We start from the raw sequence: 922746 nt of genomic DNA, 5'->3' as shown, positions 1-922746 counted from the left end.
ATCTGGCTGCCCGCCGCCGCCAACGCCTTCAACATCTTCATCCTCAAGCGGTTCTTCGACCAGATCCCCGCCGAACTCCTCGACTCCGCGCGGATCGACGGGGCGGGCACGCTCAGGGTCCTGGTCTCGGTGGTCCTGCCCCTGTCCCGGCCGGTGCTCGCCGTCGTGTCGATCTTCGCGGTCGTGGGGGTCTGGAAGGACTTCCTCTGGCCGATGCTCGTCCTCCCCGACGAGGCGAAGCAGCCCATCACCGTCGCGCTCAACCGGCTCTCCGAGTTCATGCCGGCCAACCAGCTCCTGGCCGGGATGGTCATGGCGAGCATCCCCCTGCTCGCCCTCTTCCTGGTCTTCCAGCGTCACATCATCGCGGGTCTCACCGCGGGCAGCCTCAAGGGCTGACCCACCCCCACAGGAAGGACACACAGACGTGTCTCCTGCACCAAGAAAGCGCTCCCGAGCCGCTGTCCGGCTCACGTTCCCCGTCCTCGTCTCCCTGCTCGGCACCGTGCTGTACGGGGTAGGGGGCGCACAGGCGGCCACCGTCACGGTGGAAGCCGAATCGGCCCAGCTGTCCGGGGGCGCCGCCGTCTCCACCGACCACAGCGGCTACACCGGGTCCGGCTTCGTCGGCGGCTTCACCGACGCCCACAAGGGCGCCGCCTCGGTGTCCTTCGGCGTGACCGCCCAGGCCGCGGGCACCGGTTCCGTGGCCCTGCGGTACGCGAACGGCACCGGCGCGACGATGACACTGAGCCTGTACGTCAACGGGGTCAAGGTCCGCCAGGTCGGCCTGGCGCCGACGGCGAACTGGGACACCTGGGCCACGCAACGGGAGACGGTCACCTACGCCAAGGGGGCCAACACCGTCGCCTGGACGTTCACCACGGCCGACAGCGGCAACGTCAACATCGACAACAGCACCGTCGACACCTCCGCCGGCACCGGGACCCCGACCCCCTCCGGCGCCCTGGAGGCGGAGTCCGCGCGGCTCTCGGGCGGTGCGGTCGCCGCCACCGACCACTCCGGCTTCACGGGCACGGGCTTCGCGAGCGGCCTCACCGACGCCAACAAGGGCTCCGCCTCCGTCTCCTTCGCCGTGAACTCGGCCGAGGCCGGAGCCGGTTCGGTGTCCCTGCGGTACGCGAACGGCACCGGCGCGACGATGACGCTGAGCCTGTACGTCAACGGGGCCAAGGTCCGCCAGGTCAGCCTGCCGGCGACCGCGAACTGGGACACCTGGGGCACGCGGGAGGAGGCGGTGACGTACGCCAAGGGGGCCAACACCGTCGCCTGGACGTTCACCACGGCCGACAGCGGCAACGTCAACATCGACAGCCTCACCCCGGCCACGCCCACCACGCCGACCGACCCCGGCGGCCCCACCACCCTGACCCACCAGGCCGAGGACGCCTTCGCCTCCGGCGGACCGGCCAGGGCCACCGCCGCCACGGGGTACGAGGGCAGCGCCTACCTCTCCGGCTTCACCGCCACCGGTGCGCGCGCCGTCTTCGCGGTGAACGCCCCCAGCGCGGCGACGTACCCCGTGACCGTGCGCTACCGCACCCCCGACGCCACCGCGTCGACCGTCACCCTGCTGGCCAACGGCACCACCGTCCGGCGGCTGACCCTGCCCGGCACCGGGGGCGCCTGGAAGAGCGCCGCCACCGACGTCCCGCTGCGCGCCGCGCTCAACCACGTCACCCTGCGGACCGCCTCCGGGGACAACGGGACCCTCCAGCTCGACGGGATCGGAGTCACCGGCTCCACCCCCAACGCCACCCGGGGCGCCACCATGCCGTACACCGCCTACGAGGCGGAGAACGGCAGCACGAACGCCGGCACGACCGGTCCCGACCGCACCTACCTGACCGTCCCGTCCGAGGCGTCGGGCCGCAAGGCCGTCGTCCTGGACGCCACCGGCGAGTACGTGCAGTTCACGCTGACCAAGCCCGCCAACGCCCTGACCCTGCGCTACTCCGTCCCGGACAACGCGGCCGGCACCGGCATCGACACCACACTCAGCGTCTACGCCGACGGCACCCAGCTCCGGGACCTGCCCCTCAGCTCCAAGTACAGCTGGGTCTACGGCGGTTACCCCTACACCAACGTCCCCTCCCAGGGCTCCGGCCACCACTTCTTCGACGAGACCCGCACCCTCCTGACCGGGACGCTCCCGGCGGGCACCGTGCTGAAGTTCCAGAAGGACGCGGGCGACACCGCCGCCTCCTACACGCTGGACCTCGTCGAGACGGAGACCGCTCCCGCCGCGCTGACCATGCCGTCCACCGGCTTCGTCTCCGCGACGACGCTCGGGGTCACCCCGAACGACTCGGGTGACGACACCGGAGCCCTCAACACGGCCATCAGCACCGCCACGTCCCAGGGCAAGGGCCTCTGGCTGCCGACCGGCACGTACGACATCTCGGGACACGTCGACCTCGCCGGAGCCGACCTGCGCGGCGCCGGCCAGTGGTACACCGTGCTGCGCGGCAAGAACGGCAAGGGCGGGCTCTTCGGACGCGGCGGGACCAGCAACGTCCAGGACCTCATGATCGCCGGGGACGTCTCCTACCGCGACGACGCCAACTTCGACGCGGCTGTCGAGGGAGACTTCGGCAACGGGTCCACCCTGACGAACCTCTGGATCCAGCACACCAAGGTCGGCCTCTGGATCGACGCCCCGACCAACGGCCTGTACGCCTCCGGGCTCCGCATCCGCGACACCTTCGCGGACGGCGTCAACCTCCACAAGGGGACCAGGGCGACCGAGGTCGCGCACAGCAGCGTCCGCAACACCGGTGACGACGGGCTCGCGATGTTCTCCGAGGCCCAGGCGGTCACGGACAGCGCGTTCCGCTTCAACACCGTGCAGCTCCCGATGCTCGCCAACACCGTCGGCATCTACGGCGGCCACGGCAACCGGGTCGAGGACAACCTCCTCGCCGACACGGTCACCGGCTCGTCCGGCATCGCCATCAGCAGCCGCTTCGCCCCGGTCCCCTTCAGCGGGACGACCTCCGTGCAGCGCAACACCCTGACGCGCACAGGCGGCTACGAACCCAACTGGCAGAGCAAGCTCGGCGCCCTGTGGATCTACGCCGACTCCTCCGACATCACCGCGCCCGTCCTGGTCAAGGACAACGACATCCTCGACAGCACCTACAGCGGGCTCCTCGTGTCCTGGCAGAAGAACGTCAGCGCGCTCACCGTCGACGGGCTGAAGATCGACAAGGCCGGGTCGTACGGCATCGAGATCAACTCCGCGGGGGCCGGAACCTTCTCCCGCGTGACCGTGAGCGGCGCCACCGCCGGCGGTCTCTCCAGTGCGGGTGGCTTCACGATCACCCGGGGCGCCGGCAACACCGGCTGGTAGCCCGAAAACCGGTGCGGGCCCGCCCCTGACCTGCGGGCCCGCACCACCCCATGTATACCGAGCAAGGAGTCTCAGTGACCACCCACTGGTGGCGGCACGCCGCGATCTACCAGATCTACGTACGCAGCTTCGCGGACGGCGACGGGGACGGCACCGGCGATCTCGCCGGGGTCCGCAGCCGCCTCCCGTACCTGCGCGAGCTCGGCGTCGACGCCCTGTGGTTCAACCCCTGGTACACCTCGCCGATGGCCGACGGCGGCTACGACGTGGCGGACTACCGCGACATCGATCCGCTCTTCGGGACCCTCGCCGAGGCGGAGCTGCTCATCACCGAGGCCCACGGACACGGGCTGCGCGTCCTGATCGACCTGGTGCCGAACCACTGCTCCGACCAGCACGTCTGGTTCCGTGACGCGCTTGCCGCGGGCCCCGGATCCCCGGAGCGGGAACGCTTCTGGTTCGTCCCCGGCCGGGGTGCGGACGGCGAGCTGCCGCCCAACGACTGGACCTCGTACTTCGGCGGCAGCGCGTGGACCCGGGTGACGGAGGCCGACGGCACCGCCGGGCCCTGGTACCTCCACATGTTCGCGCCCGAGCAGCCCGACCTGAACTGGGAACACCCGGAGGTGCGCGCCGAGTTCGAGGACGTCCTGCGCTTCTGGCTGGACCGGGGCGTGGACGGCTTCCGCATCGACGTCGCCCACGGCCTGGCGAAGAAGCCGGGCCTGCCCGACGTCGGCCCGGACCCCGACGTCACCGACCTGCCCTACCAGGACTGCGACGCCGTCCACGACATCTACCGCTCCTGGCGCAAGATCCTCGACACGTACGGCGGTGACCGCACGTTCGTCGGGGAGGTCTGGCTGCCGACCCCCGAGCAGTCGGCCCGCTACCTGCGCCCCGACGAGCTGCACTCGGCGTTCAACTTCGACTTCCTGTGCTGCGCGTGGGACACGGACGCCCTGCGCCGGGTCGTCGAGGAGACCTTCGCCGGGCACGCCCCGGTGGGCGCGCCCCCCACCTGGGTCCTGTCCAACCACGACACGATCCGCCACGTCACGCGGTACGGGCGTGAGGACACGTCGTTCGACATGGGCGACAAGCGGCTGCTCGACCCGAGCGACCCGGTGCTCGGCCGTCGCCGGGCCCGGGCGGCGGCCCTGCTGACGCTGGCGCTGCCGGGCGGGGTGTACGTGTACCAGGGCGACGAGCTGGGCCTGCCGGAGGTGCAGGACCTGCCCGACGCGCTGCTCCAGGACCCCACCTTCGTGCGGTCGGGCGGAGTGGACCGGGGGCGTGACGGATGCCGCGTGCCGTTGCCGTGGAGCGGGTCGGGGGCCTCGCTCGGCTTCTCGCCGGAGCCGGCCACGGCCGCCCCCTGGCTTCCGCAGCCCGCGGACTGGTCCGCCCTGAGCGTCGCCGCGCAGGAGTCGGACCCGGACTCCTTCCTCAGCCTCTACCGGGCGGCACTCGCCCTGCGCCGGGAGCGCCTGGCCGTCCTGCCGGAGGCGCTGACCTGGGTCGAGGCGGGGCCGGGGACGCTGTGCTTCGACCGGGACGGCGGCTTCCGCTGCGTGGTCAACGCCTCGGAGTCCGCGGTGGCGCTGCCGGAGGGCGCGGACGTCCTGATCGCCAGCGGCCCGCTGGCGGACGGGGAACTGCCCCCGGACACGGCGGCCTGGCTGTCGCTCTAGGGTCCTCGCTCCAGGGTCCTCGCTCAGCCTGATGTCCCCGGCCGCCGTCCAGGCAGCCGGGGACATCCGGGTCTTCCGCCGATCAGAGGGCCAGGGACAGCAGCACCGGCGCCGCACGCCGGTTCAGCGTGGCGGCCGCGGCCCGCAGCCGGTGCGCGTGCTCGATGGGCAGGGACAGGGCCAGGCAGCCCGCGGACGAACCGGCCGTCAGGGGGACCGCCGCGCAGACCGTGCCCACGGCGTACTCCTGGAGGTCCAGGACCGGTACCGTCGCCGGCTGGCTGTCCAGCTTCGAGAAGAGCACCTTCTCGCTGGTGATCGTCCGCGACGTCAGCCGTGCGATCCGGTGCCGTGCCAGGTGGTCGCGCCGGCCGTTCTGGTCGAGCTGGGTGAGCAGGCACTTGCCGATCGCGCTGGCGTGCGCCGCCGAGCGGAAGTCCACCCACTCGTTGACGGCGGGTGTGCGCGGCCCGTCCGCGACCTGGGTGACACGGATCTCCCCGTCGACGTACCGGCTGACGTAGACCGCCGCGCCGACCGAATCCCGCAGCTGCACCAGCGTCTGCTGGAGCTTGGCCTCCAGGGCCAGCTTGCGGGCGGCGCCGGAGCCGAGCTCCAGCAGCGAGGAGCCGACGATGTAGGCGCCGTCGGCGACCTGCTCGATGTACCCCTCGCGGCGCAGCGTCAGCAGGAGAGGGGCCAGATGACCGGTCGGCAGCCCCGTCTCCCGGGAGATCCGGGCCTCGGTCACGCCGCCGCCGTGCGTCGAGACGGACTCGAGCACACGCAAGGCGTACTGCACCGAATGGAACGGCGCCTTCGGCTCGGGCTTCAACGCCACGGTTCCCCCTTCAGGGCCTCTACCAGGTTGCGACCACAAGCTCACGACCCACGATAGTCGTGAACAGGCCGATATGGAGGGGCTGTCGGGTAGTTGATGGTGCGCCCCGGCTCCGTCAGCTGGGGCGCACTCGCTTGGCATATGCCAGAGTCACGGGCGTTACGCCAAGGACGAGGTCACAGGACCGCGTTGAGGAACTCGCGCGTACGTTCGTGTTCGGGGTCGGTGAATATTTTCTCCGGGGAACCGGACTCCACGACCCGTCCCGCGTCGAACATCAACACCTTCTCGGACACGTCCCGGGCGAAGTTCATCTCGTGGGTCACGCAGAGCATCGTGATGTCGGTGGTCCTGGCGATGTCGCCCAGCAGATCCAGCACACCGGCGACGAGTTCGGGGTCCAGCGCCGACGTCACCTCGTCGAGCAGCAGGATCTCCGGCCGCATCGCCAGCGCGCGGGCGATGGCCACGCGCTGCTGCTGGCCGCCGGAGAGCTGTGAGGGATGGGCGTCGGTCTTCCCGGAGAGCCCGACCAGGTCGAGCAGCTCCCGGGCCCGTGTCTCCGCCTCGTCGCGGTCCATCCCCAGCACGTTGACCGGGGCCTCGGTGATGTTCTGGAGCACCTTCATGTTCGGGAAGAGGTTGAACTGCTGGAAGACCATCCCGATCTTCTTCCGGGACTCCCGCAGATCCTTCTCACCCGCCGGCTTCAGCGCGCCGGACGGCGTCCGCACGTGCGAGAGCGGCGAGCCGTCGACCCAGATCACGCCGTCGCTGACCCTCTCCAGGGTCATCAGCAGCCGCAGGATGGTGGTCTTGCCCGAGCCGCTCGGCCCGATGAGCGTGACGTGCTCGCCGCGCCGCACGGTGAAGTCCAGCTCGTCCAGGACCACATGGTCGCCGTACCGCTTGACGACCTTGTCGAAGCGGACCAGTGGCTCGACCCCGGTCACCAGGGGGTCCGGAGCCGCGTCGGTGGTCTTCTCCAGGGGGGCGGGTTCAGTGGCCAAGGCGCTTCTCCAGCTTTCTCATCAGCAGCGACGTGGGGTAGCTCGCGACCAGGAAGACCAGTCCGGCGAGCGTGAATACCTCGGTGTACGCGAAGTGGTCGGCGCCGTAGCTACGGGCTTCGAAGACCATCTCGTGCACCGTGATCACGGCGAGGAACGGGGTCTCCTTGAACATCGAGATCGCGTAGTTGCCGAGGGCGGGCAGCACGTTGCGCACCGCCTGCGGCAGGATCACGGCCTGCCAGGTCCGGCGGGGGGTGAGCGAGAGCGCCCGGCAGGCCTCCCACTGGCCCTTGGGCACCCCGTCGATGCCCGCCCGGTACACCTCGGAGGTGTACGTGGCGTAGTGGACGCCCAGGACCACGATGCCGATGGTCAGCGGCTCCACGGAGGTGAAGAGGGCCGCGGCGCCGACCAGCTGCACCAGCAGCGGGGTGGCGCGGACGAACTCCATCACCGCCTTCACCGGCACCGTCACGAACCGGGAGGGCGCGCGGTTGGCCACCGCGATGGCGAGCCCGAGCACCGCCGCGAGGAGCGTGCCGAGCACGGTCGCGAGCAGGGTGACCCGGAATCCTTCGAGCAGCAGGGGGAGAGCTTCCCCCGCCGCGGACCGGTCGAACGTGTTCACCGGGCACCTCCGGCCGTGGCGACGGCTTCCGCCGTACGGGTCTTGAGCAGGCCGCGTGCCCCGGTGTGGAGGCCGAGCCGGCGCTTGGCCGACCGCTCCAGCAGGTTCATCAGCAGCGTCAGCGCGTAGGCGAGCACGAAGTAGACGGCCAGCAGCAGCAGATAGGCGGTGAGGGTCTCACCGGTGAGGCTGCGGATGTGCTCGATCGTGGTCATGAAGTCGGCCGCGGAGATCAGCCACAGCAGGGGCGTGCACTTCAGCAGCTGGATCAGCAGGTTGGTGAAGGACGGGATCATCTGCACCCAGGCCTGGGGAAGGATCACCTTCCGCATCCGGTGCAGCGGCGTCATGTTCAGCGCCACGGCCGCCTCGTACTGGGCGCGGGGCACGGAGTTGATCGCGCCGCGCACGATCTCGGATCCGTACGCCCCGTAGTTCAGGCCGAAGGCGACGACACCGCAGAGCAGCGGGGTCAGTTCGTAGCCGGTCAGCTGGGGCATCGCGTAGTAGAGCCAGAACAGCTGGATGTAGAGGGAGGTGCCGCGGAAGAACTCCACGACGATCCGGGAGAAGCCGCGCACCAGCAGCAGCCCGCTGCCCGCGGCGAGGCCCAGGGCGAACGACAGGAGCAGTGCGAGCAGGGAGCCCAGGACGGTGGCCTGGACCGTCACCCACAGGCCCGATCCGACTTGGGGGAGCTCGTCGAGGAGTGTGGAGAAGAAGTCGCTCATACGGTGCGGTCCGCCCTCGTCAGCCCTTGCACAGGTCGGCCGTCTTCAGCGTGGCCGGCGGGATCTCCGTGGCGCCGAAGCCGTAGTCCTTGAGCAGTTCCACGTAGCGGGACCGGTCCGACACGATCTTCCTGAGCTCACGGTTGAAGGAGTCCCGAAGGTCCTCGTTGCCCTGGCGGAACACCGCGCCGCCGGGGGAGAACTGCTGCTTCCCGTCGAGCTCCGGCACGAAGGCCTCGGTGACCTCGGTGTCCGGGTTCGTCCTGGCGAGCCAGCGCAGCGAGATGCCGGTCAGCAGGAAGGCGTCGACCCGGCCGCCCTTGACGGCGTCCGCGCCGTCCTGGGGCTTCTGCAGCGTCTTGATCTTCCGCTCGGCGATGCCCGCGCCCTTGGCGTACGAGCCCTCCACCGCACCGGACATCACGCCCACGGTGACCCCGGCCGCCTTCGCGGACGCCAGGTCGGTGAGCTTCCTCGGGTTGCCCTTCTCCACCATCAGGGCGGTGGGGGAGATGAACTCCGGCTCGGAGAAGAGGGCGTTGGCGCAGCGCTCGGGGGTGATCGCCATGCCCGCGCTGACCACGTCGTACTTGCCGGCCTGCAGACCGGGGATGAGGCCGTCCCACTCCGAGAGGGTGGGCTTCAGCTCCTCGACGCCGAGCGCCTTGAATATCTCCCGGTGCAGGGTGGGCGCCTCGCCCTTGAGCTCCTTGCCCTCCATGTATCCGTACGGGGCCTCGTTGGCGTAGGCGACCCGGACGAAGCCCTGCTTGCGGAGCTTGTCGAGCGCGCCCTCACCGTCCGCGGCGCCCGCGTCGGTCTTGCTGCACGCGGAGAGCAGGCCGGGGACGACGAGCAGACCTCCCACGGCCGCGGTTCGATTGAGGAAGCCCCGACGGGACAGGTGAGGGAAGTCAGCCATGGTTCGCAATCTCCTGGAGAAATCGGGGTGTCGAACAGTCCGGACAGGGTGAGCACCTGCCCGATCCCGGACGCCTAAGCAGGAAGCGCTGTCATGTAACCGAACGGTGGCCGGAGGGTGACCTTCCCGTGTCTCGTCATGGGCGGAGGGCGACGAGGGGTGTGCGAGGCGTATTCCCCCCGAGGCACCGGCGCATGACTGGTCGTCAATCGGGCCTATCGGGCGTGGATGTCCGGGGAAGGGACGTAACCGCGCTGTATGTCCACCACGTTGGGGAGCTGTTCGCCCGCCGCCCAGAGCTCGTACATCGACACGAACTGCTCGCCCAGCCGGTCCCGCCAGCCCGCGGTGTCCCCGCTCATGTGCGGGGAGACCACGAGGCCCGGCACGTCCCACAGCGGGCTGGAGGGGCCCAGGGGTTCCTCCTGGAACACGTCGAGCGCGGCACCCGCGATCCAGTGGCTGCGCAGCGCGTCGGCCAGGTCCTCCTCGACCGTCAGCGGGCCGCGCCCCACGTTGACGAAGTGGGCGGAGGGCTGGAGCATTCCGAAGAAGCGGGCGTCGAACATCCCGCGCGTCGCGTCCGTCAGCGGCGCCGCCGCGATCACCCAGTCCGCGCTCGCCGCCAGCCGGTCAAGGTCCTCGATGCCGTGGATGGTGCGCCGCGCCGTACGCCCGACGAGCGCCACCCGGACGCCCAGGCCGTGCAGCAGCCGCATGATCTCCCGGCCGATGGGGCCCGCGCCGACGACCACGGCACGGGTGCCGGCGAGCCCCCGGGTCTCCCGGTGGCGCCACCTGTGCTCACGCTGGAGCTCCAGCGTGCGGGGGAGGTCCTTCGCGAACGCGAGCACGAGCCCCGCGACGTACTCGGCGATCGGCAGCTCGAAGACGCCCCGCGCGTTGGTGACGACCGTGGGGGAGGCGGCCAGCTCAGGGCAGAGCAGCCGGTCCACCCCGGCGCTCGCCGTGTGCACCCAGCGGGGGCGCGGCCCGTCGCCCGGCCAGGCGGCCCGTACGGCGTCGGAGGTGAAGTCCCAGACCAGCAGGACGTCCGCCCCGGGCAGCCGCTCGGCCAGCGTCCGCTCGTCGGCGTACCGGACGACGGCCCGGCCGGTCAGCCGGCCGAGGCGCGGTGACGGGTCGGTGTCGAGGACGAGGATCACAGGAGTGGTCATCAGGAATGACCACGCTCGCACCGGGGGCCGGACCCGTCAACCGGGCCTCGGCGCCGCGGGAGAAACCCCAGCTCACGCCTGTTGCGGGCGACGATACGGGGCCATAAGGGGAATACTTGTCGCAGGCAGGGGCACCGGTGACGGGAGTGCCGGCAGGGCATCCGGACCCATGGGAAGGATGGACATGACGACCGTAGGACTTCTTTATCCGGGCCACGCCGCGGAGGACGACTTCCCGCGGATCGAGGTCATGCTCGACAGCGACATCAGAGTGCCGCTCTTCCACACCGACATCGACGAGGACGCCCGCAGGGCCGGGAACCTCCGTGCGGCGGGCACGCCCGACCGGCTGGCCGCCGGGGCCGAGGAGCTGCGGATGGCCGGTGCCGAATCCCTGGTCTGGGCCTGCTCCGGCGGCAGTTTCGCCTACGGCTGGGACGGGGCGCACCAACAGGCGGCCGAGCTGGCCAGGGCCGCCGGGCTCCCCGCGTCCAGCACGTCCATCGCCTTCGTCCACGCGGTGCGCGAGCTGGGTGCCTCCCGCGTCGCGGTCGCCGCGACCTACTCGGAGGACGTCGCCGCGCTGTTCGCGGACTTCCTCGGGGCCGGGGGCGTCGAGGTGGCCGCCACCCGGGGCAGCGGCATCATCACGGCGACCGACGCGGCCGCCGCCGACGTGGAGCTCGTGAAGGAGCTGGCCGTCGCCGGGGACCACCCCGACGCCGAGGTCGTCGTGCTCCCCGACAACGCCCTGCACACCGCCGCGTACGTCCCCGAGCTGGAGGAACTTCTCGGGAAGCCGGTCCTCACCGCCAACCAGGTGGCGGTCTGGGAAGGCCTCCGGCTGGCCGAGCGCCGCATCTGGGCCCCCACCCTCGGCACCCTCTTCGCCACCCGCGAGCCCCCGCTGGGCGCCGTCGAGCCCCGGGGCATCGAGGTCCGGGAGTAGGCGCACGGGACCGTCCCGTACGGCTGCCGAGGCGGGCGTACGGGAATAAGCGGAGCCATCCTCCTGTTTGCACCCTCCGGTACACAGACGCAGCACCGGAGAGGCCAGACACGTGGACGAGAACCGAGGCGACGAGATTCGCGGCACGGCGAGGGGGACGGCCTCCGTACCCCTCTCCGTGCTCGACCTGGTGACCGTGGGCCAGGGGCGCACCGCGACCCAGGCGCTGCGCACCGGTGTGGACATCGCCAAACTGGCCGAGAGCCGCGGTTTCCACCGCTACTGGGTCGCCGAGCACCACTCCATGCCCGGCGTCGCCTCCTCGTCCCCCGCCGTGATCCTCGCGCACCTGGCCGCCCACACCGAGCGCATCAGGCTCGGCTCGGGCGGCGTGATGCTGCCCAACCACGCCCCGCTGGTGATCGCCGAGCAGTTCGGCACCCTGGAGGCGATGGCCCCCGGCCGCGTCGACCTCGGCCTCGGACGGGCCCCCGGCACGGACGGCGCGACCGCCGCCGCCCTGCGCCGCACCGACCGGCTGAACGAGGGCGCCGACGACTTCCCGCAGCAGCTGGCGGAGCTGACCCGCTTCCTGGACGACGACTTCCCGGACGGGCACCCCTACGCCCGCATCCACGCCGTCCCCGGCCCGGTGCAGGCCACCTCGCCCGGCGGCGTGCAGTCGGCCGCCCGGCCGCCCGTCTGGCTGCTGGGCTCCTCCGGTTTCAGCGCCCGGCTCGCGGGTGTCCTCGGCTTGCCCTTCGCGTTCGCCCACCACTTCTCGGCCCGGAACACCGTCCCGGCCCTGGACCTGTACCGGGAGTCCTTCAAGCCGTCCGCGGTGCTCGACGCCCCCTACGCCCTCATCGGGGTCGCGGCACTGGCCGCCGACGACGAGCGCGAGGCGCGGCGCCAGGTCCTCACCGGCGCCCTGTCCATGGTCCGGCTGCGCACCGGGCGCCCCGGTCTCGTGCCGACCCCCGAGGAGGCCGAGGCGTACGACTTCAGCCCCATGGAGCGCGAGTTCGTCGACGGCTGGCTGAAGGACATCGTCCACGGCACGGCGGACGAGGTCCGCGCCGGACTCGACGACCTGGCCAAGCGGACCGGCGCCGACGAGCTGATGATCACGGCGAACGCGCACGGCGGCGACGCCCGGCTGCGCTCGTACGAGCTGATCGCGGACGCCTACGGGCTGCCCACGGCGGCCTGACCACCCGCGTCCTGACCTCCGTCCGGATGACCTCCGGACGGACGGCGGGACGGACGGCCGGCCTCCGGAGTCGCGGTCAGCCCTCCGGAGGCCGGGAGCCGATCAGCTCGGCGATCCGCTCCGGGGCCACCGCGCGCGAGTACAGCCACCCCTGCCCCGTGTCGCAGCCGATCCGCCGCAGCCGCTCCGCCTGGCCCGAGGTCTCCACGCACTCCGCGGTGACCGTCAGCCCGAGGCGGTGCGCCAGCTGCACCATGGCCTCGACGATCGTCTCGTCGGCGGGGCTGGGGTGCGCGCCGTCCTCGTAGCGGAAGCCGCGCACGAAGGAGCCGTCCAGCTTCAGTACGGAGACGGGCAGCCTGCTCAGATAGGCGAGGTTGGAGTAGCCCGTGCCGAAGTCGTCGATCGCGATACGGACGCCCATGTCGCTGAGGGCCTGAAGGACCCGCAGCGGCCGGCCCGACGACCCCATGACCGCCGATTCGGTGAGCTCCAGCTGCAGCAGGCCGGGATCGAGGCCGGTCTCCGCGAGGATCTCCGCCACGTCGGCGACCAGATCGGAGTCCCGCACCTGCCGCACCGCGACGTTGACGCTGATGAACAGAGGTGGCTCGTCCGGGTGTTCCAGCTGCCACCGGCGGGCCTGGCGGCAGGCCGTGCGCAGCACCCACCGGCCCAGCTCGACGATCGTGCCGTCCTCCTCGGCGATCGGGACGAACCGGCTCGGTGCCAGCAGCCCGAACCGCGGGTGGTTCCACCGCACCAGGGCCTCCACGCCCCGTACGACCTCGTCCGCCATGCCGACCAGCGGCTGGTACTCCAGTGTGAACTCCCCGCGGTCGACGGCCGGGCGGAGTGTGGAGGAGAGCGCCTGCCGGGTCATCCGGTGCGCGTTGCGCTCGGGGTCGAAGAGGGTCCAGCGGGCACGGCCGTCGGCCTTCGCCCAGTACAGCGTGGTGTCCGCCGCCTGCATCAGGGCGGTGGCCGAGGTGCCGGCCGACGACCGCTCCACCACCCCGATCGACGCGGAGACGGACAGCCGGTGTCCGGCCACCTCGAACGGCCGCTGGAGGGCGGCGAGCACCGAGCGGGCGAGCTCGGTGAGCTGGTGCGTACCAGAGGAGTCGTCCACCAGGATGGCGAACTCGTCTCCGCCGAGGCGTGCCACGAGGTGGCCGCCGGTGCGGTGGTCGTCGGCCTCGGCGCAGTCGGTGAGCCGTCCGGCGACGGCGGCGAGCAGCCGGTCGCCGGTGCGGTGGCCGAGGGTGTCGTTGACCGCCTTGAAGCCGTCGATGTCCAGGTAGCAGAGGCCGATCCGGCCGTGGCGGGACGCTGTCCCGTCCGCGGGCGGCGCGCTCTCCAGAGCCGTCGCGAGCCGTTCGAAGAACAGCGTGCGGTTGGGCAGCCGGGTCACGGGGTCGTGCATCCGCAGATGGCGCAGCCGCTCCCGCAGCTCGCGCCGGTCGCTGACGTCGGCGACGGTCAGCAGGACCCGCCCCGCACGGTCCGCCGGTGGTTCGCCCATCGGCGCGACGGTGATCTCGGCCCACAGCGGCCGGCCGTCCGCGTGCTTGAGCCGCCGGGCGCACCGGAGCCGGGGGCGGGTGCCGCGCAGGACCTCGGTGTACTCCTGCCGGGCGGTGCTGTCCGAGGTGAGGCCGACGAGGTCCGCCGCGAGCCGGCCGGTGAGGGACGTGGGGTCCGTCCCCAGGAGCGCGCCCAGCGCGTCGTTCGGCCTGACGATCCGGCCGAGGTGGTCGACGACGGCCATCGGGAGGGCGGCGGCGGCGAACGCGGCGCGGTATTCGCGCAGCTCGGAGAGGTCGGACCCCTGATGATCACGCTGTGTGACCTCTGATGGCGCGGCGCCGGGGGACACACCCGCCCGGGGCGTCGGCCCTTCGGAGGTTCCGCTCACCGCTCGCTCCCGCTGTGCAGATTGTCGTGAACAGGTGTGGCCGGGCAGGGGGCGTGGAGAGGAGCGTCGCGCCGGAGGCGGGAACCACGCAGGAAAACGAGGTGAAGCATAGAGGGTGGCGCGCCGGCCGTTCCAACGCGCCCGCCGTTTCGGACACGCGGCACGCGCATGGCCCATGTCTGTCCCACGCCTGTCCCGCGCAGGGCACCCTCAAGCGTTTTGACCAGAGATGATTAGTTCTGCGCTGATCTGGTGGTTTCGGATTCCGGAGTGAACAAATGTGACTGTCCGTGAGGGGGGTCGGTCGACGCAGGCTGATCGTCGCGGACTCGGGCTGACCCGTGTGGGGCAGCACAACAGGGCGTGCGCCACCGAACCGGCACAGGGTGAGGGGGAAGTCCCGCACTCGCCACCCGGAGGTAGATGTGCCGCGTCAGCACGGATCCCGGGGAGTGGAGAGGCCGAGCCTGCGCAGCGCGGCGGCTGCTCTCACCTCCCTCCTGGCGCTCGCCGCCACCGGGCTCGTCGCCGGCCCCGCCGTGGCGGCCACGCGCGACGCGGGACCGTGCGCCCTGCCCAGGACGGGAGCGCACCACTCCCTGGGCCTCGACACCTGGAACGACGCCTACCCGCGCCCCGGCCGCGGCCTCGACGCGGTCATGGTCTTCCTCTCCTTCCCCGACTCCGGTCCCGTCGTGTCCCCCGACGTGCTGGCCGCCGACTACTTCCCCTCGACCACCCGCTTCTTCCAGCGCGCCTCGTACGGGAAGTTCACCCTGCGCGCCCACCCCCAGCGGCAGTGGACCCGGATGCCGCGCCCCTCCACCTGGTACGGCATACAGCGCGACTGGAGCTCCGAGCGCCGCAGCGCCTACCTGCGCGACGCGATCGAGGCCGCCGACGAGCGGACCGACTTCTCGGCGTACGACATCGTCTACCTCGTCGCCGACCCGGACGCGCCCGGTGTCGACTCCGACGCCACCAAGGTCGTCAACTTCGACCGGCCGCTGCGCGCCGACGGCACGGACATCAGGCGCGTCGTCACCGTCTTCGAGGAACACCCGCCGGACCGGAACGTCCTCGCGCACGAGACCGGACACGTCTTCGACCTGGCGGACCTCTACCACCGCCCGGAGGACGGCAAGGGCGACTGGGACACCTACGTCGGCGACTGGGACGTCATGGGGAGCCAGTTCGGCCTCTCCCCGGACCTGTTCGGCTGGCACAAGTGGAAGCTCGGCTGGCTGGAGGGCGAGGAGGTCGTCTGTGTGCAGGGGGCCGCGGACCTCACCCTGGAACCCATGGCCGAGGTGCCCGTGCCGGGCGCCTCCGTCGGGACCCGGCTCGCGGTCGTGCGGACCGGAGCCGACAGCGCGCTGGCCATCGAGGCCCGCAGCGCCACCGGCAACGACCGGACGACCTGCACCGAGGGTGTGCTCGTCTACCGCGTCCGCAACGCGACACCGTCCGGCGGTGGCCCGGTCGAGGTGCTGGACACCCACCCCGCCTCCGACGCCTGCTGGGACCGCTCCGTCTACCCGCCCCTCGCGGACGCCCCGCTCCGGGAGGGCGAGCGCTTCACCGTGCCGGGCGAGCGCATCCGTATCGACGTCGCCGACCGGACCCCGTCGGGGGCCTGGACCGTCCGGGTCACCACCGGCACCTGAAACCGGGACCGGCGCACGAAGAAGCCCCCTCGCTTCCGCGAGGGGGCTTCTTCCGTCGGTGCGCCGTCAGGGACTCGAACCCCGGACCCGCTGATTAAGAGTCAGCTGCTCTAACCAACTGAGCTAACGGCGCCTGGTGACGTCGTAGACATTAGCACCCGGATCGGCGGGAGGAAAAATCGAATTCCCGGTGGTCGACGGGGCCGCCGACCTGCCCACCCGTACACAGGCCCACAGCAGCACGTCCGGGCCCGGCAGCCAGGGGTTGCGGGTGTCCGGGGCGACCACCCAGCGCGGCCCGCCGGAGCCCGCGCCGCCGGTCAGGGCCGGGACGGTGACCGCGTCCCCCGTGCCGTGGCAGAGCACCGGGGGCAGGGCGCCCTCGTGCCCGCGCGCACCGTCGGCGGAGCCCGTGCCCCACTCCTCCCAGGCCAGCAGGGACGGAAGGCGCTGGGCCGTGCCCGGGGAGGCGAACAGCAGCATCCGGCCGCGGTGCGTGGCGACCGGGCCCGAGCCCGGCCCCTCCGCCCAGAGCCGCTCCAGCATGCGCCTGCCGAACAGCGCCGGCACGTTCACGACGTCGAAGGAGGAGCCGCAGGGCAGCACACCGGGGGCGGAGGGGCGGGCCTCCCACTGCGAGAGCGTGCTGCGCGGGTAGGACGAAGCCCCCGCCAGCCAGGCGGCCCCGGACGCCGTGACCTGCGCGGCCCTGTCGTCGGCCCGGTGGTCGGAGCGGTCCCGGAGCAGGGCGAAGATGTCGACGCCGTGGTGCGGGCCGGCATCGGTCCGCAGAGTCGTTCCGTCGTTCAGCCATGCGCTCATGGGTCATGTCTACCGGCCGTGACGCTCCTGTCTCCCAGAGTTACCGAAAGCCGGACAGGACGTGGGGCGACGGGGTATCTTGCCCGACGGCATATGCCAGAGGTGTACCCGCAGTGACGAGCGGGTGCGCTGCCGGGACCCGGTCGCCGCGAGCGGTGGTCAGGGCGCGGGGTCGTTCAGCAGGGACCGGCCGAACTCGATCATCTTCTTGGCGTAGTCCTCGGTCCACTCCGCCCGGGCGGCTATGTCCGCGGCCGTGAGCCGGTCGAACCGGCGCGGGTCGGCGAGCTGGGCGGCGGCCACGGCCTGGAACTCCACGGCCCGGTCGGTCGCCGCCCGGAAGGCGAGCGTCAGCTCCGTCGCGCGGGCGAGCAGCTCCTTCGGGTCCTCCATCGACTCCAGGTCGAAGAAGTGCTCCGGATCCGCCGCCGCCTCCGACGGCTCGAAGAGCAGCGGCGCCGGACGCAGCCTCTGCCGCTCGTTCCGCTCGGACTGTGCCATGTGGTGTTCCTCCCTCGTACGGCCGGACGGCCACCTTCCATTGTCCAGCCCGGCGCAAGAGCGCTTCCCAGGATCAGGGCGTCCAATGCACGCGGTGCTCGGAGAGGTGGGCCAGGACCGCGTGATTCGCCTCCCAGCCGTCGGGGAACTTCACCGTCACGCCCAGCTGGACCGGCTCCGTCGACGGGTGCTCGTCCAGCAGGTCGGCGACCCCCTCCCGGCACACGACGACGCACGCGTGCCGGTGGCGCGAGGCCAGCACGCACAGCCGGCCCGTCTCCAGGTGGAACGCGGTGGCGTCCGGCCGGCCCGACAGGGGGTGCAGCACCACGGTCACGTCGAACTCGCGGCCCTGGAGCCGGTTCGCCGTGTCCACCGCCACGCCCGTCACCCCGAGCTCCGCGAGCGCCGCCCGCACCGCGGCGGCCTGGTCGCGGTGGGCCGTGCCGACCGCGACCCGGTCCGCCGTCACCGGCACCGGGCCCGGGGCCCGCTCGCTCGTCGCGGCGCCGCCCCGGTCCAGCAGCCTCCGGACCACCTGGGCGACGGCCCGGACCGCCTCGGGGTCCGTGCGCGGGGTGTGCCGGGCCGGAAGCTCCAGCAGCCCCCAGCCGGACTCCGCCGCCTCGTCCAGCACCCGGTCGGGGCCCGAACCGTCCGAGGGCACACCGAACGACAGCCGCCGGTCGCCGTGGTCCGTACCGCTGCGGAACGGGGTGTACGGGTAGAACGCGGCCGAGACCAGCGGCGCCGCAGACGCCGGAAGCCGCCACGACACCGGCAGCCGGTGCTGCGGCAGCTCCGGATTGTGCGCGAGCAGGGTCGAGACGGCGCTCGCCGAGGGGTCGTACGAGAGGCCCGCCCACTGGTCGGCGCCCACGATCGAGAAGGGGTCCAGCTGACCCGGATCCCCGACGAACAGCGCCCGCTCGAACAGGCCGGCCACGGCCAGCAGGGCGTCCGACCGCATCTGGTAGGCCTCGTCGACGATCGCGTGCCCCCACGGCTCGACGTTCTTCACGTGGGCCCACTTGGCGGCCGTGGAGATGACGATGTCCAGGCCCGCCAGATCCGCCGCCTTCGCCGACTTCCGCACGTTGTCCAGACCGTCCAGGACCTTGTCGTACGGATCGGAGTCGCTGCTGTGCAGACGCCCCACCGGCAGCTCGGGGGCCTTCTCGGACAGCCGCACCACCAGGTCGTCCACCTGCGCGTTCGTCTGCGCCACCACCATCAGCGGGCGGCCCGCCGCGGCCAGCTCCAGAGCGGCCCGCACCACCAGCGTCGACTTCCCCGCGCCCGGCGGCGAGTCCACCACGATGCCGCGCGCCGTCCCGTGCAGGGTGTCGGCGAGGATCGCGTCGGTCGCCCGCGTCGCCGCGGCGCCGGGGTCGAGAACGGATGTCACAGGAGGTCCTCCGCGGTCACGGGGTCGGGCCGTTCGGCAGGTACGCCGCCGGCGCCCGGCGGGCCGCCGTGGGTCCACGGCGTGTCCTCCGGGTCGGGCAGCTTCGGACCGCCGCGCTGGTCGTGCTCGAACAGGGTCCAGGCGATGCGGTCGCCCGGCTCGGGCACCGAACCGGGCGCCGGCTCCTTGCTCCGGCCCATCCGGTCCGTGATCCGCAGGACCAGGTGGACGGGACCGCCGTCCTCGGTGTCCCCGCCTCCCTCGGTGTCCGCGCCGTCCGGCACCGCGTACCGGACGAACTCCGCCGTCTGCGGCTTCCCGTCCAGCGAGCGGTAGACCTTGGTCCGCTCGCCGAGGTGCGGCCGCTCACCGGTCCGCACCGTGACCAGGGGGCGCGGGGAGGGCCGCTTCGACTCGCTGTACGCCATCTCCACCTCCGTCACCTCCCCGAGGAACGCCTCGCCCGCGAGCCTGCGCCCCGCCAGCACCAGCGGGTCGTCGAGCGCCTCCTGGGCGTCCAGCTGTGCCTGGGCCGTCTCCCGCGAGGCCAGCTTCTGCGCCGCCGTCACCGCGTCGTCCCGGCGCGGCTGCGGCGGCTCGCCCGCCCGCACCCGGTCCCGGTGCGCCGTGAACGACCACCGGTCCCTCGTCCACCGGTCCTCGGCCCGGGACCCCTCCGGCAGCTCCTCCAGGAGGTCGAGCCCGCGCCACACCGCGTCCCAGGTGGGCAGCAGCACCCCGGCCAGCAGCGATCTGATCGCCCGCTCGGCAGCCGTCAGCTCACCGAGCCGGGTGTCGGCGTCGAGGCCGTCCTCCGCGGCGGCGTGCGCCGTGCGCGCCCGGTCGTACCGCTCGATCGCGGGCGCCAGCAGCCTGTTGTCGAAGGCCGGGTCCGTCGCCGGGCCGGCGGGCGGGCAGACCAGCTGGCCCGCGGCGTCCCGCTCCAGCTCCGCCCGGAGCGCCGCCGCCGCACCCGATTCGCCGCCCGGCGGGTCGACCCAGGCGAGCAGCGCCCCGAGGTGCTGGTCCTCCAGGCTGCTCTGCCCCGTCGCCCAGTGGCGGTTCAGCAGGTCGGTCGCGGCCAGCAGCAGCGAGGAACCGGGCACCCTGGCCCGCTCCCCGTAGTGCGTCAGCCAGCGGCCGAGCAGTGGCACGCGGGCGGGAGCCGGGTAGGGGGTGTCCGGGTCGTCCTCCGCCGTGCGCCGGAAGCGCATGGACCGCCCGAGCAGCCGTACGAAGTCGATGCCGGCCCTGCTGGGCACGATCAGCTGCGCCGCGTCCGCGCACAGCTCGACCTCGACCTTGACCTTCTTGCCGGTCGCGGGATCGACCTCGCCACGCTCGGCGGGCTCGACGACGTCGGCGTACTCCTCGATGTGCGGCAGCACCGCCTCGGCCAGCTCGGCGAGGAAGGCGAACCGCAGATCGCGGTCGCGCGGCTGGGGCACCGCCAGGAGGCGGGGCGCCGCGCGGTCCGTGCCCACGAGCGCGCCGAGCGGGGCGCCCGCCTCACCGGCCGTCGTCAGCGGTACGAGCACGAGCGGCCGGCCCGTCAGATGGCGGTGGCGCACGGTGGCCAGCGGCTGGGCCCGCCCGCTGTCGACCGCCTCCAGCCGGGCGAGGGTGGTGATCAGTGACACGGGACGCCGCCGTCCACGCCGGCCAGGGCCTCGGCCCGCAGGGCGGCGGCCCTGCGCAGGGCCGCGACCGTCGGGTCCGCGGGGTCGCCCTCCTTGCCGGCCGCGGCGGCCAGCACCCCGGCGACCGTCGTCAGGCCTCCGAGCTCGCCCCGCACGCTCCGGCCCAGCGACTCCACCGCGCCCTCGGCGCGGGCCTTCGCCCGGCAGTGGAAGGCCAGCTCGCACGCGGCCAGGCACTCGGGGGCGTACGCGGCGGGGACCGCCTCGACGGCGCTGCCGAGCTCCTCGGGGGAGCAGCCCGGGTCGAAGGTGGTGCCCTCGGGCAGGGCCGCCGCGATGTCCTCGACACGGGTCAGCCTGGTCAGCTGGCGGCTGGTGACGGCGCGCTGCTTGCGGACGTCCACGACGGAGGCGGTCGGCAGGTTGGAGAAGTCCTTCGGGCAGACCAGCAGGATCCGGTGGCCGACCTCGGCCCCCTCGGTCACCGCGGCGATCCGCTCCAGCGCCAGGACGTAGACGGCGGACTGGCGGGCCGCGGCGCCGACCTTCGCGGCGTCCGCGGAGCTGTCGATCATGGGGAAGGACTTGATCTCGACGACCGTCCAGGTGCCGTCCGGGTGCACCACCACGGCGTCCGGCTCCAGGTAGGCGGGGGAGCCCGCGACCTCCAGCGCCAGCATCGGGTGGTCGAGCAGCGCCCAGCCGCCCGCCGCCGTGGCCTCGCGCAGGGCCAGCGCCGTACGCGCGGCGCGGCCCTCGGGGCCGGCGGCCGTCAGATCGGGGACCACGGCCGCGGCCGGTGGCTCGGCGCCGCCGCCGAGCTGTTCGAACAGGAGGCGGAGCAGCTCCGTACCGCCGTCGGCCTTGACCTTGGCCTCGAAGGCGTTGCCCCGGACGAACGCGAACTGGGACTGGCCGAAGGCCGCGGGGGAGCCCAGCGCGGTGGCCAGCACGGCCTTGTCGACGCCCGCGCCGTCGAGCAGGGCGCGCCGCTTGCATCCCGGGTTGGCGGCGAGCGCCGCCAGCGCGCGTGCGTCGAGCGGATGCGGCGCGACGGACGGGCCGCGCAGCTCAGCGAGCCGCTGCCGGAGCGTCGTCGTCGGCTTCGGCCGCGGAGCGGGTGCGCGCGTCGCTGGAATCTGCGGAGGCGGTCCGCTGGCCGGGTATTCGCTCACCCGCGGAAGTCTTGCATCCGTCACTGACAATCGTGGATTCCGCGGGGGTGAGGGATGCGGGCGCCTGTGCGAACACGGCCCTCACCCGGTCCTTGACCCGGTCCGCGATCCGCATGACCGGCCTGGTCAGCAGGGCGCCGACGGCCATCACGGCGGCCCCGGCCACGGCGTCGAGGAAATAGTGGTTCGCCGTGCCCATGACGACGAGCACGATGATCAGCGGATAGGCGACGCCCGCGGCCCGGACGAGCGGGTGGCGGCCGTGGCGCCACAGCAGGACCCCGCACCACACCGCCCAGCCGACGTGGAGGCTCGGCATCGCCGCGTACTGGTTGGTCATCCCGCTGAGTCCGCGCGGGGCACTCGCGCCGGCGCCCCACCAGCCGTACGCGCTGTACTGCGCCATCGTGTCGACGAATCCGTGGTGGGCGTCGAGGAGCCGGGGCGGACAGGTCGGCATCAGCGTGAAGCCGATCAGCCCGAGGAGTGTGGAGGTCATCAGCCACGTGCGGGCCGCCCGGAAGGCGGCGGCGCGGCGCCGGAAGATCCAGACCAGGACCGCCGGGGTGACCAGGTAGTGCAGGGACGCGTACGCGAAGTCGGCGGGTATCCCGAGCGTGGGGTGGTCCGTCAGCAGCCGGTTGAGCGGGTGCTCGGCGTTGATGTGCAGCGCCTTCTCCAGGCGGAGTATCGCGAGGCCGTGCTCGACGGCCGCGGGTATGTCCTCCCGGACCAGCAGCCGGCCCGTGGAGTAGAGCCCGTACACCACCGCGATCAGCGGGAGCTCCGTCCACCAGCGTGGCCGGTGACCGGAGGACGGTGTCACGGCGATGGCGTGCGGCATCCGGTGGCTCTCCCCAAGTTCATGCGGTCGACGGCGGGCGTTCAACCGTACGGCGGTCGTATGCCCTGATTTCTCTCGGGTCCACGTCTCCGGCGGAGCGGCCCTGGTCATGCGCTGGAAGGGACGCGGGCACCGCCCCGCGGGTTGCCCGTGGACCAGGTGCGAGATGATGGGACCGGGGTATCCGCCCGCACCGGTCCCCAGCCGGTCGCCCGCGTCCGCCACCCCGTCGCCGTCCCGGACACCGCTGTCCCGGACCCACCAGATCCTAGGGTCCCCGGATCATCGGATCTCAGTATTTTCAGGGAGAGCCGTCATGGCACCGCGAATCCTGCTCGCCCGGCACGGACAGACACAGTGGTCCGTCCAGGGCAATCACACCGGCAGGACCGACATCCCCCTCCTCGACACCGGCCGCGACGGCGCCAAGCTGCTCGGCGAACGGCTGCACCGGCAGCCCTGGGGCGGCCTGCCCGGCGTGGAGGTGCGGACCAGCCCGCTCGTCCGGGCCGCCGAGACCTGCGAGATCGCCGGCTTCGGCGACCGGGCCCAGCCGTGGGACGCGCTGATGGAGTGGGACTACGGGGACTACGAGGGCCTGACCCCGGCGGAGATCAAGGCGGACCGGCCGGACTGGCTCATCTGGCGCGACGGGGTCCCCGGGGGCGAGACCCTGGCCGGGCTCACGGCACGGGCGGACGAGGTCGTCGCGTGGGCGCGGTCGGCCGAGCGCGACGTCCTGGTCTTCGCCCACGGGCACATCCTGCGGGCGATCGGGGCGCGGTGGCTGGGCGAGGACGTCTCCTTCGCCGCGCGCATCCGGCTGGAGCCGACCTCGCTGTCGGTGCTGGGCTGGGCGTACGGCCTCCCGGCGCTGGAACGCTGGAACGACACGGGCCACCTGGACCGGTAGGGCACCCGGCCGGAGGGGCTGGGCAGGCTCCTCCGGCGCACGGGCCTCGCGCGGTCCGTCAGCCGGCCGGCGGGAGCTCCTCGTAGCGGGCCAGCAGCGCCGTCACCTCCGGACCGCCCTGCGGCCGGAGCACCCGGACGGCGCTCGAGAGCATGCCCCGGATCCGCGAGGACTGCACCCGGTCCAGCAGGTCCAGCACCTCGTGGCCCGCCGCCGACGCCTCGTCGGCCGTGCCCGCCCGCGCCAGGTCGCCGGCGAGCTGCGCGCGGTACAGCGCGAGGTTCCGGGTGAAGTGCGGGTCCTGGAGCCGGGTCGCCCGCCGGGCGTGCCGCGCCGCCCGCGGCCAGTCGCCCAGCGCCGACCAGCACTGCGCCTCCAGCAGCTCCAGCTCCGCCTCCCGGAAGAAGCTCATCCACTCCGGGTCCGCCTCGCTCGGCCCCCGCCCGAACGCCGTCTGCGCCCGCCCGATCGCCTGCTCGCACCCCGTACGGTCCCCGAGCCACGCCCTGGCGCCGGCCTCCCGGAGCGCCAGCAGCGACAGGAGCCGCGGTGAGCCGAGCGGACGGGCCGCCCGCTGTCCGGCCTCCGCCGCGCGGACCGCCTCGCGGGCCCGTCCCATGTCGCGCGCCAGGAACGACGCGTTGCAGAAGGCGTGCGCCTCCAGGGCGGCGTCCCCGGCCAGCCGGGCCGTCGCCAGCGCCTCCGCGTAGTGGGAGCGCGCGTCGTCGAGGCGCCCCGAGTCGTGGGCCAGCCAGCCGACCGAGATCGCCAGCTCACCGGCGCCGGCGTGCAGCCGGTCGGCCGTGCTGCGCCGGGTCGTGGTCCCGGCGTCGAGCAGGGCGTACGCCGCCCGGAGCGGCTGGGAGGCCTGCCGGTAGAGGCCGTCCGCGCCGTGCCGGTCGTCCAGCAGCCGGATCCGGCGCACCGCCTTCTCGACGGCGCTCACCTCGGCCTCGCCGACCCGGCGTTGCGCGGGGACGGCGAGCGGGCCCGCGGCGGCCGGCCGGCCGGCCGGACCCAGGGACGCGGCTGCCACCGTGGTGGTGCCGCTGGTCATGAACACGCGACGCAGCACGTCGCTCTCCTCGTGGATGTCGCTGTCGAGCGCGGGGGGTGTGGTGGAAGTGGGCCCGGGTGCCGTGCGGGCCCCCCGGCCGCGCACGCTCTCGCGGGCCGAGAAGCCCAGGTCCTCGAGGCTCGCCCCGGGGAACATGTGCAGGAACACCCGTTCGTACGCGTAGTTGGGACACCGGATCTCGCCGGCCTCCACGCGCCCGATGTACCGGGCGTCGCACGCGACCTGTTCACCGATCTCGCGGGCGGCCCGGCGGACCGCGGCCGCGAACTCCCCGGCGGAGCGCTGTCCGCGCAGCCGCCGGAAGGCGAGGTTGGGAACTGCCCGTGTCGACACCATGGCGGGGCCCTCTCTGGTGCAGCCGAGCTCCTGCTTCCGGTGTCCCGGCGGAGCAAGAACGTACCTGCTGTGACGGGACGCACACGCAGCGTTTACCTATAAACCGGACATCTCGCCCGTGATCCGCCATGAACTGCCACCCTTTGCGGCGGCGTGCCGCCGTAGCCCTTGACGCCGTCGGCGCGTTGGTCCATGCGGAGACGGGGCGTGGTCCTGTCTCGTCGAGACGAGAAGAGGGGTTCCCTTGCCTCACATGGGTCCGGAGACCACACCGTGCGATCTGGTGACCGTCCCGGCGCGTCAGGGCCTGGAGGCCGTCGACATCCTGCGCAGGGGATCGGAGAACGACCCCGTCGGCCCTGTCCTGCACGACGGGGCCTGCGCCGTCCTCGGCTTCCTGGTCCCGTCCGGTACGGCCGAGGGGTGGGACGTGCCCGGCAGCGCCTGTACGCGGACGGACGGCCGCGGGCTGCGCATCCCCGCCGAGCCGCCCGCCGTCGGCGGCGGCTGGCTCCTGCCGCCCGTCGCGGAGACCCCGGTCACCGACCCGGCCGTGCTCCGGGCGGCCCTCGACCAGGCGGCCCGGCTCATCGAGGCGGCCGACAACTGCCGCTGAGGCCATAATGGCCGGGTGGGCGGAGTTGCCGCCGTCGCCGGTTCCCGCAGGTGGCCGGCCCCGACCGGTGAGTGAGGACCAGCGCGTGGCACGTCGAGGAGCGGCCCGGGGCGCGAGCGACCGGAAGCGGTCCGAGCGCCGGCCGGAGCCCGTCTCGGCGACGGTCGACGGCGGGGTCGCGGAGCTCGTGCCCGACCGCGAACGCCCGCACGCCTGGACCCTGCTGCTGGACGGCGCGCCGCAGTCCCACGTGGACCTCGACGATCCCTCGTACCTCTCGTTCGAGTACCAGCGCAGGCTCGGCCACGTCATCGACCTCGCCGCGCCCCCCGGCCGGCCCCTCCAGGTCGTCCACCTCGGCGGCGGGGCCCTCACGCTCGCCCGGTACATCGCGGCGGGCCGCCCCCGCTCCACCCAGCAGGTCGTCGAGATCGACGCCCCCCTCGTCCAACTCGTCCGCAGGGAACTGCCCCTCGACCCGCAGGCCCGGATCCGGGTCCGCTCGGCGGACGCCCGCGCCGGGCTCGGGAAGGTCCAGGACGGCTGGGCGGACCTCGTCATCGCCGACGTCTTCAGCGGCGCCCGCACCCCCGCGCACCTCACCTCCGCCGAATTCCTCGCCGAGGTGCGCCGGGTGCTGAGGCCCGGTGGCCAGTACGCCGCCAACCTCGCCGACGGTCCGCCGCTGGCGCACCTGCGCGGTCAGATCGCCACGGCCGCCTCGCTCTTCCCCGAGCTGGCGCTGGCCGCCGATCCGACCGTCTGGCGCGGCCGCCGCTTCGGCAACGCGATCCTGGTCGCCTCGGACCTGCCGATCGCGGTCGCGGAGCTGACCCGGCGGGTCGCGAGCGACCCGCACCCCGGGCGCGTCGAACACGGCCGCGCGCTCGCCGACTTCACCGGTGGCGCCGCCGTCGTCACCGACGCGGACGCCGCCCCGTCCCCGGCCCCGCCGCCCGGCGCCTTCGACTGAGCCGCCCGTCCCGCGGGCGCCCGGTCCGGTGATGGCATGCTCCGGCCTGACCGCTTCCTGACAGCACCGACCGGTGCCGTAGGGGCGAATTCGGGGTTTTCATGGGGATCGCGCGCGGGGAACCGGCTACGTCGTTCCTGCCGTGCGAGCTCTCCGCGCCTCCCGGTACGGAGACGATGTGCCACCGGCCGGACCGGTCCACGGAACGCCGGTGCCTGAGCTCGGCCCTCGTCAGATCGGAGTACCTGATGGTACGTGCCCAGCGGCCCGCGGACCCCTGTGTCGTCCTGGTCGGCGCGACCGGTGCGCTCGGAGTCACCGTCCTGGAGATGATCGGGGAACACCGCATGCGGTACCGGGAGATACGGCTCGTGGCCTCGGCGCGGTCGGCGGGCCGGGAGATCCCCGTCGGGGGGCGTACGGAGACGGTGCACGACCTGGAGGACTTCGACTTCGCGGGTGCCGATCTCGTCCTGTTCTGCGCGGGCGAGGCGGTGAGCCGCCGCTGGGTGCCGGTGGCGATGGCGGAGGGCGCGCTGGTCGTCGACGCCTCCGGCGCCTTCAGCTCGAACCCGGAGATCCCTCTGGTCGTCCCCTCGGTCAACGACTGCCTGCTGGCGGAGAGTCCTGCGGAGGTCGTCGCCGTGCCCAGCGGCATGACCGTGCCGCTGACGGTCCTGTTGCACGCGGTGGAGGGGTGGCGGGGTGTGCGCCAGGTGGTGATGAGTACGTACGAGTCCGCCTCCGGTCTGGGCCACCAAGGGGTGGAGGAACTGCTGGAGGGGAGCGAACTGACGCTGTGTGACCCGGGGTCGGAGCTGCCCGCCGACCGCTTCCGCCCCGCCCTGGCGTTCAACGTCCTGCCGGCCGCGGACCGGCTCCTGGAGAACGGGGCCAGCCGTCAGGAGGAGCGCCTCGTCCAGGAGACGCAGCGCGTCCTGGGGATGCCGGACGCGGACGTGGCGGTGACCTGCGTTCGCGTGCCGGTCGTCAGCGGCCACGGGGCGACGCTCTTCGTGGAGACCGATGACCCGGTGGACCGGCCGGGGCTCATGGAGCTCCTGGCCTCACTCCCCGGCTTCACGGTGCACGACGAAGAGGCACCGGGCTCGGCCCCGACCCCGTTGACGGCCGGCGACCCGGACCGCTTCCACGTGGGCAGGGTGCGGGTGAACCCGCGCTCCTCCCGGGGATTCCTGTTGTGGCTGGTCTTCGACAACCTCCGCGCGGGAGGCGCGTCGACCCTCCTGTGGATCGCCCGGATCGCGCTGGCCTCACGCGCGTCCGGGGAACGGCTGAAAAGCGGCCCCCGCTGAGGAGGCCCCCCGCGCGCCCCGGACGCGGCCTCCCTACAGCTGGACGGCAACGTACGAGGCCGGCCCCTCGCCGGGGGTGTGGGGCACGGAGTCCCATTTGTCATCGGCGCTCGTGACCACGGTGGATTCCGGTCCCGCGGAGACAGCGGAACCCGTGAAATCCGCGAGGCTCGCGGAACCGGCAATTCCGGCCAGGAGGAGGGTCGCTACCAGGAAACGGCTTTCAAACCGGCGATTGTTCGCCATTGTTTCTCCTTCGATTCGATTCATTCGACAACTCGTGGCGCCCGTTCACCGGACATGCCGAGCTTGCCAGTCAAAGCCGTTCCGCCCCTGCCTCATTGGGTGTCCTATGATGGCGCGGCCACAAGTGGAAAGCGCCGGACGTCGAGCGAAGGGGGGCGCGTGGAGAGTCAGCCACTGTTGGACGAACTCGCGGTTGACGCCTACAGATCAGCGCTGCGAACCGGTGTCTTCATCGACGAGGAGATCGCCGCCGAACTCGGCGAGGACCGGGCGCGGATCGCCGAAGTCCGCGAAGCGCTGCAGGATTTGCGCCTGTTGAGCCCGGGCAGCGGAGGCGCCGCCGTTCCCCTCGACCCGGAGGTCGTCGAGGTCGAACTGATTGCACCGCTGGAGATGTCGGTCGCCCGTCAACGAAGACAGATAGCCGGAATTCACCGTCAGTTGAACACGCTGTCAACATTATATCGCTCAGTCGAGCGCCACCATGGCGCAGATGTGTCGATACGCGTCCTCGATAATGCCGCCGAGGTACGCCGCGAGATCGACCTGGCCCGGCACCGCTGCGTCAAAGAACGCATGAGTCTTCAGCCCGGGGGAGGCAGGTCGGCACCACTTCTTCAGCAGGATCTGGTGCAGACGCAGGAATTGTTGCGGCGAGGTGTCCGGGTCCGCACGCTCTATCAGCACACCGCACGTTCGAGCCTCACCACCCGCAGCTATGTCGCGCAGATCTGCGAAGCGGGTGCCGAGGTACGCACCTCGGCGGAACTCTCCGAACGGCTCATCGTCTACGACCGCCACACCGCCTTCGTGCCCAAGGAGAGGAAGGGATCCGCGCCTCCGGGCGCGGCCGTCGTCACCGATCCGACCCTGGTGGCCTATCTCTGCCGCTCCTTCGAGACGGCCTGGCAGGTGGGCCGGCCCTTCACCAGCACGGAACCCGCCGACCAGCAGCAGGTGAGCGCCGAGCTGCGGTCGTCCATCCTGCGGCTGATGGCCATGGGCCTCAAGGACGAAGTCATCGCGCGACGGCTCGGGATGGCCGCCCGTACCTGCCGTCGGTACATCTCCGCGCTGATGACGGAGCTCGGCGCCACCAGCCGCTTCCAGGCCGGTGTCCTCATCGGCCGCCAGGCTGTGGACGGCTGCACGGACGGCGGCCCGGGCGGCGTCCCGGCCGACGAGGAGATCGCTGTCCACAAGTAGCCGTACCGCCACAGGACGCCGGTGACACCTCGTGCCAGGGTCCTCTCCCGTGCGACGTTTGTGAGCGCCGACAGACAACGATGTCTCACGATGAACGTTGCATGGGAGAGGCCCAATGGCACAGCTCATCACTCTCGACGAGGCCGAGAAGCTCGACGTCGACGAAGTGCACGATCTCTACCGCACCTACATCAACAAGAGCCAGGTCAGGCTGATGACCTCCTTCGGCTTCGGCCAGGAGCTCGTCGACCACGCGGAAGGCGCCTACGTCCACACCCGCGACGGACGCAGGATCCTCGACTTCACGGGTGGCGTGGGCGTACTGAACCACGGGCACAACCACCCGCGGATCGTGGCGGCCCGCAAGCGGTTCCAGGAACAGCAGCGGATGGAGGTGCACAAGACCTACTTCTCGCCCTATCTGGCCGCTCTCGGCCACAACCTGGCCGCCGTCCTGCCGGGCGACCTCAACCGTTCCTTCCTGCCGAACTCCGGTGCGGAGGCGGTGGAAGGGGCCGTCAAGCTCGCGTACAAGTACCACGGCGGCAAGCGGAAGCGGATCCTGCGGGCCGACATCAGCTTCCACGGCAAGCTGCTCGGCTCAGGAGGACTCACCGGCAGCACGCAGAACCACTTCGACTTCCCGACCATCCCCGGCATCGGCACCTTCGCCTACGACGACCTCGACTCGGTCCGCCGGGCGCTGGCCGAGGCCCGCGACGCGAACGGCCGCAGCGACGTGTACGCGCTCCTCATCGAGCCGTTCAGCGCCTCCACGGTGCGCTGGTGCTCCGAGGAGTTCCTGCGCGGCCTGCGTGAACTGTGCACGGCCGAGGACATCGTGCTGATCTTCGACGAGATCTACACCGGCTGGGGCAAGACCGGCAGCATGTTCCACTTCATGCGCTACGAGGGCCTGGTGCCGGACGTCGTGACGACCTCGAAGTCGTTCGGCGGCGGCAAGTCCTCCATCTCCGCCTTCGTCGCACGGGACCCCGTCTTCAGCAAGGTGTACGACAACATGACGGACGCCATGATGCAGAGTACGAGCACGACGTACTACGGCTTCGGCGAGGAGACCGCGACCGCGATCGAGGCCGTCTCGGTGGCGGTGGAGGACGACTACCCGGCGCGGGCCCGCGCCATCGAGGACGTCCTGCGGCCGGGGCTGGAACGCATCCGGAAGACCTACCCGGACCTGATCGCCGACGTGCGCGGATCGGGAGCGCTCTTCGGGGTGTTCCTGTCCGGCGGTCCCAAGATCCTCGACCTGGTGGGCAAGCTGCCGGCCGGCGGTCTCGCCAAGGACCCCCTGATCCGGACGAAGATCATCACTGCGGCGGTGATCGACACCCTGTACCGCAAGCACGACGTGTACTCCTACTACACGCTCAACGGCCGCAGCCCGCTGATCGTGAGCCCGCCCCTGGTGGCGGGCCCGGACGAGGTCGAACGCTTCCTCGAAGCCCTGGACGCCACCCTCTCCGAGGGCATGAACCGGCTGCTGGCGCGCTTCATGAAGGAGCGGGTGAGCTCGCTGTGGTGAACCCGGGGAACGAGACGGACGCCCTGTCCGCACTGCCCGCGCGCGTCACGGTCACCGGCGCGGCCGGTGTGCTCGGCGCGCATCTGGTGGAGCGGCTGCTGAAGGAGGGGCGGGAGGTCCACGCGTTCGACCTCAGACCGGTGCCGGCCGCTTCCGGCCTGACCTCCTCCACCGGTGACATCCGGGACCCGGACGCCGTCAGGAGGGCGCTCGACGGTGCCGGGGCCCTGGTGCACTGCGCCTCGGCGCTGCCCAGCTACCCCGCCGCCGACATCCGGTCCATCGTCGTCGAGGGCACCACCACCGTGCTGGAGGCGGCCAGAACCGTACGGACGCCGAGGGTCGTGCACATCTCCTCGACCGCCGTGTACGGGCTGCCCAAACTGGTGCCGACGCCGGAGGACCATCCGCACGAGCCGGTGGACACCTACAGCTCGGCCAAGGCGGAGGCGGAGAAGGTCGCCGAGCGGTACCGCGCCATGGGGATGTGCCTGCCCGTGCTGCGGCCCAAGACCTTCGTCGGACCGGGCCGCATGGGTCTGTTCGACATGCTCTTCCAGTGGGCCGAGGAAGGCCGGAACTTCCCGGTGCTCGGACGGGGTGACGTGCGCATCCAGATGCTCGCCCTGGACGACCTCGTGGACGCGGTGGTCACCGTGCTGCGCGCTCCGGACGAGGTCGCGCACGACACGTACAACATCGGCGCCGTCGAGTTCGCCACCCTGCGCGAGGACTTCCAGGCGGTGCTGGACGCGGCGGGACACGGCAAGTCGGTCAAGTCCGTCCCGGGCCGCCCCGCCGTCGCCGTGCTGCGGGCGCTGGAGCGGACCGGGATCTCCCCGGTGTACGGGCGGCTGCTGTACAAACTGCTCGACGACTCCTACGTCAGCGTCGACAAGGCGCAGGAACGGCTCGGCTTCCGGCCCCGCCAGTCCAACCGGGAAGCCATCCTGCGTACGTACGACTGGTGGCGCGGGCAGCGCGCTGCCGCCGCCCCGCCGGCCGCGAGCCGGGACGGCGGCCGGACCAGCACGGATCCCTGGCGCCAGGGAGCCCTCGGTCTCGCGAAGGTCTTCTTCTGACATGGCCGGAACCCGAGTGCCGGGGACACCCATGCCCTCATCCGGTGTCCCCGCCACCCACGACGTCCCCGGCCCGGACGGGGACACCGCGGCCGGTCCGCCTCCGGACGGGCGGGCGGCCGACGGCACCGGTGAGGGCCCGCGGGCCCGCCGCTGGTGCCGCGGCACCCGCCTGCTGGTGGGTGCGACCGGCACATGGGCCGTGCTCCTCGTCCTGCACGTCCTGCTCGCGGGGCGCTGGTGGCTGTGGCTGCTCGTGGAGGCGGTACCCCCGCTGACGCTGGTGGCCGTGCCGCTGCTGCTGCTCGCGGTGACCCCGCTCGCGCGGCCGGTACGCCGGTGGCTGGCCCCCGTGCTGGTGCTCCTGCTCCTGGCCGGCGCCTATCTGGCCGGATTCGGACCGGGTCCCTCGGGTGGCGCGAGCACCTCCGCCGGGGGCACCCCGGTCAAGGTGTTCGCCTGGAGCACGGACTACTGGCAGATGGACGACGACAAGCAGGACTTCTACGCCTTCCTGCGCGACCAGGACGCCGACGTGTACCTCCTCCAGGAGTACCTGTACTGGGAGGGGGACGAGCCGGTCAGGATCGACGACACGGCCCGGCTGCGCGAGGAGTTCCCCGGCTACCACATCTCCGTCGAGGGGGAGTTGCTGACGCTCTCCCGGCTGCCCGTGGTCGCCGAGCACCACCGCCGGGTACCGGACACCGGCACGGCCTGGTACCGGGAGGGGAGCAAGGCGCAGCGCACCGACATCAGGGTCGGCGCGCGCACGGTCTCCTTCTACAACGTGCACATGCCGGTCCCCTTCCAGGTCGGCGACAACCCGCTCTCCGGCCGCTTCTACCGCTTCCTGCAGGACCAGTACGAATGGCGCGACCGCGAACTGGACGCACTGCGCTCCGATCTCGCGGAGAACCCCAACCCGGCACTGCTGACCGGGGACTTCAACTCGCCGTGGACGGGCAGCCTCCTCGACCCCGCCCCCGGCACCCGGACACACAGCCCCGGGAGCGGAGTACTCCCCGCCCGCTCCTGGCCCGTCTCCGACTACCCACTGCCCCGGCTGTGGCGACTGGACTGGCTGTTCACCACCGAGGACCTGGCCGTGCCCGGCTACCGCTTCGGCGGCGGCGGGGACTTCTCGGACCACGCGGCCCAGGAGATCCGTCTCGTCGTTCCCGACCCCACCGCCTCCGGACACCCGAAGGAGATCCGATGAGCCCGCAGGACAACCCCCTGAGCGAGGGATCCACCATGCGCCCCAGCCGGTTCCACGTGACGGTGATGCTCGACTACTACGCCCCCTACATCAGCGGCCTGACCGAGGCCGCGCGCCTGACCGCCGAGGGCCTGGCCGCCCGCGGCTGGAACATCGCGGTCGTGTGCGCACAGCACGACCCCGCGCTGCCGCGGTACGAGGTGATCAACGGCGTCCACGTCTTCCGCGCACCCGTTCTCGCCCACATCAGCCGTGGCTTCGTCTCCCCGGCACTGCCCCTGCTGGCACGGCGCCTCGCCGCCCGCTCCGACATCGTCCACATGCACCTGCCCAACCCCGAGGCGGCCCTCGTCGCGGCGCTCAAGGGCAAGGCCCGCCTCGTCGTGACCTACCACATCGACGTCTTCCTGCCCGACGGCCCGGTGAACCGCTTCGGGATGCGCGCCGTCGACGAGGTCTGCAAGAGCGCCGTCCGCAAGGCGGACATCGTCATCACCAACAGCGAGGACCAGGCGCGGGGGTCGCGGATCTGGCCGACGATCCGCCGCCGCAAGCTCCTCCCCATCTCCTCGCCCTGCGTCGACCGCAGCGGCGGTGAGCCGCGGCTGCGCGACGGCGACGGGCTGCACATCGGCTTCATGGGGCGGATCACCGTCGACAAGGGCATCGAGTACCTCATACGGGCCTTCCGCTCGATGCCGGACCCGGAGGCACGGCTGCTGATCGCGGGGGACTACACCACCGTCGCCGGCGGCAGCAACATCGAGGAGCTGCGCGCGGAGGCCGGCGACGACCCGCGGATCCGCTTCACCGGTCTGCTGCGGGGCGAAGCCGTACGCGACTTCTACGCCTCGATCGACGTCTTCGCGCTCCCCTCGATATCCGAGTCCTTCGGCATCGTGCAGGTCGAGGCCATGATGGCCGGGATCCCCCCGGTGAGCACCGATCTGTCCGGCTCCCGCTACCCCGTGGCGTCCACCGGCTTCGGGCGGCTGGTCCCTCCCCGGGACCCCGACGCCTTGCGCGAGGCCCTGCTGGAGATGGCGCACATGCCCGCCGAGGACCGTGTCGCCGGCGCGGAGACGGCGACCAAGCTCTTCGGCGGAGAGGCGTTCCTCGACGCCCACGAAGAGGCGTTCCGGGGGCTGCTGCCCGGTGGGCGGCTGTGAACCGGGTCGGCGGCGGGGACGCCGTGGACACCGAGGATCCGGAGAGCAGGACGGTCCCGGCCGTCCCGGCCCCACGGGCGGCCACCGCCGTCGTCACCGCCGGGGCGCCGTCACGCGGGCGGAGCGGGCAGCAGCCCGCTCCGCCCGCGGGCGAGGCCCGCACACCGCCGAGGCGACGGAGGAGGATGCCCGCGGCGCTGGTGCTCCTGCGGCCCCGGCAGTGGATCAAGAACATCTTCGTCCTGGTCGTGCCGCTGGCCCTGGACCCCGCCGCCCTGCTCCGGCACCCAGGAAAGGCCGCTGCCGCGGTGGTGGCGTTCACTGCGGCCTCGGCGGCCGTCTACGTGCTCAACGACTGGCTGGACCGCGAACGGGACCGGCTGCACCCGGTCAAACGTCACAGGCCCCTGGCCGGCGGACGGATCGGCCCGGTCGGGGCGGCGCTGCTGGGTCTGACGTGCCTGGCGGCCCTGGCCGTATCGGCGGCGTTCCTCCCCGGCGCGGCCCAGGCGGCGATCGCGGGGTACGGCGTGATCAACCTGGCGTACTGCCTGGCGCTGAAGCACCACGCGCTCGTCGACGTCAGCCTGGTCGCCTCCGGATTCGTCCTGCGCGCCGTGGCGGGCTGCGTGGCGGTGGCCGCGCCCTTCAACCCCGCGCTGGTCATCTGTGTCTACTGCACCTGCCTGCTGCTCTCGCTGGGCAAGCGCCGGCACGAGCTGGCTGCCGCGGAACTGCTCGGGCAGGCGTCCGCCCAGCGGCCGGCCCTCGCCGGGTACTCGGTGCCGCTGCTCGACCAGCTCATGACCCTGCTGCTGGCCGCCACGCTCATCAGCTACGAGATGTTCGTCCTGTCCGCATCACATCCGCACGCGGCCGTACTGGCCGTCGCCACCGTGCCCTTCGCCGTCTTCGCCGTCTGCCGCTACGTCCAGATGGTGGCGGTCAGGAGCAGTGGCGGGGAGCCCGGGCGGGACGTGCTCACGGATGTGCCGCTCGTGATCAACGCCGTGCTGTGGCTGGCCTGCCTGGCCGCCGGCCGACTCCTGTGAGGTGTGCTCGTGCGACCGACCCGTGTCTCCGTCATCATTCCCAACTACAACTACGCGCGGACCATCCGCCAGTGCCTCACGGCCGTGGCCGGCCAGAGCTACCCGCACATCGAGATCGTCGTCGTCGACGACGGCAGCACCGACGCGTCACCGCGGATCGCCGAGGAGTTCTCCGTACGGCTGATCCGCACGGCCAACGCGGGGGTCTCCGCCGCCCGCAACACCGGTGTGCGGCACAGCACGGGTGACATCCTCTTCTTCCTCGACTCCGACATCGCACTGAGCCCCGACGCGGTCCAACGCGCCGTGGACGTGCTGGAGTCGGACCCGGGTGTCGGCTTCGTCTGCGGCATCTACGACTCCGTACCGCTGATCGACGACGGAGCGGTGGAGCGCTACAAGGTGCTGCACGGGCACTACTGGCGTCGCCGGACGGCGGGCGAGGTCAAGGCCGCGTACTTCTCGCTCGGGGCGATGCCGCGCGCCGCCTACGACCGTGCGGGGCCGCTCGACGAGTCGCTGCGCGACACCGAGGACGTGGAGTACGGGGCGCGGCTCTCGGCCGTCTCGACCGTGCTGCTCGACCCGCTGATCGTCGGCCGGCACGACGACGACGACCGGATCGGGATCCTGCTGCGCAAGCAGTACCGCCGCTCCGTGCCCCTGGTCGCGCTCTTCAGCGACCGCGACCGTGCGGGCAGGCCACAGCTGTCGGACACCGCCTACCGCCCCAGGGCCGTCGCCGGTACCGCCCTGGCCCTGACCGGCCTCGCCGCGGCACCCCTGTGGCCGGTGGCGGGCGCTGTCGCGGTCACGGCGGGGGTGGGGGCGTTCGTCGCCGAGGAGTGGGGACTCCTGCGGTTCCTGCACGCGAAGGCGGGCGGACGCGCCCTGCCGCTGATGGCCGGGCTGCACACCCTGATGACCGCGACCACCGGGGTGGCCGCCCTGGTGGGGGCGGTCCGCTGGACGGGCTCCCCGTCCTTCCGGCGCCGCTACTCCAACCCGCCGGTCACGGGCGGCGCGGTCGCCGATGTCTAGCACGGCGCCCGGGCCCCCCGCCCCCGGGGACACCGGCACGGTGCCCCCGGCGGGCGGGGGACGCCTGGACACCCTGCGGGCCTTCGCACGGCGTCCCTGGGTCCGGGGGACGACGACCGCGGTGGTGCTCGTGCTGTGTGCCGGGTTCCTCGTGCACTCCTTCGCCCGGGACGGGGCGGCCACCCGCACGGCGGTCGGGCTGCTCGGACCCGTGCTGCCCCTGGCGCTCGTCCCGGCGCTGGCGGGGCTGTGGCTGACGGCGCTCTCCTGGCGCGAGCCCCTGCAGGCCCTGTCGGTCCCGCTGAGCCGCCCCTCGGCCGTACGCATCTTCGCCGCCGGTCAACTGGGCAAGTACGTACCGGGGGTGATGTGGTCGATCGTGCTGCAGTCCCGTCTCGCGGCGGCCTCCGGGATCACCGTCTTCCACTTCACCGCCGCCTTCGGGCTGTACGCCGCCGTGTCCCTGGGCACCGGCGGGGTGCTGGGGCTGTCCGCCCTGGCGCACCACGCCTACGGGACGGGGGCGGCGCTCGTGGCCGCCGCCCTCGTCCCGGTCCTGCTGCTCGTCCTGCCCCGGCTGCTGGCGGTCTCGGTGCGGCTGGTGAAGGCGGTGCCGTCGCTCGCACGCAGGCTCGCACCGGTCCCGCTCACGGTGCTTCGCCGCTCCGTGTGGCTGTGCGCCGTGTCGTGGCTGGTGACCGGCGTCCATCTCTGGCTGTTCGCGGTCGCGCTGGGCGCCGACCCGCTCCGGGCCGTCCTGCCCTGTGTGGCGGGGTTCGCCGTGGCGACCTCGCTGAGCAGTCTGGTGGTCGTCGTCCCGGACGGGCTCGGGGTGCGGGAGGCGCTGCTCGCGGTGTCGCTCGCGTCCGTGCTGCCCCCGCCCGAGGCGGCCGCCGCGGCCGCCGCCAGCCGGCTGGTTCTGGCGGCTGCCGACGTACTCGCCTTCGGCTACGGTTCGCTGGCCGCGCGGACACCGCGCCCCCTCTCCGTCTCCCACGCCCCGGCCGGTCCCCCGGCCCCCCACGTCCCCCTTCCCACCGCACCGCATCACCGACGAAAGGACGACACATGCTGACGACGGTCTACGGAGAGTCGGTCATGGACCGGCTCCGAGGCACCCGAGTCGCCCTCGGCACCATGTACTTCGGCACCACCGTCGACGAGAAGACGTCCCGGCAGATCCTCGACCGCTTCACCGAGCGCGGCGGCCGCCTCCTCGACACCGCGAACTGCTACGCGTTCTGGGCGCCCGGCGGCACGGGCGAGGAGTCGGAGCTGGTCATCGGCCGCTGGCTGGCCGCCGCCGGGGTCCGGGACGAGCTGCTGATCGCCACCAAGGTCGGCTGCCTGCCCGATCCGCTCGACGGGCCGTTCCCGGAGTCCGCCGAAGGGCTCAGCCCGGAGGTGGTGTTCAAGCAGTTCGAGCGCAGCGCCGAGCGGCTGGGACGCCCGTCCCTCGACGTCTTCTTCAGCCACGCCGACGACCCGGGGACGCCACTCGCCGACACTCTGGGCGCTCTGTCGGAGCTGGTCCGGTCGGGACGGGTCGGTGTCGTCGGCGCGAGCAACCCGGACGCGGTCCGGCTGAGCGAGGCGGCCCGCCTCGCGGCGGACGACCCTACGACGGCGCTCCCGCGGGTCATCCAGGCACGCCACTCCTACCTCTGGCCCGACCCGGCCGCCGACATCCGGCCGCAGCTTCCGCTGGACCACGCCCTGATCGCCTACGGCCGTGAGCACGGAGCCCTGCTCCAGGGGTACTCGCCGCTGCTCCAGGGGTCCCTGACCCGAGCCGACCGGCCGCTCGCTCCCGAGTACCGGAGCCCCGCGAACGAGGGGCGGCTGAGCCGGCTGCGGGAACTGGCCGGACGGCTGGGGGTGACGGCCAACCAGCTGTCCCTGGCGTGGATGGCCGGCGGCCCGGTGCCCGTCATGCCGGTGCTCGGGGTGAGCGGCGTGGCCCAGCTCGACGAGGCCATGGACGGGCTCGAGCTGGAGCTCGGGCAGGAGATCCGGGACGAGCTCGACGCGCTGGCCCCCCTGGGCCCGTCGGACACGTCCCCCGCCGGAGCCCGGTGAGCGGCGGCCGGTGACCGACCTCCGTGACACCCGCCCGGACCCGGCCCGTCAGGCGGACTCCCGCACGACCAGCCGGGTCGGGGTGATCACGGAGGTCAGCGGGTGGCTGCCGTCGGCCACGTCGGAGGACTCGCGGAACAACAGGCGGGCCATCGTCCTGCCCATGCCCACGATGTCCTGGTGCACCGTGGTCAGCGCGGGATCCATGGACTCGGCCAGTGACGGGAGGTCGTCGAACCCGACGACCGCCACGTCCTCGGGCACCCGCACCTCGCGCTCGCGCAGCAGGTCCACAGGAGCTCGGTCCCGAGGGAACAGGCGATGAAGTGCGGCAGCATCCGCAGCCGGTGGGCCCGGACCTTGCTCATGACGGACGGCAGCGAACTGCCGGTCACCCAGCCGAAGAGCAGCCCGTGACGCCCGGCCGCCTCCACGAGATAGTCCTCCAGTGCCTCCCGGTCGGCGGCCCCGGCGGCAGTCGGCGTGTGGGCCAGATAGGTCTCGTCGAGGTCGGAGAAGGCCACCGCTTCGACGTGCCGGGGTATCGGGAGGGAGGTGGGTTCAGCGCGCGGTCGGACGGACGGCAGCATGCAACGCCTCGATCACTCGGTCCTGTTCGGTGAGGGACAGCTGGTTGTGCAGGGGGAGCTGGAACGCCGTCGTGTGGAGCTGCTCGGTGTGCGGCAGCACGCTGCGGGAGAAGAGGCTCTTGTGCAGCGGGGTCCGCTGGTGGTGGGTGAGCACGGGATAGTAGATGTCCGTCTCCACCCCGCTGCCCGACCGCATGCGGGCGCGGATCTCCTCCCGTTCGGCGGGCCCGCCAGGAACCCGCACGGTGAAGAGGTGCCAGGCGTGGTCGGGGGAGAAGGACGGAAGCACCAGCAGCCCTGACGCGTGCAGCTCCGCCAGTCCCGTGATGTAGCGCTCGGCCAGGAAGGCCCTCCGGTAGTTCTTGAGGGTGAGTCCGGGCAGCAGGCCCAAGGCGACCGATGCGAGAGAGTTGTCGGTCTTCGCGTTGAGCCCCCAGGGCTCCGTCTTCACGTTCTTACGGTCAGGGTGGAAGCCGTGGTAGGCGATCGCCCGGACCCGTGCGGCGAGTTCGCCGTCCCCGGTGAGGACCGCCCCCGCCTTGCCGGTCAGTCCGAAGTTCTTGTACGGGTTGAAGCTGAGGACGGTCGCGTCCGAGTGCTGTCCGACGCCCGTGACGCCGATCGCCTGGCAGGCGTCCTCCACGACCCGCAGACCGTGTGCGTCGGCGGTCCGGCGGAGAGCCGCCATGTCGGCCAGCCGCCCGTACAGGTGGACCGGCAGGACGGCCTTGGTCCGGGAGGTGACGGCGGCCCCGGCCGACTCGGGGTCGAGGGTGGGGCGGCCGGGCTCGATGTCGGCGAGGACGGGGACCGCCCCGCAGGCCGGGACCGCGTTCTCGGTCGCCGCGAAGCTGTTGGCAGGGATGATCACTTCGTCGCCGGGCCCCACCCCGACCGAGCGCAGCGCGACGATCAGGCCGTCCGTGCCGCTGCTGGTGGCGACCGCGTGCAGACCGAGGAAATCGGCGAGCGCCGCCTCGAACCCGGCCGCCGCCGGTCCGCTCGTCAGCTCGCCCGTCGCCAGCGTACGCGCGTAGCACTCGGCCGCGACGCGCTGCTCCGCCGGAGTCAGCAGCCGTGACTTCGGCAGGAAGGGAACCGGAAGCCGCGAAGACGAATCCAGGAGACACCGTCCGTAACGGAAACCTTGGCGGGCAGGGCTTTCGCCGTGTGCGACGGGATGGGCGCGCGTGGCCGATACTGCCGCACGGATCGGCCGATTCACATCGGTCGTGAGGACCGGAGACCACAGCCGCCACCAGGCGTCCGCGTAACGACGGACGAAGGATTCTGAGGACGGCCCTTGACCGAGGGCGGAACACGGCGAACCCGGATCATTCCGATCCACGTACGGGGCCCCGCCGAGCGGCCCACCCCCGTGGCGATGTCACTGGTCGACGACCTCGACCGTCGGCGGATGGCCGTTCCAGGTGCAGAAGACGGAGATCGTCGCGCCCGACCCGTCACCGAAGTCCACCCGGATCCACTCCGGGTTCGTCCACACCTGCATCGACCAGTCCGGTTCCGGGGTGGCCGCGACCAGCTTCGCCGAGTCGTCGGCCAGCTCCAGGACGACCCTGCCGCCACGCGTCGGATAACTCTTCACCTCGCCTGCGGCTGCCGGGGACGCCGAGGACTTCGCCGGGCCCGGACCGGTGGCCGGCGGGCGGGAGGACGGCCGCCGCGAGGGCCGGGGGGAGGGCGTGGGCGTGGCACGGGACGCCGTGGCACGCGGCGAGGCCGAGGGCGGCGCGCGGTGCGTCGAGGACGACACCGGAGCGTCCGTCCCCTGCCCGCCTCCCGCCCCCACCGAGATCGGCACGGCGCGCGGAGGGTCGTACGCCGTCCCCGACATGACCGTGTGCACGCCCCACCACGACAGGGTGACCGCGGCACCCGTGGCGAGCGACCACGCGATCGCGTGTACGAGTCCTCGTTGCATCGGGCCCATCCTGCCGCACCCGCGCCGGTGCCGTCCTGGAGGGGACTCCCTTCCTCCGTATGGGCTACGGTGCGGCGCATGCCTAGTGTGCTCGTGGTCGAGGACGACCAGTTCGTACGTTCCGCCCTCATCCGGCACCTGACCGAGGCCTCGCACACCGTGCGGAGCGTCGGCACCGCGCTCGAAGCGCTGCGCGAGGTCGCGCACTTCCGCTTCGACGTCGTCGTCCTCGACCTCGGGCTGCCCGACCTCGACGGCGCCGAGGCGCTGAAGATGCTGCGCTCCATCACCGACGTACCCGTGATCATCGCGACCGCGCGGGACGACGAGGCCGAGATCGTCAGGCTGCTCAACGACGGGGCCGACGACTACCTCACCAAGCCGTTCTCGGTGGAGCACCTTTCCGCCCGCATCGCCGCCGTCCTGCGGCGCACCCACGGAGCCGGCGCCCAGGCGCCGCCCCCACGCGTCCTCCAGGTCGGCGGCCTCTCCATCGACCCGCTGCGACGCCAGGCGGAACTGGACGGCACGGCCCTCGACCTGACCCGTCGCGAATTCGACCTGCTGGCCTTCCTCGCGGGCCGCCCCGGCGTCGTCGTCCCGCGCCGTGAGCTGCTGGCCGAGGTCTGGCAGCAGTCCTACGGGGACGACCAGACCATCGACGTCCATCTCTCCTGGCTGCGCCGCAAACTGGGCGAGACGGCCGCCCGGCCGCGCTATCTGCACACCCTGCGCGGAGTCGGCGTCAAACTCGAACCACCGGCCACGGGACAGTCCGCATGAGATGGGCCCTGGTCAAGGTCTGCCTGGCCGTCACCGCCATGGTCGTGATCGCGTTCGCCGTACCGCTCGGGCTGGTCATCAAGGAGATGGCCCGCGACCGCGCCTTCTCCGACGCCGAGCGGCAGGCCGCCACCATCGGCCCCACGCTCACCATCACCACCGACCCCGGAGAACTCACCCGGGCCGCCCTGTCCACCGAGCCCGGCGGCAGGGGCCGCCTCGCGGTGCACGTCCCCGCCACCGAACCGGGCGGCTCCCGCCTGGAGATCGGTGTCCGGCGCGCCACCCGCGAGGACGTGGAGACCGTACGGAAGTCGGGGCGCGCCTCCATCGCCGAGGTGCGCGGCGGCTCCACCCTGCTCCAGCCCACCGCGCTCGGCTCCGGGGGCATCGCCGTCGTCGAGGTGTTCGTGCCCGAGGGCGAGGTCTCCAACGGGGTCGGCACGGCCTGGCTGGTCCTGGCCGGTGTCGGGATCGCGCTGATCGTCGGCTCCGTGGCCGTCGCCGACCGGCTCGGTGTGCGGATGGTGGAGCCGGCCCAGCGGCTCGCGGGCGCCGCCCAGGACCTGGGGGAGGGCAGGCTGGGGACCAGGGTGCCCGAGGACGGCCCCACCGAACTCCGGTCCGCCGCGGCCGCTTTCAACTCCATGGCCGACCAGGTGGTCCAGCTCCTGGCCAACGAACGCGAACTCGCCGCCGACCTCTCGCACCGGCTCCGCACCCCGCTGACCGTGCTCCGCCTCAACGCCGCCTCGCTGGGTGAGGGCCCGGCCGCCGAACAGACCCGGGCTGCCGTCGAGCAGCTGGAGCGCGAGGTCGACACGATCATCCGTACGGCCCGGGAGCAGCGCCCCCAGACCCAGGGCGGGCCGCAGGGCGCGGGCGCCGGATGCGACGTCTCCGAGGTCGTCAGGGAGCGCATGGGGTTCTGGTCGGCGCTCGCCGAGGACCAGGGGCGCACGGTGCGCCTGGCCGGTGTGGACCGGACCGTACGCATCCCGGTGGCCCGGCCCGAACTGGCGGCGGCCCTCGACGCGTTGCTCGGAAACGTCTTCCGGCACACGCCGGAGGGCACCGCCTTCGCCGTCGACGTGCACCACAGCGGTGACGCCGTGCTGGTGCTGGTCTCGGACGCCGGACCCGGGATACCCGATCCGGAATCGGCCCTGGCCCGGGGCGCCAGCGGACGGAAGGGCACACGGGGCGCGGTGGGATCGACCGGCCTCGGCCTCGACATCGTCCGCAGGGTCGCCGAGTCCACCGGCGGTGACCTGCGGATCGGGCGTTCGGTGCTCGGCGGCACCGAGGTCCGCATCTGGATCGGGCTCGAAGGCGGCCCGGCCGAGCGTGCGCGCAGGGGGCACCGGGTCGGCCGGCGGAGCGGAAGGCGCGGGCCGCGGGGCCGGCGATCCCGGAGCGCCGAGTTCCGCGGAGCCCCCGGAAACGGCCCGAACCTTTAACCGGTGCCGATGCCCTCCTTAAGCCAACCCTAAGAACATCAACTCAGGTCCCAACAGTTCCTTTTGCCCGGTTCGGGGCGGCTAGCGTGCAGACGCAATCACCACCCCCCCGGCAGGACAGAGGCAGGAACGCGATGGGCACCAGCACGCACCGCCGTACGACGAGCACCCGCACGAAGGCGGTCGGCGCCCTGGTCGCCGCGGTGGTCGTCGGCGGCACGGTCCTCATGGTCACCGGAACGGCGCAGGCGGCCGCGGTCGGCGCCACGTACACCAGGGCCAGCGGATGGGCCGGGGGGTACACCGGGCAGTACGTCGTCTCGAACGAGACCGGGACGGTCCAGTCCGGGTGGACGCTCGAATTCGACCTTCCCGCCGGCACGAAGATCGACTCGCTCTGGAACGGTGAGCACACCGTCAGCGGCAACCACGTCACCGTGAAGCCCGCGAGCTGGAACAAGGACATCGCTCCGGGTGCGTCCGTGACGGTCGGCTTCGTCACCACCTCCGCCGGGAAGGCCGCCGATCCCGAGGGCTGCCTCATCAACGACGCCGCGTGCTCGGCGGACGGCGGCACAGCGCCGGAGCCCAGCGGGCGCCCCACCGGAACCCCCACACCCACGTCGGCCCCCACCTCGACGCCCACGTCGGCGCCGACGCCCGCCGAGAGCGCCACCGCCGAGCCGACACCGACGGCCGAGCCGTCCGGGACCCCTGGAGGGGCGGCCGGCGGAGCCGGGTTCGCCCCCTACGTCGACACGTCGCTGTACCCCTCCTACGACCTCCTGGACACCGTGTCCAGGACGGGCGTCAAGGAGTTCAACCTGGCCTTCATCACGTCGGGCGGCAGCTGCGCCCCGCTGTGGGGCGGCGTCACCGGGCTCGCCGACGACAAGGTGGCCGCCCAGATCGACGCGCTGCGGGCCGAGGGCGGCGACGTGCGGGTCTCCTTCGGCGGGGCGGCCGGTGCCGAGCTGGCGCTGCACTGCTCCTCGGCGGCCGAGCTCGCCGCGGCGTACGGCAAGGTCATCGACGCGTACGGGCTGACCAAGGTGGACTTCGACATCGAGGGCGGGGCGCTGCCCGACACCGCCGCCAACTCCCGCCGCGCGCAGGCCGTCGCCCAGCTCCAGAAGGAGCACCCCGGCCTGGACGTCTCCTTCACGCTGCCCGTGATGCCGGAGGGACTGACCCAGCCCGGTGTGGACCTGATCGCGGACGCGAAGAAGAACGGCGTCACGATCGACGCGGTCAACATCATGGCCATGGACTACGGGGCCTCGTACAGCGGGGACATGGGCGACTACGCGGCCCAGGCCGCCACGGCCACGCAGGCCCAGCTCAAGGGCGTGCTCGGGCTCTCGGACGCGGCGGCCTGGAAGGCCGTGGCGGTCACCCCGATGATCGGCGTGAACGACGTCGCCACCGAGATCTTCACCGTCGAGGACGCCGGACAGCTGGTGAAGTTCGCTCAGGAGAAGGGCATCGGCCGGCTGGCGATGTGGTCGGGCACGCGGGACGTGCAGTGCGCGGGCGGCGCGAAGCCGACCGCGGACGCCGTCTGCAGCTCGATCCTCCAGGAACCGCTGGCCTTCACCAAGGCGTTCGGCACCTTCGGGTAGTCCGGCGCCCCTTTCGACCATCACCTCGACGCGCGCGCCCCGGCCGGCCCCCCACACACCCCCCACATCCGGCCGGGGCGCGCGCCCCCATGTGCACAGCCCGAGGGCTTCTCCGTCGCGTAAGCGGAACGGTCGGGCGGCATGGTGGAGTTCGGGGAAAGAACGCGGAAGCGGCTCACGGCCCCCCTCCGCGCCCCCACGGGGCCTCATCCCGTTCATTCCTCGGCGGGCGTCTTCCGGCCCGCCCCGCCCGTCCGCACCGTCTCGAACCTCGCACGGGAAACCGCGCCGGATGCCGGGCCTCCGCGCGGGACGGAGAGGCCGGCTCCCGCCCAACACCCCCTGACCTGCGGTGATTCGAACGGCCGCAGACGGCGCATGCAGGACGCGCGGGTTAACGCAAGACCTCTGCCGGACACGGTCGCGTGACTTGCAGGACACACTCGGGCAACGGAAGCGTCTTCAACTCTTGACACCCACCCCCTTGAGGCAGCAATCTTCCGGCATCAGCGCATGGGAGCGCTCCCATATCGAACGAGGTTTTTCGCTCGTACGGGGACGGCACCGCCCATGTCCTCTCCGTACCCCTGGCACCCGCACCCACCGGCGCGTATGCCGAGCAGATCGAACGCCAGTCCCACCCTGGAACAAGGAGTAGTGGAATGCGCATCACCCGCACCGTCGCAGGTCGAAGCCGCAGAACCGCCGTCATGGTCACCACGGGCCTCACGGCCACCGCCCTGCTGCTGACCGGCTGCAGCGACTCGGGCTCGGACTCGGGCGAGGCCGACGCCGACGGGAACATCACCCTGACCGTGGCCGACTTCGGCCAGTTCGGCTACAAGGAGGCGGGGCTCTTCGCGAAGTACCACGAGCTCCACCCGAACATCACGGTCAAGGAAAACGTCACGGCCGACGAGAAGGTCTACTACCCCAAGTTCCTCCAGCAGCTCAACACGGGCAGCGGCCTGGCCGATGTGCAGGGCATAGAGGTCGGCCGTGTGAAGGAGCTCGTCGACACCAAGGCGGACGCCTTCGCCGACCTCTCCAAGGTGATCGACCCCGACCAGTGGGTGAACTGGAAGGCGCTGCAGGCGAGCACCGACGAGGGCAAGGTCATCGGTGCCGGCACCGACATCGGCCCCATGTCGATCTGCTACCGCCGTGACCTGTTCGAGAAGGCCGGACTGCCGACCGACCGGACCGAGGTCGCCGCGAAGCTCGCCGGTGGCTGGGAGGACTACCTCGCGCTCGGTGAGGAGTACAAGAAGAAGGCCCCCAAGGACACCTTCTTCATGGACTCCGCCAGCGCCATGTACAACGGCGTGGTGAGCTCCGACTCGGAGCAGTACTACTCCAAGGACGGCAAGGCGATCTACAAGGAGAGCGCCGGCGTCAAGGCGGGCTGGAAGCTCGCCACCGAGGCGGTCGACAAGAAGCTGACCCAGGGTCTGGCCCAGTTCAGCGTCCCGTGGCAGAACGCCCTGCGCAAGGGCAGCATGGCCACCGTGGCCTGCCCCGCGTGGATGGCCGCGCAGATCGCCACCTACTCCGGTGACCAGTTCAAGGGCAAGTGGGACATCGCCCGCACCCCGGGTGAGACCGCGGCCAACTGGGGCGGTTCCTTCCTCTCCGTGCCCGCGAAGGGCAAGCACGTCAAGGAGGCCGGTGAGCTCGTCAAGTGGCTGACCGCGCCCGAGCAGCAGGCCGCCGTGTTCAAGGCCGCCGGCCTCTTCCCGTCGAACAAGGGCGCCTACGAGCTCCCCGACGTGAAGACCGCCAAGCTGGAGTACTTCAACAACGCCCCGATCGGTGAGATCTACGCCGAAGAGGCGCAGGTCATCCCCGCGGCCGTGCTCGGCCCGAAGGACGGCGTCATCAAGGACACCATCGGCACCCAGATCAACAACATGGAGCAGCGGGGCACCAGCGCGGACGACGCGTGGAACGCGGCCACCGAGGCCATCGACAAGGTGATCGGCTGATCCTCGCCGGTGCGGGCGGCCGGGACGCCTTCGACGCGTCCCGGCCGGCCCGCACCGGTGCCGGTTCCCCCATCGGTACCGCGCACCTTCTCCGACACCTCCGCCGGACCTGACCAGGTCCGGCCTGCCCCTGCGGTGTCGGCACACCCCAGGGAAGGACTCCCACCTGTGGCAACCACCACCCCCACCCGGGGCGCACACGGCTCGCGGCCCAGCCGCCGCGCTCCGAAGCCCATGACCCCGGCCCGTCAGGTCTGGCGCAGCCGGCTGTGGCGCTTCGACGACAAGGCATCGCCGTACGCCTACATCGCGCCCTTCTTCCTCGTCTTCGGGGCCTTCGGGCTCTACCCCCTGATCTACACCGGCTGGATCGCCCTCCACCGGGTGGAGATGACCGGCCTCGACCAGATGGAATGGGTCGGCTGGGACAACTTCAGCACCATCCTCCAGGACTCCGAGTTCTGGACCGCGGTCACCAACACCTTCGTCATCGGCGTCATCTCGACCGTGCCGCAGCTGATGATCGCGCTCGGCCTCGCCCACCTGCTGAACTACAAACTGCGGGCCAGCACCTTCTGGCGCACCGTGATCCTCACGCCGTACGCCACCTCGGTGGCGTCCGCCGCGCTGGTCTTCGCCCTGGTGTTCCGGGCGGACGGCGGCCTGCTGAACTGGGTCCTCGGCTTCTTCGGTGCCGGTGAGACGAACTGGGCCAACGGCCACTGGACGTCCAACATCGCCATCGCCGTGATCGTGATCTGGCGCTGGACGGGCTACAACACCCTGATCTACCTGGCCGCCATGCAGGCGGTCCCGTCCGACCTCTACGAGGCGGCCTCGCTCGACGGGGCCTCGCGCTGGCAGCAGTTCCGCAACGTGACGATTCCCGCGCTCCGGCCGACGATCCTCTTCACGATCGTCATCTCGACCATCGGATCCATGCAGCTGTTCGGTGAGCCTCTGCTGCTCGAGGGCGGTCAGATCGGAGCCCAGGGCGGCTCCGAGCACCAGTACGAGACCCTCAGCATCTACCTCTACAACTACGGCTGGAACCTCGGACACCTCGGTCCGGCCGCCGCGGTCGCCTGGGCCATGCTCGTCCTGCTGCTGCTCATTGCCGCGATCAACTGGCTCGTCGGGCGCTTCATGCGCAAGACCGCGGCCTGACGGGGAGCGATAACCATGACCACCACCAGCCCCATCGCCGCTCCGGACCACCGCCGCGTCTCCAAGGCCACGGTCCGTGACGAGCCTCCGCGCCGCCGCCGCTTCAAGCCCGGAGCCGGCCGCCAGCACCACGCGGGCCCCTTCGCCTACTTCGCGCTCGCCGTCGTCGGCCTCGGCTCGCTGTTCCCGCTGTACTGGACGCTCGTGGCGGCGTCCCGCACCCAGGACGAGGTGCTGGACACCACGCCGCCGCTGGTCCCGGGCGGCAACCTGTTCAACAACCTCCAGGCGGCCTGGGAGCAGGCCAACCTCGGCAAGGCCATCGTCAACACGGTGATCGTCTCCTCCAGCATCACCCTGGCGACCCTGTTCTTCTGCACCCTGGCCGGCTACGCCTTCGCCAAGATGCGCTTCAAGGGCCGCGGCGCGCTGATGACCATGGTCATCGCGACGCTGACGATCCCGCCGCAGCTCAGCGTCGTACCGCTGTTCATGATGATGTCCGACATCGGCTGGGGCGGACAGCTGGAGTCGGTGATCTTCCCGACCCTGGTCAGCGCGTTCGGTGTGTTCTTCATGCGCCAGTACCTCCTGGAGGCGCTGCCGTACGAGCTCATCGAGGCGGGCAGGGTGGACGGCGCGAACAACCTCCGCATCGTGTGGAGCATCGTGCTGCCGGTCGCCCGTCCGGCCATGATGGTGCTCGGCATGCTCACCTTCGTCCAGGCCTGGAACGACTTCTTCTGGCCCTACCTCGCGCTGAACCAGCAGAACCCCACGCTCCAGGTGGCCCTCGGCCAGCTGAGCGCGTCCTACGTCCCCGACCAGAGCATCGTCATGGCGGGCGCGCTGATCAGCACGCTGCCGCTGCTCGTCGTCTTCGTGATCTTCGGCAAGCAGATCGTCGGGGGCATCATGTCCGGCGCCGTCAAGGGCTGACCCCGGCCCGCCGCACCACCCCGGTCCGACCCCGGGCCCGCGGACCCCACCCGGTCCTGTCCGGTCCGCTGTCCCGTCCCCGGTCCGGCCTCCGGCCGTCCCGTACGGCCTGTACCTGACCACAGACCGTACGGGGCCGGGGCCCCCGCACTTCCTGTCCCTGTCCCTCCACCCATGGGAGCGCTCCCGCATGACTGCCGTACGACCCGACACCACCCCGAAGCAGGCGCCCGAGGCACAGTTCCCCACGGGCTTCATCTGGGGCGCGGCGACCGCCTCCTACCAGGTCGAGGGCGCCGCCGCCGAGGACGGCCGCACGCCGTCGATCTGGGACACCTTCAGCCGCACGCCCGGCAAGGTCCGCAACGGCGACACCGGCGACATCGCCGCCGACCACTACCACCGCTACCGCGACGACGTCGCGCTCATGAAGCAGCTCGGGCTGAAGGCCTACCGCTTCTCCGTCTCCTGGTCCCGGGTCCAGCCCACCGGCCGCGGCCCGGCCGTCGAGCGCGGACTGGACTTCTACCGCAAGCTCGTCGACGAGCTGCTGGACGCCGGCATCATGCCCGTCGCCACCCTCTACCACTGGGACCTGCCCCAGGAGCTGGAGGACGCCGGCGGCTGGCCCGAGCGCGTGACCGCCGACCGGTTCGCCGACTACGCCGCCATCGTGTCCGGCGCCCTCGGCGACCGCGTCGGCATGTGGACCACCCTCAACGAGCCGTGGTGCTCGGCCTACCTCGGCTACGGCTCCGGAGTGCACGCTCCCGGCCGCACCGAGCCCGCGGCGGCGCTGCAGGCGGCCCATCACCTCAACCTCGCCCATGGCCGGGCGATCGAGGTTCTGCGCGCCCAACTCCCCGCTGCTGCGCAGACCTCGGTCACCCTCAATCTCCACCAGGTCCGCCCGCTGACCGGCAGCGAGGCCGACGCGGACGCCGCGCGCCGCATCGACGCGGTCGGCAACCGCGTCTTCACCGGCCCGATGCTGCGCGGGGAGTACCCCGAGGACCTGATCACCGACACCTCGCACCTGGTGGACTGGTCGAAGCTGGTCAAGGACGGTGACCTCGCCACCATCTCCCGTCCGGTCGACGCCCTCGGCATCAACTACTACACGCCGACCCTGGTCTCCACCCCGGTGGAGGGCGCCAGTTACGCCCGCAGCGACGCCCACGGCGCCAGCGCGCACTCTCCGTGGCCCGGCTCCGAGCACGTCGCCTTCCACCTCGCCGAGGGGAAGGAGCGCACCGCCATGGACTGGTCGATCGACCCGAACGGGCTGTACGACCTGCTCATGGACGTCAGCCGTGACCACCCCGGCCTGCCGCTGATGGTCACCGAGAACGGTGCCGCCTTCGACGACTACGTCTCGCCCGAGGGCAAGGTCGAGGACCCCGAGCGGGTCGCCTACCTCCACGGCCACCTCGACGCCGTGCAGCGCGCCGTCGCCGACGGCGCGGACGTCCGCGGCTACTTCCTCTGGTCCCTGATGGACAACTTCGAGTGGGCGTACGGCTATTCGAAGCGCTTCGGCGCCGTGTACGTCGACTACGCCTCCCAGCGCCGGATCCCCAAGACGAGTGCCCACTGGTACTCGGACGTGATCCGCCGCCACGCACTGCCCCCGGTCGGCACCGTCTGACCCTCACCAGGACGAACAGCGGGACCCGGCATGCCGCCGGGTCCCGCTTTTCTCTGCCCGCCCTGCGTGTTCGGCATCCGGACCCCTTAGGCTTGGGAGCGCTCCCAGAAGTGGTGGTGCGCAGAGGACCGCTGGGTCCGGCCGCGTGTCAAGGGACCGGGCAGTGGGACTTGGTTTGCACAACCCGCTGTGAGAAATTGACCGCGAACGGGAGGCAGCCATGGCGGCAGCGCGAGTACGGAGTGGCGGGCGGCCCACGCTCGAAGAAGTAGCGGCCCGGGCCGGAGTGGGGCGCGGCACGGCCTCGCGCGTCATCAACGGCTCACCGCGGGTCAGCGCCCAGACCCGGGAGGCCGTCGAGGCGGCCGTCGCCGAACTGGGCTACGTGCCCAACCGTGCGGCCAGGGCGCTCGCGGGCAACCGCACGGACGCCATCGCGCTCGTCGTGCCCGAGTCCGAGACCCGCTTCTTCGCCGAGCCGTACTTCTCCGACATCGTGCGCGGTGTCGGGGCCGCCCTCGCCGACACCGAGATGCAGCTGCTGCTGACCCTCGCGGGCAACGACCGCGAGCGCCGGCGGCTCGCGCAGTACCTGACCGCGCACCGGGTGGACGGGGTGCTCCTGGTCTCCGTCCACGCGGACGACCCGCTGCCGGACCTCCTCGAACAGCTCGGCATGCCCTCCGTGATCAGCGGCCGCAGGCACGCGGCGGAGACGCTGCCCTCGGTCGACTCCGACAACTTCGAGGGTGCCCGAGCGGCCGTCGACCACTTCATATCGCGAGGCCGCCGCTCCATCGCCACGATCACCGGCCGACTCGACGTCTACGGCGCCCAGCGCCGCCTCGACGGCTACCGCAAGGCCGTCGCCGCGGCTGGCCTCGACCCGGACGAGCGGCTGATCGCGCCCGCGGACTTCAGCGAGGAGGGCGGTGCCCGCGCGATGCGGGAGCTGCTGGAGCGCCGCCCCGACGTGGACGCGGTCTTCGCCGCCTCCGACGTGATGGCGGCGGGCGCCCGCCAGGTGCTGCGCGAGTCCGGCCGGCGCATCCCCGACGACGTCGCCCTGATCGGCTTCGACGACTCCGCGGTCGCCCGCCACATGGACCCGCCCCTGACGAGCGTGCGCCAGCCGATCGAGGAGATGGGCCGCACGATGACCCGCGTCCTGCTCCAGGAGATCGCGAACCGCTCGTCGGACGACCCCACCCAGGAACGCCCGAGGATCGTGCTGCCCACGGAGCTGGTGGTGCGGGAGTCGTCCTGAGGCGCCGCGTGGACGCGGGGCCGGGCCCTGATCGTCCACGCGAAAGCCCTTCTTTCACAACTTCTCCATAAGGTGCGGGGTCGGCCGCTAGGATTCCGCGCGTACGACGAATGTGTGACGCACCACACGACGTCACATACCCCGGCCGTGCGTGCGCTTCCGGCCCGGTCGTGCCTTGGGGGACGCGTGCAGAAGATGATCAAGGGTGCCAACGTCGGTCTGGCCACGCTGAGCGAGGACGTCGGGTCCGTGGTGATGAGCCTCGGCTGGAGCAGCGTGACCGAGGAGGGGAGCGCAGACGTCTCCGTTCTTCTCCTCGACGGTGACGGCAAGGTGCGCGGCGCCGGCGACTTCTGTTTCCACGGCAACCCGACCGCCGGCGAGGGGAGTGTGCGGCTGCTCGGGAAGACCCCCACGGCTGACGGCGACGAGAGCCGGATCGGGTTCGACCTGGACGCCGTACCACCGGGGGTCGAGCGGATCGTGGTGGCGGCGAGCCGGTCCGGAGGGTCGCGGTTCGGGGACTTCGACGACCTCCTCCTGACCGTCGCCGACAGCTCCGGCAATGACCTCGTCCACTTCTCCGTCGAGGACGCCGGGGCTGTGAGCGCCTTCATCTTCGGAGAGCTCTACCGGCGCGCGGGCGAGTGGAAGTTCCGGGCCGTGGGCCAGGGATACGCATCCGGCCCGGCCGGACTGGCGGCGGACTTCGGTGTCGACCTCGACGTCGCGGCCCGGAGCGCGGACGACGGTGCCGTGACCGGCCTCGGCTCCCGGGCCGCGTCCCCGGCGGCCGCGGTGCCCCCGCCCCGGGCACCGGAGCCCGCGACCGAGGCAGGGGCGGACGCCGGGGAGACGCGGAGCCAGGAGGGGGACGCGGGGCACCCCGGCCGTACGCCGGACAGCCCTGAGGACCTCGCCGTCCCCGAGGGTCCGGCGGACGCCGTCGAGGCCGGGGACGCCCTCGACGCCGGAGACGGCCAGGACGCCGGCCGGGAGACCGCCGACCGCGAGACCGTCGAGCGTGAGCGGGCCGAACTGAAGGAATTCATCAAGGGGTTGAGCGCGGACGACATCAAGTCGGGCGGCTGGTTCACCAAGCTCAGCGCTCAGGCCCTGAGCTCCTACACCGGCAAGGCCGACCAGAAGTACTTCCGGGAGCGGTACGAGGGCGTACCCGTGGATGCCGTCGTCGACCAGCGGATCAAGATGGCGGCCCGGTACGCCGCGCTGGAAGGCGGGCTCTCCGCCGGGGCCTATACGGCGACCGTCGCCGCCACCCTCGGGAGTCTCGGCGGTGCCTCGGCGGCTACCGTCCCGGCTGCCGTCGCGACCATGATGGTCGATGTCGCCTTCGTCACCCGGCTCCAGCTCCGCCTGGCCCACGACATCGCGGTCCTCCACCGGGTCCCGCTCGACCTGTCCGATCCCGACGACATGTGGAAGCTCATCAGGGTGGCCTTCACGATCAAGGGCGGGGAGGCAGTCCGGGAAGGTGTGGTCAAGGCGGTCCCGGCCCTCGTGCGGCCGATGATCAAGCGCTTCTACTCCGGAGGGGCGCTGACCGCCGCGAGGGGACTCCCGGTCGTGGGGAAGTACCTCCTGCAGCGCAACGTCATCAAGATCGGCATCCCCTTGGTCGGCGTCCCCCTCGCGGTGGTGCTGAACCGCTGGACGACGCTGCTCGCGGGGCGGCACGCGCAAGCCGTCTTCCGGAACGAGGCCCGTGTGATCGAACTCGCCGAAGGGCTCAGCAGGCGGAGCCGGCACCCCCAGCTGATGCTGTGGGTCGCGTGGCTCGTCATCAGGGCGGACCGGAAGATCACCGACGACGAGACGCTGCTGATGCGGCACCTGGTCAGGCTGGTCAGGGAGCAGCACCACGTGGTCGACGAACAGCTCGCCCACCTCGTCGACGTCGATCCCGCCGAGGTGTGGGGGCGCGTGGATGCCGAGCCGGGGGATCTGAGCGACCTCCTCGACGTGGCCGAGCGGGTGGCCGCTGTCGACGGGGACGCCAACGCCCTCGAGGGAGCCGTCATCTCCGAGCTCCGGGACCGCTGCGCCCGGGTCTGACACCGTCACGCGCTCGCTCCGGCAGGGGCCGGGCGCCAGGGGTGCGGTCCGCCGCCCCCGAGGGGCGGCCCCGCCGCGTCGGGGGAAAGCGCGGCGGGACCGTTCTCTCGGATGCCCGGTGGCCGGCGTTCCATGCGGGGCTCGGCGCCGGTGTTCCCGCCGCGTCCCGACGTTCCGGACATGACGAAGGCCCGACCTGTTCTCACAGGTCGGGCCTTGATCAATCAGGGTGAGTAACGGGACTTGAACCCGCGACATCCTGGACCACAACCAGGTGCTCTGCCAGCTGAGCTATACCCACCATGTCGCCCGGTCGCTTTCCTGACCGGCCGAGAAAAAGTGTACAGGGTCCGAGCGGGTGCTCGCGCCCGAGTTCCTCAGGGGCCGATCACGGGCCCCGGAGGGCCCGTGAGCAGCGGGGTCGTGCGCCTACTGTCCGGCGGCCGGCGTGTGGCGCGCCGCGATCTCCTTGGCGCGGGCCGAGTCCGGTCCGGGCTGCGGCACGAAGACCGCGTCCCGGTAGTAACGGAGCTCCGTGATGGAGTCGCGGATGTCGGCCAGGGCCCGGTGGTTGCCGTTCTTGTCCGGACTGTTGAAGTACGCCCTCGGATACCAGCGGCGCGCCAGCTCCTTGACCGAGGACACATCGACGATCCGGTAGTGGAGGTAGCCCTCCAGGGACGGCATGTCCCGCGCGAGGAAGCCCCGGTCCGTGCCGACCGAGTTTCCGCACAGAGGGGCCTTGCCCGGCTCCTTCACGTGCTCGCGGATGTAGGCCAGGACCCGCTCCTCGGCGTCGGCCAGGGTCGTGCCCCCGGCCAGCTCGTCGAGGAGGCCCGAGGCGGTGTGCATCTGCCGCACCACCTCGGGCATGGTCTCCAGGGCCGCGTCCGGCGGGCGGATCACGATGTCCACCCCTTCGCCGAGCACGTTCAGTTCCGAGTCGGTGACCAGTGCGGCCACCTCGATGAGTGCGTCGTCCGTCAGCGAGAGCCCGGTCATCTCGCAGTCGATCCACACCATGCGGTCGTTCATGCGCCCCACCCTACGGGGCGCTGCGCTGCCCCGGCAGGGCCGGGCGGCCCGGAACGTACGCCTCGGGACCCGCTCCGAGACGCTCCACGGGGCCGCCGGAGGCGGTCGTGGCGGTGACCGGGGACAGGCCGGGTGAGGACGCCGCGGCGGCGCGGCGGCTCGACGCCGTGCCCTGGACGGGGACGGACGTGTCCAGCACCGCCGTGACGCTCTCCAGCGGCCCTCCCTGCGGACGGCGGGCCCGGTAGGCGGCCCGGTACGCGGCGGGGGAGGACCCCAGCTGGCGGCGGAAGTGCCCGCGCAGCGCGACGGGCGAGCGGAAGCCGCAGCGGCCCGCCACCTCGTCGACCGAGTAGTCGGAGGTCTCGAGCAGCCGCTGCGCCTGCAGCACGCGCTGGGTGATGAGCCACTGGAGCGGTGCGCTGCCCGTGAGCGAACGGAACCTGCGGTCGAAGGTCCGTCGGCTCATGTAGGCGCGCGCGGCCAGGGTCTCCACGTCGAACTGCTCGTGGAGGTGCTCCAGGGCCCAGGCCACGACCTCGGCGAGCGGGTCGGAGCCGATCTCTTCGGGTAAAGACCTGTCGAGGTAGCGCTCCTGGCCGCCACTGCGCCGCGGCGGTACGACGAGCCGGCGCGCCAGCGCCCCGGCCGCCTCGGTGCCGTGGTCGGTACGGACTATGTGGAGGCACAGGTCGATTCCGGCCGCGGTCCCGGCCGAGGTGAGCACGTCGCCGTCGTCGACGAACAGCTCACGCGGATCGACGTGCACCGACGGATAGCGCTTGGCCAGTGTCGGTGCGTACATCCAGTGCGTGGTGGCCGGGCGGCCGTCCAGCAGGCCGGCCGCCGCGAGGACGAAGGCCCCCGTGCAGAGTCCGACGATGCGGGCGCCCTCCTCATGGGCGCGGCGCAGCGCGTCCAGGGCCTCGGCGGGCGGCGGGGAGGTGATGGACCGCCAGGCGGGCACCACGACGGTGCCGGCCCTGCTGATCGCCTCCAGGCCGTACGGCGCGCTGAGTTCGAGTCCGCCGGTGGTGCGCAGCGGTCCTTCCTCACCCCCGCACACCAACAGGCGGTAGCGCGGAACTCCCGCGTCCTGCCGGTCGATTCCGAAAACTGAGAGCGGAATGGAGCTCTCGAAGATAGGGCCGCCACTGAACAGCAGTACGGCTACGACTTCCCGGCGTCGCCGCCCGGTCAGTTTCCGTGCGGCCTCCGTTGCGGTGGCGGAGTCCTGGCTCATGACGCTAAGCCCCCCTCGGTGTTCGCGTCTTCCTGGTCCCTACGGGCCTGTCGCTCCTGCACGTTTCCCCTCGGTCTCGCACGCGTCCCCAGTCCTCGACACTCATGATCGAATCTACTGCGTCCCGTGGTCCCGACGTGACACGTTCCCCCACCGGCACTATGTCGACAAGGCAACGTGGCCCGAAGCGTTCGATCACGAAGGGTTTCACTCGTGAGCGCCACAGGGAAGTGCGCATCGCGATCATGGCCCGTCCCCGTAGGGTCAAAGCGTACCGCGCGGTCTATTCCTGCCTGGTGGCATGCGGGTTGGGCAGCCCTGACACCAGGAGGAGGGGGTGGAGGTGAAGTTGGCTGAAAACCGATGGTTGCGTGCGCGTATTCCAGTCATGCGACCGGCGTACGCCCTCTGCCTCCGGAAGCCCCCATGCGCCTCAGAAGCCACTGGAGGGCGTCCGGACTCCGGAGATCGACGATGCGCGATTGCGTGATGGCGGGGTGTGACGACTCCCGCCGGCGGTCCTGGTGGCGCATTCGGCCGCCTTGCACGGATCGTCGCGGCGGCCGGCCGGACAGGGTGACCTGAACCCGTCAGAGCGTCCACGAGCTGGATGTACGACGCAACCGGCATTGCCATCCGGGGCGGTCTCCGGCATGCTCCCTCCATTGCCGCATGCGCCGTGCGAGGGCTGGGCAGTGGAGGAGTGGCGCCGTACCCTTGGGGGTAGGGGGTTGGGAAGATGTTTCCCGGACACAGCTTCACCGCTCGCAGGTACACCTCCACACCGCTCCCTCCTCACGAGGACTCTCTTCGCCGAGACACCGATGGCCGGTCACGAAATCCCTGAACCCGCAGACCGCAAGCAGGTAGCCGACCCCGGGTCGGAACCGCGGCCGGTCGGAGAGTCGCGCCCTTCCTGCGATCCAGCCTTCCGGCATGGCGTCGTGGTCGGATTCGACGGCTCCATGTCCAGCGAACGAGCCCTCGCGTACGCCATCGGAATGGCGCACCGGCACGGCTCGGGGCTGATCATCGTCCATGTGGCCAACCGGCTGCCCACCACCGTGTGGGCCGGCTGCGAGCCGCCCGTCTTCGTCGACGTCCCCGATCACCGCACCGAGGTCCTCGGTCTCGAGCTGGCCTGCGCGGACTATCTCGCGGAGATCCCCTGGGTGCTCGTGGAGCGCGGCGGGGACATCTGTCACGAGCTGGAGGAGGTCGGCCGGGAGTACTCGGCCGACGCCATCGTCGTCGGCTCGACGCACGGCATCGTGGGCCGCATCTTCGGATCCGTGGCCGGCCGTCTCGCGCGCCGGGCGCAGCGCCCGGTCATCGTCATCCCCTGAGAGCGCCGAAAGGCCCCTGACGCGACGTCAGGGGCCTTTGCGCTGCTTGTAGGTGCCGGGCGGGGGTGCTACTCGACCGTGACCGACTTCGCCAGGTTGCGCGGCTTGTCGATGTCACGGCCCATGGCCAGCGCCGTGTGGTAGGCGAGCAGCTGGAGCGGGATGCCCATGAGGATCGGGTCCAGCTCGTTCTCGTTCTTCGGGACGACGATCGTGTGGTCGGCCTTCTCCTGCTCGCGGTGGGCGACCGCGAGGATGCGCCCGCTGCGGGCCTTGATCTCCTCGAGCGCGGCGCGGTTCTTCTCCAGCAGGTCGTCGTCCGGGACGATCGCGACCGTGGGGAGCGCGGGCTCGATGAGCGCGAGGGGGCCGTGCTTGAGCTCCGAGGCGGGGTAGGCCTCGGCGTGGATGTAGGAGATCTCCTTGAGCTTCAGGGAGGCCTCCAGCGCGACGGGGTAGCCCCGGACCCGGCCGATGAACATCATCGACTGCGCGCCCGCGTACTCCTCGGCCAGCTTCTTGATGTCGTCCTCGGCCGCGAGGATCTCCCCGATCTGCTCGGGCAGCTTGCGCAGGCCCTCGATGATCCGCTTGCCGTCGGAGACCGAGAGGTCGCGGATGCGGCCCAGGTGCAGGGCGAGCAGCGCGAAGGCCACGACGGTGTTGGTGAAGCACTTGGTGGAGACGACGCAGACCTCGGGGCCCGCGTGGACGTACATGCCGCCGTCCGCCTCACGGGCGATCGCCGAGCCGACGACGTTCACGACGCCCAGGACGCGGGCGCCCTTGCGCTTGAGCTCCTGCACGGCGGCCAGCACGTCGTAGGTCTCGCCGGACTGCGAGACGGCGACGTAGAGGGTGTCGGGGTCCACGACCGGGTTGCGGTAGCGGAACTCGGACGCGGGCTCGGCGTCCGCGGGGATGCGGGCCAGCTCCTCGATGAGGCCGGCGCCGATCATGCCCGCGTGGTACGAGGTGCCGCAGCCCAGGATCTTGATCCGGCGGACCCCGCGCGCCTCGCGCGCGTCCAGGTTCAGGCCGCCCAGGTGCACGGTGGAGAAGCGGTCGTCGATGCGGCCGCGCAGCACGCGGTCCACGGCGTCGGCCTGCTCGGAGATCTCCTTGTGCATGTACGTGTCGTGGCCGCCCATGTCGTACGACTCGGCCTCCCACTCCACGGTGGTCGGCGTGGCCGTCGTGGTCGAGCCCTCCGTGGTGTACGTACGGAAGTCGTCGGCCTTGAGGGTGGCCATCTCGCCGTCGTCGAGGGTGACGATCTGGCGGGTGTGCGCGACCAGGGCGGCCACGTCGGAGGCGACGAACATCTCCTTCTCGCCGATGCCGAGCACGACGGGGGAGCCGTTGCGGGCGACGACGATGCGGTCGTTGAAGTCGGCGTGCAGGACGGCGACGCCGTACGTGCCCTCGACGAGCTTCAGCGCCTCGCGGACCTTCTCCTCCAGCGTGAGCGCTCCCGAGCGGGCGATCAGGTGGACCAGCACCTCGGTGTCGGTCTCGGAGAGGAACTCGATGCCGTCGGCGACGAGCTTCGCGCGGAGCTCGGAGGCGTTGTCGATGATGCCGTTGTGGACGACGGCGACCTTGTTCTCCGCGTCCAGGTGCGGGTGCGCGTTCTCGTCGCTCGGGGCGCCGTGGGTGGCCCAGCGGGTGTGGGCGATGCCGGTGGTACCCGCGAACCGCTTGGGCACGCGGGCCTCCAGCTCGCGGACCCGGCCCTTGGCCTTGACCGTCTTCAGCGTGCCGGGCCTGCCCGCCGGGGCCTTGCCCGTGATGGCGATGCCCGCGGAGTCGTAGCCCCGGTACTCCAGCCGCTGCAGGCCTTCCAGCAGCAGGGGAGCCACGTCACGCTTCCCGATGTAACCGACGATCCCGCACATAGAGTCTCTGCCCTCCATCGACGTACAAAAGTCCGGTGCCCGGTGCCGCCCCTTCGGGCTCAGCCGTAGACGATGCGGCGCAGCTGGCGGAGCGAGAGCTCCTGCGGTGCCACCGCGCGGTGCGGCAGCTCGGCCGCGATCCGCTCGAAGATCTCCGTGTTGACCAGGCCGCCCGCCTGCAGTTCGCGGTGGCGGCGCCGGACGAAGTCCTCCGTCGTCTCGTCGAAGTACGCCAGCACGTCGAGGATCACCCGGGCGGCCTCGCCGCGCTGGAGCGCGGTGGAGCGTACGAGGTGGTCGATGAGGTCGTCATGCGTGGGGCGGCGTTCGAGCACCCGTCGATATTGCGTGGATCGGGGTCGTTACGCAAGAAATCTGCCCGAAATCGGGCAGGAATCTCATGGAGGGGTGCTGGTATGTCGGAAATGGGCCGTACATTCTCATCCGGCCCCGCCCGCGAAGGGCGGGGCCGGACGCCCCCCTCAGTACGCCGCGATCGGGTTCCGCAGGCGGCCGGTCAGCTGGAGCGCGCCCGCGGGGTCCTCCAGGTCGACCATCTGCCGGTTGTCGCGCAGCTGCAGCCGGTTCAGGCAGGAGAGCGCGAAGTCCTCCGTGAACATGTCGTACCGCGCGAACTTGTCCGCGAGGTGCGGCACCGCGTCCTGGTAACCCCTGACGCACTCGGCGACCGTCCGCCAGAAGGTCTCCTCGTCGAGGGCGCCCTCCGTGGCCAGGCCGGCCCCCAGGAAGCGGAAGAAGCAGTCGAAGACGTCGGTGAGGACCGACAGCAGCTTCATGTCCTCGGGGACGTCGGCGCGGATCCGCTCGACCTGGGGCGGCAGCACCGCGTCCGGGTCCATGACCGCGATCTCCTCGGCGATGTCCTTGAAGACCGTCCGGCGCACGACGCCGTCCTCGATCACCAGGATCACGTTCTCGCCATGGGGCATGAAGACCAGGTCGTAGGCGTAGAAGCTGTGCAGCACCGGCACCAGGTACGCGTCCAGGTAGCGGCGCAGCCAGTCGGCCGGGTCCAGCCCCGACTCGGCGATCAGGGCGCCCGCCACCGAGCGGCCCCCGTCGTCGGTGTGGATCAGGGAGGCCATGGTGGCGAGACGCTCGTCGCCGGTCAGGGAGGGGACCGGGCTCTCCCGCCACAGGGCGGCGAGCATCTTCAGGTACGGGGAGCCCTTGGCGGTCGCCGCCTCGTAGGCCTGGTGGCGGTAGCCGATGGCGGCCCGCTCCCGGATGATCGAGAACCCGGTTCCGCGCAGCAGCTCGTCCTGCTCGATCAGACCGGCCAGCCAGTCGTTGATCGCCGGGGTGGCCTCCATGTACGCGGCGGAGAGCCCTCGCATGAAGCCCATGTTCAGCACGGACAGGGCCGTCTTGACGTAGTGCTTCCCGGGGTGGTCGGCGTTGAAGAAGGTCCGGATCGACTGCTGGGCCAGGTACGCGTCGTCGCCCTCGCCCAGGCAGACCAGGTGCTGCCGGGCCACCTCGCCCGCGAAGGTGACGGCGAGCTTGTTCCACCACTGCCAGGGGTGGACCGGGATCAGCAGGTAGTCGTCGAGGTCGAGCCCGAGGTCCGCCATCCGCGCCGCGAACCTGTCGAGGGTCTTCCCGCCGAGCTCGCCGGCGATCAGGGTGGGGTAGTCCAGCCCGGCACCGGCCGTGAAGGTGGCGCGATCGCGCCGGGCGGCCAGCCAGACCAGCTTGATCCCGGCCGCCGCCTCGGGGGCGTAGGCGCGGTACTCGCCGACGCCGAAGCCGAGCCGCCCGTTGTTGGCGACAAAGCAGGGGTGACCCTCGGTCATGCCGGTCTCGACGGCCTGGAAACCGGCCACGGCGAGCTGTGCGGAGGTGGTCGGTTCCTTGGTCAGCTTGTACGCGGTTCCGGCCAGCGTGGAGGAGATCTCCTCCAGGTACACCGGAAGGATCTCCGCCGACAGGCCCAGCGTGGAGCGCAGCTCGACGAAGAACTCCAGCGCGTCCAGCGGGAGGTCCGAGCCGTGCCGGTGGCGCGTGATCGAGGCGGCGTCGACCTGCCAGTGGTCCAGCGCGAAGCGACGGGCCGCGAAACGGTACTCGACCGTCCCGTCGTCGCTGTGCACGCGGTAGCGGCCGTCGCCGAGCGCGGCGGGGGTCAGGATGCGCTCGTGGGAGAACTCGGCCAGCGCCTTGCGGATCAGGAGCCGGTCGGCGACCGCCCAGCGCTCGGGGGTCAGGTGGGCGACGGCGTCGGTGGTGGGGTGCGTGGTCATCGGTCGTCTCCCGTGGTCGCGGCCTCGAACTGCTCGCGGGTGCAGGTGCTGAGCAGGGCTTGCTTCTCCGGCTTGGTGATCTCGCGGACCGCCTCGAAGCCGACCGCCTTGTTCAGCGCGTGCACCGCGGTGTTGGTGACGTCGGGTTCGACGACGACCCTGCGCACCCGGGGGTCCGCGAACAGCGTCTCCATGACGGTGGTGATCACGGCGAGGGTGAAGCCGTGCACCGGCTTCTCGGGCGGGGCGACAAGGAAGTGCATCCCGACGTCGCCGGGCTCCGCCTCGTACAGCCCCTTGAGCTCGACCTCGGTGGGGTCGTAGCGCTCCATGAGGAAGGCGGGCTCGCCCTCGTGCAGCCCGATGAAGGCGTCGTGGTGCGGGTGGGCGGCTATCGCCATGTACTCCCGCTCGACGTCCTCCAGCCGGGCGTCACCCATCATCCAGAAGGCCGACCGGGGGTGGGTGACCCACGCGTGGACCAGTTCCGCGTCGGACCGCCGGCCCTCCCGGCCGGGGGAGGGGTCCAGGGGGCGGACGGTGAACGTCCCGAGCGGTTTCGTGCTGGTCATACGGCGAACTCCTGGAAGGCGACGGACTTCTCGACCGGGTAGTACTCACGGCCGAGCAGTTCGCCGATGATGTACGCGTTGCGGTACGCACCCATGCCCAGGTCGGGCGAGGTGATCGAGTGGGTGTGCACCCCGGCGTTCTGCAGGAAGATCCCGCGGCCGGTGGTGTCGATGCTGTAGTTGCGGGCCACGTCGAAACGGCCCCGGCCGTCGTGCCGGATGCGGTCGGCGACGGGCTCCAGGAAGGCAGGCGCGGCGTAGCGGTAGCCGGTGGCGAGGATCAGGCCCTCGCTGTCGAGCTCGTAGTCCCTGCCCTGCTCCTCCTGGCGGAGGCCCAGCGTGTACGTGCCCGTGGACTCCTCGTAACGCGCGCTCCGCAGCGCGGAGTTGGTGAGCAGGCGGGTGGGGACCGGGCCCGGCAGGTTCTTCTGGTAGAGCAGGTCGAAGATCGAGTCGATCAGCTCGCCGTCGATGCCCTTGAAGAGCCCCTTCTGGCCGGACTCCAGCCCGTAGCGGGTGTCCTCGGGCAGGGCGTGGAAGTAGTCCACGTAGTCCGGCGAGGTCATCTCCAGCGTGAGCTTGGTGTACTCCAGCGGGAAGAAGCGGGGCGAGCGCGTCACCCAGTTCAGCCGGTAGCCGTGCACATCGATCTCGGAGAGCAGGTCGTGGTAGATCTCCGCCGCGCTCTGCCCGCTGCCCACCAGGGTGATGGACTTCTTGGCCTGCAGCGCCGCCTTCTCCTGGAGGTAGCGGGAGTTGTGCAGGAAGTCGCCGCCCAGGCCCTGGCAGGCCTCCGGGATGTGTGGTGGGGTGCCGGTGCCCAAGACGAGGTGGCGGGCGCGGAAGGCGCTGCCGGCGGTGTGGACGGTGTACAGGCCGTCGCCCTCGTCGTAGGTAACCGACTGTACGGTTTGGTTGAATCGGATACTGCTCAATCCGGCCGCCGCCCACCGGCAGTAGTCGTTGTACTCGGTCCGCAGCGGGTAGAAGTTCTCCCGGATGTAGAACGAGTAGAGCCTGCCCCGCTCCTTCAGGTAGTTGAGGAAGGAGTACGGAGAGGTCGGGTCGGCCATCGTGACCAGGTCCGACATGAACGGGGTCTGGAGATGGGCCCCTTCGAGGAACATCCCCGAGTGCCACTCGAAGTCCGGCTCGGACTCCAGGAACACCCCGTTCAGCTCCTCGACCGGCTCGGTCAGGCAGGCGAGTCCGAGGTTGAACGGGCCGAGTCCGATCCCGATGAAGTCGTACGGGGCGGTGAGGGGCTCAGGAAGCGCGGTCAAGGGACTCTCCCAGGTACTGCTCGGCGTGGCCGGCGATCAGATCGAGGACGGCGGTGATGTCGGCCGCGGTCGTCTCGGGGTTGAGCAGGGTGAATTTGAGGTACTGGCGGCCGCCGACCTCCGTGCCGGCGACCACGGCCTCCCCCGAGGCGAAGAGCGCCTTGCGGGCGTGCAGGTTTGCCCGGTCGATGTCGGCGGGCGTCGTGACGTGGGCGGGGACGTAGCGGAAGACCAGGGTGGAGAGCCGCGGCTCCACGACGACGTCGTAGCGCGGGTCGGCGGCCAGCAGCCGCCAGCCCTCGCCGGCGAGCTCGCAGACCTCGTCGAACAGCTCCCCGATGCCGTCCGCGCCCATGGTGCGCAGCGTCATCCACAGCTTGAGGGCGTCGAACCTGCGGGTCGTCTGCAGGGACTTGTCCACCTGGTTGGGGATGCGCTCCTCGACCGTCCGCTCCGGGTTGAGGTACTCCGCGTGATACGTCGCATGGCGCAGGGTGGCCCGGTCGCGGACCAGTACGGCGGACGAACTCACCGGCTGGAAGAAGGACTTGTGGTAGTCCACGGTGACCGAGTCGGCGCGCTCGATGCCCTCCAGGAGCCCGCGCCGGGTCGGCGAGGCGAGCAGCCCGCAGCCGTAGGCGGCGTCCACGTGCATCCAGGCGGCGTACTCCTCGCAGAGCGCGGCGATCTCGGGCAGGGGGTCGATGGAGCCGAAGTCCGTGGTGCCCGCGGTGGCGACGACGGCCATCGGCACACCCCCTTCGGCCAGGCAGCGTTCGAGGGCGGCGGCCAGTGCGACGGTCTGCATCCGCTTCTCGCGGTCGACGGGGACGCACACGACGGAGTCCGGGCCCAGGCCGAGGAGTTTCGCCGACTTCTGGACGCTGAAGTGACTGCACTCGGAGGTGAAGATCCGCAGCCGGGTGAACTCCTCCGGGCGGAGCTTGGCCTCTTCGCGCGCCAGCAGCAGGGCCTGGAGGTTGGACTGGGTGCCTCCACTGGTGAAGACACCGTCCGCGGCGGGGCCGAGGCCGATGCGGCCGGCCGTCCAGTTGATCAGCCGGCGCTCGATCAGGGTGCCGCCCGCACTCTGGTCCCAGGTGTCCAGCGAGGAGTTGACCGCGGAGAGCACGGCCTCGCCGACCACCGCGGGGATGACCACGGGGCAGTTGAGGTGGGCGAGGTAGCGGGGGTGGTGGAAGTACACGGCGTCGCGGAGGTAGACCTCGCCGAGCTCGTCCAGGGCGGCAGCCGTGTCGCCGAGCGGCCGGTCGAGGTCGATGGCGTCGACGACGGGGGTGAGGGCGTCGACGCCGATTCCGCTGAACGGCTGCTCGGTGGAGGCGAGTGTGGCTGCTACCTGTTCGACTCCCGCGGTGACGGAGCGACGGTAGTCCTCCGCCGTCGTGTGGTTGAGCAGGTGGGAACGCATGTGGGGGGCCTCCCGGGTGGGGACGTCGTCGCGGCCCTCCGGGCAGAGAAGGGGGGACGAGGGCGCGACGGTTAAGTTAGGTAAGCCTAACCTAATGAAATCGCGCTCCTCGTCCCCCGGGGGGAACCGTCACAGGAACCCCACACACCGGCGCGGATGCGTCACACGGACGCCCGCGCCGCTTCCTCCCTCAGCTGTTCCTCGCTCATCCCGCGCCGCCAGTAGCCGACGAAGGTGACGCGCTTGCGGTCGAACCCCCGCTCCTGGACGAGATGGCGGCGCAGCCCGCGCACCTCCGACGACTCGCCGGCGATCCAGGCGTACGGGACGCCCCCGGGAAGCTCGGCGGCGCGGACGGCCTCCACGGCCGGGGGCGCCCCCTGGCCGCGGACCAGCCAGTGGACCGTCACGTCGGCCTCCGTGCGGAGCTCCAGGCGGTCCCGCGCGTCCGGGACCTCCAGCCAGACGTGGGCCTTCGTGCCGGCCGGAAGCCACTCCAGGGCGGCCGAGGCCGCGGGTAGCGCCGTCTCGTCGGCCCGGATCAGCACCCAGTCGGTGTCCTGGGGCGGGCGGAAGCGGACCGAGGCGTTGTCCTCGACGGCCGGGCCCAGCGCCTTGAGCAGCCGGCCGGGGCGGGCGGCCTCCGCCCAGCGGCAGGCGGGCCCGCCGTCCTCGTGCAGGGCGAAGTCGATGTCGATCTCGGTCGAGCCGTCGTCGGCACGGCGCTGCGCGCGGACCGTGTAGGCGCGCATGACGGCCCGTACGTCCTCGGGGGCGGCGCGCCACGCGTCGAACCAGGTGCCGTCCTCGGCCACCGGGACGAAGGGCTCGCGCTGGCCCGGGTGCGGCAGGAACAGCGAAAGGCTCTGGTCCCGGCCCCCCGCCGCGAAGCCGTCGAGCCCCGGCCCGCCGAAGGTGACCCGTTGCATGGAGGGGCTCAGCCGTTCGGTCCGCAGGACCGTCAGGCCGAAGAAGCGGAAGGGGGAGGCGGGGGGTGCGGTGGCGGTCGTCATACGAGGGGTCTCCTCCCCGGGACGGGAAAAACGGCGGGCCCGGCCCCCGGAGACGTGCTCCAGGGGCCGGGCCCGGGTCGTCAGCCGACCTTCTTGGCCTTCTCGATGGCCTCGGCGAGGGCGTCGAGGATCGGCGCGCACTTGTCGTACGAGTAGATGGGCTCCGTCGTACGCGGTATGACCTGGCCCGCCTTGACGGCCGGCAGCTTCGCCCAGGTCGGCTTGGAGGTCAGCGCGTCGGGCTGCAGGGCCGAGGAGCGGTTGTCCATCATGATGATGTCCGCGTCGTACTTGTCGACGTTCTCCCAGCTCAGCTCCTCGAAGAAGCCGGCCTCGTTGACCTTCGGCTCGATGAACTGCACACCGAGCTCCTGGAAGTACAGGGTGTCGGCGGACATCTTGGCGAGCGAGACGTAGAACAGGTCCTGACTGGCCGAGCCCACCAGGACCTTGATGTTCGGCTGCGACTTCGCGGCGGCGCGCAGCCGGGCCGCGGCCTTCTCGAAGGCGGCCTTGGCGTCGGTGACCTTCTTCGCCTTGACGTCGGCGCCGAGGGAGGCGGCCAGGTCCTCGTGGCGCTGGATGGCCTTCGGGACCGTGGTCTGCGCGGCCCACAGGGCGACGCTCGGGGCCAGCGCGAGGATCTTGCCCTTGGACTGGTCCGGCACGTACCAGAGGGCGTCCTTCTCCCACATGGCGGTGACGAGGAGCTCCGGCGCCAGACCGGCGTACTTCTCGACGTTGAACTCGCCCCAGACGTTGCCGAGCACCTCGACCTTGCTGATGTCGAGGTCACCGGCCTGCACATCGGCCTTGCCGTCGGAGGTCTTCGTCGGGCCGAAGACGCCCTTCACCTCGACGCCGTAGTCGTGGAGCGCGGCGGCGACACCCACGAACGCGACGATGTTCTTCGGCACGGAGTCGGCCTTCGCCGTCTGCCCGCGGTCGTCCTTGAAGGACCAGGGGCCGGATTTCTCCGCACCCGAACCCGAGGTGGAGCCCTTCTCGTCGCCGTCGCCGCAGGCCGCGAGGACGGCACCGAGACCGACGGCGCCACCGGCGGCCAGCAGGCCGCGGCGGGAGAGTGAGCTGGTCCGGAGGTGGGGCATGAGTGTGTCTGCTTTCGTACGCGCCGAGGGCGCCCGCTGACGATTCAAAGGAAGGCTAGCCTAACCTCACATGTCGCAGGCCGGGAGGGCAAGGGGGAGCGGCCGATCCGTTACCTGAGCTGCGAAAAGCCGCCCTCCCGTGACCAGGGAAGGCGGCTGTCGCGAACGTTCGGGCTCAGCCGGTGACCGGCTGCAGGCGCAGCATGTCGATGTCCGGGCACACCTTTGCGATCGCGCTGAAGTCGTCGTCCACGTGCAGCACGGTGAGCCGGTGCTGTCGGGCTGTGAGAGCGACGAGGATGTCGATGGGCGAGGGGCCCCGGTGGTGGCCGATCCTCACGAGCTCTCGCTGTACTTCGATGATCCTCGGCCAGGGGTCTTCGAGGGCGGGAACCCATCCGAAAGTCTGGCCGAGCACGGTGAAGAACGGTTCGTGGTCCCGGTCCGCCCGCAAGGCCGGCATGAGCTCGGACTCCACGGGCGGGCAGAGCGACACGAGGCCTTGGGCGACGCGCCTCGGCCATGGCTCTCCCACCTGGCGCCGGAGCAGTCGCCGGACGGCCGATGTGTCGGCGAGACAGCTCACAGCCCTGACCGCTCCCGTTCCTCCAGGACGTCGAAGTCCAGGAACTGGTCCGCGTTGTCCTGCAGCCGGCGCAAGGCCCGGGCCCGGTCGTCCGCACTGACCGTGGCAGCTATGGTCAGTGCTCGGTTGATCGTCTCCCGCTTGGTCGAGGTGCCGAGCTGCTGCTGGGCGAACGCCGGCATCTGGTCGTCCACATCCACGAGGGTCTTCGTCATGGTGGACCTCCTGGGGCCGATGGATATATACGCCTGATCGGGAGTATCTATCGCCGCGGCCCTCGGTGTCTCAGGCGTCCATCCCCAGCTCCCGGGCGATCAGCATCCGCTGCACCTCGCTCGTGCCCTCGCCGATCTCCAGGATCTTGGAGTCGCGCCACATCCGTGCCACCGGGTACTCGTTCATGAAGCCGTAGCCGCCGTGGATCTGCGTCGCCTCGCGGGCGTTGTCCACCGCCACCGTCGAGGAGTAGAGCTTCGCGATGGCCGCCTCCTTCTTGAAGGGCTCGCCCGCCACCAGCCGGGAGGCCGCGTCGCGCCAGCCGATCCGGGCCATGTGCGCCCGCGTCTCCATGTCGGCGATCTTGAACTGGATGGCCTGGTTGGCGCCGATCGGCTTCCCGAAGGCGTGGCGCTCCTTCGCGTACTTCAGCGACTCGTCCACACAGCCCTGCGCGAGGCCCGTCGACAGCGCGGAGATGGCGATCCGCCCCTCGTCCAGGATCCGGAGGAACTGGGCGTACCCGCGGCCCTCCTCGCCCAGGAGGTTCTCCTTCGGGACGCGGACGTCGGAGAAGGAGAGCTCACGGGTGTCCGAGGCGTTCCACCCGACCTTGGAGTACGGGGCGGCGACCGTGAAGCCGGGGGTGCCGGACGGGACGATGATCGCGGAGATGCGCGGGGCGCCGTCCTCCTTGCGGCCGGTGACCGCCGTCACCGTCACCAGCTCCGTGATGTCCGTACCTGAGTTGGTGATGAAGCACTTCGACCCGTTGATCACCCACTCACCGGTGGCCTCGTCCAGCACGGCCGTCGTCCGGGTGCCGCCCGCGTCCGAGCCGCCGTCCGGCTCCGTCAGGCCGAACGCGCCGAGCGCCTCGCCCGCGCAGAGCTTCGGCAGCCACCGCCGCTTCTGCTCCTCGGTCCCGAAGCGGAAGACCGGCATGGCGCCGAGCGAGACCCCTGCCTCCAGGGTGATCGCCACGGACGAGTCGACGCGGGCCAGCTCCTCCAGGGCGATCCCGAGGGCGAGGTAGTCGCCTCCCATGCCGCCGTACTCCTCCGGGAAGGGCAGGCCGAACAGGCCCATCCGCCCCATCTCCCGCACGATCTCGTACGGGAACTCGTGGCGCTCGTAGAAGTCGCCGATCTTCGGGGCGATCACATCGTGGGCGAACTCCTCGACGGTGCGGCGCAGTTCCTCGTGTTCGGCGGTCAGCCGGTGGTCAAGGGACATGGGTGCTTCACTCCTTGTGGGACAGCGCGCGGACGGTACGGGACGGGCTCGGGCGGCCCAGCTGTTCGGCCATCCACACGCTTGTGGCGGTGAGTGCGCCGAGATCGACCCCGGTGTCGACACCGAGGCCGTCGAGCATCCACACGAGATCCTCGGTGGCGAGATTTCCGGTCGCGCTCTTCGCGTACGGGCAGCCGCCGAGGCCGCCCGCCGAGGAGTCCACCGTCGTCACCCCGTGCTGGAGCGCGGCCAGGGTGTTGGAGAGCGCCTGGCCGTAGGTGTCGTGGAAGTGCACCCCGATGGTGCCGGTGCGCACGCCCTCCTCGTTCAGCCCGGAGAGCAGCCGCCCGACATGGCCGGGGGTGGCGACGCCGATCGTGTCGCCGAGCGAGAGCTCGTCGCAGCCGAGGTCCATCAGCGCCTTCGCGACCCGGACGACCTGCGCGACGGGCACGGCGCCCTCCCACGGGTCGCCGAAGCACATGGACAGATAGCCGCGCACATGCACCCCGGCGTCCTTGGCGCGGGCCACGACCGGCTCGAACATGGCGAGCGACTCGTCCACCGTGCGGTTGAGGTTGCGGGCGGCGAACGTCTCGGTCGCCGAACCGAACACGGCGATCCGGCGGGCACCGAGCGCGAGCGCCCGGTCCAGCCCGCGCTCGTTCGGCACGAGGACGGGCAGCGCCACATCCCCGACGTCCGCGATGTCCCCGACCAGCGGGAAGAGCTGCTCGGCGTCCGCCAGCTGGGGCACCCACTTCGGGTGCACGAAGCTGGTCGCCTCGATCGTGGTGAGCCCGGCCTCCGCGAGCCTGCGGATGAACTCGGCCTTCACCTCGGTCGGTACGACGGTCTTCTCGTTCTGCAGTCCGTCGCGCGCGCCGACCTCGTGGATCCGGACCCGGGCGGGCAGCCCCGGCGCGGGCACCGTCATGGGCAGTCCGGTGTCGGTCACGCTTCCTCCCTCGGGGCCACCACGGCCAGGATCTGGTCCATGGCGACCGTGGTGCCGGCGGTGACGTCCAGCTCGGTGACGGTGCCGGCGTGCGGGGCGGAGATGACGTGCTCCATCTTCATCGCCTCGACGACCAGCAGGCTCTGACCGGCGACGACCTCGTCCCCGACGGCCACCTTCACCACCGTGACCGTCCCGGGCATGGGGGCGGCGAGCGTGTCCGCGCCGGAGCGCGCCGCGCCGCTGAGGGACGCCTCCACCGGGTCGTGGTCCTGGACGTGCCAGGTGTCACCGTCCCGGCCGAGCCAGACGCCGTCCCGGGAGGCCGCCCTGCTGAACGTGTGGGTCACCCCGTCGACTTCGAGGACGACGCGGGGTCCGGACGTCTCGACGAGCCGGGACGGCCTCGCACCGGGCAGTGAGGGCACGGGCCCGCACGCGTCCGCCGCCTCCTCGCGGTCGCCCGCGTGGCCGAACGTCAGCGAGGCGGTGCCCCCCGCGCCCGTACGCAGTCCCACCCGCACCGGGTCGTGGCCCGGTACGCGGAAGTGGTGGAAGGTCTCCGCGGGCGTGCCGCCGAGCCGCCAGCCGCTGGGCACGGAGAACGGATCGACCCAGTCGGCCGCGGGTGCCGGGGGCGGCTGCCGCAGCAGCGCCGCCGCCGCGTACACCTCCTCCGGGACCCCGTCCGGCACCAGGCCCTCCGCCTCGCGCTCCACGAGGCCGGTGTCCAGCTCGCCGGCGGCCACCGCCGGATGGGCCAGCAGCCGCCGCAGGAACCCGGCGTTGGTCGGGACGCCCAGCACCACCGTCTCCGCCAGGGCCGCCCGCAGCCGGCGCAGCGCCGTGGGCCGGTCGGGGCCGTACGCGATGACCTTCGAGAGCATCGGGTCGTACGTGCTGCCGACGGGCACGCCCTCGCTGAGGCCCGAGTCCGTCCGCGCCCCGCCGCCCTGCGGCTCGTGCAGCGCGAGCACCGTGCCCCCGGACGGCAGGAACCCGCGCGCCGGGTCCTCCGCGCAGACCCGGGCCTCGACGGCGTGCCCGGTCAGCGTGATGTCCGCCTGGGCGTACGGCAGGCGCTCACCGGAGGCCACCCGCAGCTGCCACTCCACCAGGTCGAGCCCCGTGACCAGCTCGGTGACCGGGTGCTCCACCTGGAGACGGGTGTTCATCTCCATGAACCAGTACGAGGCGGGGGCGTCGCCCGGGACGATGAACTCGACCGTCCCCGCGCCCACGTACCCGCACGACCTGGCCGCCTGCACGGCCGCCTCGCCCATCGCGGCCCGGGTCCGCTCGTCGAGCAGGACCGACGGCGCCTCCTCGATGATCTTCTGGTGGCGGCGCTGGAGCGAGCACTCGCGCTCCCCGAGGTGCACGACGTTGCCGTGCCCGTCGGCCATGACCTGGATCTCGATGTGCCGGGGGCGGTCGATCCACCGCTCCACCAGCAGGGTGTCGTCGCCGAAGGAGGCGCGTGCCTCACGCCGGGCCGCCGCGATCTCGTCGGCCAGCAGCGCCTCCTCGCGCACCAGCCGCATGCCCTTGCCGCCACCGCCCGCCGAGGGCTTCAGCAGGACGGGCATGCCGATCTCCCTGGCGGCCACGCCCAGTTGCTCGTCGGTGAGTCCGCTCCCCGAGGAGCCGGGCACGACGGGGACCCCCGCCGCGGCGACGGTCTCCTTGGCGCGGATCTTGTCACCCATCAGCGAGATCGCCTCGGCGGGCGGGCCGATGAAGACGAGACCCGCCTCCGCGCAGGCCCGGGCGAAGCCCGCGTTCTCGGCGAGGAAGCCGTAGCCGGGGTGGACGGCCTCGGCGCCCGTGCGGCGGGCGGCATCCAGCAGCCGCTCCACGGACAGGTAGCTCTCCGCGGCGGGAGCGGGCCCGATCCGTACCGCCGTGTCGGCCTCCCGTACGTGCCGGGCGTCCGCGTCGGCGTCGCTGAAGACGGCCACCGACCGCACGCCGAGCTCGCGCAGGGTCCGGATGACCCGGACCGCGATCTCGCCACGGTTGGCGACCAGAACAGTGCTGAACATGGAGGTCCTCACATCACATCCGGAAGACGCCGAAACTGGGCTCGCCCAGCGGGGCGTTGGCACACGCGGTCAGGGCGAGTCCCAGCACCTGCCGGGTCTCCGTCGGGTCGATCACGCCGTCGTCCCAGAGCCGGGCGGTGGCGTAGTAGGCGCTGCCCTGCTGCTCGTACTGCGCGCGGACCGGAGCCTTGAAGGCCTCCTCCTCCTCGGCGGGCCACTCCTCGCCCCGGCCCTCGATCTGGTCCCGCTTGACGGTGGCCAGCACGGAGGCGGCCTGCTCGCCGCCCATCACCGAGATCTTGGCGTTCGGCCACATCCACAGGAACCGCGGTGAATAGGCCCGGCCGCACATCGAGTAGTTCCCCGCGCCGTACGAGCCGCCGACGACGACCGTCAGCTTGGGCACCCTCGTGCACGCCACGGCCGTCACCATCTTGGCGCCGTGCTTGGCGATGCCGCCGGCCTCGTAGTCCCGTCCGACCATGAAGCCGGAGATGTTCTGGAGGAATACCAGCGGGATGCCGCGCTGGTCGCACAGCTCGATGAAGTGGGCGCCCTTCTGGGCGGACTCCGAGAACAGGATGCCGTTGTTGGCGACGACACCGACGGGGTGGCCGTGGATGCGGGCGAAGCCCGTGATCAGGGTCTGGCCGTACTCCGCCTTGAACTCCTGGAAGCGGGAGCCGTCCACCACCCGGGCGATGACCTCCCGCACGTCGTAGGGCGTACGCGAATCGACCGGCACCGCGCCGTACAGACCCGCCGGGTCGGCCTTCGGCTCCTCGGCGGGCTCCACCGACCAGGGGAGCGGGCCGCGGTCCGGGAGTGTCGCGACGATGTTCCGCACGATCCGCAGCGCGTGCGCGTCGTCCTCGGCGAGGTGGTCGGTCACCCCGGACGTACGGGAGTGGACCTCCCCGCCGCCCAGCTCCTCCGCCGTGACGACCTCACCGGTGGCGGCCTTCACCAGCGGCGGGCCGCCCAGGAAGATCGTGCCCTGGTTCCGCACGATGACGGCCTCGTCGCTCATCGCCGGGACGTACGCACCGCCCGCCGTGCAGGAGCCGAGCACTGCGGCGATCTGCGGGATGCCGGCGCCGGACATCCGGGCCTGGTTGTAGAAGATCCGCCCGAAGTGGTCCCGGTCGGGGAACACCTCGTCCTGCATCGGGAGGAACGCGCCCCCCGAGTCCACCAGGTACAGGCAGGGCAGCCGGTTCTCCAGCGCCACCTCCTGGGCGCGGAGGTGCTTCTTCACCGTCATCGGGTAGTAGGTGCCGCCCTTGACGGTCGCGTCGTTGGCGACGATCACGCACTCCCGGCCACTGACCCGCCCGATCCCGGCGATCACCCCGGCCGCCGGCGCGGCGCCCCCGTACAGCCCCTCGGCCGCGAGCGGTGCCAGCTCCAGGAAGGGCGAGCCCGGGTCGAGCAGGGTGTCCACCCGCTCCCGGGGCAGCAGCTTGCCGCGCGCCACATGCCGGGCGCGGGCCTTCTCACCCCCGCCGAGCCGTGCCGTGGAGAGCCGCGTGCGCAGCTCCTCGGCGAGCGCGTGATGCGCCGCCTCGTTGGCCTGCCAGGCCTCCGAGGCGGGATCGGCCGCACTCACCAGGACCGGTGCCTGCTGCATCCTGTCGAGCCCCCTTGCCCGTACCGCGGTAGTCGGATGACGTTAGTGAGCGTTAACGCATGGCGCTCAGGTTAACGAGCGCTAACCCGCCTGTCTAGAATGAATCCCCATGAGCACCCATGCCGCCGCCCGTGTCGCGGCTCCCACCCGCCGCGAGCAGATCCTCAGGGAGGCGGCCCGCCTCTTCGCCGAGCGCGGCTTCCACGGTGTCGGGGTCGACGAGATAGGGGCGGCGGTCGGTATCAGCGGCCCCGGCCTCTACCGCCACTTCCCCGGCAAGGACGCGATGCTCGCCGAGCTGCTCGTCGGCATCAGCGAGCGCCTGCTGGCCGGCGGCAGGCTGCGCGTCACCGAGGACGACGCCTCCCGCGACGGCTCCCCGGACGCCCTTCTGGACGCCCTCATCGAGGGGCACATCGACTTCGCCCTGGACGACCGGCCGCTGATCACCCTCCACGACCGCGAGCTGGACCGCCTGCGCGACACCGACCGCAAGCGCGTCCGCCAGCTCCAGCGGCAGTACGTGGAGGTCTGGGTCGAGGTCGTCCGCGCGCTCTACCCGGACCTCGCGGAGAGCGAGGCCCGGGTCACCGTCCACGCGGTGTTCGGCCTGCTGAACTCCACCCCCCACCTGACCCGCCCCGAGGCCCTCCCGGACCGCACGGCCACGGCGGCCCTGCTGCACCGGCTGGCGCGGGGGGCGTTCGAGGCCGCGGCCTCGTAGCCGCGGTCCGTCACGCCCTGTCGGTGTCCCCTCCGGTTCCTCCGGTTCCTCCGGCCCTGATCTCGTCGAGCGACTCCTGCATGGCCGACCGGGCGCGGGTGAACCAGTCGGTCAGTACGGCGATCTCCTGCGGGCCGTAGTCGGCGAACAGTCCGCCCAGGCGGGCGTAGAACGGCCCGTACACCTCGAGGACGCGCGCCTGCGCCGACTCGTCCATCACCACGTGCACCCGGCGCCGGTCGCCCGGGACCGCCTGCCGCCGGGCGTAGCCCGCCTTCTCCAGGCGGTTGAGCACGCCGGTCACCGCTCCGGTCGTCAGCCGCGCCCGCTCGGCGAGATCGCCGGCGGTCAGCGCCGTTCCCGCCAGGGCCGCCTCCATCACGAAGCCGAGGCAGGTCAGGTCGGTGGTGTTGAGGCCGAGCCGCCCGGCGATGTCGTGCTGCCCGAACTGGGCGAGCGCGATCATCCGGTCCATCGCCTGCAGCGCCTGGTCGGCCGTCGCCTCCGGGCGCTTCTTGCCGTCCACGCAGAATCCCCTTAGTGTCTAAGTTACTTAGCTCGTGAGCTATTGCTCGTACGTCATCGCCACCGGGTCGAATCCGGTCGCTGAACTATCACACCCCGAGGAGCCGACGTGAGCGCACACGGTGACCACGACCTGGGCCACACCGTGGCCGGCTGGACCGGTACGGCCATAGGGGTCCTGGGCACGGCGGTGCTGGGTCTGGGCGTCGTCCTGACGTCCGCGACGGTGCTGTGGCTCGGCACCGCCGTCCTCGCGCTGGCGGCCCTCATCTGCTGGGCCCTGCACCTGGCGGGATGGGGCAAGCCCACCGGGCCCCGCCCCGTGGACCGGCAGGCCTGGCGGACCCGTGACACCACCGCCCGTCACGGCCACCCCGGCTGCCTCGGCTGCCGCATGGCGGGCCGCGGCCGGACCAGGCCGGAGAAGGCCGCCGGCGCCGCCCCGGACGCCGACGCCGCCCCGCAGCGGGGCGACGGGCCTCTGCCGGGCAGCCGGACGCGGGCAGGAGCCGCGTAGGGCCGCGGCCGCGCCACGGGGCCGCCGGATCCCGCCGTACGAGACACCAGGCACGCAGCGCGCCGCCGACGGCACAATGGGTGCATGCCGATACCCAGCCGCGCCGCCCTCGTCGAGCACCTCGTCCGCACCCGTATCGCAGGCGACGTCGCCACCCCCCGCGACAACAACCTCTCCCACTACCGCCAGCTCGCCAACGGCAACCGCCATTTCTGGCTGGGGCTGGAGCTCGGCGACCGATGGACCGACGAGCAGGACGTCCTGGCCGTGATGGCCGAGCGGTGCGGCGTCAACGACGACCCGGAACACCGGCAGGGCCAGGACACCATCGACCCGGAGCTGACGGTCGACGCCCTGGACCGGATGGCGGCCCGGCTGCGCAAGGCGGCCGCCGACGGCGAACGGGTGCTGCTCGCGACCGGGCACCCGGGTGGTCTGCTCGACGTGCACCGGCGGACGGCGAACGCCCTGCGGGACGCCGGATGCGAGATCGTGCGGATCCCCGGCGGCCTGATGGCGGACGAGGGCATGGTCTTCCAGTTCGCCGACGTCGCGGTGCTGGAGCGCGGGGCGACCCTGTGGCACACGCACTCACCGGTCCCGATGGCCGCCATCCTGGACGGCCTGGAGCGCGAGGGCCGGCCGAGGCCCGACCTGGTCGTCGCCGACCACGGCTGGGCCGGGTGCGCCGGACAGCGCGGGATCGACTCGATCGGCTACGCGGACTGCAACGACCCCGCGCTCTTCCTCGGTGAGGCGGAGGGCACCCTCCAGGTCACCGTGCCGCTCGACGACCACGTCGCCGACCCGCGCTACTACGACCTGATGACCGACTACCTGCTGGACGCGGCCGGGCTGCTCCCCGCCGTCGAACGGGCGTGACGCGCGGGACCCGGCCGGGCCCGCACCCGGCCCCGGTGGGTCCCCGGCACGTCCGTCGGGGGCTCGCCGGGGTCGTGGCCCCGCCGGTTCACGGCGAGGAGCGGGGGCGGTTCCCGTCGCGCCAGGCCCGGGGCGAGACGCCGTAGGCCTGTTTGAAGACCTTGCTGAAGTGGGTCGCGTCCACGAAGCCCCAGCTGCGCCCGACCGCCGCTATGGTCCGGGCCCGCCCCCGGGGGCCGGCCAGCTCCCGCTTGCACTCCGCGAGGCGGTGCGAGCGGATCCAGTCCCCGAGGGAGATGCCCGACCGGGCCAGCACCGTGTAGAGGTGACGTACGGAGATGTCGTGCGCGGCGGCGATCCGTGCGGCGGACAGGTCGCTGTCAGCCAGGTGCGCGCGCATGTACCGCTTGATCCGCAGGCCCAGCGTGGCCTCCAGCGGCGCCCTGGCCAGGTCCTGGCTCCCGAGCTGGGAGGCCACGACGGCTCGCACGAGTTCGATGCTCGGTTCCGCCGCGGCGTCGGCGTGCGGACCGCTGCGCAGGCCCTCGCTGGCGAACAGCTGGGAGAAGTACGTGGAGGCGAGGCCCGCCAGCGGATTGCCCGGGCCGAGAGTGACCGCGGTGATGTCCCTGAGTGCCCGCTCCGGCAGAGCGAGCGCCGCGCGGGGGAACCGGAGGAAGTGATGGTCCACCCCCTCGTCGAAGAGGAGCGTGTAGGGGGTGACCGTGTCGTAGAGGGCGAAGTCGCCGGGCCTCAGCAGAGCCTGGCGGCCGTTCTGCGCCACCAGGCTGGTGCCTGACACCTGCAGGCCGAGGAAGACCGCCGGCTCCTCGTCCTCCCGTGCCAGACGCGGGGTCCGCCGAATGGTCATCGAGGTCGCGCGCGCCGAGCAGATCTCCAGGGGACCCGCGGTGTCCAGCCCGATGTGCGCCGCGAGGTCCTCGGGCGGCAGGTGGTGATCGATGTCGATCCGCACGAGGGATTCCCACACCGCGTGCCGGAGCGTCTCCTCACGATCCCGCACCGGGATGGCCGAGGTGTCCAGGACCGAGCTCACCGGGAGGGCCTTCGCCGGTGCGGGCCGCCGGGCCCGCCGGGCCCGTACGGTGCGTCAGGTCCGTACGCCCCGTCAGGACCGCATGCCCCGTCGGGAAAGGCCTTGGTGGTCCGTTGCTCCATGATCCCCTCCTGGACGCGCACGGCCGGGGCGAACTCGCGCTGCTGACAAAGCTTCGCGCACGACTGACACAGTGCGCACCCCCTGTTCGCCCTATGGTCGGTCGGGCACGCCGCGGCCGGCCCGGAGACGGTACGGCCGTGGTGTCGTGGCTGACCCGGCCGGGGGCCGGGAACAGCTCACGATGCGGCTCCGCTCCACCGGTCACGGGGGTGTGGAGCGCAGCCGCATCGCGCACCCGGTCTCAGGCCGGGGTGGGACGGCCCAGGGTCACGTCGATGCGCTGGGCACCGTTGACGATGAACGACTCGACGGAGGGCAGGTCCGCGGCGGGGGACGCAAGGGAGAGGTCCGGGTACCGGGCGAACAGGGTGGTCAGGGCCACATCGGCTTCCAGGCGCGCGAGCGGGGCCCCGAGGCAGAAGTGGACGCCGTAGCCGAACGCCAGGTGCTCCCGGCCGAACCGGTCGATGTCGAACCGGTCGGCGTCCGGGCCGTGCTGGGCCGGCTCCCGGCCCGCCGCGGCGTAGGACGCGAGGATGGCCTCCCCCCGTGCGATGCGCTGACCGTCCGGGAGGCCGATGTCCTCGACGGCGTAGCGCAGGGGCAGATGGGCCACGCTCGGCTCCCAGCGCAGGGTCTCCTCGACGACGTCGTTCCAGCGCTTCGCGTCGGCCCCGGTGACCTGCCGGAGCTGTTCGGGATGTTCCAGCAGGGCGCGGACGGCGTTGCCGATGAGGTTGACGGTGGTCTCGAAGCCGGCGCTGATGATGAGCAGCAGCGTGTCGGTCAGCTCGGCTTCGCTCAGGCGGGCGCCGTCCTCGTCACGGGTGGCGATCAGGACGCTGGTCATGTCGTCCCCGGGGTTCCGCCGCTTGCTCGCGATGAGGTCGGTCAGCATCTGCTGGAGATCCGCGAAGTTCGACGCGGCGTCCTCGATGGTCGTGTCGAAGACCTTCTCGACCAACTGGGCCATGCGCGGCCGGAGTTCCTCCGGCAGCCCGAACAGGTGGCAGATGACCTGCATGGGCAACGGGTGGGCGTACGCGCTGCGCAGGTCCACCGTGCCGTCGGGGCCGGGCGCCGCGTCGTCCAGCAGCCGGTCGGCGATCTCCTGGATGACGGGCCTCAGCGCCTCGATGCGACGCCCGGTGAACGCGGGGGTGACGAGTTTGCGCAGGCGGCGGTGGTCCTGCCCCGCGGCGGTGAACATGTTGGAGACCGCCACCCAGGTGTAGACCCACATGTCCGGGGTGATCTCGCCGCGCTGCCAGACGTCCCAGGCACGGGGGTCCTTGGTCACGCGGTCGTCGGTCAGGAGCTCCTTGAGGAGCGAGTGGCTGGTGACGGCCCAGGCGTCTATGGCGCCGGGGAGTACGACCCGGGTCGCGGGCCCGCGCTCGCGGAGGAGAGCGGACTCTCCGTGGACGTCGCGACCGGCGGGGTCGAGGACGAGGGGCTGCTCCATGGGGTGACTCCAGTTTTCTGCGGCGTGATGGGACCGAAGCGGGCCGGGAGGTGTGCCAGTGCGCGGTGGAAGGGGCCGGGACGCCATTGCAGGCTCTCGCGGGGTACGGCGAGTTCGAGGTCCCCGAGGTGGCTGGTGAGCCTCTCGATCGCGGTGATCGCGATGAGCAGGGCGGGCTGTTTGACGGGGCAGGCGTGCGGACCGGAGGACCAGGCGAGGTGCGCGCCGCCGTCGGTGCGCTCGCCGCCGTCGTGGCCGTCCGGGGTGGTGTTCGCCGCGTGGTACGAGATCAGCACGAGGCTGTCGGCGGGGATCCAGGTGCTGCCGATCTGCATGTTGCGCCGCGGGTAGTGCGCGCTGTAGTTCGCCATCGGCGGCTCGTGGCGCAGCACGTCGTTGATGGCGTCGCGGGCGGTGCGGGCGCCGTTGGAGAGGCTGCTGTAGTAGTCCGGATTGGACAGCATGCGCGACAGCGCGTTCGAGATCAGGTTCGTCGTCGGCTCCTGCCCGGCGGCCATCGTGAGGATCACCTGGTGGGCGAGCTCCTCCGGCGCCAGACCGGCGGGGTGGTCCATGAACCAGCTCGTCAGGTCCTCGCCGCGCTGCTGCACCTTGAGCGAGATGAGCTCGTCCATGTACCGGCCGAAGTCCTCGTTCGCCTTGATCGCGTGCTCGGGTTCGGATTCGAAGAGGCCGCTCATGGCGGCCACCAGGCGGGGCCCGTCCTCGGGCGGCATGCCGAACATCGCGTTGAACAGCACCAGCGGCAACGGGCGGGCGTACTGGCCGACCAGGTCGACCTCACCGGTGGCGGCGAAGTCCTGGATCAGACCGTCCGCGATCTCCGCGACCTGCCGGCGCAGGTCGTGCGGCTCGATCCGGCTGAAGCTGTCGGTGATGACGGAGCGGTAGCGGCGGTGCTCGGCGCCGTCGTTGAACAGGGCGTTGGGCCGCCATCCCATCATCGGCTTCACCGGAGAGTCGGCCGGGAGCCCGCTTTCCCAGACCCGCGGGTCCTTCGACCAGACCTCGGGGTCGTTGAGTACGGCGAGAGCCGCGTCGCGGTCGGTGACGAGATAGCCGCTGACGCCCGGCGACACCTCGACGGGGGCGACCGGCCCGAACGCGCGCAGCCGGGCGTAGACCCGTCCGGGATCCGCGGCGAAGTCCGGGCCGTACAGCGGGACGGCCAGGGGCAGGTAGGTGCTCATGAGGCTTCCAGGACGGGTTGGGCGGTGAGCATGTGGGCCACCAGCGCGATCAGTACGTCCACGGCCGACGTCGTCTCGCGGGCGTCGCAGACGACCAGCGGGGTGTGCGGCTCCAGGTCCAGGTGGTCGCGGAGCACCTCGGGCGGGTGGTCGGGCGAGTCGGGGAAGGTGTTGACGGCCACGGCGTAGGACAGCCCCTGCTGCTCGATCATGTCGATGACGTCGAACGAGTCGTCGAGACGGCGGGTGTCGACCATGACCACCGCACCCAGGGCGCCGCGCGCGATGTCCTCCCAGAGCGGCTTGAACCTCCACTGGCCCGGAGTGCCGAACAGGTAGAGGACCAGGTCACCGGGGAGCGTCCGGCGGCCGAAGTCGATGGCGACGGTGGTGGTGGCCTTGTCCCGCACACCGGCGAGATCGTCGGCCGCCGCACCGGCCTGGGTCATGACCTCCTCGGTGTGCAGCGGCGCGGTCTCGGAGAGCGTGTTGATCAGCGTCGTCTTCCCGACGCCGAAGGGACCGGTCACCACGATCTTCACCAGCGTCTGCTCGTCGCTGTCGAGGAAGGTGTTATCGGATACTGCGGAGTCCATCGAGCACCTTCTCTAGCAGCTGGGGATCGTGTGCCTTCGCTTCGGGGATGGGGGCACGGGCGTGCAGGTGCGAGCTGTCGACGAGGTCCGCGACGAGGACGCGGACCAGGCTCACCGGCAGCACGAGGCGAGCGGCGACCTCGACCAGCGCCAGCGGGCCGCCCTGGAGGAGCTCGACCAGCCGGCGCTGCGCGTGCGTCAGGTCGTCCACGGCGGTGACGCCGGTGGACGACAGCAGGGTCAGGCGGTCCAGCGTGTTGCGCGTCGGCTGGACGCTGTCGGTGGCCAGGAACGACGGCACGAGCCGCCGGCGGGGCGCCGGCGTCATCCCCGGGCCCGGGCAGGCGAGTTCATCACCTTGTCGCCGAGCTTCGAGACCTGCACCTGCATGGCGTGGGCGATCACGCCCATGTCCACGGTCGGCTGCGCGTAGACCGCCATGACCGTGTTGTCGCCCGCCGGGATCAGGAAGGCGAACCCGTAGTTCGTGCTGACCACCACCTGGTGCAGCAGGGGGCTCTCCTCCTGCCCCGCCAGTTTCCTGACCAGCTCCTTGCAGGCGCCCTGGACCGCCGACGCCATGGCGGAGGCGCCCTCCCCGGCCTCCCGGGTGAGGGACTGGGTGGCGCCCTGGATCATCCCGTCCCCGGAGAGGACCAGGGCGTGCACGACCCCCGGCACCTCCAGGAGCGGGGTGAGCACCCAGGACATGTCCCTGAGAAGGGGGCGCTTGGGAACGACGGTCATGGCTGCGTGCCTTCTTCCTGGTCGGTGTGCGCGTCCTCGAATCCGCGCAGGGTGCCGGTCTGCCAGGCGCCCCACGTCCGGGCCGCCTCGTCCGGGGTGATGCCGGGCGCGGGGGCCGGGTCCTGCCGGGCGGGCCGGTCCGTGTCCTGGGCGGCCCGCTGGCGTCGCCGTCGCGGCAGGTCGATCGCGCCGGCGGGCCCGGTGGCCGGTGAGGGCGCCGGGCTCTCCTGCCGGGGCGGCTCGGGCTTGCGGAGGGCGGGGGACATGGCCGACATGGGCTGGGCCACCTCATCCATCAGCATCAGCAGGTGATCGGGGATGAACACCACGGCTCGCACGCCGCCGTACGAGGAGGGCTTGTCCACCGTGACGGTGAGACCGAACTGCTGCACGAGACGGCCGATCGTGGCGAACCCCGCGCGCGGCGGGTCTCCCAGGTGGGTCAGCAGGACACCCTCCTGACCGGAGAGCATGCGCGCGGCGAACTCACGCTCCTCGTCCGTCATGCCCACGCCGGGGTCGTCGATCACGACGCACGCCCCTGCCTGCACCTGATGCAGGCTGACGTCCACGGGCCGCGTGCCCTGCGGGGTGTGGTGCACCGCGTTGGAGAGCAGCTCGGCGACGATCACGGCGAGCGGTTCCACCGCCCGGGCCACCACCCCGACCGGGTCGGAGAGCTGGCTGGTGATCTGGACGCGCTGGTAGCCCGCGATGCGGGACTGGGCTCCGGCAACGATGTCACCCAGGTGGGAGTCGTCCCGTGTCAGCCCCGGCCACGCCCCGCAGAGCACCCCGGTCGCCTGGATCTGCCGGAGGTTCTCCTCGTTCGTGCGGTCCATCGACACCAGCCGTTTGGCGACCTCCGGATCATCGAAGGCGAACTGCGCCTCCTCGATCATCTCCTGGAGGCGGTAGGACTTGGCCTGGATCTCGGCCGTGGTGGCCCGCAGTACGGCCTGGGCGCCGGCGTCGACCCGCTGCTCGGTGTCGACGATCACCTGGGCCACCTGATTCAGGGCCCGTTCCAGGAGGGTCCCGACGTCGGTGTGGGTGAGCGCGGGGTCCTTCGTCCCGGGGACCGGCACATGACGGTGTCTCAGGTGCGTGACGAGGGCCGGCAGCCGGGTGTCGACGAAGTGCGCCAGCTCCCCGCCCAGCCGGTCGCCCTGCTGCTCGGCGGCGAGTCTGGCGCGCTCGGCCTCCTGCGCCTCGGCGAGGAGGGTGGCCTCCATCGACCGGTAGCGGGTCTCCGAGGCCTGTGCGGCCGCCTGTGCGCCGGCCCGCGCGTTGGCCTCCAGTGCCTGGTACGCGCCGGCCGCGGCCCGTGCTTCGGTGCGGGCCTCCGCACGCAGTGCCGCGTTCGACCGGCGCGTGCGGAGGTGGAGGACTGCCAGGGCCAGGGCGACCGCCGTCATGGCCAGCGCCAGCAGCCAGGGACCGGCCTCCGATATGTGCGTCATCACAAAGGTCCTCGGTGGATGGGGGATGCGCCTGCCCGCGTACGGCCAGGGCTAGTTGAGGCAACCCTGAGAAGGACACCGGTTCCTGGCCGCAGATGCAATAAGTCCCCTGATCATGGCTCGAATTCGAGCCATCGGACAATTTCCATCAGCACCGATGTATTTGAAAAATTGACATGAAAGGTAAAAGGTACATGGGCGGAATATGGGTGCGCCGGAGCGCGCACGTAACTGACACATCACCATTTGACGTGCTGTGAACCGCGAGGACCGCTGCGGCGCGTGGCCACGGATACGGCGGGGCGACGCGCGGTCCGCACGTCGGACGCGCTCCGGCGTGGCGGTGAGTAAGGTCGGTCACCGCTGAGGGACGGCAGACGGACCGGAAATGCCGTCGTGTTGTGGTCGATCTCGCCGCAATGCTCTTTCCTACGCGCCTCTGGCTGGATCTGGCCCGTAGCGGACAGTGGTCCGGGAGGCGGCCGCCCGCGCCCCTCTCAGCCGTCGGATCGGGCCGCGAGCCGCTGCGCGCGCCCGGGCGTCGGGTCCAGGTACACGCGCTGGATCGACGGGTAGCGCTCCCGCAGCTGCTGCTCCGCCTCCTCGCACGCCCACTCGATCTGCGCGGCCGACGACGCGTCCCGGAAATCGATCTTCGCGGCGACCAGCAGCTCCGTAGGGCCCTGGATCAGGGTGGTCAGCTCCACCACCTCGACGATGTGCGGCACGGACAGCAGCTCCTCCCGCACCCCGGCCCGCATCCCGGCCGGGATCGGGCGGCCGATCAGCAGCTGGGCGTTGGACCGGCAGAGCACCCACGCCACGTACACGAGCAGGACGCCGATGAGGACCGAGGCGATGCCGTCGTAGACCCCGGAGCCGGAGAGCTGCCCGCCGAGCAGGCCCCCGGCCGCCAGCAGCAGTCCGGCCAGAGCGGCCGAGTCCTCCATGACCACGGCCTTGACCGCGGTGTCGGGCGTCCGGCGCAGATAGCGCGGCGCGGGCATCCGGAGCCGCGCCGCCTCGCCGCGCACCTGCCGGATCCCCGTACGCAGCGAGAAGCCCTCCAGCAGGAAGGCCACCGCGAGCACGAGGTACGAGACGAGCGGATCGCCGAGCTCCTCGCCCTTCAGCAGGGTGTGGATGCCGTCGTACAGGGAGAACACCGCGCCGCCGACGAACGTCGCGACGGCCGCGAGCATCGCCCAGATGTAGCGCTCGGGGCCGTAGCCCAGCGGATGGTCCTCGTCGGCGGGCTTCTCGCTCCGCTTGAGCGCGGTGAGGAGCATGACCTCGGTGACGGTGTCGGCGACCGAGTGCGCGGCCTCCGACAGCATCGCGCTCGAACCGCTGATCAGCCCGGCCACCAGCTTGGCCACGGCGATGCCGAGATTGGCGACCGCCGCGACGACGACGGTGAACGTGGACTCGCCGGTGCCGGTCTGCTCGTCGCTCATGGGGGGCAGTATGTCCGAACGCGTCGGCTTCAGTCCCTCGGGACGCGGACCAGGCCCTCCTGGATGACCGTGATGGCCAGCTTGCCGTCGGCCGTCCAGATCCTGGCCTGGCCGAGGCCGCGCCCGCCGGACGCGGACGGCGACTCCTGGTCGTACAGCAGCCACTCGTCCGCCCGGAAGGGGCGGTGGAACCACATCGCGTGGTCCAGGCTGGCGCCCACCACGTCGCCCACCGACCAGCCGCCGCGCCCGTGGGCGAGCAGCACCGAGTCGAGCAGCGTCATGTCGGAGACGTACGTCGCCATGCAGACGTGCAGGAGGGGATCGTCGGCCAGCTTGCCGTGCGTCCTGAACCAGACCTGGGAGCGCGGCTCGCGCGGTTCGCCGGCGGTGGCGAACGGCGGGGCGTCCACGTAGCGCAGGTCGACCGCGGCCCGGGCCTCCAGCAGCCGGTCGGCCATGCGCGGGTCCGTGAAGCGGTCCGCGTACCGGGGCAGCATCTGCGCCGCCGTCGGCAGGGTCTCCGGATCCGGGGCGGAGGGCATGACCGCCTGGTGGTCCATGCCGTCCTCGTGCACCTGGAACGACGCCGAGAGGTGGAAGATCGGCTTGCCGTGCTGGACGGCGACGACCCGGCGGGTGGTGAAGGACCGCCCGTCGCGGATCCGGTCCACGCTGTAGACGATCGGCGCGCCCGGGTCCCCGGGGCGCAGGAAGTACGCGTGCAGGGAGTGGGCGCCCCGGTCGTCGGGGACCGTGCGCCCGGCGGCGACCAGGGCCTGGGCCGCGACCTGGCCGCCGAAGACGCGGGGCACGACCGCCGAGCGGCTCATGCCCCGGAAGATGTCCTGCTCGATCCGCTCGAGGTCGAGCAGATCGAGCAGGGAGTCAAGTGCTTCGCTCATGAAGGAGAAACGTAGCCGTTCTCAGAGACCCATGGACTTGGCGATGATCGACTTCATGACCTCGCTGGTGCCGCCGTAGATGCGGTTGACGCGGTTGTCCGTGTAGAGACGGGCGATCGGGTACTCGTTCATGAAGCCGTAGCCGCCGTGCAGCTGGAGGCAGCGGTCGATCACGCGGTGCGCGACCTCGGTGCAGAACAGCTTCGCGGACGCCGCCTCGGCGGGGGTGAGCTCGCCGGCGTCCAGGGCCTCGATGGCCCGGTCGCAGACGGCCTCGGCCGCGTCGACCTCGGCCTTGCAGGCGGCCAGCTCGAACTTGGTGTTCTGGAAGGACGCGACGGTCTTGCCGAAGACGGTGCGGTCCTGCGTGTACTGCTGCGCGAACCGCACGGCGGCCTTCGCCTGCGCGTACGCGCCGACGGCGATGCCCAGACGCTCCTGCGGGAGGTTCTGGCCGAGGTAGGAGAAGCCCTTGTTCTCCTCGCCCAGCAGGTCCTCGACGGGCACCTTGACGTCCACGAAGGCCAGCTCGGCGGTGTCGGAGACCTTGAGGCCCAGCTTGTCGAGCTTGCGGCCGACCGAGTAGCCCTCGGACTTGGTGTCGACCACCAGGAGCGAGATGCCGTGGCGGCGGTCGTCGGCCTTGGGGGCGTCGGTACGGGCGCAGACGATGACCTTGTCCGCGTGCACACCACCGGTGATGAAGGTCTTGGCGCCGTTGAGGACGTAGTGCGTGCCGTCCTCGGAGAGCTTGGCGGTGGTCTTCATGCCGGCCAGGTCCGAACCGGTGCCCGGCTCGGTCATGGCTATCGCGTACATGGACTTGCCGGAGACGAAGTCCGGGAGCCAGCGCTTCTTCTGCTCCTCGGTGGCGTACGCCTTGAGGTACGGCAGGCAGAGCAGGACGTGCACGCCGGAGCCGCCGAAGGAGATGCCCGCGCGGGCGGTCTCCTCGTAGAGGACGGCCTCGAACTTGAAGGACTCCTCGCCAGCGCCGCCGTACTCCTCGGGCACCTCGATGCCGAAGATGCCCAGCTCGGCGAGCTTGTAGTAGAAGTCGCGAGGCGCCTGGCCCGCCGCGAACCACTCGTCGTAGACGGGAACGACCTCGGCCTCGATGAAGGCGCGGATGGTCTCCCGGAACGCCTCGTGGTCCTCGTTGTAAACCGTACGGCGCACGGGGTGCCTCCTGGTGTCAGCTTCGGCTTCGGTCGCAGTGGCTAAGCGCTTGCTCAGTCCTGGTCAAAAGTTACCCGGCGGTCACGGTGGCTGTCCAGGGTGATGCTGAGCACGCCCCGCCTCCGCGAAGGGGCCCGGGGGCGTGGACGGTCGCGGAGCGTGGCCGCGACGAGCGCTGCGTAGGCCTCGATGGCGGGGGACGGCGGGCAGGCGCACAGTGAAGTGAGGAGCCGGCGAGGAGGCGAGCAGCCTCGCCGCATCAACTCTCTGTGAGGCAGTCATGGCTGAATTCGGAACCACCGGCGGGAGTCCGGGTGAGAAGACGCGGGGCAGGACCACCATCGCCGACGGCGTCGTGGCCACCATCGCCGGAATCGCCATCCGGGAGACCGAGGGCGTGCACTCGGTGGGCCGGGGCGCGTCCAAGGCGATGGGGGCGGTCGCGGGACGCGTGGGCGGGTCCTCCGGCGGAGGGCGCGGCGTGAAGGTCGAGGTGGGGGAGAAGCAGACCGCGGTCGACGTCGACATCGAGGTCGAGTACGGCATACCGATCCACGAACTCGCCGACAAGGTCCGCACCCATGTGACCGACGCGGTGGAGACGATGACGGGCCTGGAGGTCGTCGAGATCAACATCAACGTCTTCGACGTCCACATCCCGGGTGATGACGACGACGAGGACGAGGACAGCGGCCGGGCGTCCGCACGCGTGCAGTGACGAGGGCCCCGCGTGGTCCCGTGCCCGCCGACCGGGCACCACCCGCTGTCAGTGGCGTGGTGCACCATCGGTCCTGTGGGTCACCGGAGGGACAGGGTGATCCTTCGGGCCGACGGCAGGGCGGGGACGGGGCATGGCGATCAGCGACCGACGCATGGCGGAGTACGCATTCCTGGGCGGGCTGTACCGGGACGGCTACTTCCCGGACCGCGTCGTCGACCGGGGCAAGGCCGTCCTGATCCGGCTCTGCGAACGTATCGAGGCGGAACGCCCGGCGGACCTCGCCGCGCTGTACGTGCTCACGCACGCGGCAACCGAGGAATTCAACGCGCTGCAAGCCGAGTTCGAAGCGGCGGGGAGCGAGATCGAGACGGTCGCCCGCGAGGTGATAGCCGAGGACTTCCGGGCGATCGCCATGGCCTACGGCTTCACCGGGGCGGACGTGGAGGAGCTCATCGCGACCCGGGACTGGTGAACGCCGGCGAAGGCGTCCTGCTGGTCTCGTCCCTGGAAGGCGGACGGGCCCGGCCTGGAGGGACGCGGCTACCGCACGGCCGCCCTCGTCGTCGACGGTCAGCGCGCCGACCCTCCTGTCCCGCTGTCACCGTGAGCCCCTGCTGTCACCGTGAGCCCGGCCTCCTGGGTGCGGTGTGACGACGGCCCCGTTCCGATGGCGAACTCGCCCGGTTCCACAGCCCATTCACCGGCATACGTGAGCGAGGCCAGGGTGCGTGCGTCCAGCGGGAACGTGACGTCGGTGCTCTCGCCCGGCGCCAGGTCCACCCGGACGAAGCCACGTAGTTCGCGCACCCGGGGCCAGGAGGATCCGCCGAGCACCCGGCGGACGTAGAGCTGGACGGTCTCCGACACCGCCCGGCCGCCCGTGTTGGTGACACGGACCGTGCAGGTCGGCGGTTCGGGCCCGTCGAGCCGGTCCGCAGCCAGGGACGCCTCGGACAACCGGGGATCCCCGTACTCCACCGTCGTGTAGGTCAGCCCGTGCCCGAAGGGATGGCGGGCGGTGGCGGGCTGGTCGACGTACCCCCGGTAGCCGTGGTCCTTGCCGTTGTAGAACACGGGCAGTTGGGCCGCCGAGCGGGGCACGGAGACGGGCAGCCGCCCCTGCGGCCCGGCCGCCCCGAAGAGGACGTCCGCGACCGCCCTTCCGCCCCACGGGCCGGGATACCAGGCGCTCAGCACCGCCGCCGCCGTCCCCGTGAGGTCCGGCAGGGCGTGCGGCCGGCCCTGGACCAGCACCACGACCACCGGGGTCCCGGTCGCGGCGACGGCCTCCAGAAGTGCCGACTGGCCTTCGGGCAGCCCCAGTTCGGCCAGGTCGACGCCCTCGCCGCAGGTCATCTCCACCGGGTTCCCGGCGGCGACGACAGCAGCGCCGTTGGCGTCGAAGCGGGTGCCGGACCCGCGTGCGCTCGAACCGCCGAGGACCAGCACCGCCACATCGGCGTCGGCTGCGAGGGCCACCGCCCCGGGAAGACCCGACCGGTCACCGCCGACGAGGCCGCAGCCCGGGGCGTACGTGACGGTGGTGCCCTCGGGAGCCGCCGCCCGGATGCCGGCGAGCACACTGCTGCCGGTGCCGGGCCGCTGGGGCGCGGTGTAGTCGCCGATCTGCTGCGGCACGGAGTCCGCGTTCGGCCCGATGACCGCGACGGTCCCGATACGGCGGCCGGCGAGCGGCAGCGTCGCTCCGTCGTGTTCCAGGAGGGTGACGGACTCGCGGGCGATGCGCTCGCTCAGCCGCTCCAGACACCCGGGGGCCGGGGGCCGCGCGGTCGTGTACGAGTTCTCGAAGAGGCCGAGGCGGAACTTGAGCGCCAGCACGCGCCCCGCCGCCGTGTCGAGCGCGGACTCGTCGACCAGGCCCCGGCGGACCGCCTCCGCCAGCCGTGGGTAGCAGTCGTCCCAGAGGCTCAGGTCCGTCCCGGCCCGCAGGGCCATGGCACCGGCCGCCACCGGATCGCCCGCCATCCGCACCAGCCGGTCGATCGCGAGCCCGTCGGCCATCACCAGCCCGCCGAAGCCCCATCGTTCCCGGAGCACCTCCGTCAGCAGATGGCGGCTCGCCGCGCACGGGACCCCGTCGAACTCGTTGTACGCGGCCATGACCCCGGCGGCCCCGGCCCGCACGCCCGCCAGCGCCGCCACGAGGTGGATCTCGTGCAGCTCCCTCGCGCCCAGCTCGGTGGCCGCGCTGTTGCGGCCGCCTACCGTGGCGCCCTGCCCCGCGAAGTGCTTGAGCACGACGGCCGCCCGGTCCGGCCCGATACGGTCGCCCGCCGGGCCCTGCACACCGCGCACCAGCGCCTCGGTGAAGCGTGCCGCCAGATACGGGTCCTCGCCGAAGCACTCCTCCGCGCGGCCCCAGCGCGGATCCCGCACCAGGTCGAGCGCGGAGACCAGCGCGACATGGCCGCCCCGGGCCCGGAGCTCGGCGGCGGCGAGCGCCGCCGCCTCCTCGTACAGCTCCGGGTCCCAGGTGGCGCCGACCGCGAGATTCACCGGCAGCAGGGTCCCGTCGAGGGCCTGGAGGCCGTGCGGCATCTCCTCGACCAGCAGGACCGGGATCCCGAGCCGGGTGTTCTCCACGACGTACCGCTGCACGGCGTCGGAGACCCGCGCCCCGTCCCCGGCGCCGATCCCCGTCTCCGCCGTCACACCGGACCAGGGGTCGGCGCGCTGGAGTCCGTACAGCGCGCCCATCCCCTCGCAGACCGCCACCTCCGCCCGGAACGCGTCCGTCAGCCGGTGGCCGGACGGGGTGCGCTCATAGGCGTCCCAGCCGTACATCCGCTGGTTGACCTGACCCACCTTCTCGGTGAGCGTCATCCGCGACAGCAGATCGACCACACGGTCGGCGACGGGCGCCTCGGGGTCGCGGAACAGCGGCTCGGACATGGGACGGATCACCTCAGGGGTCGGGGAGGGCGGTCGTTCAGCGCAGTTCGAGGACGCGCACGCCGTACGGGGCGAGCGTCACCTCGCGCACCGGGTCGCCGCCGGTCAGCTCGCGCAGCTCCCCGTCCGCCGCCGGGGACACGGTCAGCTCCTCGCCGGACTGGCTCACCAGCCACAGGAACCGCGTGCCGTCCTCGCGGACCAGCGTGTCGGCGCTGACGTACGGGGAGTCCACCGTCACCGGCCGCGCCGCACCCGCGAGTTCGGCGAGCGCCGCGTACAGCCGGTGGGTCTGCTCGGGGTTGGCGCGCGCCGTACGGGCGGCCATGTGCTCCAGCGGGTACGTCGCCAGGACGGTGCGGCCGGCCCCCGTCTCGTAGCGCAGCAGCGCCGGCCGGCCGTGCGCGTCGGTGGCCACGACCCGTGCGCCGTCCGGGACGACGGGCAGATAGGCCCGGCTGTCCTCGTTGCCCGCGACCGGGAAGGTCAGCACCTCACCGGCGGCTATCGGGCCGAAGTCCTCGGTGAAGGTCATCTCCAGGACGTCGTCCTCGATCGGCTCGGCGACCCCGTAGGAGAGCTGGAGCTCCACCCCGAACAGCCCGTCGAGGTCGTGGAACCACGGGCCCCGGGTCGTCGGGTACTCGCCCGAGCAGAACGACAGATAGACCGTGGCCCCCTCCTTCGCCCGGCGCTCCAGCGCACGGCGGGTGCGGGTGGTCAGCTGGCGGGTCGAGGGCAGCAGGTACAGCGAGGCGTCGTCCGGCAGCCCGTCCGCCTCACGGGCGAATGCCACCGGCAGGTCCGCGCCGCGCGCCGCCACATATCCCTGGTGCAGCGAGGTGAAGATCAGCGGGCGGTCGGCCGGCCGGCTGTACGGGTATCCGCGCTCCAGGAAGGCGGGGACGACGAGGGCGGCGTCCGCGTCGGTGCGGCGGCAGCGCGGGAAGTCGACCTGCTCCAGCACCTTGGCGAAGGCGGCCAGCTCGCGCAGCGGCTCCTTCGGCCGGCCGGCACTGTCCGTGATGCCGAAGTGCATCTCGAAGGGGTGGTGGTCGTAGGGCGACTGCTCCCACAGGTCGTCGTAGTCCGTGTTGTTCCACGCCATCCAGCCGGTGGCCCCGCCCAGCAGCGAGTTGTGCAGCGTCTGGCGGTAGAAGACCCCGGCGTTCGCGGCCGAGACCGTGTCCGTCGAGAGCCCGAACTCCTCCAGGACGACCGGCTGGCCGGTGACGGCGGCCAGCTCGCACTCGAACGCGGCCCGGTAGTGCTGGCGCGGCCGGTCCGTGTCCGAGCGGTAGACGTGCGGCCCGACGAAGTCGACGTACTCGGCGGTCTCCCGCAGCGAGAAGCCGTTGTCCCGGCCGGTCACCTCGATGCCCCACGCACCGTCGCCGAGCGACACGGGCTGGGTGCCGCCCGCCGCGCGCACGGCGTCGCACATGAACTGCGCCCAGGCGGTGACCACCTCGCTCGACGGCGGGTCGACCTGGTAGATCCGGCCGTACCCGGGCATCTCGTTGGTGATCAGCCAGCCCGTGACCGCGGGGTGGTCCTTGAAGCGGCGGGTCATCTGCGAGACGAACCACGCCTGGCGGCCGACGAGCCACACGTCCTCGTACAGATCCCGGTCCCCGCGCCACGCCGGGTCCCAGTTCTCGCCCGACATGTGCCCGACGATGAAGGTGGGGACCGTACCCATGCCCTGCTCGTGGTGGGCGTCCAGGAAGTCACGGAAACGGTCGCAGAGTTCCTCGTCGATCCGCCCGGGCTCCGGGTGGAAGTCCGGCCAGTAGAAGAACGAACGGGTCATGTTCAGTCCGTGCTCCCGGAGCACGGACAGCTCCTCCCGCACCGTCTTCGGGTCGTAGTTACGCCACATCAGCGGACCGCCGGTGCGGGACCAGAAGTTGGCGCCGAGCCACGGGAGGACGGCGGAGTCGTGGGTGAGCTGGGCGCTGTGGCGTCGCATGGTGTGTCGGGGTCCTCTTCGATGTGCGGGGGTGCCGGGGTGGTGCGTCGGTTCAGGTCGGGGGTCTCAGCGGGCCGGTCGACTCGCGTACGACCAGGCGCGGGCGGCCGTCGAGCACCGGCGGGGGTACGTCCTCCCCGCAGCCGGCGAGCAGGGTGCGGGCGGCGGCGGCGCCGACGCGCTGCACCTGCTGGTCGACGGTGGTGAGCCGGGGGTGCACCCAGCGGCCGAGCGAGAGGTTGTCGTAGCCGACGACCGACAGGTCGTCGGGCACCCGGAGCCCGGCGCGCTGCGCCGTGCCGATGCCGCAGACGGCCATGGAGTCGTTGGGGAACACGAGGGCCGTCGGCCGGCCGGGCAGCGCGAGCAGCTCCTCGGTGACCTCCACGGCGGCCCGCTCGGTGAAGTCGCTGTGCCGTACGGCGACGGGCCCGAGCCCCGCCTCGGCCAGCGCCTCCTCGAAGGCGCACAGACGCAGCCGGGTGTGCAGGAGTTCGGCCGGGCCCGCGACGTAGGCGACGCGCCGGTGGCCGAGCTCCAGCAGGTGGGCGACCGCCTCCCTTATGCCCGCGCCCTGCTGCCCGAGCCCGACCCGGGGTACGGGCGAGGCGGCGTCGGGGGCACCCAGCAGGACGGCGGGCAGTCCGAGGCTCCGCAGCAGTTCCGGGCGGGGGTCGTCGGCGCGGGCGTCCGTCAGCACGGCACCGTCGATACGGCCCTCGGCGACCAGACGCTCGTACAGCGCGTTCTCCTGCGCCATGTCGGCGACCAGGTGGAGCAGCAGACCGTAGCCGCGCGGGGCGAGTTCGCCCTCCAGGCCGGTGATCAGCTCGCTGAAGTGCGGGTCGGAGCCGAGCACGTCGGTGGGACGCCGGACGACGAGCGCGATCGTACGGGTACGGGCCCGGCGCAGCGCCGTCGCGGAGGCGCTGGGGGACCAGCCCAGCTCGGTGGCGGCGTCCATGACCCGGCGGCGGGTGGCCTCCGAGATCCGGCCGGTGCCGTTGACGGCCTGGGAGACCGCCGCGGTGGACACACCCGCCGCGGCGGCCACCGCCTTGATGGTGGGGCGTGCGACGGTACGTACTTCTTGAGGCTGGCTCACATTTTCACCGCTCCGCTGACGAGGGCCTGCTGCATCCGCTTCTGGAGCACGGTGTAGACCACCCAGACCGGGACGAGAGTCAGCACCGTGCCCGCCGTAAGGATGCCGTAGTCCGTGCCGGTGAGGGACTTCAGCGTGGGCAGCGCGACCTGTACCGTCCGCAGGTCCGGGTCGGGGCCGATGATGACGAGCGAGTAGAGGTACTCGTTCCAGAACGTCAGGAAGTTCAGCAGCAGGATCGTCGCGATGCCCGGCATGCACATCGGTGTGTAGACGTGCCGCAGGACGGCGAAGGTGGACGCGCCGTCCATGCGCGCGGCCTCCTCCATCTCGCGCGGGATGGTCCGCATGAACTGCACCAGGATGACGACGGAGAGCGGCATCGCCGTGGCCGGCAGGAACAGCACCATGAAGGCACGGGTGTGGAACAGCCCGGTCGCGGCGGCCAGCAGGAACGTCGGGAAGAGCGCGGCGAACGTGGGGACCAGGAAGCCGAGCGAGAACACCCGCTCGACCAGCGCCCCGATCCGGCCCTCGGTGCGGGCGATGGCGAAGGCGGCGGGAATCGCGAGCGCCAGGGTCAGGACCAGCGCGAGGGCCGTCACGAGCAGCGAGTTGAGGACCGCCGGACCGAGGTGGGCCGAGGTGAACGACTCGGTGAAGTTGGCGGTCGACAGCGACGTGGGGAGGGAGAAGGGGCTCCCGAAGATCTGGTCGTTCGTCTTGAACGCCGAGACCAGCAGGTAGTAGAGGGGGACGACCAGCAGCACCATGTACAGCCAGGCGAAGATGTGCGCCGGCAGCCAGGACCTTCCGAACTTCATGGGACCAGCTCCGATCAGTAGTTCTGGCGGAAGACGCGACGGATGGTCAGCAGCCCGGCCAGGCCGACCAGGAAGAGGACCACGCCGACGGTCTGGCTGTAGCCGAGGTCGGCCGCGATGAACGCCTTCTGGTAGACCAGGAAGGACAGCGTCGTCGACGAGCTCCCCGGGCCGCCCTGCGTCAGCAGCAGCACGTTCTGCGCGGAGCCGAACAGCGTCCAGAGGAACTGGAGCATCGTCACGACGCCGACGAAGTCCCGGATGACGGGGAAGTGGATGCGCCACATGGCGCGCCAGTGCCCCGCGCCGTCGAGCTGTGCCGCCTCGCCGATCTCGTCCGGCACGCTGCCGAGGCGGGCGGCGAAGAGGACGGCGGTGAACCCGATGCCGCTCCACACGTCGAGGACGATGAGGGAGGCGAGGGCGGTGGAGGGCGAGGCGAGCCAGGCGTCGGTCATCGAGCCGAGCCCCACCTTGTCCAGCGCCCCGTTGAGCAGGCCGTCCGGGGAGAGGACCGCGTAGAACACCATCGCCTTGGCGGGGGTGGAGATCAGCCCGGGGATGAAGAGCAGGTAACGCAGGACGCGGTGGCCCGGCGGCTTCTGGGCGACGTAGTAGCCGAGCATGTACGCCCCGATGATCATCAGGGGCAGTGCCACGGCGAGCTGGACGGCGGTGTTGCGCACCGCGTCCCAGAAGACCGGGTCGTCGAGGACGGCGCGGACGTTGCCGGCGCCGGCGAAGGAGACCGGCTGGAGCATGCCCGGCCAGTGCAGTACGGCGATCACGAAGATGGCGACCAGCGGGCCGACCATGAAGATCAGGTACCAGGCCAGCGCGGGCAGGGCGAGGACGGTCCCGCCCTGCGTGCGGCGCTTCGTGGTGGTGGTGGCGGACGGTGAGGGGGCGGCCGGGCCGCGGACCGAGGCGCCGCCCGGGGCGGACGAGAGCATCGTCATAGGAGGACTCGCAGAAGGCTCGGGCGCGCGGATCAGGCCGTGCGGTAGGCGGATTCCAGGGCGGAGCGCACGGAGGCCGCGCTCGTCCCCCGGGTGAAGGCGGTGCTGGTCGCGGTGATCAGCGGCTGGGTGGCGGTCGGCGGGACGTACAGGTCGGGCAGGAGCACCTGGCCGACGTCGTCGCCGAGCCGCTGCGCGTCGGCCACCAGCGGGAAGTCCTTGCTGACCGTGTCGGTCACGAGCGCCATGTCCCGGCCGCTCTCGGTGATGAAGCGCGCCACCACCTCGGGGCGGTACATGAAGCGGAGGAACTTCTCGACGGAGGACAGCTTCTTGACGCCGTTGGGGCTGATCCAGAAGCCGATCAGGGTGTACGAGCGCAGGATGGTCGGCTTCTCGTGGGCGGCGCCCGGGGCGAGCGGCCAGCCGCCGATCTCCGTGTGCCCGGCCGCCTTCGCGGGGACCTTGGCCAGGGCGGAGGACATCGCGGACTGGATGGCCGCCGCCTCCGTGTTGTACTGCGTGGTCATCGTGTCGGAGGTCAGCCCCTGCGCCTTGTCGGCGAAGACGCCGGCGTCGCGGAGCGTCACGAAGTAGTCGATGCCCTCACGGGCGCCCCTGCTGCCGCTGAAGTCGCCGGTCGTGTAGACCTGCCGGGCCTCCTCGCGGGTGAGGAAGGTCTGGATGATCTGGGCCAGCAGTTTCTGCCCGGTCCAGTCGTTGCCGCCGACGGTGACGGGGGCGATGCCCTTGGCCCGCAGCTTCCGCGCGGCGCCGACGAGCTGGTCCCCGGTGGTCGGCACGGAGCTGACGCCGGCCCGGTCGAGCAGGTGGGTGTTGAAGGCGACGGGCCAGTTGGTGGCGAAGTACGGGAAGGCGCGCAGCCTGCCCTTGGCGTCGGTCCACTCCGCCAGGGCCGCGGGCAGGACGCGCTCGCGGAGCCCCCAGTCGTCGAGGTAGCCCTTTACGTCGACGGTGGCGCCGACGTCGGTCCAGGCGAGCGTCTTGTCGTACAGGTTGACCATGACCACGTCCGGCTCCTTACGGGCCAGTCGCGAGGTCTCGTACACCTGGGGGAGGTCGTCGCCGTTGACGAGGTTCTTGACCCGGAGGCCCGGGTTCTCCTTCTCGAAGGCCTTCACGGCGGCGGTGTAGGTGGGGGAGCCCGGCGCGGTGGTCCCGAGCTGGGTGTGGACGACGAGGGTGCCGGGGTCGGAATCGGCCGAGGCGAGGGTGGAGCAGCCGGACATTGCGGGCAGCGCGGTAGCGGCGGCGAGGCCGGAACCAGCGGCTAGGAAACCGCGCCGACTCAGGGGTGAGCGCACAGCGGGATGTCTCCAACCAGGACGTTAACCAGGGTGGTTAATCGATGTACCAGCGGGTTGCGAGAAACCTAGGTGCGAGTGAGGGAATGGTCAACCCCCGGTTGCGCATGCTGGAAGATCCGGCATATCGGGCACTGGGTGGGAGTGTTGGCAGGGGTGCCAACCGGGTTGCCGACGGGGCTGGGCGGCGGCTGCGACGGGGCGCGCCGATCGTGCGGGGGCCTCGACGGCGGGGGCCCGCCTCGGTTCAGGAAGTCGTGGCCGTGGTGCCGGAGGTGGGGGTGTCCGGCGCGGACGTCGACCCGCCGCGCGTGCGGAGGATTCCCTCGACGCCGTGCAGGAAGGTCTCGGACACCAGGACCGGGTCGAAGAGGCAGCCGGCCGCCATGGCGCCGTCCCGGAGCATGACGAGATGCCGGGCGGCGGGTTCGGCGGGTGCGTCGCCGGTCTCTGCCAGCAGGTCCGTGACGGTGTCCAGGAACCACTGCCGGTGGGCCAGGACGGCCTGGTGGATCGGGTGTTCGGGGTCGGGGTACTCGGCGACCGCGTTGAGGAAGGCGCAGCCACGGAAGCCGGGGGACCGGATGCCTTCCGTGAGGGACGCGGTCACCGCCCAGACGCTGTCGACGGCTGACCGGCTGCCCGCCAGGGCGGTGGCGACCTGCCCTCGGATTCCCTGGTCGGCCTGGTCCAGATAGGCGAGGACGAGCTCTTCCTTGCCGGTGAAGTGCCGGTACAGCGTCGCCCGGGTCACCTTGGCCTCCGCGGTGATCCGGTCGATGCCGACGGAGTGGATCCCCTCCGCGTAGAAGATCCTGGTCGCGGTGGAGAGCAGCCGTGCTCGCGCCTCGGACGTGCTGCGGCCTTCTGTGCTCCGGCTCATGCCGTCAGGTTAGCAAATCGCCGAGGTAGAACGTTCGGTATTGACAGGCCTTCGTCGGGCATCTGTAATCAATGAGACCGAACGTTCTCCCTCGTCGGCTGTGGCCCGCGGGGACTCGACCGTTCGGTATCAATGGGCCCTCACCGAAAGGCACCCTCGTGGACACTCTCGTCAGCACGACGTCCCCCAGCGTTCCCGCGACCCTGCGCACGCTGTACCTCGTGCGCTTCGCGTTCGCGGCAGTCTGGGCCGGCCTCCTGTTCGCGACCGCCGACACCCTGGGGCCGGTGAGCGTGACGCTCCTGGTCGTCTATCCCTTGTTCGATGTCGCGGCGGCGATCGTCGACGTCCGCTCCGCGAAGGCGAACGGCGGTACGGCACCGGCCCTGTGCGTGAACATCGCGATCAGCTCGCTGGCCGTGCTCGGCTTGGCGGTCGCCGCCACATCCGGCATCCCGGACGTCCTCCGGGTCTGGGGAGCCTGGGCTGTCGCCTCCGGGATCGTCCAACTCGTCGCGGGTGCCGTTCGCCGGTCACTGGGCGGCCAGTGGCCGATGATCATCAGCGGCGCCATCTCCGTGCTGGCCGGCGCGTCGTTCGGCGCGCAGGCCGGAAGCGGCGATCCGACCCTCGTGAACCTCGCCGGCTACGCCTTCCTCGGAGGCGTGTTCTTCCTCGTCTCGGCACTCCGGCTGAATCGGGTCCGCAGCGGGGCGTGAGTGGGCGGCAGTAAACCGCTTCGGCGCTGTCGGTGCTCTCTGTTAGCTTCAGGCGGCTCGTGTGATCACGAGCCGCAAGTGCGGACAGGGGAGGGGCATATGAACAGGTCCGGACGTATGACAAGACACAGACGGATGGTGGTGGCCGGCTGCGTGGGGGCGTTGCTGGCCACGGCATCCGGCACGGCGTACGCGATGGACAACCTGCCGCCGGAGCAGCCGCTGGTCCAGGACCTTCAGTCGGAGCAGGAGCCTTGCGCGACCGCCGACGAGACACCGTATGTCTCACAGGTCCCCAGGCTGAGTGCCAAGCTGTACGACCCGGAGGCGGACAACCAGCCGTCCGAATACAGCTCTGTCACCGCCGAGTTCGAGGCCTGGTGGACAGACACGGCAGGTGCCGAGCAGCGTCGTACGTACACCTCCATCACCCTGTCGTCCGGGTCGAACTTCTACTGGAGGATGCCGGACGACGTCCCGGCGAACACCGTCGTCTCCTGGCGCGTGCGCGCCGACGACGGCAAGGCGACCTCACCGTGGAGCGATGAAGACGAGGGGTCGGTCTGCTCGTTCGTCGTCGACGACGTGAGCCCCGAGAAGGCGACCATCAGTTCCCCCGAATACCCCGAAGACGTGCTCTGGGTGGACGGGGTGGGCGTCTACGGCACCTTCACCATGGACTCGCCCTCCGACGACGTGGTGTCGTACAGGTACAACTTCACCGGTGGGCCGTACGGGACCGCCGAAGCCGAGAGCCCTGGTGCCGCCGCGACCCTGTCCTACCTGCCGCTCATGGACGGGCCCAACACCCTGACGGTCCGCGCGATCGACCGGTCCGGGCGGAGCAGTGGGGAGTCGCGGTACAGGTTCTACGTGAAGTCCGGGCGTGCCCCGGTCGCCCGCTGGAAGCTGGACGACCCGGCGGGCTCCCGCACCGCCGCCGCGGAGACCGGGACCGCCGCAAGCGCCGGTACGGGCGTGACGTTCGGTGGCTCGGCACCCTCGGGCACCGGGGCCTCCGCCACCGCGAGCTTCGACGGCAGTGGGCACGGCTTCCTCACGACCGGCGCCCCGGCCGTCGACATCCGGAAGTCCTTCGCGGCCAGTGCCTGGGTGCGGCCCGCCGAGACCGGCCGGGCCATGACCGTCGTCAGTCAGGACGCGGACGGAAAGCCCGGCTTCACCCTGGGCCTGCGCAGCGGTGACGGGGGTCCCGCCTGGTCGTTCGCGATCGGCGGTGAGCAGGTGTCCGGCGGTGCGCCCGAGACAGGGGAATGGGCCCATCTCCTGGGGCTGTACGACGCCGAGACAGGTCGTTCGCATCTCTACGTCAACGGTGCCGAGGTCGGCGTACCGGCCGAGGTGTCTCCGGCCGAGGCGCCCGGTGCGTTCCAGGTCGGACGCGCTCGTGGCGCCGCCGGCTACCGCGACCGATGGCACGGCGACATCGGCGACGTGCAGGTCCACGACCGGGTCGTCGTGCCGGACGAGGTGGCCGAGCTGGCCTTGCGCAAGCCGAAGCTGCTCGGCCACTGGTCGATGTCGGACGCCGTGGACGGAGCGACCCCCGAGCAGTCGGGCGGCGCTCCGCTCCGGCTCGGTCCCGGCGCTTCGGTCTACCGGATCCCCGAGGGCTCCTGCCTCCCGGAGGCCGACCCGGACTGCGAGCCCGTGCCCCTTCCGCTCGTCGGCGAGGGGCATCTGAGCCTCGACGGCGAGACGGGGTACGCCGCTACCGACGGGCCCGTCGTGGACACGGCGGACAGCTTCACTCTCGGCGTCGTCGTGCGCCTCGCGGAATCCGCGCCGGCCCATCCGATGACCGTGCTTTCGCAGGCTGGTGAGCACACCGACGCGTTCAAGGTGCGCTACGAGCCGTCCACACGTACCTGGCAGTTGGTGATGCCGGTGAAGGACGAGGCCGGAGCCCCCGAGAAGGTGGTGTCCTGGGTCAAGGGAGCCGATGGCGGGGTGGGGCAGGGTCACCGTCTCGCTGTCGTCTATGACGACGGGGCCGACACGATCAAGCTCTACCTCGACGGCCAGACCAACACTGATGCCACCACGACCCTCAGCGACGGCTGGCACAGCGAGGGTGCCCTCCAGATCGGCCGGGCCAAGGCCGGTGACGGCTGGGGCGAATACCTGCACGGTGACGTCGACGAGGTGCAGGCGTACGCGGGGGCGCTGCGGAGCGGCGTGGGCGGCCTGGGTTGGGAGTCGGAGCCCTGCCTCTGCTGATCAGGCCGTAGCGAGAGACGAGGTCCGACCTCCTGGAGGCCGCCGGAACCACGGGGACCGGGGGCCGCCAGGGGGTCCACCCGCAGCGTCGGCGGGTGGGCCACGGGCCTTGCGCGGAGCCTGGCCCGCCGTGGCCTCCTCCCGCTCTACTCTCGGGCCATGAACGTGTTTCACGGAGAGGGCGGCCGGCACCTGAGCATGTCCAACGGCGGCACCGAGGTCTTCGTGGACGTGCTGATGCTCGCCGTGTCCACGCTGGCCCGCGAGCTGTGGGACTTCCGCTTCGCCGCTCTGCTGACGCTCCAGGACCAGAACGTGATGGGGCGTGGCGTGGTCGGCTTCGACCTGGCGGAGCTCGACTGGGGGGACACGCCGCAGGAGCGGGCCGCCGCCAAGGACTTCCTGCTGCGCGTCCTCGATCTGGCCCTGACCCGCCACCGGTGGGAGGAGCTGACGTACGAGCCGCCCCACGCCGAGGGGTACCTGCGTACGTACCGGGCGATGGTGGAGGCGTTCGCCCCTGCGACCGCGCGAAGCGACGCGGGTGTCCTGCCGGGTACGCACGAGGCCGCGACGACCTCGTGCGTACGCCACCGGGTGCTGGGCGCGCTGCCGTTCTGGGAGGGCTGCGTGTTCTGCACCGCCGGGGTCTGAGGACGGTGTCCGCGTCCTGCCGGCCGGACGGGAGGGAACGCGGGAGTTCTTCCCTGGGCGGTCGGCCGTATGTCTCCCGCCCACCGCGCCCGCATACGCTGCGGGTATGGGTGACATGTACGCAGTTGACCTCGCGCTGAACCTCCGCGCCACGGTGCCGGACGCGCTCGTGGACGAGCTGAGGTGGCACCTCGGCACCGCTCCCGGGGCGGGCGGCGGGCCGTCCGGAGCGACGGCGGGTGGCCCTGCGGAGGAAATGGCCCTGGTGGACGACGTGTTCCCCCTCCTCGCCGAGCGCGGACCGGCGGCGCGCATCGGCGGTCTGCTGACCGGCGAGCTGCACCGGACCGGCGCGGGGTGGGCTCTCACCGCACGCCAGGAGGTGCACGCGGAGTCGCTCCCCGACCTCGATCCGCTCCTGGAGCAGTTGGCGCGGCACTCCGCCACCGAGGGGGTGATCGGGCAGATCCGGTTCTACGAGGACCATGTGCCGGAGCTGTTGATCAGTGAGTCGGGAAGCCTGGTGCGGATGTCCCTGAGGCCCGACAGGAGCGGCACCGCACCGGCGTGCTCGCCGGGGCAGGCCTGAGCAGGGCCACCTCGGCCTGATCCCTCCCTCATCGGCGGGCGGGGGAAGGCGGAGCACCGGGGTCTGCGTTTTCGCCGACCGGACGCGGGGCCGTATCGAGCGGGTGCCGTCACCCGGAATTCACGTCGACGGACTTCGAACATCGTTACGCTGCACCGCAGTTGCCGATACTCACGGGGGCGCGCGGTGGGGGAGCCGACATTCGGGGTCCTGGGGCCGCTCCAGGTGAAGGCGCACGGTGTGCCGGTACGGATCGGCGGGGCCAAGCCCAGGGCCGTACTGGCGACGCTGCTGCTCCAGCCGAACGGTTTCGTCTCGCTGGACCTCCTGACGGAGGTCCTCTGGCCCGGTGGCGCCCCGCGGTCCGCGGTCGCCAACGTGCGCACCTACGTACGGACGCTGCGTGGGCTGCTGCCGTCCGGCGCGGTCGGCGGTCTGCGTACCGAGCCCGCCGGGTACTCCTTGGACGTCGCGCCCGGCGCATTGGACATGACGTGTTTCGAGCAGCGGCTCGCGGCGGCCCGCGCCGCCCGCGACCGCGGCGAGGACGCCACCGCGCTGCGCGGTTACGAATCGGCCCTGGGTCTCTGGCGCGGCGGGGTGCTCCAGGACGTGCCCTCCAGTGTGGTCTGGGACCCGGCCGTCGCGCGCATGGACGGGCTGCGGTCGGTCGCGGCGGACGAGTGTCTGGAGTTACGGCTCCGGCTCGGGGACTACGCCCACCTGGTCTCCGGGCTGCGGTCGCGGCTGGCCGAGAGCCCCCTGCGGGAGGACCTGTGGCGGATGCTCGTGCACGCGTTGCACGACGCGGGCCGTGGCGCCGAGGCGCGGTCCGCGTACGCCGAGGCGGAGCGGGTGATCGCCGCCGAGCTCGGGATCGCGCCGAGCGCGTCCCTGCGGGCCATCGGCGCCGAGGTCAACGGCTACACCGGGCGCCGCCGCCCGCTGCCGCCCGTTCCCGTCCGCCAGCTGCCCATGGACATCCCCGACTTCACCGGCCGCGCCGTCGAGGTCGCCGACCTGGAGGCGCTGTTGTCCACCGCCGGACGGCAGCCCGTGGTCGCGGCGGTGTCGGGACCGCCGGGGGCCGGGAAGTCGACGCTGGTCGTCCATGTCGCCCACCGGGTGCGTGACGCGTTCCCCGACGGTCAGCTCTTCGTCGACCTGGCCGGGACGAGCGAGTGCCCCCGCGCGCCGGCGGACGTCCTGGCGGAGATGCTGCGCGGACTCGGGGTCATCGACAGCGCGATCCCCGGTGAGCAGGGCGAACGTGCCGCGATGTTCCGCTCCCGGCTGGCGCAGCGGCGCTTCCTCGTCGTGCTCGACGACGCCCTGGGGAGCGCGCAGGTGAGCCCCCTGCTCCCCGGTACGGGCGGCTCGGCGGTGCTGGTCAGCTCCCGGCGCCGGATGCCCGGGCTGCCCGCGTACGCCTGCCCGCTCGGGCTGATGCGGCACGACGACGCCCGCGCCCTGTTCGGGGCCGTCGTCGGAGCGGACCGGCTGCGCCGGGAGGGCGCCGATGCCGACCGTGTCCTGGCCGAGTGCGGATCACTCCCGCTGGCGGTGCGGATCGCGGCCGCACGGCTGGTCAACCGGCCGGGGTGGAGCGTGGGCACGCTGGCCGACTCGCTGCGCGACGAGCGCGGGCGGCTCGGGGCGGTCCGCTCCGGTGAACTGGAGGTGCGCGCCAGTGCCGAACTCAGCTACCGCCATCTGCCCGAGCCCGCCGCCCACGCCTTCCGTACGTTCGGCGACCTGCCCGACGACGCCGTCCCGGGCTGGCTCGTGGCCGTCGCGACGGGGTGCGACGGTGAGGCGGCCGGAGGGCTGGAGACCTTGCTCGACGAGCACCTCGTCGAGGTCGTCGGCAGGGACGATCTCGGTCTGAACCGCTACCGCATGCACGATCTGCTGCGCTCCTACGCCAGGGAACTGGCGCTGACGGAGAACCAGGAGACGCGGCTGCGGCGTCGCCTCCGGGTCATCGACGCGCTCGTCGCTCTCGCCCGCACCGCCAACGCCGCCATGCCCACCCGCTTCCTCGGTGTGCTGGGCGAACCCGACGAGCAGGACCTGCCGGAGGGACCGGCCCGCGATGTCGCCCCCGTGGTGCGCGCCAGGCCCGTGGACTGGTTCGAGAGCGAGCACCGCAACCTCGTGGCCGCCGTCGACGCCGCCGTCCGGCTCGGCCGGACCGACCGGGCGGCCGACCTCGCGATCGAGCTGGCCGGCTTCTTCGACATGCGCGGCTACTACGGGGACTGGCTGCGGACCCACCGGCTCGCACTCGACGCCATGCCGCGTCACGACGACGTCCGGGCGGCAGCCCTGCTGCGCAACCTCGGGCAGCTCCACCTCTACCAGGACCGGTACGCGGACGCGTTCACGTCCTTCGAGCGTGCCCGCAAGCTCTTCGCCGGGCTCGGCCACCCGACGGGGACGGCGGTCGCCGCGGTGGGCTCCGGATCGGTCCACCGGGTCGTGGGCGAACTCGGCACCGCGCTGGGCATGTTCACCGACGCGCTCCAGGACTTCGCCGCGGCGGGCGACCGGCACGGCGAGGCGGTGGCACGCAACGCGATCGCCTCCGTCTGGCTGGAGCGCAAGGACCCGGAGACCGCCGCCGGCTGGCTGCGTGGGGCCCTGGAACTGTCCCGTGCCGTCGGGGACCGGCACCGTGAGGCACAGGTGCGCCGAAGGATCGCCGTGCTGCACGAACTGCGCGGCGAGCCGCGGACGGCGCGCGGTGAACTGGAGCGTGCCCTCGGCATCTTCGACGAGCTGGCCGACCTGCACTGTGCGGCTTACGTGCAGCAGAGCATCGCGGAACTCTGCCTGCGCCAGGGCGACGCCGGCGAGGCCTCGGCGCTGCTGATCGGGGCGCTCGCCGTGCAGCAGCAGCTCGGTGACCGCCGCGCCGAGGCCCGGGTGGCCTGCCTGCTGGGCGAGTTGCACGACGCGACCGGCCGCAAGCAGACCGCGCGGCACTACTTCCGCCGTTCCCTGGCGACCTGGCACCGGCTGGACGTACCCGCCGAGGCGGGTCTGGTGGACGCCAGGCTCCGCTCGATGCGGTGAGCACCGGTGCGCGGGTGCGGGGGTGGGGGGGTGCGGGAGTGGCCGCCGCCACCCCCGCACCCCCGCACCGAGCTCACCGGGTGGTGGCACGTCCTCCCGCCGGCATCAGGAGGCGCGTCAGCATCTGTTGTTGCTGACCTGGTTGCGCTTGAGGTAGTCGCCCCACGTCACTCCCTGGACGACCGCGACGACGACCGCTCCGTCGAGCTTCTGCTCGTAGTGCAGGTGGGGAGAGAGGTCGTAGAGGGCGGACGTGTTGCCGACCTCACCGATCTTCTGCCCCACGGCGACGGTGTCCCCCGCCTGCACCGAACGCGTCTGCAGATGGGCGTAACGCGTCTGCCAGCCGCCCCCGTGGCCGATGACTATCGTGTTCCCGTACCCACTGGTCGTGGAGTAGTACGAGTCGAGGACCGTCCCACCGGCGCTGGCGAACACCCTGCGGCCGGTGTCGTCCGGATTGCCGTTCGCGTCGTAGTGGTTCCAGTCGATGGAGTGCGCGGGGCTGTGCCCCGACCAGTTGCTGCCGAGCCACGTCTGGCCGCACTCGAAGGGCATCTTGAAGGCGGGCCGTGCGGCCACGGCGGCCTCCGACGCGTTCACGACCGGCGCCGCGACGGCGGCCGGACCGGTGACCATGACGGCTGCGAACGCGCTCAGGGTGGTCAGGGTGCGGCGGACATTCCTGTGCATGGTTCTCCCCTTGTCGTCGGGTGACCCGGCGATTCAAGGGGGCGGGCATACACGGCGGATACATTCCGCGCGCCGTGGCACGGAGGAGGGGGACGGCCCTCAGGGGCAGGAGCGCAGCGCGAACCACAGCTCCGTCCGTACGTCCATGTCGTCCAGGTCCATGTCCAGCAGCGCCGCGCACCGGGCGATGCGCTGGCGGACCGTGTTGCGGTGGACCGTGAGGGCGACCGCCGTGCGGTCCCAGCTGCCGTGGAGGCTCAGCCAGCAGCGCAGGGTCTCGGCCAGGGGCCCGTTGAGGGGGGCCAGCAGGGCGCGGGCGTGGGCCTCCGCCCGGTCGGCCGGGACCAGGCCGGCGAGGCCTCCGGTGCCGGGGCGGTGGGTGCTCAGCGGGGCGCGGGTCGCCTCCGCGTGGCCCAGGGCGCGAGCCGCCTGGGTGTCGGCGTCGGGCAGGGCGGCGACCGGGGACGGTTCGGAGACGCCGAGGGTCCAGCCGGGCCGCGGGGTCACCGGCTCGTGGGGGCCGGGGAGCAGGACCCGTACGGTCGCGCGGTCCACGTCCGACAGGGCGGAGCCCAGGGCCGCGCCGAGCGCCCCGGCGTTCAGCGGGTCGGCGGGGGCGCCGTCGGCGCGGCGGGCGTGGACCACCGTCCAGGAGTCGCCGTCGCCCAGCAGCGGGGCCACGTCCTGCGGGGACGCGCCGAGCAGGAGACGTACGAGCGCGGCCGAACGGCCCGCCGCGTCGGCGCCCTGGTGCGGGGCGGTGAGCAGGGAGAGCAGCACGACGGCGATCCCCGCGACGGTGTGGTCGCCGGAGTCGCGGCGGGAGGTCGCGAGGGCGAGGGCCAGTCCCTGGCCGCCGCCCAGCGCGTACGCGAACAGATGGGTGTCTCCCCGGGTCTCCGCCGCAGAGGAGGGGCTCGGCTTCCGGCCGGGGGAAGGGGGCTGGGACGGTGCGGCGGGGGCAGGTGCGGCGGGGGCCACCACCCGGGCCAGCCGGGCCAGTGCCGTCTGCACGTCCGGTGCCGTACGCCCGCCCGCCGCGTGCAGCACCCCGCCGTCGGCGGTGAGGAGCGCGACCCGGCCCTCCAGCTGCACGGCGAGCTGGCGCAGCACCGCCGGTACCGGGTCCGGGCGGGCCGCCGCCGTCGCCAGGGCCTGCTGGGCCCGGGTGACCCGGCGCAGTTCACGGTGGCGCGCCTCCGCCATGAGCCGCCACACCGCCCGGGCGACCGCCGTGAAGCGGGTCTCCGGAGGGACCTCCAGCAGCGGCAGCCCGTGCCGCTCGCACGCCTCCACCAAGGCCGCCGGCACCGTGTCGTGGACCGGTGCCACCCCGAAGCCGAGCGCCGACGCCCCCGCCTGGACGAGCCGGGCGACATAGGTGTCGGCGTCCTTCAGCTGGACGCCGGCGGTCAGCAGCAGCTCCCCGCCGAGCAGATACGGATACGGGTCGGCCATCTCCGAGGTGTGCACCCAGAGCAGATCCGCGTGGTCAGGACCGGCGATCCGGCGCAACCCGAGCTCCTCCCTGCCCAGCAGTTCGGCCAGGGGGATGGGAGGGGCGGGGGGTCCGGCGGGGGAGTCCGGCATGGATGATCCATCCACTCTGTGAGGTCAGAATGGAGGAAACGTACACTTCATCGTCTGCTTCCGGCCACCTACCGTCTTCACGAACCTGTTGAACGCGTGGAACGGAGGGAAGCCCATGGCTGTCGACTACGCCGTGATCGTCGTCTACCTGCTCGGCATGCTCGCCATGGGCTGGTGGGGCATGCGCCGTGCCAAGTCCAAGAGCGAGTTCCTGGTCGCCGGACGGCGGCTCGGCCCCTGGATGTACTCCGGCACCATGGCCGCGATCGTCCTCGGCGGCGCCTCGACGATCGGCGGCGTGGGCCTCGGCTACCAGTACGGGCTCTCCGGCGCGTGGATGGTCTTCACGATCGGCCTCGGGCTGCTCGCGCTCTCCGTCTTCTTCTCCGCCCGCATCGCCCGGCTGAAGGTCTACACCGTCTCCGAGATGCTCGACCTGCGCTACGGCGGCCGGGCCGGGGTCATCTCCGGCGTCGTCATGTGGGCGTACACGCTGATGCTCGCGGTCACCTCGACCATCGCCTACGCCACGATCTTCGACGTCCTGTTCGACGTGAACCGGACCGTGGCGATCATCCTGGGCGGCACCATCGTCGTCGCGTACTCCACGCTCGGCGGCATGTGGTCGATCACGATCACCGACATGGTGCAGTTCGTCGTCAAGACGATCGGTGTCCTGCTCCTCCTCCTGCCGATCGCCGTCGTCAAGGCCGGCGGCTTCAGCGAGATGAAGGCGAAGCTGCCCACCGAGTACTTCGACCCGCTGGGCATCGGCGGCGAGACGATCTTCACGTACGTCCTGATCTACACCTTCGGCATGCTGATCGGCCAGGACATCTGGCAGCGCGTGTTCACCGCGCGCAGCGACCGCACGGCACGCTGGGGCGGCACCGTCGCCGGTACGTACTGCCTGGTCTACGCGGTCGCCGGAGCCGTCATCGGCACGGCCGCCAAGGTGATGTACCCGACGCTGCCCAGCGCCGACGCGGCCTTCGCGACGATCGTGAAGGACGAACTGCCGGTCGGCGTGCGGGGGCTGGTGCTCGCCGCCGCGCTCGCCGCGGTGATGTCCACCTCCTCCGGCGCCCTGATCGCCTGCGCGACCGTGGCCAACAACGACATCTGGTCGCGGCTGCGGGGCGTGGTCGCCAAGGACGGCGGCGAGGAGCGGGACGAGGTGAAGGGCAACCGCGCCTTCATCCTCATCATGGGCGTCGCGGTCATCGTGATCGCCATCGCGCTCAACAACGTCGTCGAGGCGCTGACCGTCGCCTACAACCTGCTCGTCGGCGGGCTGCTGGTGCCGATCCTCGGCGGACTGCTCTGGCGCCGGGGCACCGCGCCGGGCGCCCTGGCCGCCGTGGCCGTCGGCGGCGTCGCGGTCATCGGGCTGATGGCGGGCTACGGCATCCTCGCCAACGAGCCGGTCTACTACGGACTGCTCGCCTCCCTCGCCGTCTACGTCGTCGTCTCGCTGGCGACGAAGCCGACCGACGCCGCGGTCCTGACCGCCTGGCGTGAGCGGCTGGCGGGACGCGGGACCGAGGAGGCGGCCGCCCCGGACCCGGTCGGCGTCTGACCGGCCACCGAAGCCGGGGCCCGAACGGCCCTGGCAGACTGAATACCGTATGAACGCCCACAAGGCGTGCATGGCTGAACGAAAGGCACCCGCACCCATGAGCAGCAACGAAGCGCCGCGCGGCCCCGTCGACTCCTCCCGCGTCCCGCGGTACGCGGGACCCGCGACGTTCGCCCGGCTGCCGCGGCTCGACGAGGTCGGCACCGCCGATGTCGCCGTCGTCGGCGTGCCCTTCGACACCGGCGTCTCCTACCGGCCCGGCGCCCGCTTCGGCGGCAACGCGATCCGCGAGGCCTCCCGGCTCCTGCGCCCCTACAACCCGGCGCAGGACGCCTCCCCCTTCGCCCTCGCCCAGGTCGCCGACGCGGGTGACATCGCGGCCAACCCGTTCAACATCGACGAGGCCGTCGAGACCATCGAGGCCGCCGCCGACGACCTGCTCTCCACCGGCGCCCGGCTGATGACGCTCGGCGGCGACCACACCATCGCGCTGCCCCTGCTGCGCTCCGTCGCCAAGAAGCACGGCCCCGTCGCCCTGCTCCACTTCGACGCGCACCTGGACACCTGGGACACCTACTTCGGCGCGGAGTACACCCACGGGACCCCGTTCCGCCGGGCCGTCGAGGAGGGCATCCTCGACACGGAGGCGCTGTCCCACGTCGGCACCCGCGGCCCGCTGTACGGCAAGAAGGACCTCGACGACGACGCCAAGATGGGCTTCGGCATCGTCACCTCCGCCGACGTCATGCGGCGCGGCGTCGACGAGATCGCCGACCAGCTGCGGCAGCGCATCGGCGACCGGCCGCTCTACATCTCCATCGACATCGACGTGCTCGACCCGGCGCACGCCCCCGGCACCGGCACGCCCGAGGCCGGCGGCCTCACCTCGCGCGAGCTCCTGGAGATCGTGCGCGGGCTTTCCTCCTGCCACCTCGTCTCCGCCGACCTCGTCGAGGTCGCCCCGGCGTACGACCACGCGGAGATCACCTCCGTCGCCGCCTCGCACACGGCGTACGAGCTGACGACGATCATGTCCCGCCAGATCGCGGAAGGCCGCACCAAGTGAGTCACGACCACGACGACCGGCCGCAGCTCACCGCCGCGCAGGCGGAGGCGGCCCTGAACCCGCCGCCCGGCCGCAACGGCGGCGACCTGGTCGTCGAGACCCTCCAGGGCCTCGGCGCCACCACCGTCTTCGGGCTCCCCGGCCAGCACGCACTCGGCATGTTCGACGCCCTGCGCCGCTCCGCGCTCTCGTACGTCGGCCTGCGCGTCGAGAACAACGCGGGCTTCGCCGCCGACGCCTACGGCCGGATCACCGGCGAGGTGGCGCCCCTGCTGCTCTCCACCGGTCCCGGCGCCCTGACGTCGCTGGCGGCGCTCCAGGAGGCGGCCGCGGCCTCGGCGCCCGTGCTGGCGATCTCCAGCCAGATCCCCACCGCGGGGCTCGGCGGCGGGCGCCACGGCTACCTGCACGAGCTCCGCGACCAGAAGGCGTCCTTCCGCGACGTCGTGAAGTCCGTGCACACCGTGCGCACGGCCTCGCAGGTCCCCTCCGCGATCGCCGCCGCCTGGGAGTCCGCGCTGACCGCCCCGCACGGGCCGGTCTGGGTCGAGATCCCGCAGGACGTGCTGCTCGCCGAGACCACCCTGCCCCCGGTCAGCGCGCTGGACGCCACCCCCCGTGAGCTGTACCCGCGCCCGGAGCTGACCGTCGCCGCCGCCCATCTGCTGTCGAAGGCCGAGCGTCCGGTGATCATCGCGGGCGGCGGGGTCGTGCGCTCCGACGCGGCCGGCAAGCTGCTCGCGCTCGCGGAGAAGATCGACGCCCCCGTCGTCACCACCTTCGGCGGCAAGGGGGCCTTCCCCTGGGAGCACCCGCTCTCGCTCCAGTCGTGGCTGGAGGACCGTCACACCACGGACTTCCTGGAGTCCGCGGACGTCCTGCTGGTCGTCGGCTCGGGGCTGGGGGAGCTCTCCTCGAACTACCACACGTTCGCCCCGCGCGGCCGTGTCGTCCAGATCGAGGCCGACGCCGGGAAGCTGGAGTCCAACCACCCCGCGCTCGGCATCCACTCCGACGCCCGCGAGGCGCTCGCCGACCTCCTGGACACGGTGGAGCCGCGGAAGGACGACACCGCGGCGGAGCGCGTCCGGGAGCTGCTGGAGCGGGTCCGCGAGCGGATCGCGGCCCAGGACCTCACGCTGGAGCAGCGGGTGATCGCCTCCGTCCGCGAGGCGCTGCCCGACACCTCGCCCAGCTTCTGGGACATGACGATCCTGGCCTACTGGGCCTGGTCCGCCTTCGACGCCCGCCACCCGAACACGATGCACTCGGCGCAGGGCGCGGGTGGTCTCGGCTACGGCTTCCCCGCCGCCATCGGCGCCGCCGCGGCCGACCGGACCAGGCCGGTGCTCGCGGTCTCCGGCGACGGCGGCGCGATGTACTCGATCGCCGAGCTCGCCACCGTGCGCCAGTACGACCTGCCCGTCACCTGGCTGATCGTCGACGACGGGGGCTACGGCATCCTGCGGGAGTACATGACGGGCGCCTTCGGCGAGGCCACGGCGACCGAGCTCTCCCGCCCGGACTTCGTCGCCCTCGCCGAGTCCTTCGGCGTCCCCGCGGTCCGTACGACCCCGGAGACCCTGGCAGCCGACCTCGGCACGGCCCTCGCGGCCCCCGGCCCGTCGGTGGTGGTGCTTCCCGCGCTGCTCAGGATGTTCGAGCCGACGCACCTGTAGCGGAGACGGGGCGGCCGGACCCCTGGCCCGGCCGCCCCCGCTCAGCCGAGCCGGCCCTCAGCCGGCCCCGCTCGGCCGCCCCCGCTCACCCTGCCTTGCCGATCGTGGCCTCCTGCGCCGTGCGGCCCTCGTGGAAGCGGTCCTGCAGCACGGTGTCGCGCAGCGACCCCGGCAGGCCCCTTCCGGAGGGCAGAAGGTCCGGGAGCGACCGGAACACCACGGCGGCGGGAGCGGCCTGCCCCCTGCCCCTGGCCGCCATCAGGTACTTCCCGGCCAGATGGAGGTGCTCGGTCAGGTGCTTCGACGGCTCCAGGGCGAGCTTCTTCAGGACCTCGGGCCTGCCGAGCGAGTGGTGCTCGCCCTCGCCCAGTCGCTGCAGCTCCGCCAGTGCCGCGTACAGCCGGCCGCAGAGGTGGGCCTCCGCCTTCAGGTCGTTCGCCATCGCCTGCCCCGTTCCTTCGGTCCCGGTATGCGCGTGATCATCCGTACCCCGGTGGTCGTAGGACCACCCGCCCCCTTCTCCGTCCATCGGCCGAGAATTGTTGCGGAAGGATGAAATCCGCATCCTGCCGCGTTGGGGACATGCGGTAGGTCAGGCGGGGCGACGGGGAACATCAGGAGGCACGGGTGGCGGGCGCGGAGCAGCAGGGCGCGGAGCAACAGGGGTGGGGCAGACGGCTGGGCGGATACGCCTGGCGCTACCGCCGCAACGTCGTGCTGGCCCTGGGGTCCTCCCTCGCGGGCATGGGCGTCATGGCGCTCGTCCCGCTCATCACCAAGGTGATCATCGACGACGTCGTCGGCAGCCACACCCGCTCCCTCGGCGTGTGGACCGGCCTGCTCATCGGTGCGGCCGTGATCGTCTACGCCGCCACGTTCGTCCGCCGCTACTACGGCGGCCGGCTCGCCCTCGACGTCCAGCACGATCTGCGCACCGAGATGTACGGCACCCTCACCCGGCTCGACGGGAAGCGGCAGGACGAGCTCTCCACCGGGCAGGTCGTCGGGCGTGCCACCAGCGACCTGCAGCTGATCCAGGGCCTCCTCTTCATGCTCCCGATGACCATCGGGAACGTCCTGCTCTTCGTCATCTCCCTGGTGATCATGGCGTGGCTCTCGCTGCCCCTGACCCTCGTCGCCCTCGCCGTCGCCCCCGCCCTCTGGTTCATCGCCCGCCGCTCCAAGGCCCGCCTCTTCCCCGCCACCTGGTACGCACAGAGTCAGGCCGCAGCGGTGGCCGGAGTGGTCGACGGGGCCGTCTCCGGCGTCCGTGTCGTCAAGGGGTTCGGCCAGGAGGAGCAGGAGGCCGGGAAGCTGCGTGAGGTCAGCCGCAGGCTCTTCGCCGGCCGGCTGCGCACGATCCGGCTGAACTCCCGCTACACCCCGGCCCTCCAGGCCGTCCCCTCGCTCGGCCAGGTCGCGATGCTCGCCCTCGGCGGCTGGCTCGCCACCAGGGGCGAGATCACGCTCGGCACGTTCGTCGCCTTCTCCACCTACCTCGCCCAGCTCGTCGGCCCGGTCCGGATGCTCGCCATGGTCCTCACCGTCGGCCAGCAGGCCAGGGCCGGTGTCGAGCGCGTCCTGGAGCTGATCGACACCGAGCCGTCCATGAAGGACGGCACCAAGAGGCTCCCGGCCGACGCCCCCGCGAGCGTCGAGTTCGACGACGTCCGCTTCGGCTACGACGACGACCGCCCGGTCCTCGACGGGTTCTCCCTCACCATCGAGCCGGGCGAGACCGTCGCCGTCGTCGGAGCCTCCGGCAGCGGCAAGTCCACCGTCTCGCTCCTGCTGCCCCGCTTCTACGACGTGTCGCACGGCGCCGTCCTGGTCGGCGGCCACGACGTCCGGGAGCTGACCCAGGACTCGTTGCGGGCCGCCATCGGCCTCGTACCGGAGGACAGCTTCCTCTTCTCCGAGTCCGTCGGCGCCAACATCGCCTACGGCTACCCGGGCGCCACCCCGGAACAGATCGAGCGGGCCGCGCGCGCCGCCCAGGCGCACGGCTTCGTCTCCGCGCTGCCCGACGGGTACGACACCAAGGTCGGCGAGCACGGGCTCACCCTCTCCGGAGGGCAGCGCCAGCGCGTCGCGCTCGCCCGCGCCATCCTCACCGACCCCCGCCTGCTGCTGCTCGACGACGCCACCTCCGCCGTCGACGCACGCGTCGAGCACGAGATCCACGAGGTGCTCGCCCAGGTCATGGAGGGCCGCACCACCCTGCTGATAGCCCACCGCCGCTCCACCCTCGGCCTCGCCGACCGCATCGCCGTCCTCGACCAGGGACGGCTCGCCGACATCGGCACGCACGCGGAGCTGGAGAGCCGCTCGGCGCTCTACCGGCGGCTTCTCACCGACCCTGACGAGATGGGCGGCACCTCTCCCGGGCACCGGCCGACGGCGGTCGCGGCGCCCGAGGACGACCGCGCGCTCCAGGAGGAGCTGGACGCCGAGTTCGACGCCGAGCGCGGTGTCACCCCCGGGCTGTGGATCCGCAAGGAGGAGCAGCGGGACGCGGCGGCCGCCGGCATGCCCGCCACCCCCGAGCTCCTCGCCCAGGTGGAGGCGCTCCCGCCGGCCACCGACACCCCCGCGGTCGACGAGGCGGGCGCGGCGCGCCCGGAGAAGTCGTACGGCCTGCGCCGGCTGCTGCACGGCTTCGGCCTCCCGCTGCTCGTGAGCCTGGGGCTGGTGGCCGTCGACGCGGGCATGGGCCTGCTGCTGCCTGTGCTGATCCGGCACGGGATCGACGACGGCGTCACCAAGATGGCGCTCGGCGCCGTCTGGGCCGCGGCCGCCCTCGGCCTGCTCGCCGTCCTCGTGCAGTGGGTGGCACAGATCGGCGAGACCCGGATGACGGGCCGCAGCGGCGAACGCGTGCTGTACTCCCTGCGTCTCAAGATCTTCGCGCAGCTCCAGCGGCTCGGCCTCGACTACTACGAGCGCGAGCTGACCGGCCGGATCATGACCCGGATGACGACGGACGTGGACGCGCTGTCCACGTTCCTGCAGACCGGCCTGGTCACCGCCTTCGTCTCCGTCGTGACCTTCTTCGGCATCACGGTCGTGCTGCTCGCCCTCGACGTCCAGCTCGCCCTGGTCGTCTTCGCGACGCTGCCGCTGCTGATCGTCGGTACGTTCTTCTTCCGCCGCAAGAGCGTCAGGGCGTACGAGCTCGCCCGTACCCGCGTCAGCGTCGTCAACGCCGACCTCCAGGAGTCCGTCGCCGGGCTGCGGATCGTCCAGGCCTTCCGGCGCGAGCGCGACGGCGCCGAGCGGTTCGCGGCGCGCAGCGACCACTACCGCCAGGCCAGGGTGCGCGGGCAGTGGCTGATCTCCGTCTACTTCCCGTTCGTGCAGCTGCTGGCCTCGGTCGCGGCGGCCGCCGTGCTGATCGTCGGCGCGGGCCGCGTCGACAACGGCACCCTGACCACGGGCGCGCTGGTCGCCTATCTGCTCTACATCGACCTGTTCTTCGCCCCCGTGCAGCAGCTCTCCCAGGTCTTCGACGGCTACCAGCAGGCCACCGTCTCCCTCGGCCGGATCCAGGAGCTCCTGCGGGAGCCGACCTCCACCGCCGACCACGAGGAGCCGCAGGACGTGACGTCGCTGCGCGGCGAGATCGCGTTCGAGGACGTGTCGTTCGCGTACACCGGCGAGGAGGAGGCCCTCACGGGGATCGACCTGCGCATCCCGGCGGGCCAGACGGTCGCCTTCGTCGGCGAGACGGGAGCGGGCAAGTCCACCCTGGTCAAGCTCGTCGCCCGCTTCTACGACCCGACGAGCGGACGGGTCACGGCCGACGGCACGGACCTGCGCCGGCTCGACAGGACCGCGTACCGCCACCGGCTCGGAGTCGTGCCGCAGGAGTCCTACCTCTTCGAGGGGACGGTCCGCGACGCCATCGCCTACGGACAGCCGGAGGCCACCGACGCCCAGGTGGAGGCGGCCGCCAGGGCCGTCGGCGCGCACGACATGATCGCCACCCTGGAGGACGGCTATCTGCACACGGTGGCCGAGCGGGGCCGCAACCTCTCCGCCGGGCAGCGCCAGCTGATCGCGCTCGCCCGGGCCGAGCTGGTCGACCCGGACATCCTGCTGCTCGACGAGGCGACCGCCTCCCTCGACCTGGCCAGTGAGGCGCAGGTCAACCAGGCCACCGACCGGCTGGCGGGCCGGCGCACCACGCTGGTGGTGGCCCACCGGCTGACGACGGCCGCGCGCGCCGACCGGGTCGTGGTGATGGACGGGGGCCGGGTCGCCGAGGACGGCACCCACGACGAGCTGCTGGCCAGGGACGGCGCGTACGCGCGGCTGTGGCGCACCTTCATAGGGGAGGGCCTGGGCGAGGACACCCCGGCAGGCGTATGACCTCGTGCCCCCGTTCCGCAACCTGAGGGCGCTCTTCCCGCGTCGTAGACCCATGCGTACGTGTGTCCGGTGAGGGGCAGCGTGTTCGATGAAGCGGGCGGGGTGGATGGGGTGGACGGTGTGGCGAGACGAGTGAGGTCATCGGGACCGGAGGGACTTCCGGGACCACTGGGGAGTCAGGGGCGTCAGGGGAGTCCGGCAGGCCGGCGTGCAGCGGTGGTGCTCCTCGTCCTGCCGCTGCTCGGGGCCCTCGGTCTCGTGACGGGACCCGCCGGCTCGGCCCCCGCGCACGCCGCGTCGGCCTGCTCCGGGCGGCTGGTCAAGACGGTGACGTTCTCCACCGGCTCCCTGCGCGTCTACAAGAGCCGCGCCTACGCCTGCGCCGTCAGCGTCGCCAGGAAGCCGGGTGCGCGACGGGCGATGCGGGTGTCGCTGCAGCCGAGGGGCGGACACGCGGTCGTCGACAGCGGCGCGTTCACCAGCCTGGCCGGACCGGTCACGGTGCACGCGCTGAACCGCTGCGTCCGTGCCTCTGGTTCGGTCGGGGGATCCTCGGGCTCCACGGGGTGGATCCTGTGCTGACACGCGGGTGGGTCTGGCGTGGCAGGTGGTGCCCCCGCTAGGTTCACGGCGACTGTCGTGAATCAAGGGGAGGGTGCATGCGCAAGGCGCTCAGAGGCGTTCTGTCGCTCGCGGTGCTCATAGGCACAGTGAGTGCGACCGGAGCCTCGGCCGGTGCGGCCACCGCCGCGGAACCGGCCGCGAAGCAGAGCAGCTCGACCAGCAGCGGCTCGACGAGCAGCGGCGAGAACAGCAGCGAGGACATCAAGGACCGCATCCTGGCCGTCCCGGGAATGAGCCTGATCGAGGAGAAGCCGTACCCCGGTTACCGCTTCTTCGTCCTGAACTACACCCAGCCGGTGGACCACAGGCACCCGTCCAAGGGGACCTTCCAGCAGCGCGTCACGCTGCTGCACAAGGACACGACCCGGCCCACGGTCTTCTTCACCAGCGGCTACAACGTCTCGACCAACCCCAGCCGCAGCGAGCCGACGCAGATCGTCGACGGCAACCAGGTCTCCCTGGAGTACCGGTTCTTCACCCCGTCCCGCCCGGCCCCCGCCGACTGGTCGAAGCTCGACATCTGGCAGGCCGCCAGCGACCAGCACCGCGTCTTCACGGCGCTGAAGAAGATCTACTCCGAGAACTGGCTCACCACCGGCGGCTCCAAGGGCGGCATGACCGCCACCTACTTCGAGCGCTTCTACCCGAAGGACATGGACGGCGTCGTCGCCTACGTCGCCCCCAACGACGTCGTCAACGACGAGGACTCGGCGTACGACCGGTTCTTCGCGCGCGTCGGCACCAAGGAGTGCCGGGACCGGCTGGCCGGGGTCCAGCGCGAGGCGCTCGTCCGCCGTGCGCCGCTGGAGAAGAAGTACGAGGCGTACGCCGCCGAGAACGGCTTCACCTTCGACACGGTCGGCACGCTCGACAAGGCGTACGAGGCCGTCGTCATGGACTACGTCTGGGCGTTCTGGCAGTACAGCCTGCTCGCCGACTGCGCGAGCATCCCGGCCGACGCCGCGCACGCCACCGACCAGGAGATCTGGGACTCGGTCGACGGCATCTCGGGCTTCTCCGCCTACGCCGACCAGGGCCTGGCGACCTACACGCCGTACTACTACCAGGCCGGCACCCAGCTCGGCTCGCCCGACATCCGGCAGCCCTGGCTCGGCACGCTCAGCCGCTACGGCTACCAGCCGCCGCGCAGCTTCGTCCCGCGCTCCATCCCGATGACGTTCCAGCCCTCGGCGATGCGTGACGTGGACAGCTGGGTCAGGAACAACGCCCGGCACATGATGTACGTCTACGGCGAGAACGACCCGTGGGGCGCCGAGCCCTTCCGCCTCGGCAAGGGCGCCAGGGACAGCCACGTCTACACCGTGCCCGGCGGCAACCACGGCTCCAAGGTCGCCGGTCTCGTGGCCGACGAGAAGGCGAGGGCCACCGCGGCCATCCTCCGCTGGGCCGGGGTCGCGCCCGCGGTCGTCGAGGCCGACCCGGCGAAGGCGAAGCCCCTCGCGGCGTTCGACGCCCGCCTCGACAAGCGGGACGAGGAACTCCAGCGGAACCGGGGCACGCTGAGGCCGTAACACGCGCGTCCTGCTCCATGTGGGCTGTGCCCGCCGGGTGGTGTCACCACCCGGCGGGCACAGCCCACTCGCCTGTCCTAGGAGCGGTACGACAGGCCGTAGCCGACGGGGTACAGCGCCTGCGCCGGGGCGTCCGCCCGCTGCACGGGCACCGGCAGCCTGCCCTCCGGTTCCGCGCGGCCCGCGATGACCCGGGCGGCCGCCCGGAGTTCGACATCTGTCCAGGAGTACGCGGCGAGGCTCGCGGCGTACCCCGTCCCGGCCAGCTGGGCGATGTCGTACGGGTTCCGGATCGCGAGCGTGATGACCGGGACGCCGGTCGCCGCGAGGGCGCTGACCAGGGTGCGCTGGGTGCTCGTCGCCGTGACGTTGTACGTGCCCACGACCACCGCGTCCTTGCCCTGCGCCGCGGCCACCGCCTCCGCGATCTTCGCCTGGGTCGGGGCCGTACCGGTGGACAGCGCGGTCGCCGCGTAGCCCAGCTCCGTGAAGGCCCCGGCGAGCGTGGTCGTCGGGGGTCCGGTCGTGCCGGAGGGTGAGGCGGGATCGGCCCCCACCACCAGGAGGTTCCTGTGGGACCGGCGGGAGAGGGGCAGCAGCGAACCGGCGTTGGCGAGCAGCGTCGTCGTCCGCTCGGCGATCCGGTCGGCGGCGGCGAGGTGGGACGCGATGCCGACGGTGCGGTCGACGCCCCGGTGGGTGACGTAGGGGTCGCGGAACAGGCCCAGCCTCGTCTTCAGCCGAAGGATGCGCAGAATCGATTCCTCGATGCGGGCCTCGCTGATCTCGCCGCTCTTCACCGCGTTCAGGACGGCGTTCCAGGCGACCTCGAGGTCCGGCGGGTTCAGCAGCTGGTCGACGCCGGCCAGCAGCGCGAGGACGGGGACCCGCTCGTCGCCGTACTTCGTGCGGACGCCCTCCATCCCGAGGGCGTCGGTGACCACCACACCGTCGTAGCCGAGCTCCTCGCGCAGGATGCCGGTGAGGATCGGGTGCGACAGGGTGGCCGGGTCCTCCGACGGGTCCAGGGCGGGCACCACGATGTGGGCCGTCATGATCGAGTCGATCCCGGCGGCGACGGCGGCCCGGAACGGCGGGGCGTCCAGCTCGGCCCACTGCTCGCGGGTGTGGCTGATGACCGGCAGGCCGGTGTGGCTGTCGGTGCTGGTGTCCCCGTGGCCCGGGAAGTGCTTGGCCGTCGAGGCGACGCCGGAGCTCTGATAGCCCTTCACCTGCGCGGTGACCATCCCGGCGACCGAATCCGGGTCGGAGCCGAAGGAGCGCACGCCGATGACGGGGTTGGCCGGGTTGACGTTGACGTCCGCGTCCGGGGCGTAGTTCTGGTTGATGCCCAGGGCCGCGAGCTCGGCCCCGGCGATCCGGCCCGCCGTGCGCGCGTCGGTGCGGGAACCGCCCGCGCCCAGCGCCATCGCCCCCGGCAGCAGCGTCGCGGGCTCGCCCACGCGGCACACGATGCCGTGTTCCTGGTCCGTCGAGACGAGGAGCGGCACAGGCGTGGGCCCGGCGAGCCCGGCCCGCTGGATGCCGTTGGAGAGGTCGGCGATCTGGTGCGGGTCACGGGTGTTGTGCGCCCAGGCGAAGTAGATGATGCCGCCGACGTGGTACGTGGAGATCAGCTCGGCCGCGTCGCGGACCCCGATCTCGGCGAGGTTGGCGTCGATGTCCGCCTGGTCGGGCTCGGTGGCGGAGTGGCCGTACACCCGCATCACGAAGAGCTGGCCGACCTTCTCCTCCAGGCTCATCCGGGCGATGAGCCGCTTGAGGCGGCTGTCCGAGGACGTGCGGTCCGTGGCCGCCTGGGCGGTGCCGGGGAGGGCGGCGACGCCGGTGGCCGCGGCTGCGACGGTCGCCGCGGTGGCGGTGAGGAGGGTGCGTCTGGAGGTGCGGTGGTGCACGTGAGCCCCTTCCGGTACTGAAAGAAACTTCCAAGAAGGTACGGATATATGGAAAGTAACTACCAGTCAAGGGGGCCGCCCGAGAACGGGCGGGACACGCGGGGAGCAGGGTGGACATGCCCGGACATGGGTGCGGCGACCGGGGCCGGCGGTCGCCGGACGGTCCGCCCGGTCCGCCGTCAGGCTTCCTGGAGCACCTCGGCGGCCGCTCCCCGCAGCGTCGACACGGCCGCGATGATCGCGGGCCGCCGCGCCGCCTCCGTCCGCCACAGCGCGTAGAGCCGCCGCACCGGCACGGGCTCCAGGCGCACCGCGGCCACGCCCGCCGGCAGCGGACCCCTGCCCAGCCGGGGCATCATCGCCACGCCGAGTCCGGCGGCGACCAGGGCGAGCTGCGTGTGGTTCTCCTCGGCCTGATGCCGGATGTCCGGCTCGTACCCCGCCGCCCGCAGCGTCCGCACGAGCCAGTCGTGGCACACCGTGCCCGGCGGCTGGCACACCCACCGCTCCGCCGCCAGCTCCTCGCGCCGCACCGCCTCCCGGCCGGCCAGCGGATGCCCCTCCGGCACCAGCAGGTCGCACCGGTCCTCACCGAGCACCGCCTGCGCGAGACCCTCCGGCGCGGGCAGGGGGGTGATGTCCCAGTCGTGAGCCACCGCGAGATCGACCACGCCCTTCGCCACCAGATCGACCGAGAGGTGCGGATCGACCTCGGTGAGCCGTGCGTCCAGCGCCGGGTGCTCCCGCTCCAGCTCCGCCAGCACTCCGGGCAGCAGCCCGCGCGCGGCGGAGGCGAACGCGGCGATGGACAGCCGTCCCGTCGGCTGCCCCCTGCGCTGTTCGAGCGTCGTCTCGGCCTGCTCCACGATCGCCAGCAACCGCTGCGCGGTGGACGCCAGATGGAGCGCCTCCTCGGTGAGAGCCACCCCCCGCCCACGGCGTTCGAGCAGTGTCGTGCGGGTCTCCCGCTCCAGCTTGGTGATCTGCTGCGAGACCGCCGACGCGGTGTAGCCGAGCGCGGCCGCCGCGCCCGCGACCGAGCCGTGGACGGAGACGGCGTGCAGGGCGCGCAGCCGGGACAGATCGAGCACCGGGAACCCCCGAGCGAAGAGGAAGCATGAGCGGTGCTTAATCCAACCATGAAGAAATCCGCGCTGGTGCTACACGGTCCCGGCGGCGGATGCTCGGTCCATGCGTCCCCTCCACATCGCCCTGGCCGCGCTGGTCGCCGCCGTCTGGGGTGTGAACTTCGTCGTCATCGAGCTGGGTCTCGCCCACTTCCCGCCCCTGCTCTTCTCCGCCCTGCGCTTCCTCGTCGCGGCGCTGCCCGCCGTGTTCCTCGTCGGCCGGCCCACGGTGGCCTGGAAGTACGTCATCGGCGTCGGCCTCGCGCTGGGAGTGGCCAAGTTCGGGCTGCTCTTCATCGGGATGGACCGGGGGATGCCCCCCGGGCTCTCCTCCCTCGTCCTCCAGGTCCAGGCCGTCTTCACCGCCCTGTTCGCGGCCCTGGTCCTGTCCGAGAGGCCCGGCAGGACACGGATCCTGGGGATGGGGGTCGCGCTCGCGGGAATCGGCGTCGCCGCCGTCGACGAGGGCGCGGGCGGGCCCGTGCTCGCCTTCGGCCTGGTGGTCCTGGCGGCCGCCTGCTGGGGCGTCTCCAACGTGATCACCCGCAGGGCGGCCCCGCCGGACTCCCTCAACTTCATGGTGTGGGTCTCGACCGTCCCCGTGCTGCCGCTGCTCGTCCTGTCCCTGCTCTTCGAGGGGTGGGACCGGGACGCCGAGGCCCTGACCTCGCTCGACTGGACCGGCGCCGGCACCGTCGTCTACGTCGCCTGGATCTCCACCGTCTTCGGCTTCGGGGCCTGGGGCTTCCTGCTCCGCCACCACCCGGCCTCGTCGGTCGCCCCGTTCACCCTGCTGGTGCCCGTCTTCGGCATGTCCTCCGCCGCGCTCCTCCTCGGCGAGGAGATCAGCCCGCTGCGGTGGTGCGCCGCGGCGCTGCTGGTCGGCGGGGTGGCCCTGACCTCCCTGACCGGCCCCCGCCGCGCCGCCGCACCCCCCGTACCGGCGATCGAGGAGGCACGGGTCTGACCTACTGCTTCGGGGCGCCCAGCCCCAGCAGGTGCTCCCGGCCCGCGGCCAGCAGGCCGGGCAGCTCGGCCGCCTCGGGGTACCAGCGCTTCTCGTACTCCCAGCAGACCCATCCGTCGGAGGCCGGCGTGTCCAGGCACTCCTTCAGCGGCAGCGTCCCGGCACCGAGCGCCAGCGGCGTGGTGTCCTCGGCCGACGCGATGTCCTTCACCTGGACGTATCCGAGGTGCGGGGCCAGCACCGCATGGGTGGCCGCGGGCTCCTCGCCCGCGAGCCAGGTGTGCATCACGTCCCAGATCGCGCCGATCTGCCCGTGCCCGACCGTCCCCACGACCCGTGCCACGTCGGCTCCGGCACGGTGCGAGTCGTGGGTCTCCAGGAGGATCCGTACACCCAGGTCGGCGGCGTGCGGTGCGGCCGCGCCCAGCCGCCGGGCGGCGATCGCGTCCGCCTCGGCGGGGTCCTGGCCCCCGCCGCCGGGGAACACCCGGACGTACGGGGCCCCCAGGTCGCGGGCCAGCTCCACCAGCTCGGCGAGCCCCGCGAGCACCGGCCCGTCCTCGCCCTCCGCGGCGACCTTCACATAGCCGGCGACGGTCAGGACCTCGACCCCGCCCCGCTTGAACTCCTCGGCGACGGCGGCCCGTTCGAGAGCGGTGAGGCCGGGGTGCACCGGCTCCTCGGGGTGGGCGCGCAGCTCCACCCCTTGGTAGCCGTTCTCGGCGGCGAGCCGCACCACGTCCGCAACGGGCATCCCCGGAACTCCGAGGGTCGAGAAAGCGAGCTTCACGGTGTGTCCTTCCACAGGGGGCCGGCGCGCGGAACCGCCCGGCACTCTCCCGGCTCCTGCCCTACGGACCCGGCCGTCACTCCCGCGCGACGCCCAGCGTACGGGCCCTCAGCCCGTACCCCGCAGGAGTCGCTCCAGGCTGCCGAGCAGCTGCAACGCGTCCTCGCGCCGTTCACCCTCCAGGGCCCGCCCGCCGCCCGCCGGCTGCGCGGCGATCACGCGCAGCGCGGCCGCCGCCTGCCGGGCGAACATCGCCAGCAGGTCCAGTTCACGGACGTCCGACCGGGCCTGGGGGGAGGGGTCCAGCACCTCCAGCACCCCGAGGACGCGCGCGTCGCTGATCAGCGGGGCGGCCATCAAGGCGTCCGGGACGTACTCCGTGGACTCCGCCAGGGAGCGGTCGAAGGCCGTGTTCCGGCTCAGGTCGTCGACGATCATCGGCTCACCCGAGGTCGCCACCCAGCCCGCGATGCCCCGTCCCGCGGGGAACCGGCGCCCCACCAGGAACTCCTCGCCCTCCCCGGAGACCGCCTGGAAGACCAGCTCGTCCGCCTCCTCGTCCAGCAGGCAGACGGAGCTCGCCGCGGCCCCGAAGATGGCGCGCGCCACGTCGACGACCGACTGGAGCAGCTCGTGCCGGGCGGCGTCACCCGGGCCGGGTACGGGGAAGGGCGCCGGAGGGAGCATGGCGTCAGTTCTCGGAGTCGTCACGGGTATCTCCTGCCGCAGTGGAGGGACGCGGGTCCGCGTGCACGTTGGCCGCGGACAGGTAGAGGGCGTTCTTGAGCTGAAAGGCCGTCATCCTGGGATGCCCGGAGAGGACACGGGCACAGAGCCCCGCGACGTACGGGGTGGCGAAGCTGTTCCCGGTGGTGCGGATCGTCGTGCCGCCCAGCCACGGCACGGACACGTTCTGCCCCGGCCCGAAGAACTCCACCGGCGGGTCCGGGTTGTACAGGTGGAGCGTGTCGTCCTCCTGGTGGCTGCCCACGGAGATCACCGAGGCGAACCGCCAGGGAAAGCTCTCCACCGGGGTGTTGTGCGCCGACGCGACGATGACCGTACGGCCGAAGTACGCCTGGTCGGCCAGCCCGTGCAGCTCGGCGGCGAAGCGGGAACGGGTGGTCGACAGGCTCAGGTTCACCACGTCGAAGCGCTGTTCCACGGCCCACCGGAGGCCGGCCATCAGGACGTCACCGGTGCCGGAGAAGCGCTCGCCGAGCACCCGGACGCTGTGGATCTCGCAGTCGGGGGCGGTGCGGCGGATGATCCCCGCGCAGGCCGTCCCGTGCCCGCAGGTGTCGCCGGTGTCCGTCGGCTCGACCGTGATCGTCCCGCTCTCCGGGTCCTTGACCACGACCCAGGAGCTCTCCACCGGGCCCACCAGCGGGTGGTCGAGCTCCACGCCCGAATCCACCACGCACACCCGCACGCCGCGCCCCGTCGCCTGCTCCGCGGGCAGACCGCCCGGCGGCCCCTCGTCCGCGGGCACCGGCAGGTCCTCGGGTCCGCGCCCCCGCAGGCTCCAGGTGAGCCCCTGCCCCGGCACCGTGCCCGTTCCGACGGTTCCCATCGGTCAGCTCCTCTCCGTCGTGGTGACCATGGCGTCGTCCGGCACGCAGCCGTCGGCCAGGCGGGCCCCCGGCAGGTGCCCCTTGCTCACGAAGTGCTCCCGTGCCGCACGCGCCGAGGCCAGGGCGGGAGCCCGGCGCCCCAGCGCGAACAGGGTGCGGGCCCGGTCCAGCTCCGCCGTCGCCCGGACCAGCGGGGAGTCCGTCAGCAGCGACGCCCGTACGGCCCGGTCCGCGTGGCCGGCGGCCTCCGCCGGACGCCCGGCGGCGGCGGCCAGCCGGCCCCGCAGCCCGTTCAGGTCCACGGCGTCGGCGGGGCTCAGCTCCGCCGCCTCCCCGACACCCGCGATCCAGGCCGCCGCCCGCCGGGTCCGGCCGCCGTCGAGCTCGATCCGGGCCGCGTCCAGCGCGACCGCCGTCCGCAGCCCGCCCGCGTCGGCGCGCCGGGCGGCCTCGTCCGCCCTCACCAGCAGCCGCAGGGCGGCCGGGCCGTCTCCGAGCAACGCCTCCACCGCGGCCCCGAACACCGGCAGGAACACCTCGGCCTCGGCGAACCGCAGCTTCCCGGCGAGTGCCCGGGCCTCGGCGAGGCAGGCGCGCGCCTCGCGGGGCCGGTCCTGGAGCGCGTACAGCACCGCCAGAGGGCAGTTGAGGGTGAGCCTCACCGTCGGGCGGCCCTCGCCGTGCGCGGCCAGCAGCGCACGGCAGCGGGCCACCGCCTCGGGGGCGGGCACCGGACCGCGCCACAGCGAGATGCCGATGGCCCCGAGAGCGCCGGCCCGTTCCGGTTCGGCCCCTGCCAGGACCGCCTGCTCCAGGGCGCACGCCTGGTCGCGTTCCGCCTCCTCGTGCCGGCCGGCCTGCTGGAGGTGCTGGGCGAGCCTCAGATGGGACCTGGCCCGGCCGACCGCGTCCCCGGCCGCCTCGAACACCGGCAGCACCGCCCGCGCCGTGGCCGTGAGCCCGGGGCCCGGCCCCGAGGGGTCCAGCACGGCGAGCGCGAGCCTGGCGTGCGCGGACTCCACCGGCACCGCGTCCATCTCGTGCACCCGGCGCAGGAGTCCCGCCCCGCTCGCGGTCCGCCCGAGGGCCACCCGGACCTCACCGAGCCTGCGGACCGAGCCCGCGTCCTCCGGATCCAGCTCGACCGCCCGCTCCAGCAGGTCGTCCGCCCAGGTGAGGTCGGACCGGGACGCGGCCTGGGCCCCCGCGCGGCCCAGCGCGGCGGCCGCACGGCCGCGCAGCTGCCCGGTCCGGTCGTCGAGCAGCCCGAGCTCGGCCCGGTAGCGGCAGGCGCGTTCGAGATGACCGCCGACGGCGCCGTCCCCGGCCCGCAGCACCCGGGGCAGTTCGGCCGCCAAGGCGTGGCGGTCCGCCTTGGCGCGTTTGGACAGCGACGCGTACGTCACCTCGTGCACCAGCCCGCTGCTGAACCGGTAGCCCGACGGGCCCGTCCCCGGAGCCGGCTCCACCAGGCGCCGCCCGGTCAGCGCCACCAGCACCTCCTCGATGCGCCCCAGGTGGTGCGCCCGTTCGGCGGGGGACACCTCCACCACCGCGGGGCCCCGCCGCTCGGCCAGCCGCGCGGACGTCTCCAGCAGCAGGAGCTCCGCCGCGGTGAACTCGCGGCCGACCACGGCGGCGAGATCGACCACGGTCCGCTCGGTCCGCGCCAGCGCCCCGATCCGGGCGCCGAGCAGGGCCTGGAGCGTCGGCGGCAGCCCGGCGTCGCCTCCGCCCGCGGTGACCCGGTCCGCCCCGCCGCCGACCAGCAGCTGTTCGAGATGGAGGGGGTTGCCCTCCGCGCGGGACAGGAGCCGTTCGTCCACCGGTCCGGCGCCACCGTCGAGCCCTGCCAGCAGGCCGGCGAGCCGGACGCTCTCCTCGCGGGGCAGCCCCGTGAGCTGGAGGCAGTCCTCGGTGTCGGCCGTCCCGTCCGGGCGGCCCACACAGACGATCAGCACACCGGCGGGCCCGGAGCCGTCCGCGAGCCGCTCCAGCGTGCGCATCAGCAGGGGTGCCGCCTCGTGCGTGTCGTCGAGTACGAGGACGAAGGGCCGCCTCTTGGCGGCGCGGCCCAGCGCGGTGGACAGGGCGGCGCACAGGTCCTCGAACGGGGCGTTCGGCGTCCCGTCGCGCAGCACGCCCGCGGAGAGCAGGGCCATCGCGTCGTCGGCCGCCGTGCCGGCACGGGGAGAGCGGTCTTCCGACGGCCCGGGGACGACGGCCAGGTCCGGCAGGGCGCGCAGGGCGTCGCCCAGGGGGGTGAGCGTGCCCTGGTCCCCGTGCCCGCGGCACCGGCCCGCACCGTAGGAGACGAGCCCCGAGGCGGAGCGCCGTGCCAGCCACTCCCGTACCAGCCGGGTCTTGCCGATGCCGGGCTCGCCGGTGACGCGCAGCAGGCCGGCCCGCCCTTCGCTCACCGTGTCCGACAGGGCGGCGTCCAGCGCGCCCTGCTCGGTGTGACGTCCCACGAAGGGCACGTCGAAGCGGCGCAGCAGCGCCGGGTCGTCCGCGCCGAGGGCCAGCAGCCGGTAGGCCTCCACGCTGTCCTGCTTGCCCTTCAGCCGGAGCGGTCCGGTGGGTTCGGCGGAGACCGTGGGCCCTGCGGCGAGCAGGGTGTCGGGGCCGAGGAGGATCTCACCGGCGCCGGCGTGCTGTTCCAGGCGTGCGGCGATGTTGACGGTCTCTCCCGACACCAGCGCCTGACGTGCCGTCGCGTCGCCACCGGCCACCACCTGGCCGGTGTTGACGCCGATCCGGGTCGCCAGGGTGATGCCGAGCGTGGCGCGCAGCTCCTCGTTGAGCGCGGCCAGCGCGTCCCGCATGCCGAGCGCCGCGGCCAGCGCGCGCCGGGCGTCGTCCTCCCGGACCACCGGCACACCGAAGACCGCCATCACGGCGTCGCCGATGAACTTCTCCGGGGTGCCGCCCCGCGCCACGATCTGTGCGCTCATCGCCTCGAAGTACCGCAGCGTCACCGCGCGCAGCGTCTCGGGGTCCAGGACGCCCGACAGGGCGGTGGAGCCGACGAGGTCGCAGAAGAGCACCGTCACCGGCTTGCGTTCGTCGTCCCCGGGTGCGGCGGCGACGGTGCACGGCGTCCCGCAGGACGAGCAGAACCTGGCGTCCTCCGGCAGGTCCTGGCGGCACGTGGGGCAGTTCATGACGATCCCTTCTCTGCGGGCGGGCGGGCGGGCGGGTGGGCGGGTCGGCGGGCCGGATGCGGGGGCGGGGCCGCGCCGCCGGGCGGGCAGGGCCGGTGCGTACCGGCCCTGCCCCCTCCGGGGCCGCGGGATCCGGCCCGGCCCCGGGGCCGGCCGGACCGCGGACGCGGCTCAGAACAGGGCGCCCCCGGCGATCTCGCCGTGTGCCCGGACCTCGGGTTCCACCGCGTCCAGCCGGCTCTTGATGTCCAGCAGCACGGCGAGTTCCTCCTCCGTGAGCTGGCTGAGCACGAGGCGCTGTTCCTCGGTGAGCATGTCCACCGGCAGGCCGGCCTCGTACAACGCAGCCGGCAGCGCGGGCTGTTCACCGCCCCCGGGCGTCCCGGGGAAGGCGCTGCTGTCGGGTGGTCCTGTCATGGGGTGACTCCCGTCGGTGAGAGAGGTCCGGCCCTCCGCGGCAGCGGCGCCGCCGCGGAGCGCCCGAGCCGGACGAACAGCCGGGTGAGCGCGTCGAGGGAGTGCAGGGCGCTGACCGTCACGTCGGACTCCTGGCCACGGGTCAGCGGCAGCCGGTCCAGCAGCGCGTACAGCTCGTCCAGATGGCCCGTGTCCAGCGCCGCGTGCTCCCGCACCGTCCGCAGCGCGGTGTCCGGCAGACCGGTCGTGCGCGCGATGCGGGAGGTCAGGTCGGCGGCGGGCGCGTACCCCTCCAGCACCGCGATGTAGCCGAGCAGGGCCACCGGGTGGTGGTGCTCGATCCAGTAGTACTGGGAGCCGGCGAGTGCGGCGACGACCGGCGCGGGCATCGGGGCGAGGGCGTCCGCGGGCAGCGAACCCGCCGCGCGGATGTCCTCCAGCAGCCAGACGTCGTGGCCCGCCTCCTCCCGGATGTGCCCGCGGAGATACGCCGCCAGGGGGCCGGCCAGCGGATCGCCGCAGACGTCCAGCCGCACGGACCGCTCCAGGGCGCGCTCCATCAGCGGAACCGACGCCCGCACCACCGCGTGCATCGCACACAGGTAGCGCCGGTAGCGCGGCAGGAGGTCCTCCTCGCGCCACATGTGCTCCATCGCGTGCAGCAGTTCCGCGTCCAGCAGCCCCAGGGTGACCCGCAGCCGCGCCGAGGAGCTCGGCCCGGCGGCGCTCACCGGGAACCGCCCGCGGCGGTCGCGCGGGCCGTGACCAGCGGGGCGTACGCGGCGCAGCCGTGATGCCGTACGACACCCACCGGCCCCTCCGCCGCCCCGCGGTGGGCCGCGGTCAGGTCCAGCAGCGCACCCGCGGCCCCCGCGGCCACCGCGTTCGCCTCGGCAGTCACCCCGGGGTCGGAACCCAGGGCCCGGCAGCCCTCGCAGTAGGAGGCGCCCCGGGAGGGGACACCGGAGCGCGCGGCCAGATGGGCGGGGCCGACCGTGCGGATCATGCGCAGCACGGGCGACTCCAGGGCGCGGCGGCGCACCGCCGCCCAGTCGTCGGTGGCGACGTGCCCGAGGCGCAGGTGGGCGGGGGCGGGCCGGCGGTCCACGGTGTCCTGGTTGCAGCAGGCGAGCACCGTCCCGTCGAAGGCGACCACCGGCCAGGCGGCCATGGCGCACGGGGAGACCGCGCCCGCCTCCGGGCCGGTCCGGGCGGGCGCGGCCCAGGAGGCCGCCCGGCCGAACGGCCTCACCTCGTTGACCAGTGAGGGGACCCGGCCGCCGAACTCCTCGTCCACGGCGCGGGTGATGTCCGCGAGGTAGGGATCGTCCGCCCCCGTCCCGGTGAGGTGGAAGCTCACCGCCACCCCCGCCTCCCGCACCCGGTGCACGGCGCGGAACACGTCGGCGCGGGGGATCTCCCGCTCGTGGTGGGCGTCGAGGCTGGCGGAGAAGTGGTCGACGCCCCTGATCGCGCGCAGGACCGGCGGCGGGATCTCCCGGGAGCGGGCGAAGAACATGCCGCTGAGCAGCGCCGTACGCGAACCGGCGGCGCGGGCCCGGGCGCTCAGCTCCTCGACGAGCGCGGGCAGCAGCAGCGGTTCGCCCCCGGTCAGCATCACCACGTCGGGGCGGTCGGCCCGGGTGAACGAGCCGACGAAACTCACCAGTTGGCCGGCGTCGGGCTCCTCCCGCGTGCCCAGGGTCGATCCGGTCGAGCAGTGGGCGCAGCTCAGGGGGCAGCGCCGGGTGAGGCCGAGCAGCAGCCCGGCGGCGGGGAAGGGCCGCCGTCCGACGAGTTCGCCGAGTTCCATGCGGGGCCGCCTCCTTCAGAGGGCTGGGGCGCGTCAGGCGCGTACCCAGGGTCCGGCGCCCCGGTTCGGTGGTGGTCCACGGCCGGTTCAGGAGCGGTATGGGCCCAGCTCACCGGCCCCGCCGGACCCTGCCGGACGCCCCTGTCCGGGCCGCGCACACCCTCCGAACTGGCCGGATACCGCTGCCATACCGCTGCCGAAGCGTCTCCCAGGCCGGCCCTCCTAACTTTCTCGGCAACGGCAGGCACCAGCCCGCCGCACCGGACGGCGGGACATCCCGCCGGCCCCGGGGCAGTGCACTCACGAGTGGACGGAGACCACCATGTCCGAGAACACCCAGCCCGTCGCCGACGACAACAACGACGAGACCCCCGAGGTCGAGGCGCACTCCGTGCTGGACCTCCAGGAGACGGCCAACAAGGAGATCGAGGCCCCGGGCGGCAGCTGCGTCAGCGTGATCAGCGTCGTCCTCGCTGACTGACCGGACACACCGGGGCGGCGCCACGGAGGACGGGGCAGGACCTCCGGCCGTGGCGCCCGGCCGGCCGGTGATGTGGGGCGGTTCCGTCATGACGGAGCCGCCCCGCCGTCGCTTCCGCGGCCCGGACGGGCCCGCACCCCTCGTCACGACCCAGACCGTCCCCGGGAGTTCACGATGACCGCTGCCCGGACCGTCCCCGGGAGTTCACCATGACCACGCCGCTGCGCGGCAACAGGGATTTCCGGCTGCTCTGGCTGAGCGGCCTCTTCGCGGTCCTGGGCGGGCAGATGAGTTCCCTCGCCCTTCCGCTGCTGGTGCTCAAGGAGACCGGATCGGCGGTGCAGGCCGGAGCGGTCGGGACGGTGTCCGTGGGAGCCGTCCTGATCACGATGCTGCCCGGCGGGGTGATGGCGGACCGCGTCGAACGCCGCCGGCTGATGCGGGTCTGCGACGTCGGCAGCCTGATCGTCGTCACCGCCCTCACCGTCGCCGTCTGGTCCGGACACGTCCCCATGGCGCTCGTCCTGCTCTGCGCCGCGGCGGGCGCGGTGATCGGCAGCGTCTACGGGCCGGCCGTCTTCGGCCTCATGCGCGCGGTCGTCCCGGCCGACCAGATGGGCACCGCCACCGCGCGGCTCCAGGCACGCACCCAGACGGCCCGGCTCGTCGGGCCCCTCGTCGGGGGAGCGCTGTTCGGCATCCACCCGGCCCTGCCGTTCGCGGCCGAGGCGCTGGGCCTGCTCCTGTCGACGGTCTGCGTGGCCCTCGTACGCACCCGCTCCCGGGCCAGGTCGAAGGCGGGCGCCGTGTTCAGCCGGCGCGAGCTCCTGGCGGGGCTGACCTTCCTGTGGGGGCTGCCGTACCTCCGTACGGTCCTCCTCGTCTTCGGCCTGGGCATGAACTTCGCGTTCGGGGCACTCACGTTCACCGCCCTGACCGCGTTCTCCGACGGGGGCACGTCCGGCGTCGGCGGCGGCTTCGTCCTCACCTGTGTCTCCGCCGGGGCGCTGTCCGGGGCGCTGCTCGCGCCGCGGATCCGACCCGCCCGGTACTCCCGGGTCCTGATCGTCGCCACCTGCTGGACCTGTGTGGCGGCCGCCGGGGTGATGGCCTGGATCAGCCGGCCGCTGGTGGCCGGAGTCCTGTGCGCGCTCTGCATGTGCCTGTCGACGATCGCCAGCATCGGATTCCTCTCGAAGCTCCTGGTCGTGACCCCGGAGGACCGGGTGGGCCGGGTGCAGAGCGCGGCGGGCTTCCTGTCCTCCATGGTCCAGCCGTTCGGGCCGCTGGCCGGAGGAGCCCTGCTGACCGCCTTCGGCGCCCGCTGGGCCTTCGCCCTGACCGGCTGCGTGCTGGCCGTCTCCGCCCTCGTGGTCACCTTCGCCCGCTCGGCGCGGACGGAGCCGTCCCCGGAGCCCACCGACCGTCCGGAGCCCGGCGCCGGGCCCGCGGCGGGCCCGGACCACGCACCGGCCGGCGCGAAACCCGCCGCCACGGGGGACTGATCCGCGAACCGGGGCCGCCACCACCACCGTCCGCCGCTCACGCGGGCTTCCACGAGAAAGGCCGAGCGTGCCAGGCATCCAGGAAACCCAGCTGTACTGCCTCGCCGACCGTACGTACTTCGACACCCCGGCCCGGCTGCCCGACGAGGAGTCCCGGTACCGGCTCGACACCGATCCTCCTCCGGCCGGCTGGCGCCGTGAGGCCGTCGGCCTGTGGACCTCGCTGGTGCCCGAGCACGTCGAACCCGCCGAGCAGGGCTGGAAGATCCATGTGTCCACCGTCCCCGACGAGGCCGAGGCCACCCTGCGGGACACCGCCCGGATCTGCGTCCGCCACGGTGTGCCCTTCAAGTTCCTGCGCAGCGAGCAGGCGTTGCTGCTGATGGCGGGCAAGCACGTGAACCGCAGCGGCGCGGGCAAGTTCATCGCGGCCTACCCGCCCGACGAGGCCGTGTTCCTCGCCCTGGCCGACGAACTGTCCCGGACCCTGGCGGGACGCAGCGGCCCCTACGTCCTCAGCGACCTGCGGATCGGCGACGCACCGGTCTACACGCGCTACGGCGCCTACGTCCCCCGCTGGTGCGACGACGCCGAGGGCCGCCGGGTCCTCGCCCTGCGGGACCCGTCCGGGAAGCTGGTCCCCGACGAACGCGGTGTCGTGTTCCGGGTGCCCTCCTGGGTCGAGGTCCCCGAGGCCCTGCGGCCCCACCTCGCGGCGCGCGCCGCCGCCCGCGACGACTCCTTCCCGTACACGGTCACCGAGGCACTCCAGTTCTCCAACGCCGGCGGGATCTACCTCGCCGAGGACCGGGGGACCGGTCGGCGCGTGGTCCTGCGCGAGGCACGGCCGCACTGCGGCCTCGACGGCGTGGGCGACGACGCCGTCACCCGCCTGCACCGCGAGCACCGGGCGCTGACCGCGCTGGCCGGACTGGACTGCGTACCCGAGGTGTACGGGGTGCGGACCGTGTGGGAGCACCACTTCCTGATCGAGGAGCACATCGAGGGCAACACGCTGCTGGAGGAGATCGTCGCCCGCTTCTCCCTCGTACGCGGGGCGGACTCGGCGGACGAACTCGCCCCCTACGTCGCGTGGACCGAGTCGGTGACCGGTGAACTCACCCGGGCGCTGGAGGAGATCCACGCGCGCGGGCTGCGCTTCGGCGATCTGCACCCCTCCAACATCATCGTCCGGCCCGACGGCCGGATCGCCCTCGTCGACTTCGAGTACGCCACCGCCCTCGACGACCAGGCCACCCCGCTGGCCGGTGCCCAGGGCCTCCAGGCTCCCCAGGGCACCCCCGGGGCGGAGGCCGACGCCTACGCGCTCTGGGCGACCTGGCTCTCCATGCTGATGCCGGTCATGGAGATGGCCGGACTGGAAAGGGCGAAGGCCCTCACCCTGGAGAGCTGGGCCCGCCGGCGGTACGGGCTGCCGGCCGGGGCGGGGCCCCGCCGGCCCGGACTGCTGAGCGGCCTGGACGCCTCACGGCGGCGTGAGGCCGAGGTCGCCGCCCTGTTCGACGGGCCGGAGGTCGACTGGGCGGGGATACGCGCCCGGCTCCTCGCCGGCATCCACGCCGGAGCCACCCCTGGACGGGCGGACCGCCTCTTCCCGGGCGCCCCCGGCCTCTTCGCGACCGGCGGGACCGATCTCGCGCACGGCGCGGCCGGTGTCCTGTACGCCCTGCACCGGACGGGCGCCCCCGTCCCCGGGGAGTGGACCGACTGGCTCGCGGCGGCTGCGCTGCGCAGGGATCCCGCCGGGGCCGGCGGACTCTACGACGGGCTGCCCGGCGCGGCGTTGGTGCTCTCCCTCCTGGGCCGTACCGAGCAGGGACGGGAGGTGTGGGAACGCGCGACGTCCGTCGCGCCGACGACGGCATCGGCTGATCTGCTCACCGGACGCGCGGGCACCGCGCTCGCCGCACTCCGCATGGCCCGGCTGAACGGCGCCGCTCCCGACCCCCGGCTCGTCGACGGGGCCCTGCGCACCGCCCGGGACCTGGACCGGCTGGTGCGGGGCGAACACGTGGACGGCATGAAGCCGCCGGAGTCGGCGGGGCTGCTGCGCGGGCTGAGCGGAGCCGCTCTCCTCCTCCTGGAACTGCACACCCTGACCGGCGAGGAATGGCTGCGCCGGGCCGCCCGCACCGCCCTGGGACGGGAGGCCGGACACCTGGTCACCATGGACGACGGCTCCCTCCAGGTGAAGGACGGCCGACGCCATCTGCTCTATCTCGACCAGGGCAGCTCAGGGGTCGCGCTGGTCGCGCAGGCGTACACCGCCCGGTACGAGGACGAGGCACTGAGCGCCCTGATCCCGGGTGTGGCCCAGGGCTGTGCCATGGAATTCGTCCGCGAACCGGGGCTGTTCACCGGGCGTGCGGGCCTCGCCGCGGCGGCGGGCCAGCTCGACCCCGTGACCCGGACCGGGCCCGGGGTCATGGCCTCCGTACGCAACCTCGCCTGGCACCTCGTCGCCGACGAGGAGGGGCTGCTCGTCCCGGGGGCGACGCTGCGGCGCTTCTCCGCCGACCTCGGCACGGGGGCGGCGGGGCTGCTGCTCGCCCTGCACTTCCTGTCCGGGGGCCGGGGCCCGGCCGACGGTGGGCGTCCCCCGGGTCTGCTGGACCTGCTCACCCTCGGCCGATGAGCCGGGAAGCACCGCTCCCGAAGAAGAGCGGTGCTTCCCGTGCTCCGGTCGTCCCAGGGCCCGCCGCCTCGCGGGCGTACAGACAGAGCAGGCGCGGCACCTCGTACAGCGCGGCGTGTGCGGTGACCTCACCCGCGGGTGAGGTCACCGCACCCGTATCGATGAGCGCCTCGACCGCGCGTATGGTGCCCCGCTCGTCGCGGTCCAGCGCCGCCATCGCCCGCTCCAGGGTGAAGGCACCGTCCCCCGCGTCCCCCGCGAGCCGGACCAGCGCCCCCCGGTTGTCCGCGCTCAGGTCCCGCCAGCCCGCGGCCAGGCGGGAGCGGACGGACACGTCTCCGGCCACCAGCTCGTCCAGGGCCGACGTCGGGTCGTCGAGCCGGTCCGCGTACTCCGCCAGCGGGAGGTGCCGCAGCACCGCCAGCCGCATCCCGCCCACCGCCACCGCCAACGGCAGGCCCCCGCAGGCCCGCACGATGCGCAGCGCCGCCGGCCGGTCCGTCCGCAGCCGGTCCTCGCCGATCAGCGTCCCCAGCAGCTCCAGCGCCTCGTCGTCCCCGGGGGCGGCCAGGGCCGTCCGGTGCACGGACTCCAGCCCGGCCAGCTGACCGCGGGCGGTGAGCACGACCGAGCACCGCCCGGACCGGGGCAGCAGCCCGCGCACGGAGGCCTCGTCGGCGACGTCGTCCAGCACGATCAGCGCCCGGTGCCGTGACAGCCAGTCCTGCCAGGCGTTCTCGGCCCGCACGGGATCCGGCCGGCCGGGGCCGCCCACGTCACACAGCCGCCCCAGCTCGTCCAGCATGTCGTTCCGGGCGCGGGCCGAGCCGTCCTCGCGCCGGGCCCGGACATGGACACGCCCGTCGGGGAACCCGTCCGCGAGCAGGTGGGCCGCCCGGACGGCCAGCGCCGACTTCCCCACCCCGGCCGGGCCGGAGACGACCAGCACGGACCCGTCCGCACCGCCCGACACCGTGAGCAGCCGCGCCAGTTCGTCCTCGCGGCCCGTGAAGTGCCTGCTGTCCGCCGGCAGCGACACACCGCCCGCCGCGTTCCGGGAAGCGGAGGGCCGGGAGGCCCGGCCCTCGCCGAGCATGGCCCGGTAGAGGCCCGCCATCGCCGGACTGGGCTCCAGTCCCAGCTCCCGGGCGAGCAGCTGCCGGTAGTCGTCGTACACCGCCAGGGCCTCCGCCTGCCGCCCGGTCTGGTGCAGGGAGTTCATCCACGCCGCCCGGAGCCGCTCCCGGAACGGGTGACGCTCCACCAGGTCCCGCAGCCCGTCCAGCGCCGAGCCCGCACGGCCCGTCTCGATCTCGGCCTCGGCCCAGTCCTCGTAGACCGTGAGGCAGCGGGCCTCCAGCCGCTCGGCCTCCTCCGCGACCCCGGCGGAGTCGCGGAGGTCGTGCAGCGGCGGACGCTCCCCCCACAGGTCCAGCGCCTCCCGGAGCAGCCGGGCGGCGGTGCGCAGGTCGCCCCGCTCCCCGGCCGCCCGGCCCGCACGGGCCAGCGTCCGGAAGCGCAGGGTGTCGAGCTCGCCCTCCTCCACCCGCAGCCGGTAGCCGCCGCAGTCGTGCACCACCCGGTCCCGGTCGTCGCCGTCCGCGCCCCCGAACAGGGCGCGGGCGGCGCTGACGTAGACCTGCAGGTTCTTGCGCGCGGTCCGTGGCGGCCCCTCGGGCCACACCACGTCGGTCAGCACGTCGACCGGTACGGGGGTGTTGGGGCGGGACAGCAGGGTGGCCAGGACCAGCCGCTGTTTCCGTGGCCCGAGCGGCAGCGGCCTGCCGTCGATCACCGCCGAGAGCGGCCCGAGCAGCGAGAAGTACACCGTGCCGGCGGAGCCGGGGCGAACGGGGGAGGGGGGCATCAGCGGGCCTCCTGGCCGGGGGAGGGGCGACGAGCTGCCGTACACCGGCTGATCCTGCCGCGACGCGGAACGGCGCACATCGGTACGCGGCCCGCATCTTCCGGGGCGCACGCCCGACCCCTGCCGCCCGGGGCCCCCATGTTGCGGGGGCGTTCCCCCACTCTCCGGGCCCCCGCCCCGCAGCTCCGGGCCGGTCGACCCGTCGCCTCGGGGTTGGTCGACCCGTCACCTGAGGCTGGTCGCCCCACAGCCTCAGGGCTGATCGCCCCGCAGCCTCGGGGCTGGTCGCGCGCAGCCTCAGGGCTGGTCGACCGCGTACTCCGCGGCGAACTCGCACAGGGCCGTACGGTTGGCCCGGCCCGTCTTGCTGAGCAGGCTGGCCAGGTGCTTCTCCACGGTGCGGGGCGAGATGGAGAGCCGCTGGGCTATCTGCTGGTTGCCCGGCCGCTCCGCCAGCAGCACGAACACCTCGTACTCGCGCGGAGTCACCCCGTTGGTCCGCAGCGGCGGGGGGATCCGGTCCCGGCCGCCCCGGTGCTGGGTCACGCTCACCCCGGCCTGTCGCAGAGCCGCCCGGCACGCCGCCGCCGGCGGCTGCACCCCGGCTCCGTGGAAGTACTCCTCCGCCGTGCGCAGCCACACGACCGGCTCGCCCCACCCGTCGGCCAGCGCCGCGTCCGCGACCAGCCTCAGTCCGAGGTGGCGGGCCACGGGAAAGGCCGCGGACCGGGCGTGGAAGGCGGTCGTCCGCTGTACGGCACCCGTGTGGTCGCCCTCCCGGCCGAGCAGCACCGCCTCCGCCAGTTCGAGGAACTGCCGGTTCCAGGCCAGCGCGGCACCGGGCGCGCCCGCCACGTCCTCGTACTCCCCGCGGGCCGCGTCACCCGCCAGCACCCGCAGCAGCGGGCGGAGTCCGTAACGGCCGCTCAGGTAGTAGTAGCTGGGGTGGTCGCGCTCCCAGGCGAGGACGGCGTCCAGGGCCGCGAGGGCGCGGGGGCGGTCCTCGTCCAGCAGCGCCCCGATCGCCCCGCAGAAGCCCAGCCGCAACGGCACCAGGGCGGACCGGTCGCCCCCCGCCCGGCGGAACGCGGCCAGGGCCCGGTCCGCCTCCCGTCTTCGGCCGCGGTGCGCCGCCATCGCCGCCCCGGCCAGCAGCAGGTACCGGTGGGCGCCGTGGTTGCCGATCCGGGCGCTCGCCTCCACCGACCGCCCGGTGATCTCCTCCGCCTCGTCCCACCGGGCCGACATCACCGCGTTCATCGCGAGCAGTCCGTCGACCGTCTGCGCCAGCAGCAGCGAACCCAGCTCCGCCGCCGCGGTCCGCGCCGAGTGGAGACGGGCCGCGTCACCGGTCCGCATGAAGCTGTTCACCCCCAGCCGCACGAGCGCCTCCACCCGCCACAGGGGCAGGGAGTGCTCGGTGGACAGGGCGAGCATCCGCTCCAGGCATGCGTCGGCTGCGTCGAACCCCTTCTCCCTGGAGAGCAGGGCCAGCAACTGCCAGGCCTGGCAGGCCACGACCGGAAGCCCCTCCGCCTCGGCGGTCTCCGCGGCCGTGAGGGCGGCCCGTTCGGCCGCCTCCGGCTCGCGCCGGTCCTCACCGGGGAGCAGCGAGAGGTGACCGTCGACGACCGCGAGCGACGCCCGGCGCGCCGGGGACGGGGACGGTCCGAACAGGTCGTTGGCCGCCTTGATCTGACGGGCCGTGTCGGCGGCCCGCTCCGCCATGACGGCGACCCAGGCGATCTTGATGTGGATGTCCCCGCGCCGGGCGGCCGCCTCGGAGTGCGCGGGGACGGGGGGCAGGGCGTCGGCCAGCGCCAGGGCGCCGTCCAGGTCGCCACCCTCGGCCCGGGCGACCGCCAAGGACTCGGTGACGCCCGCGAGGTCGGTCTCGGCCGCCAGGGAGAGGGAACGTTCCAGCAGGACCACGGCCGAGCCGTGCGAACCCGCGGCGAGCATCCGCCGCCCCGCCTCGGCGAGCTGGAGGGCCGCACCGGCGCGGTTGCCCGCCGCCAGCTCCAGCGAGGCCAGGAGCTGGCGCCTGTCCTCGTCGAGAGGCTCCCCCGCCTGCTCGACGGCCGAGGCGGCACGGCGGGCGAGCGCGGCGCGCTCGGCCGGTGCCAGGGAGGAGACCAGGGCCTCGGCGGTGAGGGTGTGGCGGAAGGTGTAGCGGTCGGGGGCCGCGCCGTCGGGGGCGATGGCACCCGTCTCGACGGCGGACCTCAGGTGGGTGAACAGGGCCCGGTCCTCCAGCCCGGTGACGGTCTGGAGGACCGCCACGGAGAACTGGCTGCCCAGGGTGGCCGCCGTCAGCAGCAGGTCCCGCACCGGCTCGTCCATCCGGTCGAGCCGCTGGGCCCAGCTCCGGAGGATCCGCGACGGAAGGATGCCGTCCGGCTGGTCCGCCGCCTCCCATCCGTCTCCCGCGCGCCGCAGCCGGCCCGTGTCGAGCAGGTCGTCGAGCAGCACCTCGACCAGGTACGGGTTGCCTGCCGCGCGTTCGACGAGCCGCCGGTGGACGGCGTCGGGTATCCGCTCGGGCGGTGTCTCCAGACAGGCGCCGGTCAGGGTCCGCACCTCCGCGTCACCGAGCCCCCGCAACTCCGTCACCGTCGCGGTGTGCCGCTGCTCGGCGGAGCGTACGAGGTCCTGCGCGGCCCCCGGCTCGGGGCGCAGGGTGCCCAGCAGCAGGACCGGGAGGTCCGCCAGGTTGTCGACGACGTACTCGACGACCGCGACGGTCTCCGTGTCGCAGTCGTGCAGGTCCTCCAGCAGCACCACGCAGCCGGTGTCCCGTCCCAGGACCGACAGCAGCCGCAGCAGGGCCTCGGCCAGCTCGACGACGGTCTCCGTGTAGCCGGCGGACGTCCCGCTCCGCCACTCCGGCACCAGCCGCGCCAACGCCGGGTGGTACGGGGCAAGTTCCGGATCGGTCGGTGTGCCCGCGGACCGGAAGTGCGAGGAGAGCGCCTCCATCAGGGGGCGGAAGGGGACGATCAGGCCCGTGGAGCCCGCCCGGCCGCGCAGCACCGGCATCCCCAGTCCGTAGGCCCGGTAGGCGCACTCACCCACCAGCCGGGACTTACCGATCCCCGCTTCACCGACGAGGAACAGCGCGCGCCCCGAACGCCGTCGTGCGGCGTCCAGGGCGCTGCTCAGCAGGCCGATCTCCTCGTCACGTCCGACGACGACCGGCGAATTCGCACGCATGGCCGCAGGCTACTGGAGCCGTACAGAGTGCGGCAGTGGGCGCATTCCCGCTCATGACGGTGCGCCCCGTCGGGAAAGGGTTACATCGGGACCGTGAAGGTGGTCCACGGCAGGTCGGGGCCGGTCGGGTCCCCGTCCGTAGCGCTGAGGAGCCTGCTGCGCAGACCGAGTCCGCCCCTGTTCCCGAGCGATATCCGGCCCGCGGGGTGCTCGCATGCGCCCTCGTGCGCCGTGGCGGCGTCCGCGTATCCGGCCGATTCGCTGATCTGCGTCATCTCTGCCTCATCTACTGGTCGTTGGTCGACAACGTCATGGCGGGGGACCGGTCGGCCCCCGTCGAGTGGCGCATGAGCAGTGCCGGGCCGATCCGGTCGGGGAACCCCGCCCGCAGCAGTCCGTGTCCGATGCCCGACAGACCGGTGAGCAGTCCCGGGTGAGGTGTGTGTCCGGGCGTCCCGCAGTGCGACTGCGCCCGGTCGGCCGCTGCCAGCAACGTGCCGGTCCGGCGCAGCCAGTGGGGGCGCAGACCCGGCAGTGCGGCATGGCCGAGCAGTTCCAGCACGCCCAGCTCGCCGTGGCAGAGGCTGTCGTTCCCGGGCGGCGCGGACCGCGCCACGTCACCGGCCCGCTCCTCCAGCCAGGCGGCCAGCTCCGGATCGGCCAGGGCGTCGGGGCTGTCGGCCACCGCGAGCGCGACCCCCGCCGCCCCCTCGCACCAGGCCCCGCCGAGGCCGGCGCCGCGCGCCGCGCCCCGCAGGGCGTCCAGCCCCGCGCTCCGGTGGCGCGGCCCCCCGCCCGCACCGGCGAACCGCAGCAGCGCCCATCCGGTGCCCGCCGCCCCGTCCGCGAAGCCGCCGGACGCGGGCGGCGCCGCCGCCAGGAGCCGTTCGGCGCAGAGTTCGGCGCCACGCCAGGCCTCGGCCCGGCCGGTGGCGCGGTGCACGGCGAGCAGCGACACCAGGCCGCCGGCCGCCCCGCCCCGTACCCCGAGCGCTTCCTCGGCCGCACCCGCGGCGGCGGCCAGCCGCGTGGCCGGGCCCGCCCAGTCCCTTACCCGGCCGTCGTCCAGCAGGGTTCCGACCTCGGCCAGCGCGTACGCGATACCGCCGAGGCCGGAGAAGGCACCGGACCCGAGCAGTCCGAGGTCGTCGCCGCGCTGGTGCAGTGCGTCCAGAAGTCCTGGTATCGGAGCCAGCGCGGCCCGGGCGGCGTCGGCGTAGCGGGCCGCCCCGGTCAGGGAGGCCAGCTGCGCGAGGAACAGCGCGGGCCCGGTGTAGCCGCCCGCGAGGTCGGCTGCCAGCGGCGTGAGACGCCAGTAGCGTTCGCCGAGCAGCTCCAGGCCGATCCAGTTGGTCCGGCTGCCGCTGTGGTACGCGAGTGAGACGAGCTGGTCGCCGACCGAGCGCGCGGCGGAGAGCAGGCGTTCGGGCTCCGGTGCGGTCGCCTCGGTCCGCGGCCGGCCACCGCCGGCGACCCGGTGCGGGGGCTCGGAGGAGGTGCTCACCATGGCCGTGCGGATGATCCGCTCCTGGTCCTGGCGGTCCACCGTGTCCAGGGCGCGGATCTTGGCCTCCACCCGTGCCAGCCCGGTGGGCCCGGCCAGCTCCCGCACCTCGTGTCCGGTTCCGCTGTACACCCGTGTGCTGTCCGGGCGCGTGGTGAAGACCGGTACGTCGCCCTGCCACAGCTCCGCGATCTCCTCGTCCTCCAGGCCGGGCAGCGCGGGGGAGCCCAGGGCCCCCGTACGCAGCAGCGCGAACACCTGCTGGCGCTCGGTGGCGTCCCGCATCAGGTCGGGGTGGGTCGACTCGTGCAGCAGCGTGGCGTACGTCCAGGTCGGCCGGGGCACGAAGCGGATCTCGTCGTCGGCGAAGAGGCGCAACAGCCCCTTCGAACCCAGCAGTTCGTCGCGCGATTCGCTGACGGCCGTGTACGCCGAGCGGAACCCGTCGCAGAGCGCTTCGGTGAACCGGAACGGATCGGCCGGGGTCCCGTCGAGCGTGGGGCGGTTGGCCGATTCGGTGAACCGCCCGGAGGCGCGCACCAGGTGCATCGTGTCGGTGCCCGCCGCGGCCCAGGAGGCCGTCTCCAGCGGGGAGGAGGCCGCCCGGCCGCCGCCCACGGCGGACATGTCGAGCGCGGCGCTGTCCCCGACCAGCAACTGCGGGAGCAGCCCGACGCGGTGGACCGAGGCGTGCAGGGCCCGTGCGGCCGGATCGGCGGGCGGGGCCTGCGTCAGCGGCGGGTGGAACAGCGTCTCGACGTCGACCAGGACGGGGTGCGGCCCGCAGGCGATGAGGTTCTCGTGGTGCAGGTCCGTGCCGTCCAGGACGTGGAGCAGCGCCAGCAGGGCACCGAGCCGCCGGTAGAAGAGCGTGGTCTCGGCCGTCGAGAGACAGGGAGCGCTTCCGACGAACTCCGCCCACCCGTACGCGCCCCGGTCGAGGACCCGCGGAGCGCGCAGCGCGGGGGTTCCGGCGGAGGACTCCGCAGGTGAGCCGGCGGACGAGCCCGCACGGGAGTCCGCACGGGAGCCCGTGTGGGAGTTCGCATGGGAGCCCGTGTGGGATTTCGCGTGTGAGTCCCCATGGGAGTTGAACCACTCCACCAGGGTCTCGAAGTGCCGGTGGGCGGCGAGCGGGCGCGGCTTGTAGACCAGCCGGGCGCCGTCGGCGAACCGCAGCAGCATCACCGACCTGCCCCCACGGTGGCTGTCGCCCGTGCCGGACTCGACCCCGGTCAGGGTGTGCGGCCCGTATTCGGCGGCCCGTCCCGCGCCCCGGTCCCCGAGCACCGCGGAGGAGCCCAGGAGTTCCCCGTCCGCCGCGAGCCTGCCGAGCATCTCGGCGAAGGCGTCGGCCGCGTTCATGGCCGCCTGCGCGAGGACCCGGGCGAGGACCGGATAACGGGAGACGAGGGAGGCGAGACCGGCTCGGCTCGCGGTCTGCCGCAGGAAGTCCCGGAAGCGCTCCCCGGGCTCCTCGCCGCTCAGCCTGCCGCCGGTCCGCGCCTCGTGCAGTTCCGAGACGAGGGTCCTGGCGGCCAGCAGGGCCAGGCGCCGGCCGACGTCGTGCCGGAAGCCGTCCAGCACACCGGCGGGGCAGGACGCCTGCGCCGGCCGTGCGGCGTTGCCGGGCACCGTGCCCGTCAGCCGGTCCGCCGCCAGGGCCGCGAACGGCGCGACGACCAGGTGGAAGCCGGTCAGATCCGGGTACGCCCGGTCCGCGATCCGGGCCTCCCGCGGGGCCCGTGCGACGGCCTCCCGGACGAACCCGGCCCAGCCGGGCTCCGTGTCCTCGCGGGGCCCGACGGTGCCGGGGACCCACCACGGATCACCGTGGTCCCGGGCACGGAGGAGAGGGGCGATGTCCGGCACCGGGGCGTGCCCGGCGCTCTCGGCGCCGGCCGGGACGTACGGAGCGGTGGCCGGGTCGTGCGGAGCGGCCGCCGGGACGCCTGGTGCTCCGGCCGAGACGTGTGGTGCGTGGCCCGGGACATACGGAGCGTCGGCCGGGTCGTGCGGGGCGGCCGCCCGGTCCGTGTTCCCGATCGCTTCCTTCTCCACCACCGCGTTCACCTCCCCGGTCGCGGGAGGCCTCAGTGGTTCTCCCGCGCCCATCCTGGAGGGCGGCAGGGGCCCGCACATGGGGGAGTCGCCCCCATCTTTCCGTCCGTGGCGTCCCGGTCCCTACGGGTGCCGCGGATCAGCGGGCCGGAGCGGCGGTCGATCCCCGTTCCATGAGCTCCGCCTCGATGGTCGCCACGCCACCCACCGGGGGCGTCTCCTTGCCCATCGCGAGCCGCCCGGCCCGCGCCCCCGCCTCGAACAGCGGCAGCCGTACGGTCGTCAGGGCCGGAACGGCGTCCACGGAGAACGGCAGGTCGTCGAAGCCGGCCACCGAGACGTCCTCCGGGATGCGGAGCCCCCGGTCCCGGACCGCCGCGCAGGCACCCAGTGCCACGGTGTCGTTCGCGGCGACGACGGCCGTCACCTCCGGTTCGCGGCGCAGGAGTTCGAGCGTGGCGTCGTAGCCGGAGCTCCGGTCGTACGGGCCGTGCACGGTGACGCTCTCCTCGTCCCCGTAGAGCCCCGCCGCCTTCATGGCCTCGCGGTGGCCCTCCAGCCGGTGCCGGGTCGTGGTGCGCTCCAGCGGGCCGGCGACGTAGCCGATGCGCCGGTGCCCCAGGGCGATCAGATGCTCGGTGAGGCGCCTGGCACCGCCCCGGTTGTCGAAGGCCAGCGAGGCGGTCACCGCGTCGGAGTCCGGGAGCGGAGGGCGCCCGCAGAAGATGATCCGGGTGCCGGCGTCCGCGAGCTTCGACAGCTTCACGGCCATCGCGGCCTGGTGGGCCGGGTCCTCCAGGGCACCGCCGGTGAGGACGACCGCCGCGGCGCGCTGACGCTGGAGGAGGGTGAGGTAGGTGAGTTCGCGCTCGGGGGAGCCGCCGGTGTTGCAGACCACGGCGAGCTTCTCGCCGCCCCCGCGGCCGGAACCGTCGCCCGGACCGCCGATCTCGCTCTGTGCGGCCCCGGCCATGATGCCGAAGAAGGGGTCGGCGATGTCGTTGACCAGGATGCCCACCAGGTCGGACGTGGCGGCGGCGAGCGAACTGGCCGGGCCGTTCAGCACGTAGTCCAGGTCGTCCACCGCGCGCAGGACCCGCTCCCGGGTGGACGAGGCCACCGGGTAGTTGCCGTTCAGGACACGGGACACGGTGGCCGGGGACACCCGGGCGCGGGCCGCCACGTCCGCCAGGGTGACTGTCATCGCTCTCCTCCGAGGAGTTGTGGAGCGGCCCCCCTTGTCCGGGCCGCTGTCGGCAGGCTAGCGTCATACCGTATAGAAAGCGCTTGCTACGGCTGTATGGAGGGAACTTCGTGACACGCAGGACAGTGCGCATCGCCATGAACGGCGTCACGGGACGCATGGGATACCGGCAGCACCTGGTGCGCTCGATCCTCGCGATCCGCGAGCAGGGCGGCCTCGACCTCGGTGACGGCGAGGTGCTCTGGCCGGAACCCGTGCTCGTCGGCCGCCGCGCCCACGCCCTGGAGGCGCTCGCCGCTCAGCACGGTCTGACCGAGTGGTCGACCGACCTGGACGCGGTGCTCGCCGACGAGTCGATCGACATCTACTTCGACGCCCAGGTCACCTCGGCCCGCGTCGAGGCGATCAAGAAGGCCATCGCCGCCGGCAAGCACATCTACACCGAGAAGCCCACCGCCACGGACGTCGAGGGTGCGCTCGACCTGGCCCGCCTCGCCCGCGACGCCGGCATCAAGCACGGTGTCGTCCAGGACAAGATCTTCCTCCCGGGCCTGCTCAAGCTGAAGCGCCTCATCGACGGCGGCTTCTTCGGCGAGATCCTCTCGGTGCGCGGCGAGTTCGGCTACTGGGTCTTCGAAGGTGACTGGCAGGACGCCCAGCGCCCCTCCTGGAACTACCGCGCGGAGGACGGCGGCGGCATCGTCGTCGACATGTTCCCGCACTGGGAGTACGTCCTGCACGAGCTGTTCGGCCAGGTCACGAGCGTCTCGGCACACGTGCAGACGCACATCCCGCAGCGCTGGGACGAGCAGGGCAAGCCCTACGCCGCCACCGCCGACGACGCCGCGTACGGCACCTTCCAGCTGGCGGGCGGCGCCGTGGCCCAGATCAACTCCTCCTGGGCGGTCCGCGTCAACCGCGACGAGCTCGTCGAGTTCCAGGTGGACGGCACCCACGGCTCCGCCGTCGCGGGCCTCCGCAACTGCCGTGTCCAGCACCGGTCGGCCACCCCCAAGCCGGTCTGGAACCCGGACCTCCCGGTCACCGAGCCGTTCCGCGACCAGTGGCAGGAAGTCCCCGACAACGCCGAGTTCGACAACGGCTTCAAGGCCCAGTGGGAGCTCTTCCTGCGCCACATCGTCCTCGACGAGCCCTACACCTGGGACCTGATGGCCGGCGCCCGGGGCGTCCAGCTCGCCGAGCTCGGCCTCAAGTCCTCCGCCGAGGGCCGCCGCTTCGACGTACCGGAGCTGAGCCTGTGACCATCCAGCTGCCGCACGGCCCGTACGAACCGCGCGCCACCCCGCTCGACCTCGCACCGTCGGGAGCGCCGCTCGCCTCCCGTACGGTCTTCTCCGCCGCCCATGTCGTCGCCGACCCGTACGCCGACATCAGCCCCGGCGACCCGGCCGCCGTCGACTGGGACGCCACCCTCGCCTTCCGCCGCCACCTCTGGTCGCACGGCCTGGGCGTCGCCGAGGCCATGGACACCGCTCAGCGCGGCATGGGCCTGGACTGGGCCGGAGCGGCGGAGCTGATCCGCCGCTCCGCCGCCGAGGCGAGGTCCGTGGGCGGCAGGATCGCCTGCGGCGTGGGCACCGACCAGCTCACCGGCCCCGCCACCCTGCCCGAGGTGCGCGCCGCGTACGAGGAGCAGCTCGCGCTGGTCGAGGAGAGCGGCGCGCAGGCCATCCTGATGGCCTCCCGCGCCCTGGCCGCCGCGGCGAACGGCCCCGAGGACTACCTGGAGACGTATGCCCATCTCCTGCGCCAGGCCACCGAGCCGGTCGTCCTGCACTGGCTCGGCCCCATGTTCGACCCGGCGCTGGAGGGCTACTGGGGCAGCGCGGACCTCGACGCCGCCACCGACACCTTCCTGAAGGTCATCGGCGAGCACCCGGACAAGGTCGACGGCATCAAGATCTCGCTCCTGGACGCCGAGCGCGAGATCGACGTACGGCGCCGCCTTCCCGGCGGGGTCCGCTGCTACACCGGCGACGACTTCAACTACCCCGAGCTGATCGCGGGCGACGACCGGGGCTTCAGCCACGCGCTGCTCGGCATCTTCGACCCGCTCGGGCCGCTCGCCGCCCACGCGGTGCGGGTCCTGGACACCGGGGACGTCCAGGGGTTCCGCGACCTCCTCGACCCCACGGTCGAGCTGTCGCGCCACCTGTTCGAGGCCCCCACCCGCTTCTACAAGACGGGCGTCGTGTTCCTCGCCTGGCTCGCGGGCCACCAGGACCACTTCACGATGGTCGGAGGCCTCCAGTCCGCGCGCTCGCTGCCGCACCTGGCGAAGGCGTACGAACTGGCCGACGGTCTCGGCCTGTTCCCGGACCCCGAGCTGGCCGAGGCGCGCATGCGCGCGCTGCTGTCCGTCCACGGAGGAAGCCGATGAGCACCGAACTCTCCCGTCTGTCCATCAACCAGGAGACGGTCCGGCAGCTCTCCCTGCCGGAGCTCGTCGAGGGCTGCGCCAAGGCCGGCATCGGGCAGGTCGGTCTCTGGCGGGCCCCGGTGCAGGAGTACGGCGTCGAGCGCGCCGGGCGGCTGATGAAGGACGCGGGCCTCACCGTCACCAGCCTCTGCCGCGGCGGGTTCCTCACGGCGACCGACCCGGCGGAGCGGGCCCGCGCGCTGGACGACAACCGTGCGGCGGTCGACGAGGCCGCAGGCGTCAACACCGACACCCTGGTCCTGGTCTCGGGCGGTCTCCCCGCCGGGGAGAAGGACCTCCATGCCGCGCGCGAGCGGATCGCCGACGCCCTGGCCGAGCTGGCGCCGTACGCGTACGAGCGGGGCGTCCGGCTCGCGATCGAGCCGCTGCACCCGATGTTCGCCTCGGACCGCTGCGTGGTCTCCACCCTCTCCCAGGCCCTGGACCTCGCGGAGCGCTTCCCGTCCGAGCAGGTCGGCGTGGTTGTCGACGCCTACCACCTCTGGTGGGACGACCAGGTCGCCGCGCAGATCGCCCGTGCGGGCGCGGGCGGGCGGATCCACTCCTTCCAGCTCGCCGACTGGATCACCCCGCTCCCGGCGGGCGTTCTGGTGGGCCGGGGTCAACTGGGTGACGGCTGCGTGGACTTCCGGGCGATGCGCCGGCAGGTCGAGGCGACGGGCTTCGACGGGCCGATCGAGGTCGAGATCTTCAACGAGGACCTCTGGGCCCGTGACGGCGCCGAAGTGATCGCCGAAGTCGCCGCGCGCTACCTGGAACATGCCTGCTGAGAGCCGATCGGACCGGCGAGGGTAAAGAGATCGCAAAGGCGTGCAACCTTTGCGTACCCTCCCCGGTCGTACTCAGCGTCGGGACTTCCGGGGAGGGGTCCGGGGGGATCGGGAAGCCCGACGGAGGGGGAAAGCGAGGGGGGTCCGGCCTGTGGGCCGGGCCCCATTCCGCTTTCCTGAGCAGCTGTGGTGCGGTACCGGCAGAGCCCCTGTGGGGACGACGCCCCGGGACGGTCCGGCCACCGGTCTGGCAGGATCTCCGGGATGCCGAAGGATTCCCCGACGACCTACAGACGCATCGGCGTGCTCCTCCAGGAGGCCGGCATGGTGTCCGAGGACGAGACGCACCGCGTGATCGAGGGCGCCGCCGCCTACGCGGACGACGAACTGACTCCCTACGCGGCGGCCGGAGCGCTGGAAAGCTTCGGTGTGGCGGTCTCGGTCCACGCCGACGACATCGACTCCATCCACGAGGGCTACGCGAGCCTGCTGGCGAAGGCGGCGGAGACCGCCGGCGGCAGGGTCACCGTCACCGGCGTCCGGATCGTCGAGGGCGAAGGCGGATTCGAGGACGGCCGCTCCGACGCCGTCGAGTTCGAGCGCGACGGCACGCCTGTGTCCGTCCCGGCCGAGCACTTCGCCGAGGACTACTACGACCACGAGGCGGCCTGCCGCGCCATCGCAGAGACCGCCCATGACGACGACCCGCGCACGTGGTGCCACGTCGGCTTCGCGCGGGAACCGGGCGCCGGTTACGACAGCATCATGGTGCTCGCCACCCCGGAGCAGAGGCAAGCGCTCCACCGGCACCTGGGCCTGACGTTCCACTGAGCGGCGGGTGACCCGGTTCGCGACGCGGACCGCCCTCGGGAGCGGCCGGCGCCCTCGTCCGTGGCCGCAGCCACCGTTCCGCGACGCCAGCCCTGGTCCATGGCGTCAGCCACCGTTCCGCGACGTCAGCCACCGTCGAAGCCGCTGCGGGCCGCCTCGATGTGGCCGAGGTTGCGGTGGGTCCAGTCGCACATCACGTCGACCGTCTTCCGTAGCCCCTGCCCCGGACCGGTGAGGGTGTACTCCACCTTCGGCGGGACCGTCGGATACACGGTCCGCTCGACCAGGCCGTTGCGCTCCAGCATGCGCAGGTTCTGCGTGAGCATCTTGTGGCTGATCCCCTCGACAGCGCTCCGCAGCTCGGTGAAGCGCAGGGTGCGGTCGCCCAGGGCCTCGATGATCAGGAGCGCCCACTTGTTGGCGACGTCCGAGAAGATCTCCCGGGCCAGCGAATCCGCGCGCCGCAGATCCGCCTGTTCCTCGGGCGAGCCGCTGAACTGCTTGGTCACCTTCTGGTTCCCCTGTCACCGAAAAGTGCGTTCTTCCACGTCAGCGCTCACTCTCCTACGGTTCCCCAGTAACCACAAGAGAGCACGCGTCGGCCCGGCTGCCCGTCAGGTGGCGCTGCGAGGAGAGGCGGACAGCATGGCCATCACCCTGACGAACCCCACCGGACTGCCGGAGATCGACGTCTACCGTCAGGTGTCGGTCGCGACCGGTTCGCAGCTGGTCTTCGTCGCCGGCCAGGTTGCCTGGGACGCCGACGGCGTCACGGTCGGCGAAGGCGACCTGGCGGCCCAGGTCGAGCAGTGCTACCTCAACGTCGCCACCGCGCTGGCGGGTGTCGGCGCCACCTTCGACGACGTGGCGAAGCTGAACGTCCACGTCGTCGGCTGGACCCCCGACAGGATGCCCCTGCTCCTGGAGGGGATCGCCCGGGCCTCCGCCCGGCTGGGGACCACCCCGGTACCGCCGGCCACCCTGCTGGGCGTCGCCGCACTGGACGTCCCCGAGCACCTGGTCGAGGTCGAGGCGACGGCCGTCATCGGCTGAGGGCGCCGGGCCGGTCCCCGCCGGGGGCGGTCCTCGGAGGGGCGTGCCGCCCGTGGCGGGCTCCCTCGGCCGACGATGGTCGGAGGAGTTCCTGTACCGTCGTCCCGGGCCCGGACCGTTGCCCGCCAACACGCGTGTGATGACCGGGACTTCGCTCATCTGACGGACGGGGAGGGTGAGGTCCGGTCGTGCGGGGGTGCGGAGCGCGACGCGGTGCCGAACCCACATATGAGTAAGGAAATTGCATGGCACGTCAGCATGATCCTTCCAGACGCATACCGCCGGGTCCGGGCACGTCCTCCGGTGGCCCCGACGCCTCCGATGCGTCCGGGAGTTCGCCGGTGTCGGCCAGCCCGGCGGTGTCTGCGCAGGGCGTGGCCGGGGACGCCGGGAGCCCCGGCGACCCGGGTGACTCCGGCGACTCGGGCGAGGCCGTGAGGCCGGACGGCCTGCGTGGTCGAACGGATACATCGGACACGTCGTCCACGGCGGCCGACACGGACGCCGGCCCGCAGGCCTCGACGAGCGAGAGCCCGGAGGGCGGGAACTCCGAGAACGAGGCTCGCGAGGGTGCCGACGCCCGGACATCGAGCGCGAAGCGAGCGGGCGCCGCCGGAACTGCTGCTGCGGCTTCCGGTACCGGTGCCGCGCGAGGCACCGGCGACCCGGACTCGTCGGCGGAGGAGGTGCCCGAACGGGCGTCGGCCAACTCCGAGGAGACCACGACGTCTTCGGCTTCGACGGCGTCCGCCTCCGGCCCGGCGGCGGCGCAGGCGACCACCGGTACCGTCGGCGGGTCCCCCGGCGTCGCAGTCGCGGTGGCGGCGGCGGGCAGCGGCCGCGCTGGAACGGGAACGCGCACGGCCGGCGAACTGCTCGGCAGCCGGCCGAAGAAGCCAATACTGGCCGCGGCGGCGGTCATCGGCGCGATCCTGGTCTCCGTACCGTTCCTCATGATGGGCCTGGACGACCGCAAGCCCGAGAAGGACCGCACGCAGAACGCGGCAGGCACGGTCCTGGGCACCGAACGCTCCGAGCCGCCGGAGACCTACACCGCCAAGTCACCCAGCCCCTCCGCGACTCCGAGCAAGGAGAAGGAGAAGGCGAAGGAGAAGCCGTCCGCACCACCGGCCGCCAAGCCGGTGGCCGTACCGCCGCCGGTCACGCCTGAGCGCAAGCCCACGGCGACGGTGACGGCGAAGGCGCCGCCGAACACGGCTGCCAGTGCGTTGAGCGGCCTCGCCAAGAGCGACCCCGAGGGGCGGCACATCTGCTACCGGGCCTTCGTGTCCGGGAGCGGCTGGCAGACACCGGTCTGCGACGGGACGATGGCCGGGACGGCGGGCCAGGGCAAGCAGATCACGGCCCTCAACATCGCCGTGTGGAACGTCGGCGGGTCCTCCGCCAACGCCCTGCTGCACGACCAGGGTGCGACGAGTGGCAACGCCAAGTGGGCCCCGAACTGGACGGCCACCGTCGCGGACGGCAAGAACAACTACATAGGCAGTGCGCAGCAGGGCGCCCCGTTCCTGACGGGCTTCGCCATGAACGTCGGCAAGGGCAGCGTCTGCCACACGGCCAGGCTGGACGGTGGCGGCTGGGGCCCGCAGTACTGCAAGAACAGCCGGCCCGAGTACATGTTCGTCGGCACTGTCGACAACAAGCGGTGGTTCGAGGCCGTGAAGCTCACGGTGTGACCACGGGGCTTCGGCCCGCGAGGTGGAGCCCCCTGGTCGTCACCGGGGGGCTCGCCTCGTCACCGGGGGCTCGGCTTCCTGAACAGCGCGGTCCAGAGGAAGTCCTCCCCGAAGTGCGGGGATTCGGCCGGCTCGTCCCGCATGCGCCGCAGCTCGATCTCGTCCATCCCGGAGAAGATCCAGCGCAGTGATTCGGGAGTGTAGGCGAGGCCGCCCTGAAGCCCCGTACCGCCGTACAGCTCGGCATCGGGCAGCTCGGAACCCATCGACCCGGCGGCGAAGCAGTTGAGGGCGAGGTGACCGCCGGGGACGAGGGTGCGCTCCACCAACTGGAGGTAGCTGACGCGGCGGTGAGGCGGCAGGTGGTGGAAGCAGCCCGAGTCGTAGACCAGGTCGTAGGGCCCGGCGGGCGCACCCTCCGCGAAGGCGTCACCACAGTGGAAGCGGATGTCCGCCCCCGCCTCGGCCGCCCGCTCCTCGGCCCAGGCGATGGCCCCGGGCGACAGGTCGACGGCGTCCACCTCGAAGCCCCGGGACGCGAGGTACAGGGCGTTGCGCCCCGGCCCGCAGCCGAGATCGAGGGCGCGGCCGGGGGCGATGACGCCCCGGTCGAGGGAGGACACGAGGCTCTCGTCGGGCTTTCCCACGAAAAACGGCACAGGCTTCGACCGGTCCTCGTAGAACCCGTCCCACCAGTCGCTCGCGTCGTCGGTCCACCGGTCGGCCTGCGGCGCGAACAGGCCGTCCATGAGCTTCAGCACGTCGTCCACCGAGCGTATGTTCCGGTGCATCCGGAACCCCCTTCCCGAGGCCCCAATTCTAGTCCTGGAGCGTCCATTTCCGCAGATCAGAGCCGGTGTGGGAGCGCGCTGGCCGCCCCGCTGGGCAGCGTCCGACAAGCACCCGGGCCGGGCCCCTGGGACACCGCTCGTTCCTCCGTCCACGGCCCGTCCCAGGGCCGTTGCGGGACGGTTCCGGGGGCGGCCGAGGTGTGTTTCTCGGGGACTTCCGGGGGCGGCCGGGTGCCGGACGGCCGTCAGTGTTCGATGTCCCACTGGACGCAGTGGTCCCCCGACTCGTGCGCGTAGGTCGACGGCCGGTAGTACAGGAAGAGTGAACCTGTCTCCAAGGAATCGGCCAGGGACCGGAAGAGCTCGGCCGGTCCGGTCGCCCAGAGTGTGCCGTCGAGATCGCCCGAGCCGATACCCATCTCGTACACGTGCCCGTAGGTAGGCCCTGGGCGGTGATCGACGAAGGCGACGCCCCCGTCGTTGGGCAGGGCTATCGGCACGCACAGGTGCAGATGCCCAGCCAGGTCCTCGTCGTCCCACAGGTCGGCCTCGATGGTGTCCTCGCCGACGTCCACGAGGATCTCGTGCATCATCGCGATGTCGTCCAGACCGCTCAGGCGGTGCCCCAGCGGCAGGAACGCCCCGGCGGGCAGAGGAAACGAACCCGGCGGGGCAACAGGATGAGCTGCGCCGTCGTGCAGTTCCAGGAGCCTCCTGAGCTCCGGGTGCAGGGCGAATCCCAGCCGCGATTCCAGTGCGGCGATCCCTTCGGGGTCCGCGGGCCCTCTCAAAGCCGCCCGATCGGCGGGCGAATGCGCCGAAAGCCACGACTCGAGGCGAGCCCATTCATGATCGAACGCAGCGGTGTCCACGTGTGTCATGTGCCGAACGTAGACGCCGACACTGACAGCGAGGTGTCCCGCACAGCGCCTGCCCCGCGCGCCAGCGATGTCCGGCCGAACCGGCCTCCGGCCGCTCGAATCGGCAAGGGTGGCAGCGAGTTTTCGCCCATACAGAGGCTGTTGCCGTCCGCGGCCCGCCGCAGTGACCTGGGCCACGGGAACCGCCCCGAACCCCCGCACAGATAAGGGGACATGGAGAGACCACTGAGGGTCCGCATCCGGGACGGCGACGAGGATGCCTTCGCCGACCTGTTCGACAGATACGCGCGTTCCGTCTACAACCACGCGTTCCGGCTCACGGGCAACTGGTCCATGGCCGAGGACGTGGTCTCGTTGACGTTCCTCGAGGCCTGGAGGCTGCGGGGACGGGTGGACGCCGAGGGCGGATCGCTGCGCCCCTGGTTGCTGGGGGTCGCGACGAACATGGTGCGCAACACCAGGCGGGCCGCGGCCCGGCACGCCGCCGCGATGTCACGTCTGCCCCCGGGCCCCCATGGCGGCGCGGTCGGGGACTTCGCGGACGAGGTCGTCGGCCGCATCGCCGACGCGGAGTTGCTGACCGCCGTACGGCTGGCCCTGGACACGTTGCGGCGTAACGAGCGCGAGGTACTGGCGCTCTGCGTGTGGGAGGGCCTCGATTACGCGGCAGCCGGCGAGGCGCTCGGCATTCCCACCGGGACGGTCCGCTCGCGCCTGTCCAGGGCCCGGCGGAAGCTCGCGGCGGCCGCAGAACGCGGGGAACCACCGCACGCCGCCGGACAGATGAAAGAGGGCCGCACCGACGCGGCCCTGCCCATGCAGGAGGGATTCCGATGACGTACGACACCTCGTCGCTCCCCGAGAGGGACCTTCCCCCGGGCCGTCACAGCCAGCTCAAGGAGCACATGATGCGCGAGATCAGGCAGGCCCGGGCCGAGGACGAGCCGGCGAACCGTCGCAGGAGGTGGTCGCGGCCGGTCGTCGCGGGACCGGCGGTCGCGGCCGCCCTTGTCCTTGCCGTCATCACGGCGGTGACGGTGACCGGAGCGGACAGCGGCGGCTCCGGCACACCGGTGGGCAAGGACGGCAAGGCCACGTATGCCTTCGCTCCCATGGTCAACGGCGACACCAAGGGCGGTGCGGCGGCGCTGCTCGACCGCATCGCGACGGTCGCGGCGCGGTCACCGGCGGGTGACATCCGGGACGACCAGTTCGTGTACATCCGGAGCCTGGTGGCCTACGCGACGACGTCGGACGACATCGGTGCCGAGCTCGAGCTCCTCCACGAGCGCGAGGTCTGGATGTCCGTGGACGGCACCCGTGCGGGACTGATCCGCGAGCCGGGCGACGAGTTCAGTGACGGGAGGGAGCTGGAACCCGCCCCGGCGCCCGGTGAGCCCGGCTACGAGTCGAGCACCCACTACCGGCACCTCCAGACACTGCCCACGGACGCTGACGCGATGCTGAAGTGGCTCCGCTCCCAGGGGAGCAAGGAGGACGAGGACCGCGATCTCGACCAGGACGCGTACGTGCTCATCGGCGACCTCCTCCACGAGTCGATGATGCCGCCGAACGTCAGCGCCGCACTGTTCCGCGCCGCCGCGAAGATCCCGGGTGTGGTCGTGGTGCCCGACGCCGTCGACGCCGACGGGCGCCACGGCGTCGCGGTGGCCCGCTACGACGCGTACAACCCGGGGGTCCGCGACGAACTGATCTTCGACAGGGAGACCCTGGAGCTCATCGGCGTGCGCAGCGTGGCGACGAAGGCGACCGACACGATCGAGGCAGGACAGGTGCTGGGGACCACAGCGATCCTCCAGCGTGCCGTGGTGGACACGAAGGGGAAGCGTCCGTAGTCGGGCGATACCTCGTCATGAACCTGGTAGCGGTGGCGGCGGGTGTGCGTTCCCGCCGCCACCGGCCGGAAAGCCTGGCTCGCCGCTGAGGCAGGCGCAGACGCCCTTCAGGGTGTTCTCATCAGGTTGCGGAGGTTGGCGACCGTTGCGTTGATGTCGCGGTCTGCGGGTACTTCGGCGGTGGCGTTTGAGGCTGCTGTGTCCGCGTCCGCGTCTGGCGTGGACGTGCGGCAGGGGCGGCAGAGGCCGTCCGGCAGGGCTTCGGGCGGTCCGGGCGCACCGCATTCGGTGCACTCCATCATGACGCGGCGGACGGGCAGGTCGGAGTGGCTCTCCGGTGCGGTGCCAGGCAACTGGGGCGGGATCTTGTCGGTGAGCCGACGACGTACGAAGCCGACGGGCGAGCCGATCTGGGCGGGGATCCCCGCGGTGAGGGCCTGGGTGAGGTAGTCCGTGTTCACGCCCCGGTCGAGCCATGCGGCGGCCAGCCCTTCGAGCACCGTGCAGTCGGCTGCGGACAGGGCCAGCCGGGGCTCCGTACGGCCGAGTCGGGCGAGGGCGAGGTAGACGGGGGAGTGGCCGGCCAGGCTCTTCGCGGGGGCTGTCCGCTGCTCGGGTACGAGAGGCGGGGGTGAGGCGGGGGAGGGATGCGCGGGCTCCACCGGATCGGTTCCCTCCGGCCCGGCTGCTGAGGCGGCCGGATCGCCGCCGGTGCCGGTCCTGGTGAAGGTGTCCCACCACTCGCTGTCGTGGGCGGTACGGGACCAGAAGGTGCGGGTCACCCAGCGGGCCTGGCCGCCCTCGCCGACGATCTGGCAGCGCACGCGGCGCAGATGACCGGCCACACCGAGGGCTCGCAGCGCACTGCCCACGGCCATCTGCCCGTACAGCGGCAGAGACTTGGCCAGCGACTTGACGTCCATGGCGCCACCCTCGGGCAGCCGGTCCACATATCCGGCGACGTACCGCTCCCGCTCCGGCAGTAGCGCGAAGTCATCTGCTCGGGGTGGTCGTTGACCAGGTGTGGTGCGCTTGCCGTAGCCGGGGTGAGCCCTGGCGTACGGGTGCGAAGCTGCGGGCGCGCGCAGGGCGGGACTAAGGTTCTCGGTAGCCACGAGATCGGGTCCTTGTCGATCTTGGGGTGAGGCCCCGGCCGGTGTTGCTAGCACCGCGTCGGGGTCGATTCGTTGAGGGCACCGTAAGCAGTCGTGACACCACGCTGCAAGCCGGTCACGATTAGTCATACTTGCTGGCCGTGACGGGGTAGGGAGGTCGGGGAGGTTTTCCCCAACCCCTTCTTTTCCCTCCCGGAAACCACCACCGCTCGAATCTCGAAGCCCGAATTTCGGCACCCGAATCCCGAAGCTCAAGCGTCGGGCCCGGCGCCGTCCCGGTACCCACGAAAGAGTGAGCCGCCCGTTCCGGCCCTCGAAACCCGAGCTTCGGGCCCCGAGCGCCGGGAGCACTCAGATGTCGAGCTGACCGTCCGCGACGGCGGCGACGAATGTGGCCCAGTGGGGGGCGGAGAAGGTGATGACCGGCCCGTGCGGAGCCTTGCTGTCGCGCACGGGGATGTGGGTGCAGCCATCGGCGACCTCTAGGCACTCGCCATTGGCGCCGCCGCTGTAGCTGGACTTGCGCCAGCCCGTGGGCGTCCCGCACGTGCAGGTGAGGTCAATGCTGTGCACGCTCGTACTCCTCCGCAACAGCCCTGACGAGGGCCACTGACTCAAGCAAGGGGGCCGCGTCGCCCAACGCGAGAGTGTAGGACCCGTGACACGCCTCAACCAGCGCCGGATCATCCATCAAGTGTCCTGTGTGGAGGCCTTCGACGTACGCGACCGGGGCGGCGTCCGCGAAGTTCAGCAGGTAGACCATGCTCTCCAGGAGCGCGTGCGCTCCCGATGAGAAGGGCAGCACATGGAGCCTCAGACGCCCGGATCCCGCCATGTCCGCCACCTTGTGCAGTTGTTCCGCCATGACTTTCGGGCCACCGATACTGCGTCTGAGTGCGGCCTCGTCGAGCAGTGTCCAGGCGACTGGAGTCGACGACTCGGTGAGCAGTCGGCCGCGCTCCATGCGGCTGACGACGAGTTCGTCGACGTCTTCCGCCCGGTAGTTGGGGCGATACGCCTGGAACACGGCGCGGGCGTACGAGGCCGTCTGGAGCAGGCCGGGGATGAGCGAGGAGGAGTACTGGCGGATCTCCGTGGCCTCGCGCTCCAACTCGGAGACTGCAGCGAAGTAGTGGGCGTACTTCGACTCCAGATCCTCCAGCCACCTGACAAAGAAGCCGTCAGACTTCAGCGCCACGTCGATCCGCTGCGCGTCGTCCGGTTTCGGCAGACGTCGCCCCGCTTCGTAATGGCTGATGAGGGTGGGTGAGCACACGACCTGTTCGCCCAGGGCCTCCTGCGTCAAGCCCGCCGCCACGCGCCGGAGTCTGAGCTCTTCGCCGTACTTCTCCCTCTGGGTGCGTGTCTTCCGCGCCTCGGCCACCGGCCTCAGTCCCTTTCCTGACAGGCGGGCTGTCAAGCCCGTACCCCTGGAGCGTAGCCATGCGCAGCCCCACCCTGTGATGAGTTCGCTACGGAACGCATCCGTTCGTGGGTGAGTCGTCAGAGGGAGAGCACACCGTCATGAAGGAACTGGTCCGCCGCTTCGCGGAGCCGCTGGGGTGGCCCCTGTGCCCGTCACCCGCCGTCCTCCTGTCCCTGTCCGCTCATGGAGCAAGGGCTGCCGCGTGAACGGGAAGGCGTACGAAGGCCACACGTTCAGGTTGCTGCCCGGGGTGGGACCGGAGGAGAAGCCCAGCTATGTCCTGGGCGACGGCACCGGCCCCGTGTCGCGGATGGCCGCGAGTATCGAAGGCATTCGGCTGGGCATGGCCGCTGATCTGCTCGACCACGCCGCCGACCTGCTGGCAGATCGGAACGCCACCGGAGTGGAGCTGCACTTCCTTGCGAGTCGGCTCAGCGAGTCACTGCGGGAGGTCGTCCAGGTCGCTGAGCACCGAGGCGCGCGGTCGGACGCGAACAGGCCCGAACTGGACGGCGACGGGACCGGAAGGCGGGAACCATGACTGCGGCCCACGCTGTCCGACCTGGCCGGTACGGTCGGCACCATGTCCAACACCGCCGTCCTCGAAGGTGTCCTGGAGCGGATCACCTACGCCAACGAGGAGAACGGGTACACGGTCGCCCGCGTCGACACCGGGCGTGGGGCGGGTGATCTGCTCACCGTCGTCGGCTCGCTGCTCGGTGCCCAGCCCGGCGAGTCGCTGCGCATGGAGGGGCGTTGGGGGTCCCATCCGCAGTTCGGCCGCCAGTTCACCGTCGAGAACTACACGACGATCCTCCCGGCCACCATCCAGGGCATCCGGCGCTACCTCGGCTCCGGCCTGATCAAGGGCATCGGGCCGGTCATGGCCGACCGGATCACCACCCACTTCGGTGTCGACACCCTCGACATCATCGAGCAGCACCCGAAGCGTCTCGTCGAGGTTCCCGGGCTCGGCCCGAAGCGGACGAAGATGATCGCCGCGGCCTGGGAGGAGCAGAAGGCGATCAAGGAGGTCATGGTCTTCCTCCAGACCGTCGGTGTCTCCACCTCCATCGCCGTCCGCATCTACAAGAAGTACGAGGACGCGTCGATCTCCGTGGTGAAGAACCAGCCCTACCGGCTGGCCGCCGACGTCTGGGGCATCGGTTTCCTTACCGCCGACCGCATCGCCCAGGCCGTCGGCATCCCGCACGACAGCCCCGAGCGGGTCAAGGCCGGGCTCCAGTACGCCCTGTCGCAGTCCACGGACCAGGGGCACTGCTTCCTCCCCGAGGAACGCCTGATCGCCGACGGGGTGAAGCTGCTCCAGGTCGACACCGGGCTCGTCATCGACTGCCTGGCCGAGCTCGCCGAGGACCCGGAGGGCGTCGTACGGGAGGAGGTGCCGGGGCCCGAGGACGGGCAGCCGGTCACCGCCGTGTACCTGGTCCCCTTCCACCGTGCCGAGATCTCCCTGGCCTTGCAGGTGCAGCGCCTGCTGCGTACACCGGAGGACCGGATGCCGGCCTTCCAGGACGTCGACTGGGACAAGGCGCTGGCGTGGCTCGCGCGGCGTACGGGGGCGACGCTCGCCCCCGAGCAGGAGGCGGCCGTCCGGCTCGCGCTCAGCAGGAAGGTCGCCGTCCTCACCGGGGGCCCCGGCTGCGGGAAGTCGTTCACCGTGCGCTCCGTGATCGAGCTGGCCCGCGCCCGGAACGCGAAGGTCGTGCTGGCCGCCCCCACCGGGCGGGCGGCGAAGCGGCTCTCGGAGCTGACCGGCGCCGAGGCGTCCACGGTGCACCGGCTGCTGGAGCTGAAGCCCGGCGGGGACGCCGCGTACGACCGCGACCGGCCGCTGGACGCCGATCTGGTCGTCGTCGACGAGGCCTCGATGCTCGATCTGCTGCTCGCCAACAAGCTGATCAAGGCGGTGGCACCCGGTGCCCATCTCCTCCTCGTCGGCGATGTGGACCAGCTGCCCTCGGTCGGCGCGGGGGAGGTGCTGCGGGATCTGCTCGCCGAGGGCGGCCCGGTTCCCGCGGTGCGTCTGACCACCGTCTTCCGGCAGGCGCAGAAGTCCGGCGTCGTCACCAACGCCCACCGGATCAACTCCGGGGTGCCACCGCTGACCCAGGGGCTGGACGACTTCTTCCTCTTCGTGGAGGACGAGACGGAGGACGCCGGGGTGCTCGCCGTGGACGTCGCGGCCCGGCGCATCCCCGCCAAGTTCGGCCTGAACCCCCGCCGTGACGTGCAGGTCCTCGCCCCGATGCACCGCGGCCCGGCGGGCGCCGGCCATCTCAACGGACTGCTCCAGCAGGCCATCACCCCGGGCCGCCCCGGCCTGCCCGAGAAGCGGTTCGGCGGCCGTGTCTTCCGGGTGGGTGACAAGGTGACGCAGATCAGGAACAACTATGACAAGGGGGAGAACGGGGTATTCAACGGTACGGTCGGTGTCGTCACCGCTCTCGACCCGGACGAGCAGAAGCTGACGGTCCTGACCGACGAGGACGAGGAGATCGTCTACGACTTCGACGAACTGGACGAACTGGCTCATGCCTACGCGATGACCATCCACCGATCCCAGGGCAGCGAGTACCCGGCCGTCGTCATCCCCGTCACCACCAGTGCCTGGATGATGCTGCAGCGAAACCTGCTCTACACCGCCGTGACCAGGGCCAAGAAGCTCGTCGTGCTGGTCGGCTCACGCAAGGCGATCGGGCAGGCGGTCCGCACGGTTTCCGCAGGCAGGCGCTGTACGGGACTGGATTTCCGGCTCCGTGGCGGTACGGCCGGAGAGGTCCCGGAAAAATGATCGATCAAAACGGTGGGAAACATCACTGAGCCCTTCCGGAACCGGGGTCCAGGGGGCAGGATGAGAAAGTTGACGGCACTCAGTGCCGCCAGTAGGTCCAATGGACGACCCCGAGTGCACTCTCCTGAGCCAAATGGGGGAGGGTGGAGACAGTCAGGGCACCTCGAAGAAGAGGCACTACGTCGGTGAGGGATGACGTGAGCGAGCACACCAACAACGCTGTAGTACTGCGGTACGGCGATGACGAGTACACCTACCCGGTGATCGACAGCACCGTCGGCGACCAGGGCTTCGATATCGGGAAGCTCCGGGCCAATACGGGCCTGGTCACGCTGGACAGCGGATACGGCAACACAGCCGCGTATAAATCCGCCATCACCTACCTCGACGGCGAGCAGGGCATCCTGCGGTACCGCGGCTACCCGATCGAGCAGCTCGCGGAGAGCTCGACGTTCCTCGAGGTCGCCTACACGCTGATCAACGGTGACCTTCCCAAGGTCGACGAGCTGTCGGCCTTCAAGAACGAGATCACCCAGCACACGCTGCTGCACGAGGACGTCAAGCGCTTCTTCGACGGCTTCCCGCGCGACGCCCACCCGATGGCCATGCTGTCCTCGGTCGTCAGCGCCCTGTCGACGTTCTACCAGGACAGCCACAACCCGTTCGACGAGGAGCAGCGTCACCTCTCGACGATCCGGCTGCTGGCCAAGCTCCCGACGATCGCGGCGTACGCGTACAAGAAGTCGATCGGTCACCCGTTCGTCTACCCGCGCAACGACCTCGGCTACGTCGAGAACTTCCTGCGCATGACGTTCTCGGTCCCGGCCCAGGAGTACGTGCCGGACCCGGTCGTCGTCTCCGCGCTCGAGAAGCTGCTCATCCTGCACGCGGACCACGAGCAGAACTGTTCGACCTCCACCGTGCGTCTGGTCGGCTCCTCGCAGGCGAACATGTTCGCCTCGATCTCCGCCGGCATCTCGGCTCTGTGGGGCCCGCTGCACGGTGGCGCCAACCAGTCGGTGCTGGAGATGCTCGAGGGCATCCAGGCCAACGGCGGCGACGTCGACTCCTTCATCCAGAAGGTCAAGAACAAGGAGGACGGCGTCCGCCTGATGGGCTTCGGCCACCGGGTGTACAAGTCCTTCGACCCGCGCGCCAAGATCATCAAGGCCGCCGCCCACGACGTGCTGTCGTCGCTCGGCAAGTCCGACGAGCTGCTCGACATCGCGCTCAAGCTGGAGGAGCACGCGCTCTCCGACGAGTACTTCGTCTCGCGCAACCTCTACCCCAACGTGGACTTCTACACGGGCCTGATCTACCGCGCCATGGGCTTCCCGACCGAGATGTTCACCGTGCTGTTCGCGCTCGGCCGCCTTCCCGGCTGGATCGCCCAGTGGCACGAGATGATCAAGGAGCCGGGATCCCGCATCGGCCGCCCGCGCCAGATCTACACCGGCGAGGTCCTGCGCGACTTCGTCCCGGTCGAGGGCCGCTGACGCCCGTAGCACCGCTGCTGTACCCGGCCGCTCCGGCCGGCATCCTTCGCCCCGCGTACCGCGCTCGTACTGACAGAGCGCGGTGTCCGGGGCGATTCGGCGTTCCGGGCGCCTGAGGGGCGGGTGTCGGGGGTCCGGGTGTGGGTTCGGTGTCCCTGGTGCCAGCCGGGGCGCCTCGGCCCCCTGGTGCCCGCCCGTACCCCTCCGGGTCCGGCGGTGGCGGTCGTCCGCCCGTACATGCGAGAAACGCCCCGCCGCCGATCCCCCCACGGGTCGACGGACAGGGCGTTTCCCATATCCCGGAGCGGATTCCCCCCACGGGATCCGGCCGGGCGTCTGAAGGGAGCCTGAACTCCCGTTGTTTTTCCGGTGGTGCGTATTCAGTTCGGTCCTGCTGTGCGGGCCGCCGGGGTACGTACGCACGGGAGGGCCGCTCAAAGCTCCCCGGTGCACGTGCCCCGGCCAACACTTGCCATGGAGCGTCCCCCAAGACACTCCATCGGACGTCCCCCAAGACATCCTTGGCATCGCACTCTTAGACTCACCAACCCATCAGATGGTTACCCTCAAATCGGTGTGATCTAAGTCTCTTTGTAGAAATTATGTGAAGGAGCGCAACCTCAGGCTGTTCGTCACGACGAAGACCGACGAGAACGCCATCGCCGCACCCGCGATCATGGGGCTGAGCAGCCCGAACGCAGCCAAAGGCAGTGCGGCCACGTTGTAGCCGAAGGCCCAGAAGAGGTTGCTTCTGATGGTGGACAGAGTACGCCTCGACAGGCGCATGGCGTCAGCGGCAACCTTAAGATCTCCACGAATCAGTGTGAGGTCGCTCGCTTCGATCGCCGCGTCGGCCCCGGTGCCCATCGCCAGGCCCAGATCGGCCACCGCCAGCGCCGCCGCGTCGTTGACGCCGTCACCGACCATGGCGACGGCCCGGCCCTCGGCCCGGAGGCGCCGGACGACCTCGGCCTTGGCCTCCGGCAGGACCTCCGCGTGGACCTCGTCGATCCCCACCGCGTGAGCCACGGCGTCCGCCGCCGCCCGGTTGTCCCCGGTCAGCAGGATCGGGTGGAGGCCCAGCGCGCGGAGCTCGGCGACGGCCTCCGCGCTGCTCCCCTTCACCGTGTCGGCGACCTCCAGCACGCCCCTTGCCGCGCCGTCCCAGGCCACGGCGACCGTGGTCCGGCCCGAGGCGGCGGCCTCGGCCAGCGCGTCGGCCAGGGAGGGCGGGAGGGTGATCCCCGCGTCGGTGAGGAGCCGCTGCCTGCCGGCGACCACGTGGTGTCCCTCGACGGTGCCGCGCACCCCGAGGCCGGGGACGTCGGTGAAGTCCACCGGCGCGGGCAGTGCCGCGTCCGTGCGGGCGGCGGCACCGGCGGCGACCGCGCGGGCGACGGGGTGCGCGGAGGCGTGTTCGAGGGCGCCCGCGAGGCGGAGGACGTCGGCCTCGGTCGTGCCGGGCGCGGTGTGGACGCGCCCGAGTGTCATGCGGCCCGTGGTGACCGTGCCGGTCTTGTCCAGGACGACCGTGTCGATCCGGCGGGCCGTCTCCAGGACTTCGGGTCCCTTGATGAGGATGCCGAGCTGGGCGCCGCGCCCCGTGCCCGCCATGAGGGCGGTGGGAGTGGCGAGACCGAGGGCGCAGGGGCAGGCGATGATCAGTACGGACACGGCGGCGGTGAACGAGGCCGTGATGTCGTCGGTCGCGAGCAGCTGGGCCACCAGCGTCCCCAGGGCGATCAGCAGCACCACGGGGACGAAGACCCCGGAGATCCGGTCCGCGAGGCGCTGCGCGGCGGCCTTGCCGCTCTGGGCCTCCTCCACGAGGGTGGCGATCCGGGCCAGCTGGGTGTCGGCGCCCACGCGGGTGGCCTCGACCACCAGCCGGCCCGACACGTTGAGGGTGGCGCCGGTGACGGAGTCGCCCGGGGAGGTGTCCACCGGAACGGACTCCCCGGTGAGCAGGGAGGTGTCGACGGCCGATCGGCCCTCGACGACGGTGCCGTCGGTGGCGATCTTCTCGCCGGGCCGCACGACGAAGCGGTCGCCGACGAGGAGCCGGCCGACGGGGATACGGACCTCCACGACCTCCACGGCGCCCGGGTTCGCTGGGGGGCGTACCTCCACGGAGCCGCCGCCCGAGGGCCCGCCGCCCGAAGGCCCGTCGCCCGGTGCCGGTTCAGGGCGGAGGACCGTGACGTCCTTGGCGCCGAGGTGGAGCAGCGCGCGCAGGGCGGAGCCGGCCTTCCGCTTGGACCGGGCCTCCAGGTAGCGGCCGAGAAGGATGAAGGCGACGACTCCGGCCGCCACCTCCAGGTAGATGGTGGAGGCGGGGGCCGACCGGGAGCCGGTGACATCGAAGCCGTGCCGCATCCCGGCCATGCCCGCGTCGCCGAGGAACAGGGCCCACACCGACCAGCAGAAGGCCGCGAGCGTGCCGATCGACACCAGGGTGTCCATGGTCGCGGCGCCGTGGCGCAGGTTCGCCCAGGCGGCCCGGTGGAAGGGCAGTCCGCCCCAGACCACGACGGGTGCGGCGAGGGTGAGGGAGAGCCACTGCCAGTTGTCGAACTGGAGGGCGGGGACCATAGCCATCAGGATCACCGGCACGGCGAGGACCGCCGAGACCAGGAGGCGCTGCCGGAGAGCGGCGAGGGCCTCGTCGGTCGTACGGTCCGCCGCGTCGCGGGGGTCGTCGGCCGTGCCGCCGTCCGCCGCGTGGAGACGGTCGTCCGTGCCGTCCCGGTGCGCGGTGGCGAGGGCCGGTGCCGACGGGCCGTCGGCCTCGGGTGTCCGGACGGGTGGCGCGGGTGCGGGGCGGACGACGGGCAGGGCGGTGTAGCCGGTCTTCTCGACGGTGGCGACGAGGTCGTCGAGCGTGGTTCCGGCACCGTAGGAGACGCGGGCCTTCTCGGTCGCGTAGTTGACGGTGGCGGTGACGCCGTCCATCCGGTTGAGCTTCTTCTCGACGCGGGCCGCGCAGGAGGCGCAGGTCATCCCGCCGATCGTGAGCTCGGCGTCGGAGACCTCCGCAGCGGGGGCCTCGGCTGCCGTGGTGCTGGCCATGTGTGGGGACTCCTGGGTCGAGCAGTCGGGCCGTTCCCCACCAGTATCTGCCTCTCCTGGTGGCGGAACCGGCCCGACGGGAGGGTGCGCGGCGACGCGGGCCCATGAGCCGGCCGTGGGGCCGACGGGGCTTCGGCCGGCCGTGGGTGCCCGTCGGTGGGCGTGACCGGCGGGCGTCGCCGGGGGTGTGCAGCCGGTCTCAGGCGCGGCCGACGAGCTCGTAGCCCGCCTCGTCGACGGCGGCGCGTACGGCGTCGTCGGTCAGCGGCGTCGCGGAGGCGACGGTCACCCGGCCGCTGGCGGCCTCCGCCTTCACCGAGGTGACGCCCTCCAACCCGGAGATCTCCTCGGACACGGCCCCTTCGCAGTGGCCGCAGGTCATGCCCTTCACCTCGTACACCGCGGTGACGCCCCCCTGGATGTCGGCGGCCCCGTCGTGGCAGGAGCCGGTGGACGAGCAGCAGGAGCCGGCGGTCCGGGGCGTGTCGGTTTCGGCGGTCATGGCGTTCTCCTCTTCGCAGGCACATAGGTACGTCGCGGGAGCGGCGCGAGGGGGCGCCGGGGAGCCCGGTGCGCCCGGTGCGCCTACCCGTACTCCCGACTATACCCCTAGGGGGTATTAAGGCTCCCGGTCGGTGAGCCCTCGGGCGTGTCGCAGACCAGGGGCTCCAGGTAGCGGTACATCACGTCCTTCAACTCCCTGACGTACGCCTCCCGTTCGTCCCCTTCGTGCGCCATGACCAGATCGAGGCCGGCCTTGAAGAGGACGAAGGACATCGCGGCGGTGCGCGTCGCCCGGTCCGCCGGGAGGTCCGGCAGGAGGGCGCGGAGCAGCTGCTCGGTCCGGGTGAGCATGCTCGCGTGCAGGGCGTCGTGCTCCCGGGTGATCACGCCGGGGATCTCGGAGCCGTGGGTGAGGACCGCGAAGGCCGGGTTCTCGCAGTTGAAGGCGATCAGCGGGTCGAGAACCGTGTCCAGCAGCCGGTCGAGGGGCAGTTCGATGTGGCTCACGACGAACGCGGCGCCGTACGTCTCCTGCCAGCGGTGCATGAGCCGCTCGCCGAGCTCTATGGCGATGGCTTCCTTGTTGGGGAAGAACTGGTAGAGCGTGCCCGGCGAGACGCCCGCCTCGCGGGCGATGGCGTTGGTGCTCGCGCCGTTGTACCCGCTGGTGCAGAAGACGTCGGCGGCGGCTTCTAGCAGCTGGGCGATGCGCGCCTCGCCGCGCGCCTGGCGACGGCGCGGCCGGCCTGTCGCGCCGTCGCCCACGTCCGTGCCCTGCTCCGCGCTCCTGCCGCGCGTGCCGCGCCGTGCGGCTGCGGCGGCTTCTTCGGCTCTGCCCTCCGGCATGGTCGATCCCCAGCTTTCAAGACGCGGTTGACAAACACGAGTGGCCGCTCGCATTCTGATGAAACACGAGCGGGGACTCGTGTTTGCCAGTGTACGTGGCAATGGCCGACCCATGCTGCCCTGTGCCGCCCGGGTCCCGGTGGAGGGGGCACCACACATGTCCGACATCGACAGCTCGGAGCGCGTCGGGGGATGGACCCGTTTCGTGACCGCCCGGCCACGGCTCGCCCTGCTGGCCGCCCTGGTCGTCACGGCGCTCGCCGTGTTCGCGGGCAGCGGAGTGGCCGACCGGATGGGCAGCGGCGGCTGGGAGGCGCCCGACGCCGAGTCGACGTACACCACCCAGGTGCTCGAGCGGGAGTTCCCCGACTCGCAGCCCAATCTCCTGCTGCTCGTCGACGGCGGCGACGTCTCGGTCGACGACCCCGCGGTGGCCGCCGAGGGTGCCCGGCTCGCCGAGCGGCTGTCGGCCGAGCCGGGCATCACCGGCGTCGGCTCGTACTGGCGGACGAAGTCCCCCGCCCTGCGCTCCGGTGACGGACACGAGGCGATCGTCGCCGCCCGGATCGAAGGGGACGAGAAGGGTGCCGGGGAGGTCCTCGACCGGATAGCCCCCGTCTACAGGGGCACGCACGGCCCGGTGGAGGTGTCCGTCGGCGGCCCCGTCGCCGTGCGGCACGAGATGCAGAGCATCATCCAGGAGGACCTCCTGCGGGCCGAGCTCATCGCCCTGCCGGTGACGCTGGTGCTGCTGGTCATGGTCTTCGGCAGCGCGATCGCCGCCCTGCTGCCGCTGGCCGTCGGGATCGTCGCGATACTCGGCACCAACGCGGTGCTGCGCGGCATCACCGAGTTCACCGACGTCTCGGTGTTCGCCCAGAACCTCACCACGGCGCTGGGCCTCGGACTCGCCATCGACTACGCCCTCTTCCTCGTGCGACGGTTCCGCGAGGAGCTGGCCGCCGGAGCGGAGACCCGGGCCGCGATCGGCACGACCATGCGCACGGCGGGCCGTACCGTCCTCTTCTCCGCGCTGACGGTGGCCGTGTCGCTGGCCGCGATGATGGTCTTCCCTCAGTACTTCCTGCGCTCCTTCGCCTACGCGGGCATCGCCGTGGTGCTGCTCGCCGCCGCCGCTGCCCTGATCCTGCTGCCGGCCGCCCTCATGCTGCTCGGTCCGCGGGTGAACTCCCTGGACCTGCGGCGCCTGATGCGACGCGGCGGGCAGGCCGCCCCGGGGGCGGGTGCGGCCGAGGGCTCCGGCAGGGGGTGGGCCCGCTTCTCTGAGCTCGTGATGCGCAGGGCACCGGTCTTCGCCGTCGTGACCACCGTCGGGCTCGTGCTTCTGGGGGTCCCGTTCCTCGGGGTGAAGTTCGGAACGGCAGACGACCGGCAGCTGCCGGCCACGGCGGAGTCCCGCGTCGTCCAGGAGCACCTGCGTGACGGATTCCCCGGCAGCCCCGGCGGCGGACTCGACGTGCTCGCCGAGGGGACGGCGAGCCCCCGCCGGTACGCGGAGTTCCGGGAGCGGATCGAGGCACTTCCCGGAGTGGCGCGGGTCGACGGCCCCGTCATGGGAGACGGAGCCGCGTACTACGAGGTCCTTCCCGAGGGGGAGTCCGTCGGGCAGGGGGCACAGGACCTGGTCCGGCTGCTGCGGGCCGAGCCCGCGCCGTTCGACACCTCGGTGACCGGCACGGCGGCCGTCCTGGTCGACTCCAAGGACGCCATAGCCGACCGGCTGCCCTGGGCCGTGGGAATCATCGTCGTGGTGACGCTGCTGCTGGTCTTCCTGCTGACCGGCAGCGTCCTGATACCTCTCCAGGCGGTCGTCCTCAACGCCCTCAGTCTGACCGCGATGTTCGGAGCGGTGGTCTGGGTCTTCCAGGACGGCAACCTCTCGGGGATCCTCTCCTTCACCAGCACGGGGGACATAGAGACGACCCTGCCCGTGCTCATGTTCTGTGTGGCCTTCGGCCTCTCCATGGACTACGGCGTGTTCCTGCTCTCCCGGATCAAGGAGGAGTACGACCGCACCGGCGATCACGAGCACTCGGTGACCTTCGGGCTGCGCCGCACCGGCGGACTGATCACCGCGGCGGCCGTCATCCTGGCCGTGGTGATGGTGGCCATAGGGACCTCGCGGGTGACCAACACGAAGATGCTCGGGCTCGGGATCGCGCTGGCCGTGCTGATGGACGCCATGGTGGTGCGCAGCCTGCTGGTGCCGGCCGTGATGAAGCTGATGGGCCGGATCACCTGGTGGGCCCCGGCGCCGCTGCGCGCCTTCCATGAGCGGTTCGGGCTCAGCGAGGGGGAGCCGGCCCGGGGCGAGGCGCGGGGCGCCGGGGAGACGTCCGGAGCGGACGGCCGCGAGCGGGACACGATCACGGCCGGGGCGTAGATTCACCGGATCGAGGAGCCGGACAGCGCGAGCCGGCCATGGGGAGGCGGGGCGTATGCGGGCAGTGGTGTTCGAGGAGTTCGGGCAGGAGGCCCGGGTCCGGGACCTCCCGGATCCCGCGCCACCCGCCGGGGGAGTCGTGGTCCGGGTCGAGGCCACGGGCCTGTGCCGGAGCGACTGGCACGGCTGGATGGGCCACGACCCGGACATCGTCCTCCCGCACGTCCCCGGACACGAACTGGCCGGTGTGGTCGAGGCGGTGGGCACCGGCGTGCACAACTGGCGCGCCGGTGACCGGGTCACCGTGCCCTTCGTCTGCGCCTGCGGCCGGTGCGCCGCCTGTGCGGCCGGCGCCCAGCAGATCTGTGAGCGGCAGACCCAGCCGGGTTTCACCCACTGGGGATCCTTCGCCGAGTACGTGGCGCTGGAGGCGGCCGACGTCAATCTGGTCGCGGTGCCCGAGGGGCTTTCGTCCGCCACGGCGGCCGGACTGGGCTGCCGGTTCGCCACGGCGTTCCGCGCCGTCGTGGGACAGGGGCGGGTGGCGCCGGGCGAGTGGGTCGCCGTGCACGGCTGCGGCGGGGTCGGGCTGTCGGTCGTGATGATCGCGGTGGCGTGCGGGGCGCGGGTCGTCGCGGTCGACGTGTCCGGGCAGGCCCTCGAGCTGGCACGGGCCTTCGGGGCGTCGGCGTGCGTGGACGCCGCCGCCCACCCCGCCGGAGCGGACGAGGCCGTACGCGAACTGACCGGCGGCGGTGCGCATCTCTCGCTCGACGCCCTCGGCTCCCCGGTCACCTGTGCCGCCTCGGTGCGGAGCCTGCGCCGGCAGGGCCGGCATGTCCAGGTAGGGCTGCTGCCGTCGGCCGCCGGCGATCCGGTCGTGCCGATGGCGCGGGTGATCGGGCTGGAGCTGGAGATCCTCGGCAGCCACGGCATGGCCGCCCACGCCTACCCGCCGATGATGGACATGGTCCGGGCCGGCACCCTGCGCCCCGATCTGCTGGTGACCTCCACCATCCCCCTGGACGCCGCCCCGGCGGCCCTCGCCGCGATGGGCACCGCGCCCGGAGCGGGCGTCACCGTCATCGAACCGGCGAAGGAGGCCTGAGCTCCCTGAGAGCCTGAGTTTCCTGAGCTCCGGACACGGCCCGTCTCAACGGCCGCGGTTGCTGGGCCTGGACGCGATCCACGCGAGGACGGTGTCCACGTACCAGTAGGGCTTCCCGTTCCGTACATCGTCGGGAGGCGGCAGCAGGCCGTGTTTGCGGTACGAGCGGATCGTGTCCGGCTGGACGTGTATGTGCGCCGCGATGTCCTTGTACGACCAGAGCCTTCTGTCCGTCATGCATGACACCTCTCTGTACGTCCCTGATGTGCGCCCGTGACGCACGTCCGCGGAGTGCGCCCGTGACGCACGTCCGTGAAGTGCGCCCGTGCGTCCGCGCCTCTGTTCCGGTGAACGAGAGGGTCCCGGGCCGGGCAGGGGGCGTCGCGAGTCCGTGACACAGGCTCAGCGGAACCCGGACATACGTGACAGAGAGGTGACTGCTGTGGCAGGAGGGGCCGGCGGGACTCAGGAGGACGGACGCGCGGGCCCGCAGATGCGGAGGAACTCGCGGGTGCGGCGGGCGATGGGCAGCGGCTTGTCGGGCGGACACGGATACATGTCCTGCTCGACGATGGCGAACAGGTCGGTGCCCAGGGCGCGCGCCGCGTCCAGCACGGGCTCCAGTGCGGGCACTCCGCCCGGCGGCTCGCACATCACGCCGCGTGCGACGGCCGGGCCGAACGGCACCTCGTTCGCCACGACATCGGCGAGCACCGCGGGGTCGACCTGCTTGAGGTGGAGATAGCCGATCCGTTCCCCGTACGTCCTGATGAGCTTCACGCTGTCCCCGCCGCAGTACGCGTAGTGGCCGGTGTCGAGGCAGAGGGAGACCAGGTCCGGGTCGGTCGCGTCGAGGAAGCGGTTGACGTTCTCCTCGCTGTCGATGTGCGTGTCGGCGTGCGGGTGCACCACGATCCGCAGCCCGTACCGGTCCCGCACCTCGCGGGCCAGGCGTTCCGTCTGTGTGGTGAGGTCGCGCCACTGCGCGGCGGTGAGGGTGCGGTCCTCCAGCACCTCACCCGTCCTGTCGTCCCGCCAGAACGACGGGATGACCACCAGATGCCCGGCGCCCATCGCCCGGGTGAGTGCCGCGATGCCCGCGACATGCTCCCAGGTCCGGTCCCAGACCGAGGAGCCGTGGTGCAATCCGGTGAAGACGGTGCCCGCGGAGACGGCGAGATTCCGTCGGGCGGTCTCGTCCGCGAGACGGGCGGGGTCGGTCGGCAGATAGCCGTACGGGCCGAGCTCGATCCACTCGTACCCCGCCTCGGAGACCTCGTCGAGGAATCGCTCCCAGGGCACCTGCTGCGGATCGTCGGGGAACCAGACGCCCCACGAATCGGGTGCCGAACCGATGCGGATGCGGGCCGGAGAGGGTACGGAGGAGGTCATATCGCCCACCCTCCAGCCCTCCGGAGGGAGTGTCAAGAGTTCGTCCGAATGTCCGGACAAAGTGTTGACAGGGTTCCGGGCGAGGGCTAGACCTGGGAGCGGCCGTCCGGCCGTGGCCGACTCCCGGGACGCTGTTCCGGGCCGGAGCACCGGGTCGAAGGGATGCGTATGCCTGAGCCGTACGACGTGATCACCATGGGGCGCATCGGGGTGGACATCTACCCGCTCCAGACCGGTGTACCGCTGGCCCGGGTCGAGACCTTCGCGAAGTTCCTCGGCGGCTCGCCGTCCAACGTGGCCGTGGCCGCCGCCCGGCTGGGACGGCGTACGGCTGTGATCACCCGGACCGGCCGGGACGGCTTCGGCGACTACCTCCACCAGGCGCTGGAGGAGTTCGGGGTGGACGACCGCTGGGTGGGCGCCGTCGTGGAGTACCCGACCCCGGTCACCTTCTGCGAGATCTTCCCGCCCGACCACTTCCCGCTCTACTTCTACCGGCAGCCCAAGGCCCCCGACCTGGAGATCCACCCGGAGGAGCTCGACCTGGAAGCGGTGCGGTCCGCCCGGGTGTTCTGGATGACCGGCACCGGGCTGTGCGCCGAACCCAGCCGCACCGCGACCCTCACCGCACTGAGGGCCCGCAGCGCGGCAGCCGCCACGGCGCCGGACGCACCCGGAGCCCCGCGCGCCACCGTCTTCGACCTCGACTGGCGCCCCATGTTCTGGGGTGACGGAAAGGGCGGGGACGACGAAGCCGCCCGCGCCCACTACCGCGAGGCGCTCGCCCACGCCACGGTCGCCGTCGGCAACCTCGACGAGTGCGAGATCGCCACGGGGGAGCGCGAACCGCACGCGGCCGCCCGCGCCCTGCTCGCCGCCGGACCCGAACTGGCCGTCGTCAAACAGGGACCGGACGGCGTCCTCGCCGCCCGCAGGGACGGCACCGTCGCCGAGATCCCGCCCCTGCCCGTCGACGTCGTCAACGGGCTGGGCGCCGGGGACGCGTTCGGCGGTGCCCTCTGCCACGGGCTCCTCGCCGGCTGGGACACCGAGCACGTCATGCGCTACGCCAACGCGGCCGGGGCCATCGTCGCTTCCCGCCTCGCCTGTTCGTCCGCCATGCCCTTCCCGCACGAGGTCGAACAGGCCCTCGCCGACGGGGCGGTCGGCGAGGCTGCGGGGGCCACCCCGTGACCCCGCCCGCCGCGGCCGGCGTCGCCGATCTCGTCCGGCTCCGCGCCCGTCACCCCGAAGCCGTCGCCGAGGCCGCCGCGGCCCGCCGCAGACGCCCTCTCGTCGGGCCCACGGGACGCCTGATGATCATCGCGGCGGACCATCCGGCCCGTGGCGCCCTCGCCGTCGGCGACGACGACCTGGCCATGGCCGACCGCTTCGACCTGCTGGAACGCCTCTGCCTCGCCCTCGCCCGCCCCGGCGTCGACGGGGTGCTCGCGGGCGCCGACGTCCTGGAGGACCTGCTGCTCCTCGGTGCGCTGGAGGACAAGGTCGTCCTCGGTTCGATGAACCGCGGCGGGCTCGCGGGAGCCGCCTTCGAGCTCGACGACCGCTTCACCGGCCACCGCCCCGCCGACCTCGCCCGCCACGGGTACGACGCCGGCAAGCTGCTGCTGAGGATCGACCACGACGACCCGGGCTCCCTGGACACCCTGCACACCGCCGCGCGCGCGGTGGACGAGATGGCCGCGCTCCGGCTGCCGGTCTTCATCGAGCCGTTCCTCTGCCACCGCACCCGGGACGGGCTCCGCACCGACCTGGGCGCCGCGGCCGTGACCACCTCCATCGCCATCGCCTCGGGTCTGGGCGGCACCTCCGCGTACACCTGGCTCAAGGTCCCCGTCACCGACGACCCCGGCGACATGGACCGGGTGATGCGCGCCTCCACCCTCCCCGCCGTCCTGCTCGGCGGGGAGGTCGCGGGGGACCCGGACACGGCGTACGAGAGGTGGCGCGGCGCGCTGCGGCTGCCCACCGTGCAGGGGCTGGTGGTCGGCCGCTCGCTGCTCTACCCCGCCGACGGTGACGTGGCGGGCGCGGTCGACACGGCGGTGGGGCTTCTGTGAACCCGCCGGCGCGGGACCCGCGGACGCGGGGCGTCCGCCCGCACACCGACGCACGGTGTCCGTGGAAGGAACGGGACGACGGGTAGGGATGGAGCCATGACGACCACCGACGAGCAGCAGAGGCACCACCTCCGGGCCGGACACGCGTCACGTGGCCCCTACGCCCTCGACATCGACCCGGAACGGGCAGGGTGGGAGCGGTCGAGTCTGCGCGTCCTGGAACTGGAGCCAGGTGGTGTTCACACCCTCGTCACCGGGGAGAGCGAATGGATCGTCCTGCCGTTGTCCGGCGGCTGTACGGTGCGCACAGCAGGTGAGATCTTTGAACTGCGGGGCAGGAAGAACGTGTTCGGCGCAGCGACGGACTTCGCCTATGTCCCGCGCGACGCCCGCGCCCAGATCGCCTCCGGCGCAGGAGGCCGCTTCGCCCTGGCAGGAGCGAAGTGCGAGCGACGACTCCCCGCTCGCTACGGCCCCGCGCCGGAGGTACCGGTCGAGCTCCGCGGTGCGGGCACCTGCTCGCGCCAGGTGCACAACTTCGCCGCCGCCGACGCGTTCGAGTGCGACCGGCTCATCGCCGTCGAAGTCCTCACCCCCGGGGGCAACTGGTCCTCCTACCCGCCGCACAAGCACGACGAGCACCACCCCGGTACCGAGTCCGTCCTGGAGGAGATCTACTACTTCGAGGTCGAGGGCGACGGCCTCGGCTACCACCGGGTCTCGCCGTCCCGCCCCGGCGGTACGGACGTCCTCGCCGAAGTCGCCACGGGTGACGCGGTCCTCATCCCCGACGGCTGGCACGGCCCGTCCGTCGCCCCGCCCGGCCGCACCCTGTACTACCTGAACGTGATGGCGGGCCCCGGTGCGCGCGAGTGGCTCATCCGCGACCATCCGGACCACCGGTGGATCCGCGACACCTGGCCCGGGCAGGCCGTCGACCCACGACTGCCGCTGCACGATGCGGAGGCCGCCCGGTGACCACACCACGCCGCACGTCCGACGCGACCGCGCCCACCCGCAGGCTCACCACCGCCCAGGCCCTGATCGCCTTCCTCGCCCGGCAGTACACCGAACGCGACGGCCGGCGCCACCGCCTGATCGACGCCACCTGGGGCATCTTCGGCCACGGGAACGTCGCCGGCATCGGACAGGCGCTCGTCGAGTCCGGGCCCGCGATGCCGTACCTCCAGGGCCGCAGCGAACAGGCCATGGTGCACGCCGCCGTCGGATACGCCCGCCAGTCGGGCCGGCTCTCCGCCCACGCCGTCACCACCTCCATCGGCCCCGGCGCCACGAACCTCGTCACCGGCGCCGCTCTCGCCACCGTCAACCACCTGCCCGTGCTCCTCCTCCCCGGCGACACCTTCGCGACCCGCCCCGCGGACCCCGTGCTCCAGCAGCTCGAAGTGCCCCACGCGGGAGACGTGTCGGTCAACGACTGCCTGCGCCCCGTCTCCCGCTACTTCGACCGGATCACCCGCCCCGAAGCGCTGATCCCGGCCGCCCTCCAGGCCATGCGCACCCTCGCCGACCCGGCGGAGACCGGAGCCGTCACCCTCGCGCTGCCGCAGGACGTGCAGGCCGAGGCGTACGACTGGCCGGCGGAGTTCTTCGCGACGCGCGTCTGGAACGTGCGCAGGCCCGCCCCCGACCCGTACGAACTGGAGCAGGCCGTCCGCGCGGTCCGCGCCGCGCGCCGCCCCCTGATCGTCGCGGGCGGCGGCGTCCACCACAGCGCGGCCGAGGAGACGCTCGCCGCCTTCGCCGCCGCCACCCGCATCCCCGTCGCCTCCACCCAGGCGGGCAAGGGCTCCCTGCGCCACGACCACCCCGCCGACGTCGGCGGCATCGGTCACACCGGCACGGCCCCGGCCGACGCGCTCGCCCGCGAGGCCGACCTGGTGATCGGCGTCGGCACCCGCTACACCGACTTCACGACCGCGTCGGGCACCCTCTTCGCCGGCCCGGCCGTCCGCTTCCTCAACCTCAACATCACCGGCTTCGACGCCCACAAGCTCGCCGCGCTCCCCCTCGTCGCGGACGCCCGCACCGCCCTCCAGGCGCTCGGCGAGGCGCTCGGCGCCCGCGGCCACCACGTCGACCCCGCGTACGAGAGCGAGTACACCGACGCCAAGGCCCGCTGGGAGCGGCGCGTCGACGCCGCCTACGCCACCGCCGACCCGGACGCCCGCCCCACCCAGGCCCAGGTCCTCGGCCTGCTCGACGAACTGGTCACCGAGGACGACATCCTGATCAACGCCGCCGGCTCCCTCCCAGGGGACCTCCACAAGCTGTGGCGGGCCCGCTCCCCGCGCCAGTACCACGTCGAATACGGCTACTCCTGCATGGGATACGAGATCCCCGCGGCACTCGGCGTGCAGCTCGCCGCACCGGGCAGGCCCGTCTGGGCCCTCGTCGGCGACGGCACCTATCTGATGAACCCGACCGAGATCGTCACCGCGGTCCAGGAACGCCTGCCCGTCAAGCTCGTCATCCTGCAGAACCACGGATACGCCTCCATCGGCGGCCTCTCCGAGTCCGTCGGCGCCGAACGCCTCGGCACCGCCTACCGGCACCGCACGGCGGAGGGGGCGTTCGACGGCCCCCCGCTGCCCGTCGACCTCGCGGCCAACGCGGCCTCGCTCGGCATGCGGGTGCTGCGGGCGGGCACGGTGGGGGAGCTGCGCGGGGCCCTCGCCGAGGCGCGGGCCGCGGACCGTCCCACTTGTGTCTACGTCGAGACCGAAACGGCAGACACAGTGTCGGGGCCCCCTCCCGCACAGGCGTGGTGGGATGTTCCCGTAGCCGAAACCGCGACCCGCCCGTCGGCGGTCGAGGCCAGGAAAGAGTACGACCGGCAGATCGCAGCCCGACGCCGCCACCTGTGAAGGAGCACTGTCATGAAGACCGTCCACCACTGGATCGGTGGCAAGACCGTCGAGGGCACGTCGGGCGCCTACGGACCGGTCACCGACCCGGCGACCGGCGCCGTCACCACGCAGGTCGCGCTCGCCTCCGCCGAGGACGTCGACACCGCGGTCTCCGCCGCGAGGACCGCGTACGAGACCTGGGGCACCTCCTCGCTCTCCGCCCGCACCGCCGTCCTCTTCCGCTACCGCGCCCTCCTGGACTCCCACCGCGACGAGATCGCCGCGCTGATCACCGCCGAGCACGGCAAGGTGCACTCCGACGCGCTGGGCGAGGTCGCCCGCGGTCTGGAGATCGTCGAGCTGGCCTGCGGCATCACCACCCAGCTCAAGGGTGAGCTGTCGACCGAGGTGTCCAGCCGGGTCGACGTCTCCTCGATCCGCCAGTCGCTCGGTGTCGTCGCCGGCATCACGCCGTTCAACTTCCCGGCCATGGTGCCGATGTGGATGTTCCCGCTGGCCATCGCCTGCGGCAACACCTTCGTCCTGAAGCCCAGCGAGAAGGACCCGTCGGCAGCCAACCTGCTGGCCGAACTGGCCGCCGAGGCGGGGCTCCCCGACGGGGTGCTGAACGTCCTGCACGGGGACAAGGTCGCCGTGGACGGGCTCCTCGCCCACCCCGACGTCGCCGCCGTCTCCTTCGTCGGGTCCACCCCCATCGCCCGCCACATCCACGCCACCGCCACGGCGAACGGCAAGCGGGTCCAGGCCCTCGGCGGCGCGAAGAACCACATGCTGGTCCTCCCGGACGCCGACCTGGACGCCGCGGCCGACGCCGCCGTCTCCGCCGCGTACGGCTCCGCCGGTGAGCGCTGCATGGCCATCTCGGCGGTGGTCGCGGTGAGTTCCGTCGCCGACGAGCTGGTGGCGAAGATCCGCGAGCGCGCCGAGAAGATCAAGATCGGTCCCGGCGCGGATCCCGCCTCCGAGATGGGCCCGCTCATCACCGCCGCCCACCGTGACAAGGTCGCCTCCTACGTCACCGGGGCGGCCGCGCAGGGCGCCGACGTCGTCCTCGACGGCACCGGCCACACGGTCGAGGGCTTCGAGGACGGCCACTGGATCGGCCTGTCCCTGCTGGACAACGTGTCCACGGACTCCGACGCCTACCGTGACGAGATCTTCGGCCCCGTCCTGTGCGTCCTGCGCGTCGCCACGTACGAGGAGGGCGTCGCCCTCATGAACGCCTCGCCGTTCGGCAACGGCACCGCGATCTTCACGCGGGACGGCGGCGCGGCCCGCCGCTTCCAGCTGGAGATCGAGGCCGGCATGGTCGGCGTCAACGTCCCGATCCCCGTGCCGGTGGGCTACCACTCCTTCGGTGGCTGGAAGGACTCGCTCTTCGGCGACCACCACATCTACGGCAACGACGGCGTGCACTTCTACACCCGCGGCAAGGTCGTCACCACCCGCTGGCCCGACCCGGCCGACGCCCCCGCGGGCGTCGACCTCGGCTTCCCCCGCAACCACTGACCCACATCCGGTCCGCCGCCCCCGCCGCGCAGGCGGGGGCGCCCCTGCCGGAAAACCCGTGGCCGGTGGGCGGGTGCCCCGCCATCCTGGGTGCCATGACCGCACCGCGACACGAGATCCGGGCCCGCCACACGGCCGGCACGGTCACCGTCTACCAGGCGTACCGGCCGGACATCGGGCTGCCCGCCGCCCGGGACGGCCGCTTCCCACCGGCCTGGAAGCGCGACCGCATGACGTGGATCAAGCCGAGCTTCCTGTGGATGATGTACCGCTGCGGCTGGGGCGCCAAGGAGGGCCAGGAGACGGTGCTCGCCGTCGAGATCACCCGCGAGGGTTTCGCGTGGGCCCTGGAGAACGCCGAACTCTCGCACTACGTGAGGGGCGTGCACCCCGACCGGGCCACCTGGCAGCGCGGCCTGCGCCGCAGCCCCACCCGTGTCCAGTGGGACCCGGAGCGCGACCTCCATCTGAACCCGCTGCCCTACCGCTCCCTCCAGCTCGGACTGAGCGGAGAGGCGGCACGGCGGTACGCGGACGAGTGGCTGGTCTCGGTCACCGACGTCACGCCGCTCGCGCACGAGATCCACGGTCTCGTCAGGGCGGGCGACCAGGACGCGGCGGCCCGGCTGCTCCCGGCGGAGACGCCGCTCACCGGCCTCGGCGCGCCCCGGCCCGTACCGGCGGGCCGGTGAACGCCGGGACCCGCCCGGTGGCCCTGGTCACGGGAGCCGGGCGGTCGGCGGGGATCGCAGCCTCCGTGGTGCTGGACCTGGCACGGACCGGCTGGGACGTGGCCTTCACCTACTGGACGCCGTACGACGCGCGGATGGCGTGGGGCGCGGACCCGGGTGCGGAGGACGCGCTCGGCAAGGCTGCGGCGGCCCTCGGGGCGACGACACTCGCCGTCGAGGCGGACCTGAGCGACCCGGCCGTGCCGGCCCAGCTCTTCGAGCGCGTCGAGCGCGAGCGGGGAAGCGTGACCGCCCTGGTGCTCTGCCACGCCGAGTCGGTCGACTCCGGCCTGCTGGACACCACCGTGGAGAGCTTCGACCGGCACTTCGCGGTCAACGCGCGCGCCACCTGGCTGCTGATCCGCGAGTACGGGCTCCGCTTCACCGGGCGGCACGGAACCGGGCGGATCGTCAGCCTGACCAGCGACCACACCGCCGGGAACCTGCCGTACGGGGCGAGCAAGGGGGCGATGGACCGGATCACGCTGGCCGCCTCCCACGAACTGGCCCACCTCGGAGTGACCTGCAACGCCGTCAACCCCGGTCCCACCGACACCGGATGGATGGCGGAGGACCAGAAGGCGGACCTGGCGCGCCACACCCCCCTGGGGCGTCTCGGGATGCCGCAGGACTGCGCGAACCTGGTCACCTTCCTCTGCTCGGCTGAGGGCGGCTGGGTCAACGGCCAGCTGCTGCAGAGCAACGGCGGGCTCGGATAGCGGGCAGCGGCCCGGCGCGCCGGACGACCGTCAGCGGACCGTAGCGAAGTCCCAGGTCAGCATGGCGAACACCCCGTCGTCCGCCGCGCCCGCCGAGCGGTAGGCGGCGAGCGCCGCCTCGTTGTCGCGCTCCACGCCCACCCACATGTCGTAGCAGCCGCGCCCCCGGGCCTCGCCGGCCAGGGCCTCCGTCAGGGCACGCCCGATGCCCCGGCGGCGGTGCGCCTCGTCGACGGAGAGCTCGTACAGGCACATCTCGGTGCCCTTGTCCGGGTGGAGCATCTCGATGCCCGAGACGAACCCCGCCGGGGCGCCGTCCACGTAGGCGATCAGCATCAGATGACCGTCCGCCGCGAGGAAGCGGTCCGCCCACCCGGGGCGCGGCGGGGCGTCGTAGAGGTGCGCGGCGGCGAGGAGCTCCGCCGTGGTGGTGGCGGGACGGATACGGAATCCGGTGTTGGTGCCGGTGTCCATATATAGGGCCTTTCGTGACGGCGGTGTACCGCATGCGGAGTACGGGAGGAGGAGGCCGTACCTCCCAGGGATGCCGTACACCTCCCCCCGGGGGCACCCAGGTCCGTCGGCGGCTCCGTCTAGGGTCGAGGCATGGAGAAACCGACTTCCCGGTGGCGTCACCGGCTGCCCCGCACCCCAGGCCGGTGGGCCGCGGTCGTCGCCGCCCTCGCCGTCCTCGTGGGCGCCGGTACCTGGACCGCCGCCGCAGACGACGACAGTAAGCCGTCCGTGCACCGGCAGGACCGGATGATGAAGATGAACGGGGTGTCGGTCGACACCTCGTACTTCACCACCGGGGGCTCGGAGCGCCGCCCGGCCGTCCTCATCGGGCACGGCTTCGGCGGCAGCAAGAACGACGTGCGCGCCCAGGCCGAGAAGCTGGCAGCCGACGGGTACGCCGTGATGACCTGGTCCGCCCGCGGATTCGGGAGGACCACCGGGGAGATCACGCTCAACGCCCCCGACGCCGAGGTCGAGGACGTCTCCGGACTCATCGACTGGCTGGCACAGCGTCCCGAGGTGGAGCTCGACGCGAAGGGCGACCCGCGCGTCGGAGTCACCGGCGCGTCCTACGGTGGCGCCATCTCGCTGCTCGCAGCCGGGCACGACGACCGGGTCGACGCCATCGCCCCGGTCATCAGCTACTGGAACCTCGCGGACGCGCTCTTCCCGAACGGCGTGTTCAAGAAGCTCTGGGCCGGGATCTTCGTCAGCTCCGGTGGCGGCTGCGAGCGGTTCTCGAAGCAGCTGTGCGACATGTACGAGCGGGTCGCCGTCAACGGCAAGCCGGACGCCGCAGCGCGCCAGCTCCTGACGGAACGTTCCCCCGAGGCCGTGGCCGACCGCATCGACGTACCCGCGCTGATCCTCCAGGGACAGAGCGACTCGCTCTTCCCGCTCGGCCAGTCCGACGCCATGGCCAGGGCCATCGAGAAGAACGGCGCCCCGGTGTCCGTCGACTGGATCGCCGGAGGCCACGACGGCGGCGACGACGAGGGCGACCGTGTCCAGGGCCGGGTCGGCGACTGGTTCGACCGGTACCTGAAGGAGGACAAGGGCGCCGACACGGGGCCGGGATTCCGCGTGACCCGGACCGGCGGCGTCGACTCCACCGACGGCGCGGCCCTCAAGCGCGGCGCGAGCAGCGCGACGTACCCGGGTCTGACCAGCGGCGGCCGGAAGATCCCCCTGACCGGAGCGGGGCAGCCCGGCGCGGGCCCGCAGGGCATCACACCCGGCGGTCAGGACGCCCCCTCGAACGGTGACCAGGACGCCCCCTCCGACAGCGGTGAGGGCGCCTCCTCGACCGGTGGTCAGGACGCCTCCTCGGCCGGTGGTCAGGGCGGCGGGGGCCGGAGCGCCGCTGCCGGCGGCGTCACCCAGACCTTCCGCAACCCCGCCGGGGCCAATCCGCCCTCCATCTCCGCCGTCCCCGGCATCGGAGGCGGGCTCTCCCAGCTGTCCTCGCTCGGCGTCGGGTTCTCCCTCGACTTCCCCGGGCAGTACGCGCGCTTCGAATCGGCCCCGCTGGACAGCACGGTCCACGTCACCGGATCGCCCACGGTCAGGGTGAACGTCACGGCGGACCACGGTGACGCGGTCCTGTTCGGCAAGGTCTACGACGTGTCGCCGGACGGGAAGCAGCAGGTGCTGCCCTCGCAGCTCGTCTCCCCGTACCGGATCACCCCCGGTCAGCAGGGCAAGCCGGTCGAGCTGGCCCTGCCCGCCGTCGACCACGAGGTCGAGGCCGGGCACCGGCTCCGCCTCGTCCTCTCCGCGACCGACCTCGCCTACGCCTCACCCGCCGAGCCCGCGACGTACACCGTCTCCCTCGACGGGCCGCTGACCGTGCCCACCGCACCCGGCGTGAGGACCGCGGCCGCCACGCTCCCCTGGTGGACCTGGGGACTCCCGGCCGCCGCGCTCGTCATCGCCGCCGCGCTCCTGCTCACCGCGCGCCGGCGCACCGCGACCCCCGCCCCCGACCCGGCGCTGGCCGACGTGCCGCTCCAGATCACGGACCTGTCCAAGAAGTACGCGAAGTCCTCGGACCGGTACGCCGTCCGGGACCTCGGCTTCCGGGTCGAGAAGGGGCAGGTCCTCGGCCTGCTCGGACCGAACGGCGCGGGCAAGACCACCACCCTGCGCATGCTGATGGGGCTCATCACCCCCGACGCCGGGGAGATCCGCGTCTTCGGACACGCGATCCGCCCCGGGGCGCCCGTGCTGTCCCGCGTGGGGTCCTTCGTCGAGGGCGCGGGCTTCCTCCCGCACCTGTCGGGCCGCTCCAACCTGGAGCTGTACTGGCAGGCCACCGGGCGGCCCGCCGAGGACGCCCACATCGGCGAGGCGCTGGAGATCGCCGGCCTCGGCGACGCCCTGGCCCGCGCCGTGCGCACCTACTCCCAGGGCATGCGGCAGCGCCTCGCCATCGCCCAGGCCATGCTCGGCATGCCGGACCTCCTCATCCTCGACGAACCGACCAACGGGCTGGACCCGCCCCAGATCCGCGAGATGCGGGACGTGATGATCCGGTACGCGGCCGGGGGCCGGACCGTGATCGTCTCCAGCCACCTCCTCTCCGAGGTCGAACAGTCCTGCACCCACCTCGTGGTCATGGACCGCGGGCGGCTGGTCCAGGCCGGTCCGGTCGCCGAGATCACCGGGTCCGGCGACATGCTGCTCGTCACCACGGCCACCGAGGTCGCCGAACCGGTCGTGCGGAAGGTGGCCGCACTCCCGGGCATCGCCTCCGCCGTCCCCCTGGACGAAGGCCACGGCCTGCTGGTCCGCCTCGACGGCGCCACGGCGGCGCAGCTGGTCGCCGAACTGGTGCGTCTCGACGTGCCGGTGACGGGCGTCGGGCCGCACCGCCGCCTGGAGGACGCGTTCCTCACCCTCATCTCCCAAGGATCCGCATGAGCTCCGCACCAGAGATCCAGGCACTCGCCGAAGCCCCCGGATACCACGCCCGCCGCACCCTGCCGCTGCGCGTGGAGGCGATGAGACAGCTGCGCAGGCGGCGCACCCTGCTCATGGGCGGGGTGCTGGCCGCCCTGCCGTTCATCCTGATCATCGCCTTCGCCATCGGCGGCACCCCGGACGGTGAAGGGGGAGGCGGCGGAGGCGGCTCCCGGATCAACCTCATGGACGTCGCGACCGAGTCCGCTGCGAACTTCGCGGCGACCTGCCTCTTCGTCTCCGCCGGCTTCCTGCTGGTGGTGCCGGTGGCCCTGTTCTGCGGGGACACCGTGGCATCCGAGGCGAGCTGGTCCTCGCTGCGCTACCTGCTCGCGGCGCCCGTGCCCCGGTCCAGGCTGCTGTGGAGCAAGCTCGTCGTCGCGCTCGGCTTCAGCCTCGCCGCGATGGTGCTGCTGCCGCTCGTCGCACTGGCCGCGGGAGCCGCCGCGTACGGCTGGGGGCCGCTCGAACTGCCCACCGGGGGTGCGCTCGCCACCTCGGACACCGTGCCGCGCCTCGCGCTCGTCGTCGCCTTCGTCTTCGTCTCCCAGCTCGTCACCGCGGGGCTGGCGTTCTGGCTGTCGACGAAGACGGACGCACCGCTCGGCGCGGTGGGCGGCGCGGTCGGGCTGACCATCGTCGGCAACGTCCTGGACGCGGTCACCGCGCTCGGTTCCTGGCGCGAGTTCCTGCCCGCGCACTGGCAGTTCGCCTGGGCCGACGCGCTCCAGCCCGATCTCGAATGGGGAGGGATGGCCAAGGGCGCCGCCGTGTCGGTGACCTATGCCCTGATCCTGTTCGCGCTCGCCTTCCGAGGGTTCAGTCGTAAGGACATCGTGTCCTGACCCTGATGTTCCGCCACGTCACGGCCCGTCGTTGCACCATCGAGACGGTTCCGCAACGCTTCTGACGACTCCGCCCGGACCCCTCACACGTCACATTCACAGATGTCGACGACGTGGGGGGTACGGATGGAACGCAGGGCAAGGACGTACAGGGGAGCGCTCGCACTGCTGGTGGCGGGCGGGGTCCTGATGACCGGGTGCAGCGGATCGGGCACGACCAACGACTCCGCCGCCGAACGCGGTGTCGCCGGCAGCGGCGGACCGGCCGGGGGCAACCCGGCCCCCGCCGCCCCGGGGCAGCGGGAGGACGGGGCGAGTGCGGCGGAGGACGGCCTCGCGCGGGAGAGCGCGGCGCCCGACTACCTGTCCACCTTCGCCCTCGACGTGGACACCGCGAGCTACGGATACGCGCGCCGCACCCTGGACGACGGGCAGCTGCCGGCCGCCGGCACGGTGCGCCCGGAGGAATTCGTCAACAGCTTCCGCCAGGGCTACGAGCGGCCGAAGGGCAACGGCTTCTCGGTGAGCGTCGACGGCGCCCGGCCCGATGCCTCCGACTGGTCCCTCGTACGGGTCGGGCTGGCCACGAAGGCCGCCTCCGACGCCGGCGAACGCCCGCCCGCCGCCCTCACCTTCGTCGTCGACATCTCCGGATCGATGGCCGAACCCGGCCGCCTCGACCTGGCGAAGACCTCGCTGGGCATCCTCACCGACGAACTGCGCGACGACGACTCCGTCTCCCTGGTCACCTTCAGCGACGAGGCCGAGACCCGGCTGCCGATGACTCGCCTCCGGGGCAACCGCACCAAGGTCAGGGACGCCGTCGAGGCGATGGAGCCCGCCGACTCCACGAACGTGGCGGCCGGCGTCGAGCGGGGCTACGAGGAAGCGGTCGAGGGCCACCGCAAAGGCGCCACCAACCGGGTCGTCCTGCTCTCCGACGCGCTCGCCAACACCGGTGAGACGGACGCCGACGCGATCCTGGAGCGGATCGGGGACGCACGCGAGGAGCACGGCATCACCCTGTTCGGCGTGGGGGTCGGCAGCGACTACGGCGACGCGCTGATGGAACGCCTCACCAACAAGGGCGACGGCAACACCACCTACATCGCCGACGAGACCCAGGCCAGGAAGGTCTTCGTCGACCAGCTGCCCGCCCACGTCGAGCTCCGGGCCCGTGACGCCAAGGCCCAGGTCGAGTTCGACCGTAGGACCGTCGAGCAGTTCCGGCTGATCGGCTACGAGGACCGCAAGGTCGCCGACGAGGACTTCCGTGACGACAGCGTCGACGGCGGCGAGGTCGGCCCCGGCCACACCGTGACCGCTCTCTACGCCGTACGGCTCCGTGAGGGAGCCTCCGGTCACGTGGCGACGGCGACGGTGCGCTGGCTGGACCCGAAGACACGGAAGGCGCACGAGGAGACCGGGTCGGTGGCGACCGGCGCGATCGGCGGAAAGCTGTGGGACGGCGCCGGCGCACGGCTCCAGGTGACGGCGGTGGCCGCCTACTTCGCGGACACCCTGCGCGGCGGCGAGCTGCCGGGGACGCCCGCGCTCGGTGAACTCGCCTCCCGGGCGCGGAAGCTGGCCTCCTCCACCGAGGACAGCTCGGTGGAGAAGCTCGCGACGATGATCGAACAGGCCGACCGGATCAGGAGCGGCGGCGGCGGACCGCAGGATGACGGCGGTGAGGGCGAGATCGGCTGACACGAACAGGCCGGGCCCGGCAGGGAACGCCTCTGCCGGGCCCGGCCTGTCGGTGGCTGCTGGTAGAACATCGCACAGCCATCGAACGGACCGTCAGGAGCGCCGCCTTGTCCTATGTCCACCATGTCGAGCACGTGGAGCAGTTCCACGGACTGCCCGTCTTCACCTTCCCGCCGTACGCGGACCCCGCGGATCTGCCCGACGCGGCCGCCGTCGCCTGGCGCCTCCACTGCGGTCCGTACGCGACCGACGAGGACTCCGGTTCGTACTGGACGCGGTTCACCGAGTCGGTCGACCTGGGGAAGATACGGGCCCTGGTCTTCGGCAGCCCCTGGTTCGACGGAGACGGCGGGAGCGACCTGGGTGAACTGCTGGCGTTACAGCCCCGGTTGGGCGGGCTCGAAGCGGTGTTCCTCGGCGATCTGGAGGACGAGGAGGCGATGATCTCCACGATCGGGCTGACGGACCTCACGGACCTTCTCGATGCGTTCCCCGGGCTGCGGGAGCTGGCCATGCGCGGCGGGGAGGGCCTGGAGTTCCCCCTGACGGGCCACGAAGGGCTGCGGGTGCTGCGCGTCGAATCCGGCGGCCTGCCCCCCGCGGCGGCGGCCCGGATCGCCGCCGCCGAGCTGCCGGCGCTGGAGCGCCTGGACCTGTGGCTGGGCGACGAGGACTACGGCGGTGGCACCACGGTCGAGGACCTCGCCCCGCTGTTCACCGGCGTGGGCAAGCCCGCGCTGCGTCACCTGGGGCTGCAGAACAGCGCGATCCAGGACGAGCTGGCCGCGGAGCTGGCCTCCGCGCCGGTCGTGGGCCGGCTGAGGTCGCTGAGCCTGTCGATGGGCACGTTCGGGGACGAGGGGGCGGAGGCGTTGCTGGGCGGGCAGCCGCTCACCCACCTGCGGGAGCTGGACCTCTCGCACCACTTCCTGAGCAGGGAGATGATGCTGCGGCTCTGGACCGGGCTGGAGCCGCACGGGGTGCGCGTGAACCTCACCGACCGCCAGGAGGAGGAGGACGACGACCCCGACTGGGCCGAGGAGCCCGGCAGGTACATCGCGGTCGCCGAATGACCGTCCTCGCGGCTCTCCCACCGTCCCGTTCCGCCGCCGTCGAAAGGCACCCACGATGACCCGTGCCCCCGAGTTCCAGGACCCGGACGACCTCCTGCTCGTCAGCCGCTACCTGAACGGCCGGCACCCCTGGCTGGACCCCGCCGGGCAGGTGCCGTACGCGCACGTGCTGTACGCCGCGGCCGTGTCGGGGCGGGCCCCCGCCGACGTCGTGTCCCGGCTGGTCACCCTGGGGTACGCCGATGTCCAGCACTCCGGGTCCCCCTGGCCCGCCTCCGTGGACATCGAGGACGCCGCACTGGTCAAGAGGGAGGGGTCCGAGAGGTACCTGCGGCAGTGGATCGATGTCGGTGAGCCGGTCTCCCTGCTCGAGATCGTCGGGACGGCGGGGCACGCCAGGCGCTCACCCGCCGATGTCGCGACCCGGCTGACCGCACTCGGCTACCGGCTCGGGGGCAGCGCTCCGCTGCCCGGGACGCCGAATCCCCGCGACGTCATGCTGCTCCGCACAGCCCGCGGGGGACAGGGAGACTGGCTGGGCTGGGGCGACGAGGCGTCCGCCGCGCATGTGCTCGACGTGGCCGCGTACCTGGCCTGCAGTCCGCTGACCGCCGCCGCGCGGCTCGCGGCGCTCGGCCTCCGGCTGCCGTACACCCCCGAACCGGACGACGAGCGGATCCTCACGTTCGCCACCACGTACCGCGCCCACTACCCCGGCCGCTACTCGTCGGCACCCGTCGGGCACGTCCTCGCCGTCGCGCGGGAGACGGGACGCAGTCCCTCGGACATCGTCGCCCGGTTGAAGATGCTGGGGGTCGGGCGGCCGGACGGCACGGTGCCCGAGTCCCCCCAGGACGACGACTTCGTCCTCCTCAGCGAGGAACTCGACGGCCGCGAACCATGGTTGGTGAAGAACACCGTCGTCGGGCTGCGGATGGGGCACATCCTGCGCGCCTCCCTCGTCACCGGGCGGACCCCCGCCGCGATCACCGCGCGGCTGGCCGAGCTGGGGCACACGCTGCACGAGAACGCGAAGCTGCCCGAGACCGCCGACGAGGCGGACATCCGGCTGCTGGAGACCGTCGACCGCTCGTACCTGGACCGCGTCCACCTGGAGCACGTCCTGCGCAGCGCCGGACTGACGGGCCGGAGCCCGGCGGACGTCGCCGCGCGGCTGACGGCCCTCGGCCACACACTGCCCGACGAGGTGGAGTACCCGGAGACACGAGGGGTTCTCGCCGCGTCGTGAGAAGACGTCGTGAGGAGACGTCGTGAGCGGACGTCCTGGAGAGACCACCTGAAATGACGTCCGCCCTGACTGCCGCTCGGCAGCCAGGGCGGACAGCGCCGGGCTCAGGCCAGGTGGAACACCTCGCTCAGCGGGACCATGGCCTCGTCGGCGGCCTCCGACTGCTCGAAGAACTCACCCATCTCCCGCTGCCACCGTGCGTTGACCTCGGTCGTCGCCATCGCCTCCCTGGCCGCGTCGAAGTCCTCCGTCTCCAGGTAGCCGACCAGCAGGCCGTCCTCGCGGAGGAACAGCGAGTAGTTGTGCCAGCCCGCTTCCGACAGCGCGGCGAGCATCTCCGGCCACACCGCGGCATGGCGCTCGCGGTACTCGTCCTTGCGGTCCTCACGGACCTTCAGCAGAAAGCAGACGCGCTGCATGGAGCCGTTCCCCCCGGTCAGAAGTCGAACGTGTCGATGTTCTTGGAGTCGAAGACGGTCGGCTCACCCAGGATGACCTCGCCGTCCTTGCCGACGGTGTACTCGCCGAGCTTGCCCGCCTCGAACTTCTCGCCCTCCGCGCCGGTGATCTGCCCCGACGCCAGCGCGGCGGCCGCGTACGAGCCGAGGTAGCCGAGCTCCTCCGGGTTCCAGAGCGAGAACTGCTCGACGGTGCCGTCCTTGACGTACTTGCGCATCTGGTTCGGCGTGCCGAGCCCGTTGAGCACGACCTTCCCCTTGTACGAGGAGTCGCTCAGGTAGCGCGCGGCCGCCGCGATGCCGACCGTCGTGGGGGAGATGATGCCCTTGAGGTCCGGGTAGGCCTGCATGAGGCCCTGCGTCTGCTGGAAGGACTTCTGGTCAGCGTCGTCGCCGTACGCCACCTTGACCAGCTTCATGTCCTTGTACTTCGGGAGCTTCAGCTCCTCCTTCATGTACTCGATCCAGGTGTTCTGGTTCGTCGCGTTCTGAGTGGCCGACAGGATCGCGACCTTGCCCTTGTAGCCGATCTGCTCGCCGAGGTGCTGGACCAGGCTGCGGCCGATCTCCTCGGAGCTGGCCTGGTTGATGAAGAGCTGACGGCAGTCCTTCGCGGTGTCCGAGTCGTACGCGACAACCTTGATGTCCTTCTTCATGGCCTGCTTGAGCGGGCCGCAGACCGCGTTCGGGTCGTTCGCCGCGATGAGGATCGCGTCCTGGCGCTGCTGGATCAGGGTGTTGATGTAGGAGACCTGCGAGGACGCGTTCGCGTCGGACGGGCCGACCTCCTTGCCCGTGCCGCCGTACTCCTTCGCCGCCGCGATGCCCGCCTCGTCGACGATCTTCTCGTACGGGTTGTTGATCTGCTTCGGCAGGAAACCGAGCTTCAGCCCCTTCTTCAGCGGGGCGTCCGGGTCGGCCTTCGCCGAGCTGCCGGCCTTCGCGCCGCCGGTGTCCTCGCTGTCCTTCGTGGTGCCGGAACAGGCCGTGAGGGCGAGGGCGAGGGAGACGGCGGTGGCTGCGGTCGCGACGGCGCGGCGCCCGGCGGCATTGCGGAGCATCATGGCGGCGTGTGCCTTTCGAAGAAGGGGAGGAGGGACTACTGCTGGGGCGCGGGGGTGTTCGCGGCCCGCCTGTGCCGTCGTTCGACGACCGCGGCGACGACCCGTGGGGTCAGGACGGAGGCCACGAGCAGCAGCCCGGTCACGATGACCTGCACCTCGTTGGCGATGTCGTTGAGCGTGAGCAGGTTCTTCAGCAGGCCGATCAGCAGGACACCGGCGACCGCGCCGAAGAGCGTGCCCTTGCCGCCGTCGAAGTCGATGCCGCCGAGCAGGACGGACGCGATGACGAGCATCTCGAAGCCGAGTCCGTTGTCCGCGCGGGCACTTCCGTACCGGAGGGTGAAGACGACCCCCGCGAAGGCGGAGAACAGGCCGGTGACCACGAAGAGCAGCAGCTTGATCCGCTTGACCCGGATCCCGGCGAAGTACGCGGCCTCCTCCTGGGCGCCGATCGCGAAGAGGGAGCGGCCCAGCCCGGTGGCGTGCAGCACCACGGCGGTGACCGCGGCCAGGACGACGAAGAGCAGCACGGGATACGTGAGGAAGGTGCCGGGGACGGTCGTGGTGTCCACGGCCCAGTCCGCGTAGACCTGAGGGAAGTCCGTCACCGCGTCGCTGCCGAGCGCCACAGACGCCAGGCCCCGGTAGAGCGCCAGGGTGCCGATGGTGACGGCCAGGGACGGCAGCCCCACCTTGGTGACCAGCCATCCGTTGAGGAGGCCTCCCGCGACGCCCACCAGGAGCACCACCGGGACGATCGTCTCGAAGGCCCAGCCGGCCTCCCACAGCGCGCCGGTCAGCGCGCTGCCCAGGCCCAGCATGGAGGCGACCGACAGGTCGACCTGTCCGGCGACGACCAGCAGGGTCATCGGCAGGGCGATGAGGGCGACCTCGGCGATGTCGTTGAAGGCGAACGCGAGGTTCTCGGTCGAACCGAACCCCTCGGTGGTGCCCAGCCCGACGACGAGGACCGCCACCAGCAGGACACCGACCGCGGTGTCCCAGCGCAGCGCCAGGGCGCGCACGAGGGAGGGTTTCGTCACGGCGCGCGGTGCGGAGGCCGTCTTCGTGTCAGGCGCCGTGGTCATGGCGGGCGTTCCTCTTCCTCAGGGCGGCGGTCATCCGCAGGTTCACGATCCGGTCGACGCTGATGGCCAGCAGGAGGAGCGCGCCGGTGATGGCGCCCTGCCAGAAGGAGTCCACCTTGAGCACGACCAGGACGCTGCCGATGGTGGTGAGCAGCAGGGCACCGAGCGCGGCGCCCCAGACGGTGCCGGTGCCGCCGGTGATCGCGACACCGCCGACGACGACGGCGCTGACGACGGTCAGCTCCCAGCCGTGCGCGTTGTCCGCGACGACCGTGCCGAAGCGGGCCAGCCACAGGGCACCGGCGAAGCCGGCGACGGCCCCGGAGAAGGCGTACGCGGCGAGCACCCGGCGGCGGATCGGGATGCCGGCGAGGCGGGCGGCCTCGGGGCTCGACCCGATGGCGTACAGCTCACGCCCCGAGCGGTAGCCGCGCAGGAAGTACGCCGTCGCCGCGAGCAGGACGACCGCGATCAGCGGCAGGTACGGGATGCCCAGCACGCTGCCGCTGCCGAGGCCCAGGACCGCGTCCGGCACGTCGGAGGCGCTGATCTGCTCGCCCTGCGCCCACCAGTAGTCGACGCCCTGGATGATGTAGAGCATGCCCAGGGTCACGACGAGCGCGGGGACCTTGCCGAAGCTGACGAGGGCGCCGGAGACGAGCCCGCAGACGATCCCGATGGCGATGCCGAGCAGCATCACCGTCAGCACACCGTGGTCGCTCCCGGCGACGAACTTGCCGCAGGCGAAGGCGGACAGCCCGACGACGGAGCCGACGGACAGGTCGATGTTGCGCGTGATCACGACGGCGGACTGGCCGACGGCGAGCAGCACCAGGATCGACGCGTTGAGCAGCAGGTCCTTGACGCCCTGGTCGGACAGGAAGCGCGGATTGGCCAGGTAGGTGCCGACGATCAGCAGGGCCAGGGCCCCCGCGATGGAGATCTCGCGCGCCCGGAAGACCGCGTCCACGAGCGAGGAGGCACTCCGCTCCGGCGCTTTCGCGGTGTCCGGAGGGCTCTCGATGGTGGTGGTCATGCCGCTGCCCTCTCGTTGCGTCCGGTGGCCGCGGCCATGACCGACTCCTCGGTGGCGCCCGCGCGCGGGATCTCGGCGACGAGCCGGCCCTCGTGCATCACGAGCACCCGGTCGGCCATGCCGATGACCTCGGGGAGGTCGGAGGAGATCATCAGTACGGCGAGGCCGTCCGCCGCGAGCAAGGAGAGCAGCCGGTGCACCTCCGCCTTGGTGCCGACGTCGATCCCGCGGGTCGGTTCGTCGACGATCAGCACGGCGGGGCCGGTCGCCAGCCACTTCGCGAGGACGACCTTCTGCTGGTTGCCGCCGGAGAGCACGCCCACGGTGTCGGCCAGCCGGTTGTACTTGAGCTGGAGCCGCACCGCCCAGTCGGCGGCCCGGTCGTGCTCCAGGGCCCTGCTGACGAGCCCGCGCTTACGGACCTCGGTCAGGCCGGTCAGGCCGATGTTGCGCTCGATCGACATATCCATGACCAGTCCGCGCTGGCGCCGGTCCTCGGGCACCAGCGCGAGCCCGGCGTCCATCGCGGCGGTCGGTGAACCGGGGCGCAGCACCGTGCCCGCCACCTTCACCTCGCCCGCGTCGGGGCGGTCGACGCCGAAGACCGCCTGGGCGACCTCCGTGCGCCCGGCGCCGACGAGTCCGGCGAGGGCGACGATCTCGCCGCGGCGGACGTCGAAGGACACGTCGCGGAAGACGCCCTCGCGGGTCAGCCGGTGCACCGAGAGGGCGACCTCGCCGACCTCGGCGTCCTGCTTGGGGTAGAGGTCGTCGAGGTCACGGCCGACCATCCTGCGCACCAGGTCGTCCTCGGTGAGACCCTCCAGTGGCTCCGAGGAGATCCACCGGCCGTCGCGCAGGGTCGTGACGCGCTGGCACAGTTCGAAGATCTCGTCGAGGCGGTGCGAGATGAACAGCACCGCCGCGCCCTCGGAGCGCAGCGTCCGGACGACGGAGAAGAGCCTGGCGGTCTCGCTGCCGGTCAGGGCGGCGGTGGGCTCGTCCATGATCAGGACGCGCGCGTCGAAGGAGAGCGCCTTGGCGATCTCCACGATCTGCTGGTCGGCGATCGAGAGTCCGCGGGCGGGCCGGTCCGGTGCCAGGTCGACGCCGAGCCTGCGCATGAGGGCTGCGGTGGTCTCGTGGACGGCCCTGCGGTCGATCCGGCCCAGGGACCGCCGGGGCTGGCGGCCCATGAAGATGTTCTCCGCGATGGACAGGTCGGGGAAGAGCGTCGGCTCCTGGTAGATGACGGCGATGCCGGCGTCCCGTGCGTCCGCCGGGCCGTGGAAGACGACGGGCTCACCGTCGAGGAGCACCTCGCCGCTGTCCGGGCGGTGCACCCCGGCGAGGGCCTTGATCAGGGTCGATTTGCCGGCGCCGTTCTCCCCCGCGAGTGCGTGCGCCTCGCCGGGGAACAACCGCAGGGACACGTCCTGCAGGGCCCGTACGGCACCGAAGGACTTGCTCACGCCCTTCAGGGCCAGGACCGGGGCCGGGTCCGGGGCGGACTGGTTCATGGGAGCTCCTCAGCGGTGGGACTGTTCCGCTCCACCCGCCGTGAAAGGTTTCAATGAGGTTGCTCGGAAGCTAAACGGGGATTGCGGGCACAGTCAATGGGTTGATGCCGAGAAGTTCCAGGAAGCGGGCGGATGTGCGGACTGCATGGGGGGAATGGGGAGGTGGTCTTGACAGTGTTCGGGGAGGCCCACTATCTTCCCGCTTTTTGAATCGATTCATGCAACGGCCACGCACCGCGCCTCTCACAGGTGCGCACCAGGAGCTCCCGCCTCAGGGGCCGGGGGTGGGTCCGGCGACCGCCGGATGCTCCGGCCCGAGGAGGACGACCAGTCCCGCCCGGCCGGGCACGGGCACCGGGACCCGGTGCCAGCCCGCGCGCCGGTAGAAGCGCAGCGTCGCCTCCGCACCCGCGGACGTGAGCAGCCAGCACCGTCCGTCCGGGGCGGCCCGGGTGACCGCCGCCAGCAGTTCCGCGCCGAGCCCGGTGCCGCGCGCGTCCGGGGTGACCGCCAGTTCGTCGACCTCCAAGGCCCCGCTGAGCCACGTCTCGGTGCGGCCGGGCCCCAAGGCCTCGGCGACATGCCCGTAGCTCCGGTCGGAGGGGAAGGCGCGGGGCGTGGTCCAGGCGGTCGCGAAGCCGCTCACCGTGTCCCCGTCGAGGGCCAGCGCGGCGGTGAACCCCGGGCGTCCGGCGTCGGCGGCGAGCCGCTCGGTGTACCGCGCGCCCGCCGAGCGGTCCTCGTTCCACGGCGGCGCCGAGAACACGTCGGCGTAGACCCGCCGGATCCCGTCGGCGTACGCCGGAAGGCTCCCGCTCCCGACCAGTCGGACCCGCATGACCGCACCACTCCCCGTCCCTGGACCGATCCGCACAGGATAGGACGCACACCTGCGGCGCCTCAGGGGGCCGCCCGACCCACGGCGTCGGCGCCCGCGCAGGGTGCGACCACTGCCGTCACCGGGGTCAGTGCATCCTGGTCACCTCTGCGGCTCCGGGCGGGAGCGGCCTCCGCCGCTGCCACTCCTGTGCCAGCTCGGTCGGGAACCGGCGCCCGCTGCGGGCCAGCACCACGCCCTCCACCAGCAGGAGTTCGTCCCCGCCGCCGAAGCGTTCCTCCGCCGCGCCGAGACCGCGCCAGCGGCCGGGGCCGCCACGCCCCGCCGTGGAACGCAGCCGGGTGGTGCCGTAACTGCTCCGGTCCAGGACGTGGACGAGGCCGTCACTGATCCGCAGGGTCAGATGGACGCGGCTCAGGCCGGTGGTCCGCCCGGGAGGGACCAGGCCGTGGAGCGCGATGCCGCCCGGCCCGGGTGCCCGCCCGACCGGCACCGTGGTGCCGTTCTCCAGGGTGAACCTGGCCTTCAGCTCCCCGTCCAGCAGCAGCTTCAGCTGGACCGTCGCCGTGCGCGGACCGTCGTCGACGAGGACACCGCCGTGCATCTCGCAGGTCGGGGCGGTCCCGCGCATCCTGGGGAGCAGGGCCGCGGAGCCCTTGGTGGTGTCGTACAGCGTGCAGCGCCGTTCCTCGCACCGCCAGTTGCGGGACACCACGTCGAAGCGGGGCCGGCGGTGGGTGTCCAGCAGCCCCTGCTTCTTGAGGACGTCCTCCTCCAGCTTCATGGAGATGGCCGAGGCGTGCGCGAGGCCCATGTCGACGGGAGCGAGGCGCACGGTGCCGCCCGGGCCCGGGAGCGGCTCCAGGAAGTCGTCCGTGTTGCCCTGGAGCCAGGGGCGTTCGCCGCGGGCGCCGCGGAAGCGGTCGCCCGTGATGACGGGGATGCCCGTCAGCTCGCAGAGCTCCAGCAGCCGGTCGTCCGCGTCGGGCAGCTCCTCGACGAGTCCGCGCCGGACCCAGCTGCCGAGCTGCCGGATGTCCCCCAGGTCGCTGAACTCCCGCCGTCCGCCGTGCCGCAGGCTCCTGTCGGCCACCAGATAGAGCTTGACGTCCGGGTCGCGGGCCAGCTCCTTCGCGGCGTCGACGAGCAGGCGCAGCCGCCGAAGGGAGCGCGCGCCGGGCTCCCCGAGCCGCCGGTCGCGCACCACGTTGGACAGGTCCACGAGGAAGCACGCCTCGTTGAAGTCCGTGGTCAAGTGGTCGTCCATCGGGTCACCCTCCGCGCGGCAGGACGCTACTCGTCGATCTTCCAGAGGGTCAGCTTCGTCACGAAGTCCGGCAGCTCGTTGGCCAGCTCGCCCTTGACCGAGTTCGGCAGGACGTCGGTGATCTCCAGCATCGCGAGTGAGCCCTCGGCCGTCACCGTGCAGAGGATCGTGCCCTTGGCGATGACCTCGCCCGACGTCAGGTCCTCCGACAGGACGCTCGACGGCAGGGTGTCGGTGTCCGCGCCGTCCCGGCACTCCTGCGGACTGGTGCCCGTGCTCCTGCCCATGGGGGTGAGGAACTGCAGGTCGTCGTTGGACCAGTCCTGATAGGTCATCTCCAGGTCCTCCTTCTCGCCGATCATGCCGTTCGGGAACAGCTTCGGCGCATCCAGGTCCACGTGGGTGCCGGTGCCGTAGGCGGGCGCCCGGATCGTCAGCGGCTTGTCCGCGAAGACCTCCGTGTACGTGGCCCCGGCCTCCGGCGCGGCCGATCCGCCCTCCTCCTTCTTCGAGGGCGAACCTCCGCCCGTCTGCGCTGCCTTGGTGGGCCCAGCCGTGGTACCGGCGCCCTTGGCGTCGTCGTCGGGGCGCGCGATCATCCAGGTCACCGTGACCGCGAGGACGAGGGCGACCACCGCGCCGGCCACGAGCAGGGCGCGCGGCAGGCGGCGGGCCGGAGCGGCGGGCGGCGTGGGGCCGGGCGGGGCCGTGGCGGGGGGCCGGGGCGCGGTACCCGGCGAGGCCGGCGTCCAGGTGCCGGACGGTGCGGGCTGCCCGCCGGCCGTGCCGGAGGAGGGGGGCACGGTGGCGCCCCAGCCGGTCCCCGCGGTGCCCTGGCCGGTCCCCTGGGCGGGGGCGGGCGGCTGCTGCCGGGAGGCCTGCTCCCGGCGGGCGATCTCCGCGGTGAGCGCCGGTGGCAGCCAGCCGCCGAAGTCGCGCAGCGAGCGGCCCGCGGCCCGCTCGCACAGCCCGGCCAGCTCGGCCGGGGTGGCGCGGTCCTCGGGCGCGGCGGTCAGACAGCGCTCCAGGAGGGGGTGCAGCGCCTCCGGATACCCGTCCAGCCGGGGCGGCCGGTGCGAGGTGTTGGCGATCTGGGCGGCGATGGTGATGGCACCGCCCTCCCCGTACGGGTGCCGTCCGGTGGCGGCGAGGGCCGCGATCAGCCCGAGCGAGAAGACATCGGTGGCGGGGCCGACGGCGTCACCGAGCGCGTGCTCCGGCGACATGAACTGCGGGGTGCCGATCAGGCCGCCGCTGCGGGTGAGCTGGGTGGCGTCGGCCGCGCGGGCGATGCCGAAGTCGATGACGCACGGTCCCGCCGGGCCCAGCAGGATGTTGCCGGGCTTGAGGTCCCGGTGCACGACCCCGGCGGCGTGGATCGCGGCCAGGGCCTGCGCGGTGCAGCCGACGAGCTGGAACACCGCCGGGATCGGCAGCGGTCCGTACGTCTCCAGCGCGGTGTGGAGCGCCACTCCGGGGACGTAGGCGGACGCCAGCCAGGGCAGCGGTCCCGAGGTGTCGTGGTCGACGACGGGGACGAGGTGGTACCCCTGGACCCGGCGGGCGGCCTGCACCTCCTGTTCGAACCGGCGGCGGAATTCGGGGTCGTCACCGAACTCCTGCCGGATGAGCTTCAGGGCCACGGCCTGCCCGCCCCGTGTGTGCGACAGGTAGACGGTGCCCATCCCTCCCTCGCCGATGCGGGCGAGGAGCCGGTAACCGGCGGTCTCGCGCGGATCCTGGGGCCCGAGAGGTCTGAAGATGTCGCCGTCGGTGCTGATGGGGAGCCTCCCCTGCTCGTCCCTGCAAAAAATGCCCGAACGGGAGCCTACGACAGCCGATGGCCTGTCAAATCACTTCTTGTGAAAGTGAGTTCACACTTTCTGCGCGTCCCGGGAGATTACGGCTGACCGGGAAAAAGGTGTGCTGTGAACCAGTCCTGGGCGAGGTCCGCGACCCGGTCCAGGGCGCCCGCCTCCTCGAACAGATGCGTGGCGCCGGGGACGATCTCCAGCCGGTTCTCGCAGTGCAGCGCCGCCTGCGCCTGACGGTTGAGGTCGATCACGGTGGTGTCGTCGCCGCCCACGACGAGCAGGGTGGGCGCCCGTACGCCGGACAGATCGGCACCGGCCAGATCGGGACGCCCGCCCCGGGAGACCACGGCGCCGATGCCCGAGTCCGCCGCGGCGGCGGCCCTCAGCGCGGCCGCCGCCCCCGTGCTCGCCCCGAACGAGCCGACCGGGAGGTCCACGCGGTTCCTCAGCCAGCGGGTGGTGTCGGCCAGCCGCCCGGCGAGCAGCCCGATGTCGAAGACGTTCGCGCGGTAGACCTCCTCGCCGGGCGTGAGCAGGTCGAAGAGGAGGGTGCCCAGGCCGGCGCGGTTCAGGGCCGCGGCCACGGCGCGGTTGCGCGGGCTGTGGCGGCTGCTGCCCGAGCCGTGGGCGAACACCACGACCGCTCCCGCGTCCGCGGGCAGCGCGAGGTCCCCGGCGAGCGGGACCCCGCCCGCGTCCACCTCGACGTCCTCGGCCGTGACGGCGCCGCCCGAGGCCCGCGCCAACAGGGCGACGACCTCCTCGTCGGAGGTCTGGGAGAAGTCCGTGTACCACTCGCCCACGGCGGAGAAGAGGCTCGGCGTGGCGAGGCACACGACCTCGTCGACGTCCTCACGCAGCCGGGCGGCGGTGTCCGGCGACGCGACGGGCACGGCCAGGACGACATGGGCGGCGCCCTGCGCCCGCACCACCCGGCAGGCGGCCCTCGCCGTCGCCCCGGTGGCGACCCCGTCGTCCACCACGACGACCGACCGCCCCTTCAGCGGCAGACGCGGCCGCCCCTCCCGGTACGCCCGGGCCCGGCGGAGGAGCTCCGCCTCCTCGGCGCGCTCGACGGACAGGAGATCCTTCTCGCGGACCCCTGCGTGGCGGACGATCTCGTCGCTGATGACCCGCACCCCGCCCTCGCCGATGGCACCGAACCCAAGCTCCGGATGGGACGGCACCCCGAGCTTGCGGACCACGATCACATCGAGCGGGGCGCCGAGCTCCCGAGCCACCTCGAACGCGACCGGGACACCCCCGCGGGGCAGCCCCAGGACGACGGGCCGGCGCGACTCCAGGTGGCCGAGCGCCTGGGCGAGCCGGCGCCCGGCGTCCGTGCGGTCGGTGAACAGCACGGTGGTTCACCTCCGGGAGGAGAGAGGGGCGTAACACGCGTACATCCCCACCTTCGAAACAATCCCATGTGCACCGGATCGGCAAGTCGGGACGGCCGGTCCCGCGGTACTAACCGGCGTGCCTGATCGACGGCGACGGCGGCGGCGACGGCGGCCACGGTGCCGGCGAGGGTGCGGTCCTGGTGTCGGGGGACGGCCGGACCCGTGGGCGTCAGGAGAGGGCCCGGAGCCGGCCGTGCGGTGGCAGGCCGCGGAGGCGGTCCACGGCCTGGGCCGTGGCCTCGTCCAGGGGCAGGAGGACGACCAGCTGCTGGGAGTCGGCGGAGAGATCGAGCGTCTCGCGGAGCAGGCGGAGTTCACACCCGGACGGATGGTTGAGGCGCAGAGGGCCGCGACGGGGAACCGCGTGAGCGTGCAGACGGCGGGTGAATTCGGCGCCGGCCACGGGGGCGAGCTCCGCGGTGAACCACTCGGAGCTCTCGACGGACGGGGCGTGCCACAGGTCGAAGGCCTGCTCGTCCGCGATCTCCTCCCAGTCGGCGAAGAACGTCCGGGCGCGGGGGTCGGTGAAGACGTAGCGCGTGAGGTTCGGGGAGTCGTCGTCGAGCAGCCCGGTCCCGCTCGTGACGGACTCGTACGCACTGGTGCGGGCGAGGACGTCGCCCAGCCGGTTGGTCACCATGGCGATGCCGGGCTCCAGGAGGCGGAGGGTCTCCAGGACCGGCGGACGGATCTCGCGGGCCGGTGGCGCGGGCTCGGCGTGGGCGGTGCACTCGCCGCCGCTGATCTTCGTGAGGTAGCGCAGATGGCCGCGTTCCGAGGGGGAGAGGCTGAGCGCGTCCGCGACCGCGTTCACCACCGCGACCGAAGGGTTGCGGTCCCGGCCCTGTTCCAGGCGGGTCAGGTATTCCACGCTGATCCCGGCCCGGCCGGCGAGGTCCGAGCGCCTCAGCCCCGGTGCCCTGCGGCGGCCGTGGTCCGGCAGTCCCAGCGACCGCGGCTGGATGCTGTCACGCTTGGCCCGGATGAAATCCCCCAACGGCGTCCCCATGCTTCGAGGATAGGGCGCGGCCCGCGGCGCGCCGAGGGCTCAGGGTGGCCCTGCGGGGGCCGGTCTGAGCACGGTCTGGCTGGAGCCGGGGCGCGGTCCGATCGTGTGGGCATGGACAACAACAGGCACAAGCTGGTGATCCTCGTCGGAAGCGTCCGGGAGGGGCGGTTCGGCCCGGTCGTGGCCTCCTGGGTCGCCGAACAGGCTTACGGCCACGGCGCCTTCGACGTGGAGGTCGTCGATCTGGCCGATACCGACATCCCGTTGGAGCTTCCGGCGGAATCACCGAAGTACGCGGGGGCCGACTACCCCCGTCCGGCCGGGATGGCGGCGTTGACGGCCGCCCTGGAGGGTGCCGACGCCTTCATCGTGGTGTCGCCCGAGTACAACCACAGCTATCCCGCCTCGCTGAAGGCGGCCATCGACTGGCACTTCACCCAGTGGACGGCCAAGCCCGTCGCCTTCGTCAGCTACGGCGGCGCGGCAGGCGGCCGGCACGCTGTGCTGCACCTGGAGAACGTGCTGACCGAGCTGCACGCCGTGACGATCCGGGACGGCCTCGCCTTCCCGAACTACTTCACGGCGTGGGAGAACGGCCGCCCCCTCGACGCCGCGGCCCCCGGGTACGCCAAGACGCTGCTCGAGCAGCTGGCCTGGTGGGCGGGTGCCCTGCGGACGGCGCGAGAGGCGGAGCCCTACCCGGCGTGACGCGGCAGCCGTACGGCGCCGGGCTCTCCCCGTCCTGACCACGGGGCGGGTCCGGCGCTTACGCGCTCGCTACGCGGCCCTCGCTACCGTGCTGTGACCCACGGGAAAGGCCCCCCGGTTCGGAGGGCCTCACAGTGGTGCGCGTTGTGCGCCCCCGGCAGGACTCGAACCTGCGGCCAAGCGCTTAGAAGGCGCCTGCTCTATCCACTGAGCTACGGGGGCCGGGTGCCGGCCTGGTGTCCCGGAGGGCGCTGGTTCAAGCCATCCGTGACCTTGCCGGGACAAGGATAGGGCTCCGATCACCTCGTCCCGGTTGCTTCACCTGCGTGGCACGATGTGGAGGTTCGGTGAAGCGAACCGATAATCGCAGGTGGGTGCGATTCCTGCATCGCTTTTCGCGCCTCACGCCCCGGGTGTTGTGCACTCGTTATGCCTGCGCCCCACTCGTCCCCTCTGTCCCCCGGGGTGGATCCGCCGCGCAGAGAGGCCTATACGCTTCAAAAAGGCGTCAAAATTGGGCATTCTTCACATGTGGTAACCATGGACGTACGGCCCCAGCTCATCGACGCACTTTCCGCCCTGCGCGACCGTGTCGCTGCCGTGCGTCTTCCACTTCCGCTGCCGGGCGCCCCGCGCGCCCGGCAGACGCGGACCGAACTCCTCGCCCAGCTCGACGACTACCTCGTACCCCGGCTCAAGGATCCCGAGGCGCCGCTGCTCGCGGTCATCGGGGGATCCACCGGCGCGGGCAAGTCGACGCTCGTCAATTCGCTGGTGGGGTGCCGGGTCAGTGAGGCCGGTGTGCTGCGCCCGACGACGCGCACGCCCGTACTCGTCTGCCACCCGGACGACCACCACTGGTTCGCCGGGGTGCGGGTGCTCCCGCAGCTCACCCGCGTGTGGCTGCCTCCGGGGCAGGTCCCGGACCCGGACGGGCTCGACCACCTCGGCGCCGACGGCGAGCGGGACGACACCGTGCTGCGGGTGGAGACCGCCGCGACCCTCCCCCGGGGGCTGGCCCTCCTGGACGCCCCCGACATCGACTCGCTCGTCGTACGGAACAGGGTCCTGGCCGCCGAGCTCATCTGCGCCGCCGACGTATGGGTCATGGTGACCACCGCGTCCCGGTACGCCGACGCCGTGCCGTGGCATCTGCTGCGCACCGCCAAGGAGTACGACGCCTCCCTGGTCATCGTCCTGGACCGGGTGCCGCACCAGGTGATCGGCGAGGTGTCCCGGCAGTACGCGGCCCTGCTCACCCGGGCCGGCCTGGGTGAGGTGCCCCGCTTCACCATCCCGGAGCTGCCCGAGTCCGCGGGCGGCGGCAGCGGACTGCTGCCCACCACCGCCGTCGCGCCCCTGCGCGCCTGGCTCACGCACCGGGCGCAGGACCCGGCGGCCCGTCAGCAGGCCGTCGGGCGCACGGCGTCCGGGGTCATCGACTCGCTCAACGTGCGGATGCCCGAGCTCGCCGGGGCGGTGGCCGCGCAGTACGCGGCGGCCGTGCGGCTGACCGGGGTGGTCGAGGAGGCGTACGGGAAGGAGCTGGCGCGCGTGCGGCGGCGCCTCCGGGACGGCGCGGTGCTCGCGGGGGGTGCCCGCACCCGGTGGCGCGGTTACCCGCTCTACAGCACCGCGGGAGAGCTGCTGGACGCCCTCGTGGAGAGCCTGGCGGCCCTGCTGCAGTGTGCCGTGGCGTCGTCCGACGAGCAGATCCGCACCACGTGGCAGCGCGAGCCCGCCGCCGGGATCTTCCGCTTCGAGGACGCCGGCCGGGAGGCCGGCGGATGGGGGCCGGCCGAGGACATCCAGGGCCGGATCGGCATGGCCGTACGCCGCTGGCGTCGGGTCCTGGAGGAACTGGCCGAGGAGGAGACGCGGCTGCTCGAACGCAACGCCGCGCCCGACGCCGAGACGGTGGCGGCGCTGCTCGCCGCCGTCCTCCTCGGCGGACGCCGTGCCCGGGGCGCAGGGGAGCAGCTCGCCGAGCGGATCGGCGCCCAGGGGGCGCTGCGGCTCCGCGACAAGGGCGGGGCCCTGCTCACCGGCTGCCTGGACCAGGTCGTGCACGGCGAGCGCGACCGGCGGCTCGCCCCGCTGGACGCGCTCGAAGTCGCCCCCGAGCCGCAGGCCGCACTCATCGCCGCGCTGTCCGTACTGCAGAAGGAGAGGTGGCAGCGATGACTGCCGTCACTGACCAGGGCCGGGACCACGGACCGGGGCCGGAACCGGAGCGCGACGGCCCGGAGGACCCCCGGGAGGAGGAGCGGCGCTGGGACGACGGGCTGATCGCCCGCCGTGCCGCCGACGCGGCCCAGGACGAGCTGCCTCCCCGGGGCGAGCCCGACCCGCAGGACGAGCCCGGGCCCCAGGTCGAGGCGTACGGACTGCCCGGCAGCCCGCTGCGGCCACGACTGGACGCGCTGCGCGAGCTGGTCGGACTCTCCCGCGCCCGGCTGGACGGGGACACCCTCGCCGAGGCGGGGCGCGTGCTCGACGAGGCGTCGGCCCGCCAGCGGCTCTCCTCCCGGCACACGGTCGTCGCCGTCGCGGGAGCCACCGGCAGCGGGAAGTCCACCCTCTTCAACGCGCTCGCCGGCGTCCAGATCTCCGACACCGGACTGCGCAGGCCGACCACCTCGGCCCCGATCGCCTGCAGCTGGACCGACGGCGCCGCCGGGCTGCTCGACCGGCTGGCCGTCCCCGGCCGACTGCGGCGCAGGCCGGTGCAGGGCGGCACGGCCACGGACGAGGCGCTCCAGGGGCTCGTCCTGGTGGACCTGCCCGACCACGACTCGGCGGCGACGGGCCACCGGGAGCAGGTGGACCGGGTGCTCGCCCTGGTCGACGCGGTGATCTGGGTCGTCGACCCGGAGAAGTACGCCGACGCGGCCCTGCACGAACGCTATCTGCGACCGCTGGCCGGGCACGCCGAGGTCTCCTTCGTCGTGCTCAACCAGATCGACCGGCTCTCCGGTGAGGCCGCCGACCTGGTCCTGGACGATCTGCGCCGGCTGCTCGACGAGGACGGCATGGCGGTGGGGGAGCACGGCGAACCCGGCGTCACCGTCATGCCCCTGTCCGCGCTCAGCGGGGCCGGTGTGGGTGACCTGCGCGAGCTGCTCGGCAGATTCGTCCAGGCCCGTACGGCTGCCGCCCGCAGGCTCTCCGCCGACGTGGACGCCGCCGCCGCCCGCCTCCGGCCGGTGTACGTCGCCGAGGGCCGGCCGGGGCTCGGCGAGCGGGCCCGCGAGCAGTTCACCGACCGGCTCGCCGAAGCCGTGGGCGCGGCCGCGGCCGGGCAGGCGGCGGAGCGCGAGTGGCGCAGGAACGCGGGACGGGCCTGCGGGACGCCCTGGCTGCGGCTGTGGCGCTGGTACGAGTCCACCAGGCAGCTCGGCGGCCTCGACCTGATGGCTCAGGCGCTCGCGCCGCCGGAGGAGGAGCTCACCGCCCGGCAGCGGGTGGAGCAGGCCGTCCGGAAGCTGTCGGACGACGCGGTGGACGGACTGCCCGCACCGTGGGCGCAGGCCGTACGGGAAGCGGCGGTGAACGGGGCGAAGGGGCTGCCGGAGGCGCTCGACGAACTCGCGCGGAACGCCCAGGCGGGAGCCCCCGGCCGGGGGCGCGGGAGGGCCGGGGACACCGGATCCACCGCGGTGGGAGCGGGCGGGAAGGGCCCGGCCACGGGCTCGGGGAGGCGCGGTTCCGGTCTGCCGGACACCGCCGCTTCTCCCGCCGCCGGGGGGCGGGGGAACCGTGCCGCCAGGCCGCCGCGCCCGGCGTGGTGGCCGGCGGCGGTGTTCGCACAGGCCTCGATGACGCTGCTCCAGATCTTCGGCGGGCTGTGGCTGCTCGGGCAGATCGTGGGCGTGATCGAGCCCGGCCTGCTCGTCCCGGCCCTGCTCATGCTGGCCGGGGTGATCGGCGGCCCGCTCGTCGAGTGGTCGTGCGCGGCAGCGGCACGAGGGCCCGCGCGCAGGTACGGGCAGGAGGCCGAGCGGCGGCTCCGCGAGGCGGCGTCCGGCTGCGGCCGGGCCAGGGTCCTCGACCCGGTGGCGGCGGAGCTGGCGCGCTACCGCGAGGTGCGGGAGCGCTACGTGGCGGTGACGGAGTTGTCCACAACCAGCGGGTAGTCCACAGGCCTCGGCGGGATTCCCGGTTCCCGTCCAGGATGGTGCGCAGCGGATCGGACGGCGCCCTGCTCCGGCAGGACGCCTCGGATCGGCAGGGCGCCCGGGATCGGGCGGACGCCCGGGGACAGGAAGGGCGCCCATGACCGGAAGGGCGCCCGAGGAGACAGACAGGCGTACCGGATCGCGCCTCTTCGCACCGCACCGGTGCAGGAGGGCCGCGGGACGGAAAGCGTACGGAATGTGGCAGGGAATCGGGGGGACGGGAAATGAACGAGACCTTGGTGACGCTGGTGGGAAACGTCGCGACACCGGTGGACTTCCGGGAGACGGCGACCGGATCGACGGCCAGACTCCGTCTGGCGGTGACGCCCCGGCGGTGGGACCGGGAGCAGCAGATCTGGACGGACGGGCGTACCGGTTTCTACACCGTGTGGGCCCGGCGGACACTCGCGGCAAATCTGTCCGGATCGGTCTCGGTAGGGGAGCCGCTCGTCGTACACGGCCGCCTGAAGGTGCGTGAGGAGGAGCGGGACGGGGTGTGGAGGACCTCCGTGGACATCGAGGCCGTGGCCGTCGGGCACGACCTGACCAGGGGAACGGCCGCGTTCCGGCGGGTGGCCAGAGCCGATCCCACGCTGACGGCGCCTACGCATCGTCAGAAACCGGCCACGGAAATGGTATCGATGTCCTGAAGCGGAGGGGGCGCGCCGAACAGAGCGATAACGATTACGAGTCGGAATGCTTATGTGACGGCATGAAGGGGGATTCCCCTTCGCTCGCTCCTTACGATTCCCCCGTACTCATGCGGCACTTGAGTTTGCTGGCGAGACACCTCCCACACGCGCCTCAAGCGTGAAGGTCTCGCCCGGAGGGGAATTCTGTGTTTTCTGTGTCTTCAGCATCCACGTCGTCGTCGGCGACGGGGGGCTCCCCAGGGGGCCGGAGCAAGGGCCACGGCCGCGGTCTCGTCAGGACGGCCGCCGCGGTGCTGGCCACCGGGCTGGTCGCTGCGGGAACGATCGTCGGAGCGACGGCCGCCACGGCCGCGCCGGCGGACGAGAACGGTCAGCACCAGGGTGGTGCGGTGGCCGTACTGGACGGTCTGAAGACCTACGGCACCGCCGAGCTCAACACCGGTGAGGGCAACAAGCCCCAGGAGCTGCCCGCCGGCCTGTTCGAGATGAAGGTCGACGGCGGCGGCACCATCCAGACGTACTGCATCGACTTCCACACGCCCACCAAGGACGACGCGAAGTACCTGGAGACCCCCTGGGACCAGTCTTCGCTCGGCGCCAACCCGGACGCCGGCAAGGTGCGCTGGATCCTGCAGCACTCCTACCCGCAGGTCAACGACTTCGCGGCGCTCGCCGAGAAGGCCGGTACCGGTCCTCTCGACGAGAAGACCGCCGCCGCCGGCACCCAGGTCGCGATCTGGCGCTTCTCGGACAAGGCCGACGTGACGGCCAAGGACGCGGACGCCGAGAAGCTCGCCGACTGGCTGGAGGCGAACGCCCAGAACGTCGCGGAGCCCAAGGCGTCCGTGGAGCTGTCCCCGGCCGCTGTCTCCGGCAAGGCCGGTGAGCAGCTGGGTCCGATCACCGTCCACACCGACGCCGGCCAGGTCTCGGTGGCACCGCCCGCCGACGCCGCCGCCAGCGGGGTCCAGGTCACCGACAAGGCCGGCAAGCCCGTCACCGAGGCCGCCGACGGCACCGACCTGTACTTCTCCGTCCCCGAGGACGCCACCGACGGCTCCGCCTCGTTCTCCGTCCAGGCCTCGACCTCCGTGCCCGTGGGCCGGGTCTTCGCCGGGCTGATCAAGAGCCAGACGATGATCCTCGCCGGCTCCAGCGAGTCCACCGTCTCCGCGACGGCGACCGCCACCTGGGCCGAGAAGGGCGCCGTCCCGGCGGTGACCGCGGAGAAGAACTGCGCCAAGGGCGGCGTCGACATCACCGCGAGCAACACCGGTGACGAGGCGTTCACCTTCGAGCTCGCCGGCACCGAGCACACCATCCCGGCCGGCGAGACCCGCACGGTGACCGTCCCGGTCGGCGAGGACGAGGCCTACGACTTCACGATCACCGGCCCCGGCGGCTTCAGCAAGAACTTCAAGGGCGTCCTGGACTGCGAGACCGCAGGCACCCCCGCCCCGGGTGACGACGTGACCACGCAGACCGGCTCCGAGCCCACGCCCGCCGTGAGCACCCCCGCCACCGAGGGTGACCTCGCCGCGACCGGCGGCTCCAGCGCCACCCCCGTCATCGCGGGTGTCGCGATCGCCCTCGTCGTCCTCGGCGGCGGCGCGGTCTTCTTCCTCCGCCGGAAGAAGACGCAGACCAGCGGTGAGTGACTGAGCACAGGCGCAGCGGGAATGCGCCGGTGAAGTGCCTGGTACGGACCCCCGTACCAGGCACTTCGCGTTCCCGGGGCTCCCGGCGGGGGCCGGCGGGGGCGTGCCGGGGCCGTACCGGGGACCGGACGGGTTTCCTTCCGGGCGCGGACGTCAGGCAAGATGGGTGTATCTGCCCACACCTCTATTGCTGCCGGACGGTTTCTCTTGGCTGAGTACATCTACACCATGCGCAAGACGCGCAAAGCGCACGGCGACAAGGTGATTCTCGATGACGTCAATCTGAACTTCCTGCCCGGCGCGAAGATCGGTGTCGTGGGCCCCAACGGCGCCGGTAAGTCCACGGTGCTGAAGATCATGGCGGGCCTGGAGCAGCCGTCCAACGGTGACGCGTTCATCTCGCCCGGGTTCAGCGTCGGCATCCTCATGCAGGAGCCGAAGCTCGACGAGTCGAAGACCGTCCTGGAGAACGTCCAGGACGGCGCCGCCGAGATCATGGGCAAGCTCAAGCGCTTCAACGAGGTCGCCGAGCTCATGGCGACCGACTACTCCGACGCGCTCATGGACGAGATGGGCAAGCTCCAGGAGGACCTGGACCACGCCAACGCGTGGGACCTCGACGCCCAGCTGGAGCAGGCCATGGACGCCCTGGGCTGCCCGCCCGGCGACTGGCCGGTCAACAACCTCTCCGGCGGCGAGAAGCGCCGTGTGGCGCTCTGCAAGCTGCTCATCGAGGCCCCGGACCTGCTCCTCCTCGACGAGCCCACCAACCACCTCGACGCCGAGTCGGTGAACTGGCTGGAGCAGCACCTCTCGAAGTACGCGGGCGCCGTCGTCGCCGTCACGCACGACCGGTACTTCCTGAACAACGTCGCCGAGTGGATCCTCGAGCTCGACCGCGGCCGCGCCCTGCCCTACGAGGGCAACTACTCCACGTACCTCGACAAGAAGGCCACCCGCCTCAAGGTCGAGGGCCGCAAGGACGAGAAGCGCGCCAAGCGGCTCAAGGAAGAGCTGGAGTGGGTCCGCTCCAACGCCAAGGGCCGTCAGACCAAGTCCAAGGCGCGTCTCGCCCGCTACGAGGAGATGGCGGCCGAGGCGGACAAGATGCGGAAGCTGGACTTCGAGGAGATCCAGATCCCGCCGGGCCCGCGGCTCGGTTCCATCGTCGTCGAGGTCGAGAACCTCTCCAAGGCCTTCGGCGACAAGGTCCTCATCGACGACCTGTCGTTCACGCTGCCGCGCAACGGCATCGTCGGCGTCATCGGCCCGAACGGCGCGGGCAAGACCACGCTGTTCAAGATGATCCAGGGCCTGGAGACGCCGGACTCCGGCGCCATCAAGGTCGGCGACACGGTCAAGATCTCCTACGTCGACCAGTCCCGCGCCAACATCGACCCGAAGAAGACCCTCTGGGCCGTCGTGTCGGACGAACTGGACTACATCAACGTCGGCCAGGTCGAGATGCCTTCGCGGGCGTACGTCTCCGCGTTCGGCTTCAAGGGCCCGGACCAGCAGAAGCCGGCCGGTGTCCTCTCCGGTGGTGAGCGCAACCGCCTCAACCTGGCGCTGACGCTCAAGGAGGGCGGCAACCTGCTGCTCCTCGACGAGCCCACCAACGACCTCGACGTGGAGACCCTGTCCTCGCTCGAGAACGCGCTGCTGGAGTTCCCCGGAGCAGCGGTGGTCATCTCCCACGACCGCTGGTTCCTGGACCGGGTCGCCACGCACATCCTGGCGTACGAGGGCGACTCCAAGTGGTACTGGTTCGAGGGCAACTTCGAGTCGTACGAGAAGAACAAGGTCGAGCGCCTCGGCGCGGACGCGGCCCGTCCGCACCGTGCCACCTACAAGAAGCTCACGCGAGGCTGATCGACTTGGCCCGTCACATCTACAGCTGCCCGCTGCGCTGGTCGGACATGGATGCCTTCGGCCACGTGAACAACGTGGTCTTCCTCCGCTACCTGGAGGAGGCGCGCATCGACTTCATGTTCCGGCTGGCGCCGGGGGACGGCTCGCCGTCCTTCGCCGGCGGATCCGTCGTGGCCCGGCACGAGATCGACTACGTGCGCCCGCTGGTCCACCGGCACGCGCCGGTGACCATCGAGTCCTGGGTCACGAAGATCAGCGCGGCGTCGCTGACGATCGCGTACGAGGTCAAGGATCCCGAGCAGCTCTACGTCCGGGCGTCGACGGTCGTCGTGCCCTACGACCTGGCTGCGGAGCGGCCCCGGCGGATCACCGCCGAGGAGAAGCTCTTCCTCCAGGAGTACCTCGACCAGGAGCCCGCCGTCGCATGACTGTGCCCGTACGGTCGCTGAGGTTCGCCGACGCGAGGGAGGCGGCGGATCTCGCCGCCTTCCTCGGCAGGCTCCTGCACTACGACCGGGCCGCCGCCGTCCGCCTCCAGGCGGGCGGCGGCGCGCTGGCCGTCTTCGGCCGGCCGCCGTCGTTCGAGGTCCTCGCGATCCGCACGGTCCGGCTGTCCGGGATCCACGACCTCGACGTCACGGTCTCGGCCGGCGAGCTCCTCGAAGCGGTGGACACGGACGGTGCCGGGGAGGCGCCCGGCGTGAGCGCCCTGCCCACACCGGTCACCGGGCCGCCGTGGGCGGGGATGCTGCCGCCCCGCGGCGGATGGAGGGAACGCCCCGGGCTGCCGGGCCCCCTCGACCTGCGCACCGGCCTCACGGACGCCGTGGCCGAATTCCGGGCCCGGGACGCGGCACTCCCCGAGGACCGGCGCACCCGCGCGGAACGCGACGTGATCGGCCGCGACATCTGGTCCCGGACGGTCGGGGACACGGAGCTCCCGCTGCGCGCCGTGCACGCCGCCCAGTCCCTCGGCTTCCTGCGCCCCGCCCCCGACTTCCCCGTCACCCTGCTCACGGCCGGACCCTGGCTGCGACTGCGCACGCCCTTCGGGTCGGTGGCCCTGCGGGGCGCGGGCGGTGGCCTCGGCACGCTCGCCGTGACCGTCGGCACCGTCTGAGGCGGAGCGGAGCGCCCGCTTCTCCGACGACGCGTTCCGCCTGGCCGACGCGTTCCGTCTGATGGACGCGGTCTACTCCTTCGGCGCGTCCCGCTCCTCGGGCGCGTCCGGCCACACCCCGATGTGGTCCTGCTCCAGCTCGAGCATCACCCGGTGCTCCATGCCCAGCGCCGCGGTGTACTCCGCGGGCAGCTGCAGCCGGCCCGCCCGGTCGAGCATCGCGTACTCCCGCGCCACCTGGGACTCCTGCCCCGTCACCGCGTCCACCTCGGTGCGCCGCAGCACCTCGGAGGACGTACGGCCGTCGCGGATCGCGACCGTACGGCGCACCTCGTTCGCCACCGCCTGGTCGTGCGTGACGATCACGATCGTCGTGCCGAGCTCCTCGTTGGCGCGGCGGAACGCGGCGAACACCTGCTCGCCCGTCGCGGAGTCCAGCTCGCCGGTCGGTTCGTCGGCGAGCAGCACCGAGGGGTTGTTGGCCAGGGCGACCGCGATCGCCACCCGCTGCTGCTGGCCGCCGGACATCTGGGCGGGACGGCGGTCGCGGCAGTCACCGACATCGAGCATCTCCAGCAACGAATCGGCCCGCGCGGCCCGTTCACGGTTCCGCCCGCCACCGCGCAGCTGCATGGGCAGCGTGACGTTCTGAACGGCCGTCAGGTACGACAGCAGATTGCGCGAGGTCTGCTGCCAGACGAACCCCACGACGTCGCGGCGGTAGCGCAGCCGCTCCTTCTGCCCCATCGCCAGCAGATCGCCGCCCGCGACCTTCGCCGAGCCGGCCGTGGGCACGTCCAAGCCCGCCAGGATGTTCATCAGGGTCGACTTCCCGCTGCCCGACGCGCCGACCAGCGCCATCAACTCGCCCTCGGTCACCAGCAGATCGAGGCCCTGGAGCGCCTGCACCTCGACGCCGTCCGCGGAGAAGATGCGCACCAGCCGGTCGCAGGCGATCAACGCGTCGTGCCCGTACGACGGCCGGTCGCGGCGGGCGGCGGCCCGCTGTTCGAGCTCCGCCAGGGTGGTCTCTGTCGATGATGTCACCGGGTGTCTCCTGCCCTGAGTTCCTTGATCGATCCACGGCGGCCCGCCCACCAGGCCTGGACGCCGGCCACGGCGGCGGCGAGGACGACCACGCCCACCGCCGGGAGCGCCAGCGACCGGAGGTCGGCCCGCAGCGTGGCCGTGTACGTGGTGGGGGCCGTGGCGCCGGCCAGGGCGAGTGAGCCGAGGTCGATGCCGGGTGCCAGCAGGGCGATGGTCGCCCAGCCGACGAGGAGCCCGCCGAACGCGGCCAGCAGCGCCTGCGGCATCGCCTCGAACGCGAGCAGCCGCCGCCCCTGCCGGGTGGTGAGCCCCATCGTGCGGAGCCGGGCCAGGAGCGTGGTGCGCTCCGGGGCCGTCTGCAGCAGGGAGAGGAGCACGGCGAGCAACGCGTATCCGGCGCCCGCCACGACCGCCGCGCCGTAGATCCGTTCGGCGCCCGACTGCATCGGGGTGTCGACGAACCGTTCACGCTCCGCGGCCCGCAGCCCCACCCTGAAGTCCGGCCCCGCCTTCTTCGCGGCGGCCAGCAGCCGCTGGGTGTCGAGCGCGGCACCCGTGACCAGCAGCGTCGTGGGCTCCGGCAGGGCGAGCCCCTTCGCGTCGACGATCAGGAACTCCGCGTCGCTCACCGCGGAGGTGCGCGAGAGCACCGCCGCGACCCGCACCGTGATGTCCCCGGCCTGTGACCGGATGGTGTGCGGACGCTCACCGAGCCGGTCCGCGAGCGCCGGTGAGACGACCGCGGGGAGCGCCTCGTCCTGCCCGGGTCCGCTGCGCAGTGAGGCTGCGGGGAAGGCGGGCAGCCCGCCGTCGCGGGCCAGTCGCGCGTACGACTCCGGCTCGACGCCCATGAGCGTGGCGCGCTTCGTGTCCGACCTGACGTCCAGGGAAGCCGCGAGCGCGGTCCTGTACTCGATGCGCACGGGGGCGACGTCCTCGACGCCGTCCACCGCCCGCACCTGGCGCAGGACGCCGTCGGGGACGGGGGAGGGCGCGCCCTCCCCGCTGATCCTCGCGTCCGCGCCGACCGCCCGCAGCGCCGCCTCGTCCCGCGCGTCCGCGACCCCGGCGAGGACCGAGCCGCCGAACGCCGCCGTCGTCAGCGCGATCAGCAGGGCCAGGAGCGGCAGTGTGCCGCTCGACGAGGCCCGGCCCGCGCGGGCCAGCGACAGGAAGCCGACCGCGCCGCGCAGCCGCGCCACCGGGCGGGCCGCCAGCCGCAGCGGCAGGGGGTACAGCCGCACGAGGACGAGCGCGGCGATCAGCCCCACCAGGACGGGCGCGGCACTGACCAGCAGATCGGCACCCGAGCCCGCCGACGTGCCCCGCCGGCGCAGCGCAGCGACGGCCCCCACGGCCAGGACGAGCAGGGTCAGTTCGGCCACCGTACGGCGCCGGGAGGGCCTGGAGTCCATCACGTCGTCCCGGGCGCCGTGCAGCAACGGCGTGCGGTGGTGCAGAGCCGTGCGGAGCGGGAGCGCCACGCAGACGAGCGCCGCCACGGCGCAGGCGCCCAGCAGCGCCGGCAGGAAGCGTGCGTCGCCGACGAGCAGCACGGCCAGCAGCAGTCCGAGCGCCGCCGAGGGCAGCACGGCCACCGCTGTCTCGGCCAGCAGCCGCCCGCCGATGCCCCGCAGCGAGCCGCCGCGGGATCGCAGCAGGGCCAGCTCGTGGTGGCGGCGGGCGCCGATCAGCGCGCCCGTCATCAGCAGGACGACGGCGGCCACCGCGCCGATGCCGACGGCGGCGACGGTGACGACGGGGCCGATCGCGGCGCGCATCGAGGTGTACGCGCCGAGGATCGCGTCCAGGTCCGTCGTGAGTGTGGTGTTCGGCCCGGCGACGTCGCGCAGCTTGAGCAGACCGGGGCCGTTCTCGACCGCCGCGATCCCGGACGCCAGCGCGGGCACGTCGGCCGCGGTGAGCCCGGAGGCGTCCGGCGCCAGGCGCCAGTACAGCTCCGGCTCGCCCATGGTGGCGAGCAGCGCCGGGCCCGTGTCCGGCGGCAGGAGCAGCGTCCCCCGCCAGTAGAAGACGGGCGTCCGGGACCCCGGGTCCCGGATCAGGGACGGGGCGCGGAACAGTGGGTCGACCGCCCAGTAGCCGCTCTCCGGCCGCAGCGGCGCGACGATCCCGGTGATCCGTACGGTGAGTTCCACCCCGCTCCGGGTGGGCACCGCCACGGTGGAGCCCGGCTTCATCCTCAGCGTCCTCGCCGTCTCCTCCGTGACGGCGGCCTCCACCTCACGGGTGTCCAGCGTCACCGGGCCCCGGGCGGCGGGCCAGCGCCCCGACCGCAGGGTGCTGTGTCCGGGGAGCGCCGACGGGGCGGCGTAGGTGAGCTGCGGCGGAAGGGCATCGGGGCGCGGAAGCCAGGCCTCGTCCGCGACGAGGGGCTTCGTGGTGTGCACGCCGTACGAGGAGTTGCGCAGGTCGGCGCGCGCGGGGGCGGGGAGCGCCTTCACCAGCGCGTCACGGGCGGAGGACAGGGCCTTCTCCCGCACCGCGCTCTCACGGACCGAGGGAGCCCGCCCGAGGGAGGGCGGCGGCGTCGCCACTTCGAGCACGCTCTGCCCCGGCGGCGCGGACGCGACGTCATGGCGCAGCGCCTTCGTCTCGTACGCGTCCACGGAGCGCGGGAACGCCGCGGCGAGGAAGGCGGTCAGGAGGACCAGGACGGCCAGGGCGGCGGAGACGCCGGGGGCGGTGCGCAGCCTCGTCCGCACCCACGGGGCGCAGGCGGCCGGGAGCTTGGCGGCGTTCATGTCAGTTGTCCCCCTGGTGGCGCAGCGACACCGCAGGATCACCGCGGCGCAGTGTGAGCGCGGCGACGGTCAGCAGCGGCAGCGCGGCGACCGATGCCAGCAGGACCGCGACCTGCCCGGCCGGCAGCAGCACCAGCACGTCCGGCACGGGCCGGGCCGCCTGCCCCGTCAGCACGACGAGCGGCACGACGGCCCTGGTGAGCACCGCCCCGAGGGCGAGCCCGATCAGCAGGGCCAGGGTGATCAGCACCCCCTGTTCGGCCGCCATCATCCGGGCCAGCCCCCTCCGGGGCGCGCCCAGGGCGCGCAACACGGCGAACTCGGCGCCCCGTTCGCGCTGCGAGCCCACGAGCCCCACGGCGAATCCGACGGCGGCCAGGGCGGCGGCCACGACCGCGACGGCCAGCATCGCGGACTGCGGCCCCGCGCCCAGCGGGTCGTCCGCCAGCTCCCGCGCCACCTCGTCCCTGACCCGTACCTGCGCGGGATCGATGCCGGGCAGCGCACGCAGTTCCGACGCCACCTCCGGCCCGTCGCCGGGCGCCGCGCTCAGCCACCACTCGGTGGGCGCGAGGGTGGCCCCGGAGCGGTGGGCGAGCACCTCAGACACCGCCCTGAGGTCCAGCAGAAGGGCGCCGCCCGGCTCGGTGGACGAGACCTCCGAGGTGCCTTCCTGTGCGCCTTCGAGCGCGTCGGAGGCCGTGCCGGGGCCGGTCGTCGGGAGCTGTCGCACCGCCTCGGCCAGCTTCACCCGGACCGTGTTGCCCGCCAGCGTGAGGTCGACCTCCTGGCCGAGCTCCGCCCCCGCGTACGTCAGGTACGCGTCGGTGGCCACCGCCTTCAGCACGGGGGCCGCCGGACGGACGGCGGTGATCCGGAGGGTGCCGACCGCGGAGCCGCTGCCGAAGAACGAGTCGTCGGGCGGGACGGCCCCGGTGTCGTACCGGAAGGCAGGCGCGGCACCTGAGCCGGTGACCTCCTGGGCCTTCTCCCCGGGACGGGTCTCGCTCCCCTCCGACACGGTCGTGGCGGCGCTCCAGCGCACTCCGTCCGAAGGGGGCGCCGGCCGCTCGCCGTCCGCGGTGACGGCCCGGAGGCCGGTCACCGCGACCAGCCGCTTCTCGGAGCGGGCGGACGGCACGTCACCGTCCACCTCGAAGCCGGTCACCGCCAGTCCGCCCGGTGCAGAGACGGGGAAGGACAGGGTGTGGGCGCGTCCGTCGACCGGGACCCTTCCCGCCCCGATCCGGTAGCCGATGCCGTAACGGTCCTCCAGCAGGACGCTGACCATCGGTGCGGAGCCGGACGGTGACCTGCCGCCCGGCGCCGCGGTGTCCCTGATCCGCACGTCGAGGAGCACCCGCTCACCGCCCTCGGGCAGGACGACCCCGGTCCGTGCCGTCCTCGGCGGGGCGACCGCGTCGAACAGCTTCCGCGACGACGCGCCGGAGAGGTCCCCGCGCATCAGCATCCGCTCGTCCGCGTGCGCGGTGTCCAGCGCGAGCACCTCGGCCGTCCGCCCGCCGGACAGGTCGGCCGTCGTGCGGAACGCCGGAGCCGCCTCCCGCACACCCGGCAGGTCCGTGTACGCCGCGGCCTTCGCCGGATCGCCGGACAGCGTGCCCACGACGCGCACCGACGCACCCGACCGGAAGTCGGCCTGGTCACCCTGGGAGCGGTCCCAGGACGCGCTCTGTCCGATGGCCAGCATGCCCATCGCGACCGACAGGACCAGGAGCAGCACCGGACCCGCGCCACGCAGCGGCCGTCGGCTGAACTGCCAGCCCGCCAGGGCTGCTGACAGTCCACGACCGCCCGCCGCACGGCGTTCCGCGAGCCGGGCGGCAGGCGGGAGCAGACGCAGGGTCAGGACGGTGCCCGCGAGCAGGGCCAGTGCGGGGGCGGCGACCAGGAGCGGATCGATGCCGAGCTCACCCTCCCGGTCGCCGCTGAGCGCGCCGCCGCCGGAGGCCCCGGTCTGCCGGTCGAGCTGCCAGTAGGCCACCCCGGCGATCAGCAGCAGCCCGATGTCGGCGCCCGCCCGCACCGGAGTGGGCAACGACGCGGCGCGGGCGCCCCGGCGCCCGCCCATGCCCGCGGTGAGCGCGGGCGCGACCACGGCGAGCGCGCACGCCAGCGCGACGGCACCCGCCACCAGCCAGACCGTGCCGCCCGCCCCGCCGTCGAGCCTCAGCCCGATCCTGCCGAGCTCGCTCCGCTCCGCGAGCAGCCGGGTCAGCGGACCGGCCAGCAGGGGCGCCACGACGGCGGCGGGCACCGCCAGGAGGACCGCCTCGATCGCGGCCGACGAGGCGATCCGGCCCCGGGAGCCGCCCCGGGCGCGCAGCAGTTCGGTCTCGCCGCCGCGCTCGCTGCTCAGCAACCGGGCGACGAGCAGCAGGGTGTACCCGGCGAGCAGGACGAGCTGGACGGCGACGATCATGATGGTGGAACGGGACACGAGCAGGGCCCGTTCGATCTCGTCGAGGACGGTCGGCAGCGAGGTCCTCACCGTGGCGCCGCCCCCGAGGGCCCCCGAGGCGGACAGCGCCTTCGGTCCGGCCGTCGAGGACCGGTGCAGCGCCCCGGTCCGGCCGGTGGTCACCGAGCGGAAGTCGGCGGCGGCCAGCCAGGACACCGGACCGGCGCTGACCCGGCCGGAACCCAGCACGGCCGGGTCGGCCAGCAGCGGGCCGTAGGTGGTGAAGACGACCTTCCGGGCACCGCGCCCGCCGAGCGGGTCCAGCCGCCAGTACGGGTCGTCCAGGTCGGACGCCTCGTAGAGACCGGTGATCTCGATCGGCAGGGGTGTCTCGTCCAGCCGGTCGGTAAGGGTGAGACGGACACCGGGCTTCAGCTTCAGCGCCTCGGCGGCGGCACGGGGCAGCGCCACCTGCACGGGACGCCCCGCGCCCCCGCCCCCGGCGTCCGGCATGCGTCCCGTGGTCAGGCGGACACGGCTGCGGTCGAGCGAGGCGAGATGCGTCAGGTCGGGCTGGCCACGCCGCGCGGCGGGCGCCCGGAGGTCCCGCGGCAGCGCGTAGGGCCCCGAACTCTCCAGCTTCCGTACGGCCACCGGCAGTCCGTCGAACGTGTCGCCGGCCGCCTCACGCACGGCGGCGTCGGCCTCCTCACGCCGCTCGCGGTCCACGTCGGCGGAGACGAACAGAGAGGCCTGCTCCGCGGAGCGGTGGGTGAGCGTGTGCCGCAGGGCGGCGTCGCCCGTCGAACCGGAGAACGCCGTCAGCGCGGCCAGCACGCAGGTGGTGAGCAGCACGGCCAGGAAGGCGGCGGCGAGCAGGAGCCGATGGGCGCGCGCCCGTAGAAAGACGAACCCCGTCACCCGATCCCCCGTACCTCAGCAGCCGCACGCCTCGTACGCCCCCCGGCGCACTCCGGATGCTTTCAGAGTGCACGGGCTCCTGGGAACCGTCCCGGGGAGCACCTTGACGGGATCGTGATCGTTATCCGGCCGTGGAGCACCGGATTCCGCACACCTGGATCACCCCGCGGTGTTGACCATCGAGGCGGCGGCGTAGGTGAGGTAGTCCCACAACTGCCTCTCGTGCTCGGGGGGAAGGCCGAGCTCGTCGAGGGCCACCCGCATGTGACCGAGCCAGGCGTCGTGCGCCGCCCTGTCCACCTGGAACGGGGCGTGGCGCATCCGGAGCCGCGGGTGCCCCCGCTGGTCGCTGTAGGTGCGCGGACCGCCCCAGTACTGCATGAGGAACAGCGTGAACCGTTCCTCGGCCGGGCCGAGATCCGCCTCCGGGTACATCGGCCGCAGCAGCGGGTCCTCGGCTACGCCCTGGTAGAAGCGGTGCACCAGGCGCCGGAAGGTCTCCTCGCCGCCGACCTGCTCGTAGAAGGTCTGCTCCTGAAGCGTGTCGCGCGGAATCTCTGTCACCCGTCCATCGTCGCAGACGCACCGGCCGAGGACCGGGGTCCTAGGACCCCGGTCCTCGGCCGGCGGGCGTCGTGGGATCGCCGGATCAGTCGCGGCGGACCGTGATCGTCGTCCAGGCCCCGACGTGCACCTGGTCGCCGTCCTGGAGCGGGACGGGGACATAGGGCTGGATCGGGTCCTCGGCGCCGTTGAGCGTGGTGCCGTTGGTGGAGTTCTGGTCGACGACGGCCCAGGTGCCGTCCGGCTGCTGCACCAGCACGGCGTGCTGGTGCGAGACACCCGGATCCTCCGGCGGCACGGCGAGATCGATGTCGGGGGACTCGCCGGTGCTGTGCCGGCGGCGGCCGATGGTGATCTGGCTGCCGGTGAGCGCGAGGCGCTGCTCCGGGGAGTACGCGGGCAGGTTCAGTCCGGTCGCCTCCGGGCCGCTCCGCTGCATCATCGCCAGGAAGTAGTCGCGGTCCGGCGCGATGACGGCCGTCCAACTGCCCGGCCCCTGGTCGGGCCCGCCCTGGGCGAAGCTCTGGCCGGGGAACTGCTGCTGAGGAGGCTGGGATGCCTGCGGTGCTTGAGGCGCCTGGGGGGCCTGCGGTGCCTGCTGGAAGCCCTGCGGCGGCTGCTGCTGCGAGGGCGGCGGCAGCATCCAGTCGTCGCCCCCACCGGTCTGCGGCGCCTGGGGCCGCTGCGGCGCGGGCGGCGCGGACTGCTGCTGGAACGACGGCGGGGGAGGCGGCCCCTGCCGCTGCGGCTCGAACGGCGACGGCGGGCCACTCTGCCCGCCCGGTCCCTGCTGTCCGGGCCCCTGCTGTCCGGGACCCTGGTGTCCGGGACCCTGGTGTCCGGGCCCCTGGGGGCCCGGCTGACCCGGCCTGCCCTGCGGGTCGAACGGCGACGGCGGGCCGGCCTGCTGACCGGGACCCTGCTGACCGGGGCCCTGCGGCCCCGGTCCCTGCTGGCCCGGCCCCTGGCCCGGGCGGCCCTGCGCCTCGAACGGGGACGGCGACTGCTGCTGGAACGACGGCGGGGGCGGCGGCCCCTGCTGGAAGGAGTGCGGGGGCGGCGGCGGGCCCTGCCGGTCGTCCTGCTCCGGCGAGAGCGGCTCGGCCGGCCGGTTCATCTGCGAAGGCCGGGAGCCCTGGTACTCGAACGGATCCCGCTGCTGCGGCGGGCCCTGCTGGGCCTGGAAGCCGGGCGGCAGGTTCAGCCCGGGCGGTCCACCGACACCGCCCTGCGGGGCCAGCGGCGTGTACGACGTCGCCGTGTTCGTGAGGAAGTTCCAGCGGCACTCCTCGCAGTACGGAGCCATCGGCTCACGCGGGGTGCGGCACTGCGGGCAGAGCTCGGCCTGGACGGTCTGCTGTCCGGGGCCCGGGCCCTGCGGATAGCCGTAACCGGGCGCGGGCGGCGGGGGAGGCGGCGGCGGGACGGCGCCCGCGGGCGCGCTCGCCCCGGCCATGCGATGTCCGCAGACCTCGCACCAGTCCTCGGAACCCGACTGGTGTCCGTTCGGGCAGGTCGGCATGTCGGCGCTTCCCCCTCTCCTCGTCCGGCCCGGAGGCCGTCATGCGTGTCGGTGCACCGTCCGGTCGGCCGGGACGGCTCTCGGTGCGGTTCTGCCGTTGTCGTCCGCGTCGCTATTTCTTGACGCGAACTGTCTTGGTCGAGCGCGTTTCGAGGGTCATCTCGTCCGCTTCCGCGACCCTTGCTTTCAGTCGCACAGTACCCGTCGCCGCGTCGACGACGTCGACCACCTTCGAAAGCAGTTTCGCAGTATCCGCGTTTCCGGAGGCCGACGCGAGCTGCACCGCACGCCCCAGTTTCGCCGTAGCGCCGTCGAAGTCTCCCGATTTGCGCGCATCCAGTCCCTGCTGGATGACCTGCGCCAGTTCGGCCTGCCCCGTGTAGTGCGCCACCTGGGGGTTGATCGAGGTCGAAGCGGCCATGTCGTCCGTCCACACCGCGCGGACGAGACCCTGGGAGAGGGTCTGCGGGGCACCGCCGTCCGACGGGGCCGGCAGGATCAGCGAGACCCGGGCCGCCAGCATCTCCTGACCGATCCCGGCCTCCGGAACCCTCACGCACACGTGGTAGTCCCGGGACTCGTCACCCCAGGACCCGGTCGGGTAGTCACCGGACCGCGGCCCGGACTCGGTGCGGCGGCCGGTCAGTTCGGCGACCGTCGGCGCCACCTGCTTGACGAACACGATCTCGACCCCGACGGGCGTCCAGAGCCGCAGCGCCACGTCCGCGACCTCCTTGCCCATCGCGTTCTCCATCATCCGGGTGAAGTCCGCGGCGAGGCCGGCCGGATCGGCGACGATGTCCGCCGTGCCGAGCAGGGCGGAGGCGATCGCTGTGACCTCTTTCACCTCCCAGTCGGTGCCGACACCTCGCGCGTCACAGGTGAACCGGCCCGCACAGGAGTCGAGGGCGGCCCGCAGATCCTCCGGGGACTCGTGCTCGTTGCGCCCGTCCGTCAGGAGGATGCCGTGCCGGATGTCCACCTCGGCGGCCCCCAGCAGCCGGTCGGCCAGCCGCAGCCAGGTCCCGATGGCGGTTCCCCCGCCCGCGCTCAGCCGGCGCAGGGCCTCCTTCGCCTGCGCCTTGGTCCCCGGATCGGCCGTCGCCAACTGCCCGTTGCCCGGGTACACGTCGTTGGCCACGTGCGTTCCCGCCACCACGGCGAACCGCGTGCCGTCACGCAGGGTGTCGATGGCCGCCGCCGTCGCGTCGCGCGCGTTGCGCATCTTCGTCGGCGGGTAGTCCATCGAGCCCGAGCAGTCGACCATGAGCACCACGGCCGCGTTCGGCGCCTGCCCCGGGACGCGCACGGCGGCCGGGGTGCCGTCGGCCAGGGGGACACGGCCCGTCGTCCCCCCGCCCGTGGACGTGACGGTGACGATCGCGTTGACGTCACGGCCGCCCTCGGGCAGGAATTCGTTCTGGTACACCTCGACGGAGAACTGCGGCACGTTGGACTTGGAGAAGTTGGCCATCTGAGCGGCTCCTTGAGGCTCCACGTAGGTCGGACGAAGACAGGTGTGCGGACGGACTTACGGCCGAAGGACCGGGGCGAGCGCGGCGGCCCCGGCGTGCGCGGACGGGAAGGCGTGAAGACCGGGAAGCGTAGGGACCGGTAAGCGTGGGGACGGGACGGCGTAGGGACGGGACGGCGTAGGGGCGACGGGCCGGCCGGACCACCGGCCGGGCGCCGGCGGACCGGGCGTGGGCTCAGGCCGATCCTGCCCCTGGTGCGGCCACGGCGAACGGCAGGAGCGCCACTGTTACGTTGTCGTGGCCCCCGCCGTCGAGCGCGTGACCGACCAGCACCTGGGCCCCGTGCAACGGCCGTTCGTACGCGTCGGGCGGCACGGCCGCGGCAATCTCCGCCGCGCCCTCCGCGTAGTTCCACAAGCCGTCGGTGCACACCACGACCAGGCCGGGCCGGTCCGGTTTGAAGGACGCGGTGTGCGGCTCCAGGTCGTACGCGTCGGCGCCGAGCCAGCCCGTGATGGCGTGGGCGCGCTCGTCGGCGTACGCCTCCGCCTCGTTCATCAGGCCGGCCGCCACCATCTGCGCGGCCCAGGAGTCGTCCTCCGTGAGCCGGGCCGGCGGATCGGCGCGGTCCTCGGGGACCCAGTAGACGCGGCTGTCACCCACCCAGCCGACGACCAGCAGGCCGCCCGCCGCGATCGCGCCGACCAGGGTGCACGCCGGGGCGTTCTGGTGGCGCTGCTGCTCGTGTTCCAGGGCCTGACCGGAGTCCTGGGCCAGCGCGTTGACGGCCTCCGACGCCGCGAGGATCGCCTCGTGCATCGCCTGCTGCGGATGGGTCCCGCGCGGCAGCGACTCCAGCAGCGCCTCGTTGGCCGCGCTCGCGGCCGCGGCCGAGGCCTCGTCGGGGCGGCTCGCGGAGGAGACGCCGTCGCACACGACGGCGACGACCGCCGGCGAGCCGTCCGGCAGGGCGGTGCAGGACACCGCGAACGCGTCCTCGTTGCGGTGGTGACGCAGGCCGCGGTCGCTGACCGCGGCCACCGAACCGAGCTCCTGCTCCATGTGGTCGCGCTCGCGGGGCTGGGCGTGGCCGCAGTTCTCGCAGTAGCCGTCGGGGTCCACCCGGCCCGAGCGGCACGCCACACAGATCTTGGCACCGGCCGCCGAGGCCCCCGCGGCGGCGTGCTCCACGGTACGGGGGTCGGGCGCGGCCAGCTCGAAGTCGCCCGAGGGCTCGCCGGGAGGCTCCGGGGCGGTGCCGCCGGGCTCGTCGAAGCGGACCGCCGCCCGCTCCGCGGTGGGCAGGGGCCTGCCGCCCGAGTCCACGCCCGGGAGGTCGGCCGGGCGGTGCGTCGGAGCCGGCACGTCGGAGCTGTCGGCCTCGGAGGCGGCCGGCCACGCCACGGGACCGGCGGCGGACGACGCCACGCCCTGTGCGGGCACCGTGATGGCGACCGTCGGACGGTCGCCCGGCGGCGTCGGCACCGCCGAGAGGTCGTACCCGCACGCCCCGCAGAACAGGTCGCCCGATTCCAGCGGTTCCTCGCAGCCGGGGCACCCCGCCAAGGAGGCCCGCCCGTGGATCTCTGACATCTTCACACCCAGGTCCGGGGGCGGAAACGGTTGGCCCGCTCCACCAGTTCGATCCTCTCGTCGCCCCGCTGCGCGAGCCGGGCGAGCATCCGGTACGAGCGTTCGAGACCGAACCTGAGGCCCCGCTCGTCCAGCTCACTGCCGAGCACCGTCCTCGGCGCCGCGGTCGCGGGGGAGGACGGAGCGGCCGGCTGAGCCGTGGGACTACCGGAGAGTACCCAGTCGAGCGCCGTACCCAGTACCTCGGTCGACAACTGCTCGCGTCTCACCGCGTCCAGGCCGTAGGCCCGCAGCGCGGTCACCTGGTCGGCGGCCGCGGAGAGGTCCTGGATCAGCGGCTCGTGCGGGGCCCGCTCACGGAGCCGTGCCCGCACCGCCGCCACCCGGGCCGCCGTGTAATGGATGGACGACTCCGGCACGGACTCCAGGGTGTGCACCGCCGTGGCCCTGTTGCCGGCGGCGAGCTGCACCCGGGCCAGACCGAACGCCGCGCTGACGAAACTCGGGTCGGTCACCCACACCAGGCGGTAGTACTCCGCGGCGTTGTCCAGCTGCCCCAGCACCTCCGCGCAGATGCCGAGCGCGAGCTTCGGGGCGGGCTCGCCGGGGAACGCGTCGTACACCGCGTCGAAGGACAGCGCGGCGTTCTCGTGGTCACCGGTCACCAGGGAGGCGATCCCGCGGTACCAGACGACCCGCCAGTCGTCCGGGTGCTCCGACTCCACCGCCGTCAGCGCCCGTACGGCGGAGCCGAGTTCGTCCATCTCCAGGCGGGCGCGGAGCTCCCGCAGCCTGGTCTCCAGCGAGGCGGCCGGCACGGAGTGCAGTGCGGAGACCAGCTCGGCGGGCGCCGAGGCCATCACCCCGGCCAGAAAACCGGCGTTGGGGTCGTTCGGGTCCACCCGGGGGACCGGCAGGGCCAGCGAGGTCGCCCGTGCGTCGAACGCGGCGAGCCGGGGACCCGCGGCCGGGTACGCCCCCGGGACGGGGCCCGGTTCCACGACCGCCGCCCGGGGAGCGGGGACCGCCGGCAGCGGTGGCACGTACGACGGCGCGCCGCCCGTCGCCGCGCTCCCCGTGCTTCCCGTGCCCCCTGTGCTCCCCGTGCTTCCCCGGACATGGGTGGCGGGCGCGTACAGAGGGCCCGCGCCGGCCGGCACCGGCTGCGGGGCGGCGACGGTGGGGGCGACGGGAAACGCGGCCGTCAGCGCCGACGCGGGGTGCGTCGTGGTGGTGACGGCCGGCCTGCGGCGGCGCCCGAAGAACCCCGCGCCGCCGGACGGGCCCGTCCGGGCGCCGAGCCGGGACGCCTCGCCGGTCAGCTCCGCGAACAACTCCGTGTCCGTCACGCGCAGTTCCGTGCCGAAGAGGGTCGAGAGCGCCGGGCGCGGACGGCCCGTCTGCAGGGCGACCACCTCTCGCAGGACCCCGGTCAGCTGCTCCGCCATCTCCGAGGCCGAGGAGAAGCGGCGGGCCGGGTCCGGGTCCGTCGCCCGCACGAGCAGCCGGTAGAACGACTCGTACCTCCGGAACACCTCGATGTTGTCCGGATCGGGCAGGGAGTCCACGAAGACGTTCGTGTACCCCTGGAAGTCGAAGGTCAGCACCGCGAGCGTCCGCGCCACCGTGTAGAGGTCGGAGGCGACGGACGGGCCGGTCTCGGCCACCTCGGGCGCCTGGTAGCCGACGGTGCCGTAGATGGCCGACTCGTCGTCGTCCATCCGGCGCACCGCGCCCATGTCGATGAGCTTGAGCTGGTCCTCGGTCTGGATCGCGTTGTCGACCTTGAAGTCGCAGTACAGCAGGTTGCGGCTGTGCAGGTGTCCCAGCGCCTCCAGCGCCTCGATCCCGTACGCGCAGGCCTGCTCGACCGGCAGCGGGTCCCGCCTCCCGCCCGGTGTCCGGCGCTCGTTGGCGATCTCCTTGAGCGCCTTGCCGCCGACGTACTCCATCACTATGTAGCCGTCGAGCGAACCGGTGCGCTGGTCCAGGTGCTCCACGAAGTTGTAGATGCGGACGATGTTGGAGTGCTCGATCTCCGCGAGGAAGCGCCGCTCGGAGATGGCCGCGGCCATGGCGTCCTGGTCCCCGGTGTCCAGCAGGCCCTTGAGGACCACCCAGCGGTCGGAGACGGCGCGGTCCACGGCGAGGTAGACCCAGCCGAGCCCGCCGTGGGCCAGGCAGCCGGCGACCTCGTACTGCCCGTGCACGACGTCGCCGCCGCGCAGCTTCGGCACGAAGGAGTAGGGGTGGCCGCATTTGGTGCAGAACCCCTCGGTACGGCCGGGCCGGTCCCCGCGGGCCCGGCCGACCGGCGCCCCGCAGTCGGACCGCGAGCAGAAGCGCTTCCGCTCGGGGACCTCGGGGTTGTCCATCACCGCGGTGCGCGGGTCGGGCCGCGGCACGTCGGGGACGAGCACCAGGCCCGCGCCCAGCCTGCCGCGTCCGGAGGTGGAGCCCGTGGAGGTGCCCGAGGAGCGCACCGACACGGAGCGGGACGTGGAGCTCCCGGACAAGGAGCGGGAGAGCCGCCCGGAGACCGAACGCCGGGAGGTCGACGAGCGCGACGAGGAGCGGGCGGACGCCTGGGAACCGGTCCGCTGCGAGGTGCTGCCGCTCCCCCTGCCGCCGGCAGCCCTGCCACCGCCCGCGATGCCGGTGGGCGGTGAACTCACCATGCCCGTCGGCGACACGACCGGCGCGAGGCCGCAGGTGCCGCAGTACAGCTCACCGCCGCCCATGTCCTCGTAACTGCCCTCGCACGCGGGGCGCTGGCACTCCGTACTCATGATGTCTCCCCCTGTCCGTCGTGCCTGTCCGGACGGTGCTGTGTCAGCAGGTCGGTGGCGGCCAGCTGGTAGCGCAGGACCGCCTGTTCGGCGACGCGAAGGTCGCACGGCGCGCTCCACAGCATCCGGCGGGCCGCGTCGTACCGCTCGATCAGGAGCGGGTCCTCGGCCAGACCGTGCCGGGCCACCTTCGCCTTGTACGCGTCCAGCCTGCCCCGCAGCTCCGCCCGGACCGCGAGCGGCCCCGTGACGGACGTCAGCGACTCCCGGGCGCGCAGCAGTTCGTCCTCGGCCTCCCGCTCCAGCGACTCCAGCAGAGGCGACAGCCGGTTCCACTGGGCGTGCCTGCGGTACGCCGACGCCGTCGCGAGCCGCTCCTGCAGCACGGTCGGCGGCCCGCTGACCGCGGGCACCTCGGAGGCGGCGATCTTCGCCAGCACCTCGCCGCGCGCCAACCGGGCCTCGGCGAGCGTGCGGTTCGCGCGCGACAGCAGGTCACGCACCTGGATCAGGCGCTGCTCGGCGTCCTGCCGGACCGCCAGCACCGCTTCGATCTCCCGGCGTACCTCCTCCAGGGCGAGTGCCGCGCGGTCGTAGCGCGTGGTGTCGGGCCGCCCTCCGCCGGGGGCGGCACTGCCGGGGCCCGGCACCCAGAACGCCAGTGGATCCGAGATCACCTGCTTCCGCAGCGCGGCCAGCTCCTCGGCGATCGCCTCCAGGTCGTCACCGGCCGGATGCTCCCCGGGCCGCACCCCGACGGAGTGCGCCAGCGAGGCGGTGCGGCGCAGCTCGGCGGCCAGCAGGTCTATCCGGGCGGGCAGTGCCGACCATACGGAGTCCGACGCGAGGATCATGTCCAGCGCCTGGGCGTACAGGTCGTTCATCCGGGCGACCAGCTCCTCCAGCGTGAACCGCTCGGAGAGCCGGGCCGGTCGGGTGAGCGAGACACCGGGGCCGGTCGCTCCCTGGTTCGCCACGGTCACACCGTCACCGCGCAGCAGGTCGGTCAGGGCCACCAGGTCGCTCCTGCCGGGGTAGCGGCGCCTGGCCCGGATCTCACGGGCCGAGGCCAGCGCCCCGGCGTACGCGTCGAAGTACCGCCAGAGCAACGTGATCGACCGCTTGGTGGAACCCCAGCGCTCCTCGGTGACACCGGCCAGCGTGGCGCCCTCCAGGAGCCGGCGACCGGCGTGTTCCTCCAGGGCGAGGAGCGAGGTCTCGATGGCCTCGTGCTCCGCACCGAGCCGGGCCAGCGTACGGTCCGCCTCGTCCCGGCCCATGACCGGGCCGGGGGGCCTCCCCGCGAATCCGGGGAAGGATCCCGCCACGCCCATCGATCACCTCTCCGTTCCAGCAGCCGGACCCGAGGGTCCGGACACGTTCAGTTGCTCCGGTACTTCGGCGCGGGGGGCCCCTCGATGCCCGGCAGCCCCTCCGCCAGCCAGGTGCGGTACGACGTCATCCAGGGGCTGTTCGCACCGCCCCGGCGGTAGCCGTCCAGCACGTGGTTGACCCGGGCCACCAGGTCGTCGGCGCCGAGCTTGGCCGCGACGCCGTAGTACTCGGTGGTGAACGGCTCGTCGCCCTTGAGCTCCACCGCCGGGTCCTGCGCCGCCTGACCGGCCGCCAGCGCGTTGTCCGTGACCACGGCGTCGACCTCACCGAGCTGCAGCCGCACCAGGCAGTCCAGCTGGTTGGGGACGGTCAGCTGGTCCTCGTCGCGCTCGGTGTCCTCGTGTTCGTCCTCGAACACCGCCCCGAAGGACTTCTCCTTCAGCGCGTCGTTCGCCGTGGAGCCCTCGGCCGTGCAGACGCGCTTGCCCTTCAGCGACTCGTCGTAGCCGTCGATCGTGGACTCCTTGGGAGCCAGGACCTGCTGGCCGGCCTGGAAGTACGCCGTGGAGAAGGCGACCTGGCCGACGCGCTTGCAGTTGATCGTCATCGTACGGACGACGACGTCGACCTTCCCGTTCTCCAGGGCGGCGATCCGCTGGTTGGTGGGGATGGCGCGGAAGATCACCGCGTCCCGGTCACCGAGGATGTCCTCCGCGATGGCGTGCACCAGATCGATGTCGAAGCCTTCGAGGGTGCGGCTCTCCGGATTCCGGTAGCCCCACTGGAAGCTGTTCTGGTCGACACCGGCGATCAGCTTCCCGCGCTCCCGGATCTTCCGGAGGCTCGGGCCGTCGTCGGTCGACGCGGGGACGCTCGCCTCCGGGTCCTTGCACGTCTCGGCCCTGGCCGGCACGGCCGAGGTGGTCTCCTGCCCCGCGCTCAGTCCGCCGAAGGTCCCGTCGCCGTGCGCCAGCGGCAGCAGGGTGAGCGAGGCCGTGACCGCGCAGGCCACCGCCATGCCCGTCACACCGCCCCAGCCGCGCAGCCTGCTCCGCGCCGCCCAGCCCTTCACCCTGGTCATCGCTCGTCCCCTCACCGGTACTCCGCGAGCCTGCGGTTGACCCCGACGATCGCGGCGACCGCGCCCAGCAGGGCGAGGACGGCGGCGCCGGCCGGGAGCCCGCCCAGTGCCCTGCGGCCGCTCCCGGCCGCCGCGTCGAACTCGCCCTGCTCATGGGCGAGCGCCTGCTGCAGCGCGTCGTCGACCTGCTCGAAGGACTGACCCGTGGTGCCCTTCGGCCCGATGATCTGCTTGAGCGCGGCATCGTACTCGCCCCGGTCGTCGGTCGTCCGGGCCTTCCTGTGGCGGTCCTGCCACTCGGAGACACCGCTGATGGCGTCCTTCACCGGTCCGCTCCCCGTCGCGTCGTCGCCGGCGAGCTTCTCCGCGGTGCCGAGCTGTGCGCCGAGCGCCTTCATGCCCGTGCTGTAGTCGTTCTCGTACTTGTCCCGCGTGCCGTCCGGGGTCAGGACCGCGCCCCGGGCCACCAGCGTGAGGTTCTCGTTCGCCCGCGCCTTCAGGGAGCTGATCCGGGCCTTGTTGAGGACGTCCAGCGACTCCTGCCCGTTCACCATCGCCCCCCGCAGCTCGGCCCTGGCCACCGTGTGACCCACGGCCAGCCACAGCAGCACCACCGTGGCCGCGGCCGTGGCCACGAGCAGCCCGTGGTTGAAGACCCGGTGCGTCCGGCGGTAGTTGCGCCGCTGCATCCACACCAGCGCGGCCAGCGCGACGATCCCGGCGGCCAGCGAGAGGAACGGCCACCGCCGCGCGTCGGCCGAGTCCGTGCCGAGCCGGCCCGTCTCCGCCGCGTACAACCGCTCGGCCGCCGGGAGGAGTTCGTTGGTCATCTTCTGGTTGGCGTACCGGAGGTAGGCGCCGCCGAGCGGCAGCCCCTGGCGGTTGTTGGCCCTCGCCCGCTCGATCAGGCCCGTGTACTCGGGGAGCCCCTCGCCCAGCTCGGTGATCTCCCGGTGCGAGGGGGTCGAGGGGTCCGTGCTCGCCGCGGCCTTCACCAGCAGCCGGGAGGCCTCCTTGATGTCCTTCTCGTACTGCTCGTGGACATCCTTGGGCTCCTCCGCCCCGGCGAGGAAGCCGCTCGCGGCCATCGTGTCGGCGTCGGCCAGAGAACGGTAGATGCTCGCGGCGTCCGCGCTCAGCGGCTGGCTGCGCTCCACCACGTCGTCGGCGGAGGCCGCCCGCCCGGAGATCTCCAGGAAGGTGACCATCCCGAACACCACGACCAGCAGGGCCAGTACGGCGCCGATGATCTGCAGCCGGCCCGGCTCGGTGGTCGCCGCGGCGCGCAGCCGCCCGGCGGCCTCGGACCGGAGACCACGGCGCTGCGCGGGCACGGCCGCGGGCGCGACGGGACCGTCCGTCCCCGGCTCCCGCAGTGCGGCCCCGCTCGGCGGGTGTGTCACTCGACCTCCCCCTCGGTCTCCGACGTCGGCCCCGGCCCCGGCCGGCCGGGAGACTGGCGCCCGGCCAGAAGTATGGCCGCAGGGACCGGCATTCACCAGGAATACCTGGATCCTGCACCGAATCGATCTCCCCACCAAGAACACGTTCGGGACATCTGATCGGTTCCCGTACGGAAGGGGCGCCCCCCGGCGACGGACCGGGAGACGCCCCCACCTCTGTGACCAGTGTGTCAGGTGTAGTACGCCCGCAGCCTACGGTGCGCCCCGGCCGGCGCTCCCGTGTGGTCCAGGCCGAGCAGCGCGGCGCCCAGGACGGGCGGCTCCGCGACCACCTGGACCACCGCCTTCGGGGCACGCTCCGACAACAGCCGGGCGATGCCGTCGTCCAGCCGGGAGTGCCGGGCCGCCAGCACGCTGCCGCCCAGGACGACCGGCACCTCCTCGGCCAGCAGTCCCAGCCGTCCCAGCGCCACCGTCGCCATGGAGACGACCTCGCCGGCCAGCCGGTCCACCAGGGCGCTCGCCACCGTGTCCCCGGCCGCGCTCGTCGCGAACAGCACCGGCGTCAGCTCGTGGCGGCGCCCCGCGGGGATCAGCCCCCGGTGCAGCGCCTCGATCAGCTCGTACATCGAGCCGAGGCCGAAGTGCCCCGGCAGCGTACGCACCAGCTCCGTCGGCTCCCCGCGGCCGTCCTCGGCCCGCGCGGCGAACCAGAGGGCCTCCTCGGCGAGGCCCGAACCGCCGCCCCAGTCACCCGATATCCGGCCGATCGCGGGGAACCGGGCCGTACGGCCGTCCGGGACCATGCCCACGCAGTTGATCCCGGCACCGCAGACGACGGCCACCCCGCGGGGCTCGTCCAGCGCCGCCCGCAGGATCGCGAAGGTGTCGTTGCGCACCTCGACCGTGCGGCCCCAGCCCCGGGCGAGCAGGGCCTCGGCCAGCTCGGCCTCCTCCACCGGGAGATCGGCGTTGGCCAGGCACGCCGACACGTGCTCCACGCTCCCGACGGGCTCCCCGGACGCGGCCAGGGCCTGTCCGATCGCCGAGGCCAGGACGTCCACCGCCGTCTCCACACCGACGACGGGCGGCTGGAAGCCGCCGCCGCGCGCCGTGGACAGGACGGTGCCGTCCTCGCCGATCAGTGCCACATCGGTCTTGCTGTTGCCCGCGTCGATGGCGAGGACCGAAGCGTTCACGCCCACGCCAGGTGCTCCCGGTTGTGTGCGATCAGCCGGTCGGTGAGGGCCTCGGCGTACTCGAACTGGCCGACGAGCGGGTGCGAGAGCAGCGCCTTGAACACCCGGTCCCGGCCGCCCCGCAGCGCGGCGTCCAGCGCCAGGTCCTCGTACGCCGTCACGTTGGCGATGAGCCCGGCGTACAGCGGGTCGAGGGCCGGGACCGCGAGAGGGGAGGCGCCCGTGCCGTCCACCCGGGCCTGGGTCTCGATCACCGCGTCGTCCGGCAGGAACGGCAGCGTGCCGTTGTTGTACGTGTTGACCACCTGCACGGCCGGGCCGCCCCCTCCGAGCAGCGAGGCGGCCAGGTCCACGGCCGCCTCCGAGTAGAAGGCCCCGCCCCGCTTGCCGAGCAGCGCCGGCTTCTCGTCCAGCGCGGGATCGCCGTACATGGCCAGGAGCTCCTTCTCCATCGCGGCGACCTCCGCCGCCCGGGACGGCTTGGTGCCGAGCTCCCGCACGACCTCGTCGTGCGCGTAGAAGTAGCGCAGGTAGTACGACGGGACGACACCGAGCCGGTCGACGATCTGCCGGGGCATGCGCAGGTCGCCGGCGATCGTGTCGCCGTGCTCCGCGAGCAGCTTCGGCAGGACGTCCTCGCCGTCCGGGCCGCCGAGCCGCACCCCGAGCTCCCACGACAGGTGGTTGAGCCCGACGTGGTCCAGGTGGATCTCGGCCGGAGCGACGTCCAGGAGCCGCGCGAACTTCCGCTGGAAGCCGATCGCGACGTTGCACAGCCCGACGGTCCTGTGGCCGGCCTGCAGCAGGGCGCGGGTCACGATGCCGACCGGGTTGGTGAAGTCGATGATCCAGGCGTCCGGGTTGGTGCGCCGGACCCGCTCGGCGATGTCGAGGACGACCGGCACCGTGCGCAGCGCCTTGGCGAGACCACCGGCGCCGGTGGTCTCCTGGCCGACGCAGCCGCACTCCAGCGGCCACGTCTCGTCCTGGTTGCGCGCGGCCTGCCCGCCGACGCGCAGCTGGAGCAGCACCGCGTCGGCGCCCTCCACCCCCGCGTCCACGTCGGAGGTGGTGGTGATCCGGCCGGGGTGGCCCTGCTTGGCGAAGATGCGGCGCGCCAGGCCGCCGACGAGCTCCAGCCGGTCGGCCGCCGGGTCGACGAGCACCAGCTCCTCGACGGGCAGGGTGTCCCGCAGCCGTGCGAACCCGTCGATCAGTTCAGGTGTGTAGGTGGACCCGCCACCCACTACTGCGAGCTTCATGTCAGCCCTTCACTCCAGTCAGTGTGACGCCTTCTACGAAGGCCTTTTGTGCGAAGAAGAACACGATGATGACCGGCGCCATGACCAGCAGGGTCGCCGCCATCGTCAGGTTCCAGTTGACCGCGTGGGCGCTCTTGAAGGACTCCAGGCCGTAACTCAGCGTCCAGGCGCCCGGATTCTGCGCCGCGTAGATCTGGGGTCCGAAGTAGTCGTTCCAGCAGTAGAAGAACTGGAAGAGCGCGACGGCGGCGATGCCCGGCTTGGCCATCGGCACGACGATCCGCAGGAGCGTCCGGAGCTCACCGCACCCGTCGACCTTCGCCGACTCGATGTACTCCTGCGGGATGGTGAGCAGGAACTGCCGCAGCAGGAAGATCGAGTAGGCGTCGCCGAACGCCATCGGGATGATCAGCGGCCACAGCGAGCCCGAGAGGTGGAGCTGCTGCGACCAGACCAGGTACATCGGGATGACGATGACCTGCGGCGGCAGCATCATCGTGGAGATGACGAGGATCATCGCGGTGCGCCGGCCGCGGAAGCGGAACTTGGCCAGGGCGTAGGCGACCGGCACCGACGAGCACACCGTGAACACCGTGCCGAGCAGGGCGTACATCAGCGAGTTGCGCCACCAGTCGAGGAACCCCGGGGTGTGGAAGACGGTCGAGTAGTTCGACCAGTGCCAGGAGTCCGGCCACAGGTCGCCGCTCATCGCCTGGCTGTCGCTCATCACCGAGGTGAGGAGGACGAAGACGAACGGCAGGACGAAGAAGAGGGCGAGTGCCACGGCCACGGAGTGGACGGCGATCCAGTTCAGGACGCGCCTGCGCCGGTGCGAGGCCGCGTCCGCGCCGCGCGGCCGGGTCGTCACGGGAGCTTCCGGCCTGGTCAGGGTGGTGCTGGTCATCTCAGTCCTCCGCCGGAATGAGGCCGACGCTCTTGCGCATCAGCAGAAGGGTGACGCCCATGGCGATCGCGAAGAGCACGAGGGAGAGCACGCACGCGGCACCGGTGTTGAAGTTCTGGAAGCCCATCGAGTAGACGAGCTGCGGCACCGTCAGGGTGGAGTGGTCCGGGTATCCGGGCTGGATCACCGTGCCGGGGCCGATGGAGACGCCCGAGGCGAGCTTCCCCGCGACGAGGGCCTGCGTGTAGTACTGCATCGTCTGCACGACGCCGGTGACGACGGCGAACAGCACGATCGGGGTGATGGCGGGCCAGGTGACGAAACGGAACTTCGTCCAGGCACCGGCACCGTCGAGATCGGCGGCCTCGTACTGCTCCTTCGGCACGTCCAGGAGCGAGGCCATGAAGATGACCATCAGGTCGCCGATGCCCCACAGGGAGAGCAGGACCAGTGAGGGCTTCGACCAGTTCGGGTCGTTGAACCAGCTCGGGCCGTGCAGGCCGACCCACGAGAGCATCTCGTTGACCGGTCCCGTGGACGGGTTGAGGAGGAAGACGAAGGCCACGGTGGCCGCGACCGGCGGGGCCAGGTACGGGATGTAGAAGGCCGTACGGAACAGCCCCACGCCGGTCTTGATCTTCGTGATGAGCAGCCCGATGCCGAGGCCGAACACCACGCGCAGCGCGACCATGACGACGACCAGCCAGAGGGTGTTCCACAGGGCCGGGCCGAACAGCGGCATCTGCTCGAACACGTACCTCCAGTTCCGCAGCCCCACGAAGGTGGGCGCCTTGATCTGGTTGTAGTGCATGAACGAGAAGTAGACGGTCGCGATCAGCGGATAGCCGAAGAAGACCGAGAAGCCGACCAGCCAGGGCGAGAGGAACCCCAGGGTGCGCAGTCGCTCGCGGTTCCTCTTGCGTCGCAGCGGGGTGGTGCGGGGGGCCGGATCGGTCCCCCGGCCGGCGGACTTCGCCGAGGTGGGAAGGGAAAGTGCCATGACCCGGCTCCTCAGTTCTCCGACTGGACGTTGTCGGCGTCGATCTGGTCGTCGAGGTCCTGCAGGGCCTTGTGCAGGTTCTTCGTCCTGCCGGCCTCGACGGACTGCGAGAAGTCCCCGAACGAGTTGATGTACTGCCCGCCGTTGTTCGAGGGGGGAACGGCCTGGCTGTGCGGGTTCCGGGCGATCGAGAGGAAGGCGCGGAACGCCGGATCGGCGTCCAGGTCGGGCGACTTCAGCGCGTCGAACGTGGAGGGCACGTTGTGGATGGCGTTGGCGAAGTGGACGACCGCCTCGGTGTCGATCGTCAGGTACTTCACCAGCTCCCAGGCGGCGTTCTGGTGCACGCTGCTGTGCGCGATGCCCGCGACGGTGCCGGTGAGGTACCCCCGCCCGTAGGTGTCGGCCTGGTCGTCGGGGACCGGCAGCGGGGCCACGCCCCAGTCGAAGTCCGCCTTGGCCTCGTCGAGCATCAGCCCGCGCCACTCGCCGTCCAGATGCATGGCGAGCTTGCCGGTCAGGAAGCCGTTCTGGGACGACATCTCGTCGCCGAACGTGGCGCGCAGCCGCTCCATGGCGTGGTAGCCGCCCTGGGCGTCGGAGAGACCCCGCATGGCGGAGAAGAACTGCTCGGTCTTCGGCTCGTCGGCGAGCTTCGCCTTGCCCTCGTCGTCGAAGTACCGCGGCCCCCACTGCGCGAACATCCGGTCGGGGGCGTTCTGGTAGAGCTGGAAGTTCGGCATGAAGCCGGCGCGTTCGAGCGAGCCGTCCTTCTTCTTCCGCGTCAGCTTGACCGCGTCGGCCTTCATCTCGGACATGGTGTGCGGGGGCCGGCTGATCCCGGCCTCCTCGAAGGCGTCCTTGTTGTAGTACATGCCGAACGCGTCGGCGAGCAGCGGCGTCGCGCACTGGACGCCCTCGTACCGGGTGTAGTCCAGCAGGGTCTTCGGGAAGACCTTCGTCTTGTCGATCCCGCTCTTCTTCAGGAAGGGGTCGAGGTCCACCCACATGCCGGAGGAGCAGTACTGCCCGACGTTGTTGGTCGTGAAGGACGTGACGACGTCGGGTGCGTCGTCACCGCCGGCCCGCAGCGCCTGGTTGATGGTCTCGTCGCTCACGTTGCCCGTGGAGACGACGTCGATGTTGGGGTGGAGTTTCTCGAAGCGGGCGATGTTCTCCTTGATCGCCTTGGCCTCGCTCGGCGCCGACCAGCCGTGCCAGAACTTCAGCGTGACCGGTTTCGTGGGGTCGTCGGTGTTGCTGCCGGTGCTCGGGTTCGCGCAGCCGGCCAGCAGCAGTGCGGCCGCGCCGAGCGCCACGGGCACCCGGGTACGGATGTGCCATCGCGCCATGTCGGACTTCCTTAGCGGGAGGGGGAGGGAGGGAGCGGCAGGCATGGAGGTGCCGTACGGGCCACCGGACCGGGGGCGCCGCCGCGGGGTGACGGGTGGTTCAGACGGTGTCGAAAACGGTGTCGCGGGCCTGGGCGAGAGCGGTGCGCAGTGCGCCGGTCAGGATCGGGTTCCCCGCGATGTCGCTGATGCGCAGCAGGGGCCTGGGCAGTGCCAGGCCGGTCAGTTCGGCCTCGACCAGCGTGCGGAGCGCCTCGCCGCCCGCCTGGGCCACGCGTCCGGAGAGGACGACCAGTTCGGGATCGACCACGGCGACCACGGCGGCGAGCCCCGTGGCCAGCCGGCGGGCGACCTCGGCGCGGACGGCTTCGTCGGCGAGCGCCTCCGCCAGCGGCCTCCCGCCGGCCAGGGCACGTATCGCGGGGCGGGAGACGAGGCTCTGGAAGCCGCCCCCCGCGTCCGGACCCGCCCAGTCCCTTTCGCCGCCGCGGGCGAGCGGGGCGCCCGGCAGCGGCATGTAGCCGATCTCCCCCGCGCCGCCGGTGGCGCCGCGCAGGAGGGAGCCTCCCAGCACGATGGCCGCGCCCACACCCTCGTCGAGCCAGGCGAGGACGAAGTGGTCGTGGTCCTGCGCGGCGCCCTCGTACTGCTCGGCCATGGCGGCGAGGTTCACGTCGTTCTCGATGACGACCGGCCTGCCGACGACCTCGGCGAGGTCGGCGACGAGGGTGCGCGAGTGCCAGCCGGGCAGATGGGGTGCGTAGCGCAGCTGGCCGGTGTGCGGGTCGATCGCCCCCGGGGTCCCGATCACCACACCGTCGAGGTCGTCGTGGCCGAGGCCGGTCCCGCGCAGGGCGCCGTCCACGGCCTCGGCGACGAGCTGGGCGGTGCGGTGGCGTACGTCCTCCGCGACGGCTTCGGCCTCCACGCGGCAGGAGCCGATGACGGTGCCGGTGATGTCGGCGACGACGGCGTCGATGCCGGTGTGACCGACGGCGAGCGCCGCGACGTGTCCGGCGGCCGGGTCGATCTCGTAGAGCACCGCCCGGGGGCCCGGACGCCCGCTCTGGCTGCCGGTCGAACGGACCAGGCCGGCGTCCTCCAGTCGGGCGAGCAGCTGGGAGGCGGTGGGCTTGGAGAGCCCGGTGAGCTCGCCGATGCGGGTGCGGGTGAGGGGGCCCTGGGCGACCAGGAGATCGAGCGCGGCCCGGTCGTTCATGGCGCGCAGGACACGTGGGGTACCCGGTGTGGTTCCGGCCATGAGCGACGCGCCTTCCCTCTGTTAGGAAACTTTCCTATTCGTTGGGAGGAACGTAGGACCCGTGTCACCGGATCGTCAATGGGGTCAGGTGACACGAGTGCCGAAGCGTTACCTGACCATGGGCGCGGGCACGCGGAAGGGGCGCCCCGCGGTCTCGCGGAGCGCCCCTTCCCGTGGGTCCTACTTGGTCAGGTTCGGCGGGGGTATCGGGGTCGCCGCCAGGGACTGGGGGGACGTCGTCGACGCGTACGCCGAAGGCGCCGCCATGGCCGCCGTCGGGTCGGCCGTGGACTCGCCGCCCGCCTGGAGGGGGAGGGCGCCGACCATCCGGATGCCGGCCGCGTCCAGCGCCTGCTTGATCCGCCAGCGCAGCTCCCGCTCGACTCCCAGCGACTTGCCCGGCATGGTCTTCGCCGTGACCCGTACGGTCATCGAGTCGAGCAGCACCGCGTCCAGGCCGAGGATCTCCACCGGGCCCCACAGCCGCTCCGACCAGGGCTCCTCCTTGGTCATGGTGTCGCCCGCCTCGGCGATCGCCTTGCGGACCAGGTCCAGGTCCTCGACGGGGCGGACCGTGACGTCGACACCGGCCGTGGACCAGCCCTGGCTGAGGTTGCCGATCCGCTTCACCTCGCCGTTGCGGACGTACCAGATCTCGCCGTTGTCGCCGCGCAGCTTGGTGACCCGCAGGCCGACCTCGATGACCTCACCGGAGGCGACGCCCGCGTCGACCGTGTCGCCGACGCCGTACTGGTCCTCCAGGATCATGAAGACGCCGGAGAGGAAGTCGGTGACGAGGTTGCGCGCGCCGAAGCCCAGCGCCACACCGGCGACCCCCGCGGAGGCCAGCAGGGGGGCCAGGTTGATCTGGAAGGCCCCCAGGATCATCAGGGCCGCCGTGCCGAGGATCAGGAACGACGTGACCGAGCGGAGCACGGAGCCGATGGCCTCGGAGCGCTGGCGGCGGCGTTCCGCGTTGACCAGCAGGCCGCCGAGGGCCGTGCCCTCCACCGCCTGGGCACTGCGGTTCATCCGGTCGATGAGGTTGGTGAGGGCGCGCCGGATCAGGTAGCGCAGCACGATCGCGATGGCCGCGATGAGGATGATGCGGAGACCGGTGTTCAGCCAGGTGGACCAGTTCTCCTCGACCCAGCCTGCGGCGTTCCCCGCCCGTTCGGCGGCTTCGTCCAGCGAGCCGCCGGCCCCGGGTGACGGAGCTGCGGCCAGGAGGGCGGACAGGGACACGGCGGGGACCTCCAGGTGGGGCGGGAGCAGACCAACCACAGTAACGAAGCCGGGGGAGTGGTTCGTTGCCGCGGAGGAGGGAGATACACGTCTCACCCCGGGACGCGCGGGGTGCGGCCGGCCCCACGGCGGGGACGGCCGCCCTGCCGGGGCACCGGTTCCGGTGTGCCCGGGTCCGGCGTGCGGCGGACGGGTGAGAAAAATCCCTCGGGCCCGTTACCCGCACGTGGTGGCGCTCGGACCAGGCATAAGGAGAGACTGAGAGCGGATCGTCCCGGCGCGAGCCACGCGTCGCCGGCGTACAAGGAGGCATCCACGTGCCGCACGTCCTGGTTCTCAACGCTTCGTACGAGCCGCTCGGCGTCGTACCTCTCCGCCGCGCGCTCGTCCTCGTCCTCGAGAACAAGGCCATCTGCCTCGAGGAGTCCGGCGCCTTCATGCACAGCGCCACCCGTGCCGTGCCCGCGCCGAGCGTCGTCCGCCTCAAGCGGTTCGTGCGCGTCCCCTACCGGGGGCCCGTCCCCCTCACCCGCCGCGCGCTCTTCGCGCGGGACGGCGGCCGCTGCATGTACTGCGGCGCCGCCGCGACCAGCGTCGACCACGTCATCCCGCGCAGCCGCGGCGGGCAGCACGCCTGGGACAACGTGGTGGCCGCCTGCCGCCGCTGCAACCACGTCAAGGCGGACCGCCATCTGCCCGAGCTGGGCTGGCGGCTGCGGCATCAGCCGGCGCCGCCCAGCGGCCTGGCCTGGCGGATCATCGGCACCGGACACCGGGACCCACGCTGGCTGCCCTATCTGCAGCCGTTCGGCGCGGACGACGTGATGGCCCGGATCGACGGCGTTTCCGCCTGAGGACCGGGCCTTCGACGTACCGGGGCCCTCAGGGGGCGTCCGGGTCCTCAGGGGCCTTCGGGGCCTCGCCGGCGACGGCGTAGGCCTCGACCGACCACAGCGAGTAGCCGTACTCGGTGGCCCGCCCGTCGCCCTGGACCCTGATGAAGCGGGTGTCCTTCGCGTCCATCCGGACCGACTCGCGTCCGCCCGCGCCCTCCCGCACGGTCGCCGCCGTACGCCAGGTGCGGCCGTCCGGGGAGACCTGCACGCGGTAGCGGGAGGCGTAGGCGTCCTGCCAGCGCAGGACGACCTGGCCCAGCCGCACCGGTGCGGGGAGCTCGGCCTGCCACCAGGCGTTGTCCTCGACGGGTGAGGACCAGCGGGTCTCCGGGTCACCGTCCGAGGCCGCCGACGCCGGGAAGTCCGGGGTCTCGTCGCCGGAGGAGGACGCCTCGGCCGTACGCATCAGATCGGGGCCCGCCGTGCGCGGATAGGCCCGCACGGTCAGCGTGCTCTCCTGGCCCCCGAAGCTCAGCGGCACCTCGTACTCACCGGCCGGGGTGTCGGCCGGCACGGTGATGTCCACGGGGACGTGGGTGCGCGAGCCGCGTGTCACGGTCGACTGCTTCGGCACCTTCACCTCGATGCCCTTCGGTGCCTTCGCCTTCAGCTCGCCCTTCACCTCGCCCGGGCGCCCGCCGGCCAGCCGCGCCTCGACCCGCTGCGCACCGCCGCCGATCACGGCGTCCGTCCGGTCGCGTACGAGCGCGAGCCGGGCCGCCGGCTCGTCGCCGAACCACGGGACCAGCGCCCGCACCCGGGGGGCGTCCGAGGACGGGGGAGCCGTCCCGGTGACGCCCGGGGCCGGAGGCCCGACGAAGGCCGGGCGGGAGGAGGGGACGGTGACCCGGAGGGCGTCCGCCCGAAGCCCGCGCGCCGCCGTCTGCGTCCAGCCGGCGGCCGACAGGGGGCCGAGTCCGCGCCAGCCCTCACCCGGCACGTGGGCCTCCAGGACCGCGCCCGCCGAGCCGTCACCCGGCCGGGCCAGCGTGGTCACGGCCTCCAGCGGGCGGGCCCGGTCGAGACGGAGGGTGTAGCCGTGCGCGTCCCGGCTCGCCGTGCCCGCGTCGCGGTCGGTGCCGTTCCAGGCGTCGGCCTCGTCCAGGACCCGGTCCAGGAAGGGGTCCAGGACGCCCTTGCCGACGGTGGCCGGGTGCGCCCCGATCTCCTCGCGCAGCGGTTCGAGCGCCAGCTGGGCCCGCCAGGCGGCGGCCCCGTCGCCGCGTTCCTGGGCCTCCAGCAGATCGACGGCGAGCTCACCCGCCCGGCCGTACCTGGCCAGCTGCCCGGTCCACGGCCGCACCTCGTCCCGGAGCCGGCCGCTCGCGGGCGTCCCCAGCCGCTCGGGCGCCTGCCGCATCACTCCGAAGGCCGCCCGCAGCTCGCGCGCCGCCCTGTCCCCTCCCGCCGGGTCCGGGGCCGTACGCGACGTCCAGAACGCCTTCAGCAGCGGCCTCAGGTACGCCGACTCGTCGCCGCCCAGCACGGAGGTGGCGCTGTTGCCCGCCAGCGCGCCCAGGGCCTCCCGGGCGGCGGTGTCCCCGTCCGCCAGATCGTCCAGGGCGGCCTGCCAGGACTCCTGAGGCCGGTACTGCTTCGGGTTCCAGGCGAAGTCCGCGGCCGTGAACAGCGGGATCCGGGACGCCGACGGCTGCTCCATGGCGTTGGCCAGCAGCGCCGCCGAACCACCGGCCACCGCCGGGTCGCGGCCCGTGTAGGGGCCGAGGAAGATCCGGTCCTGCGCGTAGTCGTTGACCGGGTAGTTGTCCATGGTGACGAGGGGGTGGCGGAAGGCAGCCCGCGCGCCCGCCAGCTCCCGGCCGGTGATCGTCTTCGGCACGACCCCCACACCGGTCCAGGCCACCTGCACCCGGTGGTCCAGCGCCGCGGCGAGCGCCGTGCGGTAGTCGGTGGCGCCGTCCTGGTAGAACTCGGTCGGCATCACCGACAGCGGCTCCGCGTCCGGGTGCCGGTCCGCGAGGTGCCGGGCGACGGCGCTCGCGACCCGGGCCTGCGCCCTGGCCGCCGCCTCGGGCCCGCTGCCGTACGTCTCGGCGTCCTGGTCGCAGTGCCACTCGCTGTAGCTGACGTTCTGGAACTGCAGCTGGAAGGCCCGTACCCCGAGCGCCCACATCGCGTCGATCTTCCGGGTCAGCGCCCGGACGTCCGTGTCCGAGCTCATGCACATGGCCTGCCCGGGGGAGACGGCCCAGCCCAGCGTCACGTGCTCGGCGCGCGCCTTCGCGGCCAGCGCGCGGAAGCCGGCCCGTTCCTGGGCGGGGTACGGCTCACGCCAGCGGGTCTGCCGGTACGGGTCGTCGCCGGCCGCGTAGAGGTAGCGGTTCTGCTTCGTGCGTCCCATGAAGGCGAGCTGGGCCAGCCGCTCCTCCTGGCTCCACGGCTCCCCGTAGAACCCCTCGGTCGTGCCGCGCACGGCGGTACCCGGCCAGTCCCGGACCACCGCCCCGGCCACGGTGCCGTTCCGTACGAGCTGGCGCAGGGTCTGCACGGCGTGGAACAGGCCGTCCTCACCGACACCGTCCAGGGCGACGGTGGGCCGGTCGTCGGCCCGGCCCACGGCGAGGCGGTAACCCCCGGACGGCAGGTCGGCGCGTTCGGGGGCGCGCAGGGCCCGCAGCGCCCGGCCCGCGTCCGCGCCGCCGAGACGGATCACGGGGCCCTTGCCGGGCAGGGAGCCGTGCACCGTCCGGACCCCGGTGTCACGCAGGAGCTCCCTGAGCGCGTCCACCGCGTACGGGTCGGCCTGCGCGTCGGCCAGGAGGGTGACCTCGGAACCCAGGGGAACGGACCGTCCGGACGCCTCGACGGACTGCGGACGCGGCCAGACGGCGGGCAGCCGCGCGTCGGCCGTGTCGTCCGCGTGGTCCGGACTGGTCGCGGCGGGGCCGGAGGGATTGACGGGGGCCGCGACGGCGGCCGGCCCGAACGGGCCGAGCAGCCCGCCGATCACGGCGACGGCGACGGCTGTCGCATGCCTCCTGCGCCCGAGCTGCACGCCGTACTCCCTCACTCTGACCTCGCCCCGGCAGTGACGTCCGAGCCCACCACCCGGGCGCGGGGGTGTCAATGCGCATGGCTGTTTTGACTGATATGCCCGGTGTATTGCCTGGCGTGGCGCGTGGGCGTTCGGGGAAGTATCCCTGGGTGGCCTAAAACCGTTCATACCTGGCATGTGGGGGAACCTGATGTGACCCACGGCACGTTGGGCTCGTTGTCATAACGCGTATGTCACGTCCACGCCTGCACGCGCGCCTGCTGGGTAGGCCTGCTGTGTCCTGTTGTCCACGGCCAGGAGGCCCACATGCCCGCTTCCGCGCAGCTTCTGCTCTCCGCCCTCTCCAAACAGGTACCGAGCCTCACCGGGTCCGGCACGCCGGCAGGCGCGAAGTCCCCGGCCCTCACCGCCCCTCCGATGATCAGCGAGCTCCCGCTCGCCGACGTCTCCCACCTGGTCGGTGAACCCGCGTTCGCCGACAGCGCTCCTCTCATCAGCGAGCCCCCGCTCACCAGTGAGCCCCCGCTCGCCGACGCCACACCCCTCACGAGCGAGCCACCGCTCGCCGCCGTCGCCCCTCTGACCAGCGAGCCGACAGCACCCGGCACCGCAGGGGGCATGGAGTCCCCAGGAGTCTGAATGGGCTTGTCCCGGCTCGCCGCACTGCACGGCGTCGCCACCTCCTTCTCCCCGTCCGCGGACGTCACGGTGTCCGTCCCCGACGACACGGTCACGGCCGTGCTCGCCGCGCTGGGCGTCGACGCCGCCACGCCCGCGGAGGTGCGGAGATCGCTCACCGCAGCCGAATCGGCGGCGGCCTCCCGACTGCTCCCGCCGACGGTGGTGGCCTGGTCGGGAGAGCCGCTGCCGGCCGCGCTCGCCGCACTCCCGCCCGGCGCGGTCCTGACGGTCGACCCCGATCCGGACGCCTGCGGCCCCGCCGCGCCCCTGCGCATGCGCGTGCTCCCCGCACCGGCCCCGACGGAGGACACGCCGGTCACGCCCTCCTGGTGGACCGAACCACCCCTGGGTGTCCACCGGCTGACGGTCCGGACCGCCGATCGCCGGTACGCGACCACCACGCTCGTCGTCGCCCCGGACCGCGTACCCCAGCCGCCCGCGCGCACTCACGGATTCCTCGTCCAGCTCTACTCCCTGCTCTCCACCCGCTCCTGGGGCATGGGCGACCTCGCGGACCTGGCCGACCTCGCCGCCTGGGCGGGGCGGACCCTGGGCAGCGGATTCGTCCAGGTGAACCCGCTGCACGCCGCCGTACCGGGCGCGCCGACCGACCCCTCCCCGTACCGCCCCTCCTCGCGCCGCTTCCCCGACCCCGTGCACCTGCACATCGAGTCGATCCCGGAGTACGGCCATGTCCCCGAGCCCGGCAGGGCCGCCCTGGACGACCTGCGCCAGGAAGCCGCGGCGCTGCGCGAGGCCGTGCTGAACAAGGGCGCGCTGATCGACCGGGACGCCGTGTGGGAGCTCAAGAGACAGGCCCTGGAGCTCATCCACCAGGTCCCCCTGACCCCCGGGCGCCGCGCCGCGTACTGCGACTTCCTCGCCGCGCAGGGGCAGGCGCTGGAGGACCACGCCCTGTGGTGCGCCCTGGCCGAGGTCTACGGCCCCGGGTGGCGCACCTGGCCCGAGGGGCTGCGCGACCCCCGCTCCCCGCAGAGCGCCCGCGCCCGCACCGACCTGCTGGACCGGGTCGACTTCCACTGCCGGCTCGCCTGGCTGACGGACACCCAGCTCGCCACCGCGCAGAGTGCCGCGCGTGAGTCCGGCATGGCCGTCGGCATCGTCCACGACCTCGCCGTCGGCGTCCATCCCGACGGCGCGGACACCTGGGCCCAGCAGGACGCCTTCGCGCACGGCATGTCCGTCGGCGCGCCCCCCGACGCCTTCAACGCCCACGGCCAGGACTGGGGGCTGCCCCCCTGGCGCCCCGACGCCCTCGCCGCCTCCGGCTACGCCCCCTTCCGCCGGCTGCTGCGCGGTCTCCTCGCCCACGCCGGAGCGCTGCGCATCGACCACGTCATGGGTCTCTTCCGGCTCTGGTGGGTGCCCGAGGGGCGCCCGCCCACCGATGGCGCGTACGTCGCCCAGGACGCCGAGGCGATGCTCGCGGTCCTCGTCCTGGAGGCGCACCGTGCGGGAGCCGTCGTCATAGGGGAGGACCTCGGGACCGTCGAGCCCGGCGTGCGCGAGGCGCTGGCCCGGCGCGGGGTGCTCGGCACCTCGGTGCTCTGGTTCGAGCGCGACTGGGGCGGCACCGGGCGCCCCCTCGCCCCCGAGAAGTGGCGCGAGGGCTGTGTGGCCACGGCGACCACCCACGACCTCCCGTCCACCGCGGCCCGGCTGACGGGTGAGCATGTGACGCTCCGCCACCGGCTCGGGCTGCTCGGCCGCGGCCTGGAGCAGGAGCTGGCCGAGGACGCCGCCGACACCGCGGAGTGGCTGGCCTACCTGGCCCGGCTCCGTCTGCTGCCCGAGGGGGACGGCGACGAGGAGGCGGCCGTCCGCGCGGTCCACCGCTTCCTGCTGGCCACCCCGGCCCGGATGACCGGGATCTGGCTCCCGGACACCGTCGGCGACCGCCGTCCGCAGAACCTCCCCGGGACCTGGGACCAGTACCCCAACTGGCGCCTGCCCATCGCCGACGAGGAGGGCCACCCCGTCACGCTGGAGGAGATCACCGCCTCGCCCCGGCTGCACCGGCTGATGGCCGTCGTGCCGGACGGCCGGGAGTCCCGTACGGCACCCCCGGGCGCGCGCCCCTCGTAGGCGTTCGCTACGTTTGCACCGTGGACAAGAAGAACGCTATGCGCGCCGGCGCCGTCGCGGCCGGTACGACGCTGATGATGCTGCTCATGTCGTCCCCGGCGCTCGCGCTCACCCGCGACGACGGCGACGACCCGGGTCCGGGCCTCAACGTGATGGAGACCCTCGGCCTCTTCGTCGCGGCACCGATCGTCCTGTTCCTGGTCATCGCGGGACTCGTCATGGTCCTCGACAAGTCCAAGAAGCAGGCCTAGACAGCTGTTCTCCCGAGTGCGCCGCCGGTACGACGTACCGCGCGGCGCTCCGGCGTGTCCGGGCGCCCGGTAGGTTTCGGCCATGACCGAGTGGGACGTCAAGAAGCTCCGCATCCTGCGCACCCTGCGCGACCGTGGCACGGTCACCGCCACGGCCCAGGCCCTTCTCATGACCCCGTCGGCCGTCTCGCAGCAGCTCACCAACCTGGCCGGGCAGCTCGGCGTACCGCTCCTGGAGGCGCAGGGCCGCCGGGTCCGGCTCACCGACGCCGCGCATCTCGTCCTGCGCCACGCCGAGACGGTCTTCGCCCAGCTGGAGCGCGCCGACGCCGAGCTGACCGGCTATCTGCGGGGTGAGGCGGGACAGGTGCGGGTCGGCGCCTTCTCGACGGCCGTGCCCGCCCTCGTCGTACCGGCCGTACGGCTCCTGCGGGCCGGGGACCGTCCGGGCCCCGAGGTGCGCGTACGGGAGGCGGAGGCCGCCCAGGCGTACGAGCTCCTGTCTGCGGGGGAGGTGGACCTCGCCCTCTCCCTGGCGGCGCACGCGCCCACGGCCCGGGACCCCCGCTTCACCCTGCTGCCGCTGCTGGCCGATCCGCTGGACGTCGCGCTGCCCGTGGACCACCGCCTTGCCCGCGCGCCGGGCCTCCGGCTGGCCGATCTCGCCGCCGAACCCTGGATCTTCGGGGGGTCGGGCCCCTGGTCGGAGATCACGAGGGCCGCGTGCGAAGCGGCGGGGTTCGTGCCCGAACAGGCCCACAGCGCCTCGGGCTGGACCGCGATCCTGGCCATGGTGGAGGCCGGGATGGGGGTCGCCCTCGTCCCCCGGATGGCGTCCGCCGCGGACCGGTCGGGTGACGGCGTGGCCATGCGGGTCCTGGAGTCGGACCGCCCGCGCCGCCATGTCGTGGCGGCCGTGCGGCAGGGCGCGGAGCAGGGGCCGGCGGTGGCGCGGGTGCTGACGGCGCTCCAGTCGGTGGCGGGGGCCGAGGAGCGCCGGGCCGGGGACCGGTGAGCAGCCGGTGGCGAGGGCCCGTGAGGCGCCCGGCCGGCACAGGGCCCCGTGCCCTCCGGGGCCGGACGCCGGGTCGATGGAGCGGCGTTCCAGATGTGCCAGACTGTCCCCATGGCAACGCGGACACCACGGACCCGGCGGCGCGCCGAGGCACTCTCCCGGGAGCGCATCGTCGCGGCCGCCGTCGAGCTGCTCGACACGGCCGGTGAGGGCGGGCTGACGTTCCGGGTGCTGACCGAGCGCCTCGCCACCGGCCCCGGCGCGATCTACTGGCACGTGGCGAACAAGGGTGAGCTGCTCGGCGCGGCGACCGACGCCGTCGTCGCCGACGCTGTGGCGGTCACGCCCGGCGGGTCCCCGGACTCGCCGCAGGAGGGCGTCCGCGCCGTCGCGCTCGGTCTGTTCGACGCGATCGAGCAACACCCGTGGCTCGCCACGCAGCTGGCCACCCAGCTCTCCCGCAACCCCTGGGGGCCGGTGACGCCGCGGATCTTCGAGAGCATCGGACGGCAGGTCCGCGCGATGGGCGTACCCGAGTCCGACTGGACCACGGCGACCTCGGCGCTGATGCACTACGTCCTCGGTGCCGCCGCACAGAACGCGGCGAACGTCGAGGGCGCCCGCGCCCTCGGGCCCGGTGCGGACCGCGCCGAGTTCCTCGACTCCGTGTCGGCCGCGTGGGAGGAGCTCGACCCCGACGAGTACCCGTTCACCAGGGCCGCCGCGGACCAGATGCGCGGGCACGACGACCGGGAGCAGTTCCTGGCGGGGATCGACTTCATCCTCTCCGGCGTCACGGCCCGTCCGCCGGCCACGTAGCGGTCTCGCCCCCCGGGGGTGCGACCTTTCGACAAAACTGAAAGAACCGTACGAAAAGTTTCGATGGACCTGACAGGTCCCGGTGGGTGACAGTCATGACATGACCACCGACGCGAACGAGACCGCATTCCACGACACCGACCCCCACGCGAACGACGCGGCCCCTTACGGCGGGGGCGACCCTTACGCCGACTACCGGGCGGCCACCGGCCTCTCCTTCACCGACCTCGTCGACCTCGCGGACCGCCGCCTCGGCGCGGGCGTGATCGCCGCCAACGACGAGTTCTTCGCCGAGCGCGAGAACCTCCTGATCCGCGAACCCGCGGTCTTCGACCCCGAGCGCTTCGGCCACAAGGGCAAGATCATGGACGGCTGGGAGACCCGCCGCCGCCGCGGCGCCGACGCGGACCACCCCTTCCCCGCCCCCGGGGACCACGACTGGGCGATCGTCCGCCTCGGCGCCCCCGGGATCATCCGGGGCATCATCGTCGACACCGCCCACTTCCGGGGCAACTACCCGCAGCGCGTCTCCGTCCAGGCGGTGGCGGTCGAGGGCTCCCCGAGCCCCGAGCAGCTCCTCGCCGACGACGTGAAGTGGGAGGAGCTCGTCCCGCCGACGCCGGTACGCGGCCACGCCGCCAACGCCTTCGAGATCACCGGCGACCGCCGCTACACCCACCTGCGCCTCTGCCAGCACCCCGACGGCGGCATCGCCCGACTCCGCGTCCACGGCGAGGTCGTCCCGGACCCGGCGTGGCTCGCGGCGCTGGGCACGATCGACCTGATCTCGATCATGAACGGCGGCACCTACGAGGACGCCTCGGACCGCTTCTACTCCTCGCCGGCCCAGATCATCCTGCCCGGCACCTCCCGCAAGATGGACGACGGCTGGGAGAACCGCCGCCGCCGGGTCCGCGACACGAACGACTGGGTACGCTTCCGGCTCCCCGCCCAGGGCGCGGTGCGCGCCGTCGAGATCGACACGGCCTACCTGAAGGGCAACGCGGCCGGCTGGATCAGCCTCCAGGGCCGCGACGGCACGACGGGCGAGTGGTCCGAGATCGTCCCGCGCACCCGGCTCCAGCCCGACACGGTGCACCGCTTCGTCCTGGACACCGAGGCCGTGGTCACCCACGTCCGCCTCGACGCCTTCCCCGACGGCGGCGTCGCCCGGATGCGGCTCCACGGCTCGCTGACGGAGGCGGGCGCGGCCGAACTGGCCCGCCGGTACGAGCGGTCCAGGGGCTGACGCCCCGGGACCACCCCGACTCCCGCCCGGTGGACGGCTGCGCGTTAGACGCCCGTCCGCCGGGCGGTTCTCATTCCGGCGGCGCCGTGGGGGCGCGCCGGGGGAGGATGTGGGCAACGAGCGGGAACCGGCGGTGCGGACACGGGAGGGCGGCCATGCTGCGCGTCAAGGACTTCGATCATCTGGTGCTCAACGTGAGCGACGTCGAGCGGGCGCTGGAGTTCTACTGCGGGCCGCTGGGCCTGGAGCCGGTCCGGGTGGACGAGTGGCGCTCGGGCACGGTCTCGTTCCCGTCGGTACGGGTCAGCCCGACCACCGTCATCGATCTGCTCGACGGCCCCCGGGGCGAGTCGAACGTGGACCACATCTGCCTGGTCGTCGAGCCGCTGGACTGGCAGCAGGTCATCGACTCGGGCACCTTCACCGTGCTGGACGGCCCGGGGGAACGGTTCGGCGCCCGGGGCCGGGCGCAGTCCCTCTACGTGGAGGATCCGGACGGCAACACCGTCGAGCTCCGCTGGTATCCGCAGGACGCGGGGGAGCGGGCTGCCGGGGAGCCGCTCGCCCGGGAGGTCCGGGACCTCGCGGACCGCGCCGCCGTCGTCGACACCGTCACCGCGTACGCCACCGCGCTGGACACCAGGGACTGGGAGGCGCTCCGCGGTCTGTTCACCGAGGACGCGTCCTGGGAGTACAGCGGGTCGGGCATCGCCGTCTCCGGGCCGGAGGCCGTCGTACGGCAGATCAGTGCGGGCGTACGGCCCCTGGACGCCACGCAGCACCTGCTCGGCAACCATGTCGTCACCGTCAGCGGTGACGAGGCGGAGCACACCTGCTACTTCCACGCCCAGCACGTCCGGACAGGGCTGCCCGGAGGTGAGACGTTCCTCGGAGCGGGCCGTTACGAGGACCGGCTGCGCCGCACACCGGACGGCTGGCGTCTGGCGCGCCGTGTCGTGACCAGCGTGTGGAGCGAGGGCAACCCCGGTGTGTTCGGCGGAGAGCCGGACGCCGGCACGGAAGAGGGCGCCCCCTGACGGGGACGCCCTCTCGTCATCGGGCCGGGGCCGCTAGGCGGTGGCCGCCGCGGCGTCCGCCGCCTGCGCCTTCAGCGCACGCTCCACGCCCGAACGGGACTCCGACACCAGCCGGCGCAGGGCCGCGCTCGGCCGCACCGCTTCGAGCCAGGCGTCCGTGGCGTCCAGGGTCTCCTGCGAGACGTGGAGGGACGGGTAGAGGCCCACGGCGATCTGCTGGGCCATCTCGTGGCTGCGGGTGTCCCAGACGTCCTTCACTGCCGTGAAGTACTTCTCCGCGTACGGAGCCAGCAGCTCACGCTGTTCGGTCTGCACGAACCCGTCGATGACCGACTCCTGGAGGGAGTTCGGCAGCTTGTCCGACTCGACGACCGACGCCCACGCCTCGGCCTTCGCCTCCTCGGAGGGCTGGGCCGCGCGTGCGGAGGCCGCGTGGCGCTCGCCGGCCGCCGTCCTGTCGCGCTCGTACTCGGCGGTGATCTCCTCCTCGTCGAGCAGGCCGGTCGCGGCCAGGCGCTGCACGAACGCCCAGCGCAGCTCGGTGTCGACGGCCAGGCCCTCGATCTCCTGGGTGCCGTCCAGCAGCGACTGCAGCACGTCCAGGTGGAGCGGGCTGCGGGCCGTCGCCGCGAAGGCGCGGGCCCACGCCAGCTGGTGGTCACTGGCCGGCTCCGCCGCGCGCAGGTGCGCCAGCGTCGCCTCGGTCCACTGGTTCAGACCCGCCTCGCGCCACTCCGGGGCGGCGTAGAGGTCCAGGGCCAGCTTCACCTGGCGGTGCAGCGACTGCACGACGCCGATGTCCGTCTCCTTGCCGATCCCGGAGAGGACCAGCGCCAGGTAGTCGCGCGTCGCCAGCTCGCCGTCGCGCGTCATGTCCCAGGCCGAGGCCCAGCTCAGCGCGCGCGGCAGGGACTCGGTGAAGTCGCCCAGGTGCGCGGTGACGACCCGCAGCGACTCCTCGTCGAGGCGGACCTTCGCGTACGACAGGTCGTCGTCGTTGAGCAGGACGACCGCCGGGCGGGCCGTGCCGGACGGGAACGGCACGGTGGTCCGCTCGCCGTCGACGTCCAGCTCGATCCGGTCCGTGCGGACCAGCTTCCCGCCCCCGGCCCCGGTCTCGTCGAAGGAGTAGCAGCCGATGGCGATCCTGTGCGGGCGCAGTGTCGGCTCGCCCTTCGCCCCGGCGGGGAGCGCGGGGGCCTCCTGGAGGACCGTGAACGAGGTGACGTGGCCGTTCTCGTCGGTCTCGATCTCCGGGCGGAGGATGTTGATCCCGGCCGTCTCCAGCCACGCCTTCGACCAGGTCTTCAGGTCACGGCCGGAGGTCTCCTCCAGCGCGCCCAGCAGGTCCGACAGGCGCGTGTTCCCGAAGGCATGCGCCTTGAAGTACGCCTGCACGCCCTGGAAGAACGCGTCCTTGCCGACGTACGCCACGAGCTGCTTCAGGACCGAGGCGCCCTTCGCATACGTGATCCCGTCGAAGTTCACCAGGACGTCGTCGAGGTCCTGGATGTCCGCCATGATCGGGTGCGTCGACGGCAGCTGGTCCTGGCGGTACGCCCACGTCTTCATGGAGTTGGCGAACGTCGTCCAGGAGTGCGGCCACCGGGAGCCCTCGGCGTCCGACAGGCAGGCGATCGAGGTGTACGTGGCGAACGACTCGTTCAGCCAGAGGTCGTTCCACCACTCCATGGTCACCAGGTCGCCGAACCACATGTGGGCCAGCTCGTGGAGGATGGTCTCGGCCCGCGTCTCGTACGCCGCGTCCGTGACCTTCGAGCGGAAGACGTACTGGTCGCGGATGGTGACCGCGCCGGCGTTCTCCATCGCACCGGCGTTGAACTCCGGGACGAAGAGCTGGTCGTACTTGGCGAACGGGTACGCGTAGTCGAACTTCTCCTGGAACCACTCGAAGCCCTGACGCGTGACCGCGAAGATCTCGTCCGCGTCCAGGTACTCGGCGAGCGAGGGGCGGCAGTAGATGCCGAGCGGGACGGACTGGCCGTCCTTCTCGTAGCTGCTGTGCACCGCGTGGTACGGGCCGGCGATCAGGGCCGTGATGTAGGTGGAGACGCGCGGCGTCGGCTCGAAGGACCAGACGTCGTCCTTCGGCTCGGGCGTCGGCGAGTTGGAGATCACGGTCCAGCCCGCCGGGGCCTTCACGGTGAACCGGAAGGTCGCCTTCAGGTCGGGCTGCTCGAAGCTGGCGAACACCCGGCGGGCGTCCGGCACCTCGAACTGGGTGTAGAGGTAGGCCTGCTCGTCGACCGGGTCGACGAAGCGGTGCAGCCCCTCACCCGTGTTCGTGTACGAGCAGTCGGCGACGACCTTGAGCTCGTTGGTGCCGGCCCGGAGGTGCTTCAGCGCGATCCGGGCGTCCCGGAAGACGGCGGCGACGTCGAGGCTCCTGCCGTTCAGCACGACGTCGTGGACCGCGGGGGCCACCAGGTCGATGAAGGTCTCGGCACCGTCCTCGGCGGAGTCGAAGCGCACGGTGGTGACGGACCGGTAGGTGCCGCCCTCCTGCGCGCCGGAGAGGTCGAGATCGATCTCGTACGCGTCCACGGTCAGCAGGCGCGCCCGCTCCTGTGCCTCTTCGCGGGTCAGATTCGTGCCAGGCACGCGGTCATCTCCTTTGATGTGCGATGTTTTCGCCATCCTTCCACGTACGGAGCGCCCAACGCGATGTCCGTTTTCCGCCGGACCGGCGGAGGCGCACGGGCCACCCTCGGACCATGACCGCATACGAGGCGCGGCCCATCGGGCCGGACACCCTGGAAGAGCTCCGCACGACCGACGACGCGGGGCGGCCCTGCGTCCCGTACACGGCCACGGAGGGCGGCGAGCCCCTGCGCTGCTGCCTGCGCGGCGCCGAACCGGGCGAGAGGATCGCCCTGGTCTCCTACGCGCCGCTGCGCCGCTGGGCGGTGGAGACCTGGGCGCGCCCCGGGGCGTACGACGAGCAGGGGCCGGTCTTCGTCCACGCCGAGGAGTGCGAGGGGCCGGCGGACGACCGGCCCGGCTATCCGTTCTCCCGGGCGGGCGCCCTGCGCACGGTCCGGCGCTACGACGCCGACGGCAGGATCGTCGGAGGCCGGCTGCTGGAGATCCCGGCCGAGGAGGAGCAGGGCTTCGACGCGGCCCTCGCGGAGGCGTTCGCGGACCCGCGGGTGGTGCTGGCGCACGTACGGGCCGTGGAGTACGGGTGCTTCCACTTCGAGGTGCGGGCCGGCTGACGGCGGGACTCCGGGAACCGGACTCTCCGGCAGGATGGTGCCATGAGGATCACCGTGAATCTGCCGCAGGAGGACATCGACTTCCTCGACGCGTATGCCACGGCGGCCGGCCTGCCGTCCCGCTCGGCTGTGCTCCACGTGGCGGTCGCACTGCTGAGGAAGGCCGATCAGGAAGCAGACCGCGAGACGCGGTGACAGAGGCCCGGCACATCGAGGAAGGGGTGGCCACCGGAGTCCGGTGGCCACCCCTTCACCGTACGACGGCTCAGCCCTTGAGCTCCGCCGCCACCAGCTCCGCGATCTGGACCGCGTTCAGCGCGGCGCCCTTGCGCAGGTTGTCGTTGGAGACGAACAGCGCGAGGCCGTGCTCGACCGTCTCGTCGTTCCGGATGCGGCCCACGTACGAGGCGTCCTTGCCGGCCGCCTGAAGCGGGGTCGGGATCTCCGAGAGCTCGACGCCCTCGGCGTCCTTGAGCAGCTCGTAGGCGCGCTCCACGCTGATCGGGCGGGCGAAACGGGCGTTGATCTGGAGGGAGTGGCCGGAGAAGACCGGGACCCGGACGCAGGTGCCGGAGACCTTGAGCTCCGGGATCTCCAGGATCTTGCGGGACTCGTTGCGGAGCTTCTGCTCCTCGTCCGTCTCGAAGGAGCCGTCGTCGACGATCGAACCCGCGAGCGGCAGCACGTTGAAGGCGATCGGACGCTTGTAGACGCCCGGCTCGGGGAAGTCGACCGCGCCGCCGTCGTGCGTCAGCTTGTCCGCGTCGGCGACGACCTTGGAGGCCTGGCCGTGCAGCTCCGCGACGCCCGCGACGCCGGAGCCCGACACCGCCTGGTAGGTGGCGACCGTCAGCGCGTCGAGCTGCGCCTCCTGGTGCAGGGGGCGCAGCACGGGCATGGCGGCCATCGTGGTGCAGTTCGGGTTGGCGATGATGCCCTTGGGGCGGTTCTTGATCGCGTGCGCGTTGACCTCGGAGACCACCAGCGGGACCTCGGGGTCCTTGCGCCAGGCGGATGAGTTGTCGATCACCACGGCACCCTGGGAGGCGACCTTCTCGGCCAGTGCCTTCGAGGTCGCGCCGCCCGCGGAGAACAGCACGATGTCCAGCCCGGTGTAGTCCGCCGTGGAGGCGTCCTCGACGGTGATGTCCGTGCCCTCGTACGCGAGGGTGGAGCCTGCGGAACGGGCGGAGGCGAAGAGCCGCAGCTCGGCGACGGGGAACTTCCGCTCGGCCAGGATCCTGCGCATGACTGTGCCGACCTGACCGGTGGCGCCGACGATTCCGACCTTCACGAGAACTCCCTCACAGACGCGAACGGGCACGGTTGCCGGTCCATGATGCTTATGTCCATGGCCCCTATGTCCAATCCATTGTCCGGCAGGCGGACAGGCCGCGCACAGCGCTGTGGGGCGGGTGCCCTTGCGAGCCCCCGCCCCACAGTGTTCCGGTGTCGTACGGATCACACCGTCGCTACGGCTACGGCGTGACCTTCTCGATCACGACGCTGCCGGTGCCCGCCGCGGTGCCGCGGGCGTTCACGAGCTGGACCTCGCCGAAGAACTGCCGGCCCTCGGGAGCCGCTCCGGCGACCACGACCTCGGCGCCGACCTGGGCGGACGCGCCGTTGACCAGGTTCACGGCCTTCGACTCGTCGACCTTGATCGCGCCGAGCGACGGGGCGTAGTACACGTCCCGGTAGTCGTACTCGGTGGTCCCGGCCGGGACCGAGTAGCCGTCGATGACGACGGTGTACGTGCCCGCCGCCGGCTTCACCAGGCTGACCGACTCCTCCGAGCCCGCCGTCGTCGAGGCTCCGACTTCGGTGCCGTCCTCGGAGTAGACGTACAGGTCGATGTCGGCGTTGGCGTCCGAGGTGTTGCCGATGGCGACGTCGAGCTTCTCGACGCCCTCACCGATGGTGACCGTCTTGGTGTACTCGCCGCCGGTGGAGATCGACGGGCGCTCGACGTCCGCCGAGCCCAGCGAGCCGCCCTTGAGGGAGCCCTTCAGGTCACCGGCGTTGTTGGTGACCGTCCAGTTCACCGCGGCCGGGGTGCCGATCTTCGCCTCGGCGATGGTCTGCACCGCCGGGTCGAAGGAGGCGCCCAGCAGCGAGACGTCCAGCTTGTACGGGTTGTCGAGCAGCGGCGACGTACGGCGGGACTCGACCTCGATCTCCCAGACGCCGGGCTGCGGGGCCTTGTAGGAGCGCGTGTCCGGACGGCAGGTGTTGGCCGGGTTCTCGTAGTTCGGGTAGCAGTTGATCGTGGAGCTGTCCTCCACCGCGACCCCGTAGGGGTGGATGGAGATGAACCGCGTCTGGCTGCCCGAGCGCAGGGCGCTCAGCGCGACCTCCAGGGTCTCGGCGCCCTCGGGGACGTTCACGAAGTACGACGTGGTGCCGTTGCGCTGCACCGAGCCGGTCGTCGAGAACGCGTAACCCGGCTTCACGAGGTCCTTGGCGACGACCACCGTGGAGAGGATCTGCTGGTCGATGCCGGAGGTCTTCTTGTCGTCCACCTGCAGGATGGCGCTGTGGACGCCGTCCTTGACGGGCTTCGCCCTGACCTTGATCTTCACCGGGGTGCCGAGCGGCAGCGAGACGTACTCGGGGCTGCTCAGCCCGAACGTGCCGTCGTTGTTCTTCCACGACAGCTTGTGCTGGACGTCGCGGTCCGGGCCCGTGGTGCGGGTGACGGTGATGTCGTAGTACTTCGTCTGGCCGGTCTTCAGGCCGCCCTCGCGGTCGTACAGGCCGGTGCCGAAGCCCGGGTCCTTGAGCGCGAAGTCGATCGCGGTGTCGACCGGGGCCTTCACCGTGTACTCGTGCGCCGGGGTGCCCTGCTTCTCGATCTGCTTCCAGGCGCCGACGATGTCGATCAGACCGGCACCCTGGGCGTGCGCGGGCACGCCGTCGATGTGGGTGGCCGTGCTGGTCAGCGCGGTCCGCAGGTCGGCCGGGGGCAGCTCGATGTGCTTCTGCTTCGCGGCGGACAGCAGCAGCGCGGTCGCACCGGCGGCCTGCGGCGAGGACATCGAGGTGCCCTGCAGCATGGAGTAGCCGGCGGGGAGGGTGTAGCCCGCCTCCTTGACCGGACCGCCCGGGAACCAGGTCTGCGTGGTGTTGATCGACGCACCCGGTGCCGTCAGGGTCGGCGTGAAGCCGCCGTCCTCACGCGGGCCGCGCGAGGAGAAGGGCAGCATGTCGTACTTCTTGGTGACGTTCGAGCCGTAGTTGGCGGCCCAGGTCTCCTTGGAGATCGACGCGCCCACGGAGATGACGTGGTCGGCGAGGCCGGGGTCACCGATGGTGTTGACGCCGGGGCCCTCGTTGCCGGCCGAGATGACCAGCTGGACGCCGTAGATGTCGATGAGGCGCTTGTAGAGCTCGGCGCGCGCGTTGTTGCCGTCGTTGAGGGGCGGCAGGCCGCCGATCGACATGTTGACGACGTCGACGCCGCGGTTGACGACGAGGTCGATCATGCCCTCGGTCAGCGCGATGTTGGTGCAGCCGCCGGACCAGGTGCAGGCACGCGAGGAGACGACCTTGGCGCCGGGCGCCGCGCCGTTCATCTTGCCGCCGAACAGGCCGTTGGCCGCGGTGATGCCCGCGACGTGGGTGCCGTGCTCGCTCTCGATGACGCCGATGTTCACGAAGTCGGCCTTGGCGCCGGCCGCGTTGTAGACGACGTCCTTGCGGGTCTCGACGACGAACGGGATGCGCTCGACGATCTGCGTCGCCGGGTTGTCCGTGCCGAAGTAGCCGACCTGGTGCTTGTCCTTGTACGGCTTGAGCACGGCTTCGTCGCCGAAGTCCGCGTCGTTGTCCAGGTCCACCCGGACGGTGCCGGCGACCGCGTCGTAGAGCACGGCCCAGACGTCGGTGGTGTCCCCGTCCCGGTTCAGGTCCCCGGCCATGTCGCCACCCTTGGTGGCGGCCTCGGAGAAGAGCTGGATCTTGTAGGACCCCTCCGGCGCCGAGTAGGTGCGGCCGCCGATGGTGAACGTCGGGCCGGCCACGGCGGCGGTCATCCGCAGCCAGGTGCCGTCGCCGTCGCTGACGGGGTCGGTCGCCGTCACCCAGTCGACGATCTTGCGCTCGCCGGTGGTGGTCTTCTGGAGTGCGGGGTGGCCGAGGTCGACACCGGAGTCCAGGACACCGATGGTGATCCCGCGGCCGTCGGCCTTCGGGTGCTGCTTCACGAAGTCGACCGCGCCCGTCTCGAAGGACGGGTTGTACGGGTTCTTCGCCGGGGTGTTCCTGCCCGGGGCCGCGTAACTGCCCGTGTCCTTCGGCTGCTTCGCCCCGGTGGCCCGGTCGCCCGCGGGCGTCGGGTCGTCCAGCTTGATCTCCTGCTTGAGATCGATGCCCTGGACGGAGGAGAGCTTCTGCGCCGCCTTGATGGTGGCCTCGGCGGTCGCGGTCGGCACGGTCGCCCGGACGTAGCCGAGCTTGTCGTACGTCCGCCCCAGCACGGACCCCTTGACGGAGTCCAGCTGTTCGGCGACCTGCTCGGTCGCGCCCGGGGTGGTGGCGACCATCATGGTGATGGTCTTCTCGCCCTCGGCCTCGGCCTTCGCCAGCACACCGGCGTCGGCCTCGCCCAGCTTGTCGCCCTTCGCGCTCGTGGCGGCGGGCTTCACGGGGGAGGGCGCCGGGTCGTCGGCGGCGAACACCGGGGCGGCGCCGGAGGCGGCCAGCGCGGCCGCCAGACCGGCCGCTGCGGCTATGCGCGCCGCGCGTCTCGCCCCGGGTATGGAGCTGGGGGATTCCTTGGTCATCAGCATCCCTGTTTGTGAAAGAAAGAGAGAGTCCGGAATTCGGTACCCGATGACCGCTCAGCCTTTCGTAAAAGACAGGGTTTTGTGGAGAGTTGGCGGTGATCGAACAGGGACATGGCGGAGATCCGCCATCGGCACCACCGCGCCACTCAGCGGGGCAGGACCGCCAGGTAGGCGGCCGGTTCGCGGTCCTCGGCCGCCATCATCGCCGTACGCAGCACGACGGACAGCTGCGCGGCCGATTCGCGCAACTGCTTCGGCGCCACCCGCACCACCGTGACCCCGAGCCTCTCCAGGTGCTCCCGCTCCGCGGCGAAGACGACGTGCTCCTCCCGGGGCGAGCGTGAGCCCAGTTCGAGCGCGACCGCCTGCTCCGGCCAGAACGCGTCCACCCCGCCCAGCGATCCGCCGCCCGGCAGGGACAGCTCGACGTTCCACAGCGGCTGGGGCAGCCCATGGGTGCGCACCATCTCGTACAGCCTGCCCTCCGCCGCCGCCCGGCTCTCGACGAGCAGCGCGTCGACGGCGTCCCCCACGTGCGCGCGGCCCAGCAGTCCGGCTGCGTTCAGCTCCCGCACGACGGCCGCGGGCTCGCAGTGCCCGCCACGCACCGCCTCCGTCAGGATCCGGCGCACCGTCGGGGCGTCCGTCAGCGTCGCCACCGCGTCGGCAACGGCCCGCTCCGCGGGAGCCAGCGGCACTCCGAGCCGGCGCTGCGGCCGGGGCAGGTCCGCGGAACGGGTCACCTGCACGAACCGGGTGGAGCGCAGTCGCCTGGTGCGCGGGACCAGCACGTCGATCCGGTGCAGCGCGATCATCGGGGGCGCGGAGGCGAAGCCGTACAGGGCCAGGGCGGCCAGGCCCGTCACCATGGCCTCGCCGTAACCGGGTCCGGACGGGGCGGGCACGGTCCGCCGGACGCCGGCCGGGGGCCGTCCCGCGTACAGCAGGGCGCCGCGCACCCGGTCGTCGTTCGTGGGCGGTTCCGGGTGCAGGAGGTACACGCCGGGGAGCAGTTGCTGCCAGGGGCCGCCGGGCAGGCACTGCGCGGCGGTCTGCGCGGCGGTCACGCCGTGGGCGCGCAACTGCGAGGCGGACTGCACGCGGTGGCTCACTTCGTGGACGGGGCGCGGGGAGAGGGGGGCGTTCCGGTTCATGCCCGGGAGGTTCCCGCAGGCTCGCGGCGCCGTAACCCGTGTTACACGTCCGTCGACAATCCAGGACAACGCCGTCCTAAAGCACGACAGTTCGAATGCCGAAAAGAGGGGGCGCGACGGGGATTGTGCGGTGCGCCCCCCGCACACGCGTGCGGGGCGCGCACCGGAACCTCACGCCGCCGCGTCGCGCTCCTGCCCCCGGAGCGCCCGCGCCAGGTCGTCCCGCGCCTCCAGGACCAGCCGCCGCAGCGCCGGTGCCGCGTCCGGGTGCGAGGTCAGCCACGCGTCCGTCGCGGTGAGGGTCGCGGGATCGTCCTGCAGCCCGGGGAACAGGCCCTTGACGACGTCCATGCCGATCTGGATGGAACGCTCGGCCCACACCCGCTCGATCGCCTCGAAGTAGGACGCCGTGTACGGGGCCAGCAGCTCCCGCTGGGAGGGCTGCTCGAAGCCGGCGATCGTCGCGCCGACGAGGGCGTTGGAGAGCTTGTCCGACTCCACGACCGTCGCCCACGCCTGCGCCTTGACCGCGGCGGAGGGACGCGAGGCCAGGCACCGTACGTGGTGCCGCTTGCCGGACGCGGTGTCGTCGAGGGCCAGTTCGGCGTCGACGGCGGCCTCGTCGGCCTTCCCGTACGAGACGAGAGAGGACAGGAACGCCCAGCGGAGCTCCTGGTCCACGTCCAGTCCGTCGATCACGGCCGAACCGTGGAGCAGCCCGCCCAGCAGCTCGAAGTCCTCGTCCGACGCCGCGACGGCCGCGAAGAACCTGGCCCACGTCAGCTGGTGCTGGCTGCCCGGCTCCGCGCGCCGCAGCTCCGCCCGGGCGCCCTCGGCCAGCGCCCGGGCGCCCTCCTCGCGCCAGGCGGGCGCGGCGTAGTGCACGAGCGCCGACTGAGCCCAGGCGTGCAGCATCTGCAGGACGCCGATGTCCGACTCACGGCCCGCGGACGACAGTACGAGGGACACGAAGTCCCGGGCCGGCAGCAGGGCGTCCCGGGTCAGGTTCCACAGCGCGGACCAGCACAGCGCCCGCGCCAGCGGGTCCGTGATGTCACCGAGGTGCTCGCGCAGGGTGCCCAGGGACACCTCGTCGAAGCGGACCTTGCAGTAGGTGAGGTCGTCGTCGTTGACCAGGACCAGGTCGGGCTTCTCGGCCCCCGCCAGCTCGGTGACCACGGTCCGCGCGCCCGCGACGTCGGTCTCCGCGCGGGCGTACCGCACGAGCTCGCCCTCGGGGGAGAGCCGGTACAGGCCCACCGCGACCCGGTGCGGCCGCAGCTCGGGGTGGGAGGCCGCGGCCTCCTGCGTCACGGCGAGCTCCGCGATCCGGCCCTCGCCGTCGTACGTCACGACCGGTGTGAGGACGTTGACGCCCGCCGTCTGGAGCCAGGCGCGCGACCAGGCCGTCATGTCGCGACCGGAGGTCTCGGCCAGCACCGAGAGCAGGTCGCCCAGCCGCGTGTTCCCGAACGCGTGCCGCTTGAAGTAGCGGCGCGCGCCCTCCAGGAACGCGTCCCGTCCCACGTACGCCACGAGCTGCTTCAGCACCGAGGCGCCCTTGGCGTACGTGATGCCGTCGAAGTTCAGCTTGGCGTCCTCCAGGTCACGGATGTCGGCCGTGATCGGGTGCGTGGACGGCAGCTGGTCGGCGCGGTAGGCCCAGGACTTGCGGTTGTTGGCGAAGGTGATCCAGCCGTTGGTGAAGCGCGTCGCCTCCACCATCGAGAAGGTCCCCATGAAGTCCGCGAAGGACTCCTTCAGCCACAGGTCGTCCCACCACCGCATGGTGACCAGGTCGCCGAACCACATGTGCGCCATCTCGTGCAGGATGACGTTGGCGCGGCGCTCGTAGGAGGCCGAGGTGACCTTGCCGCGGTAGATGTACTCCTCGCGGAAGGTGACGAGACCGGGGTTCTCCATGGCGCCGAGGTTGTACTCGGGCACGAACGCCTGGTCGTACTTCCCGAACGGGTACGGGTAGTCGAAGTGGTCGTGGAAGAAGTCCAGGCCCTGCTTGGTGATCAGGAAGACGTCGTCCGCGTCGAAGTGGCGCGCGAGCCCCTTGCGGCACATCGCGCCGAGCGGGATCTCCAGCTTCGTACCGTCGTCGAACGTACGCGTGTAGGTGTCGCTCACGTAGTGGTACGGACCCGCGACGACCACCGTGATGTACGTCGAGATCGGCAGGGTCTCCGCGAACCGGTGGACCTCGCCCTCGTGGGACTCCTCGGCGCCGTTGCTCCGGACCTGCCAGCCCTCGGGCGCCGTGACCTCGAAGCGGTAGGGCGCCTTGAGGTCGGGCTGCTCGAAGTTGGCGAAGACGCGCCGTGCGTCGGCCGGCTCGTACTGCGTGTAGAGGTAGACCTCGCCGTCCTCCGGGTCGACGAAGCGGTGCATGCCCTCGCCGGTCCGGCTGTACGCGCACCGCGCGTCGACGACCAGGACGTTCTCGCCGCCGGCGAGGTCCTCCAGCGCGATGCGGGTCCCGTCGAAGACGGCCGCGGGGTCCAGGTCCCGGCCGTTCAGGGTCACCGCGGTCACGGAGGGGGCCAGCAGATCGGCGAAGGTCGACGCTCCGGCGCGGGCGGCGCGGAAGCGGACCGTGGTCTGCGAGCGGAAGGTGCGCGGACCGGCGTCGTCGCCCCCGTCGGGCTCACCGACGGCGGAACGGAGGTCGAGGGCGACCTCGTAACCGTCGACGGTCAGCAGCTCGGCCCTCTCGCGGGCCTCGTCGCGGGACAGGTTCTCACCGGGCACGGAGCACTCCTTTGTGTCTCGTTCGAAGACCTTTGATCCTCCCATGCGGCCGTCCGGGCCGGTGCACGGGAATGGCGGGAGGGCCCCGTGGTGTTCCGGGGGTCAGGTGCAGACCGACCTCATGAGGAGAGACATGCCCGAGAACAGCACGGCCGGCGTCAAGGTCCCGGCCGACTTCTGGTTCGACCCGCTCTGTCCCTGGGCCTGGATGACCTCCCGCTGGATGCTGGAGGTGGAGAAGGTCCGCGACGTCGAGGTGCGCTGGCACGTGATGAGCCTCGCCGTGCTCAACGAGCCCCGGCTCGACGAGCTGCCCGAGGAGTACCAGGACATGATGCGCACCAAGGCCTGGGCGCCCGTCCGTGTCGTGGTCGCCGCCCAGCAGAAGCACGGCGACGACATCGTCGGACCGCTGTACACGGCGCTCGGCACCCGCATCCACAACAACGGCGAGGGCCCCACCCGCGAGGCGATCGCGGGCGCCCTGGCGGATGTCGGCCTGCCGGCCGAGCTCCTGGAGTACGCCGACTCCGACGCGTACGACAAGGAGCTGCGCGCCTCCCACCAGGAGGGCATCGACAAGGTCGGCCAGGACGTCGGCACCCCGGTCATCGCCGTCCCCGGCGCCGACGGCGAGCAGATCGCCTTCTTCGGCCCGGTCGTCACCCCCGCCCCGAAGGGCGAGGAGGCGGCCCGGCTCTGGGACGGCACGCTGCTGGTGGCGTCGATCCCCGGCTTCTACGAGATCAAGCGGACCCGCACGCAGGGTCCCGTCTTCGACTGACCCCGCTCCTGCCGCGGGCGGGGCCGCCGTGCCCCGCCCGCGGTGTGGCGATCATGTTTCACGTGCGGCACGGGTCTTGCCGAAAAGATGAACATCGTTCAGGATCTGCCCATGCCAGCGGCCGGTTCGGATCACCACGCGGCCCCGCCCCTCCCGCCCACCGTGCGGATCGGCTACGGGCTCGGCTCGCTCTGCACGGGCACCTTCGCGACTGTGCCGGGCCTGATCCTGCTCTACTACCTCACCAACGTCCTCGCCGTGCCCGCCGCCGTCGCGGGAGCCGCCGTCTTCCTGCCCAAGGCCTGGGACGTCCTGATCAACCCGCTGGTCGGCGCCCTCTCCGACCGCAGCCGCCTGCGCGGCGGACCGCGCAGGCCGTTCCTCCTGATCGGCGCGTGCACCCTGCCGCCGCTCTTCGCGCTGATCTTCGCCGCGCCGCCGCTGCGGGGAGCCCCCGCAGCCGGTTACGTCGCCGTCCTGTTCCTGCTCGCCGCGACCGCGTACGCCGTCTTCCAGGTGCCGTACGTGACCATGCCGGCCGAGATGACCGAGGACCCGCACGAACGCGGCCGCGTCCTCGGCTGGCGGGTGGGGTTCCTCGGCGTCGCCATCCTGCTGTCCGGCGCGCTGGCCCCCGCGATCGCGCACGCCGACGGTGACACCCCGGAGAGCTACCGGCTGATGGGCGCCGCCGTCGCCGTGCTGCTGGCCCTCGGCATGTTCGGGGCCTGGGCGGCCACACGCCGCGCCCCGGCCGTCGCCCGCAGCGAGGCCGAGCCCTCCCTCCGGGCCCAGCTCGCCGCGGCCCGCTCCAACCGGCCGTTCCTCCACCTGGCCGGGATGTGGACGCTCCAGGCCCTCGCCATCGGCGTGATGCTCGCCGGCGTCCAGTACTTCGCGACGTACACCCTCGGTTCGCCGGGCGCGGTCACCCCGCTGTTCGCCTGCCTGATCGGCCCGCTGGTCCTCTTCATGCCGCTGTGGAACCGGCTGGCCCGCCGCAAGGGCGTGACGTACGCCCAGTGGTGCGCGTCCCTGCTCTACACGGCCGGGGCGGTGCTCCTCGCCTTCACCGGGGCCGTGGGCCCCGCCGTCGGCTACGCCGCGGTCGTCCTCGTCGGAATCGCCTACGCCGGGCTGCAGCTGCTCCCCCTGACGATGCTCGCGGACACCCTGGCCGCCGACGCCGTCGCCACCGGCAGGCGCAGGGCCGCCACCTTCACCGGGCTGTGGACCGCGGCCGAGACCCTCGCCTTCGCGCTGGGCGCCGGGGTGTTCGCCCTCGTCCTCGCCCTGACCGGCTTCCGCTCCTCCGACGCCACGCACCATGTGGAGCAGCCGGACGCGGCGCTGACGGGGATCACCGCCGGGATGAGCGTGCTGCCCGCCGTCCTCGCCGCGGCGAGCCTCCTGCTGCTCCACCGTTACCGCGAGACCCCGACCGTGACCCGCCCCCTCCAGGAAGAGCCCGCCCGTGCCGACTGACCCCGCCCTGCCCGACGGCCGCCCCGCCACCGAGGTGCTCGCCGAGCTGCGCGCCCTGCGCGAGGCGGACGCGCCCACCCGTGGGGGCCGCACCTTCGCCTACGTCTACGACGCGGGGCTGGAGGGCCTCGACGAGCTGGCCGCCGAGGCGTACACCGCGTTCGCGACGGTCAACGGACTCGACCCCACGGTCTTCCCGAGCGTGGCCCGGCTGGAGAACGACGTGGTCGGCGCGGTCGCCGCGCTGCTCGGCGCGCCCGGCGCCCAGGGGACGTTCACCAGCGGCGGCACGGAGAGCATCCTGCTCGCCGTCAAGACCGCGCGCGACCACGCCAGGACGGTGCGCGGGATCACCGAGCCCCAGCTGGTCCTGCCGTCCACCGCCCACGCCGCCTTCCACAAGGCCGCCGCCTACCTGGGTGTGGAGACGGTCGTCGTCCCCGTCGACCCCGTCACCTTCCGTGCCGACGCGGCGGCCACGGCCGCCGCGCTCACCGACCGCACCGCGCTGGTGGTGGCCTCCACGCCCTCGTACGCCCACGGAGTGATCGACCCCGTCGCCGGGATCGCCGCGGCGGCCGCCGCACGCGGGGTGCTCTGCCATGTGGACGCCTGCATCGGCGGCTGGATCCTGCCCTACCTGCGGCGCGCGGGGCGCGAGGTCGAGCCCTTCGACCTCTCCGTGCCCGGCGTGACCTCCCTCTCGGTGGACCTGCACAAGTACGCGTACGCCGACAAGGGCGCCTCCGTCGTCCTCTACCGCGACGCGGAGCTCCGCCGCCACCAGTACTTCGCGCACGCCGGCTGGCCCGGCTACCCGGTCGTCAACCCGACCGTGCAGGGCACCAAGTCCGGCGGCCTGCTGGCCCAGGCCTGGGCCGTCCTCCAGTACGTGGGAGAGGCGGGCTACACCGCGCTCGCGGGCCGGGTCGCCGAGGCGTCGGACCGGCTGCTGGCGGGGCTGCGTTCCCTCGACGGCGTACGGGTGCTCGGCGACCCGGCGGCCGGGCTCGTGGCGTTCACCGTCAGCCGGGAGGGGGACGGCGACCCCGATCTCAGCCTGCTCCTCCACCTCGCGGACGAGATGCGTGAGCTCGGCTGGTACCTCCAGCCGCAGCTCTCCTTCGACGGCCTCCCTCCCAACCTCCACCTCACGCTCACCCCGGCGACGGTCGGCCAGGTCGACGCCCTGCTCGGCGACCTCGGGACCGCCCTGGCGAAGGCCCGCGGCCTGGAGCCGGTGGCGGTGGACCCGGCGCTCGCCGCGTTCGCCGCCGAACTGGACCCGGACTCACTGGGACCGGAGGAGATCGCGGGCGTCCTCGCGTTCGCCGGACTCGGGGAAGGCGCCGGACTGCCCGGGCGGATGGCGCCCGTGCTCGTCCTGCTGGACGCCCTGCCGGGTGCGCTCAAGGAGCGGCTGCTCGCCGAGTTCATCGGGTCCGTCTTCCGCGTCCCGTAGCCGTCCGTCCCGCCGGGCGGTTGGCGTCAACGGCCTTGCGTGAACGGGTTGTTGCAGTCGTGCGGAAGATCTCGTCGCGGTCTGTCCGGGGGGCCCCGGGCGCGGTTACTGTTCCGGCGCCCCCGCACTCCCGTTCCTTCCCGAAGAGGTTCCGGTGACCCCTGCACCCGTTCCCCCGCCACCACGGCGCCGCCCGAGACTCCGCACCGCGCTGGTCTCCGCGCTCGCGGCGGCGTCCCTGCTCGCGTCGCTCGCCACGGCCTCCCCGGCCGAGGCCGCCCCGGGCGTCGATCCCGTACCGGCCGCCGGTGACCCCTGCCTCGGCCAGTGCCAGGACATCCTCCCGGCGGGCCAGAACGGCCACGCGACCCTCGCGGGAATCCTGCTCCACCAGACCGTCGGCACCCGCCCCAAGCACTCCGCGGACCAGATCGAGCCGTACGACAACCTCCTGCACGACTACTCCGGTCTGACCGCGGACCAGCTCGCCGCCTACTTCAACGACGCGTCGTTCGGGGTGGCCCCCGGCCAGGTGGAGAGCACGGTGTCGCCGCGCGCCGGCGTCACCATCACCCGCGACAAGGCCACCGGCACCCCGCACATCAAGGGCACCACCCGCTCCGGCACGGAGTTCGGCGCCGGTTACGCGGCAGGTCAGGACCGGCTGTGGCTGATCGACGTCCTGCGCCACGTCGGACGCGGCGAGCTGTCGTCGTTCGCGGGCGGCGCGGCGGGCAACCGCACCCTGGAACAGAGCCTCTGGGCGGTCGCCCCGTACACCGAGGACGACCTGAGGGCCCAGCTGGAGCGGGTCCGCGACTCGGGCGCCGCCGGGAACCAGGCCTACCAGGACATCCAGGACTACGTGTCCGGGATCAACGCGTTCATCGATGACACCCTCGGCGCCGACACCTACCCCGGTGAGTACGAGCTGACCGGACACGGCTCCGCCATCCAGGACTTCACCGCCACCGACGTCGTGGCCATCTCCTCCGTCATCGGCGCCATCTTCGGCGGCGGGGGCGGCGGCGAGGTCGAGAACGCGCTCGCCGAGATCGCCTTCCGGAAGCAGTACGGCGCCGCCGCCGGCACGGCCGCCTACAAGGCCTGGCGGGCGCAGACCGACAGCGAGGCCACGACGACCCAGCACAGCGGGACCTACCCGTACGCGAACTCCCCGGCCTCCCCGGTGGGGGTCGCCGTCCCCGACGACGGCTCGGTGGCCACGTACCAGCACGCCCGGAACGGGACCGGGACGGGCGCCGCCGCGGCGTCCGCGACGAAGGCCACCGCCGAGGGGATCCTGCCCGCCGACCTGATCACGGCGAAGAAGGGCATGTCCAACGCCCTGGTGGTCTCCGGCGAACACACCGCGTCCGGCCACCCCGTGGCCGTCTACGGACCCCAGACCGGCTACTACGCACCCCAGTTGCTCATGGTCCAGGAACTCGAAGGCCCCGGACTCCGCTCGCGCGGCGCCTCCTTCCCCGGCCTGAGCTTCTACGTCGAGATCGGGCGCGGGCTCGACTACTCCTGGAGCCCCACCTCCGCCAACCAGGACATCACCGACACCTTCGCCGTCGAGCTCTGCGAACCGTCCGGCGCCACGCCCACGACCGCGTCGAAGCACTACCGGCTGCGCGGGGTCTGCACGCCGGTCGAGACGCTGACGAAGAAGAACAGCTGGTCCCCGACGACCGCCGACGCCACCAAGGCCGGGTCCTACGACCTCGTCACCGAGCGGACGGCGTACGGTCTGGTCACCCACACGGGCAAGGTCGGCGGCAAGCCGGTCGCCTTCACCGCGCTGCGCTCCACCTACCACCACGACATCGACTCGGTGATCGGCTTCCAGCAGTTCAACGACCCCGGGCAGATCACCTCCGCGCAGACCTTCCAGAAGGCCGCGCAGAACATCGGCTACACCTTCAACTGGTTCTACGCGGACGCCGACCACACGGCGTACTACAACTCCGGCGCCAATCCCGTGCGGGCGGCGGACACCGACCCCGACAAGCCGATCCTGGCCACGACGGCGTACGAGTGGAAGGACTGGAACCCGGCGCTCAACACCTCGGCCGTCACACCTCCGGCCCAGCACCCGCAGTCCGTGGACCAGGACTACTACGTCAGCTGGAACAACAAGCAGGCCAAGGGCTTCGCCTCGGCCTGGGGCAACGGCTCCGTCCACCGCGCGGACATCCTCGACGACCGGGTCTCCGCGCTGGTCGCCGCGGGCGGTGTCACCCGCACCGCGCTGGTGAAGGCGATGGAGGACGCGGCCACCGTCGACCTGCGGGCCGAGCAGGTGCTGCCGACCGTCCTCGACGTCATCGACTCCGCCGCCGTGACCGATCCGGCGCTGTCCGCCGCCGTGGAGAAGCTGCGCGCCTGGGAGGCGGCCGGCGGCCACCGCAGGGAGACCGCGAAGGGATCGGGCACCTACGCGCACGCCGAGGCCATCCGCATCCTGGACGCCTGGTGGCCGCTGCTCGTCGAAGGGGTGTTCACGCCGGGGCTCGGCACCGGTCTCTACCAGGCGCTGACCGCGGTGGCCCCGATCAACGAGTCGCCGTCCGGCGGCCAGAACGGCAGCGGGTCCACCGGGGCGGGCATCGCCGCGAGTGAGGCGCACAAGGGCTCGTCCTTCCAGCACGGCTGGTGGGCCTACGTGGACAAGGACCTCAGGTCGGTGCTCGGCCGGAGCGTCGGCAGCCCGCTCAACGCCACCTTCTGCGGATCGGGCGCGCTCGCCGCCTGCCGTCAGGTGCTGCTGTCGACCCTCTCCACGGCCGCGGCCACCCCGGCGGCACAGATCTACCCGGCGGACAGGTACTGCTCCACCGCGGGCAGCCAGGTGTGCGCCGACTCGATCGTGCACCGTGCGATGGGCGGCATCACCGTGCCCCGCGTCGCCTGGCAGAACCGGCCGACCTACCAGCAGGTGGTGGAGTTCCCGGCCCGGCGCACGGACGACCTGACCAACCTGGCCACGGGGGCGGCCGTCACCGCCTCCGACTACCAGGACGCCGTGGTCGTCTCCTACCCGCCGAGGAAGGCCGTCGACGGTGACGTGTCGACCCGCTGGGCGTCGAAGACGGTCGCCACCGCGTGGATCACCGTCGACCTCGGCTCCGCCCGCCAGGTGGGCAGGGTCGCGCTGAACTGGTCCGACCAGTACGCCCTCCAGTACCGGATCGAGGTGTCATCCGACAACACCACCTGGCGCACCGTGCACACCACCACGGCGGGGCGCGGGGGCGTGGAGAACCGCGCGTTCACCCCGACCACGGCCCGGTACGTGCGGATCCACGCCACCCAGCGGGGTACGGACAACCGGTACTCGCTCAACGAGATCGGCGTCTACGGCCGCTGACGGCCGGCCCGCCTGCCGCGTCCATGGGAGAACCCCCGCGAGTCATGTCCTCGCGGGGGTTCTCCGTTCATCCGCCTGCCGGGTGAAGGTTGAGAAGACGATCACGAGGCAGGACGCTCCAGGGGCCGTCCGAGGCCGTCCGAGGCCGTCAGGGGGCGAGCAGCAGCACGTCCGCGCGCTCCTTCGCGGCGGCGTAACGCTTCGCCACGTCCTGCCAGTTGACGACGCGCCACATGGCCTCGATGAAGTCCACCTTCTGGTTCTTGTACTGCAGGTAGAAGGCGTGCTCCCAGGCGTCGAACACCAGGATCGGCACCGAGCCCTGGCCGACGTTGCCCTGGTGGTCGTAGACCTGCTCGACGATCAGCCGGCCGCTCACCGGCTCGTAGGCGAGGACGCCCCAGCCGGAGCCCTGCGTGGTCGCCGCGGCCTTCGTCAGCTGGGCCTTGAAGCCGGCGTACGAACCGAAGGACTCCGTGATCGCGTCGGCCAGGTCGCCCACACCGTCCGTGGCCAGGGGCTCGCCGCCGCCGTCACCGGTCATGTTGTGCCAGTAGATCGAGTGCAGGATGTGGCCGGAGAGGTGGAAGGCGAGGTTCTTCTGCAGGCCGTTGATCGCGCCCCAGGCCTCCTTGTCGCGGGCCTCCTCCAGCTGCTCCAGGGTGTCGTTCGCACCCTTCACGTACGCGGCGTGGTGCTTGTCGTGGTGGAGCTCGACGATCTGCGGGTCGATGACCGGTTCGAGCGCCGCGTAGTCGTACGGGAGTTCCGGAAGCGTGTACGTGGCCATGGGTTCGAACCCTCCAACTGCTGCATGGTTGTTATTGCAACTCTTTCGCAATTGCAGGCTAGCAGGAGGAGGGCCCGAAGGTGATCAGTCCTTGGTCCTAGGCCGTGAAGTCGTCGCGCGCGGCCGCCGCCAGGTCGGGGAAGTCCGTCACCACGGCGTCCACGCCCTGCCCGAAGTGGAAGGCGTACTCGCCGAACGCGTCCCCGAAGTCGTTCGGCGCCGTGCCCTTCCGGTACACGGCGGGGAGGAACTGGTTCTCGGCGCGGAACGTGTACGCCCCGACCCGGAGGCCGGCGGCGTGGGCGTCGGCCAGGAGGGTGAGCGGGGGCACCAGCGAGGATTTGTCCGGGCCGATCCACCCGGCGTAGGAGGCGATCTCGCGCAGCCCGGCCGGCGTCATCATGTCCGCGTACGTCACCGGGTGACCGAACGGCCCGCCGCTCGTCCCCAGCGCCTGCCAGAGGGGGAGGCCGAGGCGTGCCGCGGCGATCTCGCGGAGGCTGGACGGCTCGAAGGACTGGACGACGCAGTCCCGGGCGGTCAGCCGGTTGCGGCGGACGAGCCGGATCAGCTCCGGCTCCAGGGGGAGGCCGGCCGAGCGGAAGTACGTCGGGTGCTTCGTCTCCGGGAAGACCGCGATCCGGCGGCCGTGCTCCTTCGACAGGGCGCGGGCCAGGTCGACGACCTCCTGGAAGGTCATGACCGGCTCGCGGCCGTCGAAGACCGTGTTGCGGTCGCGGACCAGGGGCAGCCGCTCCACCGTCCGCAGCGTCTTCAGCTCGGCGAGGGTGAAGTCCTCGGTGAACCAGCCGGTGACGGCGCGGCCGTCCACCGTCTTCGTCGTGCGGCGGCCGGCGAACTCCGGGTGGCGGGCCACGTCCGTCGTGCCGGAGATCTCGTTCTCGTGGCGGACCACCAGGACGTGGTCCTTCGTCGGGACCAGGTCGGGCTCGATCCAGTCCGCCCCGGCCCGTACCGCGAAGATGTAGGCGGAGGCCGTGTGTTCGGGCCTCCACCCGGCGGCTCCCCGGTGGCCGATGACGAGCGGGCCTCCGCGCTTCTCCTGCGGTCCGGAGGCGACGGCCGGGGCCGCGGCGGCGGCGGATACGGCCGCCGCGGCCAGGAGGATCGAGCGGCGTCGCGGATGGGGGAAGGACATACGGGCTCCTCGGTGGGCGCGGAGCGACCACCGGAGCCACACGGGGTCACGCCGGGGCGGACGGCACCTTGCTCACTCATGTACGGCCCCGCGTACGGTACTCGGCAGGCAACGGAGGAGGAAGGCATGCGGGTGCGACCGGGGCGGCCCTCGGAAGCCGCCCTGCTGACCGCTCTGGCCCTGCGTTCCAAGGGCCACTGGGGATACGACGAGGCCTTCATGGCCGCCTGCCGCGAGGAACTGACCGTCCTCCCCGGCGACACGGCCGGCGGGCGCACGCTGGTCGCGGAGGAGGACGGGCACCTCCTGGGCTTCACCGCCCTGTCGGGAGAACCGCCCGAGGGGGCCCTCGGCATGATGTTCGTCGAGCCCGGCGCCCTCGGCCGGGGCATCGGCCGACTCCTGTTCGAGCACATCGTGGCGCGGGCCGGCCGGCTGGGCTTCGAGGCGCTCACCATCGACGCCGACCCGCACGCCGAGCCGTTCTGCACGGCGATGGGAGCCGTCCGGATCGGAGCCACGCCGTCCGGCTCGATCCCGGGGCGCGAACTGCCGCTGCTCAGGATCGTGCTCGCCCGGCCCTCGTGAGCGGTACGCCCGCGTCCTCGCCGGGTGAGGGTGCCCGCGAGCGCCGGGAGCCGGCGGGGAGGCCCGTGCCGCTCAGCCCTCGGCGGGCGAGCGGCGCTCCGCCCGCTTCTGCCGGACCAGGCCGGTCACGACCAGCACCGCGGTCAGGACCCCGGTCGCCAGCAGCTGGTCGCGGGTGTCGGGCTGGCGGAGCATCAGGACGAAGATGCCGGCCATGGCCGCGAGCGCCACGACCGTCAGGACCGGGTAGAGCCACATCCGGACGACGAGCCGGTCCGGGGCCTCGCGCTCCAGCCGCTTGCGCAGGATCAGCTGGGAGACGGCGATGAAGATCCAGACGACGAGGATCACCGCGCCGATCATGTTGAGGAGCCAAGGGAAGACGTCCTCGGGGCGCCAGTAGCTGAGGAGCACGCACAGGAAGCCGAAGACGGAGGAGGCGAGCACAGCGTTGCGCGGGACGCCCGAGGAGACCTTGCCGAGCACCTTGGGGCCCTGACCGCGGGCGACGAGGGAGCAGGCCATGCGCGAGGAGCCGTAGATGTTGGCGTTCATGGCGGAGAGCAGGGCGACCAGGATGACCACGTTCATGATCTCGGCGGCGCCGCCGATGCCCAGGTGGTCGAGCATCGCGTAGAAGGGGCCGACCTCGGCGACCTCGGGGTCGTCCCACGGCACGAGGGTCACGATGACCGCCATCGAGCCGATGTAGAAGACGGCGATGCGCCACATCGCCGTACGCACCGCCCGGGCGACGCCCTGCACCGGGTTCTCGGACTCGGCCGCCGCGATGGTGACCGTCTCCAGACCGCCGTACGCGAAGACGGAGGCGAGCAGACCGATGATGAGGCCCTCGGAGCCGTGCGGCATGAAACCGCCGTCCCCGGTGAGGTTCGAGGTGCCGGGGGAGTCCGTGCCGGGGAGCACGCCCAGGATCGCGAGGACGCCGAGGACCAGGAAGAGTGTGATCGCGACGACCTTGAGCGCCGCGAACCAGAACTCGAACTCGCCGAAGTTCTTCACGGCGGCGAGATTCGTGCCGAGGAAGATCATCATGAACAGGGCGACCCAGGCCCACTCCGGCGTGCCGGGCAGCCAGCCCGTGACGATCTGCGCGGCGCCGATGCCCTCCAGGCCGACGGCGACACAGAGCAGCACCCAGAACGACCATCCGGCGGTGAAGCCCGCCCACGGGCCGATCGCCCGCTCCGCGTGGACGGAGAAGGAGCCGGACGCCGGATCGGCCGCCGACATCTCGCCGAGCATCCGCATCACGCACATGACCAGCAGCCCGGAGACCCCGTACGCGATGACGATCGAGGGGCCGGCCGCCGCGATGCCCGCACCCGAACCGACGAAGAGCCCGGCGCCGATCACGCCGCCCAGGGCGATCATCGACAGATGGCGCTGCTTGAGGCCGTGCGTGAGCGCGGAGTCGGCGGTGGGGGCGGCTGCGTCCGTGGGGGGCGGCGCGGAGGTCCGGGACATGGACAGGCTCAGTTCACTGGTCGGGACAGGGATCGGCCCACAGTGTGGCCATCCGCCCCGCTCACGGGGAACAACTGTCCGCTATACGGTCACCAGGTTCACACAAGGTGCTCACCCGCCTACGCCCTCGCCCGCAGCTCCCGGGTGCCCGCCACGAGCAGCACGAGTCCGGTGGCACCGGCCGACCAGAGCACCTGCGGACGGGCCGCGTCGTCGGTCAGCATCAGCAGCAGGACGCCCACCAGACCGGCCAGGGTCGCCCAGGTCAGCCAGGGGAAGCACCACATCCGCAGCTCCAGCGCGCCCGGCGCCTCCCGCTCCAGCCGCCGCCGCAGCCGCAGTTGGGAGGCGGCGATCAGACCCCAGACGAACAGCAGCACCGCGCCGACCGAGTTGAGCATGTAGAGGAAGACGGTGTCGGGCCACCCGAGATTGAGCAGGACGGAGACGAAACCGAAGGCCACCGACGCCAGCACGGCCCTGCGGGGCACACCGCCGCCCTGGCCGCCCGACACCTTCAGCAACCCACGGGGCGCCTCGCCCCGCTCGGCCAGCGAGAAGATCATCCGGGACGAGCCGTACAGATTGGCGTTGAGGGCCGAGAGCAGCGCCACGAACACCACGATGTTCATGATCTGCCCGGCCGACGGCACCCCGATCGAGTCCAGGACCTTCACGTACGGGCTGAGCCCGGCCTGCTGCGCGGTCCACGGCAGCACGGTCACGATCACCAGCATCGAACCGACGTAGAAGAAGAGGATGCGCACGACCGCGCTGCGCACCGCACGCCCCACGGCGCGCGCCGGATCGTCGGTCTCGGCCGCCGCGATCGTCACGACCTCCAGCCCGCCGAAGGCGAACACCACGGTGAGCACTCCGGAGACCACGCCGTCCCAGCCGTTGGGGAGGAAGCCGCCCCGGCCCGTGAGGTTCGTCAGTCCCACCGGGTCGGTGTCCGGGAGGACACCGAGGACCGCCAGCAGGCCGAGGACGAGGAAGGCGACGATCGCGGTCACCTTGAGCGCCGCGAACCAGAACTCGAATTCGCCGAAGTTCTTCACGGCCGTCAGGTTGGCCACGGTGAACACCACCATGAACAGCAGCACCCAGAGCCACTGGTCCACCGCGGGCACCCAGCCGTGGGCGATCTGCGCGGCGGCCGTCGCCTCCACGGCGAGCACCACCACGAGCATGAACCAGTAGAGCCAGCCCACGCTGAAGCCGGCCCAGCGGCCCAGGGCGCGCTCCGCGTGGACGGAGAAGGACCCGGAGGCGGGCATCGCCGCCGACATCTCGCCGAGCATGCGCATCACCAGCATCGCGAGCACGCCCGCGATCAGGTACGAGACGACGACGGCGGGTCCGGCGACCGCGATCCCGGCGCCCGACCCGACGAAGAGCCCGGCGCCGATCACCCCGCCCAGGCCGAGCATCGTGAGGTGGCGCTGCTTCAGGCCGTGGGCCAGGGGTTCGGGGCGTACGGGGGAGTGCGTGGGGGGCGCGTCGTGCATGAGCTGCGGATCACTCTCGGATCATTTATGGGGAACCTACAGTCTCACGGGGCGGTGCCCCTTCCCCAACGGAGGCCCGGGCACACCCCCACCTCCGTGACCAGCATCACGCCCACACCGGATTGCGCAACGCTCTTTGTCCGAACTCGACTAGAGCCTCAACCGCCGCTTTGTGGGCGGCTGATGGTGATCCGGCGACAGGGTGTCGGCTAACGTCACCCTCAGTCCTGCCTGCCGACCTCACCCGCGGAGTCCCCGATGAGCACTGCTGCCGCCCCCGTCCGTTCCGGAGCGGTCCTCGCCGACCTGCTGCCCGCAGCCCGGCACCGCTACGCCGTGGACACGGCGCTGGTCGTCGGCGGCGCCGCCCTCACCGGCATCGCGGCCCAGATCGCCGTGCCCGTCCCGGGCTCCCCGGTCCCCGTCACCGGCCAGACCTTCGCCGCGCTGCTCATCGGCACCGCGCTCGGCGCCCGCCGCGGCTTCCTCTCCCTCGCCCTGTACGCGCTCGTCGGCATGGCCGGCATGCCGTGGTTCTCCGAGGGCTCCTCGGGCCCGGGCGGAGCCTCCTTCGGCTACGTCCTCGGCATGCTGCTCGCCGCCACGGTCGTCGGCGGTCTGGCCCGCCGGGGCGGTGACCGGTCCGTCCTGCGCACCGCGGGCACGATGGCGGTCGGTTCCCTGATCATCTACGCCGTCGGCGTCCCGTACCTGGCCCTCTCCACCGGGATGTCGATGAGCGCCGCCGTCGCGGCCGGCCTGGTGCCCTTCCTGATCGGCGACGCCCTCAAGGCGGCGCTGGCCATGGGCGCGCTGCCGGCCTCCTGGAAGCTCATCGGCCGTCGCGGCTGATGCCGTAGGGACCACCGAAGAGGCTCGCCGGGTCGTATCGCGACACCAGACCGGCGAGCCTTTCGCGCGTCCCGGGGCCGTGGCAGTCCCGGTACGTCTCCGCGCGGTCCCCGCCGCCGAAGGAGAAGTTGAGCGCGCGGCCCAGGGCATAGGGCGCCGTCTCCCCGGCCACCTCCGCGTACAGCGCCCGTACCGCCGCCACGTCCGTACCGTCCAGCGGTGAGAGCAGCCGCAGCAGGAACCCCGCCTCGCGGTGGGGCACCGCGCTGTCCACGGCGGGCCGGGCGGACAGTGCGCCGCCCAGGTGGTTGAGCTGGACCACGGTCATCATCGGTGCCTTCGGCCCGGTCAGCTCCAGCACCCGCGCGGCGCTTCCGGCGTCCAGATCGCGGAGCATCAGCCCCTCGCCGTAGTAGGCGTGCGGGAACGGCGGGTCGCTGTGGATGGTGTGGCTGTCGGTGTACGGCATCTCCCGCAGCGAGTCCGAGAGCGCGGGCCCGACCGTCCGCAACGGCGCCACCAGCGCCTCGCCGTCGGCCGTGGTTCCGGTGTACGCGACGCGCACCGAGACCACGTACCGGCCCCGCAGCGCCTCCGGCAGCTGCGGCATGTCCGGGTAGCGCAGGGCCGCCACCGAGGAGGTGCAGGTCTCCGGGACCGTACGGGTCCACTCCAGCCAGCGCCGCAGCACCTCCGGGGCCGCGTCCCCGTCGAAGGCCAGCGAGCCGCCGTACAGGCGCGCCACCGGCACCAGCCCGATCTCCAGCCCCGTCACGACACCGAGCCGGTGACCGCCGCCCCGCAGACCCCAGAAGAGGTCCGGCTCGGTGTCGGGGGTGACGTGGCGCAGGACACCGTCGGCGGTCACCACGTCGAGCGAGCGGACGTGGTCGGCGGCGTAGCCGAACTCCCGCGCCAGGATGCCCAGCCCGCCGCCCAGGGTGTACGAGACGGCGCCCACGCCCGGCGACGAGCCGTTCAGCGGCGCGAGCCCGTGCGGTGCCGCCGCCGCGATCACCGCACCCCAGGTCGCGCCCGCGCCGACGCGGGCGGTGCGGCGCCCGGGGTCGACCGTCACGGAGTCCATCCGGCGGGTGCTGATCAGCACCCCGCCCTCGACGGGGCCGGGCAGGCCGTGCCCGGTCGCGTGGACGGAGACGGGCAGGCCGCGCGCCGCGGCGTCCCGCACCGCGGCCCGGACGCCTTCGGCGCCGGTGGCCTCGACCAGGAGATCGGGGCCGAGGGTGAAGCCGGTCTGGAAGCTGTCGACAGCGGGGGTGGCGGACATGAGGAAGGCTCTCCGTTCGCTCGCGGGATCGCGGGGCGAGGGAGAGCCTTCCGGGTATACCTGACATCCGCCGTCAGGTATGGGTGACGGTCACTCGACCGGCGCCGCCGCCTTCGCCTTCCGGCCGCGGGCGTCGCGCACCAGCGCGATGCCCACGACCAGGGCCGCGACCAGCAGCGAGAGCAGTACCTGCTCGCGTCCCGCGTCGTCGGTCAGCATGTAGACGAGGACGAAGGAGATCATCGCGATCGTCGCCCAGGTCAGGTACGGGAAGAGCCACATCTTCACGATCAGCTTCTCGGGCGTCTCGCGCAGGATGATGCCGCGCATCCGGAGCTGGGTGAAGCAGATGACCAGCCAGACGAAGAGGGCGACCGCGCCGGAGGAGTTCAGCAGGAAGGCGAACACGGTGTCGGGCCACTGGTAGTTGAAGAACACGGCGACGAAGCCGAAGACGACGGACGACAGGATCGCCGTCTGCGGCACACCGCGCTTGTTGACCTTGGAGAACGCCTTGGGCGCGTCTCCCCGCTGTCCGAGCGAGAAGGCCATGCGCGAGGCCGTGTAGAGGCCGGAGTTCAGACAGGACAGCACGGCGGTCAGCACGATGACGTCCATGACCTGGCCGGCGTGCGGGATGCCGATGACGTTCAGCGCGGCGACGTACGAACCGTCCTCGACGATCGAGGGGTCGTTCCACGGCAGCAGGGTGAGGACCACGAAGATCGAGCCCAGGTAGAAGATCGCGATACGCCAGATCACGCTGTTGGTGGCCTTGGAGACGGCCCGCTGCGGGTTCTCGGACTCACCGGCCGCCAGCGTCACGATCTCGCTGCCCATGAAGGAGAAGACGACCATCAGCACACCCGTGAGGATGGCGCCCGGTCCTTCGGGGAAGAACCCGCCGGTGTCCGTGAGGTGGGCGAGGCCCGATCCCGCGTGGTCCGAGCCCGGCAGCACACCGAAGACGGCGAGCAGGCCGACGATGACGAACGCGCCGATCGCCACGACCTTGATCCCGGCGAACCAGAACTCGAACTCGCCGTACGAGCCGACGGAGACCAGGTTGGTTGCGGTCAGCACCACCATGACGATCAGGGCCCAGGCCCACTGGGGGACGCCGGGGACCCAGCTCTCCAGGATCTTGGCCCCCGCCGTGGCCTCGACGGCGAGCACCACGACCCAGAAGAACCAGTACAGCCAGCCGATGGAGAAGCCGGCCCAGCGGCCCAGGGCCCGGTCCGCGTAGGCGGAGAAGGAGCCGGAGCTCGGCCGGGCGACGGCCATCTCGCCGAGCATCCGCATGACGAAGACGACCATCGCGCCGACCAGCGCGTACGACAGGAGGATGGCCGGTCCCGCCGCGGCGATGCCGGCGCCGGAGCCGACGAAGAGGCCCGCGCCGATCACGCCGCCGATGGCGATCATCGAGAGGTGACGGTTCTTGAGACCGGCCTGGAGCCCGTCCGGGGAGTCAGGCTTACCCGGCTCGCCGGGCTGTTGGCCCGGCCCTGCCAGAGTCGTCTGCGACGTCATGGATCGAATCCTTACGTTTTCTGATCACGTGTGTCGGGTGTTGCCTGCGCGGGGGGTGGTGCGGAGGCAAGGCCACGCATTCAAGCCCGGCCGGGGCTGGATGCGGAACCCCCTCTTCCGGTTCCTTGACCGGATCGTTGCCCGAGTGGGATTGCGCACAGACCGCGCGCCCGGACCCGGCGGCCCGGGAAAAGCCCGGCCGGTCCCGACCCCGCTGACGGTTACCCCGCCCCGCCCGTGCCACACTTCGCTCCATGCGCGTGTACCTCGGCTCCGACCATGCCGGCCTCGAACTGAAGAACCACCTCGTCGAGTGGCTCACCGCCCACGGCCACGAGGCCGTCGACTGCGGTCCCCACATCTACGACGCCCAGGACGACTATCCGCCGTTCTGCCTCCGCGCCGCCGAACGGACGGCCGCGGACAAGGGCAGCCTCGGCATCGTCATCGGCGGCTCGGGCAACGGCGAGCAGATCGCCGCGAACAAGGTCAAGGGCGTCCGCGCCGCGCTCGCCTGGAGCGAGCAGACCGCCGCGCTCGGCCGGGAGCACAACGACGCCAACGTCGTGGCCATCGGCGGCCGGATGCACACGGTGGAGGAGTCCACCCGGTTCGTCGAGATCTTCCTCGACACCCCGTACTCGGGTGAGGAGCGCCACACCCGGCGCATCGACATGCTCACGGCGTACGAGAACACCGGCGAGCTCCCCCCGATCCCGGCCCACCACCCGCAGCAGGGCTGAACCGCCCCGCATCCGCCTCCCTCGTGCCGCCGGGACCACTCCCGGCGGCACGAGCGCGTTACCAGGAGACCCGCCGTGCCCGAGGGGCATACGATCCACCGCCTTGCCGCGGACCACCACGAGCGGTTCGCGGGCGGACCGGTGCGGGTGAGCAGCCCCCAGGGGAAGTTCTCCGACAGCGCGGCCCTGCTGGACGGCCGGACCCTCACCGGCGTCGACGCCCACGGCAAACACCTCTTCCTGGGCTTCGAGGGCGAGGTCTGGGTCCACATCCACCTGGGCCTCTTCGGCAAGCTCGGCTTCGGGACGGTTCCCGCGCCGCCGCCCACCGACACGGTCCGGATGCGGCTGCTCAACGCAGCCCACCACGCCGACCTGCGCGGCCCCACGACCTGCGCCCTGATCACCGGCCCCGAGAAGCGCGCGATACACGACCGCCTCGGTCCGGATCCGCTGCGCGGCGACGAGGACGGCGAGCGCGCCTGGCAGCGGATCTCCCGCAGCCGCGTCACCGTCGCCGCCCTGCTGATGGACCAGAAGGTCGTCGCGGGCGTCGGCAACGTCTACCGCGCGGAGGTCCTCTTCCGGCACGGGATCGACCCGTACCGCCCGGGCAAGGACCTCTCGCGGGGCGAGTGGGACGCGATCTGGAGCGACCTCGGCGCGCTCATGCGCGAGGGGGTGCGGAACAACCGCATCGACACGGTCCGCCCCGAGCACCTGCCCGGGGCGATGGGCCGGCCCCCGCGCGTCGACGACCACGGCGGCGAGGTGTACGTCTACCGGCGGGCCAGGCAGGCGTGCCACATCTGCGGCACCGAGATCCGTACGGCGGACCTGGCGGCCCGCAACCTCTTCTGGTGCCCGGCCTGCCAGCCGTCCGTACCGGGCCGGTAGGCGGGCCGGGGACCACCCGGGGTCAGAACCCGTGCGGGCACCACGGCTGCACGTCCGTGGAGAACGCCAGGGAGGCCTCGGACAGCGCGCCCGCCCGCAGCTCCCGCACCAGCCCCGCCGAGGCCAGCGCCGTCAGCGACACCCCGCCGAGGTAGGCGGATCCCAACGAGGACACCGACAGGGCCAGTTCGGCCTCGTCGTCCGTCCGCCGGCACGTGGCCGCACCCTTCGCGTCGGCGGTCAGCCGCCAACGCCCCTCGTTCCACGGGCAGAAGGCGTCCTCCACGTCCAGCACCACGTCCACCGGAGCCCGGTAGCCCCGCGCCTCCAGCGCCGCGCCCACCTCGACCAGCCGCACGTACATCCCGTCCCGCAGCCGCACCTCGCAGCGCCGGACGTCGGAGACCAGCCGGAGCACGGCGTCGTCCGCCGGCCGGTTGTGACACTCGACGGCCGAGGTCAGATCGATCCCGAAGAGGAAGCGCCACAGCGCCGCGTACGACGCGGGATCCAGCGCCGCCAGGTCCCGCACCGCCACCGTGCCCTTCGGTCCGGCATCGTCCCAGGCGGGCCTGAGGTGGTAGGTGACGTATCCCGTCACCTCGCCGTCCCGCTCCGCGAGGACGCACTGCAGCGGGGAGCCGCCGTGCCGCCTGCTCTCCGGGTCGTTCACCGGCATCCGCTCCCAGCCGGGCCGGCGCAGGGGCGTGCCGGGCCGGGCCGCCGCGAGCCGCCCGTACACCGCCTCGCAGGCGTCGAGCGCCTGCTCCGGGGACGACCGGCGCACCCGCACCCCGTCCGTGCCCGGGGGCAGCGCGAGGCGGACCCGGGAGGTGTCGATCCTCAGGCTCATCTCGGCCGTGGCGGCGCCGTAGCCGAACCGCCCGTAGATCTCGGGCTCCGAGGCCAGCAGCACCGCGAGCGGCTCGCCCCAGGAGCGGACGTCGTCCAGCTGGCGCCGCATCATCGACGTCAGCAGCCCCTGCCTGCGATGGGTCGTGGAGACGCTCACCCCCGTGACTCCCGCGGCCGGCACCGCGGCCCCGCCGGGCAAGGTCAGCCGGAAGCTGTACGCCCCGGCCGTCCCCACGCAGTCGGCGCCGTCCCAGTGGGCGATCGCGCGCTCCGGCTCGGCCAGGGCGGCGTACATCGCGCGGCTCTCGGGCGCGAACGGAACGCCACCGAACGCCAACTCGAGACAGCCGAACCAGGCATCCCATTCCGCCGCCGACAGCACCCGCAGTTCCGTAGTCATGAGCCCTGCTTACCAGGGCCGCGAGGCCCTGGCGAACCCGTTTCGAACACATTGTCACCGGGTCCCCCTGCACCGGAGGCCGTCGGATGGATAAGGTCCCCAACAATGGCCCGTCGCAGAGGAGCAGAGACCTACCCCGCCCGGTGGCGAAGATCGATGCACCGGGCGCGCATCGCGCTGCGCAGGTCCGGCGTCGACTACTTCCGGGGTGACGGTTCCGACTGGATAGCCCTGGCCGGTCTGCTGATCGTCATTCCGGTGATCACCTGCGTCACCCTGCTCAACCCCGTCTGGTGTTCCCCGACCGCCCTCGCCCTGCCGATCGTCGCCGGCGGTCTGCTGCTGCGGCCGGCCAGCCTGCTGAGTCTCTACGCGACCGCGGCCGCCGCCCTGATCGTGGAGTCCGTAGCCCTCGGCCCCTACGCCGACGGGCCCGCCCGGGTCACACCGGGCACCGTCCTGGTCGTCGCGGCCTGCGGCTTCTTCGGGCTGGTCCTGGCCCAGTTCCGGGCCAGGGTCGGGGTGCCGTGGCGGCGCGGCGGCACGATGCTCTTCGACCTGCGCGAGCGGATCCGGGTCCAGAGCGCCCTGCCGCGGCTGCCCGAGGGCTGGCACCGCGAGATGGCGCTCCGCCCGGCGGGAGGCCAGTCCTTCTCCGGGGACTTCGTCGTCGCCGCCCGCACCAACGGCGGACGCACCCTGGAAGTGGTGCTCACCGACGTCTCCGGCAAGGGCATGGACGCGGGCTCCCGGGCCCTCCTGCTGTCCGGCGCCTTCGGCGGCCTCCTGGGCTCCCTGCCGCCGCACGGCTTCCTGCCGGCCGCCAACGGCTATCTGCTGCGCCAGGACTGGGACGAGGGATTCGCCACGTCGATCCACCTCGTCCTCGACCTGGAGTCCGGCGACTACGAACTCCTCTCGGCCGGCCATCCGCCCGCCCTGCAACTGCACGCCGGAAACGGCCTGTGGGAGGAGATGGCCGCCGAGGGCCCGCTGCTGGGGGTGTACGACGGGGCGGAGTTCGACGCGGTGAAGGGATCGCTGGAGCCCGGGGACGTCCTGATGCTCTTCACGGACGGCCTGGTGGAGGCGTCCGACCGGGACATCGCCGACGGCATCGACCGGCTGACCGGCGAGGCCGACCGCTACGTCGCGACGAGCTTCGAAGGCGCCGCCTGGCATCTGATCGAGGCCTGCGCGAAGGACGTCAACGACGACCGTGCGCTGCTGCTGCTGTCCCGGCGTGCCTGAACCGTACGAAGTGGCGTAAACCGTGCGGGCGTCAATGCAACCGCTGCTCGTCACCCGAACGTGAAGTCATCCGTGGGTGCTTCGTCCCCAGGTGCCTCATCCCCAGGTGCCTCATCCCCGGGTGCGTGGACGCGGCCCCGCACCCGGGTCGTCGGCACTCAGACCGGGACCGCCTCTTTCCCGGCCTCCTGGTCCTGCGTACGCCCCCCGGGCAGGATCCGGGCGAGCCAGTGCGAGCGGCCGGCCGCCAGCGGTGACAGGACCGCGAGCAGGAGCACGTACCCGGCGATGAACGGCGAGAGCCGTTCGTCCAGGCCCGCGCCCGCCGCCATCGTGGCGAGGATCAGCGCGAACTCACCCCGTGCCAGCAGGGTGGTGGAGATGTTCGCCGTCGCCTTCGGGCCGAAGGCGTAGATCCTGGCCGTGGCCAACCCGGCGAAGACGTTCATCGCCACGGTCACCGCGACGGCGGCCAGCACCGGCCACAGCACGCTGGGCAGGTCGCCCGGGTTGATGGAGAGTCCGAAGGCGAAGAAGAAGATCGCGCCGAACGCGTCCCGCAGCGGGTGCACCAGCTTCAGGATGCGGGCGCCCGAGGTGGTGCTGCCCAGCATCAGGCCGACCATGAACGCGCCGATCGCGTCGGCCACCCCGAACCACTCCGAGACCCCGGCCACGAAGACGGCGACACCGAGGAAGGAGATGACGAGGAGCTCGTCGTCCTTCGTGTTCATCAGCTTGCCGACGAGCTTCGTGCCGAACCGGGCCATCAGGGCGAGCAGCAGCAGGAAGCCGAAGGCCTTGCCGCCGTCCAGCACCGCCGCCCCGAGGCTGTCCGCGCCGGACAGGATCGGCTGCAGCGCGGCGAGGTAGAGGGCGAGGAAGACGTCCTCGACGACGATGATGCCGAGGATCGGCCGGGTCTCCGGATCGCCGATCCGGCCGAGGTCGACCAGGACCTTCGTGACGATGGCCGAGGACGAGATGCCGAGCACACCGGCCAGCACCAGCGCTTCCGAGGTGCCCCAGCCCAGTGCGAAGCCGAAGCCGAGACCGGCGCCGACGTTCAGGGCGAGATAGGTGCCGCCGGCGAGCGCCATCTTGCGCCCGCCCTTCTTCAGGTCGTCCAGGTGGAACTCGAGGCCGAGGTAGAAGAGCAGCAGCACCAGGCCGAGCGCGGAGAGCATCTCCAGGTCGTGAGGATCGTCGAGGAGGACGACCCCGGGTGTGTGCGGGCCGAGCAGGATCCCGGCCAGGATGAACAGGGGAATGGTCGGCAGCCCGATGCGCCCGCCGACGCGGGCGAGCACGGCGGCGGCGAGGAAGGCGCCCCCCATGGCGATGAGCGTGTCTGCGTGTCCGATGAGCCTGTCTCCTCGTTCGGTCAAGAGTGCGTCAAGGAATCGTCAGTAATTAGTTTACCGAACGATCCGGAGTGCACGTGTGGACCCGTCGGAGGGACGCGGTGCCGGGCGTACAGTCGGCCCATGCCGACCCCGCATCTGACCCTGGCCCAGGTGGAATCGATCGCCCGCGAGGCCCATCGCGGGCAGACCGACAAGGCGGGGCGCCCGTACGCCGAGCATCTGGCCGCGGTGGCCGAAGGCGTACGGATCCGGGGCGGCGACGAGGAGCAGATCGCCGCCGCCTGGCTGCACGACGCGGTCGAGGACGGTGCGGTGTCCCGGCAGTGGCTGGACGAGGCCCCGCTGCCCCGGCGGACCAAAGAAATGGTCCTCGCCGTCACCAAGCGGGACGGCGAGGACCTCTTCACGTACACCGGGCGGATTCTCGCCACGCCCGGCGCGCTGCTGATCAAGGAGTCGGATCTCGCGCACAACGCGGACCCGGACCGGCTGGCGGTCCTGGAGCCGGCCACCCGTACCCGGCTGACCGAGAAGTATGCGCAGGTGCGCGGCCTGTTGGGACTCGACGGGGGCGTGAGGCCCACGGACCGGCGGGATCCAGCCAACCCCGTGACGGGCTGACGCGCCGACGGGATCGGCCCCGGCAAGGGGGGCCGATCCGGACAGCCACGGTCAGCGCTTGGCGGGGCTCCTGCTGCGGAACGCCCAATTCATGTCCGGTTCGGTGGCGAAGCGCATCACACGCCGGACCGGGGGAGTGCAGAGGAGGGTCACGGCGGCCGCCGCGACGAGGGAGACGACGACCAGTCCCACGGGGCCCGTCAGCCACTCGTACCGGTCGACCAGGTCGTAGTAGTCGGCACCCCGCACGAGGAAGCCGTGCAGCAGGTAGCCGCAGATCGTCCCCGCTCCCAGCGCGGTGAACCACATGTGCCGGCGCGGCACCCAGGAGAGGAAGGCGACCGTGAGGACCAGGGCGCATCCGAACATCGCCAGGGTCATCACGACCCCCGCCCACCAGGGGAAGTCCATCTCCTGGGCGCTGTTGCTCCGGTAGAACCAGCCGAGCTGCATGCGCGGTGCGGCCCAGTAGGCGAAGAGCAGGGTTCCGGCGAACACCGGGACGGCGGCCAGGCGCACCTCGCGCCGCCGGATCATCTGGAAGTGCTCGGGCTTCATCAGCAGGCCGAGCACGAAGAAGGGCAGCAGCTGGCAGACGCGCTGCAGATCGAGGTCGTCACCGATGCCCGGCGTCACCGAGGCGAGCGCCGCGATGGCGAGCGCGACCGGCAGCGGATGCCGCAGCGACTGCCAGATCGGTGTGGTGACGCGCCAGATGAACAGGGCGATCAGGAACCAGGTGAGGAACAGCGGGTCGAGCAGGGTGATGGGGGCGTCACCCTCACCGCCGGCGTACCGCTTGAAGAGCGAGTACGCGGTCTCGAAGAGCACATAGGGCACCGCGACGCCGGTGACGAGTCGCTTGACCTTGGCGGGGCTCATGTCGAACGACCGGGAGAAGTACCCGGAGACAAGGATGAACGCCGGCATGTGGAACGAGTACACGACCATGTACAGCGCTCGGGCCGTGCGGCTGCCGTCCATCACCGGCTCCCACGCGTGCGCCACGGCGACGAGCACGATCGCGAGGTACTTCACATTGTCGAAGTACGCGTCACGGCGCTTGGCCGGTGCGGGTGCGGCGGTGCCGGCCGGAGCGGTCCCAGCGGTGCGGGAAGGGGCCCCCGTGGCCGTCAGGGTCTGCTCGTGTCTCGGCTCCGACTCCCGGCTCTCCGGGGTGATCGGGGCCCTCTGAATTTCGCTCGGAGCTTGGGACATCTCATGCACCTTAGACCCGTCGATCGGTAGGCGTAAAACTCTGAAGAGATATCGCGTCTTCCCGGGTATTCGTCGGTGAAACCACCGACAACCGACCGTTAGGTGATGATTCATCCCGCTTAAATAGGGCATATCGGCGGGTGGTTGGTGAGAGTGAATTTCGTCGCACGAACTCCTGGCAAATCCCTGTGAATGAAGTGTGGGGATATGGAAACGATCACACCGACGGATATCCGAACTCCCCTGTGCACAGCGGGCGCACAGCTTGTCCCGGGCGCCGCGCAGGGCGCTGCCCGCGCCGGATCGCACAGGGGCGCACGGGGGCGCGAGGATGGCGCGATCCGGCCATGTCCCTTCTTCACCCGGCAGCATTCACAGGGCAGTTGGTGGCACGATGGTCGCGACGGTGGCGTGCTGGGCCGCACACCACCGGGCCGGCAAGGCGGACCGACCAAGGGTGTGATCAGTCGTGGCCATTTCACTGTCTGTGGTGCTTCTGCTGGGGATCGTCCTGGTGGTGTTCATCCGCGGCGGCTCCCTCAAGGGCGGGCCGGCGGTCGTCGCCGTGCTCTTCGGCTTCTTCCTGGCTTCGACGGGCATGGCGCCGTCGATCAACAGATTCATGAACTCGATAGCCGACACGATCAACCAGATCAGCTTCTGAGGCCGCACGCCAGGGACCCGGCCGGCGGCCGATCGCCGATCGGTGCTCCGCCATGCGCCGTGCGAGCGCGGGGCGGGCCGGGTCGGACGAGCGCCCCGGCCCGCCGTCGCGCTCCCGGCAGCCGGGTGACCCGTGGGAAAGCAGCAGGGCCAGGTGGAGGAACAATCCTCCGACCTGGCCCTGAGCTGTTGGAGCGGGCGACGGGAATCGAACCCGCGTAGCTAGTTTGGAAGACTAGGGCTCTACCATTGAGCTACGCCCGCGAGCACCGCGACACCGGTCCGGAAAGGCCCGGTGGAACTCGGTACGGACAGCATCGTAGCGGGTCCGGGAAGGTGCGCGCACACCCGTATCGGCGTGCCCCCGTGACACCCGCCGGTGACCGCCTGTGCAAAGCGGCCGACGCAGCGCTCGTCTGCATGTACCCTACGTGTCGCACCGACGGGGTGTGGCGCAGCTTGGTAGCGCGTCCGCTTTGGGAGCGGAAGGTCGTCGGTTCGAATCCGGCCACCCCGACCACCAGCAAGATCGCATTGTGGGAGTCCTCCCCCTTGCCGTTACTATGCAAATTGCGTGCCCGTGTGTCTGATGTACCGGGCTCGATCCGCGAAGCCGCCTCTCGGCGGCCCAGCAGAACCCCAAGAAGTCAGCCACCAAGGAGACCGAACCGTGAAGAGCGCCGTGGAGACCCTGAACCCGACTCGGGTTCGGCTCAGCATCGAGGTGCCCTTCGAGGAGCTCAAGGACAGCCTCGACGCGGCGTACAAGAAGATCAACCAGCAGGTCACGGTGAAGGGCTTCCGTAAGGGCAAGATCCCCAACCGCGTCATCGACCAGCGGTTCGGCCGTGGTGCTGTGCTGGAGGAGGCCGTCAACGACGCCCTTCCGAAGTTCTACACCGAGGCTGTCAACGAGGGTGAGCTCAACGTTCTGGGCCAGCCCGAGGTTGACATCACCGAGCTCAAGGACGGCGAACTGCTGGCCTTCACCGCCGAGGTGGATGTCCGTCCCGAGATCGAGATTCCGGACTACTCCGGCATCGAGGTCACCGTGGACGCACTCGAAGTCACCGACGAAGAGGTCGAGAAGGCCGTGGAGCAGCTCCGCGAGCGCTTCGCGTCGACCAACCCGGTCGAGCGCGCCGCCGCCGAGGGCGACGTCGTGACGATCGACCTGGAGGCCAAGGTCGACGGAGAGGTCCTCGAGGACGGCGTGGCCGCGGGTGTCTCGTACACCATCGGTTCCGGCGAGCTCCTCGAAGGCATCGACGAGGCCGTGACCGGCCTGGAGGCCGGTGGCGAGGCCACCTTCACCTCCGAGCTGAAGGGCGGCTCCGCCGAGGGCAAGGAAGCGGAGGTCACCGTCAAGGTCACCGCCGTCGCCTCGCGCGAACTGCCCGAGCTGGACGACGACTTCGCGCAGATGGCGAGCGAGTTCGACACGCTCGCCGAGCTTCGCGAGGACAGCCGCAAGCGCCTCGAGAACAGCAAGCAGTACGACCAGGCCACCCAGGCCCAGGAGCGCGTCCTCGAGGAACTGCTGAAGCTGGCCGAGGTCCCGATCCCCGAGAAGCTTCTCGCGGACGAGGTCCAGACCCGCAAGCACAACCTGGAGCACCACCAGCTCGGCCAGATGGGTCTCGACCTCGAGAAGTACCTCGAGATCCAGGGCAAGACCCTGGAGGAGTTCGAGAACGAGACCTCCGAGCAGGCCGTCAAGGGCATCAAGACCCAGTTCATCCTTGACGAGCTCGTCAACAAGGAGAAGCTGAACGTCAACCAGGAGGAGCTCACCGAGCACCTCATGCGGCGCGCGCAGTCCTCCGGCATGAGCCCCGACCAGTTCGCCCAGGCCGTCGTCGAAGGCGGCCAGGTGCCGATGCTCGTCGGCGAGGTCGCCCGCGGCAAGGCGCTCGCCGTCGTCGTCGAGGCCGCCAAGGTCGTCGACACCAACGGTGAGATCGTCGACCTCGAGGACGATGAGGACGCCGAGGAGGCCACCGAGACGGCCGAGGCCGCCGAGGGCACCGAGAAGGCCGAGGAGAAGGACGAGAAGAACGAGGCCTGAGCCCCGTTCCGCTCGCTGACCCGATCCACGCGGCGGGCCCCGGACGTACCACGTCCGGGGCCCGCCGTCGTATCGGCCCGAGCCCGGGACCGCGGCCGGTGACGCACCCGGGAACCCTTGTGCCCACTGGCTTACCTTGCGCTCCCAGCGAACAGTTGGGGAAGCGGGATGGCGTTGTCCCACCTGCGCGTTAGGGTCCATGAAGAGGAAGGGTCGGGTAGTCCCGGCCCACCCGGTACGAAGACGCTGAGACGGCCGGAGCCGTCAGAGACGAGCAGGTGGATACGTGACGAATCTGATGCCCTACGCCGCCGGAGAGCCGTCCCTCGGTGGAGGCCTCGGTGACCAGGTCTACAGCCGACTGCTCGGCGAGCGCATCATCTTCCTCGGTCAGCAGGTCGACGATGACATCGCCAACAAGATCACCGCACAGCTTCTGCTCCTTGCCGCGGAACCCGACAAGGACATCTACCTCTACATCAACAGCCCCGGCGGCTCGGTGACGGCGGGCATGGCGGTCTACGACACCATGCAGTACATCCCGAACGACGTGGTCACCATCGGTATGGGCATGGCGGCCTCGATGGGCCAGTTCCTGCTCACCGGTGGCACGGCGGGCAAGCGCTTCGCGCTCCCGAACACCGACATCCTCATGCACCAGGGTTCGGCCGGCATCGGCGGTACCGCCTCGGACATCAAGATCCAGGCGCAGTACCTGCTCCGTACGAAGACGCGGATGGCGGAGATCACCGCCCACCACTCCGGTCAGACCGTGGAGACGATCATCCGCGACGGCGACCGCGACCGCTGGTACACCGCCGAGGAGGCCAAGGAGTACGGCCTCATCGACGAGATCATCTCGGTCGCGTCGGGCATCCCGGGCGGCGGCGGCACCGGCGCCTGATCCGGGCGTGCACCACCCCGCACCCTCTCGTACGCCGAGACCCCCAGCCCTCAGATTTGCCACCAGGATGGTGAAGACCCACATGAACAACTTCTCCGGCGCCTCCGCGAGCGGCCTCTACACCGGCCCGCAGGTGGACAACCGCTACGTCGTCCCGCGCTTCGTGGAGCGCACCTCGCAGGGCGTGCGCGAGTACGACCCGTACGCGAAGCTCTTCGAGGAGCGCGTGATCTTCCTCGGCGTCCAGATCGACGACGCCTCGGCCAACGACGTCATGGCGCAGCTGCTGTGCCTGGAGTCGATGGACCCGGACCGTGACATCTCGATCTACATCAACAGCCCCGGCGGCTCGTTCACCGCGCTCACCGCGATCTACGACACGATGCAGTTCGTGAAGCCGGACATCCAGACGGTCTGCATGGGCCAGGCGGCCTCCGCCGCCGCCGTCCTGCTCGCCGCGGGCACCCCGGGCAAGCGCATGGCGCTCCCGCACGCCCGTGTGCTGATCCACCAGCCGTCCTCGCAGACCGGCCGTGAGCAGCTCTCCGACCTGGAGATCGCGGCCAACGAGATCCTGCGGATGCGCACCCAGCTCGAGCAGATGCTGGCCAAGCACTCGACCACCCCGCTGGAGAAGATCAGCGAGGACATCGAGCGCGACAAGATCCTTACCGCCGACGACGCACTCGCGTACGGTCTGGTGGACCAGATTGTCTCCACCCGTAAGACCACCGCAGGCGCGTCCGTCTGACGTCGGTCTTTCCCCTTGGCACATTCCGTTCCGCACGGCCACGGCCGTGTGAACCGTGCCAAGGGGGGCCCGAACGGGGGGCCAGGCAAGGTACCGTCGGATAGAGGCACCAGGAGCCGCTGAACCAGGCTGCTCCCAGGCGAAGGGGAAGCACCTCGTGGCACGCATCGGTGATGGCGGCGACCTGCTCAAGTGCTCGTTCTGCGGAAAGAGCCAGAAGCAGGTGAAGAAGCTCATCGCGGGACCCGGTGTGTACATCTGCGACGAGTGCATCGATCTCTGCAACGAGATCATCGAGGAGGAGCTCGCCGAGACCTCCGAGGTGCGGTGGGAGGAGCTCCCCAAGCCGCGCGAGATCTACGAGTTCCTCGAGGGGTACGTCGTCGGGCAGGAGCCCGCGAAGAAGGCCCTCTCGGTCGCTGTGTACAACCACTACAAGCGGGTCCAGGCGGGGGAGAACGGCGGCGGCGCGAACCGCGACGACGCCATCGAGCTCGCCAAGTCCAACATCCTGCTGCTGGGCCCCACGGGCTCCGGCAAGACGCTCCTCGCGCAGACACTGGCCCGCATGCTCAACGTCCCGTTCGCCATCGCGGACGCGACGGCGCTGACGGAGGCCGGCTACGTCGGCGAGGACGTCGAGAACATCCTGCTGAAGCTGATCCAGGCCGCGGACTACGACGTCAAGAAGGCCGAGACCGGGATCATCTACATCGACGAGATCGACAAGGTCGCCCGCAAGAGCGAGAACCCGTCGATCACGCGTGACGTCTCGGGCGAGGGCGTGCAGCAGGCCCTGCTGAAGATCCTGGAGGGCACCACCGCCTCCGTGCCGCCGCAGGGCGGACGGAAGCACCCGCACCAGGAGTTCATCCAGATCGACACGACGAACGTGCTGTTCATCGTGGGCGGCGCCTTCTCGGGCCTGGAGAAGATCATCGAGTCGCGGGCCGGCGCCAAGGGCATCGGCTTCGGCGCCACGATCCGCTCCAAGCTGGAGATCCAGGCGAGCGACCAGTTCCAGGAGGTCATGCCGGAGGACCTGGTGAAGTTCGGGATGATCCCCGAGTTCATCGGCCGTCTCCCCGTCCTGACCTCGGTCCACAACCTGGACCGCGAGGCGCTGCTCCAGATCCTGGTCGAGCCGCGCAACGCCCTGGTGAAGCAGTACCAGCGCCTGTTCGAACTCGACGGTGTGGAGCTGGACTTCGAGCGTGAGGCGCTGGAGGCCATCGCCGACCAGGCGATCCTCCGCCAGACGGGCGCGCGCGGTCTGCGCGCCATCATGGAAGAGGTCCTCCAGTCGGTGATGTACGAGGTGCCGTCCCGCAAGGACGTGGCCCGCGTCGTCATCACCCCGGACGTCGTCCGCAACAACGTCAACCCGACGCTGGTCCCGCGCGAACCGCGCACGATCGGCAAGAACGACGGTGGCCGCCACGAGAAGTCCGCGTAGCGGCGGCGACAGCGACGCACACGCGAAGGGGCGCCCGGCCGACGGCCGGGCGCCCCTTCGGCGTTGCGGGTCAGACCTTGGTGCGCGAGGTGTTGTAGAGCTTGGCCGCGAGGGCGGCCGTCTCGTCCTGCGTCATGGACTTGTTGGTCATCGCCGCGCCGATGTCGACGCCGATGACGGCCGCGACAGTGCTGTAGTCGGCCCAGATGCAGACGGGCATCACCATCTCCTTGGGCCCCCCTGCCGCGGTGCCGTCGGCCTCGTCGTTGACCACCTTCATCTCCTGGCACTTCATCAGTGCACCCTCGAAGCCTTCGGGCGTGACGCTCTTGGGGCTGCCGACCAGGGTGGCATCCCCCTCGTCCCCGCTCTCGGCCATCCCGAGCTTGGCCTGTGCGAACATGCCGTCGAGGGCCTTCGCCGGGTCGGAGACCTCACCCCAATTGCCGTACAGCATGAGCATCTTGGTCGTGAGGGGATTCTTCTCGAGCTCGCCGCTCTGGTACTGGGCCTCGGCCTTGTGGGCGTCCTTGATGCCCAGGGCCTCGGCCTCGGTCTTCTCCTTGCTCGTCATCGTGTCCGAGGACGAGCTCTTGTCGCTCTTCTTGTAGTCGCCCACCGAGGCGGCCGGAGTGATCTTGTAGCCCTTGGTGGAGTCGGCCACGTCACCGTTGCCGCCGCCCGAGGTCAGGAAGTACACCCCGCCCGCCACCACGGCCAGCGCCACGACGGCCGCACCGATGATCAGGCCCGTCTTCTTCTTCGGCGCACCGGGCTGCGGCGGCATGCCGGGGTACGCCTGCTGCCCGCCGTACGGCGGGGTGGGCGGCTGCTGGCCGTACGGGCCGGGCTGCTGCGGGTAGCCGTAGCCCGGCTGAGGCGGCTGCTGCTGCGGCGGGACACCCTGGGGCGCCTGCTGCGGGTAGCCGTAGCCGGGCTGGCCCTGCGGCGGCTGCGGCGGCGGGCCCCCGTACGGGCCGGGCTGCTGGCCGTACGGACCCGGCTGCTGGCCGTACGGTCCGGGCTGGCCCTGCGGCGGCTGCCCGCCGTACGGGCCCGGCTGGTTGTAGCTCATGGCGCTGTCCCCTCCAGAATGCTTATGCGTTCCGAACATCCTGACGGAAGCGGCGCTCACTTAGGGAATCCGCACGTACACCGTTACTGAACAAACCGGTTTCAGTGCACGACTGTGACGCCCCTAAACTGTGTGCCGTGACCGAGAACGCAGCGCAGCAGCCAGCCAGCATCCCCGAACTGCCGACCCAGTACGCGCCGGCCGAGGTAGAGGGGAAGCTGTACGAGCGCTGGGTGGAGCGCGGTTACTTCACGGCGGACCCCGAGAGCGAGAAGCCTCCGTACACGATCGTCATCCCGCCGCCCAACGTCACCGGTTCCCTCCACCTGGGCCACGCCTTCCAGCACACGCTCATGGACGCCCTCACCCGTCGCAAGCGGATGCAGGGGTACGAGGCGCTGTGGCTGCCCGGCATGGACCACGCCGGCATCGCCACCCAGAACAAGGTCGAGCAGCAGCTCGGCGAGGAGGGCAAGTCCCGCCACGACCTGGGGCGCGAGGAGTTCGTCGAGCGCGTCTGGCAGTGGAAGGAAGAGTACGGCGGCAAGATCCTCGGCCAGATGCGCCGCCTCGGCGACGGAGTCGACTGGTCCCGTGAGCGCTTCACCATGGACGAGGGGCTGTCCGCCGCCGTCCAGACGATCTTCAAGCGGCTCTACGACGACGAGCTGATCTACCGCGCCGAGCGCATCATCAACTGGTGCCCCCGCTGTCTCACCGCGATCTCCGACATCGAGGTCGACTACCAGGACGACGACGGCGAGCTCGTCTCGATCCGGTACGGCGAGGGCGAGGAGACGCTGGTCGTCGCCACGACGCGCGCCGAGACGATGCTGGGTGACACCGCGGTCGCCGTCCACCCGGACGACGCCCGGTACACGCACCTCATCGGCAAGCGGATCAAGCTGCCGCTCACCGACCGCACGATCCCGGTCGTCGCCGACCACCACGTCGACCCGGAGTTCGGCACGGGCGCCGTCAAGGTGACCCCGGCGCACGACCCGAACGACTTCGCGATCGGCCAGCGCCACGGCCTGGAGTCGATGACCGTCATGGACGAGCGCGGTGTCATCACCGTCGCCGGCCCGTTCGAGGGCCTCGACCGTTTCGAGGCCCGTTCCGCTATCGTCGGCGCGCTGCGAGGGCAGGGCCGGATCGTGGCCGAGAAGCGCCCGTACGTCCACTCCGTCGGCCACTGCTCCCGCTGCCGCACGACCGTCGAGCCCCGGCTGTCGCTCCAGTGGTGGGTCAAGGTCGAGACCCTCGCCAAGGCCGCCGGTGACGCGGTCCGTGACGGCCGGGTCGCGATCCACCCCAAGGAGATGGAGAAGCGGTACTTCGACTGGGTCGACAACCTCAACGACTGGTGCATCTCGCGCCAGCTCTGGTGGGGCCACCGCATCCCCGTCTGGTACGGCCCCGAGGGCGAGGTCGTCTGCGTCGGCCCCGACGAGCAGCCGCCCACCGGCGAGGGCTGGACCCAGGACAACGACGTCCTGGACACCTGGTTCTCGTCCGGTCTCTGGCCGTTCTCCACGCTCGGCTGGCCCGAGGAGACCCCGGACCTCAAGAAGTTCTATCCGACCGACGTCCTCGTCACCGGCCACGACATCATCTTCTTCTGGGTCGCCCGGATGATGATGTTCGGCCTGTACGTCATGGACGGCGAGGCCCCGTTCAAGACGATCGCACTCACCGGTCTGGTCCGTGACGAGCGCGGCAAGAAGATGTCGAAGTCCTTCGGCAACGTCGTCGACCCGCTCGACTGGATGGACACGTACGGCTCCGACGCCGTCCGCTTCACCCTCGCCAAGGGCGCCAACCCCGGTACCGACGTCCCGATCGGCGAGGACTGGGTCCAGGCCTCCCGCAACTTCGCCAACAAGATCTGGAACGCGACCCGTTTCGCGATGATGAACGGCGCGACGGTGGAGGGGGAGCTCCCGCCCGTCGAGAAGCTCTCGGCCACCGACCGCTGGATCCTGTCGCGGCTGAACAAGACCGTCGCCGACGCCGACGCGTTCTACGAGGACTTCCAGTTCGCCAAGCTCAGCGACGCCCTCTACCACTTCGCGTGGGACGAGGTCTTCGACTGGTACGTCGAGCTGTCGAAGACCACGTTCTTCGCCGGCGGCGAGCAGGCGCAGGTGTCCGCCCGGGTCCTCGGCGAGGTCCTGGACGTCACGCTCCGGCTGCTGCACCCGATCGTCCCGTTCGTGACCGAGCAGCTCTGGACGACCCTCACCGGTCAGGAGTCCGTCGTCGTCGCCGACTGGCCCAAGGACAGCGGCTTCCGTGACGAGGCCGCCGAGAAGGAGATCGAGCTCGTCCAGCAGGTCGTCACCGAGGTCCGCCGCTTCCGCTCGGACCAGGGCCTGCAGCCCGGCCAGAAGGTCCCGGCCGAGCTGACCGTCACCGGTACGGTGCTCGCCCCGCACGAGGCGGCCATCCGCCAGCTGCTGCGCCTGCAGCCGGCCGGGGACGGCTTCCACGCGACGGCCACGCTGCCGGTCGCCGGAGCCACGGTCGCCCTCGACCTGTCCGGCACCATCGACGTCGAGGCCGAGCGCAAGCGCCTGACGAAGGACCTGGGCGCCGCCGAGAAGGAGAAGGCCCAGGCCACCGGCAAGCTCGGCAACGAGGCCTTCCTCGCCAAGGCACCGGACAACGTGGTCGACAAGATCCGTGGCCGGCTCGCCAAGGCGGAGGCCGACATCGAGCGGATCAGCGCCCAGCTGGCGAACCTGCCCGGGGCCTGATGACCTGAAGCCGGAGCCCCCGCACCCCCGACCGACCGGGAGCGCGGGGGCTTCGCCGTACCCCGGGGCCGGGTGGGGAGGGAGCGCGGCGGCGGGCGCTGCGTGCGATGTCCGCGGCCATCCGTAGACTGGCCCTGTGAGTGAGCCCCGCCCTTCAGACCGGCACGACGCGTCCGATCCCGACGACACCTTCGCGGAGATCGTCGACGAAGAGACCCAGCGCGACCCCGACCTGGCGGTGATCGAGGCCGGGAGCCGGACGCTGCGCGCCCAGTCGGGCCCGCCGCAGGGTGAGGCCGTCCCCGACCGCCCGGCCGACCCCGAGACCGACAGGGCACTGCGCGAGGTGGAGCAGGAGCTCGCCGGCCGGTGGGGCGAGACCAAGCTCGAGCCGTCGGTGACCCGCATCGCGGCCCTGATGGACGTCCTGGGCGAGCCCCAGCGCGCCTACCCCTCGATCCACATCACAGGGACCAACGGCAAGACCAGCACGGCCCGCATGATCGAGGCCCTGCTGGGCGCCTTCGAGCTCCGCACCGGCCGCTACACCTCCCCGCACGTCCAGTCGATCACCGAGCGGATCAGCCTGGACGGCGCGCCCATCGAGGCCGAGCGTTTCATCGAGACGTACAACGACATCAAGCCGTACGTCGAGATGGTCGACGCCCAGCAGCCCTACCGGCTCTCGTTCTTCGAGGTGCTGACGGGCATGGCGTACGCGGCGTTCGCCGACGCGCCGGTCGACGTCGCGGTCGTCGAGGTCGGCATGGGCGGCACCTGGGACGCGACGAACGTCATCGACGCCTCGGTCGCCGTCGTCACCCCCATCTCGCTGGACCACACCGACCGCCTCGGCTCCACCGCCGCCGAGATCGCCGGTGAGAAGTCCGGCATCGTCAAGCAGGGCGCGACGGTGATCCTGGCACAGCAGCCGGTCGACGCCGCGCAGGTCATGCTGAAGAAGGCCGTCGAGGTCGACGCCACGGTCGCCCGTGAGGGCATGGAGTTCGGCATCGTCTCCCGTGAGATCGCGGTCGGCGGCCAGCTGCTGACCCTGCGGGGCCTGGGCGGCGAGTACGACAACATCTTCCTGCCGCTCTACGGGGCGCACCAGGCGCACAACGCCGCGGTGGCGCTCGCCGCCGTCGAGGCGTTCTTCGGCATCGGGGCGGAGCAGGCCCGCAGCCTCGACGTGGAAGCGGTCCGCAAGGCCTTCCTGTCCGTCCTCTCGCCGGGCCGCCTGGAGGTCGTCAGGTCCAGCCCGACGGTCGTCCTGGACGCGGCGCACAACCCGGCCGGTGCCCTCGCCGCCGCGGAGGGCGTCTCCGAGGCGTTCAGCTTCTCCCGGCTGATCGGCGTCGTCGGCGCGAGTGACGACAAGGACGTCCGGGGGCTGCTCGAAGCCTTCGAGCCGATCTTCGCCGAAGTCGTCGTGACCCAGAACTCCAGCCGGCGGGCCATGGACGCGGACGCGCTCGCCGCGGTCGCCGTCGAGGTCTTCGGCAACGAACGCGTCCAGGTCGAGCCGCGTCTGGACGACGCGCTGGAGGCGGCCATCACGCTCGCCGAGGAAGAAGCCGAATATGCGGGCGCCGGAGTCCTGGTGACCGGATCCGTGATCACGGTCGGCGAAGCCCGGCTGCTCCTGGGAAGGCGCTGACCTGTGCGTACGCTCTGTGCATCGACGCTGATCGGTGAATTCTTCGTCATCGGCTTCGCCGGTCTCGTGGCGATGAAGTCCGACGACATGTCCATGGGCACCGTCTGGACGGTCTGCGGCATCGGCATGCTGCTGTCCGTCCTGCTCTGCGGTGTGCTCACCCGGCCCGGTGGCGTTCAGCTCGGCTGGGCGCTCCAGGTCCTGCTCGTGCTCAGCGGTTTCTTCGTCCCGATGATGTTCATCCTGGGCGTGGTCTTCGCCGCCCTGTGGTGGGCCTCGGTGCACTACGGGCGCAGGATCGACGAGGCCAAGGCGCGGTGGGCGGCGCAGGAGAGCACACAGGCTCCGGCCCAAGGGTGACGCTGTGTAAGCCCGGCCGTGAGGCCGTCGGCGTCCCCCTGTAATCTCGCCCTCACCCGCACCGAAAGCCCGCAAGGAGCCGCACATGACTCAGCGCACCCTCGTCCTTCTCAAGCCCGACGCCGTACGGCGTGGGCTGATCGGCGAGATCGTCGGCCGCATCGAACGCAAGGCCGGCTGGACGATCACCGCGCTGGAGCTGCGCACGCTCGACCAGGAGACCCTGGAGCAGCACTACGGCGAGCACCAGGGCCGCCCGTTCTACGAGCCGCTCGTCGAGTTCATGGCATCCGGCCCCGTCGTCGCCCTGGTGGCCGAAGGCGAGCGGGTGATCGAGGGCGTCCGCGCGCTGGCCGGTCCCACCGACCCGATCGCCGCCGCGCCCGGCTCGATCCGCGGTGACTTCGGGTCGATCACCCGGGAGAACCTCATCCACGCCTCGGACTCCGAGGAGTCCGCTGAGCGGGAACTCAAGCTGTTCTTTCCCGGACTTTCCTGACTTCGGCTCCGCCAATCAGCGCTCATGACCTGGGGCGACCGAAGTAATTCGGTCGCCCTTCGGCATAGGGTCACGTATCGCGGGAACGCATCCCTCCGACGTAACGTCACCATGGGTGGAACGGGTAGCCGTTCCGCTCGCCATGGCGAAGGACCCTCGCGCTGTGTCCGCGCATACGGCACTACGATGGAAGCTTCCACGCCCGCAGCGCCAACCCTCGCCTACTCAAATCAAGCCATTCTTCGCTTCTTGGGAAGGCCCGACGCATCCTCATGGGGAACAAGGGGAACTCAATGTCGTTCATCGGCCGTGACATGGCTATCGACCTCGGGACTGCCAACACGCTGGTGTACGTCAGGGGGCGCGGCATCGTTCTGAACGAGCCGTCCGTCGTGGCCATCAACACCAACACCGGCGGAATCCTGGCGGTCGGCGCCGAGGCAAAGAAGATGATCGGCCGCACACCGGGCAACATCGTTGCCGTGCGGCCCCTGAAGGACGGCGTGATCGCCGACTTCGAGATCACGGAGCGCATGCTCCGCTACTTCATCCTCAAGATCCACAAGCGCCGCTACCTGGCCCGCCCGCGGGTCGTCGTCTGTGTGCCCTCCGGCATCACAGGGGTCGAGCGACGCGCCGTCATCGAGGCGTCGACGCAGGCCGGCGCGCGCCAGGTGCACATCATCGAGGAGCCCATGGCCGCGGCCATCGGCTCCGGCCTGCCGGTCCACGAGGCCACCGGGAACATGGTCGTCGACATCGGTGGCGGCACCACCGAGGTCGCCGTGATCTCGCTCGGCGGAATCGTCACTGCCCAGTCGATCCGGGTCGCCGGCGACGAGCTGGACAACGCGATCATCCAGCACATCAAGAAGGAGTACTCCCTCCTCCTCGGTGAGCGCACCGCCGAACAGATCAAGATCACGATCGGCTCCGCGTTCGAGATGGAGAAGGACGAGCACACCGAGATCCGCGGACGCGACCTCGTCTCCGGCCTGCCCAAGACCGTGGTCATCTCCGCGACCGAGGTCCGCAAGGCCATCGAGGAGCCGGTCAACGCGATCGTCGACGCCGTGAAGACGACGCTCGACAAGTGCCCGCCGGAGCTCTCCGGTGACGTCATGGACCGCGGCATCGTCCTCACCGGCGGCGGCGCGCTCCTGCGCGGACTCGACGAGCGGCTCCGTCACGAGACGGGCATGCCGATCCACATCGCCGAGGACCCGCTGGACTCGGTGGCGCTCGGATCCGGCAAGTGCGTCGAGGAGTTCGAGGCGCTCCAGCAGGTGCTGGACGCCCAGCCCCGACGCTAGAACACGCTGTTCCGCCGTACGGGCACTGCCGTCCCGTACGGCGGAATGTTGGTATACAGGCACGAACATTCCGACGAGGAAGGCACGGCCGCCGCACGTGAGGGACACACGAGAGAGCCGGCTGCTCCTGGTGCTGCTGATCGCCATCGCATTCGCCCTGATCACGGTGGATATCCGCGGTGGCGAGGAGTCTCCGGTCGACGGAGCCCGGCAGGCCGCAGCCACGGTCTTCGGACCGGTCGAGAACGGCGTCTCCGCGGCGGTGGACCCGGTGGGCAACGCCATCGGCGCCGTACGGGACTCCGGTGACCGGCACGACCGGATCGCGGCCCTGGAGCACGAGAACGCCACGCTGAAGACGAAGCTCGGCAGCGACGACCGCAACGCCAGCAAGGTCCGTCAGCTCGACACCATGCTGAAGAGCGCGGGGGCCGGCCAGTACGGCATCAAGGCCGCCGAGGTCATCGCCATAGGAGCGGCCCAGGGCTTCTCCTGGACCATCACCATCGACGCCGGGGCCGCCGACGGCCTCACGCGCGACATGACCGTACTGAACGGCGAAGGGCTCGTCGGCAGGGTCACGACCGTCGGCCCGAACACCGCGACCGTCCTGCTGGCCAACGATCCCGACTTCACCGTCGGCACCCGGCTGGAGAAGACCGACGAGCTCGGCTTCGCCACCGGGCAGGGCTCCCGGCCGCTCTCGGTCCAGTTCCTCAACGGCAAGGCCGAGGTGAAGAAGGGCGACCGGCTCGTCACCTTCGGCTCCAGCAAGGACAAGCCCTTCGTGCCCGGCGTGCCGGTCGGCCAGGTCGTGCGCGTGGACCCGTCCGGGGGTGACCTGACCCGGACCGTCTACGTCGAGCCGTTCGTCGGCTTCACCAAGCTCGACATCGTGGGCATCGTCGTCCAGGCGCCCCGTGAGGACCCCCGCGACATGGTGCTGCCGAAGCAGCCCAAGAAGCCGGAGAAGCCCAAGCCCACCCCGACCGTCACCGTCACCGTCCAGCCGAACGGCGACCTCGTCGACGGCAGCGGAAAGGTCGTCGGGAACATCAACGAGAAGCCCGACGCGTCCGCCTCGGCCGGCGCCTCCGGCAGCCCCGACCCGGCCGCCGGTGACGCGGCGAACGAGCAGGAATAGAGCTGATCCCCATGCGCTTGAACAGGACTCTGCTCTCCGTCGCCCTGGTCGTGGTCGCCCTCGTCATCCAGGTCTCCGTCCTCGCCCGGCTCCAGCTCCCCGGCGCCACCCCCGACCTGCTGCTCCTCGTCGTCCTCGGACTCGCCTTCGTGTACGGGCCGGTCAGCGGCGCCCTCATCGGATTCGGCGCGGGCCTCCTCGCCGACCTCGCACCGCCCGCGGACCACGCGGCCGGGCGCTACGCCCTGGTGCTCTGCGTCATCGGCTACCTCGCCGGAATGGCCCGCCCCGAGAACGGCCAGCTCAAGTCGGCCTTCACCCCGATGGCCTTCGTCGTCGCGGCGGCCCTCGGGTCGACCCTGCTGTACGCCGGTGTCGGCGCCCTCGTCAACGACACGGCGGCCCGTCACGTGGGCCTGGGCAGCCTGCTGTTCACCGCCGCGGTGTACGACCTGCTGCTCGCGCCGTTCACCGTTCCGCTGATCATGGCGCTCGCCAGACGCACGGTGAACGACCCGGTCGCCGACAGCTCCGGCAGCGGTGACGTCGCCGCGGGCTGGCTGGCCTCGGGCACCGGGCTGCGGATCGGCGACCAGCGCGGCGGGATGCGCCTGAGGGCGGCCCGCAGCCGCGCCTCGCGCGCGGGAAGGATCAAGGGGGTCAAGCGACTGTGAGGCCGTACCGGCACCGGGCGGGCACCGGGGGCAGCAACCCCCGCACCCCCGGCCGACCCACCACCACCGGGGGCGCACCGTGAGCAACATTCCGGAGACCGGACGGACCCCGCGGGTCCAGATCCGTCTCGTCGTCATCCAGGTCCTCGTCTTCTCCCTGCTCCTGACGCTCGGCGGCCGGCTCTGGTACCTCCAGATCCGCAACGGGCAGGAGTACACCGACGAGGCGAAGAACAACCACGTCCAGCAGGTCGTGCAGCCCGCCGTCCGGGGGGCCATCCTCGACGCGCGGGGCGTCCCGCTCGCGGACAACGAGACCCGCCTCGTGGTCTCCGCGAGCCGCACCGAGCTGATGAAGATGAAGGACGACGGGGTCGCCGTCCTCACCCGGCTCGCCGACGTGCTCGACATGAAGCCCGAGGACGTGCGGGACAAGGTCCGGCTCTGCGACGCCAAGACCCCGCAGCCCTGCTGGAACGGCTCGCCCTACCAGCCGATCCCCGTCACCGACGAGGCCACCACCCAGCAGGCCCTCACGATCCGTGAGCGTGCCGAGGACTTCCCCGGCATCACCGCCGAACCCACCGCCGTACGCCGCTACGCCGCACCGGGCAAGGCCAACACCGCCCAGGTCCTCGGTTACCTCTCGCCGGTCACCGACGAAGAGGTCACCAAGGCCCAGGACACCGACTCGCCCTACCTCCGCTCCGACCAGGTCGGCCGCTCCGGCCTGGAGCGCACGTACGACAAGGAACTCCGCGGCAAGGCCGGCGTCACCCGCTACGAGGTCGACAACCTCGGCCGTGTCATCGGCCAGGCACAGAACGACGAGGCGGAGCCCGGGTCCAGCGTGGTCACCTCCATCGACGCCCGGGTCCAGGCCGTGGCCGAGTACGAGCTGAACAAGGCCATGGAGACCGCCCGCAAGGAGATGGACCGCAACACCAACGAGCTGTACAAGGCCGACTCCGGCGCCGTCGTCGTCATGGAGGCCAAGACCGGCCGGATCGTGTCCATGGCGTCCCTGCCGACGTACGACCCGAACGCCTGGATCGGCGGCATCTCCGCCAAGGACTACGCCAAGCTCACCGGCAAGAAGTCCAACTTCCCGCTGCTGAACCGGGCCATCCAGGGCACCGCGGCCCCCGGCTCCATCTTCAAGGTCATCTCCTCGACGGCGGCGGTCAACGCCGGGTACCCGTTCGACGGCAACTACCCGTGCCCCAGCTCGTACTCCATCGGCGGCCAGACCTTCAAGAACTTCGAGTCCCAGGGCTACGGCAGCATCAGCATCGGCCGTGCCCTCGAGGTCTCCTGCGACACCGTCTACTACGGCCTGGCGCACAAGGAGTGGGCGAAGGACGGCGGCAACAAGCCGAAGAAGACCCCGTCGGACTGGTTCTACAGGACGGCCCACCAGTTCGGCCTCGGCAAGGAGACCGGCATCGACCTCCCCAACGAGGTCCCCGGCCGCGTCCCCGACCGCCAGTGGAAGCAGAGCTTCTACGACGCCAACAAGACCTCGTGGTGCAAGCAGGGCAAGAAGGACGGCACGTACGTCGAGAAGATCGCGTACGAGGGCTGCCTCGAGGGCTACAAGATGCGCGCCGGTGACTCGGTCAACTACTCCATCGGGCAGGGCGACACGCTCGTCACCCCGATCCAGATGGCGACCATCTACTCCGCGATCTCCAACGGCGGCACCCTGTACGACCCGACCGTCGGCAAGGCGGTCGTCAGCGGTGACGGCAGGACCGTCCAGGAGATCGCACCCCAGGCGCACGGGAAGCTGCCCTTCAAGGGAGACACCCGCGACGAGATAGACGAAGCCCTCGCGGGAGTCGCGACCCGGGGCAGCGCCGCCTGGCGGTTCGGCGGATGGCCCCAGGACAAGATCCCGATGCACGCCAAGACGGGCACGGCCGAGGTCTACGGCAAGCAGACGACCTCCTGGTTCGCCACGTACACCAAGGACTACTCGATCGTCATGACGATCTCCCAGGGTGGTACGGGTTCCGGTGCCTCCGGTCCCGCCGTGCGCAACATCTACAACGCGCTCTACGGGCTCGACGCCGGCGGCAAGCAGAACCTCAAGAAGGCGCTGCTGCCCACGCCGCAGAAGACCCTGCCCAAGATCAAGCCGGACGGACAGATCGAGTCGCCCAAGATCAGGCCGTACGTCCCCGCGCCCGTCGACGACGGCACGCAGGCTCTCGCGGGTGCCCTGCCGGCGACCGTCGGGAGGCGTGACTGATGGCCGGATTCTCCGTCTCGCGCTACGGCCCCGAGGACCGCTCCCTCTGGGTGAGGCTCACCGCCCGCGACTCCGTCGTGCGGCGGCTGGACTGGCCCCTGCTCGGATCGGCCGTCGCGCTGTCCTTCGTCGGCTCGCTCCTGGTCTGGTCGGCGACCCGGGGCCGGGACTCCCTCACCCACGGCGACCCGTACTTCTTCCTCTTCCGGCACGCTCTCAACACCGGCATCGGCTTCGCGCTGATGATCGGCACGATCTGGCTCGGTCACCGGACGCTGAGGGGAGCGGTACCGGTCCTCTACGGCATCTCGGTCGTGCTCGTCCTCGCGGTCCTCACCCCGCTGGGTGCGACCGTCAACGGCGCGCACGCCTGGATCCTCCTGCCCGGCGGGTTCTCGCTCCAGCCGTCCGAGTTCACCAAGATCACGATCATCCTCGGCATGGCGATGCTGCTCGCCGCCCGCGTCGACGCCGGCGACCAGCAGCATCCCGACCACCGGACCGTCGCCAAGGCCCTCGGGGTGGCCGTCATCCCGATGGCGATCGTCATGCTGATGCCCGACCTCGGCTCCGTCATGGTCATGGCCGTCATCGTGCTCGGCGTGCTGCTGGCCTCCGGGGCGTCCAACCGCTGGATCTTCGGGCTCCTCGGGGCGGGCACCGCGGGTGCTCTCGCCGTGTGGCAGCTCGGGGTCCTCGACGACTACCAGATCGCCCGCTTCGCTGCCTTCGCCAACCCGGCGCTCGACCCGGCCGGCGTCGGCTACAACACCAACCAGGCCCGCATCGCCATCGGCTCCGGCGGACTCACGGGCACCGGGCTCTTCAACGGTTCCCAGACGACGGGGCAGTTCGTGCCCGAACAGCAGACCGACTTCGTCTTCACCGTCGCGGGCGAGGAGCTCGGCTTCCTGGGGGCCGGACTGATCATCGTCCTGCTCGGCGTCGTCCTGTGGCGCGCCTGCCGGATCGCCAGGGGCACGACCGAGCTGTACGGCACGGTCGTGGCCGCCGGCATCATCGCCTGGTTCGCCTTCCAGTCCTTCGAGAACATCGGGATGACACTCGGGATCATGCCGGTGGCCGGGCTCCCGCTGCCGTTCGTCTCGTACGGGGGCTCGTCCATGTTCGCCGTCTGGGTGGCGATCGGACTGCTCCAGTCGATCAAGGTCCAGAGGCCGATGTCGGCCTGACCGATTCCTTCCGCCCTGCATGTTCGCGCGCAGGGCGGAAAGATTCGTCCTATGGCGGACTCCACGCGCGAGGTCGAGCGGAAGTACGAAGCGACTCCCGAGACACGGCTGCCGGACCTGACCCGGGCGGCCGGGGTGTCGGCCGTCGTCCACCGGGGCCTCACCGAGCTCGACGCCGTCTACTACGACACCGAGGACTTCCGGCTGGCCGCGGACTCCCTCACCCTGCGCCGCAGGACCGGCGGGGGCGACGCCGGCTGGCATCTCAAGATCCCCGTCTCCACCGACGTACGCGACGAGATCCGGGCCCCGCTCGCCGACGCCCTGCCGCCCGACATCGCCGAACTGCTCCGCTCCCGCGTGCGGCACGCACCGGTGGTGCCCGTCGTGCGGATCCTCTCCTCGCGGGACGTCCACCACCTCCTCGACGAGGACGGCGCCCTGCTCGCCGAGCTGAGCATCGACGAGGTCCTCGTGGAGCGCCTCACCGAGGAAGGCCGCGGCACCACCTCCGCGTGGACCGAGATGGAGGTCGAGCTGGCCGACGACGGCGACCCGGCAGTCCTCGGCGCCGTCGAGCGGCGACTGCGCAAGGCCGGCGTCCGGCCCTCCGCGGCGCCGTCCAAGCTCGCCAGGGCCCTCGCCCAGACCGCCCCGGAGAAGCGGCGCCGGACGAGGAAGCAGCCCTCCCCGCACACGGCGGGCGACCACGTGCTCGCCTACGTACGGCACCAGGTCGCCGCCCTCGTCACGCTCGACCCCGCCGTGCGCCGCGACCTGCCCGACAGCGTGCACCGCATGCGCGTCGCCACCCGGCGGCTGCGCAGCGCCTTCAGGACGTACCGCCGGCTGCTCGACCGGACCGTCACCGACCCCCTCCGCGCCGAGCTGAAGTGGCTCGCCGCGGAGCTCGGGGCCGACCGCGACCGGGAAGTCCTCGACGCACGGCTCCGCTCCCACGTCGCCGGGCTGCCCGCCGGCCTGGTCCTGGGCCCGGTCGACGCCCGGCTGGAGCTCGCCTTCGCGGCCCGGCGCACCGATTCGCGGCAGCGGGTCGCCTCCGTGCTCGACGCGGAGCGCTACCTGGCCCTGCTGGACTCCCTGGACGCCCTCCTCGCCGATCCGCCCCTGCTCCCCGCCGCCGCGGAGGCACCGCGGGACGCCCTGCCCCGCGCCGTGCTCAAGGACTACGGGCGCCTGGCCGGCCGCGTCGGGCACGCGCTGGAGCGGCGGCCGGGCGAGGAGCGTGACGTGGCGATGCACGAGGCGCGCAAGGCCGCCAAACGCGTCCGCTACGCCGCCGAGGCCGCCAGGCCCGCCCTCGGCAAGCCGGCGAAGAGGTTCGCCGAACGGATGAAGTCGGTCCAGTCGGTCCTCGGCGACCACCAGGACAGCGTCGTCGCCCGGGACGCCCTGCGCACCCTGGCCGTCCAGGCACACGGGGCCGGGGAGTCCGCCTTCACCTGGGGACTCCTGTACGGCCACGAGGAGGCGGCGGCCCAGGCACGGGAACGCGAACTGCCCGAGGTCTGGGCGCGGGCGTCGCGGCCGGGACCGCGCGCGGCACTGGAAGGCTGAGCACCGGGTTACGCTTGATGGTCACCCCTGCCAGCTACGAAGGTCCTCAGATGTCTGCCGAGTCGGTCTTCCCGCAGCTCGAAGCTCTGCTCCCGCATGTGCAGAAGCCCATCCAGTACGTCGGCGGTGAGCTGAACTCCACCGTCAAACCGTGGGACGAATGCGACGTCCGCTGGGCACTCATGTACCCCGACGCCTACGAGGTCGGACTCCCCAACCAGGGCGTCATGATCCTCTACGAGGTGCTCAACGAGCGCGAGGGCGTCCTCGCCGAGCGCACGTACAGCGTGTGGCCGGACCTCGAGGAGCTGATGCGCGAGCACAAGGTGCCCCAGTTCACCGTGGACAGCCACCGTCCCGTCGGAGCCTTCGACGTGTTCGGCCTCAGCTTCTCCACGGAGCTCGGCTACACCAACATGCTCACGGCCCTGGATCTCGCGGGCATCCCGCTGGAGTCCAAGGACCGCACCGTCGATCACCCGATCGTGCTGGCGGGCGGCCACGCCGCGTTCAACCCCGAGCCGATCGCCGACTTCATCGACTGCGCGGTCATCGGTGACGGCGAGCAGGCCGTGCTGGAGATCACCGAGATCATCCGCGCCTGGAAGGCCGAGGGCCGCCCCGGCGGACGCGAAGAGGTGCTGTTCCGCCTCGCGCGGACCGGCGGCGTCTACGTCCCCGGCTTCTACGACGTCGAGTACCTCCCCGACGGCCGTATCGGCCGCGTCGTGCCCAACAGGTCCGGTGTGCCGTGGCGCGTGTCCAAGCACACCGTCATGGACCTCGACGAATGGCCGTACCCGAAGCAGCCGCTCGTCCCGCTCGCCGAGACGGTCCACGAGCGGATGTCCGTCGAGATCTTCCGCGGCTGCACCCGCGGCTGCCGCTTCTGCCAGGCCGGCATGATCACGCGCCCCGTGCGGGAGCGAAGCATCACCGGCATCGGCGAGATGGTGGAGAAGGGGCTCAAGGCCACGGGTTTCGAGGAGGTCGGCCTCCTGTCGCTCTCCTCCGCGGACCACAGCGAGATCGGTGACATCGCCAAGGGCCTCGCCGACCGGTACACGGACGACAAGATCGGGCTCTCGCTGCCCTCCACCCGCGTCGACGCGTTCAACGTGGACCTGGCCAACGAGCTGACCCGCAACGGCCGCAGGTCGGGCCTCACCTTCGCCCCCGAGGGCGGCTCCGAGCGCATGCGCAAGGTCATCAACAAGATGGTCTCGGAGGAGGACCTGATCCGCACGGTCTCCACCGCCTACGGCAACGGCTGGCGCCAGGTGAAGCTGTACTTCATGTGCGGCCTGCCCACCGAGACCGACGAGGACGTCCTCCAGATCGGTGACATGGCGGTCAACGTCATCGCCAAGGGCCGCGAGGTCTCCGGTCAGAACGACATCCGCTGCACCGTCTCCATCGGCGGCTTCGTGCCCAAGCCGCACACCCCCTTCCAGTGGGCCCCGCAGCTCAGCGCCGAGGACACCGACGCCCGGCTGAAGAAGCTCCGGGACAAGATCCGCGACGACAAGAAGTACGGCCGTTCCATCGGCTTCCGCTACCACGACGGCAAGCCCGGCATCGTCGAGGGCCTGCTCTCGCGCGGAGACCGCCGCGTCGGCTCCGTCATCCGCGAGGTCTACGAGTCCGGCGGCCGTTTCGACGGCTGGCGCGAGCACTTCAGCTACGACCTCTGGATGAAGAGCGCCGGGAAGACCCTGCCGGACTTCGGTGTGGACGTCGACTGGTACACCACCCGCGAGCGGACGTACGAGGAGGTCCTGCCCTGGGACCACCTGGACTCCGGCCTCGACAAGGACTGGCTCTGGGAGGACTGGCAGGACTCGCTCGACGAGACCGAGGTCGAGGACTGCCGCTGGACGCCGTGCTTCGACTGCGGCGTGTGCCCGCAGCTGGACCTCGACATCCAGATCGGCCCCACCGGCAAGAAGCTCCTGCCGCTGACGGTCGTGAAGTAGGCCCCCCGGGTGACAGCCCGGTGACGAACGCCCGGCCCGGGAAACCCCGGGCCGGGCGTTCGCGTCTTCCCCGGCATGGACCTCGACAAGCACCACCCGCCCGCGCCGTACGAGGGCGGAGAGGGCTGTCTGACCACCCTCGTCAGGATTCCGGTGCGGATCGTGGTGCTGGTGCTCGTCCTGCCGGTCCGCATGCTCTGGGACCTGCTCGTCGCCGGCGGCCGCCTCCTGGACCGGGTCATGCTGCGCCCCCTGGGCCGGGCGCTGCGGTGGTTCCACGAGCAAGTGCTCACCCCGGTGGGCAAGGCGCTCGCCCGGCTGGCCGTGGCCGTCCTCGTGTGGCCCTGGGTGGGGCTCTGGCGGTACGTCGTCGTCCCGGTCGTCCGGTACGGAGTCGTCGTCCCCCTGGTGTGGCTCCACAGGGCGGTGCTCACCCCGGTCGGACACGGGCTGCGGTGGGTGTACGCCGAACTGCTGGTCCCGGCGGTGACCGCGCTGGTCACCCTCCTCCTGGTGTGGCCGGCCGTCGGGGTGTGGCGCTACCTCCTCAGGCCGCTCGGCATCGCGGGCGCGTGGCTGGTCACCACCCTTCTCGTGCTGCCCCTCGTGTGGGTCTACCGGAGCGTGCTGACGCCGCTGGGTCACGGGATCGTCTGGACGCTGGGGATGCTGGGGCGGGGGCTGGCGTTTCTGGGCCGAGGAGTGTGGACCGGAACCGCGTGGCTGGTCACCACCCTTCTCGTACGGCCCGTCGTCTGGGTGTACCGGCGCGTCCTGGCCCCGGTGGGCCGGGAGATCGTGACGGCCGTCGGCGTCGCCTGGAGGATCGCCGGGTTCATCTCGCGCGCCGTCGGCCGCGGGCTGGCCTGGCTGGCGTGGCACCTGGTCGGAGCACCGGTGGCCTGGGCCTACCGCACGGTGTGCACACCGGTCGGGCGCTTCCTGCGTGACGTGGCCTGGGCGCCCGTGAAGCGGGCGGCTCTGGAGGCGGGACGCGCGGCCCGCGACGCCCTGGCCTCGGCCCGCGCGACCCTGCGCGCGGCGCGCCGGGACGCATGGCGCGCTCTGGTCGGACCGCCCCAGGTCACGGACGCGCGGGAACTCGAAGGGTCCGCTGCGCGTACCCTGGGTAGGACAACGACTGTCCCCAGCGCGGCGCCCGCGCCCGAGATCTCCCTGCTCGCCGACAAAACGGCCGAGCGGGGGTGAGCCGGAGCGGCACCCCGGGGCACCCCGTACTTCGTGGACGGCTCGCCACCGCGGCCGCCCCGCACCGAGGAGAAGAACCACTGGGCAAGCGACAGCCCGAAGGCCCGCCGCCCGCACCGGCGGTGCAGCGCATCCGACTGCGCTACACCAAGCGGGGCCGCCTCCGGTTCACCAGTCACAGAGACTTCCAGCGTGCCTTCGAGCGGGCGCTGCGCCGCTCCGAGGTACCCATGGCCTACTCGGCCGGCTTCACCCCGCACCCGAAGGTGTCGTACGCCAACGCCGCCCCCACGGGTACGGGCAGCGAGGCCGAGTTCCTGGAGATCGCCCTCACCGAGGTGCGGGATCCCGACACCCTGCGCGGGCTGCTCGACGCGTCGATGCCCGAGGGCCTCGACATCATCGACGCGGTCGAGGCACGTACCTCCGGCCTCGCCGACCGGCTGACCGCCTCCGTATGGGAGATGCGGCTGGACGGGGTGGCCGTGCAGGACGCGGAGAAGGCCGTCGCCGCCTTCCTGGCCGCCGGGACCGTCGAGGTCCAGCGCCGTGCGAAGAACGGCGTGCGCACCTTCGACGCCCGTGCGGCCGTCGCCGGCCTCGAGGCATGTGATCCACAGCCTGATAGGTCCGGGGACGGGCCCTGTGCGATACTGCGGCTGGTAGTGCGGCACGTGACACCTGCCGTACGACCCGACGACGTCCTGTCCGGTCTCCGAGCTGTGGCCGACCTAACGCCGCCGGTCCCCGCTGCGGTGACCAGGCTGGCGCAGGGGCTCTTCGACGAGGAGTCCGGCACGGTGACCGACCCGCTCGCGCCCGACCGCGAGGCAGCCCCGGCCGTATCCACGGCCGATCCGGCCGCCGCCGCGACGGCGCCGGAAGGTGCAGGTTCCGCGTAAGGCGGTCGTTGTAGCGCAGCCCTCGGACTCGGGAGCCACCTGGGTCGGGCCGCGCACCGCCCCATAAGACTTTCGCCAGGCCGTGCGTACGCGTACGGAACCGGCGAGCCAGACATCAGTTCCCGTGCGGCGCCCGCGCCCCGGACGGCGGTAGCGCGCACACCGCGCGCATCGCGTCGGACCGGAATCAGGCGCGGCGCCCGGGAGCGCGACGGGAGAACCGCCCGCATGCACGAGCCGATCGATTCCGGTACGACCGGAAACACAGAAGACAGCAACGCCCCCGGGGACAAGCTGCCGCCGCGCCGCAGGCGCCGCGCGGCCTCCCGCCCCGCCGGTCCGCCGACGGGCGCACCGGGTACGGCCCCCGCCGAGGACGTCACGCCGGCCGCACCGGCCGCCGCCGACGAGGCCCCCGTGGCCGAGGCCGCGCCCCCGGCCCGCCCGCGTCGCCGTGCCGTCCGTAAGGCGACCGCCCCCGCCGGTGCGCCGCAGACCGCCGAGGTCGCGGAGACCGTGGCGGAGACCCCGGTGGCGGAGCCCGCCCCGGCCGAGCCCGCCGAGCAGGTGGAGTCCGCTCCGCCGGTCCGCGCGCGCCGCCGTGCCGTCCGCAAGGCGACCGCTGCCGCGGGTGCCCCGCAGACCGCCGAGGTCGTGGAGCCGGTCGTGGAGACCGCCCCCGCCGAGGAGGAGGCCGAGGAAGCCGTCGAGGAGGTCGTCGAGGCCCCCGTCGTCGAGGCCGCGCCCCCGGCACGTTCCCGCCGCCGCGCCACCCGTAAGGCGACCGCCCCGGCGGGCGCCCCGCAGGAGGCCGAGCCCGTCGTCCAGGACACCGTCGTGGCCGAGGTTCCCGAGCCCGCCCCGGCCGCGGAGCCGGCCGAGCCCGCCGCCGCGCCGCGCGGCCGTGCCAGGCGCCGTGCGTCCGCACCGGCCGGTGCGCCGCAGGCCGCGCAGACCACCGACGCCCCGGCCGTGACCGTGGCGGAACCCGTCGCCGAGCCGGCCGTCGAGCCCGCTCGGGCCGAAGAGGCCGACGAGGCCGCGCCCCCGGCACGTACCCGCCGTCGCGCCTCCCGCAAGGCGAGCGCCCCGGCCGGCAGCCCGCAGCCCGTCGAAGAGGTCGCCGAGGCGACGGCCGAGCAGGCCGAGAGCCTCCCCGCCGCCGTCGCCGAGGAACTGGCCGCCGAGCCCGAGCAGGTCGAGGAGGCCGCGCCGCGCGGCCGTCAGCGCCGCCGCGCCACCGCCGCGGCCGGCCGCCCCGAGTTCACGGGCAAGGCCGAGGAGCCGGCCCGCAAGGGCCGTCGCGCCGCGCGCCCCGCCGTGGCCGTGTTCCAGGCCCCGGTCTTCGCCGAGCCGATGTTCCAGACCCCGGAGTCCGCGGCTGCCGCCGCCGCTGCCGCGGGTTCCGCCCCGGCGTACGACGAGAGCGACGACGTCGAGGAGCCGAAGGCCCAGGAGCGGGCGCCGCGCAAGGCCGAGGCCAGGCAGCAGGCCCCTGAGGCCGCCGCCCCCGCCGAGGCCGCAGCGCCCGCCGAGACCGCCGAGTCCGCGCCCCAGGGTGGTTCGCGCCGTCGCCGCCGCCGTCGTGGCGAGGCCGTCGAGACCGAGCCGGCCGCGGCCCCGGTCACCCTTCCGGCCGAGCAGACCGCTCCCGCCCCGGCCGCCGTCGAGGACGAGCACGAGGCCGACGCCGAGACGGACGCCGAGCACGAGGGCGACGACACGGACGAGTACGGGGACCGCCCCTCCCGCCGCCGCCGTCGTGGCGGCCGTCGCCGCCGTCGCGGTGAGGCCAACGACACGGACGACGCGGAGCAGCAGGACGACGCCGCCGCGGACCGCTCCGAGGACGAGCAGCAGGCGCAGGACGACGACGAGGACGACGACCACGAGTCCTCCTCCGGCTCCAGCAGCAGCCGTCGCCGCCGTCGCCGTCGCCGTCGCAGCGGGGACGCGTCCGGCGAGGACCACGGCACAGGCACGGACGACCCGGAGCGTACGGTCGTCAAGGTCCGCGAGCCGCGCAAGAAGGAGGCCGAGCGCGAGCTCGGCACCGGCTTCGACGAGGTCCAGTCCATCAAGGGCTCGACCCGTATGGAGGCCAAGAAGCAGCGCCGCCGCGAGGGCCGTGAGCAGGGCCGGCGCCGTGTCCCGATCATCACGGAGGCCGAGTTCCTGGCCCGCCGTGAGGCCGTCGAGCGCGTCATGGTCGTCCGCCAGAGCGGCGAGCGCACCCAGATCGGCGTCCTCGAGGACAACGTGCTCGTCGAGCACTACGTCAACAAGGAGCAGGCCACCAGCTACGTCGGCAACGTCTACCTGGGCAAGGTGCAGAACGTACTGCCGTCCATGGAGGCCGCCTTCGTCGACATCGGCAAGGGCCGCAACGCCGTCCTGTACGCGGGCGAGGTCAACTTCGAGGCGCTCGGCATGGCCCACGGGCCGCGCCGCATCGAGACCGCGCTGAAGTCCGGCCAGTCCGTGCTCGTCCAGGTGACGAAGGACCCCATCGGCCACAAGGGCGCCCGCCTGACCAGCCAGGTCTCGCTGCCCGGCCGGTACCTGGTCTACGTGCCCGAGGGCTCGATGACCGGGATCAGCCGCAAGCTGCCCGACACCGAGCGGGCCCGGTTGAAGACCATCCTCAAGAAGATCGTCCCCGAGGACGCGGGCGTCATCGTGCGCACCGCCGCCGAGGGCGCGAGCGAGGACGAGCTGCGCCGTGACGTCGAGCGGCTGCAGCAGCAGTGGGAAGAGATCCAGAAGAAGTCGAAGAACACCAGCAGCTCCAACGCGCCGACGCTGCTCTACGGCGAGCCGGACATGACCGTCCGGGTCGTCCGCGACATCTTCAACGAGGACTTCTCGAAGGTGATCGTCAGCGGTGACGACGCCTGGGAGACCATCCACGGCTATGTCTCGCACGTGGCACCCGACCTGACGGACCGGCTGTCGCGCTGGACCTCCGAGGTCGACGTCTTCGCGACGTACCGCATCGACGAGCAGCTGATGAAGGCGCTGGACCGCAAGGTCTACCTGCCGAGCGGCGGCTCGCTGGTGATCGACAAGACCGAGGCGATGGTCGTCGTCGACGTCAACACCGGCAAGTTCACCGGGCAGGGCGGAAACCTCGAGGAGACCGTCACCAAGAACAACCTGGAGGCGGCCGAGGAGATCGTGCGCCAGCTGCGGCTGCGCGACCTCGGTGGCATCGTCGTCGTCGACTTCATCGACATGGTGCTGGAGTCCAACCGGGACCTGGTCCTGCGGCGGCTGCTGGAGTGCCTGGGCCGTGACCGCACGAAGCACCAGGTCGCCGAGGTCACGTCGCTGGGCCTGGTCCAGATGACCCGCAAGCGGGTGGGCCAGGGGCTGCTGGAGTCCTTCTCCGAGACCTGCGTCCACTGCAACGGGCGCGGCGTGATCGTCCACATGGAGCAGCCCACGGCCGCCGGCGGCGGTGGCGGTGGCAAGCGTTCCAAGAAGCGCGGCCGCGGCGGAGCGGGTCACGAGCACGAGCACGGCCAGGAGCACGAGCACGCCGAGCAGCCGTCCGAGGCCGAGGCGGAGACCGAGGCCGAGGTGGCCGCCGAGGTCGCCGCTCCGGTGGCGCTCCCCGAGCCGGAGTTCGTCGCCGACGAGGAGCTGTACAGCAGCCCGGCCGAGGCCGAGGCGGCAGCGTCGCGCGGCCGTGGCCGCAGGCGCGCGACCCGCAAGGTCACGGCTCCGGCCGGCGCGCCCGCCCCGGTGGCCGAGCCCGCCCCGGCGGCCCCGGTCGCCGCGCCGGAGCCGCAGCCAGAGCCGGTCGCCGAGACCCCGGTGGAGGCCGCGGCCCCCGAGGCCGAGGCCGCACCTCCGGCGCGTACGCGTCGCAGGGCGACCCGGAAGGCGACCGCCCCGGCGGGATCGCCCAAGCAGGCCGACGTGACGCCGCCGGTCCAGCCGGCCGAGCCCGCGGCGGAGCCCGTCGCGGCCGAGGACCCGGTGGTCGAGGCCCCCGCGGCCCCGGCGCCCGCTCCCTCGGAGGGGACGACGGCTCCCGCGGCTGACGAGGAGTCCGCTCCGGCGGCCCCGCCGCGCGCCCGTCGCCGGGCGACCCGCAAGGTCAGCGCTCCGGCCGGGTCGCCGTCCGGTGCCGAGGAGGCAGCGGTCGTCGTGGTCGACGGCCCCGACTCCGACACGCCCGACGCCCCGGGCGCCGAGGCGGCGGAGCAGGACGCCCCGGTCAAGAAGACCGCGGCGCGGAAGACCGCGAAGAAGGCCACGGCGAAGAAGGCGGCCACCAAGAAGACCGCCGCCAAGACGGTCGCGAAGAAGACCGCGGCGAAGAAGACGACGACGAAGAAGGCAGCGGCGAAGAAGACCGTCGCGGCCGAGCAGTCGTCGCCGTCCGTGGCCGCCTCCGCGCGTACCGGCGAGGGTGGGTCCTCGGGCAGCTGATGACCGCCTGACGCTCGTTCGTCCGCACGTGTCCCGCCCCGAGCACTTCGGGGCGGGACACGTGCGTTCTGCCTCCTGCCCCGGCCCGGAGGGCTGAGGAGCCTCCTTCCTGCGCCATATATGTCCGATGTGTCATGATTCGAGGCATCCCTGGTACGGCAGGGCGAGGAGCGCGCGATCGGCGCACTCGTCAAGGAGGGCGTCGATGACGAGCATCAACGAGCAGCCGGTTCCCGCAGCCAGTCCCGTCATCGGAGAGGCCGAGATCGCGGCCGTGGTCCGTGTGATGCGCAGTGGTCGCGTCGTGCAGGGCCCCGAGGTCGCCGCCTTCGAGGAGGACTTCTCCGGCCTGGTGGACGGGAGGCACTGCGTCGCGGTCAACTCGGGCACCTCCGCCCTGCACCTGCTCCTCCTCGCCCTGGGCATCGGCAGGGGCGACGAGGTGATCGTCCCCTCGTTCTCGTTCGCGGCGTCCGCCAACGCGGTGAGGCTGGCCGGTGCCGAGGTGGTCTTCGCGGACATCGAGCCGGGGAACTTCGGTCTCGACCCGGCCGCGGTGGAGGCCGCGATCACGCCGCGCACCGCGGCGGTCATGCCGGTGCACCTCTACGGCCACCCGGCAGCCATGGACCGGCTCATGCGCGTCGCCGAAAGGCACCGCCTCGCCGTGGTCGAGGACGCCTGCCAGGCGCACGCCGCGGCGCTGAACGGGACCCCGGTCGGGGCGTTCGGCGCGGGCGGTGCCTTCAGCTTCTACCCGACCAAGAACATGCACTCCCTGGAGGGCGGCATGGTCACCACGGCCGATGCCGGGCTGGCCCGCACACTGCGCCTGCTCCGTAACCAGGGCATGGAGCAGCGCTACGCCAACGAGATCATCGGCGCCAACATGCGGATGACCGACGTGTCCGCCGCCGTCGGCCGCGTGCAGCTCGGCAGGATCGAGGCCTGGACCGAGCAGCGCCGGGCCAACGCCGCCTTCCTCGACACGCACATCACCGCCCCCGGCGTCACCACGCCGCCGGTCGCCGAGGGGGCGCGGCACGTCTACCACCAGTACACCGTGCGCGTCCCCGTCGCCCGGGAGGCCGCGATGGCCTCCCTCGCCGAAGCGGGGATCGGCCACGCGGTCTACTACCCGACGCCTATCCACCGGCTCAAGCCGTACCGGGAACCGGACCGGAAGGCCGGTCGCGTCTGGGACCTCCCCGAGACCGAGCGGGCCGCCGCAGAGGTCGTCTCGCTGCCCGTGCACCCGTCCCTGACGCCGGAGGAGCTGAAGCGCGTGGCCGCCGCCGTCAACGCTCTGGAGGTGGTCCTGTGAACGCCGGACTGCGGGCCGGTCTGATCGGCCTCGGTTCCATGGGCCGCCACCACGCCCGTGTGCTGGCCGCCCTGGAAGGCGTCGAGCTGGTCTGCGTCGTCGACCCGCTGGGCGACAAGAACGGCTGGGCGCAGGGGGTGCCCGTCCTGCCCGGCGTCGAGGACCTGCTGGCCCTGGGCGTCGACTACGCCGTCGTGGCCTGTCCGACCGGCCTGCACGAGGAGGTCGGTCTGCGGCTCGCCGAAGCCGGGATCTGCGTCCTCGTCGAGAAGCCGCTCGCGGACACCGTGGAAGGCGCCCTGCGGCTCGTGCACGCCTTCGAGTCGCGGAACCTGGTGGCGGGCGTCGGTCACATCGAGCGGTGCAACCCCGCGCTGCGCTCGCTCCGCGGCCGCCTGGAGGCCGGCGAACTCGGCGACGTCTACCAAGTGGTGACCCGGCGCCAGGGCCCCTACCCGCATCGCATCGCCGACGTGGGAGTGGTCAAGGACCTGGCCACCCACGACATCGACCTGACGGCCTGGATGACCGGCCGGAGCTACGTGTCGATCGCGGCCCACACCGTGTCGAAGTCGGGCCGTCCGTACGAGGACATGGTGAGCGCGGTGGGCCGGCTCTCCGACGGGACGATGGTGAACCACCTGGTCAACTGGCTGAGCCCGCTCAAGGAGCGGTTCACCTCGGTCACCGGCGAGCGGGGCTGCCTCGTCGCCGACACCCTGACCGCCGACCTGACGTTCTACTCGAACGCCTCGGTCGCCACCGAGTGGGAGGCCCTGCGCGCCTTCCGCGGGGTCTCGGAGGGCGACATGGTCCGCTACGCGATTCCCAAGCGCGAGCCGCTGCTCGTCGAGCACGAACTCTTCAGGGACGCCGTGCAGGGCATCTCCTCCGACATCTGCACGCTGCGGCAGGGGCTGCGCACCGTGGAGGTGGCCGCCTCCCTGCTCGATTCGGCCAGGAGTGGCCGTACGGTCGTCTTCGAGGCGCAGGAGGCGGTCCGTCATGGTGCCTGACCGGCCGGCCGGGGAGTCGCGGCGTCCACGCGGGAAGATCGTCATGCTGGTCGAGAACGGCGTGAAGGGTGACTCCCGGGTGCAGAAGGAGGCCCGGTCCGCCGCGGAGGCCGGCTGGGACGTGGTGCTCCTGGGCAGGTCGCCCGACCGGAAGGCGAGGAGCTGGCGGCTCGGGGAGGCCCGGGTGCGTCTGCTGCCGGTACCGACCCCGCTGAGCCGCCGCCGTCACGAGTACCGCCGGGCGGTGCTCCGCGCGCCGCTCGCCTACCCGCCGGGGCCACTGGCCGAGTACCGCAAGCAGCGGATGAAGGCGTGGCGCGCCGAGCTCAACCTCCGGGTCATCGAAACCGGCCGGACCGGCTCCGCCCTCGCGCGGACGCGGCTGCTGCCGACGCGGCTGCTGTCCCGGGGGATGGGCAGGTGGGTCCGGCTCCGCGCCCGGCACACCGCCGCGCTGGAGCGTCGACGCAAGGACATGGACACCCCGCTCGACCGGTTCACCACGGCGTTCTGGGTCCGGGTGATGGGTGAGCGCGCCTGGCGCCGGCTCGACCCCGGGCTGTGGGATCTGGAGCTCGCCTACGGGAAGGTCATCGACTCCCTCGAACCCGACCTGATCCACGCCAACGACTTCCGGATGCTCGGTGTGGGCGCGCGCGCCAAGCTGCGGGCGGAGGCCAGGGGGCGCACCGTGCGGCTCGTCTGGGACGCGCACGAGTACCTGCCCGGTATCAAGCCCTGGAACCCCCATCCCCGCTGGCACGTGGCCCAGTGCGCGCACGAGCGGGAACACGCGAGGTACGCGGACGCCGTCACGACCGTGTCGGCCACGCTCGCCCAGATGCTGGCCGAGCACCACGGGCTGGGCGAGCTGCCGGAGGTGGTGCTCAACGCCCCCGACGCCCTGACCCCGGAGGACCCGGCCGCCGAACCGGTCCCCGACCTGCGGGAGCTGTGCGGAATCGGTCCCGAGGTACCGCTGGCGGTCTACAGCGGTTCCGCGGCACCGCAGCGGGGGCTCGACATCATGATCGAAGCCCTGCCGCAACTCCCCGGCACCCACGCCGCGTTCGTCGTGCCGCGCGGCAACTCGCCCTACATGCAGACGCTCAGGGCGCGGGCGGCCGCACTCGCCGTGGCCGACCGTGTGCACATCCTGCCGTACGTGCCGCACGACCAGGTCGTCCGCCACCTGGCCGCGGCGGACGTCGGCGTCATCCCGATCCACCACTGGCCGAACCACGAGATCGCTCTGATCACCAAGTTCTTCGAGTACTCCCACGCCCGGCTCCCCCTCGTCGTCAGCGACGTCCGGACGATGGGCACCACGGTCGCCGGCTCGGGCCAGGGAGAGGTGTTCACGGCCGAGGACGTCGCGGACTACGCGCGAGCGGTCACCGCGGTCCTCACCGACCCGCAGCGTTACCGGGACGTCTACGACCGGCCCGGGATGCTCACGGAGTGGACCTGGGAGGCGCAGGCGGCGATCCTCGACGGCGTGTACTCCCGGCTCGTCGAGGGTGTGCGCACCCCGGCGGGTGAACGGATGGCCCCGGTGACGTCATGACCGCGTGCCCCGACGTCACCGTGATCGTGGCCGTGTACAACACGATGCCGTACCTGACGGAGTGCCTGAACTCCCTGGTGGGACAGAGCATCGGGCTGGAACGCCTCGAGGTGATCGCGGTCGACGACGGTTCCACGGACGGCAGCGGCGGCGAACTCGACCGGTTCGCCGCACGGTATCCGGGCGTGGTGACGGTGCTGCACCAGGCCAACTCGGGCGGCCCGGCCGCTCCCAGCAACCGTGCGCTGGACAGGGCCACCGGGCGCTTCGTCTACTTCGTCGGCTCCGACGACCACCTCGGTGAAGAGGCCCTGGAACGGCTGGTGGCCTACGCGGACACCCATGAGTCGGACGTCGTGGCGGGCCGGATGGTCGGGGTCGACGGGCGGTACGTGCACCAGAAGCTGTACGCGGAGAACGCCCCCGACATCAGCCTCTACCACTCGTACCTGCCGTTCACCCTGGCCAACACCAAGCTGTTCAGACGGGAACTGGTGGAGAAGCACCACCTGCGCTTCCCCGAGGACCTGCCGGTCGGCAGCGACCAGCCGTTCACCATCGAGGCGTGTGTCCGGGCCCGCAGGATCTCGGTGCTCGCCGACTACATCTGCTACTACGCGGTGAAGCGGGGCGACGCGAGCAACATCACCTACCGCGCCGACCACCTGGCGCGGCTGCGGTGCACCACGCGGATCATGGACCACGCGGCGGGCCTCGTCGCGCCCGGCCCGCGACGGGACGCCCTCTTCGCACGCCACTTCGCCTGGGAACTCTCCAAGCTCCTGCTGGCGGACTTCCCCGCCCTCGACATCGAAACCCGGCGGCTCCTGTGCGAGGGGCTCTCCGTGCTGCTCGACGCGTACTGGACGGACGCGCTGCGCGACGCCACGGGCGTGAAGCGCAGGGTCCGCTTCGGTCTGGCCCGGCGCGGGGCCGTGGAGGCCCTCAGCAAGGCCATCACGGACGAGGCCGAACACGGAGCCCCGCCCTTCCTGCTGGACGGCGACCGTGCCTTCGCCGCCTACCCGGGCTTCCGGGACCCCGCGGTGGGCCTGGACGACCGGTACTACGAGGTCCTCGGCGAGACCGTGGCCGGCCGGCTCGCGGCGGGCACCGAGTTCGAGTCGGCCGACTGGGAGCAGCGGGGCGCGGACCTCCGGCTCACCGTGCGACTGCGGCTCGGGGTCACCGGGGACGTGTCCTCGGCGGTGGTCGCCCTGGTGCAGGGCGCCATGCCGCAGAGCGCGGACCGGCCGGGCGCCCGCAGACTGCCGGGCCAGGACGGACGCCCTCCGGCCGACGGCGACCTCACCGCGGTGCCGGCCGCGGACGGGACCGGCACACAGGTGTGCGCCCGCGTCCCGGTCCCCGCCGTCCGGGCGAAGAAGGGGGTCCGCGTCTACGTCGACGTCGCGGGGTCGACCTACGAGATCCCGGTGCGGACCGGGGGGCGGCCCATGCCGCTGGCCCGCCGGTGGGGCGAGACCGACCCCTACCGCGTCGCGGCGCGACCCAACACCAAGGGCCGGCTCGTGATCACGACAGCTCCGCTGGTGGAGCCCCGGGACGGACCGGGTACCAGGCTGTGGAGGCTGTTGAGACCGAAGAGGAAGCGAAGCCGATGAACATCTGCGTAGTCGCACTGGGCAAGATCGGGCTCCCGCTCGCCGTGCAGTTCGCCGCCAAGGGCCACACGATCATCGGCGCGGACGTCGACGAGAGAGTCGTCGCCCTGGTGAACGCGGCCACCGAGCCGTTCCCGGGCGAGCACGACCTCGGGGTCAAGCTCGAGGAGGCGGTCGGCGCGGACCTGCTCTCCGCGACGACGGACACCACGGCCGCGGTCGCCGCGTCCGACGCCGTCGTGGTCGTCGTCCCGCTCTTCGTGGACGGAGAGGGCACCCCGGACTTCGGCTGGATGGACGCAGCGACGAAGGCCGTCGCCGCGGGCCTGAAGCCGGGCACCCTCGTCAGCTACGAGACCACCCTGCCGGTCGGCACCACCCGTAACCGCTGGGCACCCATGCTCGCGGAGGGGTCCGGCCTCACCCCGGGGCGCGACTTCCACCTCGTCTTCTCCCCGGAGCGGGTGCTGACCGGCCGGGTCTTCGAGGACCTGCGCCGTTACCCCAAGCTCGTCGGCGGCATCGACGAGGCGTCGACACTGCGCGGCGTCGCGTTCTACGAGTCCGTGCTCGACTTCGACGAGCGTGACGACCTGTCCCGCCCCAACGGCGTCTGGGACCTCGGTACGGCGGAGGCGTCCGAGCTGGCGAAGCTCGCCGAGACCACCTACCGGGACGTCAACATCGGCCTGGCCAACCAGTTCGCCCGCTTCGCCGACCGGCACGACATCGACGTCGAACAGGTCATCGACGCCTGCAACAGCCAGCCCTACAGCCACATCCACCGTCCCGGCATCGCCGTCGGCGGCCACTGCATCCCGGTCTACCCGCGGATGTACCTGTGGAACGACCCCGATGCGACGGTCGTCCGGGCGGCCCGTGAGGCCAACGCCGAGATGCCCCGGTACGCCGTCGACCTGCTGGCCGCCGCCTACGGCGACCTGCACGACGTCGGGGTCCTCGTGCTGGGCGCCGCCTACCGCGGCGGTGTCAAGGAGACCGCGTTCTCCGGTGTGTTCGGCGTGGTCGAGGCGCTCCGGGAGCGCGGCGCGGTGCCGTTCGTCTCGGACCCCCTGTACGGCCCCGAGGAGCTGAGGGCCCAGGGGTTGGTCCCGCACGAGAACCAGGCGGTCACCGCGGCGATCCTCCAGACCGACCATCCCGAGTACCGCGAGCTGTCCGCGGACAGCCTGCCGGACGTCCGCGTCCTCGTCGACGGCCGCCGGACGACGGACCCGGCCCGGTGGGCGGGCGTGCGCCGGGTGGTCATCGGAGGCTGACCCGTCCGGGACAGGCGGGCCGCGCGGGCCGGGGCGTGGGGTGCGGCGCGTGCGCCCCGCGTCAGAGCGCCAGGGGGAGACGCTCCGTGAGGACACCGCCGGCCTCGTCGTGGAGCGTGCCGGTCCGCGGGCACTCCCAGACGCCCGGTTCGTCCGGCCGCTCGGCCAGCTTGACCCCGCTGCGGCCCACCCAGCCCGTCCGGCGGGCCGGCACGCCGACGACCAGGCCGAAGTCGGGGACGTCCTCGGTGACCACGGCACCCGCCGCGACCATGGCCCAGCGGCCGATCCGCAGGGGTGCGACACACACGGACCGCGCGCCGAGCGAGGCTCCCTCGGCCACCTCCACGCCCACGGCCTCCCAGTCGCCGCCGCGCTTCTGCCTGCCCTCCGGGTCGACCGAGCGCGGGTTGCGGTCATTGGTGAGGACCACGGCGGGGCCGACGAAGACACCGTCACCGAGCACGGCCGGCTCGTACACCAGCGCGTAGTTCTGGAGCTTGACGTTGTCGCCGATGCGCACGCCCGCCCCCACGTAGGCACCGCGGCCGACCACGCAGCCCGCGCCGAGCCGGGCGCCCTCCCGGATCTGGGCGAGCTCCCAGACACTGCTGCCGTCCCCGATCTCGGCACGCTCGTCGACCTGTGCGGTGGGCTGGACCCTGTAGTTCACCTGAGGCACCTTTCGGGGGTCGGATCAGGGCAAAGCGTACGGTCGCGGACGCCCGCGCCCCGTGACCGCCCGCCGCGCGCGGAACGGGTTCCTCCGCGTGCCACGGAATCCCCGTCGATGGGCGGGTCCGCGGTACCTGTCGGGGTGGGGGCGGCGGGGCGAGAGCCGGTTTGACCCCCTGCGGTCCGCCCCGTAATCTTGACCCTCGGCGTGTTTCTGTGCGCCTACCCCCTGAGCACATCCCTCCCGGTGATCCGTCCCCGGGGGAGGCCGCTCATCCTTCCGGACTGTCGTGGGCCCCGGCCCGCGCGGGCGGCTGGCTTCAGGGGATCCGTTCCGAGTGAGAGAGAGATCCGCGTGTACGCCATCGTGCGCAGCGGTGGTCGCCAGCACAAGGTTGCTGTCGGCGACATCGTTGAGGTTGACAAGATTTCCACCGCCAAGGTTGGCGACACGGTCGAGCTCTCGACCCTGCTCGTTGTCGACGGCGACGCCGTGACCAGCGACCCGTGGGTGCTGGACGGCATCAAGGTCCAGGCCGAGATCGTGGACCACCACAAGGGCGCGAAGATCGACATCCTTCGCTACAAGAACAAGACGGGTTACCGCCGTCGCCAGGGTCACCGCCAGCAGTACACGGCGATCAAGGTCACCGGTATCCCCGCGGCTGCGAAGTAAGGGACTGAGGAGACATGGCACACAAGAAGGGCGCATCGTCCACTCGGAACGGGCGCGATTCCAATGCTCAGCGGCTCGGCGTGAAGCGCTTCGGCGGTCAGGCCGTCAACGCCGGTGAGATCCTGGTCCGCCAGCGCGGCACCCACTTCCACCCGGGCACGGGCGTCGGCCGTGGCGGCGACGACACGCTGTTCGCGCTGACCGCCGGTGCGGTGGAGTTCGGTACGCACCGTGGCCGCAAGGTCGTGAACATCGTTCCCGTCGCTGCCTGATCCAGGCAACGGCCGAACGACACAGCACCTTCCGAGGGCGGATCTCAGCTTTCCCGGTAAACGGGGAAGCGGGTCCGCCCTCGGCGCGTTACGTCAAGAGACATTCCCGTATTTTTCCGCAGTACCTGGAGGCACCCACCCATGACCACCTTCGTGGACCGCGTCGAGCTGCATGCCGCCGCGGGTAACGGAGGCCACGGCGTGGCCTCCGTGCACCGTGAGAAGTTCAAGCCGCTCGGCGGCCCCGACGGTGGCAACGGCGGGCGCGGCGGCGATGTCATCCTCGTCGTCGAGCAGGCCGTGACCACGCTGCTGGACTACCACCACCACCCTCACCGCAAGGCCACGAACGGCCAGCCCGGCGCGGGCGACAACCGTTCGGGCAAGGACGGCCAGGACCTGGTGCTGCCCGTCCCGGACGGCACCGTCGTGCTCGACAAGGCGGGCAACGTCCTCGCGGACCTCGTCGGCCAGGGCACCACCTTCATCGCCGGCCAGGGCGGCCGCGGCGGCCTCGGCAACGCCGCGCTGGCCTCCGCCCGCCGCAAGGCGCCCGGCTTCGCGCTGCTCGGCGAGCCCGGTGAGAGCCGGGACATCGTCCTGGAGCTCAAGACCGTCGCCGACGTCGCGCTCGTCGGTTACCCGAGCGCCGGGAAGTCCTCGCTGATCTCGGTGCTCTCCGCGGCCAAGCCGAAGATCGCGGACTACCCGTTCACGACGCTCGTCCCCAACCTGGGCGTCGTCACCGCGGGCTCGACCGTCTACACCATCGCCGACGTCCCCGGGCTCATCCCGGGAGCCAGCCAGGGCAAGGGCCTCGGCCTCGAGTTCCTGCGGCACGTCGAGCGCTGCTCGGTCCTCGTGCACGTCCTGGACACCGCGACGCTGGAGTCGGACCGCGACCCCGTCTCGGACCTCGACATGATCGAGGAGGAGCTGCGGCTGTACGGCGGCCTCGAGAACCGCCCGCGCATCGTCGCCCTCAACAAGGTCGACATCCCGGACGGCCAGGACCTCGCCGACATGATCCGCCCGGACCTGGAGGCACGCGGCTACCGCGTCTTCGAGGTCTCGGCCATCGCGCACAAGGGCCTCAACGAGCTCTCCTACGCCCTCGCCGGGATCATCGCGGAGGCGCGCGCCAGCAAGCCGAAGGAGGAGTCGACCCGGGTCGTCATCCGCCCCAAGGCCGTCGACGACGCCGGGTTCAGCGTCACCGTCGAGGACGACGGCATCTACCGCGTGCGCGGCGAGAAGCCCGAGCGCTGGATCCGCCAGACCGACTTCAACAACGACGAGGCCGTCGGCTACCTCGCGGACCGGCTCAACCGCCTCGGCGTCGAGGACGCGCTCCGCAAGGCCGGTGCCCAGGCCGGTGACGGCGTGGCGATCGGCCCCGAGGACAACGCGGTCGTCTTCGACTGGGAGCCGACCATGGCCGCCGGCGCCGAGATGCTGGGCCGACGCGGTGAGGACCACCGCCTCGAGGCTCCGCGCCCCGCCGCGCAGCGCCGCCGTGAGCGTGACTCCGAGCGCGACGACGCGCAGCGCGAGTACGACGAGTTCGACCCCTTCTAGGGCCGGCGCGCAGGGGCGTCCCCGCACCGCGGGGGCGCCCTCCGGTTCACAGTGAACTGCCAGGTGGAGAGCCTGCTGAGGGCGCTCATGTGCAGATTGCGTCACACATCTGTGGAGTCCGTCACCGTGAACCGGGGCCGCGCGGAGGCCAATCTGCCTGGCCAGGCGGTGAACTGCGGGTTTCCCAGGGGAGAGCGCCGGTAAACGTCCGCCTTGCGAGACGGTCGCGGAGAGTGCGACCATCACACTGTTCCCCCCTGTCATCGCAAGGTAGGTCGTCTGTGTCTGTGCCGCATGAAGCCAAGCCCCGGACCACAGCGGTCGTGCTCGCCGGTGGGACCGGCCAACGTGTGGGCCTGTCGATCCCCAAGCAGCTGCTGAAGATCGCCGGTAAGGCCGTCATCGAGCACACGCTGACCATCTTCCAGAACGCCGAGGACATCGACGACGTCATCGTGCTGATGGCGCCGGGTTTCGTGCCCGACGTCGAGAAGATCGTCGCCAAGGCCGGCCTGACCAAGGTCATCAAGGTCATCGAGGGTGGCAGCACCCGGAACGAGACCACCGAGCGCGCCATCGCCGCCCTCGGGGAGGGACTCGCCGAGGGTGAGGACCGCAACGTCCTCTTCCACGACGCGGTCCGCCCGCTCCTCTCGCAGCGTGTCATCAAGGACTGCGTCGACGCGCTCGGCCGCTACCAGGCGGTCGACGTCGCCATTCCCTCCGCCGACACGATCATCGTGACCCGCACCCACGGCGAGGACGGCGAGTTCATCACCGACGTCCCGGACCGGTCCCGGCTGCGCCGCGGCCAGACCCCGCAGGCGTTCAAGCTGTCCACGATCCGCAGGGCGTACGAGGTCGCGGCCGGCGACCCGAACTTCCAGGCCACCGACGACTGCTCGGTCGTCCTGCGCTACCTCCCCGACGTGCCGATCTACGTGGTCGCGGGCGACGAGTACAACATGAAGGTGACCCAGCCGGTCGACGTCTTCATCACCGACAAGCTCTTCCAGCTGGCCTCCACCGCCGCCCCCCGCCAGGCCGACGAGGCCGCCTACCGCGAGCTGCTCTCCGGCAAGACCCTGGTGGTCTTCGGTGGTTCGTACGGCATCGGTGCCGACATCGGCACGCTGGCCGAGCAGTACGGCGCCACGGTGTACGCGCTCGGACGCTCCACCACCGGTACGCACGTGGAGAACCCGGAGCACATCGACGACGCGCTGTCGAAGGCCTACGCCGAGACCGGCCGCATCGACTACGTCATCAACACCGCGGGCGTGCTGCGCATCGGCAAGCTGGCCGAGACGGACAACACGACGATCCAGGAAGCGCTGAACGTCAACTACCTGGCGCCGGTGCAGATCGCGCGCGCCTCGTACAAGTACCTGGCGGAGACCCGGGGGCAGTTGCTCCTGTACACCTCCAGCAGCTACACGCGGGGCCGTGCCGAGTACAGCCTCTACTCCTCCACCAAGGCCGCCATGGTGAACCTCACCCAGGCGCTGGCCGACGAGTGGGCGGGCGAGGGTGTCAGGGTCAACTGCGTGAACCCGGAGCGCACCGCGACCCCGATGCGGACCAAGGCGTTCGGCCAGGAGCCCGAGGGCTCGCTGCTCTCCTCCGAAGCCGTGGCGCGCACCTCGCTCGACGTCCTCCTCTCCGCGATGACGGGTCACGTCATCGACGTACGGCAGCAGGACCCGACGCGTGACGTCACCGAGGCCTCGGGATTCGAGCAGGCCCTGGCCTCGGTGCTGGACCGTCAAGAAGATGTGTAATAATTCTTGACAATTGAGCTTTTACGGGCCTCTGTAATCACTGAAAGGTGATTCCAGAGGCCCGTGTGCGTGAAGCCGCGCCTTCACATTTCCACCAATACGTGAAATTACCGGCACCCCCCTGGAGCAGGTTCTTCGTGATTTCGACAGCCATCCGCCTGGCCCGTGTGGGCAGTCGGTCAGAACTGGCGGCAGCGATACTGATGATGCTGGGTTATCCCTGCGTCATGATCGCCGCTCTTCTCCCCGATATCTGGTTCTTCGCGGCGGCCACGGCTGTCACGTACATCGCGGACTGGTACCTGCACCAGCGCGGCAGCTATCTGGTCAACAGGCTCGGGAAGGTGCGGGCGGGACTGTCCATCCGCTTCCTGCTCCGTCAGCTGATGATCATCCTGCTCCTGGCCCGGCTGGACCTCTCGCAGGAACCCCTCTTCTTCGCCGCTGTCGCGTGCTTCCTCCTCTTCTACGGCCTGCAGGCTCCGCACGGCGCGCTGACGACGCTGATCCGCCTGCGCCGCACCCTGCCGATCGTCACCCGGAACGTGGACCTGCACGCCGTCCGCATCCCGGACGGCCCGCCGCGGGCGCTGCTGCACCGGGCCAGCGAGAAGATGCTCCACCTGGACCTTCCCGCGGTGGTGGGCGTCCTGCTCGCGGCGGGCACGGGCGAGGACGTCATCGGCTACGCCGGTGCCGCCCTGACGCTGCTGCTGGCCCTCGGCTACAACGCGCTGCTCGTCCCGTACCTGCGCAAGAACCGGCAGGCGCCCTCGGCCCCCGCCGTGCTGAAGGCCCTGGACACCTGGCTGGGCGAGTACCAGCCGACCGTCGTGCTCTACTTCTCCGGCTCCAGCGAGTCCGCCTACCAGGGCAACATGTGGCTGGACACCATGGCGGCCGTCGAGGGACGCCCGCTGATCGTCATGCGTGAGCGCAACCTGGTGTCGCAGCTGGCGGACACGTCCGTCCCCGTGGTCTGCGTGCCGGCCGGCACCCACCTGATGAACATGGACCTCTCCACCGTCCGTGTGTGTCTGTATCCGGCCAACGTCGGCAAGAACATCCACATGCTGCGCGTCCCGACCATGAAGCACGTCTTCATCGGCCACGGTGACAGCGACAAGCTGGCCAGCGTCAACCCGTACTCCAAGGTGTACGACGAGGTGTGGACGGCCGGCCGTGCGGGCCGTGACCGCTACGCCCTCGCCGACGTCGGTATCCGCGACGAGGACATCGTCGAGGTCGGGCGGCCGCAGCTGGCACCGATCGAGAGCTCGACCGGCACCACGAAGAACCCCGTCCCGACCGTGCTGTACGCCCCCACCTGGGAGGGCTGGGACGACAACCCCGGCAACACGTCGCTGCTCCTGGCCGGCGAGAACATCATCCGCCGGCTGCTCAAGGCGGACAGCCCCGTCCGGGTCATCTACAAGCCGCACCCCTTCACCGGTATCCGCAGCGCCAAGGCCAAGGCCGTCAACGCGAGGATCAAGAACCTGATCACCACTGCCGCGCAGGCACGTGCCGCCGAACCCCGGTGGGTGAAGGAGGCCTCCGGCGCCGCCGCCGGGCACGCCGCGGCCAAGGCGGAGCTGGTCCGCATCGAGGCCCGTCTGGCGGAGCTGGCGAAGCCGGCCCGCGCCGGTGGCGACGAGTCGGTGGAATCGCGGGTCTCGCTCGCCGACCCGTCCCGCCAGGCCGAGATCTCCACCCTGCGGGCCGAGTGGAACGACGCCTACTGGCGCTCCTTCGGCTGGTGGGAGCACATGACGGTGACCGGCGCCCAGCCGAAGCTGTACGACTGCTTCAACCAGTCCGACGCCATGGTCTCGGACATCTCCAGCGTCGTGTCCGACTTCATCGCGAGCGGGAAGCCCTACGCGGTCACCGACTCGGCCGCGCTCGGCGCGGAGGAGTTCAAGCGCCAGAACACCGCGGTGCGGGCGGCCGTCATCCTCTCCAACGACGCCGCGGAGATCGACGACCTGCTGTCCGCAGTCGCCGATCCGGCTGCGGACCCGCTGGCCGAGGCACGTCACGAGCTGAAGACCTATCTGCTGGGCCCGGACGAGCCGACCTCCATGGAGCAGTTCAACGCCGCGGTCCAGGCCCTCACGGCCAAGGCCGAGGTGCGCAACGCGGGCGTCGCACAGCGCGTGGGCGGACAGCAGCCCCCCGCGCCCCTGCCCGACGCCGAGGCCGAGAGCAGCGGCGCGGGCGACGGCACGGCCGAGATCATCGCCGAGGCCGACGCGGCGGTCGACCCGGACGTGCCGACCGTGCCCGACGAGGACGCGGGAATCGGCGCGGGCCCCTCGGCCATCCGCTGACCGCGGGGCGCCCGGCCGGTGGCGGAACGTGACGAAGGCGGCCGGACGCGTAGGTGACGAGCAGGTGTGATCCAGCCGTCACCCAGTTGTTCGAAATTCGTCCGATTCTCGACGCAACCCATGCAGCGGCCCGTCCGTCTCCTCCTCAGGGAGGGGAACGTACGGGCCGTTCGGCGTGTCCGTGCCGGGAACGGGGCGTGTGCCGTCGTTCCATCGTTTCTCCTGATGAGTACGTTTTTGTATGAACCGGGGAGAGATGGGCACCACCACCGCACCAGATGTGACCGTGATCATCGGCGCCTACGAGGCGATGCCGTACCTGATCCGCTGCCTGGAATCCGTGGAGGCGCAGACGCTTCCGGCCGGCCGCATGGAGATCGTGGCCGTCGACGACGGATCGACCGACGGTACGGGGGAGTACCTGGAGGAGTTCGCCGCCCGGACCGCCATCGAGACGCGCGTCGTCCGCCAGGAGAACTCCGGAGGTCCCAGCGGCCCCCGCAACGTCGGCCTCGGCCTCGCCCGCGGCCGGTACGTCTTCTTCCTCGACGCGGACGACTACTTCGGCGAGGAAGCCCTGGAGCGGATGGTCGCGATGGGGGACCGGGCCGGCACCGATGTGGTGCTCGGCAAGGTGGTGGGCGTCAACAGGGGAGCGCCCAAGTCGATGTGGGCGCGGACCGAGGAGCGCGTCGACGTCCACCGGTCGAAGGTCATTTACACGCTCAGCGCACAGAAGCTCTTCCGGCGTGAACTGCTGGAACGTATCGGCCTGCGTTTCGACGAGGGGCTCAGGACCGGTGAGGACGCCCTCTTCACGATGGAGGCCTACCTGCGCGGCGCGGGCGTCTCCGTCATCGCCGACTACACCTGTTATCACCTCGTCGGCCGCGACGACGGCAAGCACGCCACCAAGCGGGGCAGTTACACTCTGCGCTTCGACTCGGCGGAAGCCATGATGGCGCTCATCCACAGGCTGGAACCGGCCGGGCCGAAGCGCGACCACCTCATGGTCAGGCCCTTCACGGTCGGGATGCTCCAGCAGTTCGGCCCCGGTCTCCTGAAGCAGCCGGCGGACGAGCAGCGCCACAAGATGGAACTCGCCGCCCCGCTGATGCGGACGTACTGGACGGACGGTGTGGCCCGCCGGATCAAGGTGGCCGAGCGGCTGCGGCTCGCCTGCGTCGCGCACGGCCGCCTCGACCTGCTGTCCGACGTCCTGACGTTCCTCCGGTCCAAGGAGGTCCCGGAGCTGGTCCGTTCGGAGAAGGGCGACAAGCTCTTCCTCGCGTATCCCCACTTCCGGGACGCGAGTGCCGGGCTCCGGGACTCCGACTACCAGGTCACCGTGCCCGACTGGCACGGCGGCGACCGGGTCAAGAGGCCGAAGCGCACGCCGTCGCCCGCACCGGAGCAGCCGTCCACCGTGCGGCGCGCCGTACGACGGCTGCGCAGGGAGATCCGTGGCTGGCGAGCGCGCCTGAGCGTCGGCTGAGGCCGGGACCGGCCGTCCGTAGCCCACACGCCGCACCGGGAGGGTCGTTCACGCCCTCCGGCGTGGCCTGGTGGACGAACTGCGGGCAACGCAGAGATAAACTCGCACAATATTCAAGGTCTTTTACAGGACCTACATATCATCATCGGGACAGGAACAACGTGAAGGCTCTCGTACTCTCCGGTGGGGCGGGCACCCGTCTGCGCCCCATCACGCACACGTCGGCCAAGCAACTGGTCCCGGTGGCGAACAAGCCGGTGCTCTTCTACGGGCTGGAAGCCATCGCGGAGGCCGGGATCACGGACGTCGGCATCATCGTCGGCGACACGGCACCGGAGATCCGGGAAGCGGTCGGCGACGGCTCCGCCCTCGGCATCGACGTCACGTACATCCCGCAGGACGAACCCCGTGGCCTCGCCCACGCCGTGCTCATCGCGCGCGACTTCCTGGGTGACGACGACTTCGTGATGTACCTCGGTGACAACTTCATCGTCGGCGGTATCGCCGGACTGGTCGAGGAGTTCCGCTCGGACCGGCCCGACGCCCAGATCCTGCTGACGAAGGTCCCGAACCCGACGGCCTTCGGCGTCGCCGAGCTCGACGCCGACGGACGGGTGTCCTCGCTCGAGGAGAAGCCGAAGGAACCGAAGAGCGATCTGGCACTCGTCGGCGTCTACCTCTTCACGCCGGCCGTCCACGAGGCCGTGCGTGCGATCGGGCCGTCCTGGCGCGGCGAGCTGGAGATCACCCACGCCATCCAGTGGCTGATCGACCAGCAGCGCGACGTCCGCTCCACGACCATCTCCGGGTACTGGAAGGACACCGGCAACGTCACCGACATGCTGGAGGTCAACCGCTCCGTCCTGGAGACCCTGAAGCCCTCCACGGAGGGAACGGTCGACGGGAGCAGCGAGATCATCGGACGGGTGCGGATCGAGGCGGGGGCCCGCGTCACCAGCAGCCGCATCGTCGGCCCGGTGATCATCGGAGCCGACGCGGTCATCAGCGACTCCTACGTCGGTCCGTTCACCTCGGTCTCGGAGGGATGCCGGATCGAGGACAGCGAGATCGAGTACTCCATCGTCCTGCGCGGCGCCTCCATCTCCGGCGTGCGCCGCGTCGAGGCGTCGCTCATCGGCCGGGACGTCGAAGTGACCCCCGCGCCCCGCAACCCCTCCGCCCACCGGCTCGTGCTCGGTGACCACAGCAAGGTGCAGATCTCTTCATGACGACCAACATCCTGGTGACCGGCGGGGCCGGATTCATCGGCTCCCACTACGTCCGTACCGTGCTGGGCCCCCAGGGGCCGGGTGACGTCGCCGTCACGGTCCTCGACAAGCTCACGTACGCGGGCAACCCGGCCAATCTCGACGAGGTCCGTGACCATCCGGGCTTCGCCTTCGTGCAGGGTGACATCTGTGACGCCGAGCTGGTCGGCAAGCTGATGGCCGAGCACGACCAGGTGGTGCACTTCGCCGCCGAGTCGCATGTGGACCGTTCCATCGACGGGGGCGCCGAGTTCGTCCGCACGAACGTCGTCGGTACGCACACCCTGATCCACGCCGCGCACCTGGCCGGCGTCAAGACCTTCGTGCACATCTCGACGGACGAGGTCTACGGGTCGATCGACGAGGGATCCTGGCCCGAGACGCACCCGCTGGAGCCCAACTCGCCGTACTCCTCGGCCAAGGCGTCCAGCGACCTCATCGCCCTGTCGTACCACCGCACGCACGGCCTCGACGTGCGGGTGACCCGCTGCTCCAACAACTACGGGCACCACCACTTCCCCGAGAAGGTCATCCCGCTCTTCGTCACGAACCTCCTGGACGGCGGGACGGTGCCGCTCTACGGCGACGGCGCCAACGTGCGCGACTGGCTGCACATCGACGACCACGTGCAGGGCATCGAGCTCGTCCGCACCAAGGGCCGTGCGGGCGAGGTCTACAACATCGGCGGTGGCACGGAGCTCTCCAACAAGGAGCTGACCGGGCTGCTCCTGGACGCCTGCGGCGCCGACTGGGAGACCAGCGTCACCTACGTCGAGGACCGCAAGGGTCACGACCGCCGCTACTCCGTCGACTGCACGAAGATCCGCGAGGAGCTCGGCTACGAGCCCCGGAAGGACTTCGCCACGGGCCTCGCCGAGACCGTGCAGTGGTACCGCGACAACCGCGCCTGGTGGGAGCCGCTCAAGGACCGGGCGGCACTGTAGGCCCGGCGGGGTACCGGCCCCGGCCGTCGAGCGGCGGGGAGCCGTCCGGCGGGGGCCCCGGGCCCCGGCTCCGCCCCACGCCGGGCCGGCGCGAGCGCGCCGGCCCGCGGTCATGCAACAGGCACAACGTAGAGACAGGATGCGGTATGAGCAGCAGCTGGTTGGTCACGGGCGCGGGCGGAATGCTCGGACAGGATGTCCTGGCCCGGCTGGCCCGGGACGGCGAGTCCACCGTGGGCCTGGACCGCAAGGCCCTGGACATCACCGATGCGGCGGATGTGCGCAGGGCCGTCGAGGAGCGCGACCCCGCCGTGATCGTCAACTGCGCCGCATGGACGGCGGTGGACGACGCCGAGGCCCAGGAGGCCGAGGCGCTGCGCATCAACGGCGACGGCCCGCGCCTCCTGGCCGAGATCTGCGCCGAGCGCGGAATCGTCCTGCTCCAGGTATCCACCGACTACGTGTTCGACGGGACGGCCGGGAAGCCCTACGGGGAGGACGCACCCACGGCGCCCCGCAGCGCGTACGGACGCACCAAGCTGGCCGGTGAGCAGGCGGTGCTCTCCCTGCTGCCCGGCACCGGATACGTCGTACGGACCGCCTGGCTCTACGGCGCGGGAGGAGGCAACTTCGCCCGCACGATGATCAAGCTCGAAGGCGTCAAGGACACGCTGGACGTCGTGGACGACCAGCTCGGGCAGCCCACCTGGACCGTCGACCTCGCCGACCGTCTCGTGCGTCTCGGGCAGGGAGCCCTGGCCGGAACGGCACCGGCCGGCGTCTACCACGGCACCAGCAGTGGCGAGACGACCTGGTTCGGCTACACGCGTGCCGTCTTCGAGCTGCTGGGTGCCGATCCGGAGCGTGTCCGCCCGACCACCAGCGCGGCTTTCGCCCGGCCGGCACCCCGCCCCGCGTACAGCGTTCTGGGGCACGATCGCTGGGCGTCGGCGGGCATCGAGCCCATCAGGGACTGGCGGGAGGCGCTCGCCGAGGCCTTTCCGGATCTGCGCGGGGCCCGATGACCTTCAGATGATTGCCGACGGTCGCCCGGACCCAGTAGGTTCAACGCCAATCGGGCCGGTCGACGCAAGGCGAAAGGGCTTTCGGCGCGCAGTCTGTTTCCGGGTCACGGGGGCCGGGCGAAACGGATCTGCACCCCTGGATTCCTGAACCGCACCTCGGCCGGACTTCGGGTGCCACATCCACCATCGTGACGCCTGAACAGTGTTCCGCACGCGGAAGGGGATCCGTACCATGGCAACACAGACGGCTGCAAAGAGGATGGTCAGGAAAATCGTCGGTGAGGCGGGGTGGAAGCAGCTGCGCCGCTACCGGAGGAAACTCGCGGGTACGCCCGCTCCCGCTCCCCGTCCTGCGGCGCCCGTAGGAATCGATGCGATCTCGGGCGACCTGTGCAAGCTCGCCAAGCATTTCAGGACGGACAAATGGGGGACCCACCGATATGCGCAGCACTACCAGCGCCACCTCCAGCATCTGAAGGATGACTCCATCAACCTGCTGGAGATCGGTGTGGGCGGTTACAGCAGGGCCGGCCAGGGCGGCGCTTCGCTGCGCATGTGGAAGCACTTCTTCCCGAACGCGAAAATCTACGGGATGGACATCCAGGACAAGTCGTTCGTCGACGAGGAGCGGATCACGACCTTCATCGGTGATCAGTCGGATCCCGGATCCCTCGTCGGTGTCGCCTCGAAGATCGGCACGCTGGACGTCATCATCGATGACGGAAGCCATCTCAGCCCGCACATCCTCACGACGTTCGAGACGCTCTTCCCGCTGCTCCGCGACGGCGGGATCTACGCGGTCGAGGACACGCAGACCTCGTACTGGCCGGAATGGCAGGGCAGCGAGGACCGCGAGGACCCGAAGACCAGTATGTCGATGCTGAAAAAGCTCGCCGACGGACTGAACTACGAAGAGTTCGTGGATGTCGACTACGAGCCGTCGTACACCGATCTCAACATTGTGGGCATGCACTTCTACCACAACCTGGTCATCATCGAGAAGGGTAAGAACGCCGAAGGCACGAACAAGGAGCGGGTGCTCAAGAAGCGCTACAGCCAGGAGAGCACCAAGCGCTGAATTCGTGTACCGGACGCCCGGCGTCCATTCATGGAGCCTGCCGGGCCCCGAAATTCTCCCGAGGGGTTTCGGGGTCCGGTGATCCGGAGGTCGCCGGGTCCCGCCGACCGGTCACCTGCTGTGTGCGGGCGATTACCGCACATCGCCTCGTGTAAGGCCTCTTCGCTCTCGATATATTCTGACCGGCGGGCGTTCCGGGTGGGCTACGGCGCCGATTCTCTCTGATAACCAAATGAGGTTCTGCATGTCCGTCAAGGTCAGCGTCGTCATTCCCGTGTACAACCCGGGTGAGTACATCGAGGACTGCATCTCCGCACTGTTGAGGCAGAGCCTCCCGGAGGACGAGTACGAGGCGATCTTCGTCGACGACGGCTCGACGGATGCCACCCCCGCCCGCCTGGACGAGATCGCCGCCGCGCACCCGAACATCCAGGTCATCCATCAGGAGTCGTCGGGCTGGTCGGGCAAGCCCCGCAACGTCGGGACCGCCGCCGCCCGGGGCGAGTACGTCATGTACGTCGACAACGACGACTGGCTCGGTGACGAGGCGCTGGAGCGGATGTACCGCTACGGGGTCGAGAACGAGGCCGACGTCGTCATCGGCAAGATGGCCGGCAAGGGCCGCCCGGTGCCGGTGGAGCTCTTCCGGGTCAACCGCCCCCGGGCCAGTGTCTCGAACGCCCCGCTGATGGACAGCCTGACCCCGCACAAGATGTTCCGCAGGGAGTTCCTGGAGAGCAACGGCATCAGGTTCCGTGAGGGACGCAGGCGCCTCGAGGACCATGTCTTCGTCGTGGAGACCTACCTCCGGGCCGCGAACATCTCCGTCCTCAGCGACTACCTGTGCTACTACCACATCAAGCGCGAGGACGCCTCGAACGCGGGTTTCCAGCGTTTCGACCCCGCCGGCTACTACGGGAACCTCCGCGAAGCGCTGGACATCGTCGAGAAGTACACGGAACCGGGCGCGCTCCGTGACAGCCTCTTCCGCCGCTGGCTGCGCAACGAGATGGTCGAGCGGCTGCGTGGCAAGCGGCTGCTGAGCCTTCCCGAGGACTACCGCCAGGAGATCTTCACCGCGATCCGGGGCGTGGTCACCGAGCGCTTCGGGCCGGGCGTCGCGGCCGGCATGCAGCCCACCCAGCAGATAGTCGCGGCCCTCGTCGTGGACGACCGCCTGGCCGACATCGAGGAGCTGGCGCGCTGGGAGGCGGATATCAGGCCCACGGGGCGCCTCGAGAGCCTCGGCTGGGACGGCGGTTCGCTGAAGGTCGGCTTCACCGCCGAGTACCAGGTGTCGGACACCCCGATGACCTTCCGCTCGGAAGGCGGCGAGGACCTGCTCGACCCGCCGCTCGCCGCGGAGACACTGGCCACCGTCGCCGGTCTCGGCGTGAGCACCCTGGCGCCCGTGGACAAGTCCAAGGTCGACCTGGTCGTGCGGGAACGTTCCACCGCCGCGGAGTTCTTCCAGCCCGTCGAGTTCACGAGGGAGCGCGTCCCGGTCGAGGGCGGCACCACGTTCCGGCAGGAGCTGCGGGCCGTCGCGACGATCGATCCGGAGACCGCCGCCAACGGCGCACCCCTCGGCACGGGCATCTGGGACATCCTCGTCCGGATCAGTTCCTGCGGATGGGTGAAGGAGGCCCGGCTGGGTTCGACGCGCTCCGACGACGTCGAGAAGGGACGGCTCGGCGCTCTGAGCGGCACCCCCCACCGGGTGGTCCTGCCCTACTGGACCGAGCCGCACGGCAACCTCTCCCTCGACGTCGACCTCGCCACCAGCCGCATCGACCGGGACGTGCGGGTGCTCGCCCCGGCGGACGTCCAGCTCGGCGGCGGACGCGTCGAGCTCCCGCTGCCCGTCGTCGCGGACACCGCCGCGGACGCCGGGACGGTCGCCCTGCGCTTCAAGGCGGCGGGTGTCCCGGCGGTCCGTACCGAAGGTGTGCTCACCGAGGGTCCGGCGGGCACCGTCCTCACCGCGGAACTGCCCGGCGGACTGCTGCCGGGACACACCTGGGACATGGGTCTGGGCCTGCCGTCGGCACGGCGCGGCAAGCCGCGGTGGACCTCCCTCCCCACCGCCCTCCTGATCGCGGCCGACGGCACCGTCACCGTGGGAGCGGCCGGTACCCCGAGTGCGGCGCCGGCCCCCGTCGTGGTGCCCGTCCCCGCCGCCAGGAAGAAGAAGAGCTTCCCCAGCCGCGTAGCGGGCCGGCTCAAGCGCGGCCTGTTCGGCTGAGGGGCCGTCCGCCAGGACCACCGGCCGCTCCCGGCGCCTGGCGGACGCGTTCCGGGAGCACGGAAACGTCAGTCGAGAAAGAAGCAGAAAAGTATGCGACCTCTGTCCATCGAAGGCGCCTGGGTTCACGAGCCGAAGGTGTTCCCCGACGACCGCGGCAGCTTCCACGAGTGGTTCCGTGGCGCGGACTTCCGTACCGCCACGGGGCAGGACCTCAGCCTCGTCCAGGCGAACTGCTCGGTGTCCAGGCGTGGCACGCTGCGTGGCATCCACTACGCGGACGTACCGCCGAGCCAGGCGAAGTACGTCAAGTGCGTCCGGGGCGAGGTCCTCGACGTCATCGTCGACATCCGTGTCGGCTCCCCGACGTACAAGCAGTGGGAGATCGTGCGGCTCGACGACGTGGACCACCACGCCGTGTACCTCTCCGAAGGGCTGGGCCACGCCTTCTTCGCCCTGAGCGACGACGCCACCGTGGTGTACCTCTGCTCCGAGGGGTACGCCCCCGAGCGGGAGCACGGCATCAACCCGCTCGACCCCGGGCTCGCCATCACCTGGCCCGAGGGCATCACCCCTCTGCTCTCCCCGAAGGACGAGCAGGCCCCGACCCTGGCCGAGGCGGAGGAGCAGGGTCTGCTGCCCCGGTACGAGGACTGCGTGTCCTTCAGGGGAGAGCTGCGCGCACGCTGACCGGGCGAGGCGTGGGGCGGCCGCCGCGCCGCCCCACGCCCCGGGCGGTCCCTCAGGGCCAGGCCCGGGGCACGCGCGGGGCGGCGGGAGCGCCGGCTACTGCTCCGGTCGCAGCAGCCTGCGGACCGGGCGCCCCACCACGCGCCGGGCGCGCCGGTAGGCGGACGGCCACGCGGTCGCTCCGTCGCCGCCCTGGAGCTTGATGTTGATCGCGCGGCCGTTCTTCCCCTCGAGCTGGCTGAGCAGGAGCGCGTTCTGTTCGGCGAGCTCCTCCATCCGGCTCTTCATGAAGCTGAAACGGCTGCTCATCTCATCGGGGTCGGTCCCGGTCCACGGGCGGACGGCGGCCGGCAGGGCGCGCTTGGAGAGCAGCGCGTCGAACGCCTTGCCGCTGTCGCCGTGGTGGAACGTGTTCTCCAGGCCGTTCTTCTCCATGAAGCCGGTGAAGCGGAGGAACCGCTCCTTGTGGCCGTTGACCAGGTCGCCGAAGTCCGCCGCCTCGTACAGCTCGGCGGGGTCGATGTTCCTGGGCGTCTCGGAGATCTTGCGGTGCGGGATGCCGAAGTACCGGCAGAGCTCCAGCGTCCGCGAGTCGCTGCAGAGCACGGTGCTCGGGACCCCGGCCAGCAGCGCCGCGATGTTGCCGTGGATGCGGGAGCCGAACGAGAAGTCGAACGCGCGCAGCTCCTCGATCCACGTGGCCGGGTCGATGTACAGCCGGACCTTGCCCTCGCGGTACATCGGGTGCGACGGGTGGGTCGGCATCGAGGTCTGGGCGCCGATCGGGTTCGACGTCTCCCGCCAGTGGAGCAGCTCGGCCTCGAGGAGGTTCTGCCCGACGAACCGGAGATGCGGGTAGCGCTCGTGGGCCCGGCGGATGATGGCGTCGAGGCCGTGCGAACGGACGGCGCTGTGCGAGCCGTTCACCGAGATGCGGGACTCCGCGGTGAGCGACTCGGACTTCTTCTCGAGCGTGAACGTCTCGCCGTTCATGAACATGGACGGGCAGCCGATGACCTCGACGTCCCGGAAGCCCATGTTCTTCAGGTACTGCTCGGTGAACTCTCCCCGCACGCCGATGGACGCGCTGCGGTTGAGCACCTCTGTGACGAATTCCCTGACCGTCGGCTCCATGGGCTTCAGCCGGGCCGCGTCGTACTTGAGGTCGGCCTGCGCGCCGACACCCAGGACGACGACGGGAATACGCAGCTTCTTGATCAGCTGCGTCATCCGCTTCAGGGGCCGCTCGAAGGTCGGACGGAACGCGTTCGCCAGCGGAACGACGAACGCGTCGAACTCCTCGTTTATGCGGTCGGCCGCCGACGGATCCGTGCGGATGCCGTTGGAGAAGACCTCGGCCCGCGGAGTCGTCAGAATCTTGTGCGCCGCGTCACTGAAGATCAGGTTGCCCGCGTTGGTCGCGAAGACATCTCTGTGGAGGGACTGTTCGAGCGAAGCCACATCGAAGGGGCTTTTGCCTGATCTGAGGAGAATGCGCTTCTTGCGGGTCGGTTCATCTGTCACATAAAAGAGGGTAGCCCGATGAACGGCTCGTGGAGATTACGTAAATGACTCCATTCGGGCGCATGTCGGTCAGTCGCCCACCACGGTCCTTCCGTGCCGCCGGCGCGTGCCGGACCGGGTCGTGACAGCAGCTGAGACGGCCCGGTGCCCGGCATGGTCGCTCGCGTAGATTGAGAGGACGGAGCAGGACGACGTGATGGGGGGGCGGGCGTACGTGTCAGGGGCAAGGGCATCTCAAGGCGCGGCAGGTGACTCCGAAGGTGTGCTCCGCACGCCCTCCGACGGAGGGGCGGGGCGCAGGCCAGGCGTGACCGACGCCCGCAGGATCGTCGTCAAGGTCGGCTCCTCCTCCCTCACCACGGCCTCGGGAGGGCTCGACGCGGACCGGGTGGACGCGCTGGTCGACGTGCTCGCCAAGGTCAGGAGCGGTGGGGAGCGCGAGATCGTCCTCGTCTCCAGCGGTGCCATCGCGGCGGGCCTCGCCCCCCTGGGACTCGTCCGCAGGCCCAAGGACCTGGCCCGCCAGCAGGCGGCCGCCAGCGTCGGCCAGGGGCTGCTCGTGGCGCGCTACACCGCCTCCTTCGCGCGGTACGGCGTACGGGTCGGACAGGTGCTCCTCACCTCCGACGACACCAGCCGGCGCGCCCACTACCGCAACGCCTACAGCACGCTGGACCAGCTGCTCGAGATGGGCGCGTTCCCCGTGGTCAACGAGAACGACACGGTGGCCACCGACGAGATCCGCTTCGGCGACAACGACCGGCTCGCCGCGCTCGTCGCCCATCTGGTCCACGCCGACCTCCTGGTGCTCCTGTCCGACGTCGACGGCCTCTACGATGGTGACCCGAGCACACCGGGCACCTCCCGGATCGCGGAGGTGGGCGGACCGGCCGACCTGGAAGGCGTCACCATCGGCAGCGCGGGGAAGGCCGGCGTCGGCACCGGTGGCATGGTCACGAAGGTCGAGGCGGCCCGGATCGCCACCGCCGCGGGGATCCCGGTCGTCCTGACCTCGGCGAGCCATGTCGCCGACGCCCTCGCCGGGCGGGACACCGGCACGTACTTTCATCGAACGGGGCGCCGCTCCGCGGACCGGCTGCTCTGGCTGGCCCACGCCTCCACCCCGCAGGGTGCGCTCACCCTCGACGACGGAGCCGTGCGGGCCGTCGTCGAGCGCCGCACCTCCCTGCTGCCCGCCGGGATCTCCGCGGTCGAGGGCGAATTCTCGGCGGGGGACCCGGTCGAGCTGCGGGACACCACCGGCCGGGCCGTCGCCCGCGGGCTCGTCAACTTCGACTCCAAGGAGATCCCCCAGCTCCTCGGCCGGTCCACCCGCGACCTCGCGCGCGAGCTCGGCCCCGCCTACGAACGGGAAGTCGTACACAGGGACGATCTCGTCGTCCTCACGCCCCGCACCGCCCCCTGAAACGGCTGAAAGTCCAGCCTTCGGGCGGAGACCTTCACGAAAACCGCCCCACACCGGGCCCCGGGCTGGTCAACTTTGTCCCGGGGACACAGAGGGGTCAGCACAGCTACGCATTCACAGGAGGCCGCCGGTGAGACGAGCGCGCCCGGGGGCACCACCCCGCGGAACGGGCAGCCGCGCCCTGACCAGTGTCGGAGCGGGGGCCGACTACGTCGGTGCACCCACCGACCAGACCCTCGAGCAGGAACCGGTGGTGACGGAGGAGGAACGGACCCGCTCCAAGCTGTGGCACATCACCCTCAGCGTCTCCGGCAGCGAGACACCGCTGAAGGAGGTCAGGCGTGGGCTCGAGCAACTGGCGCACGACCACCCCTTCCTGCTGACCAGCCGGTACGCGAACGACCACGCGGAGATCCGTTACTGGGAAGAGGCCCGGGACCTCCACGACGCCGCGGCGGTGGCGCTGCGGCTGTGGGGTGAGCACCGCTCCAGTGCGAAGCTCCCGCCCTGGGAGATCGTCGGTCTCGAGGTCATCGACCGGGAGACCTACCACCTGCGCATCGCCGAGGGCTACGGTCCGCCACCGGCGGCCCCGGTCGGGGTGCACCCGTACTGACCGGGTGCGTCGTACCGGGTGCACGGGCGCCGATACGCCCGTCTCGCATCACGGGATACGTGACGGATGCCCGCAGTGGGCGCACTACCCTGCGGGCATGACCACGCTTTCGCCGTACGACAACATGTCCCCGGTCGCCCAGGCCGCCTACCGGGCACGCGCCGCCGCCGACGACATCGCGCCACTCCCGCGCGCGGCGAAGGACGACGCCCTGCTGGCGATCGCGGACGCCCTCGAGGTACGCACCAACGAGATCGTCGAGGCCAACGCCGAGGACGTCGCGAAGGCCAGGGAGGCGGGGACGAGCGAGTCGGTCGTCGACCGGCTCACGCTCACCCCGGAACGGATCCGTGCGATCGCCGCGGACACCCGCGACGTGGCCGCGCTCCCCGACCCGGTGGGCGAGGTGGTCCGCGGCTCCACCCTCCCCAACGGCATCGACCTGCGGCAGGTGCGGGTGCCGCTCGGCGTGGTCGGCATCATCTACGAGGCGCGGCCCAACGTGACGGTCGACGCTGCCGCGCTCTGCCTGAAGTCGGGCAACGCGGTGCTGCTGCGCGGATCCTCCTCGGCGTACGCCTCGAACAGCGCACTGGTGAGAGTCCTGCGGGACGCCGTCGGCGGGTCCGGCCTCCCGGCGGACGCGGTGCAGCTCGTCCCCGGGGAGAACCGCGACTCGGTGCGCGAACTGATGCGGGCACGCGGGCTCGTCGACGTACTGATCCCCCGCGGCGGCGCCTCCCTGATCCGTACGGTCGTGGAGGAGTCGACGGTCCCCGTCATCGAGACCGGTACGGGCAACTGCCACGTGTACGTCGACGCGCAGACCGACCTCGGCATGGCCGTCGAGATCCTGGTCAACTCCAAGGCGCAGCGGCCGAGCGTGTGCAACGCCGCCGAGACCCTCCTGGTCCACAAGGACATCGCGGCGGACTTCCTGCCGCTGGCCCTGGACGCGCTGGCCGAGGCCGGGGTCACCGTGCACGGCGACGAGCGGGTGCTCGCCCACGCCGAGGGGTCCAAGGCCACCGTGGTGGCGGCGACGCCGGAGGACTGGGAGACCGAGTACCTCTCCTACGACATCGCGGCGGCGGTCGTGGAGTCCCTGGAAGCCGCCGTGGCGCACATCCGGCTCTGGTCCTCCGGCCACACCGAGGCGATCGTCACCACCTCGCAGGCCGCGGCCCGCCGGTTCACCCAGTTGGTGGATTCCACGACGGTCGCCGTGAACGCGTCCACGCGCTTCACGGACGGCGGCCAGTTCGGGTTCGGCGCCGAGATCGGCATCTCCACGCAGAAGCTGCACGCCCGCGGGCCGATGGGGCTGCCGGAGCTGACGTCCACCAAGTACATCGTCACCGGGGACGGCCACATCCGTTAGGCCCCGTGCTCCGGCGGGGCGGGGGCGAGTTCGTGGACTCCTGCCCAAATCGCCCCGCCGGGGCTACGCTGAAGCTGTGCCGGACGACGTGGGGGGCAGGCCGTTCCCGGACGGCTGGGAGCCCGACGACGACCGCGGGGGCGCGGACGAGGACTTCGCCTCCGTGGTGTTCGACGAGGACTTCGTCAGGTCCGCCGAGATCCATGAACCCACCGCCGTCGAGCGGCTGCTGGCCGCCGCGCAGGCCCGGGCCGAGGCGGAGGCGAGCCGCGCCCGCTCGGGCGCCGGTTCCCTGGACGACGACCTCTACGACGACGACTACGGGCCGGACGGCGTGTACGGCCGCGAGAGGGCCTTCGGGGACCCCTTCGACCCCGATGGGTCCTACAGCGCCCACGAGGACGACAACGGCCCGTACGGGCGTCATGGCGGCTCCCTGCGCCCGTACCGGGGTGCCGCTCGCTGGCACCGGCCGGTCGCGTGGCTGCTCGCGCTGCTGATGGGCATCGGGATGGTGGCGCTGGCCTTCAGCGCCGTGTACCGCGGTGCGGGGGACGACCAGGAGGGCCAGGTGCCGCCGCCGGTGACGAGTGGTGTCGACCGGCCTGGCACGGCCCCCTCGGCCTCGGCCGACTACTCGCGCCCCGCGGTCTCCGCCGTCCCCCGCACGCCCTGAGCGTCACCCCGGCGAGGGCTCGGGGCTCGGGCGGCGTGGCGGGACCGGCTTCCGGCTGTGTGGCGTGAGCTTGCGGCGGTGCAGCGGGCTCGGCCGGTGTGCGGCCGCACACCGGCCGCTCCGTGCCCGCCGGTCGCTGTGAGGGACAGTCCGGTGGGGCGCGCGGGTTCTACGACGCGACGGCCCCGGCCGCGCGGTGGTTCCGGCGCCTCGGCCGGGAGCGGCCCCGGCACGGGCCGCTCACACCCCGGGGACTCCTCGCCCGGCGGCGCTCCACCTGCGCTCCCACCTGCGGGGCGTTTACCGTGATGACGATCGACCCACTCTGAAGGTATGACCCTGTGACTCCTCCTCCCGTCCCCGTCCCCGGGGGGAGGGCAAGCCACACGTCCCTGTGTCTCACCCGTGACGGACAGGTCCGCCCGACGCCGAACTGCTGACGCGGATCCCAGTGCCACCCCCGCCGGTGGCGCGGAGATCGGGAGAAGCCATGACAGGCCGCGGAGAACCGCCGGAAGGGCCGTCCGAGAACCCCTCGGGCGGGGAGGACGAGTACCGCTCACTCGTCTTCGACGAATCGTTCGTGCGCGCTGCCCGGCTGCAGGAGTTCTCGGCCCAGGAGCGCATGGGCGAGCACGCGCGCGCCGTACGCTCCCTCCCGCGCCGCGGCTCCCGCCGGCGCCACTCCCGGGCGGGTATCGCCCTCGTCGTGCTGATCGTGCTGGCCTTCGCCACCGCCGTCTACACAGGCTTCCGCAACCCCTATCCGACGCCCGTCGGCAGACGCGCCGAACCGCTCCGGACCACGGTGATCCCCCTCGCCCCGCAGGGGCCCGTACCGGGAGGGACCGCGGTGTCGCTCCTCGCCGACGGTCCGGCCACGGGCCACCGCAGCGGCGCCTCGGGCATCAATCTGCCGCCGGTCCGACGGACGAAGAACTTCTCCGACAGCCAGGTGACCATGGCCCTGACGACGGTCAAGGACTACCTGGTGAACTCCTCGCTCGACCCCGACGTGCTCACCGGCGGGGTGGTCCGGCCGGTGGGGCGCCTGCTCGATCCGGACCAGACGGCGCAGTTCGACAGGAGCGTGGGAACACCGGCCGACGGCGGCGAGGACAGCGCCATCGGCTGGCTGGTGCGCTTCGACCCGGCCGAGGTGGAACTGGCGGCTCCCGACATCCGGGTCCGGGGCACCCTCTCCTACGCGGAGACGGGGGCGGACACCTTGGAGGTGGTGTCCGACCACACCTTCACCTACGTGTTGCGGCCCGCCGCTCCCGGACCCCACCGGGCGGACGGGGCCTCGCTCTTCACCGTGCGGAGGGTCCTGCACTTCCTGCTCGACCGCGAGGACATCCGGCTCCACCGGCTGGAGGTCCGCAACGCCTACGTCCAGGCCGGCCCGCAGTCCTGCTCGGCCGCGGCCACGGGTGTCCTGCGCCCGCTGCTCGCCGGAGAGCGGGCGGCCGCCCGGGGCCCGTCAGGCACCGATCCGTACGCCACGGGCGTACCCACGGCGGCGCTCTGCGGCACGCTGGCCGTCAGTTCCCCGGATCCGGGTCCTCTCCGGGCTCCGGACGCCGCCAGGTCCCCTCGGAGCCGCCCGTAGTGTCCGACGAGGGTGTGCCGCCCTTGGCCGCACCGCCCGCGCCGGCGCTGCCGCCCGCGCCGGTGAACCTGTCGCGGAGCTTGCCGCCGAGGTCGCCGGCACCGCCCGCGATGTCACCGACGAGCTTCATCAGCGGATCCTTGCTGGTGCGGACCGTGTCGGCGTAGTGCGCCGCGGACTCACGGAAGGAGTCCGTCACCGACGTGTCCTTGTCCTCGTCGCGCCTGGGGTAGTGGCCGTCCATGACGCGCTGGAAGTCCCGGGTCTCCGACCACTTCTTCAGCTCCGCGGCCCGGACCGTCGTGAACGGGTGCGAGCGGGGCAGCACATTGAGGATCTTGAGCACGGAGTCGCGGAGGTCGCCGCCCTTCTCGTACTCCTCGGCCTGGGCGAGGAAGGCGTCCACATTCATCTCGTGGAGGTGGTTGCCGCCGGCGATCTTCATCAGTCCGCGCATGGAGGACCGCAGATCCTGCCCCACCAGGAGACCGGCCCGGTCGGCGGACAGCTCCGACTTGCGGAACCATTCGCGCAGCGCCGTCACGATCGCCATGATCGCGACGTTGCCGAGCGGGATCCACGCCACCTTGAGCGCGAGACCGGTGAGGAAGAGCAATATCGTGCGGTACACCGCGTGGCCGGAGAGCGCGTGGCCCACCTCGTGGCCCACGACGGCCCGCATCTCCTCCTCGTCGAGCAGCTCCACCAGCCCGGTCGTCACCACGATGATCGGCTCGTCGAGGCCGATGCACATGGCGTTGGGCCGCGGGTCCTGGCTGACGTACATCGGCGGGACCTTCTCCAGGTCCAGGATGTAACAGGCATCCCGCAGCATGTCGTTGAGATGGGCGAACTGGGCGTCGCTCACCCGGACGGAGTCCGACAGGAAGAGCAGCCGCAGGCTGCGCTCGGGAAGCAGGCCGCTCAGCGCCTTGAACACCGTGTCGAAACCGGTCAGCTTGCGCAGGGCCACCAGGGCCGAGCGGTCCGCCGGGTGTTCGTAGGCCCGGGAGGAGATGCCCGGAAATCGCTTGCGGTGCCTGCTCGGCACGCTCTCGTGACTGGCGTCGGTCATGGATGGCCCCCTGTTCGTACGAGACGTCGCTCGTCCCCCTGGCAAAAGCCAGCGTATGTGCTGGCGCTACGGTGTGCGGGGGGCTGTGGATAACTTTGAGGAGCGCCCGGAATGCCGCATACCGCCGTCATGCTCGCCGCCGTGTCCGAGGACCAGGGACCGGGCGACACCCTTCGTATCGTGCTGCTCGTCTCGCTCGTCGGAGCCGCACTGCTCGCCTGGTTCCTGCTTCGTGGATACCGCAACGACGACAACAACGACTGAGTCGGCGTGAGCGTGCCCACGACGCCCGCATACGATGTGCGCGACGTCTCCCTCCTGATTCCCGATGGATAGGTCCTGCAGAAGATGAGCCTCTCGAGCACCGCGCACCAGCTGGTCACCCTCGCCGCCGAAGGCGAGCAGGGTGGGAACCACGAAAGCCTCAGCCCGTACCTCACCGGTGGCGGCGCGTTCGTCGTGCTGCTGCTCCTGCTGTGGATCACCACCCGCTTCAACCGAGACCGCTGAAGCAGAGGCGAACGGTTGTGCCAGTAGGGTCTGCACGCATGGGAGAGCAGGAAGTGCCTACCGGCCGGGCCAAGCGCCGACTCGGCGTGATGGGCGGGACCTTTGACCCGATCCATCACGGACACCTGGTGGCGGCCAGTGAAGTGGCCGCCCACTTCCACCTCGACGAGGTCGTCTTCGTCCCGACCGGGCAGCCGTGGCAGAAGAGCCACAAGCAGGTGTCCCCGGCCGAGGACCGCTATCTGATGACGGTCATCGCCACCGCGTCCAACCCGCAGTTCTCGGTGAGCCGCAGCGACATCGACCGTGGCGGTCCGACCTACACGATCGATACGCTGCGGGACCTGCGGACGGCCCACGGCGACGCGGACCTCTTCTTCATCACCGGCGCCGACGCCCTGTCCCAGATCCTCACCTGGCGGGACGCCGAGGAGCTGTTCTCCCTCTCCCACTTCATCGGTGTGACCCGGCCGGGTCATGTGCTGACGGACGACGGGCTGCCCGAGGGCGGCGTCTCGCTGGTGGAGGTGCCCGCGCTGGCGATCTCGTCCACGGACTGCCGTGCCAGGGTCGCCCAGGGGGAGCCGGTCTGGTACCTGGTGCCGGACGGTGTCGTCCGCTACATCGACAAGCGCCAGCTGTACCGCGGCGAATGAGCCACGCAGAGGGGCACCTGTGAACGACCGACAGAACCCGTACGACCCGTACCAGCAGCAGCCGCAGATCATCGGCTACGACGAGTACGGGCAGCCGGTCTATCAGCAGCAGGGGCAGCAGCAGTACGACCCGTACGCCCAGCAGCAGCCCCAGCAGCCCCAGCACGACGGGCAACCGCAGCAGGGTTACGGCTACGACCCGTACGCCGGTACGCAGCAGCAGTACGACCCCTACACCGCCCAGTACACGCAGCAGGAGGCGCAGCCTACGCAGCAGCAGGGCTACGGGTACGACGACGGCGGTTACGGCACCTACGGCACGTACGGCCAGGACGCCGGCGGCACAGCCGTCGACGGTTCCACCCAGCAGTGGAACGCGCCCCAGGCGCCTGCGGCACCGGCGGCCGCACCGCCGCCACCGGTGCCGGAGCCGCGCAGCGAGCCCGAGCCGGCCGCCGACGCCGCCGTCCCCGGACCGCGCCGCGCCGACCGCGACTACCGGACCGAGCAGTTCTCCTTCATCGAGGAGCCCGACGAGGACTCCGAAGACGTCATCGACTGGCTGAAGTTCACCGAGAGCCGCAGCGAGCGGCGCGAGGAAGCACGCCGGCGCGGGCGCAACCGGATGGTCGCGCTGATAGTCGTGGTGGCCCTCGTGATCGTCGGTGGAGCGGGCTACCTCTGGTTCGCCGGGAAGATCCCGGGAGTCTCGGGGCAGGACGAGAAGGGCGCCACGGCGACCGGACCGCAGAAGCGCGACGTCATCGTGGTCCACCTGCACAACACCAAGAAGGGCGGCACCTCCACGGCGCTGCTCGTCGACAACGTCACCACCGAGCAGGGCACCACCGTCCTGCTCCCCAACTCGCTGGCCGTGGCGGCGGACGACGGTTCCACCACCACACTCGGCACGTCGGTCGACGACGACGGCTCCACCGGCACCCGTGAGTCGATCGACACCCTGCTCGGCACCAGCATCAGCGGCACGTGGCGGCTGGACACCCCGTACCTCGAGAACCTCGTCGAGCTCGTGGGCAACATCGAGGTGGACACCGACACGGACGTGCCCGACACGAAGAAGGGCGCCGCGCCGCTCGTACGCAAGGGCGAGGGGCAGACGCTGAGCGGCCAGATGGCCGTCGCGTACGCCACCTACCAGGGCGCGGGCGAACCGGAGACCAAGCAGCTGATGCGCTTCGGACAGGTGATGCGCAGCGTGCTGCGCAAGCTGTCGGAGGATCCCAAGGCCGCGACCGTCACCATCGAGACCCTCGCGCAGATCCTCGACCCCTCCCTGCCGGAGCAGGACCTCGGTGCCTCCCTGGCCAAGCTCGCCGGGCACGCCAAGGTGGGGGCCTACAAGACGGAACTGCTCCCCGTGCAGAGCGACGGAACCCTCACGGAGAAGGCCACCGCGAGCGTCGTCAAGGACGTCCTCGGCGGCAAGGTGAAGGCCCCGGACCAGGGTGCGGCCGTCCGCGTCGGCATCAAGAACGCCACGGGGGACACGAAGGGTACGGAGGCCGCCAGGGTCCAGCTGGTCAACGGTGGATACGCCTTCGTCGACGGCGGCAAGGCGGCCGCCGCGGCCTCGTCCCAGGTGGTCTACGGGACCGCGGAGGACAAGGCGAAGGCGGTCGAGGTCGCCAAGACCCTCGGCCTTCCGGAGAGCGCGGTGAAGAAGGGCGAGCCGGCCGCGAACGCCGACGTGTCCGTGGCCCTCGGGCAGGACTACAAGATCCCCGAGCAGACGTCGTAAGGGCTGTCGGCGGTCCGTGAGACCCTAGAGGTCGATCTGACCGCCGACGAAAGCCTGCATGTGACCGCCACGGACCGCTCCATCGAGCTCATCAACGCCGCCGCCCAGGCGGCGGCCGACCGGCTCGCGCACGACATCATCGCCTACGACGTCAGCGATGTGCTGTCGATCACCGACGCCTTCCTGCTGGCCTCGGCTCCCAACGACCGCCAGGTCAAGTCGATCGTCGACGAGATCGAGGAGCGGCTCCAGAAGGAGCTCGGCGCCAAGCCGGTACGCCGCGAGGGCGACCGCGACGCCCGCTGGATCCTCCTCGACTACGTCGACATCGTCATCCACGTCCAGCACAGCGAGGAGCGCGTGTTCTACGCGCTCGAGCGGCTGTGGAAGGACTGCCCCGAGATCGCCCTTCCCGAGGACGCGGTCAAGACCCGGGGCAAGGCCGAGGAGCACGCCCAGCTCAACGGCGGCACGGAAGGTGAACAGAGCTGAACGGCAGCGGCAGCGGCAGGGGCCGCAAGATCGTCCTCTGGCGTCACGGCCAGACGGCGTGGAATCTCGAGCGTCGCTTCCAGGGCTCCACGGACATCGAGCTCACCGGCACCGGCGTCGAACAGGCCCGTCGTGCCGCCCGGCTGCTCGCCTCGCTGAAGCCGGACGCGATCGTGGCGTCCGACCTGCGGCGGGCAGCGGCCACCGCCGCCGAGCTCGCCTCGGTGACCGGTCTGGACGTCGCCCACGACTCCGCGCTGCGCGAGACGTACGCGGGAGCCTGGCAAGGCCTCACGCACGAGGAGATCGTCAAGCAGTACGGGGAGCAGTACGCCGCGTGGAAGCGCGGTGAGCCCGTCCGCAGGGGCGGTGGCGAGCTGGAGACCGAGGTCGCCGACCGGGCCGCCCCGGTCGTTCTGGCGCACGCCGGCAAGCTGCCCGACGCGGGCACGCTCGTCGTCGTGAGCCACGGCGGCACGATCCGGACGACCATCGGCCGTCTGCTCGGCCTCGAGGCGCACCACTGGGAGGGGCTCGGCGGGCTCTCCAACTGCTGCTGGTCCGTGCTGGGCGAAGGCGCGCGCGGCTGGCGCCTGCTCGAGCACAACGCGGGGACTCTCCCCGAACCGGTGCTCGGGGACGACGATTGACGGGGGCCCGGAGATCGTCTCCGGGCAGCCGGGGCCGGATTTCACTTTCCGGCTCGTCGCAGGCTAAAGTTCTTCTTGTTCGCAGCGCGGAAACGCAGGGAAACACAGCGAACAGCGGGGCTATAGCTCAGTTGGTAGAGCGCCTGCATGGCATGCAGGAGGTCAGGAGTTCAATTCTCCTTAGCTCCACAGTCAAGATCCCGTCCCCGGCAGGGGGCGGGATTTTTTTTGCCGACTGTGCGGATCCGGAGCCGCGACCCGTGCCGATCGTGTCTCAACTGCCGTGGCCCGCCTGGGACAAGGGCCGACGGGGTGCTCCGGGTGCGTCTTCGCAGGTACGCCGGGCGCGTCCCGTGCCCTTCGTTCAGGACAAAGGCGGGCTGCGGGGCTGTCGTCGGGCTGACCCCCTTGCGGCTCCATGGCAGAATCGGAGCGCCGGAGGGGGCGACGGACCGATCGGGAGGGAGCGCGATGCCTGCGAGCCGCGTACGGGCCCCGGGCCCGCCCCTTGCCCCCACCGCGACCCGCCGTTCCGCCGGCGCCCACATCCCCACCGCGACCCAGGCCCCCGGCACCTCGCGGGAGAGCTCCTTCGCGTGTACGGCCTGCCGCCGCCCTCGGAGCTGACCGGATGGGTGCACACAGGCGGAAGTGCGACTGGTGCGGCAGCGGTACGCCCATCGTCAGGGACATGGACCCCGTCAACACGGAGTTCCAGTACTGGTGCGAGGAGTGCGCGCGGGCGCTGATCATAAAAGGCGACCCCATCGAGACGTACCGCGAGCTCGAGGGGGAGCCGATCTACGGCCGGCTCCTGGAGGAGCACTGCACCCTGAAGCGGTTCTACTCCTTCGCCACGGCCTGACGGGGTACTCCGGGCCGGCCGGCTGCGCCCCGGGCAACCGCTGGTCAGGGCGGAGCCGACCGGGCATATCGGGGCCGACCGGAAACGATTTTTGATGGGCCGGGGGGACCGTGTAATGTTCTCGATGTCGCCAGGGAAACCGGGCGGCGATCAGCACGGGGCTATAGCTCAGTTGGTAGAGCGCCTGCATGGCATGCAGGAGGTCAGGAGTTCAATTCTCCTTAGCTCCACAGTGAAGAAGCGGCTCATCCGAAATCGGATGAGCCGCTTCTCGTTGTCTCCGTCGCCCCTGGGCGGTTCACCGGTCCGGGGCGTGTGCGGTCAGCCCCGTCCGCTGCCCAGCGCCCGGCGTCCCGCGCTCGGGAGCGCGGGACGCTCGGCGGGTGCCTGTTCGATACGGAGGGCCAGGGCGGGACACCGCCGTACGGCGCGCTGGGCCCGGCCCCGCAGATGCACCGGAACGGCGGCGTCCGCGAGTGCCGGATAGCCGTCGGGACCCAGCCTGATCAGTTCGGGAACGATGTCCGCGCACAGGCCGTGCCCCTGGCAGAGGGTCCAGTCCACCGCCAGCTTCTCGCCGCTCGGGATGGACTCCTCCAGGTCCTCGTAGCCGGGGGAGGGCAACGGAAGAACCCCGAGCGTCTCCCGTCCGCAGCCTCCGTCGAGCACGTGTGCGGCGAGGTCGTCCGTGAATGCCGAGAGGGTGGATGCCAGGAAACGGGCGGATCCGTCCGGGTGTTTGCACGCCCCGCGGCCCTTCACGGCCTGGGTCACCTCACGCAGCGCCTCCAGTGCGGCGGGACCGCCCCCGTTCAGCACGTCGGAGAGGCCGCCGGCGGCCGCCGGCAGCCCCAGCTTGCAGGGGCCGCACTGGCCCGCGGTCTCCGCGGCCAGCCAGTTCGCGATTCTCAGGGACTCACCGAGCGGGCAGGTCTCCGGCCCGATCGGCAGGATGGCGCCGGCCCCGAGCGCGCCGCCCGCCGCGGCCAGGGAGGCTCTGGAGACCACGGCGTCGTGCGAGGCCGTCGCATCGATCCAGTTGCCGTGGTAGCCGCCCGTGAGCACGCCCTGAGGGAGGGGCGGAGCGCCGGCCAGTTGCAGGACGTAGCGCAGGGGCACTCCGGTGGGCACTTCGATCACCATCGGACGCGCCACGGCCCCCGAGACGGTGAGCAGGACCGTGCCGGGCTCGTCGGACAGGCCGGTGTGGCCGTAGCGCCGTGCGCCGAGCCGTGCGGCGACCGCGAGCTGTGCGTAGGTCTCCGCGTTCGACAGGAGGGTCGGGGCCCCGGCGACGCCGGACTCCGCCGCCCGTTCGCGACGGCCCGGGGGCAGGGCGGGGCCGCCGTTCACCGCCCGGATGACCGCCGAGGCCTCCCCGGAGACCATGCGCTCCGGGGTGCGCACGACCCGGGCGCGCAGATGCTGGCCGCGGCGGTCGGACAGGCCGCGTTCGGCGAGGGCGGTCCGCACGGAGATCTCCGTGGAGTTGCGGGTGACGGCCACGACCAGGGTGCGGGCGCCGAGCGCCTCGGCGGCGAGCAGGGCGCCGTCGAGGATGAGGTGCGGCGCGCGGTTGAGCAGCACGGTGTCCTTGCGGCAGGCCGGCTCGCCCTCGCTGCCGTTGATCACGACGACGGGCCGCACCCCGCGGCGTATGGATGCCTTCGCGACGGCGCGCAGTTTCTTCCCGAAGGGGAATCCCGCGCCCCCTCGGCCGCGCAGGGAGACGGACTCGGCCAGTTCGGCCAGCCGCTCACCCGTCATCGGTTCGAGGGGGCCGTGCACCTTCAGGTGCATGGCGAGGTCGAGGCGTTCCACGAGGTCGAAGCCGGTGGTCAGCTGGGGGAGTCCGACGACGCGGACCTCCGGCACGTCGGGGAGGGGGACGTTCACGGTCGGTCTCCTGCTGGTGCGTGCCAGGGTTCTCCCGCCGAGGGCGGGAAGAGCGGACCCGGCAGCTGTTCGGTCTCCTGGTCGGAGACGGGAGGCGGGTACGGGGTGTAGGCGGCCCTGAGCGTCTGCGCGGGTGGTGCGGGGGACGGGGCGGGCCAGCGGCCGTCCGGCGTCCGGGCCGGTCCGGACGAGGGGCGGGCGACGGCCCGGTACGCGGCCGAGATCCCGGTCCGGGAGTCCGCCGAAGGTGCCGGCGCGGGGGCCGGGCCGTGCTCCGGGGCCAGCCGGTCGGAACCGCGCGGCGGGGGCTCGTACGGCGGGGGGTCGTACGGCGGCTGCCCGTAGGCAGGTGACGCGTACGCCGATGGTTCGTACGCGGGGGGCGCCGGTGCGGCCAGCGTCCGGGGGCGGACCGGGGTGCCGCGTATACCGCGGTCGTCATCGCCCCAGCCTGGCGCCTCGGGAGGCAGACCCCGGCCGGACGGCGCGGCGACGTGTTCCGGCCCGGGGGGCGGGGAAGGGCGTATGACCGGGTCCGAGGCGGACGGAGAGGCCTCCGGGGCGATGAGGCCCGCGACCAGACCGGTGAGCAGGCGCTTGGCGGGGGCGGGCAGAAGACGCAGGGCGAGTGCCGCGGCCACCCCCGTGAGGCAGAGCATGTACATCACGACGACCCAGGTCGCGGCCTGCCGGCCCGCGTACAGCCCGTGCACCAGCGCGGAACACCAGGCCGGGTAGGCCAGCGCGTGCAGCGCCCTCCAGCGGCCGGCGATCCTGCCCGGGGTGGCGAAGGCGCTGCGCACGGCGCCGGTCGCCGCCGTCGTGATCATCAGCAGTCCGGCCAGTGAACCGAAGCCGATGAGGCCGGCGGCGCCGCTCACGCCGGTGCCGAACGGTATGAGGGCGCCGATCAGGCCGACGTGCCCGAGGGCCACCTTCACGGTGACATGGAGCAGGAGGAAACCGAGTGAGGCGACGGCGGCTGCGCGGTGGATGCCCTGACAGGTCAGACGCTGACGGGTCGAGAGGAACACCCGGTCGGTGGCCAGCAGGCCCCAGGCGACCGCCGCGGTGAGGGAGACCAGCGTCAGGACACCGGCGGTGAAGTCGAACGCGGCACGCGTGGTGTCGCTCCCGGCGACGGCCGGGAGAGGGATGAGGACGAGCGCCGCGACAGTCAGCCCACCCTGCACCGGGCGGCTCATTCCTTGGCCGGGGCTCAGGGCGGGGGATGAACGGATCCTGCGATGAGGCTTCATGGGGGGCGACTCCGAATGGTTCGGCAAAGCGGTCCCGTTGCCGCATGCTAGGTCGCCGTATACCGGCCGGTACGAGGTTTGAGTTGTTGCCCCGATAGAGGGCAGTACGCGGAGTAACCTCCGGAGTGTGTGGGTCATGTGGAAGGTCCGTGCGGATGGCGTGCCTGCCGATCCCGGCGCGGAGAGGCCCGCACGGCACGTCGGGTCGCCTATGTGCCGGGCCGGGCTCCGGGCCCGTGCGGTACCCTGACGCCATGCGTGCCGTACGCCTTCTGCTTAGCGAGCCGCGCTGATCATTCCCGACCGGTGAGCATGCCTGGTCGGACTCGGCGCGGCGTCCCCTCCTGTGCGAGGGGATTTTTCGTTTCCGTAGACGTGTGTCCGTAGACGTGGGCGCCGGCAGATGACGATCGATGGAGCTTTGAGGATCATGAGCGAGACGAACACCGCGGCCGAGGTGGCCGCGCCGCACCGCTACACGGCAGCGATGGCCGCCGACATCGAGGCACGCTGGCAGGACTTCTGGGACGCCGAGGGGACGTACGAGGCGCCGAACCCGACCGGTGACCTGGCGGACGGCTCCGAGCTGGCCGCCAAGCCCAAGAAGTTCATCATGGACATGTTCCCGTACCCCTCGGGCGCCGGTCTGCACGTCGGCCACCCGCTGGGCTACATCGCCACCGACGTCTACGCCCGCCACCAGCGGATGACCGGGCACAACGTCCTGCACACCCTGGGCTTCGACGCCTTCGGCCTGCCGGCCGAGCAGTACGCCGTGCAGACGGGCACCCACCCGCGTGCCTCCACCGAGGCCAACATGGAGAACATGAAGGTCCAGCTGCGCCGGCTGGGCCTGGGCCACGACAAGCGCCGCTCCTTCGCCACGATCGACGCGGACTACTACAAGTGGACCCAGTGGATCTTCCTGCAGATCTTCAACTCCTGGTACGACACGGACGCCGACCGGGCACGCCCGATCGCCGAACTGGTCGCCCAGTTCGAGAGCGGTGAGCGCCCGGTCCCCGGCGGCGGCGAGTGGGGCGCGCTGAGCGCCGCCGAGCGCGCCGACATCCTGGGGCAGTACCGACTGGCGTACGCCTCGGACGCGCCGGTCAACTGGTCGCCCGGTCTGGGCACCGTGCTGGCCAACGAAGAGGTGACGGCCGACGGCCGCTCGGAGCGGGGCAACTTCCCCGTCTTCAAGGCCAAGCTGCGCCAGTGGAACATGCGCATCACCGCGTATGCCGACCGCCTGCTGAACGACCTGGACGGCCTGGACTGGCCCGAGGCCATCAAGCTGCAGCAGCGCAACTGGATCGGCCGGTCCGAGGGTGCGCGCGTCGACTTCCCCGTCGACGGAGCCGGTGACATCACCGTCTTCACCACCCGCCAGGACACCCTGTTCGGCGCCACCTACATGGTGCTGGCGCCGGAGCACGAGCTGGTCGAGCGGATCATCCCCGCCGCCTGGCCCGAGGGCACCCACCCGGTCTGGACCGGCGGCCACGCGACCCCGGCGGAGGCCGTCACCGCGTACCGCAAGCAGGCCGCGGCCAAGTCGGACGTGGAGCGTCAGGCGGAGGCCAAGGACAAGACCGGTGTCTTCACCGGCGCCTACGCGACCAACCCGGTCAGCGGCGAGAAGGTTCCCGTCTTCATCGCCGACTACGTCCTGATGGGCTACGGCACCGGCGCGATCATGGCCGTGCCGGCGCACGACGCGCGCGACTTCGCCTTCGCGCGCGCCTTCGAGCTGCCGATGCGCTGTGTCGTCGAGCCCTCGGACGACCGTGGTCTGGACCCGTCGGCATGGGACGACGCCTTCGGCTCGTACGAGGCGAAGCTGGTCAACTCCGCCAACGACGAGATCTCGCTGGACGGCCTGGGCGTCGTCGAGGCCAAGGCGAAGATCACGGAGTGGCTGCAGGGACGCGGTGTCGGCGAGGGCACCGTCAACTTCCGGCTGCGCGACTGGCTGTTCAGCCGCCAGCGCTACTGGGGCGAGCCCTTCCCGATCGTCTACGACGAGGAGGGCATCGCCCACCCGCTGCCCGAGTCGATGCTGCCGCTGGAGCTGCCCGAGGTCGAGGACTACTCGCCGCGGACCTTCGACCCGGAGGACGCCGACACCCAGCCCGAGACCCCGCTGTCCCGGAACGCGGACTGGGTCAATGTGACCCTGGACCTGGGCGACGGCGCCGGCCCGCGGAACTACCGCCGCGAGACCAACACCATGCCCAACTGGGCGGGTTCCTGTTGGTACGAGCTGCGCTACCTGGACCCGAACAACGACCAGCGGCTGGTCGATCCGGCGATCGAGCAGTACTGGATGGGACCGCGCGAGGGACAGCCGACCGGCGGCGTCGACCTGTACGTCGGCGGCGCCGAGCACGCCGTGCTGCACCTGCTGTACGCCCGCTTCTGGTCCAAGGTGCTGCACGACCTGGGGCACATCTCGTCGGCCGAGCCGTTCCACAAGCTGTACAACCAGGGCATGATCCAGGCCTTCGTCTACCGGGACAGCCGCGGCATCGCGGTCCCGGCGACCGAGGTCGAGGAGCGCGACGGTGCGTATTACCACGGCGGTGAGAAGGTCAGCCGCGTCCTGGGCAAGATGGGCAAGTCGCTGAAGAACGCGGTGACGCCCGACGAGATCTGCGGCGAGTACGGCGCGGACACGCTGCGGCTGTACGAGATGGCCATGGGACCGCTGGACGTCTCCCGCCCCTGGGACACCCGGGCCGTGGTCGGCCAGTACCGGCTGCTGCAGCGGCTGTGGCGCAACGTCGTCGACGAGGAGACCGGTGAGGTCACCGTCGTGGACACCGAGCCCGACGTGGACACGCTGCGGGCGCTGCACAAGGCCATCGACGGTGTCGGCCAGGACATGGCCGGGATGCGCTTCAACACCGCCATCGCCAAGGTCACCGAGCTGAACAACCACCTGACGAAGGCGGGCGGCCCGCTGTCCCGGTCGGTCGCGGAGCGGCTGGTGCTGCTGATCGCCCCGCTGGCGCCGCACGTGGCGGAGGAGCTGTGGCGCCGACTGGGTCACACCGGGTCCGTCGTGCACCAGGACTTCCCGGTCGCCGACCCGGCGTACGTCGTGGACGAGGCCGTGACCTGCGTGGTGCAGATCAAGGGCAAGGTCAGGGCACGCCTGGAGGTCGCCCCGTCGATCTCGGACGAGGAACTGGAGGCGCTGGCGCTGGCGGACGAGAACGTCGTCGCCGCACTGGGCGGGGCGGGGATCCGCAAGGTGATCGTGCGAGCGCCGAAGCTGGTCAACATCGTTCCCGCGTAACGGCACCTGGGCGGTGCGTGCCGTTCGAACGGTGGACACCCGGGTGGTGCGTGCCGTCTGACGGCACCTGGGCGGCGGTGTGTGCCGTCCGACCCGGTCGGCACCCGGGCGGTGTGTGCCGTCCGGAGTGACCGGGGCCGGCGCGGACGGTCCGTGGCAGCGTGCCAGGGCTTTCCCCTACGGGCAGGTTGGGGGTTCCGATGGAACCCTCGGCCTGCCCGTTCCGTTTACGGTAGAAGGGGCGGCCGCACACGGGCAGCCGATCCGACAACCGAGGGGCGTTCATGGAAGCCGTGATCCTGATCCTGACGCTGCTGTTCGTCGCGTTCATGGCGCTCGGGGTGTACGCCGGCGTCAAGACGGTACGCGCGGCCAAGCGCGGCGTGGACCGTACGATCACGCAGGCCCGCCGTTCCGTGGAGGACACCGCCCTGCGGGCCAAGAGCTACGGGCAGCCGGGGGTGCCGGGGGAGCTCGCGCAGCTGCGGCTCGCGCTGCGTACGTCGATGCGGGCCACCCAGGAAGCGCTGAACGCCGGGGCCGCGGACGATGCCTCCCTCTCCGAGTCGGTGGGTCTCTTCCAGCGCCTGAGCGCGCACGGACGCGAGCTCGACAGCGACCTCAAGCGGCTGGAACGCGAGCCGGACCGGGCGACGGTGGCCACGCTGCTGCCGGGCCTGAGGGAGCGCACGGAGCGCATCACACACTCGGCGGAATCGCTGCGCTGGGCGGCGCGTGACCGTGCGAGGCAGTTCGCCGACGACGATCTGGCCGCGCTGAACGCGCAGATCGACCTGGAGGCCGGGGCGCTGCGCCACTGGACGACCGAGGAGCCCGTGGCGGAGCGCGGAACGGCCGGGCACAGCTGGAGCGGGCCGGCCGACGACGAGCCGCAGTCGCTCACCCCGCCTCCGGACCCGCGGCTGCGCGCGAACCATCCGTGGGAGAAGTCGGCCAGGCCGGAGACCACGAACTGACGCGCCACACAGGCACCAGGCACAGGCAGAGGCACAGGCCGCGGGACGCCGTTCGTTCCCACCGGGCGCGGTGTCGACGCTCCACGGGAAATGACGGGGGCGCGGGCAGGGACGGGGCGCGAGCTCTGTTCGCACCCGCCCGGAAGGGCTCCTAAGAGCCCGACGCGCGTTCGGGACGGATCCCGTACCGGACGAAAACGATCAGCAGGGCGGTCCCGGGCTGCCGTGTCCCCGCCGTGGAAGGTAACCTCCGGCTCATGTCCCGCCATGTCGCGATCGTCACCGATTCAACGGCCTACCTGCCACCGCGGGCGATGGAACGGCACGGCATCACCGCGGTGCCGCTGACCGTCGTCCTGGGGGATCAGGCTCTGGAGGAAGGTACGGAGATCTCGGCGCGGTCGCTGGCGCTCGCCCTGCAGAAGCGCCGCTCGGTGACCACGTCGCGGCCCAGCCCGGAAGTCTTCGCCGCCACCTACCGCGCCGTGGCCGAGCAGGGTGCCACCCACATCGTCTCCCTCCATCTGTCGGCCGAGTTCTCCGGGACCTACGACGCCGCCGTGCTGGCCGCGAAGGACGCGCCTGTGCCGGTGCGGGTCATCGACACCGGCATGGTGGCCATGGCCCTGGGGTTCTGTGCGCTCGCGGCCGCCGAGGCCGCCGAGGGGGGCGGCGGACCGGACGAGGCGGTCGCGGCGGCGGAGAAGCGGGCGGCGGGTACGAAGGCGTTCTTCTACGTCGACACGTTGGACTACCTGCGCAGAGGCGGGCGGATCGGTGCCGCCCAGGCGCTGCTGGGATCGGCTCTCGCGGTGAAGCCGCTGCTCCAACTCGACGACGGCCGCATCGAGATGCTGGAAAAGGTGCGGACGGCGTCCAAGGCGATCGCGCGGCTCGAGGAGATCGTGGCCGCGCAGGCCGGTGAGGGAGCCGTGGACATCGCCGTCCACCATCTGGCCGCCCCGGACGGGGCCGAGAGGCTCGCGGAGCGGCTGCGAGGGCGGGTTCCGGGGCTCGTCGACCTGCATGTGAGCGAGGTCGGTGCGGTGATCGGCGCGCACACCGGGCCAGGACTGCTGGGAGCGGTGGTCTCACCGCGCTGAAGTTCACCCCCCGGAGTGACGTGGTTATCCACAACTGGGCGGTTATCCACTGGAATCGGTGCGGCTCGGCGGATTTTCGCGGAGGTGTCTAGCGTCGTGAGGCATGACCTCCCGATCGCTTTCCCCGTCGAGCCCTGCCACCGGCCGACAGCACCTGACCGGCGATTCCGTGGGCCCGCCCGGGTACCGGCTCGCGGATCTGCCCGCACACGCGGCGATGGACCCACCCACGCGCGGCGCCACGCATCGTGGCGCCCATCGTGTGTCCCGCCGGACCGGATCCGTGGGGCGTACCCGTTCCGGTGTCCGGCCCGGCGGGGCGGCCGGTACCGCGCCCGGGGCGGCGTCCGCCGCCCGGCACGGGCGAGGCCGCCGTAGCGGGCGCGGACCGGCTGCCGAGATCGCGGCGGCCTCCCGCCTCCGTGCGGAGGCCCTCATGGCCGGCGACCGGTCGGTGAACGGCGCCGGGGCGGGGGCGGCGCCGGGCGCCGGCGCGGGCAGGACCGCGGCTCCGTCCGGCGGGGCCGCACAATCCCGCGTGACACCGTCCTGGGCTTCGGGTCCGGCTCCGGTTCCGGGTTCGGGTCCGGCTCCGGTTCCGGTTCCGGGTTCAGGTCCGGCTTCAACTCTGGCCCCGGCTCCGGCTCCGCCGGTGTGCCCGGCACCCGACGCGGGTCTCGCGGCAGCACCCGCCGCCGGGCCGGCTCTCCCGCAGCACCCAGGAGCGCCGGACGGCACCACCGGGCGGTCGCGGTGGTGGAGGGAGGTCCTGCCCGCTCTGAGGGACCGGTTACCCCTCTGGTTGCAGCCGCGATGCGGCCTGGAGCCACGCGCGCTCGCCGCGCTCGCCGTCGTCCTGGTCGGGGCCTCGGTGTTCGCGGCGGCCCATTTCTGGTCCGCCCGACCTGAGCCCGTACACGCTCCTGACCGGCTCACGGAGGCCGCCGCGGTCCAGGCCGGCGGTCCGGCAGGCGGTTCGGGGTCCCCGGGTGCTCAGCAGCAGCCCGACATGACGCCGGGGCCGGCCGCGGGGTCGCGGACCGGCGTCGCACCCGGCGGACAGATCGTCGTCGATGTGAGCGGCAAGGTGCGCCGGCCGGGGATCCAGCACCTGCCGGCCGGCTCCCGGGTCGCGGACGCCCTGCGCGCCGCTGGAGGTGTCCGCGAGGGCGCGGATGTCAGCATGCTCAACCGGGCGCGTGTCCTGACGGACGGAGAGCAGGTCGCGGTCGGCCTCCCCGGTGCTCCGCCACCCGGGGGCGGGACAGCGGCGGACGGCGGCCCCGGGGCGGGGCAGGCGGGGCCGATGGCGCCGTTGAGCCTCGGCACGGCCACCGTCGAGCAGCTCGAGACCCTGCCCGGTGTGGGTCCGGTGCTCGCGCAGCACATCATCGAGTACCGCACCGAGCACGGGGGATACCGCTCGGTCGACGAGCTCCGTGAGGTCGACGGCATCGGCGACCGCCGGTTCGCGGACCTGCGACCGCTGGTCAGGCCGTGAACACCCCTGACGTGCACGCGGATTCGGGGCGGCGCCTGGGCGCGGCCGACCCTCGCCAGGAAGCTCCGGCCGATCTGCGGCTGGTTCCCCCTGCCCTGGCGGCCTGGGCGGCGGCCGCACTGGCCCTGGACGCGCCGGTCGAGTGGGTGGCGGCCGGGGCGGTTCTCTGCGCATGCGGCAGCCTGGTCCTCATCGCCGTGCCGAGGCTCGTGGTGCGAGCAGCGCCCCACGCCGGGGCGGGGCCGGCGGGCCCGGTGCCGACAGGGCGGGCGGGGCCATCTGCCGGAGCACCGGGGCGCGTCGGGCGCGTCAGGACTGCCGGGCGTGCGGGAGCCCGCACCACGGTCGCTGCCGGGGCGCTGCTCTGCGCGGCGGCAGCGGCGACGGCGGCCGGGCTCCATGGCGCGGACGCCCGTACCGGTCCCGTCCCCGGGCTGGCCGAGGCGTACGCGCGCGTCGATGCGGAGGTGACCGTCACGTCCGATCCCCGGCAGACCAGGCCTCGGGTACGGGGCGACCACAGCACACCCGTGTCCCTGCTTCTGGATGCCGAGGTCGTCCGGCTGACCGCACCCGACGGCACGGTCACCCGGCTCCGCACCCCTGTCCTCGTCATGGTCGCCCCCGGGGAGGCGGCAGGGCGGTGGCAGCGCCTCCTGCCGTCGACCGGCCTCCGGGTCAGCGGCCGGCTCGCGCCACCTCGTCACGCGGGGGAGCGGATCGCCGCCGTGCTCAGTACCGCCGCGGACGACCCGCCCCGGGTCGTCTCGGAGCCCACTCTCCCTCAACGCACCGCCGGACAACTGCGGTCGGGCCTCCGGAAGGCGACGGACGGGCTCGCCGCCGACGCACGCGCGCTTCTGCCGGGGCTGGTCGTCGGCGACACCTCACGGGTCCCGCCCGACCTGCACGATGCCTTCAAGGCCACCGACCTCACCCATTTGCTCGCCGTTTCCGGTGCGAACCTCTCCATCCTGTTGTTCCTCCTCATCGGTCCACCGGGCTCGGCATCCCGCAGCGAACGCCGCGGTCTGGCACCCAGGCTGGGCATCTCCCTCCGGATGACCGCCCTGACCGGCGGCGGGATCGCCCTCGCCTTCGTGATCGTCTGCCGCCCCGAGCCGAGCGTCCTGCGCGCGGCTGCCTGCGGCCTGATCACCCTGCTCGCCATCGGGACGGGCCGGCGCAGATCGCTGATTCCCGCTCTGGCCGCGGCCGTTCTGCTGCTGGTGCTGTACGACCCGTGGCTGGCCCGCAGTTATGGGTTCCTGCTGTCCGTGCTCGCCACCGGGGCGCTTCTCGTCCTGGCCCCCAGGTGGAGCGGTGCTCTTCAGCGGCACGGGGTACCGGAGAGGCTCGCCGAGATGCTTGCCGCCGCCGGGGCCGCTCAGGCGGTCTGCGCGCCTGTGGTCGTGGTTCTCGCATCGAGGGTGAGCCTGGTGGCCATCCCGTGCAATCTGCTCGCCGAGTTCGCTGTGGCGCCCGCGACGGTGCTGGGGTTCGCCGCACTCGCCGTGGCCCCGGTGTCCATGGCGGTGGCCGAACTGCTGGCCGAGGCGGCGGGCTGGCCCGTCGGCTGGATCGCGTCCGTGGCCCGCACGGGGGCCGCTCTCCCCGGGGCGGAGGCCGACTGGCCGGGCGGATGGCATGGCGCGGCTCTCCTGGCCGTGCTCACGGCCCTGCTGGTGCTGTCTGCCCGGCGCCTCGCCCGTCACCCCTGGGTGTGCTCCGCAGCCGCGCTCCTGCTGGTGCTCGCCGTGCTGAGACCGGTGCCACTCACCCGGTTCATGACGGGGTGGCCGCCGCCCGGATGGGCGTTCGCCCTGTGCGACGTCGGACAGGGAGACGCCATGGTGCTCGCCGCGGGGGACGGCACGGGCGTGGTCGTGGACACCGGTCCCGAACCCCGCCTCGTGGACCGGTGTCTGCGGGATCTGGGCATCACCCGTGTGCCCCTTCTGCTGCTGACCCACTTCCATGCCGACCACGTACGCGGGCTGCCGGGCGTGCTGCGCGGCCGCGAGGTCGGTGCCGTCCAGACGACGAGCCTCGACCGACCGCCGGAGCAGGCGGCGTTCGTGCGGAGAACAGCCGCCGAGGCACGCGTCCCGATGGTCCGGGCCGTGCCGGGCGAGCGACGCCGTACGGGCCCGCTCGACTGGCAGGTGCTGTGGCCCGCCCCCGGCGCGCCGGGGGCCGCGCCCGCCTACGTGACCGAGGAGCCGAACGATTCCAGCGTCACCCTCCTCGTCCGGTCCGGCGGGCTGACCCTGCTCCTCCTGGGGGATCTCGAACCACCTGCGCAGCAAGGGGTGTTGCGCAGTCATCCCGCACTGCCCCGGGTGGACGTCCTCAAGGTCGCGCACCACGGCTCCGCCCACCAGGACACCGCGCTCCTGCACAGCGCCCGCCCGAGGCTCGCGCTGATCAGCTGCGGTGCGGACAATCCGTACGGTCATCCGGCGGCCCGTACGCTCGAAGCGCTCGAAGCGGCTGGGGCGAAGGTACTGCGCACGGACGTCCACGGTGCGATCGCGGTGTCGGGCGCCGGTGCGGACCTGCGTGCGGAAGGCCGCTCATGAACACGAAGTACGGCCGGCGCCCCGACCCGTCGGCGGGCCCGCTCCCGCCCCCGCTGCCGCCCCGGCCCTCGCTCCCGGGCCCGAGCCCGTACACGCTGTCGGGACGGCGCCGGCTGAAAGGCCGACGCCCGGTGTCAGATCGACGCCACCCGTCGGGACTACGCCCGGCGCCAGTTCGACGCCACCCGTCAGGCCGACGCCCGGTGTCAGACGAGCCAGGTGCCGTCGAGCATCAGGTCGCGCCCTGCCAGTTCGTTCGTCTCGCGCCACGCCTTGACGGTGTAGGGAGTGACCCGCAGATACACCCACGCGGGATGCTCGCGCACGTCCCAGTTGAGCTTCCCGGCGAACGCGTCGCCCGAATCGTCGGGGAGATCCGTCCCCTCCACGACCTCGGCCGTTCCCTCGATCAGCACCACATCACGGGTGTGCCCCAGCGTGATCCGGACCTGTCCGGCAGGAGTCACGTTGACCGCCGTCGGGTTGGTGCGCCGGGTGGCCAGCAGCAGCGTGTTCCGGTCCCACACGAAGGACAACGGCACCAGGCACGGCACACCGTCGGTCGAGGCCGTCGCCACCCAGAGGTCCTCGTCCTTCTCCAGGCGATCGAGTACGTCCTGCTTGCGCTGTTCCGGGTCGCGTGCCGGCTCTCGCTCCGTCATGGCCCACACGCTAGCCAGCAGCACAGGCCACCACATCCGTCGCCGGTCCTAGGCCCAGGGGCTCATGGCGCCGCCCGGCGTACCGCGACAGACTTCCCGCATGAACGAGGATCTTCCGCAGCCGGCCCACCCGCTCGCCCCTGCCCGGGTGGGCGCCTACCTGGAACGCATCGGTGCCGCCCGCCCCGTCCGTCCCGACGCCGAGGCCCTGCGAGAGCTGCAGGTCCGCCACCTGACGACCGTTCCCTTCGAGAACCTCTCGATCCACCTCGGCCAGGACATCGTCCTGGAGGAGGAGAGACTCGTCGACAAGATCGTCACGGACTGCCGCGGAGGCTTCTGCTACGAGCTCAACGGCGCCTTCGCCGCGCTCCTGCGCTGTCTCGGATTCCGCGTCACTCCGCTCCAGGCGCGGGTCTTCGGCGACGGCGGGCGCCTCGGCATCCCGTACGACCACGTCGCACTGCGCGTGGAGACCGACGACGGCACGGGACCGTGGCTCGCCGATGTCGGGTTCGGCGATCACGCGCTGTACCCAATCCAGTTGGACGTCCGCACCGAACAGGACGACCCCTGCGGCAGGTTCCGCTTCCGGGAGGCGCCGCAGGGAGACCTCGACCTGCTCCGCGACGGTTCCAGACAGTTCCGCCTGGATCTGCGACCACGCGTACTGGCGGACTTCCGGGCAGGGTCGTGGTACCACCGCACCTCACCGGACTCCCACTTCACCCGGTCCCTCATCTGCTCCCGGCGTACCGAGGACGGTCGGGTGACACTGCGGGACCACACGCTGATCACCACCGTGCGAGGCGAACGGCACGAGGAGGAGCTGGGCGGCGACGCGGAGGTGCTCGCCGCCTACCGCGATCACTTCGGGATCACTCTTGGTCAACGGCCCTCCAGGCGACCGCTCTGACTGCCTGACAGATCTGTGCCACGCGCGGACATCAACACCACGGACATCGACAACCAGGGCAATACGGGCCTACGGTCATACCTCTGTACAGCGGCACACAGGTGGGCACAGCTCGTCACAGCTCGGCACAACCCCCTCTGAGCTGCGGCGCTTGCCTCGAACGTAGCAACGATGATCGAATACGTATTCGTCGGCGGGCCGCTGTTCCGACAACGACGTCCGGCTGTCAGGGCCCGAGGTGAGAACCGCCCCTGGGGAGTACGCACATGTTCGGCCGTCGGCGAGGCAGAGGCAGCAGAACGAAGTCCGGCACCGCGCAGAGTGGCGCCGCATCAGGCCCCTCCCTGCCGCCCAACGCCGGAATGCTGAGCTGCCGGGTGCTGGACCCGGTGACCGAGCCCGTACGCCAGGCCGATTTCGTCGTCACCGACAGTGCGGGCAGAAGAGTGGTCGGCGGCGAGACGGACCCCTTCGGGAACCTGGTCGCCACGGTCCCGGCGGGCGACTACCGCCTGGGTGTCACGGCTGAGGGCTTCACCCCCTTCCACGGTCCGGTCACCGTGGCCGAGGGGGATCACGCGAACCTCGGCGACGTCTCCCTCCAGGTGGCCCGGCCGCCGCAACTCCCCGACCCGGGTGAATGGGAGATCGAGCCGACCCACACCCAGATCGGCTTCACCGCGCGTCATATCGGGATGGCCCGGATCCACGGCAGGTTCAACACCTTCGCCGGCGCCGTGCGGATCGCGGACCGCATGGAGGACTCCGCCATGCACGTCGTCATCGACGCCTCGTCGATCGACACGAACGTCCGGATGCGCGACGACCATCTGCGGTCCGGCGACTTCCTCGACGTCGAGCGCTTTCCGGCCCTCGAGTTCTACAGCGAGCGCTTCGTCCACCGCGGTGGCACACGCTGGGGTGTCACCGGAGCGCTCACCCTGCACGGGGTGAGCCGCACCATCACGCTGGACACCCAGTACCTCGGTCTGGGCAACGGCCTGGAGGGCGAGACCCGGGCCGCCTGCCGGGCGACCACCGAGCTGCACCGCGAGGACTTCACGCTCACCTGGCAGACGATGCTGGCCCGCGGCATCGCCGTGGTCGGACCGAGCATCAAGATCGAGATGGACATCCAGATCGTCCCCAAGGGCTGACGCGCACCCGAGTGCGGCCGTGGCTCCACGGGCCTCGCCCTACGGGACCTCGAGTCGTCTACGGGACCTCGAGCCATCCCTCGTACTCCGCGGCGAGCGCGTCGAGCGCCGCGGAGTCCAGCCGGGCCGCCGGGTCCTCCACGACCACCAGCCACTGGGCGTCCTCGGCGTCGTCCTCGCCGGCCAGGGCGTCCCGGACCAGCTGCGGCTCCTCGGTGACCCGGAACCGGTCGTGCAGTTCCCCCGCGACCTCCTCGGCCGTGTCCCGGTCGGGCAGCACCAGTACATGTCTCACGTCGCTCACCCGTTCATTCTCCGGTACGCCGGGGCCCGGGAGGTACGCCGAGGCCCGGGAGGTACTCCGGGCGCCTGCCCCGCGGCGGTGTCACAGGGCCGTGGGATGCTGGACCGCGATGGCCACCAGACGCAGTTCCACCGACGATCCGCTCGCCCCCGTCACGCTCGCCGTGGGCCAGGAAGACCTGCTCCTGGACCGTGCCGTGCAGCATGTGGTGGCCGCGGCACGCGCCTCCGACGCCGACACGGACGTCCGCGACCTCACCTCGGACCAGTTGCAGCCCGGTACGCTCGCCGAGCTCACCAGTCCCTCGCTCTTCGCGGAGCGGAAGGTGGTGATCGTGCGCAACGCGCACGACCTCTCCGCCGACACCGTCAAGGACGTCAAGGCGTACCTGGGCGCCCCCGCCGAGGAGATCACCCTCGTGCTCCTGCACGCGGGCGGAGCCAAGGGCAAGAGTCTCCTGGACGCGGTCCGGAAGGCCGGGGCGCGTGAGGTGGCGTGCCCCAAGACCACCAAGCCGGCCGAGCGGCTGTCCTTCGTACGGTCGGAGTTCCGGGCCCTCGGGCGCTCCGCGACCCCCGAGGCGTGCCAGGCCCTGGTGGACTCCATCGGCAGTGACCTGCGGGAGCTGGCGAGCGCCGTCTCGCAGCTGGTCGCGGATGTCGAAGGCACCATCGACGAGGCCGTCGTCGCCCGCTACTACACGGGCCGGGCGGAGGCCTCGTCCTTCACCGTCGCCGACCGTGCCGTCGAAGGGCGTGCGGCGGAGGCGCTGGAGGCGCTGCGGTGGTCGCTGTCCACCGGTGTCGCCCCCGTGCTGATCACCAGCGCCCTCGCGCAGGGTGTCCGGGCGATCGGCAAGCTCTCCTCGGCCCGGGGCGGACGCCCCGCGGACCTGGCCCGTGAGCTCGGCATGCCGCCCTGGAAGATCGACCGGGTCCGTCAGCAGATGCGGGGCTGGACACCCGACGGAGTGTCGGCGGCGCTGATCGCGGTCGCCGCGGCCGACGCGGGCGTCAAGGGCGGCGGGGACGACCCCGAGTATGCCCTGGAGAAGGCCGTGGTCGCCGTTGCCCGCGCGGCCCGCTCCGGCGGCCGCTGAGAGCGCGCCCCCGCGCGGCACGCTCCGGCGGCCGCTGAGAGCGCCCCCCGCGCGGCACCCTCCGGCGGCCACTGGGACACGCCACACCAGGGCGGCAGCCGACGTGCTCGAGAGGCGGGCCCCACCCACGGTCGTCCCCACGAACGAAGGCCCCGGCCGCCGTCCTGGGGAGAACGGTGGCCGGGGCCTTCGGTTCACGCTTGGTTGCGCCGCACCCGCGTGGCGAACGCAGGTTCGGTGTGCGGCGCGGGGTGCCGGTCAGGAGCGGGAGAGAGGGCCCGCTGGGTCCGTACCGGCGATCACATCAGTGGTTCAGCCCTGGAGGGCGGCAACCTTGAGCGCCAGCGCCGACTTCTTGTTGGCGGCGGCGTTCTTGTGGATGACACCCTTCGAGACAGCCTTGTCGAGCTGGCGCGACGCGTCACGGACGGCCACAGTGGCCTTCTCGACGTCACCGGCAGCGGCAGCCTCACGGGCCTTGCGGATCGAGGTCTTGAGCGAGGACTTGACGGCCTTGTTGCGCAGGCGCGCCTTCTCGTTCGTCTTGTTCCGCTTGATCTGGGACTTGATGTTCGCCACGAAAGAGCCTTTTCAGGTTCGTTGGATCTCCTATGTGCGCCACGCCGCTTCTGAGGGCCACGAGGCACAGCTGCCCACGGTAGCAGTCACCCTGGGACCGGCCCAAACCGGTCCCGGCCCCGCAGGCGTGGGACCATGGAGGCTACGTATCGATCCGTCCGACCCGACTTCGACCCGAGACACGGCGTCCGGCGTCTCAAGAATCAGGACCCTGCGTGCCCGCGACTCCTACCAACGTGCCCGAGCCGAGCCGTACCGACCCGGCGCTGATCCGCAATTTCTGCATCATCGCGCACATCGACCACGGCAAGTCGACTCTTGCCGACCGGATGCTCCAGCTGACGGGAGTGGTCGACCAGCGGCAGATGCGCGCCCAGTATCTCGACCGGATGGACATCGAGCGCGAGCGCGGCATCACCATCAAGTCCCAGGCGGTCCGTCTGCCGTGGGCGCCCACCGAGGGTGAGGACAAGGGCACGACCCACATCCTCAACATGATCGACACCCCGGGCCACGTGGACTTCACCTACGAGGTCTCCCGCTCCCTGGCGGCGTGCGAGGGCACCGTCCTCCTGGTCGACGCGGCCCAGGGCATCGAGGCGCAGACGCTGGCCAACCTCTACCTGGCGATGGAGAACGACCTCACCATCGTCCCGGTGCTCAACAAGATCGACCTGCCCGCCGCGCAGCCCGAGAAGTTCTCCGAGGAACTGGCCAACCTCATCGGCTGCCAGCCGGAGGACGTGCTCAAGGTCTCAGCGAAGACCGGTATCGGCGTGGACGCGCTGCTCGACCGGGTGGTCCGGGACGTCCCGGCCCCGATCGGCCAGGCCGACGCCCCCGCCCGCGCGATGATCTTCGACTCGGTCTACGACGCCTACCGCGGTGTCGTCACCTACGTCCGGGTCGTGGACGGCCAGCTCAACAAGCGCGAGCGCATCAGGATGATGTCGACGGGCGCCACCCACGAGCTGCTGGAGATCGGTGTCTCCTCCCCGGAGATGACCCCGGCCGACGGCATCGGCGTGGGCGAGGTCGGCTACATCATCACCGGTGTGAAGGACGTCCGGCAGTCCAAGGTCGGTGACACCATCACCTCCCTGAACAAGGGGGCGACCGAGGCGCTGGGCGGCTACAAGGACCCCAAGCCGATGGTCTTCTCGGGGCTCTACCCCCTGGACGGATCCGACTACCCGGATCTGCGCGAGGCCCTCGACAAGCTCCAGCTCAACGACGCCGCCCTGGTGTACGAGCCGGAGACCTCGGCCGCGCTCGGCTTCGGCTTCCGCGTGGGCTTCCTCGGCCTGCTGCACCTCGACGTCATCCGTGAGCGCCTGGAGCGCGAGTTCGGTCTGGAGCTCATCGCCACCGCCCCCAACGTGGTCTACCGCGTGGAGATGGAGGACGGCTCCGAGCACGTCGTGACCAACCCGAGCGAGTTCCCCGAGGGCAAGATCGACAAGGTGCACGAGCCGGTCGTCAGGGCCACGGTCCTGGCGCCCAGCGAGTTCATCGGCGCGATCATGGAGCTCTGCCAGAACCGGCGCGGCACCCTGCTCGGCATGGACTACCTCTCCGAGGACCGGGTCGAGATCCGCTACACCCTGCCGCTCGCCGAGATCGTCTTCGACTTCTTCGACCAGCTGAAGTCCAAGACCCGCGGCTACGCCTCGCTCGACTACGAGCCCACGGGTGAGCAGTCCGCCCAGCTCGTCAAGGTCGACATCCTGCTGCACGGCGACAAGGTCGACGCCTTCTCGGCGGTCACGCACAAGGACAAGGCGTACGCGTACGGTGTCCGGCTCGTCGCCAAGCTGCAGAAGCTCATCCCCCGGCAGAACTTCGAGGTGCCGATCCAGGCGGCCATCGGCTCCCGGGTCATCGCCCGTGAGACCGTCCGCGCCATCCGCAAGGACGTCCTCGCCAAGTGCTACGGCGGTGACATCTCCCGTAAGCGGAAGCTGCTGGAGAAGCAGAAGGAAGGCAAGAAGCGGATGAAGATGGTCGGCAACGTGGAGGTGCCGCAGGACGCGTTCATCTCCGTCCTGTCGACCGACGAGTCGGCCGGCGAGGGCAAGGCCAAGAAGTAGCCCCCGCCCGGGCGGGGGGCACGGCCGAGAAGCAGTCCCCGCCCGGTGAGGGGTGAGGTCGGGGAGCGGCGCCTCGCCCCCGTCCGGCCCGGACCACCCTGCAGTACGTTTCCGGACGTACCCGGGAGTAGCCCAACTGGCCCCTGTGTCGCGGACATCCGCCGCACAGGGGCCCGGTTCGTTATCAAGCGGCGGCCTGTTGCCTCTTACGTGACGGTCCCGCGCGCTCTACTCTGATCACCACCCGTTAGTTACTCGCCAGTTAAACAAGCAGGCCGAGCGGGCACGAGAAGCAGGACATACAAGCAGCAGCACCCATAAGCCGGTCGTAGCAATGCCGCAGGCCCGGAGGACGTCGTGAGCGACACACAGACCTTGATCGATAGCCGACCGCCCTCCGTGGCGACCCTGTTCATCGACCGGGTGAAGGCCACCCCGGACGGAGAGGCCTACCGCTTCCCGGTGCCGGCCGCCTCGGGGCAGGGCCCGGACGAGTGGAAGTCGCTGACCTGGGCGCAGGCCGCCGACAGGGTCAACGCCATCGCCGCCGGTCTGATCGGGCTGGGTGTGCTGCCGGAGGAGCGTGTCGCGCTCGCCTCCTCCACCCGCGTCGAGTGGATCCTCGCCGACCTCGGGGTGATGTGCGCGGGTGCCGCGACGACGACGGTCTACCCGTCGACGAACACCGAGGAGTCCGCCTTCATCCTGGCCGACTCCGACAGCCGTGTGCTGATCGCCGAGGACGCGGCGCAGCTGGCGAAGGCCCGGGAGAACCGGGACTCGCTGCCGGACCTGGCCCATGTCGTCGTCATCGACCCGGCCGGCGCCGGTCCCGTGGAGGGTGATCCCGAGGGCTGGGTCCTCACGCTGGCCGAGCTGGAGGCCCGGGGCGTCGCGTACCTGGCCGAGCACCCGGACGCGATCACCGAGCGGGTCGCGGCCATCACGGCGGACCAGCTGGCGACCCTGATCTACACCTCGGGCACCACCGGCCGCCCCAAGGGCGTACGGCTGCCGCACGACAACTGGTCGTACATGGCCAAGGCGACCGTCTCCACCGGGATGATCAACTCCGACGACGTGCAGTACCTCTGGCTGCCGCTCGCCCACGTCTTCGGCAAGGTCCTCACGTCCGGCCAGATCGAGGTCGGCCACGTCACCGCGGTCGACGGCCGCGTCGACAAGATCATCGAGAACCTCCCGGTGGTCCGGCCGACCTACATGGCGGCCGTGCCCCGCATCTTCGAGAAGGTCTACAACGGAGTCGCCGCCAAGGCGCGGGCGGGCGGCGGGGCCAAGTACAAGATCTTCCAGTGGGCGGCGGAGGTGGCCCGCGAGCACGCGAAGGTCTCGCAGGACAACTTCCGGCGCACGGGCAGGGCCTCCGTCCCCTTCGCCCTCGGGGCCAAGCACAAGGTCGCCGACACCCTCGTCTACGCGAAGATCCGGGAGGCCTTCGGAGGCCGTCTCCGCGCCTGCATCTCCGGCTCCGCCGCGCTCGCCCCCGACATCGGCCTCTTCTTCTCCGGCGCGGGCATCCACATCCTGGAGGGCTACGGCCTCACCGAGTCCAGCGCCGCCTCCTTCGTGAACCCGGGCGAGGCCTACCGCACCGGCACCGTCGGCAAGCCGCTCCCCGGCACCGAGGTCCGGATCGCGGACGACGGCGAGATCCTGCTGCGCGGCCCCGGCCTCATGGAGGGGTACCACCGGCTTCCCGAGAAGACCGCCGAGGTGCTGGAGTCCGACGGCTGGTTCCACACCGGCGACATCGGCGAGCTCTCCCAGGACGGTTACCTGCGGATCACCGACCGCAAGAAGGACCTGATCAAGACGTCCGGTGGCAAGTACATCGCCCCGGCGGAGGTCGAGGGCCAGTTCAAGGCGGTGTGCCCGTTCGTCTCCAACATCCTGGTGCACGGCGCGGACCGTAACTTCTGCACCGCCCTCATCGCCCTCGACGAGCCGACCATCCTCGGCTGGGCGAAGGAGAACGGCCTGGGCGGCAGGCCGTACGCCGACGTGGTCGCCTCCCCGCAGGCCGTGGAGCTCATCGAGGGCTATGTGAAGCGGCTCAACGAGGGGCTCCAGCGCTGGCAGACCATCAAGAAGTTCCGGCTGCTCCCGCGTGACCTCGACATCGAGCACGGTGAGCTGACACCCAGCCTCAAGCTGAAGAGGCCCGTCGTCGAGCGCGAGTACAAGGACCTCATCGAGGACATGTACGCGGGCTCCCGCGAGGCGTAGACGCCCCAGGAGCACGTCGGAGCGGGGCCGGTGGGCGCGGGTGCGCCCACCGGCCCCGCCGCCGTTCCTGTTCGACTCCGGCCACTTGCGTCACTCGGCGCTTATGGGCACGCCCGGTCTGTCACTCTGTCGGGATACGTCAGCGGCGTTTCGCGAGACTGTCAGGAGCCGCACCGTGGGGCCCATTCCCTTGCAGCGGGACATCGTTCAGCGTCCCGGCACCGTCGTCGCAGGTCAGGCCGAGGGTGGGCGTCCGGTCGCGCGCACGAGCCTGCCCGGTATCCCGCAGGCGTCGGCCGCCGCCCGCAGATTCGTCCGGGCGGCGCTCGGCGACTGGACGGGCCTCGGTCTGCCGTCCACCGGCGAGTTCGGCGAGCGGCTCACCGACGACGCGCTGACAGTGGCCAGCGAGCTGGTCACCAACGCGGTCGTGCACGCCGGTACGACGGTCGAGCTCCTCCTCAGGCTGGAGGACTCGGCCGGACCCGAGCCGGCCGCCCTGGTGCTGGAGATCACCGACCACCACCCTGCCCGGTCGGTGCGCGACGGCCGTGCCGAGCGGCCCGACCCCGCCGAGTACGGCCGGGGGCTTCAGCTCGTCGCCACGCTCGCCGAGTCCTGGGGCATCACCTACCGCACCGGGCTCAAGACCGTCTGGGCCCGGCTCCTCGGCGACGACCGCTACGGCATGCCCGACGTCCAGGCGGCCGACGGCGTCACCCGCGGGCGCGGCCCGCACACCGGCGGGACCGTCACCCCGGCGGCCGGACACGCCGCACGCGACGACGCGGAGTGGGCAGGGCGGGGCGGGCCCGCCTTCCTGGCCGAGGCGTCCGGTCTCCTCGCCGGCCAGCTCGACGAGGACCTGGTGGCCTCGACGGCGGGCCCGCTCCTGGTGCCCCGGCTCGCCGACTGGTGTGCGATATGGCTGGAGAGCGAGGGCGGCGGCCCTGCGGCGTTGCCCCGGCTCGCCGGCGTCTGGCACAGCGACGAGGCGCGGACCGCGCTGCTGCGGCCCGCGCTGGAGAAGGAGCCGCTCCGCTTACCCGGGAGCGTCGGTACGGGCCCGGTGCCCATGCCCTGGCCCGGAGGCGCCGCGGCGGGGCGCGGGGACGGCACGGGGGCCGCTCTCGCCCACCGCATCATCTCGGGCGGGCGGACGCTGGGGGCGGTCCTCGTGGGCCGCGAGGGCACCGACCACATCCCCGACGAGGTCGCCGTCCTCCTCGCGGACTTCGTGCGCCGGGTCGGCCTCGCGGTCGGCGCCGCCCGCGCCTACACCCGCCAGGCCACGATCAGCCGCATCCTCCAGCGCGGCCTGCTCCCCAGCAAGGTCGCCGAGATACCCGGGGTCACCAGCGCGCTCGTGTACGAACCCGGGGACGACGGCGTGGTCGGCGGCGACTTCTACGACCTGTTCCCTTGCCCCGGCGGCCGCTGGTGCTTCGTGCTCGGAGACGTCCAGGGCAGCGGCCCCGAGGCCGCCGTCGTCACCGGTCTCGCACGCCCCTGGCTGCGCCTGCTGTCCCGGGAGGGCTTCCGCGTCGGCGAGGTCCTCGACCGCCTCAACCGGCTCCTCCTGGACGACGCCATGGAGGCGGCGGAGGCCGCGGCCCTCATGGTCGCCGCGGCCGGCGGCCAGCAGCTCCAGGACGGCGGACAGATGCAGGACGGCTCGCAGTCCCGCTTCCTCTCCCTGCTGTACGGCGACCTCGTGCCGCTCCCCGACGGCGGTGTGCGCTGCACCGTGGCGAGCGCGGGCCATCCGCTCCCGCTGCTGCTGCGCCCCGACGGCTCCGTACGGCCGGCCGCCGAGTCCCAGGTGCTGCTCGGGATCGTCGAGGACGTCGCGTACGGGAGCCAGAGCTTCGACCTGGAACCCGGCGACAGCCTGCTCTGTGTCACCGACGGGGTGACGGAGCGGCGCTCGGGGCGGCTCATGTTCGACGACGGCGACGGCCTGGCGCGGGTCCTGGCCGGCTGCGCGGGGCTTCCGGCCGCGGGGATAGCCGACCGCATCAAGCGGGCCGTCCACACCTTCGCCGAGCGCCCGCCCGACGACGACCTGGCCCTGCTGGTGATCCAGGTCGACGAGGACCGGCACACGGATGTGCGGGGCAGCTCCGTCGGCGAGTGACAATGGACGGTATGCCTTCCGTACTGCCCGATGGTGAGCCCGTGCCCGACGACGGGGCGCTGCCCCGCCACGCCCTGGAAGGCGCCGCCGGCCGGCCGCTCGGCTTCTACCTGCACGTGCCCTACTGCGCCACCCGCTGCGGCTACTGCGACTTCAACACCTACACCGCGACCGAGCTGCGCGGCTCCGGAGGCGCCCTCGCCTCCCGGGACAACTACGCGGCCCACCTCGTCGAGGAGGTGCGCCAGGCCCGCAAGGTGCTCGGCGACGACCCCCGGCCGGTCCGCACGGTCTTCGTCGGCGGCGGTACGCCGACGCTGCTGCCCGCCGCCGACCTCGTCCGGATGCTCGCGGCGATCCGGGAGGAGTTCGGGCTGGCCGAGGACGCCGAGATCACCACGGAGGCCAATCCGGAATCCGTGGATCCGGCGTACCTGGCGGCACTGCGGGAGGGAGGCTTCAACCGGGTCTCCTTCGGCATGCAGAGCGCCCGGAAGCACGTCCTGAAGGTCCTGGACCGCACCCACACCCCCGGCAGGCCCGAGGCCTGTGTCGCCGAGGCCCGCGAGGCCGGCTTCGAGCACGTCAACCTCGACCTGATCTACGGGACCCCCGGCGAGTCCGACGACGACTGGCGGGCCTCCCTGGACGCGGCGATCGGCGCCGGGCCCGACCACGTGTCGGCGTACGCGCTGATCGTCGAGGAGGGGACCCAGCTGGCCCGCCGCATCCGCCGGGGCGAGGTCCCGATGACGGACGACGACGTCCACGCGGACCGCTACCTGATCGCCGACGAGGCGATGGCGGCCGCCGGCTTCTCCTGGTACGAGGTGTCGAACTGGTCCCGTACGCCGGAGGGCCGCTGCCTGCACAACGAGCTGTACTGGCGCGGCGCCGACTGGTGGGGTGCCGGGCCCGGGGCGCACAGCCACGTCGGCGGGGTGCGCTGGTGGAACGTGAAGCACCCCGGCGCCTACGCGCAGGCCCTGGCAGAGGGCCGTTCGCCCGGCGCCGGCCGTGAGGTGCTCGGCGACGAGGACCGGCGGGTCGAGCGCATCCTGCTGGAGCTGCGCCTCGTCGAGGGCTGCCCGCTCTCGCTGCTGGCCCCCGCCGGGCTCGCGGCGGCGGGCCGCGCGGTGGCGGACGGGCTGCTGGAGCCCGGGCCGTACACCGAGGGCCGCGCCGTCCTCACCCTGCGCGGCCGGCTGCTGGCCGACGCCGTCGTGCGGGACCTGGTGGACTGACCCGGCGCGCCGGGGACGGGAGTCCCTACGGCACCGCGCACTCCGCGCGGGTGAGCGGCTCGCGGTCGCCCGCCGCCCGGCCGCACACGACCCGGCTCCGCGCGTTCGGCCCCGGCTGGGTCACCTCGACCACGTTCAGGCCGTGCACCTTCTGGTCGGCGTACGGGATCGTCCCCCGGAAGGTGATGGTCCCGGTCGGCATGTCGTGGAGGGCCACCGAGTAGAGCGTCGCCCAGGTCTCCGCCGCGCTCTGCGGGGTGTCGCCGCGGGTCGCGGCGGCGTAGAGGGCCGCCGTCGCCTGGTAGGAGATGACGGTCTGCCCGCTGGTGAAGAGCTTGTCCTCGTACGGGCGCTCCTTCGGCAGCGCGGGCACCTGCCGTCCCTCGGGGAGCAGCGACTGCAGGGCCTTGCGGGAGTCCGAGTAGAACGCCCGCCCACCGCCCCGGCTCATGGGCGCGAGGGCGCCGTAGTAGAGCGTGACCTTGTCCGCGAGCTTCGTCGAGTCGTCGAAGCGTGCCTTGGCCAGGTCGTCCCCGGTGAAGACCGTGATGGCCTTGTCCGAGCAGCCCGCGGTCTGTCCGAGGCCGGACATCAGCGTGTTGACGTCCTCGACCCGGCCGGCGAAGTACAGGGCGTCGGGCACGCGCTCCGCACCGCAGATCGCGTGCAGCGGTGTGTCGAGATTGGCGGAGCCGCCGTCCCTGGACAGGGAGTACTGGGTGTCGGCGGCCAGGGTGAAGCCGGTCCGCCTCAGCATCTCCAGGCCGACCTTGCGCTGTTCGGTGGTGTAGCGGTCCTTGTCCTCGTTGGCCACCTTCCTGGACAGCACGACCGCCTGCGGATCGTCCAGCCGGTCCGCCAGTTGCCCGGCGATCAGCCCGACGGCCTCCGCCTGTTCCTCGTCGGTCGCGGCGAGGCCGAAGTAGTTCGGGTAGGAGCGGGCCAGATCGCTGCCGGAGTTCGTGGTGTCCACCAGAGGAAGTCCGGCGCGCTGGAGGAGCCCGGTGGCGGCCGCGCTCTCCGTGGTGTTGCGGCCGAGGCCCACCACACCCACGACGGAGGGGTCCCGCCGGGCGACCTCCACGATCTTCCGGACCGCCGTGGTCTGCCGCAGCATGTCCTGGCCGCCGTTGGCCGTCAGGACCCGGAGCTTGACGGAACGATTCGCCGTGTCGTTGACGAACCTCTGGTGGAGATAGACACCGGTCAGTTCCTCCAGGCCCTTGCGGGTGTCCTCCCTGTTCGCGTCGGTGCCGGTGAGCGGGCCCGCGTAGACGACCGTGACCCGTGGCTCGTCCGCGCCGATGCCCGCGTTCTGCTCCCGTATCGCCTGCTCGATCCGCTCGAAGGTGACGCCCTCGCCCACCCCGTTCAGCTGCAGGGTGTTGCCCTCGGCGAACCGCACCTGCGGGACCGTCGCCACCCCGACGCACTCCTTGCCGCCGCTCGGGCCGGCCAGTCTGACCGCGTCCGTGCTGCGTCCGGCGAGCGGGCCGTAGCAGTACGTCTCCTTCCAGTGCTCGCTCCACAGGAAGGTGCCCAGCAGGGCGCAGACCAGCACCAGGGCCATGGCCTTCCCCGACATCACCCACCAGGCCCAGGTGCGGCGGACCCGGTGCGTGACGAGCTGGGCGTGCGCGTGCTCGTGGGTCAGCTGGCCGGTGGACAGCGGGAGCCGCAGCACCCAGGCCAGCCGGACGGCCGCCGCAGGCGCCTGGCCGACGCTCAGGTCGCCGACCCAGGCCTCGTACCGCGCGCGGGCTCCCGACCGCACGCCGCTGTGCGCGGGCGGCTCCGGGGGCAGCGGCGGGGTGCGCCGCATGATGCGGTCGGCGGGCAGGGACGCCAGGAGCAGCAGCGGGTCGACCTCGCTCCGCCGCGAGCGGACGTTGTTGATGGCGTTGATCAGCAGGATGCCGCCGTTGTCCTGGGTGGCGGTCGGCAGGAAGACCACCGGCGGGACCGTGCGCTTGGACCGCCGCCAGTCCAGTGCGTGCGGCCGGTAGCAGTCCAGCAGGTCCTCCAGCAGCGCCTGGACCCGCAGCTCCAGATGGAACTGACGCGCGTGCTCGACGCCCGCCCCCGCGTCGGCGACCCGCTCGGCGACGGCGGCGGCCCGCGCCCGGATCACCCGCCACGAACCGCTCGGTGAGAAGCGCGACCAGCCGTCCGACGGATACGCCGTGCTGGACGCGGCCAGCGACGAGGTCGTCGCCAGCCACCTGCTGGCCGGGCGCAGCCACAGCAGCGGCGGCGCCGCCCTGGTCACCAGCCGCACGACCGCGAGCCCGAGCAGGGCCGCGGCGGCGACCACGGCGGTGAGGAGCCAGCCGATCTCGCCCAGCAGCACGCTGAGCACGGCGATGAAGACGGCCCCCAGGAACGTCTCCGGCCGGACCGAGGCGCGCAGGGAGTCCCACCAGGTGCGACCCGACCGGCTGGCCCGCCAGCGCAGGCTGCCCAGCTGTTCGAGGATCCGGTCGTCGCGTTCACGGGCCGAACCCCAGTCCGGCTGCGCGACGACCGTGGCCGTGGCCTGCTCGATGGCGGCGAGCAGCCGGGAGCGGGGGAAGGCGAAGGGCTTGTACTGCGAGGTGCCCCGGGTCTCCCAGGGCCGCTCGGTGAGCGTCCGGACCATGGAGAGCGCCGCGTCGTACGGGGTGGCGCCGCGGCCCTCCACCAGCTTCACCGGGACCCGGCGCAGCTGGTTCGCCCGGTGCACCTGGTGGACGATCTGCTCGACCCGGCCGTCGATCTCCTGGCCGGCCGAAGCGTCCTCCGGCTGTGCCACGACCAGCGGCATCACCGGCCGGTTGACGCGGTACTGGTCGATCAGCTCCTGCATGAGGTGGAAGACGGCGGAGGCCGCCTCGTTCTCCGCACTGTCCCGCCACACTTCGCGCGTCATCCGGCCCCCCGTGCCTTCCCTGCCGCCTGCCCTGCGGTCACCCCTCAATAACGGATGGTGCGCGGGCGGCGCAGGTGTTCACGGGGATCGGTACCGGATCCTCCTCAACCCATCCGGTACATCAGGCAGGAAGGGTGACGAAGTCGATCAATTCCTCCACGCGGCCCAGGAGTTGCGGCTCCAGGTCCTTGTACGAGCCGACTCTGGAGAGAATGTGCTGCCAGGCCGCGCCGGTGTTCTCCGGCCAGCCCAGGGCCCGGCACACGCCCGTCTTCCAGTCCTGGCCGCGCGGCACCACCGGCCACCCCGGAATGCCCACGGACGACGGTTTCACGGCCTCCCAGACGTCGATGTACGGATGTCCCACCACCAGCACGTGTCCGTCGGTGACCTGAGCGGCGATCCGGGACTCCTTGGAGCCGGGCACCAGGTGGTCGACCAGCACGCCCAGCCGGGCGTCCGGGCCCGGCGCGAACTCCCGCACGATCGCGGGGAGGTCGTCGATCCCCTCCAGGTACTCCACCACCACGCCCTCGATGCGCAGGTCGTCACCCCAGACCCGCTCGACGAGCTCGGCGTCGTGCCGGCCCTCCACGTAGATCCGCCCCGCCCGGGCGACCCGTGCCCGCGCCCCGGGCACCGCCACCGAACCGGAGGCGGTCCGCGCGGGGCGGACCGGCGCGCCCGCCGACGGACGCACGAGCGTGACCACCTTCCCCTCCAGCAGGAAACCGCGCGGTTCCATCGGGAAGACCCGGTGCTTGCCGAAGCGGTCCTCCAGGGTGACCGTCGGCCCCTGGGCCGTCCTCTCGCACCGGATCACCGCCCCGCAGAAGCCGGTGACGGCCTCCTCGACGACCAGGTCGGGCTCGGCGGGGACCTCGGGGGCCGGGGCGGTCTTCTTCCACGGCGGAGTCAGGTCCGGCTGGTAGCTGCGCATGGCACGACGATAAACGGGGCCCCTTTCACGACACGCCGAAGCGGGAGGCCAGGTGATCGCGCTGCGCCCGTACGAACGCCGCGTCCACCACGGCCCCGTGGCCGGGCACGTACAGCGCGTCCTCGCCGCCCAGCTCCAGCAGCCGGTCCAGAGCGGCCGGCCAGTGCGAGGGGACGGCGTCGCGGCCCGCCTGCGGTTCGCCGGACTCCTCGACCAGATCGCCGCAGAGCACCACGACCGGGGAGCCCGGCACCAGCACCGCGAGATCATGGCCGGTGTGTCCGGGGCCCACGTTGGCCAGCAGCACCTGGAGCCCGCCGCCGAGATCGAGCGTCGACTCGCCGCTCACCTGGTGCCGCGGCGCCACCAGGGTGTCCGTGGCCGCGGCGGCGTCCGCCTCGCTCATCCCGTGCCGCAGCGCGTCCGCGCGCAGCTCCTCGGCGCCCCGCTCCAGCAGCTCCGCCGTACCGACCGCCCCGTGGACCGCCGCCCCGGAGAAGGCCGCGGTGCCCAGCACATGATCGAAGTGCGGATGGCTCAGTGCGATATGCGTCACCCTCCGGCCCAGCAGGGCCTCCGCCTGGGTCCGCAGCTCGGCCCCCTCCCGGAGGGTCGAACCCGTGTCGTAGAGCAGCGCGCCGTCCGCCCCCGCCACCAGTGCGACGGTGGCGTCCCAGACGGGAAGGCGCCGCCGTCCCGTACCGTTGCCCAACCGCTCCCAGCCGAACTCTTCCCAACAGACGTCCATACGGCGACGCTATCCGCAACGACCTGCGCATCCCCGCGACGGCGTGGCCGGTCGCCCTTGCCCCGGGACCACCTCGCCCCCGTACACTGACCGGGGGGATTGCTGGCACTCGAACGCACAGAGTGCCAGGCAGAAGCCGAAGGACCACAGCTGGAGGTGTGCGCGGTGCTCAGCGAACGCAGACTCGAAGTGCTGCGCGCCATCGTCCAGGACTATGTCGGCACCGAGGAGCCCGTCGGCTCCAAGGCGCTCACGGAGCGGCACAGCCTCGGGGTCTCCCCGGCGACCGTGCGCAACGACATGGCGGTGCTGGAGGACGAGGGCTTCATCGCCCAGCCGCACACGAGTGCGGGGCGCATTCCGACGGACAAGGGTTACCGTCTCTTCGTCGACAAGCTCGCGGGCGTCAAGCCCCTGTCGTCGCCGGAGCGCCGGGCCATCCAGAATTTCCTCGACGGCGCGGTCGACCTCGACGACGTCGTGGGCCGCACGGTCCGGCTGCTGGCGCAGCTGACCAGGCAGGTCGCCGTCGTGCAGTACCCCTCGCTGACCCGGTCGACCGTGCGGCACGTGGAACTGCTGTCACTGGCCCCGGCCAGACTGATGCTCGTCCTGATCACGGACACGGGCCGGGTCGAACAGCGTATGATCGACTGCCCTGCACCGTTCGGTGACACGTCACTGGCCGATCTCCGGGCCCGGCTCAACAGCCGGGTCGTCGGACGACGGTTCGCGGACGTCCCGCGGCTCGTGCAGGATCTGCCGGAGTCCTTCGAGGGCGAGGACCGGGGAACCGTGTCGACGGTTCTCTCCGTCCTTCTCGAGACCCTGGTCGAAGAGACGGAGGAGCGGCTGATCATCGGCGGCACCTCCAACCTCACCCGTTTCGGACACGACTTCCCTGTGATGATCCGGCCGGTGCTGGAAGCGCTGGAGGAGCAGGTCGTGCTGCTGAAACTGCTCGGTGAGGCAACGGATTCGGGCATGACCGTACGGATCGGGCACGAGAACGCCCACGAGGGCCTCAACTCCACGTCCGTCGTCGCGGTCGGCTACGGTTCGGGCGACGAGGCAGTCGCCAAACTCGGCGTGGTCGGACCGACCCGCATGGACTACCCCGGAACGATGGGAGCGGTACGCGCAGTGGCACGTTACGTCGGACAGATCCTGGCGGAGTCGTAAGTGGCCACGGACTACTACGCCGTACTCGGCGTGCGCCGCGACGCCTCTCAGGACGAGATCAAGAAGGCATTCCGGAGGCTCGCCCGCGAGCTGCACCCGGATGTCAACCCGGATCCGAAGACCCAGGAGCGGTTCAAGGAGATCAACGCCGCTTACGAGGTGCTGTCGGACCCGCAGAAGAAGCAGGTCTACGACCTCGGCGGCGACCCGCTGTCCGCCTCGGGCGGAGGTGGCGCGGGCGGATTCGGACAGGGTGGCTTCGGCAACTTCTCCGACATCATGGACGCGTTCTTCGGCACGGCGTCGCAGCGCGGACCCCGTTCGCGCACCCGGCGCGGCCAGGACGCGATGATCCGCCTGGAGATCGACCTCTCCGAGGCGGCCTTCGGCACGACCAAGGACATCCAGGTCGACACGGCGGTCGTCTGCACGACCTGCAGTGGCGAGGGCGCCGCACCCGGCACCTCCGCGCAGACCTGTGACATGTGCCGCGGCCGTGGCGAGGTCTCCCAGGTCACCAGGTCCTTCCTCGGCCAGGTCATGACCTCGCGGCCCTGCCCGCAGTGCCAGGGCTTCGGCACGGTCGTGCCGACCCCGTGCCCCGAGTGCGCCGGTGACGGACGCATCCGCTCGCGGCGCACCCTCACCGTGAAGATCCCCGCCGGTGTCGACAACGGCACCCGGATCCAGCTCGCGGGCGAGGGCGAGGTCGGCCCCGGCGGCGGCCCCGCCGGCGACCTGTACGTCGAGATCCACGAGCTCTCGCACGCCGTGTTCCAGCGGCGCGGCGACGATCTCCACTGCACGGTCACCATCCCGATGACCGCCGCGGCGCTCGGCACCCAGGTGCCGCTGGAGACGCTCGACGGTCTGGAGGAGATCGACATCAGGCCGGGCACCCAGTCCGGACAGTCGGTCCCGCTGCACGGGCGGGGCATCACGCACCTGCGCGGCGGCGGGCGGGGCGACCTGATCGTGCACGTCGAGGTCATGACCCCGACGAAGATGGACCCGGAGCAGGAGCGCCTCCTGCGGGAGCTGGCCCAGCTGCGCGGCGAGGAGCGGCCCACGGGTCAGTTCCAGCCGGGACAGCAGGGGCTGTTCTCCCGCCTGAAGGACGCCTTCAACGGCCGCTGAGCCTCCCGCGGCACCGTCCGCGAACCCCGTCACCGCACCGCCCGCCGGCTCGTACCGGCGGGCGGTGCGGTGCGTGCGGCGGCCCGTCCGCCGTGTGAAAGGGCTGATTCGGCACGATCCGCCGGACGTGGCACGATGCGGTCATGTCCTTGGCGCTGACCGGTCTCTGCCGCTACCCGATCGTGCAGGCCCCGATGGCGGGCGGCACGTCCCGCCCGGAGCTCGCCGCGGCCGTCGGCGAGGCCGGGGGGATCGGCTTCCTCGCCGCCGGGTACAAGACGGCGGACGGCATGTACAACGAGGTGAAGCAGCTCCGGAGGGCGACCGCCCGGCCGTTCGGCGTCAACCTCTTCATGCCGCAGCCGCTGGTCGCCGACCCGGGCGCCGTCGAGATCTACCGCGACCAGCTCGCCGGCGAGGCCACCTGGTACGGGACGCCCCTCGGCGACACGGACGCCGGCGGCGACGACGGCTACGAGGCCAAGGTCGCGATCCTGCTGGAGGACCCCGTGCCTCTGGTCTCCTTCACCTTCGGCTGCCCCACCCGTGAGGTCCTCGACGCGTTCGCCGCCGCCGGCACGCTCACCGTCGTCACGGTCACCTCGGCCCAGGAGGCGCGGAACGCCCGGTGGGCGGGCGCCGGCGCGCTCTGCGTCCAGGGCACCGAGGCGGGCGGCCACCAGTCCACGCACCGCGACGACCCGCAGGGCGGTCTCACCGGCACCGGGCTGCTCGCCCTGGTCGCCGAGGTCCGCGCCTCCGTGGACCTCCCGGTGATCGCGGCCGGCGGACTGATGCTCGGCTCCCAGATCACGGCCGTCCTGGCGGCCGGTGCCGACGCGGCCCAGCTCGGCACGGCGTTCCTGCCCTGCCCCGAGTCGGGGGCCCACCCGCTGCACAAGCAGGCCCTGACCAACCCGCTGTTCGTGACCACGACCCTGACCCGGGCGTTCTCCGGCCGCCCCGCGCGCGGGCTGGTCAACCGGTTCGTGCGGGAGCACGGCCCGTACGCCCCGGCCGCGTACCCGCAGGTGCACCAGATGACCAGCGGGCTGCGCAAGGCGGCAGCGAAGGCCGGGGACGCCCAGGGCATGGCCCTGTGGGCGGGCCAGGGCCACCGGCTGGCGCGGGAGCTGCCCGCCGGCGAGCTCGTCGGCCTGCTCGCCGCCGAGATGGAAGCCGCGCGTGCGGCAGTGAGTGTGAGGAGTGCCCAGTGACGGCACCGGTCTTCGTCGTCGAACAGCTGCCCGGCGGAACGGAGTTCGTCCTGGACGGCCCCGAAGGGCGGCACGCCGTCTCGGTTCGGCGGCTGAACCCCGGTGAGGACGTCGTCCTCACCGACGGGCGGGGCCACTGGGCGGAAGGCGTCGTGCGGGCGGCGGAGGGCAAGGACCGGCTCCTCGTCACCGGCCTGGAGTCCGTCCGCGAGGAGCCCGCCCCCGCGCCCTTCATCACCGTCGTCCAGGCGCTGCCCAAGGGCGACCGGGGCGAGCTCGCCGTGGAGACGATGACGGAGACCGGCGTCGACGCGATCGTGCCCTGGCAGGCCGCGCGCTGCATCACGCAGTGGAAGGGGGACCGCGGGCTCAAGTCCCTCACGAAATGGCGCAACACGGCTCGCGAGGCCGGCAAGCAGTCGCGCCGGGTGCGCTTCCCCGAGGTGGCGGAGGCCATGACGACCAAGCAGGTCGCCGCGCTGCTGGCCGGGGCGGACTTCGCGGGCGTCCTGCACGAGGACCGGGACACCGCCGGCGAGCCGCTGGCGACCGCCGCCCTCCCCGCCACCGGCACGATCGTGCTCGTCGTGGGCCCGGAGGGCGGGGTGTCGCCCCAGGAGCTGGCCGCCTTCGCCGATGCGGGAGCGCCGCCGTACAGGCTCGGCCCCAGCGTGCTGCGCACCTCGACCGCGGGGACGGCCGCGGTCGCCCTGCTGCTGGGGCGTACCGGGCGCTGGAGCTGAGGGCCGCCCGGCGGCCGACCACCGCAGGAGCCGAGGGCCGCCCGCCCCGGCCGCCCGCCCCCGTAGCCGAGGGCCACCCGGCCCGCACCGGGCGCCGGAGGCCCGGGCGCCGCCGCGGCCGGATAGCATGCCCGAGTACGGATCACGAGGACCGAGCGACCGAGGAGGCCGGGCCATGGCGGGAGAGCCGCAGACCGACTGCCTGTTCTGCAAGATCGTTACAGGGGACATCCCGGCGACCGTCGTCCGCGAGAGCGAGACGACCGTCGCCTTCCGCGACATAAATCCCCAGGCCCCGACCCACGTCCTGGTCATCCCCAAGGCGCACTACCCGGACGCCGCCGCACTCGCCGCCGCCGAACCGCAGACCGCCGCGGACGTGCTGCGCGAGGCCGGTCTGGTCGCCGCCGACGAGAAGATCACCGAGAGCGGCTACCGCATCGTCCTCAACACCGGTGCGGGCGCCGGGCAGACCGTCTTCCACGCGCACGCCCACGTCCTGGGCGGGCGCGGGATGCAGTGGCCCCCCGGCTAGGCAGGCCGCACCCGTGTCCGTACGAGAACTCGTGGTCCTCGGCACCGCGAGCCAGGTGCCGACCCGGCACCGCAACCACAACGGCTATCTCCTGCGGTGGGACGGCGAGGGCATCCTCTTCGACCCGGGCGAGGGAACCCAGCGCCAGATGCTGAGGGCGGGCGTCGCCGCGCACGACATCAACCGGATCTGTGTCACCCACTTCCACGGTGACCACGCGCTGGGACTGGCCGGCGTGATCCAGCGGATCAACCTCGACCAGGTCCCGCACCCCGTCACCGCCCACTTCCCGGCGAGCGGACAGCACTTCTTCGACCGGCTGCGGTACTCCACCGCCTACCGCGAGTCCGTCGAGCTGACCGAGGCCCCGGTCTCCGCCGACGGCGTCCTCGCCACCACCGGGGCGTACACCCTCGACAGCCACCGCCTCTCGCACCCCGTCGAGTCCTACGGCTACCGCCTCACCGAGCCCGACCGGCTGCGCATGCTGCCGGAGAGACTGGCCGAGCACGGCATCGGCGGGCCGGACGTCGGGCGGATCCAGAGGGACGGCGTCCTGCGCGGCATCCCGCTGGAGGAGGTCTCCGAGCCCCGCCGCGGGCAGCGCTTCGCGTTCGTCATGGACACCCGGCTCTGCGACGGCGCGTTCGCACTCGCCGAGGGATGCGACATGCTGGTCATCGAGTCGACGTTCCTCGACGAGGACGGCCGGCTCGCCGCCGACCACGGTCACCTCACCGCCGGCCAGGCGGCCCGGGTGGCGAAGGAGTCGGGCGTACGGCACCTCGTGCTGACGCACTTCTCCCAGCGCTACACCGACCCGGAAGCCTTCGAACGGCAGGCCAGGGCAGCCGGCTTCGAAGGTGAACTGACCATCGCCCAGGACCTGATCAGGGTCCCGGTACCCACCCGCCACACGTAACGTAACGAGAACCCCGTGCACCTCCCCAAAGCCGAACTCCACCTCCACATCGAGGGGACCCTCGAACCCGAGCTGGCCTTCGCCCTCGCCGCACGCAACGGCGTGGACCTGCCCTTCGCGGACACCGAAGAGCTGCGCAAGGCCTATCTGTTCGAGGACCTCCAGAGCTTCCTCGACCTGTACTACGCCCTGATGGCGGTGCTGCGCACCGAGGAGGACTTCGCCGAGCTGGCCGACGCCTACCTCGCCCGCGCCGCCGCCCAGGGAGTCCGGCACGCCGAGATCTTCTTCGACCCGCAGGCCCACACCGACCGGGGCGTCCCGATCGGCACCGTCATCGAGGGGCTCGGCAGGGCGCTGGACCGCAGCGAGGAGACGCACGGCGTCTCCACCCAGCTGATCATGTGCTTCCTGCGCGACAAGTCCGCCGAGTCGGCGCTGGAGACGCTGGAGGCCGCGAAGCCGTACCTGCGCCGCATCAGCGGCATCGGCCTCGACTCCGCGGAGGTCGGCCACCCGCCCGCGAAGTTCCGCGAGGTGTACGCGGCGGCCACGTCCCTGGGCCTGCGCAAGGTCGCCCACGCCGGAGAGGAGGGCCCGCCGGAGTACATCCGGGAGGCCCTGGACGTCCTCGGCGTCGAGCGGATCGACCACGGTCTGCGCTGCATGGAGGACCCGGAGCTGGTGGACCGGCTGGTCTCCGAACGGATCCCGCTGACGCTGTGTCCGCTCTCGAACGTGCGGCTGCGCGCCATCGACGTCCTGGAGCAGCACCCCCTGCGGGCCATGATGGACGCGGGTCTGCTCTGCACGGTGAACTCCGACGACCCGGCCTACTTCGGCGGATACGTCGGAGACACCTTCCACGCCGTGCACGAGGCGCTCGGACTGGACCAGGAGCACCTGCGCACCCTGGCCCGCAACTCCTTCGAGGCGGCCTTCCTCGACCACGACGAGGAGCGCAGGGCGCGCTACCTCTCCGAGGTCGAGGCGTACGCGTTCGACTGACCGGCACCTCCGGCCGGTCCCGCCGTACGGAACGCGCTCCGCACCAGCCGCCTGCGCCGCAGCGCCGGCACGCTGATCTCCGCCACCGCCTGCTCCGGCGCGCCCAGCTTGGGCACCGCGCCGGACAGGCTGTTGGTGGTGGCGGCGAGCAGTGCCGCCGGTGCACCGCCCCTGCGCCGGACGGAACCCGGGACCAGCGGGCGTCCGCCGGTGTGCAGGGCCACGGCGGTGACGGGGGCCGCGACCAGGAGCGTGGCGGCCCCCAGGATCAGGCCCATCACGGCGTAACCCGCCTGCTCGGAGAGCACGCTGCCGAGCAGGGGGCCGCAGGCCGTACCGACGGAGGACGCCGAGCCGGCGAGGACCGCCCAGCGGCCGCGCACGTCCAGCGAGGCCGCCAGACCGATCAGGTAGGACAGGACCACCGGGTAGAAGGTGTTCCACGCGATCTCGCCCGTCGCGAACGACCCCAGGTCGTCGGCGGAGGAGCTGAGCACGATGCTCCCGGCGATGATCATCGTGCCGAGACCGATCGGCACCGCGCGCCCGAGCCGGGCGCCCAGCATCCCGGCTCCCATGACGCCGAGCAGTCCCGCCCCCAGCGCGGCGGCGAACACGGCGCCGATGGTGACCTCCGAGAGACCGACCTGGACGGCGCCGATGCTGCTGCTCACACCCCACAGGGCGTTCTGCGCCATGGACCAGACGAGCATGCCGCCCGCCAGCACGAGCCCCGACCGCCGGTGCGGCAGCCGTCCCTGGACCGATGACGTCCCGCTGACGGGCGCGGGGCCTCCCAGCCGGGAGGTGGCGGGCCAGACGAGCAGGGCGACCAGCGCGATGGAGGCGAACGGAAGCCGGTGCCCGCCGCTCAGGTGAGGAATCGTCAGGTAGAGGGCTCCCGCCGTCGCCGAGACGCTGAGCAGCCCGAGCGACGAGGTCCGGTGCGGATCGTGCTGTGCCGCGATGCCCGACGCGGCGACGGCGGTCGCCGCGCCCGAGCCGAAGCCGCCGACCACGACGCCCGCGACGACGAGCGGCACCGAGGTGGTCAGTGCCGCACAGCCGTAGCCGAGCGTGGCGAGCAGCAGTCCCGCACGCGCCGGTCTCCGCGAGCCGTATCTCTCGACGCGTCCGGCCAGCGCGAAGCCGGCCGACGCCGAGCTGACGAGGAGGGCGCTGCCGACCAGACCGGCCTGGGCCGAGCTCAGCCCCAGATAGGTGCTGAGGCGGCCGACGATGGTGGGGAGCAGATAGGCGGCGAGGTAACCGGCGGTGAACACGGCGACCAGGGGCCACGCGGCGCGAGGGCGCGAGGACATGGGCGTTCCTGAAGACATGCCAGAGGAGGCAGAAGAAGGCAGGGGAGGGCGGAGCGGGGTACGGCGAATCAAGGCAGGGGAGGGTACGGCGGGAAATGCGGGAGAATGCGGGAGAAGCGGCACTCGTCGTCCACTGTCCCGAACGGTGCTCGCGGGGCAATTTGTATCAAGCGCGCCCAGGCGACGGAAAGTCGACTCGATGTGATCTGGGTCACGTTGAGGTTTATGCGGGATCGAGCCGGGTAGCTGCGCATGTTTATGCAGGTGGGAGTGAGTGTGCGCGCTGCGGCGCGGACCCTCCGGAAGCGGGAACGAATCCGGCACACTGGCCGGATCTCGCACTGTTCAGATCTGCCACGGCCCGGGGAGCGCACGGTGAGTACAGCTGATCCAGTCATCGACCCGCTGCTCGGGCTGCGTGCCCCGCAGGACCCGGCCTGCGACGTCTTCCTGACCGGCACGGTCTTCCTGGACATCATCTTCACCGGGCTGGACAGCGCCCCGGTGCGCGGGACCGAGTCCTGGGCCCGGGGGATGGGCTCCAGCCCCGGAGGCGTCGCCAACATGGCGACCGCGCTGGCCCGGCTCGGCCTGCACACCTCGCTGGCCGCCGCGTTCGGTGACGACCACTACGGCGAGTACTGCTGGGACGCCCTCGAACAGGGCGAGGGCATCGACCTGTCCATGTCGCGGACGGTCCCCGGCTGGCACTCACCCGTCACCGTCTCCATGGCGTACGAGGGCGAGCGCACCATGGTCTCGCACGGACACGAGGCCCCCGCCCCCGCCCCTTCCGCGGTGCCCGGGCGCACGCTCCCGCACTGCCCGCCGCGCGCCCGCGCAGCCGTCGCCTCGCTGACCCCGGGCCGCAGCGAACCCTGGGTCGCCGCGGCCGCGCGGAACGGCGCGACGGTCTTCGCCGACGTCGGCTGGGACGAGACGGGCCGCTGGGACCTGGACGCCCTGCCCGACCTCGGGCACTGCCTGGCCTTCCTGCCCAACGCCGAGGAGGCGATGCGCTACACCCGCACCGACTGCCCCCGTGCCGCCGCCCACGCCCTGGCCGAGCGGGTGCCCCTGGCCGTCGTCACCCTGGGCGCGGAGGGCGCCTACGCGGTGGACGGGGCGACCGGGACGGCCGCCGAGGTGCCCGCCATCGCGGTGGAGGCCCTGGACCCCACCGGGGCGGGCGACGTCTTCGTCGCCGGATTCGTCACCGGGACACTGGCCGGCTGGCCGCTCGCCGACCGCCTCGCCTTCGCCGGACTCACCGCCGCCCTCTCCGTGCAGGAGTTCGGCGGATCACTCTCCGCGCCCGGATGGGCGGAGATCGCTGGCTGGTGGCAGCAGGTGCGTACCTGCGCCGGCCAGGACCCGGCGGCGCTGGAGCGCTACGCCTTCCTGGAGGAGCTGCTGCCCGCGACGAGCCGGGACTGGCCCCTGCGCCGGGCCGTCCCGACCATCGGCTTCCGCCAGTGAAGGGCTGATGATCACCGGGTAAAACCTCTCGGCGTTGTCGGTGCGGAGTCGTACGCTGGTACTCCAGAGGCCGTCGAGCAGCGACGACCCGGCAGCGGGAGGTATGCGCAGGCCCGAGGGCCGGCCCATGACTCAGTCACCCACACAGCCGCAGGCGGCCGCCCGCATCAGCATCCCCCCGGCACACCCCATGGTGATGCTCCTGGGATCGGGCGACTCGCTGTTGCGCGTGATCGAAACGGCGTTCCCGGCCGTCGACATCCATGTCCGGGGCAACGAGATAAGCGCGACTGGAAGCGCGGCGGACGTCGCGCTGATCCAGCGGCTTTTCGACGAGATGGTGCTGGTGCTCCGCACCGGGCAGCCGATGACGGAGGACGCTGTGGAACGCTCGATCGCCATGCTCAGGGCGGCCGGCACCGGCAACGGGGACGGCGCCGAGACCCCGGCCGAGGTGCTCACCCAGAACATCCTCTCCAGCCGCGGCCGCACGATCCGCCCCAAGACGCTGAACCAGAAGCGGTACGTCGACGCGATCGACAAGCACACCATCGTCTTCGGCATCGGCCCCGCGGGTACCGGGAAGACCTATCTCGCCATGGCCAAGGCGGTCCAGGCCCTGCAGTCCAAGCAGGTCAGCCGGATCATCCTGACCAGGCCCGCCGTCGAGGCGGGGGAGCGGCTCGGCTTCCTGCCCGGCACGCTCTTCGACAAGATCGACCCGTATCTGCGCCCGCTCTACGACGCGCTGCACGACATGCTCGACCCCGACTCCATCCCCCGGCTCATGGCCGCGGGCACGATCGAGGTCGCGCCTCTGGCGTACATGCGTGGAAGGACCCTGAACGACGCGTTCATCATCCTCGACGAGGCGCAGAACACCAGCGCCGAGCAGATGAAGATGTTCCTCACCCGCCTCGGCTTCGACTCGAAGATCGTCGTCACCGGTGACGTCACCCAGGTGGACCTGCCGACCGGCACCAAGAGCGGTCTCCGTCAGGTCCAGGAGATCCTGGAGGGGGTCGAGGACGTCCACTTCTCCAGGCTCACCTCGCAGGATGTCGTCCGGCACAAGCTCGTCGGCCGTATCGTCGACGCGTACGAGAAGTACGACAACGCAGACGGCCGCACCGGCCGCAACGGGAAGTAGTCGCAGCGCACCATGTCGATCGACGTCAACAACGAGTCCGGAACCGAGGTCGACGAGCAGGCGATCCTCGACATCGCCCGCTACGCCCTTGCCAGGATGCGGATCCATCCGCTGTCCGAACTCTCGGTGATCGTGGTGGACACCGCCGCCATGGAGCAGCTCCACATCCAGTGGATGGACCTCCCGGGCCCGACGGATGTCATGTCCTTCCCGATGGACGAGCTGCGTCCCCCGGCCAAGGACGACGAGGAGCCCCCGCAGGGTCTCCTCGGCGACATCGTGCTCTGCCCGGAGGTCGCGAAGAAGCAGGGCGAGGACGCCGGGACGCAGCACTCCATGGACGAGGAGCTCCAGCTCCTCACGGTCCACGGGGTGCTGCACCTCCTCGGGTACGACCACGAGGAGCCGGACGAGAAGGCCGAGATGTTCGGGCTCCAGGCGGCCATCGTCGACGGCTGGCGCGGTGAGCGCGGTCTGACCGGTCCGTCCCCCGCCCCGACCGTCTCGTGAGCGTCCCCCTCGTCACCGGCGCCGTCCTGCTGATCGTCGTGGGCTGGCTCGCGGCCTGCGCCGAGGCCGGGATCGCCCGTACGTCGAGCTTCCGCGCGGCCGAGGCCGTGCGGGCGGGGCGCCGCGGCAGCGCCAAGCTGGAACAGGTCGCCGCCGACCCCACCCGCTACCTCAACGTGGCGCTGCTGGTCCGGGTGGCCTGCGAGATGTCGGCCGGGGTGCTCGTCACGTACGCCTGCCTCAAGGAACTGAGCGAGACCTGGGAGGCCCTGGCCCTCGCCATGGGCGTCATGGTCCTCGTCAGCTACGTCGCCATCGGGGTCTCGCCGCGCACCATCGGCCGGCAGCACCCGCTGAACACCGCGACGGCGGCGGCGTACGTCCTGCTGCCGCTGGCCAGGATCATGGGCCCGGTCCCGCAGCTGCTGATCCTCCTCGGCAACGCGCTCACCCCGGGCAAGGGCTTCCGCAAGGGTCCCTTCGCCAGTGAGGCCGAACTGCGGGCGATGGTCGACCTCGCCGAGCAGGAGTCGCTCATCGAGGACGACGAACGCCGCATGGTGCACTCGGTCTTCGAGCTCGGCGACACCCTCGTGCGGGAGGTCATGGTGCCCCGCACCGACCTGGTCTGCATCGAGCGCTACAAGACGGTCCGGCAGGCACTGACCCTCGCGCTGCGCTCCGGCTTCTCCCGCATCCCGGTCACCGGGGAGAACGAGGACGACATCGTCGGGATCGTCTACCTCAAGGACCTGGTCCGCAAGACGCACATCAACCGGGAGGCGGAGGCCGACCTGGTCTCCACGGCGATGCGTCCCGCCGCGTTCGTCCCCGACACGAAGAACGCCGGGGACCTGCTGCGCGAGATGCAGCAGGACCGCAGCCATGTCGCCGTCGTCATCGACGAGTACGGCGGCACGGCCGGCATCGTCACCATCGAGGACATCCTCGAGGAGATCGTCGGCGAGATCACCGACGAGTACGACCGCGAACTCCCGCCGGTCACGGAGCTGGAGAACGGCTGCTTCCGGGTGACCGCCCGGCTCGACATCGGAGACCTCGGGGAGCTGTTCGGCCTCGACGCCTACGACGACGAGGACGTGGAGACGGTCGGCGGCCTGCTGGCGAAGGCGCTCGGGAGGGTCCCGATCGCCGGGGCCTCCTCGATCGTCGACCTCCCCGACGGGCGCAAGCTCCGGCTCACCGCGGAATCCCCGGCGGGCCGCAGGAACAAGATCGTCACGGTGCTGGTCGAACCGGAGGGATCGGAGGCGGCGTGACCCCCGAGCAGCTGCGCGCGTTCTGTCTGGAGTTCAACGCGAGCACGGAGGAGTTCCCCTTCGGGCCCGAGGCCTCGGTCTTCAAGGTCCTCGGCAAGATGTTCGCCCTCAGCGCCCTCGACGCGCCGCCCCTGAAGGTCAGCCTCAAGTGCGATCCGGACGAGGCGCTGCGGCTCCGCAAGGATCACGCCGCGATCGTCCCCGGCTGGCACCTCAACAAGCGGCACTGGAACACCGTGACGGTCGCCGAGCTCCCGGACCGCATGGTCCGGGAGCTCGTGGAGGACAGTTACGACCTGGTGGTGGCCGGGCTCCCGAAGGCGGAACGGCTCCGCCTGGACCGGCCGTAGCCTCGGCCCGGGGCCTGCGGGAGAGCACTCAGGCTGCCCGTCGCAGGCCCGCTCCCACGACGAGGCCCGTCGCGACGAGGATCACCGCCGCAGCGGTCACCACCAGCCGTACGCCGTCGAACAGCGAACCCTGGGTGGTCGACAGGACCCCCAGCAGCGGGATGCCGATCGTGAGGCCGACCTGCTGGGTCGTGGTGGCCAGACCGGTCGCCAGGCCCTGCTCCCCGTCCGGGACGCCCGAGGTCACCGTCAGCCCGTAGGCGATGATGGCGCCCAGGTGGCAGGCGCTCGCCAGGGAGACCGCCACGGTGGCCAGCCAGACGCCCGAGCCCTCGCCGAGGCCGAGCAGCGCCCCGATGAACAGGCCCTGGCCGAGCAGGGAGAGCACCAGTACCCGGCGCGCGCCGAACCGGCCGATCACCTTCGGGGCGACGACCCCGGCGGCGACCGATGCCAGGCCCTGGACCCCGAAGACGAGCCCCGTGCCGAAGGCCGAGAGGCCGAGGAGGACCTGGAGGTAGAGCGTCAGGACGAAGACGATGGTGCTCATCATCGAGAACGTGGCCAGGCCGCCCAGGTTGCCGAACGCGACCGTACGGCGCCGCAGCATCGGCAGGGAGACCAGCGGGGCCGCCGACCGGGACTCGACGACGACGAACGCGGCCAGCAGGGCCACCCCCAGGACCAGGGTGATCCGCACGTCCGTACCGCCGAAGCCGCGCTCGGCCGCCGTCGACAGCGAGTAGATCAGCGCGAGCAGACCACCGGTGACGGTGACGGCGCCGGGCACGTCGAGCTTCGGCCTCTCCGGCGTACGCGACTCGGTCAGCAGCTTCGGCGCGAGGACCAGGACGGTCACCGCGGCGACGCTCAGCAGACCCATCGTGGAGCGCCAGCCCAGCGTGTCGGTCAGCACGCCGCCCGCCAGCATGCCGGTGGTGAAGCCCAGCGAGAGCAGCGTCCCGCTGATGCCCAGGGCCCGTTCACGGAGCGGGCCCTCCGGGAAGGTCGTGGTCAGCAGGGACATGCCGGTCGGCACGATCACGGCCGCTCCGAGTCCCTGCAGCGCCCGCCCCGCCAGGAAGGACGCCGGGTCCCAGGCCATCGTCGCCAGGAGCGAGGACGCCCCGAAGAGGGCGAGGCCGGTGAGGAACAGCCTGCGCCTGCCGTAGAGATCGGCTATCCGGCCGAAGAGCAGCAGGAAGCCGCCGGACGGCAGCGCGAACGCGGTGACGGCCCACTGGAGACCGGACCGGCTCAGCCCCAGGTCCTCACCGAGGACGGGCAGCGCGACGTTCAGCACGGAGAAGTCGAGCGCCACCATGAACTGGGCGGCGCAGAGCACGAGGAGCACCAGCCGCGCCCGGCCGGAGAGTGTGGGCGGAGCGGGGACAGCAGCGGGGCCTGCGGTGCCGCTGGACACGGGAGTTGGGGTTTCGATCGCCATGTCCCACAGGCTGGATGCGCCGGAATAAGTGTGGGGAGCGGGCACTTATCCTGTTGGCCGCACCACCAGGCAGGCCCGCACACGCACACCAGGGGGAGTACGTGGCTTCACCGGCCCGGAACACCGGAGCGGACCGCACCAGCACGGTCGGGTCCGGCACGGTCCGGTCCGGCACCGACGAGAAGGCGCACCGCCTGGGCGAACTGCGCGAGTTCCTGATGAGCCGACGGGCCAGGGTCACCCCGGCCGAGGCGGGCCTGCCGGACGGCGGGGCGCGCCGGCGCACGCCCGGGCTCCGCCGGGAGGAGGTCGCCGTCCTCGCGGGCGTCGGCGTCTCCTGGTACCAGTGGCTGGAGCAGGGCCGCGACATCACCGTCTCGCCGCAGGTCCTGGACTCCGTGGCCCGGGTGCTGCGGCTCAGCAGCGCGGAGCGCCGTCACCTCTACGTGCTGGCCGGGCTCAACCCGCCCGCCCTGGAGGTCGACCCGGCCCACAGGGACATGTGCGAGGGGCTGAACAGGCTCATCGACGCCTGGATGCCCTTCCCGGCACACATCATGGACCGCTACTGGAACACCGTGCTCTACAACGACGCGGCGTCGGCGGTCCTCGGCATGCGTCCCGGGATCGTGCAGAACTGCATGATCGCCTTCTTCACCGACCCGGTGTACCGGGCCCGGTCGAAGCACTGGGAGACCATCGCCTCCCAGGTCGTCGCCCAGTACCGGGCCGCCTGCTCGGACTCCCCCGAGGACGACGGCTTCCGCGCCGTGGTCGAGGAGGCCAGGGAGCTCAGTCCCGAGTTCGCCACCCTCTGGGACCGGCGCGACGTCGTTCCGGGCGGGCAGGTCCGCAAGGAGCTCCAGCATCCGCTCGTCGGCACCCTGATGGTGGAGTCCACCCAGCTGCGGGTGCCCGCCCGCCCCGACCTGGTGATCGTCCTGCACACCCCGCTTCCGGACACCGGCACGGAGGCCAAGCTCCAGTGGCTGGACTCGCCCGAGGGCCGGCGCGGCTCGATGTACCCCGTCCCGGGATGAGCGGACCCCGTCGTGCGGCAGGTGACCCACCCCTTCGTATGCTCAGCACATGACTGAGAGCACCGACCTCGGCCCCGAGGACCGCAAGATCGTCACGCTGGCGCGCAGCGTCCGCGCCCGCAACGGCGTGCCGGAGGGCGCGGCGGTACGGGACGAGACCGGACGCACGTACGCCGCCGGCACGGTGGCCCTGGAGTCGCTGAAGCTCAGCGCGCTGCAGACCGCCGTCGCCATGGCGGTGGCGAGCGGCGCCACGTCCCTGGAGGCGGCGGCCGTCGTTTCCGAGGCCGACGCCGCCTCGGACGCCGACCGGGCCGCCGTCCGTGACCTGGGAGGTCCTGACACACCCGTGCTGCTCGCGGGGCCCGACGGCACGCTCCGGTCGACGGTGGCCGCGGGCTGATTCGGGGCGGTCGCGCCCTGCTGTGCAACGCCGCCGCCCGGATCGGGGAGAATGGGCGCCATGAGCGCTCGACCGAACACAGAAGCTGCTGCGCAGCAGGCTGAGAACACCGCCCCCCACCGGGCCGGCTTCGCCTGCTTCGTGGGCCGCCCCAACGCGGGCAAGTCCACCCTCACGAACGCTCTGGTCGGTCAGAAGGTGGCGATCACCTCCAACCGCCCCCAGACCACCCGGCACACGGTGCGGGGGATCGTGCACCGCGACGACGCCCAGCTGATCCTGGTGGACACGCCCGGCCTCCACAAGCCGCGCACCCTGCTCGGCGAGCGGCTGAACGACGTCGTGCGGACCACCTGGGCCGAGGTCGACGTCATCGGCTTCTGCCTGCCCGCCGACCAGAAGCTCGGCCCCGGCGACAAGTTCATCGTCAAGGAACTGGCCGGGATCAAGAAGACCCCCAAGATCGCGATCATCACCAAGACCGACCTGGTCGAGTCCAAGGCGCTCGCCGAGCAGCTGCTCGCCGTCTCCGCGCTGGCGGACGAGCTCGGCTTCGAGTGGGCGGAGATCATCCCGGTCTCCGCGGTCAAGGACCAGCAGGTGAGCCTGCTCGCCGACCTCATCGCCCCGCTCCTGCCCGAGAGCCCCCCGCTCTACCCGGAGGGCGACCTCACCGACGAGCCCGAGATGGTCATGGTCGCCGAGCTCATCCGCGAGGCCGCGCTGGAAGGTGTACGGGACGAGCTGCCGCACTCGATCGCAGTCGTCGTCGAGGAGATGCTCCCGCGCGAGGACCGTCCGGCGGACAAGCCGCTGCTGGACATCCACGCGAACGTCTACATCGAGCGGCCCAGCCAGAAGGGCATCATCATCGGCCCGAAGGGCAAGCGGCTCAAGGACGTCGGCACGAAGTCGCGCAAGCACATCGAAGCACTGCTGGGCACGCCGGTCTTCCTGGACCTGCACGTGAAGGTCGCCAAGGACTGGCAGCGCGACCCGAAGCAGCTGCGCAAGCTGGGGTTCTGAGCAGGGCCCGCGGCGGGCGGCCGGAGGCCGGCGCAGCCGTGCGAAGCCGCTGAGGCCCCTGGGCCGAGGGGTGCGAGTGCGGCGTGGTGGGGTGGTCCCGAAGCAGCTGCGCAAGCTGGGATTCTGAGCGGGGCCCCGGCACCGGCGGCCGGAGGCCGACGCAGCCGTGCGAAGCCGCTGAGGCCGCCGGGCCCCGCCTCACAGGGCCGGGCCCGGGACCACGAGGCAGCCGCGCCCGGGCCTACGCGCCCTCTTTCAGGACCCGGGAGATCAGCGTCCGCTGCGCCTCGGTCAGCCGGGGATCCGCGCAGTCGACCGTCCGGTCGCCGACCGTGATCCGGTAGCGGAAACCGTCCGGCACCCCCGCGGGCGGGCCGCCCCGGCCGGCGGCGAGCGCCGTCTCGGCCAGGGCTTCCCACTCCGCGGCGTCGGCCCGCCCCGAGGTCTCGACCTCGCCGCGGCGTGCGATGCCGGCGAATCCGCCGGTCCGGCTCACCTGAATGCGCATGCGTGCTGGCTCCTGCCTGACCCCGCCCGGACGGTCCCGCGTCTGTCTACCCCGGTCAGCGGGTCGGCACGCCCACCTCCGACCAGGCCTTCAGCACCGCCTCGGCCTCGTCGCCCTCGCCGAACCTGTGCTGCGCGGCCGCGACCGTGAGTTTGGCGAAGTCCGTGAACGACGCGTCCTGGGTCAGCTCGCCGCCGGTCAGCACGTCGAACCAGATCCGGCCGGCCCGCTCCCAGGCGTTACCGCCGAGCGCGGTGGCCAGCAGGTAGAAGGCCCGGTTCGGGATGCCGGAGTTGATGTGGACCCCGCCGTTGTCGTCGTCCGTCTCGACGTAGTCGTCCATCGACGCGGGCTGCGGGTCCTTGCCGAGCACGTCGTCGTCGTACGCCGTGCCCGGGGCCTTCATCGAGCGCAGGGCGACGCCGCTGACCCGGGGGGCGAGCAGCCCCGCACCGATCAGCCAGTCGCCCTGGTCCGCGCTCTGGCCCAGCGAGTACTGCTTGACCAGGGAGCCGAAGACGTCCGACACGGACTCGTTGAGTGCGCCGGACTGGCCCTGGTACGCCAGGTTGGCGGTGTACTGGGTGAGTCCGTGCGCCAGTTCGTGGGCGATCACGTCGATGGCGACGGTGAAGTCGAGGAAGATCTCCCCGTCGCCGTCCCCGAAGACCATCTGCTCGCCGTCGAAGAAGGCGTTGTTGTACTTCTCGTCGTAGTGCACGGAGCCGATGAGCGGCAGCCCCTTGCCGTCGATCGAGCTGCGGCCGTACTCGGTGAGCAGCAGGTCGAAGGTGGCGCCGAGCCCCGCGTACGCGCGGTTGACGCTGGCGTCCTGGGTGGGCTCGTCGCCCTCGTCGCGGACCTTGACGCCCGGCAGGTCCGTGCCGTGACGGCAGTCGTACAGGGTGCGGTGGGGTTTGGTGGGCACCGGGGCGGAGGTGCGTGCGGCTTGGGGCGTCCAGGCCAGCGCGGTCACCCGCCGGTGGTGGCGCCGGGCCCCGTCGGCCTCCAGGGTCCGCCGCGCGGGATCGGCCAGAGCCGGGTCGTCGGCCTGGGACAGCTTGTCGAGGACGTGGGGCGGCACGATGGTGCAGAAGACGGGCTGGAACCCGTTGTTCGGTCGAGGCTGCATGCAAATGACTGTGGCACTCCGTCACCACGCTGTCACTGGTTGCGATCGTGATTGACGAAATAGAGTGATGTATCACCGTTCTGCCTTCATGCCGGTCCGATCCCGCATACTGATACGGACCGACGTATCAGGCGTCCCTCGGTTAGTGTTGCCGCATCATGCGTTTCGGGCTGCTCCTTCTTAGCTGCCGCGGCGAGGGCCTGTAGTCGTAGGCCGGCTCCCTCCCCGCGGAGTTCGCTGTTGCAGCGACACAGTCGGCCGCCCCTGCTGGACCTCAGAGGAGCCGTACGCCATGACCGCAGTGAATCCCCCTGTGCACACCGATGCCGTCACCACCCCCGTCGGTGGCCCCACGCCGGTGACGAACGCGAAGCAGCTGCAGAAGCCGTCCGGAATGCCGGTCCACAAGTACCGCGGCTACGAGGCCGTGGACATCGCCGACCGCACGTGGCCGGACAACCGCATCACCGTGGCGCCGCGCTGGCTGTCCACCGACCTGCGTGACGGCAACCAGGCCCTGATCGACCCCATGTCGCCGGCCCGCAAGCGCGAGATGTTCGACCTGCTCGTACGCATGGGCTACAAGGAGATCGAGGTCGGGTTCCCGTCCTCCGGCGAGACCGACTTCGCCTTCGTACGCTCGATCATCGAAGAGGGCGCGATCCCCGAGGACGTGACGATCTCCGTCCTGACGCAGGCCCGCGAGGAACTGATCGAGCGGACCGTCGAGTCACTGGTCGGTGCCCGGCGCGCCACCGTCCACCTGTACAACGCCACCGCCCCCACCTTCCGCCGCGTGGTCTTCCGCGGCTCGAAGGAAGAGGTCAAGCAGATCGCCGTGGACGGCACCCGCCTGGTCATGGAGTACGCGGACAAGATCCTGGGCGACGAGACGATCTTCGGCTACCAGTACAGCCCGGAGATCTTCACCGACACCGAGCTGGACTTCGCCCTGGAGGTCTGCGAGGCGGTCTGCGACGTCTGGCAGCCCGAGGAGGGCCGCGAGATCATCCTGAACCTGCCCGCCACCGTGGAGCGCTCGACGCCGTCCACCCACGCGGACCGCTTCGAGTGGATGTCGCGCAACCTGAGCCGCCGTGAGCACGTCTGCCTGTCGGTCCACCCTCACAACGACCGGGGCACCGCCGTCGCCGCCGCCGAGCTGGCGATCATGGCGGGCGCCGACCGCATCGAGGGCTGCCTGTTCGGCCAGGGCGAGCGCACCGGCAACGTCGACCTGGTCACCCTGGGCATGAACCTGTTCTCGCAGGGCGTCGACCCGCAGATCGACTTCTCGCAGATCGACGAGATCCGCCGCACCAGCGAGTACTGCAACCAGATGGAGGTCCACCCGCGCCACCCCTACGCGGGCGACCTGGTCTACACCGCCTTCTCCGGCTCCCACCAGGACGCCATCAAGAAGGGCTTCGACGCCATGGAGGCCGACGCGGCCTCCCAGGGGAAGACCGTCGACGACATCGAGTGGGCGGTGCCGTACCTGCCGATCGACCCGAAGGACGTCGGCCGCTCCTACGAGGCCGTCATCCGGGTCAACTCGCAGTCCGGCAAGGGCGGGATCGCCTACGTCCTGAAGAACGACCACAAGCTGGACCTGCCGCGCCGGATGCAGATCGAGTTCTCCCGGATCATTCAGGCCAAGACGGATGCCGAGGGCGGCGAGGTCACTCCCACCCAGATCTGGTCGACCTTCCGGGACGAGTACCTGCCGAGCCCCGAGAACGCCTGGGGACGCGTGCAGATCCGCTCCGGCCAGACGACGACCGGCTCCGACGGCCAGGACACGATCACCGTCGAGGCCACCGTCGACGGCTCGGACACGGTGCTGACCGGCACGGGCAACGGCCCGATCTCCGCGTTCTTCGAAGCGCTGCAGGCCATCGGTATCGACGCCCGCCTGCTGGACTACACCGAGCACACGATGAGCGAGGGCGCGAGCGCGCAGGCCGCCTCCTACATCGAGTGCGCGATCGACGGCAAGGTGCTGTGGGGCATCGGTATCGACGCCAACACCACGCGTGCCTCGCTGAAGGCGGTCGTCTCCGCGGTCAACCGGGCGACCCGCTGACACCGTTGCACGGCATCGCGGACAAACGTCCGATACGCCGCTGAACCCCCGCGGTCCGAGAGCCCCGTCCGCCCGTCACGGGTGGGCGGGGCTCGGCCATATCCCGGTGTTGTGACGTCAGGAATGCTGACGCCGCGACACGCATGTGGCTAACATCACGTCCAACGCGGCAATGTTGCCGTGGCGTTACGGAGGTGTGCGACGTGCGGACAGCCAAAGGACAACGCCCCATGAGGCTGCGCATCTACGGCGTCCGTACCGTCTGGGACACCGTCGGTGACGGCGAGTTCTTCTGCCCGTGCTGCGGCGGCGACCGCAACTACCGGCGTCTCACCGGCCGTCACCGCCTCACCGTCCTCGGTCTGCCCCTGCTGGCCCGGGGGAGCGCGGGGCCCGTCGTCGAATGCGCCGCCTGCGGGACGCGCTGCGCGCCCGACGCCCTCGACCGCCCCACCACCACCCGCTTCTCCGCCATGCTGCGGGAGGCCGTGCACACCGTCACGCTGGCCGTGCTCGCCGCGGGCGGCGCCACCTCCCGTACGGTCCTGGAGACCGCCGCGGCCACCGTCCGCGACGCGGGCCTCGACGACTGTTCCCAGGAGCAGCTCTTCACCATCGTGGAGGTGCTGGCCGCCGACACCGGGCCCGACGGCGGGAACGACCCCGCGGTCGAGGCCTGCGGCGCCGCCCTCGCCATAGAGCTTCACGAGGTCCTCAAGCCGCTCGCGCCCCACCTTGCCGTCGCCGGCCGCGAGACGGTGCTGTTGCGGGGCGCGAGGATCGCACTCGCCGACGGCCCGTACACCCAGGCGGAGCGCCAGGTGCTGACCACGGTGGGCGCCGCCCTCCAGCTCTGCCCCGACGAGACGGCGAAGCTGCTCGAGGCGGCGCGTACGCCTTCGTAGGCCCCTGGCGGTCCCCCACCGGCCGGAGGCCACGGTCCGGCCGCACAGCGGCCGTGGAACCCGCTCCCGGGCCGGTGCCCGGGTGCGCGACAATGGGCGCATGAGCTTGTTCCGGGACGACGGCGTCGTGCTGCGTACGCAGAAGCTGGGCGAGGCCGACCGGATCATCACGATCCTGACCCGCGGCCACGGGCGGGTGCGTGCCGTGGCGCGCGGGGTGCGCCGCACCAAGTCCAAGTTCGGGGCGCGGCTCGAACCCTTCTCGCACGTGGACGTGCAGTTCTTCGCGCGCGGCAGCGAGCTCGTCGGCCGCGGCCTGCCCCTGTGCACCCAGAGCGAGACGATCGCCCCGTACGGCGGCGGGATCGTCTCCGACTACGCCCGCTACACCGCGGGCACCGCCATGCTGGAGACCGCCGAGCGGTTCACCGACCACGAGGGCGAGCCCGCGGTCCAGCAGTACCTCCTGCTCGTCGGCGGTCTGCGCACCCTCGCCCGCGCCGAGCACGCGCCGAACCTCATCCTGGACGCGTTCCTGCTGCGCTCCCTCGCCGTCAACGGCTACGCCCCCAGCTTCGACGACTGCGCCAAGTGCGGAATGCCCGGACCGAACCGGTTCTTCTCCGTCGCGGGCGGCGGCGTCATATGCGGCGACTGCCGGGTGCCCGGCAGCGTCGTACCCTCGGCGGAGGCCGTCGCACTGCTGAGCGCGTTGCTCACCGGTGACTGGGAGACGGCGGACGCGTCCGAGGCGCGTCATGTCAGGGAGGGGAGCGGGCTCGTGTCCGCGTACCTGCACTGGCATCTGGAGCGCGGTCTGCGCTCGCTGCGGTACGTAGAGAAGTGACACAGGGAGACGAGAGAAGCCCATGGCAGTACGCGGGATGCTCGGCGGCCGTAACCGGCGTGAGTACAAGACCCCCGAGCCGCACCCCTCCGGCGCCACCCCGCCGAAGATCCCCGGTGAGCTCGTTCCCAAGCACGTCGCGATCGTGATGGACGGGAACGGCCGCTGGGCCAAGGAGCGGGGTCTGCCGCGCACCGAGGGCCACAAGGTCGGCGAGGGCGTCGTCATGGACGTCCTCAAGGGCTGCATCGAGATGGGCGTCAAGAACCTCTCGCTGTACGCCTTCTCCACGGAGAACTGGAAGCGCTCGCCGGACGAGGTGAAGTTCCTCATGAACTTCAACCGGGACGTCATCCGCCGCCGCCGCGACGAGATGGACGAGCTCGGCATCCGGATCCGCTGGGTCGGCCGCATGCCGAAGCTGTGGAAGTCCGTCGTCCAGGAGCTCCAGGTCGCGCAGGAGCAGACGAAGGACAACGACAGGATGACGCTGTACTTCTGCGTCAACTACGGCGGCCGGGCCGAGATCGCCGACGCGGCGCAGCGCATCGCCGAGGACGTCGCGGCGGGGAAGCTCGACCCGTCGAAGGTCAACGAGAAGACGTTCGCGAAGTACATCTACTACCCGGACATGCCGGACGTGGACCTCTTCGTGCGCCCCAGCGGCGAGCAGCGCACGTCCAACTACCTGATCTGGCAGAGCGCGTACGCCGAGATGGTCTTCCAGGACGTCCTGTGGCCGGACTTCGACCGCCGTGACCTCTGGAACGCCTGCCTGGAGTTCGCCCGGCGCGACCGGCGCTTCGGCGGTGCCGAGGAGATCACCAAGGGCTGAGCGGGACGGCGGGGGCCCGGTGAGGGCCCCCGCCGGACGTCAGCTCCGCTCGGCCGCGCAGTCCGCGCAGGTCCCGAAGATCTCCACCGTGTGGGCCACGTTCACGTAGCCGTGCTGCGAGGCGACGGTCTCCGCCCACTGTTCGACGGCGGGTCCCTCGACCTCGACGGCCTTGCCGCAGACGCGGCAGACCAGGTGGTGATGGTGGTCACCGGTCGAGCAGCGCCGGTAGACGGCCTCGCCGTCGGTCGTGCGCAGGACGTCGACCTCGCCGGCGTCGGCGAGCGACTGGAGCGTGCGGTAGACCGTGGTCAGCCCGACGGAGTCGCCCCGGTGTTTGAGCACGTCGTGCAGGTCCTGGGCGCTGCGGAACTCGTCGACCTCGTCGAGCGCCGCCGCGACCGCCGCCCGCTGCCGGGTGGACCGGCCGCGTACCGGAGCCGCGTTCGTGCCACTGATCGGCGCCGTCGCCACAGCTGCCTCCTCGTGTCGCCCGTACGTATGTCGGGCCATTGTGCCAGCCCGGCCCGGCGGCACGGTCACACGCGCACGTCGTCCGGGGCCGGGCGGGCCGCCGGTACCTCAAGGGTGCACCGGTCCGCCTCCGTCCCGTGGCTCCTGGCGCGCCTGCGGGCCAGCGGCGTGGCGAGCGCGGTGAGCACGACGAACGCGGCGATGGCCAGCAGCACGATCGTCGCCCCGGGCGGCACGTCCTGGTAGTACGAGGTCACGGTGCCGGCCAGGGTGACGGCCGTACCGATGACGACGGCCAGGACGAACGTCACCTTGAAGGACTTCGCGATCTGCTGGGCGGCGGCGACGGGCACCACCATCAGCGCGCTGACCAGAAGCAGGCCGACGACCCGCATCGCCACGGTGACGGTGACCGCGGCCGTGACGGCGACCAGCAGGTTGAGCACGCGCACCGGCAGCCCGCTGACCCGGGCGAACTCCTCGTCCTGGCTGACCGCGAACAGCTGCCGCCGCAGCCCCACGGTGACCAGGACCACGAAGGCGGCCAGCGCGACGATCGCGGTGACGTCCTCCTCGGAGACCGTCGAGAGGGAGCCGAAGAGGTACGAGGTGAGGTTGGCGTTGGAGCCGGTGTCCGAGAGGTTGATCAGCATCACCCCGCCCGCCATGCCGCCGTAGAAGAGCATGGCCAGGGCGATGTCGCCCCGGGTGCGGCCGTACCAGCGGATGAGCTCCATCACGACCGAACCGGCGACGGCGACGAGTGTCGCCATCCAGACGGGGTTGGTGGAGAGCAGGAAGCCGAGGCCGACGCCGGTCATGGCGACATGGCCGATGCCGTCGCCCATCAGGGCCTGGCGGCGCTGGACCAGGTAGATGCCGATGGCGGGGGCGGTGATGCCGACCAGGACGGCCGCGATCAGGGCCCGCTGCATGAAGGGGGGGTTCAGGAATTCCAGCATGATCAGCTCAGCAGTCCCGTCCGGACGGGCTCGGTGGCCGCGTGGGGGTGTACGTGGTCGTGGCCGGGCAGCGCGTGCTGTCCCACGGCCTCGGGGGGTGGCCCGTCGTGCATGACGCAGCCGTCGCGCAGGACGATCGCCCGGTCGATCAGGGGCTCCAGGGCGCCGAGTTCGTGCAGGACGAGCAGCACCGTCGCCCCGCCCGCGACCTGCTCGCGCAGCGTCCTGGCGAGGATCTCCTGGCTGGCCAGGTCGACGCCCGCCATGGGCTCGTCCATGATCAGCACCTCGGGCTCGGCGACGAGCGCGCGGGCGATCAGCACCCGCTGGTGCTGGCCGCCGGAAAGGGCGCTCACGGGGTCCCCGGCGCGGTCGGAGAGGCCGACGAGCCCGATCGCCCGGTCCACGGCCGCCCGGTCCGCCTTGCCCGGCAGCCTGAACTTCGTACGGGAGAGCCGTCCGGACGCGACGACCTCGCGGATCGTGGCGGGGACACCTCCGGCCGCCGTGGTGCGCTGCGGTACGTAGCCGACGCGGGACCACGTGCGGAAGCGGCGCAGCGGTGTGCCGAACAGTTCGACGGTGCCGCCGGTGAGGGGCACCTGGCCGATGACGGACCGTACGGCGGTGGACTTGCCGGAGCCGTTGGCCCCGAGCAGGGCCACGACCTCGCCGCGGTGGACGGTGAGGTCGACACCGCGCAGCACGGGGCGCGCACCGAGCGTCGCCGTGGCTCCGCGCATGCTGATCACGGGTTCTGGCGTACTGGGGTCGGGCACGGTCGCCTCCGGTGCTGCTGCGGCTGGTTCGGGTGCTGCGGGGGTCACTTCGCGCCGAGGGCCTTCTGCAGCGCGGTGAGGTTGGACGTCATGACCTCGATGTAGTCAGCGCCCGCGGACTTGCCGGTGATTCCCTCCAGCGGGTCCAGGACGCCGGTCCTCAGCCCGAGGTCCTTCGCCAGGGTCTTCGCGGTCTTGTCGCTGGCGAGCGTCTCGAAGAACACGGTGGTGGCCCCGGTCTCCTCGGCGACGTGGTGGATCTCGTCGATCCGGGCGGGGCTGGGCTCGGCCTCGGGGTCGATGCCGGCGATGCCCTCCTGGGTGAGGCCGTAGCGCTCGGCGAGGTACCCGAAGGCGGAGTGCGTGGTGATGAACGTCTTCGTCGCCGTGTTCCTCAGCCCGTCCTCGTAGGCCTTGTCCAGCGTGTCCAGCTCGGCGACCAGGGTCTGCGTGTTCTTGCGGTAGTCGGCGGCGTGGTCGGGGTCGGCCTTCTCCAGCGACTTCCCGACGCCCTCGGCGACCTCGGCGTACTTCACCGGGTCCAGCCAGATGTGCGGGTCGAGGCCCGCCTCCTCGCCCTCGTGCCCGTGTTCCCCGCCCTCGTCCTCGCCGTGGTCGTGGCCGACCTCGGAGCCGTGGCTCTCGAGCGTGGTGAGCTTCGCGGCGTCCACGGTGTTCTCGACGCCCGCCTGGGCGACCGCGTCGTCCACGGCGGGCTGGACGCCCTTGAGGAACAGGATGTAGTCGGCGTCGCTCAGACCGCCGATCTGCCGGGGGGACAGCTCCAGGTCGTGCGGCTCCACCCCCGGCTTCGTCAGCGAGGTCACGGAGACGTGCGACCCGCCTATCTCCTCGGCGAGGAACTGCATGGGGTAGAAGGACGCCACCACGTCCAGCTTGCCGTCGCCCCCGCCCTCGGCCGCGTCGGAGGAGGAGCAGGCGGAGAGCGCGGTGAGGCCGAGGGCGACTGCTCCGGCGACGGCGGCGGTGGGTATGAGGCGGCGTACGTTCATGACAGTCATTTTCAACAAAAGTGGAAACGATTGTCAACAAGGCCGATGAGATGCCCGGATCGCAGCGTCGGGCCCGCTATGTGTCCCACCGATTTGATCCAGGGGGTGCGCCCGCCGGTAATCTGGGGTATTCGCCCGCCCGTCTCCTGATCACCACCCCCCACCGAGGCGCCGCGCGCCGTCCCTGTCCCGTTTTCGCCGTCGTAATGAAGAGAGCACCGTGGCCGCCGACAAGATCGACACCATCGTCAGCCTGAGCAAGCGCCGTGGCTTCGTCTATCCCTGCAGTGAGATCTACGGCGGCCAGAAGGCCGCCTGGGACTACGGGCCGCTGGGCGTCGAGCTGAAGGAGAACCTCAAGCGCCAGTGGTGGCGTTACATGGTCACCGCGCGCGAGGACGTGGTCGGTCTCGACTCGTCGGTCATCCTGGCCTCCGAGGTCTGGGTCGCCTCCGGCCACGTCGCCACCTTCTCGGACCCGCTCACCGAGTGCACCTCCTGTCACAAGCGCTACCGCGCCGACCACCTGGAGGAGGCGTACGAGGAGAAGCACGGCAAGCCGCCCGTGAACGGCCTGGCCGACCTCAACTGCCCCAACTGCGGCAACAAGGGCACCTTCACCGAGCCCAAGGCGTTCTCGGGGCTCCTCTCCACCCACCTCGGCCCGACCCAGGACACCGGCTCGGTCGCCTACCTGCGCCCCGAGACCGCCCAGGGCATCTTCACCAACTTCGGCCAGGTGCTGCAGACCGCGCGCAAGAAGCCGCCGTTCGGCATCGCGCAGATGGGCAAGTCCTTCCGGAACGAGATCACTCCGGGCAACTTCATCTTCCGCACGCGCGAGTTCGAGCAGATGGAGATGGAGTTCTTCGTCAAGCCGGGCGAGGACGAGCAGTGGCAGGAGTACTGGATGGAGCAGCGCTGGAACTGGTACACCGGTCTCGGCATGCGCGAGGAGAACATGCGGTGGTTCGAGCACCCGCAGGAGAAGCTCTCCCACTACTCCAAGCGCACCGCTGACATCGAGTACCGCTTCCGCTTCGGCGGCAGCGAGTGGGGCGAGCTGGAGGGCGTCGCCAACCGCACCGACTACGACCTCAAGGCGCACTCCAAGGCCTCCGGCACGGACCTCGTCTACTTCGACCAGGAGAAGGGCGAGCGCTACACGCCGTACGTCATCGAGCCCGCGGCCGGTGTCGGCCGTTCGATGCTGGCGTTCCTCCTCGACGCGTACAGCGAGGACGAGGCGCCCAACGCCAAGGGCGTCATGGAGAAGCGCGCCGTGATGCGTCTCGACCCGCGCCTGGCGCCGGTCAAGGTCGCGGTCCTGCCGCTCTCCCGCAACCAGCAGCTGTCGCCGAAGGCCAAGGGCCTCGCGGCCGACCTGCGGCAGAACTGGAACATCGAGTTCGACGACGCGGGCGCCATCGGCCGCCGCTACCGCCGCCAGGACGAGATCGGCACGCCGTTCTGCGTCACCGTCGACTTCGACACCCTGGACGACAACGCGGTGACCGTGCGCGAGCGCGACACCATGAAGCAGGAGCGCGTCTCCCTGGACCAGATCCAGGGCTACCTCGGCTCCCGCCTGCTGGGCTGCTGACCGCACCCCGACTTCATAACGAAGCCCCCACGAAGCCCCCGGTTCCGGCGCACGGAGCCGGGGGCCTCGTGCACACTGGGCCCACTCGTCCACAGGGGAGGCCTGGATGCCGTCCATGACCACGAGCAAGGTCAGCAGATGGGACCAGCACGGCCGTGAACACGTCGTCCACGTACGGAAGTCGGGGATGCAGCGGCAGTTGACCTGTGACACCTGCGGATGGCGCAAGGGGGCGCAGTTCCTGCCCTGGCTCAAGGCCGAGGAGCACCTGACCGAGGCCCACCAGGCCACGGTCGACCCGACGGCCTGAGCCCGGAGCGGAGCGCGGCCGGAAAAAACCGGATGAGGCGCCCCTTCGGCCGGGGTACCTTCTGTGGCATGTATGCGTTCTTCCAGATCTACGAGTGAGCGCGTGACGGGCCCGACGGCCCGTCGCCCATCGGGTCGATGGACGACACGTCATCCTCACTTCCTCAACTGACGAACGGGAGAACTCCGTGGCCAAGAGCCGCAACAACCTTCTCGGCGTGGGCGGACAGCGCAAGAAGCTGTCCCGCGCCGAACAGCAGGGCGCCCACCCCGCGCAGAACGACGACCGCAAGGCCGCCGAGGACAAGAAGCAGGAGCTGGTGCGCAAGATGCGTGAGCGCGCCGCCGCCGAGGCCGCGCCGGCGCAGGACGCACCGGCCGGGAGCTGACCCCCTCGCACCACCCGTACGACCGCGGGCCCGGATCACCTCGGTGATCCGGGCCCGCGTCCGTCGCGCTCACCGCACGGGGCCGGGCAGTCGCAGGACCGTCAGGGCCACGGCCGCCGGCAGCGTCACGATCAGCGCGTCCCGCATCCCGTCCGGGACCGGCGCGAGGAACAGCGGTCGTCGGCCCCTCGAACCGGAGCAAGATCTTCCGGAACTCCCGGGTGGGCCTCCTCCCGCCGCGCCACCCGGTCGGCGCGGGCCCGCGCCCGGTGACGTACGCCCCCTCGGGCGAGGAGTCCCGGCAGGGGCTGGAGCGCCTGCCGGCCTCGGCCCTCGCCGGGGAGCCCTCCCCGGCCTGAGCCGGGCAGCTCCGCGGTGTGCGTACGGGTCCGGGACGGGCGGCTCCCGCGCCGCGGCGCGCGTACGGGACAATGGGTGCCATGACCACGCTCGCCCCCTCCCTCCCGCTGCTCCGGATCGGCCCGCACACCGTGCAGCCGCCGGTCGTGCTCGCCCCCATGGCCGGCATCACCAACGCGCCCTTCCGCACCCTGTGCCGTGAGTTCTCGGGCGGCAAGGGGCTGTTCGTCAGCGAGATGATCACCACGCGGGCGTTGGTCGAGCGCAACGAGAAGACCATGCAGCTCATCCACTTCGACGCGAGCGAGACCCCGCGCTCCATCCAGCTGTACGGGGTGGACCCGGTGACCGTCGGCAAGGCGGTCCGCATGATCGTCGACGAGGACCTCGCCGACCACATCGACCTGAACTTCGGGTGCCCGGTCCCCAAGGTCACCCGCAAGGGGGGCGGCTCCGCGCTCCCGTACAAGCGGCCCCTGCTCCGCGCGATCCTCCGTGAGGCGGTCGCGCAGGCGGGCGACCTCCCGGTCACCATCAAGATGCGCAAGGGCATCGACGACGACCACACCACCTACCTCGACGCGGGCCGCATCGCCGTCGAGGAGGGCATCACGGCCGTCGCCCTGCACGGCAGGACCACCGCCCAGCACTACGGCGGCACGGCGGACTGGGACGCCATCGCGCGCCTCAAGGAGCACGTCCCGGAGATCCCCGTCCTCGGCAACGGCGACATCTGGAGCGCCGACGACGCCCTGCGGATGATGCGCGAGACGGGGTGCGACGGCGTCGTCGTCGGCCGCGGCTGCCTGGGCCGCCCCTGGCTCTTCGGCGATCTGGTCAGCGCCTTCGAGGGCACGGGGACGAGGCAGGCGCCCGCGCTGCGGCAGGTCGCGGACGTCATGCTGCGCCACGCGACGCTGCTGGGGGAGTGGATCGGTGACGAGAGCCGGGGCGTGATCGACTTCCGCAAGCACGTGGCCTGGTACCTCAAGGGCTTCGCGGTCGGCTCGGACATGCGCAGGAGGCTCGCGGTCACCTCGTCGCTGGAGGAGCTGGGCGGACAGCTCCAGGAGCTCGACCTGGACCAGCCCTGGCCGGACGGCGCGGACGGCCCTCGCGGACGCACCTCCGGGAACAACCGGGTGGCGCTGCCGGACGGCTGGCTCAAGGACCCGTACGACTGCGCGGGCGTGAGCGCCGACGCGGAGCTGGACACTTCGGGCGGCTGAGCGTCACCCGTCACCTCGGGGCACGGGGTGCCCCACAAGAGAGCCCGCTCAGATGAGCGGGCTTTTCTTCTGCGATTCGGCGCGATTCGTTGGCGCCGTGTGGGGCCGCTCTCCTTCCGGGGGGCCTGGATCACCATGAGTAGTCGACATCTGACTCACAGGTGACCCGAGGTCGACCTCCGAGGGTCCGGATAGTGACATCTGAGCGCGAGTGAGGGCGTGATTCTCGCCACCCCTGAGGAGTGCAGGGCTCAGATGAGCGGTATTTCGGATGCTGTACTTCTCAAATGGCGGCACTGGGTGCCAGGTGGATTTACTTTGATCGATCAAAGCATCCACTACCTTACGTGTGCGGATTCAGCCATTTCCTGCACCCTTCGTGATGATGTCTTCGAGAAGTGAACGCACATCCGCTCCCGGCGTCATGGGTGGGTCACTTTCGATCTGCTGGCGGACGGGTGGTTGAGACCTCGTGACGCGCAAGTGGCCGTACCCAGACACCTTCGATCTGGGTATGTTCCTCGCCGTCAGGGCAGCCACCGCGTCCTCGAGGAGTCGAGACCCGTGTCGGAAAACAAAGATCCCCAGAAGTTCGTCTACGACTTCACCGAGGGCAACAAGGATCTGAAAGATCTTCTGGGCGGCAAGGGCGCCAACCTCGCCGAGATGACCAACCTCGGGCTGCCCGTCCCTCCGGGCTTCACCATCACCACCGAGGCCTGCAAGGTCTACCTCGACAGCGGTGACTCACCGGCCGAGCTGCGCGACGAGGTCAGCGCGCACCTCACGGCGCTCGAGCGGCGCATGGGCAAGAACCTCGGCCAGGCGGACGACCCGCTGCTGGTCTCCGTCCGCTCCGGCGCGAAGTTCTCGATGCCCGGCATGATGGACACGGTCCTCAACATCGGCCTCTCCGACGCCTCGGTCGTCGGCCTCACCGCCCAGGCGGGCGACGAGCGCTTCGCCTGGGACTCCTACCGCCGCCTCATCCAGATGTTCGGCAAGACGGTGCTCGGGGTCGACGGCGACCTCTTCGAGGAGGCCCTGGAGGCCGCGAAGGAGGCCAAGGGCGTCACGGTCGACGTGGACCTCGACGCGGCCGACCTGAAGAAGCTGGTCAAGCAGTTCAAGAAGATCGTGACCCGGGACGCCGGGCGGGACTTCCCGCAGGACCCGCGCGAGCAGATGGACCTGGCCATAAACGCGGTCTTCCACTCGTGGAACACCGACCGTGCCAAGCTCTACCGCCGCCAGGAGCGCATCCCCGGCGACCTCGGCACGGCCGTCAACATCTGTTCGATGGTCTTCGGCAACCTCGGCCCGGACTCCGGCACGGGCGTCGCCTTCACCCGCGACCCGGCCAGCGGCCACCAGGGCGTCTACGGCGACTACCTCCAGAACGCGCAGGGCGAGGACGTCGTCGCGGGCATCCGCAACACCGTGCCGCTCGCCGAGCTGGAGTCGATCGACAAGGCGTCGTACGACCAGCTTATGAAGATCATGGAGACGCTGGAGACCCACTACAAGGATCTCTGCGACATCGAGTTCACCATCGAGCGCGGTCAGCTCTGGATGCTCCAGACCCGGGTCGGCAAGCGCACCGCCGGTGCCGCCTTCCGCATCGCCACCCAGCTCGTCGACCAGGGGCTCATCGACGAGGCCGAGGCGCTCCAGCGGGTCAACGGCGCCCAGCTCGCGCAGCTGATGTTCCCGCGCTTCGACCACGGTGCCGCCAGCGTGCTGCTGGGCCGGGGCATCGCCGCGTCGCCGGGCGCGGCCGTGGGCAAGGCCGTCTTCGACTCGTACACCGCCGTCAAGTGGTCGCGTTCGGGTGAGAAGGTCATCCTCATCCGCCGGGAGACCAACCCCGACGACCTCGACGGCATGATCGCCGCCGAGGGCATCCTGACCTCGCGCGGCGGCAAGACCTCGCACGCCGCCGTCGTCGCCCGCGGCATGGGCAAGACCTGCGTCTGCGGCGCCGAGGAGATCGAGGTCGACACCAAGCGCCGTCGGCTCACGGTCGGCGACACGGTCGTGGAGGAGGGCGACCTCGTCTCCGTCGACGGCTCCACGGGCAAGGTGTACCTCGGCGAGGTGCCCGTCGTCCCGTCGCCGGTCGTCGAGTACTTCGAGGGCCGCATGCACGCGGGCGCCGACGACGCCGACGAGCTCGTCGCCGCCGTGCACCGCATCATGGCGTACGCCGACCGGGTACGCCGGCTGCGCGTACGCGCGAACGCGGACAACGCCGAGGACGCCTCGCGGGCCCGTCGCTTCGGCGCCCAGGGCATCGGGCTGTGCCGGACCGAGCACATGTTCCTCGGTGAGCGCCGCGAGATGGTCGAGAAGCTGATCCTCGCGGACACCGACGACGAGCGTGAGGCGGCGCTGGACGCGCTGCTGCCGCTCCAGAAGGCCGACTTCATCGAGCTGTTCGAGTCGATGGACGGGCTGCCCGTCACCGTCCGGCTGCTCGACCCGCCGCTGCACGAGTTCCTGCCCGACATCACCGAGCTCTCCGTGCGGGTGGCGCTCGCCGAGTCCCGCAAGGACGCCAACGAGAACGACCTGCGCCTGCTGCAGGCCGTGCACAAGCTCCACGAGCAGAACCCGATGCTGGGGCTGCGCGGGGTCCGTCTGGGCCTGGTCATCCCGGGCCTGTTCGCCATGCAGGTCCGCGCCATCGCGGAGGCCGCGGCGCAGCGCAAGAACGCCAAGGGCGACCCGCGCGCCGAGATCATGATTCCGCTCGTCGGCACGGTCCAGGAGCTGGAGATCGTCCGCGAGGAGGCCGACCGGGTCATCGCGGAGGTCGAGGCGGCCACCGGCACCGAGCTGAAGCTGTCCATCGGCACGATGATCGAGCTGCCGCGGGCCGCGCTGACCGCCGGTCAGATCGCCGAGGCCGCGGAGTTCTTCTCCTTCGGCACGAACGACCTCACGCAGACGGTGTGGGGCTTCTCCCGCGACGACGTGGAGGCCTCCTTCTTCACCGCGTACCTGGAGAAGGGCATCTTCGGGGTGTCGCCGTTCGAGACGATCGACAAGGACGGCGTCGGCGCCCTCGTGCGCAGTGCGGTGGAGGCGGGCCGGGCCACCCGTCCGGACCTCAAGCTCGGTATCTGCGGCGAGCACGGCGGGGATCCGGAGTCGGTGCACTTCTTCCACGAGGTGGGCCTCGACTACGTCTCCTGCTCGCCGTTCCGCATTCCGGTCGCACGGCTGGAAGCGGGCCGCGCCGCAGCCGAATCGCGGGGCAGCGACAGCCGCTGACCCGGCGGCCCTCCCGACTCCGGACACCGCCGGCGGATCACCGACCCTCATAGGTCCGACGGCGGGGCCGGATTACCAGGAAGCGGCGGCACCCTGTGCGGGGGTGCCGCCGCTTCGGCAATTGAACGGCGAACCAATAAAGTGGTTGGCTTTTCACTGTTCGGTGCGCAAAGCGGGGACACGCGGGCCGGGCGCGGCCCGGGGATCCCCACCCCCGGACCGCGCCCGCTTACCCCTGCCGGGTACGGAGCCGCACCGTCGTTCACCGCCGCCGAACGCGCAAGGCCCCCCACGGCCCTCACCCGCTCATTCGGTGACGCCGGATGCGTACCCGACGTCGTACAGCCTTTCGGTTGGCGAGGATTCGGGCGAGACATTTCAACTGTGGCCGAAACCCCGTGGTGACCTCCTGTGACGCTGTGCATACGCTTCGGCGGGGGGAATTGCGGGTGCAACAGGTGGGGGTTCGGTGCTGCGTATCCATGTGTCCGGAGTGGACCTTTCGCGCGTGCGGATGGCCACGAGGCCGGACGCGATGTGGGAGACCGTTCTCAGTCTTCACCGACTGAGGGACCGGCGGGGTTCCACGGTGTTCGGAAAATGGCGGAAGGAATCCCGTAATCGGTTGAACGGTGAAACGCGTCTGCTGTCGGCGGTCGTCCCGCCCCGAGGCTATTTCCCCGACTTCCTGACCCCTTCCGGAGGAGCCGCCGAGCCATTCGGGCTCGACGCCGGAATGGAAGCACTGCGCGACACACCCGCGGACCGCATCCGTGAGGAGATCGCCCTGCTGCCCGGTGACCGCACCCCCGCGCGCCGGCCGTCCGGCGGGCACGCATCGGGCAGCGCCCTGCCGGAGGCGCTCGCCGAGGGGCGTACGGAGCCGCTGGGGCGCCTCATCTCCTCCCTGCGCGCCTACCACCGCGCCGCCGTCGAGCCGTACTGGCCGCACATCCGGGCGAGCATCGAGGCCGACCGTGCCGTCCGGGGCCGCGCCCTGCTGGACGGCGGGGCGGACGAACTGCTGGCCACCCTCCCGCCGATGATCCGCTGGCGCGCCCCCGTCCTGGAGGCGGACTACCCCGTCGACCGGGAGCTGCGCCTCGACGGGCGGGGCCTGCTCCTCCAGCCGTCGTTCTTCTGCCGGGGCACCCCCGTCGTCTACCGCGACCCCCGCCTCCCGCCGGTCCTCGTCTACCCGGTCACCCACCCCGGCGCGCCGGTCTTCGCGGAGCCCGGACCCTGGCTCGGGCGGCTCGTGGGCCACACCCGCTCCGCGGTCCTGCGGTCCATAGACAACGGCTGCACGACGAGTGAACTGGCCCGCAGGACCGGGGTGTCCCTCGCGTCCGCGAGCCAGCACGCCTGCGTGCTGCGCGAGGCCGGTCTGGTCCGGACCCTGCGCCACGGAAGCTCCGTCCTGCACACGCTGACCCCGCTGGGCGCCGCCCTGCTCAGGGGCGGCGCCCCGCTGCCGGTGCCCTGAGGGCCGGAGGCGCGGCGCGATCACCCGGCAGCGGAGCGATGAGTTTCGCGGCGCGCCGCCGTCTACCTCTCGTAAGCGCTCGTACGGAGCGGCCAGGAGCACCGCAGGGTGCCGGACGGAAGAGTGGACACCATGCCTCAGCCTCAGATGATCTTCGTGAACCTGCCGGTCAAGGACCTCGGGACGACGAAGGACTTCTTCGGGAAGCTCGGGTTCGGCTTCAACCCGCAGTTCAGCGACGAGACGACCGCCTGTCTCGTCATCAGCGACACCATCTTCGCCATGCTCATCAGTGAGCCCCGCTTCAAGGAGTTCACCAAGAAGGAGATCGCCGACTCCTCCAGAACGACCGAGGTCCTCATCGCCCTGAGCGCGGAGAGCCGCGAGAAGGTCGACGAGCTGGCCGACGCCGCGCTCGCCAACGGCGGGTCGCCCGCCAACGACCCCATGGACGAGGGCTTCATGTACGGCCGCTCCTTCCAGGACCCCGACCACCACATCTGGGAGGTCGTCTGGATGGACCCGGCCGCGGTCCAGGGCCAGGCCTGACGCCCGGGGAGGCAGCGGCCGCGACGGGCGGCGACCGCTGCCCCGGAGCGTCCGGTCAGGAGCGGAACGGCCCCGTCACCTCGTAGGTGATCCCGCCGGACGAACTGCCGCTCGTGCCGCGCTGCGAGGAGAAGTACAACCGCCGCCCGTCCGGGGAGAAGGCCGGGCCGGTGATCTCCGAGCCGGACTGGCCGCTGACCCGCAGGAACGGGGCGACGGTGTCGTCCGGGGTGATCAGGCAGATCTCCAGGTTCCCGCCGTCCTCGGCGACGTACAGGTCGCCCGAGGCGGACCGGGTGACGTTGTCCACCCCGGTCAGCGGGGCCGTGCCGCCGGTGACGAGCGAGTCGTCGTAGGCGAGCGAGAGGGACGAGGCGTTCGCGTCGTACGCCCACACCCGGTTGTCGCCCTTGGTGGTGAACCAGCAGGTGCCCGCCGCGTAGAAGCAGCCCTCGCCGCCGTTGAACACCTTGGCGCCGGAGACCTGGTAGCGGGTCTGGGTGGGCGATCCGTCCGGATCGGGGACCGTCGTCCAGGTCACGGGGCCCGAGGTGCCGGTGCCCGCCACCAGGACCTGCAGCGTGCCGGACGACAGGCTGCCCCACGTGGTGGGACGGAAGCGGTAGAAGCGGCCGTCCGTCTCGTCCTCGGTCAGGTAGACGTACCCGTGGTCGGGGTCCGCCGCCGCCGCCTCGTGCTTGAACCGGCCCATCGCGGGCCGCTGCACGGCGGCGTTCACCCCCCCACGGGTCGGTCTCGTACACGAAGCCCCGGGTGACCTCCTCGCAGGAGAGCCAGGTGTTCCAGGGTGTCCTGCCGCCCGCGCAGTTGGTGCTGGTGCCGGACAGGATGCGGTACGCCGAGGTGACGGTCCCCGAGGCGTTGAAGCGGACCGCGCTCGCCCCGCCCCCGCTGCTCGCGGACACCTCCGCGTTGGAGACGTAGATCCAGCCGCTGCCGTCGGTGAACGTGGCCCCGCCGTCGGGTGCGCTGTGCCAGGTGTACGAGGTGCCGGGGACGGTCTGTCCCGACCGGGCGATGATCCTGCTGGTGAAGCCGCTCGGCAGCAGGATGCCGTTGCTGTTGGCCGCCTGCAGCGCTCCGTAGGGGCCGGTGGCCGGCTGGGCCGGATCGGCGGAGGCGGCACCCCGCCAGAGGGTGCCGCCGAAGGCCGCCGCCGATGAGCCGATCACCGCTGTGCGCAAGAAGGTCCGACGTTCCACGATCACTCCACGGGTGACGTGCTGGCCCGCCGGCCCGGTCGGCCCGGCGGGTCGAACGTCAGGACAGTAGAGGCGCCCGGTTGCCGGATCTCCAACGTGTCATGAACGGGGCGGGTTCACTCCGCGCGGACCGTGAAGACCGGCACGGTGACGTCGTCGTCGTCCAGGCAGGCGCCCGTCTCCAGGTCGAAGCGCTGCTTCAGCAGCGGCGACGCGACGAACGGCCGCCCCCCGACGGAGCCGACCAGGCCGCGGGAGAGGACGTACGCACCGGTGAACGGGTCCCGGTTGTCGATCGCGTACGCGCGCCCCGCCCGGTCCACGAACAGTGCGACCTGCCGGCCGTCCGGGAGGAGCGCCGCCACACCGCGCCCCGGGGTCAGCAGCGAGCGGTCGCAGACCGTGAGCCAGCCGTCCCCGTCCGCGAGCTGGATCGACCGGGTGTCCTGCGCCGTTCCGATCGTCTGGGTCGTCATCAGGAAGGGGTCCCTTCAAGGGTACGGATGGCGAGCACCGGGCCCGCGAGGATGTCCAGGTCGGGCTTGACCTGGTCGCGCTCCGGGACGAACTTGACCGAGGGGTCGGGGGCGTCGGGGGCGTTCACGAAGGTGACGAAGCGGCGGAGCCGCTCCGGGTCGTTGATGGTCTCGGCCCACTCGTCGCGGTAGCCGGCGACGTGGTCGGCCATCAGCCGCTCCAACTCGTCGCAGAGACCCAGCGAGTCGTGGACGACGACGTCACGCACGTGGTCCAGGCCGCCCTCGATCCGGTCGAGCCAGGTCGAGGTGCGCTCCAGCCGGTCCGCCGTGCGGATGTAGAACATCAGGAACCGGTCGATGAGACGCACCAGTTCGGCGTCGGAGAGGTCCTGGGCGAGGAGGTCCGCGTGGCGCGGCGTGGCTCCGCCGTTGCCGCCGACGTAGAGGTTCCAGCCCTGGGCCGTGGCGATGATCCCGAAGTCCTTGCCGCGGGCCTCCGCGCACTCCCGGGCGCAGCCCGAGACCGCCGACTTCAGCTTGTGCGGGGAGCGCAGCCCCCGGTAGCGCAGCTCCAGGTCGATGGCCAGCTTGACCGAGTCCTGGACGCCGTAGCGGCACCAGGTCTGCCCCACACAGGACTTGACCGTGCGCAGCGACTTCCCGTAGGCGTGCCCGGACTCGAAGCCGGCGTCCACCAGGCGGGTCCAGATCAGCGGCAGCTGGTCGACGCGGGCGCCGAACAGGTCGATCCGCTGTCCGCCGGTGATCTTCGTGTACAGGCCGAAGTCCCGGGCCACCTCGCCGATCACGATCAGCTTCTCCGGGGTGATCTCACCCCCGGGGATGCGCGGCACGATGGAGTACGAGCCGTTGCGCTGGAGGTTGGCCAGGAAGTGGTCGTTGGTGTCCTGGAGGGCCGCCTGCTCGCCGTCCAGGACATAACCGCTGGCGCCGAGCGTCGGGGCCAGCGAGGCGATGATCGAACCGACCGTGGGCTTGCAGACCTCGCAGCCGTCGCCGCCGCGGGCCGCCTCACGGCCGTGCGAGTCGAGGAGGGCGGCGTACGTCGTGGCGCCGAGGGTGCGGACGATCTCGTACAGCTCGCTGCGGGTGTACTCGAAGCAGCCGCACAGCCCCTGGTCCTCCGACTGGGGCAGCAGCTGCCCGATGACCTTGACGCAACTCCCGCAGCCCGTACCGGCCTTGGTGCACTTCTTCACCTCGGGGAGCGTGGTGTGCTCGCAGATCGTGCCCTTGGTGACGTTGTGGCAGGAGCAGATCACGGCTTCGTCGGGCAGCGAGGACGGGCCGAGGGTGACGGGACCGCCCGCACCGGCCGGCAGCACCAACTGCTCCGGGGCGACCGGCAGGATCGTGCCCGTCATGGGGCGCAGCGTGCCGTACTGGTCGGCGTCGCCCACCAGGACCCCGCCGAGCAGGGTGCCGTCCTGGCCGATCACCAGCTTCTTGTAGACGCCCGAGCGGGAGTCCGCGTAGACGACGTCGAGACAGCCCTCGGCCGCGCCGTGCGCGTCACCGAAGGACGCGACGTCCACGCCGAGCAGCTTCAGCTTCGTGGAGAGGTCGGCTCCGGTGAAGGAGGCCTGGTTGCCGGCGATCACGTCGGCGACCGCCCGTGCCATCTCGTAGCCCGGGGCCACCAGTCCGTAGACCCGGCCGTCCGAGGCCAGCGCGCACTCGCCGATCGCGAAGACGTCGCTGTCGGAGGTGCGGCACTCCTCGTCGACGATGATGCCGCCGCGCGGGCCGACCGCCAGGCCGCAGTCGCGGGCGAGCTGGTCCCGGGGGCGCACACCCGCAGAGAAGACGACGAGGTCGGTGGCGAGCGAGGAGCCGTCCGAGAGCGCCATGCCGTCGACCCGGCCGTCCTCGCCCGCGGTCACCTCCTGGGTGCCCACACCCGTGTGGACCGAGAGGCCCATGTTCTCGATGGTGCGCAGCAGCGCGGCGCCGCCGCCGTCGTCGACCTGGACCGGCATCAGCCGGGGGGCGAACTCGACGACGTGGGTCTCGAGTCCGAGCCCCTTCAGTGCGCCCGCCGCCTCCAGTCCGAGCAGCCCGCCGCCGACGACCGCGCCGGTCTTCGCGTTCTTCGCGAACTCCTCGATCGCGCGGAGGTCCTCGATGGTGCGGTAGACGAAGCAGCCCTCGGCGTCCTTGCCGGGGACCGGCGGCACGAACGGGTACGAGCCGGTGGCCAGGACCAGCGTGTCGTAGGAGAAGGTCTCCCCGGAGCGCGCGGTGACGGTGCGCGCCTCACGGTCGACGCTCTCCGCCGGGTCGCCGACGCGCAGCTCGATCCCGTGGCGCTCCATGAAGCCGGCCTCGACGAGCGAGAGGTCCTCCGGGGTCTTCCCGGAGAAGTACGAGGTCAGGTGGACCCGGTCGTACGCGGGGCGGGGCTCCTCGCAGAGCACGACGACACGGGCGGTGCCGGCGGTGGCGGTCAGACCGTGGTCGGCGAGCGCCTCCAGGAACCGCTGTCCGACCATGCCGTGCCCGACGACCACGATCGTCGGCACGCCTGCGGTGGGGGCGGTCGGGGGAGTGGACACCGGCATCAGAAGCCTCCGTCGTTGGTGAGCAGGTGGAGCAGGGACATGTCGGCGGGGAGGGGGTCGTCGTCCTGCCAGGTCCGGGCGAGGGTGCCGACCGCGGCGAGGTCGCCGAAGAGCACCCCGCCCGCCAGCCGGTCGCCCCGGACGACGACCGTGCGGTACGCGCCCCGGGTGGCGTCCGCCAGCCGGATCACGTCGTCGCCGGGCATCGGGCGGGAGTCGCCGAAGGCGGCCAGGTCGAGGCTCCCGGCGGCCCCGTCGGCGACGGGGGCGGCGGAGGGCGAGCGCAGGGTGAGCCGGGTCAGGGCCCGGGTCCCCTCGTAGCGCGCGGGCCGCCCGGCCAGCACCTCGGCCAGCACGTCGGCCTGTTCGAGCGCGGCGCCCGCCAGCCCGTAGACCGTCCCCGCGTGTTCGGCGCAGTCGCCGACGGCGTGGATGTACGGGTCCGAGGTGCGCAGCTCGTCGTCCACGACGACGCCCTTGCGTACCTCGAGCCCGGCGGCCTGGGCCAGCCCGGTCCGGGGGCGGACCCCGCAGGCCAGCACGGTGATCTCGGCCTCCAGCTCGTAGCCGTCGGCGAGTTCCACCGCCCGCACGGCGGGTGCGGCCCCGTCGGTGCAGCGCAGCCCGCGCACCCGGCACTCGGTGTGCACCTCGACGCCCAGGGCCTCCAGGTGGCGGCGCAACATCCCGGCCGCCTCGGCGTCCAGCTGCCGCTCCATGAGGTGCTCGCCCTGCTGGGCCAGCACCACCTGGGCGCCGCACTCGGCCAGCGCGCGGGCGGCCGACACCCCGAGGAGTCCGCCGCCGATGACGACGGCCCGTACGCCGGGGCGTACGGCGGCGCGCAGGGCCAGGCAGTCGTCGAGGGTGCGGAAGGGATGCACCCCGTCCGGCAGCAGGTGGCCGAGACCCCGCAGCGGCGGCAGCACCGGGTTGGAGCCGGTGGCCAGCACCAGGCGCTCGTACCCGACGACGACGCCGTCGTCGCAGAGCACCCGGCGCTCCGCCCGGTCGATCCGGACGACACGCACCCCGCGCCGCACCTCGGCGGGCGGCAGCGCGATGACGTCCGGCTCGTACCGGCCGGCGAGCACCTCGGCCAGCAGCACCCGGTTGTACGGTGCGTGGGCCTCCTCGCCGATGACGGTGACACCGGGGACCCGGGCGGCGAGCCGCGCGCCCGCCATCCCGGCGCCGATCACCACCACCCGTGCCGCGTTCTCCGTCTGTGTCCTCATACCGACGAGAGTGCGCGGCGGGTGTTACCCGACCGGATCCCTCCTGTTTCCCTGGAGGAACCTTGCGCTCAGCGCGTCCCGGCGCCCTCTGTGAGGGCGGGGGCACGGCCGGTTGGACGGTGTACCCACCACCTGCTTAAGGTCGCGGACATGCCTGAGATCACCCTCACCACCCTGGTCCTCCTCTGTCTGGCCGCCGCCGCGGCCGGCTGGATCGACGCGGTGGTGGGCGGCGGTGGGCTGCTCCTGCTGCCCGCCCTGCTGCTGGGACTGCCGCACGTCCCGGCCGCGCACGTGCTCGGCACCAACAAGGCCGTCGCCATCGTCGGCACGTCGGGCGCCGCCGTGACCTATGTGCGCAAGGCGCCGGTCCGGGTGGGCACCGCGGTGCGGATCGGGCTCATGGCGCTCGCCGGATCGATGACCGGCGCCTTCTACGCGGCGGGGATCAGCAGCGACGTGCTGCGCCCGGTGATCATGGTGGTGCTGCTCGCCGTCGCGGCCTTCGTGATGCTGAGGCCGTCCTTCGGCACCGCGGCGGCCGGCGACGGCACGGACAAGAAGGTCACCCGTGCCCGCACGGTCACCGCGATCGTTCTGGTCGGCGGCGGTATCGGCTTCTACGACGGGCTGTTCGGGCCCGGCACCGGAACCTTCCTGGTGCTGGCGCTCACGGCCGTGCTCCACCTGGACCTGGTCACCGCCTCCGCCACCGCCAAGATCGTGAACGTCTGCACCAACGCGGGCGCGCTGGCGATGTTCGCCTACCAGGGGACCGTGCTGTGGCAGCTGGCCGCGCTGATGGCCGTATTCAATCTGGCGGGCGGGATGTTCGGGGCGCGGATGGCTCTCAGGAAGGGCAGTGACTTCGTCCGCGGGGTCCTGCTGGTCGTGGTGTTCTCGCTGGTCGCCAAGCTCGGGTTCGACCAGTGGACGGCCTGATCAGCGCACCTGGGTGAGGTGGGCGTACGCCACCACGTTGCCCAGGTAGCCCGTCTCCCGGGTGAAGCCGCCGCCGCAGGTGATCAGCCGGAGCGAGGCGTGCGGGGTGGCGCCGTAGACCCGCTTGTCGGGGAACTCGTCCTTCTCGTACACCTCGACCGCGTCGACCGAGAAGACGGCGGTACGGCCGTCCCCGCGGTCGATCTCGACCGCGGCCCCCTTCTTCAGGGACCCGAGGGCGTAGAAGACCGCCGGTCCCTCGGCGTTGTCGACGTGCCCGGCGACTATCGCGGTGCCCCTGGCCCCGGGCGGGGTGCCGTCCTCGTACCAGCCCGCGAGGTTCCGGTTCCCGGCGGGCGGTGTGTCGAGGGCGCCCGCCGCGTCCAGTCCGAGACCCGTCATGGGCGCGTCCACGCCGATGCCCGGGATGCGGATCCTGACCGGCGCGGAGGAACGCAGCGGCTCGGCGACCGGTGTGCCCGGCCGTACCTCGGGGCCCGCCGCGAAGGCCTCGGCCCTCGACGGCTGGGGGGCGACGGTCCGGACGGCCACGCCGTTGTGGACCAGCCACACCCCGCACAGCGCGACGATGCCGGCCAGCCAGGCCCGGGCCCTCAGTGCCGTCCTGTCCACGTCCCGTCCTCCGCCGCTCGCCCTCAGCGGTACAGGCCGCCCGTGCGGCGGCGGCGCAGCAGCAGGGCGCCGCAGAAGGCCGCCGCCCCGACGAGGGCGGCGCCCGCGGCGAGCTGCGCGGTGTCGGGGGCGGCGCTGCCGCCGACACCCGTCCCCACGTGCCCGGACGGGCGGCTGGGGCTGGGCGCGGTCGTGGGCCTGTGCCCGGGCCGCGCGGGCGGCTTCGCGGAGCCGGGATCGGCTGTCCCGGGCGGGGTCAGGGGTTCGGGGCGGTCGCCGGGCGCCGTGGCGGCCCCGGGCGGCTGAAGCGTCGCGGCCTCGTCCCCGGTCCCCGCCTCTGCCTCGTCCGTCTCCGGCCAGGCAGGTCCCGATACGGCTGCCAGGTCCTCGGCGGGCTCCAGGCCCCCGGCGGGCTCCAGGCCGTCGAGCGGCTCCGGCTCCTCGGCCACCGGGTCCTCGGCCGGCTCCGGGCCGGCGGCCGTCCCCGGGGCCGCGGGCGCCGCCCCGCCGCTGTCGCAGGCCGCCGTGTCCGGCACCGCCGCGTCGTCAGGTCCGCAGTCCGCCGCGGAGGCCGCGGCCGACACGGCGGTGAGCTCCGGTCTGCCGAGGCCGGCCGCATGGGCGGACGGGGCGGCGAGGCCCAGCGCGGCGGCGGTGAGGGCCGCGGCGGCGGTACCGGTCACGAGGCGGGCGGGGCTGCGCATGGGAATCCTCCGGGCAGACGGATGTGTCCTGCCTCCGAGGTAACGGTCCGCGCCCGCCGCCCGCATGCTGACGCATGATCAGCTTTCACCCGTCCGGCCCCGGGGGGCGTCCCCGCAGGTCCGGTCCGGCGCAGGTTGCGGCGGTGCCGGGGCCGGCGGGACCGTCCGGTGCCGATCGGGTGACCGTCTTCCGCCCGTCCGCCCGCTGTGACGCACGTCACATGAATGGTCTCCGGTCGGCCGGGAACACGCCTCTTATCCCCCCACGGGACGGCAGCCCCCCGCCGGCCCCATGGCAACCGCCCTCTTCGGCCCACCCCCCCCGGGACCGGTGAGGGCGGTGTCATGTCCCTCGCACCTCAGTCCTCGCGCGTGCCACTCCCGTCCGTCGCGGACCAGGTGATGTCCGGCGGCCGCACCCGGGCGCACCGGGGCTGTCCCCTGTCGTCGGTCAGGCGGAGCCGCGCGGTGAGGTGCCCCGTCCTGGCGGCGGCCTCCAGGACCTCGGGGTCGATGTCGCTCATCATCAGCTTGGCGCGCCGGAACATCGTGAAGACGCCGGAACCGTCCACGGTGCCCCAGGACAGATAGGCGAAGCGCCCCCCGAGCCGGTTCTGGATGTACGGGCCCGACACCTCGACGCCCTCGGTGGTGGACACCGCGGTGCAGTCCAGCGTCCAGGAGGCGTGCGCGGCGTCGCCCGGATGCATGCCGAGCAGTTCGCCGGGCCGGTCCTTGCGCTGCACGCCGACGTGGATGTTGTCGAAGCCGGCGAAGTCGGTGTCGGGACCGCAGGTGCGGCCCGGGAGTTCCGAGGCCTCGATATGGATCTGCATGGCCCCATGGTCCCGCATGCGGGGGAGGCCGGCCCCGCTCGCCCGGGACTCCTGGTCAGACCCGCTCGCACGGGGCGTCCGCGTACGCCCGGGTGAGTAGTCCCATCAGCTCCTCGTCGACGGCGAAGGTGGTGTGGTCGATCCGGTGGACCGGCGCGACGCCCTGTGAGTTGCTGACGAACGCCGACCGGTACGCGCCCAGGTCCTCCAGCGTCACTCCGCGCCGCAGCGAGGGCCTGCCCGCCCGGGCCAGACCGCTGTCCAGCAGCGCCATGGTGATGCCCTCCAGCGCCGGGGCGTCCGGCCAGACGACCGCGGTGCCGTCCCAGAAGCCGATGTTGGTGACCGCCCCCTCGGTCACCATCCCGCCGGGCGACGTCAGCAGCGCGTCGTCGAAGCCCGCCCGCCGGGCCTGCTGTCCGTAGTAGGTCTGGGCGAACTCGCCGGGCCGCTTGATGTGCGGCACCGCCCGCGCGAACGGGACCGACATCAGGCTCCGGGGCGTACGGTCCGCGGGGGCGGGCCCCCGCACCGTCACCATCGGGACCGGCGCCGTGCTTCCCGGCGGCATGAAGCCGTGGACCCGGACCGACGCGTCGTGCCTCCTGGCCCCGTCGAGTGCGTGCCCGATCAGCTCCCGTACGCGCTCCCCGTCGAGGGGGAATCCGAACAGCTCCTGGTTCGCGGAGTCCAGCCGGTCCAGATGCAGGGCGAGTCCACGCACCATGCGGTCCCTGACCTGCATCGCGGTGAAGTGTCCGTAGCCGGCGAAGGCCGGGATCCGCAGGTCGTCCCCGGTGGCGGGGTGGCCGTCGAGCTCGACGTAGAGGTCCGGTACGGAGATCGTCATGGCCTCCAGCCTAGGCGTCGCGGTGCGGCGCTTGACCTCAACCATGGTTGAGGCACGAGGCTGCGGTGCATGGACCTCAACACACCTGCTCCCACCCCGTCCGACGCCCCGCTGAAGGTGGCCGTCATCCTCGGCAGCAACCGCGAGGGCCGCTTCGGTCCCGTCGTCGCCGCATGGTTCCTCGGGCGGGCGGCCGGCCACCCGGACATCCAGGCCGAGCTGATCGATGTCGCCGAGACCGAGCCGCCCGCCACCGATGCCGCCGCGGCGACCGCGAAACTGGCACGCGCCGATGCCTTCGTCGTGCTGACCCCCGAGTACAACCACTCCTACCCGGCCCCGCTGAAGAACCTCATCGACCGGCATTTCGCCGAATGGCAGGCCAAGCCCGTCGCGTTCGTGTCGTACGGCGGGATCTCCGGCGGCCTGCGGGCCGTCGAGCACCTGCGCCAGGTCTTCGCCGAACTGCACGCAGTCTCCGTGCGCGACACCGTCTCCTTCCACCAGGCCGGTGCCCTCTTCGACGACCGGGGCGTGCTCAGGGACCCGGCCCAGGCGGACGGGGCCGCCAAGAGGATGCTCGACCAGCTGGTCTGGTGGGGCCGCGCCCTGCGCGAGGCCAGGACCCGGCACCCCTACGGTGGCTGACGCGGCACCGGCGGACAATCGAAGGGCCACGGACACCGAGAACGAGGAGACCCCGGTATGACCGAGCCCGCATGGCTGACCGTGCTGACCACCACGGACAGCGAGGACAAGGCCCGCACCCTGGCCCGGGGCGTGGTGGACGCGCGGCTCGCCGCCTGCGCCCAGATCTCGGCACCCGTCACCTCCGTCTACCGGTGGGAGGGCGCCGTGGAGTCCGGCCAGGAATGGCAGGTGCTGTTCAAGACGACGGCCCGGCGGTACGACGAGCTGGAGGCGCACCTCCTCGCGGCGCACGACTACGGGACGCCGGAGATCATCGCCGTGCCCGTCGTGCGCGGCAGCGACCGCTATCTCGCCTGGGTCTCGGCGGAGACGGCGCCCGTGGCGAGCCTGTGACGGACGACCGGCTGCCGTTCTTCGTCTACGGGACGCTGCTCCCCGGAGAGGCCAACCACGACCGGTTCCTCCGGGGCCGCACGCGTGAGGAACGGCCGGCCGTGCTGCCGGGCGCCCTCCTCTACGAGGGGCCGGGCTATCCGTACGCCGTCGACGGCCCGGGCACCGTCCACGGCACGCTGGTCACCGCGGCGCCCGGGGCCTACGCGGAGTTGCTCGGGCTCCTGGACGACCTGGAGCAGTACCTGGGCCCGGGCCACCCGCGCAACCTGTACGACCGGGTGGCCCGCGGGGCCCACCCGCCGCCGCGGCCGGCCGGCGGCCCCGCACCGGGCACGCACGGCCCCGCCCGGGCCGACGCCGGAACCGTCCCGGGCGGGACCCAAGGCTGCGGAACCGTCCCGGGCGGGACCCTCCCGGTCGGCGGACCCGTCCCGGGCAGGACTCTCCAGGGCGGCGAACCCGTCCGTGCCTGGGTCTACCTCGCGGCCGCCCCCGTCGCCCGCTCCCTGCGCACCGGCGGCAGGCCCGTGCCGGGCGGCGACTGGCTCAGCCGGCGGCCTCCACCCGCACCGCGCACACCTTGAACTCCGGCATGCGCGACACCGGGTCCAGCGCCGGGTTCGTCAGGGAGTTGGCGCGGCCCTCGCCCGGCCAGTGGAACGGCATGAACACCGTGTCCTGCCGGATCGCCACCGTGATCCGGGCCGGTGCGACCGCCCGCCCACGCCGCGAGGTGACCGCCACCCTCTCGCCCTCGGCCACCCCGATCCGCTCGGCGAGCCGCGGGTGCAGCTCCACGAACGGCCCGGGCGCGGCGGCGTTCAGCTCGGCCACCCGGCGGGTCTGCGCCCCCGACTGGTACTGGGACACGACCCGCCCGGTCGTCAGCACCACCGGGTACTCCGCGTCCGTCTCCTCCGCCGCGGGCCGGTGCGTGACCGGGACGAACCTGGCCCGCCCGTCGTCCGTCGCGAACCGTTCCAGGAACAGCCGGGGCGTCCCGGCGTGCTCCTCGTCCGGGCAGGGCCAGAACACCCCGTCCTCCGCCTCGATCCGGGCGTAGGTGATGCCCGCGTAGTCGGCGGGGCCGCCCGCCGAGGCCCGCCGCAGCTCGTCGAAGACCTCCTCCGGATCGGCCGGGAAGCCCTTGCCATGCCCCAGGAGGGACGCCAGCGCGTTCAGCACCTCCAGGTCGCTGCGCACCCCGTCCGGCGGTGTGACCGCCCGCTGCCGAAGCAGCACCCGGCCCTCCAGATTGGTCGTGGTCCCGCTCTCCTCCGCCCACTGCGTCACCGGCAGCACCACATCGGCCAGTGCCGCCGTCTCCGACAGCACGACGTCCGCGACGGCCAGGAAGTCCAGCGAACGCAGCCGCTCCTCGACGTGCCCCGCACGCGGTGCGGACACGACCGGATTCGACCCCATGACCAGCAGCGACCGCACGTCCTGCCCCAGCGCGTCCAGCAGCTCGTACGCACTGCGCCCCGGCCCCGGCAGCGAGTCCGGGTCCACACCCCAGACCCCGGCCACATGGCGCCGCGCCGCGGGGTCGGTGAGCTTGCGGTAGCCCGGCAGCTGGTCGGCCTTCTGGCCGTGCTCCCGGCCGCCCTGGCCGTTGCCCTGGCCGGTCAGGCAGCCGTAGCCGGACATCGGGCGGCCCGCCCGGCCGGTGGCCAGGCAGAAGTTGATCCAGGCCCCCACCGTGTCCGTGCCCTTGGCCTGCTGCTCGGGTCCCCGCGCGGTGAGCACCATCCCGCTCTCCGCGCCGCAGAACATCTCCACGGCCTCGCGCAGCTGCGGCACGGACACCCCGGTGAGGCGCTCCACCAGCTCCGGCCAGTGCGCCATCGCACCCGCCCTGGCCTCGTCCCAGCCGCTCGTCCGGGTACGGACGAACTCCTCGTCCACCCGCCCGTCCGCCACGACCAGGTGCAGCATGCCGAGCGCGAGGGCCAGATCCGTGCCCGGCCGGGGCGCCAGATGCAGATCCGCCTGCTCGGCGGTCCTGGTCCGGCGGGGATCGATCACGATCAGCCGGCCGCCGTTCTCCCTCAGCTCGGTCATGTAGCGCAGCGCGGGAGGCATCGTCTCCGCGAGGTTCGAGCCCACCAGGATCACGCACCCGGTCCGGGGGATGTCCTCCAGGGGGAAGGGCAGACCGCGGTCGAGGCCGAACGCCCGCTGGTGGGCGGCCGCCGCCGACGACATGCAGAAGCGGCCGTTGTAGTCGATCTGAGAGGTGCCGAGCACCACCCGGGCGAACTTCCCGAGGGCGTACGCCTTCTCGTTGGTGAGCCCGCCGCCGCCGAAGACGCCCACGGCGTCCGCGCCGTGCTCCGCCCGTGTCCCGCGCAGCCTGTCCGCTATCCGCCCCAGCGCCTCCTCCCAGCTCGCCGGCGCCAGGTCGCCGCCCGCGTCGCGCACGAGGGGGCCCGTCAGCCGCACACCGGCGGCCAGCACGGCGGGCGCGGTGCGCCCCTTGCCGCACAGGGCTCCCCGGTTGACGGGGAACTCGGTACGCTCCACGACCTCGACCACCCCGCCGTCGGCGACCGGTCGCAGCTTCATCCCGCACTGGAGCGCGCAGTACGGGCAGTGGGTGGACGTCTCGGTGCGGGCCATGCGCCCAGCGTGCGAGGCCGGTATTACGAGGACCGGTGCGTCCGGTTACGCGCCCGGTACGCGCACCTCAGCCCGCCCCGCCCGCCGCCGTGAGGTCGCCCGTGAGCGCCTCCGCCACCCCCGGCTCCCGCGGGCCCAGGAAGTGCGGATCCGGCTCGAACACCGCGTCGAGGAGCGCCTTGCCCGCGGCGAACACCTCCCGCGTCCCGCCGTAGTACCAGGTCACATCGTGTACGTCGTCGGCCCCCACCCCGTACGCGTCGATCCCGGCCGACCGGCAGAGGGCGATCGCCCGCCGGATGTGGAAGCCCTGGCTCACCAGGACGGCCCGGTCGACCCCGAATATCCTCTTCGCCCGGACACAGGAGTCCCAGGTGTCGAAGCCCGCGTGGTCGCTGACGATCCGCTCGTCCGGCACGCCCCGGCCGGTGAGGTACGTGCGCATGGCGTCCGGTTCGTCGTACTCCACGCGGCTGTTGTCCCCCGTGACGAGCACGACCCGGACCGTGCCGGCCCTGTACAGCTCGGCGGCGGTGTCCAGCCGGTGCGCGAGGTACGGCGAGGGCCGGCCCTCCCACAGGCCCGCCCCGAACACCACGGCGACCTGCTGCGCCGGGGCGTCCGCCGCCGTCCGCACCCGGGCGTCCGCCGTGGTGTACAGCCAGGCCGCGGGTGCCAGCGCCACGGCGGAGGCGACCATCAGCGCCTGCACCAGCCGCCGCTGCCCCCGCCGGGTCCGCGGCGGCCGCAGCCGCGCGGCGGCCCGCCGCCCCAGGGCTCCGAGCCGCGCGCGGCGGAGCCCCCTCGGTGTCCTCAGCCGCATGCCGCGCCCCCCGCGCTCGTACCGGTTCTCGAGGAGGAGGACGAACGGCGCGGACGAAAGGTTCGCGGAGCCGGTGCGGCACGTCCGGTGCGAGCACGTCCGGTGTGAACGGGTACTGACACCGAGGGCCGCCTTCAGGTGAGGCGGAGGCAAACACCCGTCACCGGTGCGAAACGGCCCGGCAACCTCCGCCCGGCACCATCGGTGCATGACGGAGACGGCACCGGAACACCCCCGTGAGTCCCTGCCCCTCGACAGCACGGCGCAACTCCTGACGCGCATCACCTCGCAGCTCGGAAACCAGCTCTGCCTCGTCTCCCTGAACGGAACCCGAAGGCCCATGCACCGCATCCGCAGATCCGCCCCCACCCTGGTCGCCGTCGCGCACGGCAGCCGGGACCCGCAGGCCCTGCGCACCGTCCTGGAGCTCCTGGACCGGGTACGGGAGCTGCGGCCGGGCCTCGACGTCCGGCTCGGCCACATCGAGCTGAACGAACCCCTGCTGCCGGACACCCTGGACGGCATCGGGCGGGGTGACGCCGTGCTCGTACCGCTGCTGCTCGGCCGCGGCCACCACGTCCGCCACGACCTGCCCCTCGCCGCGTCGGCCGCGAGCCACCTGCGGACCCGTGTCGCGGACCCGCTCGGACCGCACCCGCTGCTCGTCGAGGCCCTGTACGAGCGTCTCGTCGAGGCCGGGTGGCGGGACGAGGACGGCACCCGCCGCGACGCCGCCGTCGTGCTCGCCGCCGCCGGGTCGCGCGACCCCGACTCGGACGTCGACGCGCGCCGCACCGCCGCCCTGCTCAGCGACCGCCTCGGCGGCGTGCCCGTGGTGCCCGCGTACGCCTCGGCGGCCACGCCCACGGTGCCGGCCGCCCTGCGGGCGCTCGCCGCCCGGGGCCGCCACCGTGTCGCCCTCGCCTCGTACTTCACGGCGCCCGGCCGCTTCGCGACCGTCTCGGCCGCCGCCGCACCGGGCATCGCCGCCGCACCGCTCGGCGCGCACCCGGCGGTGGCACGCCTCGTGCTGCACCGCTACGACCGGGCCGTGGCCGGCACCGTCCCCGCCCACGACGCCCTGACGCACCCCCACCTCCTGGCCTCCGCCTGACCCTTCCTGTCAGCACGCCGGTCTAATGTCGGAGGCATGGACGGTACGCACCACCCCAGGGACACGCCCTACGGCACCGCTGACACCGAGCGCTGGGACACCGAGCCCGACAAACGGCCCGGCCGCACCGCTTTCCAGCGGGACCGCGCGCGGGTGCTCCACTCCGCCGCCCTGCGCAGGCTCGCCGGCAAGACCCAGGTCGTCACCCCCGGCACCCGCGGCCACGCCTGGGACGCCAGCCCCCGCACCCGCCTCACCCACTCCCTGGAGTGCGCCCAGGTCGGCCGGGAGCTCGGCGCCGCCCTCGGCTGCGACCCCGACCTCGTGGAGGCGGCCTGCCTCTCCCACGACATGGGCCACCCGCCCTTCGGACACAACGGAGAGCAGGCGCTCAACGACTTCGCGTCGGACTGCGGCGGCTTCGAGGGCAACGCCCAGTCGCTGCGCCTGCTGACCCGCCTCGAACCGAAGCGCTTCGTCCGCGACCCCCGCAGCGGGGAACTCGTCAGCGTCGGGCTCAACCTCACCCGGGCCGCCCTCGACGCCGCCACCAAGTACCCGTGGTCCCGGGGCGCGCACCCCACGGACCCCGGCTCACCGAAGTTCGGGGTGTACGAGGACGACCTGCCGGTCTTCGCCTGGGTCCGCAAGGGCGCCCCGCAGGACGGCAGATGCTTCGAGGCGCAGGTCATGGACTGGTCCGACGACGTCGCCTACTCCGTGCACGACTTCGAGGACGGCCTGCACGCCGGGCACATCGACCCGGGCTGCCTCTTCTCCGAGCCGGAGCGCGCGGACATCTGGGACGTCGCCGTCGGGCGCTACGTCCCCGCGGACACCGACCCCCAGGAGCTCGCCGACGCCCTCGACCGGCTCACCGCCCAGGAGTGGTGGCCGCACGGCTACGACGGCACCGCGGTCGCCCAGGCCCGGCTGAAGGACGCGACGAGTCAGCTCATCGGCAGGTTCTGCCTCGCCGCCGAGGCCGCCACCCGCGCCGCGTACGGGCGGGGACGGCTCGGCAGGTACGGCGCCGAGCTGATCGTGCCGCGCGAGGTGCGCAACGAATGCGCCGTCCTCAAGGCCGTCGCGGACCGCTACGTCATGCAGCGCGCCGAGCAGGAGGTCATCCGCGCGGACCAGCGGGTCGTCATCGCCGAGCTGGCCGCCGCCCTCACCGCCCGTGCACCCGAGGGCCTCGAACCGCAGTTCCACGCCCTGTACGAGGCGGCCGCCGACGACCGGGCGCGCAAGCGGGTCCTCGTCGACCAGATCGCCGCACTGACGGACGCGTCCGCACGCTCCCTTCACGGGACGCTCATGGGCGCCGGGCAGACTGGACCATGACCGGGCCACATGCCTGTGGCTGTGACCTGATCGGGACACACCCTCTTTCGCCATCACCCCGCGTGCGGGACGCTCGCAGGTGGCGGCGCCGCGCAGCACAGTACCGAGGAGGCATCAAGTGGTCGACGCACATCGGACGTTCGTCATCATCGGCGGGGGACTCGCCGGCGCGAAGGCGGCCGAGGCACTCCGGGCGGAGGGCTTCAGCGGCCGGGTGATCCTCATCGGCGACGAGCGCGACCATCCCTACGAACGGCCTCCCCTCTCCAAGGGATACCTGCTGGGCAAGGACGAACGGGACTCCGTCTTCGTCCACGAGACCGCCTGGTACGCGGGCGCGGACATCGAGCTCCACCTCGGCCAGGTGGTCACCTCCATCGACCGGGCCGGCCGGTCCGTGCAGCTCGGCGACAACACCGTCGTCCACTACGACAAGCTGCTGCTCGCCACCGGCGCCGAGCCCCGCCGCCTCGACATCCCCGGCACCGACCTGGTCGGTGTCCACCACCTCCGTCGCATCGCCCACTCCGACCGGCTGCGGGGCGTCCTCGCCGCCCTCGGCCGCGACAACGGCCACCTGGTGGTCGCCGGAGCGGGCTGGATCGGCCTGGAGGTCGCCGCAGCGGCCCGCGGCTACGGCGCCGAGGTCACCGTCGTCACCCCCTCCGCGACCCCGCTGCACCACGTCGTCGGCCCGGAGGTCGGCCAGATCTTCACCGATCTGCACGCCGAGCACGGGGTCCGCTTCCACTTCGGGGCACGCCTCACCGAGATCACCGGAGAGGACGGCCTGGTCCTCGCCGCCCGTACCGACGACGGCGAGGAGCACCCCGCCCACGACGTACTGGCCGCGATCGGCGCGGCGCCGCGCACCTCGCTCGCCGAGGCCGCCGGGCTCGACATGGCGGACCGCTCCCAGGGCGGCGGTGTCGCCGTGGACGCCTCGCTGCGCACCTCCGACCCGCACATCTACGCCGCCGGGGACATCGCGTCCGTGGACCACCCGCTCTTCGGCGGCCGGCTGCGCGTGGAGCACTGGGCGAACGCCCTGAACAGCGGACCCGCCGCCGCGAAGGCCATGCTCGGCCAGGACGTGTCGTACGACCGGGTGCCGTACTTCTTCTCCGACCAGTACGACCTCGGCCTGGAGTACTCCGGCTGGGCACCGCCCGGCTCGTACGACCAGGTCGTCATCCGGGGCGACGCGGGAAAGCGCGAGTTCATCGCCTTCTGGCTGAAGGACGGCCGGGTCCTCGCCGGGATGAACGTGAATGTGTGGGACGTCACCGAGAGCATCCAGAAGCTGGTCAAGGCCGCCCGGCCGGTCGACCCGGACGCCCTGGGCGACCCCTCGGTGCCCCTGGATTCCCTGCTCTGAGCGGTGGGGCCGGCCGTCCGGCACCGGCAGGCACCCGGCCGCGTGCGCCGCTGCCGGCCGGTCCCGGACGACCGGCCCCACCCGTAGACTTCACACGTGGCAGGCAGGATCAATGACGACGACGTGAAGGCGGTCCGGGACGCGGTCCCGATCGACGCCGTCGTGTCCGAGTACCTCCAGCTGCGCAACGCGGGTGGCGGCAACCTCAAGGGACTCTGCCCGTTCCACGACGAGAAGTCCCCCTCCTTCCAGGTGAGCCCGGGCAAGGGCCTCTTCCACTGCTTCGGCTGCCAGGAGGGCGGCGACACGATCGCCTTCGTGATGAAGATCGATCACCTCACCTTCTCCGAGACGGTCGAGCGGCTCGCCGCCAAGGCGGGCATCACCCTGCGGTACGAGGAGGGTGGGTACAACCCCTCCCACCAGCGCGGGGAGCGCATCCGGCTGGTCGAGGCGCACAAGATCGCGGCGGATTTCTACCGCGAGCAGCTGAACGGCCCCGAAGCCGAGATCGGCCGGAAGTTCCTCGCCGGACGCGGCTTCGACCAGGACGCCGCCGCCCACTTCGGCGTCGGCTACAGCCCCGCGGGCTGGGACCACCTCACCCGCTTCCTGCGCGGCAAGGGCTTCAGCGACAAGGAGCTCATCAGTTCCGGCCTCTCCCAGGACGGCCGCCGGGGCCCCATCGACCGCTTCCGCGGGCGGCTGATGTGGCCGATCAGCGACACCTCGGGCGAGATCGTCGGCTTCGGCGCCCGCAAGCTGCGCGACGACGACAACGGCCCGAAGTACCTCAACACCCCCGAGACCTCGATCTACAAGAAGTCCCAGGTGCTGTACGGCATCGACCTGGCCAAGAAGGACATCGCCAAGGCGAGCCGCGCCGTCGTCGTCGAGGGCTACACCGACGTCATGGCCTGCCACCTCGCCGGGGTCACCACCGCCATCGCCACCTGTGGCACGGCGTTCGGCAACGACCACATCAAGATCCTCCGACGGCTCCTGATGGACAACGGCAGCGCCCGCGTGATCTTCACCTTCGACGGTGACGCCGCAGGCCAGAAGGCCGCCCTGCGCGCCTTCGAGGACGACCAGAAGTTCGCCGCCGAGACCTACATCGCGATCGCCCCGGACAACATGGACCCGTGCGACCTGCGGCTCGCCAAGGGCGACGACGCCGTCCGCGACCTGGTCGAACCCCGCACCCCGCTCTTCGAGTTCGCCCTCCGGCAGATCGTCGGCCGGTACGACCTGGAGACCCCCGCCGGCCGCGCCGCGGCGCTCGACGAGGCCGGGCCCGTGGTCGCCCGCATCAAGAACAGCTCCTCGCAGCACGAGGTCGCCGTCCAGCTGGCCGGCCTGCTGGGCATCCTCGACACCCAGTTCGTGGTCAAGCGCGTCGGCCAGCTCGCCCGCTGGGCCCGCGACCGGGGCGAGCGCGGACCCGCGCAGGGTGGGCCCTCCCGGGGCGGCCCCCCGCAGCACCAGATCCAGGCCCCGAAGGCACCCGCGGGCCCCGCGCTCAACCTCCGCAGCCCCGCCCACCGCACCGAGCGCGAGCTGCTCAAGCTGGCCCTGCAGAAGCCCGCCCTGGTCTCGCCCGCCTTCGACGCCTACGGCATCGACGAGTTCACCGCCCCGCCGTACGCGGCGGTCCGCCAGTGCATCGCGGAGGCGGGGGGCGCCGAGCAGGGGCTGGCCGAGACCCGCGAGTACCTGGTCAACGTCCTGGACGCGGCTCCCGACAACACCGTGCGCAACCTGGTCACCGAGCTCGCCGTCGAGGTGTTCCACGGCAAGACGATCGACGAGACCTACGCGGGCATGCAGCTCGTCCAGGTCCGCCTGCGCGCCGTCGACCGCCGGATCGACGACGTCCAGGGCAGCCTCGCCCGCCTGGGCAGCAACGTGGCGCCGGACCACCTGGCCGCCGCGCAGAACGAGGTCTGGGTCCTCCAGCAGTACGCCCAGTCGCTGCGCAGCCACGGCGCCGACGCGCTCTAGCAGCGCTGGCGCAGCCACGGCGCCGACGCGCTCCAGCAGCGCTGGCGCAGCCACGGCGCCGACGCGCTCCAGCAGCGCTGGCGCAGCCACGGCGCCGACGCGCTCCAGCAGCGCGCTTCGTCACGGAGGAGCCGGGGCCGATCAGCACCCCGTCACCCTCCGGACGCAAAAAGTCACCGCACGCCCCTCGTGGCGGCGATGTGTCGTACCCCACACTGGATGGCGGTGCCTGACTCATCGGAGCGCGGCGGTCCGCCGAGGGCGGACCCCCATCCCGCGATCCGCGCAGCGATCACCTGGAGGTCGCCCCCGTGCAGACCCGGACCGTGCCGATCACGACCGAGCTCGTCCCGGCGATTCCCGCGCAGAACCGGGCCGCACGTCACCCGGAGACGGCGGGCACGCCCGAACCGGTGCTGGAGGAACCGGTGGAGCGCCCCGAGCTCCCCGAGCCGCGCAGCCGCCCGGAGGCGGGCGGCCCGTCCTCCGACCTCTTCCGCCAGTACTTACGCGAGATCGGGCGGATACCGCTGCTGAGCGCCGCGGAGGAGGTGGACCTCGCCCGCCGCGTCGAAGCGGGACTCTTCGCCGAGGAACGGCTCGCCCGCACCCCCGACCCGGACTCCCGGCTCGCCTTCGACCTGGACCGGCTCGTGGTCCTGGGGCGGATGGCGAAACGCCGGCTCATCGAGGCCAACCTCCGCCTCGTCGTCTCCGTGGCCAAGCGCTACGTCGGCCGGGGCCTCACCATGCTCGACCTGGTCCAGGAGGGGAACCTCGGACTGATCAGGGCGGTCGAGAAGTTCGACTACGCGCGGGGCTACAAGTTCTCCACGTACGCGACGTGGTGGATCCGCCAGGCCATGTCCCGCGCGCTGGCCGACCAGGCCAGGACCATCAGGGTCCCGGTGCACGTCGTCGAGCTGATCAACCGGGTCGTGCGCGTCCAGCGCCGCATGCTCCAGGAACGCGGCTACGAACCCACCGCCGAGGAGGTCGCCGCCCAGCTCGACCTCACGCCCGAACGCGTCGGCGAGGTGCTGCGCCTCGCCCAGGAACCCGTCTCGCTGCACGCCCCTGTCGGCGAGGAGGACGACGTCGCCTTCGGTGACCTCATCGAGGACGGCGACGCCGCCTCACCGGTCGAGTCCGCGGCCTTCCTCCTCCTGCGCGAACACCTGGAGGCGGTGCTCTCCACCCTCGGGGAGCGGGAGAGGAAGGTCGTCCAGCTCCGCTACGGGCTGGACGACGGGCGCCCCCGCACGCTGGAGGAGATCGGGAGGATCTTCGGCGTGACCCGCGAGCGCATCCGCCAGATCGAGTCCAAGACGCTCGACAAGCTGCGGGCCCACGCCTTCGCCGACCAGCTCCGCGGCTACCTGGACTGAGACCGGCCGGAGACCGGGTGCACCCCGGTCTCCGGCCGGTCCGGATCAGTCGACCTCGGCCAGTGCCTGCGCGAACTGCGCCGCGTACAGCCGGGCGTACGCCCCCTCGGCCGCCAGCAGCTCGTCGTGCGTGCCCTGCTCGACGATCGAGCCGTCCTCCATCACCAGGATCACGTCCGCGTCCCGGATGGTGGAGAGCCGGTGGGCGATCACGAAGCTCGTACGGCCGTGGGCCAGCCGCGCCATCGCCTTCTGGATCAGGACCTCGGTACGGGTGTCCACCGAGCTGGTGGCCTCGTCGAGGACCAGGATCACCGGGTCGGACAGGAACGCCCGCGCGATGGTGATCAGCTGCTTCTCACCCGCGCTGACCCCCGAGCCCTCGTCGTCGATCACCGTGTCGTAACCGTCGGGCAGCGTACGGACGAAGCGGTCGGCGTGGGCCGCCCGCGCCGCCTCCTCGATCTCCTCCCGGGTCACCTCGCGCGAGGCACCGTAGGCGATGTTCTCCGCGATCGTGCCGCCGAACAGCCAGGTGTCCTGGAGCACCATGCCTATGCCCGAACGGAGTTCGTCCCGCGTCATCCGCGCCGCGTCGACCCCGTCGAGGGTGATCCGGCCGCCCGTCACCTCGTAGAAGCGCATGAGCAGGTTGACCAGCGTCGTCTTGCCGGCACCGGTCGGCCCGACGATCGCGACCGTGTGGCCGGGCTCCACGCGCAGCGAGAGATCCTCGATGAGGGGCTTCTCCGGGTCGTACCGGAAGGACACGTTCTCCAGGGCGACGCTGCCGCGCAGCTCCTCCGGGCGCTCGGCGGGATCGGGGTCGGGCCCCTGCTCCTCGGCGTCCAGCAGACCGAAGACCCGCTCCGCAGACGCGAGGCCCGACTGCACCAGGTTCGCCATCGAGGCGACCTGCGTCAGCGGCATCGAGAACTGCCGCGAGTACTGGACGAACGCCTGCACGTCACCGATCGACAGCGAACCCGACGCCACCCGCAGCCCGCCGACGACCGCGACCAGCACGTAGTTCAGGTTGGACACGAACATCATCAGCGGCTGCATGATCCCGCTGTTGAACTGGGCCTTGAAGCCCGCCTCGTACAGTGCGTCGTTCTGCTCGGCGAAGTCCCTCGCGGACTCCTCCTGCCGGCCGAAGACCTTCACCAGGGTGTGGCCGGTGTACATCTCCTCGATGTGGGCGTTGAGCTTGCCCGTCACCTTCCACTGCGCCACGAAGTGCGGCTGCGACCGCTTGCCGACCCGCGCCGCGACGAACACCGACAGCGGGATCGTCACCAGGGCCACCAGGGCGAGCAGCGGTGAGATCCAGAACATCATGATCAGCACGCCGACGATGGTCAGCAGTGAGTTGATGAGCTGGCCCATCGTCTGCTGCATCGTCTGCGAGATGTTGTCGATGTCGTTCGTCGCGCGGCTCAGCACCTCGCCGCGCTGCTGCCGGTCGAAGTACGACAGCGGCAGCCGCGACAGCTTCGTCTGCAGGTCCTCGCGCAGCTGGAAGACGACCCGGTTGATCACCCGGATCGACAGCCGCGTGGACACCAGCATCATCAGCCCCGCGCCCACGTACACGGCCAGCGCCACCAGCAGGACACTGCCGACCGCACCGAAGTCGATGCCGTGACCGGGGGTGAAGTCCACCCCGCCCAGCATGTCGGCGAGCGCGCCGTCGCCCCGTTCGCGCAGGCCGTCGACGGCCTGTTCCTTCGTGGTGCCGTCCGGCATCTGCCGTCCGACGACTCCCGCGAAGATCAGGTCCGTCGCCCCGCCGAGAATCTTCGGCCCGACGACCGAGAGCGCCACGCTCAGCGTCACCGCGCCCAGCATCCCGGACAGCGTGGACTTCTCCTTGCTGAACCGGCGCAGCAGCCGCTTGCCGGACCCCTTGAAGTCCATGGACCGCTCGGTGGGCCCCGCCATCATCCGTCCGCCCGGTCCTGCCATCAGGCGGCCTCCGCTTCCGTCAGCTGGGAGAGCACGATCTCCCGGTAGGTTTCGTTGCCGTCCATCAGCTCGCCGTGCGTGCCCGTCCCGACGACCCTGCCCTCGTCCAGCACCAGGATCCGGTCGGCGTCACGGATCGTGGACACCCGCTGTGCCACGATCACCACGGTCGCCCCCGACGTCTCGTGGGACAGGGCGCCGCGCAGCGCGGCGTCCGTCGCGTAGTCCAGCGCCGAGAACGAGTCGTCGAAGAGGTAGATCTCCGGCTTCTGCACCAGCGTCCTCGCGATCGCGAGCCGCTGCCGCTGGCCACCGGACACATTGGTGCCGCCCTGCGCGATCGGCGCGTCCAGGCCGTGCTCCAGCCGCTCCACGAACTCCTTCGCCTGCGCCACCTCCAGGGCGTGCCACAGTTCTTCGTCGGTCGCGTCCGGATTGCCGTAGCGCAGATTCGTCGCGACCGTCCCCGAGAACAGGTACGGCTTCTGCGGGACCAGGCTCACGGTCTTCGCCAGCAGGACCGGATCCAGCGTCCTCACGTCCGTACCGTCGACGAGCACCTCGCCGTCCGTCGCGTCGAACAGCCGCGGCACGAGCCCGAGCAGCGTCGACTTCCCGCTGCCGGTCGAGCCGATGATCGCGGTCGTCTCCCCGGGCCGAGCCGCGAGATCGACGGAACGCAGCACCGGCTCCTCGGCGCCCGGGTAACGGAACTCCGCGCCCCGTATCTCCAGGTGGCCGTGTGTGAGCAGCTTCGTGACCGGGGCGGTGGGCGGCACCACGCTCGACTCGGTCTCCAGGACCTCCTGGATGCGCTCGGCGCACACCTCGGCGCGCGGGACCATGATGAACATGAAGGTGGCCATCATCACCGCCATGACGATCTGCATCAGATACGCGAGGAACGCGGTCAGCGCCCCGATCTGCATCCCGCCGCTGTCGATGCGGTGCGCACCGAACCAGACCACCGCGATGGACGACAGGTTCACCACCGTCATCACGGTCGGGAACATGAGGGCCATCAGCCGGCCCGTCGACAGGGCGACGTCCGTCAGCTCCGTGTTGGCGCCGCGGAAGCGTTCCTCCTCGTAGCCGTCACGGATGAAGGCGCGGATCACGCGGTTGCCGGTGATCTGCTCGCGCAGTACCCGGTTCACCGTGTCCAGCCGCACCTGCATCGTGCGGAACAGCGGCCGCATCCGCCTCACGATGAGGCTCACCGAGATCCCGAGCACGGGCAGCACGGCCAGCAGCACCGCCGACAGGGGGACGTCCTGGCCGAGCGCCATGATGACGCCGCCGACGCACATGATGGGCGCCGAGACCATCAGGGTGAACGCCATCAGGACGAGCATCTGGACCTGCTGCACGTCATTGGTCGTCCGGGTGATCAGCGAAGGAGCCCCGAACCGTCCCACCTCGCGCGCGGAGAACGACTGCACCTGGCCGAAGACCGACGCCCGCACGTCGCGCCCGAGCGCGGAGGCGGTCCGGGCGCCGTAGTAGACGGCCCCGATGTTGCAGACGATCTGGATGACGCTGACCGCGATCATCACCGCGCCGAACTGCAGGATGTAACCCGTGTCCCCCCGCACGACACCGTTGTCGATGATGTCCGCGTTGAGGCTGGGCAGGTAGAGGCTCGCGCAGGTCTGCAGGAGCTGGAACAGCACCAGCAGCATGATGGGCTGTCTGTACGGACCCAGATAGGTCCGCAGGAGTTTTATGAGCACGCGTGTCTCTCGGTCGGCGACGGGCAGAGGCCGATCCATCCTCCGGCACGCCGCACCCCGTCGGCCAACGCTTTTGCTCAAGCCCGGGTCAAATTCCGGGAGTGCCCCGCTCCTCAGACGGATCCGTCGAACGCCCCGGGGTGGATCTGGTCCCGCGTCGCGCCGTACTGCTGGCGCACCGCGCCTCCCACCGCGAGCTCCTCGCCGGGCTCCAGCACCTGCGCAGCCGCGCCCCGCCAGGCCGGAGGAGTACACGGATCCAGCGTCCCCTGCGAGACCCCGAGGGCCCACGCGGCCTGCCTGGCCGCACCCAGCGCCGCGTACTCGGCGGGCTGCGGCACGACGACCTGGGTCCCGAACAGCGCGGGCGCCAGCGCCTGCACGGCCGGCAGCTCGGCCGCCGCGCCCAGCAGGAACACCCGCCGCACCTCCACGCCCCGGTCTCGCAGCACGTCCAGCGCGTCGGCCAGCGAGCAGAGCATCCCCTCGAACGCGGCCCGCGCCAGGTGCTCCGGCTTCATCGACTCGCGCCGCAGCCCGCTCAGCGTCCCGGCGGTGTGCGGCAGGTGCGGGGTGCGCTCACCCTCCAGATACGGGAGCAGGACGAGCCCCGAGGAGCCGGGCGTCGACTTCAGGGCCAGCGCGGACAGTTCCTCCAGGCCACCGTCGAGCCCCAGCATCTCGGCGGTGCCGCGCAGCGCGCGCACCGCGTTGGACGTGTGGACGACCGGGAGGTGCATCCCGGTCGCGTCGGCGAAGGAGGTGATCATCCCCGTCGGGTCGGCCAGCGCCTCGTGGTGGACGGCCATGACCGAGCCCGAGGCCCCCAGCGACACGACGGCGTCCCCGACGGCCACGCCCAGACCGAAGGCCGCGGCCATCGTCTCGCCGGTGCCCGCCGAGATCAGCAGCCCCTCCGGCGTTGTCCCGGCGGCGTCGGCCGGGCCGAGGACCTCGGGCAGCGCGGCCTGGTGGCCGAGCGCGAGCTCGACGAGGTCGGGCCGGTAGGACGCGGAGCCCGCCGACCAGTAACCGGTGCCGGACGCGGCACCGCGGTCCGTCGTCCGCCGGGCGGGCCTGCCGAGGAGCTGCCACACCAGCCAGTCGTGGGGCTGCAGGACCGCGGCGACGCGCTGCGCGTTCTCCGGCTCGGTCCGCACCAGCCAGCGCAGCTTCGCCACCGGCTGCGCGGCCTGCGGCACGGCCCCGACGGCCTCGGCCCAGGGCTGCCGCCCTCCGAGTCCGTCGATGAGGTCCGCCGCGGCGGCCTGCGCCCGCCGGTCGTTGCCGAGCAGCGCGGGACGTACGAGATTGCCCTGGTGGTCCAGCGGCACCAGTCCGTGCTGCTGCGCGGAGACACCGATGGCCTGCACGCCTTCGAGCAGCCCTCCGGAGGCCGCCTCACCGAGTGAGAGCAGCCACGCCTGCGGATCCACCTCGGAGGCCTTGGCCTCGATGGGATGCGCGGCGTACCCCTGCCGCAGCACCTCACCGGTGTCCGTGTCGCAGACGACGATGTGCGTGAAGGCGGATGAACTGTCCAAGCCGGCCACTATGCCCATGGAGAAGATTCTGCCGCACGCGAGGGCCGTTCCCGTACCGGGCGGTACCCGGTACGGGAACGGGCCTCAGGTGTTGGTCGTGCCCCAGTCGTCGCTGCCGTTGTGGCCGCTGCGCTCACGCAGCGAGCGCACCCGGTCGGAGACGGACATGGGGACCTTGTCCCCGACCTTCTCGCTCACCGAGTGATAGGCCTTGCCGGCGAAGTCCCGACTGCCGTGCGCGGCGGACTCCGCCGCGTTCCGCACCGCGGGATTCTCGGCCAGCTGCTGCGCGGCCTTCTTCAGCTGCTCGTAACGCTCGCGCCCGGCTCGCGTGCCGAGCACGTAACCGAGGGCCACTCCGGCGATGAACGTGAGCCGGTACCGCATGGCTGCCACCCTTCCTTCGCTCCGTGCGACATGTGCTGCCCGCCTACCCGCAGACACCCGAGATCACCCCGGGGCATACCGATTGGCGGAGCACCCCCCTGCTTGCGCTAATGTATGTGTCGCAGCGAACGCGCGCCGCTCGGCAGCAGCCAGGCAGGTACGATTCGAGGCAACGCAGCAATCCCCTGTAGCTCAATTGGCAGAGCAGCCGGCTGTTAACCGGCAGGTTACTGGTTCGAGTCCAGTCGGGGGAGCGCGATCCCCTGTAGCTCAATTGGCAGAGCATTCGGCTGTTAACCGGAGGGTTACTGGTTCGAGTCCAGTCGGGGGAGCGATGCGGAGGAGGGCCCCTCGGGGCCCTTTTTCGTGTGCCCGCGAGGGCGGTCCGTGACTCTTTCGGGGTGATTCCGCATCGCCTGGAACCGGGCAGCACGCTGCACTGTCTTCATGGTCACGCGAAGCCGACCATCGCCAGCAGGAGATCGTATGACCGGCTATGCTGCGGCAGACGGCGCGTACACGTGTACGCGCCACGCCGTAACGGGGCGGTAGCTCAGCCGGTTAGAGCAGCGGACTCATAATCCGTCGGCCGTGGGTTCGAGTCCCACCCGCCCCACCAGTTTTACCCTGCGGAAACGTTCTGACCTGCGGGAACGTCGTTTTCACGGACACGGGAACCTCAAATCGGGTGCAGCGGCGTGCAGCGTTCTGAGGCCCCAGCGCAGGCCATAGGTCTGTGAACTGGGATTTTGGTCGTTCCTCGGTGGGATGCGTGGTGGTTGCTCCCACCTCTGTACCCGTAGCTGCGTCGAGCGGACGCTGAGGTGAGCGCTGCGTGCCCGCGACGTATCGGCGCGGCGGCGACGGCGACCGGGGCCGGCTGGAAGGCCGGCGAGGGTGAGCTGGGTGTCGTCGGCAGGGTTCCGGGCCGATGCGTGCCGACCTCTACCAAGTGGGTCAGGCCATGCTCGTGTCATCGACTGCATGGTGCGGGAAAGGGGAACGGCACCGGTCCCAGGACGGCTCAGGCTGAAGGCCGGGGCTGGTGCCGGTCCGCTACGCCGCGCCGTCGAGCGGCTCGTCGTCCAGGGACGCGATCTTGCGGAGAATGTCCGTGGCCAGCGCCCGCTCGTTCTCCGTCAGTGACTCCAGGAGCTGCTCGTTGATGCGTTTCGCGGCAGGGATGAGGGAGTCGAGCAGTGCGGCTCCCTCATCCGTCAGGCGCAGCAGGGTTCGCCTGCGGTCTTCTTCGTCCCGCACCTGGCTCAGATAGCCCTGGCCCGTCAGGCGCCGGACCATCTGGTTGATCGTGGAGCGGTCCAGGGACGTGTGGTGGGCGAGGGTGCGCTGGTCGATGCCCGGTTCCTGGCGCAGGGCGTTGAGGACGGCGAACTGCTGTGAGGTGATGTCGCGGGACACGTGGCGGAACCACAGGGCGGTGTGGACCTGTTCCGCGCGCCGGATGAGATGTCCGACGTAGTTGTGCAGCTCCAGTGCGCGCGCCACGATGCTCCGTTCATTGAGCTCTGAGGTGGTGCCGGTCAGGGAGCCGGCAGGCCCTGGGAGTCTACGAGTGCCCGGCACCACCTCTCGGCCGCGGCGCTGTCAGCGGAACCGAGCTCCGGGGCGCTGCTCGTAGGGGACGGCCCGGTTGCCGTCGACGCCCACTTCGAGACGGCCGACGCGCTCGATGTCCAGGACGATCCTGTCGCCGTGGCTGAGCGGTCCCACGCCGGCCGGTGTGCCGGTCGCGATCACGTCACCGGGATGGAGGGTCATGACGGAGGACGTGTAGGCGATCAGTTCACGGACACCGAAGATCAGATCAGCGGTGTTGGTTTGCTGCCGGGTCTCACCGGCGACGTCGCAGCGCAGGTCGAGGGTGTCCGGATCGGGGATCTCGTCGGCGGTGACGATCCACGGTCCGAGGGGGGTGAAGGTGTCGAACGACTTGCGGGTGGAGCGGTCCTCGCCGGAGCGGACGGTGATGTCCAGTACGCAGGTGTAGCCGAAGACGTGATCCAGTGCCTCGTCGGCGCTGACGTGGGTGGCGGTGCGTCCGATGACGACGCCGAGTTCGCCCTCCTGGTCGGTGCGCTTGTCCGTGTAGGGCAGGAGGATGTCCTGGCCCGGTCCGATGACCGACGAGTTGGCCTTGAGGAAGACACCGAGGTCGGCGATGGAGGTGGTGTACTCCATCTCGGCTTTGTGGTCGAGGTAGTTGACCGGTGCGCCGACGATCTTGCCAGGGCGGGGCAGCGGTGCTTCCAGGGCCGTCTCGGTGAGCGGGACGCGCGGGAGACCGGTGAGGTCGAGTTGAGCGGTTCCGCCACGGGCCGTGGTCTCGATGAAGTGGTGCAAGGCTCCGGCGGGGCCGGGTGTGCCGGAGCCGGCGAGCTGCTCGGTGACGTCGACGAGGTCGTGGCCATCGACGACGCCGAGCCGCCCCTTGTTGAACAGGACCAGACGCATCAGGGCCTCCTTGTGAGGTGTCGGGTGGGTGGCGGATCAGGCGCCGGGGTCGGCGTCTTCCGTGCGGTACAGGCCGAGGGAGCGCATGACCGGCTCGTTGCTGTAGGAGAACAGGACGGCGTCGTCCGAGGCCGAGGCGTTGAGGTGCCGGTAGGAGGCCCAGCCGGGCACGGCGAAGGTGTCGTTCTTCGACCACTCCAGCCGCTCGCCGTCCACGATCGTGGTGCCCTCGCCGCGGACGACGCTGAAGATGGTGGAGGCGGTGTGCCGGCGGCCGGATCCCTGGAAGCCCGGTCGCAGCCGCTGGACGCGGCAGCCGATGGTGGGCATGACCGGGCCGCCGGTCCACGGGTTGGTGTACTCCAGGACGATGCCGTCGACGTCGCTTCCCTCGGCGGTGTCGGCGATGCTGTCCAGGGCGTGCCGGGTCTCCTCCCAGGTGTAACGCGTCACGGGGGAGTTGGGTCCGTCCTGGGTGAGCCAGACCGGGTTGAGCCGGCCGTGCAGGAACTGCCTGCTGCCCGCGTCGTCCGGGCGGGTCACGGGCTGGAGGCGCTGCGGGTACTTCTCGTAGAAGCCGGCTTCCAGGGTGTTGACGAGTGGGTAGTCCAGCGCGTCGAGCCAGATCATCGGCGCGTCGCCCTCATGGGTGTGGTCGTGCCAGTGCCACCCGGGGGTGAGCAGCAGGTCGCCCGGCGACATGAAGACACGCTCGCCGTTGACCGTCGTCCAGGCTCCGCTGCCCTCCAGGATGAAGCGGAAGGCGTTGGAGGTGTGCCGGTGGGCCTGGGCGGTCTCGCCGGGCAGGATGATCTGTAGTCCTGCGTAAAGGGTGTTGACGGTGGCTGGGGGATCGGTCAGGCCGGGGTTCACCAGCATGAGGACGCGCCGTTCGGCCTCGTGCAGTGACAGCGTCTCGGAGAAGTGCAGCAGGTACGGGCGCAGTTCCTGCCAGCTCCAGCGGTGGGGGACCGCCCGGCTCTTCGGCTGGGCCGGGAACAGGTTGCCGTAGAAGCGCCACAGCGGTGCGGCGCCCGCCGACTCCAGGGCCTTGTAGACGGTTTCGTCGGTCGTCATGGTGTCCTCCTTCGGTATCGGGATCACGTGGTGGGAACGGTGGTCGCGGCCGGGGTCCACACCCACGAGATGTCGTCGAAGTCGTCGGGCCTGCGGGATGCGAGGAGCTGGTTGCGGAAGGTGGCGCCCATGCCTTCCAGGTGGCAGATTTCCCCGAAGCGGCGGGCGTTGGTCTGGATGCGTGCCGCCCGTTCCGTGCGCTGCGCGGCGTATGCGGTGAAGGCGTCCGCGGGATCGCCGAACCGGCCGAGGCTCTCTCCCAGGGCCACTGCGTCCTCCAGGGCCTGGCAGGCGCCTTGGGCCAGGTACTGGAGCATCGGGTGGGCGGCGTCGCCGAGGAGGACGATCCGGCCGTGCACCCAGTTGTCGATGGGCAGCCTGTCGTAGAGGGGCCAGCGCCGGTCGCGCGAGATGAGGGGGAGCGCGTCGCGCACGGTCAGGCAGGTTCCGGCAAAGCGTTCCTCGAGCTCGGCCTCGGTGCCCCAGTCGTCGGAATCCGGCGTGTAGTGGTCACTTTCGAAGACGGCGACCTGGTTGTACAGCTCTCCGCGACGTACGGGGTACTGCACCAGGTGCATGCGGGGTCCGGCCCACACCATCACGGCCTCCGACGCGGCGTGCTGCGACATGCGGCCGGTCATCTTCTCCGTGGGCAGGGCTCCGCGGAAGGCCACGTAGCGGGAACAGACCGGCTTTCCGTCGCCCACCAGGGTCTGGCGCAGGCGGGAGTGCAGGCCGTCCGCGGCCACGACCGCGTCCGCCGCCAGTACTGCGTGGTCCTCGGCGAAGTGGAGCTGGGCCCCTGATTCGTTCTGGTCGATGTGTGTGACGGTGTGACCGGTGCGCAGGGTGACCGAGGGGTATTCCTGGCAGGCGGCCAGCAGCGCGGCGTGGAGATCGGTGCGGTGTGTGACGAGGTAGGGGTGGGTGAAACGCTCGGTGTAGGCCGCACTGCGCAGGTCCAGTGACGTGACCTGGTCGCCGGTGAGAGCGTCCATCATGACGAGCCGGGGCGGGGCGACAGCCGTGCCCTGAACGGCCGGGAGGACACCGAGTTGTTCGAGGGCGAGGGAGGCGTTCGGCGCGAGCTGCAGACCGGCCCCGAGCTCGCCGAACTGGGCCGATCGTTCGACAAGGGTGACGTGGTGTCCGGAACGGGCGACTGCCAACGCCGCGGCCAGTCCACCGATGCCGCCGCCGACCACGGCGATACGGAGAGGTTCTGGAGTGTTGGACATACGGCCTCCTGGCGTGGAAGGAGCGGCGGACGCTGCGGAGAGAGTCGATGTGTTTAATCAGTACACCAATCATTGGTGTACTGATTACATTGCGGTGGTGTTTCCCTGATGTCAATGGGTGGTCCACGGGGCCGGTGGCTCGCATGCCGCGAGCCGCTGCTCCGCGTATCGGTCCGGTGCCGCGGTCAGCAGACGGCAGCGCTGCTGACGAGGCGCAGGGGAGCGCCGGTGCGCGCGGTGATGTCCTCGATGGTCACTCCCGGAGCGGTTTCGACGAGGGCGAGGCCCTCGTCGGTGACATCGAGGACACCGAGGTCGGTGATGATCCGGTGGACGCAGTTCTGGCCGGTCAGGGGCAGGGTGCACTCCTGAAGGATCTTCGGCGTGCCGTCCTTGGCGGTGTGGTCCATGAGGACGATGACGCGGCGGGCGCCGTGGACGAGGTCCATGGCACCGCCCATGCCCTTGACCATCTTTCCGGGGATCATCCAGTTCGCCAGATCTCCCTGAGCCGACACCTGCATGGCTCCGAGGACAGCGGTGTCGATGTGGCCGCCGCGGATCATCCCGAAGGACAGTGCCGAGTCGAAGAATGAGGCCCCGGGCCGGACGGTCACGGTCTCCTTGCCGGCGTTGATCAGGTCGGGGTCGGCCTCTTCTTCTGTGGGGTAGGGGCCGGTGCCGAGGATGCCGTTCTCGGAGTGCAGCACGACGTGCACCCCAAGTGGGAGGTGGCCGGGGACGAGGGTGGGGAGGCCGATGCCCAGGTTGACGTAGGAACCGTCGGTGAGTTCGGCGGCGGCGCGAGCGGCCATCTGGTCGCGGTTCCAGCCCGTGGTGCTCATGCGCGTACGGTCCTCTTCTCGATATGCTTGTCGCCCGCTTGGGCCGGGGTCAGCTCCACCACCCGCTGTACGTAGATGCCCGGCAGGTGCACCTCGTCGGGGCCCAGTTCGCCGGGTTCGACCAGTTGTTCGACCTCGGCGACGGTGATGCGGCCGGCCATCGCGGCGAGCGGGTTGAAGTTCGCGGCCGCGCGGCGGAAGACGAGGTTGCCGTGGCGGTCGCCGCGCCAGGCCCGTACGAGGGCGAAGTCGGTGGTGATGCCGTGCTCCAGGACGTAGGGGCGTCCACGGAACTGCCGGGTCTCCTTGGGCGGCGATGCGACCGTGACGGTCCCGTCGGGTGCGTACCGCCACGGCAGGCCACCCTCGGCCACCTGGGTGCCGACGCCGGCCGGGGTGTAGAAGGCGGGGATGCCCGCGCCGCCCGCGCGAAGCCGCTCGGCGAGTGTGCCCTGTGGGGTGAGTTCCACCTCCAGTTCGCCGGAGAGGTACTGACGGGCGAACTCCTTGTTCTCACCGACGTAGGAGCCGGTGACGCGGGTTATGCGGCCGGCGGCCAGCAGCACGCCGAGACCGCGGTCATCCGTTCCGCAGTTGTTGGAGACGACCTCCAGAGCGGTCGCGCCCTGCGCGTGGACGGCGTCGATGAGGACGGCGGGGATGCCGGCCAGGCCGAAGCCTCCGACAGCGAGCGAAGCCCCGTCGGGTATGTCGGCGACCGCCTCCGCGACGCCGGCGCAGACCTTGTTCATGGGCGGATGTCCTTTCGGCCGAATGGGCCCAGGGCGTCGGAGACGGACTTGACGCCGCCGTGCGAGGTGAGACCACCGTCGACGGGGATCTCCGCCCCGGTGATGAACGAGGACTCGCCCGAGAGCAGGAAGACCACCAGGGGCGTCACCTCCTCGACGCTCCCGGTGCGGCCCAGCGGTGTCTCACGGATGTTGGACTCACGGAACTCAGGGGCAGTCGAGGCCGTCATCTCGGTCTCGATGTAGCCGGGGTGGATCGTGTTGACACGGATGCCCTGGGGTCCGAGTTCGAGCGCGGCGGTCTTCGACAGGCCCCGCAGCGCCCACTTGCTGGTGGTGTAGGCGACCGGGTAGTGGCCCGTGAGGGCGGCCGAGGAACCGACGTTCACGATGGAGGCGCCGGCCGGCATGAGCGGTGCCAGGTGCTGGATGCCGAGCAGCGGACCGGTGACGTTCACCGCGTGGACGCGTGCCATGTCCTGCGGCCTGGCGTCGCCCACGCGGGCCCGCCAGGTGATGCCCGCGTTGTTGACCAGGCCGTGCACCTGACCGTACGACTCCCGCAGTTCGCGGGCCAGTTCGGCCCAGTCCTCCTCGCTGGTGACGTCCAGCCGCCGGCAGCCGGATGCCTCCACGACGTCCGTTGTGATCACCCGGGCGCCCTCACGGGTGAGGGCCGCAGCCTCGGCGGCGCCCTGGCCCTGGGCCGCACCGGTGACGACGACGACCTTGCCGATCAGCCTCTTGGGGTGCGGCTCGTTCACGGCCGTTCCCGGGTGCGACGCCGGCCTGCGGGGAGCGGGAGGGGCTCCACACCGGGGACCACGGTGCTGGTGAGGGTGCCGAGTCCCTCGACGGTGAGGGCGACGGTGTCGCCCGGCACCAGAGGCGGCGGGGTCCGATCGCCGCGCATGCCCCACAGCTCGGCCAGACAGCCGCCGTTGCCGCAGGTGCCTGAACCGAGCACGTCACCGGGGACCACGTGGGTGCCGCGCGAGGCGTAGGCGGTCATCTCCTCGAAGGTCCAGCTCATGTTGGACAGCAGGTCCTCGCCGACCACCTGCCCGTTGATCTCCGCCCTCATGGCGAGCCGCAGGAAGCCCTCGGCGTCGCGGTGCGGCTCCAGCTCGTCGGCGGTCACCAGATAGGGCCCCAGGGTGGTGGCGGTGTCCTTGCCCTTGCAGGGGCCGAGACCGACCTTCATCTCCGCACCCTGGAGGTCACGGGCGGACCAGTCGTTGAAGACCGTGTAACCGACGATGTGGTCACGGGCCTGGGCGGGCGTGAGGTCGCGGCCCTCCCGGCCGATCACGGCACCCACCTCCAGCTCGAAGTCGAGCACGGACGAACCCGGGGGCACGGGGATGCCGTCCTGCGGGCCGTAGATCGCGTGCGGGTTGGTGAAGTAGAAGGTCGGGGCCGCGTACCACTGTTCGGGCACACCGGCCGTCCCCTCCACGGCGCGGCGCACCCCCTCGACGTGCTCCTCGAAGGTGACGAAGTCCCGCACGGAGGCGGGCTGGAGCGGGGGCAGCAGCCGCACCTGGGAGACGTCAGGCCCCGGTGGTACGTCGAGGGCCGCCGCGCCGGCCTCCAGGAGGCCGGGCAGTCCGCCGGTCTCCCTGACCAGCGCGGCGAGGTCGGTGACCCCGGGGAGGGGGAGGAGGGTGCCGTCCTCCTCCACGACCGCGACCCTCCGGCGGTGCTGGTGTTCATAAGCGGCGAAACGCATGGTGCGGCTCCAGAGAGGTGGGATCAGGCGAGCGGGATGCGCATAAGGTCGTGCCCCACGGTGATGCGGCCCCGGTAGCCCGCCGCCCGGGCGGAGTCCCGGGCCGCGGCGGACCACTGGCGGTCGGTGAACTGCTGCGGGCCCGCCGGCGCGAGATGGGTGAGGACCACCTGGCGCGCCCGTGCGGCCGCAGCGATGCCTCCGATCTCACCGATGTCGGTGTGGACCTGACGCATGTGCTCGACCACAGGCGTGGGCAGCTTCTGCTCTTCGAACCAGGCGGACTGGATGGTCTCGTGAACCAGCAGATCGCAGTCCCGGGCCAGGGCGATGAGGTCGTCGCTGCGACTGGTGTCGCCGGAGAAGACCACCGAGCCGTGCTCGGTGTCGAACCGGTAGGCGTAGGCAGGGGACATGTTGCCGTGCGGCACCCGGGTGGCCGTCACCTTGAGCGCGGGCGTCTCCAGCACCGTCACCACGGTGCCGGGCCGGGCCGACAGCTCCCTCACGTCGAGCATCGACAGGGGATCGACCCCGAAGCCCTCGGCGACGAAAGCGTTGGTGGAGGCGGCGAAGGCGGCGTTGGCACGTCGGGTCGTCTCGATGATGCCCGGCGCCGGCTGCTCGGGGGAGACGGGGCCGCTGTGCACCGTGTCGCTCGGTCCAGGGCCCCAGACACGAACGGTTCCGCCGAGTCCGGGCTGGGGCGGCATCACACCGGCGCACAACAGGGGGAAGTCGAAGTAGTCCACGAGATGGTCGGAGTGCAGGTGGGTGAGGAAGATGCCCTTGAGGGAGGGCATCGACAGGCCTGCCCGCAGGTACTGTGTCACCGCTCCGCGGCCGCAGTCCACGAGATAGGTGTCCGACCCGACGGTCACGGCGGAGGCGATGCCCATCCGGTCGCCGTACGGCGGTGGGCCGCCCGCCGTCCCCAGCAGATGTACCACCAGGCGGTGCCGTCCCGGGTCCGGCGCGTGGTGCGAGGCTGCGGCCGCGGCCGTCTGCGGCGTGACCGCGAGAGCGGTGGCTGCCGCGCCCCCGGCGAGGAGGCCGCGCCGGGACAACGGGGTGGTGCTAGGGCTCATCTGCTGGTTCCTTCGATCGGCGCCGATGCGAAAGCGGGGGGAGACGGATCGGAGTTTGCCCTGCGGGCGGGACGGCGGGCCGCCGTACCGCCCGGGGGCGTGCCTCAGACGGGCGGGGCGATGAAGACGCCGCGGTCGGGGTCGTTGAAGGACTCCTTGGCGACGATCTCGTTCATGGCGTTGGCGGTGCCCCACTGGTCGGTGACTTCGGGCCGGGAGAAGTCGTAGACGTGGGGGTGCCAGGTGTCCTCGTCGAGGTTCTCCAGCTCGGTGGTGTACTCGACGGTGTTGCCGTGGGGGTCGAGGAAGTACGTGAAGGTGTTGTCGCCGGCCATGTGCCTACCGGGGCCCCAGACCTTCTTGAAACCGGCTCGCATGACGCGGCCGGAGCCGCGCATGTACTCGTCGATGCCGCGCATCTCGAAGGAGACGTGGTGCAGGGCGGTGTGCGGACCCTGGGCGATGGCCATGGAGTGGTGCTGGTTGCTGATCCGCATGAAGTGCATGACCTCGCCCATGTGCGGTGAGGAGAGCGTGTCGGAAAGGGCGAAGCCGAGGTGGCGCTCGTACCACTGACGGGTGCGGTTGAGGTCGGGGGAGTTGAGGACGACGTGGGAGAGCTTGACCGGGATGGCCTCCTTCTCCTCGATCTTCCGGTGCTGCCGGACCTCGACGTCGGCCGAGACCTCGATCGTGCGGCCGTCGACGTCGAAGAAGCGGAAGCCGTACCCCCCGCCCGGGGTGTCCACCGTGCCGGGCCGCGAGATCAGCTGCACGCCGCCGGCGAGGAGCCTCTCGGCGAGGGTGTCCACGTCGGCCGGGTTCGCGGCGCCGTAGGAGACGAGGTCGAGCCGCTTCTGCTCGGCCTTGCGCAGTCGTACGACGTACTGCTCGGGGGAGCCCTCGGCGGCGAGAAAGGAGATCCCGGAGTCCTCGGAGACCTTGGTGAGGCCCCAGACGCCGGCGTAGAAGTCGAGCTGTTTGTCGTAGTCCGGCACCGCCAGGTCGACGTGGCGCAGGTGGGTGAGCAGGCGTGCGCTCATGATGGTTTCCTCCTCGTTGAGGTTCAGGCGAGTCGCAGCAGGGCGGCGGCGTTGCCGCCGCGTACCGCGTCGAAGTCGGTCACGGACAGCCGCGCGGCGCGCAGGGCGCCGACCGGGTCCTCGGACCCCATGTCGAAGGGGAAGTCGGAGCCGAGCACGACCCGGTCCGCTCCTGCGACCTCGATCAACGAGCCCAGCACACGCGGGTCGTGCACGAGGGAGTCGAAGTAGATCCGCTTCAGGTAGCTGCTGGGCAGGTGGGCGCAGTCGGCGCCCGCGTCGGTGCGCGTCGACCAGGCGTGGTCGGAGCGGCCGATGTGGGTGGGCAGGTAGCCCCCGCCGTGGGCGGCGATCAGCTTCAGTCCCGGGTGCCGGTCCAGTACCCCGGAGAAGATGAGGTGGGAGAGGGCGGCGGCGTTCTCGGTGGGCTGGCCGACGGTGTTGGACAGGTACCACTGGTCGAGGCGTTCGTCGAGCGTGCAGCCGAAGGGGTGCAGGAACAGGATTGCGCCCGTCTCCTCCGCACGGGCCCAGAACGGCTCGTAGGCCGGGTCGGACAGCTCGCGCCCTGGAGCGTGGCTGGAGATTTCCACCCCGAGCAGCCCCTGCTCCAGCGCGTGGTCGAGCGCGTGTACCGCCAGACCCGGGTGCTGGAGGGGCACGAGCCCGAGACCGTGGAGCCGCTCGGGTGCCGCCGAACAGTGTGCGGCGGTGGCCTCGTTGGCGAGCCGGTACACCTTCTCCGCCGTGTCCTCGTCGGCCCAGTAGTGGTAGTGCGACGGGGAGGGGCTGACCAGCTGGACGTCCACACCCTGCGCGTCCATCGACGCGAGACGTACGGCGACGTCGGTCAGCTTCGGGATCCGCTCGCCGACCATGGGACCGCTGACGGCGAGAGCGGCGCGGCCGTTGCGCCGGGCGTCGAGCTGCTTGGCCTCGGCGTGGCCGGTCAGGCCGGCGACGAGTGCCTCGACCTCGGGCAGAAGGACGTGGGCGTGGACGTCGATTGTCGGGGTGGTCACGGCAGCTCCCGGAGCATGGTCATGGTGCGGCCCATCAGGCCGGGAACATCGGCGTCACGTACCCCGTCGAGCTGCCACTGCCCGATCTGTACGGAGGCCTCCACGACGGGACGGACCCGTGTGATGCGGCGCTCGTAGTACGCCTGGAACAGGGAGTCGTCCCAGGTGTCGGAGCCGGTCAGCATCTGCGCGAGGACCCAGGCGTCCTCCAGGGACAGGGCGGCGCCCTGCGCGAGGGTGGGAGGGCAGCAGTGGGCGGCGTCGCCGACGAGGACGACCCGGCCGCGGTGCCACGAGCCCTCGATCAGCATGCGGTCGAACCAGGTGTAGTTGACCTTGGACGGGTCGGTGATCGTCTCGGTGATCTCCGGCCAGAAGCCGCCGTAGGCGGAGGTCAGGCGGCGCATCTCGTCGGCGTAGGACTCCGGCGGGATGGAGGCGCGGTCGCGGTTCGCCTCGACCACGTACGCGTAGAGGGTGGTCTCGCTGGTGGGGCAGTACCCGGCGATGTGGGCCGGGCCGCCGTAGGCGAGGTCGGTGCGGGTCAGTCCCACGGGCCGTGGGGCGGCGACGCGCCAGATGGCCATGCCGGTCGGCTCCGGCTTCGCCGCGATGCCGATCGCGGCGCGGGTCGTGGAACCGAGGCCGTCCGCGGCGATCACCAGGTCGTAACGGCCGTCGGTGCCGTCGGTGAAGCGGACGGCGACGCCGTCGCGGTCCTGATCCAGGGTGGTGGCCCTGACACCGAGGCGTACGTCGGCTCCGCTGGCGCGGACGGCGTCGATGAGGATCTGCTGGAGCTGGGGGCGCTGCATGCCGACGGTTGCAGGGAGGTCGTCGCCACCGCTGCGGATGTCGTCCTGTGCGTGCAGGACCGTGCCGTCCGGGGCGGTGATGCCGACCGAGCCGAATCCGTAACCCGACGCCTCCACCTGCTCCCACACGCCGAGCTCACGCAGCACGCGCAGGGCGTTGCCCTGGAGGGTGATGCCGGACCCGGCCGTGGCGTTCCAGTCGTCCTTCGCTTCGATCAGATCGACGTCGACGCCGGCCCGGCGCAGCAGGACCGTGATGGCGTTGCCGGCCGCGCCGCCACCGATCACCAGGACCTTACGGGTTCTACTCATGGGGAACTCCCTTGTTCCTGGTGTTACTTGACGGCGATCGGGTTGACCGGGCTGCCGACCGCGCCGGTGATGGGCAGCGGCGCGGCGGTGAGCCAGAACGCGTAGACCCCGTCCGTCGCGCAGTCCTCGGCGAGTGCATCGAGGTCCCACATCTCACCGATGAGAAGACCGATGTTGGGGATGGCGACCTGGTGCAGCGGCTGGAAGGCGTGGTCGAACTCGTTGGGCCGCACCTCGAAGCCCCACGTGTCGGTGGCGATCGCGGCTATCTCCGTGCCGTGCAGCCAGCCGGCCGTGGTGAAGGACAGGCCGGGGGCCGGGCCTCCGGCGTAGTCGCCCCAGCCGTCGCGGCGGGTCCGGGCGAGCTGCCCGGTGCGCACCAGCACGATGTCACCACGGCCGACACCCACCCCTTGGGCCTCGGCCGTGGCGACCAGGTGTTCCGTGGTGATCGCGAAGCCGTCGGGCAACTCCCCGTCCTCACCCATCACGCGGCCGACGTCCAGCAGCACTCCCCGTCCCGCGACGTGCGGTGCCATGTGCTCGATGCCGGTGACCAGGTCGCCCTCGGAGGTGACGACCTTCTCGGCCGGGCGCCCGTTCCAGGCCTTGCCGTGGTCGAAGATGTGCCCGAGCCCGTCCCACTGGGTGGAGCACTGCAGCGGCATCGCGATGACGTCGTCGGCGCCGCCGAGCCCGTGCGGGAAGCCCTGCCCCGTGACGACGGCGTCCGTACCGGTGTCGAGCATGGTGTGCACCGGGTTGGTGCGCCGGCGCCAGCCCTTCTGCGGGCCGTCCATGTCGAAGCGCTGGGAGAGCGAGAAGCTGACACCCCGCCGGATGAGGGCCGCACCCTCGCGGCGCTTGGCCTCATCCAGGAAATTCAGGGTTCCCAGGACGTCGTCCGCACCCCAGCGCCCCCAGTTGGAGCAGGCTGTGGCGGCCTCGGCGATCGAGCGCTCGGGGTCGGTGCGGTCGAGGCTCATGAGGTCTCCTCCGCGACACAGCGGGTGCGCTGGACGCCGAGGCCGGTGACCGAACCCTCCATGACGTCCCCGTCGCGCAGCAGCCGGCCCCAGTGCATCCCGTTGCCGGCAGGACTGCCCGTCAGCACCACGTCGCCGGGCAGGAGCTGCGCGGTCTGCGAGGCGTAGGCCACTACACGGGCGACATCGAAGATCATGTCCTTGGTGGACTCGTCCTGCATGGTCTCGCCGTTCAACTTCAGCGTCACCTGCAGGTCGTCCGTGTCCGCGACGGACGTGGCCGGCACGATCCAGGGGCCGAGCGGTGTGAAACCGGGAGCGTTCTTGCTGCGCAGCCAGTCGGTGCCGATCTGGGGCATGTCCCGGCGGAAGACGGTCGCGCGATCGGTGAGGTCGTTGGCGATCGTGTACCCGGCGACGTGATCGATCGCCTCCTCGGCGGACACCTGGTAGGCGGGGCGGCCGATGACCGCGGCCAGCTCCAGCTCCCAGTCGGGCTTCCCGGCCCAGGCAGGGAGCACCACGTCGTCGTACGGGCCGGTGATCGCGCTCGGCAGACCGATGAACACGTAAGGCAGGTCCTCCGCCGCCCGGCGGTCCATGATCTCCGCCGCCTCCGCACGCCGCTCCTCCTCGGAACGCTCGTCGCCCGGGGCCTTGTGCGCGACGTGCAGGTCGATGACGTGCTGCCGGTAGTTCGCGCCCGACTGGAAGACCTGGCGCGGCTCGACGGGAGCGTGCACCTGGAAGTCCGCCAGCGGCTTCCGCTGCTGTCCGCCGTCCTCGGCCAGTGCTTCCAGACGAGGGAGGGTGGCCTCCCAGTCCTCCAGGAGACTCCGGACGGCAAGTCGGTCGTCGCCGAGAGCGGCTCGCAGATCGAGCACCTGGGCGTCGGGGGTGACCAGAGCGGGGAACGCGGGTCCCTCCGGGGCCGACAGTGTGGCGAGGGCGAACGGTCCGGCGAAGAGCGCGGATGCGGGTGCAGGTTTCACGAACATGTCCTCCTGATTGCGATGTGACTAATCTGGACCCGCCACCCACAATCATGGAAATAGATTGTGTGGATGCTAGCCATCCACGGTGTTAATTCACCCTGGTAGGCGCCATATCGCAAGGGGAAAGCCCGTGAACCTGTCCCGTCTGGACCTCAACCTCGTCGTCGCGCTGCGTTCTCTCCTGGAGGAGCGCAACGTCACGCGCGCCGGACAACGCATCGGGCTCAGCCAGCCCGCCATGAGCGCCGCGCTGGCCCGACTGCGCCGCCACTTCGACGACGACCTGCTCGCCCGGGTCGGCGGCCACTACGAACTCACCGCCCTCGGGCAGGTCCTGCTCGACCGCACCTCGACCGCCTACGACGTCCTGGAGCGCCTGTTCGCCAGCCAGGCCGACTTCGACCCGACGAGCGAGAGCCGGGAGTTCAAGCTGATCGCGTCCGACTACGCCGTCGCCGTCTTCGGCACCGAGCTCGCCAGGGTCATGCACGAGGAGGCCCCCGGCATCCGCCTGCGCTTCACCCAGCCCCCGACGTCCGTCGTCGACGACACGGGCACGCTGCTGAGCACCACCGACGGCCTGCTCATGCCGCACGGCGTCGTCAGCGACTTCCCCGCCACCGACCTCTACCAGGACAGCTGGGTCTTCCTCGTCGCGGACGACCACCCGAGCGTGGAGGACCGCCTGACCCGCCAGGATCTGGCACGGCTGCCCTGGGTCACCTACCAGCGCACGTACGACGCCCCGGCCGTGCGACAGCTCGGCATGCTCGGCGTCGAGCCGCGCGTCGAGGTCTCCGTCGACAGCTTCCAGCTGCTTCCGCTGCTGGTGGCCGGGACCCGGCGCATCGCCCTGATCCAGGAACGCCTCGCCCGCCTGCTGGCACCGCTCGCCCCCGTACGCGTGGTGGAGCCGCCGTACGAGGCGGTGCCGCTGCAGGAGGCGATGTGGTGGCACCCCGTACACACCCACGACGCCGCACACATCTGGCTCCGTGAAACGGCTGCCCGGGTCGGCAGGCGCATGACCGACACGCAGGAGAGGCCGGGGCCGTCCTGACGGGCGGCGGTGGCGCAGGGCCGAATCCCGGTATCCACGGCGTGGATCGATGGCATCAGAAAATCGGATCACGGCAGGGCTGGGCAGGCCATCGAGGGGGCCGCATAGTCGTGTCACATCGCTGCCCCCGCGCACCGACGTCCTCGCCGGACGGACCGGGCGCCACGCACACCCCCTTCCCGCCTCGCGCTCTGGAGTGCCGCTGTGTCCGCTCCCGCTGCCCCGCCTTCCCCTGCCTACGCTTCCCCGGACGTGCAGGGAAAGCTCCCTGCCGCCCTGCTCATGGCCGGCAGTTGCCTGCCAGTCCTCGGCGCCGTGTTGCTCGCACCGGTCCTGCCCCGCATGCAGGAGCACTTCGCAGACGTCGCCGGGAGCGCGGCGCTGGTTCCCCTGGTGCTGACCGTTCCCGCCCTGTCGTTGGCGCTGCTGGCTCCCTTCGCGGGTGTCATCGTCGATCGTCTCGGCCGCAAGCGCCTCCTGGTCGTGGCGACGCTCCTGTACACGCTGTTCGGCACGGTCCCGCTGTACGTGGACTCGTTGCAGGGCATTCTCGTCAGCCGTGTGCTGGTGGGGGTGGCCGAGGCGGCGATCATGACCGCGTGCACGACGCTGATCGGTGACTACTACTCCGGGCGCGTCCGCGACCGCTACCTCGCACTTCAGACCATGTGCGCATCGGCATCCGCCACCGTCTTCTTCGCACTCGGCGGAGCCCTTGGAGGGGCCGGCTGGCAGGCGCCGTTCTGGCTGTACGGAATCGGGCTGCTGCTCGCCCCCGCCATGGCCCGCGCGCTGCCGACGCCACAGCCTTCAGCCGGGGTGAAGCGTGAGCCGGCCGCTTTCGCGGCGGACAAGCGGCCCTTCCCGGTGCGCCGGATGGCTGGGATCTGCCTGTTGACCGCATTCGGTGCCGTCGTCTTCTACACCGTCCCCGTGGAGATGTCGTACCTCCTCGACGACCTGGGCGTCGACTCCACTGGAGGTATAGGTGCCGCCACCGCGGTCGCGAGTGCGGCCACCGTCCTAGGCTCGGTGCTCTTCACCCGGCTCACGAGCCACCCACAACGCCGTCTGCCCGTCGTCCTCCTACTGTGCGCCGCGGGTTTCCTTCTGATGGGACTGAGTGACAGCCTGCCCCTGTTGATCGCGGGCGCTGTGGTGAACTGCGTGGGCACGGGTCTGCTGTTGCCGTCCCTGCTGACGCTGGCCATGTCCCGCCTCGATTTCGCAGACCGGGGGCGCGGTACCGGTCTGTGGACTTCGGCGTTCTTCCTCGGCGAGTTCGCCTGCCCGCTGATCCTTCTCGGCGGCAAGGAGTCCCTCGGCGACCTCGGTTCGGCCGTCGGAGCACTCGGCCTGGTCACCCTGCTCCTCGCCGCTGCCCCGCTTCTCCTGGCCCGGCGGACGCCGACCGCCCCACTGCGCCATGCTCCTGAGCAGCCCTGACCTTCGAGGTCACCGCGCCGGCACTGCCAAGGTGGACCGGCGCACGACCAGTTCCGGTTGCAGTACGACGCGGGCATGCTCGTGAGCGGCGTCATGCGCGGTGTCCTCGATGAGGAGGCGGCCGGCCTGTCGTCCCATGGCGACGGTCGGTCTCCGTACCGTGGTCAGCGGCACGACGGCGGACGCGGCGAACGCGAGATCGTCGTAGCCGACCACTGCGATGTCCTCCGGCACCCTCAGCCCGGCCTCGTACAGGGCCTGCATCACCCCCAGAGCGAGCAGATCGTCGGCGCAGAAGACGGCGGTCGGCCGCGTCGGCATGCCGAGGATGCGCTGCCCGGCGTCCTTGCCCGCGCTCACCGTCATGTCCAGGCACGAGAGTTCGTGCAGGGAGACGGAGGGGAGTCCGGACCGGCTGACGGCATTGCGTGCACCCCTGCGCCTGTCCCGGATCGGTGCGAGCCGCTCGGGTCCGCCCACGTGGACGACGGATCGGTGTCCTTGCCCAAGCAGGTGACGGACCGCCGCGTGACCACCGGCGACGTCGTCGACACCCACAGAGCACCTGCCCGGTTCGGGCGCGCACTGGTCGGCCATGACGAAGGGCACCGCATGCCGACGGAACGCGGCCACCGTCCGGCCGACTCCGTCACCGGACATCAGCACGGCCCCGCGAAGCTGGTGCGAGGTGATCAGCGCGAGGTGCCGGGCTTCCTCCGCGAGGTCACGGGCGCCGGTGCACACCATGACGCCGAGGTCCGCCTTGCGGGCGGCCTGCTCGACGCCGGTGGTCAGCGCCGTGAAGGAAGGGCCCGCCGAGTCCAGCCCGACGACGGCGATCACACGGGAGGCCAGGCCGTGCAACTGCCGTGCGCCTTCGGTGCGTACGTATCCGATCGAGTCGATCACTTCGAGAACGCGCCTGCGTGTGGACTCGGCGACGATCTCCGGGCGGTTGAGGACGTTCGACACGGTGCCGAGCGACACGCCGGCCTCGCGTGCGACGTCCTTGATGCCGGTCCGGCGGGCCGCCACGCCCTTTTGAACCGTCCCTGCATCCGGCCGGGGCCCCGGTGCCGGGATCACCGTGGGAACGGTTGCGGGCGCCCGCCGAGGCATGGTTCAACGGCTCCCCGGGGCCGCGGTGCTGCCGCGTTGCACGAGACGCGGAGTCATGGTCGTCTGCATGGCACGGTCCCGTCTGCCTTCCACCCGCTCGATGAGCATGCGGGCGGCGGTGGAGCCCATGGTGTGTCCGGCCTGGTCGACGCTGGTGAGCTGAACAGTCGCCAAGGCGGCGAGAGCGGTGTCGTTGTAGCCCACCAGAGAGACGTCCTCGGGGATACGCAAGCCGAGTTCGTGGGCCGCGCGGTAGACGCCCAGAGCCGCGACATCGGCGCCAGTCATGACGGCGGTCGGCCGGTGTGTGGCCGTCAGCAGGGTCATTCCCGCCTTGAAGCCGCCTTCGTCCGAGTACGCGGCGTGCAGCACCTGCGCGTGCTCGGACAGTCCGTGCCGTTCCATTGCCTCCAGGTATCCGGCGGTCAGCACGATCTCGGGAGTGCGCTTCCACCGGTTGGCCTTGGTGCCCGGGGCCGAGACCAGGGCGATGTCGCGGTGGCCCAGAGAGACCAGATGGTCGACGACCAGGCCGGCTCCGATGTCGTCGGCATCGACGACCGAGTCGTGGATGTCGGATCCGTCGTGGTGGCCGAGGACCACGGTGGGCGTGTCCGCAGCCGTCGCCAGCACCTCGTGGCGCGACGTCCCCGGGGCGATGAGGATCAGGCCGTCCATCTGTCGGTCGACCATGGAGCGGATGGTCCTGGCCTGCTCCTCCGGCGAGAATCCTGCCGCGCCGATCAGCACGGTGTACTCGCTGTCGCGGAGTTCGTCCTGGACGCCGTCGAGGATGTCGGCGAAGAACGCGTTGCGCACGTTGTCCAGCAGCACACCGATCGTGTAGGTCCGGCCTCGCATGCCACGCGCCGCCGCGTGCGGGCGATAGCCGAGCTCGGCGATCGCCGCTCTGACCTTCTCCTGCATAGCCGGGCTCACACCGTAGGCGTTGCGCATCACCTTGGAGACGGCGGCGGTGGACACGCCCGCGTGCCGGGCGACATCGGTGATGGTTACACGCTTGTTCTGTCTGGGTGTCGCAGCCCGGTCCATCGTCAGTGCTCCGGATCTCGTAGTGGTGAGTGTAACGGTCTACACAGGTTCCCCGTGGGCCGTCAAGTGGTCTTCCGCAACACGGCAGTGTTACTTCTCTGTGTCTTGACGGAAAAGGATGGAGGGGTGCAGGGTGTTGCCCAATCTTAGTAGAGAACGTTTTACACGCTCTCCTCGTGGCAGGGCCTACGTCGCCCTTCGTGCCGCTCCGCAGCCTCGCCTTCCTCTCCATACTTCTTGGGAGTCTTCCGTGTCCCCTCGTATGTCCCGTGCCCACCGTGCACGCCTGAGCCTGTTCACCGCCGGTGCCGCCTCACTGTCGCTCCTGGCCACTGCCTGCGGCGGCAGCGGCGCCAGCTCCTCGTCCGCACCGAAGGACTTCAGCTACCTCAGCGTCACGGAGAACACCGCGGTCAAGACGGCGTTGACCACCCTGTCCAAGGGCGAGTGCGAGGCCCAGAACAAGGCCTTGCCGCTGAAGGTGGAGACGGTTCCGCAGGCAAGTCTCGACCAGAAGCTCCAGCTCCTGGCCGGTCAGGACGCACTTCCGGTGCAGTTCGCCGCAGGCAACGCCCCGGCGCTCACGAACCAGCTCGAAGGATCCGGGAAGATCGCCGACCTGGAGAAGGAACTGAAGGACCTCGGGGTCCTGGACCAGATCGAGCCCGCCGCCGTCTCGACGGTCAAGGCGCTCTACGACGGCAAACTGGCGGTCCTGCCGTACGAGTACAACATCGAGGGCATCTTCTACAACAAGAAGCTCTTCACCGAGAACGGCATATCCGAGCCCGCCACGTGGGACGCGCTGGTCGACGCCTCTGCCAAGCTCGAGAGCAAGGGCGTGCAGCCGTTCTCCGCGTCCGGACAGCAGGGCTGGCCTCTCACCCGCCTCATCAGCGGGTACCTCTACCGCAGCCTCGGTCCCGACGCGCTCAAGAAGGTCGCCGAAGGCAAGGCCGCGCTGACCGATCCCGAGTACGTCAAGGCCGCCGAGGAAGTCGCCGAACTCGGCAAGAAGGGCTACTTCGGCAAGGGCCTCGGCTCCATCGACTACGACACGGCGATGAACCAGTTCCTCAGCGGCAAGGCTGCCATGTTCTACATGGGCAGCTGGGCACTGAGCAACATCTCCGACGCCGAGCAGAACAAGGTCGGCGCCGAGAACGTCGGGTTCATGCCCTTCCCCGCGGTGGCCGGAGGCAAGGGCGCGATCGGCCAGTACCCGTCCAACGTCGGTCTGGGCATCACCCTTGCGAGGAAGTCCTTCGACGACAAGGCGGGCGACTGGACCGCCTGTATCGCCAAGAACTACGGCGCGACCGTGCTGAAGGACCAGGGAGCGATCTCCGGCTTCAAGGTCAACGGCGACGTCAAGGACGCCAACGAGGTCACCACGCAGGTCAGGGAGACCATCGGCGGGTCGAAGCAGAACGTGCTGTGGTTCGAGGCCCTCTTCAGTACCAAGGCCACCACGATCAGCCAGACCAACGCCGCGTCCCTGGTCAGCGGCAGCATGACTCCGCAGAAGTTCATGCAGACCGTGCAGGACGCCCTGACCGCCCAGTGACCGACCGGGGGCGGCCCAACCGGCCTCCTCGCACGCCCCGCACCCCGCGTGTGCCGCCCCCGGTCCCGCACGGCAGGTCTCTTCAACGGAAATGAAGTGGACACCACCCATGCACCGCGTCCTCGGTGACCGCAGGGCCATCCTGATCCTGCTCGGTCCCGCACTCCTCGTGTATTCCCTGATCATGCTCGTCCCGATGGTGTGGTCGCTCGGCTACTCCTTCACCAAGGGCAACACCATCGACGGCTTCACCGGCAACGGACTGGACAACTTCCAGCGCCTGTTCACCGACGAAGCCGTACGGGACGCGCTCTGGTTCACCCTCAAGTACGGCGCCGTCGTCACGGTGGGACAGGTCGTCGCTGGCTATCTGCTGGCCCTGCTGTACGTCTTCTTCCTCAAGAAGTCCTCCGCGCTCATCCGCACCCTGGCCTTCTTCCCCGTCGTGCTGCCCACGGTCGCGGTGGGTCTGCTGTTCCAGAAGTTCTTCCAGGTCGCACCGCAGACAGGCCCGGTCAACTCGCTGCTCAACGCGGTCGGAATCGACTCCATCGACTTCTTCGGAAGCGCGGGAAGCGCGTTCTGGGTCCTGATCGGCATGGACATCTGGCGCTCCATGGGCTTCTACGCCGTACTGCTCTTCGCCGGTCTGGTCGACATCCCCGACGAGGTCCTCGAATCGGCCCGCCTGGACGGGGCCTCGGGGCTCCGGCTGATCCGGCACATCGTGCTGCCGCTGTCCCTGCCGGTGCTGATGTCGTCACTCATCTTCAGCATCAACGGCACCCTGAAGGTCTTCGACTCCGTCGTCGCCCTCACCAACGGCGGCCCCGGCAGCGGCACCACGCCCCTGACCCTGTACATGTTCCAGACGTCGTTCACCTACAGCGACTACGGCTACGGCAGCACCATCGCCCTGCTGCTGACCGTGGTCTGCCTGCTGGTGAGCCTGGTCGTCTACCGCGTCTCGCAGCGCGACCTCACGGAGGGCTGAGCGCCATGGCCATCGACACACCTGTGAAGACCTCCGCGGGCCGCCGGCACCGAGCTCCTTCCGGAACCACCGGGCCGGTCCGCAGGGCCTGGGCACCGCGCCGGCTGGGGGTGAAGATCGTTGTCACCCTGCTGCTGGTCGTCGAGATCTACCCGTTGATCTGGATGTTCCTGACGTCCCTGAAGTCCAACGACGACTACCTCAACAACTCCACCTGGAGTCTGCCGACGACATGGGAGTGGGGCAACTACTCCGAGGCCTGGACCACCGGCCACCTGGGCCTCTACGTCCAGAACAGCCTCCTCGCCGTCCTGCCCTCCCTGGCACTCATGCTGCTCCTGGGAACGGCCGCGGGATTTGCTCTGCAGGTCATGGTGTGGAAGGGGCGCAGCCTCACCCTGCTGGTCTTCCTGGCGGGCATGATGGTGCCCCCGCAGATGATCCTTCTGCCGCTGTTCACCGTGTACTTCCAGACGGGACTGTCCGGCACCCTGTGGCCACTGATCCTCACGTACACCGGAACCGGCCTGCCGCTGACCGTCTTCATGATGGCCACGTACTACCGCACCGTCCCTCGTGAGCTTTTCGAGGCCGCCACCATCGACGGCGCCGGCATTCTGCGCGCCTTCTGGACCATCAGCGTGCCTCTGGTCCGCAACGCCCTGCTGACGGTCGGTCTGGTGCAGTTCTTCTTCATCTGGAACGACCTGCTCATCGCGCTGACCTTCACCAACAACCAGGATCTACGGACCATCCAGGTCGGCCTGCTCAACTTCACCGGCGACTTCGGCGCAACCCAGTACGGTCCGCTGTTCGCGGCCATCTGCATCAACGTGTTCGGCACCCTCCTGATCTATCTCTTCCTCAATCAGAAGGTCATGAAGGGCCTCACCTCGGGAGCGGTCAAGGGCTGAGACCCGCCCCCGCCCCGCTGCCGCACGTGTATGAAAGGTCCCCCTCTTGCTCCCCCCTCAGCCTTCACCGGTGTTCTTCGAGCACCTTCCGGACGGACTCGGCATCGGAGTCGCCGCCCCCCGTCTCACCTGGACTTTGCCACTGGGTGCCGGCGTTCAGCAGGCGTACGAACTGGAAATCGAGCGCGCCGGCAACCTCCACCACACGGGACGCGTCGACGACCCCGGCCAGATACTGGCCCCCTGGCCCGGCGAGCCACTGGCCTCGCGAGAACGCGCGACCGTCCGGGTCCGCGTCTGGACCCCGGACGACGGGGAGCCGTCGGCGTGGAGCGAACCCCGTGTCGTCGAAGCCGGTCTCCTCGACCCGACCGACTGGCAGGCGGTCCCCGTAGGCGCCGGATGGGACGAGGACCCGGAAGCCGAGCGATGCCCGGCCCGGGTCCGAAAGGACTTCGCGCTCGACCGCCCCCTCAGGCGCGCCCGCCTGTACGTCTCGGCGCACGGCCTGTACGAAGCCGAGATCAACGGCCACCGCGTCGGCGACGAGACACTGGCCCCGGGCTGGACGGTCTACCCGCACCGCCTGCGCTACCGCACCCACGACGTCACCGCCCAGCTCACCGAGGGCGCCAACACCATCGGCGCCTGGCTCGGTGACGGCTGGTACCGGGGCAAGTACGGCTTCGACGGCGGCACCCGCAACATCTACGGCACCGACCAGGCCCTGCTCGCCCAGCTGGAGGTGGAGTACGACGACGGCACCACCGTCGTCGTCGCCACGGACGGCACCTGGAGAGCGGCCCCGGGCCCGATCCTGACCAGCGGCCTCTACGAGGGCGAGACGTTCGACGCCCGACTGCACGACCCGCACTGGTGCACACCCTCGCCCACCTCCTCCGACACGTGGACGCCCGTACGGACCGGCAAACGAGACCCCGACACCCTCGTCGCACCCATGGGACCCCCGGTGCGCTGCACCGAGGAGATCCCCCCGGTCTCTGTCACCCGCACCGGCGATGGCCGCCACCTCCTCGACTTCGGCCAGAACCTCGTCGGCCGCCTCAGCCTCACCCTCGACGGACCGGCCGGCACCACCGTCACCCTCCGGCATGCCGAGGTCCTCCAGGAAGGCGAACTCGCCACGCGGCCACTGCGCGAGGCGTACGCCACCGACACCCTGATCCTCTCCGGCCGGGGCCCACTCACCTGGGAACCCCGCTTCACCCTCCACGGCTTCCGCTACGCCGAAGTCAGCGGGTGGTCAGCCGACTTGAGTACCAGCATGGTGAAGGCCCGGGTCTACCACACCGATATGCGGCGAACCGGCTGGTTCGAGTGCAGCGACGAACTGGTCAACCGGCTGCACGAGAACGTCCTCTGGAGCATGCGCGGCAACTTCGTCGACATCCCCACCGACTGCCCCCAGCGCGACGAACGCCTCGGCTGGACCGGAGACATCCAGGTCTTCGCCCCCACCGCGAGCTACCTCTACGACTGCGCCGGCATGCTCGACTCCTGGCTCACCGACGTCGGTCTCGAACAGCTTCCCGACGGCACCATCCCCTGGTACGTGCCCGTCATACCGGGCGAACCGATGTGGACGCCGATCCAGCCCGGAGCCGCCTGGGGCGACGTCGCCACGCTCACCCCCTGGACGCTCCACCAGCGCTTCGGCGACATCGATCTCCTCCGACGCCACTACCCCATGGCCACGTCATGGGTCGACCTCATGGAACGACTCGCCGGGCCGAGCCGTCTGTGGGACACCGGCTTCCAGCTGGGGGACTGGCTCGACCCCGCCGCCCCACCGGAGGACCCGGCGGCCGGCATCACCGACCGCTATCTCGTCGCCACCGCATACTTCGCCCACTCCGCCCGCCACCTCGCACTCTCCGCGACCGCGCTGGGAGAGGACGCAGACGCCGAGCGGTACGCCGCCCTGGCCGACGAGGTCACCGAGGCCTTCCGCCGCCAGTACGTCCTGCCATCCAGCCGCATGACCAGCGACAGCCCTACTGCCTACGCTCTGGGAATCGTCTTCGGCCTGCTCACCCCCCAGCAGCGGCAGCACGCGGGCGACCGGCTCGCCGAACTCGTCCTCGCAGACGACGCCCGGATCGCCACCGGATTCGTCGGCACCCCACTGATCTGCGACGCACTCACCGACACCGGCCACCTCGACGTCGCCTACCGCCTACTGCTCCACACCGAGTGCCCCTCATGGCTCTACACCGTGACCCAGGGCGCCACCACCATCTGGGAACGCTGGGACAGCCTGCGGCCCGACGGCAGCCTCAACCCGGGTGGCATGACCTCCTTCAACCACTACGCCCTGGGCGCCGTCGCCGACTGGCTGCACCGGGTCGTCGGCGGCATCACGGCCACAGCCCCGGGCTACCGGGAGATCTCCTTCCGACCGCAGCCCGGAGGAGGCCTCACATGGGCCCGCACCCGGCACGAAACCCCTTACGGGACCGCGTCCTTGTCCTGGGAAGTGACCGCCACCGGCCTCACAGCGCGCTGCACCGTCCCCGAGGGCTGCCGTGCCATCGCCGAACTGCCCGGCTGTGCGCCGATCACCCTGCACGCGGGGGAACACGTCCTCGATACCGCCGATATCCCTGGGGCGGTCTTCTGAATTATTGAAGAATAACCTCGTGCGGCCCGACACAGGCACTTCCTGTGTCGGGCCGCACGAGGTTATCTAGCTACCTCCGTGGGTTTTTGTATTTTCCTCGCGAATGGGCGGGATCCAGCGGAGTGATGGGGAGGTGGTCTTGTCTGGCCGCCGATTGAAAATTTCAAATCCATTTCAGCCGGATGGAGAGCTTCTTTGCTGGTCAGAGGCTTCTTTGAAGAGGTGCTGTCGGAGGGTTGACCTGGGTATGAACAGGCAATAGTTTTCCGCATGTTGGGTAAGGCGCTGCGTGCGTCGATGTCGATGAGCATCGGGTATCGCTGTCGTGGGATGCGGCAGAGCTATCTCGGTGGAATCTGCAAATGAGGCACACCTTGTATGTGTTCCACGCATGCGCAATTGCGCTACCCGTCTGTTGGGGCCGGCCAGGAACCTGACCTCCTGACCGGCCCCATTCCCCCCGCGGCGGCGCGTCACGCAGCCGCCAGAACGTATTCGGAGAGCCGCTGTGAACAGACGAAAATTTCTCTCTGCCGCCACCCTCACCGCATTGGCCGTGAGCATGGCTCCGGTCATGACCACACAGGCAGCCGCCGCGTCCGGCGCCGCCCCGCAGAACCGCGCCGACGCCCTGCTGGCCACGATGACGGCGACGGAGAAGGAAGCACTCGTACGCTGCGACTTCGCGGCCGTAGCCCACCTGGGGATTCCGGCCCTGACCATGGTCGACGCGTCCGCCGGCCTCCGCGGCGAGAAGGGGGTGACGGCCTTCCCCGTTCCCGTCGCCCAGGCGGCGACCTTCGACGAGGGCCTGGCGGGCCGCATCGGCAGGGCCATCGGCGCGGAGGGCAGGGGGAGGGGCTTCAACAACATGCTCGGCCCCACCGTCGACCTGACGCGAACCTGGCACTTCGGCCGTCAATCCGAGGGCATGGGGGAGGATCCGCTGCTCGCCGGGTACCTGGGAGCGGCCGTCACGGTCGGGATGCAGAGCCAGCAGGTGGCTGCCACCGTCAAGCACTTCGCCGCCTACACCCAGGAGTCCGACCGGTTCTTCATCGACGCCAAGGTCTCCGACCGGGCCCTGCACGAGATATACGAGGCGCCTTTCCGCCGGGTGGTCGTCGCCGCGCCGACCACCTCGGTGATGATGGCCTACCCGAAGATCAACGGCACTTTCGCGACGCAGAACCCGGCTCTCTTCGACGACCTGAAGGAGGGACTCGGACTCCAGGGCTACACGGTGCCGGACTTCTGGGCCGGCGATGACCAGGTCGCAGCCTTTCGTGCCGGTATGGACCTGGCCGGACTCGGCCCCGGCGCAGTGAGGATTCCGCCGGGCGGACTCACGGGGGGAGCGATACCGGGCGCGCGGCTGGACGACGCCGCGCGCCGCATCCTCGTCACGATGTTCGCGAACGGCCTCTTTGACACCCCTGTCCCCGCTCCCGCCGACAACGTCAGCACCCAGGAACACCGGGACCTCGCCCACGAGGCGGCCATCGCCTCAACGGTCCTGCTCTCCAATCGCTCCGCGGCCCTGCCTTTGCCTGCCTCGGTGAAGTCGCTTGCCGTCATCGGCCCGGCGGATACTGACGTGTTCACCGGTGTTGCCGGATCGACCTACGTCGACCCCGGGGCCTGGACCACTCCTCTGCAGGCCGTTCGTACCCGTGCGGGAAGCTCCGTCAAGGTCACTCACTCCCAGGGGACCAAGGGAGACCTGCCTCTGGCTGTGGTGCCGTCGACCGTGCTGCGTGACGGCAAGGACAAGGCCGGCCTGGCGGCCACGTACTTCGCGGGCGCAGATGCCACCGGGACCCCGGTCGTGACGAAGACCGACGCGACCGTGGACTTCACCACCGCGCCCGCGGCGGATCTGCCCGCCGTCTGGTCGGCGAAGTGGACCGGCACCCTCGTGCCGACCACCACCGGTCTGCACCGCTTCTCCCTGCTGCCCGCCGGCACGACCACACTGAAGATCAACGGCGTCACGGTCGTCTCCGGCACCCGGCAGATGCGCAGGTTCTTCCTCGGACCGTTCGACTACCCGCTCCAGGGCACCACGCAGCTGACCGCGGGCCGCGCGGTCAGCGTCGAACTGACCTACACCAACGCCACCGCCGAGACCGGCACCTGTGGTCTGACCCTGGGCTGGCAGCCCGACTCCTTCATCCCCGCCGCGGTCAAGGCGGCAGGGGCGGCCGACGCCGCCGTCGTCTTCGTCAACCGGGTCGCCGGCGAGGCCATGGACCACGCAGGCCTCGACCTGCCCGGGGACCAGAACCAGCTCATCACCGCCGTGGCCGCAGCCAACCCCCGCACGATCGTCGTCCTCAACACCGACGGCCCCGTGGCCACCCCTTGGCTCAACGACGTGGAAGCCGTGATCCAGACATGGTACGGAGGCCGCGGCACGGGCACCGCCCTTGCCGCAGTCCTCTTCGGCGACAGGGATCCCACCGGCCGTCTCCCCGTGACCTTCCCCGCCGACGCGACCCAGGGGCCCGGTAGTACGCCCGCGACCTACCCCGGCACGAACGGCGCCGTCACTCATGACGAGGGCATCGCCATCGGCTACCGGTACTACGACGCCAAGGGGCAGCAGCCCCGTTTCCCCTTCGGTCACGGCCTGTCCTACACCTCCTTCGCCCACGGCTCGCCGGAAGCGGCCTACGACCAAGCGACCAGGAACGTCACTCTCTCCGTCAACGTGACCAACACGGGCCGGCGCAAGGGCACCGAAGTGGTCCAGATCTACGCCGCGCTGCCCGGAGCGGCAGCGGCGGAGCCACGCCGTCTGGTCGCCTTCCGCAAGGTCACGCTGGAGACGGCGGGTTCACAGCGGTTGGCCTTCACCATCCCGGCACAGGACCTGACCGTATGGAAGTCGGGCGGCTGGGCCCTCGTGCCGGGCTCCTACACCTTCGCCACCGCACGTTCGTCCCGTGACCTGACGGCACAGCGAACCGTGACCATCCGCTGAGCGTTGACCGTTCCGATTGCGCGGCCCGTTCCCTGTCGAACCAGGCGGGGAACGGCCCGCGATATGTTGCCTGCGCACAACGGTCGCCGCCCGCGGTGGCGTGAGATCAAGTGCACCGCGGCGAAGCGCCCGTCGCCGACACCTCGGTGGGCCCCATGCACCAGAGTGAATCCGCCTGCTCCGGGGAGGCACAGCATGATCGCCGACTACCGATCGTGACTCTGCGGGCTGGGCAGAAATCGGCCGAGAGCGGCAAAGCTCACCGGCCGGCAGGGGAGAAGCAGCCGGGATGAGCGGCTGGGCCTCCCCTGCGGGCCGGTGCCTGAGCTTGCGAGGGACGCGGTGTCAGCGGTGCAGCGAACGCTGCACCGATCCCCGGTCGAGCCGGATCGACAAGGATGCAGCCGGATGGAAACGGGTGGCTATGTCCGTTGTTTCGGCATCGCCGCAGGTGAGAGGCGTCACGCTTATGGGTTCGAGTCCCACCCGCCCCACCACTGCAGAAACGTCGTGACCTGCAGATACGCCCGATTGATGAGCCGTCGGGCAGGCGCGGTACCGCACGAGTACCGCACGGAGCCCTCGTACGCTTGTCCCCATGGCCTCCAGCAAGACGAAGAAACTGAGCTCCGGGGAGACCTCGCACATCGTCTACTGGCGCGCCGGGGGCGGTCGCGCCGGCGCGTGGTGCAACGAGACCTTCGACGATTCGGCTTGGTCAAGCCTGACGAGCCGGCGGTGCCTGCTGCTGAGATGTTCGTCGTGTACGCACACACCTATGTGGGCCTGCTCACCGATATATCGGACCACACACGCACGAACTACACCAGATTCATCCTGGTCCGCTGCATCCTGCCGGGACCGAACGCCGACCGTACGCCGCGAAGACGATCGCGAACCTGCATGGCCTGCTGTTCAGCATTCTCCAGTCGGCCGTGACCGCCGATCCACCGCTGCGCGACTCGAATCCCTGCGCACACACCCGGCTGCCCAAGGGGAACGACACGGAGGGCGACGAGGTCTTCCTCGAACCTGACGAGTACGCCGTCCTCCGGCAGCACGTACGGGCGGACGCCCTGGACATCGTCGATGCTCTGGTGAGCACCGGGCTCCGCTGGGGCGAGATAACGGCGCTTCAGCCCCGCGACTTCACGCTGGTGGGGAAAAGGCCGACGCTCCGCGTGCAGCGGGCCTGGAAGAGGCGCGGCGAGGGAGAAACGTTCCTCGGCGCTCCCAAGACGAAGAAGTCACGTCGCACCCTCGTGCTGACGCCGGAGCAGGTGAAACTGTTCCAGCGGCGTTGTCTGGATGATGTCACTGCCCTCAGCGGGGATCAGCGTCTGCCACCGTGCGTCGGAGGGCGCCGTGAAGTCCTGCACGGCGTCGTGGAAGTTCCGGATCAGCCGTGCCACGCAAGCCAGTTGTCGAGCGGGTTCCATCAGCGAGAACCGGTCGGGCCGGACCACATCTCCCGGCATGAAGGTCAGGACCTCACGCCCCTGATCGTCAATGCCGAGCGGACGAGGCGCCTCGCCGAATCCCACCCCGTGCAGGTGTGCAAGCAGGGCATGCACAGCGGGAGGCCATGGTCCAGTCGGACGGCGAGCGGTGTCGCCGACGCGAACGACACGGGCATGGCTTCGCTCATCTCCGGCGAACGATGCATCACACCGCTTCGGGGTGGCCGAACAGCCGATCGGAGCCAACTCTGCTCTTGTCCGAGTCAGTTCGGATGCTCCACCCGGCGCCAGGAGGTCTGTGCCGTCAGTCGCTGCGGCGTCACCGGCTTCGACCGCACAGGTGAGAAAGAGATGAATTCGTGACCGTCGGCTAGGTCGCTGAATGTCCACTTCGCGGAGAAGTGATGATGATCTAATGCCCAAGTCGATGGCTGGGGCATGCAGATGGCGTCCACCGCGCGTCCAGTCCTCGACGTTGAACCGACGTGCGCCTGGGGGGGGAGGGGGGACGCTGCATCAATGCGTGGGGGAGAGGGATGACATCGGCCCCGACCGGCGACCGGCGACGTCGCTGCGGACGCAGCGGCGGAGTTCGCCGGTGCGGACGCGGCTTCGACGGCAGTCGGCCGCGGAGAGTCCGGCACGATGTTCTCGACCTCGCCTCCCTCAAGTCACGGTGACAGGCGGCCCGTTCAAGCAGCCTTCGTTCGTACGTGGTGTCCGTGGCCGGGCTCACTGAGCAGGACGGCGGACGGGCGGCCCGTGGGTCGGCCAAGGCGTCGCGAGTGCTGGAGCCGCCACCCGTGCCGTACTCGACACATGTGAACGGGAACACCGACTTCCCGGGAATCCCGGCTCCCGAATCGTGGTGGGCCGGTCACTCCGTGCCTGTTCGCCATTGGTGCGAAAGCTCCTCTTCACGAGCGTCTCGGCGCTTCACGACATCACACAGAGAAGGAACCCGTGCACGTCCCCAGGAAAGCGTCCACTGCCGCGACTGTCATGCTCGCGGCAATACTTCTCAGCTCTTGTTCGCAGTCCGAGCCCTCCTCGGGCGCCGCTGCGAAAGAGACGCAGGCCGACCGGAGCGAGTGGCCGGAGGAACTGCCCAGTTCCGGACTGGTCAAGGGCCTGGAACTTCCGCTCGAAGGCTACATGGTCTCGTACGCGGATCAGGTCGTCATCGACTCCGCTCTGCGCACGCTTCAGACGGAGTGCATGGCCGAGTACGGATTTACGGTCGACCTGCCACGGCCTGGGGTGAACCCGCCTGCGAGCAGTAACAGCATGAACATCGAACGGCGTTACGGCATCACTGACCGTGCCCAGGCGGAGAAGTACGGATACCTGCTCCCGCCCGAGCAGCAGAAGTACACCGCCGAGCAGACGCCCGACCTGCCAGACATCCAGGTCGAGGTTCTCACCGGGCGCACCAAACCGGAACCGCTCGCCCCTCCCACCGGCAGCGACGGTGCCTACTCCGGGTCGGGCGACAAGACCAAACCGGCTCGCGCCGAGTACGACGGCAAGAAGCTGCACGAAGACGGCTGTGTCGGATGGGCGAAGCGGAAACTCAAGCTCAATGAGTCCGATGCGGGATTCGTCGTTCAGCTCGCGTCGACAGGAGTTTCCGAATCCCGCCCCCACCAGCCGGTCGAGAAGGCCATCACCAAGTGGTCGGCCTGCATGAAGGGCAAGGGCCACGCCGCCTCGGATCCGTACAGGGCCATGGAACAGGGCCTCGGCGGCACCGACACCGACGACTCGATCGCGCTCGCGCTGGACGACATCGACTGCAAGGAGCAGACCCGCCTGATCGAGGTCTGGTTCAAGGAGGAGTCGGCAGTGCAGAAGCAGCTGATCAAAAAGAACAAGGACCAGCTCACTGCCGTCGAAAGGCGCATGAAGGAAGTCCTTACGGCCGCCAAGGCCGTCAAGTAGATGACCAGAGGGGAAAAGCAGTTGAGAAAGAGACGTATCCGTCCGCGCATACCGGTCACCCTCGCGGTGGCCATGGCGCTGGCGATACCCTTGGGCCTGCCCGCGCAGGCCGAGGGGTCAAAACCGCCCGCGGGTGCGGCACAGGGATGGAGCGACGCCACCGAGCAGCAGAAGAAGTTCTCGCTGGAGCCGTCCGCGATCCCGGCGAAGGACCGAGTCCGCATACTCGGCGCGGACTACCAGAAGTCCGCTGACACCGCGGTCACCGCGACCGGCGACGGAACCGGCTTCCACATACTCGCGGGCAAGGAGGAGGACGGCTACCAGCTTCGGACGATAGCCAGCCTGTTCGAGGACGGCTTCGCCTCGGACACGTGGATCGGAAACCACTGTGTGACCGAGTCCGGCAGGTACGCGGCTGTCTCGTACGCGCCGCGGATGTTCACCAACAAGCCTGAGCTCATGGTCCGCGGCGCTTTCACCGCGGTGGTGAACCTGGAATCGGGCAAGGTGACCAAGCTTCCGTTCCAGTCGTCGCTCGCCTACTTCTCGCCGGGCTGCGGCCAGGGCGATCAGGTGGTGTTCACCCAGCTCTCGCACGACGGCGACGAGAAGCAGCAGACCCGTCTGATCACCGTCGACGCAGCGACGGGCAAGCAGAGCCCGTCCGTCACGCTCGCCGGGCAGGTCACCTCGGCCGTTCCCACGGCCGAAGGCGTCGTCGCCGCGCACGGCAACAAGCTGGTGCGTATCAAGGGCAAGACCGAGAAGCCCCTGGCCACCACGACGACTGTGCCGTTCCAGATCACTGCCGATGCCGAAGGCGGCATCACCTTCATCGACCGCGAGCTCGACAAGAAGGCATCCAAGACGCCGGCCAGCTGGGCCAAGCACCTGACGCGCACCGAGGTCGCGCAGGGCAGGAAGACCGAGCCCGTCACGGTGGCCTCCGGCAAGCTGGAGGCCTGGGATCTGTCCCGTTCGGCACGCGGCGAGGTGTTCGTCACCGGTGACGCCACGTCCCGGGCTCTGCCCAAGCGGGTGCACAACCCCGGCAAGCTCCCCATGGGCGCGGCGATCTCCAGTCACGCCCAGGCGGCTCTGACCACCACCTGGTCCGACGGGAAGACCACTCTGGTCAACCCGGAGGACGCCGCCAAGCCACGGCCCGCCCGTACGGCCCTGCGCATGCTGGACTCGGGCAAGTCCGTGACTCTCGACCTGCGCCCCGGCGCGCACCGTGTGGGTGACGAGGCACAGGGGCACGCCCTGTCTCCCGCTCTGCCCACGGGCGGTCCGGTCGACTCCGGCCCGGACACGGGTGAGAAGAGCACGGACGGCCTGTCCACGCAGACCGTCCGTACCCAGGCGCTCACCGCGCAGGCCGACAACCCCAGCGAGGGCACCGGCGAGCGCTACTGCGCGGTGGCCCGCAACGACCCGAAGAAGCAGGCGTTCCAGCCCACTCCGCGCCAGGTCGAATGGGCGGTGGACCAGGCCGTCGTCGGTGAACTGGACTTCTACCGCGAAGGCAACTGGAAGAACACCGGGACCGGCGGTTATCAGCCGCAGGGCCTGTTCCCCTCGACCGTCCTCGCCGGTGACCCCAACGGCACCCTCGACAACGAGGACCCCGACGTCACCGACAAGTGGCACATCCCCGCACAGGTGATGCTCGGTATCACCGCGCAGGAATCCAACATGTGGCAGGCGACCCGCTTCGCCGTGCCCGGTGTCACCGCCAACTCCCTGGTCGGCAACTACTACGGTGTCGACTTCGCGGCGTCCGGCGAGCAGATCGACCCCTGGCGGATCAACTGGGCCGACGCGGACTGCGGTTACGGCATCACCCAGGCGACCGACGGCATGCGTCTTGCCGGCAAGACCAAGCCGGGTGAGACCGCTCTGTCCACGCTCGCGCAGGAAGCCGTCGCTCTCGACTACACGGCGAACATCGCCGCCGGTGTGCGGATCCTGTCCGAGAAGTGGAACCAGACCTACAACGCCGGGATGAAGATCAACGGCGGCCACCCCAAGTGGATCGAGAACTGGTTCTTCGCCCTGTGGGCGTACAACTCCGGTTTCTACGACACCACCGACTCGCAGGGGCACTGGGGCGTCGGCTGGACCAACAACCCGGCCAACCCGCTCTGGAAGGCCAACCGGGTTCCGTTCCTGCAGAGCGCCACCAACCCCGCCGGGGACGACTACAGCCACGCCGCGCACCCGCAGGACTGGCCGTACGAGGAGAAGGTGATCGGCTGGGCGGCGCGTCCCATCTCCGCGATGTTCGCGCCCGGTGACTTCCAGGCGGGCTACCGCCCCGCGTGGTGGACCACCAACGCGGACCGCTCCGCGGCCAAGCCGCCGGTGGACCTCTTCTGCGACGCGTCCAACTCCTGTGTCCCGTCCAAGATCGGCGACAACGACTCCAACGACCAGGGACTGGGGGCCTGCACGGCCGACTCGGGCAACAGCGACACCAACCCCCACTGGCTCCACTGCTGGTGGAACAAGGAGATCACCAAGGACCAGTGGAAGGACTGCGAGAAACTCGCCAAGTGCGGCAACGGCGTACACCGCTTCGGCACGTCCTACGGTGAGCAGCCCGACGCTAATTCCTATCCACCGAACTGCTCGACCACGAGCCTTCCCTCCAACGCGCTGGTGGTCGACGATCTGCCTGGTGGCACCACACCCGCGGGGGTCGACACCAACCGCGGATGCGGGGCGGTGAAATCCGACGGCACGTTCGGGTTCACCTACGTCCCCTGGGACACCCAGATGGACCTCACGGATGACGACAAGGACAACCCGACCACCGTCACCACGTATCCGGGGAAGATCGACACCCATCAGATCGGCGCGGGCTACGGCAACCACTTCTGGTTCACGCACACCCGCACGGAGGAGTCCTACCCGGCCAACGCCAACCGGTTGAAGGTCACCGGCACCTGGAAGCTGGATGCTCCGCTGACCAACACCTCCCGCCAGGCCAAGGTCTTCGCGCACATCCCCGACCACGGTGCGCAGACGTCCAACGCCGTGTACCGGATCCAGACTCCGGACGGTGAGGAGGAGGTAGCCGTCTCGCAGACGGCGAACCAGTCCAACAAGTGGGTGGACCTGGGCGCCTACGAGTTCGGTGACCAGATCCCCGAAGTACGTCTCGACAACTTCAACGGCGGCAACGGCGAGGCCGACATCGCCTTCGACGCCATGGCGTTCGTACCCGGTACGTACGACGGCCAGTCGATGACCGGCGACATGCGGGCCGACCTGACCGCTCCTGACCCGGAACTGGTCGAGCCCGGTGACGAGATCGACGAGGACTTCTATCCCGGTGCCGCCCTGCTCTCGTCCGGTTCAGCCTCGGCGGCCCCGATGGCGGCCAGGAGCAGCGCGTCGTGCTCCATCGTGTCCGTTTCGATCACCCGCAAGCGCACCAACGCATGCATGCACGACGAGGTGACGACCACGTTCTTCACGGACGGCGCACCGTCGGGCAGGTCGTACTTCGACTACTACAACACGATCTATCTCGACGCCCGGAGTAATGAATTCTCCCAGGTCACGACGATGGTGTTGAAGTCGATGACAGGTGCACTGAACACGGTCACCATGGACTACCAGGCCAAGTGCCGCGGATACTGCAGCATCACGAGCGTCAACTGGTCAGGGTCCAAGGTGTTCGCCAAGGGTGACACGGTGATCAGGACCATCACCACCCGGTTCAAGTGGATACCGAGCACCGGCACCACGAAGGACGTGATCACCCCCTACTGGACCTTCGGGGGATCGGGTAACGGCGTTCCGATGCCCGTCCCGACCGAGGTCGAGAAGTCGAAGCTGGACATCCGCTGCGACAGTGTGGGTTCTGGAACGGGCTGTGTGTTCCCCGGTTACACCCCGACCTTCACGATGAACTCCAAGAAGTTCCCCGGTGCCGCCGCCCACATCGACATGATGTGGCGAAAGACCAACATCGACTGGGGTAACCACAACGGGGGCAAGCCGCTGACCTACCTGGCCAACAAGATGGCCACCGACGAGCCCACCAAGACGCAGCAGGCCCGTAACCGTCAGCTCATCTGTGAGAGGCAGTGGAAGACGTACAAGAACACCGGCCTGTTCAGTGACATGTGGTCCGCGGATGCCGGAAGGCCGATCACCGACCAGAGGAGCTGTGACGAGTTCACTTTCGCCAATTCCTTCCAGAGCGGCGGAAACGTCAACGGTCCCAACCCTGTCTCGTACAGCGGAAAGGAATGTGTGCAGACCTACCTGAAGCGTAATGACGACGACACCATGACGCTCCATCTGCGCCCGGACGCGGCTCCTCCCACCTGGAAGGAGCCCTGCGGCCGGTCCTCGATGTCGAACTGGGTCAACACCCAGTCGATGCAGCCCTTCGGTGGCTTCATCACCGAACAGCGCCTGCTGGAGGACGACGACTACTGGCTCGACCTCGACGGATTCACCGCACCCACGCCGTAACCGTCATGAGGATGCAGTAAGAATGCCCCCACGGGTGACCGTGGGGGCATTCCTGCTTTGTGTCCTCATGGTCTCATGACCAGAAAAGCCGACCCTCGACTGTCGAGCACGTCGCATGTGATCCCTGGGAAATATTGGTGAGCATGTTCGCCAAGGAGTCGAAGTAGTCGGCCAGGGAATCGAATTCACCCACAGTGGTGACTTCTCCTGTGAACCATGTGCCGATACGCCCGTCCCGCACATCGATGAACTTTCCCGCCCAGGCGTCCTGGTCGGACAGAAACGGGATCCATTCGTTGCGCCAGAACGGATTGTCCGGTTGGTCCGGAGGGTTTATGCCTCCAGGCCGGGAGTGATGGTCGTAGAGTTTCTCCATCTCCCGGATTCCCAAGAAGAAGCTGCCCTCGTCAGGGAACCCGGCGAAACCGTAGCATCGCACATCGTCGTCCATGTCCTCCTCGGGAAGATCGAGACTGTTCTGAAGCAGCCAGTCCCGCAGATCCGGGTGGAGTGAGATTCCCATCCGTTCCTCGGCGGCCGCAATCATGGGCTCCGTAGCCGGTCCAGGGAAATCGGCGTGATCAGCCGGGGCGCATTCCTGAAGGAGGTTCATCACGCGAGACCAGCTTTCCACCACTGTCATGGCCCCACTCCTCTCTGCTCCGCGTGAGAGCAGCATCTAACGATCATCGCAAGGTGCGATCACTCCAGTCGTGCGAGGAGCCTACATCCGCGTACACCATGAGATCCTCCGACCATTTGCAGGTGAGGGGGTGGGCGCTATCTTCCACGAGGGAGACGACGCGGACCTCACCGCCGAGCCGCTGCCGTCTCCCACGGCCGCGCCCCGGCCGCAACGCCTCACCTGGCGCCGCCGCCCGGCTCCGCCTTCCCGACCTCCTGCGACGCGCGTCAGGACGAGGCGGGCTGCCGCGGGGAGCGGAGCACGAGCAGGGTGATCTCGCTGAGGGCGAAGACGCGGAAGGGCGGACCCCAGAAGCCGGCCCCGCGGCTGGTGTGGAGGAGTGTGCGAGCGCCGTGGTGGCTGAGGCCGGCCAGGGCCGGCTGGTCGAGGCGGACCGGGTAGTGGAAGGGCCAGATCTGGCCGCCGTGGGTGTGGCCGGAGATCTGGAGGTCAACGCCTTCCGCTGCCGCGCGGTCGACGAACGCGGGCTGGTGGGCGAGGAGGAGTACGGGGAGCTCGGGATCGGCTCCCCTGAGGGCTCCGGCGAGGTGGGCCCGGTGGCCCGCCAGACCCGAGGACTCGGCGGTCACGTCGTCGACCCCGGCGACCACGAGGGTGTCACCGCCTCGTTCGAGCAGCAGATGGCGGTTGCGCAGCGGTTCCCAGCCCAGTGCGTCCATCAGGTCGACCCAGCCCTGGGCCTCGGTGTGGTAGTCGTGGTTGCCGGTGACGTAGACATGGGCCCGAGTCGCCTGGACGCTGCCCAGGAGGGGCGAGACCGGCCCGCCCCACCCAGCATCCCCAGGCAGAATCGTTCTGACCTGGGGAAACGCGTTTTCCGGGGTGTTTTGCCTGCAGCGTTCGCCGCACGTTGGTGCAGCGAACGTGAGGCTTCGGTCCTTCAGGGCAGATCTCGCATGGCTGTGAGCTGGTCTCTTGTGGCCCTGGCGTGCGTGGGACCTTCAAGAGCGATCCCATGGCTGCTGGTCGATTTGAGACCGCGTCTCCCGCGGCACGTTCTCCGGCAGACGCTGAAGTCCGAACAGCACCGGATGCTTGTGGTCAGCATGTGGCTGAGAGCGTCAGGCACTGGGATGAGCGGGGACGGACCGGACCGGCGGTCGCGTTGCCCGGCAAGGCGGCGGGGCGCCGACAGGCCCAATGTCCCGGGCGTGTGGTCCGGCACCGGGGAGCGCGCCGCACCTTCGTCGAGGTGGATGCGCTGACGCGGTGCCCTCCGGGCGTGGGTTTCAGGCAGTGACGCGTGGTGTCCCCGCCTCAAGGGTGCCGTCGTCGCCACCACCGGACGCTGACGGCCTTGCCGGACGGGCAGCAGACGCTGTTCTCATGCCGGTGCCAGTTCTCGTGGGCGGTCTCCTGCCCACGCGCCGGGTCGATGTGCTCGAAGCCGCTGGCGTGACCGCCCGCGTGCTGCTGGGGAGTGATCGTGCCCAGCAGCACGGGCTACTCGTCCTCGCCGGCGAAGACCAGGAGGGCCCACGTGAGTCGGCCGCCAGGTCCCGGGCTCTGAGGCGGCGCAGGCGTCTCCCGGTCGGTCAGAACGCCTGCATGTACACCCGGGTTGTGCCGCGGTCCAGTTCGAGGACGTGGATCTCGATCCACTGGACCTCGCTCCGGCGGCTGTCCCCCACGCAGGGCGGGCAAACCCCGGCCCAACGGACACCTTTCTCGCTCTGGGGCTCGGCGAGGCCGAGGTGTCCGAAGAGTTCGGTGGGGGCCGGGAGGTCCTGGTTTCTGGTGCGCAGGGGCTTCTCGGGACGCAGGTCCTCCGCTACCCGCACCGCGGTCCTCTCGTCGGTGACGAAAGAGAGCAGGTAGATGTCCTCCTGCGGATTGATCTGCACGGCGCCCTTTACCTCTGTTGCGCTCTCGGGCACCGCCACCTTCATGAACGCCGATGCCTCCGGGGCGCCCATGTCCTTTCCCCAGTGCGAGGCGCGCTCGTCCGTCGTCCGGTGATCATCCTCGCCGGCACTCGAACAGGAGGTGAGCAGCAGGGCGGCCCCGAGGGCCGCGAGCAGCCGTGGCCGCAGGGCAGATCCGTTGTTCACCGGTTCTCCTCGTCGCCACGCGAGGCGTCCCCGCGGGACCCTTCGCGCCCAGAGTCCGCCGGTGTCACCCCGGGGGCTGAGCCACTGTTCAGATCCTGGGTGTAGGTGCTGCTGCTACCGCGCATGTCGAATTCCTGGGCGAAGCCCACTTTGTGCAGTCGCCCCATGTCGTCGTCGGGAATGGTGACACCACCGGGGAACGTCGTCGATTTTCCGGAGTCCCAGTTGTACCGGTCCCACACGTTGACCTGGTAGTCGAGCGAGACCTGTGGCTTGCCGCCGTCGCCCGGACTGACGGTGACCATGCCCGACACGTTCTGCTGGTGCGACCCGACCGCGTGGAACCATTCGTCCTCCCCGAAGGTCCGCCCGATTGCCTGGCTTTCCACGGGAACGACGACCGTCCTGTCGCCTCCGGCCTTCTCGAACTCATCGAGGGCCTTCTGACGCCATGCTTCCTGGTTCTCGGTGATGTGAAGCGTGCCGACGTCGGTCCGGAACCCGGAATCGTCGTGCAGGATGCGGTCGACGTCGACGTCGACGTCGACGTCGACGTCGACGTCGAGGTCGAGCGGCTCGCCGGTGCCGCTGAGATAGTGCTGCATGTTGCGGGATGCCGCGACCTCTCCTGTGACATCGCCACCTGCGGCGATCGCTTGAGCCTGTGTCAGGACCCAGAGATCGTGAGCGGTGGGATCCTCCGTGTCGAATGCTCCCGAGCCGGCGTCGGCCGGCCTCCACTCGTACAGCGGGGCCATGATCCCTGCTTCTCGAAGGTCGTCGCCGCTCTCTCGCAGCAGGATGCCGCGGGTCACCGGATCGAGATCACGCCACCACTCCGCCACGGCGGCCGTGAGGCTTCGGTCTTTTCAAGCAGGTATCACACGGCTCTGACCTGGTCTTTTGTTGCCCTCGTGTTCGTGGGAGCGTTAAGGGCGGTCCCACGGCCGCACCTACCGCTCCATCTTGCTAGTGGCGAGCCGGGTTCCGTCAGGCGAGACCGCCACTGAGTGCACCTCACCGGTGTGACCGGTGAGGGTCTTCGTACATGAGGTTGTCGAACGCCTCCTGCCGACGGGCGTCTCGTTGGGCGCCAGAGAACATCGGCGCCCTCGACTTTGAGCTCACCGAGGCCCAGAGGGACGCCATCGCCACCCCGGAAGCCGGGACGTAGCTCTTCTTCGACCACCGCGATCAGGAGATGGTCGCCTGGCTGAGCGCGCGTCGCCTGGATTCCTGACCTCCCGCGGTGGGTAGGGGCGATTCTCGCTCCCAGGAGCGTATGCCCGCGAGGTCATCTAGGAGATCACGACCGTGCTCACCGTCCGATACGTCCCCGAGCAGACGGTCGCGCCCCGGTCACGTGGATCGTGAGCCCGTGCCTGCGTCCTGCGAAGGCTGACGGGCGCTGTCAAGAGCCGAGGCATGGCCCGTGGGTATGCGTCTGGTTCACCGTTCGTAGTGGAAGCGGCACGCCACCACGTGGATGATGGTGTTCTCATCGATGCGGTACACCAGTCGGTGTTCGGAGTTGATGCGCCGCGACCAGTAGCCGGAGAGGTCGTTCCGCAGCGGTTCGGGCTTGCCGATTCCTTCGTGGCCGCTCCGGTCGATGTCGGCGATCAGCTGGTTGATGCGCTTCAGTATTTTGCGGTCGTTCCCCTGCCACCAAAGGTAATCGTTCCAGCCGTCGTCGACGAACAGCACCTTCACGCGGCGCCCGGCCCGGCCTCGTCATCGGGATCCACCAGCTCGCGAAGTGCACCCTGGCCGGCCCGGTCCTGCTCGATGGACCTGCGCAGGCGCTCGGCCATTGCGGGCGACCGCAGCAGGTAGTCGGTCTCTTTCAGTGCCTCGTACTCGGCGAGCGAGACGACGACCATCGGCTCATGGCCAGTCCGGGTGATGACCAGCTCCTCGGCGTCGTTCTCCACCGCGTCGAGGGCGTCGGCGATGCCCGCGCGTAGTTCGGTGACACTCATCGTCTTCATGATGTACACGATAACGTACAGAGGGGATCCCCGTGCGGCTGATCGCGATCCGCCTCCGTACGGCCATGCGGCTCAGCCTTCTGTGACATTGGGGTGCGCCAGAGCCCGTCGGGCGGCTCGGTTGGGGTGGTGACCTCGTCGTTTTCGCGGTCGACCCGCTCCATGAGCGTGATCGTCGCGAACTCGGGAATGATCAGTTACGGACATGGTGGTAGCGGACTTCGCCTGCGCGGAGTTGGCGGCGTTCGAGGCGGGCCCAGTTGGGCGGCGTGCTCCTCGACCCGCGCCTGCGGCAGTCTTCAGTGGCGTTCGACGAACCGTTACTGATGGTTATGTCGGACGTTCGCCTGGCCGATGTCCCAGATTCTCTGGTCGGCCTGCCGGCCGGAAGCGAGACTTCCGCTCGGTGCGGTTGAGAGGGCCGTGATCGGACAGCCCATATTCCCTGGTCCGCACTGGCGCCCGGCCGTGATGCCCCAGGTCTCCACCGTTCTCACGATCAGTCGGGAATGATCATGTGTTTCCGAGGGGCGCCGGCGGCCGGGTCATATCCCGTCCGTGATGGCGTAGGCCCTCGGCTATCTTGCTCCGCCCAGACCGACGGAGTGCGCCGCCGTCCTGGGACTATTCATCGGCCGACGCGATCAACAACGCCTGTGACCTCGCCGGGACCGACTCGGTCCGATCGAAGATCATCCTGGTGGTGTGGCCGGCGAGCGCCACGGGAACGTACCGCGAACTGGCTGTCCCCGAAACCATGAGTCTCACGGCCACCGACATCGACGAGCAAGGCAGGATCATTCATCGGGTACACCGACTCGGAGGGACTCGTCACGGACACCAGCGGTCAGTGGCGCACGCTCGCCGCGCAAGGCGGCAACGGCATGGGCACTCCGTGGGCATCCGGGACGGGCGCGTTGTCGGCAGCGTGGACAATGACACACAAGGGTTTCCGGGAGCAGGACCGGCATCGGACCCGGTCGCCGAACCAGGCGTTGAACCGCTTCCCCACCGACCGTCCACAGGCGCTGGCGCCGGCGCTCGCCGAGGCCACGGCGACGCACCGGTTCACGCTCGACAGCGCGCTCACCTCGGGTCTGCGGCGGCTCGCGGAAGCAGCCGGCGGCACGCTGTTCGGTGCGACGGCCGTCGCCGGCAGGTGGACGGCGGCCTCGAGGTGTGCGTCGACCACGACACTGCCGCGTTCGACGTGGCGACCGTCGAGCGGATGGCCGAGGCGCCGGCGCCTGCTACCCGCTGTTCCGTCGGGCCGTTGCGCGTCCGCGGGCGCTTCGGATCGCTGATCGGATGTGGCACGCCGCCGGTGTACCAGGATCACACCTCGGTCCGAGGAAGCGCGCGGCAGGGGAACCTGATCCGAGGTGCCGACGTCGAAGGTCGGAACGCGAGAGCCTCACCAAGGGCACGGTCTCATTCCCGTGCTGAGCGATGGAGAGGTCACTCGGCAAGGAGGAGGCACTCCTCTTCTTTGCGGCATCTACAGAGGGGGACACGCATGAGCTGGACCAGGCGATCCGTCGGCTTGCTGGTGGCGGCGGCCGTGGTGATGTCAGTAGCCGCGTGCACGGCCGAGGGCGGTGGCGGTGGCGGTGGCGGCGCCTCCTGTGTCGCCCGGTACACCTACCAGGACATCACGTATCAAGACGTGGGGAACGTGGAATTCACACCTGGGAAGAAGCTCGGAGTCGCCACCGAACCACCCTGTGACGACAGCGGCGACCTGGACAAGGGCGAGGAGCCGGCCGGTTTGACGGGGACCGCATACGAAGTGGACGGCTTCTCTCCCGAGGTCGCCATCGCCGTTGGGGACACGCCGGAGACGGCGAGGTTCTTCGCCGTTTCCTCCGACTCGGAGTTCCCACCCGAGGTACAGAAACTGATCGACAACTCCTGATCTGGGAAAGGGGGTTCGGTGTGGGTCCAAGGCTGACGCCACACCGAACCCCGCGCTCCGGACGGGTAGACACATGACGGCCGTCCGCAGCCCCGCTGTCCAGGCTGCCACGTCCAGAACGCTCACTGCCGCCATGACAGGTGTGCCAGGGGCGTAGCGGGTCGCAGGGCGGGCTCCGACCGATAGCCGCCCCGCTCGGACGCTTGCGGGGCGCCGGTCTTGACCGCTGGACGGGCTGCCGACGGGACGGACGCATCCCGCCGCCGCCGCGATCGTCAGCACTCGCTGTGGAGATGGGGCGTTGGTCGGCGGATCCGTCCCTCGGGCCTGCTCGGTTCCTCCACCTGAGGCGTGCGAAACCACCTGAGTCGTGCGAAAGAAGGTGCCCCGCTCCCTGTCGGGCGGAGCGGGGCACCTGTCAGTGCTCAGACCTCTTCGGAGAGGGCTCAGCTGAGGGCCGCGACCTCGGTGGCCGTGAGGGTGCGCGGGAAGACGTGGACGTCGGCGACGTTGCCGGGGAACGCGTCGTACGGGGCGGTGGAGGAGGCGGAGTTGACGCAGCCGCCGATCGTCAGGGGCAGGCTGGAGTCGTACTGGGGAGTCATGTTGTGGTTGGAGTCCTGGAGGACGCCGTTCTGGTAGACGCTCATCAGGCCGCTGGTGGAGTCGCCGCTCACCGGGGCCTTGTAGGTCGCGACGATGTGCGCCCAGGTGCCGACCGGGCCGGAGTTGGCGTCACCCTCGGCAGTCACCCAGTCGGTGTCGGTCTCGTTGGTGGTCGTGGTCTGGAACATCCAGCCCTTGTTGGTGGGGTCGTAGCCGATGTAGAAGGCCTGGTGCTGGGTGGTGCCCTGGCAGATCGCGGTTGCCGCCACCGCCGAGTTGATCTTGACCCAGGCCGAGACGGTGTAGTTGCCCAGGGTGTTGACGGCGGCCTGCTTGCTCTTCAGTAGTCCGGTGCTGCCGTTGAAGGAGGCCGATCCGGTGAGCGTGGTGCCGGTGGGCTTGGCGGTGGTCCAGCTCGCGCCGCCGGAGAGGGTGAACGGGTTGAGGCCGGCGGTGTCGGTACCGGAGGTGCTCAGCTTCCATTCGTCCTCGGGCATGCCGGCCGTCCACCCGGTGGGCACGGTGGCGCTGGCCTTGCCGGCCTGGGCGGCGTCCATCGCGTACGGGTAGACGTGGACGTCGGCGACCTTGCCGGGGAAGGCCTTGTACGGGGTGGTCGCGGTGGCCGAGTTGACGCAACCGCCGACGGTCAGGGGCAGGTTGGCGTCGTACTGGGGGGTGAGGTTGGTGGCCCTGCCCTGGTAGCTGCCGTTCTGGTAGAGCGTCATCAGACCGGTGCCGGCGACGCCGCTGACCGGGGCCTTGTAGGTGGCGACCAGGTGCGCCCAGGTGCCCACCGGGCCGGTGCCGGTGCCGCCCTCGGCGGTCACCCAGTCGTTGTTGTCGTCGTTGGTGGTCGTGGTCTGGAACATCCAGCCCTTGTTGGTGGCGTCATAGCCGAGGTAGAAGGCCTGGTACTTGCTGGTGCCCTGGCAGATCGCGGTGGCCTCGACGGCTGAGTTGATCTTGACCCAGGCCGAGACCGTGTAGTCCTGCGTGGTCTTGACCGCGCTCGTCCTGCTCTTCAGGAATGCGGTGCTGCCGTTGAAGGAAGCAGCTCCGGAGAGGCTGTAGGGCGCGTCGGCGGCCGCGAAGGTGGGCCCGCCGACCGACGTCAACGCGTTGGCACCGGCCGTGTCCGTGCCGTTGGTCGCGAGCTTCCACGCGTTCTCACCGGCGGGCGTTCCGGGCTGGGTCGACAGCGCCGCCGCGTCGAGCTGGATCCGTGGAGTGGTGGTGCCCGAGTAGGTCACGGGCTTGCCCGTGCTCTTCAGGAGCGTCTCCAGCTCGGCCACCGTCTTGGTGGGGAAGGCCTGGTGGAGCACCGCGAACGCACCGGTGACGTGAGGGGCGGCCATGGAGGTGCCGCTCAGGTTCTCCCAGCCGTTGTCGCGGACGGAGGAAACGATGTCGCTGCCGGGAGCGAGAACGTCCACCAGCGGGCCGCGGTTGCTGAAGTAGGAGATTTCATCCTGCTTGGTGGTGCTGCCCACGGCGATCGCAGACGACACGCAGGCGGGCGCGGTGACCCCCGTGGCGGAGCCGCCGTTACCGGCCGAGACGACCGTGGCGACGCCGGCGGCGTAGAGCGCGTCGATGGCCGGCTTGCGGACGTCGGTCTGGCACGCCGCCGTGTACTGGGTGCTTCCCCCGAGGCTCATGTTGGCTGCCACCACCGGCATCCCGGACTGCTTCATGTCCAGAACCATCTCCAGGGCGGAGAGCTGGGCGCTGGGGAAGCTCAGAACGCAGGGCGCGGCGTCGAGACCGCAGTAGGCCTCCGAGTCGATCCGGCTGAACACCTGGAGGGCGAAGATGCTCGCACCAGGAGCGACACCGGCCGCCGGGGCGTCGGTGACGTTCTGGCCGTTGCCGGCGGCGATTCCGGCGACATGGGTGCCGTGATCACAGTCGAGGGAAGCACACGGGCCGGCCTCCGAGTCGGCCGAGCCGGTGCCTTCCTGCTGGTCGGTGCCGTCGGGGCACAGACTTGTGGCGCCGTAGCCGGCGTCGACGGGAGAGAAACAGGCTTCGGAGGTCACCCGGCCCGCAAGGAAGGGGTGGTGGGTGGCGACGCCGGTGTCCAGGACGGCCACCACGCCGCCCGCGCCGGTCAGGCCGGCGGCCCGGGTCTTGTCACCGCCGATGAGCGGAACGCTCTCGGCCAGCGTCGCGCGCTCCGGCCGGTCCTCGGCCACGCTCACCACACCTGGCTGGGCGGCCAACTCGTCCAGGTCCGCCTCGTCGACCCGCATGGTGACCACCGGCAGCCTGTGCAGTTCGCGCACCATTTCGCCGGCCTGGACCGCGTCCGGAAGGTCGGCCCTGGTCCGGGTGGTGACGTTCACCCGCACCTTGTGACCATCGGCGACCCGCTCGCGCAGTGCTTTGTCCACCTTCGCGGTCGGCGACGGGGCCGGGCCGCTGGAGTCCAACGGCTCGGCATGAGCCGGTGCCATGCCGATCGCCACGACCGTCACGGCCATGGCAACCGTGGACCATATGGTTCTTCTCATCTCGCTCCATCTACAGCGCGGCCCGTCAAGGGCCGCGGGAAAATACAGCAATCGCGAAACCCCCGCCACGCTGGACGCGGGTAGGCGCACGCGTCGCGGCACGAATAGGGCGCGCCGGGCGTGAGAGCCGTAGAGGTGCGTGGACGGTACGGAACACAGGGCCGCGAAGAAGTCCGTCCCCCCAAGGCATAGATCTTCACCAGACGCACACAGAGGAAAGCAGCCTTGAGTGCACGCCGTCAATGATCTCTGATTCTGGGATCACGAAAATCCGGAAATCAACCCGCACTTCGCTCATTTCACGCAATTCGCCTACTTCGCCCATGTCATGCGACCGTCCGACCGCACGGCTGGCGTGTTCCGCGCCGTTCACATCCGGCCGGACTCCGCAACTGTCAAGCGCAGGAGGGGCTATGCGGACCCGCCCGGCCAGATCGCACCATGTCGCCACCCGTGGAAGTTGGCTGAAACATGGGCGGCCAGAAATGCGGTACCGCAAGTGATCGCTCGGCTACTAGCCTCTCGGTGAATCCAAAAGGATCTTCACACAATACGGACAACTGGGGGTAGAGAGTGGCTAGGAACAACCGGAGACTCGCGGGCAGAGGCCTCGTGGCGTTCGCCTTGACGGCTTCGATCTCGTTCGTCGGCGGCGGAGCGTACGCAGACGGGGGAGGCCTGGACGGACCGCAGGTCTGTCCGCCCGCCACCGGAGAGCTGACCGTCAGCACACTGCCGGCGGGCACGTCGGTGATCAGCTGTCCCGTGGTCGGCCGAGTGGTCACCTTCGGCGGTACCGGCGTGACGGTGCCTGAACCCAACACCGCGGTAGGCGTGGACACGTTGACCGCCGACGGAGAGTCGCTGGGCTTCAGCCTGGAGGTGTCGGCCGACGGCGTCGTCTCCTACAACCTGAGCGACTCGAGTCCGGACGCGCCCACCGGCGGTATCGACGCCACCGACAGTCTCGGGAACCCCAGCACGACCCCGGACGACGTGACCGACGAGCCGGACAGCGTCGACCCGGACGCGCTCGACTCCTCCTCCGGGGTCGAGCCCGAACTCCCGGACCTGGACTCCCCCAGCGCCGCGGGCGCGTGCAGTGACGGTTCCTACTCCACGAACGACCTCAAGGAGTACGGCACCTACAACTGGTACATCGGTGACGGAGGCATGCCCGGCGGTCTCTCCCGCAGCAGCGCCCAGGCCGCCTTCGCCGACGCCATCAACAACATCACCGGCAGCTACAACAACTGCGGCTACGGCGACTCGGTTTCCGCGAGCTCACACTACTCGGGCACCACCACCTACGAGGCCGACATCAACAGCAGTTCCTCGTGCACGTCCCGTGACGGGAAGAGCACGTGGGACGCCGGCAACCTCAAGAGCGGTGTAGTCGCCACGACCTGCTGGTGGTCCTGGCCCACCCCGGGAGTCAAGAACGACCTTCGTGAAGCCGACGTCCGGTTCAACACCACCGACTACAACTTCACGAACTCGCCGACCAGCAGTTGCTCGAACCTGTACGACATCCGCTCCGTCGGAACGCACGAGGCCGGGCACGTCTTCGGGATGGGCCACGTCTCCTCGGCACACTCGAATCTCACGATGACCACCAACTCCATCCTCTGCTCGACGATAGCGAGGACTCTGGGCAAGGGAGATGTCCTCGGTCTTCGTAGCATCTACTGAGCAAGGACTCGGGGGTTCACTCCGAGATGAAGCCCCTGCCTTCGCCTTCATCCGGCCACTGATCGGACGGGTGATCTGCCGTTCGGCCGAGGGCCGGCAAGGGGGACACGTGAAACTGCTGCACGAGCGGGAGGCGTACCCCCACCTGAGCAACGGGGCGTAAGAAAAGCACCTGCGCTGTCAGAGCGAATTCGGCACCACCGGTTCTGCCGGTGGTGCCGAATTCTGCAGAGTCAGGGAATCGGTGCGAGGAACTGACGGAGAGCCACCGCGCTCCATCTTCCCGATCATGCGGAGGAGAGTTGCAGTGTCGCTTTCGCCTGCGTGCATGATCGATCATCAGTTCATGCGGCGGGCACCCTGTGAATCGGTACCCGGCGACGACGACGCAGTTTTCTCGTGCTCGGAGTCCGGGGCTGCCGAGGAGGGGTAGATGCCCCGAGGGCGATCGGCGCGGGAGTTTTTTCGCTGGTATTGAGCAATCAAACTGAAAAGCACTCCTGGAACGACAAGGGCCGCAGCCCATGTGGCTATTTTTGAGCCGCCGCCGCCCATCACGATGAGCCAGAACATCCACGCGCTTACAGCGGTCAACGCTACTGCGACCCCCCAGAGGGCACCTCTGGTAAAAAGTCGAGCTGCTCCGACCGTGAAACGGACAAATTTCGAACCGTCCGGCACCATGAGAGTTCGCCCACCCCTAAAAGATACTTCTTGAAGATACGGGCACACTCTCTCAGCAGAAGACCAGGGCTGAGTGACGTTAGTCACTCGGATCCGTTTGTGACCGAAGCTCTTCGGCCTCAGCATGCTGGATGTCGGCGACCCCCGAACGCCCAGCTCGGTCCACAGCGAGGAAGGCTCGCCCCTTGGGCTCCGATTTCTCGTAGCTGGTGCACGCGGCCAAGCGCCCGCACAACCTGGATACGGTCGGATCGCCCGGTCCGCGCGTCACGACGATCCTGGAACGGTGCGGTCGACCGCGCCCGGCCGCTCACGGGTTCCGGCAGCTGTGTTCTTGCGACGGAGGAAGAAGAACGATGCGCCGCCGAGGACGGTGGCGTCCTCGTTCACGGCGGTGACGTCGGCGCCGCCCGGTCGATGCGGTAGGTCTCAAGTGTGCCACCGCCGTCCACGGTCGTCCCACGGCCTGACGAGACGTCGCACCCCCCTCGATCCATCGCGTCGGCGCGCCATCGCACGCTCCGCAGGGGGCTGCCTCGTGCGCGACCAGCCACCTCTGTGCATGTGCCGACAAGTCGGCAGCGCGTGTCAGGGGTGGCGTTCGGTCAGCCCGTAGAGGTTGCCGTCGTGGCCCGCGATCTGCGCCCACCGGCCTCCCTCGCGCCAGGGCGTGGCCTGCGGTTCCACGACGATCTCGACGCCGCGCTCACGCAGGTCCTTGCACGTGGCGTCGAGGTCGTCGCAGTCGAACCAGCCGTGTGTCATCCGGCCGGCCAGGGCGCGGAGCGTCTCCACGACAGCCGGTTCGACGGCGGCGAGCGCGACGTGGGTCTGGGCGCCGGGTGGACGGACCTCGATCCAGCGACCGTTCTCACCGTGGGGAACGTCGACCGTCAGCTCGAAGCCCAGGGTCCCGGTCAGGAACGCCAGCGTCGCGCTCTGGTCACTGACGTAGAGCACGGAGAGCCGGGGGTTGATGATCACAGTCTTCCTCTCTCGATGACGCTCGGAGCTGCCGTAAGGCCGGTCGGCGCGGTGCGGGCGTTATCCGTGTCTTCTCGCGTTCCTGTCGATCGGCCGGGCCTCGCGCGAGGACAGGGGCTCTTCGACGGTGGGCGCCCCGGCCCGGTGCGCCGAGGAGCCGGTCGTGCGCACTCCGGTCACGCCGGTGGTGGAGACCCCGAACGTCGGCGCGGGCACGACCGGGCGGCGCCTGCGCCCGACGGAGTCGCCGTGGGTGGTGCTGGGGGGTTCGGCGGAGGCCGGCCGACCTCCGCCGAACAGTGCCGCCGCGAGCACGCGAGGCCGTAACGTCGCCGTCGGGGCCACGAGCAACTGGCCGAGTTCGAGGGTGACGGTGGCCGCCGCCCGGTTCGCCGGAGCGACCGCGGCGACGCGGTCGATGTACCGTCGCCCGATCCGGCTGGCCGGACCGGGCGCGAACGTCCCCTCCGCCCACGGGTACTTGAGGTCAGAGGTGGTGGCGATCCGCCAAGCCGCGTCGACCTGCCGGGCGAGGGCGTGACGCAGGCGATAGGTGATGCCGACCGAGGTGCCGTGGCTGCGGAGCATGGAATCGAGCAGCAGCGCGGACTGCACGGCCACCGACATGCCATGTCCGTACACCGGATTGAGGGCGGCCATGGCATCGCCGATGACCAGGAACTGGTCCGGCCAGCGGCGCAGCTTCTCGTAGTGGCGGCGGCGGTTCTCCGTGCGACTGGAGACGTAGACGGGCCCGAGCGGGGTGGCCCTCTCGATCACCTGTCGCAGGATCGGGTGGCGCAGGGCGCCGGCTGCCCGCAGGAAGGACTCGTGATCGGTGGGAGGCTGCGCTCCGCCGCTCTCGAAGAGCGACACCATCCATTTGCCACCCGCGACGGGGGTGAGGACACCTTGACGCGGGTTGTCCGGCGAGGCTGCCAGCATCAGGCACTTCCAGTCCGCGACATGGCCGATGGGCGGCGCGAACATCGCGGTGGCACACACGGTCCCGGCGTCGACCACGGATTCCCTGGGCGCGTCGTAGCCCAGTTCGCGCAGCCACTGCGGGGCGAGCGACGTCCGGCCGGAGGCGTCCACCACGAAATGGGCGGGTATCAGCCGTCGTTCCCCCCACCCGCCGGTGGCGCTCCTGTCGCGGCCGCGCACCCATACGCCGGTGACGGTGTCGTTGCGGCCCCCGCGCAGTCCCATGACCTCGTGTTCCTGGACGAAGGTCACCTTCGGGTCGGCCCGCAGCCGGTTCCGTACGACCGAGTCGATGATGTCGCGGGATCCGGTCATCATCGTGAGGTCGGTCTCGAAGCGGGGTGTCCAGCCGCCGGGCCCCAGCAGAAGGAGGTCCTCCGGCATACGGACGGACACCATGCCCGCGGCGAGCAGTCCCTCGGTGATGCCGGGATACAGTCGCTCGAGTTCCTGGTGCCCCCCGGCCATCAGGGTGTGCGCGTGCCGGGACTGCGCCACGCCACGGCGCCAGCGGGGGGTCAGCGGCAGCCGGTCGCGCTCGATGACCGTGACCCGGTCCATGTGATCCACGAGGGCCTGTGCCGCGGCGAGCCCGGCGAGACTCGATCCGATCACCACGGCGTGGCCGTCACCGCTGGCCCGGTCGGTGGGGCCTAGGTCCAGGCTCATCTTCTCGCCCTCCTGGGAGCGTCGTGGAGCGTCGTGGATGGGGCGGCGCCGCTGCGACGGACCGCACGAGCGGTGGCGGTGGCGGCAGGACCTGCCGGACCTGCGGTGGAGACGGCTGGAGCAGCCGGGGCGATCGCGGGTCGTCGAGGTGGCTGTGATCTCGGCGGTCCGGCCGTCGCCGGGGGCTGTGGCGCCCGGCGACGGCCGGCTCGCAGGGAGCGGTTCGGCGTCGCCCCCGTGAGGGGAGCGCCAGGTTCAGGAACCGCTGAGCTGCCAGGTGGGGCTAGTGATGACCGTGACCGCTGGTCAGCTCCCTGTACTCCTCGGCGGTCGGCTTGGGTATCTGGTTCCCCTCGCCGTAGTAGCCCTGGCTGAGCTTGGCCCGCAGCCTCTCCAGACGCGGTACTTTCCGCTCGGCGCCGTTCTGGTTGACGGCCGGGCCGATCTCGATCGGCTTGTACTGCTCGTGCGCCGTGAGCGTGTGCAGCTGGACCTGGTTGAGCGGCTCGTGGATCTCGACGAACTCACCGTGCGGAAGGCGCTTGATGGTGCCGGACTCGCGCCCGTGCAGTACTTTCTCGCGGTCGCGTCGCTGGAGCCCCAGGCAGATGCGCCTGGTGATGACGAACACGACCGGCGGGACCACGAAGAACCCGATGCGCACCAACCAGGTGATGGTGTTGATGGAGGTGTGGAACTTGAGGGCCAGGATGTCGTTGCCACCGGCGGCCACCAGGACGAAGTACCAACTGAGCCAGGCCACGCCGAAGGCCGTACGGGTCGGCACGTTGCGCGGGCGGTCCAGGATGTGGTGCTCCCGCTTGTCCCTGGTGAGCCAGGATTCGAAGAACGGGTACAGAGCCAGGACTCCTGGCACCACCGCGAGCAGCAGCAGCGGTATCAGCACACCGAAGTTGAGGGTGTAGCCGCCCGGTACGACCACTTCCCAGGCCGGCATGACGCGGATGGCACCCTCGGTGAAGCCCATGTACCAGTCGGGCTGGGAACCGTTGGACACCTGGTCGGGACGGTAGGGGCCGAGTGCCCACACCGGGTTGATCGTGGCGATCGCCGCGGTGATCGCGATGAAGCCGAAGACCAGGAAGAAGAAGCCCCCGGCCTTGGCCATGTACACCGGCAGCAGCGGCATGCCGACGACGTTCTTGTTCGTCTTGCCAGGCCCGGCGAACTGCGTGTGCTTGTGGTAGAAGACCAGGATCAGATGCGCCACCACGAGCCCGAGCATGATGCCCGGCAGCAGCAGGACGTGGATCGAGTAGAACCGGGACACCATGTCGTGACCGGGGAACTCCCCGCCGAAGACGAACATCGACAGGTACGTGCCCACCAACGGCACGGCCAGGATCGCTCCTTGCATGAAGCGCACGCCGGTTCCGGAGAGCAGGTCGTCCGGGAGCGAGTAGCCGGTGAACCCGGTGAACATGCCGATGATGAACAGCAGGAAGCCGAACAGCCAGTTGATCTCACGCGGCTTGCGGAACGCGCCCGTGAAGAAGACGCGCATCATGTGCACGAGCATGCCGGCGAGGAAGATCAGCGCCGCCCAGTGGTGGATCTGCCGGACGAGCAGACCACCGCGGACGTCGAAGCTGATGTCCAGGGTCGAGGCGTAGGCCTCCGTCATCCGGATGCCCTGCATCGGCTCGTACGAGCCGTGGTAGACGATCTCGTTCATGCTCGGGTGGAAGAACAGCGTCAGGTAGACACCCGTGAGGATGATGATGATGAAGCTGTAGAGGCAGATCTCACCGAGCATGAAGGACCAGTGGTCCGGGAAGATCTTGCGCATGTTGGCCTTGGCCAGGCCGTAGACGCCGAGCCGGCCGTCCGCCCAGTCGGCCACCCGCTCACCGGCGGGCGCCTTGGAATTGTGTGGCCTTGTCGTGGTGGTACTCATCCGCGCTCCCAGAAAGTAGGACCGACGGGCTCTTCGAAGTCGCCGAGCGCTTCGAGATGACCGTCCTGATTGACACCGATCCGCAGCTGCGGAAGGGGATGACCGGCCGGGCCGAAGATGACGCGGGCGCCGTCGGAGAGGTCGAAGGTGGACTGGTGGCACGGGCAGAGCACGTGATGCGTCTGCTGCTCGTACAGGCTGATCGGGCAGCCGACATGGGTGCAGATCTTGGAGAACGCCACGATTCCCTCGTGGGCCCACTCACGCTCGCGCTTGTCCTTGATGTTGTCCGGCTCGATCCGGATGATCATCAGGGCGGCCTTGGCGATCTGCGTCTGGAAGTCGTGCGCGTCCTCCTCCAGCCCCTCGGGCATGGCGAAGGTCAGCGAACCGACCACGACGTCCTCGGGACGCAGCGGCTCCATGGTGTTCATGTTCACCAGCTGCTTGCCCTTGGCCCACAGGGTCGAGCGGAGCTTCTTCTCCGGCAGCGGACCCAGGTCACGCAGCAGCACCACACCGGAGAGCGGCACCAGGGCCAGCGCACCGAACATCGTGTTGCGGATCAGCTTGCGCCGCCCGATCGCGGACTCCGCGGCACCCGCCGCGAAGTCGGCCATCACCTTGGCCTTGACCTCGGGCTCCGCCTCGATCGCGTGCCGGTCGTCGGCGACCTCCACATCCGACATCAGGGTCCGCGCCCAGTGCACGGCACCCGCGCCGATGAAGAACAGCGCCAGCCCCAGGGTCAGACCCAGGGAGAAGTTCAGCGCGCTCACATGACCGAACGGCCAGATGTAGACGATCTTGTCGACCGGGAAGATCACGTAACAGGCGATGAAACCGACCGTCGCCAGCATCGACAGCGTGAACATGAACGCGACGGCCCGCTCGGAGCGGTTCGCGGCCCGTTCGTCGATGTCCTGGACGCGCGGCCGGTGGGCCGGCAGCCCCGGGTCCGCGAACGGATCGTTCGCGACCTCGACCGCGCCGTGCGCGGTCCCCTGCTCAACCGGCAGGTTCTCTTCTGGAATCTGTTGGCTACTCATGACTTCTTGGCCTTAGCGGTGTGGGCCGCGACCCAGACGGCGATGGCGACCAGGCCGCCCAGGCCGAAGATCCAGCCGAAGAGACCTTCACTGACGGGGCCCAGGCCACCGAGCGAGAGCCCGCCGGGGGTCTCGGAATCGTCACCGTTGACGGTCTTGATGTACGCGGTGATGTCTTTCTTCTCCTGCTCCGGCATCGTGCTGTCCGGGAAGGAGGGCATGCTCTGCGGGCCGGTCTGCATGGCCTCGTAGATGTGCTTCGGGCTCACACCCTCCAGGCTCGGGGCGTACTTGCCCTTCGTCAGGGCACCACCCTCACCCGTGAAGTTGTGGCACTGTGCACAGTTCGTGCGGAACAGGTCACCACCCTTGGCCACGTCAGCACCCGAAGGATCGACCTGACTCTTCGTGGGCGTGATCGGACCGGCACCCAGCGACGACACGTACGCCGCGAGCTGATCGATCTCGGCCTGGTTGTAGATGACCTTCTTCTTCGGGACCTGGGCACCCGGCTGCTGAGCCGGCATACGCCCCGTACCGACCTGGAAGTCGACGGCGGCGGAACCCACCCCCACGAGGGACGGCCCGTCGGTGGTCCCCTGACCGCCGGATCCGTGGCAGCTTGCACAACCCACGGAGTAGAGCTTCTTACCCTCGTCGATAGCGAGGGACTGGGCGGTTTCGTCGGCCTGCGCCTTACCCGCAGGCGCGAACGCGGCGTACAGCCCCCCGGTAGCCGCCAGCGCGAGGAGTAGTACGACGACCGCCGCCAGCGGATGGCGTCGTCGTGCGGAGAGCTTTTTCACGGATTACCCCGCACGTCCGGGGCTTCCGTGGCGACCGCGTCGGGTAAGTCGTGGGTGACGGGCCGATCGAGAGGGCCGGCCGGGCGAAAGGACCAGCCGTCAGCGGGGTGGCCTGGTACATGACCTGCTCCGCGTATTCGGCGATCTGCCCGGCGGGTGGGAAAGCGACCACCACGCAGGCGAACGAGACCGGCACGGCCGGTCCCGGCACCTCGAATTACTTTTCTCCGTATCCGGTACCCATCAACGAACACACGACGAGGGAGGTGAAGAACAGCGGCTCGGAGCTCATCCGGGGAACTGCTCCCATAGTGACCGGAGTGCCCCCGGTTGACTTCCGGGGGTGTCAGCCCAGCTTCTAATCCCGTTTTCGTTGCCACGCCCAACATTATGCCCCTAGCCTTCAACGGCATTCACCGGCGGGGGTGTTTGTGACCCATCACCCACCGAGTCGTCCTCGAAAGTCGACGAGAAATCGCCGTTGAAGGAAAGGGTTTCTGCCAACGCATTGATGACGAGATCAAACCTTCGACGATTCAACGATCGTCGGGTGCCCACAGAATGCATGCGGTCGTACGGGATCACTCCCGGGTTCATTCTGCGTGGGCGGTGATGCGTTTTCAACCGTGGGCCGGGTGTTCAACTTCAGCCGCGGGCCGGGAGTTCGACGGCGGCGCGGTAGCTGCTGGTGACCGCTGCGATGGTGGCGGCCTTGTCCTGGTCGGGGCGGGTGGCCATGGCCCGTTCGGCGCGGTCCATCTTCCGGTTGGCCTGGACGATCTTGGTGGTGGCGGGCCGCCGGACGCCTTCGTAGCGGTCCAGCGCGGTCGCCACATCTCCGTGGCCGGCCAGTTCGGTGGCGAGAGCGGCGGCGTCGAGGATGGCCTGCGACGCCCCGTTGGCGCCGATCGGGTACATCGGGTGGGCCGCGTCACCGAGCAGGGTGACCTGGCGATCCCCCCAACGGGCCAGCGGATCGCGGTCGACCATGGGGTAGCGCAGGATCTGGCTGCTGCGGGCGAGCATGTCCCGGATGTCGAGCCAGTCGAAGTTCCAGTGGGCCAGGTGGGGGAGTACGTCCTCGGCGTGCCCCGGGTGGTTCAGGCTGACATCACCTGACGCGTCCGCGAAGGAGCCGGGCACCAGGCAGACCCAGTTGAGCAGGGCCTTGCCCCGCGCCGCGTGGCGCGCCGACATGGGGTAGGCGACCATCCGGGTGGCATCGTCGTCCGAGGCCACGATCATGGTGCGGCCGTCCAGGAAGCCGTCCAGTTCCACCAGGCCGCGCCACATGCGCATCCCGCCCGCAGACAACGGGGTCCGGCCGGGGTGGAGTTGGCCGCGGACCACCGAGTTCAGGCCGTCGGCGCCGATCAGTGCGTCCGCCTCGAAGGTGACGGTGGTGCCGGTGGCCTCGTCGTGGGTGTGAGCGCGGATGCCGCTGCCGGTGTGCTCGAAGCTCTGCAGGCGGGCTCCCGTGCGGACGGCGTCGGCGCCGAGCCGGTCGCGGACGGCTGCGAGCAGCAGCATCTGCAGTTCTCCGCGGTGGATCGAGTACTGCGGGTACGGGTGTCCCGCTGCCAGACCCCGCGGTTCGTGCCAGAGCTTGGCGCCGGTGTGGTCGACGTAGAGGTGCTCGCGGGTGGGGATCGCGGTGGCGGCCAGCTCGTCGCCCAGCCCGAGCGTGGCGGTCAGCACGGCGATGGCCGCGGGCTGGATGTTGATCCCGACCCCGAGGGGGCGGATCTCGGGGGCGGCCTCCAGCACGGTGGCGTCGATCCCGTTGGCGTGCAGGGCCAGAGCCGTGGTCAGCCCCCCGATCCCCGCGCCGGCAATCACTATGTCTGCGGTCTTGGCGCTCGTCATGGTAGGTGCTCTGCTCCCTGTGCGTCGGGTGTCGGAGTTCCTCGTCGGGGGGTGTCCTCCGCCGGACGGTGAGGTCACCAGGGCTGGGCTGCGAACCGTGCGGGAAGGAACGTCCCGGAGTGCCCGGACCGTTCGACGCCGGTGAGGGACGAGCGGTCACACGCATGCGCCCCGCTGATCCGGATCAGCGGGGCGCATCCATGTTGTCCCGGAATCCTCATACGTTCTTGAACGCAGTGCCGGCGAGACGTCAGAGGTCAGGCGTGGTGGACGGAAACCACCGAATACACGAGCGGTGCGGCCTTCGCCAGCCCGGCCGTCTTCTTTGCGTATGCCTGTGCCTCAGGGTCCGCCATGGTCGCCTTGATGTCGTCCTGGCTGCGCCACTGGGCGTAGTTCACCACGCGCGTCCCGTCGACGCTGGCGAGCAGGTTTACCGAGATGAAGCCCGGTCGATTCTGCATCACCTTCTCGGTGCCTTCATTCAGGAGGCCGATCAATTCCTGCTGCTTCGATGCTTCGACATCGAAGACGTTGATCAGGGTCACTACTTCGTCGCCTACGCGGATCACGGTCTCACTCATGAGTTCCACGGTATCAGCCGGCAACCAGGAAACAAGTAATGAGGTTGTTCAACACAGTGCGTCTCCGCAGGCGTTGAGAGAGACAGCAGCACGTGCGAAACTGTCAATGCGGCCGGTACATGGGCACAGGGCCGACGTGATGTATTCGAGAGCCGTCGGTGGAGAAATGGGCGTGTCCGCAAGGAGGCGAATACCGGGCGTGAAACGATCTCCCTGCAGGCCGTGTGGGTGTGCAACCGAGGAAAACGCGCAGTTGCACACCGGAGGCGTCACCCGGGAGGCCCTTCACCCCGGGGGATGTGGCGCCTGTCCGGCCGCGGCCGGACAGGGTGCTGTCGCCGCCGTCAGCGTTCGCCGCCTCGCCACGGGTCCGGTGCGACGTGCTGGAGGCCCTCGATGACTGTGGCGATTCTGTCCGTGCTGATTTCCCACGCGGCTTGGCTGGCGGCTCCCCATGCGCGGTAACTGCGGATGGTGAACTCCCTCATCTGCAGTGCGTCCTTCCGCTTCGCGGTGTCGAGGTCCTCGCCGCGCAGGAATCCGTCGAGGCCGAGCAGTACGAGATCCCAGGACGCCCCGTTCATGATGGCCCCGGCCGGCCCCTGTGTGCGCACGAGCTCATCGACGATCTCGGCGGGCGAGGCGTGCCGCAGCTCGAAGAGGGTGCCGCCTCTCGCGTCCTTCGAGAGGCGGACCTCGACCTCGGTCACCGATTCCTGCCCGTACTCCCACGTGACCTTGAGCAGACGAGGCTTGTCGCAGCGCAGGATCTCGCCGGTGGCACGGCCCTCGATCCGGAACGCGCCACCGATGCGGAGGTCACCACTGACCGGTGCCAGCCAGCGGCTGATCCGGGCCGGGTCCGTGCACGCGTTCCAGACATCGTCGGCCGAGGCGTCATAGGTGCGGCGGAGCAGCAGGGAACGACCCTCGCCTGCGGTGACGGGGTACGCGCTGATCTCGCGGTGGGCGGCGTCGATCTGGTCGAGGACATCCCTCAAGTCGCTTTCCCTTTCTGTGTGTCCGGCCGGCTGCCGCCCGAGGGAGCCGAGGCGCCGTTGAGGCGCTCCTCACGCTTGCCCCGGGCGAGCTCGGTACCCAGTGCGTCCAGGCGCTGGTTCCAGAAGCGGCGGAAGTGCCCCAGCCAGGCGTCGATCTCCTCGAGGGGAGCGGAGGCGACCGCGTACAGGCGGCGGGTCCCTTCCGTGCTCACCGTCGCGAACCCGGCCTCGCGGAGTACGCGGAGGTGGTGGGAGACCGCGGGTTGAGAGATGCCGAACTCGTTCTGGATGACCAGGCCGACGGCGCCGGCCGTGCGTTCCCCGTCGGCGATCAGCTCAAGGATCCGCCGCCGGACGGGGTCAGCCAGGACATCGAATGCATGCACATATGCACGGTATAGCTCTGGGCTTATCTAAGGGAGGGTTGAAACTCGCCAAACGTGGCGCCGGGACGGATCGTGAGGGTGTGTCAGGGAAATCGCCCGTTCGTCCTCAAGTCGACACGAGTGTCCGGCTTGAGGGCGGGCGGTCATCTGTGCTCCCCGATGAGGGATTGTGACCATCGCGGTGGTTGACTAGCGTTGACGCTCGGGGGAGAGCGGTGTCCGTGTGAACTGCCGTGCTCGTAGCGTCAGTTGGGTCAAGGCGGCACGCGATATCACCCGAGTTGGAACAGATGAACGATTACGATTGTGCCAAGTAGAGACCTGTGCGGTTCAGAGGGACTCACCTAGGGGGATGCCGCCGTGGCACTTCATGCCGCAGTCGATGCTGACAAGAACACTTTCCTGGAGGCACCCGATCTGCTCCGTGAGCTGCCCCGGGAGATCGTCCCCGCTGCGCAGTTGATGCCCTCCCTGGCGCCCCGTGAGAGACGTGAGGACCCGGCGCACGTTCGCCTCCTCGCGGAGACCGACGGCAGGTCCGACCCGATCCTCGTGCATCGTCCCACCATGCGGGTCATCGATGGCGCACACCGATTAAGCGCCGCGCTGATGAGGGGACGGACCGAGGTGGTGGTCCAGTTCTTCGACGGCAGTGAGGCGGAAGCGTTCGTCCTCTCGGTCCAGCTGAACGTCAGGCACGGTCTGCCGCTGACGCTGGACGAGCGCAAGGCCGCCGCCCGCCGCATCGTCGGTTCCCATCCGCACTGGTCGGATCGTGTCATCGCGCAGCGTACGGGGTTGAGCGCGAAGACCGTCGGCAAGGTCAGGCGGACCGGCGAGGCCCCGGGCCAGGGCGTCCGCGTCGGGGGTGACGGCAGGGCCAGGCCCATCAGCACGATCGAGGGCCGTCGCAGCGCGGCGGCCCTGCTGGCCGCCCACCCGGAGATCTCTTTGCGCGAACTGTCGAGGAGGGCCGGCCTCTCGGTCGGGACCGTCCGCGATGTCCGTGAGCGCCTCAGCCGGGGCGAGGACCCGATCCCCGAGCGGCTGCGCGGTGACCGTCGGCAGCCGGTTGTGCGTGCTGTCCCGCCGGCCGTGACCGCGGCGCCCCGGGGACGGGTCGATGCCGCCGTGCCCCCGGCCGAGGCCGACCGTCCCCAGGCCGAGGGAGCGCGGCCCGACGCCGGCGCGCCCCAGGTCGAGGCCGACCGTCCCCAGGCCGAGCCGGTGCGGCCCGACGCGCGGATCGCCGGGTTCGACCCGGTGACCGCCGTGCGCAAACTCGCCCGGGATCCGTCCCTGCGGGCGACGGAGTCCGGGCGGTGGCTTCTGCGCATGCTCCTGGCCACGGAGATGGCCCAGCCGCAGTGGGAGGAGATCGCCGAGGCGATCCCCTCCCACTGTGTCCCACTCGTCCGCGCGGTCGTACTCAAGCGCTGCGAGGACTGGAGGAACCTGGCGAAGATGGGGCAGCAGGAGTCCGAGAAATACACGTGAATCCCTGACTGCCAAAAGGCTTCGCCCTGAAGAAAGTCTTCCATTTCCGGAACCACCTGCTCCGCAACTCTGCGGAGCCGCAGTCGCCATGTTGATTTTATGCAACTCGTGCGCGTTCACCGTGTTCAGGTGCGAGCGAGGTTATCTTGACACCCCCGTGCGCGGGTTGAGAGTATGACTTATTGGTAAGTGCATTACGGGGGTTTCCTGCATCCAGGGGGGAAAGTGTACGCGCTCAAGAAGTGCGAGGGTGCTTTCTTTAGCGGTGGCTCGATCCAGGGTCGTGCCGCGATGTGTTGAGAATGCGCGGATCAGCTCATCTCCCACGTGTATTTCCCTGCGCCCGCACCATCCTCTCCTTGTGTCAGTGACACCCGGCCGCGCCTGGTGTGCTGTGCTGCTCCTGCGGAATGGCGTGGATGTCGTTACGGCCGTGATGAAGCTCCTCCGGTACGTGAAAATCGTGTAATTGCCAGGCATGACCCGACGGCATTCATCATGCGGTATGACTTGGGTATGCGCGGCACGTTCTGAATGGGCCCAAGGGCCGGCATCGTTGCACCCCTGCACGTCTGACCGTGTAATTCGAGCGGTCCGTGAACGTCCTTTCTGTTCCCTTGTGCGGTGAATTCCATGCATCAAAACGATAAGTCCTCGGAGGTCAGTCATGTCGGACAGCACGCGCTTCCCGGTACGTGATGAGGAAGTCGAGAACAGGAAGAACAACCGTGCGACGGTCGAGAAGTACATGAACACGAGGGGGCAGGACCGCCTTGAGCGGCACCTGCTCTTCACCGAGGACGGCGTCGGTGGCCTGTGGACAAACGACACAGGTCAGCCGATCGTCATTCGTGGCCGTGATCGCCTCGGTGAGCACGCGGTCTGGTCACTGAAGTGCTTCCCCGACTGGGTGTGGTTCAACATCCAGATCTTCGAGACCCAGGACCCTGACTTCTTCTGGGTCGAGTGCGACGGTGCGGGAGCGATCCGCTTCCAGGGGTACCCCGACGGCCGCTACGAAAATCACTTCCTGCACTCGTTCCAGTTCGAGAACGGAAAGATCAAGCAGCAGCGCGAGTTCATGAATCCCTTCGAGCAGCTGCGCGCCCTGGGAATTCCTGTCCCCGAGATCAAGCGCGAGGGGATCCCTACCTAGGGCCTCTCGTTCGGATCAGGCCGGGCTCGTGTGCCCCGGCCCCTGATCCAGCCTGATCCAGACGAAAGACCCTGGTCGGGTGACGCCTGCTCGAAGTCGCTCGGTCGCGTAATGCCGACGCCGGCTACACGGCGCCTTCAATCGATGGAGAATCGTGGACAACGTCATGCCTGATATCAGGACGAGCGTCGCGTTGCAGCAGCCTGAGTGGAGCGACATCTCGCAGGTCGAGCGCGTGGGCGAGGCATTAGGATCTCGGCCCTCACTGGTCAGGGCCGGAGATGTACGCACTCTGCGCTCCCTCCTCGCCGAGGTGGCGGGAGGAAAGTCCTTGGTCGTGCAGACCGGGGACTGCGCCGAGAGCCCGGAGGAATGCACACCGGAACACGTCAGCCGTAAGGCCGCCGCGCTGGACGTGATGGCCGGCACTCTCAAAATGGCGACGCACAAGCCGGTGCTCCGAGTGGGACGTATCGCCGGCCAGTTCGCCAAGCCGCGTTCCAGCCCGACGGAACAGGTCGACGATCTGACCCTTCCCGTATTCCGGGGCCACATGGTGAACGGCCCGGAGCCGACGCCCGAGAGCCGGCGGCCGGACTCGCTGCGCATCCTCACGGGGTTCATGGCGGCGAGCGACATCATGGAGCACCTCGGCTGGCGCGGTTCCTCCGGCCGCCCTCCGAGCGACGCGCCCGTGTGGACCAGTCACGAGGCGCTGCTCCTCGACTACGAGATACCCATGCTGCGCAGGGACGCGGCGGGAGTGCTGTTCCTCGGCTCCACCCACTGGCCCTGGATCGGCGAACGCACCCGGCAGGTGGACGGCTCGCACGTCGCCCTGCTCGCCGAGGTGGCCAACCCGGTGGCCTGCAAGGTGGGCCCGGGGATGTCCAAGGACGATCTCCTCGCCCTCTGCGAGCACCTCGATCCCCTGCGCGAACCCGGCCGGCTGACGCTGATCGCCCGGATGGGCGCGGACGTGGTCGCCGACAAGCTCCCGCCGCTCGTCGAGACGGTCCGCGCCGCGGGGCATCCGGTCATCTGGCTGTGCGACCCCATGCACGGCAACACGGTGGTCACCCCGGACGGGCACAAGACCCGCGTGGTCGAGACGCTCAAGCGGGAGGTCCGTGGCTTCGTGGGCGCGGTGGAGGCCGCGGGCGGTGTGGCCGGCGGTCTGCATCTGGAGACCACCCCTGACGACGTCACCGAGTGCGTCACCGTCGACGGCGACTTCAGCGGAGTGGGGGACCGCTACACGAGCTTCTGCGATCCGCGGCTCACCGTCTGGCAGGCGGCCTCAGTGATCTCGGCATGGGGCGAATGAGGCGGACGATCCGATCCGAAGGGACCATCATGCCCGGCATACCTCCTATCCAGCCCTATGCGCTCCCCACGGCGGGCGAACTGCCCCGGAACACGGCCCAGTGGGAACCGGACCCGGCTCGCGCCGTCCTCCTCATCCATGACATGCAGCGCTACTTCCTCAAGCCCTTCCCCGACTCCTTACGGGACGAGCTCGTCCAGAACGTCGCTCTGCTGCGCGGCCGCAGCGCCGCGCTCGGCGTCCCGGTGGGCTACACCGCCCAGCCCGGGGACATGAGCGACGAGGAACGCGGCCTCCTCAAGGACTTCTGGGGACCGGGCATGCGTAAGACGCCCACCGACCGGCAGGTGGTCGACGAACTGGCCCCGGCACCCGAGGACTGGACGTTCAACAAGCTGCGGTACAGCGCGTTCTTCCGCTCCGGCCTGCTGGAGAGCATGCGGGAGAGCGGACGCGACCAGCTGATCGTGTGTGGGGTCTACGCGCACGTCGGGGTGCTGATGACCGCGGTCGACGCCTTCACCAACGATATCCAGACCTTCCTGGTCGGTGACGGCGTCGCCGACTTCGACGCCGACTACCACCGCAAGGCTCTCGAGTACGCGGCTGAGCGCTGTGCGGTCGTCGTCACCGCGAAGGAGGTCTTCTCGTGAGAGCGCCGGCCACCACCGCGCGACCGGACGCCGGCGCGGGCGATCTGCTCGACACGATCCTCGGTTCCCAGCCGCCCGCCTTCGCGCTGCTCCACCGCCCCGAGGCCAACGGTCCCGGGCTGCTGGACGTCCTGGTGGGAGAGGTCGCCCACGTGGCCGAGCTGGCGGACATCCCGCTCGCAGACCAGGGTTCCCCCGCCGGGGAGCCGGGGGCCACGGGCGGCGTACGCCATGACGTGCTGGCGATCATCCCGTACCGGCAGATCCGTGAACGCGGCTACGACTACGTCGACGACGGTGCCCCGCTGATCACGATGACGGTCACCGAGCAGGGGACGCTGCCGTTCGCCGAGGCGCTCAGCCGTATCCCCAACCTGGCCACGGCCGTGTCCGACGTGCACTTCGACGTCTCCGACGAGGACTACGCCGACACCGTCCGGAGAGTGATCAAGGAAGCGATCGGTGAGGGCGAGGGCGCGAACTTCGTCATCAAGCGGTCGTTCGTCGCGGAGATCGGCGACTACACGACGCACAGCGCCCTCGCCTTCTTCCGCCGGCTGCTCGAACTCGAGTCGGGTGCCTACTGGACCTTCATCGTCCACACGGGGTCGCGGACATTCGTGGGCGCGACACCGGAACGGCACATCACCCTGTACGACGGTGTCGCCACGATGAACCCGATCAGCGGCACCTACCGGTACCCGCCCTCCGGGCCCACGCTGCCGGAGGTCATGGACTTCCTCGCCGACCGCAAGGAGTCGGACGAGCTCTACATGGTCCTGGACGAAGAGCTCAAGATGATGGCGCGCATCTGCGAGCCCGGTGTGCGGGTGGTGGGGCCTCAGCTCAGGGAGATGGCGCGGCTCGCGCACACCGAGTACTTCATCGAGGGCACGTGCGGCCGTGACGTGCGCGACATCCTCCACCAGACGATGTTCGCCCCCACCGTCACCGGCAGTCCGCTGGAGAGCGCCTGCCGGGTCATCAGCCGGAACGAGCCGCAGGGCCGTGGGTACTACAGCGGCGTCGTGGCCCTCATCGGCCGCGACGGGTCCGGTGGCAGGACCCTCGACTCGTCCATACTCATCCGCACGGCCGACATCGACAGCGGTGGCAGGGCGCGTATCGGGGTCGGCGCGACGGTGGTGCGCCACTCCGATCCGCTGTCGGAGGTCGCGGAGACCCATGCCAAGGCGGCCGGGCTGCTCGCGGCGCTGAAGACCGACGGCCCGTCCCTGCTGGGGGCACACCCCGACGTGCGCGGCGCGCTGACGCAGCGCAACACCAACATGGCGGGCTTCTGGCTGGACACGGGTGCCGAACGGGCGCCGGCATCACCGCGGCTGGCGGGGTCGAGGACCCTGATCGTCGATGCCGAGGACACCTTCACCTCGATGCTCGACCACCAGTTGCGCAGTATGGACATGTCGGTGACGGTGCGCTGCTACGACGAGATCCCCTCGTTCGACGGGTACGACTTCGTCGTGCTGGGACCGGGGCCCGGCGATCCCCGTGATGCGGGGCACCACAAGATCGCGCATCTGCGGTCGGCGGCGGAGACCCTGCTGGCGGAGCGCCGTCCGTTCCTGGCCGTCTGCCTGAGCCATCAGGTCCTCAGCACGCGACTCGGGTTCGAGATCCAGCGCCGTGACGTGCCCAACCAGGGTGTGCAGAAGGAGATCGACCTCTTCGGCGACCGCCAGCGGGTCGGCTTCTACAACACCTTCGCGGCCCGGTCGGACAAGGACAGGGCCGAGGTCGAGGGGGTCGGGGCGGTGGAGGTCTGTCGCGACGCGGCGACGGGTGAGGTCCACGGCCTGCGCGGCCCTGGTTTCTCGTCCATCCAGTTCCACGCCGAGTCGGTGCTCACACAGAACGGCCCCCGCATCCTCGGCTCGCTCATCGAAAGGGCACTGGGCGCATGACGAACCATCAGGCCGGGACAGCGGTGCGGACAGCGACGACGGCTCAGGCCACGACAGGAGGACGGTGACGGTGACGACCAGCCGGCCGACGACGCACGACGAGACCGTGGCGAAGTCCACGCACCCCTATGTGGTCATCGACGCCTTCACCGACACGCCGCTGCGGGGAAATCCGGTAGCCGTCTTCTTCGACGCGGAGGACATCCCCGCCGGCCGCATGCAGAGCATCGCCCAGGAGATGAACCTCTCGGAGGTCACGTTCGTCCTGCCGCCGAAGCAGGGCGGTGACGCGCACATCCGTATCTTCACCCCGGTCAACGAGCTTCCCTTCGCGGGCCACCCGCTCCTCGGAACGGCCATCGCGCTGGGAGAGTCCTTCGAGGGGGACCGTCTCCGCCTGGAGACGGCGATGGGAACCATCACCTTCGAGCTCGAACGCGTCGAGGGGAGGGTGACCGCCGCCCTGATGGGGCAGCCGGTGCCGACGTGGGTCGAGTTCGACCGCACCGATGAGCTGTTCGCCGCGCTCGGGATCAAGAGCTCCGAGCTTCCCGTGGAGATCTACACCATCGGCCCGCGGCACGTCTTCGTGGGAATGGAGAGCGTGGAGGCCCTGTCGGGCCTCGACCCGGACCACCGCGCCCTCGCCGCCTTCCCGGACATGGCGGTCAACTGCTTCGCCGGTTCCGGCACCACGTGGCGGAGCCGCATGTTCTCGCCCGCGTACGGAGTGACCGAGGACGCGGCGACGGGCTCGGCGGCGGGTCCGCTCGCCATCCACCTCGCCCGGCACGGGCGCATCGGGTTCGGCCAGTGGATCGACATCCACCAGGGCGTCGAGATGGGGCGTCACGCGCTGATGCGCGCCTGGGCGGACAGCTCCGGCGACCGCGTCACCTCGGTGCGGGCCGGAGGGTCCGGCGTCACCGTCGCCCGCGGAACGATCTATGTCTGAGGGGCGTCGAGTGCCGGTCCGCGTATCAGCTGCACAGTCTTGGAGGCGTGCGTGAGCAGCAGGTTCGAGAGCCTGACCGGGGTGGTCGACGGGGCGTTCCCGGAGTACGCCGTGCCACCGGAGGAACCGATGGACCTGCTGGGGCGGTGGGTGTCCGAGGCCGTGGAGTCGGGCGTACGTGAGCCGCTGGCCCTGGCGTTGGCCACAGCGGACAAGCACGGCCGGCCTTCCAGCCGGACGGTCTCCGTCATCGACGTCTCGGCCCGCGGCCTGCTCTTCACCAGTCACAGCACCAGCCAGAAGGGCCGGGAGATCGCCGAGACCGGCTGGGCGTCCGGGCTGCTGTACTGGCGGGAGACCGGGCAGCAACTGGCTGTGTCCGGCCCGGTGGTCCTCCTGGAGGAGTCGGAGGCCGACCGGCTGTGGGACTCCCGGCCGGTGCCGCTGCACTCCATGTCGACGGCCTCCTGGCAGAGCGAACCCCTCGACGACATCGCTCTCCTCCAGGCGGAGGCGGACCGGCTGTCGGAGGGCGGCTCCCCTCTGCCACGGCCCGCGCGGTACACCGGCTACCGCCTGGAGCCGGACACCGTCGAATTCTGGTCCGCCGCGGAAGACCGGCTGCACCGGCGCCTGCGCTACGACAGGACCCCGGAGGGCTGGCGCACCACCAGGCTGCAGCCCTGACGGCACGCCCGGAGACGGGTCCGACGCAACCCCTGCCCCTACCGAGCAAGAAGCAAGCGAACAAGCAGGCAAGCGAACAAGCAAGCACGTACGCAATGGAGTTGACTCGTGACTGAGAAGACAGAAACTGATTTCGACGCGATCGTCGTCGGTGCGGGTTTCGCCGGGATCTACATGCTCCACAAGCTCCGCGATGAACTCGGCTTCACGACCCGGGCCTTCGAGAAGGCCGGCGGCGTCGGCGGCACCTGGTTCTGGAACCGCTACCCGGGTGCCATGTCGGACGTGGAGACGTTCGTCTACCGGTACTCGTTCGACAAGGAGATACTCCAGGAGTGGCAGTGGAAGACCCGCTACACCCCTCAGGCCGACATCCTGGCCTACCTGGAAGCGGTGGTCGAGAAGCACGATCTCGCCAAGGACATCCAGCTCGACACCAGCGTCGAGTCGGCGGTCTTCGACGAGGTCCGCGGCATCTGGACCGTGACCACCGGTGACGGCGAGACCTTCACCGCCCGCTATGTCGTCACCGCGCTGGGGCCGCTGTCGAAGACCAACCTCCCCGACATCAAGGGACGCGACAGTTTCGAGGGACCCCTGGTCCACACCGGTGCGTGGCCCGAGGGGCTGACGCTGGAGGGCCGGCGGGTCGGCGTCATCGGTACCGGCTCGACCGGTACCCAGTTCGTCTGCGAGGCGTCGAAGACGGCGCGGCATCTGACGGTCTTCCAGCGGTCCCCGCAGTACGTCGTCCCCTCCGGCAACGGTCCGGTCGACGGTGAGCACGTGGCCGGGATCAAGGCCAGGTACCACGAGATCTGGGACCAGGTGCGGAACTCCCGCGTCGGATGCGGCTTCGAGGAGAGCGAAGTCCCCGCGATGAGCGTCTCCGAGGAGGAGCGCCGGCGCGTCTTCCAGGAGAGCTGGGACCTCGGCAACGGCTTCCGCTTCATGTTCGGCACCTTCTCCGACATCGCCGTCGATCCGGCGGCGAACCACGCGGCCGCCGAGTTCATCAGGTCGAAGATCAAGGAGATCGTGAAGGACCCGGAGACGGCACGGAAGCTCTCGCCGACCGACTACTACGCCAAGCGCCCCATCTGCAACGAGGGGTACTACGAAGCCTTCAACCGTGACAACGTCACCTTGGTCAGCGTCAAGGAGAACCCGATCAGGGAGATCACGCCGACCGGTGTGATCACCGAGGACGGCGTCGAGCACGAGCTCGACGTCCTGGTCTTCGCGACCGGGTTCGAGGCGGTGGAGGGAAGCTACAACCAGATCGACATCCGCGGCCGCGCCGGCGAGACCTTCCAGCAGCACTGGGAGGACGGGCCGACGAGCTATCTGGGCGTCGCCGTCTCCGGATTCCCCAACCTCTTCATGGTCTTCGGTCCGAACAGCGCCTTCAGCAACCTGCCGCCCGGGATCGAGACCCATGTCGAATGGATCACGGAACTGATCCAGACGGTGGAGGAAGGCGGCAGGTCCACCATCGAGGCGACCAGGAGCGCCGAGGACGCCTGGACCGTCACCTGCCAGCAGCTCGCCGACTACACGCTCTTCTCGAAGATCGACTCCTGGATCTTCGGCGCCAACATACCCGGCAAGAAGAAGAGAGTCCTGTTCTACTTCGGAGGGCTCTCGGCGTACCGCCAGAAGCTGCGCGAGGTGGCCGACGCCGACTACGACGGCTTCGTCCTCCAGGACATCACCGCGCCGGTGCCGGCCTGATGGTGTCGTCGTAGCCCGGACGGGCCCCGGCCGCGCGGAGTGTCGTCTCCGGCCGGGGCCCGCACGGTCCGTACGTGGCGCCCGCCTGCGGGACGGGCGCACCCTTCTCCTCCTGCCGACGGCGGTACGCGCGATGCAGTACCGAACGAACGTTCGGCAGGTGGGCGGTTCCCCGGGGAGGGGGAGGGCGCAGGATGAGCCGGGTCCCCGTCCGGCAAGGGCGCGGGCCGCAGTTGCAGCCCCCCGACCGCACCACGACGAGGAGGCGCGAACCGCGCATGACCGAGTACGGGAAACAGCAGTCCTGGCGGAGGACCGCACTGCTCTGGCCGGCGATCGACCGGCGAGCGGTGGACGTCGCGCGTGCCCTGGCGGTGGATGCGGTCGACACGGCGGGCCATGGTCGTGCGAGCACCGCCGTGAGGCTGGCACCGGCTCTGTACGTCCTCTTCCAGCGGTTGCTCCGGCACGACCCGGGTGACCCCGGCTGGCTGGGGCGGGACCGCTTCATCCTGTCCGGCGGCCAGGCCGGCCTGACGCTGTACATCCAGCTGTACCTGGCCGGATACGCCCTCTCCCTCGACGACCTGAGGGCGTTCGGCACCGAGGGCAGTCGCACGCCCGCCTATCCGGAGCACGGGCACACGCCGGGCGTGGAGGCGACGACGGGGCCGGTCGGTCAGGGCCTCGGCAACGCCGTCGGCATGGCGATGGCGGCCCGTCGCGAACGCGGCCTCCTCCACCCGGAGGCAGCGCCCGGCGAATCGCCGTTCGACCACACCATCTGGGTGCTGGCATCCGATGGTGATCTGGACCAGGGGCTCAGCCACGAGGCGTGCTCCCTGGCCGGGGACCATGACCTGGGCAACCTCGTGGTGCTGTGGGACGACAACCGCGACTCCGACGACAGCGACCGCGCCGGCGCCCGGACCGACGACGTCGTGGCCCGCTTCCGTTCCTACGGCTGGGACGTCCAGCGAGTGGACTGGACGCAGACCGGTCACCACGGGGACGCACTGCCCGCGCTTCACTCCGCGCTCGTCGAGGCGCGTGCGGCGGACCGGCCCTCCCTGGTGGCCCTGAGCACGACCACCGACCGACCGGCGCCGGCCGGCCGGAACGCCGGCGGCGTGTACGGTGACGCGCTCGGAGCCGTGGAGGCACCGGCGCCGACGTCGGCGACGAGGCTGGATCCCGAGCGCTCCTTCCACGTGCCCGAGGACGTCCTCGCGCACACCCGGCAGCAGCTCGTCGAGCGCTCCCGGGAGCAGCGCGTGGAGTGGGACGAGCGCTACCAGGACTGGCGGTCGGCCTTCCCTTCACGGGCCGTCCTGTTCGACAGGCTGTGCACCCGCGCCCTCCCCGTCCGCTGGGAGGACTGTCTGCCCGAGTTCGCGACCGGTCAGCACCTGGCCACCGGCAGGGCGTCCGGCGAGGTGCTCTCCGCCGTCGGCCGGGTACTGCCCGAGCTGTGGGGAGGTTCCGCGGACCTGGCGGGGTCCACCGACGCGATGATGCGCGAAGGGTCCGCCCTCGTACCGGAGGGGGGCGCCACCGAGGAGGACCCCGGCCACCGTGACGGCGGCACGCTGCACTTCGGCGTTCGTGAGCACGCGATGGGGGCGATCCTGAACGGTATCGCCCTGCACGGCGGCACCCGGCCCTACGGTGCGACGTTCCTCGTGATGTCCGACCACATGCGCCCCTCGGTGCGTCTCGCGGCCATGATGGGCCTGCCCGTCATCTACGTGTGGATCCACGACTCGATCGGCGTGGGCGAGGACGGCCCCACCCAGCAGCCGGTGGAACACCTCTGGTCCCTGCGGGGCATCCCCGGCCTGGACGTCGTACGCCCCGCGGACGCCAACGAGACCGTGGCCGCCTGGCGTTCGATCATCGAGGGGACGGGCCGGCCGGCGGGGCTCTGCCTCTCCCGGCAGGCCCTTCCCGTACTCGACCGCTCTCCACAGAGCGGCCTCGCCTCGGCCGACGGGGTCGCACGGGGCGGCTACATCCTCGCCGAGGCCCAGCACACCGATCCCGAGGCCCTCCTCATCGCCACCGGCAGCGAGGTGCACCTCGCGCTCGACGCCCGCCGGATCCTGCAGCGCGAGGGCTACGCGGCGCGCGTCGTGTCCATGCCGTGCCTGGAGTGGTTCAAGGAGCAGAGCCGCGACTACCGCGATTCCGTCCTGCCCCCCGACGTGCGGGCGCGCGTCTCGGTCGAGGCGGGTACGGCCATGGGCTGGTGGGCCATCGTCGGCGACGCGGGCAAGGCCATCGGCCTCGAACAGTTCGCCGGCGCGGCCCCGTACCAGCGCCTCTACCGACGTCACGGGCTGACCGCCGAACGGGTCGCCGCGGCAGTGCGGTCCAGCGTCGCGCGCGCTCGGCGGACGCCGTGATGCCGACGACGGAAGTGGTGAAGACCGTGACGACGAGCAGGGAGGCGGGACGTTGAGCAGGTTGCGATGGCTGACGGCGGGGGAGTCGCACGGACCGGCCCTGGTGGCCACGCTTGAGGGCCTTCCCGCGGGTGTGCCCGTCACCACCGGCATGGTGGCGGACCATCTCGCCAGGCGGCGTCTGGGTCATGGGCGCGGTGCGCGGATGAAGTTCGAGCGTGACGAGGTGACCCTGCTCGGTGGCGTACGCCATGGGCTGACCATGGGCTCGCCGATCGCTGTGATGGTGGGCAACACCGAGTGGCCCAAGTGGCAGCAGGTCATGTCGGCCGACCCGGTGGACCCCGCGGTGCCGGCCGAGTCCGCGCGCAACGCGCCGCTGACCCGGCCGCGCCCGGGCCACGCCGACCTGGCGGGGATGCAGAAGTACGGGTTCGACGAGGCCCGGCCGGTGCTGGAGCGTGCCAGCGCCCGGGAGACGGCGGCGCGCGTCGCGCTCGGCGCGGTGGCTCGCTCGTACCTGAAGGAGACGGCCGGCATCGACGTCCTCTCGCACGTCGTCGAACTCGCGTCGGTGCGGGCCCCGCACGGCCTGCACCCCAGGCCCACCGATGTGGCAGGGCTGGACGCGGACCCGGTGCGCTGCCTGGACGCGGACGCGTCGAAGGGGATGGTCGCGGAGATCGACCAGGCTCGCAAGGACGGTGAGACCCTCGGTGGCGTGGTCGAGGTGCTGGCGTACGGCGTACCGGTGGGCCTCGGGTCGCACGTCCACTGGGACCGGCGTCTGGACGCCCGGCTGGCCGCCGCGCTGATGGGCATCCAGGCGATCAAAGGCGTGGAGGTCGGTGACGGCTTCGAGCTGGCCCGCGTTCCGGGTTCCCGGGCCCATGACGAGATCGTCGCCACCGACGAGGGCATCCGGCGGGCGTCCGGCCGCTCGGGCGGCACGGAGGGCGGCGTGTCCACGGGCGAACTGCTGCGCGTACGGGCCGCGATGAAGCCGATCGCGACCGTACCCCGCGCACTGGCCACCGTCGACGTCGCCACGGGCGAGGCGGCGAAGGCGCACCACCAGCGCTCCGACGTGTGCGCGGTGCCGGCCGCCGGGATCGTCGCCGAGGCCATGGTCGCGCTGGTCCTGGCGGACGCGGTGGCGGAGAAGTTCGGCGGTGACTCCGTCACGGAGACCCGTCGCAACGTCCGGTCCTACCTCGACAGCCTGCACATTCGCTGAGCCGGGCGGGACGGGGCGGCCGTGCCCCCGCCCGTCCCGGCCGGCCGAGCCGCGCGGTTACCTTTCTTCTTCGTGCTCGTTCTGTTTCGTGATGCGTAAGTGGGCAGTCGACAAAGAGGGAGAGAGTCGCGTGAGCGCCGACGAGTGCCGTGCCGAAGGCTCCCCACGGCGCCTTGTCGGCGCCCGTCAGCCCCGATGACGAGGAGAAACGCACGATGGGCACGATCCAGTCGACGGTGCTTGACCAGCCACTGCTGCGGCCGGCGGACTTAGGAGACTTCCAGCTGCCCAACCGGGTGGTGATGGCCCCGACCACGCGGGCCCGCGCCGCCAACGACGGCCTGGTGCCGACCGAGATGCACGCGGCCTACTACGGCCAGCGGGCCAGCGCCGGACTGATCATCACGGAGGGGACGTGGGTCAGCGACCGGGCGATCGGCTTCATCAACGTTCCCGGCATCTACAGCCAGGAGCAGCTCGCCGGATGGCGGCAGGTCACCGACCTCGTGCACACGCTCGGCGGCCGCATCGTGCTGCAACTCTGGCACACGGGCGCGGCATCGCACCCCGATCACCTCGGAGGCGATCTGCCGGCCGGGCCGTCGCCGGTCAACCCTCATGAGATGTCCTTCACCCCGAGCGGGTTCAAGGAGACCGTCACCCCGCGGGAGATGACGACCGCGGACATCGAGAGCACGATCGCGGCCTTCGGCACCGCTTCGGCGAACGCACGCAGTGCCGGCTTCGACGGCGTCGAGGTGCACGCCATCGGCTCCTTCCTGATCCCGCAGTTCCTCAACCCGCGGCTGAACCACCGCACCGACGGCTACGGCACGAACCGCGCCGGCCGACGGCGCCTGCTGCTCGAGATCGTCGACGCGGCAGCCGCCGCCTGGGACGGGCGGCGCGTCGGCGTCCGTCTGTCGCCCTTCTGGACCTCCGGTGACCTCTTCACCGCCGACGACGAGACGCTCGCCGACTACGACGAACTCGTCACGGAGCTGAGCGACCGCCCGGTGGCGTACCTGCACCTTCGGGGACCCGCCCAGGCCGCGCCCGGAGACGCCCCCGACTTCGGCGCGTTCGCGCGCTACCGGAAGCGTTTCGACGGCCCCTTGATCGCGAACCACGGCTTCGACCGCGAGTCCGGGAACGCCGTCATCGAGTCCGGGAACGCCGACGCGGTGTCGTTCGCCACGCACTTCATCGCCAACCCCGATCTGGTCACGCGGTTCGCCATGCACCGGGATCTGGCGACCGGCGACCCCGACACGTACTACGCCGGTGAGGCGGACGGCTATGTCGACTACCCCATGAGCGGCTGGCAGGACGACTCCCGGTAGCCGCCCTCCGTCCCCCGACGATCGGACGACCCCTGACACCCAACGTCTCCGACGGGGAGTCAGGCGTCATCCTCGCCTCCACCGAGGGCGGTGGTCACAGGACAGCGCCTGGTCCGGGCAGCCGGCGGACGCGGCGGCGTCCGCGGGTTTCGGACGGGTCCACGGACGGACGGGGCGACGAGCCCTTCGCGGGGAGGACGGGGACGACGCCGACGGGCGCCGTCCCCGGGCATTCGATCAGATGTCCGCCCCCACGCGCGGGGCGATATCCCTCGGGCCGCGGCGCGACGGCCGGCTCAGTAGAGCGTCCGCCAGGCGCCGCGCGGCCAGGCCAGTACCGCGAAGATCTGCGTGGCGGCGGCCTGTTCGATGGCCTGGGTGGTCCCGCTGTCGTCGAAACGCATCAGGCCGGTGGAGCCGTCCCGACGCTCGGACCAGAGGTGGTCCGCGTAGTCGGCCATCGCCCGCCGGTAGACGGATCCGCCGGTCTCCGACTCCAGCAGCAGCAGGTTCTTGAAGAAGATCGAGTTGAAGAAGACGGGCTGGGTCAGCAGCCGCCCCTCGGTCACGAAGTGCGTGTACGCGGCCTCGGCCGTACGCCGGGCCTGGCTCAGGTGGCTGCGGTCACCGGTCGCCCTGTACAGGAGGACGCCGACGCCGACCGGGACGCCCTGGTTGTAGGACCAGACGGTCCGGTCGACCACGCCGGCCAGGTCGAGGCTGTCCCAGTAGAGGCCCTCGGGGGTCCGCAGATGGGTGTTGGTCCAGTCGTAGAAGCGCCTGGAGGACTCCAGGTAGCGGGACCTGCCGGTGATCTGGTGCAGGCGCAGGCCCAGTTGGGCGCCGGGCATGTTGGAGACGGTGTTGCGGCTGTGGTTCCAGTCGGCCTGCGTCCAGAAGACCCCGCCGGGGGCGGGATGGCCCAGGTCGGTGTCCCAGCCCGACTCGACCAGCGCGAAGACCTCCTCCGCGCGACGGAGCGCGGCCCGGTCGCCGGTCTGCAGGTGGAGCTGGGACTTGGCCAGTCCCACCCACTCGTTGTCGTCGTAGAACATGTCGCCGCCCCCGCCGTGCGGGGCGACCGGGTAGGAGTCGTAGCCGGGGAGACCGGTGGTGCCGCCCGAGGGATTCCAGTACAGCTCCTGCGCCTCGGCGCGGACGGCCAGGGCCGGTGCGTAGCGGCGGTCCACGAAGGCCAGGTCGAGGGCGGCGACGTGGACCTGGGAGAGCGGCCATTCGTAGGAGTACGGGCGGTCGTCGGCGGCGGCCGGGTACTGCTCGCGTACGAGCCCCGTGCCGTCGGCCGTGTCGAAGTACTTCTTCAGGGCGTCGTAGGTGACGCGCGCACGGGAGAGGGAGCGGGAAGGGGACAGTGCGTGAGCGGGGGCCGCTGCGGGCGCTTCGGTGGTGGTCGCGGCGGCCAGTGCGGCGAGAGAGGCACCGAGGACCTGACGGCGTGAGGGGGACCAGCGCATACGGGGCTCTCCTGTTCGAGGTGCGGGGTGCGGCCTGGCACATGGAACCTGACAACGTTGTCACGGAGAGATGGGGGCGTCAACGGCCAGGACGGGCCAGGGCGATCCGTGTGTCCCGCTCCGAGGACCCCTCGCGTCCTCACCCCGCCGACCGGGCCCGGGCGGCCGCCCGGCTATCCTGACCGCCGAACCGGACACGGGGTGCCCCGCGCGGGGCTGAGAACACACCCGTCGAACCTGAACCAGCTCGTACTGGCGGAGGGATGTCTTCATGCCGTTGTCGCATGCCCAGGACGACCGTGGGGTCGCGGGGCCGTCGGCCCCGGACCCGCGACCCGCTTTCGGGGGCCGCATGCCCACCGCCCCCGGTGACCTGCGGATCGAGACGCACGGGATAGCCCCCGTTCCCGAGGACCGGCGGTACGGCGGCCCCGGCCGGCTGTTCACCGTCTGGTTCGCCCCCAACCTGACCATGACCGGCGTCTTCACCGGCACCGTGGGCATCGCCCTGGGGCTGGACTTCGCCACGGCGCTCGTCGCCGTCGTGCTCGGCACGCTCGTGGGTGCGGTGCCCACCGCGTACCTCGGCACCTGGGGCAGTCGGACCGGCGTCGGTCAACTTCCGCTCGCGCGACTGGCGTTCGGGCGGGGCGTCGTGCTGCCCGGGGCCTTGCAGTGGCTGTCCTCGATCGCCTGGGACGCGCTGATCGGCCTGTTCGGCGGGGACGCTCTGGCCCAGCTGTTCGGCTGGCCCTTCTGGCTCGGCGTGCTGGTCATGATGGCCGCCCAGGGCGCGCTCGGCGTGCTGGGGTACGAGGCGATCCACCGGCTCCAGACGGTGATGACGTTCGCCCTCGCCGCCGCCTTCGCCGTGCTCTCCGTCAAGCTGCTGGACGGCGTCCACCCCACCGCCTCGGGCACCGTGCACGGCGCCGACCGGGCGGGCGCCTTCGTCCTGACGTGCACGATCGCCCTGAGCCTGGCGCTGTCGTGGGCCCCGTACGCGAGCGACTTCAGCCGTTATCTGCCGGCCGCCACCTCTCGGCCGCGCATGTTCTGGTGCACGCTGCTGGGAATCAGCCTCTCCTTCGTGGCCGTCCAGGCGCTCGGCCTGTGGGGCGCATCCGTCCTCACCGACCAGACGGCGCGCGGGGTCGACACCCTTCTGGGCGGCGGGGCGCTCGGGGCGTTCGGTCTCCTCGCCGTGGCGCTGGCCGCGCTGTGCAGCAACGCCATGAACGACTACAGCGGTTCCCTGGCGCTGCAGACGATGGGGGTACGCCTGCCGCGCCCCGTCGCGGCCGCGCTCGCCGCCGCGCTCGGCTTCCCGCTCGTGCTGTGGATGCACGCGGCCGACACCACGGCGCGCTTCCAGAACGTACTGCTCCTGGTCGGCTACTGGATCCCCGGCTTCGTAGCGATCGTGGCCGTCGACTGGGTGGTGCGGGCCAGGGCCCGGAACGGCGCACCGATCGACCTCGCCGCCGAGCGCGCCCTCGACCGGCCGTGGTGGCCGGCGCTCACCGCCTTCGTGGCCGCCTTCGCCGCGGCCGTACCGTTCATGAGCACCGGCCTGTACGTGGGCCCGGCGGCGGAGGCCCTGCACGGAGCGGACCTCGCCTACGGAGTGGCGTTCCTCGTGGCCCTGTCCGTCTACACCCCGCTGCGCCTGCGCCGCCGCTCCTGACCCGGCGGCGGGGCCGCCCCCGTCCGGATGCCTCCGCGTGCTGAAGGAGCCAGGAGAGGCGATCGTGGGGCCATGGTCTGCACTGCGAGCGGCCCTGGCCGGCTCGGCCAGGACATGCACGAAGCCCCGGCAGGCTCGGTGAGCCGGCCGGGGCGTTCGTCGGAGGGAGAGCTGGTCAGTGGTGGCCGTGCGCGGTGTCGGAGGCTCCGCCGAAGAGCCGCGCGACGGCGCGGAAAGGCAGGGTGACGACGGTGGCGATGGCCCCGCCGATGGATCGGAGAACGTCTGCGATCGCCTTCAGCATGTGTTTCCTCCCTCTGGATGCCCGCGGCGCTGAACGCCGCGATGTGCTCGTGACAACCGCGTGCCCGCTCGGGCGGCGAGGAAACACATCGACGTTCACGGCGTCCCTACAGGCCGCCCGGGGGCGCGCACGGACGCCATGAGGACCGCCTGACGCAGGCGCCGGGGTAGGCGGACTGAACGCCCTCGACACGAGAAGTGAGGAACGCATGGAAATCGGATACAAGCTGGCCGCCGAAGCGTTCGGTCCGGCAGAACTCGTGCGGCAGGCGGTTCTCGCCGAGCAGGCGGGCTTCGACTTCGTCGAGATCAGCGATCACTATCTCCCCTGGCTCGACAACCAGGGACATTCGCCGTTCGCGTGGACGGTGCTGGGAAGCATCGCGGCCAGGACCTCCAGGATCGGGCTGGCCACCGGTGTCACCTGCCCCACCGTGCGCTACCACCCGGCGGTCATCGCTCAGGCGGCCGCGACCCTCGCGCTGTTGTCGGACGGCCGCTTCGTCCTGGGTGTGGGCTCGGGCGAGCGCCTGAACGAGCACGTCGTCGGAGCGGGCTTCCCCGACGCGGTCAGCACACGTCACGAGACGCTCAGGGAAGCCCTGGAGATCATCCGGCTGCTGTGGAGCGGTGGATACCGGTCCTACGAGGGCAAGCACCTACGTCTGGAGGACGCCCGGGTCTTCGACCTCCCCGACGAGCTGCCCCTGATCGCGGTGGCCGCCAGCGGCAAGGTGTCGACACGGATCGCCGCGGAACTGGGCGACGGGCTGTTCGCCACCGAGGACAAGCCGGAGATCGTCCGGAGCTACCGTGCCGCGGGCGGCGACGGGCCGTGCTACGCCGAGGTTCCGATGGCCTGGGCCCCCGACGAGCACACCGCGGCGCAGGCCGCCCTGGAGACGTCGCGCTGGGCCGTGACCGGGTGGAAGGTCATGAGCGAGCTCCCCAATCCGGTCAACTTCGACGCGGCGACCGCGACGGTCCGTGAACAGGACATCCTGGAGAAGTTCGCGTGCGGCCCCGACCCCGCCCGCTACACCGAGGTCGCGCAGAAGTTCGTCGACGCCGGGTTCGACAGGCTGGTCATGCAGAACGCCGGCCCGGACCCCGACGGCTTCATGGAGTTCTACAGCCGCCACCTCGACGCAAGCCTCAGGCGACTGAGCCCGGACACCTCCCACGCCTGAGCGCGGGCCAGGGCGGGCAGGGACGAAGCAGGAGAACGAAGGACGGGTACGAAGGAAGAGAGTGAACATGCCAGGCGCCGCGATCTTCGACGTGGACGGCACGCTGACCGACACCAACCACCTCCACGTGGTGGCGTGGTGGGAGGCGTTCCGGCAGGCAGGGCACGCCGTGCCCATGACGGACATCCACCGGGCGATCGGCCTCGGCTCCGGGGATCTGATCGAGCGGCTGCTCGGAGCCCGACGCGACGAGGAACAGGACTCCGCCATCAGTTCCGCGCACACGGTGCTCTACGGAACGTACTTCGACCGCCTCCCCGCTTTCGAGGGCGCGGGCGACCTGCTGCGCACCCTGGCCGGGCGCGGTTGGCGGGTCGTGCTGGCCACGTCGGCGAGCGGTCCGGAGCTGGAGGCCCTGCGCCGGGCCGTGGACGCGGACGACGCGATCTGGAGGACGGCGAGCTCGGACGACGTCGACGAGGGGAAGCCCTCCCCGGAACCCCTGCGGCTGGCCTGTGAACTGGCCGGAGTCGGTCCGGAACAGGCGGTGTTCGTGGGTGATTCCGTGTGGGACATGGAGGCGGCGGCCCGGGCCGGTGTGCGGTCGGTGGCGCTGCTGTCGGGTGGCATTCCCCGCGCCGACCTGGAGCGGGCGGGCGCGGGCGTGGTCTACCAGGACGCCGCCGAGCTGCTCGCCCGCCTCCCCGACAGCCCTTTCGGAGCGGCTGCTCCCTGACAGGCACGCCGTGCCTCTCGCAGGAAGCAGCCGCCCGGCACACGAAGGGCCCACGGCCGGCCGGTGGTCTCAGTCCCCGACGGCGCAGGCGTCGCCGTTGAGCGTGAAGCGCGGCGGCGACGACGCGTCACCGGTGTGGTCGGCGAGATAGCCGAGGGTGATGCTCGCGCCCGGGGCGATCACGGCGTTGTGCGCGGCGTTCCTCGCCGCGACCGTGTTGCTTCCCTGGGTCAGGTCGGTGTTCCAGTCGGAGACGACGGTCTGCCCCAGGGCCAGCGGGAAGGCGAGTGTCCAGCCGTTCACGGGGGCGCTGCCCGTGTTGGTGACCGTCAGGTCGACCGTGGTGCCCGTGCCCCACGCCTGCACGGTGCGGTCCACCCGGCAGGTGGGTTCCTCCCGGGCGAACGACACGCGGTGCAGCCCGCCGGGCAGATCGTTGACCACGTAGAACTCCCCGTCGGCGGTCGTACCGATCGACGTCACCTGCGTGGGCATCTCCCCGATCTCGGCCTGCTCGTAGCCGCCGTCGCCGTCGGGGCGCAGCGCCCAGACCGTGGACGAGCAGTAGTCGGTGGCGATGTACGTGCCGCCGACCAGGCCGGCGTACTTCGCGCCCCGGTAGACGTGGCCCCCGATGACCGAGCAGCCGCCGGTGTACGGGGAGTAGGTGAACACGGGCTCGGTGTACGTCTCGCCGGGCACGCAGTCGCCGCCCGTGAACCTCTCCAGGCCTTCGTAGCAGGACCAGCCGAGGTTCAGCCCTCCCCGGCCGGGTGCCAGGTGGTCGACCTCCTCCCACCGGCCCTGCCCGACGTCACCGATCCACATCGAGCCGTCGGCGCTGTCGAAGGAGAAGCGCCACGGGTTGCGCAGACCGTACAGCCAGATCTCCTCGCGGGCGCCGGGGGTGCCCACGAAGGGGTTGTCGCCGGGCACGCAGTAGGCGAGGGAGCCGCAGCTCCGGCTCACGTCGATGCGCATGATCTTGCCCAGCAGGGTGTCCAGCCGCTGCGCGGAGCGGAGGGGGTCCGCGGAGCCGCCGCCGTCGCCGATGCTCCAGTACAGATCGCCGTCCGGGCCGAACGCGAGCTGGCCGCCGTTGTGGTTGCTGTTCTCGGCGTGTTCCTGCGAGAGCAGGACTTCGAGGCGGGACTCGTCGAGACGGTAGCGGGCGAGCGTGACCGCGCCGTCGGGCAGCGCGGTGTACGCCAGGTACAGGTCCTGGCTCTCGGCGAAGTCGGGCGGGAGGGCGATGCCGAGCAGGCCGCGCTCGTTGCCCGATTCGTCCACGGCCGAGGAGATGTCGACGACCGGGGCCGGGGCCAGGCCGGTGTCCGGACGGTAGACGCGGACGGTGCCGGACTTCTGGGTGATGAACAGCCGGTCCGTCCCGTCGTCGGGGGCGGCGATCGCGGTGGGCCGTCTCAGCCCTGAGGCGACCTGGGTGGTGGTCGCGTGGAGCGACGGCAGGGGCGTGAGCGGGGCGGCCTCCGCCGTGGTCGCCCGGGGCGGCGCGGTGTCCGCTTCGGCGGGCACCGCGAGGGGGGCGGTCAGCAGGAGGGCCAGCAGAAGGGGCCCGGTCCATCGGCGTCTCGGCATGGTGTCTCCAGGAGATCGGACGCTTGTGCAGCGGTGGCGTGCAGGCGGCGGGCTCCATGGAGAACAGGCGAGGCCAGGCCGCGTCAGGGGTGTGGGAGCGCTCCCGTGACCCAGGCTGCGCGCCGGGGAACGAGGCGGCAACGCGTGATTGCGCCACGTTCGCCCCGTGTGGCGCAAACGACGCGACGGTCACCGCGGAAACAGCCGACCGCCCGGCCGGCGGCACCGGCGGCACCGACGGCACCGACGAGCCCGGCGGCACCGACTACACCCGCGGGACCCCGCCCCACCGGCTCCACCCCGAGGCGGCTCGCTACCATCCCCTGTGACCGAAACAGCCGAACCACGTGTATCCCGCACACGTATACTCGCCGACCTGACGCCCCTGCGTACCTCCCCCGACTACCGGCGGCTCTGGTTCGGGAACACCGTGTCCTGGATCGGGCAGGGCATGACGGCGTTGGCCGTCTCCCTCCAGGTCTACGACATCACCGGGTCCGCCTTCTCCGTCGGGCTGATCGGTCTCTGTTCGCTCGTCCCGCTGGTGCTCCTCGGGCTGTACAGCGGGGCCGTGGCCGACACCGTCGACCGGCGCAAGCTGGGTCTTGTCAGCGCCACAGGATCGTTCCTGCTCTCCCTGGTGCTGGCAGCTGTCACCTTCGCCGGGGTCCAGCACGTCGGCCTGCTGTACGCCGTCGTCGCCCTCCAGGCCGTGTGCTTCGCGCTCAACTCCCCGGCCCGCAGCTCGATGATCGCCCGGCTCCTTCCGGCCGAACAGCTCCCCGCCGCCAACGCCCTCAACGCGATGACCTCCACCACCGGCGGTCTGGCCGGACCGATGCTCGGCGGTCTGATCGTCGGCTGGTGGGGCTACAGGGCGGCGTACACCGTCGACGCCGTCACCTTCACCGCCTCCCTGTACGCGATGTGGCGGCTGCCGTCGATGCTGCCCGGCCGGGGCGAGGGGGAGAAGGCCCCCAAGCGGGCCTCCGTCCTGGACGGCCTGCGGTTCCTCGGGACCCGGCCCAATCTGCGGATGACCTTCTTCAGCGACCTGAGCGCCATGGTGCTCGCCCACCCGCGCGCCCTGTTCCCCGTGGTCGCCGTGGTCTGGTTCGGCGGCGACGCCAGGACCACCGGGCTGCTGGTCGCCGCCCCGGCGCTGGGCGCGCTGCTGGGCAGCGTGTTCTCCGGGTGGCTGGGCCGGATCCACCGGCACGGGCTCGCCGTCCTGGTCGCCGTGGCCTGCTGGGGCGGAGCCATCGCCCTGTTCGGGCTGACCCGGCAGCTGTGGCCGGGGCTGGTCCTGCTCGCGCTCGCCGGCTGCGCGGACTCCGTCTCGATGGTCTTCCGCAACACGATGCTCCAGGCGGCCGTCCCGGACGAGATGCGCGGCCGGCTCCAGGGCGTGTTCATCGTCGTCGTGGCGGGCGGCCCCCGGCTGGGCGACCTCGTGGCCGGCTCCGTGGCCGACCTGACGTCCCCGGCCGTGGCGGTGACCGGCGGCGGTCTCGCCTGCGTCCTGGTGGTGTGTCTGCTCGGGCTGCGCTGGCGGGGCTTCGCCCGGTACGACGCGCGCGACCCGCAGCCGTAGGGAGAGAACCCTCCGTCCACTCCCTGATACGACGTTGTCCGGCATGCGGGCAGCGCTTGTCGCCGTGCCCAAGGCGCGGCCAGGATGCCCGCATGGCCCCAGCCCTTGTCTCGCGTCGTCACGTGGATCTCCTGCGTGTCTCGACCATGCTCTGTCGGGCCTGCCGCTACTGTCCGTCCTGTTGCTGACGTGACGCCCCGCCGGCCCTGACGCCGGCCTCCCGACGCCCTCGCGTCGCCGCTCCACCCCCGGACACCCGGCCCGTCGGTGCACCCGTGCATCCGTACGCCCGCGGTGCGTTCCCCGCTGCCGTCCCCCGAGGATCCGCCATGCCCGAAAACCCGCTCCTGCTCCACTGGTTCCTGCCCACGGGCGGCGACGGCCGTGATCCCGGCGGGGTCACCGCCGTGCAGGGGAGGACCGGCGCGGCCACCCGCCGGCCCGCCGACATCGGCTATCTCACGCAGGTGGCGCGCGCCGCCGAACAGGCCGGGTTCCACTCGCTGCTGACCCCCGTGGGGCTCGGCTGCGTCGACCCCTGGATCCTCACCGCGGCCCTCACCCAGCACACCGACCGCATCGGGTTCCTGGTCGCCTTCCGCTCGGGATTCGCGAGCCCCACCCTGCTGGCCCAGCAGGCCGACGCCTTCCGGCGGTTCGCCGGGGGGAGGCTCCGCCTCAACGTCGTCACGGGCGGGGACCCCCTCGAACAGCGGGCGTACGGCGACCACTTGGCCCATGACCAGCGCTACGCCCGCACCGACGAGGTGATGGCGGTCCTGCGCGATCTCCTCGCGGGCAAGCGCGTCGACCGCACGGGGGAGCACCTGCGCGTCGAGGGTGCCCAGCTCCACGATCCGGCCCTCCAGCACCCCGTCCCCCTCTACTTCGGCGGGGCCTCCCCGGCGGCCGAGGCGGTCGCCGCGCGCCGGGCCGACGTACAGCTGCTCTGGGGTGAGCCGCCGGCCGCCCTCGCGCAGCGCATCGACCGTCTCCGCGCCGCCGCCCCCGCGCTCCGCTTCGGTCTGCGGCTGCACGTCATCAGCCGGGACACCGCCGCCGAGGCCTGGGCCGAGGCGGACCGGATCCTCTCGGGCATCGACCCGGAGGCCGTCCGGGCCAGCCAGGAACGCTTCGCCCGTATGGACTCCACCGGGCAGGCCCGCATGGCCGCGCTCCACGGCGGCTCGGCGGACGCCGCGACGCTGGAGGTCGCCCCGAACCTCTGGGCGGGCATCGGGCTCGTACGGGAAGGGGCCGGCACCGCGCTCGTCGGCTCGCACGACGAGGTCGCCCAGCGGCTGTCCGAGTACCGGAGCCTGGGCATCGACGAGTTCATCCTCTCCGGCTATCCCCATCTGGAGGAGGCCTACCGGGTGGGCGAGGAAGTCGCCCCCCGGCTGCGCGCGCTCGTCGCGGGGGCCGGAGCGTGACCGTCGTCGAGCGGACCGCCGCCCCCGCACCGGCCACGACCGGTCCCGTACGGGTACGCCGCGTCCCGCCCCGCATCGCCGCCCTGCGCTGGATCGGGCTGCGCGCGGTCGCCCTCGCCGTCCTGCTCGCCGCCTGGCAGGCCGTCGTGGCCGCCGAGGTGTGGCCGCGGGTGCTCGTGCCGTCGCCGGGGGAGGTCTGGCACCAGTTCGTGCTCGCCTCCACGGTCCACGACGGGGTGCGCGGCTACAGCGGGTACCTGCTGATCGAACACCTGGGGGTCAGCCTCCGGCGCATCGGGATCGGCGCGGGGTACGCGATGCTCGCGGGCATCCCCCTGGGGCTGCTCATCGGCGTCGTCAAGCCGCTCGCCGTCGTCCTCGAACCGGCTGTCACCTTTCTGCGTACGCTGCCCCCGCTCGCCTACTTCTCGCTGCTCGTCATCTGGTTCGGCATCGACGAGTCCCCGAAGATCTGGCTCCTCGTCATCGCGGCCCTGCCCCCGATCGCCGCCGCCACCGCCGCCGCCGTGCGCACGGTTCCGGGCGAACTCGTCGAAGCGGCACGGGCGCTCGGCGCGGGCCCGGTGTCCCTGCTGCTCTCGGTGCGACTGCCCGCCGCGCTGCCGGAGATCCTCACCGGTGTACGGATCGCCGTCGGCATCGCGTACACCTGCGTCGTCGCCGCCGAGACCATCAACGGGGTCCCCGGCATCGGCGGCATGATCCGCGACGCCCAGCGCTACAACCAGACCGCCGTCGTCATCGCCGGCCTCATCGCCATCGGCCTCTCCGGCATCCTCCTCGACGCCCTGCTCAAGGGCGCCGAACGCGGGCTCGTGCCGTGGCGCGGCCGGTCCTGAAGCCCATGTCCCTTCTTCCTCCCCTCCCCCTGGAGCACGTCATGTCCGTGGCCATCCGCCGCCGCGCCGCCCTGCTGACCGTCGCCCTCACCGTGCTCACCCTCGCGGGCTGCGGAGACGGCGGGTCCGACGGCGGGGGTGACGGCAGGACCGCCGTCCGCATCGCCTACCAGGCCATACCCAACGCCGACCTGGTCGTGAAGAACCAGAAGCTGCTGGAGAAGGCGCTGCCCGACGCAGACATCAGCTGGGTGAAGTTCGACTCCGGCGGCGACGTCAACACCGCTGTCATCTCCGGGGCGGTCGACCTGGGGCTCGCCGGTTCCAGCCCCGTCACCAAGGGGCTGTCCGCGCCGCTGGACATCCCGTACAAGGTCCTCTGGATCCACGACGTCATCGGCGACAACGAGGCCCTGGTCGCCAGGAAGGGCATCGGCTCCGTCGGGGAGCTGAAGGGGAAGAAGGTCGCCGCCCCCTTCGGTTCGACCACCCACTTCTCGCTGCTGGCCGCGCTCGAGGAGGCCGGTGTGAAGCCGGCGGACGTGAACATCGTGGACCTCCAGCCGCAGGACGCGCTCGCCGCCTGGACCCGGGGCGACATCGACGCCGCGTACGTCTGGACGCCCACGCTCAGCGAGATCCAGAAGACCGGCACGACGCTGGTCACCAGCCGCGAACTGGCCGGGAAGGGCAAGGTCACCGCGGACCTCGGCGTCGTCACGGACGCCTTCGCGAAGAAGCACCCGGACATCGTCACCACCTGGCTGAAGACGCAGGACCAGGCCGTCGAGCAGACCAGGTCCGACCCGGAGAAGGCCGCCGCGTCCATCGGGGCCGAGCTCAACATCCCGCCGGCCGAGGCGAAGAAGCAGCTGGCGCAGCTCGTGCTGCTGACGGCGAAGGAACAGCAGGGACCGGAGTACCTCGGCACGGCGGGCGCTCCCGGGAAGTTCGCGCGCTACCTGCACGAGGCGGCCGTCTTCCTCGAGGGGCAGAAGGCCGTGGACGCCGTCCCGGAACAGGCCGCCTTCGAGAAGGCGCTCGCGGTGGAGGAGCTGGCCCGTGCCGCAGGCTGAATTCCAGGCCGCTGACACCGCTGACACCGCTGACATCGCGCTGCACGGGATCACCGTGCGGTACGGAAAGGCCAAGGCACCGGTCGTCGCGGTGGAGGACGTCTCCCTGGAGGCCGGCCCGGGGGAGTTCGTCGTGCTGGTCGGCCCGTCGGGCTGCGGGAAGACGACCCTGCTGCGGATCGCGGCCGGCTTCGTGACCCCCTCGGAAGGCACGGCGACGGTGCGGGGAGAGCCGCCGGTGCCCGGCCGGGCGACCGGTGTCGTCTTCCAGCAGCCGAGGCTGTTCCCCTGGCGCACGGCCGGCGGCAACATCGCGTTCGCCCTGGCCCGGCACGGCGTTCCGCGGGAGCACAGGGCGGAGCATACGGAGGAGTTGCTCGCGCGGGTCGGGCTCGCCGGGATGGCGGGCCGCCGCACGTGGGAGCTCTCCGGCGGCCAGCAGCAGCGGGTGGCCATCGCCCGGGCGCTGGCGGGGGAGCCGCAGGTGCTCCTGATGGACGAGCCGTTCGCCGCGCTGGACGCGCTCACCCGTGAGCGCCTCCAGGAGGAGGTCCGCACGCTGGCCGCCACGTCGGGGACCACGGTGCTCTTCGTGACGCACTCGGCGGAGGAAGCCGTCCTGCTGGGCTCCCGGGTCCTGGTCATGGCGGCCGGTCCGGGCAGGATCGTGGCCGAGCTGGAGATCGGGCTGGAGCGCGCGGCGGAGACGGACGTCGCGGCCCTGCGCGGCACCCCGGAGTTCTCCCGGCTGCGCGGGGAGCTCGCGGCGGTGATGCGGGAGGCGGCCCTGACCCCGGCCGGCTGACGGGCCGGGCCGGCGGCACCTTCCGCACCGGCGGCTCCCGGCCCCCTCGGGGGTGCGGGAGCCGCGGGGAGCACCGGTCAGGGAGCCGGGGTGACCTGGGGCATCTCTCCACCGGTCGTCGAGGGGTCGAACAGCGAGAACACCGCGCCCTGAGGATCCACCAGGGTGGCGAACCGCCCGAACGGGATCGTCATCGGGCCGAACCGGAGCTCCGCGCCGAGCGACTTCGCCTTCTCCACCGCAGCGTCGCAGTCCGCCACGGTGAAGTACACGTTCATGTGGGCCGGTACCTGGGGAGGGAACTCCGCCCCCATCTTCATCCGGCCGAGGACCGGGTCCGCGCCGAGGTCGTAGAGCGAGAAGTCGGCCGCGTCGTCGTCCAGCTGCTTCACCCCGTACCCGAAGACCGCCGCGAAGAAGTGGTCCGCCTTCTCCGGTTCCCGCGTGTAGACCTCCGCCCAGGCGAAGGCACCGGGCACGATCCGTGCCTCGAAGCCCTCGTGCCGGCCGGCCTGCCACACGCCGAAGGCGGTCCCGCCGGGGTCGGTGGCCAGCACCATCGTCCCGAAGTCGCCGACCCGCATCGGCTCCACCAGCACCTCGCCCCCGCACGCGCGGATCTTCGCGGCGGTGGCGGCGGCGTCCGGCGACGCGAGGTAGAGACACCAGGCGTTCGGCGCGTCCTGGCCGGGCATGGGGGGCGACAGCGCGGCGACCGCCTTGCCGTCCACATGGGCCTGCGTGTAATCGCCGTACTCGGGCATCGACTCGGCGTACGACCAGCCCAGGAGCTCACCGTAGAAACGTTTCGCCCCTTCCAGGTCGCCGAACGTCCCGTCGGCCCAGCACGGGGTGCCCTCGGATGGTGCGGCCATGGCGCGGACCTCTCTTCGCTCGACGGACGGTCCTCCTCGCCACGCTAGCCAACGGTCGCCCGGGCGGCGCGCCGACGCGCCTCAGGCCGTTCCGGCCGAGCGGCGCGGCGACCGGGCGTGAGAGCTCGGCCGCTCCGGGGTCCGGAGGCTCACGGTTCCCGGAGCTCGGAGAGGCGTTCCCTCACGGCGTCGGCCTCCGGGTCCCGCAGCGCGTCGAAGATCGCGGCGGCACGGTGCCAGACGTCCTCGGCCCGCCGGGCGCCGCCCGTGGCCGCGAGTGACTCACCGAGCCGTACCAGGGTCTCCGCCTCGTGGTAGCGGTCGGCCGAGGCCCGGAAGAGGGCGACCGCCTCGTCGTAGCTGGCGACGGCTCGGTCGTAACGGGCAAGATGGTGATAGGCGAAGCCGAGGCTGTCGAGGGTGGCGGCCTGACCGTTGCGGTCGCCGGCGCGCCGCTGCCGTTCGAGGGCCTGGCCGCAGCTCTCGATGGCTCGTTCGTAGTCGCCCTCCGCGGCGTGCAGCCATCCGATCGCATTCAGGGTCCGGGCCTCGCCGTCCTGGTTGCCGGACAGCCGGTACAGGCGGAGCGCCTCGTCCCCGTGGCGCAGCGCCTCCGCCAGGCGGCCCTGCATGTAGCAGAGCTCGACGTAGTTGTGCAGCGTCTGAGCCTGCCCGGTGACGTCACGCAGCCGCGTGTACAGATCAAGGGAACGGAGGAGCCGGCTCTCCGCCTCACCGAGGTTTCCCAGACGGTTGTCGGCACGGGCGAGCAGGCGGCAGGCCATGGCCTGGCCCACCGGGTCGCCGACCCGTTCGGCGGCGACGAGCGCGGTCTCCTGGACCGTACGCTGGTCCTGCCAGAGGCCATGGGGCGCCAGATAGGCGGTGAGCGCCCAGGCGAGCTGCCAGCTGTACGTCTCGAAGCCGTGCCGCTCGGCCTGCGCCACCGCCCGCATCAGCCCCCGGTGCTCGGTGGCGAACCAGACGAGGGCGGCGTCGGCGTCCTGCACGTGGTCGCCGCTGTGGGACGGCAGCCGGGGCACGGGCGTGACGGCCGGCCACTGCGGTTGTACGAGGACGGCCGCCGCGTGAGCCTGGTGCAGGAAGTGGTCGTAGAGCCGTTCGAGGGCAGCCCCGCGCTCCGTGGACGTCTCCTCGGTCCGGACGAGCTCGGCGGCGTAACTCCGCAGCAGGTCGTGGAAGAGGTACCGTCCCGGGGAGTTCTCGGTCACCAGGTGCAGCCGGGCCAGCTCTTGGAGGAGGGGACGGACCGCGTGCTGCGGGCCTCCGGCCAGCGCCGCCGCCGCGTCGAGGCTCAGATCGGGGCCGGGGTGAAGTCCGAGCAGCCGGAACAGACGCGCCGCCCCGTCGGTGAGGGCGAGCGCGGACCAGGACAGGACGCGCCGCGCGTCGCCGTCCGCCAGCGCGTCCAGCAGGGCCCCGGCCGGGCGGAGTTCGGCCGCGAAGGTGTGCAGGGGGAAGGCCGGATGGTCCGCCATCCGTGCGGCGACGACGGCGAGGGCGAGGGGCAGGCGCCCGGTGACGGCCACGATCTCCGCAGCGGCCGCCGGTTCGGCCGCGACCCTTTCGCCCAGGCGGCTGGCGAGCAGGCCGGTCGACTCCTGCTCGGTCAGCACGTCCAGGGTGAGCGGCCGTGCCCCCTCGGCCGTCACCAGCCCCCGCAGCCGCTCCCGGCTGGTGACGACCACGGCGCTGTGCCCCGCACCGGGCAGCAGCGGCCGTACGTGCGCGGAGTCCCGTGCGTTGTCGAGGACGACGAGCACGCGACGGGTGGCCAGCAGGCTGCGGAAGAGCCCCGTGCGGGCGTCCGTGCCGGACGGTATCCGCGCCTGCGGCACGCCCAGTGCCTCGATGAATCCCTGGAGGGCATCGGCGGCTGACAGGGGGCCCTCCTCGTCGTACCCGCGCAGGTTCACATGGAGCTGCCCGTCGGGGAAGCGGTCGGCGACCCGATGGGCCCAGCGCAGCACGAGCGTGGTCTTGCCGACGCCGGCCATCCCGGAGACCGTGGCGATCACCGCGGTCGCAGGGTGGCCCGTCCGGCTGTCGAGACAGGAGTCGAGCGCCGCGATCGAGGCGTCCCGTCCGACGAAGTCGCCGGTGAAGACGGGAAGTTGTCTGGGACTCGGCGGGGGAGCGAACGCGGCCCGTGCAGTCGCCGGGCGCTGCCTGAGCATGTCCTCGTGCAGGCGCCTCAGTTCGGGACCCGGTTCGAGGCCCGTCTCCCGGACCAGCACGTCGCGTGCCCGGCGGTAGGCCTCCAGGGCCCCCGCCACGTCGCCGCCCCGGAAGAGGCCCACCATCAGATGGCCCCAGGCCCCCTGTCGCAGCGGATGGTGCTCGACCAGCTCCCGCATGCGGAGGACCGCCTCCGGGCAGCGGTCCTCGGCGATCAGTGCCTCTCCGAAGTCCTCCTCGGCATGGCAGCGGCGCTCCTCCAGACGACCCGCCCAGCGGGCCAGCGCATCCGACAGCGGGAGGCCTTCGAGGAACGTCCCGCGCCACAGACTCAGCGCCTGGCTCAGCTCGGCGCTCGCCCGGGCGGGGTCGCCGAGCGTCAGGGCCCGGTGGCCGCGGGCGGTCCCCTCCTCGAAGAGGTCGACGTCCCGCCCGCCCGGCTCCACCCGGAGCAGGTAGCCGCCCGGCGTGCGCGGTATCCCGTCCCAGGGGCCGCCGTCGCCCAGGGCGCTGCGCAGGCCGCGCACATAGGTCCGTAGATTCGCGGCGGCGGAGGCCGGGGGATCGTCGTCCCACAGGGCCGCCGTCAGTACTGCGGTCGGCACGGGCTCGGACGGGCGCCTGAGGAGGGCCGCCAGCAACAGGCGCTGTTTGGCGGAGCCCGGATCGACACGACGGCCGTCGTGCAGGACCTCCAAGGGGCCGAGAAGAGCGAAACGCACCGATACCCCCTGCTGCACGGTCCAGTTCCGCGACACGAGCCGCGGAAGGGCGAGTTGTGCGGACTCTATGCGCGGATTATGCGCTGGTCGGCCTAGCGTTCGTACCGCGAACGACACTTTTCTGCAAGGAGTCCTTGATGCGTATGTCCCGGAAGGCGGTACAGGCCGCAGTGACCGCGGCCGCTCTCGGCGGTTCCATGATTATCTCGGTGACGCCGGCTGCCGCCGCGACGACGGCCCCGACCTGCATCGGCCGTATGGTCACCCAGACGACCGACGGCTTCGACGTGCTTCTCACGAACCGATGCGGGGGCACCCGCTCGGTGAAGGTGGTCGTCTCGCTCGCCCCGGACAGCTCGTGCTACGTGATGTCCAAGGGCACCAACGCGCTGTACGTCTACCACGGGATCCTCGGGAACTACGACCGTACGGTCAACTGCTGACGCCGTGTCCTCAGCCGGCGGTGCGGCTGGTCGGATTACCCTGACGGGCCCGTGCCGCGCCCGTCAGCCGCCGGACGTCCGTGCGGGGCCGACCACGGAACGGGCGATCCCGAGCTCCACCAGGTCCTGCGGGCGCAGCCGGAGCTGGTCGGCGGTGGACCGCACCTCGTCCGGACCGCGCTTCAGGATCGCCGCCGCCAGTTCCGGAGCGATCACCGAGAAATAACTGTCCGTGGTGACGTGGGTGTTGTCCGGCGCGGCCAGGGCCAGCGCGCCGCCGGAGCCGCCCTCGCCGATCACGAGGGTCGTCACGGGGACCCGGGCCGAGGCGACCGCAGCGAAGGCGTCGGCGATGGCCGCGCCCGCGCCCGCCCGCTCCGCCTCCGCGTCGTTGGCCGCGCCAGGGGTGTCGATCAGGGTCAGCACGGGGAGGCCGAGCCGGTCCGCGAGCCGGATCACCCGGGCCGCCGTGCGGTAGCCCGCCGGGCGGGTCGCGGTGCCGCACTGGGCGGCGTACGCCACCGGCCGCCCGTCGTGCAGACCCACCCCGCAGAGCAGCCCCGGATCCCGGCCGCCGCAACGGTCGCCGCTCAGCGGCAGCCGGTACGCGAAGTACGCGTCCAGATAGGCCGCGGCCCGGGGCCGCGCCGCCGACCGGGCCTGTTCCACCGCGTCCCAGCCGGTCGCGGGGAGCCCCGCGGCCGACAGGGCGGCGGGCACCGGGGCCGCCCGCGCCGGGCCCGTGACCGCCAGCACGGTCAGCCACCGGGCCAGGGTCCCCGGCAGCTCGTCCGGTGGGACGACGGCGTCGACCTGACCCGCCGCCAGCTGGCCCTCGGCGGTGTACGCGTACGGATCGGCGTCGGCCGGCCGCACCCGGGAACCCGCGAACCCGATCTGCGCCCCCGGCAGGGCCAGCACCACGTCGGCGCCCGCTCCCACGGTGGCCCAGCCGCCCCCGGTGGTGGGATCCCGCAGGACGGCGATCTGCGGCAGCCCCCGGGCCCGGAGCAGCGCGGACGCACGGGCGACCCGCTGAAGCTGTATCAGCGCGATCATGCCCTCCTGCATCCGGCTGCCCCCGGTGGCGACGAGCGAGACGAGCGGCAGCCCCCGCTCGCCCGCCAGCGCGTACGCGGCCTCCAGCCGGTCCCCGGTGCGCCCGCCCAACGAGCCTCCCAGGAAGCCGAATTCGAAGGAGACGAGGACGCACTCCCGGCCGCCGACCACGGCGGTCCCGTGGAGGACGGACTCCTCCTCGCCGGTCCGGGCCGAGGCGCGCTCCCGGGAATCCCCGTAGCCGCTCCAGCCGAGCGGCCCGTCCGGCGGGAGCGGCCGCGCGGCGGAACGGTGTTCCGTGAAGCTCTCCGCGACCGCGTCGACCGCCTGCCGCGCGGACACCCGGTCGCACCGGGCGTCAGACACCGAGCGACCTCTTCATGATCTTGCCCAGCTCGTTGCGGGGCAGCGCGTCGAGGTAGCGGACGACGCGAGGGCGCTTGTGCGGCGCCAGCAGGTCCGCCACATGGGCCGCCAACTCTCCCTCGCCGGGCGGTGATCCGGGGTCGGCCGGCACCACCCAGGCGACGATCCGCTCGCCGAGGTCCGCGTCCGGCTCGCCGGTGACGGCCGCCTCGCGCACGCCGGGGTGGTCCAGCAGGGCGTTCTCGATCTCGCCGGCGCCGATCTTGTAGCCGCCGCTCTTGATGAGATCGGTGGCCTTGCGCCCGACGATCCGCACGTAGCCGTCGGGGTCGATCGTGGCCATGTCGCCCGTACGGAAGAAGCCGTCCTCGGTGAAGGCGGCGGCCGTGGCGTCCGGGCGGTTCAGGTACCCGGTGAAGAGGTTCGGGCCGCGCACCTGGATCTCTCCGATGGACGCGGTGTCCGCGAGCACGGTGCCGTCCTCCTCGACGAGCCTGAGCTCCACGCCCGCCAGGGGCGGGCCGACCGTCCCGGCACGCGGCGCGCCGTCGGCCCGTACGCCGGTGTTCATCAGGGTCTCCGTCATCCCGTACCGCTCGATGACCCGGCGGCCGGTGGCCGCCGCGATCCGCTCGTGGTCGTGGACCGGCAGGGCCGCCGAGCCGGACACCAGCAGGCGGGCGCCCGCCAGGGCCTTCGTGAGGTTCCCCGGCCCGTCCGGTGCGGCCAGGGCGCCGGCCAGCCGGTGGTACATGGTGGGCACCCCGAACAGCATCGTTCCCCCCGACAACAGCTCCCGGGCCACTCCCTCGGCCGAGAACCGGCCGAGGTGGCGTACGGAGCCGCCCCGGCGCAGCGGGCCGAGGACGCCCAGGATCAGCCCGTGCACATGGAACAGGGGCAGGGCGTGGACGAGGACGTCCTCACCGGTCCATCCCCAGGCGTCCTCCAGCGCGTCCAGCGATGCGGCGATCGCCCGGCGGGGCAGGACGGCACCCTTGGGCGGGCCCGTCGTGCCCGACGTGTAGACGACCAGGGCGGGGGACTCCGCCGAGGGCTCGGGGAGGACGGCCTCCCGGGAGGGGGCGGCGGTGGCCGTGCCGACGTCGAGCCGCTCCAGGCCGCTCAGCGCGGACGGCAGTGCGTCGCCCTTCCCGGCCAGCACGACCGAGGGCGCGCTGTCGGCGACGATGTGCGCGAGCTCCCGCTCGCCGGTCCTCGGGTTGAGCGGCACGGCGGGCACCCCCGCGCGCAGGGCCGCCACGACGGCGACCACCGTCTCCGGGGTGGACGTGGCCCAGACGGCGACCCGGCCCGCGCCCGCGATGCGGGCGGCGAGCGAAGCGGACGCGTCGGCCAGCTGTGCGTAGGTCAGGACGTGTTCGCCGAACCGGACGGCCTCGGGGGAGTCCGTCCGGCCGGACGCTCCGCTCAGCGCGGGCAGAAGAGAGGTCACCGGTGAAGCCTAGGGCCTCGCGTCCGGACCGGGAGGGCCTCGCGTCGGGTCCGGGTCAGCCGTCGCGCCGGATGGTCCGCATCCGGCCGTACGCGTACACGGATCCCGCCAGCGCCAGGTCGGAGAGCAGCATGAAGCCGATCGAGTACGAGTCCTTCGCGCTGTAGATGGCGCCCATGACCAGCGGCGGCACGAATCCGCCGAGCCCGCCCATCGCGCCGACGATGCCGGTCACACTGCCCACCTTGGCCTGCGGGGTCACCTGCGAGACCAGGGCGAAGACGCTGCCGCTCGCGGTGCCGAGCCCGGCCGCCATGGCGAGCAGCGCGATGGTGCCGACCGGATCCAGACCCGGGTCGAAGGCCTGGACGATGGCCATCAGCGCCGCCAGCAGCAGGGCCGCGGCGGTGACCAGGGCGGGGTGCGCCCGGTCCGACAGCCAGCCGCCGATCGGCCGGAAGACGACCGTGACCAGCGCGAACCCGGCCGCCTTGGTGCCCGCCTCGGTGGGCGACATCTCGTACCAGGTCTTCAGATACGTCGGCAGGTACACGCCGAACGCGACGATGCCGCCGAACCCGATCGCGTAGAGCGCGGACAGCTCCCAGGTCACCCGGAGCCGGCCCGCCTGGCCCAGGCGGTGGCCCAGGGAGTCCGTGGGGATGGTGCGTCCGGGGTGGTCGGTGATCAGGACCGCCGCGAGCAGCGAGTAGACCAGGAGCGCGCCGGCGACGATCCAGAACGGCAGGTTCTCGCTGTGCTTCGCGATGCGGGGCGTGAAATAACCGGACAGCGCGACGCCGCCCATGCCCATGCCGAACACACCGAGCGCCAGGCCCCGCTCGGCCGGCGGGAACCACGAGTTGACCAGCGGGATGCCGATCGCGAACGTCGTGCCGCCGAGGCCGAGCAGGAAGCCGACGGCGAGCATCGCCCCGTAGGAGTCCTTCGCGGGGATGAGCAGCAGCACCGGGACGATCGTCAGGGCCGAGACGACGGGGAACATCAGCCGGGCGCCGAACTTGTCGGTCAGGGCGCCCGCCGGGATACGGCCGAGCGAGCCCACCAGCACGGGAACCGCGACCAGGAGCGACTGCTGGAAGGAGCTCAGGCCGAGCCGCTCCTTGAAGTCACCCGACAGCGGCGAGATCAGGTTCCACGCCCAGAAGGTGAGCGTGAACCCGATCGTCGCCATGATCAGGTTCCGGTAGGCGGCGGCGGACTGCTTCCGGTCCGGGGCGGGGGCCTGCTGGGCGGTTGTGTCCACATCGCAAGTCAAGGGCGGGAGCCCGTACGGGGCACGGTGGGCTGGGCCATCCGGGTAAGGCCGTCGGACGGCAGGCGCCCCATGGGCGGAGGGCCTCCGCAGACCCTCCGGCGGTGCCGCTCGACCGCCGCTTCCCGCCCCCGGCTGCGACAATCACCGTTATGGACCGGTTGGACAGAGAGATCCTCGGCATTCTCCAGGAGGACGCCCGGATCTCGTACCGCGATCTCGGCGTACGCGTGGGGCTCAGCGCCAACGCGGCGGGTGACCGTGTGCGCCGCATGCGCCGCGACGGGGTGATCCGCGGCTTCACGGTCATCGTCGACCCGGCCGCGGACACCCGTTCGGGCCTCGTCGTCTTCATCGACGTGTCACTGCGCCTCGACACGACGAACGAGGAGTTCGAACGCTCGGTGCTCACCCTGCCCGGCATCACCGAGGTGGTGCACGTGACGGGCGGCCACGACTACCTCGTACGCGCCACGGCGGCGGACCCCGGTTCCCTGGACACGCTGTTGCGCCGGCTGAAGAAGGACGCCGGAGTCGCGCACTCCAACACCCGCATCGCGCTCAGAGCGGCGCCTTCCAGATGACCGTCGGCGACCGGCTGCCGTCCTCGGCGCGCCCGTCGTCCGCGACCACGAGCCGCACCGCCGCACTCCCGTCGGGCAGCCGCGCCGTCGCGTCCACCTCCACCTCGACGGCCGACACCCCCGCCCGCCGGTGCGCCGCCGCCAGCGCCCCGCGCAGGACGTCGAGCAGCTCGCCGTCCACCGGCTGCGCCACCAGGGAGTCCACGGCGCCGGTGAACTGCACGGACGGCTGGAAGCCGAGCACCGCCGCCGCGCCCCCCGTCTCGCGCAGGACCCGGCCGCGGAAGGTGGTGGGCGCCTCGGCGGGCGGCTGCTGCAGCGCGAAGATCGCGGTCCTGACCTCCTGGATGGTGGAGTCCAGCTCGTCCACCGCCTTCGCGAGCAGCTCGGCGGTCCCGGTGTCGCCGGCCAGGTCCTTGCGCCGGGTGGACTCCAGCATCATCTCCGTCGCGAACAGCCGCTGGACGACGAGGTCGTGCAGGTCACGGGCGATCCGGTCACGGTCCTCGTAGACCGCGAGCTGCTCCCGGTAGTGCTGCGCGTCGGCCATCACCAGGGCCAGCGCGGCCTGGGAGGCGAACTGGGACGCGAGCAGCCGGTCCGTCGCCGTGTACGGGGCCTCGCCGCGCCGCCGGGGCAGGGCGAGCGTGCCGATGAGCCTGCCCCCGCTCTGGAGGGGCAGCATCATGCTCGGGCCGAACCGGGACCGCACCGGGGTCGTCATCCGCTCGTCGGTGGCGGAGTCCTCGATGAGCACCTCCTCACCGCCGAGCAGCTGGACGAGGACGGGGGAGCCCGGCGCGATGGCGGTGCCGACGAGGCCGGCCGGATCGTCGGGGGTGGAGGCGGCGACGATCTCCATGCCGCCGTCCGGGGTCGGCTGGAGGATCACCCCCGCCGCCGCGCGGGCCAGCACCCTCGCCCGCTCGGCGACGGTCGTCAGGGCGTCCGTGGTGCCCGCCCCGGTCAGCAGCGCACGGGTGATGGCGGCGGCCCCCTCGATCCAGTGCTCCCGCTGCCGCGCCGCCTCGTACAGATGGGCGCCGCCGATCGCCGCGGCGGCCTGGGAGGCGAGGAGCCGCAGCAGCGCCAGCTCCGTGTCCGTGAACCGCCCCGGCTCCTGTGCGGTGAGGCAGAGGCTGCCGAGCACCTCGGTGTGCACCCGGACCGGCGCCCCCAGGAAGGAGCGCGTCGCGAGGGGCGGGGCCACCCCGCCGTCCGGGTGCGGGCCGGCCGCCAGATCGTCGACGCGCACCGCCTGCGCGTCGTCGACGAGCGTGCCCAGCGCCCCCGTACGGCCGTCCAGGAGCGGACGGACGGCGCGCCGTTCGGCGTCGGACATGCCGGTCGTGAAGAGGTCGGTGACATGGCGGTCCTCCCCGTGGAGGAGGGCCAGGGCGCCGTAGCGCGCCCCGGCCAGCGCCGTGGCGGTGTCCACGATGTGCTGGAGGGTGGTCCGCAGGTCGAGACCCGTCCCGGCCACCGGGGCGCCCGCGGCTCTCAGCCGGCGAGCGGGGCGAGGACCAGCGGCTGGACCGTGCCGTCCAGCATCGCGCCGAGCCCCAGCACCGAGCACACGTCGGGCCGCTCGGCGATGTGCACGGGCACGCCCGTCGCGTCGCGCAGCATCTGGTCGAGCCCCGGCAGCAGGGCGCTGCCGCCGACCATCATGATCCCGGAGTCCGCGATGTCGGCCACCAGGTCCGGCGGGCAGTCCCGCAGCACCTTGCCGAGCCCGTCGAGCACCGCGGTCAGCGGGGTGTGGATCGCCTGGCGCACGGCCGCGGTGTCCACCTGCACCGAACGGGCCAGGCCCGTGGCCACGTCACGGCCGTGGATCTCCGTCACCGCGGGGCCGTTGAGCGTCAGGCCGTTGCCCCGGAGCGCCAGCTGCAGAGGCCGTACGGACTGGCTCGGCAGCATCAGCTCGTGGTGCTGGCGCAGGTGCTGGATGACCGCGTGGTCGATGGCCTCGCCGCCGATCGGGATGCGCACGGCGGTCACGATCGAGCCGAGCGAGAGCACCGCGATCTGGGTGGTCGCCGCCCCGCAGACCATGATCATGGTGGCGGTCGGCTGTTCGACCGGCAGCCCGCAGCCGATGGCCGCGGCGATGAGGGTGTCGACCAGCTCCACCCGCCGCGCTCCCAGCCCCACGAGGGTCTCGACGGCCGCCCGCTGGGCCAGCGGATCGGCGTCGTGCGGGACACAGGCGGCGGCGCGCAGCCGGGGCTTGCGGCGCAGCTGGCGGCGGAGCTTCTCGCCGAGCAGATGGCGCAGCATGCGCTGCGCCATGTCGATGTCGACGACGGTTCCGCCGGAGACCGGGCGGGCCACCCGGATGTACGCGGGTGTGCGGCCGGTCATCTGTTCGGCGAGCGCGCCGACGGCGATGAGCGAGCCGGTGCGCGTGTTCACGGCGGCGACACTGGGCTCGTCGACGACGAGCCCCACTCCCTTGATGTACACACGGGTCCTCGCGGCCCCGAGATCGACGGCGACATGGCAACGGCGCAACTGTTCGAGACTGACGGTCACGGCAGGGTCTCCCGAGAGCGCTGACGGGGGGTACCGGCGGCAGCCGGCTCTCCTGGCATCGTCACGCCGGCCGGGGAGGGGCGCGCGCTGGGTGAGCCGTAGGGGGGACCCGGAGCTGACGGCGCGACAGGTCTCGGGCGCCCTCGGGGAGCAGCCGCCGGAGACGGCGCGTCAGGCGTCGGGCGCCCTCGGGGAGCAGCCGCCGGAGACGGCGCGTCAGGTCTCAGGCGCCGTCGGCGAGCAGCCGCTGGAACAGCCCCCGTCGCCGTCGGCGAGCAGCCGCTGGAAATGCCCCCACTCAGGCGCCGTCGGGGAGCAGCCGCTGGAAAAGCCCCCAGGTGAACTCGGCGACGCGGGGTCGCCCGCCCTCCGGGTCGGTGAAGGCAAGGGCCCAGCGGGTCGGTGCGCTGCCCTCCATGGGCCGGGCCGGGGCGAAGGCCCTGGCCACCTCGTCCACGGTGCAGGACCACGGGCTCAGGTCGGCGGCCGTACGCAGTTCGGGGCCCGCCGCGCCAGGGGCGCGGACCAGCCATTCATTCCACACGGCTCCGCCGGGGCCCGCCATCACCTCGAACCGCAGGTCCGGCCAGAGCGGCAGCCGCCAGAGCAGCGCGTCGCACTCCAGGTCGCCGACCGTGCGGCGTACGGACGACTCGGGGTCGCCCAGGACCGAGCGGTAGCGGCGCAGCGCGCCCCGGCCCCGCGGGGCGCGCAGCATGGCCTGCCAGCGCCGGTTCGCCTCCCTCATGTCGGCGAGGGAGGCGCTCAGTTCGTGCCGGGCGTCCTCGACGAGGTCCGGCTGGTGGTCGGCCATCCGGCGCAGCAGGACGAGCTGGAACTGAAGCGGCCCGAACGGGGCGGGAGCGGTCATGGAGGTCATCCTGCCGCGTAGAGCGGGGCTCGTGCGGCGCACCCGGAGTCCCTGATTCCACACAGGATCCTCACCTGCGCGCCTTCCTGTGCCCTTCCTCGCGCATCTAGTCTGCGGGCGCCATGGATTACTGCCACCCGTGCCAACGGCACCTCAACGGCGCGCTGGCCTGCGCCGGTTGCGGGACCCCCGCCGACGCGCTGGCCCCCTATGCCGTCACGGACCTCTCCGCCCGTGACGCGGAGCCCGCCCGGGAGGCCCGGGACGCCTCCGGGACCTCCGGTCACCGCCGTCGCTCCCGGGAGGCTGCCAGGAGGCGTGGCCGCCGTACGCACAGGCGGAGGGGCCGCGCGCTGCTGCTGACGGCGGCCGGCGTGGTGCTGGCGCTGGGGGCGCTCAGCCTGGCCGAGCTGGCGATGGAGCCCGGCGGTGACAGCGGTGAGGCGGAGTACGTGAGCGAGGCGAGCTCAGGCGCCACCGAGCCCCTGCCGTCCGCCTCGTCGAGCAGTGAGCCCGACGACCCCGGGCCGGTGGAGGCCCCCACCGTCGTGCCGGTCACCGACGCGCACTCCGGGACCGCGACGGACGGCCCGGCCCGCACGACGGCGCCCGCGGCGCCCCCGCCGCCCTCCTCCACCCCGGCGGATGCCCCGCCGGCCACAACCGCGCCCGCGGACCCGGGCGGAACGGAGGGGCCGGCCGAGCCCTCGGGCTCCGGAGAGCCCACCGGGGCCCCGACGCCGCCGGAACCCTCCGACAGCCCCGCGCCCACCCCGTCGCCGACGGAGACGTGCATCTGGTGGATCTTCTGCCCCTGAGCGGCAGGGGAGTCAGGCGTCGTCCTCGCCGAGCATCCGGCGCAGGAGGTCGCGCAGGACCGTCCGCTCCGCCTCCGACAGCTCGGCGAGCGGCTCCCGGGCGAAGTCCAGCGCGTCCCGCAGCTGCCGGGCCGTCCGGATGCCCTCCTCGGTCGGGGCGGCGAGCTTCACCCGCCGGTCGGCCGGGTCCGGGCGGCGCTCCACGAGGCCGCGGAGTTCCAGTCGGTCGACTATGCCGGTGATGTTGGACGGTTCGCACTTCAGCTTCCGGGCGACCTTGCGCATGGGCATCGGCTCCAGTGAGAGCAGCCCGAGCACCCTGGCCTGCGCGCCGGTCAGCGCGTGCGTGGCCGCGGCCCGGTCGTACTCCTCGTGGTAGCGCGCCACGACGCCGCCGATGAGCTGGATGACGTCGAGGGTGAGCGGGTCCGTGCGCGGAGTGGCCATGACACCCAGGGTACCGAATTACTTGACAAGGTGAAATATCTGGACGCATGGTTGTTTCACGTCCTGAAGCTTTTCGCTTCGCCCCCCGGCACGACATCGAGGAGACCCGAGCCCATGTCCGCACTTCCCACGTCCAGCCGCGAATGGCACCTCGTCGCCCGCCCGCACGGCTGGCCCGAGGCCACGGACTTCGCGCTGCGCGAGGCGCCGGTGACCGCACCCGGTGAGGGCCGCGTCCTCGTCCGCAACCTCCACTTCTCGGTCGACCCCTACATGCGTGGCCGGATGAACGACGTGAAGTCGTACACCCCGCCCTTCAAGCTCGACCACCCCATGGACGGCGGCGCGGTCGGCGAGGTCGTCGCGTCGAACGCCGAGGGCTTCGCCGTCGGCGACCACGTCCTGCACGGCCTCGGCTGGCGCGAGTACGCCGACGTCCCCGCCAAGCACGCGGTCAAGGTCGACGGCTCGATCGCCCCGCTCTCCAGCTACCTCGGTGTGCTCGGCATGCCCGGGCTCACCGCCTACGCCGGCCTGTTCGAGGTCGCCTCCTTCAAGGAGGGTGACGCCGTCTTCGTCTCCGGCGCCGCCGGTGCGGTCGGCAGTCAGGTCGGCCAGATGGCGAAGATCAAGGGCGCCTCCCGGGTCATCGGCTCGGCGGGCTCCGACGAGAAGGTCAAGCTCCTCGTCGAGGAGTACGGCTTCGACGCGGCCTTCAACTACAAGAACGGCCCCGTCCGGGAGCAGCTCGCCGAGGCCGCCCCCGACGGCATCGACGTCTACTTCGACAACGTCGGCGGTGAGCACCTGGAGGCCGCGATCTCCTCGCTCAACGTCCACGGCCGCGCCACCATCTGCGGAATGATCGCCCAGTACAACGCCACGGAGCCCACCCCGGGCCCGCGCAACCTCGCCCTCGTCATCGGCAAGCGGCTGCGCCTTCAGGGCATCCTGGTCGGCGACCACGCCGCGCTCCAGCCGCAGTTCGTCCAGGACGTGGCCGGCTGGCTCGCCTCGGGCGAGCTCAAGTACAACGAGACGAAGGTCCAGGGCATCGAGAACGCCTACGACGCGTTCGTCGGCCTGCTGCGCGGCGAGAACACCGGCAAGATGATCGTCTCGCTGGACGCCTGACCCCCACCCCCACCCGGCTCCGGACCCGGCCCGGACCCGGGCCCGGCGGACGCCCGCGCCCGCCGACGGCCTTCACGGCCGGCGGCGGGCGCGGGGCTGTCCGGGCGCTACCGCCCGTCCCGGTCCGAGGACGGCCAGACGTACGGCTCGTCGGGCGGGGTGTCCGGGAACAGCGGGCGGTAGTGGTCCGGGTCCTTGCGCACCAGTGCGGAGCGGTGGCTCCGGTGGAACGCCTCGTCGCCCAGCCACGGCGGCAGTTCGCCCTCCGCCGCGAGCCCGGCGGCCGTACGGACCGTGGTGCGGCCGAGTGAGGCGGCGAGGTCCTGGCGGAGGGTCGCCGCGCAGGTGTCCGCCCTGCCCTCGGCGGACCACACGGCGCAGACGTCCAGGCCGTACCGGACGAGGGCCTCCTGGTAGCCGGTCCACATGCGGACCGCGGGATGGTGGCGCCAGCCGTGGCCGGGGACGGTGAGCCCCCGCAGGACCTGGATCGCCTCGACCCGCTGCTTGCCCAGCCGTCGCGGATCCAGGGCGAGGGCGCTCCGCCGGAAGTCGGCGTACGGCAGGAAGGTCTGCATGGCTCATGCCTACAGGGCATCCGGACGGCGGGCGATCGGAGTGCCCGGAGGGCCACCCGCTAGGCTCGGCGCAGGCCGTCGCGGTCGTGGGCGCGAGTCGCGGCGCATCAGCAGGAGGAGTCACCCGCATGACCATCCAGAACATCGACGTCGCCTACACCGCCGTCGCCACCGCCGAGAACGGCCGTGACGGCCGCGTCTCCTCCGACGACGGCAACCTCGACGTCGTCGTCAACCCGCCGAAGGCGATGGGCGGCAGCGGCGCGGGCACCAACCCCGAGCAGCTCTTCGCGGCGGGCTACAGCGCCTGCTTCCAGGGCGCCCTCGGCGTGGTCGCGCGCCAGGAGAAGGCCGACATCTCCGGTTCGACGGTGACCGCCTCGGTCTCCATCGGCAAGACCGAGGCGGGCGGCTTCGGCCTGGAGGTCGCGATCAGCGCCTCCATCCCGAACGTCGACAAGGCCACCGCCCAGGCGCTCGTCGAGAAGGCGCACCAGGTGTGCCCGTACTCGAACGCCACCCGGGGCAACATCAAGGTCGAGCTGTCCGTCGGCTGACCCGAGCCTGATCACGTACGTCCGAGGGCCGCATCCCGTCACGGGGTGCGGCCCTCGGTCGTGCGGGTCCGCCTTCATCCGCCCGTATCCGCGAAAGCGCGCGCAGGGGCATTGACGGGCGCGGAGGTTGAACTCTACGGTCCCGTTCGAGGTTACGAGCAGCATTCGACATATCGAACGAGTAAGGAAGCCATGACCCGCACCGCGCGCTTCACCCTCGACCCGGCCTTCACCGTCGGCGACGTCGACCCCCGGCTCTTCGGCTCCTTCGTCGAGCACCTCGGCCGCTGTGTCTACGACGGCATATTCGAGCCCGGTCACCCGTCGGCCGACGAGGCCGGACTGCGCACCGACGTCCTGGAACTCGTCCGTGAACTCGGCGTCACCGCCGTCCGCTACCCCGGCGGCAACTTCGTCTCGGGCTACCGCTGGGAGGACAGCGTCGGCCCCGCCGACGAGCGCCCCCGCCGGCTCGACCTCGCCTGGCGGTCCACCGAGACGAACCGCTTCGGCCTCTCCGAGTACATCGACTTCCTCCGGAAGGTCGGCCCGCAGGCCGAACCCATGCTCGCGGTCAACCTCGGCACCCGTGGAGTCCAGGAGGCCATCCAACTCCAGGAGTACGCCAACCACCCGTCCGGCACCGCGCTCTCCGACCTCCGCGTCGGCCACGGCGACAAGGACCCCTTCGGGATCACGCTGTGGTGCCTGGGCAACGAGATGGACGGCCCCTGGCAGACCGGCCACAAGACCGCCGAGGAGTACGGGCGGCTCGCGGCCGAGACGGCCCGCGCGATGCGCCAGATCGACCCCTCCGTCCAGCTCGTCGCCTGCGGGTCCTCCAGCCGCGCCATGCCGACCTTCGCCGCCTGGGAGGCGACGGTCCTCGCCGAGACCTACGACCTCGTCGACTACGTCTCGCTGCACGCCTACTACGAGGAGACCGACGGCGACCGCGACTCCTTCCTCGCCTCGGCCGTCGACATGGAGTCCTTCATCGAGAGCGTCGTCGCTACCTGCGACCACGTGGGGGCCCGCCTCAAGTCCACGAAGAGGATCAACCTCTCCTTCGACGAGTGGAACGTCTGGTACCAGAAGCGCTTCCAGCAGGAGACGGAGGAGAACCCGCTCGACTGGCCCGAGGCGCCCCGGCTGCTGGAGGACAACTACACCGTCACCGACGCCGTCGTCTTCGGCAGCCTGCTCATCGCCCTGCTGCGCCACGCCGACCGGGTGACCGTCGCCTGCCTCGCCCAGCTGGTCAACGTCATCGCGCCGATCATGACCGAGCCCGGGGGGCCCGCCTGGCGGCAGACCACGTTCTTCCCCTTCGCGCAGGCCGCGCGGTACGGCCGGGGCCAGGTCCTGGACGTACGGGTGGACTCGCCCACCCACCGGACGGCGAAGTACGGCGAGACGGACCTGCTGCACGCCACCGCCGTACGGGACCCGGAGACGGGGGCCGTCACGGTCTTCGCCGTGAACCGGAGCCAGGACGCCGGGCTGCCGCTCGAAGTCGCCCTGGCGGGGCTGGACCTGGGCCGGGTGGCCGAGCACCTGGTCGTCGCGGACGCCGACCCGGAGGCGCGCAACACCCTCGCCGAGCCCGAGCGGGTCGTCCCGCACGCCGCCGAGGGCACGGAGCTCGCCGACGGCACGCTGAAGGCCGTACTGGCTCCGCTCTCCTGGAACATGATCCGGCTGGTGTAGGCCGGACGTACGGACACCTGTGTGAAGGGGCCGGGCCCGGGCCCGGCCCCTTCACGCGTAGTTCCTCAGGGGCGGAGGTGCCGGGTGAGGAAGCGGGCGGCGGCGTCCCCGGCGTGCTGCGGGACACCGGTGTGCCCGCCCATATTGGCGTGCAGCGTCTTCTCCGCGGAGCCGAAGGCGTCGAACAGGTCGAGCGCCGCCTGCCGGTCGTTGCCCTCGTCGTCCCACTGCAGCAGGACGTGCAGCGGGACGGTGACCTGGCGGGCCTCCTCGAAGATGACGCGGGGGACGAGACTCCCGGCGAACAGGACGGCGGCCGAGACGCGCGGCTCGACCGCCGCGAGCCGGGTGCCGATGGAGATCACTCCTCCCGAGTACCCGACCGGCCCGCCGATCCCGTGCAGGTCCAGCAGGGCGTCCAGCGCGGCCCGCCATTCCGGGACCGCCCTGTCGACCAGCGGGAGGACGAGGGCGTCGATGATGTCGTCACCGACGGGCTCGCCGGCCTCCATGGCCCGGCGCAGGTCCGCGCGCGCCTGGTCGACGGCGGGCCATCGGGGCCGGTCACCGCTCCCGGGGAGTTCGACGGTGGCCGCGGCGAAGCCGTCCGCGACGGCGTGCCGGGCCCGCTCCGCGAGCCGGGGGTACATCCTGTGCAGTCCGAGCGGAGGGTGGCCGAGCAGGATCAGCGGCGCCGGCGCCGACGTGGGGGCGGACGCGGGGGTCCACAGGATGCCGGGGATGTCGCCGAGGGTGAACCGGCGTTCGAGGACGTCGCCGTCGATGCGGTGTTCGGAGGTGAAACGCATGGTCGTGCCTTTCGGGAGGGCTCGGAACGGCGCTCCCGGACGACCTATCGCCCGACCATGACCCCGCGGGGGAGCACCCATGTCGATACTGCGTTCACGGGTACCACCTCCTGTGTCTCTCGCACGGCCTCCGGCAGGCTAGCAGGCCGTCGCGACCGGTACGAGGAGATATCGGCCCGCCCCGGTCGGACGCCGTGAACCGGCGGAAGGCGCCCACCCCCGGCCCGGGGGTGGGCGCCTTCCGTGGTCCGCCGATCAGCGCGCCGAGAAGGCGTGCACCGTCGTCGAGCGGTAGGTGGCGCCCGGGCGCAGCACCGTCGAGGGGAACGACGGCTGGTTGGGGGAGTCCGGGAAGTGCTGGGACTCCAGGCAGAACGCGTCGCCCTGGCGGTAGACCCGTCCCGAGGTGCCGGTCAGGGTGCCGTCGAGGAAGTTCCCCGTGTAGACCTGCATGCCGGGCTCCGTCGTGTACATCTTCATCACCCGGCCGGAGCCGGGGTCCGACACGGTCAGCGCGTACTCCGGACGGGCCGTGGCCCCCTTGTCCAGCACGTAGTTGTGGTCGATGCCCTGCCCGAACCCGATCTGCTCGTGCGGGGTGCGTACGGCCTCCCCGAGGGCCCGGGCGCGCCGGAAGTCGAACGGCGTACGGGCCACCGGGGCCAGCTCGCCCGTCGGGATGAGCGTGGCGCCGACCGGCGTGTAGCGCGCCGCCGCCAGCTCCAGCAGGTGGCCGTCGACGCTGCCGCTGCCCTCGCCCGCCAGGTTGAAGTAGGTGTGGCTGGTGAGGTTGAGGACGGTGGCCCGGTCCGTGGTCGCCGTGTAGTCGACGCGCCACTCGCCCCGGGAGGTGAGGGTGTAGACGACGCGGACGGCGAGCGTTCCCGGATAGCCGGCCTCGCCGTCCGGGCTGGTCCGGGTCAGGACCAGCCCGACGTCCCCGTGCCCGGTGAACGGCTCCACCCGCCAGACGCGCTTGTCGAAGCCCTGGTCGCCGCCGTGGAGGCTGTTCGGGCCGTCGTTGACGGGCAGCTGGTGCGTGACACCGTCGAGGGTGAAGCGCCCCTCTGCGATGCGGTTGCCGTACCGGCCTATCAGCCCGCCGAAGTACGGGGACTTCGCCACGTACTCCGGCAGGTTGTCGAAGCCGAGCGAGACGTTCGTCGTCCGCCCCCTGCGGTCGGGGGTCTCCAGGGACTGGACGACGCCTCCCCAGGAGAGGACCTTCAGCCGGGTCCCGCCGTTGGCGAGAGTCCAGCGGTGCACCTTCGTCCCGTCGGCCAGGGTGCCGAAGAGCTCCCTGGACGGCGTGCCGCCCGAGGCCGCGGCGTGCGCGGCCGGGGCGCCCGCCGCCACGGCCAGCCCGGCGGCGGCCGTGGCCGTCAGGACGGTGCGTCTGCTGGTTCCGGTGGTGAAGGTCATCAAACAACTCCTGTCGTGAGAAGGGGTGTTACGAACCGACCTTGCGCTTGTTCCAGACGTCGAAGCCGACGGCGGCCAGCAGCACCGCACCCTTGATGACCTGCTGCCAGTCGGTGCCGATGCCGACGAGGTTCATACCGTTGTTCAGCACACCCAGGACCAGGCCACCGATGATCGCGCCGAGGACCGTGCCGACGCCGCCGCTCATCGACGCGCCGCCGATGAACGAGGCGGCGATGGCCTCCAGCTCGAAGTTGAGGCCCGCCTTGGGAGAGGCCGCGTTGAAGCGGGCCGCGAAGACCAGGCCCGCCAGCGCCGCGAGCATGCCCATGTTCAGGAAGACCAGGAAGGTGACCTTCTTGTCCTTCACACCCGACAGCTTGGCCGCGGGCAGGTTGCCGCCGATGGCGTAGATGTGACGGCCGACGATCGCGTTGCGCATCAGGTAGCCGAACCCGACGACGAGCACGCCGAGGATGAGCAGCACGACCGGGGCGCCCTTGTAGCTGGCGAGCAGCAGGGTGACGACGAGGACGGCCGAGACCAGCGCCACCAGCTTCAGCAGGAACAGCTTGGCCGGCAGCACGTCGAGGGCGAACTCCTGCTGCCGCTTGCGGTCGCGCATCTCCTGGATCACCACGAAGGCGATCAGGGCGAAGCCCAGGAGCAGGGTGAGGTTGTGGTAGTTGGTGGTGGGCCCGACCTCGGGCAGGAAGCCGTTGGCTATCTTCTGCAGGTCCTTCGGGAAGGGGCCGAGGGTCTGGCCCTTCAGGAAGATCTCCGTCAGACCGCGGAAGAGCAGCATGCCCGCGAGGGTCACGATGAACGACGGTATGCCGAGGTAGGCGATGAAGAAGCCCTGTACCGAGCCCGCCACGGCGCCGATGGCCAGGCACAGCACCACGGCGAGCGGCCAGGGGAGATCGTGCTCGACCATCAGCACGGCGGCCATCGCGCCGATGAATGCGGTCAGCGAGCCGACCGAGAGGTCGATGTGACCCGCGATGATGACGAGCATCATGCCGATCGCGAGGATCAGGATGTAGCTGTTCTGCAGCACCAGGTTGGAGACGTTGCGCGGCAGCAGCAGGTCGCCGTCCGTCCACACCGCGAACAGCACCACGATCAGGCCGAGGGCCATCAGCATGCCGTACTGGCGCATGTTGCGGCGCATGCCGCCCAGCATCAGCTGGAGCAGGCCCTCACCGGAGGCCGGGCCGCCTTTGCCGGGCGACGCGGGGGCCGGGGTCTTCGCGGTCACGTCCGTGCTCATCGGGATACCTCTTTGTCCTTCGTCATCTGACGCATCAGCGCTTCCTGCGAGGCCTCGGCCCGGGAGAACTCCCCCGTCAGCCGGCCGGCGGCCATCGTGTAGATGCGGTCGCACATGCCGAGCAGTTCCGGCAGTTCCGAGGAAATGAAGACGACCGCCTTGCCCTGGGCCGCCAGTCGGTCGATGACCGTGTAGATCTCGTACTTGGCACCCACGTCGATGCCGCGCGTGGGCTCGTCCAGGATCAGCACCTCGGGACCCGCGAAGATCCACTTGCTGAGGACGACCTTCTGCTGGTTGCCGCCGGACAGCTTGCCCACCGGCTCGAAGACGGTCGGCGCCTTGATGTTCATGGACTTCCGGAAGCCCTCGGCGACCTGCCGCTCCCCGTGCTCGTCGACCACACCCCGCTTGGAGACCTTGCCCAGGGCGGTCAGCGAGATGTTCCGGTTGATGGTGTCGATGAGGTTGAGGCCGTAGTGCTTGCGGTCCTCGGTGGCGTACGCGATGCCGTGCCCGACCGCCTCGGGGACGGACTTCGTACGGATCTCGGCGCCGTCCCTGAGGACGGTGCCGCCCGCGTAGCGGCCGTAGGAGCGGCCGAAGACGCTCATCGCCAGCTCGGTGCGGCCGGCGCCCATGAGTCCGGCGATGCCGACGATCTCGCCGCGCCGCACCTCGATCGAGACGTCGTCGACGACCTTGCGCTGCTGGTCGAGCGGGTGGTGCACGGTCCAGTTGCGGATCTCCAGGGCAGGCGCGGTGCCCTCCTCCGGGTGGTGCGGGGTCCGCTCGGGGAAGCGGTTCTCCAGGTCGCGGCCGACCATCCCGCTGATGATCCGGTCCTCGGTCGTCTCCGCGGCCTTCACGTCGAGCGTCTCGATGGAGCGCCCGTCGCGGATGATCGTGACCGAGTCGGCGACCCGGCGGATCTCGTTCAGCTTGTGCGAGATGATGATCGAGGTCATGCCCTGGTCCTTCAACGAGAGGATCAGGTCGAGGAGTTTGCCGCTGTCCTCGTCGTTGAGCGCGGCCGTCGGCTCGTCGAGGATGAGCAGCTTCACCTTCTTCGACAGCGCCTTGGCTATCTCCACGAGCTGCTGCTTGCCCACGCCGATGTCGGCGACCCGGGTCTCCGGGTGCTCGTCGAGACCGACCCGGCGCAGCAGTTCACCCGCGTGCCTGAGGGTGTCGTTCCAGTTGATCAGCCCGCGCTTGGCGTGCTCGTTGCCGAGGAAGATGTTCTCCGCGATGGAGAGGTACGGCACCAGCGCCAGCTCCTGGTGGATGATCACGATGCCGTGCTGCTCGCTCGCCCGGATGTCCTTGAACCGGCAGGTCTCGCCCTCGAAGAGGACGTCCCCTTCGTAGCTGCCGTGCGGATGGACGCCGGAGAGCACCTTCATCAGGGTCGACTTGCCTGCGCCGTTCTCTCCGCAGATGGCGTGGACCTCGCCCTGACGGACGGTCAGTGTGACGTCCGACAGCGCTTTCACACCGGGAAAGGTCTTGACGATCGAGCGCATTTCCAGGACGGGTCCCGCCATGGTCTTGCCTTCCAATCCTTGAGGGGGCCCGGTTACTTGAGGTCGTTCTCGGTGTAGTAGCCGCCGTCGACGAGGATCTCCTTGTAGTTGGCCTTGTCGACGCTGACGGGCTGCAGCAGGAAGGCGGGGACGACCTTGGCGCCGTTGTCGTACGACTTGGTGTCGTTGACCTCGGGCTTCTTGTCGTTCAGGACCGCGTCGACCATGTTCGAGGCGACCTTGGCGAGCTCACGCAGGTCCTTGTAGACGGTCTGCGTCTGCTCGCCGGTGATGATCGACTTCACCGAGGCGACCTCGGCGTCCTGGCCCGTGACGACCGGCATCGGCTTGGCCTTGGTGCCGTAGCCGTCCGACTTGAGGGCGGAGAGGATGCCGATGGAGATGCCGTCGTACGGCGAGAGCACGGCGTCGACCCGGGTGCTGCGGTAGCTGGACGTCAGCAGGTCGTCCATGCGCTTCTGCGCGGTGCCACCGTCCCAGCGGAGGGTGGTGACCTGGTTGAGGGCGGTCTGCTTGGACCTGACGACCAGCTCGCCCTTGTCCACGTACGGCTTCAGGACGTTCATCGCGCCCTGGAAGAAGTACTTGGTGTTGTTGTCGTCGTTGGAGCCGGCGAACAGCTCGATGCTGAAGGGGCCCTTCTTGCCGTCCTTCAGGCCGAGCTTGTCGACGATGTACGTGCCCTGCAGCTCGCCGACCTTCTCGTTGTCGAACGAGGCGTAGTAGTCGACGTTCTCCGAGCCGAGGATCAGCCGGTCGTAGGAGATCACCGGGATGTCGGCGTCCTTGGCCTGCTGCAGCACGTTGTCGAGCGACTTGTTGTCGATCGCGGCGACGATCAGGGCGTCCACACCCTGCGTGATCATGTTCTCGATCTGCGAGACCTGCTGGTCCGGGTCGTCCTCACCGTAGGCGAGCTTGGTCTTGTAGCCCTTGCCCTTGAGCTCCTTCACGACGTTGGCACCGTCGGAGATCCAGCGCTCGGAGGACTTGGTCGGCATCGCGATGCCGATGGTGGCGCCGTCGGAGCCGCCCTTGTCCTCCTCGCTGCCGCCCTCGCTGTTCTGGCCGCAGGCGGTCAGGGCGAGGGCCAGGGAGGCGGCGGAGGCTACGGCGGCGAGTGCGGCTCTGCGGTTGCGCATGGTCATCATCCTTGATGTGGGTCATGGCTCGGTCCGGTGGCGCCGAAAGGCTGAGAGCGGCTCGACCGAGAACAGGTGTGTGGGATTGTGCGCGGCTGTGTCTCTTTTTGGGGAGACTGTTTCCGGAACGTTATGACGAAGTTCCGAACCGGCTGAGCGGGCCCGGCAGTCGGCTGCCGAGGGCCGCCATGCCCCCGTCCGCCCCGTGCCGTGCGAGCAGGTCCAGGGCGAGCCGGCCCCGTCGCACGCGCTCCTTGGCGGTGGCCAGTGCCAGCTCCCGCAGGTGCTGGCCGTACGGGTAGATCCCGGGCGACTTCGAGAGGCCGAACTTCAGGTACAGCGGGGCGCCGCGCCGGATCAGCTCGGCGACCTCGTACATCCGCACATAACCGCCGAGGTCGTCGGGGGCCTCGATGTAGAGGTCCATCGGCGCCCGCGAGACCCGGCGGATCTCGGTGAGCTGAGCGAGCGTCAGGTCGCTGGGGATGTTGACCGAGTCGGCACCGAGCTGCTCGAACACGGCGTACGAGGCCGGGTTCACCGGCCCGATCAGCGCCGACACCTTGAAGGTGGTGTCCGCGGGCAGGACGCCCTGCTCGCGCAGCCGGTGCAGGGCCCAGAGCACGCCCTCGTCGGCCACGAGCAGGCACTTCACGCCCAGCCCGGTGGCGCGCAGGGCGTCCTCCACGCAGCCGGCCACGGCGTCGTGGCCCCGGGCGCGCAGCCCGGCCCCGCCGGAGTCGGTGCGGACCGAGGCGCCGGTGTCCCAGGTGCCGCGCGGGCCCGTGAACAGGCAGAGCTCGATGTCCCGTTCGGCGCAGCCCTCCACCATCTCGGTGATCTCCGCGTCGGTCAGCATCCAGATGCCGCTGCCCTGGCTGATGCGGTGGACCGGGACGTCGAGCCTCGCGGACTCCTTGAGCACGACACCGAGGGCCTCCGGGCCCTCCACGGACGGCACCTCGGTGCGCCAGCTCCCCCCGTCGGGGAAGGAGTGCGGGGAGGCGTCGGCCGGGGACAGGGGCGCCGGGCCGAGGCCGAGCGCGGTGAGCGCGGCCTCACCGGGGCGGCGGGCGCCGGCGGCACCGGGGGACGGGACAGGGGCGTCGTTCACGACTGGTCCTTCACGTTCGGTATTTCGGACGACATTCGGATCTTTGGGGGTGCGCCGGTACGGAGGCGGTCAGGACGCCGCCGCACCGGTGTACGGATCAGGGCGGGCCCGTCACGGCCGCAGCAGCACCTTCCCGGTCTCCGGATCCCCGGATCCCACCAGCGCCACCGCCTCGGCGAACCGCTCCAGCGGGAACTCGTGGGTGATCAGCGGGGCCGGATCGAGCACCCCGGCCGTGAACGCCCGCACGGCGTAGGACCAGGCGGCCGAGGGTGCCCCGAAGACGCTGCGCACGGTGAGCTGGCTCAGCGACAGGTGCACCGGGTCGATGCCCACGGCCCCCGGGGTGAACATCCCGGTCAGTACCACCCGGCCGCCGCGACGCGCCAGCAGACACGCGTCCGCCGCGGTGGACGGCGCTCCGGCCGTCTCCACCACCAGGTCGTAGCGGCCGCGCACCTCCTCGGCCTCCTCCGGGACCCTGGCCTCGCCCGCCCCGAAGTCCAGGGCCAGCGAGGCGCGTTCCTGCCGCGGGTCGATCACGGTGAGCTCCGCCGGTGACACCGCCGCCAGCAGCTGCACCGCGAGCAGGCCGAGCGTGCCCGCCCCGACCACGGCGATCCGCTCGCCCGGCTCGGGCGCCCCCGCCCGTACCGCCGCCGCGATCACCGCGGACGGCTCCAGCAGGGCCGCGGCCCGCAGGTCGGCGTCGTCGGCCAGCGTGTGCAGCAGCCGTGCCGGGACCACGAGGTGGTCGGCGAACGCCCCGGGCCGGGTGAACCCCGTCTCGTCGTACCCCGCCGTGCACAGGGAGGTCTCCCCGTACCGGCACCGCTCGCAGCGCCCGCACGCCCGGAATCCCTCGGCGACCGTGTGCCGTCCGGTCAGCGCCGGGTCGACGCCCTCGCCCACCGCGTCGACGGTGCCCGACCACTCGTGACCCGGCACCACGGGGTAGCGGACGTAGGCGGGGTCGCGGTGGCCGTCGTAGACCTCGCGGTCGCTCATGCAGATGCCGGCGGCGGCGACCCGCACCCTGACCTCGCCTGGGCCCGGCTCCGGGAGCGGCCCCTCGGTCAGTGTGTGGCTGCCGGGCCGCTCGATGGTCAACGAGCGCGAGATCGACGTCACTTGGGCTGCCTCTTCTCCCAGCCGTCCGCCCACAGGTCGAACCGCGCCTGCTGCTGCGGGAACTCCGCCGCCGCGTCCACGTCCAGCTCCACGCCGAGCCCGGGGGCGTCGGAGAGCTCGAAGCAGCCGGTGGCGGGGTCGACGGCGGGGGCTCCCTTGACGACCTTCTTGATGTCCGCGTCCGCGAAGTCGTTGAAGTGTTCGAGGATCTTGAAGTTGGGGGTGCAGCCCGCGACCTGGAGGCTCGCCGCGGTCAGCACCGAGCCGCCCACGTTGTGCGGGGCGATGAGCGTGTAGTGGGTCTCGGCGGTCGCCGCGAGCTTGCGGGTCTCCAGGATGCCGCCGATGTGGCCGACGTCCGGCTGGATGATGTCGGCTGCCTGCGACTCGAAGAGCTCACGGAACTCGATCCGGTCGTGGATGCGCTCACCCGTCGCGATCGGCAGGTCGACCTTCTCCGCCACCTTGGCCAGCGCCTTGAGGTTCTCCGGCGGCACCGGCTCCTCCAGCCACGCCGGCCTGAACGGTGCCATCTCGCGGGCGATCCGCACCGCCGTAGACGGGCTGAACCGTCCGTGCATCTCCAGCATCAGCTCGGTGTCGGGGCCGATGGCGTCCCGCACGGCCTCGATGAGGGACACGGCGTAGCGGGTCTCCTCCTGGCCCAGCTCGAAGTGGCCCGTGCCGAACGGGTCGATCTTCAGCGCCCGGTACCCGCGCTCGACGACCCCCTGCGCCGCCTTGTGGTACGCCTCCGGGGTGCGCTCGGTGGTGTACCAGCCGTTGGCGTAGGCCTTGACCCGGTCGGTGACCTTCCCGCCGAGCAGCTGCCAGACGGGGACGCCCAGCGCCTTGCCCTTGATGTCCCAGCAGGCCATCTCGATCACCGCGATGCCGGACATCACGATCTCCCCGGCCCGGCCGTAGTCGCCGTACTTCATCCGCTTGACGAGGTCCTCGACCGCGAACGGGTCGGAGCCGGTGATGTGATTGGCCGACGCCTCACCCAGGTAGCCGAGCAGCGCGTCCGTGCGGCCCAGCATCCGGGTCTCGCCGACTCCGGTGAGACCCTCGTCGGTGTGCACCTGGACGTAGGTGAGGTTGCGCCACGGCGTGCCGACGACGTGCGTGGTGATTCCGGTGATGCGCACGGGTGTTGCCTCTCCACGGTGTTCGGTATTTCGTCACTCGTTCGAAATGCTGGCGTGACCGTAATTCGGGCCCGGGAACGTGTCAATGGTTCGCGCACGTAGGCTGAGGCCATGAGTGATCTCGGGGCGGGTTTCGGTTACTTGGTCAAGGGCCAGCGCTGGGCCTTCGGGCACGGCCGGTGGTTCGGGTTCGGCCTGCTGCCCGCGCTGATCACCCTCGTCGTCTACGCGGGCGCGCTCGTCGGCCTGGGCTACGGCGCGGACGACTTCGTCGGCTGGGCCACCCCGTTCGCCGACGACTGGTCGTCGCCCTGGCTGGGCCTCCTGCGCAACACACTGACCGCCCTGGTCTTCGTGTTCGGGATATTCCTCGCGGTCATCACCTTCACCGCGGCGACCCTGCTGGTCGGCCAGCCGTTCTACGAGTCGCTCTCCGAGGCGGTCGACCGCAGCGAGGGCGGCGAGGTGCCCGAGTCGGGCCTGCCGCTCTGGCGCGAGCTGTGGATCTCCGCCCGCGACTCCGTCCGTATCCTGCTGCGGGTCGCGCTCTACGGGGTGCTGCTCTTCGCCCTCGGCTTCATCCCCGTCGTCGGGCAGACCGTGGTCCCCGCCCTCGGCTTCTGCGTCTCCGGCTACTTCCTCTCCGAGGAGCTCACCGCCGTCGCCCTCCAGCGCCGGGGCATGGTCCTGAAGGACCGGCTCACGCTGCTGCGCGGCCGACGCATGGCGGTCCTCGGCTTCGGCGTCCCGCTCGCGCTCGCCTTCGTCGTCCCCTTCGTCGCCGTGCTCCTGATGCCGGGCGCCGTCGCCGGGGCCACCCTGCTGGCCCGCGACCTCGCCGGGCCGCCCGAGGCCGAGCCGGCGCGGGCCCCCGCGTCGCCGTACACCCTGCACAAGGACTGAGGAGGCCCCCGGACCGCGGCCGGGTCCGGGGGCCCCGCACCCCGTCAGGCGCCGTGGACCTCCAGCGCCGTCCGGACCGCGGACTCCAGGGCGCCCTCGATCCAGGCCGGCTTGACGGAGGTGTGGCAGCCCGCGAAGTGCAGCGGCCCCTCCGGGGTCCGCACGTCCGGGAACAGCTCGGTGTGCTGGCCCGGCAGGAGCACCGACGCCTCGCCGTACGCGTACGGGTCACGCATCCAGGACTGGGTGCGGCCGACGCCCGTGTAGAAGACCTCGATCCGCTGCCCGTACACGTCCTGGACGCCGCCCAGGGTGTGCGGATAGCGCTCGTCGTCGTCCAGCGAGTCCCACTTCAGGGCGTCGTCGGCCCAGCTGTAGGAGGCGAGCAGGACCCCGCCCCGGCTGCCCTCGACCGGGTGTGAGGGCTGGTAGATGAAGCGGTTGGCGTTGTCGGTCACCGAGCCGCCGCCGATGACGTGGGCCGCCTCGGGCTGGTCACGGGCGGTCGCGCGGAAGGCCGCGTAGTGCACCCGCTGGTTGGGCGGGATGTGGCCGCGCGGCACGGAGGGGTGCGCGCCCAGCAGCGAACCGTCGGCCGGGGCCTTCCCCGCCCGGTACTCCTCGTAGAGCCCGGGCCGCACCTCTCCCAGCTCACGCTTCCAGTCCGCCTCGTCGAACTCCCACCAGCGGCGGCTGAATTCGAGCAGCACCTTGGTCGCAGCGTCGTAGTGGACCTCGGTGATCGCGCGCCGCTTGCCGTACGAGAGCGCCGGGACCACCGGGAGGTGCCGCATCCCGGAGAAGGGCACGGTGACGATCGCCCGGTCGCCGGTGAAGGTCTCCCGGACGACGGGGCCGCCCCGGCCCTCGGAGACGGTCTCCACGCTCACCCCGTCCTCGGTGTGGTTGATCCGGGTGGCCCGGCGGTCCAGGTGCACCAGGTCCTTCACCTGCGCGTACATCGCGTCGACCAGCGTCGCGGTGCCGTCGGGAAGCTCGAAGAAGGAGGTCGCCGGGCTGATCAGCGAAGCCCCGATGAAGCTGTGCAGGAAGGCGAGATGGAGCCGCGAGGTCATGTTCTCGACGGTGCCGATGAGGTCGACGGTGCGCTCGTCGAGCTTCGCCACCTCGGTCATGTACCGGAACATCGAGAAGTGCCCGTAGCGCTGGAGGACGGTCGCCCAGCCCTCGACCAGTTCGCTGCCCTCCTTGCCCTCGATCTCCGCGCGTACGGGGGCGAACGCGTCCCGCACGATCTGCGAGGCGGGGGTGTTCTCGTAGGCCGCCGGGACGCCGAAGGAGCGGTTGACCGCCTGCGGCTTCGCGGCGTAGTCGGCGCGGCGGACACGGACGCCGTTGACGTGGATCCAGGTGCGGTTGGCGGGGCGCCCCTCGGTGTCCACGTCGACCAGGTGGAAGCGGCGGGTCCTCAGCCCGAGGCCGGCCATCAGCCCGGTGACCAGCGGATGGCTGTCCGGGATGCGCATCGCGCCGGCCTCGGCGTACTGCTTGGGGTCGGCGAAGGGCGGTTCCGACTGCTCGTGGCCGCCGGCCCGGAAGGTCTTGATGCGGCCGCCGACACGGTTGCCGTTGGCCTCGATCACGGTGACGTCGTGCCCCGCGTCGTGGAGGAGCCGCGCCGCGGTGAGCCCCGCCGGCCCCGCGCCGACGACCAGCACCTTCTTGCGTGCGGCCCGGGTGCGGGGCAGGCCCTTGCCCAGCAGGACCTCGCGGTAGCCGGGGATCAGGTCCTTGTCGTTCTCGTCGCGGACGAGGATGGCCCGGGCGACGGTGAGAGCGGCGTCCCGGTCGGATCCGGGCGCCGCTCCCGGCGCGGCGGCAGCGGCCCGGGGCGTCGTGGCCCCCGCGGACGGGGCGGCGGCGTTCACGGCGAGGACCGCGGCACCGGCGGTGGCACCCGCGATCAGGGAGCGGCGGGAGGGCAGGGCGGACGGCGATGCGTCTGCGGGTGAGGTCATGGTGATCACCCTGCTGTGCGGGACCCTCCGGGACCGTCGCGGACGCGCCCCCGGCGCGCTGATTCACCCGCCGGTGATCTTGGTCGATCGGTGTTGACACGGCTCGGACCAGGGGGAGTTGAGCCTCAGCGCACGGAGAATCCGTACACCGTCGTGGAGGTGAACTCCTCGCCCGGCCGCAGCACGGTGCTCGGGAACTCCGGGCGGTTCGGCGCGTCCGGGAAGTGCTGCGTCTCCAGGGCGATCCCGGCGCACGGCACGAAGGGGTCCCCTTCGAAGTGGTCGGCGGTGTAGAGCTGGAGCCCCGGTTCCGTCGTGCGGACCGTCAGCAGACGACCCGACGCGGGGTCGTAGAGCTCGGCGACCGGCTCCCCGCCGGTCTCCTCCAGCACGTAGTTGGTGTCGTAACCCGGACCCACGGGCTTCTGCTCCCGGAAGTCGAACCTGGTGCCCTCCACCGGTACGAACTCGCCCGTGGGGATCGACTCCTCGTCCCCCGGGGTGATCCGCCCGGCCGCGAGCCGCAGTTCGTGCCCGAGCGCGCTCCCGCTGTCCGCCCCGGCCAGGTTCCAGTACGTGTGGTTCGTCAGGTTCACCACGGTCGGCGCGTCCGTCGTCGCCCGGTAGTCGATCCGCAGCGCGCCGTCCTCGTCCAGGGTGTACGCCACCGAGACGGCCAGCCGCCCCGGGAAGCCCTCCTCGCCGTCCTCGGCGACCAGGGAGAGCCGTACACCGCCGGGCACCTCCTCGGCGTCCCACACGCGCTTGTCGAAGCCGCGCCCTCCGCCGTGCAGGGTGTTGCGGCCCTCGTTCCTCGTGACCCGGTGCGTCCGCCCGTCGAGGACGAAGGACCCGCCCGCGATCCGGTTCGCGTACCGGCCGACCACGGCGCCGAAGTACGGACCGGTGTGGGTCTCGTACGCCGTGACGTCCGGCAGCCCCAGGGCCACCTCGGCGCGGGCGCCGTCCCTGCCGGGGATCTCCACCGACTGCACCACGGCGCCGTACGTCAGCACCCGCACCCGGACGCCCGCGCGCTCCAGGGTCCAGCGGCGGACCGGTGTGCCGTCCGCGCGTGTGGAGAAGTCTTCGCTCTGTACCGCCGCACCCGTCGTCATGATCAAGAACTTTACGCCGGGGGACCGGCCGCCGTGACCGTGCGGTAAGCGATCTCCGCGAGCCTGGCCTGGCCGTCGCGCCCCGGGTGGAACCAGTCCCACTCGCTGAGCTGCTCACCGGTGAACCGGTAGTCGAACACCGCCCCGCCGTCGTAGCGGCAGCGCTCGTCCCGGGCGCAGACCTCCCGCAGCACCTCGTTGTACGCGACGACCCGCTCCCGCACCGCGTCGCGGCGCGCGACGGCCGTCGGCCCCATGTCGTCCGCGTCGGCCAGCATCGACCGGCAGATCCCCAGCTTCCAGATCTGCTTGCCCAGCGGGTTCTCCCGCCCGGTCGACCAGAGCCGCTTGAGATCCGGCACGCTCGACACGTACACCTGCGACCTCGGCGCCGCGGCGCGCAACTGCCGCATCGAGGCCTCGAAGGAGGTCCGGAAGTCCGCCACCGGGGTCATCAGCCGCACCGAGTCACGGCAGGCGTCGTTCGCGCCGATCATCACCGTGACCAGCTCCGGCCGGTCCTTCGCCGCCAGCGCCATCTGCTCCGGGAGCTGGGCCATCCGGGCGCCCGACACGGCGTGGTTCCAGCTGTGCGAGGCCGCCTTCGACACGCCCAGCAGGCGTACGGCGAGGCTCCGCACCCCGCCGTCGGTCCCGGTCGCCCAGGACACCTCGGGGCAGTCGGCCAGCACCGAGCAGGCGTCGAAGCCCCGCGTGATGGAGTCCCCGACCGCGGCGACCGAGGCGGGGCTCGCGTCCCACGCCGGTGTCGGCGAGGGGGAAGGGCTCCGGGTGCCGGCGGCGCTCCGGGGGGCGGGCGTCCCGTCGGAGGAGCAGCCGGTGAGCGCGGCGGAGGCGGCGAGCGCGACCGCCGTCAGAGTGACCGCGGCGCCCCGGGCACGGCGACGTGACACACGCTCAGGCATGACTGTCTCCCCTCCGGTCACCCGGGTGATGGTGCCCCTGGCACAACCGGACAGCCCCAGGTGGCGGGCCCTCGCGCCCTCGCGGGTGAATGCTGAGCGAATCACGGGCCCGGGACCGACGGTACGTCACACAACCGGCCCCGGCGCACGGTAGCTTTTCCCCGTCGAACCAGTGGCGCCCGCCCGGCCCGCAGACACATCAGTGGGTCCGGTAAGTTAACTCACGTCACATACTGTCCCTTTTCTGGAGATTCACTCCCGATGCTGTTTACTGATGACAACCTCGGGATCCGGCCGGGAAGAGACGGTACGGGCGCGAGGCCGCTGGGGAAGGCGAACCTCGTCCCACACTGGAGGTCCCGGTGACGACACGTGGAGTCCTGTACGTTCACTCCGCACCGCGCGCGCTGTGCCCGCACGTCGAATGGGCGGTAGCGGGTGTTCTCGGTGTGAGGGTCCAGCTGGACTGGATCAGACAGCCGGCCGCTCCAGGTACCTGGCGGTCCGAATTCTCCTGGAAGGGCCGTGCGGGTACGGCGTCGGAGCTGGCCTCGGCCCTCCGCGGCTGGGACCTGCTGCGCTTCGAGGTGACGGCGGAGCCGTGCCCCACGGCGGAGGGGGAGCGCTACAGCTCCACGCCGGGGCTCGGCATCTTCCACGCCGTCACCGGCATGCACGGCGACATCCTGGTCCCCGAGGACCGGCTGCGGGCGGCGCTGGCGCGCTCCCTGCGCGGCGAGACCGACCTGGAGGCCGAGGTCGCCAAGCTCCTGGGCAAGCCCTGGGACGACGAGCTGGAGTCCTTCCGTCACGCGGGAGAGGGCGCGCCCGTGCGCTGGCTGCACCAGGTGGTCTGACGGGGCGGCGGCTCCCGGGCACGAGGCAGACCCAGCTGAAACGTTTCCCTCGACTGCGCCCGGGGCCCGCGGACCCCCCGAGTCCCCGGACGCGTGCGCCGGGGCCCACGCGGCTGCCCGCCGCTCCTCAGGCCTGGGATTCGGCCCAGAAGCCCAGAGCCCGCGAGAGGCCCGCCCGTACGGCGCCACGCCGGGTGAGCACGGACCGGTCGACCCCGCTGAAGAGGACCGCGAGGCAGACATCGGCGGGCAGGACCCGGCCGGCCGCCCGCACGGTCACCCTCCTGCCGCTCCCGAGGCCCGACAGGCGCACCGTGATGACGGAACCGGGGTCCTCGGAGTCGGGCCGCCGGGACAACTCGTACGTCCGGCGGTTGATCGCCCTGAGCCGGTAGGTGTCGCCCAGGTACGTCATATGCAGGGAGCGCCCCCGGTGTGTCGGCGCCCACCGGTTCCGGCTCATGCGCACGAGCCCGTCCCCCACGCGCAGCGTCGAGCCGTTGAGCGTCGGCATCGAGGCGACCTCCACGTGCGGGCCACGCGTCTCGAACACGGCCGTGGGTATCAGACCCCCGCGGACCTCCGTCGCGACCGCGTCCCGCGCGTCCCGGCCCGCCGGGTACACCACCTGGATGTCGCCGAGCTCGGCGGACGTGCCCCGCCAGCCGGACTTCGTCACCCCGGCCGGCCGCTTCTCCTGCCAGCGCGTCAGGGCGAACGGGCTGATGGTCGTATGCATGTCGTCCCTCGCCGGTCGAACGGGTGGAGAGCGCCCGCTCCCCGGGATCGGGAAGCGGGCGCGACGCGGGGCCTCGGACGAGGCCGTGCAACGCCTGAGGCCCGCCTCCCGGGCGGGAAGCGGGCCTCACGGCGGAACCGGTCGGGTCGGACGACCGGTCGGGTCAGACCGAGCGGAACGCCAGCACGACGTTGTGGCCGCCGAAACCGAACGAGTTGTTGATCGCGGCGATCGGACCCTCGGGCAGCGCCCTAGGCTCGCCGCGTACGACGTCCGCCTCGACGGCCTCGTCGAGGTCGTCGATGTTGATGGTCGGCGGCGCGATCCGGTGGTGCAGCGCCAGCACGGTCGCCACGGTCTCGATACCGCCGGCGCCACCCAGCAGGTGACCCGTCATCGACTTCGTGGCCGAGATCGCGACATGGTCGAGGTCGTCGCCCAGCACCGCGCGCAGTGCCTTGATCTCCGCGACGTCGCCCTGCGGCGTGGAGGTGGCGTGCGCGTTCAGGTGCACGACCTCCGACGGCTTCAGGTCCGTGGAGTCCAGCAGGTTCTGCATCGCCGCGGCGATCCCGCGCCCGGTGGGCTCGGGCTGCGCGATGTGGTGGGCGTCCGCGGACAGGCCCTGGCCGAGCACCTCGCAGTAGACCTTGGCGCCGCGCGCGGCGGCGTGCTCCGCGGACTCCAGGATCACGACGCCGGCGCCCTCGCCGAGGACGAAGCCGTCGCGGGCCGTGTCGTAGGGACGCGAGGCCTTCTCGGGCTCGTCGTTGCTCTTGGACATCGCCATCATGTTGGCGAACGCGGCGATCGGCAGCGGGTGGATGGCCGCCTCGGTGCCGCCGGCGACGACCACGTCGGCACGGCCGGTGCGGATCATCTCGACGGCGTACCCGATGGCCTCGGCACCCGACGCGCAGGCGGAGACCGGGGTGTGGACGCCGGCCTGTGCGTTGACCTCGAGACCGACGTTGGCCGCCGGGCCGTTGGGCATGAGCATGGGAACGGTGTGCGGGGAGACGCGGCGTACGCCCTTCTCCTTCAGCACGTCGTACTGGTCGAGCAGGGTGATCACGCCGCCGATGCCGGAGGCGATGACCGATCCCAGACGCTCGGGCTGGATCTTCTCGTCCTCACCGGCCTTGCCGGTGAAGCCGGCGTCCGCCCAGGCCTCGCGGGCCGCGATCAGCGCGAACTGCGCCGAGCGGTCCAGCTTGCGGGCGAGCGGACGGGGCAGTACCTCGCCGGGGTCGACGGCCGCGAGGGCGGCGATCCGGACGGGCAGTTCGGCGAAACGTTCGCCCTCGAGAGGCTTGACGCCGGAACGGCCGGCCATCAGACCTTCCCAGGTCGATGCGGAGTCGCCACCCAGCGGAGTGGTTGCGCCGATACCGGTGACGACCACGGTGCGATTGGTCGGGCTCACTGGAAAATCTTCTCCACGTGTAGAGGGTCGTGAATCAGCGGCGCCACCGCCGGGTGGCGACACACGGGACGGGCTGGGATCAGCCCTGGTGCTTCAGGATGTAGTCGGCGGCGTCGCCGACCGTCTTGAGGTTCTTGACGTCCTCGTCGGGGATCTTGACGTCGAAGCGCTCTTCGGCGGCGACGACGACCTCGACCATGGACAGCGAGTCGACGTCCAGGTCGTCGGTGAAGGACTTGTCCAGCTGGACGTCCTCGACCGGGATACCGGCGATCTCGTTGACGATCTCGGCGAGACCGGTGACGATCTCTTCCTGAGTGGCGGCCATGTTGGCGCTCCTTCGATGTGTTTCTGCAGGGTTCGGGCGAGCGGACCGAAAGGTCCGGTGTGCCTAGGGGAGGGTAACGACCGACGCGGCGTAGACGAGACCCGCCCCGAAGCCGATGATGAGCGCCGTGTCGCCGCTCTTGGCCTGACCGGTCGCCAGAAGCCGCTCCATAGCGAGCGGAATCGAGGCGGCCGACGTGTTGCCGGTGGTTTCCACGTCACGGGCGACCGTGACGTGCTCCGGCAGCTTGAGCGTCTTCACCATCGAGTCGATGATCCGCATGTTGGCCTGGTGCGGAATGAAGACATCCAGGTCTTCCGAGGAGATCCCGGCGGCCTCCAGCGCCTGCTGGGCGACCTTCGCCATCTCGAAGACGGCCCAGCGGAAGACCGCCTGGCCCTCCTGCGTGATGGCGGGGAACTTGACCTCGCCCCGCTCGTTCAGCGGGAGGTTCGAGACGTCGCCGATGTGGAAGTCGTTCCACGCGACGGTCTGCTTGATCGTCTCGGACTTGTCGCCCTCGGAGCCCCAGACCGTGGGGCCGATGGCCGGCTCCTGGGACGGGCCGACGACGACCGCGCCCGCACCGTCACCGAAGAGGAAGGCCGTCGCGCGGTCCTCCAGGTCGGTGAGGTCGCTGAGGCGCTCGACGCCGATGACGAGCACGTACTCGGCGGAGCCCTCGACGATCATGCCCTTGGCGAGCGTGAGGCCGTAGCCGAAGCCCGCGCAGCCGGCGGAGATGTCGAAGGCGGCGGGCTTGCCCGCGCCGATCCTGTGCGCGATGTCGGTCGCGACGGCGGGGGTCTGCTTGAAGTGCGAGACGGTGGAGACGATGACTCCGCCGATCTGCGCGGGAGTGATCCCGGCGTCCGCGATCGCCTTGCCCGAGGCCTCCACGGACATCATCGACACGGTCTCCTCGTCGGAGGCCCAGTGGCGGGTGGCGATACCGGAGCGGGAGCGGATCCACTCGTCGGACGAGTCGATCGTCTCGAGGATCACCTCGTTCGGCACGACACGGGTCGGGCGGTAGCCGCCCACACCCATGATCCGTGCGTACGGGGCGCCCTTGCTGGGCTTGATCTTCGACATGCTCTCGGGCTCCTTAGGCGCCTGCGTGCTCGGAGATGAGCGCGCGGGCCGCGTCGAGGTCGTCGGGGGTCTTGAGCGCGAGGGTCTGCACGCCGGGCAGCGCGCGCTTGGCGAGCCCGACCAGGGTGCCACCGGGGGCGGCCTCGATGAGGGCCGTCACACCGAGCGCGGCGAAGGTCTCCATGCACAGGTCCCAGCGGACGGGGTTGGCGACCTGCCCGACGAGGCGCGCGATGACCTCGGCGCCCTCGGTGACCGTCTTCCCGTCGGCGTTCGACACGTACGTCACCTTCGGGTCGGCGACCTTCAGGGTGGTGGCCGCCTCGCGCAGCTTGTCCACGGCCGGAGCCATGTGGTGCGTGTGGAACGCGCCGGCGACCTTGAGCGGCACCACGCGGCGCACGCCCTCGGGCTTGTCCTCGGCCAGCGCGGCGATCTGGGCCGCGGTGCCGGCGGCGACGATCTGCCCGCCGCCGTTGACGTTGGCCGGGGTGAGCCCCAGCTTCTCCAGGTGCGGGACCGTGACGTCCGGGTCCCCGCCGAGGAGCGCCGCCATGCCCGTCTCGGTCACCGCGGCGGCCTCGGCCATGCCGAGCCCCCGGGTGCGGACGAAGCGGAGCGCGGCCTCGTCGTCGATGACGCCGGCGAGCGCGGCGGCGGTGATCTCACCGACGCTGTGCCCGGCGACGACACCGGGCGAGGCGTCCAGCGCGGCGGCGGAGAGCAGGCCCGCGGCGACCAGCAGAGGCTGGGCCACCGCCGTGTCGCGGATCTCGTCCGCGTCGGCCTTCGTGCCGTAGTGGGCAAGGTCGAGCCCGATGGCGTCGGACCATCCCGCGATGCGGTCGGCGGCACCGGGGAGTTCGAGCCAGGGAGTCAGGAAGCCGGGCGTCTGAGCGCCTTGGCCGGGAGCGACGAGTACGAGCACCCTCACACTCTCTCTTGTGGACGGCCCCGGACGCCCGTGGGGACAGGGACGAAGAACCGTCAGGGGAATTGTTGAAGTTCGACAAAAGTCTAGGACTGAGTGTCCCCGTCGGCCAAGCGCCCCAGGATGAGGGCGATCCGCAGAGTGAACGCGGACCGGACGTCGGAGGGTGACCACCCGGTGACGTCGGTCACACGTCGCAGCCGGTAGCGCACGGTATTGGGGTGCACGAACAGCATCCGTGCCGCGCCCTCCAGACTGCTCGCCTGTTCCAGGTACACACTCAGAGTCTCCAGAAGTGCCGAGCCCGCTTCTTCCAGCGGTCTGTAGATCTCCTCCACCAACTGATCGCGCGCGGCGGGGTCCCCCGCCATCGCACGCTCAGGAAGGAGATCGTCCGACAGGACGGGCCTCGGAGCGTCCTGCCACGCCGAGCAGGCCTTGAGACCGGCGGCCGCGGCCTGTGCGGAGCGGGTGGCCGCGAGCAGGTCGGGCACCACGGGGCCGGCGACGACGGGACCCGCCGCATAGGGGCCGATCAGCGACTTCGCCACGTTCAACGGGTTGTCGCTGCCGCCCGCGATCACCACCAGGCGGTGTCCGAGGACTCCGGTCAGGACCTGGAGCTTGGCATGCCGCGCCGCCCGCCGGATCGCCTCCACGGTGAGCTCGCTGTCCCCGTCGGGTGCCGTGCCGAGGACGACGCACACGTGCTCGGGGGAGTTCCAGCCGAGGGCGGCGGCCCGGGAGACGGCGCCCTCGTCGGCCTCGCCGGAGAGCACCGCGTTCACCACGAGGGACTCCAGCCGGGCGTCCCACGCGCCCCGGGCCTCGGCGGCCTGGGCGTACACCTGGGCGGTCGCGAAGGCGATCTCGCGCGCGTAGACGAGCAGTGCCTCGCGGAGCACCGACTCGTCGCCGGGCGCCGCGACCTCCTCGATCGCGGTCTCCATGACCTCGATCGTGGTCCGCACCATCTCGACGGTCTGCCGCAGGGTGATCGCCCTGGTCAGCTCGCGCGGGGCCGTGCCGAACACGTCGGTCGAGATCGCCTGCGGCGTCTCCGGGTGCCGGAACCACTCGGTGAACGCGGCGATACCGGCCTGGGCGACCAGGCCGATCCAGGACCGGTTCTCCGGTGGCATCGCCCGGTACCACGGCAGCGTCTCGTCCATGCGGGCGATGGCGTTGGCGGCCAGCCTTCCGGAGGACTGCTCCAGCCGTTTCAGGGTCGCGGCGTGCAGATGGGCGTCATGCGTGGCGGGCTGCTCAGGATCGGGTCGGGGCACGCACACAAGACTGCCTTATCGGGACAGGTGTCCGGAGGGCCGGGGCGGAAGGTCGCCCCACGGGGATACCGTGGTGCCGTGATGGACGTACGCCGCTCCGGGGACCGCTTCCGCGGCGGAGACCCGGCCACGGGTGATTCCGCGGGCATCGAGACGCTGCACGCCTTCTCCTTCGGGCGGTTCTACGACCCGGACAATCTCCGCTTCGGGCCGATCCTGGCCTGCAACGAGGAGCGTCTCGCCCCGGGCGCCGGCTTCGACGAGCATCCGCACAGCCACACCGAGATCGTCACCTGGGTGGTGGAGGGCGAGCTGACCCACCGCGACTCCGCCTCGCACGCCACCGTCGTACGGGCCGGTGACGTCCAGCACCTCAGCTCGGCCGCCGGGGTCCGGCATGTCGAGCGCAACGACGCGGAGCGCCCGCTGACGTTCATTCAGATGTGGCTGGCCCCTCTGCGGCCCGGCGGGGAGCCCTCCTACACGCACGTCGCCGGGATCGCCGACTCCACCCCGTACGCCCTCCCCGAGGCCGGCGCGATGCTCCATGTGCGCCGGGTGTCCGCGGGGGAGCGCACGGCCGTGCCGGACGCGGCGGGCGTCTACGTCCACGTCGTGCGGGGCCGGGTGGCCATCGGCGGCGAGGAGCTGGCGGCGGGCGACTCCGCGCGGATCACGGAGTCCCGCGGACTGGAGGCCGAGGCACTGGAGGACGCCGAGGCGCTGGTGTGGGAGCTCGCCGCGGTGTGAGGGGGCGGCCTCTTCCCTGCATCCGGCAGGGGGCGGATCTTCATCTCGCGGCCATGAGGGCGCCAGTGGGCCCGGCCATGATCGGGGCCGCCCGCCATCCCGCGCCTGGAGGCCCTCATGTTCCGCAGGACCCTGCCCGTCCTCGCCGCTGCCGTCGCGTTCGCCACGGCCGGTTCCGCCGCACCGGCCTCGGCCGCCGACGGCGGGTCCCGCCCCGGCGCCCGTGTGCTCGACGTGATGTCCTTCAACATCCACCACGCCCAGGGAACCGACGGCGTGCTGGACGTCGAGCGGATCGCCCGCGTGGTCCGCGGGAGCGGCGCCGACGTCGTGGGCCTCCAGGAGGTCGACAACCACTACTCGGCACGCAGCGAGTGGGCCGACCAGTCCGCCGAGCTGGCCGAAGCGCTCGGCTACCACGTGGTGTTCGGCGCGAACATCGACAACGCCCCGCCGGCCGGGGGCGAGCACCGCGTGCAGTACGGCACCGCGATCCTCTCCCGCTACCCGATCACCGCGTCGGACAACACCTGGCTGTTCGCGTCGCCGGGGCAGGAGCAGCGCGGCCTGCTGCACGCCACGATCGACGTCCACGGCAGGAAGGTGGAGTTCTACGACACCCACCTCTCCGCCGGTTCGCAGACCGACCGCCTCCGGCAGACCGCTCAGGTCGTGGACCTGATCGGGGCGAGGAAGCCCGGCATCCTGGTCGGCGACTTCAACGCCCTGCCGGGCGCGCCGGAGTCGCAGCCGCTGCAGAAGGCGTACACCGACGCGTGGGCCAGGTCGCCGCATCCGCGCGGCGACGGCGCGACCCACCCCTCCGAGGCCCCCACCGCGCGGATCGACGTCGTCTACACGACGGGCGGGGCGACCCCGCTCGTCACCCGCGTCGTGGGGTCCGACCCGGCCGCCTCCGACCACCTGCCGCTGCTCAGCAAGGTTCTCGTCGGGCCGTGACCCCCGCTCAGGCCCCCGTCGTGGAGCCGGGGCGGACGATCATCAGGACGACGACCGCGGCCCATATGAGGTTGAAGACGCCGGTGAGCATCGTCAGCCGGCTCGCCGTGGGGCGCGCCTCCTCCTCGGTGGGCGCTTCCCCTCCTTCCGCGAGCAGCCGCCGCTGCCCGGGGAGGATGGCGAAGCCGAGGATCGCAGCGGCGATCATGGTCAGCACGAGCGAGACGATCAGCCAGGCGTCGGTGAGCACGCCCAGCGCCGCGCCGGTCGCGATCCCGAACACGGGCACGACGATGCCCCCGAGCGCGTAGCCGTAGCAGACGCGGTGCAGGAGCGCGGCGACCCCGGCGGACCGGCCGTCCCCCTCCGTGCCGGCCCGTGCCCGCAGCGCGTAGCGCGGGAACATCGAGGCGGCGACGGTGATCGACCCGACGGCCACGATCGCCGCGAGGACATGGATGGATAGCAGCAGCTTGGTCACTGCGGGTGCCTCCTGCTCGGAACACGGAACACGCACATATGTTGGCTGCCAATACATACACTGCCTACAGCTTCTTTGGGTAGGCTGCCTACTCATGAAGGCGGATGCGGTGCGAGGGCACCTCGACGGACTGCTGCTGGCCGTGCTGGAGCCGGGCCCGCTGCACGGGTACGCGATCATCGCCGCCGTGCAGCGCCGCAGCGGCGGCGTGCTGGAGCTGCGTACGGGCACGATCTATCCGGCCCTGAACCGCCTGGAGCGGGTCGGGCTGCTGAGCAGCAGCTGGGAGTCCGCCGGTGAACGGCGCCGGCGCTGCTACGAGCTCACCGAGGAGGGGCGGCGCACCCTCGCGGGGGAGCGGACGGCGTGGGACGAATTCACCACGGCGATCGGCTCCGTCCTCAACCCCTCCACCCCGCCCGGGCTGACCACGTGACCGGCGCGGGCGGGCAGGCCGATCCCGTCGCGGACTACGAGGCCGCCCTGACGGCCGTACTGCACGGGCCCGGCGGGGCCAAGGCCCGCATGATCGAGGAGTTGCGCGACGGCCTGGCGGACACGGCCGAGGCCCATGTCGGCGCGGGAATGCCCTACGGGCAGGCCGCCCTCACCGCGGTGCGGGAGTTCGGCACCGTCGAGGAGATCGCGCCGGCCTGCCAGCGCGAACTGACCATCGCCCAGGCCCGGCACACGGCCAGGGTGGTCACCCTCACCGCGCCGTTCCTGATCGCCTGCTGGTACCTGGCCCGGACGTCCGGTCTCCAGGGCGCCACCTGGCAACTTCCGCGTACGGCCCAGTCGGTGGCGGTGTGCCTGGCCGGCGCCGCGATCGTCGCCGCGCTGCTCGCCGCGGTCGCGCTGGCCGCCACCGGCGTACTCGCCCGACGGCTGCCCGTGCCGCACCGGCTTCCCTCGGTGGTCGCCTGGGCAGGCACCACGACCAGCGTCGCCATGGCGGTCGCGACGCCCGCGCTCGCCGTGGCGGCGGCGCTCACCGCGGACTGGCCGCTGCTCGCCCTGGCCGGTGCCCTCTCGGCGGCCTCGCACGCCGTCGTGGCGTCCTCGGCCCGTGCGAGCCGCCGTTGTGCCCGCCTGACCTTCGTGTAGGCCGGGGGCACGAGGGCAGGGTCATGCGCCCCTGCCGGAGCGCTTGCTCCGCTTGTTCCGCGGAGTGCGGGTGGCGAGCAGGTCGCCCACCGCGTCGGCCACATGGAACGCGATCCAGCCGACGCCCTTGATGACCCGCGCAACCGCGGAGCCCGCGATCTCTTCCATGGTCTGCCCCCTCGTCTCCGAACCCGTGGCCTGCTTCGCTCGTGAAGACGCGTTCTGTTCCCGCCGGGTTGTCCGGGGCGCTCGGCGGCGCGAGGGTGCGGTTACTGCTTGCCGGTGCCGACGGGGTCGACCACGACCTCCTGGTCGGCGCCGTCGGAGATCTGGAGGCGGAGGGAGACCGACAGGGCCTTGGAGTGGGTCTCGTTGGGCGGGGTGACCTCGATGGCGCTGACGTACGCGCCCGTGCCCTCGGCCGCCGGGTAGTGCAGGGTGAACCGGGTGGTCTCGCCGTTGCCGAGATCGACGACCGGGGCGTCGAGCCCGCTGCGCTTGGCGCTCAGCGGGCCGGAGGCGTCCTGGGACCTCAGGTCGACCCCGGGGAAGCCCTTGAGGGTGCAGGCGTCGCCGGTGTTCCTGAGGCTGACCAGAAGGGTTCCCTCTCCCATCCCGTGAGCGGTGTCGAAGGCGAGGTTCGACGTCTTGCAGGCGCCGGTGGTGATCCGCCCGTTGCCGCTGCCCTGGGCGGACTCCGAGGCGGTGGAGTCGCCGCCGGCCGCCGTGGGGGTCTCGTCGGACGTGCCGCCGTCGCCGGAGGTCGCGGTCGAGTCCGACGATGACGACGCCGACGACGAAGCGGCCCCGGAGTCGCTCGTGCCCGCTGCGGAGTCCTCGTTGCCCTGGCACGCGGTGAGTGAGAGACCCGCGGCGAGGGCCAGGGCGGTCAGGGTGAGCTTCTTGGCGCGCATGGTGTGTTCCTTCGCGGTCGGTGCGGTCTGCCCGCCGTGGCGAGCGTTACTGATCACCAAGACCCGCATTCGCCCGGGGGACGTTCCGCTCGACCGTTCCCTCATACATGCCTGTTACACGCGAGTGTGGGGGTGTGAGGGCGCCGCGACAGGGAGCGGGCCACCGGTCCGAGGCGGAACGCCTCGGACCCGTACGGCCCGTCGGGCCCGGGAAATGGGGCCCGGACGCCCCGGGAAGGGGGCATCGCCGCCCGCCGCTGCTCGTGGGATCCACCGGTTCCCGCGCCGTCCGGCGTGGACCTCCTGGGCCCGCGTCGGCTGGGACAGGGCCGTGACCTGCCGCCTCTTGAAGATCGGCGGCGGCACATTCTCTTCACCCGCAGCACACCGCTTCCGCCCCCGCGCGCGTCAGCCCTTCGACTTCTCCGCCAGCTTGTCCAGTTCGCGGATCGCCTGGCTGTGGGCGCTCATCCGGCGGGTCACGGTGCCGATGGTGAAGAGCCCCACGCCGGTGATCGACACCGGCAGGGAGACACCGAGCACGGCTATGGCCTCCGGCCAGTCCCGCTCGTCCGCGCAGTGATCCCCGTTCCGGACACCCTCGTTGGCGGTGCCGCGATCGGTGAACAGCCGCGCTTCGCATTCCGCGGGGTAGTCGTCGTCGGGCACCTCGTCCACCTCGTACGGCATGAGCAGCAGCACGGCGCACCAGGCCCACAGGAGTGCGGCCAGGGACAGCAGGACCAATCCCCAGCCGCGTGTCTTCCCTGCCCGGTCCCGGAAATCCTGGTCGTACTCACGTGATCGCATAATGGCCGAATCTATCGGAGCCCGATCGCGAGGGATCTGCCGGGCGTGGACCGGCGGATCAGCCCGCAGGGCGCCGCAGCCAGGCGTCCAGGGCGGCGAAGTCCGCGCCGGTGAGGCCCCGCCAGGCCTCGACGCGATGGAGGAGGGCAGGCCCTGGGTGGTGCGCCTCCACCCACGCACGGTCGACATCGGTGATCTCGTCGTCGACCCAGGCGAACGGACGCCCGGCGGCCCACTCCACGAGTCCGGGGGTCTTCCAGTGCAGCCCTCTCGGTTCGTCCTCGGGGGCCGGATCCGGCCAGTCCACCAGGGGAAGTTGAGGCAGTCCGAGCCAGGGTGAGAGGCAGTCGTTCGCTTCGGACATCCACGTCGTCGCCCACACCAGCTCACACGGCAGCTCGCTCAGCCGGCGCCCGTGGTCGGGGTCGATCCTGGCGGTCAGCGGATTCCCGCCGGCCTGCGGGCCGTGCACCGTCCCGTAGACCCGATAGCCGCCCGGCAGTTGCTGCGGGGTCGCACCGAACGGGAGGAGCGGACCGTCGACGTCGAGGAAGAGGAGGGGCAGCACGGGACCGGTCATCCCTGCACGGTATCCAGGTGACGCCTCCGGTACATCGCGACGGGCCCGGCCTGTGGTGGGTCGCGGCGTGTCCTCACACGGCTGTCCTCGGCGACGCGGAGGACAGGCGGGCCACCGGAGCGAGCCCGGCCATCAGGAGCAGTGCGCCGACAGGCAGCAGGTCAAGATCGACGGCGAAGAGGGCGAAGCCCACGAGGACCAGCAGGGGACTCCACGTCGGCAGCAGGCGCGGTGTGGCGGTCACCAGCATGACCAGCAGCGTGAGCCAGCCCAGCTGGAAGGCGAGTGGTCCGGCCATCTCCAGCGGTTCGGGCAACGGGGCCGCGGCGGCCATCTCTGCGAACAGGTCGCCGAGGATCACCCAGAGGAAGCAGGCGATGCCGAACAGGCTGACTGCCGTGGCCGCGTTCGCCACGATCCGCCCGCGCAGGGTGGTGCCGGGGACGAGAGCCCGCAGTCCGAACGTCACCACGCCGAAGAGCACGAAGCCGACGAAGAACAGGGTGTGTCCGAGGTTCCAGGCGAGCCCGGGGCCGTGATCCCCGTCCAGCCCGTCGACCAGTCGCAGGAGGCCGTACACGGCGAGCAGGAGCGGGGCGACGAAGGCGGGGCCGCGTCGCCCGCTCATGAGTCGTAAGGTCATACCGGCAGCGTCACAGTCCGCCGGTCTCCGGCCTATCGGGGGCGCCCCTCACCCGACCCGGGATACGGCCCGTAGGGGACGGGCGCATCCGCGGTGCTGTCCCGTGCCGACCGGCCGGGGCTCGCGCAACGTCGCCTGCGGACCCTAGTCTTCGGCCGGTGACAGAGCCGCTGATGACAGAACCGCAGCCCGCCGCGCACGGCACCGCCTGGGACAGGCTGAGTCCGGCCACCGGGATCGACCGACGAGTCGTCGTCACGTGGCTCGAATGGATCGGCTTCAACCGTGCGGCCCCCCATGACCTCCTCGTCGGGCTCCTCGACCTCGACCTGACCGGCTTCCTGCACCGCGACGACCTGCCGGAAGGGGTCGTCGACGCCGCGCTCGTCCATCCGTCACGCCGTGTCCGCGGCGGTGTCGCGGAGATCCGCCGGCTCGTCCCGGACCAGTGGGAGAGGCTCATCGCCGCCTCGCCGGAGCCGGATCTGCGTGAGGTGCTGACGAGGGACGCGGAGGACCGGCTGATGTTCGCGCGGCTGTCGTGCGGTGGCCGGGGCGTCGGGTCCGCACCGCACCTCGACGCCACGCCCCCGACGACGGCGGCCGAGATCGCCGCGATGGCCGCCGAAGTCCCCGACATCGAGCCGGAGGGCCTGACGATGGCGCTGTGGTGGATCGGCGCGCTGCACACGAACGCCGACGCCATGCGTCAGCTCGCGAACTCCCCCAAGCTGCTGGTCCGCCGCAGTGTCGCGCGGGCGCCCCGGCTGCCCGCGGACGTCGTCGCGGTCCTCGCCCGAGACGAGGACCGCGTGGTGCGTCTCTTCCTCGCCGAGTCCTGCGACGACGCCCCGCCGGAGATGCTCCTGGAGGTGGCGGGATGGTGGGATCCGAGCCTCTCGTTCCCCGACCGGCCCCGTCGCCACCCCAACTTCCCGCGTGACGGGCTACTGCGCCTCGCGGCAGACCCGAACCCCCGCCTGCGGGCTCTCGCGCTCGACGACCCGGCCTCCACCGCCTCGCTCGTCGAGCAGTTCAGCCGCGACCCCGACCCGATCGTGCGCAGGGCCGCCGCCGAGGACCCCCGGCTCACACCCGAGGCCGCGGTCGCCCTGGCCGCCGACTCCGACCAGGGTGTGCATCTGCGTGCCCGGGCGAACCCGGTCATGCCGCCGGACGCGTTGGTGGATCTCCTGCTCGATCTGGACAGCGCGATGTCCACCGTGCGTAACCCCGCGATCCCCGTCCCGGTCCTGCACCGCATGGTCGCGGAAGGCGGCCCGCTCCTCGACGCCCTGCGCCGCACGTCAGGGTGACCGAGGGGCCGGACAGTCCGTCAGCGCAGCCCGTCCACGAACGCCTGCCAGGCGTCGGCGCCCAGGACGAGCACGGGGCCGGCCGGGTTCTTGCTGTCGCGGACGGGGACGGAGGCGGAGCAGCCGTCGGCGACCTCGACGCATTCGCCGCCGTTGGTGCCGCTGTACGAGGACTTTCGCCAGGCCGCGCCGCCGGCGACGGTGCACTCGACGCAGTCGCCGCCGGTGCTTCCGCTGTAGCTGGACTTACGCCACGGCGCACTCTTCAAGGTCCGGCCGGTTGCCATAACGCTCCTCCATCACACGGGCGATCAGTGCCGCGGATGCCTCGACGGAGAGGGCTGCGGCCTGCAAGTGAGCGTAACGGCGCATGGCCTCCCTGATGGTCTCAGGGTTGGCGGTCATGTGTCCCGAGATGAGGTCTTCCGTGTAGATGATGTCCGGGTCGCCGTCGAAGCGCAGAAGGTTGAACGCTCCGTCCAAGCTTGAGTGTTCACCTGCGGAGAACGGCAGCACCTGAATCCGCATCCAGCGGTGGGAGGCGAACTCCAACAGCCGCGCGAGTTGGTTTCGCATGACCTCGGCACCGCCGATCGGCCGGTGCAGCACCGCCTCGTCCAGGATCGCCCAGGCCAACGGCGGCTGTTCCCGCTCCAGGATGCGCTGGCGCTCCATCCGGGCCGCGACCAAGCCGTCCAGATCGTCGGGCATGCCGGTGGCCAGCACCGCCCGCGCGTACTCCTCCGTCTGGAGCAGCCCGTACACCAACTGCGCCTGGTACGTGGAGATGTACGTCGCCCGCGCCTCCATCTCCGCGTACGGCTGGAACCACGTGGGTAGTTGGCTCCGCAGGACCAGGCCGATCAGTCGCGAGAACACCCCGTCCGTGCCGAGCGCGGCGTCCAGGCGCTCCGAGAAGTCGCGGGTCGGCACCTTCCGCGTCGTCTCGATCTGGCCGATCAGCGAGCCCGTGCAGAAGATGATCTCGCCGAGCTGGGCCTGCCGCAGGCCGTGGGCCTCCCGTTGGCGGCGTAGCTCCCAGCCGTAGTAGTCCAGCGGGGAAGCGCTTGGGTCGAGCGACTGCACATGGGCCACGGCGGGGGCCTCTCGCTTCAACGCCTGGCGGCGTTCGTTTCAGGTCGTAGCCGAGAGTAATCAGGACGCTGCACGCTGGTGGCATGAATCACGTATCCGACACCCGGACCGGTGACGCGGAGGCGGCGGTCTACCGCGCCGACCTGGCGATGGGTGAGCACTCCGCGCGTCATCTGCGCCGCATCCTGCGGCTGTACCTCACCCGCTGGGGTCTGCTCTCCGTGGCGGACGCGGCGGAGCTCGCCCTGACCGAGCTGATCGCCAACGTCGTGCGGCACGTTCCCGGCCGTCGTTGCCAGACCCTGTTCTTCCTGCTCCCGGGGCGGGGTGTGCGGGTCGAGGTGGCCGACCCGTCGCCCCGCCTGCCCCACGCGGTCGCGGGCGACACGCTCGACGAGGGCGGGCGGGGGCTGCTGCTGGTGGACGCCGTCACCGACAGCTGGGGCGTCGAGGCGCGCGGCGACCGGGGCAAGACGGTCTGGTTCGAGTGTGCTCAGCGGGAGGTGCCGAGCTCCGCCAGTACCGCGTCGGTGAACGGCGTCCAGACCTCGGCCGCCCACGGTCCGAAGGCGCGGTCCGTCAGTGCGACGCAGGCCGCGCCCACTGCCGGGTCGATCCACAGGAACGTGCCGGACTGGCCGAAGTGGCCGAAGGTGGCGGGGGAGGAGGAACTCCCCGTCCAGTGAGGCGACTTGGAGTCGCGGATCTCGAAGCCGAGCCCCCAGTCGTTCGGGTTCTGATGGCCGTACCCGGGGAGCACGCCCTTGAGGCCGGGGTGGACGACGGTCTGGGCCTCCAGGACCGTACGGGGGTCGAGGAGCCGCGGCGCCTGCACCTCGGCGGCGAACCGCACCAGGTCGTCCACGGTCGAGACGCCGTCCTTGGCCGGTGAGCCCTCCAGGGTCGTCGAGGTCATGCCCAGGGGCTCCAGGACCGCCTGGCGCGCGTACTCGGCGAACGGGATGTCCGTGGCCTTCGCGATGTGGTCGCCCAGCACCTCGAAGCCCGCGTTGGAGTACAGCCTGCGGGTGCCCGGAGGGGCCGTGACCCGGTGTTCGTCGAAGGCGAGGCCGCTGGTGTGCGCGAGGAGGTGGCGGACGGTGGAGCCCTCGGGGCCCGCCGGTTCGTCCAGCTCGACGGCGCCCTCTTCATAGGCCACCAGCGCCGCGTAGGCCGCGAGCGGCTTGGTCACCGAGGCCAGCGGGAAGCGGTGCGCGGTGGGACCATGGGCACCCAGGAGCGTGCCGTCCGAGGTGACGACGGCGGCTGCCGCGGTGGGGACGGGCCAGTTCTCGATCATCGCCAGGCTCTGCATGTGTACGAGCCTAACGGGAGCCCGATTCCGAGATCTCCACCCGTATACGCTTGCTTGGAGTGCACTCCAAGGTTCTAGCGTGGAGGCATGACGGTGATGGACAGCACGGAGAGCGTTTCCGCCCGGACGGACACCTGCGCCTCGGCGCCGAGGGCTCATCCGCGCCCCGAGGGCCAGGACCGCTACACGATCAGCGAGGTCGTCGCCTTCAGCGGGCTCACCGCCCACACGCTGCGCTGGTACGAGCGCATCGGGCTGATGCCGCACGTCGACCGCTCCCACACGGGCCAGCGCCGGTTCAGCAACCGTGACCTGGACTGGCTGGCCTTCGTCGGCAAGCTGCGGCTGACCGGGATGCCGGTCGCCGACATGGTCCGGTACGCGGAACTGCTCCGCGAGGGCGACCACACCTTCACAGAGCGGCAGGAGCTGCTGGAGGCGACCCGGCGCGACGTGAAGACGCGCATCGCGGAGCTCCAGGGCACCCTCGCCGTACTCGACTTCAAGATCGACTTTTACAGCGGCGCCCGTACGGCGCCGGAAGGGGTCTGACGAACATGAGCGACACCGCGAAGATCGCTACAGCGCAGCTCGGGACCGGAGGCCCGCAGGTCGGGGTGCAGGGTCTCGGCTGCATGGGCATCAGCGAGTTCTACGGGGACACCGACGAGGCCGCCGCCCGCGACACGCTGGAAGCGGCGCTCGAAGCCGGCGTCACGCTCTTCGACACCGCCGACGTCTACGGCCGGGGTGCCAACGAGACGTTCCTCGCGCCGTTCGTGGGTGCGCACCGGGACGAGATGACGCTCGCCACGAAGTTCGCCATAGAGCGGACCGACGACCCGCACTACCGGGGTGTGCGCAACGACGCCGCGTACATCCGCGAGGCGGTCGAGGCCAGCCTCCGCCGGCTGAACACCGACGTCATCGACCTGTACTACATGCACCGCCGCGACCCGCTCGTCCCGTTCGCCGAGTCGGTCGGCGCGATGGCGGAGCTGGTGCGGGAGGGCAAGGTGAAGCAGCTCGGTCTGAGCGAGGTGACCGGGGACGAGCTCCGCGAGGCGCACGACGTGCACCCGATCGCGGCGCTCCAGTCCGAGTGGTCGCTCTTCAGCCGCGACGTGGAGCTCAGCGCCGTGCCCGCGGCCGTCGAGCTCGGGGTGACCTTCGTGCCGTACTCGCCGCTCGGGCGCGGGTTCCTGACCGGTGCGTTCGCGGACGCGGTCAAGGAGCTGGGGAAGGGCGACTTCCGTCAGCACCAGCCGCGCTTCACCGGTGAGAACGCGAAGACCAACGCCGCCCTGCTGGAACCCGTGCACAAGATCGCGGCGGCTCACGGGGCGACGGCCGCGCAGGTCGCGCTGGCCTGGGTGCAGCAGCGGGCGCAGGTGCACGGTCTCGCCGTGGTGCCGATCCCCGGGACGCGCAAGCGCAGCCGCCTGCTGGAGAACGTGGGGGCGACCCGGCTGGTCCTGACCGACCAGGAGCTGGAGCAGCTGGAGCCGATCGCGGGCCAGGTGGCGGGGGACAGGTACCCGGACATGAGCAGCACCTCGGCCGCCCGCGAGTAGAAGGCCCGCGCGGCGGGACACGCGTGGAGGCCCCGTGTGGAAGGGCCCCGCGCGGCGGGATCCGCGTGGGAGGGCCCCGCGTGGCGGGGCCGCCTCACGCCAGCCGGAGTGCGAAGACCGCGAACCCCGCCGCGAGCAGCCCCGCCGCCGCCCTGCGGGCCGTCCCGGTGCCGCCGCCCGCCTCCCAGGGCGCCTCGAAGCGGCGGGCGTACCGGGCGATCAGCACCAGCAGCGCGGCGAACAACGGCATCCAGGCGAGCCGGGCCAGGATCCAGCCGGCCGAGTCCGGCGCCGTCGTCAGCCCGGGCACCGCACCGGCGAAGGAGGCGGGCACGGCAGCCGTCAGCATGGCCGTCTGGTGCCAGCACAGGAGGGTCATCGCCGACAGGTTGATCACCACGACGGGCGCCCACAGCGCGGGGCGGCGCAGGGCGCGGCCGATCCGGCCGTGCAGCAGGACCGCCGCACCGCTCTGCGCCGAGGCCAGCGCGAGGACCAGCAGCGACGGCGGGTGCGAATTGGTCCGCGCCTCGCCCGGTACGCCGACCATCGAGGCCGGGTAGTGGAAGGCGAGCAGCAGCACCGCGAACAGGGCGGTGCCGCCGACGAGCAGGAGCCGGGCGCCGCGCCGGGAGAGGCGGCCCTCACCCCAGCTGACGCCGAGCTGGTACGCGAAGAGCCAGCCGGGCAGGATGTTCAGCAGGCTCAGCCAGGACGGCACGGCGTCGGCGTACGGCCCGTACCGCAGGACGTCCACGAGGGCGACCGACCCGATCAGCGGGGCCGCCGCCCAGCCGCCGAGCCGCCCGGCCGCACGCACGCAGTACGGCGTGAGGGCCGTGACCACGGCGTAGACCCCGACGAACCAGAGCGGCTGGATCACCAGCTTCGCCCCCGTACGCAAGGTGTCCTCGGGCACCCCGGCCGCGTACAGCACCGGAATCATCAGGGCCCACACGGCGGTCACGCCCAGCACCGGCCTGCCCAGCCGGACCATCCGGCCGCGCAGCCAGGCCCCGGTGGTGGAGGGCCTGCGGTGGTAGGAGAGGACCGAGGCATAGCCCCCGACCAGGAAGAACACGCCCAGCATCTGGAGCACCCAGCTCACCGGTGAGAACACGGAGAACGTGGAGAGCGGGCTGGCGTTGTGCAGGGCGCCCCCGCTGTCCCGGGTGAATCCGCCGAGCAGCCAGTGACCGGCGGGGACGGCCAGCAGCGCGAGGGCGCGCAGTCCGTCGACCGCGCGGTCGCGGTGGGCGGGGGTCCGCTCGTCGATCCGGGAGATCAGCTGCCGCACGCTCATCGGGAGACCCCCTCGGCGATCGCGGCGAACGCGTCCAGCGAGTCCGTGCCGGGGGCGAAGTACCCGGTGTGGCCCTGCGCGTCCTCGGCGGGCACCCGGCGCGCGCCGAATTCCTCGTCCGCCGGGTCGGCGCCGTGCCCGAGCCCCGCGACCTCGACATGCGGCACGTCGTCGATCCAGTCGGTGTCGTCCTTGGCGGCCCAGACGCGTGCTCCGGTGTGCAGTCCGGCGACGTCGTCGGCGCGCATCCCGGGGGAGCCCAGCACCACCAGGTCCGTGGCACCGAGCCCGGAGGCCGCGATCCCGCACACCACCGAGCCGTAGCTGTGGCAGAACACGACGGGCGCGGGCAGCCCGTCCGCCGCCAGCCCCGCGGTGAACCGGGTCAGCCGCTCCGCGCCCGCCTCGGCCAGTCCTCCGGTCGCCGCGTCCAGGCCGAGGCCGACCGGTGTGGTGTACCCGGCCCAGGCGATCACCGCACTGCCCGGACCCGTCTCGGCGTACAGCGCCCTCGCCATGCCCGCCGGAGTGCCGTACACGTCACCGCGCCGGTCGAAGGTCCCGGCGTCGATGTCCGACCCCGGTACGACGACCGACACATGACGGGCGGAGCGGAGGTCCCCGAACACCTCGGCGACCTGGCCGCGCCCGCGCGGATCGAAGGCGAGGATCTGCCGGCCGGACGCGGCGAGCGAGGCGTACCGGGGGTCGTGCGAGGCGCGCAGAGCCCGGGAGTTGGCGCGGTAGCGGAGCTCCAGCGGCACCCCGTCCAGATTGCCGACCACCGACGGGTGCCGCTCCAGCAACTCCTGCTGCTCGGAGGCGCTCAACCCGCCGAAGAAACGGTGGACCTGCGCCGGGCTCGCACTGCCGGGGTCGGGCAGCTGCCGCCCCAGCATCCCGTCGTCACGCCACGAGGCACTGCCGGGCGGCGGACCCGTCACCGCCCTCTGGGTGTTCCCGGACGCCCAGCCGGCCGTCCCCGCCACCACGGTGGTCGCCAGTGCGACCGCGGCCAGTGTCCTCGTGAACCGGCGCATCGCGCCCTCCCCGTCCTGCTCGCGCACACCGGTCGGTGTGCCGGAGAGGAAGGTAGGAAGACGGCAGGTGACAGGGCGTCACCCTGCGGAGCCAACTGTCCGGTGATACCGGGGTAGGGGGTGTACGGGGGGAGAACCCCACGCGGACCAGGAGGGCAGCCGCAGGAAGGGGGCGCGGGGGCGGCTACGCCTCCCCCGGAGTCACCAGCCCCGACTCGTACGCGAAGATCACGGCCTGGGCCCGGTCCCGCAGGCCGAGCTTGGCCAGCACCTTGCCGATGTGCGTCTTCACCGTCTGCTCGGCCACCACCAGCCGCGCCGCGATCTCCTGGTTCGACAGGCCCCGGGCGATCAGCTCCAGGACCTCCGTCTCACGCGGTGTCAGGCCGTTCAGCCGCAACGCGGCCCCACCGGACGGCGTCGCGGGGCTCCGGCGCGCGAAGTCCGCGATGAGCCGCCGCGTCACGGACGGCGCGAGCAGCGCGTCCCCCGCCGCCACGATCCGCACCGCCGAGATCAGGTCCGCCGGAGGGGCGTCCTTGAGGAGGAACCCGGACGCCCCGGCGCGCAGCGCCTCGTAGACGTAGTCGTCCACGTCGAACGTGGTGAGCATCAGGACCCTCGGCCGGTGCACCACCCCCGCCGGAGGGCTCAACAGCTCCCGGGCGGCGGCCAGTCCGTCCATCTCCGGCATCCGGACGTCCATCAGGACCACGTCCGGATGCGTCGTCCTGCTGACCTCGATGCCCTTGCGCCCGTCCGGGGCCTCACCGACGACGTCGATGTCGCTCTGGGCGGCCAGCAGCGCGGCGAACCCGGCCCGCACCATGGCCTGGTCGTCGACGATGATGACGCGGATGGTCACGGTTCCTCCGAAGTCAGGGGGGCCTGCGGCAGCGGGAGCCGGGCGGCCACCCTGAAGCCGCCGTCCGGCAGCGGGCCCGTGTCGAGCGTGCCGCCGGTCAACCGTACGCGCTCCCTCATCCCGACCAGCCCGTGTCCCGTCCCCGACGGCTCCAGCGGCGAACCGGGCCGCTCCGCCCGGTCGTTGACGACCAGCACCGTCAGATGGCCGTCGCCCGCCGTGACCGACACCCGGGTCCTGGCACCCGGCGCGTGCCGTACGACATTGGCCAGCGACTCCTGCACGATCCGGTACGCCGACAGGTCCACCGCCGGTGGTACGCCGCCCCGCTCCACGGCCTCCCGCACGTCCGTCGCCAGCGACAGCTCGGCCGGCAGCCCCGCCCGCACGGTCGCCTCCACCAGCTGCTGCAGCCGGTCGAGGCCGGGCTGCGGGGCCAGTTCGCCCCGGCTGCCGTCACTCCGCAGCACCGACAGCAGCCGCCGCATCTCGGCCAGCGACTCCCGGGCGCCCGCCGCGATCGACGCGAACTCCGCCCGCGCCTCCTCGGAGAGCCCGCTGATCCGGTACGGAGCCGAGTCGGCCTGCACGGTGATCACCGACATGTGGTGCGCGACCACGTCGTGGAGCTCCCGGGCGATCCGGGTGCGCTCCTCCAGCAGCGTCCGCTGCGCGCGCTCGGCCTCGCTGATCGTCTCCTGCTCGACGAGACGCAACTGGGCCTCGCTCCGCTCCCGCACCGCCGCCCCGATCACCAGCACCACCGCGCCGAGGACGACCAGCAGGAGCGCGCCGCCGTCGCTGCGCCCGGGCGAGGCGAGATGCAGCAGCAGCCCGGCCGCGCCCGTCGCCAGCCACACGGCGGTCACGGTCCGCCGGCTCTCCCGGAGGCCGAGGGCCAGCAGCACGAAGAGATAGCCGACGATGACCGGCGGGGTCCACGGCCAGATCGTGCCGTCCCGCTCGGGCGACCCCAGCAGCACCAGGGCGCCCGCGACGTCGGCGGCGAGGACGATGCCCCAGGCCTGGAGCGGCCGGTGCGCCAGCATCAGCAGGGGAGCGGCCTGACCGACGGCCAGAGCTCCGGCGACCCCGCCGGACACCCCGTAGTCGTGGCTCAGCACCTGGATGGTGACGGGGACGAACACGCAGGTGAGGGCGAGCACGGCGACGTACGGCAGCAGCCGCAGCCAGAGCCTCGGCGACCGGGCGAACAGGGGGGTCGGCGGGTGGGACGCGGAGGACAGCCCGTGGGCGAGCTCGCGCAGAGTGCGGCGGGCGGCGCTCGGCGGACCGTCGGCGGGCGGGGGCCCGGCGGGAGAGGTGGGCATGATCGGGTCAGCGTAGGCGCGGAGTGCGGCGGAAGGCGTCATACCGAGGTGCGGACCGCCGCTCCCGGCCCCCTACCCGGGTACGGGGGCCGGCGGTCCGTCCACCGCGGTCACGGCTACAGCTCGGCGAGCAGCTCCGTCTTCTTCGCGCTGTACTCCGCGTCGGTCACCAGGCCCGCCTGGTGCAGGTCCCCGAGGTGGCGTATCCGCTCGGCGATGTCCGCGGGGTCGCGCCGCGCGCCGCCCACCGGCGCGGGGACGGTCGCCACGGGCACCGACTGGGTCCGGCGCACCGACTCCAGGACCGCCGCGGCGAAGGGGAGCGACTCGTGCACCGGGCCGTACCCCAGCCCGAAGACGACGGCCGCGGGATCCTGGTCCGGCTGGACACGGCCCGCGGGCACCGGCTCGGGATCCGCGCCGGCCTCGGACTCCGCCGACGTGCCACGCGGCACCAGCCGGAAGTAGCCCTCGAAGGCCTCGGGCGAACGCCACTCGACCCCGCCGAGCTCCGCCACGGGGAAGGTCTGGTCGCCCGCCTTCCACTTGGCGCTCGACGCACCCGTCCAGAACCACCGGAAGGAGACGAGGGAGCCGTCGAAGCCGGCCCGGCCGTCGTACGCCTTGAAGTGCATCGGCGCCTCGGGAGCCGTCACCATGAAGCGTTCGGCGGGCAGGTCCGCCTCGTCCGGGAGCACACCGCGCAGCTCGTCCGCGTAGTACTCGGCGAGCGTCTCGCGCTCGGCGGGCAGCACCAGGCGGTAGGGATCGTTGCCCTCCTTGAGCTGCCCGGCCGCAGCCTCCAGCAGCGGATCGGCACCTGGTCTCGGCACCGCGTGGAGGACCACCGTGCCCCGCTTGCCCGGGGTCAGCGTCACCGACGACAGCGCCGCGTACGGAATGCGGCGCTCGCGCAGGCTCTGGAAGAGCTTCGGTGCGCGGATTCCCCGTTCGAAGCGGATGAGCACGGAGTCGGTGTCGAACTCCCAGGTGGCATGAATTCCGGCCAGCACATCACCCATGTGCCTCATCGTATGTGGCACGGTCCCGAACGTCCCCCCTCGGTACAAGCGAAATCGGGCAGGCCGTTCGCCGCCCTCTACGCGCGTCAGACGTCTTTCTACGCGCGTCAGACCTCTTCCTTGCCGGAAATCTCCCGGTGACACGTGGCATCGGCACGTGCGCAACTGACCGACTCGTAGGCCCCCACGCCGATCGCGGCGAAGTTGCTGAGGCTCTCCGTGCCCGGCTCGAAATAGCCACTGTGCCCGATCGCGCCGTTCGCCGACACGATCCGTGCCCCGAAGGCCGGGTCGACCGGATCGGCGCCGTGGCCGAGACCGCCGACCGCCAGGTTCGGCACGTCCGCGATCCAGTCGTCGGCGTCCCGCATCGCCCACACCCTGGCCCGGGTGTGCAGCGCGGAGGCGCTGTCCGCCCGCATGCCGGGACTGCCCGCGACCGCGATGTCCGACACCCTGGACGGCAGGTTGTGCGCGGCGACGCCGCACAGCACGGAGCCGTAGCTGTGGCAGAACAGCGAGACGTCCGAGGAGCCGGGCAGCGACTCCAGCAGGGCGTTCAGCCGCACCGCCCCCTCCTTCGCGAGCCCGCCCAGCGCCGCGTCCATGCCGATCCCGGCGGGTGCCGTGTAGTCGGCCCACGCGATGACCGCCGTACGGGAGCCGGGGCGCGCCGAGCGCTCGGCGCCGTACAACGACTGCGCCATGCCGACCGGCGCCGCGTTCTTCTTGACGCCGGTGCGCTCCAGCGTCAGGAGGTTCGTGTCCACCCCGGGCACGACGACCGAGACCCGCTCGGCGCGGTCGAGATCGCCGAAGACCTCGGCGGCCCGGCCACGACCCGACGGGTCGAAGGCGAGGATCTGCCGGTCACCGGCGAGCAGGGAGCGGAAGCGTTCCAGACGGGCCACGGACTGATGGCGGCCGTCCGGGGAGAGCCGCACGTCCCGCGTCCGCTGTTCCTCGGCCGTCTCCGCCTGCTCCAGGGCGTGCCGGTTGGCCCGGTAGCGCAAGCTGACCGGCGCGCCGTTCAGATTCCCCACCACCAGCGGGTACGTGTCGGCCAGGGCGACCTGCTGGCCCGCGGTCAGCGTCGCGAAGAAGTGGGCCAGCCGGTAGGCCGGGGCGCCCACGTCCGGGAGAGCATGACCGGCTATCCGGTCCTTCGCCCACGAAGCGAGCGCGATCTCGCGCGGTGCGGCGGAGTGCTGATGACGCACGGCGGTCCAGCCGGTGGTCGCCAGCATCACGAACACGACCGCGATGGCGAGCAGCGCGCGCCATGCGGTGAGCGTGGGGGAGGAGTCGAAGGAAGTCACTGCGCCCCACCCTAGGAGACGCGCACGCGGCGTCGTCGCAGGGGTGACACGGATCACTCGACCGCGGGGAATTGACCGCCCGTCTCTTACGCTCCGTGTGCGCCGGGTCCACGCTCCGGCGCGCCGGATGACCGTCGCGCGTCCGAAATGCCCCAAGGGGCAGGGGCATTGTGAAGTCGACCATGCGGCGGCGATGAGGAGTACGGCACACCTGTGCGGTTCACGTAAGGACGTGCCTATGCGGCGCGCCAGCTCCCGGAGAGCGCAGGTCCGAGCTGGTCCAGGTGGAGTTCGGTCAGCTCCCGGAGCGCTTCCACTCCGGCGTCCTTCCGGCGGCCCCACAGCTGTCCGGTCAGCCGCATCACGCCGGAGAAGGCGGCGACGGCCACGCGTGGACGCGGATCCGTGTCGAGGTCGAGCCCCTCACGCTCCGCGATCACCAGAGCGGTCTGCTGCTCCAGGCCGATGTGGCGCCGCATGTGGGCGGCGTGCAGCGCGGGGGTCGATTCGATCATCCGGTAGGCGCGCATCTGGAGTTCGGCCGTGACGTCCTCGTCCTCGGCCTCGGCGAGGGAGCTCCACGCCCCCAGGGCGGCCCGGCGCAGTGCCTCGAAAGGGGGCTCCGCGGCCGGACGTTGACGCAGTTCCGTGAGGAAGCGGGCGTCGACCGCCTCCTGGACGGCGAAGGCGACGGCCTCCTTGTTGGCGAAGTAGCGGAAGAAGGTGCGCTGGGAGACCTCCACGGCGTCGACGATCTCGTCGACGGTGGTCCGCTCGTACCCCTGCGTGGTGAAGAGCCTGAGGGCGGCGTGCAGCAGGGCTTCGCGGGTGCGCCGCTTCTTGCGCTCGCGCAACCCCGCCGGAGCCCCTGACGGAAGAGCCCCGGATGTCTGCCTGCGTGTCACGTGCCGGACCTCTTTTCCCTGCTTTGCCCTGCTCAGCCTACCTGTGAGCTACGTGACAGTTACTGTCTTGTGAATTGGTTTGTCAACTGTCAGAGGCTGACATAACGTCCTGTGCATGACTAGTCAGACCACTGTCGAGAAGGCACCGCGGGAGCCTGAAGACACCTTTGTTCCCGCCCCGGCGAAAGGGCTGCGCGGCCACCCCTGGCTGACGCTCTTCGCCGTGGCCATCGGCGTGATGATGGTGGCGCTCGACGGCACGATCGTCGCGATCGCCAACCCGGCCATCCAGCAGGACCTCGGCGCCTCGCTCGCCGACGTCCAGTGGATCACCAACGGCTACATGCTCGCCCTCGCGGTCTCCCTGATCACCGCGGGCAAGCTCGGTGACCGCTTCGGCCACCGTCAGACCTTCCTGATAGGCATCGCGGGGTTCGCCGCCGCCTCGGCCGCGATCGGCCTCTCCCAGGGCGTGACCCTGGTGATCGTCTTCCGGGTGCTCCAGGGCCTCTTCGGCGCCCTGCTGATGCCGGCGGCGCTCGGCCTGCTGCGCGCCACCTTCCCGGCCGAGAAGCTGAACATGGCGATCGGCATCTGGGGCATGGTGATCGGCGCCTCCACCGCGGGCGGCCCCATCCTCGGCGGTGTGCTCGTGGAGCACGTCAGCTGGCAGTCCGTCTTCTTCATCAACGTGCCCGTCGGTGTGCTCGCGCTCGTCTTCGGCCTGGTGATCCTCAAGGACCACCGCGCCGTGAACGCGCCCAGGTCCTTCGACATCGGCGGCATCGTGCTGCTGTCGCTGGCGATGTTCTGCCTGATCTGGTCGCTGATCAAGGGCTCCGAGTGGGGCTGGGGCGACCCGAAGACGATCGGGTTCCTCGTCGGCGCCGTCGTCCTGTTCGCCGCGTTCGCGTTCACCCAGACGAAGGTCAGGGAGCCGCTGATCCCGCTGGCCATGTTCCGCTCCGTGCCCCTCTCGGCAGGGGTGGTGCTGATGGTGATGATGGCCTTCGCCTTCATGGGCGGGCTGTTCTTCGTGACCTTCTACCTGCAGAACGTGCACGGTATGAGCCCGGTCGACAGCGGTCTGCACCTGCTGCCGCTGACCGGAATGATGATCGTCGGCTCGCCGCTCGCGGGCTTCGCCATCACCAAACTCGGCCCGCGCGTGCCGCTCGTCGGCGGCATGGTGTTCACCGCGGTCGCCATGTTCGGCATGTCGCAGCTGACCATCGGCACCAGCACGCTGACCATGTCCATCTGGTTCGGTCTGCTCGGCCTCGGCCTCGCCCCGGTGATGGTCGGCGCGACCGAGGTCATCGTCGGGAACGCCCCCATGGAGCTCTCCGGAGTCGCCGGAGGGCTCCAGCAGGCCGCCATGCAGGTCGGTGGCAGCCTCGGCACGGCCGTCCTCGGCGCCGTCATGGCCGCCCAGGTCGACGCCAAGCTCGGCGACAACTGGAAGGCCGCGGGGCTCCCGCCGGTCGACCCCGCGCAGCTGGACCAGGCGTCGTCCGCCGTCAAGGTCGGCATGCCGCCGGTCGCCCCCGGCACCCCGCCGGAGATCGCGGCGAAGATCACGGGCGTCGCCCATGACACGTTCGTGTCGGGCATGAGCTCCGCCTTCATGGTCGCGGGCATCGTCGCGGTGGTCGCCGCCCTGGTCGCCATGCTCACCAAGCGCGGCGCCAACGCCGAGGCGGGCATGGGCGCCGGCCACATCTGACCCTCCGCCGCCCCCGGTCCGCCCCTGCGGATGCCGGAGGTCCGGACGTCAACACAGCGCACGCGACAGCCCCGCCGGACGGTTCCGGCGGGGCTGTCGCCTATCAGGGTGGTCCGCCGCCCGCCCCCTTCCCGGCCCGCGCTCCCGCAGGTCAGAGTGCGGACATGCGGGCCGCCCGGCTCGCTCGACCACGGGGGTTGATCCACCATGCGTACGACCGTTCTCGCCGCCACCCTGGCGGCCACCGCGCTCGTCCCGGCCACGGCCATGTCCTCCGGCGCCACGCCCGCCGTCCACCACGGGGCCGCCGTCCACCACGGGGCTGCCGTCCACCACGGGCCCGCCGGGCAGGAGCGCTCACGCCGCGCGCCGCAGGCCGCACCCGCGGGGCTCGCGCCCTGCGGGGCGGGGCAGCTCTGCCTCTGGGCCAAGCCCGACTTCACCGGGGCCGCACAGGTCCATGAGCTGTCCACCGTCGACATCGAGAGCTGTGTCCCGCTGCCGGCCGGCAGCTCCGCACAGGCCCTGGTGAACCGCACCGGGCGGCCCGTGACCACCTACCAGTCGGCCGAGTGCGCCGAGACCGGCGAGTTCGAGACCTACCCGGGCGGCGGCACCTGGGTGCCCCGGTCGCCGTATACGGTCAGGGCCTTCAAGATCTGGGAGAGCTGACCGCGCCGACCCCGGGGAGGCGGGCCCCCGCCCGGACGCCGAAGGGCGGCGGACCAGGGGCCCGCCGCCCTTCTTCAGGAACCAGCTGTTCCTTACGCGTCACCGCCGGCCGGGCCGGGGCCCGCGGCGGCCACGTCCAGCAGCTCGTAGCGGTCGAGCGCCGTCTTCAGCGCCGAACGGTCGATCTTGCCTTCCTTCGCCAGCTCGGTCAGCACCGCGAGCACGATCGACTGCGCGTCGATGTGGAAGAAGCGGCGCGCCGCCCCCCGGGTGTCGGCGAAGCCGAAGCCGTCCGCGCCCAGCGACTGGTACGCGCCGGGCACCCAGCGCGCGATCTGGTCGGGCACGGAGCGCATCCAGTCCGAGACCGCCACGAACGGGCCCTCGGAGCCGGAGAGCTTCCGCGTGACGTACGGGACCTGCTGCTCCTCCTCCGGGTGGAGCAGGTTGTGGCGCTCCACCTCCACGGCCTCACGGCGCAGCTCGTTCCAGGAGGTCGCCGACCAGACGTCCGCCTTCACGTCCCACTCGTCGGCGAGGATCCGCTGGGCCTCCACCGCCCACGGGACCGCCACACCGGACGCCAGGATCTGGGCCGGGATCCGGCCCTTCTCCCCGGCGCGGTAACGGTGCACGCCCTTGAGGATGCCCTCGACGTCCACGTCGGCGGGCTCCGCCGGGTGCTGGATCGGCTCGTTGTAGACGGTGAGGTAGTAGAAGACGTCCTCGTTCTCGTCGGGCGTCCCGCCGTACATCCGGCGGAGACCGTCCTTGACGATGTGCGCGATCTCGTACCCGAACGCCGGGTCGTAGGAGACGCAGGCCGGGTTCGTCGAGGCGAGCAGCTGCGAGTGGCCGTCCGCGTGCTGCAGACCCTCACCGGTCAGCGTCGTACGTCCGGCGGTCGCTCCCAGCACGAATCCGCGCGAGAGCTGGTCGGCCATCTGCCAGAACTGGTCACCGGTGCGCTGGAAACCGAACATCGAGTAGAAGACGTACACCGGGATCAGCGGCTCGCCGTGCGTGGCGTACGCCGAACCGGCGGCGATCAGCGAGGCGGTGCACCCGGCCTCGGAGATGCCGTCGTGCAGCATCTGGCCGGTCGGCGACTCCTTGTACGCGAGGAGCAGCTCACGGTCCACGGACTCGTACTGCTGGCCGAGCGGGTTGTAGATCTTCGCGCTCGGGAAGAACGCGTCCATGCCGAAGGTGCGGTACTCATCGGGGGCGATCAGCACGAAACGCTTGCCGATCTCCTTGTCCCGCATGAGGTCCTTCAGCACACGGACGAACGCCATGGTCGTGGCGATCGACTGCTGACCCGACCCCTTCTTCGCGGTCGCGTACGCCTTCTCGTCGGGAAGGGGCAGCGGCTTCGCACGCACCACACGCGTCGGGACGTAGCCGCCCAGACCCTGGCGGCGGTCGTGCATGTACTGGATCTCCTCCGAGTCGCGGCCCGGGTGGTAGTACGGCGGGTTGCCGTCCTCCAGCTGCTTGTCCGCGATCGGGATGTGGAGCCGGTCACGGAAGCGCTTGAGGTCGTCCGCCGTGAGCTTCTTCATCTGGTGGGTCGCGTTGCGGCCCTCGAAGTTCGGTCCGAGCGTCCAGCCCTTGACCGTCTGCGCGAGGATCACCGTCGGCTGGCCCTTGTGGGCCTTGGCCGCCGCGTACGCCGCGTAGACCTTGCGGTGGTCGTGACCGCCGCGGCCCAGGTGCAGGATCTGGTCGTCGGACATGTCCTTGACCATGTCGCGCAGCCGCGGGTCGTCACCGAAGAAGTGATCGCGGATGTACGCCCCGGTCTCCGTGGCGTACGTCTGGAACTGGCCGTCCGGCGTGGTGTTCAGCTTGTTGACCAGGATGCCCGTGCGGTCCTGCGCGAGCAGCGGGTCCCAGGTGCGGTCCCAGACCAGCTTGATGACGTTCCAGCCGGCGCCGCGGAACTGGGACTCCAGCTCCTGGATGATCTTGCCGTTGCCGCGGACCGGCCCGTCCAGGCGCTGCAGGTTGCAGTTCACCACGAAGGTGAGGTTGTCCAGCCCCTCGCGGGCGGCGATGGAGAGCTGGCCGAGCGACTCGGGCTCGTCCATCTCGCCGTCGCCCAGATAGGCCCAGACGTGCGACTTGGAGGTGTCGGCGATGCCGCGCGCCTCCATGTAGCGGTTCATCCGCGCCTGGTAGATCGCACCGAGCGGGCCGAGGCCCATCGAGACGGTGGGGAACTCCCAGAAGTCCGGCATCGACCGCGGGTGGGGGTAGCTGGACAGCGCGTGTCCGGCCTTCGACTTCTCCTGGCGGAAGCCGTCGAGCTGCGCCTCGCTCAGCCGGTCGAGGAGGAAGGCGCGGGCGTAGATGCCCGGGGACGCGTGTCCCTGGAAGAAGATCTGGTCACCGCCCAGACCGTCGTCCTTGCCCCGGAAGAAGTGGTTGAAGCCCACGTCGTACAGCGAGGCGGAGGAGGCGAAGGTGGCGATGTGGCCGCCGACACCGATCCCGGGACGCTGGGCGCGGGAGACCATCACCGCGGCGTTCCACCGGGTCGCGTTGAGGACCTTGCGCTCGATCTCCTCGTCGCCGGGGAAGAACGGCTCGTCCTTCGTGGCGATCGTGTTGACGTAGTCGGTGCTGCGCATCTCGGGCACGGCCACGCGCTTCTCGCGCGCGCGCTCGATGAGCCTGAGCATCAGGTAGCGCGCCCGCTCACGGCCGCGCTCGTCGACGGCGGCGTCGAGGGAGTCGAGCCATTCCTGGGTCTCTTCAGGATCGAAGTCCGGGACCTGGCTCGGAAGGCCGCCAATGATGATCGGGTTGCGATCGGATCCGGAAGCCACACTGTTCCTTCGCTGTTCGGTGGTGCTCTTCGGGGCCTGGTTGCGGGGAACGTACCCCCGTGGTGGCCGCGTACGCCGCCACCATCGTGTACCGCCAGGGCCTGAACGTCATCTCTACTGTGGGGTAACACGAGGTTCACCGGACGCCGTGTCCGGGCACCAGTACCAGCAGCGCGAGGGCGGCCCTGCCCAAACCGCAACCATACGCCCAACCCGGCCAAGCGTTCCCAAAGCCCGTTCGAATCCGAATGGCGGAGCGAAACGGCATAAGCTGAGGAAGGACGTAAAGGGTCCGGACACCATTTCCGGGCCCGCAGGAGACGGCCGGAAGTTGCGGCGACGTGGCAGGGAACGTCACCGTTTAGGCGGTCTCGGACGCCGGGTACTTGCGCGATTCGCCGAGCCCGTGTGGACTACGGCCAATGCCCCGCGCACGCGCGTGGCTGAAGCATTTTCCGAAACATGATCAGGAGGCAACCCGTGAGCGCGACCGCGGACCACGCGGAGGAACGGACCAACACGGCCGCAAGGCTTGGGTTCGAACCCGGACAGGTGGTCCAGGAGATCGGCTACGACGACGACGTCGAGCAGGAGCTCCGTGAGGGCATTGAGGCCACAATCGGCCAGGAACTCGTCGACGAGGACTACGACGACGTCGCTGACGTCGTCCTGCTCTGGTTCCGCGACGAGGACGGCGACCTTACGGACGCGCTGGTGGATGCCATTGGTCTGATCGAGGACGGTGGGGCGGTCTGGCTGCTGACGCCCAAGACCGGCCGCGACGGATACGTCGAACCGAGCGACATCAACGAGGCTGCCCAGACAGCTGGTCTCGCCCAGACCAAGAGCATCAGCGCGGGCAAGGACTGGACGGGCAGCCGTCTGGTCACTCCCAAGGGGGCCCCGGCCAAGCGCTGAGAGCTCTTTCCACACCCGAAGGCCCCCGACGGCACCACGCCGCCGGGGGCCCTCGTACGTGCACCCCCGCGGGCCTGCCCCGGGTCCGCCGGGGACGCTGCGTAGGGTGGGTGTCACCCGGACGGACCAGGCCGGGGACGTACGACCACTGAGAAGGGACGCGTTTCACATGGCGATCGAGGCCGGCACGAAGGCTCCGGATTTCGAGCTGAAGGACAACCACGGGCGGACCGTGAAGCTCTCCGACTTCCGTGGTGAGAAGAACGTGGTGCTGCTCTTCTACCCCTTCGCCTTCACCGGTGTCTGCACGGGTGAGCTGTGCGCGCTCCGGGACGAGCTCCCCGCGTTCGAGAACGACGACACCCAGCTGCTCGCCGTCTCCAACGACTCGATCCACACCCTGCGCGTCTTCGCCGAGCAGGAGGGCCTCGAGTACCCGCTCGTCTCGGACTTCTGGCCGCACGGCGCCGTCTCGCGGGCGTACGGCGTCTTCGACGAGGACAAGGGCTGCGCGGTGCGCGGCACGTTCATCATCGACAAGGAGGGCGTGGTCCGCTGGACCGTCGTCAACGGCCTGCCGGACGCGCGTGACCTGAACGACTACGTCAAGGCGCTCGACGCGCTCTGATCCGGGGATCCCCGGGACCGGCCCGCGTCGGCCCCGGGGTCCGCGATGTGCGGGATCCGGCGTTTGTGACGTGCCGGATCCGGGGATCTCCTGGCGGCGGGCGGCCAAAAGCCTGTTTTGGCCGGGAACCGGTCACTAGGATCCAATCGTTGATCCGATGCCAACGCACGACGGGGGCGCTGGTGTCTGCCGGCCCTCTCACAACTTTTGGAGGACTCGTGGGAGTCAGCCTCAGCAAGGGCGGAAACGTCTCGCTGACCAAGGCCGCGCCGAACCTGACCGCGGTCATCGTCGGTCTGGGCTGGGATGCCCGTACGACCACCGGCGGTGACTTCGACCTCGACGCCAGCGCACTGCTGACGAACGCCGAGGGCAAGGTCGGCAGCGACGGGAATTTCGTCTTCTTCAACAACCTCAAGAGCCCTGACGGCTCCGTCGAGCACACCGGTGACAACCTCACCGGTGAGGGCGAGGGCGACGACGAGGTCATCAAGGTCAACCTCGCCGGTGTCCCGGGCGACGTCGACAAGATCGTCTTCCCGGTCTCGATCTACGAGGCCGAGAGCCGTCAGCAGAGCTTCGGCCAGGTGCGCAACGCGTACATCCGCGTGGTGAACCAGGCGGACAACAGCGAGCTCGCGCGCTACGACCTCAGCGAGGACGCCTCGACCGAGACCGCCATGGTCTTCGGCGAGCTCTACCGCAACGGCGCCGAGTGGAAGTTCCGTGCCATCGGCCAGGGGTATGCCTCGGGTCTGCGCGGCATCGCGCAGGACTTCGGCGTCAACGTCTGAGCCCGTCCGGAGAAGCCTCCGGACACCGCTCGGGCGAGAACGTCCGAGCCGGTCCGGAGAAGCCTCCGGACACCTCACAGCTCCACCGCGTCCGGCGCCGCACACGTGCGGCGCCGGACGCGCTCGGCAGAGCGCCCCGCGTCCGTCAGGCGCCCCTGCCGGGGGGAAAGACCGTCCATCGACTCGGGGAGGACACACCATGGGCGTCACGCTCGCCAAGGGAGGCAATGTCTCCCTCTCCAAGGCCGCACCCAATCTCACGCAGGTGCTGGTCGGGCTCGGCTGGGACGCACGATCCACGACGGGAGCCGACTTCGACCTCGACGCCAGCGCACTGCTGTGCCAGTCGGGCCGGGTCCTCGGCGACGAGTGGTTCGTGTTCTACAACAACCTCACCAGCCCCGACGGCTCCGTCGAGCACACCGGGGACAACCTCACGGGGGAGGGTGACGGCGACGACGAGTCCGTCATCGTGAACCTCACGCAGGTCCCGGCACACTGCGACAAGATTCTTTTTCCGGTATCGATCCATGATGCCGACAATCGTGGGCAGACATTCGGTCAGGTCAGCAATGCCTTCATCCGCGTGGTGAACCAGGCGGACGGTCAGGAGCTGGCGCGGTACGACCTCACCGAGGACGCGTCGACGGAGACGGCGATGATCTTCGGCGAGCTCTACCGCTACGGCGGGGAGTGGAAATTCCGTGCAGTCGGACAGGGGTACGCGTCAGGGCTTCGGGGCATCGCTCTAGACTTCGGGGTCAACGTTTCGTAAAGCCGCGCACGGCGCGGGGGAGCCCCGTACTCAACCGGGGGAGACCCGTTACTTACACGATGGGGTAGCCAGTGCTTCTGAAAACCTTCGGCTGGTCGTTCGCGGTTACCGCGCTCGGCCTGGTCGCAGCGGTGTTCTACGGGGGGTGGCAGGCATTCGGCGTCGTAGCGATCCTGTCGATCCTGGAGATCTCGCTGTCCTTCGACAACGCGGTGATCAACGCCGGAATCCTGAAGAAGATGAGTGCCTTCTGGCAGAAGATCTTCCTCACCGTCGGTGTGCTCATCGCGGTCTTCGGTATGCGGCTGGTGTTCCCCGTCGTGATCGTGGCCATCAGCGCCCAGCTGGGGCCGATCGAAGCGATCGACCTCTCGTTCAACGACCCTGAGCGGTACAAGGAACTGGTGACGGACGCCCATCCGTCGATCGCCGCTTTCGGTGGCATGTTCCTGCTCATGATCTTCCTCGACTTCATCTTCGAGGACCGTGACATCCAGTGGCTGCGCTGGATCGAGCGCCCGCTCGCCAAGCTCGGCAAGGTCGACATGCTGTCGGTCTGCGTCGCGCTGATCGTCCTCCTGGTCGCGGCCATGACGGTCGCCACCCAGGCGCACCAGCACGGTGGCGGTCACGCCGACAAGGCGTCGACCGTGATGCTCTCCGGCATCGCCGGCCTGATCACCTACCTCGTGGTCGGCGGTCTCTCCGGATTCTTCGAGAACAAGCTCGAAGAGGAGGAGGAGCGCGAGCAGGAGGCCGAGGAAGAGGCCAGGAAGTCCGGCAAGTCCCCCTCCGCGGTGGTTCTGGCGGGCAAGGCCGCGTTCTTCATGTTCCTCTACCTTGAGGTCCTCGACGCGTCCTTCTCGTTCGACGGTGTCATCGGCGCCTTCGCCATCACCAACGAGATCGTGCTGATGGCGCTCGGCCTCGGTATCGGCGCCATGTACGTCCGTTCGCTCACGGTCTACCTGGTCCGTCAGGGCACGCTGGACGACTACGTCTACCTCGAGCACGGCGCGCACTACGCGATCGGCGCCCTGTCGGTGATCCTGCTCGTCACCATCCAGTACGAGATCAACGAGATCATCACCGGTCTCGTCGGCGTCGTCCTGATCGGCTGGTCCTTCTGGTCGTCGGTGCGGCGCAACAAGGCGCTCGAGGCGTCCGGCGGCGACGGCGGCGGCTCGGATTCCAAGGCGGAGGTCTCCTCCGGGGTGTGACCCGGTAGGGATTGAGGAACGCTCTCTCTGCGGGGCGGCCCACGTCGGCGTTCCCGGGTGACACCCGGGCCCGGCCCGGTGGCCGCCCCGCAGTGGCGTGCGGGGTGTGTGGGGCCGTAGGCGGCGGGTCGGCGGTACTTACCGATACATGTGGGGGTTGGGATGGCCTTCTGGGACGGCCTGTTTCCGCGGCGGGCGTCGCAGTTCGAGTCGGGTAACTCCGCGACGAACTCGATCGTGCTCTCCAGGCGCAACGCCACGGTCTCGCTGAACAAGCAGGGCGCGCTGTCGGGCAACCTGCGCGTCAACCTGTCGTGGCGGATGCGTACGTCGGACATCGGCGGCCGGTCGCGGCAGAGCGGCCGGCTGCTGCGTCCGCTGAAGCTCTTCCAGCCCGAGGTCGTCCAGGCGCACACCCAGGGCATGGTCAACGTCGACCTGGACCTGGGCTGCATGTACGAGCTGGCGGACGGGACCAAGGGCGTGGTGCAGCCGCTGGGCAACCTCATCGGCGACCTGAACGCGGCCCCCTACGTCAGGCTCAGCGGGGACGACCGGTTCGGGGCGCCCTCGGGCGAGACCGTCTACGTGAACCTCGACAAGCGCGACGAGATCAAGCGCCTGCTGTTCTTCGTATACATCTACGACCAGACCCCGGCCTTCGACCGGACGCACGCCAAGGTGACGCTCTACCCGGGCAACGGCCCGCGCATCGAGATCGAGCTGGACGAACGGGCCCCGCAGGCCCGCTCGTGCGCGGTGTTCACGGTGGACAACGTCAAGGGCGAGCTGATCGTGCGGCGCGAGGTGAAGTTCGTGTACGGCTTCCAGTCGGAGCTGGACCGGATGTACGGCTTCGGCATGCAGTGGGGACGCGGCTACAAGACGCGGGCCTGAGTGCGTGCCGTGAAGGGTGACCGCGCCACCGGTTCACGGGCGGAGGAACTGCGGGCCCTGCGGGGGGAGCACGAAATTCGGGTCGGCGGCGGGCGCCGCCGCGGCAGCGGGTTGCGGGTAGCCGTACGCGGGCTGGGCCGCGGCGGGCTGGGGGTAGCCGTACGCGGGCTGCGGCGGCGAGGTGGGCTGCGGGTAGCCGTAGGCCGGCTGGGGCGCCGCAGACGGCTGCGGGTAGCCGTAGGCGGGCTGCTGGACCGTCGCCTGGGAGTCGGGCGCGGGCTGCTGGTGCTGCACCGTGGACCGGGGACCGGGCGGGGGGTGCTGGACCGTGGCCTGGGGGTCGGGCACAGCCGCAGGGCCGGGCTCGGACGCCGCCTCGGCCTCGTCCACCGAGATGCCGAAGGCGGTGGCCAGCCCGACGAGGCCCGTCGGGTAGCCCTGCGCCACGGCCCGGAACTTCCAGCCGTCACCACGCCGGTACAGCTCGCCGCAGATGACGGCGGTCTCCTCACCGGTCTCCGCCCGCACGTCGAAGACGGCGAGCGGCTCTCCCTCGGCGGACGCCGCGTCGTACAGCGATATCCGCAGGTCCGTCACCCGCTCGAACGCCGCCTCGTCGCAGGACGCGGCGATGACGACCTGGTCCACGGAGGGGTCGAGCGCGGAGAGGTCCGCCTCGATCGTGTCCGTGAGCCCCTCGGGGGCGCTGCGCTTGGGCAGGCGCCGGACGAGGCCCGAAGGATGCCGGGGCTGGTTGTAGAAGACGAAGTCCTCGTCGGAACGCACCCGTCCGTCGGGGCCGATCAACAGGGCGGAGGCGTCCACGTCCGGGACACCGGCCCCCGGGGTCCAGCGCAGCACGGCCCGTACGGCCGTGGCGTCGAGAGGGACGTTCGAGCCCTTCAGCATCGCGTGCGTCATGGCGGTCATCCTGCCTGCTGGGTGGGTGTCCGGACAACGCGGGGGTACGAACCAGTAGGCCAGGCGCGGTTCGCGAGGGGCACGCAGGCGCGCCGCAGGGGGTGTGAGATACGCCGGGGACACCCGAAGTTCATATGGCCGGGGAACCAGCGGCACCCGTCCGAACGTACTATTACCGGCCATACGTTTGTCCGGTCTCTATGGCAGTACGGGGGAATCACATGCGTCATTTCGGGCACATCTCGCCCGCTGTCCGGGAGGGCCTGTTCTTCAGGGAGCCGTGCGAATTCGACGCCGGTTCCTCCTCCCGCATGCTGTCCGCGGCCCTGGGCGCCACGCTCTACAGCCCCGCGACCCGGCCCAGACTGGCCGACGACGTGATCAAGCAGGCGGGCCAGGGAGTCGTCTCCATGGTGCTCTGCCTGGAGGATTCCATCGACGACGCCGAAGTGGTCGGCGCCGAGGCCAACCTGGTCCAGCAGTTCGCCGACCTCGAGAAGCGGGCCGCCGACGTGCCGCTCCTCTTCATCAGGGTCCGTGAACCGGAGCAGATCTCCGACCTCGCGCGGCGGCTCGGGAGCTCCGTCCGATTGTTGTCCGGATTCGTACTACCGAAATTCACGGAAGAGCGGGGCGAGCTCTTCCTGGAGGCCCTCACCGCGGCCGAGGCGGACAGCGGCCACCGGCTGTTCGCGATGCCCGTCCTCGAATCACCCGAACTGCTCCACCTGGAGAGCAGGGACGACACCCTCCGGGGAATCGCCCGCACCGTCGACAAGTACCGGGAGCGGATCCTGGCGCTGCGGCTCGGCGTCACCGACTTCTGCTCCGCCTACGGTCTGCGACGGGCCCCCGACATGACGGCGTACGACGTCCAGATCGTCGGCGCCGTCATCGGTGACGTCGTCAACGTGCTCGGCCGCGCCGACGGCACCGGCTTCACCATCACCGGGCCCGTGTGGGAGTACTTCCGTCTGCAGGAGCGGATGTTCAAGCCCCAGCTGCGCCGCAGCCCCTTCATGGGGCAGGCCGAGGAGCTGCGCACCGCCCTCATCGAGCACGACCTGGACGGACTGCTGCGCGAGATCCAGCTCGACCGGGCCAACGGGCTGCTCGGCAAGACCTGCATCCACCCGTCCCACGTCCTGCCCGTGCACGCGCTGTCGGTCGTCAGCCACGAGGAGTACAGCGACGCGCAGGACATCCTGCGGCCCGAGCGGGGCGGCGGCGGGGTGCTGCGCTCCGCGTACACGAACAAGATGAACGAAGTGAAGCCGCACCGCGCCTGGGCGGAGCGGACCCTGCAGCGGGCGGAGGTCTTCGGCGTGGCACGCGAGGACGTCGGTTTCGTGGAGCTCCTGGCCGCCGGCGTGGCGGACTGAGGCGCGGGCATGGGTGGGCACGGGCGGGAACACCCGCACATACGGGAAGAAGAGGCAGTGGACGTGGCGGACGTGGTGGACGTGGTGGACGCGGAGTGGTCGGGCGACTGGGTCGCGGGGCGCCTCGGGGTCGAACTCGTCGGCGACGGGGAACTCCGGGAGCTGCTGGGCCTCGCCCTGCGCCGCAACCCGAAGCGCGCCCATCTGCTCGTGTCGAACGTCCTGGGCAAGCACGTGCCGCAGCGGCCGTCCGTCGTCCACGGTGTGGGCTACGAGCTCGGCGAACGGGTGCGGGACCTGCTGGGCGAGGCGGAGGCCCGCCGCGCCGTCGTCCTCGGGTACGCGGAGACGGCGACGGGCCTCGGCCACGCCGTCGCGGACGGACTCGGGGTGGCCCCGTACCTCCACTCGACCCGCCGCCTGGTGGACGGCGTCGCCCAGGCGGGCGGCTTCGAGGAGGCGCACTCGCACGCCACCTCCCACCTGCTGCTCCCCGAGGACCCGGACCTGCTGGCCGCAGGCGCGGAGGGATCACCGCTGGTCCTGGTCGACGACGAGTTCTCCACCGGCAACACGGTCCTCAACACCATCCGCGCCCTCCACGCGCGCTACCCCCGTGACCGGTACGTCATCGTCGCCCTGGTGGACATGCGGTCCGAGGCGGACCAGGGACGGCTCGCCGAGTTCGCCGAGGAGATCGGCGCCCGTGTCGACCTGATCGCCCGGGCCCGTGGCACCGTGCGCCTGCCCGAAGGAGTCCTGGAGAAGGGCCTGAGCCTGGTGGCCGCGCACGACGCCGGCCATGCCGCGCCGGTGCCCCCCGCGCCCCGGTCCGCCCCCGCCCGTGTCGCCCTCGACTGGCCGGCCGGCGTCCCCGACGGAGGCCGCCACGGCTTCACCCCCGTCCACCGCGCCGCTCTGGAAGCCGCCCTCCCGGCCATGGCCGGCCGCCTCGCCGACGCCCTGGGCGACGCCCGCAGGGTGCTCGTCCTCGGCTTCGAGGAGCTGATGTACGCGCCTCTGCGGCTCGCCACCGCCCTGGAGGACGCCACCGCGGCCGAGGTCCGCTACTCCACCACCACCCGCTCGCCGGTGCTCGCCGTCGACGACCCCGGCTACGCGATACGCAGCCGCATCGTCTTCCCCGCCCACGACGACCCCTCCGACGGGCCGGGCGACCGGTACGCCTACAACGTCGCGGGCGCGGGCTTCGACGCCGTGGTCGCCGTCGTCGACTCCGCCGGTGACACCCCGGCGCTGCACGCCCCCGACGGGCTGCTGGCCCGCCTCGCCGGACACACCGGCCAGGTGCTGCTCGCGGTCGTCCCCTCGTACGTCCCGCCGACGACCACCGAACGGGCCTCCGCCAAGGCCTCCGACAGGCAGGAAGCCGCCACCATGCTGCCCGAACCCCTCCGGGGCCCCGCCTTCTCCTCCTACGCGGCGGAGGACGTCGGCTGGCTGCTCCAGGACCTCTCGGACACGGCCCTGGAGGCCCCCACCGAGGAGCGCGAGGAAGCCATCCAGAGCGGCGGCGCGCACTACGCCGAATCGCTGCCCGTCGAATACCAGCCCAGCCCGCAGTACCAGGAGCTGTTCAAGGCGGCCCTCGACGACTCGGCGGCCCGGATCGCCCGTGCCGTGGGCACCGTCACCGAGACCGTCCTCGCCGAACGGGGCCCGCGCCCCGTCCTGGTCTCCCTGGCCCGGGCCGGCACCCCCGTCGGGGTCCTCATGCGCCGATGGGCCCAGCACCGGCACGGCGTCGACCTGCCGCACTACGCGGTCTCCATCGTCCGGGGCCGCGGCATCGACGCCAACGCCCTGCGCTGGCTGGCCGCCCACCACGACCCGGCGGACGTCGTCTTCGTCGACGGCTGGACCGGGAAGGGCGCCATCACCCGCGAACTCGCCGCCGCGCTGGAGGACTTCGAGGGCTTCGACCCGGAGATCGCCGTACTGGCCGACCCGGGTGGCTGCGTACGGACGTACGGGACCCGGGAGGACTTCCTCATCCCGTCCGCCTGCCTCAACTCCACGGTGTCCGGGCTGATCTCGCGTACGGTCCTCCGTTCCGACCTGGTCGGCCCGCACGACTTCCACGGCGCGAAGTTCTACCGCGAACTGGCCGGCACCGATGTCTCCGGTCTGTTCCTCGACACCGTCGCCGCTCGTTTCGACGAGGTGGCGGACGCCGTGGACGCCGAGGCGAAGGAACTGCTCGCCGCGGACCGCGCCCCCACCTGGGAGGGCTGGGCCGCCGTCGAGCGCATCAGCGAGGAGTACGGCATCCACGACGTGAACCTGGTCAAGCCCGGCGTCGGCGAGACGACCCGGGTGCTGCTGCGCCGCGTTCCCTGGAAGATCCTGGCCAAGCGGGGGGCGGGCGCCGACCTCGACCACGTACGCCTGCTCGCCGAACAGCGCGGCGTGCCGGTCGAGGAGGTCGGAGACCTCCCGTACACCTGCGTCGGACTGATCCACCCCAAGTACACCCGGGGCGCCACCGGCGCGGACGGCACGGCGGTGACGGCGAAGTGAGCGGGACCGTGGACGTGCCCGGGAACGCCCTGCCGGACGGTGCCGTGGACGCACCCGTGACACTGGTCGCCAGCGACCTCGACCGCACCCTCATCTACTCGGCGGCCTCCCTCCAGCTGACCATGCCCGACGAGCAGGCACCGCGCCTGCTCTGCGTGGAGGTCTACGGCGGGGCGCCCCTCTGCTACATGACGGAGACCGCCGCCGCACTCCTCGACGAACTGGCCCGCACCACGGTGTTCGTCCCGACCACGACCCGGACCCGGGAGCAGTACGGCCGCATCCACCTGCCCGGCCCGGCCCCCCACTACGCCATCTGCGCGAACGGCGGACACATCCTGGTCGACGGTGTCTCCGACCCGGACTGGCAGGCGCGGGTGGCCGGCCGGATCGCCGACGAATGCGCCACCCTCGCCGAGGTCCGCGCCCATCTCCAGGCCGTCGGAGACTCCTCCTGGCTGCTCAAGGAGCGGGTCGCCGAGGACCTCTTCGCCTACCTCGTCGTCGACCGGGGCGCCCTCCCCGAGGGCTGGGTGAAGGAGCTGTCCGCCTGGGCCGACCCCCGGGGCTGGACCGTCTCCCTCCAGGGCCGGAAGATCTACGCCGTACCCAAGCCGCTCACCAAGAGCGCGGCCATGCGCGAGGTGGCCCGCCGCTGCGGCGCCACGCTGACGCTCGCCGCCGGTGACTCCCTCCTGGACGCCGACCTGCTGCTCGCCGCCCACCAGGCGTGGCGCCCGGGCCACGGCGAGCTGGCCGACTGCGGCTGGGGCGCGCCCAACACCGAGGTGCTCAGGGAGCAGGGCGGTGCCGCCGGCGAGGAGATCCTGCGCCGCTTCCTGCGCGCCGCGGAACCGCGGGTGGCGGGTCGCCGGACACGCGCGAACAACTCCGAGCACACCTGATCGAACTCTGGCAGTGTGGGCGGCCCGAAAGCAGCGGTGCACGCCCGCACGACCAGGGGAGACGCGTATGACCAGAGGCAACACCACCAAGATCACCGATGAGCTCTACGCGTACACGCTGGCGCACAACCCGCCGCTGGACGACGTGCAGCGCGAGCTCGTGGAGACCACCTACGCCGAACTCCCCGGGCACGCGGGCATGCAGTCCGCGCAGGAGCAGGGGCCGCTGCTCGCCTTCCTGGTCCGGCTGACGGGGGCCCGGCACGTCGTGGAGGTCGGCACCTTCACCGGCTTCTCCGCCCTGTCGATGGCCCAGGCACTACCCGCGGACGGGGTGCTGATCGCCTGCGACATCTCCGAGGAGTGGACGGCGTACGGCCGGGAGGCATGGAAGAAGGCGGGCGTCGCCGACCGGATCGACCTGCGGATCGCACCGGCGCTCGACACCCTGCGCGCGATGCCGGCCGAGCCGCACATCGACATGGCCTACCTGGACGCGGACAAGGACAGCTACATCGCGTACTGGGAGGAGCTCGTCCCGCGGATGCGTCCCGGCGGGCTCGTCGTCACCGACAACGTGCTCTTCCACGGCGGCGTCACGGATCCGCTGGCCACCGGGGGCGCGGCGGCCATCCGGGGGTTCAACGACCATGTGGCCGCCGACCCCCGGATGGACAGCGTGCTGCTGACGGTGTCGGACGGGCTCACGCTCTCGCGACGGAAGCAGTGACGGGGCGGGCACGACGGGGCTGAGTGACCGGCTGGGCGGGGCTGAGTCACCGGCCGGGCGGGGCGCCCGGCCGGCTCCACGTCATGGTTTCGACGGCGTGATCCCGGCCGCCGCGTCGACCGTGTCAGCCGCAGCAACCGCCACCGCAGCAGCCGCCGCCTCCGCCCCCGGCCGACGACGGGGCGGGAACGGCGGAGGAGGACGAGCCCGAGCCACCCACGGCCACGGTGGAGAGCAGCTTCACGGTGTCCTCGTGCCCGGCGGGGCAGGAGGCGGGGTCGGATGACTCGGCCATGGGGCGGCTGAGCTCGAACGTCTCGCCGCAGGGGCGGCAGCGGTACTCGTAACGGGGCATGGCCCCAGATTAGAGCCTCTTCGCCTGCGTGACCTCGGGCATCGGAGCACGTTCGCGGCGCTCCTCCCTCGCGACCTGCTCGGGATGGCGGGCCCGCCAGTACGGATTGTCGTGGGGCAGGCCGCCGCTGACCCGCCCGTACATGCCGAACATCATCAGCAACAGCCCGGCGATGAAGCTGAACAGCACGTTCTGCATCTCGAAGGCCAGGAAGTTCATGCCGGTGTCCAGCAGGGCCAGGTTCACGAAGCCGCTGAGGATGAAGGCGATGCCCAGGACCATGTTCAGGGTCGAGGCGAAGTTGCCTCCGACGACCATGCCGACGAAGAGCAACAGCCCGACGCAGATGGACAGGATGCTCAGCGCGCCGTTGGTGTTGAGGCCCCCCACCGTGTCGCCGCCGGTGTCGAAGAAGCCGATACGGTCGATGAGCCCGAGGATGCCGAAGGCGAGGAGCAGCAGCCCCATCAGGCCCGCCCCCACCCGGTAGACCTTGCTGAGGCGGTGGTCGACGGGCAGGTGTTCGTCGAGGGGAGCGCTCTTGCGACGGGCGGGCTTGCGACGCCGGCCGGTGGGATGCAGGACGTGTGTGGCCATGACGGCCTCCTTCGGCCGCGGGCGGCCAGGGACGCGTCAGCGGAAGCCGCTGCGTACTACCAGGATCGGCCCGTCGACCCTTGGGGACAACTCAGCCCTTCTCGGCCGGCCCGGGGTCCTGCCACTCCGGCTCGGGCGGGGCCCGCTCAGGCGCCGCCGCCCAGCTCCTCGCGGATCGCGGAGACCACCCGGTTCACCGCCTGCCGGACGTCCTCGGTCTCGGTGAGGAAGTGCCAGTAGTCCGGGTGGCGCCCGTCGAGGGCGACGATCCCCCGGTCAAGCCGGGCCACGGCGTCGTCCAGAGGGCGGGCATGGCGCGGATCGGGCGTGTTGCGCCCGGCCATGGCGAGGCGCTGGGCGTCCCGGATCGCGAACCGGGTGCGGTCGATCTCCGCCTGCGGATTCTTCGCCACGGTGTCCAGCCGCCGCAGCCGGTCCCCTGCGGCGGACACCGCCTCATCGGTCGTGTTGAGCAGCGCCCGGACCGTACTCAGCCGCGAGGTCGCGTCGGGCCAGCGCTGCTCGGACCGTGCCTCGGCCGCCTCCGCCAGCTTCGCCTCCGCCTGCCGGACGTTCACCGCGGCCTGCTCGGGAACCGGCTGCAGGTCCTGCCAGCAGGCAGCGGAGAACCGCCGTCGGAGCTCGCTGAGCACCGGCTCGACCTGCCCGGCGCGCGTCGTCAGCGCCTGGGCCCGCGTGCGCAGCGACACCAGCCTGCGGTCGATCTCGGCGGCCCGCTCGGGAAGCCGGTCCGCCTCCGCCCGCACCGCCTCGGCGTCGCGCAGCACCTGATCCGCGCGCTGCAACGTCTCAGCCACGCCGTGCCGCCCCGCGCCCTGGTTGAGCTTGGTCAGCTCGGGGGCGAGAGCCGCGAGGCGCGCCGCGAGATCATCCGCCCGGAGCCCGGAGGCGCGCACCGCGTCGAGCGCGTTGCTCGCGGCGAGCAGCGCCTGACGGGCCCGCTCCACGGCGGGGGCGAGCCGCGCGAGCTGTGTCTCCGCGCTGCTGAGGAGCGACCCCAGCCCCTGGGCGAACCGGTCGAGCTCCCCCTTCACCTGGACGAGCTCGTCCTTGGCCCGGGTCAGCTGGGTCCGCGCACCGGCCGCCACCGAGGGCTCCAGGTCGTCACGGTCGAGGTCGTGGGCGTCGACCGCGGTGATGTACGTGTGGCTGACCTCGTCGATCCGCCGGCCCAGCGCCGCGAAGTCCTCCGCCACCTTGCGGGCGCGGGGAGAACTGTCCACGGCGGTGATGGTCTCGATCGAGATCTGCAGATCACGCTGAGCGGTGTCCAGCTCGTAGAAGGCCTCGGCCGCCGCGTCCTTCGCAGCCTGCGCGTCGGCCCGCTGATTCTCCCCCCGGCCCCCGAACCAGCGGCGCGTGCCTCCGCCCGCGACGGCACCCGGCAGCACCGAGACGATCAGCGGGACCGGCAGCAGCATCAGCACCAGGACGTCCCTGACGGCGGAACCAACACTCGCTTTCGCCTGCGGCCGCGTGTGTGTCGCCGTCACATCCCTCTCCCGTGCCGATTCGCCCTGCCGGGTTCATTCTCCCACCAGTAAGGACGAACGCACGGGCCGGTTAGTTCGCACTTCGGACAGTGACTTCACCGTTGTCGCTGCGCGCCTTCACGACGTGCCCGCTGGTGTCGCTGCGGGGCACGTCGACGGAGACCTCACCGTTGTCGGCCTGCGCGGACACCGCGTACGCGCTCTTCCCGGCGGGCAGATCGATGGAGATGCTGCCGTTGTCACTGACGGTGTCCACCAGATCCGGGACCCGGGTGAATCCGAGCTGGACCGACCCGTTGTCCGAGCGTGCGACCACGGAGCTCCCCGAGATCCGCTGGGCCTCGACGGAGCCGTTGTCGCTGTTCAGCTCCAGCGGCCCGGAGACGTCACGCACGTCGACACCCCCGTTGTCGGCGGAGATCTTGAGCGGAGTGGTGAAGCCGGTCGCGGAGACCTTCCCGTTGTCCCCTTCGACGGTCAGCGCCAGCCCGCGGGGCACCTTCACCTCGTGGTGCGCTTCACAGTTGCTGATCATCGCCCGGCACTTCACCTCGAGCCGCAGCGTGTCCCCCTCGAGCTTCCACACGGGGTCCGGCCCACTGCCCAGCACGACCCACCCGTCGACCCGGCGGGTCACCTCGATCTGCTCCACGTCGGCAGGCACCAGGCTGAGGGTCGAGTTCTCGGCGTCGATGCTGAGCGCCTTCCCACTGAAGGCGAACGACTTGTGCTCGGCGGGCGCGTCCTCCGCATCAGCACTGCCACAGCCGCTGAGCGCGGCCACGAGGAGCACGGTCCCGGCGGTGGCCACGAGGGTGGTGTTGGTGCGTCGGGTACGTCGGGTGCGTCGTGTGCGGATGGTCATGATGCGAGTCCCCCTGAGAGCGCTGCCGATGTGGCTCCACCGTATGTACGCGCCCACCCCCGGAACGATCCGGACGGCTACCGTCTCCGGGGTGGGGATATCCCCCGTATCCTCCGGGGCCCGGGGGAGCGTCGGGGCGGGCCCGACCGGATTGCCGCGGGAGGCCGTGGGCCATGTAACCTGTTGCCTCATCCACGGGTGCGTAGCTCAGGGGTAGAGCGCTGCTCTTACAAAGCAGATGTCGGCGGTTCGAAACCGTCCGCGCCCACCAGTCGACGAAGGCCCAGGTCACCGGTACAGAACCGGGGAGCCTGGGCCTTGTTCGTTCCGCAGCCGCGGAGGCTGGGGAGAGGCGTCGTGCCAGTTACGTGCCAGATGCTTCGTCGAACCCTGCCGGCCGGACCTTCCGGATCTGCTCGTCGACGTGCGCCGCGATGGTGTGGTCACGGCCGTTCACCAGGTGCTGATAAATCAGCGCGGCACGCACCGAAGAGTGCCCCATCCGCTGCATCAGCTCACGGGTGGTCGCGCCGCCGGTTGCGGCGAGGGTGTTCCCGGTGTGGCGCAGATCGTGGAAGTGGACGTCTCCCAGACCGGTCGTCTCCAGGGCCCGGAGCCACAGGCGGCGGAAGTTGTTCCGGCGAAGCTGTCCGCCTCTCGCTCCCGTGAAGACCAGCCCGGTGCGGCCCGGCTCGGCGTAGGCCGCGAGGTGAGCAGCCAGGCTCTCCGTCAGCGAGGCCGGGAAGGCGACGGTCCGCACACCTGCAGCACTCTTGGGTGCCTTGACCAGGATGCCGTCCGTGCGAGTCTCGGCCAGGGCACGTCGTACGGCGACGGTCCGCCGCTCAAGGTCGACGTCATGGCGCTGGAGCGCAGCGAGCTCCCCGAAGCGGAGGCCGGTGAAGGCTGCCAAGAGGATGAACACCCGGAAGCGCGCCGACACGGCGTCGGCGAGCTGGAAGACCTCGGTGACATCGAGAAACGGCCGCTCGGCTGTCTTGGCCGCCCCAGCGCCCTTGATGCGGCAGGGGTTGCGCTGGATCACCTCGTCGTCGACCGCAGTGTTCATGATGGCGCGGAGGATCTGATACGCCTTGGCTACCGTCGGCTCACCGACACCGGACTCCAGGAGGCCGGCACGCCAGCGACGGATCTTGTCGAAGCCCGGAGTTCTGGCAGGCGGACTCCATCCGGAAGTGGGTGACGGCGGCTTCCTCGCAAGGATAGTGCGACCGACTCCCCTCTCTCCCTGGCTAGTTGGCTTAGCTTCCGTTCTTGATGCAGAATCCCGTTCACCAGGGCACGCCGCAGCATCGGCTGCACTACTGCGTGCCCAGTAGATCGGGGGACACTGTGCCAGGGGGACCACTTCCGATTCCGCCTGACCTCAAACTGGCACCTGGCAAGAGCGGACTTGTGAGGAAGTTGCGCCGCGTCAGGCGGTCGAGAAAGGCGCTCAAGGGTCTGACTCAGTGGGTGATCGACTGGGGCGTGCCGCTCGCCTTCGGCGCGACGCTTCTCTTCATGTACGCAGCTAGTGCGACATCAGCCAAAGCGGTCTACAGAGCCTTCACGCTGATTGACCCGCCTAACCGCCTTGCGCTTTGGCTACCGTCCATCCTCGGCTGGCTGCTCGTGCCGGCAATTATCGGCGGCGTTGCTGGCCATGTCATTGCGCAGCGCATCAGCAGTGTTAAGGCCATCTCCACCGAGAGGCTGTTCCGTCGACGCACCTGGGGGCAGCGGCTCAAGCCACCCGGCCGCATTCCTGACCTGCTCGGATATTTTCACGGCACCTACGCGCAGCAGAACTTCGTTGATGCCTGGGTGCGGGTAGCCCATCGGAACGACTGGAGCCGAGCACAAGATCACTGGGAGGTTTTCATACGTGATGTCCTCTCCACTCAGCAGTTTGCTCACCTGGACCGACACGAATGCCTGAAGCAGGCCAAAGACACGGCACACCTAGCATTGGTGATCACCGCCCAGATGGGTATTTGCATCGTGTGTGAGCGGAGGCGCTAGGCGTGCGGGCAGAAGACGCAGTTGAGATCGTGAGGGCGTCTCTCGCTCTCGCCTTCCCTGGTGCCTCAGCCGAAGGTCTGTCAAGGGCGGCGGAACTTGTGGTTCGGTGGGGAGCGGAAGGTGTTGCGGAGCACCTTGACCAAGCCCTGACGCGAAGAATGTTGTTGGATCTGCTTGTTGTCTCAGGTGCACCGGCCCCGGAGCTGGCAGACCGGCAGTCACTTCCCAACGGGCCTACTGCTTGGTGGAGGACTTGGTCGAGACCAGAAGAAGGTCCGGAACTGCCGTTCCGGCCTCCTGGGTCCGAGCCGCCACCCGACCCTGATCATCCATTGGGGGAGCCTCGACGACGGCGTGAGCCACCCTTCTGACCTTGCACCGCTAGGAGGTGAAGGGGAAACAGCCTCAGACGTGACTGCACTTCTTGACGGCAACGTCTCACAGGAGTGCAGTCATAGACGTTCACGCGAGGCGCGTCTGGGGCTGCCTTCTGAAGTGGTCTCCACGTGCGCCTCGTGCCCGGACGAACTTGCAAGGCAGATGTCGGCCATTCGAAACCGTCCGTGCCCACCGTGGAAAATAGCACCCTTCTGTCGGCCGGCGTCCTCTCCCTGCGGTTTCGCCCGGCATCAACCCCATGGGGGCACCATGGGAGGAGCGGCCGCGCGAGACACTATCTGCACATGTTCGAGCAGATACGGCAGACCGTGGTGTACGGGGCCGGCGCGGGCCTGGTCGTGACGGCGATGGACGTACTCACCTGACCGGGCCTCGGCTGGTGCCAGCAGTGCCAGGACATCCAGCGTCTGACCTGGTGTTCGTCCAGCCTGCCTGGCCCTTGGAGGCATGGAAGGTCTCCTCGACCATCCATCTTCGCCCGGCCACCCGCAGCAGCGTGCCCGGCGGAATCGGGGCGGCTGAGTAGCGGCGATTTAAGGCGAGTGCGCCGTTGTTGCGGTTACAGCGAACGATCGGACGGTGGTGACCGACCGGACTGGTCGTCGGCAACGTCGGCCAGAGCCGGGTTGTAGGAGCGGTGCCCGTGGGCGCCGATGCCTGCGGAGAGCTTCTGACAGGCTCCTCTCGGCTGTTTCCTGGCCAGTACGTCGGCCCGCAACCTATCTGTCTGGGTCACGAGTTGGTGAACACGGGTGACCGCGAGGACGTGGCCGGCTGCGGATTGCCTCCGCCCACCAGGCGTCGTGCCACATACGTCGCCGGCTCTGCTGCCGCAGGCGCGCGCCCACGACTGGATAGGTCCGGCAGGAGGCGAACTGCGGGCCGACAGCTGCCTGTGGCTGCCTGTCGGGCGAAGTCACCCGAATGGCGTACGCCGGGTGGCGGCGAGTCGGCTGCGATCCGACGTTGGACGAGGGGATTCACCCATCCGGCCGAACGTTGAGAGGCGCACCATGGCCCAACTTGTACGCAGGAACCAGGCCCTGCTGTCCGAGGACCAGAAGCGGCTGTTTGTCACAGCGGTGTGGAACGTAAAGTCCCGAGGTGACTACGACCAGTTCATCAAGGCACACACGGAAGGTGCGAACTTCTACCACCACGTCCCCACCTTCCTGCCCTGGCACCGGGAGTTCGTCCGGATCTTCGAGGCGGCACTGCCGACCGCGCCTGGCCAGGAGACGCTCACCATCCCGTACTGGGACTGGACGGGCAACGGAGATCCCTGGGCCGACTACTTCATGGGCGGCAACGGCAGGGAGAGCGACGACCGGGTGATGACCGGCCCGTTCGCCGTCAGTAACGGCTGGTCCTGCATCGATCCCACTCGGGAGATTCCTTCGTTCCTCAGAAGGCAGTTCGGTGCCGACATGGACCACCTGCCGACAGCAGATGATGTGACCGGCTGCCTCGCGATGACGCCGTACGACAGTGCGCCGTGGGAGGGGGTGAGCGAAAGCTTCCGTAAATCCTTGGAAGGCGTGATAACGCCGGACATCCACAACAGGGTCCATCGGTGGATCGGAGGCAACATGGAACTCACCAGTTCGCCCAACGACCCTGTGTTCTGGCTGCATCACTGCAACATCGATCGGCTCTGGGTCAAGTGGCAGCAGCAGCACCCGAACGAGGTGTACCTCCCGCAGAGCGGCGGCCCGCAGGGGCAGAACGTCAACGACCTGATGCCCCCGTGGTCGAACGTGCGGGTGAGTGCGGTGCTCGACCACCGTCGCCTGGGCTACGTCTACGACACCGAGAACCCCACGGCCCAGGGCGATCACATGCACCCCGGGGACACCCTGCGCAGCGGTGACTCGATCAGCGCGGGGGGCGGCCGGTACCGGCTCGTCTACGAGACCGACGGGAACCTGGTCCTGTATCAGGACGGCGAACGTACCCCGCGGTGGTCGTCCCGGACACAGCGCAGGTCGCCCGGAATGTGCGTCATGCAGATGAACGGCGATCTCACCATCGACGACGCCGACGGGCAGCGGGTGTGGAACCTGGGCATCGACGGGCGCGGCAACCGTCTTCGGCTGACGGGGGACGGAGCTTTGGAGGTCACCGGCTTGTCCGGGGCGATCGCCTGGCGGTCCTCCCGTGATGTGATGGTCTGACGGGACCAGCGACAGCGGGAGACGAGCCCCCGTCGCTTCGCCGCGGCGGGGGCCTCTGTCGCCCCCTCCACTCGGCGTCCGTCTTGCTGGTCCGCAGCACAAGACGGTCGGAGCAGTCGCGGCCCGGGGCATCAAGGTCGTTCGTGCGGTGGCGTCGGGGTGTGAGGTGACGAGGCCGGCAAGAGGATCTCCTGGATCGTGGGGACCCTGATGTGGTCACCCTCCACCGCCTTGGACGGGTGGCTGAGGCGCACTCGCTCCCGGCTGCGGCGCGGCGTGACCGGTCAGACGCGTTCGAGCGGCCGGTGCGGTCCCTGCGGAAGTTCGATCCCGATGGTGTCCTGGGGGCGGACCGGGCCGCCGTGGCGGACCACGGCCATGATGCCGGACTTGAACGTGAAGTTTCCTGAGGCCGGATCGATGGTGAAGACCTCTCCGAGCAGGCCCTGGCGGAAGTCGTTGATCTTCGCGCACGGGTTGCGCAGGCCCGTCACCTCCACCACCGCCTGCTCGCCGAGGTGCAGCAGGGTGCCGGTGGGGAGCCCGAGCAGGTCGATGTCCCGGGTGGTGATGTTCTCCCCGAGTTGGCCCGCGGCGACGGCGTAGCCCTTGAGGGCGAGTTCGTCGAAGAGCTCCTCGTGCATCAGGTGGACCTGACGCAGGTTGGGCAGGTCCGGCTCGTAGGTCATGCGGAACTGGTGGCGGATCGTCTCGCCCGCGTGGACGTCCCCTTCGACACCCAGTCCGGCGAGCAGCGTCACGGACTCGCGGTTGGGCTTGCTGAACGAGTACGTCGCGTTGCCGCTCACCGCTGTGACCCGGCCTGTCATGTCCCACCCCGCCTGTTGGTCCCCGTACGTCGCGCGCCATCCTAGGGAAGCTCCGCGTCAGGCGGAAAGGGCGGTGAGACGGTCCAGGATCGCGGTCCACGGAGGTTCTCGCGTCGGCTCCTGGCGGGGTTCGTGCAGGGGCCAGACGTCGGGTCCGTGGACCAGCTCCACGCCTGCCCTCCGCAGCGCCTCGATGTGGCCCTCCCACGCGGGGTGCCGTGCGTGGGCCGCGTTGATCCGCGGGAACACCACGACCGGGACTCCGACCGTGCCCAGTGCCTCGCTCACCTGCGTCAGCGCCTGGTTGTCGGCGATCCCCGTGGCCAGTTTGGCCACGTAGTTCGCGCTCGCCGGTGCGACGACGTAGCAGTCCGCGACGGGGTGGGGACGGGGCTCGGCCGGCAGGCGGGGTGCATCGCGTACCGGCAGGCCGGTCAGCGACTCCAGCCGGTCCAGCTCGCCGTCGGCCGCCCTCAGCCACCGGCCTGCGGTGGGGGTGAGTGTCACGGCCACCTGCCAGCCCAGGGCGATGGCCGGCTCGACCAGGCCGCTGCGCAGCTGCTCGACTCCGTCCGTCGCCGTACCCACGACTCCCAGCACTCCGCGGCTGCCCACGCTCACCGTTCCTCCACTCTGCGCCGTCCGTCTTCCAGGCCGGCAGTACAGCAGAAGAGACGGACCACGGCCGCGGCGGGGCGTCAGTCCGGGACGCCGAGGTCCTGGCGCATGATGCGGCGCATGGCGGAGAGCTTCGGATCCGCTGCCTTGAGGTCCACGAGCAGCTGATCGGCCGTCTCGCCGTCTCGGGGCAGCCCGCGGTCGATGCGCTTGAGCGCGGCGTCCGTCCCGGCGAGGACCACGTTGAGCTCGCGGGAGGCGTCGAGGACGGTTTCGGGGACGATCATCTGGGCCTCGGCGTACCGGTCGCGGTAGTCGCGCCGGCCCTCCTCCAGACGGTCCCGGTCGTCGTCGGTGTAGACCCCGTCGCGCGTGCGGTGCAGGGCGTCCTTGAGGAGGGTGTGGAAGTGGCCGGTCGCCCGGTTCATCGAGATGTAGGCGGCACGCCGTTCCTCGAAGAGCCGCCGCCTTTCCTCTACTTGCTGCTCCGACATACGCTGACGGCTCGTCACCCGGTGCGTGAGTACCGGGGCGAAGAGTGTGCCGAGCACTCCGAAGACTGCGGTGATCATGGCGGCTATGGCGGCGCTCATGCAGGCGACCTAACCAGTCCGGCGTCAGGGAGTCCAACAGGCCATGACCAGGGCCGGGAATCAGTCGCACGTTCCGTCCGGGCGTCTGGCAGCCACGGTGAGCCGCCGGCTCCGGGGATCGATGCCGGCTGTGCTGGAAGGCAACGGTCCCGGCCCCCGGCCGCCCCCGCATGCCCCAGGATGCGCGGGGGCGGGGTGCGGGGGACCGTGGAGGCATGTCCGGACATCCGCCTGTGATCGTCTATCCGCCCTCGCCGACCGGTGGGCGGCGGGTCACCGTGCGTGGGCAGATCGTCGGGCTGGCGCACGGGCGCGGGGACGTGGCCTCGTTCCTGCGGCGTGCCGGGTTCGCCCAGGGGGTCGACGAGATCGATCTGGACCAGCCGGAGTTGATCGAGTGGCGAGGCGGAGATCTCGACACCTGGAGGTGAGCCCCGTGAGGCGTCGTGGAGCACACCGGCCCGAGGCGTCGCTCGAGCCGCCCCCCGGCTACTACGGGGCGGGCGGAGGAGCTCCCGACGCCACGCAGCGGGGTCTGATCCTCGACTGGGTCGTGAGCCGGCGGGTGGCGGCCGGGTGGCGGGTGGAGTCGCGGTCGGGGAGCCAGGCGGTGCTGGTGCGCGGTCAGCCCGTCAACCATGTGCTGCACGCCTTCCTGACGGTCTTCTCGTGCTGCGTCTGGGGCGTGGTGTGGGCGGTCCTGGCGGTGACGAACAAGGTCGAGCGGGCCGCGCTCACCGTGGACGCCCAGGGCCAGGTCGTCACCGTGGGAGCGCCCTGAGCAGGGTGTGCCGTCACCCGAACGGGTGCGTCGGGGTCGTGGTGGGGGAGACGGGCGCACAGGGTCGGATCTGCCCGCTGTACTGCGGGGTGGTTCGTCGAGTGGAGGAGTCCCATGGCCCAGTCAGCATCCGCACCCGGCACCTCGCGGCCCTCGGACCCCGGCGGGCCCTGGGCTGCCGGCGGGGTGATGTTCGCGGGGGTCCTGCTCCTCGTCGACGGCATCCTCTCCATCGTCAAGGGGATCGCGGGCATCGCGTCCGACGACGTGTACACGCGCATCAACAACTACACGTTCAAATTCGACATCACCGCCTGGGGATGGATCCACCTCGTCCTCGGCGTGATCCTGGTGTTCGTCGGGTGGGGCATCCTCAAGGGCGCGGCCTGGGCCTGGGGCGTGGGGATCGGGCTCGCCGCGCTGAACCTGATCGCCAACTTCGTCTGGCTGCCGTACCAGCCGGTGTGGGCGATCATCTCCGTCGCGCTCGACACCTTCGTGATCTGGGCCCTGTGCGCCCACCGGGCGAAGCCGGTCATCTGACGTGAACCCGGGGCGAGGCCGCATGGAGCCGGACGTGCTCACGGCGCTGGCCGCCGACGCGTACGTCTACGGGGTGCCGCTCGTCCGCCGGCTGTCCGAGGTCCAGGCCTGCCTCCAGGAGGGCTGCGGATCGCTCGCTCCCGCGCCCTTCAACGACTTCGCCCATGCGGACGGGCCGGCCACGCCCGGGACGCACGTCCCGTACGCCCCGGCCGATCTCGTCGACGCGCTCGCCCAGCTCGATCTGTCCGGCGGGCCGGTGCGGCTCCATGTCCCGGACACCGCCGGCGCCTACTACGTCCTGCAGTTCGTGGACGCGTGGAGCAACGCCTTCGCCTATCTCGGCTCCCGGGCGACCGGCACGGCGGAGGGCGACTGGCTGGTCGTGCCGCCCGGCTGGGCCGGCACCGTGCCCGACGGGGTGTCGGGTGTGATCGACGCGCCGACCTCCGTCGTCTCCGTCGTCGGCCGCCTCGCGTGCGACGGGCCCGAGGACATGCCCCGTGTGAGGGCGCTCCAGCAGGAGCTCACCCTCACGCATCTGGGCGACCGGGCCCACCGGACCGGGCTCCCGGCGACGGAATCAGGGGTCCCCGGGGAACTGCGGTTCTTCGAGGAGCTCCGGGTGTGGATGGCGGACTTCCCGCCTTCCGCCGCCGATCGCGCGTACCAGGACCGCTTCCAGCCCCTGGGGCTCCTGGAGGAGGGCATCTCGCCGTACGTGTCGGCGGCGCCCCGTCTCGTGCGGGCCCTGGGGCGGGGGCTCGCGCTGGGTAGGCTGCGGGTGGAGGAGGCGGCCCGGCGTCCGGCGCCCGGCGGCCCGGAGGGCGCCTGGCAGATGATTCCGCACCTGCGGGACTACAACGTGGACCACCTCGGCGTCGGCACGCTCCGTCCGCCGGAGTGGAGGATCGCTGACCGGGAGGCGTCGTACCTGGTCAGGGCGGTGGCGGCGCGGCGGGAGCGCGGGCTGCCCCATGGGTACGAAGCGGTGTACGCGGAGACGTCCCGCGACTCCCGCGGCCGCCCCCTCACCGGGGCCCACCGCTACGTCCTGCGCCTCGCGCCGCCGCCACCGGTCCGGGCCTTCTGGTCGCTGACCGCGTACGACAGCCCCGGGGGCCACCTGGTCGCGAACGAGGCGGCCCGGTACGCCATCGGGAAGCGGACGCCGGGGCTCGCGCACGGTGCCGACGGCTCGCTGACGCTGCACCTGTCCGCGGAGCGGCCCGAGGATCCTCAGGAGGCGGCGAACTGGCTGCCGGTCCCTGCCGGTGCCTTCCGGCCGGTGCTGCGGCTCCACCTCCCCGGCCAGGCCGTGCTGGACGGGGAGTACGTCGTCCCGGCGGTCGAGCGGCTGGAGGCCCGGCCGGCGTCCCGGGTGACCGGGGCGTCCTGACCCCTGCAGGTCTGAGGACGAGCCGTCAGGTGCTCAGGTGCTCGGATGCGTCCTCGGGTGCGTTGTCAGTGGTGCGGCGCACACTGGGAGCATGTGCCGCAGCATCAAGACGCTTCGTCCGCCAGCCATCCCCGAAGAGGCCACCGAGGAGGAGATGAGAGCCGCCGCCCTGCAGTACGTGCGTAAGGTCTCCGGCTTCCGTGCGCCCGCCGCGCACAACCAGGAGGTCTTCGACCGGGCCGTGGCCGAGATCGCCGAGGCGACCCAGCGGCTGCTGGACGGCCTGGAGATACGGGGTGCCGCCCGGGTCTGAGCGGCGGCCCGGGCCGTCAGGTCCCGGCCGGGGCTCCGGTGACGGGGGGCGTGGAGGAGGCGTGCGCCGGGCGGCGTACGACGAGTGCCGCCAGTGCGCCCGCCAGGAACAGGGCGAGGACCGAGACGGCCGTGCCCAGCCAGCCCGCGCCCAGCCACTGGCCGCCGAAGTAGCCGAGGCCCACGCTGTAGACCGCCCAGGCGACCCCTGCCACGGCCGACCAGGGCAGGAATTCCTTCACCTTGCGGTGGGCCGCGCCCGCGCCCAGGGAGACGACGGAGCGGCCGGCCGGGGCGAAGCGGGCGATGACGACGAGCGCGCCGCCGCCACGGCTCAGGGCCGCGCCGAGGCGCTCCTGCGCGGAGGTGAGGCGCCGGGACCGGGCGATGGCCCGGTCGAGACGGTCGCCACCGCGCCAGGCGAGGCGGTAGGCGACCAGGTCGCCCAGGACCGAGGCGGTGGCCGCGCAGAGGGTCAGCGCAAGGAGCGAGGGCACCTGCCGGGTCGCCTCACCCGCCGCCGCCGTGACCGTGGTGGTGCTCGCGGCCGCGGCCGTGGCCGCGGTGATCACGAGTACGCCACTGGGGAGGACGGGCAGGAAGACGTCCAGGAGTACCGAGAGGGCGACCACCGCGTAGATCCATGGGCTGCCGGTCAGCGCACCCACACTCTCGAGCACTCTCTACTCCCTGTTCCCGTGATCCGTGATCCGTGATCCGTGATCTGTGTTCCTTGCGACGCCGCGGCGTCGCAGGGGAGCGGCAGGAGCGGCAGGGCCAGCTGTACAGCGTACGCCTGCCGTTGAGCCGGTTCACCTGGTATTCGCCGGGCGGGCGGCGGATGTCGCACAGGTCACGTACGACCCCGGCCCCCCTCGGGAGGAGGGGGGCCGGGGCGTGGGGAGCGGGCGGGTCAGACCGAGACGGCCTGGGCCTTCTCGCGAGCGGGTGCGCTCTCCCGTGCGGAGCCGCCGCGTGAGGAGAACAGCCGGTCCAGGGCCACGGCGCCGGGGCCGGTGAAGACCAGCAGCAGGAAGGCCCAGCAGAAGACCGCCGAGGCCTCGCCGCCGTTCTGCAGGGGGAACAGCGACTCGGGCTGGTGCACCTTGAAGTACGCGTAGGCCATCGAGCCGGACGAGATCAGCGCGGCAATGCGGGTGCCGAGGCCGAGTGCGACCAGGGTGCCGCCGACGAGCTGGATCACCGCGGCGTACCAGCCCGGCCACGTGCCGGCGGGTACGGTGCCGCCTCCCGCGGAGCCGCCGAGGACTCCGAAGAGCGAGGCGGCGCCGTGGCAGGCGAACAGGAAGCCGATGACGACGCGGAAGAGGCCGAGCGCATAGGGCTGGGCCCGGTTCAGGCGTATGGACATGGGAGGTGGGGCTCCTTCGGTCTGGGGACGTGAACCGATCGGGGCCCAACAGGTTAGGGTGACCTCACTATTGCTTGCAAGTTCAACATCCTGTCGAGTGGCCGGAAAAGGGTCATTCGTTCGAGGTCAGAGAGCGCTCCAGGACGGTCTCCAGCTGCGCCCCCGCGGGTGTTGCTCTGGCCTGAACCAATGTCAGCGCGGCTTTCCGGCCATGCAGCGCGAGGGTCATGAGCTGGTTGCCGAACCACGGTCCACCCGTCCTCCGCCAGCGCATCGGAGGGCTTCCCGTCCGCCCGTGGAGCGCCAGTGCGCGTCCGAGCCACCGGCCCGCCCGGCTCCAGCCGAACCGGAAGCCGACGCGCATGTATCCGGGGACGGAGTTGTGGACGGGGGAGCAGGTCAGTTGCAGGACGTGTGCGGCGGGAGTGCCCTCCGGGGTGGAATCCGACCACTGGGGTTCGGCGATGTACGCGTGGTGCACATCGCCCGAGAGCACGCATATCGTCGCCGGGGCCTCGTGGGCCCGTCCCGCCTCCCTCAGGAGTGCCGACAACCGGTTGAAGGAATCCGGGAACGCCGCCCAATGCTCCAGGTCACCGGCCCGGCGCACCTTCTCGCCGCGGCGCGCCCAGCGCTCGCCCCGCTCGCCGCGGCAGAGTGCCGCGTTCCAGGTCTCCGCCTCGTGTATGAGCGGTGGCAGCAGCCAGGGGAGCGACGTGCCGATCAGCAGATGGTCGTACGCGCCGGGGTCCGTGAGCACCTCGTCGCGCAGCCACCGGGCCTCCTCGTCGCGGAGCATCGACCGCTGCCCCTCGTCGAGGACCCGGGCGGCCCGGGTGTCCACCATCAGCAGCCGTACTCGGCCGAAAACACGCCGGTAGCTCCACCGGGTCCGGGTGGGGTCGGCGTCGGCGGCCGCCGCGTGGCCGCGCAGGGTCTCCGTGCCGTCCGGTACGCCGCGTACGGCCGCGTAGACGGGATCGGCCTCCAGGGCGTCGGGGGAGAGGTTGCCCAGGTGCTGGTAGACCCAGTACGACATGAGCCCGCTGACGATCCGCTCGTGCCACCAGGGGGTGTCGCGCATGTCCCGGACCCAGGCCTCGCTGGTGTTCCAGTCGTCCACGACGTCGTGGTCGTCGAAGATCATGCAACTGGGGACCGTGGACAGCAGCCACCGCACGTCCGGGTCGCGCCAGGACTCGTCGTAGAGGTGGGTGTACTCCTCGTAGTCCGCGACCTCGGCGCCCGGCGCCTCCTTGAGGTCGCGGCGCGTCGCGAGCCGCTTCCGGGTGGCCTGCGAGGTCTCGTCCGCGTACACCTGGTCGCCGAGCAGCAGGAGGACGTCGGGGCGTACGGCCTCGGGGTCGGCGGCGAGGCGGACCGCCAGGGTGTCGAGCGCGTCCGGGCCGATCGCGTCGTGCCCGTGGGCGGGCGGAGCCGCCCAGCGGCAGGAGCCGAAGGCGACCCGGACCGGGCCCGCCTCGTCCGGCCGCGGTACCGCGGGGGTCGTGATGGTGCTGGGCGGGAAGCGGGAGTCCTCGGGCGGCCAGACGCGGCGGCCGTCGAGCAGTACCTCGTAGGGCGTGGTCGAGCCGGCCGTCAGGCCCGTCACCACCACCAGGGCGTAGTGGTGCCCCTCGATCGCGAAGGTCGGGGAAGTGCCCGCCGCGCCGTCCGCGCAGCGGACCTCCGCCGTGCAGGGCCTGCTCGCCTCCACCCAGACCGTCGCCCGGGAGCCCGTCTCCCAGTCGACGTACCTCAGCAGTGGTCCCAGGCGTAGCCCGGCCATGTGTGCCCTCCTCGCGTCGCCGTCACCGGTGGCTCCGTAGGGTACGGAACGACGGAGGAGGGCGGGTAGGCCCGCCGGGGCGGGAGGGCGGTCAGCAGCCGTTGAGGACGGACTGCAGGGCGGTCTTCTCGGTGGAGTCGACGCTGAGGCCGTAGTAGTGCTTCACGTGCACCCAGGCGCGGGCGTAGGTGCAGCGGTAGGCCGTGCGCGACGGGAGCCACTCGCCCGGATCCTGGTCGCTCTTGGACTGGTTGACGTTGTCGGTGACGGCGATGAGCTGAGGGCGGGTCAGGTCGTTGGCGAAGGACTGGCGCTGGGCGGTGGTCCAGCCGCTGGCGCCGGAGCGCCAGGCCTCGGCGAGGGGGACCATGTGGTCGATGTCCAGGTCCGCGGCTGCGGTCCAGGTGGCCCCGTCGTACTCCGAGTACCAACTGCCGCTGGTCGCGGCGCAGGCGGAGTCCTGGACGACACCGGAGCCGTCGCGCTTCAGTACCACCTCACGGGTGTTGCAGGCTCCCGACTGGGTGATCCAGTGCGGGAACTTGTCGCGGCTGTAGCCGGAGGAGGAGCCCTCGGTGGAGACGGTGAGCGCGCTCAGGTACGAACGGGCGGTCGAGGCGCTGACCGGGGTGGGCATCGCGGCCTGGGCGGTGGGGGCCGTGAGAAGCCCGGTGGTTGCGGCGAGCGCGGCCGAGGCGGCGACGACGGCTATGCGACGCGCGTAGATACCGGACATGTGAACTCCCTTGATGTGGGGGGATGTTGAGCAGCGACCTGCGCGGCCAGGCCATCGTGACGGCGCCGGGTTTCGGTGGGGTGGTCGCCAGGTAACAGAGTGGCGACATGCGCACGTCACATCAAGGGGTAGGACGATAGCTCTGACGTCCCGTCCGAAGACTGTTCGAGGAGCGGGGTTGACGAATCGGCGGTTCGGGGCCGGTCGGGACGCACCCCCTAGGGTGGCCGCGTGCTGCTTCCGGTCAGTCCCGCGCTCGGCGTCGTGCTCGCCGTGCTCCTGGTGTTCGCCGTGGCCGTCGCCGCGTGGGCCTCGCTCGGCCGGTCCCGCGAGATCGCCGTCGCCGGGCTGCGTGCCGCGGTCCAGCTGGCCGCCGTCTCCCTGCTCATCGGCTGGGTGGTGCGCTCCCCGGGCCCCCTGCTCGGCTTCCTGGCGCTGATGTTCGCGGTCGCGGTGCGCACCGCGGGCCGGCGGGTCACGCCCAACCGCACCTGGTGGTGGGCCGCGCTACCGATCGGCGCCGGGGTCGTGCCCGTGGTCGTGGTGCTGCTGCTCACCGGGCTCCTCCCGGCGCGCGGCATCGCGATCGTCCCGGTCACGGGCATCCTCATCGGGGGCGCGCTCACCGCGACCGTCCTCGGGGGACGGCGCGCGCTCGACGAACTCGGGACGCGGCGGGGGGAGGTGGAGGCCGGGATGGCTCTCGGGCTGCTCGACCGGGACGCCCGGCTGGAGATCGCCCGCCCCGCGGCGTCGGATGCGCTGCTGCCGGGGCTGGACCAGACCCGGACCGTGGGGCTCGTCACCCTGCCCGGGGCCTTCGTGGGCATGCTGCTCGGCGGCGCCTCACCGGTGGAGGCGGGCGCCGTGCAGCTCTTCGTCCTGGTGGCGCTGATGGCGGTGCAGGTGGTCGCCGTCGCGCTGGTGCTGGAGCTGATCGCGCGGGGAGTGCTGCACCGGGATTGAGCCCGAGCCCGTGCGGGGGGTGCGGTCGTACGGGGCCGGGCCCGCCCCGGGGTGCGCTCGCACGGCGAGGCGCGGGTCATCGGTGGGCCGGGAACGCCGGTCGGCTCCGTACGCGAGGTGGCCCAGCAGGTGGAGGAGGGCTCAGCGTGCGTCGACGTGCAGGCGGATCGAGCCGTCCGTGCCCGCTTCCACCCGGAGCCGCGTCAGGTCCTCGACGTGGGCGTCGGGGGAGAGGGCCGCCGCGCGCGGGCCGACGCCCACGACGCGCATACCGGCCGCACGGCCCGCCGCGATGCCCGCCTCGGAGTCCTCGAAGACGATGCAGTCCGCCGGACCGAAGCCCAGCTCGGCCGCGCCCTTGAGGAAGCCCTCGGGGTCCGGCTTGCTGGCCCCGACCATCTCGGCGGTGACACGGGTCTCCGGCATCGGCAGGGCCGCCGCCGTCATCCGGGCCCGGGCGAGCGCCTCGTCGGCCGAGGTCACGAGCGCGTGCGGGAGTCCGGCGATGGCCGCCATGAACGCGGGGGCGCCGCCGATGGGCACCACGCCGTCGGTGTCGGCGGTCTCCTCGGCGAGCATGATCCGGTTCTCGGCGTAGTTCTGCTCCATGGGGCGGTCCGGCAGCAGGGCGGCCATCGTCGCGTAGCCCTGGCGGCCGTGGACCACCTTGAGCGCCGCCTCGGGGTCGAGCCCCTGTGCGAGCGCCCAGCGGCGCCAGCAGCGCTCCACCACCGCGTCGGAGTTCACGAGGGTGCCGTCCATGTCCAACAGGAGGGCGCGGGCTTCGAGGACGGTGGCCGACATCGGCATGCTCCAGAGCGCGGGGGGAACAGCTCACAGCTGCGGTGAAGAAAACTGCGGTGAGGAAACTGCGGTGAAGAAAAACAAGTAGCCCCGCCCGCCGGTCAGGGTGAACGGGCGGAGGCTACTTTGTTCCTCCACGATACAAAAACGGGCGCCGAAACGCCAATCCGGGGGCCGGGGGCCTCCCGGGCCCCTCCTCGTGCCGGATCCGGGCCCTCAGGACCGGCGCCCCCTGCCGCTCGTCTGGGACTCCAGGGCGCGGCGGGTCTCCGGGCCGTAGACGCCCGACGGGTCGCCGGCGACCGACATCCACCGCTGGTACTCGGCGACGGCCCGCTCCACCTGTTCCGAGTAGGTGCCGTCCTCCGGTCCGCGGTAGACCCAGATCTCCTGCAGCCGGCGCTGGAGCTCGGAGACCTCCGCGCCGTGGTCCCCGCGCCGCAGCGTGCCCGCCGACACCTCCTGGACGGGCGGCACCGCCGCTGCCGTGGTGGGCGCCTTCGTCGCGGACGCGGAGGGCGACGGCGAGGCCGGAGCGGTGGCCGAAGGCGACGCGGACGGGCTCGTCGAGGCGGTGGGGGAGGCCGAGGGGGACGCCGACGCCGAAGCCGACCGGGACGGCGCGGCCGTGGTGGGCGCCGACGGGGACGGGGACACCGACGCCGCGGGCTCCCCGCTCGCGTCCGGCGCGCTGGTCGTGACCTCGGGCAGCGCCGTGTCCCGGGTGTCCTCGTCGTCGAACAGGCCGCCCGCGAAGGCGGCCGTGCCCACCACGGCGGCCACGGCCGCCCCCACGGCGACCACGGCGAACGGCCGCCGACGGCGCGGCTGTACGGGGTCGGGTCCTCTACCCGCGTAGGCGGAGGCGCTGCGCCTGTGCGTCTCGTCCGCGACCACGGCGTCCGTGACGACGGCATCGGGCAGGGCGCCCGGCCCCGCCCCCGGTGCTCGCGCGGCCCCCGGCGCCCCGGCGGCCCCCGGTGCTCCGGCTGTCGCGCCGTCGAGGAACAGGGGCATCGTCGTGGCCGCCGCGGGGACGTCGTGGTCCTCCGTGTCGCTGTCCAGCCTCACGTAGGGCCTGATCCGCAGCGGGTCGAAGTCCTCGGCCGCGGCGATCTCCGCGGTGCGGGCGTCCCTTCCCGCCGCCGCGGTCCCGTCCGCCGGGCGGCCGTCCCACCCCGCCCGCTCGGCCCCGCCGGCTCCGCAGGCGCACCCCGCTCCGGGTCTCGCGCCCTGCTCGCCGCCGCACTCCGGGCATATATGTCCGGTCATCGTGGGTTCCCCTCCCCTTTGAACTGCCTGCGATTATGCAGGCAGCCACGGGGAAGCCCAACGCCCGTCACCGCTGCTCGGCAGGCCATAACGGCACGTAGCGGCCAGGATGGGGGGAAGCGGACCCGAGGAGATGCCCATGGCCCAGCAGTTGAGCCCGCCGCCCCTGGCCTCAGGTGAGGGGCGGTCCCGGCGAAATGTCCTGGTGTCCATCGGCGCGCTGCTCCTCGGCATGCTGCTCGCCGCACTCGATCAGACCATCGTCTCCACGGCCCTGCCCACGATCGTCAGCGAGCTGGGCGGCCTGGACCACCTGTCGTGGGTGGTGACCGCCTACCTGCTGGCGGCGACCGCCGCCACCCCGCTCTGGGGCAAGCTCGGCGACCAGTACGGACGCAAGAAGCTCTTCCAGACCGCCATCGTCATCTTCCTCGTCGGCTCCGCGCTCTGCGGCATGGCCCAGAACATGCCGCAGCTGATCGGCTTCCGCGCCCTCCAGGGGCTCGGCGGCGGCGGGTTGATGGTGCTGTCGATGGCCATCGTCGGCGACCTCGTCTCCCCGCGTGAACGGGGCAAGTACCAGGGCCTGTTCGGTGCTGTGTTCGGTGTGACCAGTGTCCTGGGACCGCTGCTCGGCGGCCTCTTCACCGAGCACCTCAGCTGGCGCTGGGTGTTCTACATCAACCTTCCCATCGGCATCGTCGCGCTGCTCGTGATCGCCGCGGCCCTGCACATCCCGGTCCGCCGCACCAAGCACACCATCGACTACCTGGGCACCTTCCTCATCGCCTCCGTCGCCACCTGCCTGGTCCTCGTCGCCTCGCTCGGCGGGACCACCTGGGCCTGGGGCTCCGCACAGATCGTCGCCCTCGCGGTCCTCGCCGTGGTGCTGCTCGTGGCGTTCGTCGCGGCCGAGCGCCGGGCGGCCGAGCCCGTGCTGCCGCTGAAGCTGTTCCGGATGCGGACCTTCAGCCTCGTCGCCGCCATCAGCTTCGTCATCGGGTTCGCGATGTTCGGCGCCATGACCTACCTGCCTACCTTCCTCCAGGTCGTCCACGGGATCACTCCGACCCTGTCCGGTGTGCACATGCTGCCGATGGTGTTCGGCCTGCTGATCACCTCGACCGCCTCGGGCCAGATCGTCAGCCGCACGGGCCGCTGGAAGGTCTTCCCGATCGCGGGCACCGCCCTCACCGCCGTCGGCCTGCTCCTGCTCCACACCCTCTCCGAGAACAGCTCCACCTGGACGATGAGCCTCTGCTTCTTCGTCTTCGGCGCCGGACTCGGCCTGGTGATGCAGGTGCTCGTGCTGATCGTGCAGAACTCCGTCGGTTACGAGGACCTCGGTGTCGCCACGTCCGGCGCGACCTTCTTCCGGTCCATCGGCGCGTCGTTCGGCGTGGCCGTCTTCGGCACCGTCTTCACCAACCGGCTGACCGGCAAACTCGAGGACGCCCTCAGCGGCCGTGCGCTTCCGCCCGGTGTCGACGCGGGCGCCCTCGCCGCCGACCCCCGGGCGATCGGCAGGCTCCCGGCGGATCTGCGCCCCTCGGTCCTCAGCGCGTACTCGACCTCGATCACCGACGTCTTCCTCTACGCGATCCCCGTCGTCCTCGTCGCGTTCGTCTTCGCCTGGTTCCTCAAGGAGGAACCTCTGCGCGGCTCGGTGACGGCCCCCGACACCAGTGAGACGCTGGCCTCGAACCCGGTCCAGCGTTCCTCGTACGACGAGTGCGCCCGCGCCCTGTCGGTGCTCGCCACCCGGGAGGGACGCCGGGAGATCTACGAGAAGATCACGGCGAAGGCCGGGTACGACCTGCAGCCCGCCGCCAGCTGGCTGCTGCTGCGCATCAAACGGCACGGCACCGTCGAGCCCGGCCGGCTGGCCGAGGTCGCCCCCGTGCCGCTGCGGGTGATCACCTCGGCCGCCCGGCAGGTGGAGGGAGAGGGCTACGCCCGGCGTGAGGGGATGCAGCTGGTCCTCACCGAGCGGGGCGCGGAGGCCGTGGTGCGGCTCTCCCAGGCCCGTGAGGAGTCGCTGGCCGAGCTGCTGGGCGACTGGTGGGGCCCGGACCGGCCCACCGACCTGGTCCGCCTGGTGTCGGAGCTCTCCGCCGAGGTGAGCGGGTCGAGCAGGGAGCGGCCGCACATGCCCGAACCCCGCCCGGACCACTCGGCGGGCTGACCGCCCCGCCCGGACCACTCGGCGGGCTGACCGCCCCGCCCGGGACCACTCGGCGGGCCGACCGCCGCCCCGCCGAGCGGACTCAGAGCTCCTTGGCGAACCAGTGCTCCGCGTAGAGGTCCTGGTTGAACGCCGGGACCTCCCCGTACCCGTGCTTCGCGTACAGGCCGCGCGCCTCCACCAGGTCGTTCCGGGTGTCGAGGCGGACCCACCGCACCCCGTACGCCCGCGCCGCTTCCTCGATGCCCGCGAGCAGCAGGCCCCCGCCGCCCGTCGAGCGGAAGGCGGGCCGGACGAACACCCGGGTCAGCTCGGCCGTCGCCGCGTCGACCAGACGCAGGCCGACGCAGCCCGCCGGCTTGCTCCCGTAGCGGCCCACCAGGAACGCACCGGTGGGCGGGGCGAGCCGGTCGACGCCGTCGTCCCTCAGCCCGTCGTCGATCTCCTCCGTGGTCGCGGGACGGCCCCAGTAGCGGCTCGCCACCTCGTCGTAGTAGTCGCGGAGCAGCAGGGCGGCGTCGGGGCTGTCGAAGCGTTCGGGGGCCACGGTCCAGGTCATGGGGTCATTCTGGCTGTCGCACGACCGGACGACGAACCAATAAGTGCAGGGGGCAGCGATGATGCGGGACACCGGCAGGGCGACAGTGGTGCAGCGGCTCGGGGAGCGGTGGACACGGGAGCTGGAGCGGCCCGGCGGCGATTTCGTGTGCTCGCCCGCCGGGCTGTGGCTCGCCCTGACCGCCGTCGCGGTGGGGGCCCGTACCCGGACGGCGGCGGAACTGCGGGCCCTGCTCGGAGTCGCCGGACAGGAGGCCGCGGCGGTGGTGACGGATGCGGCACGGGACTGGGGGCGCACCGGCGCGCCGGTCGTGGCGACCCGGGTGTGGAACACGGCGCCGCTCCGTCCCGCGTACGTGGCGTCGCTGCCGGACGTCCCGTCCGGGCCGGTCGACGCCGCCGGGATCGACGCGTGGGTGCGCGAGCGGACCCTGGGCCTGATCGAGCGGCTGCCGCTGGACCTCGGCGACGACGTCGCGCTCGCCCTCGTCAACGTGCTGGCCCTGAAGACGTCCTGGGAAGCGGCCTTCGACGCGGCCCTCACCCGCGACGCCCCCTTCACCGACGCGACGGGCGCCGGCGTGCCGGTCGCGACCATGCACGCGACGGTGCCCCGGCGGGACGTGTGGACCGCGTCCGGCGCGCACGTCGTCGAGCTGCGCTGCCGGCGGGAGGCGGACGGCGCTCCGCCGGCGCGGGTCAGATTCGTCCTCGGGGAGCCTGGTGAGGGAGCCGCACAGGTCCTGCCGTCGGCGTGGGCGCCCGAGGAATCACGCGCTCCGGTGGAGGCCGACACGGTGACGTTCGCGCTGCCCCGCTTCACCCTGCGGACAAAGGTGCGAGTCACCGGACAGCTGCCGGCGCTCGGCGTGCGGCTCGCGACCGACCCCGCCGCGGCGGACCTCTCCGGCCTCTCGTCCGTGCCCCTCCACCTCTCGGAGGTGGTCCAGGAGACGGTCGTGAAGATCGCCGAGGCGGGGGTGGAGGCCGCGGCCGTCACGGTCGTGGCCACCCGGTCCGCCGCCCCGCGCCCGCGGACGGTGCGACACCTCGCGTTCGACCGGCCCTTCGGCGTCGTCGTCCTGGACGGCACCGAGGACGTCCCCCTCTTCGTGGGCTGGCAGGCGGACGTCCCCCGGTACGAGGACTGACCCCCGCCGGGGCCCGGAAACGGAGCCCGCCGGAACCGCCCCCGTCGGGCCACCCGACGGTATTCGGGCATTCTTTCGGCAAATCGGTGGTGACAGTCAGGCGAAGTGGGGGTTGATTGGGTCTGCCCGAGAGGGCAATGGGAGGCTTCATCCGCACATACCCGGGCTGAAGGGACAGTGCATGCGAACGGGAGGGTCGGCGCAGCGTGACTGATGTGGAGCGCAGTGTGCGGGGGGACGCGGCGGCGGATCCGGGGGCGAGGGCCGCGGTGGCCAGAGCCGTCCTCTGGCTGCTCGTCGGGGTCCTGGCGGTGCGGCAGGTGGCGGTGGTGCTGCGGACACCGCCCGGTGAACGCCTCACCGACCTGGAGACCTGGACCGGCGCGACCGGCGTCCTGCACATGGCGGGGTCCCTGTACGACCCCGGCCGTTTCACCGGGACGCCGTTCGCCGGGCTGGTGCTGAAGCCGCTGACGGTCTCGGCCGAAGAGGCGTTGGGCGTCGTGTGGACCTTCGGGTCCCTGCTGCTCGTCGCCCTGCTCGGCTACGTCGCCGTCCGGGCCCTGCCCGCACCGGTGAGCCGGCGCACCGCCTTCCTCGCGGCGCCCGTGGCGATCACCCTGCTGATGGTGTCGCTGCCCGTCCGCAACACCCTGTTCCTGGGCCAGACCAGCATCCTGCCGGTCCTGCTGGTGCTCCTCGCCTGTTTCGCGCTGCGGGGTGAACGCCTCCCGGGTGTGCTGACCGGTGTCGCCGCGGCCTTCCAGCCGGCCGTCCTGCTCTTCGCCGTCCTGTTCTGGCTCACCGGAAGACGCCGGGCCGCCGTGAGCGGGGGCGTCACCTTCGCCGTCTGTACGGCCCTGGCCTGGGTCGTGATGCCGCGTGACTCCTGGGCCTACTGGGTGCACCACCTCGCCGGTGCCGGACTCGGCGACCGCCCGGACAGCCTCGCCAACCAGTCCCTGCACGGCGCGCTGCTGCGGTTCGGGCTCGAAGGCCCCCTGGAGATCGTGCTGTTCCTGGCCCTGGCCGCCACCGTCGTCGTCCTGGGGCTGCGCCGCGCGGTCCGCTACGCCCGGGACGGGCAGCTGCTCCTGGCCGTCGCCGTCACGGGCTGCGTCGCCGTCGCCGTCTCACCCACCGCCTGGCAGCACCAGCTGCTCTGGGTGCTGCTCGCCGTCGTCGGCCGCGTCGGCACCCGGGCCGCGGACCGGCTGGTGTGGCCCGCGGTCGTGGTGCTCGTCCTCACCCTGCCGGGGAAGATGCTGCTGCCGAACGTCGGTGTGGTCCTTCCCGTGCGCGACAACGTGCTGCTCGTCGCCGCGCTCGGCGCGGCCGTCGCCGTGCCCTTCCTGCCCCGCACCTCGCCCCACTGGCGGCGGGCTATCCCCACGGAGTACGCGGAGCCGGTGCCGGCACGGGTCGCGTGGGTGCCGCTGCTGCCGTTCTGGCGGCGGGTGCTCAGCCGCCCCAACCTGCTGCTCGAACTCCTGCTCATCCGGGTCGTCTACTCCGCGTACGCGCAGGTCCGGCTGGCGGCGACCGCCGGGCGCGGCACCGCCGAGGCGCACGGGCGTCAGATCCACTCCGCCGAGCAGTGGCTGCACATCGACATCGAGCACTGGGCCAACCACGCGGTCGTCACCGTCCCGTGGCTGCGCGACTTCTTCGACTACTACTACTCGACGTTCCACTTCATCGTGCCGCTCGCGATCCTCGGGGTGCTCTACGTACGCCGCCCCTCGGACTACCGCTGGGCCCGCACCTCCATCGGCTTCGCCACGGTCCTCGCCCTGCTCGGCTTCTGGCTCTACCCGCTGGCACCGCCGCGCCTGATGCCGGGACTCGGCTTCATCGACACCGTCCACGGGGTGCAGGACCTCGACAGCCCCGACTTCGGGGCGCTGACCGCGATGACCAACCAGTACGCGGCGATGCCCTCGCTGCACTTCGGCTGGTCCCTGTGGTGCGGAGTGGTCATCCTGCTGCTCGCGCCGAAGACGTGGATGAAGGTCCTGGGGCTGCTGCACCCGCTGTTCACGGTCTCCGCCATCGTCGCCACGGGCAACCACTGGGTGCTGGACGCGGTCGGCGGCGCGGCGGTCGTGGCCGCGGGCTTCGGGCTGACGTACGCCTTGGCCGGGCCGCGGAGGCTGCTGGCCGGTACGGGGGAGGCCGGGCCGCCGGAGCGTGCGGCCGGGGACGCCGCCGGGCAGGCAGCACCCGAACCGGCGGGCAGCAAGGCGTAACGCCCGCGGAGGGGCCGAAGGGGTGCGGGGAGGGGAGACCCCTCCCCGCACCCCTTCGGCAGGGAAGGTGTTGTCGGTCAGGCCTCGACCGACACCCCGGCCTTCACGGCCCTCTCGCCGCTGGGCTCGCCGAGGTGCTCCGTCTCCACGTGGGCCGTCTCGCGCGCGGAGAGCGCCGCGACGACCGGCGGCACACAGAGCGCGGCGGCGAAGAGCGCGACACCGGCCCAGTTGTCGCCGTCGGGTCCGGCGATCTGCGAGGCGAAGGCCACGGCGAACCCGGCGATGGCGAAGCCGGTCTGGGTGCCGATCGCCATGCCCGAGAGCCTGACCCGGGTGGGGAACATCTCGGCGTAGAAGGCGGGCCAGATGCCGTTGGCCGCGCTGTAGACCACGCCGAAGACCAGCACGCCCGTGATCAGCACCAGGGGGAAGCTGCCGGTGGATATCGCCCACAGGTAGAGCGGCATCACCACCGCGCTGCCGATCGCGCCGGTCAGGAAGACCGGCCGGCGGCCGATCCGGTCGGAGAGCCGTGCCCACAGCGGGATGGTGAACAGGGCGACCACGTTGGCCAGGGCGCCGACCCACAGCATGCCGGTGCGGCTCAGGCCGACCGCGTCGCTGGTCGCGTACGACAGGGCCCAGACGGTGAAGATCGTGCTGACGGTGGCGATCACGGCGGCCGCGACGACCCGCAGCACGTCCGCCCAGTGGTCGCGCAGGAGCACGGCCAGCGGCATCTTCGCCACGCCCTCGGTCGCCGCCTGCTCGGTGAAGACCGGGGTCTCCTCCAGGGTGCGGCGGATGACGTACCCGGTGACGGCGACGGCGACGCTCAGCCAGAACGGGATGCGCCAGCCCCACGAGAGGAGCTGTTCCTCGGGCAGGGCGGCGACCGGGATGAAGGCCAGGGTCGCGATGAGCTGGCCGGCCTGGGTCCCGTTGATGGTGAAGCTGGTGAAGTAGCCGCGCCGGTCCTGCGGCGCGTGTTCCAGGCTCATGGAGTTGGCGCTGGCCTGCTCACCCGCCGCGGAGATGCCCTGCATGACGCGGAGGAGGACGAGCAGGACGGGTGCGGCCCCGCCGATCTGGTCACGGGTGGGCAGACAGCCGATGAGGAAGGTCGAGAGGCCCATCAGCATCAGCGTGAAGACCATGATCTTCTTGCGGCCGAGCCGGTCCCCGACGTGCCCCAGGAAGAGCGCGCCGACCGGACGGGCCGCGTAGGCGACGCCGAAGGTGGCCAGCGACATCAGGGTCGCGTCGGCCGGGTCGGACTCGTCGAAGAAGACCTTCGGGAAGATCAGCGCCGCCGCGCTGCCGTAGATGAAGAAGTCGTAGTACTCCAGCGCGCTGCCTATCCAGGCGGCGAGCGCGGCCTTGCGGGGCTGGGCCGCCGACCGGGGTGGGGGACCGGAGGCAGGGTCGTGAGCGGTCACGTCGGGCTCCTTCGGGGGACGTTCCGTGCGGGGGAGGGGCGAGCGGATCCGGCTAATGAACGCACCAGTTAGTTAGTTGCGGATGGCTACGGATGGTGCGAGCAGTTGAGGCGCGTGTCAAGGGTTCGCACGGGATCCGCGTCACCGACGCGTGCGGACGCGGGGGGTGCGAGCGGCGCGGAAGCCGGACCGGGAGGATGTGCGCGCCCTGCCCGGAGGCGTCGTCCGCCGGTCCGTCCGGCCGTCCCGCCCTTCCGGGAAGGGCAGGATCCTAGGCCGCCCGGTCGGCCGTGAGGTAGGCGATGATCATGTCGCCCAGCATGGTCCGGTAGTGCTCGCGCCGGCCGCTCTCCACCAGGTCGCGGCCGAAGAGCGCGCCGAAGGTGTGTCTGTTCGCGATGCGGAAGAAGCAGAAGGAGCTGATCATCGCGTGCAGGTCCACGGCGTCCACGTCCGCCGTGAACAGCCCGGACGCGCGACCGGTGTCGAGGATGCGCCCCAGCACCTCGATCGCCGGTGAGCCGATGCGGCTCAACTCGGCCGATGCGGCGATGTGTTCGGCCTCGTGGATGTTCTCGATGCTGACCAGGCGGATGAAGTCCGGGTGTTCCTCGTGATGGTCGAAGGTCACCTCGGCCAGCCGGCGGACCGCCGCCACGGGGTCGAGGTGCTCGACGTCCAGCAGCTGTTCGGCCTCCCGGATCCGGCTGTACGCCCGCTCCAGGACCGCGGTGAACAGCTGCTCCTTGCCGCCGAAGTAGTAATAGATCATCCGCTTCGTGGTGCGGGTGAGGGAGGCGATCTCGTCGACCCGCGCGCCCGCGTAGCCGATGCGGGCGAACTCGCGCGTCGCCACGGTGAGGATCTCGTCCTTGGTGCGCGCCGCGTCGCGGGTCCGCACGGCGGGCTGGGCGGGTCCTTCGGTGCTGGTCATCCGGATCCTTCGCGGCAGGCGGTGCGTGCTCGCGATTCTAGAGCCGGTGTTCCGGGCTGCCGATCCGGCCCGGGGGCTTCCCTCGGCGTCCGACTTTCGGTATGACTAACTAACCAGTCCGTACATTAAGTCGATGTCCACGGGAAGTGAACGATGCCGAATCCACCGGTCCCGCCCCCGGGTGTCCCCGTCCTCGTGCTGAACGGTCCCAATCTCAACCTGCTCGGCCTGCGTGAGCCCGAGGTGTACGGCAAGGACACCCTGGCCGACATCGACGAGCTCTGCCGCAGCACCGCGGCGGCCCAGGGCCTGCGCGCGGACTGCCGGCAGAGCAACCATGAGGGTGTGCTGATCGACGCCGTCCACGAGGCCCGCACCGCGCACCGGGGCATCGTGATCAATCCCGCCGGCTACAGCCACACCTCCGTCGCCGTCCGCGACGCGCTCGCCGCCGTGGAGCTGCCCGTCGTGGAGGTCCACCTCTCCAACATCCACCGGCGGGAGGCCTTCCGCCACCACAGCCACGTCTCGGCCGTCGCCGACACCGTCATCTGCGGGGCGGGAGCCCATGGATACGCCCTGGCGCTCACCCACCTCGCCCGGCTCCTGGAGGAGAACCGGTGAGCCCGGACTCGTACCTCGTCGGCCTCGTCGGCTCCGGGATCGCCCCCTCGCTCAGCCCCGCCCTCCACGAGCGGGAGGCGGACCGGCAGGGGCTGCGCTACCTCTACCGCCTCATCGACATCGCCGCGCTCGGTGTCCCGCCGGAGCGGACGGGAGAACTCGTCCGCTCCGCACGCGCCATGGGCTACGACGGCCTCAACATCACCCACCCGTGCAAGCAGCAGGTCCTCGCGCACCTCGACGCGCTGTCGCCGCAGGCCGAGGCGCTCGGCGCGGTCAACACCGTGGTCTTCGAGGGCGACCGGGCGATCGGCCACAACACCGACGTGACCGGCTTCGCCGCCTCCTTCGCGCGCGGTCTGCCCGACGCCCCGCTGGAACGGGTGGTGCAGCTGGGGGCCGGCGGAGCCGGAGCCGCCGTCGCCCACGCCCTCCTCGGTCTCGGCGCCGGGCGGCTCACCGTGCTGGACGCCGTCCCCGAGCGGGCCGCCGCCCTCGCGGCCTCCCTCGACCGGCACTTCGGCCCCGGCCGTGCCGCCTCCGCGGACCTCCTGGACATCGCGGACCGGACGGCGGGTGCCGACGGCCTGGTCAACGCCACACCCATCGGCATGGCCGCCCACCCCGGACTGCCGCTCCCCGCCGACCTGCTGCACCCCGGACTCTGGGTCGCCGAGGTCGTCTACCGGCCGCTGGAGACCGCCCTCGTCCGTACCGCCCGCCTCCTGGGCTGCCCCACCCTGGACGGGGGAGGCATGGCCGTCTACCAGGCCGCCGACTCCTTCCGGCTCTTCACCGGCCGCGAACCCGACACCGCCCGGATGCTCGCCGACATCGCCGCCCTCACGTCGGCGCGCTGAACCACCGCAGGAGGACCGACATGCGCACGTCCATCGCCACCGTCTCGCTCAGCGGAACCCTCACCGAGAAACTGACCGCCGCGGCACGCGCCGGCTTCGACGGGGTCGAGATCTTCGAGAACGACCTGATCGGAAGTCCCCTCGGCCCGGAGGAGATCCGGGACCTGGTCGCCGATCTCGGGCTGACCGTCGACCTGTTCCAGCCGATGCGCGACATCGAGGCCGTCCCCGCCGACGAGTTCGCCCGCAATCTGCGGCGCGCCGAGCACAAGTTCCGGCTGATGCGGCGGCTCGGCGCCGACACCGTCCTGGTCTGCTCCAGCGTGTCGCCGTACGCCGTCGACGACGACGCCCTCGCCGCCGAACAGCTGCACCGGCTCGCGGACCTCGCGCAGGGGTACGGCATCCGCGTCGCGTACGAGGCGCTGGCGTGGGGCCGCCACGTGAGCACGTACGACCACGCCTGGCGCATCGTCGAGGCCGCGGACCACCCCGCCCTCGGGGTCTGCCTGGACAGCTTCCACATCCTGGCCAGGGGATCGGACGTCTCGGGGATCGAGTCCGTCCCGGGGGACAAGATCTTCTTCCTCCAGCTCGCCGACGCCCCGCAGATGTCCCTGGACGTGCTGCAGTGGAGCCGTCATCACCGCTGCTTCCCCGGCCAGGGCGACCTCGACGTCACCGGTCTGGTGCGCGCCGCCGTCCGCGCCGGATACGACGGGCCGCTGTCCCTGGAGGTGTTCAACGACGTCTTCCGCCAGGCGGACGCGGGCCGCACCGCGGTCGACGCCCGGCGCTCGCTGACGCTGCTCCAGGAGGCCGCGGGCCTGGCCGAGCCACCGGCCCCGGTCGTGCCCACCGGCTTCGCCTTCGTGGAGATCGCCGCCGCGGACACCGCCAGGATCGCGCCCCTGCTGACCGCGCTCGGCTTCGCCCGCACGGCCCGGCACGCGGGGAAGCCCGTGGACCTCTGGGAGCAGGGCGAGGCCCGCATCCTGCTCAACACCGACACCGGCAGTCGCCGTCCGGAGCCCGCGCTCACCGCGGTCGGCCTGGAGAGCCCCGACCCGGCGGGAGCCTCCGCGCGGGCCGAGTCACTGCTCGCCCCGGTCCTGCCCCGGCGCCGCGCCCCGCGGGACGCGCCGCTCGACGCGGTGGCCGCACCCGACGGCACCGCGTTCTTCTTCTGCGCCACCGACCGCTCGGGCGCCACGGGATGGACCGGTGACTTCGTACCCGCCGCGCACACCCCCGCACCCATCGGGATCACCCGCGTCGACCACGTCGCGCTGACCCAGCCCTGGCACCACTTCGACGAGGCGACCCTCTTCCACCGCGGGGTGCTCGGCCTCCGCCCCCACGCGAGCGTCGACCTCGCCGACCCGTACGGCCTGCTCCGCAGCCGCGCCGCCAGCAACGAGGCCGGCACCGTGCGCATCGCGCTCGGCGTGGGGGCCTCGCCCACGGAGGACCCGGGCCGCGGGGGACGCCCCCAGCACGTGGCGCTGGTCACCGACGACCTCGTCACCACGGTCCGCCGCGCCCTCGCGGCCGGGGCCAGGCTGCTGCCGGTCCCCGCCAACTACTACGACGACCTGGACGCGCGCTACGCGTTCGCCCCGGGGGAGCTGGAGACCTACCGCGAGCTCGGCATCCTCCACGACCGGGACGAGAAGGGGGAGTTCCGGCACTGCTACACCGTGACGACCGGCCGTGTCTTCTTCGAGCTCGTCGAGCGCACCGGCGGCTACGACGGATACGGGGCCAGGAACGCCCCCGTCAGGCTCGCCGCCCAGCACGCCCGGGCGGACTGACTCACTCCGCGCGGACCCCGGAGTCCGCCCGCACGTCGACGCCCGCCCGTGCGTCGAAGTCCGCCCGCGCGTCGAAGTCCGCCCGCGCGTCGAAGGCGGCGCGGCGGGTGGCACGGCGCAGGGCCCGGAGCAGGGTGGGCCCGACGGCCAGGGTCAGGGCCACCGTGAGGACGGCCCGGCCCAGGTCCCAGCCGAGCGAGGTGGCGGTGCAGTAGGCGAGGAAGCGGACCAGGTTCTCGTGGAGCGGGTCGCCCGCGACGAAGGAGATGCCCGAGCCGAGCCCCGGCACGATCGTCCAGCCGTACAGGTTCATCACCGTGCCGTACGCGAACGCCGCCACGCACCCGTACGCCGCCAGCATCAGCAGCTCGCCCCGGCCGCGCAGCCGGTCCGGGCCCGGCAGCAGGCCGGCGCCCATGGTGAACCAGCCCATCGACAGCATCTGGAACGGCATCCACGGCCCGACGCCGCCGGTCAGCAGCGCCGAGGCGAACATGGTCACGGATCCGAGCACGAAGCCGAAGCCGGGGCCCAGCACCCGGCCGCTCAGCACCATCAGGAAGAACATCGGCTCCAGCCCCGCCGTCCCCGCGCCCAGCGGGCGCAGCGCCGCGCCGACGGCGGCGAGGACCCCCAGCATCGCGACGGCCTTCGCGTCCAGACCGGAGTCCGCGATCGTCGCGACGACGACCCCGACGAGCAGCACCAGCAGCGCGGCGAACAGCCACGGCGCGTCCTCGGCGTGGGCGAGACCGGAGTCCGCCCCGGCCAGCAGCGGCCAGCCGAACGCGACCAGCCCCACCGCGCTGACCAGGACCAGCGCGGCCACGGCCCGGGGTCCGAGCCGCACCGGACGGGCGGACCCGGCGCTCACGCGAGTCCCTCCAGGGCCGTACGCACCTGGGACACGGTCAGCCACTCCCGCGGCCTGAGGATCTTCGAGGTCTGCGGGGCGAACGCGGGGGAGGAGACCACGACCTGCCGGGTCGGCCCGTCCGCGACGACCTCACCGTCGGCGAGGATCACCACCCGGTCCGCCAGCTCCGCCGCCAGCTCCACGTCGTGCGTGGCGAGGACGATCGCGTGGCCCTCACCGGCCAGCCGCCGCAGTACGCCGACGAGCCGGGCCTTCGCCGCGTAGTCGAGGCCGCGCGTCGGCTCGTCCAGGAGGAGGAGCGGGGGCCGGGCGGTGAGCACCAGGGCGAGGGCCAGCGCGAGCCGCTGCCCCTCGGAGAGGTCCCGGGGGTGGACGTCGTCCGGCACCCCGGGCAGCAGCTCCGAGACCAGTGCCCGGCAACTGCCCGCAGGCGCGCCAGCGTCGGAGTCCGCCGCCGCGCACTCGGCCGCGACCGTGTCCGCGTACAGCAGGTCGCGCGGTTCCTGCGGGACGAGCCCGACCCGGCGCACCATGTCGCGCGGCGGGGTGCGGGACGGCTCCAGACCGCCGACGAGGACGGAGCCCGTGGTCGGCGCGGTCATCCCGACGAGCGTCGTCAGCAGGGTCGACTTGCCCGCGCCGTTGCGGCCCATCAGGGCGACGGTCTCGCCCGGTACGACGGACAGGGTGACCCCGCGCAGCGCCTGGACCCGCCCGTGCCGCACCCCGAGCCCCTCGACCCGGGTGGCGCCGCCGTCCTTCAGCGGCTCGGCGGGGACGGTGTGCGGGCGGCGGCCCAGCAGCCGGCCGAGAAGACCGGGCCGGGGCGTGGCCGGCGCGGGCAGCGGGGCCACCAGGACATCGGCCGGGGCCGCGCGCGGCGGCGGCTCCACGTCGGCCAGCCGCTCCCGCAGGTCCACCGCCCTGCGCCGTGCGTCGCGCACCGACAGCGGCAGCGGATCCCAGCCCATCAGCCGGCCCAGGGCCACGACCGGGGGCCGGACGGGCGACACCGCCATGATGTCGGCCGGCCGGCCCATCACCGGTGCGGTGCCCGGCGCGGGCAGCAGCAGGACCTGGTCGGCGTACTGCACGACACGCTCCAGGCGGTGCTCGGCCATCAGCACCGTCGTCCCCAGGTCGTGCACCAGCCGCTGGAGCACCGCCAGGACGTCCTCGGCCGCGGCCGGGTCCAGGGCGGACGTCGGCTCGTCGAGGACCAGCACCCTGGGGTGCGGGGTGAGGACCGAACCGATGGCGACCCGCTGCCGCTGGCCCCCGGAGAGCGTGGCGATCGGCCGGTCCCGCAGCTCGGCGAGGCCCAGCAGGTCCAGGGTCTCCTCGACCCGGCGCCGCATGACGTCCGGGGCGAGGCCCAGCGACTCCATGCCGTACGCCAGCTCGTCCTCGACGGTGTCCGTCACGAAGTGGGCCAGCGGGTCCTGGCCCACCGTGCCGACCAGATCGGCGAGTTCACGCGGCTTGTGCGTACGGGTGTCCCGGCCGCCGACCGTCACCCGCCCCGTCAGCGTCCCGCCGGTGAAGTGCGGCACGAGACCGGACACGGCACCCAGCAGAGTCGACTTGCCGACACCGGACGGGCCGACGACGAGCACCAGCTCGCCCTCGGGAACCGTGAGGTCGACCTCGGACAGGGTGGGGCGCTCGACGCCTTCGTACCGCACCGAGACCTGCTCGAACCGGATCATGGGCGCTCCTTGGAGTCCGAGGGGGAAGGGGGCAGCGGTGCCACCACGGCGGGCAGCAGCCCGATCAGTACGGCGGCGGCCGGCCACAGGGGAAGGACCGGAGCCGTGAGCGGCACGACACCGGGGCGCAGGGCGTCCGGATCGACGGCGCCCGCCCGGATCATCGCCGCCGCGACGGCCGCGCCCGACGCGGCGACGAGCCAGGCGCGCACGTCCCACCGGTCGGGGCGGTAGCGGGTGCGGACCGAGCGGCGCCCGCCGAGCCGGAGCCCGGCCAGCGCCGCCACCAGCCCGGCCAGCAGCAGCGGCAGCCCGTGGGCGGCGCCCTGCGCGGCCAGCAGTCCGTACGTCCCCGCGCACACGCCCAGCAGCCCGCCGAGCGTGAGCACATGGGTGGTGCGGCGGACGGCGGGCGGGACCTGCGCGGTGCGGCCGTAGCCGCGCGCGTCCATCGACGCCGCCACGGCCACCGAGCGCTCCAGGGCGCCCTCCAGTACGGGCAGCCCGATCTGGAGCACCGCCCGGATCCCGCCGGTCGGACGGCCGCGCAGCCGGCGGGCCGTGCGCAGCCTGGCCACGTCGGCGACCATGTTCGGCGCGAACGTCATCGCGACGACGACGGCGACCCCGGCCTCGTACAGCGCGCCGGGCAGCGACTTCAGCAGTCTGGCGGGGTTGGCAAGGGAGTTGGCCGCCCCGACGCAGATCAGCAGCGCGGCCAGCTTCGCGCCCTCGTACAGGGCGAAGACCAGCTGCTCCCCGGTGACCCGGCCGCCGATCCTGATGCCCTGAGCCCAGCCGGGCAGCGGCACCTCGGGGAGCGTGAAGAGGGTGTCCGTGCCCGGCACGGAGGAGCCGAGGACGACGGAGAAGACGAGGCGGACGGCGACGACGAACAGCCCCAGCCTGATGAACGCCCCGTAGGACCGGGCCCACGGGGCGTCCGTGCGGCGCGCCGCCACCACGTAGCCGGCCACCCCCACCAGCAGCCCGAGCAGCAGCGGGTTGGTCGTCCGGGACGCGGCCGTCGCCAGCCCGAGCGCCCACAGCCACCAGGCCCCGGCCGGCACGGCGTTGGCCCGGGTCGCCCGGGGGGCGCTCAGGGCAGGGCGGAGCCGGGCCGGGCCGGTGGAGCGGGTCATCGGCGGCGGCGGGCCTGGAGCACTGCGGCGACACCCAGCACGAGCACCGCGCCGACGCCGGTCAGCACACCGGCCGACGGGCCGCCGCCGGAGCCTTCGCTGTCGCCGCCGGTCGTGGCGTCCTCGTCGGAGGGGGACGGCCCGTCCGTGGCGGTGGCCTTTCCGGACCCGCCGTCCCCGGTCTGCTCACCGCAGCCCGAGCGCGGATAGCCGGATATCGCGCAGAGCATCGCGGAACCGTCGTACCGCAGCGGCTTCGCCACCGAGGCGAGGGCCTCCGCCGTGCTCGCGTCCGGCGCCACCTGGGCACAGGCGGTGCGCAGCGCGGGCGGCCTCTCGCCGGCGGGGGCGTCCGCGGGCGTGCCGGGGTCGACGACCAGCGCCACCCGCTTCCGGCCGTCCTTCGCCGGGGTGCCCGCGCAGACGGCCCCGAAGTCCGGGGCGCGGCGCGGCTGCGCCGAGTCCTGGGAGTCCTCGCTCACCGAGAAGCGGAAGCCCTGCACCGCGCCGTCGTCCGGCCGGACGACGGACGGCCCCTGTGTGGCGTACGTCCAGCCCTTCCCGCCGTCGCCCTCCCAGAACGACCAGTAGCGGTACCCGGCCGCCTGCGCGCTCCCCGCGCCCAGCACGGCGAGGACGGCGCCCACGAGGAGGAGCAGCGCCGCCGTGCCCAGCGGGCGCCTCACAGCTGCTGGTTCTTCCGGCGTCCGCTGAGCAGGAAGCCGATGCCCGCGCCGAAGGCGAGACCGATGCCGATGATCCACCAGAGGCCGAGGCCCTCGTCGTCGCTGGTCGTGTCCGCGGGCTTCGACGGCGCCGTCGCGGTGGGCGAGGGCACGGCGGTGGCGGCGGGGGCCGGACCCGTCGCGTTGAGCTGCCTGACGAGGTCGACGCCGCCGAAGTCACGCGCGTCGCCGCCGGTCGCGTGGACGGCGAGCACCAGCTGCGCGGTGGCGGCGGGGCCGCCCTCCTTCGCCCAGCCCTGCGCGTGCTTCTCCAGGTAGGTGACCGCCCCGGCCGCCTTGTCCTTGTGGCCGGCCGCCGCCAGCGCCACGACGGCGTCGGCGGTGTTGCCGAAGTCGGGCTGCGGGTCGGACTTCTCGGCGCCCGGCATCGGCGGCAGGTCCAGGTGCCCGGACCCGGCGAGCGCCTTCGCCAGGTAGGAGGCGCCGTTCTGCGCGGTCTGCTCGACGGTGAGGCCGGTGCCCTCGTGGCAGACGGGGGCCTTCACCGCGTTGGAGTTCCCCGCGGCCATGCCCTTGCCCATCGCGCCGATCACCGAGGCCGCCGTGGCGTCCGCGTTGGCGGTGAGCTCGCCCTTCTTGTCCGGCTGGTAGGCGAACGCCCCGCCGTCCTCGCCCCCGCAGGGCAGCGCGAAGCTCTGGAGCGCGGTGTACGGGGTCTTCCCGTCCGCCGTGGTGACATCGGCGAGCGGCACGCCCGCCCGGGCCAGCGCCCCGGTCACGACGGCGGTGGAGTTGGCGTCGCTCGGGCCGCCCGGGTTGTAGCTCCAGCCGCCGTCCTTGTTCTGGACGGACTTCAGCCAGCTGACCCCGTTGTCCACGACCTCGCGGTGCACACCGAGTTCGACCATGGCCTGGACCGCCGCCGCCGTGGCGTTGGTGTCCGCCACGGTCTTGGCGTCGCACGGCGCGGACGCGTCACGGTAGGCGGCGAAGGCACCGCCGGCGCACTGCTGGCCGACGAGCCAGTCGACCGATTTCGTGGCGGGGGTGACCAGCTCGACCTTCTGGGCGAGGAACGCGAGCGACTGGCGCCAGACCCCGTCGTACGTCGGGTCCTTGGTGCCGTACAGCCCGGCCGGGAGGTCCGGCGTGGCGGGGGACGGGGAGGGACTCGGCGCGGCGACCGCCACCGGGGCGGCCGCTCCACAGAGCACGGCGGTGAGCGCGAGCGCGGCCGCGCGGCGGCGTACGGACATGAAGGGCTGGGCCTCTCGAATGGGGTTTCCCCTGCTCGAGCTGGGCCGAGCGCGCGGGGAAGGGTCGGCGCCGGATTCGCACCGGCTTCCCCCTGTACGGGCATGATGACGAGCCTCCCACTCTACCGGGGCGTCTCCGGACCTCTCCGGGCGGACAGCCGCACCCCGTCGGTGAAGGGCCTTCCCAGCAGGTCAGGGCCCGTGCGAAACTCCCGCGGGGGTCACATGGGCGCGTGCCCGTGGGGGAGGAACGACCTGGTGGGAATCAGCAGTGCGCAGACGAAGGACGGCGGCCGTCGCCGCGGTGGCGGCCGGATGCATGACGGTGACGGCGGGCTGCGGTCTCGTGGAGGAGACCGGGACGGTGCCGAAGGCCACCCGGGTCCCCCTCCCCCCGCTCACCGCGGGGACGGTCGCCGACGAGATAGAGGGCTTCGCCCGGGCGGCGGGCCTGCCGCCCGGGGACACCTCCGCAGCCGGACTCCCGAAGGGTGACTGGCACACGTGCGTGGCGCCCTGGACGGGCTACGCGCCGGCGGCGGACGCCGCCGGCGCGTTCGAGGCGACGGTGATGCGGCTCCGGCAGCACGACTGGGAGATCGTCTCCAGCCATGCCGAGCGGGACGTCACCTACCGCACCCTCGCCAAGCGCGGCTGGAAGGTGTACGCGAGGTACTACGCAGCGGAGAGCGCCGGGTGGACCGTGTCGCTCACCGCCGTCGAGGACGGCTGCGAGCTGCCCGGGAAGGTCAGGGCCGGCTACGCGGACCCGGCCTGACAGCCGGAGTCGGCGATCACGAAGTGGCCCGCCGGTGACTCCCTGAGGGTGTGGGTGACGAAGACGTTGTACAGCCCCATGTCCTGGTCCGAACCGTTCGCCCAGGCGTGACCGCCCGAGGTGTGCGCCCGGCCCGCCGTCACATGGGCGTAGTTCGTCGCCGTGAAGCACCGCGCGGGTGCCGTACCGCCCGAGGTGGTCGCGGTCACCGCGGCCGAGCCCGCGCCGGCGGTCCCGGAGGAGTCCGTCGCGGTCACGGAGTAGCGGTAGGAGGTGCCGGCGGTCAGCCCGGTGTCCGTGAAGGAGGCCGAGGCCGTCGTGGTCACCTTCGTCCCGTCGCGGTACACCGCGTAGGAGGCCGCGCCCGTGACCGCGTTCCACGCCAGTGAGGCGGTGCTGTCCGTGACCCCGGTGACCTTCAGGCCGGCCGGGGCGGGCAGGCCGTCCCCACCGCCCGGGGCGCCCTTGTCCAGTCCCCAGAACACGCCCGTGTGGTAGGACGAGCAGACGGTGTTCAGGAAGTAGGCGGCCGTCGACCCGCAGCTGTCGGCGCCCGACCCCGGGCTCACCGGCAGGCCGTGTCCCATGCCGGACACCGAGAAGGTCTCCACGGCGGGCTTCCCCGACGCGTCGGCGTAGACGCTCCGGGTGGTGCCGCCGGGCAGGCTCTGGGTGCTGGACGGGGTCTGGCCGATGCCCCAGACGTCGGTCCACTGGTCGCGCAGGGCCGTGGCGTTGGCCGGGTAGACGGTGTAGTCCGAGGTGCCCTGCCAGATCGCCACCCGGGGCCAGGGGCCGGTCCAGCCCGGGTAGGAGCCGCGGACCTTGTCGCCCCACTGGGCGGCCGAGAGCTTCTGCGGCCCCGTCTGGCAGGCGGACGCGGCGGCCTGGCTGGTGGCGCACTGGGCGGGCAGCCCGGAGGCCACCGAACCGCCGGCGAAGACGTCCGGGTAGGCGGCCAGCAGGTCGGCGGTCATCCCGCCGCCCGCCGAGAGGCCGGTGACGTAGACCCGGCGGCCGTCGGATCCGTACGTCTTCTTCGCGTACTCGACCATCTGCACGACGGACGCGGCCTCGCCCCTGCCCCTCGTGCTCTCCGCCTGGTCGAACCAGCCGAAGCAGGAGAGCGCGTTGTTCGCCGAGGTGGTCTGCGGGAACACGACGTCGAAGCCCCAGAGATCGGCGTACTTCGGCCAGCCCGAGTTGGTGTAGTAGGCGTTCGCCGACTGGGTGCAGCCGTGCAGGGCGACGACGAGCGGAGCGCCCGCGGCCACGGTGTCGGGGGTGTACGTGAACATCTGGAGGTTGCCGGGGTTCGAGCCGAAGCCGGTGACCTGCTGGAGTCCGGCGGCCGCCGGGGCCGCGGGCGCCGCGGAGACCGGATGCGCGGTCAGCAGCGGCAGCACGGCACAGACGGCGACGGAGGCGACGCGGCGGAGCAGGCGTCGCAGGATCGGTGGGCGCACGGTGGGGCCTCCTCATCGGACGTGCGGAAGGGGGGGGAAGGGCGTGGGGAGCTGCTGCCGGAACCTACGAGCCGCAGGCGGAGCCGCCCATGTGGCAGGCGGACATCCGCCGCCCACCGCTGTGTGCGGCGCTCCCCTTGCGTTCCCTCTGCGCCCGCCCCGGGCGTGCCGGACGCGCGGCGGCCAGGCCGGACCGCACCATGTACGCCGCCACCATGCGGCCGCCCCGGGGTGTGTGCACCGACCCCGTGTGATGCGGGCGGCGACATCCTTACGGTGACGCCCATGCAGACTTCCCGGACCCCCCAGCACGACCCCCTCGCCCCCGCGGCCCTCGCCGGGCGCACCGCCCTGGTCACCGGGGCCGCCAGCGGCATCGGACTGGCCTGCGCCGAGGCGCTCGCCGCCGCCGGAGCCCATGTGCACGTGGTGGACAAGCAGGGCGACGCCGCCAGGAGCCTCGCGGCACGGATCGGCGGGACGGCCTGGGTGGCCGACCTCTCCGTGGCCGAGGCGGTGGACGGGCTGCCCGCCGACGCGGACATCGTGGTCAACAACGCGGGGCTGCAGCACGTGGCGCCTGTGCACGAGTTCCCGCCGGACCGCTTCGCGCTGATCCAGCGCGTCATGGTGGAAGCGCCGTTCCGCATCTTGCGCCGCACGCTCCCCGGCATGTACGAACGCGGCTGGGGCCGCGTGGTCAACATCTCGTCCGTGCACGGGCTGCGCGCCAGCCCCTACAAGTCGGCCTACGTCTCGGCCAAGCACGCACTGGAGGGGCTCAGCAAAGTGGTCGCACTCGAAGCGGCGCCGCACGGGGTGACGAGCAACTGCGTCAGCCCCGGCTACGTCCGCACCCCCCTGGTCGAGGACCAGATCGCGGACCAGGCCCGCAGCCACGGCATCTCCGAGCAGGAGGTGGTGGGCCGGGTGCTGCTGGAGCGCAGTGCCCTCAAGTCGCTGATCGAACCCGGCGACGTGGCCGGAGCCGTGCTGTGGCTGTGCGGACCCGGCACGGGACACATCACCGGAAGCTCCCTCACGATGGACGGCGGCTGGACCGCCAACTGAACCCGACCGACCCAGGAAGCCCGGAGAACGATGGAAGCCGGAAGAACGATGGCCGCACATGTCTGAACCGCCCCCCGCCGCGGCGCCCCTCCTGGCGCGCCTCCTCGACCTGCTGGCCGACGACGCCCCCGCCGAGGAGCTGGGCGCCGTCACCTCGGAGGCCAGGGCCGCGGGTGTCTCCCCGGCCGAACTGGCCGAGGTGGAGCGGGCGGCCGCCACCGCCCTGCGGATCAGGGGCGCCCTGCGCCAGCACCGGCGCAGGGAGCTCCAGCTCACCGCCCTCTTCGACACGGCGGGCGACCTGGCGGCCTCCCGGGACCTGGACGACGTGCTGAAGGCGATCGTGCGGCGGGCCAGGATGCTGCTCGGCACCGACACCGCCTATCTGACGCTCCCCGACGAGGAGGCCGGGGACACCTACATGCGGGTGACCGACGGGTCGGTGTCCGTCCTGTTCCAGCGGCTACGCCTCGAACTGGGCGAAGGGCTCGGCGGACTGGTGGCGCAGACCGCCAGCCCCTACGCGACCCCCGACTACCGCACGGACGAGCGCTTCCGCCACACCCGCAACATCAACGCCGGTGTGCTGGACGAAGGCCTCGTCGCCATCCTCGGCGTCCCCCTGCTCCTCGGCTCCAGCCGGGGCGGTACGGGAAAGGTCATCGGCGTCCTCTTCGCGGCCGACCGCGCCGCGCGGGTCTTCAGCCCCGACGAGGTGGCCCTGCTCTGCTCGCTCGCCGCACACGCCGCCATCGCCATCGACACCGCCCGCGCCCTGGACGACACCCGGACCGCCCTGGCGGAACTCGCCGGGGCCAACGCCGAACTGGCCGAGGCCAACGCCGCCGTCCGCGCGCACTCGGCCGCCATGCGGCGCGCCGAGGAGGCCCACGACCGGCTCACCGACCTGGTGCTGCGCGGGGGCGACGTGAAGGACGTCGCCGTCTCCGTCGCCGGACTCCTCGACAGCCCCCTGACCATCCACGACCCGGGCGGGCGCCCGCTGGCCGCCGTACGGCCCGACGGCTCGGGCCTCGCCGCCGACAGCATGGACGCCGGCTGGCTCGTCGCGACCGCCGAGGAGTCCCGCCACGGGGCGCGCGCCGTGCACCGCGACGGCCGCTGGATCTGCGCGGTGCTCGCCGGGCAGGAACTCCTCGCCGGCCTGGTGCTCCACCGGCCCGGCCGGCTCGACGACTCCGACCGGCGGCTCTTCGAACGCGCCGCCGTCGTCACCGGGCTCCTCCTGCTGCTGCGCCGCACGGTCGCCGAGACCGAGAACCGGATACGGGGCGAGCTGATCAGCGACCTGCTCGGCGACCCGGAGCGTGATCCCGCGGGGCTGGCCGAGCGGGGCCGGAGACTCGGCATCGACCTGGACCGGCCGCACCTGCTGCTGGTGGCGGAGGCGGCGGCCCGGGAGAAGCTCGGCGGCGCCGCGATGCGGTACCTGTTCGGCGGTGACATCCACGGCGTGAGCGCCGAGCACGCGGGCACCGTCGTGCTGCTCATCGACTGCGACGGCCGCTCACCGTCCGACGCCGGGGACGCCGCGCGCGCGGCGGCGGCGCAGCTCGGCCACCTCGTCCAGGCGCCCGTCACCGTCGCCGGCACGGGCCCCGCGGGCGGCGCCCGCGCACTGGCCGCCGCCTACGCCGAGGCCGCGCGCTGCCTGCGCGCCCTACGGGTGCTGGGGCGGGAGGGAGAGGGCGCCTGCGTCGACGAACTCGGCTTCCTGGGCGTCGTGCTGGGCAACGCCAAGGACGTCGACGGCTTCGTCACCGCCGTGCTGGGCCCCCTGCTGCGCTACGACGAGCGGCGCGGCACCCATCTCGTGAGGACCCTCCGGGCGTACTTCGGCGCGGGCGGCAGCCTGATCCGGGCCAAGGACGAACTGCACGTGCACGTGAACACCGTGGTGCAGCGCCTCGACCGGATCCAGGTGCTGCTGGGGCGTGACTGGAACGAGCCCGACCGCGCCCTGGAGCTCCAGCTGGCGCTGCGCCTGCACCTGTTGGGGGGCGGCCGGGACGCCCCGTAGGGCCCCGGCCGCCCGGAGCGCTCAGTGCGGGACGGCCGCCCGCAGCAGGGCGTCGGCCACCGCGCGGGCGCCCTTGTCGCCCGTCAGCACGGTGTAGTGGTTGACATCCTCGACGGGTACCGCCAGGACCTTGGTGTCCGGCTGGCCCGCGGCGGCCAGCCGGGTCTCGTCGTAGAGCCCCTGCTCCTCGTTCATGAGCCCCCGTCGGGCCCACAAAAGCGTGGCGGACACCGGGAGTTCGCGTACGGCTGCGAGCACCTCCGCCTGGAACAGGCCCACCCCGTCCGTGCGGACCGCCTCCAGCAGGCAGCCCGAGCGCATCGCCCCTTCCGTGCCCGTCAGGTCGCGCTGGAGGTACGCGTCCACCTCCGGGGACCAGCCCTCGCCGCCGAACGCGGGGTGGGCCCGCCAGAACGACCGGTAGGCCTCCCGGTCGGGGAACGTCATCGAGAGCCGGTCCATGGCCGGCCCGATCACCGCCGTCAGCAGCTCGTCCGCCGACAGGTGGGTGGGGGCGGGGAAGCCGAACCCGCCGTCCACGAGGACCAGTTCGCCGAAGCGGTCCGGGTGCCGCACCGCCGCGAGGGTCGCGACGAACGCCCCCATCGAGTGGCCGGCGAGGACCACGGGGCCGCCCTCACCGACCCCCTTCGCGAGGGCGGCCGCGTCGTCCGCGTGGGCGGCGATGCCGTACGGGCCGGGCAGCCCCGCGCTCCCGGCCCGGCCGCGCAGGTCCGGGGCGACCAGGGTGACGCGGCCGGCCAGCGCGCGGGCGACCGCGCCCCAGGACAGCGCGTTGGCCGTGATGCCGTGCAGGGCCACCACCACCGGGGCGCCGGTCCCCCCGGCGGGCCAGCGCAGCGCGGCCAGTTCGCCGCCGGTGACGGGGACGCGTATCTCCTCGTACGGGATCATCGGTTCTCCTCACGGGTCCTGCGCAGACGGGACGGCAGCCGGGCCAGGCCGCCGGGCAGCAGGTGTACCACGGCGACGAACAGCACCCCGAGCAGGAACAGCGGCTGGGAGAGCGGCACGCGCAGGACCGCGGGCAGGTCGGAGACCGCGCCCGATCCGGCGAGGTCACCGAGCCGGTGGTCCGCCCAGGTGTAGAGGATGCCGCCGACCATCGGGCCCCAGCGGGTACCGGATCCGCCCAGCACCACCATCACCAGCAGCGACAGGGTGAAGTCGGAGGTCGTCGTCTGCGGCGTGGAGCCACCGGTCAGCAGCAGGTGGACGAGCCCGCCTGCCGCCGCCAGCGCCCCCGCGAGGACGAAGGCCGTCAGCTTGAAGCCGTAGGGCCGCAGCCCCAGCACCTCGACCCTGCGCTCGTTCTCCTTGATGCCCTCCCAGACCCGGCCGGTGGGGGAGCGCACCGCCCAGCGGACCACGGCGAGGGTGAGGACGAGGTAGGCGAGCGCGATCCAGTACAGATTCGCCGTGTGGTCGATCCCGACCAGCCAGGACGGCAGCAGCTCCGCCGGAGCGGCCCTGCCCTCCTCGCCACCGGTGAAGCCGCCCGGGTCGCGGGAGACGAGGATCGAGCCGGCCTGGGCGAAGGCGAGCGTCACCATGGAGAAGCCGATCCCGGTGACCCGCAGGCTCACCGAGCCCAGCACCAGGGCGAGCAGGGTGCCGGAGCACAGGCCGAGGAGCGCCGCCACGGGGAACGGCAGGCCCGCCTCCAGCAGGAACATGTTGGTGGCGTAGCTGCCCGCCGCGAAGTACAGCGCGTGCCCGAAGGAGAGCAGCCCCGTGCGGCCGAGCAGCAGGTCGTACCCCGTGGCGAGGGCGCCGAACAGCAGGCAGGTCGCGAGGAGTTGCAGGCTCCCCGGGCTGCCGACCGGACCGTCCAGCAGTCCGGGGACGGGAAGCGCGCTGTAGGGAGCGACGACCAGGAGCACGAGGACGGCGGCCGGCCACCAGCGCAGCAGCCGGTGCCTGTCGCGCCCCGGCGCCGCGGTCACGGCGGCGGGTGCGGGTGTGGTGGCGGTGCTCACGCGAGCCTCCCGGTCAGTCCGCGCGGCCGGACGAGCAGCAGCGCGGCGAGCAGGACGACGACCGCCAGGTCGCCGAGGCCCGCTGCGGTGTAGTAGTTGGCGAACTGCTGGACGAGGCCGATCACGACGGCCGCCACGGCGGCCCCGGTCACCGACCCCATGCCGCCCGTGACCACGACGACGAACGCGAAGATCAGCAGCGAGGTGCCCTGCCGGGGATCGACGGAGCCGAAGTACAGCCCGCCGAGCGCCCCGCCCAGCGCCGCGGCGCAGCCGCCGATCGCGAAGACCAGCGTGAACGCGGTGCGGACGTCGATGCCCAGGGCCGTCACCATCGCGCGGTCCTCGACCCCGGCCCGCACGACCAGGCCGTGCCGGGTCCGGCCGAGGAACAGCCGTAGCGCGACCAGGACGGCCACCGCCGCGGCGATCAGCACCAGCCGGTTGACCGGCACCTCGGCGCCCAGCAGCCCGAAGGTGCCGGACAGCGCCTCGGGGCCAGGGAAGGTCCGGGCGTCGGACCCCCAGATCCCCGACAGCAGGGCGGGCACGGCCAGCCCCACCCCGACCGTGGCGAGCACCTGCTCACGCGGCCGGGTGTACAGGGGCCGTACGACCGCCAGTTCGAGCACGACGGCGGCGAGCGTGCCCACAGCCGTCCCGAACAGGACCGCCAGGGCGAAGCCCCAGCCGCCCGGGCCCGCGCCCGGCAGGTGGCCGGACGCCGCCCACCAGGTGCCGTACGCCCCGACGGAGAGCAGCGCCCCGTGGGCGAAGTTGAGCACGTCCATCAGGCCGAAGATCAGTGAGAGCCCCGACGCGACGAGGAAGTAGAGCGCCCCCAGACCGAGTCCGGTCATGGTGAGCAGCACGATGGTGGACATCAGGAATCCGCCTCCGCGGTGTGGGGGGCGAGCGGGCCGTGGCCCACGCCGAGCAGCCGGCGGGTGGCCTCCGCGTCGCCCAGCAGTCCGGCGGCGTCGCCCCGGTGGGCCGTCCTTCCGTCGGCGAGCACCACGCAGTGCCCGGCGAGCCGGCGGACGACGGCGAGGTTCTGTTCGACGAGCAGCACGGGCACCGCCTCCGCGGCCCGCTCCAGGACCTTGGCGACCTCGGTGACGACCTTGGGGGCGAGGCCCTTGGTGGGCTCGTCGGCGATGATCAGCCGGTTGCCGTTGAGCAGGGTGCGGCCGATGGCCACCATCTGCTGCTGGCCCCCGGACAGGGTCCCGGCCAACTGCGCCCTGCGAAGCTTCAGTTCGGGGAAGAGCTCGTGGACCAGGTCGTACGCGGGACCGTCGGCGCCCCGGCGTTCGGCCAGCCGCAGGTTCTCCGCGACGGTGAGGCCGGCGAAGACCCCCCGGTCCTCGGGGGCGTAGCCGACGCCCCGGCGGACCAGGGTGTGCGTGGGCAGGCCCACGGTCTCCTCGCCGTCGAGGAGCACGCTTCCCTCGCGCGGCACCAGCCCGAGGATGCCGCGTACGGTCGTGGTCTTCCCGGCCCCGTTGCGGCCGAGCAGCGCGGTCACGCCCTGGCGTGCCACCTCCAGGTCCACGCCGTGCAGGATGTGCCGGCCGCCGATCAGGACCCGCAGGCCGCGTACGACGAGCAGCGCGGGCGCCGTCACAGTCCCTCCCCGAGGTAGGCCTGCTGGACGACCGGGTCGGCGGTCACGGCGGCAGGGGTGTCCAGGGCGAGGAGACGGCCGTGGTGCATCACCGCGAGCCGGTCGGCGAGGTCCAGCAGGACGTCCATGTGGTGCTCGACCATGAGCACGGTGCGGCCCTCCTCGCGGTGCAGGGTGCGGATCAGCTCGGTGAGGGCGGGCACCTCCTCGGCGCTCACCCCCGCCATCGGCTCGTCGAGCAGCATGAGCCGGGGCTCGCCCACCAGCAGCACCGCGAGCTCCAGCTTGCGTTTCTCGCCGTGCGAGAGCTCCGCCGCCGTCGCCCCGGCGCGGTGGCCGAGGCCGGTGCGCTCCAGCACGCCGGCCACCTCGGCGGTGTACGGGGACGCGCGCCGCCACAGCCGGTGCGAGCCGCCGTGCCGGGCCTGGGCGGCCAGCCGGACGTGTTCGGCCACGGTCATGCCGGGCCAGAGGCTGGAGGTCTGGAACGTCCGGCCGATCCCGCGCCGCGCACGGGTGTGCACGGGCAGGCCGGTCAGGTCCGCGCCGTCCAGCGCGAGGGTGCCGGCGGTGGGCCGGACGATCCCGCTGACCAGGTTGAACAGGGAGGTCTTGCCCGCCCCGTTGGGCCCGATGAAGGCGAGGAACTCGCCCTCACGGACGGCGAAGGTGACGTCCTCGACGATGGTCGCCCCGCCGACGCGCCAGCCCAGTCCGTCCAGTCGGAGCACGGGAGCGCCCGCCCGTGCCCCCTCCTCCCGCGCGGCGGCGGTGCCGGGTGCGTGCACGGGTCAGCCCGCCGAGGGCTTCGCGGGCGGTGCCACGGCGTCGGCCGGCTCCGTGCTCACCAGCTCGGGCTTCGCCGCGGCGCCGGTGCCCCTCAGCTTCGCGGTGAACATCGGCTGGAGCAGCGCGTGGTCCTCGGCGCGGATCCGCTGCTCGCCCTTCACCCCGTCGAAGCTCCAGCCCTCCAGGGCCTTCGCCATCGCCCCGGTGTCGGTGGCACCGCCCTCCTCGACGGCCCGCACGATCATCTGCGCCGCGGTGAACCCGTCGGTGCTGAACAGGTCGGGGGTGCCGCCCTCCTTCCCGACGCCGTCGAGCATGGCCTTCTCCACGGCGTTGCCGCCGCCGGCGCCGGGGAAGTAGTGCGCGAGGAAGGAGACCTTCGCCCCGGCCGCCCCGAAGACCGGGTACGAGGCCGTCCCCGCCAGTCCGGTGACGACCTTTCCGGCGCTCAGCACACCCTGCTGGTCCAGCGCCGTCCACAGCGCGGGGGCGGTCGCGCCCGCCCAGGCGACGAAGACCAGGTCGGGTCGGCCCGCCTTGACCTGGCGGGCGAACGGCGTCAGATCCGTGGCGCTGGGCGGAGCCAGCACGGAGCCCACCTTCGCCCCCTCGGCGCCCAGGACCGCCTTGACGGCGGCGACGTTGGCCTGGCCGAAGGTGGAGTCCTGCGCGAGGACGGTGACCTTCTTGCCCTTCGGGTCCCCGAGCATGGTGCCCGCGGTGAGGATGTCCTGGTACGACTGCCGGCCGGAGCGGAAGGTGTACGCGTTGACCCCGGTCACGGCGTCCGTGGCGGCCGGGCCGCTGACGTACAGCACCTTGTTCTGGGCGGCCAGCGGGGCCATCTGGAGCGCCACCCCGGAGTCGGTGGTGCCGGCCAGCACCTTGTACCCCTTGCCGATCAGGTTCTTCGCGGCGGACACCGCCTTGCCGGGGTCGCCCGCGTCGTCCTGCTCGGTGACCTCGATGGGGTGGCCGTCCGCCTTGCCGGTGCCCTTCGTCGCGTAGTCGAGGCCGGCCATGAACCCGTCGCGGTACTGCTTCCCGTAGGCGGCGAGCAGCCCGGTACGGGAGTAGACGAGCCCCACCTTCACGGCCTCGTCGGCCTTGGACCCGCTGCCGGACCCGGAGCCGCCCGCCTGTCCGGCGGCGGTGCAGCCCACCAGGAGCAGACCGGTGGCGCCGAGCACGGCCGCGGTCAGGGTTCTTCTGTGGACGGTGGCTACGGCTCTGCGACGCATGTGACCGGCTCCTCGGCAGGGTTCGGGTGATGTGGGCCGAACCGTACGAACACCGTGGCGCCGTCGACATGGTGCAGGGCACCCCACCTGGCCGGGGGCCGGTGTGGGCACCGCACATGGGCAGGTCCCGGCGCGTGTCCGCCGCGGGGCCGGTCAGCCCTCGGCGGCCTGCCGGCCGATCAGTCCGCAGACCGTCTCGATGTCCCGCTTCACCTGGGCGATCGACTCCCTGCCCGACAGCCAGGTGATCAGCGCCGAGTGCCAGGTGTGCTCGATGACGCGGACCACCGACAACTGCTCCTGCGTGGGGTCCTCCAGCCCCATCGCGTCCAGGACGATCGCCGTCGTCAGCCGGGAGACGGCGTCCACCTCGGGGCTGACCCCCCGGTCGGCGAAGGTCAGCGCCCGCACCATGGCGTCCGCCAGGTGCGGATCGCGCTGGAGTGCCCCGAAGGCCCGCATCAGGGTCTCGGCGACCCGCTGGGCGGCGTCGTCCCCGGCGGGCGGCTGCCTGCGGAGGGTGATCTGCAGACTCTGGAGCTGGTCCTGCATGATCGCGACCAGCAGGTGGACCTTGGAGGGGAAGTAGCGGTAGAGCGTGCCCAGGGCGACCCCGGCGGCGTCGGCCACCTCACGCATCTGCACGGCCTCGAAACCGCCCCGTCCGGCGAGCTGCGCGCCCGCCCGCAGGATGCCGCGCCGACGGGCCTCCTGGCGCTCCGTCAGGGGACTCGCTGCCGGCCTGGCTTCCGCTGTCATCTGCCCCATCCAAAAAGGGAGAACCCGTTATCTGTCCGTCCGGCCGCCGGCTTCCGGGCGCGCACATCCGGCCAGGGCGTCCGTCGTGGCGTGAATCACCTGATCCGGCCGTCACGCCGACGCTACCTGCCGGTAGATTCGGTGCGTGTTGAACGAACGAGTCTGAAACTTGTTCTAGATTAGCGCGACCGGTTACGCTCCGGCGAAAACGCAGTGAGAAGGGGGCCGAGTGTGACCGCTGAGGCCATAGAGTCAGGCCCCCTCGCGGGCGGTGGTGCGCCGGGCACCGACGGTGAGCGGCCGTTGCGCATCGCTCTCCTGACGTACAAGGGCAATCCCTTCTGCGGCGGCCAGGGCGTCTACGTCCGCCACCTCGGCCGCGAGCTGGCCCGGCTGGGCCACAGCGTCGAGGTGATCGGCGCCCAGCCCTACCCCGTACTCGACGAGGGCGTCCCGCTCACCGAGCTGCCGAGCCTCGACCTGTACCGCCAGCCCGACCCGTTCCGCACCCCCGGGCGCGGTGAGTACCGCGACTGGATCGACCTCGCCGAGGTCGCCACCATGTGGACCGGCGGCTTCCCCGAGCCCCTCACCTTCAGCCTGCGGGCCCGGCGCCATCTCCTCGCCAGGCGCGGCGACTTCGACGTCGTGCACGACAACCAGACGCTCGGCTACGGCCTGCTCGGGGACCTCGGCGCGCCCCTCGTCACCACGATCCACCACCCGATCACCGTCGACCGCCGACTGGACCTGGACGCGGCGGAGTCGAGGCGCCGCCGCCTGTCCGTGCGCCGCTGGTACGCCTTCACCCGCATGCAGAAGCGCGTCGCCCGCCGCCTGCCGTCGGTCCTCACCGTCTCCGGCTCCTCCCAGCAGGAGATCACCGAGCACCTCGGGGTCCGCCGGGACCGCGTCCACGTCGTGCACATCGGGGCCGACACCGACCTCTGGTCCCCCGACCCCTCGGTCGCCGAGGTCCCCGGCCGCATCGTCACCACCTCCAGCGCCGACGTGCCCCTCAAGGGCCTCGTCCACCTCGTGGAGGCGCTCGCCAAGCTCCGCACCGAGAACCCGGCGGCGCACCTCGTCGTCGTCGGCAGGCGCGCCGAGGACGGCCCCGTGGCCCAGGCCATCGAGCGCTACGGACTCCAGGACGCCGTCGAGTTCGTCAAGGGCATCAGCGACGCCGAGCTCGTCGACCTGGTCCGCAGCGCCCAGGTCTCCTGCGTCCCCTCGCTGTACGAGGGCTTCTCGCTCCCCGCCGCCGAGGCCATGGCCACCGGGACCCCGCTGGTGGCCACCACCGGCGGCGCGATCCCCGAGGTCGCCGGGCCCGACGGGGAGACCTGCCTGGCCGTCCCGCCCGGCGACGCGAGCGCCCTGGCCGCCGCGCTCGCCCGGCTGCTCGGCGACCGTGAGCTGCGCGCCCGCCTCGGTGTGGCGGGCCGCGCCCGGGTGCTGGCCAACTTCACCTGGGCCAGGGCCGCGCTCGGCACCGTCGAGCTGTACCGTCAGTCGATCGCCGCCCGGGGAGCCCGCAGGTGAGCGTCCCCGTGGCCCCCGGAACCCGTACCTCCGACCTCGAAGGCAGGCCCCCGTGCTGACCGTCGACTTCACCCGCTTCCCGCTCGCCGCAGGCGACCGGGTGCTCGATCTGGGCTGCGGCGCCGGCCGGCACGCTTTCGAGTGCTACCGGCGCGGCGCCCAGGTGGTGGCCCTCGACCAGAACGGCGAGGAGATCCGCGAGGTCGCGAAGTGGTTCGCCGCGATGAAGGAGGCCGGTGAGGCGCCCGCGGGCGCGACCGCCACCGCGATGGAGGGCGACGCGCTCAACCTGCCGTTCCCCGACGCCTCGTTCGACGTCGTGATCATCTCCGAGGTCATGGAGCACATCCCGGACGACAAGGGCGTCCTCGCCGAGATGGTCCGCGTGCTGAAGCCGGGCGGACGGATCGCGATCACGGTGCCCCGCTACGGCCCCGAGAAGGTCTGCTGGACGCTCTCCGACGCGTACCACGAGGTCGAGGGCGGCCACATCCGCATCTACAAGGCCGACGAACTCCTCGGCAGGATCCGGGAAGCGGGCCTCAAGCCCTACGGGACCCACCACGCCCACGCGCTGCACAGCCCCTACTGGTGGCTGAAGTGCGCCTTCGGTGTGGACAACGAGAAGGCGTTGCCGGTGCGGGCCTACCACAAGCTGCTGGTCTGGGACATCATGAAGAAGCCGCTGGCCACCCGGGTCGCCGAGCAGCTGCTCAACCCGGTCGTCGGCAAGAGCTTCGTGGCGTACGCGACCAAGCCGCACCTGCCGAAGGCCGAGGCGTGAGCACACCCGAGCAGACCGAACACCTGGTCCTGCCGGGCGTCCTGACCGCGGAGCAGGCGGCCGAGACCGTGGCCGCGCTGCTCTCCGTGCAGTGCGAGGACGGGGCGCTGCCCTGGTTCCGCGGCCACCACCTCGACCCGTGGGACCACACCGAGGCCGCGATGGCCCTGGACGCGGCCGGTGAGCACGAGGCCGCCGCCCGCGCCTACGCCTGGCTGGCCCGCCACCAGAACGAGGACGGCTCCTGGTACGCCGCCTACCACGACGGCGACCCGGAGCGGCCGACCGACCTGGGGCGCGAGACCAACTTCTGCGCCTACGTGGCCGTCGGCGTCTGGCACCACTACCTCGCCACCGGGGACGACGCCTTCGTCGACCGGATGTGGCCGACGGTCTACGCCGCGATCGAGTTCGTGCTGCGGCTCCAGCAGCCCGGCGGCGAGATCGGCTGGAAGCGCGAGGCCGACGGCACGCCCGTCACCGACGCCCTGCTGACCGGCTCCTCCTCCGTCCACCAGGCGCTGCGCTGCGCGCTGGCGCTGGCGGAACAGCGCGAGGAGGCCCAGCCGGACTGGGAGCTGGCGACCGGTGCGCTCGGCCACGCGATCCGCAGCCACCCCGAGCGCTTCCTGGACAAGAGCCGCTACTCGATGGACTGGTACTACCCGGTCCTCGGCGGCGCGGTCACCGGCGCCGCCGCGACACGGCGGATCGAGGACGGCTGGAAGAGCTTCGTGGTGCCCGGCCTCGGAGTGCGCTGCGTCCTCCCCAACCCCTGGGTCACGGGCGGCGAGAGCTGCGAACTGGCCCTGGCGCTCTGGGTGACGGGGGAGTCGGACCGGGCCCTGGAGGTCCTCCAGTCCATCCAGCACCTGCGGGCCGAGGGCGGCCTGTACTGGACGGGGTACGTCTTCGAGGGCGAACGGGCCATATGGCCCGAGGAGCTCACCACCTGGACGGCCGGTTCGCTGCTGCTCGCGGTGGCCGCGCTCGGTGGGGACGAGGCGACCACCGCGGTCTTCAGCGGCGAACGGCTGCCGGCCGGACTGGACCCGGACTGCTGCCGTGAGGAGCCGGCCCGCTAGTGCGGGCAGGCCCTAGTGGCGGCGGACCCGGCCCGCGATGGCGTGACCGATGAACAGATAGACGACTGCGGCGAGACCGTAGCCGGTGACGACGCGAGCCCACGCTTCGTCGAAGGTGAACAGGTCGTACGACCAGCCGGCGAGCCAGTGGGCGGAGTCCTGGACCCACTGGACCAGGTCGTTGCCCCGGTTGGCGTCGAGCAGGTACATCAGGATCCACAGAATGATGATGAATGCCATGATGTCCGCGACGACGGCTATGACGCGTGCGGCGGTACTGCTTCCTGAACCTGATCTGGGAGACATGCTCTCCGGATTGCCGCTTTACCGAGGGTGAAACCCGTCCGGCGTGCACCGGGTGGCGCCCGTCTCCCGCACGGGTGAGCCTGACGAGGAGTGCCGGCTCACGTCACTCACCGTGAAGACCCCGGTCAGGGAGGCCCGTCGTGCCCCGTTCCGCACCCACCCGCCGGTTTCTCGTGGCGCTGTTGCTGTCCTGCGCCCTGCTGGCGGGGGCCACCGCCTGCGGTGACGACGACGACGGCGGCACGCAGGCAGCGGGTTCCGCGAGCCCCGGCCCCACGACGTCGGCCCAGCAGCAGAAGTGGGCCAAGGCGCGCTTCGTGGCGAACGCGGGCCTGGCGGCGGGGGCGGCGTACCAGTGGATCGTGAAGCCCTACCGGGCCGGCACGTTCAAGAAGGGCGCCGACGGGCGGACCTTCGCGATGGTCAAGGCGGGCGTCGCGGGGGCGTTCACGTACAACCGGCTCAAGGCCGCGGAGGACAACGCCAAGGGCGACCCGCTCCTCGCGAAGGCCGTCGCACCGCTGACCGCCGGGATCGCGTCGCTCAAGGACGTGGTCACCAGGATGACCAGGGGCGAGCCGGGCGCCGGCGAGGTGGGGGCGTTCGAGAGCGTCATCGACAGCGTCAAGGACGCCGGGAAGAGCGCGGGCGCCGAGGTACGGAACAAGGTCCCGTCCGCCTCGCAGCTGAGCGGATAATCCACTGGGAGAGCCGTCGTACGCCGCATAGGGTGCGAGGATGACCCACCTCGCGCACGCGCGCTACTGCGACGAGATCGTCGCCCAGACCGACCGCCTGGGCGCGCTGATCACGGACGCCGGCCTGTCCCGGAGGGTTCCCACCTGCCCCGACTGGAACCTGCGCGAACTCGTCCTCCACGTCGGCGGCGCACACCGCTGGGCCGGAGAGATCGTCCGCCGCAGGGCGGCCGACGAGGTCCCCGACGACCAGGTGCCGGGCACCGGAGGTCCGGCCGGCGGTGACGCGGCCGCTCTCCGCGCCTGGCTGGCGGAGGGCGCCGCCGCGACCGCGGAGGCCCTGCGCGAGGCGGGCCCGGACACGGGGGTCTGGACCTGGGCCTGGGAACGCCGGACCGCGTTCTGGGCCCGGCGCATGGCCCACGAGACCGCCGTCCACCGGGCGGACGCGGCCCTGGCCACGGGGACGGCGTACGAGGTGGCCCCCGACCTGGCCGCCGACACGATCACCGAGTGGCTGCAGATCGTCGCCTTCGCCCAGGCGGAGGGCGACCCGGAGGCGGCCGAACTGAGCGGTGGGGGACGGTCCTTGCACCTGCACGCCACGGATGTGCCGGGGGCGGAGTGGCTGATCGAGTTCGGTGAGGACGGCTTCACCTGGCGCCACGCCCACGCGAAGGCGACCGTGGCCCTGCGGGGTCCGCTGACCGGGCTGATGCTGGCGTTCAACCGCAGGCAGAAGCCCGACGAGGGCGGGCTCGAAGTCCTCGGCGACCGGGGGCTCCTGGACTTCTGGCTGGACAGGTCGTCCTTCGGCTGAGCACCGCCCCGGCTCCCCGGACACGCCGATGGCCCCCACCCTTGCGGGCGGGGGCCATCGGCGTGCGTCGGATCAGCCGCGCTGGATGCCCGTGGTGTCCTGGAGGACACCACGACGGCCGTCCTGCGTCTGGGCGATGAGCCCGGGACCGCGCTGCTCGACCGCGAGGTACCACGTGCCCGGCGCGAGCTCGGCGATCGGGTTGGGAGCGCCGTCCTCGCCGTACAGCGGACGCGCCACGGGCACCGCGAACCAGAACGGAGTGAAGTCGCCGGCCGGCGCGCCACCGCTCTGCGGCGCCTGCTGCGCGGCCTGCTGGTGCTCCGGCTGACCGGACTGGCCGGGCTGCTGGCCGGTCTGGCCCGGCTGGGCACCGTACGGCTGCGGCTGACCGGGCTGCGCGCCGAACTGCTGCTGGCCACCGGGGTAGCCGTAGCCCTGGGCGGGCTGCTGGCCGTAGGCCGGCTGCACGGGCTGCGCCGGGCGCGGTGCGCCCAGCAGCGGGGCCTTGAGGGCGGGGACCAGCGGGGTGGCCACGGCGCCGCCGGCCAGCACGAGGGTGGCCAGCAGACCCAGGATCAGGCCGGCGCCCGCGTCACCCGCGTCGATGATCGTCCAGAACATGGTCCACAGGGCGTACACGGTGAACGCGGCCCCGAACTGGCCCAGTTCGAAGCCGACCACCTTGCGGCCCGGCATCGCGCGGCTGACGATCAGCAGCGCGGCGCCGATGATGCCGGCCAGGTAGATGCCCATGAGGATGGAGAGCGAGTCCCAGGCGTTCGCGCTGAAGCCCGAGCAGTCCACGCCCGAGGGGCAGTCGTAGCCGGAGAGGTCGAGGAAAGAGGCGATGAACAGCACGACCGCTGCTCCGATCACCACGCCGTCGCCTCGAGTGAGGGATCGGATATTCACGTGAAGGTCCTTAGTCGGTCGTATCGTCGGGGCGGTCGTCGATGCCGCCGGACGGCGGGTACGGCGCGAAGCTCGGGGGCGGCTCCCCATCGTACGGATGAATCTATCGTCTGCCCGGGCGGGTTGTGATGCTGCCCGGACCTCGGACCGGCTATCCCCCCGATGTCGCCACCATCCGTGCAGAACTACTTCTCCAGATAGCTGCCGATGCCCTCGGCGATACCGAGAGCCGCTTTCCGGCGCCAGCCCTCATCGGTCAGCAGGGCGGCGTCCTTCGGGTCACGCATATTGCCGCATTCGATGAACACTTTGGGCACGGTCGAGAGATTCAGGCCGCCGAGATCGTCACGGGTGTCCAGCCCGGTGCCTCCGCCGATGTAATTGGAGGGGGCACTTCCGGTGACGCGTACGTAATTCCCTGCGATCCGTTCCCCCAGTTCACGCGAAGGGGCCACGATCTTCGCGGTGTCGACGTCGCCGCCGTTCACGGCTGCGGGGAGAATGACGTGGAATCCCCTGTTGCCGGCCGCGGAACCGTCCGCGTGGACCGAGACCACCGCGTCGGCCCGCTCCTCGTTGCCGATCCGCGCGCGTTCGTCGACGCACGGGCCGAAGGGGCGGTCCCCGTCCTGGGTCAGGACGACCCTCGCGCCCCGCGCCTCCAGCAGCGTGCGCAGCCGGCGGGAGACGTCGAGGGTGAACCGGGCCTCCGCGTAACCCGAGTCGGTGGCCGTGCCCGTGGTGTCGCACTCCTTGCGCCCCGTGCCGATGTCCACCGAGGCGTTGATCTCCCGGGTGTGGTCGCGGTTCCCCGGGTTGTGCCCGGGGTCGATCACCACGGTGCGCCCCGTGAGCGGGCCCTGTGGCAGGGGCTCCCCGGACGTGCGGCCCGTCGACGGGCTCGCGTCCGGATCCGCTGAACGCCGGGGCGAAGAGGAGGAGGGCGGCGCGGACGACGCCGGCCGGGACGCGGTCGCGGGCCCGTCGGCGGATCCGCCGTCGCCCGCGCAGCCTGCGGCGGTCAGACAGACGCCTGCCAGCGCCGCGGCGGCCAGAGCGGGCCTTCGGGGCCTGCCCGGGCGCGGGGTGGGGGGAGGGGAGTCGTCGTGGCGCACGTCGCGATGCTATCCGTGGCCCTCAGATCCCCGTCCCCGTACGCCGCAGGACGCGCAGTGAGTCCGTCACCGAGATCTCGGTGAACGCCCCTGACGCCAGGGCGCGTTGGTGGACGCGGTAGGGGGCCTGTCCGCCGTCGGCCGGGTCGGGGAACACGTCGTGGATCACGAGCAGTCCGCCGTCGGCCACCTTCGGCGCCCAGCCCTCGTAGTCGCCGTTCGCGTGTTCGTCGGTGTGCCCGCCGTCGATGAACACGAGGCCGAGCTGCCCGCCCCACACCGCCGCGACCTGCGGGGAACGCCCGACGAGCGCCACCACGTGCTCCTCCAGGCCCGCCCGGTGCAGCGTGCGCCGGAACGTCGGGAGGGTGTCCATCAGACCGATCTCCGGGTCGACGACCGAGGGGTCGTGGTACTCCCAGCCGGGCTGCTGCTCCTCGCTGCCCCGGTGGTGGTCGACGGTCAGGGCCGTCACCCCGGCCGCCCGGGCGGCGGCGGCCAGCAGGATCGCGGACCGCCCGCAGTACGTGCCGACCTCCAGGAGCGGCAGCCCGGACGCGGCGGCCTCGACGGCGGCGGCGTACAGCGCGAGCCCTTCGCGGACCGGCATGAATCCCTTGGCGGCCTCGAAGGCGGCGAGGACATCCGGCTCGGGACGGGCGGGCTCGGCGGGCTCGGCGGGCTCGGCGGCCACGGGTTCCTCCTGGTGGGGCGGCGGATCGGACGGCGTCCCATCGTGCCGTACGCCCCCGCGACACAGGTCGGCGGGGGCGTACGGGTGGGGTGGGCCCGGGTCGGGGCAGGCCCCTGGCCGAGGCTGCCGGGTCAGGTCAGCAGCTCTGCCAGAGTCGGGTCATGACCCGGACGCCGAAGCGCAGGCCCTCCAGCGGGACGCGTTCGTCCACGCCGTGGAAGAGCCGGCCGTAGTCCAGGTCGTGCGGGAGCTTGAGCCCCTTGAAGCCGAAGCAGCGGATGCCCAGGTGGGTGAACGCCTTGGCGTCGGTGCCGCCGGGGTTGCAGTAGGGCACGGGGTGGCCGTCCGGGTCCTCGGCGCGCACCGCGTCGCACATCGCGTCGACCAGCGGACCCTCGAACGCCGTCTCCATCGCGATGTCGTGGTTGACCCACTCGCGGCTGACGGAGGGCAGCAGCAGCCGGTCGATCGTGTCGATCAGCTCCTGCTCGTGGCCGGGAAGGAAGCGGCCGTCGACCCGGGCGGTGGCCTTCCCCGGGATCACGTTGGTCTGGTAACCCGCCGAGAACATGGTGGGGTTGGCGGAGTTGCGCAGCACCACCTGCATGAAGTCCGCCACCGGCCCCAGCCGGGACAGCGTGCCCTCGATGTCGTCCTCGTCGAACGCGACGCCGTACAGCCGGGCGGCCTCCTGGAGCAGGGCGCGGACCGGTTCGATCAGCCGGACCGGGAAGGTCTCGCGGCCGATGCGGGTGAGGGACTCGGCGAGGTCGGTGACCGCGTTCTCGTCGTTGGGGGAGGAACCGTGGCCGGCCCGGCCCGTGGCGGTGAGCTCCATCCAGGCCATCCCGCGCTGGGCGTTCTCGATCGGGTACAGCCGCCGGGTGTCGTCGAGGGCGAAGGAGAAGCCGCCGCCCTCGCCGATCGCCTCGGTGACCCCGGCGAACAGCTCGGGACGGTGCTCGACCAGCCAGTGCGCGCCGAACTTCCCGCCCGCCTCCTCGTCGGCGAGGAAGGCGAGGACCAGATCGCGTGCGGGCCGGATCCCGGTCCGGGCGAAGTGCCGGGCGGTGGCCAGCACGACCGCGACCGTGTCCTTCATGTCGATCGCGCCGCGCCCCCAGAGGTAGCCGTCGCGGATCTCACCGGAGAACGGCGGCACCTGCCACTCGGAGGCGTCGGCGGGCACGACGTCGAGGTGGCCGTGGACCAGGAGGGCGCCCCGGTCCGGGTCGGAGCCCGCGATGCGCGCGATGACGTTGGCGCGGCCGGGGGCGGACTCCACCCGTACGGAGTCGATGCCGGCCTCGGCGAGCCGGGCCACGACCCAGTCCGCCGCCGCGCTCTCGTCGCTCGTCGGGTTGGAGGTGTCGAAGCGGATCAGCTCGGCGCAGAGGCCGACGGCCTCCTCCTGGGCCTCTTCGGAAGCGGGGACGATGCTCATGCTGCTCCTGCCGGGGTGGTGACGTGGGCGGCGGGAGCGGGGGTGTGCGCGTCGTCGTCCAGGGTGGAGGTGCCGTACGGCCTGATCCAGCCCAGCAGGCCGAGCACGCAGTACAGCAGGAAGGCGGTGGCCAGCGAGTTGAGGGCCGGGATACCGCCGTCGTAGAACTTGCCGACGCAGAACGCGGCGACCCAGATGGCCAGGGACATCGGCACCCAGGTGGGAGAGGTCGCGGGGAGCGTCTGTGCCTCACGGGTCTCGTCCAGGGGCCGCCGCATCCGCTTCACGACCCAGTACTCCGCGACGATGATCCCGCCGATCGGCGGGATCATCACGCCCAGCAGGGAGAGGAACTCCGTGAAGTGGGTCATGATGCCGACCGCGGAGAGGAGGGTGCCCGCGGCCCCGAGGGCGACGGTGACGACCCCGCGGTGCAGCCGCCTGCCGAAGACGACCTGGAAGAAGTTGACGACGCCGAGCGAGGAGCCGTACAGGTTCCAGTCGTTGATCTTGGCGGTGGACATCAGGACCACGATCACGCCGAACGCGCCCGAGGTGGAGAGCACGATGTGCGAGACCTCGCTGGACTTCACCAGGTGGCCGAGGAGCACGCCGACCATGCCGACGATGTACTCGGAGAGGATCATCGAGGAGGCGCTCTGCACGAAGACGTGCGAGCCCTTCCTGTTGTAGCGGGTCATCTCCGGGGAGACGATCGCACCCGTCATGTAGCCGCCCGCGATCGCGGTGGCGGCCACCGCGAGCGGGATGGTCTCACCGGGCGGCGGCGAGCTCATCAGGTCGCCGAGCGAGTGGTCGTTCAGCGTCGTGACGACGGACCAGGCGACCATGGCGAAGAAGAGCGGGGTGACGATCTTCGCGAACATGGCCATGTACCGGAAGCCGAAGATCACCAGGGCGGTGATGGCGATGCCCGCGACGACGCACCACATCCAGGACGGGCCGCCGACCAGCGCCGAGACGCTGTCGCCGAAGATCGTGTTCTGGACGCCGAACCAGCCGACCAGACTGACCGCGATGACGAAGCTGACGAGCGCCGAGCCGTTGCGGCCGAAGCCCACCCAGCGGGTCAGCATCGGGGTCGCCAGACCCTCGCGCATCCCCGCAAGACCGATCGCGAAGATCACGATCTCCAGGATCACGGCGCCGAGGGTGAAGGCGAGGAAGGCGTCCCCGAAGGTCATCCCGACACCGATGGTGGCACCGAGCGTGAACTGCGAGATCGACCCGGACTGTGCCAGCCACTGCAGGAGCATCGACCAGAAGCCGAAGCGCTTCTCGCGCGGCACCCGGGAGAGCGCGTAGTCGTCGCTGCCGATGCTCTTGGCCTCGGGGGCCGTGGCGGCGGCCCGGCTGTCGGATGCCATCAGGACTCCAGGGGTGTGCGGCCGAAGGTCTGCAGGTGAGCCAGCGACCCGTAGCGGGTGACGAGGTTGTCGAACTCCACCGCGTCGTGGAAGTCCAGGGTTCCGGCGCCGAAGGCCTTGGCGACCTCGACGGCGTACCGGGCGGCGGAGGCGATGTCCGTCTCGTGGCTCGCGCCCGTCTGGCAGCCCGGCACCGCGGCGGCCGAGGTGACCGCCAGACCGACGACCGGGGCGGCGGTCGCGGTGGAGGGCTGCAGGATCGAATTGATGTGGTGTGCACCGTTACCGTACGGGGTGATGTCCTGCGTGGTCACGGGGTACGTGACCAACGGCTCACCGGTCACCACCGCGAGCAGCTCGCCGAGCTGCTCGGAGACGCGGAGCACCCAGCCCTCCTTGACGGTGGGCGAGAGGGCCAGGCCCTTGTGGTTGATGATCCGGTTGCCCTTGGTGGTGTCGATGGAGAGCACGGCCTCCATCTCGCCGGTGACCTCGTGCCGGTTCATCGTGGCGATGTCCACCGGGGACCCCATGAACGGGACCGGGTCGTGCGGCTCGGTCGGGGCGCTCGGGCAGATGTGCGTGGCGACGATCACGTCACCGGGGAGCGCGTCGCCCCGGCGGCGCATGTCCAGCAGCTTGGCGGCCGTGGCGAGCGCCGAGGCCGCGCCGTCGGCGTCGGACACGAGCCCGGTCACCTCCGGCCGGGCGCCGACGCCGCCCAGCCGGCCGACCACGCCGAGGGTCCGGGCGTCGCCGCCCGAGGTGCGCCCGCGGGTGCCCGGGATGCGGACGAGTACGAAGTCCGTCGCCCCCCGGTCGCCGGTGACCGTCGTGACCTCGGCCGCGGAGCCCGCGGCCCCGGCGACGGAGTCGAGGTATCCGGCGACGGACTTGCCGCTGACCTGCGGGTCGTCCAGCAGCTCGACGATGTCCAGTACGTACTTGAGCATGGGGGGCCTTTCTCCGGAGCGGGACACCCGCCCGGCGCGACCACGGGGAAGCGCGGGGCGGGGTGCTGGAGCAACATTCGGGATCCGCTACCGTGGAACGCAACTGTTTCCCGTTATCTGCAATTCAGGTCTGAATGGTGAGATGCTGCTGATGGCCGACTTCGATCTGGACCGCCGCACCCCCGCCGGGGCCCTGCAGACCGTCGACCGGGCGCTCCTGGTGCTGCTCGCCTTCGAGCGGACCCGTCCCGACTGGGGCGTCACCGAGGTCGCCGAGGAGTTCGGCTGGGACACCTCGGTCGCCCAGCGCCTGCTGGCCACGCTCGCCGGCCGGGGCTTCCTGGTCTCCGACCCCGTCACCCGCCGCTACCGCATCGGCCCCGCCGTGCTGCGGCTCGGCCGGCTCTGGGAGCGCTCCGGGTCGCTGGAGCTGCTCGCCGCGCCGGTGCTGGAGGAGCTGCGCCGGACCACCGGCGACACCGTCCTGTTCTGCCTGCCCGACAGCTTCCACATGCGGTGCGTGGCCGCCGAGGAGGGCGAGACCGGGCCGCTGCGCTACTACCCGCTCGTCGGGGAGCTGTACCCGGCGCACGCCGGGGCGACCAGCAAGTCGTTCTACGCGTACCTGCCCGACGACCAGCGCCACCGGCTCTTCCGCGGCCGCCCCATGGCGCGCTTCACCGACCGGACCGTCACCGACCCGGACCTCCTGGAACAGGAGTTCCTCAAGGTCCGCGCCCAGGGCTACGCCTGGACCGTCGGCGAGTACGACACCGGGATCGCGACCGTCGCGGTGCCGGTGTTCCTGGGCCGCGAGCCCTACGGCAGCCTCAGCCTCGGCGGAGGCGTGGACCGCTTCCAGGGGGCGCCCGAGGACCGGCTCGACGCCCTGCGCCACGCCGCGCACCTGCTGGAGCAGCGGCTCACCCACCCGCCCCAGCGGCCCAGGTCCCGCGCGGGACGCCCCCGTAGCGCCTGACCACCGACCCGTACCGCCCGACCGGCTCTCCGCTCCCACCGCACGAGGAACCTCTGTGAATCTGCTGCTGCTCTCCAACTCCACCCAGTACGGCCGCGGTTATCTGGAACACGCTCTGGACACCGTCACCGCGTTCCTCCCGGCGGACGCCCGGCTCGCCTTCGTGCCGTACGCGCTGGCCGACCACGACGCGTACACCGCGCGCGTCCGGGGCGCCCTGGAGCCGGCCGGGATCCGGGTGCGCGGCGTCCACGAGAACGCCGACCCGGCCGCCGAACTCGCCGCCTCGGACGCCGTGTTCATCGGCGGGGGCAACTCCTTCCGGCTGCTGGACGCCCTGTACCGCACCGGCCTGCGCGAGGCGGTGCGCGACGCCGCGCGGGACGGACTGCCGTACATGGGCGCCAGCGCGGGCACCAACATGGCCGCGCCGACCCTGCGGACCTCCAACGACATGCCCATCGTGCAGCCGCCGTCCTTCGACGCGCTGGGCCTGGTCCCCTTCCAGATCAACCCGCACTACCTGGACCCGGACCCGGCCAGCACCCACAAGGGGGAGACCCGCGAGGAGCGGCTCACCGAGTTCCTCGAGGAGAACGACGTCCCCGTGCTCGGGCTGCGCGAGGGTTCCTGGCTCCGGGTGCGGGAGGGCGTGGCGACGGTCCAGGGCGCCCGTCCCGCCCGGCTGTTCACGCGCGGTGTCCGGCCGCGGGAGCTCGCGGCCGGATCCGACGTGTCGGGGCTGCTGGCTACGGAGCCGAGGTTCGACGCTCCGGCGCGCTGACCGGCGCCGCCACGGGGGCGGACTCGGCCGCGGCGAGCGCGTCGCCCGCGCTGCTGGCCAGCAGGACGGGGTGCGCCTTCCGCTGCGCCGGCAGGAACGCGGCCAGTACGAGGCCGATGAGCACCGCCCCCGTGGCGATCATGAACGAGGTCCGGAAGCCCTCCATGGAGGGGACGTCCACCGCGCCCATCCGCACCGAGGTGTTCGCCAGCACCATGCCGATCACCGCGCTCGACAGCGAGGTGCCGATCGACCGCATCAGCGTGTTCAGGCCGTTCGCCGCACCGGTCTCGGAGGCGTCGACCGCCCCGATGATCAGAGCGGGGAGCGAGGAGTAGGCGAGCCCGATCCCCGCCCCGAGCACCACCGCGATCACCACGGTCTGCCAGGCGGCGCTCATCAGGCCGAGGCCCGCGCCGTAGCCGACGGCGATGATCAGCATGCCGAGCATCAGGGAGACCTTCGGTCCGCGGCGGGCGGAGATCCTCGCGTAGAGCGGGGCCACGAACATCATGGTCAGGCCCAGCGGTGCCACGCAGAGCCCCGCCACCACCATCGACTGCCCCAGGCCGTAGCCCGTCGACGCGGGCAGCTGGAGCAGCTGCGGCAGGACCAGCGAGACGGCGTAGAAGGCGACCCCGACCATGATCGAGACGAGGTTGGTGAGCAGCACCTCGCGCCGGGCGCTGGTGCGCAGGTCGACCAGCGGCGCCGGGGAGCGCAGCTCGAACAGTCCCCACAGCACCAGGATCACCAGGGACGCGCCGATCAGGCCGAGTGTCAGGGGAGAGGTCCAGCCCCAGTCACCGCCCTTGGTGACGGGCAGCAGCAGGCAGACCAGTCCGAGGGAGAGCCCCAGCGCGCCGACGAGGTCGAAACGCCCCGGTGCGCGCAGAGGGGGCTCCGGCACGACGAGGAAGGTCAGGGTCATGGCCAGGACGCCCAGCGCGGCCGAGCCGAGGAAGAGCGCGTGCCAGTCGGCGTGCTGGGCGACGAGCGCGGCGGCGGGCAGGGCCAGTCCGCCGCCCACGCCTATGGACGAGCTCATCAGGGCCATCGCCGAGCCGAGCTTCTCGCGCGGCAGCACGTCGCGCATGATGCCGATCCCCAGCGGGATCGCACCCATGGCGAAGCCCTGGAGCGCCCGGCCGACGATCATGACCACGAGGTCGTCGGTGGAGGCGCAGATCAGCGAGCCGACCACCATCACGGCGAGACTGGCCAGCAGCATCCGCCGCTTGCCGTACAGATCGCCGAGCCGCCCCATGATCGGGGTCGCGACGGCTCCGGCGAGCAGGGTGGCCGTCATCACCCAGGTCGCGTTCGCCGGGTCGGTGCCGAGCAGGGACGGCAGGTCCTTGATGACGGGGACGAGCAGGGTCTGCATCACCGCCACGGTGATCCCCGCGAACGCCAGTACGGGAACGACGCCGCCGCCCTTGCCCTTGCGTGGGTCGGGGAGCGCCGCGCGCGACCCCTGCTGTCCGTTCGTCGTCCGTCGCATACGTGTGGCCTCCGGGCAGGGGAAATACGGGAAAGGGTGAGCGGGTGGAGCATGCGGTGGCGCGGAGAAAGCAGCACCGACCGCCAAGTGTGTGCATGGTGAACGCTTCCGTACGCCCGCGATATTCCGGTGAACGCGGCGTAAAAACCGGGAAGTCGGCAGAGGTCCTACGCCGGGAGGTGGAGACCCAGGGGGACCGATGGGGGGCCGCAAACCGATGTACGGGGCACGAGTCGCCTGCGAGTATGACACCCATGGTTGACGACTCCAGGCCCACGAGGCCGCCCGCCCGATCGAGAACCCGCACCTGGGCCGTGGTCGCCGCCGCCTGCACCGGCCAGTTCCTCGTCGTCCTCGACGTCTCCGTCGTCAACGTGGCGCTGCCCTCCATGCGCACCGACCTGGGCCTGAGCGGCCCCGGACTCCAGTGGGTCGTCAACGCCTACTCGATCGCCTTCGCCGGTTTCATGCTGCTCGGCGGACGAGCCGCGGACATATACGGGCGCAAGCGCATGTTCCTGACCGGGCTCGGCCTCTTCACCGCGGCCTCGCTGGCCGGCGGCCTCGCCCAGGAGGGGTGGCAGCTCCTCGCGGCCCGCGCCGGTCAGGGGCTCGGTGCCGCCGTGCTCTCCCCGGCGACGCTCACCATCCTGACCGCCGCCGTCCCCGAGGGACCCGCGCGGACCCGGGCGATCGGCACCTGGATGGCGGTCGGCGCGGGCGGCGGAGCGGCGGGCGGGCTGATCGGCGGGGTGCTCACCGACGCCCTCTCCTGGCGGTGGGTCCTGCTCATCAACGTGCCGATCGGCGCCCTCGTCCTCGCGGGCGCGGCGGTGTGGCTGGCCGAGGGCCGTGCGGGCGACCGGCGCCGGGTGGACCTGCTGGGCGCGGTGCTCGTCACGGCGGGCCTGGCGACGACGGCGTACGGCATCGTGCAGACCGAGGCCTCCGGCTGGACCGCCGCCCCCACCCTGGTGCCCCTGCTGGGCGGCCTGGCCCTGCTCGGCGTCTTCGTCCTGGCGGAATCCCGGGCGGCCGCCCCGCTGATGCCGCTGCGGGTGCTCGGGGTGCGCGCCGTCTCGGCGGGGAACGTCTCGATGATGCTGCTGGGGTCGGCGACGTTCGGCATGTGGTACTTCATGACCGTCTACGCCCAGAACATCCTGGGCTACACACCGCTGCAGGCGGGCCTCGCCCTGCTGCCGACGTCCGTCGCCGTCTTCGCCGGCTCGAAGGCCGCCCCCGGAATCATGGCCAGGACCGGCGCCAAACCCCTGGCCGTGGCGGGTGTCCTGGTCGCCGCCGCCGGCTTCGGCTGGCAGTCCACCATGGGCGTGCACGGCTCCTACCTCACCTCGGTCTGCCTCCCCGGCATCCTGATGATGGCCGGATCCGGACTGGCCTCCACCCCACTGGCCACACTCGCCACCTCCGGCGCGGCACCCGGCGACGCCGGACTCGTCTCCGGACTGGTCAACACCTCCCGCACGATGGGCGGCGCGCTGGGTCTCGCCGTGCTCTCCACCGTCGCCGCGGCCCGTACCGGGGGATCCGACGGGGCCGCCGAGATCACGGCCGGATACGCCCTTGCCTTCCGCACGGCCACCGTCGTGCTCGTGGCCGGGGCGGCGATGATGCTGCTCTGGCTGCCGGGCAGCCGTACGAAGGCGGCGGCGCGTCCGGGCGCACCGGACGGGGGACGGCCGGACCGGTCCGGCGAGGAGCCCGTGACGCCGGCGCTGCACGCCCCGGAGGCCTGAGGGCCCGCCTCCCCCGGCGGGGCGGAGGCCGGCGCACCGGGTGCCGTCAGAGCCAGCCCTGCCCGCGGGCCGCCCTCATCGCCTCCATGCGGTTGCGGGTGCCGGTCTTGCCGATGGCCGAGGAGAGGTAGTTGCGGACCGTGGACTCCGACAGGCTCAGTTTCGCCGCGATGTCGGCGACCGTCGCGCCGTCCACGGAGGCGTTCAGCGCGTCCCGCTCCCTCGGCGTCAGGGGACTGGGGCCCGCGCCCAGGGCGGCGGCGGCCAGCGCCGGATCGATCACGGTCTCGCCGCCCAGCACCTGCCGGATCGCCTTCGCCAGGTCCCCGACCGGGCCGTCCTTCACCAGGAAGCCCGAGGCCCCGGCCTCCATGGCTCGCCGGAGATAGCCCGGCCTGCCGAAGGTGGTCAGGATCAGCACCCGGCAGTCCGGGACCTCCGTACGCAGATCCGCGGCCGCGTCCAGGCCACTGCGGCCCGGGAGTTCGATGTCCAGCAGCGCCACGTCCGGGCGGGACAGGAGCGCCGCGTCCACGATCCCCACCCCGTCGGCCACCTGGGCGACCACCTCGAAGTCCGGCTCCATCCCGAGCAGCAGGGCGAGCGCGCTGCGCATCATGCCCTGGTCCTCGGCGAGCAGAATGCGTACCGATCCGGTGGGGCGGTGGTCCTGCGGCATCTCGTCCACGGGGTCAGCGTAGGCCGCCGGATGCTTGACGGAGGCCCTGACGCCGCCGCCGGGCCCGGTCGGGCGTCCGTCGGCGTCCGCCGGCAGCGGTCCGGCCGCCCGGTCGGGCCTACGTCAGCAGCGGTCCCGGCGCCTGGAGCCGCTTGCCGTGCCGGTGGCGCCCTCCGTGCCGCTTCCCGCGTCCGCCGGCAGCTCCGCCGTCACGGCGAAGCCGCCGTCCGGCCCGGGGCCCGACTCCAGGGAACCGCCCGCGGCGGCCAGCCGCTCGGCCAGGCCCTTCAGCCCCGTACCGCGCACCGGGCCCTCCGGATCCCCCGGGCCGGCGCCGTCGTCCGTCACGGTCAGCCGGACCCGTTCGGATGTGGAGTCAAGGACGAACTCGCAGTGGGCCGCGCCGCTGTGGCGCACCGCGTTGGTGACGGCCTCCCGCGCCACCCAGCCCAGCAGCGCGTCGGCCTGCGGACCGGGCGGCGGGCCCGAGCGGTGGACGGCCGCCTCGATCCCGGCGGCGGCCAGCACCGGTCCGGCCCGGTCCAGCTCGGTGGCCAGGCTGCCCTCGCGGTACCCCGTCACCGCCTCGCGGATCTCGGTGAGGGCCTGACGGCCCACGGACTCGATGTCCGTGACCTGCGCGATCGCCGCGTCGATGTCGTGCGGAGCGAGCCTGCGCGCCGCCTCCGACTTGACGACCACGACCGACAGGGTGTGGCCGAGCAGATCGTGCAGATCGCGCGAGAAGCGCAGCCGCTCCTGCTCGACGGCGTTCCGGGCCAGCTCCTGCCGGGTCGCGCGGAGCTCCGTCACCGTCTCGGACAGGGTGAGGATCGCGGCCGTCACGGCCCCCGAGATGAAGGTCCCGTAGCCGATGGTCCACGGTTCCGAGACGTGGTCGCCGCGCCACACGGCCACCGCGCACGCGCATCCCGCCAGGACGAACAGGCCGACGCCGAGCCGCCGTCCGCGCAGGATCGTGCCGCAGGCCAGTGAGAGCAGGGGGAAGAACAGCAGCCAGTTGCCGCCGTAGCCGATCGCGAGGCCGAAGGTGAGGGCGGCCATGGCGGCCAGCAGCACATAGGACGTGGCGCTCTCCCGCCGCCTCCTGTCGAAACCCCGGAACACCACGGAGATGTAGAGGGAGTTGAAGGCCAGCAGCCCCAGGCCGCCGACCCAGGGGTTCGAGGTCTCGCCCTGCCAGAGGTTGGAGAACGCGCCGAGCCCCATCAGCAGCGTGGGCAGCAGGGCGTAGGGGCCGGGCGGACCGGGCCGCCCGTACTTCTTCTTCGTCTTCCTGATCGTCTTCCTGGACACGGTCACTCCACTCACACGGTCCTCGCCGACCGACGGTAGGACAGCACGGCGTAGCCGCCGAACAGCAGCAGCCACCCGCCCAGTACGGCCACGGAGCCGGCACCTGGGGCGTGCCCGGCGATCGTCGACCAGCCCAGGTCGGCGAACCCGTGCGCGGGGGTGAACCCGCCGACGGCGCGCAGCCACCCGGGGAGCACGCCGAGGGGGAACCAGAGCCCGCCGACGAGCGCGAAGCCCATCAGACAGGCCACGTTGACCACACCGGTGCCCTGCGGGGTGAGCCGGTACCCGTTGCCGATGCCGAGCAGGGTGAACGGCAGCGCGCCGATCCACAGCAGCAGCACCAGCGCCACCCACTGCCAGACCGCCAGCCGCACCCCGTTGACGAGCGCCCCGGCCAGCAGCACCGCCAGGACGGTCGGCAGGACCGTCACCGAACCGCTGATCGCCCGGCCCGTCACGGCGCGCCACGGGTCCAGCGGTGTGATCCTCAACTGCTGGAGCCAGCCCAGGGACTTGTCCGACGCGATGCCCGTACCGATCGCCATGGCGGAGCCGAGTGCCCCGTACGCCGCCATGCCGACCATCGACGCGGCCTTCCAGTCGTCATAGCCGTCGCTCCCGCCGACATTGGTGAAGAGCAGATACATCATCACCGGCATGCCCGTCCCGAAGATCAGGAACGTGGGATCCCGCAGGGTACGCCGGATCTCGAGTGCGATGTAGGGAAACATCACGCGGCCTCCTTCACTCGGTCGGTGGTCGGTGCGGTGAGGGAGAGGAACGCGTCCTCCAGGGTGGCCCTGCCGACCTGGAGACCGCGTACCGCGCCGATCCGCGCCAGTTCGACGACCGTCGCGTCCGAGTCGTCCGTACGCAGCAGGGCACGGCCCCCGCGCACCTCGACGCCCAGCACGCCGGGGAGCGACTCGAGCCCCGCGGCCGGGCGGCCCGCCAGGTCGACGGAGACCAGACCGCCGCCCGCCGACCGCTTGATCGCCTCGCCGCTGCCGTCCGCGACGACCCGGCCTCCGTGCAGGACCACGATCCGGTCGGCGTTCCCGTCGGCCTCCTCCAGATGGTGGGTGGAGAACAGGACGGTGTTGCCGCGTTCGGCGAAGGACCGGATCGACGTCCAGAACGCCCGCCTCGCCTCCACGTCCAGCGCGGATGTCGGCTCGTCCAGCACCACCAGTTCGGGGTCGCCGGCCAGCGCGACGGCGAACCGGACGCGCTGGATCTGACCACCGGACAGCTTGTCCACACGCCGGCCCGCGTACTCCGTCACCCCCGCGAGGGCCAGCGCGTCGGCCACGGGCAGCGGGCGCGGGTAGAGGGACGCGACGAAGCGGACCAGCTCACCGACCGTCACCCGGGGGATCGGACGGCCGTCCTGGAGCATGGCCCCGGCCAGCCCCGCGCGGACCGCCCGCCCGGGGGCGCGGCCGAGGAGGCGCACCGTGCCCGAGTCGGGCTCGTTCAGGCCGAGCAGCAGACCGATGGCCGTCGACTTCCCCGCCCCGTTGCGGCCCAGCAGGGCGACGGTCTCGCCGCGCCCCACCATGAGATCCATACCGTCGACCGCCCGGACGGTGCTCCCCGCCCGGCCGAACGTCTTGACCACCGCGGTGAACTCCACCGCGGGTCCGTTCTCCTTGGTCCCCGTCGTCCGTGTCATGACGACGACGCTACGGGCCGGGCGTTCCCCGCAGCAGGGGCGTGTGTACGGAGTCCACGAGGACAAATGTCATGGGTGCGCGGGCTGTTGGGGGCGGTGCGTCGCCGTACGACACGAGGGCCGCCGCTGCCAGGTGGCTGCGACGGCCCTCGGTGTCGTGCGGAGCGGGTCAGGCTGCCGCGCTGCCACCCCCTTCGGAGGGGCGGCGGTGACGGCCGTGCGGCTCTGCGGTCACGCTCTCCGCGGATGCGCCTCCTCGGTGCTTTCCGTAGCCGCCGGCTTCGGCCCGTTCCGTGTCCGCCCGGGGCGGACGCGTCTGGGTCGTGTCGGTTCGGGCTTCAGACATGTGGGAAGTCTCCCCGTTGCAATCGCTTACGTGTGTGTCGCGGCCCTGCCGCCCTCCCGACGCGGTCACCGTCGGCGCCCGCGCGGAACGGCTGCGTAGCCCGGGCCAGAGTTTATCCAGGTGCGGTGCGCCCGGTGAGAGGCGCCTGCCCCAGAGGGACGGGTCTGCACGCGGCGGGAACCGGGGCGGCTGCGGACGCGTCCGTTCCGTTCGCGACGGCCTGGTGGGGCTCGTCCACGGGAGCCTCCAGCAGCGCCACGGCACAGGGCGCGCCCTCCTGCGCGTACGGCAGGTGCAGCACGCCGTCCCGGGTCCAGAACCCGGATCCGGCGGCCCATCCGCCGGGCGCCGCGAACTGGTGCAGCCGGCGCCCCGCCGGGCGCCACAGCCCCACCCAGCTGCCCGCCGGCCCGTCGATCCGCAGCGCCACGGCGCAGCTCTCCGGCATCAGCATCTGGCCCGGCTGGACGGCGAAGGGGGTCAGCGTCGCGTCCGGCACGCGCAGGCACTCCGGGAACCGCACCGGGAGGCAGCTGCCGAGCACGCCCCAGCCGAGCCGGTCCTGGCCGGGCGCGTCCGAGCGGACCAGCAGCAGGCCGCTGTCGGGGTCGGCCAGCAGCAGGCGGTCGTTGCTCTCCGGGGCGATCTGCAGCAGCGGGGTCACCTCGCCGTCGCGTTCCAGGTCCACGACGACCGCCTTCACGGGGCCGCCCCCGGGCATCTGCCGGTCCAGTGCGAGCAGCCGGCCCTCGCGGTCCAGCCAGGTGCCGCCCGAACAGCGCCCCGGGACGTCGGCGACGTGCTCCGGGCCGAACGCCCCGCCGGCCACCAGCCAGACGCCGGTGGAGCGGGTGCCGGGGAGCAGGGCGAAGGCGCTCATGCCGTCCGGGGAGGGGGGCAGGAGTGTGAGCTCCGGGCAGTCGAGTCCCCCCAGGGGCAGCTCGCCCGTGCCCGGCCCGGTCGGATAGAGCAGCGAGAACGTGTGCCGGCCGGCCGCCACCTCGCGCCGGATCAGGACCCGCCCGTCCGAGAGCGGCAGCACGTCGGAGCCGGCCCGCTCAGGCCGGTCGAGGGGGAGGCGCACGGCGTAGGGCTCGGGCCCGTCGAGGGTCCAGCGCTCGGGGAACCAGGCCGGCTCGGCCGACTCCCCGGTCGCGGTGAGCCGCGCCGCGTACGAGTGGTCGGCGGCGATCGTGAGCGGGGGCGGTACGGGGCGGGGCCGTGCGGTGGAGCTGGTCTCCTCGTCCGCCGGGCCGGTCTCCTCGTCCGCCGGGCGGGGCGGCTCCTCCGTCCGCGCGAGGGAGGGCGGCGGTGTGGGCGGTGCCGACGGGACGGGAGGAACAGGCGGGAGCGGAGGGACGGAAGGGAGGGGAGGCACTGCGGCGGCCTCTCCGTACGCGGCCCGCGCGCCGGGACCGGCCACGGCGCCCGGCGTCCCCGGGTCGGCAGCCGGCCTCCCCGGGTCGTCCGGTGCCGCCGGATCGGTGCTCCGGTCGGGCGGCACCGCTCTGACCGGATCCGCGCCCTCGTCCGACGCACCCGTGGCGCCGGGTTCTCCCGGTCCGTCCGGCCCGTCCGGTTCAGCGGGCCCGGGTGCGGGTTCGGCCGTCGCGGCCACCCCTGCGACTCCGGTGGTCTTGTCCTCGATGGCACAGGCAGTCATGGTCCGGTCACCTCCGGCTACCGAAGCTAGGTTTCGGACACCCCACCGGACAACACGAGCCACGTCACTTCACACATAAGGGTGCCGATGCCCTGGTTCCCCTGCGGAGGGAAGGGTGACTGTGCTGTGTATTCCCTATGCATCCAAGGTGAGCCTTCCCTAAGAATTTCCTGTGTACGACCCGGACCGGAGCAGAACATGTCCTTCAGACGCCGCGGCGCCGCCGCGATCGGTCTCGCGGTGGCGGCCGCCCTCTCGCTCTCGGCGTGCGGCGCCGCCGCGACGGACGACGCCACGGGCGGCGACAAGAAGGCGGCCGTCCTGGGCCTCGGAGTCACCTCGGCGAACCTGGTCCTGGACGACCTCCGCGCCGACCTCGTCGCGTAACGATTCGCACCGGCCGCCGTTCCCCCCGTGCGGGGTCCGGCGGCCAGGGGCGGCGGGGCGTGGCGGACAGGTAGCCTTTCCCCCGTGCCCCGTCTGTCTGAAGTCATCGCCGAGCTCGACGCCCTCTGGCCTCCCGAGCGGGCCGAAGGATGGGACGCCGTCGGCACGGTCTGCGGCGATCCCTCGGCGGAGATCGACCGGGTCCTCTTCGCCGTCGACCCCGTCCAGCAGATCGCGGACGAGGCCCGCGCCCTCGGTGCCCAGCTGATCGTCACCCACCACCCGCTCTATCTGCGGGGTACGACGACGGTCGCCGCCTCCACCTTCAAGGGCCGGGTCGTGCACGGGCTCATCAAGCACGACATCGCCCTGCACGTCGCGCACACCAACGCCGACACCGCCGACCCCGGCGTCTCCGACGCCCTCGCCGGCGCCCTGGACCTGCGGGTCACGGGCCCGCTGGTGCCGGACGCCACCGACACCGAGGGCCGCCGCGGCCTCGGCCGGATCTGCGAGCTCGACCACCCCGAGTCCCTCCGCGACTTCGCCGCCCGCGCCGCCGCCCGGCTGCCCGCCACCGCGCAGGGCATCCGGCTGGCCGGCGACCCGGACGCGGTCGTGCGCCGGGTCGCGGTGAGCGGCGGCTCCGGCGACGGCCTCTTCGACGCCGTACGCGCCGCCGGTGTGGACGCCTTCCTCACCGCCGACCTGCGCCACCACCCGGCCTCCGAGGCCGTCCAGCACTCGCCGCTCGGCCTCGTCGATGCCGCACACTGGGCCACCGAATGGCCCTGGTGCGAGCAGGCCGCCGCGCAGCTCGACGCACTGTCCGACCGCCACGGATGGGACCTGCGGGTCCATGTCTCGAAGCAGGTCACCGACCCCTGGACCACCCACCACTCTTCTGGAGCCCCCAACTGAACGCCGCGCCCGCCGACCAGATCCGACTCCTCGAAGTCCAGGCACTCGACGTACGTCTGTCGCAGCTCTCGCACCGGAGCACCTCGCTTCCCGAGCACGCCGAGCTCGACTCGCTGGGCAGCGACCTCGCGCAGCTGCGCGACCTGCTCGTCGCCTCGCAGACCGAGGAGAGCGACACCACCCGCGAGCAGACCAAGGCGGAGCAGGACGTCGACCAGGTGCGCCAGCGCGCCGTCCGCGACCAGCAGCGGCTCGACTCCGGCGCGGTCTCCTCGCCGAAGGACCTGGAGAGCCTGCAGCGCGAGATCACCTCGCTGGCCAAGCGCCAGGGGGACCTGGAGGACGTCGTCCTCGAGATCATGGAGCGCCGCGAGTCCGCCCAGGAGCGCGTCGCCGAGCTGACCGAGCGGGTCGCCGCCGTGCAGGCCAAGGTCGACGACGCCACCGCCCGTCGTGACGCCGCGACCCAGGAGCTCGAGGCCGAGGCCGCCACCGTGGCCAAGGACCGAGAGGTCGTCGCGGGGGCCGTCCCCGCCGACCTGCTCAAGCTCTACGACAAGCTGCGCGCCCAGCAGGGCGGCGTCGGCGCGGCCCGGCTCTACCAGCGCCGCTGCGAGGGCTGCCGCCTGGAGCTGAACATCACCGAGGTCAACGACGTGAAGTCCGCGTCCCCCGACACCGTGCTGCGCTGCGAGAACTGCCACCGCATCCTGGTCCGCACGTCGGAGTCGGGCCTGTAATGACCGCTCCCCGCCGCCTGGTCGTCGAGGCCGACGGTGGTTCCCGGGGCAACCCGGGACCCGCCGGCTACGGCGCGTGCGTCATCGACCCCCTCGACGGCGGGACGCTCGCCGAGGCCGCCGAGTACATCGGGGTCGCGACGAACAACGTCGCCGAGTACAAGGGGCTGATCGCCGGTCTCAAGGCGGTGAAGGAGCTGTTCCCGGACACGCCCGTGGAGGTGCGTGTCCGGATGGACTCCAAGCTGGTGGTCGAGCAGATGTCGGGCCGCTGGAAGATCAAGCACCCCGACATGAAGCCGCTCGCCGCGGAGGCCGCGGGCATCCTGCCCGCCTCCTCCGTCACGTACGAGTGGATCCCGCGCGCGCAGAACAAGCACGCCGACCGGCTCGCCAACGAGGCGATGGACGCGGGCAGGCGGGGCGAGCAGTGGGACCCGGCGGCCTCGACGGCCGACATGGAGACGACGCGCACCCTGGTCCTCCCGGAGCCGCAGCCCCCGTCCGGCCCGCCCGGCGACGCTGCGGCGGGCGCGGCGAAGGTCCGCGCCGCGATGGCCGCCGCCCGCCCGGCGACGGCCGCCCCGCGGACGGACCCTGCGGCCGCCCCGCAGGTGGGCTGGGGGAGGGCGGCCGACCTGGGCGCGCCCGCCACGCTCGTCCTGCTCCGGCACGGGGAGACGGCCCTCACCCCCGAGAAGCGTTTCTCGGGGAGCGGCGGAAGCGATCCCGAACTGTCGGAGACCGGGCGTCACCAGGCCGCCTGCGCGGCGGAGGCCTTCGCCGCCCGCGGCACGGTCCAGGACATCGTGAGCTCCCCGCTGCGCCGCTGCCGTGAGACGGCGCAGGCCGTCGCCGACCGGCTCGGCCTGGAGGTCCGTATCGAGGAGGGCCTGCGCGAAACGGACTTCGGCGTCTGGGAGGGCCTCACCTTCGCCGAGGTGAGCGAGCGGTACGGCGCCGACCTGACCACCTGGCTGGCGTCCCCGGACGCGGCCCCCACGGGCGGCGGTGAGAGCTTCGCCGAGGTGGCGGAGCGGGTCTCGGCGGCCCGTGACCGGCTGGTCGCCCGCTACGCGGGCCGCACCGCGCTCCTGGTCACCCACGTCACGCCGATCAAGACCCTGGTCCGGCTCGCGCTGGGCGCCCCTCCGGAGTCCCTCTTCCGCATGGAGCTCTCACCCGCCTCCGTCTCGACGGTGGCGTACTACGCCGACGGGAACCCGTCGCTGAGACTCCTCAACGACACCTCGCACCTGCGGTAGCGCGCGTGACGTGGTCCACCGGCCTGCTGGGCTTCGTCGCCGGTCTGCTGATCTCGGTGGCGACCGCCCCCGTGGGGGTGTCCGGAGCGGTCTTCCTGCTGCCGGTGCAGGTCAGCGTCCTCGGTGTGCCGAGCCCGGCGGTGACCCCCACCAATCTGCTCTACAACGTGGTGTCGTGCCCCGGCGCCCTCCTGCGCTACCGCAGCAGCGGCCGGCTCCGCGGGCCGCTGACCCGGCTGCTCGTGGCGGGCGCCGTGCCGGGCGTGCTGATCGGCGCGGTGATCAGGGTCTTCGCCGTACCCGGTGCCACGGTCTTCCGGGCGTTCGTCGCCGTCCTGCTGCTGCCGCTGGGTGCGTGGCTGTGCGCCTGTACGCTGCGGCCCGCCCGGCGTACGGGCGAAGCGGCGCAGCCGTCGCCCCGCGCCACCCGGGCCCTCGCCCTGGCCGTCGGCGTCGCGGGAGGCGTCTACGGCATCGGCGGGGGCTCCCTGATCGGCCCGATCCTCGTCGGCCGCGGGGTCCCCGTCGCCAAGGTCGCTCCCGCCGCGCTCGCCTGCACGTTCGTCACGTCCCTGGTGGGGGCGGGCGCCTACGCGCTGCTGTCCCTGACGACCACGGGCGACATCGCTCCCGACTGGGCGCTCGGCCTGGCCTGCGGCCTCGGCGGACTCTGCGGCGGCTATCTCGGCGCACGGCTCCAGCCGCGCCTCCCGGAGACGGCACTGCGCCTGCTGCTGGGCACCCTCGCCCTGGGCATCGGCCTGCTGTACGCGGTCAGGACGGTGGCCTGAGCGCGACGGCTCGGGCCACCGGGCCGGCCGTGGGCCGGGCGGCGGGCGGCGGGGCTCAGCGGCGGCCCAGTGCCGACGCCTCGGCCGCCAGTCGCTCCACACGCGCCCAGTCCTTGGCCGCCACCGCGTCACCGGGCACCATCCAGCTGCCGCCCACGCAGCCGACGTTGGGCAGGGCCAGGTAGGAGGGCGCCGAGGCGAGCGAGATGCCGCCCGTCGGGCAGAAACGGGCCTGGGGGAGGGGCGAGGAGAGCGCCTTGAGATAGGCGGTGCCGCCCGCGGCCTCGGCCGGGAAGAACTTCATCTCCGTGACCCCGCGCTCCAGCAGCGCGACCACCTCGGAGGTCGTCGAGACGCCCGGGAGGAACGGCACGCCCGAGGCCTTCATCGCGTCCAGGAGGGCGTCCGTCCAGCCGGGGCTGACCAGGAAGCGCGCTCCGGCGGCGACGGTCGCCTCCACGTGCGCCGGGGAGATCACCGTGCCCGCGCCGACCACGGCCCCGGGGACCTCCGAGGCGATCGCCCGGATCGCGTCGAGGGCGGCGGCCGTCCGGAGCGTGACCTCGATCGCGGGCAGCCCGCCCGCGACGAGGGCGCGGGCCAGCGGCACCGCGTCGGCCGCGTCCTCCAGGACGACGACGGGGACGACGGGGGCGAGGTCCAGGACGGAAGCGGACACGGCGGCGGGCGCGGAGGAGGTCATGCGCTCATCCTGCCGCGAGAACCGCACACTGCGCAACGCGCGTTGCGTATGCTGCAACGTTTGGGGTGGGTCGAGCGCACGCCGCCCGGCTCAGTGGATCTCGGTGACCACCACGTCGAGGGCCCACGGCCGCCCCGCCCGCCCGGGAGCCTGCGCCTCCACCACGTAACCGAGGTCGCGTAGCACCTCCACCAGAGCCGCGGGGTCCTTCGGACGGGCCCCGGCCAGCAGCAGATCGCGGACCATCCGGCCCTTCGTCGCCTTGTTGAAGTGGCTGACCACCGACCGCTTCTCCACCCCGTCCACCACCTGGGACTGGAGCACCCGCACACTCGCCGTCCGCCCCGCGACCTCGCCCGCGGGCTTCCACGCCCCGGCGTACGCGGACGAGCGCAGGTCCAGGACCAGCCCGTCCCCGGCCGCCTCGGGCATCACCGACGCCATCGGGGCGCGCCAGTACGCGTTCAGCGCGCCCAGGCCCGGCAGCTTCACCCCCATCGAGCAGCGGTACGAGGGGATGCGGTCGCCCACCCGTACCGCGCCCCACAGACCGGAGAAGACCAGCAGGGACCTCCCGGCCCGTCGCCTGGCCGCCGCGTCGAGCGTGGCCAGGCCGAGGGCGTCGTACAGCACCCCCGTGTAGATCTCCCCGGCGGGCCGGGTCCCGGCCGTGCGCAGTTCCGCGTTCTTCGCGATCTCGCCCCGCAGCCCCTCGCTCAGGCCCAGCACGTCGCGGGCCTTGTCCTCGTCGGCCAGGCAGAGCTCGACCAGCTCGTCGAGGATCGCGGCCCGCGCGTCGGCGAGGCCGGGCAGGGAGAGCGACTCCGGCTTCAGCGGTGCCCCGCGCCCCGAGGCGGCCTTACCTTCGGAGGGCGGCAACAGCACGAGCACGGGGCTTCTCCTTCACACGCGGCACAGGGCTCCGCGCGCGTGGGAGCCCCCCGGCAAGGGTACGGGCCGGACCGCCGCCGGCCCGCCGGGGCGGGTGCGTTCGTACGGGGTGAGAGCGGACGCGTTCGTACAGGGAGGGACGGGCGCGTACGCACGGTCGCCGAGGCCCCCGGCGACCGGCTTGTCCCCCTCTCGTACGATCACGTCCTCGGTTACGGGCTGCGTACCGACTCCGTCCCAGGGAAGGTCTCATGCGTGAGTGACCTCGCCATCGCCCCCACGGCCGGCAGGCCCCGGCAGATCATCGCGGCCGCCCGCGCTCTCCTCGAGGCGGAGGGCCCCGAAGCGCTGACCATGCGCCGGCTGGCCGACCGGGTGGGGGTCAAGGCGCCGTCCCTCTACAAGCACTTCCCGGACAAGTCGTCCGTGGTCGCGGCCCTGGCGGCCGAGATGCTCCGGGAGACCGCCGGGGTCCTGGCGGCCGCCGAGGCGGCGGCCCCGGGCTCCTTCTCCGCGCTCGCCACCGCGTACCGCACCTACGCCCTGGCCCACCCGCACCTCTACCTGCTCACCATGGGGCGCACCCTGCCCGGCGGGGCGGCTGCGGACGCCGCGGCGGCCCCGCTGTTCCGCGCGGCGGGGGGCGACGAGGACCGGGCCAGGGCGGCCTGGGCCTTCGCCCACGGCATGGTGGTCCTGGAACTCAACGGCCGCTTCCCCCCGGGCGCCGACCTCTCGGCGGCCTGGGAGGCGGGCATCACCGCCTTCACGGCCTGACGGCCCCACGCGCCCGGCGTGACGGCCGCGCCGAGCCGCCCGCCCCGCCGGGTAGCATGGTCCCCACGGCAGACGAGCCGGGCGGACGGCCGCGTGAGGATCTCCGGATCCTCCCGAGGAACGTCCGGGCTCCACAGGGCAGGGTGATGGCTAACGGCCACCCGGGGTGACCCGCGGGACAGTGCCACAGAAAACAGACCGCCGGGGACCTCGGTCCCCGGTAAGGGTGAAACGGTGGTGTAAGAGACCACCAGCGCCTGAGGCGACTCAGGCGGCTAGGTAAACCCCACCCGGAGCAAGGTCAAGAGGGAGCACCCCGGTGCTCCTGCGTGAACGTCCGAGGGCTGCCCGCCCGAGTTCACGGGTAGACCGCACGAGACCGGCAGCAATGCCGGTCCTAGATGGATGGCCGTCTCCCCGGCCGCCGCGAGGCGACCGGGCGACAGAACCCGGCGTACAGCCCGACTCGTCTGCCGCCACCGGCGGCTCAGCCCGGCAGGCCCGCGGCCTGCCGCTGCTCCGCCGTGGCGCCGAGGGTGGCCGCGGCCGCCCGGACCGCCTTGTCGTGGCACGTCTCGTAGAACGCCCGTGCTCCGGCCGACAGTTCCGTGCTGTCGGGGAAGACCGCCTCGAACGACAGGCTGCCCTCGCGCACCGCGTCCGCGTGCCGGCCGGTGAGGAGGCTCGCGAAGTAGCTGAGGTTGCGGTCCAGCAGGGCCGGGTCCGTCGTGCCGCCGTGGCTGGGGAGCACGTGGTCCGGTGCGAGGGAGCGCAGGAGGTCCAGCGAGGCGGTGAGCTGCTTCAGCGAGGCGGCGTCCGCCTCCCAGAGCTCGGGAAGCGGATCCTCCGCGGCGTCCCCCGCCAGGCACACCCGCAGCTCCGGGATCCAGACGGCGACGTGGTCCGGGGTGTGGCCGGGCGTGTGCAGCAGCTCCAGCGTCAGGTCCCCGCCGTCCAGGGGCAGCGAGGTGTCGAAGGTGACCGTCGGGGCGATGAGGCGCACCCCCGCGAACCGGTCGTCCGCCGCCCGCTTGGTGCGCAAGGTGTCCTGTGCCCCGGCCGAACGGACGCGGGCCGTGGCCGAGCGGTGGCCGATGACCGGAGCCCGCCCCTCGACGGCGGCGTTGCCCCACACGTGGTCCCAGTCGGCGTGCGTGTTGATGACGAGAAGCGGGCGTCCGGCGGTCTCGTCCGCGATCAGCTCCAGCGCCTGCTCGCACAGTTCGGGTGTGCCGAGCGTGTCGACCAGCGCGACGAACCGTTCCGTGCGTACGACGAAACCGTCGACCTCGTCCCGTACGCGCAGCGCGAGGATCCGGGGATCGATGCCGGGCAGCAGGTGCTTGTGGACCCGGGGGCCGGCCGGTGCCGTCATCCCGGGGCCCCGATGCGGTGGGCACGCACCGTGTCCAGATGGCCCTTGAGGTAGCGCATGAAGGGCGTGCCGCCGGTGCCGACCTCGTTGGAGTTGGCCGCGGACCGCTGCGCCTGCCGCTGTACGTACGTCGCCGCGTACCTCAGGTGCAGCTCGCGGAAGTCCGCCATGGCCGTGACGCACGCGTCGTAGGCCTCGACCGCCGCGGACGGGCGGTGGTGCAGCAGGAAGCCCCGCAGGTCGACCCGGGGCCCCACCTTCTCGATGAACGCCCGGTGCCCCGGCGGGATGTACGCGCGCAGCGCCTGCATGTACGCGGCGAGCGGGTCGTCCTCGCCGGAGAGGCCGAGGACCTCGTCCAGGAAGGGGATGATGGCGCTCTGCGCGCCGGTCTCACCGCCGAACTGCTGCGGTCTGCCGCCGTAGGCGGTCACCCCTTCGTAGACGACTCCCTCCGGCAGTGCCGGGTTGTTCTTCCAGCCGAAGAGATAACTCCGTACGCGGTGGTAGTAGATGTGCGGGTCGCAGCGCTCCGGCATCCGCGCGAGCGTGCTGATCATCACGGAGAGCCCCGCGGCCATCTCGCCCAGCGCGTGGACGAGTGCGTCGGAGTCGCCGTCGAGAACGGCGTCCTGGGCGGCGACCGAGGCGCGCAGCACGGGTGCCGCGGCCGCCTCGATCGCCACATGGACGAGGACGAACCAGTCGTCGTCCATCCCCCCGAGGAAACCCTGGAGCCGGTGGATGTTGCCGAGTTCGATCCTGGGGTCGTCGGTGAGACGGCCCCAGTTGTGCAACTGCTGGGTGGCGTAGGACAGAACCGGCGGCCGGCCCAGCAGACCGGCCGCCTTGTGCCAGGGCACCGCGATGTTCGCCGGACAGACATTGGCCGGTACATCGCCGCCGAAGATGTATGCGTGTCCGAAACAGGACAGCAGGAGCATCGCCCGTTCGCGTTCCGCCTGTGCGGTCAGCACACCGGGATCGAGCGGAGCGACGCTGCTCAGCAGTTCCCGGGCACGTCCCGCGGCGAGGTGCTTGGGCAGCACCGCGCCGATCTCGTCCCATTCGGCGAAGGGGCCGGGCAGGTGTGTCAACGGGGCGACGTCGGGCAGAAAGCCGTTGCTCTCGCTGACCCCGTACTCCGCCGGCGACACACTGCTGGTCATCCCGTGACCCCACCTTCCAGGACCGGCGCCTCCACGGCTCGGTTCGCCGTCGCTTGAAGCGCCGATCGTTGAAGCTACTCTCGGCGCGGACCTCGTCCAATGGCCAATAGGAGGAGAACCGAAGATGCCACCTGTGGAAGGACCGGCGCACAGGCCCAGGGCCAAACCCCATCTGGCCCTGCCGGTGACCCTCGACCGTGAGGGCGGCCGGCCGCTGGTGGCGCAGCTCGTCGAGACACTGCGTGAAGCGGTGCTTTCGGGGCTGTTGCCCCCCGGTGAACGGCTCCCCTCGACCCGTACGCTCGCCCAGGACCTCGCCGTCTCCCGCACGGTGACTGCCGAGGCGTACGTCCGTCTGGAGGCCGAGGGCTTCCTGGAGAGCCGCTCCGGCTCCGGCACCTACGTCGCGCGGCTCAACGAGGCGGCCAGGCAGATGGTCGCGGCCCCCGCCGTCCCGGCCGTGTCCGACCGGACGGCGTCGGCGGCGCGCCCCGCGCTCAGTCTGCGCACCGGCGGGACCGGACCGGTGCAGGAGGGCACCGACGGATGGGCCCAGGCCTGGCGGGCCACGGCCCGCACGGTGGCCCCGACCCGCTACCAGGAATCGGCGGGGCTGCCCGCACTGCGCGCCGAGATCGCGGCCTACCTGGCCCGGGCCCGCGGCCTGGTCTGCGCCCCGGACGACATCGTGGTGACCAGCGGCACGACCCAGTCCATGGACCTGGTGCTCCGCACCCTTCTGCGCGCGGGCGACACCGTCGCCTGCGAGAACCCGGGCCACCCGGTGGTCCGTTCCCTGATCCGGGCCCACGGTCTCGACGCGGTGCCGGTGCCGGTCGACGACGACGGTGCCCGGGTCGACGTGCTGGCGGGCGTCGACCCGGCGCCCCGGCTGATGCACGTGACGCCCTCGCACCAGTTCCCGCTCGGCGTGCGGATGAGCGTCGGCAGGCGCCTCGACCTCGTCATGTGGGCACGGGAGCACGGTTCCTGGATCCTGGAGGACGACTACGACAGCGAGTACCGCTTCAACGGCCCGCCGCTGCCGGCGCTGGCCGGCCTGGACCGGGACCGGGTCATCTACCTCGGCACCCTGTCGAAGGTCCTCACCCCGGCGCTGCGCTGCGGATACCTGGTGGCACCGGGTGGACTTCCCGGCCGGATAGCGGAGTTGAAGGACATCGTGGACGGCCCGGTCAGCTGGCCGGTGCAGCACACCGTGCTGCGACTGCTCTCCTCCGGCGCGCTGGAGCGGCGCATCCGCCGGACCCGGCTGCACTACGCACGGGCCCGGAGCGTGCTGCGGGAGGCGCTGGAGCCCGTCTCCGACGTGGTGACGCTGACCGGCCTGGAGGCCGGACTGCACGCCGTGCTGCTGCTGGAGGGCGGCGTCAGCGGCGTGCACGTGGCGCGCCGGGCCGCCGAACTCGGGGTGGAGGTGTCCCCCTTGTCCGCGTTCCAGCAGGGCCCGTGCCTCACCGAGGGGCTGGTGGTCGGGTACGCCGGCCTCTCCCCGGCGGGCCTCGCCGAAGCGGCCTCGCGCCTGACGCGGGCGATCGCCGAACACCGCGCGTAGCCGGCTGGTGTCCGTGTGCGGACTTGTCCTCACACGGACACGGAGAGTGTTGGACTGGACCGATCGGGGTCCTCCAGACTTCCGGACGGGGAGTCCCTCTCGTATACGAGGCGGGGTCCCGTGCCGGGCACCGCCCGCACGGGGACGTGGCGGGAGGCGCCCCTGCTCATCGCTGACCGACCGGGGCGTTCCGCCGTTGCTCGTCGCCCATGTCGTCGGGCCCTCAAGGGCCGTACGGAGTCTTCCGCGCCAGCGCTTCAGACCTCTTCACGACAAGGATCGTCACCGTGCCGAAATTGACCGTGCCCACGGCTCCCGAGCTGACTCCGCGCGCCGCCGACAACGTGCCGTGCCTGGAGCTCACGGACGCCGAGCGGACGCACGTGCAGGACATCGCGGACCACGTGCTGGACACCGAGACCGACCTGCCGCTGGAGCAGCGGCTCGGTCAGCTCTCCCTCCTCGCGCACGAGCTTCCGGCGCGGCTGCGGGCCACCGTCAGCCAGTTCCGCCTCACCGGCCGCCCGTTCGGCGGTTTCGTGATCTCGAACCTGCCGATCGACGAGGCCGAGGCCGGCCCCACCCCGCTGAGCTACACGGACGAGCCGGACAGCCGGGAGGCCAAGCGGGCCGCCGCGGCGCTGCTGCTCCTCGGCTCGCTCCTGGGGGACCCGGTCTCCTACCTCACCCAGCAGCGCGGCCGCATGGTCCTCGACCTCTTCCCGATCGCCGGGCACGAGAACGAGCAGCTGGGCTCCAGCTCCACGGTCAACCTGGAGTGGCACAACGAGGACGCGTTCCACCCGCTGCGCGCGGACTGGATCATGCTGATCGGGCTGCGGAACCACGACAAGGTCCCGACGACCTTCGCGCCGGTCCAGGACGTCGAACTGGACGACGCGTCCCGCGAGGTGCTCTTCCAGGAGCGGTTCGTGATCCTGCCGGACGAGTCGCACACCGCCGGCTTCAACGCCGGCACCACCGGCGTCGAGGAGGGCGACTGGGTCGCGGAGGCGTTCCGCAAGATCGCCGAGATGAACGAGGAGCCCCGCCGCACCTCGGTGCTCTCCGGCAACCCGGACTCGCCCTTCATCTGCATCGACCCCGCGTTCATGCCGCGTGACCTCGACCCGGAGGCGGCCGCCGCCCTGGAGGCGGTCATCAAGGGCATCGACGCGAAGCTGCGCGACGTGGCGCTCTCCCCGGGCGAGATGCTGATCGTCGACAACAAGCGGGCCGTGCACGGCCGCCGCCCGTTCGCCGCCCGCTACGACGGGACGGACCGCTGGCTGCGCCGCATCAACGTGATGGCGGACCTGCGCAAGGCGGAGGGGCGTCGCTACTCGGACCACGGCCGGGCCCTGGTCTGACCGTGCTCCCCGGCCGGCCGGAAGCCCTCCGGCCGGCCACCCGCTCCGCCGTCACCCGACCACGGCTCCACACGAGAAGGAACGTCACATGCCAGACTCCCTCCGCAGCACCGCTGAACGGCGCACCAGGGTCCTCATCGTCGAGCCGGTCTCCTCGGGCACCAGAATGGTCGAGGACGCGTACCTGCTCGGTTTCGAAGTGGTGGTGGCCAGCGCGGGGGTGGACGACCGCAGCCTGCCGTCCGGCGTCGCCGGGTTCGTGGGCACCCTGCTCACGGTCGACACCAACGACGAGCAGGCGCTGGCGGACGCGGTGGTGGCGTTCCACGCGGAGCACCCGGTGGACGCGGTCGTGCCGGGCCAGGAGTTCTACATACCGGCGGTGACCCGTCTGGTGCACCGCCTCGGGCTGCCCGGTCTGCCGCTCGAAGCCATCGACCCGGTCCGCAACAAGGCGCTGATGCGGGAGCGGACCGCCGCGGCAGGACTGCGGGTGCCGAGGCACGTCCGGGCGGGCACGCCCGAGGAGATCGAGCGCGCCGCCGAGACCATCGGCTTCCCGTGCGTGATCAAGCCGGTCGAGTCCTCGGGCAGCATCCACGTCCGCAGGACCGACACGGCCGGCGAACTGCGCGCCGCCTTCGAGGAACTGGCCGCGGACCGCCGGCTGGACCTGGGCTTCGCCATGGACCCCCGGGTGGTCGTCGAGGAGTACGTGACCGGGCCCGAGTTCAGCGCCGACGGCTACGTCCACGAGGGCGAGGTCGTGGTGCTCTCGCTGACCCGCAAACTCCTCGGCCCCGAGCCGTACTTCGTGGAGCTGGGGCACATCGTCCCGTCCGGCGTCCCGGCGGACGTCCTGGAGCGCGTGACGGCGTACGTGCGCGGCGTCACCGAGGCCGTCTGCATCACCTCCGGCCCGTTCCACTGCGAGCTGCGGCTGCCCGAGGACGAGCCGGTACTGATCGAGATCGCGGCCCGGCTGCCCGGTGACCGGATCACCGAGCTGGTCCAGCTCGCCACCGGGACCTCGATGTCCCGGGTGATGCTCGCCGCCTACCTGGGCAGGACGCCGCAGGAGCTCCGGGCGGAGGGCGAGCGGCAGACGAAGTGCGCGGGGATCCGCTACTTCACGGCCGAGGGGCTGACGAGCTACTCCGAGCTGAAGGGCTGGGACGAGGTCGCCGCCCGGCCCGAGGTGACGGAGACCGGGCTGGTGATCGCCGCGGGGGAGGAGATCCCGCCCCTGCACGACTTCCGCGGCCGCATCGGGTACGCGCTGTTCTCGGCCGACTCGCCCGAGCAGGCGCGGGAGATCTGGCAGAGCCTCGGGGAGACGGTGGTCCCCGTCCCCTAGGCAGGCGACCGCCGGGCGGACACCCCGGCCCGCGGCCCGCCCCCTCACGACGCCCGCACCGGACCGGTGCGGGCGTCGTGCCCGTCCGCAGGGACACACGTCCCTCCCCCTCCGAGACCCACATCCTCACGGAGCCCTCATGACCACACTCCCCTCACGCCTCGTCACCCCCGTGCACCGCTACTACGCCCTGCGCGCGGTCGGCTGGACGACCGACCAGCTCATCCAGTTCCTGCTCCCGGTCCTCGCCTACCAGGCCACCGGTGAACTGTCCTGGTCCGGGATCGTCCTGGCCGCCCAGTGGGTGCCCAGGCTGCTGTCGCTGCCGGCCGCGGGGCTGCTCGCCGACCGCTTCCCCGAGCAGCGCATCTACTGGGTCAACGACCTGGTCAGAGTGGTGCTCGGCGCCGTCGCGACGGTGTTCGCCGTGGTCCTGGAGAGCCAGGCCTTCGCCGTCGTCATCGTCTTCGCCCTGCTGGCCGGGATCTGCTGCGAGCAGGTCCTCGTGGCGGGCGAGAAGCTGGCGGGCACCCTCGTGGCACCCAAGGACATGCACCGTGCGCAGAGCGTGCTGAGCGGCATCGAGCAGGGGACGCTGCTGCTCGCTCCCGTCATCGGCGGTGCCCTGCTGCTGACCGGCCCGGTGCCGATCGTGGCGGTGGTCGCGGGCCTGTTCGGCGTGAGCCTGCTGCTCAGTCTCAGCCTGCCGCGCGGCTCGTACACCGGAGGGCCCCGGCCCGTCCCGTCCGAGGGCTCCGCGGGACGCCGGCTGCTGCGGGACTCGGTGACCGGGGTGCGCAACGTGGTGCGGATCCCGGTGCTCCGGACCATCGTCCTGGCCACCATGTGCATCAACATCATGCTGGGCCTGATCCAGGGTGCGGCTCCCGCCCTCGCCGACCGCTACGGCCGCAGCGAGGGCGCTCTGGGCCTCGTGTACTCCGTCGCGGGCCTGGTGGCGATGGTGACGCTGACCGCGGCGCCCCGGCTGATCCGCCGCTTCGGCTTCCTGGGGGTGGCCGCCACGAGCGCGGTGGTCCAGGGAGTCGTCTTCATCGCACTGGGTCCCACCACCGGGTTCTTCTTCTTCGCCGCGCTGGTCGCGGTGTTCATGGCGGGCGACAGCGTGTTCAGCGTCGTCATCCGCACGCTGCGGCTGCGGGTCGTGGCCAGCGAGGAGTTCGGGCGTACGGTCGCGGCCGTCTCCCTGCTGAACTTCCTGTCGCTGCCCCTGGCCGGCGGGCTGCTGGCCGTGGCGGGCCACACCGTGCCGCTCGTGGTGCTCATCCCGGTGGCGGGAGCTGCGGCGCTGGCCGGCCTCACGGTGCTGATGACGCGGCTCAAGCGGTACATGGCCGCCGAGCCGGCCCTGTTCGCGACGGAGCAGCCCGCCGTCGAGGCGGACAGGCCTGCTCCGGCCGTGCCGTCCAGCATGTGAGTTGGCGAAGTTTTTTGTTGCGGAATTGTGTACGGATCGCTGAATATGAATCCGGCGTGACGGTCAGCGTGGCGAGGTGGCTACGCTCCGTCACTCCGCTTCGGCGTGCGGACGCCGGGCGTATGTGCCGACCAAGAAGTGGGGGAATTCATCAAATGGGTACTTCTCGGATGGATTTGTGTACGAGGTGTGACGCTGGCGTGGGGGTTTCGCCAGCGGACGGGTGGCCCGGTGGGCCCGTCGTCCTGGGTGACCTGATCTGGGGCTGAGTTGATCGTTCCGACGGCCCGCATACCTATGCGGGCCGTCGGTGCGGGGCGGACCTGTCAGAGTTCGCCGACCTCACGGGCGTGACCGTCCGCGGCGAGCTCCCGCACATGGCGGGTCAGACCGCCGAGCGTGGGGTTCTCGACCACCGCGAGCACCGAGAGGGGAACGCCCAGCTCCTCCGAGAGGGTCGTGACCATCCGCATGGCCAGGAGCGACGAGGCGCCGAGGGCGAAGAAGTTGTCCTCCTCGCCGATCCGCAGGCCGGGCTCCGCGAAGAGATCGCGCCACACGGCCGAGATCCGTTCGCGGACCTCCTCGTGAGGCGCTCCGGCGGAGAGCGGGGTCAGGGGCTGTGCGGTCATCGAAGAGCCTTTCTCGTCACGTCTGTCGTCCTGTCCCGTGTGAGGGAGGGCGGTGCCGCCCGGGTCGTGCCGGTGCGCCGGCTCACCCGAGCCGTTCGGCGTTGTGGGCGTGCAACTGGTCCGCGACGCGTGCCGAGGAGTCGGACGGGCGGCTGCGGAAGGACGCGATCTGCGCGGCGACGTCCTCCTCCTTCTTGTTCTGGCCGAACTTGAAGATGCCGTCGATCCGGTCGATGGGCAGTTCGAAGGCGACGATCCTCGTGCGGAACTCCTCGACCAGTTCCCGCGGCACCCGGTCCAGCGTCCAGGGCTCCTTGGGCAGCCGACGGGCCTCCTCCGCCGCGATCAGGTCGTCGAGCTGCCGCAGCTCCTCCTCCGCGTCCATGAGGCGAGGCCGTCCGTAGACGTGCACCGCCGCGTAGTTCCACGTGGGGAAGTGCGTCTCGGTCGCGTAGTCGTCCGGGCAGATGTACGCGTGCGGGCCCAGGAAGGCGGCCATCACCTCGGCGCCCTCCGTGAGGACCGGCACCACCGGGTTGGCCTTGGCCAGGTGGGCACGGAGCCGGCCGTGGGGGCCGTGCCCGGGGCCCTTGTCGAGCACGAAGGGGATGTGGGTGCCGTGCGGCCGGCCGTCCACCGTCGCGGTGAGCATGCCGAAGGAGTGGGCCTCGATCAGCGCGTGCTGCTGGGCGAGTTCCTCGGAGCGGTACAGCGGAGGTGCGTACATGAGTGATCCTCGGACGATGGGACCGGCTCAGCGGGGGCAGAGCCAGCGGGCCAGGGTGCCGGCGCCGTACCCGGTGGCACCCGCGTTGTAGTAGCCGTCGATCCTGGGGGACCACGCCGGTTCCGTGATCTCCAGATGGGCCCAGCCGGCCGCCGGGGCGAACCGGCGCAGGAAGGCGGCGGCCGTGGCGGCGTCGCCGCTCTCCGGTCCGGCGGCCCGCAGGTTGGCGAAGGGCGCCCACAGTTCGTCGTCGTACTCGTCGACGAGCGGGAGCCGCCAGAGCAGTTCGCCCGCGTCGCGGCCGGCCGAGACGAGGTCCGCCGCGAGCGCTTCGTCCGTGCTCCACAGGCCGGCCGCCTTCGGGCCGAGCGCCGCCGCGACGGGCAGGCCGAGCGCGGAGACGCTGACCGTACGGGCCGCCCCCAGCCGTGCCGCCAGGTGCAGGGAGTCCGCCAGCAGGAGACGGCCGTGCGCGTCCTCGTGGTTGACCTCGACCGTGGCGCCGGAGGCCGTCGTCACCAGGTCTCCCACCCGGAGCGCGCCCGGCCCCGCGGCCTTCGCGACCGCCGGGACCAGCAGATGGACCTCCGTCCGGCCGCCGAGGGCGGACAGCGCCGCCGCCGCGCCGAGCACCGCGCCCGCCCCTGCCATGTACTTCTTCGCCCCCTGGACCGCACCGCCGGACCGGAGCACGCCCCGGTCGTCATGGGTGAGGGCCAGGCCGATCAGGGCGACGGGCGGACCGGCCGGGTCGGCGGGCCGGTAGCTGAGCCGGATGAGACGCGCCGGGTCCGCGCCGCCCGCCGCCGCGGCGGCGAAACCGGTCAGCCCCTGCTCGGCGCACCGGTCCTCGTCCCACACCTCGAGGTCGAAGCGGCTGTCGGCGGCGGCGAGCGCCGCCGCCTCGCGGGCGAGCCGGTCCGGGGTGATCAGGTTGGCCGGCGCGGCCACCAGCTCCCGGGCCAGGACGACGGCGTCCGTGAACACCCCCGCGCGGCGCAGGATCCGCTCCGGTGCCGTGCAGCCGAGCAGTTCGACGCTCTCGGGCTCCCTCGGCAGGTCGGAGCCGTAGTCCGCGCGGAACCGGTCGGTCAGCACGTTCCACCGGCCGCAGTGGACGGCCAGGCTCAGGCCCTCCACGAGGTGCTCGACGATCTCCTCCCCTCCCGCGTGCCAGGACGGGAGCGCCACGGCCACGCGCCGGTTGGGGCCCGTGGTCAGGGTCCGGGCCAGGGCTGCGCCCGCCCGCCGTGCGGTGTGCGGCGTCACCTCGCCGGGGCGGCCGAGACCGACCAGCACCAGCCGCTCGCACCGGCCCGGCACACCGGGCCCCGTGACCAGCTCGTCGCGGGACGCGCCGAAGGAGTCGTACGCGAGCAGACGGGCGACGGCGCCGCCGAGCGCGGCGTCGACACCGTTCAGCCACGGCTGGGCCGAGGGCGCCCCGCCCTCGTCGTACACGCCGAGGGCGAGCACCTCGCCGGCCCATCCGGCCGGGGCGGTATCGGAGATCGTGAGTTTCATCGTTCCTCCCGGAGACGGCGTTCAGGCACGGGTGATGCGCAGACCGGCCAGGTACAGCACGTCGAGCTCGGTCTTCAGGAAGAGGTCCAACGCCTCCTCGGGCCGCTCGACGATCGGCTCCCCGGGGCCGTTGAGGGAGGTGTTCATCACCACGGGCACGCCCGTCCGGCGGTGGAAGGCCGAGATCGCGGCGTGGTAGCCGCCGGCCGAGGCGTCCACGGTCTGGATCCGCGCGGTGCCGTCCACATGGGTCACGGCGGGTATCCCCGTCTGCCGCACCGTCGCGTTGAACAGCATGTACGGCGAGGGCAGCGGTACGTCCCCGAACCAGTCCGCCGCGTGCTCGGCGAGCACGGCGGGGGCGAACGGGCGCCAGCCCTCACGGTTCTTGACGCGGTTCACCCGCGGCCAGTTCTCCGCGTCCCGGGGGTCGGCCAGGATCGAGCGGTGGCCGAGCGCCCGCGGGCCGGCCTCGCTGCCGCCCTCGAACCAGGCCACCACGCGGTTGGCGACGAGGTCGTCCGCCACGCGCTCCGCCAGCGCGTCACCGGTGCCGAGGGTCTCGACCGTGATCCGGTCGCCCGCCGCGGCGACCGCCGCCGCGACGTCGTCCGCCGTGGGAGCCGTGCCGAGGTACGGCGAGGGGAAACGGCCCTCGTCGTCCGCGTCGGGGACCGGGTGATCGAGGATCGAGTGGTAGACGGCGAGCGCCGCGCCGATCGCGATGCCGCCGTCGTCACAGGCCGGCTCGACGAAGACGCGCGGGAACGGTCCGTCCTTCGCGATCTGGCTGTTCGAGGGGCAGTTGAGCGCCGTGCCGCCGGACATGCAGAGGGCGGGCACCGTCAGCCCGGCCGCGCCCAGCGAGGCGTGCAGCGTGCGCACCGCCTCCATCCGCACCTCCTCGAAGAGCTTCTGGGTGCTCGCCGCGATGTCGGCGTTCACCGGGGCGGTGGCCTGCTCCGCGTCGCCGTACGGGGCGAGGTCGTACCCCATGCGCTCGGCCTCCCGGCGGCAGTGCCGCAGCCAGGCGGTCGTGACGTCCATCGGGAACCGCTCCCGCAGGTCGGCGTGGTTGCCCAGGAAGCGGGACGAGTAGAAGCGGGGGCGGCCGTACGCGGCCAGGCCCATCAGCTTCCCGGCCGGTCCCACCAGCCCCAGCCCCAGCGCCGCGCCGACCCTGTCGTACAGGCCGCCCAGGCCCAGGTGGTGCGGGGCGAGCGGGTACAGCGCCTGCTCCCGGCCCAGGTAGAACATGCCGCTGTGGTAGCTCTCGCCCTCGGCGTAGCCGTCGTGGGTGAACACCGCGGCCTCCCGGAAGCCGGAGGCGTAGTACACGCTTCCCGCGTGGGCGAGGTGGTGGTGCACCGCGTACCCGGGGACCGTGACCCCGTCGAGGGACACCCGCACCGGCAGGTGGAAGCCGTACCGATGGCGTTCCTCGGGCGCCACGGGCGTGGCCGCGAGTTCCGTGAGACCACGGGTGCCCGCCCACTCCGGCACGGTGACGTAGTCGTCGACCCAGGGCGTGACCGGCACGTCCGCCCGCTCCTGGACGGCGTGCTCGGGGTACAGGCGCGCGTAGGAGCGGCCCAGCCACGTCGCCGACATGTCGGGGTCGTAGAGGAAGTCGAGCAGGGTCCCCCCGCCCCGCCGTTCCGCCGCCCCGGGCTCCTCCTCCAGCAGCGTGCAGGGCCGTCCGAACGTGTCGCCCGGCTCGTAGGTGACGGACAGCGCCGCCGGGTCGTCGACGATCAGCTCCACCCCCTGGGTGGAGCAGACCGCGACCGCGTCCAGGTCCTCGGCCCGGACCCCGGCGTCGGCGAGCGCACGGCGCACGGTGGCCACGTCGAGGGTGGCGGCGTGCTTGACCCGCGTGTGCCGCTCACGCAGCACGTAGGAGACGACGGCCCCGTCACGGAGGACGGAGACGGCCGCGTCATGGCCGAAGTGAAGACCTAGGACGATCATCGAATCTCCAAGTGCTGCGCCCCGACGGGCGCGTCGATCGGTCTGCGAGGTGGGGTTGCCCGGGGACGCGGTCACATCAAGGTCAGTCCGCCGCCGCCGAGCCAGGTGTCGAGGGGCTCCCGCGCCGAGATCTCGGACGGCGGGTGGAAGGCGAGGCCCCGGCTCGCGGCCAGGGTGTCGACACCCTCCGCGCTCGTCACGAACGGCATGCCGCCCGCGAGTTCCAGGGCCCGGTCGGTGGCCTCCGCGATGACCCGCTGGGCGGTGTAGCGGACGAGCAGGGCCCGGCCGAGCAGATCGTCGTCGCACCGCTGCTCGTCCACGTCCCGGGCCACCGCCTCCAGGGCGGCGCACACCGTCTCCAGCGGTGCCAGAGCGGCCACCCGGTCGCCCGGGGTGCCGCGCTTCGCGGTGTACAGCCGCTCCACCTGGCCGGTGGCGACGCCCAGGTAGGACGCGGTGACGAGCAGCTGGAACCAGAGGAGGTTGGAGGTGAAGCGGCCGGGCGAGAGCGCCGGGTCACCGACCGGGATGATCATCGAGTCCGGTACGAACACCCCGTCGAGGACCACCGCGTCGGTCTGGGTGGCGCGCAGCACCCGGTTGCGCCAGAACGGCTCACGCCGGATCCCGGGCCCGTCCGCCGGGATCACCAGCACCAGCAGCCGGCCCTCCTGTCCGGTACCGGCGGGTGCGGTCGCCGTCATGGAGAGCAGGCCCATGGAGCGGGTGAGGGAGCACGGGCGTTTGGTGCCCGACACCGTCAGCCCCCCGTCGGCCGCGGTGACCTGGATGCCGGGTGTGAACAGGCTCCGGCCCACCTGTCCCTCCGCGCCGCAGGAGGCGACGAGATGGCGCTTCTCCGCGATCTCCCGGAGCACCCCGTCGGCGTCCGCGCCGAGCGAGCGGGCCAGCCAGGCGACCTTGTAGTGGTGCATGGTCGTCGCGACGGCCAGCGCCGGTGCCCGCGCGCCGACCGCCCGCTGGAGCCGTACGCCGTCGCGGCAGCCGAGCCCGGCGCCCCCGAGCTCCCGGGGGACGAACAGGTTGCCGCCGCCGGCCCGGCGGAACTCCTCGATCACGTCGCCGTCCGGGTCCTCGGCGCCGGTGATCCCCAGCTCGGCGAGCCACTCGTCGAAGCCGGGCAGATGGGCGTCGAGCAGGGCGCGCTCCACGGACAGGGGCCTCATCCCCGTGCTCCTCTCGGGCGGTCGGCGGCGGTGGGGGCCTCGGAGCACAGCGCGCCGATCCGCCGGGCCAGCCGGGAAGCGGCCGTCCCCCGCACCACCGAGAAGTGGTCCTCGTCGACGGTGAGTACGGGGCCGGGGTCCGCCACGACCTCGTCGAGCGGCAGCAGCCCCGGGAAGGTGTGGCGCGCGGTCCGCCCGGCGCGGATCAGCAGCCACGGCTCCACCGGTGGCCCGGCCGGTGCGCCCGGCTTCCAGGGCACCGGCGTATGGCGCTCCAGCATCTCCGAGTTGTTGCGGTACACGGCGAACAGCCGCGCCAGCTCGGCCGGTTCCAGGGTGCGTCCCATCAGCCCCGAGGCGGACAGGGCGTCGTGGGCGGCGAGCAGCCGCTCCTCGTCGGACAGGTCCGTGCCCGTGTCCGGGAGATGTGCGCCGAGGTCGCTCCGGCCGAGCAGGTCGCCGAAGAACCCCGCCAGCCGGACCTCGACCGGGGGCGTGCAGCCGTCCGGGCGTCCGACGAAGGAGTCGATCGTGGTCAGGGAGGCCACCGGCCGCCCCTCCTGCTCCAGGAGCACCGCCGTGTGCAGGGCCACGGTCCCTCCCAGGGACCAGCCCACCAGGTGCAGCGGACCGTCGGGAAGCCGCTCGACGAGCGTCTGCGCGTAGTGCTTCGCCATGGCATCGAGGCTGCTCGCGGGCTCCTCGGCGCCGTGCAGCCCGGCGGCCCGCAGCCCGTGCAGCGAGATCCGCGCGGCGAGGTCCGGGTCGGCCGTCAGGGCGGACACGGCCTCCTCGTAGCAGAGGACGTCACCACCGACCGGGTGGACGAACACCACGTGCTGGTCACCGCTGCCGCCGAATCCGACCAGCGGTCCGGTGTCGTCGGCCCGCGTTCCGTCCTCCGCGGCGGTGAGCAGGGCCGCCTGGGCGCGTACGGTCCGGTTCTGGAAGAGCGAGGCCAGCGGAAGCCGCCGGCCGAAGACCGCCTCGATGCCGCGGAACAGCCGTACGGCGGTCAGCGAGCTGCCGCCCAGCGCGAAGAAGTCGTCGGTGACGCCGCTCGCGGCCGGGCCCAGGAGCTCCTGCCACAGGCCGAGCAGCCGGGCCTCCACCGGGGACGCGGGGCTCCGGGCGGGCCCGCCCGCCGCGTCCGGCGTGCCGGGTTCCCCGGTGCCGCGCGCCGTGGAGGCGAGCAGGCCGAGGAGCGCAGTGCGGTCCACCTTGCCGTTGCCGCTCAGCGGGAGTCCGGGCACCTCGACGACCGCGGCGGGCACCATGTACGGGGGCAGGGTGGCGCCGAGCTCCTGCCGCAGCGCCGCTCCGTCGGGAGCGGCCCGGGCCGTGTCCGGCGAGGCGTCGGGCGCGTCCCGGGTGATGAAGGCGGCGAGGTACGGCTGGCCGTGAGCGGTGTCGACCAGCGCGACGGCGGAGCGGATCCCGGCGCAGCCGGTCAGCCTTGCCTCGATCTCGCCCAGTTCGACCCGGTAGCCGTTGATCTTGACCTGGTGGTCGGCCCGTCCGAGGAACTCCAGGATGCCGCCCGGCCGGTAGCGGGCACGGTCGCCCGTCCTGTACAGCCGCTCACCGGTCACGGGGTGCCGCAGGAACGACGCGGCCGTGCGCGCGGGCTCGCCGAGGTAGCCGGTGGCCACGCCGGCGCCACCGATGTAGAGGTCACCGGGCACCCAGGCCGGGACGTCGGCCAGGCTCCGGTCCAGGACGTGCATCGTCTGGTTGGCCAGGGGAGTCCCGTACGGCACGCTCTGCCAGCCGGCGGGGACGCCGTCGACGGGGTGCCAGTTCGACCAGATCGAGGCCTCGGTGGCGCCGCCCATCGCGATGACCCGGGCGCCGGGGCAGTACGTGGCCAGCCGGTCCAGCAGCGGCAGCGGCACCCAGTCACCGCTGAGCATGATCAGACGCAGCGGGGCGAGGAGTTCGCGGGCCCGCTCCCCGAGGTACTCCAGGGTCAGGGCGAGCAGCGCGGGGACCGAGTTCCACACGGTCACGCCGTGGCGCCGCACGCTCTCGCCCCAGGCCTGCGGGTCCGGCACGGCGCTCTCCGGCGGGCACACCACGGTCCCGCCGCAGCCGAGCACGGCGAACTGGTCGAAGACCGACAGGTCGAAGGCGAGCGAGGAGACCGCGAGCACCTTGTCGGCGGCCGTCAGGGCGAACCGCCCGGTGAGGTCGAGCAGGGTGTTGACGGCCGCCCGGTGGGAGATGACCACACCCTTGGGGGTGCCGGTCGACCCTGAGGTGTAGATGACGTACGCACTCCGGTCGAGCCCGCCGCCCGCCGGCTCCGGCGAGGTCTCCGCGGTACCCGGGGACCCGGACACGGGCCCGCCGGGGGAGTCGAGGACGACCGCGCCGGGGGAGGGGCCGAGGACGACCGCGGGCACTCCGTCGGGGAGCTCGCCGGGTGTCCCGAGCCCCGCCCCGGTCACCAGCGCCCGGGCGCCGCTGTGCGCCAGCACCGTACGGACCCGTGCCTCGGGCCAGCTCGGATCGATCGGTACGTACGCCCCGCCGGCGCGCAGCACCGCGAGGACGGCCACCGACTGCCACCGGCCCCGGGGCACCCGCACGCCGACCAGCTCGGGCCGGTCCGGGGTCCGGCCGATGCCCAGCTCCCGCAGGCGGCCGGCGAGCGCGGCCGAGGCCGCGTCGAGTCCGGCCCGGCTCAGCGTGCCCTCGGCGTCGCGCACGGCGGCGGAGTCCGGCGCGGTGCGGCACGAGCGCAGGGCGAAGGAGTGCAGCTCGCCGGTGGGCAGGGGCGTCGCGGTGGCGTTGGCCCGGAGGCGGTCGGCCAGCTGGGCGGCCGGCAGCGGGGCCGGGGCGCTCCCGCCCCACTCCTCCGCGGCGTCGGCCAGCGCCCGCAGCCGTTCGCCGTGGTAGGCCGCCAACTCCTCGATCAGACCGGGCGGATAGGCGCTCTCGGCGTAGTCGAGGTTGCAGACCAGCTCTCCGCCCTCCTCGTACACCTGGTGGTCGAGGAGGATCTGCGGCGTGCTGATCGAGCTGTGCACCAACTCGGCCCCGGGCAGCGGCAGCAGGAAGCCGCCGGGGGCGCCGTCGACCAGATCGAGTCCGCTGGTGAAGACCACGGGGGCCGGGCTGCCCGTTCCCGGCCGACTGCTCTGCAGCGACCGGCTCACCTCCACGCCGGAGACCTCCAGCGCGGAGAGGTCCGCGTAGAGGCCGCTCTGCAGCCGGCGGCACCGGTCGGCGAAGGAGAGGCCCGGCTCGTCGGGGCCGTAGCCGATGAGCACGGTGGTGCTGGCGTTGCCCCAGACGCGCGGGAGCTCCGGGTGGCTGCCGGGGCGGTGCGAGGCGAGGACGGTGACGGCGCCCGCCGCGCCGTCGGACCACCGGTGCAGGGCCTCCACGAACAGGGTGAACAGGGCGCTCCCCGCCGGGAGTCCGGAGGCCGCGGCGTGCGCCCGGAAGCGGGCCCAGGACACGGTGTCGAGGCGGGTGGACAGGCGGCGCAGCGGGGCGCCCGGGCGGGGCCCGGCGGTGGGCTCCTCCGCGGCCTCGGCGGCGGGCGCGGCGGCCGGCCGGGCCGGAAGGGCGGGGGGTGCCGGGAGCAGGGCGGCCCTGCGCTCCCAGTAGCGCAGGGCGGAGTGGTGCGCACCGGTCGCGCGACGCTCCTCCAGTCCCCGTACGTAGTCACGGAAGGAGAGGCTCAGCGTGTCCGGGAGGTAGGCCGGTTCGACACAACATCGGGCCAGCTCGGTGAAGAACAACTGGGTGGTGACGCCGTCGAAGGCGATCAGCCGCAGGGCGATCTGGAGCCGGGCGGTGCCGTCGGGCAGCAGGACGTGGCGGAGGAGGAAGGGGCGTCCCTCGGCGTACGGCGGCAGGTCGTCCGTGAGGCGTTCGCGCAGCGCCAGGAGTCCGGCCCGTGCCTGCTCGTCGGAGAGGGCGGTCAGGTCGTGCCGGTCGACCAGCGAGGGCTCCCCGCCGCTCTCCGGGACCGGCAGGATCCGCTGGGTGCCGTCGCCGGCCACCGCGAGCCGCAGCGCCCCGTGGGCCCGGCGGAGCAGGGTCAGGGCCGTCTGCAGGGTGTCCGCGTCCGGGAGGGATCCGGCGGTGAAGGCGTACTCGTGCACGAACACGGCGGGCGCCGGGTGGTCGTAGAAGTCCTGCTCACCGATGAGGTAGGCCTGTTGCAGGTCGGTCAGGGAGAAGGCGGCGCCGGCGGAGCCGGGGTCGGACGTGAACTGCCAGGCGTCCTCGGAGGAGCCCGCGGCGTCCCGGCCGTCCGGACCGGCCTCCGTCCCGCGCAGCAGCTCGATCAGCTCGTCGCGGCAGGCGCGCACCGATCTGCGGAGTTCCTCGGTGAGCGCGCCGGGCGGAGCGGAATAGCGGAGCGCTCCGTCCTCCAGGTGCAGGACGAGTCCGGCGGCGTACAGCTTGTCGCGGACAGCCGCTGCCGCGGAGAGGGGTGAGCCCGGCATGATTCGTCTCCATAAACCGTCGAGGGAACGCTTGAATACTGGTGCGCCGAGAGGGTCCTGTACAGGTTCGGAGGGTGTCCGTATGCGGCCACGTCCTCTGCCGGAATGTGCGTCCTTTTCGACCCGGCCACCGTGTTCGGTGACCGTGCTAGCATCCCGCCATGTCGATCATCGAATTCAATGGAATGCGGGTCCGGCATCCGGAACCCGACGACCAGGCCCGTGTTTTGCGGGTGCTCGACCGGTGGTGGGGAGAGTTCGAGGGAAGCACGGGAAGTGTCCAGCGGGCGCTTCTCCTGCCCCGCCTTTACTTTCAGCATTTCACCACGGGGAGTTTCCTCGTGGAGCGGGACGGAGAATTGGTCGGATTCCTCATCGGCTTCCTGTCTCAGACGCGAATGGACGAGAGTTACATTCATTTCGTCGGGGTCGCTCCCGAGGAGCAGCGCAGTGGGCTCGGCGCATTCCTCTACCAGCACTTCTTCGCCTACAGCAGGGACCACGGACGCAGCGTGGTGCGCGCGATCACGTCCGCCGCGAACGAGGGGTCGTTCGCCTTCCACACCCGTATGGGATTCACCGCCGAGGCGGGTCCCGGGGAACTCGACGGGCGGCCCGTCCAGCCCGACTACGACGGGCCCGGCCTCGACCGGGTCTCCTTCGTCCGCTCCCTCTGAGGTCAGCCCCGCGGATCGGTGCGGACCATGCCGAGGATCGCGGTGTCGTGGCGGACGCCCTTCACGTCCTCGTAGGCGCGCAGCACTCCTTCCGGGACGAAGCCGGCCGCTTCCATGGCCCGGCGGCCCCGGGTGTTGCCGCTGAGGCAGAGGGCCGCGATCCGCAGCAGACCCAGCTCGCGGAAGCCCCACCCCGTCAGGAGGGCCATCGCCCGGCGGCCGACGCCCCGGCCGCGTGCGTCGGCCGCCAGCCAGATGCCGAGTTCCGCCCGCCGCTGCGGCAGGTCGAGGTCGTGCAGCCCGACCCAGCCGAGCACCCGGGTGCCGTCCGCCCGGTCGGTGACGATCAGGTCGACGGTGCCGGCCGCGTCCTGGGCCGCCATCCAGTCGGCGGCGTGCCCGGCGGTGAAGGGGGAGGGGAACGGCGTCCAGCGCGCCACCTCCGGATCGTCACCGGCCCGGGCCACGGCCGGCGCGTCCGCGGCCCGCACGGGCCGCAACCACACCACGCCGTCGGTCAGTTCGGAGGGCGGGGAGGGGACGCGGGCCGGTGCCGCGGCACGGTCGGGAGCCATCTGGAGTTCCTGCCTTCGACGGGGCGAGCCGCTGCCTGAGGGACTGCAGCGCCCATCCAACGGAGCGGCCGGGCCGGTGTCCATGCCCGGCCGCTGACCGGGACCGGCCAGTGCCGCGATCGGACAACCCCGCGCTGGGGCTCCGTGCCGCGATCGGGCAACCCCGCGCGGGGCCCGTGGCCGCGATCGGACAACCCCGCACGCGGGCTCCGTGCCGTCCCGCCTCACAGCTCCGTGGGGCCGCCCGGGGACGTCTCGACGAGAGCCAGCGTGGCGGCCCTGACCCCTGCCTCGAACCGGCTCCGGGCGCCGATCTTCTCCAGGATCACGGTGGTCATCCGGCGCAGGGTACGGGTGGAGATCCCCAGGGCGCGGGCCACGGAGGCGTCGGTGTACCCGGCGGCCAGCATGCGCAGCACGGCCCTCTCCCGGTCCGACAGATCCACCTCCTGCACGGCGCTCTCCCCCTTGGGGATGGCCCTCCCGTGCAGCCAGCAGTGTTCGAAGACCTGGCGCAGCAGCCAGCAGATCTCCTCCCCCCGGATCTCCAGCGCGGACACCTGTGAGCCGGCGGAGGGGGCCGAGACGTACGCGAGCACCCCGTCGACGAGGATCAGCCGGAAGGGCAGCGCCGGGGTCAGCCGGACCTGGCACCCGGAGTCCTCCAGCGCCTCCAGGTGCGCCCTCGCGCGCGGCACCTTGTTCATGGCCTCCAGGTGCAGGGACCGCATGGTGACGCCCCGTTCGAGCGCCGCGCGGTTGCGGTCCATGCTGCCCTCCAGCACGGTCCGCGGCAGCGGCGTGCCCGGATGCATGCTGAGGATCTCCTGCTGCGCGGTCACCGAGACCCCGTTCAGCGCGGTGGCTATGCGCTCCTGGCCGGTGAGCAGCCCGACCCGGGTGTCGGTGTCGGCCTGTGCCTGGAGCCGCATCATCTTCGAGCCGAGCGCGGCGAGCGTGGAGCGCCTCTCGTGCACGGAGGCCATCCAGTTCCTGGCGCCCTCCTCCTCCATCGCGAGCAGCCTGGCGACGGCGATCGCCGGTTCGACCGCCATGGGACGCGCGGGCTTCCCGCGCGGCATGTGCAGCAGCCCTGCCTCCAGCAGCGAGTGCTGGGCCAGCTCCAGGTCGATCTGGGAGAACCCGAGACTGCGCCGGGCGCCCTCCGGCGTCCAGTCGGGATCGTCGAGCATGAAGCGGAAGAGCTCCTGCGCCTTCCCCTGTGCGTCCATCTGCCCGTGTCCCCCAACGATCCGTGTCGCGCTGCCCCTTGCATGGTAATGAGCAGCACGTCCTTGCCGGTACTGGTCCAACATCCGGGCCCGGCGCGCCCTCGTGAGTGGTTTCGCCAGGACGTTCCACGACACCCCGCGCGGCCCCGGTCCGGGCTGTCCGGTTGGGGCCAAGTCACGGGGTGGCCAGCGCGAGCCCCTGTGACCCGGTCCCCCGCCGTGACAGCTTGAGCCGGGCCGGTGCGGTGGGGGCGGGGCCACACGGCCCCGCCACACGGCCCACGGCATCCCCCGGGCGGCAGCGGTGCACCGCCCGGCTCCACCGTCCTCACGCGTCGGACCCAGGCCGCCCCGGATCCGCCGCACGGTTCGCAGCGCTGCGGGCCCACCCCTTTCAGAGCCCGCCGCGGTGCTGGGTTCCCCAGACCACTTCCCCAGACCACCCCGCCGGTGACCCGGGCGTCAGAAGAGGAGTAACCAGTGCCAGATGTCCAGAGCTTCGCCATGCCGATGACCGAGTCGGCGGACCTCGTGGTGGACGGCGGCAGGACCACGCGATCCGGCGCGGCACACGAGGTGGTCGTGCCGGGCGACAAGTCGGTGAGCCACCGGGCGCTGCTCGCGGCCCTGCTGCCCGGCGCGCCCGCGACCCTCACGGTGCGGGGCGCCAACCCGGGTGGCGCGGTGCGCGCCCTGCTCCCCGCGATGCGCGCCCTCGGCCTGGGCGTCGGGACGGAGGGCGACGCGCTCGTGGTCCGGCAGCCCGTGACGCCCCGGCCGCAGTCCGTACGGCCGCATCCGGACGTGGACGTCTGGCCGGAGGGCGTTCCGTACCTGCACACCGAGGGGTCGAGTGCCGCCGCACGCCTGCTGATCGGCGTGCTCGCCGGAACGGGCACGCACGCCGTCGTCGACGGGGACGAGGTGCTGCGGCACCGGCCCATGGACTGGCTGGTGGACCCGCTGACCGAGCTCGGCGCGGACCTCACGTATCTGGGCGAGCCCGGCAGGCTGCCGGTGCGGATCGCCGGCCCGGTCGACCGCCCGGGCACGGTCGACCTGCGCGTCGGCAGCGCGCAGGCACGCTCGGCCGTGGTGCTCGCCGCGGTGGCGGCCGGGCTGCCGGTGACGGTGCGGCACCCGGTCAGATCACGGGACCACACCGAGCGGATGCTCACGGCGTTCGGCACGGGGCTGACGGGGACGGAGCGCGAAGTCGTCTGCGACGGGGGCGGATTCACCGTGCCCGAGGTCATCGACATCCCGTCCGACCCGTCCCTCGCGGCCTACCCCGTCGCGGCCCATCTGCTCTGGGGCGACGGCGGCACGCTCCGGGTGCCGCGGGTCTGCCTCAACCCGACCCGGCTCGGCTTCTTCGACGTGCTGCGCGCGGCCGGGGCGGACATCTCCTACGAGGACCGGGGCACCACCGCCGGCGGCGAGCCGGTCGGCACCGTCGTCGCGCGCGGCGGTCTGGACGCGGTGACCTCCGTGCGGGTCGACAGCCCGGCCCTCCTGCACGCGCTGATCGACGAGGTCCCCCTGCTCGCCGCGGTCGCCGCCACCCTCCCCGGTGACTCGTGGATCGGCTGCGCCGAGGAGCTGCGGTTCAAGGAGACCGACCGGCTGGCCACCACGGCCCGGATGGCCGAGGCGTTCGGAGCCACCGTCGACGTGGCCGACGACGGCCTCCTGGTCCGGGGCGGCTCCACACTCGGCGCCGGCCTCGTGCCCGGCTTCGAGGACCACCGGATCGCCATGGCGGCCGCGACCCTCGCGATGGTCCTGCCCGGCCGCACCACGGTCTCCGGCGGCGCCTGCCACCGCACGTCGTTCCCCGACTTCGCCGGTGTGCAGCGTGCCGTCGGCGCCAGGATCTGCGAGGACAGCAACCGATGACGGAAGTGAAGGCCCAGGCCCCCGAGGCACGTTCCACCGGCACCGTGCTCGGACCCGAGTTCGCCACGGGCAGCGGCCCCTGGCTCTACACCGAGGACGGCACCGCCTGGTTCGACGGCACGTCGGGCAGCGGCGCGGCCACCCTCGGCCACCAGCACCCCGCCGTCACGGCGGCCGCCGCCCGGCAGCTCGGACGGCTCACCCACACCGGCTGCAAGCTGGGTTCCGACGCGCGCACCCGGATGGTCTCCGCCATCGGCCGGATCAGCCCGTACGAGGACCCGGCCGTCCTTCCCACCACGACGGGCGCCGAGGCGGTCGAGTCCGCGCTGAAGATCGCCCGGGCCTTCACCGGGCACCGCGCGGTGGTCGCCTTCCGGCACGGCTACCACGGCAAGACCGCGGGGGCGCTCGCCCTGACCTGGCGTGCCGAGTTCAAGGCCTACAGCGGCCGGACGGCCGGCCCCGTGGTGCGCGCCGAGCTGCCCGACCCGCGCCGGCCGCACCCGGACGACGCCCGGGACTTCGCGGCCGCCCTGTCCGCCGCGCTCGACGAGGCCGACCTGCTGGGCGGGACGGCCGCGGTCGTCCTGGAGCCGGTCCAGGTCACCGAGGGCGTCCTGGCGGTGGCGCCGGACCTGCTCGACGAGATCGCCCGGCAGGCGCACCGCCGGGGCGCGCTGCTCGTCCTGGACGAGATCTACACGGGCCTGGGCCGCGCCGGGCGGATGTTCGCCGCCGAGACGATGACCGAACAGCCCGACCTGACCCTGCTCGGCAAGACGCTGGGAAACGGCTTCCCGGTGGCGGCGGTCGTGGGTGAGCGGCACGTGGTCGACGCCCTGCCCGCCGGTGTGCAGACCTCCACCTTCTCGGGCCACCCGGTCTCCTGCGCGGCGGCCGCCGCCGTGCTCGACACCGTGGTCGGGACCGACCTGCCGGCCCGGTCGCGCGCCCTCGGCGCCCGGCTCCTCGCCGACCTGGGCGCCCTGGCCGACCGCCACCCGTGGATCGACTCCGTCCGCACCGCGGGCGCGCTCGCCGCCTTCGACTGCGTACGGGACGGAGTGCCGGACCCCGCGCGTGCCCGCGCGGTGCTGCGGGCGGCCCTGGACGGGCGGCTGCTGCTGTTCGGAGGCGGCCCGGAAGGCGCCAGCGTCAAGATCGTCCCGCCCGTGCTGCTCGACGAGGCGGCGTACCGACACCTGATGGACGGCCTGTCGGCCGCGATCGCCGAGGCCGACTCCTGTAGTGAGGAATCCCTGTGACGTTCCAGCAACTGCAGAAGGACGTACTCGACCTCGACCTCTGTACCGTGTGCGGGGCCTGTCAGCTCGTCTGCCCGGAAGCGGTCATCGGCTTCGACGGGCTCGCCCCGGTGCTCACCGCCGCGTCCTGGACGGACACGGACTGCGGTGACTGCGGCGAGTGCCTCGACGTCTGTCCCGGCGCCGACCCCGCCACCCCCGCCTCCGAGGAGAGGCTGTTCGGCCGGAGGCGGACCCCCGAGGAGCGCTGGACCGGTGTCTTCTCCGAAGTGGTCGCCGGGTACTCGCTCGACCCCGCGGTCTTCGAGGCGTCCGCCAGCGGCGGCACCCTCACCGCGCTCCTGCAGACCGCGATGGCCGCGCTCGACGTGGACGTCGTGCTCTCCATGGGCCGGGACCCGGACGAGCCGTGGCGGGCGGCCCCCGCGCTGGTGCGGGACCCGGCCCAGCTGACCGAGACCGCCCAGTCCACCTACCAACTGGCGCCCTACCTGGGCGCGTTGCGCCAGGTGATGGAGGAGGAGCCGGACGCCCGGGTCGCGATGACCGGCGTGGCCTGCCACATCCAGGCGCTGCGCAAGCTCCAGGCGATGGACACCCCGGCGGGCCGCTGGGCCCGCGACCACGTGGTGCTGGCGATCGAACCCGCCTGCTCCTCCAGCACCCGGCCCGAGGGCACCGCCGCCGTGATCCGCGACCGGGCCGAGGTGCCCCTGGAGTCCGTGGTCCGGCTGCGCTACCGGGAAGGCGAGTACCCGGGCGACATCAGGATCCGTACGGACGACGGGGCGGAGCACCAGGTCGCCTTCTGGCAGGCCGTCAGGGACTTCGCGGGCAACAAGACCTACCGGTGCCTCTCCTGCGGCGACTGGATGTCGGGCCTGGCCGACGTGAGCGTCAGCGACGGCGACCCCAACATCTTCGCCGCGAGCGTGGGCGGCGGCGAACAGGTCAAGCACGGGCGGGTGTTCATCCGTACGGCGGCCGGCGCCGAAGCCGTCGCCGAGGGCCGGGCCCGTGGCCTGCTCACCCACAGCCCCGTGGAGCTCGCGGGCCTCAACCTCGGACTGGAGCGCAAGCGCAACCGCCGTGCCTCGTACGAGAGATCGGGCAAGCCCACCCCGATGGGCCCCATACCCGGCTTCCGCGAGGACCTGGAGATCGTCCCCGACGAGCGCTGGATCGCCGCCCCCACGACCACGGAGGAGCAGCGATGACGGCCCCGCCCGCCGCCCGTGTGCTGCGCACCCGGCGCCTGGTCGCCGGGGGTGCCCCGCTCCCCGTGCTGGAGGAGGCCGACTGCCCCGCGCCCGGCCCCGGTGAGCTGCGCGTCCGTGCCGCCTACAGTCTGGTCAGCCCGGGCACCGAACTGCACTACCTGGACCGCTCCGCGCGCACCGGCGAACGGTTCCCGCTCGGCTACTGCTCCGCCGGCGTCGTCGAGGCCGTCGGCCCCGACGCGCCCGGCTTCGCCCCCGGTGACCGGGTCATCGCGATGGGCTGGGGCGAAGCCGTGCACGCCGGGGTGATCACCGCCGGGTACCGGCTCTGCCGGAAGGTCCCGGACGGGCTCGCGCTCGCGGACGCCGTCGTGGCCAATCTGGCCGCCACCGCCGTCCACGCTGTCGACCGTGCCGGGCTCGCCCCCGGCGACGAGGTCGCCGTGGTCGGGGCGGGCGTCGTCGGGCAGCTCGTCGCGCAGACCGCCGCCGCCCGCGGCAACCGGGTCACCCTCCTCGACCTGCGCCAGGACCGGCTGAGGGAGGCCGCGGCGCTCGGCCTCGACGTCGCCGAGGCGGCCCCGTTCCTGGCCGGCACCCGCACCTCGGCCGAGGGCGGCCGCTGTGTGCTGCTCTGCGGCACCGGCGACGCCGACGAGACCGTCGCCGCGGCGGCCCGCTGGGCGGGCCGGGCCCCCGGACGGCCCCGGCTGGTCGGGGTCGGGCGGTTCGCCGCCCGGGTCGAGTTCAGCGTCGAGCTGGGCAACCTGGACATCCGGTACGCGGCCCGCTGCGGCGCCGGCTACCGCGACGCCGCGTACGCGCGCGGCCGCGCCGACGTCACGGCGCCGGACGGCGAGGGCACCGTCACCGAGAACCTCCAGCGGGCCCTGGACCTGATCGTCTCGGGCGGCATCCGGCCGGCCGCGATGCGCCTGCCGTGCTTCCCGCTGGACCGCGCCGGCGAGGCCTACGCCCAGCTGCGCGCGAGGCCCGCGTACCCCGCGGTGCTCTTCTCCCACCGCACCGGCGACCGACCCGAGGAGCACCACGCACCGTGACCACCGCCCTCCCGTCCGGCGCCCCGGACACCGGACACCGACCGTTCCCCGCCGCCGAGCGGGCCGGGACCCTGGTCCACCGCTTCCTGGAGACCGCCGCCGCGCACCCCGGCCGGGAGGCGGTCGTCACCCCCGCGACCCGGTGGACGTACCGGGAGACCGAACGGCTGTCCGCCCGGGTGGCCGCCGGGCTCGTCGCCGCCGGCCTGCGCCCGGGCGAGCGGGTCGCCCTGCTGTTCTCGCACGGCGCCGAGATGATCGCCACGCTCCTCGGCGTGCTGCGGGCCGGCCTGTCGTACGTGCCGCTGGACGCCGCCTACCCCGAACCGCGGCTCGCCTTCATGGCCGAGGACTCCGGGGCCCGTGCCCTCGTCACCGTCCGGGGGAGCCTGCCGTCGGCCACGGCGCTCGCCCAGGGCCGGCCCGTGCTCGCGTACGAGGACCTGGTGCGCCACGACGCCGACCCGGAGGTGCGGGCGACGCCGGACGGCGAGGCCTACGTGCTCTACACCTCGGGCTCCACCGGCCGCCCCAAGCCCGTGGCCCAGGTGCACCGCAACGTGCTGCACCACACCCGGGTCTGGACCGACGGCCTCCGGATCGGGCCCGGGGACCGGCTGACCCTGCAGTCCGCGTACAGCTGGGACTCCGCCGTCCAGGACACCTTCGCCGCCCTGCTCAACGGCGCCGCCCTGTACCCCGTGGACCTCAAATCGCTCGGGGTGGGCGGACTGCTGGAGTGGATGGCGCGGGAGAGCCTCACCGTCTACCACTCGACCCTGCCCGTCTTCCGTGCCCTCGTCCGGGCCATGGAGTCGCGCGGCACCGCCCTCCCGGCGATGCGCCTGCTCGCCCTCGGCGGCGACACCCTGCACCTCAGCGACCTCGACGCCCACCGGCGTGCCTTCGGGCCGCACTGCCAGGTCGCGGGCGCCTACGGCTCCACCGAGTGCTCGTGCGCGCTGCTGCGGGTGGAGGACCCCGGCTACCGTCCGCCGACCGGCGTCTTCCCCCTCGGCCTCCCGGTGGTGGGGACCACGGTCCGCCTCCAGGACGCCGAGGGCGGGACGGTCGAGGGGCCCGGCGAGGGCGAGATCGTCGTCGTCAGCCCCTACCTGGCGCCCGGGGCCGTCGCCGCGGACCTGTCGTACCGCACCGGTGACCTCGCGCGGCGGCTCGCCGACGGCACCCTGCTGCTCATCGGGCGGGTGGACTTCCAGGTCAAGATCTCCGGCATCCGGGTCGAGACCGGTGAGGTGGAGAGCGCGCTCAAGGGGCTGCCGCAGATCCGCGAGGCCGTCGTCATGCCCTACACCGACCGGCTCGGTGAACGCCAGCTGGCCGCCCACCTGGTGGCCGGACCCGGTCCCCGGCCCCGGGCCGCCGCGTTGCGGGCGGCGCTCCGCGGCATCCTCCCCGACCACGCGGTACCCACCGCCTACGTCCTGCTCGACGAGCTGCCGCTGACCGCGAACCACAAGATCGACCGGATGGCGCTCCCCGACCCGCTGACGGTGGCTCCGGCCGCCGAGGACACGGGCCCGGGTCCCGCCGGCTCCCTCGAACGCGCCGTCGCCGCCGCCTGGCACGAGGTGCTCGGCACCACGGGCGCCGGCCCCGACGACAACTTCTTCGACCTCGGGGGCACCTCGCTGCGCATGGCGGCCGTGCACGAACGGCTGACCCGGACCATCGCCCCCGGACTGCGGATGACCGACCTCTACCGGGCGCCGACCATCCGGAGCCTGATCCGGCTGATCCGGCGGGCCGCCGGCCCCTCGGGGCCCGGCGCCGAGGGACCGGGCACCACCGGGCCCGGCACCGAGGACGCCGCCGGCGGCACGGCACGCGGCGCCCGCCGCCGCACGGCCCGCCGCCCGCGCCGCCCCGGGACCGGCGCCCCTCACTCCCCGACACTCCCGCCTCCCGGCGGGGACCGAACCATGGCCCCTGGAGGGACCCGTGACTGATCGCGCGTACGACGACGCAGCCCTGGACGGCCGGATCGCCGTCGTGGGCCTGGACTGCCGACTGCCGGGGGCCCGTGACCACGCGGAGTTCTGGCGCAATCTGCTGGCCGGCACCGAGCAGGTCGCCGACGTGGACGAGGACGTGCTGAGCGCCGCCGGGGTCCCTCCGGAATCGGTCGCCGACCCCCGCTACGTGCGCCGCGCCTCGACGGTCGAGGGCGCCGACCTGTTCGACGCGTCGTTCTTCTACCTCAGCGCCCGTGAGGCCGAGCGGATGGACCCGCAGCTGCGGATGTTCCTGCAGTGCTCCTGGGCCGCCCTGGAGCACAGCGGTCACGACTCGGAGCAGTACCCCGGCCGCATCGGTGTCTTCGCCGGCGCGCTCAGCAGCACGTACCTCCTGAACAACGTGCTCACGGGGGAGAAGGGCTTCAAGGGGTCGATCCGGCGGATGCGCCAGGACCTGCCCACGCTGATGGGGAACGACCCCAACTACCTGGCCACCAGGGTCTCCTACCACCTCAACCTCACGGGCCCCAGCATCTCGGTGCAGACGGCCTGCTCGACCTCGCTGGTCGCCGTGCACACCGCGGTCCAGAGCCTGCTGTCCCAGGAGTGCGACGTCGCGCTGGCGGGAGGCGTCGCCCTGCGCTTCCCCCAGGAGGCGGGATACCTCCACGAGGCCGACGGCATCGCCTCGGCCTCCGGCACGGTCCGGCCGTTCGACGCCGGGGCCGACGGCACCGTCTTCGGCAACGGGGCCGGCGTGGTGGTCCTCAAGCGGCTGGCCGACGCGCTCGCCGACGGTGACACCGTCTGGGCGGTGGTCCGGGGTTCCGCCGTCGGCAACGACGGGGCCGACCGGGCGGGTTACACGGCCCCCGGTGTCTCCGGACAGGCCGCCGTACTCGCCGAGGCGCTGGCCGTGGCCGACGTGGAACCCGCCGACGTCAGCTACCTGGAGGCGCACGGCACGGGCACCAGGATGGGCGACCCGATCGAGCTGTCCGCCGTGGCGCAGGCCTACGCCGCCGAAGGCGCGCAGCCGCTCACCATCGGCTCGGTCAAGGCGAACCTGGGCCATCTGAGCGTGGCCGCGGGCGTCACCGCCTTCATCAAGTGCGTCCTGATGCTGCACCACCGCACCCTCGTGCCCACCCCGCACTTCACCGGGTGGAACCCGGAGTGCGCCGTGGAGGGCACCCGCTTCCGCGTGGGCACGGCCGTCGAACCCTGGGAGGGCGGTGACGGCCCCCTGCGCTGCGCCGTCACCTCCACGGGCATGGGCGGCACCACCGCCCACGTCGTCCTGGAGGAGGCCCCGGCGAGCGGTGACCGCCCCCGCGCCCACGCCGCGCCCGTGGTGGTGCTGCCGGTCTCCGCGAAATCGCCGGCCGCGCTGCAGGCGGCGCGCACCGCGCTCGCCGACCACCTGGAGGCCACGGCTCCAGCCGAGGCGGGCCCGTCCGGCGACACCGGCCTCGACGACACCGCGTACACCCTCGCCACCGCGCGCCGCACCTTCAACTACCGGGCCGTCATCACCGCCCCGGACCGGGCCACCGCCGTACGGGCCCTGCGCAGCGCGGACCCGCGCCACACCCACCAGGACTCCGGGCAGCCCGCCGACCGGCCCGTCGTCCTGCTGTTCCCCGGCCAGGGCACCCAGCACCTTGCCATGGGCCAGGGCTGGTACGAGCACCTGCCGGTGTTCCGCGACACCCTGGACGAGTGCGCCGAGCTCCTCCTGCCCCACCTGGGGCTCGACCTGCGCGACGCGCTCCACCCCGCCCTGCGCGGTCTCGCTCCGTCCCCGGAACTAAGCCTGGACCGTACCCGGCTCACCCAGCCCGCCCTGTTCGCCGTCGAGTACGCCCTCGCCCGGCAGTGGCAGGAGTGGGGCATCCGCCCCGCCGCCCTCGTCGGGCACAGCGTCGGCGAGTACGTGGCCGCCACCCTGGCCGGGGTCTTCCGGCTCCCGGACGCCCTGCGGGTGATCGCCGAACGCGGCCGCCTGGTGGACGCGCTTCCCGGAGGTGTGATGGCCGCCGTCATGCTGCCGCCCGCCGAGCTGGCCGCCTACCTCGGCGACGACGTGGCGCTGGCCGCGGTCAACGAGCCCGCCGTGTGCACCGTCGCCGGGAGCCGGGAGGCGGTACGCGAGCTGACCGCCCGGCTCACCGCCGACGGCGTGGCCCACCGCAAGGTCACCACCTCCCACGCCTTCCACTCGCCGATGATGGACCCCGCCGTCGGCCCGCTCACCGAGCTGCTGCGCACCATCGAGCTCAGCCGCCCGCAGACGCCGTTCCTGTCCAACCGGACCGGGACCTGGATCAGGGACGAGGAGGCCACCGACCCCGCGTACTGGGGCGGCCACCTCCGCGACACCGTCCGGTTCTCCGACTGCCTCGCCACCCTTCTCGCCGACGGCGACCACGTCTTCCTCGAAGTGGGCCCCGGCCAGACCCTGGCCACCTTCACGCGCCGCCACCCGGACCGGGAGACCGGGGTGCCGGTCATCACCTCCGCGGCACGGGGCCGCGACGCCGGCGCCGACCTCACCGCGGTGCACGCCGCGCTCGGCCGGCTCTGGGCGGCCGGCCTGACGGTGGACTGGGCGGGCTTCCACTCAGGCCGCGGCAGCGGCCGGGTGCCGCTGCCCACCTACCCCTTCGAGGGCACCCGGTACTGGATCGAGCCCGGCCCGGACACCCTGACCGCCGGGACCGGCCGGAGCACCGTCGCCCCGGGCGGGAAGCTGTCGCTGGACGAGTGGCTCTCGGCGCCCGTGTGGCGCCAGGCCGTCGGCACCCCGGACACCGCGGCCCGGCCGCTCACCGATCCAGTACTCCTCTTCGCCGACCCCGACGGCAACGCGGCGCGCCTCGCCGCGCACGCCTTCGCCGGCGAGGTGGTCACGGTGCGCGCGGGCGACGCGTACGGACGTGAGGACGACACCTGGACGGTGCGCCCCGGCTCCGAGGACGACCACAGCCGCCTCGTCGCCGACCTGCTCGCCGAGGACCGGCTGCCCGGCCACGTGGTGCACGCGTGGTCGACCGGGGCCCTCCCCCCAGAACGCGGCACCGAGCGCTTCGAGCAGGCCCAGCGGGCCGGGCTCTACAGCCTGATCGCCCTGGTGAAGGCGCTCAGCGAGCACGGCGTGACCCGCCCCGTACAGCTCGACCTGGTGAGCGCCGGAGCGTACGCGGTGAGCCCCGCCGAGCCCGAGCCGGCGTCCGAACTGGTCACGCTGGCCGTGGCCGCCCGTGTCATCGGCCAGGAGCACGGGAACATCGGCTCCCGCCACTTCGACCTGCCCGCACAGCCGGACGAGCGGTCGCTGCGCACGCTCGCCGTCGAGCTGGGCTCCTTCCGGCGTCCGGAGGTGGCCGTCACCCTGCGCGGGGCCACCCGCTGGGTCGCCGAGATGGCCCGGGTCCGCGCGGACTGGACCGCACCGGCCGAGTCCCGGCTGAAGGACGGCGGCGTCTACCTGATCACCGGCGGGCTCGGTGAGATCGGTTCCACCATCGCGGGGTGGCTGCACCGCGAGTGCGGGGCCCGGCTCGCCCTGCTGACGCGCGAGGCACTGCCCGCGCGGGGGACCTGGGACGCCTGGCTGGAGGAACACCCGCAGGACGACGAGACGGCGCTGCGGATCGGCCGGCTGCGCGCCCTGGAGGCCTCGGGGGCCACGCCGTTCCTGGTGAACGCCGACGTCGCCGACGAGGACGGACTGCGTACCGCCGTCGAGAAGGTCGAGGCCCAGTTCGGCGGGCTCGACGGAGTCGTCCACGCGGCGGGTCTGCCGAGTGAGCAGTGGGACCGCGCCATCACCGCGGCCAGTGTCGAGCAGTGCCGGTGGCACTTCGTGTCCAAGGCGCACGGCCAGATCGCCCTGGAGAAGGTCCTCGCCGACCACCCCGTCGACTTCTGCCTCATGCTGTCCTCCCTCGCCGGTGTGCTCGGCGGTCTGCGCCTGCTCGGCTACGGCGCGGCCAACCACTTCATGGACGCGGCGGCCGAACGTGCCAACCGGGGCCTGGACCGCACCGTGTGGATCAGCGCGGCCTGGGACGTGTGGCAGCACCACCAGGACGAGAAGCGGGCCCTGTCGGCCATCGGCCGCAGCATGGACGACAAGGCCATCCAGCCGGAGGAGGGCCTGGAGACCATCCGCCGCCTCCTGACGCTGCGCGACGTCTCCCATGTGGCCGTCTCCACCTGGGACATCGACTACCGGCTGGACCAGTGGGTGCGCGACGAGCGCATCGCGAAGCCGGTGGCCGGGGTCCTCGTCACCGGGACCGACGCGGACGGCGACGCCGGTGACCTCACCGACCAGGTGGCCCGCCTGGTGCGGGACGCCCTGGGCAGCGAGGACATGCCGCTCGACGGCGACATCTTCGAGTTCGGCGGCGACTCGCTGCTGATCGTCCGGCTCCTCTCGAACGTGCGCGAGCAGTTCTCCGTCGAGGTGTCGCTGGCCGACGTGCTCGGCGATCCGACCCCGCGGGCGCTCGCCGGCCTGGTCGGCGACCGCCTCCTGGCGGGCGACGAGGCCGACGACGAAGTCGCCCTGCTGGCACGGGAGCTGGACGGGCTCGACCCGGCCGAGCTCGAACGGCTGCTCGCGGCGGCGGAGACCGACCCGGCCGCGCGTCCTGCGGCCGGGACCCCTCAGGAACAGGAGCGCTGACGGTGGACTTCAGTCTGATCTTCTTCTCGGGAGACGAGAAGAACAAGTACCGGTTCGTCCTGGACGCGGCCAAGTACGCCGACGAGAACGGCTTCACCGCGATCTGGACGCCGGAACGGCACTTCCACCGGTTCGGCGGCCTGTACCCGAACCCGTCGGTGCTCGGGGCCGGCCTGGCCATGACCACCCAGCGTCTCCAGATCCGGGCCGGCAGCGTCATCCTCCCGCTGCACAGCCCGATCCGGGTCGCCGAGGAGTGGTCCGTCGTGGACAACCTCTCGCGGGGACGCGCCGGCATCGCCCTGGCGACCGGCTTCAGCCCGGTCGACTTCGCCATCAACCCGACGGGCTGGGAGGACCGGCGCCGCCGCACCTTCGACGCCGTCACCACCCTGCGCGAACTGTGGGAGGGGGCGCCGGTCTACGTACAGGACGGCCTGGGCAACCACGTCGAGGTGGAGCTGCACCCGCAGCCCGTCCAGCCCGAGCTGCCGATCTGGCTCACCTGCAGCAAGAGCCCGGAGACCTTCGAGGCCGCGGGCCGGCTCGGCTGCAACGTCCTGACCGCGCTCATCGACATGACCAACGAGGAGCTGGAGGAGAAGCTCGCGCTGTACTTCAAGACCCTCCAGGAGTACGGGCACGACCCGGAGGGCGTCACCGTCACGCTGATGCTCCACACCTTCATCGGGGACGACCTCGACGAGGTCCGCGAGACGGTCCGGGAGCCCTTCAGCGACTACCTGCGCTCCTTCTTCACCGTCATCGACTCGCAGAAGAAGAACCTCGCACCGGGCGCCGGCGTACGCGACATGACGCAGAGCGACCAGGACCAGCTGATCGAGTTCGCCTTCGAGAAGTACTTCGAGAAGGGGGCCCTGCTCGGCACCCCGGACTCCTGCGGCGCCGTCGTCGACCGGTTCAAGGGGATGGGCGTCACCGAGATCGCCTGCCTCATCGACTTCGGCGTCGACGAGGACCTCGTCGTGGAGAGCCTCAGCCACCTCGACGAGCTGCGCAGGCGGTACGCATGAGTGACGCGCTCGCGACCCGCCTCGCGGCCCTCAGCCCGGAGCAACGCGCCCGGCTCCGCGCCGCCCTGCCGCAGCAGGGTCCGGACACCGGTGAGCTGACACCGGGCCAGCTGCGCCTGTGGCAGGTGCACCACCAGGTGGACGGCCGCCCGGTCGACGTGGTGTGCCAGGCCGTCCGGCTCACCGGAGCACCGGTCGACCTCGGCCTCCTGGCCGAGCGGGTGCGCGGCTTCGCGGCCGCCCACGAGGCGCTGCGCACGACCTTCGAGACCTCCGGTGACGGCACGGTGCGCCGCGTCGTCCACCGGGAGCTGGCGCCCCGCCTCTCCCGGATCCGCTGCGCCGACGAGGCCGAGGCGCACGCCGTGGCCGGGCGGCTCGCGGCGGAGCCGTTCGACCTGGCCGCCGGGCCGCTGCTCAGGGTGGCCCTGGCCGAAGGGCCGGCACCCGGCCTGGCGTGGGTGCTGGTCGCCGTGCACAACCTGGTCTTCGACGCCTGGTCGTTCGAGCTGCTGCTCGACGAACTGGCCAGGGAGACCGGCGCGGCCGCCCCCTCCCGCCCGTTCGGCGCCTTCGTCCGCGACCAGGCGAGCTGGCTGCGGGGCCCCGACGGCCGGGCCGGCGCGGCCCACTGGGCGGCCGAGACCGCGGACGCCCCCGCACCGCTGCCGACGGACCGGCCCCGCGGCGAGCAGACCCCGCGGACCGGCGGGCGGGTCGGGTTCACCCTGCCGGCGTCCGTCGCCGACGCCGTCGCGGCGTCCGCGAAGAGGGAGGCCGCCACTGCCTACACGGGCTGGCTGGCCGTCGCCTGGGCCGCGTTCGCGGAGTTCGGCGGCACCGAGGACACCCTGCTCGGCACCTTCACCACGGGCCGGAACCGGCCGGGCACCGACACGGTCGTGGGCTACCTGCTCAACGTCCTGCCGGTACGGCTGCGGAACAGCGGCACCGGGTCCCACCGGGACCGGGTCCGCGCCGTGCGCACCGCCACCCGCGCCGGACTGAAGCACGCCTCGTACCCCGGCGAGCTGATAGACGCCGGCCGGCGCGTCGCCGGCACGCACCCGCTGTTCGACGCCGTCTTCGTCTTCGACAACCTCGGGGCGGACGAGCGGCGGATCCAGGGCGCCGAGGTCGCCACCGCCGACCTGGACAAGGGCACGGCGCGGTTCGACCTGACCCTCGCCGTCTACCCGGGCCCGGACGGGGTCGCCGGATGGCTGGAGTTCGACACCGGCCTCTACGACGAGGCCACCGTGCGCCGCCTCGCCGAGCGGTTCACGGCCCTGGCGCACACCGCGGCACAGGAGGCGGACCAGTGATCACCGCACGGCTGTGCGCCCCTGCCTACGAGCTCGGCGAGTGCGCCGATCCGGTGGCGGAGCTGCCCGAGCTGCTGGCCGACCCCGCGGCCGCCGCCGAACTCACCGCGCCCGCCGCCGGGTTCCACACCTACCGCTGGTCGGACGCCGACGTCACCGAGCTCATGGCCCTCGCCGTGGGACGCACGCTCGCCGAGGCACGGGTGCCGGGATCCGACATCGACATGGTGATCCTGGCGACGGACTCACTGCCGCGCGACCGCACCGCCCACCGGGACGTGGCCGAACTCCTCGACGGGACGGGCATCGACCGGGCGACCGTGGTCACGATGGGGCTCATGGACTGCGCCACGGCCATGGTCGCGGTGGGCACGGCGGCGTCCTACGTGCGCGACGGGACGGCCCGCAACGTCCTGGTGGTCACCGGTGACCTCGCCGACCGGGCGACCGGCGGGGCGCGGATCGTGGCCGGCGGTGCGGCGATCGCGAGCGACGCCGCGGCGTCGGTCCTGGTGTCCGCCGCCGCGCCCGGGCTCCCCGTCCTGGGCATGGCTCATCACTCGGCACCCGAACTGAACCTGGGCGGCGGGCCGCAGCAGCAGCTGCTGTCCCGGATCACCGCCCACCGCGCGCTGTTCGCACGCCTCGGTGACCGGACCGGAACGGGCCTCGGCACCGTGCGGTCCGTGCTGCCCAGCAACTTCGCCCGCAACGTCCTGAAGCTGTACCTCTCCGAGGTGGGACTCGGCGACAGGCTGTCGCTCGGCAACGTCGGCCGGATCGCCCACTGCCTCGGCAGCGATCCGCTGATCAACCTCGCGGACCGGCTGGCGCAGGAGAAGGACGCGCCGGGCGGGGCGGCGGGCGACGACTCGTTCGTCCTCTTCGGCGCGGGGGTCTCGCACCTCGCGGCCGTCCTGCTCGGCGCCGAGCCGCTGCCGCAGTGGGCGGAGGGGGTCCTGTGAGCACCACGGGTGTCGAACCGGCCACGGTCACCGCGGCCGAACTGCGCGCCGCCGCCCGCTGTCTGCCCGCCGGGGTGACGGTGGTGACCAGCGGGCGGGGCGCCTCGGTGCTCGGCATGACGGTGAGCTCCTTCACCACGCTGTCGCTCACCCCGCCCCTCGCGTCGTTCTCCGTCAAGGAGGGGGCCCGCATCCGTGGCCTCATCGAGGAGTCCGGTGCGTTCGTCGTCAACGTACTGGCGGCCGATCAGGACCGTGCGGCCCGGTGGTTCGCCGATCCCGACCGGCCCACGGGAACGGGCGGTTTCGCCGAGGGGAGCGGGCCGGCGGACACGCCGTCGGCCGGCGGGTTCGTCCTGGCCGGAGCCATCGGCTACTTCACGTGCCGCCTCGTGCGGTTCGTCGAGGCGGGGGACCACGCCATCGCGATCGGCGCGGTGGAGCGCTGCGGAACGCTCCGGGACGCACCGCCCCTGGTGTTCGAGGGCGGCGCCTTCCGCACCCTGAGGCCCGTCGCGCCGGACTGACCGCCACGGCCCCGGGGCGCTCCCGCCCGCTCGTCCCGGCCACCGGCACACCTCACCCGCCCGCCCCTGTCAGCCGTGCCCGCCGGGCTCACCCGGCCCGCCACGGCCCCCGTCCCCTAGGAAGACCATGACCCAGCACCTCGACGACGAACTCACGCGTGAGGACGGCTCGCCCCGGCCCGCCGCGCCCCTCCCCGAAGCGCCCGCAGGGGCGCCCGCCCGGCTGTCCCGCCGGGACCGGCTGATCCTCTTCGTGCTGTGCGCCGCACAGTTCATGATCGCCCTCGACTTCTCCGTACTGAACGTGGCCCTGCCGGAGCTCGGTACGGACCTCGGCCTCGGACAGGCGGAGCTGCAGTGGGCGGTCACCGCGTTCGCCCTGCCCTCCGGCGGGTTCCTGCTGCTGTTCGGGCGGATGGGGGACCTGTACGGCCGCCGGAAGCTGTTCCTCTCCGGACTCGCCCTGTTCGGTGCGGCCTCGGTTCTCGCGACCTTCGCCTGGGACCCCGCCTCCTTCCTCGCCGGACGCGCCCTGCAGGGCGTCGGCGCGGCGGCGATCGTCCCGACCGGCATGTCGCTGCTGACCACCACGTTCCCCGAAGGCCCCCTGCGTGACCGGGCGCTGGGCATCAGCGGCACGCTGCTCTCCCTCGGCTTCACCACCGGGATGGTGCTGGGCGGCGTCCTGACCGACACCCTCGGCTGGCGCTCGACGATGGCGCTGCTCGCCCTGTTCGCCCTGATCGTCCTGCCGCTCGCCCCCACCCTGCTCAGCGAGTCCCGGCGGCCCGAGCGGCCCCGTCTGGACGTGCCGGGGGCCGTCACCGTCACCGGCGGTCTGCTCGCCCTGATCTACGCCCTGTCGACCGCCGCGGACCGGGGCTTCGGCGGGACCGACGTGATCGTGGCGCTCTTCGCGGGCGTGGTGCTCCTGGCGGCGTTCGTCCTGGTGGAGTCCCGGACGGCCGAACCGCTGGTCTCGCTGCCGATGCTGAAGCGCCGCACGGTGGCCTGGGGCAATCTGGGCGGTCTGATCACCTTCTCGATGATGAGCACCGTCGTCTTCGCCATGACCCTGTACCTCCAGGAGGTGCTGGAGCTCTCGGCGTTCCAGACCGGTCTGGTCTTCGGCTTCCAGGGCACGGCGGCCGCGGTGTCGGGCGGCTTCGTCCCCAAGGTCCTCGGCCTCCTGGGGGCCCGGTGGACCCTGGTCGCCTCCCTCACGGGGCAGGGCGTCTCCGTGGCCGGGCTGCTGGTCATCGGGACCGAGAGCTGGAGCGTGTGGCCGGCGGCGCTCTGCCTCGCGCTGGCCTGCGTCTGCAACCTCGGGGCGATCGTCTCCTACGGGCTGACGGTGACCTCCGGCGTGCCCGACGAGGAGCAGGGGCTCGCGACCGGACTGGTGACCTCCACCCAGCAGGTCGGCATCACCGTGGGCATCCCGCTGCTCGGCGTCGTGGCGACGACGACCTCGGACCGGCTGTCGGGCGTCCACACCGTGCTGGCGATCGACGCGGCGGTCGTCCTGGCCACGGCGGCCCTGGTCGCCTTCGGCCTGGGACGCGCCCGCTCCGTGAAGAGCTGACGGGGTGTCGTCCGACGTACGGGGCGCAGCCCCGCACCTGGCCGGCTCCCGCCCGGGCCGTCCGGTCCGTACCGCGAGGGGAGGAACGATGGACGGGCGTGACGCGGCGGTGTCCGCGGCAGGAGCCCCCGGCGCGGTGTACGCCGCGTTCCGGACCGTCGCCCTCGACCGGCCCGGTGCGACGGCCGTCATCGGTCCCGACGGGTCGGAGGCGACGTACGCGACGCTGCTCGGCGCGGTCGAGGACGCGGCCGGGCGGCTCACGGAGGGGCTCGCCCCCGGCGAGGTCCTCGGCCTCGCGGCCCAGGACCCGTTGGCCTTCGTCACCGTCTACCTGGCCGCCGCCAAGCTGAACACGGTGACGGTCCTCCTCGACGGCAGGGCCTCCACCGGGCAACGGGCCCGCGACGCCCGGAAGTTCGACCTGGCCCGGCTGGCCGTGGACGGCGCGGGCCCCGGCGCCTTCGCGCTGGAACCGGCGGGCGCGCCGCGGACCGGGGAGCACGGCTACGCGTCCGACGACTTCGTGGTCCACTGCACGTCGGGCTCGACCGGCCGGCCCAAGGGCATCGTGATGAGTCAGGCCGCGGTCCTGGCGAGGGTCCGGCTGTGGGCCGGCGAGACGGAACTGGTCCCGGCCGACGTGGTGCTGTGCGCCCTGCCCCTGTGGCACTGCCACGGCATCGACGTCCTGACCCTGCCGGCCCTCCTGACCGGTGCCACCGTCGTGTTCGCGCACGGCGGCCGGCTCACCGGCCGGGGTCTGGCCCGGTGCGTCCAGCGCCACGCGATCACGGTGATGAGCGGGCTGCCCGTCATGTACCGGATGCTCACCGAGGCGCGGGGCGTACCCGCCACGGCGCTCGGCTCGCTGCGGCTCGCCGTCTCCGGCAGCGCACCCCTGGCCACGGACACCCAGGAGAGCTTCCTCGGCCACTACGGCCTGCCCCTGCGCCAGGTGTACGGCCTCTCGGAGATCGCCGTCATCTGCTTCGACCGGGACTACGCCGGCAACGGTTCCATCGGAAGGCCCATCGCCGGTGTGGAGTACCGCCTCGACCCGGTGCGTTCCCCGGAGGCGGCGGCCGGTCCCGCCTACGAGCTCTCCGTACGGGGCCCCGCGCTGGCCCGGGGCTACTACCGCGACGCCGAGGCCACCGCCGAGATGTTCGAGGACGGATGGCTGCGCACCCGCGACCTCGTCCGGGTCGAGCCGGAGGGCTGGTACGTGCTCGGCCGGCACGCCGCCTTCATCAACGTGGCCGGGGAGAAGGTCGGTCCGCTCGAGGTCGAGGACGCCCTGCGCGCCTGCCCCGGGGTGCTCGACTGCGCCGTCGTCGGCGTCCCGGACCTCCGGACCACCGAACGCGTCGCCGCGCTGCTCGTCACCGGCCCGGAGTTCGATCCGGACGCGACGCGCCGGCGGCTCGGTGAGCGCCTGCGCTCCTGCCAACTGCCCCAGAGGTACGAGTTCGCCGCGGCGCTGCCGCGGACGGCGCTCGGCAAGACGGACTACGCCGCGGTGCGTGAGCTCCTGGACACGGAAGAGAGGGATGCCACGTGATCGACGGCGCCACACAGGCCGCACCGGACGGTGTGCGGGGAGGGGCCCGGTGGCCGGAAGGCCGGCCCGGGGTCGTACCCGACGTCCCGGAGAGGCTCGACGCCATGGCGGACGGGCTGCACGCCGCGCTGGCGACCGGTACGGCGGTGGAGTACGAACAGGACTCAAGCCCCGTGTTCGCGGCGCTCAAGCGGTTCCGCGCCACCACCCTGCTGATCCCGTCGGCCTGCGGCGGCCGCGGGGCGTCGGCGGTGGAGGCGGTGCGCTTCCAGGTCGCGCTCGGCACGCTCGCGCCGTCCGCTGCCATCGCCACGACCATGCACCACTACAAGATCGCCGCGCTGGGCCGGGTGGCCGCCGCCGGTGACGGGCGGGCCGCCGCCATCCTCGCCGAACTCGCCGAGGACGCCCAGCTCATCGCCTCGGGCGGAGCCGAGTCGATGCCCGGACGCGACCTGCGGAGCCTGGGCAGCCACGCCGTGCGCGGCGCCGACGGATATCGCGTCACCGGCCTGAAGCGGCCCTGCTCGCTGTCCACCAGCATGGACACGATGTCGCTGATGGTGGAGCTGCGCGCGCCCGACGGAACGCCCGAGGGATACGCGCAGGCCTTCGTGGACGCCCACGCACAGGGGCTGGAGCGTGAACCGTTCTGGCAGAGCCCCGCCTTCCGGGCGGCGGAGAGCCACGCCGTGCGGCTGAACGGGGTCCGGGTTTCGCGGGAGCGGGTGTTCCCGCTGCTCGGGGAGGCCGGCCGCCGCTTCGCCACCGACTGCTACACCTGGTTCCAGCTGCTGATCAGCGCCTCCTACCTGGGCGTCGCCTGCTGTCTGGCCGAGGCCACCCCCGAGGAGCGGCGGGCCGGCTCCCGTGCCTGGACCGACGCGGCCGCGGGGATCCGCCGCCTCGAAGCCGTGCTGACCGAGGCGGCACGCGCGGTCGACGCGGGAGCCGACGCCGCCGGGCAGCTCGACGCCGCGACGCGCGCACGGGATCTCGTGGAGGACCAGCTGGCCGGGTACGGCGGTCAGCTGCTCCGCGCGGCGGGAGGCGGGTCGTTCGCCCGCACCTGCTTCCACGCCCTGCTCGCCGGCTCGCTCAACGCGATCGCCTTCCACCCGCCGCAGCGCGGCGCCCGCGAGGGCATCGGCCTGGAGGACCTGGCCCCGGACGTGAGGGATCGGAACTGATGTACACGCGCGAACACTTCAGCCTCCCGCTGCCCGCCATGTGCGCCTTCGTGCGGGCCAAGTCCTTCGGCGTCCTGGCCACGCACCACGCCGGTGAGATCTTCACCTCGCCGCTCCCCGTCGACCTGCGCTCCGACGAGGACGGGGAGCTGTTCGTCGCCGGGCACGTGGCCAGGGCCAACGACATGTCCGAGGTCTTCGGCACCGGCGCCCCCGCCACGATCACCGTGCTCGGCCCGGACACCTACGTCCCCGCCGAATGGTTCGGCACCCGCAGCCGGATCCCGACCTGGCTGTACTGCGCGGTCGAGATCCGGGGCCGGCTGGAGCTCAGCGACGCCCCACGGACCCGTGCCGACGTGGAGCTGATGATCGACCGGCTGCAGAGGCGCGCGGTCGAGGGCCCGCCGTGGTCCCTGGACGAGATCCCGGCGAACCTCAGCGAGGGGTACCTGAAGGGCATCGTCGGCTTCCGGCTGCGCGACCTGCGGCTCACGTCGTGCTTCCGGCTCAACCAGCGCAAGGGCGGCACGGACACGCTGGCCGAGGCGCTGCGGTCCGACGCCGACAGCGCCGTGCGGGAGCTGGCACGGCTGGTCCTGGAGCCTCCGACCACCACCGGCGGCGGGTGCCCGGCCTCATGACCGGACCTGACCGGCCGGGGCGGTTCCTGCCCCTCGTACCGAGCGACCGCGTCGCCGTCGAATGGTGCGGTCACCGGCTGACGTACGCCGGACTCGCCGCCGCCGTCGACGCGCTCACGGGCGTCCTCGTGGAGCGCCGCGCGCCACGCACCCATGTGCTGGTCCACGGCCCGCTGAGTCCGGCCTACGTCGTCGGACTCCTCGCCGCCCTGCGGTGCGGCGCGGTCCCGGTGCCGGTCGACGCCGGCCTGACGCCCGAGCAGTACGCGTGGACCGAGCGCATGGCACAGCCGTCGGCCGTCATCAGCAGCGACGTCTCCACCGTCCACCACTACCGGGGGGCGCTACCGGCCGACGAGTACGTGCTGGCTGCGGCCACCGGACGGGTCGTCCTGGACACCGCCGTCCGGGGCGTGCCGCGCGAGGTGCGGCGCCACGCGAGCGCCGACGCCGGCTACCTCATCCCCACGTCCGGGTCGACGGGCGCCCCCAAGGCGGTCGTCGGCAGCCGCACCGGGCTGAACGCCTTCCTCTCCTGGTTCACGGAGGAGTTCGCGCTCGACGGCGCGGACGTCTGCGCCGCCGTCACCCGGGTCAACTTCGACCCGTCCCTGCGTGAGCTCCTCGCCGTGCTCGCGGTCGGCGGCACACTGTGCCTGCCCGCTCCCGACGCCCAGCTGGACCTGAGGGAGCTCGCACGGTACCTGGCGTCGAGCGGGGCCACGACCCTGTTCCTCGTCCCCTCGCTCGCACGGCGGATCGCCGACGTCCTGCACGCCGACGCGCTCCGCCTCGACGCGCTGCGGCTGGGGTTCTTCGCCGGTGAGGTGCTGCCGCCCCGCGTCGTCGCCCGGTGGGCCGAACTGGCACCGCGGGCCGAGTGGGTGAACCTGTACGGGACGACCGAGGGGACCCTGTCCCAGCTGTTCCGGCGCGACGCCGGTGCCGCCACCGGGAGCCCCGCGCACGGGGTGCCCGTCGGGCGCCCCCGGCCGGGGATATCGGTGGCCGTCGAGGAGCCGGACGCCGACGGATGCGGGGAGGTGATCGTCACCTCGCCGCTGCCCGCCCTGGGGGTGCTCGGTGAGGGCGACGGCCCGGAACCCGGGACGTTCCCGGTGCGGCCGATGGGCACGGTGCTGCGGACCGGCGACAACGGATTCTTCACGCCCCAGGGCGAGTTGGTGATCGCCGGCAGGGTCGGGAACGACCTGAAGATGGCCGGCCGGCGGGTCTCCTTCCACCGGTTCGTGGACGAGGTGGAGGCGCTGCCCGGCGTACGCCAGTGCGTGGTCGTCGACCGGGACGGGCCGCAGGCGTTCGTCTCGGTCGCGGGTCCGGCCGAGGGACGGACGTCGTCGCTGGAGCCGGCCGTGCACGGGATCGCCCAGCGGCTCGGACTGCCGCGGCCCGGGGTCCATCCGCGGGCCGAACTGCCGCTCCTGCGCAGCGGGAAGGTCGACCGGATGGCGCTGACCGCGTCACGGGCCGACGCGGACCCCGCACGGGAGGCCCGTCCAGGAGACGCCGCGTCCGGGCGGACGGCGCGCCCCGGAGACGCCGTGTCCGGGCAGGAGACCGATGTCGCCGGGACGCTGCGCGCCCTGCTCCGCCTCGACGACGGCCTTCCCCCGACGACCGCCCTCGTCGACGCCGGTCTCACCTCGCTGGACCTGATGGAGTTCGTCCTGGAGGTCGACCGGCGCTTCGGGGTGCGCCTCTCGGTGCAGGACTGCTTCCGCCACCGGGACATCGCCTCGCTCACCCGGATGATCGAGCGCACGCGCGGCCCAGCCGCCCTCGCCGGACCGGCGCCCGGCCCGGACACCGGGGCCCGGCACGACACCGCCGAGGACACCGGCAGCCATCCGCTGTCCACCCGGCAGTGGGCGTACCAGGCCCTGTGCATGGCGGACGGCAACGCCAACTGGTGCAACATCTCCCGGGAGACGCTGTTCGACCGGACCGTGACACCGGCCGAGGTGCGGGCCGCCGCCGACGTGCTCATCGCCCGGCACGACGTGCTGCGTCTCGCGCTCACCCCGGACGGGACACGGCAGACGCACACCCCGGCCGCCGCCGTGAGCTGCCCGGTCACCCTGCACCGCGACGCACCACCGGACGGCGGGACCGCCGTGGACCACCGGGCGCGGGTCCAGCAGGCCCGGGTCCGGGCGGTGTCGGAGCTTCTCGACCCCACCGCCCCACCGCCCCTGCGCCTCGTCGTCGTCCAGGGCGCCGGCCTGACCTCCGTACTGGTCGTGGTCCACCACCTCTTCGTCGACGGGCTGAGCCTGGACCTGCTCGTCGGTGAACTCCGCTCGATCCTGTGCGGAGAGCCGCTCGGCGACGCACCGGCACCCCGGAGCTACCGGGACTACTGCCGGGCGACCGAACGGATCGCGCTGCCGTACGCACCGGAAGCCGGGTACTGGAACGACCTGCTCAAGGGCGCCGCACAGGTCGAACTGCCGGCGGCCCGGAGCACGGACGGCCGCGCCGGAATGCTGCTCTCCCGTCCTTTCGGGCTCACCGGCACCCGTGCCGCCCACCGGATCGCCGCGAGGAGCGGCGTCTCGGTCTTCGCCGTGGTGCTCGCCGCCTACGAGGCGGCCGTCGCGCGGACCTTCGGCCTCGGCCCGCTCACCGTGGTCGTGCCCGTCCAGGTGCGGCACGGCACGCGCTCCGGCGCCGCGGGCATGTTCACCAGCCAGCTCGTCGTGCGCGCCCAGGGGCCGGACGACCTGGACGAGCGGGCGCGCGAGTTCGCCCGCCAGCTGGACGCCGGAGCGGCCGCCGGCTCCTGGGAGTTCGACCAGCGGGCCGCCGACGCCGGTCTCGCCGACGCGGAGTGCTTCCCGTTCTCGACGGTGCTCTTCAACCAGCACCCGCGACGGCGCGGCCTGCGCGTCCGCGACCTGGGGGACTGGAGCCCGCGCCCGCTCGGCCGCGAGCTGCGCTACCAGCTGCAGGGAGAGCTCCAGATGTCGGCCGCCGAGATGGCGCTGACCTACTACTACCGGCAGGAAATAGCGGTGGACCGACCCGATGTGATCGACCGGGTGCACGAGAACGTCGTCGCCGCACTGTGCGGAGCAGAGAGGACCACGGGTGCGTAAGGACATCGTCACGCCGGCCGACGGCGAGGCACGGCTGCTCGCCCGGCGGGCCGGCGGGACACCGGTGTACGTCTACAGCCGCGAGGCACTGCGCGCCGCCGTCGCGCGGGTCCGCGCGGCCTCGGCGCCGGGAGCGGGCCTGTACTACTCGCTGAAGGCCAACCCGCATCCAGGCGTCGTACAGGCCCTGGCCCCCCTGGTGGACGGCTTCGACGTCTGTTCGCTCACGGAGCTGGAGACGGCCCTGAACACCGGTGTGCCACCGCGCGACGTGCTGTTCACCGGCCCCGCGAAGTCCCCGGAGGAGGCAGCCGCGGCGCTCGCCGCAGGCGTCGCGGTGACCGTCGAGTCGCCGAACCAGGCCCGCCTGTTCGCCGGGGCGGCGGCGGAGCTCGGTGTCCCGGGGCGGGCCGTCATCAGGTTGAACACGCCTTACCCGGGGCGCGTCGTGGGGGCCGAGCCGTCGCTCAACCACTTCGGTGTGGCGCGGGAGGACCTCGCCGAGGTCGTGGACGTCCTGCGCGCCTCCGCGCTGTCCGTCGCGGGGCTCCAGCTGTTCTGGGGGTCGCAGCACGCGGACGCCGGCGTCATCCGGGCCGCGCGCGCGAGCATGACGGAGCAGGCGCTGGAGTGCGTGGAACGGTTCGGGCTGACGGTGGACTTCGTCTCCATCGGCGGCGGTATCGCCATGCCGTGGTGCGACGGAGACCCGGAGGTGGACTGGGCGGGCCTGGCCGGAGCCGACGCCGAGGACCGGCTGCCCCTCGTCTGCGAGTACGGGCGGTCCGTCGTCGGCCCCGCGGGGAGTCTGCTGACCGCGGTGCTCGACACCAAGACCGTCGGGGATCGCCGCTACGTCCTCGTGGACGCCGGGATCAACCACGTGTTCATCGCGAGCCGGCTGATCGCCGGAGGCGACCGGGGCGAACCCCGTGTACGGGTGGTGGGCGCGCGGCCCGGCGCGGCGACGTCCCCGGCCTGGGTCACCGGTCCGCTGTGCTCGCAGCTCGACGTGCTGGCCGAGAACGTGCCGCTGCCTGAGGTGGAGGCCGGTGACCTGCTCCTCCTCGAGGGCGTCGGCGCCTACGGCCCCAGCTTCAGCCCCAGCGGCTTCCTGAGCCGCGACCAGGTGAGAGAGATCGTCTACTGAGATGCGCGACACCATGACGCAGACGCCCCCGGAGGCGGCCGCGCAGCCGACCCTGAGCCCGATCCAGCGCGCCTACCTGGTGGGCGGCCAGGACGGACTCGAACTGAGCGGGCCCGCACGGTACTACCTGAGCTGCGACCTGAGCACGGACCGGGTCGCCGAGACCGGCGCCCGGCTGCGCGCCCTGGTGCGGAACAACGAGATCCTCCGCACCGGAGTGTCCGCCGGCCTGGCGGTGCGGACCCTGTCCCGGGACGCGGCGCGCCACATCGACGTGGACGTCCGCCGGACCGACGACGCCGGCTTCGACGGGGCGAACGAGGAGGTCCGGCAGGCCTGCACGGCGGACGGGTTCGCCTTCGGCGACTGGCCGCAGTTCGAGGTCACGGTGGTGCGCACCACCGACCGGGCCCGGCTGCACCTCGTCTACTCGCTGTGGCTGATGGACGGGGCGTCGCTCGCCGTGTTCCTCACCGGACTGGCCGCAGGGCAAGGCATCGACGCGGAGGGCGGCCCCCGGACCCCGGTGGCCGGAGAACCGGGGGAGCGGCGGGCGCGTCGTGACCGCTCGGCACGCGACGAACGGTTCTGGCGCGAGCGGGCCGCGGCCCTCCCCGGCCCCGCGGAGCTGCCGCTCCGGCCCGGGTGGCGCCGGGCCGGACCGCGGGTGACCCACCGCATGGTCACGGTCGACGCGGCGACGGCGCGGCGCGTGCGCGACCACGCGCGCACCCACGGGCTCACCCCCGCGATGGTCCATCTCGCGGTCTACGGCGTGGTCCTCGGCCGCCTCGGCGGTGGCTGCCCCCACACGGTCACGGTGCTGCGCTCCCTGCGGACCGCCGAGCCGGCCGCCACCACCCTGGGCAACCGGGGCACCACCATGCCCCTGGAGATTCCGGCCACCAACGGCGGGAGCTTCGCCGAGATCGCGCGGGCCGTGCAGAGCGGCTACCTGACCCAGGCGATGCACGGGTCGCTGGACGGGGCGCGGATCGCACGGCTCGCCGACCCCGCGGCCGGTCCGAGCCGGCTCTCCCACCCCTTCGCCTTCACCGCGCTGGAGGCCGACGGCGCGGGCGAGGGCGCCCTGGGACTGCGCCGCCGCTGGGACGAGGTCCAGCTGCGGGTGCCGCAGGTGCTCATCGACCACCAGGTGATCATGGAATCCGACGGCTCCGTCCGGCTGGGCTTCGACTGGCGGACGGATGCCTTCGACCCCGGCTTCGCCGAGGACTTCGTGGCACGGTGCGCGGACCTCGTGACCGCGCTGGCCGATGCGGCCGACACCTGGACGGCTCCACCGGCACGCACCCCGGTGGCCGGCGCGGCGGCCAGGACTGCCGCCATCGAGGAGACCCGCCCCGCCTCCCGCCCCGCGACCCTGCACGGCCGCTTCCTGCGGACCGCGGCCGCGCACCCCGACGCGACCGCCGTGCACGACGCGGCGGGCAGCCTGAGCTACGCCGAACTGGCCGCCCTGGCCGGGGCGGTGGCCGGGAGACTGGGCGCGGCCGGTGCCAGGAGCGGGGACCGGGTGGCCGTCCACCTCCCCAGGGGACGCGGGCAGGTGATCGCCGTCCTGGGCAGCCTGATCGCCGGGTGCGTCTACGTACCGCTGGACCACGACACCCCGCACGGCCGCCTCGACAGCATCGCGCGCCGCGGCGACGTCCGCTTCGCGGTCACCGACGGACGGCCGGCCGGCGACGCGCGCTGGACCGCGCGCGGCGTGCACCCGCTGCCGCTGCCGGCCGGCCCGGCCGCGCCCCGTGAGGACATGCCGCACGCGGCGTCCGGCCCCACGGCGTACGTCATCTTCACCTCGGGCTCGACCGGTGAGCCCAAGGGCGTGATCCTCTCGCACGCGGCGGTCCTCAACACGATCGACGCGGTCAACGAGGAGTTCGGCGTCACGGCGAAGGACCGCGTGCTGTCGGTCTCCTCGATCGGCTTCGACCTCTCGGTGTACGACATCTTCGGCCCGCTGCTGCGCGGCGGCTCCGTCGTGATGCTCTCGCCGGAGAGCGCCCGGAACCCCGAGCGGTGGGCCGAGCTCGCCGTCCGGCACGGGGTGACCCTGTGGAACTCCGCTCCGGCTCTGGCCTCGCTCCTGGCGGAGGAGGACCACGCCGTGCCGTCGGTGCGGGCGTTCCTGCTGAGCGGCGACTGGATTCCGCTGACCCTGCCGGGGGCGCTCGAACGCCTCGCCCCGGGCTCGGAGGTCGTCAGCCTGGGCGGGGCGACGGAGGGCGCGATCTGGTCGATCAGCCACCGGGTGACGGAGGCGGACCGCACGGGCCGTTCCATCCCCTACGGCAGGGCCCTCCCGGGCCAGGACGTCCTCGTCCTGGACGCCGAGCGGAACGTCTGCCCGCCCTGGCAGATCGGCGAGATCCACATCGCCGGCGCGGGCCTCGCCGAGGGCTACGCGAACGACTCGGAGAAGACCGCCGCCGCGTTCCTCCCCGACGCCGTGCACGGCACGCTCTACCGCACGGGGGACCGCGGACGCCGTCACCCCGGCGGGGTGGTCGAATTCCTGGGGCGCACCGACGGCCAGGTCAAACTCAACGGCCACCGGGTGGAGCTCGGGGAGATCGAGCACCGTCTGGAGAGCACGCCCGCCGTCGTCCGCGGCGCCGTCTGCGTCCGGGGCGAGGGGCGACGCAGGAAGCTCGTCGCCTACGTCACCCTCGCCGCCGACGCGCCCGACAGCTGGCGCGAGGACGTGTCCGAGGCGCTCGAGGACACGCTGCCGCCCTACATGCTGCCCGAGTTCCTGGTCCCGCTCGAAGAGCTCCCGCTGAACGGCAACGGCAAGCTGGACCGCCGCGGGCTGGCGGCGCTGCCGCTGCCACGGAGCGCCGGGAACGGTCCGGTTTCGGGGCCCCGGGACATGCCGCAGCCGCAGGGCCAGGACCTGTACACCCAGGAGATCGCGGGCTGCTGGCAGGAAGTCCTCGGCGCGCCCCCGGGCGAGGAGTCCTTCTTCGAGGCGGGCGGAGGTTCGTACGACGCGATCCGGCTGCTCTCGCTGCTGCGCGGCAGGTTCGGCCGCACCGTGCAGTTCGGGGCGTTCATGGCCCGTCCCACGGTGGCAGGGCTGGCCGGTCTCTGCCGGGGGACCCGCGCGTCGGGAACACCGGGCGTCTGGACGCATCAGCCGCGGGCCGCCGCCGCCCCCCGGCTGCGGCTGGTCCTGTTCCCGCCGGTGGGCGGCGGGGCGTCCTGCTACTCCGGACTGGTCCGGGAGCTCGCGGGCGACATCGACGTGCACGTCGTCGGCCTGGACACGCCCCTGCCCGACTCCGACGAGGGCCACGGCTCGCTCGCCGCGCTCTCCCGGCGCTGTCTGCGGGAGCTGCCCGGCACGGCGCTGACCGACGGGGTGCCCCTCGTCCTCGCCGGGTGGTCCTTCGGCGGAGCACTGGCCTTCGAGGCCGCCCGTGCCTGCGGCACGGCCGTGGCGCGTGTCGTGCTGCTGGACACCCCCGCCTCGGGGTCCGCGCACGGCCGGGGCGACCGGACGGACGAACCGGCGCTGGAGGGGTTCCTGCGGGACGTGCGGGAGACCAGCGGCGTACGCGTCGACCCCGCGCGGGCGGCCGAGGACACGGAGCTCGGCACCAGGTTCGAGGTCTACCGGCAGAACCTGACGCTGCTGCGCGACTGGGCACCGCCGCCGGCCGACGTACCCCTGGTCGAATTCCGTGCCGCCGACGGGCCCGCCGAACCGGACCCCGCCGCCTGGGCCCGGGTCGCCCGCCGCGAGGACGTCACGGTGCTGGCCGGCGGGCACTTCGACCTGGTCCGTGAGCACCACACCCGACGGATCGCCGACGCGATCGAAGGAGCGAAGAGCGATGACCGAGTCTGAGGTACGCGCCGCGATCCACGAGGAGTTGACGGCGCACGGCTTCCCGCGGCTCAGGGACCGCCCCGGCCTCGACCTGATCAGCGCCGGGGTCAACTCGGCCACCCTGATCCAGATCCTGTCCGCCCTGGAGGACAGGTTCGACGTGGACCTGGAGACGGAGCCCCTGTTCGCCGAGCCGGCGACGGTGGAGCGCCTCGCGGCCGAGATCACCCGCACGGCCCGGCTCACCCGCCCGTCCGGCTGAACAGGCCGTCCGCGAGAGCCCGCACCGACTCATCAAGACGTCACGAAGGAACCAGACATGTCCGAAGAAGACGCACACCAGAAGCTGACCCCGTCCGGTATGGGCGCACTGCTCCCCTGGAACCCGGCCACCTCCGTCCAGGACCTGGCCCGGCGGGCCAGGCGCGTCGCGCTGGACAGCGGCTGCGCCCTGGTCCGGGGGGTCGACCTGGACGAGGCCGACTTCAAGGTCCTCGTGCGCTCGCTCGGCGACCGCGTCGACCACAAGTTCGGCGAGGGCCAGGCCGACCTGCTCAAGCTGAACGCCTCCCGCGACAAGGGGAAGGTCGTGACGGGCCGCGGGCCCCTGCCCGTCCACACGGACGGCCTCCTCGTGGGCGAGCGCGTCGACCTGATCATCCTGTACGCGGCCGAGTTCTCCGACGTCCCGGGCTCCGGCGAGACCTATGTCAGCGACCAGCTGACCGCGTGGGACGAGATGCCCGGGCACCTGCGCCGCGTCCTCGACGAGCACGAGCTCGAGTACCTCGTGACGGAGCGCGGCTACTTCCCCTCCGTCCCCGAGGACTGGTACACCATCCCGGCCACCCGCGACCACGGCCGGGTGAAGTCCCTGAACCTCGCGACCGCCTTCCCCCGGGACGTCGAGCAGCGCTCCTGGGAGGTCCGGGTCAAGGGCATGGCGCCGGAGCGGTCCGACGCGTTCCTCGCCGAGCTCGACGCCTTCCTGCGCGCGGAGCGCTACGCCTACACGCACCGCTGGCAGGTGGGGGACCTGCTGGTCATCGACAACCAGCGGACGCTGCACGGCCGTACCGCCATCAGCGAGGGCGGCACCCGCGTCCTGTTCCGGGGGCAGCTGACCCTCTCCGCCGCCTAGAACCCGGCCCACCTGTTTCCCCTCTGGAGGAGTTCTCCGTGCTCACGCCCCGACAGCCCGTACCCGCCCTGGACGTCCCGCTCGCCGGGGGCGGCCGCTGGGTCCTCGCGGACCAGCAGCCCCGCACGTTCAGCCTGGTGGTCTTCTACCGGGGCGTGCACTGCCCCATGTGCCGGGCCCATGTGACCGAACTCGACGGTCTCGTCGACCGGTTCGCCGAGGTCGGCGTGGACGGCGTCCTCGCGGTCAGCGGCGACGACGAGGGCCGCGCCCGGCGGGCCGTCGACGAGTGGGGCATCACCCGGGTGCCGATCGGCTACGGGCTCTCCGCGGAGTCGATGCGGCAGTGGGGTCTGCACCGCTCCAAAGCCATCAAGGAGGGCCAGCCCAACGAGTTCAACGAGCCCGGACTGTTCCTCGTCCGCCCGGACGGCACGCTGTACGCCGCGGTGCAGACCACCATGCCCTTCCTGCGCCCGCACCTCGACGAGGTCGTCGAGACGGTGCGCTGGATCAACGAGAACGACTACCCGGCCCGCGGCGAACTCTGAGCCGCGCCGATCACCCGCCGGCCGCCGCGCCCCCCACGACCGCCCCGTGGTCACCCCGCCCGGCGCCGAGCGGAACCCCTGCACCTACCCAGGCAGTTGACAAGGAGAGACGTGACGACGACGGACGTGGTGCCGCAGAGCATCGCCTGCGAGGTGCTGCCCGGAGCGGTGGCCCTGGTGGAGTTCTCGCACGCGCACGAACAGAACCCGTTCAGCCGCACACGGATGCGTGAGCTGACCCGGCTGATGCTGGACCTGGACAGCGACGACGGCGTGAACTGCGTCGTCCTGTACGGCGGGGCCGGCAGGTCCTTCGGCGCCGGGGGTGACTTCAACGAGGTGTCGGAGTTCTCCGGCGGCGACGAGGTCGACGCCTGGATCGACGACATCACGGACCTGTACAGCACCGTCGCCGGGATATCCAAGCCCGTGGTGGCCGCCATCGACGGCTTCGCCATCGGCGTCGGGCTGCAGATCGCCCTCTGCTGCGACCTGCGCGTCGGGAGCAGCGCCTCGAAGCTCGTGATGCCGGAGTTCAAGGTGGGCATCGCCTGCAACTTCGGCGGCTACATGCTGGAGACGGTGGTGGGCCGCAGCGTGATGCAGCAGATGCTCTACACCTGCGCCGAGTGGCCCGCCGAGCGGGCGCTCGCCGACCGCCTCCTGCACGAGGTGACCTCCCCCGAGGAGCTCCTGGAGCGCGCCCTCGGCCACGGCCGGCGCATCGCGGGCTACACCGCCGCGGCGGTCCGGTCGACCCGGGGCCGGGTCAACGGCCCCTATGTCGAGGGCCTTCGGCGTGTGCGTGAAGAAGGCAAGCAGTCCCACCGCACCGCGTTCTCGACGGGCGAGGCCCAGCAGCGCATGCGCCGCATCATCGGAAAGGCCTGACCATGGCTCCGCTCAGCAAGTGGTGCGTCGTCAGCAACGCCCCCCTGCCCGACCTGGCCGCGCTGGCGGCCCACGCCGAACCCGGCGCCCTGCATGTGTACCACCGGGGCCCCGAGGGGGCCGCCCTGCCCGGCGAGGCGCCGTTCGTCCTCGACGTCGGCACCCTGAGGGCGGAGGCGGACGGCACCCGGGACCCCATGACGTCCTCCACGCTGCGGGTCGACGCGGACGCCGTCGTGGTCCGGATCTCCGGGCTCAACGAGGACCCGGTCCACTACGCGGTCAACCGGATGCGCGGGCTCTTCGCGTACTTCACCGACCTGTTCCTCGCGCCGCTCGTCCTGCCCGGGCTCGGGCTGCCCGTAGAGATGACGGGCACCGCCGTCGGCCACGCGTGCGGCACGCTGCTGCGCGGGGTGAGCCGGCTGCCGCACAGCAGCGTGCACCGGACCCGGTACGAGGGTGGCCACTGGCGGACGGAGACCGGTGATCTGCGCGACCCCCTCCGCGACTTCCGTGAGCCGCACCGCACGGACCCGGCGGCCGCGGGTGAGGCCCAACTCGACGCGCTGACGGCGGAGATCGAGCGGATCGACAGCACCACCCCGGCAGGCACGGGCTACGCCACGCTGCTCTCCGGCGGCATCGACTCCGGCACGGTGACCTACCTCGCGGCCACCGCCGGGCTGTCCGTCACCCCCTACAGCGTGGGGACCCCGTGGGGCGACGAGCTCGCCGACGCGGCCGAGCTCTGCGCGGAGCTCGGGATCGGCCTGGAGGCGGTCCACCTGACCGAGGACGACATCATCGCCTCGATCCCGGAGGCCGTCCGCTGGCTGGGCGTGACCGAACCCGAGGTGGTGGAGGTCGCACTCACCGCCACGTCGGTGCAGCGCCTCGGCGCCGTCCCGGCCGACCGGACCCTGCTGACAGGCTACGGCAGCGACCTGATCAACGCGGGGCTCTACCGCCCCTTCGCACACCACCACGAGCTGATCGACCAGGTCCTGTCGGCGGTCGACCGCACCCGCCGCAGCAACGAGCTCTCCGGCCGGATGGCGCTCGCCCACGGCACCGGCGTCCACCACCCCTTCTGGTCCTGGCCCGTGATGCGGGTGGCGCTGGAGACCGCTCCCGAGTGCAAGGTGCGGGAGGGCCGGGAGAAGTACCACCTGCGGACCGCGATGGGCCGGCGGGTCCCCGAGCCGATCGCCTGGCGGAAGAAGATCGCCGTGCACCACGGCGGCGGCCTCCAGGACGGCGTGGCGCGCCGTCTCGAGAAGGAGACCGGCAGCAGCGACCGGGAGCCGGTGTACCGGGCCTGCTTCGCGGAGCTCCTCGACCGGTCCGCCCGGGGCGAGCTGGAGCCCGTCGACCCTCCGGACCTCTTCGAGCGGGCCCTGGGCCGTGTGCGGTCCCGCTGACCCGATCGCCCGACGGCGACCGCAGGCGCGTGTCGCCGCCCCTTCGTGACTATTCGAGGAAGACGAACCTTGCCGTATCCAGTAAGAGAACGCTCGGCACCCGAGACGCCGCCCGAAGCGGGCGGCGCCGCACCGGGTCCCGACGACGGGTTCCTGTTGCAGCACCGCCCGCTCACCCGGCCCGAAGCCGCCGGGATCATGCGCGAGATCAGGAAGTCGCCCGACATCACCGGCTACAGCGAAGGTGAGTGGACGGGGCGCCGGGACACGTTCGCCCTGATGGACACGGGGACGGGCCGACTGGCCGGCGCCCTGCTGGTGCACCATCTCGCCGGCCGGTGGAGCGAGATGGCCGTGGTGTTCCTGTTCGAGGAGTACCGCGGCCGGGGACTCGGGCTGCGGATGCTGCAGGGCGCGATCCGCGCTCTGGAGCCGGCCGACCGCGACCTCCTGCTCTTCTTCTGCTCGTCCGGCATGGGCCGGATCGCGGGGGAGTCCGGATTCGACGTCCTCGCCGGTGAGGCCGAGTTCACCCGCGGTTCGCTGCGGCGCACGCTGTTCCTCTCCGTGCTCTACAAGGCGCAGTGGCTCTGCAACGCGTACCGGTTGCGTGAGATCCGCAGGAAGAAGAGGGAGTTCCAGTGCTCCTTCGCGTTCAAGGTGGCCGTGATGACACGAGAGGGAGCCCGGTGAACATGAGTGACACCCCGCGCGAGGAGCAGGTCTGGGACGGCTGGCTCACCGGCAACAGCTCGCTCCTGGAGGAGATCAACGCCTCGGTCCGGTTCGACCACCGGCTGGTCCAGCAGGACCTCGACGGCTCGGTCGCCCACGCCCGGATGCTCGCCGGGTGCGGGGTGATCTCCGCATCGGAGTCGGAGCGGATCGTCTCCGGCCTGGAGCAGATCAGGGGCGAGGTCGAGGCCGGGGATTTCACCTTCGACCCCGCGCTGGAAGACGTCCACATGAACGTCGAGGCCCGGCTGCGGGAGCTGATCGGCCCCGTCGCGGGCCGGCTGCACACCGCCCGCTCCCGCAACGACCAGGTCGCCGTCGACGCCCGGCTCTGGGTGCGCGACGCGATCGACCGGCTCGACGCACTCCTCGGCCGGGTGATCGACGTGATCGCGGAACGGGCGGAGGCCCATCACGCCGACGTCATGCCCGGCTTCACCCACCTGCAGTGCGCGCAGCCGGTGACCATCGGGCACCATCTCCTGGCCTACGGCGAGATGTTCCTCAGGGACCGCGACCGGCTCCGCTGCGCCCGCCGACGCCTCGACGAGTCCCCGCTGGGAGCCGCCGCGCTCGCCGGGACGGGCTACCCGATCGACCCGTACGACACCGCACGGCGCCTCGGCTTCGGGGGTGTGACCCGCAACTCGCTCGACGCGGTCTCCGACCGCGACTTCGTGCTCGACTACCTGTCCGCGGGTGCCACGCTCGCCGTGCACATCTCACGGCTCGGCGAGGAGATGGTCATCTGGAGCACCCCGCAGTTCGGCTTCATCAAGCTCCCCGAGGACCTCTGCGCCGGATCGTCGATCATGCCGCAGAAGCGCAACCCGGACCTGCCCGAGCTGATGCGGGCCAAGTCCGGCCGGATCTTCGGCGACCTGATGGCGCTGCTGACGGTCATGAAGGGACTGCCGCTCGCGTACAGCCGGGACATGCAGGAGGACAAGGAAGCGCTCTTCGACGCGGCCGACAACCTCGAAGTGAGTGTCCGGGCGACCGAGGCGATGCTGCGCGGCATCACCTTCCGGCCGGAGAAGACCCGCGCGGACGCGGCCCTCGGCAACACGGTGGCCACCGACGTCGCCGACTGGCTGGTGGCCGGGCAGGGCCTGCCGTTCCGTGAGGCCCACAGCATCGTCGGCGGGCTCGTCAAGTGGCTGGGCGTGCAGGGCCGGGAGCTCAAGGACTCCTCACCCGCCGAGCTCGGTGACTTCGACGCGCGGCTCCGGCCGATGCCCCCCGAGGTCCTGACCGTCGAGAACGCCGTCGCCCGCCGTACCTCGCCGGGCGGTACCTCCCCCGAACTCGTCCGGAAGGCAGCCGTGGAGCTGCGCGGACGCAACACCGAGATGAACTGAGGAGCGAACCATGACCAAGCGTGTCGTACTGGCCTATTCGGGCGGCGTGGACACCACCGCCTGCATCCCCTACCTGCGCCACGAGATGGGCGCCGACTTCATCGTGGCGATGGCTGCGGACCTCGGACAGGGCGACGAGCTGGAGCCGATCCGGGAGAAGGCCCTCGGCGCGGGCGCCGACGTCTCGATCGTCGTGGACGCGAAGGAGCGGTTCGTCCGCGAGTTCGGCTTTCCCGCGATCCAGGCCAACGCCCTGTACGACGGCCAGTACCCCCTCTCGTCGGCGCTCGGCCGCCCGCTCATAGGCGAGCTCCTGGTGGAGAAGGCCCACGAGTACGGCTGCGGCGCCGTGGCGCACGGCTGCACCGGCAAGGGCAACGACCAGGTGCGCCTCGACCTGACGGTCGGTCTCCTGGACTCCGGCCTGGAGATCCTCGCCCCGGCCCGGGTCTGGCCCTTCAGCCGCGCCGACACGATCGCCTACTCCGAGAAGTACGGCATCGAGCCGCACGTCTCCAAGGAGAAGCCCTGGGCCATCGACCTGAACATCCTCGGACGCAACGTCGAGGCCGGCCTGATCGAGGACCTCTCCTGGGAGCCGACCGAGGAGGTCTGGTCCCTGACCACGGCCCCCGAGGACGCACCCGACACCGCGGCCCACGTGCGCGTCGGCTTCGAGGGCGGCGTCCCCGTCACCCTCGACGGCGAACGCCTCGCACCGCTCGACCTGCTCGGCCGGCTCAACACGCTCGGAGGCCGGCACGGGGTGGGGCGGATCGACATGCTGGAGAACCGCGTGGTGGGCGTCAAGTCACGCGAGCTGTACGAGGCCCCGGCCATGCTGCTGCTCATCCGGGCCCACCAGGAGCTGGAGAACCTCACCCTGCCCGCGGACGTGCTGAACCAGAAGCGCCAGCTGGAGCAGCAGTACAGCAGGACCGTCTACGACGGGCACTGGCACGGCCCGCTGCGCGCCGCCCTGGACGCCTTCGTCGCCTCGACCCAGCGCACGGTCACCGGTGAGATCACCCTGAAGCTCTACAAGGGCGGGGTGGCGGTCGCGGCGCGGTCGGCGGAGCGCTCGCTGTACCGGCACGAGCTGGTCACGTACGGCAACGACTGCACGTTCGACCAGAGCAGCGCGGAAGGGTTCATCGACATCTTCGGTCTGCCCGGCCGGGTGTGGAACAAAGTGAACGGCTGACATGGTGGGTCCACTCCCTGTGCTCTCCCGCGAGCGGAACACCGGTGTGTTCCGTGCCGCGGTGGGGCCCATCGCCGTCATCGGTGTCTTCGGCATGACGCTGGGCATCACCTATCCGCTGCTGTCCCGCATGCTGGAGGAGCGGGGCGCCTCGGGCACCGTGATCGGGCTCAACGGCGCGATGACCCCGCTGGGCATGGTCCTGACCGCCGCGCTGATCCCCGCGCTGGTGCGCCGGCTCGGTCCGTGGCGACTGATGGTCGTCGCGGCGGCGGGCAGCTCGGCGATCCTGAGCCTGTTCGCGGTGACGGACGACCTGGTGCTCTGGTTCGTCCTGCGCGCACTGCTCGGCAGCTGCGCGGTCGCGATGTTCATCCTCAGCGAGACCTGGATCAGCGAGAACGCCGACGTGACCCATCGCGGGAGGCTGCTCACCGCGTACACCTCGGTGCTCGCCCTGGGGTTCTGCGTCGGACCGGCGGTCCTCAGCGCCTCGGAGAACTCCGAGGCCGTCGCCCTGGCGGTGGCGGTGGCCAGCCCGCTCGTCGCGCTGTGGCCGCTGTGGACCGAGCGGGCCCGGGTGCCCGCCATGGGAGCCTCGGGGCGGGTGCCGGTGGGATCGCTGACCCGGCAGCTCTCGGTCCTGCTCGTCGCGGTCCTCGCGATCTCCGTCTTCGACGCCGTCACCCTGCAGTTCCTGCCCCTGTACGCGGACGCGGCCGGGCTTCCGCCCGGGCACGGCGAGCTTGCCCTGACGGTGCTGCTCATCGGTCAGACGACCCTGCAGTTCCCGCTCGGCTGGCTGGCCGACCGCCTCGGCGGACGCACCGCCCTGCTGCTCTCCCTCACCGTGGGCACGGCGGGCGCGCTGCTGCTCCCCGCGGCCATGGGCTGGGGGCTGTGGCTGTGGCCGACGGTGGCGGTGTGGGGTGGCATCGCCTTCGCCGGTTACCCCCTGGTCCTGAGCATCCTGGGCGCCAACCTGGACGGCGAGAGCCTGCTGCTGGGGAACACCGCGTTCGCCATCGTCTGGGGTGTCGGCGGCGTGGTCGGGCCCCCGTACGCGGGAGCGGCCATGGACGTGTGGGGTGCGAACGGCATGCCGTGGTCGCTGGCGGCGCTGTGGGTCCTGGCCGTGCTCACCACGGTGGCCGTGTTCCTGCGACGGGCCGGGGGACGCGCGGCACCGACCCCCTCGGAGCCGTCGCACTCCGGGCGGTGAACCGCCCGGAGCCGTGGACCTCTACGCCCCGCCGTCCGCCGGGGCGGGGAGGGGGGCCGCCGCAGCGCTCGGCGGAAGCAGCAGAGGGCGCTTCGCGGTGCGGTCGTCACCGGAGGACCGGCCGCGGAGGCGGCGTCCGAGCCAGGGGCCGAGGAAAGCGGCGGTCCAGCGCAGTTCGGCCGCCGCGGCCTGCCAGGCGGAGGGAGTGGCCCGCGCGGGCAGCGGAAGCGCCCAGGCGTCGTCGCTCCCGGGCAGGTGCAGGGCGTGGGCGACGGCCGCGGCGATCCGCTCGTGGCCCAGCGGGCTCGAATGGAGGCGGTCGGTGCTCCAGAGGCGCGGGTCGGTGGTCACGGCGTGCCCGGCGCCCTCGGCCACCGTGACCCCGTGCCGGGCGGCCGCGGCGCGGATGTGGTCGTTGAGCTCGAACACACGGGACCGGACCGGCCGGGCGAGGGGCGCGATCTTCCCGATGTCGGGAAAGGTGAGGGTCACCACGTGGGCCCCGGCAGCGGTCAGCGCGGAGAACATCGCCTCCAGGTGGCCGACCGTCTCCGCCGGGTCGAACCGGGGCCGGAGCGCGTCGTTGACCCCGGCGACGACGCTGGCGAGGTCGGGGCGCAGATCCAGGGCGGGGCCCAGCTGCTCGGCGCGGACCTGGTGGGCGACACGCCCCCGTACGGCCAGGTTGGCGTAGGTGAGGGAGGGGCTGACGGCCGCGAGGCGCTCGGCGAGCCGGTCGGCCCAGCCCCGGAGGCCTGTGGTGTCGTCACCGTCCCCGACCCCCTCGGTCTGGCTGTCGCCCAGGGCGACGTACCGCAGGTATTCACCGCTGCTCATGGACGGTCCGCCTTTCACGGAGAACGGCTGAGATGCGCAGGCACCAGTCCCGGTGCTCCTGCTCGAACGCCAGACCTCGCAGGCAGGTCAGGTAGGGCCCGATCCGCTCGCCCCGGAGCAGGAACTCCTCCTCGTCGGTGTCGCCGCGCATCTGGCGCAGCAGGTTGCCGAAGAGCTCGATCCTGGCCCCGGCCGCGGACGCCCGCTCGTCGAGCTGCTCGATCACCGGCCCGACGCCGATGTGGTCGGCGGCCTGGACCTTGACGAGCAGGTCGTCGCGGATGAACGAGGGCTTCGACAGGGTCGCCGCGAAGTCCTCCAGCTCGGCGAGGCCGGCGTCGGTGACCCGGAACAGCCGCTTGTTGGGGCGGGTCTCCTGGACCACCTGCCGGCCCGCGACCAGCCCGTCCTTCTCCAGCTTCGCCAGCTCGGCGTACAGCTGCTGGGGCAGGGCGTGCCAGAAGTTGGCGACGCCGATGTCGAACGCCTTGGCCAGCTGGTATCCGCTGTACTCGCCGTCCAGCAGTGCCGCCAGCACGGCATGTCGCAAGGCCATCGAAGCGGCCCCTTCCCTTTTCTCGTGCGCCGCTCCATCATACTCAAGAAACTGACTAGTCACATTGTTGAGTAAGAGGAGAGGTCATGGAGACCGCCGAACGCTTCCGCGCCGCTGTCGAGAAGCACGATCTCGCAGCGCTGGACGACCTGTTCACCGAGGACATCCGGCTCCACAGCCCGGTGAAGTTCACCCCCTTCGAGGGGAAGGCCATGGTGTCGGGGCTCTTCGGTGTCCTGCTGCGCACCTTCGAGGACTTCCGCTACGTCGGGGAGTTCGAGGGCGCGGCCGAGTCCGGCGACGGCGGTGCGGACGCCCCGTCGGCGATCCTCGTCTTCCGGGCCACGGTGAACGGCAAGCAGATCCACGGGATCGACCTGCTCCAGTTCGACGAGGAGGGCAGGATCGACGAGTTCACCGTGATGGTCCGCCCGCAGTCCGCGGTGCACGCCCTGGGTGAGGCGGTCCTCGCGGGCCTGGTCGCCGACGGCCTGGTGCCCGACGCCGGCTGAGGCGGAAGCGGAACCGGAGGCGGGGGCGGGTGTCTCCGGGGCCTTCGCCCGGAGCGGCCGCTTCCGCACCTTCCGGCCAGCTGCGTCCGGCTTCCGGTGGTCGGGCCGGACGGGGAACCGGTGCTGTTCAAGGGGTGCGAGCCACCACGACCGGAAGGTTCCGGCCAGAGCATGATCGAATACCTCCCGGTATGCGGAGGACGGTTGATCAATTGGATCCGGAACCCGATAGGCTCCTCTGCGGCGCGGCGAGTTGACGTGAAGTCACTCAGCCGCCGCGATGCTGCGCGCTCCCCACGGGCGCCGCCCGCACCGCCCCCGTTCGAAAGTGTTGCTCTCGAAGGATGCAGATGGAACTTGCCACTCCACCCCCAGCGGCACGCGCTCCGGTCGCCTGGTTCGGCTGGTGGCTGATGCCGCTGGCCTTAGGAGCAGGAACCGTCGTCACGGCGGTGGCGGGACCCGAAGAGGTCCAGATACCCGCGACGTTCGCGGGCGCGGCGGTCACCGTCGCCGGCACGGTCTGCGTGCGGCTCCTGATCCGCACCCGGTCCCAGCTCCGCCGCGCGGGCGAGCAGCATCGCTCCGCGCAGGCCGAGCACTCCCAGCAGCTGTACGCCGACGTACGCGGCCGGGAGCAGAGATTCGCGTCCGAGCGATCGGCGCTGGAAGCACGACTGGGCGAACAGGCGGCTCACTTCGAGGCCCGGTTCGCGGAACACGCGCAGGCCTACGAGGCCGAGGTCGCAGAACGCACGCAGGCCTACGAGGCCGCGATCGCCGCACGGGCCGACGACACGGAGGAGCGGCTCGCGCTCCAGCAGGCCGTCGTCGCCCGGCTCGGCGAGAACCACCTCCCCGAAGCGGTCGAGCGGCTCCGGGACGGCGAGTCCATCGACGACATCCTGGCGGAGGTCGGCCAGGAGGCCGACGCGAGCCCGGAACTGCGCGCCGCGCTGCGCAAGGTCCTGCGGACCGCGCTGCTCCGTGTCGAGGAGGAGCTGAATCGTTCCACGTCCGCCGAGCAGGCCGTGGTCGGCATCGGCAGCCGGATCCACGTGCTGACGGGCCGGCTCCGCGGCCGGCTGCACGAGATGCAGGGCGAGCACGGGCGGCTCCCCGCGGTCGCCCAGGGACTCATGGAGCTGGACCAGGAGATCGGCCCCGCCGACTGCCTCGCGGCCAGCATCGGTGTACTCGGTGGTTCGGACCGGCCCGGGCGCCAGTGGCAGGAGCCCCAGCGGCTGCTCAGCGTGGTCCGGGGCGGCATCGGCCGCATCAAGGACTTCAACCGCATCCAGGTGCGTCACCTGCCGGAACTCGGCGTCGACGGCGGCCTGGTGGACCACCTCACCCTGATCTTCGCCCACCTCCTGGACAACGCGGCACGCTACTCGCCGCCCACCGAGCCCGTGGTCGTCTCCGGCAAGGAGGTGCCCAACGGTGTCGGCATCGAGATCCAGGACGCGGGCAAGGGGCTGAGCGACGAGCGGAAGCGCGAGGCGGAACAGGCCATCGCGGGCACCTCGAAGGGCCCCGGCCTCGGCGGCATCTCGGAGGACGCCAACCTCGGTCTGCGCGTGGTGGGCGCCCTGGCCCGCCGCTACGGCATCAGGGTCACCTTCGCGGACTCCCCGTGGCTCGGCACCTCCGTGGTCGTCGTGGTTCCCCACAAGTACTTCAGCCATCTGTCCGCCCCCGTCACCGAGCCGGCCAGGCCCGTCGTGGAGAGGGCGGAGCCCGTCCCCGCCCCGGCGGGGACCGCCGCCCCGGTGGAGAGCACCGGAGCCGGCGACCCCATGGACACCACACCCGGCGGTCTGCCGAGACGCAGGAGCAGGCGGACCGACGCGCCGGCCGCCCGGACGGACGCCGGCGGACGGGCGCCGGAGCCCATGGCCCCCGTGCCCCCGGACGCTTCGTTCGCCGGCCTCGCCGCCTTCGCCACGGCCGGGCGTGAGAGCGCCCCGCCGGAGGAGAGGACCGCGGACGCCGCCCCGGGCGCACGCGAGACGACTGCCGGCCGCGCGTACCACCGCACTGAAGAGAGCGACTAGTCCACATGACGCAACAGGGAACCGACGTGAGCTGGGCGCTCCGGGATCTGACGGAGAGCATCCGCGAGATCCGCTTCGCCCTCGTCGCATCCAGCGACGGCAAGGCCATCACCTCCTACGGTGCCGACGATCCGGACGACGTGGACCGCTTCGCGGCGGTGGTCGCCGGGCTGCAGGCGCTGGCACAGCCCGTCGCCGAGCAGTTCCCCACGTACGCGGGGCAGCTCCGGCTGGCGATGATCGAGGTCGACGGCGGGCACCTCTTCGTGGTGCGGGCCGGCGTGGAGACGTACCTCGGGGTGCTGGCCAGGGAAGGGCTCGACCAGGGCCTGCTCGGACACCAGATGAGAGACCTGGCACGCAGGATGGGTGAGCTCCTCGGCACCAGCCCGCGCCTGGAGGAGCACTCTGGATGAGTGGTCCCCGCCGTCCCACGGACCCGCCCGGTCTCGAGCGCTACTACGTCCTCACCGGGGGGCGCAGCGGACCGGGGGGTTCGGCGGCGACCCTGGACGTGGCGACCCTCATCACCTCCCGTGCCGCGGCCGGGACCGGCCTGCAGCACGAACACGAGGAGATCCTCCGGCGCTGCCGCGATCCGCTGTCGGTGGCCGAACTCGGCGCCCACCTCGGGTTGCCCTTCAACATTCTCGCGGTGCTGCTGGCCGATCTGCTGGACGCAGGCCGCGTCGAGGCCCGCGATCCCATTCCGGCGTCGGACGCCGGCCGCGGGCCCGACCTGGCGCTCCTCGAGGAGGTACTCAGTGGACTTCAAAGGCTTTGACCAACCCGGCCGGCAGACGGCCGGAGACGGCACCCGCTCGGTGAAGGTGATGATCGCCGGCGGTTTCGGCACCGGAAAGACCACCCTGGTGCGCTCGGTCAGCGACATCAAGCCGCTCACCACCGAGGAGACGCTGACGCAGGCCAGCGTGGACGTCGACGACCTGATCGGGGTGGCGGACAAGCAGGAGACCACCGTCAGCCTCGACTTCGGCAAGATCGGCATCAACGAGGAGCTGGTGCTGTACCTGTTCGGGACACCGGGACAGGAACGCTTCTGGTTCCTGTGGAACGGCCTGTTCAAGGGCGCCCTGGGGGCCGTGGTCCTGGTGGACACCCGGCGGCTCGCCTCCAGCTTCCGGGCCATCGAGGAGATGGAGCGGCAGAACGTGCCCTTCGTCATCGCCCTGAACGTGTTCCCGGACTCCAAGGACCATCCGGTCGAGGAGATCCGCGACGCCCTGGACATCCCCGAGCACACCCCGGTCGTGACCTGCGACGCCCGCGACCGGACCTCCAGCCGGGACGTGCTGATCGCGCTGATACGCCATCTCAAGGCACGCTCCGCCGTCGCTCTGGAGCCCCGATGACCGACGAACACCGGATGGACGACACGGACGCCCCCCGCGGCTGCCCCGTCGTGCACGGAGGGGCCGACGGACTCACCCGGCTCTACGGGCCGGACGCGGCGCTCGACCCGCAGGGCATCTACGGGCGGCTGCGCAAGGAACACGGAGCCGTGGCGCCCGTACTCCTGGAGGGAGACGTCCGCGCCTGGCTGGTCCTCGGCTACCGCGAGAGCCGGCGGGTGCTCGACAACCCCCTCCAGTTCAGCCGGGACTCGCGCATCTGGCAGGACTGGAAGGACGGGGGAGTCGAGGAGACCTCGCCGCTGATCCAGATGCTCGGCTGGCGGCCCGACTGCGTCTCCCAGGACGGAGAACCGCACCGCAGGCTGCGCCGGGCCGTCACCGACAACCTGGACACCCTCGCGGGACGCGGTATCCGGCGCCATGTCACCCACTTCGCGAACAAGCAGATCGACGCGTTCGCCGGGAAGGGCGCCGCGGACCTGGTGGGCGAGTACGCCGAGTACCTGCCGATGCTCGTCCTGACGCGGCTCTTCGGACTCCCGGCGGCCGAGGGGCGCAGCCTCGCGGTCTCCTGCGCCCAGGTCATCAAGGGCGGCCCGGACGCCCTCGCGCACAACGACCGCATCATGCAGATCCTCGCGGAGCTCACCGAGCGCAAACGGGCCGAGCCAGGACCCGACTTCACGACCGGACTGCTCGATCACGCCGCGGGCCTGGACGAGGGCGAGATCCTCAGCCACCTGCGGCTGGTGCTGATCACCGCGCACACCACGACCAGCAACCTGCTGGCCAGGGTGCTGGAGCTGATCCTCACCGACTCCTCCCGTCTCGCGGGACTCGTCAGCGGCCAGCGGGCCGTCTCCGAGGTCGTCGAGGAGGTCATGTGGAACACCCCGCCCCTGGCGGTCCTCCCGGGGCGCTTCGCCACCGCGGACCTCGAGCTCGGCGGGACGCAGATCAAGGAGGGCGACCTGCTGGTGCTCGGGCTCGCCGCGGGCAACCTCGACCCGGACATCCGGCCGGACGCCGGTGTGTCCGTCCACGGCAACCAGTCGCACCTCGCGTTCAGCGGCGGTCCGCACGAATGCCCCGGCCAGAACATCGGCCAGGCGATCATCGAGACCGCCGTCGACGCCCTGCTGCACCGGCTGCCGGGACTCCGCCTGGCCGTGCCCGCCGGCGAACTCACCTCGACCGCCTCCACCTGGGAGGCGCGTCTGGACGCCCTTCCGGTCGAGTTCGCCGCGCAGACCGTCTGAGGCCCGCGACCCCCCGTTCCCGCCCGGCCGTACCCCAGGCCGGGCGGGAACGGTGTGTCAGACGGCGAGCAGATCGTCCAGGGATCCGCGTCCCGCCAGCTCCGCCGTCGCTGCCGGGCCCTCCTTCGCGGCGGCGTAGCGGCCCGAGGTCAGTGCCCACTCGTAGTTGCCGCTGATCCAGTGCTGGATGGCCTCCACGCCCATCCGCACCTGCGCGCGCTGCTCGGAGCCGAGGCCGAGCTCCTCGCACATCACCGGGACGTGCGCCTCGAGCGCCAGGTACGCGTCGAGGCACTCCGTGGTCATCCGGTACGCCTCGTCCGCGGCCTCCTCCCAGGTGCCGCCACGCTCGCGGTGCAGTACGGCGATGAGGTTGTGGCCGTCGCCCCGGCGCTTCTCCCGCTCGAAGGAGTGGATGTCGTTCATGAAGCCGATGGTGTCCGCGGCCAGATCCCGCATCCTGACCATCAGGTCGTGGGCCTGCACCTGCGCCGGCACCTCGAAGCCGCGGCTGCGTTCACCCGCGTCGATGCTGTGGTGGATGCCCACGGTCCGGCGGCGGAACTCCGCGTACTCCTCTATGCCGAGCGTCCCGGCGCGGCCCTTGGCCGCCAGGTCGACCTCCTCGGTGTGGGCCACGAGGAAGCGCCCCCACGAGGCGGCGAACCGCGTCCGCCAGGCCAGGGACATGCCGTCCGAGAGCTGGGCCCACACCTCGGCCCAGGCGGTGGTGATCGGGCAGACCACGCGCGGAGCCGTCCCGGCGGGGCGCAGCGGGGTGGCTATCAGCTCCCGTGCGACCTCCGCTATGCGGTCCGCGCGATCGGGGCTCCCGGCGTCGAACTGGTCGTCGAAGAGGAAGGCCAGGGAGAACCAGTTCATCAGGACGACCATGTCGTCGGCCGAGGCGTAGGGGTACGTCCGCGCCGCCGCCTGGGGCAGGTCCCAGGACTGGTACTCCTCGAACCCCGCCTGGCTGCGCACCAGGCCCGTCTCCCACACCCAGCGCAGGTGGCGCTCGCGGGCGTGGGCGAGGTGCTCGCTCACCGGGGCCTCGAAGGGAAGGTCGAACGTGACGTCCTGCGGCATTGGCGTCCTCTCTTGAGACGATTCACAGGCCCCCGCCCTGCGACCGGGCGATCGGGATTGACGCCCATTGACTCTAAGTGCGCGTTTTGAGCCACAAATTGATGGCTCATCATGTGCGACCTGATGCTGCCCAGAGCCTAAACGATCTATGCCACAAGATCGGAAGCAAGAATTCCTATCGGAATGAACGATTCATCCGATGCCCGGGAGGGGTGGGGAAGCGGGTTCGGTGCCCGAATGCCCCGGTTCCTCACGCGGATCACCGCGGGGCGCCGCGTCCCGCCCGGGCGGCTCACTTCGGGCCGCTCCCGGTGCGGTTCCGGGGGTGCGGGTGACGCGATGTCACCTTCACCGGCGCCCCCTGCGTCACCAGCATGAGGGCGGAGTGGGTCCGGACGCGCGACGGCCGGGCGCCGCGGTCCTCGGAGTCCGGCCCGGCCCGGCGGTGGACCGGGCGACCGCTCAGGCCTCGCCCAGATCGGAGCTGAGCCAGTGCTGGGGGCGCATGTGGATGACGACCTGCTCGCCGTGTGCCGTCCAGGCGAAGTCGACGTAGCCCTCGACCTTCTCGGCGGGCAGGTAGCGCGACGAGATCTCCACCAGCAGGTCACGTGTGGCGGGGACCGTGGACACGACGGGGCCCTCGACGGAGACGTAGCGGACGGTGGGCGTGACGCGGTCGACCATCATGCTGAAGCGGCCCGACGCGGCGATGGAGGTCCCCTTGCGGGAGTCACGCCCCGTCATGATCCACAGGTCGCCGCCGGGTTCGTACCCGTACCAGATCGGCACGGTGAGCGGGGCCCGCCCCTCCTCCTGGGCGTCCACGGCCAGGGCGGCGACGTGCGGTTCGGCCAGGAACTGCTCACGCTCTTCGCGGGTCAAAGCCACTGCTGAACTCCTCGGGGTGGGGGGTCGGCGTTGCCTCCGGCCGCATTATGCAACGCTCCCCCCGGCGCGTCGGCGGAGTCACACGCCGTCCCGGCCCACGAGTTCCCGGGCGTCCGGCACGGCGAGTACGGGGCACGGCGCGCGGGCCACGCAGTAGCGGGCCACGGACGGCCGCAGGCAGCGGTGCAGCGCGCCGCGAGGGCCGGCCCCGACCACGAGCAGGCAGTCCCCGGCGCCGGCCATGTCCACCAGTACGGCTCCGGGGGTGCCCCGGACGGCCCGCCCGGCGACCGGCACCCCGGCCCCGGTCGCGCCGAAGGCCGCGGTGAGAGCCGAGCGCAGCCGCACGGCGGCGTCCGCGCGGCAGAGGAGGAGCGAGGGCCCGAGGCCGGCGCCCTGCCGGCCGCCGAGACCGGCCCCGGGGACGTCCCAGGCGAGGACCGCCCACAACTCCGCCTCCCTCAGGCGGGCTTCGGCGGCCGCCCGGCGCAGTGCCGTCAGGCCTCCGGGCCTCCCGCTCACCCCGACCACCACTCTGGGCCGCATGGACGCCCGCCTCTCCCGATCGCCGCACCGTCCTCCCCATCACAGTGCGGGAGCGGCCACCGGGCCACGGCCCTGACGGTCCTCTGACGCGCCGGGCACCGGTCATGACAGGCCTCTGACGCGCGGACGGGACGGGGTGCAGTCCTCGGTGAAGGCCCCTGGTATACCTGTGCGTTCACCGGCGAGGGGGAGCGACACGATGGCTCAGGACCCGTCCGTACGGCTGCGGGCGGCGAACGCGGGGGACGCGGAGGGGATCACCCGCGTCTTCCTCGCCTCACGGGAGGCGGCGCTGCCCGGACTGGCACGGGTGCACAGCGACGAGGACACCCTCGCCTGGATCACCCATGTGCTGCTGCCCGGCACCAGGGTGTGGGTGGCCGAGGGGGCGGCGGGGGAACTGCTGGGTTTCGCCTCCCTGGACGGGGACGAGCTCGACCAGCTCTATCTCAGGCCGGACACCCTGCGGCAGGGCATCGGGACCCGGTTGCTGGAGCAGGTGAAGGAGGCTTCGCGCGGGGAGCTGAGCCTGTACACGTTCCAGCGAAACACCGGCGCGCGCGCCTTCTACGAGCGGCACGGCTTCGTCGCCGTGGCGTACGACGACGGCGGCCGCAACGAGGAGAAGGAGCCGGACGTGCTCTACCGGTGGACCGCCGCCGGACGGCCGGTGGCGGCCCGCCCCGAGTGAGCGGGCCCGGCGGGCCCCGGCCTGCGGCCCTGGCCGGTCAGATGACCGGTGGGCGGCCCAGGCGCGTCATCCGCCACACCGTGCGCCAGCGCATCGGCCGGCGCGGCCCGCAGCCGGTGCGCACCCCCTCGGCGAAGCCGGCCGCCCAGGCGCGGAGGCCGGAGGCCGAGCGGGTGCGCGCGAGGGTGAGCAGCAGCCAGGTGCCCAGGTAGACGGGGACCAGGAGGACGGGCAGATTGCGGCGGGCCAGCCAGACACGGTTGCGGGCCGTCATGCGGTAGTAGACCGCGTGCCGCGCCGGCGACGTCCTGGGGTGCTGGAGCAGCAGGCCCGGCTCGTAGAGGATCGTCCAGCCCGCGTCGAGCGCACGCCAGGACAGGTCGGTCTCCTCGTGGGTGAAGAAGAACTCGGCCGGCCAGAGGCCCGTCCCGGCGAGCATCTCCATGGAGAGCGCGTGGCCGCCCCCGAGGAACGCGGTGACCGGGCCGCCGCGCATCGGGTCCTTGGCCCGGAGCCGCGGGACGTGCCGGCGCTGGGTCTCCCCGAGTTCGTCGGCGATGCGGAAGCCCACGATGCCGAGGCGCGGATCGGCGGCGTACAGCTCCTGGACCGTGCGGAACACGTCCTTGTCCATCAGGAGGCCGTCGTCGTCCAGCTCGATCACCACGTCGACGTCGCCGAAACCGGCGAGCGCCTCCAAGGCCTTGTTGCGGCCGCCGGGGCAGCCCAGGTTCTCGTCGAGTTCGAGCAGCGTCACACCGCCGTCGAGGTCCGTCAGACCGGGGAAGGCGCCGTAGTCCGGAAGGGGTGAGCCGTTGCCCACGACCACCACGCGGGAGGGCCGTACGTCCTGCATGGCCACCGACGCCAGCAGCGCCTCGACCTGTCGCGGGCGGTCCCCCATGGTCACGATGGCTACGCCGACGCGTGGTACGGACAAGGCTCGGCTCTCCCGGGGTCTTCGGCTGCGGCTGCACCGCGGTCCTGCCGCGGTGCCCGCGATCGTAACGTCTCGTGTTCAGCTTCCCGTGGGCGCCCGGTCACCGGAGGGACGGTCACCGTTCAGCCGGGAGTACATCAGCATGTCCCGGCGCCGCCCCCCGATCTCCTGCCAGTCGCGCAGGAGACCCTCGCGCCGGTAGCCGGCGCTCTCGGCGGTCCGCAGGGAGGCCGTGTTCCACGGCTCGACGAGCACCTGGACCCTGGGGATGCGCAGCTCGTGCAGGGCCCAGGTGGTGACCGTGCGCAGGGCCGCTCCCGCGACGCCCCGGCCGCGGCCCGGGGCCGTCATCCAGTAGCCGAGCGTGGCCCTGCCCTCGGCCACGTCCGCGAGCCAGAGGCCGACGGAACCGACCGGCCTGCGGTCCCGGGTACGGGCGATGGTGAACGGATACCCGCTCCCGGTGGCCGCCCGGTCCCACTGGCGTCTGACGTAGGCCTCGGCCGCCTCGTCGGAGTAGGGCGTCGGGATCGTCGTGATCAGTGGGATGTAGTCGTCCTCCGCCGCCTCGCGGACGAGGGGCAGATCGCTCATCTCCCAGGGGCGGAGGACGAAATCGGCTCCGGCGGTCATGCTGGGGACGGTCAGCGGTTGTGCCATGGACGTCATCCTGCCGCGCCCGCGGCCCGCCGCCCGGACCCGACTCACCCGGCGGACGCCCGGCTGCCGGACCGGCCGAGGAACACCCCGGCGAGCAGGGCCCCCGCGAGGACGAGCGCCGAGTTGACGAGGACCGCCGTCGAGACCCCGGACAGCACCGCGCCGGGCCCGGTGTCCGTACCCGTCCGGGCGGTGACGATCGCGCTCATCACCGGGATCCCCAGGGTGATGCCGACCTGCTGCGTCATCGTGGCCAGGCCGGTGGCCAGGCCCTGCTCCCCGTCGGGCAGGCCGGAGGTGGCGGTGACCATGAAGCCCACGATCATCAGCATGTTGCCCACGCCGCCGACGAAGGTCGCCGCGAGCAGCAGCGAGATCCAGCCGCCGGAGGTGCCGAGCGCCACCAGGGACAGGGTGGCGGCCGCCTGGACGGCACCACCCGTGACGATGGTGCGCCGGCTCCCGAACCGGCCCACCGCGCGCCCGCCGAGCATGCCGCCGATCACGGTGCCGATGCCCAGGACACCGAACGCGAGGCCGGTGGCGAGAGGGGAGTAGCCGAGGACCTCCTGGAGGTAGAGCGTCAGCAGGAAGACCAGGGACGTCTCGGTGACGAAGGCGATCAGCCCGGTGGCGTTGCCCCAGACGACGCTGCGCCGCCGGAGGATGTGCACGGGGACCAGGGGCGCGGCGGCCCGCTTCTCGACGAACCAGAACCCGACGAGGAGCGCGGCGCCCACGAGCAGTGCGGCCAGGGTGGTGGGCGTGGTCCAGCCGGACTCGCCCGCCTGCGTCAGCCCGTACACGAGCAGCAGCAGGCCGCCTGTGACGGTCGCGGCGCCCGGCAGGTCGAGCTTCGGCCGCCCGGCCGGCCGCGAGTCGGTGATCACGGACGGGGCGAGGGCGACGACCAGCGCGGCGACGGGGACGTTGATGAAGAAGGCCCAGCGCCAGGAGAGCAGGTCGGTGAGCAGTCCGCCGAGGATCGCCCCGGCGGTGAAACCGGCGGACATCAGGGCGCCGTTGAGGCCGAGGGCACGCTCGCGCAGGGGGCCCTCCTTGAACGCCGTGGTGAGCAGCGCGAGTCCGGCCGGGGTGACGGCGGCGGTGGCCAGGCCCTGGAGGACGCGCGCGGTGAGCAGGACCTCGGGGGAGGTGGCGAGCCCGCCGAGCGCCGAGGAGAGGCCGAGGACGACCATGCCGCCGGTGAACAGGCGCTTGCGGCCGACGAGATCGGCGACGCGCCCGAACAGCAGGGTGAATCCGGCGGCGGCGAGGGCGAAGGAGGTGGCGATCCACTGGAGGTGGGCGAGGGAGAATCCGAGTCCCTCGCCCACGGCGGGCAGCGCGACGTTCAGGATCGAGAAGTCCACGGCGATCATGAACTGCGCACCGAGGAGGAGGACGAGCACGAGCTTCTGCCGGCCGGTCATGCGGACGGCCGGGGCCGGGGGAGGCGCGGTGACGGGTGCCGTGCTGCTGGAGGTGGACATGGGGTGCCCTTTCCTGGAGGCCCTGGGGTGTTAACGGTTCTTCGGTTCCGTTAATATGGGTGTCACCGTAGCAGGGAGTGGACCGCTAATGGAACTGGAGAGCCGTTATGGGTGCTGAGGAAGTGGAGCCGGGTACGGTCCGGCCCGGCGGGCGTACGGCCCGGGTGCGGGAGTCCGTGCTGCGGGCCGCCGGTGACGCGCTGGTCGAGCAGGGGTTCGGCGGGCTCGATCTCGCCGACGTCGCCCGCCGCGCGGAGGTCGGCAAGACGACGGTCTACCGGCGCTGGGTGACCACGGCGGGGCTGGTCGCCGACCTGCTGACGGACATGGCGGAGCAGTCCGTCCCGCGCGCGGACACCGGCTCCCTGGACGAGGACCTCAGGGCCAACGCGCGGCTGGTGGTGCGGACGCTGACCGACGCGCGCCAGGGGCCCCTCTTCTCCGCGGTCGTCGCGGCGGCGACGTGCGACCCCCGGACGGCCGAGGCCCTGCACCGCTTCTACGCGGTGCGCGTCGAGGAGTGGGCCGGCTGTGTCGACGCGGCGGTCGCGCGGGGCGAGCTGCCCCGGGGCACCGACGCGCACGAGGTGATCCGGGCCGTGTCGGCGCCCCTCTACTACCGGCTGCTGGCCAGCGGCGACCCCCTCGACGAGAGCGTCGCCGACCGGGCGGCCGAGGCGGCGGCCGTGGCGGCCAGGGCGGGCGTCTACGTGGGCTGACGGCGACCCCGCGGAGGGGGTGACGGCGTCCCCGCCACGTGGGCCGACGACGGCCCCGTACGTCAGCGGGAGCAGCGGCCCGTGCGTGCCCCGACGGCGGGTGCTTGACCTCTTGTGCACTCCAACTCGTAGCTTCTGCGGTCATGCAGACGACAGGCACGGACTGGCGGAAGAGGACACTGGGCCGCAGCGGGATCGAGGTCGGCGCGCTCGGCTTCGGGTGCTGGGCGATCGGGGGCGAGTGGTCGACGCCCGACGGCAGCCCGCTCGGCTGGGGCAAGGTCGACGACGAGGAGTCGGTGGCGGCGATCCGGCGGGCGCTCGACCTCGGGGTGCGGTTCTTCGACACCGCGGACGTGTACGGGGCCGGGCACAGCGAACGCGTGCTGGGCAGGGCGCTGGCGGGCAGGCGCGACGAGGCCGTCGTCGCCACCAAGTGGGGCAACCTGTTCGACGAGCGGGCCCGCACGATGGACGGGGCCGACAGGTCGCCGGCGTACGCCCGCCGGGCGCTCCTCGCCTCGCTGCGCAGGCTGGGGACCGACCGGATCGACCTCTTCCAGCTGCACCTGGGCGACACCCCGGCCGACGTGGCGGCCGAACTGCGCGAGGCCTGCGAGGGGTTCGTGGCCGAAGGGCTGATCCGGGCCTACGCCTGGAGCACCGACGACCCGGAGCGCGCGGCGCTGTTCGCCGGGGGTGAGCACTGCGCGGCCGTCCAGCACGCCTGCAACGTGCTGGAGGACGCTCCCGGGATGCTGGCCCTCGGCGAGGAGCGGGGCCTCCTCAGCATCATCCGGAGCCCGCTGGCCATGGGGCTCCTCACCGGCGCACGCGATCCGGGCCGGCGGGCGGCCGCCGGCGACATCCGGTCCACCCCGCCCGCCTGGCTCCACTGGTTCGAGGCGGGCGGGGTGCCCTCGGCGCACTGGGCGCCGCGGGTCGAGGCGATCCGCGAGGTGCTCACATCGGACGGCCGCACCCTCGCCCAGGGAGCCCTCGGCTGGCTGTGGGGCCGCAGCGGGCGGACGGTGCCGATCCCCGGCTTCCGGACGGTCGCCCAGGCCGAGGAGAACGCGGGCGCGCTCGCCCACGGCCCCCTGGGGCCGGACCGGATGGAGGAGGTCGCCCGCCTGCTCGCGTGAGGGCGGGGCCGACGGGGCGCCGGGTCAGCCGATCCGGGTCCCCGTCCCGCTCACCCGGACCCGCGTGTCACCGGACCGCAGCTCGACGGTGAGCGTGCCGGGACGGCCCATGTCGGCGCCCTGGTGCAGGGTGAGGACGGCGTCCTCGGGGACGAGGCCCAGCTCGCGGGCGTACGCGCCGAACGCGGCGGCCGCGGCGCCCGTCGCGGGATCCTCGACCACACCGCCGACCGGGAACGGGTCGCGGACGTGGAAGACCGAGCCGGACTCCCGCCAGACCAGCTGCACGGTCGTCAGGTCCAGCCGGCGCATGAGGGCTTCCAGGCGGGCGAAGTCGTACGAGAGGTCCGCGAGCCGCTCCCGGGTCGCGGCGGCCAGCACCAGGTGACGGGCACCGGCGTAGGCGATGCGCGGGGGAAGGGCGGGGTCCAGACCGGTGGCCGGCCAGTCCAGGGCGGCCAGGGCTTCCGCCACGTCCTCGGGTGCGGCGTCCTCGGTGTGCGGCTCGACGCTGGTGAGGGTGGCGCGGAGCTCGCCGCCCTCTCGGACGACACTGACGGGGACCGTGCCGGCGGGGGTGGAGAACACCAGGTCGCCGGGGCCGTCCCGTTCGGCGAGCGCGAGGGCGGCGGCCACCGTGGCGTGGCCGCAGAAGGGGACCTCGGCCTTCGGGCTGAAGTAGCGGACGGTGTACCCGCCATGGCCGTCGGGCGCGGTGAGGAAGGCCGACTCGCTGTACCCGAGATCCGCCGCGACGGCGAGCATCGCCGTGTCGTCCAGGCCGGAGGCGTCCAGGACGACCCCTGCCGGGTTGCCCCCCTCGGGGTCGGCGGAGAAGGCGGTGTAGCGGAGGACCTCGGCGCTGCCGTGTGAGCTCATGTCGCAGGTCAACCGAAGCGTGCGGGCGGGCATTCCCGTAAAGCCCTCCGAGGAGGCCCGCAGGGGTGGCCCGGGGTCCTGACTCCCCGGGCCACCCCCTGGCCGCTCCACGGACCCCCCGGCCGCGGCGGCCCGTTCACCGCGGTCAGTGGCAGACCTTCACGCCCGTGCCCTTGCCCCAGGAGCAGGAGTCCAGGAGCGTGCCGCTCGGCTTGATCAGCCGGGCCTTGTCGCCGGTGTTGTTCCAGACGTACGAGCCGCGGTTCCAGTAGGCGTGCGCCGCGGAGTTCTTGCCCTTGCCGGTGTGCACCCGGACCGTCTTCCCGGCGGCGACGGTGAAGGAGGGGAAGGTGTACGTGTAGCCCGTGTTGTCCTTCAGCTTGTAGCCCTTGAGCTGCAGCGCGGACTTCCCGTTGTTGTGGACGTCCACGTACTCGGCGACCAGGGACGTGTTCGTCCGGGTGTCCTTGCCGGGGCTGTCGTACTGGATCTTGCCGAGGTGCAGCCCGCCCTGATGGGAGGCCGCCGAGGCCGGAACCGTGGCGAGGAGCGAGCCGGCCAGTGCGGTGGCGGCGGCCAGGGCGAGGGGCGCGGCGGTGCGTATGCGCATGCGGTGTGTTCCTTCTGTGTTCATCCGGTGAAGGTCAGCAGCATACGGGCAGCGCACGCTTGCCCGGACTCAGACGTCGAAATTCGCAGATTCCGTCATTCGAGGGTGAGTTCCGGGCAAGCGTGGATCGAAAAGGGTCAGCCTCGGCCCACGTACGGCATGGCCGTCGCCAGCACCGTCGCGAACTGCACATTGGCCTCCAGCGGCAGCTCCGCCATGTGCAGGACGGTCCTGGCCACGTCGTCCGCCGCCATCACCGGCTCGGCGACGACCTCGCCGTTGGCCTGGAGGATCCCCGCGCTCATCCGTTCCGTCATGTCGGTCGCCGCGTTGCCGATGTCGATCTGCCCGCAGGCGATCCGGTACGGCCGGCCGTCCAGCGACAGCGACTTCGTCAGCCCGGTCACCGCGTGCTTCGTCGCCGTGTAGGCGATGGAGCGGGGGCGCGGCGCGTGGGCGGAGATCGAGCCGTTGTTGATGATCCGGCCGCCCTGCGGGTCCTGCTCCTTCATCAGGCGGTACGCCGCCTGCGCGCACAGGAACGTCCCCGTGAGATTGACGTCCACCACCGTCCGCCAGTCCTCGTACGCGAGGTCCTCGACCGGGGTGGAGCCCGGCCCGAACGTCCCCGCGTTGTTGAAGAGGAGGTCCAGCCGGCCGAAGCGGTCCCGTACGGCGGCGAAGAGCGCGGCCACGCCGTCCGGGTGGCTCACGTCGGTCGGCAGGCACACCGCGGCGCCCGGGCCGGCCGCCGCGGCCGTCTCCTCGAGGGCCGCGGCCCGGCGCCCCGCCAGGGCGACCGCCCAGCCCGCACTCGTAAGGGTGAGGGCGACCGCCCTGCCGATCCCCGATCCCGCACCTGTGACGACAGCGATTCTCTGCTCAGCGTTCATGGCCCGGCAGCGTACGGGAGGGTTTCCGGGCGCTCGGCACCCGGTGCTCATCGCACCGCCATACGGATGTTGTGTACGTGCCAACGGAAAGTCGTCCCCCGGCATTCCAATGCCTCTGACAACATCCGGCAGGGGAGGGGCATATGACACCCGCACAGATCAGCAGGACGCCCGGGCCGCAGGGCCATTCCGCCGAACTGCGCGACGCCGCGCGACGGCTCGGCTCCGGGGTGGGGCGCCGCCGTTTCCTCACGGTCACCGGCGCCGCGGCCGCACTGGCCTTCACCGCCGGCCTGCCCGGCGCGGGCACGGCCGCGGCCGCCGAGCTCGACGCCCGGAGGATCACCGAGGACCCCTTCACCCTCGGGGTGGCCTCCGGGGACCCGCTGCCGGAGTCCGTGCTCCTGTGGACGAGACTCGCGCCCCGCCCGTACGAGGCCGACGGCGGGCTGCCCGCCGAGCGCGTCGAGGTCCGCTGGGAGATCGCCCGCGACGAACGCTTCCGGCGGATCGTCCGGCGCGGATCCACCACGGCCCACCCGGAATTCGGCCACAGCGTCCACGTGGACGTCGGCGGGCTCGACTCCGACCGGGGCTTCTACTACCGCTTCCGCGCCGGCAGCTGGACCAGCCCCACCGGACGCACCAGGACCGCACCCGAGCGCGGCGCCCGCACCGGCTCGCTGAGCCTGGCCGCCGTCTCCTGCCAGGCGTACCACGACGGATACTTCACGGCCTACCGGCACCTCGCGGAGGAGGACGTCGACGTGGTCTTCCACCTCGGCGACTACCTCTACGAGTACGCGGTCACCGCCACCGGCGGAGCCCGCGGCTACACCGACCGCGTCCTGCCGGCCCACTTCAACCGGGAGACGCTCACGCTGGAGGACTACCGCATGCGGTACGGCCTCTACAAGTCCGACCCCGACCTGCGCGCCGCCCACGCCGCGCACCCGTTCGTCGTCACCTGGGACGACCACGAGACCGAGAACAACTACGCGGGCGACACCCCCGAGAACACCGTCCCCCCGGAGGAGTTCCTGCTGCGCAGGGCCGCCGCCTACCGGGCGTACTGGGAGAACCAGCCGCTGCGCGCCCCGCAGCGCCCCGCCGGACCCGACATGCGGCTCTACCGCCGCCTGGAGTTCGGCCGGCTCGCCCAGTTCGACATCCTCGACACCCGGCAGTACCGCAGCAACCAGGCGTACGGCGACGGCTGGAAGGTCCCCGGACCGGAGTCCGAGGACCCGTCCCGCACCATGACGGGCGCGGCCCAGGAGCGCTGGCTGCTCGACGGCTGGAAGAACTCCGGTGCCCGCTGGAACGTCGTGCCCCAGCAGGTCACCTTCGCGCAGCGGCGTGACGTGCCGGGCGACGCCTACAAACTGTCCATGGACTCGTGGGACGGCTACCCCGCCTCCCGGCAGCGGATCATGGACGGCGCGGAGGCCGCCGGGATCGAGAACCTGATGGTCCTGACGGGCGACGTGCACGTCGCCTACGGCTTCGACCTCAAGAAGGACTTCGACGACCCGGCCTCCCGGACCGTCGGCACCGAGATCGTGGCCACCTCGATCGCCAGCGGCAAGGACGGCGCCGACAAGCCGGCCAACTGGGACAACCTGACCGGGGCCAACCCGCACATGAAGTTCTACAACGGCCGCCGCGGCTACGCGCTCGTCACCCTCGACCGGGACGAGGCCCGTGCCGACTTCCGTACGGTCGCGGCGGTCACCACGCCCGGTGCGCCCGTCACCACGGCCGGCTCCTTCGTGACCGAGGCCGGGAACCCGGGGCTCACCCCCGCGTGACCCGGCCCCGCACGGGTCAGCCGAGGAGGTCCGCCGGATAGCGGACGCCGATGCGGTCACGTACCGCGTCGAGCGTCCGCATCACGGCCAGCGAACCCTCCAGCGGCACCAGCGGGGACTCCTTCTCGCCCGCCAGCAGCGCCCGCGTCACCTCCGCGGCCTCGTACTGCATGCCCGAGAGGCCCTGCGGCCCCGGGCCCGTCACGACCGTCTCGGGCTCGCGGCCCGGCCGGTGCAGGACGAAGTGCTCCGGGTGGAAGAAGCCATGCGGGAAGTCGATCCGGCCCGCCGTGCCCGTGACGGACGCGACGGTCGGCAGGTCGCCCACGATCGAGCAGCTCAGCAGCGCCGTGGCACCCGAGTCCCAGCCCAGCAGCATCCCGGTGTTCAGGTCGACGCCCTCCGGGGACAGCAGTGCGTCGGCCTGCACCCGGTCCGGCTCACCCAGCAGCAGCTGTGCGAACGACACCGGGTAGACCCCGAGGTCCAGCAGCGCGCCGCCGCCCAGCGCGGGATCGCGCAGCCGGTGCTCCGCCCCGAACGTGCCCGCGAAGCCGAAGTCGGCCTGCACCGTGCGGATCTCGCCGATCGCGCCGTCCCGCACCAGCTCGGTCATACGGCGGATCAGGGGGTTGCAGTACGTCCACATGGCTTCCATCAGGAACAGCCCGCGCTCCCGGGCCAGCTCCACCAGCTCCCGCGCCTCGCGCGCGTTGAGCGTGAACGCCTTCTCGCACAGCACGTGCTTGCCGGCCTCCAGCGCGAGCCCGGCCGCCTCCCGGTGCGCGGAGTGCGGGGTGGCGACGTAGACGACGTCGACGCCCTCGTCGGCGACGAGCTCCGCCCAGCTGCCGTACGCCCGCTCGATCCCGAACCGTTCCGCGAAGGCCCGCGCGGAGGCCTCCGTGCGCGAGGCGACCGCCACGACCTCGGCACCCGAGTCCTTCATCGCCAGGAGGTCCCCCGTGAAGGTCGCGGCTATGCCGCCCGTCGCCAGTACACCCCAACGCACAGTCCCGCTCATGCCCGCCCGCTCCCACGCAAAAAGGTATCGACCACTACAGCTGACCTGAGAGCATAGATGTGGATTCAACGAAGCGGAGACGAGGATGCCGGACAGCGGCGCGAGCCGGGCCCAGCAAGAGCAAGAGCACGCACACATACCGACGAGCAGCAGGGGCGCCGCACTCGGCGCCCAGGCCACCGCCACCCCCACCGCCGCGGGTGTCCCGGCCATCTCCACGACCATGGCGCCCGGTCTCCCGGCCGCCTCCACGACCACCGCACGGCGGGCCGGAATCCTGGTCACGCTGGTGCTGGGCGGGCTCACCGCACTGCCGCCCCTCTCGATGGACATGTACCTCCCGGCCCTCCCGGAGGTCACCGACGCGCTGCACTCCCCGGCCGCGACGGTCCAGCTCACCCTGACGGCCTGCCTCACCGGCATGGCGCTCGGTCAGCTCGTCGTCGGGCCGATGAGTGACCGCTGGGGCCGGCGTACGCCGCTGCTCCTCGGCATGATCGTCTACGTGCTGGCCACCGCGATCTGCGCCGTGGCACCCACGACGGAACTCCTCATCGGCTTCCGTCTCCTCCAGGGGCTGGCCGGCGCGGCCGGCATCGTGATCTCCCGGGCCGTCGTCCGTGACCTCTACGACGGCGACGAGATGGCCCGGTTCTTCTCCACACTGATGCTGATCTCGGGGGTCGCCCCCGTCATCGCACCCGTGATCGGCGGCCAGGTACTGCAGTTCACCGACTGGCGCGGCATCTTCGTCGTCCTCACCCTCGTCGGAGTGCTGCTGACGCTGGTCGTCTGGAAGTGGCTCCACGAGACGCTCCCCCCGGAGCGGCGGCACACCGGCGGTGTCGGCGACGCGCTGCGCACCATGCGCGGGCTGCTGGCCGACCGGGTGTTCACCGGCTACATGATCGCGGGCAGCCTCGCCTTCGCCGCGCTCTTCGCCTACGTGAGCGCCTCGCCGTTCGTCGTCCAGGAGATCTACGGGGCCTCACCGCAGACCTTCAGCCTGCTCTTCGGGATCAACTCCGTCGGGCTGATCGCCGTCGGCCAGATCAACGGCAAGCTGCTCGTCGGCCGGGTCAGCCTGGACAAGGCGCTCGGCTTCGGCCTCGCGGTCATCTCCGTCGCGGCGATCGCCCTGCTGCTGATGACCTCCGGCGTCTTCGGCGACGTGGGCCTGCTCCCCGTGGCCGCCGGACTGTTCGTCCTCATGTCCGCCATGGGCCTGGCGATGCCCAACACCAACACCCAGGCCCTGATGCGCACGAAGCACGCGGCGGGCTCCGCCTCCGCGCTGCTGGGCACGTCCCAGTTCCTCATCGGTGCCATCGCGTCACCCCTGGTCGGGATCGCGGGGGAACACACCGCCGTACCGATGGCCCTGGTCCAGGTGGTCTGCGCCCTGTCCGCCGTGGTGTGCTTCCTGGTGCTCTGCCGTCCCTGGCGGACCACGGGCGGCACGCGGCAGCCGCTGCTGAAGTGACCGGTGGCCGGCCGGGCGGGTCCCGGCCGGCCCCGGCTCAGCCCTCGCGGGGATAGCCCAGCAGGTGCAGACGGTCCTTGCGGTCCGTCCAGCGGAACACCCCGACCCCGGAGGCCTCCACCTCCGGCAGCCGCGTGTTCGGTGCCAGGGCCTCGACACCCCAGGTCGCGAAGTTCATCGTGACAGGGCCGCCCCCGTCACCCTCGATGGCCTCGTCCGCGTCCCGTGCGACGGTCGCGCCGTAGGCGCTGCCCCCGTCCGTCACCGAGGCGAGCGTCAGGCGCGCCGACCCGTCCTCCTCCTCGAAGCAGAACCCCTTGCGGGCCTCCAGGTCGAAGGCGAGGTTGCCCGCCACCAGGTAGCCGCCCGAGGGCGAGACGACGGCCCGGGGGTAGCTGCCCGGCTCTATGGCCGGCTTGTGGCACTCCACCGAGACGGCCGGCTTCCCGGTGGCCGCGTCGTGCACCGTCCACAGCTGGTGGGTGGCGGCCCGCTTCGAGCCCTTCGCCAGCTGCCACTTGGCCAGGATCAGGCCCGGCGCCACCGCGGTCGGCACCCCCGTCACGGGGTCCGCGCCCTTCGGGGCGGTCCTCCTGCTGAACCAGCCGCCCCGCACCCAGAACTCGCGTACCCCGCTCAGCAGCAGCCCCTTCGCCGTCTGCCCGCGGACCTCGGTGAGCTGCTTGCAGGCCGTGCAGCCCTTCGGGTACGCCATCTCGGACGCGGCGATCTCCGACACCTCACCGCTGACCGGGTCCACGACCGCGCTGTTCGCCCTGCCGTCGCTGATCAGGACGCCGGGGCCCGTCGCCGTGACGGTCGGCACGCCGGTCCACGGCAGCTCGACGCGCCTGCGCTCGCCGTCCACCACGTCGTACACGTCGAGGGAGACGAAGGTCTCCGCCGGGGCGGACCCCTCGCCGGTCCTCCCGGCCGACCAGGCCACGAAGAACACCCGGTCGTCCTTGGCGACGGTGAGCAGCCCCGGGAAGCGCGTCGGGTCCGGCGGCCGCCAGGCCTCGCCGCTCCAGCCCGCCCGGCCGGTCTCCGTGTCGAGCGTCCGCAGCCGGTAGCGGTGGCCGGGAGCCCTCACCAGATAGGCCAGCCTGCCCGTCGTGTGCGAGACGGCGTAGTCGGGACCGGCGCCGACGACCTCCCAGCCACGCCGCGTCGTGTACTCAGGCGGCACGTCCAGCTGTGTGGCGGGGCCGGAGCTCTTCCTCGCCGGCTTCCGCGCTTCGTCGTCCTCTCCGCCGCCCCCGCCGCCTCCGCCGCAGGTCGCCAGCAGGAGGAGCAGGGCGAGGACGAGCACCCCGCCCACCAGAGCCAGGCGCACGATCCTCTGTCTCATGGTCCCCCCGACGAGCCAAGCCCTGAGCAATCCCCGATGCGGCGTCGGCCAGCGTAGCAACGGGCCGCCGGGGAGAAGCAGTTCGGTCCCGCAGCCGTTCCGTCCCGGTTCCGTCCTGGACCGCCGGGCTGCGGGGGGAGGGCACGCTGCGCCTACAATTCGGCGGTGAACGACACCCTCCCCACCGCGGACGTCCTGCGCGCGGCGCTGGCCGCCCTGCTCGACGGGCTGCCCCCGACGCAGGCCGCGCAGGCCGTCGACCGGCTGATCGCCAACTACCGCGGGACCACCCCCACCGACGCCCCGATCCTGCGGGACCGCTCCGACGTCGCCGCGTACGCCGCGTACCGGATGCCCGCGACGTTCGAGGCCGTACGGTCCTGCCTCGACGCACTCCGCGAGGCCGCGCCGGACTGGGTCCCCGCCACCCACACCGACATCGGGGGCGGCACGGGCGCGGCGAGCTGGGCGGTCGCCGGGGCCTGGGACGGACCGCGGACGACGGTCCTGGACTGGTCGGAGCCCGCCCTGGCGCTCGGGCGTGAGCTGGCCGAGGCCTCCGGTCTCCCCGGGCTGCGGGCCGCCACCTGGGAGCGGGCGCGGATCGGCGTGTCACCGGCCCCGGCGCCCGCGGACCTGGTGACCGTCTCGTACGTGCTCAAGGAGCTCACGCCGAAGGACCGGGCCGCGGTCGTGGACGCCGCCGCGGTGGCGCAGGCCGTGGTGATCGTGGAACCCGGCACCCCGGACGGCTACGACCGGATCATCGAGGCCCGGGACCGGCTGATCGCCGCCGGCCTGTCCGTCGCCGCCCCCTGCCCGCACGACGGGACGTGCCCCATCGAGCGCGGCACGGACTGGTGCCACTTCTCCGCGCGGGTCAGCCGTTCCTCCCTGCACCGCCAGGTCAAGGGCGGCTCGCTCAGCCACGAGGACGAGAAGTTCAGCTACGTCGTCGCGACCCGGTTCCCCACCGGCCCCGCCGACGCCCGGGTCATCCGCAGGCCGCAGATCCGCAAGGGCCAGGTGCTGCTGGAGCTCTGCACCCGCGACGAGGGTCTGCGGCGCGCCACGGTCACCAAGCGGCACGGCACGCTCTACCGCGCCGCCCGGGACACCGACTGGGGCGACGCCTGGCCGCCGGCGGAGAGCGACTAGGCCCGCAGCTCCTGGGTGCAGCACTTCACGCTGCCGCCGCCCTTGAGCAGCTCGCCCAGGTCCATCGGGACCGGCTCGAAGCCCCGGTCCCGCAGCGGGTCGAAGAGCCCCGTCGCGGCCTGCGGGAGCAGTACGTGGCGCCCGTCGCTGACCGCGTTGAGGCCCAGCGAGGCGGCGTCCGCCTCCTCGGCGACCAGCGCGTCGGGGAAGAGCCGGGCCAGCACGGACCGGCTGCCCGGCGAGAAGGCACCGGGGTAGTACATGATCTCGTCGGCCGCCTCGTCGAGCACGCACAGCGCCGTGTCCAGGTGGTAGTAGCGCGGGTCCACCAGGTCGAGGCCGATCACCGGGCGTCCGAAGAACTCCTGGGCCTCGTCGTGGGAGAGCGGACTGGACCGGAAGCCGCGTCCGGCCAGCAGGTACGAGGAGGTCACCGCGAAGTCGCCCTCGCCCTCGTTGACGTGGGCCGGCTCGTGGATCTCGGTGAAGCCGTTGGCCCGGAACCACTCCCGGTGCGCCTCGGCCTCCGCGTACCGCTCCCGGTAGGCGAACAGGGCGCCGAGCACCCGGCCGTCGACCACGGTGGCCCCGTTGGCGGCGAACACCATGTCGGGCAGGTCGGGGCGGGGCGTGAGGAGCTCCACGGTGTGGCCGAGGGCCCGGTAGCGGTCGCGCAGGTCCTCCCACTGGGTGGTGGCCAGGGCCAGGTCCACGGGTTTGGACGGGTCCATCCAGGGGTTGATGGAGTACGTGACCTGGAAGTGGGCCGGGGCGCACATCAGGTAGCGACGAGGGGTGGCGTCACGGGTCAAGGCAGGCTCCTCACGAACGGCGGCCGCTGCCGCGGAACGGTGGGATGCGCACGGGGTGTGTGCGTGAGTTCATGGTGCGCCGAGCCGGGCCGCCGCGCTGTGATCCGTTCGGGTGGTTCCTGCGCGGTGACGGGGCGGGCGGCAAGACGATACGTATCGGGCCGTGACCCTCTACGCTGGCCCGATGTCACCTCACAAGGCCCCCGACTCCAGCCGCCGCAGCGACCGCTCCCGGCGCGCGATCTGCGACGCCGCGCTCTCCCTCGTCGGCGAGGTGGGCTACGCGAGGACGACGATCGAGGGGATCGCCGCCCGGGCCGGCGTCGGCAAGCAGACGATCTACCGCTGGTGGCCGTCGAAGGCGGCCGTGCTCATGGAGGCGTTCGTCGACATGGGTGCCCGGGCGGCCGAGGCGGCCGAGGCGGCCGAGGCGGACGGGACCGCGGGAGGCGGCGAGCACGGGATCCCGGACACCGGTGACCTGGCGGCCGACCTCGGGCTCGTCCTGCGGGCCACGGTCGACGAGCTGAACGACCCCGCGATCGAGGCGCCGACCCGCGCGCTGACCGCCGAAGGCGTCATCGACCCCGCGCTCGGGGCGCAATTCGTGGAAAACCTGCTCGAACCCCAGCTCCAGTTGTATGTCACACGCCTGCGCGCCGCCCAGGAGGCCGGCCAGGTGCGCGCGGACATCGATCCACGGATCGCGCTGGAGCTCCTGATCGCCCCGCTCACCCACCGCTGGCTGCTCAGGACCCTTCCGCTCACCCATGAGTACGCGGACCAGGTCGTCGACCTCGCCTTGCGGGGGCTCCTGGTCCAGCCATGAACCCGACGCCGCAATTCGTGACATTCCGTACGAGTGTGCCGACCGCTGCGCAACCGCGCGGGCACCCCGCTTGGGAACTCTGGCCACCCGAGGAGCAGGATGGTGGGACCATGGAGAGGAAACCGCTGAGGTGAGGGGATAGATGGGCGCCGATTCCGGCCGCTATCGCGGCACAGAGGGCAGGATTTCCCAGTGGCTGCGCAGGCGGCCCAAACCACAGCCGGAAGCCGACGACGCGGCACGGCTGGCGCTGCTCCTGGCCGTCGCCGAGGCAGGAATGCCGATCTCACCCGCCGCGCACCCCAACGGATACCGATGTTCGTGCGACCGCATCGGCTGTCCCACCCCGGCCCGGCACCCCATCTCGTTCGCCTGGCAGACGCAGTCCACGACGGACGGCGCGCAGATCGAGCGCTGGGCGGCCAACCAGCCCCTGGCCAACTTCATCACCGCGACGGGCATGATCCACGACGTCCTCGACGTCCCTTTCACCGCCGGGCAGGCGGCCCTGGAGCGGCTCACCGCCGCCGGGATCGACGTCGGGCCCGTGGCCCGGTCCGGCAGCGACCGGATGCTCTTCTTCACCGCCACCCGCGGCACACCGGACGACGAGGACGAGTGGTGGCCGTGCGAGCTGGACTGCCACCCCGAGACCATGGACGAGCATCCGGGGCTGCGCTGGCACTGCCGCGGCAGCTATGTCCTCGTGCCGCCCGCACGGCTCCCCGGTGAGCTGGACGTGCACTGGCTCCGTGGACCGGAGCACCCGCTGCCCGACCCGCTGACCCTGCTCGAGACCCTCACCGACGCCTGCGCGCAGTACGCGGACACGGCGGACGAGAGCGACCTCGACCACGACTCGGTGGCCTGGCCGCTCAGCCGCTGAGCAGGCCGGGCCCCGCAGGTGCGGCCGCCGGGCAGCAGGGCCCGAGGGCCCGGCCGGCCGTGTCGGTCAGGAGCCCTGCGCCGCGACCAGGCCGGGCAGCCGGTTCAGCACGCGCACCTTGCCGCCGGCCTCACCCGCGCCCTTCTTCGGCACGTAGACCAGTTGGCTGGAGACCCGCTCCTTGGTGAGGGTGCTCTTCACCTCGCCGGTCAGGAGCGCCCGCACGTCGGCCGTGACCGTCGGCCGCAGCCCCTGCGCCGCCGTCTGCCGCTCGAAGTGCTTGCTGCTGAAGAAGACGAGCGCCCCGCCGTCCTCCGTCGTCAGGCCCAGGGGTGCGAACGTCCCGGAGTCCAGCGCCCGGTCGTCGTACTGGTAGGAGAAGCCGGCCCGGCGGGTGTTCTTCCGCGCGTCCCGCCAGCCGGAGGTCATCGACCCCGGCGCGAACACGTCCGGTGCGCCGTCCCTGAGATAGTCCGTGTACGTGGTGCTCAGCTCCGCGGGCGGGGTGGCCAGCACCGCGTCGGTGTCCGCCGACGGCACGGGCAGCGCCCAGCCGTCCGCGTCCTCGCGGAACTTCGGGATCTCGGACGGGGACGCGACCGCCAGGTAGGAGACCTTCCACGGGGCGTCCGGCCCGGTCCGCACGAACGTCAGCAGCCAGCGGGTGTCCAGCTTCCCGCCGTCCTTGTCACGGTTGGAGTCGGTGTCCGCGAGGAACCAGCGGGGCCAGCCCGCCTTCCTGGGGATGGCGTACGAGGCGTCGGTCAGCTCCAGCGGCTGGTGGGCCGCGTTGCCCTCCGGACTGTTCTTCTGCCGCGCGACCAGACCGGCCTGGTTGATCGCGCCCAGCGAACCCGTCACGCGGTCGGCGTCGAGGTCCGGATCGTACGCCTTGTCCGCCTTGTTGTACGCGACGGTGAAGTCCTCGAGTGCCTGGGCGGCCTCGGACTTCGTCGCTCCCGGCACGACTTCCAGTTCACCGTGTACCGTCACGCAGCCGCTCGCCGTCACGACCAGTACCGTCGCCGTCGCGAGCCCCGCCGCCAGTCGACCCAGCCTTCTCATCCGTTGCCTTCTGCGCCTTCTGATCCGTCGTCCGCACTGACCGCCTGAACCCTACCGGGGCGAGGAACAGCGTGAGCGTGGGGATGAGATACAGCGCCCACACCGTGACCTGGAGGACGGTCGGGTCCGCCTGGAAGTTGAAGACGCCCTTGAGCAGGGTGCCGTACCAGCTGTCCGGCGGGATCGTGGCCGTGACGTCGAAGGCCTTGTCCGCCAGGCCGCCGAGGAAGCGGGCCTCCTGGAGGTCGTGCACGCCGTAGGCGAGGACGCCCGCCGCCACGACCACGAGCATGCCGCCCGTCCACGTGAAGAACGCCGACAGGTTGATCCTCAGCGCGCCCCGGTAGAACAGCCAGCTCAGCGCGACGGCGGTCGCGATACCCAGCAGCACCCCGATCAGCGGTGAGGAGGAGCCCTCCCCGCTCGCCCGCACCGAGGCCCAGACGAACAGGGCGGTCTCCAGGCCCTCGCGGCCCACCGCCAGGAACGCCGTGGCGACCAGGGCCCCGGTGCCCATCGCGAGAGCCGAGTCGAGCCTGCCGTGCAGCTCCCGCCTGAGGTGCCGTGCGGTGCGCCGCATCCAGAACACCATCCAGGTGACCAGCCCGACGGCGACGATCGACAGCGACCCGCCGAGCGCCTCCTGCGCCTCGAACGTCAGCTCCTGGGAGCCGAATTCGAGCGCGGCGCCGAAGGCCAGCGAGAGCGCGCAGGCGAGGGCGATGCCGGTCCACACCGGGCGCAGCGCGTCCCGGCGCCCGGTCTTGACGAGGTAGGCGATGAGGATGCAGACGACCAGGCCGGCTTCGAGGCCCTCGCGCAGCCCGATCAGATAGTTGCCGAACATGCCGGTCCTTCCACGGTGTCGGTCATGAGAGCAGCGTCCGGCCCCACCAGTCGTCCGTGTCACGGACGCCGGGCGGGACGGCGAAGACCGCCGAACCCACGTGCTGGATGTACTCGTTGAGTGCGTCGGACCCGGCGAGCCTGCGCTGCACCGGGATGAACCCCGTGCGCACGTCCCGCTGGTAGGCGAGGAAGAAGAGGCCGGCGTCGAGCCTGCCCAGACCGTCCGTGCCGTCGGTGAAGGAGTAGCCGCGGCGCAGGATCGTCGCGCCGTCGTTGGAGTCCGGGTGCGCCAGCCGTACGTGCGCGGTCGGCAGCATCGCCTTCAGGAACGGTTCGTCGCGCTCCTTCGCCTTGCCCACCGGGGCGCCCTCGCCCTTGTCCCGGCCGAAGATGTCCTCCTGCTCCTGCAGCGGAGCCCGGTCCCACGTCTCGATGTGCATCCGGATGCGCCGGGCGACGAGGTACGACCCCCCGGCCATCCAGCCGGTGCCGTCCGTCCCGTCCGCCCACACGTGCTTCTTCAGGGTGGCGTCGTCCGTGCCCGAGATGTTCCTGGTGCCGTCCTTGAACCCCATCATGTTGCGCGGGGTCTGCGTACCGGGCGTCGTCGAGGACGTCTTGCCGAACCCCAGCTGCGACCAGCGGACGGCGGTGCGTCCCATCCCGATCCGCGCGAGGTTGCGGATGGCGTGCACCGCGACCTGCGGGTCGTCGGCGCACGCCTGGACGCACAGGTCCCCGCCGCTGCGGGCGGCGTCGAGGTTGTCGCCGGGGAACTTCGGCAGATCCACGAGCGCTTCGGGCCGCCGGTCCTCCAGGCCGAAGCGGCCGCCGGCGAACAGGGAGGGGCCGAAACCGAGGGTGAGCGTCAGCCGGGACGGCCGCAGCCCCAGCGCCTCGCCCGTGTCGTCCGGCGGGGCCTGCGCCGGGCCCCCGTACGCCCCCTCGCCCACGGCCCTACCGGCTGTCATCCGCTCGGCGGCCCGGGTCCACTCCTTGAGCAGCGCGACGAGTTCCGCCCGGTCCTCGGTCGTCACGTCGAAGGCGGCGAAGTGCAGCCTGTCCTGCACGGCGGTGGCGATACCCGCCTGGTGCGCCCCGTGGAAGGGGACCGCCGCCCCGCTCTCCGACGCCGGTTCCGCCGCCCCGCCGGCCCGCACGGCGGCGACCGCGCCGCCCGCAGCCGCGGCACCGAGCGCGAGTCCGGCGCCGCCCCAGCCGAGCAGCGCCCGGCGCGACGGGGCGGGGGAGCCGCCGGTGGTCCTGCCCGTGTCCTCGGCCTCCGTCATGACGGCCCCGCTACTTCGTGACCGCGGCGGCCAGCTTGGACAGCGGCTCGGCGAGCGCGTTGACGGCGTCGGAGAGCTTCTTGCGGTCCGCCGTGCCGACCTTGTCGTACGAGGTGAAGTCGTAGGAGTCCTTGTCCGCGCGGTACTGGTCCAGCAGGGTGTCCAGCGCCGCGAACTGCTTGTCCAGGGAGGCGGTCAGCGCGGCGTCGTTCTTCGACGCGATCGGCTTGAGGAGCTCGTAGGACTTCTCCGCGCCCTCGACGTTCGCCTTGAAGTCGACGAGGTCGGTGTGGCTGTAGCGCTCCTCCTCGCCGGTGACCTTGCCGGTGGCGACCTCGTCGAGGAGCTCCTTGGCGCCGTTGGCCATCGACGTCGGCGTGATGTCGGCCCGGCCGACCCGCTTCTGCCAGTCGAGCAGGTCCTTGTAGAGGGTGGGCGCGAGGGCCTTCTCCTCGGCGCCCAGCTCCTTGTCCTGCCACAGCGCCTTCTCCAGGCGGTGCCAGCCGGTCCACTTCTGGCCGTCCTCCAGGCCGTCCTCGCGGACGTCGACCTTCGGGTCGATGTCACCGAAGGACTCGGCGACCGGTTCGGTGCGCTCCCAGCCGATGCGCGAGCCGGCGTACGCCTTCTTCGCGGCCTCGATGTCGCCCGCGGCGACGGCGTCCGTGAAGACCTTCACCTTGGGCAGCGTCTCGTCGGCCTGGGCCTGCACGTAGGTGCGGTAGCCGGCGACGGCCTCGTCCATCTCCGGGCTGCGCGCGGCGGCCTTGCCTCCGGTGACCTCGACCGTCTGCCGGATGCCCTTGCCCTTCATGCCGGGCTTGCAGGCGATCTCGTACGTGCCGGCCTTGATCTCGGCCGTGATCCTCGCCTTGGTGCCCGGGCCGATGTTCTCGCGCTCGGTGACGATCCGGTCGTCGGGGAAGAGGACGTAGACCTCGGTGACCTTGGACCCCTTGTTCTCCACGGCCAGTTCGACGTGGCCGGCCGGGATCTTCGTCGACGACACCGCGCAGGAGTCGTCCTCGGCGACCACCCGGACGGCGCCGTCGCCCTTGGCGTCGCTCTTCTCGGCGCAGCCCGTGACGGCGGTCAGTGCGGACACCGCGGCGACCGCGGTGACGACGGAGGAACGAAGGGCTCGCATGTGGGGCTCCACGAAGGTGAAAGAGCGGGAGGTGGTGCGGACGAACAGCAGGTGAGGCGCGCCTAACTTAACCGTGCCTTACCTCGCCTGTACCCGCGGCGACCGTGATTCGGATCTCACTCGAAACGACGCGGTCACAGAGCTCTCATGGGGAACCCACAGGATGGTCAAACGCGGGTCAAGTAAGCCTTTTCGGTACGACGAGCGGCACCCCGGTCCGCGGGTGGGGGAACACCTCGACCGGCTGCCGGTACACCTCGCCGAGCAGCGCGTCCGTGAACACCTCGGCGGGGGGCCCGGCCGCCGCGACGCGGCCGCCGTGCAGCACCACGGCCCGGTCCGCGTACGCCGCCGCGAGGCCCAGGTCGTGCAGCACCACGACCACCGCGTCCCCGGCGGCGGCCCGTTCGCGGCAGATCCGCAGGACCAGCTCCTGATGGCGCAGGTCCAGCGCGGCCGTCGGTTCGTCCAGGAGCAGCAGCGGTGCGCGCTGCGCGAGGACCCGGGCCAGCGCGACGCGGGCGCGCTCGCCGCCGGACAGCGCGGAGAAGGGGCGGGCGGCGAACTCACCGACCTCCGTCGCGGCCATCGCCGCCGCGACCGCGTCGTCGTCCTCCTCCTCGCGGGCCGTCCCCGCCCAGGGCGCCCGTCCCATCCGTACGACATCCTCGACCGGGAACGGGAAGGCGAGTGCGGCGGACTGCGGCAGCACCGCCCTGCGCAGGGCCAGTTCGGCGGCGGACCAGGCCGTGACAGGCCGGCCGCCGATGCGTATCGCGCCGTCGTCCACGGCCAGGTCGGCGGCCAGTGCCGCCAGCAGCGTCGACTTCCCGGCGCCGTTCGGTCCGACGAGGGCGAGCACCTCTCCCGCCCGGACGGTCAGCTCCACGGAGTCGAGGACCGGCCGGCCGCCGAGCTGGACGCCTGCCCCGGCCGCCTCGGCGGCGGCGGAGCCGAGGGGGACCGGGGAGGGCAGCTCCCGGCCGCGGGCCCCGAGCAGTGCCTTGAACGGGTTCATGCCCAACCACCTTGCTTGCGACGGGTCCTGCGTAGGAGCCAGAAGAAGAACGGGCTGCCCAGGAGCGCCGTCAGTACCCCGAGCGGGAGCTCGGCGGGGGCGGCGACGGTCCGCGCGGCGAGATCGCCCGCCACCAGCACCAGGGCGCCGCCCAGCGCGCTCCCCGGGACGAGGAAGCGGTGGCCGGGACCGTTCGCCATCCGCAGCAGGTGCGGGACGAGAAGCCCCACGAAGGAGATGATCCCGGCGACGGCGACCGCCGCGGCGGTCAGCAGCGCCACGACGAGGACGAGCACGATCCGCAGCCGTTCGACGTCGACGCCGAGATGCCGTGCGGGCCGCTCGCCGAGCGCGAGGAGGTCCAGCTTCCTTGCGTGGAAGGGGGCGACGAGGAGCCCCAGTACCGCGCACGGCAGTACGGCGAGCACTCTCGGCCAGGTCGCCTGGGACAGCGAGCCGAGCTGCCAGAAGGTGATCTGGGTGATCTGCGCGTTGTCGGCGAAGAAGATGAACACGCCGATCAGGGCGCCCGCGAAGGCGTTGACCGCGATACCGGTGAGGATCAGCGTCACCACCTCGGTCCGGCCGCCCGAGCGCGAGAGCGCGTACACGAGCAGGACCGTGGCGAGACCGGAGACGAACGCGCAGACGGTGATCGTCCAGGTGCCGAAGAAGGTCAGCCCGAGCGCGATCGAGGCGACGGCGCCGACCGCCGCGCCCGAGGAGATCCCGATGACGCCGGGCTCCGCCAGCGGATTGCCGAACACCCCCTGCATCAGCGCGCCGGCGCAGCCGAGGGAGGAGCCGACGAGCAGGGCGAGGACGACCCTCGGCAGCCGTACGTTCCACAGGACGCTCTCACCGACCCGGTCCAGGGCCTGCCCGCCGAGGCCCGCGCGGTGCTGGACGGAGGAGAGGACGTCGCCGAGCGGGATGTCGTACGCGCCGAGCCCGGCGGAGAGCAGGCAGCCGACGAGCAGCGCGGCGGACAGGGCGACCGTGAGGACGAAGGCCCTCCCGCGCCGCGCCGGGGCGTCCCCGGCCTCGGTGGCGGACGTGCCGTACGAGGCGGTCGTCACGCGCCCTTCCCTTCCTCGGGATAGAGCTGCTCGACCAGTTCGGCCAGGACCCGGTCGGTGCGCGGTCCGTAGTTCAGCAGCACCCCGTCGTCGATCGAGACGACCCGGCGGTCCATCCCCGCGGGTGTCTCCGCGACCCCGGGGATCCTCACCAGGCCGTCGACGCCGCCCACGGAGTCGAGGCCCTTGGTCATGACGAGGATCGCGTCCGGTGCCGCTTCGGCGAGCGCCTCGCTGGTGATGGCCGTGAAGTCCTTCGTCAGCCCGGAGGCCTTGCCCGCGTCGACGGCTCCCGCCGCTTCGAGCAGCGAACTCGCCCCGGACGCGCCGCCGCCCAGCAGATAGACGGAGGCCGTGCCGCGCAGATAGAGGAAGGCGACGCGTGGTCCGTCGTCCTCCGGGCGCGCGGGAATCGTCTTCCGCACGGCGGCGATGCGCGACCGAGTCCGCGCCTCCAGCTCGTCGCCCGCCGACTCCACGCCGAGGGCCGCGGCCACGGCGTCGATCCTGCGGCCCACGTCGGCGAGTTCCTTCGCGGGGTCGACGACGACCAGGGCGATCCCCGCGTCACGGATCTGGGACAGGGCCTCGGCGGGCCCCGTCGTGGTGTCCGCGAGGACGACCGTCGGCCGCAGGGACAGCACGCCCTCGGCCGAGACGTCATGAGCGCGCGTCACGACCGGCAGCTTCTCGGCCTGTTCGAAGGTCGCGGTGATGTCGCGGGCCACCACCTGCTCGCCGAATCCGAGCGTGAACACGATCTCGCTGAGCGATCCGGTGAGCGGGACGATCCGGTCCGCGGAGGTGACGGTGACGTCCTTGCCGTCCGCCGAGCGCACCGTGACGGGCAGCCGCGGCTCGGGCGCCCCGGCCAGCGGCTCCACGGCGTCGGCCGTCGCGGAGGCGGACGGCGTGGCGGCGGCCCGCCCGGCGGGCGTTCCCGTGTCGCATCCGGTCAGGGCCGCCGCGAGCGTCACGGCGACGGCCAGGGTCCCGAGCCGGCCGGTGCGCCGTCGCACGGCTCTTCGGCCCGCCGCGGCGGAGTACTGGGGAGAACGCACGGGTGCACCGTCCTGGGTCGTGCGGACGCGATGTGCCGGAGGGGTTCCGGCGCGCGCTGAAGTGATATTAGGTTAGCCTCACCTCACTAAGCTTAGGCTAGCCTTACTTCATCACTCGGAGGGCCTCCATGCCGTCGTCCCGATCCGTCCGCGCGCTCGCCGTCGCGCTCCTCGCGGTGCTGCCCGGAGCACTGCTCCCGGCCGCCGCCGCGCAGGCGGCGAGCCGCACGGTGCAGGGCGGCCGGCTGGACTGGGGCATCAAGTCCTCCTTCCAGAGCTACGTCACCGGGCCTATCGCCCACGGCAGTTGGAGCCTGACCGGCGGGGCCGCGACGGTCGGCGGAAGCCAGTTCCGCTTCCACTCGGCCACCGGCTCCTACGACCCGTCGAGCGGCGCCTTCCGGGCCGGGTTCTCCGGCGGGGTCCACTTCGTGGGTCACCGGCAGGCCGGCGGCGGCAACGAGCTCGACCTCACCATCAGCCGCCCCACGGTCCGGATCTCGGGAGGCGCCGGGACGCTGCACGCCGACATGGTCAGCAAGGAGCGGGGAAGCGGCCGGGTCACCACCGCGTCCCAGGTGCCGCTGGCCACCCTCGGCCTCTCCGGGATCGACATGAAGGGCGGCTCCACGCCTCTCGGCCTCGACAACGTCCCGGCGACGCTCACTTCGCAGGGTGCGACCGCCTTCGCCGGCTACTACGCGGCCGGGACACCGCTGGACCCGGTCAGCCTCTCCGTCGACACGAAGGCACCGGCTGCCGCGAAGCCGTCGAAGTCCCCGGCGTCCTCCCCTTCGCCCTCCGCGAAGAAGAAGGAGACCGCGGGCCGCTTCGAGGACGCCGCCGTGGACTGGGGCGTGCGCCGCACCTTCCGCGAGTACGTCACCGGCCCCATCGGACGCGGCAGGTGGACCCTCGCCGACGGCGCCCAGGACGGCGGGGCCGTCTTCCGCTTCCCCCGGGGCAAGGGCACGTACGACGCCGGGAGGAAGGAGCTGGACGCCGCCTTCGCGGGCAGTGTCCGCTTCACCGGAGCGGACGGTCTGGACCTGGAACTCGCCGGGTTCGCCGCGCGGGTCGCCTCCGGCAAGGGCACGCTCCTGGCGGACGTCACCAGGGGCGGCGCGACCGACAAGGCCGTTCCGCTCGTCACCTTCGCCGCCGGGGACCTCGCCCCCGAGGACGGTCTCGCCCTCCTCGCCGAGGCCCCCGCGACGCTCACCGCGGCCGGGGCCGAGGCCTTCGGCTCCCTCTACAAGGCCGGCACCGCGATGGACCCGGTCTCCCTCGCCGTCGTCGTCGACGCGAAGGCGGAACTGCCCGCGCTGCCCGACCTGGGCAGCGCGGCCGAACCGTCCGACGCGCCCGCGACGCCGTCCGACGCGACCCCTGCCGCCGCCGAGCCGGTGGCAGCGGAGTCCGGCTCCCGTACCCCTCTCGCCGTCGGGGGCGGGGCCGCGCTGATCGCGGCCGTCGCCGCCGTCCTGTACGCGGCGCGCCGCCGCCGCCGTACGGCACGGAACACCTGACCACCCTCTCCCGTCAACCACGTTCACCAGGAGTCACCGCCATGGCAGCCAACCGCCGCCCCATAGCCCTCGCCACAGCCGTCGCCACCGCGGCCGCCCTCGGCGCGACGTTCGCCCTTCCCGCCCTCGCCGCCGACAAGGTGACGCCCGCGGCCACGATGGAGCTGACGGACGGCACGCTCGACTGGGGCTTCAAGGAGTCCTTCCGCAGATACATCGGCGGCGCCGGCACGATCACCGTCAAGGACGGCGCCACCCAGGCGGCGGGCAACGGGGTCTTCACGTTCGGCAACGGCAGGGGTACCTACGACACCACCACCCACGGCACCGACACCGCCTTCGACGGCAGCGTCAACTTCAACGCCCACGGTGGCGTCCTCGACATCACCCTCTTCGACGTGAAGGTCTCGACGAGCGGCACGGCCGGCGCCGTCACGGTCGACCTGAAGACCCCGCAGGGCACCCAGGACGACGTCGCGTTCGCCGCGCTCGACCTGTCGGCGGTCCGGCCCGGGCAGGGCGAGGGCGGCGCGATGGTCTTCAAGGACATCCCCTCGAAGCTGACGAAGGCCGGCTCGACCGCCTTCAACGGCATGTACGGGGAGGGTGAGGTCCTGGACCCGGTCACGCTGTCGGTCAAGGCGGTCACGACGCCCCCGACCGAGGAGCCCACGAAGGAGCCGACGAAGGAACCGACGAAGGAGCCGACGAAGGAGCCCACCCAGAAGCCCACCGACGAGCCGACGAAGGAGCCCACCGGGAAGCCGACGGCCACCCCCACGGACAAGCCCACCACCCCGGCCTCCCCGAACCCCTCCGCGTCGGCCACCACCCCGGCGGCCGTACGGGGTGAGGTCGTCGACGGCACCCTGGACTGGGGCGTGAAGGAGTCCTTCCGCTCGTACGTCACCGGCCCCGTCGCGAACGGCACGGTCGAGACGTCGGGCGGCGCCACCGCCTCGGGCGCGGGCTACCGCTTCCCGGACGCGACCGGCACCTTCGACGCCGACGAGCAGACGCTGGACGCCGAGTTCGGCGGCACCGTCCGCTTCCTGGGCCACAAGGAGGGCGACGCCTACACACTCGACCTCTCCCTCACGGGACTCGAGGTCCAGGTGAAGGACGGCGCCGGAACCCTGGTCGCCGACGTCGCGAGCAAGGACCGCGCGACCAAGAAGGTCACCACGTACACCGGCCTCGCCGTCGCCGACCTGAAGCTCCCCGGTGGTGAACTCGCAGCGAAGGGTGGCGTGGTGACTCTCTCGGACGTGCCCGCCACTCTGACCGCGGACGGCACCGAGGCGTTCGGCGGCATGTACGCCAAGGGCACCCCGCTCGACGCCCTGACCGTCTCCGTCGCCCTCGACGAGGACGCCGAACTCCCCGGCGGCACCGGCGGATCGGGCGGTACGGGCGGCACCGGCGGCAGCGGGACCACGTCCGGCGGCACGTCCGGCGGCGGCACCGTGGGCGGCGGCGGCACCGTGGGTGGTTCGAGCTCCCTCGCCTCCACCGGATCCGGCCTGCCGGCCGGTGCGCTGTTCGCCGCCTCCGGCGTCGTCGTCGCGGCGGGCGCCGGCGTGATGATCGCCGCACGCCGCCGCCGGACCGTCTGACCCCGTCCCCGCGGTACGAGGGCCGCACCGGCACGGCGTGCCGGTGCGGCCCTCGTGGCGTCGGGGCACCCCGAGCGGTGCTTGAATGCGCATGTGAACGACTTCGACGTACCCGAAGGCATCGACGTACTGCGTGTGTTCTGCGGACCGGACGGCCGCCACGGCAACGCGCTCGGCGTCGTGCGCGACGGGCGCAGGTACCCCGACAACGAGTCCCGGCAGGCGCTCGCGCGGAAGCTCGGCTTCAGCGAGACGGTGTTCGTGGACGACCCGGAGCGCGGCACCGTCGACATCCGCACCCCCGGGCTGCGGCTCCCGTTCGCCGGGCATCCGCTCGTCGGAGCCGCCTGGCTGCTCGACCTGGAGGTCCTGGAGCTGCCGGTCGGGGACGTGACGGCACGCCAGGACGGCGAGTTCACCTGGATCACGGCCCGCCCGGAGTGGGCGCCGCCGAGGCGGCTGGAGCGGTACGCGTCGGCCGCGGAGGTCGAGGCGCTGACGGGACCGCCGCCCGGCGAGGGCTGGCTCTACGTCTGGGCCTGGGAGGACGAGGCCGCCGGCCGCGTGCGGGCGCGGGCCTTCCCGCGCCGCGACGACGGCGTCGACGAGGACGAGGCGACGGGCGCCGCGGCCATGCTGCTGAGCGCGGAGCTCGGACGGGCCCTCAACATCACACAAGGACACGGCTCCCAGATCCTCACCGCACCCGCGCCGGACGGCACGATGGAGGTCGGGGGCCGCGTCCTTCTGGTGGTCACGTCCTGAGCGGGACGGACGGGCGGTCCTACGCGCTGAGCGGGAAGGCCTCGCCGAGCTCGTGGAAGACGGCGGTGTTCAGCGCGAAGGCGCGCTTGCACTCGTCGACGATGCGCTGCTTCTCCAGGTCGTCGGCGTTCACCGCGTCCAGCAGCTCCCGGTAGTCCCGCTTGAAGGCGGCCGGGTTGGAGATCTGCTCGAACACGTAGAACCGCACCCCGTCGCCCTTGCGCTCGAAGCCCCAGGTCTTCTCCGCGGTGCCGCGGATGATCTGGCCGCCCGAGAGGTCCCCGAGGTACCGCGTGTAGTGGTGCGCGACGTATCCGGCGGGCCAGTCCCGGGCGCACTCGGCGACCCGTGCGGCGTACGCGGCGGTGGCCGGCAGCGGCTCCAGGCCCTCGCGCCAGTTCTCGCCCCGCAGATGGGCCAGGTCGCGCTCCAGCTCGGCCGTGCGCATGAGCTCCGGCTGGATGAAGGGCCCGGCGACCGGGTCCTCGCGCAGGGTCTCCGCACCGTCCTCCAGCGCCCGGTAGACGAACCACAGCTGCTCGGTGTAGCGCGTGTACGCGGCCACCCCGAGCCGGCCGCCGAGCATGTCGCTCATGAAGGTCGAGGACTCGGCCTCCGTGTGCTGCTCGTGCGACGCGGTGCGGATGAGGGTCGAGAAGGGCGTGGTGGTGGCGGTCGAGTCCAAGGCGGGCCTCCGGGGACCGAGGGGGACGGGAAGTCCGGACAGAAACGTGCATACCGGCAGCAGCTGAACGCGCCGCCGCGCAACGATAGGCTGATCCTCCTACTTAGGTTTACCTAAGTCAACAGGTTCCCGACTGTCTGTCGGTAAGGGCTGCCGGCAAGGGTTCCGCAGGACCGGCCGTCCTACGGGAGAGTCAGGATCTCCGCCCCGGTCTCGGTCACCACCAGTGTGTGCTCGAACTGCGCGGTCCGCTTCCGGTCCTTCGTGACCACGGTCCAGCCGTCCTCCCACATGTCGTAGTCGTGGGTGCCGAGCGTCAGCATCGGCTCGATGGTGAAGGTCATCCCGGGCTGCATCACGGTCGTGGCGTGCGGGCTGTCGTAGTGCGGGATGATCAGACCGGAGTGGAACGAGGAGTTGATCCCGTGCCCGGTGAAGTCCCGCACCACCCCGTAGCCGAACCGCTTCGCGTACGACTCGATGACGCGCCCGATCACGTTGATCTGCCGCCCGGGCCGCACCGCCTTGACGGCGCGGTTCAGTGACTCCCGGGTGCGCTCCACGAGGAGGCGCGACTCCTCGTCGACGTCGCCGCAGAGGTAGGTGGCGTTGTTGTCGCCGTGCACGCCGTCGATGTACGCGGTGACGTCGAGGTTCACGATGTCGCCGTCACGCAGGACGGTGGAGTCGGGGATGCCGTGGCAGATGACCTCGTTGAGCGAGGTGCAGAGCGACTTCGGGAAGCCCCGGTAGCCCAGGGTCGACGGGTAGGCCCCGTGGTCCACCATGAACTCGTGCGCGACCCGGTCGAGTTCGTCGGTCGTGACCCCCGGGGCGATGTGCTTGGCGGCCTCCTCCATCGCCTGCGCCGCGATACGGCCCGCGATCCGCATGCGCTCCACGGTGTCGGAGTCCTGGACCTCCGGCCCGGTGTACGGGGCCGGGGCGGGCTTCCCCACGTACTCGGGGCGCCGGATCTTTCCGGGGACGGAACGGACGGGAGTGATCTCCCCTGGTGCGAGCAGCGACTGGCCAGACATGTCAGCGAGTCTAACCAGCGTCCTCGGGGCACCATGGCAACGAGGAAAGGATCCCGCAATGGCCCTGTTCAAGAAGCGCACGGTGGGCAAACCGGGCGAATGGTACTACTGCCTGGAGCACAAGAAGGTCGAGGAAGGGCCCGAGTGCCCGGGGAAGGACCGTTTCGGCCCGTACACCACGCCGGGGGAGGCGCAGCGCGCGATGGACACGGCGCGTGAGCGGAACCTGGAGTGGGAGAACGACCCGAAGTGGCACGACCGCACGGAGGGGCCGGGGGACGGGACACCGGGCCCGGCCTGACCGGGGCCGGGGGTGCCCGGCGGATCGCGCCGGAGCGGGTGGCGGGCGTCTGTCGCCCCTCCGGTTCCGGCCGGGGCGCCTGTCGCCCCCTCCGGTTCCGGCCGCCCCCGGCTCCGGCCCGTCGTGGTCAGTCCGTGTGGATCGCGTCCAGGGCGGCGAGGGACCCGGCGTCGAGCGTGACGGTCCCCGCGGCGACGTTCGCCTCCAGGTGGGAGGCGTCGGCGGTGCCCGGGATCAGCAGGGTGCCCGGGGTGTGGTGGAGGAGCCAGGCCAGCCCGATCTGGGCGGGGGTGGCGCCGAGGGAGCCGGCGACCTCCCGCACGACCGGGTGTTCGGTGACCTTGGGGAGGCCGGGGAAGGCGCTGCCGAGGGGGAAGTAGGGCACCCAGGCGATGCCGTGGGCGGCGCAGGTCCGCGCCAGTTCCTCGTCCTCGCGGGCCAGCAGGCTGTAGGCGTTCTGTACGCAGGCGATCCCCACCGGGAGCGCCCGGCGCAGGTCGTCGAGGCCGATGGTGCTCAGGCCGATGGCACCGATCTTGCCCTCGTCGCGCAGGGCGGCCATCTCGGCGAGCTGGTCGTCGAGGTCGACGATCTGGTCGGGACCGGCGGACAGCCCGAAGCCCGACGTGGTGGCGCGGCGCAGGTTGACGAGGGGGATCCGGTCCAGGCCGAGGCTCTTGAGGTTGGTCTCGACGTCGGCGCGGAGCTCGGCGGGGTGCTGGGCGTACCGCATCGGTGCGGGGCCGCCGGGGTCGGGGGTGGCGCCGACCTTGCTGACCACGGTGACGCCGTCCTGGGGGCGGATCGCTTCGCGGATCAGGTCGTTGGAGTAGCCGTCGCCGTAGAACTGCGCCGTGTCGATGTGGTCGATGCCGAGTTCGACCACGCGGCGCAGGAGGGCCAGCGCGCCGGTGCGGTCCTCGGCCATCCGGTGGAGCTGCATCGCGCCGTAGCCGATGCGCGAGACGGTGCGGTCGCCGAGCCGGCCGGCCCCTCCGGCGCGGGTGGCGCCGGTGGCCGTGGTGGGTGAGGAGGGCAGGGGGGAGGCGGGGGAGGTCATGGGGGTCCGTCCTCGGATGTGAGATGCTGGGATCGAGTGGAGGAATCCTCCACTTCTTATGACCGTAACAGGAAGCGGAGGAATCCTCCACCATGGCCCAGCGCGCCTCCGGCGACCCCGCCTCCCCGGAATCCGGCACACCGCGTGCCGCCCGGACCGACGCACGCCGCAACCGCGACAAGATCGTCCAGGCGGCCCGGGCCGCCTTCACGTCAGCCACGGGACCAGTGGCGCTGGAGACCGTCGCCCGGCAGGCGGGCGTCGGGATCGCCACGCTCTACCGCAACTTCCCGACCCGCGACGCACTGGTGGAAGCGGTCTACGAGAACGAACTGGACGCCGTCGCCGCCTGCGCCCCCGCACTCCTCCAGGAGCTGCCCCCGCGTGCCGCGCTCCGCGCCTGGATGGACCGCTACCTGGCCTTCTCCGCGACCAAGCACGCGATGCACAAGGACCCCCGCGTCGGCCCCACCGCCGGTAGGACGGCGCCCCTGCTCCCCACCCGCGTACGCATCGGCGAAGCCGTGGAGACGCTGCTGAGCGCCGGGGCGCAGGACGGATCGCTGCGCACGGACGTCGACGCCGACGACGTCACCACGCTCCTCCTGGGCGTCTCCCTCGCCGCGGTGGCGGGCATCGACCCCGAGCAGACGGCACGCCACCTCGACCTCGTCGCCGACGCCCTGACCACCCCGGGACACCGCCCCTGACCCGTCCGGCGCGGGGAGGACCCTCCGCCCACCGGACCCGTCACCACCGGGCCGGCGGCGGGGCGGTCAGCTGGTCGGCCAGCCGTGACAGCCGGTCCCGGAACGTGCGGCGCCCCCGCGGTGAGGGCGCGCCGTTCTCCCCGGCCGCCGCGCTGACCAGGTGCTGCACCGTGTCCAGGTCGACCTCGTCCTCGTCGGAGACCGTCAGCGCCTCATGGGCGAGGCCCCGCACCTCGGGATCGCCGCCGTCCAGCGAGAGGACCGTCGCCCCCGCGCGGCGCGCGTCGTGCACGCGCTCCAGCAGACCGCCGTCCGGCCGCTCCGGCGCCACCACGAGCAACGTCTCGCCGCGCCCCGCCGCCTCGATCCGGCCCAGACCGACGGCCAGGTGCACCGGGTCGTCCGGCTCGACCCGGTGCCGCACGAGCGTGGGCCGCAGCTGCGGCAGACCCGACCAGGTCGACTCGTCCACCAGGTGCGCGGCCATGTGCCACGGCTCGTAGACCTCGGTCCCCACCAGCAGCAGCCCGCCGCCCCGCGGGACGACCGACGACCGCAGGGTCCGGGCGAACCCCCGGGCGGCCGAGGGCCACTCCGTCCCGGCGAGCACCTCACGCAGCAGCGCGACACGTACGGCATCCATGGCCCGGCATCATGCCGCCCGCCCGTTCCCCGTGACTGCCCGACCGGGGTAATCCACCCGAACGGGATCCGGGCACCCACACCCTCCGTGACGCGTGACGCGTGAGGCGTGTCGCAGAGGGAGGAGGTGCCGGTTCCCTCTCCCTACCTCGCAGTAGGGTCGGCGCCATGACTACGAATGACAGTGGAAGCGCCCCCAAGCCCCCCGCCAAGGACCCCTGGGACCTCCCCGACGTGTCCGGCCTGACCGTCGGCGTGCTCGGCGGAACCGGCCCCCAGGGCCGCGGCCTCGCCTACCGTTTCGCCCGCGCCGGACAGAAGGTCGTCATCGGCTCGCGCGCCGCCGACCGCGCCGAGGCCGCCGCCGCCGAGCTCGGCCACGGCGTCGAGGGCGCCGACAACGCGGAGTGCGCCCGCCGCAGCGACGTCGTGATCGTCGCCGTGCCGTGGGACGGCCACGCCAAGACGCTCGAGTCCCTGCGCGAGGAGCTCACCGGGAAGCTCGTCGTCGACTGCGTCAACCCGCTCGGCTTCGACAAGAAGGGCGCCTACGCCCTGAAGCCCGAGGAGGGCAGCGCCGCCGAGCAGGCCGCCGCCCTGCTGCCGGACTCCCGGGTGACCGCCGCCTTCCACCACCTCTCGGCGGTGCTGCTCCAGGACGAGACGATCGAGGAGATCGACACCGATGTGCTGGTGCTGGGCGAGGCCCGCGCCGACACCGACACCGTGCAGGCCCTCGCGAGCCGCATCCCCGGCATGCGGGGCATCTTCGCCGGCCGCCTCCGCAACGCGCACCAGGTCGAGTCGCTCGTGGCGAACCTGATCTCCGTCAACCGCCGCTACAAGGCACACGCGGGGCTGCGCACCACCGACGTGTGAGCCCGTGCCCCGAGCCGAATCGGGCATGAGGGACACTGGACGGGACCGCACCATCCCCGGACAGGAGCACCCGCCCTCATGCCCCGCCTCGCTTTCTACGCCATCGCCGTCTGCGTCCTCGCCGTCGCGGCGGCCGTGATCTCCTTCGTCCAGGGCGGCGTCCTGCTGGGCGTCGTCTGGGTGCTGCTGGTCGGCCTCTCCTCGAACATGGCGTGGTTCTACGTCCGCAAACACCGGATGGAGTCCCGCGCCGAGGCCTCCTAGCGGATCAGCGCGCAGCCCGGGTCCTGGTCGCCGAACCACTCCTGCCAGAAGCGGTAGGTGTCGAGCCCGCAGTACGTCTCGACCTCGCTGACGCCCAGGCCCCGCAGCAGCGCGTCCACCGCGTCGAAGAACACCCCGTTGACCTCCGGGATCCAGAGCAGCGCGAAGACCGCGATGAGCCCGAAGGGCGCGAACGGCTCCACCTGGCGCCGCACCTTGTACGAGAGCCACGGCTCGATCACGCCGTAGCCGTCGAGCCCCGGGACCGGCAGGAAGTTCAGGATGGCCGCCGTCACCTGGAGCAGGGCCAGGAACGCCAGCGCGAGCCGGAAGGTCAGCGGGACGCCGTCCAGCCCGCCCAGCCAGAACGGCGCCGTGCAGACGACGGCGAACAGGACGTTCGTCAGGGGACCGGCCGCCGAGATCAGGCTGTGCTTCCAGCGCCCGCTGATCCGCCCCCGCTCGATGTAGACCGCACCGCCCGGCAGGCCGATGCCGCCCATGATCACGAAGAGCACGGGCAGCACGATGCTCAGCAGGGCATGGGTGTACTTGAGGGGGTTGAGCGTCAGATAGCCCTTCGCCCCGATCGAGATGTCGCCGCTGTGCAGCGCGGTGCGCGCGTGCGCGTACTCGTGGAGGCAGAGCGAGACGATCCAGGCCGCGGTGACGAAGAGGAAGACCGCGAAGCCGGTCTGCTCGGCGAAGTCCGTCCACACCGCCCAGCCCGAGACGGCCATGACGGCGACGATCCCGAGGAAGATCGGGCTGACCCGCCGGTCGCTGGGGCGGCGGAACGCGGTGGTCATCGGCGGCTCTCCTGAGGGCTTCTGGACGGCGGCTGGAGCCCCCGAGCGTACGGGTGACAGGGCGGGAACGTGTCACGGAAGGTGGTAGTTCCTCGCCGGGCGGAGCAGTCGCGGACAATGGGGCCCGTGCACTACGGCATCCTCGGTACCACCCGCGTCCTCCGCCCCGACGGCACCGCCGTCGCCCTCGGCGGGGCGCGGCTGCGCGCCCTGCTCACCGTGCTCGCCCTGAGCCCGGGGCGTACGGTCCCGGCCGGGGTGCTCATCGACGAGGTCTGGGACGGCGACCCGCCCGCCGACGCCCCCGGCGCCCTGCAGGCGCTCGTCGGCCGCCTCAGGCGCGCGGTGGGCCGGGACGCCGTCGAGTCCGTCACGAGCGGTTACCGTCTCGCCGCAGGCCCGGACTCCGTCGACCTGCACCGTTTCGAGCGGCTCGCGGGGGAGGGCGCCCGGGCGCTGGAGGACGGCGACGCGACGAAGGCCGCCACGGTCCTCGACGAGGCACTCGCCCTGTGGCGCGGCCCCGCCCTCGCCGACCTGCCGGACCGCGCCGTGGCCGCGGCCCGCTGGGAGGCCAGGCGCCTGGACGCCCGCCGGACCCGGATCGAGGCCCTCCTCGCGCAGGGCCGTGCCGGCGAAGCCCTGCCCGAACTCGCCGGGCTCTGCGCCGACCACCCCCTCGACGAACCCCTGCAGGCCCTCCGCATCCGGGCGCTGCGGGACACCGGACGCACCGCGCGGGCCCTCGCGGCGTACGACGAGGTGCGCGCCCTGCTCGCCGACCGGCTGGGCACCGACCCGGGACCCGCCCTGCGTGCCCTGCACGAGGGGCTGCTCCACCAGGAGCCGCCCGCCCCCGCCCCCGCATCCCGTCCCGGGCGGCGGGGCAATCTGCGGGCCAGGCTCACGAGCTTCGTGGGGCGCGAGGCGGACCTCGCGGACCTGCGCGAGGACCTGACCCGCGCCCGGCTCGTCACCCTCATGGGCCCCGGCGGCGCCGGCAAGACCAGGCTCTCCCAGGAGGCCGCCGAGTCCGTGGACCCGGCGGCCTGGCCGGACGGCGTCTGGCTGGCCGAACTCGCCCCGGTCGACGACGCCGAAGCGGTGCCCGAGGCCGTCCTCACCGCGCTCGGCGGCCGCGAGACGGTGCTGCGCGGAGCGGGCGCCGAGGAGCTCCGGGCGGCCGAACGGGCCGCGGGCGAACCGCTCGCCCGGCTCACCGAACACTGTTCCGGGCGCCGCATGCTGCTGCTCCTGGACAACTGCGAGCACGTCATCGAGCAGGCAGCGGCTCTCGCCGACCATCTGCTGGCCCGCTGTCCGGGGCTCACCGTTCTCGCGACCAGCCGTGAACCCCTGGGCGTACCCGGCGAGTTCGTCCGGCCGGTCGGCCCGCTGCCCGAGGCGACGGCGTTGCGCCTGCTCGCCGAGCGCGGCGCCGCCGCCAGGCCGGGCTTCCGGGTCGACGCCGACACGGAGACCGCGGCGGCCTGTGCCGAGGTCTGCCACCGCCTCGACGGACTCCCGCTCGCCGTCGAACTGGCCGCCGCCCGGCTGCGCATGCTCACCCCGCGTCAGATCGCCGACCGTCTGGACGACCGCTTCCGCCTGCTGACCAGCGGCAGCCGCACCGTGCTGCCGCGCCAGCAGACCCTGCGCGCGGTCGTCGACTGGTCCTGGGACCTTCTGGACGAGCACGAACGCACCGCTCTGCGCCGGCTGTCGGTCTTCTCCGGCGGCTGCACCCTCGACGCTGCCGAGGCGGTCTGCGCGGACCGGCCGCAGGACGCGCGCGACGTCGCCGGGACGCTCGGCTCGCTCGTCGACAAGTCACTCGTCGTCGCCGCCCCCGCCATGGACGGCGGGATGCGGTACCGCCTCCTGGAGACCATCGGCGAGTACGCCGCCGAACGGCTCGGCGAGGCCGGGGAGGGCGACGTCGTCGAACGCCGGCACCTCGTGTTCTACCGGGAGCTGGCCCGTACCACCGACCCCGAACTCCGCGGCGCCGGACAGCTCGCCGCCCTCGACCTGCTCCAGCGCGAGTACGAGAACCTGCGTACCGCGCTGCGGCACGCCGTCACCGCGCGCGACGAGCAGGAGTCGCTCAGCATGGTGCTCTCGCTCGCCTGGTACTGGCAGATGCGTGACCTGCGCGCCGACGCCCTCCAGTGGGCCGATGCCGTCTCCGCGCTCAGCCCCGACCCGTTCGCCGGGCCCGCGGTCCCCGCGCCCTCGCTCACCGAACGCTGCACCGACGCGCCGCCGCCGATGGGGCCCGAGCTGCTCCAGGAGGCGCGGCGCCAGGTGGCTCTGCTCAAGATGGCCAACATGGACCACGCGATGGACTTCTGGGCGAACGAGGGCGACATGGCGCGCCTGCGGGTCATCGCCGCCACCTACCGCCCCGGCCAGCCGCAGACCTGCCGCAACCTGGGCATGCTCTGGTTCTTCGCCGTCATGCTCACCGGGGAGGTACAGGACCTCCGCGGGCTGCTGGACGAGACGGTGCGCGCCGCCCGGGGGCTCGGATCCGACTGGGAGCTGGCCTCCGCCCTCCAGATGCGTGCCAACGTGCTGGCCAACCGGACCGACTGGGCGGGCGCCGCACACGCGGACGCCGACGAGAGCCTGGAGATCTTCGGCCGCCTCGGCGACGACTGGGGTGCGGCGGAGGCGCTCTCCGCCCGCGGCGAGGTCAACGAGAAGGCGGGCGACCACACCCGGGCCGCCGAGGACTACCAGGCCGCGATCGGCTACGCGGAGAAGCTCGACGCCCGGGCCCAGGTGCTGGTGCTCCGCACCCGGTACGCGGCCGCACTCGTCGAGCTCGGGCGTGTGCCGGAGGGCGAGGCGATCCTCCGGGACGTGCTGGCCCAGGGGCGGAACAGGGGGCACGAGGCGACGGCGTTCGCCCGGTTCTTCCTGGCCTTCGCCCTGGGTGCGACGGGGCGCACGGCCGAGGCCCGCGAGCACCTCGCCGTGCTGCAGGCGGACTTCAGGGCGGAGTCCGTAGGTGTCTTCGAGGCCTTCGTGCTGGGTGGCCTGGCCTGGCTGGACAACCAGGACGGGCTGTACGCGGACGCCCTGGCCCGGGGCCGGGAGGCACTGATGCGGGCCGACGACCGGCTGTCGCAGATGGTGGCGCCGGACATGCACGTGCTGTACCTGTTCACGGTGGCACGCGCGCTGGGCGGGCTCGGCGAGGAGCGTGGGGCCGCTCTCGGGGCACGGCTGCTGGCGGCCGGTCAGGCGCTGCTGCCGGAGGGGCATGTGCCGACGTCGGTGGAGCGCGCCGACCGCGACGCGGCCGGCAAACTGGCCCGCGGGGTCCTCGGGGACACCGCCTACGAGGCGGCGTACGCCGAGGGCGGTGGCCTCTCCATGGAGGAGGCCACCGCCCTCGTCGGCGCGTACGCGGGTGAGTAGGCGTCAGGAAGCCTTGCGGAACTTGGACACCGCGAGCGGGGCCATGACGACCGTGATGGTGACGGTCCAGCCGAGCGTCAGCCAGACCGAGTTGCCGAGCGGGCCGCCCATCATCAGTCCACGGGCCGCGTCGGCCAGGTTGGACAGCGGGTTGTAGTCGGTGAACGTCTGGAGCCAGCCGGGCATCGTCTGTGTCGGGGCGAAGATGGAGGAACCGAACTGGAGCGGCATCATCACGATCATCCCCATTCCCTGGACGGCCTGGGCCGTCTTCAGGCTCAGTCCGAGCAGGATGAAGATCCACATGATGGCGGCGCCGAAAGCGGCCGCCAGGGCGATCGCCCCGATCAGCCCGAGCACCGAACCGTGGAGCTCCATGCCGAGGGCGAAGCCCATGCCCAGCAGGATCAGTGTGGCGACCGTCATCCGGCCGAGCTCGACCACGATCTTGGCGATGAGCACCGAGGAGCGGGCGATCGGCATGGTGCGGAACCGGTCCATGACCCCCTTGCGGAAGTCGTCGTTGACACCGGAACCGACCGCCATGGCGATGTTCATGCCCATCATCGCCATCAGGCCGGGGATCAGGTAGTTCAGGTAGTCCTGCCGGTCACCGCCCATGCTGCTGCCGACCGAGCCGCCGAAGACGTAGACGAACAGCAGCACGAAGATGACCGGCATCAGGAGCGCGTCGAACATCGACTCCGGATCCTTCTTGATCTGGAGCAGGTTGCGCCGCACCAGCGCGCCGATGTGGCGCAGGTTGCTCCGCAGCCCTATCCGGCCCTCGTCGTGGAGCTCCGTGGCCGGTGCCGCCGCCTCGGTGGGGGCGGGCGTCAGAGTCGTCGTGCTCATGCCGCGACCTCCTGGGGGATCGTGTCGGTGACGGGGGTGGCCTTGTCGCCCGTGATGGCCAGGAACACCTCGTCCAGGCTGGGCAGGGCGGTGGAGACGTGGGCGAGCGAGAAGCCCCGGGCGCCGAGCAGCCCGATGACGGCGGTCAGCTGCGCGTCGCTGAGGATCGGTACGTAGAGCAGTCCCTCGTCCGGGACCGCCTGCGCACCGGCGACGCCGTCGAGACCCGCCTCGCGCAGGGCCTGGGCCATCGCGGCCAGTTCGGCCGGGTCGGAGGGGCGGATCTGGAGGGTGCGGCCGCCGACCTTGGCCTTGAGCTCGTCGACACCGCCCCGGGCGATGATCCTGCCGTGGTCGATGACGGTGAGCTCGCTGGCGAGCTGTTCGGCCTCTTCCATGTACTGGGTGGTGAGCAGCACGGTCGCGCCCTCCGCGACCATCCGCTGCACCTCGTCCCAGACCTCGTTGCGGGTGCGGGGGTCGAGCCCCGTGGTCGGCTCGTCCAGGTAGAGGACGGCCGGGCTGCCGATCATGGACGCGGCCAGGTCCAGCCGCCGCCGCATGCCGCCGGAGTAGTCCATCGCGGCCTTCTTCGCCGCGTCGGTGAGCGAGAAGCGCTCCAGCAGCTCGTCGGCGCGGGACCGGGCCTTCTTGCGCGGCAGGTCGAGCAGCCGCCCGATCATGTAGAGGTTCTCCCAGCCGGAGAGCTTCTCGTCGACCGAGGCGTACTGCCCGGTCAGGCCTATGGTGCGGCGGAGCTGGCGGGGCTGCTTCACCACGTCGTAGCCCGCCACGACCGCGTGCCCGGCGTCGGGCCGGATCAGGGTGGACAGGCAGCGTACGAGGGTGGTCTTGCCGGCACCGTTGGGACCGAGCACGCCGAGGACGGTGCCCTCGCGCACATCGAGGTCCACGCCGTCCAGCGCCTTGGTCGTGCCGTAGTGCTTGACCAGCCCCCGTACCTCGACGGCGTTCGTGCCGCCCCTGAGGTTCTTGTCGTTTCGCGTCATGGACACCATCAGACCAGCCGCCACCGACAAGTCACCGACAAGTCACCGACATGTCGCTGACAGCGGACCGACAGCCCCGCGGCCGTTCCGCCGGCCGAGCGGCGGGTGGACGGGCGACAGCCCGCCGATGGGGGAAGTCGGCGGGCTGTCGGTGGTGCGGCAGTGGTCTGAGGGGCGTCAGTGGAAGGTGTGCTCCGCCGCCGGGAACGTGCCGCCGACGACCTCGTCGGCGTACGCCTTGGCGGCGTCGGTCATCACCTGACGCAGGTTGGCGTACTGCTTGGTGAAGCGCGGCACCTTGCCGCCGGTCAGGCCGACCATGTCCGTGTAGACCAGCACCTGTGCGTCCGTCTCGGGACCGGCGCCGATCCCGACGGTCGGGATGTGCAGGATGCGGGTGACCTCGGCGGCCAGCTCGGCCGGCACGAGCTCCAGGACGACGGCGAACGCACCCGCGTCCTGCACCGCCTTCGCGTCGCGCAGCAGCTGCTGCGCGGCCTCCTCGCCGCGGCCCTGCACCCGGTAGCCCATGGCGTTGACGGACTGCGGGGTCAGGCCGATGTGGCCCATGACCGGGATCCCGGCCTCGACCAGGAGGCGGATCTGCTCGTGGGAGCGCTCGCCGCCCTCCAGCTTGACCGCGCCGACACCGGCGTCCTTGATCAGCCGGGTGGCGTTGCGCAGGGCCTGGACCGGGCCCTCCTGGTACGCCCCGAAGGGCAGGTCGGCCACGATGAGGGCGCGACTCGTGCCCCGTACGACGGCGGCCGAGAGGATGGTCATCTCGTCCATCGTGACGGGCACGGTGGTCTCGTAGCCGAGGTGGCAGTTGCCCATGGAGTCGCCGACGAGCATGACCGGGATGCCGGCCTCGTCGAAGACGGACGCGGTCATCGCGTCGTAGGCGGTGAGCATGGGCCACTTCTCGCCGCGCTCGGTGGCGGCGGCGATGTCGTGGACGGTGATGCGGCGGGTGCTGGTGCCCCCGTAGAGGGCCTTACCGGCGCCGGGAGTGGGGCCCGCGGGGGGTGTGGCGGACTGGTTCTGCGCAGCCTGAAGCGACATGGCCAACGGCTCCTTCGTCATCTCGAGGCGCCCTGACGGCGTCCCCGGATCCCTTCCATGGTGGCATCCCGCGACCGTTCCCGTGAAGTGGGCCCACCGGGCCCGTCGACCGGTGCGCGGCAGTCGGGTAAAGTCTTTCCAATACGAGACGGTCTCGTATCGTAAGTCGGCTAGGGTCGTGGCCATGTCCATACCGTCCGGCGCCCCTGCCGCCGCGCCCCGTGTCCCCGAGGCGGTCCACCGCCGCCGCTGGGCCATCCTCGGCGTCCTCATGTTCAGCCTGCTCATCATCGTGCTGGACAACTCGATCCTGAACGTCGCGGTCAAAACGATCGCCAGCCCCGCGCCGACCGGCATCGGCGCCACCCAGAGCGAGCTCGAGTGGGCGATCAACTCCTACACGCTCGTCTTCGCCGGGCTGCTCTTCACCGCCGGACTGCTGGGTGACCGCCTCGGCCGCAAGAAGGTCCTGCTCGGCGGCACCCTGGTCTTCGGCCTGGGCTCCGCCCTCGCCGCGTTCTCGGCCTCGCCCGGCGAACTCATCACCTGGCGCGCGCTGATGGGCCTCGGCGCCGCGTTCGTGATGCCCGCCACCCTCGCGGTCCTGATGAACGTCTTCGAGCGCGACGAGCAGCCCAAGGCCATCGGCATCTGGGCCGGCGGCGTCGGCCTCGGCATCGCGATCGGCCCGATCACCGGCGGCCTGCTCCTGGAGCACTTCTGGTGGGGATCGATCTTCCTGGTCAACGTGCCCGTCGTGATCGTCGCGCTGATCGCCATGGCCGTCCTCGTACCCGACTCGCGGGACCCCGCCCCCGGTCGCGTCGACCCGCTCGGGGTCGTCCTGTCCATCGTCGGCCTGGTCCTGCTGGTCTACGGCATCATCCGCGGCGGCGAGCTCGCCTCCTTCACCGATGTCACCGTCCTCGCGCCGTCGATCGGCGGACTGGTGGTGCTCGCGGTCTTCGTCCGGCACGAGAAGCGCAGCGCCCACCCGTCGATCGACATGTCCTCCTTCCGCAAGCCCGCGTTCTCCGCCGCCGTCGCCGCCATCGCGCTGGTCTTCTTCGCGCTCATGGGCGTCACCTTCTTCTCCGCCTTCTACCTGCAGAGCGTGCGCGGCTACACCGCGCTGGAGTCCGGGCTGCTGATCCTCCCGCTCGCCGCCGCGCAGATGATCTTCTCGCCCGGCGCCCGCCTGGTCGTCGACCGCTTCGGGGCGCGCGCGGTCTGCACCGTCGGCATGCTGCTCGTCGCCGCCGGACTCGCGGCCTTCGCGCTGTTCGGGGCGGACACCCCGCTCTGGGTGCTCTGCGTGGTCTTCTTCGTCCAGGGCACCGGTATGGCGCACATCATGCCGCCGGTCACCGTGGCCGTGATGCAGGCCCTGCCCCGCGAGCGGGCCGGTTCGGGCTCCGCCATCAACAACACGTTCCGCCAGGTCGGCGGGGCGCTGGGCATCGCCGTGCTCGGCTCGGTGCTCTCCACCGTCTACCGGGGGGACATCGAGGGCCACCTCGCCGGGGTGCCCGCCGCCGCGCGGGACGCCGCGAGCGGGTCCATCGAGGGGACCCTCGGTGTCGCCGAGAGGATGGGCCCGGCGGGCAAGCCGCTGATCGCGGCGGCGAACGACGCGTTCATCGGCGCCATGCACGTCACGGCGCTCGGTTCGGCCGCGGTCGCCCTGGTCGGCGCCGCGGTGGTGGCCGCGTTCCTGCCCGGCAGGACGCCGGCCTCCCCGGAGGGCCCGACGCAGGCCCGGCAGCCGGCCGGGGAGCCGACCCGCCGGTCCTGATCCGCCGCACCGGCCGGGGGAGTGGCTCCGCCCCCGGCCGGTCGGCGAGAATCGGTACACAGGGCGAACGGCGGACGGCGCAGCGAGAGGTGGCCCACGTGCGGCAGGCGGCACAGAACCCCGCGCAGGACCCGGCCGAGGGCGCGGTCCGGCCACCCCTCCAGGGACCCGAGCCCCGCCGGGGCCGTCCCCGGAGCGCGGCCGCCGAGCGGGCCATCCTCGACGCCGTCGTGCGGATGCTGGAGGCGGGGGAGACCCTGGACGGCCTCTCCATCGAGCGCATCGCCCGGAGCGCGGGCGTAGGCAAGGCCACCATCTACCGCCGCTGGAGCGGCAAGGAGGAGCTCTTCGTCGACGTCCTGCGCGACATCGAGCCCGCCGAGCCCACCGTCTCCGGGAACGCCGGCCTGGACGATCTGCGGGTACTGCTGGAGTCCATGCGTACCCGCGGACTCGCCCAGCGCTCCTCCGCCCTCCTGCACAACGTGTTCGTGCAGATGAAGAAGCACCCCAGGCTCTGGACCGAGTACCAGAACACCGTCATCGCACCGCGGCGCGTCGCGATGCTGGCAGCCGTGCAGCGGGCCGTGGACGCGGGGGAGCTCCGCGACGACCTCGACGTGGAGCTCATGGACGACCTCTTCCTCGGGCCCATGCTCGTACGCACCGTGCACCGTCCCGACGCCGCGCTGCCGGAGGACCTCGCCGACCGCATCATCCGGACCCTCCTCCAGGGGCTCGCGCCACGCGCGCCGGAACAGCAGGTCACGGCTGTGGACCCGACGGCCGCCCCTGTGTGATCGTTCTGTCACAAGCCTCACCACCGCCACCGCGGGCGGAACCCGGCGCACCGCTTCCTTCGTCCTGATGGCAGTACGGCCGTCGTCGACGGCGGGAACGGCGTCACCCATCGCCTAGGGTCGGGAGGCGCGGTGATGTGTACGGCAAGGCAGTGAGGACGAGCGCGATGGTGCAGGCGTACAGGACGGACACCGAGGACGCCGGCGCGGGCCCGCAGCCGGGCTCACGTCTGCGGGCCCTGCGGCACAGACTGGCCTCGGACCGGGGCATCTGGCGGCGTGGCGTCCTGCTGGCGCTCTGCTCGGTCCTCCTGACCGTCGTGATGGTCTTCCACGCCGAGATCCCGAACACCGTCGGCAACCTGGGCAGCCTCATCGAGACGTTCCTGCCCTGGTTCGGCCTCCTCGTGCCCGTGCTGCTGGTCCTCGGTCTGGTCCGGCGTTCGGCGACCGCGCTCGTCGCGCTGATCCTGCCGCTGGCGGTCTGGCTCAACCTCTTCGGCGGCCTGCTCTTCGCCGACAAGTCGGGCACCGGCGGCGACCTCACCGTCGCCACGCACAACGTCAACGCGGGGAACCCCGACCCCGCGGGCACCGCCCAGCAGGTCGCGGGCTCCGGAGCGGACATCGTGGCCCTGCAGGAGCTGCCCGGCGGCAAGGTGGCGGCCTACGAGGACGCGCTCGCCGCCGCCTATCCGCACCACTCCGTCCAGGGGACGGTCGGCCTGTGGAGCAAGTACCCGGTGTCGGACTCCAGTCCCGTCGACATCAAGCTGGGCTGGACCCGCGCGATGCGCGCCACCGTCACCACCCCGGAGGGCCCGGTCAAGGTGTACGTCGCACACCTCCCCTCCGTGCGGGTCAAGCTGAACGCGGGCTTCACCGCCAACCAGCGGGACGACAGCGCCGACGCGCTCGGCGAGGCGATCGCCGACGAACCGATCGAGCGGGTGGTCCTGCTCGGCGACCTGAACGGCACGATGAACGACCGCTCCCTGAACGCGGTCACCGCCCAGATGCGCTCCACCCAGGGCGCCGCGGGCGACGGCTTCGGCTTCAGCTGGCCGGCGTCGTTCCCGATGGCGCGGATCGACCAGATCATGGTGCGGGGCGTCGAACCCCTCGCCTCCTGGACCCTCCCCGCCACGGACAGCGACCACCTGCCGATCGCGGCCCGCGTGGAGCTGTGAGCGGACGCTCCGGCCGACGCGCTACGCTGCCCCCCATGTCCAGCCCCGAGTCCGACAGACTCAGGCCGCCGGTTCGCCGGTGGCCGGTCACCGACGCCTGAAGCCTCTGACCCGAGCGGTCACCGGGCTCTCCCCGTCGCGCCGTCGACCACCGCCGGATCCTCCGCGGCGGTGCGGGCCGACCTTCATGTCCCGTGGGAACACCGGACATTCCACCGCGTTGCCGTCCCCGCGCCCTTGGCGCGTGACGACGGGCGCGGCCCGCACCCCCTGCGCACCGCTCGTCTCCTCCGACGGTTCCGTACAAGGGGTTCCTCCTCATGCCATTCGCTGTATACGTGCTCGGTCTGGCGGTCTTCGCCCAGGGCACATCGGAGTTCATGCTGTCCGGCCTGCTCTCGGGCATCGCCGGCGACCTGCACGTCCCGCTCGGCGCCGCGGGGCTGCTGACCTCGGCCTTCGCGGCCGGGATGGTGATCGGCGCGCCGCTCGCCGCCCTGGCCTGCCGCACCTGGCCCCGGCGCCGGGCGCTGCTGTTCTTCCTCGGTGTCTTCGTCGCCGCCCACGTCGCCGGCGCGCTGACCTCCAGCTACGGGGTCCTGCTCGCCACCCGGGTCGCCGGCGCGCTGGCCAACGCCGGTTTCTGGGCGGTCGCGCTGGTCACCGCCCTGGCCATGGCCGCCCCGCACCAGCGGGCGCGCGCCACCGCCGTCGTCGTCGGCGGGGTCACCGTCGCGTGTGTGGTGGGCGTCCCCGCGGGGGCGGCGCTCGGCGGGCTCTGGGGCTGGCGCTCGGCGTTCTGGGCCGTGGCCCTGGTCTCCGTGCCCGCGGCCCTCGCGCTGTGGGCGGCCGTGCCGGGCGGCCGTCCCGACGACGTCCGGGGGGTGAGCGCGCGGAGCGAACTGCGCGCCCTGGCCCGGCCCCGGCTGCTGCTGACCCTGCTGGTGATGGCACTCGCGCAGGGGGCGACCTTCTGTACGTTCTCCTACCTGGAACCGCTCGTCACCCGGGTCACCGGGCTCGGCGCCGGGTGGGTGCCCGTGGTGCTCGCGCTGTTCGGCGTCGGCTCGTTCGCCGGCGTCACCCTGGCCGGCCGCCTGGCCGACGCCCGCCCGGGCGCGGTCGTCGGGCTCGGCATGACCGCCCTGGCCGCCGGCTGGGCCGCACTGGCCCTGGCCGCCGCGCACCCGGCGGCCGTGCTCGCCCTCGTGCTGCTCCAGGGGGCGCTCGCCTTCGGTACGGGTACGACGCTCATCACCCGGGTCTTCCACCAGGCCCCCGACGCCCCGACGACGGCGGGTTCGTTCGCCACGGCCGCCTTCAACGTGGGCGCCGCGACCGGGCCCTGGCTGGGCGGCCTGGCCCTCGGCGGGGGGCTCGGCTTCCGCTCCCCGGTCTGGGTGAGCGCCCTGTTGATGTGCTTCGCCCTCGCGGGGGCGGGGGTGCTCGCGATGTCCTCCCGCAGGGTGAGCGGGACTCCTGCCGCGCGACGGGCGCCGGTGCCGGAAGGGTGACGGCGAAGGCCCGGCCGGCTCGTCCGGCCGGGCCCGCGGAGTACGTTCCCGGGGGCCGGGGAGAGGGCGGCCCCGCAGAGTGACGCCCAGATCACACCCCGGCGCAACGGCTTGTTCACGTCCGGGCATAAAACGTCTGAGAGACTTTGTTCCGACGGGATACATAACCCGTCCCGGCAACGACGCCGACGCTCCCGCACACACACCGCCGCCACCCGGACGCCATGGTCCGGGCGGCCCCCGTCCGAAAGGTCACTTCCATGCCCCTGGCCCTGCTCGCCCTCGCTGTGAGCGCCTTCGGCATCGGCACCACCGAGTTCGTGATGATGGGGCTGCTGCCCAACGTCGCGGACGATCTGGGAACGTCCGTACCCACCGCCGGTTACCTCGTCTCGGCGTACGCGATCGGCGTCGTCCTCGGTGCCCCGCTGCTCACCGGTCTCGGCTCCAGGATCCCGCGCAAGCGGATGCTCCTGCTGCTGATGGCCCTCTTCACCGTCGGCAACCTCGCTTCCGCCTTCGCCCCCGACTTCGGCTGGCTGCTGGCCGGCCGGGTCCTGGCCGGGCTGCCGCACGGCGCGTTCTTCGGCGTCGGCGCGGTCGTCGCCGCCCGCCTCGTGCCGGACGGCCGCCAGGCCCGCGCGGTCGCCACGATGTTCCTCGGCCTGACCGTGGCCAACATCGTCGGCGTGCCCGCGGCCACCCTGCTCGGACAGCACCTCGGCTGGCGCGCCACGTTCATGGTGGTCGCCGTGATCGGCCTGGCCGCGATGGCCGCGCTCGCCCGTCTGGTCCCGCAGATCCCCGTCGAGGCGCACCAGAACGTACGCCGTGAGCTGAGCGCGCTCGGCAACCGGCAGGTCGTGCTCGGCCTGCTCACCGCCGTCCTCGGCTTCGCGGGTGTCTTCGCCGTCTACTCCTACCTCTCGTCCATGACGACCGAGGCGATGGGCTTCGGCGAGTCCTCGGTGACGCTCGTCCTCGCGCTCTTCGGCATCGGGATGACGCTCGGCGCACTGGCCGCCGGACCGCTGACCGACCGCGCGCTGCGTCCGACCCTGTACGGCTCGCTGGCGGCCCTGGCCGTCGTCCTGGTGGTCTTCCCCTTCACCGTGCACGTGCAGTGGGCCGCGCTGGTCATGGTGGTGCTGCTCGGCGGCATCGGCTTCATGACCACCACGCCGCTGCAGATGCTCGTGATGAACAAGGCCAAGGACGCCCCCACCCTCGCGTCCGCCTCCAACCACTCCGCCTTCAACCTCGCCAATGCGGGCGGGGCCTGGCTCGGCGGGGTCGCCATCGCGGCGGGCTGGGGCTGGACCTCCCCGGCCCTGGTCGGTGCCGTACTGGCCGTCGCCGGCCTCGCCGTGGCGGTCACGGCCGGTGTGCTGGACCGGACCCCGGGCACCTCGCGTGTCGTGGCGTCCGGCGCCCGCGCCGAGACCCGTGAGCACGCGGAGGCCCGCTCGTCCCAGGGCTGAGGCGCCACGAGGCCGGGCCGGTGGAGGCGTTCACGCCTCCACCGGCCCGGCCTCGTGCTTCTCCCGCCGGCCCGAGCGCAGCCAGGCCGCCGTGACCAGCCCCGCCAGCCCCGCGGCGGGCAGCAGCACCCGGACGTCGACCACGGCGACCAGCCCCGCGCCGCCCGCCAGCGCCATCGCGTTGGGCGCCGCCATCAGCGAGTTGGCCGCCGCCGCGGTGCGGCCGAGCACCGCGTCCGGGGTCTCCCGCTGCACCGCGGTCATCGCGGCGATCAGCACGCACGGCAGGCCCGCGCCGATGGCCGTGCTCGCCGCGAGCGCCACCAGGTCACCGCCCAGCGCCCGCGCTCCCACCGCCACGGCGAACACCGCTGTTCCCGCCGCCGCGAACGTGCGTTCCGGCATCCGCCGCAACAGGGGGCCTGCCAGCAGGCCCACCGCCACGGAGCCCGCGCCCTGGAAGGCGTACAACACCCCGGCGTACGCCGGTGGGCGGCCCAGGGCCTCTTCCACGACGGCGTACACGGCCGCCCCGTTGAGCCCGGCGAGCAGCATCGTCAGCGCCCCGGCGTACACCAGCGGCCGCAGGACCGGCGAGCCGCGCAGCAGCCGTATCCCCGCCGCCGTGCCTCCCGGCCGTGCCGCCTCCCGGCCCCTGGCAGGCTCCCGTACCCGTAGGCGGGCGAAGAGCAGGGCGGCCAGGGCGAACGTCACCGCGTCCAGCGCCACCACCGCGCCCGCGCCGTACCGGGTGAACAGGCCGGCACCCGCGAGGGGGGCGAGCAGCTTCATGCCCTCGTTCGCCGTCGTACGCAGCCCGTTGAAGTCCCCCAGCAGCCGGGCGTCCAGCGCGTGCGCGACCAGAGCCGCTTCCGCCGCGTCCAGGAGGACCCCGCTCGCGCCGTACACGACGAGGACGGCGAAGAGCACGCCGATCCGGTGGCCGGGGCCGACGAGGAGCAGGGAGGCCATCAGGCCCGCCATCACCAGGTTCACCGTGACCAGCAGGAGCCTGCGCGGTACCCGGTCGGCGACCGCTCCGAGGGCGGGGCCCGCGAGGACCGGCGCCCACATGGCACCCACCGTCAGGGCGGCCAGACTGTCCGACCCCGTCGCCGACTTGACCCAGATCCCTGCGGTCAGCCACATCGCGGACGTACCGAAACCGGACACGAGCAGCCCCGTGAGGCAGAGCAGAGCCGTCCGGTCCCCTGCCACCACGCCCAACGCCCTCACGTGCCCCCCCGTCCACCCGCCGCGCCCCGGCCGGGCGCTCCGGTGGCCATGCTGACGACTGAGGCGGGGCGGCGGCATCGGGCAGATGCCCTGTCCGGCCGGCGCCTCCCGGGCCGGCCGGTCAGCCGCGCAGGGCGGCCAGGTCCTCGTCGCCGAGCACGAGGGCGTCCGCCGCGAGGTTCTCCTCCAGGTGGTCCAGGGAACCGGTGCCCGGAATCGCCAGCACCGACGGCGACGCCGCCAGCAGTGCGGCGAGCGCGACCTGCGCGGGGGTCGCGCCGAGGCGGGCCGCGACCGTGCCGAGCCGTTCCGTGCCGAGCGGGCCGAGGCCTCCGCCGAGCGGGAAGTAGGGCACGTAGGCGATGCCCGACTCCTCGCACGCGGTGAGCAGCCCCATGTCGTCGGCGTACTTGTTCTGCACCGCTGAGACGGGCGCGATCTCCGTGGCCTCCGTGAGCTGGGCGGCGTCGACGTTGCTGACGCCCAGGTGACGGATCAGCCCCTCCTCCCGGAGCCCGGCCAGGACCGCGAACCGTTCGGCGATCGAGGCGTTGCCCGGCCCGTTCATCCCGCCCACCCGCAGATGGACCAGGTCCAGTCGGTCCAGCCCCAGCGCGCGCAGTTCCTCCTCGACCAGGCCCCGCAGCTGATCCGGCGTCGCCTCCCCGCTCGGCACACCGGCGGCGTCGCGCAGCGGGCCGACCTTCGTCGCGATGACCAGGCCGTCGGGGTAGGGGGCCAGCGCCGTACGGATCAGTTCGTTCGCCCGCACGGTTCCCCGGCCGTAGAAGCCGGCGGTGTCGATGTGGTTCACGCCCAGCTCCACGGCCCGCCGGAGCACGGCGACGCCCGTCTCCGGGTCCCGCGGCGGGCCGTCGAACGTGCCCGCCGCCAGGCGCATCGCGCCGAAGCCGAGCCGGTTGATGGTGAGGTCCCCGCCGAGGGGGAACGTCTTGATCGTCATGAGGCCCATCGTGGCCGCCCCCACGGTGCCGGGCGAGCACGTGGCAGGTTGCTGCCAGGCCCGCGGGCTCCCTGCCAGACTGGCGGGATGCGGAACGAAGAGGTGTTCTCGGTCCAGGGGGACGCGGAGCTGGCCGCGCGCGCCGGTCATCTCTTCGCGTCCGTCTCCTCCGACTTCCTGTGCGCCGCCCGGGACCTCAGGACCTGGTCGCAGCCGGTGGCCAGGGCGGCGGTCCTGCGCCGGATGCGCACGCCGGACACATCCGGCCTCACGGTTCGCAAGCTGCTCAGCCCGCTCGCCCTCGTCGAGGAGGAGGCCCGCGCGCACCTGCGGCTGGTGCGGAGCAGGGGAGCCCTGGTCCGGATCAGCGGCTCGCCGCTGCCGCACGAGACGATCATCATCGACCGGCGGGTCATGATCCTCGCGGGCCGGGAGAGCTCCGCGGGCCGCGCGTACACCGTGACGACGTCACGGAATCTGGTCGAGGGCGTCCACTCGCTCTGCCAGGCCGTCTGGGACGACGCCCTCGACCTCGACGTCTGGCTGCGCGGCGACGCCCCCCACCTGGACGCCGGGAGCCGCGCGGTCCTCGAAGCCCTCGGCTCCGGACTCACCGACGCGGCGGCGGCCGGACGCCTCGGCCTCTCGCTCCGCACCTACCGGCGGCGCGTGGCCGGGCTGATGGCCGCGCTCGACGCCGGCTCCCGCTTCCAGGCAGGTCTGCGCGCGGGCGAACTGGGGCTGTCCCGCTGACGGGTGCAGGCCGCCCCGTGAACCCTCCCGGAGACGCCCGCGTCAGCCCGACTCGCGCCACCGGTTCGTGATCGGCAGCCGGCGGTCCTTGCCGAAGCCCTTCGGCGAGATCTTGGTGCCCGGCGGGTACTGCCGGCGCTTGTACTCGGCCGTGTCCACCATCCGCAGGGTCCTCGTCACCAGGGCGTCGTCGAAGCCCGCCGCCACGATCGCGTCCCGGCCCTGGTCCCGGTCGACGTACAGCTCCAGGATGCGGTCCAGCACGTCGTAGTCGGGCAGCGAGTCCGAGTCCACCTGGTCCGGGCGCAGTTCGGCGCTCGGCGGCTTGGTGAGGGACGCCTCGGGGATGGGCGGGACCTGACCGCGCTCCTCGGCGGCCCGGTTGCGCCACCTCGCGAGGCGGAAGACCGACGTCTTGTACACGTCCTTGATCGGCCCGTACGCGCCGACGGAGTCCCCGTACAGCGTGGAATAGCCCACCGCCAGCTCCGACTTGTTGCCCGGCGCGAGCACGATCTGGCCCTCCTGGTTGGAGAGGGCCATCAGCATCGTGCCGCGCAGCCGTGACTGGAGGTTCTCCTCGGCCAGTCCGGTGAGCCCCAGCGATCCCATGTACGCGTCGAACATCGGCTCGATCGGTACGGTGCGGAAGTTCAGCCCCGTGCGCCGCGCCAGCTCGGCCGCGTCGCTCTTGGAGTGGTCCGAGGAGTACTTCGACGGCATCGAGACGCCGTAGACGCGCTGGGCGCCCAGCGCGTCGCAGGCGATCGCCGCCACGAGCGCCGAGTCGATGCCGCCGGAGAGCCCGATCAGCACACTGCTGAAACCGTTCTTCGCGGCGTACGCGCGCAGGCCCACGACCAGCGCCGAGTACAGCTCCTCGTCGTCGTCGAGCCGCTCGGCGTAACCGCCCGCGAGCTCGGGTTCGTAGGCCGGGAGCGGCTCCTCGCCCAGTGACACGTGGTCGATCCGCAGCCCGTCGTCGACGACCCCGGACGGCGCCTCGGCCGCTGCGGCGGGCAGCTCCAGGTCGAGGATCACGGTGCCCTCGGCGAACTGGGGCGCACGGGCGATGACGTCGCCCTCCTTGTCCACGACGATGGAGTCCCCGTCGAAGACCAGCTCGTCCTGGCCGCCGATCATCGCCAGGTACGCGGTGGTGCAGCCGGCCTCCTGGGCCCGTCTGCGGACCAGCTCCAGCCGGGTGTCGTCCTTGTCGCGCTCGTACGGGGAGGCGTTGATCGACAGCAGCAGGCCCGCTCCGGCGGCGCGGGCGGCGGGGACGCGACCGCCGTCCTGCCACAGGTCCTCGCAGATCGCGAGCGCCACGTCGATGCCGTGCACCCGCACGACCGGCATCGAGTCACCCGGCACGAAGTACCGGAACTCGTCGAAGACGCCGTAGTTGGGCAGGTGGTGCTTGGCGAAGTTCAGCGCGACCTGCCCGCGGTGCAGCACCGCGGCGGCGTTGCGCGGCGACCCCGCGGGCTGCCCGTAGCGGGCCGCCGCGTGCTCGGAGCGGTCGAGGTAGCCGACGACGACGGGCAGTTCCCCGAAACCCTCGTCGGCGAGGCGGGCGGCGAGGGCGCGCAGCGCCGTCCGCGAGGCCTCGACGAAGGACGACCGCAGGGCCAGGTCCTCGACGGGGTATCCGGTCAGCACCATCTCCGGGAACGCCACCAGGTGGGCCCCCTGCTCGGCGGCGTGCCGGGTCCAGTGGACGATCGACTCGGAATTGCCGGCGAGGTCTCCGACGGTCGCGTCGATCTGATTCAGTGCGAGGCGTAGTTGAGGCACGGAACCAGTGTAATCGTCTGACTGACGCGATGTCCTGGCCTGTCGGCTTCCGGGCCGGAGATCCCTGGCCGGAGACCCCGCCGTGCGCGGCTCAGCGGAGGTAGCCGAGCACCGTCATCATGCCCGCCTCCGCGTGGTAGACGTTGTGGCAGTGCAGCATCCACAGGCCCGGGTTGTCCGCGTCCAGATCGACCGTCAGGGAGCGCCCCGGCAGCACCGCCGCCGTGTCCTTGCGGGCGCCGAGTGCCGTGCCGGCCAGGGCGAACGTGTGGCCGTGCAGATGGACCGGATGCCACATCGAGGTGCGGTTCGTGAACGCCAGGCGCACCCGCTCCCCGGCCCTGACCGGCTGCCGCACGGCCGGGTCGTAGCGCTTGCCGTCGAAGGCCCAGTCGTAGGCGTCCATGGAGCCCGTGAGGGTCATCCGTACGGTCCGGTCGGGCTCGCGGTCCGCCAGGGCCACCGACTCGTCCGGGGCCAGCCGGTCCGCCGTGACCAGCTCGCCGTCCAGCTCCCCCGGGCGCGCCGAGGCGGGCGGCAGCGCTCCCGGCGCCGTCCGCAGGACGGCCATCGCCTGCGCCTCCTTGCCCTCGGCGAGCGCGGTCAGGGGGAACACCCCGTCCCCGGCCGTCACCAGCACGTCGTACCGCTCGCCCATGGCCAGCAGCAGCGTGTCGGTCTCGGTGTGCCGCACGGGGAAGCCGTCCGTGTGCGTCACGGTCATGCGGTGGCCGCCGAGCGCCAGCCGGAAGGCGGTGTCCCCGCCGGCGTTGATGACGCGCAGCCGGATGCGGTCGCCCGGGCTCGCCTCGAAGACCGAAGGGTCCGTCGCCCTGCGGCCGTTGACCAGGTAGTGCGGGTAGGCCACGTCACCGGCGTGGCCGCCGAGCAGGTCGCTGCTCGCGCCCACCAGGAGGCGCGAGGGCGCGTCGCCGTCCGCCGCGGCCGCGCGGCGGCGGGCCGTCGTGTGGCCGGCCGCGTCGTGGCTGCTGCCCCGGCCCTTGGTGAGCTCGTCGAGGACCGCGTCGGGGGTGGAGCCCTCAACCCCGTCGAGCCAGTCGTCGAGGACGACCACCCACTCCTTGTCGTAGGAGAGAGGCTCCCTCGGGTCGTCGACGATCAGTGGCGCGTACAGCCCGCGGTCCAGCTGGACGCCCGAGTGCGGGTGGATCCAGTACGTCCCCGGGTGCGAGACCGCGAAGCGGTAGGTGGACACGGCGCCGGGCGCGATCGCCTGCTGCGTCAGTCCCGGTACGCCGTCCATGTCGTTGCGCAGCGAGAGGCCGTGCCAGTGCAGGGAGGTCGACTGCGCGAGGCTGTTGGTGAGGGCGAGCTCCAGGGTGTCGCCCGCCGTGACCCGCACGGCCTGGCCGGGAAGGTGGTCGCCGTACGTCCAGGTGGGGACGGTGAGTCCGTCGCCCAGCTCCCGGCTGGAGGCGGCGGCGGTGAGCGAGACCTTCCGCAGGGGCCCGGCGCCCCGCCGGGCCTCGGCCTCCAGGACCTCCGGGCCGTCGGGGGCGACGTAGGTGTCGGCGGCCCGCGCGGGGGAGGCGGCGCGCGAGGAGGGGGCCGAGCGGGGAGGGGCGGCGTCGGCCCGGGAGGCCAGGGCCGCCGATCCCGCCAGGGCGAGGCCGGAGGAGAGCACAGTGCGACGATTGGGCATTTCAGACATATTGCGCACCGTACCCCTGTCGGGTATAAGCGCGGCGCCTCGACACCCGTGCGGGGCGCGCCTCCCGGCGCCTGCCCCGGGCCCGGCTCCTCGTGCCGGTCCGGATCGCGCACCGGCCCGGCTCCTCGCGCAGGGCGGGGTGGGCCGGGCCGGTGTGCGGGCGGTGTCAGGAGCGGCGGTCAGGTGCCGGCGTAGACCATCTCGGCCCAGTCGGCGACCTGTTCGTCGGAGAGGTGGCGGGCCAGGTCGGCCTCGCTGATCATGCCGATCAGCTTCTTGTTCTCGATCACCGGGAGCCGGCGGATCCGGTGGCTCTGCATCTCCCCGAGCACCGCGCCGACGTCGGCCGTCGACTCGATCCAGCGGGGGGTGCCGTCGCAGAGCTCGCCCGCCGTCACCTTCGACGGATCGTGCCCCGACGCCACGCACTTGATCACGATGTCGCGGTCGGTGATGATCCCGACCATCCGGTCCTGCTCGCCGTTGGCGGAGACGGGGAGCGCCCCCACCTTGTGGTCCCGCATCATCTGGGCGGCGCGGTCGAGCGTCTCGTGGGCGGGGATCCACTGGGCCCCGGTGTGCATGATGTCCTTGGCCGTCGTCATGGGGTTGCCTCCTGCGTGCCGATGGGCACTGCTGTACGGCCCCGAGTCCTTCCATCGTCGGTCGCCTGCCCGGCGCACGCGAACGCTGTCACCCGTTCGGGCGTACGCCGGGCCGGTCTCCGCGCTTCTCCGCGCCTCTCCGCGCCTCTCCGCACTCAGGGACGGACTCAGGGACGGGGCGCGGCGCCGCGCGCCGCGAGCATGTCCGCCATCAGGTCCAGCTCGGACCGCTGGGCGTCGACCATGCCCTGGGCCAGCCGCCTCTCCGCCGGCACGGTGCACTGCCGGGCGCAGGCGCGGGCCATGTCGACGCCCGCCTTGTGGTGGTCGGTCATCAGCTGCAGGAAGAGGATCTCGGCCTGCTTGCCACGGGCCTCGCGGAGCTGTCCGAGCTCGGTCCTGGTCGCCATGCCGGGCATGAGGGCACCGTCGTGATCCATCCCCGCCATGTCCTCCATGCCCCGCATGTCGTGGCCGCCGTGGCCGCCCGTCGTCCAGGACATCGGGCCCTGCCCGTCCGGGGCGGTCTTCGGCAGCTCCCACAGGTCGAGCCAGCCGAGCAGCATGCCCCGCTGGTTGGCCTGCGTGTTCGCGATGTCGTACGCGAGACGCCGTACGTCCTCGTCCCGCGTCCCGTCGCGCACGATGAAGGACATCTCCACGGCCTGCTGGTGGTGGACGGCCATGTCCCGGGCGAAGCCCGCGTCCGCGGACGCCGAGGACGGCGTCCGGGGAACCGGCTGAGCCCCGTCGCCCCGGGCGGAGGCGACCGTCGCGGCCCCCGCGAACAGCAGGGCGAGGGCCACGGCGGAGCCCGCCACCCACCGCGTACGCCGGTCGAGCGCCGGGCTCACCCGTCGACCCCGCCGGTGCAGGGCGCGCCCGGCTCGGGCGTCTGCGCGCCCTGGACGTACTTCGCGAAGAACCGGGCCACCCTCGGGTCGTCCGCGCTCTCCACCGTGACCTGCTTGCCCCAGGCGCTGAGCATGATCGCCCCGGACTGCCCCTCGTACGGGGACATCAGGGAGTAGGGGGTGCTCCTGACGCGGGACGCCAGCTTGCCGACGTCCTCCCCGGATGCCTTCCCGCTGTGCGTCACCCAGACCGCACCGTGCTCCAGGGCGTGCACCGCGTTGACGTCCGGGACGGCCTTTTCGTATACGACGCCGTCGCAGTTCAGCCAGGCCGGATTGTGGTTCCCGCCGACCGGCGGCTTCATCGGGTACGTCACCTCGGTGGTGACGTGGTCGCGGGTCAGCTTCGCCGCGTCCCACGTCTTCTCGCCCGCGATCGGCTCGCCGGCGAGCTTCTTCTTCTCCTGCTCGGTCTGCTTGGAGTCCTGGGCCTGACCCTCCTCGGTCCTGTCCTTCGCCTCCGACTTCTCCAGGAGCATGTAGGAGCCGAATCCCAGCAGGCCGGCGACCACGACGGCACTCAGGCTTATGGCGACGACCCGGTTGCGACGGTCGCGCGCACGGTCGGCGCTGCGCATCTGCTCTATGCGGGTCCTGCGGTCGAAGCTCATGACGTCGGGTCCTTCTGCCAAGGGGTCGGGAGGGACGGGAGCGGAGCGGGGAAAACCCGTGCGCGAGGGGCCGTGGCGGAGCGGCTGCGGCCCTTGCACACCATGGGCGCCGATCGTAGTGGGTGGCCGCGTGCTCTCTCTCACACCGTGTGCGTAATCTGGGTGAAATCCCGGGTCGTGATACTGAGGTGTCTCCCCTACCCCGGGCGGTGGTGCACGGACCGTCTGAACTGCAAGGATGTGGCTATGGACAAGCAGCAGGAATTCGTCCTCAGGACGCTTGAGGAGCGCGACATCCGCTTCGTACGGCTGTGGTTCACCGATGTTCTCGGTTACCTCAAGTCCGTCGCCGTGGCCCCGGCCGAGCTGGAGCAGGCCTTCGACGAGGGCATCGGCTTCGACGGTTCGGCGATCGAGGGCTTCGCCCGTGTATACGAATCGGACATGATCGCCAAGCCGGACCCCGGCACGTTCCAGATCCTTCCGTGGCGCGCGGAGGCCCCGGGGACGGCGCGGATGTTCTGCGACATCCTGATGCCCGACGGCTCGCCCTCCTTCGCGGACCCCCGCTTCGTGCTCAAGCGCATCCTCGCGAAGACCTCCGACCTCGGCTTCACCTTCTACACCCACCCGGAGATCGAGTTCTTCCTGCTGAAGAACAAGCCGGTCGACGGCAGCCGCCCCACCCCGGCCGACAGCTCCGGCTACTTCGACCACACCCCGCAGAACGTCGGCATGGACTTCCGCCGCCAGGCGATCACCATGCTCGAATCGATGGGCATCTCGGTCGAGTTCAGCCACCACGAGGGTGCCCCCGGGCAGCAGGAGATCGACCTCCGTTACGCGGACGCGCTCTCCACCGCCGACAACATCATGACCTTCCGCCTGGTCATGAAGCAGGTCGCGCTGGAGCAGGGCGTGCAGGCCACCTTCATGCCGAAGCCGTTCTCGGAGTACCCGGGCTCGGGCATGCACACCCACCTCTCCCTCTTCGAGGGCGACCGCAACGCGTTCTACGAGTCGGGCGCCGAGTACCAGCTGTCGAAGGTCGGCCGCTCCTTCATCGCGGGCCTGCTCAAGCACGCCGCGGAGATCTCCGCCGTGACCAACCAGTGGGTCAACTCCTACAAGCGCATCTGGGGCGGCTCCAGCCGCTCCGCCGGCGCCGGCGGCGAGGCCCCCTCGTACATCTGCTGGGGCCACAACAACCGCTCCGCGCTGATCCGTGTCCCGATGTACAAGCCCGGCAAGACCGGCTCGGCCCGCGTCGAGGTCCGCTCGATCGACTCCGGCGCCAACCCCTACCTGACGTACGCGGTGCTGCTCGCCGCGGGCCTCAAGGGCATCGAGGAGGGCTACGAGCTCCCGGCCGGCGCCGACGACGACGTCTGGGCCCTCTCCGACTCGGAGCGCCGCGCGATGGGCATCGAGCCGCTCCCGCAGAACCTGGGCGAGGCGATCGCGCTGATGGAGAAGAGCGAACTGGTCGCCGAGACGCTGGGCGAGCACGTCTTCGACTTCTTCCTGCGCAACAAGAAGCAGGAGTGGGAGGAGTACCGCAGCGAGGTCACGGCCTTCGAGCTGAAGAACCTGCTGCCGGTGCTGTAACCGCAGGTCAGCGCCGGTAGAGCGCGTGTACGTGGCTCCGGGCCGACGGTCTCTTGCCGTCGGCCCGAAGCCGTTCTAGGTACCCTGGGCCGCCTGTGGGCCGTCAGCGCGGTCGGCCGGCGGTATTCACAGTTGCTGACAGGGCGGACACGTGGGCCGCCGCCCTCTACCCTGCCCCGTCGGTACCGGCTTTCCGGTCAGCAATCACACACTTGAATTCCGGAATGCCTGCGGGTATCTGCTCCATCGAAAAGTGCGCGTCACGCAGGTTGGAGCCGTCGAACCTGGTTGATCCGGCGTAGCTTTGCCGGAAGTCTGCTTGAGGGGCCCAGACGCCAGTGAAATCGGCACGGTGGAGATTGGCGCCACGGAGGTCAGTGCCGCCGAGGCGGGCCCGGCGGAAGTTTGCCCGCTCGAAGTCGAGTCCGGTCAGGTCTGTACGCCGCAGATCGATTCGTGTCGCTTCGTTGCGGATGGGGCGGCGTCCGAGCACGGTGACGGCGGCTTGCACGGGTTCGTCAGGCCGAGGAACGTCAAGGCCGAGTCCGGCGTGCTGGCGAATGAACGCGGCCAGGACGGTTATCACCGTGTCGTGGTCGTCCTCGCTGTCGCGCATGATGCGCTCCAGGCTGTATATCGCTCCCAGTCGTTGCGTGTCGTCCTGGGAACTGAGCAGCTTGATCGCTTCGACATAGCGGCCGGTGACCTGTCCTTCTCGGGTGAGCCGCGCCTGTTCTGCTTCTCGATCGGCCGACATCTTCATGGTGATCTCGAACTGCTTCTGGTTCTCGGTGAACTGATCTTGAGCATGCTGGAAATTCTCGCGTTCCAGGCGGTGCTTCTCGCGGGTGTAGTAGAGGCCCGCTGCGGTAAAGCCGCCGGCTGCGATGGCGACGAGCATGGTGCGGAATCCGGTGACGATGATCCCGGCCGACGAGACGAGCTCGCCGTTGTCATCGCGGAGGCGGTGGCCCTCGATCCACCAGGGTGCCCATACCAGCAGCACCAGGAAGGCCGCCGCGCCGGCCACGGCAGCGGTCCGGGCTCCTCGCGGGTGACGTGTGCGCCACGGTTCGCGTTTTCGCTCGGGCCCGGTCCGGCCCGTCCCCAGCTCGTCGCTCATGTCCGGCATGATGTCCGTCCGGTGGGTGCGACATGCGGTGGACGGGACTGTTCAGAGCTGGAGTTGAGGGTTCCGTGCGTGCCGTGGCAGGCAGGCCCGCCCCGTTGCGGGGCCCTGCCCGTCGACGGTTCGGACGCTGGCCATAATCAACTGATGAGTGCCATCGAACGCCCTGTGCCACCCTTGAACGCCGACGAGCGGACCACGCTGGAGAGTTGGCTCGACTTCCACCGCACCACACCCGCCATGAAGTGTGAGGGCGTGGACGATGAACAGGCCGCCTTCGCGTCCGTGCCCCGTCCGGCTTCACACTGACCGGCCTGGTCCAGCACATGGCGGAGGTGGAGCGGAATTGGTTCCGTCGCGTGTTCGCCGGAGAACAGGCTCCGCCCATCCATGACCCGCAGGCCGACCCGGATGGCCCCGACGGTGGTTTCGACGTGGCGGTGGGCGCTGTCCTGAACGATGCCCTCGCCACCTGGCACGCGGAGATCGCCTGCGCCCGCGAGCACTGCGCCGAGCGTGCTCTGACCGATACGGGTCGCTTCATGGGGCAGGACGTCAGCCTTCGCTGGATCTTCGTCCACATGATCGAGGAGTACGCCCGCCACAACGGCCACGCCGACCTGGTCCGGGAACGCATCGATGGCATGACCGGCGTATAGCCCCTGATCAGGCGGCGGCGGCCTTGTCGACAACGGGGCGTAGGCGCGGGTCGTCGGTATTGCCGCAGTCCTCGTCTGCTGTCGCCTGTCGCGCCACTACTTCGCCTGTCGTGCCCCCGGGCGTCCGAGGACCTGCGACAGGCCCACCAGAACAAGACCACCCAGGATGAGCGACATATCGGCCTCGAAGGGCAGCACGCGCGCGGCCGCGACCCCTGCTGCCAGCAGCATCACGCCGCCGCCCCAGATGCCGGGGCGTCCCACACTGTTGCGCAGCCAGGGCACGGCGACCCGGCCAGTCACCAAGGCCACCATCCCCACGACACCGAGCGTCAGAGCCGTCACCGTGCTGACGATCAGAAAGAACATCGACATCTGCCCCCTTGAGCACTTCTTCGGTGATGATCTCAGGAACCTCGGCGCGCCACGATGCCGGAACCCGGCAACATCGGCCCGCTCTCCTTGCAGCAACACTGCTTGGGGCTGCGACCGCCGAGAAAACCCCGAGCCCGATGTGCCGATGTGGTGGCACGCTCTCGGTCGGCCTACAGGGGGAGCGCATGGGACTGGACTACAGCTACGAGATCATCACCCCTGCCCGGAATGTCGCCACCGCACTGCGGAAGCTCTCGGAACTGGCGCCGCGACGTGACTGGAGGACGCCGATCACGGTCACTCTGCCCGGTGGTGAACAGGTCGTCCTTCCGTTCACCTCCGGCTTCAAGGGCGAGCCGGTCGACTGCTCCGCGGGAGGCCGGCTCCCACTCGACACCTCCCTCATGTTCGGCGTCGACGACGCGGTGCGCGCGTACGTGGGGGACCGCGACCCGGAGGTCGACGAGCTCGGGAGAGTCCCGATCGGGTACATCTACCTCACGGTCCTGTTCGCGCCCCCGCGGCACCCTCGGTACGCGTCGCTGGAGTTCACGGCCGCCACATCGGGGATGAGCCGGCTGTTCGCCCGGTCCGCAGGCGTCAGGGCGGTCTTCACGGATCTCGCCGCCGCCTCCGGGGGAGTGTGCTGCCTGCTCGACACCGAGAGCGACACCGTGGACGTCTGCTGGCTGGACGGCCGACCGGTCCAGGAGACCGTCCCCGGCCCCCGCTTCGCGAACTACCGGGCCCTGGCCGCGACATGGCCCGGCCAGGACCGGTGACGAAGCCGTAGCCCCGGTGAGGCGCGCGCCGCACGCGCGTGCGAGGGGTGCGATGGGGCAGCCGTACTCGTACACCGTGGGCGCAGGGAACGGCCCGCGGCCGTTGCCGAGCAGAGGAGAGACGTCGCATGACCACGCTGGCCGTGACCGGACACATCGACCTGACCGAGGAGACCGTGCCGCTCGTACGGGCCGCGCTGCGCGAACTGCTGGGGCCCTACAGCGGGGACCTCACCGGAATCTCGTGCATCGCCGCCGGAGCCGATTCGCTCTTCGCCGAGGAGGTCTCCGCGATCGGCGGCCGTCTGATCGTCGTCATACCGTCCTTGGACTACCGCTCCGCTGTGGTGAGACCCGAGGACGCCCCGGTCTTCGACCACCTCAGCGAGACGGCCGTCGAGGTGCGGACCCTGCCGTACGAGACCGCCGACCGCGCCGCGTACGAGGCGGCCAACGCCGAGCTGCTGAAGGGTGCGGACCGGCTCGTCGCCGTGTGGGACGGGACGCCGCCGTCGGGGCGGGGCGGCGGGACGGCCGACCTGGTCGAGGAGGCCGGGCGGGCCGGCATACCGGTGGACGTGGTCTGGCCGGACGGCGCCGCGCGGCGCGGCTGAGTCACCTGCGGCGTACGGCGGCGGTGACCGCCGACGCCATGGTCCCCGACAGGACGGCCACCACGAGCGACGCGAAGAACAGGACCACCAGCCACCCGGGGGTCCCTCCGGTGACCGTCCCGTCCACGGACGCGCAGGTCACCTCCGTAGGGAAGGCCTGTCTGCGCACGTCCTCGCAGGCGTTGGGCAGGTCGTCGTTGACGACGTACGCCTGGATCCAGCACAGGGCCCAGCTCACCAGGAAGACGGCGAACGCGGTGAACGAGACGCCCCACAGGGGGTTCCGGCCCGTCTGCCGTGGTGTGCCGTCCCTCGTGTCAGCTGCCATGCGGGGATCGTAGCGATAGGCGGGACCGGCCTCAGGGTGAGGCGTCAGCCGCCCGGTGGTGGCGGTCGTAGTGGCGGGCCGCGCGGGCGCGGTTGCCGCAGGACGGCTTGCACCACTCCTGGCGGCCGTGGCTCTTCACGAAGTAGCGGACGCAGCGCGGTGCGGTGCAGGCCCGCAGCCGTTCGCGCTCCGGGCCGCTGAGGAACGCGACGGCCGCCCGCGCGAGGGCCGCGAGGAGCAGGGCTCCGGGATCCTCCCGTGTCGCCGTCAGGCTCGACACGGGAGGTCCGTCGAGCGGCCAGTCCAGCCGGGGGACGACGGGCACCAGCGCGGCGGCCGTGTTCAGGTGTGCCACGGCCTGGTCCGCCGGCATCAGCCGGTGGGCGTCCGGCGGGCTGGGACGCGTGGGGCTGACCGCGCGGGCGAACAGCGCGCGGACCGCACGCCGCACCTCGACGACACGGAGCCTGAGGTCCTCGTCCACCGTGGCCTCGTCCTCGGGGGCATGGCCGTCCAGCAGTGCGTGCCGCTGCCGGATCCAGATGTTCAGGCCCTGGACCGTGGCCAGTTCGTCGATGACGCCGCCCTCGCCGTCGTGGCGGATCGTGCTCGCCAGCTCCAGTGCCGCCCAGCGCTCCATGGATCCCGCTCCTGCCTCGTACCTGTTGATTGCGGTGGCGTGCACACCCTAGTCTCCCTAACGGATAATTCTGAACAAGCGTTAGAGGGGGATGGACGACTGTGCTGCTCGCTCAGATCAGTGACCTGCACCTGGACGGCAGTGAGAGGGCGACCCGTCGCGCCGTGCGGGTCATGGACTACGTACGGGCGCTGCCCCGGCCCGTCGACGCCCTGCTCGTCACGGGGGACATCGCGGATCACGGGGCGGAGGCCGAGTACGAGGAGGCCGCGCGGATCCTGGCCGCGCCCTTCCCGGTCCTCGCGTGCCCCGGGAACCACGACGTCCGCCCCGCGTACCGCAAGGTCCTGCTGGGGGAGGAGGCCGACGCCGGGCCCGTCAACCGGGTGCACCACGTCGGCGGTGTGGCGATCCTGATGTGCGATGCCACGATCCCGGGACGCGACGAAGGGCGACTCGACGAGGAGACGCTCGCCTGGATGGACGCCACTCTCACCGAACTGCCGGCGAAGACCCGGGCGCTGATCGCCTTTCACCAGCCGCCCGTCGTGCTCCACCACCCGCTGCCCGACTCCGGCATGCTCGAACGACCCGGTGATTTGGCGGCCTTGATCGACGCCCACCCGCAGGTCGCCGCCGTCCTCACGGGGCACGCCCACACCGCGGCGGCGTCCACCTTCGCCGGGCGTCCACTCGTCGTGGGGCCGGCGATCACCTGGACCCTGCGCCTGCCCTGGGAGGGCGACCGTCCCGCCGACCGCGACCAGCCGCCCGGCCTCGCCTTCCACGTCCTGGACGACGACGGCAGGCTCACCACCCACTACCGGGTCGTGATCTGAGACATCGGCCGTGCGGTGGCCGGCCGGGGCGCCGCTCAGTCGAAGCTCCGCCCCATCTCGTCGAGGACCTCGTCGATCACCTCGGCGGGGGACCGGGCCAGGTCCTCCTCGATCCACATGCGCATCGCGATCCGCAGTGAGGAGAGGAAGGCCGCCGCCAGCACCGGCGGGCGCACCGGGTGCCCCTCGGGGCCCCGGCGTGCGGCTATCGCGTCCGCCAGGTCACGCTCCAGCGCGGCGTGGTTGGCGAGCTGGCGGGCCAGGAGGGAGGGGTGGCGCATGGCCAGCCTCGTGCGGACGGCCCATTCGCGTTCCGGGGTCACCATGCGTGCGGAGAAGTCCGCCACCGCGGCCCGCAGCGCCGGCCAGGCGGGCTCCTCGGCGGGGCGGTCCCACACGGTGCGGACCAGTGAGCCGATCAGCTGCTCCTCGCCGTAGAGGACGGCGTCCTCCTTGTTGGTGAAGTAGTTGGAGAACGTTCTGCGGGAGATGCCGGCCGCGTCGGCCACCGCCTCCACCGTCACGTGGTCGAAGCCGAGCTCGACGGTCAGCCGCATCGTCGCTTCGTGCACCGCCTGCCGGGTGGCCGCCTTCTTGCGCTCCCGCAGTCCCACTGGGCTCTCCATGCGTCCATTATCTACGGCGCGGACATCCCTGGCGCAAAAAAGTTGCACAGTGAGCAATGTTGCCCAATGTGCATGTAAGGTGAAGGCTTCCTCGGTTCGTCCCCAGCCCTTCCCCGGGCCAGGGGTCCGGGGTCCGGGGCTCCGTGGTGCTGGTGGTCTCCGGGCTCGCCCTCTTCCCGAACCGCTTCTCCTTCCCCCTTCTCCTCGAACTCCTCCGGAGGTTGCGCGTGAGCGCAGTTACGGCGGCGCCGGCCGATGCCGCGCCGATGGACCACCGCCATGTGCTGCGGGCGCTGAGCGGTCTGCTCATCGTGCTGTTCGTGGCGATGATCAGCAGCACGGTCGTCTCGGTGGCCCTCCCGCAGATCATCGGCTCCCTCGACGGGACCCAGTCGCAGTACACCTGGGTCGTCACCGCGACTCTGCTGGCCTCCACGGCCTCCACGCCGATCTGGGGCAAGCTCGCGGACCTGTTCAGCAAGAAGCTGCTCCTGCAGATAGCCATCGGGCTGTTCATCATCTCGTCGGTGGCCTGCGGATTCGCCCGGTCCACCGAGCAGTTGATCGCCTTCCGCGTCATCCAGGGTCTCGGTATGGGCGCGCTCCAAGTGCTCGTCCAGGTGATCATCGCCGCGATGATCAGCCCGAAGGAGCGGGGCCGCTACAACGGGTACCTCGGCGGAGTCATGGCCGTCGCCACCGTCGGCGGACCGCTGCTCGGCGGGTTCATCACCGACACCTCGTGGCTCGGCTGGCGCTGGTGCTTCTTCATCGCCATCCCGTTCACCCTCGTCGCCTTCGTGCTCCTGACCCGCACCCTGCACCTCGCCGAGGTGCGCCGCGAGGGCGTGAAGGTGGACTACCTGGGCGCCGCCCTCATCGCCGTCGGCGTCAGCCTGCTGCTCCTCTGGGTCACCTTCGTCGACAACGACTTCGCGTGGGTGTCCTGGCAGACCTTCGCCATGGTCGGCGGCAGCGTCCTGATCCTCGCCGCGGCCGTCCTGGTCGAGGCCCGCGTCAAGGAGCCGGTCGTCCCGCTCCACGTCGTACGCCGCCGGGACCCCGCTCTCGCCATCGTCGCGAGCCTCGCCGTGGGCATGGCGATGTTCGGCGGGGCCGTCTTCCTGGGCCAGTACTTCCAGATCGGCCGGGGCAACTCGCCCACCGAGGCCGGACTGCTCACCATCCCGCTGATGCTGGGCGTGCTCGTCTCGTCCACCGTCGCCGGGCGGCTCGTCTCCAGGACCGGCAAGGTCAAGCCCTACATCATCACCGGCGTCGTCGTGCTCACCCTCGGCTTCCTGGGGCTGTCCACGATCGACCACGAGACCTCCCTGGTCATCGTGTCGGCCGGGATGCTCGCGGTCGGCATCGGTGTCGGCATGTCGATGCAGAACCTCGTGCTCGTCCTCCAGAACACCGTGCCGCTCAGTGAACTCGGCGCTGCCAGCGGGGCGATCACCTTCTTCCGGTCGCTCGGCGGCACGATCGGCGTCTCCGTCCTGGGTGCCGTGCTCGCCAACCAGGTCTCCGTGAAGATCGCCGAGGGGCTGGCGGAGCTGGGCGTCGATCCGGCCGCGTCCGCCTCGGGCGGCTCGACGCTGAACGTGGCGGCCATGCCGCCGCAGATCCAGGAGGTCGTACGGGCCGCGTACGGCGACGCGACCGGGCACATCTTCCTCATCTCGGCGGGGATCGCCGTGGTCGGTGTCGTCGCGTCGCTCTTCCTGACGCCGACGAAGCTGCGCGACAGCGTGGACCTCTGACCCGCCGGTCGGGCTGACCCGTCGACCCGACGCCTGCCGCCCACCGTGCCCCCGCCACCCACGTGGCGGGGGCACGGTCGTGCCGACCCCGGCCCGCGGGGCCCGGCATACGGTGCGGTGGCCGACGTGATTCCGGTAGTGTGACGCGTCCCGAGACCGGGACCGACCCAGGAGGTGAGACCCATTACCGCTTCAGCAGGCTGGGTGCTCACCCCTCGCCGTCGCGCGGCCCACCGGGCCTGAGCGATCGCGGAGCGCCCATCGGATTTCCCGAAAGGCTCCGCACCATGCAGGAATTCGCCCCACCGCTCACCTTCGCCTCCCTCGTCACCCTGCTCCGTACGGCGGGCTGCGTCTTCGCCGAGGACGAGGCCGAGCTCCTCCTCTCCGCGGCGGACGGCCCCGACGAACTCGCCTCCATGGCCGAGCGCCGGGCCGCCGGGCTGCCGCTTGAACACGTGCTCGGCTGGGCCGAGTTCTGCGGGCTGAGGATCGCCGTGGACCCAGGGGTCTTCGTGCCCCGGCGGCGTACCGAGTTCCTCGTCCGCCAGGCCGCGGCACTGGCCCCCCGCCCGGCGGTCGTGGTCGACCTCTGCTGCGGTTCCGGGGCGCTGGGCACGGCGCTCGCCTCGTCGCTGCGGGACGCCGAACTGCACGCCGCCGACGTCGAACCCGCCGCCGTGCGCTGCGCCCGGCGCAATGTGGGCGCGCTCGGGGCCGTCTACGAGGGCGACCTCTTCGCACCGCTGCCCGCCTCCCTGCGCGGCCGGGTGGACGTCCTGCTGGCCAACGTGCCGTACGTGCCGACCGAGGATGTCGGGCTGCTCCCCGCGGAGGCGCGCATCCACGAGCCGCTGGTGGCGCTGGACGGCGGTGGCGACGGGCTCGACGTGATGCGCCGCGTCGTCGCGGAGGCGACCGACTGGCTGGCCCCGGGCGGCAGCCTGCTGGTCGAGACGAGCGAGCGGCAGGCGGCGCGCGCCCTGGAGACGGTGGGGAGCCGCGGACTGACCGCGCGCGTCGTCGTCTCCGAGGAGCTGTACGCCACCGTCGTCATCGGGACCAGGCCTCCCCTGTAGCAGGGGAGGCGGACCGGCGGGACGGACGCGGGGGTGCGTCCCGGATCAGGCGAAGCGCCAGCGCGTCTGCCCGAACGGGTCGCCCTTGGCGAAGCCGAAGGCCGTGCGGGGGGCCACCGCGAAGACCTCCGCGCGGCCGCCCGCGCCGTTGGAGAACATCCCGTCCGTGACACCGAAGTGCCAGTCACTGCCGTACTTCGCCTCCCACGCCTCGGCCAGCTCGGTCAGCCGCTGCTCCTGGGTCACCCGGGCCGCCCGGCCCTCGACCACCAGGTCGAACCCCTCGTTCAGGGTGTTGGCGCCGGTGGTCAGCACGACCTCCGGGTTGGCGGCCAGGTTGCGCGCCTTGCGTTCCGAGGGGCCCGTGCAGAAGTGCAGGGCGCCGTCCGACCAGAGGCCGATCAGCGGGGTGACGTGTGGGCGGCCGTCCGGGCGGACCGTCGACAGCCAGTACAGTTCCGCGCCCTCCAACAGCGCGACCGCGTCCGCCCAGGGGCGCGCGGTCGCGCCCTCGCTGCTGTAGTGCGGGTCCAGGGCGGTCTCGGGGGCGGGGGCTCTGCTCTCGTCGGTCTCGGCCGGCATGACGGGTCTCCTCGGGCGGTATGGCGGTGTCCATGGTCTTTTGCTCGATCGTGCCTCTGCAGGGTGGACTCCTCTCCCGCTCCGGATTCATCGGTACGGGGCTAGGCTCGAAGAGCGGATATGTGTGATCGGCGGGCAGGAGACACAGGATGACGACGGTGCCGGGACGCAGGAGCAGTACGTTCACGAGACTGCTGCGGCACGGTTTCACCGATCCGTCAGCCGCCGAACGGCTGCTGGACCTGCCCGAGCTCTCCTCCGTACGGTCGGACCCGGTGCTCTTCGACGCCCTCGGCGCGACCGCCGACCCGGATCTCGCCCTGCACAGCCTCGTCCGGCTCGTCGAGGCCGAGGAGGCGGACGAGCGGCAGATCCTGCTGGACACCCTCGTCACGGCCAAACCGCTCCGGGACCGGCTCCTCGGGGCCCTGGGCGCCTCCGAGGCCCTCGGGGACCACCTGGCGCGGCATCCGCGCGACTGGCAGGTGCTGGTCACCTACGAGGCCACCGACCTGCACCCCGGGGTCCGCGAGTTCGAGACCATGCTCGGCGACGCGGTCGATCCGGACTCCCTGCGGGTCGCCTACCGCAGGTCCCTCCTGTCGATAGCGGCCCGCGACGTGTGCGGGACGACGGATGTCGCCCAGGTCGCCGCCGAGCTGGCCGACCTGGCGACGGCCACCCTGCGGGCGGCCCTGGACATCGCCCGCGCCGACGCGCCCTCCGACGCCGCCCAGTGCCGGCTCGCCGTCATCGCGATGGGCAAGTGCGGCGGGCACGAGCTGAACTACGTGTCGGACGTCGACGTGATCTTCGTGGGCGAGCCCCTCGACGGCGCGGAGGAGAGCGGCGCCATGCAGGCCGCGACCCGGCTCGCCGCCCACATGATGCGGATCTGCTCCGACACCACCGTCGAGGGCACCATCTGGCCCGTCGACGCCAACCTGCGCCCCGAGGGCCGCAACGGGCCGCTGGTGCGGACCCTGTCCTCGCACCTCGCCTACTACCAGCGCTGGGCCAAGACCTGGGAGTTCCAGGCACTGCTCAAGGCCCGGCCGGTCGCCGGTGACCCCGAGCTCGGAGCGGCGTACACCGAGGCCCTGTCCCCGCTGGTCTGGCAGGCCGCCGAGCGCGAGAACTTCGTCGCCGACGTGCAGAAGATGCGCCGCCGCGTCGTGGACAACATCCCCGTGGACCGCGTCGACCGTGAGCTCAAGCTCGGCCCCGGCGGACTCCGGGACGTCGAATTCGCCGTCCAGCTGCTCCAGCTCGTCCACGGCCGCAGTGACAGCACCCTGCACTCCGGCTCCACGCTGGAGGCCCTGCAGGCCCTCGCCGACGGCGGATACGTCGGGCGGGCGGACGCCGCGCAGCTGGACGAGGCCTACCGCTTCCTGCGCTCCATGGAGCACCGCATCCAGCTCTACCGGCTGCGCCGTACCCACCTGGTCCCCGAGGACGAGGCCGACCTGCGCCGACTCGGCCGGTCCCTCGGCCTGCGCACGGACCCGGTGGCCGAGCTGAACAGGGCCTGGCGGCGCCACGCCTCCGTGGTGCGGCGGCTCCACGAGAAGCTCTTCTACCGCCCCCTCCTGGACGCGGTCGCCCAGCTCGCGCCCGGCGAGAGCCGACTCAGCGCCAAGGCCGCCGTCGTACGGCTGGAGGCCCTCGGCTACGCCGACCCCGCCGCCGCGCTGCGGCACCTGGAGGCCCTGTCGTCGGGGGTCTCCCGCAAGGCCGCGATCCAGCGCACGCTCCTGCCGGTGCTGCTCGGATGGTTCGCGGACTCCGCCGACCCGGACGCCGGGCTGCTCGGCTTCCGGCAGGTGTCCGACGCGCTGGGCAAGACCCCGTGGTACCTCCGGCTCCTGCGGGACGAGGGTGCCGCGGCCGAGAATCTCGCCCGGGTCCTGTCCGCCGGGCGGCTCGCCCCCGACCTGCTGATGCGGGCCCCCGAGGCCGTCGCCATCCTCGGCGACCCCGAGGGGCTGACACCGCGCAGCCGGAACCACCTGGAGCAGGAGGTCCTTGCCGCGGTCGGCCGGGCGCAGGGCGCCGAGGCGGCGGTCGCCGTGGCGCGCGGGGTGCGGCGGCGGGAGCTGTTCCGTACGACGGCGGCCGACCTCATCGGCTCGTACGGCACCGAGGACAATCCGGCCGAACCCGATCCGGGGGCCCTCGCCGACCGGGTCGGCTCCGCCGTCACCGACCTGAACGCCGCCACCCTCTCCGGGGCGCTGCGCGCCGCCGTACGGGAGCGCTGGGGCACCACCCTGCCCACCCGGTTCGCCGTCATCGGCATGGGCCGGTTCGGCGGGCACGAGCTGGGCTACGGCTCCGACGCCGACGTCCTGTTCGTGCACGAGCCCCGCGAGGGGGTCAGCGACGAGGAGGCGGCCCGGGCCGCCAACACCGTCGTCACGGAGATGCGCAGGCTGCTGGAGCTGCCGACCGCGGATCCGCCCCTGCTCATCGACGTCGACCTGCGGCCGGAGGGCAAGACCGGGCCGCTGGTCAGGACCCTCAAGTCGTACGAGGCGTACTACCGGCGCTGGTCGCTGGTCTGGGAGAGCCAGGCCCTGCTGCGCGCCGATCCGGTGGCCGGGGACGAGGAGCTCGGCCGCGCCTTCGTGGAGCTCATCGACCCCCTGCGGTACCCCGTGGAGGGGCTGGGCGACGACGCGGTGCGGGAGATCCGGCGGCTCAAGGCGCGGATGGAGTCGGAACGCATGCCGCGCGGCGCCGATCCGACGCTCCACACCAAGCTGGGGCGCGGCGGGCTGAGCGACGTCGAGTGGACGGTGCAGCTGATGCAGATGCAGCACGCCTGGGCCGAACCCGGGCTGCGGACCCCGCGCACGCGTGAGGCCCTGGCGGCCGCGTGCGCGGCGGGGCTGATCCCGGCGGAGGAGGCGCAGACGCTGGACGAGGCGTGGGTGCTGGCCTCGCGGGTGCGCAACGCGGTGATGCTGGTGCGGGGGCGGCCCGGCGACACGTTCCCCTCGAACCCGCGTGAGCTGACGGCGGTCGGGCGGTACCTGGGCTACGAGCCGGGGCACGTGGGGGACATGCTGGACGACTACCGGCGGATCACCCGGCGGGCCCGGGCGGTCGTCGAGGAGCGCTTCTACGGGGCGGCCGGGTGAGGTCCGCGCTCACGAACGCGCGCTGACGAACGCGCCTTCAGGAACACGCGCTCAGGGAAGGCTCCCTACGGCCCAGGTGTGAGAACCGCGGGGTGAGCGCGGGGCGGGGACGCCCCCGCCCCGCGCTCACTCGCCGGACGCGGCCGGGCTGCCCGCCTGGGCCTGAGCCGCCCGGGCCGGGGCGCCGGGCACCGGGGCGGGTGGCCGGCGCAGGGCGCGCAGCCGGCCCCCACCGGGGTGCTGCACCCGCTTCGGCAGGCGGTGCGGCAGTGATCCGTACCAGGCGTACGAGACCGCCAGGCCGAAGGCCAGACAGGCCATCCCGCCCACCGCGTCCAGCCAGAAGTGGTTCGCCGTCGCCACGATCACGACCAGCGTGGCCACGGGGTACAGCGCGCCCAGGATCCGCGCCCAGGGGGCGGTGGCCAGCGCGCAGATCGTCAGACCGCACCACAGGGACCAGCCGATGTGCATCGACGGCATCGCCGCGTACTGGTTCGACATGTGCTTGAAGTTGCCCGAGGCCATCGACCCCCACGTCTGGTGCAGCATGACCGTGTCGATGAAGGCGCCGCCGTTCATCAGCCGCGGGGGCGCCAGGGGGAAGAGGTAGTAGCCGAGCAGGGCCACCGCGGTCGTGGCGAAGAGCACCAGACGGGTGGCCGCGTAGCGGCCCGGATGGCGGCGGAACAACCAGACGAGCACACCGATGGTGATGACGAAGTGCAGCGTCGCGTAGTAGTAGTTCATCCCCACGATCAGCCATGTCACCGAGTTGACGGCCTGGTTGACCGACTCCTCGAAGGCGAGCCCCACGGTGTGTTCGAGGGCCCAGATCCAGTCGGCGTTGCGCAGGGCCGCGGCCTTCTGCTCGGGCACGGCGTTGCGCACCAGCGAGTACAGCCAGTAACTGACCGCGATCAGGAGGATCTCGAACCAGAGACGCGGGCGGCGCGGGGCGCGCAGGGAGCGGAGGGAGGGCCGGGGGATACGCATGCGGGACAGGGGAATCACTCTCGTCGAACCGGACGCCGTCAGTCCGTCCGCGACGGGTGACGGGGTGGCCGCCGTGCGGTCTTCCTCAGTGGTCACGTGCGATTCACCCATAGGCGCAGAGTCTGCCAGATACGTCCCCCTCCGCCCGATGATCCTCCGGTCGGGTTCCGGTCGCACATTCTGCGCGTTACCGGCGGGGGCGGGCCGGTGAGGAGGGGCCCGGGCCCGAAGCCGTTGAACCGCGTACGACCAGTTCGGGCATGAACACGAACTCGCTGTGCGGGGCCGGCGTGCCGCCGATCTCCTCCAGCAGCGTGCGCACGGCGGCCTGGCCCATCGCCGTCACCGGCTGCCGGATGGTGGTCAGCGGGGGATCGGTGAACGCTATGAGGGGCGAGTCGTCGTACCCGACCACCGAGAGGTCGCGCGGTACGTCCATCGACAGCCGGCGGGCCGCCCGGATCGCGCCGAGCGCCATCATGTCGCTCGCGCACACCACGGCGGTGCAGCCGCGTTCCATCAGCGCCGAGGCGGCGGCCTGCCCACCCTCCAGCGTGTACAGGGAGTGCTGGATCAGCTCCTCCACGGCGTCGGCGGTGAGGTCCAGCTGCTCCTGCATCGTGGCGTGGAAGCCCTCGATCTTGCGGAGCACCGGGACGAAGCGTTTCGGCCCGACCGCCAGGCCGATGCGCTGGTGGCCCAGGGCCACCAGGTGCGTCACCGCGAGCCGCATCGCGGCCCGGTCGTCGGGGGAGATGAACGGCGCCTGCACCTTGGGGGAGAAGCCGTTGACCAGGACGAAGGGGACGCCCTGGGCCCGCAGTTGCTCGTAGCGCTGCATGTCGGCCGAGGTGTCGGCGTGCAGGCCGGAGACGAAGATGATGCCCGAGACCCCGCGGTCGACGAGCATCTCCGTGAGCTCGTCCTCGGTGGAGCCGCCCGGCGTCTGCGTCGCCAGCACCGGCGTGTAGCCCTGCCTGGTGAGCGCCTGGCCGATGACCTGGGCCAGCGCCGGGAAGATCGGGTTCTCCAGCTCGGGTGTGATCAGGCCGACGAGGCCCGCGCTGCGCCTGCGCAGCCGTACGGGGCGTTCGTAGCCGAGGACGTCGAGCGCCGCGAGGACGGATTCACGGGTGGCCGCTGCAACACCGGGCTTGCCGTTCAGTACGCGGCTGACCGTCGCTTCGCTGACCCCCGCCTGAGTTGCGATATCGGCAAGCCGTGCGGTCATGGCAATGGACTGTACCGGGCGCGTGTCGGATTGCCCACCATGCGCGGGATTCGGGCAGTCCGCCCCGGCGGCGCCCGTCCGCGCGCCCTCGGGCAGCAACATCTTGCAAGGCCTTGCGGGATCGGCCGTGTCCTTGCAGTCGGATCGTCGTACCGCCACCACAGGGGCCCTGGCCAGGCACGGGCAGGGTGAAAGGGCTTCCGTCAAGAGGCTTGACGGCAACCTTGAGGACACGCCAATGTAACGATCAGCGGTGCTTGCAGAAATCTTCCGCAAAGTCTTTCGGTCGTCTTTCATCCTTGTTACGTTCACGTCGACCCGGCGCCGCGACGGAGCGGTACGGCAGTTGAAGGAGTTCAGATGCGACGTGGCATAACGGCCACCGCCCTGGTCGCGGCCCTGGCGCTCGCGGCGACCGCCTGCGGCAGCGACGACGAGTCCGGCGGCAGCAAGAGCTCGGGCGAGCTCTCCGGCACGGTGACGTGGTGGGACACCTCGACCGTCGGCAGCGAGGACAAGGTCTTCAAGAAGATCGCCGAGGGTTTCGAGAAGAAGCACCCGAAGGTCGACGTCAAGTACGTCAACGTCCCCTTCGGTGAGGCGCAGAACAAGTTCAAGAACGCCGCTCAGGCCGGCGCCGGCGCCCCGGACGTCATCCGCTCCGAGGTCGCCTGGACCCCCGAGTTCGCCGACCTCGGCTACCTCGCCCCGCTGGACGGCACCACGGCGCTGAAGGACCAGGACGACTTCCTCGACCAGGCCGCCGCGTCCACGAAGTACAAGGACAAGACCTACGCGGTCCCGCAGGTCATCGACTCCATGGGCATCTTCTACAACAAGAAGATCTTCGCGGACGCCGGTGTCGAGGTCCCCAAGAACATCGCCGACCTGAAGACCGTCTCCAAGACGATCAAGGAGAAGACCGGCAAGACCGGCCTCTACCTCCGCGGCGACGACGCGTACTGGTTCCTCTCCTTCCTCTACGGCGAGGGCGGCGACCTGGTCGACGCCAAGTCCAAGACCGTCACGGTGAACAACCCCGAGGGCGTCAAGGCCTTCAAGACCGTCAAGGACCTCGTCGACTCCGGTGCTGCCAAGACCGACGCCACCGACGGCTGGGAGAACATGCAGTCGTCGTTCAAGGACGGCAAGGTCGCGATGATGATCAACGGCCCGTGGGCCGTGGCCGACACCCTCACCGGCAAGGAGTTCGCCGACAAGGCGAACCTCGGCATCTCCCCGGTGCCGGCCGGCACGGCCGGCCAGGGCGCCCCGCAGGGCGGCCACAACCTCGCCGTCTACGCGGGCTCCAAGAACCTGGACGCCTCGTACGCCTTCGTCGAGTACATGACCTCGGTGGAGACCCAGGCGCAGACCGCCGGTGAGCTGAACCTCCTGCCGACCCGCACCTCCGCCTACGCCAAGCAGGAGGCCGCGGACAGCGAGATCGTGCAGTTCTTCAAGCCCGTCGTCGAGACCGCCGTCGAGCGCCCCTGGATCCCCGAGACCGGCAGCCTCTTCGCGCCGCTCGTCACGGAGTACACCAAGGTCCTCACCGGTCAGACCACGCCGGAGAAGGCCGCCTCGACGACCGGCGACTCCTACCGCAAGCTCCTCAAGGGCTGGAAGTAACTCAGGAAGGCAGGCCGGCTGATGGCTGTCCACACCAGCCAGTCGGTGGCGAAGGCCGCGGGCGACGACGTCGCCCGCGGCCGGAGCCGCGGTACTGGTAAATCCGCACCACCGAGCAAGCTCCGGCGGGCCATGTCGGTCCACTGGTACGCCTGGACCATGGTCGCCCCGGTCGTGATCGTGATCGGCGTGATCATCGGGTATCCGCTGGTCCGCGGCATCTACCTGTCGCTGACCGACGCCAACGAGCGCAACGTCGCCCGGTCCATCGGCGTCAACGAACTGCCCGCCACCTACGAGTTCGTGGGCGTCGACAACTACGTCGACGCACTGACGGGTACCCAGTTCCTCGGCACGCTCGGCTGGACGCTGGTGTGGACGGTCTCCTGCGTGGGCATCACCTTCTGCCTGGGCATGGCGCTCGCCAACATCCTGAACCGCCGCATCGCCGGACGCTCCGCCTACCGCATGGCCCTGATCCTGCCCTGGGCCATCCCCGGCTTCGTCTCGGTGTTCGCCTGGCGCTTCCTCTACAACGAGGACCGCGGGCTGCTCAACAAGCTCCTCGGCGGCGCCGGGATCGACGGCATACCCTGGCTGAACGACCCCACCTGGGCCAAGTTCTCCGTCATCGCCGTCAACGTCTGGCTCGGCATCCCGTTCATGATGGTCGCCCTCCTCGGCGGGCTGCAGTCGATCCCCTCGGAGCAGTACGAGGCCGCGGAGATGGACGGCGCCACCGCCTGGCAGCGCTTCCGCCACATCACGCTCCCCGGACTGCGCCCGGTGTCCACCACGGTGATCCTGCTCTCCACCATCTGGACCTTCAACATGTTCCCGGTGATCTTCCTGCTGACCCGCGGCGGACCCGGCGAGGCCACCCAGATCCTGGTCACCCAGGCGTACAAATTCTCCTTCGAGATCAGCCCGCGCGACTTCGCGCAGTCCTCCACCTGGGGCGTGCTGATCCTCGTCCTCCTGATGCTCTTCGCCATGGTGTACCGGCGAGTGCTCCGCACGCAGGGAGACAACTGGTGACCACCGCCACCGCACCCTCCGCCCGGCACGGCGCCGCCAAGGTCCGCCGGCGCGGCGACCGCTCGCCGCTCGCCTCCACGGCCCTGCACCTCACCCTGATCATCGCGTCGGTGATCGCGGTCTTCCCGGTGCTGTGGGTCCTGCTGACCTCGCTGAAGCCCGCCAAGTTCGCGACGACGACGGACTTCTTCAAAGAGACGACGTTCGAGAACTACACGAACCTCATCAAGGACACCGAGTTCCTGAGCTGGTTCGGCAACTCCGTGATCGTCGCCGGACTCTCCACCGTCATCGGTGTCTTCGTCTCCGCCACCACGGGCTACGCCGTCAGCCGCTTCCGCTTCCCCGGCAAGCGCGGGCTGATGTGGACGCTGCTGATCACCCAGATGTTCCCGGTCGCCGTCCTCATCGTGCCGATCTACAACATCATGGCGAGCATCGGGCTGCTCAACCAGCCGGCCGGCCTCGTCATCACCTACCTCACCATCTCGGTGCCGTTCTGCGCCTGGATGATGAAGGGCTTCTTCGACACGATCCCCCACGAGATCGACGAGTCGGGGCAGGTCGACGGGCTGACGCCGTTCGGCACGTTCTGGCGGCTCATCCTGCCGCTGGCCAAGCCCGGCCTGGCCGTCACCGCCTTCTACTCCTTCATCACCGCCTGGGGTGAAGTGGCGTACGCCTCCGCCTTCATGGTCGGTGACGAGAACCTCACGCTCGCCGGCGGACTGCAGAAGTTCGTCAACCAGTACGGAGCCCAGTGGGGCCCGATGACCGCGGCGTCCGTGCTCATCGCCATCCCGGCCGCACTGGTCTTCCTCTTCGCGCAGAAGCACCTGGTCACCGGCATGTCCGCCGGAGCCGTCAAGGGCTGACACCCCTCACCCCGTACGCCCGCACGCACCATCACGGCGGCGCCGGAACCCCGACCCGGTCCCGGCGCCGCTCCCTCCCAGACACCCCAGGGACGACATGACCCAGCACCTCGCTGCCCCCTCCACCGGCACGTCCGACGGCGCCCCGGGCCACCGCACCGGCTGGTGGCAGGACGCGGTGATCTACCAGGTCTATCCGCGGAGCTTCGCCGACGGCAACGGCGACGGCATGGGCGACCTCGCGGGCGTCACCGCCCGGCTCCCGTACCTCCGGGACCTCGGCGTCGACGCCGTCTGGCTCAGCCCCTTCTACGCCTCCCCGCAGGCCGATGCCGGCTACGACGTCGCCGACTACCGGGCGATCGACCCGATGTTCGGCACGCTCCTCGACGCCGACGCGCTGATCCGCGAGGCCCACGGTTTGGGGCTGCGCATCATCGTCGACCTGGTGCCCAACCACTCGTCCGACCAGCACGAGTGGTTCAAGCGCGCCCTCGCCGAGGGCCCCGGATCGGCCCTGCGCGAGCGCTACCACTTCCGGCCCGGCAAGGGCACCGACGGCGAACTCCCTCCCAACGACTGGGAGTCCATCTTCGGCGGCCCCGCCTGGACCCGGACCACCGACCCGGACGGCACCCCCGGGGAGTGGTACCTGCACCTCTTCGCGCCCGAGCAGCCCGACTTCAACTGGGAGCACCCGGCCGTCGCCGACGAGTTCCGTTCCATCCTGCGCTTCTGGCTCGACATGGGCGTCGACGGCTTCCGTGTCGACGTCGCCCACGGGCTCGTCAAGGCGGAGGGTCTGCCGGACCTCGGGTCGCACGACCAGCTGAAGCTGCTGGGCAACGATGTCATGCCGTTCTTCGACCAGGACGGTGTGCACGCGATCTACCGCAGCTGGCGCACCATCCTCGACGAGTACCCCGGCGAGCGCATCGCCGTCGCCGAGGCGTGGACCCCCACCGTCGAGCGCACCGCCAACTACGTGCGCCCCGACGAGATGCACCAGGCCTTCAACTTCCAGTACCTGTCGACCGCCTGGGACGCCGCCGAGCTCCGCGCCGTCATCGACTCCTCGCTCGACGCGATGCGTCCGGTGGGCGCCCCCACCACCTGGGTGCTCTCCAACCACGACGTCACCCGGCACACCACCCGCTTCGCCAACCCGCCGGGCCTGGGCACCCAGATCCGCACCCCCGGCGACGGCGAGCTCGGTCTGCGCAGGGCCCGCGCGGCCACCCTGCTGATGCTGGCCCTGCCCGGCTCCGCCTACGTCTACCAGGGCGAGGAGCTCGGCCTGCCCGACGTCACCGACCTGCCCGACGAGGTCCGCCAGGACCCGTCGTTCTTCCGCGCCGAGGGCCAGGACGGCTTCCGCGACGGCTGCCGCGTGCCGATCCCGTGGACCCGCGAGGGCAGCTCGTACGGCTTCGGCACCGGCGGCAGCTGGCTGCCGCAGCCCGACAGCTGGGGCGCGCTGTCCGTCGAGGCGCAGACCGGCACCGAGGGCTCCACGCTGGAGCTGTACCGCGCCGCCATCGCGGCCCGCCGCGAGCACCCGGGGCTCGGCGCCGGCACGGACGTCGAGTGGCTGGACGCCCCCGAGGGCGTGCTCGCCCTCGGCCGCCACGGCTTCGTCTGCACCGTCAACACCACGGGCGCGCCCGTGCGCGTCGCCGTCCCCGGCACCCTGCTGCTGGCCAGCGCCCCGGTGACCGTCGAGGGCGACACCGTCGAGCTGCCCGCCGACACCACGGTGTGGTGGACGGTGTGACCGTCCCCGCCCCCAGGACCGGACCGGCGCTGCGGCTCTCCGACATCGCCGGTCAGGCCGCGGTCAGCGAGGCCACCGTCAGCCGGGTGCTCAACGGGAAGCCGGGCGTCGCGGGCACCACGCGTCAGCGGGTGCTCGCGGCGCTCGACGTCCTCGGCTACGAACGTCCCGTACGGCTGCGGCAGCGCAGCGCCGGGCTGATCGGACTGGTGACGCCCGAACTCGTCAACCCGATCTTCCCGGCGTTCGCGCAGTCCGTGGAGCAGGTGCTCGCGGGGCACGGCTACACACCCGTGCTCTGCACCCAGCTGCCCGGCGGCGCCACCGAGGACGAACTGGTCGAACAGCTCGTCGAGCGCGGCGTGGGCGGCATCGTGTTCCTGTCCGGGCTCCACGCCGACACCTCGGCCGATCCGGCGCGCTACGCCGCGCTCACCGAACGCGGCGTACCGTTCGTGCTGATCAACGGCTACAACGAGCGCATCAGTGCCCCGTTCGTCTCACCCGACGACCAGGCCGCCGTGCGCATGGCCGTCAGCCACCTCGCGGAGCTCGGCCACCGGCGGATCGGCCTGGCGATCGGGCCGCAGCGCTACGTGCCCTCCCGGCGCAAGCGTGAGGGCTTCGTCGACGCGGCGGTCTCGCTGCTCGGCATGGACCGCGAGGAAGCCGAACTGCTGGTGTGCTCCACGCTGTTCAGCGTCGAGGGCGGTCAGGTCGCGGCGGGCGCACTGCTCGACGCGGGCTGCACCGGCATCGTCTGCGGCAGCGACCTGATGGCGCTCGGAGTGGTCCGGGCGGCGCGGGGGAGAGGGTTCGACGTCCCGCGCGACGTCTCCGTCGTCGGCTTCGACGACTCGCAGCTCATCGCCTTCACCGACCCGCCCCTGACCACGGTGCGCCAGCCGGTGCAGGCGATGGCGGCGGCGGCGGTGGGGGCACTGCTGGAGGAGATCGCGGGAAGCCCCGTGCAGCGCACGGAGTACGTGTTCCAGCCGGAGCTGGTGGTACGGGGCTCGACCGCGGCGGTACGCGGCATCTGAACGGGTGCGTGAGGGTGTGAGCGGGGCCGGGTCCGGAGGGGGGACCCGGCCCCGCTTCGCGTGTCCGGCCGGACCGCCGGCTCAGCCCGGCAGCTCGTCCTCGAGCTGCGCCAGTTCCACCGGGCTCAGCGTGAGCTGTGTGGCCCGCGCCGAGTCCCGGACGGATGCCGGACGACTGGCTCCCGGCACCGGGATCACCGCGGGGGAGCGGCTCAGTAGCCAGGCCAGGGTGATCCGCTGCGGGCTCACGCCGCGCCCCGCCGCGACGCGCTGGAAGGCGGTCCCGGTGGAGGTCGGGCCGGAGGGGCCGTCGAGGGAGCTGCGGGAGATGCCGCCGAGGGGGCTCCAGGGCAGGAACGCCAGGCCCAGCTCTGTGCTCAGCCGCAGTTCGGGCTCGCTGTCGCGGACGGCAGGCGAGTACCGGTTCTGTACCGAGACGAGCCCGTCGCCGAGGATCCGGTGCGCCTGGCGGATCTGCCCCGTGGTCACGTTCGAGATGCCGGCGGCGCGGATCGTGCCCGCGTCGAGCAGGTCACGCAGTGCGCCGACGGACTCCGCCCAGGGCACGGCCGGGTCCGGCTTGTGAAGTTGGTACAGGCCGACGGCCTCGACCCCCAGGCGCTTGGCGGAGGCTTCCGCTGCCCGCTTGAGGTGGGCCGGGGTGGCGGTGACGGTCCAGCTGCCGTCTCCGGGCCTGCCACGGCCGCCCTTGGTGGCGATCAGCACACCGGAGGTGTCGCCGCCGTAGCGGGCCAGGGCCCGGGCGATCAACAGCTCGTTGTGGCCCACCTCGCCGGCGTGCCAGTGATAGCTGTCGGCGGTGTCGATGAGCGTGACTCCGGCGTCGAGGGCGGCGTGGACGGTGGCGATGGCCCGCGCCTCGTCCGGGCGGTTCTCGATGGACAGGGGCATGGCACCCAGGCCGATGGCGCTGACGGCGGTGCCGGCGATGCTGCGATACTCCATGGCGGTCCGGCTCCTCACGCCGTGACTGCGGCGGTCTCGGCGACGGCCCCGGGCAGCCAGTCGTCGACGTGGGAGAAGACGAAGCCCAGTTCCTTCGCCCGGGTGTTGCTCATGGCGTAGTGGCGGTCGAAGGAGAACGGTGAAGCCGCTCCGCCCGCCGCGACGGTCCGGTGGACGGGCGTGCGGCCGGTCTGCGCGGCGACGACCGAAGCCAGTTCACGCACGTCGAGCAGGCCGTCGGAGCAGGCGTTGACCGGACCGGTGAAGTCGGTGGCGGTGGTCGCCCACACCAGCAGGTCCGCCAGTTCCTCGTAGTGGATGAACACCGTCGGCAGCGTCTTCGCGTGCACGGTGATCTCTTCGCCCCGGCCGATGCGCTCGGTGTAGTGCGCCAGCCGGCCGGTGAACTCCTGCGCGCCGCCGCCGAGCACGTGCGCGCTGCGCACGGAGACGTACGGGAAGCTGCCGTCCCGGGTGAGGACGGCCTCCGCCTGGCGCTTGCCCTCGGCGTAGTGCGCCTCCAGGTACGCCTCGTCGTGCCAGGGCAGGTCCATGGCCACCTGCCAGGCGCGGGGGTCCACGTTCTCCTCCGGCACCGGCGTACCCGTCGGCACGGCCGGCAGTGCGGCGGTCCCGGGGTCGTAGACCTCGATCGTGGACGTCATGACGTAGCGCCGGGTACGGCCGGCGAAGGCGCGGGCGGCGATCGCGGCCTGCACCGGGGTGTAGCAGACCTGGTCGACGACCGCGTCGAAGGTGCGGGACCCGAGCGCGGCAACGAGCGCGGCCTCGTCGTCCCGGTCGGCGATGAGGTGCTCGACACCGGCGGGCGGCCGGGCGGAACCGCGATTGATCACGGTGACCTGATGACCGGCCGCCCGCAGGAGGTCGACCAGGAGCTTTCCGAAGTACCGGCTTCCGCCGATGACGCAGATCCTTTGCATGCCCCCATCCTGGAGATCTACCGTCATCAGCAGAAGTGCTGACCTACTGGCGGCGTCGTAAGGAAAACTGTTGATCGATGTGCAGCGGCTCCGCGTCCTGCGGGCGGTGGCGGACCACGGCAGTTTCAGCAGGGCCGCCGGAGCTCTCCGCCTGACCCCGTCCGCCGTCTCCCAGCACGTGGCGGCGTTGGAGCGCAGCCTCGGTGCCCAGGTCGTGACGCGCAGCACGCGCGGGGTGACCCTCACTCAGGCCGGGCAGATCATGGTCGGGGCCGCCGAGTCCGTCGCCGCCGAGCTCGAACAGGCGAAGCAGCAGGTCGAGCTGCTCAGCACCGGCCGCGTCCAGCTCACCGTCGCCACCTTCACCAGCGGCGGCAGGCACCTGCTGCCCGGCGCTCTCCCCCGGCTCACGGCGGTCCATCCGAGCACGGTGCTCCACGTCAGGGAGGGCGAGCCCGAGGACACCTTGCCCCTCGTCCGCCAGGGCGCCGTGGACCTCGCCCTCGCCTACCACTTCGACGGTCCGCTGCCCGTCGGTCCGGGGCCCGGCTCCGGCCTGCGGTGGACGCCCATCCTGGAGGACCCCCTGCACGTCGTCATGCCGGAGGGACACCGGCTCGCCGGTCGCCGGACGCTGGAGATCGCCGAGCTGGCAGCGGAGCCCTGGGTGCTCGGCTGCCTGAAGACGGAGGCGTACCTGCGCCGTTACGCCGAGCGCGCGGGCTTCGAACCGGAGGTGCGCGGGACCACCACCGACTACTTCTTCGCCCGCTCGCTCGTCGCCGCGGGTATAGGAGTCTCCCTGATCCCTTCCATCGCACTCGTCCCGCCGGTGCCGGGTCTGCACGCCGTCCCGATCGAGCCGCCTGCTCCGGCTCGCCACATCGGCGTCGCCACGCTCGGCCGTCGCGACCACCCGCACGTCACGACGTTGATCGAGGCGCTCCGCGAGCAGGTGACGTCTCGCCAGCCAGTCATGTGAGGAACGGGGCCCACGTGCCGGTGGCGGTGGTGGAGTGCGCCGGTCAGCTCCCGGAGGCGTACGTCACGAAGGCTTCCCACGTGGCGGGAGTGAAGGCGAGGAGGGGGCCGGGGGTGTTCTTGGAGTCGCGGACCTGCACAGCGGCAGGCGAGGCCGCCACCTCGACGCAGTCGGCCTCGCTGCTGTTGCTGCTGTAGCTGCTTTTGAACCACTTGGGTCCGTGAACACCCTCGGTGTGCAGCTCGCTGATCATGTCTCTCCAAGAAGTTGCTCGATGAAGGCCAGCGACTCCCGAGGGGTGAGAGCCTGGGCCCGGATCATGCCATACCGCAGCTCAAGGATTCGAAGCTGTTTCGGATCGGACACCGCTCTTCCGTTGAACGCCCCCTCCGAGCGTCCCAGAGCCGTTCCGTCCTTGAACTTCAGCACCTGGGTCTCTCCCTGCATTCCGGCGTGCTCCTCGCAGGCAATCGGCATGACCTGGATGGAAACCTGTCGCAATTGGCTGAGCGACAGCAGGTGTTCGAGCTGGCGACGCAGAACCATTGTGCCCCCGAGCGGGCGCCTGAGCGTTGCTTCCTCCTGCACGAAACTGAGCGCTGGGGATGGGCTTCGTCCGAAGATCGTCTGCCTGGCCACCCGCGCGGCGACGGCCTGCTCGATGGCATCCGGCTCGTACGCGGGCAGTCGCATTTCGAAGAGCGCCCGCGCGTACTCGGCGGTCTGAAGCAGTCCGTGCAAGTTGTGGTCTCCGTAGGCCAGGAGCTCGACAGCCTGGGCCTCCAGCTTCGCCAGCTCCCGCACCTTCTTCGGGTACCGGACCTCCGCCAACTCCCGTTTCAGCATCGCGATCTTGCCGCCCGCTCCGAGGACCTCGTCCGCCCTGTCCAGGAACTCCGGCCGGGGGATGCGACGACCGCCTTCCACCTTGTAGACCAGGTCCTCCCCGTACCCGATCGCGGCTCCGAACTCACCGGCCCGCATGCCTGCCGCCTCCCGCCAGGCCTTGATCTGGCGGCCCACCATGGTGGCCATGGCGACGCCCGACTCGTCGTCCGGATCGACCTCCCAGCCGGGCTCGTCCGCACCGTCGTGCCCGCGCACCGTGCCGGCCTCATCCACGCTCATCCGTGCCCCACTTCCGACGCGCCTGCCGTTCCTGCATCAACCTCTGTCGTCCCCGGCGGGGCACCCCGGACAGCCGGGACAGCACTGGACAAGGACTGGACAATCACCGTACGTAACCGTGCTGCCACTCCTCACGGTAAGCAAAAAAGGCCACGCTGAGTGACGTGACCCAAGAAATCACCCGAACCGAACATTCCGTTCTGACCCGGCAGTTCACCGTGCTGCTCTCGTCCACCCGCCGTGGAGCCAGGCTCGCCCGCCTGCTCACCACCGCGCACCTGGGGGACTGGGGGCTGCCCACGGGGCCTGCCGGGCACATCGTGGCCGAGCTGGCCACGAACGCCGTCCTGCACGGTCGTGTGCCGGGCCGGGACTTCCGGCTGCGCCTCGCGGTCCTCCGTGACGCGGTTCTCCGGATCGAGGTGACGGACGCCCGGGGTGAACGGCTGCCTCCCGTGCCCGGGACCGTCGATCTGCCCGCCTATGACGCGGAGTCGGGGCGCGGCCTGCTGATCGTCGGGGCGCTCGCGGACCGCTGGGGTGTCGATCCCGGGCCCGTCCCGCGCAAGACGGTCTGGGCCGAACTGGATCTCGCCCCGTGACCACCGCCACCGGGTCGTGGATACCCACGACCCGGTGAGCCGTGACGCGGTGCCCCGCGATGTCTAAAAGCCTTTAAAGAATCAGGGAAATGACCCTTCCCCACCCAACCCGCCCCCATGCATGCTTCGTCACTCGCTCGGGTGACATAAGGCAACTCAGCTGGATTTGGCAGGTGTTGTCGGGCATATGCTCGCCCCGACCACCACAGAAATGCGACGGCCCCCGACGGGACTGGAATCCCGATCGAGGGCCTGACCAACGAGGAAGTCAGACCCTTCCCGATGGATACCCAGCAGATTACCGCGCCACCGTGCGCCCAGGCCGCTGTATCCGGCGTGATCCACCACAACGTCCGGCACACCGCAGGCTTCACCGTCATCGGCAACCACCTCGCCCAGCACCGGGGCCTGTCCCTCGTCGCGGTCGGCCTGGCCGTGCACATCCAGTCGCTGCCGGCCGGAGCGAAGGTCGGCATCAAACGCCTCGCCGAACGCTTCCCGGAGAGCGAGACCCGCATCGCCGCCGCCCTGCGGGAGTTGGAAGCGGCTGGTTACCTGCACCGCAGCCGCGTGCGCCTCGCCGACGGGCGCATCGTGACGCGCACGGTCTCGTGCAACCAGCCGGGCGCGGACGCCGCCACTGCTACGCCACCGCCGCCTCGGCCCGCGCGCGCCACGGCCAGGCCCCCATCGCCCGTACCGCCTCCTCCGTCACAGGAATGCGCATCGCCGTCGCCAGCTCCGCAACCGACGCCCGCGTGCGTCCCGCAGCCCGCCGCAGTTCTCGTACCGGCGCCCACAGCCCGTACGGCACCACCTCCGCCCTTGCCGCAGCCCCACGCGCTCACCCCCGAGCTCCAGCGCGCCGCCGCCGCGATCCTCGCCGACCTGCGCCGCCACGCACCTCAACTCAGCCTGTCCGAGGCTGACATCAGCGCCCTCGTTCCCGGGGTCGCCGCCTGGCTCGAACGCGACGCGCATCCGGACACCCTCCGACGCGCTCTCACCACCGACCTGCCCGTACCGCTGAGACACCCCGCCAAGCTCCTGCGGCACCGGATCACCACGCTGCTGCCGCCCCCGCTCCCCGGCATGCGCGAGCTGGAGGCCGCACGCCCGCACGTGATCGTCATCCCGCTCCAGAACTGCGACCGCTGCGACCGGGCCTTCCGCTCGCGGCACCCCGGCCACTGCCGTGAATGCCGTACATACCTGCCCACAGCCGCCTGATCCCGAACGGAACCCCATGGTCAGCGCACCGCACGAAGCGATGCACCGCATCTTTCAAGAGGACCCGGGCCTCTTCTCCCGGCTCTCGGACGTCCTCGGGCTCGACCTGCCTCCTCTGGAATCAGCAGAGCCCCTGACCGTCGACCTCACCGCGACCGAGCCGCTCGAACGGCGCGTCGACACCCTTCTGCGCATCGAGACACAGGACGACGGGCCCTTCCTCCTCGTCGTCGAAGCCCAGGGCAAGAAGGACCCGGGCAAGACAGCCAGCTGGCCCTACTACGTCACCTACCTCAACAACAAGTACCGGCTCCCCGTCCTGCTCCTGGTGATCTGCCAGGACCACGCGACCGCCGCGTGGGCAGCCCGGCCCATCACCATCGGCCTGCCCCAGTGGCCGACCGTGACCGCCCGCCCCCTGGTGGCCGGCCCCCACAACATGCCCGTCATCACGAACGTGGCGGAGGCCCGGAAGGACCTCGCACTCGCGACGCTCTCGGCCATCACACACGCTGACAATCCGGACGTCGGTGCCATACTGAAGACGATGTCACTCGCACTGCGCGAGACACCGGACGTACGTGTCGAACCCCTCGTCGAACTCATCGCACAAGGCCTGGGCAACCGCCCGGCCGCCCAACAGTGGAGGAACCTGGTGGCCGTGGATCTCTCCTTCTACACCTCGCCGCTCTCCGAAGAGATCCGGGACGAGGGCCGCGTCGAAGGTCGTGTCAAGGGCCGTGCCGAGGGCCGTGTGGAAGGCCGTGTCGAAGGCCGCATCGAGGGCCGCGCACAGGGGCAGGCCGAGGCCATCCTGGTCATTCTGGGTGCACGCGGTATCGAGATCACCCACGCCACTCGCGAGAAGGTCACCACCTGTGGGGACCCGGAAGTGCTCCGCCGATGGTTGATTCGCGCGGCGTCCGTCACCACCTCTGACGAAATCTTCGACGAAGAGACGCCCATCGGCCAGTAGCCGATCCGACGCGCTTGCGCACCGGCAACGGCCCTGCGCGCACACCAAGTGGAGGAACCTGGTGGCCGATCTCTCCTTCTACATCTCGCCCCTCTCCGAGGAGATCCGGGAAGAAGGCCGCGCCCAAGGCCGTGCCGAGGGCGTCCTGATCGCTCTCGGCACGCTCGGTATCGACGTCACCGACGCCGTTCGCGAGAGGGTCACCGCCTGCGGTGACCCCGAGCTCCGACGTCAGTGGTTGGTGCGTGCCGTCCAGGGCGCCACCGCCGAAGAGATCTTCGCCGAGGAGCCCCCCGCAGGCCGGTGAGCCGAGCCCGCCCCGTCGTCGGACCAGCAGCGCGGCGGCGTGGTCACGGGCCTCGCGCAGCCAGGACGCACGCCGACCAGATCTTGTTCAGCGGATCCCCGAACTCGCTCTCCTCGCGGTCGGCGGGAGTTTCGGACATGTTCAGGGCGAGAGCCGGCCGGCCTTCAACAGCCCCTGAGGCTCACCGTCCGAGGTGCCCAGCTTGTAGGCGACACCGGATACGAGCACCCGCTGCACCCACCCCGTGATGATCTCGGTGTGAGGCGAGGGGGGTCTTCCTGATGGCCGGTGGGCAGCCCCCGGCACGGTTAACGGGTGGCCATGTCCCTTACCATCCCGCCAGGCTGCGGAGGAACGTGGCAAGCCGGTCGGCGATCACCCGGTCATCGTGAGCTGAGGTGTGCCCGTCACATCCGAGGAAGTCCAGGCCCGACTGATCGAGGAACCAGTAGTGGACCCCGCTGTCGCCGCCGTCGTTGCACGCCTCGACCACCTGCCGCACATGCTCGGCGTTCCTGTCGAAGCCGACGGCCACGAGGATGGTGTCGGCACCGTAGCGCGTCCGTAGTTTCCCGAGGAATTCGCCGTAGGCGGTCCGGTAGGCGGCCGCCAGGCTGACGGGCGTCCACGGTTCACCGGGGGTGAGGTCGGTGAAGTCGTTGGAGCCGAGGTTGACCACCACGATCTGGGGGCGCCACGTCCCCGGGTTCTGCCAGACGTCGTCGTCCACGTTCAGCAGGGCGCGGTCGTAGTAGGTCCGGTACGTGATGTCCGGGACGATGCCGGCGACGTTGCGCACCATGCCGAGGCCGGAGAGACCGTTGATCTGGTAATCGGCTTTCAGCTGCCGGGCGGTGAGGGCGCCGTGGCTCAGGTCGGTGTTGGTGTTGCGCTTGACCTGCTCCGGATCGCAGTCGCGGGTGCCCGAGACATTGCCGTAGCCCACGGTGATGGAGTCCCCGATGAACTCGATCTGGCGGTCACGTGGCGCCGGCTTGCTCAGTACGGCGCCCCCGGGCGCGGCGACGAAGCCTCCGAACGTGCTGGTGTCCCCCGAGGAGTCGTTGCGCTTGACGACCCGGACCGTGTGCTCGCCGTCCCGCAGGCCGTTGATCCAGTGCGTGGTGTCGCCGGGTGTGACCAGCGTGGCGACGGTGGCCCCGTCGACCTGGACGTCGTAGTCGGCGGCCGCGCAGTCGAGCACCACCCCGAGGCCGGTCCCGCGGAAGCGGCCCTCGAAGTACACCCCGGGCCAGCTGAACTGCACCGTCTTCCCCAGGTCCTTGACCCGCCCTGCGATGTGAAATTGCTCCGAGACGCCCTTCACGGGGACCGGTCGCCTCAGCTCGTACCGCGAGCCGCCGTCCACCGTGGCAGGCGCGGCCGGGCGCGTCCCGCGGCCGGGCTTCGGCTTCCCTCCGCTGAAAGTCATCTGCGAGCCATCTCTCCGTCCCTGTGGCGCGTCAGTGGGTCCGGGCTGAACGTCCGATATTCCACCCCTGAGTGTCAACCGGTTTAAGGGAAGGAAGTGATCAACAGGTGCTCGGTCCCGACGACTTGCGCGTCGGGTCTTGGTCGGCGCGCGCCGACTCCTCCTTGGTCACAACATCGCCCGCCGCGACCCGCATGGTCTCGCGGCCGTTCTCGGTGCATTGCCGCCCGACTCCAGCTGACACCAAGACCGTGCCCTACGGGGCGAGTCGGCTGAGTCGCTCGTAGCAGCAGAGGGCTGCGGCGAGGCCGAGGGAACTACGCCTATGTGCTTGCCCCATGGCCATGTCCGCATGTGAGGGGCGTGCCCGCCTGCCGGTCGTCACGGTAGGGCGAGGACGTCGTCGATCGCGGACCGGATCTCCTCGTCCTGGAGTATCGCCCGGTAGTCGCGATATGTCGCCAACCTCCGGTCCGATCCCTGCACCGTACGCAGGACCGCCCGCGCCGCTGGGGAGATGGTGCCGATCCGGGCGAGGGCACGCAGTGCGTCCAGGAAGTCGCCGTAGTGGTCGTCACCGTGGGCGAGGGGAGGGAGGTACTCCTCCAGGACGGTCACGCTCGGTTCCGGCTCGCCCGTGATCGACCAGAGCGCGACTGCCGCCTGCAGCCGCGTCCAGGTGTCACCGTGTTCCATGACATGCCGCACCCGGTCGGCGTACGGTGCGGCCGCCGGCCCGAAATCGCCGAACCGGACCAGGGCACGGTAGAACGGCTCCTCCTCGGTCAGCACCGCCTCGCCGATCAGCCGCAGCGCCGCGTCGCGGTCCCCGCCCAAGCGCCAGGCGGCCCATGCCACCTTGTGGTGGTTGCCGGGGGAGTCGAGGACCGTGCACCGGCGCACGGCGGGTTCGCTGGAAGCCGCGGCCGGCCCCATGGCCACCAGCGCGTCGACTGCGTACAGCGAGTACCGGGTGTCGCCCAGCAGGGCCACCACCTCCGGCAGCGCGGGTGCCGCGGCCGGCCCCCATGCCTGGAGTACGCGCAGGAAGGGGCAGGTCAGTGAGCCGCCCACACCCTCGTCGCGGAGCAGCCGCCGCACCTCGGGCAAGAGGTTCTCCGCGTACGCCCCCAACGGGGTCAGGACGTCCTCCACCTCCGGCAGGTGCGGTTCACCCAGGCAGTATCCGCGGGAGTACTGGCCCTCGTACGGCGCGTACAGCCGCGCGACCAGCTTCGGCAGGGCGCGCGGGTCGCCGATGCGGGTCAGCGCCCACCGTGCGTGGTCGCCCACAGTGCCCTCGAAGAACCCGGCCTCGCCCGGGTCGTCGAGGAGCGCGGCCAGCGCGTCCGCGTAGGGAGCCGCCTGCGCACCCAGCGCCGCGAGCAGGTGGGCCGCCCGGTACCGCACGCCGTCGTCCGGGTCGGCGAGCAACGCGCCCGCGCGCGGCAGCAGCGCGGCTGCCGCGGACGGCCGGACCACCAGCAGCTGCCACGCCTCGTCCAGCGCGGCGCGGCACAGCAAGGTGTCCCCGGTCCGACGCGCCGCGTCGATGAGCCGGACGACGAAGGTGAGCGCCGTCTGCGGTGCACCTTCGAGCAGGTGGGCCGCCCAGGAGACGACATCCTCACGGGTGAAGGCGTCCTCGATGTCCGGCAGGTACCAGACCGCCTCGAACCGCGGACGCACGGACGGGTCGGACAGGACCTCCACCAGCAGGTCCAGCTCACGGACCGGCACCCGGGGGTCGAACGCTGCCCAGGCGTGCACAGCCGCGACCCGCATGACGGGATCACCGGTCCGCAGCACCTCGGCCGCCACTGCTCGCACCTGGTCCACCCTCCCGGCGTCGGCAGAGCCTGCCGCGGCGGTCCCCAGCGCGAGCAGTACGGGCAGCCGCACCGTCGGGTCAGTCTCGGCATGCCACCGCTCCAGCAGCACGCCGACGCCCTCCGCGAGAGGCAGGGCCTCTCTTCGCACCTCGGGCAGGCAGTCCGCGAGCAGCGCCAGGAGCCTGGGCCGATGGCGACGCCATGCCCCGGGCCACCCCGCGTCCACGCGCTCCTCCCCGGCCGAGGCGGCCGCCTCGGACAGGCCCGTCAGCAGTTGAACCAGCGTGGTCCGGGCGCCCATGTCCCGATCGCCGGCGAGGGCAACGACGAACGGCAGCGCGGCGGTCGCGACGGAGGTCACGCGTCCGGTGCCCAGCCCGACGCATGCCCACAGCGGATCGCAGTCCTCCTCGGTCGCCGCCGCACCTTTGCCCGCCAAACCCCGCAGGGCGCGCCGCAACTCCGTGGCGGGGGCATGCCCGAGCGCCGCCTCAAGCCGCTCCCACGGCATATCGTCCAGTGCCTCAAGCGCCCTGTCTGCCACTCATGCCCCCGTGCCCTCGGCGAAACGGCTTCCCCACGGTCATCGTGCCATCGAGGGGTGCGGCTTCCGGAGTCGGCTGAACCAGGGGCAGGGGCAGGGGCAGGGGCCGCGACGCAGCCGCGCGCAGCGCGTGCGCGGGTCCGCCACGCGCGGGAGAGGCCCCGAGGTCGGCCCAGGATTGGGCCGGCGGGGAGGCGACGTCGGGGCCTCTCCTCGGCGTGACCGGCCCGGCCGGCCGGGCGCGTGGGGTCCGGTGTGCGGCCCCCCGGCCGGCCGGGCCGGAGTCGGGATGAACTTAACAGCCCCGCAATATCTTGCGTAAGTCCTTGCAGGAAGAAATCTCCGAGATTTCGTCGATGTGAGCGGGGTGTGATCGCGTCGTGTCCAGGGGGTTGACCGGGGCAGGTCAGGCTCGTACGGTCTGCTGCACCCCAGCTTTTGCATTCTTGCTGCAAGAACCTTCAGGAGCCTTGACGGCACGGCGCGTTGCCCGGTGAGGCTGCTCCGCCATCCCCGCAAATTCCCCCACCGCAGGAGGAACGTCATGGCACGCAGACCGTTGTCCGGCGCGCTCGCCCTCACCCTGGGCGCCGCTGTCCTCGCCGTCCCCGCGGGGCTCGGCGCCGCCGGGACCGCCCAGGCCGCACCGCCCGGCGAGAAGGACGTCACCGCCGTGATGTTCGAGTGGAACTTCGCGTCCGTGGCCAAGGCCTGTACGGACAGCCTCGGCCCCGCCGGTTACGGCTTCGTCCAGGTATCGCCGCCCCAGGAGCACATCCAGGGTGCCCAGTGGTGGACCTCGTACCAGCCCGTGAGCTACAAGATCGCCGGCCGTCTCGGTGACCGTACGGCCTTCGCGCACATGGTCAGCACCTGTCACACCGCCGGCGTCAAGGTCATCGCCGACTCGGTCATCAATCACATGTCGGCCGGGTCCGGCACCGGCACGGGTGGCTCGTCGTACAGCAAGTACGACTACCCGGGCGTCTATTCGGCCAGCGACATGAACGACTGCCAGGCGCAGATCAGCAACTACGGCGACCGCGCCAACGTCCAGAACTGCGAACTGGTGGGCCTCGCCGACCTGGACACCAGTGAGGAGTACGTACGCGGCAAGATCGCCGGCTATCTCAACGACCTGCTCTCCCTCGGCGTCGACGGCTTCCGGATCGACGCCGCCAAGCACATGCCGGCCGCCGACCTCGCCACCATCAAGTCCCGGCTCAGCAACACCGGTGTGTACTGGAAGCACGAGGCGATCTACGGGGGCGGCGAGGCCGTCTCCCCGTCCGAGTACCTCGGCAGCGGTGACGTCCAGGAGTTCCGCTACGGCCGCGGCCTCAAGCAGGTCTTCAACAACGAGAACCTCGCCAACCTGAAGAACTTCGGCGAGGGCTGGGGCTTCATGGAGTCCGGCAAGTCCGCGGTCTTCGTCGACAACCACGACACCGAGCGCGGCGGCGACACCCTGAACTACAAGGACGGCGCGAACTACACCCTCGCGAGCGTCTTCATGCTGGCCTACCCCTACGGCTCCCCGGACGTCCACTCCGGCTACGAGTGGTCCGACAAGGACGCCGGACCGCCCAGCGGCGGCCAGGTGAGCGCCTGCTACAGCGGCGGCTGGAAGTGCCAGCACGCCTGGCGCGAGATCTCCTCCATGGTCGGCTTCCGCAACGCCGCCCGCGGCCAGGCCGTCTCGAACTGGTGGGACAACGGCGGTGACCAGATAGCCTTCGGGCGCGGCTCCAAGGCGTACGTCGCCATCAACCACGAGGGCTCCGCGCTGAGCCGCACCTTCCAGACGTCGCTGCCCGCGGGCACCTACTGCGACGTCCAGACGGGCAACGGCGTCACGGTCAACGCCTCCGGGCAGTTCACCGCGACCCTGGCCGCCCAGACGGCCCTCGCCCTGCACGTCGGCGCCCGTACCTGCTCCGGCGGCGGCACGACCCCGGACCCCGGTACCGGCCAGTCCGGCGCCTCCTTCGGCGTCAACGCCACCACCCAGCTCGGCCAGAACATCTACGTGACCGGTGACCAGGCCGCGCTCGGCAGCTGGGCCCCCGGGAGCGCGCTGAAGCTCGACCCAGCGACGTACCCCGTGTGGAAGCTCGACGTCGCCCTGCCCGCCGGCACCTCGTTCGCGTACAAGTACCTCCGCAAGGACGCGAGCGGCAACGTCACCTGGGAGAGCGGTGCGAACCGCACCGCCACCGTGCCGTCCTCCGGCAAGGTCACGCTGACCGCCGACGTCTGGCGCGGCTGAACCACTCACGGCGGGCCGGGGACGCGAGGGTGAGCGTCCCCGGCCCGCACCGCTCCACCCCGCCCGATCCCCGAAAGCCGAGGAGTACCCGCCCGTGTCCCGAACCACCCTCCGGCGGGGGGCTGTCGCCGCACTGTGCGCGGCGCTGCTGCCCGTCGTACCGGCGGCCACCGCGTCCGCCGCGCCCAGACCCCCCGCGCCGCCCTCGGACGCGGCCCTCGCCAAGGAGCCGGCCAGGCACGACCTGACCCGCGAGCAGTTCTACTTCGTGCTGCCCGACCGCTTCGCCGACGGCGACACCTCCAACAACCGGGGCGGTCTGACCGGCTCCCGGCTGGAGACCGGCTACGACCCCACGGACAAGGGGTTCTACCAGGGCGGCGACCTCAAGGGCCTCACCCAGCGGCTCGACTACATCAAGGGCCTCGGCACCACCGCGATCTGGCTCGCCCCGATCTTCAAGAACCGCCCCGTGCAGGGCACCGGCGACAACGCCTCGGCCGGCTACCACGGCTACTGGATCACCGACTTCACCCAGGTCGACCCCCACTTCGGGACCAACGCCGACCTCACGAAGCTGATCGACAAGGCCCACGGCAAGGGCATGAAGGTCTTCTTCGACGTCATCACCAACCACACAGCCGACACCGTCGACTACGCCGAGAAGAAGTACGGCTACAAGCCCAAGGGCGCCTTCCCGTACCTCGACGAGGACGGCCGTCCCTTCGACGACACCCGGGGCGTGGAGGAGGTGGACGCCGACTCCTTCCCGTACACCCCGGTGAACACGGGCAAGAAGGTCCCGGCCTGGCTCAACGACACCACGATGTACCACAACCGGGGTGACTCGACCTACGCCGGCGAGTCCACCGAGTACGGCGACTTCTCCGGCCTCGACGACCTGTGGACCGAGCGCCCCGAGGTCGTCTCCGGCATGGAGAAGATCTACGAGAAGTGGGTCCGCGACTTCGACATCGACGGCTTCCGCATCGACACCGTCAAACACGTCGACCTGGACTTCTGGACCCAGTGGGCGACCGCGCTCGACGGATACGCGGCGAGGCACGGCCGGGACGACTTCTTCATGTTCGGCGAGGTCTACTCCGCCGACACGGCGATCACCTCGCCCTACGTCACGCGGGGCAGGCTCGACTCGACGCTCGACTTCCCCTTCCAGGAAGCCGCCCGGCAGTACGCCTCCCAGGGCGCCCCGGCCTCGAAGCTCGCCGCCGTCTACGCGGACGACTACCGCTACACCACCGACAAGGCCAACGCCTACGAGCAGGTGACCTTCCTCGGCAACCACGACATGGGCCGGATCGGCACCTTCCTGAAGCAGGACAACCCGAAGGCCGGTGACGCCGAGCTCCTGGACCGGGCCCGCCTCGCCGACGAGCTGATGTTCCTCGGCCGCGGCAACCCGGTCGTCTACTACGGCGACGAGCAGGGCTACACCGGAGCGGGCGGCGACAAGGACGCCCGCCAGACGCTCTTCGCCTCGAAGACCGCGGAATACCTCGACGACGACCAGATCGGCACCGACCGCACGCACGCCTCCGACGCGTACGACACGACCCACCCGCTGTACCGGACCATAGCCGCCCTGTCGAAGCTCACCCGGGAGCACCCGGCCCTGCGCGACGGCACGCAGACCGAGCGCTACGCCAAGGACTCCGTCCACGCCTTCTCGCGTACGGACGCGAAGCGCCCGTACGAGTACGTCGTCGCCTCGAACAACTCCACCGAGGCGAAGACCGTCGAGCTGCCCACCGAGTCGGCCGGCATGAACTTCCGTACGCTGTACGGAGGTTCCGGCACCGTCCGCAGCGGTGCGGACAAGGCCGTCAAGGTGACCGTGCCCGCGCTCTCCAGCGTCGTGCTCCGCGCCGACAAGCCGCTCGGCACCCCCGCCGCCACGCCCTCGCTCACCCTGAAGGCCCCGGCCGCCGGAGCCACCGGCACCGTCGAGATCAGCGCAGGTGTGGACGGCGGCGACCTGAACCGCGTCGTGTTCGCCGCGCAGACCGGCAACGGGAAGTGGGTCACCCTCGGCTCGGCCGACCACGCCCCGTACAAGGTCACCCAGCACCTGGACGGCTCGGTGAAGGCCGGGACCCCGCTGCGCTACAAGGCCGTCGTCGTCGACCGCGCCGGACGCACCGCGAGCGCCCTCGCCTCCACCACCGCGGGCCAGGCCCCGCCCGCGCAGAAGCCCGTCGCGGTCGACCGCGACCAAGCCGTCGTCCACTACAAGCGCGCGGACGGCGACTACGAGGGCTGGCAGCTGAAGTCCGGTGACGCGTCGGCCGACTTCATCGGCCGGGACGCCTACGGCGCCTTCGCCTGGATCGACCTCGACGAGGGCACCTCCTCGGTCCCCTACACGGTCGAGAAGGACGGCACGGCCGACGGGCCCGAGCGGACCGTCGACCTCGCGAGGACCGGCCAGGTCTGGATCGAGCAGGGCAAGGACGAGCAGGCCACCGAGGCTCCCGAGACCCCGCCGCAGGACACCGGCAAGGCCGTCCTGCACTACCACCGCGCCGACGGCGACTACGACGGCTGGGGCCTGCACACCTGGACCGGGGCCGCGGCGCCCACGGACTGGGCCAAGCCACTGGAGCCCGTGAAATCCGACGCCTACGGCGTGACCTTCGAGGTCCCGCTGACCGACGGCGCCACCTCGCTCAGCTACATCCTCCACAGGGGCGACGAGAAGGACCTCCCCAGCGACCAGTCCCTGGACATCGCCTCGTACGGGCACGAGGTCTGGATGCTCGGCGGGAAGCCCGGCTACCTGCTGCCGCAGACCGGCGGGGTGCCCACGCCCGACCTCACCAAGGCCGAGGCCCAGTGGATCGACGCGGACACCGTCGTCTGGAAGGTGAAGGCCACCGACGCCACCAGCCAGCAACTCGTGTACGCGAAGGACGGCGGGATCTCCGTCGTCGACGGCGCGCTCTCCGACGAGGGGCAGTGGCTCCGGCTCGGCGCCACGGAGCTCACCGACGCGCAGAAGGCGAAGTACCCGCACCTCAAGGACTATCCGGCGTTCACCGTCGACGTCCGTGACCGGGACAGGGTCCGCGAGTCCCTGCGCGGCCAGCTGATCGCCACCCAGCGCGCGGCCAACGGCGCCCTGCTCGCCGCCACCGGGGTGCAGACCGCGGGCGTCCTGGACAGCCTGTACGGCAAGGCCGCGAGCGTCGCCTCCCTCGGCCCCGTCTTCCGCAAGGGCAGCCCCACGCTGTCCGTCTGGGCACCCACCGCCCGGACCGTCGCGCTCGAACTCGACGGGAAGAGCGTCCCGATGCGGCGCGACGACCGTACCGGCGTCTGGTCCGTCACCGGGAAGAAGAGCTGGAACGGCAAGCCCTACCGGTACGCCGTGAACGTCTGGGCGCCCAGTGTCCGGAAGACCGTCACCAACAAGGTCACCGACCCCTACTCCACCGCCCTGACCGCCGACTCCGCCCGCAGCCTCGTCGTCGACCTCGACGACCCGAAGCTCGCACCGAGCGGCTGGTCCGGTCTGAGGAAGCCCGCCGCCGTCCCCCTGCGGGACGCGCAGATCCAGGAGCTGCACGTCCGCGACTTCTCCGTCACGGACCCCACCTCGAAGCACCCCGGTGAGTACCTCGCCTTCACCGACACCGGCTCCGACGGGATGAAGCACCTCGAGCAGCTCGCGGACTCCGGCACCAGCTACGTGCACCTGCTGCCCGCCTTCGACATCGGGACGATCCCCGAGAAGAAGAAGGACCAGCAGAAGCCCGCCTGCGACCTGTCCGTCTACGCCCCCGACTCCGAGGAGCAGCAGGCCTGCGTGGCGGAGGCCGCCGCGAAGGACGCCTTCAACTGGGGCTACGACCCGCTGCACTACACGGTCCCCGAGGGCTCGTACGCCTCCGACCCCGACGGCACGAAGCGCACCGTCGAGTTCCGGAAGATGGTCCAGGGGCTCAACGGCGCCGGTCTGCGGACCGTCATGGACGTCGTCTACAACCACACCGTCGCCTCCGGGCAGGACGACAAGTCCGTCCTCGACAGGATCGTGCCCGGCTACTACCAGCGGCTCCTGGAGGACGGCACCGTCGCCACCTCGACCTGCTGCGCCAACACCGCGCCCGAGAACGCCATGATGGGCAAGCTCGTCGTGGACTCGATCGTCACCTGGGCCAAGGAGTACAAGGTCGACGGCTTCCGCTTCGACCTCATGGGGCACCACCCCAAGGCGAACATCCTCGCCGTCCGCAAGGCGCTCGACGGGCTGACCGTCGCCCGGGACGGTGTCGACGGCAAGAAGATCATCCTGTACGGCGAGGGCTGGAACTTCGGCGAGATCGCCGACGACGCCCGCTTCGTCCAGGCCACCCAGAAGAACATGGCCGGCACCGGCATCGCGACGTTCTCCGACCGGGCCCGCGACGCCGTGCGCGGCGGCGGCCCCTTCGACGAGGACCCCGGCGTCCAGGGCTTCGCCTCCGGTCTCTACACCGACCCCAACACCTCGGCCGCCAACGGCACCGAGGCCGAACAGAAGGCCCGGCTGCTCCACTACCAGGACCTGATCAAGGTCGGCCTCACCGGCAACCTCGCCGACTACACCTTCACCGACACCCAGGGCCGCACGGTCAAGGGCTCGGCCGTCGACTACAACGGGGCCCCCGCCGGCTACGCGGCGGCGCCGGGTGACGCGCTCGCCTACGCCGACGCCCACGACAACGAGACCCTCTACGACGCCCTCGCGTTCAAGCTCCCCGCGGACACCACGGCCGCCGAGCGGGCCCGCATGCAGGTCGTGGCGATGGCGACCGCCGTGCTCTCCCAGGGCCCGGCGCTCTCCCAGGCCGGTACCGACCTGCTGCGCTCCAAGTCCCTGGACCGCAACTCCTACGACAGCGGCGACTGGTTCAACGCCCTCCACTGGGACTGCCGCAAGGGCAACGGCTTCGGCCGCGGTCTGCCGCCCACCGCCGACAACAAGGACAAGTGGTCCTACGGGAAGCCGCTGCTGACCTCCGCCGCCCTCACTCCCGGGTGCGCCGAGATCACGGGCACGTCCGCGGCGTACCAGGACCTGCTGACCATCCGGACCGGTGAGAAGGACTTCGGCCTGGCCACCGCCGGGCAGGTCCAGGACACCCTGTCCTTCCCGCTCTCCGGCAAGGACGAGACCCCCGGGGTGATCACGATGCGCCTGGGTGACCTGGTCGTCGTCATGAACGCCACCCCGGGTACGCGGAGCCAGGTCGTCCCCGGCCTGGCCGGCAAGGCGTACGCCCTGCACCCCGTCCAGGCGTCGGGCGCGGACCCCACGGTCAAGAAGTCCTCGTACGACGCCACGTCGGGCGGCTTCACCGTGCCGGGACGCACGGTCGCCGTGTTCTCCCGCGGCTGACGCCCCACGTCCCGCCGGCCGGTCCCCGGCTCCGTGCCCTCCCCGGGCGCGGGCGCCGGGGGCCGGCCGGTCCGCGTGGTGGGTGCTCCCTTGTGCGGGCGGTGCGATCAGGCGAAGCTGGCCTCGTGCACATGCGTGTACGCCGTACATGTATACGTCCCCGACCGACCGCAATCAGGAGCACGTGATGCCGCAGATCACCGTCGACTACTCCGCCGATCTCGACGACAGCTTCGACCGCCGCGGCTTCGCGCTGGCCCTGCACCCGCTCGTCGCCGAAACCGTGTCCACCAAACTCCCCGCCTGCAAGACCCGGTTCCGCCGCGCGGACGACTTCGTCGTCGGCGACGCCGCGACGGGCGACGCCGTCGTGAACGTCGCGATCGCGATGCTGCCCGGCCGCACCCCCGAGACCAAGGCCCGGCTCACCGAAGCCGTGCTGGAGCTGCTGGCCGGGCACCTGAAGCCCGTCGACGGCCTCACCGTCCACGCCTCGGCCGAAGTCCGGGACCTCGACGCCTCCTACCGCAAGAACTGAGGCGGACGCTGCGGCGGAACGGCCGGTGCGGCGGGCGCCAGGACGGAGAGCCTGGCGAGCAGGTCGCCGAACGGGCCGTCCGCCGGCTCCTGCGCGAAGACCCGCAGCATGATGCCGGCCATCTCCTGGTCGTACGCGGCGCTCACCGCCGCGAGCGCCGCGAAGTCGTGCACCAGCTGCAGCTCCAGCTCGGCGCGCGGAATGCGCTTCCCGTCCAGCCAGAGCAGCGCCGTCGACTCCGCCAGCGACACCCAGGACCGCACGACGAGCTCCAGCCGGGCGGGCGGCGACGGGACGCCGAGATGCGCGACGATCTGCTCGTACGCCGCCTGCCGCACCCCGTCGACCAGCGCGTTGGCCGTCGACGAGCCGCCCGCAGGACCGCCCCGGATCAGTGCGGCGAAGCCCGGTCCGTGCTCCTCGACGAAGTCGAAGAAGCGGTGCATCACCCGGATCAGCCGGGCTCCCAGAGGGCCTTCGTGCGCTTCCAGGAAGCGGGCGGACAGCTCGTCGGCGGCCCGCTTCAGCGCCGCCTCGTACAGGCTCCGCTTCCCCGGGAAGTAGTGGTAGACGAGAGGGCGGGAGATGCCGGCCGCCGACGCGATCTCGTCGATCGACACCTCGTCGGGCGAGCGGTGGCTGAACAACTCCAGTGCGACACCGATCAACTGGGCCCTGCGCTCGTCGACGCCCATCCTGCGCCGCACCCCGGTCGTCATGCCGGACAGCCTAGCCGGGAGGGGAATCCGGCCCTCCGCCGCACTCCCGCCAGGCAGTTGCCCGTGGTGCCGCCGGGCCCCGGGCTCAGCGCAGGGAGCCCACCAGGCTGCCGTCCGCCAGCCGTCCGTCGAGCCTGGGGCGGTCACCCTCCCTGGTCGGCAGGGCCAGCAGCCGCCCGTCCGCCCTGCCCTTCGCGCCGCCCGTCGCGGTCAGGGACCTGAACTGCCGTGAGCCCGCGCCCAGTACGTACCACCGGCCGCCGTCCGACTTCCACAGCACTCCGGCGAGCACCCGGGGCCTGCGTATCCCGCAGTCCGGCGAGTCCTCCGCGCGCGCCGCGACCGCGCCCGGAGCGCGGGCGCCGCCCGACAGCTCCGGCGGCGCCTGGAACTGCGCCAGGACCCTGCTGCCCGAACCCCGCCAGGTGTCGGCCCTGGTGCAGAACCACAGCGCGTCGCCCTCGCCCTCCGGCAGCCGCTGCCTCGCGTACGGCCACGAGTTCACCGACCGGACGCCGTTGGACCGCACCGCCGGCAGGAGGCAGGCGGTGCGCGCCCAGCTCTCCCGCTCCGCCCGGCCGACCACGTCGTGCGGGGCGGACGGCTCGCCCGAGGTGAGGCGCACGGGGGTGAGCTCACCGAGGTCCGTCAGCAGGCGCGTCGCGGTGCCGTCCCGCACCTCGAGGACCTGCCAGGAACGGCAGTCCGCCCGGCCCCCCGCCGTCTCCGGCCCCGCCAGCGGGTCCGTCACCCCGTGGCGGTCACGCGGCAGCGGCCGGGCCGCCGTGTGCGGGGCGAGCAGGTCCCGCGCGCCGGCGCCCCGTACCCAGGGCGCGGTCAGATAGCGGATCCGGCCTGCCCGGCGCTGCACCACCAGCGCGCTCGCCGCCACCGCGTCCGCGCCGTCGACCCGGGCGAAGTCCAGCGCGGCGCCCCGGGAAGGCCCGGCGTCGCGCGGTTCGGCGTAGCGCACGACACGCAGGCCGTCGTGGAACAGGACCACGGCGGCCGCGCCGACCTCGCCCGCGTACAGCAGCTGCGGCGGCCCCATCGGCGGGCCGTCGGGCGTGCCGGGTGTCACCGAGGGGACCACCGCCGGGCCGGGCCGCGCCCAGGCGGCGAGGGCGCGGCGCAGGAGCCCCGCGTCCCCGGTCCGGTCGCCGCGGGTGGGCCAGACGGTGAAGTCCCTCCGCGTGGAGCCCCGCCACAGTCCGTCGGGCACCCGGCGCAACGCGGCGGGGTCCAGGGCCCGCTGCGTGGAGTGGTGGCGTGCGTGGAGCGGTGCGGACGCCGCGCGGGGGCCGCCCAGGCCGTCCCCCGGCATCAGCAGCAGCGTCCCGCAGACCAGCAGGGCCCCGACACCGGCCAGGACGGTCCGCCCGCGTCTCCTGCGACGGGCCGGGTCGGTCGGCCTGACCTGCAAGGAGCACGGGTCGAACTCCGGCGAGGCCAGCAGGGTGGAGGGCGCCGTGAAGGCGTCGGCCTCCAGCAGCGCCGCCCTCGGGTCCGCGACACCCGCCGCGTCGAGGACCCGGCAGACCTCGGCGTCGTCGAGCCCTTCGAGCCCCCGCAGCACGTGGGCGGCCCGGCAGGGCGCCGACGCCGCGGCCAAGGCCTGCTCCAGGGCCAGCTCGTCCGCGCCGCAGGAGTGCGGGAACAGCCGCAGCCCCCACACCTGCGGCACCACCGGCGGGAACTGCGCCCGCCGGGGCCGGGCGAACCGGAGCAGCGGCAGCCCCGCTTCCAGCGCGGAGCGCACCACCCGGAGGCGTACGTGCGCGTACGCGCGCCCCGGAGCCGCGCCCCGTCCGCCGGCCAGCGCCCGCTGGGCCAGCCAATGGGCAGACAGCACCCGGCGGTTGCGCCCGAGCGAGGGCACCAGCACGAGATACGCGATCCGCACCAGCCGGGCGTAGTGCTCGGCGGGCCCGGCCTCGGCCCGTTCCCCGGCGGGCTGCTCCTCGTACGGGCGGCCTGCGGACGGCGGTACTGCGCGCAGTGGGGGCATGTTCAGCTGAACGAGCGAATGGTGCGATGGTCACTCCGGCGCGTGCGCTCCGGGGCGGGTTGCGCGGTTTCCCCGCGCGAGCCGGGAGCACCGGGCACGATGGCCGCATGGTGGAACGGCTTGAGCGGCGACGAGGACGGGCCCGCCGGGCATCGGCGCACATACGGACGGGGCTCGCCCTGATCGCCACGTGCGGCGTGCTCACCGCGTGCGGCGGGGGAGCGGACGGCGACGACGAGCCCGACGAGCCGCCGACCGCGAGCGGGACGCTGGAGCAGCTCGCGTCGAAGGCGCACTGCGAGCCGAACGTGCAGACGGACGCCGAGGAGCTCCGGCAGGCCAACTGCACGACCGACGAGGGGCGCTGGGTCCTCGCCACCTTCGCCACCGACCGCGGTCAGCGGGAGTGGATCAACGAGGCCAACGACTACGGCGGCTCCTACCTCGTCGGCCGCAGGTGGGTCGCCGTCGGTGACGCGGACGTGGTCACGGCACTGCGCGGCCGGCTCGGGGGGACGGTGGAGGCCGGCTCGTCGCACCACTCGGGGAACAGTGGTGGTGGGGGGAACGAGACAGGGCACTCCGGTCACCACGGGAGCTGACCGCGCAGGTATGAGGGGCGGGCGTGACGGCGGGGGCTGACGCCTCAGCGGCACTTCCGCCCGCCGTTGATGCAGCTCACCACCTTCTTCATCAGCCTGTCGTCGAAGACGTTGATGAAGTCGCCGTGGTCGGTGCCGGGCTTGTGCAACTGCTCCGGGAAGGAGTCGACGGCGAATCCGGGGCCCGGCGGGACGTCGTACACGATGCGCTGGACCAGTTGCGGAACGGCCCGGAAGCCGGCCGGGCAGCGCCCGTCGTCCTGGGCGAACGCCACATGGGTGCGGTGGTTCGCGCTGTCGGTGTTCTGCCCGTCCCAGCAGCTCTGGAAGGCGAAGGACCGGACCACCTGACTGCCTTCGGGGCAGATCGGGTACTTGTCAGCGAGCTGCCTGTTCTCGAATCCGGTGCAGCTCCAGGACGCGTTGGCGTTGGCGTCACCGTTGGTGAAGGACTTCGCGTCCCCGGTGATGATCCGCAGGAAGCGCGGCATCGCCGTGACCTTCCCGGCGGGGGAGCCGACGAACCTCAGCGTCACCTGGGAAGGGGTCTGGATCTCCCCGGTGTTCTGGTCCTTGCCGCCGCCGTCCGCGGCCACGTCGTTCTCGTCCTCGCCGTTCTGCAGGCGGAGCACGGGCCAGTAGTACGTGGACCTGTCACCCTGGTTGCGGCAGGTCGTCTCGCCACCGGCCAGGTCGTCGTCACCGGCGAAGGCGTCCGTCGCCTGGTTGCCGACGTAGTCGTGCATGTGGTGGGCGCCGTTGCTCACGCCGGGAGCGGCGATGACGTTGTCCGGGTTGAACTTGCCGTTCTCGTTGCGGCCGCAGTCGGTGGTGAAGGTGCCGCGCGACGCGCTCCGGCGGTTCCGGGGCCGGTCGACGTTGGGCTGGACCGACCGGATGTCGACGAAGTCGGAGGCCTCGGGGCCGTTGCCCTGCTGACCCTGCTCCTCGCCCTGACCCTGACCGCCGTCCTGGCCGTCACCCTCTCCTTCGCCGCCGTCCTGGCCGCCGTCCTGGCCCTCCCCTTGCCCGGGGTCCGCGCTCTCCGCGGGATCCTGGCCGCCGCCGCCGTCACCGCCGTCCTGTCCGTTCTCCTCGTCGTCGGCGCGCAGGCTGCACCCGGCGAGCCCGTCCAGGCCCTGCGGCCGGGTGCCCGCGGCCCGTTCGACGGCGATCCCGATCCGGTCGAGACTGGCCGACCGCTTGCTCCTCAGCGGACCGAGCACCGCGTTCTCGGCCAGTGCCGGGTCCCGGGCGATGCGCTCCTTGCGGTCGGCGAACTGCCGGTACGCGTCGGTGATCTGCGTGTCCATGGCGGCCAGTTCGCGGTCCACCTCGGGCCGCGCCGGGTCCGGCACGTCGGGAAGGGCGATCCCCGCGTCGGGGCAGTCGATGGTGGACATCTGGCGAGCGGCGCCCCGGTCCTGCCCGGGAGCCGGCCCGGACCCGCCTTCCCCCGCACTCGCGTAGACGTTGACCGCGACCAGCCCACCTCCTCCCAGAATCAGCGCGGCCGCGGCGGCGATCGCCCGGTTGGCCGTGGTCGTACGTTTCCTGCGCGATGTGCGTCCCATGAAACTCCTCCGCTTCGAGTCCGCTTCGAGTGCTCCGAGTCGGAAGCGTGACGTCCCATACGGACCGGGAGCCCCCTCCGTTCAGAGGGCGGCGGAATTCGCGGGATCGCGGGCGGCGCGGTGCCCGTGGGGTCAGCCGTGGTCGAGGTAGGCGAGGACCGCGAGCACGCGCCGGTTGTCGTCGTCCGACACCGGCAGGCCGAGCTTGCCGAAGATGTTCGAGGTGTGCTTGGCCACCGCCCGCTCCGTGACCACCATCTGCGCGGCGATCGCCACGTTGGAACGGCCCTGCGCCATCAGCTCCATGACCTCGCGCTCCCGCGGGGTCAGGCCGGCCATCGGCGCGTCCACCGAGCGCCGGGACAGCAGCTGCGAGATGACCTGCGGGTCCATCGCCGTACCGCCGGCGGCGACCCGGCGTACCGCGTCGATGAACTGGTCGGCGTCGAACACCCGGTCCTTCAGCAGGTATCCGATGCCCCCGTTGCCGTCGGCCAGCAGCTCCCGGGCGTACAACTGCTCCACGTGCTGGGACAGGACGAGCACCGGCAGCCCCGGCCTGCGGCGGCGGGCCTCCAGCGCGCACTGCAGGCCCTCGTCCGTGTGCGACGGCGGGAGGCGGACGTCGACGACGGCGACGTCCGGCTCCAACTCGGCAAGGGCCTTGGTCAGTTCGGGCCCCGTCTCGACCGCTGCCGCGATCTCGAAGTCGTAGGCTTCGAGCATGCGCACGAGGCCGTCGCGGAGCAGGAAGAGATCTTCGGCTAGGACAACGCGCAAGGGATCTCCATGGTCACCATGGTGGGACCGCCCGCAGGGCTGCTGACGGCCAGTACGCCGTCGAATGTACCCAGCCGGCGTTCGATCCCGCTCAGTCCGGAACCGGCTCCGACGGCCGCGCCGCCCCTGCCGTTGTCGGTGACGGAGATCCGCAGCATTCCCCCGGAGTGGTGCATGTCCACCCATATGCGGTCGGCACCGGCATGCTTCACCGCGTTCGTCAGGCTCTCGCTGACGGCGAAGTACGCCGCCGACTCGACCGGGGCGTCGACGCGGCCGGGAAGCTCCACCGTGACCTCGGACGCGAGCGGCATCCGGAGCGCCAGCGCCTTCACCGCGTCACCGAGGCCCCGTTCCGCGAGGACCGGCGGGTGGATGCCCCGGACGAGGTCCCGCAGCTCCGTGAGGGCCTCCGCGGAGGACGTACGCGCCATCGCCAGCAGTTTCTTCGCCTGCGCGGGGTCCTTCTCCACGAGCGCCTCGATGGTGCCGAGGTTCATCCCCATGGCGACCAGCCGGGCCTGCGCCCCGTCGTGCAGATCCCTCTCGATGCGCCGCAGTTCGGACGCCGCCGTGTCCACGGCCTCGTGCCGGGTCTCGGTGAGCCGGTCGATGCGCTGCGCGAGCTCCTCCTGGGTGGGTGCCAGTGCCGACCGGGCGAGCACGAAGTGCAGCCGCAGCAGTGGCCGGCTCGCCCACAGCCCCACGAGGAAGACCGCGAGCCCGAGCCCGGCCGCCGCCAGCCCCGTCCCCTGACTGCTGACCGGCACGAAGCCGTACCAGTACGTGTTGTCCTCGAACACCCGCCACAGCCCCGCCGCCAGGACGAGGCCCTCCACCGGGTAGACCACCAGCGCGAAGGTCAGGACCAGCAGCACGCTCCCCACCGTCATGTCGAGCAGCAGCCACCGCAGGTCCCGCCAGGTCGCCGGGTCCTTCACCATCAGCGTGGTGCGCTCCACCTGCCCGGTGAAACCGGTGCGCAGATCCTTGGGGAACGGCCGGTAGGACACGGGGATGCGAACGTCCGACCAGGCCGCCGCGAGGTGCCGGCGCCGACCGGCGTGCCTGCGCACCTCCCCGAGTACCACCGGGGTGGTCACCAGCCCGAAGCCCAGCACGATGAAGGTGAGGGAGAGGAGCGACAGGACGAAGAGGACGGCCGAGCCCGCGAGACTCGCGAAGAAGAGGACGAACGCCCGTCCACCGGTCAGGAACGCGGCCCGTACCCGTCTCTGTGCCGATCTCATATGGTGTCTCCCCTCGCCGGGCTCCCCGCCGGATCCCGTCCGGGATCAGTCTCGCCCGGGCGGAGGGCCCTTCGTCAGCCGTTCCACCACCCGGCCGGGGTGTACCTGGCACCACCCCGCGACGGCGGGAGGCCCCGGGACGGGTCCCGGGGCCTCCCGTGAGAGCGGTGCGTGATCAGGGCGCGTACTTGTAGCCGACGCGCCGCACCGTCTGGATCGACCTGCGGTGCTCCGCGCCCAGCTTGCGGCGCAGCCGGGCGACATGGACGTCGACGGTGCGGCCGTCGCCCACGTGCCCGTAGCCCCAGACCGTCGTCACCAGCTGATCGCGGGTGTGCACCCGGTGCGGGTGCGCCACCAGGTGGGCCAGCAGCTCGAATTCGAGGTAGGTGAGATCGAGGGTGACACCGTCCACGGCGGCGGTGCGCCGTGTGGAGTCGATCCGCACGGGACCGCCGGCCGGGACGTCCGCCACCGGCTCCGGCACGAACTCCCGGTGCTGGGCGGAGGCCACGGCCCCGGCCAGGGCCGGCTGCTGGTCGGCCGGGACGAGGACCAGGTAGCCGACCATCGGCGGCCGGCCCGGCAGCGCCGGCAGCGTGTGCTGGGGCGCGGGCAGCCAGGTGGCGCCCGGCGGCAGGAAGCCCGCCACATCGGCCAGTTCGACGACCTCGTCACGGTCGACGGCGCGCAGCCGGTGGCGGTTGGGGGACAGGGTGTTGCGGGCGGTGGTGGTGGCCGCAGCGGACACCGCGGTCGCCGCGGTGGCGGCGGACGCGGTGGAGAAGGGACGGGTGTTCGCCATGAGGGTCAGCTCTTTCGCGCGAGGAGTCGTCGAGGACGTACGTCGTGCGCGCGGGCCGAAGGCCGGGGTGAGGCGGCTTTAGAGGGCCTGCGCGTTCCACGCGCGGCAACACACCCGGTCGAAGTCATGGTGCTGACGGGAGGGCCAGAACGGCTCGAGGTCGCTGCGACCCGACGCGGTGTACTGGAAGCTGGCCATGCCCCCATTGAAGCAGAGATTGCCGCTGCGCAGCAGGGTCCTCTCACCCGTCGATACGGACCGCCGTGTCAGCTTCCTCACGCTCCCCTTCCGCACCGTCCGTTTCCGTCCGCTCACGGGCCGTCCCGGCACCGGGTACGCCGAAGGGGCGCCCGGCAGGCGGGCGCCCCTTCGTGACGGACGGGTGCGGGATCAGACCTGGTCGGCCTTCTCCAGCGCGGTGCAGCAGGTGTCGACGATCAGCCGCGTGACCACGTACGGGTCGACGTTGGCGTTCGGGCGACGGTCCTCGATGTAGCCCTTCTGGTCCTGCTCGACCTGCCACGGGATGCGGACCGAGGCGCCGCGGTTGGAGACGCCGTAGCTGTACTCGTTCCACGGGGCGGTCTCGTGCAGGCCCGTCAGACGGTCGTCGATGCCCGCGCCGTAGTTCTTGACGTGGTCCATCGGCTTCGAGCCCTCACCCAGCGACTCGGCCGCCGTGATGATCGCCTCGTAGCCCTCGCGCATCGCCTTGGTGGAGAAGTTGGTGTGCGCGCCCGCGCCGTTCCAGTCGCCCTTGACCGGCTTCGGGTCCAGCGTCGCGGAGACGTTGAAGTCCTCGGCGGTGCGGTACAGCAGCCAGCGCGCGACCCACAGGTGGTCGGAGACCTCCAGCGGCGAGACCGGTCCGACCTGGAACTCCCACTGGCCGGGCATGACCTCGGCGTTGATGCCGGAGATCGCCAGGCCCGCCTTCAGGCAGTTGTCGAGGTGCTTCTCGACGATGTCACGGCCGAAGATCTCGTCGGCGCCGACACCGCAGTAGTAGCCGCCCTGCGCGGCCGGGAAGCCGCCCTCGGGGAAGCCGAGCGGGCGGTGCCCGTCGAAGAAGGTGTACTCCTGCTCGATGCCGAAGATCGGCTCCTGGCCCGCGAACTGCTCGGCGACCGGACGCAGGTCGGCGCGGGTGTTGGACTCGTGCGGAGTCATGTCGATGTTGAAGACCTCGCACAGGACGAGGATGTCGTCACCGCCGCGGATCGGGTCCGGGCACGCGAAGACCGGCTTCAGGACGCGGTCGGAGGCGTGGCCCTCGGCCTGGTTGGTGCTCGAACCGTCGAAGCCCCAGATGGGAAGGTCCGCCACGCTCTTCGAGGCGCTGCCTGCCATGATCTTCGTCTTGGAACGAAGCTTCGCGGTCGGCTCGGTGCCGTCGATCCAGATGTACTCAGCCTTGAACGTCACGGACGCCATCCTTTGCGGGTGCTGCGGTCTATGGTGCGCAGCTTCGCAAAGTGCGATTTCCCGACCGTTGCCCGCGTGTGAACCCGGTGTTACCGAGGTTTCCCGGGAGTGTCGGACGGCAGGTCCCCGCCGCCCCGGGCCGTCTCACCCTGCGGAGCACTGGATACGTTCCGAGCCTGCCGCCGGCCGGGGCAGACTGGCCGCATGACGACACACACGGCCTCCGCCGGGCCGCTCCGGATCGGCCTCGTCGGCGCGGGCCCCTGGGCGCGCATGACCCACGCCCCCGCTCTCGCCACCCACCCCGGCGCCGTTCTGAGCGGTGTATGGGGCCGGCGCCCCGAGGCGGCGGACGGGCTGGCCTCCGCCCACGGCACGGAGGCGTACACCGGCGAGGCGGGCCTCGACGCGCTCCTGGCCACCAGCGACGCGGTGGCGTTCGCCGTGCCGCCGGACGTCCAGGCGTCCCTGGCCGTGCGGGCCGCCGACGCCGGATGCCACCTCCTGCTGGACAAACCGGTCGCCACCACGGTGGCGGGCGCGGGCGCGGTCGCCGAGGCCGCCGGACGCGCCGGGGTCGCCTCCGTCGTCTTCTGCACGCTGCGGTTCGCCGGGGGCACGGCCGGGTGGATCGACGAACAGGCCGCGGCGGGCGGCTGGTTCACGGCCCGCGCCCTGTGGATGGGCGCGCTCTTCGCCCCGGGGGCCCGCAGCGAGTTCGCCGCCTCCCCCTGGCGTCGTGAGAAGGGCGCCCTGTGGGACGTGGGCCCGCACGCGCTCTCGGTCCTGATCCCGGTCCTGGGCGACGTCACGGAGGTGGTCGCGGCCCATGGCCCTGCCGACACCACACAGCTGCTGCTGCGCCACACCTCCGGCGCGTCCAGCACGGTGACGCTCGCGCTGGACGGGCCGCCGGCCGCCGCGGGCACCGAGGTCGAGTTCCGGGGCGAGGGGGGCGTGTCCAACCTGCCCGGGGGAGGCGGCGAGGCGCTCGGCGCGTTCCGGACGGCCGTCGACGCGCTGACCGCCGCGGCGCGCACGGGGGTCGCACACCCCTGCGACGTACGGTTCGGGCTGCGGCTCACCGAGGTCCTCGCCGAGGCCGAGGCACAGCTGGGACGGGCCTGACCCACCTGGCACCCGGGGGCGGGGTACGCCTGACCCGCCCCGGCCTCCGGGGCGGGTCCCGCCTCGTCCTCACCGCCCCAGCGCGTCCCGCACCGCCTCGTCCGTCCGCGCCACCACGGCCGAACCGTCCTGCGCGGTGATGATCGGGCGCTGGATCAGCTTCGGGTGCCCGGCCAGCGCCGTGATCCACCGCTCCCGCGCACCGGCGTCCCTCGGCCACTCCCCGACCCCGAGCTCCTCGGCCTCCGCCTCCTGGGTCCGGGTGATGTCCCACGGCTCCAGCCCGAGACGGTCGAGCACCGCCCGGATCTCCTCGGTCGACGGCACGTCCTCCAGGTACCGGCGGACGGTGTAGTCAGCCCCCTCCGCGTCGAGCAGACTCAGCGCGCTGCGGCACTTGGAACAGGCGGGATTGATCCAGATCTCCATGGGGCCAAGGGTACGGGAGTGACCCTCGAAATGGCCTCTGGCCAGGGGCGATTGTCAGTGGGGGGCAGTAGGATGGAGGGAGTTCGTGAGGGTTCCACCACTGCGCCAGGAGGTTGCCGATGGCCGTCGCCACAGCCACACCCGAGCCGCTCCACAAGCCCCTGCGGAAGAAGCGGCTCCCCGCGGGCCGGCCCCGCGAGTGGTATGTCTCGCACAACCGCCGACTGAAGGCCATGCGCCTGGCGATCGCCCTGCTCGACACCGGCGTGTACCAGCCGTCGAGCGCCCACAACGCCCGGATACGCGAGGCGGCCGACCGTCTCGCCATCCACCCGCCGTCCGACACCACCTGCCGCATGGTCCGTGCCCTGATCCGCCACGGCCGCTGACCCCGCCCGCCCGTGCCCCCGAGCCTCCGGGGGCACGGGCCCGGGTGCGCCGGCCGGCTGCGAGACTGCACGCCATGTCTCTCGCCGGCCTGACCCTCGCCCGCTGGCGCGCCCTGGACGCGGCTTCCGCCGAGCGGTGCGCGCGGGAGGCGGCAGGCAGAGCGGGCGGCCGCCTCCTGCGCCTCGACCCCGCCCCGCACCCGGAAGGCGCCGTGCACCGCGCCGTGATCGAGCGGGACGGCGAGCGGTACGCCCTGGTCCCGGGCGGTGACGTGACCGTCGGTTTCGACATGGACGGGTGGCGGCCGCTCCCCGGCCAGCTCACCTCCTACCGCGAGGAGAGCCTCGCGGGCGGCTTCGGCTTCGAGACCGACCCCCGCGCCCACCTCGCGCGGGTGATGACCCCGCGGCGCAAGGTCACCCTGCCCGCCGTACTGATGGCGGTGGAGCCGAGGAAGCTCCCCGAACTCCCCTCTCTCGTAACGGCGTTGTTCGCCGGCCAAGGGCTCAGGCTGCCCCGCCCCGACGAGTGGGAACACGCCTGCGGAGCCGGCGCCGGGACACTCTTCCGCTGGGGCGACGGCTACCCCGCGGGCGTGTCCCCCTACGGCGGCGGCACGGGCCCGCACCTCCTGCCGAACGCCTTCGGGCTGCACATCGCCTTCGACGTCTACGACAGCGCCGAGATGACCTCGGACCCCGGTTCCGTATACGGCGGCGACGGGGGAGAGGCGGTCTGCGGTGGCTACGGCACCCTGCTCGAATGGCTGCCGCTGGCAACCGCCAACCGCAATCCGCACACGGCCGACTTCCTCCACGGGCCGGAGGGCGAGGACATGTTCGAGGACTTCTCCGCACGCCCCGTCATCGACCTCGACTGACGGGTACGGCCGGAGAGGTGCCCGGCCACCGCACACACGGTCCGCACGTGTGGCGTGTCACAGACAACACAGCAGTGCTGTGGGAACTTCAACTCTGTTACTCGTCAGTTGAGTTACCGACGTGCGCGTGGAGAGGGTCGAATGAGCACTCTGCAAGCCATCACGCTCGACCAGATGGTCGACACGGACCGCTACCCCTTGTCGGACCCCGAAGGCACCGCGGCCCGCGCCGTGGTGGCACGGGCGCGGCGCGAACTGGCCGAGGACGGCTGCACCGTCCTCCCCGACTTCGTCCGCCCCGCGCTGCACGAGGCCCTGCGCCAGGAGTGCGCCGCGCTCGCCCCGCACGCCTACTTCGACGTCGAGACGGTCAACGTCTACAACATCGACGTGGACACGGAGCTGCCCGAGGACCACCCCGGCCGGCGCACCTTCGAGCGCGGCAACGCGTTCGTCGCCCGTGACCGCATCCCCGGGGACTCCCTCATCGGCAGGCTCTACGCCCATGAACCGTTCCAGCGGTTCGTCGCCGACTGCTTCACCCTGCCCCGCCTGTACGAGCTCGCCGACCCGCTCTCCGGGCTCGTGCTCAACGTCGTACGGCCGGGCATGGAGCACCCCTGGCACTTCGACACCAACGAGTACACGGTCAGCATGCTGACCCAGGAGGCGGAGGAGGGCGGCTCCTTCGAGTACTGCCCGAACATCAGGTCCGCCGAGGACGAGCGCTTCGACGACGTGCGGGACGTCCTGGACGGCCGCCCCGCACGGCAGCCGGAACGCCTGCCCCTGAGGCCGGGCGACCTGCAGCTGTTCAAGGGCCGCTACTCGCTGCACCGGGTCAGCCCCGTCCGGGGCGGCCTCGCACGCCACAGCGCGATCTTCGCCTACAGCGAGCGCCCCGGCGTCATCGGGAGCGTGGCGCGCACCCGGCAGCTCTTCGGGCGCGTACTGCCCGGACACCTGGCGGCGGAGGGCCGGGCCGTGCGGGGCGACGGGCTGCTGGACTAGAGCCCCTCCCGGCACCAGCACGACGAACGGTTCCAGGCACCCCCACGCGCGCCCCACCGAGGAGAAGCCCCTTGCGTCTCGACGCGTCAGGAAAAGTCTCGCTGGACCACATCTACACCGCGCCCGACCCCCGCACGTACTTCCAGGCGCTCCGCCCGCTCGGCTACCGCGTCCCCCAACTGGCCAAGCCCTACTTCGACAAGCTCATCAAGGAGTACCGGGAGACGGAACAGGTGGCCGTCCCCCGGATCCTGGACATCGGCTGCTCGTACGGGATCAACGCCGCCCTGCTCAAGTACGACGCCACCATGGACGAGCTGTACGCGCGCTACGACGGCAGCGGCCCCGCCTCCCGCGCCGCGCTCCTGGAGCGTGACCGGGACCTCTCCCGCTCCCGCCGCCCCGCACACGGTCTGCGCTTCACCGGCCTGGACGCCTCCACCAGCGCCCTGGCCTACGCGCACGAAGCCGGCTTCCTCGACGACACCGTCCACGCGGACCTGGAGGCGAACGACCCCACCCCCGAGCAGCGGGACCTGCTCGCCGGGACGGACCTGGTGATCTCCACGGGCTGCATCGGCTACGTCACCGAACGCACCCTCATCCGCGTCGTGCGGGCCCAGGACGGCCGCCTCCCCTGGATGGCGCACTTCGTGCTGCGGATGTTCCCCTTCGACCCCGTCGGGAAGGCCCTGGCGGAGCTGGGCTACCGGACCGTCCGGGTCGACGAGGTCTTCAAGCAGCGGCGGTTCGCGGGCCCGGAGGAACAGCGCGGCGTCCTGGACGGCATGGCCGCCGCCGGCGTGGACGCGAGCGGTCTGGAGGAGGACGGCTGGCTCTACGCTCAGCTCTACCTCTCACGGCCGCAGCACCCCTAGACCCCCCATCCCCACTCACCGAGAAGAGAGCCGCATTGAACGTCAGTCAGGAAGCAGCAGCCGACGCGACCTTCGCCCGTGAGGGCACCCTCCCGCGCGTGCCGCTGCCCACGCTCGAGGCGAGCTGCGAGCGGTTCCTCGCCTGGTGCGCCCCGCTGCTGACCGCGGAGGAACGGGCGGAGACGGAGGCCGAGGTCACCGCCTTCCTGCGGCCCGGCGGCCCCGGCCGGACCCTGCACGCGGCGCTGGAGGAGTACGACGCGACGGAGGGCGTGCACAGCTGGCTCGACACCTTCTGGCCGTACCGCTACCTCGGCCGCCGGGACCGGATCGCCCTCAACGCCAACTTCTTCTTCCTGTTCAAGGACACCGGCGAGGGGCAGCTCGACCGGGCGGCCGGGCTCGTCGCGGGGGCCCTGCACTACAAACGGCAGCTCGACGAGGGCCTGATCGCCCCGGTGGAGCAGCGCGGCGTACCCCAGTCGATGGTGCAGAACAGGTACCTCTTCTCCACGACGCGCATCCCCGGTGTGCCGCTGGACACCGTGCGCGCCCCGTACAGCGAGCAGGAGCCCGGGCCGTCCACGGCCCGGCACATCGTGGTGTTCTTCCGGGGCACCATGTTCCGGCTCGACGTGCTCGGCCCCGACGGCGTCCCCCACAGCCTCGACGAGATCGAGGCCGGGCTGCGCGCCGTGACCAAGGCCGACGTCCACACGGCCGAGGAGGACCGGGCCGGCCACCTCACCACGACGGCACGGGCGGAATGGGCCGCCACCCGGGCGTCCCTCACCGCAGGCCACCCCGGCAACGCCCGCACGCTGGACGACATCGAGACCGCCCTGTTCTGCGTCTGCCTGGAGGACTTCGCCCCGGCCGGCACCCAGGAGGCCTGCGACGAACTGCTCCACGGGGACCGCGGCAACCGCTGGTTCGACAAGGCCGTCTCCTTCGTCGTCCACGCGGACGGCAGGGCCGGCATCAACGTCGAGCACTGCGAGCTGGACGGGACGACCATCCTCAGCTTCACCGACGCGCTGCTCGGCACCTCGCCCGAGGAGCACTCCCTCCGCTCCGGCGCCCGCTCCCAGGGCGAACCCGTCCCTCAGCCGCTCACCTTCGAGCTGGACGAGCCCCTCAGGGCCCAGGTGCGCGCCGCCGCCGAGTCGTTCGCCGCGTACGGACGGGACACCGCCACCACCACGGTGTCCTTCCAGGACTTCGGCAGCACGGCGGCCAAGGCGCTCAAGGTGTCCCCGGACGCCTTCGTCCAGGTCGCCTACCAACTGGCCCACCAGCGCGCCAAGGGACACCTGGGGGCGACGTACGAGTCCATCGCCACCCGGCAGTACCGCCACGGCCGCACCGAGGCGATGCGCGTCGTCACCCCCGAGATGCCGGCCTTCGTCGCGGCGATGGAGGACCCCGCGGCCGACCGGGAGACCCGCCGTGCCGCGTTCCGGGCCGCCGCCGCGGCCCATGTGGCACGGGCGAAGGAGTGCCAGGCGGGGGAGGCCCCCGAGCAGCACCTGTGGGAGCTGGAACTGATCCAGCGCCGCCGCGGCGAGGAGCTCGGTGTGGACGAGCAGCCGGCCCTGTACCGCTCCCCGGGGTGGCTCACCCTGCGGGACGACTACCTGAGCACCAGCTCGGCGCCGTCCGAGAACATCCAGTACTTCGGCTTCGGCTCGACGAGCAGCCGTTGCATCGGCATCGCCTACGTCCTGCTGCCGGACCGCTTCAACCTCTACCTCAGCACCCCGCGCACGGTCGCCGGCCAGATGCACGCCTTCGCGGACCATCTCCGCGAGGCGGTCGCCGAACTGCGCGTCCTGCTGGCGGACTGAGCGCCGCCCCGGCCACGCCGAAGGGCCGCCGTCCCGTGCGGGACGGCGGCCCTTCGGCTGCTCAGGAGCGCGTGACCCCTAGAGGTCGAAGTACAGCTCGAACTCGTGCGGGTGCGGGCGCAGCTGGATCGGGGCGATCTCGTGCGTGCGCTTGTAGTCGATCCACGTCTCGATCAGGTCGGGCGTGAAGACGCCGCCGGCCTGGAGGTACTCGTGGTCGGCCTCGAGGGCGTCGAGGACCGCCGGGAGCGAGGTCGGGACCTGCTGGACGCCCGCGTGCTCCTCGGGGGCCAGCTCGTAGAGGTCCTTGTCGATCGGCTCCGGGGGCTCGATCTTGTTCTTGACGCCGTCCAGGCCGGCCATCAGGAGCGCCGAGAACGCCAGGTACGGGTTCGAGGACGGGTCCGGGGCGCGGAACTCGACGCGCTTGGCCTTCGGGTTGGAGCCGGTGATCGGGATGCGCATCGCGGCGGAGCGGTTGCGCTGCGAGTACACCATGTTGACCGGGGCCTCGAAGCCGGGGACCAGGCGGTGGTAGGAGTTCACCGTCGGGTTGGTGAAGGCCAGCAGCGACGGGGCGTGCTTCAGGATGCCGCCGATGTAGTAGCGCGCCATGTCCGAGAGGCCCGCGTAGCCCTGCTCGTCGTAGAACAGCGGGGAGCCGCCGGACCACAGGGACTGGTGGACGTGCATGCCCGAGCCGTTGTCACCGAAGATCGGCTTCGGCATGAAGGTCGCGGTCTTGCCGTTGCGCCAGGCGACGTTCTTCACGATGTACTTGAAGAGCATCAGGTCGTCGGCCGCGGCGAGCAGCGTGTTGAACTTGTAGTTGATCTCGGCCTGGCCGGCGGTGCCGACCTCGTGGTGCTGGCGCTCGACCTGGAGGCCGTTCTTGTCCAGCTCCATGGAGATCTCGGCGCGCAGGTCGGCGAAGTGGTCGACCGGCGGGGTCGGGAAGTAGCCGCCCTTGTAGCGGACCTTGTAACCCCGGTTGTTCTCGACCGCACCGGTGTTCCAGGCGCCGGCCTCGGAGTCGATGTGGTAGAAGCTCTCGTTCGCCGACGTCTGGAAGCGGACGTTGTCGAAGACGTAGAACTCGGCCTCGGGGCCGAAGTACGCCGTGTCGGCGATGCCGGTCGAGGCGAGGTAGGCCTCGGCCTTCTTGGCCACGTTCCGCGGGTCACGGCTGTACTGCTCGCCGGTGATCGGGTCGTGGATGAAGAAGTTGACGTTCACCGTCTTGTCACGGCGGAAGGGATCGACACGGGCCGTGGACAGGTCCGCGCGGAGCGCCATGTCCGACTCGTGGATCGCCTGGAAGCCGCGGATCGACGAGCCGTCGAAAGCCAGTTCCTCGGCCGGGTCGAAGGACGCCGCGGGGATCGTGAAGTGCTGCATCACACCCGGCAGGTCGCAGAACCGGACGTCGACGAACTTGACGTCGTTGTCGGCGATGTACTTCTGGACTTCGTCGGCGTTCTGGAACATCCAACTCCTCCTACTCCCGACCCGGGAAAGGGCGGGGTTGCAGCTCGTCTGTGTGGCCAGTGCGGTGGCACACGCTGGACCCGACCATAGGCAGAAGGGATTTCTCCAGCATGACCCATTTGTTTCGCACAAGTTAACCAGCCCGGTTGCGGGCGGCACCTCAGCGACGTGTTCCGTGCCCCGCCCGGCCAGGCGCAAACGTGGGCGCAGTACCGTGGACGGGTGGACAACAGGCGAGCAATCGGATCGTGGCTCTCGGGGCCGCGCGCGGCGGCCGAGGAGATGGGCGCCGACTTCGGTTACCGGGGCGAGCGCCTCGGTCTCCCCCAGGAGGGCCCGGGGTCGATCGCCCCGCTCGGCAGGCGCTTCGGGGCACTCTTCATCGACTGGGCCCTCTGCATGGTGATCGCATACGGGCTGCTCGCTCGCGGTGACCAGCAGGCCGCCGGGAACTGGGCGCTCGGCGTCTTCCTCGTGATGAGCCTGCTGACGGTCGGAACCCTGGGTTCCACGCCGGGCAAGCGGATCCTGGGGCTGCGGGTCCTCGCCGAGGACGGCGGACGGCTCGGCGCCGGCAGGGTCGTCCTGAGGAGCGTGCTGCTCCTCCTGGTGATCCCGGCCATCGTCTGGGACCGCGACAGCCGCGGCCTCCACGACAGGCTGGCGCGCGCCGTCCAGGTCCGTATCTGAGACGGTCCAGGTCCGTACCCGAGACGAGGGCACCCGACGGACGGATCCGGCGGGACGTAACAACGGGAGCGGCCCCGGACGACTCGGTCGTCCGGGGCCGCTCCATGTGCTCGGTCAGCGCATCTTTCCGCCGCGCGGCATCCGCATGCCCTTCGGCATCGGGCCCTTGGGCAGCGGCATGTTGCTCATCAGGTCGCCCATCGCCCGGAGCCGGTCGTTCGCCGCGGTCACCTGGGGGCCGGTCAGGACCCTCGGGAGCTTCAGCATCGTGGTGCGCACCTTCTTGAGCGGCACCTGGCCCTCGCCGTCGCCGACGATGATGTCGTGCACCGGTACGTCCACGACGATGCGCGCCATCCGCCTCTTCTCGGCGGCCAGCAGGCTCTTCACCCGGTTCGGGTTGCCCTCGGCCACGAGCACGATGCCGGCCTTGCCGACCGCCCGGTGGACGACGTCCTGGCTGCGGTTCATCGCGACGGCCGGGGTCGTGGTCCATCCGCGGCCCACCCGGTCCAGTACCGCCGCGGCCGCGCCGGGCTGTCCCTCCATCTGACCGAAGGCCGCGCGCTCGGCGCGCCGTCCGAAGATGATCGCCATCGCGAGGAACGCCAGGACGAAGCCCAGGATGCCCGCGTAGACCGGGTGACCGATCAGGAAACCGATGGCGAGGAGCACACCGAAGGTGATGATTCCCACACCCGCGACGACGAGACCCACCTTGGGGTCCGACCGCCTGGTCATCTTGTAGGTCAGGGCGATCTGCTTGAGCCGCCCTGCGTTCTCGGCGCTGTCCGCGCCGTCGGTGTGTGCCTTCCTCGCCATGTACCGAAGTTTACGTGGCCCGGGAGTGACCTAGGAACGGTGGTCGGCCACAGCCTTCAGCACATGCTCCACCTCGACCCGGTCCTGTGCCCTGCGGCGGTCCTCCAGGACCGCCGTCCAGGCGTTACGACGGGCGGTGCGCTGGCCGCTGCTCATCAGCAGCGACTCGACCGCGCGGAGCGCGGTGGCGACGGTCGGGATGGCGTTGGCTCGTACCGGTGCTGCGTGCATCGTGGGTGTTCCCCCTCGGAGCGGATGCGCGCGCCCGGCGCGCACTGAGTAGCGGGAAGCAATGACGACGGCGGCTGCGGGAGCCTCCGCGTATGTACCTAGGGTCACTGCTCGGTGTTACCAGTGCATGACCGGTCGGTCAAACACCAATGAAACTCTGATTTCGGCGCCGCGCACGCCGACGCGGCCCATACGGGCCCCCGACCTGCGGGGGGCGTACGGGCCGCGTCGTCACGGCTATTACTGCTCAGTAATCCCTTGTGCGCCGATTCACACGGCGGACGGGGTGGCGGCGGTCGCGCCGCGCCGCTCCATCGCCTGCTGGAAGAGGCGTCCCGCGCGGTAGGAGGAGCGCACCAGCGGCCCCGACATGACGCCGGAGTAACCGATCGCGTCGGCCTCGTCCTTCAGCTCCACGAACTCGTGCGGCTTCACCCAGCGCTCGACCGGATGGTGCCGCGCGGAGGGGCGGAGGTACTGCGTGATCGTGATGAGCTCGCAACCCGCGTCGTGCAGGTCCCGGAGCGCCTCGCTGACCTCTTCGCGGGTCTCGCCCATGCCGAGGATCAGGTTGGACTTCGTCACCAGGCCGGCCTCGCGGGCCCGCGTGATGACCTCGAGGGAGCGCTCGTAACGGAAACCCGGCCGGATCCGCTTGAAGATGCGCGGGACCGTCTCGACGTTGTGCGCGAGCACCTGGGGGCGCGAGGAGAAGACCTCGGCGAGCTGCTCGGGCTCCGCGTTGAAGTCGGGGATGAGCAGCTCCACCTTGGTGGCGCCGCCCTCCCGCCCGGCGGTCTGGGCGTGGATCTGGCGCACGGTCTCCGCGTACAGCCAGGCGCCGCCGTCCTCCAGGTCGTCGCGCGCGACGCCGGTGATCGTGGCGTAGTTCAGGTCCATCGTCACGACGGACTCGCCCACGCGACGGGGCTCGTCGCGGTCCAGCGCCTGCGGCTTGCCCGTGTCGATCTGGCAGAAGTCGCAGCGCCGGGTGCACTGGTCGCCGCCGATGAGGAACGTCGCCTCGCGGTCCTCCCAGCACTCGTAGATGTTCGGACAGCCGGCCTCCTGGCACACGGTGTGCAGGCCTTCGCCCTTCACGAGCGCCTGCATCTTCGTGTACTCGGGGCCCATCTTCGCCCGGGTTTTGATCCACTCGGGCTTGCGCTCGATGGGGGTCTGGCTGTTTCGGACCTCCAGGCGCAGCATCTTGCGCCCGTCGGGTGCGACACCGGACACTCCGGCACCCCTTTGCTTTCGCTGCATTGGATTCTTCGGCGAACACCAGGGTACGCCCGTGGTTAGAACGGTCTTGCGTATGGCCAACCTGTGGCCGAGGGGCCCTATTCCGTCCATGGGCCCGCGCGGGCACCTCAGGCGGGCGCCGCGGCCCTCGGGGTCGTCGGCGGCTCGATGACCCGGGGCGCGGGCTCCGCGTTCTCCAGGACGTCCCTCAGGTGCTTCTCGGCGACCGGGAGGACGTCGGCGATCGTCACCTCTTCGCCCAGTTCGTACGAGAGCGAGGTCACGCCGGCGTCCCGGATCCCGCAGGGCACGATCCTGTCGAACCACGTGTTGTCGGGGTTCACGTTCAGCGCGAAGCCGTGCATGGTCACGCCCTTGGCGACGCGGATCCCGATCGCGGCCAGCTTGCGGTCCTCGCGGCGCTGGCCCGCGTTGGACGGCGCGTACTCGGGACCGTTCAGCCGGGGGTCGAACTCCTCGTCGTGCAGCCGGGGGTCGAAGTCGAGCGAGAGCCCGCCGAGCGAGGGGCGGTCCTCGACCGGGTCGCCGAGGACCCAGACGCCGCTGCGGCCCTCGACCCGGCTGGTCCGCACGCCGAACTCGGCGGCGGTGAGGATCAGCGCGTCCTCGATGCGCCGGACGTGGGCGACCACGTCCACCGGGCGGGGAAGCTTCAGGATCGGGTAGCCGACGAGCTGCCCGGGGCCGTGCCAGGTGATCTTGCCGCCGCGGTCGACGTCGATGACGGGGGTCCCGTCCAGCGGGCGTTCGCTCTCCGTGGTGCGCCGGCCCGCCGTGTAGACGGGCGGGTGCTCGAGGAGCAGGCACGTGTCGGGGACGGCGTCCTCGAACCGGGCCGCGTGCACCTCGCGCTGCTTCTGCCAGGCCTCCTGGTAATCGACCCGCTCCTCGCCGAATCCCAGACGGACGAACCGCAGCTCACTCACTCGGGTGCCTCCCTACTCGCGGTGCCGGAGGGCCGGGGGGTGTCCCCGGAGCCACGTCACCATGCACTGATGTGCGCCCCCAGCCACTGTACGACCGCTCCGGAGGACCGGGTCCGGCAGGTTACGGGCAGGGGGATTTTCGTCAGTGATCCGACAATCCTCACACGATCGGATGAATGTGAAGCGAAGGTCGCCGACGTCGCCGCCGGGGCGGTTAAGTTCGCGCCGTTCCATGACGGGCTCGCCCGCTCCCCGTCGTGGGGGAGCCCGTGAGGGCTGCCCGCCCGGCGCCGAAGGCAGGAGACCTTACAGCTGATGTCGGAACGACCTCCGCAGCGCACCCCGAACAGGCGGCTCGCTGCCCTCATCGCGGAGGCCGGGTTCTCCCATGCGGGCCTGGCCCGCCGCGTGGACCAGCTCGGCCTCGAACACGGGCTCGACCTGCGATACGACAAGACCTCGGTGACCCGCTGGCTGCGCGGCCAGCAGCCCCGGGGCACCACCCCCGCGCTGATCGCCGAGGTCTTCACCCGTCGGCTCGGGCGCCGGCTCTCCGCGCAGGACCTCGGCCTGGACGCGTGTGCGCCCGTCTACGCCGGTCTGGAGTTCGCGGCGACGCCCGCCGAGGCCGTCGACATCGTCAGCGGGCTGTGGCGCAAGGACTCGGGCAGCCACGCGGAGCTGCGCAAGATCGCGTTCACCCCCGCGGGACTGGTCGTCCCCAGCAGGGACTGGCTGATCGGACGGGCCGACGAACGGGTCGGCCGCGGTGATCCGCCGGACCACGTGGGCGGAGCGGCCGGCCTGCCCGCTCCGCGTACGGCCGCGGAGGCCCACACGGGGCGCGGCCCGCACGGGCTCCTCCGGGCCAACGGTTCCGGCACCCCGCACGCGCCCGGCGGACCGGCCCCGGCCCAGCCGGCCGCCGGCCCCGGGATCCGGACCGGGACCGGCGGCACCCGTGGCCCCGGCCCCTCCCGTCCGCCCGCGCCACCGGCCCTGGGCGTCCCGCGCCAGCGGCAGGCCGACGGCGCCGCCGGACAGCGGGTCGGCAGCGGCGACGTCGCCGCGCTGCGCTCGGTGGGCGAGCTCTTCCGCACGCTCGACCACGCCTACGGCGGCGGGCACGCCCGGCAGGCCCTCGTCCGCTACCTGGAGCACGAGGCCGAGCCCATGCTCCGGGGCAGGTACGGGGAGGCGATGGGCCGCCGGCTGTTCTCCGCCGCGGCCGATCTGACCCGGCTCGCGGGATGGACCTCGTACGACATCGCGGCGCACGGCCTCGCCCAGCGCTACTTCGTCCAGGCGCTGCGGCTCGCCCAGGCGGCCGGGGACCGGGCGTACGGCGCGTACGTCCTGATCACGATGAGCAGGCAGGCGGTCTACCTCGGGCACGGCAGGGAGGCCGTCCAGCTGGCCCGCGTCGCCCAGCAGGGCGTCGGCTCCGCCGCGCCGCCCGTCGTCATGGCCCTGCTGCACTCGGTGGAGGCACGCGGGCACGGCGTCCTCGGCGAGACCAGGGCCTGCGTCGCCGCGCTCGTGCGGGCGGAGCGCGCCCTGGCGGCCTCCCGGCCCGGCGACGACGGGCCGCACTGGGCCCGCCACTTCGACGAGGCCCAGCTCGCCGACGAGTTCGGCCACTGCCACCGCGATCTGCAGCAGTACCGCGTCGCCGTCCAGCACGCCGAGCGGTCGCTCGAACTGCGCGCACCGGCGTACGCCCGGAGCAGGCTGTTCTGCCGGGTGGTGCTCGCCTCCGCGCGGCTCGGGCTCGGCGAGCTGGACCAGGCGTGCCTGCTGGGCGCCGAGGCGGCCCAGCAGGCGGCCGAGATGCGGTCCGTCCGGGCGACGGAGTACGTACGCGACTTCGAGCGCCGCCTGGAGCCGTACCGGGACGCCGTCGCCGTACGCGGATACCGCGACCGGGTCGCCGCACTGGGCTGATCCGGGTCCCTGCGCGGGGACCGGGCCGGAGCGGGTCCCGCCCGGTCCGTACACAGGCGCCCCTACGCGGCGGCGGGCAGCCCCACCCCGTCCGGGTTCGGCCGGCGCACCCCCAGGTCCGCGAGGATCGCCGAGGCGGCACGCCTGCCGGAGCGCAGGGCGCCCTGGACCGTGCTGGTGTCGCGGTGGTCGCCGCACACGTACAGCCCCGCGAGCACCCGGACCGGGCGCGACGGGTCGTGCGGCGGCGGCATGGCCGGCACGGCCTCCGGATCGTGGTGCGAGGCCAGCAGTTCCCAGTCGTCGGTGGGGGTGCCGTACAGCGTGGCGAGATGCGCGCGCACCGAGCGGTCGAGGTCCGGCGGCGGTGGGCCGAGCACCGTGGAGGTGATGAGGGCCCGGCCGTGCGGGGCGCGGGAGGGATCGACCTCGCTCATCACGGCGGTGTGCGACACCGGCCCCGAACGGTCCGCGGCCAGCAGCAGACGGGCGCCCGTCGACGGTGCCTCGGCTGCGGTGTGGTGCAGCACCGTCACCGGGTGGAACGCGGGTGTCCGCAGACCCGGAAGCAGCTCGGCCGCGGCCCCCGCCCCGGTGGCCAGCAGGAGCGACCGGCAGCCCAGCTCGCCGTGCTCCTTGGTGCGCACGGAGGTGATGTCGGCGGCCGTCACATGGACCCCCGTCCGTACGGTCCCCGGCGGCAGGGCGGCGGCCAGCAACTCGGGCAGCGTCGCGGAACCGCCCGAGGGGACGCAGAGCCGGCCGCGCGCGTAGTCCCGGAGCGTGAGGTCGGCGATGCGGCTCGACGTGGTGAGCCCGGGGTCGTGGAGCAGCGCCGAGAGCAGCGGGTGCAGGAATCCGCCGACGACGCGGGACGAGAGGCCCCGTGCCGAGACCGTCCCGGCCGCCGTCCTGTCGGGCCGGGTCAGGATCCGGGACTCGGGAGTGGTGGCGAGCCGGGCCAGCCAGGCCCCGAGCCTCGCCTGTTCGATCGCCCCACCCAGGGGCGCACGAAGGGCGCTCGGCCGGGAGCGTACGGCGCGAAGTGCGCCCCGCGCGCTCCGTACGTCCCCGGCGCGGTACTGCCGCCCCTCGCTGTGGACGAGCACGCCCGGGGCGAAGTCCCGCAGGACCAGCCCTTCGAGCCCCGGGGTGGTGCTCAGCTCCGGATACGCGGAACTGAGCAGCGGCCCCAGATGGTCGAGCCGGAAACCGTCCATGTCGTGGGTGGCCATCCGGCCGCCCACCTGGGTGGCGGCCTCCAGGACGCTGACGCCCACTCCCGCGCTGATCAGCTGGTGGGCCGCCGAAAGGCCGGCGATCCCGGCCCCGATGATGACCACATCCGCGTGGTCCGCTGTGTGTGCCCCGATCACGTGCCCCTCCCCGAGTCGGTGCGACTGCTGGGGGGCTATTGCCCCCAACAGGCCCCCGGAATGCCCGAGTTCGGGTCGAGGCTAGGCGTATGGCCGAGAGAGGCGCAGTCGCGCGCACCCCGGGCACCGGTGCACGGGGTCGCACGGCGCCCCGGCGCGGGGAGCCGGGGCAGGCCGCGGGCCGCGATCAGCGCAGGGCGGCGCGGATGGCGTCGTCGACCCCGGGGAAGGCGAACGCGAAGCCGGAGTCGAGAAGTTGGCCGGGCAGCACCCGCTGACTGGCCAGGACGTCCCCGGAGAACTCCCCGAGCGCGGCCTTCAGGGCCGGCGCCGGGGCGGTGAACAGGGTGGGGCGCCGCAGCACCCGCCCCATCGCGGCCGTCACCTCGCTGTTGGTGACGGGGGAGGGGCCCGTCAGGTTCACCGGACCCGAAAGCGTCTCCGTGTCCAGGATGTGCCGCAGGGCGGCGATGTGGTCGTGCAGCGCGATGAAGCTCCAGTACTGCCGGCCGTTGCCCATCCGTCCGCCGAGGCCCGCCTTGAAGAGAGGGAAGAGGCGCCCCCAGGCGCCGCCGTGCCGGGAGACGACCAGACCGGTCCTGGCGTGGACCGTGCGCACCCCCGCCTCCTCGGCGGGGGCCGTCGCCTCCTCCCACTCCACGCAGACGGACGGCAGGAAGCCCTCGCCGGGCGGTGCGCCCTCGTCCACGGCGTGGTCCCCGGTGTCGCCGTAGAAGCCGATGGCGGACCCGGACAGCAGCACCTTCGGCGGGGCGTCGAGGGAGGCCACCGCCTCGGCGACGGCCGCCGTGCCCAGCACCCGGCTGTCGCGGATCTCCCGCTTGTACTCCTCGGTCCAGCGGTGGTCCCCGACCCCGGCGCCGGCCAGGTGGACGACCGCGTCGCAGCCGACCAGGCCGGCCACGTCGACGTGCTGCCGCTTCGGGTCCCACTCCACCTCGTCGCCGGTGGCGGCCGGGCGGCGCACCAGGCGCACCACCTCGTGCCCGTCGGCACGCAGCGAGCGCACGAGCGCCGCTCCGATGAGGCCGGTGGATCCGGTGACGGCGATTCGGGAGCGCAGCATGACGCCCATCCTGCCCCATGTGCCTCCCGTCACACGGAAGGAGCGTGGCACAGTGGCGCACATGTCCGAGCCGCACTTCCGTTCCCTCCGCCCCGTCCGTCCCGCCCTGCCCGGGGACGAGACCGCGCTCGGGGAGCTCGACCGGGCCACCTGGTCGACGCTCCACGCCGTCCAGCCGAGGCCGCAGCCGCCGTACGCGCCCTTCTTCGACGACCGGCACCCGCCCCGCGAGTTCCTCGTCGCCGACGCGGTCACCGGCGCGGGCGGGGTGAGCCCGGCCGGCTACATCCGGCTCGGCCGCCCCACTCCGCTCGCCTGCAACGCCCACGTGCGCCAGATACAGGGCCTCACCGTCGCCGGCTGGGCGCGGCGCCAGGGCGTCGCACGGGCGCTGCTCCACGCCTCGTACGCGGAGGCACGGCGGCAGGGCGCCGGACGGCTCACCCTGCGGGTGCTCGGGCACAACACCGCCGCGCGGGAGCTGTACGAGGCGGAGGGCTTCACCGTGGAGGGCGTACTACCGGGGGAGTTCTTCCTGGGCGGGCGGTACGTCGACGACGTCCTGATGGGCCGTTCGACGGCGGCCTGACCGGCGGCGCGGACCCCGGCGGGACCCGGCCCGGACTCAGACCGGTCCGAAGCGCTCCCAGAGCGCGGGGTAACGCTCCGCCAGCGCCGCGTCGTCGTCGAAGCCGAAAGGCGTACCGGCCGGTTCCGTCGCCTGCGGCGGCAGCCCCAGGTCGGGGGTGACGACACCGGTGAGCTGTTCGTAGGCCTCGTCGGCGGCGTAGCCGAGGTCCTCACCGTCCCCGTCGAGCTCCTCGTCGAAGTCGTCCAGGAGCTCGGCCAGGCTGTCCGGGTCGTGCACGGCGCCCTCGAAGACCTCGCGGCCCTGCGCGATCAGCCAGCAGCGGAAGTAGTCGAACGCGTCGTCGCTCGCGCCGCCCAGCAGGACGGCCGCAGCACCCCACAGGTCCCATCGGTACGCGCGGTTGTACCGGGCCTCGAAGTGCCGGGCGAAGTCCAGCACGGAGTCGGGGTCGAGCCGCGCCAGGCGTTCGACGAGCAGGTCGGCGTGCTCCTCGGGGTCGCCCTCGGCGGCCTCGCGGGTGCGGTCGATGATCTCCCAGAACTCCGTCTCGTCCATCACTGCTCCAGCATCTGCCCCGAGGACGGGCGACGCACGCCCAGACACCGAAATGAAGCCTTCGGCATCACTTCCGGGCCACTTCAGCGATAGAGGTCGCGCAGTCGTTCGGCGGTGTCGGCCATGCGTTCGCGCAAGGCCGCCGGTGCGAGGACCTCCACCTCCGGTCCGAGCGTGAGCAGCTGGACGTACGCCACCTCCAGCGACTCGACCGGCAGGACGACCGTGCGCGGTCCGTCTCCGTCCGGGGAGGCGGCCCCGGCCAGCGCCTCGTCGGCGGCGGCCCGGTCCACGGCGTGCGGCAGCCGCCGCACACCCTCCTCCGACAGCCGCACCGTCACCTCCGTACGCAGGATCGACCGGGCGAACTGCGCCGCCCGCTCCTCCCAGAAGCGCGGGAGGTCGAAGTCCTCGTCCCGTACGAAGCGCGTCTCCGACACGGCGACCGCGGTGAACCGGTCGATCCGGTACACCCGGAAGTCCTCCCCGGCACGGGCGCAGAGATACCAGACGCCCGCCTTCAGGACGAGTCCGTACGGGGCCAGTTCCCGTTCCACCTCGCCCGAGGACCGGCGCCGGTAGCGGGCCCGGACCAGACGGTCGTCCCAGACGGCCTCCGCGACGGCGGGCAGCAGCTCGGGGGTGACCGGATCGTGGTACCAGCCGGGGGCGTCCAGATGGAAGCGCCGGGCGGCGCTGTGCGAGGCGTCCCGCAGCGAGGGCAGCAGGGCGGCCGAGACCTTCAGCCGGGCGGCCGAGGCCGCGTCGTCGAGCCCCATCTCGCGCAGCGCGGAGGGCAGCCCGGACAGGAAGAGGGCCTCGGCCTCATGGCGGGCCAGACCGGTGAGCCGGGTCCGGTAGCCGCCCACGAGCCGGTAGCCGCCGACCCTGCCGCGGTCGGCGTGGACGGGCACACCCGCCTCGGAGAGCGCCTGGGCGTCCCGGGCCACCGTGCGCTCCGACACCTCCAGCTCCCCGGCCAGCTCGGAGCCGGTCATGGAGGGCCGGGACTGCAGGAGCAGCACCATCTTGATCAGGCGGGCAGCACGCATGCGGCCATTGTGCGTCCCCGCGCCGCGCCGCCCGCGGCCGCCCGGCCCCCGGAGGCGGGGCGAAGGCTCAGCGCCGGGTCACCTTCGCGCGCAGACCGCGCCAGGTCCTGCCGAGCGGGCGGCGGGCCGGTGCCGGGATGTGCACGGTCCACCGGCGCGGCGGAAGGGCGTCCATGCGGTGGTAGAACTCGTCCACGTCGACGGCGAGCGTGCCTCCGGCGGTCCAGTAGGGAACGACGCCGACGCCCTCGGGCCCGACCCGGGTGGCTCCCGCCGCTGTCAGCTCCCGGCGCCGGTCCCCCTCGATGCGGACACCTCTGCCCACCCCGAGGAGTTGCAGCGAGCCCCGCACGTCGTAGATCCCACGCTGCAGGGGGCCGCCGCCGGCCGCCGTGAGCGGATCGATCTCCAGGCTGCCCCGGACGACGAGCCGACTGCGTCCCGGGCCGGCGGGGACGACCGTCGCCCTCAGATCGCTGGTGGGGAACCAGCCCATGGGCCGCTCGCGGTCCTTCAGCAGCACGTGCGCGGAGACCGCGCGCAGGGGGTCGCCGATCTCCCACTCCGTCACCGCCGGGTTCCCTTCCAGGAGCCAGGGGTCGAGCAGCAGGCGTCCGTCGCGCTCCAGCATGATCACCGGGGTGCCGTCGGCATGCGTCATGGCCATGTGGAGAGGTGCGGTCAGCCTGCCCTCCCGCCACCGCAGCCGGCCCAGGACGGCCCGTGTCCGCAGCGTGCGGGTGCGCTCGGCCAGCGCGCGCAGACCGTCGAGGCGGCCGTCCTCCAGGAGCGTCGCGCGGAGCCGCTGCACGGCGGGGAGCCCTTCCCGTACGCCGGGGGTGAACTCCTCCGCGACGAGCCTGCGGACCGTCTCGAACCGGGACCGGACGTCCAGGTGGGGACTGAGCACCCGGGGCTCGCTCACCTGGTGGAGGATCTCGACGCGGTAGGGGCGGCGCAGCAGCGCGTCGCGCTCGGCGCCCGGCTCCGTGCCGTCCTTCAGCGCCCGGACGACCTGGCGCAGGTTGCCGAAGTAGCCCTGGACGTCGATCGGCGCGCTGCTGTTGTTGCCCTTGTCCTCTCGGCGCATCCAGTAGTAGCAGGGGTAGTCGGCCAGTACGGAGACCCGCTCGGTGGCGACGTAGGCCCGGGCCATGAACAGCTGGTCCTCCAGGCGGCATCTGCCCTCCGGGAAGGTGATGCCGTTCTCCAGGAGGAACGACCGCCGGAACATCTTGTGCGGGGTGAGCGAGTCCATCAGCTGGTGGTCGCGCACCGAGCAGCGGTCGATGGTCCGGGCGAACACGGTGCTGGGCGGCTGCATGGTGCCGGCGACCTTGCCCAGCACGATGTCCGACTCGTTCTTCGTGCCCAGGGCGCAGAGCCGCTCCAGGGCCTCCACGCCCAGCTCGTCGTCCTGGTCCACGAACTGGACGAACTCGCCCCTGCTCCGCGCCACCCCCACGTTGCGCGGCTTGCCGGGCCAGCCCGAGTTCTCCTGGTGGATGACGCGGACGTGCGGATGGGCGGCGGCCAGCCGGTCCAGACGCTCCCCGGAGTCGTCGGTCGATCCGTCGTTGACGTACAGGACCTCGTACCGGTCGGCCCCGATGCTCTGCCCGAGCAGGGACGGGGCGCACGACTCGATGTAGTGCGACGCGTTGTAGATCGGAACGACGATCGTGGCCCGCAACGTGTGCGGCAGGAACGTCTCGGCAGTGGTCATACTGCTCCCCCCTCAAGGCCGTGCCGGGGGGTGGTGGGGGATACCCGCCCGATCGCACGAAAACGGTAATCGTCACATGTGCCCGTATGAGCCCATAAAAAGCCGACCGGGAGACAGCTCTCCGCCGACCGGTCTCCGCCGGGGGCGGTCCGTCGCCCGAGAGGCGCAGGAATCACCCTCGTAGACCACCGAACAGGGCCGTGCGTTGCACGGAACCGCCCATTCCTCGCATGAAGTTTTTTGTTCGTTGCGCATCTGTACACGTGGTGAACGAGCAGCGGTCATGCGGACATGCGTCGAACGCCTTCCCCGGAAGGCAGGAGCGCCCCGCGGGTGGAGACGCCCGCAGGGCGGGCTCGAAGTGAGCCCGCCCTGCGGGGTGGAGCGAGGAGCCGTGCGGCGTGGCCGACGGCCGGCCGATCAGAGGCCGTACTGCTCCCGGGCCTCCTTGACCTTGGAGGCCGGGATCTCGCCGCGGCGGGCCAGCTGGGCCAGCGCGGCGACCGTGACGGACTCGGCGTCGACGCCGAAGTGGCGGCGGGCACCCTCACGGGTGTCGGAGAGGCCGAAGCCGTCCGTGCCGAGCGAGGACCAGTCCTGCTCCACCCACTGGCTGATGGAGTCCGGGACCGCGCGCATCCAGTCGCTGACCGCGAGGACCGGGCCCGGCGCGCCGGAGAGCGCCTGGGTCACGTACGGGACGCGCTCCTCGCCGCGGAGCAGGGCCTCGTCGCAGTCCAGCGCGTCGCGGCGCAGCTCGCCCCACGAGGTGGCGGACCAGACGTCGGCCGTGACACCCCAGTCCGCGGCCAGCAGCTCCTGGGCCTTCAGCGCCCAGTGGATCGCCGTGCCGGAGCCCAGCAGCTGGAGGCGCGGGGCGTCCGCCGAGGCGGGCGTGCCCTCCTTGAAGCGGTACAGGCCCTTGACGATGCCCTCCTCGACGCCTTCCGGCATCGCGGGCTGCTGCTTCGGCTCGTTGTAGACCGTCAGGTAGTAGAAGACGTCCTCGGCCTGCGGGCCGTACATCCGGCGCAGACCGTCCTTGACGATCACCGCGATCTCGTACGCGAACGCCGGGTCGTAGTTGAGCGACGCCGGGTTCGTGGACGCGATCAGGTGCGAATGGCCGTCCGCGTGCTGGAGGCCCTCACCCGTCAGGGTCGTGCGGCCGGCCGTGGCACCGACGATGAAGCCCTTGCCGAGCTGGTCGGCGAGCTGCCACATCTGGTCGCCGGTCCGCTGCCAGCCGAACATCGAGTAGAAGATGTAGAACGGGATCATCGTCTCGCCGTGCGTCGCGTACGACGAGGCGGCGGCGATGAAGTCGGCCATGGCCCCGGCCTCGGTGATCCCCTCGTTGAGGATCTGGCCGTCCTTGGCCTCCTTGTAGTACATCAGCTGGTCGCGGTCGACCGGCTCGTACGTCTGGCCGAGGGGCGAGTAGATGCCGGCCGAGGGGAACAGCGACTCCATACCGAAGGTACGGGCCTCGTCCGGGACGATCGGGACCCAGCGCCTGCCGGTCTCCTTGTCCCGCATCAGGTCCTTCACCAGGCGGACGAACGCCATGGTGGTCGCCATCTCCTGCTTGCCGGACCCCTTGTAGAGGGCCTTGAACGCGCGCTCCTCCGGCTGGGGCAGCTCCACGGCGTGCACCCGGCGGGCGGGGGCCGGGCCACCGAGGGCGGCACGGCGCTCCTGGAGGTAGCGGACCTCGGGGGAGTCGGCGCCCGGGTGGCCGTAGGGGACCAGCCCGTCCTCGAAGGCGCTGTCCGGGATCGGGAGGCCGAGCAGCTCGCGCATGCTCTTGAACTCGTCGATCGACAGCTTCTTCATCTGGTGGTTGGCGTTCTTGGACTCGAAGCCCTTGCCGAGGGTGTAGCCCTTGACCGTCTGGGCCAGGATCACGGTCGGCGCGCCCTTGTGCTCCAGGGCCGCGCGGTAGGCCGCGTACACCTTGCGGGCCTCGTGGCCGCCGCGGGAGCTGTAGAAACACTCGGCGATCTTCGCGTCGCTCAGCAGTTTCGCCAGCTCGGCGAGGGCGGGCTCGGCGCCGAAGAAGTGCTCGCGGATGTAGGCCACGTCGCGCGTCGCGTACGTCTGGAACTGCGCGTCCGGGACCTCGCGGAGGCGGCGGATCAGCGCGCCCGTGGTGTCCAGCTGGAACAGCTCGTCCCAGGCGGAACCCCAGAGCGTCTTGACGACGTTCCAGCCGGCCCCGCGGAACGCGCCCTCGAGCTCCTGGACCACGCGGAAGTTGGCGCGGACCGGGCCGTCGAGACGCTGCAGGTTGCAGTTGATGACGAAGGTCAGGTTGTCGAGCTGCTCACGCGCCGCGAGGGCGAGGGCCGCGGTCGACTCGGGCTCGTCCATCTCGCCGTCGCCCAGGAAGGCCCAGACGTGCGAGTTCGACGTGTCCTTGATCTTGCGGTTGGTCAGATAGCGGTTGAAGCGCGCCTGGTAGATCGCCGAGAGCGGGCCGAGGCCCATCGACACCGTGGGGAACTCCCACAGCCAGGGCAGCCGCCGCGGGTGCGGGTACGACGGCAGGCCGTCGCCCCCCGACTCCTGGCGGAAGTTGTCGAGCTGCTGCTCGCTGAGGCGGCCGTCGAGGAAGGCGCGGGCGTAGATGCCGGGCGAGGCGTGGCCCTGGATGTAGAGCTGGTCGCCGGAGCCGTCACCTTCCTTGCCGCGGAAGAAGTGGTTGAAGCCGGTCTCGTACAGCCAGGCCGCCGAGGCGAACGTGGCGATGTGACCGCCGACGCCGTACCGGGCGCCCCGGGTGACCATCGCGGCCGCGTTCCAGCGGTTCCACGCGGTGATCTTCGATTCCATCTCCAGGTCGCCGTCGAACGCGGGCTCGGCGGAGGTGGGGATGGTGTTGACGTAATCGCTCTCCAGCAGCTTGGGCAGCGCGATGCCGGCGCCCTCGGCGTGCTGGAGCGAACGCCGCATCAGGTACGCGGCGCGGTGCGGGCCCGCGGCCTTGGTGACGGCGTCCAGGGAGGCCGCCCACTCGGCGGTCTCCTCGGGGTCGCGGTCCGGGAGCTGGTCGAGCTCGCTCGGAAGCTTTGCTACGGGGTCGGTCATGATCGCCGCCTTCCGGAGTGGGAGGGGGTGGAGAAGGCCCTGGCTGGCAGGACAGGGCGATCGGGCCGGTGGGCCCGCGACTGAACTGTAAGTCTCCGATCGATGATCGATCAAAGGGTGAAGGGCAAAACTTCTCGATATGAAGAAAAGTGGCATGCGGTGCCGCGAAAGGGGGCACGGAGTGACGGGATCAAGGGGGCGAAACGGGCGCTGACCTGCACGGTCGAGCGGCCCGCGCCGCAGATGGGCGCCCCCGTCCCCGGCCGGTCAGGCGCGCGGCGCGCACCCGAGGACGTGCTCCTTGACCAGCACCGCGATCCGCGGGTCCTGCCGGAGGAACGCCTCGATGAGCGCCTCGTGCTCCTCGGCGTACGACTTCTGCACGGTGCCCAGCCAGCGGATCGACAGGGCCGTGAACACCTCGATGCCGAGCCCCTCCCAGGTGTGCAGCAGGACGGCGTTCCCCGCGGCCCGCACCATCTCCCGGTGGAAGGCCACCGTGTGCCGCACCTGTGCCTCACCGTCGGCCAGCCGGTCCGCCTCGTACAGCGCCGCCACGTGCGGGGCGAGCGCCGAGCAGTCCTGGCCGAGGGCCGGCGCCGCCAGCTCCGCTGCGATCTGCTCGAGCCCGGCCCGTACGGGGTAGCTCTCCTCCAGATCGGCCGCGGTGAGGTTGCGCACCCGGACGCCCTTGTTGGGCGCGGACTCGATCAGCCGGAGCGTCTCCAGCTCCCGCAGAGCCTCGCGCACGGGCGTCTGGCTGACCTCCAGCTCGGTGGCGATGCGGCGCTCCACGATGCGCTCGCCCGGCTTCCAGCGCCCGCTGACTATCCCTTCCACGATGTGCTCGCGGATCTGTTCGCGCAGCGAGTGGACGACGGGCGGGGTCATGAGGAGCTCCTTCGGGGACGTACCGGTGCTGCCTGCGCCGACCGGCGGCGGAGACGACCGGTGGTGTCTAGACAATACGGCGGCGCCCCCGTCCGGAAGTGTTCCGGACGGGGGCGCCGCTGGTGAGGCTGGTTACAGCTGTACGGCTCAGAGGCCGAGCTCGACCTCGAACTCGCCCGCCTCGAGGATCGCCTTGACCGTCGTCAGGTAACGGGCGGCGTCCGCGCCGTCCACCAGACGGTGGTCGTAGGAGAGCGAGAGGTAGGTCATGTCACGGACGCCGATGACGGTGCCCTCGGCGGTCTCGATGACCGCCGGACGCTTGACCGTGGCACCGATGCCCAGGATGGCCGCCTGGTTCGGCGGCACGATGACCGTGTCGAACAGCGCACCGCGCGAACCGGTGTTGCTGACCGTGAAGGTCGCACCCGACATGTCGTCCGGGGTCAGGCCGCCACCGCGGGCCTTGCCGGCCAGCTCGGCGGTCTTCTTCGCGATACCGGCGATGTTCAGGTCGCCCGCACCCTTGATGACCGGGGTCATCAGGCCCTTCTCGGCGTCCACGGCGATGCCGATGTTCTCCGAGTCGAAGTACGTGATGGTGCCCTCGTCCTCGTTGATCCGGGCGTTGACGACCGGGTGGGCCTTCAGCGCCTGGGCCGCCGCCTTCACGAAGAACGGCATCGGGGACAGCTTGACGCCCTCACGGGCGGCGAAGGACTCCTTCGCCTGGTTGCGCAGCTTCATCAGCTTGGTGATGTCGACCTCGAGGACCGAGGTCAGCTGGGCCTGCGAGTGCAGGGCCTTCATCATGTTGTCGCCGATGACCTTGCGCATGCGGGTCATCTTGACCGTCTGACCGCGCAGCGGGGACGCCTCGACCTTCGGCGCGGCCTTGGCCGGGGGAGCGGCGGCGGCCGGAGCCGGAGTGGCTGCGGCGGCCTTGGCGGCCTCCGCGGCGGCGACGACGTCCTGCTTGCGGATACGGCCACCGACGCCGGTGCCCTTGACCGCGCCCAGGTCGACGCCGTTCTCGGCGGCGAGCTTGCGGACCAGCGGCGTGACGTACGCGCCGTCGTCACCGGAAGGCGCCGACGGAGCGGCCGGTGCCGGAGCGGCTGCGGTGGGTGCCGGAGCGGCCGGAGCCGGTGCCTGTGCGGCCGGTGCCGGTGCCGGAGCCGGAGCGGCGGGCGCGGCCGGAGCCGGTGCCGCGGGGGCGGCCGGTGCCGGGGCCGGGGCGGCCGGGGCGGCGGGAGCCGGTGCCGGAGCAGCGGCGGGGGCCGGGGCGGCCTCGGCCGGAGCAGCGGCCGGTGCGGCGCCCGGAGCGCCGATGACGGCGAGCTTGGCGCCGACCTCGGCGGTCTCGTCCTCGGCGACGACGATCTCCAGCAGCACGCCGGAGACCGGGGCCGGGATCTCGGTGTCGACCTTGTCCGTGGAGACCTCGAGCAGGGGCTCGTCCTCCGTGACCTCCTCGCCGACCTCCTTCAGCCAGCGGGTGACGGTGCCCTCGGTGACGCTCTCGCCGAGCGCGGGGAGGGTGACGTCGGTGCCCGAGGCGCCACCGGCCGGAGCGGCGGGTGCCTCGGCGGCGGGAGCCTCGGCGGCGGGGGCCTCGGCGGCGGGGGCCGGAGCGGCCTCCTCGGCCGGAGCCGGTGCGGCCTCCGGCTCGGCGGCCGGAGCGGCCGCCTCGGCGGGCGCGCCCGAGCCGTCGTCGATGACGGCCAGCTCGGCGCCGACCTCGACGGTCTCGTCCTCGGCGACCTTGATGGACGCGAGCACGCCGGAGGCGGGCGCGGGGATCTCGGTGTCGACCTTGTCGGTCGAGACCTCGAGCAGCGGCTCGTCGGCCTCGACGTGCTCGCCCTCGGCCTTCAGCCAGCGGGTGACGGTGCCCTCGGTGACGCTCTCGCCGAGCGCCGGAAGGGTTACGGAAACCGACATGGTTTCAGTTGCTCCTTACGAAAGTGCGGAAGTGGTCGGTCGTCCCCGGGACTGGATCAGTCGTGGGAGTGGAGAGGCTTGCCGGCCAGGGCCAGGTGGGCCTCGCCCATCGCCTCGTTCTGGGTCGGGTGGGCGTGGATGAGCTGCGCGACCTCGGCCGGCAGCGCCTCCCAGTTGTAGATCAGCTGGGCTTCGCCGACCTGCTCGCCCATACGGTCACCGACCATGTGGACACCGACCACGGCACCGTCCTTGACCTGGACGAGCTTGATCTCGCCCGCGGTCTTCAGGATCTTGCTCTTGCCGTTGCCCGCGAGGTTGTACTTGAGGGCCACGACCTTGTCCGCGCCGTAGATCTCCTTGGCCTTGGCCTCGGTGATGCCCACGGAGGCGACCTCGGGGTGGCAGTACGTCACCTTCGGCACGCCGTCGTAGTCGACCGGCACGGTCTTGAGGCCGGCGAGCCGCTCCGCCACCAGGATGCCCTCGGCGAAGCCGACGTGCGCGAGCTGCAGGGTCGGGACCAGGTCACCGACGGCCGAGACCGTCGGGACGTTGGTCTGCATGTACTCGTCGACGAGGACGTAGCCGCGGTCCATCGCGACGCCGGCCTCCTCGTAGCCCAGACCCTGCGAGACCGGGCCGCGGCCGATCGCGACCAGCAGCACCTCCGCCTCGAAGGTCTTGCCGTCGGCGAGGGTCACCCGCACGCCGTCCTGCGTGTACTCGGCCTTGTCGAAGAAGGTGCCGAGGTTGAACTTGATGCCGCGCTTGCGGAACGCGCGCTCAAGAAGCTTCGAGCTGTTCTCGTCCTCGACCGGGACCAGGTGCTTCAGGCCCTCGACGATGGTGACGTCGGTGCCGAAGGACTTCCACGCCGAGGCGAACTCGACGCCGATGACGCCGCCGCCCAGGACGATCGCGGACGCCGGCACGCGGTCCAGCTTCAGCGCGTGGTCCGAGGAGATGATGCGGTTGCCGTCGATCTCCAGGCCCGGCAGCGACTTCGGCACGGAGCCGGTCGCCAGCAGCACGTGGCGGCCCTGGACGCGCTGGCCGTTCACGTCCACCGAGGTGGGCGACGAGAGACGGCCCTCACCCTCGATGTAGTGCACCTTGCGCGAGGCGATGAGACCCTGCAGACCCTTGTAGAGGCCCGAGATCACGTCGTCCTTGTACTTGTGGACGGCCGCCATGTCGATGCCCTCGAAGGTGGCCTTCACGCCGAACTGCTCGGCCTCACGGGCCTGGTCGGCGATCTCGCCGGCGTGCAGCAGCGCCTTCGTGGGGATGCAGCCGTTGTGCAGGCAGGTGCCGCCGACCTTGCCCTTCTCGATCAGTGCGACGTCCAGGCCCAGCTGAGCTCCGCGCAGGGCCGCGGCGTACCCGCCGCTACCACCGCCGAGGATCACTAGGTCGAAAACGGTGCTGGCGTCGTTCGCCACGTCACGTCCTCCATGCATGTGCGCCGTACGCCGGGCCCCGTCGCTGGGGTGTGACCGGCCGGTCGGCTGGTGTTCGGCCGCTTGCGTTATTCGGCCCTGTGGTGGGGGCCCTGTCCTGCCGAGAACCCATCTTCGCACTTGTTGAGGGCGGGCGGGACGCGGGCCCCTGCTCCGAGCCGGACCAGGTTCGGGTCCGGGCGGTTACCGATGCGTACAGATGTCCGGAAAAATGCCGGTCGGAGCCGTCCGGGGCAACACCGACGGCCCCGGGCGTATGCCCGGGGCCGTCCGCGCCGCGAGCGGACCTCGCGTGCGGGGTCCGCTCGCGGACGCCGGCTCCGGCACTCAGCCGAGGTCGCCCGCCGCGGTGCGCTCCGCCAGCCGCACCAGGGTGCGGACCGCGGATCCGGTGCCGCCCTTGGGGGTGTAGCCGTACGGGGCGCCCTCGTGGAAGGCCGGGCCCGCGATGTCCAGGTGCGCCCAGGCGATGCCCTCGCCCACGAACTCCTGCAGGAACAGCCCGGCCACCAGGCCGCCGCCCATCCGCTCGCCCATGTTGGCGATGTCGGCGGTCGGGGAGTCCATGCCCTTGCGCAGGTCGGCGGGGAGCGGCATCGGCCACGAGGCCTCGCCGACCTCCTCGGCGATCTCGTGGATCGACGTGCGGAAGGCGTCGTCGTTGGCCATCACACCGAAGGTGCGGTTGCCGAGGGCGAGGACCATGGCACCCGTGAGGGTCGCCACGTCGACGATCGCGTCCGGCTTCTCCTCGGAGGCGCGGGTCAGCGCGTCGGCGAGGACCAGGCGGCCCTCGGCGTCGGTGTTGAGGACCTCGACGGTCTTGCCGCTGTACATGCGCAGCACGTCACCGGGGCGGGTGGCGTTGCCGGACGGCATGTTCTCGGCGAGGGCCAGCCAGCCGGTCACGTTGACCTGGAGGCCGAGGCGGGAGGCGGAGACGACGGCGGCGAACACGGCGGCCGCGCCGCTCATGTCGCACTTCATCGTCTCGTTGTGCCCGGCCGGCTTGAGCGAGATGCCGCCCGAGTCGTAGGTGATGCCCTTGCCGACCAGGGCGAGCGTCTTCTCCGCCTTGGGGTGGGTGTACGAGAGCTTGACCAGACGGGGGCCGTGCGTGGAGCCCTGGCCGACGCCGAGCAGACCGCCGAAGCCGCCCTTGACGAGCGCCTTCTCGTCCAGGACCTGCACCTTGATGCCGTGCTCCTTGCCGGCGGCGGTGGCCACGGCGGCGAAGGACTCGGGGTACAGGTCGTTCGGCGGGGTGTTGATCAGGTCGCGGGCCCGGTTGATCTCCTCGGTGACCGCGACGGCACGCTCGGCGGCCGCCTTGAAGGCCTTGTCACGCGGCTTGGTGCCGAGCAGGGCGACCTCGCCGAGCGGGAGCTTCGCCGCGCTCGTGGAGCCCTTGGGGGCCAGCTTGTTCTCGCCGCCCTGGTAGGCGGTGAACGCGTACGCACCGAGCAGCGCGCCCTCCGCGACGGCCCCGGCGTCCTCGACGGACTCCGTCGGCAGCGCGAAGCCGGCCTTCTTCGACCCCTTCAGCGCACGCGCGGCGCTGCCCGCGGCCCGGCGCAGCACCTCGGCGTCGTACGCGTCGTCCTTCGCCGGGACCGGACCGAGGCCGACCGCGAGGACGACCGGGGCCTTGAGGCCGGACGGTGCGGGGAGCTTGGTCACCTCGCCCTCGGCGCCGGAGGCGCCCAGGGTCTCCAGGACGGTGGCGAGCTTTCCGTCGAACGCCTTGTCCACGGCCTCGGCGCCCGGCGCGACGACCAGGTTCCCCGCCTTGGACCCAGCGCCCTTGGCGACGCCGACGACGAGTGCGTCGGCGCGCAGCGTCGCCGCACCTGAGGTGCTGAGAGTGAGAGCAGTCACGGTGGTGAAATCTCGCTTCCGTTGAGTTGTGTTCCGGTCTGTGTGGGTCGAGGGGGTGGCCGACCGGGCCCGGCGCATCGTGGACCCGCCGCGATGTGCCGGGAATGAGCCTACGCGCGCCGATGCGTCCCGCTCACGGGGGCGGGGCCCGTCGGGCTCCTCAGCCCAGCGACAGCGCGAGCAGGGCCGCCGTCGCGGCCGTCTCCTCCAGGGCGCCGAACACATCGCCCGTCACCCCGCCGAAGCGCCGGACGCAGTGACGGAGCATCAGGTGCGCGCCCCCGAGGCCGGCGAGGACGGCGAGGGAGTGGTGCAGGGCCGCGCCGGGTCCGCCCACCAGCACACCGGCCGCCGCGCAGCCCGCGACCACCGCGCAGGCGGTGGCCGCCGCGCCCAGGGGCGGGACGGTGCCGGCCACCGCCGCGCCCAGGCCCTCGGGCCGGGCGGGCGGAACACCCCGGCGCGAGGCGAGGGTGAGGGCCAGCCGCGCCGTGACGGCGGCGACGACCGTGCCCAGCGCGCCCTCCGCCCAGCCCCGGCCGTACAGCTCGAAGAGCGCCGCCACCTGGGCCAGCAGCACGAACACCAGGGTGATCACGCCGAACGGGCCGATGTCCGACTGCTTCATGATCCGCAGCGCGTCCTCGGCGGGCCTGGCGCTGCCGAGCCCGTCGGCGGTGTCCGCGAGCCCGTCCAGGTGCAGCCCGCGGGTCAGTGCCGCGGGGAGCGCGGCGGAGGCGACCGCCGACAGCAGGGGGCCCGCCCCGGCCCACAGGAGGAGTACCCCCGGGACGGCCGCGAGCAGTCCCACGGCGAGGCCGGCGACCGGGGCGCACAGCATGCCGGCGCGGGCGGCACCGCGGTCCCAGCGGGAGACGCGTACGGGGAGCGCGGTCAGGGTGCCGAAGGCGAAGCGCACGCCGTGGCTGTTCAGGGAGGTCACCGCGCGCACGCTAGCCGGTGCGGCGCAGCGCCGGATTGGGCAGAGTGACCCATAAGCCGCATACGCGGTACCTCGGGTGGAGGTGGCATGGGTCACTGGTTCCAGCAGAACATCGTCGAGCCGGGCAAGCTGCCACTGCTGCTCGCGCTGAGCGCGTTCGTGCTGACCTTCGCCGTCACCCGGATGATCACCAGGATGATCAGGGCGGGAAAGGGACCGTTCGGCAACATCACGCCCGGCGGTGTCCACGTCCATCACGTCGTCCCCGGTGTCGTGCTGTCGGTGGTCGGCGGCTTCGGCGCGGTCGCGAGCGGTCAGCACGGCGTCGCGGCGGGGATCTTCGCGGTGGTCTTCGGAGTGGGGGCGGGCCTGGTCCTCGACGAGTTCGCGCTGATCCTCCACCTCGACGACGTGTACTGGACGGAGGAGGGCCGCCAGAGCGTGGAGGTCGTCGTGCTCACGGCCTCGCTCGTCCTGCTCGTGCTCGCCGGGTTCTCGCCGCTCGGTGTGGACGAGCTCAACGGCGAGCAGGAGCAGAACAGGCTGGGCGTCGTCCTGACCTACGTCGTCAACTTCGGCTTCGTGCTGATCGCCCTGTTCAAGGGCAAGGCCCGGATGGCGGTGATCGGCACCCTCATCCCGTTCATCGCGCTGATCGGAGCCCTGCGGCTGGCCCGGCCCGCCTCACCGTGGGCCAAGCGCTTCTACCGCCGGCGCCACCGCGCCCGGGCCCGGGCGGTGCTGAGGGCGTATCACCACGACGTGCGCTGGGCGGGGCCCCGGCGCCGCTTCCAGGACCTGATCGGCGGGGCCCCGGACAGGACCCCGCTGCCGCCCGGTCCCGGTACCCGCCCCTGAGGGCCCTGACCGGCCCTGAGCGTTCAGGCGGTCGTCCCCGCGGGGTCCCCGGCCTCCGACGGCTCGGCGTCCGGGGCCCCCGCGGAATCCTCCGGCTCCTCCGCCTCCTCGTCGGCGGGCTCCCCCACGCGCTCGGGCAGCTCCGCCGCCAGCGCCGCCGCGGCCTGGACGAGCGGCAGCGCCAGCAGGGCGCCGCTTCCCTCGCCCACCGTCACCCCGTGGTCCAGCAACGGGGTCAGCGCCATCCGGTCCAGCGCCTTCACCTGCGCCGGCTCACCGCTGAGCTGCCCCGCAAGCCACCAGTCCGGTGCCCGGAAGGCCGCCCGCTGGGCCACCAGCGCACAGGCGGCCGAGACCACCCCGTCCAGCACCACGGGCATCCGGCGCACCGCGCTCTGCAGCAGGAATCCGGTCATCGCCGCCAGGTCCGCGCCGCCGACCGCGGCCAGCAGCTCCAGCTGGTCGCCCAGGACCGGCCGGGCCCGCCGCAGCGCGTCCCGGATCGCCGCGCACTTGCGCATCCAGGCGAGATCGTCGATGCCGGTGCCGCCGCGCCCCGTCACCACCGAGGCGTCCGTGCCGCACAGGGCGGCGATCAGGGTCGCCGCCGCCGTCGTGCCGCCGACGCTCAGATCGCCCAGCACCACGAGGTCCGTGCCGGAGTCGGCCTCCTCGTCGGCGATGCGCATCCCGAGCCGTACGGCCTGCTCGGCCTCCTCGGCCGTCAGCGCGTCCTCGACGTCGATGCGGCCGCTGCCGCGCCGCACCCGGTGCCGTACGACCGTCTCGGGCAGCAGCTCGGGGTCGCAGTCCAGACCGGCGTCCACGATCCTCACGGGGACGGAGAAGCGGCGGGCCAGCACGGCGACGGGACTCGCCCCGTCCAGCACCGAGCGGACGAGCTCGTGCGCGGTGCCGGCGGCCCGGCCGGAGACCTCCAGCTCCGCCACCCCGTGGTCACCGGCGAACAGGACGACGCGCGGCTGCTCGACCGCCTTGACCGGGACCGACTGCTGGGCGGCCGACAGCCATTCACCCAGCTCGTCGAGCCGGCCGAGCGCGCCCGCGGGAACGGCGAGCCGCTCCCGGCGTTCCTCGGCATCGCGCCGCACGCCCCCGTCGGGGCGTTCGATCAGGTCGGAGAAGTCGTCCAGATTCACGGGGGTCTGCCTCGCGGGTCGGCGCTAGGTGGGCGGGAACCCGCCGGGGGGCTCCTCAGCGGAACAGTACTCGGCACTCCCTCCCGCATCCCCGGCCCCGCACACCCCCTGGCTCAGCCCCGCAGCACCAGGGCCTGGCCCGCCACCACCAGCAGCACCTGCTCGCACTCGGCGGCGAACGCCGCGTTGAGGCGGCCCAGTTCGTCCCGGAAGCGCCGCCCGGAGGCCGTCGCCGGGACCACGCCCGAGCCGGTCTCGTTGGTCACGGCGACGACCGTACGACGTGTCCCGCGCACCGCGCGGACCAGCTCGGAGACCCGTTCGCGCAGCTTCTCCTCCCCGCCGTCCCCCCACCGGCCGTCGTCCCAGGCGTCGACGCGGTCCATCGCGTCCGTCAGCCACAGCGACAGGCAGTCGATCAGCAGCGGCGGGCCGTCCTGCTCCAGGAGGCCCGCCAGCTCGCAGGTCTCCTCGGTGCGCCAGGCGGCCGGCCTGCGCTCCCGGTGCAGCCCGATCCGGGCGTCCCACTCCGCGTCCCCCTCGCGGCGGCCGCCCGTCGCCACGTACAGCACCTCGGGGAAGGTCTCCAGGCGCTGCTCGGCCTCCACCGACTTCCCGGACCTTGCCCCGCCCGTGACCAGCGTGCGCCGGGGCACGTCGGGCACGGGGTGGTAGGCGCCCACCGGCAGGGTCGTACCGTCCGGCACGGCCCGCGCCCCGCCGGCCGCGAGCCGGCGGTCCAGCTCGGCCCCGGCCGGCGCGTCGTGGTCCAGGTGGACGGCGATCACCTCGGTGACGGGCCCGACGGCCCCGACGGCCCGCAGCCTGGCCACGGCGTCCGGCCGCGCGATCACGTCGCACACGACCAGGTCGTAGGGCTCCGCCACGGGGTCGGCCAGACCGGCGGGGGCGGCCCCCGGCGGCAGGTAGAGCAGGCGCTCGCCCTCCGGCGAGGTCACCTCGTACCCGGTGCCCGGCGCGTCCATGGCCAGGGCCCGGATCCGGTGCCCGCTGATCAGCGTCAGCTCCTGGCCGTCCGGGACGCGCCCCGCGGGCGGGAGCGAGTCGGGCAGCTCCACGGCGGGTCCGTCGTGCGGATGGGTCAGCAGCACCTGCCGTACGGCGGCGAGCGAGCGGCCCGCCCGGGCGGCGGCGAACACGGCGCCGGGGGTGAGGTCCAGGAGCAGGGCGTCGTCGACCAGCAGCGCGGTCGCCGCGCGGGCCCCCGTACCGCGGGAGGACGCGCAGACGGCGCAGGGGCAGTCGGGCCGCGGCAGCCCGTCGGGGGCTCCGGTGCCGAGCAGTGTCAGTTCCACGTGCCGATCCTCCCGTGTCCGTGGACCACCTGCGCGCCCGGGACACCCACTAGTCTTCGGGGAGCAACGTGACCCAGGAGGCTGACATGGCGTGGACGTGGCGGTTCGAGAAGTCCGACGGTACGGAGACGGAGCCGGCGCTGCAGCCGGAGGAGTTCACGACCCAGGGCGACGCGGAGTCCTGGATCGGTGAGTTCTGGAAGGAGCTCCTCGAGGGCGGCGCGCACCAGGTGACGCTCTTCGAGGACACGACGAAGATCTACGGCCCGATGAGCCTCCAGGCCGACTGAGGCCCGCCGGCCCGCCCGTGCACCGGTGCACGGGCGGGCCGTGCGGCCGTCGCGCCCCCGGCCCGCGCTCAGATCTCGCCCAGGGTGACCTCGGCGGTCCTCGACGCGTCGCCCCGTGTGTACGTCACCTTGACCTTCTGGCCGGGATCGTCGCCCGCCAGGGCCTCCGAGAGCGAGGTGATCGTGGTGATCCGGGTGGAGCCGATCCGCGTGATGATGTCTCCGGAGCGAAGGCCCGCCTTCTCCGCGGCCCCGCCCTTCCGGGCAGTGACGATCGCGACCCCGGCCGGCCGGTAGTCGTCGTCGACGACCGTGCGGCCCGTGATGTCCAGCGCCGCCCGGCCCGAGTCGGTGACCTTGCCGGTCCTGATGATCTGGTCGGCGACCGTCCGCACCATCGAGACGGGGATCGCGAACCCGATCCCGGGTGCCGCGCTGTCACCCAGCTGGGGGTCCGTGGCCGCGAGGGTCGGGATGCCGATCACCTCGCTGTCGAGGTTCACCAGGGCGCCCCCGCTGTTGCCGGGGTTGATGGCCGCCGAGGTCTGCACCATGTCGGCGAGCGTCGCCCCGGTGCCGCCGCCCGAACTGCTCTCGCTGACGGTCCTGCCCACGGCCGAGACGATGCCCTGGGTGACGCTGCTGGACAGGCCGAGGGGCGAGCCCATCGCCAGGACGATCTGCCCCACCTCGACCTCGTCGGTGTCCCCGAACTCCGCGGCCCGCAGCCCGTCGGGGACGTCGTCGAGCTTGATGACGGCCAGGTCCTGCTCCGGGTAGGAGGAGACGAGGGAGGCCTTGAGCACCTTCTCGCCGGTGGCGGCACTGACGTCGAAGGTCTTCTCGTCGCCCACCACATGGGCGTTCGTCACGATGTGGCCCTTGCCGTCGTAGACGATGCCCGAGCCGAGGCCGTCCCCGGCGCCGACCTGCACGACCGAGGGCAGGACGTCCCTGATGACGGCGCGGTACCGGTCCTCCAGGTCACCCGCGGCCCGGGACACCACCGCCTGCTGGGCCGGGGCGGCGGCCGGGGCCGGGCCCGGACCGGTGCAGCCGCCTGCCAGCGCGATCGCGCAGGCACCGGCGGCCAGGGGCGTGAGGGAGCGGCGTACCCGGCTGCGGGAAGGGGTTGCGTCCATTCCCGGAGTATCGCCAGGGCCCGCCGCACCCGGCCTGTGGTGCTGGGCCGATCAGCCGTACGGCTCCGGCGGGGTCAGCCGCGCACCCCGCACAGGTGCAGCAGCGCGGCCACCCCGCGGTACGGATCGGTCCGCCCCGCCCTGTCCTCGGCGGCGAAGACCCGCTCCAGCTCCTCGGGGCCGGGCAGCTCCGCCTCGTTGCCCACGTTGTCGGTGAAGACCCGCACGCCGTACCAGGCGTGCAGCGGGGCGGCGATCCCGGCGAGGGTGGCCCGCAGCACCTCGAGCCGGTCGGCCCGGACGTCGAGGCCGAGCCTGTTGGTGTAGGTGTCCGTGTCGAACGCCGCGAGGGCGGCGGAGAAGTCGCCCGCCGTCCCCGGCCGCATGGCCAGGGCGCCGGCGTTGCGCACGAGCAGCGAGAGCAGCCCTCCGGGCGCCAGCATCCGGGCCAGACCGGCCAGCAGCGGATCCGGCTCGGGGACGTACATCAGGACGCCGTGGCAGAGCACCACGTCGAAGCTGCCGGGCAGGAAGTGCACCCCGGTGTCACGCCCGTCGCCCTCGATGAGCCGCACCCGCTCCCGGATGCCCTCGGGCTCGCCGGCCAGGGACTCCCGGGCGGTCCGCAGCATCTCGGCGTCGGACTCGAGGCCCGTCACGGAGTGCCCGGCCCGCGCCAGGCGCAGCGCCTGCGTGCCCTGGCCCATGCCGACGTCGAGCACCCGCAGCCGCTGCCCCACGGGGAAGCGCCCGGCTATCTGCTCGTCGAGCTGCCGGGCGACGAGCTCCTGACGGACCGTGTTGCGCAGTCCGCCGAGCCCGCCCAGCCACTGGGAGGAAACCCCCGTGAAGCCGGAGGTCTCCGTGCTCAGGGCCGCTCTCCCCGCTTGACCTGCGGCTTGGGAAGACGCAGACGGCGCATCTGGAGCGTACGCATCAGGCCGTAGGCCACCGCGCCGCGCTTCGGGGTGTCCGGGAAGCGCTGGGCCAGCTGCTTCTTGAGGCGGAACCCGAGGCCGACGGAGTCGACGACGATCAGCACGATCACGCCGAGCCAGAGCAGCAGCGAGATGTTCTGGATGTTCTGCACCTGGATCACACTGAGGATCAGGATGATCACCGCGAGCGGAAGGAAGTACTCCGCGATGCAGAAGCGCGAGTCCACGAAGTCACGGACGAAGCGCCGCACGGGGCCCTTGTCACGCGCCGGCAGATAACGCTCGTCACCCGACGCGAGAGCCTCCCGCTGCCGGGCCATGTCCGCCCGGCGGGCTTCGCGCTGGCGCTTCGCGGCCTCCTTGCGATCGGTCGGCGTGCCACTGGAGGCGCGCCGGCGCTGCGTCTGGGAGTCGCTGCGCTTAGGGGTGGGGCGACCTTTGGGAGCCTGAGGGTCGCGGGGCTGCTTGGAGAGGTCCGCCGTCACCTTGCCGGTGGGGGCCTTCTCTTCCTTGGAACGGCTACGGAACACAAAACCCAAGGGTACGGGGTCGCCGGGGACTCCCGGGGACCGGCCGGGAACGATCCGGCAACGGCCCGCGTCCTGAAAAGTGTCCCGACAGGGGCAGAACGGACGTTGCCGACGTGATCCCTGACGGCCCTCTACTCCCTGGGCGGGAGCGGTCACCGTCGGCAGTCGTCCTTGCGGAGGAGCACATCGGTGCTCGAACAGTGCGGTAATGGAGGCAGGGCCCGTACTGTGGGTTCTGTTGGAGTGCTGGAGCTCAGTCCGTCAGAAGGGGGCGCGCGAAGCCCATGAGCGGTGTCATGAAGCGTATGGGAATGATCTTCCGCGCGAAGGCAAACAAGGCCCTTGACCGGGCCGAGGATCCGCGCGAGACCCTCGATTACTCGTACCAGAAGCAGCTTGAGCTGCTCCAGAAGGTACGCCGCGGTGTCGCCGATGTGGCGACCTCGCGCAAGCGGCTGGAGCTGCAGCTGAACCAGCTGCAGGGGCAGTCGTCGAAGCTGGAGGACCAGGGCCGCAAGGCGCTCGCGCTCGGCCGCGAGGACCTGGCCCGCGAGGCGCTGTCGAGGCGCGCCGCCCTCCAGCAGCAGGTCACCGACCTGGAGACGCAGCACCGGACGCTGCAGGGCGAGGAGGAGAAGCTCACCCTCGCGGCCCAGCGCCTGCAGGCCAAGGTGGACGCCTTCCGCACGAAGAAGGAGACCATCAAGGCCACCTACACCGCGGCCCAGGCCCAGACCCGGATCGGTGAGGCCTTCTCCGGCATCTCCGAGGAGATGGGCGACGTCGGCCTGGCCATCCAGCGGGCCGAGGACAAGACCCAGCAGCTCCAGGCCCGTGCGGGAGCCATCGACGAGCTGCTGGCCTCCGGCGCTCTCGACGACCCGTCCGGCACGGCGAAGGACGACATCGCCGCCGAGCTGGACCGGATCTCCGGTGGTACGGATGTGGAGCTGGAGCTGCAGCGCATGAAGGCCGAGCTGGCCGGCGGCTCCGCAGGGCAGCAGCAGGCCATCGAGGGCGGCGCCGAGGACGCGGCACCGCAGTCGCAGCAGTCCCCGCACAAGTTCGACAAGCAGTGAGGGCGGCGTCATGATCGTACGGATCATGGGGGAGGGCCAGGTCAGCCTGGCCGACAGTCATGTCGCGGAGCTGAACGAGCTCGACGACATACTCCTCGCGGAGATGGAGAGCGGTGACGGACCCGGTTTCCGCACCACGCTCCACGCGCTTCTGGACAAGGTGCGCGAGCTCGGCTCGCCGCTCCCCGACGACGCCCTCGAGCCGTCCGAACTGATCCTGCCGTCACCCGACGCCACCCTCGAAGAGGTGCGCTCCATGCTCCGCGACGACGGGCTGATCCCCGGCTGACCCGGTCGGCCCGCTCCGCACTCCCCAAGGTGCCCCGCCCCGGTCATGCCGGCGCGGGGCACCGTGCTGTGAGGGGGACCGGACACCGTACGGGCCCGCCCGCCGACGGCACGCCGTACCGTGGTGCGACGTGACCATCCTCGGAACCGGGCAGGTGCGCGCCCGCCGCTGGCTGCGCGGCCACCCCCTCGCCTTCGACGCCGCCCTCGCCGTGGTCGTGCTCGCCTGCATGATCTGCGCGTCGTTCACCGAGCCGAACCCGGGCCACGGCCGCCCCGTCTTCGGCGCGCGGGTGCCCGAACCGTCGAGCGTGCTGCTGATGGTGCTCGGCGCCGGAGCGCTCGTCCTGCGGCGGCGCAGGCCGATGGCGGTGCTCGTGGTGACCGGGCTGCTGTCCGTCGTCGAGTTCCTCCTGATGGATCCGCCCGCCCCCGTCGTCATGAGCGCGGTCGTCGCGCTCTTCACCGTCGCGGCCAGGACCGACCGCCCCACCACCTGGCGGGTCGGCCTGCTCACCATGGGCGGGCTGGCCATGGCCGCGATGGTGGCCGGTCCGACGCCCTGGTACAGCCAGGAGAACCTGGGCGTCCTCGCCTGGACGGGCCTGGCCGGTGCCGCCGGCGACGCCGTCCGCAGCAGACGCGCGTTCATCGACGCGATCCGGGAGCGGGCCGAACGCGCGGAGCGCACCCGCGAGGAGGAGGCCCGCCGGCGGGTCGCCGAGGAGCGGCTGCGGATCGCCCGGGACCTGCACGACGTCGTCGCCCACCACATCGCCCTGGTCAACGTCCAGGCCGGCGTCGCGGCGCACGTCATGGACAAGCGCCCGGACCAGGCCAAGGAGGCGCTCGCCCACGTACGGGAGGCCAGCCGCTCCGCCCTCAACGAACTGCGGACCACGGTCGGGCTGCTGCGCCAGACCGGTGACCCGGAGGCGCCCACGGAACCCGCCCCCGGGCTCGCCGTCCTCGAGACCCTGGTCGGCACCTTCCGCAACGCCGGGCTCCCCGTGGAGGTGGCCTGCACCGATCCGGACAGCCCGCTGCCCGCGGCGGTGGACCTCGCGGCCTACCGGATCATCCAGGAGGCCCTGACCAATGTGCGCAAGCACGCCGGCGCCGGGGCGAAGGCCGAGGTCAGCGTCGTACGGGTCGGGGAGACCGCGGAGGTCACCGTGCTCGACGACGGCACGGGGGCGGGTCCCCTCCCCGCCCAGGCCGACAGCGGCAGGCACGGCCTGATCGGCATGCGCGAGCGGGTCACCGCGCTCGGCGGCACCCTCACGGCCGGACCGCGCTACGGGGGCGGATTCAGGGTCCATGCGATCCTTCCGGTCACATCCCGCACACGCGCGCCGGGGCGGCCGGGCGCGGTGGGGACGACGGGGGGATGCGTATGACGCCCATCAAGGTGCTGCTCGCCGACGACCAGGCCCTGCTGCGCAGCGCGTTCCGGGTGCTGGTCGACTCCGAGCCCGACATGCAGGTCGTCGGTGAGGCCGCCGACGGGGCGGAGGCGGTGGAACTGGCCCGCTCGACCCGCGCCGACGTCGTGCTGATGGACATCCGGATGCCGGGCACCGACGGGCTCACCGCGACCCGGATGATCAGCGCGGACCCGGACCTCGCGGGGGTCCGGATCGTCATGCTCACCACCTTCGAGGTGGACGAGTACGTCGTGCAGTCCCTGCGGGCGGGTGCCTCCGGCTTCCTGGGCAAGGGCGCGGAACCCGACGAACTGCTCAACGCCATCAGGGTCGCCGCGGCGGGCGAGGCCCTGCTCTCCCCGGTCGCGACCAAGGGCCTCATCGCCAGCTTCCTCGCCCAGGCGGGCACCGACCCCGACGGGCCCGACGGCGCGGAGTACTCCGAGCGCCTCGCCGCGCTCACCGGGCGCGAGCGCGAGGTGCTCGTCCAGGTCGCGGGCGGGCACTCCAACGACCAGATCGCCGACCGGCTGGTCGTCAGCCCCCTCACGGTGAAGACCCATGTGAACCGGGCCATGGCGAAGCTGGGCGCGCGGGACCGCGCCCAATTGGTGGTCATCGCGTACGAATCGGGCCTGGTCCGTCCCCGGGTGGAGTGACGGGTGGAGACCCGGCTACTCCAGCTGCGGTATGCGCGGGATAAAAAGGCAACCCGGGGGCCGACGATTTCGCGCACGGAACCGGAGATCGTATAGGTGGGCGGGCTGTGTCCCCTGTGATCGCCGGACCGGCGGTCGCCGAACAGCCGCCCCTCTGCCGCGTACGCCACAGAAGAGAGACCCACCCATGTCCTGGCTGTCCAGATTCAGCCTCGCGCAAAGGGCGCTGATCGGGCTGATCTCGATCGTCGCGCTCGTTTTCGGAGCGATCGCGATCCCGCAGCTCAAGCAGCAGCTGCTCCCCACCATCGAACTCCCGATGGTGTCGGTGCTGGCGCCCTATCAGGGTGCGTCCCCCGATGTGGTCGAGAAGCAGGTAGTCGAGCCCCTCGAGAACGCCATCAAGGCCGTCGACGGCGTCGAGGGCGTCACCTCGACCGCCAGCGAGGGCAACGCCGTCGTCATGGCGACCTTCGACTTCGGTGACGAGGGCACGAAGCAGCTCGTCGCCGACATCCAGCAGGCCGTGAACCGCGCCCGCGTCCAGCTGCCCGACGACGTCGACCCGCAGGTCATCGCCGGCTCGACGGACGACATCCCGACCGTCGTCCTCGCCGTCACCTCCGACAAGGACCAGCAGGCGCTCGCCGACCAGCTGGACCGCACGGTCGTCCCGGCGCTCGAGGACATCGAGGGCGTCGGCCAGGTCGCGGTCGACGGAGTCCAGGACCTCCAGGTCTCCGTCGTCCCCGACGACAGGAAGCTCGCCGCGGCCGGCTTGAACGCCGGGTCGCTGGCCCAGGCACTCCAGGCCGGGGGAGCGACGGTCCCGGCCGGCTCCTTCTCCGAGTCGGGCAAGAGCCGCACCATCCAGGTGGGCGGTTCCTTCACCTCGCTCCAGCAGATCGAGGACCTGAAGGTCTCCGCCGCGAACCCGGCCACGGGGAAGTCCGGGAAGCCGGTCCGTGTCGGTGACATCGCCACGGTGAAGCAGGAGCCCGCCACCGCGGTCTCCCTCACCCGCACGAACGGCAAGCCGAGCCTCGCGGTGATGGCGACGATGGACAAGGACGGCAGCGCCGTCGCCATCTCGGACGCCGTCCAGGACAAGCTCCCGGGCCTGCGTAAGGACCTCGGCGCCGGCGCCGAGCTGACCGTGGTCTCCGACCAGGGGCCCGCCGTCTCCAAGGCGATCTCCGGCCTGACCACGGAAGGCGCGCTCGGGCTGCTCTTCGCGGTCGTCGTGATCCTGGTGTTCCTCGCGTCTATCCGCTCGACGCTGGTCACCGCAGTCTCCATCCCGCTCTCCGTGGTCCTCGCGCTGATCGTGCTCTGGACCCGCGACCTGTCGCTGAACATGCTGACCCTCGGCGCGCTGACCATCGCGATCGGCCGCGTCGTCGACGACTCCATCGTCGTCCTGGAGAACATCAAGCGGCACCTCGGCTACGGCGAGGAGCGCCGGTCGGCGATCATCACCGCGGTCAGGGAAGTGGCCGGCGCGGTCACCTCGTCCACGCTCACCACCGTCGCGGTCTTCCTGCCCATCGGGCTGGTCGGCGGCATGGTCGGCCAGCTCTTCGGCTCCTTCTCCCTCACGGTCACGGCGGCCCTGCTGGCCTCCCTGCTGGTCTCGCTGACCGTGGTCCCGGTCCTCTCGTTCTGGTTCCTCCGGGCCCCCAAGGGCACCGCCGCCGACCCGGACGAGGCGCGCCGCAAGGCCGAGGAGAAGGAAGCCGCCAGTCGGCTCCAGCGGATCTACGTCCCGGTGCTCCGCTTCGCGACCCGGCGCCGTGTCACCAGCATCGTGCTCGCGTTCGTGGTTCTGTTCGGCACGTTCGGCATGGCACCCCTGCTCAAGACGAACTTCTTCGACCAGGGCGAGCAGGAGGTCCTCTCCGTCAAGCAGGAGCTGACTCCCGGTACGAGCCTGGCCGCCGCCGACGAGGCCGCGCAGAAGGTCGAGAAGGTCCTCGCCGCCGACAAGGGCGTGGAGGACTACCAGGTCACCGTCGGATCCTCCGGCTTCATGGCCGCCTTCGGCGGCGGTACGGGCGCCAACCAGGCCTCCTACCAGATCACCCTCAAGGACTCGGCGGACTTCGACGCCACCCAGGACCGGATCGACGAGGCCCTCGGCAAGCTCGACGGCATCGGCGACACCACGATCGCCGCGGGCGACGGCTTCGGCAGCCAGGACCTCAGCGTCGTGGTCAAGGCCGCCGACGCGGACGTCCTGAAGAAGGCGTCGGAAGCGGTGCGCGGCGAGGTCGCGAAGCTCGAGGACGTCACCGACGTCCAGAGCGACCTGGCGCAGAGCGTCCCGCGCATCTCGGTCAAGGCCAACGACAAGGCGGCCGACGCCGGGTTCAACGAGACCACGCTCGGCGCGGCGGTCGCCGGTGCGGTGCGCGGCACCCCGTCCGGCACGGCGATCATGGACGACACCGAGCGTGACGTCCTGGTGAAGTCGGCCTCGCCGGCCACCACCCTGGCCGAACTGAAGGCGCTTCCGCTGGGCCCGGTGAAGCTGGGCCAGATCGCCGACGTGAAGCTGGTCCCCGGTCCGGTCTCGATGACCCGGATCGACGGACAGCGGGCGGCGACGATCACCGCCAAGCCGACCGGCGACAACACCGGCGCGGTCACCGCCTCGCTCCAGACGAAGATCGACGCCCTGGACCTCCCGGAGGGTGCCACCGCGACCATCGGTGGTGTCTCCCAGGACCAGAACGACGCCTTCATGAAGCTGGGCCTGGCCATGCTGGCGGCGATCGCGATCGTCTTCATGCTGCTGGTGGCCACCTTCAGGTCGCTCGTCCAGCCGCTGATCCTGCTGGTCTCCATCCCCTTCGCGGCGACCGGCGCCATCGGCCTCCTGGTCGTCACCGGCACCCCCATGGGCGTCCCGGCGATGATCGGCATGCTGATGCTGATCGGCATCGTGGTGACCAACGCGATCGTGCTGATCGACCTGATCAACCAGTACAGGTCGCAGGGCATGGGCGTCGTCGAAGCCGTGATCGAGGGCGGGCGCCACCGCCTCCGCCCGATCCTGATGACGGCACTGGCGACGATCTTCGCCCTCCTGCCGATGGCACTCGGCGTCACCGGTGAGGGCGGGTTCATCTCCCAGCCGCTGGCGGTCGTGGTGATCGGCGGTCTGATCACCTCCACACTGCTGACCCTGCTCCTGGTGCCGACGCTCTACGCGATGGTCGAGCTCCGCAAGGAACGCCGCGCGAAGAAGAAGGCGGCCAAGCGGGGCGCGACGTCCGGCGACGCCGCCCCGGAGGCGGCCGAGGAAGCCGTCTCCGAGGAGCCGGAGCCCGCGAAGGCCTGACCGGCCCCCGCAGCACCACGGGGAAGGCCCCCGACGCCGTGCACACGGCGTCGGGGGCCTTCCCCGTGCGGGAGGGACCGCTGCCCTACGGGAGCGCCAGCATCCGCTCCAGCGCCAGCTTCGCGAACTTCTCCGTCTCCGGGTCGACCTGGATGCGGTTGACGAGGTTCCCCTCGGCCAGCGACTCCAGCGTCCAGACCAGGTGCGGCAGGTCGATCCGGTTCATCGTCGAGCAGAAGCACACCGTCTTGTCGAGGAAGACGATCTCCTTGTCCTCCGCGGCGAAACGGTTCGCCAGCCGACGCACCAGGTTCAGCTCCGTGCCGATCGCCCACTTCGAGCCGGCCGGGGCCGCCTCCAGGGCCTTGATGATGTACTCCGTCGAACCCACCTGGTCCGCGGCGGCCACGACCTCGTGCTTGCACTCCGGGTGCACCAGCACGTTGACGCCCGGGATCCGCTCCCGCACGTCGTTGACGGACTCCACCGAGAAGCGCCCGTGCACCGAGCAGTGCCCGCGCCACAGAATCATCTTCGCGTCGCGCAGCTGCTCGGCGGTGAGGCCGCCGTTCGGCTTGTGGGGGTTGTAGAGGACGCAGTCCTCCAGGCTCATGCCCATGTCCCGCACGGCCGTGTTCCGGCCCAGGTGCTGGTCCGGGAGGAAGAGCACCTTCTCGCCCTGCTCGAAGGCCCACTCCAGGGCCCTCTTCGCGTTGGACGAGGTGCAGATCGTGCCGCCGTGCCTGCCGGTGAAGGCCTTGATGTCGGCGGAGGAGTTCATGTACGAGACCGGCACGACCTGGTCGGCGACCCCGGCCTCCGTCAGGACGTCCCAGCACTCGGCGACCTGCTCCGCGGTGGCCATGTCGGCCATCGAGCAGCCGGCGGCCAGGTCCGGCAGGACGACCTTCTGCTCGTCACCGGTCAGGATGTCCGCGGACTCCGCCATGAAGTGCACACCGCAGAAGACGATGTACTCCGCCTCCGGCCGTGCCGCCGCGTCCCGGGCGAGCTTGAACGAGTCGCCGGTGACGTCCGCGAACTGGATGACCTCGTCGCGCTGGTAGTGGTGGCCGAGCACGAAGACCTTGTCCCCGAGCTTCTCCTTGGCGGCGCGGGCCCTCTCCACCAGGTCCGGGTCGGACGGGGAGGGCAGGTCACCGGGGCATTCGACCCCGCGCTCGCTCCGGGGGTCGGCCTCGCGGCCGAGCAGCAGAAGGGCGAGGGGTGTCGGCTGGACATCCAGGGGCTGGGCGGTGGTCACGACACGCACCCTTTCTTTTCCGCGAAAAGCCTTTTCGTCGAATTGACGCTATCTATCATAACCGCTTCACGTCAGCTTGACGATGCCGATAGCGTCGATGTGACGCATCCCCTCGTGCGGGGGGTGTGCGAGCATGAAGGGAACAGACACGCGCCTGGCCCGGAATGAATCCGCGGCCCCGATGGTTGGACCCGTCGGCAAGCAGTCCGTACAACCCGGGAGAGAAGCAGATGTCCGTATCGGACGAGACCACCACCGTGAGCGACGGCATCCTCCTGTCCGACGCCGCCGCAGAGAAGGTCAGGACCCTCCTCGAGCAGGAGGGCCGCGATGACCTCGCGCTGCGCGTCGCCGTGCAGCCCGGAGGCTGCTCGGGCCTGCGGTACCAGCTCTTCTTCGACGAGCGCTCGCTCGACGGCGACGTCGTGAAGGACTTCGGCGGCGTCAAGGTCGTCACCGACCGGATGAGCGCCCCGTACCTGGGCGGCGCCTCCGTGGACTTCGTGGACACCATCGAGAAGCAGGGCTTCACGATCGACAACCCGAACGCCACGGGCTCCTGCGCCTGCGGTGACTCCTTCAACTGAACCCTGAGTCGTACGACAGCGGCGGCGGCCCCGGAGGACGGGACCGCCGCCGCTGCCGTGTGCGCGGAGGGGCTCAGGCGCGCGGCACGGTCTCGCCCGACCTCGTGTCGACCACCTTCCGGCCGTCCAGCGGGGCATCGAGCGTCACCGTGCGGGTCTGCTCCTCGGCGACCAGGATGCAGACCTTCTCCGGATCCGGCGTGGACGCGGTGACCGTGACCCGCACCGTCGTGCCGTCCTCCGTGGCGCGGGCCGTGTAGGTGCTGCACACGCCGCCCCAGAAGGTCACCTCCAGCGTCCGTCCGTCCGCGCTGTACGAGGTGATCTCCGTGCCCGAGCTCTCAGGGTCCTTCGTGGGCTCCGGCGAGGGCGGGGTGCTTCCACGCGTCATGTGCTCCGGGTCCACCGCGACCTGGGCGACGGTGCTCTCAGGGCCGCCCCCTTCGGGCCGCACGGAGAAGAGCCAGGAGGGTACGAGGATCTGCTCACCGTCCGCGTACCGCGCCGCGAGCCCGAACTCGGCCTTCTCGACCGTCACGGTGGTGGCCGGCGGAGTCCCGCCCGAGGCGCCGCAGTCGGGCTCAGGTGCGAGGTCGTCCTCCAGCGGCACGGAGGTGGCGCAGCCGCCGATACCGCCCTTCGAGGCCCGCGCGCTCTCCGCGTTCAGCTGTTTCAGGGTGTCGTCCGCGCCCATCACCGGATAGCTGTCGCCCTTCTCCAGGCCCTTCAGGTGCCCGCTCCCGCCGACGATCTCCCCACCGGCGCCCACCTGGACGCCGGTCGACCAGCCGTACGTCGGCAGCCCGCCCACCACGGGGTCGGCGTTCACCACGCGTACGGAGCCCATCACCTGGTCCGAGTCGAGCGCCGCGCGCTCCTGCCCCACGGCCTTCAGGACCGGAGCCGCCGCGGCCTCGGCCGCCTTCTCGCTGACCGGTGAGCCCGTGCCGGTGTCCGGCCTCGTGTCCTTGGCACAGACGGTGGGCGACTCGCACGCGTCCGTGCCGCCGGAGCCGTACCGGGCGAACGTCCAGGTGCCCGGAGCCTGCTTGATCACCCGCAGGACCGGGCCGGACCCGTCCCCGTCGCTGCCCACCTTCCAGGCGGTGCCCTCCGCGCGCGGAGTCCCCCGCACCCCGAGGGCCTTCGCGAGGCGCGCCACCTCGGACACGGTGACCGTGCCCGCCGCTCGGTGGACGGCGGCCTCGTCCGGGCCGCCGGGCAGTTCGCCCGAGGCGCGGTAGACGGTTCCGCCGCCATGGGGATCCGGTTCGCCCGGGGCGATGCCCTGCGGGGGCGCCGTCGGGCCGCTGTCCGCCGGCGCGTCGAGAGAGAGCAGGGAGGGCGAGCCGGTCCCGGGGCGAAGGCCCGGAGTCGTTTCGCCGGGGGTGTGCGACGCCCAGTACGCGCCGCCGCCACCGGCCAGCAGCACCGCTGCCACCACCGAGGCCACGGCGAGCGGCGGACGCCGCCGCCGGGTTCCGGTCACGTCGTTCTCGGGTCGCTCGGTGCTCACCGGATCGCTCCTTCGACTGCATGGCCGCCACTGGCTCTTGGCCAGTCCCCCCGAGTGGGGGCAACGGTGGGACGGAGCAGACGAGCGCGCGGTTCCCCCGGCCGCTGCGGGGGAGCCGCGCGGTCCGGCCGGTCAGTCCCCGTAGTCGGACATGGCGTCGACCATCCGGGCCGACGAGGGCGGCACCGTGACGCCGTGGATGCGGGAGGGCTCCACCGGCTTCGAGGCGGTCTTCTCGGGTACGACCCAGTGCGGCGCCATGCGCGCGCAGTCACCGCGCAGCTCGGCCAGGCTCATCTCGGACTCGCGCGGAACGATGGTGTTCGACATATCCGCACCGTAGGCACAGGAGTGCTCAGGTAGAAAGCCCTACTATCGGGTAGTTTTGCCCCTTCGGGCACGGTGGTGTCACCGGGTAGCGTGAACTGTCACGCCGTCCCGGAGGGCGCGCTCACGCGTTCCCTTCGCCTTCCGCAGGAGCAGCCCGCCGTGCGCATTGCAGTCACCGGCTCCATCGCCACCGACCACCTCATGACCTTCCCCGGCCGATTCGCCGACCAGCTGGTCGCGGATCAGCTGCACACGGTCTCGCTCTCCTTCCTGGTCGACAACCTCGACGTCCGCCGGGGCGGGGTCGGCGCCAACATCGCCTTCGGCATGGGCGTCCTCGGCACGCAGCCGATCCTCGTCGGCGCCGTCGGGGCCGACTTCGACGACTACCGCGCCTGGCTCGACCGGCACGGCGTCGACACCGAATCGGTCCGGGTCTCCGACGTCCTGCACACGGCGCGCTTCGTCTGCACGACGGACGCCGACCACAACCAGATCGGCTCCTTCTACACGGGGGCGATGAGCGAGGCCCGGCTGATCGAGCTCAAGAGCGTCGCCGACCGCGTCGGCGGCCTCGACCTCGTCTCGATCGGGGCCGACGACCCCGAGGCGATGCTCCGCCACACGGAGGAGTGCCGCTCCCGGGGCATCCCGTTCGCCGCGGACTTCTCCCAGCAGATCGCCAGGATGGACGGCGAGGAGATCCGGATCCTCCTCGACGGCGCGACGTACCTCTTCTCCAACGAGTACGAGAAGGGGCTCATCGAGTCCAAGACCGGCTGGACCGACGAGGAGATCCTGTCGAAGGTCGGCCACCGCGTCACCACCCTCGGCTCCCGGGGCGTCCGAATCGAGCAGGCCGGCCAGGACCCCATCGAGGTCGGCTGCGCGGAGGAGGAGCGCAAGGCCGACCCCACCGGCGTCGGCGACGCCTTCCGGGCCGGTTTCCTCTCGGGCCTCGCCTGGGGCGTGAGCCTGGAGCGCGCCGCCCAGATCGGCTGCATGCTCGCGACCCTGGTCATCGAGACGGTCGGCACCCAGGAGTACACCCTGCGCCGCAGCCCCTTCATGGACCGCTTCACCAAGGCCTACGGGGACGAGGCGGCCTCCGAGGTCCGGAAGCACCTCTCCTAGTACGGGAGGCGAGGACGGTGCGGGCCCGTGGGGGAGCGGCACGGGCTCACACGAGACGGCGGACCACGTAGGCCGAGCCGCGCTCCGTCGGCTCCTCGCCCACGTACTCCTGTTCCCGCATCGCGCACCAGGCCGGGATGTCGAGGCGGGCGGCCTCGTCGTCGGAGAGCACCGTCACCGTGCCGCCCACGGGCACCCCTTCGATCACCTTTGCGAGTTCGATCACCGGGATCGGGCAGCGCCTGCCCAGTGTGTCGACGACGAGCGAGGCGCGCGCCGCGGGGGAGGCCGACACCGGAGCGGGCGCGCCGAGCCTTTCCCGCACCCCGGCCACCACGCCCGGCAGCACGGCCAGGAAGCCGTCGACCTCTTCCTCCGTCGTCCCGGCCGGAAGTGACAGGCGCACGTTTCCCTCCGTGAGCACCCCCATCGCCTTCAGGACGTGGCTGGGCGTCAGGGTGCTGCTCGTGCAGGAGGAGCCGGACGAGACGGAGAACCCGGCCCGGTCCAGCTCGTGGAGCACGGTCTCCCCGTCGACATAGAGACAGGAGAAGGTCACCAGGTGCGGCAGCCGCCGCACCGGATCGCCGACCACCTCCACATCCGGAACCAGCGTTCCCACCGCCGCCCTGACGCGGTCCACCAGGAGGCGCAGCCGCGCCGCCTCCGCCGCCGCCTCGGCGCGCACCGCGCGCAGGGAGGCCGCGGCCGCCACGATCGCCGGGATGTTCTCGTAGCCGGCGGCCCGGCCCGACTCCCGCTCGTCGGCCGGTCCCCGGGGCGCGAAGCGGACCCCCTTGCGGACGGCCAGCAGCCCGACCCCGGCGGGCCCGCCCCACTTGTGGGCGCTCGCGGCCATCAGCGACCAGCGGCCGGGCACCGGCCCCCAGCCGAGCGACTGCGCGGCGTCCACCAGCAGCGGCACGCCGGCGTCGGCACAGAGCTCCGCGGTCTCCTCCACCGGCTGTTCGGTCCCCACCTCGTGGTTGGCGGACTGGAGACAGGCCAGCGCGGTGTCCGCGCGGAGAGCCCCGCCGTACGCCGCGGGGTCCACCGCCCCGGTCCTGTCCACCGGCACCTCGGTGAAGGACCCGCCCTCCGCTTCGAGGGCCGCGGCCGCGTGGAGCACCGAGGAGTGCTCGACCGCGGAGAGGACCAGATGGCGGCCGACACGCCGACGCCCGGAAAGCGCTCCGGCCACCGCCGAGTGCACCGCACGGGTCCCGGACGAGGTGAAGACGAGCTCGTCCGGCCTGCAGCCGACCGCCTCCGCGGCGGTCTCCCTGGCCGCGTCGAGCAGCATCGCGGCCCGCCGCCCCTCGCGGTAGAGGCGGGCGGGATCGGCCCAGCCCTCGTCCAGGGAGGCAAGCAGCGCCTGGCGGGCGACGGGGTGCAGGGGGGCGGAGGAGGCCGCGTCGAAGTAGGGCACACCGTCACGCTAGCCCGCAGGTGGCGTGACCAGGTGACCGGCCGCCAGCGTGACGGGGAGAGGGGGCGTCAGATGGCGCTCACAGGCTCGCATTCCACCCCTTCGGGGTGTCGTGCGGCGCGTTGGGCACCCTCCCCGCGCGGCCCCAAATAGCGTCCAGTAGGGTTTGGTCCGCATAAACATCCAAACCCCTGCCCGCGTCAGGGCCGGCGACCGACCAAGTGAGACGGCCGCGCCGACCGTGCGGGCGAGACTCTCGGGAAGGCGCTACGTGAGTCCCAACGGCTCCGACCGCTCGTCGCGGCGCCCGATGCGGCGGAAGCTGCCGCAGGTGCTGACTGCGGGCCTGGTCCTGGCGACGGCCTCCGGTTGTTCATACAACTGGGAGGATTTCCCCCGCCTCGGTATGCCCACCCCGGTAACGGAAGAGGCCCCTCGGATCCTCTCCCTCTGGCAGGGCTCGTGGGCGGCAGCGCTCGCCACGGGCGTCCTTGTCTGGGGGCTGATCCTGTGGAGCGTCATCTTCCACCGGCGAAGCAGGACCAAGGTGGAGGTACCCCAGCAGACCAGGTACAACATGCCTATCGAGGCGCTGTACACAGTGGTCCCCCTCATCATCGTCTCGGTGTTCTTCTACTTCACCGCGCGCGATGAATCGAAGCTGCTCGAGCTCAGCCCGAAGCCCGCCCACACCATCAACGTGGTCGGCTACCAGTGGAGCTGGGGCTTCAACTACATCGAGAAGGTGGAGGGCCAGCCCTCCGCCGGCAACGAGGTCCCCAAGGAGCTCGACGCCATTCCCAACAGGTTCCGTGAGGACTTCCCCAAGGGCGCCGGCGGCGTCTACGACGTGGGAATCCCCGGTACGCGCAACCCGCAGAACGGCAACCCGGGTCCGACCCTGTGGCTGCCGAAGGGCGAGAAGGTCCGCTTCGTACTGACTTCGCGCGACGTCATCCACTCCTTCTGGGTGGTGCCGTTCCTCATGAAGCAGGACGTCATTCCGGGCCACACCAACTCCTTCGAGGTCACGCCGAAGAAGGAGGGCACCTACATGGGCAAGTGCGCCGAGCTCTGCGGCGTCGACCACTCCCGGATGCTCTTCAACGTCAAGATCGTCTCTCCGGAGCGTTACCAGCAGCACCTCAAGGAGCTGGCGGAGAAGGGTCAGACGGGCTACGTGCCGGCAGGCATCGAGCAGACGGACCCGGCCAGGAATGCGGAGACGAACAAACTGTGAGCATCCTCAACGAATCCCAGGGTGCCGCGGCAGCAGACGACTCGTTCGAGGACGAGCTGCCGGTGCGGCCCAAGCAGCCGGGGACTGTCGTCGTCAAGTGGCTGACCACCACTGACCACAAGACGATCGGCACGATGTACCTGGTCACATCGTTCGCGTTCTTCTGCATCGGTGGCCTCCTGGCGCTCTTCATGCGCGCCGAGCTGGCTCGTCCGGGTACGCAGATCATGTCGAACGAGCAGTTCAACCAGGCGTTCACGATGCACGGCACGATCATGCTGCTGATGTTCGCGACGCCGCTGTTCGCAGGGTTCGCGAACTGGATCATGCCGCTGCAGATCGGCGCGCCCGACGTGGCGTTCCCGCGGCTGAACATGTTCGCGTACTGGCTGTACCTCTTCGGCTCGATCATCGCGGTGGCCGGCTTCCTCACCCCGCAGGGTGCGGCCGACTTCGGCTGGTTCGCCTACTCCCCGCTGTCGGACGCGGTCCGCTCGCCGGGCGTCGGCGCCGACATGTGGATCATGGGTCTGGCCTTCTCCGGCTTCGGCACGATCCTCGGCTCGGTCAACTTCATCACCACGATCATCTGCATGCGCGCCCCCGGCATGACGATGTTCCGCATGCCGATCTTCACCTGGAACGTCCTGCTGACCGGTGTCCTGGTCCTGCTGGCCTTCCCGGTCCTGGCCGCCGCGCTCTTCGCGCTCGAGGCCGACCGAAAATTCGGCGCACATGTATTCGATGCGGCCAATGGTGGCGCATTGCTCTGGCAACACCTCTTCTGGTTCTTCGGCCATCCAGAGGTGTACATCATCGCGCTACCGTTCTTCGGGATCATTTCCGAGATCATCCCGGTATTCAGCCGGAAGCCGATGTTCGGCTACATCGGCCTCATCGCGGCGACGATTTCCATCGCCGGCCTTTCGGTGACGGTGTGGGCGCACCACATGTACGTCACCGGCGGTGTGCTGCTGCCGTTCTTCTCCTTCATGACGTTCCTCATCGCGGTGCCCACCGGTGTGAAGTTCTTCAACTGGATCGGCACGATGTGGAAGGGGTCGTTGTCCTTCGAGACACCGATGCTCTGGTCGGTCGGCTTCCTGATCACCTTCGCCTTCGGTGGTCTGACCGGCGTGATCCTGGCCTCGCCGCCGCTGGACTTCCACGTCTCCGACTCGTACTTCGTCGTCGCGCACTTCCACTACGTCGTCTTCGGCACCGTGGTCTTCGCGATGTTCGCCGGATTCCACTTCTGGTGGCCGAAGTTCACCGGCAAGATGCTGGACGAGCGGCTCGGGAAGATGACGTTCTGGACGCTGTTCATCGGCTTCCACGGCACGTTCCTGGTGCAGCACTGGCTGGGTGCCGAGGGCATGCCGCGTCGTTACGCGGACTACCTCGCGGCAGACGGCTTCACCGCCCTGAACACGATCTCGACGATCTCCTCGTTCGTGCTCGGCCTGTCCATGCTTCCGTTCATGTACAACGTGTGGAAGACAGCCAAGTACGGCAAGAAGATCGAGGTCGACGACCCGTGGGGCTACGGCCGTTCGCTCGAATGGGCGACGTCCTGCCCGCCCCCGCGTCACAACTTCCTCAGCCTGCCGCGCATTCGTTCCGAATCCCCGGCGTTCGACCTGCACCACCCGGAGATCGCGGCGCTCGAGCAGCTGGATCACCTGTCCGAGGGTGAGAAGGTCCTCGCGGGCGGCAAGGAGGACGGCAAGTGAAGATCCAGGGCAAGCTCTTCATCTGGCTCAGCTTCTTCATGCTGGCCATGGCCGTCACGTACGGCGTCTGGTCCAAGGAGCCTGTCGGTACCACCGCGCTCGTCCTGGCCTTCGGGCTGACCATCATGATCGGCTTCTACCTGGCCTTCACGGCCAGCAGGGTCGACGCGATGGCCCAGGACAACAAGGAGGCCGACGTCGCGGACGAAGCCGGTGAGGTGGGCTTCTTCTCCCCGCACAGCTGGCAGCCCCTCTCGCTGGCCATCGGTGGAGCCTTCCTCTTCATGGCCGTCGTCTTCGGCTGGTGGCTGGCCTACTTCTCGGCCCCGCTGCTCCTGATCGGCCTCTTCGGCTGGGTCTTCGAGTACTACCGCGGCGAGAACCGCACCCAGTAGGACACGCCTCCACAGGACGTGTCGCACCCGTACGGGGGCCCGGTCCGCTCAGCAATGAGCGGACCGGGCCCCCGTTTGCAGTCACTGAACGCGCTGGATCGGATGAATCTTCTTAGCGTGGGTTCATGAACCACACGCCGCGCATCCGCACCGTAGTGAGCTGCACTCTGCTGGTCGTGACCCTGGTTGCAGGTGCGACCGCCTGTGGAGGGTCCGACGGTGATCCGCTGTCGCTGAAGCCCTACGACGCCGCCGATCTGATCTCCTTCAACGGCCCGGCCGGGAACGAGAAGGCCAACCCCGACAAGCCCCTCGAAGTCACCGTCAAGGACGACGACGCGAAGATCACCGACGTGACCGCCGTGGACACCGAGGGCCGCCACCTGGCCGGCGAACTCGACGCCGACGGCAAGCGGTGGCACTCCACCACCTCGCTCGCGGCCGGCACCCGATACACCGTCAAGGTCGCCACCGAGAACGGCGACGGGGCTCCCGGCAGCCGTACGTACGCCTTCGGCACGACCTCGGCCAAGAAGTTCCTCAAGGTCTCCTTCGGCCCGCAGGCGGGCACCTACGGCGTCGGACAGCCCCTCACAGCGGAACTCAGCGCTCCGGTCACCGGCCGGGCGGCCAGGGCCACGGTGGAACGCGGGCTGCAGGTCCGGTCCACCCCCGCCGTCACGGGCTCCTGGTACTGGGTCGACGCCAAGACGCTGCACTACCGCCCGAAGGAGTACTGGCCCGCCGACGCCAGCATCGACCTCCGCAGCAACCTCAAGGGCATCAAGCTCACCGACGCCCTCTACGGGGCCGCCACCAAACCCCTGAAGCTCACGACCGGTGACCGCATAGAAGCGATCACCGACGCCTCGGAGCACCACATGACCGTGCTCCGCAACGGCGAAGTGATCAACACACTGCCGGTCACCACGGGGAAGCCCGGCTTCGACACGCGCAACGGCGTCAAGGTCGTGCTCGCCAAGGAACAGTTCGTACGCATGCGCGGCGAGAGCATCGGCATCGCCGCCGGCTCCTCGGAGTCCTACGACCTGCCCGTCTACTGGGCGACACGCGTCACCTGGAGCGGCGAGTACGTCCACGCCGCGCCCTGGTCGACGGGGTCACAGGGCAACGCCAACGTCAGCCACGGCTGCACGGGCATGAGCACCGCCGACGCCGAGTGGTTCTTCGAGACCGTACGCGAGGGCGACATCGTCAAGGTCGTCGGGAGCGACGGCGAGACGATGACGCCGTTCGACAACGGCTTCGGTGACTGGAACCTGGAGTGGGACGCCTGGCTGAAGGGCAGCGCCCTCCACGGTGGCGGCCCGCCCGAGACGGGCACCGACGTCCGGACGGCGCGGCTGCGACCCCAGGTCTGATCCCACGGGGAGTGCGCCACGCCGTGGCAGGACACCGCGGAGGGGTTCGGGGCCCCTCCGCCTCAGGCCTCCACGGAGAGCCTGTGGCGCAGCAGGGAGGCCAGGGCGTTCGCGAGGTCGACCGGGTCGACGGGATGCGTCACAGCGGCGTCCGCACGGCTCCACGTGGCCAGCCAGGCGTCCTGCGGGCGTCCGATCAGCAGGAGCACGGGCGGGCAGTCGAAGATCTCGTCCTTGATCTGCCGGCAGACGCCCATACCGCCCGCGGGGGCCGTCTCGCCGTCCAGTACGCAGACGTCGACACCGCCCCGGTCCAGTGCGCTCAGCACGGCGGGCAGGGTGGCGCACTCCAGGAACTCCACCGGTGGCACGTCCGCCGCAGGCCTGCGCCCGGCTGCCAGCCTCACCTGCTCGCGGGTGTTGGCGTCGTCGCTGTAGACCAGGACCGTGGCGGTCGGCTGCATTGTTCCTCCGTGACGTCTGTGTCTTCGGGGCTCTCGGGGCATGAACCGATGGGCGGATCGTACTCCGGCGGACTGCCTGTCAGCACCGGTAAGGACAGCGATTCGATGGGCCGTTCGGTGAGGACACACACCACTGACACACCGAACGGCACCCCCCGGAGTGAGGGCGGGATAAGCGACCGACATAATGTCGGTCGTGGCGACAGCAACGACAGTAGAAACCGGGCACGCGCACCCGTCGGTCAATCGGCCGAACCTCACCAGCGTCGGAACCATCATCTGGTTGAGTTCCGAGCTGATGTTCTTCGCGGCCCTCTTCGCGATGTACTTCACCCTGCGATCGGTGATGGGACCCGAACACTGGAAGGAGATGGCGCACCATCTGAACTTCCCGTTCTCGGCGACGAACACCACGATCCTGGTGCTTTCCTCACTCACCTGCCAGCTCGGCGTATTCGCCGCGGAGCGGGGCGATGTGAAGAAGCTCCGCACCTGGTTCATCATCACGTTCGTGATGGGTGCGATCTTCATCGGAGGCCAGGTCCTCGAGTACACCGAGCTGGTCAAGGAGGCGGGTCTCTCCCTGTCCTCCGACCCGTACGGTTCGGTGTTCTACCTGACGACCGGCTTCCACGGTCTGCATGTGACAGGCGGCCTCATCGCCTTCCTGCTCGTTCTGGGCAGGACATACGCGGCCTCGAGATTCACCCACGAGCAGGCCACCGCGGCCATCGTCGTGTCCTACTACTGGCACTTCGTCGATGTCGTCTGGATCGGCCTGTTCGCCACGATCTACATGATCAAGTAGCCGGGCTCGCACCCACCCATCATCGACGCAGAAGATCCTGACACCGGGGTAATCCGTGAAAAAGCTCTCCGCACGACGACGCCATCCGCTGGCGGCGGTCGTCGTACTACTCCTCGCGCTGGCGGCTACCGGGGGGCTGTACGCCGCGTTCGCGCCTGCGGGTAAGGCGCAGGCCGACGAAACCGCCCAGTCCCTCGCTATCGACGAGGGTAAGAAGCTCTACTCCGTGGGTTGTGCAAGCTGCCACGGATCCGGCGGTCAGGGGACCACCGACGGGCCGTCCCTCGTGGGGGTGGGTTCCGCCGCCGTCGACTTCCAGGTCGGTACGGGGCGTATGCCGGCTCAGCAGCCGGGTGCCCAGGTCCCGAAGAAGAAGGTCATCTACAACCAGGCCGAGATCGATCAGCTCGCGGCGTACGTGTCGTCGCTGGGTGCCGGTCCGATCACGCCCACGAAGAGTCAGGTCGATCCTTCGGGTGCTGACGTGGCCAAGGGTGGTGACCTGTTCCGCACGAACTGTGCGCAGTGCCACAACTTCACGGGTGAGGGTGGTGCCCTGACGAAGGGCAAGTACGCCCCGAGCCTTGAGGGTGTGAGCCCGAAGCACATCTACGAGGCCATGCAGACCGGCCCGCAGAGCATGCCCTCCTTCCCGGACAGCACGATGCCGGAGCAGGAGAAGAAAGACATCATCGCGTACATCAAGACCGTCAACGGTGACGATTCCGAGACCCCCGGCGGGCTCTCGCTCGGTGGCCTGGGCCCCGTCAGTGAAGGTCTCTTCGGCTGGATCTTCGGCCTGGGCGGCCTGGTCGCCATCGCCGTCTGGGTCGCGGCCCACACCGCTAAGGCCAAGAAGTCATGAGTAGCCAACAGATTCCAGAAGAGAACCTGCCGGTTGAGCAGGGGGCCGCGCACGGCGCGGTCGAGGTCGCGAACGATCCGTTCGCGGACCCGGGGCTGCCGGCCCACCGGCCGCGCGTCCAGGACATCGACGAACGGGCCGCGAACCGCTCCGAGCGGGCTGTCGCGTTCATGTTCACGCTGTCGATGCTGGCGACGGTCGGTTTCATCGCCTGTTACGTGATCTTCCCGGTCGACAAGATCGTCTACATCTGGCCGTTCGGTCATGTGAGCGCGCTGAACTTCTCCCTGGGTCTGACCCTGGGGCTGGCGCTGTTCTTCATCGGCGCGGGTGCCGTGCACTGGGCGCGGACCCTGATGTCGGATGTGGAGGTCGCCGACGACCGGCACGCGATCGAGGCGGAGCCCGAGGTCAAGGCCAAGGTGATGGCCGACTTCGCGGCGGGTGCCGCGGAGTCCGCGATCGGGCGGCGCAAGCTGATCCGCAACACGATGTTCGGTGCGCTGGCCCTGGTGCCGCTCTCCGGTGTGGTGCTGCTGCGTGACCTGGGTCCGCTGCCGGAGAAGAAGCTCCGCTCGACCCTGTGGGCCAAGGGCAAGCAGCTGGTGAACATGAACACCATGGAGCCGCTGCGTCCCGAGGACGTCGTGGTCGGTTCGCTGACCTTCGCCATGCCCGAGGGGCTGGAGGAGGACGCGCACGACTTCCAGACGCAGATCGCCAAGGCCGCCCTGATGATCATCCGGATCGAGCCGGACAACATCAAGGACAAGCGCGAGCGTGAGTGGGCCCACGAGGGAATCGTGGCGTTCTCCAAGATCTGCACCCATGTCGGCTGCCCGATCAGCCTGTACGAGCAGCAGACGCATCACGTGCTCTGCCCGTGCCACCAGTCCACCTTCGACCTCTCCGACGGCGCCCGCGTCATCTTCGGTCCGGCCGGTCATCCCCTTCCGCAGCTGCGGATCGGTGTGAACAGCGAGGGCAACCTCGAGGCGCTCGGTGACTTCGAAGAGCCCGTCGGTCCTGCCTTCTGGGAGCGCGGATGAGTACTGCGACGGAAACACAGCGCAAGGCGCCCGCCGGTGAGCGGGTGGCCGACTGGGCGGACGGCCGACTGGGCATCTACGGCCTGGCCAAGGCCAACATGCGCAAGATCTTCCCGGACCATTGGTCCTTCATGCTCGGTGAGATCTGCCTCTACAGCTTCATCATCATCATCCTCACGGGTGTGTACCTGACGCTGTTCTTCCACCCGAGCATGAACGAGGTCGTGTACCACGGCTCGTACGAGCCGATGCAGGGCATCCGGATGTCCGAGGCCTACGCCTCGACGCTGGACATCAGCTTCGACGTCCGCGGTGGTCTGCTCGTCCGGCAGATCCACCACTGGGCAGCGGTGATCTTCCTCGCCGGCATGTTCGTGCACATGTTCCGGGTGTTCTTCACCGGGGCGTACCGCAAGCCGCGTGAGATCAACTGGCTGTTCGGCTTCCTGCTGTTCGTCCTGGGCATGTTCACCGGGTTCACCGGCTACTCGCTCCCGGACGACCTGCTCTCCGGAACCGGCGTGCGCTTCACGCAGGGCGCCATCCTGTCGATGCCGATCGTGGGCACCTACATCTCGATGTTCCTGTTCGGCGGGGAGTTCCCCGGCGGCGACATCATCGCGAGGTTCTACTCGATCCACATCCTGCTGCTGCCGGGCATCATGCTCGGGCTCGTGGTCGGCCACCTCATCCTGGTCTTCTTCCACAAGCACACGCAGTTCGCCGGGCCTGGCAGGACGAACAAGAACGTCGTCGGCATGCCGCTGCTGCCGGTGTACATGGCCAAGGCCGGGGGCTTCTTCTTCCTGGTCTTCGGCTTCATCGCGATCATCGCGGCGATCGCCACGATCAACCCGATCTGGGCGCTCGGCCCCTACCGGCCCGACCAGGTGTCCACGGGCGCCCAGCCGGACTGGTACATGGGATTCGCCGAAGGCTTCGTCCGTGTGATGCCGGGCTGGGAGATCAACCTCTGGGGCCACACGCTGGTCCTGGGCGTGCTGATCCCGCTGGTCCTGTTCGGTGTGATCCTCGCGGCCCTGGCGCTCTACCCCTTCATCGAGTCGTGGATCACCGGGGACAAGCGCGAGCACCACATCCTGGACCGCCCGCGCAACGCTCCGACGCGCACCGGTCTCGGTGTCGCCTGGGTGACGATCTACTTCGTCATGCTGATCGGCGGCGGCAACGACATCTGGGCGACCCACTTCAACCTGTCGCTCAACGCGATCAGCTGGTTCGTGCGGATCGCCTTCTTCGTCGGCCCGGTCGTGGCGTTCGTCGTCACGCGCCGGATCTGCCTCGGCCTCCAGCGCCGCGACAAGGAGAAGGTGCTGCACGGGCGCGAGTCCGGCACCATCAAGCGCCTTCCGCACGGTGAGTTCGTGGAGATCCACGAGCCGCTCAGCCCGGGGCAGCTGCACACGCTCACGGCGCACGAGCAGTACAAGCCGCTCGAGATCGGCCCCACGGTCGACGAGAACGGTGTCGAGCGCAAGCCGTCGGCGGTCCAGAAGCTGCGGGTCCGGCTCAGCAAGAGCTACTACGGCGAGGACAACCAGATCGCCAAGCCCACCGTCGAGGAGTACAAGGAGATCACCGAGGGCCACGGCCACCACTGATCACCAGCTGAACGCCACAGCGGGAGCCCCGTCCATCCGATGGACGGGGCTCTTCGCCGTCCCCGGGGCTGGATAGGGTGGAGGCATTCTTGTACCGGCTGTGGACCCCAGGAGCGGACCATGAACGTTGTGACCCCGGACGGCGGCGACAGCGTGGCGGCCCCTACCTGGCCCGGCGTGCTGACCCCCCTCCTGCGCGGTGAGGACCTGAGCGAGGACGACACGGCCTGGGCCATGGACCGCATCATGAGCGGCGAGGCCTCCGACGTGCAGATCGCCGGCTTCGCGGTCGCGCTGCGCGCCAAGGGGGAGACCGTCGGCGAGGTCACCGGACTCGTCCGCGCCATGTACGAGCACGCCCACACCATCCACGTGCCCGGCCGCACGGTCGACATCGTGGGGACCGGTGGCGACATGGCCAAGACGGTCAACATCTCCACCATGTCCGCGATCGTCGTCGCGGGGACGGGCGCCAAGGTCGTCAAGCACGGCAACCGGGCCTCCTCCTCGGCGAGCGGGGCCTCGGACGTCCTGGAGAAGCTCGGCGTCAACCTCGACCTGACGCCTCAGCGCGTCGTCGCGGTGGCCGAGGAGGCGGGCATCACCTTCTGCTTCGCCGTGAAGTTCCACCCGGCCCTGCGGTACGCCGCGAGGGCCCGCAAGGAGCTCGGCACGCAGACCACCTTCAACATCCTCGGCCCGCTCACCAACCCGGCCCGGGTGCGCTCCCAGGCCATCGGGGTCGCCGACGTGAGGATGGCGCCCATCGTGGCGGGTGTGCTGGCGGCCCGGGGGAATTCGGCGCTGGTCTTCCGGGGCGACGACGGTCTGGACGAGCTGACCACCACGGCGACCTCGCGGGTCTGGATCGTCCGTGACGGTGCCGTCCGCGAGGAGGCCTTCGACCCGCGTGACGTCGGCCTGGACCTGGTCCCCGTCGAGGCCCTGCGCGGCGCGGACGCCTCGTACAACGCGGACGTGGCCCGTCGGCTGCTCGACGGGGAGAGCGGCCCCGTACGCGACGCGGTGCTGCTCAACTCCGCCGCCGCGCTGGTCGCCCTGGACCCGGCGGAGGGCACGCTGAACGAGCAGCTCGCGGCCGGGATCGCGCGGGCCGCGGAGTCGATCGACTCGGGCGCGGCCAAGCGCGCGCTGGAGCGCTGGGTGGCGGCCAGCAACGCCTGAGGGCGCACGGTGTGAGCAAGGGCGCAGTCCGCATCGCGGACTGCGCCCTTGCGCGTCGTCACGGGTATGGCAAGATGCTGCGCAGGTCATGAGTGACAGCGACTACGGCCCCGGCCCGCTGTCCGGCAACCCTCCGTCCGTGGCGGGGTGCCCCGGGTGAAGACCAGGCCGCAGGCAGCGAGGTCTGTGGCAAGCGCGGGCCCCTCGGCATCGTCGGATGCCACCCCTTGGGGTCCTTGGTCCCAGGGAGCCTCTTGTGAGCAAGCGAATGCGATAGGGCGAGACGCCCTCCTCCGCACACCCTTTTCTCTGTTCCCCGTACTGCTGCCGTGTCCTGTCGGACCGCCGGTGCGTGGATTTCGCCTGCCTCTTACGGGAGTTCGCCATGTCTGTCACCACCGCTGCCGTCGACCAGTCGGTTTGTGCCCCGCTGCCGGTTCTGGGTGCCGATGTCACCGTTCCGCTCGTGACGGGCGGAGATGTCACCTACGCCGCCCTCGACTACGCGGCCAGCGCCCCGGCCCTCCAGCGGGTGTGGGACGACGTGGCCGCCTACGCCCCGTACTACGGCAGCGTGCACCGCGGTGCCGGCTACCTCTCGCAGCTCTCCACCGACCTGTTCGAGAGCAGCCGCGTGACCGTGGCGGAGTTCCTCGGCTGCCGCGCCGACGACCAGGTGGTCTTCACCCGCTCCACGACCGACTCCCTCAACCTGCTGGCCGCCGCGCTTCCCGCCGACTGCCAGGTGTTCGTGTTCGAGACCGAGCACCACGCCTCGCTGCTCCCCTGGCGCGACGCCCGGGTGACCTACCTCGACGCTCCGCGCACCCCTGACCAGGCGGTCGCCACGCTGGAGCGGGCGCTGGCCGCCCGTGACCCCCACGGGCCCGCGCTGGTCTGCGTCACGGGCGCCTCCAACGTCACCGGTGAGCTGTGGCCGGTGAGGGAACTGGCCGTCGCCGCCCACGCCCACGGCGCGAGGATCGTGCTCGACGCGGCGCAGCTGGCGCCGCATCACCCGGTGGACATCGCCGCGCTGGACGTCGACTGGGTCGCCTTCTCCGGCCACAAGCTGTACGCGCCCTTCGGCTCGGGCGTGCTCGCCGGCCGGTCCGACTGGCTGGTGGCCGCGGAGCCCTACCTCGCCGGCGGCGGAGCCTCCCGCAAGGTCGCCCGGCGCACCGACGGCGGCGTCGACGTCGAGTGGCACACCACCGCGGCACGGCACGAGGCCGGATCGCCCAACGTCATCGGCGTCTACTCCATCGCCGCGGCCTGCAAGGCCCTGACCGAGGCGGGCTTCGACCGGCTGGTCGCGCGGGAGCAGCAGCTCGTGACCCGGGTCCGCGAGGGCCTGGCCGGTGTCCCCGAGGTCAAGGTGCTCTCGCTGTTCGGCGACGACGCCCCGAGGGTCGGCGTCATCTCCTTCGTGGTCGAGGGATGGAACAGCTCGCACTTCGCCGCGGCGCTCTCCGCCGAGTACGGCATCGGGGTGCGCGACGGACTGTTCTGCGCCCACCCGCTGGTGCGGACCCTGCTGGGCAGCGAGCCGCAGGACCCGGGCGAGTGCGGCGCCCCGGAGGCCGCGCCGGGGGAGAGGTCCCTCAACGCCATCCGGGTGAGCTTCGGCGCGGGCACGCCGGACGAGCACATCGAGCGGTTCGTCGGGGCCGTCCGGGAGCTGGTGAGCAAGGGCGCCCGCTGGACCTACCGCACCGAGGAGGGCCGCTGTGTGCCCGACCGGGGCGCCGCGCAGGTCTGACCGGTCCGGAGACGGCTCCGGCGGGGGACGGAAGGCATGCCTTCCGTCCCCCGCCGGAGCCGTACGCGCAGGAGCCCTAGGCGTCGAGGCCGATGGCGAAGGCCGCCTCGAGGTCGTGCTGCGAGTAGGTGCGGAACGCCACGTGGGTGTCCGTCGCCTCCACGCCCTGGATCTTGCTGATCCGGCCCGGGATGACATCGGCCAGATCGTCGTGCCGGGCCACCCGGACCATGGCGATCAGGTCGTACGTACCGGTGACCGAGAAGACCTCGCTGACGCTGTCCAGCGCGGCGATGGCCTCGGCGATCTCGGGAATCCGGTCCACGCTGGTCTTGATGAGCACGATCGCGGTGATCACGGCTGTCTTTCTCCCTCGGTGGCCGTGGCTGGAGCTTTCACTCTAGTCCCCCGGAACCGGCCCCAGGCGTAGAGGAACCCGGCCCCGAAGCCCGCCACGTGGGCGAGGTAGGCCACGCCCGGCCCGCTGCCCGCGCTCTGCGCCGCCAGCCACTGCAGGACGAACCAGAACACGAGCACGATCCAGGCGGGGAAACGCAGCGGGAGGAAGAAGAGGAAGGGGAAGAGGCTGGTGACCCGGGCCCGGGGGAAGAGGTAGAGGAACGCGCCGAGCACCGCCGAGATGGCCCCCGACGCCCCGACCAGTGTCTGGTCGGAGTCCGCGTGCACCACCGCGTAGGCCGCCAGAGCGACGTAGCCGCACACGAGGTAGAAGAACGTGAACTCGGCGCGGCCCATGCGTTCCTCGGTCATCGCGCCGAACACGTGAAGGAAGAGCAGGTTGCCCAGCAGGTGCAGCCAGCTGCCGTGCACGAAGAGCGCGGTCAGCGGGGTCAGCGCCGCGTGCGCCGAGCCCTCCATGAGCTCGCTGGGGATCACGCCCCACCGCTCGAAGTACCCGGCCTGGGCGGCCAGGAGGGCGTCGGCGCCGCCGCCGACGGGATTGAACCCGGAGAGCGGGCTGATCAGGAACACCGCGCAGCAGAGAGCGACGATCCCGTACGTGACCGGGGCGCCGCCCGCCGCGGCCGCCGCCCCGAGCTCCCGGGCGCGCTCCCGCCAGTGGACTTCCCGCCGATCGATCACGTACAGAGCATGACGCACCCGGCGAGAACGGGACAGACCGCCTCGCCGTGTCGATAGGTATGCGCAAGGCCGTAGGGTTGCGGCAGGACATCCGCAGTTCGACGGCGCACCGCGAGATCGAAGACCTGGGCACGTACGAGACTCGACGAACGACGAAAGAGGACGCAACGATGACGACGGTTCCCCAGCCGACGGACGGGACCCGCTGGCGCTGCACGCTCTGCGGCAACCTCACCCGTTTCGATGTGACGCGCTCCTCGAAGGTCGTCGAGTACGTGCATCTCGACCTGGCCGGGGAGTCGAGTGTCGAGGAGCGCGAGGTGGTCAGTGAGACCATCGAGTCGGTGCGCTGTCGTTGGTGCAACGCCGTGGATCAGATCGAGCTGGTCGACAGGCCTGGTGCCGACTCCTGACGGGGCCGTGCGGACAGACATATTGGGGTGATGGATGGTGGAGCAGCCGACAGGCGGCGCCGGACCGGCCGACGCGGCCGACGGCACCGCGGAGTCGCTCGACCGTCCGCTGCCCGAGGGTGTGCGCCGCAAGGTGGTGGCGCTGGTCTCGGACGCCTTCGGCGGTCTGACCGTCGGCGAACTCCCCGCCCAACTGCGGCAGTACGCCCGCTTCACTCCCACCAGGCGGGCCAAGTTCGCGGGTAACGCGATGGCGGCCGCGCTGGAGAGCGATCCCGCCTTCCGGCGGCGCATCGGCGAGCGGGTCGGCCAGACCCAGCCGGAGCTGGCCGAAGCCCTCACGTCCGGTGCGCCGCCCGCCGCCGCCGATCCGGTCGACGTGGCCGCCGCCGCCTACGTGCTGCGCCCCGCCGGCTGGGCCAAGCTGGTCGCCGCCGCCGGCGAGGAGGTCCAGCGGGCGCACGCCGAGCGGGCGGACGAGGAGACCAGGCGCGAGCTGGAACGGCTGCGCGAGGAGCTCGACCAGGCCCGTGGCCAGACCAGGGCCGACACCGAGCGGCTGCGCTCGGAGCTTGAGTCCTCCCGCAAGGAGGCCGACTCCCTGCACCGCAAGCTGCGCAGCGCGCTCAGCGAGGTGAAGCGGGGCGAGGCCGCCCTGCGCAAGGCCGGGGCCGAGGCCGACGCCGTGCGCGCCGAGGCCGCGGCCCAGGTCTCCGCCGCCGAGAGCGAGTCCCGCCGGCTCAAGGCCCGGCTGGCCGAGGCGGAGGCCTCCGTCGAAGCGGGCCGCAGGGCTGCCAGGGAAGGACGGTCGGTCGAGGACATGCGGCTGCGGCTGCTCCTGGACACCGTGCTCGACGCGGCCCAGGGACTCCGCCGTGAACTGGCCCTGCCCCCCTCGTCGATCCGCCCCGCGGACGGTGTCGAGGCGGTGGAACCCGGCCGGATGTCACCGAAGGACATTGCGGCCAGGGCCCTTTCGGAGACCGATCCGGCGCTCCTGGACCAGCTGCTCGCCCTGCCGCAGGCGCATCTGATCGTCGACGGCTACAACGTCACGAAGACCGGCTATCCGCAGATGCCGCTGGAGAAGCAGCGGCTGCGCCTCCTCGGCGGCCTCTCCGTCCTCGCGGCCCAGACCGGCGCCGAGATGACCTGCGTCTTCGACGGCGCCGAGCTGGCCGTTCCCGTCCTGCTCGCGCCACCGCGCGGCGTCCGCGTGCTGTTCAGCAAGGCGGGGGTGACCGCGGACGAGCTCATCCGTCAACTGGCGCGCGCGGAACCGCCGGGCAGACCCGTCGTGGTGGTCTCCACCGACCGGGAGGTCGCCGACGGGGTGGCGAAGGCGGGGGCGAGGCCGGTCGCGTCCGCCTTGCTCCTGAAGCGCCTTTCGCGCGTCTGAGGCGTCTTGTGAGGCATGGGCGACTTGCCGGAATTTATGGAACGTACCGTCAAGTCCCCACTACACGCAGTGTGATGAAAGTAAAGAAGTGCCTGGTGTGACGAGATTTTCCTCGTGAGGATTTGAACTGATCACAAGATGGTCACTAGGGTCAGGCCTCGAACCTTCGCACGGTTGATTGCCCACCCGGGGTGACAGCGAAGGAACCGCCGAGTCCGTGACGTGCACGGAGCCGGGGTCCGTTCGTGTCCCCCACAGCCCGGTAGGCGGCTCGAGGAAGAAGGAGCTCGCCTTCGTGGCGTCCCACCGTCGTCCCAAGCAGCCGAGCCGCACCCGCGTGACCGTGCTCACCGCGACCGCCGCCGCAGCCGTGGCCCTGACCTCCCAGGCGGCCCACGCCGACCCCAAGCCGACCAAGAGCGAGGTCAAGGCGAAGGTCGACAAGCTCTACCACGAGGCCGAGGAAGCCACCGAGAAGGCGAACGGCGCCAAGGAGCAGCAGGACAAGCTCAAGAAGCAGGCCGACGCGCTCCAGGACAAGGTCGCCCGCGGACAGGACGAGCTCAACGCCCTGCGCGGCGAGCTCGGTTCGCTGGCCACGGCGCAGTACCGCTCCGGCGGTCTCGACCCGTCGGTCCAGCTGCTGCTCTCCTCGGACCCGGACAGCTTCCTCGACCAGGCCTCCGCGCTCGACCAGCTGACGGCCAAGCAGGCCGAGTCGCTGCAGAAGATCCAGGCGAAGCAGCGGACCCTCGCGCAGGAGCGCAAGGAGGCGCAGGCCAAGCTCAGCGACCTCGCCGACGTCCGCAAGACGCTGAACGAGAACAAGCAGAAGTATCAGGGCAAGCTCGCCGACGCCCAGAAGCTGCTGAACACCCTCACCGCGGCCGAGCGCGCCAAGATGGCGGAGCAGGAGCAGCGCGCCAGCCGCGCCGCCGGTGACCGGGTGGAGCTCGGCAACGAGGTCCCCGCGTCCGCACGCGGCGCCGCGGCCCTCCAGGCTGCCTCCACGCAGCAGGGCAAGCCCTACGTCTCCGGCGGCACCGGCCCCAACTCGTTCGACTGCTCGGGTCTGACCCAGTGGGCGTACGCCCAGGCCGGCGTCCAGCTCACCCGCACCACGTACACCCAGATCAACGACGGTCCCCGCATCGGCCGCAGCGCCCTGAAGCCGGGCGACCTGGTCTTCTTCAACAACACCTCGCACGTGGGTCTGTACGCGGGGAACAACCAGATCCTGCACGCCCCGAAGCCCGGCGCCGTGGTCCGCTACGAGTCGATGGACTACATGGGCACCTTCCAGTTCGGCGTGCGCCCCTGACGCCCGAACGGGCGAATCACGGCACCCCGCGACGACACCCCGCCCCGCCGGAGACCACAGGTCACCGGCGGGGCGCCGTCGTTTCCGGCGTTGTTCGCCTCCCTCCGCCTCCGGCGTGGCCTTTGGCCGGGGTGTAGCCGTCCGGTTACTGTCTGCGCTGCCGCGCAGCTCCCGGTCGTCGGTCCGCCCGCCCCGGGCGGCAGGGGCTGCGCACGTCTGCGTACAGCGGAAGGGAGTGCGGCTTCCTGTGGTGTCGCATCGCCGCCCCACCCGGCCCGGCCTCAACCGTGGCGTCCGGGCCACCGTCCTGTCCGCCGCCGCGGCCACCGCGGCGGCCACCCTCAACGCCGCGCCCGCGAGCGCCGTGCCGGAGGACACCCACGAGACGGCGAAGGCAGCGGTCGACCGGCTGTACGGGGAGGCCGAGCGCGCCACCGAGCGGTTCAACGCCGCCCGGGAGAGCCTCGGCCGGCAGCGCGAACGGATCGCCGCGGCGCAGGACTCGGCGGCCCGGACGCAGGAGGGCATCAACCGGATGCGGGCGTCCCTCGGCTCGATGGCGGGCGCGCAGTACCGCTCCGGGGGCATCGACCCCTCGGTCGCGCTGCTGCTCTCCTCGGACCCGGACAGCTTCCTGGACCGGGCCGCCGCCCTGGACCGGGTGGGCGAGCGCCGTGCCGTGACGCTGGGCAAGCTCCACCGGGCCCAGCGCAGGATCGCCCAGATCCACGCCGAGGCCGCCGGAGCCCTGGCCGCCATGGAACGCGACCGGGCCTCCGTGGCACGCCACAAGCGCGCTGTGGAGGGCAAGCTGGCCCGGGCCCGCCACCTGCTGCACTCGCTGCCCGCCACCGACCGCGCTTCCCTGGGCCGTGCGTCGCGCTCAGGGCCGGACACGGCGCTCGGCGCCGAGGCTCCCGGCTCCGCGCGCGGTCTGGCGGCGCTCATGGCGGCCCGGGGGGCCCTCGGCCGCCCGTACGTGTGGGGCGCCAACGGGCCCTCGGGGTTCGACTGCTCCGGCCTCATGCAGTGGGCGTACGCACAGGCCGGGGTCGGTCTGCCCAGGACCTCGCAGGCACAGCGGTACGCGGGCCGCATGGTGCCGCTCTCGCAGGCGAGGCCCGGAGACCTGGTCGCCTACCGCGCGGACGCCAGCCACATCGGGATGTACGCCGGGAACGGCCAGGTCATCCACGCCCCCTACCCCGGCGCCCCGGTGCGCTACGACCCCGTCGGCATGATGCCCGTCTCCTCGGTCACGCGCGTCTGACCGTACGATCGGCTGGATGGCTGTTCGGACGCAGGACGCGCGGCGGGAGCGCACCCGCAGGCGGAGCACGGCGGGTGCCGTGCTCGCCGCCCTGCTGCTCGCGCCCGCCTGCTCCGGCCCCCGGGACACCGCCACCGGGATCACCGCCCAGGAGGTCCGGGCCACCCTGGACCGCCGGGCGGCGGCGGTCATGGAGCACGACACCGACGCCTACCTGGCCGCGCTCGACCCCCGGGCCGCCTCCTTCCGGGCCGCCCAGCGCACCGAGCTGCACCACCTCGCCGACGTACCCCTGGAGTCCTGGGCGTACGAGGTGAACGACGTGACCGC

At 71.8% G+C, this 922746-nt stretch carries 778 protein-coding genes, 11 tRNA genes, 1 other RNA gene, 7 pseudogenes and 2 riboswitches (2 of these 799 only partly in view); of the genes and pseudogenes, 412 read left to right on the top strand and 385 right to left on the bottom strand.

The window, feature by feature from the left end; genetic code table 11:
• The 3 genes in view from OG488_RS13920 to OG488_RS13910 are tightly spaced (at most 50 nt apart) and all read left to right on the top strand, a layout consistent with a single transcriptional unit that may run on beyond the window.
• Positions 1 to 399: the 3' end of a carbohydrate ABC transporter permease gene (locus OG488_RS13920; RefSeq protein ID WP_329229216.1), read on the top strand. The gene continues 489 nt to the left of window position 1, outside the view; only the last 399 of its 888 coding nucleotides appear in the window; its start codon lies off the left edge, out of view; the stop codon is at positions 397 to 399.
• A 28-nt stretch (positions 400 to 427) separates the two neighbouring features.
• Positions 428 to 3373, top strand: a complete 2946-nt coding sequence (locus OG488_RS13915; protein WP_329229215.1) for a carbohydrate-binding protein — start codon at positions 428 to 430, stop codon at positions 3371 to 3373.
• A 50-nt stretch (positions 3374 to 3423) separates the two neighbouring features.
• On the top strand, positions 3424 to 5067 hold the full coding sequence (locus OG488_RS13910) for a glycoside hydrolase family 13 protein (RefSeq protein ID WP_329229213.1): 1644 nt from the start codon (positions 3424 to 3426) through the stop codon (positions 5065 to 5067).
• An 82-nt stretch (positions 5068 to 5149) separates the two neighbouring features.
• Here OG488_RS13910 and OG488_RS13905 read toward each other — a convergent pair whose 3' ends face one another.
• The 6 genes from OG488_RS13905 to OG488_RS13880 all read right to left on the bottom strand — a co-directional run bounded on the left by OG488_RS13905 (position 5150) and on the right by OG488_RS13880 (position 10380).
• Positions 5150 to 5908, bottom strand: coding sequence for an IclR family transcriptional regulator (locus tag OG488_RS13905; protein ID WP_329229212.1), 759 nt, complete (start codon positions 5906 to 5908; stop codon positions 5150 to 5152).
• 176 nt (positions 5909 to 6084) lie between these two features.
• On the bottom strand, positions 6085 to 6918 hold the full coding sequence (gene ehuA, locus OG488_RS13900; protein ID WP_329229210.1) for an ectoine/hydroxyectoine ABC transporter ATP-binding protein EhuA: 834 nt from the start codon (positions 6916 to 6918) through the stop codon (positions 6085 to 6087).
• Positions 6908 to 7549 carry an ectoine/hydroxyectoine ABC transporter permease subunit EhuD gene (ehuD, locus tag OG488_RS13895; RefSeq protein WP_329229208.1) on the bottom strand — a complete coding sequence of 214 codons (642 nt, stop codon included), beginning with the start codon at positions 7547 to 7549 and terminating at the stop codon, positions 6908 to 6910. Before ehuD ends, ehuA begins: the two co-directional genes overlap by 11 nt.
• The gene (ehuC, locus tag OG488_RS13890; protein WP_329229207.1) at positions 7546 to 8280 is read right to left on the bottom strand and encodes an ectoine/hydroxyectoine ABC transporter permease subunit EhuC; all 735 of its coding nucleotides are present in this window, start codon (positions 8278 to 8280) and stop codon (positions 7546 to 7548) included. Before ehuC ends, ehuD begins: the two co-directional genes overlap by 4 nt.
• 19 nt (positions 8281 to 8299) lie before the next feature.
• On the bottom strand, positions 8300 to 9202 hold the full coding sequence (gene ehuB, locus OG488_RS13885; RefSeq protein WP_329229206.1) for an ectoine/hydroxyectoine ABC transporter substrate-binding protein EhuB: 903 nt from the start codon (positions 9200 to 9202) through the stop codon (positions 8300 to 8302).
• 215 nt (positions 9203 to 9417) lie between these two features.
• Positions 9418 to 10380, bottom strand: a complete 963-nt coding sequence (locus OG488_RS13880) for a D-2-hydroxyacid dehydrogenase (RefSeq protein WP_329229204.1) — start codon at positions 10378 to 10380, stop codon at positions 9418 to 9420.
• A 184-nt stretch (positions 10381 to 10564) separates the two neighbouring features.
• On the opposite strand from OG488_RS13880, the gene OG488_RS13875 reads away from it, so the two are divergent.
• The gene (locus OG488_RS13875) at positions 10565 to 11329 is read left to right on the top strand and encodes a maleate cis-trans isomerase family protein (protein ID WP_329229202.1); all 765 of its coding nucleotides are present in this window, start codon (positions 10565 to 10567) and stop codon (positions 11327 to 11329) included.
• Between the two features lie 112 nt (positions 11330 to 11441).
• A complete protein-coding gene (locus tag OG488_RS13870) occupies positions 11442 to 12542 on the top strand; it encodes an LLM class flavin-dependent oxidoreductase (protein ID WP_329229200.1) in 1101 nt (366 codons plus the stop codon).
• A gap of 76 nt (positions 12543 to 12618) precedes the next feature.
• On the opposite strand, the gene OG488_RS13865 is transcribed toward OG488_RS13870, so the two are convergent.
• Positions 12619 to 14460 carry a putative bifunctional diguanylate cyclase/phosphodiesterase gene (locus tag OG488_RS13865; protein WP_329229198.1) on the bottom strand — a complete coding sequence of 614 codons (1842 nt, stop codon included), beginning with the start codon at positions 14458 to 14460 and terminating at the stop codon, positions 12619 to 12621.
• Positions 14461 to 14885: 425 nt separating this feature from the next.
• On the opposite strand from OG488_RS13865, the gene OG488_RS13860 reads away from it, so the two are divergent.
• Positions 14886 to 16127, top strand: coding sequence for a M6 family metalloprotease domain-containing protein (locus OG488_RS13860; RefSeq protein ID WP_329229196.1), 1242 nt, complete (start codon positions 14886 to 14888; stop codon positions 16125 to 16127).
• 59 nt (positions 16128 to 16186) lie between these two features.
• Here the strand turns inward: OG488_RS13860 and OG488_RS13855 are convergent.
• The 7 genes from OG488_RS13855 to OG488_RS13825 form a co-directional block, all read right to left on the bottom strand.
• Positions 16187 to 16260, bottom strand: a tRNA-Lys gene (locus OG488_RS13855).
• Positions 16251 to 16949, bottom strand: a complete 699-nt coding sequence (locus OG488_RS13850; protein ID WP_329229195.1) for a bifunctional DNA primase/polymerase — start codon at positions 16947 to 16949, stop codon at positions 16251 to 16253. The genes OG488_RS13855 and OG488_RS13850 overlap by 10 nt, the downstream gene beginning before the upstream one ends.
• A gap of 159 nt (positions 16950 to 17108) precedes the next feature.
• Positions 17109 to 17450: a hypothetical protein gene (locus OG488_RS13845; protein WP_329229193.1), complete on the bottom strand. Its 342-nt coding sequence runs from the start codon at positions 17448 to 17450 to the stop codon at positions 17109 to 17111.
• Positions 17451 to 17523: 73 nt separating this feature from the next.
• On the bottom strand, positions 17524 to 18858 hold the full coding sequence (locus OG488_RS13840; protein WP_329229191.1) for an AAA domain-containing protein: 1335 nt from the start codon (positions 18856 to 18858) through the stop codon (positions 17524 to 17526).
• The gene (locus tag OG488_RS13835; RefSeq protein WP_329229190.1) at positions 18855 to 20498 is read right to left on the bottom strand and encodes a hypothetical protein; all 1644 of its coding nucleotides are present in this window, start codon (positions 20496 to 20498) and stop codon (positions 18855 to 18857) included. Before OG488_RS13835 ends, OG488_RS13840 begins: the two co-directional genes overlap by 4 nt.
• Complete coding sequence (locus OG488_RS13830) at positions 20489 to 21673, bottom strand: hypothetical protein (RefSeq protein WP_329229188.1); 1185 nt, start codon at positions 21671 to 21673, stop codon at positions 20489 to 20491. The genes OG488_RS13835 and OG488_RS13830 overlap by 10 nt, the downstream gene beginning before the upstream one ends.
• Positions 21570 to 22517, bottom strand: coding sequence for a phosphatase PAP2 family protein (locus tag OG488_RS13825; RefSeq protein ID WP_329229186.1), 948 nt, complete (start codon positions 22515 to 22517; stop codon positions 21570 to 21572). Before OG488_RS13825 ends, OG488_RS13830 begins: the two co-directional genes overlap by 104 nt.
• A 316-nt stretch (positions 22518 to 22833) precedes the next feature.
• On the opposite strand from OG488_RS13825, the gene OG488_RS13820 reads away from it, so the two are divergent.
• Complete coding sequence (locus tag OG488_RS13820; RefSeq protein ID WP_329229185.1) at positions 22834 to 23430, top strand: histidine phosphatase family protein; 597 nt, start codon at positions 22834 to 22836, stop codon at positions 23428 to 23430.
• Between the two features lie 58 nt (positions 23431 to 23488).
• Here OG488_RS13820 and OG488_RS13815 read toward each other — a convergent pair whose 3' ends face one another.
• Positions 23489 to 24844: a tetratricopeptide repeat protein gene (locus tag OG488_RS13815; RefSeq protein ID WP_329229183.1), complete on the bottom strand. Its 1356-nt coding sequence runs from the start codon at positions 24842 to 24844 to the stop codon at positions 23489 to 23491.
• 253 nt (positions 24845 to 25097) lie between these two features.
• Between OG488_RS13815 and OG488_RS13810 the strand changes: the two genes are divergently transcribed.
• The 3 genes from OG488_RS13810 (at position 25098) to OG488_RS13800 (ending at position 27749) form a co-directional block, all read left to right on the top strand.
• Positions 25098 to 25460: a hypothetical protein gene (locus OG488_RS13810; protein ID WP_329229181.1), complete on the top strand. Its 363-nt coding sequence runs from the start codon at positions 25098 to 25100 to the stop codon at positions 25458 to 25460.
• An 85-nt stretch (positions 25461 to 25545) separates the two neighbouring features.
• Entirely contained in the window at positions 25546 to 26433 is an 888-nt protein-coding gene (locus OG488_RS13805; RefSeq protein WP_329229180.1) for a spermidine synthase, read from the top strand.
• 248 nt (positions 26434 to 26681) lie between these two features.
• Positions 26682 to 27749, top strand: a complete 1068-nt coding sequence (locus tag OG488_RS13800) for an aspartate-semialdehyde dehydrogenase (protein ID WP_329229178.1) — start codon at positions 26682 to 26684, stop codon at positions 27747 to 27749.
• A 33-nt stretch (positions 27750 to 27782) separates the two neighbouring features.
• Here the strand turns inward: OG488_RS13800 and OG488_RS13795 are convergent, their stop codons facing one another.
• On the bottom strand, positions 27783 to 27995 hold the full coding sequence (locus OG488_RS13795) for a hypothetical protein (RefSeq protein WP_329229176.1): 213 nt from the start codon (positions 27993 to 27995) through the stop codon (positions 27783 to 27785).
• A gap of 159 nt (positions 27996 to 28154) precedes the next feature.
• Here OG488_RS13795 and OG488_RS13790 point away from each other — a divergent pair, with 159 nt between their 5' ends.
• The 9 genes from OG488_RS13790 to OG488_RS13750 all read left to right on the top strand — a co-directional run bounded on the left by OG488_RS13790 (position 28155) and on the right by OG488_RS13750 (position 38392).
• On the top strand, positions 28155 to 29201 hold the full coding sequence (locus OG488_RS13790; RefSeq protein ID WP_329229174.1) for a helix-turn-helix transcriptional regulator: 1047 nt from the start codon (positions 28155 to 28157) through the stop codon (positions 29199 to 29201).
• A gap of 115 nt (positions 29202 to 29316) precedes the next feature.
• Positions 29317 to 30747 (top strand): aspartate aminotransferase family protein, encoded by a 1431-nt coding sequence (locus tag OG488_RS13785; protein ID WP_329229172.1) that lies wholly within the window; start codon positions 29317 to 29319, stop codon positions 30745 to 30747.
• Positions 30741 to 31829, top strand: a complete 1089-nt coding sequence (locus OG488_RS13780) for an NAD-dependent epimerase/dehydratase family protein (RefSeq protein ID WP_329229171.1) — start codon at positions 30741 to 30743, stop codon at positions 31827 to 31829. Before OG488_RS13785 ends, OG488_RS13780 begins: the two co-directional genes overlap by 7 nt.
• Positions 31830 to 31860: 31 nt before the next feature.
• A complete protein-coding gene (locus tag OG488_RS13775; protein ID WP_329229170.1) occupies positions 31861 to 33051 on the top strand; it encodes an endonuclease/exonuclease/phosphatase family protein in 1191 nt (396 codons plus the stop codon).
• On the top strand, positions 33048 to 34220 hold the full coding sequence (locus OG488_RS13770; protein ID WP_329229168.1) for a glycosyltransferase family 4 protein: 1173 nt from the start codon (positions 33048 to 33050) through the stop codon (positions 34218 to 34220). Before OG488_RS13775 ends, OG488_RS13770 begins: the two co-directional genes overlap by 4 nt.
• Positions 34217 to 35272, top strand: a complete 1056-nt coding sequence (locus OG488_RS13765) for a UbiA prenyltransferase family protein (RefSeq protein ID WP_329229166.1) — start codon at positions 34217 to 34219, stop codon at positions 35270 to 35272. Before OG488_RS13770 ends, OG488_RS13765 begins: the two co-directional genes overlap by 4 nt.
• A 9-nt stretch (positions 35273 to 35281) precedes the next feature.
• Positions 35282 to 36313: a glycosyltransferase family 2 protein gene (locus tag OG488_RS13760; protein ID WP_329229165.1), complete on the top strand. Its 1032-nt coding sequence runs from the start codon at positions 35282 to 35284 to the stop codon at positions 36311 to 36313.
• Entirely contained in the window at positions 36306 to 37388 is a 1083-nt protein-coding gene (locus OG488_RS13755) for a lysylphosphatidylglycerol synthase domain-containing protein (RefSeq protein ID WP_329229163.1), read from the top strand. Before OG488_RS13760 ends, OG488_RS13755 begins: the two co-directional genes overlap by 8 nt.
• Complete coding sequence (locus OG488_RS13750) at positions 37382 to 38392, top strand: aldo/keto reductase (protein ID WP_329229161.1); 1011 nt, start codon at positions 37382 to 37384, stop codon at positions 38390 to 38392. Before OG488_RS13755 ends, OG488_RS13750 begins: the two co-directional genes overlap by 7 nt.
• A gap of 48 nt (positions 38393 to 38440) precedes the next feature.
• On the opposite strand, the pseudogene OG488_RS13745 reads toward OG488_RS13750, so the two are convergent.
• From OG488_RS13745 to OG488_RS13735, 3 genes and pseudogenes are all read right to left on the bottom strand, one after another.
• Positions 38441 to 38680 (bottom strand): annotated as a pseudogene (locus tag OG488_RS13745) (substrate-binding domain-containing protein); the annotation flags it as partial.
• Positions 38681 to 38953: 273 nt separating this feature from the next.
• A complete protein-coding gene (locus OG488_RS13740; protein WP_329229159.1) occupies positions 38954 to 40207 on the bottom strand; it encodes a DegT/DnrJ/EryC1/StrS family aminotransferase in 1254 nt (417 codons plus the stop codon).
• 162 nt (positions 40208 to 40369) lie between these two features.
• A complete protein-coding gene (locus tag OG488_RS13735) occupies positions 40370 to 40924 on the bottom strand; it encodes a hypothetical protein (RefSeq protein WP_329229157.1) in 555 nt (184 codons plus the stop codon).
• Between the two features lie 78 nt (positions 40925 to 41002).
• On the opposite strand from OG488_RS13735, the gene OG488_RS13730 reads away from it, so the two are divergent.
• The 9 genes from OG488_RS13730 (at position 41003) to OG488_RS13690 (ending at position 53871) form a co-directional block, all read left to right on the top strand.
• Positions 41003 to 41707, top strand: coding sequence for a response regulator transcription factor (locus OG488_RS13730; protein WP_329229156.1), 705 nt, complete (start codon positions 41003 to 41005; stop codon positions 41705 to 41707).
• Positions 41704 to 43167, top strand: coding sequence for a sensor histidine kinase (locus OG488_RS13725; protein ID WP_329229154.1), 1464 nt, complete (start codon positions 41704 to 41706; stop codon positions 43165 to 43167). Before OG488_RS13730 ends, OG488_RS13725 begins: the two co-directional genes overlap by 4 nt.
• Positions 43168 to 43301: 134 nt before the next feature.
• A complete protein-coding gene (locus tag OG488_RS13720) occupies positions 43302 to 44789 on the top strand; it encodes a cellulose binding domain-containing protein (RefSeq protein ID WP_329229152.1) in 1488 nt (495 codons plus the stop codon).
• A gap of 662 nt (positions 44790 to 45451) precedes the next feature.
• On the top strand, positions 45452 to 46774 hold the full coding sequence (locus tag OG488_RS13715; protein WP_329229150.1) for an ABC transporter substrate-binding protein: 1323 nt from the start codon (positions 45452 to 45454) through the stop codon (positions 46772 to 46774).
• A 168-nt stretch (positions 46775 to 46942) separates the two neighbouring features.
• Positions 46943 to 47941: a carbohydrate ABC transporter permease gene (locus OG488_RS13710; RefSeq protein ID WP_329229149.1), complete on the top strand. Its 999-nt coding sequence runs from the start codon at positions 46943 to 46945 to the stop codon at positions 47939 to 47941.
• 15 nt (positions 47942 to 47956) lie between these two features.
• On the top strand, positions 47957 to 48880 hold the full coding sequence (locus OG488_RS13705) for a carbohydrate ABC transporter permease (RefSeq protein ID WP_329229147.1): 924 nt from the start codon (positions 47957 to 47959) through the stop codon (positions 48878 to 48880).
• Between the two features lie 190 nt (positions 48881 to 49070).
• Complete coding sequence (locus OG488_RS13700) at positions 49071 to 50528, top strand: GH1 family beta-glucosidase (RefSeq protein ID WP_329229145.1); 1458 nt, start codon at positions 49071 to 49073, stop codon at positions 50526 to 50528.
• A 220-nt stretch (positions 50529 to 50748) separates the two neighbouring features.
• On the top strand, positions 50749 to 51795 hold the full coding sequence (locus OG488_RS13695) for a LacI family DNA-binding transcriptional regulator (protein WP_329229144.1): 1047 nt from the start codon (positions 50749 to 50751) through the stop codon (positions 51793 to 51795).
• Between the two features lie 195 nt (positions 51796 to 51990).
• On the top strand, positions 51991 to 53871 hold the full coding sequence (locus tag OG488_RS13690) for a TerD family protein (protein WP_329238634.1): 1881 nt from the start codon (positions 51991 to 51993) through the stop codon (positions 53869 to 53871).
• A gap of 228 nt (positions 53872 to 54099) precedes the next feature.
• On the opposite strand, the gene OG488_RS13685 is transcribed toward OG488_RS13690, so the two are convergent.
• The 3 genes from OG488_RS13685 to OG488_RS13675 all read right to left on the bottom strand — a co-directional run bounded on the left by OG488_RS13685 (position 54100) and on the right by OG488_RS13675 (position 56149).
• Positions 54100 to 54172: transfer RNA gene (locus OG488_RS13685), tRNA-His, on the bottom strand.
• A 128-nt stretch (positions 54173 to 54300) separates the two neighbouring features.
• The gene (orn, locus tag OG488_RS13680; protein ID WP_329229142.1) at positions 54301 to 54906 is read right to left on the bottom strand and encodes an oligoribonuclease; all 606 of its coding nucleotides are present in this window, start codon (positions 54904 to 54906) and stop codon (positions 54301 to 54303) included.
• Positions 54907 to 54916: 10 nt separating this feature from the next.
• Positions 54917 to 56149, bottom strand: coding sequence for a helix-turn-helix domain-containing protein (locus OG488_RS13675; RefSeq protein ID WP_329229140.1), 1233 nt, complete (start codon positions 56147 to 56149; stop codon positions 54917 to 54919).
• A gap of 824 nt (positions 56150 to 56973) precedes the next feature.
• Here OG488_RS13675 and OG488_RS13670 point away from each other — a divergent pair.
• Positions 56974 to 57495 (top strand): universal stress protein, encoded by a 522-nt coding sequence (locus OG488_RS13670; protein WP_329229138.1) that lies wholly within the window; start codon positions 56974 to 56976, stop codon positions 57493 to 57495.
• Between the two features lie 68 nt (positions 57496 to 57563).
• On the opposite strand, the gene glmS is transcribed toward OG488_RS13670, so the two are convergent.
• The 14 genes from glmS to OG488_RS13600 all read right to left on the bottom strand — a co-directional run bounded on the left by glmS (position 57564) and on the right by OG488_RS13600 (position 73737).
• Entirely contained in the window at positions 57564 to 59393 is a 1830-nt protein-coding gene (gene glmS / locus OG488_RS13665) for a glutamine--fructose-6-phosphate transaminase (isomerizing) (RefSeq protein WP_329238631.1), read from the bottom strand.
• A gap of 59 nt (positions 59394 to 59452) precedes the next feature.
• On the bottom strand, positions 59453 to 59728 hold the full coding sequence (locus OG488_RS13660; protein ID WP_329229136.1) for a hypothetical protein: 276 nt from the start codon (positions 59726 to 59728) through the stop codon (positions 59453 to 59455).
• A gap of 147 nt (positions 59729 to 59875) precedes the next feature.
• A complete protein-coding gene (locus OG488_RS13655; RefSeq protein ID WP_329229134.1) occupies positions 59876 to 61657 on the bottom strand; it encodes an IucA/IucC family protein in 1782 nt (593 codons plus the stop codon).
• Entirely contained in the window at positions 61654 to 62229 is a 576-nt protein-coding gene (locus OG488_RS13650) for a GNAT family N-acetyltransferase (RefSeq protein WP_329229132.1), read from the bottom strand. Before OG488_RS13650 ends, OG488_RS13655 begins: the two co-directional genes overlap by 4 nt.
• Positions 62226 to 63512 carry a lysine N(6)-hydroxylase/L-ornithine N(5)-oxygenase family protein gene (locus OG488_RS13645; protein ID WP_329229131.1) on the bottom strand — a complete coding sequence of 429 codons (1287 nt, stop codon included), beginning with the start codon at positions 63510 to 63512 and terminating at the stop codon, positions 62226 to 62228. The genes OG488_RS13650 and OG488_RS13645 overlap by 4 nt, the downstream gene beginning before the upstream one ends.
• A complete protein-coding gene (locus tag OG488_RS13640) occupies positions 63496 to 64944 on the bottom strand; it encodes a pyridoxal phosphate-dependent decarboxylase family protein (RefSeq protein ID WP_329229130.1) in 1449 nt (482 codons plus the stop codon). The genes OG488_RS13645 and OG488_RS13640 overlap by 17 nt, the downstream gene beginning before the upstream one ends.
• Before the next feature lie 161 nt (positions 64945 to 65105).
• Positions 65106 to 65957, bottom strand: coding sequence for a siderophore-interacting protein (locus OG488_RS13635; protein WP_329229128.1), 852 nt, complete (start codon positions 65955 to 65957; stop codon positions 65106 to 65108).
• An 80-nt stretch (positions 65958 to 66037) separates the two neighbouring features.
• A complete protein-coding gene (locus OG488_RS13630) occupies positions 66038 to 67066 on the bottom strand; it encodes an ABC transporter substrate-binding protein (RefSeq protein ID WP_329229126.1) in 1029 nt (342 codons plus the stop codon).
• A 175-nt stretch (positions 67067 to 67241) separates the two neighbouring features.
• Positions 67242 to 67529: a hypothetical protein gene (locus OG488_RS13625; protein WP_406462541.1), complete on the bottom strand. Its 288-nt coding sequence runs from the start codon at positions 67527 to 67529 to the stop codon at positions 67242 to 67244.
• A gap of 119 nt (positions 67530 to 67648) precedes the next feature.
• Positions 67649 to 67867, bottom strand: a complete 219-nt coding sequence (locus OG488_RS13620; RefSeq protein WP_329229122.1) for a DUF2191 domain-containing protein — start codon at positions 67865 to 67867, stop codon at positions 67649 to 67651.
• A gap of 70 nt (positions 67868 to 67937) precedes the next feature.
• A complete protein-coding gene (locus OG488_RS13615; protein WP_329229120.1) occupies positions 67938 to 69104 on the bottom strand; it encodes an acyl-CoA dehydrogenase family protein in 1167 nt (388 codons plus the stop codon).
• A gap of 7 nt (positions 69105 to 69111) precedes the next feature.
• Positions 69112 to 70041 carry a hydroxymethylglutaryl-CoA lyase gene (locus OG488_RS13610; RefSeq protein ID WP_329238627.1) on the bottom strand — a complete coding sequence of 310 codons (930 nt, stop codon included), beginning with the start codon at positions 70039 to 70041 and terminating at the stop codon, positions 69112 to 69114.
• Between the two features lie 17 nt (positions 70042 to 70058).
• Positions 70059 to 72107 carry an ATP-binding protein gene (locus OG488_RS13605; protein ID WP_329229118.1) on the bottom strand — a complete coding sequence of 683 codons (2049 nt, stop codon included), beginning with the start codon at positions 72105 to 72107 and terminating at the stop codon, positions 70059 to 70061.
• 13 nt (positions 72108 to 72120) lie between these two features.
• Positions 72121 to 73737: a carboxyl transferase domain-containing protein gene (locus OG488_RS13600; protein WP_329229116.1), complete on the bottom strand. Its 1617-nt coding sequence runs from the start codon at positions 73735 to 73737 to the stop codon at positions 72121 to 72123.
• 109 nt (positions 73738 to 73846) lie between these two features.
• Here OG488_RS13600 and OG488_RS13595 point away from each other — a divergent pair, with 109 nt between their 5' ends.
• Positions 73847 to 74461 (top strand): SACE_7040 family transcriptional regulator, encoded by a 615-nt coding sequence (locus tag OG488_RS13595; RefSeq protein ID WP_329229114.1) that lies wholly within the window; start codon positions 73847 to 73849, stop codon positions 74459 to 74461.
• Between the two features lie 10 nt (positions 74462 to 74471).
• On the opposite strand, the gene OG488_RS13590 is transcribed toward OG488_RS13595, so the two are convergent.
• Entirely contained in the window at positions 74472 to 74987 is a 516-nt protein-coding gene (locus OG488_RS13590) for a MarR family winged helix-turn-helix transcriptional regulator (protein WP_329229112.1), read from the bottom strand.
• Positions 74988 to 75095: 108 nt separating this feature from the next.
• Between OG488_RS13590 and OG488_RS13585 the strand changes: the two genes are divergently transcribed.
• Together OG488_RS13585 and OG488_RS13580 are read left to right on the top strand one after the other, a co-directional pair.
• A complete protein-coding gene (locus OG488_RS13585) occupies positions 75096 to 75503 on the top strand; it encodes an HGxxPAAW family protein (RefSeq protein WP_329229110.1) in 408 nt (135 codons plus the stop codon).
• A gap of 84 nt (positions 75504 to 75587) precedes the next feature.
• Positions 75588 to 76385: a phosphatase gene (locus OG488_RS13580; protein ID WP_329229108.1), complete on the top strand. Its 798-nt coding sequence runs from the start codon at positions 75588 to 75590 to the stop codon at positions 76383 to 76385.
• Positions 76386 to 76473: 88 nt separating this feature from the next.
• Here OG488_RS13580 and OG488_RS13575 read toward each other — a convergent pair whose 3' ends face one another.
• The 10 genes from OG488_RS13575 to OG488_RS13530 form a co-directional block, all read right to left on the bottom strand.
• Positions 76474 to 77442 (bottom strand): helix-turn-helix domain-containing protein, encoded by a 969-nt coding sequence (locus OG488_RS13575; protein ID WP_329229107.1) that lies wholly within the window; start codon positions 77440 to 77442, stop codon positions 76474 to 76476.
• A gap of 364 nt (positions 77443 to 77806) precedes the next feature.
• Complete coding sequence (locus tag OG488_RS13570; protein ID WP_329229105.1) at positions 77807 to 79030, bottom strand: cytochrome P450 family protein; 1224 nt, start codon at positions 79028 to 79030, stop codon at positions 77807 to 77809.
• Entirely contained in the window at positions 78922 to 80241 is a 1320-nt protein-coding gene (locus OG488_RS13565; RefSeq protein ID WP_329229103.1) for a cytochrome P450, read from the bottom strand. The genes OG488_RS13570 and OG488_RS13565 overlap by 109 nt, the downstream gene beginning before the upstream one ends.
• Complete coding sequence (locus OG488_RS13560) at positions 80238 to 80837, bottom strand: GTP-binding protein (RefSeq protein ID WP_329229101.1); 600 nt, start codon at positions 80835 to 80837, stop codon at positions 80238 to 80240. The genes OG488_RS13565 and OG488_RS13560 overlap by 4 nt, the downstream gene beginning before the upstream one ends.
• Complete coding sequence (locus OG488_RS13555) at positions 80815 to 81165, bottom strand: DUF742 domain-containing protein (protein WP_203186385.1); 351 nt, start codon at positions 81163 to 81165, stop codon at positions 80815 to 80817. Before OG488_RS13555 ends, OG488_RS13560 begins: the two co-directional genes overlap by 23 nt.
• Entirely contained in the window at positions 81162 to 81584 is a 423-nt protein-coding gene (locus tag OG488_RS13550) for a roadblock/LC7 domain-containing protein (RefSeq protein WP_329229098.1), read from the bottom strand. Before OG488_RS13550 ends, OG488_RS13555 begins: the two co-directional genes overlap by 4 nt.
• Complete coding sequence (locus OG488_RS13545; RefSeq protein ID WP_329229096.1) at positions 81581 to 83047, bottom strand: ATP-binding protein; 1467 nt, start codon at positions 83045 to 83047, stop codon at positions 81581 to 81583. Before OG488_RS13545 ends, OG488_RS13550 begins: the two co-directional genes overlap by 4 nt.
• Before the next feature lie 497 nt (positions 83048 to 83544).
• Positions 83545 to 84504, bottom strand: coding sequence for a cation diffusion facilitator family transporter (locus OG488_RS13540; protein WP_329229095.1), 960 nt, complete (start codon positions 84502 to 84504; stop codon positions 83545 to 83547).
• A gap of 29 nt (positions 84505 to 84533) precedes the next feature.
• Positions 84534 to 85409 (bottom strand): acyl-CoA thioesterase II, encoded by an 876-nt coding sequence (tesB, locus tag OG488_RS13535; RefSeq protein ID WP_329229093.1) that lies wholly within the window; start codon positions 85407 to 85409, stop codon positions 84534 to 84536.
• A 21-nt stretch (positions 85410 to 85430) separates the two neighbouring features.
• A complete protein-coding gene (locus tag OG488_RS13530) occupies positions 85431 to 86588 on the bottom strand; it encodes an acyl-CoA dehydrogenase family protein (RefSeq protein ID WP_329229091.1) in 1158 nt (385 codons plus the stop codon).
• A 280-nt stretch (positions 86589 to 86868) separates the two neighbouring features.
• On the opposite strand from OG488_RS13530, the gene OG488_RS13525 reads away from it, so the two are divergent.
• Both OG488_RS13525 and OG488_RS13520 read left to right on the top strand, forming a co-directional pair.
• Positions 86869 to 87306, top strand: a complete 438-nt coding sequence (locus tag OG488_RS13525) for an Asp23/Gls24 family envelope stress response protein (RefSeq protein ID WP_329229090.1) — start codon at positions 86869 to 86871, stop codon at positions 87304 to 87306.
• Positions 87307 to 87439: 133 nt separating this feature from the next.
• On the top strand, positions 87440 to 87781 hold the full coding sequence (locus OG488_RS13520; protein WP_329229087.1) for a DUF5713 family protein: 342 nt from the start codon (positions 87440 to 87442) through the stop codon (positions 87779 to 87781).
• Positions 87782 to 87879: 98 nt separating this feature from the next.
• Here OG488_RS13520 and OG488_RS13515 read toward each other — a convergent pair whose 3' ends face one another.
• From OG488_RS13515 to OG488_RS13485, 7 genes are all read right to left on the bottom strand, one after another.
• Complete coding sequence (locus tag OG488_RS13515) at positions 87880 to 90222, bottom strand: glycoside hydrolase family 3 N-terminal domain-containing protein (protein ID WP_329229086.1); 2343 nt, start codon at positions 90220 to 90222, stop codon at positions 87880 to 87882.
• 37 nt (positions 90223 to 90259) lie between these two features.
• Positions 90260 to 92194 carry a cellulase family glycosylhydrolase gene (locus tag OG488_RS13510; protein ID WP_329229084.1) on the bottom strand — a complete coding sequence of 645 codons (1935 nt, stop codon included), beginning with the start codon at positions 92192 to 92194 and terminating at the stop codon, positions 90260 to 90262.
• A 52-nt stretch (positions 92195 to 92246) separates the two neighbouring features.
• Positions 92247 to 93248 carry a LacI family DNA-binding transcriptional regulator gene (locus tag OG488_RS13505; RefSeq protein ID WP_406466282.1) on the bottom strand — a complete coding sequence of 334 codons (1002 nt, stop codon included), beginning with the start codon at positions 93246 to 93248 and terminating at the stop codon, positions 92247 to 92249.
• Between the two features lie 47 nt (positions 93249 to 93295).
• Complete coding sequence (locus OG488_RS13500; RefSeq protein ID WP_329229080.1) at positions 93296 to 94123, bottom strand: carbohydrate ABC transporter permease; 828 nt, start codon at positions 94121 to 94123, stop codon at positions 93296 to 93298.
• A 14-nt stretch (positions 94124 to 94137) separates the two neighbouring features.
• The gene (locus tag OG488_RS13495) at positions 94138 to 95082 is read right to left on the bottom strand and encodes a carbohydrate ABC transporter permease (RefSeq protein ID WP_329229079.1); all 945 of its coding nucleotides are present in this window, start codon (positions 95080 to 95082) and stop codon (positions 94138 to 94140) included.
• Positions 95083 to 95114: 32 nt separating this feature from the next.
• Complete coding sequence (locus tag OG488_RS13490; protein WP_329229077.1) at positions 95115 to 96407, bottom strand: ABC transporter substrate-binding protein; 1293 nt, start codon at positions 96405 to 96407, stop codon at positions 95115 to 95117.
• Positions 96408 to 96654: 247 nt separating this feature from the next.
• Entirely contained in the window at positions 96655 to 97290 is a 636-nt protein-coding gene (locus tag OG488_RS13485) for a TetR/AcrR family transcriptional regulator (RefSeq protein WP_329229075.1), read from the bottom strand.
• Positions 97291 to 97448: 158 nt separating this feature from the next.
• Here OG488_RS13485 and OG488_RS13480 point away from each other — a divergent pair, with 158 nt between their 5' ends.
• From OG488_RS13480 to OG488_RS13460, 5 genes are all read left to right on the top strand, one after another.
• A complete protein-coding gene (locus OG488_RS13480) occupies positions 97449 to 98009 on the top strand; it encodes a hypothetical protein (protein ID WP_329229073.1) in 561 nt (186 codons plus the stop codon).
• A gap of 117 nt (positions 98010 to 98126) precedes the next feature.
• On the top strand, positions 98127 to 100250 hold the full coding sequence (locus OG488_RS13475) for a LamG domain-containing protein (protein ID WP_329229071.1): 2124 nt from the start codon (positions 98127 to 98129) through the stop codon (positions 100248 to 100250).
• Positions 100251 to 100409: 159 nt separating this feature from the next.
• Entirely contained in the window at positions 100410 to 100904 is a 495-nt protein-coding gene (locus OG488_RS13470) for a hypothetical protein (protein ID WP_329229069.1), read from the top strand.
• A 106-nt stretch (positions 100905 to 101010) separates the two neighbouring features.
• Positions 101011 to 101493: a hypothetical protein gene (locus tag OG488_RS13465; protein WP_329229068.1), complete on the top strand. Its 483-nt coding sequence runs from the start codon at positions 101011 to 101013 to the stop codon at positions 101491 to 101493.
• Positions 101494 to 101679: 186 nt separating this feature from the next.
• The gene (locus tag OG488_RS13460; RefSeq protein WP_329229066.1) at positions 101680 to 104571 is read left to right on the top strand and encodes an AfsR/SARP family transcriptional regulator; all 2892 of its coding nucleotides are present in this window, start codon (positions 101680 to 101682) and stop codon (positions 104569 to 104571) included.
• A gap of 117 nt (positions 104572 to 104688) precedes the next feature.
• Here OG488_RS13460 and OG488_RS13455 read toward each other — a convergent pair whose 3' ends face one another.
• Complete coding sequence (locus tag OG488_RS13455; RefSeq protein WP_329229064.1) at positions 104689 to 105264, bottom strand: M23 family metallopeptidase; 576 nt, start codon at positions 105262 to 105264, stop codon at positions 104689 to 104691.
• Positions 105265 to 105363: 99 nt separating this feature from the next.
• Positions 105364 to 106854 (bottom strand): PucR family transcriptional regulator, encoded by a 1491-nt coding sequence (locus OG488_RS13450; RefSeq protein ID WP_329229062.1) that lies wholly within the window; start codon positions 106852 to 106854, stop codon positions 105364 to 105366.
• 115 nt (positions 106855 to 106969) lie between these two features.
• On the opposite strand from OG488_RS13450, the gene OG488_RS13445 reads away from it, so the two are divergent.
• The 3 genes from OG488_RS13445 to OG488_RS13435 all read left to right on the top strand — a co-directional run bounded on the left by OG488_RS13445 (position 106970) and on the right by OG488_RS13435 (position 111178).
• On the top strand, positions 106970 to 108433 hold the full coding sequence (locus OG488_RS13445) for a sodium:solute symporter (protein ID WP_329229060.1): 1464 nt from the start codon (positions 106970 to 106972) through the stop codon (positions 108431 to 108433).
• A 97-nt stretch (positions 108434 to 108530) separates the two neighbouring features.
• Entirely contained in the window at positions 108531 to 109499 is a 969-nt protein-coding gene (speB, locus tag OG488_RS13440) for an agmatinase (protein ID WP_329229059.1), read from the top strand.
• Positions 109496 to 111178: a thiamine pyrophosphate-binding protein gene (locus OG488_RS13435; RefSeq protein ID WP_329229057.1), complete on the top strand. Its 1683-nt coding sequence runs from the start codon at positions 109496 to 109498 to the stop codon at positions 111176 to 111178. Before speB ends, OG488_RS13435 begins: the two co-directional genes overlap by 4 nt.
• A gap of 85 nt (positions 111179 to 111263) precedes the next feature.
• Here OG488_RS13435 and OG488_RS13430 read toward each other — a convergent pair whose 3' ends face one another.
• Positions 111264 to 111620: a hypothetical protein gene (locus tag OG488_RS13430; RefSeq protein ID WP_329229055.1), complete on the bottom strand. Its 357-nt coding sequence runs from the start codon at positions 111618 to 111620 to the stop codon at positions 111264 to 111266.
• Positions 111621 to 111805: 185 nt separating this feature from the next.
• On the opposite strand from OG488_RS13430, the gene OG488_RS13425 reads away from it, so the two are divergent.
• The 3 genes from OG488_RS13425 to OG488_RS13415 all read left to right on the top strand — a co-directional run bounded on the left by OG488_RS13425 (position 111806) and on the right by OG488_RS13415 (position 117705).
• Positions 111806 to 115549 (top strand): ABC transporter ATP-binding protein, encoded by a 3744-nt coding sequence (locus OG488_RS13425; RefSeq protein WP_329229054.1) that lies wholly within the window; start codon positions 111806 to 111808, stop codon positions 115547 to 115549.
• A 111-nt stretch (positions 115550 to 115660) separates the two neighbouring features.
• Entirely contained in the window at positions 115661 to 116131 is a 471-nt protein-coding gene (locus tag OG488_RS13420) for a hypothetical protein (RefSeq protein WP_406466281.1), read from the top strand.
• A 77-nt stretch (positions 116132 to 116208) separates the two neighbouring features.
• Complete coding sequence (locus OG488_RS13415; RefSeq protein WP_329229052.1) at positions 116209 to 117705, top strand: S28 family serine protease; 1497 nt, start codon at positions 116209 to 116211, stop codon at positions 117703 to 117705.
• A gap of 77 nt (positions 117706 to 117782) precedes the next feature.
• On the opposite strand, the gene OG488_RS13410 is transcribed toward OG488_RS13415, so the two are convergent.
• The gene (locus OG488_RS13410) at positions 117783 to 119621 is read right to left on the bottom strand and encodes a glycoside hydrolase family 3 protein (RefSeq protein ID WP_329229050.1); all 1839 of its coding nucleotides are present in this window, start codon (positions 119619 to 119621) and stop codon (positions 117783 to 117785) included.
• A gap of 179 nt (positions 119622 to 119800) precedes the next feature.
• Positions 119801 to 120712, bottom strand: a complete 912-nt coding sequence (locus OG488_RS13405; RefSeq protein WP_329229048.1) for a LysR family transcriptional regulator — start codon at positions 120710 to 120712, stop codon at positions 119801 to 119803.
• Positions 120713 to 120812: 100 nt separating this feature from the next.
• On the opposite strand from OG488_RS13405, the gene OG488_RS13400 reads away from it, so the two are divergent.
• The gene (locus OG488_RS13400) at positions 120813 to 121715 is read left to right on the top strand and encodes an EamA family transporter (protein ID WP_329229047.1); all 903 of its coding nucleotides are present in this window, start codon (positions 120813 to 120815) and stop codon (positions 121713 to 121715) included.
• A gap of 1 nt (position 121716) precedes the next feature.
• On the opposite strand, the gene OG488_RS13395 is transcribed toward OG488_RS13400, so the two are convergent.
• The 7 genes from OG488_RS13395 to OG488_RS13365 form a co-directional block, all read right to left on the bottom strand.
• The gene (locus OG488_RS13395) at positions 121717 to 122505 is read right to left on the bottom strand and encodes a sugar phosphate isomerase/epimerase family protein (protein ID WP_329229045.1); all 789 of its coding nucleotides are present in this window, start codon (positions 122503 to 122505) and stop codon (positions 121717 to 121719) included.
• Between the two features lie 108 nt (positions 122506 to 122613).
• Complete coding sequence (locus OG488_RS13390; RefSeq protein WP_329238622.1) at positions 122614 to 123192, bottom strand: GAF domain-containing protein; 579 nt, start codon at positions 123190 to 123192, stop codon at positions 122614 to 122616.
• A 4-nt stretch (positions 123193 to 123196) separates the two neighbouring features.
• Positions 123197 to 124078 carry a S8 family peptidase gene (locus tag OG488_RS13385; protein ID WP_329229043.1) on the bottom strand — a complete coding sequence of 294 codons (882 nt, stop codon included), beginning with the start codon at positions 124076 to 124078 and terminating at the stop codon, positions 123197 to 123199.
• Between the two features lie 3 nt (positions 124079 to 124081).
• Positions 124082 to 127243: an adenylate/guanylate cyclase domain-containing protein gene (locus OG488_RS13380; RefSeq protein WP_329229041.1), complete on the bottom strand. Its 3162-nt coding sequence runs from the start codon at positions 127241 to 127243 to the stop codon at positions 124082 to 124084.
• Between the two features lie 171 nt (positions 127244 to 127414).
• A complete protein-coding gene (locus OG488_RS13375; protein WP_329229039.1) occupies positions 127415 to 127660 on the bottom strand; it encodes an aroma-sacti cluster domain-containing protein in 246 nt (81 codons plus the stop codon).
• Positions 127657 to 128391 carry an iron-containing redox enzyme family protein gene (locus OG488_RS13370; protein ID WP_329229037.1) on the bottom strand — a complete coding sequence of 245 codons (735 nt, stop codon included), beginning with the start codon at positions 128389 to 128391 and terminating at the stop codon, positions 127657 to 127659. Before OG488_RS13370 ends, OG488_RS13375 begins: the two co-directional genes overlap by 4 nt.
• A complete protein-coding gene (locus OG488_RS13365) occupies positions 128388 to 129473 on the bottom strand; it encodes a radical SAM protein (RefSeq protein ID WP_329229036.1) in 1086 nt (361 codons plus the stop codon). Before OG488_RS13365 ends, OG488_RS13370 begins: the two co-directional genes overlap by 4 nt.
• Before the next feature lie 322 nt (positions 129474 to 129795).
• Between OG488_RS13365 and OG488_RS13360 the strand changes: the two genes are divergently transcribed.
• The 3 genes from OG488_RS13360 (at position 129796) to lanKC (ending at position 134115) form a co-directional block, all read left to right on the top strand.
• Positions 129796 to 129954: a hypothetical protein gene (locus OG488_RS13360; protein WP_198959660.1), complete on the top strand. Its 159-nt coding sequence runs from the start codon at positions 129796 to 129798 to the stop codon at positions 129952 to 129954.
• Positions 129955 to 130163: 209 nt separating this feature from the next.
• A complete protein-coding gene (locus OG488_RS13355) occupies positions 130164 to 131459 on the top strand; it encodes an MFS transporter (RefSeq protein ID WP_329229034.1) in 1296 nt (431 codons plus the stop codon).
• A 67-nt stretch (positions 131460 to 131526) separates the two neighbouring features.
• The gene (lanKC, locus tag OG488_RS13350) at positions 131527 to 134115 is read left to right on the top strand and encodes a class III lanthionine synthetase LanKC (RefSeq protein ID WP_329229033.1); all 2589 of its coding nucleotides are present in this window, start codon (positions 131527 to 131529) and stop codon (positions 134113 to 134115) included.
• Here the strand turns inward: lanKC and OG488_RS13345 are convergent.
• The 5 genes from OG488_RS13345 to OG488_RS13325 form a co-directional block, all read right to left on the bottom strand.
• Positions 134099 to 135982, bottom strand: a complete 1884-nt coding sequence (locus OG488_RS13345) for an AfsR/SARP family transcriptional regulator (protein ID WP_329229031.1) — start codon at positions 135980 to 135982, stop codon at positions 134099 to 134101. The two genes, lanKC and OG488_RS13345, sit on opposite strands and share 17 nt — an antisense overlap.
• Before the next feature lie 297 nt (positions 135983 to 136279).
• Positions 136280 to 139195 carry a helix-turn-helix transcriptional regulator gene (locus OG488_RS13340; protein ID WP_329229029.1) on the bottom strand — a complete coding sequence of 972 codons (2916 nt, stop codon included), beginning with the start codon at positions 139193 to 139195 and terminating at the stop codon, positions 136280 to 136282.
• 80 nt (positions 139196 to 139275) lie between these two features.
• Positions 139276 to 139470: a hypothetical protein gene (locus OG488_RS13335; protein ID WP_329229028.1), complete on the bottom strand. Its 195-nt coding sequence runs from the start codon at positions 139468 to 139470 to the stop codon at positions 139276 to 139278.
• A gap of 11 nt (positions 139471 to 139481) precedes the next feature.
• Positions 139482 to 142763 carry a type 2 lanthipeptide synthetase LanM family protein gene (locus OG488_RS13330; RefSeq protein ID WP_443074216.1) on the bottom strand — a complete coding sequence of 1094 codons (3282 nt, stop codon included), beginning with the start codon at positions 142761 to 142763 and terminating at the stop codon, positions 139482 to 139484.
• Positions 142764 to 142899: 136 nt separating this feature from the next.
• Positions 142900 to 143964, bottom strand: coding sequence for a LacI family DNA-binding transcriptional regulator (locus OG488_RS13325; protein ID WP_329229026.1), 1065 nt, complete (start codon positions 143962 to 143964; stop codon positions 142900 to 142902).
• A gap of 110 nt (positions 143965 to 144074) precedes the next feature.
• Between OG488_RS13325 and OG488_RS13320 the strand changes: the two genes are divergently transcribed.
• The 4 genes from OG488_RS13320 (at position 144075) to OG488_RS13305 (ending at position 148026) form a co-directional block, all read left to right on the top strand.
• Positions 144075 to 145226: a Gfo/Idh/MocA family protein gene (locus tag OG488_RS13320; protein ID WP_250286657.1), complete on the top strand. Its 1152-nt coding sequence runs from the start codon at positions 144075 to 144077 to the stop codon at positions 145224 to 145226.
• Positions 145223 to 146365, top strand: a complete 1143-nt coding sequence (locus OG488_RS13315) for a dihydrodipicolinate synthase family protein (protein WP_329229022.1) — start codon at positions 145223 to 145225, stop codon at positions 146363 to 146365. Before OG488_RS13320 ends, OG488_RS13315 begins: the two co-directional genes overlap by 4 nt.
• Complete coding sequence (locus OG488_RS13310) at positions 146362 to 147195, top strand: sugar phosphate isomerase/epimerase family protein (RefSeq protein ID WP_329229020.1); 834 nt, start codon at positions 146362 to 146364, stop codon at positions 147193 to 147195. Before OG488_RS13315 ends, OG488_RS13310 begins: the two co-directional genes overlap by 4 nt.
• A 264-nt stretch (positions 147196 to 147459) precedes the next feature.
• A complete protein-coding gene (locus tag OG488_RS13305; RefSeq protein WP_329229019.1) occupies positions 147460 to 148026 on the top strand; it encodes a hypothetical protein in 567 nt (188 codons plus the stop codon).
• Between the two features lie 125 nt (positions 148027 to 148151).
• On the opposite strand, the gene OG488_RS13300 is transcribed toward OG488_RS13305, so the two are convergent.
• Positions 148152 to 148535, bottom strand: a complete 384-nt coding sequence (locus OG488_RS13300) for a winged helix-turn-helix transcriptional regulator (protein ID WP_329229017.1) — start codon at positions 148533 to 148535, stop codon at positions 148152 to 148154.
• Between the two features lie 136 nt (positions 148536 to 148671).
• Between OG488_RS13300 and OG488_RS13295 the strand changes: the two genes are divergently transcribed.
• Both OG488_RS13295 and OG488_RS13290 read left to right on the top strand, forming a co-directional pair.
• Positions 148672 to 149079 (top strand): RidA family protein, encoded by a 408-nt coding sequence (locus OG488_RS13295; RefSeq protein ID WP_329229016.1) that lies wholly within the window; start codon positions 148672 to 148674, stop codon positions 149077 to 149079.
• Positions 149080 to 149420: 341 nt separating this feature from the next.
• Positions 149421 to 150776 (top strand): hydrogenase expression protein HypA, encoded by a 1356-nt coding sequence (locus OG488_RS13290; protein ID WP_329229014.1) that lies wholly within the window; start codon positions 149421 to 149423, stop codon positions 150774 to 150776.
• A gap of 59 nt (positions 150777 to 150835) precedes the next feature.
• Here OG488_RS13290 and OG488_RS13285 read toward each other — a convergent pair whose 3' ends face one another.
• Together OG488_RS13285 and OG488_RS13280 are read right to left on the bottom strand one after the other, a co-directional pair.
• Positions 150836 to 151567 carry a class I SAM-dependent methyltransferase gene (locus OG488_RS13285; RefSeq protein ID WP_329229012.1) on the bottom strand — a complete coding sequence of 244 codons (732 nt, stop codon included), beginning with the start codon at positions 151565 to 151567 and terminating at the stop codon, positions 150836 to 150838.
• Between the two features lie 245 nt (positions 151568 to 151812).
• A complete protein-coding gene (locus OG488_RS13280) occupies positions 151813 to 152358 on the bottom strand; it encodes an SMI1/KNR4 family protein (RefSeq protein ID WP_329229010.1) in 546 nt (181 codons plus the stop codon).
• A 303-nt stretch (positions 152359 to 152661) separates the two neighbouring features.
• Between OG488_RS13280 and OG488_RS13275 the strand changes: the two genes are divergently transcribed.
• On the top strand, positions 152662 to 153285 hold the full coding sequence (locus OG488_RS13275) for an RNA polymerase sigma factor (protein WP_329229009.1): 624 nt from the start codon (positions 152662 to 152664) through the stop codon (positions 153283 to 153285).
• A complete protein-coding gene (locus OG488_RS13270; RefSeq protein ID WP_329229007.1) occupies positions 153282 to 154304 on the top strand; it encodes a CU044_5270 family protein in 1023 nt (340 codons plus the stop codon). Before OG488_RS13275 ends, OG488_RS13270 begins: the two co-directional genes overlap by 4 nt.
• 107 nt (positions 154305 to 154411) lie before the next feature.
• On the opposite strand, the gene OG488_RS13265 is transcribed toward OG488_RS13270, so the two are convergent.
• The 3 genes from OG488_RS13265 to OG488_RS13255 all read right to left on the bottom strand — a co-directional run bounded on the left by OG488_RS13265 (position 154412) and on the right by OG488_RS13255 (position 156803).
• Positions 154412 to 155419, bottom strand: a complete 1008-nt coding sequence (locus tag OG488_RS13265; protein ID WP_329229005.1) for a MarR family transcriptional regulator — start codon at positions 155417 to 155419, stop codon at positions 154412 to 154414.
• A gap of 351 nt (positions 155420 to 155770) precedes the next feature.
• Positions 155771 to 155992 carry a DUF397 domain-containing protein gene (locus tag OG488_RS13260; protein WP_329229003.1) on the bottom strand — a complete coding sequence of 74 codons (222 nt, stop codon included), beginning with the start codon at positions 155990 to 155992 and terminating at the stop codon, positions 155771 to 155773.
• Entirely contained in the window at positions 155979 to 156803 is an 825-nt protein-coding gene (locus OG488_RS13255) for a helix-turn-helix domain-containing protein (RefSeq protein WP_329229002.1), read from the bottom strand. Before OG488_RS13255 ends, OG488_RS13260 begins: the two co-directional genes overlap by 14 nt.
• Before the next feature lie 244 nt (positions 156804 to 157047).
• Between OG488_RS13255 and OG488_RS13250 the strand changes: the two genes are divergently transcribed.
• From OG488_RS13250 to OG488_RS13240, 3 genes are all read left to right on the top strand, one after another.
• Positions 157048 to 157386 carry a hypothetical protein gene (locus OG488_RS13250; RefSeq protein WP_329229000.1) on the top strand — a complete coding sequence of 113 codons (339 nt, stop codon included), beginning with the start codon at positions 157048 to 157050 and terminating at the stop codon, positions 157384 to 157386.
• A gap of 42 nt (positions 157387 to 157428) precedes the next feature.
• The gene (recD2, locus tag OG488_RS13245; RefSeq protein ID WP_329228999.1) at positions 157429 to 159660 is read left to right on the top strand and encodes an SF1B family DNA helicase RecD2; all 2232 of its coding nucleotides are present in this window, start codon (positions 157429 to 157431) and stop codon (positions 159658 to 159660) included.
• A gap of 197 nt (positions 159661 to 159857) precedes the next feature.
• Positions 159858 to 161156 (top strand): citrate synthase, encoded by a 1299-nt coding sequence (locus tag OG488_RS13240; RefSeq protein ID WP_329228997.1) that lies wholly within the window; start codon positions 159858 to 159860, stop codon positions 161154 to 161156.
• A 600-nt stretch (positions 161157 to 161756) separates the two neighbouring features.
• Here the strand turns inward: OG488_RS13240 and OG488_RS13235 are convergent.
• From OG488_RS13235 to OG488_RS13225, 3 genes are all read right to left on the bottom strand, one after another.
• A complete protein-coding gene (locus OG488_RS13235) occupies positions 161757 to 164225 on the bottom strand; it encodes a heavy metal translocating P-type ATPase (protein ID WP_329228995.1) in 2469 nt (822 codons plus the stop codon).
• A 199-nt stretch (positions 164226 to 164424) separates the two neighbouring features.
• Positions 164425 to 164727 carry a heavy-metal-associated domain-containing protein gene (locus OG488_RS13230; RefSeq protein WP_329228994.1) on the bottom strand — a complete coding sequence of 101 codons (303 nt, stop codon included), beginning with the start codon at positions 164725 to 164727 and terminating at the stop codon, positions 164425 to 164427.
• Between the two features lie 107 nt (positions 164728 to 164834).
• Positions 164835 to 165575, bottom strand: a complete 741-nt coding sequence (locus OG488_RS13225) for a TetR/AcrR family transcriptional regulator (RefSeq protein ID WP_329228992.1) — start codon at positions 165573 to 165575, stop codon at positions 164835 to 164837.
• Between the two features lie 157 nt (positions 165576 to 165732).
• On the opposite strand from OG488_RS13225, the gene OG488_RS13220 reads away from it, so the two are divergent.
• Both OG488_RS13220 and OG488_RS13215 read left to right on the top strand, forming a co-directional pair.
• Positions 165733 to 167979, top strand: coding sequence for an MMPL family transporter (locus OG488_RS13220; RefSeq protein ID WP_329228990.1), 2247 nt, complete (start codon positions 165733 to 165735; stop codon positions 167977 to 167979).
• Between the two features lie 55 nt (positions 167980 to 168034).
• On the top strand, positions 168035 to 169087 hold the full coding sequence (locus OG488_RS13215) for a zinc-dependent alcohol dehydrogenase family protein (protein WP_329228988.1): 1053 nt from the start codon (positions 168035 to 168037) through the stop codon (positions 169085 to 169087).
• 45 nt (positions 169088 to 169132) lie between these two features.
• Here OG488_RS13215 and OG488_RS13210 read toward each other — a convergent pair whose 3' ends face one another.
• On the bottom strand, positions 169133 to 169324 hold the full coding sequence (locus OG488_RS13210) for a helix-turn-helix transcriptional regulator (RefSeq protein WP_329228986.1): 192 nt from the start codon (positions 169322 to 169324) through the stop codon (positions 169133 to 169135).
• 228 nt (positions 169325 to 169552) lie between these two features.
• Entirely contained in the window at positions 169553 to 170479 is a 927-nt protein-coding gene (locus tag OG488_RS13205) for a sugar phosphate isomerase/epimerase family protein (RefSeq protein WP_329228984.1), read from the bottom strand.
• A gap of 168 nt (positions 170480 to 170647) precedes the next feature.
• On the opposite strand from OG488_RS13205, the gene iolC reads away from it, so the two are divergent.
• From iolC to OG488_RS13170, 7 genes are all read left to right on the top strand, one after another.
• On the top strand, positions 170648 to 171673 hold the full coding sequence (gene iolC / locus OG488_RS13200) for a 5-dehydro-2-deoxygluconokinase (RefSeq protein WP_329228983.1): 1026 nt from the start codon (positions 170648 to 170650) through the stop codon (positions 171671 to 171673).
• Complete coding sequence (locus OG488_RS13195; protein WP_329228982.1) at positions 171670 to 172560, top strand: Cgl0159 family (beta/alpha)8-fold protein; 891 nt, start codon at positions 171670 to 171672, stop codon at positions 172558 to 172560. The genes iolC and OG488_RS13195 overlap by 4 nt, the downstream gene beginning before the upstream one ends.
• A gap of 96 nt (positions 172561 to 172656) precedes the next feature.
• Positions 172657 to 173538: a 5-deoxy-glucuronate isomerase gene (iolB, locus tag OG488_RS13190; protein ID WP_329228981.1), complete on the top strand. Its 882-nt coding sequence runs from the start codon at positions 172657 to 172659 to the stop codon at positions 173536 to 173538.
• A complete protein-coding gene (gene iolD, locus OG488_RS13185) occupies positions 173535 to 175448 on the top strand; it encodes a 3D-(3,5/4)-trihydroxycyclohexane-1,2-dione acylhydrolase (decyclizing) (RefSeq protein ID WP_329228979.1) in 1914 nt (637 codons plus the stop codon). The genes iolB and iolD overlap by 4 nt, the downstream gene beginning before the upstream one ends.
• A gap of 12 nt (positions 175449 to 175460) precedes the next feature.
• Entirely contained in the window at positions 175461 to 176960 is a 1500-nt protein-coding gene (locus tag OG488_RS13180) for a CoA-acylating methylmalonate-semialdehyde dehydrogenase (RefSeq protein ID WP_329228976.1), read from the top strand.
• Positions 176961 to 177055: 95 nt separating this feature from the next.
• The gene (locus OG488_RS13175; RefSeq protein WP_329228974.1) at positions 177056 to 177652 is read left to right on the top strand and encodes a DUF4291 domain-containing protein; all 597 of its coding nucleotides are present in this window, start codon (positions 177056 to 177058) and stop codon (positions 177650 to 177652) included.
• Complete coding sequence (locus tag OG488_RS13170; RefSeq protein ID WP_329228972.1) at positions 177649 to 178410, top strand: SDR family oxidoreductase; 762 nt, start codon at positions 177649 to 177651, stop codon at positions 178408 to 178410. The genes OG488_RS13175 and OG488_RS13170 overlap by 4 nt, the downstream gene beginning before the upstream one ends.
• Before the next feature lie 30 nt (positions 178411 to 178440).
• Here OG488_RS13170 and OG488_RS13165 read toward each other — a convergent pair whose 3' ends face one another.
• Positions 178441 to 178884, bottom strand: a complete 444-nt coding sequence (locus tag OG488_RS13165; RefSeq protein ID WP_329228971.1) for a GNAT family N-acetyltransferase — start codon at positions 178882 to 178884, stop codon at positions 178441 to 178443.
• A 132-nt stretch (positions 178885 to 179016) separates the two neighbouring features.
• Between OG488_RS13165 and OG488_RS13160 the strand changes: the two genes are divergently transcribed.
• The 5 genes from OG488_RS13160 (at position 179017) to OG488_RS13140 (ending at position 186761) form a co-directional block, all read left to right on the top strand.
• Complete coding sequence (locus OG488_RS13160) at positions 179017 to 181848, top strand: alpha/beta fold hydrolase (protein WP_329228969.1); 2832 nt, start codon at positions 179017 to 179019, stop codon at positions 181846 to 181848.
• Positions 181845 to 182732: an ABC transporter permease gene (locus tag OG488_RS13155; RefSeq protein ID WP_329228967.1), complete on the top strand. Its 888-nt coding sequence runs from the start codon at positions 181845 to 181847 to the stop codon at positions 182730 to 182732. Before OG488_RS13160 ends, OG488_RS13155 begins: the two co-directional genes overlap by 4 nt.
• 126 nt (positions 182733 to 182858) lie before the next feature.
• Positions 182859 to 184439: a vWA domain-containing protein gene (locus OG488_RS13150; RefSeq protein ID WP_329238613.1), complete on the top strand. Its 1581-nt coding sequence runs from the start codon at positions 182859 to 182861 to the stop codon at positions 184437 to 184439.
• A 107-nt stretch (positions 184440 to 184546) separates the two neighbouring features.
• Positions 184547 to 185512: an STM4015 family protein gene (locus tag OG488_RS13145; RefSeq protein ID WP_329228965.1), complete on the top strand. Its 966-nt coding sequence runs from the start codon at positions 184547 to 184549 to the stop codon at positions 185510 to 185512.
• Between the two features lie 55 nt (positions 185513 to 185567).
• Positions 185568 to 186761 carry a wHTH domain-containing protein gene (locus tag OG488_RS13140; RefSeq protein WP_329228963.1) on the top strand — a complete coding sequence of 398 codons (1194 nt, stop codon included), beginning with the start codon at positions 185568 to 185570 and terminating at the stop codon, positions 186759 to 186761.
• Between the two features lie 104 nt (positions 186762 to 186865).
• On the opposite strand, the gene OG488_RS13135 is transcribed toward OG488_RS13140, so the two are convergent.
• The 10 genes from OG488_RS13135 to OG488_RS13090 form a co-directional block, all read right to left on the bottom strand.
• Positions 186866 to 187180: an L-rhamnose mutarotase gene (locus OG488_RS13135; RefSeq protein WP_329228962.1), complete on the bottom strand. Its 315-nt coding sequence runs from the start codon at positions 187178 to 187180 to the stop codon at positions 186866 to 186868.
• A 17-nt stretch (positions 187181 to 187197) separates the two neighbouring features.
• Entirely contained in the window at positions 187198 to 188283 is a 1086-nt protein-coding gene (gene rhaS / locus OG488_RS13130; protein WP_329228960.1) for a rhamnose ABC transporter substrate-binding protein, read from the bottom strand.
• Between the two features lie 35 nt (positions 188284 to 188318).
• On the bottom strand, positions 188319 to 189371 hold the full coding sequence (locus OG488_RS13125; RefSeq protein WP_329228958.1) for an ABC transporter permease: 1053 nt from the start codon (positions 189369 to 189371) through the stop codon (positions 188319 to 188321).
• On the bottom strand, positions 189355 to 190407 hold the full coding sequence (locus OG488_RS13120) for an ABC transporter permease (protein WP_329228957.1): 1053 nt from the start codon (positions 190405 to 190407) through the stop codon (positions 189355 to 189357). The genes OG488_RS13125 and OG488_RS13120 overlap by 17 nt, the downstream gene beginning before the upstream one ends.
• Positions 190404 to 191927 carry a sugar ABC transporter ATP-binding protein gene (locus OG488_RS13115; protein ID WP_329228955.1) on the bottom strand — a complete coding sequence of 508 codons (1524 nt, stop codon included), beginning with the start codon at positions 191925 to 191927 and terminating at the stop codon, positions 190404 to 190406. The genes OG488_RS13120 and OG488_RS13115 overlap by 4 nt, the downstream gene beginning before the upstream one ends.
• A gap of 271 nt (positions 191928 to 192198) precedes the next feature.
• On the bottom strand, positions 192199 to 192765 hold the full coding sequence (locus OG488_RS13110) for a GNAT family N-acetyltransferase (protein ID WP_329228953.1): 567 nt from the start codon (positions 192763 to 192765) through the stop codon (positions 192199 to 192201).
• A 127-nt stretch (positions 192766 to 192892) separates the two neighbouring features.
• Positions 192893 to 194032: an FHA domain-containing protein gene (locus OG488_RS13105; RefSeq protein ID WP_329228951.1), complete on the bottom strand. Its 1140-nt coding sequence runs from the start codon at positions 194030 to 194032 to the stop codon at positions 192893 to 192895.
• Between the two features lie 26 nt (positions 194033 to 194058).
• A complete protein-coding gene (locus OG488_RS13100; RefSeq protein WP_329238610.1) occupies positions 194059 to 195795 on the bottom strand; it encodes a serine/threonine-protein kinase in 1737 nt (578 codons plus the stop codon).
• Positions 195796 to 195932: 137 nt separating this feature from the next.
• On the bottom strand, positions 195933 to 197207 hold the full coding sequence (locus OG488_RS13095) for a phosphoribosyltransferase family protein (protein ID WP_329228950.1): 1275 nt from the start codon (positions 197205 to 197207) through the stop codon (positions 195933 to 195935).
• A 211-nt stretch (positions 197208 to 197418) separates the two neighbouring features.
• A complete protein-coding gene (locus OG488_RS13090) occupies positions 197419 to 198258 on the bottom strand; it encodes a helix-turn-helix domain-containing protein (RefSeq protein WP_329228948.1) in 840 nt (279 codons plus the stop codon).
• A gap of 111 nt (positions 198259 to 198369) precedes the next feature.
• On the opposite strand from OG488_RS13090, the gene OG488_RS13085 reads away from it, so the two are divergent.
• A complete protein-coding gene (locus tag OG488_RS13085) occupies positions 198370 to 198966 on the top strand; it encodes an NADPH-dependent FMN reductase (RefSeq protein ID WP_329228946.1) in 597 nt (198 codons plus the stop codon).
• 149 nt (positions 198967 to 199115) lie between these two features.
• Here OG488_RS13085 and OG488_RS13080 read toward each other — a convergent pair.
• Positions 199116 to 199188: transfer RNA gene (locus OG488_RS13080), tRNA-Arg, on the bottom strand.
• 318 nt (positions 199189 to 199506) lie between these two features.
• On the opposite strand from OG488_RS13080, the gene OG488_RS13075 reads away from it, so the two are divergent.
• The 7 genes from OG488_RS13075 to OG488_RS13045 all read left to right on the top strand — a co-directional run bounded on the left by OG488_RS13075 (position 199507) and on the right by OG488_RS13045 (position 208447).
• Complete coding sequence (locus tag OG488_RS13075) at positions 199507 to 201150, top strand: dynamin family protein (protein WP_329228944.1); 1644 nt, start codon at positions 199507 to 199509, stop codon at positions 201148 to 201150.
• Positions 201147 to 203102 carry a YfjP family GTPase gene (locus tag OG488_RS13070; RefSeq protein ID WP_329228943.1) on the top strand — a complete coding sequence of 652 codons (1956 nt, stop codon included), beginning with the start codon at positions 201147 to 201149 and terminating at the stop codon, positions 203100 to 203102. The genes OG488_RS13075 and OG488_RS13070 overlap by 4 nt, the downstream gene beginning before the upstream one ends.
• 266 nt (positions 203103 to 203368) lie before the next feature.
• On the top strand, positions 203369 to 203794 hold the full coding sequence (locus OG488_RS13065; protein WP_329228941.1) for a single-stranded DNA-binding protein: 426 nt from the start codon (positions 203369 to 203371) through the stop codon (positions 203792 to 203794).
• Between the two features lie 188 nt (positions 203795 to 203982).
• Complete coding sequence (locus OG488_RS13060; RefSeq protein ID WP_329228939.1) at positions 203983 to 205455, top strand: LAETG motif-containing sortase-dependent surface protein; 1473 nt, start codon at positions 203983 to 203985, stop codon at positions 205453 to 205455.
• 207 nt (positions 205456 to 205662) lie between these two features.
• The gene (ettA, locus tag OG488_RS13055) at positions 205663 to 207327 is read left to right on the top strand and encodes an energy-dependent translational throttle protein EttA (RefSeq protein ID WP_147963466.1); all 1665 of its coding nucleotides are present in this window, start codon (positions 205663 to 205665) and stop codon (positions 207325 to 207327) included.
• Positions 207328 to 207332: 5 nt separating this feature from the next.
• Positions 207333 to 207755, top strand: coding sequence for an acyl-CoA thioesterase (locus OG488_RS13050; RefSeq protein WP_329228935.1), 423 nt, complete (start codon positions 207333 to 207335; stop codon positions 207753 to 207755).
• The gene (locus OG488_RS13045) at positions 207752 to 208447 is read left to right on the top strand and encodes a hypothetical protein (protein WP_329228933.1); all 696 of its coding nucleotides are present in this window, start codon (positions 207752 to 207754) and stop codon (positions 208445 to 208447) included. Before OG488_RS13050 ends, OG488_RS13045 begins: the two co-directional genes overlap by 4 nt.
• 72 nt (positions 208448 to 208519) lie before the next feature.
• Here OG488_RS13045 and OG488_RS13040 read toward each other — a convergent pair whose 3' ends face one another.
• From OG488_RS13040 to OG488_RS13005, 8 genes are all read right to left on the bottom strand, one after another.
• A complete protein-coding gene (locus OG488_RS13040; RefSeq protein ID WP_329228931.1) occupies positions 208520 to 209494 on the bottom strand; it encodes an ABC transporter ATP-binding protein in 975 nt (324 codons plus the stop codon).
• The gene (locus OG488_RS13035) at positions 209491 to 212262 is read right to left on the bottom strand and encodes an FtsX-like permease family protein (protein ID WP_329228929.1); all 2772 of its coding nucleotides are present in this window, start codon (positions 212260 to 212262) and stop codon (positions 209491 to 209493) included. The genes OG488_RS13040 and OG488_RS13035 overlap by 4 nt, the downstream gene beginning before the upstream one ends.
• Before the next feature lies 1 nt (position 212263).
• On the bottom strand, positions 212264 to 215605 hold the full coding sequence (locus tag OG488_RS13030) for an FtsX-like permease family protein (RefSeq protein WP_329228927.1): 3342 nt from the start codon (positions 215603 to 215605) through the stop codon (positions 212264 to 212266).
• A 159-nt stretch (positions 215606 to 215764) separates the two neighbouring features.
• Positions 215765 to 216169, bottom strand: coding sequence for a globin (locus OG488_RS13025; RefSeq protein ID WP_329228926.1), 405 nt, complete (start codon positions 216167 to 216169; stop codon positions 215765 to 215767).
• Between the two features lie 85 nt (positions 216170 to 216254).
• Complete coding sequence (locus OG488_RS13020; RefSeq protein ID WP_329228924.1) at positions 216255 to 217691, bottom strand: FHA domain-containing protein; 1437 nt, start codon at positions 217689 to 217691, stop codon at positions 216255 to 216257.
• A 112-nt stretch (positions 217692 to 217803) separates the two neighbouring features.
• Positions 217804 to 219165, bottom strand: coding sequence for a vWA domain-containing protein (locus tag OG488_RS13015; RefSeq protein WP_329228922.1), 1362 nt, complete (start codon positions 219163 to 219165; stop codon positions 217804 to 217806).
• A 235-nt stretch (positions 219166 to 219400) separates the two neighbouring features.
• On the bottom strand, positions 219401 to 220759 hold the full coding sequence (locus OG488_RS13010) for a PP2C family protein-serine/threonine phosphatase (RefSeq protein ID WP_329228921.1): 1359 nt from the start codon (positions 220757 to 220759) through the stop codon (positions 219401 to 219403).
• 2 nt (positions 220760 to 220761) lie between these two features.
• Complete coding sequence (locus tag OG488_RS13005; RefSeq protein WP_443074278.1) at positions 220762 to 223242, bottom strand: tetratricopeptide repeat protein; 2481 nt, start codon at positions 223240 to 223242, stop codon at positions 220762 to 220764.
• Here OG488_RS13005 and OG488_RS39255 point away from each other — a divergent pair.
• Positions 223220 to 223510, top strand: coding sequence for a hypothetical protein (locus tag OG488_RS39255; RefSeq protein ID WP_443074215.1), 291 nt, complete (start codon positions 223220 to 223222; stop codon positions 223508 to 223510). The two genes, OG488_RS13005 and OG488_RS39255, sit on opposite strands and share 23 nt — an antisense overlap.
• A 34-nt stretch (positions 223511 to 223544) precedes the next feature.
• Here the strand turns inward: OG488_RS39255 and OG488_RS13000 are convergent, their stop codons facing one another.
• The 10 genes from OG488_RS13000 to OG488_RS12955 form a co-directional block, all read right to left on the bottom strand.
• The gene (locus OG488_RS13000) at positions 223545 to 224882 is read right to left on the bottom strand and encodes a hypothetical protein (protein WP_329228917.1); all 1338 of its coding nucleotides are present in this window, start codon (positions 224880 to 224882) and stop codon (positions 223545 to 223547) included.
• A 47-nt stretch (positions 224883 to 224929) separates the two neighbouring features.
• Complete coding sequence (locus OG488_RS12995; protein WP_329228915.1) at positions 224930 to 225964, bottom strand: glutamate ABC transporter substrate-binding protein; 1035 nt, start codon at positions 225962 to 225964, stop codon at positions 224930 to 224932.
• An 11-nt stretch (positions 225965 to 225975) separates the two neighbouring features.
• Positions 225976 to 227367: a hypothetical protein gene (locus OG488_RS12990; RefSeq protein ID WP_329228913.1), complete on the bottom strand. Its 1392-nt coding sequence runs from the start codon at positions 227365 to 227367 to the stop codon at positions 225976 to 225978.
• A 230-nt stretch (positions 227368 to 227597) separates the two neighbouring features.
• The gene (locus tag OG488_RS12985) at positions 227598 to 228572 is read right to left on the bottom strand and encodes an N-acetylglucosamine kinase (RefSeq protein ID WP_329228911.1); all 975 of its coding nucleotides are present in this window, start codon (positions 228570 to 228572) and stop codon (positions 227598 to 227600) included.
• A complete protein-coding gene (locus tag OG488_RS12980) occupies positions 228563 to 229828 on the bottom strand; it encodes a 6-phospho-beta-glucosidase (protein ID WP_329228909.1) in 1266 nt (421 codons plus the stop codon). The genes OG488_RS12985 and OG488_RS12980 overlap by 10 nt, the downstream gene beginning before the upstream one ends.
• Position 229829: 1 nt before the next feature.
• Entirely contained in the window at positions 229830 to 230732 is a 903-nt protein-coding gene (locus tag OG488_RS12975) for a carbohydrate ABC transporter permease (RefSeq protein ID WP_329228906.1), read from the bottom strand.
• Position 230733: 1 nt separating this feature from the next.
• Entirely contained in the window at positions 230734 to 231732 is a 999-nt protein-coding gene (locus OG488_RS12970) for a carbohydrate ABC transporter permease (protein ID WP_329228904.1), read from the bottom strand.
• Between the two features lie 11 nt (positions 231733 to 231743).
• On the bottom strand, positions 231744 to 233084 hold the full coding sequence (locus OG488_RS12965) for an ABC transporter substrate-binding protein (RefSeq protein ID WP_329228903.1): 1341 nt from the start codon (positions 233082 to 233084) through the stop codon (positions 231744 to 231746).
• Positions 233085 to 233184: 100 nt separating this feature from the next.
• Positions 233185 to 234345: an ROK family transcriptional regulator gene (locus OG488_RS12960; protein WP_329228901.1), complete on the bottom strand. Its 1161-nt coding sequence runs from the start codon at positions 234343 to 234345 to the stop codon at positions 233185 to 233187.
• Positions 234346 to 234525: 180 nt separating this feature from the next.
• Positions 234526 to 235590 (bottom strand): mechanosensitive ion channel family protein, encoded by a 1065-nt coding sequence (locus OG488_RS12955; RefSeq protein ID WP_329228899.1) that lies wholly within the window; start codon positions 235588 to 235590, stop codon positions 234526 to 234528.
• Positions 235591 to 235907: 317 nt separating this feature from the next.
• Here OG488_RS12955 and OG488_RS12950 point away from each other — a divergent pair, with 317 nt between their 5' ends.
• Positions 235908 to 236444, top strand: a complete 537-nt coding sequence (locus OG488_RS12950; RefSeq protein ID WP_104785722.1) for an HNH endonuclease — start codon at positions 235908 to 235910, stop codon at positions 236442 to 236444.
• Positions 236445 to 236472: 28 nt separating this feature from the next.
• Here the strand turns inward: OG488_RS12950 and OG488_RS12945 are convergent, their stop codons facing one another.
• Complete coding sequence (locus OG488_RS12945; RefSeq protein ID WP_329228897.1) at positions 236473 to 239502, bottom strand: beta-N-acetylglucosaminidase domain-containing protein; 3030 nt, start codon at positions 239500 to 239502, stop codon at positions 236473 to 236475.
• A 306-nt stretch (positions 239503 to 239808) separates the two neighbouring features.
• Between OG488_RS12945 and OG488_RS12940 the strand changes: the two genes are divergently transcribed.
• From OG488_RS12940 to OG488_RS12905, 8 genes and pseudogenes are all read left to right on the top strand, one after another.
• Complete coding sequence (locus tag OG488_RS12940) at positions 239809 to 240141, top strand: hypothetical protein (RefSeq protein WP_329228896.1); 333 nt, start codon at positions 239809 to 239811, stop codon at positions 240139 to 240141.
• Positions 240142 to 242289: a 4-alpha-glucanotransferase gene (gene malQ / locus OG488_RS12935; protein ID WP_329228894.1), complete on the top strand. Its 2148-nt coding sequence runs from the start codon at positions 240142 to 240144 to the stop codon at positions 242287 to 242289.
• Positions 242290 to 242309: 20 nt separating this feature from the next.
• Entirely contained in the window at positions 242310 to 242540 is a 231-nt protein-coding gene (locus OG488_RS12930; protein ID WP_443074214.1) for a hypothetical protein, read from the top strand.
• A gap of 82 nt (positions 242541 to 242622) precedes the next feature.
• Positions 242623 to 243555, top strand: a complete 933-nt coding sequence (locus OG488_RS12925; RefSeq protein ID WP_329228892.1) for a LysR substrate-binding domain-containing protein — start codon at positions 242623 to 242625, stop codon at positions 243553 to 243555.
• 111 nt (positions 243556 to 243666) lie between these two features.
• Positions 243667 to 244374: a TetR/AcrR family transcriptional regulator gene (locus OG488_RS12920; protein ID WP_329228890.1), complete on the top strand. Its 708-nt coding sequence runs from the start codon at positions 243667 to 243669 to the stop codon at positions 244372 to 244374.
• 100 nt (positions 244375 to 244474) lie between these two features.
• Positions 244475 to 245623: an allantoicase gene (gene alc, locus OG488_RS12915; RefSeq protein ID WP_329228888.1), complete on the top strand. Its 1149-nt coding sequence runs from the start codon at positions 244475 to 244477 to the stop codon at positions 245621 to 245623.
• 155 nt (positions 245624 to 245778) lie between these two features.
• A pseudogene (locus OG488_RS12910) lies at positions 245779 to 246159 on the top strand (VOC family protein); the annotation flags it as partial.
• Between the two features lie 54 nt (positions 246160 to 246213).
• Positions 246214 to 246660: pseudogene (locus OG488_RS12905) on the top strand (nuclear transport factor 2 family protein); the annotation flags it as partial.
• A gap of 33 nt (positions 246661 to 246693) precedes the next feature.
• Here OG488_RS12905 and pepN (OG488_RS12900) read toward each other — a convergent pair.
• Positions 246694 to 249282 (bottom strand): aminopeptidase N, encoded by a 2589-nt coding sequence (gene pepN / locus OG488_RS12900; RefSeq protein ID WP_329228886.1) that lies wholly within the window; start codon positions 249280 to 249282, stop codon positions 246694 to 246696.
• Positions 249283 to 249395: 113 nt separating this feature from the next.
• Between pepN (OG488_RS12900) and OG488_RS12895 the strand changes: the two genes are divergently transcribed.
• Together OG488_RS12895 and OG488_RS12890 are read left to right on the top strand one after the other, a co-directional pair.
• Positions 249396 to 249896, top strand: a complete 501-nt coding sequence (locus OG488_RS12895) for a DUF1203 domain-containing protein (RefSeq protein WP_329228884.1) — start codon at positions 249396 to 249398, stop codon at positions 249894 to 249896.
• Between the two features lie 42 nt (positions 249897 to 249938).
• Complete coding sequence (locus tag OG488_RS12890; RefSeq protein WP_329228882.1) at positions 249939 to 250091, top strand: hypothetical protein; 153 nt, start codon at positions 249939 to 249941, stop codon at positions 250089 to 250091.
• A gap of 70 nt (positions 250092 to 250161) precedes the next feature.
• Here the strand turns inward: OG488_RS12890 and OG488_RS12885 are convergent, their stop codons facing one another.
• The 4 genes from OG488_RS12885 to pepN (OG488_RS12870) all read right to left on the bottom strand — a co-directional run bounded on the left by OG488_RS12885 (position 250162) and on the right by pepN (OG488_RS12870) (position 258597).
• Positions 250162 to 251190: an aspartate-semialdehyde dehydrogenase gene (locus tag OG488_RS12885; RefSeq protein WP_329228880.1), complete on the bottom strand. Its 1029-nt coding sequence runs from the start codon at positions 251188 to 251190 to the stop codon at positions 250162 to 250164.
• A gap of 184 nt (positions 251191 to 251374) precedes the next feature.
• Positions 251375 to 254686 carry a S8 family serine peptidase gene (locus OG488_RS12880; protein ID WP_329228878.1) on the bottom strand — a complete coding sequence of 1104 codons (3312 nt, stop codon included), beginning with the start codon at positions 254684 to 254686 and terminating at the stop codon, positions 251375 to 251377.
• 143 nt (positions 254687 to 254829) lie between these two features.
• Complete coding sequence (locus tag OG488_RS12875; RefSeq protein ID WP_329228876.1) at positions 254830 to 255837, bottom strand: hypothetical protein; 1008 nt, start codon at positions 255835 to 255837, stop codon at positions 254830 to 254832.
• A 171-nt stretch (positions 255838 to 256008) separates the two neighbouring features.
• On the bottom strand, positions 256009 to 258597 hold the full coding sequence (pepN, locus tag OG488_RS12870) for an aminopeptidase N (protein ID WP_329228875.1): 2589 nt from the start codon (positions 258595 to 258597) through the stop codon (positions 256009 to 256011).
• 133 nt (positions 258598 to 258730) lie between these two features.
• Here pepN (OG488_RS12870) and OG488_RS12865 point away from each other — a divergent pair, with 133 nt between their 5' ends.
• The 4 genes from OG488_RS12865 (at position 258731) to OG488_RS12850 (ending at position 265704) form a co-directional block, all read left to right on the top strand.
• A complete protein-coding gene (locus OG488_RS12865) occupies positions 258731 to 259381 on the top strand; it encodes a mycothiol-dependent nitroreductase Rv2466c family protein (protein ID WP_329228873.1) in 651 nt (216 codons plus the stop codon).
• A 111-nt stretch (positions 259382 to 259492) separates the two neighbouring features.
• Entirely contained in the window at positions 259493 to 260866 is a 1374-nt protein-coding gene (locus OG488_RS12860; protein ID WP_329228871.1) for an MFS transporter, read from the top strand.
• Complete coding sequence (locus tag OG488_RS12855; protein WP_329228869.1) at positions 260856 to 262328, top strand: pyridoxal phosphate-dependent decarboxylase family protein; 1473 nt, start codon at positions 260856 to 260858, stop codon at positions 262326 to 262328. Before OG488_RS12860 ends, OG488_RS12855 begins: the two co-directional genes overlap by 11 nt.
• A 154-nt stretch (positions 262329 to 262482) precedes the next feature.
• Positions 262483 to 265704 (top strand): penicillin acylase family protein, encoded by a 3222-nt coding sequence (locus OG488_RS12850; protein ID WP_329228868.1) that lies wholly within the window; start codon positions 262483 to 262485, stop codon positions 265702 to 265704.
• A gap of 148 nt (positions 265705 to 265852) precedes the next feature.
• Here the strand turns inward: OG488_RS12850 and OG488_RS12845 are convergent, their stop codons facing one another.
• Positions 265853 to 266494, bottom strand: a complete 642-nt coding sequence (locus OG488_RS12845; protein WP_329228866.1) for a superoxide dismutase — start codon at positions 266492 to 266494, stop codon at positions 265853 to 265855.
• A gap of 97 nt (positions 266495 to 266591) precedes the next feature.
• The gene (locus OG488_RS12840; RefSeq protein WP_329228865.1) at positions 266592 to 267653 is read right to left on the bottom strand and encodes a glycerophosphodiester phosphodiesterase family protein; all 1062 of its coding nucleotides are present in this window, start codon (positions 267651 to 267653) and stop codon (positions 266592 to 266594) included.
• 126 nt (positions 267654 to 267779) lie between these two features.
• Between OG488_RS12840 and OG488_RS12835 the strand changes: the two genes are divergently transcribed.
• The gene (locus OG488_RS12835) at positions 267780 to 268241 is read left to right on the top strand and encodes a GNAT family N-acetyltransferase (protein WP_329228863.1); all 462 of its coding nucleotides are present in this window, start codon (positions 267780 to 267782) and stop codon (positions 268239 to 268241) included.
• Between the two features lie 72 nt (positions 268242 to 268313).
• On the opposite strand, the gene OG488_RS12830 is transcribed toward OG488_RS12835, so the two are convergent.
• Together OG488_RS12830 and OG488_RS12825 are read right to left on the bottom strand one after the other, a co-directional pair.
• On the bottom strand, positions 268314 to 269729 hold the full coding sequence (locus OG488_RS12830; protein WP_329228862.1) for an amino acid permease: 1416 nt from the start codon (positions 269727 to 269729) through the stop codon (positions 268314 to 268316).
• Positions 269730 to 269848: 119 nt separating this feature from the next.
• On the bottom strand, positions 269849 to 271240 hold the full coding sequence (locus tag OG488_RS12825) for an amino acid permease (protein WP_329228860.1): 1392 nt from the start codon (positions 271238 to 271240) through the stop codon (positions 269849 to 269851).
• Positions 271241 to 271498: 258 nt separating this feature from the next.
• Between OG488_RS12825 and OG488_RS12820 the strand changes: the two genes are divergently transcribed.
• The gene (locus OG488_RS12820) at positions 271499 to 272092 is read left to right on the top strand and encodes a biotin transporter BioY (protein ID WP_329228859.1); all 594 of its coding nucleotides are present in this window, start codon (positions 271499 to 271501) and stop codon (positions 272090 to 272092) included.
• On the opposite strand, the gene OG488_RS12815 is transcribed toward OG488_RS12820, so the two are convergent.
• Together OG488_RS12815 and OG488_RS12810 are read right to left on the bottom strand one after the other, a co-directional pair.
• The gene (locus OG488_RS12815; protein WP_329228857.1) at positions 272073 to 273380 is read right to left on the bottom strand and encodes an FAD-binding oxidoreductase; all 1308 of its coding nucleotides are present in this window, start codon (positions 273378 to 273380) and stop codon (positions 272073 to 272075) included. The genes OG488_RS12820 and OG488_RS12815 overlap by 20 nt on opposite strands.
• A 90-nt stretch (positions 273381 to 273470) precedes the next feature.
• The gene (locus OG488_RS12810; protein ID WP_329228855.1) at positions 273471 to 274916 is read right to left on the bottom strand and encodes an amino acid permease; all 1446 of its coding nucleotides are present in this window, start codon (positions 274914 to 274916) and stop codon (positions 273471 to 273473) included.
• A gap of 254 nt (positions 274917 to 275170) precedes the next feature.
• Between OG488_RS12810 and OG488_RS12805 the strand changes: the two genes are divergently transcribed.
• Together OG488_RS12805 and OG488_RS12800 are read left to right on the top strand one after the other, a co-directional pair.
• Complete coding sequence (locus OG488_RS12805; RefSeq protein ID WP_329228854.1) at positions 275171 to 275659, top strand: ribose-5-phosphate isomerase; 489 nt, start codon at positions 275171 to 275173, stop codon at positions 275657 to 275659.
• A 75-nt stretch (positions 275660 to 275734) separates the two neighbouring features.
• Positions 275735 to 276556, top strand: coding sequence for an Fpg/Nei family DNA glycosylase (locus OG488_RS12800; protein ID WP_329228852.1), 822 nt, complete (start codon positions 275735 to 275737; stop codon positions 276554 to 276556).
• A 22-nt stretch (positions 276557 to 276578) separates the two neighbouring features.
• On the opposite strand, the gene OG488_RS12795 is transcribed toward OG488_RS12800, so the two are convergent.
• Positions 276579 to 277811, bottom strand: a complete 1233-nt coding sequence (locus OG488_RS12795) for a GNAT family N-acetyltransferase (RefSeq protein ID WP_329228850.1) — start codon at positions 277809 to 277811, stop codon at positions 276579 to 276581.
• A gap of 105 nt (positions 277812 to 277916) precedes the next feature.
• Here OG488_RS12795 and OG488_RS12790 point away from each other — a divergent pair, with 105 nt between their 5' ends.
• Positions 277917 to 279062, top strand: coding sequence for a PP2C family protein-serine/threonine phosphatase (locus OG488_RS12790; protein ID WP_329228848.1), 1146 nt, complete (start codon positions 277917 to 277919; stop codon positions 279060 to 279062).
• A 158-nt stretch (positions 279063 to 279220) separates the two neighbouring features.
• Here OG488_RS12790 and OG488_RS12785 read toward each other — a convergent pair whose 3' ends face one another.
• Positions 279221 to 280399 (bottom strand): cation:proton antiporter, encoded by a 1179-nt coding sequence (locus OG488_RS12785; protein ID WP_329228847.1) that lies wholly within the window; start codon positions 280397 to 280399, stop codon positions 279221 to 279223.
• Positions 280400 to 280549: 150 nt separating this feature from the next.
• On the opposite strand from OG488_RS12785, the gene OG488_RS12780 reads away from it, so the two are divergent.
• Positions 280550 to 281050 carry an HD domain-containing protein gene (locus OG488_RS12780; protein ID WP_329228845.1) on the top strand — a complete coding sequence of 167 codons (501 nt, stop codon included), beginning with the start codon at positions 280550 to 280552 and terminating at the stop codon, positions 281048 to 281050.
• Between the two features lie 51 nt (positions 281051 to 281101).
• Here OG488_RS12780 and OG488_RS12775 read toward each other — a convergent pair whose 3' ends face one another.
• On the bottom strand, positions 281102 to 282268 hold the full coding sequence (locus OG488_RS12775; protein WP_329228844.1) for an acyltransferase family protein: 1167 nt from the start codon (positions 282266 to 282268) through the stop codon (positions 281102 to 281104).
• 469 nt (positions 282269 to 282737) lie between these two features.
• Here OG488_RS12775 and OG488_RS12770 point away from each other — a divergent pair, with 469 nt between their 5' ends.
• The gene (locus OG488_RS12770) at positions 282738 to 282932 is read left to right on the top strand and encodes a hypothetical protein (protein ID WP_069172794.1); all 195 of its coding nucleotides are present in this window, start codon (positions 282738 to 282740) and stop codon (positions 282930 to 282932) included.
• 189 nt (positions 282933 to 283121) lie between these two features.
• Here OG488_RS12770 and OG488_RS12765 read toward each other — a convergent pair.
• Positions 283122 to 283195, bottom strand: a tRNA-Gly gene (locus tag OG488_RS12765).
• Positions 283196 to 283374: 179 nt separating this feature from the next.
• Here OG488_RS12765 and OG488_RS12760 point away from each other — a divergent pair.
• The 5 genes from OG488_RS12760 (at position 283375) to clpX (ending at position 288110) form a co-directional block, all read left to right on the top strand.
• Positions 283375 to 283451, top strand: a tRNA-Pro gene (locus tag OG488_RS12760).
• A 150-nt stretch (positions 283452 to 283601) separates the two neighbouring features.
• Complete coding sequence (gene tig / locus OG488_RS12755) at positions 283602 to 284999, top strand: trigger factor (RefSeq protein WP_329228842.1); 1398 nt, start codon at positions 283602 to 283604, stop codon at positions 284997 to 284999.
• Between the two features lie 298 nt (positions 285000 to 285297).
• A complete protein-coding gene (locus OG488_RS12750) occupies positions 285298 to 285903 on the top strand; it encodes an ATP-dependent Clp protease proteolytic subunit (RefSeq protein WP_198959691.1) in 606 nt (201 codons plus the stop codon).
• Between the two features lie 67 nt (positions 285904 to 285970).
• Entirely contained in the window at positions 285971 to 286654 is a 684-nt protein-coding gene (locus OG488_RS12745; protein WP_329228840.1) for an ATP-dependent Clp protease proteolytic subunit, read from the top strand.
• 157 nt (positions 286655 to 286811) lie between these two features.
• Complete coding sequence (gene clpX / locus OG488_RS12740; RefSeq protein ID WP_103516222.1) at positions 286812 to 288110, top strand: ATP-dependent Clp protease ATP-binding subunit ClpX; 1299 nt, start codon at positions 286812 to 286814, stop codon at positions 288108 to 288110.
• Between the two features lie 70 nt (positions 288111 to 288180).
• On the opposite strand, the gene OG488_RS12735 is transcribed toward clpX, so the two are convergent.
• Entirely contained in the window at positions 288181 to 289185 is a 1005-nt protein-coding gene (locus OG488_RS12735) for a hypothetical protein (RefSeq protein WP_329228836.1), read from the bottom strand.
• A gap of 137 nt (positions 289186 to 289322) precedes the next feature.
• On the opposite strand from OG488_RS12735, the gene OG488_RS12730 reads away from it, so the two are divergent.
• From OG488_RS12730 to OG488_RS12640, 19 genes are all read left to right on the top strand, one after another.
• The gene (locus OG488_RS12730) at positions 289323 to 291944 is read left to right on the top strand and encodes a valine--tRNA ligase (protein WP_329228834.1); all 2622 of its coding nucleotides are present in this window, start codon (positions 289323 to 289325) and stop codon (positions 291942 to 291944) included.
• Between the two features lie 136 nt (positions 291945 to 292080).
• Positions 292081 to 293604: a bifunctional tetrahydrofolate synthase/dihydrofolate synthase gene (gene folC, locus OG488_RS12725; protein WP_329228832.1), complete on the top strand. Its 1524-nt coding sequence runs from the start codon at positions 292081 to 292083 to the stop codon at positions 293602 to 293604.
• Between the two features lie 3 nt (positions 293605 to 293607).
• A complete protein-coding gene (locus tag OG488_RS12720) occupies positions 293608 to 293964 on the top strand; it encodes a DUF4233 domain-containing protein (RefSeq protein WP_329228830.1) in 357 nt (118 codons plus the stop codon).
• A gap of 85 nt (positions 293965 to 294049) precedes the next feature.
• Positions 294050 to 294463 (top strand): nucleoside-diphosphate kinase, encoded by a 414-nt coding sequence (gene ndk / locus OG488_RS12715; protein WP_329228829.1) that lies wholly within the window; start codon positions 294050 to 294052, stop codon positions 294461 to 294463.
• Between the two features lie 293 nt (positions 294464 to 294756).
• Positions 294757 to 295776, top strand: coding sequence for a rod shape-determining protein (locus OG488_RS12710; protein ID WP_073746922.1), 1020 nt, complete (start codon positions 294757 to 294759; stop codon positions 295774 to 295776).
• A 97-nt stretch (positions 295777 to 295873) separates the two neighbouring features.
• The gene (mreC, locus tag OG488_RS12705) at positions 295874 to 296920 is read left to right on the top strand and encodes a rod shape-determining protein MreC (RefSeq protein WP_329228827.1); all 1047 of its coding nucleotides are present in this window, start codon (positions 295874 to 295876) and stop codon (positions 296918 to 296920) included.
• 11 nt (positions 296921 to 296931) lie between these two features.
• Positions 296932 to 297594, top strand: a complete 663-nt coding sequence (gene mreD, locus OG488_RS12700) for a rod shape-determining protein MreD (RefSeq protein ID WP_329228825.1) — start codon at positions 296932 to 296934, stop codon at positions 297592 to 297594.
• Between the two features lie 79 nt (positions 297595 to 297673).
• Positions 297674 to 299848 (top strand): penicillin-binding protein 2, encoded by a 2175-nt coding sequence (gene mrdA / locus OG488_RS12695; RefSeq protein WP_329228823.1) that lies wholly within the window; start codon positions 297674 to 297676, stop codon positions 299846 to 299848.
• Positions 299848 to 301041, top strand: coding sequence for a rod shape-determining protein RodA (rodA, locus tag OG488_RS12690; protein ID WP_329228822.1), 1194 nt, complete (start codon positions 299848 to 299850; stop codon positions 301039 to 301041). Before mrdA ends, rodA begins: the two co-directional genes overlap by 1 nt.
• Positions 301042 to 301092: 51 nt before the next feature.
• Positions 301093 to 302619, top strand: coding sequence for a CYTH and CHAD domain-containing protein (locus OG488_RS12685; RefSeq protein WP_329228820.1), 1527 nt, complete (start codon positions 301093 to 301095; stop codon positions 302617 to 302619).
• A 50-nt stretch (positions 302620 to 302669) separates the two neighbouring features.
• Entirely contained in the window at positions 302670 to 304595 is a 1926-nt protein-coding gene (locus OG488_RS12680; RefSeq protein ID WP_329228818.1) for a TIGR03960 family B12-binding radical SAM protein, read from the top strand.
• A 75-nt stretch (positions 304596 to 304670) separates the two neighbouring features.
• On the top strand, positions 304671 to 305804 hold the full coding sequence (locus OG488_RS12675) for a hypothetical protein (RefSeq protein WP_329228816.1): 1134 nt from the start codon (positions 304671 to 304673) through the stop codon (positions 305802 to 305804).
• Positions 305805 to 305926: 122 nt separating this feature from the next.
• Entirely contained in the window at positions 305927 to 306706 is a 780-nt protein-coding gene (locus OG488_RS12670; RefSeq protein WP_329228815.1) for a TIGR03936 family radical SAM-associated protein, read from the top strand.
• 228 nt (positions 306707 to 306934) lie between these two features.
• Positions 306935 to 311146, top strand: coding sequence for an Rne/Rng family ribonuclease (locus OG488_RS12665; protein ID WP_329228813.1), 4212 nt, complete (start codon positions 306935 to 306937; stop codon positions 311144 to 311146).
• Between the two features lie 205 nt (positions 311147 to 311351).
• Positions 311352 to 312470: a DegT/DnrJ/EryC1/StrS family aminotransferase gene (locus OG488_RS12660; protein ID WP_329228811.1), complete on the top strand. Its 1119-nt coding sequence runs from the start codon at positions 311352 to 311354 to the stop codon at positions 312468 to 312470.
• Positions 312467 to 313486: a Gfo/Idh/MocA family protein gene (locus OG488_RS12655; RefSeq protein ID WP_329228809.1), complete on the top strand. Its 1020-nt coding sequence runs from the start codon at positions 312467 to 312469 to the stop codon at positions 313484 to 313486. Before OG488_RS12660 ends, OG488_RS12655 begins: the two co-directional genes overlap by 4 nt.
• Positions 313476 to 315053, top strand: coding sequence for a glycosyltransferase family 4 protein (locus tag OG488_RS12650; RefSeq protein WP_329228807.1), 1578 nt, complete (start codon positions 313476 to 313478; stop codon positions 315051 to 315053). The genes OG488_RS12655 and OG488_RS12650 overlap by 11 nt, the downstream gene beginning before the upstream one ends.
• Positions 315050 to 316678: a glycosyltransferase family 2 protein gene (locus tag OG488_RS12645; RefSeq protein WP_329228805.1), complete on the top strand. Its 1629-nt coding sequence runs from the start codon at positions 315050 to 315052 to the stop codon at positions 316676 to 316678. The genes OG488_RS12650 and OG488_RS12645 overlap by 4 nt, the downstream gene beginning before the upstream one ends.
• Positions 316675 to 317958: a nucleotide sugar dehydrogenase gene (locus OG488_RS12640; protein ID WP_329228804.1), complete on the top strand. Its 1284-nt coding sequence runs from the start codon at positions 316675 to 316677 to the stop codon at positions 317956 to 317958. Before OG488_RS12645 ends, OG488_RS12640 begins: the two co-directional genes overlap by 4 nt.
• 61 nt (positions 317959 to 318019) lie before the next feature.
• Here OG488_RS12640 and OG488_RS12635 read toward each other — a convergent pair whose 3' ends face one another.
• Positions 318020 to 318631, bottom strand: a complete 612-nt coding sequence (locus tag OG488_RS12635; protein WP_329228802.1) for an acyltransferase — start codon at positions 318629 to 318631, stop codon at positions 318020 to 318022.
• A 357-nt stretch (positions 318632 to 318988) separates the two neighbouring features.
• Between OG488_RS12635 and rplU the strand changes: the two genes are divergently transcribed.
• The 12 genes from rplU to rfbC all read left to right on the top strand — a co-directional run bounded on the left by rplU (position 318989) and on the right by rfbC (position 334018).
• Entirely contained in the window at positions 318989 to 319309 is a 321-nt protein-coding gene (rplU, locus tag OG488_RS12630) for a 50S ribosomal protein L21 (protein ID WP_015577124.1), read from the top strand.
• 14 nt (positions 319310 to 319323) lie between these two features.
• The gene (gene rpmA, locus OG488_RS12625; protein ID WP_014045902.1) at positions 319324 to 319581 is read left to right on the top strand and encodes a 50S ribosomal protein L27; all 258 of its coding nucleotides are present in this window, start codon (positions 319324 to 319326) and stop codon (positions 319579 to 319581) included.
• Positions 319582 to 319722: 141 nt separating this feature from the next.
• Positions 319723 to 321159, top strand: coding sequence for a GTPase ObgE (gene obgE, locus OG488_RS12620; RefSeq protein ID WP_329228801.1), 1437 nt, complete (start codon positions 319723 to 319725; stop codon positions 321157 to 321159).
• A gap of 281 nt (positions 321160 to 321440) precedes the next feature.
• Positions 321441 to 322940 (top strand): bifunctional cytidylyltransferase/SDR family oxidoreductase, encoded by a 1500-nt coding sequence (locus OG488_RS12615; RefSeq protein WP_329228800.1) that lies wholly within the window; start codon positions 321441 to 321443, stop codon positions 322938 to 322940.
• Between the two features lie 227 nt (positions 322941 to 323167).
• Positions 323168 to 325273: a hypothetical protein gene (locus OG488_RS12610; RefSeq protein ID WP_329228797.1), complete on the top strand. Its 2106-nt coding sequence runs from the start codon at positions 323168 to 323170 to the stop codon at positions 325271 to 325273.
• A 256-nt stretch (positions 325274 to 325529) separates the two neighbouring features.
• Positions 325530 to 326768 carry a glycosyltransferase family 2 protein gene (locus OG488_RS12605; protein WP_329228796.1) on the top strand — a complete coding sequence of 413 codons (1239 nt, stop codon included), beginning with the start codon at positions 325530 to 325532 and terminating at the stop codon, positions 326766 to 326768.
• A gap of 161 nt (positions 326769 to 326929) precedes the next feature.
• Positions 326930 to 327997 (top strand): glucose-1-phosphate thymidylyltransferase, encoded by a 1068-nt coding sequence (locus OG488_RS12600; protein WP_329228794.1) that lies wholly within the window; start codon positions 326930 to 326932, stop codon positions 327995 to 327997.
• Positions 327994 to 328980 (top strand): dTDP-glucose 4,6-dehydratase, encoded by a 987-nt coding sequence (gene rfbB, locus OG488_RS12595; RefSeq protein WP_329228791.1) that lies wholly within the window; start codon positions 327994 to 327996, stop codon positions 328978 to 328980. The genes OG488_RS12600 and rfbB overlap by 4 nt, the downstream gene beginning before the upstream one ends.
• Before the next feature lie 146 nt (positions 328981 to 329126).
• On the top strand, positions 329127 to 330005 hold the full coding sequence (gene rfbD / locus OG488_RS12590) for a dTDP-4-dehydrorhamnose reductase (protein ID WP_329228789.1): 879 nt from the start codon (positions 329127 to 329129) through the stop codon (positions 330003 to 330005).
• A gap of 232 nt (positions 330006 to 330237) precedes the next feature.
• Positions 330238 to 331083: a hypothetical protein gene (locus OG488_RS12585; RefSeq protein WP_329228787.1), complete on the top strand. Its 846-nt coding sequence runs from the start codon at positions 330238 to 330240 to the stop codon at positions 331081 to 331083.
• 244 nt (positions 331084 to 331327) lie between these two features.
• A complete protein-coding gene (locus tag OG488_RS12580; protein ID WP_329228785.1) occupies positions 331328 to 333328 on the top strand; it encodes a glycosyltransferase family 2 protein in 2001 nt (666 codons plus the stop codon).
• A 93-nt stretch (positions 333329 to 333421) separates the two neighbouring features.
• Positions 333422 to 334018 carry a dTDP-4-dehydrorhamnose 3,5-epimerase gene (gene rfbC, locus OG488_RS12575; RefSeq protein ID WP_329228783.1) on the top strand — a complete coding sequence of 199 codons (597 nt, stop codon included), beginning with the start codon at positions 333422 to 333424 and terminating at the stop codon, positions 334016 to 334018.
• Positions 334019 to 334114: 96 nt separating this feature from the next.
• Here rfbC and OG488_RS12570 read toward each other — a convergent pair whose 3' ends face one another.
• Positions 334115 to 335542 carry a polysaccharide pyruvyl transferase family protein gene (locus OG488_RS12570; RefSeq protein ID WP_329228781.1) on the bottom strand — a complete coding sequence of 476 codons (1428 nt, stop codon included), beginning with the start codon at positions 335540 to 335542 and terminating at the stop codon, positions 334115 to 334117.
• A 307-nt stretch (positions 335543 to 335849) separates the two neighbouring features.
• On the opposite strand from OG488_RS12570, the gene proB reads away from it, so the two are divergent.
• The 5 genes from proB to OG488_RS12545 all read left to right on the top strand — a co-directional run bounded on the left by proB (position 335850) and on the right by OG488_RS12545 (position 341253).
• On the top strand, positions 335850 to 336968 hold the full coding sequence (proB, locus tag OG488_RS12565) for a glutamate 5-kinase (protein WP_329228779.1): 1119 nt from the start codon (positions 335850 to 335852) through the stop codon (positions 336966 to 336968).
• Between the two features lie 130 nt (positions 336969 to 337098).
• Positions 337099 to 337584, top strand: a complete 486-nt coding sequence (locus OG488_RS12560) for a hypothetical protein (protein WP_329228777.1) — start codon at positions 337099 to 337101, stop codon at positions 337582 to 337584.
• A 97-nt stretch (positions 337585 to 337681) separates the two neighbouring features.
• Positions 337682 to 338965, top strand: coding sequence for a glutamate-5-semialdehyde dehydrogenase (locus OG488_RS12555; protein WP_329228775.1), 1284 nt, complete (start codon positions 337682 to 337684; stop codon positions 338963 to 338965).
• Positions 338966 to 339041: 76 nt separating this feature from the next.
• The gene (locus OG488_RS12550) at positions 339042 to 339641 is read left to right on the top strand and encodes an SCO2584 family spore wall biosynthesis protein (RefSeq protein WP_329228773.1); all 600 of its coding nucleotides are present in this window, start codon (positions 339042 to 339044) and stop codon (positions 339639 to 339641) included.
• Positions 339642 to 340131: 490 nt separating this feature from the next.
• Positions 340132 to 341253 (top strand): SCO2583 family membrane protein, encoded by a 1122-nt coding sequence (locus OG488_RS12545; protein WP_329228772.1) that lies wholly within the window; start codon positions 340132 to 340134, stop codon positions 341251 to 341253.
• Here the strand turns inward: OG488_RS12545 and OG488_RS12540 are convergent.
• Complete coding sequence (locus tag OG488_RS12540; protein WP_329228771.1) at positions 341186 to 342328, bottom strand: M48 family metallopeptidase; 1143 nt, start codon at positions 342326 to 342328, stop codon at positions 341186 to 341188. The two genes, OG488_RS12545 and OG488_RS12540, sit on opposite strands and share 68 nt — an antisense overlap.
• 111 nt (positions 342329 to 342439) lie before the next feature.
• Between OG488_RS12540 and OG488_RS12535 the strand changes: the two genes are divergently transcribed.
• The 9 genes from OG488_RS12535 to OG488_RS12495 all read left to right on the top strand — a co-directional run bounded on the left by OG488_RS12535 (position 342440) and on the right by OG488_RS12495 (position 347490).
• A complete protein-coding gene (locus tag OG488_RS12535; protein WP_329228769.1) occupies positions 342440 to 342592 on the top strand; it encodes a hypothetical protein in 153 nt (50 codons plus the stop codon).
• Positions 342593 to 342676: 84 nt separating this feature from the next.
• Positions 342677 to 342838, top strand: coding sequence for a hypothetical protein (locus tag OG488_RS12530; RefSeq protein WP_329228767.1), 162 nt, complete (start codon positions 342677 to 342679; stop codon positions 342836 to 342838).
• A gap of 38 nt (positions 342839 to 342876) precedes the next feature.
• Complete coding sequence (gene nadD / locus OG488_RS12525; protein ID WP_103514616.1) at positions 342877 to 343494, top strand: nicotinate-nucleotide adenylyltransferase; 618 nt, start codon at positions 342877 to 342879, stop codon at positions 343492 to 343494.
• A gap of 19 nt (positions 343495 to 343513) precedes the next feature.
• Positions 343514 to 345253, top strand: coding sequence for an LCP family protein (locus tag OG488_RS12520; RefSeq protein WP_329228763.1), 1740 nt, complete (start codon positions 343514 to 343516; stop codon positions 345251 to 345253).
• Between the two features lie 60 nt (positions 345254 to 345313).
• The gene (rsfS, locus tag OG488_RS12515; RefSeq protein WP_329228761.1) at positions 345314 to 345745 is read left to right on the top strand and encodes a ribosome silencing factor; all 432 of its coding nucleotides are present in this window, start codon (positions 345314 to 345316) and stop codon (positions 345743 to 345745) included.
• Entirely contained in the window at positions 345742 to 346395 is a 654-nt protein-coding gene (locus OG488_RS12510; protein WP_329238604.1) for a histidine phosphatase family protein, read from the top strand. Before rsfS ends, OG488_RS12510 begins: the two co-directional genes overlap by 4 nt.
• 116 nt (positions 346396 to 346511) lie before the next feature.
• Positions 346512 to 346584, top strand: a tRNA-Ala gene (locus OG488_RS12505).
• 442 nt (positions 346585 to 347026) lie between these two features.
• The gene (locus OG488_RS12500; RefSeq protein WP_014156331.1) at positions 347027 to 347260 is read left to right on the top strand and encodes a hypothetical protein; all 234 of its coding nucleotides are present in this window, start codon (positions 347027 to 347029) and stop codon (positions 347258 to 347260) included.
• A gap of 157 nt (positions 347261 to 347417) precedes the next feature.
• A tRNA-Ala gene (locus OG488_RS12495) sits at positions 347418 to 347490 on the top strand.
• Between the two features lie 91 nt (positions 347491 to 347581).
• Here OG488_RS12495 and OG488_RS12490 read toward each other — a convergent pair.
• The gene (locus tag OG488_RS12490) at positions 347582 to 349156 is read right to left on the bottom strand and encodes an NADH-ubiquinone oxidoreductase-F iron-sulfur binding region domain-containing protein (protein ID WP_329228759.1); all 1575 of its coding nucleotides are present in this window, start codon (positions 349154 to 349156) and stop codon (positions 347582 to 347584) included.
• Positions 349153 to 350349: a hypothetical protein gene (locus tag OG488_RS12485; protein WP_443074213.1), complete on the bottom strand. Its 1197-nt coding sequence runs from the start codon at positions 350347 to 350349 to the stop codon at positions 349153 to 349155. The genes OG488_RS12490 and OG488_RS12485 overlap by 4 nt, the downstream gene beginning before the upstream one ends.
• Before the next feature lie 496 nt (positions 350350 to 350845).
• On the opposite strand from OG488_RS12485, the gene leuS reads away from it, so the two are divergent.
• The 5 genes from leuS (at position 350846) to OG488_RS12460 (ending at position 359882) form a co-directional block, all read left to right on the top strand.
• Positions 350846 to 353719: a leucine--tRNA ligase gene (gene leuS, locus OG488_RS12480; RefSeq protein WP_329228756.1), complete on the top strand. Its 2874-nt coding sequence runs from the start codon at positions 350846 to 350848 to the stop codon at positions 353717 to 353719.
• A gap of 284 nt (positions 353720 to 354003) precedes the next feature.
• The gene (locus OG488_RS12475) at positions 354004 to 354696 is read left to right on the top strand and encodes a hypothetical protein (protein WP_329228754.1); all 693 of its coding nucleotides are present in this window, start codon (positions 354004 to 354006) and stop codon (positions 354694 to 354696) included.
• A gap of 257 nt (positions 354697 to 354953) precedes the next feature.
• Positions 354954 to 355799, top strand: a complete 846-nt coding sequence (locus OG488_RS12470; protein ID WP_329228752.1) for a DegV family protein — start codon at positions 354954 to 354956, stop codon at positions 355797 to 355799.
• Positions 355800 to 356601: 802 nt separating this feature from the next.
• Positions 356602 to 357300, top strand: a complete 699-nt coding sequence (locus tag OG488_RS12465) for a helix-hairpin-helix domain-containing protein (protein WP_406462328.1) — start codon at positions 356602 to 356604, stop codon at positions 357298 to 357300.
• Complete coding sequence (locus OG488_RS12460) at positions 357297 to 359882, top strand: ComEC/Rec2 family competence protein (protein ID WP_329228750.1); 2586 nt, start codon at positions 357297 to 357299, stop codon at positions 359880 to 359882. The genes OG488_RS12465 and OG488_RS12460 overlap by 4 nt, the downstream gene beginning before the upstream one ends.
• Positions 359883 to 360088: 206 nt before the next feature.
• On the opposite strand, the gene OG488_RS12455 is transcribed toward OG488_RS12460, so the two are convergent.
• Positions 360089 to 360544, bottom strand: a complete 456-nt coding sequence (locus OG488_RS12455) for a pyridoxamine 5'-phosphate oxidase family protein (RefSeq protein ID WP_329228749.1) — start codon at positions 360542 to 360544, stop codon at positions 360089 to 360091.
• Positions 360545 to 360644: 100 nt separating this feature from the next.
• Between OG488_RS12455 and OG488_RS12450 the strand changes: the two genes are divergently transcribed.
• Positions 360645 to 361460 (top strand): arylamine N-acetyltransferase family protein, encoded by an 816-nt coding sequence (locus OG488_RS12450; RefSeq protein ID WP_329228747.1) that lies wholly within the window; start codon positions 360645 to 360647, stop codon positions 361458 to 361460.
• A gap of 266 nt (positions 361461 to 361726) precedes the next feature.
• Positions 361727 to 362617 carry a YceI family protein gene (locus tag OG488_RS12445; RefSeq protein WP_329228745.1) on the top strand — a complete coding sequence of 297 codons (891 nt, stop codon included), beginning with the start codon at positions 361727 to 361729 and terminating at the stop codon, positions 362615 to 362617.
• A gap of 58 nt (positions 362618 to 362675) precedes the next feature.
• Here the strand turns inward: OG488_RS12445 and OG488_RS12440 are convergent, their stop codons facing one another.
• Entirely contained in the window at positions 362676 to 362921 is a 246-nt protein-coding gene (locus tag OG488_RS12440) for a hypothetical protein (protein ID WP_329228743.1), read from the bottom strand.
• A 109-nt stretch (positions 362922 to 363030) separates the two neighbouring features.
• On the opposite strand from OG488_RS12440, the gene holA reads away from it, so the two are divergent.
• Positions 363031 to 364020, top strand: a complete 990-nt coding sequence (gene holA / locus OG488_RS12435; protein ID WP_329228741.1) for a DNA polymerase III subunit delta — start codon at positions 363031 to 363033, stop codon at positions 364018 to 364020.
• A gap of 312 nt (positions 364021 to 364332) precedes the next feature.
• Here holA and rpsT read toward each other — a convergent pair whose 3' ends face one another.
• On the bottom strand, positions 364333 to 364599 hold the full coding sequence (gene rpsT, locus OG488_RS12430; protein WP_014156344.1) for a 30S ribosomal protein S20: 267 nt from the start codon (positions 364597 to 364599) through the stop codon (positions 364333 to 364335).
• A 215-nt stretch (positions 364600 to 364814) separates the two neighbouring features.
• Between rpsT and lepA the strand changes: the two genes are divergently transcribed.
• The 4 genes from lepA (at position 364815) to hemW (ending at position 372317) form a co-directional block, all read left to right on the top strand.
• The gene (lepA, locus tag OG488_RS12425; protein WP_329228740.1) at positions 364815 to 366689 is read left to right on the top strand and encodes a translation elongation factor 4; all 1875 of its coding nucleotides are present in this window, start codon (positions 364815 to 364817) and stop codon (positions 366687 to 366689) included.
• Between the two features lie 357 nt (positions 366690 to 367046).
• Positions 367047 to 368936: an AMP-dependent synthetase/ligase gene (locus OG488_RS12420; RefSeq protein ID WP_329228738.1), complete on the top strand. Its 1890-nt coding sequence runs from the start codon at positions 367047 to 367049 to the stop codon at positions 368934 to 368936.
• Between the two features lie 175 nt (positions 368937 to 369111).
• Complete coding sequence (locus tag OG488_RS12415; protein WP_329228736.1) at positions 369112 to 371073, top strand: ATP-binding SpoIIE family protein phosphatase; 1962 nt, start codon at positions 369112 to 369114, stop codon at positions 371071 to 371073.
• Positions 371074 to 371084: 11 nt separating this feature from the next.
• On the top strand, positions 371085 to 372317 hold the full coding sequence (gene hemW, locus OG488_RS12410) for a radical SAM family heme chaperone HemW (protein ID WP_329228735.1): 1233 nt from the start codon (positions 371085 to 371087) through the stop codon (positions 372315 to 372317).
• Positions 372318 to 372342: 25 nt separating this feature from the next.
• Here the strand turns inward: hemW and OG488_RS12405 are convergent, their stop codons facing one another.
• The 3 genes from OG488_RS12405 to OG488_RS12395 form a co-directional block, all read right to left on the bottom strand.
• Positions 372343 to 375225, bottom strand: a complete 2883-nt coding sequence (locus OG488_RS12405; RefSeq protein WP_329228733.1) for an ABC transporter substrate-binding protein — start codon at positions 375223 to 375225, stop codon at positions 372343 to 372345.
• 121 nt (positions 375226 to 375346) lie between these two features.
• Positions 375347 to 376165 (bottom strand): DUF3097 domain-containing protein, encoded by an 819-nt coding sequence (locus OG488_RS12400; protein WP_329228732.1) that lies wholly within the window; start codon positions 376163 to 376165, stop codon positions 375347 to 375349.
• 25 nt (positions 376166 to 376190) lie between these two features.
• On the bottom strand, positions 376191 to 376913 hold the full coding sequence (locus tag OG488_RS12395; protein ID WP_329228730.1) for an MBL fold metallo-hydrolase: 723 nt from the start codon (positions 376911 to 376913) through the stop codon (positions 376191 to 376193).
• 165 nt (positions 376914 to 377078) lie between these two features.
• Between OG488_RS12395 and hrcA the strand changes: the two genes are divergently transcribed.
• From hrcA to OG488_RS12360, 7 genes are all read left to right on the top strand, one after another.
• A complete protein-coding gene (gene hrcA / locus OG488_RS12390; protein ID WP_329228728.1) occupies positions 377079 to 378095 on the top strand; it encodes a heat-inducible transcriptional repressor HrcA in 1017 nt (338 codons plus the stop codon).
• Complete coding sequence (gene dnaJ, locus OG488_RS12385; protein WP_329228726.1) at positions 378096 to 379232, top strand: molecular chaperone DnaJ; 1137 nt, start codon at positions 378096 to 378098, stop codon at positions 379230 to 379232.
• Positions 379233 to 379375: 143 nt separating this feature from the next.
• Positions 379376 to 380449, top strand: coding sequence for a nitronate monooxygenase (locus OG488_RS12380; protein ID WP_329228724.1), 1074 nt, complete (start codon positions 379376 to 379378; stop codon positions 380447 to 380449).
• A complete protein-coding gene (locus OG488_RS12375; RefSeq protein WP_329228722.1) occupies positions 380446 to 381192 on the top strand; it encodes a 16S rRNA (uracil(1498)-N(3))-methyltransferase in 747 nt (248 codons plus the stop codon). Before OG488_RS12380 ends, OG488_RS12375 begins: the two co-directional genes overlap by 4 nt.
• A 175-nt stretch (positions 381193 to 381367) precedes the next feature.
• Positions 381368 to 381727: a histidine triad nucleotide-binding protein gene (locus tag OG488_RS12370; RefSeq protein ID WP_329228720.1), complete on the top strand. Its 360-nt coding sequence runs from the start codon at positions 381368 to 381370 to the stop codon at positions 381725 to 381727.
• Between the two features lie 13 nt (positions 381728 to 381740).
• A complete protein-coding gene (locus OG488_RS12365) occupies positions 381741 to 382649 on the top strand; it encodes a ribonuclease Z (protein WP_329228718.1) in 909 nt (302 codons plus the stop codon).
• A gap of 15 nt (positions 382650 to 382664) precedes the next feature.
• The gene (locus tag OG488_RS12360) at positions 382665 to 383657 is read left to right on the top strand and encodes an adenosine deaminase (RefSeq protein WP_329228716.1); all 993 of its coding nucleotides are present in this window, start codon (positions 382665 to 382667) and stop codon (positions 383655 to 383657) included.
• Here OG488_RS12360 and OG488_RS12355 read toward each other — a convergent pair.
• Entirely contained in the window at positions 383621 to 384979 is a 1359-nt protein-coding gene (locus tag OG488_RS12355; RefSeq protein ID WP_329228714.1) for an MFS transporter, read from the bottom strand. The genes OG488_RS12360 and OG488_RS12355 overlap by 37 nt on opposite strands.
• Before the next feature lie 375 nt (positions 384980 to 385354).
• Here OG488_RS12355 and OG488_RS12350 point away from each other — a divergent pair, with 375 nt between their 5' ends.
• The 5 genes from OG488_RS12350 to OG488_RS12330 all read left to right on the top strand — a co-directional run bounded on the left by OG488_RS12350 (position 385355) and on the right by OG488_RS12330 (position 389748).
• Positions 385355 to 386458 carry a carbohydrate kinase family protein gene (locus OG488_RS12350; RefSeq protein WP_329228712.1) on the top strand — a complete coding sequence of 368 codons (1104 nt, stop codon included), beginning with the start codon at positions 385355 to 385357 and terminating at the stop codon, positions 386456 to 386458.
• Between the two features lie 127 nt (positions 386459 to 386585).
• Positions 386586 to 387608 carry a PhoH family protein gene (locus tag OG488_RS12345; protein WP_329228710.1) on the top strand — a complete coding sequence of 341 codons (1023 nt, stop codon included), beginning with the start codon at positions 386586 to 386588 and terminating at the stop codon, positions 387606 to 387608.
• A gap of 12 nt (positions 387609 to 387620) precedes the next feature.
• Complete coding sequence (gene ybeY / locus OG488_RS12340) at positions 387621 to 388118, top strand: rRNA maturation RNase YbeY (protein WP_329228708.1); 498 nt, start codon at positions 387621 to 387623, stop codon at positions 388116 to 388118.
• Complete coding sequence (locus OG488_RS12335) at positions 388115 to 389398, top strand: hemolysin family protein (protein WP_329228707.1); 1284 nt, start codon at positions 388115 to 388117, stop codon at positions 389396 to 389398. The genes ybeY and OG488_RS12335 overlap by 4 nt, the downstream gene beginning before the upstream one ends.
• Complete coding sequence (locus OG488_RS12330) at positions 389395 to 389748, top strand: MmcQ/YjbR family DNA-binding protein (RefSeq protein ID WP_329228705.1); 354 nt, start codon at positions 389395 to 389397, stop codon at positions 389746 to 389748. The genes OG488_RS12335 and OG488_RS12330 overlap by 4 nt, the downstream gene beginning before the upstream one ends.
• Positions 389749 to 389776: 28 nt before the next feature.
• On the opposite strand, the gene OG488_RS12325 is transcribed toward OG488_RS12330, so the two are convergent.
• Entirely contained in the window at positions 389777 to 391195 is a 1419-nt protein-coding gene (locus OG488_RS12325; protein ID WP_329228704.1) for an MFS transporter, read from the bottom strand.
• A gap of 101 nt (positions 391196 to 391296) precedes the next feature.
• Here OG488_RS12325 and OG488_RS12320 point away from each other — a divergent pair, with 101 nt between their 5' ends.
• The 3 genes from OG488_RS12320 to era are packed head-to-tail and all read left to right on the top strand — an operon-like array spanning position 391297 to position 393664.
• Positions 391297 to 392235 (top strand): helix-turn-helix transcriptional regulator, encoded by a 939-nt coding sequence (locus OG488_RS12320; RefSeq protein ID WP_443074212.1) that lies wholly within the window; start codon positions 391297 to 391299, stop codon positions 392233 to 392235.
• Between the two features lie 49 nt (positions 392236 to 392284).
• A complete protein-coding gene (locus tag OG488_RS12315; protein ID WP_329228702.1) occupies positions 392285 to 392638 on the top strand; it encodes a cytidine deaminase in 354 nt (117 codons plus the stop codon).
• A 51-nt stretch (positions 392639 to 392689) separates the two neighbouring features.
• Positions 392690 to 393664 (top strand): GTPase Era, encoded by a 975-nt coding sequence (gene era, locus OG488_RS12310; RefSeq protein WP_187281951.1) that lies wholly within the window; start codon positions 392690 to 392692, stop codon positions 393662 to 393664.
• Positions 393665 to 393905: 241 nt separating this feature from the next.
• Here the strand turns inward: era and OG488_RS12305 are convergent, their stop codons facing one another.
• Together OG488_RS12305 and OG488_RS12300 are read right to left on the bottom strand one after the other, a co-directional pair.
• Positions 393906 to 394172, bottom strand: coding sequence for a protealysin inhibitor emfourin (locus OG488_RS12305; protein WP_329228700.1), 267 nt, complete (start codon positions 394170 to 394172; stop codon positions 393906 to 393908).
• Between the two features lie 55 nt (positions 394173 to 394227).
• Positions 394228 to 395304, bottom strand: a complete 1077-nt coding sequence (locus tag OG488_RS12300) for a M4 family metallopeptidase (RefSeq protein WP_329228698.1) — start codon at positions 395302 to 395304, stop codon at positions 394228 to 394230.
• A 292-nt stretch (positions 395305 to 395596) separates the two neighbouring features.
• On the opposite strand from OG488_RS12300, the gene leuA reads away from it, so the two are divergent.
• The 4 genes from leuA to OG488_RS12280 all read left to right on the top strand — a co-directional run bounded on the left by leuA (position 395597) and on the right by OG488_RS12280 (position 399977).
• A complete protein-coding gene (gene leuA, locus OG488_RS12295; RefSeq protein ID WP_329228697.1) occupies positions 395597 to 397390 on the top strand; it encodes a 2-isopropylmalate synthase in 1794 nt (597 codons plus the stop codon).
• Between the two features lie 230 nt (positions 397391 to 397620).
• On the top strand, positions 397621 to 398295 hold the full coding sequence (locus OG488_RS12290) for a TerB family tellurite resistance protein (protein WP_329228695.1): 675 nt from the start codon (positions 397621 to 397623) through the stop codon (positions 398293 to 398295).
• Between the two features lie 100 nt (positions 398296 to 398395).
• On the top strand, positions 398396 to 399142 hold the full coding sequence (gene recO, locus OG488_RS12285) for a DNA repair protein RecO (protein WP_329228693.1): 747 nt from the start codon (positions 398396 to 398398) through the stop codon (positions 399140 to 399142).
• 22 nt (positions 399143 to 399164) lie between these two features.
• Positions 399165 to 399977, top strand: a complete 813-nt coding sequence (locus OG488_RS12280; RefSeq protein ID WP_329228691.1) for an isoprenyl transferase — start codon at positions 399165 to 399167, stop codon at positions 399975 to 399977.
• A 39-nt stretch (positions 399978 to 400016) separates the two neighbouring features.
• Here the strand turns inward: OG488_RS12280 and OG488_RS12275 are convergent, their stop codons facing one another.
• The 4 genes from OG488_RS12275 to OG488_RS12260 form a co-directional block, all read right to left on the bottom strand.
• A complete protein-coding gene (locus tag OG488_RS12275; RefSeq protein ID WP_329228689.1) occupies positions 400017 to 400451 on the bottom strand; it encodes a Fur family transcriptional regulator in 435 nt (144 codons plus the stop codon).
• A 65-nt stretch (positions 400452 to 400516) separates the two neighbouring features.
• Positions 400517 to 401416: a metal ABC transporter permease gene (locus tag OG488_RS12270; protein WP_329238596.1), complete on the bottom strand. Its 900-nt coding sequence runs from the start codon at positions 401414 to 401416 to the stop codon at positions 400517 to 400519.
• Entirely contained in the window at positions 401416 to 402156 is a 741-nt protein-coding gene (locus OG488_RS12265; RefSeq protein WP_329238594.1) for a metal ABC transporter ATP-binding protein, read from the bottom strand. Before OG488_RS12265 ends, OG488_RS12270 begins: the two co-directional genes overlap by 1 nt.
• An 80-nt stretch (positions 402157 to 402236) precedes the next feature.
• The gene (locus tag OG488_RS12260) at positions 402237 to 403205 is read right to left on the bottom strand and encodes a metal ABC transporter substrate-binding protein (protein WP_329228687.1); all 969 of its coding nucleotides are present in this window, start codon (positions 403203 to 403205) and stop codon (positions 402237 to 402239) included.
• 220 nt (positions 403206 to 403425) lie between these two features.
• Between OG488_RS12260 and OG488_RS12255 the strand changes: the two genes are divergently transcribed.
• From OG488_RS12255 to OG488_RS12220, 8 genes are all read left to right on the top strand, one after another.
• Entirely contained in the window at positions 403426 to 404808 is a 1383-nt protein-coding gene (locus OG488_RS12255; RefSeq protein ID WP_329228685.1) for a glycine--tRNA ligase, read from the top strand.
• A 106-nt stretch (positions 404809 to 404914) separates the two neighbouring features.
• Entirely contained in the window at positions 404915 to 405118 is a 204-nt protein-coding gene (locus tag OG488_RS12250) for a hypothetical protein (protein ID WP_073747065.1), read from the top strand.
• Positions 405119 to 405305: 187 nt separating this feature from the next.
• Positions 405306 to 405506 carry a DUF6243 family protein gene (locus OG488_RS12245; protein ID WP_329228683.1) on the top strand — a complete coding sequence of 67 codons (201 nt, stop codon included), beginning with the start codon at positions 405306 to 405308 and terminating at the stop codon, positions 405504 to 405506.
• Positions 405507 to 405727: 221 nt separating this feature from the next.
• A complete protein-coding gene (locus OG488_RS12240) occupies positions 405728 to 405865 on the top strand; it encodes a hypothetical protein (RefSeq protein ID WP_329228681.1) in 138 nt (45 codons plus the stop codon).
• An 81-nt stretch (positions 405866 to 405946) separates the two neighbouring features.
• Entirely contained in the window at positions 405947 to 407095 is a 1149-nt protein-coding gene (gene dusB, locus OG488_RS12235; protein WP_329228679.1) for a tRNA dihydrouridine synthase DusB, read from the top strand.
• Between the two features lie 564 nt (positions 407096 to 407659).
• On the top strand, positions 407660 to 410371 hold the full coding sequence (gene ppdK, locus OG488_RS12230; RefSeq protein ID WP_329228678.1) for a pyruvate, phosphate dikinase: 2712 nt from the start codon (positions 407660 to 407662) through the stop codon (positions 410369 to 410371).
• A 469-nt stretch (positions 410372 to 410840) separates the two neighbouring features.
• Positions 410841 to 411857, top strand: coding sequence for an ArsR/SmtB family transcription factor (locus OG488_RS12225; RefSeq protein WP_329228676.1), 1017 nt, complete (start codon positions 410841 to 410843; stop codon positions 411855 to 411857).
• 132 nt (positions 411858 to 411989) lie between these two features.
• The gene (locus tag OG488_RS12220) at positions 411990 to 412406 is read left to right on the top strand and encodes a VOC family protein (protein ID WP_329228674.1); all 417 of its coding nucleotides are present in this window, start codon (positions 411990 to 411992) and stop codon (positions 412404 to 412406) included.
• Between the two features lie 55 nt (positions 412407 to 412461).
• On the opposite strand, the pseudogene OG488_RS12215 reads toward OG488_RS12220, so the two are convergent.
• The 4 genes and pseudogenes from OG488_RS12215 to OG488_RS12200 form a co-directional block, all read right to left on the bottom strand.
• Positions 412462 to 413629: pseudogene (locus OG488_RS12215) on the bottom strand (alkaline phosphatase PhoX).
• Between the two features lie 116 nt (positions 413630 to 413745).
• Positions 413746 to 414105 carry a nitrite reductase small subunit NirD gene (gene nirD, locus OG488_RS12210; protein WP_329228672.1) on the bottom strand — a complete coding sequence of 120 codons (360 nt, stop codon included), beginning with the start codon at positions 414103 to 414105 and terminating at the stop codon, positions 413746 to 413748.
• On the bottom strand, positions 414105 to 416690 hold the full coding sequence (nirB, locus tag OG488_RS12205) for a nitrite reductase large subunit NirB (protein WP_329228670.1): 2586 nt from the start codon (positions 416688 to 416690) through the stop codon (positions 414105 to 414107). The genes nirD and nirB overlap by 1 nt, the downstream gene beginning before the upstream one ends.
• Entirely contained in the window at positions 416690 to 417928 is a 1239-nt protein-coding gene (locus OG488_RS12200) for an NAD(P)/FAD-dependent oxidoreductase (RefSeq protein ID WP_329228668.1), read from the bottom strand. The genes nirB and OG488_RS12200 overlap by 1 nt, the downstream gene beginning before the upstream one ends.
• A 150-nt stretch (positions 417929 to 418078) precedes the next feature.
• On the opposite strand from OG488_RS12200, the gene OG488_RS12195 reads away from it, so the two are divergent.
• On the top strand, positions 418079 to 418870 hold the full coding sequence (locus tag OG488_RS12195) for a sulfite exporter TauE/SafE family protein (protein WP_329228667.1): 792 nt from the start codon (positions 418079 to 418081) through the stop codon (positions 418868 to 418870).
• Here the strand turns inward: OG488_RS12195 and OG488_RS12190 are convergent, their stop codons facing one another.
• The 4 genes from OG488_RS12190 to OG488_RS12175 all read right to left on the bottom strand — a co-directional run bounded on the left by OG488_RS12190 (position 418871) and on the right by OG488_RS12175 (position 421893).
• A complete protein-coding gene (locus OG488_RS12190; RefSeq protein ID WP_329228665.1) occupies positions 418871 to 419503 on the bottom strand; it encodes a class F sortase in 633 nt (210 codons plus the stop codon).
• A 23-nt stretch (positions 419504 to 419526) separates the two neighbouring features.
• The gene (locus OG488_RS12185) at positions 419527 to 420207 is read right to left on the bottom strand and encodes a hypothetical protein (protein WP_329228663.1); all 681 of its coding nucleotides are present in this window, start codon (positions 420205 to 420207) and stop codon (positions 419527 to 419529) included.
• Positions 420208 to 420566: 359 nt separating this feature from the next.
• Positions 420567 to 421043, bottom strand: a complete 477-nt coding sequence (locus OG488_RS12180; RefSeq protein ID WP_329228662.1) for a DUF5990 family protein — start codon at positions 421041 to 421043, stop codon at positions 420567 to 420569.
• A gap of 55 nt (positions 421044 to 421098) precedes the next feature.
• A complete protein-coding gene (locus OG488_RS12175) occupies positions 421099 to 421893 on the bottom strand; it encodes an aminotransferase class IV (protein WP_329228660.1) in 795 nt (264 codons plus the stop codon).
• 69 nt (positions 421894 to 421962) lie between these two features.
• On the opposite strand from OG488_RS12175, the gene OG488_RS12170 reads away from it, so the two are divergent.
• From OG488_RS12170 to OG488_RS12160, 3 genes are read left to right on the top strand one after another with little or no spacing between them, the layout of a single operon-like run.
• The gene (locus tag OG488_RS12170) at positions 421963 to 422541 is read left to right on the top strand and encodes an NADPH-dependent FMN reductase (protein ID WP_329228657.1); all 579 of its coding nucleotides are present in this window, start codon (positions 421963 to 421965) and stop codon (positions 422539 to 422541) included.
• A gap of 57 nt (positions 422542 to 422598) precedes the next feature.
• Positions 422599 to 422937: a divalent-cation tolerance protein CutA gene (gene cutA / locus OG488_RS12165; protein ID WP_329228655.1), complete on the top strand. Its 339-nt coding sequence runs from the start codon at positions 422599 to 422601 to the stop codon at positions 422935 to 422937.
• Positions 422934 to 423524 (top strand): gamma-glutamylcyclotransferase family protein, encoded by a 591-nt coding sequence (locus OG488_RS12160; RefSeq protein WP_329228653.1) that lies wholly within the window; start codon positions 422934 to 422936, stop codon positions 423522 to 423524. The genes cutA and OG488_RS12160 overlap by 4 nt, the downstream gene beginning before the upstream one ends.
• Here OG488_RS12160 and OG488_RS12155 read toward each other — a convergent pair.
• Together OG488_RS12155 and OG488_RS12150 are read right to left on the bottom strand one after the other, a co-directional pair.
• Positions 423487 to 425562, bottom strand: a complete 2076-nt coding sequence (locus tag OG488_RS12155) for a molybdopterin oxidoreductase family protein (protein ID WP_329228651.1) — start codon at positions 425560 to 425562, stop codon at positions 423487 to 423489. The two genes, OG488_RS12160 and OG488_RS12155, sit on opposite strands and share 38 nt — an antisense overlap.
• Before the next feature lie 67 nt (positions 425563 to 425629).
• Entirely contained in the window at positions 425630 to 426385 is a 756-nt protein-coding gene (locus tag OG488_RS12150; RefSeq protein ID WP_329228649.1) for a SanA/YdcF family protein, read from the bottom strand.
• A 208-nt stretch (positions 426386 to 426593) separates the two neighbouring features.
• On the opposite strand from OG488_RS12150, the gene OG488_RS12145 reads away from it, so the two are divergent.
• From OG488_RS12145 to OG488_RS12125, 5 genes are all read left to right on the top strand, one after another.
• Positions 426594 to 427499, top strand: a complete 906-nt coding sequence (locus OG488_RS12145; RefSeq protein WP_329228647.1) for a sirohydrochlorin chelatase — start codon at positions 426594 to 426596, stop codon at positions 427497 to 427499.
• A gap of 36 nt (positions 427500 to 427535) precedes the next feature.
• Positions 427536 to 428846, top strand: a complete 1311-nt coding sequence (locus OG488_RS12140) for a deoxyguanosinetriphosphate triphosphohydrolase (RefSeq protein WP_329228645.1) — start codon at positions 427536 to 427538, stop codon at positions 428844 to 428846.
• A 118-nt stretch (positions 428847 to 428964) separates the two neighbouring features.
• A complete protein-coding gene (locus tag OG488_RS12135; RefSeq protein WP_329228643.1) occupies positions 428965 to 430224 on the top strand; it encodes an NAD(P)/FAD-dependent oxidoreductase in 1260 nt (419 codons plus the stop codon).
• Between the two features lie 96 nt (positions 430225 to 430320).
• The gene (dnaG, locus tag OG488_RS12130) at positions 430321 to 432228 is read left to right on the top strand and encodes a DNA primase (protein WP_329228641.1); all 1908 of its coding nucleotides are present in this window, start codon (positions 430321 to 430323) and stop codon (positions 432226 to 432228) included.
• Positions 432229 to 432524: 296 nt separating this feature from the next.
• Complete coding sequence (locus OG488_RS12125; RefSeq protein ID WP_443074277.1) at positions 432525 to 433616, top strand: RNA polymerase sigma factor; 1092 nt, start codon at positions 432525 to 432527, stop codon at positions 433614 to 433616.
• A gap of 45 nt (positions 433617 to 433661) precedes the next feature.
• Here OG488_RS12125 and OG488_RS12120 read toward each other — a convergent pair whose 3' ends face one another.
• The 4 genes from OG488_RS12120 to OG488_RS12105 form a co-directional block, all read right to left on the bottom strand.
• Positions 433662 to 435584: an ABC transporter ATP-binding protein gene (locus OG488_RS12120; RefSeq protein WP_329228637.1), complete on the bottom strand. Its 1923-nt coding sequence runs from the start codon at positions 435582 to 435584 to the stop codon at positions 433662 to 433664.
• Complete coding sequence (locus OG488_RS12115; protein ID WP_329228636.1) at positions 435584 to 437317, bottom strand: ABC transporter ATP-binding protein; 1734 nt, start codon at positions 437315 to 437317, stop codon at positions 435584 to 435586. Before OG488_RS12115 ends, OG488_RS12120 begins: the two co-directional genes overlap by 1 nt.
• 113 nt (positions 437318 to 437430) lie before the next feature.
• Entirely contained in the window at positions 437431 to 438879 is a 1449-nt protein-coding gene (locus OG488_RS12110; protein WP_329228634.1) for an FGGY family carbohydrate kinase, read from the bottom strand.
• A 66-nt stretch (positions 438880 to 438945) separates the two neighbouring features.
• Positions 438946 to 439248 carry a YtxH domain-containing protein gene (locus OG488_RS12105; protein WP_329238592.1) on the bottom strand — a complete coding sequence of 101 codons (303 nt, stop codon included), beginning with the start codon at positions 439246 to 439248 and terminating at the stop codon, positions 438946 to 438948.
• 181 nt (positions 439249 to 439429) lie between these two features.
• Between OG488_RS12105 and OG488_RS12100 the strand changes: the two genes are divergently transcribed.
• The 3 genes from OG488_RS12100 to OG488_RS12090 all read left to right on the top strand — a co-directional run bounded on the left by OG488_RS12100 (position 439430) and on the right by OG488_RS12090 (position 439867).
• Positions 439430 to 439502 (top strand) — tRNA-Asn (locus OG488_RS12100).
• Positions 439503 to 439507: 5 nt separating this feature from the next.
• Positions 439508 to 439580 (top strand) — tRNA-Asn (locus tag OG488_RS12095).
• A gap of 210 nt (positions 439581 to 439790) precedes the next feature.
• Positions 439791 to 439867, top strand: a tRNA-Ile gene (locus tag OG488_RS12090).
• A 437-nt stretch (positions 439868 to 440304) separates the two neighbouring features.
• Here OG488_RS12090 and OG488_RS12085 read toward each other — a convergent pair.
• The 14 genes from OG488_RS12085 to OG488_RS12020 all read right to left on the bottom strand — a co-directional run bounded on the left by OG488_RS12085 (position 440305) and on the right by OG488_RS12020 (position 453628).
• A complete protein-coding gene (locus OG488_RS12085) occupies positions 440305 to 440754 on the bottom strand; it encodes a MarR family winged helix-turn-helix transcriptional regulator (protein ID WP_329228632.1) in 450 nt (149 codons plus the stop codon).
• Between the two features lie 99 nt (positions 440755 to 440853).
• Complete coding sequence (locus OG488_RS12080; protein WP_329228630.1) at positions 440854 to 441720, bottom strand: fumarylacetoacetate hydrolase family protein; 867 nt, start codon at positions 441718 to 441720, stop codon at positions 440854 to 440856.
• A gap of 36 nt (positions 441721 to 441756) precedes the next feature.
• Positions 441757 to 442797, bottom strand: coding sequence for a cupin domain-containing protein (locus tag OG488_RS12075; protein WP_329228628.1), 1041 nt, complete (start codon positions 442795 to 442797; stop codon positions 441757 to 441759).
• 23 nt (positions 442798 to 442820) lie between these two features.
• Positions 442821 to 444035, bottom strand: a complete 1215-nt coding sequence (locus tag OG488_RS12070) for an FAD-dependent monooxygenase (protein ID WP_329228626.1) — start codon at positions 444033 to 444035, stop codon at positions 442821 to 442823.
• A gap of 185 nt (positions 444036 to 444220) precedes the next feature.
• Positions 444221 to 444880: a CoA transferase subunit B gene (locus OG488_RS12065; protein WP_329228624.1), complete on the bottom strand. Its 660-nt coding sequence runs from the start codon at positions 444878 to 444880 to the stop codon at positions 444221 to 444223.
• Positions 444877 to 445632, bottom strand: a complete 756-nt coding sequence (locus OG488_RS12060; protein WP_329228623.1) for a CoA transferase subunit A — start codon at positions 445630 to 445632, stop codon at positions 444877 to 444879. The genes OG488_RS12065 and OG488_RS12060 overlap by 4 nt, the downstream gene beginning before the upstream one ends.
• Positions 445629 to 446396 carry an SDR family NAD(P)-dependent oxidoreductase gene (locus OG488_RS12055; protein WP_329228621.1) on the bottom strand — a complete coding sequence of 256 codons (768 nt, stop codon included), beginning with the start codon at positions 446394 to 446396 and terminating at the stop codon, positions 445629 to 445631. Before OG488_RS12055 ends, OG488_RS12060 begins: the two co-directional genes overlap by 4 nt.
• Positions 446393 to 447364 (bottom strand): fumarylacetoacetate hydrolase family protein, encoded by a 972-nt coding sequence (locus OG488_RS12050; protein ID WP_329228620.1) that lies wholly within the window; start codon positions 447362 to 447364, stop codon positions 446393 to 446395. The genes OG488_RS12055 and OG488_RS12050 overlap by 4 nt, the downstream gene beginning before the upstream one ends.
• A 23-nt stretch (positions 447365 to 447387) precedes the next feature.
• Entirely contained in the window at positions 447388 to 448452 is a 1065-nt protein-coding gene (locus OG488_RS12045) for an MBL fold metallo-hydrolase (RefSeq protein ID WP_329228618.1), read from the bottom strand.
• 104 nt (positions 448453 to 448556) lie between these two features.
• Entirely contained in the window at positions 448557 to 449495 is a 939-nt protein-coding gene (locus OG488_RS12040; RefSeq protein WP_329228617.1) for a VOC family protein, read from the bottom strand.
• A gap of 23 nt (positions 449496 to 449518) precedes the next feature.
• Positions 449519 to 450517, bottom strand: coding sequence for an amidohydrolase family protein (locus tag OG488_RS12035; RefSeq protein ID WP_329228615.1), 999 nt, complete (start codon positions 450515 to 450517; stop codon positions 449519 to 449521).
• Positions 450514 to 451644 carry an FAD-dependent oxidoreductase gene (locus OG488_RS12030; RefSeq protein WP_329228613.1) on the bottom strand — a complete coding sequence of 377 codons (1131 nt, stop codon included), beginning with the start codon at positions 451642 to 451644 and terminating at the stop codon, positions 450514 to 450516. The genes OG488_RS12035 and OG488_RS12030 overlap by 4 nt, the downstream gene beginning before the upstream one ends.
• 23 nt (positions 451645 to 451667) lie before the next feature.
• Positions 451668 to 452630, bottom strand: coding sequence for a cyclase family protein (locus tag OG488_RS12025; RefSeq protein WP_329228612.1), 963 nt, complete (start codon positions 452628 to 452630; stop codon positions 451668 to 451670).
• On the bottom strand, positions 452627 to 453628 hold the full coding sequence (locus OG488_RS12020) for a fumarylacetoacetate hydrolase family protein (protein WP_329228610.1): 1002 nt from the start codon (positions 453626 to 453628) through the stop codon (positions 452627 to 452629). The genes OG488_RS12025 and OG488_RS12020 overlap by 4 nt, the downstream gene beginning before the upstream one ends.
• A gap of 127 nt (positions 453629 to 453755) precedes the next feature.
• Between OG488_RS12020 and OG488_RS12015 the strand changes: the two genes are divergently transcribed.
• Positions 453756 to 454685, top strand: a complete 930-nt coding sequence (locus OG488_RS12015) for a LysR family transcriptional regulator (RefSeq protein WP_329228608.1) — start codon at positions 453756 to 453758, stop codon at positions 454683 to 454685.
• 252 nt (positions 454686 to 454937) lie between these two features.
• Positions 454938 to 456131: an MFS transporter gene (locus OG488_RS12010; RefSeq protein WP_443074211.1), complete on the top strand. Its 1194-nt coding sequence runs from the start codon at positions 454938 to 454940 to the stop codon at positions 456129 to 456131.
• A 9-nt stretch (positions 456132 to 456140) separates the two neighbouring features.
• Here OG488_RS12010 and OG488_RS12005 read toward each other — a convergent pair whose 3' ends face one another.
• Positions 456141 to 457166 carry a LacI family DNA-binding transcriptional regulator gene (locus OG488_RS12005; RefSeq protein WP_329228606.1) on the bottom strand — a complete coding sequence of 342 codons (1026 nt, stop codon included), beginning with the start codon at positions 457164 to 457166 and terminating at the stop codon, positions 456141 to 456143.
• Positions 457167 to 457253: 87 nt separating this feature from the next.
• Complete coding sequence (locus OG488_RS12000) at positions 457254 to 458303, bottom strand: LacI family DNA-binding transcriptional regulator (RefSeq protein WP_329228604.1); 1050 nt, start codon at positions 458301 to 458303, stop codon at positions 457254 to 457256.
• 250 nt (positions 458304 to 458553) lie between these two features.
• Here OG488_RS12000 and OG488_RS11995 point away from each other — a divergent pair, with 250 nt between their 5' ends.
• From OG488_RS11995 to OG488_RS11960, 8 genes are all read left to right on the top strand, one after another.
• Positions 458554 to 459870 (top strand): ABC transporter substrate-binding protein, encoded by a 1317-nt coding sequence (locus tag OG488_RS11995; RefSeq protein ID WP_329228602.1) that lies wholly within the window; start codon positions 458554 to 458556, stop codon positions 459868 to 459870.
• Between the two features lie 91 nt (positions 459871 to 459961).
• Positions 459962 to 460864 (top strand): carbohydrate ABC transporter permease, encoded by a 903-nt coding sequence (locus OG488_RS11990; protein WP_329228600.1) that lies wholly within the window; start codon positions 459962 to 459964, stop codon positions 460862 to 460864.
• Positions 460865 to 460869: 5 nt separating this feature from the next.
• Positions 460870 to 461778: a carbohydrate ABC transporter permease gene (locus OG488_RS11985; RefSeq protein WP_329228598.1), complete on the top strand. Its 909-nt coding sequence runs from the start codon at positions 460870 to 460872 to the stop codon at positions 461776 to 461778.
• Positions 461779 to 461848: 70 nt separating this feature from the next.
• Positions 461849 to 464419, top strand: a complete 2571-nt coding sequence (locus tag OG488_RS11980; protein ID WP_329228596.1) for a family 78 glycoside hydrolase catalytic domain — start codon at positions 461849 to 461851, stop codon at positions 464417 to 464419.
• 574 nt (positions 464420 to 464993) lie between these two features.
• Positions 464994 to 467405 carry a glycoside hydrolase family 3 protein gene (locus OG488_RS11975; RefSeq protein WP_329228593.1) on the top strand — a complete coding sequence of 804 codons (2412 nt, stop codon included), beginning with the start codon at positions 464994 to 464996 and terminating at the stop codon, positions 467403 to 467405.
• Between the two features lie 935 nt (positions 467406 to 468340).
• The gene (locus OG488_RS11970) at positions 468341 to 469228 is read left to right on the top strand and encodes a hypothetical protein (protein WP_329228591.1); all 888 of its coding nucleotides are present in this window, start codon (positions 468341 to 468343) and stop codon (positions 469226 to 469228) included.
• Between the two features lie 600 nt (positions 469229 to 469828).
• The gene (locus OG488_RS11965; protein WP_329228589.1) at positions 469829 to 470806 is read left to right on the top strand and encodes a hypothetical protein; all 978 of its coding nucleotides are present in this window, start codon (positions 469829 to 469831) and stop codon (positions 470804 to 470806) included.
• A gap of 72 nt (positions 470807 to 470878) precedes the next feature.
• Positions 470879 to 475303 carry a golvesin C-terminal-like domain-containing protein gene (locus tag OG488_RS11960; RefSeq protein WP_406466278.1) on the top strand — a complete coding sequence of 1475 codons (4425 nt, stop codon included), beginning with the start codon at positions 470879 to 470881 and terminating at the stop codon, positions 475301 to 475303.
• Positions 475304 to 475376: 73 nt separating this feature from the next.
• On the opposite strand, the gene OG488_RS11955 is transcribed toward OG488_RS11960, so the two are convergent.
• From OG488_RS11955 to OG488_RS11920, 8 genes are all read right to left on the bottom strand, one after another.
• Entirely contained in the window at positions 475377 to 475946 is a 570-nt protein-coding gene (locus OG488_RS11955; RefSeq protein ID WP_103517848.1) for an SMI1/KNR4 family protein, read from the bottom strand.
• Positions 475947 to 476215: 269 nt separating this feature from the next.
• The gene (locus OG488_RS11950) at positions 476216 to 476893 is read right to left on the bottom strand and encodes a metallophosphoesterase (RefSeq protein WP_329238588.1); all 678 of its coding nucleotides are present in this window, start codon (positions 476891 to 476893) and stop codon (positions 476216 to 476218) included.
• Positions 476894 to 477266: 373 nt separating this feature from the next.
• Positions 477267 to 477449: a hypothetical protein gene (locus OG488_RS11945; protein WP_329228582.1), complete on the bottom strand. Its 183-nt coding sequence runs from the start codon at positions 477447 to 477449 to the stop codon at positions 477267 to 477269.
• Positions 477450 to 477544: 95 nt separating this feature from the next.
• Complete coding sequence (locus OG488_RS11940; protein WP_329228581.1) at positions 477545 to 478060, bottom strand: hypothetical protein; 516 nt, start codon at positions 478058 to 478060, stop codon at positions 477545 to 477547.
• Complete coding sequence (locus OG488_RS11935; RefSeq protein ID WP_329228579.1) at positions 478057 to 478905, bottom strand: hypothetical protein; 849 nt, start codon at positions 478903 to 478905, stop codon at positions 478057 to 478059. The genes OG488_RS11940 and OG488_RS11935 overlap by 4 nt, the downstream gene beginning before the upstream one ends.
• A gap of 108 nt (positions 478906 to 479013) precedes the next feature.
• Complete coding sequence (locus tag OG488_RS11930; protein WP_329238585.1) at positions 479014 to 479157, bottom strand: WD40 repeat domain-containing protein; 144 nt, start codon at positions 479155 to 479157, stop codon at positions 479014 to 479016.
• 352 nt (positions 479158 to 479509) lie between these two features.
• Positions 479510 to 479773 (bottom strand): Txe/YoeB family addiction module toxin, encoded by a 264-nt coding sequence (locus OG488_RS11925; protein WP_329228577.1) that lies wholly within the window; start codon positions 479771 to 479773, stop codon positions 479510 to 479512.
• Positions 479770 to 480051, bottom strand: a complete 282-nt coding sequence (locus tag OG488_RS11920) for a type II toxin-antitoxin system Phd/YefM family antitoxin (protein ID WP_329228576.1) — start codon at positions 480049 to 480051, stop codon at positions 479770 to 479772. Before OG488_RS11920 ends, OG488_RS11925 begins: the two co-directional genes overlap by 4 nt.
• Before the next feature lie 1516 nt (positions 480052 to 481567).
• On the opposite strand from OG488_RS11920, the gene OG488_RS11915 reads away from it, so the two are divergent.
• The gene (locus OG488_RS11915; protein WP_329228575.1) at positions 481568 to 481966 is read left to right on the top strand and encodes a DUF6281 family protein; all 399 of its coding nucleotides are present in this window, start codon (positions 481568 to 481570) and stop codon (positions 481964 to 481966) included.
• Between the two features lie 446 nt (positions 481967 to 482412).
• Here the strand turns inward: OG488_RS11915 and OG488_RS11910 are convergent, their stop codons facing one another.
• The gene (locus tag OG488_RS11910; RefSeq protein ID WP_329228573.1) at positions 482413 to 485088 is read right to left on the bottom strand and encodes a S8 family serine peptidase; all 2676 of its coding nucleotides are present in this window, start codon (positions 485086 to 485088) and stop codon (positions 482413 to 482415) included.
• Positions 485089 to 485712: 624 nt separating this feature from the next.
• On the opposite strand from OG488_RS11910, the gene OG488_RS11905 reads away from it, so the two are divergent.
• Positions 485713 to 486780 carry a matrixin family metalloprotease gene (locus OG488_RS11905; protein WP_329228571.1) on the top strand — a complete coding sequence of 356 codons (1068 nt, stop codon included), beginning with the start codon at positions 485713 to 485715 and terminating at the stop codon, positions 486778 to 486780.
• Positions 486781 to 488052: 1272 nt separating this feature from the next.
• Here OG488_RS11905 and OG488_RS11900 read toward each other — a convergent pair.
• From OG488_RS11900 to OG488_RS11860, 9 genes are all read right to left on the bottom strand, one after another.
• On the bottom strand, positions 488053 to 488448 hold the full coding sequence (locus OG488_RS11900) for a VOC family protein (protein ID WP_329228569.1): 396 nt from the start codon (positions 488446 to 488448) through the stop codon (positions 488053 to 488055).
• Positions 488449 to 488508: 60 nt separating this feature from the next.
• Positions 488509 to 490104 carry an FAD-dependent monooxygenase gene (locus tag OG488_RS11895; protein WP_329228567.1) on the bottom strand — a complete coding sequence of 532 codons (1596 nt, stop codon included), beginning with the start codon at positions 490102 to 490104 and terminating at the stop codon, positions 488509 to 488511.
• A gap of 283 nt (positions 490105 to 490387) precedes the next feature.
• Complete coding sequence (gene qcrB, locus OG488_RS11890) at positions 490388 to 492022, bottom strand: cytochrome bc1 complex cytochrome b subunit (protein ID WP_329228565.1); 1635 nt, start codon at positions 492020 to 492022, stop codon at positions 490388 to 490390.
• Positions 492019 to 493071: a cytochrome bc1 complex Rieske iron-sulfur subunit gene (gene qcrA / locus OG488_RS11885; protein ID WP_329228564.1), complete on the bottom strand. Its 1053-nt coding sequence runs from the start codon at positions 493069 to 493071 to the stop codon at positions 492019 to 492021. The genes qcrB (OG488_RS11890) and qcrA (OG488_RS11885) overlap by 4 nt, the downstream gene beginning before the upstream one ends.
• The gene (gene qcrC / locus OG488_RS11880) at positions 493068 to 493877 is read right to left on the bottom strand and encodes a cytochrome bc1 complex diheme cytochrome c subunit (RefSeq protein WP_329228562.1); all 810 of its coding nucleotides are present in this window, start codon (positions 493875 to 493877) and stop codon (positions 493068 to 493070) included. The genes qcrA (OG488_RS11885) and qcrC (OG488_RS11880) overlap by 4 nt, the downstream gene beginning before the upstream one ends.
• A 645-nt stretch (positions 493878 to 494522) precedes the next feature.
• Positions 494523 to 495743: a flavin-dependent oxidoreductase gene (locus OG488_RS11875; RefSeq protein WP_329228560.1), complete on the bottom strand. Its 1221-nt coding sequence runs from the start codon at positions 495741 to 495743 to the stop codon at positions 494523 to 494525.
• A 257-nt stretch (positions 495744 to 496000) separates the two neighbouring features.
• Positions 496001 to 496327 carry a putative quinol monooxygenase gene (locus OG488_RS11870; RefSeq protein ID WP_329228558.1) on the bottom strand — a complete coding sequence of 109 codons (327 nt, stop codon included), beginning with the start codon at positions 496325 to 496327 and terminating at the stop codon, positions 496001 to 496003.
• A 344-nt stretch (positions 496328 to 496671) separates the two neighbouring features.
• On the bottom strand, positions 496672 to 497328 hold the full coding sequence (locus tag OG488_RS11865; protein ID WP_329228556.1) for an SRPBCC family protein: 657 nt from the start codon (positions 497326 to 497328) through the stop codon (positions 496672 to 496674).
• Positions 497325 to 497714: an ArsR/SmtB family transcription factor gene (locus OG488_RS11860; RefSeq protein WP_329228554.1), complete on the bottom strand. Its 390-nt coding sequence runs from the start codon at positions 497712 to 497714 to the stop codon at positions 497325 to 497327. Before OG488_RS11860 ends, OG488_RS11865 begins: the two co-directional genes overlap by 4 nt.
• A 360-nt stretch (positions 497715 to 498074) precedes the next feature.
• On the opposite strand from OG488_RS11860, the gene OG488_RS11855 reads away from it, so the two are divergent.
• The 11 genes from OG488_RS11855 to OG488_RS11805 all read left to right on the top strand — a co-directional run bounded on the left by OG488_RS11855 (position 498075) and on the right by OG488_RS11805 (position 512633).
• Positions 498075 to 499211, top strand: a complete 1137-nt coding sequence (locus OG488_RS11855; RefSeq protein WP_329228552.1) for a hypothetical protein — start codon at positions 498075 to 498077, stop codon at positions 499209 to 499211.
• 667 nt (positions 499212 to 499878) lie between these two features.
• Complete coding sequence (locus OG488_RS11850) at positions 499879 to 500367, top strand: PhzA/PhzB family protein (protein ID WP_329228550.1); 489 nt, start codon at positions 499879 to 499881, stop codon at positions 500365 to 500367.
• Positions 500368 to 500521: 154 nt separating this feature from the next.
• Complete coding sequence (locus OG488_RS11845) at positions 500522 to 501694, top strand: 3-deoxy-7-phosphoheptulonate synthase (RefSeq protein WP_329228549.1); 1173 nt, start codon at positions 500522 to 500524, stop codon at positions 501692 to 501694.
• 29 nt (positions 501695 to 501723) lie between these two features.
• Positions 501724 to 502347 carry an isochorismatase family protein gene (locus OG488_RS11840; protein ID WP_329228547.1) on the top strand — a complete coding sequence of 208 codons (624 nt, stop codon included), beginning with the start codon at positions 501724 to 501726 and terminating at the stop codon, positions 502345 to 502347.
• Positions 502344 to 504272, top strand: coding sequence for an anthranilate synthase family protein (locus tag OG488_RS11835; RefSeq protein WP_329228545.1), 1929 nt, complete (start codon positions 502344 to 502346; stop codon positions 504270 to 504272). Before OG488_RS11840 ends, OG488_RS11835 begins: the two co-directional genes overlap by 4 nt.
• 70 nt (positions 504273 to 504342) lie before the next feature.
• Positions 504343 to 505227, top strand: coding sequence for a PhzF family phenazine biosynthesis protein (locus tag OG488_RS11830; protein WP_329228544.1), 885 nt, complete (start codon positions 504343 to 504345; stop codon positions 505225 to 505227).
• A gap of 51 nt (positions 505228 to 505278) precedes the next feature.
• Entirely contained in the window at positions 505279 to 505914 is a 636-nt protein-coding gene (phzG, locus tag OG488_RS11825; protein ID WP_329228542.1) for a phenazine biosynthesis FMN-dependent oxidase PhzG, read from the top strand.
• A 108-nt stretch (positions 505915 to 506022) separates the two neighbouring features.
• The gene (locus OG488_RS11820; RefSeq protein WP_329228541.1) at positions 506023 to 507648 is read left to right on the top strand and encodes a flavin-containing monooxygenase; all 1626 of its coding nucleotides are present in this window, start codon (positions 506023 to 506025) and stop codon (positions 507646 to 507648) included.
• A 278-nt stretch (positions 507649 to 507926) separates the two neighbouring features.
• Complete coding sequence (locus OG488_RS11815; protein ID WP_329228539.1) at positions 507927 to 510053, top strand: transketolase family protein; 2127 nt, start codon at positions 507927 to 507929, stop codon at positions 510051 to 510053.
• A 52-nt stretch (positions 510054 to 510105) separates the two neighbouring features.
• Positions 510106 to 511290, top strand: coding sequence for a chorismate synthase (aroC, locus tag OG488_RS11810; protein WP_329228537.1), 1185 nt, complete (start codon positions 510106 to 510108; stop codon positions 511288 to 511290).
• Between the two features lie 215 nt (positions 511291 to 511505).
• The gene (locus OG488_RS11805) at positions 511506 to 512633 is read left to right on the top strand and encodes an alkene reductase (protein ID WP_329228535.1); all 1128 of its coding nucleotides are present in this window, start codon (positions 511506 to 511508) and stop codon (positions 512631 to 512633) included.
• 296 nt (positions 512634 to 512929) lie between these two features.
• Here the strand turns inward: OG488_RS11805 and OG488_RS11800 are convergent, their stop codons facing one another.
• Entirely contained in the window at positions 512930 to 514108 is a 1179-nt protein-coding gene (locus OG488_RS11800; RefSeq protein ID WP_329228534.1) for a glycoside hydrolase family 76 protein, read from the bottom strand.
• Between the two features lie 187 nt (positions 514109 to 514295).
• Positions 514296 to 514389: riboswitch (TPP riboswitch) on the top strand.
• Here OG488_RS11800 and OG488_RS11795 point away from each other — a divergent pair.
• A complete protein-coding gene (locus OG488_RS11795; protein ID WP_406462246.1) occupies positions 514380 to 515795 on the top strand; it encodes a purine-cytosine permease family protein in 1416 nt (471 codons plus the stop codon). (Overlaps the previous riboswitch by 10 nt.)
• A 175-nt stretch (positions 515796 to 515970) precedes the next feature.
• On the opposite strand, the gene OG488_RS11790 is transcribed toward OG488_RS11795, so the two are convergent.
• Complete coding sequence (locus OG488_RS11790; RefSeq protein ID WP_267883626.1) at positions 515971 to 516099, bottom strand: LPFR motif small protein; 129 nt, start codon at positions 516097 to 516099, stop codon at positions 515971 to 515973.
• Positions 516100 to 516307: 208 nt separating this feature from the next.
• Between OG488_RS11790 and OG488_RS11785 the strand changes: the two genes are divergently transcribed.
• Both OG488_RS11785 and OG488_RS11780 read left to right on the top strand, forming a co-directional pair.
• On the top strand, positions 516308 to 517288 hold the full coding sequence (locus tag OG488_RS11785) for a TIGR03557 family F420-dependent LLM class oxidoreductase (RefSeq protein WP_329228530.1): 981 nt from the start codon (positions 516308 to 516310) through the stop codon (positions 517286 to 517288).
• 67 nt (positions 517289 to 517355) lie between these two features.
• Positions 517356 to 518024, top strand: a complete 669-nt coding sequence (locus OG488_RS11780; protein ID WP_329228529.1) for an HAD family hydrolase — start codon at positions 517356 to 517358, stop codon at positions 518022 to 518024.
• 69 nt (positions 518025 to 518093) lie between these two features.
• Here OG488_RS11780 and OG488_RS11775 read toward each other — a convergent pair whose 3' ends face one another.
• Complete coding sequence (locus OG488_RS11775; RefSeq protein WP_329228528.1) at positions 518094 to 519623, bottom strand: PQQ-dependent sugar dehydrogenase; 1530 nt, start codon at positions 519621 to 519623, stop codon at positions 518094 to 518096.
• Between the two features lie 325 nt (positions 519624 to 519948).
• Between OG488_RS11775 and OG488_RS11770 the strand changes: the two genes are divergently transcribed.
• The 5 genes from OG488_RS11770 to OG488_RS11750 all read left to right on the top strand — a co-directional run bounded on the left by OG488_RS11770 (position 519949) and on the right by OG488_RS11750 (position 525391).
• On the top strand, positions 519949 to 521217 hold the full coding sequence (locus OG488_RS11770; protein WP_329228527.1) for an MFS transporter: 1269 nt from the start codon (positions 519949 to 519951) through the stop codon (positions 521215 to 521217).
• A gap of 329 nt (positions 521218 to 521546) precedes the next feature.
• A complete protein-coding gene (locus tag OG488_RS11765) occupies positions 521547 to 522650 on the top strand; it encodes an LLM class flavin-dependent oxidoreductase (RefSeq protein ID WP_329228525.1) in 1104 nt (367 codons plus the stop codon).
• Entirely contained in the window at positions 522647 to 523510 is an 864-nt protein-coding gene (locus OG488_RS11760; protein ID WP_329228523.1) for an ABC transporter permease, read from the top strand. The genes OG488_RS11765 and OG488_RS11760 overlap by 4 nt, the downstream gene beginning before the upstream one ends.
• 41 nt (positions 523511 to 523551) lie before the next feature.
• A complete protein-coding gene (locus OG488_RS11755) occupies positions 523552 to 524586 on the top strand; it encodes a taurine ABC transporter substrate-binding protein (protein WP_329228522.1) in 1035 nt (344 codons plus the stop codon).
• A complete protein-coding gene (locus OG488_RS11750; RefSeq protein ID WP_329228520.1) occupies positions 524573 to 525391 on the top strand; it encodes an ABC transporter ATP-binding protein in 819 nt (272 codons plus the stop codon). Before OG488_RS11755 ends, OG488_RS11750 begins: the two co-directional genes overlap by 14 nt.
• Positions 525392 to 525468: 77 nt before the next feature.
• Here OG488_RS11750 and OG488_RS11745 read toward each other — a convergent pair whose 3' ends face one another.
• Together OG488_RS11745 and OG488_RS11740 are read right to left on the bottom strand one after the other, a co-directional pair.
• Positions 525469 to 526266 carry a VOC family protein gene (locus OG488_RS11745; RefSeq protein WP_329228518.1) on the bottom strand — a complete coding sequence of 266 codons (798 nt, stop codon included), beginning with the start codon at positions 526264 to 526266 and terminating at the stop codon, positions 525469 to 525471.
• A 149-nt stretch (positions 526267 to 526415) separates the two neighbouring features.
• Complete coding sequence (locus OG488_RS11740; RefSeq protein WP_329228517.1) at positions 526416 to 529187, bottom strand: AfsR/SARP family transcriptional regulator; 2772 nt, start codon at positions 529185 to 529187, stop codon at positions 526416 to 526418.
• Positions 529188 to 529324: 137 nt separating this feature from the next.
• Here OG488_RS11740 and OG488_RS11735 point away from each other — a divergent pair, with 137 nt between their 5' ends.
• Entirely contained in the window at positions 529325 to 529630 is a 306-nt protein-coding gene (locus tag OG488_RS11735; RefSeq protein WP_329228516.1) for a beta-Ig-H3/fasciclin, read from the top strand.
• A gap of 63 nt (positions 529631 to 529693) precedes the next feature.
• Here OG488_RS11735 and OG488_RS11730 read toward each other — a convergent pair whose 3' ends face one another.
• Genes OG488_RS11730 through OG488_RS11720 form a run of 3 tightly spaced genes read right to left on the bottom strand, consistent with a single transcriptional unit; the run spans position 529694 to position 533778 of the window.
• On the bottom strand, positions 529694 to 531031 hold the full coding sequence (locus OG488_RS11730) for a carboxyl transferase domain-containing protein (RefSeq protein ID WP_443074276.1): 1338 nt from the start codon (positions 531029 to 531031) through the stop codon (positions 529694 to 529696).
• A gap of 16 nt (positions 531032 to 531047) precedes the next feature.
• A complete protein-coding gene (locus tag OG488_RS11725) occupies positions 531048 to 532511 on the bottom strand; it encodes an acyl-CoA synthetase (protein WP_329228512.1) in 1464 nt (487 codons plus the stop codon).
• A gap of 55 nt (positions 532512 to 532566) precedes the next feature.
• Positions 532567 to 533778, bottom strand: a complete 1212-nt coding sequence (locus OG488_RS11720) for an MFS transporter (RefSeq protein WP_329228510.1) — start codon at positions 533776 to 533778, stop codon at positions 532567 to 532569.
• A 161-nt stretch (positions 533779 to 533939) separates the two neighbouring features.
• Between OG488_RS11720 and OG488_RS11715 the strand changes: the two genes are divergently transcribed.
• Positions 533940 to 534371, top strand: a complete 432-nt coding sequence (locus OG488_RS11715) for an Lrp/AsnC family transcriptional regulator (RefSeq protein WP_329228508.1) — start codon at positions 533940 to 533942, stop codon at positions 534369 to 534371.
• On the opposite strand, the gene OG488_RS11710 is transcribed toward OG488_RS11715, so the two are convergent.
• From OG488_RS11710 to OG488_RS11700, 3 genes are all read right to left on the bottom strand, one after another.
• On the bottom strand, positions 534349 to 535854 hold the full coding sequence (locus tag OG488_RS11710) for a GAF domain-containing sensor histidine kinase (RefSeq protein ID WP_329228506.1): 1506 nt from the start codon (positions 535852 to 535854) through the stop codon (positions 534349 to 534351). The two genes, OG488_RS11715 and OG488_RS11710, sit on opposite strands and share 23 nt — an antisense overlap.
• Before the next feature lie 17 nt (positions 535855 to 535871).
• The gene (locus OG488_RS11705; protein ID WP_329228504.1) at positions 535872 to 536909 is read right to left on the bottom strand and encodes a rod shape-determining protein; all 1038 of its coding nucleotides are present in this window, start codon (positions 536907 to 536909) and stop codon (positions 535872 to 535874) included.
• 298 nt (positions 536910 to 537207) lie between these two features.
• Complete coding sequence (locus OG488_RS11700; protein WP_329228502.1) at positions 537208 to 537780, bottom strand: hypothetical protein; 573 nt, start codon at positions 537778 to 537780, stop codon at positions 537208 to 537210.
• Between the two features lie 122 nt (positions 537781 to 537902).
• Here OG488_RS11700 and OG488_RS11695 point away from each other — a divergent pair, with 122 nt between their 5' ends.
• Positions 537903 to 538598, top strand: coding sequence for an SCO2400 family protein (locus OG488_RS11695; RefSeq protein WP_329228500.1), 696 nt, complete (start codon positions 537903 to 537905; stop codon positions 538596 to 538598).
• A gap of 12 nt (positions 538599 to 538610) precedes the next feature.
• Here OG488_RS11695 and OG488_RS11690 read toward each other — a convergent pair whose 3' ends face one another.
• Positions 538611 to 539045, bottom strand: a complete 435-nt coding sequence (locus tag OG488_RS11690; RefSeq protein WP_329228497.1) for a MarR family winged helix-turn-helix transcriptional regulator — start codon at positions 539043 to 539045, stop codon at positions 538611 to 538613.
• A 114-nt stretch (positions 539046 to 539159) separates the two neighbouring features.
• Here OG488_RS11690 and OG488_RS11685 point away from each other — a divergent pair, with 114 nt between their 5' ends.
• Positions 539160 to 540179: an NADP-dependent oxidoreductase gene (locus tag OG488_RS11685; protein WP_329228495.1), complete on the top strand. Its 1020-nt coding sequence runs from the start codon at positions 539160 to 539162 to the stop codon at positions 540177 to 540179.
• 107 nt (positions 540180 to 540286) lie between these two features.
• Here OG488_RS11685 and OG488_RS11680 read toward each other — a convergent pair whose 3' ends face one another.
• Entirely contained in the window at positions 540287 to 540757 is a 471-nt protein-coding gene (locus OG488_RS11680; protein WP_329228493.1) for an MSMEG_6728 family protein, read from the bottom strand.
• 128 nt (positions 540758 to 540885) lie between these two features.
• Between OG488_RS11680 and OG488_RS11675 the strand changes: the two genes are divergently transcribed.
• Entirely contained in the window at positions 540886 to 541314 is a 429-nt protein-coding gene (locus OG488_RS11675; protein WP_329228491.1) for an organic hydroperoxide resistance protein, read from the top strand.
• Positions 541315 to 541506: 192 nt separating this feature from the next.
• Positions 541507 to 543024 (top strand): arabinosylfuranosidase ArfA, encoded by a 1518-nt coding sequence (arfA, locus tag OG488_RS11670; RefSeq protein WP_329228489.1) that lies wholly within the window; start codon positions 541507 to 541509, stop codon positions 543022 to 543024.
• A 65-nt stretch (positions 543025 to 543089) separates the two neighbouring features.
• Here the strand turns inward: arfA and OG488_RS11665 are convergent, their stop codons facing one another.
• The 8 genes from OG488_RS11665 to OG488_RS11630 form a co-directional block, all read right to left on the bottom strand.
• A complete protein-coding gene (locus OG488_RS11665) occupies positions 543090 to 543833 on the bottom strand; it encodes a dienelactone hydrolase family protein (protein WP_329228487.1) in 744 nt (247 codons plus the stop codon).
• A 255-nt stretch (positions 543834 to 544088) separates the two neighbouring features.
• Positions 544089 to 545255 carry an aldose epimerase family protein gene (locus OG488_RS11660; RefSeq protein WP_329228486.1) on the bottom strand — a complete coding sequence of 389 codons (1167 nt, stop codon included), beginning with the start codon at positions 545253 to 545255 and terminating at the stop codon, positions 544089 to 544091.
• A gap of 28 nt (positions 545256 to 545283) precedes the next feature.
• Positions 545284 to 546528: a multiple monosaccharide ABC transporter permease gene (gene mmsB, locus OG488_RS11655; protein WP_329228484.1), complete on the bottom strand. Its 1245-nt coding sequence runs from the start codon at positions 546526 to 546528 to the stop codon at positions 545284 to 545286.
• Positions 546525 to 548075, bottom strand: a complete 1551-nt coding sequence (gene mmsA / locus OG488_RS11650) for a multiple monosaccharide ABC transporter ATP-binding protein (protein ID WP_329228483.1) — start codon at positions 548073 to 548075, stop codon at positions 546525 to 546527. The genes mmsB and mmsA overlap by 4 nt, the downstream gene beginning before the upstream one ends.
• Positions 548076 to 548107: 32 nt before the next feature.
• Positions 548108 to 549217, bottom strand: a complete 1110-nt coding sequence (gene chvE / locus OG488_RS11645; protein ID WP_329228481.1) for a multiple monosaccharide ABC transporter substrate-binding protein — start codon at positions 549215 to 549217, stop codon at positions 548108 to 548110.
• A 130-nt stretch (positions 549218 to 549347) separates the two neighbouring features.
• Positions 549348 to 550331: a hypothetical protein gene (locus OG488_RS11640; RefSeq protein WP_329228479.1), complete on the bottom strand. Its 984-nt coding sequence runs from the start codon at positions 550329 to 550331 to the stop codon at positions 549348 to 549350.
• A gap of 111 nt (positions 550332 to 550442) precedes the next feature.
• Positions 550443 to 551462, bottom strand: coding sequence for a zinc-dependent alcohol dehydrogenase (locus OG488_RS11635; RefSeq protein ID WP_329228478.1), 1020 nt, complete (start codon positions 551460 to 551462; stop codon positions 550443 to 550445).
• Positions 551459 to 552613 (bottom strand): mandelate racemase/muconate lactonizing enzyme family protein, encoded by a 1155-nt coding sequence (locus OG488_RS11630; RefSeq protein WP_329228476.1) that lies wholly within the window; start codon positions 552611 to 552613, stop codon positions 551459 to 551461. The genes OG488_RS11635 and OG488_RS11630 overlap by 4 nt, the downstream gene beginning before the upstream one ends.
• A gap of 111 nt (positions 552614 to 552724) precedes the next feature.
• Between OG488_RS11630 and OG488_RS11625 the strand changes: the two genes are divergently transcribed.
• Entirely contained in the window at positions 552725 to 553516 is a 792-nt protein-coding gene (locus tag OG488_RS11625; RefSeq protein ID WP_329228474.1) for an EI24 domain-containing protein, read from the top strand.
• A 44-nt stretch (positions 553517 to 553560) separates the two neighbouring features.
• On the opposite strand, the gene OG488_RS11620 is transcribed toward OG488_RS11625, so the two are convergent.
• The 3 genes from OG488_RS11620 to OG488_RS11610 form a co-directional block, all read right to left on the bottom strand.
• Positions 553561 to 555495, bottom strand: coding sequence for a flavin monoamine oxidase family protein (locus tag OG488_RS11620; protein ID WP_329228472.1), 1935 nt, complete (start codon positions 555493 to 555495; stop codon positions 553561 to 553563).
• 125 nt (positions 555496 to 555620) lie between these two features.
• Positions 555621 to 556613, bottom strand: a complete 993-nt coding sequence (locus tag OG488_RS11615; protein ID WP_329228470.1) for an aldose epimerase family protein — start codon at positions 556611 to 556613, stop codon at positions 555621 to 555623.
• 11 nt (positions 556614 to 556624) lie between these two features.
• The gene (locus OG488_RS11610; RefSeq protein WP_329228469.1) at positions 556625 to 557539 is read right to left on the bottom strand and encodes an SGNH/GDSL hydrolase family protein; all 915 of its coding nucleotides are present in this window, start codon (positions 557537 to 557539) and stop codon (positions 556625 to 556627) included.
• 362 nt (positions 557540 to 557901) lie between these two features.
• On the opposite strand from OG488_RS11610, the gene OG488_RS11605 reads away from it, so the two are divergent.
• Positions 557902 to 558396 carry a DUF3145 domain-containing protein gene (locus OG488_RS11605; RefSeq protein ID WP_329228467.1) on the top strand — a complete coding sequence of 165 codons (495 nt, stop codon included), beginning with the start codon at positions 557902 to 557904 and terminating at the stop codon, positions 558394 to 558396.
• 127 nt (positions 558397 to 558523) lie between these two features.
• Here the strand turns inward: OG488_RS11605 and OG488_RS11600 are convergent, their stop codons facing one another.
• The 6 genes from OG488_RS11600 to OG488_RS11575 form a co-directional block, all read right to left on the bottom strand.
• Positions 558524 to 559135, bottom strand: a complete 612-nt coding sequence (locus OG488_RS11600; RefSeq protein WP_329228465.1) for a hypothetical protein — start codon at positions 559133 to 559135, stop codon at positions 558524 to 558526.
• Positions 559136 to 559298: 163 nt separating this feature from the next.
• Positions 559299 to 560561, bottom strand: coding sequence for a beta-ketoacyl-ACP synthase II (gene fabF, locus OG488_RS11595; RefSeq protein ID WP_329228463.1), 1263 nt, complete (start codon positions 560559 to 560561; stop codon positions 559299 to 559301).
• Positions 560562 to 560640: 79 nt separating this feature from the next.
• Positions 560641 to 560889, bottom strand: coding sequence for an acyl carrier protein (locus tag OG488_RS11590; protein ID WP_014045780.1), 249 nt, complete (start codon positions 560887 to 560889; stop codon positions 560641 to 560643).
• 63 nt (positions 560890 to 560952) lie between these two features.
• Positions 560953 to 561984 (bottom strand): ketoacyl-ACP synthase III, encoded by a 1032-nt coding sequence (locus OG488_RS11585; RefSeq protein ID WP_329228461.1) that lies wholly within the window; start codon positions 561982 to 561984, stop codon positions 560953 to 560955.
• 13 nt (positions 561985 to 561997) lie between these two features.
• Positions 561998 to 562912: an ACP S-malonyltransferase gene (locus OG488_RS11580; RefSeq protein WP_329228459.1), complete on the bottom strand. Its 915-nt coding sequence runs from the start codon at positions 562910 to 562912 to the stop codon at positions 561998 to 562000.
• Positions 562913 to 563001: 89 nt separating this feature from the next.
• Complete coding sequence (locus OG488_RS11575) at positions 563002 to 564201, bottom strand: PucR family transcriptional regulator (RefSeq protein ID WP_329228458.1); 1200 nt, start codon at positions 564199 to 564201, stop codon at positions 563002 to 563004.
• An 81-nt stretch (positions 564202 to 564282) separates the two neighbouring features.
• Here OG488_RS11575 and OG488_RS11570 point away from each other — a divergent pair, with 81 nt between their 5' ends.
• Both OG488_RS11570 and OG488_RS11565 read left to right on the top strand, forming a co-directional pair.
• A complete protein-coding gene (locus tag OG488_RS11570) occupies positions 564283 to 564951 on the top strand; it encodes a pirin family protein (RefSeq protein WP_403911722.1) in 669 nt (222 codons plus the stop codon).
• Positions 564952 to 565068: 117 nt separating this feature from the next.
• Positions 565069 to 565911, top strand: a complete 843-nt coding sequence (locus OG488_RS11565; RefSeq protein ID WP_329228454.1) for an endonuclease/exonuclease/phosphatase family protein — start codon at positions 565069 to 565071, stop codon at positions 565909 to 565911.
• 7 nt (positions 565912 to 565918) lie between these two features.
• Here OG488_RS11565 and OG488_RS11560 read toward each other — a convergent pair whose 3' ends face one another.
• Complete coding sequence (locus OG488_RS11560; RefSeq protein WP_329228453.1) at positions 565919 to 566392, bottom strand: DUF2269 family protein; 474 nt, start codon at positions 566390 to 566392, stop codon at positions 565919 to 565921.
• A gap of 94 nt (positions 566393 to 566486) precedes the next feature.
• Between OG488_RS11560 and OG488_RS11555 the strand changes: the two genes are divergently transcribed.
• Both OG488_RS11555 and OG488_RS11550 read left to right on the top strand, forming a co-directional pair.
• A complete protein-coding gene (locus OG488_RS11555) occupies positions 566487 to 566828 on the top strand; it encodes a PadR family transcriptional regulator (protein WP_329228452.1) in 342 nt (113 codons plus the stop codon).
• Positions 566825 to 567499 carry a permease prefix domain 1-containing protein gene (locus OG488_RS11550; protein ID WP_329228450.1) on the top strand — a complete coding sequence of 225 codons (675 nt, stop codon included), beginning with the start codon at positions 566825 to 566827 and terminating at the stop codon, positions 567497 to 567499. The genes OG488_RS11555 and OG488_RS11550 overlap by 4 nt, the downstream gene beginning before the upstream one ends.
• Positions 567500 to 567520: 21 nt before the next feature.
• Here OG488_RS11550 and OG488_RS11545 read toward each other — a convergent pair whose 3' ends face one another.
• The 5 genes from OG488_RS11545 to OG488_RS11525 all read right to left on the bottom strand — a co-directional run bounded on the left by OG488_RS11545 (position 567521) and on the right by OG488_RS11525 (position 570446).
• Positions 567521 to 567667 (bottom strand): hypothetical protein, encoded by a 147-nt coding sequence (locus OG488_RS11545; protein WP_329228448.1) that lies wholly within the window; start codon positions 567665 to 567667, stop codon positions 567521 to 567523.
• A 101-nt stretch (positions 567668 to 567768) separates the two neighbouring features.
• Positions 567769 to 568413 carry a DUF4232 domain-containing protein gene (locus tag OG488_RS11540; RefSeq protein ID WP_329228447.1) on the bottom strand — a complete coding sequence of 215 codons (645 nt, stop codon included), beginning with the start codon at positions 568411 to 568413 and terminating at the stop codon, positions 567769 to 567771.
• Between the two features lie 408 nt (positions 568414 to 568821).
• Positions 568822 to 569223 (bottom strand): hypothetical protein, encoded by a 402-nt coding sequence (locus OG488_RS11535; protein ID WP_329228445.1) that lies wholly within the window; start codon positions 569221 to 569223, stop codon positions 568822 to 568824.
• A gap of 58 nt (positions 569224 to 569281) precedes the next feature.
• Positions 569282 to 569803 (bottom strand): hypothetical protein, encoded by a 522-nt coding sequence (locus tag OG488_RS11530; RefSeq protein WP_329228443.1) that lies wholly within the window; start codon positions 569801 to 569803, stop codon positions 569282 to 569284.
• Between the two features lie 73 nt (positions 569804 to 569876).
• Positions 569877 to 570446: a hypothetical protein gene (locus OG488_RS11525; protein ID WP_329228441.1), complete on the bottom strand. Its 570-nt coding sequence runs from the start codon at positions 570444 to 570446 to the stop codon at positions 569877 to 569879.
• 173 nt (positions 570447 to 570619) lie between these two features.
• Between OG488_RS11525 and OG488_RS11520 the strand changes: the two genes are divergently transcribed.
• Positions 570620 to 571762, top strand: a complete 1143-nt coding sequence (locus tag OG488_RS11520; protein ID WP_329228439.1) for a HEAT repeat domain-containing protein — start codon at positions 570620 to 570622, stop codon at positions 571760 to 571762.
• Between the two features lie 20 nt (positions 571763 to 571782).
• Here OG488_RS11520 and OG488_RS11515 read toward each other — a convergent pair whose 3' ends face one another.
• Together OG488_RS11515 and OG488_RS11510 are read right to left on the bottom strand one after the other, a co-directional pair.
• Positions 571783 to 572049: a DUF397 domain-containing protein gene (locus tag OG488_RS11515; RefSeq protein WP_329228438.1), complete on the bottom strand. Its 267-nt coding sequence runs from the start codon at positions 572047 to 572049 to the stop codon at positions 571783 to 571785.
• A complete protein-coding gene (locus OG488_RS11510; RefSeq protein WP_329228436.1) occupies positions 572009 to 572857 on the bottom strand; it encodes a helix-turn-helix domain-containing protein in 849 nt (282 codons plus the stop codon). The genes OG488_RS11515 and OG488_RS11510 overlap by 41 nt, the downstream gene beginning before the upstream one ends.
• Positions 572858 to 572940: 83 nt before the next feature.
• Here OG488_RS11510 and OG488_RS11505 point away from each other — a divergent pair.
• A pseudogene (locus OG488_RS11505) lies at positions 572941 to 573348 on the top strand (ATP-binding protein); the annotation flags it as partial.
• 2 nt (positions 573349 to 573350) lie between these two features.
• Here OG488_RS11505 and OG488_RS11500 read toward each other — a convergent pair.
• Entirely contained in the window at positions 573351 to 574172 is an 822-nt protein-coding gene (locus tag OG488_RS11500) for a serine hydrolase domain-containing protein (protein ID WP_329228434.1), read from the bottom strand.
• An 87-nt stretch (positions 574173 to 574259) separates the two neighbouring features.
• On the opposite strand from OG488_RS11500, the gene OG488_RS11495 reads away from it, so the two are divergent.
• Together OG488_RS11495 and OG488_RS11490 are read left to right on the top strand one after the other, a co-directional pair.
• Complete coding sequence (locus tag OG488_RS11495) at positions 574260 to 574724, top strand: MerR family transcriptional regulator (RefSeq protein ID WP_329228432.1); 465 nt, start codon at positions 574260 to 574262, stop codon at positions 574722 to 574724.
• A 5-nt stretch (positions 574725 to 574729) separates the two neighbouring features.
• Positions 574730 to 575746 (top strand): aldo/keto reductase, encoded by a 1017-nt coding sequence (locus OG488_RS11490; RefSeq protein ID WP_329228430.1) that lies wholly within the window; start codon positions 574730 to 574732, stop codon positions 575744 to 575746.
• Positions 575747 to 575840: 94 nt separating this feature from the next.
• Here the strand turns inward: OG488_RS11490 and OG488_RS11485 are convergent, their stop codons facing one another.
• The 7 genes from OG488_RS11485 to OG488_RS11455 all read right to left on the bottom strand — a co-directional run bounded on the left by OG488_RS11485 (position 575841) and on the right by OG488_RS11455 (position 583531).
• Positions 575841 to 577049 (bottom strand): acyltransferase family protein, encoded by a 1209-nt coding sequence (locus tag OG488_RS11485; protein WP_329228428.1) that lies wholly within the window; start codon positions 577047 to 577049, stop codon positions 575841 to 575843.
• Positions 577046 to 578089 (bottom strand): alpha/beta hydrolase, encoded by a 1044-nt coding sequence (locus tag OG488_RS11480; protein ID WP_329238583.1) that lies wholly within the window; start codon positions 578087 to 578089, stop codon positions 577046 to 577048. Before OG488_RS11480 ends, OG488_RS11485 begins: the two co-directional genes overlap by 4 nt.
• A 184-nt stretch (positions 578090 to 578273) precedes the next feature.
• On the bottom strand, positions 578274 to 578954 hold the full coding sequence (locus OG488_RS11475) for a response regulator transcription factor (protein WP_329228426.1): 681 nt from the start codon (positions 578952 to 578954) through the stop codon (positions 578274 to 578276).
• Positions 578951 to 580285, bottom strand: coding sequence for a sensor histidine kinase (locus tag OG488_RS11470; RefSeq protein WP_329228424.1), 1335 nt, complete (start codon positions 580283 to 580285; stop codon positions 578951 to 578953). Before OG488_RS11470 ends, OG488_RS11475 begins: the two co-directional genes overlap by 4 nt.
• Positions 580286 to 580401: 116 nt before the next feature.
• Positions 580402 to 581307, bottom strand: coding sequence for a DUF4429 domain-containing protein (locus OG488_RS11465; protein ID WP_329228422.1), 906 nt, complete (start codon positions 581305 to 581307; stop codon positions 580402 to 580404).
• A gap of 107 nt (positions 581308 to 581414) precedes the next feature.
• Positions 581415 to 582626, bottom strand: coding sequence for an alpha/beta hydrolase (locus tag OG488_RS11460; protein WP_329228419.1), 1212 nt, complete (start codon positions 582624 to 582626; stop codon positions 581415 to 581417).
• 236 nt (positions 582627 to 582862) lie between these two features.
• Positions 582863 to 583531, bottom strand: a complete 669-nt coding sequence (locus OG488_RS11455) for a TetR family transcriptional regulator (RefSeq protein ID WP_329228417.1) — start codon at positions 583529 to 583531, stop codon at positions 582863 to 582865.
• A gap of 115 nt (positions 583532 to 583646) precedes the next feature.
• On the opposite strand from OG488_RS11455, the gene OG488_RS11450 reads away from it, so the two are divergent.
• Positions 583647 to 585257 carry an MFS transporter gene (locus tag OG488_RS11450; protein WP_329228415.1) on the top strand — a complete coding sequence of 537 codons (1611 nt, stop codon included), beginning with the start codon at positions 583647 to 583649 and terminating at the stop codon, positions 585255 to 585257.
• Positions 585258 to 585464: 207 nt separating this feature from the next.
• The gene (locus tag OG488_RS11445) at positions 585465 to 585929 is read left to right on the top strand and encodes a peptidase inhibitor family I36 protein (RefSeq protein WP_329228413.1); all 465 of its coding nucleotides are present in this window, start codon (positions 585465 to 585467) and stop codon (positions 585927 to 585929) included.
• A 92-nt stretch (positions 585930 to 586021) separates the two neighbouring features.
• On the opposite strand, the gene aceE (OG488_RS11440) is transcribed toward OG488_RS11445, so the two are convergent.
• Entirely contained in the window at positions 586022 to 588763 is a 2742-nt protein-coding gene (gene aceE, locus OG488_RS11440; RefSeq protein ID WP_329228411.1) for a pyruvate dehydrogenase (acetyl-transferring), homodimeric type, read from the bottom strand.
• A 480-nt stretch (positions 588764 to 589243) separates the two neighbouring features.
• Between aceE (OG488_RS11440) and OG488_RS11435 the strand changes: the two genes are divergently transcribed.
• The 6 genes from OG488_RS11435 (at position 589244) to OG488_RS11410 (ending at position 593995) form a co-directional block, all read left to right on the top strand.
• Positions 589244 to 589681: a DUF3052 domain-containing protein gene (locus OG488_RS11435; protein WP_031092598.1), complete on the top strand. Its 438-nt coding sequence runs from the start codon at positions 589244 to 589246 to the stop codon at positions 589679 to 589681.
• A 169-nt stretch (positions 589682 to 589850) separates the two neighbouring features.
• A complete protein-coding gene (locus OG488_RS11430; protein ID WP_329228406.1) occupies positions 589851 to 590309 on the top strand; it encodes a peroxiredoxin in 459 nt (152 codons plus the stop codon).
• A 218-nt stretch (positions 590310 to 590527) separates the two neighbouring features.
• Entirely contained in the window at positions 590528 to 591103 is a 576-nt protein-coding gene (locus tag OG488_RS11425) for a TerD family protein (RefSeq protein ID WP_329228405.1), read from the top strand.
• Positions 591104 to 591302: 199 nt separating this feature from the next.
• Positions 591303 to 591878, top strand: a complete 576-nt coding sequence (locus OG488_RS11420) for a TerD family protein (RefSeq protein ID WP_329228403.1) — start codon at positions 591303 to 591305, stop codon at positions 591876 to 591878.
• A 71-nt stretch (positions 591879 to 591949) separates the two neighbouring features.
• Entirely contained in the window at positions 591950 to 593098 is a 1149-nt protein-coding gene (locus tag OG488_RS11415; RefSeq protein ID WP_329228401.1) for a DUF475 domain-containing protein, read from the top strand.
• A 162-nt stretch (positions 593099 to 593260) separates the two neighbouring features.
• Entirely contained in the window at positions 593261 to 593995 is a 735-nt protein-coding gene (locus OG488_RS11410) for a TerD family protein (RefSeq protein WP_329228399.1), read from the top strand.
• Positions 593996 to 594028: 33 nt separating this feature from the next.
• Here OG488_RS11410 and OG488_RS11405 read toward each other — a convergent pair whose 3' ends face one another.
• Positions 594029 to 594916, bottom strand: coding sequence for a TerD family protein (locus tag OG488_RS11405; protein WP_329228397.1), 888 nt, complete (start codon positions 594914 to 594916; stop codon positions 594029 to 594031).
• A gap of 221 nt (positions 594917 to 595137) precedes the next feature.
• On the opposite strand from OG488_RS11405, the gene OG488_RS11400 reads away from it, so the two are divergent.
• From OG488_RS11400 to OG488_RS11385, 4 genes are all read left to right on the top strand, one after another.
• Positions 595138 to 596298, top strand: a complete 1161-nt coding sequence (locus tag OG488_RS11400; protein ID WP_329228396.1) for an HpcH/HpaI aldolase/citrate lyase family protein — start codon at positions 595138 to 595140, stop codon at positions 596296 to 596298.
• 84 nt (positions 596299 to 596382) lie between these two features.
• Complete coding sequence (locus OG488_RS11395) at positions 596383 to 598839, top strand: phosphoribosyltransferase (protein ID WP_329238580.1); 2457 nt, start codon at positions 596383 to 596385, stop codon at positions 598837 to 598839.
• On the top strand, positions 598836 to 599744 hold the full coding sequence (locus OG488_RS11390; protein ID WP_329228394.1) for an HAD family hydrolase: 909 nt from the start codon (positions 598836 to 598838) through the stop codon (positions 599742 to 599744). Before OG488_RS11395 ends, OG488_RS11390 begins: the two co-directional genes overlap by 4 nt.
• Positions 599745 to 599811: 67 nt before the next feature.
• Positions 599812 to 600474: an O-methyltransferase gene (locus OG488_RS11385; RefSeq protein WP_329228392.1), complete on the top strand. Its 663-nt coding sequence runs from the start codon at positions 599812 to 599814 to the stop codon at positions 600472 to 600474.
• Positions 600475 to 600598: 124 nt separating this feature from the next.
• Here OG488_RS11385 and OG488_RS11380 read toward each other — a convergent pair whose 3' ends face one another.
• The 4 genes from OG488_RS11380 to OG488_RS11365 all read right to left on the bottom strand — a co-directional run bounded on the left by OG488_RS11380 (position 600599) and on the right by OG488_RS11365 (position 603805).
• Positions 600599 to 600829, bottom strand: coding sequence for an FmdB family zinc ribbon protein (locus OG488_RS11380; protein ID WP_329228390.1), 231 nt, complete (start codon positions 600827 to 600829; stop codon positions 600599 to 600601).
• Positions 600830 to 600838: 9 nt separating this feature from the next.
• The gene (locus tag OG488_RS11375) at positions 600839 to 601426 is read right to left on the bottom strand and encodes a DUF4383 domain-containing protein (protein ID WP_329228388.1); all 588 of its coding nucleotides are present in this window, start codon (positions 601424 to 601426) and stop codon (positions 600839 to 600841) included.
• A gap of 146 nt (positions 601427 to 601572) precedes the next feature.
• Positions 601573 to 602940, bottom strand: coding sequence for a hypothetical protein (locus OG488_RS11370; protein ID WP_329228386.1), 1368 nt, complete (start codon positions 602938 to 602940; stop codon positions 601573 to 601575).
• A gap of 70 nt (positions 602941 to 603010) precedes the next feature.
• Complete coding sequence (locus tag OG488_RS11365) at positions 603011 to 603805, bottom strand: DUF4097 family beta strand repeat-containing protein (protein WP_329228384.1); 795 nt, start codon at positions 603803 to 603805, stop codon at positions 603011 to 603013.
• A gap of 196 nt (positions 603806 to 604001) precedes the next feature.
• Between OG488_RS11365 and OG488_RS11360 the strand changes: the two genes are divergently transcribed.
• A tRNA-Val gene (locus OG488_RS11360) sits at positions 604002 to 604076 on the top strand.
• Between the two features lie 93 nt (positions 604077 to 604169).
• On the opposite strand, the gene OG488_RS11355 is transcribed toward OG488_RS11360, so the two are convergent.
• Positions 604170 to 604874 carry a tyrosine-type recombinase/integrase gene (locus OG488_RS11355; protein ID WP_329228382.1) on the bottom strand — a complete coding sequence of 235 codons (705 nt, stop codon included), beginning with the start codon at positions 604872 to 604874 and terminating at the stop codon, positions 604170 to 604172.
• A gap of 407 nt (positions 604875 to 605281) precedes the next feature.
• Here OG488_RS11355 and OG488_RS11350 point away from each other — a divergent pair, with 407 nt between their 5' ends.
• Together OG488_RS11350 and OG488_RS11345 are read left to right on the top strand one after the other, a co-directional pair.
• Positions 605282 to 605830 (top strand): DUF6313 family protein, encoded by a 549-nt coding sequence (locus OG488_RS11350; RefSeq protein WP_329228380.1) that lies wholly within the window; start codon positions 605282 to 605284, stop codon positions 605828 to 605830.
• A 1412-nt stretch (positions 605831 to 607242) separates the two neighbouring features.
• Positions 607243 to 608403: a tyrosinase family protein gene (locus OG488_RS11345; protein WP_329228378.1), complete on the top strand. Its 1161-nt coding sequence runs from the start codon at positions 607243 to 607245 to the stop codon at positions 608401 to 608403.
• Positions 608404 to 608687: 284 nt separating this feature from the next.
• Here OG488_RS11345 and OG488_RS11340 read toward each other — a convergent pair whose 3' ends face one another.
• The 3 genes from OG488_RS11340 to OG488_RS11330 form a co-directional block, all read right to left on the bottom strand.
• On the bottom strand, positions 608688 to 609233 hold the full coding sequence (locus tag OG488_RS11340; protein ID WP_329228377.1) for an MOSC domain-containing protein: 546 nt from the start codon (positions 609231 to 609233) through the stop codon (positions 608688 to 608690).
• Positions 609234 to 609290: 57 nt separating this feature from the next.
• Positions 609291 to 609848, bottom strand: a complete 558-nt coding sequence (locus tag OG488_RS11335) for a flavoprotein (protein WP_329228375.1) — start codon at positions 609846 to 609848, stop codon at positions 609291 to 609293.
• 83 nt (positions 609849 to 609931) lie between these two features.
• Positions 609932 to 610444 carry a hypothetical protein gene (locus OG488_RS11330; RefSeq protein WP_329228374.1) on the bottom strand — a complete coding sequence of 171 codons (513 nt, stop codon included), beginning with the start codon at positions 610442 to 610444 and terminating at the stop codon, positions 609932 to 609934.
• A gap of 215 nt (positions 610445 to 610659) precedes the next feature.
• Between OG488_RS11330 and OG488_RS11325 the strand changes: the two genes are divergently transcribed.
• From OG488_RS11325 to OG488_RS11305, 5 genes are all read left to right on the top strand, one after another.
• Entirely contained in the window at positions 610660 to 610875 is a 216-nt protein-coding gene (locus OG488_RS11325; protein ID WP_329228372.1) for a hypothetical protein, read from the top strand.
• 5 nt (positions 610876 to 610880) lie between these two features.
• Positions 610881 to 611225: a hypothetical protein gene (locus tag OG488_RS11320; protein WP_329228370.1), complete on the top strand. Its 345-nt coding sequence runs from the start codon at positions 610881 to 610883 to the stop codon at positions 611223 to 611225.
• Between the two features lie 114 nt (positions 611226 to 611339).
• Positions 611340 to 611768, top strand: coding sequence for a DUF7144 family membrane protein (locus tag OG488_RS11315; protein WP_329228369.1), 429 nt, complete (start codon positions 611340 to 611342; stop codon positions 611766 to 611768).
• Between the two features lie 22 nt (positions 611769 to 611790).
• Entirely contained in the window at positions 611791 to 613167 is a 1377-nt protein-coding gene (locus OG488_RS11310) for a DUF1254 domain-containing protein (RefSeq protein WP_329228367.1), read from the top strand.
• Between the two features lie 91 nt (positions 613168 to 613258).
• Complete coding sequence (locus OG488_RS11305) at positions 613259 to 613480, top strand: DUF2277 domain-containing protein (RefSeq protein WP_033299756.1); 222 nt, start codon at positions 613259 to 613261, stop codon at positions 613478 to 613480.
• 16 nt (positions 613481 to 613496) lie between these two features.
• On the opposite strand, the gene OG488_RS11300 is transcribed toward OG488_RS11305, so the two are convergent.
• The 4 genes from OG488_RS11300 to OG488_RS11285 form a co-directional block, all read right to left on the bottom strand.
• Positions 613497 to 614159 carry a DedA family protein gene (locus OG488_RS11300; RefSeq protein ID WP_329228363.1) on the bottom strand — a complete coding sequence of 221 codons (663 nt, stop codon included), beginning with the start codon at positions 614157 to 614159 and terminating at the stop codon, positions 613497 to 613499.
• A gap of 233 nt (positions 614160 to 614392) precedes the next feature.
• Positions 614393 to 614851: a DoxX family protein gene (locus tag OG488_RS11295; RefSeq protein WP_329228361.1), complete on the bottom strand. Its 459-nt coding sequence runs from the start codon at positions 614849 to 614851 to the stop codon at positions 614393 to 614395.
• Positions 614852 to 614963: 112 nt separating this feature from the next.
• On the bottom strand, positions 614964 to 616640 hold the full coding sequence (locus tag OG488_RS11290) for an alkaline phosphatase D family protein (protein WP_329228359.1): 1677 nt from the start codon (positions 616638 to 616640) through the stop codon (positions 614964 to 614966).
• Positions 616641 to 616731: 91 nt separating this feature from the next.
• Positions 616732 to 617376, bottom strand: coding sequence for an HNH endonuclease family protein (locus tag OG488_RS11285; RefSeq protein WP_329228357.1), 645 nt, complete (start codon positions 617374 to 617376; stop codon positions 616732 to 616734).
• 231 nt (positions 617377 to 617607) lie between these two features.
• Here OG488_RS11285 and OG488_RS11280 point away from each other — a divergent pair, with 231 nt between their 5' ends.
• Complete coding sequence (locus OG488_RS11280; RefSeq protein WP_329228355.1) at positions 617608 to 618342, top strand: ABC transporter permease; 735 nt, start codon at positions 617608 to 617610, stop codon at positions 618340 to 618342.
• 141 nt (positions 618343 to 618483) lie between these two features.
• On the opposite strand, the gene OG488_RS11275 is transcribed toward OG488_RS11280, so the two are convergent.
• Together OG488_RS11275 and OG488_RS11270 are read right to left on the bottom strand one after the other, a co-directional pair.
• On the bottom strand, positions 618484 to 619146 hold the full coding sequence (locus tag OG488_RS11275; RefSeq protein ID WP_329228354.1) for an HAD-IA family hydrolase: 663 nt from the start codon (positions 619144 to 619146) through the stop codon (positions 618484 to 618486).
• A gap of 216 nt (positions 619147 to 619362) precedes the next feature.
• A complete protein-coding gene (locus tag OG488_RS11270; protein ID WP_329228352.1) occupies positions 619363 to 620418 on the bottom strand; it encodes a peptidoglycan-binding domain-containing protein in 1056 nt (351 codons plus the stop codon).
• A gap of 139 nt (positions 620419 to 620557) precedes the next feature.
• Here OG488_RS11270 and OG488_RS11265 point away from each other — a divergent pair, with 139 nt between their 5' ends.
• Positions 620558 to 622603 carry an MDR family MFS transporter gene (locus OG488_RS11265; RefSeq protein WP_329228350.1) on the top strand — a complete coding sequence of 682 codons (2046 nt, stop codon included), beginning with the start codon at positions 620558 to 620560 and terminating at the stop codon, positions 622601 to 622603.
• A gap of 82 nt (positions 622604 to 622685) precedes the next feature.
• Here the strand turns inward: OG488_RS11265 and OG488_RS11260 are convergent, their stop codons facing one another.
• The gene (locus tag OG488_RS11260; protein ID WP_329228348.1) at positions 622686 to 623162 is read right to left on the bottom strand and encodes a GNAT family N-acetyltransferase; all 477 of its coding nucleotides are present in this window, start codon (positions 623160 to 623162) and stop codon (positions 622686 to 622688) included.
• Positions 623163 to 623220: 58 nt separating this feature from the next.
• Here OG488_RS11260 and OG488_RS11255 point away from each other — a divergent pair, with 58 nt between their 5' ends.
• A complete protein-coding gene (locus OG488_RS11255) occupies positions 623221 to 624312 on the top strand; it encodes a serpin family protein (protein WP_329228346.1) in 1092 nt (363 codons plus the stop codon).
• Between the two features lie 206 nt (positions 624313 to 624518).
• On the top strand, positions 624519 to 626561 hold the full coding sequence (locus OG488_RS11250; protein WP_329228344.1) for a bifunctional glycosyltransferase 87/phosphatase PAP2 family protein: 2043 nt from the start codon (positions 624519 to 624521) through the stop codon (positions 626559 to 626561).
• A 77-nt stretch (positions 626562 to 626638) separates the two neighbouring features.
• Here the strand turns inward: OG488_RS11250 and OG488_RS11245 are convergent, their stop codons facing one another.
• Together OG488_RS11245 and OG488_RS11240 are read right to left on the bottom strand one after the other, a co-directional pair.
• Entirely contained in the window at positions 626639 to 628003 is a 1365-nt protein-coding gene (locus OG488_RS11245; protein ID WP_329228342.1) for an MFS transporter, read from the bottom strand.
• Positions 628004 to 628274: 271 nt separating this feature from the next.
• Positions 628275 to 628937, bottom strand: coding sequence for a TetR family transcriptional regulator (locus OG488_RS11240; RefSeq protein WP_329228340.1), 663 nt, complete (start codon positions 628935 to 628937; stop codon positions 628275 to 628277).
• A gap of 153 nt (positions 628938 to 629090) precedes the next feature.
• Between OG488_RS11240 and aroQ the strand changes: the two genes are divergently transcribed.
• The 3 genes from aroQ to OG488_RS11225 are packed head-to-tail and all read left to right on the top strand — an operon-like array spanning position 629091 to position 632235.
• Positions 629091 to 629561: a type II 3-dehydroquinate dehydratase gene (gene aroQ / locus OG488_RS11235; protein ID WP_329228338.1), complete on the top strand. Its 471-nt coding sequence runs from the start codon at positions 629091 to 629093 to the stop codon at positions 629559 to 629561.
• Positions 629558 to 630421 (top strand): shikimate dehydrogenase, encoded by an 864-nt coding sequence (locus OG488_RS11230; RefSeq protein WP_329228336.1) that lies wholly within the window; start codon positions 629558 to 629560, stop codon positions 630419 to 630421. The genes aroQ and OG488_RS11230 overlap by 4 nt, the downstream gene beginning before the upstream one ends.
• 20 nt (positions 630422 to 630441) lie before the next feature.
• Complete coding sequence (locus tag OG488_RS11225; RefSeq protein ID WP_329228334.1) at positions 630442 to 632235, top strand: bifunctional sugar phosphate isomerase/epimerase/4-hydroxyphenylpyruvate dioxygenase family protein; 1794 nt, start codon at positions 630442 to 630444, stop codon at positions 632233 to 632235.
• Position 632236: 1 nt separating this feature from the next.
• On the opposite strand, the gene OG488_RS11220 is transcribed toward OG488_RS11225, so the two are convergent.
• Genes OG488_RS11220 through OG488_RS11200 form a run of 5 tightly spaced genes read right to left on the bottom strand, consistent with a single transcriptional unit; the run spans position 632237 to position 637905 of the window.
• A complete protein-coding gene (locus OG488_RS11220) occupies positions 632237 to 633109 on the bottom strand; it encodes an ECF transporter S component (RefSeq protein ID WP_329228332.1) in 873 nt (290 codons plus the stop codon).
• Complete coding sequence (locus OG488_RS11215) at positions 633106 to 634821, bottom strand: ABC transporter ATP-binding protein (RefSeq protein ID WP_329228330.1); 1716 nt, start codon at positions 634819 to 634821, stop codon at positions 633106 to 633108. Before OG488_RS11215 ends, OG488_RS11220 begins: the two co-directional genes overlap by 4 nt.
• Positions 634818 to 635963: an energy-coupling factor transporter transmembrane protein EcfT gene (locus OG488_RS11210; protein WP_329228328.1), complete on the bottom strand. Its 1146-nt coding sequence runs from the start codon at positions 635961 to 635963 to the stop codon at positions 634818 to 634820. The genes OG488_RS11215 and OG488_RS11210 overlap by 4 nt, the downstream gene beginning before the upstream one ends.
• Positions 635960 to 636649, bottom strand: a complete 690-nt coding sequence (locus tag OG488_RS11205; protein ID WP_329228326.1) for an SCO2322 family protein — start codon at positions 636647 to 636649, stop codon at positions 635960 to 635962. The genes OG488_RS11210 and OG488_RS11205 overlap by 4 nt, the downstream gene beginning before the upstream one ends.
• Positions 636646 to 637905: a prenyltransferase/squalene oxidase repeat-containing protein gene (locus OG488_RS11200; RefSeq protein ID WP_329228323.1), complete on the bottom strand. Its 1260-nt coding sequence runs from the start codon at positions 637903 to 637905 to the stop codon at positions 636646 to 636648. Before OG488_RS11200 ends, OG488_RS11205 begins: the two co-directional genes overlap by 4 nt.
• 271 nt (positions 637906 to 638176) lie before the next feature.
• Here OG488_RS11200 and OG488_RS11195 point away from each other — a divergent pair, with 271 nt between their 5' ends.
• A complete protein-coding gene (locus tag OG488_RS11195) occupies positions 638177 to 638683 on the top strand; it encodes a hypothetical protein (RefSeq protein ID WP_329228321.1) in 507 nt (168 codons plus the stop codon).
• Here OG488_RS11195 and OG488_RS11190 read toward each other — a convergent pair.
• The gene (locus OG488_RS11190; RefSeq protein WP_329228319.1) at positions 638665 to 640149 is read right to left on the bottom strand and encodes an extracellular catalytic domain type 1 short-chain-length polyhydroxyalkanoate depolymerase; all 1485 of its coding nucleotides are present in this window, start codon (positions 640147 to 640149) and stop codon (positions 638665 to 638667) included. The two genes, OG488_RS11195 and OG488_RS11190, sit on opposite strands and share 19 nt — an antisense overlap.
• 285 nt (positions 640150 to 640434) lie before the next feature.
• On the opposite strand from OG488_RS11190, the gene OG488_RS11185 reads away from it, so the two are divergent.
• Positions 640435 to 641220, top strand: coding sequence for a 3-hydroxybutyrate dehydrogenase (locus tag OG488_RS11185; protein WP_329228317.1), 786 nt, complete (start codon positions 640435 to 640437; stop codon positions 641218 to 641220).
• Between the two features lie 58 nt (positions 641221 to 641278).
• Complete coding sequence (locus OG488_RS11180) at positions 641279 to 643261, top strand: helix-turn-helix domain-containing protein (RefSeq protein WP_329228314.1); 1983 nt, start codon at positions 641279 to 641281, stop codon at positions 643259 to 643261.
• Positions 643262 to 643282: 21 nt separating this feature from the next.
• Here OG488_RS11180 and OG488_RS11175 read toward each other — a convergent pair whose 3' ends face one another.
• The 7 genes from OG488_RS11175 to OG488_RS11145 all read right to left on the bottom strand — a co-directional run bounded on the left by OG488_RS11175 (position 643283) and on the right by OG488_RS11145 (position 649677).
• On the bottom strand, positions 643283 to 644176 hold the full coding sequence (locus tag OG488_RS11175; protein ID WP_329228312.1) for an alpha/beta fold hydrolase: 894 nt from the start codon (positions 644174 to 644176) through the stop codon (positions 643283 to 643285).
• Entirely contained in the window at positions 644173 to 645261 is a 1089-nt protein-coding gene (locus OG488_RS11170; protein WP_405695215.1) for a branched-chain amino acid ABC transporter permease, read from the bottom strand. The genes OG488_RS11175 and OG488_RS11170 overlap by 4 nt, the downstream gene beginning before the upstream one ends.
• Positions 645258 to 646145 carry a branched-chain amino acid ABC transporter permease gene (locus tag OG488_RS11165; protein WP_329228310.1) on the bottom strand — a complete coding sequence of 296 codons (888 nt, stop codon included), beginning with the start codon at positions 646143 to 646145 and terminating at the stop codon, positions 645258 to 645260. The genes OG488_RS11170 and OG488_RS11165 overlap by 4 nt, the downstream gene beginning before the upstream one ends.
• Positions 646145 to 646888, bottom strand: coding sequence for an ABC transporter ATP-binding protein (locus OG488_RS11160; protein ID WP_329228308.1), 744 nt, complete (start codon positions 646886 to 646888; stop codon positions 646145 to 646147). The genes OG488_RS11165 and OG488_RS11160 overlap by 1 nt, the downstream gene beginning before the upstream one ends.
• Positions 646885 to 647676, bottom strand: coding sequence for an ABC transporter ATP-binding protein (locus tag OG488_RS11155; RefSeq protein WP_329228307.1), 792 nt, complete (start codon positions 647674 to 647676; stop codon positions 646885 to 646887). Before OG488_RS11155 ends, OG488_RS11160 begins: the two co-directional genes overlap by 4 nt.
• Before the next feature lie 3 nt (positions 647677 to 647679).
• A complete protein-coding gene (locus OG488_RS11150; RefSeq protein ID WP_329228305.1) occupies positions 647680 to 648918 on the bottom strand; it encodes a substrate-binding domain-containing protein in 1239 nt (412 codons plus the stop codon).
• Positions 648919 to 649071: 153 nt separating this feature from the next.
• Positions 649072 to 649677: a TetR family transcriptional regulator gene (locus OG488_RS11145; protein WP_329228303.1), complete on the bottom strand. Its 606-nt coding sequence runs from the start codon at positions 649675 to 649677 to the stop codon at positions 649072 to 649074.
• A gap of 231 nt (positions 649678 to 649908) precedes the next feature.
• Between OG488_RS11145 and OG488_RS11140 the strand changes: the two genes are divergently transcribed.
• Genes OG488_RS11140 through OG488_RS11130 form a run of 3 tightly spaced genes read left to right on the top strand, consistent with a single transcriptional unit; the run spans position 649909 to position 653091 of the window.
• The gene (locus tag OG488_RS11140; RefSeq protein ID WP_329228302.1) at positions 649909 to 651222 is read left to right on the top strand and encodes a glycosyltransferase family 4 protein; all 1314 of its coding nucleotides are present in this window, start codon (positions 649909 to 649911) and stop codon (positions 651220 to 651222) included.
• A 52-nt stretch (positions 651223 to 651274) separates the two neighbouring features.
• Positions 651275 to 652006: a class I SAM-dependent methyltransferase gene (locus OG488_RS11135; protein ID WP_250287468.1), complete on the top strand. Its 732-nt coding sequence runs from the start codon at positions 651275 to 651277 to the stop codon at positions 652004 to 652006.
• On the top strand, positions 652003 to 653091 hold the full coding sequence (locus OG488_RS11130; RefSeq protein WP_329228300.1) for a prenyltransferase: 1089 nt from the start codon (positions 652003 to 652005) through the stop codon (positions 653089 to 653091). Before OG488_RS11135 ends, OG488_RS11130 begins: the two co-directional genes overlap by 4 nt.
• Positions 653092 to 653103: 12 nt before the next feature.
• On the opposite strand, the gene OG488_RS11125 is transcribed toward OG488_RS11130, so the two are convergent.
• Positions 653104 to 653397 carry a hypothetical protein gene (locus tag OG488_RS11125; RefSeq protein ID WP_329228298.1) on the bottom strand — a complete coding sequence of 98 codons (294 nt, stop codon included), beginning with the start codon at positions 653395 to 653397 and terminating at the stop codon, positions 653104 to 653106.
• A gap of 140 nt (positions 653398 to 653537) precedes the next feature.
• On the opposite strand from OG488_RS11125, the gene OG488_RS11120 reads away from it, so the two are divergent.
• Both OG488_RS11120 and OG488_RS11115 read left to right on the top strand, forming a co-directional pair.
• A complete protein-coding gene (locus OG488_RS11120; protein WP_329228297.1) occupies positions 653538 to 654095 on the top strand; it encodes a hypothetical protein in 558 nt (185 codons plus the stop codon).
• Positions 654096 to 654135: 40 nt separating this feature from the next.
• Positions 654136 to 654915 carry a maleylpyruvate isomerase family mycothiol-dependent enzyme gene (locus tag OG488_RS11115; protein ID WP_329228295.1) on the top strand — a complete coding sequence of 260 codons (780 nt, stop codon included), beginning with the start codon at positions 654136 to 654138 and terminating at the stop codon, positions 654913 to 654915.
• A 72-nt stretch (positions 654916 to 654987) separates the two neighbouring features.
• On the opposite strand, the gene OG488_RS11110 is transcribed toward OG488_RS11115, so the two are convergent.
• From OG488_RS11110 to OG488_RS11085, 6 genes are all read right to left on the bottom strand, one after another.
• Complete coding sequence (locus tag OG488_RS11110) at positions 654988 to 655830, bottom strand: DUF5336 domain-containing protein (RefSeq protein WP_329228293.1); 843 nt, start codon at positions 655828 to 655830, stop codon at positions 654988 to 654990.
• Between the two features lie 185 nt (positions 655831 to 656015).
• Positions 656016 to 656945: an N-acetylmuramoyl-L-alanine amidase gene (locus OG488_RS11105; protein WP_329228291.1), complete on the bottom strand. Its 930-nt coding sequence runs from the start codon at positions 656943 to 656945 to the stop codon at positions 656016 to 656018.
• A gap of 22 nt (positions 656946 to 656967) precedes the next feature.
• A complete protein-coding gene (locus OG488_RS11100; protein WP_329238574.1) occupies positions 656968 to 657555 on the bottom strand; it encodes a class I SAM-dependent methyltransferase in 588 nt (195 codons plus the stop codon).
• Between the two features lie 220 nt (positions 657556 to 657775).
• Complete coding sequence (locus tag OG488_RS11095) at positions 657776 to 659083, bottom strand: M20/M25/M40 family metallo-hydrolase (protein WP_329228289.1); 1308 nt, start codon at positions 659081 to 659083, stop codon at positions 657776 to 657778.
• The gene (locus OG488_RS11090; RefSeq protein ID WP_329228287.1) at positions 659080 to 660471 is read right to left on the bottom strand and encodes a cytosine permease; all 1392 of its coding nucleotides are present in this window, start codon (positions 660469 to 660471) and stop codon (positions 659080 to 659082) included. Before OG488_RS11090 ends, OG488_RS11095 begins: the two co-directional genes overlap by 4 nt.
• The gene (locus tag OG488_RS11085) at positions 660471 to 661424 is read right to left on the bottom strand and encodes a DUF1177 domain-containing protein (RefSeq protein ID WP_329228285.1); all 954 of its coding nucleotides are present in this window, start codon (positions 661422 to 661424) and stop codon (positions 660471 to 660473) included. Before OG488_RS11085 ends, OG488_RS11090 begins: the two co-directional genes overlap by 1 nt.
• Positions 661425 to 661575: 151 nt before the next feature.
• On the opposite strand from OG488_RS11085, the gene OG488_RS11080 reads away from it, so the two are divergent.
• On the top strand, positions 661576 to 662403 hold the full coding sequence (locus OG488_RS11080) for an IclR family transcriptional regulator (protein WP_329228283.1): 828 nt from the start codon (positions 661576 to 661578) through the stop codon (positions 662401 to 662403).
• Positions 662404 to 662458: 55 nt separating this feature from the next.
• Positions 662459 to 663187: a dipeptidase PepE gene (gene pepE, locus OG488_RS11075; RefSeq protein ID WP_329228281.1), complete on the top strand. Its 729-nt coding sequence runs from the start codon at positions 662459 to 662461 to the stop codon at positions 663185 to 663187.
• Here the strand turns inward: pepE and OG488_RS11070 are convergent.
• Complete coding sequence (locus tag OG488_RS11070; protein ID WP_329228279.1) at positions 663153 to 664691, bottom strand: MFS transporter; 1539 nt, start codon at positions 664689 to 664691, stop codon at positions 663153 to 663155. The genes pepE and OG488_RS11070 overlap by 35 nt on opposite strands.
• Positions 664692 to 664936: 245 nt before the next feature.
• On the opposite strand from OG488_RS11070, the gene OG488_RS11065 reads away from it, so the two are divergent.
• Positions 664937 to 666451 (top strand): MFS transporter, encoded by a 1515-nt coding sequence (locus OG488_RS11065; RefSeq protein ID WP_329228277.1) that lies wholly within the window; start codon positions 664937 to 664939, stop codon positions 666449 to 666451.
• A 46-nt stretch (positions 666452 to 666497) separates the two neighbouring features.
• On the opposite strand, the gene OG488_RS11060 is transcribed toward OG488_RS11065, so the two are convergent.
• The 5 genes from OG488_RS11060 to OG488_RS11040 all read right to left on the bottom strand — a co-directional run bounded on the left by OG488_RS11060 (position 666498) and on the right by OG488_RS11040 (position 672134).
• Positions 666498 to 667130, bottom strand: coding sequence for a response regulator transcription factor (locus OG488_RS11060; RefSeq protein ID WP_329238571.1), 633 nt, complete (start codon positions 667128 to 667130; stop codon positions 666498 to 666500).
• Between the two features lie 123 nt (positions 667131 to 667253).
• Positions 667254 to 668447 carry a sensor histidine kinase gene (locus OG488_RS11055; RefSeq protein WP_329228275.1) on the bottom strand — a complete coding sequence of 398 codons (1194 nt, stop codon included), beginning with the start codon at positions 668445 to 668447 and terminating at the stop codon, positions 667254 to 667256.
• Between the two features lie 11 nt (positions 668448 to 668458).
• On the bottom strand, positions 668459 to 669181 hold the full coding sequence (locus OG488_RS11050) for an ABC transporter permease (RefSeq protein ID WP_329228273.1): 723 nt from the start codon (positions 669179 to 669181) through the stop codon (positions 668459 to 668461).
• The gene (locus OG488_RS11045) at positions 669181 to 670125 is read right to left on the bottom strand and encodes an ABC transporter ATP-binding protein (RefSeq protein ID WP_329228272.1); all 945 of its coding nucleotides are present in this window, start codon (positions 670123 to 670125) and stop codon (positions 669181 to 669183) included. The genes OG488_RS11050 and OG488_RS11045 overlap by 1 nt, the downstream gene beginning before the upstream one ends.
• Before the next feature lie 458 nt (positions 670126 to 670583).
• Positions 670584 to 672134, bottom strand: coding sequence for a hypothetical protein (locus OG488_RS11040; RefSeq protein WP_329228271.1), 1551 nt, complete (start codon positions 672132 to 672134; stop codon positions 670584 to 670586).
• A gap of 198 nt (positions 672135 to 672332) precedes the next feature.
• On the opposite strand from OG488_RS11040, the gene OG488_RS11035 reads away from it, so the two are divergent.
• From OG488_RS11035 to OG488_RS11015, 5 genes are all read left to right on the top strand, one after another.
• Positions 672333 to 672521, top strand: a complete 189-nt coding sequence (locus tag OG488_RS11035; protein WP_329228269.1) for a hypothetical protein — start codon at positions 672333 to 672335, stop codon at positions 672519 to 672521.
• 84 nt (positions 672522 to 672605) lie between these two features.
• Complete coding sequence (locus OG488_RS11030) at positions 672606 to 673442, top strand: Nif3-like dinuclear metal center hexameric protein (protein WP_329228266.1); 837 nt, start codon at positions 672606 to 672608, stop codon at positions 673440 to 673442.
• A complete protein-coding gene (locus OG488_RS11025) occupies positions 673439 to 674182 on the top strand; it encodes a zinc ribbon domain-containing protein (protein ID WP_329238569.1) in 744 nt (247 codons plus the stop codon). The genes OG488_RS11030 and OG488_RS11025 overlap by 4 nt, the downstream gene beginning before the upstream one ends.
• Complete coding sequence (locus OG488_RS11020) at positions 674182 to 675447, top strand: bifunctional RNase H/acid phosphatase (RefSeq protein WP_329228265.1); 1266 nt, start codon at positions 674182 to 674184, stop codon at positions 675445 to 675447. Before OG488_RS11025 ends, OG488_RS11020 begins: the two co-directional genes overlap by 1 nt.
• A gap of 5 nt (positions 675448 to 675452) precedes the next feature.
• Positions 675453 to 676238, top strand: coding sequence for a sulfite exporter TauE/SafE family protein (locus tag OG488_RS11015; protein WP_329228263.1), 786 nt, complete (start codon positions 675453 to 675455; stop codon positions 676236 to 676238).
• A gap of 55 nt (positions 676239 to 676293) precedes the next feature.
• Here OG488_RS11015 and eda read toward each other — a convergent pair whose 3' ends face one another.
• Both eda and yaaA read right to left on the bottom strand, forming a co-directional pair.
• Positions 676294 to 676941 (bottom strand): bifunctional 4-hydroxy-2-oxoglutarate aldolase/2-dehydro-3-deoxy-phosphogluconate aldolase, encoded by a 648-nt coding sequence (gene eda / locus OG488_RS11010; RefSeq protein WP_329228261.1) that lies wholly within the window; start codon positions 676939 to 676941, stop codon positions 676294 to 676296.
• A gap of 90 nt (positions 676942 to 677031) precedes the next feature.
• Positions 677032 to 677832, bottom strand: a complete 801-nt coding sequence (yaaA, locus tag OG488_RS11005; RefSeq protein WP_329228260.1) for a peroxide stress protein YaaA — start codon at positions 677830 to 677832, stop codon at positions 677032 to 677034.
• Between the two features lie 255 nt (positions 677833 to 678087).
• Between yaaA and OG488_RS11000 the strand changes: the two genes are divergently transcribed.
• Both OG488_RS11000 and rnpB read left to right on the top strand, forming a co-directional pair.
• On the top strand, positions 678088 to 678609 hold the full coding sequence (locus OG488_RS11000) for a TetR/AcrR family transcriptional regulator (RefSeq protein WP_329228258.1): 522 nt from the start codon (positions 678088 to 678090) through the stop codon (positions 678607 to 678609).
• A 73-nt stretch (positions 678610 to 678682) separates the two neighbouring features.
• Positions 678683 to 679082: RNase P RNA component class A (rnpB, locus tag OG488_RS10995), an RNA gene on the top strand.
• 14 nt (positions 679083 to 679096) lie between these two features.
• Here the strand turns inward: rnpB and OG488_RS10990 are convergent.
• Together OG488_RS10990 and OG488_RS10985 are read right to left on the bottom strand one after the other, a co-directional pair.
• Positions 679097 to 679984: an MBL fold metallo-hydrolase gene (locus OG488_RS10990; RefSeq protein WP_329228257.1), complete on the bottom strand. Its 888-nt coding sequence runs from the start codon at positions 679982 to 679984 to the stop codon at positions 679097 to 679099.
• Positions 679981 to 681153: a hypothetical protein gene (locus OG488_RS10985; RefSeq protein ID WP_329228254.1), complete on the bottom strand. Its 1173-nt coding sequence runs from the start codon at positions 681151 to 681153 to the stop codon at positions 679981 to 679983. Before OG488_RS10985 ends, OG488_RS10990 begins: the two co-directional genes overlap by 4 nt.
• Before the next feature lie 124 nt (positions 681154 to 681277).
• Here OG488_RS10985 and pdxR point away from each other — a divergent pair, with 124 nt between their 5' ends.
• From pdxR to OG488_RS10965, 4 genes are all read left to right on the top strand, one after another.
• Entirely contained in the window at positions 681278 to 682729 is a 1452-nt protein-coding gene (gene pdxR, locus OG488_RS10980; RefSeq protein ID WP_329228253.1) for a MocR-like pyridoxine biosynthesis transcription factor PdxR, read from the top strand.
• Positions 682730 to 683016: 287 nt separating this feature from the next.
• Positions 683017 to 684099 (top strand): guanitoxin biosynthesis L-enduracididine beta-hydroxylase GntD, encoded by a 1083-nt coding sequence (gene gntD / locus OG488_RS10975; RefSeq protein ID WP_329228251.1) that lies wholly within the window; start codon positions 683017 to 683019, stop codon positions 684097 to 684099.
• Positions 684100 to 684187: 88 nt separating this feature from the next.
• The gene (locus tag OG488_RS10970; protein ID WP_329228249.1) at positions 684188 to 685456 is read left to right on the top strand and encodes an ATP-grasp domain-containing protein; all 1269 of its coding nucleotides are present in this window, start codon (positions 684188 to 684190) and stop codon (positions 685454 to 685456) included.
• 139 nt (positions 685457 to 685595) lie between these two features.
• Positions 685596 to 686894 carry an MFS transporter gene (locus tag OG488_RS10965; protein WP_329228247.1) on the top strand — a complete coding sequence of 433 codons (1299 nt, stop codon included), beginning with the start codon at positions 685596 to 685598 and terminating at the stop codon, positions 686892 to 686894.
• A gap of 326 nt (positions 686895 to 687220) precedes the next feature.
• Here the strand turns inward: OG488_RS10965 and OG488_RS10960 are convergent, their stop codons facing one another.
• The 6 genes from OG488_RS10960 to OG488_RS10935 form a co-directional block, all read right to left on the bottom strand.
• A complete protein-coding gene (locus tag OG488_RS10960; protein ID WP_329228246.1) occupies positions 687221 to 687526 on the bottom strand; it encodes an acyl carrier protein in 306 nt (101 codons plus the stop codon).
• 82 nt (positions 687527 to 687608) lie between these two features.
• On the bottom strand, positions 687609 to 688253 hold the full coding sequence (locus OG488_RS10955; RefSeq protein WP_329228244.1) for an FMN-binding negative transcriptional regulator: 645 nt from the start codon (positions 688251 to 688253) through the stop codon (positions 687609 to 687611).
• Between the two features lie 27 nt (positions 688254 to 688280).
• The gene (locus tag OG488_RS10950) at positions 688281 to 689777 is read right to left on the bottom strand and encodes a leucyl aminopeptidase family protein (RefSeq protein WP_329228242.1); all 1497 of its coding nucleotides are present in this window, start codon (positions 689775 to 689777) and stop codon (positions 688281 to 688283) included.
• A 21-nt stretch (positions 689778 to 689798) separates the two neighbouring features.
• Positions 689799 to 691748: a carbamoyltransferase C-terminal domain-containing protein gene (locus OG488_RS10945; protein WP_329228240.1), complete on the bottom strand. Its 1950-nt coding sequence runs from the start codon at positions 691746 to 691748 to the stop codon at positions 689799 to 689801.
• Between the two features lie 71 nt (positions 691749 to 691819).
• Positions 691820 to 692938 (bottom strand): acyl-CoA dehydrogenase family protein, encoded by a 1119-nt coding sequence (locus tag OG488_RS10940; protein WP_329228238.1) that lies wholly within the window; start codon positions 692936 to 692938, stop codon positions 691820 to 691822.
• On the bottom strand, positions 692935 to 697404 hold the full coding sequence (locus OG488_RS10935; protein ID WP_329228236.1) for a non-ribosomal peptide synthetase: 4470 nt from the start codon (positions 697402 to 697404) through the stop codon (positions 692935 to 692937). Before OG488_RS10935 ends, OG488_RS10940 begins: the two co-directional genes overlap by 4 nt.
• A gap of 161 nt (positions 697405 to 697565) precedes the next feature.
• Here OG488_RS10935 and OG488_RS10930 point away from each other — a divergent pair, with 161 nt between their 5' ends.
• Positions 697566 to 698081, top strand: coding sequence for a GNAT family N-acetyltransferase (locus OG488_RS10930; RefSeq protein WP_329228234.1), 516 nt, complete (start codon positions 697566 to 697568; stop codon positions 698079 to 698081).
• Positions 698082 to 698083: 2 nt separating this feature from the next.
• Here the strand turns inward: OG488_RS10930 and OG488_RS10925 are convergent, their stop codons facing one another.
• Together OG488_RS10925 and OG488_RS10920 are read right to left on the bottom strand one after the other, a co-directional pair.
• Positions 698084 to 698656, bottom strand: a complete 573-nt coding sequence (locus OG488_RS10925; RefSeq protein WP_329228233.1) for a GNAT family N-acetyltransferase — start codon at positions 698654 to 698656, stop codon at positions 698084 to 698086.
• Between the two features lie 224 nt (positions 698657 to 698880).
• Positions 698881 to 699888, bottom strand: coding sequence for a helix-turn-helix transcriptional regulator (locus OG488_RS10920; protein ID WP_329228231.1), 1008 nt, complete (start codon positions 699886 to 699888; stop codon positions 698881 to 698883).
• A gap of 480 nt (positions 699889 to 700368) precedes the next feature.
• Between OG488_RS10920 and OG488_RS10915 the strand changes: the two genes are divergently transcribed.
• The 26 genes from OG488_RS10915 to OG488_RS10790 all read left to right on the top strand — a co-directional run bounded on the left by OG488_RS10915 (position 700369) and on the right by OG488_RS10790 (position 737505).
• Positions 700369 to 701787 (top strand): 3-phosphoshikimate 1-carboxyvinyltransferase, encoded by a 1419-nt coding sequence (locus OG488_RS10915; RefSeq protein ID WP_329228228.1) that lies wholly within the window; start codon positions 700369 to 700371, stop codon positions 701785 to 701787.
• Positions 701784 to 703055, top strand: coding sequence for an aspartate aminotransferase family protein (locus OG488_RS10910; RefSeq protein WP_329228227.1), 1272 nt, complete (start codon positions 701784 to 701786; stop codon positions 703053 to 703055). The genes OG488_RS10915 and OG488_RS10910 overlap by 4 nt, the downstream gene beginning before the upstream one ends.
• Positions 703052 to 704272: a Coenzyme F420 hydrogenase/dehydrogenase, beta subunit C-terminal domain gene (locus OG488_RS10905; protein WP_329228225.1), complete on the top strand. Its 1221-nt coding sequence runs from the start codon at positions 703052 to 703054 to the stop codon at positions 704270 to 704272. The genes OG488_RS10910 and OG488_RS10905 overlap by 4 nt, the downstream gene beginning before the upstream one ends.
• A complete protein-coding gene (locus tag OG488_RS10900; RefSeq protein ID WP_329228223.1) occupies positions 704269 to 705336 on the top strand; it encodes a 3-hydroxyacyl-CoA dehydrogenase NAD-binding domain-containing protein in 1068 nt (355 codons plus the stop codon). The genes OG488_RS10905 and OG488_RS10900 overlap by 4 nt, the downstream gene beginning before the upstream one ends.
• On the top strand, positions 705333 to 707306 hold the full coding sequence (locus tag OG488_RS10895) for a non-ribosomal peptide synthetase (protein WP_329228221.1): 1974 nt from the start codon (positions 705333 to 705335) through the stop codon (positions 707304 to 707306). Before OG488_RS10900 ends, OG488_RS10895 begins: the two co-directional genes overlap by 4 nt.
• Positions 707299 to 712011 (top strand): SDR family oxidoreductase, encoded by a 4713-nt coding sequence (locus tag OG488_RS10890; protein ID WP_329228219.1) that lies wholly within the window; start codon positions 707299 to 707301, stop codon positions 712009 to 712011. Before OG488_RS10895 ends, OG488_RS10890 begins: the two co-directional genes overlap by 8 nt.
• Positions 712012 to 712013: 2 nt before the next feature.
• Positions 712014 to 713045, top strand: a complete 1032-nt coding sequence (locus OG488_RS10885; RefSeq protein WP_329228217.1) for a MupA/Atu3671 family FMN-dependent luciferase-like monooxygenase — start codon at positions 712014 to 712016, stop codon at positions 713043 to 713045.
• Entirely contained in the window at positions 713042 to 714370 is a 1329-nt protein-coding gene (locus tag OG488_RS10880) for a condensation domain-containing protein (RefSeq protein WP_329228215.1), read from the top strand. Before OG488_RS10885 ends, OG488_RS10880 begins: the two co-directional genes overlap by 4 nt.
• The gene (locus OG488_RS10875) at positions 714367 to 715335 is read left to right on the top strand and encodes an acyl carrier protein (protein WP_329228213.1); all 969 of its coding nucleotides are present in this window, start codon (positions 714367 to 714369) and stop codon (positions 715333 to 715335) included. Before OG488_RS10880 ends, OG488_RS10875 begins: the two co-directional genes overlap by 4 nt.
• Positions 715332 to 715862, top strand: coding sequence for a flavin reductase family protein (locus tag OG488_RS10870; protein WP_329228211.1), 531 nt, complete (start codon positions 715332 to 715334; stop codon positions 715860 to 715862). The genes OG488_RS10875 and OG488_RS10870 overlap by 4 nt, the downstream gene beginning before the upstream one ends.
• A 127-nt stretch (positions 715863 to 715989) precedes the next feature.
• Entirely contained in the window at positions 715990 to 717447 is a 1458-nt protein-coding gene (locus OG488_RS10865; RefSeq protein ID WP_329228209.1) for an MFS transporter, read from the top strand.
• A gap of 88 nt (positions 717448 to 717535) precedes the next feature.
• Entirely contained in the window at positions 717536 to 719011 is a 1476-nt protein-coding gene (locus OG488_RS10860; RefSeq protein WP_329228207.1) for a class I adenylate-forming enzyme family protein, read from the top strand.
• Positions 719008 to 720201, top strand: a complete 1194-nt coding sequence (locus tag OG488_RS10855; RefSeq protein WP_329228205.1) for an acyl-CoA dehydrogenase family protein — start codon at positions 719008 to 719010, stop codon at positions 720199 to 720201. Before OG488_RS10860 ends, OG488_RS10855 begins: the two co-directional genes overlap by 4 nt.
• On the top strand, positions 720201 to 720845 hold the full coding sequence (locus tag OG488_RS10850) for an FMN-binding negative transcriptional regulator (protein WP_329228203.1): 645 nt from the start codon (positions 720201 to 720203) through the stop codon (positions 720843 to 720845). Before OG488_RS10855 ends, OG488_RS10850 begins: the two co-directional genes overlap by 1 nt.
• Positions 720842 to 723964 (top strand): AMP-binding protein, encoded by a 3123-nt coding sequence (locus OG488_RS10845; protein ID WP_329228201.1) that lies wholly within the window; start codon positions 720842 to 720844, stop codon positions 723962 to 723964. The genes OG488_RS10850 and OG488_RS10845 overlap by 4 nt, the downstream gene beginning before the upstream one ends.
• A complete protein-coding gene (locus OG488_RS10840; RefSeq protein WP_329228199.1) occupies positions 723957 to 725114 on the top strand; it encodes an alanine racemase in 1158 nt (385 codons plus the stop codon). The genes OG488_RS10845 and OG488_RS10840 overlap by 8 nt, the downstream gene beginning before the upstream one ends.
• Position 725115: 1 nt before the next feature.
• Positions 725116 to 728994, top strand: a complete 3879-nt coding sequence (locus OG488_RS10835) for a non-ribosomal peptide synthetase (protein ID WP_329228197.1) — start codon at positions 725116 to 725118, stop codon at positions 728992 to 728994.
• Entirely contained in the window at positions 728981 to 729238 is a 258-nt protein-coding gene (locus OG488_RS10830) for an acyl carrier protein (RefSeq protein ID WP_329228195.1), read from the top strand. The genes OG488_RS10835 and OG488_RS10830 overlap by 14 nt, the downstream gene beginning before the upstream one ends.
• A gap of 57 nt (positions 729239 to 729295) precedes the next feature.
• Complete coding sequence (locus OG488_RS10825; protein ID WP_329228193.1) at positions 729296 to 730117, top strand: TauD/TfdA dioxygenase family protein; 822 nt, start codon at positions 729296 to 729298, stop codon at positions 730115 to 730117.
• A gap of 38 nt (positions 730118 to 730155) precedes the next feature.
• On the top strand, positions 730156 to 730668 hold the full coding sequence (locus tag OG488_RS10820) for a redoxin domain-containing protein (RefSeq protein WP_329228191.1): 513 nt from the start codon (positions 730156 to 730158) through the stop codon (positions 730666 to 730668).
• Between the two features lie 111 nt (positions 730669 to 730779).
• Complete coding sequence (locus OG488_RS10815; RefSeq protein ID WP_329228189.1) at positions 730780 to 731559, top strand: enoyl-CoA hydratase/isomerase family protein; 780 nt, start codon at positions 730780 to 730782, stop codon at positions 731557 to 731559.
• A 2-nt stretch (positions 731560 to 731561) separates the two neighbouring features.
• Positions 731562 to 732983 carry an asparagine synthase C-terminal domain-containing protein gene (locus OG488_RS10810; protein WP_329228187.1) on the top strand — a complete coding sequence of 474 codons (1422 nt, stop codon included), beginning with the start codon at positions 731562 to 731564 and terminating at the stop codon, positions 732981 to 732983.
• 69 nt (positions 732984 to 733052) lie between these two features.
• The gene (locus OG488_RS10805; protein WP_329228185.1) at positions 733053 to 733676 is read left to right on the top strand and encodes a hypothetical protein; all 624 of its coding nucleotides are present in this window, start codon (positions 733053 to 733055) and stop codon (positions 733674 to 733676) included.
• Positions 733677 to 733678: 2 nt separating this feature from the next.
• A complete protein-coding gene (argH, locus tag OG488_RS10800) occupies positions 733679 to 735079 on the top strand; it encodes an argininosuccinate lyase (protein WP_329228183.1) in 1401 nt (466 codons plus the stop codon).
• Positions 735080 to 735089: 10 nt separating this feature from the next.
• On the top strand, positions 735090 to 736283 hold the full coding sequence (locus OG488_RS10795) for an argininosuccinate synthase (RefSeq protein ID WP_329228181.1): 1194 nt from the start codon (positions 735090 to 735092) through the stop codon (positions 736281 to 736283).
• 1 nt (position 736284) lies between these two features.
• Complete coding sequence (locus OG488_RS10790) at positions 736285 to 737505, top strand: MFS transporter (RefSeq protein WP_329228179.1); 1221 nt, start codon at positions 736285 to 736287, stop codon at positions 737503 to 737505.
• Positions 737506 to 737526: 21 nt separating this feature from the next.
• On the opposite strand, the gene OG488_RS10785 is transcribed toward OG488_RS10790, so the two are convergent.
• Positions 737527 to 738342 carry an SGNH/GDSL hydrolase family protein gene (locus OG488_RS10785; protein ID WP_329228177.1) on the bottom strand — a complete coding sequence of 272 codons (816 nt, stop codon included), beginning with the start codon at positions 738340 to 738342 and terminating at the stop codon, positions 737527 to 737529.
• Positions 738329 to 738898: a PadR family transcriptional regulator gene (locus OG488_RS10780; protein WP_329228176.1), complete on the bottom strand. Its 570-nt coding sequence runs from the start codon at positions 738896 to 738898 to the stop codon at positions 738329 to 738331. The genes OG488_RS10785 and OG488_RS10780 overlap by 14 nt, the downstream gene beginning before the upstream one ends.
• A gap of 86 nt (positions 738899 to 738984) precedes the next feature.
• On the opposite strand from OG488_RS10780, the gene OG488_RS10775 reads away from it, so the two are divergent.
• The 6 genes from OG488_RS10775 (at position 738985) to OG488_RS10750 (ending at position 744102) form a co-directional block, all read left to right on the top strand.
• Positions 738985 to 739410, top strand: a complete 426-nt coding sequence (locus OG488_RS10775; protein ID WP_329228174.1) for a nuclear transport factor 2 family protein — start codon at positions 738985 to 738987, stop codon at positions 739408 to 739410.
• A 350-nt stretch (positions 739411 to 739760) separates the two neighbouring features.
• On the top strand, positions 739761 to 741467 hold the full coding sequence (locus tag OG488_RS10770; protein ID WP_329228171.1) for a sensor histidine kinase: 1707 nt from the start codon (positions 739761 to 739763) through the stop codon (positions 741465 to 741467).
• 5 nt (positions 741468 to 741472) lie between these two features.
• Positions 741473 to 741883 (top strand): roadblock/LC7 domain-containing protein, encoded by a 411-nt coding sequence (locus tag OG488_RS10765; protein ID WP_103515535.1) that lies wholly within the window; start codon positions 741473 to 741475, stop codon positions 741881 to 741883.
• Positions 741880 to 742251 carry a DUF742 domain-containing protein gene (locus OG488_RS10760; RefSeq protein WP_329228166.1) on the top strand — a complete coding sequence of 124 codons (372 nt, stop codon included), beginning with the start codon at positions 741880 to 741882 and terminating at the stop codon, positions 742249 to 742251. Before OG488_RS10765 ends, OG488_RS10760 begins: the two co-directional genes overlap by 4 nt.
• Positions 742232 to 742840, top strand: coding sequence for a GTP-binding protein (locus OG488_RS10755; protein ID WP_329228165.1), 609 nt, complete (start codon positions 742232 to 742234; stop codon positions 742838 to 742840). The genes OG488_RS10760 and OG488_RS10755 overlap by 20 nt, the downstream gene beginning before the upstream one ends.
• Entirely contained in the window at positions 742837 to 744102 is a 1266-nt protein-coding gene (locus OG488_RS10750; RefSeq protein WP_329228163.1) for a cytochrome P450, read from the top strand. The genes OG488_RS10755 and OG488_RS10750 overlap by 4 nt, the downstream gene beginning before the upstream one ends.
• A 57-nt stretch (positions 744103 to 744159) precedes the next feature.
• Here OG488_RS10750 and OG488_RS10745 read toward each other — a convergent pair whose 3' ends face one another.
• The 3 genes from OG488_RS10745 to OG488_RS10735 all read right to left on the bottom strand — a co-directional run bounded on the left by OG488_RS10745 (position 744160) and on the right by OG488_RS10735 (position 746628).
• Positions 744160 to 745191, bottom strand: a complete 1032-nt coding sequence (locus tag OG488_RS10745; RefSeq protein ID WP_329228161.1) for a 7-epi-alpha-eudesmol synthase — start codon at positions 745189 to 745191, stop codon at positions 744160 to 744162.
• 462 nt (positions 745192 to 745653) lie between these two features.
• Positions 745654 to 746082 (bottom strand): pyridoxamine 5'-phosphate oxidase family protein, encoded by a 429-nt coding sequence (locus OG488_RS10740; protein ID WP_329228159.1) that lies wholly within the window; start codon positions 746080 to 746082, stop codon positions 745654 to 745656.
• A gap of 78 nt (positions 746083 to 746160) precedes the next feature.
• Positions 746161 to 746628: a universal stress protein gene (locus OG488_RS10735; RefSeq protein ID WP_329228157.1), complete on the bottom strand. Its 468-nt coding sequence runs from the start codon at positions 746626 to 746628 to the stop codon at positions 746161 to 746163.
• 199 nt (positions 746629 to 746827) lie between these two features.
• On the opposite strand from OG488_RS10735, the gene OG488_RS10730 reads away from it, so the two are divergent.
• Positions 746828 to 747319, top strand: coding sequence for a GNAT family N-acetyltransferase (locus OG488_RS10730; protein WP_329228156.1), 492 nt, complete (start codon positions 746828 to 746830; stop codon positions 747317 to 747319).
• A gap of 37 nt (positions 747320 to 747356) precedes the next feature.
• Here OG488_RS10730 and OG488_RS10725 read toward each other — a convergent pair whose 3' ends face one another.
• From OG488_RS10725 to OG488_RS10715, 3 genes are all read right to left on the bottom strand, one after another.
• Entirely contained in the window at positions 747357 to 748259 is a 903-nt protein-coding gene (locus tag OG488_RS10725) for a glycosyltransferase family 2 protein (RefSeq protein WP_329228154.1), read from the bottom strand.
• Positions 748260 to 748337: 78 nt separating this feature from the next.
• Positions 748338 to 748919: a GNAT family N-acetyltransferase gene (locus tag OG488_RS10720; RefSeq protein WP_329228152.1), complete on the bottom strand. Its 582-nt coding sequence runs from the start codon at positions 748917 to 748919 to the stop codon at positions 748338 to 748340.
• Between the two features lie 44 nt (positions 748920 to 748963).
• The gene (locus OG488_RS10715) at positions 748964 to 750412 is read right to left on the bottom strand and encodes an MFS transporter (RefSeq protein ID WP_329228150.1); all 1449 of its coding nucleotides are present in this window, start codon (positions 750410 to 750412) and stop codon (positions 748964 to 748966) included.
• Positions 750413 to 750519: 107 nt separating this feature from the next.
• On the opposite strand from OG488_RS10715, the gene OG488_RS10710 reads away from it, so the two are divergent.
• On the top strand, positions 750520 to 751131 hold the full coding sequence (locus OG488_RS10710; protein WP_329228149.1) for a TetR/AcrR family transcriptional regulator: 612 nt from the start codon (positions 750520 to 750522) through the stop codon (positions 751129 to 751131).
• Between the two features lie 143 nt (positions 751132 to 751274).
• Positions 751275 to 752276, top strand: a complete 1002-nt coding sequence (locus OG488_RS10705; RefSeq protein WP_329228147.1) for an aldo/keto reductase — start codon at positions 751275 to 751277, stop codon at positions 752274 to 752276.
• Between the two features lie 24 nt (positions 752277 to 752300).
• On the opposite strand, the gene OG488_RS10700 is transcribed toward OG488_RS10705, so the two are convergent.
• The 3 genes from OG488_RS10700 to OG488_RS10690 all read right to left on the bottom strand — a co-directional run bounded on the left by OG488_RS10700 (position 752301) and on the right by OG488_RS10690 (position 754658).
• Positions 752301 to 753155 (bottom strand): PhzF family phenazine biosynthesis protein, encoded by an 855-nt coding sequence (locus tag OG488_RS10700; RefSeq protein WP_329228145.1) that lies wholly within the window; start codon positions 753153 to 753155, stop codon positions 752301 to 752303.
• A gap of 145 nt (positions 753156 to 753300) precedes the next feature.
• Positions 753301 to 753765: a lamin tail domain-containing protein gene (locus OG488_RS10695; RefSeq protein WP_329228143.1), complete on the bottom strand. Its 465-nt coding sequence runs from the start codon at positions 753763 to 753765 to the stop codon at positions 753301 to 753303.
• Between the two features lie 137 nt (positions 753766 to 753902).
• Entirely contained in the window at positions 753903 to 754658 is a 756-nt protein-coding gene (locus tag OG488_RS10690; RefSeq protein ID WP_329228141.1) for an SDR family oxidoreductase, read from the bottom strand.
• 143 nt (positions 754659 to 754801) lie between these two features.
• On the opposite strand from OG488_RS10690, the gene OG488_RS10685 reads away from it, so the two are divergent.
• Positions 754802 to 756469: an alkaline phosphatase D family protein gene (locus OG488_RS10685; RefSeq protein ID WP_329228140.1), complete on the top strand. Its 1668-nt coding sequence runs from the start codon at positions 754802 to 754804 to the stop codon at positions 756467 to 756469.
• 16 nt (positions 756470 to 756485) lie between these two features.
• Here OG488_RS10685 and OG488_RS10680 read toward each other — a convergent pair whose 3' ends face one another.
• The gene (locus OG488_RS10680) at positions 756486 to 757493 is read right to left on the bottom strand and encodes a Gfo/Idh/MocA family protein (protein ID WP_329228138.1); all 1008 of its coding nucleotides are present in this window, start codon (positions 757491 to 757493) and stop codon (positions 756486 to 756488) included.
• An 85-nt stretch (positions 757494 to 757578) separates the two neighbouring features.
• Between OG488_RS10680 and OG488_RS10675 the strand changes: the two genes are divergently transcribed.
• Positions 757579 to 758976, top strand: a complete 1398-nt coding sequence (locus OG488_RS10675; RefSeq protein ID WP_329228136.1) for a Bcr/CflA family multidrug efflux MFS transporter — start codon at positions 757579 to 757581, stop codon at positions 758974 to 758976.
• A gap of 37 nt (positions 758977 to 759013) precedes the next feature.
• Here OG488_RS10675 and OG488_RS10670 read toward each other — a convergent pair whose 3' ends face one another.
• Entirely contained in the window at positions 759014 to 760327 is a 1314-nt protein-coding gene (locus tag OG488_RS10670; protein WP_329228134.1) for a hypothetical protein, read from the bottom strand.
• A gap of 165 nt (positions 760328 to 760492) precedes the next feature.
• On the opposite strand from OG488_RS10670, the gene OG488_RS10665 reads away from it, so the two are divergent.
• Positions 760493 to 761485 (top strand): small ribosomal subunit Rsm22 family protein, encoded by a 993-nt coding sequence (locus OG488_RS10665; RefSeq protein ID WP_329228132.1) that lies wholly within the window; start codon positions 760493 to 760495, stop codon positions 761483 to 761485.
• Here OG488_RS10665 and ddaH read toward each other — a convergent pair.
• Positions 761482 to 762318: pseudogene (ddaH, locus tag OG488_RS10660) on the bottom strand (dimethylargininase); the annotation flags it as partial. The gene OG488_RS10665 and the pseudogene ddaH overlap by 4 nt on opposite strands.
• A 163-nt stretch (positions 762319 to 762481) precedes the next feature.
• Here ddaH and OG488_RS10655 point away from each other — a divergent pair.
• Positions 762482 to 763126 carry a TetR/AcrR family transcriptional regulator gene (locus tag OG488_RS10655; protein WP_329228128.1) on the top strand — a complete coding sequence of 215 codons (645 nt, stop codon included), beginning with the start codon at positions 762482 to 762484 and terminating at the stop codon, positions 763124 to 763126.
• A 142-nt stretch (positions 763127 to 763268) separates the two neighbouring features.
• A complete protein-coding gene (locus OG488_RS10650) occupies positions 763269 to 764012 on the top strand; it encodes a bifunctional DNA primase/polymerase (protein WP_329228127.1) in 744 nt (247 codons plus the stop codon).
• 66 nt (positions 764013 to 764078) lie between these two features.
• Here OG488_RS10650 and OG488_RS10645 read toward each other — a convergent pair whose 3' ends face one another.
• The 7 genes from OG488_RS10645 to OG488_RS10615 all read right to left on the bottom strand — a co-directional run bounded on the left by OG488_RS10645 (position 764079) and on the right by OG488_RS10615 (position 771520).
• Positions 764079 to 765077 (bottom strand): hypothetical protein, encoded by a 999-nt coding sequence (locus OG488_RS10645; protein ID WP_329228125.1) that lies wholly within the window; start codon positions 765075 to 765077, stop codon positions 764079 to 764081.
• Entirely contained in the window at positions 764989 to 765924 is a 936-nt protein-coding gene (gene efeU / locus OG488_RS10640) for an iron uptake transporter permease EfeU (protein WP_329228123.1), read from the bottom strand. The genes OG488_RS10645 and efeU overlap by 89 nt, the downstream gene beginning before the upstream one ends.
• 22 nt (positions 765925 to 765946) lie before the next feature.
• The gene (gene efeB / locus OG488_RS10635) at positions 765947 to 767215 is read right to left on the bottom strand and encodes an iron uptake transporter deferrochelatase/peroxidase subunit (protein ID WP_329228122.1); all 1269 of its coding nucleotides are present in this window, start codon (positions 767213 to 767215) and stop codon (positions 765947 to 765949) included.
• A 10-nt stretch (positions 767216 to 767225) separates the two neighbouring features.
• Positions 767226 to 768362 carry an iron uptake system protein EfeO gene (gene efeO / locus OG488_RS10630; RefSeq protein WP_329228120.1) on the bottom strand — a complete coding sequence of 379 codons (1137 nt, stop codon included), beginning with the start codon at positions 768360 to 768362 and terminating at the stop codon, positions 767226 to 767228.
• 178 nt (positions 768363 to 768540) lie between these two features.
• On the bottom strand, positions 768541 to 769380 hold the full coding sequence (locus OG488_RS10625; protein WP_329228118.1) for a heme ABC transporter ATP-binding protein: 840 nt from the start codon (positions 769378 to 769380) through the stop codon (positions 768541 to 768543).
• Positions 769377 to 770459 carry a FecCD family ABC transporter permease gene (locus OG488_RS10620; RefSeq protein WP_329228116.1) on the bottom strand — a complete coding sequence of 361 codons (1083 nt, stop codon included), beginning with the start codon at positions 770457 to 770459 and terminating at the stop codon, positions 769377 to 769379. The genes OG488_RS10625 and OG488_RS10620 overlap by 4 nt, the downstream gene beginning before the upstream one ends.
• On the bottom strand, positions 770456 to 771520 hold the full coding sequence (locus OG488_RS10615) for a heme/hemin ABC transporter substrate-binding protein (protein ID WP_329228115.1): 1065 nt from the start codon (positions 771518 to 771520) through the stop codon (positions 770456 to 770458). Before OG488_RS10615 ends, OG488_RS10620 begins: the two co-directional genes overlap by 4 nt.
• Before the next feature lie 128 nt (positions 771521 to 771648).
• On the opposite strand from OG488_RS10615, the gene OG488_RS10610 reads away from it, so the two are divergent.
• The 3 genes from OG488_RS10610 (at position 771649) to OG488_RS10600 (ending at position 775430) form a co-directional block, all read left to right on the top strand.
• Complete coding sequence (locus tag OG488_RS10610; RefSeq protein ID WP_329228113.1) at positions 771649 to 773049, top strand: HtaA domain-containing protein; 1401 nt, start codon at positions 771649 to 771651, stop codon at positions 773047 to 773049.
• Between the two features lie 41 nt (positions 773050 to 773090).
• Entirely contained in the window at positions 773091 to 774665 is a 1575-nt protein-coding gene (locus OG488_RS10605) for an HtaA domain-containing protein (protein WP_329228111.1), read from the top strand.
• Positions 774666 to 774758: 93 nt separating this feature from the next.
• Complete coding sequence (locus OG488_RS10600; protein WP_329228110.1) at positions 774759 to 775430, top strand: PhzF family phenazine biosynthesis protein; 672 nt, start codon at positions 774759 to 774761, stop codon at positions 775428 to 775430.
• A 19-nt stretch (positions 775431 to 775449) separates the two neighbouring features.
• Here the strand turns inward: OG488_RS10600 and OG488_RS10595 are convergent, their stop codons facing one another.
• Positions 775450 to 776115, bottom strand: coding sequence for a biliverdin-producing heme oxygenase (locus OG488_RS10595; protein WP_329228108.1), 666 nt, complete (start codon positions 776113 to 776115; stop codon positions 775450 to 775452).
• A gap of 182 nt (positions 776116 to 776297) precedes the next feature.
• Positions 776298 to 777155, bottom strand: a complete 858-nt coding sequence (gene map / locus OG488_RS10590; RefSeq protein WP_329228107.1) for a type I methionyl aminopeptidase — start codon at positions 777153 to 777155, stop codon at positions 776298 to 776300.
• Positions 777156 to 777213: 58 nt separating this feature from the next.
• On the opposite strand from map, the gene OG488_RS10585 reads away from it, so the two are divergent.
• Complete coding sequence (locus OG488_RS10585) at positions 777214 to 777456, top strand: hypothetical protein (protein WP_329228105.1); 243 nt, start codon at positions 777214 to 777216, stop codon at positions 777454 to 777456.
• A 127-nt stretch (positions 777457 to 777583) separates the two neighbouring features.
• On the opposite strand, the gene OG488_RS10580 is transcribed toward OG488_RS10585, so the two are convergent.
• Positions 777584 to 778516 (bottom strand): aldo/keto reductase, encoded by a 933-nt coding sequence (locus OG488_RS10580; protein WP_329228103.1) that lies wholly within the window; start codon positions 778514 to 778516, stop codon positions 777584 to 777586.
• Between the two features lie 92 nt (positions 778517 to 778608).
• Here OG488_RS10580 and OG488_RS10575 point away from each other — a divergent pair, with 92 nt between their 5' ends.
• Positions 778609 to 779226 (top strand): TetR/AcrR family transcriptional regulator, encoded by a 618-nt coding sequence (locus OG488_RS10575; protein WP_329228102.1) that lies wholly within the window; start codon positions 778609 to 778611, stop codon positions 779224 to 779226.
• A gap of 40 nt (positions 779227 to 779266) precedes the next feature.
• Here the strand turns inward: OG488_RS10575 and OG488_RS10570 are convergent, their stop codons facing one another.
• Positions 779267 to 779869 carry a hypothetical protein gene (locus OG488_RS10570; RefSeq protein ID WP_329228101.1) on the bottom strand — a complete coding sequence of 201 codons (603 nt, stop codon included), beginning with the start codon at positions 779867 to 779869 and terminating at the stop codon, positions 779267 to 779269.
• Positions 779870 to 780036: 167 nt separating this feature from the next.
• Between OG488_RS10570 and npdG the strand changes: the two genes are divergently transcribed.
• Together npdG and OG488_RS10560 are read left to right on the top strand one after the other, a co-directional pair.
• Complete coding sequence (npdG, locus tag OG488_RS10565) at positions 780037 to 780747, top strand: NADPH-dependent F420 reductase (protein ID WP_329228100.1); 711 nt, start codon at positions 780037 to 780039, stop codon at positions 780745 to 780747.
• Positions 780748 to 780825: 78 nt separating this feature from the next.
• The gene (locus tag OG488_RS10560; protein ID WP_329228099.1) at positions 780826 to 781011 is read left to right on the top strand and encodes a hypothetical protein; all 186 of its coding nucleotides are present in this window, start codon (positions 780826 to 780828) and stop codon (positions 781009 to 781011) included.
• On the opposite strand, the gene OG488_RS10555 is transcribed toward OG488_RS10560, so the two are convergent.
• The gene (locus OG488_RS10555) at positions 781008 to 781820 is read right to left on the bottom strand and encodes a site-2 protease family protein (RefSeq protein WP_329228098.1); all 813 of its coding nucleotides are present in this window, start codon (positions 781818 to 781820) and stop codon (positions 781008 to 781010) included. The genes OG488_RS10560 and OG488_RS10555 overlap by 4 nt on opposite strands.
• A 126-nt stretch (positions 781821 to 781946) precedes the next feature.
• Between OG488_RS10555 and OG488_RS10550 the strand changes: the two genes are divergently transcribed.
• Complete coding sequence (locus OG488_RS10550; RefSeq protein ID WP_329228097.1) at positions 781947 to 785249, top strand: BTAD domain-containing putative transcriptional regulator; 3303 nt, start codon at positions 781947 to 781949, stop codon at positions 785247 to 785249.
• A 3-nt stretch (positions 785250 to 785252) separates the two neighbouring features.
• Here OG488_RS10550 and OG488_RS10545 read toward each other — a convergent pair whose 3' ends face one another.
• The 3 genes from OG488_RS10545 to panB form a co-directional block, all read right to left on the bottom strand.
• Complete coding sequence (locus OG488_RS10545) at positions 785253 to 786104, bottom strand: ABC transporter permease (RefSeq protein WP_329228094.1); 852 nt, start codon at positions 786102 to 786104, stop codon at positions 785253 to 785255.
• The gene (locus OG488_RS10540) at positions 786101 to 787123 is read right to left on the bottom strand and encodes an ATP-binding cassette domain-containing protein (RefSeq protein ID WP_329228092.1); all 1023 of its coding nucleotides are present in this window, start codon (positions 787121 to 787123) and stop codon (positions 786101 to 786103) included. The genes OG488_RS10545 and OG488_RS10540 overlap by 4 nt, the downstream gene beginning before the upstream one ends.
• Positions 787124 to 787291: 168 nt before the next feature.
• Positions 787292 to 788179, bottom strand: coding sequence for a 3-methyl-2-oxobutanoate hydroxymethyltransferase (panB, locus tag OG488_RS10535; RefSeq protein WP_329228090.1), 888 nt, complete (start codon positions 788177 to 788179; stop codon positions 787292 to 787294).
• Positions 788180 to 788363: 184 nt separating this feature from the next.
• Between panB and OG488_RS10530 the strand changes: the two genes are divergently transcribed.
• The 5 genes from OG488_RS10530 to OG488_RS10510 all read left to right on the top strand — a co-directional run bounded on the left by OG488_RS10530 (position 788364) and on the right by OG488_RS10510 (position 794959).
• Positions 788364 to 789974 (top strand): DHA2 family efflux MFS transporter permease subunit, encoded by a 1611-nt coding sequence (locus tag OG488_RS10530; RefSeq protein WP_329228088.1) that lies wholly within the window; start codon positions 788364 to 788366, stop codon positions 789972 to 789974.
• Positions 789975 to 790063: 89 nt separating this feature from the next.
• Positions 790064 to 790774: a TetR/AcrR family transcriptional regulator gene (locus OG488_RS10525; protein ID WP_329228086.1), complete on the top strand. Its 711-nt coding sequence runs from the start codon at positions 790064 to 790066 to the stop codon at positions 790772 to 790774.
• Between the two features lie 167 nt (positions 790775 to 790941).
• Positions 790942 to 791964 (top strand): endonuclease/exonuclease/phosphatase family protein, encoded by a 1023-nt coding sequence (locus OG488_RS10520; RefSeq protein WP_329228084.1) that lies wholly within the window; start codon positions 790942 to 790944, stop codon positions 791962 to 791964.
• A gap of 320 nt (positions 791965 to 792284) precedes the next feature.
• Positions 792285 to 793478, top strand: a complete 1194-nt coding sequence (locus tag OG488_RS10515) for a Cmx/CmrA family chloramphenicol efflux MFS transporter (protein WP_329228082.1) — start codon at positions 792285 to 792287, stop codon at positions 793476 to 793478.
• Positions 793479 to 793738: 260 nt separating this feature from the next.
• The gene (locus tag OG488_RS10510) at positions 793739 to 794959 is read left to right on the top strand and encodes an MFS transporter (RefSeq protein WP_329228080.1); all 1221 of its coding nucleotides are present in this window, start codon (positions 793739 to 793741) and stop codon (positions 794957 to 794959) included.
• A 30-nt stretch (positions 794960 to 794989) separates the two neighbouring features.
• On the opposite strand, the gene OG488_RS10505 is transcribed toward OG488_RS10510, so the two are convergent.
• Complete coding sequence (locus tag OG488_RS10505; protein ID WP_443074210.1) at positions 794990 to 796180, bottom strand: MFS transporter; 1191 nt, start codon at positions 796178 to 796180, stop codon at positions 794990 to 794992.
• Positions 796181 to 796316: 136 nt separating this feature from the next.
• The gene (locus OG488_RS10500; RefSeq protein ID WP_329228079.1) at positions 796317 to 797159 is read right to left on the bottom strand and encodes an oxidoreductase; all 843 of its coding nucleotides are present in this window, start codon (positions 797157 to 797159) and stop codon (positions 796317 to 796319) included.
• An 87-nt stretch (positions 797160 to 797246) separates the two neighbouring features.
• Between OG488_RS10500 and OG488_RS10495 the strand changes: the two genes are divergently transcribed.
• Positions 797247 to 797912, top strand: coding sequence for a DNA-binding response regulator (locus OG488_RS10495; RefSeq protein WP_329228078.1), 666 nt, complete (start codon positions 797247 to 797249; stop codon positions 797910 to 797912).
• 42 nt (positions 797913 to 797954) lie between these two features.
• On the opposite strand, the gene OG488_RS10490 is transcribed toward OG488_RS10495, so the two are convergent.
• From OG488_RS10490 to OG488_RS10470, 5 genes are all read right to left on the bottom strand, one after another.
• Complete coding sequence (locus tag OG488_RS10490) at positions 797955 to 799709, bottom strand: NAD+ synthase (RefSeq protein WP_329228076.1); 1755 nt, start codon at positions 799707 to 799709, stop codon at positions 797955 to 797957.
• 91 nt (positions 799710 to 799800) lie between these two features.
• Positions 799801 to 801381: a multicopper oxidase family protein gene (locus OG488_RS10485; RefSeq protein ID WP_329228074.1), complete on the bottom strand. Its 1581-nt coding sequence runs from the start codon at positions 801379 to 801381 to the stop codon at positions 799801 to 799803.
• A 179-nt stretch (positions 801382 to 801560) separates the two neighbouring features.
• Positions 801561 to 801986, bottom strand: a complete 426-nt coding sequence (locus OG488_RS10480) for a CBS domain-containing protein (RefSeq protein WP_329228072.1) — start codon at positions 801984 to 801986, stop codon at positions 801561 to 801563.
• 167 nt (positions 801987 to 802153) lie between these two features.
• Complete coding sequence (locus OG488_RS10475) at positions 802154 to 802840, bottom strand: DUF305 domain-containing protein (protein ID WP_329228069.1); 687 nt, start codon at positions 802838 to 802840, stop codon at positions 802154 to 802156.
• Entirely contained in the window at positions 802837 to 803511 is a 675-nt protein-coding gene (locus tag OG488_RS10470) for a DUF3105 domain-containing protein (RefSeq protein ID WP_329228067.1), read from the bottom strand. Before OG488_RS10470 ends, OG488_RS10475 begins: the two co-directional genes overlap by 4 nt.
• 246 nt (positions 803512 to 803757) lie before the next feature.
• Between OG488_RS10470 and glnA (OG488_RS10465) the strand changes: the two genes are divergently transcribed.
• Positions 803758 to 805119 (top strand): type I glutamate--ammonia ligase, encoded by a 1362-nt coding sequence (gene glnA, locus OG488_RS10465; protein ID WP_329228065.1) that lies wholly within the window; start codon positions 803758 to 803760, stop codon positions 805117 to 805119.
• A gap of 166 nt (positions 805120 to 805285) precedes the next feature.
• Here the strand turns inward: glnA (OG488_RS10465) and OG488_RS10460 are convergent, their stop codons facing one another.
• The gene (locus tag OG488_RS10460; protein ID WP_329228063.1) at positions 805286 to 806242 is read right to left on the bottom strand and encodes a pentapeptide repeat-containing protein; all 957 of its coding nucleotides are present in this window, start codon (positions 806240 to 806242) and stop codon (positions 805286 to 805288) included.
• A 153-nt stretch (positions 806243 to 806395) separates the two neighbouring features.
• On the opposite strand from OG488_RS10460, the pseudogene OG488_RS10455 reads away from it, so the two are divergent.
• Positions 806396 to 806907: pseudogene (locus tag OG488_RS10455) on the top strand (DinB family protein).
• A gap of 96 nt (positions 806908 to 807003) precedes the next feature.
• Here the strand turns inward: OG488_RS10455 and OG488_RS10450 are convergent.
• Positions 807004 to 807276: a hypothetical protein gene (locus OG488_RS10450; protein WP_329228061.1), complete on the bottom strand. Its 273-nt coding sequence runs from the start codon at positions 807274 to 807276 to the stop codon at positions 807004 to 807006.
• A gap of 191 nt (positions 807277 to 807467) precedes the next feature.
• Between OG488_RS10450 and OG488_RS10445 the strand changes: the two genes are divergently transcribed.
• Positions 807468 to 808064, top strand: a complete 597-nt coding sequence (locus OG488_RS10445; protein ID WP_329228059.1) for a hypothetical protein — start codon at positions 807468 to 807470, stop codon at positions 808062 to 808064.
• Between the two features lie 128 nt (positions 808065 to 808192).
• Positions 808193 to 808678: a hypothetical protein gene (locus OG488_RS10440; RefSeq protein WP_329228057.1), complete on the top strand. Its 486-nt coding sequence runs from the start codon at positions 808193 to 808195 to the stop codon at positions 808676 to 808678.
• A 1-nt stretch (position 808679) separates the two neighbouring features.
• Here OG488_RS10440 and OG488_RS10435 read toward each other — a convergent pair whose 3' ends face one another.
• Together OG488_RS10435 and OG488_RS10430 are read right to left on the bottom strand one after the other, a co-directional pair.
• Positions 808680 to 809006, bottom strand: a complete 327-nt coding sequence (locus OG488_RS10435) for a hypothetical protein (RefSeq protein WP_329228055.1) — start codon at positions 809004 to 809006, stop codon at positions 808680 to 808682.
• Positions 809007 to 809037: 31 nt separating this feature from the next.
• Positions 809038 to 809646, bottom strand: a complete 609-nt coding sequence (locus OG488_RS10430; protein ID WP_329238564.1) for a CGNR zinc finger domain-containing protein — start codon at positions 809644 to 809646, stop codon at positions 809038 to 809040.
• Positions 809647 to 809747: 101 nt separating this feature from the next.
• On the opposite strand from OG488_RS10430, the gene OG488_RS10425 reads away from it, so the two are divergent.
• Positions 809748 to 810485, top strand: a complete 738-nt coding sequence (locus OG488_RS10425; RefSeq protein ID WP_329228053.1) for a metallophosphoesterase — start codon at positions 809748 to 809750, stop codon at positions 810483 to 810485.
• Between the two features lie 35 nt (positions 810486 to 810520).
• On the opposite strand, the gene OG488_RS10420 is transcribed toward OG488_RS10425, so the two are convergent.
• Positions 810521 to 811111 (bottom strand): acyl-CoA-like ligand-binding transcription factor, encoded by a 591-nt coding sequence (locus tag OG488_RS10420; protein ID WP_329228051.1) that lies wholly within the window; start codon positions 811109 to 811111, stop codon positions 810521 to 810523.
• A gap of 266 nt (positions 811112 to 811377) precedes the next feature.
• Here OG488_RS10420 and OG488_RS10415 point away from each other — a divergent pair, with 266 nt between their 5' ends.
• On the top strand, positions 811378 to 812877 hold the full coding sequence (locus OG488_RS10415; RefSeq protein WP_329238563.1) for an MDR family MFS transporter: 1500 nt from the start codon (positions 811378 to 811380) through the stop codon (positions 812875 to 812877).
• Between the two features lie 287 nt (positions 812878 to 813164).
• Entirely contained in the window at positions 813165 to 813956 is a 792-nt protein-coding gene (locus OG488_RS10410; protein ID WP_329228049.1) for a putative protein N(5)-glutamine methyltransferase, read from the top strand.
• Between the two features lie 45 nt (positions 813957 to 814001).
• Here OG488_RS10410 and OG488_RS10405 read toward each other — a convergent pair whose 3' ends face one another.
• Complete coding sequence (locus OG488_RS10405) at positions 814002 to 814538, bottom strand: pyridoxamine 5'-phosphate oxidase family protein (RefSeq protein ID WP_329228047.1); 537 nt, start codon at positions 814536 to 814538, stop codon at positions 814002 to 814004.
• Between the two features lie 149 nt (positions 814539 to 814687).
• On the opposite strand from OG488_RS10405, the gene OG488_RS10400 reads away from it, so the two are divergent.
• A complete protein-coding gene (locus tag OG488_RS10400; protein ID WP_329228045.1) occupies positions 814688 to 817684 on the top strand; it encodes a bifunctional [glutamine synthetase] adenylyltransferase/[glutamine synthetase]-adenylyl-L-tyrosine phosphorylase in 2997 nt (998 codons plus the stop codon).
• A 126-nt stretch (positions 817685 to 817810) separates the two neighbouring features.
• Here the strand turns inward: OG488_RS10400 and OG488_RS10395 are convergent, their stop codons facing one another.
• Positions 817811 to 818791 carry a phosphatase PAP2 family protein gene (locus OG488_RS10395; protein ID WP_329228043.1) on the bottom strand — a complete coding sequence of 327 codons (981 nt, stop codon included), beginning with the start codon at positions 818789 to 818791 and terminating at the stop codon, positions 817811 to 817813.
• Between the two features lie 76 nt (positions 818792 to 818867).
• On the bottom strand, positions 818868 to 819911 hold the full coding sequence (locus tag OG488_RS10390) for a LacI family DNA-binding transcriptional regulator (protein WP_329228041.1): 1044 nt from the start codon (positions 819909 to 819911) through the stop codon (positions 818868 to 818870).
• Positions 819912 to 820271: 360 nt separating this feature from the next.
• Between OG488_RS10390 and OG488_RS10385 the strand changes: the two genes are divergently transcribed.
• The 5 genes from OG488_RS10385 to OG488_RS10365 all read left to right on the top strand — a co-directional run bounded on the left by OG488_RS10385 (position 820272) and on the right by OG488_RS10365 (position 826273).
• On the top strand, positions 820272 to 821543 hold the full coding sequence (locus tag OG488_RS10385) for an extracellular solute-binding protein (protein WP_329228039.1): 1272 nt from the start codon (positions 820272 to 820274) through the stop codon (positions 821541 to 821543).
• A gap of 21 nt (positions 821544 to 821564) precedes the next feature.
• Positions 821565 to 822581, top strand: coding sequence for a carbohydrate ABC transporter permease (locus OG488_RS10380; RefSeq protein ID WP_329228037.1), 1017 nt, complete (start codon positions 821565 to 821567; stop codon positions 822579 to 822581).
• Positions 822578 to 823456 (top strand): sugar ABC transporter permease, encoded by an 879-nt coding sequence (locus OG488_RS10375; RefSeq protein WP_329228036.1) that lies wholly within the window; start codon positions 822578 to 822580, stop codon positions 823454 to 823456. Before OG488_RS10380 ends, OG488_RS10375 begins: the two co-directional genes overlap by 4 nt.
• Positions 823457 to 823553: 97 nt before the next feature.
• Complete coding sequence (locus OG488_RS10370; RefSeq protein ID WP_329228034.1) at positions 823554 to 825230, top strand: glycoside hydrolase family 13 protein; 1677 nt, start codon at positions 823554 to 823556, stop codon at positions 825228 to 825230.
• Positions 825215 to 826273: a LacI family DNA-binding transcriptional regulator gene (locus tag OG488_RS10365; RefSeq protein WP_329228033.1), complete on the top strand. Its 1059-nt coding sequence runs from the start codon at positions 825215 to 825217 to the stop codon at positions 826271 to 826273. The genes OG488_RS10370 and OG488_RS10365 overlap by 16 nt, the downstream gene beginning before the upstream one ends.
• Before the next feature lie 81 nt (positions 826274 to 826354).
• On the opposite strand, the gene OG488_RS10360 is transcribed toward OG488_RS10365, so the two are convergent.
• On the bottom strand, positions 826355 to 827239 hold the full coding sequence (locus OG488_RS10360; protein WP_329228032.1) for an aldo/keto reductase: 885 nt from the start codon (positions 827237 to 827239) through the stop codon (positions 826355 to 826357).
• A gap of 14 nt (positions 827240 to 827253) precedes the next feature.
• Positions 827254 to 828183 carry an NAD-dependent epimerase/dehydratase family protein gene (locus OG488_RS10355; protein ID WP_329228030.1) on the bottom strand — a complete coding sequence of 310 codons (930 nt, stop codon included), beginning with the start codon at positions 828181 to 828183 and terminating at the stop codon, positions 827254 to 827256.
• Between the two features lie 70 nt (positions 828184 to 828253).
• Here OG488_RS10355 and OG488_RS10350 point away from each other — a divergent pair, with 70 nt between their 5' ends.
• Positions 828254 to 829165 carry a LysR family transcriptional regulator gene (locus OG488_RS10350; protein ID WP_329228029.1) on the top strand — a complete coding sequence of 304 codons (912 nt, stop codon included), beginning with the start codon at positions 828254 to 828256 and terminating at the stop codon, positions 829163 to 829165.
• Positions 829166 to 829208: 43 nt separating this feature from the next.
• On the opposite strand, the gene OG488_RS10345 is transcribed toward OG488_RS10350, so the two are convergent.
• Positions 829209 to 829418: a DUF397 domain-containing protein gene (locus OG488_RS10345; protein ID WP_329228028.1), complete on the bottom strand. Its 210-nt coding sequence runs from the start codon at positions 829416 to 829418 to the stop codon at positions 829209 to 829211.
• Positions 829415 to 830293 (bottom strand): helix-turn-helix domain-containing protein, encoded by an 879-nt coding sequence (locus OG488_RS10340; protein WP_329228026.1) that lies wholly within the window; start codon positions 830291 to 830293, stop codon positions 829415 to 829417. Before OG488_RS10340 ends, OG488_RS10345 begins: the two co-directional genes overlap by 4 nt.
• Positions 830294 to 830457: 164 nt before the next feature.
• Between OG488_RS10340 and OG488_RS10335 the strand changes: the two genes are divergently transcribed.
• From OG488_RS10335 to OG488_RS10320, 4 genes are all read left to right on the top strand, one after another.
• Positions 830458 to 830895 carry an ATP-binding protein gene (locus tag OG488_RS10335; RefSeq protein WP_329228024.1) on the top strand — a complete coding sequence of 146 codons (438 nt, stop codon included), beginning with the start codon at positions 830458 to 830460 and terminating at the stop codon, positions 830893 to 830895.
• A gap of 282 nt (positions 830896 to 831177) precedes the next feature.
• On the top strand, positions 831178 to 832125 hold the full coding sequence (locus OG488_RS10330) for a helix-turn-helix domain-containing protein (protein WP_329228022.1): 948 nt from the start codon (positions 831178 to 831180) through the stop codon (positions 832123 to 832125).
• A 16-nt stretch (positions 832126 to 832141) separates the two neighbouring features.
• The gene (locus tag OG488_RS10325) at positions 832142 to 833101 is read left to right on the top strand and encodes a hypothetical protein (protein WP_329228020.1); all 960 of its coding nucleotides are present in this window, start codon (positions 832142 to 832144) and stop codon (positions 833099 to 833101) included.
• A 61-nt stretch (positions 833102 to 833162) separates the two neighbouring features.
• On the top strand, positions 833163 to 833408 hold the full coding sequence (locus OG488_RS10320; protein ID WP_329228018.1) for a hypothetical protein: 246 nt from the start codon (positions 833163 to 833165) through the stop codon (positions 833406 to 833408).
• A gap of 328 nt (positions 833409 to 833736) precedes the next feature.
• On the opposite strand, the gene OG488_RS10315 is transcribed toward OG488_RS10320, so the two are convergent.
• A complete protein-coding gene (locus OG488_RS10315) occupies positions 833737 to 834840 on the bottom strand; it encodes an SGNH/GDSL hydrolase family protein (RefSeq protein WP_329228016.1) in 1104 nt (367 codons plus the stop codon).
• A gap of 381 nt (positions 834841 to 835221) precedes the next feature.
• On the bottom strand, positions 835222 to 837111 hold the full coding sequence (locus OG488_RS10310) for a hypothetical protein (protein WP_329228014.1): 1890 nt from the start codon (positions 837109 to 837111) through the stop codon (positions 835222 to 835224).
• Positions 837112 to 837760: 649 nt separating this feature from the next.
• On the opposite strand from OG488_RS10310, the gene OG488_RS10305 reads away from it, so the two are divergent.
• The 3 genes from OG488_RS10305 (at position 837761) to OG488_RS10295 (ending at position 845424) form a co-directional block, all read left to right on the top strand.
• Complete coding sequence (locus OG488_RS10305; protein WP_329228012.1) at positions 837761 to 839485, top strand: carbohydrate-binding module family 20 domain-containing protein; 1725 nt, start codon at positions 837761 to 837763, stop codon at positions 839483 to 839485.
• 94 nt (positions 839486 to 839579) lie between these two features.
• Complete coding sequence (gene pulA, locus OG488_RS10300) at positions 839580 to 844886, top strand: pullulanase-type alpha-1,6-glucosidase (protein WP_329228010.1); 5307 nt, start codon at positions 839580 to 839582, stop codon at positions 844884 to 844886.
• A 187-nt stretch (positions 844887 to 845073) separates the two neighbouring features.
• Positions 845074 to 845424 (top strand): 5-carboxymethyl-2-hydroxymuconate Delta-isomerase, encoded by a 351-nt coding sequence (locus OG488_RS10295; protein WP_329228008.1) that lies wholly within the window; start codon positions 845074 to 845076, stop codon positions 845422 to 845424.
• On the opposite strand, the gene OG488_RS10290 is transcribed toward OG488_RS10295, so the two are convergent.
• Positions 845409 to 846143: a TetR/AcrR family transcriptional regulator gene (locus OG488_RS10290; protein ID WP_329228006.1), complete on the bottom strand. Its 735-nt coding sequence runs from the start codon at positions 846141 to 846143 to the stop codon at positions 845409 to 845411. The two genes, OG488_RS10295 and OG488_RS10290, sit on opposite strands and share 16 nt — an antisense overlap.
• Positions 846144 to 846228: 85 nt before the next feature.
• The gene (locus OG488_RS10285) at positions 846229 to 848151 is read right to left on the bottom strand and encodes a hypothetical protein (protein WP_329228005.1); all 1923 of its coding nucleotides are present in this window, start codon (positions 848149 to 848151) and stop codon (positions 846229 to 846231) included.
• A 107-nt stretch (positions 848152 to 848258) separates the two neighbouring features.
• Between OG488_RS10285 and OG488_RS10280 the strand changes: the two genes are divergently transcribed.
• The gene (locus OG488_RS10280; RefSeq protein ID WP_329228003.1) at positions 848259 to 848753 is read left to right on the top strand and encodes a hypothetical protein; all 495 of its coding nucleotides are present in this window, start codon (positions 848259 to 848261) and stop codon (positions 848751 to 848753) included.
• A 44-nt stretch (positions 848754 to 848797) separates the two neighbouring features.
• On the opposite strand, the gene OG488_RS10275 is transcribed toward OG488_RS10280, so the two are convergent.
• The 5 genes from OG488_RS10275 to glnII all read right to left on the bottom strand — a co-directional run bounded on the left by OG488_RS10275 (position 848798) and on the right by glnII (position 854587).
• Entirely contained in the window at positions 848798 to 850327 is a 1530-nt protein-coding gene (locus OG488_RS10275; protein ID WP_329228001.1) for a DUF1996 domain-containing protein, read from the bottom strand.
• A 132-nt stretch (positions 850328 to 850459) separates the two neighbouring features.
• A complete protein-coding gene (locus tag OG488_RS10270; protein ID WP_329227999.1) occupies positions 850460 to 851107 on the bottom strand; it encodes a response regulator transcription factor in 648 nt (215 codons plus the stop codon).
• Positions 851092 to 852357, bottom strand: coding sequence for a sensor histidine kinase (locus OG488_RS10265; protein ID WP_329227998.1), 1266 nt, complete (start codon positions 852355 to 852357; stop codon positions 851092 to 851094). The genes OG488_RS10270 and OG488_RS10265 overlap by 16 nt, the downstream gene beginning before the upstream one ends.
• A gap of 175 nt (positions 852358 to 852532) precedes the next feature.
• Positions 852533 to 853162, bottom strand: coding sequence for a winged helix-turn-helix domain-containing protein (locus OG488_RS10260; protein ID WP_329227997.1), 630 nt, complete (start codon positions 853160 to 853162; stop codon positions 852533 to 852535).
• Positions 853163 to 853552: 390 nt separating this feature from the next.
• Entirely contained in the window at positions 853553 to 854587 is a 1035-nt protein-coding gene (gene glnII / locus OG488_RS10250; RefSeq protein ID WP_329227995.1) for a glutamine synthetase, read from the bottom strand.
• Positions 854588 to 854791: 204 nt separating this feature from the next.
• Between glnII and OG488_RS10245 the strand changes: the two genes are divergently transcribed.
• Entirely contained in the window at positions 854792 to 855715 is a 924-nt protein-coding gene (locus tag OG488_RS10245) for a Gfo/Idh/MocA family protein (protein ID WP_329227994.1), read from the top strand.
• 69 nt (positions 855716 to 855784) lie between these two features.
• Here OG488_RS10245 and OG488_RS10240 read toward each other — a convergent pair whose 3' ends face one another.
• Positions 855785 to 856144 (bottom strand): ArsC/Spx/MgsR family protein, encoded by a 360-nt coding sequence (locus OG488_RS10240; protein WP_329227992.1) that lies wholly within the window; start codon positions 856142 to 856144, stop codon positions 855785 to 855787.
• A gap of 119 nt (positions 856145 to 856263) precedes the next feature.
• On the opposite strand from OG488_RS10240, the gene OG488_RS10235 reads away from it, so the two are divergent.
• From OG488_RS10235 to OG488_RS10215, 5 genes are all read left to right on the top strand, one after another.
• On the top strand, positions 856264 to 856533 hold the full coding sequence (locus tag OG488_RS10235; protein ID WP_329227990.1) for a hypothetical protein: 270 nt from the start codon (positions 856264 to 856266) through the stop codon (positions 856531 to 856533).
• 74 nt (positions 856534 to 856607) lie between these two features.
• On the top strand, positions 856608 to 857414 hold the full coding sequence (locus OG488_RS10230) for a hypothetical protein (RefSeq protein WP_329227988.1): 807 nt from the start codon (positions 856608 to 856610) through the stop codon (positions 857412 to 857414).
• A gap of 141 nt (positions 857415 to 857555) precedes the next feature.
• Positions 857556 to 858425, top strand: a complete 870-nt coding sequence (locus tag OG488_RS10225) for a HalD/BesD family halogenase (protein ID WP_329227987.1) — start codon at positions 857556 to 857558, stop codon at positions 858423 to 858425.
• A 71-nt stretch (positions 858426 to 858496) separates the two neighbouring features.
• Positions 858497 to 859303 carry a class I SAM-dependent methyltransferase gene (locus OG488_RS10220; RefSeq protein ID WP_329227985.1) on the top strand — a complete coding sequence of 269 codons (807 nt, stop codon included), beginning with the start codon at positions 858497 to 858499 and terminating at the stop codon, positions 859301 to 859303.
• 35 nt (positions 859304 to 859338) lie between these two features.
• Positions 859339 to 861150: a choline/carnitine O-acyltransferase gene (locus OG488_RS10215; protein ID WP_329227983.1), complete on the top strand. Its 1812-nt coding sequence runs from the start codon at positions 859339 to 859341 to the stop codon at positions 861148 to 861150.
• 78 nt (positions 861151 to 861228) lie between these two features.
• Here OG488_RS10215 and glnA (OG488_RS10210) read toward each other — a convergent pair whose 3' ends face one another.
• A complete protein-coding gene (gene glnA / locus OG488_RS10210) occupies positions 861229 to 862638 on the bottom strand; it encodes a type I glutamate--ammonia ligase (RefSeq protein WP_104784933.1) in 1410 nt (469 codons plus the stop codon).
• Between the two features lie 222 nt (positions 862639 to 862860).
• Here glnA (OG488_RS10210) and OG488_RS10205 point away from each other — a divergent pair, with 222 nt between their 5' ends.
• Positions 862861 to 863328 (top strand): RDD family protein, encoded by a 468-nt coding sequence (locus tag OG488_RS10205; RefSeq protein ID WP_329227980.1) that lies wholly within the window; start codon positions 862861 to 862863, stop codon positions 863326 to 863328.
• Positions 863329 to 863442: 114 nt separating this feature from the next.
• On the opposite strand, the gene OG488_RS10200 is transcribed toward OG488_RS10205, so the two are convergent.
• The 4 genes from OG488_RS10200 to lipB form a co-directional block, all read right to left on the bottom strand.
• Positions 863443 to 864150 (bottom strand): DUF4191 domain-containing protein, encoded by a 708-nt coding sequence (locus OG488_RS10200; RefSeq protein WP_329227978.1) that lies wholly within the window; start codon positions 864148 to 864150, stop codon positions 863443 to 863445.
• Between the two features lie 30 nt (positions 864151 to 864180).
• Positions 864181 to 864381, bottom strand: coding sequence for an SCO2195 family GlnR-regulated protein (locus OG488_RS10195; protein WP_329227976.1), 201 nt, complete (start codon positions 864379 to 864381; stop codon positions 864181 to 864183).
• A gap of 270 nt (positions 864382 to 864651) precedes the next feature.
• Positions 864652 to 865620 (bottom strand): lipoyl synthase, encoded by a 969-nt coding sequence (gene lipA, locus OG488_RS10190; RefSeq protein ID WP_329227975.1) that lies wholly within the window; start codon positions 865618 to 865620, stop codon positions 864652 to 864654.
• A gap of 134 nt (positions 865621 to 865754) precedes the next feature.
• Complete coding sequence (gene lipB, locus OG488_RS10185) at positions 865755 to 866573, bottom strand: lipoyl(octanoyl) transferase LipB (RefSeq protein WP_329227973.1); 819 nt, start codon at positions 866571 to 866573, stop codon at positions 865755 to 865757.
• Between the two features lie 315 nt (positions 866574 to 866888).
• On the opposite strand from lipB, the gene OG488_RS10180 reads away from it, so the two are divergent.
• Complete coding sequence (locus tag OG488_RS10180; protein WP_329227971.1) at positions 866889 to 868517, top strand: regulator; 1629 nt, start codon at positions 866889 to 866891, stop codon at positions 868515 to 868517.
• A 62-nt stretch (positions 868518 to 868579) separates the two neighbouring features.
• Here the strand turns inward: OG488_RS10180 and OG488_RS10175 are convergent, their stop codons facing one another.
• Together OG488_RS10175 and OG488_RS10170 are read right to left on the bottom strand one after the other, a co-directional pair.
• Positions 868580 to 869893 (bottom strand): NAD(P)/FAD-dependent oxidoreductase, encoded by a 1314-nt coding sequence (locus OG488_RS10175; RefSeq protein WP_329227969.1) that lies wholly within the window; start codon positions 869891 to 869893, stop codon positions 868580 to 868582.
• A gap of 187 nt (positions 869894 to 870080) precedes the next feature.
• Positions 870081 to 870980, bottom strand: coding sequence for a TIGR01777 family oxidoreductase (locus OG488_RS10170; RefSeq protein WP_329227967.1), 900 nt, complete (start codon positions 870978 to 870980; stop codon positions 870081 to 870083).
• Between the two features lie 61 nt (positions 870981 to 871041).
• Here OG488_RS10170 and OG488_RS10165 point away from each other — a divergent pair, with 61 nt between their 5' ends.
• Positions 871042 to 871569: a GNAT family N-acetyltransferase gene (locus tag OG488_RS10165; protein WP_329227966.1), complete on the top strand. Its 528-nt coding sequence runs from the start codon at positions 871042 to 871044 to the stop codon at positions 871567 to 871569.
• Between the two features lie 36 nt (positions 871570 to 871605).
• On the opposite strand, the gene OG488_RS10160 is transcribed toward OG488_RS10165, so the two are convergent.
• From OG488_RS10160 to OG488_RS10120, 9 genes are all read right to left on the bottom strand, one after another.
• Positions 871606 to 872127 carry a DUF4240 domain-containing protein gene (locus OG488_RS10160; protein WP_329227964.1) on the bottom strand — a complete coding sequence of 174 codons (522 nt, stop codon included), beginning with the start codon at positions 872125 to 872127 and terminating at the stop codon, positions 871606 to 871608.
• Positions 872128 to 872210: 83 nt separating this feature from the next.
• A complete protein-coding gene (locus OG488_RS10155; RefSeq protein WP_329227962.1) occupies positions 872211 to 873179 on the bottom strand; it encodes a helix-turn-helix transcriptional regulator in 969 nt (322 codons plus the stop codon).
• A gap of 67 nt (positions 873180 to 873246) precedes the next feature.
• Entirely contained in the window at positions 873247 to 874905 is a 1659-nt protein-coding gene (locus tag OG488_RS10150) for a glycosyltransferase (protein WP_329227960.1), read from the bottom strand.
• Positions 874906 to 875325: 420 nt separating this feature from the next.
• Positions 875326 to 877995 (bottom strand): pyruvate dehydrogenase (acetyl-transferring), homodimeric type, encoded by a 2670-nt coding sequence (gene aceE / locus OG488_RS10145; protein WP_329227958.1) that lies wholly within the window; start codon positions 877993 to 877995, stop codon positions 875326 to 875328.
• Positions 877996 to 878262: 267 nt separating this feature from the next.
• The gene (locus OG488_RS10140) at positions 878263 to 878886 is read right to left on the bottom strand and encodes a GntR family transcriptional regulator (protein ID WP_329227956.1); all 624 of its coding nucleotides are present in this window, start codon (positions 878884 to 878886) and stop codon (positions 878263 to 878265) included.
• Positions 878887 to 879033: 147 nt separating this feature from the next.
• On the bottom strand, positions 879034 to 880830 hold the full coding sequence (sucB, locus tag OG488_RS10135; RefSeq protein ID WP_329227954.1) for a 2-oxoglutarate dehydrogenase, E2 component, dihydrolipoamide succinyltransferase: 1797 nt from the start codon (positions 880828 to 880830) through the stop codon (positions 879034 to 879036).
• A gap of 56 nt (positions 880831 to 880886) precedes the next feature.
• On the bottom strand, positions 880887 to 882275 hold the full coding sequence (gene lpdA, locus OG488_RS10130; protein WP_329227952.1) for a dihydrolipoyl dehydrogenase: 1389 nt from the start codon (positions 882273 to 882275) through the stop codon (positions 880887 to 880889).
• A gap of 345 nt (positions 882276 to 882620) precedes the next feature.
• On the bottom strand, positions 882621 to 884171 hold the full coding sequence (locus tag OG488_RS10125; RefSeq protein WP_329227950.1) for a leucyl aminopeptidase: 1551 nt from the start codon (positions 884169 to 884171) through the stop codon (positions 882621 to 882623).
• A gap of 160 nt (positions 884172 to 884331) precedes the next feature.
• A complete protein-coding gene (locus OG488_RS10120) occupies positions 884332 to 885114 on the bottom strand; it encodes an adenosylcobinamide-GDP ribazoletransferase (RefSeq protein WP_329227948.1) in 783 nt (260 codons plus the stop codon).
• A gap of 87 nt (positions 885115 to 885201) precedes the next feature.
• On the opposite strand from OG488_RS10120, the gene OG488_RS10115 reads away from it, so the two are divergent.
• Complete coding sequence (locus OG488_RS10115) at positions 885202 to 885972, top strand: hypothetical protein (RefSeq protein WP_329227945.1); 771 nt, start codon at positions 885202 to 885204, stop codon at positions 885970 to 885972.
• A gap of 23 nt (positions 885973 to 885995) precedes the next feature.
• Here OG488_RS10115 and cobT read toward each other — a convergent pair whose 3' ends face one another.
• Positions 885996 to 887132 carry a nicotinate-nucleotide--dimethylbenzimidazole phosphoribosyltransferase gene (gene cobT, locus OG488_RS10110; protein ID WP_329227943.1) on the bottom strand — a complete coding sequence of 379 codons (1137 nt, stop codon included), beginning with the start codon at positions 887130 to 887132 and terminating at the stop codon, positions 885996 to 885998.
• Between the two features lie 113 nt (positions 887133 to 887245).
• On the bottom strand, positions 887246 to 888448 hold the full coding sequence (locus OG488_RS10105) for a bifunctional adenosylcobinamide kinase/adenosylcobinamide-phosphate guanylyltransferase (protein ID WP_329227941.1): 1203 nt from the start codon (positions 888446 to 888448) through the stop codon (positions 887246 to 887248).
• An 86-nt stretch (positions 888449 to 888534) separates the two neighbouring features.
• Here OG488_RS10105 and OG488_RS10100 point away from each other — a divergent pair, with 86 nt between their 5' ends.
• Positions 888535 to 888738, top strand: coding sequence for a hypothetical protein (locus OG488_RS10100; RefSeq protein WP_329227939.1), 204 nt, complete (start codon positions 888535 to 888537; stop codon positions 888736 to 888738).
• Positions 888739 to 888806: 68 nt separating this feature from the next.
• On the opposite strand, the gene OG488_RS10095 is transcribed toward OG488_RS10100, so the two are convergent.
• The 3 genes from OG488_RS10095 to OG488_RS10085 all read right to left on the bottom strand — a co-directional run bounded on the left by OG488_RS10095 (position 888807) and on the right by OG488_RS10085 (position 891348).
• The gene (locus OG488_RS10095; protein WP_329227937.1) at positions 888807 to 889880 is read right to left on the bottom strand and encodes a S1C family serine protease; all 1074 of its coding nucleotides are present in this window, start codon (positions 889878 to 889880) and stop codon (positions 888807 to 888809) included.
• Positions 889881 to 889954: 74 nt separating this feature from the next.
• Positions 889955 to 890689, bottom strand: a complete 735-nt coding sequence (locus OG488_RS10090; RefSeq protein WP_329238558.1) for a class I SAM-dependent methyltransferase — start codon at positions 890687 to 890689, stop codon at positions 889955 to 889957.
• Positions 890690 to 890748: 59 nt separating this feature from the next.
• Entirely contained in the window at positions 890749 to 891348 is a 600-nt protein-coding gene (locus tag OG488_RS10085; protein WP_329227935.1) for a DUF3043 domain-containing protein, read from the bottom strand.
• Positions 891349 to 891644: 296 nt separating this feature from the next.
• Between OG488_RS10085 and OG488_RS10080 the strand changes: the two genes are divergently transcribed.
• The 5 genes from OG488_RS10080 (at position 891645) to OG488_RS10060 (ending at position 898144) form a co-directional block, all read left to right on the top strand.
• Positions 891645 to 892427: a PspA/IM30 family protein gene (locus OG488_RS10080; protein WP_147963071.1), complete on the top strand. Its 783-nt coding sequence runs from the start codon at positions 891645 to 891647 to the stop codon at positions 892425 to 892427.
• Positions 892428 to 892437: 10 nt separating this feature from the next.
• Positions 892438 to 892716 (top strand): PspA-associated protein PspAA, encoded by a 279-nt coding sequence (gene pspAA / locus OG488_RS10075; protein WP_329227933.1) that lies wholly within the window; start codon positions 892438 to 892440, stop codon positions 892714 to 892716.
• A gap of 130 nt (positions 892717 to 892846) precedes the next feature.
• Positions 892847 to 894115, top strand: coding sequence for a histidine kinase (locus OG488_RS10070; RefSeq protein WP_329227931.1), 1269 nt, complete (start codon positions 892847 to 892849; stop codon positions 894113 to 894115).
• Positions 894112 to 894801 carry a response regulator transcription factor gene (locus OG488_RS10065; protein WP_329227930.1) on the top strand — a complete coding sequence of 230 codons (690 nt, stop codon included), beginning with the start codon at positions 894112 to 894114 and terminating at the stop codon, positions 894799 to 894801. The genes OG488_RS10070 and OG488_RS10065 overlap by 4 nt, the downstream gene beginning before the upstream one ends.
• A 187-nt stretch (positions 894802 to 894988) precedes the next feature.
• Positions 894989 to 898144, top strand: coding sequence for an efflux RND transporter permease subunit (locus OG488_RS10060; RefSeq protein ID WP_329227927.1), 3156 nt, complete (start codon positions 894989 to 894991; stop codon positions 898142 to 898144).
• A gap of 85 nt (positions 898145 to 898229) precedes the next feature.
• Here OG488_RS10060 and nadA read toward each other — a convergent pair whose 3' ends face one another.
• On the bottom strand, positions 898230 to 899417 hold the full coding sequence (gene nadA, locus OG488_RS10055) for a quinolinate synthase NadA (protein ID WP_329227925.1): 1188 nt from the start codon (positions 899415 to 899417) through the stop codon (positions 898230 to 898232).
• 221 nt (positions 899418 to 899638) lie between these two features.
• On the opposite strand from nadA, the gene OG488_RS10050 reads away from it, so the two are divergent.
• Positions 899639 to 899995: a HesB/IscA family protein gene (locus OG488_RS10050; RefSeq protein WP_329227923.1), complete on the top strand. Its 357-nt coding sequence runs from the start codon at positions 899639 to 899641 to the stop codon at positions 899993 to 899995.
• A 73-nt stretch (positions 899996 to 900068) separates the two neighbouring features.
• Here OG488_RS10050 and OG488_RS10045 read toward each other — a convergent pair whose 3' ends face one another.
• Positions 900069 to 901511 carry a hypothetical protein gene (locus OG488_RS10045; protein ID WP_329227921.1) on the bottom strand — a complete coding sequence of 481 codons (1443 nt, stop codon included), beginning with the start codon at positions 901509 to 901511 and terminating at the stop codon, positions 900069 to 900071.
• Positions 901512 to 901643: 132 nt separating this feature from the next.
• Positions 901644 to 901841, bottom strand: coding sequence for a hypothetical protein (locus OG488_RS10040; protein WP_329227919.1), 198 nt, complete (start codon positions 901839 to 901841; stop codon positions 901644 to 901646).
• 159 nt (positions 901842 to 902000) lie between these two features.
• On the opposite strand from OG488_RS10040, the gene OG488_RS10035 reads away from it, so the two are divergent.
• Positions 902001 to 902975 (top strand): carbohydrate kinase family protein, encoded by a 975-nt coding sequence (locus OG488_RS10035; protein ID WP_329227918.1) that lies wholly within the window; start codon positions 902001 to 902003, stop codon positions 902973 to 902975.
• A 46-nt stretch (positions 902976 to 903021) separates the two neighbouring features.
• Here OG488_RS10035 and OG488_RS10030 read toward each other — a convergent pair whose 3' ends face one another.
• Positions 903022 to 904404 (bottom strand): cysteine desulfurase/sulfurtransferase TusA family protein, encoded by a 1383-nt coding sequence (locus tag OG488_RS10030; RefSeq protein ID WP_329227916.1) that lies wholly within the window; start codon positions 904402 to 904404, stop codon positions 903022 to 903024.
• A gap of 271 nt (positions 904405 to 904675) precedes the next feature.
• Between OG488_RS10030 and ctaC the strand changes: the two genes are divergently transcribed.
• From ctaC to OG488_RS10010, 4 genes are all read left to right on the top strand, one after another.
• The gene (ctaC, locus tag OG488_RS10025) at positions 904676 to 905644 is read left to right on the top strand and encodes an aa3-type cytochrome oxidase subunit II (RefSeq protein WP_329227915.1); all 969 of its coding nucleotides are present in this window, start codon (positions 904676 to 904678) and stop codon (positions 905642 to 905644) included.
• Positions 905641 to 907377, top strand: a complete 1737-nt coding sequence (gene ctaD, locus OG488_RS10020) for an aa3-type cytochrome oxidase subunit I (RefSeq protein ID WP_329227913.1) — start codon at positions 905641 to 905643, stop codon at positions 907375 to 907377. The genes ctaC and ctaD overlap by 4 nt, the downstream gene beginning before the upstream one ends.
• Positions 907374 to 907772 carry a cytochrome c oxidase subunit 4 gene (locus tag OG488_RS10015; protein WP_329227911.1) on the top strand — a complete coding sequence of 133 codons (399 nt, stop codon included), beginning with the start codon at positions 907374 to 907376 and terminating at the stop codon, positions 907770 to 907772. Before ctaD ends, OG488_RS10015 begins: the two co-directional genes overlap by 4 nt.
• Before the next feature lie 125 nt (positions 907773 to 907897).
• Positions 907898 to 909154 carry a L,D-transpeptidase gene (locus tag OG488_RS10010; RefSeq protein WP_329227909.1) on the top strand — a complete coding sequence of 419 codons (1257 nt, stop codon included), beginning with the start codon at positions 907898 to 907900 and terminating at the stop codon, positions 909152 to 909154.
• Positions 909155 to 909216: 62 nt separating this feature from the next.
• Here OG488_RS10010 and OG488_RS10005 read toward each other — a convergent pair whose 3' ends face one another.
• Positions 909217 to 909618 (bottom strand): hypothetical protein, encoded by a 402-nt coding sequence (locus OG488_RS10005; RefSeq protein WP_329227907.1) that lies wholly within the window; start codon positions 909616 to 909618, stop codon positions 909217 to 909219.
• 187 nt (positions 909619 to 909805) lie between these two features.
• Between OG488_RS10005 and ctaE the strand changes: the two genes are divergently transcribed.
• The 6 genes from ctaE to OG488_RS09975 all read left to right on the top strand — a co-directional run bounded on the left by ctaE (position 909806) and on the right by OG488_RS09975 (position 916909).
• Positions 909806 to 910426 (top strand): aa3-type cytochrome oxidase subunit III, encoded by a 621-nt coding sequence (ctaE, locus tag OG488_RS10000; protein WP_103513972.1) that lies wholly within the window; start codon positions 909806 to 909808, stop codon positions 910424 to 910426.
• Between the two features lie 55 nt (positions 910427 to 910481).
• Positions 910482 to 911291, top strand: a complete 810-nt coding sequence (gene qcrC / locus OG488_RS09995; RefSeq protein ID WP_329227905.1) for a cytochrome bc1 complex diheme cytochrome c subunit — start codon at positions 910482 to 910484, stop codon at positions 911289 to 911291.
• The gene (qcrA, locus tag OG488_RS09990) at positions 911288 to 912340 is read left to right on the top strand and encodes a cytochrome bc1 complex Rieske iron-sulfur subunit (RefSeq protein ID WP_329227903.1); all 1053 of its coding nucleotides are present in this window, start codon (positions 911288 to 911290) and stop codon (positions 912338 to 912340) included. The genes qcrC (OG488_RS09995) and qcrA (OG488_RS09990) overlap by 4 nt, the downstream gene beginning before the upstream one ends.
• Positions 912337 to 913962, top strand: coding sequence for a cytochrome bc1 complex cytochrome b subunit (gene qcrB / locus OG488_RS09985; RefSeq protein WP_329227902.1), 1626 nt, complete (start codon positions 912337 to 912339; stop codon positions 913960 to 913962). Before qcrA (OG488_RS09990) ends, qcrB (OG488_RS09985) begins: the two co-directional genes overlap by 4 nt.
• A 120-nt stretch (positions 913963 to 914082) precedes the next feature.
• On the top strand, positions 914083 to 915147 hold the full coding sequence (gene trpD / locus OG488_RS09980; RefSeq protein WP_329227900.1) for an anthranilate phosphoribosyltransferase: 1065 nt from the start codon (positions 914083 to 914085) through the stop codon (positions 915145 to 915147).
• An 84-nt stretch (positions 915148 to 915231) separates the two neighbouring features.
• Positions 915232 to 915349: riboswitch (SAM riboswitch) on the top strand.
• A gap of 183 nt (positions 915350 to 915532) precedes the next feature.
• Complete coding sequence (locus OG488_RS09975) at positions 915533 to 916909, top strand: aminotransferase class V-fold PLP-dependent enzyme (protein WP_329227898.1); 1377 nt, start codon at positions 915533 to 915535, stop codon at positions 916907 to 916909.
• Positions 916910 to 916985: 76 nt separating this feature from the next.
• Here the strand turns inward: OG488_RS09975 and OG488_RS09970 are convergent, their stop codons facing one another.
• Positions 916986 to 917267: an Lrp/AsnC family transcriptional regulator gene (locus OG488_RS09970; RefSeq protein WP_033303376.1), complete on the bottom strand. Its 282-nt coding sequence runs from the start codon at positions 917265 to 917267 to the stop codon at positions 916986 to 916988.
• A complete protein-coding gene (locus OG488_RS09965; protein WP_329227895.1) occupies positions 917264 to 918013 on the bottom strand; it encodes a rhomboid family intramembrane serine protease in 750 nt (249 codons plus the stop codon). The genes OG488_RS09970 and OG488_RS09965 overlap by 4 nt, the downstream gene beginning before the upstream one ends.
• A gap of 170 nt (positions 918014 to 918183) precedes the next feature.
• On the opposite strand from OG488_RS09965, the gene OG488_RS09960 reads away from it, so the two are divergent.
• The 5 genes from OG488_RS09960 to OG488_RS09940 all read left to right on the top strand — a co-directional run.
• Positions 918184 to 918426 carry a hypothetical protein gene (locus tag OG488_RS09960; RefSeq protein WP_014156692.1) on the top strand — a complete coding sequence of 81 codons (243 nt, stop codon included), beginning with the start codon at positions 918184 to 918186 and terminating at the stop codon, positions 918424 to 918426.
• 37 nt (positions 918427 to 918463) lie between these two features.
• Entirely contained in the window at positions 918464 to 919825 is a 1362-nt protein-coding gene (locus tag OG488_RS09955; RefSeq protein WP_329227893.1) for an NYN domain-containing protein, read from the top strand.
• A gap of 295 nt (positions 919826 to 920120) precedes the next feature.
• The gene (locus OG488_RS09950) at positions 920121 to 921146 is read left to right on the top strand and encodes a C40 family peptidase (RefSeq protein ID WP_329227891.1); all 1026 of its coding nucleotides are present in this window, start codon (positions 920121 to 920123) and stop codon (positions 921144 to 921146) included.
• Positions 921147 to 921393: 247 nt separating this feature from the next.
• Positions 921394 to 922416 carry a C40 family peptidase gene (locus OG488_RS09945; protein WP_329227889.1) on the top strand — a complete coding sequence of 341 codons (1023 nt, stop codon included), beginning with the start codon at positions 921394 to 921396 and terminating at the stop codon, positions 922414 to 922416.
• A gap of 16 nt (positions 922417 to 922432) precedes the next feature.
• A protein-coding gene (locus OG488_RS09940; RefSeq protein WP_329227887.1) for a hypothetical protein crosses the window boundary here: on the top strand, positions 922433 to 922746 show its 5' portion. 940 nt of this gene lie beyond the right edge of the window; the window shows 314 of its 1254 coding nt (coding positions 1-314); the start codon lies at positions 922433 to 922435; the stop codon falls past the right edge of the window.

Origin of the sequence: Streptomyces sp. NBC_01460 (assembly GCF_036227405.1) — a bacterium.
Lineage (GTDB): Bacteria > Actinomycetota > Actinomycetes > Streptomycetales > Streptomycetaceae > Streptomyces.
Note: the sequence above shows the minus strand (reverse complement) of the source record. Positions and strands in the feature narration are given on the sequence as shown.

Bases quoted from the DNA above. Each gene is read 5' to 3' on its own strand.
- OG488_RS13910 (WP_329229213.1), top strand. From the start codon at position 3,424: ATGTATACCGAGCAAGGAGTCTCAGTGACCACCCACTGGTGGCGGCAC.
- ehuC (WP_329229207.1), bottom strand. From the start codon at position 8,280: ATGAGCGACTTCTTCTCCACACTCCTCGACGAGCTCCCCCAAGTCGGA.
- ehuB (WP_329229206.1), bottom strand. From the start codon at position 9,202: ATGGCTGACTTCCCTCACCTGTCCCGTCGGGGCTTCCTCAATCGAACC.
- OG488_RS13880 (WP_329229204.1), bottom strand. From the start codon at position 10,380: ATGACCACTCCTGTGATCCTCGTCCTCGACACCGACCCGTCACCGCGC.
- OG488_RS13875 (WP_329229202.1), top strand. From the start codon at position 10,565: ATGACGACCGTAGGACTTCTTTATCCGGGCCACGCCGCGGAGGACGAC.
- OG488_RS13850 (WP_329229195.1), bottom strand. From the start codon at position 16,949: ATGAGCGCATGGCTGAACGACGGAACGACTCTGCGGACCGATGCCGGC.
- OG488_RS13845 (WP_329229193.1), bottom strand. From the start codon at position 17,450: ATGGCACAGTCCGAGCGGAACGAGCGGCAGAGGCTGCGTCCGGCGCCG.
- OG488_RS13825 (WP_329229186.1), bottom strand. From the start codon at position 22,517: ATGCCGCACGCCATCGCCGTGACACCGTCCTCCGGTCACCGGCCACGC.
- OG488_RS13820 (WP_329229185.1), top strand. From the start codon at position 22,834: ATGGCACCGCGAATCCTGCTCGCCCGGCACGGACAGACACAGTGGTCC.
- OG488_RS13815 (WP_329229183.1), bottom strand. From the start codon at position 24,844: ATGGTGTCGACACGGGCAGTTCCCAACCTCGCCTTCCGGCGGCTGCGC.
- OG488_RS13810 (WP_329229181.1), top strand. From the start codon at position 25,098: ATGGGTCCGGAGACCACACCGTGCGATCTGGTGACCGTCCCGGCGCGT.
- OG488_RS13800 (WP_329229178.1), top strand. From the start codon at position 26,682: ATGGTACGTGCCCAGCGGCCCGCGGACCCCTGTGTCGTCCTGGTCGGC.
- OG488_RS13795 (WP_329229176.1), bottom strand. From the start codon at position 27,995: ATGGCGAACAATCGCCGGTTTGAAAGCCGTTTCCTGGTAGCGACCCTC.
- OG488_RS13785 (WP_329229172.1), top strand. From the start codon at position 29,317: ATGGCACAGCTCATCACTCTCGACGAGGCCGAGAAGCTCGACGTCGAC.
- OG488_RS13775 (WP_329229170.1), top strand. From the start codon at position 31,861: ATGCCCTCATCCGGTGTCCCCGCCACCCACGACGTCCCCGGCCCGGAC.
- OG488_RS13770 (WP_329229168.1), top strand. From the start codon at position 33,048: ATGAGCCCGCAGGACAACCCCCTGAGCGAGGGATCCACCATGCGCCCC.
- OG488_RS13755 (WP_329229163.1), top strand. From the start codon at position 36,306: ATGTCTAGCACGGCGCCCGGGCCCCCCGCCCCCGGGGACACCGGCACG.
- OG488_RS13750 (WP_329229161.1), top strand. From the start codon at position 37,382: ATGCTGACGACGGTCTACGGAGAGTCGGTCATGGACCGGCTCCGAGGC.
- OG488_RS13735 (WP_329229157.1), bottom strand. From the start codon at position 40,924: ATGCAACGAGGACTCGTACACGCGATCGCGTGGTCGCTCGCCACGGGT.
- OG488_RS13730 (WP_329229156.1), top strand. From the start codon at position 41,003: ATGCCTAGTGTGCTCGTGGTCGAGGACGACCAGTTCGTACGTTCCGCC.
- OG488_RS13725 (WP_329229154.1), top strand. From the start codon at position 41,704: ATGAGATGGGCCCTGGTCAAGGTCTGCCTGGCCGTCACCGCCATGGTC.
- OG488_RS13720 (WP_329229152.1), top strand. From the start codon at position 43,302: ATGGGCACCAGCACGCACCGCCGTACGACGAGCACCCGCACGAAGGCG.
- OG488_RS13715 (WP_329229150.1), top strand. From the start codon at position 45,452: ATGCGCATCACCCGCACCGTCGCAGGTCGAAGCCGCAGAACCGCCGTC.
- OG488_RS13705 (WP_329229147.1), top strand. From the start codon at position 47,957: ATGACCACCACCAGCCCCATCGCCGCTCCGGACCACCGCCGCGTCTCC.
- OG488_RS13700 (WP_329229145.1), top strand. From the start codon at position 49,071: ATGACTGCCGTACGACCCGACACCACCCCGAAGCAGGCGCCCGAGGCA.
- OG488_RS13695 (WP_329229144.1), top strand. From the start codon at position 50,749: ATGGCGGCAGCGCGAGTACGGAGTGGCGGGCGGCCCACGCTCGAAGAA.
- OG488_RS13690 (WP_329238634.1), top strand. From the start codon at position 51,991: ATGATCAAGGGTGCCAACGTCGGTCTGGCCACGCTGAGCGAGGACGTC.
- orn (WP_329229142.1), bottom strand. From the start codon at position 54,906: ATGAACGACCGCATGGTGTGGATCGACTGCGAGATGACCGGGCTCTCG.
- OG488_RS13675 (WP_329229140.1), bottom strand. From the start codon at position 56,149: ATGAGCCAGGACTCCGCCACCGCAACGGAGGCCGCACGGAAACTGACC.
- OG488_RS13670 (WP_329229138.1), top strand. From the start codon at position 56,974: ATGGCCGGTCACGAAATCCCTGAACCCGCAGACCGCAAGCAGGTAGCC.
- glmS (WP_329238631.1), bottom strand. From the start codon at position 59,393: ATGTGCGGGATCGTCGGTTACATCGGGAAGCGTGACGTGGCTCCCCTG.
- OG488_RS13655 (WP_329229134.1), bottom strand. From the start codon at position 61,657: ATGACCACGCACCCCACCACCGACGCCGTCGCCCACCTGACCCCCGAG.
- OG488_RS13650 (WP_329229132.1), bottom strand. From the start codon at position 62,229: ATGACCAGCACGAAACCGCTCGGGACGTTCACCGTCCGCCCCCTGGAC.
- OG488_RS13640 (WP_329229130.1), bottom strand. From the start codon at position 64,944: ATGCGTTCCCACCTGCTCAACCACACGACGGCGGAGGACTACCGTCGC.
- OG488_RS13635 (WP_329229128.1), bottom strand. From the start codon at position 65,957: ATGACGACCGCCACCGCACCCCCCGCCTCCCCCTTCCGCTTCTTCGGC.
- OG488_RS13630 (WP_329229126.1), bottom strand. From the start codon at position 67,066: ATGCCCCACCTCCGGACCAGCTCACTCTCCCGCCGCGGCCTGCTGGCC.
- OG488_RS13625 (WP_406462541.1), bottom strand. From the start codon at position 67,529: ATGCCGGCCTTGCGGGCGGACCGGGACCACGAACCGTTCTTCACCGTG.
- OG488_RS13620 (WP_329229122.1), bottom strand. From the start codon at position 67,867: ATGACGAAGACCCTCGTGGATGTGGACGACCAGATGCCGGCGTTCGCC.
- OG488_RS13615 (WP_329229120.1), bottom strand. From the start codon at position 69,104: ATGTCCCTTGACCACCGGCTGACCGCCGAACACGAGGAACTGCGCCGC.
- OG488_RS13610 (WP_329238627.1), bottom strand. From the start codon at position 70,041: ATGACGGTGCCCGCGCCGGGGCTGCCCGCCCGGGTCCGGATCCACGAG.
- OG488_RS13605 (WP_329229118.1), bottom strand. From the start codon at position 72,107: ATGTTCAGCACTGTTCTGGTCGCCAACCGTGGCGAGATCGCGGTCCGG.
- OG488_RS13600 (WP_329229116.1), bottom strand. From the start codon at position 73,737: ATGCAGCAGGCACCGGTCCTGGTGAGTGCGGCCGATCCCGCCTCGGAG.
- OG488_RS13595 (WP_329229114.1), top strand. From the start codon at position 73,847: ATGAGCACCCATGCCGCCGCCCGTGTCGCGGCTCCCACCCGCCGCGAG.
- OG488_RS13580 (WP_329229108.1), top strand. From the start codon at position 75,588: ATGCCGATACCCAGCCGCGCCGCCCTCGTCGAGCACCTCGTCCGCACC.
- OG488_RS13570 (WP_329229105.1), bottom strand. From the start codon at position 79,030: ATGGAGCAGCCCCTCGTCCTCGACCCCGCCGGTCGCGACGTCCACGGA.
- OG488_RS13565 (WP_329229103.1), bottom strand. From the start codon at position 80,241: ATGAGCACCTACCTGCCCCTGGCCGTCCCGCTGTACGGCCCGGACTTC.
- OG488_RS13560 (WP_329229101.1), bottom strand. From the start codon at position 80,837: ATGGACTCCGCAGTATCCGATAACACCTTCCTCGACAGCGACGAGCAG.
- OG488_RS13555 (WP_203186385.1), bottom strand. From the start codon at position 81,165: ATGACGCCGGCGCCCCGCCGGCGGCTCGTGCCGTCGTTCCTGGCCACC.
- OG488_RS13550 (WP_329229098.1), bottom strand. From the start codon at position 81,584: ATGACCGTCGTTCCCAAGCGCCCCCTTCTCAGGGACATGTCCTGGGTG.
- OG488_RS13545 (WP_329229096.1), bottom strand. From the start codon at position 83,047: ATGACGCACATATCGGAGGCCGGTCCCTGGCTGCTGGCGCTGGCCATG.
- OG488_RS13540 (WP_329229095.1), bottom strand. From the start codon at position 84,504: ATGAGCGACGAGCAGACCGGCACCGGCGAGTCCACGTTCACCGTCGTC.
- tesB (WP_329229093.1), bottom strand. From the start codon at position 85,409: ATGAGCGAAGCACTTGACTCCCTGCTCGATCTGCTCGACCTCGAGCGG.
- OG488_RS13525 (WP_329229090.1), top strand. From the start codon at position 86,869: ATGGCTGAATTCGGAACCACCGGCGGGAGTCCGGGTGAGAAGACGCGG.
- OG488_RS13520 (WP_329229087.1), top strand. From the start codon at position 87,440: ATGGCGATCAGCGACCGACGCATGGCGGAGTACGCATTCCTGGGCGGG.
- OG488_RS13515 (WP_329229086.1), bottom strand. From the start codon at position 90,222: ATGTCCGAGCCGCTGTTCCGCGACCCCGAGGCGCCCGTCGCCGACCGT.
- OG488_RS13510 (WP_329229084.1), bottom strand. From the start codon at position 92,194: ATGCGACGCCACAGCGCCCAGCTCACCCACGACTCCGCCGTCCTCCCG.
- OG488_RS13500 (WP_329229080.1), bottom strand. From the start codon at position 94,123: ATGAAGTTCGGAAGGTCCTGGCTGCCGGCGCACATCTTCGCCTGGCTG.
- OG488_RS13495 (WP_329229079.1), bottom strand. From the start codon at position 95,082: ATGACGATGCTCTCGTCCGCCCCGGGCGGCGCCTCGGTCCGCGGCCCG.
- OG488_RS13485 (WP_329229075.1), bottom strand. From the start codon at position 97,290: ATGAGCCGGAGCACAGAAGGCCGCAGCACGTCCGAGGCGCGAGCACGG.
- OG488_RS13475 (WP_329229071.1), top strand. From the start codon at position 98,127: ATGACAAGACACAGACGGATGGTGGTGGCCGGCTGCGTGGGGGCGTTG.
- OG488_RS13470 (WP_329229069.1), top strand. From the start codon at position 100,410: ATGAACGTGTTTCACGGAGAGGGCGGCCGGCACCTGAGCATGTCCAAC.
- OG488_RS13465 (WP_329229068.1), top strand. From the start codon at position 101,011: ATGGGTGACATGTACGCAGTTGACCTCGCGCTGAACCTCCGCGCCACG.
- OG488_RS13455 (WP_329229064.1), bottom strand. From the start codon at position 105,264: ATGCACAGGAATGTCCGCCGCACCCTGACCACCCTGAGCGCGTTCGCA.
- OG488_RS13450 (WP_329229062.1), bottom strand. From the start codon at position 106,854: ATGCCGGACTCCCCCGCCGGACCCCCCGCCCCTCCCATCCCCCTGGCC.
- OG488_RS13445 (WP_329229060.1), top strand. From the start codon at position 106,970: ATGGCTGTCGACTACGCCGTGATCGTCGTCTACCTGCTCGGCATGCTC.
- speB (WP_329229059.1), top strand. From the start codon at position 108,531: ATGAGCAGCAACGAAGCGCCGCGCGGCCCCGTCGACTCCTCCCGCGTC.
- OG488_RS13430 (WP_329229055.1), bottom strand. From the start codon at position 111,620: ATGGCGAACGACCTGAAGGCGGAGGCCCACCTCTGCGGCCGGCTGTAC.
- OG488_RS13415 (WP_329229052.1), top strand. From the start codon at position 116,209: ATGCGCAAGGCGCTCAGAGGCGTTCTGTCGCTCGCGGTGCTCATAGGC.
- OG488_RS13400 (WP_329229047.1), top strand. From the start codon at position 120,813: ATGCGTCCCCTCCACATCGCCCTGGCCGCGCTGGTCGCCGCCGTCTGG.
- OG488_RS13390 (WP_329238622.1), bottom strand. From the start codon at position 123,192: ATGCTCCCTCCGGCGCCCTTCCCCGTACCCGGCCCGGGTGACGCCGCC.
- OG488_RS13385 (WP_329229043.1), bottom strand. From the start codon at position 124,078: ATGGGAACCGTCGGAACGGGCACGGTGCCGGGGCAGGGGCTCACCTGG.
- OG488_RS13380 (WP_329229041.1), bottom strand. From the start codon at position 127,243: ATGAACTGCCCCACGTGCCGCCAGGACCTGCCGGAGGACGCCAGGTTC.
- OG488_RS13375 (WP_329229039.1), bottom strand. From the start codon at position 127,660: ATGACAGGACCACCCGACAGCAGCGCCTTCCCCGGGACGCCCGGGGGC.
- OG488_RS13365 (WP_329229036.1), bottom strand. From the start codon at position 129,473: ATGGAACTCGGCGAACTCGTCGGACGGCGGCCCTTCCCCGCCGCCGGG.
- OG488_RS13360 (WP_198959660.1), top strand. From the start codon at position 129,796: ATGTCCGAGAACACCCAGCCCGTCGCCGACGACAACAACGACGAGACC.
- OG488_RS13355 (WP_329229034.1), top strand. From the start codon at position 130,164: ATGACCACGCCGCTGCGCGGCAACAGGGATTTCCGGCTGCTCTGGCTG.
- OG488_RS13345 (WP_329229031.1), bottom strand. From the start codon at position 135,982: ATGCCCCCCTCCCCCGTTCGCCCCGGCTCCGCCGGCACGGTGTACTTC.
- OG488_RS13340 (WP_329229029.1), bottom strand. From the start codon at position 139,195: ATGCGTGCGAATTCGCCGGTCGTCGTCGGACGTGACGAGGAGATCGGC.
- OG488_RS13335 (WP_329229028.1), bottom strand. From the start codon at position 139,470: ATGACGCAGATCAGCGAATCGGCCGGATACGCGGACGCCGCCACGGCG.
- OG488_RS13325 (WP_329229026.1), bottom strand. From the start codon at position 143,964: ATGACAGTCACCCTGGCGGACGTGGCGGCCCGCGCCCGGGTGTCCCCG.
- OG488_RS13310 (WP_329229020.1), top strand. From the start codon at position 146,362: ATGAGCACCGAACTCTCCCGTCTGTCCATCAACCAGGAGACGGTCCGG.
- OG488_RS13305 (WP_329229019.1), top strand. From the start codon at position 147,460: ATGCCGAAGGATTCCCCGACGACCTACAGACGCATCGGCGTGCTCCTC.
- OG488_RS13295 (WP_329229016.1), top strand. From the start codon at position 148,672: ATGGCCATCACCCTGACGAACCCCACCGGACTGCCGGAGATCGACGTC.
- OG488_RS13285 (WP_329229012.1), bottom strand. From the start codon at position 151,567: ATGCACCGGAACATACGCTCGGTGGACGACGTGCTGAAGCTCATGGAC.
- OG488_RS13275 (WP_329229009.1), top strand. From the start codon at position 152,662: ATGGAGAGACCACTGAGGGTCCGCATCCGGGACGGCGACGAGGATGCC.
- OG488_RS13270 (WP_329229007.1), top strand. From the start codon at position 153,282: ATGACGTACGACACCTCGTCGCTCCCCGAGAGGGACCTTCCCCCGGGC.
- recD2 (WP_329228999.1), top strand. From the start codon at position 157,429: ATGTCCAACACCGCCGTCCTCGAAGGTGTCCTGGAGCGGATCACCTAC.
- OG488_RS13235 (WP_329228995.1), bottom strand. From the start codon at position 164,225: ATGGCCAGCACCACGGCAGCCGAGGCCCCCGCTGCGGAGGTCTCCGAC.
- OG488_RS13230 (WP_329228994.1), bottom strand. From the start codon at position 164,727: ATGACCGCCGAAACCGACACGCCCCGGACCGCCGGCTCCTGCTGCTCG.
- OG488_RS13225 (WP_329228992.1), bottom strand. From the start codon at position 165,575: ATGCCGGAGGGCAGAGCCGAAGAAGCCGCCGCAGCCGCACGGCGCGGC.
- OG488_RS13220 (WP_329228990.1), top strand. From the start codon at position 165,733: ATGTCCGACATCGACAGCTCGGAGCGCGTCGGGGGATGGACCCGTTTC.
- OG488_RS13215 (WP_329228988.1), top strand. From the start codon at position 168,035: ATGCGGGCAGTGGTGTTCGAGGAGTTCGGGCAGGAGGCCCGGGTCCGG.
- OG488_RS13210 (WP_329228986.1), bottom strand. From the start codon at position 169,324: ATGACGGACAGAAGGCTCTGGTCGTACAAGGACATCGCGGCGCACATA.
- OG488_RS13205 (WP_329228984.1), bottom strand. From the start codon at position 170,479: ATGACCTCCTCCGTACCCTCTCCGGCCCGCATCCGCATCGGTTCGGCA.
- iolC (WP_329228983.1), top strand. From the start codon at position 170,648: ATGCCTGAGCCGTACGACGTGATCACCATGGGGCGCATCGGGGTGGAC.
- iolB (WP_329228981.1), top strand. From the start codon at position 172,657: ATGACGACCACCGACGAGCAGCAGAGGCACCACCTCCGGGCCGGACAC.
- OG488_RS13180 (WP_329228976.1), top strand. From the start codon at position 175,461: ATGAAGACCGTCCACCACTGGATCGGTGGCAAGACCGTCGAGGGCACG.
- OG488_RS13175 (WP_329228974.1), top strand. From the start codon at position 177,056: ATGACCGCACCGCGACACGAGATCCGGGCCCGCCACACGGCCGGCACG.
- OG488_RS13165 (WP_329228971.1), bottom strand. From the start codon at position 178,884: ATGGACACCGGCACCAACACCGGATTCCGTATCCGTCCCGCCACCACC.
- OG488_RS13160 (WP_329228969.1), top strand. From the start codon at position 179,017: ATGGAGAAACCGACTTCCCGGTGGCGTCACCGGCTGCCCCGCACCCCA.
- OG488_RS13155 (WP_329228967.1), top strand. From the start codon at position 181,845: ATGAGCTCCGCACCAGAGATCCAGGCACTCGCCGAAGCCCCCGGATAC.
- OG488_RS13150 (WP_329238613.1), top strand. From the start codon at position 182,859: ATGGAACGCAGGGCAAGGACGTACAGGGGAGCGCTCGCACTGCTGGTG.
- OG488_RS13140 (WP_329228963.1), top strand. From the start codon at position 185,568: ATGACCCGTGCCCCCGAGTTCCAGGACCCGGACGACCTCCTGCTCGTC.
- OG488_RS13135 (WP_329228962.1), bottom strand. From the start codon at position 187,180: ATGCAGCGCGTCTGCTTTCTGCTGAAGGTCCGTGAGGACCGCAAGGAC.
- rhaS (WP_329228960.1), bottom strand. From the start codon at position 188,283: ATGATGCTCCGCAATGCCGCCGGGCGCCGCGCCGTCGCGACCGCAGCC.
- OG488_RS13125 (WP_329228958.1), bottom strand. From the start codon at position 189,371: ATGACCACGGCGCCTGACACGAAGACGGCCTCCGCACCGCGCGCCGTG.
- OG488_RS13120 (WP_329228957.1), bottom strand. From the start codon at position 190,407: ATGACCACCACCATCGAGAGCCCTCCGGACACCGCGAAAGCGCCGGAG.
- OG488_RS13115 (WP_329228955.1), bottom strand. From the start codon at position 191,927: ATGAACCAGTCCGCCCCGGACCCGGCCCCGGTCCTGGCCCTGAAGGGC.
- OG488_RS13110 (WP_329228953.1), bottom strand. From the start codon at position 192,765: ATGCGGGTCCGACTGGTCGGGAGCGGGAGCCTTCCGGCGTACGCCGAC.
- OG488_RS13105 (WP_329228951.1), bottom strand. From the start codon at position 194,032: ATGGACGACCACTTGACCACGGACTTCAACGAGGCGTGCTTCCTCGTG.
- OG488_RS13090 (WP_329228948.1), bottom strand. From the start codon at position 198,258: ATGGGGACGCCGTTGGGGGATTTCATCCGGGCCAAGCGTGACAGCATC.
- OG488_RS13085 (WP_329228946.1), top strand. From the start codon at position 198,370: ATGGACAACAACAGGCACAAGCTGGTGATCCTCGTCGGAAGCGTCCGG.
- OG488_RS13075 (WP_329228944.1), top strand. From the start codon at position 199,507: ATGGACGTACGGCCCCAGCTCATCGACGCACTTTCCGCCCTGCGCGAC.
- OG488_RS13070 (WP_329228943.1), top strand. From the start codon at position 201,147: ATGACTGCCGTCACTGACCAGGGCCGGGACCACGGACCGGGGCCGGAA.
- OG488_RS13065 (WP_329228941.1), top strand. From the start codon at position 203,369: ATGAACGAGACCTTGGTGACGCTGGTGGGAAACGTCGCGACACCGGTG.
- OG488_RS13045 (WP_329228933.1), top strand. From the start codon at position 207,752: ATGACTGTGCCCGTACGGTCGCTGAGGTTCGCCGACGCGAGGGAGGCG.
- OG488_RS13035 (WP_329228929.1), bottom strand. From the start codon at position 212,262: ATGAACGCCGCCAAGCTCCCGGCCGCCTGCGCCCCGTGGGTGCGGACG.
- OG488_RS13020 (WP_329228924.1), bottom strand. From the start codon at position 217,691: ATGCCGACCTGCCCGAACGGACACCAGTCGGGTTCCGAGGACTGGTGC.
- OG488_RS13015 (WP_329228922.1), bottom strand. From the start codon at position 219,165: ATGGCCAACTTCTCCAAGTCCAACGTGCCGCAGTTCTCCGTCGAGGTG.
- OG488_RS13010 (WP_329228921.1), bottom strand. From the start codon at position 220,759: ATGTCAGAGATCCACGGGCGGGCCTCCTTGGCGGGGTGCCCCGGCTGC.
- OG488_RS13000 (WP_329228917.1), bottom strand. From the start codon at position 224,882: ATGGGCGTGGCGGGATCCTTCCCCGGATTCGCGGGGAGGCCCCCCGGC.
- OG488_RS12995 (WP_329228915.1), bottom strand. From the start codon at position 225,964: ATGACCAGGGTGAAGGGCTGGGCGGCGCGGAGCAGGCTGCGCGGCTGG.
- OG488_RS12980 (WP_329228909.1), bottom strand. From the start codon at position 229,828: ATGAAGCTCGCAGTAGTGGGTGGCGGGTCCACCTACACACCTGAACTG.
- OG488_RS12975 (WP_329228906.1), bottom strand. From the start codon at position 230,732: ATGACCAGCACCACCCTGACCAGGCCGGAAGCTCCCGTGACGACCCGG.
- OG488_RS12970 (WP_329228904.1), bottom strand. From the start codon at position 231,732: ATGGCACTTTCCCTTCCCACCTCGGCGAAGTCCGCCGGCCGGGGGACC.
- OG488_RS12965 (WP_329228903.1), bottom strand. From the start codon at position 233,084: ATGGCGCGATGGCACATCCGTACCCGGGTGCCCGTGGCGCTCGGCGCG.
- OG488_RS12960 (WP_329228901.1), bottom strand. From the start codon at position 234,345: ATGGCCGGAACCACACCGGGTACCCCACGTGTCCTGCGCGCCATGAAC.
- OG488_RS12940 (WP_329228896.1), top strand. From the start codon at position 239,809: ATGCCCGCTTCCGCGCAGCTTCTGCTCTCCGCCCTCTCCAAACAGGTA.
- malQ (WP_329228894.1), top strand. From the start codon at position 240,142: ATGGGCTTGTCCCGGCTCGCCGCACTGCACGGCGTCGCCACCTCCTTC.
- OG488_RS12925 (WP_329228892.1), top strand. From the start codon at position 242,623: ATGACCGAGTGGGACGTCAAGAAGCTCCGCATCCTGCGCACCCTGCGC.
- OG488_RS12920 (WP_329228890.1), top strand. From the start codon at position 243,667: ATGGCAACGCGGACACCACGGACCCGGCGGCGCGCCGAGGCACTCTCC.
- alc (WP_329228888.1), top strand. From the start codon at position 244,475: ATGACCACCGACGCGAACGAGACCGCATTCCACGACACCGACCCCCAC.
- OG488_RS12895 (WP_329228884.1), top strand. From the start codon at position 249,396: ATGACCGCATACGAGGCGCGGCCCATCGGGCCGGACACCCTGGAAGAG.
- OG488_RS12890 (WP_329228882.1), top strand. From the start codon at position 249,939: ATGAGGATCACCGTGAATCTGCCGCAGGAGGACATCGACTTCCTCGAC.
- OG488_RS12880 (WP_329228878.1), bottom strand. From the start codon at position 254,686: ATGCTGATGACCAAGGAATCCCCCAGCTCCATACCCGGGGCGAGACGC.
- OG488_RS12875 (WP_329228876.1), bottom strand. From the start codon at position 255,837: ATGAACCGGAACGCCCCCCTCTCCCCGCGCCCCGTCCACGAAGTGAGC.
- OG488_RS12865 (WP_329228873.1), top strand. From the start codon at position 258,731: ATGCCCGAGAACAGCACGGCCGGCGTCAAGGTCCCGGCCGACTTCTGG.
- OG488_RS12860 (WP_329228871.1), top strand. From the start codon at position 259,493: ATGCCAGCGGCCGGTTCGGATCACCACGCGGCCCCGCCCCTCCCGCCC.
- OG488_RS12845 (WP_329228866.1), bottom strand. From the start codon at position 266,494: ATGGCCACGTACACGCTTCCGGAACTCCCGTACGACTACGCGGCGCTC.
- OG488_RS12840 (WP_329228865.1), bottom strand. From the start codon at position 267,653: ATGTCCTTCCCCCATCCGCGACGCCGCTCGATCCTCCTGGCCGCGGCG.
- OG488_RS12835 (WP_329228863.1), top strand. From the start codon at position 267,780: ATGCGGGTGCGACCGGGGCGGCCCTCGGAAGCCGCCCTGCTGACCGCT.
- OG488_RS12830 (WP_329228862.1), bottom strand. From the start codon at position 269,729: ATGTCCCGGACCTCCGCGCCGCCCCCCACGGACGCAGCCGCCCCCACC.
- OG488_RS12825 (WP_329228860.1), bottom strand. From the start codon at position 271,240: ATGCACGACGCGCCCCCCACGCACTCCCCCGTACGCCCCGAACCCCTG.
- OG488_RS12820 (WP_329228859.1), top strand. From the start codon at position 271,499: ATGAGCACTGCTGCCGCCCCCGTCCGTTCCGGAGCGGTCCTCGCCGAC.
- OG488_RS12815 (WP_329228857.1), bottom strand. From the start codon at position 273,380: ATGTCCGCCACCCCCGCTGTCGACAGCTTCCAGACCGGCTTCACCCTC.
- OG488_RS12810 (WP_329228855.1), bottom strand. From the start codon at position 274,916: ATGACGTCGCAGACGACTCTGGCAGGGCCGGGCCAACAGCCCGGCGAG.
- OG488_RS12805 (WP_329228854.1), top strand. From the start codon at position 275,171: ATGCGCGTGTACCTCGGCTCCGACCATGCCGGCCTCGAACTGAAGAAC.
- OG488_RS12795 (WP_329228850.1), bottom strand. From the start codon at position 277,811: ATGACTACGGAACTGCGGGTGCTGTCGGCGGCGGAATGGGATGCCTGG.
- OG488_RS12790 (WP_329228848.1), top strand. From the start codon at position 277,917: ATGGCCCGTCGCAGAGGAGCAGAGACCTACCCCGCCCGGTGGCGAAGA.
- OG488_RS12785 (WP_329228847.1), bottom strand. From the start codon at position 280,399: ATGGGGGGCGCCTTCCTCGCCGCCGCCGTGCTCGCCCGCGTCGGCGGG.
- OG488_RS12780 (WP_329228845.1), top strand. From the start codon at position 280,550: ATGCCGACCCCGCATCTGACCCTGGCCCAGGTGGAATCGATCGCCCGC.
- OG488_RS12775 (WP_329228844.1), bottom strand. From the start codon at position 282,268: ATGTCCCAAGCTCCGAGCGAAATTCAGAGGGCCCCGATCACCCCGGAG.
- OG488_RS12750 (WP_198959691.1), top strand. From the start codon at position 285,298: ATGCCCTACGCCGCCGGAGAGCCGTCCCTCGGTGGAGGCCTCGGTGAC.
- OG488_RS12745 (WP_329228840.1), top strand. From the start codon at position 285,971: ATGGTGAAGACCCACATGAACAACTTCTCCGGCGCCTCCGCGAGCGGC.
- OG488_RS12735 (WP_329228836.1), bottom strand. From the start codon at position 289,185: ATGAGCTACAACCAGCCGGGCCCGTACGGCGGGCAGCCGCCGCAGGGC.
- ndk (WP_329228829.1), top strand. From the start codon at position 294,050: ATGACTCAGCGCACCCTCGTCCTTCTCAAGCCCGACGCCGTACGGCGT.
- OG488_RS12710 (WP_073746922.1), top strand. From the start codon at position 294,757: ATGTCGTTCATCGGCCGTGACATGGCTATCGACCTCGGGACTGCCAAC.
- mreD (WP_329228825.1), top strand. From the start codon at position 296,932: ATGCGCTTGAACAGGACTCTGCTCTCCGTCGCCCTGGTCGTGGTCGCC.
- rodA (WP_329228822.1), top strand. From the start codon at position 299,848: ATGGCCGGATTCTCCGTCTCGCGCTACGGCCCCGAGGACCGCTCCCTC.
- OG488_RS12685 (WP_329228820.1), top strand. From the start codon at position 301,093: ATGGCGGACTCCACGCGCGAGGTCGAGCGGAAGTACGAAGCGACTCCC.
- OG488_RS12680 (WP_329228818.1), top strand. From the start codon at position 302,670: ATGTCTGCCGAGTCGGTCTTCCCGCAGCTCGAAGCTCTGCTCCCGCAT.
- OG488_RS12675 (WP_329228816.1), top strand. From the start codon at position 304,671: ATGGACCTCGACAAGCACCACCCGCCCGCGCCGTACGAGGGCGGAGAG.
- OG488_RS12665 (WP_329228813.1), top strand. From the start codon at position 306,935: ATGCACGAGCCGATCGATTCCGGTACGACCGGAAACACAGAAGACAGC.
- OG488_RS12660 (WP_329228811.1), top strand. From the start codon at position 311,352: ATGACGAGCATCAACGAGCAGCCGGTTCCCGCAGCCAGTCCCGTCATC.
- OG488_RS12650 (WP_329228807.1), top strand. From the start codon at position 313,476: ATGGTGCCTGACCGGCCGGCCGGGGAGTCGCGGCGTCCACGCGGGAAG.
- OG488_RS12645 (WP_329228805.1), top strand. From the start codon at position 315,050: ATGACCGCGTGCCCCGACGTCACCGTGATCGTGGCCGTGTACAACACG.
- OG488_RS12640 (WP_329228804.1), top strand. From the start codon at position 316,675: ATGAACATCTGCGTAGTCGCACTGGGCAAGATCGGGCTCCCGCTCGCC.
- rpmA (WP_014045902.1), top strand. From the start codon at position 319,324: ATGGCACACAAGAAGGGCGCATCGTCCACTCGGAACGGGCGCGATTCC.
- obgE (WP_329228801.1), top strand. From the start codon at position 319,723: ATGACCACCTTCGTGGACCGCGTCGAGCTGCATGCCGCCGCGGGTAAC.
- OG488_RS12610 (WP_329228797.1), top strand. From the start codon at position 323,168: ATGATCGCCGCTCTTCTCCCCGATATCTGGTTCTTCGCGGCGGCCACG.
- OG488_RS12605 (WP_329228796.1), top strand. From the start codon at position 325,530: ATGGGCACCACCACCGCACCAGATGTGACCGTGATCATCGGCGCCTAC.
- rfbB (WP_329228791.1), top strand. From the start codon at position 327,994: ATGACGACCAACATCCTGGTGACCGGCGGGGCCGGATTCATCGGCTCC.
- rfbD (WP_329228789.1), top strand. From the start codon at position 329,127: ATGAGCAGCAGCTGGTTGGTCACGGGCGCGGGCGGAATGCTCGGACAG.
- OG488_RS12585 (WP_329228787.1), top strand. From the start codon at position 330,238: ATGGCAACACAGACGGCTGCAAAGAGGATGGTCAGGAAAATCGTCGGT.
- OG488_RS12580 (WP_329228785.1), top strand. From the start codon at position 331,328: ATGTCCGTCAAGGTCAGCGTCGTCATTCCCGTGTACAACCCGGGTGAG.
- rfbC (WP_329228783.1), top strand. From the start codon at position 333,422: ATGCGACCTCTGTCCATCGAAGGCGCCTGGGTTCACGAGCCGAAGGTG.
- OG488_RS12555 (WP_329228775.1), top strand. From the start codon at position 337,682: ATGACCACGCTTTCGCCGTACGACAACATGTCCCCGGTCGCCCAGGCC.
- OG488_RS12545 (WP_329228772.1), top strand. From the start codon at position 340,132: ATGACAGGCCGCGGAGAACCGCCGGAAGGGCCGTCCGAGAACCCCTCG.
- OG488_RS12540 (WP_329228771.1), bottom strand. From the start codon at position 342,328: ATGACCGACGCCAGTCACGAGAGCGTGCCGAGCAGGCACCGCAAGCGA.
- OG488_RS12535 (WP_329228769.1), top strand. From the start codon at position 342,440: ATGCCGCATACCGCCGTCATGCTCGCCGCCGTGTCCGAGGACCAGGGA.
- OG488_RS12530 (WP_329228767.1), top strand. From the start codon at position 342,677: ATGAGCCTCTCGAGCACCGCGCACCAGCTGGTCACCCTCGCCGCCGAA.
- nadD (WP_103514616.1), top strand. From the start codon at position 342,877: ATGGGAGAGCAGGAAGTGCCTACCGGCCGGGCCAAGCGCCGACTCGGC.
- OG488_RS12500 (WP_014156331.1), top strand. From the start codon at position 347,027: ATGGGTGCACACAGGCGGAAGTGCGACTGGTGCGGCAGCGGTACGCCC.
- leuS (WP_329228756.1), top strand. From the start codon at position 350,846: ATGAGCGAGACGAACACCGCGGCCGAGGTGGCCGCGCCGCACCGCTAC.
- OG488_RS12475 (WP_329228754.1), top strand. From the start codon at position 354,004: ATGGAAGCCGTGATCCTGATCCTGACGCTGCTGTTCGTCGCGTTCATG.
- OG488_RS12470 (WP_329228752.1), top strand. From the start codon at position 354,954: ATGTCCCGCCATGTCGCGATCGTCACCGATTCAACGGCCTACCTGCCA.
- OG488_RS12455 (WP_329228749.1), bottom strand. From the start codon at position 360,544: ATGACGGAGCGAGAGCCGGCACGCGACCCGGAACAGCGCAAGCAGGAC.
- OG488_RS12450 (WP_329228747.1), top strand. From the start codon at position 360,645: ATGAACGAGGATCTTCCGCAGCCGGCCCACCCGCTCGCCCCTGCCCGG.
- OG488_RS12445 (WP_329228745.1), top strand. From the start codon at position 361,727: ATGTTCGGCCGTCGGCGAGGCAGAGGCAGCAGAACGAAGTCCGGCACC.
- holA (WP_329228741.1), top strand. From the start codon at position 363,031: ATGGCCACCAGACGCAGTTCCACCGACGATCCGCTCGCCCCCGTCACG.
- hemW (WP_329228735.1), top strand. From the start codon at position 371,085: ATGCCTTCCGTACTGCCCGATGGTGAGCCCGTGCCCGACGACGGGGCG.
- OG488_RS12405 (WP_329228733.1), bottom strand. From the start codon at position 375,225: ATGACGCGCGAAGTGTGGCGGGACAGTGCGGAGAACGAGGCGGCCTCC.
- OG488_RS12400 (WP_329228732.1), bottom strand. From the start codon at position 376,165: ATGCGCAGCTACCAGCCGGACCTGACTCCGCCGTGGAAGAAGACCGCC.
- OG488_RS12395 (WP_329228730.1), bottom strand. From the start codon at position 376,913: ATGGACGTCTGTTGGGAAGAGTTCGGCTGGGAGCGGTTGGGCAACGGT.
- OG488_RS12380 (WP_329228724.1), top strand. From the start codon at position 379,376: ATGTCCTTGGCGCTGACCGGTCTCTGCCGCTACCCGATCGTGCAGGCC.
- OG488_RS12370 (WP_329228720.1), top strand. From the start codon at position 381,368: ATGGCGGGAGAGCCGCAGACCGACTGCCTGTTCTGCAAGATCGTTACA.
- OG488_RS12355 (WP_329228714.1), bottom strand. From the start codon at position 384,979: ATGTCCTCGCGCCCTCGCGCCGCGTGGCCCCTGGTCGCCGTGTTCACC.
- OG488_RS12345 (WP_329228710.1), top strand. From the start codon at position 386,586: ATGACTCAGTCACCCACACAGCCGCAGGCGGCCGCCCGCATCAGCATC.
- ybeY (WP_329228708.1), top strand. From the start codon at position 387,621: ATGTCGATCGACGTCAACAACGAGTCCGGAACCGAGGTCGACGAGCAG.
- OG488_RS12325 (WP_329228704.1), bottom strand. From the start codon at position 391,195: ATGGCGATCGAAACCCCAACTCCCGTGTCCAGCGGCACCGCAGGCCCC.
- OG488_RS12315 (WP_329228702.1), top strand. From the start codon at position 392,285: ATGACTGAGAGCACCGACCTCGGCCCCGAGGACCGCAAGATCGTCACG.
- era (WP_187281951.1), top strand. From the start codon at position 392,690: ATGGGCGCCATGAGCGCTCGACCGAACACAGAAGCTGCTGCGCAGCAG.
- OG488_RS12305 (WP_329228700.1), bottom strand. From the start codon at position 394,172: ATGCGCATTCAGGTGAGCCGGACCGGCGGATTCGCCGGCATCGCACGC.
- OG488_RS12300 (WP_329228698.1), bottom strand. From the start codon at position 395,304: ATGCAGCCTCGACCGAACAACGGGTTCCAGCCCGTCTTCTGCACCATC.
- leuA (WP_329228697.1), top strand. From the start codon at position 395,597: ATGACCGCAGTGAATCCCCCTGTGCACACCGATGCCGTCACCACCCCC.
- OG488_RS12290 (WP_329228695.1), top strand. From the start codon at position 397,621: ATGAGGCTGCGCATCTACGGCGTCCGTACCGTCTGGGACACCGTCGGT.
- recO (WP_329228693.1), top strand. From the start codon at position 398,396: ATGAGCTTGTTCCGGGACGACGGCGTCGTGCTGCGTACGCAGAAGCTG.
- OG488_RS12280 (WP_329228691.1), top strand. From the start codon at position 399,165: ATGGCAGTACGCGGGATGCTCGGCGGCCGTAACCGGCGTGAGTACAAG.
- OG488_RS12265 (WP_329238594.1), bottom strand. From the start codon at position 402,156: ATGCGCGGAGCCACGGCGACGCTCGGTGCGCGCCCCGTGCTGCGCGGT.
- OG488_RS12260 (WP_329228687.1), bottom strand. From the start codon at position 403,205: ATGAACGTACGCCGCCTCATACCCACCGCCGCCGTCGCCGGAGCAGTC.
- OG488_RS12250 (WP_073747065.1), top strand. From the start codon at position 404,915: ATGCCGTCCATGACCACGAGCAAGGTCAGCAGATGGGACCAGCACGGC.
- dusB (WP_329228679.1), top strand. From the start codon at position 405,947: ATGACCACGCTCGCCCCCTCCCTCCCGCTGCTCCGGATCGGCCCGCAC.
- OG488_RS12220 (WP_329228674.1), top strand. From the start codon at position 411,990: ATGCCTCAGCCTCAGATGATCTTCGTGAACCTGCCGGTCAAGGACCTC.
- nirD (WP_329228672.1), bottom strand. From the start codon at position 414,105: ATGACGACCCAGACGATCGGAACGGCGCAGGACACCCGGTCGATCCAG.
- nirB (WP_329228670.1), bottom strand. From the start codon at position 416,690: ATGCCGGTGTCCACTCCCCCGACCGCCCCCACCGCAGGCGTGCCGACG.
- OG488_RS12200 (WP_329228668.1), bottom strand. From the start codon at position 417,928: ATGAGGACACAGACGGAGAACGCGGCACGGGTGGTGGTGATCGGCGCC.
- OG488_RS12195 (WP_329228667.1), top strand. From the start codon at position 418,079: ATGCCTGAGATCACCCTCACCACCCTGGTCCTCCTCTGTCTGGCCGCC.
- OG488_RS12185 (WP_329228663.1), bottom strand. From the start codon at position 420,207: ATGCGCAGCCCCGCCCGCCTCGTGACCGGTACCGCCGCCGCGGCCCTC.
- OG488_RS12180 (WP_329228662.1), bottom strand. From the start codon at position 421,043: ATGCAGATCCATATCGAGGCCTCGGAACTCCCGGGCCGCACCTGCGGT.
- OG488_RS12175 (WP_329228660.1), bottom strand. From the start codon at position 421,893: ATGACGATCTCCGTACCGGACCTCTACGTCGAGCTCGACGGCCACCCC.
- OG488_RS12170 (WP_329228657.1), top strand. From the start codon at position 421,963: ATGGACCTCAACACACCTGCTCCCACCCCGTCCGACGCCCCGCTGAAG.
- cutA (WP_329228655.1), top strand. From the start codon at position 422,599: ATGACCGAGCCCGCATGGCTGACCGTGCTGACCACCACGGACAGCGAG.
- OG488_RS12155 (WP_329228651.1), bottom strand. From the start codon at position 425,562: ATGGCCCGCACCGAGACGTCCACCCACTGCCCGTACTGCGCGCTCCAG.
- OG488_RS12150 (WP_329228649.1), bottom strand. From the start codon at position 426,385: ATGCGGCTGAGGACACCGAGGGGGCTCCGCCGCGCGCGGCTCGGAGCC.
- OG488_RS12145 (WP_329228647.1), top strand. From the start codon at position 426,594: ATGACGGAGACGGCACCGGAACACCCCCGTGAGTCCCTGCCCCTCGAC.
- OG488_RS12140 (WP_329228645.1), top strand. From the start codon at position 427,536: ATGGACGGTACGCACCACCCCAGGGACACGCCCTACGGCACCGCTGAC.
- OG488_RS12120 (WP_329228637.1), bottom strand. From the start codon at position 435,584: ATGGCAGGACCGGGCGGACGGATGATGGCGGGGCCCACCGAGCGGTCC.
- OG488_RS12110 (WP_329228634.1), bottom strand. From the start codon at position 438,879: ATGGGCATAGTGGCCGGCTTGGACAGTTCATCCGCCTTCACGCACATC.
- OG488_RS12105 (WP_329238592.1), bottom strand. From the start codon at position 439,248: ATGCGGTACCGGCTCACGTTCATCGCCGGAGTGGCCCTCGGTTACGTG.
- OG488_RS12080 (WP_329228630.1), bottom strand. From the start codon at position 441,720: ATGCGTCTGGTCCTGTTCAACAAGGGGCGGCTCGGCGTCGTCGATGGC.
- OG488_RS12075 (WP_329228628.1), bottom strand. From the start codon at position 442,797: ATGACGACCGACGAAACCGTCTACAAGGCCCTGGAGTCGGCGGGCGCC.
- OG488_RS12070 (WP_329228626.1), bottom strand. From the start codon at position 444,035: ATGTCCAACACTCCAGAACCTCTCCGTATCGCCGTGGTCGGCGGCGGC.
- OG488_RS12065 (WP_329228624.1), bottom strand. From the start codon at position 444,880: ATGAGCACCACGGGCTGGAACCGCGACCAGATGGCCGCTCGCGCCGCC.
- OG488_RS12060 (WP_329228623.1), bottom strand. From the start codon at position 445,632: ATGAACAAGGTCTGCGCCGGCGTCGCGGAGGCGGTCGCCGACATACCC.
- OG488_RS12050 (WP_329228620.1), bottom strand. From the start codon at position 447,364: ATGCGTTTCGCCGCTTATGAACACCAGCACCGCCGGAGGGTCGCGGTC.
- OG488_RS12045 (WP_329228618.1), bottom strand. From the start codon at position 448,452: ATGAGCCCTAGCACCACCCCGTTGTCCCGGCGCGGCCTCCTCGCCGGG.
- OG488_RS12040 (WP_329228617.1), bottom strand. From the start codon at position 449,495: ATGAGCGCACGCCTGCTCACCCACCTGCGCCACGTCGACCTGGCGGTG.
- OG488_RS12030 (WP_329228613.1), bottom strand. From the start codon at position 451,644: ATGAGTAGAACCCGTAAGGTCCTGGTGATCGGTGGCGGCGCGGCCGGC.
- OG488_RS12025 (WP_329228612.1), bottom strand. From the start codon at position 452,630: ATGAGCCTCGACCGCACCGACCCCGAGCGCTCGATCGCCGAGGCCGCC.
- OG488_RS12020 (WP_329228610.1), bottom strand. From the start codon at position 453,628: ATGTTCGTGAAACCTGCACCCGCATCCGCGCTCTTCGCCGGACCGTTC.
- OG488_RS12000 (WP_329228604.1), bottom strand. From the start codon at position 458,303: ATGGACCGGGCTGCGACACCCAGACAGAACAAGCGTGTAACCATCACC.
- OG488_RS11990 (WP_329228600.1), top strand. From the start codon at position 459,962: ATGAAGTGGACACCACCCATGCACCGCGTCCTCGGTGACCGCAGGGCC.
- OG488_RS11985 (WP_329228598.1), top strand. From the start codon at position 460,870: ATGGCCATCGACACACCTGTGAAGACCTCCGCGGGCCGCCGGCACCGA.
- OG488_RS11975 (WP_329228593.1), top strand. From the start codon at position 464,994: ATGACCACACAGGCAGCCGCCGCGTCCGGCGCCGCCCCGCAGAACCGC.
- OG488_RS11960 (WP_406466278.1), top strand. From the start codon at position 470,879: ATGGCGCTGGCGATACCCTTGGGCCTGCCCGCGCAGGCCGAGGGGTCA.
- OG488_RS11955 (WP_103517848.1), bottom strand. From the start codon at position 475,946: ATGACAGTGGTGGAAAGCTGGTCTCGCGTGATGAACCTCCTTCAGGAA.
- OG488_RS11920 (WP_329228576.1), bottom strand. From the start codon at position 480,051: ATGAAGACGATGAGTGTCACCGAACTACGCGCGGGCATCGCCGACGCC.
- OG488_RS11915 (WP_329228575.1), top strand. From the start codon at position 481,568: ATGAGCTGGACCAGGCGATCCGTCGGCTTGCTGGTGGCGGCGGCCGTG.
- OG488_RS11910 (WP_329228573.1), bottom strand. From the start codon at position 485,088: ATGAGAAGAACCATATGGTCCACGGTTGCCATGGCCGTGACGGTCGTG.
- OG488_RS11895 (WP_329228567.1), bottom strand. From the start codon at position 490,104: ATGAGCCTGGACCTAGGCCCCACCGACCGGGCCAGCGGTGACGGCCAC.
- qcrB (WP_329228565.1), bottom strand. From the start codon at position 492,022: ATGAGTACCACCACGACAAGGCCACACAATTCCAAGGCGCCCGCCGGT.
- qcrA (WP_329228564.1), bottom strand. From the start codon at position 493,071: ATGAGTAGCCAACAGATTCCAGAAGAGAACCTGCCGGTTGAGCAGGGG.
- OG488_RS11875 (WP_329228560.1), bottom strand. From the start codon at position 495,743: ATGACGAGCGCCAAGACCGCAGACATAGTGATTGCCGGCGCGGGGATC.
- OG488_RS11870 (WP_329228558.1), bottom strand. From the start codon at position 496,327: ATGAGTGAGACCGTGATCCGCGTAGGCGACGAAGTAGTGACCCTGATC.
- OG488_RS11850 (WP_329228550.1), top strand. From the start codon at position 499,879: ATGTCGGACAGCACGCGCTTCCCGGTACGTGATGAGGAAGTCGAGAAC.
- OG488_RS11840 (WP_329228547.1), top strand. From the start codon at position 501,724: ATGCCCGGCATACCTCCTATCCAGCCCTATGCGCTCCCCACGGCGGGC.
- OG488_RS11815 (WP_329228539.1), top strand. From the start codon at position 507,927: ATGACCGAGTACGGGAAACAGCAGTCCTGGCGGAGGACCGCACTGCTC.
- OG488_RS11805 (WP_329228535.1), top strand. From the start codon at position 511,506: ATGGGCACGATCCAGTCGACGGTGCTTGACCAGCCACTGCTGCGGCCG.
- OG488_RS11800 (WP_329228534.1), bottom strand. From the start codon at position 514,108: ATGCGCTGGTCCCCCTCACGCCGTCAGGTCCTCGGTGCCTCTCTCGCC.
- OG488_RS11795 (WP_406462246.1), top strand. From the start codon at position 514,380: ATGCCGTTGTCGCATGCCCAGGACGACCGTGGGGTCGCGGGGCCGTCG.
- OG488_RS11790 (WP_267883626.1), bottom strand. From the start codon at position 516,099: ATGCTGAAGGCGATCGCAGACGTTCTCCGATCCATCGGCGGGGCCATC.
- OG488_RS11785 (WP_329228530.1), top strand. From the start codon at position 516,308: ATGGAAATCGGATACAAGCTGGCCGCCGAAGCGTTCGGTCCGGCAGAA.
- OG488_RS11780 (WP_329228529.1), top strand. From the start codon at position 517,356: ATGCCAGGCGCCGCGATCTTCGACGTGGACGGCACGCTGACCGACACC.
- OG488_RS11775 (WP_329228528.1), bottom strand. From the start codon at position 519,623: ATGCCGAGACGCCGATGGACCGGGCCCCTTCTGCTGGCCCTCCTGCTG.
- OG488_RS11765 (WP_329228525.1), top strand. From the start codon at position 521,547: ATGCCCGAAAACCCGCTCCTGCTCCACTGGTTCCTGCCCACGGGCGGC.
- OG488_RS11755 (WP_329228522.1), top strand. From the start codon at position 523,552: ATGTCCGTGGCCATCCGCCGCCGCGCCGCCCTGCTGACCGTCGCCCTC.
- OG488_RS11745 (WP_329228518.1), bottom strand. From the start codon at position 526,266: ATGGCCGCACCATCCGAGGGCACCCCGTGCTGGGCCGACGGGACGTTC.
- OG488_RS11735 (WP_329228516.1), top strand. From the start codon at position 529,325: ATGCGTATGTCCCGGAAGGCGGTACAGGCCGCAGTGACCGCGGCCGCT.
- OG488_RS11715 (WP_329228508.1), top strand. From the start codon at position 533,940: ATGGACCGGTTGGACAGAGAGATCCTCGGCATTCTCCAGGAGGACGCC.
- OG488_RS11700 (WP_329228502.1), bottom strand. From the start codon at position 537,780: ATGACCGCTCCCGCCCCGTTCGGGCCGCTTCAGTTCCAGCTCGTCCTG.
- OG488_RS11695 (WP_329228500.1), top strand. From the start codon at position 537,903: ATGGATTACTGCCACCCGTGCCAACGGCACCTCAACGGCGCGCTGGCC.
- OG488_RS11690 (WP_329228497.1), bottom strand. From the start codon at position 539,045: ATGGCCACTCCGCGCACGGACCCGCTCACCCTCGACGTCATCCAGCTC.
- OG488_RS11685 (WP_329228495.1), top strand. From the start codon at position 539,160: ATGTCCGCACTTCCCACGTCCAGCCGCGAATGGCACCTCGTCGCCCGC.
- OG488_RS11680 (WP_329228493.1), bottom strand. From the start codon at position 540,757: ATGCAGACCTTCCTGCCGTACGCCGACTTCCGGCGGAGCGCCCTCGCC.
- OG488_RS11675 (WP_329228491.1), top strand. From the start codon at position 540,886: ATGACCATCCAGAACATCGACGTCGCCTACACCGCCGTCGCCACCGCC.
- arfA (WP_329228489.1), top strand. From the start codon at position 541,507: ATGACCCGCACCGCGCGCTTCACCCTCGACCCGGCCTTCACCGTCGGC.
- OG488_RS11665 (WP_329228487.1), bottom strand. From the start codon at position 543,833: ATGCGTTTCACCTCCGAACACCGCATCGACGGCGACGTCCTCGAACGC.
- OG488_RS11660 (WP_329228486.1), bottom strand. From the start codon at position 545,255: ATGACCTTCACCACCGGAACCAGCAGACGCACCGTCCTGACGGCCACG.
- mmsB (WP_329228484.1), bottom strand. From the start codon at position 546,528: ATGAGCACGGACGTGACCGCGAAGACCCCGGCCCCCGCGTCGCCCGGC.
- mmsA (WP_329228483.1), bottom strand. From the start codon at position 548,075: ATGGCGGGACCCGTCCTGGAAATGCGCTCGATCGTCAAGACCTTTCCC.
- chvE (WP_329228481.1), bottom strand. From the start codon at position 549,217: ATGCGCAACCGCAGAGCCGCACTCGCCGCCGTAGCCTCCGCCGCCTCC.
- OG488_RS11625 (WP_329228474.1), top strand. From the start codon at position 552,725: ATGAGTGATCTCGGGGCGGGTTTCGGTTACTTGGTCAAGGGCCAGCGC.
- OG488_RS11620 (WP_329228472.1), bottom strand. From the start codon at position 555,495: ATGACCTCACCCGCAGACGCATCGCCGTCCGCCCTGCCCTCCCGCCGC.
- OG488_RS11615 (WP_329228470.1), bottom strand. From the start codon at position 556,613: ATGACGACGGGTGCGGCGGTACAGAGCGAAGACTTCTCCACACGCGCG.
- OG488_RS11610 (WP_329228469.1), bottom strand. From the start codon at position 557,539: ATGCCTGAGCGTGTGTCACGTCGCCGTGCCCGGGGCGCCGCGGTCACT.
- OG488_RS11600 (WP_329228465.1), bottom strand. From the start codon at position 559,135: ATGCATACGACCATCAGCCCGTTCGCCCTGACGCGCTGGCAGGAGAAG.
- OG488_RS11590 (WP_014045780.1), bottom strand. From the start codon at position 560,889: ATGGCCGCCACTCAGGAAGAGATCGTCACCGGTCTCGCCGAGATCGTC.
- OG488_RS11585 (WP_329228461.1), bottom strand. From the start codon at position 561,984: ATGTCGAAGATCAAGCCCAGCAAGGGCGCCCCGTACGCACGGATCATG.
- OG488_RS11570 (WP_403911722.1), top strand. From the start codon at position 564,283: ATGGACGTACGCCGCTCCGGGGACCGCTTCCGCGGCGGAGACCCGGCC.
- OG488_RS11565 (WP_329228454.1), top strand. From the start codon at position 565,069: ATGTTCCGCAGGACCCTGCCCGTCCTCGCCGCTGCCGTCGCGTTCGCC.
- OG488_RS11555 (WP_329228452.1), top strand. From the start codon at position 566,487: ATGAAGGCGGATGCGGTGCGAGGGCACCTCGACGGACTGCTGCTGGCC.
- OG488_RS11545 (WP_329228448.1), bottom strand. From the start codon at position 567,667: ATGGAAGAGATCGCGGGCTCCGCGGTTGCGCGGGTCATCAAGGGCGTC.
- OG488_RS11540 (WP_329228447.1), bottom strand. From the start codon at position 568,413: ATGCGCGCCAAGAAGCTCACCCTGACCGCCCTGGCCCTCGCCGCGGGT.
- OG488_RS11535 (WP_329228445.1), bottom strand. From the start codon at position 569,223: ATGCGATCACGTGAGTACGACCAGGATTTCCGGGACCGGGCAGGGAAG.
- OG488_RS11530 (WP_329228443.1), bottom strand. From the start codon at position 569,803: ATGACCGGTCCCGTGCTGCCCCTCCTCTTCCTCGACGTCGACGGTCCG.
- OG488_RS11525 (WP_329228441.1), bottom strand. From the start codon at position 570,446: ATGACCTTACGACTCATGAGCGGGCGACGCGGCCCCGCCTTCGTCGCC.
- OG488_RS11520 (WP_329228439.1), top strand. From the start codon at position 570,620: ATGACAGAACCGCAGCCCGCCGCGCACGGCACCGCCTGGGACAGGCTG.
- OG488_RS11515 (WP_329228438.1), bottom strand. From the start codon at position 572,049: ATGGCAACCGGCCGGACCTTGAAGAGTGCGCCGTGGCGTAAGTCCAGC.
- OG488_RS11500 (WP_329228434.1), bottom strand. From the start codon at position 574,172: ATGCAGAGCCTGGCGATGATCGAGAACTGGCCCGTCCCCACCGCGGCA.
- OG488_RS11495 (WP_329228432.1), top strand. From the start codon at position 574,260: ATGACGGTGATGGACAGCACGGAGAGCGTTTCCGCCCGGACGGACACC.
- OG488_RS11490 (WP_329228430.1), top strand. From the start codon at position 574,730: ATGAGCGACACCGCGAAGATCGCTACAGCGCAGCTCGGGACCGGAGGC.
- OG488_RS11485 (WP_329228428.1), bottom strand. From the start codon at position 577,049: ATGAGCGTGCGGCAGCTGATCTCCCGGATCGACGAGCGGACCCCCGCC.
- OG488_RS11480 (WP_329238583.1), bottom strand. From the start codon at position 578,089: ATGCGCCGGTTCACGAGGACACTGGCCGCGGTCGCACTGGCGACCACC.
- OG488_RS11470 (WP_329228424.1), bottom strand. From the start codon at position 580,285: ATGCCCACCTCTCCCGCCGGGCCCCCGCCCGCCGACGGTCCGCCGAGC.
- OG488_RS11465 (WP_329228422.1), bottom strand. From the start codon at position 581,307: ATGGGTGATGTGCTGGCCGGAATTCATGCCACCTGGGAGTTCGACACC.
- OG488_RS11450 (WP_329228415.1), top strand. From the start codon at position 583,647: ATGACTAGTCAGACCACTGTCGAGAAGGCACCGCGGGAGCCTGAAGAC.
- OG488_RS11445 (WP_329228413.1), top strand. From the start codon at position 585,465: ATGCGTACGACCGTTCTCGCCGCCACCCTGGCGGCCACCGCGCTCGTC.
- OG488_RS11430 (WP_329228406.1), top strand. From the start codon at position 589,851: ATGGCGATCGAGGCCGGCACGAAGGCTCCGGATTTCGAGCTGAAGGAC.
- OG488_RS11420 (WP_329228403.1), top strand. From the start codon at position 591,303: ATGGGCGTCACGCTCGCCAAGGGAGGCAATGTCTCCCTCTCCAAGGCC.
- OG488_RS11410 (WP_329228399.1), top strand. From the start codon at position 593,261: ATGGCCTTCTGGGACGGCCTGTTTCCGCGGCGGGCGTCGCAGTTCGAG.
- OG488_RS11405 (WP_329228397.1), bottom strand. From the start codon at position 594,916: ATGACGCACGCGATGCTGAAGGGCTCGAACGTCCCTCTCGACGCCACG.
- OG488_RS11400 (WP_329228396.1), top strand. From the start codon at position 595,138: ATGCGTCATTTCGGGCACATCTCGCCCGCTGTCCGGGAGGGCCTGTTC.
- OG488_RS11385 (WP_329228392.1), top strand. From the start codon at position 599,812: ATGACCAGAGGCAACACCACCAAGATCACCGATGAGCTCTACGCGTAC.
- OG488_RS11380 (WP_329228390.1), bottom strand. From the start codon at position 600,829: ATGCCCCGTTACGAGTACCGCTGCCGCCCCTGCGGCGAGACGTTCGAG.
- OG488_RS11375 (WP_329228388.1), bottom strand. From the start codon at position 601,426: ATGGCCACACACGTCCTGCATCCCACCGGCCGGCGTCGCAAGCCCGCC.
- OG488_RS11365 (WP_329228384.1), bottom strand. From the start codon at position 603,805: ATGACCATCCGCACACGACGCACCCGACGTACCCGACGCACCAACACC.
- OG488_RS11355 (WP_329228382.1), bottom strand. From the start codon at position 604,874: ATGAACACTGCGGTCGACGACGAGGTGATCCAGCGCAACCCCTGCCGC.
- OG488_RS11345 (WP_329228378.1), top strand. From the start codon at position 607,243: ATGGCCCAACTTGTACGCAGGAACCAGGCCCTGCTGTCCGAGGACCAG.
- OG488_RS11340 (WP_329228377.1), bottom strand. From the start codon at position 609,233: ATGACAGGCCGGGTCACAGCGGTGAGCGGCAACGCGACGTACTCGTTC.
- OG488_RS11330 (WP_329228374.1), bottom strand. From the start codon at position 610,444: ATGAGCGCCGCCATAGCCGCCATGATCACCGCAGTCTTCGGAGTGCTC.
- OG488_RS11325 (WP_329228372.1), top strand. From the start codon at position 610,660: ATGTCCGGACATCCGCCTGTGATCGTCTATCCGCCCTCGCCGACCGGT.
- OG488_RS11315 (WP_329228369.1), top strand. From the start codon at position 611,340: ATGGCCCAGTCAGCATCCGCACCCGGCACCTCGCGGCCCTCGGACCCC.
- OG488_RS11310 (WP_329228367.1), top strand. From the start codon at position 611,791: ATGGAGCCGGACGTGCTCACGGCGCTGGCCGCCGACGCGTACGTCTAC.
- OG488_RS11305 (WP_033299756.1), top strand. From the start codon at position 613,259: ATGTGCCGCAGCATCAAGACGCTTCGTCCGCCAGCCATCCCCGAAGAG.
- OG488_RS11295 (WP_329228361.1), bottom strand. From the start codon at position 614,851: ATGTCCATACGCCTGAACCGGGCCCAGCCCTATGCGCTCGGCCTCTTC.
- OG488_RS11290 (WP_329228359.1), bottom strand. From the start codon at position 616,640: ATGGCCGGGCTACGCCTGGGACCACTGCTGAGGTACGTCGACTGGGAG.
- OG488_RS11285 (WP_329228357.1), bottom strand. From the start codon at position 617,376: ATGTCCGGTATCTACGCGCGTCGCATAGCCGTCGTCGCCGCCTCGGCC.
- OG488_RS11275 (WP_329228354.1), bottom strand. From the start codon at position 619,146: ATGTCGGCCACCGTCCTCGAAGCCCGCGCCCTCCTGTTGGACATGGAC.
- OG488_RS11270 (WP_329228352.1), bottom strand. From the start codon at position 620,418: ATGACCGGACATATATGCCCGGAGTGCGGCGGCGAGCAGGGCGCGAGA.
- OG488_RS11265 (WP_329228350.1), top strand. From the start codon at position 620,558: ATGGCCCAGCAGTTGAGCCCGCCGCCCCTGGCCTCAGGTGAGGGGCGG.
- OG488_RS11260 (WP_329228348.1), bottom strand. From the start codon at position 623,162: ATGACCTGGACCGTGGCCCCCGAACGCTTCGACAGCCCCGACGCCGCC.
- OG488_RS11255 (WP_329228346.1), top strand. From the start codon at position 623,221: ATGATGCGGGACACCGGCAGGGCGACAGTGGTGCAGCGGCTCGGGGAG.
- OG488_RS11240 (WP_329228340.1), bottom strand. From the start codon at position 628,937: ATGACCAGCACCGAAGGACCCGCCCAGCCCGCCGTGCGGACCCGCGAC.
- aroQ (WP_329228338.1), top strand. From the start codon at position 629,091: ATGCCGAATCCACCGGTCCCGCCCCCGGGTGTCCCCGTCCTCGTGCTG.
- OG488_RS11225 (WP_329228334.1), top strand. From the start codon at position 630,442: ATGCGCACGTCCATCGCCACCGTCTCGCTCAGCGGAACCCTCACCGAG.
- OG488_RS11215 (WP_329228330.1), bottom strand. From the start codon at position 634,821: ATGATCCGGTTCGAGCAGGTCTCGGTGCGGTACGAAGGCGTCGAGCGC.
- OG488_RS11210 (WP_329228328.1), bottom strand. From the start codon at position 635,963: ATGACCCGCTCCACCGGCCCGGCCCGGCTCCGCCCTGCCCTGAGCGCC.
- OG488_RS11200 (WP_329228323.1), bottom strand. From the start codon at position 637,905: ATGTCCGTACGCCGCCGCGCGGCCGCGCTCGCGCTCACCGCCGTGCTC.
- OG488_RS11185 (WP_329228317.1), top strand. From the start codon at position 640,435: ATGCAGACTTCCCGGACCCCCCAGCACGACCCCCTCGCCCCCGCGGCC.
- OG488_RS11180 (WP_329228314.1), top strand. From the start codon at position 641,279: ATGTCTGAACCGCCCCCCGCCGCGGCGCCCCTCCTGGCGCGCCTCCTC.
- OG488_RS11175 (WP_329228312.1), bottom strand. From the start codon at position 644,176: ATGATCCCGTACGAGGAGATACGCGTCCCCGTCACCGGCGGCGAACTG.
- OG488_RS11165 (WP_329228310.1), bottom strand. From the start codon at position 646,145: ATGTCCACCATCGTGCTGCTCACCATGACCGGACTCGGTCTGGGGGCG.
- OG488_RS11150 (WP_329228305.1), bottom strand. From the start codon at position 648,918: ATGCGTCGCAGAGCCGTAGCCACCGTCCACAGAAGAACCCTGACCGCG.
- OG488_RS11145 (WP_329228303.1), bottom strand. From the start codon at position 649,677: ATGACAGCGGAAGCCAGGCCGGCAGCGAGTCCCCTGACGGAGCGCCAG.
- OG488_RS11125 (WP_329228298.1), bottom strand. From the start codon at position 653,397: ATGTCTCCCAGATCAGGTTCAGGAAGCAGTACCGCCGCACGCGTCATA.
- OG488_RS11115 (WP_329228295.1), top strand. From the start codon at position 654,136: ATGACCCACCTCGCGCACGCGCGCTACTGCGACGAGATCGTCGCCCAG.
- OG488_RS11100 (WP_329238574.1), bottom strand. From the start codon at position 657,555: ATGCCGGTCCGCGAAGGGCTCGCGCTGTACGCCGCCGCCGTCGAGGCC.
- OG488_RS11095 (WP_329228289.1), bottom strand. From the start codon at position 659,083: ATGAGCATCGTCCCCGCTTCCGAAGAGGCCCAGGAGGAGGCCGTCGGC.
- OG488_RS11090 (WP_329228287.1), bottom strand. From the start codon at position 660,471: ATGGCATCCGACAGCCGGGCCGCCGCCACGGCCCCCGAGGCCAAGAGC.
- OG488_RS11085 (WP_329228285.1), bottom strand. From the start codon at position 661,424: ATGCTCAAGTACGTACTGGACATCGTCGAGCTGCTGGACGACCCGCAG.
- OG488_RS11080 (WP_329228283.1), top strand. From the start codon at position 661,576: ATGGCCGACTTCGATCTGGACCGCCGCACCCCCGCCGGGGCCCTGCAG.
- OG488_RS11070 (WP_329228279.1), bottom strand. From the start codon at position 664,691: ATGCGACGGACGACGAACGGACAGCAGGGGTCGCGCGCGGCGCTCCCC.
- OG488_RS11065 (WP_329228277.1), top strand. From the start codon at position 664,937: ATGACACCCATGGTTGACGACTCCAGGCCCACGAGGCCGCCCGCCCGA.
- OG488_RS11060 (WP_329238571.1), bottom strand. From the start codon at position 667,130: ATGCCGCAGGACCACCGCCCCACCGGATCGGTACGCATTCTGCTCGCC.
- OG488_RS11050 (WP_329228273.1), bottom strand. From the start codon at position 669,181: ATGTTTCCCTACATCGCACTCGAGATCCGGCGTACCCTGCGGGATCCC.
- OG488_RS11045 (WP_329228272.1), bottom strand. From the start codon at position 670,125: ATGACACGGACGACGGGGACCAAGGAGAACGGACCCGCGGTGGAGTTC.
- OG488_RS11040 (WP_329228271.1), bottom strand. From the start codon at position 672,134: ATGACTGCCTGTGCCATCGAGGACAAGACCACCGGAGTCGCAGGGGTG.
- OG488_RS11035 (WP_329228269.1), top strand. From the start codon at position 672,333: ATGTCCTTCAGACGCCGCGGCGCCGCCGCGATCGGTCTCGCGGTGGCG.
- OG488_RS11020 (WP_329228265.1), top strand. From the start codon at position 674,182: ATGACCGCTCCCCGCCGCCTGGTCGTCGAGGCCGACGGTGGTTCCCGG.
- eda (WP_329228261.1), bottom strand. From the start codon at position 676,941: ATGACCTCCTCCGCGCCCGCCGCCGTGTCCGCTTCCGTCCTGGACCTC.
- OG488_RS10990 (WP_329228257.1), bottom strand. From the start codon at position 679,984: ATGACGGCACCGGCCGGCCCCCGGGTCCACAAGCACCTGCTGCCCGGC.
- OG488_RS10985 (WP_329228254.1), bottom strand. From the start codon at position 681,153: ATGACCAGCAGTGTGTCGCCGGCGGAGTACGGGGTCAGCGAGAGCAAC.
- pdxR (WP_329228253.1), top strand. From the start codon at position 681,278: ATGCCACCTGTGGAAGGACCGGCGCACAGGCCCAGGGCCAAACCCCAT.
- OG488_RS10970 (WP_329228249.1), top strand. From the start codon at position 684,188: ATGCCAGACTCCCTCCGCAGCACCGCTGAACGGCGCACCAGGGTCCTC.
- OG488_RS10965 (WP_329228247.1), top strand. From the start codon at position 685,596: ATGACCACACTCCCCTCACGCCTCGTCACCCCCGTGCACCGCTACTAC.
- OG488_RS10960 (WP_329228246.1), bottom strand. From the start codon at position 687,526: ATGACCGCACAGCCCCTGACCCCGCTCTCCGCCGGAGCGCCTCACGAG.
- OG488_RS10955 (WP_329228244.1), bottom strand. From the start codon at position 688,253: ATGTACGCACCTCCGCTGTACCGCTCCGAGGAACTCGCCCAGCAGCAC.
- OG488_RS10950 (WP_329228242.1), bottom strand. From the start codon at position 689,777: ATGAAACTCACGATCTCCGATACCGCCCCGGCCGGATGGGCCGGCGAG.
- OG488_RS10945 (WP_329228240.1), bottom strand. From the start codon at position 691,748: ATGATCGTCCTAGGTCTTCACTTCGGCCATGACGCGGCCGTCTCCGTC.
- OG488_RS10940 (WP_329228238.1), bottom strand. From the start codon at position 692,938: ATGAGGCCCCTGTCCGTGGAGCGCGCCCTGCTCGACGCCCATCTGCCC.
- OG488_RS10935 (WP_329228236.1), bottom strand. From the start codon at position 697,404: ATGCCGGGCTCACCCCTCTCCGCGGCAGCGGCTGTCCGCGACAAGCTG.
- OG488_RS10930 (WP_329228234.1), top strand. From the start codon at position 697,566: ATGTCGATCATCGAATTCAATGGAATGCGGGTCCGGCATCCGGAACCC.
- OG488_RS10925 (WP_329228233.1), bottom strand. From the start codon at position 698,656: ATGGCTCCCGACCGTGCCGCGGCACCGGCCCGCGTCCCCTCCCCGCCC.
- OG488_RS10920 (WP_329228231.1), bottom strand. From the start codon at position 699,888: ATGGACGCACAGGGGAAGGCGCAGGAGCTCTTCCGCTTCATGCTCGAC.
- OG488_RS10910 (WP_329228227.1), top strand. From the start codon at position 701,784: ATGACGGAAGTGAAGGCCCAGGCCCCCGAGGCACGTTCCACCGGCACC.
- OG488_RS10900 (WP_329228223.1), top strand. From the start codon at position 704,269: ATGACGGCCCCGCCCGCCGCCCGTGTGCTGCGCACCCGGCGCCTGGTC.
- OG488_RS10880 (WP_329228215.1), top strand. From the start codon at position 713,042: ATGAGTGACGCGCTCGCGACCCGCCTCGCGGCCCTCAGCCCGGAGCAA.
- OG488_RS10865 (WP_329228209.1), top strand. From the start codon at position 715,990: ATGACCCAGCACCTCGACGACGAACTCACGCGTGAGGACGGCTCGCCC.
- OG488_RS10860 (WP_329228207.1), top strand. From the start codon at position 717,536: ATGGACGGGCGTGACGCGGCGGTGTCCGCGGCAGGAGCCCCCGGCGCG.
- OG488_RS10850 (WP_329228203.1), top strand. From the start codon at position 720,201: ATGTACACGCGCGAACACTTCAGCCTCCCGCTGCCCGCCATGTGCGCC.
- OG488_RS10845 (WP_329228201.1), top strand. From the start codon at position 720,842: ATGACCGGACCTGACCGGCCGGGGCGGTTCCTGCCCCTCGTACCGAGC.
- OG488_RS10835 (WP_329228197.1), top strand. From the start codon at position 725,116: ATGCGCGACACCATGACGCAGACGCCCCCGGAGGCGGCCGCGCAGCCG.
- OG488_RS10830 (WP_329228195.1), top strand. From the start codon at position 728,981: ATGACCGAGTCTGAGGTACGCGCCGCGATCCACGAGGAGTTGACGGCG.
- OG488_RS10825 (WP_329228193.1), top strand. From the start codon at position 729,296: ATGTCCGAAGAAGACGCACACCAGAAGCTGACCCCGTCCGGTATGGGC.
- OG488_RS10810 (WP_329228187.1), top strand. From the start codon at position 731,562: ATGGCTCCGCTCAGCAAGTGGTGCGTCGTCAGCAACGCCCCCCTGCCC.
- argH (WP_329228183.1), top strand. From the start codon at position 733,679: ATGAGTGACACCCCGCGCGAGGAGCAGGTCTGGGACGGCTGGCTCACC.
- OG488_RS10795 (WP_329228181.1), top strand. From the start codon at position 735,090: ATGACCAAGCGTGTCGTACTGGCCTATTCGGGCGGCGTGGACACCACC.
- OG488_RS10790 (WP_329228179.1), top strand. From the start codon at position 736,285: ATGGTGGGTCCACTCCCTGTGCTCTCCCGCGAGCGGAACACCGGTGTG.
- OG488_RS10785 (WP_329228177.1), bottom strand. From the start codon at position 738,342: ATGAGCAGCGGTGAATACCTGCGGTACGTCGCCCTGGGCGACAGCCAG.
- OG488_RS10780 (WP_329228176.1), bottom strand. From the start codon at position 738,898: ATGGCCTTGCGACATGCCGTGCTGGCGGCACTGCTGGACGGCGAGTAC.
- OG488_RS10775 (WP_329228174.1), top strand. From the start codon at position 738,985: ATGGAGACCGCCGAACGCTTCCGCGCCGCTGTCGAGAAGCACGATCTC.
- OG488_RS10770 (WP_329228171.1), top strand. From the start codon at position 739,761: ATGGAACTTGCCACTCCACCCCCAGCGGCACGCGCTCCGGTCGCCTGG.
- OG488_RS10765 (WP_103515535.1), top strand. From the start codon at position 741,473: ATGACGCAACAGGGAACCGACGTGAGCTGGGCGCTCCGGGATCTGACG.
- OG488_RS10760 (WP_329228166.1), top strand. From the start codon at position 741,880: ATGAGTGGTCCCCGCCGTCCCACGGACCCGCCCGGTCTCGAGCGCTAC.
- OG488_RS10750 (WP_329228163.1), top strand. From the start codon at position 742,837: ATGACCGACGAACACCGGATGGACGACACGGACGCCCCCCGCGGCTGC.
- OG488_RS10745 (WP_329228161.1), bottom strand. From the start codon at position 745,191: ATGCCGCAGGACGTCACGTTCGACCTTCCCTTCGAGGCCCCGGTGAGC.
- OG488_RS10735 (WP_329228157.1), bottom strand. From the start codon at position 746,628: ATGCGGCCCAGAGTGGTGGTCGGGGTGAGCGGGAGGCCCGGAGGCCTG.
- OG488_RS10730 (WP_329228156.1), top strand. From the start codon at position 746,828: ATGGCTCAGGACCCGTCCGTACGGCTGCGGGCGGCGAACGCGGGGGAC.
- OG488_RS10720 (WP_329228152.1), bottom strand. From the start codon at position 748,919: ATGGCACAACCGCTGACCGTCCCCAGCATGACCGCCGGAGCCGATTTC.
- OG488_RS10715 (WP_329228150.1), bottom strand. From the start codon at position 750,412: ATGTCCACCTCCAGCAGCACGGCACCCGTCACCGCGCCTCCCCCGGCC.
- OG488_RS10710 (WP_329228149.1), top strand. From the start codon at position 750,520: ATGGGTGCTGAGGAAGTGGAGCCGGGTACGGTCCGGCCCGGCGGGCGT.
- OG488_RS10705 (WP_329228147.1), top strand. From the start codon at position 751,275: ATGCAGACGACAGGCACGGACTGGCGGAAGAGGACACTGGGCCGCAGC.
- OG488_RS10700 (WP_329228145.1), bottom strand. From the start codon at position 753,155: ATGAGCTCACACGGCAGCGCCGAGGTCCTCCGCTACACCGCCTTCTCC.
- OG488_RS10695 (WP_329228143.1), bottom strand. From the start codon at position 753,765: ATGCGCATACGCACCGCCGCGCCCCTCGCCCTGGCCGCCGCCACCGCA.
- OG488_RS10690 (WP_329228141.1), bottom strand. From the start codon at position 754,658: ATGAACGCTGAGCAGAGAATCGCTGTCGTCACAGGTGCGGGATCGGGG.
- OG488_RS10685 (WP_329228140.1), top strand. From the start codon at position 754,802: ATGACACCCGCACAGATCAGCAGGACGCCCGGGCCGCAGGGCCATTCC.
- OG488_RS10680 (WP_329228138.1), bottom strand. From the start codon at position 757,493: ATGAGCGGGACTGTGCGTTGGGGTGTACTGGCGACGGGCGGCATAGCC.
- OG488_RS10675 (WP_329228136.1), top strand. From the start codon at position 757,579: ATGCCGGACAGCGGCGCGAGCCGGGCCCAGCAAGAGCAAGAGCACGCA.
- OG488_RS10670 (WP_329228134.1), bottom strand. From the start codon at position 760,327: ATGAGACAGAGGATCGTGCGCCTGGCTCTGGTGGGCGGGGTGCTCGTC.
- OG488_RS10655 (WP_329228128.1), top strand. From the start codon at position 762,482: ATGTCACCTCACAAGGCCCCCGACTCCAGCCGCCGCAGCGACCGCTCC.
- OG488_RS10650 (WP_329228127.1), top strand. From the start codon at position 763,269: ATGGGCGCCGATTCCGGCCGCTATCGCGGCACAGAGGGCAGGATTTCC.
- OG488_RS10645 (WP_329228125.1), bottom strand. From the start codon at position 765,077: ATGAGAAGGCTGGGTCGACTGGCGGCGGGGCTCGCGACGGCGACGGTA.
- efeU (WP_329228123.1), bottom strand. From the start codon at position 765,924: ATGTTCGGCAACTATCTGATCGGGCTGCGCGAGGGCCTCGAAGCCGGC.
- efeB (WP_329228122.1), bottom strand. From the start codon at position 767,215: ATGACGGAGGCCGAGGACACGGGCAGGACCACCGGCGGCTCCCCCGCC.
- efeO (WP_329228120.1), bottom strand. From the start codon at position 768,362: ATGCGAGCCCTTCGTTCCTCCGTCGTCACCGCGGTCGCCGCGGTGTCC.
- OG488_RS10625 (WP_329228118.1), bottom strand. From the start codon at position 769,380: ATGAACCCGTTCAAGGCACTGCTCGGGGCCCGCGGCCGGGAGCTGCCC.
- OG488_RS10610 (WP_329228113.1), top strand. From the start codon at position 771,649: ATGCCGTCGTCCCGATCCGTCCGCGCGCTCGCCGTCGCGCTCCTCGCG.
- OG488_RS10605 (WP_329228111.1), top strand. From the start codon at position 773,091: ATGGCAGCCAACCGCCGCCCCATAGCCCTCGCCACAGCCGTCGCCACC.
- map (WP_329228107.1), bottom strand. From the start codon at position 777,155: ATGTCTGGCCAGTCGCTGCTCGCACCAGGGGAGATCACTCCCGTCCGT.
- OG488_RS10585 (WP_329228105.1), top strand. From the start codon at position 777,214: ATGGCCCTGTTCAAGAAGCGCACGGTGGGCAAACCGGGCGAATGGTAC.
- OG488_RS10580 (WP_329228103.1), bottom strand. From the start codon at position 778,516: ATGACCTCCCCCGCCTCCCCCCTGCCCTCCTCACCCACCACGGCCACC.
- OG488_RS10575 (WP_329228102.1), top strand. From the start codon at position 778,609: ATGGCCCAGCGCGCCTCCGGCGACCCCGCCTCCCCGGAATCCGGCACA.
- OG488_RS10570 (WP_329228101.1), bottom strand. From the start codon at position 779,869: ATGGATGCCGTACGTGTCGCGCTGCTGCGTGAGGTGCTCGCCGGGACG.
- npdG (WP_329228100.1), top strand. From the start codon at position 780,037: ATGACTACGAATGACAGTGGAAGCGCCCCCAAGCCCCCCGCCAAGGAC.
- OG488_RS10560 (WP_329228099.1), top strand. From the start codon at position 780,826: ATGCCCCGCCTCGCTTTCTACGCCATCGCCGTCTGCGTCCTCGCCGTC.
- OG488_RS10555 (WP_329228098.1), bottom strand. From the start codon at position 781,820: ATGACCACCGCGTTCCGCCGCCCCAGCGACCGGCGGGTCAGCCCGATC.
- OG488_RS10545 (WP_329228094.1), bottom strand. From the start codon at position 786,104: ATGAGCACGACGACTCTGACGCCCGCCCCCACCGAGGCGGCGGCACCG.
- OG488_RS10540 (WP_329228092.1), bottom strand. From the start codon at position 787,123: ATGGTGTCCATGACGCGAAACGACAAGAACCTCAGGGGCGGCACGAAC.
- panB (WP_329228090.1), bottom strand. From the start codon at position 788,179: ATGTCGCTTCAGGCTGCGCAGAACCAGTCCGCCACACCCCCCGCGGGC.
- OG488_RS10530 (WP_329228088.1), top strand. From the start codon at position 788,364: ATGTCCATACCGTCCGGCGCCCCTGCCGCCGCGCCCCGTGTCCCCGAG.
- OG488_RS10520 (WP_329228084.1), top strand. From the start codon at position 790,942: ATGGTGCAGGCGTACAGGACGGACACCGAGGACGCCGGCGCGGGCCCG.
- OG488_RS10515 (WP_329228082.1), top strand. From the start codon at position 792,285: ATGCCATTCGCTGTATACGTGCTCGGTCTGGCGGTCTTCGCCCAGGGC.
- OG488_RS10510 (WP_329228080.1), top strand. From the start codon at position 793,739: ATGCCCCTGGCCCTGCTCGCCCTCGCTGTGAGCGCCTTCGGCATCGGC.
- OG488_RS10500 (WP_329228079.1), bottom strand. From the start codon at position 797,159: ATGACGATCAAGACGTTCCCCCTCGGCGGGGACCTCACCATCAACCGG.
- OG488_RS10495 (WP_329228078.1), top strand. From the start codon at position 797,247: ATGCGGAACGAAGAGGTGTTCTCGGTCCAGGGGGACGCGGAGCTGGCC.
- OG488_RS10485 (WP_329228074.1), bottom strand. From the start codon at position 801,381: ATGTCTGAAATGCCCAATCGTCGCACTGTGCTCTCCTCCGGCCTCGCC.
- OG488_RS10480 (WP_329228072.1), bottom strand. From the start codon at position 801,986: ATGACGACGGCCAAGGACATCATGCACACCGGGGCCCAGTGGATCCCC.
- OG488_RS10470 (WP_329228067.1), bottom strand. From the start codon at position 803,511: ATGAGCTTCGACCGCAGGACCCGCATAGAGCAGATGCGCAGCGCCGAC.
- glnA (WP_329228065.1), top strand. From the start codon at position 803,758: ATGGACAAGCAGCAGGAATTCGTCCTCAGGACGCTTGAGGAGCGCGAC.
- OG488_RS10460 (WP_329228063.1), bottom strand. From the start codon at position 806,242: ATGAGCGACGAGCTGGGGACGGGCCGGACCGGGCCCGAGCGAAAACGC.
- OG488_RS10450 (WP_329228061.1), bottom strand. From the start codon at position 807,276: ATGTTCTTTCTGATCGTCAGCACGGTGACGGCTCTGACGCTCGGTGTC.
- OG488_RS10445 (WP_329228059.1), top strand. From the start codon at position 807,468: ATGGGACTGGACTACAGCTACGAGATCATCACCCCTGCCCGGAATGTC.
- OG488_RS10440 (WP_329228057.1), top strand. From the start codon at position 808,193: ATGACCACGCTGGCCGTGACCGGACACATCGACCTGACCGAGGAGACC.
- OG488_RS10435 (WP_329228055.1), bottom strand. From the start codon at position 809,006: ATGGCAGCTGACACGAGGGACGGCACACCACGGCAGACGGGCCGGAAC.
- OG488_RS10430 (WP_329238564.1), bottom strand. From the start codon at position 809,646: ATGGAGCGCTGGGCGGCACTGGAGCTGGCGAGCACGATCCGCCACGAC.
- OG488_RS10420 (WP_329228051.1), bottom strand. From the start codon at position 811,111: ATGGAGAGCCCAGTGGGACTGCGGGAGCGCAAGAAGGCGGCCACCCGG.
- OG488_RS10415 (WP_329238563.1), top strand. From the start codon at position 811,378: ATGGACCACCGCCATGTGCTGCGGGCGCTGAGCGGTCTGCTCATCGTG.
- OG488_RS10410 (WP_329228049.1), top strand. From the start codon at position 813,165: ATGCAGGAATTCGCCCCACCGCTCACCTTCGCCTCCCTCGTCACCCTG.
- OG488_RS10405 (WP_329228047.1), bottom strand. From the start codon at position 814,538: ATGCCGGCCGAGACCGACGAGAGCAGAGCCCCCGCCCCCGAGACCGCC.
- OG488_RS10400 (WP_329228045.1), top strand. From the start codon at position 814,688: ATGACGACGGTGCCGGGACGCAGGAGCAGTACGTTCACGAGACTGCTG.
- OG488_RS10395 (WP_329228043.1), bottom strand. From the start codon at position 818,791: ATGGGTGAATCGCACGTGACCACTGAGGAAGACCGCACGGCGGCCACC.
- OG488_RS10390 (WP_329228041.1), bottom strand. From the start codon at position 819,911: ATGACCGCACGGCTTGCCGATATCGCAACTCAGGCGGGGGTCAGCGAA.
- OG488_RS10385 (WP_329228039.1), top strand. From the start codon at position 820,272: ATGCGACGTGGCATAACGGCCACCGCCCTGGTCGCGGCCCTGGCGCTC.
- OG488_RS10380 (WP_329228037.1), top strand. From the start codon at position 821,565: ATGGCTGTCCACACCAGCCAGTCGGTGGCGAAGGCCGCGGGCGACGAC.
- OG488_RS10370 (WP_329228034.1), top strand. From the start codon at position 823,554: ATGACCCAGCACCTCGCTGCCCCCTCCACCGGCACGTCCGACGGCGCC.
- OG488_RS10360 (WP_329228032.1), bottom strand. From the start codon at position 827,239: ATGGAGTATCGCAGCATCGCCGGCACCGCCGTCAGCGCCATCGGCCTG.
- OG488_RS10355 (WP_329228030.1), bottom strand. From the start codon at position 828,183: ATGCAAAGGATCTGCGTCATCGGCGGAAGCCGGTACTTCGGAAAGCTC.
- OG488_RS10345 (WP_329228028.1), bottom strand. From the start codon at position 829,418: ATGATCAGCGAGCTGCACACCGAGGGTGTTCACGGACCCAAGTGGTTC.
- OG488_RS10340 (WP_329228026.1), bottom strand. From the start codon at position 830,293: ATGAGCGTGGATGAGGCCGGCACGGTGCGCGGGCACGACGGTGCGGAC.
- OG488_RS10330 (WP_329228022.1), top strand. From the start codon at position 831,178: ATGGATACCCAGCAGATTACCGCGCCACCGTGCGCCCAGGCCGCTGTA.
- OG488_RS10325 (WP_329228020.1), top strand. From the start codon at position 832,142: ATGGTCAGCGCACCGCACGAAGCGATGCACCGCATCTTTCAAGAGGAC.
- OG488_RS10315 (WP_329228016.1), bottom strand. From the start codon at position 834,840: ATGACTTTCAGCGGAGGGAAGCCGAAGCCCGGCCGCGGGACGCGCCCG.
- OG488_RS10305 (WP_329228012.1), top strand. From the start codon at position 837,761: ATGGCACGCAGACCGTTGTCCGGCGCGCTCGCCCTCACCCTGGGCGCC.
- OG488_RS10295 (WP_329228008.1), top strand. From the start codon at position 845,074: ATGCCGCAGATCACCGTCGACTACTCCGCCGATCTCGACGACAGCTTC.
- OG488_RS10290 (WP_329228006.1), bottom strand. From the start codon at position 846,143: ATGACGACCGGGGTGCGGCGCAGGATGGGCGTCGACGAGCGCAGGGCC.
- OG488_RS10285 (WP_329228005.1), bottom strand. From the start codon at position 848,151: ATGCCCCCACTGCGCGCAGTACCGCCGTCCGCAGGCCGCCCGTACGAG.
- OG488_RS10280 (WP_329228003.1), top strand. From the start codon at position 848,259: ATGGTGGAACGGCTTGAGCGGCGACGAGGACGGGCCCGCCGGGCATCG.
- OG488_RS10275 (WP_329228001.1), bottom strand. From the start codon at position 850,327: ATGGGACGCACATCGCGCAGGAAACGTACGACCACGGCCAACCGGGCG.
- OG488_RS10265 (WP_329227998.1), bottom strand. From the start codon at position 852,357: ATGAGATCGGCACAGAGACGGGTACGGGCCGCGTTCCTGACCGGTGGA.
- OG488_RS10260 (WP_329227997.1), bottom strand. From the start codon at position 853,162: ATGGCGAACACCCGTCCCTTCTCCACCGCGTCCGCCGCCACCGCGGCG.
- OG488_RS10245 (WP_329227994.1), top strand. From the start codon at position 854,792: ATGACGACACACACGGCCTCCGCCGGGCCGCTCCGGATCGGCCTCGTC.
- OG488_RS10240 (WP_329227992.1), bottom strand. From the start codon at position 856,144: ATGGAGATCTGGATCAATCCCGCCTGTTCCAAGTGCCGCAGCGCGCTG.
- OG488_RS10235 (WP_329227990.1), top strand. From the start codon at position 856,264: ATGGCCGTCGCCACAGCCACACCCGAGCCGCTCCACAAGCCCCTGCGG.
- OG488_RS10230 (WP_329227988.1), top strand. From the start codon at position 856,608: ATGTCTCTCGCCGGCCTGACCCTCGCCCGCTGGCGCGCCCTGGACGCG.
- OG488_RS10225 (WP_329227987.1), top strand. From the start codon at position 857,556: ATGAGCACTCTGCAAGCCATCACGCTCGACCAGATGGTCGACACGGAC.
- glnA (WP_104784933.1), bottom strand. From the start codon at position 862,638: ATGTTCCAGAACGCCGACGAAGTCCAGAAGTACATCGCCGACAACGAC.
- OG488_RS10200 (WP_329227978.1), bottom strand. From the start codon at position 864,150: ATGGCGAGGAAGGCACACACCGACGGCGCGGACAGCGCCGAGAACGCA.
- OG488_RS10195 (WP_329227976.1), bottom strand. From the start codon at position 864,381: ATGCACGCAGCACCGGTACGAGCCAACGCCATCCCGACCGTCGCCACC.
- OG488_RS10180 (WP_329227971.1), top strand. From the start codon at position 866,889: ATGTCGGAACGACCTCCGCAGCGCACCCCGAACAGGCGGCTCGCTGCC.
- OG488_RS10170 (WP_329227967.1), bottom strand. From the start codon at position 870,980: ATGCTGCGCTCCCGAATCGCCGTCACCGGATCCACCGGCCTCATCGGA.
- OG488_RS10165 (WP_329227966.1), top strand. From the start codon at position 871,042: ATGTCCGAGCCGCACTTCCGTTCCCTCCGCCCCGTCCGTCCCGCCCTG.
- OG488_RS10160 (WP_329227964.1), bottom strand. From the start codon at position 872,127: ATGGACGAGACGGAGTTCTGGGAGATCATCGACCGCACCCGCGAGGCC.
- OG488_RS10155 (WP_329227962.1), bottom strand. From the start codon at position 873,179: ATGCGTGCTGCCCGCCTGATCAAGATGGTGCTGCTCCTGCAGTCCCGG.
- OG488_RS10150 (WP_329227960.1), bottom strand. From the start codon at position 874,905: ATGACCACTGCCGAGACGTTCCTGCCGCACACGTTGCGGGCCACGATC.
- aceE (WP_329227958.1), bottom strand. From the start codon at position 877,995: ATGACCGACCCCGTAGCAAAGCTTCCGAGCGAGCTCGACCAGCTCCCG.
- OG488_RS10140 (WP_329227956.1), bottom strand. From the start codon at position 878,886: ATGACCCCGCCCGTCGTCCACTCGCTGCGCGAACAGATCCGCGAGCAC.
- sucB (WP_329227954.1), bottom strand. From the start codon at position 880,830: ATGTCGGTTTCCGTAACCCTTCCGGCGCTCGGCGAGAGCGTCACCGAG.
- OG488_RS10115 (WP_329227945.1), top strand. From the start codon at position 885,202: ATGGGTCACTGGTTCCAGCAGAACATCGTCGAGCCGGGCAAGCTGCCA.
- OG488_RS10100 (WP_329227939.1), top strand. From the start codon at position 888,535: ATGGCGTGGACGTGGCGGTTCGAGAAGTCCGACGGTACGGAGACGGAG.
- OG488_RS10095 (WP_329227937.1), bottom strand. From the start codon at position 889,880: ATGGACGCAACCCCTTCCCGCAGCCGGGTACGCCGCTCCCTCACGCCC.
- OG488_RS10080 (WP_147963071.1), top strand. From the start codon at position 891,645: ATGAAGCGTATGGGAATGATCTTCCGCGCGAAGGCAAACAAGGCCCTT.
- pspAA (WP_329227933.1), top strand. From the start codon at position 892,438: ATGATCGTACGGATCATGGGGGAGGGCCAGGTCAGCCTGGCCGACAGT.
- OG488_RS10065 (WP_329227930.1), top strand. From the start codon at position 894,112: ATGACGCCCATCAAGGTGCTGCTCGCCGACGACCAGGCCCTGCTGCGC.
- OG488_RS10060 (WP_329227927.1), top strand. From the start codon at position 894,989: ATGTCCTGGCTGTCCAGATTCAGCCTCGCGCAAAGGGCGCTGATCGGG.
- OG488_RS10050 (WP_329227923.1), top strand. From the start codon at position 899,639: ATGTCCGTATCGGACGAGACCACCACCGTGAGCGACGGCATCCTCCTG.
- OG488_RS10040 (WP_329227919.1), bottom strand. From the start codon at position 901,841: ATGTCGAACACCATCGTTCCGCGCGAGTCCGAGATGAGCCTGGCCGAG.
- OG488_RS10010 (WP_329227909.1), top strand. From the start codon at position 907,898: ATGAACCACACGCCGCGCATCCGCACCGTAGTGAGCTGCACTCTGCTG.
- OG488_RS10005 (WP_329227907.1), bottom strand. From the start codon at position 909,618: ATGCAGCCGACCGCCACGGTCCTGGTCTACAGCGACGACGCCAACACC.
- ctaE (WP_103513972.1), top strand. From the start codon at position 909,806: ATGTCGGTCGTGGCGACAGCAACGACAGTAGAAACCGGGCACGCGCAC.
- qcrA (WP_329227903.1), top strand. From the start codon at position 911,288: ATGAGTAGCCAACAGATTCCAGAAGAGAACCTGCCGGTTGAGCAGGGG.
- qcrB (WP_329227902.1), top strand. From the start codon at position 912,337: ATGAGTACTGCGACGGAAACACAGCGCAAGGCGCCCGCCGGTGAGCGG.
- trpD (WP_329227900.1), top strand. From the start codon at position 914,083: ATGAACGTTGTGACCCCGGACGGCGGCGACAGCGTGGCGGCCCCTACC.
- OG488_RS09975 (WP_329227898.1), top strand. From the start codon at position 915,533: ATGTCTGTCACCACCGCTGCCGTCGACCAGTCGGTTTGTGCCCCGCTG.
- OG488_RS09960 (WP_014156692.1), top strand. From the start codon at position 918,184: ATGACGACGGTTCCCCAGCCGACGGACGGGACCCGCTGGCGCTGCACG.